Origin of the sequence: Flavobacterium sp. KBS0721, from assembly GCF_002007065.3 — a bacterium.
In the GTDB taxonomy this organism is placed as follows: Bacteria; Bacteroidota; Bacteroidia; order Flavobacteriales; family Flavobacteriaceae; genus Flavobacterium; species Flavobacterium piscis.
Window position 1 is genome coordinate 807,239 of record NZ_CP042170.1, and the last position, 922,746, is coordinate 1,729,984.

Annotated in this window: 764 protein-coding genes, 11 tRNA genes, 3 rRNA genes, 2 pseudogenes and 2 riboswitches (2 of these 782 only partly in view); of the genes and pseudogenes, 366 read left to right on the forward strand and 414 right to left on the reverse strand. The window is 34.1% G+C overall.

The window, feature by feature from the left end; all coding sequences use genetic code 11:
* Together B0M43_RS03800 and B0M43_RS03805 are read left to right on the forward strand one after the other, a co-directional pair.
* Positions 1 to 345, forward strand: partial view of a DUF6850 family outer membrane beta-barrel protein gene (locus B0M43_RS03800; protein WP_078006788.1) — the 3' end only. 1,254 nt of this gene lie to the left of the window's left edge; the window shows 345 of its 1,599 coding nt (coding positions 1,255-1,599); its start codon lies beyond the left edge, outside the window; the stop codon is at positions 343 to 345.
* Positions 346 to 347: 2 nt separating this feature from the next.
* The gene (locus tag B0M43_RS03805; protein WP_078006996.1) at positions 348 to 1,487 is read left to right on the forward strand and encodes a cytochrome-c peroxidase; all 1,140 of its coding nucleotides are present in this window, start codon (positions 348 to 350) and stop codon (positions 1,485 to 1,487) included.
* A gap of 184 nt (positions 1,488 to 1,671) precedes the next feature.
* Here the strand turns inward: B0M43_RS03805 and B0M43_RS03810 are convergent, their stop codons facing one another.
* The 4 genes from B0M43_RS03810 to B0M43_RS03825 all read right to left on the reverse strand — a co-directional run bounded on the left by B0M43_RS03810 (position 1,672) and on the right by B0M43_RS03825 (position 4,282).
* Positions 1,672 to 2,079: a hypothetical protein gene (locus B0M43_RS03810; protein WP_065448758.1), complete on the reverse strand. Its 408-nt coding sequence runs from the start codon at positions 2,077 to 2,079 to the stop codon at positions 1,672 to 1,674.
* 117 nt (positions 2,080 to 2,196) lie between these two features.
* On the reverse strand, positions 2,197 to 3,216 hold the full coding sequence (gene pheS, locus B0M43_RS03815; RefSeq protein WP_078006787.1) for a phenylalanine--tRNA ligase subunit alpha: 1,020 nt from the start codon (positions 3,214 to 3,216) through the stop codon (positions 2,197 to 2,199).
* Between the two features lie 85 nt (positions 3,217 to 3,301).
* Complete coding sequence (locus B0M43_RS03820) at positions 3,302 to 3,751, reverse strand: hypothetical protein (RefSeq protein WP_246860193.1); 450 nt, start codon at positions 3,749 to 3,751, stop codon at positions 3,302 to 3,304.
* Positions 3,752 to 3,925: 174 nt separating this feature from the next.
* Positions 3,926 to 4,282 carry a hypothetical protein gene (locus B0M43_RS03825; protein ID WP_078006785.1) on the reverse strand — a complete coding sequence of 119 codons (357 nt, stop codon included), beginning with the start codon at positions 4,280 to 4,282 and terminating at the stop codon, positions 3,926 to 3,928.
* A gap of 392 nt (positions 4,283 to 4,674) precedes the next feature.
* Between B0M43_RS03825 and B0M43_RS03830 the strand changes: the two genes are divergently transcribed.
* Positions 4,675 to 5,226 (forward strand): CvpA family protein, encoded by a 552-nt coding sequence (locus tag B0M43_RS03830; RefSeq protein WP_078006995.1) that lies wholly within the window; start codon positions 4,675 to 4,677, stop codon positions 5,224 to 5,226.
* Between the two features lie 363 nt (positions 5,227 to 5,589).
* On the opposite strand, the gene B0M43_RS03835 is transcribed toward B0M43_RS03830, so the two are convergent.
* The 13 genes from B0M43_RS03835 to B0M43_RS03895 form a co-directional block, all read right to left on the reverse strand.
* A complete protein-coding gene (locus B0M43_RS03835; protein ID WP_078006784.1) occupies positions 5,590 to 7,995 on the reverse strand; it encodes a glycoside hydrolase N-terminal domain-containing protein in 2,406 nt (801 codons plus the stop codon).
* 342 nt (positions 7,996 to 8,337) lie between these two features.
* Complete coding sequence (locus B0M43_RS03840) at positions 8,338 to 10,287, reverse strand: sialate O-acetylesterase (protein WP_078006783.1); 1,950 nt, start codon at positions 10,285 to 10,287, stop codon at positions 8,338 to 8,340.
* A 323-nt stretch (positions 10,288 to 10,610) separates the two neighbouring features.
* Complete coding sequence (locus B0M43_RS03845; protein ID WP_078006782.1) at positions 10,611 to 12,122, reverse strand: cellulase family glycosylhydrolase; 1,512 nt, start codon at positions 12,120 to 12,122, stop codon at positions 10,611 to 10,613.
* A gap of 157 nt (positions 12,123 to 12,279) precedes the next feature.
* Complete coding sequence (locus B0M43_RS03850; protein ID WP_078006781.1) at positions 12,280 to 14,523, reverse strand: glycoside hydrolase family 3 C-terminal domain-containing protein; 2,244 nt, start codon at positions 14,521 to 14,523, stop codon at positions 12,280 to 12,282.
* 86 nt (positions 14,524 to 14,609) lie between these two features.
* The gene (locus B0M43_RS03855; RefSeq protein WP_078006780.1) at positions 14,610 to 16,175 is read right to left on the reverse strand and encodes a glycoside hydrolase; all 1,566 of its coding nucleotides are present in this window, start codon (positions 16,173 to 16,175) and stop codon (positions 14,610 to 14,612) included.
* A gap of 372 nt (positions 16,176 to 16,547) precedes the next feature.
* The gene (locus tag B0M43_RS03860) at positions 16,548 to 18,554 is read right to left on the reverse strand and encodes a glycoside hydrolase family 97 protein (RefSeq protein ID WP_078006779.1); all 2,007 of its coding nucleotides are present in this window, start codon (positions 18,552 to 18,554) and stop codon (positions 16,548 to 16,550) included.
* 235 nt (positions 18,555 to 18,789) lie between these two features.
* A complete protein-coding gene (locus B0M43_RS03865; protein ID WP_078006778.1) occupies positions 18,790 to 21,189 on the reverse strand; it encodes an alpha-xylosidase in 2,400 nt (799 codons plus the stop codon).
* A gap of 241 nt (positions 21,190 to 21,430) precedes the next feature.
* The gene (locus B0M43_RS03870; protein WP_078006994.1) at positions 21,431 to 23,920 is read right to left on the reverse strand and encodes a glycoside hydrolase family 2; all 2,490 of its coding nucleotides are present in this window, start codon (positions 23,918 to 23,920) and stop codon (positions 21,431 to 21,433) included.
* A 124-nt stretch (positions 23,921 to 24,044) separates the two neighbouring features.
* Positions 24,045 to 25,415 (reverse strand): hypothetical protein, encoded by a 1,371-nt coding sequence (locus B0M43_RS03875; RefSeq protein ID WP_246860194.1) that lies wholly within the window; start codon positions 25,413 to 25,415, stop codon positions 24,045 to 24,047.
* 22 nt (positions 25,416 to 25,437) lie between these two features.
* Positions 25,438 to 27,009, reverse strand: coding sequence for a RagB/SusD family nutrient uptake outer membrane protein (locus tag B0M43_RS03880; protein WP_078006777.1), 1,572 nt, complete (start codon positions 27,007 to 27,009; stop codon positions 25,438 to 25,440).
* A gap of 11 nt (positions 27,010 to 27,020) precedes the next feature.
* Entirely contained in the window at positions 27,021 to 30,155 is a 3,135-nt protein-coding gene (locus B0M43_RS03885) for a TonB-dependent receptor (RefSeq protein WP_078006776.1), read from the reverse strand.
* A gap of 44 nt (positions 30,156 to 30,199) precedes the next feature.
* Entirely contained in the window at positions 30,200 to 31,519 is a 1,320-nt protein-coding gene (gene xylA / locus B0M43_RS03890; protein ID WP_065448772.1) for a xylose isomerase, read from the reverse strand.
* Between the two features lie 2 nt (positions 31,520 to 31,521).
* Entirely contained in the window at positions 31,522 to 33,051 is a 1,530-nt protein-coding gene (locus B0M43_RS03895; protein ID WP_371295976.1) for a xylulokinase, read from the reverse strand.
* Between the two features lie 356 nt (positions 33,052 to 33,407).
* Here B0M43_RS03895 and B0M43_RS03900 point away from each other — a divergent pair, with 356 nt between their 5' ends.
* The 3 genes from B0M43_RS03900 to lepA all read left to right on the forward strand — a co-directional run bounded on the left by B0M43_RS03900 (position 33,408) and on the right by lepA (position 36,817).
* Positions 33,408 to 34,124, forward strand: a complete 717-nt coding sequence (locus B0M43_RS03900) for an NUDIX domain-containing protein (protein WP_065448774.1) — start codon at positions 33,408 to 33,410, stop codon at positions 34,122 to 34,124.
* Positions 34,124 to 34,858 carry an NUDIX domain-containing protein gene (locus B0M43_RS03905; protein WP_065448775.1) on the forward strand — a complete coding sequence of 245 codons (735 nt, stop codon included), beginning with the start codon at positions 34,124 to 34,126 and terminating at the stop codon, positions 34,856 to 34,858. Before B0M43_RS03900 ends, B0M43_RS03905 begins: the two co-directional genes overlap by 1 nt.
* A 162-nt stretch (positions 34,859 to 35,020) precedes the next feature.
* Complete coding sequence (gene lepA, locus B0M43_RS03910; protein ID WP_065448776.1) at positions 35,021 to 36,817, forward strand: translation elongation factor 4; 1,797 nt, start codon at positions 35,021 to 35,023, stop codon at positions 36,815 to 36,817.
* A gap of 98 nt (positions 36,818 to 36,915) precedes the next feature.
* Here lepA and B0M43_RS03915 read toward each other — a convergent pair whose 3' ends face one another.
* Positions 36,916 to 38,055 (reverse strand): matrixin family metalloprotease, encoded by a 1,140-nt coding sequence (locus B0M43_RS03915; RefSeq protein ID WP_078006775.1) that lies wholly within the window; start codon positions 38,053 to 38,055, stop codon positions 36,916 to 36,918.
* Between the two features lie 442 nt (positions 38,056 to 38,497).
* Between B0M43_RS03915 and B0M43_RS03920 the strand changes: the two genes are divergently transcribed.
* Positions 38,498 to 39,112, forward strand: coding sequence for an outer membrane beta-barrel protein (locus B0M43_RS03920; RefSeq protein WP_078006774.1), 615 nt, complete (start codon positions 38,498 to 38,500; stop codon positions 39,110 to 39,112).
* A 106-nt stretch (positions 39,113 to 39,218) separates the two neighbouring features.
* Positions 39,219 to 40,175 (forward strand): YafY family protein, encoded by a 957-nt coding sequence (locus B0M43_RS03925; RefSeq protein ID WP_078006991.1) that lies wholly within the window; start codon positions 39,219 to 39,221, stop codon positions 40,173 to 40,175.
* 68 nt (positions 40,176 to 40,243) lie between these two features.
* Here B0M43_RS03925 and B0M43_RS03930 read toward each other — a convergent pair whose 3' ends face one another.
* Both B0M43_RS03930 and B0M43_RS03935 read right to left on the reverse strand, forming a co-directional pair.
* Positions 40,244 to 40,726, reverse strand: a complete 483-nt coding sequence (locus tag B0M43_RS03930; protein WP_078006773.1) for a DinB family protein — start codon at positions 40,724 to 40,726, stop codon at positions 40,244 to 40,246.
* 398 nt (positions 40,727 to 41,124) lie between these two features.
* A complete protein-coding gene (locus B0M43_RS03935) occupies positions 41,125 to 42,057 on the reverse strand; it encodes a 1-phosphofructokinase family hexose kinase (RefSeq protein ID WP_078006772.1) in 933 nt (310 codons plus the stop codon).
* A 189-nt stretch (positions 42,058 to 42,246) separates the two neighbouring features.
* Between B0M43_RS03935 and thiL the strand changes: the two genes are divergently transcribed.
* The gene (gene thiL / locus B0M43_RS03940; protein ID WP_065448779.1) at positions 42,247 to 43,293 is read left to right on the forward strand and encodes a thiamine-phosphate kinase; all 1,047 of its coding nucleotides are present in this window, start codon (positions 42,247 to 42,249) and stop codon (positions 43,291 to 43,293) included.
* Positions 43,294 to 43,377: 84 nt separating this feature from the next.
* Here thiL and B0M43_RS03945 read toward each other — a convergent pair whose 3' ends face one another.
* From B0M43_RS03945 to B0M43_RS03965, 5 genes are all read right to left on the reverse strand, one after another.
* Positions 43,378 to 44,076, reverse strand: a complete 699-nt coding sequence (locus B0M43_RS03945) for a response regulator transcription factor (RefSeq protein ID WP_065448780.1) — start codon at positions 44,074 to 44,076, stop codon at positions 43,378 to 43,380.
* Positions 44,073 to 46,124, reverse strand: coding sequence for a tetratricopeptide repeat-containing sensor histidine kinase (locus B0M43_RS03950; RefSeq protein WP_246860195.1), 2,052 nt, complete (start codon positions 46,122 to 46,124; stop codon positions 44,073 to 44,075). Before B0M43_RS03950 ends, B0M43_RS03945 begins: the two co-directional genes overlap by 4 nt.
* Before the next feature lie 97 nt (positions 46,125 to 46,221).
* A complete protein-coding gene (locus tag B0M43_RS03955) occupies positions 46,222 to 46,455 on the reverse strand; it encodes a hypothetical protein (RefSeq protein ID WP_065448782.1) in 234 nt (77 codons plus the stop codon).
* Between the two features lie 175 nt (positions 46,456 to 46,630).
* Positions 46,631 to 47,464, reverse strand: a complete 834-nt coding sequence (locus B0M43_RS03960) for a LytTR family DNA-binding domain-containing protein (protein WP_246860196.1) — start codon at positions 47,462 to 47,464, stop codon at positions 46,631 to 46,633.
* Positions 47,465 to 47,710: 246 nt separating this feature from the next.
* Positions 47,711 to 49,249, reverse strand: a complete 1,539-nt coding sequence (locus tag B0M43_RS03965; RefSeq protein WP_065448783.1) for a glycine--tRNA ligase — start codon at positions 49,247 to 49,249, stop codon at positions 47,711 to 47,713.
* A gap of 98 nt (positions 49,250 to 49,347) precedes the next feature.
* Here B0M43_RS03965 and B0M43_RS03970 point away from each other — a divergent pair, with 98 nt between their 5' ends.
* Positions 49,348 to 50,031: a ComF family protein gene (locus tag B0M43_RS03970; protein ID WP_121317717.1), complete on the forward strand. Its 684-nt coding sequence runs from the start codon at positions 49,348 to 49,350 to the stop codon at positions 50,029 to 50,031.
* A gap of 166 nt (positions 50,032 to 50,197) precedes the next feature.
* Here the strand turns inward: B0M43_RS03970 and B0M43_RS03975 are convergent, their stop codons facing one another.
* Positions 50,198 to 52,882 (reverse strand): reprolysin-like metallopeptidase, encoded by a 2,685-nt coding sequence (locus B0M43_RS03975; RefSeq protein ID WP_078006770.1) that lies wholly within the window; start codon positions 52,880 to 52,882, stop codon positions 50,198 to 50,200.
* 195 nt (positions 52,883 to 53,077) lie between these two features.
* Between B0M43_RS03975 and B0M43_RS03980 the strand changes: the two genes are divergently transcribed.
* The 4 genes from B0M43_RS03980 to B0M43_RS03995 all read left to right on the forward strand — a co-directional run bounded on the left by B0M43_RS03980 (position 53,078) and on the right by B0M43_RS03995 (position 56,773).
* On the forward strand, positions 53,078 to 54,007 hold the full coding sequence (locus B0M43_RS03980) for a bifunctional riboflavin kinase/FAD synthetase (RefSeq protein ID WP_078006769.1): 930 nt from the start codon (positions 53,078 to 53,080) through the stop codon (positions 54,005 to 54,007).
* A 117-nt stretch (positions 54,008 to 54,124) separates the two neighbouring features.
* Complete coding sequence (locus B0M43_RS03985) at positions 54,125 to 54,562, forward strand: hypothetical protein (RefSeq protein WP_065448787.1); 438 nt, start codon at positions 54,125 to 54,127, stop codon at positions 54,560 to 54,562.
* Positions 54,563 to 54,736: 174 nt separating this feature from the next.
* Positions 54,737 to 55,825, forward strand: coding sequence for a biotin synthase BioB (gene bioB, locus B0M43_RS03990; RefSeq protein ID WP_065448788.1), 1,089 nt, complete (start codon positions 54,737 to 54,739; stop codon positions 55,823 to 55,825).
* Positions 55,826 to 55,906: 81 nt separating this feature from the next.
* Complete coding sequence (locus B0M43_RS03995; protein WP_078006768.1) at positions 55,907 to 56,773, forward strand: cupin-like domain-containing protein; 867 nt, start codon at positions 55,907 to 55,909, stop codon at positions 56,771 to 56,773.
* Positions 56,774 to 56,825: 52 nt separating this feature from the next.
* Here the strand turns inward: B0M43_RS03995 and B0M43_RS04000 are convergent, their stop codons facing one another.
* The 6 genes from B0M43_RS04000 to B0M43_RS04020 form a co-directional block, all read right to left on the reverse strand.
* Positions 56,826 to 60,653 carry a T9SS sorting signal type C domain-containing protein gene (locus B0M43_RS04000; RefSeq protein ID WP_246860197.1) on the reverse strand — a complete coding sequence of 1,276 codons (3,828 nt, stop codon included), beginning with the start codon at positions 60,651 to 60,653 and terminating at the stop codon, positions 56,826 to 56,828.
* Between the two features lie 155 nt (positions 60,654 to 60,808).
* Positions 60,809 to 61,675: an IS3 family transposase gene (locus B0M43_RS04005; protein WP_210418029.1), complete on the reverse strand. Its 867-nt coding sequence runs from the start codon at positions 61,673 to 61,675 to the stop codon at positions 60,809 to 60,811.
* Positions 61,675 to 62,109 carry a transposase gene (locus B0M43_RS24615; protein WP_210418026.1) on the reverse strand — a complete coding sequence of 145 codons (435 nt, stop codon included), beginning with the start codon at positions 62,107 to 62,109 and terminating at the stop codon, positions 61,675 to 61,677. Before B0M43_RS24615 ends, B0M43_RS04005 begins: the two co-directional genes overlap by 1 nt.
* A 103-nt stretch (positions 62,110 to 62,212) precedes the next feature.
* Positions 62,213 to 65,341 (reverse strand): T9SS sorting signal type C domain-containing protein, encoded by a 3,129-nt coding sequence (locus tag B0M43_RS04010; RefSeq protein WP_078006766.1) that lies wholly within the window; start codon positions 65,339 to 65,341, stop codon positions 62,213 to 62,215.
* A 173-nt stretch (positions 65,342 to 65,514) separates the two neighbouring features.
* The gene (locus B0M43_RS04015) at positions 65,515 to 69,765 is read right to left on the reverse strand and encodes an Ig-like domain-containing protein (RefSeq protein ID WP_078006765.1); all 4,251 of its coding nucleotides are present in this window, start codon (positions 69,763 to 69,765) and stop codon (positions 65,515 to 65,517) included.
* Positions 69,766 to 70,120: 355 nt separating this feature from the next.
* A complete protein-coding gene (locus B0M43_RS04020; RefSeq protein ID WP_078006764.1) occupies positions 70,121 to 70,600 on the reverse strand; it encodes a regulatory protein RecX in 480 nt (159 codons plus the stop codon).
* Positions 70,601 to 70,895: 295 nt separating this feature from the next.
* Between B0M43_RS04020 and B0M43_RS04025 the strand changes: the two genes are divergently transcribed.
* Positions 70,896 to 75,386 carry a T9SS sorting signal type C domain-containing protein gene (locus B0M43_RS04025; protein ID WP_123921779.1) on the forward strand — a complete coding sequence of 1,497 codons (4,491 nt, stop codon included), beginning with the start codon at positions 70,896 to 70,898 and terminating at the stop codon, positions 75,384 to 75,386.
* Positions 75,387 to 75,455: 69 nt separating this feature from the next.
* On the opposite strand, the gene B0M43_RS04030 is transcribed toward B0M43_RS04025, so the two are convergent.
* The 19 genes and pseudogenes from B0M43_RS04030 to B0M43_RS04120 all read right to left on the reverse strand — a co-directional run bounded on the left by B0M43_RS04030 (position 75,456) and on the right by B0M43_RS04120 (position 96,159).
* The gene (locus B0M43_RS04030) at positions 75,456 to 76,622 is read right to left on the reverse strand and encodes a beta-ketoacyl synthase N-terminal-like domain-containing protein (RefSeq protein ID WP_078006762.1); all 1,167 of its coding nucleotides are present in this window, start codon (positions 76,620 to 76,622) and stop codon (positions 75,456 to 75,458) included.
* Between the two features lie 133 nt (positions 76,623 to 76,755).
* The gene (gene bioA / locus B0M43_RS04035) at positions 76,756 to 78,027 is read right to left on the reverse strand and encodes an adenosylmethionine--8-amino-7-oxononanoate transaminase (RefSeq protein ID WP_078006761.1); all 1,272 of its coding nucleotides are present in this window, start codon (positions 78,025 to 78,027) and stop codon (positions 76,756 to 76,758) included.
* Positions 78,028 to 78,123: 96 nt separating this feature from the next.
* Positions 78,124 to 78,741, reverse strand: coding sequence for a dethiobiotin synthase (bioD, locus tag B0M43_RS04040; protein WP_078006760.1), 618 nt, complete (start codon positions 78,739 to 78,741; stop codon positions 78,124 to 78,126).
* Between the two features lie 184 nt (positions 78,742 to 78,925).
* Positions 78,926 to 79,537: a hypothetical protein gene (locus B0M43_RS04045; protein WP_078006759.1), complete on the reverse strand. Its 612-nt coding sequence runs from the start codon at positions 79,535 to 79,537 to the stop codon at positions 78,926 to 78,928.
* Positions 79,527 to 80,030, reverse strand: coding sequence for an RNA polymerase sigma factor (locus B0M43_RS04050; protein WP_078006758.1), 504 nt, complete (start codon positions 80,028 to 80,030; stop codon positions 79,527 to 79,529). Before B0M43_RS04050 ends, B0M43_RS04045 begins: the two co-directional genes overlap by 11 nt.
* Before the next feature lie 7 nt (positions 80,031 to 80,037).
* Positions 80,038 to 80,901: a TraB/GumN family protein gene (locus tag B0M43_RS04055; protein ID WP_078006757.1), complete on the reverse strand. Its 864-nt coding sequence runs from the start codon at positions 80,899 to 80,901 to the stop codon at positions 80,038 to 80,040.
* A gap of 49 nt (positions 80,902 to 80,950) precedes the next feature.
* A complete protein-coding gene (locus tag B0M43_RS04060) occupies positions 80,951 to 81,145 on the reverse strand; it encodes a hypothetical protein (RefSeq protein ID WP_123921778.1) in 195 nt (64 codons plus the stop codon).
* A 168-nt stretch (positions 81,146 to 81,313) separates the two neighbouring features.
* Positions 81,314 to 81,717: pseudogene (locus B0M43_RS04065) on the reverse strand (GxxExxY protein).
* A gap of 39 nt (positions 81,718 to 81,756) precedes the next feature.
* Entirely contained in the window at positions 81,757 to 82,923 is a 1,167-nt protein-coding gene (locus B0M43_RS04070) for a pyridoxal phosphate-dependent aminotransferase family protein (protein ID WP_078006756.1), read from the reverse strand.
* Between the two features lie 69 nt (positions 82,924 to 82,992).
* Entirely contained in the window at positions 82,993 to 83,631 is a 639-nt protein-coding gene (locus B0M43_RS04075) for an NAD(P)-dependent oxidoreductase (protein ID WP_078006755.1), read from the reverse strand.
* Between the two features lie 250 nt (positions 83,632 to 83,881).
* Positions 83,882 to 84,163: a hypothetical protein gene (locus B0M43_RS04080; protein ID WP_078006754.1), complete on the reverse strand. Its 282-nt coding sequence runs from the start codon at positions 84,161 to 84,163 to the stop codon at positions 83,882 to 83,884.
* Between the two features lie 55 nt (positions 84,164 to 84,218).
* A complete protein-coding gene (locus tag B0M43_RS04085; RefSeq protein WP_123921777.1) occupies positions 84,219 to 84,482 on the reverse strand; it encodes a hypothetical protein in 264 nt (87 codons plus the stop codon).
* Positions 84,483 to 84,765: 283 nt separating this feature from the next.
* Positions 84,766 to 85,047, reverse strand: coding sequence for a F0F1 ATP synthase subunit epsilon (locus B0M43_RS04090; protein WP_078006752.1), 282 nt, complete (start codon positions 85,045 to 85,047; stop codon positions 84,766 to 84,768).
* A gap of 91 nt (positions 85,048 to 85,138) precedes the next feature.
* The gene (atpD, locus tag B0M43_RS04095; protein ID WP_047777068.1) at positions 85,139 to 86,650 is read right to left on the reverse strand and encodes a F0F1 ATP synthase subunit beta; all 1,512 of its coding nucleotides are present in this window, start codon (positions 86,648 to 86,650) and stop codon (positions 85,139 to 85,141) included.
* 232 nt (positions 86,651 to 86,882) lie between these two features.
* The gene (locus B0M43_RS04100; RefSeq protein WP_078006751.1) at positions 86,883 to 88,448 is read right to left on the reverse strand and encodes a G-D-S-L family lipolytic protein; all 1,566 of its coding nucleotides are present in this window, start codon (positions 88,446 to 88,448) and stop codon (positions 86,883 to 86,885) included.
* Between the two features lie 87 nt (positions 88,449 to 88,535).
* Positions 88,536 to 91,352, reverse strand: a complete 2,817-nt coding sequence (locus B0M43_RS04105; RefSeq protein ID WP_078006750.1) for a TonB-dependent receptor — start codon at positions 91,350 to 91,352, stop codon at positions 88,536 to 88,538.
* A 408-nt stretch (positions 91,353 to 91,760) separates the two neighbouring features.
* The gene (gene glmS, locus B0M43_RS04110; RefSeq protein WP_078006749.1) at positions 91,761 to 93,611 is read right to left on the reverse strand and encodes a glutamine--fructose-6-phosphate transaminase (isomerizing); all 1,851 of its coding nucleotides are present in this window, start codon (positions 93,609 to 93,611) and stop codon (positions 91,761 to 91,763) included.
* Positions 93,612 to 93,621: 10 nt separating this feature from the next.
* Entirely contained in the window at positions 93,622 to 95,331 is a 1,710-nt protein-coding gene (locus B0M43_RS04115) for a DUF4270 domain-containing protein (RefSeq protein WP_078006748.1), read from the reverse strand.
* Positions 95,332 to 95,352: 21 nt separating this feature from the next.
* A complete protein-coding gene (locus B0M43_RS04120) occupies positions 95,353 to 96,159 on the reverse strand; it encodes a glycogen/starch synthase (RefSeq protein ID WP_056248169.1) in 807 nt (268 codons plus the stop codon).
* A 78-nt stretch (positions 96,160 to 96,237) separates the two neighbouring features.
* Between B0M43_RS04120 and panC the strand changes: the two genes are divergently transcribed.
* The 4 genes from panC to radA all read left to right on the forward strand — a co-directional run bounded on the left by panC (position 96,238) and on the right by radA (position 100,376).
* Positions 96,238 to 97,116 (forward strand): pantoate--beta-alanine ligase, encoded by an 879-nt coding sequence (panC, locus tag B0M43_RS04125; protein WP_065451967.1) that lies wholly within the window; start codon positions 96,238 to 96,240, stop codon positions 97,114 to 97,116.
* 14 nt (positions 97,117 to 97,130) lie between these two features.
* The gene (gene panD, locus B0M43_RS04130) at positions 97,131 to 97,481 is read left to right on the forward strand and encodes an aspartate 1-decarboxylase (RefSeq protein ID WP_026727479.1); all 351 of its coding nucleotides are present in this window, start codon (positions 97,131 to 97,133) and stop codon (positions 97,479 to 97,481) included.
* A 379-nt stretch (positions 97,482 to 97,860) separates the two neighbouring features.
* Positions 97,861 to 99,015 (forward strand): alpha/beta hydrolase, encoded by a 1,155-nt coding sequence (locus B0M43_RS04135; RefSeq protein WP_078006747.1) that lies wholly within the window; start codon positions 97,861 to 97,863, stop codon positions 99,013 to 99,015.
* Complete coding sequence (gene radA, locus B0M43_RS04140; RefSeq protein ID WP_078006746.1) at positions 99,015 to 100,376, forward strand: DNA repair protein RadA; 1,362 nt, start codon at positions 99,015 to 99,017, stop codon at positions 100,374 to 100,376. Before B0M43_RS04135 ends, radA begins: the two co-directional genes overlap by 1 nt.
* Before the next feature lie 89 nt (positions 100,377 to 100,465).
* Here radA and B0M43_RS04145 read toward each other — a convergent pair whose 3' ends face one another.
* Entirely contained in the window at positions 100,466 to 100,777 is a 312-nt protein-coding gene (locus B0M43_RS04145; protein ID WP_123921776.1) for a DUF6252 family protein, read from the reverse strand.
* Between the two features lie 420 nt (positions 100,778 to 101,197).
* On the opposite strand from B0M43_RS04145, the gene B0M43_RS04150 reads away from it, so the two are divergent.
* Entirely contained in the window at positions 101,198 to 103,162 is a 1,965-nt protein-coding gene (locus tag B0M43_RS04150) for a transglycosylase domain-containing protein (RefSeq protein WP_078006744.1), read from the forward strand.
* Positions 103,163 to 103,414: 252 nt separating this feature from the next.
* Here B0M43_RS04150 and B0M43_RS04155 read toward each other — a convergent pair whose 3' ends face one another.
* Both B0M43_RS04155 and B0M43_RS04160 read right to left on the reverse strand, forming a co-directional pair.
* The gene (locus tag B0M43_RS04155) at positions 103,415 to 104,164 is read right to left on the reverse strand and encodes a LytTR family DNA-binding domain-containing protein (protein WP_065451962.1); all 750 of its coding nucleotides are present in this window, start codon (positions 104,162 to 104,164) and stop codon (positions 103,415 to 103,417) included.
* Positions 104,161 to 105,981 (reverse strand): histidine kinase, encoded by a 1,821-nt coding sequence (locus tag B0M43_RS04160; protein WP_078006743.1) that lies wholly within the window; start codon positions 105,979 to 105,981, stop codon positions 104,161 to 104,163. Before B0M43_RS04160 ends, B0M43_RS04155 begins: the two co-directional genes overlap by 4 nt.
* Before the next feature lie 202 nt (positions 105,982 to 106,183).
* Here B0M43_RS04160 and B0M43_RS04165 point away from each other — a divergent pair, with 202 nt between their 5' ends.
* The 3 genes from B0M43_RS04165 (at position 106,184) to B0M43_RS04175 (ending at position 109,695) form a co-directional block, all read left to right on the forward strand.
* Positions 106,184 to 107,344 (forward strand): VWA domain-containing protein, encoded by a 1,161-nt coding sequence (locus B0M43_RS04165; protein ID WP_078006742.1) that lies wholly within the window; start codon positions 106,184 to 106,186, stop codon positions 107,342 to 107,344.
* A gap of 14 nt (positions 107,345 to 107,358) precedes the next feature.
* Positions 107,359 to 107,982 carry a murein L,D-transpeptidase catalytic domain-containing protein gene (locus B0M43_RS04170; protein ID WP_078006741.1) on the forward strand — a complete coding sequence of 208 codons (624 nt, stop codon included), beginning with the start codon at positions 107,359 to 107,361 and terminating at the stop codon, positions 107,980 to 107,982.
* Positions 107,983 to 108,048: 66 nt separating this feature from the next.
* Complete coding sequence (locus B0M43_RS04175; protein ID WP_078006740.1) at positions 108,049 to 109,695, forward strand: DUF4139 domain-containing protein; 1,647 nt, start codon at positions 108,049 to 108,051, stop codon at positions 109,693 to 109,695.
* A 138-nt stretch (positions 109,696 to 109,833) separates the two neighbouring features.
* Here B0M43_RS04175 and B0M43_RS04180 read toward each other — a convergent pair whose 3' ends face one another.
* From B0M43_RS04180 to B0M43_RS04190, 3 genes are all read right to left on the reverse strand, one after another.
* The gene (locus B0M43_RS04180) at positions 109,834 to 110,871 is read right to left on the reverse strand and encodes an aldo/keto reductase (RefSeq protein ID WP_168199924.1); all 1,038 of its coding nucleotides are present in this window, start codon (positions 110,869 to 110,871) and stop codon (positions 109,834 to 109,836) included.
* 621 nt (positions 110,872 to 111,492) lie between these two features.
* Positions 111,493 to 112,437 (reverse strand): OmpA family protein, encoded by a 945-nt coding sequence (locus B0M43_RS04185; RefSeq protein ID WP_078006988.1) that lies wholly within the window; start codon positions 112,435 to 112,437, stop codon positions 111,493 to 111,495.
* 124 nt (positions 112,438 to 112,561) lie between these two features.
* Positions 112,562 to 113,323, reverse strand: a complete 762-nt coding sequence (locus B0M43_RS04190; RefSeq protein WP_065451955.1) for an exodeoxyribonuclease III — start codon at positions 113,321 to 113,323, stop codon at positions 112,562 to 112,564.
* Between the two features lie 118 nt (positions 113,324 to 113,441).
* Here B0M43_RS04190 and B0M43_RS04195 point away from each other — a divergent pair, with 118 nt between their 5' ends.
* A complete protein-coding gene (locus B0M43_RS04195; RefSeq protein ID WP_078006738.1) occupies positions 113,442 to 115,244 on the forward strand; it encodes a lysophospholipid acyltransferase family protein in 1,803 nt (600 codons plus the stop codon).
* Positions 115,245 to 115,332: 88 nt separating this feature from the next.
* Here the strand turns inward: B0M43_RS04195 and B0M43_RS04200 are convergent, their stop codons facing one another.
* The 6 genes from B0M43_RS04200 to B0M43_RS04225 form a co-directional block, all read right to left on the reverse strand.
* Complete coding sequence (locus B0M43_RS04200) at positions 115,333 to 116,433, reverse strand: suppressor of fused domain protein (protein ID WP_078006737.1); 1,101 nt, start codon at positions 116,431 to 116,433, stop codon at positions 115,333 to 115,335.
* A gap of 299 nt (positions 116,434 to 116,732) precedes the next feature.
* Positions 116,733 to 117,197, reverse strand: a complete 465-nt coding sequence (locus tag B0M43_RS04205) for a DUF2752 domain-containing protein (RefSeq protein ID WP_078006736.1) — start codon at positions 117,195 to 117,197, stop codon at positions 116,733 to 116,735.
* Complete coding sequence (locus B0M43_RS04210) at positions 117,172 to 117,555, reverse strand: DUF4234 domain-containing protein (protein ID WP_078006735.1); 384 nt, start codon at positions 117,553 to 117,555, stop codon at positions 117,172 to 117,174. Before B0M43_RS04210 ends, B0M43_RS04205 begins: the two co-directional genes overlap by 26 nt.
* A 16-nt stretch (positions 117,556 to 117,571) precedes the next feature.
* The gene (locus tag B0M43_RS04215; protein WP_199727151.1) at positions 117,572 to 117,943 is read right to left on the reverse strand and encodes a DUF805 domain-containing protein; all 372 of its coding nucleotides are present in this window, start codon (positions 117,941 to 117,943) and stop codon (positions 117,572 to 117,574) included.
* Between the two features lie 180 nt (positions 117,944 to 118,123).
* On the reverse strand, positions 118,124 to 119,071 hold the full coding sequence (locus tag B0M43_RS04220) for a 2-hydroxyacid dehydrogenase (protein ID WP_078006734.1): 948 nt from the start codon (positions 119,069 to 119,071) through the stop codon (positions 118,124 to 118,126).
* 111 nt (positions 119,072 to 119,182) lie between these two features.
* Positions 119,183 to 120,712, reverse strand: coding sequence for a hypothetical protein (locus B0M43_RS04225; protein ID WP_078006733.1), 1,530 nt, complete (start codon positions 120,710 to 120,712; stop codon positions 119,183 to 119,185).
* 228 nt (positions 120,713 to 120,940) lie between these two features.
* Between B0M43_RS04225 and nhaA the strand changes: the two genes are divergently transcribed.
* Both nhaA and B0M43_RS04235 read left to right on the forward strand, forming a co-directional pair.
* Positions 120,941 to 122,086 (forward strand): Na+/H+ antiporter NhaA, encoded by a 1,146-nt coding sequence (nhaA, locus tag B0M43_RS04230; RefSeq protein ID WP_078006732.1) that lies wholly within the window; start codon positions 120,941 to 120,943, stop codon positions 122,084 to 122,086.
* Between the two features lie 4 nt (positions 122,087 to 122,090).
* Entirely contained in the window at positions 122,091 to 122,633 is a 543-nt protein-coding gene (locus B0M43_RS04235) for a hypothetical protein (RefSeq protein WP_078006731.1), read from the forward strand.
* Positions 122,634 to 122,949: 316 nt separating this feature from the next.
* Here the strand turns inward: B0M43_RS04235 and proC are convergent, their stop codons facing one another.
* The 14 genes from proC to B0M43_RS04305 form a co-directional block, all read right to left on the reverse strand.
* Positions 122,950 to 123,726, reverse strand: coding sequence for a pyrroline-5-carboxylate reductase (gene proC / locus B0M43_RS04240; RefSeq protein WP_078006730.1), 777 nt, complete (start codon positions 123,724 to 123,726; stop codon positions 122,950 to 122,952).
* Between the two features lie 100 nt (positions 123,727 to 123,826).
* Positions 123,827 to 125,176: a magnesium transporter gene (gene mgtE / locus B0M43_RS04245; protein WP_065451944.1), complete on the reverse strand. Its 1,350-nt coding sequence runs from the start codon at positions 125,174 to 125,176 to the stop codon at positions 123,827 to 123,829.
* Positions 125,160 to 125,945, reverse strand: a complete 786-nt coding sequence (gene rsmA, locus B0M43_RS04250) for a 16S rRNA (adenine(1518)-N(6)/adenine(1519)-N(6))-dimethyltransferase RsmA (protein ID WP_056248114.1) — start codon at positions 125,943 to 125,945, stop codon at positions 125,160 to 125,162. Before rsmA ends, mgtE begins: the two co-directional genes overlap by 17 nt.
* A gap of 66 nt (positions 125,946 to 126,011) precedes the next feature.
* On the reverse strand, positions 126,012 to 126,488 hold the full coding sequence (locus tag B0M43_RS04255; protein WP_078006729.1) for a nucleotidyl transferase AbiEii/AbiGii toxin family protein: 477 nt from the start codon (positions 126,486 to 126,488) through the stop codon (positions 126,012 to 126,014).
* 1 nt (position 126,489) lies between these two features.
* The gene (locus tag B0M43_RS04260; protein ID WP_065451942.1) at positions 126,490 to 126,675 is read right to left on the reverse strand and encodes a hypothetical protein; all 186 of its coding nucleotides are present in this window, start codon (positions 126,673 to 126,675) and stop codon (positions 126,490 to 126,492) included.
* 36 nt (positions 126,676 to 126,711) lie between these two features.
* On the reverse strand, positions 126,712 to 127,023 hold the full coding sequence (locus B0M43_RS04265; RefSeq protein WP_055094228.1) for a DUF4286 family protein: 312 nt from the start codon (positions 127,021 to 127,023) through the stop codon (positions 126,712 to 126,714).
* A 91-nt stretch (positions 127,024 to 127,114) separates the two neighbouring features.
* Positions 127,115 to 128,896, reverse strand: a complete 1,782-nt coding sequence (locus B0M43_RS04270) for a tetratricopeptide repeat protein (protein WP_078006728.1) — start codon at positions 128,894 to 128,896, stop codon at positions 127,115 to 127,117.
* A 248-nt stretch (positions 128,897 to 129,144) separates the two neighbouring features.
* Positions 129,145 to 129,963: a prolipoprotein diacylglyceryl transferase gene (gene lgt, locus B0M43_RS04275; protein ID WP_078006727.1), complete on the reverse strand. Its 819-nt coding sequence runs from the start codon at positions 129,961 to 129,963 to the stop codon at positions 129,145 to 129,147.
* A gap of 90 nt (positions 129,964 to 130,053) precedes the next feature.
* Positions 130,054 to 131,325, reverse strand: a complete 1,272-nt coding sequence (serS, locus tag B0M43_RS04280) for a serine--tRNA ligase (RefSeq protein ID WP_078006726.1) — start codon at positions 131,323 to 131,325, stop codon at positions 130,054 to 130,056.
* A gap of 362 nt (positions 131,326 to 131,687) precedes the next feature.
* Complete coding sequence (locus B0M43_RS04285) at positions 131,688 to 133,097, reverse strand: T9SS type A sorting domain-containing protein (protein WP_078006725.1); 1,410 nt, start codon at positions 133,095 to 133,097, stop codon at positions 131,688 to 131,690.
* Positions 133,098 to 133,154: 57 nt separating this feature from the next.
* Positions 133,155 to 134,699, reverse strand: a complete 1,545-nt coding sequence (locus B0M43_RS04290; RefSeq protein WP_078006724.1) for a patatin-like phospholipase family protein — start codon at positions 134,697 to 134,699, stop codon at positions 133,155 to 133,157.
* Positions 134,700 to 134,805: 106 nt separating this feature from the next.
* On the reverse strand, positions 134,806 to 135,183 hold the full coding sequence (locus tag B0M43_RS04295) for a PKD domain-containing protein (RefSeq protein ID WP_065451935.1): 378 nt from the start codon (positions 135,181 to 135,183) through the stop codon (positions 134,806 to 134,808).
* A gap of 99 nt (positions 135,184 to 135,282) precedes the next feature.
* The gene (locus tag B0M43_RS04300; protein ID WP_078006723.1) at positions 135,283 to 135,849 is read right to left on the reverse strand and encodes a hypothetical protein; all 567 of its coding nucleotides are present in this window, start codon (positions 135,847 to 135,849) and stop codon (positions 135,283 to 135,285) included.
* Between the two features lie 243 nt (positions 135,850 to 136,092).
* On the reverse strand, positions 136,093 to 136,635 hold the full coding sequence (locus tag B0M43_RS04305) for a hypothetical protein (protein WP_078006722.1): 543 nt from the start codon (positions 136,633 to 136,635) through the stop codon (positions 136,093 to 136,095).
* A gap of 234 nt (positions 136,636 to 136,869) precedes the next feature.
* Between B0M43_RS04305 and B0M43_RS04310 the strand changes: the two genes are divergently transcribed.
* The 7 genes from B0M43_RS04310 (at position 136,870) to B0M43_RS04340 (ending at position 141,026) form a co-directional block, all read left to right on the forward strand.
* On the forward strand, positions 136,870 to 137,253 hold the full coding sequence (locus B0M43_RS04310) for a hypothetical protein (protein WP_078006721.1): 384 nt from the start codon (positions 136,870 to 136,872) through the stop codon (positions 137,251 to 137,253).
* A 577-nt stretch (positions 137,254 to 137,830) separates the two neighbouring features.
* Positions 137,831 to 138,295: a hypothetical protein gene (locus B0M43_RS04315; protein WP_078006720.1), complete on the forward strand. Its 465-nt coding sequence runs from the start codon at positions 137,831 to 137,833 to the stop codon at positions 138,293 to 138,295.
* Positions 138,296 to 138,344: 49 nt separating this feature from the next.
* Complete coding sequence (locus B0M43_RS04320) at positions 138,345 to 139,106, forward strand: MBL fold metallo-hydrolase (RefSeq protein ID WP_078006719.1); 762 nt, start codon at positions 138,345 to 138,347, stop codon at positions 139,104 to 139,106.
* Between the two features lie 148 nt (positions 139,107 to 139,254).
* Positions 139,255 to 139,536 carry a hypothetical protein gene (locus tag B0M43_RS04325; RefSeq protein ID WP_123921775.1) on the forward strand — a complete coding sequence of 94 codons (282 nt, stop codon included), beginning with the start codon at positions 139,255 to 139,257 and terminating at the stop codon, positions 139,534 to 139,536.
* A gap of 21 nt (positions 139,537 to 139,557) precedes the next feature.
* The gene (locus tag B0M43_RS04330) at positions 139,558 to 139,986 is read left to right on the forward strand and encodes a hypothetical protein (protein WP_078006717.1); all 429 of its coding nucleotides are present in this window, start codon (positions 139,558 to 139,560) and stop codon (positions 139,984 to 139,986) included.
* A 2-nt stretch (positions 139,987 to 139,988) separates the two neighbouring features.
* On the forward strand, positions 139,989 to 140,480 hold the full coding sequence (locus B0M43_RS04335; RefSeq protein ID WP_078006716.1) for a hypothetical protein: 492 nt from the start codon (positions 139,989 to 139,991) through the stop codon (positions 140,478 to 140,480).
* A gap of 54 nt (positions 140,481 to 140,534) precedes the next feature.
* The gene (locus tag B0M43_RS04340; RefSeq protein ID WP_065451925.1) at positions 140,535 to 141,026 is read left to right on the forward strand and encodes a hypothetical protein; all 492 of its coding nucleotides are present in this window, start codon (positions 140,535 to 140,537) and stop codon (positions 141,024 to 141,026) included.
* A gap of 22 nt (positions 141,027 to 141,048) precedes the next feature.
* On the opposite strand, the gene B0M43_RS24405 is transcribed toward B0M43_RS04340, so the two are convergent.
* Entirely contained in the window at positions 141,049 to 141,219 is a 171-nt protein-coding gene (locus B0M43_RS24405) for a hypothetical protein (RefSeq protein ID WP_168199925.1), read from the reverse strand.
* A 97-nt stretch (positions 141,220 to 141,316) separates the two neighbouring features.
* Between B0M43_RS24405 and B0M43_RS04345 the strand changes: the two genes are divergently transcribed.
* The 4 genes from B0M43_RS04345 to B0M43_RS04360 all read left to right on the forward strand — a co-directional run bounded on the left by B0M43_RS04345 (position 141,317) and on the right by B0M43_RS04360 (position 143,895).
* Complete coding sequence (locus B0M43_RS04345) at positions 141,317 to 141,835, forward strand: hypothetical protein (protein ID WP_078006715.1); 519 nt, start codon at positions 141,317 to 141,319, stop codon at positions 141,833 to 141,835.
* Between the two features lie 14 nt (positions 141,836 to 141,849).
* Positions 141,850 to 142,407 carry a YdeI family protein gene (locus B0M43_RS04350; RefSeq protein WP_078006714.1) on the forward strand — a complete coding sequence of 186 codons (558 nt, stop codon included), beginning with the start codon at positions 141,850 to 141,852 and terminating at the stop codon, positions 142,405 to 142,407.
* An 85-nt stretch (positions 142,408 to 142,492) separates the two neighbouring features.
* Positions 142,493 to 143,395, forward strand: a complete 903-nt coding sequence (locus B0M43_RS04355; RefSeq protein ID WP_078006713.1) for a PhzF family phenazine biosynthesis protein — start codon at positions 142,493 to 142,495, stop codon at positions 143,393 to 143,395.
* A gap of 5 nt (positions 143,396 to 143,400) precedes the next feature.
* Entirely contained in the window at positions 143,401 to 143,895 is a 495-nt protein-coding gene (locus tag B0M43_RS04360) for an SMI1/KNR4 family protein (protein WP_078006712.1), read from the forward strand.
* 41 nt (positions 143,896 to 143,936) lie between these two features.
* Here the strand turns inward: B0M43_RS04360 and B0M43_RS04365 are convergent, their stop codons facing one another.
* On the reverse strand, positions 143,937 to 144,164 hold the full coding sequence (locus B0M43_RS04365) for a CDGSH iron-sulfur domain-containing protein (RefSeq protein ID WP_056248078.1): 228 nt from the start codon (positions 144,162 to 144,164) through the stop codon (positions 143,937 to 143,939).
* Between the two features lie 445 nt (positions 144,165 to 144,609).
* Here B0M43_RS04365 and metG point away from each other — a divergent pair, with 445 nt between their 5' ends.
* The 12 genes from metG to B0M43_RS04425 all read left to right on the forward strand — a co-directional run bounded on the left by metG (position 144,610) and on the right by B0M43_RS04425 (position 158,348).
* On the forward strand, positions 144,610 to 146,667 hold the full coding sequence (gene metG / locus B0M43_RS04370; protein WP_078006711.1) for a methionine--tRNA ligase: 2,058 nt from the start codon (positions 144,610 to 144,612) through the stop codon (positions 146,665 to 146,667).
* A 423-nt stretch (positions 146,668 to 147,090) separates the two neighbouring features.
* The gene (locus B0M43_RS04375; protein ID WP_078006710.1) at positions 147,091 to 148,530 is read left to right on the forward strand and encodes a hypothetical protein; all 1,440 of its coding nucleotides are present in this window, start codon (positions 147,091 to 147,093) and stop codon (positions 148,528 to 148,530) included.
* A gap of 233 nt (positions 148,531 to 148,763) precedes the next feature.
* Entirely contained in the window at positions 148,764 to 149,333 is a 570-nt protein-coding gene (locus tag B0M43_RS04380; RefSeq protein ID WP_210418055.1) for an NfeD family protein, read from the forward strand.
* Positions 149,334 to 149,344: 11 nt separating this feature from the next.
* Positions 149,345 to 150,862 (forward strand): flotillin family protein, encoded by a 1,518-nt coding sequence (locus B0M43_RS04385; RefSeq protein ID WP_078006708.1) that lies wholly within the window; start codon positions 149,345 to 149,347, stop codon positions 150,860 to 150,862.
* A 124-nt stretch (positions 150,863 to 150,986) separates the two neighbouring features.
* Positions 150,987 to 151,874, forward strand: coding sequence for a DMT family transporter (locus B0M43_RS04390; RefSeq protein ID WP_078006707.1), 888 nt, complete (start codon positions 150,987 to 150,989; stop codon positions 151,872 to 151,874).
* A 406-nt stretch (positions 151,875 to 152,280) separates the two neighbouring features.
* On the forward strand, positions 152,281 to 152,988 hold the full coding sequence (locus B0M43_RS04395) for an HAD family hydrolase (protein WP_078006706.1): 708 nt from the start codon (positions 152,281 to 152,283) through the stop codon (positions 152,986 to 152,988).
* Positions 152,988 to 153,617, forward strand: a complete 630-nt coding sequence (locus tag B0M43_RS04400) for a chloramphenicol acetyltransferase (RefSeq protein ID WP_078006705.1) — start codon at positions 152,988 to 152,990, stop codon at positions 153,615 to 153,617. Before B0M43_RS04395 ends, B0M43_RS04400 begins: the two co-directional genes overlap by 1 nt.
* Positions 153,618 to 153,718: 101 nt before the next feature.
* Positions 153,719 to 154,846 carry an OmpA family protein gene (locus tag B0M43_RS04405; protein ID WP_078006704.1) on the forward strand — a complete coding sequence of 376 codons (1,128 nt, stop codon included), beginning with the start codon at positions 153,719 to 153,721 and terminating at the stop codon, positions 154,844 to 154,846.
* A gap of 150 nt (positions 154,847 to 154,996) precedes the next feature.
* Positions 154,997 to 156,475: a hypothetical protein gene (locus tag B0M43_RS04410; protein ID WP_078006703.1), complete on the forward strand. Its 1,479-nt coding sequence runs from the start codon at positions 154,997 to 154,999 to the stop codon at positions 156,473 to 156,475.
* A 76-nt stretch (positions 156,476 to 156,551) separates the two neighbouring features.
* Positions 156,552 to 157,070, forward strand: a complete 519-nt coding sequence (locus B0M43_RS04415; protein WP_065451911.1) for a ferritin — start codon at positions 156,552 to 156,554, stop codon at positions 157,068 to 157,070.
* Between the two features lie 80 nt (positions 157,071 to 157,150).
* On the forward strand, positions 157,151 to 157,336 hold the full coding sequence (locus tag B0M43_RS04420; protein WP_065451910.1) for a hypothetical protein: 186 nt from the start codon (positions 157,151 to 157,153) through the stop codon (positions 157,334 to 157,336).
* Positions 157,337 to 157,655: 319 nt separating this feature from the next.
* The gene (locus B0M43_RS04425) at positions 157,656 to 158,348 is read left to right on the forward strand and encodes a DUF2461 domain-containing protein (RefSeq protein ID WP_078006702.1); all 693 of its coding nucleotides are present in this window, start codon (positions 157,656 to 157,658) and stop codon (positions 158,346 to 158,348) included.
* A gap of 74 nt (positions 158,349 to 158,422) precedes the next feature.
* On the opposite strand, the gene B0M43_RS04430 is transcribed toward B0M43_RS04425, so the two are convergent.
* Positions 158,423 to 158,755, reverse strand: a complete 333-nt coding sequence (locus tag B0M43_RS04430) for a single-stranded DNA-binding protein (RefSeq protein WP_078006701.1) — start codon at positions 158,753 to 158,755, stop codon at positions 158,423 to 158,425.
* Positions 158,756 to 158,933: 178 nt separating this feature from the next.
* On the opposite strand from B0M43_RS04430, the gene B0M43_RS04435 reads away from it, so the two are divergent.
* The 4 genes from B0M43_RS04435 to B0M43_RS04450 are packed head-to-tail and all read left to right on the forward strand — an operon-like array spanning position 158,934 to position 164,098.
* On the forward strand, positions 158,934 to 160,463 hold the full coding sequence (locus tag B0M43_RS04435) for a carbon-nitrogen hydrolase family protein (RefSeq protein ID WP_065451908.1): 1,530 nt from the start codon (positions 158,934 to 158,936) through the stop codon (positions 160,461 to 160,463).
* Positions 160,460 to 160,807, forward strand: a complete 348-nt coding sequence (locus B0M43_RS04440) for a hypothetical protein (RefSeq protein ID WP_065451907.1) — start codon at positions 160,460 to 160,462, stop codon at positions 160,805 to 160,807. The genes B0M43_RS04435 and B0M43_RS04440 overlap by 4 nt, the downstream gene beginning before the upstream one ends.
* Positions 160,808 to 160,813: 6 nt before the next feature.
* A complete protein-coding gene (locus B0M43_RS04445; RefSeq protein ID WP_078006700.1) occupies positions 160,814 to 163,207 on the forward strand; it encodes a M28 family peptidase in 2,394 nt (797 codons plus the stop codon).
* A 24-nt stretch (positions 163,208 to 163,231) separates the two neighbouring features.
* Positions 163,232 to 164,098 (forward strand): lipopolysaccharide assembly protein LapB, encoded by an 867-nt coding sequence (locus B0M43_RS04450; RefSeq protein WP_078006699.1) that lies wholly within the window; start codon positions 163,232 to 163,234, stop codon positions 164,096 to 164,098.
* A 58-nt stretch (positions 164,099 to 164,156) separates the two neighbouring features.
* Here B0M43_RS04450 and B0M43_RS04455 read toward each other — a convergent pair whose 3' ends face one another.
* Complete coding sequence (locus tag B0M43_RS04455; protein ID WP_078006698.1) at positions 164,157 to 164,552, reverse strand: rhodanese-like domain-containing protein; 396 nt, start codon at positions 164,550 to 164,552, stop codon at positions 164,157 to 164,159.
* Between the two features lie 146 nt (positions 164,553 to 164,698).
* Between B0M43_RS04455 and B0M43_RS04460 the strand changes: the two genes are divergently transcribed.
* The 10 genes from B0M43_RS04460 to B0M43_RS04505 all read left to right on the forward strand — a co-directional run bounded on the left by B0M43_RS04460 (position 164,699) and on the right by B0M43_RS04505 (position 175,292).
* Positions 164,699 to 165,601: a LysR family transcriptional regulator gene (locus tag B0M43_RS04460; protein ID WP_065452024.1), complete on the forward strand. Its 903-nt coding sequence runs from the start codon at positions 164,699 to 164,701 to the stop codon at positions 165,599 to 165,601.
* Positions 165,586 to 166,035: a GNAT family N-acetyltransferase gene (locus B0M43_RS04465; RefSeq protein WP_078006697.1), complete on the forward strand. Its 450-nt coding sequence runs from the start codon at positions 165,586 to 165,588 to the stop codon at positions 166,033 to 166,035. Before B0M43_RS04460 ends, B0M43_RS04465 begins: the two co-directional genes overlap by 16 nt.
* Positions 166,036 to 166,344: 309 nt before the next feature.
* The gene (locus tag B0M43_RS04470; RefSeq protein WP_078006696.1) at positions 166,345 to 167,202 is read left to right on the forward strand and encodes an NAD-dependent epimerase/dehydratase family protein; all 858 of its coding nucleotides are present in this window, start codon (positions 166,345 to 166,347) and stop codon (positions 167,200 to 167,202) included.
* Between the two features lie 209 nt (positions 167,203 to 167,411).
* Positions 167,412 to 167,888: a methylated-DNA--[protein]-cysteine S-methyltransferase gene (locus tag B0M43_RS04475; RefSeq protein ID WP_078006695.1), complete on the forward strand. Its 477-nt coding sequence runs from the start codon at positions 167,412 to 167,414 to the stop codon at positions 167,886 to 167,888.
* Positions 167,889 to 168,014: 126 nt separating this feature from the next.
* Positions 168,015 to 168,728 carry a 3'-5' exonuclease gene (locus B0M43_RS04480; RefSeq protein WP_078006694.1) on the forward strand — a complete coding sequence of 238 codons (714 nt, stop codon included), beginning with the start codon at positions 168,015 to 168,017 and terminating at the stop codon, positions 168,726 to 168,728.
* Between the two features lie 60 nt (positions 168,729 to 168,788).
* Positions 168,789 to 169,862 carry a winged helix DNA-binding domain-containing protein gene (locus B0M43_RS04485; protein ID WP_078006693.1) on the forward strand — a complete coding sequence of 358 codons (1,074 nt, stop codon included), beginning with the start codon at positions 168,789 to 168,791 and terminating at the stop codon, positions 169,860 to 169,862.
* 306 nt (positions 169,863 to 170,168) lie between these two features.
* A complete protein-coding gene (locus tag B0M43_RS04490; protein WP_078006692.1) occupies positions 170,169 to 171,608 on the forward strand; it encodes a nucleoside recognition domain-containing protein in 1,440 nt (479 codons plus the stop codon).
* 208 nt (positions 171,609 to 171,816) lie between these two features.
* Complete coding sequence (gene tnpA / locus B0M43_RS04495) at positions 171,817 to 172,278, forward strand: IS200/IS605 family transposase (protein ID WP_078006691.1); 462 nt, start codon at positions 171,817 to 171,819, stop codon at positions 172,276 to 172,278.
* A gap of 609 nt (positions 172,279 to 172,887) precedes the next feature.
* On the forward strand, positions 172,888 to 173,616 hold the full coding sequence (locus B0M43_RS04500) for a hypothetical protein (RefSeq protein WP_078006986.1): 729 nt from the start codon (positions 172,888 to 172,890) through the stop codon (positions 173,614 to 173,616).
* Between the two features lie 71 nt (positions 173,617 to 173,687).
* The gene (locus B0M43_RS04505; protein WP_078006690.1) at positions 173,688 to 175,292 is read left to right on the forward strand and encodes a fumarate hydratase; all 1,605 of its coding nucleotides are present in this window, start codon (positions 173,688 to 173,690) and stop codon (positions 175,290 to 175,292) included.
* Positions 175,293 to 175,423: 131 nt separating this feature from the next.
* Here B0M43_RS04505 and B0M43_RS04510 read toward each other — a convergent pair whose 3' ends face one another.
* From B0M43_RS04510 to B0M43_RS04520, 3 genes are all read right to left on the reverse strand, one after another.
* Positions 175,424 to 175,918, reverse strand: coding sequence for a PAS domain-containing protein (locus B0M43_RS04510; RefSeq protein ID WP_078006689.1), 495 nt, complete (start codon positions 175,916 to 175,918; stop codon positions 175,424 to 175,426).
* Positions 175,919 to 176,015: 97 nt separating this feature from the next.
* Complete coding sequence (dinB, locus tag B0M43_RS04515) at positions 176,016 to 177,098, reverse strand: DNA polymerase IV (RefSeq protein WP_078006688.1); 1,083 nt, start codon at positions 177,096 to 177,098, stop codon at positions 176,016 to 176,018.
* Between the two features lie 107 nt (positions 177,099 to 177,205).
* Positions 177,206 to 178,318: a hypothetical protein gene (locus B0M43_RS04520; protein ID WP_078006687.1), complete on the reverse strand. Its 1,113-nt coding sequence runs from the start codon at positions 178,316 to 178,318 to the stop codon at positions 177,206 to 177,208.
* Between the two features lie 188 nt (positions 178,319 to 178,506).
* Between B0M43_RS04520 and B0M43_RS04525 the strand changes: the two genes are divergently transcribed.
* Together B0M43_RS04525 and B0M43_RS04530 are read left to right on the forward strand one after the other, a co-directional pair.
* A complete protein-coding gene (locus B0M43_RS04525; protein ID WP_065451892.1) occupies positions 178,507 to 179,241 on the forward strand; it encodes a metallophosphoesterase family protein in 735 nt (244 codons plus the stop codon).
* A 48-nt stretch (positions 179,242 to 179,289) separates the two neighbouring features.
* Positions 179,290 to 179,817, forward strand: coding sequence for a DUF6646 family protein (locus B0M43_RS04530; RefSeq protein ID WP_065451891.1), 528 nt, complete (start codon positions 179,290 to 179,292; stop codon positions 179,815 to 179,817).
* Positions 179,818 to 179,963: 146 nt separating this feature from the next.
* Here the strand turns inward: B0M43_RS04530 and B0M43_RS04535 are convergent, their stop codons facing one another.
* The gene (locus B0M43_RS04535; protein ID WP_078006686.1) at positions 179,964 to 180,851 is read right to left on the reverse strand and encodes an S-adenosyl-l-methionine hydroxide adenosyltransferase family protein; all 888 of its coding nucleotides are present in this window, start codon (positions 180,849 to 180,851) and stop codon (positions 179,964 to 179,966) included.
* 210 nt (positions 180,852 to 181,061) lie between these two features.
* Here B0M43_RS04535 and B0M43_RS04540 point away from each other — a divergent pair, with 210 nt between their 5' ends.
* Positions 181,062 to 183,716, forward strand: a complete 2,655-nt coding sequence (locus tag B0M43_RS04540) for a TonB-dependent receptor (protein WP_078006685.1) — start codon at positions 181,062 to 181,064, stop codon at positions 183,714 to 183,716.
* Between the two features lie 138 nt (positions 183,717 to 183,854).
* Here B0M43_RS04540 and B0M43_RS04545 read toward each other — a convergent pair whose 3' ends face one another.
* The 6 genes from B0M43_RS04545 to B0M43_RS04570 all read right to left on the reverse strand — a co-directional run bounded on the left by B0M43_RS04545 (position 183,855) and on the right by B0M43_RS04570 (position 190,848).
* Positions 183,855 to 184,508 carry a CoA transferase subunit B gene (locus B0M43_RS04545; protein ID WP_078006684.1) on the reverse strand — a complete coding sequence of 218 codons (654 nt, stop codon included), beginning with the start codon at positions 184,506 to 184,508 and terminating at the stop codon, positions 183,855 to 183,857.
* 96 nt (positions 184,509 to 184,604) lie between these two features.
* Positions 184,605 to 185,504, reverse strand: a complete 900-nt coding sequence (bla, locus tag B0M43_RS04550; protein WP_078006683.1) for a class A beta-lactamase, subclass A2 — start codon at positions 185,502 to 185,504, stop codon at positions 184,605 to 184,607.
* A gap of 241 nt (positions 185,505 to 185,745) precedes the next feature.
* On the reverse strand, positions 185,746 to 186,447 hold the full coding sequence (locus B0M43_RS04555; RefSeq protein WP_065451886.1) for a CoA transferase subunit A: 702 nt from the start codon (positions 186,445 to 186,447) through the stop codon (positions 185,746 to 185,748).
* Between the two features lie 278 nt (positions 186,448 to 186,725).
* Positions 186,726 to 189,029 (reverse strand): penicillin-binding protein 1A, encoded by a 2,304-nt coding sequence (locus B0M43_RS04560; protein WP_065451885.1) that lies wholly within the window; start codon positions 189,027 to 189,029, stop codon positions 186,726 to 186,728.
* A gap of 12 nt (positions 189,030 to 189,041) precedes the next feature.
* Positions 189,042 to 189,521, reverse strand: coding sequence for a gliding motility lipoprotein GldH (locus tag B0M43_RS04565; protein ID WP_065451884.1), 480 nt, complete (start codon positions 189,519 to 189,521; stop codon positions 189,042 to 189,044).
* Complete coding sequence (locus tag B0M43_RS04570; RefSeq protein ID WP_078006682.1) at positions 189,505 to 190,848, reverse strand: regulatory iron-sulfur-containing complex subunit RicT; 1,344 nt, start codon at positions 190,846 to 190,848, stop codon at positions 189,505 to 189,507. Before B0M43_RS04570 ends, B0M43_RS04565 begins: the two co-directional genes overlap by 17 nt.
* 369 nt (positions 190,849 to 191,217) lie before the next feature.
* On the opposite strand from B0M43_RS04570, the gene B0M43_RS04575 reads away from it, so the two are divergent.
* From B0M43_RS04575 to B0M43_RS04590, 4 genes are all read left to right on the forward strand, one after another.
* Positions 191,218 to 192,399: an ankyrin repeat domain-containing protein gene (locus tag B0M43_RS04575; RefSeq protein ID WP_078006681.1), complete on the forward strand. Its 1,182-nt coding sequence runs from the start codon at positions 191,218 to 191,220 to the stop codon at positions 192,397 to 192,399.
* Between the two features lie 30 nt (positions 192,400 to 192,429).
* Entirely contained in the window at positions 192,430 to 193,773 is a 1,344-nt protein-coding gene (locus B0M43_RS04580) for an ankyrin repeat domain-containing protein (RefSeq protein ID WP_078006680.1), read from the forward strand.
* A gap of 20 nt (positions 193,774 to 193,793) precedes the next feature.
* The gene (locus B0M43_RS04585; RefSeq protein ID WP_065451880.1) at positions 193,794 to 194,336 is read left to right on the forward strand and encodes a hypothetical protein; all 543 of its coding nucleotides are present in this window, start codon (positions 193,794 to 193,796) and stop codon (positions 194,334 to 194,336) included.
* Between the two features lie 454 nt (positions 194,337 to 194,790).
* A complete protein-coding gene (locus B0M43_RS04590) occupies positions 194,791 to 195,834 on the forward strand; it encodes a hypothetical protein (protein ID WP_078006679.1) in 1,044 nt (347 codons plus the stop codon).
* A gap of 68 nt (positions 195,835 to 195,902) precedes the next feature.
* Here B0M43_RS04590 and B0M43_RS04595 read toward each other — a convergent pair whose 3' ends face one another.
* The 10 genes from B0M43_RS04595 to B0M43_RS04640 form a co-directional block, all read right to left on the reverse strand.
* Entirely contained in the window at positions 195,903 to 196,133 is a 231-nt protein-coding gene (locus B0M43_RS04595) for a ferredoxin (RefSeq protein WP_065451877.1), read from the reverse strand.
* Complete coding sequence (locus tag B0M43_RS04600; protein ID WP_078006678.1) at positions 196,133 to 197,374, reverse strand: peptidase U32 family protein; 1,242 nt, start codon at positions 197,372 to 197,374, stop codon at positions 196,133 to 196,135. The genes B0M43_RS04595 and B0M43_RS04600 overlap by 1 nt, the downstream gene beginning before the upstream one ends.
* A gap of 249 nt (positions 197,375 to 197,623) precedes the next feature.
* Positions 197,624 to 197,941: a transposase gene (locus B0M43_RS24715; RefSeq protein ID WP_371296047.1), complete on the reverse strand. Its 318-nt coding sequence runs from the start codon at positions 197,939 to 197,941 to the stop codon at positions 197,624 to 197,626.
* Between the two features lie 141 nt (positions 197,942 to 198,082).
* Entirely contained in the window at positions 198,083 to 199,441 is a 1,359-nt protein-coding gene (locus B0M43_RS04610; protein ID WP_078006677.1) for a rhodanese-related sulfurtransferase, read from the reverse strand.
* A 247-nt stretch (positions 199,442 to 199,688) separates the two neighbouring features.
* Complete coding sequence (locus B0M43_RS04615) at positions 199,689 to 200,099, reverse strand: BrxA/BrxB family bacilliredoxin (protein ID WP_026982321.1); 411 nt, start codon at positions 200,097 to 200,099, stop codon at positions 199,689 to 199,691.
* Positions 200,100 to 200,336: 237 nt separating this feature from the next.
* Positions 200,337 to 201,521: a lycopene cyclase family protein gene (locus B0M43_RS04620; protein ID WP_078006676.1), complete on the reverse strand. Its 1,185-nt coding sequence runs from the start codon at positions 201,519 to 201,521 to the stop codon at positions 200,337 to 200,339.
* Between the two features lie 18 nt (positions 201,522 to 201,539).
* Complete coding sequence (locus tag B0M43_RS04625) at positions 201,540 to 202,004, reverse strand: thioredoxin family protein (RefSeq protein WP_078006675.1); 465 nt, start codon at positions 202,002 to 202,004, stop codon at positions 201,540 to 201,542.
* A gap of 198 nt (positions 202,005 to 202,202) precedes the next feature.
* A complete protein-coding gene (locus B0M43_RS04630) occupies positions 202,203 to 204,461 on the reverse strand; it encodes a TonB-dependent receptor (protein WP_078006674.1) in 2,259 nt (752 codons plus the stop codon).
* Positions 204,462 to 204,698: 237 nt separating this feature from the next.
* Positions 204,699 to 205,610, reverse strand: a complete 912-nt coding sequence (locus tag B0M43_RS04635) for an NAD(P)/FAD-dependent oxidoreductase (RefSeq protein ID WP_168199926.1) — start codon at positions 205,608 to 205,610, stop codon at positions 204,699 to 204,701.
* 10 nt (positions 205,611 to 205,620) lie between these two features.
* Positions 205,621 to 205,974 carry a MerC family mercury resistance protein gene (locus B0M43_RS04640; protein WP_065451870.1) on the reverse strand — a complete coding sequence of 118 codons (354 nt, stop codon included), beginning with the start codon at positions 205,972 to 205,974 and terminating at the stop codon, positions 205,621 to 205,623.
* 93 nt (positions 205,975 to 206,067) lie between these two features.
* Between B0M43_RS04640 and B0M43_RS04645 the strand changes: the two genes are divergently transcribed.
* From B0M43_RS04645 to B0M43_RS04655, 3 genes are all read left to right on the forward strand, one after another.
* Entirely contained in the window at positions 206,068 to 206,460 is a 393-nt protein-coding gene (locus B0M43_RS04645) for a Fur family transcriptional regulator (RefSeq protein WP_065451869.1), read from the forward strand.
* Positions 206,461 to 206,534: 74 nt separating this feature from the next.
* Positions 206,535 to 208,403, forward strand: a complete 1,869-nt coding sequence (locus B0M43_RS04650) for an Nramp family divalent metal transporter (protein WP_065451868.1) — start codon at positions 206,535 to 206,537, stop codon at positions 208,401 to 208,403.
* A 99-nt stretch (positions 208,404 to 208,502) separates the two neighbouring features.
* Positions 208,503 to 209,156 carry a metal-dependent transcriptional regulator gene (locus B0M43_RS04655; protein ID WP_078006673.1) on the forward strand — a complete coding sequence of 218 codons (654 nt, stop codon included), beginning with the start codon at positions 208,503 to 208,505 and terminating at the stop codon, positions 209,154 to 209,156.
* Between the two features lie 174 nt (positions 209,157 to 209,330).
* Here the strand turns inward: B0M43_RS04655 and B0M43_RS04660 are convergent, their stop codons facing one another.
* From B0M43_RS04660 to B0M43_RS04690, 7 genes are all read right to left on the reverse strand, one after another.
* Complete coding sequence (locus tag B0M43_RS04660) at positions 209,331 to 209,729, reverse strand: hypothetical protein (protein ID WP_055094364.1); 399 nt, start codon at positions 209,727 to 209,729, stop codon at positions 209,331 to 209,333.
* A 179-nt stretch (positions 209,730 to 209,908) separates the two neighbouring features.
* A complete protein-coding gene (locus B0M43_RS04665; protein WP_065451865.1) occupies positions 209,909 to 210,691 on the reverse strand; it encodes an enoyl-CoA hydratase/isomerase family protein in 783 nt (260 codons plus the stop codon).
* Between the two features lie 10 nt (positions 210,692 to 210,701).
* A complete protein-coding gene (locus B0M43_RS04670; RefSeq protein WP_078006672.1) occupies positions 210,702 to 212,117 on the reverse strand; it encodes an ATP-binding protein in 1,416 nt (471 codons plus the stop codon).
* A 131-nt stretch (positions 212,118 to 212,248) separates the two neighbouring features.
* Positions 212,249 to 212,797 carry a CopD family protein gene (locus B0M43_RS04675; protein ID WP_078006671.1) on the reverse strand — a complete coding sequence of 183 codons (549 nt, stop codon included), beginning with the start codon at positions 212,795 to 212,797 and terminating at the stop codon, positions 212,249 to 212,251.
* A 95-nt stretch (positions 212,798 to 212,892) separates the two neighbouring features.
* Positions 212,893 to 213,906 (reverse strand): ferrochelatase, encoded by a 1,014-nt coding sequence (gene hemH, locus B0M43_RS04680; protein WP_078006670.1) that lies wholly within the window; start codon positions 213,904 to 213,906, stop codon positions 212,893 to 212,895.
* 162 nt (positions 213,907 to 214,068) lie between these two features.
* Positions 214,069 to 214,605 carry a hypothetical protein gene (locus B0M43_RS04685; protein ID WP_078006669.1) on the reverse strand — a complete coding sequence of 179 codons (537 nt, stop codon included), beginning with the start codon at positions 214,603 to 214,605 and terminating at the stop codon, positions 214,069 to 214,071.
* Positions 214,605 to 215,477 (reverse strand): AraC family transcriptional regulator, encoded by an 873-nt coding sequence (locus tag B0M43_RS04690; RefSeq protein ID WP_056247889.1) that lies wholly within the window; start codon positions 215,475 to 215,477, stop codon positions 214,605 to 214,607. The genes B0M43_RS04685 and B0M43_RS04690 overlap by 1 nt, the downstream gene beginning before the upstream one ends.
* A 227-nt stretch (positions 215,478 to 215,704) precedes the next feature.
* Between B0M43_RS04690 and hemA the strand changes: the two genes are divergently transcribed.
* From hemA to B0M43_RS04745, 11 genes are all read left to right on the forward strand, one after another.
* Positions 215,705 to 216,955 (forward strand): glutamyl-tRNA reductase, encoded by a 1,251-nt coding sequence (hemA, locus tag B0M43_RS04695; protein ID WP_065451860.1) that lies wholly within the window; start codon positions 215,705 to 215,707, stop codon positions 216,953 to 216,955.
* A gap of 105 nt (positions 216,956 to 217,060) precedes the next feature.
* Positions 217,061 to 217,984: a hydroxymethylbilane synthase gene (gene hemC, locus B0M43_RS04700; RefSeq protein ID WP_078006668.1), complete on the forward strand. Its 924-nt coding sequence runs from the start codon at positions 217,061 to 217,063 to the stop codon at positions 217,982 to 217,984.
* Entirely contained in the window at positions 217,984 to 218,658 is a 675-nt protein-coding gene (locus tag B0M43_RS04705; RefSeq protein ID WP_078006667.1) for a uroporphyrinogen-III synthase, read from the forward strand. The genes hemC and B0M43_RS04705 overlap by 1 nt, the downstream gene beginning before the upstream one ends.
* Before the next feature lie 122 nt (positions 218,659 to 218,780).
* On the forward strand, positions 218,781 to 219,806 hold the full coding sequence (hemE, locus tag B0M43_RS04710) for a uroporphyrinogen decarboxylase (RefSeq protein WP_065451857.1): 1,026 nt from the start codon (positions 218,781 to 218,783) through the stop codon (positions 219,804 to 219,806).
* Positions 219,807 to 219,891: 85 nt separating this feature from the next.
* The gene (locus tag B0M43_RS04715; RefSeq protein WP_078006666.1) at positions 219,892 to 220,587 is read left to right on the forward strand and encodes a hypothetical protein; all 696 of its coding nucleotides are present in this window, start codon (positions 219,892 to 219,894) and stop codon (positions 220,585 to 220,587) included.
* Between the two features lie 6 nt (positions 220,588 to 220,593).
* Positions 220,594 to 220,977 (forward strand): hypothetical protein, encoded by a 384-nt coding sequence (locus B0M43_RS04720; protein ID WP_078006665.1) that lies wholly within the window; start codon positions 220,594 to 220,596, stop codon positions 220,975 to 220,977.
* The gene (locus B0M43_RS04725; protein WP_078006664.1) at positions 220,974 to 221,522 is read left to right on the forward strand and encodes a GNAT family N-acetyltransferase; all 549 of its coding nucleotides are present in this window, start codon (positions 220,974 to 220,976) and stop codon (positions 221,520 to 221,522) included. The genes B0M43_RS04720 and B0M43_RS04725 overlap by 4 nt, the downstream gene beginning before the upstream one ends.
* Positions 221,523 to 221,676: 154 nt before the next feature.
* Positions 221,677 to 222,600, forward strand: a complete 924-nt coding sequence (gene hemF / locus B0M43_RS04730; RefSeq protein WP_078006663.1) for an oxygen-dependent coproporphyrinogen oxidase — start codon at positions 221,677 to 221,679, stop codon at positions 222,598 to 222,600.
* Between the two features lie 607 nt (positions 222,601 to 223,207).
* A complete protein-coding gene (gene tnpA, locus B0M43_RS04735) occupies positions 223,208 to 223,666 on the forward strand; it encodes an IS200/IS605 family transposase (protein ID WP_078006984.1) in 459 nt (152 codons plus the stop codon).
* A 311-nt stretch (positions 223,667 to 223,977) separates the two neighbouring features.
* On the forward strand, positions 223,978 to 224,916 hold the full coding sequence (locus B0M43_RS04740; RefSeq protein WP_078006662.1) for a DUF4421 family protein: 939 nt from the start codon (positions 223,978 to 223,980) through the stop codon (positions 224,914 to 224,916).
* Between the two features lie 27 nt (positions 224,917 to 224,943).
* A complete protein-coding gene (locus tag B0M43_RS04745; protein WP_078006661.1) occupies positions 224,944 to 225,846 on the forward strand; it encodes a fructose bisphosphate aldolase in 903 nt (300 codons plus the stop codon).
* A gap of 73 nt (positions 225,847 to 225,919) precedes the next feature.
* Here B0M43_RS04745 and B0M43_RS04750 read toward each other — a convergent pair whose 3' ends face one another.
* Both B0M43_RS04750 and B0M43_RS04755 read right to left on the reverse strand, forming a co-directional pair.
* Positions 225,920 to 227,749 (reverse strand): hypothetical protein, encoded by a 1,830-nt coding sequence (locus B0M43_RS04750; protein WP_078006660.1) that lies wholly within the window; start codon positions 227,747 to 227,749, stop codon positions 225,920 to 225,922.
* Between the two features lie 3 nt (positions 227,750 to 227,752).
* Positions 227,753 to 228,385 carry a hypothetical protein gene (locus B0M43_RS04755; protein WP_078006659.1) on the reverse strand — a complete coding sequence of 211 codons (633 nt, stop codon included), beginning with the start codon at positions 228,383 to 228,385 and terminating at the stop codon, positions 227,753 to 227,755.
* Positions 228,386 to 228,726: 341 nt separating this feature from the next.
* Between B0M43_RS04755 and hemB the strand changes: the two genes are divergently transcribed.
* The 3 genes from hemB (at position 228,727) to B0M43_RS04770 (ending at position 230,648) form a co-directional block, all read left to right on the forward strand.
* On the forward strand, positions 228,727 to 229,719 hold the full coding sequence (gene hemB / locus B0M43_RS04760) for a porphobilinogen synthase (protein WP_078006658.1): 993 nt from the start codon (positions 228,727 to 228,729) through the stop codon (positions 229,717 to 229,719).
* Between the two features lie 2 nt (positions 229,720 to 229,721).
* A complete protein-coding gene (locus B0M43_RS04765; RefSeq protein ID WP_078006657.1) occupies positions 229,722 to 230,123 on the forward strand; it encodes a c-type cytochrome in 402 nt (133 codons plus the stop codon).
* A gap of 75 nt (positions 230,124 to 230,198) precedes the next feature.
* Positions 230,199 to 230,648 (forward strand): GyrI-like domain-containing protein, encoded by a 450-nt coding sequence (locus B0M43_RS04770; RefSeq protein WP_078006656.1) that lies wholly within the window; start codon positions 230,199 to 230,201, stop codon positions 230,646 to 230,648.
* Between the two features lie 649 nt (positions 230,649 to 231,297).
* On the opposite strand, the gene B0M43_RS04775 is transcribed toward B0M43_RS04770, so the two are convergent.
* Positions 231,298 to 233,358: a M13 family metallopeptidase gene (locus tag B0M43_RS04775; RefSeq protein ID WP_078006655.1), complete on the reverse strand. Its 2,061-nt coding sequence runs from the start codon at positions 233,356 to 233,358 to the stop codon at positions 231,298 to 231,300.
* A gap of 242 nt (positions 233,359 to 233,600) precedes the next feature.
* Here B0M43_RS04775 and B0M43_RS24620 point away from each other — a divergent pair, with 242 nt between their 5' ends.
* The gene (locus B0M43_RS24620; protein ID WP_210418026.1) at positions 233,601 to 234,035 is read left to right on the forward strand and encodes a transposase; all 435 of its coding nucleotides are present in this window, start codon (positions 233,601 to 233,603) and stop codon (positions 234,033 to 234,035) included.
* Complete coding sequence (locus B0M43_RS04780) at positions 234,035 to 234,901, forward strand: IS3 family transposase (RefSeq protein ID WP_210418029.1); 867 nt, start codon at positions 234,035 to 234,037, stop codon at positions 234,899 to 234,901. Before B0M43_RS24620 ends, B0M43_RS04780 begins: the two co-directional genes overlap by 1 nt.
* A 49-nt stretch (positions 234,902 to 234,950) precedes the next feature.
* Here the strand turns inward: B0M43_RS04780 and B0M43_RS04785 are convergent, their stop codons facing one another.
* Positions 234,951 to 237,011 (reverse strand): M13 family metallopeptidase, encoded by a 2,061-nt coding sequence (locus B0M43_RS04785; RefSeq protein WP_078006654.1) that lies wholly within the window; start codon positions 237,009 to 237,011, stop codon positions 234,951 to 234,953.
* A gap of 203 nt (positions 237,012 to 237,214) precedes the next feature.
* Here B0M43_RS04785 and B0M43_RS04790 point away from each other — a divergent pair, with 203 nt between their 5' ends.
* The 5 genes from B0M43_RS04790 to B0M43_RS04810 all read left to right on the forward strand — a co-directional run bounded on the left by B0M43_RS04790 (position 237,215) and on the right by B0M43_RS04810 (position 241,546).
* The gene (locus B0M43_RS04790; RefSeq protein ID WP_078006653.1) at positions 237,215 to 238,141 is read left to right on the forward strand and encodes a DMT family transporter; all 927 of its coding nucleotides are present in this window, start codon (positions 237,215 to 237,217) and stop codon (positions 238,139 to 238,141) included.
* Between the two features lie 167 nt (positions 238,142 to 238,308).
* A complete protein-coding gene (locus tag B0M43_RS04795; protein WP_078006652.1) occupies positions 238,309 to 238,974 on the forward strand; it encodes an SCO family protein in 666 nt (221 codons plus the stop codon).
* 104 nt (positions 238,975 to 239,078) lie between these two features.
* Positions 239,079 to 239,318, forward strand: a complete 240-nt coding sequence (locus B0M43_RS04800; RefSeq protein ID WP_017495803.1) for a FeoA family protein — start codon at positions 239,079 to 239,081, stop codon at positions 239,316 to 239,318.
* On the forward strand, positions 239,318 to 241,417 hold the full coding sequence (gene feoB, locus B0M43_RS04805; RefSeq protein ID WP_065451839.1) for a ferrous iron transport protein B: 2,100 nt from the start codon (positions 239,318 to 239,320) through the stop codon (positions 241,415 to 241,417). Before B0M43_RS04800 ends, feoB begins: the two co-directional genes overlap by 1 nt.
* Before the next feature lie 6 nt (positions 241,418 to 241,423).
* Positions 241,424 to 241,546, forward strand: a complete 123-nt coding sequence (locus tag B0M43_RS04810; RefSeq protein WP_078006651.1) for a FeoB-associated Cys-rich membrane protein — start codon at positions 241,424 to 241,426, stop codon at positions 241,544 to 241,546.
* Positions 241,547 to 241,894: 348 nt separating this feature from the next.
* Here B0M43_RS04810 and B0M43_RS04815 read toward each other — a convergent pair whose 3' ends face one another.
* The 3 genes from B0M43_RS04815 to B0M43_RS04825 form a co-directional block, all read right to left on the reverse strand.
* Entirely contained in the window at positions 241,895 to 242,548 is a 654-nt protein-coding gene (locus B0M43_RS04815; protein ID WP_078006983.1) for an HD domain-containing protein, read from the reverse strand.
* A 264-nt stretch (positions 242,549 to 242,812) separates the two neighbouring features.
* A complete protein-coding gene (locus B0M43_RS04820; protein ID WP_065451838.1) occupies positions 242,813 to 243,805 on the reverse strand; it encodes an acyl-ACP desaturase in 993 nt (330 codons plus the stop codon).
* A 53-nt stretch (positions 243,806 to 243,858) separates the two neighbouring features.
* Positions 243,859 to 244,599: a 1-acyl-sn-glycerol-3-phosphate acyltransferase gene (locus B0M43_RS04825; protein ID WP_065451837.1), complete on the reverse strand. Its 741-nt coding sequence runs from the start codon at positions 244,597 to 244,599 to the stop codon at positions 243,859 to 243,861.
* 272 nt (positions 244,600 to 244,871) lie between these two features.
* Between B0M43_RS04825 and rnpA the strand changes: the two genes are divergently transcribed.
* The 3 genes from rnpA (at position 244,872) to B0M43_RS04840 (ending at position 247,822) form a co-directional block, all read left to right on the forward strand.
* The gene (gene rnpA, locus B0M43_RS04830) at positions 244,872 to 245,276 is read left to right on the forward strand and encodes a ribonuclease P protein component (RefSeq protein ID WP_078006650.1); all 405 of its coding nucleotides are present in this window, start codon (positions 244,872 to 244,874) and stop codon (positions 245,274 to 245,276) included.
* Positions 245,277 to 245,357: 81 nt separating this feature from the next.
* A complete protein-coding gene (locus tag B0M43_RS04835) occupies positions 245,358 to 246,182 on the forward strand; it encodes a DUF4349 domain-containing protein (protein WP_078006649.1) in 825 nt (274 codons plus the stop codon).
* Between the two features lie 2 nt (positions 246,183 to 246,184).
* Entirely contained in the window at positions 246,185 to 247,822 is a 1,638-nt protein-coding gene (locus B0M43_RS04840) for a S41 family peptidase (RefSeq protein WP_078006648.1), read from the forward strand.
* A gap of 228 nt (positions 247,823 to 248,050) precedes the next feature.
* On the opposite strand, the gene B0M43_RS04845 is transcribed toward B0M43_RS04840, so the two are convergent.
* The 13 genes from B0M43_RS04845 to B0M43_RS04905 form a co-directional block, all read right to left on the reverse strand.
* Positions 248,051 to 248,605, reverse strand: a complete 555-nt coding sequence (locus B0M43_RS04845) for a TlpA disulfide reductase family protein (RefSeq protein ID WP_078006647.1) — start codon at positions 248,603 to 248,605, stop codon at positions 248,051 to 248,053.
* A gap of 157 nt (positions 248,606 to 248,762) precedes the next feature.
* On the reverse strand, positions 248,763 to 249,209 hold the full coding sequence (locus B0M43_RS04850; protein ID WP_078006646.1) for a GNAT family N-acetyltransferase: 447 nt from the start codon (positions 249,207 to 249,209) through the stop codon (positions 248,763 to 248,765).
* A 111-nt stretch (positions 249,210 to 249,320) separates the two neighbouring features.
* Complete coding sequence (locus B0M43_RS04855; RefSeq protein WP_078006645.1) at positions 249,321 to 249,962, reverse strand: DUF1579 domain-containing protein; 642 nt, start codon at positions 249,960 to 249,962, stop codon at positions 249,321 to 249,323.
* A gap of 73 nt (positions 249,963 to 250,035) precedes the next feature.
* Positions 250,036 to 251,001, reverse strand: a complete 966-nt coding sequence (locus B0M43_RS04860) for a DUF4837 family protein (RefSeq protein WP_065451830.1) — start codon at positions 250,999 to 251,001, stop codon at positions 250,036 to 250,038.
* Positions 251,002 to 251,048: 47 nt separating this feature from the next.
* A complete protein-coding gene (locus B0M43_RS04865; protein WP_078006644.1) occupies positions 251,049 to 252,893 on the reverse strand; it encodes a LysM peptidoglycan-binding domain-containing protein in 1,845 nt (614 codons plus the stop codon).
* 110 nt (positions 252,894 to 253,003) lie between these two features.
* Positions 253,004 to 254,191 (reverse strand): phosphoglycerate kinase, encoded by a 1,188-nt coding sequence (pgk, locus tag B0M43_RS04870; protein ID WP_065451828.1) that lies wholly within the window; start codon positions 254,189 to 254,191, stop codon positions 253,004 to 253,006.
* Between the two features lie 147 nt (positions 254,192 to 254,338).
* Positions 254,339 to 255,313 (reverse strand): type IX secretion system membrane protein PorP/SprF, encoded by a 975-nt coding sequence (locus B0M43_RS04875; protein WP_138874210.1) that lies wholly within the window; start codon positions 255,311 to 255,313, stop codon positions 254,339 to 254,341.
* A 44-nt stretch (positions 255,314 to 255,357) separates the two neighbouring features.
* Positions 255,358 to 271,938, reverse strand: coding sequence for a T9SS type B sorting domain-containing protein (locus B0M43_RS04880; RefSeq protein WP_123921774.1), 16,581 nt, complete (start codon positions 271,936 to 271,938; stop codon positions 255,358 to 255,360).
* A gap of 130 nt (positions 271,939 to 272,068) precedes the next feature.
* Positions 272,069 to 276,370: a type IX secretion system membrane protein PorP/SprF gene (locus B0M43_RS04885; protein ID WP_078006641.1), complete on the reverse strand. Its 4,302-nt coding sequence runs from the start codon at positions 276,368 to 276,370 to the stop codon at positions 272,069 to 272,071.
* Between the two features lies 1 nt (position 276,371).
* Positions 276,372 to 277,799, reverse strand: a complete 1,428-nt coding sequence (sprC, locus tag B0M43_RS04890; protein ID WP_078006640.1) for a gliding motility protein SprC — start codon at positions 277,797 to 277,799, stop codon at positions 276,372 to 276,374.
* Positions 277,796 to 278,212 (reverse strand): hypothetical protein, encoded by a 417-nt coding sequence (locus B0M43_RS04895; RefSeq protein WP_078006639.1) that lies wholly within the window; start codon positions 278,210 to 278,212, stop codon positions 277,796 to 277,798. Before B0M43_RS04895 ends, sprC begins: the two co-directional genes overlap by 4 nt.
* A 101-nt stretch (positions 278,213 to 278,313) precedes the next feature.
* Complete coding sequence (locus tag B0M43_RS04900) at positions 278,314 to 279,606, reverse strand: hypothetical protein (RefSeq protein ID WP_065451823.1); 1,293 nt, start codon at positions 279,604 to 279,606, stop codon at positions 278,314 to 278,316.
* Positions 279,607 to 279,811: 205 nt separating this feature from the next.
* Positions 279,812 to 280,264, reverse strand: a complete 453-nt coding sequence (locus tag B0M43_RS04905) for a hypothetical protein (RefSeq protein ID WP_065451822.1) — start codon at positions 280,262 to 280,264, stop codon at positions 279,812 to 279,814.
* A gap of 434 nt (positions 280,265 to 280,698) precedes the next feature.
* On the opposite strand from B0M43_RS04905, the gene B0M43_RS04910 reads away from it, so the two are divergent.
* From B0M43_RS04910 to recA, 4 genes are all read left to right on the forward strand, one after another.
* The gene (locus B0M43_RS04910) at positions 280,699 to 281,847 is read left to right on the forward strand and encodes a DNA polymerase III subunit delta' (protein ID WP_078006638.1); all 1,149 of its coding nucleotides are present in this window, start codon (positions 280,699 to 280,701) and stop codon (positions 281,845 to 281,847) included.
* Positions 281,848 to 281,854: 7 nt separating this feature from the next.
* The gene (locus B0M43_RS04915) at positions 281,855 to 282,238 is read left to right on the forward strand and encodes a DoxX family membrane protein (protein WP_078006637.1); all 384 of its coding nucleotides are present in this window, start codon (positions 281,855 to 281,857) and stop codon (positions 282,236 to 282,238) included.
* Between the two features lie 123 nt (positions 282,239 to 282,361).
* A complete protein-coding gene (locus tag B0M43_RS04920; protein ID WP_078006636.1) occupies positions 282,362 to 282,871 on the forward strand; it encodes an acyl-CoA thioesterase in 510 nt (169 codons plus the stop codon).
* Between the two features lie 169 nt (positions 282,872 to 283,040).
* Positions 283,041 to 284,048: a recombinase RecA gene (recA, locus tag B0M43_RS04925; RefSeq protein WP_089477425.1), complete on the forward strand. Its 1,008-nt coding sequence runs from the start codon at positions 283,041 to 283,043 to the stop codon at positions 284,046 to 284,048.
* A 549-nt stretch (positions 284,049 to 284,597) separates the two neighbouring features.
* On the opposite strand, the gene B0M43_RS04930 is transcribed toward recA, so the two are convergent.
* Positions 284,598 to 285,356, reverse strand: a complete 759-nt coding sequence (locus B0M43_RS04930) for a 1-acyl-sn-glycerol-3-phosphate acyltransferase (RefSeq protein WP_078006635.1) — start codon at positions 285,354 to 285,356, stop codon at positions 284,598 to 284,600.
* Positions 285,357 to 285,487: 131 nt separating this feature from the next.
* Between B0M43_RS04930 and B0M43_RS04935 the strand changes: the two genes are divergently transcribed.
* Positions 285,488 to 286,000: a GxxExxY protein gene (locus B0M43_RS04935; RefSeq protein WP_317044549.1), complete on the forward strand. Its 513-nt coding sequence runs from the start codon at positions 285,488 to 285,490 to the stop codon at positions 285,998 to 286,000.
* Between the two features lie 238 nt (positions 286,001 to 286,238).
* On the forward strand, positions 286,239 to 287,213 hold the full coding sequence (gene trpS, locus B0M43_RS04940) for a tryptophan--tRNA ligase (RefSeq protein WP_078006634.1): 975 nt from the start codon (positions 286,239 to 286,241) through the stop codon (positions 287,211 to 287,213).
* A 497-nt stretch (positions 287,214 to 287,710) separates the two neighbouring features.
* Here the strand turns inward: trpS and dprA are convergent, their stop codons facing one another.
* The gene (gene dprA / locus B0M43_RS04945; protein ID WP_078006633.1) at positions 287,711 to 288,811 is read right to left on the reverse strand and encodes a DNA-processing protein DprA; all 1,101 of its coding nucleotides are present in this window, start codon (positions 288,809 to 288,811) and stop codon (positions 287,711 to 287,713) included.
* Positions 288,812 to 289,067: 256 nt separating this feature from the next.
* Between dprA and B0M43_RS04950 the strand changes: the two genes are divergently transcribed.
* Positions 289,068 to 290,033 carry an SPOR domain-containing protein gene (locus B0M43_RS04950; RefSeq protein WP_065451813.1) on the forward strand — a complete coding sequence of 322 codons (966 nt, stop codon included), beginning with the start codon at positions 289,068 to 289,070 and terminating at the stop codon, positions 290,031 to 290,033.
* 101 nt (positions 290,034 to 290,134) lie between these two features.
* Here the strand turns inward: B0M43_RS04950 and B0M43_RS04955 are convergent, their stop codons facing one another.
* The 9 genes from B0M43_RS04955 to B0M43_RS04995 form a co-directional block, all read right to left on the reverse strand.
* Positions 290,135 to 290,896 (reverse strand): hypothetical protein, encoded by a 762-nt coding sequence (locus B0M43_RS04955; RefSeq protein ID WP_078006632.1) that lies wholly within the window; start codon positions 290,894 to 290,896, stop codon positions 290,135 to 290,137.
* Between the two features lie 135 nt (positions 290,897 to 291,031).
* Positions 291,032 to 291,790 carry a hypothetical protein gene (locus tag B0M43_RS04960; RefSeq protein WP_168199927.1) on the reverse strand — a complete coding sequence of 253 codons (759 nt, stop codon included), beginning with the start codon at positions 291,788 to 291,790 and terminating at the stop codon, positions 291,032 to 291,034.
* Between the two features lie 193 nt (positions 291,791 to 291,983).
* Positions 291,984 to 294,263, reverse strand: a complete 2,280-nt coding sequence (locus B0M43_RS04965; protein WP_078006631.1) for a helix-turn-helix domain-containing protein — start codon at positions 294,261 to 294,263, stop codon at positions 291,984 to 291,986.
* A 99-nt stretch (positions 294,264 to 294,362) separates the two neighbouring features.
* Entirely contained in the window at positions 294,363 to 294,944 is a 582-nt protein-coding gene (locus B0M43_RS04970; RefSeq protein ID WP_078006981.1) for an OmpH family outer membrane protein, read from the reverse strand.
* A gap of 246 nt (positions 294,945 to 295,190) precedes the next feature.
* Complete coding sequence (locus tag B0M43_RS04975) at positions 295,191 to 296,039, reverse strand: bifunctional 2-polyprenyl-6-hydroxyphenol methylase/3-demethylubiquinol 3-O-methyltransferase UbiG (RefSeq protein WP_078006630.1); 849 nt, start codon at positions 296,037 to 296,039, stop codon at positions 295,191 to 295,193.
* A 92-nt stretch (positions 296,040 to 296,131) separates the two neighbouring features.
* Positions 296,132 to 296,596: a hypothetical protein gene (locus tag B0M43_RS04980; protein ID WP_078006629.1), complete on the reverse strand. Its 465-nt coding sequence runs from the start codon at positions 296,594 to 296,596 to the stop codon at positions 296,132 to 296,134.
* 340 nt (positions 296,597 to 296,936) lie between these two features.
* Positions 296,937 to 298,808: a tRNA uridine-5-carboxymethylaminomethyl(34) synthesis enzyme MnmG gene (mnmG, locus tag B0M43_RS04985; protein WP_078006980.1), complete on the reverse strand. Its 1,872-nt coding sequence runs from the start codon at positions 298,806 to 298,808 to the stop codon at positions 296,937 to 296,939.
* Between the two features lie 407 nt (positions 298,809 to 299,215).
* On the reverse strand, positions 299,216 to 299,635 hold the full coding sequence (ybeY, locus tag B0M43_RS04990) for an rRNA maturation RNase YbeY (protein ID WP_065451808.1): 420 nt from the start codon (positions 299,633 to 299,635) through the stop codon (positions 299,216 to 299,218).
* On the reverse strand, positions 299,632 to 303,015 hold the full coding sequence (locus B0M43_RS04995; protein WP_078006628.1) for a DUF4175 family protein: 3,384 nt from the start codon (positions 303,013 to 303,015) through the stop codon (positions 299,632 to 299,634). The genes ybeY and B0M43_RS04995 overlap by 4 nt, the downstream gene beginning before the upstream one ends.
* Positions 303,016 to 303,190: 175 nt before the next feature.
* Here B0M43_RS04995 and gltX point away from each other — a divergent pair, with 175 nt between their 5' ends.
* Both gltX and B0M43_RS05005 read left to right on the forward strand, forming a co-directional pair.
* Positions 303,191 to 304,696, forward strand: a complete 1,506-nt coding sequence (gene gltX / locus B0M43_RS05000) for a glutamate--tRNA ligase (protein WP_078006627.1) — start codon at positions 303,191 to 303,193, stop codon at positions 304,694 to 304,696.
* 189 nt (positions 304,697 to 304,885) lie between these two features.
* Positions 304,886 to 305,872, forward strand: a complete 987-nt coding sequence (locus B0M43_RS05005; RefSeq protein WP_065451805.1) for an SPFH domain-containing protein — start codon at positions 304,886 to 304,888, stop codon at positions 305,870 to 305,872.
* Positions 305,873 to 305,891: 19 nt separating this feature from the next.
* Here the strand turns inward: B0M43_RS05005 and B0M43_RS05010 are convergent, their stop codons facing one another.
* The 5 genes from B0M43_RS05010 to B0M43_RS05030 form a co-directional block, all read right to left on the reverse strand.
* Entirely contained in the window at positions 305,892 to 306,146 is a 255-nt protein-coding gene (locus tag B0M43_RS05010) for a DUF6327 family protein (RefSeq protein WP_065451804.1), read from the reverse strand.
* Positions 306,147 to 306,148: 2 nt separating this feature from the next.
* Complete coding sequence (locus tag B0M43_RS05015; protein WP_065451803.1) at positions 306,149 to 306,499, reverse strand: competence protein; 351 nt, start codon at positions 306,497 to 306,499, stop codon at positions 306,149 to 306,151.
* Positions 306,500 to 306,626: 127 nt separating this feature from the next.
* Positions 306,627 to 306,953, reverse strand: a complete 327-nt coding sequence (locus B0M43_RS05020; protein WP_065451802.1) for a YtxH domain-containing protein — start codon at positions 306,951 to 306,953, stop codon at positions 306,627 to 306,629.
* 91 nt (positions 306,954 to 307,044) lie between these two features.
* On the reverse strand, positions 307,045 to 307,524 hold the full coding sequence (locus tag B0M43_RS05025; RefSeq protein ID WP_065451801.1) for a hypothetical protein: 480 nt from the start codon (positions 307,522 to 307,524) through the stop codon (positions 307,045 to 307,047).
* Between the two features lie 1,226 nt (positions 307,525 to 308,750).
* A complete protein-coding gene (locus tag B0M43_RS05030) occupies positions 308,751 to 310,868 on the reverse strand; it encodes a glutamine--tRNA ligase/YqeY domain fusion protein (protein WP_078006626.1) in 2,118 nt (705 codons plus the stop codon).
* A gap of 130 nt (positions 310,869 to 310,998) precedes the next feature.
* Here B0M43_RS05030 and B0M43_RS05035 point away from each other — a divergent pair, with 130 nt between their 5' ends.
* The 3 genes from B0M43_RS05035 to B0M43_RS24410 all read left to right on the forward strand — a co-directional run bounded on the left by B0M43_RS05035 (position 310,999) and on the right by B0M43_RS24410 (position 311,782).
* Positions 310,999 to 311,214 carry a hypothetical protein gene (locus tag B0M43_RS05035; protein WP_078006625.1) on the forward strand — a complete coding sequence of 72 codons (216 nt, stop codon included), beginning with the start codon at positions 310,999 to 311,001 and terminating at the stop codon, positions 311,212 to 311,214.
* A 44-nt stretch (positions 311,215 to 311,258) separates the two neighbouring features.
* Positions 311,259 to 311,618, forward strand: coding sequence for a dihydroneopterin aldolase (folB, locus tag B0M43_RS05040; protein ID WP_078006979.1), 360 nt, complete (start codon positions 311,259 to 311,261; stop codon positions 311,616 to 311,618).
* 93 nt (positions 311,619 to 311,711) lie between these two features.
* Positions 311,712 to 311,782, forward strand: a tRNA-Cys gene (locus tag B0M43_RS24410).
* 686 nt (positions 311,783 to 312,468) lie between these two features.
* On the opposite strand, the gene B0M43_RS05045 is transcribed toward B0M43_RS24410, so the two are convergent.
* The 3 genes from B0M43_RS05045 to rnr are packed head-to-tail and all read right to left on the reverse strand — an operon-like array spanning position 312,469 to position 316,031.
* Positions 312,469 to 313,146: a LysE family translocator gene (locus tag B0M43_RS05045; RefSeq protein ID WP_065451798.1), complete on the reverse strand. Its 678-nt coding sequence runs from the start codon at positions 313,144 to 313,146 to the stop codon at positions 312,469 to 312,471.
* Between the two features lie 11 nt (positions 313,147 to 313,157).
* Positions 313,158 to 313,826 (reverse strand): head GIN domain-containing protein, encoded by a 669-nt coding sequence (locus tag B0M43_RS05050; protein WP_065451797.1) that lies wholly within the window; start codon positions 313,824 to 313,826, stop codon positions 313,158 to 313,160.
* A gap of 24 nt (positions 313,827 to 313,850) precedes the next feature.
* Positions 313,851 to 316,031 (reverse strand): ribonuclease R, encoded by a 2,181-nt coding sequence (rnr, locus tag B0M43_RS05055; protein ID WP_078006624.1) that lies wholly within the window; start codon positions 316,029 to 316,031, stop codon positions 313,851 to 313,853.
* A 198-nt stretch (positions 316,032 to 316,229) separates the two neighbouring features.
* Between rnr and B0M43_RS05060 the strand changes: the two genes are divergently transcribed.
* Positions 316,230 to 316,463, forward strand: coding sequence for a DUF2007 domain-containing protein (locus B0M43_RS05060; RefSeq protein ID WP_078006623.1), 234 nt, complete (start codon positions 316,230 to 316,232; stop codon positions 316,461 to 316,463).
* An 889-nt stretch (positions 316,464 to 317,352) separates the two neighbouring features.
* Complete coding sequence (gene rpiB, locus B0M43_RS05065; protein ID WP_078006622.1) at positions 317,353 to 317,784, forward strand: ribose 5-phosphate isomerase B; 432 nt, start codon at positions 317,353 to 317,355, stop codon at positions 317,782 to 317,784.
* Between the two features lie 129 nt (positions 317,785 to 317,913).
* Here rpiB and B0M43_RS05070 read toward each other — a convergent pair whose 3' ends face one another.
* On the reverse strand, positions 317,914 to 318,222 hold the full coding sequence (locus tag B0M43_RS05070) for a DUF1294 domain-containing protein (RefSeq protein WP_078006621.1): 309 nt from the start codon (positions 318,220 to 318,222) through the stop codon (positions 317,914 to 317,916).
* Positions 318,223 to 318,344: 122 nt separating this feature from the next.
* On the opposite strand from B0M43_RS05070, the gene B0M43_RS05075 reads away from it, so the two are divergent.
* The 3 genes from B0M43_RS05075 to B0M43_RS05085 all read left to right on the forward strand — a co-directional run bounded on the left by B0M43_RS05075 (position 318,345) and on the right by B0M43_RS05085 (position 324,395).
* Positions 318,345 to 320,213, forward strand: coding sequence for a DUF3857 domain-containing protein (locus B0M43_RS05075; protein ID WP_078006620.1), 1,869 nt, complete (start codon positions 318,345 to 318,347; stop codon positions 320,211 to 320,213).
* Entirely contained in the window at positions 320,213 to 322,132 is a 1,920-nt protein-coding gene (locus tag B0M43_RS05080) for a DUF3857 domain-containing protein (RefSeq protein WP_078006619.1), read from the forward strand. The genes B0M43_RS05075 and B0M43_RS05080 overlap by 1 nt, the downstream gene beginning before the upstream one ends.
* Positions 322,133 to 322,271: 139 nt before the next feature.
* Positions 322,272 to 324,395 (forward strand): Tex family protein, encoded by a 2,124-nt coding sequence (locus tag B0M43_RS05085; RefSeq protein WP_078006618.1) that lies wholly within the window; start codon positions 322,272 to 322,274, stop codon positions 324,393 to 324,395.
* Positions 324,396 to 324,491: 96 nt separating this feature from the next.
* Here B0M43_RS05085 and B0M43_RS05090 read toward each other — a convergent pair whose 3' ends face one another.
* Both B0M43_RS05090 and B0M43_RS05095 read right to left on the reverse strand, forming a co-directional pair.
* The gene (locus tag B0M43_RS05090; RefSeq protein ID WP_078006617.1) at positions 324,492 to 325,889 is read right to left on the reverse strand and encodes a glycosyl hydrolase family 8; all 1,398 of its coding nucleotides are present in this window, start codon (positions 325,887 to 325,889) and stop codon (positions 324,492 to 324,494) included.
* A 106-nt stretch (positions 325,890 to 325,995) separates the two neighbouring features.
* Positions 325,996 to 326,184 (reverse strand): twin-arginine translocase TatA/TatE family subunit, encoded by a 189-nt coding sequence (locus B0M43_RS05095; protein ID WP_055096778.1) that lies wholly within the window; start codon positions 326,182 to 326,184, stop codon positions 325,996 to 325,998.
* A 210-nt stretch (positions 326,185 to 326,394) separates the two neighbouring features.
* Between B0M43_RS05095 and B0M43_RS05100 the strand changes: the two genes are divergently transcribed.
* The 13 genes from B0M43_RS05100 to B0M43_RS05160 all read left to right on the forward strand — a co-directional run bounded on the left by B0M43_RS05100 (position 326,395) and on the right by B0M43_RS05160 (position 339,926).
* Positions 326,395 to 326,895, forward strand: a complete 501-nt coding sequence (locus B0M43_RS05100) for a peptidase (protein ID WP_065451787.1) — start codon at positions 326,395 to 326,397, stop codon at positions 326,893 to 326,895.
* 11 nt (positions 326,896 to 326,906) lie between these two features.
* Positions 326,907 to 328,391 (forward strand): GH3 auxin-responsive promoter family protein, encoded by a 1,485-nt coding sequence (locus B0M43_RS05105; RefSeq protein WP_078006616.1) that lies wholly within the window; start codon positions 326,907 to 326,909, stop codon positions 328,389 to 328,391.
* A gap of 9 nt (positions 328,392 to 328,400) precedes the next feature.
* Complete coding sequence (locus tag B0M43_RS05110; RefSeq protein ID WP_078006615.1) at positions 328,401 to 328,739, forward strand: hypothetical protein; 339 nt, start codon at positions 328,401 to 328,403, stop codon at positions 328,737 to 328,739.
* Positions 328,740 to 328,865: 126 nt separating this feature from the next.
* A complete protein-coding gene (locus B0M43_RS05115; RefSeq protein ID WP_078006614.1) occupies positions 328,866 to 330,545 on the forward strand; it encodes a hypothetical protein in 1,680 nt (559 codons plus the stop codon).
* Between the two features lie 7 nt (positions 330,546 to 330,552).
* The gene (locus B0M43_RS05120; RefSeq protein WP_078006613.1) at positions 330,553 to 331,539 is read left to right on the forward strand and encodes a hypothetical protein; all 987 of its coding nucleotides are present in this window, start codon (positions 330,553 to 330,555) and stop codon (positions 331,537 to 331,539) included.
* A 30-nt stretch (positions 331,540 to 331,569) separates the two neighbouring features.
* Positions 331,570 to 332,088 (forward strand): hypothetical protein, encoded by a 519-nt coding sequence (locus B0M43_RS05125; protein ID WP_078006612.1) that lies wholly within the window; start codon positions 331,570 to 331,572, stop codon positions 332,086 to 332,088.
* 105 nt (positions 332,089 to 332,193) lie between these two features.
* Positions 332,194 to 333,438, forward strand: coding sequence for an oligosaccharide flippase family protein (locus B0M43_RS05130; RefSeq protein ID WP_168199928.1), 1,245 nt, complete (start codon positions 332,194 to 332,196; stop codon positions 333,436 to 333,438).
* Entirely contained in the window at positions 333,439 to 334,245 is an 807-nt protein-coding gene (locus tag B0M43_RS05135) for a glycosyltransferase family 2 protein (RefSeq protein ID WP_078006610.1), read from the forward strand.
* Positions 334,245 to 335,477 (forward strand): O-antigen ligase family protein, encoded by a 1,233-nt coding sequence (locus tag B0M43_RS05140; RefSeq protein WP_078006609.1) that lies wholly within the window; start codon positions 334,245 to 334,247, stop codon positions 335,475 to 335,477. Before B0M43_RS05135 ends, B0M43_RS05140 begins: the two co-directional genes overlap by 1 nt.
* Positions 335,478 to 335,480: 3 nt before the next feature.
* Positions 335,481 to 336,575 carry a glycosyltransferase family 1 protein gene (locus tag B0M43_RS05145; RefSeq protein ID WP_078006608.1) on the forward strand — a complete coding sequence of 365 codons (1,095 nt, stop codon included), beginning with the start codon at positions 335,481 to 335,483 and terminating at the stop codon, positions 336,573 to 336,575.
* Complete coding sequence (locus B0M43_RS05150; protein WP_078006607.1) at positions 336,576 to 337,664, forward strand: DUF1972 domain-containing protein; 1,089 nt, start codon at positions 336,576 to 336,578, stop codon at positions 337,662 to 337,664.
* A 70-nt stretch (positions 337,665 to 337,734) separates the two neighbouring features.
* Positions 337,735 to 338,946 carry an O-antigen ligase gene (locus tag B0M43_RS05155; RefSeq protein ID WP_210418047.1) on the forward strand — a complete coding sequence of 404 codons (1,212 nt, stop codon included), beginning with the start codon at positions 337,735 to 337,737 and terminating at the stop codon, positions 338,944 to 338,946.
* Positions 338,943 to 339,926 carry a UDP-glucuronic acid decarboxylase family protein gene (locus B0M43_RS05160; protein WP_078006605.1) on the forward strand — a complete coding sequence of 328 codons (984 nt, stop codon included), beginning with the start codon at positions 338,943 to 338,945 and terminating at the stop codon, positions 339,924 to 339,926. The genes B0M43_RS05155 and B0M43_RS05160 overlap by 4 nt, the downstream gene beginning before the upstream one ends.
* Positions 339,927 to 339,982: 56 nt before the next feature.
* On the opposite strand, the gene B0M43_RS05165 is transcribed toward B0M43_RS05160, so the two are convergent.
* The 6 genes from B0M43_RS05165 to B0M43_RS05190 all read right to left on the reverse strand — a co-directional run bounded on the left by B0M43_RS05165 (position 339,983) and on the right by B0M43_RS05190 (position 344,936).
* Positions 339,983 to 341,170, reverse strand: coding sequence for a glycosyltransferase family 4 protein (locus tag B0M43_RS05165; RefSeq protein WP_078006604.1), 1,188 nt, complete (start codon positions 341,168 to 341,170; stop codon positions 339,983 to 339,985).
* Positions 341,170 to 342,258, reverse strand: coding sequence for a non-hydrolyzing UDP-N-acetylglucosamine 2-epimerase (gene wecB / locus B0M43_RS05170; protein ID WP_078006603.1), 1,089 nt, complete (start codon positions 342,256 to 342,258; stop codon positions 341,170 to 341,172). The genes B0M43_RS05165 and wecB overlap by 1 nt, the downstream gene beginning before the upstream one ends.
* 204 nt (positions 342,259 to 342,462) lie before the next feature.
* Positions 342,463 to 342,990, reverse strand: coding sequence for an ORF6N domain-containing protein (locus B0M43_RS05175; RefSeq protein WP_078006602.1), 528 nt, complete (start codon positions 342,988 to 342,990; stop codon positions 342,463 to 342,465).
* Positions 342,991 to 343,031: 41 nt separating this feature from the next.
* Positions 343,032 to 344,342 (reverse strand): phenylacetate--CoA ligase family protein, encoded by a 1,311-nt coding sequence (locus B0M43_RS05180; RefSeq protein WP_078006601.1) that lies wholly within the window; start codon positions 344,340 to 344,342, stop codon positions 343,032 to 343,034.
* Positions 344,342 to 344,644, reverse strand: a complete 303-nt coding sequence (locus B0M43_RS05185; RefSeq protein WP_078006978.1) for a HigA family addiction module antitoxin — start codon at positions 344,642 to 344,644, stop codon at positions 344,342 to 344,344. Before B0M43_RS05185 ends, B0M43_RS05180 begins: the two co-directional genes overlap by 1 nt.
* A 10-nt stretch (positions 344,645 to 344,654) precedes the next feature.
* Complete coding sequence (locus B0M43_RS05190) at positions 344,655 to 344,936, reverse strand: type II toxin-antitoxin system RelE/ParE family toxin (protein ID WP_078006600.1); 282 nt, start codon at positions 344,934 to 344,936, stop codon at positions 344,655 to 344,657.
* 95 nt (positions 344,937 to 345,031) lie between these two features.
* Between B0M43_RS05190 and purD the strand changes: the two genes are divergently transcribed.
* Entirely contained in the window at positions 345,032 to 346,306 is a 1,275-nt protein-coding gene (purD, locus tag B0M43_RS05195; RefSeq protein WP_078006599.1) for a phosphoribosylamine--glycine ligase, read from the forward strand.
* Here the strand turns inward: purD and B0M43_RS24720 are convergent.
* On the reverse strand, positions 346,298 to 346,528 hold the full coding sequence (locus B0M43_RS24720; protein ID WP_065451773.1) for a uracil phosphoribosyltransferase: 231 nt from the start codon (positions 346,526 to 346,528) through the stop codon (positions 346,298 to 346,300). The two genes, purD and B0M43_RS24720, sit on opposite strands and share 9 nt — an antisense overlap.
* A 141-nt stretch (positions 346,529 to 346,669) precedes the next feature.
* On the opposite strand from B0M43_RS24720, the gene B0M43_RS05205 reads away from it, so the two are divergent.
* On the forward strand, positions 346,670 to 347,599 hold the full coding sequence (locus tag B0M43_RS05205) for a DUF6427 family protein (RefSeq protein ID WP_065451772.1): 930 nt from the start codon (positions 346,670 to 346,672) through the stop codon (positions 347,597 to 347,599).
* Here B0M43_RS05205 and upp read toward each other — a convergent pair.
* Complete coding sequence (gene upp / locus B0M43_RS05210) at positions 347,594 to 348,247, reverse strand: uracil phosphoribosyltransferase (RefSeq protein WP_078006598.1); 654 nt, start codon at positions 348,245 to 348,247, stop codon at positions 347,594 to 347,596. The genes B0M43_RS05205 and upp overlap by 6 nt on opposite strands.
* A 111-nt stretch (positions 348,248 to 348,358) precedes the next feature.
* Between upp and B0M43_RS05215 the strand changes: the two genes are divergently transcribed.
* Both B0M43_RS05215 and B0M43_RS05220 read left to right on the forward strand, forming a co-directional pair.
* On the forward strand, positions 348,359 to 348,964 hold the full coding sequence (locus B0M43_RS05215) for a DUF4254 domain-containing protein (protein WP_065452014.1): 606 nt from the start codon (positions 348,359 to 348,361) through the stop codon (positions 348,962 to 348,964).
* A gap of 39 nt (positions 348,965 to 349,003) precedes the next feature.
* Complete coding sequence (locus B0M43_RS05220) at positions 349,004 to 350,011, forward strand: glycosyltransferase family 9 protein (RefSeq protein WP_078006597.1); 1,008 nt, start codon at positions 349,004 to 349,006, stop codon at positions 350,009 to 350,011.
* A gap of 80 nt (positions 350,012 to 350,091) precedes the next feature.
* Here the strand turns inward: B0M43_RS05220 and B0M43_RS05225 are convergent, their stop codons facing one another.
* The 3 genes from B0M43_RS05225 to B0M43_RS05235 all read right to left on the reverse strand — a co-directional run bounded on the left by B0M43_RS05225 (position 350,092) and on the right by B0M43_RS05235 (position 352,433).
* Positions 350,092 to 350,490 carry a hypothetical protein gene (locus B0M43_RS05225; RefSeq protein ID WP_078006596.1) on the reverse strand — a complete coding sequence of 133 codons (399 nt, stop codon included), beginning with the start codon at positions 350,488 to 350,490 and terminating at the stop codon, positions 350,092 to 350,094.
* 250 nt (positions 350,491 to 350,740) lie between these two features.
* Positions 350,741 to 351,049, reverse strand: coding sequence for a hypothetical protein (locus B0M43_RS05230; protein ID WP_078006977.1), 309 nt, complete (start codon positions 351,047 to 351,049; stop codon positions 350,741 to 350,743).
* Between the two features lie 331 nt (positions 351,050 to 351,380).
* On the reverse strand, positions 351,381 to 352,433 hold the full coding sequence (locus B0M43_RS05235) for a ferredoxin--NADP reductase (RefSeq protein WP_065451768.1): 1,053 nt from the start codon (positions 352,431 to 352,433) through the stop codon (positions 351,381 to 351,383).
* Positions 352,434 to 352,561: 128 nt separating this feature from the next.
* Between B0M43_RS05235 and B0M43_RS05240 the strand changes: the two genes are divergently transcribed.
* From B0M43_RS05240 to B0M43_RS05330, 19 genes are all read left to right on the forward strand, one after another.
* On the forward strand, positions 352,562 to 354,022 hold the full coding sequence (locus B0M43_RS05240) for a DUF5687 family protein (RefSeq protein ID WP_078006595.1): 1,461 nt from the start codon (positions 352,562 to 352,564) through the stop codon (positions 354,020 to 354,022).
* Between the two features lie 111 nt (positions 354,023 to 354,133).
* Positions 354,134 to 354,829: an ABC transporter ATP-binding protein gene (locus tag B0M43_RS05245; RefSeq protein ID WP_078006594.1), complete on the forward strand. Its 696-nt coding sequence runs from the start codon at positions 354,134 to 354,136 to the stop codon at positions 354,827 to 354,829.
* 88 nt (positions 354,830 to 354,917) lie between these two features.
* Positions 354,918 to 357,530, forward strand: a complete 2,613-nt coding sequence (locus B0M43_RS05250) for a tetratricopeptide repeat protein (protein WP_078006593.1) — start codon at positions 354,918 to 354,920, stop codon at positions 357,528 to 357,530.
* Between the two features lie 11 nt (positions 357,531 to 357,541).
* Positions 357,542 to 357,946, forward strand: coding sequence for a polymer-forming cytoskeletal protein (locus B0M43_RS05255; protein WP_065451764.1), 405 nt, complete (start codon positions 357,542 to 357,544; stop codon positions 357,944 to 357,946).
* On the forward strand, positions 357,921 to 358,148 hold the full coding sequence (locus B0M43_RS05260) for an AtpZ/AtpI family protein (protein WP_065451763.1): 228 nt from the start codon (positions 357,921 to 357,923) through the stop codon (positions 358,146 to 358,148). Before B0M43_RS05255 ends, B0M43_RS05260 begins: the two co-directional genes overlap by 26 nt.
* A gap of 58 nt (positions 358,149 to 358,206) precedes the next feature.
* Positions 358,207 to 358,599, forward strand: coding sequence for a hypothetical protein (locus B0M43_RS05265; protein ID WP_078006592.1), 393 nt, complete (start codon positions 358,207 to 358,209; stop codon positions 358,597 to 358,599).
* 118 nt (positions 358,600 to 358,717) lie between these two features.
* Entirely contained in the window at positions 358,718 to 359,893 is a 1,176-nt protein-coding gene (gene atpB / locus B0M43_RS05270; protein ID WP_078006591.1) for a F0F1 ATP synthase subunit A, read from the forward strand.
* A 32-nt stretch (positions 359,894 to 359,925) separates the two neighbouring features.
* The gene (atpE, locus tag B0M43_RS05275) at positions 359,926 to 360,123 is read left to right on the forward strand and encodes an ATP synthase F0 subunit C (RefSeq protein WP_008465835.1); all 198 of its coding nucleotides are present in this window, start codon (positions 359,926 to 359,928) and stop codon (positions 360,121 to 360,123) included.
* 89 nt (positions 360,124 to 360,212) lie between these two features.
* Positions 360,213 to 360,713: a F0F1 ATP synthase subunit B gene (locus B0M43_RS05280; RefSeq protein ID WP_078006590.1), complete on the forward strand. Its 501-nt coding sequence runs from the start codon at positions 360,213 to 360,215 to the stop codon at positions 360,711 to 360,713.
* A gap of 4 nt (positions 360,714 to 360,717) precedes the next feature.
* A complete protein-coding gene (gene atpH, locus B0M43_RS05285) occupies positions 360,718 to 361,251 on the forward strand; it encodes an ATP synthase F1 subunit delta (RefSeq protein ID WP_065451759.1) in 534 nt (177 codons plus the stop codon).
* 38 nt (positions 361,252 to 361,289) lie between these two features.
* Positions 361,290 to 362,867 (forward strand): F0F1 ATP synthase subunit alpha, encoded by a 1,578-nt coding sequence (gene atpA, locus B0M43_RS05290; protein WP_065451758.1) that lies wholly within the window; start codon positions 361,290 to 361,292, stop codon positions 362,865 to 362,867.
* A gap of 83 nt (positions 362,868 to 362,950) precedes the next feature.
* Positions 362,951 to 363,811 carry an ATP synthase F1 subunit gamma gene (atpG, locus tag B0M43_RS05295; protein WP_078006589.1) on the forward strand — a complete coding sequence of 287 codons (861 nt, stop codon included), beginning with the start codon at positions 362,951 to 362,953 and terminating at the stop codon, positions 363,809 to 363,811.
* A gap of 677 nt (positions 363,812 to 364,488) precedes the next feature.
* Positions 364,489 to 364,935 carry a GNAT family N-acetyltransferase gene (locus B0M43_RS05300; protein ID WP_078006588.1) on the forward strand — a complete coding sequence of 149 codons (447 nt, stop codon included), beginning with the start codon at positions 364,489 to 364,491 and terminating at the stop codon, positions 364,933 to 364,935.
* A gap of 92 nt (positions 364,936 to 365,027) precedes the next feature.
* Positions 365,028 to 366,488 (forward strand): lipopolysaccharide biosynthesis protein, encoded by a 1,461-nt coding sequence (locus B0M43_RS05305; protein ID WP_065451755.1) that lies wholly within the window; start codon positions 365,028 to 365,030, stop codon positions 366,486 to 366,488.
* A gap of 49 nt (positions 366,489 to 366,537) precedes the next feature.
* Positions 366,538 to 366,972: a dUTP diphosphatase gene (dut, locus tag B0M43_RS05310; protein WP_056243741.1), complete on the forward strand. Its 435-nt coding sequence runs from the start codon at positions 366,538 to 366,540 to the stop codon at positions 366,970 to 366,972.
* Between the two features lie 340 nt (positions 366,973 to 367,312).
* On the forward strand, positions 367,313 to 368,329 hold the full coding sequence (locus tag B0M43_RS05315; protein WP_078006587.1) for a sugar phosphate nucleotidyltransferase: 1,017 nt from the start codon (positions 367,313 to 367,315) through the stop codon (positions 368,327 to 368,329).
* Between the two features lie 48 nt (positions 368,330 to 368,377).
* Positions 368,378 to 369,730 (forward strand): lipopolysaccharide assembly protein LapB, encoded by a 1,353-nt coding sequence (locus B0M43_RS05320; RefSeq protein WP_078006586.1) that lies wholly within the window; start codon positions 368,378 to 368,380, stop codon positions 369,728 to 369,730.
* Positions 369,731 to 369,744: 14 nt separating this feature from the next.
* Complete coding sequence (locus B0M43_RS05325) at positions 369,745 to 370,527, forward strand: DUF4292 domain-containing protein (RefSeq protein WP_078006585.1); 783 nt, start codon at positions 369,745 to 369,747, stop codon at positions 370,525 to 370,527.
* Between the two features lie 23 nt (positions 370,528 to 370,550).
* Positions 370,551 to 371,834: a murein hydrolase activator EnvC gene (locus B0M43_RS05330; protein ID WP_065451751.1), complete on the forward strand. Its 1,284-nt coding sequence runs from the start codon at positions 370,551 to 370,553 to the stop codon at positions 371,832 to 371,834.
* Between the two features lie 49 nt (positions 371,835 to 371,883).
* On the opposite strand, the gene B0M43_RS05335 is transcribed toward B0M43_RS05330, so the two are convergent.
* The gene (locus tag B0M43_RS05335) at positions 371,884 to 372,303 is read right to left on the reverse strand and encodes a CBS domain-containing protein (RefSeq protein ID WP_065451750.1); all 420 of its coding nucleotides are present in this window, start codon (positions 372,301 to 372,303) and stop codon (positions 371,884 to 371,886) included.
* A 239-nt stretch (positions 372,304 to 372,542) separates the two neighbouring features.
* Here B0M43_RS05335 and rbfA point away from each other — a divergent pair, with 239 nt between their 5' ends.
* From rbfA to B0M43_RS05360, 5 genes are all read left to right on the forward strand, one after another.
* A complete protein-coding gene (gene rbfA / locus B0M43_RS05340) occupies positions 372,543 to 372,935 on the forward strand; it encodes a 30S ribosome-binding factor RbfA (protein WP_055097718.1) in 393 nt (130 codons plus the stop codon).
* Position 372,936: 1 nt separating this feature from the next.
* Entirely contained in the window at positions 372,937 to 374,136 is a 1,200-nt protein-coding gene (locus B0M43_RS05345; RefSeq protein ID WP_078006584.1) for an FtsX-like permease family protein, read from the forward strand.
* A gap of 172 nt (positions 374,137 to 374,308) precedes the next feature.
* The gene (locus B0M43_RS05350; protein ID WP_078006583.1) at positions 374,309 to 375,736 is read left to right on the forward strand and encodes an MATE family efflux transporter; all 1,428 of its coding nucleotides are present in this window, start codon (positions 374,309 to 374,311) and stop codon (positions 375,734 to 375,736) included.
* Positions 375,737 to 375,823: 87 nt separating this feature from the next.
* Entirely contained in the window at positions 375,824 to 376,351 is a 528-nt protein-coding gene (locus B0M43_RS05355; protein WP_078006582.1) for a hypothetical protein, read from the forward strand.
* Positions 376,352 to 376,366: 15 nt separating this feature from the next.
* Positions 376,367 to 376,588 (forward strand): hypothetical protein, encoded by a 222-nt coding sequence (locus tag B0M43_RS05360; RefSeq protein WP_078006581.1) that lies wholly within the window; start codon positions 376,367 to 376,369, stop codon positions 376,586 to 376,588.
* A gap of 64 nt (positions 376,589 to 376,652) precedes the next feature.
* Here the strand turns inward: B0M43_RS05360 and dusB are convergent, their stop codons facing one another.
* From dusB to hutH, 36 genes are all read right to left on the reverse strand, one after another.
* Positions 376,653 to 377,645, reverse strand: coding sequence for a tRNA dihydrouridine synthase DusB (gene dusB, locus B0M43_RS05365; RefSeq protein WP_078006580.1), 993 nt, complete (start codon positions 377,643 to 377,645; stop codon positions 376,653 to 376,655).
* A gap of 284 nt (positions 377,646 to 377,929) precedes the next feature.
* Complete coding sequence (locus B0M43_RS05370; RefSeq protein WP_078006579.1) at positions 377,930 to 379,228, reverse strand: phenylacetate--CoA ligase family protein; 1,299 nt, start codon at positions 379,226 to 379,228, stop codon at positions 377,930 to 377,932.
* Positions 379,225 to 380,895 (reverse strand): C45 family peptidase, encoded by a 1,671-nt coding sequence (locus B0M43_RS05375; protein ID WP_078006578.1) that lies wholly within the window; start codon positions 380,893 to 380,895, stop codon positions 379,225 to 379,227. The genes B0M43_RS05370 and B0M43_RS05375 overlap by 4 nt, the downstream gene beginning before the upstream one ends.
* A gap of 11 nt (positions 380,896 to 380,906) precedes the next feature.
* Positions 380,907 to 382,424 (reverse strand): NAD(P)/FAD-dependent oxidoreductase, encoded by a 1,518-nt coding sequence (locus B0M43_RS05380; RefSeq protein WP_078006577.1) that lies wholly within the window; start codon positions 382,422 to 382,424, stop codon positions 380,907 to 380,909.
* A gap of 1 nt (position 382,425) precedes the next feature.
* The gene (locus B0M43_RS05385; RefSeq protein ID WP_078006576.1) at positions 382,426 to 386,106 is read right to left on the reverse strand and encodes a 1-acyl-sn-glycerol-3-phosphate acyltransferase; all 3,681 of its coding nucleotides are present in this window, start codon (positions 386,104 to 386,106) and stop codon (positions 382,426 to 382,428) included.
* 133 nt (positions 386,107 to 386,239) lie between these two features.
* Complete coding sequence (locus B0M43_RS05390) at positions 386,240 to 387,427, reverse strand: DUF2062 domain-containing protein (protein WP_078006575.1); 1,188 nt, start codon at positions 387,425 to 387,427, stop codon at positions 386,240 to 386,242.
* 18 nt (positions 387,428 to 387,445) lie between these two features.
* On the reverse strand, positions 387,446 to 387,931 hold the full coding sequence (locus B0M43_RS05395; RefSeq protein WP_078006574.1) for a hypothetical protein: 486 nt from the start codon (positions 387,929 to 387,931) through the stop codon (positions 387,446 to 387,448).
* Between the two features lie 2 nt (positions 387,932 to 387,933).
* Positions 387,934 to 388,305, reverse strand: coding sequence for a 3-hydroxyacyl-ACP dehydratase (locus B0M43_RS05400; RefSeq protein ID WP_065451738.1), 372 nt, complete (start codon positions 388,303 to 388,305; stop codon positions 387,934 to 387,936).
* Positions 388,306 to 388,317: 12 nt separating this feature from the next.
* The gene (locus tag B0M43_RS05405; RefSeq protein WP_078006573.1) at positions 388,318 to 388,932 is read right to left on the reverse strand and encodes an outer membrane beta-barrel protein; all 615 of its coding nucleotides are present in this window, start codon (positions 388,930 to 388,932) and stop codon (positions 388,318 to 388,320) included.
* Positions 388,933 to 389,541: a porin family protein gene (locus tag B0M43_RS05410; protein WP_078006572.1), complete on the reverse strand. Its 609-nt coding sequence runs from the start codon at positions 389,539 to 389,541 to the stop codon at positions 388,933 to 388,935.
* A 38-nt stretch (positions 389,542 to 389,579) separates the two neighbouring features.
* On the reverse strand, positions 389,580 to 390,215 hold the full coding sequence (locus B0M43_RS05415) for a hypothetical protein (protein WP_078006571.1): 636 nt from the start codon (positions 390,213 to 390,215) through the stop codon (positions 389,580 to 389,582).
* Positions 390,181 to 390,807 (reverse strand): outer membrane lipoprotein carrier protein LolA, encoded by a 627-nt coding sequence (locus tag B0M43_RS05420; protein WP_078006570.1) that lies wholly within the window; start codon positions 390,805 to 390,807, stop codon positions 390,181 to 390,183. The genes B0M43_RS05415 and B0M43_RS05420 overlap by 35 nt, the downstream gene beginning before the upstream one ends.
* 129 nt (positions 390,808 to 390,936) lie before the next feature.
* Positions 390,937 to 391,722, reverse strand: a complete 786-nt coding sequence (locus tag B0M43_RS05425; RefSeq protein WP_078006569.1) for a polysaccharide deacetylase family protein — start codon at positions 391,720 to 391,722, stop codon at positions 390,937 to 390,939.
* Positions 391,719 to 392,780: a beta-ketoacyl synthase N-terminal-like domain-containing protein gene (locus tag B0M43_RS05430; protein ID WP_078006568.1), complete on the reverse strand. Its 1,062-nt coding sequence runs from the start codon at positions 392,778 to 392,780 to the stop codon at positions 391,719 to 391,721. Before B0M43_RS05430 ends, B0M43_RS05425 begins: the two co-directional genes overlap by 4 nt.
* Before the next feature lies 1 nt (position 392,781).
* Positions 392,782 to 393,978: a beta-ketoacyl synthase gene (locus tag B0M43_RS05435; protein WP_078006567.1), complete on the reverse strand. Its 1,197-nt coding sequence runs from the start codon at positions 393,976 to 393,978 to the stop codon at positions 392,782 to 392,784.
* Positions 393,979 to 394,121: 143 nt separating this feature from the next.
* Positions 394,122 to 394,379, reverse strand: coding sequence for a phosphopantetheine-binding protein (locus B0M43_RS05440; protein ID WP_078006566.1), 258 nt, complete (start codon positions 394,377 to 394,379; stop codon positions 394,122 to 394,124).
* Between the two features lie 2 nt (positions 394,380 to 394,381).
* Positions 394,382 to 394,999 (reverse strand): 3-oxoacyl-ACP synthase, encoded by a 618-nt coding sequence (locus B0M43_RS05445; RefSeq protein ID WP_078006565.1) that lies wholly within the window; start codon positions 394,997 to 394,999, stop codon positions 394,382 to 394,384.
* A gap of 11 nt (positions 395,000 to 395,010) precedes the next feature.
* Positions 395,011 to 395,541, reverse strand: coding sequence for a hypothetical protein (locus B0M43_RS05450; protein WP_078006564.1), 531 nt, complete (start codon positions 395,539 to 395,541; stop codon positions 395,011 to 395,013).
* A gap of 29 nt (positions 395,542 to 395,570) precedes the next feature.
* A complete protein-coding gene (locus tag B0M43_RS05455) occupies positions 395,571 to 396,254 on the reverse strand; it encodes a hypothetical protein (RefSeq protein ID WP_078006563.1) in 684 nt (227 codons plus the stop codon).
* A gap of 118 nt (positions 396,255 to 396,372) precedes the next feature.
* Positions 396,373 to 397,515, reverse strand: a complete 1,143-nt coding sequence (locus B0M43_RS05460) for a beta-ketoacyl synthase N-terminal-like domain-containing protein (RefSeq protein WP_078006976.1) — start codon at positions 397,513 to 397,515, stop codon at positions 396,373 to 396,375.
* 114 nt (positions 397,516 to 397,629) lie between these two features.
* Positions 397,630 to 398,079, reverse strand: coding sequence for a thioesterase family protein (locus tag B0M43_RS05465; RefSeq protein WP_065451727.1), 450 nt, complete (start codon positions 398,077 to 398,079; stop codon positions 397,630 to 397,632).
* A complete protein-coding gene (locus B0M43_RS05470) occupies positions 398,054 to 399,343 on the reverse strand; it encodes an ABC transporter permease (protein WP_078006562.1) in 1,290 nt (429 codons plus the stop codon). The genes B0M43_RS05465 and B0M43_RS05470 overlap by 26 nt, the downstream gene beginning before the upstream one ends.
* Positions 399,333 to 400,085, reverse strand: coding sequence for an ABC transporter ATP-binding protein (locus tag B0M43_RS05475; protein ID WP_078006561.1), 753 nt, complete (start codon positions 400,083 to 400,085; stop codon positions 399,333 to 399,335). The genes B0M43_RS05470 and B0M43_RS05475 overlap by 11 nt, the downstream gene beginning before the upstream one ends.
* 6 nt (positions 400,086 to 400,091) lie before the next feature.
* Positions 400,092 to 401,090 carry a BtrH N-terminal domain-containing protein gene (locus B0M43_RS05480; protein WP_078006560.1) on the reverse strand — a complete coding sequence of 333 codons (999 nt, stop codon included), beginning with the start codon at positions 401,088 to 401,090 and terminating at the stop codon, positions 400,092 to 400,094.
* Entirely contained in the window at positions 401,090 to 401,494 is a 405-nt protein-coding gene (locus B0M43_RS05485) for a hypothetical protein (protein ID WP_065451723.1), read from the reverse strand. The genes B0M43_RS05480 and B0M43_RS05485 overlap by 1 nt, the downstream gene beginning before the upstream one ends.
* A gap of 324 nt (positions 401,495 to 401,818) precedes the next feature.
* Entirely contained in the window at positions 401,819 to 402,277 is a 459-nt protein-coding gene (locus tag B0M43_RS05495) for an ABC transporter permease (RefSeq protein WP_065452011.1), read from the reverse strand.
* Between the two features lie 8 nt (positions 402,278 to 402,285).
* Complete coding sequence (locus B0M43_RS05500; RefSeq protein ID WP_078006558.1) at positions 402,286 to 402,717, reverse strand: hypothetical protein; 432 nt, start codon at positions 402,715 to 402,717, stop codon at positions 402,286 to 402,288.
* On the reverse strand, positions 402,717 to 403,850 hold the full coding sequence (locus B0M43_RS05505) for a beta-ketoacyl-ACP synthase III (RefSeq protein WP_078006557.1): 1,134 nt from the start codon (positions 403,848 to 403,850) through the stop codon (positions 402,717 to 402,719). The genes B0M43_RS05500 and B0M43_RS05505 overlap by 1 nt, the downstream gene beginning before the upstream one ends.
* A 16-nt stretch (positions 403,851 to 403,866) precedes the next feature.
* Complete coding sequence (locus B0M43_RS05510; protein WP_078006556.1) at positions 403,867 to 404,769, reverse strand: hypothetical protein; 903 nt, start codon at positions 404,767 to 404,769, stop codon at positions 403,867 to 403,869.
* 44 nt (positions 404,770 to 404,813) lie between these two features.
* Positions 404,814 to 406,454 carry an NAD(P)/FAD-dependent oxidoreductase gene (locus B0M43_RS05515; protein ID WP_078006555.1) on the reverse strand — a complete coding sequence of 547 codons (1,641 nt, stop codon included), beginning with the start codon at positions 406,452 to 406,454 and terminating at the stop codon, positions 404,814 to 404,816.
* Positions 406,455 to 406,833: 379 nt separating this feature from the next.
* Positions 406,834 to 407,718 (reverse strand): lipid A biosynthesis acyltransferase, encoded by an 885-nt coding sequence (locus tag B0M43_RS05520; protein WP_078006554.1) that lies wholly within the window; start codon positions 407,716 to 407,718, stop codon positions 406,834 to 406,836.
* Positions 407,718 to 407,972 (reverse strand): acyl carrier protein, encoded by a 255-nt coding sequence (locus B0M43_RS05525; protein ID WP_065451716.1) that lies wholly within the window; start codon positions 407,970 to 407,972, stop codon positions 407,718 to 407,720. Before B0M43_RS05525 ends, B0M43_RS05520 begins: the two co-directional genes overlap by 1 nt.
* A complete protein-coding gene (locus tag B0M43_RS05530) occupies positions 407,965 to 409,200 on the reverse strand; it encodes a beta-ketoacyl synthase (RefSeq protein WP_065451715.1) in 1,236 nt (411 codons plus the stop codon). The genes B0M43_RS05525 and B0M43_RS05530 overlap by 8 nt, the downstream gene beginning before the upstream one ends.
* A gap of 172 nt (positions 409,201 to 409,372) precedes the next feature.
* On the reverse strand, positions 409,373 to 410,104 hold the full coding sequence (gene fabG / locus B0M43_RS05535) for a 3-oxoacyl-ACP reductase FabG (protein WP_078006553.1): 732 nt from the start codon (positions 410,102 to 410,104) through the stop codon (positions 409,373 to 409,375).
* Between the two features lie 78 nt (positions 410,105 to 410,182).
* Complete coding sequence (locus B0M43_RS05540) at positions 410,183 to 411,430, reverse strand: WG repeat-containing protein (protein WP_078006552.1); 1,248 nt, start codon at positions 411,428 to 411,430, stop codon at positions 410,183 to 410,185.
* Positions 411,431 to 411,467: 37 nt separating this feature from the next.
* Positions 411,468 to 412,988 (reverse strand): histidine ammonia-lyase, encoded by a 1,521-nt coding sequence (hutH, locus tag B0M43_RS05545; protein ID WP_078006551.1) that lies wholly within the window; start codon positions 412,986 to 412,988, stop codon positions 411,468 to 411,470.
* A gap of 101 nt (positions 412,989 to 413,089) precedes the next feature.
* Between hutH and B0M43_RS05550 the strand changes: the two genes are divergently transcribed.
* The gene (locus tag B0M43_RS05550) at positions 413,090 to 414,340 is read left to right on the forward strand and encodes an NAD(P)/FAD-dependent oxidoreductase (protein ID WP_078006550.1); all 1,251 of its coding nucleotides are present in this window, start codon (positions 413,090 to 413,092) and stop codon (positions 414,338 to 414,340) included.
* A 435-nt stretch (positions 414,341 to 414,775) separates the two neighbouring features.
* On the opposite strand, the gene B0M43_RS05555 is transcribed toward B0M43_RS05550, so the two are convergent.
* From B0M43_RS05555 to B0M43_RS05585, 7 genes are all read right to left on the reverse strand, one after another.
* Entirely contained in the window at positions 414,776 to 417,169 is a 2,394-nt protein-coding gene (locus tag B0M43_RS05555; RefSeq protein WP_078006549.1) for a hypothetical protein, read from the reverse strand.
* A gap of 72 nt (positions 417,170 to 417,241) precedes the next feature.
* Positions 417,242 to 418,501 carry a hypothetical protein gene (locus tag B0M43_RS05560; RefSeq protein ID WP_078006548.1) on the reverse strand — a complete coding sequence of 420 codons (1,260 nt, stop codon included), beginning with the start codon at positions 418,499 to 418,501 and terminating at the stop codon, positions 417,242 to 417,244.
* Between the two features lie 242 nt (positions 418,502 to 418,743).
* Positions 418,744 to 422,526 carry a collagen-like protein gene (locus B0M43_RS05565; RefSeq protein ID WP_078006547.1) on the reverse strand — a complete coding sequence of 1,261 codons (3,783 nt, stop codon included), beginning with the start codon at positions 422,524 to 422,526 and terminating at the stop codon, positions 418,744 to 418,746.
* A 558-nt stretch (positions 422,527 to 423,084) separates the two neighbouring features.
* Complete coding sequence (locus tag B0M43_RS05570; protein WP_078006546.1) at positions 423,085 to 424,770, reverse strand: sodium/sugar symporter; 1,686 nt, start codon at positions 424,768 to 424,770, stop codon at positions 423,085 to 423,087.
* A 223-nt stretch (positions 424,771 to 424,993) separates the two neighbouring features.
* Positions 424,994 to 426,049: a UDP-glucose--hexose-1-phosphate uridylyltransferase gene (locus B0M43_RS05575; RefSeq protein WP_078006545.1), complete on the reverse strand. Its 1,056-nt coding sequence runs from the start codon at positions 426,047 to 426,049 to the stop codon at positions 424,994 to 424,996.
* A 16-nt stretch (positions 426,050 to 426,065) separates the two neighbouring features.
* The gene (galK, locus tag B0M43_RS05580) at positions 426,066 to 427,226 is read right to left on the reverse strand and encodes a galactokinase (RefSeq protein WP_078006544.1); all 1,161 of its coding nucleotides are present in this window, start codon (positions 427,224 to 427,226) and stop codon (positions 426,066 to 426,068) included.
* Between the two features lie 57 nt (positions 427,227 to 427,283).
* A complete protein-coding gene (locus tag B0M43_RS05585; RefSeq protein ID WP_078006543.1) occupies positions 427,284 to 428,339 on the reverse strand; it encodes an aldose epimerase family protein in 1,056 nt (351 codons plus the stop codon).
* Between the two features lie 102 nt (positions 428,340 to 428,441).
* On the opposite strand from B0M43_RS05585, the gene B0M43_RS05590 reads away from it, so the two are divergent.
* From B0M43_RS05590 to fsa, 3 genes are all read left to right on the forward strand, one after another.
* A complete protein-coding gene (locus B0M43_RS05590; protein ID WP_065451698.1) occupies positions 428,442 to 429,440 on the forward strand; it encodes a GntR family transcriptional regulator in 999 nt (332 codons plus the stop codon).
* 616 nt (positions 429,441 to 430,056) lie between these two features.
* Complete coding sequence (locus B0M43_RS05595) at positions 430,057 to 432,111, forward strand: transketolase (protein ID WP_078006542.1); 2,055 nt, start codon at positions 430,057 to 430,059, stop codon at positions 432,109 to 432,111.
* Positions 432,112 to 432,120: 9 nt separating this feature from the next.
* Positions 432,121 to 432,777 carry a fructose-6-phosphate aldolase gene (fsa, locus tag B0M43_RS05600; protein WP_065451696.1) on the forward strand — a complete coding sequence of 219 codons (657 nt, stop codon included), beginning with the start codon at positions 432,121 to 432,123 and terminating at the stop codon, positions 432,775 to 432,777.
* 492 nt (positions 432,778 to 433,269) lie between these two features.
* Here fsa and B0M43_RS05605 read toward each other — a convergent pair whose 3' ends face one another.
* Positions 433,270 to 433,959, reverse strand: coding sequence for an NUDIX domain-containing protein (locus B0M43_RS05605; protein ID WP_065451695.1), 690 nt, complete (start codon positions 433,957 to 433,959; stop codon positions 433,270 to 433,272).
* Positions 433,960 to 434,510: 551 nt separating this feature from the next.
* Between B0M43_RS05605 and B0M43_RS05610 the strand changes: the two genes are divergently transcribed.
* From B0M43_RS05610 to B0M43_RS05675, 14 genes are all read left to right on the forward strand, one after another.
* Positions 434,511 to 437,567 (forward strand): TonB-dependent receptor, encoded by a 3,057-nt coding sequence (locus B0M43_RS05610; protein ID WP_078006541.1) that lies wholly within the window; start codon positions 434,511 to 434,513, stop codon positions 437,565 to 437,567.
* A 30-nt stretch (positions 437,568 to 437,597) separates the two neighbouring features.
* Positions 437,598 to 439,160 carry a RagB/SusD family nutrient uptake outer membrane protein gene (locus tag B0M43_RS05615; RefSeq protein ID WP_078006540.1) on the forward strand — a complete coding sequence of 521 codons (1,563 nt, stop codon included), beginning with the start codon at positions 437,598 to 437,600 and terminating at the stop codon, positions 439,158 to 439,160.
* Positions 439,161 to 439,361: 201 nt separating this feature from the next.
* Positions 439,362 to 440,372 carry an arabinan endo-1,5-alpha-L-arabinosidase gene (locus B0M43_RS05620; protein ID WP_078006539.1) on the forward strand — a complete coding sequence of 337 codons (1,011 nt, stop codon included), beginning with the start codon at positions 439,362 to 439,364 and terminating at the stop codon, positions 440,370 to 440,372.
* Between the two features lie 61 nt (positions 440,373 to 440,433).
* A complete protein-coding gene (locus B0M43_RS05625; RefSeq protein WP_078006538.1) occupies positions 440,434 to 441,981 on the forward strand; it encodes an alpha-N-arabinofuranosidase in 1,548 nt (515 codons plus the stop codon).
* 11 nt (positions 441,982 to 441,992) lie between these two features.
* On the forward strand, positions 441,993 to 443,618 hold the full coding sequence (locus B0M43_RS05630) for an arabinan endo-1,5-alpha-L-arabinosidase (RefSeq protein WP_078006537.1): 1,626 nt from the start codon (positions 441,993 to 441,995) through the stop codon (positions 443,616 to 443,618).
* Positions 443,619 to 443,915: 297 nt separating this feature from the next.
* The gene (locus B0M43_RS05635; protein ID WP_078006536.1) at positions 443,916 to 444,887 is read left to right on the forward strand and encodes a glycoside hydrolase family 43 protein; all 972 of its coding nucleotides are present in this window, start codon (positions 443,916 to 443,918) and stop codon (positions 444,885 to 444,887) included.
* 120 nt (positions 444,888 to 445,007) lie between these two features.
* Positions 445,008 to 445,991 (forward strand): arabinan endo-1,5-alpha-L-arabinosidase, encoded by a 984-nt coding sequence (locus B0M43_RS05640; RefSeq protein ID WP_078006535.1) that lies wholly within the window; start codon positions 445,008 to 445,010, stop codon positions 445,989 to 445,991.
* Positions 445,992 to 446,003: 12 nt separating this feature from the next.
* Positions 446,004 to 447,986 carry a glycoside hydrolase family 127 protein gene (locus B0M43_RS05645; protein WP_078006534.1) on the forward strand — a complete coding sequence of 661 codons (1,983 nt, stop codon included), beginning with the start codon at positions 446,004 to 446,006 and terminating at the stop codon, positions 447,984 to 447,986.
* 330 nt (positions 447,987 to 448,316) lie between these two features.
* On the forward strand, positions 448,317 to 450,302 hold the full coding sequence (locus B0M43_RS05650; RefSeq protein WP_078006533.1) for an alpha-L-arabinofuranosidase C-terminal domain-containing protein: 1,986 nt from the start codon (positions 448,317 to 448,319) through the stop codon (positions 450,300 to 450,302).
* A 169-nt stretch (positions 450,303 to 450,471) separates the two neighbouring features.
* On the forward strand, positions 450,472 to 452,163 hold the full coding sequence (locus tag B0M43_RS05655; protein WP_078006532.1) for a ribulokinase: 1,692 nt from the start codon (positions 450,472 to 450,474) through the stop codon (positions 452,161 to 452,163).
* On the forward strand, positions 452,147 to 452,848 hold the full coding sequence (locus B0M43_RS05660) for an L-ribulose-5-phosphate 4-epimerase (RefSeq protein WP_065451685.1): 702 nt from the start codon (positions 452,147 to 452,149) through the stop codon (positions 452,846 to 452,848). The genes B0M43_RS05655 and B0M43_RS05660 overlap by 17 nt, the downstream gene beginning before the upstream one ends.
* Before the next feature lie 85 nt (positions 452,849 to 452,933).
* Positions 452,934 to 454,442 carry an L-arabinose isomerase gene (gene araA / locus B0M43_RS05665; protein WP_078006531.1) on the forward strand — a complete coding sequence of 503 codons (1,509 nt, stop codon included), beginning with the start codon at positions 452,934 to 452,936 and terminating at the stop codon, positions 454,440 to 454,442.
* A gap of 140 nt (positions 454,443 to 454,582) precedes the next feature.
* On the forward strand, positions 454,583 to 455,767 hold the full coding sequence (locus B0M43_RS05670; protein ID WP_078006530.1) for an aldose epimerase family protein: 1,185 nt from the start codon (positions 454,583 to 454,585) through the stop codon (positions 455,765 to 455,767).
* Between the two features lie 315 nt (positions 455,768 to 456,082).
* Positions 456,083 to 456,553 carry an OsmC family protein gene (locus tag B0M43_RS05675; protein ID WP_078006529.1) on the forward strand — a complete coding sequence of 157 codons (471 nt, stop codon included), beginning with the start codon at positions 456,083 to 456,085 and terminating at the stop codon, positions 456,551 to 456,553.
* 82 nt (positions 456,554 to 456,635) lie between these two features.
* Here B0M43_RS05675 and B0M43_RS05680 read toward each other — a convergent pair whose 3' ends face one another.
* The 3 genes from B0M43_RS05680 to B0M43_RS05690 all read right to left on the reverse strand — a co-directional run bounded on the left by B0M43_RS05680 (position 456,636) and on the right by B0M43_RS05690 (position 460,755).
* Positions 456,636 to 458,555: a glycoside hydrolase family 97 protein gene (locus B0M43_RS05680; protein ID WP_078006528.1), complete on the reverse strand. Its 1,920-nt coding sequence runs from the start codon at positions 458,553 to 458,555 to the stop codon at positions 456,636 to 456,638.
* Positions 458,556 to 458,726: 171 nt separating this feature from the next.
* The gene (locus B0M43_RS05685; protein ID WP_123921772.1) at positions 458,727 to 460,511 is read right to left on the reverse strand and encodes a hypothetical protein; all 1,785 of its coding nucleotides are present in this window, start codon (positions 460,509 to 460,511) and stop codon (positions 458,727 to 458,729) included.
* A 164-nt stretch (positions 460,512 to 460,675) separates the two neighbouring features.
* Positions 460,676 to 460,755, reverse strand: a tRNA-Leu gene (locus B0M43_RS05690).
* A gap of 302 nt (positions 460,756 to 461,057) precedes the next feature.
* Between B0M43_RS05690 and B0M43_RS05695 the strand changes: the two genes are divergently transcribed.
* The 4 genes from B0M43_RS05695 to B0M43_RS05710 all read left to right on the forward strand — a co-directional run bounded on the left by B0M43_RS05695 (position 461,058) and on the right by B0M43_RS05710 (position 464,730).
* Positions 461,058 to 461,999: a ribose-phosphate pyrophosphokinase gene (locus B0M43_RS05695; RefSeq protein ID WP_065451678.1), complete on the forward strand. Its 942-nt coding sequence runs from the start codon at positions 461,058 to 461,060 to the stop codon at positions 461,997 to 461,999.
* Between the two features lie 123 nt (positions 462,000 to 462,122).
* The gene (locus B0M43_RS05700) at positions 462,123 to 462,734 is read left to right on the forward strand and encodes a 50S ribosomal protein L25/general stress protein Ctc (protein WP_065451677.1); all 612 of its coding nucleotides are present in this window, start codon (positions 462,123 to 462,125) and stop codon (positions 462,732 to 462,734) included.
* A 571-nt stretch (positions 462,735 to 463,305) separates the two neighbouring features.
* Positions 463,306 to 463,980, forward strand: coding sequence for an aminoacyl-tRNA hydrolase (gene pth, locus B0M43_RS05705; protein ID WP_078006525.1), 675 nt, complete (start codon positions 463,306 to 463,308; stop codon positions 463,978 to 463,980).
* A gap of 138 nt (positions 463,981 to 464,118) precedes the next feature.
* The gene (locus B0M43_RS05710; protein WP_065451675.1) at positions 464,119 to 464,730 is read left to right on the forward strand and encodes a superoxide dismutase; all 612 of its coding nucleotides are present in this window, start codon (positions 464,119 to 464,121) and stop codon (positions 464,728 to 464,730) included.
* A gap of 1,099 nt (positions 464,731 to 465,829) precedes the next feature.
* Here the strand turns inward: B0M43_RS05710 and B0M43_RS05715 are convergent.
* Both B0M43_RS05715 and B0M43_RS05720 read right to left on the reverse strand, forming a co-directional pair.
* Positions 465,830 to 467,728 carry an amidophosphoribosyltransferase gene (locus B0M43_RS05715; RefSeq protein WP_078006524.1) on the reverse strand — a complete coding sequence of 633 codons (1,899 nt, stop codon included), beginning with the start codon at positions 467,726 to 467,728 and terminating at the stop codon, positions 465,830 to 465,832.
* 82 nt (positions 467,729 to 467,810) lie between these two features.
* Complete coding sequence (locus tag B0M43_RS05720; RefSeq protein WP_078006523.1) at positions 467,811 to 468,734, reverse strand: PfkB family carbohydrate kinase; 924 nt, start codon at positions 468,732 to 468,734, stop codon at positions 467,811 to 467,813.
* Positions 468,735 to 468,979: 245 nt separating this feature from the next.
* Between B0M43_RS05720 and B0M43_RS05725 the strand changes: the two genes are divergently transcribed.
* A complete protein-coding gene (locus B0M43_RS05725) occupies positions 468,980 to 469,540 on the forward strand; it encodes a hypothetical protein (protein WP_078006522.1) in 561 nt (186 codons plus the stop codon).
* Positions 469,541 to 469,542: 2 nt separating this feature from the next.
* On the opposite strand, the gene B0M43_RS05730 is transcribed toward B0M43_RS05725, so the two are convergent.
* A complete protein-coding gene (locus B0M43_RS05730; protein WP_078006521.1) occupies positions 469,543 to 469,938 on the reverse strand; it encodes a hypothetical protein in 396 nt (131 codons plus the stop codon).
* On the reverse strand, positions 469,925 to 470,509 hold the full coding sequence (locus B0M43_RS05735) for an RNA polymerase sigma factor (RefSeq protein WP_078006520.1): 585 nt from the start codon (positions 470,507 to 470,509) through the stop codon (positions 469,925 to 469,927). Before B0M43_RS05735 ends, B0M43_RS05730 begins: the two co-directional genes overlap by 14 nt.
* Before the next feature lie 450 nt (positions 470,510 to 470,959).
* On the opposite strand from B0M43_RS05735, the gene B0M43_RS05740 reads away from it, so the two are divergent.
* Positions 470,960 to 471,307: a DUF6249 domain-containing protein gene (locus tag B0M43_RS05740; RefSeq protein ID WP_072964728.1), complete on the forward strand. Its 348-nt coding sequence runs from the start codon at positions 470,960 to 470,962 to the stop codon at positions 471,305 to 471,307.
* A 72-nt stretch (positions 471,308 to 471,379) separates the two neighbouring features.
* Here B0M43_RS05740 and rnhA read toward each other — a convergent pair whose 3' ends face one another.
* Together rnhA and purN are read right to left on the reverse strand one after the other, a co-directional pair.
* Positions 471,380 to 471,856, reverse strand: a complete 477-nt coding sequence (gene rnhA / locus B0M43_RS05745; protein WP_056243976.1) for a ribonuclease HI — start codon at positions 471,854 to 471,856, stop codon at positions 471,380 to 471,382.
* A 164-nt stretch (positions 471,857 to 472,020) separates the two neighbouring features.
* Positions 472,021 to 472,584, reverse strand: a complete 564-nt coding sequence (gene purN, locus B0M43_RS05750) for a phosphoribosylglycinamide formyltransferase (protein ID WP_078006519.1) — start codon at positions 472,582 to 472,584, stop codon at positions 472,021 to 472,023.
* A 175-nt stretch (positions 472,585 to 472,759) separates the two neighbouring features.
* Between purN and B0M43_RS05755 the strand changes: the two genes are divergently transcribed.
* The 15 genes from B0M43_RS05755 to B0M43_RS05825 all read left to right on the forward strand — a co-directional run bounded on the left by B0M43_RS05755 (position 472,760) and on the right by B0M43_RS05825 (position 490,133).
* Positions 472,760 to 472,996, forward strand: coding sequence for an acyl carrier protein (locus tag B0M43_RS05755; RefSeq protein ID WP_007137004.1), 237 nt, complete (start codon positions 472,760 to 472,762; stop codon positions 472,994 to 472,996).
* A gap of 244 nt (positions 472,997 to 473,240) precedes the next feature.
* Positions 473,241 to 474,494 (forward strand): beta-ketoacyl-ACP synthase II, encoded by a 1,254-nt coding sequence (fabF, locus tag B0M43_RS05760; RefSeq protein WP_065451666.1) that lies wholly within the window; start codon positions 473,241 to 473,243, stop codon positions 474,492 to 474,494.
* 9 nt (positions 474,495 to 474,503) lie between these two features.
* Positions 474,504 to 475,244 carry a ribonuclease III gene (rnc, locus tag B0M43_RS05765; RefSeq protein ID WP_065451665.1) on the forward strand — a complete coding sequence of 247 codons (741 nt, stop codon included), beginning with the start codon at positions 474,504 to 474,506 and terminating at the stop codon, positions 475,242 to 475,244.
* A gap of 125 nt (positions 475,245 to 475,369) precedes the next feature.
* Complete coding sequence (locus tag B0M43_RS05770; protein WP_065451664.1) at positions 475,370 to 475,858, forward strand: IPExxxVDY family protein; 489 nt, start codon at positions 475,370 to 475,372, stop codon at positions 475,856 to 475,858.
* Between the two features lie 5 nt (positions 475,859 to 475,863).
* Positions 475,864 to 477,294: a pyruvate kinase gene (gene pyk / locus B0M43_RS05775; RefSeq protein WP_065451663.1), complete on the forward strand. Its 1,431-nt coding sequence runs from the start codon at positions 475,864 to 475,866 to the stop codon at positions 477,292 to 477,294.
* Between the two features lie 519 nt (positions 477,295 to 477,813).
* Positions 477,814 to 479,514 carry an arylsulfatase gene (locus tag B0M43_RS05780; RefSeq protein ID WP_078006518.1) on the forward strand — a complete coding sequence of 567 codons (1,701 nt, stop codon included), beginning with the start codon at positions 477,814 to 477,816 and terminating at the stop codon, positions 479,512 to 479,514.
* A 73-nt stretch (positions 479,515 to 479,587) separates the two neighbouring features.
* Positions 479,588 to 480,604, forward strand: coding sequence for an HAD family phosphatase (locus B0M43_RS05785; protein WP_078006517.1), 1,017 nt, complete (start codon positions 479,588 to 479,590; stop codon positions 480,602 to 480,604).
* A gap of 95 nt (positions 480,605 to 480,699) precedes the next feature.
* Positions 480,700 to 481,527: a hypothetical protein gene (locus B0M43_RS05790; protein WP_078006516.1), complete on the forward strand. Its 828-nt coding sequence runs from the start codon at positions 480,700 to 480,702 to the stop codon at positions 481,525 to 481,527.
* A 36-nt stretch (positions 481,528 to 481,563) separates the two neighbouring features.
* Complete coding sequence (locus B0M43_RS05795; RefSeq protein ID WP_078006515.1) at positions 481,564 to 483,015, forward strand: DUF1254 domain-containing protein; 1,452 nt, start codon at positions 481,564 to 481,566, stop codon at positions 483,013 to 483,015.
* A 10-nt stretch (positions 483,016 to 483,025) separates the two neighbouring features.
* Positions 483,026 to 484,429 carry a DUF2252 domain-containing protein gene (locus B0M43_RS05800; RefSeq protein WP_078006514.1) on the forward strand — a complete coding sequence of 468 codons (1,404 nt, stop codon included), beginning with the start codon at positions 483,026 to 483,028 and terminating at the stop codon, positions 484,427 to 484,429.
* 264 nt (positions 484,430 to 484,693) lie between these two features.
* Positions 484,694 to 485,275 carry a DUF4136 domain-containing protein gene (locus B0M43_RS05805; protein ID WP_078006513.1) on the forward strand — a complete coding sequence of 194 codons (582 nt, stop codon included), beginning with the start codon at positions 484,694 to 484,696 and terminating at the stop codon, positions 485,273 to 485,275.
* Between the two features lie 134 nt (positions 485,276 to 485,409).
* Complete coding sequence (locus tag B0M43_RS05810; RefSeq protein WP_078006512.1) at positions 485,410 to 486,597, forward strand: AraC family transcriptional regulator; 1,188 nt, start codon at positions 485,410 to 485,412, stop codon at positions 486,595 to 486,597.
* 56 nt (positions 486,598 to 486,653) lie between these two features.
* Entirely contained in the window at positions 486,654 to 487,625 is a 972-nt protein-coding gene (locus tag B0M43_RS05815; RefSeq protein ID WP_078006511.1) for a transporter, read from the forward strand.
* 84 nt (positions 487,626 to 487,709) lie between these two features.
* On the forward strand, positions 487,710 to 488,894 hold the full coding sequence (locus tag B0M43_RS05820; RefSeq protein WP_078006975.1) for a BamA/TamA family outer membrane protein: 1,185 nt from the start codon (positions 487,710 to 487,712) through the stop codon (positions 488,892 to 488,894).
* A 174-nt stretch (positions 488,895 to 489,068) separates the two neighbouring features.
* Positions 489,069 to 490,133 carry a glycoside hydrolase family 130 protein gene (locus tag B0M43_RS05825; protein ID WP_078006510.1) on the forward strand — a complete coding sequence of 355 codons (1,065 nt, stop codon included), beginning with the start codon at positions 489,069 to 489,071 and terminating at the stop codon, positions 490,131 to 490,133.
* 76 nt (positions 490,134 to 490,209) lie between these two features.
* On the opposite strand, the gene B0M43_RS05830 is transcribed toward B0M43_RS05825, so the two are convergent.
* A complete protein-coding gene (locus tag B0M43_RS05830) occupies positions 490,210 to 491,070 on the reverse strand; it encodes a CPBP family intramembrane glutamic endopeptidase (RefSeq protein WP_078006509.1) in 861 nt (286 codons plus the stop codon).
* Between the two features lie 78 nt (positions 491,071 to 491,148).
* On the reverse strand, positions 491,149 to 491,946 hold the full coding sequence (locus tag B0M43_RS05835) for an AraC family transcriptional regulator (protein WP_078006508.1): 798 nt from the start codon (positions 491,944 to 491,946) through the stop codon (positions 491,149 to 491,151).
* A 244-nt stretch (positions 491,947 to 492,190) separates the two neighbouring features.
* Between B0M43_RS05835 and B0M43_RS05840 the strand changes: the two genes are divergently transcribed.
* Together B0M43_RS05840 and B0M43_RS05845 are read left to right on the forward strand one after the other, a co-directional pair.
* Positions 492,191 to 493,387: an aminopeptidase C gene (locus tag B0M43_RS05840; RefSeq protein ID WP_078006507.1), complete on the forward strand. Its 1,197-nt coding sequence runs from the start codon at positions 492,191 to 492,193 to the stop codon at positions 493,385 to 493,387.
* A gap of 202 nt (positions 493,388 to 493,589) precedes the next feature.
* Complete coding sequence (locus B0M43_RS05845; protein WP_078006506.1) at positions 493,590 to 494,297, forward strand: hypothetical protein; 708 nt, start codon at positions 493,590 to 493,592, stop codon at positions 494,295 to 494,297.
* 240 nt (positions 494,298 to 494,537) lie between these two features.
* Here the strand turns inward: B0M43_RS05845 and B0M43_RS05850 are convergent, their stop codons facing one another.
* The 5 genes from B0M43_RS05850 to rseP form a co-directional block, all read right to left on the reverse strand.
* Positions 494,538 to 494,828: a GIY-YIG nuclease family protein gene (locus B0M43_RS05850; protein ID WP_078006505.1), complete on the reverse strand. Its 291-nt coding sequence runs from the start codon at positions 494,826 to 494,828 to the stop codon at positions 494,538 to 494,540.
* Between the two features lie 107 nt (positions 494,829 to 494,935).
* Entirely contained in the window at positions 494,936 to 495,226 is a 291-nt protein-coding gene (locus B0M43_RS05855) for a GIY-YIG nuclease family protein (RefSeq protein ID WP_078006504.1), read from the reverse strand.
* Between the two features lie 59 nt (positions 495,227 to 495,285).
* Positions 495,286 to 495,359: transfer RNA gene (locus B0M43_RS05860), tRNA-Asn, on the reverse strand.
* A gap of 38 nt (positions 495,360 to 495,397) precedes the next feature.
* Positions 495,398 to 495,471: transfer RNA gene (locus B0M43_RS05865), tRNA-Asn, on the reverse strand.
* An 85-nt stretch (positions 495,472 to 495,556) separates the two neighbouring features.
* Positions 495,557 to 496,897, reverse strand: a complete 1,341-nt coding sequence (gene rseP / locus B0M43_RS05870) for an RIP metalloprotease RseP (protein ID WP_078006503.1) — start codon at positions 496,895 to 496,897, stop codon at positions 495,557 to 495,559.
* Positions 496,898 to 497,097: 200 nt separating this feature from the next.
* On the opposite strand from rseP, the gene B0M43_RS05875 reads away from it, so the two are divergent.
* The 7 genes from B0M43_RS05875 to hflX all read left to right on the forward strand — a co-directional run bounded on the left by B0M43_RS05875 (position 497,098) and on the right by hflX (position 507,880).
* Positions 497,098 to 498,171 (forward strand): NADH:flavin oxidoreductase/NADH oxidase, encoded by a 1,074-nt coding sequence (locus B0M43_RS05875; RefSeq protein ID WP_078006502.1) that lies wholly within the window; start codon positions 497,098 to 497,100, stop codon positions 498,169 to 498,171.
* Positions 498,172 to 498,354: 183 nt separating this feature from the next.
* Positions 498,355 to 499,395 (forward strand): Gfo/Idh/MocA family oxidoreductase, encoded by a 1,041-nt coding sequence (locus B0M43_RS05880; RefSeq protein WP_078006501.1) that lies wholly within the window; start codon positions 498,355 to 498,357, stop codon positions 499,393 to 499,395.
* A gap of 347 nt (positions 499,396 to 499,742) precedes the next feature.
* Positions 499,743 to 500,963 carry an MFS transporter gene (locus B0M43_RS05885; protein WP_246860199.1) on the forward strand — a complete coding sequence of 407 codons (1,221 nt, stop codon included), beginning with the start codon at positions 499,743 to 499,745 and terminating at the stop codon, positions 500,961 to 500,963.
* Positions 500,964 to 501,246: 283 nt separating this feature from the next.
* Entirely contained in the window at positions 501,247 to 504,084 is a 2,838-nt protein-coding gene (locus B0M43_RS05890; RefSeq protein WP_078006499.1) for a carboxypeptidase-like regulatory domain-containing protein, read from the forward strand.
* Between the two features lie 20 nt (positions 504,085 to 504,104).
* The gene (locus B0M43_RS05895; protein WP_078006498.1) at positions 504,105 to 505,454 is read left to right on the forward strand and encodes a DUF5689 domain-containing protein; all 1,350 of its coding nucleotides are present in this window, start codon (positions 504,105 to 504,107) and stop codon (positions 505,452 to 505,454) included.
* A 138-nt stretch (positions 505,455 to 505,592) separates the two neighbouring features.
* On the forward strand, positions 505,593 to 506,459 hold the full coding sequence (locus B0M43_RS05900) for a hypothetical protein (RefSeq protein ID WP_065451645.1): 867 nt from the start codon (positions 505,593 to 505,595) through the stop codon (positions 506,457 to 506,459).
* A 188-nt stretch (positions 506,460 to 506,647) separates the two neighbouring features.
* Positions 506,648 to 507,880 carry a GTPase HflX gene (gene hflX, locus B0M43_RS05905; protein ID WP_065451644.1) on the forward strand — a complete coding sequence of 411 codons (1,233 nt, stop codon included), beginning with the start codon at positions 506,648 to 506,650 and terminating at the stop codon, positions 507,878 to 507,880.
* A 155-nt stretch (positions 507,881 to 508,035) separates the two neighbouring features.
* Here hflX and B0M43_RS05910 read toward each other — a convergent pair whose 3' ends face one another.
* From B0M43_RS05910 to B0M43_RS05940, 7 genes are all read right to left on the reverse strand, one after another.
* Entirely contained in the window at positions 508,036 to 508,986 is a 951-nt protein-coding gene (locus B0M43_RS05910) for a DUF3078 domain-containing protein (protein WP_078006497.1), read from the reverse strand.
* A 78-nt stretch (positions 508,987 to 509,064) separates the two neighbouring features.
* Positions 509,065 to 509,574: a DUF2480 family protein gene (locus B0M43_RS05915; protein ID WP_078006496.1), complete on the reverse strand. Its 510-nt coding sequence runs from the start codon at positions 509,572 to 509,574 to the stop codon at positions 509,065 to 509,067.
* 71 nt (positions 509,575 to 509,645) lie between these two features.
* Positions 509,646 to 509,969, reverse strand: a complete 324-nt coding sequence (locus tag B0M43_RS05920) for an SUF system Fe-S cluster assembly protein (RefSeq protein ID WP_055097577.1) — start codon at positions 509,967 to 509,969, stop codon at positions 509,646 to 509,648.
* 138 nt (positions 509,970 to 510,107) lie between these two features.
* A complete protein-coding gene (locus tag B0M43_RS05925; protein WP_078006974.1) occupies positions 510,108 to 510,518 on the reverse strand; it encodes a GxxExxY protein in 411 nt (136 codons plus the stop codon).
* A gap of 194 nt (positions 510,519 to 510,712) precedes the next feature.
* Positions 510,713 to 511,138, reverse strand: coding sequence for a SufE family protein (locus tag B0M43_RS05930; protein WP_078006495.1), 426 nt, complete (start codon positions 511,136 to 511,138; stop codon positions 510,713 to 510,715).
* Between the two features lie 2 nt (positions 511,139 to 511,140).
* On the reverse strand, positions 511,141 to 511,494 hold the full coding sequence (locus B0M43_RS05935) for a hypothetical protein (protein WP_246860200.1): 354 nt from the start codon (positions 511,492 to 511,494) through the stop codon (positions 511,141 to 511,143).
* 80 nt (positions 511,495 to 511,574) lie between these two features.
* Positions 511,575 to 512,789 carry an aminotransferase class V-fold PLP-dependent enzyme gene (locus B0M43_RS05940; RefSeq protein WP_065451641.1) on the reverse strand — a complete coding sequence of 405 codons (1,215 nt, stop codon included), beginning with the start codon at positions 512,787 to 512,789 and terminating at the stop codon, positions 511,575 to 511,577.
* Positions 512,790 to 513,010: 221 nt separating this feature from the next.
* Between B0M43_RS05940 and B0M43_RS05945 the strand changes: the two genes are divergently transcribed.
* Entirely contained in the window at positions 513,011 to 514,360 is a 1,350-nt protein-coding gene (locus B0M43_RS05945; protein ID WP_078006493.1) for a serine hydrolase, read from the forward strand.
* A 120-nt stretch (positions 514,361 to 514,480) separates the two neighbouring features.
* On the opposite strand, the gene sufD is transcribed toward B0M43_RS05945, so the two are convergent.
* The 5 genes from sufD to B0M43_RS05970 all read right to left on the reverse strand — a co-directional run bounded on the left by sufD (position 514,481) and on the right by B0M43_RS05970 (position 518,967).
* On the reverse strand, positions 514,481 to 515,797 hold the full coding sequence (gene sufD, locus B0M43_RS05950) for a Fe-S cluster assembly protein SufD (RefSeq protein ID WP_065451639.1): 1,317 nt from the start codon (positions 515,795 to 515,797) through the stop codon (positions 514,481 to 514,483).
* A 66-nt stretch (positions 515,798 to 515,863) separates the two neighbouring features.
* A complete protein-coding gene (gene sufC, locus B0M43_RS05955) occupies positions 515,864 to 516,610 on the reverse strand; it encodes a Fe-S cluster assembly ATPase SufC (protein WP_065451637.1) in 747 nt (248 codons plus the stop codon).
* Between the two features lie 14 nt (positions 516,611 to 516,624).
* Positions 516,625 to 517,113 (reverse strand): flavodoxin family protein, encoded by a 489-nt coding sequence (locus B0M43_RS05960; RefSeq protein WP_078006492.1) that lies wholly within the window; start codon positions 517,111 to 517,113, stop codon positions 516,625 to 516,627.
* A 7-nt stretch (positions 517,114 to 517,120) separates the two neighbouring features.
* On the reverse strand, positions 517,121 to 518,569 hold the full coding sequence (gene sufB / locus B0M43_RS05965; protein ID WP_065451635.1) for a Fe-S cluster assembly protein SufB: 1,449 nt from the start codon (positions 518,567 to 518,569) through the stop codon (positions 517,121 to 517,123).
* A 68-nt stretch (positions 518,570 to 518,637) separates the two neighbouring features.
* The gene (locus B0M43_RS05970) at positions 518,638 to 518,967 is read right to left on the reverse strand and encodes an iron-sulfur cluster assembly accessory protein (protein WP_065451634.1); all 330 of its coding nucleotides are present in this window, start codon (positions 518,965 to 518,967) and stop codon (positions 518,638 to 518,640) included.
* Positions 518,968 to 519,339: 372 nt separating this feature from the next.
* Between B0M43_RS05970 and B0M43_RS05975 the strand changes: the two genes are divergently transcribed.
* Together B0M43_RS05975 and B0M43_RS05980 are read left to right on the forward strand one after the other, a co-directional pair.
* On the forward strand, positions 519,340 to 520,266 hold the full coding sequence (locus tag B0M43_RS05975; RefSeq protein ID WP_078006491.1) for a hypothetical protein: 927 nt from the start codon (positions 519,340 to 519,342) through the stop codon (positions 520,264 to 520,266).
* A 195-nt stretch (positions 520,267 to 520,461) separates the two neighbouring features.
* The gene (locus B0M43_RS05980; protein ID WP_078006490.1) at positions 520,462 to 521,319 is read left to right on the forward strand and encodes an MBL fold metallo-hydrolase; all 858 of its coding nucleotides are present in this window, start codon (positions 520,462 to 520,464) and stop codon (positions 521,317 to 521,319) included.
* Between the two features lie 77 nt (positions 521,320 to 521,396).
* On the opposite strand, the gene B0M43_RS05985 is transcribed toward B0M43_RS05980, so the two are convergent.
* Positions 521,397 to 525,941 carry a leucine-rich repeat domain-containing protein gene (locus B0M43_RS05985; RefSeq protein ID WP_246860201.1) on the reverse strand — a complete coding sequence of 1,515 codons (4,545 nt, stop codon included), beginning with the start codon at positions 525,939 to 525,941 and terminating at the stop codon, positions 521,397 to 521,399.
* Positions 525,942 to 526,194: 253 nt separating this feature from the next.
* Here B0M43_RS05985 and B0M43_RS05990 point away from each other — a divergent pair, with 253 nt between their 5' ends.
* The 4 genes from B0M43_RS05990 (at position 526,195) to B0M43_RS06005 (ending at position 534,000) form a co-directional block, all read left to right on the forward strand.
* Entirely contained in the window at positions 526,195 to 527,829 is a 1,635-nt protein-coding gene (locus B0M43_RS05990; protein WP_065451630.1) for a S8 family peptidase, read from the forward strand.
* A gap of 61 nt (positions 527,830 to 527,890) precedes the next feature.
* The gene (locus B0M43_RS05995; protein WP_078006489.1) at positions 527,891 to 529,771 is read left to right on the forward strand and encodes a M1 family metallopeptidase; all 1,881 of its coding nucleotides are present in this window, start codon (positions 527,891 to 527,893) and stop codon (positions 529,769 to 529,771) included.
* A 222-nt stretch (positions 529,772 to 529,993) separates the two neighbouring features.
* Complete coding sequence (locus tag B0M43_RS06000; RefSeq protein WP_078006488.1) at positions 529,994 to 531,127, forward strand: serine protease; 1,134 nt, start codon at positions 529,994 to 529,996, stop codon at positions 531,125 to 531,127.
* 68 nt (positions 531,128 to 531,195) lie between these two features.
* The gene (locus B0M43_RS06005) at positions 531,196 to 534,000 is read left to right on the forward strand and encodes a VIT domain-containing protein (protein WP_078006487.1); all 2,805 of its coding nucleotides are present in this window, start codon (positions 531,196 to 531,198) and stop codon (positions 533,998 to 534,000) included.
* Between the two features lie 103 nt (positions 534,001 to 534,103).
* Here B0M43_RS06005 and B0M43_RS06010 read toward each other — a convergent pair whose 3' ends face one another.
* Complete coding sequence (locus B0M43_RS06010; protein WP_078006486.1) at positions 534,104 to 535,042, reverse strand: L-threonine 3-dehydrogenase; 939 nt, start codon at positions 535,040 to 535,042, stop codon at positions 534,104 to 534,106.
* A gap of 407 nt (positions 535,043 to 535,449) precedes the next feature.
* Between B0M43_RS06010 and B0M43_RS06015 the strand changes: the two genes are divergently transcribed.
* Positions 535,450 to 536,082 (forward strand): hypothetical protein, encoded by a 633-nt coding sequence (locus B0M43_RS06015; RefSeq protein ID WP_065451625.1) that lies wholly within the window; start codon positions 535,450 to 535,452, stop codon positions 536,080 to 536,082.
* A complete protein-coding gene (mfd, locus tag B0M43_RS06020) occupies positions 536,075 to 539,440 on the forward strand; it encodes a transcription-repair coupling factor (protein ID WP_078006485.1) in 3,366 nt (1,121 codons plus the stop codon). The genes B0M43_RS06015 and mfd overlap by 8 nt, the downstream gene beginning before the upstream one ends.
* 170 nt (positions 539,441 to 539,610) lie before the next feature.
* On the opposite strand, the gene B0M43_RS06025 is transcribed toward mfd, so the two are convergent.
* The 10 genes from B0M43_RS06025 to B0M43_RS06070 all read right to left on the reverse strand — a co-directional run bounded on the left by B0M43_RS06025 (position 539,611) and on the right by B0M43_RS06070 (position 554,133).
* Positions 539,611 to 541,791: a glycoside hydrolase family 97 protein gene (locus B0M43_RS06025; RefSeq protein WP_078006484.1), complete on the reverse strand. Its 2,181-nt coding sequence runs from the start codon at positions 541,789 to 541,791 to the stop codon at positions 539,611 to 539,613.
* Between the two features lie 41 nt (positions 541,792 to 541,832).
* Positions 541,833 to 543,233 carry an alpha-amylase family glycosyl hydrolase gene (locus B0M43_RS06030; protein WP_078006483.1) on the reverse strand — a complete coding sequence of 467 codons (1,401 nt, stop codon included), beginning with the start codon at positions 543,231 to 543,233 and terminating at the stop codon, positions 541,833 to 541,835.
* A gap of 134 nt (positions 543,234 to 543,367) precedes the next feature.
* The gene (locus B0M43_RS06035; RefSeq protein WP_078006482.1) at positions 543,368 to 544,483 is read right to left on the reverse strand and encodes a SusE domain-containing protein; all 1,116 of its coding nucleotides are present in this window, start codon (positions 544,481 to 544,483) and stop codon (positions 543,368 to 543,370) included.
* A 15-nt stretch (positions 544,484 to 544,498) separates the two neighbouring features.
* Positions 544,499 to 545,992 carry a RagB/SusD family nutrient uptake outer membrane protein gene (locus tag B0M43_RS06040; RefSeq protein WP_078006481.1) on the reverse strand — a complete coding sequence of 498 codons (1,494 nt, stop codon included), beginning with the start codon at positions 545,990 to 545,992 and terminating at the stop codon, positions 544,499 to 544,501.
* 8 nt (positions 545,993 to 546,000) lie between these two features.
* The gene (locus B0M43_RS06045) at positions 546,001 to 549,222 is read right to left on the reverse strand and encodes a TonB-dependent receptor (protein WP_246860202.1); all 3,222 of its coding nucleotides are present in this window, start codon (positions 549,220 to 549,222) and stop codon (positions 546,001 to 546,003) included.
* Positions 549,223 to 549,410: 188 nt separating this feature from the next.
* On the reverse strand, positions 549,411 to 550,589 hold the full coding sequence (locus tag B0M43_RS06050; RefSeq protein WP_078006479.1) for a FecR family protein: 1,179 nt from the start codon (positions 550,587 to 550,589) through the stop codon (positions 549,411 to 549,413).
* Positions 550,590 to 550,972: 383 nt separating this feature from the next.
* Positions 550,973 to 551,536, reverse strand: a complete 564-nt coding sequence (locus B0M43_RS06055; protein WP_065451617.1) for an RNA polymerase sigma factor — start codon at positions 551,534 to 551,536, stop codon at positions 550,973 to 550,975.
* A 390-nt stretch (positions 551,537 to 551,926) separates the two neighbouring features.
* Positions 551,927 to 552,583 carry a hypothetical protein gene (locus tag B0M43_RS06060; RefSeq protein WP_008466087.1) on the reverse strand — a complete coding sequence of 219 codons (657 nt, stop codon included), beginning with the start codon at positions 552,581 to 552,583 and terminating at the stop codon, positions 551,927 to 551,929.
* A gap of 121 nt (positions 552,584 to 552,704) precedes the next feature.
* Entirely contained in the window at positions 552,705 to 553,076 is a 372-nt protein-coding gene (locus tag B0M43_RS06065; protein ID WP_065451616.1) for a YraN family protein, read from the reverse strand.
* Between the two features lie 157 nt (positions 553,077 to 553,233).
* Positions 553,234 to 554,133, reverse strand: coding sequence for an LD-carboxypeptidase (locus tag B0M43_RS06070; protein ID WP_078006478.1), 900 nt, complete (start codon positions 554,131 to 554,133; stop codon positions 553,234 to 553,236).
* Positions 554,134 to 554,361: 228 nt separating this feature from the next.
* Between B0M43_RS06070 and B0M43_RS06075 the strand changes: the two genes are divergently transcribed.
* On the forward strand, positions 554,362 to 555,459 hold the full coding sequence (locus B0M43_RS06075; protein WP_078006477.1) for an endonuclease: 1,098 nt from the start codon (positions 554,362 to 554,364) through the stop codon (positions 555,457 to 555,459).
* Positions 555,460 to 555,576: 117 nt separating this feature from the next.
* Positions 555,577 to 556,116 (forward strand): 3-hydroxyanthranilate 3,4-dioxygenase, encoded by a 540-nt coding sequence (locus tag B0M43_RS06080; protein WP_078006476.1) that lies wholly within the window; start codon positions 555,577 to 555,579, stop codon positions 556,114 to 556,116.
* A gap of 358 nt (positions 556,117 to 556,474) precedes the next feature.
* Here B0M43_RS06080 and B0M43_RS06085 read toward each other — a convergent pair whose 3' ends face one another.
* Positions 556,475 to 557,434, reverse strand: coding sequence for an MBL fold metallo-hydrolase (locus tag B0M43_RS06085; RefSeq protein ID WP_078006475.1), 960 nt, complete (start codon positions 557,432 to 557,434; stop codon positions 556,475 to 556,477).
* 181 nt (positions 557,435 to 557,615) lie between these two features.
* Here B0M43_RS06085 and B0M43_RS06090 point away from each other — a divergent pair, with 181 nt between their 5' ends.
* Positions 557,616 to 559,169, forward strand: coding sequence for an aldehyde dehydrogenase family protein (locus B0M43_RS06090; protein WP_065451612.1), 1,554 nt, complete (start codon positions 557,616 to 557,618; stop codon positions 559,167 to 559,169).
* A 189-nt stretch (positions 559,170 to 559,358) separates the two neighbouring features.
* On the opposite strand, the gene B0M43_RS06095 is transcribed toward B0M43_RS06090, so the two are convergent.
* The 22 genes from B0M43_RS06095 to B0M43_RS24415 form a co-directional block, all read right to left on the reverse strand.
* Positions 559,359 to 561,908 (reverse strand): T9SS type A sorting domain-containing protein, encoded by a 2,550-nt coding sequence (locus B0M43_RS06095; RefSeq protein WP_078006474.1) that lies wholly within the window; start codon positions 561,906 to 561,908, stop codon positions 559,359 to 559,361.
* A 498-nt stretch (positions 561,909 to 562,406) separates the two neighbouring features.
* The gene (locus B0M43_RS06100; protein WP_065451610.1) at positions 562,407 to 563,180 is read right to left on the reverse strand and encodes a Bax inhibitor-1/YccA family protein; all 774 of its coding nucleotides are present in this window, start codon (positions 563,178 to 563,180) and stop codon (positions 562,407 to 562,409) included.
* 165 nt (positions 563,181 to 563,345) lie between these two features.
* Entirely contained in the window at positions 563,346 to 564,737 is a 1,392-nt protein-coding gene (locus tag B0M43_RS06105) for an NADH-quinone oxidoreductase subunit N (RefSeq protein ID WP_078006473.1), read from the reverse strand.
* Between the two features lie 64 nt (positions 564,738 to 564,801).
* Positions 564,802 to 566,241, reverse strand: coding sequence for a NuoM family protein (locus B0M43_RS06110; RefSeq protein WP_078006472.1), 1,440 nt, complete (start codon positions 566,239 to 566,241; stop codon positions 564,802 to 564,804).
* Between the two features lie 10 nt (positions 566,242 to 566,251).
* Positions 566,252 to 568,135: an NADH-quinone oxidoreductase subunit L gene (nuoL, locus tag B0M43_RS06115; protein ID WP_078006471.1), complete on the reverse strand. Its 1,884-nt coding sequence runs from the start codon at positions 568,133 to 568,135 to the stop codon at positions 566,252 to 566,254.
* Between the two features lie 6 nt (positions 568,136 to 568,141).
* A complete protein-coding gene (gene nuoK, locus B0M43_RS06120; protein ID WP_026982591.1) occupies positions 568,142 to 568,462 on the reverse strand; it encodes an NADH-quinone oxidoreductase subunit NuoK in 321 nt (106 codons plus the stop codon).
* A complete protein-coding gene (locus B0M43_RS06125; RefSeq protein ID WP_065451606.1) occupies positions 568,462 to 569,001 on the reverse strand; it encodes an NADH-quinone oxidoreductase subunit J in 540 nt (179 codons plus the stop codon). The genes nuoK and B0M43_RS06125 overlap by 1 nt, the downstream gene beginning before the upstream one ends.
* Positions 569,002 to 569,547 carry an NADH-quinone oxidoreductase subunit I gene (locus tag B0M43_RS06130; protein WP_065451605.1) on the reverse strand — a complete coding sequence of 182 codons (546 nt, stop codon included), beginning with the start codon at positions 569,545 to 569,547 and terminating at the stop codon, positions 569,002 to 569,004.
* 154 nt (positions 569,548 to 569,701) lie between these two features.
* Entirely contained in the window at positions 569,702 to 570,757 is a 1,056-nt protein-coding gene (gene nuoH / locus B0M43_RS06135) for an NADH-quinone oxidoreductase subunit NuoH (protein ID WP_065451604.1), read from the reverse strand.
* A gap of 2 nt (positions 570,758 to 570,759) precedes the next feature.
* Positions 570,760 to 571,791: a 2Fe-2S iron-sulfur cluster-binding protein gene (locus B0M43_RS06140; protein WP_065451603.1), complete on the reverse strand. Its 1,032-nt coding sequence runs from the start codon at positions 571,789 to 571,791 to the stop codon at positions 570,760 to 570,762.
* Positions 571,792 to 571,874: 83 nt separating this feature from the next.
* Positions 571,875 to 573,242, reverse strand: a complete 1,368-nt coding sequence (gene nuoF / locus B0M43_RS06145; protein WP_065451602.1) for an NADH-quinone oxidoreductase subunit NuoF — start codon at positions 573,240 to 573,242, stop codon at positions 571,875 to 571,877.
* 1 nt (position 573,243) lies between these two features.
* Positions 573,244 to 573,774 carry an NAD(P)H-dependent oxidoreductase subunit E gene (locus B0M43_RS06150; protein WP_065451601.1) on the reverse strand — a complete coding sequence of 177 codons (531 nt, stop codon included), beginning with the start codon at positions 573,772 to 573,774 and terminating at the stop codon, positions 573,244 to 573,246.
* 147 nt (positions 573,775 to 573,921) lie between these two features.
* The gene (locus B0M43_RS06155) at positions 573,922 to 575,160 is read right to left on the reverse strand and encodes an NADH-quinone oxidoreductase subunit D (protein ID WP_065451600.1); all 1,239 of its coding nucleotides are present in this window, start codon (positions 575,158 to 575,160) and stop codon (positions 573,922 to 573,924) included.
* A 24-nt stretch (positions 575,161 to 575,184) separates the two neighbouring features.
* The gene (locus B0M43_RS06160) at positions 575,185 to 575,706 is read right to left on the reverse strand and encodes an NADH-quinone oxidoreductase subunit C (protein ID WP_065451599.1); all 522 of its coding nucleotides are present in this window, start codon (positions 575,704 to 575,706) and stop codon (positions 575,185 to 575,187) included.
* A 1-nt stretch (position 575,707) separates the two neighbouring features.
* Entirely contained in the window at positions 575,708 to 576,256 is a 549-nt protein-coding gene (locus B0M43_RS06165; protein WP_065451598.1) for an NADH-quinone oxidoreductase subunit B, read from the reverse strand.
* Positions 576,257 to 576,413: 157 nt separating this feature from the next.
* Entirely contained in the window at positions 576,414 to 576,779 is a 366-nt protein-coding gene (locus tag B0M43_RS06170; protein ID WP_065451597.1) for an NADH-quinone oxidoreductase subunit A, read from the reverse strand.
* A gap of 242 nt (positions 576,780 to 577,021) precedes the next feature.
* Complete coding sequence (locus B0M43_RS06175) at positions 577,022 to 577,216, reverse strand: cold-shock protein (protein ID WP_007137066.1); 195 nt, start codon at positions 577,214 to 577,216, stop codon at positions 577,022 to 577,024.
* Between the two features lie 460 nt (positions 577,217 to 577,676).
* Positions 577,677 to 578,963, reverse strand: a complete 1,287-nt coding sequence (locus tag B0M43_RS06180; RefSeq protein ID WP_078006470.1) for an HlyD family secretion protein — start codon at positions 578,961 to 578,963, stop codon at positions 577,677 to 577,679.
* Between the two features lies 1 nt (position 578,964).
* Positions 578,965 to 581,157, reverse strand: a complete 2,193-nt coding sequence (locus B0M43_RS06185; RefSeq protein WP_078006469.1) for a peptidase domain-containing ABC transporter — start codon at positions 581,155 to 581,157, stop codon at positions 578,965 to 578,967.
* A 76-nt stretch (positions 581,158 to 581,233) separates the two neighbouring features.
* The gene (locus B0M43_RS06190; protein ID WP_078006468.1) at positions 581,234 to 582,037 is read right to left on the reverse strand and encodes a tol-pal system YbgF family protein; all 804 of its coding nucleotides are present in this window, start codon (positions 582,035 to 582,037) and stop codon (positions 581,234 to 581,236) included.
* Positions 582,034 to 583,173, reverse strand: coding sequence for a hypothetical protein (locus B0M43_RS06195; RefSeq protein ID WP_078006467.1), 1,140 nt, complete (start codon positions 583,171 to 583,173; stop codon positions 582,034 to 582,036). The genes B0M43_RS06190 and B0M43_RS06195 overlap by 4 nt, the downstream gene beginning before the upstream one ends.
* A gap of 795 nt (positions 583,174 to 583,968) precedes the next feature.
* On the reverse strand, positions 583,969 to 584,118 hold the full coding sequence (locus B0M43_RS24415) for a hypothetical protein (RefSeq protein ID WP_168199929.1): 150 nt from the start codon (positions 584,116 to 584,118) through the stop codon (positions 583,969 to 583,971).
* Between the two features lie 218 nt (positions 584,119 to 584,336).
* Here B0M43_RS24415 and B0M43_RS06205 point away from each other — a divergent pair, with 218 nt between their 5' ends.
* A complete protein-coding gene (locus B0M43_RS06205) occupies positions 584,337 to 584,651 on the forward strand; it encodes a helix-turn-helix domain-containing protein (RefSeq protein WP_078006465.1) in 315 nt (104 codons plus the stop codon).
* Between the two features lie 150 nt (positions 584,652 to 584,801).
* On the opposite strand, the gene aspS is transcribed toward B0M43_RS06205, so the two are convergent.
* Positions 584,802 to 586,553, reverse strand: coding sequence for an aspartate--tRNA ligase (aspS, locus tag B0M43_RS06210; RefSeq protein ID WP_078006464.1), 1,752 nt, complete (start codon positions 586,551 to 586,553; stop codon positions 584,802 to 584,804).
* A 157-nt stretch (positions 586,554 to 586,710) separates the two neighbouring features.
* On the opposite strand from aspS, the gene B0M43_RS06215 reads away from it, so the two are divergent.
* Positions 586,711 to 587,703, forward strand: a complete 993-nt coding sequence (locus B0M43_RS06215) for a TlpA disulfide reductase family protein (RefSeq protein WP_078006463.1) — start codon at positions 586,711 to 586,713, stop codon at positions 587,701 to 587,703.
* 210 nt (positions 587,704 to 587,913) lie between these two features.
* Positions 587,914 to 588,261, forward strand: coding sequence for a toxin-antitoxin system YwqK family antitoxin (locus B0M43_RS06220; RefSeq protein WP_065451594.1), 348 nt, complete (start codon positions 587,914 to 587,916; stop codon positions 588,259 to 588,261).
* Between the two features lie 231 nt (positions 588,262 to 588,492).
* On the opposite strand, the gene B0M43_RS06225 is transcribed toward B0M43_RS06220, so the two are convergent.
* The 7 genes from B0M43_RS06225 to B0M43_RS06255 all read right to left on the reverse strand — a co-directional run bounded on the left by B0M43_RS06225 (position 588,493) and on the right by B0M43_RS06255 (position 598,741).
* The gene (locus tag B0M43_RS06225; protein WP_078006462.1) at positions 588,493 to 589,608 is read right to left on the reverse strand and encodes a PepSY domain-containing protein; all 1,116 of its coding nucleotides are present in this window, start codon (positions 589,606 to 589,608) and stop codon (positions 588,493 to 588,495) included.
* 64 nt (positions 589,609 to 589,672) lie between these two features.
* Complete coding sequence (locus B0M43_RS06230) at positions 589,673 to 591,223, reverse strand: PepSY domain-containing protein (RefSeq protein WP_078006461.1); 1,551 nt, start codon at positions 591,221 to 591,223, stop codon at positions 589,673 to 589,675.
* 3 nt (positions 591,224 to 591,226) lie between these two features.
* Positions 591,227 to 591,529, reverse strand: coding sequence for a hypothetical protein (locus B0M43_RS06235; protein ID WP_065451591.1), 303 nt, complete (start codon positions 591,527 to 591,529; stop codon positions 591,227 to 591,229).
* An 18-nt stretch (positions 591,530 to 591,547) separates the two neighbouring features.
* Positions 591,548 to 591,880, reverse strand: a complete 333-nt coding sequence (locus B0M43_RS06240) for a hypothetical protein (protein WP_078006460.1) — start codon at positions 591,878 to 591,880, stop codon at positions 591,548 to 591,550.
* Positions 591,881 to 591,942: 62 nt separating this feature from the next.
* Positions 591,943 to 594,426 carry a TonB-dependent receptor gene (locus B0M43_RS06245; RefSeq protein WP_078006459.1) on the reverse strand — a complete coding sequence of 828 codons (2,484 nt, stop codon included), beginning with the start codon at positions 594,424 to 594,426 and terminating at the stop codon, positions 591,943 to 591,945.
* A gap of 215 nt (positions 594,427 to 594,641) precedes the next feature.
* Positions 594,642 to 595,889, reverse strand: a complete 1,248-nt coding sequence (odhB, locus tag B0M43_RS06250; RefSeq protein WP_078006458.1) for a 2-oxoglutarate dehydrogenase complex dihydrolipoyllysine-residue succinyltransferase — start codon at positions 595,887 to 595,889, stop codon at positions 594,642 to 594,644.
* A gap of 77 nt (positions 595,890 to 595,966) precedes the next feature.
* A complete protein-coding gene (locus B0M43_RS06255; protein ID WP_065451587.1) occupies positions 595,967 to 598,741 on the reverse strand; it encodes a 2-oxoglutarate dehydrogenase E1 component in 2,775 nt (924 codons plus the stop codon).
* A 116-nt stretch (positions 598,742 to 598,857) separates the two neighbouring features.
* Here B0M43_RS06255 and B0M43_RS06260 point away from each other — a divergent pair, with 116 nt between their 5' ends.
* Positions 598,858 to 599,409, forward strand: a complete 552-nt coding sequence (locus B0M43_RS06260; RefSeq protein ID WP_078006457.1) for a hypothetical protein — start codon at positions 598,858 to 598,860, stop codon at positions 599,407 to 599,409.
* A 65-nt stretch (positions 599,410 to 599,474) separates the two neighbouring features.
* The gene (locus tag B0M43_RS06265) at positions 599,475 to 600,056 is read left to right on the forward strand and encodes a hypothetical protein (RefSeq protein WP_078006456.1); all 582 of its coding nucleotides are present in this window, start codon (positions 599,475 to 599,477) and stop codon (positions 600,054 to 600,056) included.
* Between the two features lie 5 nt (positions 600,057 to 600,061).
* On the opposite strand, the gene B0M43_RS06270 is transcribed toward B0M43_RS06265, so the two are convergent.
* Positions 600,062 to 600,415, reverse strand: coding sequence for a hypothetical protein (locus B0M43_RS06270; RefSeq protein WP_078006455.1), 354 nt, complete (start codon positions 600,413 to 600,415; stop codon positions 600,062 to 600,064).
* Between the two features lie 40 nt (positions 600,416 to 600,455).
* Positions 600,456 to 601,481: a LacI family DNA-binding transcriptional regulator gene (locus B0M43_RS06275; protein WP_065451582.1), complete on the reverse strand. Its 1,026-nt coding sequence runs from the start codon at positions 601,479 to 601,481 to the stop codon at positions 600,456 to 600,458.
* Positions 601,482 to 601,645: 164 nt separating this feature from the next.
* Between B0M43_RS06275 and B0M43_RS06280 the strand changes: the two genes are divergently transcribed.
* The 3 genes from B0M43_RS06280 to B0M43_RS06290 all read left to right on the forward strand — a co-directional run bounded on the left by B0M43_RS06280 (position 601,646) and on the right by B0M43_RS06290 (position 607,644).
* Positions 601,646 to 604,285 (forward strand): TonB-dependent receptor, encoded by a 2,640-nt coding sequence (locus B0M43_RS06280; protein WP_078006454.1) that lies wholly within the window; start codon positions 601,646 to 601,648, stop codon positions 604,283 to 604,285.
* Positions 604,286 to 604,568: 283 nt separating this feature from the next.
* The gene (locus B0M43_RS06285) at positions 604,569 to 605,789 is read left to right on the forward strand and encodes a sugar MFS transporter (protein WP_078006453.1); all 1,221 of its coding nucleotides are present in this window, start codon (positions 604,569 to 604,571) and stop codon (positions 605,787 to 605,789) included.
* Complete coding sequence (locus B0M43_RS06290) at positions 605,779 to 607,644, forward strand: alpha,alpha-trehalase (protein ID WP_078006452.1); 1,866 nt, start codon at positions 605,779 to 605,781, stop codon at positions 607,642 to 607,644. The genes B0M43_RS06285 and B0M43_RS06290 overlap by 11 nt, the downstream gene beginning before the upstream one ends.
* A 303-nt stretch (positions 607,645 to 607,947) precedes the next feature.
* On the opposite strand, the gene B0M43_RS06295 is transcribed toward B0M43_RS06290, so the two are convergent.
* Positions 607,948 to 608,922 (reverse strand): polyprenyl synthetase family protein, encoded by a 975-nt coding sequence (locus B0M43_RS06295; RefSeq protein WP_078006451.1) that lies wholly within the window; start codon positions 608,920 to 608,922, stop codon positions 607,948 to 607,950.
* A gap of 267 nt (positions 608,923 to 609,189) precedes the next feature.
* On the opposite strand from B0M43_RS06295, the gene B0M43_RS06300 reads away from it, so the two are divergent.
* The 5 genes from B0M43_RS06300 (at position 609,190) to B0M43_RS06320 (ending at position 616,087) form a co-directional block, all read left to right on the forward strand.
* Complete coding sequence (locus B0M43_RS06300; RefSeq protein WP_065451577.1) at positions 609,190 to 609,711, forward strand: YceI family protein; 522 nt, start codon at positions 609,190 to 609,192, stop codon at positions 609,709 to 609,711.
* Positions 609,712 to 609,817: 106 nt separating this feature from the next.
* On the forward strand, positions 609,818 to 610,417 hold the full coding sequence (locus tag B0M43_RS06305) for a TetR/AcrR family transcriptional regulator (RefSeq protein WP_065451576.1): 600 nt from the start codon (positions 609,818 to 609,820) through the stop codon (positions 610,415 to 610,417).
* Positions 610,418 to 610,427: 10 nt separating this feature from the next.
* Complete coding sequence (locus B0M43_RS06310; protein ID WP_065451575.1) at positions 610,428 to 611,762, forward strand: TolC family protein; 1,335 nt, start codon at positions 610,428 to 610,430, stop codon at positions 611,760 to 611,762.
* Positions 611,763 to 611,771: 9 nt separating this feature from the next.
* Entirely contained in the window at positions 611,772 to 612,839 is a 1,068-nt protein-coding gene (locus B0M43_RS06315; RefSeq protein WP_065451574.1) for an efflux RND transporter periplasmic adaptor subunit, read from the forward strand.
* Between the two features lie 71 nt (positions 612,840 to 612,910).
* Positions 612,911 to 616,087 (forward strand): efflux RND transporter permease subunit, encoded by a 3,177-nt coding sequence (locus B0M43_RS06320; RefSeq protein WP_065451573.1) that lies wholly within the window; start codon positions 612,911 to 612,913, stop codon positions 616,085 to 616,087.
* A 132-nt stretch (positions 616,088 to 616,219) separates the two neighbouring features.
* On the opposite strand, the gene B0M43_RS06325 is transcribed toward B0M43_RS06320, so the two are convergent.
* From B0M43_RS06325 to B0M43_RS06345, 5 genes are all read right to left on the reverse strand, one after another.
* Positions 616,220 to 616,660 carry a retropepsin-like aspartic protease gene (locus B0M43_RS06325; RefSeq protein ID WP_078006450.1) on the reverse strand — a complete coding sequence of 147 codons (441 nt, stop codon included), beginning with the start codon at positions 616,658 to 616,660 and terminating at the stop codon, positions 616,220 to 616,222.
* The gene (locus B0M43_RS06330) at positions 616,612 to 619,269 is read right to left on the reverse strand and encodes a CHAT domain-containing protein (RefSeq protein ID WP_078006972.1); all 2,658 of its coding nucleotides are present in this window, start codon (positions 619,267 to 619,269) and stop codon (positions 616,612 to 616,614) included. The genes B0M43_RS06325 and B0M43_RS06330 overlap by 49 nt, the downstream gene beginning before the upstream one ends.
* 126 nt (positions 619,270 to 619,395) lie before the next feature.
* Complete coding sequence (locus B0M43_RS06335; protein WP_078006449.1) at positions 619,396 to 621,348, reverse strand: PKD domain-containing protein; 1,953 nt, start codon at positions 621,346 to 621,348, stop codon at positions 619,396 to 619,398.
* Positions 621,349 to 621,458: 110 nt separating this feature from the next.
* The gene (locus B0M43_RS06340; protein WP_078006448.1) at positions 621,459 to 622,451 is read right to left on the reverse strand and encodes a hypothetical protein; all 993 of its coding nucleotides are present in this window, start codon (positions 622,449 to 622,451) and stop codon (positions 621,459 to 621,461) included.
* A 185-nt stretch (positions 622,452 to 622,636) separates the two neighbouring features.
* On the reverse strand, positions 622,637 to 622,942 hold the full coding sequence (locus tag B0M43_RS06345) for a hypothetical protein (RefSeq protein WP_078006971.1): 306 nt from the start codon (positions 622,940 to 622,942) through the stop codon (positions 622,637 to 622,639).
* Positions 622,943 to 623,199: 257 nt separating this feature from the next.
* Here B0M43_RS06345 and B0M43_RS06350 point away from each other — a divergent pair, with 257 nt between their 5' ends.
* From B0M43_RS06350 to B0M43_RS06370, 5 genes are all read left to right on the forward strand, one after another.
* Entirely contained in the window at positions 623,200 to 623,781 is a 582-nt protein-coding gene (locus tag B0M43_RS06350) for an RNA polymerase sigma factor (RefSeq protein ID WP_078006970.1), read from the forward strand.
* Between the two features lie 6 nt (positions 623,782 to 623,787).
* Complete coding sequence (locus B0M43_RS06355) at positions 623,788 to 624,510, forward strand: tetratricopeptide repeat protein (protein ID WP_078006447.1); 723 nt, start codon at positions 623,788 to 623,790, stop codon at positions 624,508 to 624,510.
* 232 nt (positions 624,511 to 624,742) lie between these two features.
* Positions 624,743 to 625,522 (forward strand): TatD family hydrolase, encoded by a 780-nt coding sequence (locus tag B0M43_RS06360; RefSeq protein WP_078006446.1) that lies wholly within the window; start codon positions 624,743 to 624,745, stop codon positions 625,520 to 625,522.
* Between the two features lie 64 nt (positions 625,523 to 625,586).
* Complete coding sequence (locus tag B0M43_RS06365) at positions 625,587 to 626,723, forward strand: 1-acyl-sn-glycerol-3-phosphate acyltransferase (RefSeq protein WP_065451564.1); 1,137 nt, start codon at positions 625,587 to 625,589, stop codon at positions 626,721 to 626,723.
* Positions 626,713 to 627,744 (forward strand): asparaginase, encoded by a 1,032-nt coding sequence (locus B0M43_RS06370; RefSeq protein ID WP_078006445.1) that lies wholly within the window; start codon positions 626,713 to 626,715, stop codon positions 627,742 to 627,744. Before B0M43_RS06365 ends, B0M43_RS06370 begins: the two co-directional genes overlap by 11 nt.
* A 345-nt stretch (positions 627,745 to 628,089) precedes the next feature.
* On the opposite strand, the gene B0M43_RS06375 is transcribed toward B0M43_RS06370, so the two are convergent.
* Complete coding sequence (locus B0M43_RS06375) at positions 628,090 to 629,340, reverse strand: MFS transporter (protein WP_078006444.1); 1,251 nt, start codon at positions 629,338 to 629,340, stop codon at positions 628,090 to 628,092.
* A 91-nt stretch (positions 629,341 to 629,431) separates the two neighbouring features.
* On the opposite strand from B0M43_RS06375, the gene B0M43_RS06380 reads away from it, so the two are divergent.
* From B0M43_RS06380 to B0M43_RS06390, 3 genes are all read left to right on the forward strand, one after another.
* A complete protein-coding gene (locus tag B0M43_RS06380; protein WP_065451561.1) occupies positions 629,432 to 630,304 on the forward strand; it encodes a LysR substrate-binding domain-containing protein in 873 nt (290 codons plus the stop codon).
* A 60-nt stretch (positions 630,305 to 630,364) separates the two neighbouring features.
* Positions 630,365 to 630,451: transfer RNA gene (locus B0M43_RS06385), tRNA-Ser, on the forward strand.
* Between the two features lie 126 nt (positions 630,452 to 630,577).
* Positions 630,578 to 631,576: a virulence RhuM family protein gene (locus B0M43_RS06390; protein ID WP_078006443.1), complete on the forward strand. Its 999-nt coding sequence runs from the start codon at positions 630,578 to 630,580 to the stop codon at positions 631,574 to 631,576.
* A gap of 52 nt (positions 631,577 to 631,628) precedes the next feature.
* On the opposite strand, the gene B0M43_RS06395 is transcribed toward B0M43_RS06390, so the two are convergent.
* Positions 631,629 to 633,173: an ATP-binding protein gene (locus B0M43_RS06395; RefSeq protein WP_078006442.1), complete on the reverse strand. Its 1,545-nt coding sequence runs from the start codon at positions 633,171 to 633,173 to the stop codon at positions 631,629 to 631,631.
* 263 nt (positions 633,174 to 633,436) lie between these two features.
* Between B0M43_RS06395 and B0M43_RS06400 the strand changes: the two genes are divergently transcribed.
* Positions 633,437 to 633,613: a MarR family transcriptional regulator gene (locus B0M43_RS06400; RefSeq protein WP_065451560.1), complete on the forward strand. Its 177-nt coding sequence runs from the start codon at positions 633,437 to 633,439 to the stop codon at positions 633,611 to 633,613.
* A gap of 67 nt (positions 633,614 to 633,680) precedes the next feature.
* On the opposite strand, the gene B0M43_RS06405 is transcribed toward B0M43_RS06400, so the two are convergent.
* The 3 genes from B0M43_RS06405 to B0M43_RS06415 form a co-directional block, all read right to left on the reverse strand.
* Positions 633,681 to 634,187 carry an N-acetyltransferase gene (locus B0M43_RS06405; protein WP_078006441.1) on the reverse strand — a complete coding sequence of 169 codons (507 nt, stop codon included), beginning with the start codon at positions 634,185 to 634,187 and terminating at the stop codon, positions 633,681 to 633,683.
* 79 nt (positions 634,188 to 634,266) lie between these two features.
* Positions 634,267 to 635,226, reverse strand: coding sequence for a nitrilase family protein (locus B0M43_RS06410; protein ID WP_078006440.1), 960 nt, complete (start codon positions 635,224 to 635,226; stop codon positions 634,267 to 634,269).
* 81 nt (positions 635,227 to 635,307) lie between these two features.
* Positions 635,308 to 636,120, reverse strand: coding sequence for a helix-turn-helix domain-containing protein (locus B0M43_RS06415; protein WP_078006439.1), 813 nt, complete (start codon positions 636,118 to 636,120; stop codon positions 635,308 to 635,310).
* Positions 636,121 to 636,318: 198 nt separating this feature from the next.
* Here B0M43_RS06415 and B0M43_RS06420 point away from each other — a divergent pair, with 198 nt between their 5' ends.
* The 6 genes from B0M43_RS06420 to B0M43_RS06450 all read left to right on the forward strand — a co-directional run bounded on the left by B0M43_RS06420 (position 636,319) and on the right by B0M43_RS06450 (position 642,457).
* Positions 636,319 to 636,681 carry an S-adenosylmethionine decarboxylase family protein gene (locus B0M43_RS06420; RefSeq protein WP_078006969.1) on the forward strand — a complete coding sequence of 121 codons (363 nt, stop codon included), beginning with the start codon at positions 636,319 to 636,321 and terminating at the stop codon, positions 636,679 to 636,681.
* A gap of 3 nt (positions 636,682 to 636,684) precedes the next feature.
* The gene (locus B0M43_RS06425) at positions 636,685 to 637,914 is read left to right on the forward strand and encodes a DUF4178 domain-containing protein (RefSeq protein WP_078006438.1); all 1,230 of its coding nucleotides are present in this window, start codon (positions 636,685 to 636,687) and stop codon (positions 637,912 to 637,914) included.
* A 196-nt stretch (positions 637,915 to 638,110) separates the two neighbouring features.
* Positions 638,111 to 638,326, forward strand: coding sequence for a DUF350 domain-containing protein (locus B0M43_RS06435; RefSeq protein WP_065451555.1), 216 nt, complete (start codon positions 638,111 to 638,113; stop codon positions 638,324 to 638,326).
* A complete protein-coding gene (locus B0M43_RS06440) occupies positions 638,319 to 639,839 on the forward strand; it encodes a polyamine aminopropyltransferase (RefSeq protein WP_078006437.1) in 1,521 nt (506 codons plus the stop codon). Before B0M43_RS06435 ends, B0M43_RS06440 begins: the two co-directional genes overlap by 8 nt.
* Positions 639,814 to 641,442, forward strand: coding sequence for an NAD(P)/FAD-dependent oxidoreductase (locus B0M43_RS06445; protein ID WP_078006436.1), 1,629 nt, complete (start codon positions 639,814 to 639,816; stop codon positions 641,440 to 641,442). Before B0M43_RS06440 ends, B0M43_RS06445 begins: the two co-directional genes overlap by 26 nt.
* Complete coding sequence (locus tag B0M43_RS06450) at positions 641,420 to 642,457, forward strand: hypothetical protein (protein ID WP_078006435.1); 1,038 nt, start codon at positions 641,420 to 641,422, stop codon at positions 642,455 to 642,457. Before B0M43_RS06445 ends, B0M43_RS06450 begins: the two co-directional genes overlap by 23 nt.
* Positions 642,458 to 642,736: 279 nt before the next feature.
* Here the strand turns inward: B0M43_RS06450 and B0M43_RS06455 are convergent, their stop codons facing one another.
* The 3 genes from B0M43_RS06455 to B0M43_RS06465 all read right to left on the reverse strand — a co-directional run bounded on the left by B0M43_RS06455 (position 642,737) and on the right by B0M43_RS06465 (position 645,615).
* The gene (locus tag B0M43_RS06455) at positions 642,737 to 643,498 is read right to left on the reverse strand and encodes an SGNH/GDSL hydrolase family protein (RefSeq protein ID WP_078006434.1); all 762 of its coding nucleotides are present in this window, start codon (positions 643,496 to 643,498) and stop codon (positions 642,737 to 642,739) included.
* Positions 643,499 to 643,565: 67 nt separating this feature from the next.
* Positions 643,566 to 644,348, reverse strand: a complete 783-nt coding sequence (locus B0M43_RS06460) for a DUF3050 domain-containing protein (protein WP_078006433.1) — start codon at positions 644,346 to 644,348, stop codon at positions 643,566 to 643,568.
* 88 nt (positions 644,349 to 644,436) lie between these two features.
* On the reverse strand, positions 644,437 to 645,615 hold the full coding sequence (locus B0M43_RS06465; RefSeq protein WP_065451550.1) for an acyl-CoA dehydrogenase family protein: 1,179 nt from the start codon (positions 645,613 to 645,615) through the stop codon (positions 644,437 to 644,439).
* A 168-nt stretch (positions 645,616 to 645,783) separates the two neighbouring features.
* Between B0M43_RS06465 and B0M43_RS06470 the strand changes: the two genes are divergently transcribed.
* A complete protein-coding gene (locus tag B0M43_RS06470) occupies positions 645,784 to 647,541 on the forward strand; it encodes an AraC family transcriptional regulator (RefSeq protein ID WP_078006432.1) in 1,758 nt (585 codons plus the stop codon).
* Between the two features lie 157 nt (positions 647,542 to 647,698).
* Here B0M43_RS06470 and B0M43_RS06475 read toward each other — a convergent pair whose 3' ends face one another.
* Complete coding sequence (locus tag B0M43_RS06475) at positions 647,699 to 647,881, reverse strand: hypothetical protein (RefSeq protein ID WP_078006431.1); 183 nt, start codon at positions 647,879 to 647,881, stop codon at positions 647,699 to 647,701.
* A gap of 109 nt (positions 647,882 to 647,990) precedes the next feature.
* Positions 647,991 to 648,116, reverse strand: a complete 126-nt coding sequence (locus B0M43_RS06480) for an rSAM-modified peptide (protein ID WP_123921771.1) — start codon at positions 648,114 to 648,116, stop codon at positions 647,991 to 647,993.
* Between the two features lie 261 nt (positions 648,117 to 648,377).
* Here B0M43_RS06480 and B0M43_RS06485 point away from each other — a divergent pair, with 261 nt between their 5' ends.
* From B0M43_RS06485 to B0M43_RS06520, 8 genes are all read left to right on the forward strand, one after another.
* Entirely contained in the window at positions 648,378 to 649,940 is a 1,563-nt protein-coding gene (locus tag B0M43_RS06485) for a vitamin K epoxide reductase family protein (protein WP_078006430.1), read from the forward strand.
* Between the two features lie 95 nt (positions 649,941 to 650,035).
* Positions 650,036 to 650,215, forward strand: a complete 180-nt coding sequence (locus tag B0M43_RS06490; protein ID WP_078006429.1) for a hypothetical protein — start codon at positions 650,036 to 650,038, stop codon at positions 650,213 to 650,215.
* 72 nt (positions 650,216 to 650,287) lie between these two features.
* Positions 650,288 to 650,497, forward strand: a complete 210-nt coding sequence (locus tag B0M43_RS06495) for a hypothetical protein (RefSeq protein WP_065451546.1) — start codon at positions 650,288 to 650,290, stop codon at positions 650,495 to 650,497.
* A 36-nt stretch (positions 650,498 to 650,533) separates the two neighbouring features.
* A complete protein-coding gene (locus tag B0M43_RS06500) occupies positions 650,534 to 650,746 on the forward strand; it encodes a hypothetical protein (RefSeq protein WP_065451545.1) in 213 nt (70 codons plus the stop codon).
* A gap of 58 nt (positions 650,747 to 650,804) precedes the next feature.
* Positions 650,805 to 650,996 (forward strand): hypothetical protein, encoded by a 192-nt coding sequence (locus B0M43_RS06505; RefSeq protein WP_065451544.1) that lies wholly within the window; start codon positions 650,805 to 650,807, stop codon positions 650,994 to 650,996.
* Between the two features lie 358 nt (positions 650,997 to 651,354).
* Positions 651,355 to 651,543 carry a hypothetical protein gene (locus B0M43_RS06510; RefSeq protein WP_065451543.1) on the forward strand — a complete coding sequence of 63 codons (189 nt, stop codon included), beginning with the start codon at positions 651,355 to 651,357 and terminating at the stop codon, positions 651,541 to 651,543.
* Positions 651,544 to 651,818: 275 nt separating this feature from the next.
* Entirely contained in the window at positions 651,819 to 654,011 is a 2,193-nt protein-coding gene (locus B0M43_RS06515; protein ID WP_065451542.1) for a peptidase domain-containing ABC transporter, read from the forward strand.
* 2 nt (positions 654,012 to 654,013) lie between these two features.
* Complete coding sequence (locus tag B0M43_RS06520; RefSeq protein ID WP_078006427.1) at positions 654,014 to 655,306, forward strand: HlyD family secretion protein; 1,293 nt, start codon at positions 654,014 to 654,016, stop codon at positions 655,304 to 655,306.
* On the opposite strand, the gene B0M43_RS06525 is transcribed toward B0M43_RS06520, so the two are convergent.
* From B0M43_RS06525 to B0M43_RS06535, 3 genes are all read right to left on the reverse strand, one after another.
* Complete coding sequence (locus tag B0M43_RS06525) at positions 655,303 to 656,016, reverse strand: tRNA1(Val) (adenine(37)-N6)-methyltransferase (protein WP_078006426.1); 714 nt, start codon at positions 656,014 to 656,016, stop codon at positions 655,303 to 655,305. The two genes, B0M43_RS06520 and B0M43_RS06525, sit on opposite strands and share 4 nt — an antisense overlap.
* Before the next feature lie 69 nt (positions 656,017 to 656,085).
* Complete coding sequence (gene rimM / locus B0M43_RS06530; protein WP_078006425.1) at positions 656,086 to 656,610, reverse strand: ribosome maturation factor RimM; 525 nt, start codon at positions 656,608 to 656,610, stop codon at positions 656,086 to 656,088.
* A 15-nt stretch (positions 656,611 to 656,625) separates the two neighbouring features.
* Entirely contained in the window at positions 656,626 to 657,192 is a 567-nt protein-coding gene (locus tag B0M43_RS06535; protein ID WP_065451538.1) for a 30S ribosomal protein S16, read from the reverse strand.
* A 197-nt stretch (positions 657,193 to 657,389) separates the two neighbouring features.
* Between B0M43_RS06535 and B0M43_RS06540 the strand changes: the two genes are divergently transcribed.
* Both B0M43_RS06540 and B0M43_RS06545 read left to right on the forward strand, forming a co-directional pair.
* Entirely contained in the window at positions 657,390 to 657,872 is a 483-nt protein-coding gene (locus tag B0M43_RS06540; protein ID WP_078006424.1) for a DUF6252 family protein, read from the forward strand.
* Between the two features lie 142 nt (positions 657,873 to 658,014).
* On the forward strand, positions 658,015 to 658,374 hold the full coding sequence (locus B0M43_RS06545; protein ID WP_026982652.1) for an RNA-binding protein: 360 nt from the start codon (positions 658,015 to 658,017) through the stop codon (positions 658,372 to 658,374).
* Between the two features lie 281 nt (positions 658,375 to 658,655).
* Here the strand turns inward: B0M43_RS06545 and leuB are convergent, their stop codons facing one another.
* The 5 genes from leuB to leuC all read right to left on the reverse strand — a co-directional run bounded on the left by leuB (position 658,656) and on the right by leuC (position 664,297).
* Positions 658,656 to 659,717: a 3-isopropylmalate dehydrogenase gene (gene leuB / locus B0M43_RS06550; protein ID WP_078006423.1), complete on the reverse strand. Its 1,062-nt coding sequence runs from the start codon at positions 659,715 to 659,717 to the stop codon at positions 658,656 to 658,658.
* A 241-nt stretch (positions 659,718 to 659,958) separates the two neighbouring features.
* Positions 659,959 to 661,479 (reverse strand): alpha-isopropylmalate synthase regulatory domain-containing protein, encoded by a 1,521-nt coding sequence (locus B0M43_RS06555; protein WP_078006422.1) that lies wholly within the window; start codon positions 661,477 to 661,479, stop codon positions 659,959 to 659,961.
* 42 nt (positions 661,480 to 661,521) lie between these two features.
* Positions 661,522 to 662,094 (reverse strand): O-methyltransferase, encoded by a 573-nt coding sequence (locus B0M43_RS06560; protein WP_078006421.1) that lies wholly within the window; start codon positions 662,092 to 662,094, stop codon positions 661,522 to 661,524.
* 101 nt (positions 662,095 to 662,195) lie between these two features.
* Positions 662,196 to 662,792 (reverse strand): 3-isopropylmalate dehydratase small subunit, encoded by a 597-nt coding sequence (leuD, locus tag B0M43_RS06565; RefSeq protein ID WP_078006420.1) that lies wholly within the window; start codon positions 662,790 to 662,792, stop codon positions 662,196 to 662,198.
* Between the two features lie 110 nt (positions 662,793 to 662,902).
* On the reverse strand, positions 662,903 to 664,297 hold the full coding sequence (gene leuC / locus B0M43_RS06570; protein WP_078006419.1) for a 3-isopropylmalate dehydratase large subunit: 1,395 nt from the start codon (positions 664,295 to 664,297) through the stop codon (positions 662,903 to 662,905).
* 664 nt (positions 664,298 to 664,961) lie between these two features.
* On the opposite strand from leuC, the gene dnaE reads away from it, so the two are divergent.
* Both dnaE and B0M43_RS06580 read left to right on the forward strand, forming a co-directional pair.
* A complete protein-coding gene (gene dnaE / locus B0M43_RS06575) occupies positions 664,962 to 669,503 on the forward strand; it encodes a DNA polymerase III subunit alpha (RefSeq protein ID WP_065451531.1) in 4,542 nt (1,513 codons plus the stop codon).
* 177 nt (positions 669,504 to 669,680) lie between these two features.
* Positions 669,681 to 670,610, forward strand: coding sequence for an outer membrane beta-barrel protein (locus B0M43_RS06580; RefSeq protein ID WP_065451530.1), 930 nt, complete (start codon positions 669,681 to 669,683; stop codon positions 670,608 to 670,610).
* Between the two features lie 319 nt (positions 670,611 to 670,929).
* Here B0M43_RS06580 and B0M43_RS06585 read toward each other — a convergent pair whose 3' ends face one another.
* The 4 genes from B0M43_RS06585 to B0M43_RS06600 form a co-directional block, all read right to left on the reverse strand.
* On the reverse strand, positions 670,930 to 671,922 hold the full coding sequence (locus B0M43_RS06585) for a Gfo/Idh/MocA family protein (protein WP_078006417.1): 993 nt from the start codon (positions 671,920 to 671,922) through the stop codon (positions 670,930 to 670,932).
* Positions 671,923 to 672,247: 325 nt separating this feature from the next.
* Positions 672,248 to 674,356 carry a prolyl oligopeptidase family protein gene (locus tag B0M43_RS06590; protein ID WP_078006415.1) on the reverse strand — a complete coding sequence of 703 codons (2,109 nt, stop codon included), beginning with the start codon at positions 674,354 to 674,356 and terminating at the stop codon, positions 672,248 to 672,250.
* A gap of 198 nt (positions 674,357 to 674,554) precedes the next feature.
* Positions 674,555 to 676,762: a TonB-dependent receptor gene (locus B0M43_RS06595; RefSeq protein WP_078006414.1), complete on the reverse strand. Its 2,208-nt coding sequence runs from the start codon at positions 676,760 to 676,762 to the stop codon at positions 674,555 to 674,557.
* 164 nt (positions 676,763 to 676,926) lie between these two features.
* A complete protein-coding gene (locus tag B0M43_RS06600; protein ID WP_065451526.1) occupies positions 676,927 to 677,280 on the reverse strand; it encodes a hypothetical protein in 354 nt (117 codons plus the stop codon).
* 192 nt (positions 677,281 to 677,472) lie between these two features.
* Here B0M43_RS06600 and B0M43_RS06605 point away from each other — a divergent pair, with 192 nt between their 5' ends.
* Positions 677,473 to 678,210: a porin family protein gene (locus B0M43_RS06605; RefSeq protein WP_371295977.1), complete on the forward strand. Its 738-nt coding sequence runs from the start codon at positions 677,473 to 677,475 to the stop codon at positions 678,208 to 678,210.
* On the opposite strand, the gene B0M43_RS06610 is transcribed toward B0M43_RS06605, so the two are convergent.
* Positions 678,205 to 678,810, reverse strand: coding sequence for a hypothetical protein (locus tag B0M43_RS06610; protein WP_065451998.1), 606 nt, complete (start codon positions 678,808 to 678,810; stop codon positions 678,205 to 678,207). The two genes, B0M43_RS06605 and B0M43_RS06610, sit on opposite strands and share 6 nt — an antisense overlap.
* 392 nt (positions 678,811 to 679,202) lie before the next feature.
* Between B0M43_RS06610 and B0M43_RS06615 the strand changes: the two genes are divergently transcribed.
* From B0M43_RS06615 to B0M43_RS06640, 6 genes are all read left to right on the forward strand, one after another.
* The gene (locus B0M43_RS06615; RefSeq protein ID WP_078006413.1) at positions 679,203 to 681,674 is read left to right on the forward strand and encodes a bifunctional UDP-N-acetylmuramoyl-tripeptide:D-alanyl-D-alanine ligase/alanine racemase; all 2,472 of its coding nucleotides are present in this window, start codon (positions 679,203 to 679,205) and stop codon (positions 681,672 to 681,674) included.
* A gap of 67 nt (positions 681,675 to 681,741) precedes the next feature.
* The gene (gene mscL, locus B0M43_RS06620) at positions 681,742 to 682,125 is read left to right on the forward strand and encodes a large conductance mechanosensitive channel protein MscL (protein ID WP_065451524.1); all 384 of its coding nucleotides are present in this window, start codon (positions 681,742 to 681,744) and stop codon (positions 682,123 to 682,125) included.
* 171 nt (positions 682,126 to 682,296) lie between these two features.
* Positions 682,297 to 683,286, forward strand: coding sequence for an aspartate-semialdehyde dehydrogenase (locus tag B0M43_RS06625; RefSeq protein WP_065451523.1), 990 nt, complete (start codon positions 682,297 to 682,299; stop codon positions 683,284 to 683,286).
* A gap of 143 nt (positions 683,287 to 683,429) precedes the next feature.
* A complete protein-coding gene (locus B0M43_RS06630) occupies positions 683,430 to 683,984 on the forward strand; it encodes an SMI1/KNR4 family protein (RefSeq protein ID WP_078006412.1) in 555 nt (184 codons plus the stop codon).
* Between the two features lie 70 nt (positions 683,985 to 684,054).
* Positions 684,055 to 684,456, forward strand: a complete 402-nt coding sequence (locus B0M43_RS06635; protein ID WP_078006411.1) for an immunity 22 family protein — start codon at positions 684,055 to 684,057, stop codon at positions 684,454 to 684,456.
* 150 nt (positions 684,457 to 684,606) lie between these two features.
* A complete protein-coding gene (locus tag B0M43_RS06640; protein ID WP_078006410.1) occupies positions 684,607 to 685,101 on the forward strand; it encodes an SMI1/KNR4 family protein in 495 nt (164 codons plus the stop codon).
* A 312-nt stretch (positions 685,102 to 685,413) separates the two neighbouring features.
* On the opposite strand, the gene B0M43_RS06645 is transcribed toward B0M43_RS06640, so the two are convergent.
* From B0M43_RS06645 to B0M43_RS06660, 4 genes are all read right to left on the reverse strand, one after another.
* On the reverse strand, positions 685,414 to 685,731 hold the full coding sequence (locus tag B0M43_RS06645) for a 2Fe-2S iron-sulfur cluster-binding protein (RefSeq protein ID WP_026982672.1): 318 nt from the start codon (positions 685,729 to 685,731) through the stop codon (positions 685,414 to 685,416).
* A 60-nt stretch (positions 685,732 to 685,791) separates the two neighbouring features.
* On the reverse strand, positions 685,792 to 686,274 hold the full coding sequence (locus B0M43_RS06650; RefSeq protein ID WP_078006409.1) for a hypothetical protein: 483 nt from the start codon (positions 686,272 to 686,274) through the stop codon (positions 685,792 to 685,794).
* 215 nt (positions 686,275 to 686,489) lie between these two features.
* Positions 686,490 to 686,729, reverse strand: coding sequence for a NifU family protein (locus tag B0M43_RS06655; RefSeq protein WP_055097397.1), 240 nt, complete (start codon positions 686,727 to 686,729; stop codon positions 686,490 to 686,492).
* Between the two features lie 114 nt (positions 686,730 to 686,843).
* Positions 686,844 to 687,974: an Mrp/NBP35 family ATP-binding protein gene (locus B0M43_RS06660; RefSeq protein ID WP_065451518.1), complete on the reverse strand. Its 1,131-nt coding sequence runs from the start codon at positions 687,972 to 687,974 to the stop codon at positions 686,844 to 686,846.
* A gap of 420 nt (positions 687,975 to 688,394) precedes the next feature.
* Between B0M43_RS06660 and B0M43_RS06665 the strand changes: the two genes are divergently transcribed.
* The gene (locus B0M43_RS06665; protein ID WP_078006408.1) at positions 688,395 to 690,014 is read left to right on the forward strand and encodes a murein L,D-transpeptidase; all 1,620 of its coding nucleotides are present in this window, start codon (positions 688,395 to 688,397) and stop codon (positions 690,012 to 690,014) included.
* A gap of 60 nt (positions 690,015 to 690,074) precedes the next feature.
* Here B0M43_RS06665 and B0M43_RS06670 read toward each other — a convergent pair whose 3' ends face one another.
* The 3 genes from B0M43_RS06670 to B0M43_RS06680 all read right to left on the reverse strand — a co-directional run bounded on the left by B0M43_RS06670 (position 690,075) and on the right by B0M43_RS06680 (position 694,710).
* The gene (locus tag B0M43_RS06670) at positions 690,075 to 692,501 is read right to left on the reverse strand and encodes an ABC transporter permease (protein ID WP_078006407.1); all 2,427 of its coding nucleotides are present in this window, start codon (positions 692,499 to 692,501) and stop codon (positions 690,075 to 690,077) included.
* Positions 692,502 to 692,651: 150 nt separating this feature from the next.
* The gene (locus tag B0M43_RS06675) at positions 692,652 to 693,359 is read right to left on the reverse strand and encodes an ABC transporter ATP-binding protein (RefSeq protein WP_065451516.1); all 708 of its coding nucleotides are present in this window, start codon (positions 693,357 to 693,359) and stop codon (positions 692,652 to 692,654) included.
* A 106-nt stretch (positions 693,360 to 693,465) separates the two neighbouring features.
* A complete protein-coding gene (locus B0M43_RS06680) occupies positions 693,466 to 694,710 on the reverse strand; it encodes an efflux RND transporter periplasmic adaptor subunit (RefSeq protein ID WP_078006406.1) in 1,245 nt (414 codons plus the stop codon).
* 158 nt (positions 694,711 to 694,868) lie between these two features.
* Between B0M43_RS06680 and B0M43_RS06685 the strand changes: the two genes are divergently transcribed.
* Entirely contained in the window at positions 694,869 to 696,215 is a 1,347-nt protein-coding gene (locus B0M43_RS06685) for a sigma-54 dependent transcriptional regulator (protein WP_078006405.1), read from the forward strand.
* 181 nt (positions 696,216 to 696,396) lie between these two features.
* The gene (locus B0M43_RS06690; protein ID WP_078006404.1) at positions 696,397 to 697,722 is read left to right on the forward strand and encodes a PAS domain-containing sensor histidine kinase; all 1,326 of its coding nucleotides are present in this window, start codon (positions 696,397 to 696,399) and stop codon (positions 697,720 to 697,722) included.
* A 308-nt stretch (positions 697,723 to 698,030) separates the two neighbouring features.
* On the opposite strand, the gene B0M43_RS06695 is transcribed toward B0M43_RS06690, so the two are convergent.
* From B0M43_RS06695 to B0M43_RS06715, 5 genes are all read right to left on the reverse strand, one after another.
* Entirely contained in the window at positions 698,031 to 698,357 is a 327-nt protein-coding gene (locus B0M43_RS06695; protein WP_078006403.1) for an MGMT family protein, read from the reverse strand.
* Between the two features lie 169 nt (positions 698,358 to 698,526).
* Positions 698,527 to 699,162 carry a LysE family transporter gene (locus tag B0M43_RS06700; protein WP_065451511.1) on the reverse strand — a complete coding sequence of 212 codons (636 nt, stop codon included), beginning with the start codon at positions 699,160 to 699,162 and terminating at the stop codon, positions 698,527 to 698,529.
* A 41-nt stretch (positions 699,163 to 699,203) separates the two neighbouring features.
* Positions 699,204 to 699,881: a tRNA (guanosine(46)-N7)-methyltransferase TrmB gene (trmB, locus tag B0M43_RS06705; RefSeq protein ID WP_026982683.1), complete on the reverse strand. Its 678-nt coding sequence runs from the start codon at positions 699,879 to 699,881 to the stop codon at positions 699,204 to 699,206.
* Between the two features lie 171 nt (positions 699,882 to 700,052).
* Positions 700,053 to 701,435: an ammonium transporter gene (locus tag B0M43_RS06710; protein WP_078006402.1), complete on the reverse strand. Its 1,383-nt coding sequence runs from the start codon at positions 701,433 to 701,435 to the stop codon at positions 700,053 to 700,055.
* A gap of 262 nt (positions 701,436 to 701,697) precedes the next feature.
* Positions 701,698 to 702,189, reverse strand: coding sequence for a nuclear transport factor 2 family protein (locus B0M43_RS06715; RefSeq protein ID WP_065451509.1), 492 nt, complete (start codon positions 702,187 to 702,189; stop codon positions 701,698 to 701,700).
* Positions 702,190 to 702,538: 349 nt separating this feature from the next.
* Here B0M43_RS06715 and B0M43_RS06720 point away from each other — a divergent pair, with 349 nt between their 5' ends.
* Positions 702,539 to 703,189, forward strand: coding sequence for a hypothetical protein (locus B0M43_RS06720; protein ID WP_078006401.1), 651 nt, complete (start codon positions 702,539 to 702,541; stop codon positions 703,187 to 703,189).
* A gap of 94 nt (positions 703,190 to 703,283) precedes the next feature.
* Here B0M43_RS06720 and B0M43_RS06725 read toward each other — a convergent pair whose 3' ends face one another.
* Together B0M43_RS06725 and B0M43_RS06730 are read right to left on the reverse strand one after the other, a co-directional pair.
* Positions 703,284 to 703,598, reverse strand: a complete 315-nt coding sequence (locus B0M43_RS06725) for an HPF/RaiA family ribosome-associated protein (protein ID WP_065451507.1) — start codon at positions 703,596 to 703,598, stop codon at positions 703,284 to 703,286.
* A 485-nt stretch (positions 703,599 to 704,083) separates the two neighbouring features.
* Positions 704,084 to 704,353 carry a hypothetical protein gene (locus B0M43_RS06730; protein WP_078006400.1) on the reverse strand — a complete coding sequence of 90 codons (270 nt, stop codon included), beginning with the start codon at positions 704,351 to 704,353 and terminating at the stop codon, positions 704,084 to 704,086.
* Positions 704,354 to 704,433: 80 nt separating this feature from the next.
* Between B0M43_RS06730 and B0M43_RS06735 the strand changes: the two genes are divergently transcribed.
* Genes B0M43_RS06735 through B0M43_RS06745 form a run of 3 tightly spaced genes read left to right on the forward strand, consistent with a single transcriptional unit; the run spans position 704,434 to position 706,912 of the window.
* Positions 704,434 to 704,640: a helix-turn-helix domain-containing protein gene (locus B0M43_RS06735; RefSeq protein WP_078006399.1), complete on the forward strand. Its 207-nt coding sequence runs from the start codon at positions 704,434 to 704,436 to the stop codon at positions 704,638 to 704,640.
* Positions 704,633 to 706,612 (forward strand): DUF2075 domain-containing protein, encoded by a 1,980-nt coding sequence (locus B0M43_RS06740; protein ID WP_078006398.1) that lies wholly within the window; start codon positions 704,633 to 704,635, stop codon positions 706,610 to 706,612. The genes B0M43_RS06735 and B0M43_RS06740 overlap by 8 nt, the downstream gene beginning before the upstream one ends.
* A 21-nt stretch (positions 706,613 to 706,633) precedes the next feature.
* Positions 706,634 to 706,912, forward strand: a complete 279-nt coding sequence (locus B0M43_RS06745) for a hypothetical protein (RefSeq protein ID WP_078006397.1) — start codon at positions 706,634 to 706,636, stop codon at positions 706,910 to 706,912.
* Between the two features lie 93 nt (positions 706,913 to 707,005).
* Here B0M43_RS06745 and B0M43_RS06750 read toward each other — a convergent pair whose 3' ends face one another.
* Together B0M43_RS06750 and B0M43_RS06755 are read right to left on the reverse strand one after the other, a co-directional pair.
* Positions 707,006 to 708,142, reverse strand: coding sequence for an IS110 family transposase (locus B0M43_RS06750; RefSeq protein ID WP_065450665.1), 1,137 nt, complete (start codon positions 708,140 to 708,142; stop codon positions 707,006 to 707,008).
* 405 nt (positions 708,143 to 708,547) lie between these two features.
* A complete protein-coding gene (locus B0M43_RS06755; protein ID WP_078006396.1) occupies positions 708,548 to 711,016 on the reverse strand; it encodes an AsmA-like C-terminal region-containing protein in 2,469 nt (822 codons plus the stop codon).
* Between the two features lie 245 nt (positions 711,017 to 711,261).
* On the opposite strand from B0M43_RS06755, the gene trxA reads away from it, so the two are divergent.
* A complete protein-coding gene (gene trxA, locus B0M43_RS06760) occupies positions 711,262 to 711,579 on the forward strand; it encodes a thioredoxin (protein ID WP_041516662.1) in 318 nt (105 codons plus the stop codon).
* Between the two features lie 316 nt (positions 711,580 to 711,895).
* Here the strand turns inward: trxA and B0M43_RS06765 are convergent, their stop codons facing one another.
* Complete coding sequence (locus B0M43_RS06765) at positions 711,896 to 713,980, reverse strand: HAMP domain-containing sensor histidine kinase (protein WP_078006394.1); 2,085 nt, start codon at positions 713,978 to 713,980, stop codon at positions 711,896 to 711,898.
* A complete protein-coding gene (locus B0M43_RS06770; RefSeq protein ID WP_065451502.1) occupies positions 713,977 to 714,684 on the reverse strand; it encodes a LytTR family DNA-binding domain-containing protein in 708 nt (235 codons plus the stop codon). Before B0M43_RS06770 ends, B0M43_RS06765 begins: the two co-directional genes overlap by 4 nt.
* A gap of 204 nt (positions 714,685 to 714,888) precedes the next feature.
* Here B0M43_RS06770 and B0M43_RS06775 point away from each other — a divergent pair, with 204 nt between their 5' ends.
* From B0M43_RS06775 to B0M43_RS06855, 17 genes and pseudogenes are all read left to right on the forward strand, one after another.
* On the forward strand, positions 714,889 to 715,434 hold the full coding sequence (locus B0M43_RS06775; protein WP_065451501.1) for a hypothetical protein: 546 nt from the start codon (positions 714,889 to 714,891) through the stop codon (positions 715,432 to 715,434).
* Positions 715,435 to 715,478: 44 nt separating this feature from the next.
* Positions 715,479 to 716,072: a DUF4082 domain-containing protein gene (locus tag B0M43_RS06780; protein ID WP_078006393.1), complete on the forward strand. Its 594-nt coding sequence runs from the start codon at positions 715,479 to 715,481 to the stop codon at positions 716,070 to 716,072.
* 127 nt (positions 716,073 to 716,199) lie between these two features.
* Positions 716,200 to 716,673, forward strand: a complete 474-nt coding sequence (locus tag B0M43_RS06785; protein ID WP_078006392.1) for an SgcJ/EcaC family oxidoreductase — start codon at positions 716,200 to 716,202, stop codon at positions 716,671 to 716,673.
* 183 nt (positions 716,674 to 716,856) lie between these two features.
* Complete coding sequence (locus B0M43_RS06790) at positions 716,857 to 719,433, forward strand: M1 family aminopeptidase (protein ID WP_078006391.1); 2,577 nt, start codon at positions 716,857 to 716,859, stop codon at positions 719,431 to 719,433.
* Entirely contained in the window at positions 719,430 to 720,356 is a 927-nt protein-coding gene (locus B0M43_RS06795) for a DUF58 domain-containing protein (protein WP_078006390.1), read from the forward strand. Before B0M43_RS06790 ends, B0M43_RS06795 begins: the two co-directional genes overlap by 4 nt.
* A gap of 86 nt (positions 720,357 to 720,442) precedes the next feature.
* Positions 720,443 to 720,516, forward strand: a tRNA-Asp gene (locus B0M43_RS06800).
* A gap of 1,710 nt (positions 720,517 to 722,226) precedes the next feature.
* Positions 722,227 to 723,740, forward strand: a 16S ribosomal RNA gene (locus tag B0M43_RS06805).
* A gap of 123 nt (positions 723,741 to 723,863) precedes the next feature.
* Positions 723,864 to 723,937: transfer RNA gene (locus B0M43_RS06810), tRNA-Ile, on the forward strand.
* A gap of 145 nt (positions 723,938 to 724,082) precedes the next feature.
* Positions 724,083 to 724,156, forward strand: a tRNA-Ala gene (locus B0M43_RS06815).
* 148 nt (positions 724,157 to 724,304) lie between these two features.
* Positions 724,305 to 727,188, forward strand: a 23S ribosomal RNA gene (locus B0M43_RS06820).
* A 130-nt stretch (positions 727,189 to 727,318) separates the two neighbouring features.
* Positions 727,319 to 727,428: ribosomal RNA gene (gene rrf, locus B0M43_RS06825) — 5S ribosomal RNA — on the forward strand.
* Together the 16S, 23S and 5S rRNA genes with 2 tRNA genes alongside form the textbook arrangement of a ribosomal RNA operon.
* 1,261 nt (positions 727,429 to 728,689) lie before the next feature.
* Positions 728,690 to 728,763: transfer RNA gene (locus tag B0M43_RS06830), tRNA-Asp, on the forward strand.
* Between the two features lie 268 nt (positions 728,764 to 729,031).
* Positions 729,032 to 729,853, forward strand: a complete 822-nt coding sequence (locus tag B0M43_RS06835) for an AraC family transcriptional regulator (protein WP_078006389.1) — start codon at positions 729,032 to 729,034, stop codon at positions 729,851 to 729,853.
* 316 nt (positions 729,854 to 730,169) lie between these two features.
* Positions 730,170 to 731,528, forward strand: coding sequence for a TolC family protein (locus B0M43_RS06840; protein ID WP_078006388.1), 1,359 nt, complete (start codon positions 730,170 to 730,172; stop codon positions 731,526 to 731,528).
* Between the two features lie 153 nt (positions 731,529 to 731,681).
* Positions 731,682 to 732,734 carry an HlyD family secretion protein gene (locus tag B0M43_RS06845; protein WP_078006387.1) on the forward strand — a complete coding sequence of 351 codons (1,053 nt, stop codon included), beginning with the start codon at positions 731,682 to 731,684 and terminating at the stop codon, positions 732,732 to 732,734.
* Between the two features lies 1 nt (position 732,735).
* Entirely contained in the window at positions 732,736 to 734,319 is a 1,584-nt protein-coding gene (locus tag B0M43_RS06850) for an MFS transporter (RefSeq protein WP_078006386.1), read from the forward strand.
* Positions 734,320 to 734,463: 144 nt separating this feature from the next.
* A pseudogene (locus tag B0M43_RS06855) lies at positions 734,464 to 734,991 on the forward strand (HAD family hydrolase); the annotation flags it as partial.
* 336 nt (positions 734,992 to 735,327) lie between these two features.
* On the opposite strand, the gene B0M43_RS06860 reads toward B0M43_RS06855, so the two are convergent.
* The 3 genes from B0M43_RS06860 to B0M43_RS06870 all read right to left on the reverse strand — a co-directional run bounded on the left by B0M43_RS06860 (position 735,328) and on the right by B0M43_RS06870 (position 737,176).
* Positions 735,328 to 735,750 carry a hypothetical protein gene (locus tag B0M43_RS06860; protein ID WP_078006384.1) on the reverse strand — a complete coding sequence of 141 codons (423 nt, stop codon included), beginning with the start codon at positions 735,748 to 735,750 and terminating at the stop codon, positions 735,328 to 735,330.
* Between the two features lie 428 nt (positions 735,751 to 736,178).
* Positions 736,179 to 736,934 (reverse strand): hypothetical protein, encoded by a 756-nt coding sequence (locus tag B0M43_RS06865; protein WP_078006383.1) that lies wholly within the window; start codon positions 736,932 to 736,934, stop codon positions 736,179 to 736,181.
* 11 nt (positions 736,935 to 736,945) lie between these two features.
* On the reverse strand, positions 736,946 to 737,176 hold the full coding sequence (locus B0M43_RS06870) for a helix-turn-helix domain-containing protein (protein ID WP_078006382.1): 231 nt from the start codon (positions 737,174 to 737,176) through the stop codon (positions 736,946 to 736,948).
* Between the two features lie 87 nt (positions 737,177 to 737,263).
* Between B0M43_RS06870 and B0M43_RS06875 the strand changes: the two genes are divergently transcribed.
* Both B0M43_RS06875 and B0M43_RS06880 read left to right on the forward strand, forming a co-directional pair.
* The gene (locus B0M43_RS06875; protein WP_078006381.1) at positions 737,264 to 737,497 is read left to right on the forward strand and encodes a hypothetical protein; all 234 of its coding nucleotides are present in this window, start codon (positions 737,264 to 737,266) and stop codon (positions 737,495 to 737,497) included.
* A gap of 99 nt (positions 737,498 to 737,596) precedes the next feature.
* Positions 737,597 to 738,223 carry a hypothetical protein gene (locus B0M43_RS06880; RefSeq protein ID WP_078006380.1) on the forward strand — a complete coding sequence of 209 codons (627 nt, stop codon included), beginning with the start codon at positions 737,597 to 737,599 and terminating at the stop codon, positions 738,221 to 738,223.
* A gap of 218 nt (positions 738,224 to 738,441) precedes the next feature.
* Here B0M43_RS06880 and B0M43_RS06885 read toward each other — a convergent pair whose 3' ends face one another.
* Both B0M43_RS06885 and B0M43_RS06890 read right to left on the reverse strand, forming a co-directional pair.
* Complete coding sequence (locus B0M43_RS06885) at positions 738,442 to 738,861, reverse strand: lysozyme inhibitor LprI family protein (protein WP_078006379.1); 420 nt, start codon at positions 738,859 to 738,861, stop codon at positions 738,442 to 738,444.
* Between the two features lie 196 nt (positions 738,862 to 739,057).
* A tRNA-Leu gene (locus tag B0M43_RS06890) sits at positions 739,058 to 739,139 on the reverse strand.
* Positions 739,140 to 739,248: 109 nt separating this feature from the next.
* Between B0M43_RS06890 and B0M43_RS06895 the strand changes: the two genes are divergently transcribed.
* The 4 genes from B0M43_RS06895 (at position 739,249) to B0M43_RS06910 (ending at position 743,599) form a co-directional block, all read left to right on the forward strand.
* A complete protein-coding gene (locus B0M43_RS06895; RefSeq protein ID WP_078006378.1) occupies positions 739,249 to 740,637 on the forward strand; it encodes a dipeptidase in 1,389 nt (462 codons plus the stop codon).
* Positions 740,638 to 741,210: 573 nt separating this feature from the next.
* Positions 741,211 to 741,633 (forward strand): hypothetical protein, encoded by a 423-nt coding sequence (locus B0M43_RS06900; RefSeq protein WP_168199930.1) that lies wholly within the window; start codon positions 741,211 to 741,213, stop codon positions 741,631 to 741,633.
* A gap of 164 nt (positions 741,634 to 741,797) precedes the next feature.
* The gene (locus B0M43_RS06905) at positions 741,798 to 742,169 is read left to right on the forward strand and encodes a BlaI/MecI/CopY family transcriptional regulator (protein ID WP_065449167.1); all 372 of its coding nucleotides are present in this window, start codon (positions 741,798 to 741,800) and stop codon (positions 742,167 to 742,169) included.
* Entirely contained in the window at positions 742,166 to 743,599 is a 1,434-nt protein-coding gene (locus tag B0M43_RS06910; protein ID WP_078006377.1) for an energy transducer TonB, read from the forward strand. Before B0M43_RS06905 ends, B0M43_RS06910 begins: the two co-directional genes overlap by 4 nt.
* A gap of 109 nt (positions 743,600 to 743,708) precedes the next feature.
* Here B0M43_RS06910 and B0M43_RS06915 read toward each other — a convergent pair whose 3' ends face one another.
* Positions 743,709 to 745,073 (reverse strand): saccharopine dehydrogenase family protein, encoded by a 1,365-nt coding sequence (locus tag B0M43_RS06915; RefSeq protein WP_078006376.1) that lies wholly within the window; start codon positions 745,071 to 745,073, stop codon positions 743,709 to 743,711.
* Between the two features lie 193 nt (positions 745,074 to 745,266).
* Here B0M43_RS06915 and B0M43_RS06920 point away from each other — a divergent pair, with 193 nt between their 5' ends.
* Both B0M43_RS06920 and pckA read left to right on the forward strand, forming a co-directional pair.
* The gene (locus B0M43_RS06920; protein WP_065449170.1) at positions 745,267 to 745,653 is read left to right on the forward strand and encodes a DUF423 domain-containing protein; all 387 of its coding nucleotides are present in this window, start codon (positions 745,267 to 745,269) and stop codon (positions 745,651 to 745,653) included.
* A 300-nt stretch (positions 745,654 to 745,953) separates the two neighbouring features.
* Positions 745,954 to 747,558, forward strand: a complete 1,605-nt coding sequence (gene pckA / locus B0M43_RS06925; RefSeq protein WP_078006375.1) for a phosphoenolpyruvate carboxykinase (ATP) — start codon at positions 745,954 to 745,956, stop codon at positions 747,556 to 747,558.
* A 200-nt stretch (positions 747,559 to 747,758) separates the two neighbouring features.
* On the opposite strand, the gene B0M43_RS06930 is transcribed toward pckA, so the two are convergent.
* Entirely contained in the window at positions 747,759 to 748,814 is a 1,056-nt protein-coding gene (locus B0M43_RS06930) for a phytase (RefSeq protein ID WP_078006374.1), read from the reverse strand.
* 74 nt (positions 748,815 to 748,888) lie between these two features.
* Positions 748,889 to 751,699 carry a TonB-dependent receptor gene (locus B0M43_RS06935; protein ID WP_078006965.1) on the reverse strand — a complete coding sequence of 937 codons (2,811 nt, stop codon included), beginning with the start codon at positions 751,697 to 751,699 and terminating at the stop codon, positions 748,889 to 748,891.
* 230 nt (positions 751,700 to 751,929) lie between these two features.
* Between B0M43_RS06935 and B0M43_RS06940 the strand changes: the two genes are divergently transcribed.
* Positions 751,930 to 753,030 (forward strand): DUF4407 domain-containing protein, encoded by a 1,101-nt coding sequence (locus tag B0M43_RS06940; protein WP_078006373.1) that lies wholly within the window; start codon positions 751,930 to 751,932, stop codon positions 753,028 to 753,030.
* A gap of 126 nt (positions 753,031 to 753,156) precedes the next feature.
* Here the strand turns inward: B0M43_RS06940 and B0M43_RS06945 are convergent, their stop codons facing one another.
* The 7 genes from B0M43_RS06945 to ruvC all read right to left on the reverse strand — a co-directional run bounded on the left by B0M43_RS06945 (position 753,157) and on the right by ruvC (position 757,753).
* Positions 753,157 to 753,873 carry a PH domain-containing protein gene (locus B0M43_RS06945; protein ID WP_065449174.1) on the reverse strand — a complete coding sequence of 239 codons (717 nt, stop codon included), beginning with the start codon at positions 753,871 to 753,873 and terminating at the stop codon, positions 753,157 to 753,159.
* A 71-nt stretch (positions 753,874 to 753,944) separates the two neighbouring features.
* Complete coding sequence (locus B0M43_RS06950; protein ID WP_065449175.1) at positions 753,945 to 754,316, reverse strand: MmcQ/YjbR family DNA-binding protein; 372 nt, start codon at positions 754,314 to 754,316, stop codon at positions 753,945 to 753,947.
* Positions 754,317 to 754,324: 8 nt separating this feature from the next.
* Complete coding sequence (locus B0M43_RS06955) at positions 754,325 to 754,675, reverse strand: DUF4260 domain-containing protein (protein WP_078006372.1); 351 nt, start codon at positions 754,673 to 754,675, stop codon at positions 754,325 to 754,327.
* Positions 754,672 to 755,070: a GNAT family N-acetyltransferase gene (locus B0M43_RS06960; RefSeq protein ID WP_078006371.1), complete on the reverse strand. Its 399-nt coding sequence runs from the start codon at positions 755,068 to 755,070 to the stop codon at positions 754,672 to 754,674. Before B0M43_RS06960 ends, B0M43_RS06955 begins: the two co-directional genes overlap by 4 nt.
* A gap of 55 nt (positions 755,071 to 755,125) precedes the next feature.
* Positions 755,126 to 755,908, reverse strand: coding sequence for a cyclase family protein (locus B0M43_RS06965; protein ID WP_078006370.1), 783 nt, complete (start codon positions 755,906 to 755,908; stop codon positions 755,126 to 755,128).
* A gap of 77 nt (positions 755,909 to 755,985) precedes the next feature.
* Positions 755,986 to 757,122, reverse strand: a complete 1,137-nt coding sequence (hemW, locus tag B0M43_RS06970; RefSeq protein ID WP_078006369.1) for a radical SAM family heme chaperone HemW — start codon at positions 757,120 to 757,122, stop codon at positions 755,986 to 755,988.
* 76 nt (positions 757,123 to 757,198) lie between these two features.
* Positions 757,199 to 757,753 (reverse strand): crossover junction endodeoxyribonuclease RuvC, encoded by a 555-nt coding sequence (gene ruvC / locus B0M43_RS06975; protein WP_065449180.1) that lies wholly within the window; start codon positions 757,751 to 757,753, stop codon positions 757,199 to 757,201.
* 143 nt (positions 757,754 to 757,896) lie between these two features.
* On the opposite strand from ruvC, the gene B0M43_RS06980 reads away from it, so the two are divergent.
* Together B0M43_RS06980 and B0M43_RS06985 are read left to right on the forward strand one after the other, a co-directional pair.
* Positions 757,897 to 758,841, forward strand: a complete 945-nt coding sequence (locus tag B0M43_RS06980) for a lysylphosphatidylglycerol synthase domain-containing protein (protein ID WP_078006368.1) — start codon at positions 757,897 to 757,899, stop codon at positions 758,839 to 758,841.
* Between the two features lie 204 nt (positions 758,842 to 759,045).
* Entirely contained in the window at positions 759,046 to 760,152 is a 1,107-nt protein-coding gene (locus tag B0M43_RS06985; RefSeq protein ID WP_078006367.1) for a glycosyltransferase, read from the forward strand.
* 232 nt (positions 760,153 to 760,384) lie between these two features.
* Here B0M43_RS06985 and B0M43_RS06990 read toward each other — a convergent pair whose 3' ends face one another.
* Together B0M43_RS06990 and B0M43_RS06995 are read right to left on the reverse strand one after the other, a co-directional pair.
* Complete coding sequence (locus B0M43_RS06990) at positions 760,385 to 760,864, reverse strand: hypothetical protein (protein ID WP_078006366.1); 480 nt, start codon at positions 760,862 to 760,864, stop codon at positions 760,385 to 760,387.
* A 47-nt stretch (positions 760,865 to 760,911) separates the two neighbouring features.
* Positions 760,912 to 761,295 (reverse strand): hypothetical protein, encoded by a 384-nt coding sequence (locus B0M43_RS06995; protein WP_078006365.1) that lies wholly within the window; start codon positions 761,293 to 761,295, stop codon positions 760,912 to 760,914.
* A gap of 49 nt (positions 761,296 to 761,344) precedes the next feature.
* Between B0M43_RS06995 and B0M43_RS07000 the strand changes: the two genes are divergently transcribed.
* Together B0M43_RS07000 and B0M43_RS07005 are read left to right on the forward strand one after the other, a co-directional pair.
* Positions 761,345 to 761,845 carry a DUF456 domain-containing protein gene (locus B0M43_RS07000; protein WP_065449185.1) on the forward strand — a complete coding sequence of 167 codons (501 nt, stop codon included), beginning with the start codon at positions 761,345 to 761,347 and terminating at the stop codon, positions 761,843 to 761,845.
* A 271-nt stretch (positions 761,846 to 762,116) separates the two neighbouring features.
* Entirely contained in the window at positions 762,117 to 762,719 is a 603-nt protein-coding gene (locus tag B0M43_RS07005) for a DUF937 domain-containing protein (protein ID WP_065449186.1), read from the forward strand.
* 67 nt (positions 762,720 to 762,786) lie between these two features.
* Here B0M43_RS07005 and B0M43_RS07010 read toward each other — a convergent pair whose 3' ends face one another.
* The 6 genes from B0M43_RS07010 to B0M43_RS07030 all read right to left on the reverse strand — a co-directional run bounded on the left by B0M43_RS07010 (position 762,787) and on the right by B0M43_RS07030 (position 768,046).
* Entirely contained in the window at positions 762,787 to 763,695 is a 909-nt protein-coding gene (locus tag B0M43_RS07010) for a pseudouridine synthase (protein WP_065449187.1), read from the reverse strand.
* Between the two features lie 452 nt (positions 763,696 to 764,147).
* Complete coding sequence (locus tag B0M43_RS07015) at positions 764,148 to 765,104, reverse strand: geranylgeranylglycerol-phosphate geranylgeranyltransferase (RefSeq protein ID WP_065449188.1); 957 nt, start codon at positions 765,102 to 765,104, stop codon at positions 764,148 to 764,150.
* Between the two features lie 65 nt (positions 765,105 to 765,169).
* Positions 765,170 to 765,760, reverse strand: a complete 591-nt coding sequence (locus B0M43_RS07020) for a DUF502 domain-containing protein (RefSeq protein ID WP_078006364.1) — start codon at positions 765,758 to 765,760, stop codon at positions 765,170 to 765,172.
* Positions 765,761 to 765,836: 76 nt separating this feature from the next.
* Positions 765,837 to 766,775 carry a mevalonate kinase gene (locus tag B0M43_RS07025; RefSeq protein ID WP_078006363.1) on the reverse strand — a complete coding sequence of 313 codons (939 nt, stop codon included), beginning with the start codon at positions 766,773 to 766,775 and terminating at the stop codon, positions 765,837 to 765,839.
* Between the two features lie 2 nt (positions 766,776 to 766,777).
* Positions 766,778 to 766,927, reverse strand: a complete 150-nt coding sequence (locus tag B0M43_RS24420; protein ID WP_168199931.1) for a hypothetical protein — start codon at positions 766,925 to 766,927, stop codon at positions 766,778 to 766,780.
* A 30-nt stretch (positions 766,928 to 766,957) separates the two neighbouring features.
* Entirely contained in the window at positions 766,958 to 768,046 is a 1,089-nt protein-coding gene (locus tag B0M43_RS07030; RefSeq protein ID WP_078006362.1) for a diphosphomevalonate/mevalonate 3,5-bisphosphate decarboxylase family protein, read from the reverse strand.
* A gap of 144 nt (positions 768,047 to 768,190) precedes the next feature.
* Between B0M43_RS07030 and B0M43_RS07035 the strand changes: the two genes are divergently transcribed.
* Complete coding sequence (locus tag B0M43_RS07035) at positions 768,191 to 768,673, forward strand: TspO/MBR family protein (protein WP_078006361.1); 483 nt, start codon at positions 768,191 to 768,193, stop codon at positions 768,671 to 768,673.
* Positions 768,674 to 768,682: 9 nt separating this feature from the next.
* On the opposite strand, the gene B0M43_RS07040 is transcribed toward B0M43_RS07035, so the two are convergent.
* The 12 genes from B0M43_RS07040 to B0M43_RS07095 form a co-directional block, all read right to left on the reverse strand.
* Positions 768,683 to 769,432: a hypothetical protein gene (locus B0M43_RS07040; RefSeq protein ID WP_078006360.1), complete on the reverse strand. Its 750-nt coding sequence runs from the start codon at positions 769,430 to 769,432 to the stop codon at positions 768,683 to 768,685.
* 24 nt (positions 769,433 to 769,456) lie between these two features.
* Complete coding sequence (locus tag B0M43_RS07045; protein WP_078006359.1) at positions 769,457 to 770,188, reverse strand: hypothetical protein; 732 nt, start codon at positions 770,186 to 770,188, stop codon at positions 769,457 to 769,459.
* A gap of 161 nt (positions 770,189 to 770,349) precedes the next feature.
* Positions 770,350 to 770,997 carry an HAD family hydrolase gene (locus B0M43_RS07050; protein WP_078006358.1) on the reverse strand — a complete coding sequence of 216 codons (648 nt, stop codon included), beginning with the start codon at positions 770,995 to 770,997 and terminating at the stop codon, positions 770,350 to 770,352.
* A 4-nt stretch (positions 770,998 to 771,001) separates the two neighbouring features.
* Positions 771,002 to 772,210, reverse strand: a complete 1,209-nt coding sequence (locus B0M43_RS07055; RefSeq protein ID WP_065449196.1) for an NAD(P)/FAD-dependent oxidoreductase — start codon at positions 772,208 to 772,210, stop codon at positions 771,002 to 771,004.
* A 152-nt stretch (positions 772,211 to 772,362) separates the two neighbouring features.
* Positions 772,363 to 773,040 (reverse strand): glycerophosphodiester phosphodiesterase family protein, encoded by a 678-nt coding sequence (locus tag B0M43_RS07060; RefSeq protein ID WP_078006357.1) that lies wholly within the window; start codon positions 773,038 to 773,040, stop codon positions 772,363 to 772,365.
* A 328-nt stretch (positions 773,041 to 773,368) separates the two neighbouring features.
* Positions 773,369 to 774,958, reverse strand: coding sequence for an alpha-amylase family glycosyl hydrolase (locus tag B0M43_RS07065; protein ID WP_078006356.1), 1,590 nt, complete (start codon positions 774,956 to 774,958; stop codon positions 773,369 to 773,371).
* Between the two features lie 361 nt (positions 774,959 to 775,319).
* Positions 775,320 to 777,197: a glycoside hydrolase family 13 protein gene (locus tag B0M43_RS07070; protein ID WP_065449199.1), complete on the reverse strand. Its 1,878-nt coding sequence runs from the start codon at positions 777,195 to 777,197 to the stop codon at positions 775,320 to 775,322.
* A gap of 103 nt (positions 777,198 to 777,300) precedes the next feature.
* Positions 777,301 to 779,415 (reverse strand): glycoside hydrolase family 97 protein, encoded by a 2,115-nt coding sequence (locus B0M43_RS07075; protein WP_078006355.1) that lies wholly within the window; start codon positions 779,413 to 779,415, stop codon positions 777,301 to 777,303.
* 19 nt (positions 779,416 to 779,434) lie between these two features.
* Positions 779,435 to 781,738 carry a glycoside hydrolase family 65 protein gene (locus B0M43_RS07080; protein ID WP_078006354.1) on the reverse strand — a complete coding sequence of 768 codons (2,304 nt, stop codon included), beginning with the start codon at positions 781,736 to 781,738 and terminating at the stop codon, positions 779,435 to 779,437.
* Positions 781,739 to 781,958: 220 nt separating this feature from the next.
* Positions 781,959 to 782,612 (reverse strand): beta-phosphoglucomutase, encoded by a 654-nt coding sequence (gene pgmB / locus B0M43_RS07085; RefSeq protein WP_078006353.1) that lies wholly within the window; start codon positions 782,610 to 782,612, stop codon positions 781,959 to 781,961.
* 16 nt (positions 782,613 to 782,628) lie between these two features.
* Positions 782,629 to 783,984: an MFS transporter gene (locus B0M43_RS07090; protein WP_065449203.1), complete on the reverse strand. Its 1,356-nt coding sequence runs from the start codon at positions 783,982 to 783,984 to the stop codon at positions 782,629 to 782,631.
* Between the two features lie 180 nt (positions 783,985 to 784,164).
* Complete coding sequence (locus B0M43_RS07095; RefSeq protein ID WP_065449204.1) at positions 784,165 to 785,196, reverse strand: LacI family DNA-binding transcriptional regulator; 1,032 nt, start codon at positions 785,194 to 785,196, stop codon at positions 784,165 to 784,167.
* Positions 785,197 to 785,431: 235 nt separating this feature from the next.
* Here B0M43_RS07095 and B0M43_RS07100 point away from each other — a divergent pair, with 235 nt between their 5' ends.
* The 5 genes from B0M43_RS07100 (at position 785,432) to B0M43_RS07120 (ending at position 792,286) form a co-directional block, all read left to right on the forward strand.
* Entirely contained in the window at positions 785,432 to 788,503 is a 3,072-nt protein-coding gene (locus B0M43_RS07100; RefSeq protein ID WP_078006352.1) for a SusC/RagA family TonB-linked outer membrane protein, read from the forward strand.
* Between the two features lie 15 nt (positions 788,504 to 788,518).
* Positions 788,519 to 790,084 carry a RagB/SusD family nutrient uptake outer membrane protein gene (locus B0M43_RS07105; protein WP_078006351.1) on the forward strand — a complete coding sequence of 522 codons (1,566 nt, stop codon included), beginning with the start codon at positions 788,519 to 788,521 and terminating at the stop codon, positions 790,082 to 790,084.
* Positions 790,085 to 790,094: 10 nt separating this feature from the next.
* On the forward strand, positions 790,095 to 790,841 hold the full coding sequence (locus B0M43_RS07110; RefSeq protein ID WP_078006350.1) for a SusE domain-containing protein: 747 nt from the start codon (positions 790,095 to 790,097) through the stop codon (positions 790,839 to 790,841).
* A 78-nt stretch (positions 790,842 to 790,919) separates the two neighbouring features.
* The gene (locus B0M43_RS07115; RefSeq protein ID WP_078005728.1) at positions 790,920 to 791,453 is read left to right on the forward strand and encodes a helix-turn-helix domain-containing protein; all 534 of its coding nucleotides are present in this window, start codon (positions 790,920 to 790,922) and stop codon (positions 791,451 to 791,453) included.
* The gene (locus B0M43_RS07120) at positions 791,453 to 792,286 is read left to right on the forward strand and encodes an IS3 family transposase (RefSeq protein ID WP_078005729.1); all 834 of its coding nucleotides are present in this window, start codon (positions 791,453 to 791,455) and stop codon (positions 792,284 to 792,286) included. Before B0M43_RS07115 ends, B0M43_RS07120 begins: the two co-directional genes overlap by 1 nt.
* Before the next feature lie 150 nt (positions 792,287 to 792,436).
* Here B0M43_RS07120 and B0M43_RS07125 read toward each other — a convergent pair whose 3' ends face one another.
* The 3 genes from B0M43_RS07125 to B0M43_RS07135 form a co-directional block, all read right to left on the reverse strand.
* Positions 792,437 to 792,856, reverse strand: a complete 420-nt coding sequence (locus tag B0M43_RS07125) for a DUF4259 domain-containing protein (protein ID WP_078006349.1) — start codon at positions 792,854 to 792,856, stop codon at positions 792,437 to 792,439.
* A gap of 92 nt (positions 792,857 to 792,948) precedes the next feature.
* Positions 792,949 to 793,176 carry a DUF6814 family protein gene (locus tag B0M43_RS07130; RefSeq protein ID WP_078006348.1) on the reverse strand — a complete coding sequence of 76 codons (228 nt, stop codon included), beginning with the start codon at positions 793,174 to 793,176 and terminating at the stop codon, positions 792,949 to 792,951.
* Positions 793,177 to 793,187: 11 nt separating this feature from the next.
* Entirely contained in the window at positions 793,188 to 794,684 is a 1,497-nt protein-coding gene (locus B0M43_RS07135) for an MFS transporter (protein WP_078006347.1), read from the reverse strand.
* A gap of 241 nt (positions 794,685 to 794,925) precedes the next feature.
* Positions 794,926 to 795,118: riboswitch (cobalamin riboswitch) on the forward strand.
* A 318-nt stretch (positions 795,119 to 795,436) separates the two neighbouring features.
* Between B0M43_RS07135 and B0M43_RS07140 the strand changes: the two genes are divergently transcribed.
* Complete coding sequence (locus tag B0M43_RS07140; protein ID WP_078006346.1) at positions 795,437 to 796,756, forward strand: DUF5074 domain-containing protein; 1,320 nt, start codon at positions 795,437 to 795,439, stop codon at positions 796,754 to 796,756.
* 454 nt (positions 796,757 to 797,210) lie between these two features.
* Here the strand turns inward: B0M43_RS07140 and B0M43_RS07145 are convergent.
* A tRNA-Phe gene (locus B0M43_RS07145) sits at positions 797,211 to 797,286 on the reverse strand.
* A 104-nt stretch (positions 797,287 to 797,390) separates the two neighbouring features.
* Between B0M43_RS07145 and B0M43_RS07150 the strand changes: the two genes are divergently transcribed.
* From B0M43_RS07150 to B0M43_RS07180, 7 genes are all read left to right on the forward strand, one after another.
* Positions 797,391 to 798,122, forward strand: a complete 732-nt coding sequence (locus B0M43_RS07150) for a type III pantothenate kinase (RefSeq protein ID WP_065449211.1) — start codon at positions 797,391 to 797,393, stop codon at positions 798,120 to 798,122.
* Positions 798,119 to 799,348, forward strand: a complete 1,230-nt coding sequence (locus tag B0M43_RS07155; protein WP_078006345.1) for a hypothetical protein — start codon at positions 798,119 to 798,121, stop codon at positions 799,346 to 799,348. The genes B0M43_RS07150 and B0M43_RS07155 overlap by 4 nt, the downstream gene beginning before the upstream one ends.
* A 50-nt stretch (positions 799,349 to 799,398) precedes the next feature.
* Positions 799,399 to 799,956, forward strand: a complete 558-nt coding sequence (gene lptC / locus B0M43_RS07160) for an LPS export ABC transporter periplasmic protein LptC (protein WP_065449213.1) — start codon at positions 799,399 to 799,401, stop codon at positions 799,954 to 799,956.
* Between the two features lie 2 nt (positions 799,957 to 799,958).
* Positions 799,959 to 800,153 carry a hypothetical protein gene (locus B0M43_RS07165; protein ID WP_065449214.1) on the forward strand — a complete coding sequence of 65 codons (195 nt, stop codon included), beginning with the start codon at positions 799,959 to 799,961 and terminating at the stop codon, positions 800,151 to 800,153.
* Positions 800,154 to 800,156: 3 nt separating this feature from the next.
* Positions 800,157 to 801,419, forward strand: coding sequence for a hemolysin family protein (locus B0M43_RS07170; RefSeq protein ID WP_078006344.1), 1,263 nt, complete (start codon positions 800,157 to 800,159; stop codon positions 801,417 to 801,419).
* Between the two features lie 108 nt (positions 801,420 to 801,527).
* Positions 801,528 to 803,627, forward strand: a complete 2,100-nt coding sequence (locus B0M43_RS07175; protein ID WP_078006343.1) for a peptidylprolyl isomerase — start codon at positions 801,528 to 801,530, stop codon at positions 803,625 to 803,627.
* A 368-nt stretch (positions 803,628 to 803,995) separates the two neighbouring features.
* On the forward strand, positions 803,996 to 804,322 hold the full coding sequence (locus tag B0M43_RS07180; RefSeq protein ID WP_246860204.1) for a hypothetical protein: 327 nt from the start codon (positions 803,996 to 803,998) through the stop codon (positions 804,320 to 804,322).
* A 64-nt stretch (positions 804,323 to 804,386) separates the two neighbouring features.
* Here the strand turns inward: B0M43_RS07180 and B0M43_RS07185 are convergent, their stop codons facing one another.
* A complete protein-coding gene (locus B0M43_RS07185) occupies positions 804,387 to 805,307 on the reverse strand; it encodes a GYDIA family GHMP kinase (RefSeq protein ID WP_078006341.1) in 921 nt (306 codons plus the stop codon).
* Positions 805,308 to 805,404: 97 nt separating this feature from the next.
* Positions 805,405 to 806,727, reverse strand: a complete 1,323-nt coding sequence (locus B0M43_RS07190) for a hydroxymethylglutaryl-CoA reductase, degradative (RefSeq protein ID WP_078006340.1) — start codon at positions 806,725 to 806,727, stop codon at positions 805,405 to 805,407.
* Between the two features lie 183 nt (positions 806,728 to 806,910).
* On the opposite strand from B0M43_RS07190, the gene B0M43_RS07195 reads away from it, so the two are divergent.
* The 7 genes from B0M43_RS07195 to B0M43_RS07225 all read left to right on the forward strand — a co-directional run bounded on the left by B0M43_RS07195 (position 806,911) and on the right by B0M43_RS07225 (position 815,935).
* The gene (locus B0M43_RS07195) at positions 806,911 to 809,082 is read left to right on the forward strand and encodes a S9 family peptidase (protein ID WP_078006339.1); all 2,172 of its coding nucleotides are present in this window, start codon (positions 806,911 to 806,913) and stop codon (positions 809,080 to 809,082) included.
* Between the two features lie 36 nt (positions 809,083 to 809,118).
* Complete coding sequence (locus B0M43_RS07200) at positions 809,119 to 810,795, forward strand: peptide MFS transporter (protein ID WP_065449221.1); 1,677 nt, start codon at positions 809,119 to 809,121, stop codon at positions 810,793 to 810,795.
* Between the two features lie 76 nt (positions 810,796 to 810,871).
* The gene (locus B0M43_RS07205; protein WP_078006338.1) at positions 810,872 to 812,530 is read left to right on the forward strand and encodes a peptide MFS transporter; all 1,659 of its coding nucleotides are present in this window, start codon (positions 810,872 to 810,874) and stop codon (positions 812,528 to 812,530) included.
* Between the two features lie 15 nt (positions 812,531 to 812,545).
* Complete coding sequence (locus B0M43_RS07210) at positions 812,546 to 814,030, forward strand: peptide MFS transporter (RefSeq protein WP_078006337.1); 1,485 nt, start codon at positions 812,546 to 812,548, stop codon at positions 814,028 to 814,030.
* A gap of 52 nt (positions 814,031 to 814,082) precedes the next feature.
* On the forward strand, positions 814,083 to 814,550 hold the full coding sequence (locus B0M43_RS07215; protein ID WP_078006336.1) for a thioredoxin family protein: 468 nt from the start codon (positions 814,083 to 814,085) through the stop codon (positions 814,548 to 814,550).
* A 221-nt stretch (positions 814,551 to 814,771) separates the two neighbouring features.
* On the forward strand, positions 814,772 to 815,224 hold the full coding sequence (locus B0M43_RS07220) for a hypothetical protein (protein WP_065449225.1): 453 nt from the start codon (positions 814,772 to 814,774) through the stop codon (positions 815,222 to 815,224).
* A 261-nt stretch (positions 815,225 to 815,485) separates the two neighbouring features.
* The gene (locus B0M43_RS07225) at positions 815,486 to 815,935 is read left to right on the forward strand and encodes a hypothetical protein (protein ID WP_078006335.1); all 450 of its coding nucleotides are present in this window, start codon (positions 815,486 to 815,488) and stop codon (positions 815,933 to 815,935) included.
* Between the two features lie 17 nt (positions 815,936 to 815,952).
* On the opposite strand, the gene B0M43_RS07230 is transcribed toward B0M43_RS07225, so the two are convergent.
* The 5 genes from B0M43_RS07230 to surE all read right to left on the reverse strand — a co-directional run bounded on the left by B0M43_RS07230 (position 815,953) and on the right by surE (position 820,766).
* Positions 815,953 to 817,974 (reverse strand): ComEC/Rec2 family competence protein, encoded by a 2,022-nt coding sequence (locus B0M43_RS07230; RefSeq protein WP_078006334.1) that lies wholly within the window; start codon positions 817,972 to 817,974, stop codon positions 815,953 to 815,955.
* Positions 817,975 to 818,027: 53 nt separating this feature from the next.
* Positions 818,028 to 818,525, reverse strand: a complete 498-nt coding sequence (locus B0M43_RS07235) for a C40 family peptidase (RefSeq protein WP_078006333.1) — start codon at positions 818,523 to 818,525, stop codon at positions 818,028 to 818,030.
* Between the two features lie 15 nt (positions 818,526 to 818,540).
* On the reverse strand, positions 818,541 to 819,653 hold the full coding sequence (gene lpxB / locus B0M43_RS07240) for a lipid-A-disaccharide synthase (protein ID WP_078006332.1): 1,113 nt from the start codon (positions 819,651 to 819,653) through the stop codon (positions 818,541 to 818,543).
* Between the two features lie 68 nt (positions 819,654 to 819,721).
* Positions 819,722 to 819,994 (reverse strand): hypothetical protein, encoded by a 273-nt coding sequence (locus tag B0M43_RS07245; RefSeq protein WP_065449230.1) that lies wholly within the window; start codon positions 819,992 to 819,994, stop codon positions 819,722 to 819,724.
* Positions 819,987 to 820,766, reverse strand: coding sequence for a 5'/3'-nucleotidase SurE (gene surE, locus B0M43_RS07250; RefSeq protein WP_065449231.1), 780 nt, complete (start codon positions 820,764 to 820,766; stop codon positions 819,987 to 819,989). Before surE ends, B0M43_RS07245 begins: the two co-directional genes overlap by 8 nt.
* A 212-nt stretch (positions 820,767 to 820,978) precedes the next feature.
* On the opposite strand from surE, the gene B0M43_RS07255 reads away from it, so the two are divergent.
* Complete coding sequence (locus B0M43_RS07255) at positions 820,979 to 823,168, forward strand: carboxy terminal-processing peptidase (protein WP_078006331.1); 2,190 nt, start codon at positions 820,979 to 820,981, stop codon at positions 823,166 to 823,168.
* A gap of 146 nt (positions 823,169 to 823,314) precedes the next feature.
* Positions 823,315 to 824,097, forward strand: a complete 783-nt coding sequence (locus B0M43_RS07260) for a DNA/RNA non-specific endonuclease (RefSeq protein WP_078006964.1) — start codon at positions 823,315 to 823,317, stop codon at positions 824,095 to 824,097.
* Between the two features lie 123 nt (positions 824,098 to 824,220).
* On the opposite strand, the gene B0M43_RS07265 is transcribed toward B0M43_RS07260, so the two are convergent.
* Positions 824,221 to 825,756: an MFS transporter gene (locus tag B0M43_RS07265; RefSeq protein ID WP_078006330.1), complete on the reverse strand. Its 1,536-nt coding sequence runs from the start codon at positions 825,754 to 825,756 to the stop codon at positions 824,221 to 824,223.
* A gap of 84 nt (positions 825,757 to 825,840) precedes the next feature.
* Here B0M43_RS07265 and B0M43_RS07270 point away from each other — a divergent pair, with 84 nt between their 5' ends.
* Positions 825,841 to 826,680, forward strand: a complete 840-nt coding sequence (locus B0M43_RS07270; protein ID WP_210418048.1) for an AraC family transcriptional regulator — start codon at positions 825,841 to 825,843, stop codon at positions 826,678 to 826,680.
* Between the two features lie 128 nt (positions 826,681 to 826,808).
* Here B0M43_RS07270 and rpe read toward each other — a convergent pair whose 3' ends face one another.
* The 17 genes from rpe to B0M43_RS07355 all read right to left on the reverse strand — a co-directional run bounded on the left by rpe (position 826,809) and on the right by B0M43_RS07355 (position 847,185).
* Entirely contained in the window at positions 826,809 to 827,471 is a 663-nt protein-coding gene (gene rpe, locus B0M43_RS07275; protein ID WP_065449235.1) for a ribulose-phosphate 3-epimerase, read from the reverse strand.
* A gap of 407 nt (positions 827,472 to 827,878) precedes the next feature.
* A complete protein-coding gene (locus B0M43_RS07280) occupies positions 827,879 to 828,742 on the reverse strand; it encodes an RNA polymerase sigma factor RpoD/SigA (RefSeq protein ID WP_007804760.1) in 864 nt (287 codons plus the stop codon).
* 84 nt (positions 828,743 to 828,826) lie between these two features.
* Positions 828,827 to 830,374 (reverse strand): porin family protein, encoded by a 1,548-nt coding sequence (locus B0M43_RS07285; RefSeq protein ID WP_078006329.1) that lies wholly within the window; start codon positions 830,372 to 830,374, stop codon positions 828,827 to 828,829.
* Positions 830,364 to 830,915, reverse strand: a complete 552-nt coding sequence (locus B0M43_RS07290) for an RNA polymerase sigma factor (protein ID WP_078006328.1) — start codon at positions 830,913 to 830,915, stop codon at positions 830,364 to 830,366. Before B0M43_RS07290 ends, B0M43_RS07285 begins: the two co-directional genes overlap by 11 nt.
* A gap of 60 nt (positions 830,916 to 830,975) precedes the next feature.
* On the reverse strand, positions 830,976 to 832,301 hold the full coding sequence (locus tag B0M43_RS07295) for a hypothetical protein (protein WP_078006327.1): 1,326 nt from the start codon (positions 832,299 to 832,301) through the stop codon (positions 830,976 to 830,978).
* A gap of 165 nt (positions 832,302 to 832,466) precedes the next feature.
* A complete protein-coding gene (locus tag B0M43_RS07300; RefSeq protein ID WP_065449237.1) occupies positions 832,467 to 832,718 on the reverse strand; it encodes a hypothetical protein in 252 nt (83 codons plus the stop codon).
* Between the two features lie 193 nt (positions 832,719 to 832,911).
* Positions 832,912 to 833,658, reverse strand: coding sequence for a LytTR family DNA-binding domain-containing protein (locus B0M43_RS07305; protein ID WP_078006326.1), 747 nt, complete (start codon positions 833,656 to 833,658; stop codon positions 832,912 to 832,914).
* On the reverse strand, positions 833,651 to 835,387 hold the full coding sequence (locus tag B0M43_RS07310; protein WP_246860205.1) for an ATP-binding protein: 1,737 nt from the start codon (positions 835,385 to 835,387) through the stop codon (positions 833,651 to 833,653). Before B0M43_RS07310 ends, B0M43_RS07305 begins: the two co-directional genes overlap by 8 nt.
* A gap of 107 nt (positions 835,388 to 835,494) precedes the next feature.
* Positions 835,495 to 835,923 carry a hypothetical protein gene (locus B0M43_RS07315; RefSeq protein ID WP_078006325.1) on the reverse strand — a complete coding sequence of 143 codons (429 nt, stop codon included), beginning with the start codon at positions 835,921 to 835,923 and terminating at the stop codon, positions 835,495 to 835,497.
* Between the two features lie 475 nt (positions 835,924 to 836,398).
* Positions 836,399 to 838,135, reverse strand: a complete 1,737-nt coding sequence (locus tag B0M43_RS07320; RefSeq protein ID WP_078006324.1) for a hypothetical protein — start codon at positions 838,133 to 838,135, stop codon at positions 836,399 to 836,401.
* Complete coding sequence (locus tag B0M43_RS07325) at positions 838,123 to 839,361, reverse strand: DUF4249 domain-containing protein (protein WP_078006323.1); 1,239 nt, start codon at positions 839,359 to 839,361, stop codon at positions 838,123 to 838,125. Before B0M43_RS07325 ends, B0M43_RS07320 begins: the two co-directional genes overlap by 13 nt.
* 5 nt (positions 839,362 to 839,366) lie before the next feature.
* Positions 839,367 to 842,120, reverse strand: coding sequence for a carboxypeptidase-like regulatory domain-containing protein (locus tag B0M43_RS07330; RefSeq protein ID WP_078006322.1), 2,754 nt, complete (start codon positions 842,118 to 842,120; stop codon positions 839,367 to 839,369).
* Positions 842,121 to 842,140: 20 nt separating this feature from the next.
* A complete protein-coding gene (locus B0M43_RS07335) occupies positions 842,141 to 842,860 on the reverse strand; it encodes a hypothetical protein (RefSeq protein WP_123921770.1) in 720 nt (239 codons plus the stop codon).
* A 167-nt stretch (positions 842,861 to 843,027) separates the two neighbouring features.
* Positions 843,028 to 845,163 (reverse strand): polyribonucleotide nucleotidyltransferase, encoded by a 2,136-nt coding sequence (locus B0M43_RS07340; RefSeq protein WP_065449243.1) that lies wholly within the window; start codon positions 845,161 to 845,163, stop codon positions 843,028 to 843,030.
* A gap of 221 nt (positions 845,164 to 845,384) precedes the next feature.
* Positions 845,385 to 845,651: a 30S ribosomal protein S15 gene (gene rpsO, locus B0M43_RS07345; protein WP_041516556.1), complete on the reverse strand. Its 267-nt coding sequence runs from the start codon at positions 845,649 to 845,651 to the stop codon at positions 845,385 to 845,387.
* Between the two features lie 88 nt (positions 845,652 to 845,739).
* Positions 845,740 to 846,690 carry an energy transducer TonB gene (locus B0M43_RS07350; RefSeq protein ID WP_078006320.1) on the reverse strand — a complete coding sequence of 317 codons (951 nt, stop codon included), beginning with the start codon at positions 846,688 to 846,690 and terminating at the stop codon, positions 845,740 to 845,742.
* 39 nt (positions 846,691 to 846,729) lie between these two features.
* Positions 846,730 to 847,185, reverse strand: a complete 456-nt coding sequence (locus tag B0M43_RS07355) for a GAF domain-containing protein (RefSeq protein ID WP_078006319.1) — start codon at positions 847,183 to 847,185, stop codon at positions 846,730 to 846,732.
* 70 nt (positions 847,186 to 847,255) lie between these two features.
* On the opposite strand from B0M43_RS07355, the gene xrtF reads away from it, so the two are divergent.
* The 6 genes from xrtF to B0M43_RS07385 all read left to right on the forward strand — a co-directional run bounded on the left by xrtF (position 847,256) and on the right by B0M43_RS07385 (position 852,011).
* The gene (xrtF, locus tag B0M43_RS07360; RefSeq protein WP_078006318.1) at positions 847,256 to 847,792 is read left to right on the forward strand and encodes an exosortase family protein XrtF; all 537 of its coding nucleotides are present in this window, start codon (positions 847,256 to 847,258) and stop codon (positions 847,790 to 847,792) included.
* Positions 847,782 to 848,228 carry an exosortase F system-associated protein gene (locus tag B0M43_RS07365; RefSeq protein ID WP_078006317.1) on the forward strand — a complete coding sequence of 149 codons (447 nt, stop codon included), beginning with the start codon at positions 847,782 to 847,784 and terminating at the stop codon, positions 848,226 to 848,228. The genes xrtF and B0M43_RS07365 overlap by 11 nt, the downstream gene beginning before the upstream one ends.
* Before the next feature lie 46 nt (positions 848,229 to 848,274).
* Positions 848,275 to 848,673, forward strand: coding sequence for a hypothetical protein (locus B0M43_RS07370; RefSeq protein ID WP_065449248.1), 399 nt, complete (start codon positions 848,275 to 848,277; stop codon positions 848,671 to 848,673).
* A 106-nt stretch (positions 848,674 to 848,779) separates the two neighbouring features.
* Positions 848,780 to 850,786: a TonB-dependent siderophore receptor gene (locus tag B0M43_RS07375; RefSeq protein ID WP_078006961.1), complete on the forward strand. Its 2,007-nt coding sequence runs from the start codon at positions 848,780 to 848,782 to the stop codon at positions 850,784 to 850,786.
* A 72-nt stretch (positions 850,787 to 850,858) separates the two neighbouring features.
* On the forward strand, positions 850,859 to 851,200 hold the full coding sequence (locus B0M43_RS07380; RefSeq protein WP_078006316.1) for a heavy-metal-associated domain-containing protein: 342 nt from the start codon (positions 850,859 to 850,861) through the stop codon (positions 851,198 to 851,200).
* A 130-nt stretch (positions 851,201 to 851,330) separates the two neighbouring features.
* Positions 851,331 to 852,011, forward strand: a complete 681-nt coding sequence (locus tag B0M43_RS07385; RefSeq protein ID WP_065449250.1) for a DedA family protein — start codon at positions 851,331 to 851,333, stop codon at positions 852,009 to 852,011.
* A 306-nt stretch (positions 852,012 to 852,317) separates the two neighbouring features.
* On the opposite strand, the gene rodA is transcribed toward B0M43_RS07385, so the two are convergent.
* The 6 genes from rodA to purH form a co-directional block, all read right to left on the reverse strand.
* Entirely contained in the window at positions 852,318 to 853,553 is a 1,236-nt protein-coding gene (rodA, locus tag B0M43_RS07390) for a rod shape-determining protein RodA (RefSeq protein WP_078006315.1), read from the reverse strand.
* 15 nt (positions 853,554 to 853,568) lie between these two features.
* Positions 853,569 to 855,542: a penicillin-binding protein 2 gene (gene mrdA / locus B0M43_RS07395; protein ID WP_078006314.1), complete on the reverse strand. Its 1,974-nt coding sequence runs from the start codon at positions 855,540 to 855,542 to the stop codon at positions 853,569 to 853,571.
* Complete coding sequence (locus B0M43_RS07400) at positions 855,539 to 856,045, reverse strand: rod shape-determining protein MreD (protein WP_065449253.1); 507 nt, start codon at positions 856,043 to 856,045, stop codon at positions 855,539 to 855,541. The genes mrdA and B0M43_RS07400 overlap by 4 nt, the downstream gene beginning before the upstream one ends.
* Complete coding sequence (gene mreC / locus B0M43_RS07405; protein WP_078006313.1) at positions 856,038 to 856,862, reverse strand: rod shape-determining protein MreC; 825 nt, start codon at positions 856,860 to 856,862, stop codon at positions 856,038 to 856,040. Before mreC ends, B0M43_RS07400 begins: the two co-directional genes overlap by 8 nt.
* Positions 856,863 to 856,970: 108 nt before the next feature.
* Positions 856,971 to 857,999, reverse strand: coding sequence for a rod shape-determining protein (locus B0M43_RS07410; RefSeq protein ID WP_007804822.1), 1,029 nt, complete (start codon positions 857,997 to 857,999; stop codon positions 856,971 to 856,973).
* Between the two features lie 54 nt (positions 858,000 to 858,053).
* The gene (purH, locus tag B0M43_RS07415) at positions 858,054 to 859,580 is read right to left on the reverse strand and encodes a bifunctional phosphoribosylaminoimidazolecarboxamide formyltransferase/IMP cyclohydrolase (RefSeq protein WP_078006312.1); all 1,527 of its coding nucleotides are present in this window, start codon (positions 859,578 to 859,580) and stop codon (positions 858,054 to 858,056) included.
* A 165-nt stretch (positions 859,581 to 859,745) separates the two neighbouring features.
* On the opposite strand from purH, the gene B0M43_RS07420 reads away from it, so the two are divergent.
* Positions 859,746 to 860,993: an ABC transporter permease gene (locus B0M43_RS07420; RefSeq protein WP_065449256.1), complete on the forward strand. Its 1,248-nt coding sequence runs from the start codon at positions 859,746 to 859,748 to the stop codon at positions 860,991 to 860,993.
* Between the two features lie 293 nt (positions 860,994 to 861,286).
* Here B0M43_RS07420 and B0M43_RS07425 read toward each other — a convergent pair whose 3' ends face one another.
* From B0M43_RS07425 to B0M43_RS07440, 4 genes are all read right to left on the reverse strand, one after another.
* Positions 861,287 to 861,889 (reverse strand): hypothetical protein, encoded by a 603-nt coding sequence (locus tag B0M43_RS07425; protein WP_078006311.1) that lies wholly within the window; start codon positions 861,887 to 861,889, stop codon positions 861,287 to 861,289.
* Between the two features lie 88 nt (positions 861,890 to 861,977).
* On the reverse strand, positions 861,978 to 862,832 hold the full coding sequence (gene accD / locus B0M43_RS07430) for an acetyl-CoA carboxylase, carboxyltransferase subunit beta (protein WP_026983883.1): 855 nt from the start codon (positions 862,830 to 862,832) through the stop codon (positions 861,978 to 861,980).
* 110 nt (positions 862,833 to 862,942) lie between these two features.
* On the reverse strand, positions 862,943 to 864,010 hold the full coding sequence (gene fbaA / locus B0M43_RS07435; protein ID WP_065449258.1) for a class II fructose-bisphosphate aldolase: 1,068 nt from the start codon (positions 864,008 to 864,010) through the stop codon (positions 862,943 to 862,945).
* Between the two features lie 58 nt (positions 864,011 to 864,068).
* Positions 864,069 to 866,630, reverse strand: coding sequence for a BamA/TamA family outer membrane protein (locus tag B0M43_RS07440; RefSeq protein ID WP_078006310.1), 2,562 nt, complete (start codon positions 866,628 to 866,630; stop codon positions 864,069 to 864,071).
* 37 nt (positions 866,631 to 866,667) lie between these two features.
* Between B0M43_RS07440 and B0M43_RS07445 the strand changes: the two genes are divergently transcribed.
* Positions 866,668 to 867,396 carry an RNA methyltransferase gene (locus tag B0M43_RS07445; protein WP_078006309.1) on the forward strand — a complete coding sequence of 243 codons (729 nt, stop codon included), beginning with the start codon at positions 866,668 to 866,670 and terminating at the stop codon, positions 867,394 to 867,396.
* Between the two features lie 9 nt (positions 867,397 to 867,405).
* Here B0M43_RS07445 and B0M43_RS07450 read toward each other — a convergent pair whose 3' ends face one another.
* The 4 genes from B0M43_RS07450 to B0M43_RS07465 all read right to left on the reverse strand — a co-directional run bounded on the left by B0M43_RS07450 (position 867,406) and on the right by B0M43_RS07465 (position 870,272).
* The gene (locus B0M43_RS07450; RefSeq protein WP_078006308.1) at positions 867,406 to 868,116 is read right to left on the reverse strand and encodes a porin family protein; all 711 of its coding nucleotides are present in this window, start codon (positions 868,114 to 868,116) and stop codon (positions 867,406 to 867,408) included.
* Between the two features lies 1 nt (position 868,117).
* Positions 868,118 to 868,849 carry a bifunctional demethylmenaquinone methyltransferase/2-methoxy-6-polyprenyl-1,4-benzoquinol methylase UbiE gene (gene ubiE / locus B0M43_RS07455; RefSeq protein ID WP_065449261.1) on the reverse strand — a complete coding sequence of 244 codons (732 nt, stop codon included), beginning with the start codon at positions 868,847 to 868,849 and terminating at the stop codon, positions 868,118 to 868,120.
* 582 nt (positions 868,850 to 869,431) lie between these two features.
* Positions 869,432 to 869,914, reverse strand: coding sequence for a dihydrofolate reductase (locus tag B0M43_RS07460; RefSeq protein WP_078006307.1), 483 nt, complete (start codon positions 869,912 to 869,914; stop codon positions 869,432 to 869,434).
* 13 nt (positions 869,915 to 869,927) lie between these two features.
* Complete coding sequence (locus tag B0M43_RS07465) at positions 869,928 to 870,272, reverse strand: 2TM domain-containing protein (RefSeq protein ID WP_078006306.1); 345 nt, start codon at positions 870,270 to 870,272, stop codon at positions 869,928 to 869,930.
* A gap of 236 nt (positions 870,273 to 870,508) precedes the next feature.
* Between B0M43_RS07465 and B0M43_RS07470 the strand changes: the two genes are divergently transcribed.
* Complete coding sequence (locus B0M43_RS07470) at positions 870,509 to 870,805, forward strand: isoamylase early set domain-containing protein (protein WP_078006305.1); 297 nt, start codon at positions 870,509 to 870,511, stop codon at positions 870,803 to 870,805.
* 53 nt (positions 870,806 to 870,858) lie between these two features.
* On the opposite strand, the gene B0M43_RS07475 is transcribed toward B0M43_RS07470, so the two are convergent.
* The 5 genes from B0M43_RS07475 to B0M43_RS07495 all read right to left on the reverse strand — a co-directional run bounded on the left by B0M43_RS07475 (position 870,859) and on the right by B0M43_RS07495 (position 874,923).
* Positions 870,859 to 871,710 (reverse strand): thymidylate synthase, encoded by an 852-nt coding sequence (locus B0M43_RS07475; RefSeq protein ID WP_078006304.1) that lies wholly within the window; start codon positions 871,708 to 871,710, stop codon positions 870,859 to 870,861.
* Between the two features lie 5 nt (positions 871,711 to 871,715).
* Positions 871,716 to 872,306 (reverse strand): hypothetical protein, encoded by a 591-nt coding sequence (locus B0M43_RS07480; RefSeq protein ID WP_123921769.1) that lies wholly within the window; start codon positions 872,304 to 872,306, stop codon positions 871,716 to 871,718.
* Positions 872,307 to 872,344: 38 nt separating this feature from the next.
* Positions 872,345 to 872,968 carry a bifunctional nuclease family protein gene (locus B0M43_RS07485; protein WP_042566126.1) on the reverse strand — a complete coding sequence of 208 codons (624 nt, stop codon included), beginning with the start codon at positions 872,966 to 872,968 and terminating at the stop codon, positions 872,345 to 872,347.
* Positions 872,969 to 873,133: 165 nt separating this feature from the next.
* Positions 873,134 to 874,102 carry an electron transfer flavoprotein subunit alpha/FixB family protein gene (locus B0M43_RS07490; protein ID WP_078006303.1) on the reverse strand — a complete coding sequence of 323 codons (969 nt, stop codon included), beginning with the start codon at positions 874,100 to 874,102 and terminating at the stop codon, positions 873,134 to 873,136.
* Between the two features lie 74 nt (positions 874,103 to 874,176).
* Positions 874,177 to 874,923, reverse strand: coding sequence for an electron transfer flavoprotein subunit beta/FixA family protein (locus tag B0M43_RS07495; protein WP_078006302.1), 747 nt, complete (start codon positions 874,921 to 874,923; stop codon positions 874,177 to 874,179).
* Between the two features lie 491 nt (positions 874,924 to 875,414).
* Here B0M43_RS07495 and B0M43_RS07500 point away from each other — a divergent pair, with 491 nt between their 5' ends.
* The 5 genes from B0M43_RS07500 (at position 875,415) to B0M43_RS07520 (ending at position 883,097) form a co-directional block, all read left to right on the forward strand.
* Complete coding sequence (locus B0M43_RS07500; protein WP_065449269.1) at positions 875,415 to 876,395, forward strand: pyruvate dehydrogenase complex E1 component subunit beta; 981 nt, start codon at positions 875,415 to 875,417, stop codon at positions 876,393 to 876,395.
* 77 nt (positions 876,396 to 876,472) lie between these two features.
* Entirely contained in the window at positions 876,473 to 878,974 is a 2,502-nt protein-coding gene (locus B0M43_RS07505) for a DUF5686 and carboxypeptidase-like regulatory domain-containing protein (protein WP_078006301.1), read from the forward strand.
* Positions 878,975 to 879,186: 212 nt separating this feature from the next.
* Positions 879,187 to 879,786, forward strand: coding sequence for a DNA-3-methyladenine glycosylase (locus B0M43_RS07510; RefSeq protein WP_078006960.1), 600 nt, complete (start codon positions 879,187 to 879,189; stop codon positions 879,784 to 879,786).
* Positions 879,787 to 879,896: 110 nt separating this feature from the next.
* The gene (locus B0M43_RS07515) at positions 879,897 to 880,427 is read left to right on the forward strand and encodes an inorganic diphosphatase (RefSeq protein ID WP_065449271.1); all 531 of its coding nucleotides are present in this window, start codon (positions 879,897 to 879,899) and stop codon (positions 880,425 to 880,427) included.
* Positions 880,428 to 880,541: 114 nt separating this feature from the next.
* The gene (locus B0M43_RS07520) at positions 880,542 to 883,097 is read left to right on the forward strand and encodes a sodium-translocating pyrophosphatase (protein ID WP_078006300.1); all 2,556 of its coding nucleotides are present in this window, start codon (positions 880,542 to 880,544) and stop codon (positions 883,095 to 883,097) included.
* Between the two features lie 254 nt (positions 883,098 to 883,351).
* Here B0M43_RS07520 and B0M43_RS07525 read toward each other — a convergent pair whose 3' ends face one another.
* Together B0M43_RS07525 and B0M43_RS07530 are read right to left on the reverse strand one after the other, a co-directional pair.
* Positions 883,352 to 883,966 (reverse strand): deoxynucleoside kinase, encoded by a 615-nt coding sequence (locus tag B0M43_RS07525; RefSeq protein ID WP_072954754.1) that lies wholly within the window; start codon positions 883,964 to 883,966, stop codon positions 883,352 to 883,354.
* Positions 883,966 to 884,781 carry a hypothetical protein gene (locus tag B0M43_RS07530; protein ID WP_078006299.1) on the reverse strand — a complete coding sequence of 272 codons (816 nt, stop codon included), beginning with the start codon at positions 884,779 to 884,781 and terminating at the stop codon, positions 883,966 to 883,968. Before B0M43_RS07530 ends, B0M43_RS07525 begins: the two co-directional genes overlap by 1 nt.
* A 222-nt stretch (positions 884,782 to 885,003) precedes the next feature.
* On the opposite strand from B0M43_RS07530, the gene B0M43_RS07535 reads away from it, so the two are divergent.
* The 3 genes from B0M43_RS07535 to B0M43_RS07545 all read left to right on the forward strand — a co-directional run bounded on the left by B0M43_RS07535 (position 885,004) and on the right by B0M43_RS07545 (position 890,950).
* Entirely contained in the window at positions 885,004 to 885,891 is an 888-nt protein-coding gene (locus tag B0M43_RS07535) for a GLPGLI family protein (RefSeq protein ID WP_078006298.1), read from the forward strand.
* Between the two features lie 47 nt (positions 885,892 to 885,938).
* Positions 885,939 to 888,626: a carboxypeptidase-like regulatory domain-containing protein gene (locus tag B0M43_RS07540; protein ID WP_078006297.1), complete on the forward strand. Its 2,688-nt coding sequence runs from the start codon at positions 885,939 to 885,941 to the stop codon at positions 888,624 to 888,626.
* 92 nt (positions 888,627 to 888,718) lie between these two features.
* Complete coding sequence (locus B0M43_RS07545; RefSeq protein ID WP_078006959.1) at positions 888,719 to 890,950, forward strand: hypothetical protein; 2,232 nt, start codon at positions 888,719 to 888,721, stop codon at positions 890,948 to 890,950.
* A 58-nt stretch (positions 890,951 to 891,008) separates the two neighbouring features.
* On the opposite strand, the gene B0M43_RS07550 is transcribed toward B0M43_RS07545, so the two are convergent.
* Positions 891,009 to 892,790 carry a DUF4153 domain-containing protein gene (locus B0M43_RS07550; RefSeq protein WP_078006296.1) on the reverse strand — a complete coding sequence of 594 codons (1,782 nt, stop codon included), beginning with the start codon at positions 892,788 to 892,790 and terminating at the stop codon, positions 891,009 to 891,011.
* A gap of 180 nt (positions 892,791 to 892,970) precedes the next feature.
* Here B0M43_RS07550 and B0M43_RS07555 point away from each other — a divergent pair, with 180 nt between their 5' ends.
* Positions 892,971 to 894,437, forward strand: coding sequence for a M28 family metallopeptidase (locus B0M43_RS07555; RefSeq protein ID WP_078006295.1), 1,467 nt, complete (start codon positions 892,971 to 892,973; stop codon positions 894,435 to 894,437).
* Positions 894,438 to 894,561: 124 nt separating this feature from the next.
* Here the strand turns inward: B0M43_RS07555 and metK are convergent, their stop codons facing one another.
* On the reverse strand, positions 894,562 to 895,812 hold the full coding sequence (metK, locus tag B0M43_RS07560) for a methionine adenosyltransferase (protein ID WP_078006294.1): 1,251 nt from the start codon (positions 895,810 to 895,812) through the stop codon (positions 894,562 to 894,564).
* 530 nt (positions 895,813 to 896,342) lie between these two features.
* Between metK and B0M43_RS07565 the strand changes: the two genes are divergently transcribed.
* The 13 genes from B0M43_RS07565 to B0M43_RS07625 all read left to right on the forward strand — a co-directional run bounded on the left by B0M43_RS07565 (position 896,343) and on the right by B0M43_RS07625 (position 911,577).
* A complete protein-coding gene (locus B0M43_RS07565; RefSeq protein ID WP_078006293.1) occupies positions 896,343 to 899,189 on the forward strand; it encodes a TonB-dependent siderophore receptor in 2,847 nt (948 codons plus the stop codon).
* Between the two features lie 560 nt (positions 899,190 to 899,749).
* The gene (locus B0M43_RS07570; RefSeq protein ID WP_078006292.1) at positions 899,750 to 899,944 is read left to right on the forward strand and encodes a hypothetical protein; all 195 of its coding nucleotides are present in this window, start codon (positions 899,750 to 899,752) and stop codon (positions 899,942 to 899,944) included.
* Between the two features lie 137 nt (positions 899,945 to 900,081).
* Complete coding sequence (locus B0M43_RS07575; protein ID WP_078006291.1) at positions 900,082 to 901,386, forward strand: O-acetylhomoserine aminocarboxypropyltransferase/cysteine synthase family protein; 1,305 nt, start codon at positions 900,082 to 900,084, stop codon at positions 901,384 to 901,386.
* A gap of 164 nt (positions 901,387 to 901,550) precedes the next feature.
* Positions 901,551 to 902,639 carry an aspartate kinase gene (locus B0M43_RS07580; protein WP_078006290.1) on the forward strand — a complete coding sequence of 363 codons (1,089 nt, stop codon included), beginning with the start codon at positions 901,551 to 901,553 and terminating at the stop codon, positions 902,637 to 902,639.
* A 613-nt stretch (positions 902,640 to 903,252) separates the two neighbouring features.
* Complete coding sequence (locus tag B0M43_RS07585; RefSeq protein ID WP_078006289.1) at positions 903,253 to 903,456, forward strand: hypothetical protein; 204 nt, start codon at positions 903,253 to 903,255, stop codon at positions 903,454 to 903,456.
* A gap of 188 nt (positions 903,457 to 903,644) precedes the next feature.
* A riboswitch (SAM riboswitch) is annotated at positions 903,645 to 903,753 on the forward strand.
* A 77-nt stretch (positions 903,754 to 903,830) separates the two neighbouring features.
* Positions 903,831 to 904,814, forward strand: coding sequence for an alpha/beta fold hydrolase (locus tag B0M43_RS07590; RefSeq protein WP_246860206.1), 984 nt, complete (start codon positions 903,831 to 903,833; stop codon positions 904,812 to 904,814).
* Position 904,815: 1 nt separating this feature from the next.
* Entirely contained in the window at positions 904,816 to 907,230 is a 2,415-nt protein-coding gene (gene thrA, locus B0M43_RS07595; protein WP_078006287.1) for a bifunctional aspartate kinase/homoserine dehydrogenase I, read from the forward strand.
* A 51-nt stretch (positions 907,231 to 907,281) separates the two neighbouring features.
* A complete protein-coding gene (locus B0M43_RS07600) occupies positions 907,282 to 907,977 on the forward strand; it encodes a hypothetical protein (RefSeq protein WP_123921768.1) in 696 nt (231 codons plus the stop codon).
* 33 nt (positions 907,978 to 908,010) lie between these two features.
* Positions 908,011 to 908,568: a hypothetical protein gene (locus tag B0M43_RS07605; protein WP_065449288.1), complete on the forward strand. Its 558-nt coding sequence runs from the start codon at positions 908,011 to 908,013 to the stop codon at positions 908,566 to 908,568.
* Between the two features lie 17 nt (positions 908,569 to 908,585).
* Complete coding sequence (locus tag B0M43_RS07610; protein ID WP_065449289.1) at positions 908,586 to 909,011, forward strand: OsmC family protein; 426 nt, start codon at positions 908,586 to 908,588, stop codon at positions 909,009 to 909,011.
* Between the two features lie 168 nt (positions 909,012 to 909,179).
* Complete coding sequence (locus B0M43_RS07615) at positions 909,180 to 910,352, forward strand: PLP-dependent aspartate aminotransferase family protein (protein WP_078006958.1); 1,173 nt, start codon at positions 909,180 to 909,182, stop codon at positions 910,350 to 910,352.
* Positions 910,353 to 910,446: 94 nt separating this feature from the next.
* A complete protein-coding gene (locus B0M43_RS07620; protein WP_078006285.1) occupies positions 910,447 to 910,977 on the forward strand; it encodes a hypothetical protein in 531 nt (176 codons plus the stop codon).
* A 189-nt stretch (positions 910,978 to 911,166) separates the two neighbouring features.
* Positions 911,167 to 911,577: an Rrf2 family transcriptional regulator gene (locus B0M43_RS07625; protein WP_055097114.1), complete on the forward strand. Its 411-nt coding sequence runs from the start codon at positions 911,167 to 911,169 to the stop codon at positions 911,575 to 911,577.
* Between the two features lie 109 nt (positions 911,578 to 911,686).
* On the opposite strand, the gene B0M43_RS07630 is transcribed toward B0M43_RS07625, so the two are convergent.
* A complete protein-coding gene (locus B0M43_RS07630) occupies positions 911,687 to 912,469 on the reverse strand; it encodes a sulfite exporter TauE/SafE family protein (RefSeq protein WP_065449291.1) in 783 nt (260 codons plus the stop codon).
* A 314-nt stretch (positions 912,470 to 912,783) separates the two neighbouring features.
* Between B0M43_RS07630 and B0M43_RS07635 the strand changes: the two genes are divergently transcribed.
* The 10 genes from B0M43_RS07635 to B0M43_RS07675 form a co-directional block, all read left to right on the forward strand.
* Positions 912,784 to 913,686: a sulfite exporter TauE/SafE family protein gene (locus B0M43_RS07635; protein WP_078006284.1), complete on the forward strand. Its 903-nt coding sequence runs from the start codon at positions 912,784 to 912,786 to the stop codon at positions 913,684 to 913,686.
* Positions 913,687 to 913,711: 25 nt separating this feature from the next.
* Positions 913,712 to 914,422, forward strand: a complete 711-nt coding sequence (locus B0M43_RS07640) for a phosphoadenylyl-sulfate reductase (protein ID WP_065449293.1) — start codon at positions 913,712 to 913,714, stop codon at positions 914,420 to 914,422.
* A gap of 237 nt (positions 914,423 to 914,659) precedes the next feature.
* The gene (cysD, locus tag B0M43_RS07645; RefSeq protein ID WP_056244950.1) at positions 914,660 to 915,565 is read left to right on the forward strand and encodes a sulfate adenylyltransferase subunit CysD; all 906 of its coding nucleotides are present in this window, start codon (positions 914,660 to 914,662) and stop codon (positions 915,563 to 915,565) included.
* Positions 915,566 to 915,715: 150 nt separating this feature from the next.
* A complete protein-coding gene (locus B0M43_RS07650) occupies positions 915,716 to 916,960 on the forward strand; it encodes a sulfate adenylyltransferase subunit 1 (RefSeq protein WP_078006283.1) in 1,245 nt (414 codons plus the stop codon).
* A 79-nt stretch (positions 916,961 to 917,039) separates the two neighbouring features.
* Positions 917,040 to 919,130, forward strand: coding sequence for a HEPN domain-containing protein (locus B0M43_RS07655; protein WP_078006282.1), 2,091 nt, complete (start codon positions 917,040 to 917,042; stop codon positions 919,128 to 919,130).
* Positions 919,123 to 919,899, forward strand: coding sequence for a uroporphyrinogen-III C-methyltransferase (gene cobA / locus B0M43_RS07660; protein WP_078006281.1), 777 nt, complete (start codon positions 919,123 to 919,125; stop codon positions 919,897 to 919,899). Before B0M43_RS07655 ends, cobA begins: the two co-directional genes overlap by 8 nt.
* Positions 919,900 to 920,060: 161 nt before the next feature.
* Complete coding sequence (locus tag B0M43_RS07665; RefSeq protein ID WP_078006280.1) at positions 920,061 to 920,642, forward strand: bifunctional precorrin-2 dehydrogenase/sirohydrochlorin ferrochelatase; 582 nt, start codon at positions 920,061 to 920,063, stop codon at positions 920,640 to 920,642.
* Positions 920,643 to 920,928: 286 nt separating this feature from the next.
* Positions 920,929 to 921,981, forward strand: coding sequence for an NAD(P)/FAD-dependent oxidoreductase (locus B0M43_RS07670; protein ID WP_078006279.1), 1,053 nt, complete (start codon positions 920,929 to 920,931; stop codon positions 921,979 to 921,981).
* Positions 921,982 to 922,103: 122 nt separating this feature from the next.
* On the forward strand, positions 922,104 to 922,538 hold the full coding sequence (locus tag B0M43_RS24625) for a transposase (protein ID WP_210418026.1): 435 nt from the start codon (positions 922,104 to 922,106) through the stop codon (positions 922,536 to 922,538).
* Positions 922,538 to 922,746, forward strand: partial view of an IS3 family transposase gene (locus B0M43_RS07675; RefSeq protein WP_210418029.1) — the 5' portion only. The gene runs 658 nt beyond the window's last position; the window shows 209 of its 867 coding nt (coding positions 1-209); its start codon is at positions 922,538 to 922,540; its stop codon lies off the right edge, out of view. Before B0M43_RS24625 ends, B0M43_RS07675 begins: the two co-directional genes overlap by 1 nt.

Sequence of the window (922,746 nt, forward strand, 5' to 3'; positions counted from 1 at the left end):
GGAAGCAGGGATTTTTCATTTGGGAAAAGTAAATTAAACTCCACCGTAAGTTTTAATATGTATTTCCCGCTTCCGTCAAAATTAGAATATTACGATACTTCCGGTGGCACAAATGCTGCTTTTCTAAACGAAGTCATTATTCATGATTATGTCGTGAGTACCACAAATTATTTTGCTCCTGCCTTACGTTTAGAATACAGTTATCCGGTAAAAAACAACAAAACAGTGGTTTTCTTTACCAATTTTAAAGAAAAAATAGCACTAAAAAAACAAAATGACTACAACGCCATTATCAATACCAATACTACTTATTGGATTCAATGTGGTGTACAATTAAATTATTAAAAATGAAAACAAAGTTTATTGCCATTGGGATAATGGTATTATCACTTATTATCGTTTCTTATGCTAAGATTAACCCAACGCTTTCTATTTCCGAATTAAAAAGATTATACAGCAGTGGTGATTATCAAAAATGGCCAAAACCAGAAGTAGATTCACTTGTATATGCGCAAGGTTTTGAAGATATAGGAACTCTGGGCCAACCTGAATTTCCGGAAGACAATCCTTATACAGAAGAAAAAGCCGCTTTGGGTAAAGTTCTCTTTTTTGATCCGAGATTATCAAAATCGGGACAGATTTCCTGTGCCAATTGTCATGATCCTGAACTGAATTGGGGCGATGCCAGAAGAGTTTCGTATGGAGAAGGAAGGTTACAAGGAATTAGAAATTCTCCGAGTTTAATGAATATCGCTTATGCGAAAGTTTTCTTCTGGGACGGAAGAGCGATAACGCTTGAAGATCAGGCAAGCTTTCCTATAAAAGATACCAAAGAAATGAACTTCCATATCGATCTGGCTACAAAAAGACTGAATAAAATAAAAGGATACAAACCTTATTTTCAAAAGGCGTTTGGAAAAGAAAAACTAACTCAGACCGAGATTTTAAAAGCCATTGCTACTTTTGAAAGAACTTTGATAAGCCCGAAAAGCAGATTTGATAAATTTGTTGCAGGAGATTCTACTCAATTAACTAATAAAGAAGTTGAAGGTTTGCATTTGTTTAGAACCAAAGCACGTTGTATCAATTGCCATAATACAGCTAATTTCTCTGATAATAAATTCCACAATATTGGTCTAACTTATTACGGAAGAGAATATGAAGATTTAGGCAGATATAACGTAACCGGAAAAGCCGAAAATGTAGGCGAATTTAAAACGCAATCATTAAGAGGAGTTTCCCAAAACGCGCCTTATATGCACAACGGTTTATTCCCGAATTTGCGTGGTGTTTTGAATATGTATAATGCAGGAATGCCTCAACCTAAAAGAAAAGAAAGTCAAGCGAACGACACATTATTCCCGACAACTTCCAGATTAATTCAAAAATTAAAACTGAACCAATCAGAATTAAATGCTTTGGAAGCTTTTATAAGTAGTTTATCAACCGGTGCTTATAAAATGCGCCCGCCGGAATTACCGCAGTAGTTTTTTTTAAGAGAAGATAGATAATAGAATAAAGAAAATAGACTTTTATACTTTGAGAATAAAAAAAGAGTCAAGACTAATTTTAATTTCGTCTTGACTCTTTTTCTATATTCTATTCTCTATATTCTATTTTCTATTCTCTATATTCTATTTTCTATTCTCTATATTCTATTTTCTATTTTCCCTACTTCACCATCACCCCCTCAACAAACAAAATCGGCACTTCTTCTGTATCGTTCTCGTTGATTAGGTTTGATTTGAAAATGAATTTCTTGTCGTACAGTTTATTATCGATAAAGAAAGTTACCATGAATTCGTTGTTTAAAACCAGTAAACTTTTTTCGACCATTTCGATTTTTACTACCGAAACTGCGGGAACCTCAACAAATGCGTGACGTAAAACCGAAGTCTTTTTCATTTCGCCATCTATCGTTCCAAATGCTTTAGAAACGACCATTACGCTGTCTAAATTAAAGTCGCTGTCGTTTACCAAATAAGCGTACCACACTTTCTCCATAAAATCGTCGCTCCATTCCTGAACAGCGGCAATAAATACGTTTTCTACTTCCGGGATTGTTATATCTGCTTTCATTTTTATTAAATTTTAAAAACCTTTGTCAAAGTCTAAACTTCAACAAAGGTTTATTGTATTAATGAGAATTATATCTTTCAAAAATTAATCTAAAATCTACAATCTAATTTCTAAAAATTAAATATTGGCTTTGAATTGCTCTAAGAAACGAACGTCGTTTTCGTAGAACATACGAATATCACCAATTTGGTACAATAACATCGCGATACGCTCTACTCCCATTCCGAAAGCAAAACCGTTGTATTCGTCCGGATTGATATCGCAATTTTTAAGAACGTTTGGATCTACCATTCCGCAACCTCCAATTTCTAACCAACCGGTTCCTTTTGTAATACGGTAATCGGTTTCGGTTTTCAGACCCCAATAGATATCAATTTCGGCACTTGGTTCTGTAAAAGGGAAATAGGACGGACGTAAACGAATCTTCGATTTTCCGAACATTTCTTTAGTGAAATAAAGTAATGTTTGTTTTAAATCGGCAAAAGATACATCTTTGTCAATGTATAAACCTTCAACTTGGTGAAAAATACAGTGCGAACGTGACGAAATAGCTTCGTTACGAAATACACGTCCCGGAGAAATCGTACGGATTGGCGGTTTATTGTTTTCCATATAACGCACCTGAACAGATGATGTATGCGTACGCAACAACACATCAGGATTGGTCTGAATGAAAAATGTATCCTGCATATCACGCGCCGGATGATATTCCGGTAAGTTCAACGCTGTAAAGTTATGCCAGTCGTCTTCGATTTCCGGACCTTCGGAAACGTTGAAACCAATATTGGCAAAAATATCTATAATTTGATTTTTAACGATAGAAATCGGGTGACGTGAACCAATAATTACCGGTTCTGCAGCACGCGTTAAATCGCCAAACATTCCTTTTACTTCCTGTTTGCTCTCCAGTTCTTCCTGAATAAGACGAACTTTCTCTTCAGCTACAGCTTTTAAAGTATTTATTACTTGTCCGAAATCTTTTTTCTGATCGTTTGGAATATTTTTGAACTCTGAAAAAAGTTCTTTCAACAACCCTTTACTACCCAAATATTTAATACGGAATTGCTCTAAGGATTCTTTATTTTTATCATTAAAGGCTTTAGCTTCCTCTATATGTTGTTTTATCTTGTCTATCATCGATCTTACTTTGAAGGTGCAAATTTAAGGATTTTGTTCTAAGTATGAGTTCTAAAATTTAAAGTTTCCTTTCAAATTCATGAATCTATCTTATCAAACTAATTTTATGTTCTATTTGTTTCACTTTTTCCAGCCAAAAAGTTATTCCTTCCTCGTTTTTAATAATTTCTTTTTTATGTTTTGATGCTACTTTACCCAGTTCAGCCCAGCTTTTATTCCATTCTTTATCTTTCTCGATTTTATTTGTTGGTTCTGTTCTGGAGCGCCAAAACTCTATATTTTTAAGATAAGTCGTTTTTAAATCTTCGAAATACTCGATTATCTTTTCTTTAGAATTAGGAATATAACCCGGTCCGCTGCAGCCACAGGAATGAAAAGCGATTCCAACAGAATACAAACTTTTCATATGTTCCCATTTTTTGAGATCATCTTTTTTGGGCGATTCAAAATCAAGTCCCATACTCGCCATTAAGTCCCCGCATTCCGGACATTTTGCTTCCTGAACTGATTTTTCACCTCTTTGTATGTCATTCATCAATCTTCTTTTAAATGTCTTTCGACAATTAAAACAAGCATAATGCGGTTTATAAGAAACCATTGCATATCTACACATCTTTTGATCAGTTTTCAGATTTCAGTCTCAGTTTACAGTCTCAGTTTACAGTTTAATTGGCACTGAAAACTGAGACTGCGACTGAAAACTAAAAAACTATTCAATAAGTTCTCTTTCTAAAAAATAATTCACAATGGCTTCTTTCATCAAAACCGATTGTTCTCCTGCTTTTAGTGCCGGTAATTCTTCTTTTACTTTGTAATGCGGCCATCCTTCAGCATCAAAAAAATCGAATTCATAAAACCCGTAAGGCTCTAATAATCGACAAATGGCGATGTGCATCAGGTTTAATTTTTCATCTTTTTTGAATTCACGGTGTACTTTTCCGAGTTCCTGAACTCCAATTAGGTAAATTATGGCATCTAAATCTAAGTCTTCTCCTTGCGAAAACTGATTAGATAGTATATCGACGAGCTTTTCCCATCGCTCTTTTAGTTGTGTATCTCTGGACATTAATGTGTTTTTAGATTGTTGATTTTAGATTTTAGATTACTGATTTGCGATACATTAAAATCTAAAATCTTCAATCTAAACTCTAAAATTGTCTTTGCAAAGATAGGAAGTTCAAATCCAAAGACCTAAAATTAAAGATTTCTCATACATGATAAATAAATGGGCCACGGATTTAGCGGGTTCAGCAGATTAACGCAGGTTTCTTTTTTTGTGCTGTATATCCTACACTATATAAACAAAACCTCAGCCTAAATCATTAAACTATTTTTAATCTGTGCTAATCCGTTTAATCCGTTTAATCTGTGGGCTATCAAAACTTACTCAAAAACTTTGCCCGCCGAAAGCAGATAATTCTTTTATATTTGCGCCATAATTAAATGAAAACAGAAAACATGAGTTTTTTTGATATTATTGTTGCCGCTCTTTTGGCTTTTAGTTTATATAAAGGAATCCAGAACGGTCTTTTTGTAGAAATCGCTTCTTTTATTTCGTTATTGTTGGGGATTTATATTGCTATTAAATTCTCTTCTTTTATGAAGGAACTCATCATGAAACATGTTTCGTGGAATCCGAACACGATTCAGGTTACGGCTTTTATCCTGACTTTTATTCTGGTCGTAATTGGCGTTTATTTCTTAGCCAAAATCCTTACCGGAATTGCTGATTTTGCTTTTCTGGGATGGGCAAACAAATTGGGTGGAGGTTTCTTTAGAATTTTAAAAACGATCCTGATCATGAGTATTTTTATTGCTCTTTTTGAGAAAATGAACTTCAATGAAACTTTTGCTAAAAAAGAAACTCTCGATAAGTATTATTTTTATAATCCGATTAAAAAAGTAGCGGCTTTTGTTTATCCTTCAATTGAGAAATGGTACGATACTTTTAAAGAACATGCTAAAAGTTCTGAAGAGAAGTCAAATAAAACTACTACTGAAAAGGAATAATTGAATTGTAAGGCTGATCGAAGTCGAAGCCCTTTATATAAAACAAGCCTGCGACTTCGCTCAGGATGACATTAGTTTTCAAAAGAAATTAAGTCCCAGAGGGACGAAATATTTATAGAAAATTTATAAATGTACCAACATAAAACCCCAGCGGGGTGGAATATAATATGTCGCTCCGATGGAGCTTGATTTACCAAACGTAACATTATTTGCTATAAATATATCGCTCCGATGGAGCTTAAAAATGTAAATCTAACAATTCCAATACCGAAAATTTGTAAAAAAGAACAAACTCCTTATAGCGAAACCCGACAGGTTTTAAAAACATGTCGGGTTTGACAAAGATTGCGTTTAGAATATCTTTTACCAGTTCACTTCTAGTTTTTCTCCTTTTTTCAACGTGATATTTTGTTTTTTATCTCCAGAAATCAAAGTCGTTTTTCCTCCTGTTTTAGATGAAACCGTCACTTTTTTCAGGATTTTATTTTCCCAATTCATTTCGATTTCAAATCCGCCACGGGCGCAAATTCCTTTTACTGATCCCGTTTCCCAGGCATCCGGTAAAGCGGGTAATAATCTGATTTCGTTTTCGTTGGATTGAACCAACATTTCGGCAACGGCTGCGGCTCCGCCAAAGTTTCCGTCGATTTGAAATGGTGGATGCGCGTCGAATAAATTCGGGTACGTTCCTCCTCCTCTTCTTGGTTTTTCGGTTTTCTTTCCGTCAGGATCTACGTAACGCAATAATTCCCTGAACATTTTATACGCACGATTTCCGTCCCAAAGTCTTGCCCAAAGGTTGATTCTCCAGCCTTTTGACCAACCTGTGGTTTCGTCGCCTTTTATTTCCAGAGTCTTTTTTGAAGCTGCGGCTAAATCAGGCGTTTTCTCTGGCGTGATATGATCTCCGGGGAAAAGTCCGAACAATTGCGATTGATGACGGTGCTTGGGATCTTTATCTTCCCAATCGAAATACCATTCCTGAAGATTTCCTTTTTTACCAATTTGATACGGATGCAATTTTGAAAGTGCTGTTTCTAGTTTTCCTCTAAAATCGGCATCAGTATTTAAGGCTTTCGAAGCTTTTATCGTTTTGTCGAAACATTCTCTTGTCATGGCCAAATCAGCCGTTCCTCCATACAGGGTTGCGCCAACAAAACCATCAGGTGTCAGGTATTGATTTTCGGGTGAAGTGGATGGCGACGTGATTAAATTTCCGTTTTTATCGGTTATCATCCATCCTAAAAGAAATTCAGCTGCACCTTTCATTAACGGATAACCTTCATTTTTTAAATAGGCTTTATCCTGTGTAAAAATATAATGCTCCCAAATATGCGTGCTTAACCATGCGCCAGCAAGTGGCCAACAGGCCCACATTGGATCTTCTTTGCCAAATTGCCCAACGGGATTTGTCATGGCCCAGATATCAGAATTGTGCGCTGCTGCCCAGCCTTTATCAACTCCGTAAAAAGTCTTTGCGGTTACTTTTCCGGTTACCGAAAGATTTTTTATAAATCCTAAAAGTGGCAAATGCATTTCTGAAAGATTAGTGTTTTCGGCCAGCCAATAGTTTTCTTCCAGATTGATATTCATGGTATAATTACTACTCCACGGCGGATTTAAATGCGGATTCCAGATTCCTTGCAAATTGGCCGGAACGCCCAAAGTTCTCGAACTGCTTATGAGCAAATAACGTCCGAAATTGAAATAGAGAATTTCGAGGTTTTTATCTTCTTTTCCGTCAGCGTAACGCAATAAACGTTCGTCTGTTGGTAAATCCGGAGCGGTTGTTTTGCCTAAATCTAAAGTGACACGATTGTAGAATTTTTGATAATCTTTGGTGTGGCTTTCTTTTAATTGATCAAATGATTTGGCATATGATTTATTCAGGTTTTGCAAAGCAATTGATACATCATCTAAACCTTCGGTAGCTGGATTTTTGTCGAAACCGTTAAAACTTGTGGAAACAGCAACATAAATAATGGCTTCTGTGGCATCACTTAAACTTAGAGATTCTCTGGAACTTGTAACTTTCCCGTCTGTTTTTTTGATTTGAACTAAAGTTGTAAATCGTGTTCCTCTTTCTTTTGCTTCAAGATATTTTGGTAAAACAGTATATCCGGCATTTTCATGAATTGGTGCGGAACCTTTCATTACCAGAATATTGCTTCTTACTTCGACATTTGATTTTAAGAGACTTTTTAAATTAACATCAAAATTTAAAGCTCCTTTGTGATCGCTTGTCAATTTGATAATCATAATTTGATCCAGAGCTGAGACAAAATATTCACGGGTAAATTTTACACCGTTTAATTCGTAACTTACTTTTGATGTGGCATTCGAAATATCCAGTTCTCTACGATAATTTACTGCTTTTCCTTTTTCGGAATTATTGATTTCTAATGTTCCTAAAGGCGCAAATGATTCTGAGTTTTTTCCCTGAATTTTTTTATTAAGTTCTTCGGCTAGTTTGTAATTTTCGTTTTTTAATGCTTCGCGAATTGCCGGGATGTTTTTGTAAGCTTCGGGATTCATTTTGGCGTTTACGGGTTCGCCTGACCAAAGCGTGGCATCGTTCAGGTAAATTTTATCTGAGTTTGCTCCGCCAAAAACGGTTGCTCCCATTTTTCCATTTCCTAAAACTAAGCTTTCTTCAAAGAATTCTGCGGGTTGATTGTACCACAAAACATGACTGGATTGTGCCGTCATGTTTGTAAAGAAAGTGGTGAATAGTAAAATGAAGAATATTTTTATGAGGTTTGATTTCATGTATTCTTTTTTGATTTTGAATTAATACGGTTTAAATATGCTAATCTCGCGTACAACGGATTGAAATCCGATGCTACAATATAGCTCGTTCCTCCGGAACTTTTGAAAGAGCCTTTGGCTTCGATTATTTTGTAGGGATGGATTTTAATTCATCTGAATGATAGCAGCAATATCCAAATTTATAAAAATAAACATCTCGTTTAACCCTTTTGCGTGAGGGATAGAGCTAAGCTACCGCAGTAGCAGTGATAGCCCGACCGTATTTGCGAAAGGCGCACATAAGCGGTTTGTTAAGTAGCGCCTTTTGTAAATACGGTCACGCCCAAATGTCACACAAAAATATTATTTACTCACCTTATAAACTTCATTTGCCGTAATCATTTCCCAATTATCGGTTCTGAAAGGCGATGCGGGGAATTTTTCTTTATTGAAAAGATTGATTTCGGTATCGTCGTCTGCCCAACCATAGTGGACAGCCACAGGATTTTTTACTTCGTCGCTGGAAACGATGATTTTGTTGCCTTTTATTATCGCTTTCGCGGAATGAAAAACTTTGTCGGGACCTGCAATTTCGAATCCTTTTACGTTTTCTGAATGATCCGGAGTTGATAATCCTGAACCGATATTATCGAATGTCAAGATGATTTGATTTCCTTTTATTTCCTGAGATTTAAAAGTTGGTCCGCTATAGATTTGCTTTTTGCCGTACACATTATTCAGTGCAATTGCGGCCAAACGTAAGCCGACATCTTGTTTGTTTGTGGGGTGAATGTCTTTTGCATTACCAATATCTGTGGTAACGACCATTCCGGTATTTTTTAATTTTAAAGTTTCGGCTTGTGCTTCACGAAGTTCTGCCCAACGGCTTCCTACTTTACTGTTTCCTTTGAATTCATCAAAAGTGGATAATTGAACGAAGTAGAAAGGAAAATCGCCTTGCTTGAATTTTGTTCGCCAATCGTTGATCATTAGCGGAAATGCTTTTTTGTATTGTTTTGCGCGCCAAACATTGGCTTCGCCCTGATACCATAAAACGCCCTGAAACGCATACGGAACCAACGGATTGACCATTGCATTGTATAATAACGATGGATAACTGTTGGGTGAAACGGCAATTTTTACCTGCACAACATTGAATTTCCAAAGTCCTTCGAGTGGAATATTTTTGTCTTTAAACTGAATTTTAAGATCGGCAGGATCGCCATAAATTCCGCCGCCGCCTGAATAATCTGCAATGCGAACTGAGATTACATTTTTTCCTTCTTTTAGAGTTCCTGCGGGAATTTTATAAACTCTTAAGGTTTCCCAAATTTTATTGGTTCCAACTTCAACGCCGTTTACATAGGTAATATCTTCGTCGTCTACTTTTGAAAGATGTAAAACAGCTTCACTTTTGGCTTGTTCTGCCGTTAAGGTAATTGTTTTTCGCATCCAGACTACGCCATCAATATTGCCTATTTGCTGGTTTTCCCATAAGGACGGTACTTTTATTTCTGGCCAGTTTTTATCATCAAAACTGAATGCTGCAAACTGGTTTTCGTTTTCCATTGAAACATCAAAACCTTGTATTTTCCTAATATTCTCTAGAAGTGTTCTTTTATAGACTTCAAAAACGGCGTCCATATCAACCTGAGGAACATCTGCAATCATGCTTTTAAAATCATCGCTTTTTTCGAATGCTTCACGGCTTGTCCATGTTTCTACATTGGTTCCGCCCCAGGAAGTATTGATGATTCCGATTGGGATTTTAAGTTCTGCATATAATTTTTTAGCAAAAAAGAAACCCGCCGCTGTAAAATCGCGAATGTTTTCTTTGTTGGCAACAAGCCATTTTCCTGCTTTAAGATCTTCTTTTGGAGTTCCGCTTAAATCCTGCGCCACTCCAAAATGACGAATCATCGGATAATCAGAATCTGCCATTTCTTTCTCAGCGTTCATGGCTTTATACATCTGAAATTCCATGTTCGATTGTCCGCTGCAAATCCAGACTTCACCGACCAAAACATTTTTGATGATGATTTTATTTTTTCCTGTAATGGATAATTCAAAAGGTCCTCCGGCTTTTTCGGCAGATAATGTAATCATCCATTTTCCGTTTTTATCTGCTTGGATGGTTTTGGTTTGTTTGTTAAAATGAACTTCTACTTTTTCGTTTGGTTCTGCCCAACCCCAAACCGGAATTTCTTTATTGCGCTGCAACACCATTCCGTCGGAAAACAACAATGGCATTCTAACATTGGCGTTTGCCAGGATGCTGCACATTATAAAAAGAAAGATTATGTTTTTCTTCATTGTTTTTTTGTTTAAACCATATAAGTGATATAAGATAATTTAAGTTTTAGATGCGGATTGTGCCTATATTTTCTTATATCACTTATATGATGAATCTATTGTTTTTATTTTAATTAAATGCAAAAACGATATAGTTTGTCATTTCGATCTAAGGAGAAATCACACAAGAAACTCCGCAAAAATTGGCGACATTCATTGTCGATCACCTAGTGTGATTTCTCCCTTCGGTCGAAATGACAAAATTGTGCATAATCAGAATCTGAACTTGAACTTTTAAATCAAACTTAAATTATCTTTTATCCCTTACATAGTAAATAGATTTTTTACTGTAATCCTTCGATCATTGCATTCAAAGCCTGAGTGTCAGAAACTGTATTGTTGGCTCTGTTAATGATTCCGAAACTGTTGTCACCAAGACTTCCTTCATCCCAATAAAATGGTAACAGACCATTTGCTTTGGCTGTTTTTACCACTGTTTTTAAATAATAAGCCCTTGAAGCCAAATGTAAAGTTAAGGCATCTCCGCTTAAAGTCGTTCTGCGAATGGCACCAAATTCTCCTAATAAAACCGGAATTCCTTTATCAACAAACTGGTTTTTCATTAATTTAAAGTTTTTCTCTAAATCTGCTTCTTCACCCCAATTTGCATTTCGATCTGTATCTGTCGTTGAGTGATAAGCTGCTCCCCAATAGTAAAACATTTTTCCCCAGGTTTCGTCTTTGGTTAATCCGGCGAAATTCCATGGTGTATAATAATGTACTTCGACCATCATGCGATTTGCTGCCGCATCTGTTGGCAGGCTGGTCATTAACTTATTTGTTTTTTCGATATCTGTTGTTGGGCCCTGAACTACTAATGTTCTGTAAGCATTTTTACCTCCAGTTGAACGAACAGCATCAATAAAAGTTTGGTGATAAGATGTTAAAATTGCCATTTGTGCTGCATCTTCAACCGCCGGCTCATTGGCACTGGCAAAAAGCAAATGCTCATCGAATCCGCGTAATTGCGTTGCAATTTGTTCCCAGAATGCTTTTTGTTTGGCGTTGTTTTCTACTTTTTTGGCTTCGGTAATATTGTTTTCTAACCAGCCACCGTCCCAGTGAATGTTTACTACCACATACATATTATTGTCTACACAATACTGCACGACTTCTTTTACGCGGTTTAGCCAATCTGCTTTAATTTTGGCTGTAGCCGAATTTTCTAAATACTGATTCCATGAACACGGAATTCTAATGGCATTAAATCCGCTTGCTTTTACAGCATCGATTAAGGCTTTTGTAACTTTTGGATTTCCCCAGGCGGTTTCTCCGTTAGTCGCTTCTAAAGTGTTCCCAATATTCCAGCCCAGTTTTATTTTTGCGGCTAATTGAACTGCGGTACTTGACATTCCTGAAGCATCAGCTGCAATTGGGTTGGTGTTGTAACTTGGGTACAAACCTGTAACAGGATTTCCTGCTGCTTGCGACACTGCAATCTGAATTGATGGAGCTTCGCCTGAACTTACTGTTAAGGTTGCTGTTCTTGCCTCTGTTGTTGTGTTTTCTAAAGCCGTTACTTTTACGATAACTGTTCCTTTAACTCCTGATGACTGGCTTAACTGTAGCCAGTTTGCATTAGTACTTGTAATTGTCCAGGCCTGTACATTGGCATTAACTTTTACTATAGCTTCACTGCCTTTACCTAAAAAGTCAATTTTATTGGTATCTGCACTCAGCATTTTTTCTACAGTTGCCGGATCTGCTGCGTCTTTGTCTGAACTGCAAGCCCAGATCGTTAAAAACGACAAACTCAACATGGCACTAAACAGGTAACTCTTAATAGTATTTTTCATTTGGTTTGGTTTAATAGTTAGTTCTAAGTTTTATTCAGGCAACTTCATTTTATTTATTAAAATAACTGTTGTGCGTAATACATAAAAATTTAATTACAACCTACAGATTAAAATAATGCTCTTTAATAAAAATTAAAGAGCATTAGTATTTCAAGTATTATTGGATTGTTACCTGAATTTCTTTTTTAATATCTCTAGAAGAAGTTCCTAGTTTGATCGTATATTTTCCAGGTTCAACTGTCCATTTTTTGGATGCAACATCGTAGTAAGCCAATTCTTTTACGGGTACTTTGATCGTTACTTTTTCTGAACCTCCCGCTTTTACAGCTGCTTTTTTGAAACCTTTTAATTCCTGAGCTGCACGGGTAATTTTAGAATCAGATTTAGAAGTATATAATTGTACCACTTCTTTTCCGTCTACTTTTCCAGTGTTTTTAACGTCAACAGTAACTTCAATTACATCGTTTTGAGCGTAAGATTCTTTATTTGCTTTTGCATTATCAAGCGCAAAAGTGGTGTACGACAATCCGTATCCGAAAGGATATAATGGCGCAACATTTTTAGTATCAAACCAACGGTATCCGATCAAAATTCCTTCTGCATAATTTACTGTTTTGTCTCCAGGGAAACTGTTTGTTGCATGTGCTGGAGAATCTTTTAGTTGTTTAGGCATTGTCCAAGGTAATTTTCCTGACGGATTTACTTTTCCTAAAATAACATCTGCCAAAGCATTTCCACCTTCAGAACCATTGAACCAGCTCCAAACTAACGCAGAAGATTTTTGGCTTACTTCATTAATATCAAATGGAGCTCCCGCAATCATTACTACAATAGTTTTTGGATTGGCTGCCGTTACTTTTCTGATTAATTCTTCTTGTCCAAAAGGCAAATGTAAATCTCTACGGTCTGAAGCTTCTGTTTCGTAATCACGGTTTGAACCCGCAAAAATGATCGCAACATCTGAATTTTTAGCTGCTTCTACTGCTTCCTGAACTTTAGCGTCATCCAATTTGTCGATTGTAACTGGTCCTGTAGAAGTAATATTTCCTAAGTTTCCTTTGTTTTTTTCGTCGTAACGCTCTAAATAGCCTTCTGCGTAATTGATTTTAATTGAAGAAGGCAATCTGTTTTTAAGACCTTCTAAAGGTGTAACTTCTCTTTTTGTTTTCACTCCAGCTCCAAATCCGCCAAGAGCGTTTTTCTTTATAGCATTGTTTCCAATTACAGCAATCGATTTTACACCGTCTAATTTTAATGGTAAAGCATTGTTATCGTTTTTCAACAATACAATTGCTTCTGCCGCAATTTTGTAAGCATCCTGGTAATGTGCTTCTGTTGCGATGCTTCCTTTTGCACGCTCGCCTCCACCCATTGCTTTAACCTGGAATAAAACTCTTAAAATACGTTTTACATGCAGATCAATTTCTTTTTCTGAAACTTCTCCAGATTTAACGGCTGCAATTAATTTATCGGCTAAGAAAAATTCGTTGAATGGTTTTGGTGTTCCCATTTCAATATCTAAACCATTTTTTAGTGCTTTTGCTGTAGAATGCACCGCAGCCCAGTCTGAAACTACTACACCTTTAAATCCCCATTCGTCACGAAGAATTTTATTCAGCATATAATCGTTTTCACATAAATATTCGCCTCTAAATTTATTGTAAGCTCCCATAATACTGTAGGCTTTTGCTTCTTTTACCGAAGCTTCAAAAGCGGGAAGATAAATTTCACGAAGTGTACGCTCATCAATTTGTACATCGACAAAATCACGATTGGTTTCCTGATTGTTTGCTGCATAATGTTTTACGCAAGCCATTACATCTTTTTCTTGTAAACCAACAATCAATGGCACCGAAAGTTTTTTATTCAAAAAAGGGTCTTCAGACATGTATTCGTAAGTTCTTCCTCCAAGCGGTGTTCTTACCATATTGATGGCTGGCGAAAGTAACATGTCTTTGTCTCTTGCACGTAATTCTTCTCCTAAACTAGCTCCAAAAGTATGCGCCATTTCTGCATTCCAAGTTGCAGCCAAAGCGCCTCCTGCTGGATAATACGTTGCAAAGTCGTTTGTTAAACCTGCCGGAGCCCAATTGTCGCGTGAAATTTCTTCACGAACTCCCAACGGACCGTCGGCCATTTTTAATTCTGGAATTCCTAAACGTTTTACGCCTGCGTTTGCAAACATACTGTTCCCGTGCAGCATTCCTATTTTTTCTTCCAATGTCATCTGCGAAATCAATTTGTCGATTTCAGCATCATGATCTGTGCTTATTTCTTTTCCTGTGTATTCTTCTGTCTGTTCCGAATCCGAATTTGAAGCTTCTGTCTTTGCATCATTTTTACAAGAAGTAAACAATGCAAAAACAACTGCTGCCGAAAGGAATATCATTTTGTTTTTCATAGATAGTTAGGTGTTTTAGATTTAAAGATTCTCAGCCTCACAAATAATCTTTAAATACCGTTAATATTATTTTTTATGTTTGTGGTTTATTGTTTAATCAGATTGAGAAAAAAAACATCATTTTCATTGATTTTAAATTCTCTGCTGAAAGTTCCTTTTCCGTCAATCGTAATTTTTTCTGTTGCAATTGGTGCGCCGTTGTTTTTTTCTTTTAATGAATTAACCTGCTGACGTGTTAACTGACTTGGTTTATTCATTGCCAAATAATCTGCATAAACGTCGTTTGATTTATATCCTACTTTGTAAATTTCTAGCAGATATTTTCCTTTCTGCATTCCGTTGACTTCAACTTTTACTTTTCCTTTTTCTTTTGATGGAAGATCCTGAACATAATAAGTTTGGTTCCAAACTTTATCTCCCGGATGTGTATTGGTAAAATCCCATAGCAAAACCTGAACATCACCTTTTGCATTTTTGGAAGTCCACGACGCTTTATCTGAATTTTGAAGTTCTGTTTCTCCTAATTTATTCATTAAATAATAAGAGAAATAGGCCGGCTTTTTAATTCCTTGCGTATTCAACAATCCGAAACCACCGTGAAAAGGTGTAAATCTTGGCCCTGGTTCTTCAAAAATATCAGTAAAAACCCAATATGACATGGAGTTTGCATCATTGCCTACTTGCTTCAATTTCTGCAGAATATAAGCTGCCGAATGATAACTGTCGTGAATAGGATCTGCTGGAGTATAAGATGAACTCCATTCTGTATAATGCAATTCTAAATTTGGTTTAGCCGAATTAGTAATCTGCTTACGCGAATTACTAACATCTCCGTTGACACTATTGATGTCTGGGCTCAAAACTGTTCCAGAAGTTCCGAATTCGTCCAAATATCCTTGATTAACACCATAAGTATGAGTCGAAATAAAATCTAAAGGCACATTATTTTTCACACAAAAATCAATTGTTTCCGGCACCCATCCTGCACCTGCTGTTGCTGGTCCGCCAACTTTGTATGATGGATTTACAGCTTTTATTCCGCGTGCTGCGTATTCGTATAATTTGAAATAATCTGCCTGAGTTCCTGTCCAAAAACCCGGAGTTAAATTGGGTTCGTTCCAGACTTCAAAATACCATGTTTTTACTTCCTCATCTCCGTAACGTTCCTTAAAATGTGCGGTTAGATTTTTAATTAAATCTTCCCATTTTTTATAATCTTTTGGAGGTGTTACATTTCCTTTCCACCAAAAAATAGTTTCTTTTCCGCTTGCTAAAGCATTAGGCATAAAACCTAGTTCTACAAAGGGTTTCATTTTCAAACTCACAATATAATCAAACAAAACGTCTATATATTGGTAATTGTATTCCGGATTTCCTTTGCTATCTTCACGATAAACGGCCATATCATCAGACAATAAACCATGAAAACGGATGTATTTAAAATCGCATTCTTTTTTTACCAATGCCAATTGCTGCTGCCAGTCAGCTCTCAAACCTTCGTTTGCTCTTCCGGCACCAATGCATTCTTTAAACATTTTGTTTAATTTTCCTGCTTCTTTTTTATAATCAACTTTTATGATTCGATTTTCATTTTGTCCAAATAAATGGATTGAACTAAATAAAAATGTTGCTATGATTAAAAGTTTTTTCATCTGAAAATGGTTTTTTTATTTTTTGCCACTCCCGATAGTTATCGGGATAACAGGATTCTAAGGATTTTTTACTTTTCTCTCGCAGATTTAGCAGATTAGGGAGATTTAAATCTTTTTAAACTGTGTCTATATTTTATTTATACAGATTGGAATAAAAAATCTGCATTATTTGCTAAATCTGCGAGAACATAAAAATCATTTTAATCATTTAATCTGTGGCTAAATATTTATTTTCTAATTATATGTTAGACGCACTGCTGTGCGTATCTACAATTATATGTAATTGTTGCGTTACGAAACCAGATAGGTTGTAAAAAACCTGTCTGGTTTATACCTAACGATTAACTTTTAACATCTAACCTCTAACCCAAATTACAGCTTTTTAAATCTTACTGCTCCACCGCCTGCTCCGCCTAATTTTAGATTTAGAACATCTGAAGCTTTTACTGTTTTCTTAGAAATGGCAACTGCTTCTGGATTGTGTGTTTGATCTGTTCCTTCGGCATCCACATAAATTTGTGCTTCGTAAGTTGCGTTTGGATCTAAGAATGATAATGAAATTGCTACATTTCTAGGTTTTTCATTCGTAAGAGTTCCCAAATACCAGTCTGCGCTGTTTCTGTCTTTTCTTGCTGTTGTGATATATTCACCAATTTTTCCTTCTAAGATTTTAGTGTCTTCCCAATCTGTCGGAACATCTTTTAAGAATTGTAAAGCTGGTTTTCCTTCGTAATTTTCCGGAAGATCGGCCAACATCTGGATTGGTGCATAAATCGTAACATACAGTGCCAATTGCTGACCAACTGTTCCCTGAATTCTTTTTCCAGGATAACCTTGTTTTACCTCAACATCAAAAATTCCAGGTGTAAAATCCATTGGTCCGGAAAGTAATCTTGTGAATGGAATAATAGTTAAATGGTTTGGTGGATTTCCTTCGCTCCAAGCGTTATATTCTTGTCCACGCGCTGCCTCTCTCGAAACCATGTTTGGAAAAGTTCTGCGTTCTCCTGTATCTTTTATCGATTCGTGGTATAAAACAGCTAGATCGTATTGTGCTGCTTTTTCTAAAATGTATCTGAAATAATTCACTCCAAATTGTCCAAAGTGCATTTGTTTCATATTCAATTTGGAACCCACGTGACCGATTTTTACAGTATGAATTCCTAGTTTCTTGTATAAAGCAAAACCTTCATCAACTTCTTTTAAATAGTTAATTAAGTTCGAACCTGTTTCGTGATATCCGATTAGTTCGATGTTCTTTTTCTTTCCGTATTCCACTACTTTTTCAAGGTCGAAATTGTCAGCGCTTTTCGTGAAGCTGAACATGTGCATACGGTTTTCGTACCAGCCCGGCGTCCATCCTTTGTTCCATCCTTCGATCAATAAATGATGAAAGCCTTCTTTTGCTGTAAAATCAATATATTCTTCAGCATGTTTGGTCGTTGCACCTTGTTTGTCGCTTTCCCAGAAAGTATATTTCCCGATGTGCATTCCCCACCAAATTCCTAAATATTTATAAGGTTTGAAATAACTTGCTGTATTTTTTAATTTGTTTGGTTCGTTTAGGTTTAAAACCAAATAAGAAGTAATCAATTCTCCTGGATTTTCTCCAATTTGAAGCGTTCTCCAAGAAGAAGTAAACGTATCTTTTACGCGAACTTTTACTCCGTCAGGCCACGGCACTAAATCCGATTTTAATTCGGTTCCTTTTGTGTTTACCAAAGTCATACTCGCAAAATCAATCAGATTTGCCTCGTGAAAACTTAGAGCCAATCCGCTTTTACTTTCAATTGTTAATGGAGTTAAAACGGTGTCCAAGGTACTTACCGGAGCATCTTTGAAAAGATATTCGTCGCGGTTTTCTCTGTTTGCCGGAATCCACCATGCTTTTCCGTCTTCTTTTAGATTGAAAGTTGTTTTTTCATCCGTAATAAAAATACTGTCTTTTACATTTTGCTTTGGATACACATATCTAAAAGCAATTCCGTCATCAAACGCACGAAACTGAATTTGTAATTTACGTTTGTTTCCTGTTTTTTGCTGTAAATCAACTACAAGCTGATTGTAATTGTTTCTGATGTTTTTCTTTTCTCCCCAAACTTGTTCCCAAGTTTCGTCAAAAGTTGAAGTTTTGGCACCTTTAATTTCAAAATTTGAGCTTAAATCTTCATTTCCTTTCAGCAAAAATCCCATATCTGACGGAGAAATCACTTCGGTTTTTCCGTGAGAAACTGCGTATTTTGGAGCATTTTTTACCAGCTCAAATTTGATTTTGTTTTTTCCGTTTGGCGATGCCAGTTCGTAAGCGTTTTTGTTTTTCTGACTGTAGCCAATTGCTACTGAAAACAATACGGCTGGGAGAATTAGATAGTTTTTCATGTTTTTTGAATTATTTTTTTGGCCACAGATTTAAAGGATTAGAAAGGATTTTTATTTTTTTCTCTCGCAGATCTAGCAGATTGAGCTGATTTTAAATAACACAAAAATCTGCCTGATCTGCTAAATCTGCGAGAGTAATAATCTTTTTTAATCCTTTAATCTGTGGTTATATTTTTTTGCCACTAATTACACAAATTATCACAAATTTAATTCGTGGAAATTCGTGGCTGACTTTTTATTTTATCCACTCTGTTTTAAAAGTGGTTTTTCCGTTTAATGGATTTGCAGCTACGTCAAAATTGTTTCCGTTTTTGGTTACTTTTATTTCTTGTACTGCATCACCGTCCGGTAAAAATACTTTGGCTGTCGCCGATGTTGTTTTGTCACTTGCATATACTTTAAGTGTCAATTTACTCCAATCCATGTCTTTTGTAGATTGTGCTAAAGCGATGTGGGGCAAAGCTGTTCCGTCTTTTACTAACACTACAATTGGTATTTCTCCGGCTTTGATTTTATGCCATCCTGATTGGTAAACTTTTTTGGTTTGGTAATCAATCCAAGTTCCTTCCGGAAGGTAAACATCTCTTTCTTCAACTTCTTCAAAAAGCGGTGCAACCAACATGCTTGATCCAAATAAATATTCATTATCAACTAACCATGCTCCCGGATCATTTGGATATTCTACAAATAAAGCACGCATCATTGGCAATCCTTTTTGAGAACTTTCTTTTGCCTGAGCGTAGATGTATGGCATTAATTCGTAACGCATGTTATCTGCTTTTCTAAATCCTTCCAGGAAATCTTTGCTGTACAACCAAGGTTCGCGAGGCGGTTCTCCGTGGCTTCTTACGTGAGAAGTTAACATTCCGAAAGGTGTCCATCTTCTGTATAAATTCTCCGGAGATTTAGTAGCAAATCCACCAACGTCATGACTCCAGAAACTGAATCCGCTAAGACCTAAAGAAAGTCCACCGCGCAATTCTGCAGACATTGCTCCGTTTGTGGTTTCAGAATCTCCTCCCCAATGTAAAGGATAACGCTGACTTCCTGCCCAAGTACTTCTCGCCCAGATTAAAGTATATCCTTTTTCTTTTTGAGTGATTTCTGCAACAGCTTTATTGTATCGTAATGGATATAAATTGTGTTCGTAGAAACCAGTTCTTCCCGAATGGTAAATTCCGTCCGGTGGTGCAGCTTCTCCAAAATCTACTTTGAAAACCGCAACTCCTTCATCAAATAATTTTTTCAACTTCGCTTGATACCAAGTCACCGTTTCTGGATTTGAGAAATCTAAAACTGCATCTTCATAAGGAAGGTTTCCTTTTCTGTCTCTTACTGCTAAGTTTTTATCCATTATTTCAGGAAACAAAGTATTCTTTGGCGTGAAATAAGGCAATTGCCATAAACAAACCTGGAAACCATCTTTCTTTAAATCAGACATCATTTTTGTAGCATCCGGGAAACGAGATTTTGCAAACTCATAGTTGTTTCTCCAATCTACATCAAACCAGCCTGTATCAAAATGAATAACATCGGTTGGAATTTTATATTTACGCAAATCTTTTGCTACTTCGCGTCCTTCTTTTTCAGAGAAATACGTAATACGGCTCATCCAGAATCCGAAAGACCAAAGCGGCGGCATGGCAGCTTTTCCGGTTAAATTGGTGTACTGATCTAAAACGTCTTTTGGTTCTCCGATGAAGAAAAACAAATCGGCTTCGTCATCGCCAATGTACATTTCGTTTGCACTTGAGAAATATTTCCCGAAGTCAACCGTAATTGGTGTTGAATGGTGCATGAAAACTCCGTAACCACGACTGCTCATATAAAATGGAATCGGTTTGTACATCGTTTCATTTTGGATTCCGTTTGCGTCATCTGCCCATAAAACTACTTTTTGACCGCGTTTGTTTAATTGTGTGAATGATTCACCACATCCAAATATTTTTTCGTCCGGTTCTAAACTGAAAGCTGCGCCCATACTTCTGGAATAATCGCTGTTTCTGCGAACATAAGAAAACGGAAGTGTTGGCGTATACGTGTTTTTAAAATCGGTATCGTGAAGTGTACTGGTCAGCAATTTTCCTTTTTCATCGTAGATTTTTACGTGCCAGGGTTTTGTCAGGATTTCAACTCTTCCATGTTTACTTGTATAACTGTGACCGCCTTCAATTTTAGAATATTTCCATAATTCAGGATGATTTGGCGCAACGCCGTCAATCAGCATTAAAGATTCCTTTTGCGGATGAAATTGCGGTCCAGATGTCGTTTTGATACGAACTGTTCGATCAGAAACAAACTGAATTTCGAATGGTAAAACAGGAGATTCTTCGTATTCTGTTGTTGGAAATTCGTTTGCTTTTTCAACGTCTGGCTTCATCATCATATTGTTGAAAGCCTGACGCGTTTTATAATTGTATCTCAAATATTTTATAGTTCCTTTTCCTGTTGCAGGATCAAAAGAAGCTAATTCATCGGCAAAATAAAAGGTATTCAGATAATTCTGAAAATCTTTACTGATGTCTATTGGTGCATTTAGTACGTCTGCATTTTGGATTTGAGCACTAGCATTTGGAACTGCCAAAAATCCAAACATAAACGCAGAAAGCAATGTGGTTAATTTTGAGTTTTTCATTGGTTACTTTTTATTTTTTTTTGCCACAGATTAAAAGGATTCGAAAGGATTTTTTTTCTTTTTTCTTTTCTCTCGCAGATTTAGCAGATTATGCAGATTTAAATCTTTTTAATCATTTTATCTGTTGCTATCTTTTTACAGAGATTTGGAAAAATAAATCTGCATGATCTGCTAAATCTGCGAGAGCATAAAAATCTTTTTAATCATTTTAATCTGTGGCTATATTTAAAATTTCAAAAATTTATTCCGTTGTAATTACAATTGTTGATTGTTTCAATCCATTCGCTTTAGCGGTTAATTCTAATCTTTCGGCTGAATTACCCGATTGAACGATTACTAAACATTTTCCTGCCAAAGCGGTATGTTTAGTTCCTTTGTACGGTTCGTGACTTACGGGATCACCGCTGCAAACACCAACAATTTTTCCGTTTCCTTTTAATGAAAAATTGATTTCGTTATTGGCATTCGGAACCAAAGTACCTTTATCATCTAAAATATCAACTGTAACAAATGACAAATCATTTTTGTCTGCTTTGATTGTACTTCTGTCTGCGGTTAATTTTAACTGCGAAGGATTTCCAGCTGTTTTAATTTCTTTTTCTAAAACCACTTTTCCGTCTTTACGAGAAATGGCTTTTAAAGTTCCCGCTTCAAAAGGAATTCTCCACATTACATGAAGATCGTCTCCTTTTTTACTTCTTTTTCCAACTGATTTTCCGTTTACGAAAAGTTCCACCTCATCGGCTTTATTGTAATAAGCCCAAACATCAACGGTTTGTCCTGCTTTCCAGTTCCAATGCGGAAAAATGTGCAGGACGGTTTTGTCTGTCCATTCGCTTTGGTACATATAATAAACGTCTTTTGGGAAACCGGCTAAATCAACGATTCCAAAATACGAACTGATTGACGGCCATTCGTAAGGCGTTGCTTCTCCGATATAATCAAAACCGGTCCAGATGTACATTCCGGAAAGGAAATCGTGTTTTTTAATTACTTTCCAGGTTGCTTCGTGCGTTGATCCCCAAGGCGTCTGCACCTGATCGTAAGCTGAAACGGTATTTCCTGGATTTCCTCCTTCAAATTTTTTATCCCAACTAACCGGCCATTTTTTTATGGTATCCGAAACCGCATCATAATAGCCTCTTGTCTGTAAACCTGAAGTTGTTTCTGTTGCTATAAAAGGTGTATTTGGAAAGTTTTTTTGATGATGCGCATACGTTTGATGTGCATAATTGTATCCAATTAAGTCTAAAACACCAGATGCGGCAAGCGGATTAATCGATACAATGTTTTTCTCAAACTGTAACGTCACTTCATCAATATTCATATTTACCGGCGGATTCATCGCTGCAGTTAATGGACGTGTTTTATCGTACTGACGTGTAATTGCGGCTAATTCTTTGGCAATTGCAACACCCGTTTCATTCCATTGTTCCGGAATTTCATTTCCGATACTCCAAACAAAAATACTTGGGTGATTTCGGTCGCGCAGCAATTGATCGATTAGATCTTTTTTGTGCCATTTGTCCCAATCGTTTCCGTAATCGTATTTGGTTTTGGTTTGTTTCCACATGTCGAAAGCTTCATCCATGACAATGAAACCCATTTTATCGCAAAGGTCTAAAAGTTCCAGAGCGGGAGGATTATGAGAAGTTCTGATTCCGTTTACGCCCATTTCTTTCATAATCTCTAACTGGCGTTCGATAGCGCGCGTATTGATCGCAGCACCTAACGGACCTAAATCATGATGTAAACAAACTCCTTTTATTTTTACCTGTTTTCCATTCAAAATAAAACCTTTATTCAAATCAAATTTAAAATCTCTGATTCCGAAATTGGTTTTGTATTGATCGATGATTTTATCGTCAAGCGAAATTTCGGTAACTGCGGTATACAATTCCGGTTTTTCAACCGACCATAAAACAGGGCTTTCTACTTCTGCCGATTGTTTTAAGGTTTGATTGGCATTGGCACTAATCGTTATATTTTGAGTAACCGATGTTACTTTGGTATCTTCTTTAAAAATAGTAGTGGTTACGGTCGCTTTTTTTGCTGCTGTGTTTTGATTTTGAATGGTAGTTTCAAAATGTATCGAAGCTTTTTGAGCCGTAACTTTTGGCGTTGTCACATAAGTTCCCCATTGTGCAACGTGTAGTTTATCGGTGGTTTCGATCCAGACATTTCTAAAAATTCCTGAACCTGAATACCAACGTGAATTAGGTTGTTTTGAATTGTCAACCTTAACAATTATTTCATTGTTTTTGTCTCCATAATTTAAATATGGCGACATATCATATTGAAAACCAATATATCCGTTTGGACGTTTTCCTAAATAATGCCCGTTTACCCAAACTTCACTGTCTTTGTAAACGCCGTCAAAAGTAATTGAAGTTACTTTTGTGCTGTCTTCTACAGCGACTTTGAATGTTTTTTTGTACCAGCCTAAACCTCCGTTTAGAGCTCCGCCTCCATAACCTGCAGGACTTTTTTCGTCAAAATTACCTTCAATACTCCAATCGTGAGGAACGTCTAAGGCTCTCCATTTGGTTGAAGCGCCAATGGTATCTTTATCAATTATGCTATCATTTAAATGAAAACTCCAATCTGAATTAAAAGAAACTTTTCTGTTTGCAAAAGCATCCTCTTTTTTGCTGCAAGAGCCCAACAAGATAATTCCGATTAGCATTAATAATGGTAGTCCATTATTGAAGTATTTTCTTTTATTCTTCATTTTGAAAGGATTTTTAATATTTAAAAACAAATATAAACATACCGATAGGCGACTTTGTAAATCCCCTACCGGTTGTTTTATACTTTTAAACAATTTGGTTTTTAGTTATAAAAACCGCCATTATTTAAGGGATGATGTAATGGAAAACGAACCACTCATCTTTAGTCGCATCATAAGATGTTCCTAACCAAATACCTTTTTGAAGATAATCTTTATTATATGCTTTTACTACTTTGATAACATTTACAGTTGGACTCATCCAGCTATCTGAATTTTGAATCAATGTATCTGTTCCTAAATTAATTTCGTTGGTTGCTGCATTTATGGTAAATAAACCTGTAGTTACTACACCATTTTGACTGCGGGTATAGTTTAATTTACCTCCCCATTGATCAAAACGTATCCATGAATTACCTGCTACTGTAGCCCAACCAGGGTTCCATCCCCAATCAGAAGAACTGCTGGCATCAACTGTCCATCCTATACCTTTTCCTACCCAGTCAACAGGGTTTCCTCCTGCATCTAATTTCCAAACTCTTCCTGCACCAGCACCACCGGTTAACATAGTTACTAATTCTCCAGGGGCAAAAGTTGGATTGTAGCCTTCATCAAAAACTGGTACTGTAACTGGAGGAACGTAGGTGTCTGCATGTTCTTTAGAAACAAAATTCCAGATGTACCACCATGGTCCTTCGCTATTGGTTCTCTTAATAGCAATTCTTAGCTGATTGTCTGTAAGTGTTAATACTTTGATTTCACTTGTCCAGTTGCTTGCATTTGCAATATAATTGTCCGGTCTTAAAATTGTAGCTCCTGTTGTTGTTAAAGTATGTGCATTAACATCTAAGAAATAAGCTCCGCTTTCGATACTAGTTCCGTCAGCTTCGTGAACGGTCATAAAAGGTCCTCCGTCAAGGCTGAATGTCATGTATCTTCCCCAGTGCATATCTGCATCTGTACTTGAATTGGCATTTCCTGCAGGTTCCCAGTTTGGAGAAAATTTATTCCACTCAACTACTGTATTAGGATCTGCAAAAGACATTGCTCCCTGAGCCAAACCGTATTTACCATTGTCAAGTACCCAAGATTTTTTGTGTCCAACGCCACCAGATAATGCAGTCCAAAGAGGATCATTAACATAATTTAGGTTGTCCTCACTTACTGTAATAGTTACAGGATCTAATTCTACAATACCACCATCTGTTACTGCTGAGATTTTAATAGTATAAGAACCTTTAAAAGCATATTGTACTTTTTGTTCGGCTTTATTTGATTTTCCTGTAACATAATCCCAGTTTAACACTACTCCCGGAGTTGTGTTTTTTAATAATACTGTATTCCCTCCCGGATCTGTAACTAAATCCTGAGTAATATCAAAATGTATATCCGATTTGTCCATTGCGCTGTCCAGAGCATATGAATCTGGAGAACAAGACGAAACCAGCATTAGTGCTAACACCAAAAATGATGTAATTAATAATTTAATATTTTTCATTTCTTTGATTTTTTAGTTAAAATTACCAACCAGCATTTTGTTTCAAAACTCCTCCGGATAATGTAATCTGAGTATTCGGAATTTGGATCAATCCTTTTGTTTCCTGAATTTTACCTGCCGAAATTGTTTTTGTTGTAGGAACTCCACCATTTAATAATGTTGTAGATTCTGCAATTGCAGAAGAAGCTTTTCCGATACCCTGACGTAATAAATCATAGTATCTTACTCCTTCAAGAGCAAACTCCAGGCGTCTCTCGTTCAAAATATTATCAGCATTTACCGGTAATGAAACAAAATTCTCTTTGTAAGCTCTTTCTCTAACTTCATCAAAGTAACGTTGCGCATTTCCGCTTCCTAGTTCTGCAGCCATCAATAAAACGTCAGAGTATCTTAACACGACATAATCCTGAAATTGGCTTATGTCCCAAAACTGGCTTCCCATAGCAATAGGAAGATCTACTCCATCTTTATTCACCATTGGAGAATATTTTTTGTTGTAATATCCAGTGTATTCTCTTTGGCTATTTTTTTTATCAAATGGTATCTTTTCTTCATCAACTCCAATGATACTTGCAGTACGTCTTGTATCTGTTGCGCTGTAAGCATTCCATAACTTTGAATTTACAGTAACTCCCCAACCACGGCCATATGGATAAGAAGAGAATTCTCTCATCCCAAACATTACCATCCATTGGTTACTATCAGTATTTCCGTTATAGTCACTTGTATAAGTGTATTTTATTGAAAAAATGAATTCTCTATTACCTTCTCCTGCATATTTTTCTACCGAAGCTGCTGGCCAAAGAGTAGAGAAATCAGCTACTAAACCATGACCACTTGAAGAAATAACGTCTTCTAAATGTCCTAAAGCCTGAGTTTTTGTTACGACACCGGCTAAATCAGTTTTTCCGTAATAACCTGTATAGTATAAGTAAACACGACCAAGTAAAGATTTTGCAGCCCATTTTGTAATGCGACCGTTTGGTTTCGCATTATAGGCTTCTGTTGGCAAATTGTTTGAAGCAAATACTAAATCATCTGCTATTACTTTATAAATTGCCTCTGGAGTGGCCTGCGGAACATTCTCAGAAGTTGGTACTGTCAACAAAGGCACACTTCCCCATAAACGGGTCATTTCAAAATAAAGATAGGCTCTAATAAATCTCGTTTCAGATTCGTATGTATTTCTTAAAGCAGTGTCGCCTTGCCATTCGATCTGATCCATTTTGGATAATAACATATTACAACGATAAATTCCTTTATAATATGCGATCCAATTGGTATTAAGTAAATCAGTATCTCCGGGAGATCTTGAAATATCAAATTCGTCGATGGCGGCATAATTGTAACCATCTGAATTTCCTGTACCTCCAAAACAATTGTCAGACATGATTTCGCTTATTACCGGAATTCCCATTCCTGCACCACCTGTTGCTACCTGCATTCCGTCATAACAACCTACTAATGCCACATAAGCATCGTCTTTGGTTTTGTAAAAACTTGTATCTATTGGAGTCAAAGGATCTGTTTCTAAACTACAAGAACCCAGAGACAATAAACTCAAACAGAAAATATATAAATATGTATTTTTCATCTTTTTATTTATTAAAGTTTAACATTTAATCCTAACATGAATGTTCTTGGTCTTGGATAATATCCAACATCTACACCTGATGAAAATTTCTGGTCATCGTTTGAAGAACCAAATCCAATTTCAGGGTCCATACCGTTGTATTTCGTGAAAGTGTAAAGGTTTAATACTGAAAAGTAAACTCTGAACTGACTTGCAAAAAATGGTTTTGATTGTTTCATTTTTGCCAAATCAAATCCTAATGTTACTGTACTAATTCTTAAGAAATCACCATCCTGAACATATAAGTCAGAAAATTGCGTAAAGTTTCTGTTGTCTTCTGTTACTCTTGGTACTGTGTTAGAAGATCCTTCTCCGTGCCAACGATCTAATATTGCAGAAGTGTAATTTCCGAAAGCATTAGATTGGTTTCTGTACGATTGTACGATTTGGTTTCCTGCTACTCCATTTGCCAAAAGCGAAAAATCAAAAGCTTTATAACTCGCAGATAAAGAGAAACCGTAAGTAAAGTCAGGGTTAGGATTTCCTATACTGGTTTTATCTGTAGCATCAATCTTATCATCTCCGTTTGTATTTACATAAATAATGTCTCCAGGAGCTGCAGTAGGTTGTAACACTACACCGCTTGCTGATTTATAATTGTCAATTTGTGCTTGGTTTTGGAAAACACCTCCCGTTTTATATCCCCAGAAATAACCTAATGGATATCCGTTTTGCGCTCTGTAAAATTCACTTGAATTATCATAAAGTTCATTCGGTAATCCGTGAATCATTCCGTCATTTGTAGGTATTTCGCCAACTGTATTTTTGTTGTAAGCACCATTGGCACTCACACTGTATTTAAAATCTCCAATACTGTTTTGGTAATTTAAACTCATCTCAACCCCCTTATTTACAACATTTCCTCCGTTGATAAATGGTGCGTCGGCACCTGCGGTTGCCAAAATTGGCGCCAATATTAACCAGTCTTTGTTGGTTTTCTTATAAAAATCAACAGTAAGATTTAATGCATTGTCTAAAAATCTTGCATCCAGACCAAGGTCAATTTGCTCTGAAGTTTCCCATTTTAAATTTACATTAGATAATCTGTCAGGGTATGCTCCTGGAGTAAGAACACCTTCTTCGTCTCCAAAATTGTAGTTGGTATTTTTTACTTCTATTGATGATAAATATTGAAAAGCTCTTGCATTTTGATTTCCAACCTGACCCCAAGATGCTCTCAATTTAAGAAAATTGATCACTTTTGAATCTTTTAAAAATTCTTCGTTTGATGCGATCCAGCCTGCTGAAACTGACGGAAAATAACCCCATTCATTTTGCTTAGAAAAAATGGAAGATCCATCGACTCTATAAGTCGCGTTTAACAAATAGGTTTCTCTATAATTGTAATTTAATCTTCCAAAATAAGACATCCTTTTCGTCTGTTGCTTGATACCATTTAATGTTATTTTTCCTGCTCCGTCTTTATTGGTTGTATTATCTAACCAGGCGTGCTCTAAATCATCAAAAAATGAATCTACATTTGAAGCCTGTATAGTCGTTCCGTCAAAATTAATAGATGATGTTCCCACCATTGCTTCAAAATGATGCGAGTCGGCAACATTAAATTTATACGTCAATAAGTTATCCCAGGTAAGTGTTTTACCTTTGTTCATATTTTGTGTTACTTTATCAGCAAGACTGTTTGCATAAATCGATAAGTTATATTTAGGCAAATAAGAATGTCCTTCACCAGCATAATAATCAAGACCTAAAGTAGTTTTGAATGTTAAGTTTTTTATTGGCTCAATTTGCAAATAAACATTACCCAATAATTTTTGGTTATTGTTTTCATTTTGATTGTTATACTCCATTAATGCATAAGGATTTGCCTGACCCGCTAACCAAGGCTCACTGTTTTTGGTACTATCGTAATAGTTACCATTTGCATCGTACATTGGTAATAACGGTGATACCTGGAAAGCACTTCTTAAAGCATTGCTGTACTGATTTCCAACTCCAATTCCGTTTTTATTGATGTAAGCAAAACTTAAGTTCTGACCAAAAGTCAAAACGTCTTTGTATAATTTATGTTCTGAATTGAATCTGAAATTATAACGCTCATAGTTCGATAAATCTTTACCTCCTACAACTCCTTCTTGTCCTAAATAAGATAAAGATGAGGAATAAACAGAAGTATCTGAACCACCGGAAACACCAAATGCGAAGTTTTTAGTCGCTGCGTTATCCACTAACATTTTATCCATCCAGTTGGTTCCTTTTCCCATTGCAGCAATTTGAGCATTGGTAAAATATGGCGTATTTCCAGAGTTTAGTCTCGCCTCATTTAATATAGTCGCATACTCCGTTGCATCTAGTAAATCAACTTTTTTGGATACTGATTGTACTCCATAATACTGATCAAAAGTAACTTGTCCTGCAGCACCTCTTTTTCCTTTTTTGGTTGTTACCAAAACAACTCCATTAGAAGCTTGCGAACCATAGATTGCAGCAGATGCAGCATCCTTTAATACAGAAATAGATTCTATATCTGAATTGCTTAAATAAGAGATATCACTAGTAAGAATTCCGTCTACAACATATAACGGACTGCTTCCTGCTGTTGAACCCACACCTCTAATCACCACATTTAATCCTTCTCCCGGTTGCCCCGAAGTAGAGGTAATCTGGATACCCGCTGCCTGCCCCTGAAGTGCCTGTAGCGCATTGGTTGTATTGGTTTTGGCAAGGTTTTCTCCGCTCACCTGAGTAACAGCATTAGTAACAAGTGTTTTCTTTTGTGAACCGTACCCAATAACGACAACCTCTTTAAGATCTGCCGCTTCTGTTTGTAAAGTAACAGCGATTGTTTTTTGAGTACCAACGGTGATACGTTGTGTTTTAAATCCCATAAAACTGATTACGATTACGTTACCGGTTTTGGCATCTAATTTAAAATTTCCATCAAAATCTGTAGATGTTGCTGTTTTCGTGCCCTCGATAGCTACGGTAGCACCGGGAACACTCATACCATCATCTCCTGATTTTACATTTCCGGTTATCGATTGGGATTGCTCCTGGGCAAAACCGGACTGCATCATAAATACACTAAGCAACAGCGCCATACAAAACGAGAGCGGTGTTGTTTTAATACAATGTTTGCTTTTCATAATAGTTAAGAATTGGTTTAAATTATAGTTAGTAATTTTTAGTCTTAGTACGCATTCGAAATAATCTGTTCGAATAATTCCTGTCTTCCACTTAGTGGTTGAGGTTCTCCACTTGCACGGGCAATTTTGCTAAGATCTTCAAGAGATAATTCTCCGTTTTCGAACTTGGCTCCGTTTCCGCCGTCAAATGAACTGTAACGCTGCGTGCGTAATTTTCTGTAATCTGTATTTTGTAGTATCTGATCTGCGCAGATTAATCCTCTTGCAAAAACATCCATTCCTGCGATGTGTGCAATGAATTTATCTTCTAAATCGATTGAATTTCTTCTCACTTTAGCATCAAAGTTTACACCTCCACCCTGAATTCCGCCACCTTCAAGGATAACCAACATAGCCTGAGTCACTTCCTGAAGATTAATAGGGAATTGATCTGTATCCCAACCATTTTGGTAATCTCCACGATTGGCATCAATGCTTCCTAACATTCCGGCATCAACGGCAACCTGCAATTCATGCTCAAAAGAGTGTCCGGCAAGCGTTGCGTGGTTTACCTCAAGATTTAATTTAAAATCGTTTTGAAGTCCGTATTTATTAATGAAACCTAGTGAAGTCGCCGCATCATAATCGTATTGATGTTTGGTTGGTTCCATTGGTTTTGGTTCGATAAGGAAGTTTCCTTTAAAACCTTCTTTGCGTGCGTAATCTTTACAAGTATTTAAGAATCTTCCTAAGTGGTCTAATTCTCTTTTCATGTCTGTGTTTAACAAACTCATATAACCTTCACGTCCTCCCCAGAAAACATAATTTTCTCCGCCAAGAGCAATTGTTGCATCAATAGCAATTTTTGCCTGAGCTCCTGCATACGCCAAAACATCAAAGTTTGGGTTGGTTGCAGCACCATTCATATAGCGTGGATTGCTGAATAAGTTTGAAGTTCCCCACAACAATTTAATTCCTGATTCCTGTTGTTTTTGTTTCGCATATTCAACCATCGTCTGAATACGAGTTTCAAATTCTGCCAATGTTGGTGCATCATCTACCACATCAACATCATGAAAACAATAGTAAGGCAAACCTAATTTTGTCATGAATTCAAAAGCCGCATCCATTTTGTCTTTAGCTCTTAAAATCACATTTTCATTTTTATCCCATGAAAAAGTTTCAGTCGAAGCTCCAAACGGATCTCCACCTGTGTTACATAGCGTGTGCCAGTATGCCATTGAAAAACGTAAATGCTCTTTTAAAGTTTTTCCCGCAACAACACGATTTTCATCGTACCATTTAAATGCCAATGGGTTAGTACTTTCTCTGCCTTCGAACTTAATAGTATCGATGTTTTTAAAATATTGATTAGTTGTGCTCATTATTATTGTTCTATTTTAATTTGACTTTTCCATTCCTGATAGTAATCCTGATATTGCGATGTCAGGATTTTGTTGGGTTCAATACGATCTAAACATTGCAATCCTGCGAAAGCTTCGTCGAGCGAATTGTAAAATCCCAAACCGTAAGCGGCGCCTCTTGCTGCACCTTCGGCTCCGGATGTATTGTATAATTCTAAAGTTGTTTGGGTTGTATTGGTGAAGATTTCTCTAAAAACCGGACTTAAAAATAAGTTCGAATTTCCTGCGCGAACTACAGTTCCAGAAACTCCAACTTCTTTCATAACATCAAAACCGTAGTTCATGGCAAACACAATTCCTTCGCAGGCTGCGCGCACCAAATGTGATGGCTGATGAATATTGAAGTTTAAATTCTGAATTCCCGAAGTGGCATTTTTATTATTGAAAATACGCTCAACGCCATTTCCGAAAGGATAAAAACGAAGTCCGCTACTTCCGGCTTCAACTTTTGCAGCTTCTGCATTTAGTTTTTCGTACGCAATTAATTCCGCTCTGTCGACCGACATGATTTTGCGTAACCATTGGTATAAAATTCCAGAACCGTTTATGCACACCATCACTCCGTTGCGCTTTTCTGATTCTGTATTATTGACGTGTAAAAAAGTATTGATTCTGTTTTGCTTGTCGTAAGCATCCTGATCGCTTACGGCATACACTACTGCCGAAGTTCCGGCTGTTGTAGCAATTTCGCCAGGTTTCAAAACATTCAATGACAATGCATTGTTGGGTTGATCTCCGGCTCTGTAGGTAATTTTAGCATCGGGATTTAATCCTAATTCCTGAGCAATTTCGGGGTGAATGGTGGCCTGAATTCCAAAATTGGAAACAATTTCCGGAACTATATCTGAAGATAATCCCATTTGAAAAAGGATTTCAGTTGCCAGTTTTCCTTCAGAGAAATTCCACAAAGCAGCTTCTGATAATCCTGATGTACTTGTTTGAGCTATTTTTGATAATTTCGCCGCAATAAAATCGCCAGGAAGCATCATGTATTTTGCTTTTGCGAAAATTTCAGGCTGATTGTCTTTTACCCATTTTAGTTTTGATGCGGTAAAGTTTCCGGGACTTCCTAAAATTTGTTTTTGAGAATTCGCAGCACCTATTTTAGCATAAATTTCATCTCCAATAATCGCAGCACGGCTGTCGCACCAAATAATCGAAGAACGAACGGGATTCAAATTTTCATCGGTTAAAACCAAACCGTGCATTTGATAAGCAATTCCAATTCCGGCAATTTTCTTTAAATCAATATTCGATTTTGCGCCTAATTGGTGGATTCCATCTTTAACATACTGCCACCAGGATCCAGGATCTTGTTCTGCCCAACCAAATTGTTGTGCAATAATCGGCATTTCAAAATCCGGAACGCTCACTGCTCCAATAGTCACTCCTTTTTCAGGATCGAAAATTGATAATTTTATCGAAGAGCTTCCTAAATCAATTCCTAAAAAAAACATTTGGTGGTATTTTAAGTTAGTTATAGATTTGTCCATTTTTAAACTTATAGTCAAACTGAACTTATCTTATGGTTAATTTGACTACAAGTGTAAAACATTTTTTCTATATTAACAAAATATTAGGGTTATATTTTTCCAATTCTGATAATAAGAGGATCATTTTTATGAATACAATAAAATATTAAGTGAAATAGAATAAAAAAATATCAAAAAAATAACGAATTAGCGATTTGACAATCAGCCGTTTAGGAATTATAATTTTATAATGGCATTTTCTAACTAATTACAAACAGCTGATTGTCAGAAAATTATTTCGTTAAAAAAAATATAAAGGATTTATAAAACCAACTATACATTTTATTTATTTAATTTGTTTAAAATTTAAGTAGCATATGGTCAAAAATGTAGACGACGATTCATCTTTAAAAGGTGAACAAACCGCAATGAATGCGATCACGATTGACTGTGTCATATTTGGATTTGATAAAGGAAGTTTAGAAGTACTATTGGTACAACACGGAGAAGGTATTAGTAAAGGAAAATGGGGACTTCCGGGAGGATGGATTTATAAAAAAGAAAGTACAGATAATGCCGCACATCGTTTATTGAACGAACTTACTGGTCTTGATAATATTTACTTAGAGCAATTAAAAGCTTTTGGAGATCCCGATCGTTTCCCGCTTCGACGCGTTATTACGATTGGTTATTATGCTTTGGTAAAACGAGAAGATTATAATATTAAAGCAGGTTTTACGGCCGCTGATGCTAAATGGTATAAAATTAATAGCATTCCGGATTTGATTTATGACCATAATGAAATTCTGGCTTACAGTTTAAAACATTTGCAAAACAGAGTTCGTCAGGCGCCACTTGGTTTTAATCTTTTGCCTGAAAAATTTACTTTATTACAATTGATGCATTTATATGAAGAAATTTTGGGAATCGAAATGGATAAATCTAATTTCCGCAGAAAAATTCTTCACATGAAATTATTGGTTGCTTTAGATGAAAAACAACAAGATGTCTCACACAGAGCCGCAAAATTATATAAGTTTGATCCTGATATTTACAAAAAATTGACGGAAAAAGGATTTAACTTTGAATTTTAATGGCCTCTTCATCTTCTCAAAATATTTCGGAAACAAATACCAATATAGCTGCAGATAAAAAAACAGTTATACATGGCATCACGATTGACTGCGTTATTTTTTCTTTCGATAAAAAAAACCTGGAAGTACTTTTAGTACAACATGCCGGAGGAGCTAGTGCCGGAAAATGGGGGCTTCTTGGTGGAGATTTATATTTAGACGAAAGTATTGATAATGCTGCGCTTCGAATAGTATATGAACTTACAAGTCTTGACAATATTTACCTCGAACAGCTAAAAGCTTTTACAGATCCTGATCGTGTAAAAAGTACGAGAGTTATAACAGTTGGTTATTATACTCTGGTTAATCGGGAAGATTATAATATTAAAGCCAGCATTTCTGTAATTGAAGCGAAATGGTATAAAATTAAAGACATTCCGGATTTGATTTTTGACCACAACGAAATTCTCGAATTTAGTTTGATGCAATTGCGTAATCGTGTTCGTCAGGCACCAATTGGTTTTAATCTTTTGCCGGAGAAATTTACTCTTTTGCAGTTAATGCATCTCTACGAAGAAATATTAGGAATTGAATTGGACAAATCAAATTTCCGCAGAAAAATACTGCACATGAAATTATTAGTCGCACTTGACGAAAAACAGAAAGATGTTTCGCACAGAGCCGCAAAACTCTATAAATTTGATCCCGAAATCTATAAAAAACTCACTGAAAAAGGTTTCAATTTTGAGTTTTAAAACTGATTTTAAATTACAGATTCCAACAATCAGTAATCATCATTCCAGAATCCAAAACTTTGCGCTATCTTTGCGCCTTAATAACACTCTGTAAAGCAATTGTTACAGAACAAATTTATACCCGGAATTACTTAAACTCGTATAGAGAATTGATATTATAAAATGAAGAAGATACGTAACTTTTGCATTATTGCACACATTGACCACGGTAAAAGTACATTGGCAGACCGCTTATTGGGCGCTACACAAACCGTTACAGCTCGTGAAGAAAAAGCTCAATTGCTTGACAACATGGACCTGGAACGTGAGCGTGGAATCACCATTAAGAGTCACGCCATTCAGATGGAATATACCTATAAAGGAGAAGAATATATTTTAAATCTTATTGATACTCCCGGTCACGTTGACTTTTCATACGAAGTTTCACGATCTATTGCAGCTTGCGAAGGCGCACTTTTGATTGTTGATGCTGCACAAAGTATTCAGGCACAAACGATTTCAAACTTATACCTCGCTTTAGAAAATGACCTGGAAATTATTCCGGTTTTGAATAAAGTAGATTTACCAAGTGCTAATCCTGAAGAGGTTAGTGACGATATTATCGATTTATTAGGTTGCAAATTAGAAGATATTATTCATGCTTCCGGAAAAACAGGTTTTGGTGTTGAGAATATCTTAGCTGCCATTATCGAAAAAATTCCGCCTCCGTCAGGAAATGTGGATGAGCCTTTACAAGCTTTGATTTTTGATTCACATTACAATCCGTTTCGTGGAATTGAAGTTATTTTCCGTGTAAAAAACGGAGAAATTAGAAAAGGGCAAAAAATTAAATTCATGGCTACAGGCAATGAATATTTTGCTGACGAAATTGGAACTTTAAAACTAAATCAGGTTCCTAAAAATGTTATTTCTGCTGGTGATGTTGGTTATTTGATTTCAGGAATTAAAGAAGCCAAAGAAGTAAAAGTTGGTGATACACTAACAGATGCTAAAACGCCTACGACTAATATGATTACGGGTTTTGAGGATGTAAAACCAATGGTTTTCGCCGGAATTTATCCTGTTGATACTGAAGATTATGAAGATTTGCGTTCTTCTATGGAAAAACTGCAATTGAATGATGCTTCACTAGTTTTTACTCCTGAAAGCTCTGCAGCGTTAGGATTTGGTTTCCGTTGCGGATTCTTAGGAATGCTGCACATGGAAATTATCCAGGAACGTTTAGAGCGCGAGTTCGATATGACGGTTATTACTACAGTTCCTAACGTTTCGTATTTGGCTTACACCAAAAAAGAACCAGAAGTTCCATTTGTTGTAAACAACCCTTCTGACTTACCGGAACCTTCTCGTTTAGATCGAGTTGAAGAGCCATATATCAAAGCAACCATCATTACAAAATCTGACTTCGTTGGAAACGTAATGAGTCTATGTATCGAAAAACGTGGTCAGATTACCAATCAAACGTATTTGACTACAGAACGTGTTGAATTGAATTTTGATATGCCATTGGCAGAAATTGTATTCGATTTTTACGATCGTCTAAAAACAGTTTCTAAAGGTTATGCTTCTTTTGATTACTCTCCTATCGGAATGAGAACTTCGAAATTAGTTAAACTGGATGTTCTTTTGAACGCTCAAACGGTTGATGCACTTTCAGCTTTGATTCACGAAGACAACGCTTACAACATCGGTAAAAAAATGACCGAGAAATTACGCGAATTAATCCCAAGACAACAATTTGACATTCCGATTCAGGCGGCAATTGGGGCTAAGATTATTGCTCGTGAAACGATTAAAGCACTTCGTAAGGACGTTACCGCAAAATGTTATGGTGGTGATATTTCGCGTAAGCGTAAATTACTTGAGAAGCAGAAAAAAGGTAAAAAACGTATGAGACAAGTAGGAAATGTTGAGATTCCTCAGGAAGCTTTTATGGCTGTTTTGAAATTGAACGATTAATTCCTTTTTTTTCATATATAAAAAACTCAGGACTATACTTTCGTATAGTCCTGAGTTTTTTATAAGCTAATAAGTGTGCTAATATATCCTTTTAACTTTCAAAGAAATGGAGAATTTACCTTTCCACCTTTCGATGACCATAAAGTTTGTCCACGATAATTACTTAAAACCAAATTACCATCGTTTTCTAAACTAATATACGCTCCTAACTTTCCAGAAGTATCAGTACTCCATAAAAGTGTAGTACCCTTAAATGTTGCAAAATTTCCATCTGTCTGCATTTCCGCGCGTGCAGCAGTCCCTACTACCGAGGTTCTATTTGATCGCCATATAATTTGCCCTGATGCCAAAGACATAATTTCGAGATTCCCATCATTCTTTAGACTCATTTTATAATAATTATTTTTAGATCTAATAGAATATCCAGATTTCAAACCTTCTCCCGAGACTAATCTGTTAGTAATCGTAGTAGTGGCAGTTGGGTATAATGTTTGAGCAGATGACTTGTCTTCATCAGATAATATAGTATTCCAAGGAAAAGAATAACCATTTAAAGTTAAACTACTTGGGAATGAATACAACATAATTGATTGAGAATCAAAATTACTATAATCAACTTGTGATGGTGAAAATTTATTTAGAATATTATTATCCACTTTTTGCTTATCCCATCCTGCAAGTGCATAATAATCATATACTGCAGTTGTATTCCATTGGATAGGCGAAGTAGGATTTTGATGCTCATGTGCAAATCCTAGAGCATGACCAAATTCATGAATCACAACACGACTAAACTCTTCTTCTGACGTGTTATTGTCAAACCATCCAAAATTCATTGATGGTGAATTCTGTGCAACTGTATAACAGTCATTACCAATAGTGGACCAAGATCCCACGTCACCATTCCACTTAAAACCAATTTTAATCGCAGCACTCCCACTAGTTACCCATTCATATTTTAGATTTGAATATTGTAACCATTGATTAGCGTATTGCTTTACTTTATTCTGAAGATATTCATCTCCATTCAAAAATTTAATTCTTATTGTCTGCCCAGGTAGCCAATAAAAACCTTTGTAAGAAACTCTTCCTGTAGAGCTTCCAGCAATATCAGGTTCTATTGTTGTACAAGACCTAAAAGCAACTTTAGACTGTTCGGCATTGGGAGATAATTCTGAAGATTCGTCGTTGCATGAATAAAATACAATTAAAAATAATAATAGGATATTTCTTTTCATAAAATTAATTTTTAAAATTAAACTCAACAAAAGTCAGATTTATATTAATACAAATTAAATATTTAACACAAAAATTTTTATTTATTGATTTTTACTAAATTCTCATACTTATGTTAGTAAAATTATTTTATGGTGTAAATAAATTTTTAGCAAATGTTAAACACAAAAATTGTAATTCCTACAAATAATAGTGACGCTAAAATTAGTAGCCCTCATGCTTAATAAAATTTTTTTATGTCATTCGATAATATAATTTATGAGTTTTTCATTTAATATAATCCTAAAAAGAACATAACTTATTCAAAAAATAAACAGGTAAATACTTATAAAAAAGTAGGATTATTAACTCAATAACTTCAATTTTAATGCTATTGATTGTAATTCTAAAAGTTTTAAAACGAAAAACATAATTTTAATCTTACAACTTTTAAAAGCAATTATTATGAAAACTAGATTTTTTATTATTTTATCAATGTTAACTTTTTCATTCGCCAATGCGCAACAAGAAGAAGTCGACTCTGAAATGAATTCTGCAAAAGGCATTACTTTTCAAAACGGAGATATGTTTCTAGAAGGCGCAATACAAATCAGTACAGGAGGCGATCGCGATTATTATGCCTTTAATCCAAAATTCGGATACTTTCTCAATGATAAATTTGCTGTTGGAGGACAGGTAAGCTATTCGAGCGACAAATATGAATCAACAAATACTAAAACAAATATCTTTGGCATAGGTGGATTTGCAAGATATTATGCATTAGAATTGGACAAAAAACGTTTTAAAGCTTATGGGGAAGTTGGATTAGGTTATGGACGAAATAAGGTTGAAGATAGTACCGGTTCTAATGATAGTAATAGCTTAACAGCAAATATTAATGTTGGTTTGAATTATTTCTTAACCAAAAACCTAGCGGTTACTTTTACTTTAGCAAATATCTTATCTTACAATAGCGTATCGCCAGAAAATGGGCCATCATCTGATACTTTTCAATTAAACATCAATTTATTCGAAAACATATTTGATCAACCTAAATTTGGTCTTTTATACAGATTCTAGATTTATATCGCTTAAATCTTCAAAAAAGCTGTCTCAATTTGGGACAGCTTTTTTTATTTCAAAACTTCGAACCTTTGTATCTTTGAATCTTCAATTAAAAGAAAAAATGGACGAAACCCCAAAACGATTTGACCGGATTATTGCTATTCTTATTCAGTTACAATCTAAAAAAATTGTAAAGGCACAGGAATTAGCCCATCGTTTTGAAGTGAGTTTAAGAACCATATATCGTGATATTCGAACTCTTGAAGCATCTGGAGTTCCTATTTATAGCGAAGCCGGAGTGGGTTATGCTTTAATGGATGGTTACAGATTGCCTCCGGTGATGTTTACCCGTGAGGAAGTAAGCAGCTTTATTGCTGCCGAAAAATTGATGCAGAAATTTACAGATCCGTCGCTTGGGTCTCATTACGCATCGGCAATGTATAAATTGAAATCGGTTTTGAGGAGTAATGATAAAGACTGGCTTTCGAACATTGAGTCGAAAATTTTAATGCAGAGTCAGGAACCCTTGTTTCATGACAGTTCGCCTAACACTTTGGCTGTTTTGTTTGAAAGTATTGCAGAGAAAAAACAAATTTTACTTTGTTATAAAACTCTTGAAGCCGAAGAAGCAAGTAATAGAAACATTGAGCCTGTTGGCGTTTTTCATGATCATAACAATTGGTATTTTCTGGGTTATTGCCACTTACGAAAAGATTACCGCCAATTTAGAACCGATAGAATTCTGGGAATTCAGAAAACCGACTGTGATTTTACAATAGAACACGACTCACTAGAAACTTATTTAAAGAAAAACGAAACAATTCCGACCACGAAAGTCCGTATTTTAGCTTCGAAAAAAATTATTAATTATCTTCGATACGAGCAAAAATATCATGGATTTGTTTCTGAAAAAGAAGTGGGCGACGAGATCGAAATGACCTTCATGTCACGCAATATCGAAGAAGGTTTTTCGCGTTGGTTTTTAACGTTTGGTGATTATGCTGAAATTTTAGAACCTCAAAGATTAAAAGACCGGGTTTTGGAACTTATCGAAAGCAACAGAAAAAAACTGTTATAAAAAAAACTCCTAAGCTGAATTTTACTTTCATCTCAGGAGTTTTTTTATTTAGACAATCTTCAAAAATGTTATCTTTCCCAGAAAAAAGGAGGAGTAATATTTAAAGCTCTCAGATACACATATCCTTGTCCGCGGTGGTGTACTTCGTTATCAATAAAATACAGAATATTCTGGATTACCGGAAATTCGTATTGACCAAAAAGATTAAAGTTTTCATTAAAATCTTCAATTGATAATTTCTCCCAATATTGGTTGATTTCAGCAGTTGCTTCGTCCCATTTTTCAAGATATTGCGCTTTAAAAATCATTTTTTCTGATGCTTCTTCGCTAAAGGGTTTCACTTCTTTATTTACGATTCCTTTAAGTCCCGGAACTGCGATGGCCAAAAGTTCATCTGTCAGTTTAGCAAAACTTCTCATTCCCCCTATCGAAAATTCAAAGAAATCTTTCTCCGGAAACAATTCAATTACACGACGAGTAAGGGCGCGGTGACCTTGCCAGTGTTTCAACAAATCTTCGGGAGTAATTACTTGGGCAGCTAATGTTTTCATAATTTTAAAGTTTAAATGTTTTTAATACTTCAAAAGTATTGAGGGTCGGTGACAACGGTTTGTCAGCAGGAAAAAAAATAAATATTTTTTTTCCTGCTGACAAACGTAGAGACACACAGCAGTGCGTCTCACACAACGTAACCACAATATATTAACGTTGTGTAAAAAGATAAAAACAATAGAGGAATAAAATGAGGTTACTGTGCGTGAGACGCACTGCTGCGCGCCTCTACAATTAAAATCTTTATGTCATTACGTGCGAAACCCGACAGGTTTTAAAAACCTGTCGGGTTTACTTTATGGTTACGATGTGTTAGACGCACTGCTGCGCGCCTCTAAAATGCAGGTGTATCTACATTGTGCATCTCTATAGATTGTGATAATTATATCTTGGATCTTTATTTGTTTTTCAACCATTCAAACAAACGATGTGCATCTTCATATTTAAACAATTGTGTTCCTTCATTCATTGTTGCGGCAGATCCGCAGGCAACTCCCCAGCGAATGACTTCTTTCAGGCTTTTATTTTGAGACAATGCCCAAACCATGCCGCCCACCATACTGTCTCCGGCGCCAACGGTGCTTTTTTTGGCAACATTTGGTGCAGGAACATATTCATAATGATCTTTTGTAACCAAAACTGCACCTTGCGGCCCTAAAGAAACTGCTACAATTTCGGCTCCGCCTTTTGCAATAATTTTTTTGGCGGCTTCGTTTACTTCTTCCATTTCCAGGCGTTCTACTCCAACTAATTTTGCGAGTTCACCCACGTTTGGTTTTATAAGATATGCTCCGGTTTCCAAAACTTTCTTTAAGGCTTCTCCTGACGTATCTATGATTAATTTTGAATTTGATGCTTTGGCAATTTCAGCTACTTTTTGATAAAAATCAGTCGACAAACCTTCGTTTAAACTTCCGCTTGCGACTAGAAATTTTGGTTTTAAATTTGAAACGGTTGCTAAAACTTTCTGAACTTCTGAATCAGTTAAAACATCTCCGGTAAAACCAAAACGATATTGCGAATTGGTATTATCATCAACAGCTATAAAGTTTTCTCTGGTTGCCGTTTTAGTTTCAATTGATTCAAAATCTACTTTTTCCTGTTTTACTAAATCTTTCAGCATTTCGCCCACTGGTCCGCCTGATGTAAAAACTGCTAATGAACTTCCGCGTAAGCGAGAAATTGCTTTTGAAACATTTATTCCGCCTCCGCCTGCGTCGAATTGTGGTGTTGCGCATCGTATTTTCTGCTCGGCAATGAGACCAGAAAAATGAGTGCTTTTGTCTACCGAAGGATTTACGGTTAAGGTTACTATATCGAATGTTTTCATTTTTTCTGTTTTTTAATTCTATTAAAGATCCGAAAAAAAATGCTGTTTCCAAAAGAATAAAATTTAGGAGACATAAATGCGTTGCCGTGCATCTTTGCGCAGAGATAAGGCGGTTGAAAATAACTTCCGGCTAAATTCGATAAAACCTTTGTACCTTTGCACCTTAGAAACTTTGGAACTTAAAAAAAAATGATCGAAGATAAAAATCCGCAACGTACCAGTATAGCGCAATTAGGCGAGTTTGGCTTAATTGAACATTTAACCAAAAATTTTGATGTTACTCAGGAATCTACCTTAAAAAGTATAGGCGATGATGCTGCTGTTCTTGATTTTAAAGACAAGAAAGTAGTTGTTTCTACTGATTTACTGATCGAAGGCGTACATTTTGATTTGGCTTATATGCCTTTAAAACACTTAGGATATAAAGCAGTTGTTGTAAATATATCTGATATCTGTGCCATGAATGCCAGACCAACGCAAATAACCGTTTCTGTGGCTGTTTCTAATCGTTTTCCGTTAGAAGCCTTAGAAGAATTATTTGAGGGGATTACGCACGCTGCAAAAGAATACAAAGTCGATGTTATTGGCGGCGACACTACCTCATCGCAAAAAGGATTAATTATTAGTATTACTGCTATTGGTGAAGCTGATGCAGATGAAATTGTGTATAGAAATGGAGCTAAACAAACTGATTTACTGGTTGTAACCGGCGATATTGGTGCTGCATATATGGGATTGCAGGTTTTGGAGCGCGAAAAACAGGTTTTTCAGGTGAATCCAAACAGTCAGCCTGATCTTGATATGTACAGCTATTTAATCGAGCGACAGTTAAAACCTGAAGCAAGAAAAGATGTTCGTACTTTATTACACGCTCTTGAAATTAAACCAACATCGATGATCGATATTTCAGACGGATTATCATCTGAAATTATTCATTTGTGCAAACAATCAAAAGTGGGTTGTAATTTATACGAAGATAAACTGCCGCTGGATCCGCAATTTATTTCGACTTGCGAGGAGTTTAATATTGATAGTACAACAGTTGCTATTAATGGCGGCGAAGATTATGAATTGCTGTTTACCATTGACATTAATGACTTTGATAAGATAAAAGGAAATCCTAATTTCTCTATCATTGGTCATATGGCAGACGAAAGCGAAGGAATTAATCTGGTTACACGCGCCAACACTCAAATTCCTTTGAAGGCTCGTGGTTGGGATGCTTTGAGCGAGTAAACTTTTAAATTCCAAAATAAAAAATCCAAATTCCAACGATATAAGTATCAATTGGAATTTGGATTTTTTTATTTGGAATTTTATCTATAGAAATCCTTTACTCTTTGCTTCTTTCAATAATTCCTCATCAGAACCTGATTTTACTTTGAGCAATTCTTTAAGGCTTGCTTTACGCTTTTCGATTGCATTTTGAGAAATCGGGATATACTGTGGCATATCTTCAACCGATGTTCCTTTTGATAAATGAAATAAAATCTGCTTATCGAATTCATCTATTTCGATAGAATTATGAGGCGACTGATTGATTATTTTCTGAACAGATTGACTGTAATATTTATCATTTTTCATCACTTTATCAAAGGCAAAAAGCAGTTCATCGAAAGTGAGATCGTTTTTAATAATTAAACCATTGGGCTGAATGGTTCTGATTATGGTTTTAATTTTTAATAATTCAGTATACATCGTTAGCAAAATAACTTTGCAGCTTGGCATTTTCTTCAGGATTAGCTTTGCTAAATCTTCGCCCGAATAAATATCTTTTTCCTCGTAAGCCGGCATACTAATATCTAAAAATGCGACATCAAAATGCGGTGTATTTTCATCTTCGATTAAATCATAACCTGATTTACAGTCGTGTGCCTGCGAAATTAAAAATTCATATTGATGAGGATTATAACGCGTTATGGCATTTTTATATCCTTCGATAATAAAAGGATGATCATCGACAATTAATATGTTCTTTTTAATTAATTGAGGATCTGAGGCATTTGAATCAATTGTCATCTATTTTGTAGGTTAATTTTCTGGTCTATGGGTACTTTTATTATAAGAAGCGTTCCTTCTTCCGGAGCAGACTTTAAATGTACTGTGCCTTTGCATTCTGCAGCTCTATATTGAATGTTATGCAAACCTATACCATTTTTTGATTTTTTGGCATTAAAACCAACTCCATCATCAGAAATAGACAAAACCAAATGATTTATTTCACTTTTAAACTCGACTTTTATAGTGTTTGCATTTGCATACTTATTACAATTTTGAAGTGCCTCCTGAACAATTCTGTATAAATTAATTTTAACGGCATTACTCACCAATTCCCATTTGATATTAGAATCAAAAGAAGTTATTAATTCTGCTTTATACGTGTTTTTTTGGTCTTCGAACAATTTGTTTAAAATCGCGATAAAATTATTAATTAATTCGGATTTCTCCCGATTTAAATCATGCGAAATTTCACGTATATCCTGCTCGATATTTTTCAGTTCTGTTAAGTATTTTTTTCTTTTTAAAGCTGCCTCCGCCTCATCGATCTTATCTAAACTATCCAGACTTATCCTCACTCCAAACATTCGCCCTAAAACGCCATCATGCAAATCCTGCGCTACTTTTTTCTTTTCTTTAATACGCATGAGCTCGATATCGTTTTGCTGCGAAATCATCAAATTATAAATATCTTCGTTTGCTATTTGCTGTTGTTGCTTAAAGAGTAATTCCCGGTTTTTGGCCTGTTGTGTTTTGTAAACATAAAAAAACAAACCTATTAAGGTACAGATACTAAAAACATAAATCAGGGTTTTATTTTTTTCCTGAAGATTTGAGTTTTGATCTTTTATTTCGTTGGTTTCATATTCAATACGAGAGAACTTTTCTCCCATTTTTCGTTCTGATTTTACCATTTTATCGTTCAGCTTAATATATTCTCTAGAATATAACGATGCGTTTTTGGGATCGACTATAGCAATTTGTTTGAGCGCTTCTAGTGTATTCACGAACTTATTTGATGTACGGGACAAAGTTAATGCTTGTCTTGAAAACTGAAATGCTTTGAAAGTATCTCTTTTAAAAGCAAAATATTCAGACAAATGAATTTTACTCGAAACCACTCCCGAAGTAAGATCAAGACTGTCTCTAATTCTTAAAGATTTATAAAACAACTCCGGCAACTGATCTTGCTCTTTTAATTTGAATTTCGAATATCCCAGGTTATCGAGCAGAATAGCGTATAAACTTGCCCTGTCTTCAAAAAGATTTTCTTGTGCCAATCCTTTTTCAAAAAAAAACTTAGCCTTTTTATAATCGCCCATTTTCATATGGATAAAGCCAATATTATTGAGTGATGCTGCTTTATATTGATAAAATGCCAGTATCGATTTATCTTCTAAAATTGCTAAAGCTTTGTTTTGAAACTCTAATGCCTTTGTATATTCTTCTCTTTCATTATACAATATTCCTAACAGATTATAGCTTTCATAATAGAGATCGTTTACTTTTTGTTGTTTTTTTAAACTGCGTAAAGCTTTAAAAACCCCTATTTCACTTTCAAAGAAATCACCCTCGTTATATTGCAGGCTTGCTTTATTTAAAAACGTTTTTGCTAAATTGTACTGATCATTTATTTTTAAATAAAGCTTTTCGGCCTTAAAATAATTCATAAAGGCACTGTCAGAAATCGATTGGGATTCATAATAATCACCTAAGTACATATAGGCTTTGGCAATGTGCACGGAGTCCTGAGATTTTTGTGCCCTTTCGAGAATTAATTTAGTAGTTTTAAGGTAAGATTTCCAATCGCTCATGTTGTAATAACGATTGGCGACTTTAAAAAGGTTTGCTTTATTAAGAGAGTCATCTTTTTGGTTTAAGATGATAGCTAAAGCTTTCTGACTGTAATTTTGTTTAATCTGTAAAGGCAAATTGTTTTCGTTTGCTAACGAAAGATACGTAGGAAGACTATCTGCGGGGGAAATTATATTTTTACCTGATTCTTTTTTCTTGGTACATGCCAATAGAACAAAGAATAAAATTAATATTATTTTACATTGCTTTTTCAATTTGTGTCTTTGAGTTTTACCAAAAATAGTAAAACTATAGACACAAAAAAAGGCTGTTAAAATTAACAGCCTCATATAAATTTATTCAAATTGCAGCTTAGTCTACTTTTTTATCTGTTCCGATAGATTGATTAACGCTGGCAAAAGTCAATTGTTTTGCATTGTTAGCTATTTGATCACCTTTCTTTTGTTTTCCTGTAGCACCTCCATCTATAGGCACGATTTTAATAGAATCTGAAACTGCTAAGAAATTTGTAGTTTCAGGAGTAGCGAATGATGTTGCTACCATTACTAAAGAAAATAATCCGAATGTTAAAGCTGCTTTTTTCATGATCTGAGGTATTAAATGTTGATTTTTTTTGTTTTTGGAGAATCATCGCCGTGTGCGAATCATGGTGTAAAACTAACTCCGAATTCAAAAAAAATTTATACGAAAAAACAGGTTTATGGTAGATCATACCCAATTGATAGTCAATGGGTATCAAATTTATGTAAATGCTTAATTTTTAGACTTCTAAGTAATTTCCTATAGAAAAATCTGCTATAATTAGATCTACATTTGATTTGTAGGTTTTAGAAAAAGGGATCTTTTTTAGCGAATTTTTTATGTAACAAACTGAGCTTCCGTTATGAATTCTTGCTATATAGTTTTTGTTGATAATATAACTATTGTGAATTCGGATAAAAGGATGTGACAAAATACTCTCAAAATGCTTTAAAGTTTTAAAGGCGGTGATCATTTCGCCGGAATTCAAATAAATATCTGTCGAATTATTATCAGCCTGAAAATAGCAAATATCGGCTGCATTCATATAACGATGGTCACCATATGACTTAATGCATATAATAAGAGGAGTCTCGATCTTTTGCGGCTTTTGTATAAAAGGAAGTGCAGAAGAGGTAATTTCGTTTCTTATTTCTGCCACATTCGTTTCGTGAATCGTTTTATCCAATTTTAAAATTGTTCTTAAAACGTCTATTGCGCGAAGAGGCTTCAGGATATAATCAAAAACATTATACTGAATAGCTTCAAAAGCAAGCTCTTTTTTTGGGGTAGTAATTATTATTTTGGGAATAAGAGGCAGGAATCTGTAAAGCTCGTTTATAAAAGCAAGCGATAAATTGCTGGATATGTCCAAAGGATCAATTTCTAAAAAAACAATCGAAGGCCGGTGTTGTAACACTAAATACAAACCATCCTGATAATTCGTAGCCGAAGCCATAAAAGTTAATTCTGAAAAACCTTCGGTAATTGCTCTGGTTTTCAAAATACTTTCAGCATCATCGTCAATAATAATATACGAATACTTTTTCAATATCAGTTTTTGTTGATTTTTCATGAATCCCCGACAACTATCCCAGTAGTTTCATCAATACTTTTGAAAAAATTTATTTTTAGTGTTTTATCCGCAATTAAAAATACGAATTTCAGTTATTTTACTATTTCATTGTTAATACATTACAAACAAATGTTAACACATATAGGTGAAATGCAAAAAAGTCCGACGAACTGCATTTGTAAAATTAAAAAAATCCCAAATTCCTGTACGGAATTTGGGATTTATTATAGTATTGATTTAAGAAAATTACATTTTCATCAACCAGTTTTTCATAGAAACTTCATTCTCGATAATGTCTTTCAATTCAGAAATTTTTACTCGATCCTGTTTCATTGTATCTCTATGACGAATTGTTACTGTTTCGTCTTCGATCGTTTGGTGATCAACTGTAACACAAAACGGAGTTCCAAGAGCATCTTGTCTTCTGTAACGACGTCCTACAGCATCTTTTTCATCATAAGCCACACTGAAATCCCATTTTAAATCATCAATGATTTTTCTGGCGATATCCGGCAATCCATCTTTTTTAACCAATGGCAAAATAGCCACTTTTGTTGGTGCTAAAACTGATGGTAATTTTAGAACCGTTCTTGTAGAACCATCTTCAAGAGTTTCTTCTTGTAATGAAGTTGCAAAAACAGCCAAAAACATACGATCTAAACCAACTGAAGTTTCTACTACGTATGGCACGTAATTTTCATTTAGTTCCGGATCAAAATATTGTAATTTTCTACCAGAATATTGTTCGTGTGCTTTTAAGTCAAAATCAGTACGAGAGTGAATTCCTTCTAATTCTTTAAAACCAAAAGGAAAATTAAACTCAATATCAGCCGCAGCGTTTGCGTAATGTGCTAATTTTTCGTGATCGTGAAAACGGTAATTATCTTTTCCTAATCCTAAAGACAAGTGCCAGTTTAAACGTGTTTCTTTCCAATGGTGGTACCATTTCATTTCTTCACCCGGACGTACAAAAAATTGCATTTCCATTTGTTCGAATTCACGCATACGGAAAATAAATTGTCTTGCAACAATTTCGTTTCTGAAGGCTTTACCGGTTTGAGCAATTCCAAAAGGAATTTTCATACGACCTGATTTTTGAACGTTCAGGAAGTTCACAAAAATACCCTGAGCTGTTTCCGGACGTAAATATAAATCCATTGCAGAATCTGCAGAAGCTCCCAGTTTAGTTCCGAACATTAGGTTGAATTGCTTTACGTCTGTCCAGTTTCTTGAACCGGTTTCAGGATCAGCAATTTCTAATTCTTCGATCAAAGCTTTTACATCCTGAAGATCATCAGTCATACCTTTTGCAAGCCTTGATAAAATTTCTTTATACTTTGAAAGATATTCTACAACACGTGCATTTGTGGTAATAAATTCTTCTTCATTAAATGCATCGCCAAAACGAGCTCTCGCTTTTTCGATTTCTTTTTGAGCTTTTTGATTGATCTTTTCAGCATGATCTTCAACTAAAACGTCAGCTCTATATCTTTTCTTTGAATCTTTATTATCAATCAACGGATCATTAAATGCATCAACGTGGCCTGAAGCTTTCCAGGTTGTTGGATGCATCAATATTGCGGCATCAAGGCCCACAATATTCTCGTTCATCTGAACCATTGATTTCCACCAATATTCACGGATATTCTTTTTTAACTCGACACCATTTTGTGCATAATCATACACTGCACTCAATCCGTCGTATACTTCGCTTGACGGAAAAATAAATCCGTACTCTTTTGCGTGCGAAACCACATTCTTAAATATATCTTCTTGTTTTGCCATAGTGATGCAAAAATATAAAAAGTACGTTTAAAAAAAAGAAAAAATATAAAGATTGAGAGATTGATTTCGTTATTTTTGTAACTAAATTCTTTCTATTTGTGTTTAATTATATTATTGACCTGTTTTTTCCTAAAGTTTGTGCCGGTTGTCATACTATTTTGATCACCAACGAAACTGTATTTTGTACCAATTGTCGTCACGAATTGCCTCTTACCCAATATCATTTAGATCCAAAAAATGAAGCGGTCAAGAAATTTTATGGTAAAATTGCTATTGAACACGCATCGGCACTTTTGTATTTTAACAAAAAAGGAATTGTTCAGGAACTTATTCACAACCTAAAATACAAAGGTCACGAAGAGATTGGAACCGTTTTAGGAAATTGGTATATGGAAGATTTAAAGGAACTCATTTTAGAAACTCCTTTTGATGTTGTAATCCCTGTTCCGTTGCATCCTAAAAAATTCAGGGAACGTGGCTATAATCAGGTTACAACTTTTGGCAAGGCTTTAGCCAAAGGTTTAAAGATTAACTATAATGATACTCTTTTATATCGAAAAAAATATTCGAAAACACAATCAAAAAAGAACCTCATTGGAAGATCTGAAAATATCGAAAATATTTTTGATGTGCTTTTTACAGAAGAAAATCAAAACAAACATTTCTTAATTGTAGACGATGTTTTAACAACCGGAGCCACTCTCGAAGCCTGCTCAAAAGCTTTATTAAAAATTCCCGGAGCCAAAATTAGCATTGTTTGTATGGCGATGGCGCACTCTTAGCAGGAAATTCCAATCCCGAAACATGGGGATAAAATCCCAAATTCCAAACCTTAACTGGAAATTCCAAACTTGATCTTTTGAGGAAATTCCAAAAAATAAATTCCAAATTCCAACTTTTATAGTTATTGGAATTTGGAATTTTAAAATTTGGGAATTTATTTAAAAGTTAGTAAACAATCAGTTTCTTCACTGTTCTGTCATCTCCATTAATAGTTGTTACGAAATACATTCCGGCAGAAAGATTTGTTAGATCGATGTTTTGGTTAAAATGATGCGTTTTATCAAAAGAATTATAATAGACTTTTTGACCTGTAATATCATGTACAAAAACCTCAATTCTCTGCAAAGAATCACTTTCCAGCTGAATGGTAAAATTTCCTCTGGTTGGATTTGGATAGAGTGCAAAATCTATTTTTTCCTGACTGGGTTCTCCCAGAGTAAAAGTTTGATTGCAAATATTTACCGATGCTGAATTTATTTTCCCGAACCTGCCTGTAACTGCATCACGAACTTTAAAAGTCCAGGTACCTTTAGGATCTTGCCCGTTAAATACACTTAACAAATCTACCGGAATAACAATCTGGCTGGTTATTTTAGAACAATCTAATGGAACTCCTGCATCGTCATACTGCAAGTCTAAAGTAGACTGTATTCCTCCGCAGCTTTTATTGTTATATAAATTAACGGTTGTTCCTTGTGGGCTTACTAGTTGAATTTCGACATCAGAAATTCTTTCATGTGTAAAATTCACCATCACATTTACATCAGAAACTTTTCCTGTCGACGCGGGCACATTTACAGTTCTTGTCGTAAAAGTGGCTCCAAAAGGAATATCAAAAGCGTTTCCAAAACTATAAGAATCACAACTTGTCGCAGAGGTATATCCTACTGCAAAAGGCTGGCTATTTATGGCATAATAAATATTAGCCGTTGGTTCAACCAAAACCCTGCAATTTGTTGAAGCTTCTACACTTGTTGGAATTTGAACAGACTGAGTACCATCATTTGGTGTATTTGAAGCCAGAATGACAGGATATGTTAATCCGCCATCTGTAGACAATTTGATGTTTACACTTGAAGAACCTTGCAAAGTATTGGTACTATTAACACTCCACGTTATGGTTTGAAATGATCCTATTTGCCAGCTTACATCATTGCTATTTTGGGAAGTTACTGCAAACGGACCGGCATTCGCCACTACATTTACTACCATTTCATCACTATTTGTTTGCGCGAGTCCCTGAGCTCCATTATCTCTTGTTGTCAAAGTAAAATGCAATGTTCTTGCAATAGATGAAACAGATTCCCAGGTTGTAGTTAATTTATTTCCTAAAACAGTACTTAAAGTCGGCATATAACGCACCGGAGAACTAGACGGCATTAGAGATCTAAACAATGGCCCGTCAGGTTTTGTGGGATAAGCAACACTATTACTATTGGCCGTTGATGATGATATTGCACTGTCAAATTGTTCCCATGTAAAAGTAGCACCACTACCTGAACCCGTTAAAATAAAAGGTGTATTTATTGGAATTGTATAGTCTGAACCAGCATTAATTACGGGCGGATTATTGGCTATGGCAGTATTAGCCGGACAACTTTTTGTAGCAAGATTACTCTGAATTTGCCAAATACTGGTATAAGCAAAATAATCGTCTGAATTGTCCTGAACATCATAATTCGTTATACCTGCATAACCCATAATAGTAGACCCGCTTCCTGGTTCTACATTCATTCCTGTTCTTTCGGTACCATCAAAAGAAAAAGTATGATTGGCACCTAATTGATGTCCCATTTCGTGGGCCACAAAATCAATATCAAAAGTATCTCCCTGCGGTTTATTGTTAGATGGCGAGGTATATCCGCTTCCTTTACCAATAACATTTGATGCTGTTGGACTATTGCAAACGCAACCTATACAAGCTGCATTACCACCGCCTCCCGATGCACCAAACAAATGTCCTATATCATAATTTGCGTCGCCAATAACGGTTGTTAATGTACTCTGAACTTCTTTGCTCCAATAATCATTACCGTCTGATTGATCTTCGGATGTACCTTTGGCAGCATCAGAATATGGGTCTGTTGCGGCATTGGTATAAATAACTGCATTTGTATTGGCAATTAACATCAATTTTACAGCGAGATCTCTATTAAAAACAGCATTAACTCTGGTCATAGTAGCATTCATTCCTGCTAATGCACCCTCAACAGTTCCGCCAAAGTAAGCGGTATATTCTCCTGTGCAGGAAATTGCTAAGCGCAAGGTTTTGAAAACTTTATTATTTGCCGCGGATTTTGCTGTTTTTGACGAAGTATTTACATTCAAAATTTCATTTGTCGTTTTACACTCTAATCGTGCTGTAGCCGGCATATCGTTTTTAGTAAATAAAACATATCCGGATTTGTCTTCAGGATTTTGTTCAATATATTCAGAAGGTTTCTCAGAACGAAACACCATGGTTTGAACGCCAATTGGTGCAACACTAAAATGAATTTTGGCCGATTTATCGTCTACACCTATTCCTTCATAGGCTCTTATCTCTGGATATTTTGCCTGTAGTTCAGGTTCAAAATTAGAGGATTCCCACACTGTAAATCTTTCCAGAACGCCATTAGAATTTGGTATTGTAATTTCTGTTGTGCTCTTTTTTGATGAAGGAGTTGTTGTACCGGAAAGTTTCGATTTTAAAAAATCGGCATTAAGTTTATAGTAAAGTCTTTCAGAATTAGCTGAATTTATCCTTTTACTCACAGAAGCCGAGCTTACTTTTTGCCACAAATTATCACTTTGCGCATGAATATTTACACAACAAAAAATAAACAATAAAAGAAGTAATTTTTTTTTCATACCCAAATGATAATTGAATAATCAAAATTAAGTGAATTAAATGAAACTCTTACATATCTGCGACAATTAATGCTTTTTAGTCGACAAGTTGTTATATTTTATATAAAATAGCCTGATTGTCATTAAAAATCAATTGGGCTTAGCATAAAATTTAAAATAGATAGTATAAATTTGCACCATCTTAAATTATTTGTTTTGAAGCTCTTTCATTCTATAAGCGATTTTCAGTCAACCAAGAAAACAATTTTAACTCTTGGCACCTTTGACGGCGTACATATTGGTCATAAAAAAATTCTTGAACGAATTACTCAAAATACTGAAAACGGAAAACACGAAAGTTTAGTGCTTACTTTTTTTCCGCATCCAAGAATGGTCTTGCAGGAAAAATCAGAGATAAAACTTTTGAATACTATTGCTGAAAAAACAAAACTTCTGGAAGCAACTGGCATTGAAAATCTTGTTATTCATCCGTTTAACGAAAGTTTCTCGAGATTAACCGCCGAAGAGTTTGTACATTCTATTTTGGTAGATCAATTTCATATTCAGAAAATAATTATTGGTCACGATCACCGTTTTGGAAGAAATAGAACCGCCAATATTGATGATCTCATTGCTTTTGGGACTGAATACGGTTTCGAAGTCGAACAAATTTCGGCTCAGGAAATTCAGGATGTCTCTGTAAGTTCGACTAAAATCAGGAAAGCTTTAAACGAAGGAAACATGGATTTGGCCAATGAATATTTGGGATATTCTTATTTTTTAACGGGTGAAGTTGTAAAAGGAAAACAGTTAGGAAGAACAATTGGTTTCCCTACAGCAAACATTAAAATAGAAGAAGAATATAAGCTAATTCCAAAAGTTGGTGTTTATGTAGTGAAAGCTTTAATAAACGAAAAAGAAGTTTTTGGAATGATGAATATTGGTTATAACCCAACTGTGAATGGACAAAGCCAAACTATCGAAGTTAACCTGTTTGACTTTGATGCTGATATTTATGGTCAAAAAATTGAAGTTTCATTACTCCAATATCTTCGCGAAGAACAAAAATTTGGATCATTAGATTTACTGAAAGCCCAATTAAATCAGGATAAAAAAGATGCTTTGGCTTTTGTAAGTCAACTTTAAAAAAGTACCTGATTATACTTTTCGCCATTTTTAAATCATCGTAGTTATTTTTTTAGTAAATTTGATATATATCTGTTTATCAAATATTTACTATTAACTTCTTTAAAAATAACCACTATGAAATTACCTAAAGAAATAACCAACGGTTTTCTTATTTTCCTTGGTATAGGAATTTATTTTTTATTGATGAACGTATTAGGTTTGGCACATTTATTCTATTTACGTACCCTGAATGTGTTTTTTATATTCTACGGAGTAAATAAAACAATGAAGATGAACCTGCAGGAAGGAGAAACCAATTTTGTATCGAATGCCGTTTCTGCTATGGCAACTTCTGTGGTTGGTGTAGCGATGAGTGTTTTTGGATTATTGGTTTATAGTTACGCCCGAGGCGGAGATGCCTACGTACAAACACTGTCGGAAGCTTTTATGTTTGGAGGAAACCCTTCTGTACCAACTTATTGTATTTGCTTATTATTTGAAGGAGTTGCATCTTCGGTAATCGTGACATTAATGATGATGCTGTATTGGAACAACAAATATGTAGCCGATTAATATTTCAAAATAAAATAATCATTTAAGCATTCTAAAAATCATATTTTTTAATAATTATATGATTTTAGAATGCTTCTTTTTTGAAATTTCATGCAGAATATTCATTTTAGGCAATGCACATTTTTGATTAGAACAATTTAATTACATTTGAAGTTCCAAACAAATAATAAACCTATGAACGTTACCAAACACAACTGGACAAAAGACGAGATAATCGCCATCTATAATAAACCCATGATGGACCTGCTGTATGAAGCAGCAACTATACACAGGCAAAAACACGATCCAAACGTGGTTCAGGTTTCTACTTTACTTTCTATCAAAACAGGTGGCTGTCCTGAAGATTGCGGTTATTGTCCGCAAGCTGCACGTTACAACACAGGTGTTGAAGGAAATGATTTAATGAGTGTAAGTCAGGTAAAAGCACAAGCTTTACGTGCCAAATCCAGCGGATCGTCCCGAGTTTGTATGGGAGCTGCGTGGAGAAATGTAAAAGATGGCGAAGAGTTTGATCAGGTTCTGGAAATGGTTCGTACCATTAATAAACTAGACATGGAGGTTTGTTGTACTCTGGGTATGATTACCGAAAATCAGGCGCAACGTTTGGCAGAAGCTGGTTTATATGCCTACAATCACAACTTAGATACTTCTGAAGAATATTATAAAGATGTTATTTCGACTCGTGGTTTTGAGGATCGTTTGCAAACAATAGAAAATGTTCGTAAAACCAATGTTACGGTTTGCAGCGGAGGAATTATCGGGATGGGAGAAAGCATCGAAGACAGAGCAGGAATGCTTGTAGCACTTTCGACATTGAATCCTCAACCGGAATCTGTGCCTATTAATGCTTTGGTTGCAGTTGAAGGAACTCCGATGGAAGAAGAAAAACCTGTTGAAATCTGGGAAATGATTCGTATGGTTGCCACAACCCGAATTGTAATGCCGGACACACAAGTACGTTTGTCTGCAGGAAGAACCAATATGAGCCGCGAAGGACAGGCAATGTGCTTTTTTGCCGGTGCAAATTCTATTTTTGCCGGAGACAAATTGCTGACAACACCAAACCCTGATGTTCAGGAAGACATGAAAATGTTTGACTTATTAGGATTGATTCCGCAAAAACCATTTGTTAAAGTTTCACAGCCTCAAACCGTTGAAGCAGCTGACTCTCAGTTCGCTCCTTTAGGCGAAAAACCTAAATGGTCAAGACCGGGACATACTATTGAAAGAAACCTTGAAGCTTCGATCAAATCAAAAAATTAATTAAATGAGTTAACAAGTTTCAAGAAATATTTTTAAATTGCTTGTAGCAGAGAGCTATAAGCAATTTTTTTATTTAAAAAGATGAAGTTAACACAAATCGAAAGGGTAAAAAAGATCTCAAAATCTGATTTTATTTCCCAATATGTAAAAAAACAAATTCCAGTTGTTATTGAAGAGCTAACCGAAGATTGGCCAGCTTATCATAAATGGAAACTACACTATATCAAAGAAATCGCTGGCGATACTATTGTCCCATTATACGATAATAGGCCCGTAAATCATGAAGATGGCTTTAATGAAGCGCATACTAAAATGAAAATGAGCGATTATATCAATTTACTAGAATCTAAGCCTACCAATTATCGTATTTTTCTTTATAATTTAATGAAGGAAGTTCCCACATTAAAGAATGACTTTTTATGGCCGGATATTGGTTTAAAACTAGTAAAGCAAATGCCAATGTTGTTTTTTGGCGGAGAAAACTCGAAAGTATTCATGCATTATGATATTGATTATTCGAATATTCTGCATTTTCATTTTCATGGCGAAAAACAATGTATGATTTTTGCTCCTGATCAGTCAAAATATATGTACAAAGTTCCGCATGCTTTGATTTCAAGAGAAGACATTGATTTTGACAATCCGGATTATGAAAAGTTTCCCGCGCTAAAAAATGCCGAAGGTTACATCACCAATCTCAAACATGGTGAAGTTTTATACATGCCCGAAGGTTATTGGCATTATATGAAATATTTAACTCCCGGATTTTCGATGAGTTTACGTTCTTTCCCTAAAAATATAACGAATCTTTCAAAGGCAGCATATAATGTTTTTATCATGCGCCATTTTGATATTTTGATGCGAAAATTTAAAGGGCAAAAATGGATTGATTATAAGAATGAAAAAGCAATTACGAATACTCATGAAAACCTGAGGAAGAGTGCCTAAAAAATTTGAATAAAAAAGCAGTTTTACTATTGATGACAACTGCTTTTTTGTTTTAAAATAGCATTTTTTTTGTTGTTGTAAAATCATTTTGTAAAACTACTTTTACCAGCAGGACCTGATTGCCTGATTGCAGGTTTTGAATTTGAAGTGCTGTATTTCCTACCTTCTTTTTATTATAAAGCAGCTTTCCGGAAACATCATAAATCATAACTTCTTTTATATTTTCTTTTGATGAAACTATAGTGATAGCTTTGTTTTTTAATAAAATTAAAATATGGTTTTCCAGATTCTCAAAATCTCCGGTTGATAATGTTTTATCCGTGTATCTTACAACAAATCGATCTGTAAAAGTTCCCGCTGCAGTTGCAAAATTGTAATTACTCTTTGTTAAGTCGTGAATTTTTTCCGTTATTTTATCTTCGACATAAACAGACTGAGCACTTAAATTACCGTCAGCATGATCTATTGAAATTGTATAATTGCCTGCGATTGCTGTACGATAACCTAACGAAATTGTATCTGTATCTGTAAATGGTAACGCACGTCCCTGAATGACTAATTTTTTATCTTCAGTTAAGCTATAAAAATCAGCGAATTGATTTCCGTTAAAAGTTTCTGCATCAAAATTTTGATCATAAAAATTTGTTGCTCCTTGTGCATATCCTAACAATATTTGTTTAAAGACACCCTCTTTATTTTCAAAATTCAACCATATTCTATGTTTTTCAAATGTACTATTCATTTGTTTGTCAGTCTGTTTAAAAAAGACCGAATTACCTGCTTTAATTCGCATGCTATTGTCAAATTCTATAATATGACCATCTTTACTTTTTACAAAAAATCCCTGTCCGGAAGCAATTGTCCCGTCCGGAATAGTCTCATTTATTCCTGAGGCAATTGCTCTGGTTCCTACGCCGCCCAATAAATTATATACAGCGTAATCATTCGAGGTGTATTTATTATCAGTAATTGGTGTATTATGTGTCCAAAAATAAAGTGTTCCTTTTACATTCGACGAATTTTTATTTAGGAATACATCAGCATTAAGGGCTGATGGATAAGGATTTCCAATTAAACTAAAAGTATTTCCGATGCCTAAATCTAAAGTTATCTTTCCGTTATTAGGGATTCCTTTAAATGTTGCCTCATATTTTTGTGGAACTGTATTCGAAAAATCTTCAGGGGCAATAATACTGTATCCTCGCCCTAAATTCATGTTACTATTTAGCGGATCTCCCCATTTCCAGCTTTTTGATAATTCATCATAGGAAAAAAACCACTGTGATGCTGAATTTGGAGAAACATCAATTAATTTTTGATTTTCAACAGGAGATGACCAATAAGTAAAATCAAATTTTACAATAGGTGATGACTTTCTTTTAGCATGAACGATTCCTGTATTGACCATTTCATCATCGTCCTGATATAAACTGGCTGTATCATTTAAAACCAAAGTACCTAACCCTGAATAATCGAACGTAATTCCCAAAGTATTGTCACTTAAAAGCGTTACTGTTTTTTCTTTATCGATGGTACAACTACAAACATTTGCTGTCGTTAGGTTTGGATAATCTTCTTTAAACAGAAGTTCTTTTCCACCGGATGGAAAGCCATTAGACCAGGAAGTGCCGTTCCAGATTGTTGCTTCCAGACAGAGTCTTAAAAGAGCAATTCTATGTTTTGAAACTCCAGAAATCGAATTAAAATCTCCTCCAGCCATTAGTTTTTGATCTGACGTAAAACACATTGTGTTAATCTTACCATTTACCACTGTCTGAAAAGAAGGATCATAGTTACCTGATTTTAATAATCGGATCAACCGCAAAGAAGCATAACTTTTAAAAGTTCCTGAAAAACTTCCTGCAACCAAAATACGATCATCAGGCTGAACTAAAAGACTCAAAACATCTGCATTACTAAAACCTGTACCGGATTCAAAAGTAGTATCTAAACTGCCATTCGTATTCAATCTTAAAATTCGCTTTTGAGAAATGCCACTATAGGTTGTAAAAGAGCCTCCAATAATTATTTTATTATCAGATTGTAAAGCTATTGCATATATAAATTTGTCAAAACCATCTCCAATATGGAAATCAGAATCAATAGTACCATCATAATTTAATCGAACTAAACGAGAAAATGACTGACCCGCAAAGGTGTTAAACCTTCCTGCAACCAGAATCTTTCCGTCAGACTGAGTTACAACAGCTTCAATTATAGCATCGGCGCCAAGCCCTGCATTAAAATCCGGATCACGTGAACCATCTTCCAGTAGTCTTACTATCCTTCCGGTCGGTATATCATTATAGGTGGTGAAATTTCCTGCTACAATTACTTTATTGCCCTGCATGCACGATGCATATACCTGAGCTTTGACTCCTGAACCTATATTAAATGTATTGTCAATTTCGCCATCAGGTAAAATTCGAACAAGTCGGTTACAAGTTCTTCCATTATATTTTGTAAAACTGCCTCCTAAAATAATTTTATTATCAGATTGTAAAACAGCTGTTTTTATTAAATTATTGGCCCCTGTTTCCCCGGAATTAAAACTTTCATCAGCTAAACCATTTTCTAAAAGCCGAACAATTCTTGAGGCCAGAACACCGTTGAATTTAGTAAAGTTTCCAAATACCATCGTTTTTTTATTATCTAAAGACAAAACTTTCTGAACAGTATTATCAAAGCCAACTCCAGAAGCTAAATATCCTGTATCATGTTCCCCATCTGGATTTACTTTTACTAACCGGCCTTGATTTTGACCATCAAAAATCGAAAATGAACCTCCAATATACCAGGATCCATCAGAAGCATTTGCTAAAGCATAAACAGATGCAGATCCTGGCCCTGAACCTGTATCAAAATCTGTTTTTAAAGTACCGTTTGAATTTAAAAACACAATCCGGTTTACCACTTTATTGTCATAAGACCCGGTAAAAGAACCACCCACCATAATATTACCAAAACTATCTATTTTGATCGTTTGGATGGCATCTCCTGAAAATCCTGTTCCGCACAAAAAGTTAGTATCAGGAGTTCCATCTTCATTAATACGAATAATTCTATTTGCCGTAGTACTATTATAACTTGTAAACTTTCCTCCTAAAATAATCTTGCCGTCGGGTTGCAGTACCATAGCATTTATATCATCATTAAAACCTGTTCCCATATTAAAACTAGTATCAATGCTGCCATCAGGATTTAACCGAACAATTTTATTTGCCGAAACTCCATTAAATTCTGTAAAATTTCCGGACAATATTATCTTTCCATCTGCTAAAACTTCAGCATTTGTAATATTTAAGGCAGAACCTTTCCCTGTTAAAAAAGATGTATCTAATGTTCCATTGGGAAGAATGCGGGCAATTCTGTTTACGGTGATATTATTGTATTTTGTAAAACTTCCAACGATTATAATTTTTCCATCGGGTTGAGGACAGACTTTGTAAATAATTCCAGTAGTTGCCCCTATGGATGTATTAAGTGTTGTATCTTGAGAACCATCTTGATTTAAACGAATAAGTCTTCCCGTATTGCTTCCGTTGAAAACAGAAAAACTTCCTGCTATAATTATTTTTCCATCATCCTGAAGATACGAATCATAGACTTTTCCATTAAAACCTGTTCCGGTATTAAAACTAGCATCAATAGTACCGTCTAATTCCAGACGACTTAAATAAGAAACCGGGATACCATTAAGATTTAAATATTCGCCGCCAACAATAAGTTTACCATCTGATTGTAAAGATAAAGTTCGCACAGGTTTATCGAATCCATCACCATTTAATCCATTATCAGGTAAATTAAAATTGACATCTACTTTTCCTTGTTGTGCATGTAATCCTGAAATAATAAAGAAAACGATAAAAACGAGTCTCAAAAGTACATTTTTAATCAAAATAAAAGAATTGAGTTGTTATGATTTGAAAGAAAAAACTGCAATTTATTCATTATTAAAAAATAATACAATACCCACTTTTAGTGATATGACTAGTCCTAAATAATCGATACAGATTATTAGACAAATATATTTAATTAGACACCTGTAATATTTTTTATTGCAGGTGTTTTTCTTTTATAAGTTCTCATCTTTACTACACTTTGTTGATGCATTTGACTTGGAGTGAGCATATAATTAGAGTAATGTGGTCTTTTGTTATTATAAATATCAATTGCATTTTTCACTAAAACCTTCATTACAGCAAGTTTTAGATTAAACTTATCAATATTAAATTCTTGTTTTAAAATTCCATTTATTCTCTCAGCTACTGCATTCTCATAGGGATCAGAGTTTTGGGTCATACTACATTTTATATTGTTTTTATGTAATAGTTTTTGATATTCATCAGAACAATATTGTATTCCTCTATCTGAATGATGTATTAATGTTTTGCCTTTATCTCTGCGTTTTTTTATTGCATTTTTTAAAGCTGTTAAACTACTATGAGCATTCATATTATCTGCCACATTAAAACCCATTATTCTTTTAGAGTAAGCGTCAGTTATTAGACTTAAATAACATGGATTCTTTCTTTTTCCAATATAGGTTATATCTGATACCCAGACTTGCTCTGGTCTACAAATCTCTAACTCTAATATTTGATTTTGATGTTTTCTAAATCTATGATGAGAGTTTGTTGTTATATGGTAAGAACGTTTTGATATTATCAATAAATGATTTGCTCTAAGTATATCTATAAATTTATCTCGGCCTATTTTAAGTTGATTCAACTCGCTTTTTAAAAGATAATACAATTTTCTTGCTCCAATTCGAGGCATTGTATTTCTAATTTCCAAAACCATATTAACAACTTTTGAAGCCAAAAGCTTCTTATCGCAACTTTTTTTTACTCGACGATAGTAAACCTGTCTGTCAATCCCGAACAAAGTACAGGCAAACATTATTGTTTGTTGTTGTTCTTTTTTAAAATGGTCGATTGTTCGGGTGGTGAGTTTTTTCGAATGTCAATTTGATATTCTTTTTCTGCTATATCAATCATCATATCGAAAATAATAGCTTTTTTATCAGCAACGAAAGCCTGCTGTTCTAAAAATGCTCTTTGTTTTTCCAATAACTTCACTTTGGCTTCAAGTTCCATTATTTTCTGTTCAGGAGATTTTTGCATAAGAGAAGGTGTTTGATTGTCCCAATCAAAGTTACCGAATTTTCGAAGCCATTGAACAATTGTTGAACGTGATTGAATAGCATAATCTTTCTTAACTTGAGAAATTGAGGTTTTTCCCTGTTCTATTTCTTGAACAATTTGAAGTTTTAAAGACATACTGTAATCTTTCTGTGTACGCTTAACATAGCGCAATTCTTGATCTTTTTCCATAATGATACTTTTTGTGTATCGCTATTTCAGGACAAGACAATATTTATAAACAAAAAAACCATTCGCTAAACGAATGGTTTTTTTTTGGAACTCAATTTATATATTATTGAAATATGATTTTCCTTGTCACCGAAGCATCATTTTCTAAAGTTATTTTTACCACCAAAACCTGATTGCCTGATGGCAGGTTTTGAATCTGAAGTTCTGTATTTGATACTTTATTTTTGCTGTAAAGTAATTTTCCTGTAATATCAAAAATGTTAACTTCTTTTATATTTTCTTTTGATGAAAGGACATTGATAACTTTGTTTTTTACCGAAACTAAAATACCGTCCGGGCTATTTTCAAAATCCCCTGTCCCTAATGTTTTATTGGTGTAACGCAGTACAAAACGATCTGTAAAGGTGCCTGTTTCAGCAATAAAATTATAGTCGCTTGTATTTAAATTATGAATGACCCCTGTTTTTTTATCCTCAAGATAAATAGTTTGCCCGTCTAATATTCCTTCTGTATGGTCTATTGCAATGGTAAACTCCCCATCAATTGTTGATCTGTATCCAAGAGGAATCAGGTCACTGTTCTCAAATGGCAGGGCACGTCCCTGGATGGTTAGTTTTTTAGTTTCATTTACACTGTAAAAATCCACGTAAGGATTACCGTTTAAGGTAGCGGCATCATAGTTATTATCAAAACTATTGGTTGCTTCATCAAAATAACCAATCAGGACTTGTTTGAAAGCTCCTTTTGCATTTTTGAAATTTAACCACAAACGATCTCTTACCCCGGTAGTTTTGTCTGTCTTAAAAAACTGCGAATTTCCGGCAGTGGCAACCCTCATGCTATTGGTAAATTTAATTGGGGTGTCTGTCAGTGCTTTTACGAAAAATCCCTGTCCTGAGGCAATGCTTCCTGTTGGAATATTGTCGGTTGGGTTTGCTGTTGGATCTGATATCGCCTCACGGGTTGCCACGCTTCCTGATAAATTGAAAACAGCATAGTCGTTACTTGTATAAGCGTATATATTAGGCTTAGTAGGATCTGTAACTGCAGGGGCAGTATTATGTGTCCAGAAATATACTGTACCCACGATAGTTGGGTTGGGTCCTGCTGTATTGGCCTGAATAAATTTAGTGGCATCCAGGGCAGAAGGATACGGATTCCCGACAAGGTTCCATTTTGCAGGTATTGGCTTCATATTTACATCGCCGTTATTGGGTACTCCAACAAAGGAAGCAGAATGAACTGAACCAACAGTTAGTGAATTTGATTCAGATGCACGAACGATATAACCAATTCCAGGCGTCATTACAGCTGCACCATTCATATGTGATACCCATCCGCTAAACGGATCATAACTCTGGTACATATTAGCCGCTGTTCCCGGAGATAAGTCATGAAGGGTAAAACCACTAACCGGTGATGACCAATAGGTAAAATCGTACCTGCGTACCGCAACGGTATTACGTTTATAGGTTATGTTTCCGACATTGCTGCTTACCGTTGTGGCTGAGCCTTGTACCAAACTGGCATTGTTGTCAAAAATCAAAGATCCTGTTCCTAAAACAGTAAGTGCATTGGTAATGTTTAAAGTACGTCCAGAAGGTACTGTGATACTAACTCCTGAATTAATCGTACAGGAACAAGCATTTAAATCAGCAGTTATAGGAAATGCACTTGCAAATGTTACATTTTTGGTAGCATCAGGTAAACCGTTTGACCAGGTACCGTTGTAGGTGGTGGAGGATAGATCTCTTATAACTACATTTTCAGTTAAAGGAGAATTACATCCGGAAGTAGTCTTAACACTAAAGTTATAAGTTCCTACTGCAAGATTTTCTATCGTAAAAGTTGGACCAGTTCCTGATTTAGTGGCTGTTGCTGTACCGCTTTGAGTTATTGTCCAGCTTTCGTTTTCGGGTAAATTAGTTAAAATTACTTTACCTGAAGAATTACAAGAAAAATGGGTTATAGTTCCCACTGTTGGTGGAGACAATAAAATTGTTGTTGTCGAAACATCATTATCATAAGCTGTTCCTGAAATGTCTTCAACAATATTTAGTGAAGGATCTGTACCTGTAACTTTTGCCGAGTTGACAATTTTACCGGCTGCTACATCTGCTAATGTAATTTTATAAGTTCCCGTTATTGTAGCTGTAGCTTTAGGCGCCAGAGAAGCAATATGATTCGATGAGATTGATATTTGTGGTAGTGGATCTGTTATGTAAATATCAGTTATGGGTACATCTCCACTATTTTTAATATCAAAAGTATAATTTACGATATCCCCAACCTTACCACACGATGACATCGAGGCAGTTTTGACCAAACTTAATTCAGCAAATTTTAATGAATTGGTATTAAAAGCAATAAATGCACAATCAGAACTACCTGAGAAACTAACAACAAAACGATCAACTTGCGAAGCATTATTCTCTGTTATACCAAAAGAGCTGGTTTCAAGTCCCAACATTCTGATGTCTCTTGTTGCAGCCGGAGTAAAACCATTAACTCCTCCATCTGCTTTAAATAAATCTAAACTATAAGTACCAATAGCCTTAACTGAAGTAAAAGCTACCGTTATCTCATTTCCCACTGTTTTTCCTGCTGCATCAACAAATTTAAAAATATCTGATTGATTAATATTACCTGGCTCAGCTACCTGAGTAACAATTAAATCCGGAATATCATCATTGATACCTAAAAGATTCAGGTTATTGCTACCAATTTTAAATTCGGCTGAACCGGGCGCTATGTTTGCTACTCCTGTCCCCAAACTTAGGCCATTGCTGCCATCTGTAAGTCTTGCTGCAAGTTCTGCTCCTGTTGCCGCAGTTCCTGCTAATTTTGGATCTAAAACTGCAGCATTAGGCAGCCCGTCGATCATCGAACCTTGCAATATATAAGTGTCCTTATTTAGGCCTAGGCTCTGTATTTTTAAAGCTCTAAATTTTTGAGCTTTGTAATTTACTTTTTCTGTATTAAGAATATTGTCATTTACTCCGGTAGAATAAATAACAGATTTCCATTTAAAGGCTAATAAATTATTAGCATTGTCCGGACGATTTCCTGAAGGAGTGATGTCATTTGACCTCCAATATCCTTTCCAATCGGTATGAATTTCAGTAACTGTATTTGTAGTCTGACTGAACATTTGTAAAGAAATCAGAAAAAAAAGTAATCTTACATTTTTTATAAAAAAAGAACGAATAAGTAAAAGTATTTTTTGGGGCATACAATTAGGATTTGGTTTGGTTAGTATTTTGACACTTCTTATTAACAGGGAATTAATCTGTTAGTATCTTATTTCTAGTTTATTTTATCATTAAAAATTTATTTCCTTTTGTTATTATCTGAAAAAATCCGACAGAAAATGTTGTCGGATTTTATATTATTTTTTTAGGTAAATTAATTGAAGATTATTTTTTTAGAAACAGTAAAGTCATTTTCTAAAGTTATTTTTATTAACAAAATCTGATTACCCGATTGCAGGTTTTGAATTTGAAGTTCACTATTTCCAACTTTCTTTTTGGTATAAAGCGTTTTTCCTAATATATCAAAAACAGTTACTTCTTTAATATTCTCTTTTGATGAAATAACATTGATGACTTTATTTTTTACCGAAAGTAAAATGCCGTCTTCAATATTCTCAAAATCATCGGTTCCTAATGTCTTATCGGTTTTATAACGTAAAACGAAACGCTCAGTAAAAGTTCCTATTTCTGTTTTAAAGTTATAGTCACTGGTACGTAAATCGTGAATTACGCCTGTTGTTTTATCTTGTAAATATATTGGCTGTTCGTTTAACAAACCTTCTACATGGTCTATTGAAATAGTAAAGTCACCTGCTATTGTCGATTTATATCCTAGTGGAATCTGATCAATCATATCAAATGGCAGAGCACGACCCTGAATAACTAACTTTTTATTATCATTGATACTATAAAAATCTACAAATGCATTTGCATTAAAAGTTGGCGCATCGTAATTATTCTCAAAATTATTAGTCGCATCCTCTATATACCCTACAAGAGTTTGTTTGAATGCACCTTGTGCATTAGTAAAATTCAACCATAAACGACCTTCTTCAACATTTGAATTTGAAGTTTTTAAAAACTGGGAGTTGCTTCCTGCTGATCGCATCTCATTTGTAAATTTTAAGGGTGCGTTTGTTAATGCTTTAACAAAAAAGCCTTGTCCTGATGCAATTTTTCCGTTCGGGGCATTATTAGCCGGACTTTTATCACTTGGTGCTTCTGTACCCTTTGCAACATATCCTGTAGCAACACTACCTGTTAAATTAAATACAGCATAATCATTACTTGTGTATGAATATATGTTTGGCTTAGACGGATCGGTATTGGCAGGAGCCGTATTATGAGTCCAGAAATATAAGGATCCGGTAGTATTACCATCATTTCTCTTGATAAATTCAGCCGCATCAAGAGAGGAAGGATATGGATTTCCAATTAAATTGAATTTATTTTCTATTGGTGTAAAACTGATATCCCCATTATTTGGAACACCAACAAAAGATGCGTTGTAAGCTGCTCCTACAGTTGCTGAGCTTGTTTCAGGAGCCCTAACAATATAGCCAACACCTGGTATCATTGAAGCTGCTCCATTCATATGCGAAACCCATCCTGAAAAAGGATCGTAACTTTGGTACATATTTGATGCAGTATCCGGAGACAATTTTTTTAAGGTATATCCTGATGCCAAAGTAACCGGTGACGACCAATAGGTAAAATCGTAATAACGCATTGGCTGAGTTATTCTTTTTAATTCGAATGAATCATTAGCTCCGGTATATATTGCATTTTTGTTCTTTTGTAATAATGAACCACCATTCTGAACTAAAAGCTTTCCAGCTGTCCCTACCGTAATGTTTTCTTTTACTGTTAAAACTTTATCTGCAGGTATTGTAAGTGTTTTTCCTGGATCAATTGTACAAGAGCAAACTTCGATACTTGAATCTAGGGTAGCGTTGGCTTTTACAATTATAGAAGTATTTGCGGCTACAGCTCCTGTTCCATTATAAATTACCTGAACATCTATAAAGTTAACTGCCATTTTAGCATCTCCTCCATCTTCTCTTAAACGTATTTCAACTTTTGATGCTGAATTTAAAGGATAAGTACCTCCGCTAATAGTTACAGGTGCATTTATATTTTGTCCTGCAGTGTAAACAAGTTTTGAATCAATATAAATTTGCATATCATCATCACAATTTACAACTTGAATGTTGTAATTACCGCAAGGGAAACCTTGTCTTTTATATGATATTGTAAAGTTATCAATTGGCATTGTTGCTCCTTGCCATGCAGCTGCAGAAGATGGTGACTTTTCTTTTGCCCAGTAGCTTGTAGTATTTATATCTAATTTTGAATCTACATACGTACCTGCGTAATTTACTGCTGGTAAGTTAAAATTTGGAGCTGTATATCCGTAAACATTCCAAACATTCGTTCCATACACAGATGGATCTCCTTGTACCAAACCGTATGAAAAAGATACTCTGGACGAGCCTCCATTTTCATAATATTCCAAAACAAAATCATGAGGACCGGCAGTTGTAAAATTGTATTGTGCAAAATAAGTAACATAACTATGATCGCTCCATGAATTAGCAGGTGTTACCGGTACTAACTTTCCATCAATATATAATCTAACCCCATCATCAGCACCAAATGTAATATTGTAAGTACCAATTGTTGTTGTGGCTTTCATTAAATATTTTACAAAAAACTTATCACTTGGTACAGTTCCGCAAAATGCATTTGCTTCAACATTTGTATCTCCGGTAATTACTCCGTCGCCTACATTTCGATCAAAAATGGAATTTTCAGCTACAGATCCAACATAAGTTGCAGCTCCTGGAGTATTACCCGTGTAGGTATAAACATATCCTTTCCAATAATTATCTCCCGCGATTAAAGAGGGTGCACAAACTGCTGCTGTTCCTATTACACCAACAGTTGCTGATGAATAATTTGAATTAGCATTTTTTAATGTATAAGTAAATGAAGTTGTTCCCGTAAAAGAGCTTGAAGGAGTAAAAGTCAGGCTATTATCACTGTTTACTGTTACAGTTCCGTTTGTTGGTTGCGTTACAGTTATTGGTTGTACAGCAGAGGTACCAATAACATCATTTGATAAAATTAAAACTTTTGCAGGTTGATTGATTGGAGTGCTAATATCATCATTATTAGCTAATAATGTATTAACATCTTTTATAGATCCGTTAATTGTTGTTTTTGTCCTGAATTGAAAAGCGTTATAAGTATTATAACCATAAACACGAATGTAAATACTTTCGCCAGCTTCCAGCGTATTTAAATCTGATGCAAAAGCTGGTGTTATAGTTGTCCAGTCAGTTGAAACTGTTGTTTCTGCAAGTATCTTAACACCACTGCTAAATGAACTACTTTTAGAGTAACTAATTCTTATTTTTTGTCCTGAATCGCCCTGAGATCTATAAGTAAATCCAAATGTGCTTAAGTTTATTTTATGCTTATCATCTGCAGTCATTTGAAATTCAATATATTTTGCAGGATCATAGCTACCTCCCATATATTGATTATTAGCCCATTCGGTAATTGAATAAAAAGGATTGTTTGAATCTTCACTATTGTTGTATCCATTTAGTACATTTGAAACACCATTACTTGCAATATTAGCTGATGTGACATACCCTGAGTTAACAGTAGGTTTAAGTTTATCTGAACTTTTTGCATTCCAAATCACTAAACTTGTAGGGGTAACCTCTGTTACATTTACTTCTACAGTTGCTTCAGAAGAAGGATTTACTCCATCGCTAATAGTATATTTAAAAGAAGATTTTCCTATAAAATTTTTAGCAGGATTAAATGTTATTGTTTTATCCGGATTCAAAATCGCGCTTCCTTGTGTTACAGCTGGTGGAGTAGAAATTGTAATTGAATTTACATTATCTTTTTTTACATCATTACTTAAAGGAGAAATGTTTAATCCAACTCCTTTTGTTGTAGTTGTATAGTCATTTATTGCTAAAACTTTTGTTGAATCAAAAGGAAACACTGTTCCTTTGATTGTCACAGGTGTTCCAGTTATTTGAAAATGAAAATTATTATTTGAAGTATAAACATATAAACGGATATAAATAATCTCTCCGGGCAATACTGGGTTAATTTCTGGTGAAAAAACAGGAGTGATAGTTTTCCAGCCATTTGAGCTAGTGGTTTCTGGAACAAGCACTCTAACATTTGTTTCAAAATTCTTATCTTTAGAGTATTGAATTTGAAATCTTTCAGATCCGCCACCCGTATCACCTTGGCTTTTATAAGTAATACTAAAAGTACTTAAATCAATTTTACTGGTTGATTTTGGTGTAATTTTAAACTCAACATACTTTGCGGCATCATAACTTCCTTCATTTTGCTGAGGATTTGGCCAGCCACCTATAATAAAATATGGGTTTGATGCATTATCAGTGTTATAGCTGATTGATCCAACTCCCGAAGTAGTAATATCTGCTACAATTGCAGTTGGATACAAAGTATTAACATACGTTGGAGTATTCCTGTTAGCAGTTTGTTGAGCATCCCATTTTACCAAATCAACAATTTGAGCAAAACTTAAAACCGGTGAAAATAAAAATAAAAGTAGAGTTCTCTTCATATAAATGTTTTGTATACAATTTGTTATGTTGGCATAGGATAAATTTTGCCCGGACAAATATAGATACAACTATCTGTTAGAAAATGAGAGAGTTTTTAGAATGACTATATAATCGATAAAATGTTAAAATAATCGACGAACTACATCTTTGAAAATACTAACTTATGTTATTTCTTATAAAATGTTAAAATTTAATATAAGAAAAATAGTAGTTTTTTGGTAAAAATAGGTTGTTTTTTAAACGCATAGTTGTAAAAAACGTCGTTTGATCGAATAATTCGCAAAAAAGTTATAAAATATAACTTTTAGGATTATAAGAAAAATAGGTTGTTTTTTGAGTTTAAGTGAAGCCGTTTTAGTGACCGTTTTCCTTTTCTAATTGCATTACTTTTTCATAAACCAAATTACTTTCATATCCTCTGCGTAACATATAATCACAGAATTTTTTTCTCTTTTTGAGTACATTTTTTTCATGAATCCCGTTCCAGCATTTTTCTGACAGATCATCAAAAGTCGCTTCGTACTCGTCAGGTGTAATTTCTTTTAAGGCAAGCGTAATATTAACCGACGAAATGTGTCTGGCTTTTAGTTCATTCGTAATTCTAATCTTCCCCCAATTTTTGATTCGGTGTTTGCCTCTGGCGAAACTACAAGCAAATCTGCTCTCGTTTAAAAAATTATTTTCGATAAGATGAACGACAATAACATCAATTTCGTCTGAAGACATTTTCAGGCTGTATAGTTTCGAAACCACCTCGGCATGACATCGCTCCTGATAAGCACAGAAGTGTTCTAATTTAACTATTGCGTCTTTAATTGTATAAATATTATTCATGAGTTTTTTCTTTCTTTTTAACTATTATTGCTAAAAATATTCAATTAGTTGTTAAAATTACATACCTATTTTTCGTTTTTCTCAAAAAGTATTTTACTAAGATGTTGTATATGTGAATTATTATAATATTTTTGCTGCAGAATTTTAACATTTTATTACCACTTATCCAACAACACATTAGAATAAATTATAACTGTTAAAACTAAAAAATGAATTATCGTTTCTCTAAACTGAGACGCTTTTTTATTTTTTATAATCCAAAAAACAAATTTAAAATATAAATACCACTTGTTATATGATGAAAAAATTACTTTTATCAAAATCTTTATTTTCTATTAATTCCCCAAAAAAGCAAATAAATTTTAGTTCAATTTTATTCTGCCTTATTTTATTCTTAGCAGCAAATTTGGGTTTTGGACAAATTGCACAACGTGGGACTTCTACTACAGCAACAACAGCTACTAATTCATTAACAATTACGAAACCTTCAGGTGTAGTAGAAGGAGATGTTATGATTGTAAATATCGCAGAGGCAGTTTCAGGAGGAACATTTATTCCCGATTTACAAGGCTGGACGAATATAAGTTCTATGTATCTTGAAAACAATACTCGTGTTGGTACTGTTTTGTACAAAGTTGCCGGAGCAAGTGAGCCAACAAGTTATACTTTTACGCTTTGGAATGTGAAAGGTGCTATAGGTTCAATTGTAGCGTTTTCGGGTGTTGATACTGCAGATCCATTTGATGCTTCTTTTACAGGAATAAACGGAAGAACTGACGAGAATGTTAGGGCGACATCAATTACAACTACATCCAATAATGCAGCAGTTATTTTGTTGGGTCAGGTAGTTGGATCTGCTAGACGTTATTCTAATTGGCAGGCAGATTCTCCAAATTCATTGAATCAACTCTATAGCGAAATTAAAAATACCGGATCACAAGCTTCTGTTGGTGCCGCATGGGCAATAAAACCTACGGCAGGAAGTACGGGAACAGGAAGAGCCACATTAAGCGATGACGAATACAATGGAGGAATTCTGATTGCATTAAAACCTAAAGTTGATTATAAAAGTCAAATTATCTCTGCTGATCTGGGTTCTTCAACCTGGTGTGCAGGTGAGACCAGAACTGTAAGTGTAGTTATAAAAAATGTAGGTAAACTGGCTTGGACAGACGGTGGCGGTAAAAATTTTAATATTGGTATCAAATGGAATGGAGAAAGTACTACAATATGGAATGATTATCATGTTAGGGTAGATGCTCAAAACTTGGCCCCGGGAGAAACTAAAACATACTATTTTAATATTACTGCTTCAAGAAGAACAGTTACAGCTTATGGAGCAAAGCTTGCTGTAGGTCCAAATAATATAACTTTTGATGTTGTTTCTGAAGGTATTTCATGGTTTAAAGACAATAATGGTGGAATAGGCCCAGGGAACAAAGCGTTCATTAGTCCAGCTCAAAATATCGTGGCATCACCAGATGACAAAATAGTTACTGCTGCTAATCCTACAATTTGTATAGGAACAGGAACTAATATAACAGTTGCATCTTCTCAAAGCGGGGTTTCTTATCAATTAAGAAATGGTACTACAAATGTTGGTTCAGCTGTAAATGGTACCGGAGTAAGTATAAATTTACCAACGGGAACTTTATCAACGACTACTACTTTTAATGTTTTAGCAACATTAACATCAAGTTCTTGTCCGTTACAAATGACAAATACACCTACTGTTACTGTTAATTCTTTAAGTGGCACACCAGTAGATACATATACTTTTTGCATCGATAATACAAATACCATAACAACAGCTAATGTTAATTCCGGTCAATATGTTTTATTAAATGTAATCAAAGGCTATAAATATACATTTTCAGTAAATAATGTTTTTGCTACTGATGAATATTTATCTCTTTACAATGCTTCGAATGACGCGATTATTACATCTAGTACTGGAACTGGCGGAGTATCAATTACAGACTGGATTCCGACTTTTTCAGGTCAGGTAAAAATACTTTTGACAGCAGGAGCAAATTGTGCTAGTGCTGGTACAACTGGCGGACCCATTTCACTTAATTTAACTGGAGTCAATAACACACAGGATAGCCAAAATGAATATGGTACAAACACGTGGATTGGACATATTTATAATGCCGGTGGCATAACACCAGAACCATTTTCTTCCAACTATGCAGGATCTTATAATGTTGGATCTGAAACTATCAATGAGGGATTTGGAGGAAATGAAAATTGTTTTGCAGTTTATTCAGGTGGAGTAAAAAGAGCCAGTATTTTTACAGAAGGATTTGCTGTTAGATATAAAATGAAAACTACTAAATCAGGCTGTTATATAATTCGTGTAACAGGTGATGATGGAGTACGTTTATCTATGAATAATACTACAATCTTTGACAGGTGGGGTGAGCAAGGTTCAACTACTTACAATGACATTCTTGTTCGTTTAGATGGAGATGATGATTTTGTATTAGATTATTACGAAAATGCAGGTGGAAATGTTGTTGGTTTTACAATGATAGCATTTGATGCAAATGTAAATAATATTACAGAACCTTCTATAATTAATCTTTGTTCGAATGAAGATCCTAGTGTAATAGAAGGATCCTTACAATACACTCTAGCAGATGTTAATTTGCAAAATCCTCAACTTAATTTTCAATGGCAGCTTTCTACGGATGGAGTAATATACAATAATATTCCAGGAGCTCTAGGCAGAACTTATGATCCACCCGCAATACAAAATGCGACTTCAGTTAGTATAGCAAGACATTTTAAAAGATTGGTTTCATTTAGCGCCAGTATGCCAAACATCAATAATGTTAAAACAAATTGTGGATATAGCGAAAGCAATATAGTAACTATAACAACTAATCCAACACCATCGATCCCAACAGTAGGAACAATTACACATGTAACTTGTACATCACCAAAGGGTAGTGTAGTTTTAAGTGGTTTACCTTTGGGAGCCTGGACAATAACACAAAGTAGTATGGCTGGAAGTGTTGATATCCCTGGAACAGGAATTTCTTATACAGTTTCAAACTTATCATCAGGAACTTATCAATTTTCAGTAAAAATTGGTAATTGCACTTCGAATTTAACCAATAATGTTACTATCAATGATTTTTCCTCCACCACCTACAACGGCAGCTGGTCAAACGGCTTACCTGATGCTACCAAAAACGTAACATTTGCCAGTGCATTTCCTATAACTGCTGATTTGAATGCTTGTTCCTGTACGATTAATTCAGGAGTTACCATGACAGTACCTTCGGGACGTACTTTAAACATTACTAATGCACTTACTGTTTTAGGAACAGGATCTTTGATTTTTGACAACAATGCCAGTTTGGTACAAGGCTCAGCCACAACGGTAAGCAGCAATGTCGGAAACATAACCTATAAACGTAACACTGTTGCGGTACGCAGGTACGATTTTACCTATTGGTCATCACCGGTTAGTGGTTTTACCCTTCATGACTTATCTCCGGGAACAGCGGCTAATATGTACCAGAGTTATGATCCGTTTAGCGGATGGGTATCACATATCAATGGTGCAGCTGTAATGACGCCGGGAATTGGTTATATTGTTCGTGCACCTGAATCAAATTCACTTACTGTTGGTTCAGTTCATTCTGCTTCCTTTGTTGGAGTACCCAATAACGGCGATGTAAATATGAAGCCAATACCTGCAAAATGGAACCTTGTTGGGAATCCGTATCCTTCTGCCCTGGATGCCACTAAATTTATTCAGGCCAATACAGCAGGACCCAACCCAACTATCGTGGGTACAGTATATTTCTGGACACATAATACTGCCCCTGCAGTTACAGATCCTACTAAGCCTAATATATACGCTTATACAAGTAACGACTATGCTGTTTTCAATTTATCAGGAAGCGTGGCAACCCGTGAGGCGATATCAGATCCAACAGCAAACCCAACTGACAATATTCCAACAGGAAGCATTGCCTCGGGACAAGGATTTTTCGTAAAAGCACTGACAGACACCCCAATTAAGTTTACCAATAGCATGAGGGTTGCCACTGCCGGAAATTCGCAGTTTTTTAAGACAGACAAAACTACCGGGGTAAGAGATCGTTTGTGGTTAAATTTCAAAAATGCAAAAGGAGCTTTCAAACAAGTCCTGATTGGTTATTTTGATGAAGCAACCAATAGTTTCGATAATAACTATGATGCCACTACCTTAAACGGTAATCCTTACGTGGATTTTTACAGTGTAAATGAAACTAAAAAATTAACCATCCAGGGACGTGCCCTGCCATTTGAGAATAGTGACCTGATTCCTCTTGGATACAGATCAACAATTGATGGGGAGTTTACCATTGCGATAGACCATACAGAAGGAATATTAGACGGGCAAACTATTTATCTTGAGGATAAAAAAACAGGAGTAATTCATAATTTAAATACAAGCGACTATAATTTTATTGCAGAAACAGGCACCTTTACAGATCGTTTTGTACTGCGTTACACCAATAAAACATTAGGGACAGGCGATTTTGAAAATAGCCCGGACGGTATTTTAGTTTCGGTAAAAAACAAAGTTATCAATATCCTTTCATCAAAAGAAAATATAAAAGAAGTTGCCATTTTTGATATTACAGGAAAACTGCTTTACAGCAAAAACAAAGTATCAAATACAGAACTTCAGATTCAAAACCTGCCATCAGGCAATCAGGTTTTGGTGGTAAAAATAACTTTAGAAAATGATGCTTCGGTGACAAGAAAAATCATATTTCAATAATATATAAATTGAGTTCCAATAAAAAACCATTCGTTTAGCGAATGGTTTTTTTGTTTATTAAAGAATAATTTATGCCTTCTCTATCAAAATGCTTACGGCATTGCCACCAAAACCAACGGCATTTACTAAAACTCTTCTTATAGATTGTGTCTGATTTTGTTTTGTTCCAAAAGGCACTTCGATAAAAGTATCGTGCTGCAACATTAACAGCGCTAACTCTAAACTCAAGATTCCGGAAGCTCCAAACGTATGCCCTACCTTCCATTTATTGGTAGTTAGTAAAGGCATTTTAGATCCAAATACTTTTTCTATGGCACGCAATTCGGTTACATCTCCTTTTATCGTTCCGGGAGCATGCATTACGATTGCATCAATACTTTCTAAATCGACATCTTTTAATGCCATTTTCATCGATTTCTGAAAACAGGTTGCTTCGGCAGAAATAGAAATATTATGTTCTAAAATTTCTGTTGCATATCCAACTCCGGTAACATATGCAATTGCATTTGTTACTTCGCCGGCTTCCAGACAACAAACTGCCGCTCCTTCGCCTAAAATCATCGTATTTTGCGTTTTATCAAAATCAAAAGCCAGGTTTGGCCATGAATCTTCATCCTGATTTATTCGCGAATATATTTTTAAAGCACGCATTTGCGCAATCGTAAAATCGGTCAATGGCGCCTCACTTCCTCCTACCAAAAATTTATCAGCCATTCCCGCTTTCAACCATGCAACTCCGTTTAATAAAGCATGAAGAGCAGTAGAACAAGTTATAGAATGAGAAATTTCAGGGCCATTACTTTGCAAATCATGCGCGATCCATGACGAAATATTCCCTAAGGTTGTTGTGGGCGAAGCCAGAGTTTGTGCTTTTCCGGTATCAATATATTCTTTGTAATGCTTTTCGAATAAATCTGTGGCACCACGAGAGGAACCAATATTAATTCCGAATACATCATCTGAATTCCAGCCTGCCTGCGCAACCGCTTTTCGCGAAGCTGCTATCGCAAACAAAACCGAATCGTCTAAAAATTTATATTTAATATCTGATTCCCGTATTTCAGTAACAATTTGTTTCGATTCTGCGTCAAGAGAAGCCACCGAAGTTTCTTGCTGATCTAAAAACTGTTTCGAAAAACAATGTTGATTGTCGAGATATTTTTCCCAAACTCCTTCAGAAGTATTTCCTAGAGGAGAAATCGATGAAAAAGCTGTAATCGAGATTTTAGTATTCAATGTTGGATCTATTTAACCGCAAAGTTCGCAAAAGTTTATTTATAGCTTGCATTATAGAATACAAAGTTCGCAAAGCACTAATTTTTAAATAAAGCTTACACTTTCTTATATCCCTTATATGGTTTAAAAACTATTAGACCATTTCAATCGCTTCTTCTATTGTTTGATATACTTTTTGAAGCTGTTCATTGGTCATGATATACGGAGGAAGAATGTAAACAATATTTCCAACCGGGCGCAAAATGACTCCTTTTTCGATAAAGAAATTATAAAGTTTGTTACGCATCGATCCGTAATAACTTTCTTCTGAATCTGATTTGATTTCGACTGCAAAAATAACGCCTAAAGTTCTGGCGGTAATTACTTTCGAATGACTTTCTATTTTCTTTTGAAATCTTAAATGGCTCGCATTAATTCTTTCAATATTGGCTTGCATTTCTCCCGTTTGCAATAAATCCATACTTGCTAAAGCCGCTGCGCAACCTGTAGGATTCGCTGTAAAAGTATGTCCGTGAAATAATGCTTTGTTGATATCATCATCGTAAAAAGCATCAAAAATTTCTTGTGTAAAAGTCGTAATCGCCATAGGAATTGTCCCTCCTGTTAACGCTTTCGACAAACAAATCATATCCGGATTTTCAGAAACATAATCCATTGCAAAGGTTTTTCCTGTTTTGCCAAAACCCGTCATTACTTCATCGGCAATTGTCAAAACTTTATTTGATGCACAAATTTGAATCAATTTTGCCAATGCTTCCGGCTCATACATGACCATTCCGGCAGCTCCCTGCACCAAAGGTTCAAAAATAAAACAGGCACAATTATGATTTTCAATAACATTATTTAAAGCATCAAAACTTTCCTGTTCTTTTCCTTTTACCGGAACCGGAATTCGCACCACATCTATAAACATTCCCTGAAAAGCCTGAGTATAAAAAGAAATTCCACTTGCCGCCATTGCTGCAAAAGTGTCTCCGTGAAAAGCATTTTCAAAAGCAATTATAGTCGTTCGTTTTTCATTTTTATTAAAAAAATACTGTAGAGCAACTTTTATCGCCACTTCAACCGCAGTTGATCCATTATCAGAAAAGAAGATTTTTTGCTGGTTTTTAGGCAAAATCTCCATCAATCTTTCCGCCACTTTTATTGCTGGTTCATGAGTAAAACCTCCAAACAATACATGCTCGAGAGTGGTTAGTTGTTTGTAAATCGCATCGGCAATAAATTTATTACTATGCCCAAACGGATTTACCCACCAGGATGCAATGGCATCAATATATTCTTTTCCGTTTTCGTCCCATAACAAAGCACCTTCACCTCTGGAAATGGCAATTGGATTTTGTGCCGTTTTATGTTGTGTATAAGGATGCCAAAGGTACTGATGGTCTTTTTCTGTTAATGTCATTTTATTTAGAATATAGATATTAGAGTATCGAAAAAAGATTAAAATCCATAATTCAAAGATAGGAAAGTCTATTTTCTCTATTCTATCTTCTTTGCTCTATAAATTAAGCAAATTATCCCTGAACAAATCGGCATATTCTTTAATTACATTTTGATCGAAATAAGGTTCTTCGTCAATTCTCCCAATATATTTTATTCCGGTTTTATTCAGAATCAAACTTTCGGTCGATTTATTTTCGCTTCCGCTAAAGATAATTCCAGCTACTTTAAAACCTCGATTCTGAATTGCTTCAATAGTCAATAAAGTATGATTGATACTTCCTAAATAATGTCTTGAAACCACAATAATTTTATAATCGGGTTGAATTAAATCTATAATAGTTTCATTTTCATTTAACGGAACAAAAATTCCACCCGCGCCTTCAATCACCAGATGATTTTCTGTTTTTGGTTCGTGAATTTCTTTCAAATTAATTGTAATTCTATCAATTTCAGCCGCCAAATGCGGACTTGCAGCTGTGTTTAAAGCATAACTATTAGAAAAGAATTGGGATTTGGAACTTGAAATATAAGACTTTACTTTATAAGTATCCGAATGATCTAAATCTCCAGCCTGAATAGGTTTCCAATAATCAGCTTCTAAAGATTCAACAATAATAGAAGAAGCAATTGTTTTACCCACATCAGTTGAAATTCCTGTTACAAATATTTTCATAGCAAATAGACCACGGATAACACTGATTGAACAGGTTAAAGCGGATTTTTTTTAATTAATTACTATCACCCAAAAGACAAATAATCTGTGTAAATCCGTTACATCCGTTTTATCAGTGGCCAATGGTGTAAAAATACCACTAAAAAACAAAACCCATCATTAAGATGAGCTTGTTTGTTTTTTGTTATTCTTTAAGTTCGTCAATTACTTTCTTGATTTCTTTGGCGTATTTTCCATAATAAAAACTCACCCACCACTCTGTCAAAACACCAATAAGCAACATTGTTATCATGAAAATTACCACTTTTAATACTAATTTTTCATTTTCAAAATTCCCATTTAAAATTTCGGTTGAGCCAGGAGTTCCAAAAATCAAATAACCAGCCAGATAGATCATGAAAAAAGGAGCTAATGCAAACGTAAAAGTTTTGTAAAGCTGCATATTAAGCCTAATATCATAATAGGTTTCATACAAACTGTCTTTCGTTGTTAATGCTGCCTTATCCAATCTCTTATAAAATAGAAAAAGCTTAGACAAATAGTAAATACTTATTGCCGCCACTATTCCGTATATAAAATAATAAGGGCCTACAAATCTTGAAGGAAATTCATGATATAGTGGCAAAAAACCTATAATGATCAAAGCCAGAATCTGTCCAAAAAGTTCTGTGCGCAAATTTTTCCTAATTTTGCCCAAAGGCATATTTGCCGATTGTATTTTTTCTAAATTATCTGGAACAACAACATTATCCGTCTTTTCGTTATTCCATGCGTTTTGTATATCGTTAAAATCCATATCCTTGATTTTTTATTATTTCTTTTAATTTTTCTTTTGCTCTGTTTAATTTTACCCTTGCATTCCCTTCAGATATTCCCAAATTCTCTCCTATTTCTTTATGAGAGAATCCTTCCAGCTGATAGAAAATGATTGCTTTATCAATTTTTTCCAATTTCTGAACCGCTTTATAAAAATGATCGATCTGACTTTCTTTTATATGAGAATCACCTTCATCGTCTTTGATGTTTTCTGAAGCTATTTCATATTTATCGACCTTTCGTTTTTCCTTTTTTAAGAAAACAATAGCCGTATTCACTGCCACACGATACATCCAGGTCGAAAACTGACTTTCGTTTCTAAAAGAATCATACGATTTCCAAAGCTGGCAAACAATCTCCTGAAACAAATCCTGCTGATCATCATGATTATCCATGTACATCTTAGAAACCTTGTACAGTATTCCTTTATGACTTTCGATTCTTTTTAAAAATTCTTGTTCTTTCTCTTTCAAAACGATTTTATTTCGTTACTGGTTTTACTTTATATCCTGCTTGTCTCAATAAATTAATTACTCCTTCTTCACCTGCTAAATGTCCTACGCCAACCGCCACAAACAAACTTTCTTTTTTCATCATCGCTGGCATTGTCTGAACCCAATCTTTATTTCTGTCATCGAGTATCCATTTTTTGGCATTTTTACTCATCACCTTTTCATTTGCAAGATCATTATAAACATTCATTACATTTTCTGCTTTATAATCTTCTACCATTTTCTTCGTTTCGTCTTTACTAAAATCTTCAACAGTCTCAATTAATTCTGAATCTGTATAAGCATTTACTAACATATTGGTTTGCTTTTTTACGGTTTCGAAACCTCCAATACTTTTATTTTCTTTTTTAGCCAAATCTATAAAATCTGATTCATATGATTTTAAGGTTTCGCAGTCAAATGTTTTCATAGAGATAAAACCCATAATAGCAGATAAAGTAAAACCGTCTAATTGCTTAATTTTTAGACCGGTATTTTTTTGTAAAACTGCATCTAATTTCGACAATTGTTCCTGCGATAATGTCTTACTTAATGGTACTGAAGCAATACCTGCTTTTTGCATATCGGCCATTTCAATTGGGTCAGCTAAGTTGATCTCTAAAATTAGTTTATCTGATTTCTGAAATGCATTTTTTGTTTTTTCTGCCATAAAATAATCCGTTGGGCAAATACCATGAATTGTTCCGTAAACATAAGATGGTTTTGAAAGTCCGTTTCCTGAAACTTCCCATAACAATGAATTTTCTAGTTTTGGAGATTTTGTTTGTCCCTGAATTGTACCGCTAAAAGTTAAAGCGATTACTGCTACTACTGATGTAAATAAATTTTTCATTTTGTTGATTGATTAGTATTATTGATTGATTTGATGATTAAAACTCCTGTTATTGTTTGCTGTATTTTTCACCTTTTATCCATGCCAAAGTTGCCACAAGCAAACAAACAATTATTATAAAAAAATGAGGATAAGGTTTACCATACAAATGATGGTTTATTACAGAACAGATTACTTGTATTGTTGTTAAAAAAAGCAATACATTACAGATGAATCTTTTTATTGAAGTGATTATAGTTTTCATAATTATTTTGGTTTATTTGATTACGACTCGTAAGTGATCAAACAATCAAAACGTTACAAAAAAAATTAAACTTTTTTATAGAAGTGAGGAAATACGGGTAATGAGAGTTGTATTTTTTTTATAATACTTATAAAATTGGCCACAGATTAAAACGGATCAAACTGATTGTCACAGATTTTTTATATTAGATTTTCTGTTATTTGTATAAATTAATCTTTTAAAATCTGGGCTTTCGCCAAAGTTTAAAACCAACCCAACTTCTATATGTGTTGCTTTTAAATAATTCATTAATTGAGCTACGTGTGAACTTATAAGATGTTCACATGCCTTAAGTTCAATAATTATGCAATCCTCAATTAGTAAATTAGCATAAATTCGCCCACTAATTCATTTTTAAAATATACTTTAATTTGTTTCTGAGCTTCAACTTTATATCCTTGCGATTTTAATTCAAAGTACATTGTATTTTGATATACCTTCTCCAGAAAACCATAACCAAGTTGATTATAGACATCATAAAAAACTTGTAGAATTGGTTTTGATATTTCGGTATGCAATAGATCTTTCATCATTATCCGCGTGAACCCGTTTAGCCCGTTTTCATCCGTGGGCTAAAACACGAAATTTCTTAACAATTCAAGAACCTGATTTATTTCTTCTTCTGAATTATAACTATGAATACAAAATCTTAAACGTTCCTGACCTTCCGGAACGGTTGGCGAAAGTATTGCTTTTATATCAAAACCTTTATCTTGCAGTTGCTGTGCCAATTGTTTCGCATTCTCATTACCCGGAACAATTGCAGATTGTATTGCTGATTTGCTTCTTACAAACATTGGTTTTAAACCTAACAAGTTTTTCTGCTGATTGAATAGAATAATGTTCTGACGCAACTTTTCGATTGTTTCTTTCTCGACCTGTAATTGCTGGTAGGCTACCAAAATCGTAGCAACAGCATGAGGAGACAATCCGGTTGTGTAGATAAAACTTCTTGCGAAGTTTACTAAATATTCTTTTAGATCGCTACTTCCTAAAATAGCAGCGCCATGACATCCTAAACCTTTTCCGAAAGTCATGATTCGGGCAAAAATTTTATTATGCAAATTAAGATATTGCATCAAGCCTTCGCCCTTTTCACCAAAAACACCCAAAGTATGCGCTTCATCGACTATTAAATAACAATTATACTTTTCAGAAAGTGCAACTAACTCTTCTAAGTTTGAACTATCGCCATCCATAGAAAAAACAGTTTCGGTAACAATGTAAATATTGTTTGAAATTTGATCCCGAAGATCTGGGATAGAAGCTTGAAATTTAATAATAAGTCTTTCTAAATCCTCAAAATCATTATGGTTGAATTTGTACGATTTCGCATTCGACATTACAATTCCGTCACGAATAGAAGCATGACTTAGTTCATCATATAATATAACATCATTTCGTTGCGGTACAGCGCTAAAAAAGCCAACATTGGCATCGTAACCCGAATTAAAAATTAAAGCCGATTCAGCATCATGAAACTCTGCAATAAACGTTTCTGTTATTTGATACAATGAATGATTACCCGAAATCAGTCTCGATCCGGAAGCACCATTCTGAAAAATTTCATTTTCCAGCAAATAAGCGTGCGTCAACTTAAAAATAGATTCTGATTTTGAGAAGCCAATATAGTCGTTAGAAGAAAAATCAACTAAATTATTAAATACAGGCAATTTCCTAAGCGAATTATTCTTCTTACGATTTTCAAGCTTTTGAATAAGGTTTTCGGCTAATTTCATAAAAGCAAAGTTATGAAATTGAAATTGATATTAAATAACAGCGGGCGCTGGATAGTACCCGCTGTTTTTTTAAATCGCGCTTATAAAAGGAGATTTTCTGCTAAATTTAGATTCCGTCATTTCCTGAATCATAAATTCAGCAATATCAAATGCACTGATTTTATCTCCCAGACAATCTTCTAAACTTATCGTGATCCGAGAGCTAACAGCTGTAAATTCAATAAATGGAACACGAACCTGAGTCCAGTTTAGATTGCTTTCTTCTAAAAAATTATATGCTTTTTGCCGATCGCCCTGAATAATCGGAAAATTGGCTTTCATCCAATCTGTAGCCATAATAGTTTTGGTACTTTTTTTATCGAATGGTGTATCAATATTTAATCCAGCCAATAAAACATAACGTTCAATTCCGTAATCATTCATTACCTGCAAAATATTTTTAGTAGCTGCGCTCGCCACCAAAGGTTCATCTTTACGCTGTCCAATTGTACTCAGAACTGCTTGACAATCTTTAAGTAATGATTTTATAGATTCGAGATCAAGAGCATCACCTTTGATGATTTCGATTTGATTATTTTGAATAGGGAAATTCTCTGGATCTCGCAGTAATAGTTTTACACTAAACCCTTCTTTTAATAACTGGTTAACAAGATAACTTCCAGTTCTTCCGCCACCACCTAAGACAGCAACCTTTTTTATATTTTTCATATAGCTTCTTTATAAAATTTGACATAGATAAATTGCGCTTTATCAGTTTGATAAAACGAAATAATAAAAGCTTACTGAGCTTTTATCATGATCAATATTTTATAAAGAGATTTTAATGGTCCAAATATAAAACAAAAAAGCCATTCAACTTGAATGGCTTTTTCACATATTTTATAACTGTTAAATAGATGTTACACAATTGATTAAATTATCAGCAGACACACTATTTATTTATAATTTTTTATTAATACTAAAAAATTGTATAGGTCACAGAATTAACTGTGGTACTTTTGATAGTATAGGTAGTACCTACTGGCAATCCACGCTGAACGATATCACGTTCGATAGGAATAAGCGGCGACTCGCAGCAGCTATTCCACGGAATTGTATAGGTAGCACCAAATGCAGCATTTACCTGAACTTGCTTTTTATTGTCAATCGAAGCTTGAGCGGCTTCACTAAAACTTTTAGAGAACGACATTGTTCCAAAACCTAATGCTAATACCAGCATTGCTAAAAAAACTTTTTTCATAATAAAATTGTTTAAGTGTTACTATTAATAAATGCTTTATGTCTACTGACTTGAATTAATTAACTTTATAAGTTACAGTAGTACTTGTAGTACTTAAAATAGTGTAATTAGTAGGCGGAAGTCCACGTTTAATAAGATCTCGCTCAATCGCACTCAGTGGCGACTCACAACAAACTCCTAACCAGGGCGCTGTATAAGTTGTACTAAATGCAACATTTACAACATCAACTCTTTGTTGATTTTTTATTAAAGAATTAGCAACATCATTAGAACTTGTAGTCAACGACATTGTTCCAAAACCTAATGCTATTACTAGCATTCCTAAAAAAGCTTTTTTCATAATAAAATATTTAAGTGTTAATATACTTACAAATGTAGTAGGTATATAGAAAAATACTTACGCATTTTTTATTCTATTTTTATCTTTTTTGTTAATTTTCTCACATTATCACTACATAATATTTGACATTATGAAACACCATTAAAAAATTAACCAAAAAACAAGCACTTTCACAAACGCATACTATTACTACAGAAAGCATAAAAAAAGCCAGACATCTCTGTCTGGCTTTTCACTTATTTATTTGAATTGTCTTTCTGTCTTAGTCAACTAAAACAATTACTTTATTGTCTTTCATCTCGATAGTTCCTGACTCAATCTCTAATGTATAAGTTTGGTCGTTTACTCTCGTAAATTTACCCGCTACTTCTTTAGAAAGATTAAAACTTGGCGCTGCAATTTTTACAGTTCCTTTTTCAAGTATAGAAACAATAGGAGCGTGATTATTTAATATTTGAAAGCTTCCATCAACTCCCGGTAATGTAACAGATGTTACTTCTCCTGAAAATAATTTTGCCTCTGGTGATACTATTTCTAAAATCATAATTTTTGAGTTATGAGTTATGAGTTATGAGTCATAAGTTCGGTAAAGCTTTGCTAAACTCATAACTCATAACTCATAACTTAAAACTATATTAAGCTTCAGCCAACATTTTTTCTCCAGCTTCGATAGCATCCTGAATAGAACCTTTCAAGTTGAAAGCTGCTTCAGGAAGATGATCTAACTCACCGTCGATAATCATGTTGAATCCTTTGATAGTATCTTTAATGTCAACCAAAACACCAGGAATACCTGTAAATTGCTCCGCTACGTGGAAAGGTTGAGATAAGAAACGTTGAACACGACGTGCTCTTGATACTGATAATTTATCTTCTTCAGATAACTCTTCCATACCAAGGATCGCAATAATATCTTGCAATTGTTTGTATTTTTGAAGAATCTCTTTTACTCTTTGTGCACAGTCGTAGTGCTCATTTCCTAAAATTTGAGGAGTCAAAATTCTTGAAGTAGAATCTAACGGGTCAACCGCTGGATAAATACCTAACTCAGCAATTTTACGAGACAATACAGTTGTAGCATCTAAGTGAGCAAACGTTGTTGCCGGCGCCGGGTCAGTTAAATCATCCGCAGGAACGTAAACCGCCTGTACAGATGTAATAGATCCTTTGTTTGTAGATGTAATACGCTCTTGCATAGCTCCCATCTCTGTTGCCAAAGTTGGTTGGTATCCTACTGCAGAAGGCATACGACCTAAAAGTGCTGATACCTCAGAACCTGCTTGTGTAAAACGGAAGATGTTATCAACGAAAAACAATACGTCTTTACCTTGATCAGTTCCGGCTCCATCACGGAAATACTCAGCGATAGATAATCCTGAAAGTGCCACACGTGCACGAGCTCCAGGAGGCTCATTCATTTGTCCGAAAACGAAAGTAGCTTTAGACTCTCTCATTCCTGGCATATCTACTTTAGATAAATCCCATCCTCCATTTTCCATAGAGTGCATGAAATCATCACCGTATTTAATAATTCCTGACTCTAACATCTCACGAAGCAAGTCATTTCCTTCACGTGTTCTTTCTCCTACTCCTGCGAATACAGAAAGTCCACCGTGACCTTTTGCGATATTGTTGATCAACTCCTGAATCAGTACTGTTTTACCAACACCTGCACCACCAAACAATCCAATTTTACCCCCTTTTGCGTAAGGCTCAATCAAATCGATTACTTTAATACCTGTGAATAAAACTTCTGATGAAGTTGATAAATCTTCAAATTTAGGCGCTTGTCTGTGAATAGACAAACCGTTTTCTCCTGTTTTTGGCAAGTTTCCTAAACCATCAATTGCATCTCCAATTACATTGAATAATCTTCCATATACATCTGGACCGATTGGCATTTGAATTGGATTTCCAGTTCCAACTACCTCATATCCTCTTGACAAACCATCTGTAGAGTCCATAGAAATGGTACGCACAGTGTTTTCACCGATGTGAGATTGTACTTCTAGAACTAACAATGTTCCGTCTTTTTTAGTGATTTCTAGTGAATCATAAATTTTTGGAAGTTCAACATCTTTACCGTTGAAAACTACGTCAACTACTGGTCCAATGATTTGAGCAACTTTTCCTATTACTTTTGACATTACTTATGTGTTTATTAAATAGCTATTTAGGTTTATCGAAAATACCTCTTTTTTCAAAGCGCAAAGATAAATTTTTAAAATATAAAATCAATATTTTTTTTATAAAAAATACTACGATTTTGTTTGATTCTTAAATTCAGGGCTTCAAATAGCTAAAAGAGCAATTTTTAATTAAATAAAAAAAGCCACTACATGTTCAAAATGAGTGGCTTTTAACTAAAAAAAACTAATGTTATTGAATTGTAAGCGGATATTGAATTGGATATGACCCCAAATCTACGTGACGCAACGTTGAACCGTATTTGGCATTGATCGCATCTATAAAAATATTAGCAATCAAACCATACCCTCTTGGACTTGGATGCACACCATCAAGTGAAAAAGCCCCTCCTACAGCATACGAAGATGTCATTGTGAAATTTCCAAAACGAATTCCTCCACTGGACAACTTTGTCATTACACCTTTTGTATCTACAAAAGCCAATCCTTTTGCATCTGCAGCAGCAGCAATTATTACATTATAAGCATCTGTTGCCACTCTAATTTCCTCAATTTCAGTCGGAATCAACACATGTTTGTCTTGTAACGGAAATGATATTCCAAATGCATTTAATGGATATGGAGGCGCAATTCCCACACCAGAATTAAGAGCATCTGGCGCTGTACCAATGGCGGCTCTTGTAGTTAACAACATTAAATCTGTAGCCTTAGCTTGTCTTGCCTGACCAAATATTGCGCCATAAAAAGCAGCAGTCTGCGCTCCTAATGTTGGAGCAAATATCGAGGCTAACTGAGTACCCAGATTAGGTAATGTCTCATCTTTCATTAATACCGGACTGGTAGAAGTTTCAGACAATAAATTGATTCTGTCTCCCGCACCAAGAGCTGTTAAGGCTGCTTTTAGCGGACCATATAATTGTGCATTAAGCAATTTAATCGTCGCCAAACCAACTGCTTCATTCTCTTTTCCAATTGATTTTGCAGTAAGCGGATTGTAAGGCACTGTTGTAAAATGCGGTAATGTTGTAATGTAGGGTAAATTTGCCACTACTCCTTTTGCACCATTAGCAGTTAAAGTATTAACAAGCGTATTATATGCAAAATTAAAAGTTGCCGTTGGCGTAATATCATCTCCCAAAACAGGATCCTGAGAAGTAGGCACACCACCATTTGTAGCATAACCCAAAACATCATTACCTCCTATAAACAAAGAAAAGAACGTAGGAGCCTGAGCCATTGCATCAGCTAAAACACTTGTGGTAGGTGAAGAAGAAAAACGTGCAAAATATGGATTTGCTGTCGCAGGTGTCGCAAAAACACCAGCAAGATTACCGTATCCAGGAGCCAGTAAATGAAAACTTTTAGCACCCGGAATACCCATATTACTAAAAGAACCCGTTAAGCGTGCAGTTATCGCCGTACCGGAAACCCCCGGAACATTAACAGGGCTTCTTGTAACAGGCTCAAAAATAAACCTGGTTGGAAATTTTGGAATCTGCGCACCACCGGAAGAAAAACCTCCAATATTATCCAGCATGTAAGGAGTTGTAAAAGCGCCTCCGCCAGCAGCCGCAAATTGTTGCGACAATATATTGGTATATGCATTACTCTGGCCTTTTGCAAACAACGCTCCATCACTGTAACCTGCAGCAAAAGAATCTCCAAGCGCTACATATTTAGTAAAAACCGCTGATCCGGGAACAACAGGCACCTCTGCAGGAGTATCACTGCTGTCATCATTATTACACGCTACTACGATTAAAGAAACCAATAATAGCCATTTTATATTTTTTTTCATGTTATTAACTTTTAATTTATTAGCTCTTTCTTATTTAACAAAGTCATAAAAGAAAGAAAAATATTTTGACCAAATCATCATTTTCAATTACGGATTAATCACCCATGAAGCAAACCACATCTGACCAATCATACCTGCACCTACTACCTGAAGATAATCTTTTCCGAAAAGATTTGTCGCCCCAACTTTTATAACAGATTTTAATTTTGGAATACCATAATTAATCTGAGCATCAAGCACTGTGTTTTCCGGAATCATACCATCTCCAAAAGAAGATTGCCATAAATATTCCGTGTTCCATCTTACATTAACATTAAACCCTAAGTTTTTAGTCACTTTAGCATTTCCAAAAGACCCTTTAATTCTATGTTTTGGAGTATTAAATCCTGCAACAAAACTTGGATCTTCTGTTTGGTCAAAATCAAATTGAGCATAATTATAGTTCACTCCTAACTCAAAGTCTTTGTATACTTTTTTAGACAAACCAACACCAAAACCTAATGATGTGATTTGAGCAGTAGTATTGGTATAAATTTGATAAACTCTTCTGTCTCCAAAAGCCAAAGCAGCATAACCTAACTGAACGCTGGCATCTGCAGGATTAGTTCCTACTGTTCCGTAATAAGGTGTAATAACCCTTGAAGTATTCATAAAGTCATTATAAATATTATAATACGCATTAATATCAATCGACAAATCATTCTGCACTACTGTACGATATCCTACTTCAAAAGCGTGCACCTGTTCTGGCTTTACCAAACTAGGGTTTGCAACTTTAAGATCAGCAGGATTTGAAGAAGCGGCAAATGCCTGAACAGAAGTTAATGTGTACGAATTTTCATAAGCACTACGTCCTGATAAGTTCACTGTTGCTCCTATCCCGGCACCCGGTATAGCCTGACCAGCAAGACTCACAGGCTGAGTTTCCTGAAAACGATCTAAATTATCCGGCGCAGAACCTACTAATGCAAAAGGCCCTAAATCTAAACCAATATATTGATCCTGAGTGGTTGGGTTACGGAAACCTGTTTGATAAGATGCCCTGAAATTATGTCTTTTTGATTCTCCTGCAGAATACACGAAAGAGACTCTTGGCGAAACATTTCCATCAAAATTCTGGCTTTTGTCATAACGAATAGATCCTGTAAATTTCAATCTGTCGTCCATCCATTTCTTTTGCAATTGAGCATAAGCCCCATATTCTTTATATTCGATTGGACCATCATAATCTGTAAAAATTGTTCCTTCTGAATCCATTATATATTTTCTCCATGAACCACCAACCTGAATTTCAGCAAATTTGACAACATCTCTTAAATTATAATTGACATCTGAATGATACAATTTTGAATGATCAATAAATTTAGCTCCCTGAGTTAAATCAGGATTAGAAATAACGGTTGCCAATGCATTATTGAATTGCGCGGAACCCGGTTCAAATCTGGCCGATCTTGGCGCACTTGGATTAAGCGGATCAATATTTGGCACTAATGGTAAATTTGGAGAAACATTATAATCAGCAAAATTTCGAGCATAATTAGAAGCGTCGTTTGCATTAAGACCAAGTACCGCAGAAGACAATTGATATGCCGTTCCGTAATCTGTAAACCAGTTTTTATCTGATTTTGCCAATCTGTTTACATTCCATCCCGCAAATCTCATGTCATAAGAATTTCCGGCATCTTCGCTTGTAAAATAAACTCTTCCAAAAAAGTTTTTCCCTTTTATTTCAAATTTTCCTTGCTGCATTAAGAAATCCTTCAAAGCATATCTGTTCGCTCCCTGATAAATTGTGCTTCCTGTACCAATTTTATATTGCAATATAATTTCGGTATCATCTGCCCAAGGCTTAATATGAGCACTAAAATCGGCCTTCATACTTTTAACTTTATTATCAGTTAAATCCTGCTCACGATATCCTGTTCTACTAACCTGTCCAACATTTGGGATAAAGGTTGTAATTTCATCTCCATAGATATTTAAACCATCATAATTTGAATTATTAGCATGCCCAACAGAACCGCCGGTCATACTTCTGTTATCTGCCGCAATCCACTCAGAAGCCTCCATATAAGTGAAATTTGCTTTTAATGCAAAATGCTTGGTAAATGCTTTTGCTGCCCTGATTCCAAAATCATTGTAGTCATTTGTTCCGGCGGCATCCTGACTCGTTTGCCCGTATTTGTAGTAAACACTTATTCCTTCATTAGTAAAAGGACTCTTACTGCTCATAAACATAATACCATTAAATGCATTTGCCCCATATAAAGCAGAAGACGCTCCCGGTAAAAGCTCTACACTGGCCACATCAATATCAGAAATACCAATTAAGTTCCCTAATACAAAATTCAAGGCTGGTGATGAATTATCCATTCCGTCTACTAACTGCATAAAACGCGTATTTGCCACTGAAGCAAAACCACGTGTATTGATCGATTTGAAAGAAATACTACTGGTATTAAAATTAACCTCTTTCAAGTTTTCCAAGCCATCATAAAAAGTAGCTGCTGTTGTATTTTTAATTTCCTGAAGTCCCATCCTTTCAATAGTAACCGGAGATTCAATTACACGCTCCGGAGTTCTGGAAGCCGAAACAACAATTTCATCTAATTTTGTTTCTTCATCTTTCAAAACCACACTAATGTTTTGATTTGCCGAAGTAACATTAATCGTTTTACTTTCGAAACCCACTGCTGATACTTTGATTGTAAAAGGCGGTTTAGCAGAAGTATTTAATTTAAAAGAGCCATCAAAATCAGTAGAAGTTCCGGTAGAACTTCCTACTAAATTAACATTAGCACCAGGAATAGATTGTTTGTTACTATCAGTAACAGAACCTGTAATTGTATTCTGCGCAAAGGATATTCCGCTGAAAAACAACATAATTAGCAAATACACTCTCATTTGGATTTGTTTTTGGTTAGTTTATATAGCCAAAATACAAATATTTTTGATATTAATAAAAAAATGTTAAAAAAAATAAATATTCTATATTAATTTAGTTACAATTTTAACTTTTTATCAATTACATTTATTAAATTAAAATCAAATTAATCATGAAGATTTATCAAAATACTATGCATACATATAAATTATACATAATTTTTTAAGGATTTAGTAAAAATTGGGAGACTGAAAAATTAATCTGATAATTAATAAAAGTAACACCAAAATTCCATGACTTTAACATATTGTTCTTTTTTAATAAACCTGGCACAATAAAAAACAAACAAACATATTTTTTAATTTACAAGCACAAAAAAAGCGAGACTTTCGTCTCGCTTTTTAATATTTATATCTTTAAAATAAAATCTATTCTACAGTAACCGATTTTGCTAAGTTACGTGGCTGATCTACATTGCAACCTCTCATTACTGCTATATAATAAGACAGCAACTGTAAAGGGATTGTTGTAATTAATGGAGACAACGCATCTGAAGTTTCCGGAATCTCGATAACATAATCAGCCAACTCACGAACCTGAGTATCACCTTTAGTTACTACAGCGATGATTTTACCGCTTCTTGATTTAATTTCCTGGATGTTACTTACAATTTTATCGTAGTGACCTTGTTTTGGTGCAATTACAATAACCGGCATATGCTCATCGATCAAAGCAATTGGACCGTGTTTCATCTCTGCAGCAGGATAACCTTCGGCATGAATATAAGAGATCTCTTTAAGCTTTAAAGCGCCTTCAAGAGCAACCGGGAAATTATAACCACGTCCCAAGTATAAGCAATTTGGAGCATCTTTAAATATTGCTGCAATTTCTTTTGCTCTATCGTTTGTTTGTAGTGCCTCTGCTACTTTTTCAGGAATTATTTCTAATTCTTGCAAGTACGTACGGTAATCAGTATTCGACAAAGTTCCTTTTGCTTTACCTAATCGCAATGCGATCATGGTTAAAACCGTAATTTGCGTTGTAAATGCTTTTGTAGAAGCTACTCCAATTTCCGGTCCTGCGTGCGTATAAGCACCTGCATGGCTTTCTCTTGAAATAGAAGAACCCACCACATTACAAACACCAAATACAAAAGCTCCGTTTTCTTTAGCCAATTTTATAGCTGCCATTGTATCAGCCGTTTCTCCAGATTGAGAAATAGCAATAACAATATCATCTTTATTGATAATTGGGTTTCTGTATCTAAATTCAGAAGCGTACTCTACTTCAACAGGAATACGTGTAAATTCTTCAAAAATATATTCCGCTACTAAACCTGCGTGCCATGAAGTACCGCATGCTACAATTAGAATACGTTTTGCGTTTAAGAATTTTTCTAAATTATCCTCAACACCTGCCATTTGAACAATTCCTTCATTCGCATGAAGTCTTCCCCTGTAAGTATCTTTTATAACACTTGGCTGTTCGTAGATTTCTTTCAGCATGAAATGATCATAACCGCCTTTTTCAATTTGCTCCAAATTCATTTGAAGCTCCTGGATATAAGGATCTACTAAAGAGTCATCTTTAATTTTTCTAACTTTAAGCGGTTTGTGCAATCTAATGTTTGCCATTTCACCATCTTCAAGATAAATGGCATTCGAAGTATATTCGATAAAAGGCGAAGCATCAGAAGCAATAAAATATTCTCCTTCTCCCACACCAATAGCCAATGGACTACCTAATCTAGCAGCAACAATTTCGTTTGGATTTTTTTTATCAAAAACAGCAATTGCATACGCTCCTACCACTTGATTTAAAGCAATCTGAACTGCTTTACCCAATTTTATTCCTTCTTTTTTCTGAACTTCTTCAATCAAATTGACTAAAACTTCAGTATCTGTATCAGATTTAAATGTATAACCTCTTTTGATTAATTCTTCTTTAAGCGGCGCATAATTCTCAATGATTCCATTATGAATAATTACCAACTCACCTGAATTAGAAAGATGAGGATGTGAGTTTACATCATTTGGAACACCATGTGTTGCCCAACGTGTATGCCCAATTCCTATAGTTCCGTTTGTCGTAAAGCCCTCTTTTGCTTTAGCTTCAAGATCTAAAACCTTACCTTTTGTTTTACAAACTTTTATACCTGTTTCAGCATCATATAACATGACACCCGCACTATCATACCCTCTGTACTCAAGACGCTTTAATCCTTTTATAACAATAGGATAGGCATCTCTATGACCGATATATCCAACAATTCCACACATATATTATTTATTAATTTGGTTTCGTATAGTACACTTGCAACTGAAGTCTTTTTGCATAGTTAGCATCTGTTGAAGGAATATTTCCTCCAAACAATACTGTTCCTAGCGGACTCATAATTGAAGCTCTTGGTACTTCTGAAAAATAATCATTTGGATTAGTCGGATCAATTAAAATTCTATTTTTTAATTTACCTGAAGTTATCGTGTTTACATCTCCTGTTACCACCAAACCTAATTTCACATTTTTTACAGCTGCATCTTTTATTAAATTACGAATATGATTCGTTAATCTAATCTTGTACGTTGTACCTCTCTTTGTAGTAGCATCTACATTAATTACACCACTGTATACAATTTTATTATAAACACCGTCAGTAGATCCGTCTGTACTGAAATCTACAAGAGGTATATTATTCACTAAATCATATAAGTAAATTCTTTTTGGCTCCCAAACCCCGGTCATTTTAGCCGCATCGATAGAGAAAACTAAATTAGCCTCATTGGCCAGCCAGTTTTTATGCTTAACATTATTTCTAATTTCATCTAATTGATCTGAAACACCGTTAGGCTTATTCACTACATTACCCTGATCATCGTAACTTAGTAAATCAGTTTTACCGAATAATTCAAGTACCGCAAGCGAACCCTGACCTCCTCTTAAATAAAGGCGTTCGTCTCCCGTTTGGTCATTTCTATTTGCTATAGCAGCAGCATAAGCAGGATTTTTAACATCATTATATAAACCGGCCGCAGCTCCGCTTAGATTAATAACCAATGTTTTATCTTCTGTTGCATCACCATCTGTAGTTATAGCCGTTTTTGCCTTATACCTGATCGTAATCTTAGCATTATCACCTTGTTTGAAAAAATTTAATAATGCCAGATTCGTCGTTGGACTGTCTGCAGATTTTTCTACTTTAAAATACAACCCTCTAAAATACTCCTGAAAAACAGTTGTAGAAGAAAGCTTTGAAGCTGGCGCATTAAGAATTTTATCTTGGAAAAACTGCTTATTTAATTTTAAACGCATCTCAGGAGCAGTATACGTATAAGTATACTTTTTTTCGACAGCATTAGCATCTATTACAGTTGAATCTTTTTTCTGCTGAAGGTTACTAAAAAAGAATGCCTCATTTTGCCTCTTATCAGGATCATCATTTAGCAGCTTAGGTGTCGTTTTTGGAACAAGATTTGCAAAAAAATCAGAGTCCTGATCAGTATAGTATAATTGAGCAAATTGAGAACCGCCATCTATATACGAAGAGCGCATCTGAACACCAGACTCATAAACACTCAGCTTAAGTTTACCATTTACCTTATCTCCATAAATAGAATCTAATGCATAAAGATTTCCTCCGTTAGGATCTGCCCCTGTCGCATGACTAAAATAAGGAACACTAAGCACCACACTTTCTATTACAGGCGATTCACCAATAGTTGGCGCATTTGATTCTAAGGCAACCTGACTTACAAAATTTGCAGTAGTAGTACCAAAAACCGCATTATCATAAATACCCAAACCATTAAGTGTCAATCCGTTTGACTGAACCGGAGTTACTTCCTGATTATAAGCTAAAACATCATATTCTGTATGTTCCAGACCAAAATGATCGTCTCCGATTAAACCCTCACCAATTTCATTAAAATCTTTATCACAAGAATATAAAAGGACAACAGTTGCTACTAATAGAATTTTCTTAATAAAAGAAGTATTATACATGTTTAATAATAATGTTAAAATTTAAAGACCCATTGTTTTATAGAAATTTGTATACGCTTCAGCGAATGCATCTTTCGTGGCGAAAGGTAAAAAAGGTTTTCCTGAAGATTCTATAAATTTTGTTAAACTTGGAGATACGTTTTCAGACGCTATAATTACAGCATCAGAGTGTAATATACTAGCCTTTAACACATTTTCGTAGTTTGGCGTTTCTAAATCAGAGATTGCCTCGTGTGGCACACCATCAAATTTCACCTTATTTATCATTTCTAAATCCAGATTTTCATCAAAAGACTGCCCGTAAACAGAAGTGACAATTTTGGTTTCAGAAAACAAAGCCTCATTTTTATAATAGTGCTTCATGTAAATTGGCAGCATTGCAGCCAGCCAACCATGCACGTGAATGATATCCGGAACCCAATTTAGTTTTTTCACCGTTTCAACAACTCCTTTAGCAAAAAATATGGCTCTTTCGTCGTTATCCGGATACAAAACACCTTCTTCGTCAGCAAAGGTTGCTTTACGTTTAAAATATTCATCGTTATCAATAAAATAAACCTGAATTCTTTCTTTGGGGATTGAAGCCACCTTGATAATCAATGGCATATCTAAGTCATTCACTACCAAATTCATTCCTGAAAGTCTAATAACTTCATGTAACTGGTGTCTTCTTTCGTTGATATTTCCATATCTTGGCATGAAAATTCTTATCTGACCTCCTTGATCGTTGATCATTTTTGGAACGTCATAAGACATTAAAGAAACCTCATTTTCAGCCAAATAAGGCACGACTTCAGATGATACATATAATATCCTCTTATCTTTCATAATAGTATTTTACTTAATTTTTGGTAATAAAAACGTTGCAAAATTACAAAAATTTATGCAGTTTATAACTAATATATTATGTTTGCACTAAATTTTAATAATACTGCCATGCATATTTTCTACGGTAAAGTAGCTTTGATAGCTTATTTAAAAACTATCAAAACCGCAAATTCAACCATCGGATTTGTACCAACAATGGGCGCTTTACACCAAGGTCATCTGGCGTTAATGCAAAGATCAATAAAAGAAAACGACGATACCGTTGTAAGTATTTTCGTTAACCCAACGCAATTTAACAACCCTGAAGATCTCGAAAAATATCCAAGGACACTTGAAGAAGACGTAAAAAAAATGCGCGGTTTGAGCGATAAAATGATTTTGTATGCTCCATCTGTCGAAGATATTTACGAAGGAAACACGGTTTCTCAGGATTTTGATTTTGACGGATTAGAAAATCAAATGGAAGGCAAGTTCAGACCCGGACATTTTAACGGTGTTGGCACAATAGTAAAACGTTTGTTCGAAATTGTAACGCCAACAAATGCTTATTTTGGAGAAAAAGATTTCCAGCAATTGCAGATCGTTAAAAAAATGGTCGAAAAAACGCATTTACCTGTAAATGTTGTGGGTTGTCCAATTTTTAGAGAAGATAATCAATTGGCTATGAGTTCTCGTAATGAACGCTTAACTCCCGAAGAACGAAAAGAAGCAGCTATTATATATAAAATTTTAACTGAAGCAAAAGAAATATTTCAGACCGGCACTCCTGAAGAAACGATTCAATTTGTCGAAAATTCTTTTAAAGATAATGAGCATTTTGACTTAGAATATTTTGTAATTGCTGACGAATCTACATTATTACCTATCGATCATAAAAGTAAAGACAAAAACTACCGTGCATTTATAGCGGTATTTGTTAATTCTATAAGGTTGATTGATACCATTTCATTAAATTAATTTACCTTTGCATCATGCAAATTCAAGTTATAAAATCAAAAATTCATCGAGTAAAAGTAACTGGAGCTGATTTAAATTATATTGGCAGTATTACTATTGATGAAACTTTACTGGAAGCCTCGAACATTATTGAAGGTGAGAAAGTATCTATTGTAAATATTAATAATGGCGAACGCTTTGAAACTTACGCGATCAAAGGAGAGAAAAATTCGGGCGAAATTACCCTGAACGGACCTGCTGCAAGAAAAGTTCAAAAAGACGACATTATTATCATTATATCCTATGCAACCCTGGAATTTGAAGAGGCAAAAACCTTCAAACCATGGATCATTTTCCCTAATGAAAACGATAATTCGTTAACCTAAGTTTTGCTTTTACGTTTTATCCAACTTAGTTTGTCAAATTTACTTTGCACGAACAGCATTCTATTTGCCTGAATTCAATTTTTGATTTTAAAAGAAGAATCCAAAAATCTGTATTGAGAAAAAAAATTAACCTCAAAAGTACAGGAAGTTTTATTTGCTTTAAGTTTTCTATAAAAACAGAAAGTTCGCAAAGCTTTGCCTTTAACTTTGCGCCCTTTGCGTAAAATCTTTGCGAACTTTTCGGTTAGATTTTGATTTATTCATTACAAACTGAATCTACATTGCTATTTTAAAAATCCTACAATAATAAAAAAGCAAATAAAGTATTATATTGCTACACTATTTCGATACTTTTTAATTCACTGAAATGCCCCAAATCATGAAAAAAGTTTACTTACTGCTTACCCTAATTTCCTTTTCTGTCTTTTCGCAGAAAACATTCGACAACATCAAATCTGAAAAACTTGGCGAAGAACGAAGAATAACCATCGGACTTCCCGCTTCTTACGAGGCTAATCCCGAAAAAAAATATCCTGTTTTATATTTATTAGATGGCGATTATTTATTTGATCCTTTTTCCGGAGCCTTGAGCTACGGATCCTATTGGGGAGATTTACCCGAAGTGATTATCATTGGTGTTCATCAAAACAAAAATGACGAGCGCGAAGACGACACCACAATCGACCAAAATACAGGTCTTCCGTTTGAGAAAGGAGCCAACTTTTTTGAATTTATTGGTGCCGAACTGGTTCCTTATATCGAAAAAAAATACCGTACATCTCCGTTTAGAATGATTGCAGGCCATGATGTAACAGCAAGTTTTATTAATTTTTATTTATATAAAGAAAAACCTCTTTTTAGCGCCTACATCTCTTTTAGTCCGGAACTTGCTAATAAAATGGAAATTAGAATCCCTGAAAAATTTGCTAAAATTACAGAACCTTTATTTTACTATTTATCTGCAGCAGATGGAGACAATAAAAAAATCAAAGAACCAATTGAAAAATTAGACAGCAATATTAAAATTGCCAATAATCCGTTAGTAAATTATAAATACGATGTATTTAAAGGCACAACACATTATACTCAGGTTTTACATGCAATTCCTAGCGCTTTGTATCAGATATTTGAAGTGTACAGACCTATAAATTCTGCAGAATACAATAATAAAATAGCTGTTCTGGAAACGGGTTATGCCGATTATCTGGAGAACAAATACAATATTATGTCTAAAGTTATGGGAGTTCAGATTCCGGTAAGAATCAGCGATTTTAAAATTATAGAAACTCTGATTTTGAAAAAGAATGCTTATGATGAATTAGGTAAAATGGCTGAAATTGGAAATGTAAATTATCCTAAAGCGATGTTAGGAGAGTACGAATTAGGATTGATGTATGAAAAAATGGGAGATCCTAAAAGAGCTTCAAAAAAATATCAGAATGCTTCACAAATGGAGCCAATTGGCGATTTAAACAAAGATTTGATGTACGAGAAAATCGACCAGATGAAAACACTTGAAAAAACCGGTAAATAATGTCTAAAGTTAAAACTTCCTTTTTTTGCCAGAACTGCGGCACCCAATACGCCAAATGGCAAGGACAATGCAATGCCTGCAAAGAATGGAATACTATTGCTGAAGAAATCATTCAGAAACAGGAAAAAGTAGCCTGGAAAAGCGAACCTACTCCAACTGGAAAAGCTCCACGCCCATTAAAAATTAATGAGATCGACTCGACTCAGGAAATTCGTATGGATACTACTGATAGGGAATTGAACCGCGTTTTGGGTGGCGGAATTGTTCCCGGATCTTTGACACTTTTAGGCGGTGAACCCGGAATTGGAAAGAGTACACTTTTGCTTCAAATCTCATTAAAATTACCTTATAAAACTTTATATGTTTCCGGTGAAGAAAGCCAGAAACAAATAAAAATGCGTGCCGAAAGAATCACGCCCAATAGTGACAATTGCTATATTTTGACGGAAACGAAAACGCAGAATATCTTCAAACAAATTGAAGCGATTCAGCCGGAAATTGTCATTATCGACTCGATTCAGACTTTGCATACGGATTATATTGAATCTACAGCCGGAAGTATTTCTCAGATTAGAGAAACGACTGCTGAATTGATCAAATTTGCCAAAGAAACTAATATTCCGGTTATTTTAATCGGACATATTACGAAAGACGGAAACATCGCGGGACCAAAAATTCTGGAACATATGGTTGATACCGTTTTGCAATTTGAAGGCGATCGAAATCACGTTTACCGAATTTTGCGTTCGCTAAAAAACCGTTTTGGTTCTACTGCCGAATTAGGAATTTATGAAATGTTAGGAAGCGGTTTACGCGAAGTAAGCAATCCTTCAGAAATATTGATTTCGCACAAAGACGAAGAAATGTCCGGAACTGCCATTGCCACAACTATGGAAGGCATGCGTCCCCTGATGATCGAAATACAATCGTTGGTAAGTACTGCAGTTTATGGAACGCCACAACGTAGCACAACAGGATATAATGCTAAAAGACTCAACATGATTTTGGCTGTTTTAGAAAAAAGAGCCGGATTTCGTTTAGGAGCAAAAGATGTCTTTTTGAACGTAACCGGAGGAATTTCTGTTGATGATCCCGCAATTGACCTTGCTGTTGTTGCTGCTATTTTATCTTCAAACGAAGATATTCCGGTAACAAAAGGGTTCTGTTTTGCAGGCGAAGTTGGACTTTCGGGAGAAATTCGTCCTGTAAATCGTGTCGATCAAAGAATTCAGGAAGCCGAAAAATTAGGTTTCACTACTATTTTTGTATCGAAATATAATAAAATTGCCTTAAAAAATCCTGGAATCAAAATTGAACTTGTTGCCAAAATTGAAGATGTAGCCGGTATTTTATTTGGATAAAGCAAAAAACAGATTTTCTATTATATAAAAAATTGCTCATGAAAATTTCAAATATTCATGAGCAATTTATATTTAAAGAAGTATGAGATCTATTTTAAAACCCTAAAGCTTCCTTCTGTAACAGTAAATGTTTGTTCTCCTGAAGTTCCCGAAAAAGTAAATGTCCCTTCAATTTTTTCATCATCAACAGCAGTAATATTTATTTTTCCAGATTTAGCATTAGCATTATTTATTGCAGGCAAAAAACTAAAAGACGCTTGATAAGTAGTCTCCATATTTGATAAATCATATACGATGTCATGGCTTCCCTTAGTAACATTCAAAGGCGTCCATAATGAGATTTTTTTGTAAGTGTTATCAATTCCCGTACTTCCCATAATATTCATGTTTAACGAAGACATAACGCCAGGCTCAAAATTGTATACTGTCCCATTATATGTGAATTTGATAAATTCTTCCTGATCTTCCGGAGTTCCTTCATCATCAGAATCATTACTACTTCATGACGATAACACCATTGCACAAATGGCAAAAGACAAAAACATAATTTTTTTTAAGACTTTCATTGGTTTGATTTTAATATTATTAATTGCGCAAATATATATTGTGTAAATTGTAAAACTTTACGGGTTCTCTCAATTTTGACGCTAAACCATAAATTCCTTCTTTTATTTAGAAAAACGCAAAACACAATAACAACAAAATCAAACCTTTAGAGCATTATTAAAAATTTACAAGGAAAATTTTATAAGCTGATAAATTTAAATTTAAATTTACACTAGCTTTGAAAAGCGAAAAATTTCGAATACCAATCTCCATTTATGAAATTCCCAAAACAAAAAATATACAAGGCACTCCTGATAATTGCATTAGTATTGGTAGTGCTTTTTTTAGGCTTTTACTTTTTTCGTGATTCACTTTTAAAACAAGCTATTGCCAAAGTAAAAACTAAAATGAATACTGAATATAACAGTACATTTTCTGTAAAATCGGCTACGTTTGATGGTTTAAATGGTATTAAATTAACCAATGTCGTTCTGGTTCCTAAAAATGCAGATACACTTTGTAATATTGAAAAAATTGAAACCAGTGTTAGTTTATCGAATTTACTAATTGGGGATGTACAAATTGGAACTTTAAAAGTAAACAACGGTTATATTCAATTAGTTAAAAAAGGAAATGTCCGCAATTTTGATGCTTTTTTAAAGAAAGACAAAGCCGATACTGATAAAAACGAAAAACGGAAATACGCCGCTTTTGCCTATCGCATTATTTCAAAATTACTGAATCTGGTTCCTACAGACATGAAACTGGAAAACCTGAATTTCAGGATTGATGACAATGGCAAAAAGACTACTGTTGCTGTAAATAAACTCGTTTTAGAAAACAAACAACTCGAAACCAATCTTCATGTTCAAAGTAAAGATTTTGATCAAAAATGGAACATAAAAGGATTTGCTGACCCAAGAAATAAAAAAGCCGATATTCGTTTCTTCAATTTAGATACCGGAGCCATCAGAGTTCCGTACTTAGACGAACGATACAACTTAAAAGCAAGTTTCGATTCTATCCGACTGAATGTGCAAAACATAGAAAAAGACGGCAGCGAATTGCATATCGACGGTTACACTTCGATTACTAATTTAAAAATCAATCACCCCAAAATTGCCAGTAAAGACGTCATTATCAAAAATGCACGTTTTGATTATCGCTTTTTATTGGGAGATGACTTTATTTCGATTGACAGCAGTTCGACCATGCAACTCAACAAGATAAAAGTAAAACCTTATATTTCATACAGCACAGAAAAGGATACTATTTATACTTTGAAAGTGGAAATCCCGAAAATGAAAGCGCAGGATTTTATTGTTTCCCTGCCTGACGGATTGTTCACCCATTTTCAAGGAATGGAAGCAACCGGTAATTTCGACTATAAACTGGATTTCAAATTCAATAAAAACAAACCGAATACTTTAGTTTTTGATAGTAAACTGAACAAAGAGGATTTAAAAATCACAAAATACGGAGAAGCCGATCTTAATAAATTAAACGGTGAATTTGTATATCGCGCCATTATTCAGAATGTATTGCAACGACCAATTCTGGTTGGAAATGCGAATCCTAATTACACGCCTTTAGACCAGATTTCACCTTATTTACGAAAATCTGTCCTGACTACTGAAGATCCGTCTTTCTTCCAACATCGCGGATTTATCAATGAAGCTTTCAAACAATCTATCCTTAAGAATATTAAAACTAAAAAATTCTCTCGCGGCGCTAGTACGATAAGCATGCAATTGATTAAGAATGTGTTCCTGACCAGAGAAAAAACACTTTCGCGTAAGCTGGAAGAAATTCTACTGGTTTATATTCTGGAAAACAATCGCGTAGTAAGCAAAGAAAGAATGCTGGAAGTGTATTTCAATATTATTGAATGGGGACCAAATGTATACGGAATTGGCGAGGCAAGTCATTTCTATTTCCAGAAAAGTCCATCGGCTTTAAATGTGGATGAATGTTTGTATTTGGCCACTATTATTCCGAAACCAAGAAAATTCATGTATCAGTTTAACGATCAGGGAAATCTAAGGGACTTTGCGGTTCAAAACCAGAAGTTTTTAAAGAATTTAATGTTTCGTCGTGGTCTTTTGGTCCCTGAAGATACAATAGGCCAACTTCCGGTTTATATTTCTGGTAATGCAAGATCTTTAATCAGAATAAAAGCTCCGGATTCAACTGCAGTTAAAAATGATTCGCTTTCGATTGACGGGGAATTTGATTTGTAATATTTGTTTGCCACAAAGACGCTAAGACACAAAGTTTTTTTCTTTTATTATTAAACTTTGCGTCTTTGCGCGATTATTACTTTAAGTTTTTACTACCAGCGTGAAATTGCTCGCAAAGACGCAAAGTCTTTATAGAAGATCTAAGCAATGACAATACAATCTTTGTCAAGTTCGTGCGTGATCCTTCCTGCGTCAAGGATGACATAAAATGAGAAGAAAATCTTTGCGCCTTAGTGCCTTCGCGGCAAAACCTTATTTAAAGTTCTTTAAGAAATCTTCTTTATAAGTAGGCGACACTTCAATTTCAGCTCCGTCGTTTAGTGTTACAATTCCTCCTTTATTATACGATTTTACACAATTCATATTAATGATATGAGATTTATGAACTCTTATAAAAGGCAAAGGCAAAATCTCCGAAAAATGCTTTAAAAATCGGCAGACCATTTTTTTGTTTCCGTTATTCAAATAGAGATCTGTAAAATTTCCATTTCCGCGTAAGCGAACTATTTCTTCCATTTTTACGACTTCAAAACCTTCCAGAGTTGGTAAAATGACCTGTTGTTTTTCTGGTTTTGATTCATGAAAATTTTCTACAATAATTTTATTTCTATTGAAAATCTCATGATTCATGATTTGATGCTGCACTTTATTTACCGCCACAATCAATTCTTCGATACTAATGGGTTTCAGCAAATAATAGGCGGCACTTTGGTTCAGGGCTTTTAGCGAATATTCAGAAAAAGCGGTTACAAATATGGTTTCGAATTGTAAATCTTTACACGCTTCGAGAACGTCAAAAGCATTCCCGAAAGGCATTTCAACATCCAAAAAAACCAATTGCGGCCGAATTTCATGCAGCAACGGCACAGCTTCTTTTATATTCTGCGCCTCACCTACAACTTCAACCTGCGGACAATATTTACTCAAATAGTTTTTGAGTACTTCGCGCGCTGCCAATTCATCTTCGACAATAACACTTTTTATCTTCTGAATAGTCATCATATGGTATCAATTAATGGAAAAACAATCTGAACAATTGTTCCGGATTCCGGCAATACTTTCTCTTTAATTTCAAAAGCAATATTCTTTTTATACAATTCGTTCAGCAAACCAATTCGTTCATTAGTATTATTAAGACCGCGGGATTCATGCACTTTCTGATTGATCGTTTTCAGTTCCTGGCTTTTGGTTAAACCAATTCCGTTATCATCAATAATCACGACAATTTTACCATCAACAAACCGGAATTGAAGCTTCAAGAATCCCTTTTTATCCCGATAACGCAAACCATGCCAAATCGCATTTTCAAGATGTGGCTGAATAATCATATTGGGTACAAAAACCCTTTCTTTGTCCAAACTTTCATCAACTGTAATTTCAAAATCAAACTTATCCTGAAAACGTAAATGTTCCAGATCCAGGTATTTTTTTAATTGTTCGACTTCTTTGTCCAGCGAAATAAAATCTTTGTTCGAATTCTCCATCATATCCCGCATCAAATTCGAATACGAAGTCAGGTATTTATTGGCTTCCAGTTCTTTGTTTTCAGATATAAACTGATTCACGCTATTTAAACTATTAAAAATAAAATGCGGATTCATCTCGCGTCGTAATGATTGCAAAGCGATTTCTTTGTTCTTGGTTTTAATAGCATAAAGCGCTTTTACAATAAAGGCAAACAAGAGCAAAAGCAACAAAATTGATCCTAAAAGAAAGTAGTTGAAGGTGTTTTTCTTGGTAATTAATTCATCTTTTAATGATTTTTCTTTTTCGAGCTGCCGAATTTTTCCTTCTGTAACTTGAAAAGTTTTCGCATTAATCAAAGTCGTATCAGATTGAATTAACTCATCAAAATTTTGAAAAAATTGCTCATAAAGCGCCATACTTTCTTTTTCATTCCCGTTAGATTTATAATACTTTGCCAAGGCTGATAAAGTATTTTTGGCTTCCGCCGAATTTCCTTTTTTAGACGCCAGATCATATGCTTCTTTCAATGAAACTAATGCCTTTTTTGGTTCTTCTTTTTTAAAATAAAGAGCTGCCAGCGATTGCAGTTGCTTGATTTGGGTATTAAAATCTTGTTTGGTTACGGCTTCTGCCAATAGTTTTTCGTTGATTCCAATTGCTTTTTCAAACTGATTGTCTGAGGCATATACATTGGCAATTTCATTTTTAATTTTAATTATCGACTCCGGTTTGTCTTTTGCGTAAGCGAGGGCATTTTTATAGCTTTCTATTGCAACACTTTTATCTTTTTGCTTTAATGAATTTTCTGCTTTTTGTACATAAGCTTCAGCAACTTCACCAGCTTTATTTTCTTTTTTGAGCAATTCAATATTCGAGTCAACGTAAACTGCCTGTGATACTGGAGCCGCTTGCGTTTTTAATCGGTTGGCATCGTTTAAATTTATTTTTTCTTCAGCAACATCTTTTGATAATGCGCCCGCGACTTCATAATTTTTAATCGCCGAATTAAAGTTTTTTTGGTTTTCCTGTACTTTGGCCAAACTGCGCGTTACGCGGGTTTTATCTTCAGTCCGTTTTAATTTGGTATAACTGTTTAATGCTCTTTTAAAATATTCCTCTGCCTTTGCATTATTCCCTTTATTCAAAAATTCATTTGCCAGTTGTTCGTAGTTCTCGGCAATTTTTCCCTCATCATTTTTATCCAGAGACTTTTCAAGACTTATTACCGCTTTACTCATTTTCGAAACCGGCATCGCCTTCTTTTTGGCAATAGAATCCTGTGCCATCATTCCGATTGGAAATAGCAATAACAGCATTATAGAAATAATAAATCCTGATCGTAAACTTCTCATAAATAAAAATCTTTTAAGGTCTTAGCAACTAAGATTCTCAGAACTTTAGAACCTTCAAAAAACAATAATGTAAAGTAAAGTATTTTATATTCCGTTTACAACTCATTTCACCAAGTCAAAATACCGTTTCACCCTTTCTGCAAAAAACGAGGTCTTTAAGTTTTTAAGTTTGATCTGTAATCAACAATTAAAACTTGAAATCATGAAATCAAACCTGTTTATCTCAGCACTTTTAGCCACTGCAATTTCTTTTGCAAGCTGCAATTCTTCGAATGCAAATTCTAAAAAGAATACCGTGATCGAAAAACCAATAACGACAGAAAACACCAAAATACAAGTAGCACTTTTACTGGACACCTCGGGCAGTATGGATGGCTTGATAGATCAGGCAAAATCCAGACTTTGGAACATTGTAAATACGCTGACCACTTTAAAATATGACGGAAAAACGCCTGATATCGAAATTGCTTTATATGAATATGGAAATGACGGATTATCTGAAAAATCGAATTATATACGACAAATAGCACCTCTTTCTACAGATCTTGATTTGATTTCAGAAAAACTATTTGCCCTGAGTACCAATGGAGGCAGCGAATATTGCGGAGCTGTTATTCAGGATGCAACCAAAAAACTAAAATGGGAGAAAGACAACAACAATATGAAGCTGATTTATATTGCCGGAAACGAAGAATTCAATCAGGGCGGGATTAATTATAAAGAAGCGATTAGTGATGCCCTAAAAAATGGCATTTATGTAAATACTATTTATTGCGGAGACAAAGCACAAGGCATACGCGAACTATGGAAAAACGGTGCCGATTACGGAAAAGGGAAATATTTTAATATTGATTCTAATGAATCTGTGCGATACATTGCGACGCCGTATGATGATGAAATTACAAAATGCAACGAAAAAATCAACAAAACTTACATTAGTTATGGTGCCAAAGGTTCTGCAAAAAAAATGAATCAGGAAACGCAGGATAAAAATGCACAAAAAGTTTCTGCGTCTAACTATGCGGAACGTGCGGTAAGCAAATCAAAAGCGGTTTATAAAAATGAAAGCTGGGATTTGGTAGACAAAGTCAAAGAGGATAAAACGGCTATTTCTAAAATTAAAAAAGAAGAATTACCAAAAGAACTACAGAATAAATCTGAAGCCGAGATCAAAACAATTGTCGAGCAAAAAACAAAAGAAAGAGCCACAATCCAGAAAGAAATTGGCGAATTGGGCAAAAAACGCCAGCAATTTATTGATGCCGAGACTAAGAAAACCAAGAAACAAGATGATCTGGGAAATGCCATTAATACATCGATCGTTGGTTTTGCAAAAGTGAAAGGATATACAGTTGAGAAATAAAAAGAGCACATAACATGAAAAACAAAATTTTCCTTTTACTTCTGTGCAGCATTTTTGGTCTGAGTTTTGCATGTATGAACAAAAAAGAAGAATCGATAAGTATTAAAAATTCAAAACCGGTTTATTCCTACGAAGAGAAACTAAAAAGTGAGATCACTGAAATCAGGAGTTTTTTGGGGAAAACGCCTAAATACAATTCAGATGTTGTTTTCTTTTTAGACATGAAGATTGAATCTGGAAAAAACCGGTTTTTTATTTACGATTTAAAACACAACAAAATACTTGATAAAGGTCTAGTCGGGCACGGCTCCGGATCTGAAACAGGAACCTACGGAAAACTAAAATTTAGCAATGTCAAAAATTCGAATTGTAGTTCTTTAGGCAGATATGCCATTGGCGGTTCCTATTCCGGAAGATTCGGCAAAGCTTATAAATTATACGGTTTAGACAAGACAAACAGTAATGCTTTCGACCGAAACATAGTACTTCACAAATATGTTGACGTTCCTTTTGAAGAGCAAATTAATCCCATTTGCAATAGTTTGGGATGCCCAATGGTCAACGAAAAGTTTTTTGGCGTAATCGAAAAAAAGATTGATAATTCTAAAAAGAAAATCATTTTGGTTATGTACTACTAAATCAATTTAACTTTTAGATATTTGTAATCTATATCTTTCAAAATTTAAAACCTAAATTATCAACTCATGATTAAAAAACAAGCCACATTGCTCTTACTATTAGTAACTACTTTTGCATTGGCACAAAAACCTATTTTCACTACTGCGAAGGTACAATCAGCAACAGTATATTTTAATGCCGCCGAACTATCTCAAACCGCGACTGCAACATTACCAGCCGGTGCGAGCGAAATAGTAATCAAAAATGTTGCGGTGAATTTAAATGAAAATTCTGTGCAAATTGGCGCACCATCTGGCGTAACCGTTCTTTCTGTTCAATTCACCAATAATTATATTTCAGAATATGAAACCGATTCTAAATCGCCTGCACTAAAAATAGTCAGAGACAGTATTGTTTTGGTTCAGAAAGAAATTCAGAAGGTGAATAATACCATTAATTCTGAAAACAAAACGATACAGCTTTTAGATAAAAACCAGCAGATTTCGGGCGTAAATTCAGGTTTGAACGTAGCTGAATTAATGAAAATGGTGGATTATTATAAAAACAAACAAATCGAGATTGCCAACAACATTAATACACTTTCTGAGAAACAGCAAAAGCTGAATGAAACACTTCGAAAACTCAACAATAAGCTTGAAGTAAACGCTAATAAAGAAGAAAAAACATCATCAGGAAAACTAATACTGCAGGTGATGAATCAAAATGCAGGAGTGATTCCGTTTGACATTTCTTATTTAACTAATAATGCAACCTGGACACCATTTTATGATTTGCGTGCCGAGAGTGTTACAGCGCCAATTAATATGATGTACAAAGCACAAGTTGTTCAGAATACCGGTATCGACTGGAAAAAAGTAAAACTGACTTTATCAAGCGGATTGCCTAATCAAAATAATCAGGCACCAATATTAAGTTCGTGGTTTTTAGCCAATCAAACCTATCTGGAAGAAGTTGTCGTGAGCGGTTACGCATCCAGAAGTAAAAGGAATCAAATTCAGGGAAGTGTTGCTAAAATTTCAAAAGAACAATTAAGCGAATCTATCGATATGCCTTCACCAGTACTTGAAAAATCATCCGTTTCAAATTATACTACTGTCGCAGAAAACCAACTGAATGTTTCGTTTGATATTGATATTCCTTATGACATTTTATCTAACGGAAAAATACACAGTGTTTCATTAAAAGAGATTAAACTTCCTGCAACTTATAAATATTATGCAGTTCCCCGAGTAGAAAATGAAGCTTTCCTTTTGGCCGAAATTGCAGATTACAGTAAATACAATTTACTAAGAGGCGAAGCCAATATTATTTTTGAAGGCATGTATGTTGGTAAAACTTTTATCGAACCAACTCAAACGAGCGATACTTTGAATTTAAGCATGGGACGTGATAAAAAGGTTTCGATTAAGCGAGAAAAAGTGGCTGATAAATCAGGAACTAAGTTTTTATCTGCCAAGAAAGAACAAACTTTTACTTTTGATATTACGGTTAGAAACAATAAAAAAGAAGCGGTTGAATTGTTATTGAAAGATCAATATCCGTTAAGTACCAATAAAGAAATTGAGGTAGAATTGCTACAAAGTGACGGTGCAAAAATAAATGCCGAAACCGGAATACTTACCTGGCAATTACAGCTAAAACCAAATGAAAACAAGAAATTCAGAATTAGTTATAAAGTCAGATATCCAAAAGACCAGAATTTGAATCTTTAAAACATAAAATCCCGATACAGAAAAAATGTATCGGGATTTTTTTAGTTAACAAGCCTTCGACTTCGCTCAGGATGACATTAGGAAACAATTCGTCTTTTAACGATTGTCAGGCTGAGCGGAGTCGAAGCCATTATTCATTTACGGAGCCGGATCAGGAATTATCGCCTGAACTCCCGCTATTTCAGTTAAAATTTCTTTGGACAAAAACACATCAATTGTGTCTATATTTTCTTTTAATTGTTCCATTGTGGTTGCGCCAATAATTGCACTGGTTAAAAACGGCTGTTGCAAAACAAATCCTAATGCCAATTCTGTCAATGTCAGGCCGTGTTTTTTAGCAATTTCCTGATACAATCTTGTCGCTTGTAAACATTGATCACTGTTGTAACGCGTGTATTGCGGAAAAAGATTGATTCTCGCGTTTGGATGTGCTTCTCCGGTTAAAAATTTACCCGTTAAAACTCCAAAAGCCAAAGGAGAATAAGCCAGTAAACCTACATTTTCATATTTTGAAACTTCGGCAGAACCTACTTCAAAAAGACGATTTAATAAATTGTACGGATTTTGAACGGTTTTAATTCTTGGCAAATTATGATATTTACTTTCTTCCAGAAGACGCATCATTCCCCAGGCATTTTCGTTAGAAACCCCAATGTGTTTTATTTTTCCTTCTTTGATTAATCCGTCAAAAGTTTCGAGGGTTTCTCTAAAATTATCTTCCCATTCAGCATCGTGATCTTTAAAACCGCGTTGTCCAAAATAATTGGTTGGTCGTTCCGGCCAATGCATTTGGTACAAATCAATATAATCTGTCTGAAGACGTTTTAAGCTGTTTTCTAAAGCGTATTTAATACTTTCCGGAGAGAAATCTACTTTCTCACGCATATAAGTAAAATTAGGGTTTGGACCCGCAATTTTAGAGGCCAAAACCACTTTTTCGCGATTTCCGGTTTTCTTGAACCAGGTTCCTATAATTTTCTCTGTACTTCCGTAAGTACTTTCGTTTGCAGGAACTGAATACATTTCGGCAGTATCAAAAAAATTAATTCCTCTTTCCAGTGCATAATCCATTTGTTGATGTCCTTCTGCTTCGGTGTTTTGCTGCCCGAAAGTCATTGTTCCGAGGTTTATTTTACTAACTTTTATGTCGGTGTTGGGTAGTGTGGTATACTTCATTTCTTTTGAGTTGCTAAGTTGCTGAGTGACTAGGATTCTAAGTTTACAGCTTTTGAATTATAAAATTCAAAGATACGACGGGATTTTTCAAATGAAAATTGTACAAAAGTTAAAAAGGTTATAAAAAGTAAATTCCAATTTTTTAAAATTCCAATTCCAAAAAATCAATATTGCCATGCAGAATAAATCAGGCGGAAAATCGCAAGGTTTGTCAGAAATGACAACATTGTGTTTAAACTTTGCGTCTTAGCGCCTTTGCGAGATTATTTTTTCTAAGCTTAACTTAATGACATTGCCAGATGGGACAATAACATAGGCGATGCTTCTATTTTCTACCAACATTTAACTCCTAACGGAGTATTTCACGGCATAGTATAAAAAAACAACTTCTTAAAAAAACAAAACATTTAATACTTTAAATATCTCGTAGAGATGAAATGTCGGTAGCAGAAAACGATAAAAAAACCAATCTTTTTTGTCCCGTAGGGACTACACGATTAAATCGCATTTTAGTCTCTTCTAAAGTTTAAAAAACTTATAGAAATCAAAAAAGGCCCAAAGTTTAAAACTCTGAGCCCTTATAAAATCTTAGCAACTTAGTCCCTTAGAACCTTAGCAACTTTAATTAATACTATTCAACATATCAGCGATTTCATCTAATCTTGGTGTTAAGATGATTTCGATTCTACGGTTTTTAGCTTTTCCTTCCGGGGTAGCATTACTCGCTAGCGGAGAAAACTCACTACGACCTGCCGCTGTCAGTTTTTGTTTGTTGATTTTAGCATTTTCGCTTAAAATATTTACAATTGCTGTAGCTCTTTTAGTCGATAAATCCCAGTTGTTTGCAATTGGTCCTGAACCTGCATACGGATCATCATCTGTATGACCTTCGATAAGAACTGAAAGATCCGGATTGTCTCCTAATACTTTTCCTAATTCTACAACAGCTTTTCTACCTTCTGTTCCAACGGCCCAGCTTCCTGAATTAAAAAGCAATTTGTTTTCCATAGAAACATATACTTTTCCGTTTTTTTGTTCCACGGTCAAACCTTTACCTTCAAAACCATTTAAAGCTTTAGATAAAGTTTCTTTTAGTTTGCGCATTGCTTCTTCTTTCGCAGCAATCATCGCTTCAAGTTCGTTTAATCGACTTGCCGTTTTATCAAGACTTGCTTGTTCTTCGGCCAATTTTTTTGATTTTGCTTCTAATTGAGCTAACAATTCACGGTTTTTAGCCATGTTTTTCTCTAATGCATCGTTGCTGTTTTTCTCTAATGCATTGTATGAATCCTGCAAAACTTTGAACTTACTTTGCGCCGCAGCCAAATCAGCTTTTTGTTTTGCCAATTCGTCTTTGGTAGCATTTAGATCTTTGGTTAGATTATCACGTTCTAATTCTAACTGATTTTTTGATTTTTGCAAATCGGCATTTTGATCTGCTATGGAACGGTTTTCTTTTTTAAGATCTGAATATTTCGTTTCAAGATCGTTGTAAATTTTCTTGGATACGCATGAAGTCATAGACATAGCTACAACTAGTAATCCGATGGAGGCCTTTTTAATCATATTCTTTTTGGTTTTTATTTTTGGGGGCGCATTAATAATCAACAATGTCAAAATTCAATATCAATGACAATATTAATTTTGAAATTTTAACTCGCTATTCTTTCAACAAGAACAGTACCAAACTTTACTCGATTTCGACTAAAACCGGGCAATGATCTGAATGTACGGCATCTGGAAGAATTACGGCACGTTTTAATCTGTGCTGTAAAGAGTCGCTGACCAAATTATAATCGATACGCCAGCCTTTGTTATTTCCTCTGGCTCCGGCGCGGTAACTCCACCATGAATAATGATGCGGATCTTTATTGAAATGACGGAAACTATCCACAAAACCAGATTTCATAAATCCGTCAAGCCAGGCACGTTCTGCCGGTAAAAATCCAGAAACGGTTTTGTTACGAACGGGATCATGAATATCAATAGCTTCGTGGCAAATATTGTAATCGCCACAAATAATTAAATTAGGTATTGTTAGCTTTAGCTCGTTAACATACGTTTGAAAGTCATCCATAAACATAAATTTATGGTCTAACCTCTCGATATTGGTTCCAGACGGAAGGTAAAGACTCATTACAGAACAGTCGTCGAAATCGGCACGAAGGTTACGACCTTCAAAATCCATGTGCTGAATTCCGGTTCCGTAAACTACATTATTGGGTTTTATTTTGGATAAAATAGCTACTCCGCTGTAACCTTTTTTGGTAGCTGGATAATAGTATTGATAAGGGTAACCGGCATCTTTTATTAAATCGACCGGAATTTGTTCTTCGGTGGCTTTGATTTCCTGAAGACAAATAACATCAGGGTTGGCATTACGTAACCATTCGATAAAGCCTTTAGTTATTGCGGCGCGTATTCCGTTTACATTATAAGAAATAATTTTCATCAGTGTTTTTTTAAGGATTCCAAATGTAATAAAAAAGTGGAAAGTTTGTGTTTGAAACAGCGAAAAGTAGACTTTTTTGTTATCTTTGTTCGCTGCTCTAATAAATTAAAAATAGTACATGGGTTTAGTTACCGCGAAAGAAGTTGCAAAGGCAATAAATGTTGAGAAGTACGGAGTTCTTGGTACTTTTTCAGGCTGGATTCTTATGAAGGTCCTTAAAATTTCTACCCTTAATAAAATTTACGATCATAATAAACATTTAGAAGACGTTGCGTTTTTAAACGGAGTATTGGATGAATTGCAAATTAAGTTTGAAATTCCGGAAGAAGATTTAAAACGTTTGCCTAAAGATGGCGCTTATATTACCATTTCAAATCATCCGCTTGGAGGAATTGATGGTATTTTGCTATTGAAATTAATGCTCGAAAGAGAACCCAATTTCAAGATTATTGCCAACTTTTTATTACACCGAATTGTTCCGCTAAAAAAATACATTATGCCGGTTAATCCTTTTGAGAATCATAAGGATGCTAAATCGAGCGTAGTTGGAATTAAAGAAACTTTACGTCATTTAAGTGATGGAAAACCGTTGGGAATTTTCCCTGCCGGAGAAGTTTCGACTTATAGAGACGGGAAATTAGTTGTAGATAAACCTTGGGAAGAAGGCGCTTTGAAATTAATCAGAAAAGCCAAAGTTCCGGTTGTACCGATTTATTTTCATGCTAAAAACAGCCGATTGTTTTATTGGCTTTCTAAAATTGATGATACCTTAAGAACTGCTAAATTACCATCGGAATTGCTTACGCAGAAAGATCGTGTAATTAAAGTGCGTATTGGAAAACCAATTTCTGTAAACGAACAAAACGAGTTTGAATCCTTTGAAGATTACTCTGAATTCCTGAGAAAGAAGACTTATATGCTTGCTAATCCTTTTGAAAAGGATCATAAATTACTGGACACAGCTAATTTAAAAATACCAAAAGCACCTAAAAAAATCGTTACGCCTGCAAACGAATTAGAAATGATTAACGAAGTAAATGCGTTAAGAAATAGTGATTGTCGTTTATTGCAGAGTAAAAATTACGAAGTGTTTTTTGCAAGAGCAAAATCGATTCCGAATATTCTGCACGAAATTGGCCGCTTACGCGAAATCACTTTTCGTGAAGTAGGTGAAGGAACTAATGAATCTATAGATTTAGACAAATTTGACCAATATTATCACCATATGTTTTTATGGGATGATGAAACCAAAAAAATTGCCGGTGCCTATCGTATGGGATTGGGTTCTGAAATTTACCCGAAATATGGTATTGAAGGTTTTTATTTGAATGATTTATTCCGATTCGAACCTGAACTGCATGATATGATGCACAAATCGATCGAAATGGGTCGTGCGTTTATCATCAAGGAATATCAGCAAAAACCAATGCCTCTGTTCTTGTTATGGAAAGGTATTATTCATACTACGTTACGTTACCCTGAACATAAATATTTATTGGGCGGTGTGAGTATCAGTAATCAATTCTCTGACTTTTCGAAATCATTGATGATTGAGTTCATGAAGTCGAATTATTACGATCCTTATATTGCACAATATATTCATCCTAAAAAAGCATATAAAGTAAAACTAAAAGATGCTGACAAGGATTTCATCTTTGATGAAGCAGAATCTGACTTAAACAAATTCGATAAAATCATTGACGAACTAGAACCTGGAAATTTACGTTTGCCGGTTTTAATTAAAAAATACATCAAGCAAAATGCACGTGTTGTCGCTTTTAACGTCGATCCTTTGTTTAACAATGCCGTAGATGGTTTAATGTATATAAGAATAGCAGATATTCCTGAAAGCACGATGAAACCTGTTATCGAAGAGTTTCAGATAGAACTGGAACGTAAATTAGCTGAGAAAGAAGATTAAAACATATCAAAAAAGAAACTCATAAGTACAATTACTTATGAGTTTCTTTTTTTAAAGCACCTTCTTTACTTCCTTTATTGCTTTAATTTTAAACAACTTCTTCCCGGTTTAAACTAAATATTTCTTCTCCAATATCATCTAGTTTAGCAAGAACACCCTCAACTCCAGATTCTATCATTTCAGCTCTTTCTCTACTTGATATTGGAACTACCCATAAAAAAGTAGTATTTGATTCTCTATATTGGGGTAATTTAACTTCTGGCAGCACTTTGAGCTTATTGGTAAGTATGCCAAAATTAAATTTTTCATTAACTCCAGTTTGAAACCCTACTGTATGGCCTTCTGCTAAAAAAGTAACATAATCCCATGGTATTGCCGTCATTCCGCTTATAGAGCTCGCAATTTTATTTACCTGGTCGTTGTTCAATGCAGACTTTATAATAACTCCAAGTTCTATTCTATTAACATCACTTGTATTTTCAAAATACATCTCTATTTTGGGCTGTGGTCGCAATGATACAGCTACTGTTGCAAAAACAACTTTTTCTGCGCCTTGATTTACATAAAGACCTTTTGGAGGCCATTCTGAATTATCAATCGCATAATACTTCTCACTTTTTCCAAATATTGTGTCGTAATAATTTAAAATTTCGGGCTGCAGAAACATAAAAGGGTTCACTTCTTCATCCCATGATTTTAAAAATTCGGCAGAACGTTTAACACGTGTGTGCATTTCATTATCTTCTGAAAGTTCCCAGGCAAAATCGCCTGTTCCTTTACAATCGCGAGCGTATCCGTAAAATCCGCCATTACCTCCCCAAGCAGGAATTATACATAAGATTTCTCCGTTTTCCAATAATGCCGCTCCATCTCCTTCTTCCAACCAAACAATTTCCAGATTATTAGCATTAAGTTCTTCCTGTCCTTCGCGAAATTTGCAAAATTCTTTGATTAACATAGGCGGAACACCTTTTTCCATCAATTTTGTCTCTATTTCATCTGGCGCCGCATTTAAATTTCTGATCCAGCAGCTTTTTGTGCCAAAATCTTCATTATCTCCAAACAAGTAAAAGTAGGCAGTTCTATTATCCTGCTCTACAATTGCAGTTATTGGACATCCAGGACTTCTTAGCTCAAGAATAACCTTAGGCTTTTCAATTTTATTATTATTTCTACTAAATAATCCCATGTTTGTATATTTATTATTTTCAAATTAAAATTACACTTTAAGTAACGTTTTATCAAGAAAACACTATTAAGTTTAAACTAAAATAATGCTTTTTAATTTGAGTTAGCAGGAACTTATGTCGAAACTCATGAAAAAGTAATTTATAATTTCATTTATAGAATGAGCGTTTTTCTCGTTTAGATCAGCTCAATGACTAGTTTAAAGCTATAAAGTACATTTTTTAAAATTGTCTGCTAAATTTAGTGAGCGGGACACTCAAAAAAAAATCCCATTTGTGAAACAAATGGGATTCCTTTATTTTAAAACCAAATCGACTGATGTAAGATATCATCAAAAGAATTATTTCTAACAAATAACACTAATCGTATCAAATGATAAAAGGCGAGGAAATAAGCCATATTATAGGCTAATTTTCGATTGTATAAAAGCCCTGTAAAATATTCTTTTTTGGTAATGATTTCTGTGGTCAGTATAATAATAGTCAGCCAGCAAAATACAATAACAAAAGGCCCTAAAATATGATAACTAACACTTTTATAAATATCTCCGTGATAGAAATACACTAAAGATTTTGTTATCCCACAACCCGGACAGGGAAAACCTGAAATCATCTTAAAAGGACAAAACGACTGATCTGTCTCTAAATGATCATTGTGGTTGTTAAGCATTAAGAAAAACGGAATTATCAGTGTAATTCCTGCACCGATAATTCCGTAAACTTTACGCTTTACTCTGCTATTATTTGTATAATCTGTTGATATCACCTTGTACGATCATTGCAGCTGCAAAAGGAAAAAAGAATCCTAAAACAATTAATAAAGTAGACTGATCTTTTTGAAGCTCTCCTGTTCTTTCATACACTTTTGGCAATGCTTCTTTACCAGCCAAGTAATAAAAATAAATATTTACCGGTGTACAACATCCTGCAAAAATTGCAATAGGTTGCGAAATAACTTCTTTTCCGGCAACAGCATTCAAAACCTCGGATACTTTAATATTCCAGTAAATTAAATATAGTCCACAAGTTAAAAATCCAAAAAGCAATACCATAACAGGATCTACCTTAAATACCGGAATTGACTCATTAAAATTGTTAGATGTTTCTTGTAAATTATTCTCCATTGTTTGTAATTAAATATTATGATTCAATGTTTCCTATCTCGTTAATTTCATTAAATTCATTTTTAGGATCCGCACCATATTCATTTGCTCCTTTATCTCCTTCAGTACAAGCTAAAATTAAATTGTAGATTGGAATAAGAAGGAACCATCCGCTTTTACCCACATCATGCATTCTTCTAACACCAACTGCAATAGAAGGAATTAGAACTGCCAGACTGTATACATTTGCAGCTAAACCTAAAGTAGGTGAAATTAATCCTAGAACAAATGCCAAACCAAAACTGATAATAAAATTCGCTAAGAAAAACATCCAATATTCCTTTCTTCTTGCTCGTCCGTCGAAATTTGCGTAGTTCTCAAAAACCACTTTTTTGTACCATTCAATCATAATTATAAATTTAGTTAGTTAATTCCTACTCTTTGGATTTTCGGCTACTCCTTATTTTTGGAAACAATATTATTAAAAATTAACCTTATAAACTAATTATCTTACGTAAATTATACAGAAAAAACTCGTTATAAAATTCCAAAAAAAAGACAAACAAAGCTCTGCGATCTCCTATCCTGCTTACTTTGAGTAAAGTGCCTTGATTTTATCGACAATTACCTGCGCCAGACGTTCGTGACTTTCAAAAGTCCAACCGGCAATATGAGGCGTTAGCAATACATTCTTAGCTTCTAAAAGATACTGAAAAGCTTCTGGAGTATTTTTATCCTGAAATAAAGTTTCAAAGGATAATTTTTCATACTCTAAAACATCCAAACCTGCACCCAAAATCTTTTTAGACTTCATTGCCGCTACCAAATCTGCCGTTACGATATTTTTGCCACGTGATGTATTTACAATCCAAAATGGCTTTGCAAAAGCATTTATAAAATTAGTATTAACCATTTTATCCGTCTCAGGAGTCCACGGAAGATGCAAACTCAATACATCTGCTTTTTGTTGCAATTCGTGTAATGAAACTTGTCTGGCGTTTTCGTCACCAATATTTTCTAAGATGTCATAAAAAATAACCTCCGTCTCAAAACCACGAAGTTTTTTAGCGAAAGCTTTCCCCATGTTTCCATAACCAATAATCCCTACTGTTTTGCCATCTAATTCATGACCGCGATTACTTTCACGATTCCATTGTCCCGCTTTAATTTCGGCGTCGGCCTGATTCAAATTATTAAATAAAGATAAAATTACACCTAATGAATGTTCTGCAACAGCGTTGCGATTACCTTCCGGAGCCGCAATTAAATGAATCTTTTTTGTTTCGGCATAATCACAATCGATACTTTCTAATCCCGCGCCAACTCTGGCAATAAACTGTAAATTGGTCGCCTTGTCGAGAAAGGTTTTATCAATTTTAAAACGGCTTCGAATTACGATTCCGTTATAATCCTGAATTTTAGCCTCGATTTCTTCTTTAGAAGATTTAAAATCGGCGTGGTTTTCAAAACCGGCATCTTCTAATTGTTGCCAAAGAATTGGGTTATTGCTGTCGATATGCAGAATTTTTATGCTCATTGTAGTTGTTTTTATGGGGACAAAAATACGGCTAATTCTTTATATTTTCCTTTTATTACTCATCGAACAAAATGTAAAGCAAGCCAAAAATGGTATTAAAATATTTTTTGATTAGTCTAAAAGATAAGCAAACGAATAGAACACATATGGCGAATCGTATTTTATGACTCCTGTCGTTAGCTGACCATTTGATTCTGTCATTCTAAACTCAGTAAGCGCAGCATAACCCGGTGTTTGAAACTGACGAATTAGACGTCCCTCTTTATTTATCACGAAAATTGCCACGCTTTGTTTTTCATCTCCATTAGATTTCTCCGTTAAGTACAACCAAAACACAAAATCTCCATTGGCACGTTTAAATCCTTCTGCACTATTGATGTACGGTACTTCGTAATTATCCGGGAATACAAATTGTATTTGCCATAAAGCTGTATTATCTGAACTCAGTTTTTCGAATATGATTTTATTCGAAAACATTTCTTTTTGCTTAAAGTTATACGTTTCCTTTTTTACTTCATCTTTATAAAATGTAACCGTCGACCAGGTTTCTTCTTTTGCTGGTTCAACAACAGATTCCTGGGTTTCTGTTGCAGAAGTTTCTGTTTCGCTTTCCTCTTCATCACTTTCCTCAGGTGCCGATGGTCCGCGATAAACAGATTCGTAAGGTTCTTTATCTGACTTGTCTGTAGTAACTTTTAAATCTGAGTTTATTGTAAATCTTTTATTCGTTGCAAAATAGGAACCATCGGCACTTGTGTTTTCTGTTCCTTCAATATACAAACCACCATCACTATTCAATTTTATTTTATCTATTTTCGTATCTACGTACTGGTCAAAAACATTGATTTTTACAAGTTTAAGATTAGTGTCGAGTATTGCGACAAACGGCATTTGCTCCACTTCAGACTTTCCAACTTGTCCATAAACACAGATTTTACCTTTCAGATATTCTACCGAAAAATTACCTGTTGGTATATACGAAATACCTTTTTCCTGAAAAGATTTTAGGAATATCGATTCCATTGATTTACTAACCGTTTCATAACCTGAGTAGGTATTATTAAATTTTAATTTATCGATATGATATTCTTTTAAGTTATAGCGCACTCTTCCTTCGCCAGTTTGTTCTTCAACGGACTGAGTTAAAGTTCTATCTTCTTTTTTGATAAATAATGTAAACCCGCCCTGATTGTCTGTTTCAACCTCAGTGGTAAAAAGTTCATACTTTGTTTTAGGTTTTAATGCCAGTTTTTGCTTTTTTATTTCTTTCCCTTCTTTATCGAGTATTAAAACAAAAGCAGCTGTATTGTTACGATTTTCATCACTTTCTTCGATAACGAAAAGCATATTTCCGTTGGCTAATGCATGAACGCCTTCAAGAGATCCGGTTTTCATATCCCATTTATATTGCCATAATTCGGGTGAATTGTATTTTTTCGAAAAATGAATAACTGATTTAACTTTCAGTTTTTCATTGCCAGTTATCGGCTCATCCTTTTGATAGTTTTTGTCAATACTTACAGGAATGGTCTTTTTTTCAGAGATTTCCCCATCATTTTGAGTGTTTTCTTTTTTACAGGAAATTTGAATCAGAATAAAAAAAAGTATTAAAGCGCGAGATAGACCTATTTTATAGTTCATTACGGTGGTTTTGGTTATTAAGAAGCACGAAAATACTATTATTTTTTTAAGTTTTTTCTTAAATCAACAACGATTAAAAAGCTTCTAAAAAGCATCAAAATTTATTTTAAAGATGTTGTAAAGTCAAATAGAAACCTGCTGAATTTTTTATTGGTGAGATTTTTTTTAACTTTGAATAAATACGAATAGAGAAAATTTCTCTTTTTTAAATCTTCAGAAACCTCCGCAATGAAACTAACCAAGACTTTTAAAGCCTTTTTTGACAACGAAAAATCAGGAGGATTGCTCTTACTATTTGTTACGATTATATCTCTTTACTTGGCGAATTCTGCTGTTCAGACAGATTATATTGCTTTTTGGGAAAAAGACTTAGGCGGACATTCGATCACACACTGGATTAACGATGGTTTAATGACGATTTTCTTTTTATTGATTGGCCTGGAATTAGAACGCGAAATATATCATGGTGAACTATCAAGTATAAAAAACGCTTCACTACCAATTATGGCGGCTTTTGGCGGAATGCTTGTTCCCGCTGCTATTTTCCTGGCTTTAAATTTTGGAACTGCAACACAAAACGGAGCAGGAATTCCTATGGCAACTGATATAGCGTTTGCCATTGGGATTTTATCTCTTTTAGGAAAAAGAGTTCCAGCGTCATTAAAAGTTTTTTTAACCGCCTTGGCAGTTATTGATGATTTGGGCGCTATTGTAGTTATTGCCATTTTCTATACGACTACAATCGCTTTTGTAAATCTTGCCATTGCTTTAGGAATATGGGGCTTCTTGTTTATTTTGAATCGAATGAAAATTCAAAACCTGATTCCTTATTTAGTTGGAGGAATTGCCATGTGGTACTTTATGCTTAATTCTGGTGTTCACGCTACCATTACCGGTGTTATTCTGGCATTTGTAATTCCTTTTGGAGATGGCGGCGAAAAATCTTCCTCATATAAACTGCAGCACTTTTTACATAAGCCTGTTGCTTTTGTAATTTTACCGCTATTTGCCATTGCAAATACATGCATCGCGATAGAATCTGACTGGCATCAGGGGCTAAATCATCCTAATACATATGGTATTATTTTAGGTTTAGTGATAGGTAAACCGTTAGGGATTTTGCTCTTTTCTTCGATTGGAGTCAGTGCCGGCTTATGTGCTTTGCCAAAAAGTCTAAAATGGGCACATATTTTGGGCGCCGGAATGTTAGGCGGGATAGGTTTTACAATGTCGATTTTTATCACGCTCCTGGCTTTTAAAGATCCCGAGGTTATTGTTTTTTCTAAAATTGCCATCCTTATTGCATCCGTACTTTCCGGAATATTTGGATTTGTTTATTTGAAATATATTTTGACAAGAAATAAAACCACTTGATTTTATGAATTCGATATCTAAAATTACAGCTGTATTTGTACTTGCATTGCTAGTTTTGGCCTGCAATAATAAACCAAAACCTGCAATCGAAAAAGATGCTTCTACATCAAAATTTTCACTTCAAACAAACACAAATAAAGAATTGATTGAAGGTGTATATGAAACACAACCGGAATCCGATAATAGTGATGAGTGCCAAATTTCGATTGAAATAAGCAAAACGAAGACGAGCTATTCTTATTTTCTAAAAACAAAAAATCGAGAATTAAAAGGTATTGCCAATCTAACAACTAATGAATCCGGAGAGAAAATTATCGTTTTAGAAGGCATAGAATGGGATGAATATGAGGGTGATATTAGCCGTGAAGAAGAAAATGATTCTATCGCTGATTCAGGAACAAATTCTCAAGAATTAAAAATTCCTGTAGGAATTGGCGCGAGCTACACCAAAGATACTCTCACGATTCAGAATTACGGAAACGCTATGAATTCTTATACTAAGCTTTCAGAATGTGGCAGGAAATATATACAGCTGATTAAGAAATAAATTCCAATCTTTTGAAATTCCAAATTCCAAGTAACTAAAGCTGCAAATGAAGAAAATCTTGCATTAATAGTAGATTATTGTTCAAGAACACGTTATTAAATTCCAATTAACTACCATATTCATTTCGACCGAAGGAAGAAATCAAACGCGGGATTAGACAAAGATTGACAACTTCTTTGCGGAGTTTCTAGTGTGACTTCTTAGCGTCGAAGTGACAAACTATGACGATAACTAGCATCTCAAAAACAAAAAAAAATCCCAAACCTCAACAAAGTTGGAATTTGGGATTTTTAAAATATTTGAATTTCTTTAAAAACTAACCTTTGATTTGTTTCAAAGAAGTTTTAATACCTTTTATTAAAGATGAACTAAAGCCATTGTGTTCCATTTCATTCAATCCTACGATTGTACAGCCTTGCGGAGTTGTTACACGGTCGATTAATTGTTCAGGGTGTACTTTTTCCTCCAGTAACATTTTTGCAGCTCCTTTTACAGTTTGTGCTGCAATGGCTAATGCGGTTTGAGAATCAAAACCTATTTCGATTCCCGCTTGCATCGAAGCACGAATATATCTTAAAGCATAAGCTGTTCCGCATGCTCCAAGAACTGTTGCTGCATCCATCAGCTTTTCGTCGATTACAGGGGCAGTTCCTAAATCCTGAAACAAGTCAACAATTGGCAAAGCTTTTTCTCTGTCCTTTTCAGGAAAAGAAATACAGGTTGCCGATTCGCCAAACTGTGCGGCGATATTGGGCATAATACGAATTACCGGAAAAGCATTATTTGTTTTTTCCTGAAGTACATCCAAAGATAAACCGCTTACTGCCGAAGCAATTGTTTTGCCTTGAATTGCCGGCAAAATTTCAGCCAAAACAGTATCAACCTGATACGGTTTTATGGTTAAAATCACCACATCGGCCTCCTGAATATTATGTTTATTATCTGATGAAACTGTAATTCCGTACTCTGTTAAATATTGAATACTGGCGATGTTTCTTCTTGTAACGGTAACCTGGTTGTTTTTGGAGAATTTAGCAATTCCCAAGGCTATAGAAACCCCAAGATTTCCTCCCCCTATTATATGTACTTTCATTGCTTATTTATTGGCTGGTTAATAGCATATTTTTCAGCCACAAATTACACAGATTTTACAGATCTTAAATCACTGTATTCTACTAATTTGTTGCAAAAACTTAGAAACCAAGAATCAATTTGGCTACTCCAAAATAGAGCATAATTCCAAATACGTCATTGGTTGTAGTAATAAACGGACCTGTTGCGATTGCAGGGTCAATTTTATTTTTATGTAAAAATAGCGGCACCAGAGTTCCTAAAGTCGCAGCAAATAAAATTACTACAATCATCGAAATTGAAATCGCAATTCCCACCAAATATTGCTGGTACATTACAGAATGATAGGCCAATAAAAGTAATGATATGATAGTTCCTGAAATCATAGAAACACTAATTTCTTTACTAAAATAACCTCTGCTAAATTCTTTCAGCGTTCCGTTTGCCAATCCCTGCACCACAATTGCCGATGCCTGAACACCAATATTTCCTGCGGTTGCAGAAAGTAACGGTACAAAAATAATTAAGGTTGAATATTTTTGAAATGTAGCTTCGTTTCCTTTTAATACAAACGACGCCACAATTTCGATCACCATACCTATTAAAAGCCATGGCAAACGTGCTTTTGTAAGTTCAAGAACACTATCATTAGATTCTACGTCCTGTGTAATACCTGCCGCTAACTGATAATCTTTATCTGCCTCATCCTTGATGACATCTAAGATGTCATCAATAGTAATCCTGCCTACTAAACGTCCAAGTTCATCTACAACCGGAATTGCCTCCAAATCGTATTTTTGCATGATACGTGCTACCTCAACATCTTCGGTATCTACGTTTACAAAATTTAATTTTCGGATATAAATGTCACCAATTTGAGTTTTGGTAGAAGTTGTCAATAAATCTTTTAATGATAATCTGCCCTTTAAGCGGTTTTCATCATCAACAACATAAATAGAGTGTACTCTTGAAACATTTTCTGCCTGAATACGCATTTCTTTTACACAAGTTAGCACATTCCAGTTTTCATTGACTTTTACCAACTCCTTTCCCATCAAACCACCGGCAGAATTTTCGTCGTAACGCAACAAATCGACAATGTCTTTTGCGTGTTCTACGTCAAGCATCTCGGAGATTACCTCGGCTTTTATTTCCTGAGAAAGTTCACCAATAATATCGGCCGCATCATTTGTTTCAAGCTCATCAAGCTCCTCTGCAATTTCTTTAGGCGAAAGTCGGCTTAAGATGTTTTCACGCAGGTCATCTTCCAGTTCAAGAAGAATTTCGGCTGTTTTATCACTATCTAAAACCTTAAAGATATAAGTTGCCTCGTCAAAATCCAGTTCATCGAGGATTTCGGCTATATCGGCATGGTGCAGATCATTCAATAAAACTTCAAGTGCTTTGTCGTTTTTATTAACAATATGCTCTTCTAACTGGTGGATTAATTCTTTGCTAACTTTGAACTCCATCGGCTTCTATTTTTTGAGTCAAAACAATAAATTCGTCTACGCTAAGCTGCTCAGGACGCTTATCAAAGATAGTGTCTAATCGCAATTCATCAGATAAATTTAATGTTTTCAAACTGTTACGTAATGTTTTTCGTCTTTGCTGAAAAGCAGTTTTTACAACTGTAAAAAACAACCTTTCACCACACGGAAGGCTATAATCTTCTTTTCGGGTCATTTTCATCACACCCGACTTGACCTTGGGCGGAGGAATAAAAACGTTTTCATCTACGGTAAACAGATACTCTGTATCATAGAAAGCCTGGGCCAATACGGATAAGATTCCATAAGCCTTTGAGCCTTTTTTCTCGCAAATTCTTTCAGCAACTTCTTTTTGAAACATCCCCGAAAATTCCGGAATCTGATGTTTGAATTCTAAAGTTCTAAAAACGATTTGCGTTGAAATATTATAAGGAAAATTTCCAATAATAGCGAATTGTTTATTTTCATAAACCTCGTTTATATTGTATTTCAGGAAATCCTGAGAGATAATTTTATCTTTTAGTTTTGGATAATTTTCACCCAAATACACCACAGACTCTCCATCAATCTCAATCACGTGCGTGTTAACGGGTTTGTCAAGCAAATACTTAGTCAACACACCCATCCCCGGTCCTATTTCTAAAACCTCATCATATCCTTTTAAACTTAAAGTATCTGCAATTGCTTTGGCGATACTTTCATCTTTCAGGAAATGTTGTCCTAAATGTTTTTTGGCTTTTACTTTTTCCATTTTCTTTTTTATTTGCCGCGAAGGCACTAAGGTATTTTTGCCACTAAGGCGCTAAGTCACAAAGTTTTATTTTTTATTAATTTCTCGTAACTGTTGAATATCTAATAAATCCTTTGCTCTATTTGCTTTAATTTTACTTGTGATCAAATCCTCTAAAGACAGTACATTCCATTTTAAAAATGTTTTGCCATTAACTGTTGTTTCCTCACTATCATTATAAGCCTCTTCAAAAGTTTTGTTTACCGAAAATTTGGTTATCAATTCCAAATCTAAATCAACAGGAGAAAATTTTATTGATATATTTTGTTGTTGTTGTTTTACATTTTCAGGAAAATCATCAATTTCATATCCCATCTCATTAAAAACAAGCACCAACTTCTTAAAATTTTCATCGGTCGTTTCTATCCAAAAATCTACATCTGCTGAGTGTCTCTGATATCCATGAAAATTTACAGCTCCACCACCCACCATAAGCATTCGGACATTATGTTTGGCAGCTAATGCAATAAATTCATCAATATTCTGATCCCAAAGCTTTGACATTCTATTTTGATTTTATAACAATTATAAAATTGTCTTTGTTTTTGTCTACTTTATTCTTCACAGGAAATCTGCTTATTCTCTCACTTAAGCGTAAAAAACTATAAAATCTTTCAACTTTAGACAACTTCAAAAAATCTTCTTGCTGTTGCTTATTACTTTCTTCTTTTGTTTGAAATCTAATTTCCATAATTTTCTATTTTTACTGAGACTGAAAACTTAGATTTTAATGCTCCGAAATCACTTCTAACTCTGTTCTGAAAGAAAGCATTTTATCTGCAAACAATCCTAAAGCTTCCTGATGAAATTTTGGTTCGTCTTCGATATAATATTGATCTAAAGTTTCTTTACTATCGGTAACATATTGAACAGAATACGTAATTCCGCCCATTTCTTCTTCTATTAAAACCCTAACAATTCTTGCCGAAGAAAATTTATTGGTAGCCAGAATTTCCGGTATGTGTTTTTCCTGCATCCATTTTAACCATTGGTCATGAACGCTCTCGTGTATATTGGTAGTAACGTTGTATATAATCATTTTTTTAGATTTTGGACTTCTTAGACATTAGACTACTTAGATTTTAGAAAAGTCTAAAAATCTAAGTAGTCTAACAATCTAAAGATCTATTTTATAAATTCTTGTCTCCTCTTAACTCTCGGTATTTTTTTCTGGCATCAACAAAGTAAATACTGTCCTGATGATTAAAAATTACCTTTTCATACAAAGGTTTTGCTTTTTCTGTATCTTTCAATTCGTCATTGTAAATTTCTGCCGAAAAAAACAGCGCCTCATCTACATAAATTCCGTCACTATGATTATCAATGATCTGTTGGTATTGGCTTAAAGCCGAATTAAAATCCTTTTGACTTTCATAAATTTTACCTAAACGCAACAATGTTACAGCTTCTATTTCTTGCCCTTTAAAGCTTTTTAAAATACTCTGAAACTGAGCAATTGCTTCGGTTTTTTTATTCTGATAAATTAAAAAATCACCTTTTGCGAATTGTTTCAATGCCGTTTGTGTCGAATCAGCAACGGTATTATCATTAATCAATAAAAAGTATTCCAGAGCATCATTGGCAATCAATTGTGTGTTTGCTGCTTTCAGCTCTTTAAATTGCTTCAAAGCCCACTCAAAATCGCCTTTGTAATAACTTGTTTTTGCCGCTTTTAAACTGGCTTCGTGCGCCATGATATCATTCTTTAAATCCAATTGAATTTGCGAATAATAAATCAACGCCTGATTGAACTTTTCTTCTAAAAGCAAGATGTCCGCCAACTCCATCTTCGCATCTGCTTTTTGATAATCATTCAAGTTTAATTCTAATGCTTTTTTAACGATTGCCTTTCCTTCTTCAGTCTTTTTAAGATTAAAAGCCAGGAAATGCGCCTGAATTATTTGCAAAGATAAGGTAAAAGGAGTTATTTCATAGGTTGCAAGCAATTGTTGTAACTCTGTATTGATAATTGGATAGTCTTTTTCCTGTGCTTTCTCGATTTTAATTTGCATTAAATACGAATTGGTCTGAATCAATAAGTCTAAATCTTTGGTATTTAAAAGAATAAAATTCAGAATTTCCGAAGCGGTCTCGGTGTCATCTTCATTCAAAGCAAACTGACTTAAATTAACAATACTCGAAAGCGATTCAGGTTCTCGTTTGTAAATGGCTTTTTCCTGTATAAAGGCTTTGCCAAATTCTTTTTGCTGTACATAAAACCAACTCAGGTAATGATTCCAGAATACATCCTGATCTTTTTGCGTTCTAAGAATTAATGCTTTACGCATGGCATCTTTAAAAGCCGTATTATCTGTTTCGCCATTCATGAAACGGGATAATTGTGTCTGAATTAAATTGGCGTTTTGAGGACTATTGTATGATTCTGTCAATAAAAGTTCGATCATCTGATCGGTCTTTCCTAACTGACCGTACAACATCCCGATCTGGAAATTGAAATTATAATTTGGCTGTATCTGCATTGCGGTTTGATACGCTTTTAAGGCATATTCCAGCAATACTTTTTTCTCGAAAGAATTACCAATTCCGTAAACATCATTGGGACTTGTTTTTATTTTTTCGATTGCCTGCTCGTAGTAACCTTTGGCTTTAGCCTCATTTTTTTGCAATTGAAAATTATACCCTAATTCTACTAAAAAAACGCCTTGTTTGTATCTGTTATAGCGATCCTGAATCACTTTTTGAGCCAGATCAAACTGTTGCAATTGCTGATAACAATCGATCGTTCTTAAAAAATATTGGGTATTAGACGGTGAAATTTTCAGCAGCTCTTCATAACTGATTTTAGCTTTTTCGAAATCACCTTTGTCGTAGTAATATTGCGCCAGTTGCTCATTTTGTGAAAATGCAAAACCCGACCATAATAAAACGATATAAATAAAGATGTTTTTCATAATTCAGTCTTTTTTTCAGTTTACAGTCGCAGTCGCGGTATTCAGTCTCAGTTTTCAGTCTCAGTTTTAGGTTTTAGGTTTTCGGTCTCAACATTAGTGCAATTCACTGTAAACTGAGACTGTGACTATAAACTAGATTTCGGTCTCAACATTAGTGCAATTCACTGTAAACTGCGACTGTGACTGTAAACTAGATTTCGGTCTCAGTATTAGTGCAATTCACTGTAAACTGCGCCTGTGACTGCACCCTAAACCTTCTTCGATTTCCAAATCATCAAGGTGATACCTATTAAAATAAAAGGAATACTTAACACTTGTCCCATATTAATAATCATATCATTCTCGAAAGCTTCTTGATTCTCCTTGAAAAATTCGATTATAAATCGGGCCACAAACATTAAAGTTAAGAAACATCCAAAGATAAACCCGTCTGTATTTTTAAACTTTTCAGTTTTGTACAAATAAAGTACAATACCAAAAATTAATAAATAGGCAAATGCTTCATACAACTGTGTAGGATGTCTCGGGATCATATCATCTCTCTGAAAAACAACTCCCCAATTTCCGTTCGTTGGTTTTCCGTAGATTTCAGAATTCATAAAATTCCCAAACCTTATAAAAGCGCCTGTAACCGGAACTCCAATCGCCATTTTATCTAAAATCCATAAGAATTTAACGTTGTGTTTTCGGCAATATAAAATCATTGCGATCAAAACGCCAATCGATCCTCCGTGACTTGCCAGACCCTGATAACCTACAAATTTATAAACTCCTGCTACTTTCTGAATAGGCAAAAGAATTTCTATGGGATGCTGTAAAAAATAAGACGGTTCATAAAAGAAACAATGCCCTAATCGCGCACCTAAAATGGTTCCAACAATTACATAAACCAATAAACTATCCAGATTATCCAGCGAAAGATGTTCTTTTTTATAAATACTTCTTACAATATAATATCCCAGTAAAAGTCCGATGGCAAAAAGAGCACCATAATATTTTAAAGGAAAACTATCCGTTATCATGACAATAACCGGATCTACATTCCAATTTAAAATTCCGTTACTCATAATAGGTTCTTTATTAAAGCATTCAGTCGCAGTTTACAGTCACAGTCAAAAACTGTAAACTATCACTGCGACTGTACACTTATTTTAATCTTAATTTATAATATCAAATCCGCAGTAAGGGCGTAAAACTTCTGGAATTACGATTCCTTCCGGAGTTTGGTAATTTTCTAATATTCCTGCCAAAACTCTTGGCAAAGCCAATGAACTTCCGTTAAGCGTGTGTGCCAATTGGTTTTTTCCGTCTTTGTCTTTGAAACGTAATTTCAAGCGATTCGCCTGAAAAGTTTCGAAGTTAGAAACAGAACTGATCTCTAACCAACGATCCTGCGCTGTAGAAAAAACTTCAAAATCATAAGTTAAAGCCGATGTGAAACCCATATCGCCACCACATAAACGTAAAACTCTGTATGGCAATTTCAATTCTTTCAAAATATCTTTTACATGTTCTACCATTCCGTCAAGTGCCTCGTAAGACTTATCAGGATGTTCTACACGTACAATTTCTACTTTATCAAATTGGTGCAAACGGTTTAATCCGCGCACGTGCGCTCCGTAAGAACCTGCTTCACGACGGAAACATGGTGTATATGCTGTGTATAAAACTGGTAATTCTGTTTCGCTCAATAAAACATCGCGAAACAAATTCGTAACCGGAACCTCAGCCGTTGGAATCAAATATAAATCATCAATTGTTGAGTGATACATTTGCCCCTCTTTATCCGGTAATTGTCCTGTTCCGTAACCTGAAGCTTCGTTTACCAAATGCGGCACCTGAACTTCATTATATCCTGCAGCGGTATTTTTATCTAAAAAGTAATTGATTAAGGCACGTTGCAAACGAGCTCCTTTTCCTTTATAAACAGGAAAACCAGCACCGGCAATTTTTACACCCAATTCAAAATCGATGATATCGTATTTTTTTACCAATTCCCAGTGAGGCTGTGCACCTTCATGAAGAACGGGAATATCGCCTTCCTGGAAAACTTTTAAGTTATCGTCCGGAGTTTTTCCTTCAGGAACAATATCAGCCGGAAGATTGGGTAAAGTGTATAATAAATTGGTTAATTCGGTTGCCAAAGCTTCTGCTTTTTCGCCTAATTCTTTACTTTTTTCTTTTAATGAAACCGTTTTTTCTTTTAGGATTGCCGCTTTAGCTTTCTCTCCCGCTTTCATCAACTCCCCTATATCTTTGGATAATTTATTAGATTCAGATAAAGTGTTGTCTAATTCAACTTGTGTTGCACGACGGTTTTCGTCTAATTGCACGACTTCTTCAACAACGCTTTTAGCATCGATATTTCGTTTTGCTAAAGCCTTGATTACTTTCTCCTGATTCTCTCTAATAAATGCGATTTGTAACATAGCTTGATTTTTATAACTATTGTATTTTTTTATAACGGAAGCAAATTTAAGGAAATGTTTTATAAGATCACGACAAAGTTGATTCTAAAGTTATTTCGGGGGTTATTACACGGAGATGCACGAAGGTTTACGCAGAGATGCGCAAAGATTTTATTTAAATCGAAGTTTTATATTTTGAATAGAACACAACCCTTGCGGCGTAAAATATTTATAGAAATAGAAAATTCAAATTGAATCCAGAACCCTACTGGGGAGACATCTTTTACAGATGAATATACCGCTCCGATGGAGCTTTAAGACAAAATCAATATCGTTTTCTATAATATGACGCTTCTCTGAAGCTATATTTTGATTCATTTGATTTATTCTTTAATCACCTTAAACGTTTCAACAACATCTTCAATTGTAACTTTCAAAATATAAAACCCCGGAGTTAATGCGATAACATTTATCGTTCCGTCGCTGGTTTTACCTTTTAAAGCGCTTTTCGATTCGAAATCAAAAAACTCAAAATCAAAGTTTTTAGTTTTTAAATTTTCAATAGAAATTGTTGTTTGAGCCGGATTAGGATAAACAAAAGGCTTTTTAAGTGCTGTAACTTCGGGCTGAACGTTATTACAAGCACTTTCTAATAATGATGGTAAATCTACCTCATCATAAACAAGTGTATAATTAAGCTCATCTGCTTTTTTGAACAATTCGCAGGCTTCTTTGTATTGGAGTTGATCGAGATAAATAATCCCCAGATTTTTCATTGCATACGAATTGTTTTTATCCCTATCTAAAACATATTTCAAATCGGCAATTCCTTTCTCTGATTCTCCCAGTTTATGATAAATTAATCCTCTTGTGGTTCGTAAATCCCGGCCTCCATATCCTACACTCTTGTCAATGATGGTTTTTTCATTTTTAAAAGCTACAGTAATGCTTTCCATTGCTTTTTGATATTCTCCAGTATCGCTGTATAATATGGCAAGTGCCCATTGTGCATGTGCGTGATCTGGTTTTTTAGCTACAATTTTTTCTAAATAAAACCGGGCCAAATCATAAGACTTTCTTCGCTGTAATAAGATCGCAAAATTGTACAAAATACGCAAATCGTCCGGCGCATTACGAATAGCCTTATAACAATAATTAAAAGCAAAATTATCCATTTCGAGTGAGGCATAAATATTAGCCAGTCGGTCGTAAAGTTTACTTCTAAAAGCTGCTCTCTTTTTTTCTAAAGAATCAGACAGGACAATATCTTTATTTTTAGGATCCTTATCTACAGAATACTCGACCTTTTTTAAATCCTCAAGCGCCAAAGTTGTATTACCAAGACTAATACTTAAAACACCGCGATTGAACAAATCATTCACCTTTGTTGGGTTATAATTTGTTCTTATATTAATTTCGGTCATTAATTTAAGGGCTTTTTTTACCGTTTCTTCTTTGTCTTTATTAAACGGCAATTTGTGATCGGTTCTGCTTACCAGTTTTCCGTGCGAGAAATTCCAGGTCACGAGTTTTTCGCCCTGTTTGTTGTACTGATAAGCATTTAAATCTTTAAGACCCTGATCATCATAAAAGAAAATCTCATTCAGTTTTCCGTTCGAATAATACGTTTTGGTGCTGTCCGGTTTTTTATCTTTTCCGTACCAAATCTCGACAGAAACCACATGATCATCATAAAAATATCTTGAAACATTATCAGATGTATCGCTGCCTTTTTCCTGTGCAGATAAAAAAACGGGCAAAAACAATAAGGCAAAAATGATTTTTTTATTCATAATAACGTTCTGTCAAAAAATTTTAGGCATTAAATAGAAAATCAAATTTCGACAAAATTACTTATGTTCTACCAATAATTCTCTTAATTCATTGGTTTTTAAATAGGCAGCAAAACGTCCCGAAAGCAACAAAACCTCTCTTTCGTCCGGCGTAATTCTTAGTTTGGTTTCTACGTGTGAGGCATATTCGTATAACAGCAAAACTTGTCTGGCAGATAAAGCTTTAAATTTTTCTTTGCTCAAAGTCGCCACAATTATTTCGCCGTCTTTATCTTTTTTAAACGAATCTTCGCCAAACTTCATGATCAGTTCCTGCTTAAAAGTGTCAAATAATTTTACCCAACTACTGGCTTCGTCATTGGTATTTTTTAATTCAAAAACCAAATCTTCATAAGGATAATCTTTTTGCATTTTTACCAAATAATCCCTAATCGTGGTAAAACCAATAATCTGATAATTCGTAACCGGTATTTTATAACGTTCAAAAGTATTTTCTACATCTTTATCAAAAGTCATATAACGAGTCTGCACCGTATATAAAGAAGCGGTTTCAAACAACGAAATCAATCTTATTTTGGCATCGGTTATATAAGGCGTTTTTTTCCCTTGTCCGAGGCAGTCAATAAAAAGTGCTTTCTTGTTTTTATCACTCACTTTTGTATCGTTATGCAGCAATTCTACCAAAGTTTTATACCCCATATTATCCGAAGCGCCGCCATCAACAATACACAATATTTTATCCTGGTTTTTTACGCCAAATTTTACTTTTGGCAAAACTCCCGGAAAAGCAGAACTTGCTGTAATGGCATAAGTAAGCGGAAAATCATAACCGCCGTTTATTTTATTTTCATTTAATGAAATAGCAGCTTTATTGGGTGCCAAAGAAGAATTGAGGTTTAAACCCCGAATGATATGCGGCATAAACGGAATACGTTCGCCATTATTAAAAGCCGTTCCGTTGGCGACGAACATGGGCAAAGTGGGAGTCGTTTTACTGTCCTTTGAAACAAAAAAATCAGACAGCAGCATTTGGGTTCCAAACTTATTTGTATTATCAGGATTCGTGGCATCGTATTGCAAAATATCAGCATCTATGCGCTGTGTCATCGATATTTTATCGCCTTTTTCGTTTCGGCTATTGTTTAAAAGAGATAAAATATTGGCCGATTTATCTACGTAATCCTTATAAGCATCGGCTTTAGAAAAGTAAAATTCGTTGAAAGAACAATTGTCAAAAAACAATTTATTTTTAAGAATCGTCAGATAATATCCTGCAGAAAAACAACCTCCTGAAACGGTAGAGAAATAATCAATTTCGTTCAGGAAATTACGTTGTAAATTATTTTCCTGAATTTCCTCTAATCCCAAAAGCACTCCCATACTAAAAAACTGCGCTCTCGAACCTCCGCCCGAAATACCAATTCCTAAGGCAATATTAGGATTCTGGAACTTTTTATCCCGTTCCTGAACCGACTTATAATCGTCTAACGAAACAGATGGAATCGAACTGTAATTGATTTCTGAAAAAAGGTTGATTTTGTTTTGAGAAAATCCCGTCTGAAGAAAAAGCAACAGCACGATCTGGAAGTATTTATATCTCATTTTTAACTTTTTTAAATCGTTAAATCACTAAAAGCAAATTTACAAGAAACGTAACGAAGTTAAATAGTAACTAATGAAATCTTTAACATTCAAAAAACACAATTCTCTAATTTACAGTAATACTTCGTGTTGGCGACGATGTACAAGTTGCTCCTCCATTTTGAACTGTAATTTCAGCTTTTGCTGTATAAGTTCCCGCTGCGCTGTAAATATGCGAAGTAGAAACCGTTGTTCCTGTCGCTGTAACTGTCTCTGCAGGCGTACCATCACCAAAAGTAAATTTTACAGATTTTAAAGTATTCGTTCCCGAATATTCAACTGTAAAATCTATTTTTTTAGGGTTAGTAGCATCTGTCGAATGCTTTACCTTCTCGAATAAAGACTCTCCTACGCAATCCAGGCCTTTATCTATATCACTTTTGCTGCACGAAATACTTAAAACAAATAATGCGGCAATCATCAAAATTGGAGATTTACTTTTCATGATGTTACTTTTTAGTGGTTGTTTTTTAAAATGTTATTCCTACAAATATAACAAATATCAACTTTTATTTTTTTGATAATTATCACCAAAACTCAACTTTTACTCAACATTAAACAATCTTAATATATAAGAAAGCTCATAAATTATAAAAAGTATTACCAACACCGAATGAAAAACTTTATTATGAATTTTAATCGCCGCCAGACACAAAATAATATGGCTGATAATCCTAATATAATATTCAGTTTGATTGTATAAAAAGTAATTGCCGCCCTTTATGGCAGTATCGATAATATCGGCTCCAAAACTTATGGCCAGAATGACAAAAAACCAATTTTTTCTCGAATAAAAATAATCTTCATAACCCGTATAATCGACCAAATCATCAGGATACAAAATAGCACACAGCAAATAATAAATCAGGATATAACAAATAATGAAGAAATAATCAGCAAAATACCATTCATGAATTAACTTGAGATTAAACTCCCACCACCAAAAATGAATAATTAGCAAAAAAACATAAAACACCCAAAGCGAGTGTACAAAATAGATTTTCTTTCGCCCGGGATGCTGAATAAAAATCACAGATCCTTTTATAAGGTGTGTGAGACTCAAACCCAAAATAATCCCGATAATCGATTTAATGTGTGTTAGTTCTTCCATAAATAACGCTATTTATTGAGAACTAAAATTAAGATAATTAATTGATAAAGAAATATTTGTAAATATAATTTCTCTAAGATTTAACCACAAGGAGCGCAAAGTTTTACGCGAAGTTCGCAAAATTAAAACTTAGCGTCTTCGCTCCCGATAGCTATCGGGATTGCGAGAGAATTTGTAGACATTCAAACAAAAACCTTTGCGAACTCAGCGTAAAACTTTGCGCTCCTTGCGGTTAAAAAAAACTTAAGCTCTCTTAATCTCATGCCCCACATACTCATCCAAAGCAGCAAACATATCATCTACCGAAAGTACTTCGAAATCAGGATGGTTTTTCAGGAAATTAGCGTTTAACGTAATGAGGTTTTCTTCAAGTTCAAAAAACGTATCATTATTCAACGAATCGCGAACCGGATTTACACCTTCCAGTTTTCCACTAACAAATTTATTCAGCTTTACACTGCTCATCAATTTTACCTTTTTGCTTTGTTGCTGAAACAATTCAAGATGTTTTTCGGCGCCAATCAAAGCCAGACCTTCTTCGATAAGTTCGTTCAGTTCTTTATTCCAGCCTGATTTATAAACAAACTGCGAAAAATTCCCTTCAGCATATTGTGAATAGTAATAATCAAGATAATAACTCATCAAAGCATCTTCGTGAATAAATTCGTCATCGACACCTTCCTCACGCATTAAATTAATCACCGAAATATTAGAATGAATCACATCCTGAAGATTTTCACTATTCATTGCCGTTTCAGAAACTAGTATTCTACCGAACTCCTCCATTTTGATATTTTTTAAGATTGATTTGCAAATTTCGACGAAATAATAATACAAACGTGAATATTTTTTTGGCGTTCCTTCCGGTCGGGCTATTCGCTGCAAGTCCTCGCACTTCCTTCGTCAGGCTATGGGCTTTTCGCTGCTATCCCTAACGCAATTCGGCATTCAAAAGAAGACTTGGCAAAGATTTTGTTTTACGTATTCAAAATTTCAACTAACCAACTAAACCACAACAACATGAAAGAAACCATATACAAAAGCTTACTCCTTCCTCTTTTAATAACAAATCTCTGGGCAACTATAACCTTCTTCGTCTATTACTTTGAGACAGGATTATTTAGTGGCTTTAAAACTCTTCTGCTTTTTGGATGGAGTTGCTGGATTAGTTCAGGTTTAGGTTTACTAGTTATATTAATTTCACTTTTAAAAACCTGGAAATCAAACCAATCAAAAGTTTTTACATTGGTACTCACTGGTTGGTTAAATATTTTCTTTTCATTTTTGCTTATTACAACAACTTTTTTCGAAATAATTGTTCCTGAATCTTTTATTTATTCCTTTTATATAGTTAATTTGATTATTCCAATTGTAGTATATTTTAGAACAAAAAAGGATTATTAAAAATTATAATAACAAATAGTACATATTTGCAATCTAGAGTGTACGAAATTTATAAAGTGGACTGAAAGTCCTAAAAGCAGTAGCGTAGTGCAGCGCACTATGAAATTAAATTAAAAATAAAAATTGCCCTGAAAGGGCAAGAGAAAAATACACAATAACAATTTTGGGAAAATCATAACAAATGCGCCCATTGAAATTAGGCTTACGCCCTTACAGGGCTTAAACTACAACCTTTTTCATTCATAGTGCTTCGCACCATGCTATTGCTAAAGCTCTTTCAGAGCAATAGGTTTAAATATTTATAATTTTCAACAACAAAGAAATCACAAAAAAATTCATTCATCAACATTCTGAAAATCTGCAACAACTATTTCATTAATTTGGGACTTCTTAATGTCTGCTTTCTATTAAATCCAAAAAACAATTATCAAACATTAATTCAAAAAATGAGGCTTTCCTCAAAAGAGCAATTATTAATATCATTTATATTTGCGCTTCGTAATAAAACACCTTAAACTTAATCAACAGATTTATGAAAAATTGCAGCATCAAAATATATTTCCAAATAATAATGCTGATGTTCAGCATTAGTGTTTTGGGTCAAAATGAAAATAATAAAACAATGACTTCTTTTGTTCCAAAATCAAAAGCTTACGATATTTATTACCCAAAAACTTTTGTACTAAACGAAGACAACGAAGGCATTGTAACAATTACAGATGCAACGTCAGAATTAAACATAACAATCAGTTCATACGGATTCGATCAGGAAACTACCGACGAAAAATTGATTCAGCAACTCACTGAATTTGTCAAAAATTACCACACCAAAGAAATTACACGAGAGAACTGGAACAGTTACAAAACAAAATTTGACATTTTGGTCGAATTGAAAGTTTCAGACGAAAAAGCAAATTGGGTTTGGTGGGGAGTTGTAAATAAAAAGCAGTTAGTGTTAATCTCTATAAATAAAAAAACACCAATTTCATCAGAAGACACCAATCTGCTTCAATTCATGATCAATAATATGATAATTAATTAAATTGCAACCTTAACTTGCCACATCAACAATCAATCAAAAACAAATCCTCATGCCCCAAATACATCACCTCAACTGCGTAAAAATTGTTTCACCCGTAAACGACAATGTTTGCGGACATTGTTTATTGATTCAGGAAAACGATAAACTCATTTTAGTCGATACCGGAATTGGACTTTTAGACATTCAAAACCCCGAAGAAAGAATTGGCCAACAACTTATAGATATGGTGGGTTATCGTTTTAATGAAAATCAAACTGCCATCAAACAAATCGAAAAACTGGGACTTGATCCTAAAAAAGTGACCGATTGTGTTATTTCGCATCTGGACAATGATCATATTGGAGGTTTGGCAGATTTTCCAAACGCAACCGTTCACGTTGGACTGGAAGAATGTGACGCTTATATTTCAGGGAATCCAAGATATTTAAAAACACCTTTATCGCATCAGCCAACAATAAAAACCTACGAAAAATTAGATTTGAACTGGTTTGGATTCGAAGCCAGAAAAGTCGATATCGATACTGACACAGCAATATTTCTAATTCCGCTTTTCGGACATACATTAGGACATTGCGGCGTTGCTGTAAAAACAGAAAAAGGCTGGTTGTTTTATATTGCCGATGCTTATTATATGCGAATTGAACTTACCAATAGCGAACATCCCGTAAACCAATTGGCAAAAATGAGAGCCGAAGACAACGATTTGCGATTAAGCACTTTAGATAAAATCAGAAATTTAATAAACGAACATCCTGAAATTGAAGTTTTTGGATATCACGATATCGAAGAGTTTAATTTTTATAAGAACTAAAAAGCAAAATTTTATAAAAAAACAGAAATTTTAACGCAACCATTTTTCAAAAGGGTCATCTGTTAACAAAGAGAATGCTTTATCCGATCTTGAAATAATCAAATACGAAAAAGCAGTTCTCTATTAAAAACGTAAAACCCCTTAGTTTATGGATGACCTGCCAAAAAACCTTACCTTATTTTACGTCTCAGGCATATGCTCTCTTATAGTAGGAATAATTTATGCCATAATGCTCATCGACGGAAATTCAGGACCAGACGGATTAATGGGAATTTATATTTTGTTTTGTTTGCTTCCTGTTATAATTCTCGTAATAATCGATCGATTTCTGGTAACCAAATTTGGGAATCAAAAAGTAAACATGGTCGAATTTTCTTTTCTGGGATTTATTTTATTCTTGTGGATTATAAAAATGCTTTTAAATTTGTAAAGCAAATCCAACATAATCCTGATGAAAATTTTAATTACAGCGATAAAATTCGCATTATTAATCGCTTTAATTATTTCTCCCGTACTATTATTCAATAATCTTCGTAAACGAAATTTTAAATATCCCTTTATTTCGTATTTAATTACGGCTGTGCTTATTACCTTCTTTTTCATTTTAGTTGTTGCATGGTGGTCCCATTTTTCAACTGAACTTCTTCTTTCGCATTACGGTTATGATGCTAATGCATTTACTGAAACAGAAAGAACAAGAAATGTCGCTGTTGAAAATTTAGAAAAAGTAAAAAAATTACGCATAAGCAAAATGGGAATTGGCTGGCCGCTTAAAGCTTGTATATTTTATCCTTTTTATTTTCCTTATCTTTTAATTGTTTATTTTGGTATGTATTTTTTCAAAAAAAATCAATTAAAAAGTAAATCTATAAAAGCATAAAATTGAAAATCTTTAACTGGTTGAATAAAAAATCAACGAATCCCGAATTCGAAAAAACTTTTGCTGCTCTTGAAAAAGTGGGAAACATAATTCCGAGTGCAAAAACCACTTTCGAATTATTAAAAACATTCAACGCCGAAACCTCACATGCGCAATCAGATGCACTAATAGCTGAAGTCAATAAAATTCATTTTCCTTCGAATACCAATAATTATTTCTATTTCTATTTTCCAATAGTCAGCTATATTCTCTATTACAAACCGCATTACGAAAAGGATATTTTAAAATATCTCGTAGGTCCAAATTTCGCAAACGGTACATCAGAAACTCAGGAAATGATTGCAATGATCAAAGGAGCAATGGAATTTAAACTTAAAGAAAGTCAGTTTTATTTAACCAAAGAAAGTCAGTTTTGGGTTGAGAATGAACTTCCGAAACTAGAAAAAGAAATTCAGCGGGAAATAGAAGTTTGCTGGAAAGAACTTGAGGAATAAAGCAAGAAATTGAATTTGAATCCAACACAACATCTATAAAATAAACAATATCTGATGAAAAAGAATGTATTGCTTTTAGCCTTGATTATTACGTTTTCCTGTCATAAAACCGAAACGATAAAAACTCCGATACCAACAAGTACGGCAAAAACAACTGCAAAAGACACAATCAAAACCATAACACCTAAAAACATCAGTGATTCTATAACTTGTATTGATGTAGTACTTGAAATTTTGACAACTGCGCCATCGTATGTTGAAGGAACAAAAGGTTTATACGAAGCAGTTGTAAAAAATGGAGGAACTTCTTTTGGAATTACAGTTGAAGGAAGCCCGAATCCGAAAAGAGATAATGCCCTTGATTACTCAGAAACTTATGAATTAAATCTTCATGAAACTTATCCTGACCGAATGCCAACTATTGCAAGGTATACCTTCGATCCGTCTAAAAATGAACTTTATGAATACGACACAGCCAATGATTCTTTGATACCCATTGCCTTCAACAAAAATTTGATTCTAAAATATAATAAAATCTGCAAATAGTAAGACAAAACGAAACGGCAAATTAAACAATACCAGATTCGTCATTATTCTTCTTTTCATTCATTTTGGCCACTAAAGCTTTCAAACGTAAGGCACGTTCTTTTTTTTCGGCTTGAAGTTTAGCCTTTTTCTTATTGAGCAATTTGGTATGCAAAGCCTTGTTTTTGGTATTTTTCTCAGGTCCTTTTGCCATAATTTAATTTTCTTTAATTACGTTTACAAAGATAAAGAACTAATTGTAAAGACAAACGATTAGAAATTCTGACCAATAAAGCCAACAAAACTTCGCTATGAAAATAAAAATCACACTTATTTCTTTTCTTTTATTTCTTTTCTTAGGTTGTAAAAAAGATGGAAAAAATCAATTTCAGTTTGATTCTTTGATTTTTTCATATGCTGGTTTACATCATGATAATTCACTTAAGTTTACCAATAGTGATACTGTATTTATGCAAAGGAGATTTCCCGAACCAATAGAGAACTTTTATGCGATAATTCCAGCTGATAAAAAAATCAAGCTAAATAAGCAACTTCGATCTTTAAATCTCAATAAATTTGAATCAGATTACGCGCAAAATAATTTATGTGATGGCGGAAGCTATTTAATAAACGCATCAATTAATGGAAAAAACAAATCCATTTTTATTTATGGAGGTATTGCACCAAAAGAACTTTACAATTACGCCGACTCTTTAATGAGTTTTAAAGAAATTTTAAAGTTTGTCCCAACAAAACAAATCATTGACTTTGGAGATTTAGGTCCTATTTTACCGCCGCCACCTCCTCCACCGCCATTAAAAGACAAATAACAACTCAATACAAAATGAACCCAACTTTCTTCCCAACCCAAGAACAATTCAGAGCATGGCTGGAAAAGCATCACCAAAAAGAAACCGAGCTTTTAGTAGGTTTTTATAAAGTGAATAGCAAAAAACCATCCATGTCCTGGTCAGAATCTGTCGATCAGGCGCTTTGTTTTGGCTGGATCGATGGCGTTCGCAGATCGATTGATGAAGAAAGTTATTCGATCAGGTTTACACCAAGAAAAAAATCCAGTATTTGGAGCGCCATCAATATCAAGAAAATCGAAGATCTTACCAAAGCCGGATTAATGAAAGAAGCCGGAATAAAAGCATTCGAATTAAGATCTGAAGAAAGATCCGGAATTTATTCGCACGAAAAGGAACCCGCTATTCTTGATCCCGAATTTGAAAAACAATTTAAAGCCAATAAAATCGCCTGGGACTATTTTGATAAACAAGCTCCATCGTACAAAAAGGTCATGATTCATTGGATTATGACGGCCAAACAAGAAAAAACCAGACTTTCGAGACTCGAAAAAACCATTAATGTAAGCGCTGAACAAAAACGAATGTTGTAAAAGAAATTCAAATGATTGTAACTTAGATCAGAGAACAAACATTAACTTTATTCTATCAAAAAAAATCATCTAATAAACTATAATAATGAAAGATAGAACCGCATTAGAATACTACGTTTTGGATGTATTCTCTAATAAAAGTTACAAAGGAAATCCGCTATCTGTTGTTTTTACCGATGGCAATCTGGAGTTAGAAACCTATCATAATATCGCAAAGGAATTTGGCTATTCTGAGACTTCGTTTGTTTATTATTCTACAATTCAAAAGGCGCTTAATGTGCGCTCTTTTACTCCAACTGGTTTTGAGGTTGATGGCGCCGGACATAATTTACTTGGAGCCGTTTGCGCAGCATTATTTAAAGAAATCCCGATATTTCATGAACAAGATGAAACCAATCATTTTGTAATCATGAAAGACAACCCAATATCCTTAACCACAAGTTTTGATCCCGTTACCGAATATCCTATCGTACAAATGCATCAAAAACCGGCTGTAGCACTAAAGGAAATTACGGCTTCGCTAATAGCAAAAGCAATTGGTTTGGCCATTGATGATTTAACGGTTGGCGAATTGCTGCCCACAATTGTTCAAACCGAAGTGGCGCATTTGATGGTTCCCATAAAAAACAGACGATTCCTGCACGATTGCATTCCTGATAATAAACGCTTAATCGAAATCTCCAAGGAGTACGGATTTGAAGGTTTTTATTGCTTTACCATTTTCGATGCAAAACATGAAAATATAGTCGAAGCCAGATTTTTTAATCCGCTAATTGGGATTAATGAAGATGCTGCTACAGGAACAGCTGCCGGCCCGCTAATTGGCTTTTTAACTAAAACCAAATACACAAAACCCAATACCGGATATAAAATTCTGCAAGGCGTAAAACTAAGTCAGCCTTCACTGATTGAAGTTATGGCCAGAGAAAATGATATTTTGGTTGGCGGTTCTGCGGTTATTACTATGCGTGGGGAAATTTTTATATAGCACTAATGAATAAAAATTTACTAAATATTATTTCGGAAAAGGCAATTAAATACGAAGATTTCAATTTTACATCTGAACAAATTGAAAACAATTGGCTCGGAACTATTCCGGCTACCGAAAAACAGATAAGTGATGCAGAAAATAAACTTGGCATAAAGCTACCTGAAGATTATATCGAATTTATTCGAATAACTAATGGTTTTTCGGCACCAAATAATATAGAACCAAGTTTTGAAAACATAGAAAACATTGACTTCTTAAAAAATATTGATGATTTTGTAATTGAAGCGTATTCGTATTTGCCCGAATTAGAGAATGCCATTCTAATTGCAGGAATATCCGAAGAACAATATTTTTTACTGCTTCCTCCAAAATCAAAAAACGAAGAATGGAAATATTGGAAGTTCGCAAATTGGTATCCGGGTGAGCATCCTTACGAAAATTTAAAAGAATATTTTGAAGATGTTCTTCGGTTTATAATTGCCCAGCATGAATCATAAAAAAAGCTGCATAATGCAGCTTTTATAGATAACCAGACTTCTTAGTTTGTTTTCATTGGTGGTAAATCGAATGCAATAGAATCGTGTTCGAAATTATTACGGTGTCCTCCGTCGCAGAAAGGTTTGTTTGCAGATAATCCGCAACGGCAAAGTCCTAATGCAGCTCTTCCTTGTAGTCCGTAAACTGTTCCTTCTGAATCCATGATTTCAAAATCACCTTCGATTTTGATAGATCCGTTTTTATTGATGATTAATTTTGTCTTACTCATAACTTGTTTTTGTTTTTTTTCGAAAGCAAAGATTGCAAAATAAATTCTGAAGATTTTTATTGAGGAGCTAGTTTAAACTGGTTCTATTTTATGGGTTTTACCACAGAGATTCGCGGAGGTTTTCACAGAGATTCGCTAAGCTTTTTTTTAAAAGAAATGAGAATTAATCTCGCAAAGTCACCAAGGCGCAAAGTTTATTCACTTTTGAATGGATTAAAAACCACCCTAATTTCCAGAGCCGAGTTCCGAAGGAACGATTTATTTTGTAGGGCTGGACTTCAGTCCAGTCTACAATACGCATAGCAATAGCGAATAAACTTTGCGCCTTCGTGACTTTGCGAGATTAAAAAACTTTCGTGAATCTCTGCGAAAACCTTCGTGAATCTCTGCGAAACTTAGAATTCTCAATTCTATTGCTTATTTTTGCACTCAATAAAATTGAGTTATGATACAGAATCCAAAGAGATATACTATTACGGCGGCATTGCCTTACACCAACGGACCTATACATATTGGGCATTTGGCGGGGGTTTACGTGCCTGCAGATATTTATTCGAGATATTTACGTTTGCAAGGAAAAGACGTTGCGTTTATTTGCGGAAGCGATGAACATGGCGTTGCAATTTCGATGAAAGCCAAAAAAGAAGGAATTACACCACAAGAAGTTATTGATAAATATGACGGAATTATTAGAAAATCATTTGCTGATTTCGGAATTTCGTTTGATAATTATTCTCGTACTTCGGCTAAAATTCATCATGATACAGCTCAGGAATTCTTCAGGACTTTATATGATAAAGGTGATTTTATTGAAGAAACAACAGAACAATTATACGATGCAAAAGCAGATCAGTTTTTAGCAGACCGTTTTGTAGTGGGAACTTGCCCAAAATGTGGCAATGATGGAGCTTACGGAGATCAGTGCGAAAATTGCGGATCGACTTTGAATGCGACGGATTTAATAAACCCGAAATCGACGATTACCGGAGAAACTCCAATTTTGAAATCTACAAAACACTGGTTTTTACCTCTTGACAGATATACTGAATTCTTAACAGAATGGATTTTAGTCGGACATAAAAACGACTGGAAACCTAATGTTTACGGACAAGTTAAATCTTGGGTTGATGGCGGATTGGAGCCTCGTGCGGTAACGCGTGACCTTGATTGGGGAATTGATGTTCCGGTTGAAGGTGCCGAAGGAAAAAAATTATACGTTTGGTTTGATGCGCCTATCGGATATATTTCATCTACGAAAGAATGGGCGCTGCGCGAAGGAAAAGACTGGGAACCATACTGGAAAGATGAAGACACAAAACTGGTTCATTTTATCGGGAAAGACAATATCGTTTTTCACTGTATTATTTTCCCAGCGATGCTTAAAGCCGAAGGAAGTTATATTTTACCTGACAACGTTCCTGCAAATGAGTTTTTGAATTTGGAAGGGAATAAACTTTCGACTTCTAAAAACTGGGCAGTTTGGCTGCACGAATATTTAGAAGAATTTCCGGAGAAACAAGATGTTTTGCGTTATGCATTAACATCAAACGCTCCAGAAACTAAGGATAATGATTTTACCTGGAAAGATTTCCAGGCAAGAAACAACAATGAATTGGTTGCTATTTTCGGGAATTTCATTAACCGTGTTGTCGTTTTAACGAACAAATATTACGACGGATTTATCCCAACTCCGAATGAATTATCTGAAGTTGATGAAAATACTTTGGCAGAATTAAAAGCGTATCCAGCCGTGATTTCAAGTTCGGTGGAGCGTTACAGATTCCGTGAAGCTTTAGGCGAATTGATGAATGTTGCCCGTTTAGGAAATAAATATCTTGCCGATGAAGAGCCTTGGAAAGTGATGAAAGACAATCCGGAGCGTGTAAAAACTCAAATGTATGTTGCACTTCAAATTGCTGCTGCGTTGAGCATTTTAGCAGAACCGTTCTTGCCTTTTACCGCTGCTAAATTATCAAGAATATTGAAAAACGAAGGCAAACTAAAATGGAATGACGTTGCTGAAAATTCAGAATTAATTCCGGAAGGGCACCAAATTGGTGAAGCCGAATTATTATTTGCAAAAATAGAAGACGAAGAAATACAAAAACAAATAGACAAATTGGAAGCTACAAAAACCGCTAATATCGCTGAAAACAAAAAAGCAGAACCTCAAAAAGATTTGATTCAGTATGAGGATTTCGCTAAAATGGATTTACGCGTAGGAACCATCATTGAAGCGGAGAAAATGCCAAAAGCAAACAAACTTTTGGTGCTGAAAATTGATACCGGAATTGATGTTCGCACGATAGTTTCCGGAATTGCCGAAAGCTTTTCGCCAGAAGAAATTATTGGTAAACGTGTTACGGTTTTAGCCAACTTAGCGCCAAGAGCTTTACGCGGAGTTGAAAGTCAAGGAATGATCTTAATGACAACAAACGCCGAAGGAAAATTAGTATTTGTAAATCCTGATACTGATGCGCCAAATGGTGAAACGATAAACTAAGGTTTTATAAATATCAAAAAAGTAAAGATGCGCAATTGCGCATCTTTTTTTGCGCCATTTGGAAATCTGTATTCTGTGCCGCTTGGTACTACAGATTGACAGAAAAAAAATCAGTTTCAATTTCGATAGCGTGCCGTAGGTACGCAATAAAACGAAACCTCTTGCGTACCTACGGCATGCTGAATATTTTTAATTCATGTTTTTCTACCGATCTGCCTAACGGCACATTTTGATTCTTGATTCAATTTTCAAACAAAACAAAAACAAGTTTAATCTAAATTTTATAATTATTGAAAAGCATGAATTTGTTAATCACTTTAATAGATTCCCGCTTTTCCTTTTAAAAGAAAATTCTGAAACATTTTATTTACTATACTTTTACTTTCAGAAAAAAACAAGATATTCGTCAAAAAAAATCTTTATATGTTCAAAAAATTACTCCTTACCTCTTTATTTTTAAATAGTTTACTTTCTTTTTCTCAAGATATTGTAAGTTCTACTCCTGTTGAATTAAAAAAGAATCGTGACATTTTTCAGGTTGTAAACACTGAAAAAAAGGATGTTACTTTATTTGTCAGTGACAAAATAAAAGTAAAAGCCATTCATCTTAACGAAAACATGCAAATTGTTGATAGTATTTCTACCGAAAGACCAGGTACTAAGACTTATGATAATATGATTGGCTATAATATCAGCAATAACAATACTAGATTATTCTGGTCGTCTGATAATTACCAGGATATTTATACACAATTGTTTGATTTTAATACGCGCAAAGTCGAAACAAAACAATATTCTCTTGTATTAAAAGAAGAGAAAATTCTACAAAAATTCAGCGAAAATGAGAATTTCTATATTTTAACTTTTATCAAGAAAAGCAGTAATTTGAAACTTCATATTTTTGACAAAGACGGAAACTATAATGCAAAAACAATTTCGCTGGAAGGATTTCACTTTTTAAAACGCACTTATGCAAAAACAGATTTAGATGGAGCATTAAGTGAAAATTTACTTCCTTTTGAACTTCCATATACACTAAAGTATATCACTCCTGAAAACCCAACTTCATTAACTGATGGAGCCAAAAAGAGAAAATGTTACTTTAATAAAAACCAAATTATAATAACCCTGGATACTAATGTTGACTTTACCCAGGTTTTTACTATTGATCTAAACACATTTACTGCTAAAGAAAGAATGATAAAACAACGTTTTATACCAGGAGATCGTACATCTTTAAATTCTAACTCTTTCTATTTTGAGAATAAACTGTATCAGGTAAAAACTTCATCAGATCTTTTATATTTTACCATAAAAGATTTGGATGACAATATCTTAAAAGAACATTTTGCTAATGTTACCAAACCAATCGAATTCAAGAATTCCGAAATATATCAGGAAGGTGGAGATTTCTTTGGAGGAAAAAGAACCTTAGAAACCTCAGCGCAGTTTATTAGAAAAGTAAACAATTTAAATGCTGGTCTTTCTTGCTATCATATTGGAGAAAATACCCTAATTACTTTTGGAGGTGTTTCTTCAACTCAGCAATCAGGCGGACAAGCGGCTTTAGGACAATTTGGCTTAATTGGAGCTTTGATTTCAGTAGCAGTGTACAATCCAACAATGGAAAACTTCAACTCATATACTAATAGAAAAGTAGTGAAAATTGAAGGTTTATTTGACAAAGAGGGAAATAATATAAAAGGCAAATTACAACCTTTGGCATTTGATAAAATCAGAACGTTTTTTGACAAGAATACTGATGTTTCCTCACAAACCTTATTTAAAATTAGCGACTTTTATTATCTTGGTTATTATGATAATAAAACCAAAGAATATATCATTAGAAAATTTGCTGATTAAAATCTTAAATTCCCGAGCTATCCCAATGGAAACTCGGGAACGTTTTATCGAATCTAAAGCAAAGATTATAATTCTCTACTCAACAACATAATTCCTCGTTTTATGCTAGTCATAAACTGGCACGACTCTTTATTTATTTAAACACTACAGGAACACCAATTTTAATTCAAATTAGTTTTCTTTCATAAAAAGTAAGATATTAGCGCCTAAATCGTTCTAAAAAACCTAAAATGATGGAACTGCTATATAGTTTACCCACTTTACTTAAATCTTTTTGGTATATCGCTATTCCAACAAGTATCATTTTTATTATTCAGACCATTATTACCTTTACCGGTATTGACGTAGCCGATGGTTTTGACACTGATTTTCATGCAGATGTACACGACGGAGGTTCAGACTTTCAACTTTTTTCATTGCGAAACCTTATCAATTTTTTATTAGGATTCAGCTGGACCGGAATTTCGTTTTATACCACAATAGGAGATAATCCTTTATTACTTATTGGAACTTCCTTTGTTGTTGGGGTTTTATTTGTTGTTTTGTTTTTCCTGGTGATCAAACAAGTACAAAAATTAGCCGAAGACAATTCATTTAAGATCTCCAATACTTTAAATAAAACGGCCGAGGTTTATTTGACGATTCCCGAAAACAAAAAAGGAAAAGGCAAAATCATGATTAGTGTAAACGGTGCATTTCATGAACTTGAAGCCATGACCGAGAATGACAGGATTCCTTCAGGAGCAGTAGTAAGAGTAGTAAAAATAGAAAATAACAACATTTTAGTAGTAGAATCCATTTAACATAACCAAGCATGAACCCAATTATTTTAATTGCAGTTGCGGCAATCGTTTTATTCGTAACAATTTCGGCATTAATTTCAAGGTACAAACGTTGTCCTTCTGATAAAATTTTAGTCATTTACGGACGCACTGGTGGAACATCGGCAAAATGTGTTCACGGAGGTGGCGCTTTTATCTGGCCAGTGATTCAGGATTATGCTTTTTTAGATTTAAAACCGCTTTCGATCGAAGCTAATTTAACGAATGCCTTAAGCAGACAAAACATTAGAGTCGATGTTCCTTGTCGATTTACTATTGCCATCTCTACAGAAACTGATAGCATGAATACGGCTGCAGAAAGACTTTTAGGCTTATCATCAGAACAAATTCAGGAACTGGCAAAAGATATTTTATTCGGACAATTGCGTTTGGTAATTGCTACGATGACTATTGAAGAAATCAATTCAGACCGTGATAAATTTTTGGATAATATTTCGAAAAACGTTGATAGCGAACTAAAGAAAATTGGTTTAAAATTAATCAACGTAAACGTTACTGATATTAAAGATGAGTCTGGATATATCGAAGCTCTTGGAAAAGAAGCGGCTGCAAAAGCCATCAACGAAGCAAAAATTAGTGTTGCCGAGCAGGAAAAAATTGGAGAAACCGGTAAGGCTCTTGCCGATAGAGAAAAAGATACTCAAATCGCTGAAACACATAGAGACAGAGATGTAAAAATTGCTATTACGCAAAAAGACAGAGAAATAAGTATTGCAACGGCGTCTAAAGATGAAACCATTGGAAAAGCAGAAGCTGCGAGAGATACAAGGGTAAAAACATCTGAAGCCAATGCCATTGCAATTCAGGGAGAAAATGAGGCTAAAATTGCGATTGCAAATTCTGAAGCTTTACGTAGAGAAAAAGAAGCAGAATCGTTGCGTATTGCGATAACTGCCGAAAAAGTACAACAGGCAAGAGCATTGGAAGAATCGTATGTTGCTGAACAAAAAGCCGAGTTGGCGCGTTCTGAAAGAGAACGTTCTACACAAATTGCGAACATTGTAATTCCTGCCGAAATTGCCAAGCAAAGAGCTATTATCGAAGCTCAGGCTGCCGCAGAAACTATTAGAGAGAATGCAAAAGGAGAAGCAGATGCTATTTTTGCCAAAATGGAAGCAGAAGCAAAAGGTCTCTTTGAAATATTGACAAAACAAGCCGAAGGTTATAAAGAGGTTGTGGCTGCTGCAGGCGGAGATCCGAGCAAAGCTTTCCAATTATTGTTATTAGAAAAACTTCCTGAACTGGTAAAAACTCAGGTTGAGGCTGTTAAAAACATTAAAATTGATAAAATCACGGTTTGGGATTCTGGTAACGGACAAGGCGATAACGGAAATTCATCGACTGCAAACTTTGTTTCAGGAATGATGAAAACGGTTCCTCCATTGAACGATTTATTCAATATGGCCGGACTTAATTTACCGTCTTACCTAAAGGGTGAAGATACTCCTGAAGTTCCTCCAACAATTCAAGTTGTAGAAAAAGAAGAATAATAATTCATTCTATCATCAAAAAGCGCGAACCGATTAAGATTTTTAATTGATTCGCGTTTTTTGCTTTCAAAGTATTCACTTTGTAAAGTATCTTTGAAAAATAATACGCGAATATATATACCTAATGAAACTCACCAAACCAAGATTAGCCTTAATCTGCGGAATACTTTGTATTTCAATATTCCCAATATTGGTTAAACTTAAATTAGCTCCGGGATTAATTTCGGCTTTTTATCGCATGGCTTTTGCCGTGATTTTACTTTTACCTTATGTGCTGATTACTCAAAATTTTAAACTGCCAAAAACAAAATACGTTCTGTTAGCAATTCTTTGCGGTGTCTTGTTTTCCTCAGATGTTGCAGTTTGGAATATCGCCATTCAGGATTCAAGTGCAACGCAAGCATCTTTATTAACGAATTTATCGCCACTTTGGGTAGGAATTGGTTCTTTTTTCTTTTTGAAAGTAAGACCTGCAACTAATTTTTGGATTGGAACTGTGGTTTCTTTATTTGGAATGATTACGTTAGTTGGTTTTAATTTTTTCCTTGAATTGAACTTTGACCATGCCTTTCTTTTCGCCGTTTTATCAGGAATCCTATATTCAATTTATCTTTTAGTAAGTAAAAATGTTCTTTCACAAGTTGATGTTTTATCGTTTATGACCATTAGCTTATTTGCCTCGAGTATTTATTTAGGAATTCTTTGTTATGCTTTAAATGAACCTTTTACCGGATTCTCAGATACAGGATGGTTTGTACTAATTTTGCAGGCTGTTATTTGCCAGTTGTGTGCCTGGATTTCTATTAGTTACGCCACACAACACATGCGAGCCACGAGAGTTTCGCTAAGTTTATTGAGTCAGGCTGTAATTACATCTATATTAGCTTGGTTGTTTTTAGAAGAACAAATAACTTTACAAATGGTTTTTGGCGGCATCATTTTGCTATTCGGGATTAGAATCACTTTTTACGATAAGACGATTTCATTAAAAAAACTGTTTACTAAGAATTAAGATTGAGAAATGGCACACGGATGACACGGGTTTAAACGGGTTTACGCTGATTGGTTTTTAACTGATTGAGAAAAAATTCTCGCTCAGATTCGGAAGATTGAGCTGATTTATTTAAAATAATTCGTGAATTCGTGGCGAAAAAACAGCCCACGAATGACACGGGTTTAAACGGGTTTACGCTGATTGGTTTTTAACTGATTGAGAAAAGCTCTCGCGCAGATTCGGAAGATTGAGCTGATTTATTTAAAATAATTCGTGAATTCGTGGCGAAAAAACAGCCCACGGATGACACAGATTTAAAAAAGGTTTCACGCAGATGTAAAGAGATTTAAGCAGATTTTTATAATCTTTAAAATCATTTAATCTGTGGCAAAAAAAAACTTGAAACTAAAAAAACAACATCTTTATGTTACATAAAAACAAAATACCAAACTTAAAAGTAATCGCATTTGATGCTGATGATACTTTATTTGTGAATGAACCTTACTTTGAGGAAACGGAGCATAAATTTTGCGCTTTGATGGAAGATTATCTTTCTCATCAGGGTATTTCGCAGGAATTGTTTAAGATCGAAATTGCCAACCTGCCTTTATATGGTTACGGAATAAAAGGTTATATTCTTTCGATGATCGAAGCAGCGATGAACATTTCGAACAATACAATTCCAATTGAGGTTATTAAAAAAATCATCCAATACGGAAAAGAATTACTCGAAAAACCCATCGAACTTTTGGATGGAGTTGAAGAAACTTTACAAGCTTTACACGGAAAATATAAGTTGGTTGTGGCCACAAAAGGAGACCTGAAAGACCAACACAGCAAATTACATCGGTCCGGTTTGGGGCACTATTTTCATCACATAGAAGTAATGTCAGACAAGCAGGAAATTGATTACGAAAAATTATTAGGTCGTTTAGACATTCAGGCACATGAATTTCTTATGATCGGAAATTCATTAAAATCTGATGTTTTACCTGTTTTAGGACTTGGAGGTTATGCCGTTCATATTCCGTTTCACACTACTTGGGAACACGAAAAAATTAGTCATAAAGTCGAACACAAACATTTTAGTTCATTCGAAAAAATTACCCAAGTACTTCAGAACTTATCATAATGAAAACACTTTTAGATTTAGAAAACTGGAATCGCAAAGAACATTTCCAGCACTTTAAACAGATGCAAGAACCTTTTTTTGGCGCAACCGTAGCAATTGATTGTACCAAAGCCTATCAAACTGCAAAAAACCTGAAAGCTTCTTTCTTCATTTATTATTTACACAAAACACTGGTTGCCGTAAACTCTATTGAAAATTTCAAGTACAGAATTGCTGATGACAAGATTTACATTAACAACCGTATAGATGCATCAGCAACAATTGGGCGTCAGGACGGTACTTTTGGTTTTTCATTAATCGAATACAATCCGGATTTTAAAATATTCGAACAAAATGCTTTAGTCGAAATTGAACGCATTCAAAACACAACCGGACTTTTTACAAGATCATTTGATGATGATAATCTGATTCATTTTTCGGCAATTCCGTGGCTCAATTTTACGTCTCTTTCGCATGCACGGAGTTACACTTTTCCAGATAGCTGCCCTAAAATTTCATTTGGAAAAATGATTACTTCAGAAACTGGAAAAAAAACAATGGCAATGTCCGTACATGTTCATCATGGTTTGATGGATGGTTTGCATATGGGCCAATTTGTTGATTATTTTCAGGAGTTGATGAATACCTGAAATCATATTTAACCTTATTCTATCATTATAAAAACCTATATAGGAAAGTAATTCTTACAATAAATCATTTGTTTGGGAAAAATTTAAAATCTCAAATAATAATGAAAAAAATTGTAATTATTCTAGCTTTTTCGCTGGTTTTCAACAACATGAATGCGCAAACAGAAAATAACTCAAATGACTATAATAAATGGTCTATTGAATTAGCTGGCGGTTTTAACAAACCTCAACGCCCAATGTCAAATGATTATTACACTGCAAGAGTTAGTCCTTTTACTGCTGATTTGGGTGTAAGGTATATGATGAACAATAAATTTGGTTTGAAAGCTGATTTCGGATACAACAGTTTCACAGATCATGGTAATTCAAATACTTTTGATTCTAAATACTACAGAGTTGATTTGCAAGGAGTAGCCAACTTAGGAAGAATCATGAATTTTGAAACATGGACTAAAACAATTGGTTTATTAGGTCACGCTGGTATTGGAGTTGCTCAATTAGAAAACGAAGACCTACATGTAAAAGACAGAATGGGTAATTTCATTGCAGGTTTTACAGGTCAAATCAGACTATCAAACCGTCTTGCTTTAACAGGTGATGTTACTACTATTGTTAATGCTTTTCAGGATGCTACTTTTGACGGAGCCGGACTTACAAACTCCAGAGGACTTTCGGGACTTGTATTCAACGGAACTGCTGGTTTGACAGTTTATTTAGGTAAAAACACAAAACATGCGGACTGGACTGTTCTTACACAAAATGTTGACCTTACAGCGTATGATAATAAGATTGCGGACCTTGAAAATCAAATTAAGAACATACCATCAAAACAAGTTATTGTCGAAAAACCAGTTACCACTAATACGGTAAGTGACAAAGACATTGTAAAAGAAATGATCAATGACAAATATTACAGTGTTTACTTTGATTTCAACAAATCGATTCCAATAGAAAATTCTACTGCAGCACTTGATGTTATTTTAACTTATTTAAGAAAAAACCCATCTGCTTCTATAGATATTTTAGGTTATGCAGATCAGGTTGGTAAGTCTGAGTACAATGAAAAATTATCAAATGCAAGAGCTAATAATGTGAAAACTATTTTAGAAAAAGCAGGTATTGCATCTTCCCGATTAAATGTTGTTGCTAACGGAGCTGATACATCTATCCAAAAAGATTCTGAAGAAGCAAGAAGATTAGCACGAAGAGTTACTTTTAGAGTAAGATAACATCTTAATCAAAAATAAAATCAAGCCCTAAAGGAAAATTCTTTTAGGGCTTTTTTTAAGGAATTCCGAAACCAAAGAAATGCTTTTTTTCACAATTTTATTAACGTATATTTAATTAAATTTGGAATAATATTTGTGCCCCAATTAATTATGAAAAAGCTTATATTTTTTTCCCTGCTACTTTATCAATCAATACTATTTAGCCAAACGGTTTTAAACACGTATCCATTAATTTTAAACAATCCTTTAGGAAATGGTCAGGCTTTGAATGTTGAGGATGTAAAAACTCATGATATCTATGTTTTTGCAGCAGATGACAAAAAAATTACTATTTTAAAATACAATAAATCGCTATTCCTCGCCAACCAATTTTCAGACACGCTTAGGCATGTAGAGGATCGAACTTTAATTGGCCACAGTATTAGCGAAGATGGAAATCCAACACTTTACTGGAGTTCACAAAACAGAAGAAACTTAAGAATCATCAAGTACTATCTGGAAACTAAAACTTCCAGGGCTTTAAACTTTGACTTTCCTGAAAACATTGAATATTTTGTCACTACTTTTCAAAAAGACAATATTTTCTACATTATTGCAAAAGAGAAAAACCAGCAACATTTGCTTCTTTACGAGTTTCAGAATGGAAAATGCGAAATCAAAATGTTTGATTTCTCAGGTATTGCATTTCAAAATGAAAAAGGACAAAAGTTTACCTTTAGCTCGCTTATTCGATATTTTCCGCTTCAAAAAATGGAATCAGGCGATTTTAATTCTTTAGACAAAACTAGTGGTCTAAACAAAATGTATGTAACTGAAGATCACATTCTTTTGACATTTGACTACAACTCAAAGAAAACACAAGTAATGAGTCTTAATATGGAAAGTGGCGAGATTACAGAGAAAAATTTTGAACAGCCTGTTTCAAAAAACCCATCGAAATCTTCGAATTCATTTTACAGTCAAAACAAATTATTTCAGGTTAAGGCAAGCAAAGATGAATTTTTATTTGAGATCAAAGATTTTGATTCGCAAAAATCAATCAAAAGTGTTTCAATTTCAAAAAATGATACCATACGATTTAAAAACTCCCCTATTTTTCTTCAGGTAAATAATGAAAAACCGCAGGAATTAAAAACTACCGGAAAGTTTCTCAAACAATTAGCGAATTTAAATGTTGGAGTTTCAGTTTTTAAAAACAACAACAATAACGTAGTCACTTTTGGCGGATTTATTGAACACATTTTTTCTTCTGTTGCTTATAGCCCATTTGATATGTCACTAAGAGATTTTGATGATATGGGAATTCAGCAGTATTCACAAAGTAAAATGGTTTCTTTTGATGCGCTATTAAATGCTAATTATGAATTTGTAAATAACCCGCAACAAGAGCCTTTAGCAATCGACAATATTTTCTATTTTCTAAGTATCAACAAAAATGTATCGCTTCAAAACATTCTTAAATTAAAGAATTATTACATCCTGAGCTATTACGACACTGCTTTAAAACAGTTTGTATTACGAAAATTTACAGATGGTTTTATTAGAGAAGACAACGGAAATCCGATCATGAATAAGTCTCAATTCTCGAGACCGGCAAAATTTGAAAAGCTTAAATTTATTGAGAATTAATCCAAATGTGTTGTGTTTCTGAGTTTCAAAAAACCGGAACCAATTATTTTTTCTAACTTTACAAAAAAGTCACATTATGTTATCGAAAAATATTGAAGCAGCTTTAAACAAGCAAATTCGCATAGAGGCAGAATCTTCGCAAACCTACCTTTCTATGGCTTGTTGGGCCGAAGTACACGGATTAGAGGGAATTGCACAATTTATGTATACCCAATCAGATGAAGAGCGCGCACATATGCTTAAGCTAGTTAAGTATATTAACGAACGCGGAGGTCACGCTCAGATTACCGATCTTAAAGCGCCAAAAACATCTTATTCTACATTTAAAGAAATGTTTGAAGCACTTTACAACCATGAGATTTTTGTTTCAGAATCTATCAATGAACTGGTACACATTACTTTTTCAGAAAAAGATTACGCAACTCACAATTTCTTACAATGGTATGTTGCAGAGCAAATCGAGGAAGAAGCAACAGCTAAATCTATATTAGATAAAATCAACTTAATTGGTGATGACAAAGGAGGACTTTACTTGTTCGACCGTGATATCCAGCAATTAACGGTAACAAGCTCTATTGCTATCAACCCTAAATAAAAAAGTTAAAGTTTATTTAGAATACTTAAAAATAACTATTTTCTTTTATATTTGTCTCTGTTTTTAAATACGGAGGAAAATTGAGCAAGAAAGAAAAAGATAAGGACAAGAAAAAGGATAAAAAGAAAAAGAAGAAAGAAGTTATCCTTGATAAGATTAAAAAGTTGGAAAACTGTAAATCTTCCTGCTGTGAGAAATACAAAAAGAGCGAAAAGAAACGCTGCTCGCGTTGTCCTATGTTTGATTTATTCAAAAAAACTGCTTAACTAAAATATATAAAACCCACCAAGAAATTTGGTGGGTTTTTAGTTTAAATGCAGTCGTCTTAAGACTTAAAATGGATCAATTCTAAAACCTGTGGAGAGAGAAGAAATTTACCACGGAGAACACAAAGTTTTTCTAAATATGCTAACTTTGGTAAAAACACAAAGTTCACAAAGCTTTGCGGACTTAGATGCTGTAAACGCATTTAAATCTTAGAACTCTGCGAAAAACCTTCGTTTCTCTGCGGTAAAAAATAATTAGGCGTATAAAATTTTTAATGTTTCTCTATAACATTTAGCATTGATTCCTCAAAATTTAATTATGAAAAACCAGATTACTATACCCCAATCCAGTCTTGATTTTTTGAGTCAGCTCAAAGAAAATAACAACAAGCCCTGGTTCGACGCCAATAAAACGGAATATTTAAAAGAATTAAATCATATTGAAACTTTTGCAGGTGCTTTGCTTGAGCAGCTTTCAAAAACTGATGTTCTGGAAACGTCTTCGGGTAAAAAAAGTGTCTACAGGATTTATCGCGACATTCGGTTTTCTAAAGATAAAACACCTTTTAAAACTTTTTGGGGCGGCAGTTACACAAGAGCAACAAGTGCAAGACGCGGCGGTTATTATTTTCATATCGAAAAAGGTAACAGCTTTTTTGCAGGTGGTTTTTGGGGACCCAATGCTGGAGACCTAAAACGCATACGTAGCGAATTTGCTCACGATGCCGGACCAATGAATAAAATATTACAATCAAAATCTTTTGTAAAAACTTTTGGAACTCTACAAGGCGAACAACTCAAAACAGCTCCAAAAGGTTATGAAATAACTCACGAAGCCATAGATTTACTTCGCTACAAACAGTTTTTGATCATCAAACGTTTTACTGATGAGGAAGTTTTAAGTCCGTTATTTTTAGAACAGGCTTTAGACACTTGCAAAAATATGAGACCTTTTTTCGACTATATGAGCGAAATACTTTCAACCGATATCAATGGAGCTTCTGTTTTATAATTTACATTGTATGCAACACAAAAAACCCGATTACTTTATCCAGGCAATCGGGTTATATTCAATTTGAATAAACGTTATCTGCTAAGCAATAAAATTTCATTAACAATAACTTCGGTCACGTATCTTTTTTCACCGTTTTTATTGTCATAACTTCTATGGGTTAATTTTCCTTCAACAGCAACTTCTTTCCCTTTTACTACATATTTTTCGATAATTTCAGCCGTTTTACCCCAGGCCGTCACACGATGCCATTCTGTTTGTTCCACTTTTTCACCTTTATCATTGGTGTATTTCTCGTTTGTAGCAATCGTTAGATAGGCTAATTTTCTTCCACTTTCTAAAGTTCTGATTTCCGGGTCGTTTCCTGCATTACCAATTAATTGTACTCTGTTTTTCATTGCATTCATGGCGTGTAATATTTAAAAGTTCGTATATAAAGAATTCGTTTATCAAATTCAACAGGGCAAAGATGCGACAGACTCCAAAAAATAATCGGTTGTAAAGTAATTACTTTCGGTTGTAACTATTTGTAAGCGTTTGTAAATGGAAATATTTCTTTGTATATTTAACATAAATCATACTACAATGCAAACACAAATCAATAAAGTTGAATTAAGAAATTTAGAATTCGACGACTATCAGCAGTTAAAAAATTCAATGGTTGAATCGTATCCTGAAATGGCGAATTCATATTGGAGACCTAACGATATAAAAAAATTACTCTCAATATTCCCTGAAGGCCAACTTGTTATACTAGTAGATGGTATAGTTGTAGGATCAGCATTATCACTAATTGTCGACGAAAAATTAGTAGACAAAAGACACAATTACAAACAAATTATAGGCGATTATACTTTTTCGACTCATAATCCAGATGGGGAAATATTGTACGGTATAGACGTTTTTATCCATCCTAATTATCGCGGTTTGCGTTTAGGCCGACGTTTATACGATACGCGTAAAGAACTGTGCGAGCAATTGAACCTAAAAGCAATTGTTTTTGCTGGAAGAATTCCAAATTATTCTCAACACTCAAAAAAGATGACACCGAGAGTGTACATAGATAAAGTAAAACATAAAGAATTACACGATCCGGTACTTTCATTTCAGTTGAGTAATGATTTTCACGTTTTGCGAATTATCAAAAACTATCTTGAAGGTGACGAAGAGTCCAAAGAATTTGCGGTTCTTTTAGAATGGAACAATGTTTATTACGATGAAAGTCCAAAGCTAATTAATCTTGAAAAAAGCGTTATTCGTTTAGGATTGGTACAATGGCAAATGCGCCAATTGAATAATCTGGAGGAATTTTTTGAACAGTCAGAATTTTTTATCGATGTCGTCTCAGGTTATGGGGCAGATTTTGCTTTGTTTCCGGAACTTTTTATTGCGCCTTTGATGGCCGATTATAATCATTTATCTGAAGCCGAAGCCATTCGTGAACTTGCCCGATATTCTGATCCTATCAGAAAACGTTTTCAGGAATTTGCTATTTCGTATAACATCAATATCATTACCGGAAGCATGCCGCTTTTAGACAATGGTAACTTGTACAATGTTGGTTTTTTATGCAAAAGAGACGGTACTTCAGAAATGTATACTAAAATTCACGTTACACCAAACGAAGTACAGCATTGGGGAATGAAAGGCGGATCGCACTTTAAAACCTTTGATACTGATTGTGGTAAAATTGGAATCCTGATTTGTTATGACGTTGAGTTTCCGGAACTTTCAAGAATTCTGGCCAATGAAGGGATGAATATTTTGTTTGTTCCTTTCTTAACTGATACACAAAATGCGTACACTCGTGTAAAACATTGTTCGCAGGCTCGTGCCATAGAAAATGAGTGTTATGTAGCCATAGCAGGTTGCGTGGGGAATTTACCAAAAGTGAATAATATGGACATTCAATATGCGCAGGCATCTGTATTTACACCATCAGATTTTGCTTTTCCTAGTAATGGTATAAAGGCAGAAGCAACTCCAAATACTGAGATGACGCTAATTGTCGATGTCGATTTGAATTTACTTAAACAACTTCACGAGCACGGAAGTGTGAGGATTTTAAAAGACCGACGTACCGATTTATATGAAATTAAAAAGATTGAACCATGAAAACATGTCTCGAATGTTCGGAAAAAATTGTAGGCCGCGAAGACAAAAAATTCTGTTCAGACAGCTGTAGAAATGCCTACAATAATAAAATAAATAAAGACAGTACTAATTTCATGAGGAATGTAAACAACAAATTACGAAAAAATTACCGTATTTTGTGTGAATTAAATACTGATGGAAAATCTAAAGCAACAAGGGATAAAATGATCAACAAAGGTTTTGATTTCGAATTCTTTACCAATATCTTGCAGACCAAAACAGGGAATACCTACTATTTCCTGTATGATCAGGGATATCGATCTTTGGACAATGATTATTTTATGCTTGTTAAAAAAGAAATATAGTACGTAATGAAGAAAAACCCCACCTCAATTCTGGCCATAATCTGCATTTTAGCCATTCTTGGCATCATATACGCCTCGATGATGCCACAGTGGATTTCAAAAGATGAAGAAGCTCTTGCTGATTTTTCTACCGAAAGAGCGCTAAACCAAGTCGAAATTATTGCGCAAAAACCACATTATGTTGGCTCGACCAATCATGAACTGGTTGCCAATTATCTTAAACTTGAACTCAATAGGATTGGATTGGAAACCTCTATTCAGGAAGGCTTTACCCTCAACGATAAAGGATTATTAGTAAAGTCTAAAAACATTCTGGCCCGAATTAAAGGAACTGATAGCTCAAAAGCGCTATTACTTTTATCTCATTACGACAGTGCACCGCATTCATTTTCTAAAGGTGCCAGCGACGATGCCTCAGGAGTTGCTACTATTTTAGAAGGAGTTCGTGCTTTTTTATACGCCAAGCAACCCCATAAAAACGATATTATAATTCTTTTTTCTGATGCCGAAGAATTGGGTTTAAACGGAGCTGCTCTTTTTGTAAACAAACATCCATGGGCAAAAGAAGTTGGACTTGTGATCAATTTTGAAGCAAGAGGTTCTTCAGGACCAAGTTACATGTTAATGGAAACCAACAAGGGAAATCAGGCGCTTGTAAAAGAATTTGCCAATGCAAAAACCCAATATCCGGTTTCGAATTCGCTCATGTACAGTATTTATAAGATGCTTCCTAACGATACTGATTTAACCGTTTTTAGAGAACAGGGAAATATTCAGGGTTTCAATTTTGCTTTTATCGACGGACATTATAATTATCATACGCAACAAGACGATGTTCAGCATTTAAGCAAAACCACATTAAAACATCAGGGAACATATTTAATGCCTTTACTGAAATACTTTTCGAATGTTGATTTGAATGCTACCGATTCTGCAGAAGATGATGTCTATTTCAGCGTTCCGTTCTCTTTCATAAGTTACCCCTTTACCTGGGTTTTTCCAATGACGATTATTGCTTTAGGTTTATTGATTCTTTTTATTTTTATAGGAAAAGCGAAACGTGTCATTACTTTCAGAGAAATTTTCAGAGGATTTGTTCCTCTTTTAGGCGCCATCATTATCTCAGGATTAGTTACTTTTTTAGGATGGAAAATTTTACTTCAAATTTATCCTCAATATTCAGATCTCCTTAACGGATTTACTTATAACGGACATGCTTACATTGGTGCTTTTGTATCGCTGAGTATCGCCATTTCTTTTGCTTTCTACCATCATTTTTCAGAAGCAAAAATCACAATGAATCATTTTGTAGCACCTTTGCTGCTTTGGATTATCATCAATGCATTTCTGGCAAATAGCTTAACAGGCGCTGGATTCCTGATTATTCCGGTTTATTTTGGCATTATGCTATTCGGTATTTTTGTCATTACCAAACACTATAGCTTAGGCGTAAATTTATTATTCAGCATTCCTGCATTGGCCATTATTGCGCCTTTTATTGTGATGTTTCCAGTTGGTTTAGGTTTAAAGATCCTTTTTGGAAGTGCTATCCTAACCGTTTTACTTTTCGGATTATTACTTCCTGTATTTGGTGACTTCTTTAAAAAAGGAGCCTGGACTATGTTCTTTTTTGCTGTTTCTATTGGATTTTTCATCTATGCCGGTTACCATTCTGGCTACCAACACGGTGAAGCAAAATCAAACAGCTTATTATATGTTTATAATGCCAATACCAACTCTGCTGTCTGGACCACTTATGATGTCAATTTAGACGAATGGACTAAAACCTATTTAGGAGAAAAAAATCAAAAAGCTGTTGGTTTAAATTCATTACCTCTAGCCAGCAAATACAATTCCGGATTTACTTACAGCGCAATTGCTCCTGTTGTTGATATTCCAAAACCAACGATTGCTTTCCTAAAAGACAGTGTTGTTGGCAATAACAGATATTTAAAAATTAAAATTACTCCAAACAGAAAAGTCAATCGTTACGATATTTACGCGAATCCTAAAATGACATTTTTTAATTTTAAAGCCAATGGTGTCGCAACTTCCGGAGAAAAAGGAAACCGTTTAGAAAGAGATGGCGCAAAAATACTATGCTATTATGTTGTAGGCAATGAACCGCTCGTAATGGATTTCTATATTAATAAATCTTCTGTTTTTGATATGGATCTAATCGAAAGTTCATTCGATTTAATGACAAATCCGTTATTACAAATAAAACCAAGAAGCGACTGGATGATGCCTACTCCATTTGTTTTAAATGATGCTATATTAATTCAACAAAAAATAAAAAAATATACAGCACCGGTAACTCCTCTTGCACCTGCAACAGCGGTAAAAGATAGTACTGTTATTGCAAAAGACAGTTTAAAACCTGTTGTAAGACCAGAATAAATAAACTTTTCTAACCTAACCACTATGAAGAAAACATTTCTGCTTTTTATTACTTTAAGTTTTTTCAATGCTAAGAGTCAGACCTTAGAAGAAAAAATAGCTACAAAAGCCTGCACTTGTCTGGAAAAAAGCAAAGAAGTAAATGAAGAAATCTACAGAAATTGTTTGACCAATTCGATGGCAGAAGTTGTTTTGCAGGATAAAGATGCAAAAGTAAGAGAAGGCATTAATACGGTAGAAGGAATCAAGTCTCTGCTTCAAAAATCTGATGAAACTATTGCCAAAACCTGTTCGAAGTTTTTACCAAAAACACCTGAAAACAAATCAGATATTTATTATAGTGATTCTAAAAATGAAAAGGCACAAAATTCTTATATCATTGCAAAAGATTTTATGCAGGCTCAAAAGTATAAACTAGCGATAGAAGGTTTGCAAATGGCATTAAAACAAGATCCAAAGTTTGTTTTGGCCCTAGATGATCTGGCTGTTTGTTACAGACAATTAAATGATTACGACAACGCCATAAAATATTATAAAAAGTCACTCGAAATATATCCTGAAGGCGAATATGCTTTAATCAATATTGGAGTAGTTTATTCACTAAAATCAGATTATAAAACGGCTATCGATTATTACGAAAGGCTTATAAAATATCAGCCCAACAATGCTGAAGGATATTTTGGCGCCGGAAAAAACTACCTGCAACTCAACAATGACGAAAAAGCATTAAACGATATTTTTATAGCCCACAGAATATATACTGCAGACAAATCAGAATATTCAAAAGACACCGAAATGCTTATGGGAGCTATTTATCAAAAAATGGTAAAAGAAAACAAAGAAGATGTTTTCAAAAAAATTGCGGCAGAAAACAATATTGTCATCGAATAATTCGGATATAAATCAAAAATCAAGGGCAAACTTTAAAATTAAAGTTTGCCCTTTTTCTTTAACAGGCACATTCAATTTTCAATCCTGCTTCTACTCCCTTTGTTCCTTCCGTGGCATATCCGTCAAACTTCCACCACTCGATTCCTCCCATTAATTCTTTTACTTTAAAACCTAATTTTGCCATATTCAAAGCGCCCCTTGTCGAAGCGTTACATCCAATTCCGTCGCAATACGTCACGTACAAAACATCTTTATCCAGATGTTTTGTAGTTTCAGCCGTCATTTCGCGATGCGGAATATTAATGGCTGTCGGAATATGTTCGGCTTCAAAACCAAATGCTTTTCTTGCATCAATTACAATTACTTTTTCCCCATTGTTCAAAGCATCAAATAAATCAGAAGGATCCATTTCGAAGGCCAGTTTGTTTTCGTAGTGTTTAATTTGTGCTTCCATTTTTGTTGTGTTTTATGATTAGTTTTTTCAAAAGTACTTCAACCATACATGTGATAAAAACGAAAAGAATTCATCAACTTGATTACTTTTTTTCATCAAAAAACCATTTTAAAATTTTGTTCCTTTGTAATTCTAATTCCCAAAAAATGGAAATCCGTCATTTAAGATTAATAAAAGCAATTGTCGAAGAAGGAAGCATCACCAAAGCGATTGATAAATTGCATTTGACACAATCGGCGTTGAGCCACCAACTCAAAGAAGCCGAATATCAATTGGGAACTCCTGTTTTTTTGAGAACCAATAAAAAGCTGGTTTTGACCAAAGCCGGCGAAAAAATCTACGAATTGGCCAATGAAATTCTGGAAAAACTCTCGCAAACCGAATCTCAAATCAAGCAAATGGTATATGGAGAACACGGCGAAATCAGGATTAGTACAGAATGTTTTTCGAGTTATCACTGGCTGCCATCTGTTTTAAAACAATTTCATCTTTTATATCCCAATGTCGATTTAAAAATTGTAACCGAAGCCACCCATATTCCGTTGCAGAAATTATTAGAAAACACCATTGATATTGCCATTATCAGCGATCAGATCAAAGACAATAACATCAAATATATTGAACTTTTTCAGGACGAAGTCGTAATGGCGGTTTCTGAAAACCATGCCTGGGCGAATAAAAAGTACGTCGTTGCCGAGGATTTTACCAACGAACATTTATTGATTCATTCCCTTCCGATGGAAACGGTTACAATTCATCAGTTTGTTTTGGCTCCAGCCAAAGTAACTCCGAAGAAAATCACTCCATTACCCTTAACCGAAGCGTCTCTTGAAATGGTTAAAGCCGATATGGGCGTAATGTCGATGGCAAAATGGGCCTTGTTACCACATTTAAAAAATAATCCCATAAAAGCCATTAAAATTGGAAAAAACGGATTGAAAAGAAAACACTTTATTGCCATTCGCGAAAACGAAAAATACCCGGATTACTTTCATCATTTTATTACCTTTTTACAAAACGAAATCAACCTGCAATGGAATATTCAATAAGAAATTGCGAAATAGCTGATGTACCAAAATTGGTCGTTTTGTGCCAAAAACATGCTGAATTCGAGAAAGCCGATTATTCTCCGGAAGGAAAAGAGGAAGGTCTTAAAAAAGCTTTGTTTAACAAACAACCCAAATTACATTGTTTGGTCGTGGCCACAAAAGAAACAATCATAGGTTATGTTTCCTATACTTTTGATTTTTCGACTTGGGATGCAGCACCTTTCATGTATATGGATGGATTGTTTTTGGAAGAAGAAGCCAGAAGTTTTGGAATTGGAGAGATCTTAATTGATACACTCAAAGAAATTGGAAGAGAGAAAAAATGCATCAATTTGCAATGGCAAACACCACAATTTAACCAAAGAGCCATAAAATTTTATCACAGAATTGGTGGAACAGGCAAAGATAAAGTTCGATTTACATTAGATTTGTAATATAATTGAAGCTAAAATTATTTAATACTATAAATTGAATAGCGTCCAGCTTTAGCTGGATGTAAAATATAGTTGCGGAAAAAGGCTTTAGCCAAACTAATCTTGATTTGGCTAAAGCCTTTTTCTCTTTAAATCTTATTTCTCCAGCTGAAGCTGGAGCCTATTCAAAAAAAATTTCGACTTTGCCTTTACTTTTCAACCTTAATGATAATTTATCACAAGTTGCGAAAACACTATTTTTTTAAAATTTTAATTTTAAGACTGGAATCTTTGTCCCTTTGTATCTTTGTAACTCTGAACCTCAAAAAAATGAAAAATATAAGCATATTAGGCTGCGGCTGGCTAGGTTTGCCTTTAGCGAAAACCTTAATCGAAAAAGGACATTCAGTAAACGGTTCTACAACTTCTGAAAGCAAATTGCCGATATTAGAAAATGCCGGAATAAATCCGTTTGTTGTCATCCTGAGCGATCCCGAGGCTTCGGGAGAAGGAACGCTTGAAAGCGAAAGTGTTTCAGAAAGTATACATAATTTTCTCAATAATACTGAAATCTTAATCATAGATATCCCGCCTAAATTACGCGGAACAAATGCTGATTCATCTCAATCTTCACGAAAGATTTTTGTCGAAAAGATCGAAAATTTAATTCCGTTTATAGAAAAATCAACAGTAAAAAAAGTACTTTTTGTAAGTTCAACCTCTGTTTACGGAGATGAAAACGGAATTATTACAGAAGAAACTATTCCGAATCCTGAAACCGAAAGCGGCAAACAATTGCTTTTGGCAGAAGCGCTTCTTCAAAAGAATCAAAATTTCGAAACTACTATTTTACGTTTTGGCGGTTTAATTGGTGAAGATCGTCATCCGGTTAAATTTCTGGCAGGAAAAGAAAACCTCGAAAACCCGGACGCTCCGGTAAACTTAATTCATCAAAAAGATTGCATTGCAGTTATTGAAGAAATCATCCATCAATCAAAATGGAATGAAGTTTTTAATGCTGTTGCACCTTTTCACCCAACTCGTTCAGCATATTACACTCAAAAAGCAAAAGACCAAAACCTGATTTTACCAAAATTTAGCGCTGAAAAATCGAATATTACAAAGGTTATTTCGAGCGAAAAAGTCGAAAACAATTTAAAGTATCAGTTTAACATAGAAAATTACTAAGTTTAAGAATGTCGTCAAGTTGAGGCAAAGCTATTTTGTCAGGCTGAGCGAAGTAGAAGCCCATGTTTCAATTGTTGCGCCCTTCGACTTCGCTCAGGGTGACATTGCCAAAACAAAACTTAAATTTCCTTACTTAACTTATATGGTTTAAAACAAAAACTTTGCGAACTTTGCGTAAACCCTTGCATCTTTGCGGTTAAATAAAAACTATGGAAACAGTCTATATCAATTCGCCCTTAGGAATCACCAAAATTGTTGGAGATGAAGATGGTGTTGCTGTAATTTCTGTTTCAGATGTTGGCACCAATGAAGTTTCTCAGGAAATTCCGGAAATTTTAAAAGAAGCAGTTTCACAACTTCAGGAATACTTCGACAAAAAAAGAACTGATTTTACTTTCAAACTAAATCCAAAAGGAACTGAATTTCAGCAGAAAGTCTGGAAATCCTTATTAGAGATTCCGTACGGAAAAACAGTAAGTTATATGGATCAGACCAAAAAACTGGGTGATGTAAAAGCAATTCGTGCTGTTGCATCTGCAAATGGTAAAAATCCGTTATGGATTGTAGTTCCCTGTCATCGCGTTATTGGCACAAATGGTTCTTTAACGGGTTATGCCGGCGGTCTATCCCGTAAAAAATGGTTAATCGAACACGAAAACCCAACTACACAACAGAGTTTGTTTTAAAACACAAATTTCACAGATTTACACGAATTAAAATTATAGCTTTATATTTACAAAAAGTAAGTTCGTGTAATTGTTTTACTCAAAGTAATCTGTGCCAATTAGTGTAATTAGTGCTAAACTAAAATTATGATTGAAAAAATAAACCTCAATAACATTTTATTTCTGGATATAGAAACCGTTCCCGAAGAAGAGAATTTCAATTTGCTTGACGCGGAAATGCAATCGCTTTGGGATCATAAAACACAATACCAGAGAAAAGACGATTTTACACCAGAAGAATTTTACGACCGCGCTGGAATTTGGGCTGAGTTTGGAAAAATTATCTGTATTTCTGTTGGGTATTTTACCATCAAAGGTGACATCAGGAATTTTAGAGTAACATCGTTCTTTGGTGATGAAAAGAAGATACTTCGTGATTTTAATAATCTAATCAACAATCATTTTCATCAGCCGCAACATCTTTTGTGTGGACATAATGCGAAGGAGTTTGATATTCCGTTTATTGCGCGACGCATGATCATCAATCAGATTGCGATTCCTGACAAACTAAATTTATTTGGCAAAAAACCTTGGGAAATTCCGCATTTGGATACTTTAGAATTATGGAAATTTGGCGATTACAAACACTTTACTTCCTTAAAACTATTGACTAAAATTCTGGGAGTTCCATCACCAAAAGGCGATATCGACGGAAGTCAGGTCGCTCATGTATTTTATGTAGAGAAAGATATTGACCGAATTGTTACCTATTGCGAAAAAGATACCATTGCCGTGGCTCAGATTTTCCTGCGTTTACGTCGTGAAGATTTATTGATTGATGATGAAATTATTCATGTTTAGGTGGAGGCACAAAGTTACAAAGGTTCAAAGTTTACTAAAAGGCTCAAAATGTTTTACTAAATGACGCATCAGGAAATATCTCATTATCGTCTTGTTTCTCAGAAACTTTATAAAACAAGCCCAAATACTCCACAAGAAATTGTAAAACATCTGTGCGCAATGCAGGCTCAGGATTATGCAATGGCGAAATGGGCAATTGGTTCCAGATGCGCGGCTACTGAAGCAGCAATTGAAGAAGCTATAAATTCGGCACAAATTATCCGAACGCATATTCTTAGACCAACCTGGCATTTTGTTTCGGCAGAAGATATTTATTGGATGTTGGATCTATCCAGACCACAAGTTCAGAAAATGACTATTTCTGCTGCCAAAAAATATGGTTATGATGTACAGATGCTCAACCAAATTAATTCTCAAATAGAAAAGTTATTAGCCCGAAATAATCATTTAACTCGTGACGAAATCATGCAGGAACTCAACATAAAAAAAAGTTCAAGTCAGGATTTTTTAGCTGCAGCTATTATGATGCATGCCGAACTCGATGGTTTAGTATGCAACGGAAAAATGAAAGGCAAACAAATAACGTATGCCTTATTGGAAGAAAGGGTTTCGAAACCTAAAACTAAGTTCACCAAAGAGGAAGCTTTAGCAAAATTAGCCCTAAGATATTTTGAAAGTCATGGTCCTGCTACCCTTCTTGACTTTTCGTGGTGGTCTGGTTTTCCGCCAACTACCTGCAAAACGGCAATTAATGCAATTAAATTGCAATTGAACTCGGTCGAGATTGAAAATCAAATTTACTGGTTTAAAAAAGATATCTCTGATGAAACCTACTTCCGCGAAAGCGTACATTTTCTCCCGGCTTTTGATGAGATTTTAATTTCGTATAAAACCCGTGAAGCTTCTATTTTAGTAGAACATCAAGCTAAAGCATTCACCAATAATGGAATTTTCAAACCTATTATTCTCGAAAACGCAAGAGTAATAGGAACGTGGACACGAACGATCAAAAAAGATCACGCAAAAATAGAAACGCAATTTTTTAATGAAACCGAAAGTTCAAAAAAAGAAATTCTGTTTGAAGGTATAAAAGCTTTTGAGAACTATCTGGGAACTAAAGTTGTTATTGAATAACTTGATTCTCTAATTTTTATATATCGCTCCTAAGGAGCTAGCGGAAAGAATAATCGAGCATTTCTATAAATATAACGCCCTTACAGGGCTCAGAAAACTCCGTTAGAAATGTAATATTTATAGAAATCAAATCGGCAATTTGATTTTCAAGCCCTATCGGGGCGATATCTGATCAATATTTATTACAATAAAATCAAATATTGTTTAAATTAATCTCGAGAAAATTAATCATACTTCTTGTATACTTTATAAAATCTTTGCGCATACAATCGCTAAATAATTATATTTACAAAAAAAATTAGCATTATGGTATTAAGTAGATTCTGGTTAGTGATTTTTATTTCCTCAATTGTCTTTATTGTGGTCAGTTTATTTACTGCCAACACTTATACTATCGATTCTGTTATAAACGGAAAAAAAGACGATCCTATTCTGGTCTCAGAAAAGTACATTCATGAACTTCCTGCTTTTATCAAGGACAGCATTCAGAAAGCGCCGGATCAGACCATGATTATCAATCGTGATACTCTTAATGCGGATACTACTTATGTTTATAAAAATAAAACGGTAAAAATTTTCAGCGGTCTTCAAAAATCTGATGGTTTATTACCAACCTGCAAAAGCACTTTGGTCGATTTGATCTTACCACTTATTGCTTATTTGGCTTTTTTCTGCGGATTAATGGAACTTTTAATTATTTCAGGAGCATCCGGAAAATTAGCCAAAGTTTTGAGTCCGGTATTTGTAAAGGTTTTTCCGAGTATTCCTAAAAATCACCCTTCTATATCCTATATGACATTAAACTTTGCTGCGAATTTCCTTGGATTAGATTCGGCTGCAACTCCTTTTGGACTTAAAGCTATGGAAAGTTTACAGGAAATAAATCCCGATAAAGACAGAGCGAGTGATGCTCAAATCATGTTTATGTGTCTTCATGCTTCGGGTTTAACTTTAATCGCGACTTCAATTATTGGGTATCGCGCTGCGGCAAATGCTACGAATCCTGCCGATGTTATGCTTCCGTGTATTATTACTTCTTTTATTGGTACTATCGCAGCATTTTTGATTGTGGGTATTAAACAAAAAATTAATTTTAAAAGCGCTTCTCTTGTCATTGTCTTAATCGGATTAATTGCCGCGATTATTGGTTTGCTGATGTACGTTAACCATTTAGATTTAATTGGAAAAAACTACTTTACTTCTAATCTTTCGGGATTAATATTAATTGGAATTATTGCGTTTACTTTGATTTTTTCATTCAAACACGAAAAGAAATTTAGCGATGCTAATACAACTGTTTTCGAGACATTTGTAGTGGGCGCAAACAACGGTGTTAAAACCGGAGTTACTATTTTTCCTTATGTATTGGGAATGTTAGTGGCTATTTCTCTTTTCAGAAACAGTGGTTTGTTCGAAATCATAAGCGATGCAATTGCATTTGTTTTTTCGAATATGGGAGTAAGTAAAGAAATTACGAATGCATTACCGGTAGCTATGCTTCGCCCGTTTAGTTCTGCAGGATCACGCGGATTTTTAATTGACTCAATGAATACATTTGGTGCAGATTCTTTAACCGCAAGATTGAGCAGCATTTTTCAGTGCAGTGCCGAAAGTACTTTTTATGTAATTGCGGTTTATTTTGGATCTGTAAATATCAAAAATACGCGTTATGCATTGGGCACAATGCTTCTGGTGGATCTTATTTGTGTTATTACGGCAATTTTTGTGGCGACTTGGTTTTTTTAAATCATTATGATTTTATCTAAACTGGACTGAAGTCCAGCCCTACAATATAGGGCGAGCCTACGGCTCTTTTTTTAGAGTTCCTGAGGAACGATTTATATTGTGGGGCCGGATTTTAATCCAGTTTAATATATAATCAATTATATTTATTTTTTTGTAAGAATATTTTGTATTATTGTTGCGGATTTAAATCGTTACCAACAAATACAAAATGTCAAATACTTATCATCAAGTTTATATTCAGGCAGTTTTTGCAGTAAAATATAGGGAAGCAATTATTACAAGTGACTGCAAATCAAAAATATTAAGTGTCATCGGAAATTTAATAAATGAAACGGGTTGCAAAACCTTAATTGTAGACGGAACAGAAGATCATGTTCATTGTCTTTTCAGCCTTAAGCCAACAATTTCAATTTCGGAATTAATGAAAATTGTAAAAGGGAAATCATCAAAATTTATAAATGATCATCAATTAACAAAACATAAATTCGAATGGCAGGAAGGTTATGGTGCTTTCTCCTATAGCAAATCTCATATTGATGCTGTATATAAATATATTGCTAATCAAGAGGAGCATCATAAAAATCAAAATTTCAAAGATGAATATATTTCTTTTTTAAATAAATTTAATGTCAAATTCGATGAAAAATATATTTTTGAAAATTTAATATAATTATATTTAAACTGGACTGAAGTCCAGCCCTACAATATGGATCGAGCCGATGGCTCTTTATTAGAGTTCCGGAGGAACGGATTGTTTTGTAGGGCCGGATTTTAATCCGGTTTAAATTAGAATCGGATCCATAGCTCTTTTTTTTAGAGTTCCAGAGGAACGGATTGTTTTGTAGGGCTGGATTTTAATCCGGTTTAAATTAGAATCGGATCCATAGCTCTTTTTTTAGAGTTCCGGAGGAACGGATTTATATTGTAGGGCCGGATTTTAATCCGGTTTAAATAAATATCGGATCCATAGCCCGTTTTTCAGAGGTCCAGAGGAACGGATTATATTGTAGGGCCGGATTTTAATCCGGTTTAAATAAATATCGGATCCATAGCCCGTTTTTCAGAGGTCCAGAGGAACGATTTATATTGTAAGGCCGGATTTTAATCCGGTTTAAATAAATATCGGATCCATAGCCCGTTTTTCAGAGTTCCAGAGGAACGGATTATATTGTAGGGCCGGATTTTAATCCGGTTTAAAAATATGAATCAAGCAATTTTAATCCGGTTTAAAAATAAAACCAAATTTCAATTCATTGAATTAATAAAATACCACACAGTAATGAAACCACAATACCTTTTTATCGCATGCCTTTTAATTGGTTGCCAAAAGCCAAAACCAGTCGATCAGGCAATCGCTGCAACTCCGGGAACTAAAACCGAAACCATTGCAGCTAAAGAGAATTTCTTAAAAACAGACACAATTTCTATTGCTGATTATGGAGAGACATCAGAGGACAATTATATTCTGGCAAATCTTCTAGAGCAAAAAGCAGACAAAGACAGTATTGTTACGGCAAAATACCAACTTGATTTTTATCAGAATAAAACCAAAACTACTACTTCAAAAATTACCATCAAGGGAGTCGATAAAGGTTCTGAATGGGCCGCTATCTACGGATTAGGAACAGAAAGTGCCAAAAATTCCCCCTTTATTCAAATTAGTTTTGGATATCCGGCTTGTGGTTATAATCAAAGTCATTATTTGTATTATTTAAAAAACAATGATATACAATTGGTTTATGATTGGTATACGATGTCTGATAGCGGTTGGGGAAGCTGGGTCGAGTTCGAAAATCCTTCGGCGAAAGCCAATCCTGAATCATTCTACTGCAAAACGGTTTCTTTTGAACCCGATGATAATGATGAAAACATGGGAACTGAAAAACATTCTGATTCGATTGTTTTTCGCTTAAGCGGAAATCAATGGCAAAAGCAATTGCTTTCGGCAAAAGACAAGACTTATTTTGAGAAAAAAATGAGTTTTGATGACTTTCATAAACAAGAATAAACACTTTAAAACATAGCTTATTCAAATTCTTTCTTAGGTAAATAATTTCTAACTTTGTCAAAAACAAAGAAATGATTGATTTTATATACCAAGACCCTTATCCTATTTTAAAGGATGATACACAGTACCGCAAAATTACTTCTGATTTTGTAAAAGTAGAACAATTTGGAGAACGTGAAGTTCTGACCGTTGATCCAAAAGGATTAGAATTATTAGCCGAAGAAGCCCTTACAGATGTTTCTTTCATGTTAAGAACAACGCATTTGCAAAAACTGCGCAAAATTCTTGATGATCCGGAAGCGACAGACAACGATCGTTTTGTAGCTTATAATTTATTACAAAATGCTTCGGTTGCTGCCGAAGGTCAATTACCAAGCTGCCAGGATACCGGAACAGCGATTGTAATGGCCAAAAAAGGCGAAAGTATCTTTACCGGTGTTGATGATGCAGAATGGCTGAGCAGAGGAATTTTCAATACGTACCAAAAACGCAACTTACGTTATTCGCAAATTGTACCGATTTCGATGTTTGAAGAAAAAAATTCAGGATCGAATCTTCCGGCACAAATTGATATTTATGCTAAAAAAGGAACTTCGTACGAGTTTTTATTCATGGCAAAAGGCGGTGGATCTGCTAATAAAACATACCTATATCAGCAAACAAAATCATTATTGAATGAAAAATCAATGGATGCTTTTGTTCGCGCAAAAATAAAAGACTTAGGAACTTCGGCTTGTCCTCCTTATCATTTAGCTTTAGTAATTGGAGGAACTTCTGCGGAAGCAAATTTAAGTGCTGTTAAGAAAGCATCTGCAGGATATTACGATCATTTGCCTACTTCAGGAAACATGGCGGGTCAGGCTTTTCGTGATATCGAATGGGAACAAAAAGTACAGCAAATTTGCCAGGAAAGTGCTATTGGCGCTCAGTTTGGCGGTAAATACTTTACACATGATGTTCGTGTGATTCGTTTGCCACGTCACGCGGCTTCTTGTCCGGTTGGATTAGGGGTTTCTTGTTCTGCTGACAGAAATATCAAAGGGAAAATTACTAAAGACGGAATTTTCGTTGAACAGTTAGAAGTAAATCCAAAACAATTTTTACCGGAAACAGCTCCGCATTTAGAAGCTCCTGTAGAAATTGACCTCAATATGCCAATGGCTGATATTTTGGCTAAACTAACTCAATACCCAATTAAAACACGTTTAAAACTAAACGGAACCGTAATTGTTGCCCGCGATATTGCACACGCAAAAATCAAAGAATTATTAGAGGCCGGAAAACCAATGCCGGAATACTTTAAAAACCATCCTGTTTATTACGCTGGACCGGCAAAAACTCCGGAAGGAATGGCTTCAGGAAGTTTTGGCCCAACGACTGCAGGACGTATGGACGTTTATGTAGATGAATTCCAGAAACATGGCGGAAGTATGATTATGCTGGCAAAAGGAAACCGTACTAAACAAGTAACTGATGCCTGTAACAAATATGGCGGATTTTACTTAGGTTCTATTGGCGGTCCTGCTGCAATTTTAGCTCAGGATAATATTTTAAAAGTTGAAGTAGTTGATTTTGAGGAATTAGGAATGGAAGCGGTTCGTAAAATTACAGTTAAAGATTTCCCTGCGTTCATTATTACAGATGATAAAGGAAATGATTTCTTTGAAAACTTATAAATGCTATAGCCACAAAGGCACTAAGGCGCAAAGATTATTTTCTTTGCGCCTTTTTTATTTAGTAAATATGAGAATAAAAAAACTTTGTGTCTTAGTGTCTTCGTGGCAAATCATTACACTTTGTGGCAAAATCATGCGACTTCTTTCTCGAAAGCAATAAAGTGCGTCAGTTTTCCTTTTAAGTTAAAAACTGGAGCTCCATTGATCTGACAATTGTAGGTTCGGCCATCTTTTCTGTAGTTTTGAATTGTTTTTTCAAAAGGAATCTGCAATTTGATTGCTTCTCTGATTTCTTTTAAAACCACTTTAGAGGTTTTGGGACCCTGAAACATTTTTGGGGTTTTCCCTAAGATTTCTTCTTCTTTGTATCCGGTCATTCGCCTGATTCCGTTTGAGGCAAAAATGATCTTTAAATCAAGATCTGTCACTAAAATTACTTCTTCCTTAATGCGTTCTTCGATCTCCAAATGTGTTTCATTCCAGGTGAATTGATTCGAAATTTTATTTACTTTTTTCAAATCAGAGAAAATAGCTTTCAATTCATTTAAATATTCATAATGAAAATCCCATGCCAGGATAGGAACTGAATTGCGATGCGACGCTTCATCAAAATTGGTGTTTTTCATTTTGAATAATTTAAATAATAATGTCTTTTACCAAAGATAGAGCGTAAATTCATCACAAATTGATTTTATTCCCTATTTAACGATTGTTTAATAAGAGTTAGAAAGTAAATTTTAGTTGTACTACAACCGCTTTTTTCTCTTCGGTGTTGAGGTTATTAAGCGAAATTCCGAGCAATCGGACTGAATCTTTCATTTTTTCCTGATATAATAATTCTTCTACTGTTTCGAGAATCAGACTTTTATCTGAAATAAAATAAGGCAAAGTTTTGCTGCGGGTTTGTTGCGTAAAATCACTGTATTTTATTTTAAGCGTAACCGTTTTTCCTGAAATTTTATGTCTTTGTAATCGTCTTTCAAGTGATGTGGCAATTTTGTCGAGCTGTTCCAGCATGAAAATTTCAGAGGTCAGATTGACATCAAATGTATTTTCTGCCGCAACAGATTTGGTAATACGATGTGATTTTACTTCGCTATTATGAATTCCGCGAACTACATTGTAATAAAAAGCGCCTGATTTTCCAAAATGCTTTTCCAGAAATTCAATCGATTTACTTTTTAGATCTGTACCGGTAAAAATGCCCAACTGGTACATTTTTTCAGTTGTTACTTTTCCAACACCATAAAACTTTCTGATGGGCAATTCTTCCAGAAAAGCTTCAACTTCATCCGGATTTACCGTTTTTTGTCCGTTTGGTTTGTTGACATCACTGGCAATTTTGGCTACGAATTTATTGATCGAAATTCCCGCAGAAGCTGAAATTCCAACTTCATTCAAAATTCTTAACCTTATTTCCTGAGCCAGCAAACTCGCACTTGGATTTCCTTTTTTATTCTGGGTTACATCCAGATAAGCTTCGTCGAGCGAAAGTGGCTCAACCAGATCTGTATAATCGTGAAAGATAGCGTGAATTTTTCCTGAGATTTCTTTATACCGATCAAATCGTGGTCGTACAAAAATAATTTCAGGACAATATTTCTTGGCCAAAACACCACTTATAGCACTGCGTACACCAAATTTACGCGCTTCGTAACTGGCTGCCGAAACCACTCCTCTATTCTCTGAACCTCCAACAGCAATAGGTTTTCCGCGCAAAGCAGGATTATCCATCTGCTCTACCGAAGCATAAAAGGCATCCATATCAACATGGATTATTTTTCGATATGTTGGCGTGTCTGACATTATGCAAATTTAAACAGGAAACCTTGAAAATGAGTTGAAGTAAGTCATAAAAAAAACCGCAGCTTTTTTAAAACTGCAGTTTTTCTTATTCATTAGATCATTCTGTTTTATTTGAAATCTATTCTAATTTTCATTGGATCGCTAATATATGGTCCTGTTCTTAAAGCTACTGTTCCTTCAAAATAAGTTGCTTCCTTATCGCTTACAAAGAAAAAAAACTTATCTACTGTTTTTACAGGAATTGGATAATTCACCTCAGTGGCCTGTGCATTCATATATTTAAAACTAGCATCTGATTCATAAGCACTTAACTCAATTTCTCCCGTACCATAAAGATCAGTAAAAACTAATGCTGTACGTGATTTATAATAACGATATGCTGATCCTGGCAGTAAATCTAAATTAAAATTATATCTAAAATTACTTCCTTTCAAAACCATCGTTTCACCACCTTTAAAAGCAGCTTTATTAATAGATGAAATTACTGGCATTTTTTCTTCCTGTACTACAATGTCTTTTTCAAAGTAAGTATCGATTAGATTGTTATATCTTACTGATAAGAAATATTTACCTGCCGGAACTCCGCTAGAAATTATAAACTCTACTTTTTTTGTATTAGAATTAATAGAATATTCTAAATCATACGATTTAAACGTTGATACATCTTCTAATCTTATTCCTGAAATTCCACTTGTCAAAATACTACTTTGGATCGTGTTTTTTATATTATGAAAATAAATATAATCCTGTGTAGGTTCCTGTTCATTTGAACTGTGAGCAAACAGTATCGTATAATCTTCAACATATTGATAGTTGATTTTATTAAAAGTCTTACTTCTCACTATAAAATGATCCGTATAAACCTGATCTGTTGTCTTATTTTTAATAACTAAAGTATAGACTCCTTCATTTTTAGGAGCAGCTTTAAATGCAACTCTTTGAATCCTTTTATCAGCAAAACCAATTCGAGTATCTTCAACGCGATCTAATACAGCTGCTAAAACAGTACCATCCTCATCAGTAAGTTTAAGATCCCAGTTTCCTAAATTTGTATCGAAATCTATTGCTAAAAAAGTAATATCACCACTATTAAGAGAAGGCAGCACAACATCTTTCTCAAATTCTAAGAACTCGAATTGTTTAGATTTGGCATCATCATCACCCGAACAGGATACTATAAATAAAGAAAGAAGAAATAATAAAGTAATTTTTGATTTCATAGACTTATTTTTTAAGGCGTAATTTTTGGCAAATATAAATTTTTAAACTTGTATTTTTTAATAAAAATTTAACCGAAAATTCTTTCAAATAAAATGAGCCACTTTTTTCCTGATTAAAGATTCTCAACTTAATGTTCACAAACAAATCATTTTCTTTATTTTTGTATTTCTACATGAAATAATAAAAAATGCGAACATTTGTTATAGGCGACATACACGGCGGACTACTCGCGCTTGAACAAGTGATGAAAAAAGCCAAAGTTACAACCCGGGATACTCTTATTTTTTTAGGTGATTATGTTGATGGATGGAGCCAGTCACCACAAGTAATCGATTATTTGATGGACTTGCAAAGCAAACAAAACTGCATTTGCATTAGAGGAAATCATGACGAATTATTATTGTCATGGTTTAAAACCAAAAATGATGAGATCGACGAAACTTTATGGTTCAAACACGGTGGCGAAGCTACTGTATTGGCGTACGAAAAAGTAAGTGAAGAAAAAAAACAAATTCATATTGGCTTTTTAGAATCTTTGGAGGATTATTATCTTGATGATGAAAACCGCCTTTTTGTTCATGCCGGCTTCACTAATTTGAATGGTGTAAAATATGAATATTTCCCTAAACTATTTTATTGGGACAGAACACTTTGGGAAATGGCACTTTCATTAGATCCTAATTTAAAGATTGATGATTTGCTTTATCCAAAACGTTTTACACTATATAAAGAAATTTATATCGGGCACACTCCTGTTACCCGAATTGGGAAAACAATTCCTGTACAAAAAGCCTGCGTTTGGAATGTAGATACCGGCGCTGCCTTTAGAGGCCCTTTGACCATTATGGACGTGAATACCAAGGAATTCTGGCAAAGTGACCCGTTAAATGAATTGTATTCTAACGAAAAAGGCAGAAATTAGATCATAAAAAACTATTTTTGCATTTTTAAATAATTAATTTTTAAGTTTATGAAAAAGGTTATTACACTTTTGTTTTTAGTATCATTTGGATTTACACAAGCTCAACAAGCTTTTAAAGGAAAAGGAGATGTTAAAGTTAACGTTGGTGCTAACATACAAGATGGTGGTTCAGGAATTCAGGGTTCTGTTGATTTTGGTTTAGGTGAAAATTTCTCTTTTGGTTTTGTTGCTAATTATTTATTGGGTGTAGATAATTTTAATGGTTTTTACCATAGTAACCCAACTCCTTACAATGATTACAAACCTGATTTTAGTGATCGTTTTGATGCTAAAGCCAGAATTAATGCTAATTTAAGCAGTGTTATTGGTGTTGATCAATTAGATGTTTATCCTGGTTTAAGTTTAGGATTGCACAATTTTGGCGGTCATGTTGGTGGTCGTTACTTTTTTACTGATGGATTTGGTGTTTTCACAGAACTTGGTTTTCCAATTGCAAAATACGGTAGCAACGACGGAGTATTCGATCACTTAAACAATCAGTTTACTTTTAGTTTAGGAGCTTCTTTTAATTTGTAAAAAAGACTTTTGCTACAAAGACACTAAGTTTTTTTTTGCAAAGTTGAAGAAAGAAAAAAATCTCGCAACGACTCTAAGTCGCAAAGATTATAAATAAAAAACCGCCTAATTAGGCGGTTTTTTATTTCGTATATATGGTTTACTGCTTATTTACTAAGTAGAATACTCCAGTCGGCTCCGCTGTAGATTTTATGTTTTGCTGAAAAACTTCCCTGATTTACGGCCAATGAAAAGTTTAAAAGACTATTGAAGTAACAAACATCAGTACCTACAGCAACTTCTCCAAAAGTATTAACCAGTTTCAATTTTCCTTCGTATGCTTTTTTAGTTCCGTTGAAAATCTGGATTTTAACAAAATCACCTGCTTTTAAATCTAAGTTAGCAAAAGTTTTCTTGTCGATATTTGTCCATACATTTCCGTATTGAATATCTAAAATCGGGATTCCACCTTTGATGATGCCTTTTTCAAAAACCGGTTTTTGGTAGTCGATTTTTACTACTTCGTTTGGTAATTTTGGTCCCACTTGTTCAAAAGTAATAGTTTTAGATGCTAAACGAGCTCCTGTATAAGCATACACATCACGACCATGAAAAGTATACGATTCGTTTGAGTTTTGACGACGGTTTTTTACTTCATCGATCTCACGAATTTCCTGAATTCCTAATTGTTCTGCAATTAGAGTCAAAGTTCCGTTATCCGGAGTTACAAAATAATGACCTGACTTGGTTAACAAAACCACAGAATGCCTTGCTGTACCTACTCCCGGATCACAAACTGATACAAATACGGTTCCAGCAGGATAATATTGAGCCGTTTGCGACAAACGATATGCTGCTTCCCAAATGTTAAATGCCGGGATTTCATGAGTAACATCAAATATTTTAATATCGGTCGAAACTCCCATTGCTACCCCTTTCATCGCAGATACTGCCCCATCTTTCAAACCAAAATCTGATTGAAAAACTAATACATTATTTTGTGCGAAACCATTAAAAGTAATAGCGCACAAAAAAAGTAATAAACGTACTTTCATTTTTTTTCTTTTTAAATTTTCAGCAAAGATATTTCATTAAATTCAAAAACTGACACCATCAACTTACAAATAATATCATTTTATAAATCAATTTTGATTATTTACAATTACATTTGCATTTTATTCATTATCCTATCTAAGTAGTAGACAAATACCCGTTCTATTGGATCTTTGAATAATTATTAAATCAATTACAAAACTAAATTACCAATGAGAAAAAAATTAAAAATTGTCATAACAGCAATTCTTATTTTATCCAGCACTTTATTTTTTGCGCAAAGTCACGAGATAAAAGGAACGATTACAAATGAAAACGGAAATCCCCTGGAGTTTGCTACAATATTGATTAAAGGAACTCAAATTAATGCGTCAAGCGATGCTTTAGGAAAGTTTACAATTAATGCTTCTGCAAATAATTCAACACTTATTGTTTCGTTATTTGGATATCAAACCAAAGAAGTCGTTGCAAAGGATCATATTATCGAAGTGCAATTGGCTTTAGAAAATAATAGTCTAGATGAAATTGTAGTCGTAGGAAGTAGAAATCCTAATAAAAGCAAACTCGAAACAGCAGTTCCGGTTGATGTTGTAAACCTGGCAAAAATCAGAAATACAACACCACAAACTACCACAAATGATATTTTGACCTATTTGATTCCTTCTTTTAACTCTAACAGACAATCTTCTGCGGATGGAACGGAACATATCGATCCGGCTTCGTTAAGAGGCTTAGGCCCGGATCAGGTTTTGGTTTTGATTAACGGAAAAAGAAGACATACTACATCATTGGTAAATTATCAAAATACGGTAGGAAATGGTTCTGTTGGAACAGATTTAAGTGCAATTCCCGCTTCGGCAATCAAAAGAATTGAAGTTTTACGTGATGGTGCAGCAGCGCAATATGGCTCTGATGCGATTGCGGGTGTAATCAATCTGGTTTTAAAAGACAATGCCGGTTTAGAAGTAAACGCTACTTATGGTTCGACATCCAGAAATGATGGACAGACCACAAATGTAAACTTAAACTACGGAACAAAAATTGGTAACAAAGGTGGTTTCATCAACCTTTCGGCTGAATTTAATGATCGTCAGAAAACCAATCGTTCTCAAAATAATAACCTGATTATTTTTGATCAATCGGCTGAAGGTAATTTCTTCGCTTATGATTTTGCTGATAATCCGGCACAGTCACGCCAGATTGATGATAATCTATTGGCTCAAAATGGTTTGACTCGTGATGATTTTAATTTTCAGATTGGAGATGCAAAAATTCAGAATATTCAGGGATTTTTTAATGCATCGATTCCATTAAACGATCAAATTGAGTTTTATGCAAACGGAGGCGTGAGCCATAGAGAAGGTACAGGTTACGGTTTCAGACGTTTACCAAGTGAAACTGAAAATGTGGTGGCTTCTATTTTCCCTTTCGGATTTCAACCTGAATTGAATTCTGTTGTAACAGATCTTTCTTCTTCGGTTGGTTTTAAATTCAAATTTGGAGAATGGAAATTGGATGTGAGCAATACTATCGGTGAAAACAAATTTATTTATGATGTATCGAATACCAACAACGTTTCGTTAGGCGATAATGGCCAGACAGATTTTAAAGCCGGAAATCACTCTTTCCTGCAAAACACGGTAAATGCTGACATTTCGAGATTATATAAAGATATTTTTCATGGATTGAATGTGGCATTTGGAGGTGAATATCGCTTTGAGAAATACAAAATTGTTCCTGGCGAAGAAAACTCTTATATCAATGGCGGAGCACAATCATTCCCGGGATTTTCTCCTTTGAATGAAGTAAATGAAAACAGAAACAGCGTTGGAGTTTATGCTGATGTTGAGGCCGATATTACGGAGAAATTATTGATTGGCGTTGCAGGTCGTTACGAGGATTTTACTGATTTTGGAAATACCATTAACGGAAAATTATCTGCCAGATATAAAATCTTAGACAATCTATTTGTTCGTGGAGCGATTAGTTCTGGTTTTAGAGCGCCATCATTGCACCAGCAATACTTCAACAATATTGCCACTGATGCTGTTGACGGACAAATCCTGAATTCGGGAATTTTTAGAAATGATAGCGATGTTGCTAAAGAACTTGGAATTCCTAAACTAAAAGAAGAAACATCGAAAAACTACAGTTTTGGAATTGTTTATTCTCCAACAAAAAAATTACATATTACAGCTGATTACTATCACATTAGAATCGATAACCGAATCATCCTTACAGGAAACTTAGGAAATGATGCTTATGGAGATCCAGTTCCTGCGCTTCGCGATTTGTTTGCAGAATACGGAGCTCAAACCGGACGTTTCTTTACCAATGCCATCAACACGACCACAAACGGAGTTGACGTTGTAATTGATTATGACATGAATGTTGGTCCGGGAAAAATGAATCTTTCGTTATTGTACAACTACAACGACAATAAAGTTGATGATCAGCTGAATAATATTCCGGCCTTATTCGTAGGCCAGGAAGATGTGTATTACGGACCTCAGGAAAGAAGTCTGATCGAGACCAACACTCCTAAACACAAAGGTACTTTTGCTATTAATTACAGTTTAACAAAATGGAATTTCTTATTAAGAAATACGTATTTTGGAGAAGTAATTCGTGATGGTTTCCCTTTTGGAGGCATCCAGAAACACAATGGAAAAGTAGTTACCGATATGACTGTTGCTTATAAAATTACTCCAAAAATCCAGATTGCTTTGGGAGCCAACAACTTATTTGATATTTTCCCGGACAGACAAATTTACGAGAACAGTTATTACGGAGTGTTCAAATATGCACCTGTACAAATGGGAACTACGGGAGCTTACTACTTTGGACGCATGAGTTTTACATTGTAACATATTGCCACAAAGACACCAAGTCGCAAAGAAATTTTAAAAAGTATAAAAAACAAAAACCGCCAAATCAGGCGGTTTTGTTATTAAAAAAACTTTGTGTCTTTGAGCCTTTGGGGCATAAATCGTTTGGTTGTAAATCTAAATAGCCATTTCTGGAATTTCGCCTTCAATAATTAAATCAGCTTCTGTCGAGGCGATGATATGCTCGACTGAAACACCTGGCGCGCGTTCTAAGAGCTTAAAACCCTTTTCAGTTACTTCGAGAACTGCTAATTCGGTTACAACCTTTTTAACGCATCCTACGCCTGTTAATGGTAAAGTGCATTTTTTTAAGATTTTAGATTCTCCGGCTTTATTGACGTGCATCATGGCCACAATGATATTTTCGGCGGAAGCCACCAAATCCATTGCGCCTCCCATTCCTTTTACCATTTTTCCCGGAATTTTCCAGTTGGCAATATCACCGTTTTCAGAAACTTCCATCGCACCTAAAATCGTCAAGTCTACCTTCTGGCTGCGAATCATTCCAAAGCTAAAAGCCGAATCAAAGAAACTTGCTCCCGGCAACGTCGTAATGGTTTGCTTTCCTGCATTGATAATATCAGCATCTTCTTCTCCCGCAAAAGGAAAAGGCCCCATACCCAAAACGCCATTCTCGCTTTGAAATTCAACTGCTATGTCTTCTCTAACGTAATTTGCTACCAAAGTCGGAATCCCGATGCCAAGATTAACAAAATAACGGTCTTTTACTTCTTTTGCAATTCGTTTTGCAATATCTTCTTTTGTCAACATAAGTACAATGTGTCTGTTTGGAAATTAGATAATTAGATAATGCATTACTTTACGCAATCATCAATCAATTATCTAATTATCACATTTTCTAATTATCTAATTTGTTCTGTCTTTTTTGATGAAATAATCCCAGGTTGCCTTTGTTATATCTGCAATTATTTTCTCTGTATCTTCTTGTTTTTCTGTGATATTTTTTAAATAAACGGATAGAATAAAATGTTTCCCGTTTGGGAGTTTTACAATTCCAATATCATTCATTGCTACTCTCAAATTATCATCGTTGGTTCCTGATATTCCTGTTCTGTGCGCCAATTCGGTATTTTTAGGAAGTCCCGCTTTCATCCAGGTGAGACCTCTCGATGTTTCGACCATTATCTGGTACAGATACTTTGTAGTGCTTTCTTTTAGAATTTGTCCTTTAAAGAACTTTTCCAGTAACACTGTTGTTGCCAATGGAGTAGTTGTATTCACATAAAGATTTTCCCAGGTTCGCATTTGTTGCTCGTTTACTTTGATCACGAAATCCTTAATTCCTTGTTTATTGATGAATTTCTGAACTTCTTTTGTTCCTCCCAATACATCAATTAGAATATCACAACCATTATTATCACTGTGTGAAATAGTATATCGAAGTATTTTATCTAAAGTTAAATTCACATTCCCATCAGGATAATCTTCCCTCATTGGGCTCCACGTATCTTCATGTAAATCTTTCTTTTTAATAAAAATTTCCTGTGTTAATGAAAGTTTTCCCTGATCGACTTTATCTAAAACCGTCAAGGCAATATGAAATTTAAAAACACTCATCATAGGAGCTTTTAAGCTACCGTTGAGACTCAAAGTATCTTTATCTTCAATTCCTTTTATCGAAATTCCAACTGTTGCATTTTTTGACGAAATGATTTGATTTAGTTGTTGTCGTAATTCATTGGTTGATTGCGCAAAAGTCGAAAAAGACAATAATGAAAACAGAATAATATAAAAAAGCTTAGTCATAGTTTAATTTGTCTTTTTTTAATGTTTCAATTAGAGAATTTGCTAATGAGATAATGACTCACTTTATGCAATTGAATAATAGAAAAATATTTTCAAAAAATACCTCATTATTTAGTCATTCACTTTATGTAATTAAACATAATGCTTTTATTATCAAGTGAATTACAAAATAAATAGCAATTAAAGCAACGTTGTTGCAATATTTATATAATTATCTAATTGCCAAATTATCTAATTATAATTAAGCTCTCTGCCTCACAGTTCTCTGCTCAATCCTTTTCTCAAATTTTTCTCCCTGAAAAATACGCTGTACCATAATTCCCGGAATATGAATTTGATTGGGATCTAAAGTACCAACGGGAACTAATTCTTCGACCTCAGCAATAGTAATTTTTGCTGCACCGGCCATACACGCATTGAAGTTTCTGGCTGTTCCTTTAAAAATAAGATTTCCGGCTTCGTCACCTTTCCAGGCTTTTACAATGGCAAAGTCAGCTTTGAAAGCTTGCTCCATGATGTGCATCTTTCCGTTGAATTCACGAACTTCTTTTCCCTCTGCAACTTCGGTTCCGTAACCTGCTGGTGTAAAAAAAGCGGGAATCCCGGCTTGTGCTGCACGACAGCGTTCTGCTAAAGTGCCTTGAGGAGTCAATTCTACTTCAAGTTCTCCGGAAAGCATCTGGCGTTCGAACTCCGCATTTTCGCCTACATAAGACGAAATCATTTTTTTGATTTGTTTTTTCTGCAAAAGCAATCCCAAACCAAAATCATCAACCCCTGCATTGTTCGAAATACAAGTTAAATCTGAAACTGTTGTTTTTACTAATGCGGCTATTGTATTTTCAGGAATTCCGCATAAACCAAAACCACCGAACATAATGGTCATTCCGTTTTCTATTCCTTCTGTAGCCTCCTGAACGTTATTTACTTTTTTTGTAATCATAATAAATGCTCTTTATTACCGTATATTTTTGATAAAAATACCATTTTTAGATTAAATTATAACGATTTCGTAAAAAATAAAATCTACTTTTTAACCGCAAAGCCCGCAAAGGGAGAACCGCAAAGTTCGCAAAGTTTTTATAAATATACTTTGCGAACTTTGCGTAAATCTTAGCGCTCTTTGCGGTAAAATTTCCCTCAATTCAAAAAAAATCCTTTTGTGTTTTCTGAAATTCAGAAAATCACAAAAGGATAATTTTATATTTAAAAGAATTTAAATTACAGTTCGAATTCGTCTGTATTTTGTTCTGTTACAGTAGTATCTTTTACTTTTGGCGCACTATAACAATCTACTTTTATAGAAAGATTTTTTGGTCGCTCAAACTCTGATTTCGAAACCTGAAGTCCCGGATCTGCGTAACAAAGTTTCATAAAATAACCCCAAATTGGCAATGCCGCAGTTGCACCTTGCCCGTAAGTTAGACTTTTAAAACGTGCCGAACGATCTTCGCAACCTACCCAAACACCGGTTACTAAATTAGGCACCATTCCCATAAACCAACCATCAGACTGGTTTTGAGTTGTTCCCGTTTTACCAGCAATCGGATTTTTGAACATATAAGGATAACCCGTCCATCGATTGTCTCCACTTCCACCGCCTTGCGTACGTAAACGTGCACCAGAACCGGTTTCTGTAACTCCCTGAAGCAATTTGATTACTGCAAAGGCAATATCTTTGTTTAATACATCATGAGATTCCGGAATTGGTTCGTAAATCACCTCTCCGCTTTTATTCTCAATTCGGCTTAAAAATTGTGGTTTTACATACACTCCCTGATTGGCAAATGTGCTGTAAGCAGCAACCATATCTTCAACCGTAATATCTACGGCACCAAGAGCAATAGAAGGCTGTGCCGGAATTTCGGTTTTAACCCCTAATTTATGCGTTAACTCAACTACAGCTTCCGGTCCTACACGATCGATTAATTTTGCAGAAATGGTATTGATTGAGTTAGCCAAACCTTGTTTTAAGGTAACCATTCCGCGATATCTGTTATCAGAGTTTCTTGGCTCCCAATCTGCAGTAACATTATGACGCCCTTTGTGAATCATAAAAGGTCCGTCAAGAATAGAATCACAAGGAGACATATTCAATTGCTCAATTGCGGTTGCGTAAACAAAAGGCTTAAATGTAGAACCTACTTGTCTTGCTCCCTGTCCTACGTGATCGTATTGAAAATATTTATAATTGATTCCACCAACCCACGCTTTAATATTTCCGGTTTGAGGCTCCATTGCCATTAAACCAGATTGTAAAAAGTGTTTGAAATAACGGATAGAATCCATTGGAGTCATTGTAGTATCACGCTCACCTTTCCAGGTAAATATGCGCATTTTTGTTTTTACTTTGAATGAAGCAATGATATCATCTTCGCTTTTATCCAGATCTTTCATGATGGCCCAACGCGTTGAGTTTTTCATGGCCTGCATCATAAGTTTATCTGTTTCTGCCTTAGTGATATTTACAAATGGTGCGTTTTTATTATTTTTTTGTTCGATGAAAAATTGTTGTTGCAAATTTTTCATGTGCTCAGAAACCGCTTCTTCGGCATGTAACTGCATTCTTGAATCTATAGTGGTATAAATTTTTAAACCGTCTTTGTAAATATCATAATCAGAACCGTCCGGTTTTTTATTTTCGGCAACCCACTTTTTCATGTAATCACGAAGATATTCTCTGAAATAAGTGGCTGTTCCTTCACGGTGGCTTTCTAATTTGAATTTTAATGCAATTGGTAATGCCTTATACTTATTTTTTTGAGATTCAGTAATCATCTTGGCTTTTACCATTTGACCCAATACCACATCACGACGGTTTTTAACACCAACAGGGTTGCGCAACGGATTATAAAGAGATGAATTATTAAACATTCCAACCAATATTGCCGATTCATCGATGGTTAGATCTTTAGGTTCTTTAGAAAAATAAGTTTGAGATGCCGAACTTACCCCAACAGCGTAATTTCCGAAATCATAAACGTTGCAGTACATTGCTAAAATCTCATTTTTGGTATATTGCCTTTCCAGACGAATGGCAATAATCCATTCTTTTATCTTTTGCACAATTCTAAAAGGTAAAAAGCTAGATCCTCCGCGATGAAATAATTGTTTTGCCAGCTGCTGTGTCAGGGTACTGGCTCCTCCGTTGGTTCCCAGTGAAAAAGCAGCACGTAAAGTTCCACGTCCATCAATTCCTGAATGTTCATAAAAACGGGCATCTTCGGTTGCAACCAAAGCATCTACCAGGTTTTTTGGTAAATCTGAATATTTAAGTTGTGATCTGTTGGTTTTAAAATATTTACCAATCACTACACCATCAGATGAAATAATTTCTGTTGCCAAATTAGAATCCGGATTTTCTAAATCTTCAAAAGAAGGCATCGATCCGAATAATCCCCAAGAGGCAAATAAAAAGAAAGCTAAAATACCCAACAAGGTATATGCAAAAACTCTCCAGAATTTCTTTTTATAGTAGTTAATATCTTTATTACTATTAGGTTGCTTGTTTTTCTTAATGGCCATATAACTATTTTTCTAATCTTTTTGTTCTATTCTAAAACCTACGTCTGTAATACCATCTAACTCCTGAACACCAGGAATTTTTCCTGATTCCCTAACAGCTTGTTTGATGTGTACTTTATACTTTCCTTTAAACTTTACATCTTCTTTATAATAAAGTTTACTTTCTTTTATATCGGTAAAACCGTTACCTAACAAGGTTCCGTCGGGTTTTGCCATTTCATATTCTAAAGTATCTACTTTAGTGAAACCGCTTGGCGTTTCTATAGCCACAATTAAAAACAAATTTTTGAATGGATAATTGTTGTTGTCCCTCAAATTTATAAATAAATTGTATTTTTTGGTTGAATCTAAAACTGGCAGATCAAAAGTTACAATACTGTCTTTGTTCCAGGCACTTCCAACAGATTTGTACTCATCAAATACTCTTTTTTTATCACAAGAAAAAAGCAGTATTCCTACCAAAAGAAGAATCGCACTATTTTTTATTCTCATTTTTAGTAATAATTATAGGTTTTCTAGGTTCAGCCGGTTTATTCTCGTTTGCATTGTTAGGTTTATTCGGCTTGTTATTATTCGGTTTGTTTCCTTTGTTTGGGTTATTCCCTTTATTTGGATTTCCTCCTGCAGGCTTATTCTGATTTTGATTTGGCTGCGGTTTGTTTGGAGTAGCCACAATCGCTGCTTCGGCATTTGGTTTGCGTTTGCGATTTGGTTTTTTCTTTCTTTTAGGCTGATCAAAACGAGTTAAACTTTCCTGACCCATTGCATTATTAAAGTCTTTTTCAGGTTCTGAAACTACTTCAATAGCAAAATCTTCAAGTGAAGAGACTTTATTTTTTTGTTTATTCTCGGCAATAATTTCTTTTACCTGATCAATTTTTAAAACATGCCAGTTTGCAAAATTATTCGTGTAAGCAAACCACATTAATCCTTTAAAAATATCCTGTTTCTGGCAGATAGCATCTCCTTTTTCAGTCACTAATTTAGTGTCGTAATCCGGAAAATCTTTTAATGCATCCATGTAAGTGTCAAGCTCATAATTCAAGCAACACTTTAATTTGCCGCATTGTCCGGCTAATTTTTGAGGATTTAAAGAAAGTTGTTGGTAACGCGCTGCAGATGTATTTACACTTCTAAAATCTGTTAACCAGGTTGAACAGCATAATTCTCTTCCGCAAGAACCAATTCCGCCTAAACGAGCAGCTTCCTGACGGAAACCAACTTGTTTCATTTCGACTCTCGTACTGAATTCTTTTGCAAAATCCTTAATTAAAAGCCTAAAATCAACTCTGTCATTTGCTGTATAGTAAAATGTAGCTTTTGAGCCATCTCCCTGAAATTCAATATCAGATATTTTCATTTCCAATTTATGCTGAATAGCTAATTCACGTGCACGAACCTTCATTGGTTCTTCACGATCACGTGCTACAGACCAAATGTCAATATCTTTTTGAGACGCTTTTCTGTAAATTTTAGGTACTTCGTTACTTTCGTGGTTAACACCTTTTTTCTTCATTTGAATTTTTACCAATTCGCCTGTCAGAGTAACAATACCAATATCATGTCCCGGTGAAGCAACAGTCGCTACAATATCACCAATACTTAAAGTCAATTTTTCTGAATTTCTAAAAAATTCCTTGCGTCCGTTTTTAAAACGAACCTCAACACAGTCAAAAATAGCCTCTCCATTAGACGGACTCATGTTCGCGAGCCAGTCAAAAACCGTCAGTTTATTGCAGCTATCGGTGCCGCAAGTCCCATTATTTTTACAACCTTTTGGCGCACCGCCATCTGAGGTTGAACAACTTGTACATGCCATAATTATATATGTAGTGTTGCAAAAAAGCAACTTAAGTTCATAAATGTTTGATCGGTAAAGATAGTATTTTTTTTAGTTTGCTTTTTATGGATAAAATCTAAAGGCTTGTTAAATAAAAAAAAACGCTTTTTCTTGTGATAAATAGCTTTTTAGAGAACATTTCCCAGTTAAATATGACTACAAATACAGCTTCAACATCCTTTAAAAAAAACCTTATTCTTGTTATTTTATGTCTTAAAGCGCACTTCAAATTTAGTTTTTTAAACTATATTCCAATTTTTCACTTTTTTAATCGTTATACTTTTTTTCCAAAAAAACACACACGAATAATAATTTAAGTTTTATCTTTCATTTATTAACTTTATTAATATGTCTACACAAAACAAAATAGAAGAATACATTTTTCAAGGCAATTTGGATGCTGCCAGAGAATCTCTTAAAAACGGGGAATCATTTTCTGAACAATACCTCAAAAACAATTTTTCTCAAATAACCTCCATAATATGTAACGCAAAAGCAATTGATTTAGCTGAGGCTCTAATAAATGCCGGTTTTATTGAAACCGATATCTATGAACTGGACAGTTTTGACAAATCTATTTTTAGTACTATTGCCCGAAATTTAAAGGATGACGAAGAATCACTTTCTTTTTTTAAAGAATTAATGTCAAAAATAGACAATCTTAATGATGAAATAAGCGATCAGACTTTACTGCGATACTTTCTTGAGAAAGGTACTCCTCCAAAAATCATAAAAATTTTGATTGATGATTTTGGAGCTGATACTCAGTATAAAAACAACGCTGGAGAAAACCTTATTTACTCTGTTATAAATACATATGGTCTAGAAACAGAGAAAACAAAAGACTATATTTCTTTGCTTATTGAAAATGGTGTTGATATTAACGAAAAAAACATTGTTGGAACTACTCCACTAATGTGTGCCGTCAAAAAAAGCAAAAAAGAACTTTTACCTTTTTTACTTGAAAATGGTGCCGATGCCAACGAAACAGACAATCCGAACAATACTGCTTTTTATTATGCTGTCGCAGAACAGTGTTCTTATGAAATGTATGATCTTTTAGCCGCTGCTGCCACGCCTGATTTTAGTATCATCAACAAAGACCAAAGAACCTTATTTACAGAATTCATTCGATCAATGTCGGATTCTGAAAGCAGCTTAAAATTTCTGGAACGATTATTATCAGATGGTGCCGATCTAAATTTCTGTGCGCAATATTACGGAAAACCAAAATCAGGATTGGATTATCTCGCAGAAAAAAAAGCCGGAATTCTAAAATTTGCATTAGACAATTCGTCAATTGACATCAATGAACAAGACAATGAAGGCAACACTTTATTGCATAAAGTGTGTCTTTTTGATGTAAATTATGATGCTGAAGCTGCAAAAGAAACTTATAGAAAAGTAAAATTATTACTTGAAAACGGTGCCGATAAAGACATTACGAATGACAAAGATGAAACAGCCCTTATGATTGCTTCCGGAGATAACCTAAAAATCAAAACGGTCGAACTTTTAATGAAATCCTAATAACAAAATTTACATAAAAAACAGCAAGATATGTCAATGTCATTTATAATTGCCTGCGAAAACGGCAACAGAAAGATAGCCGAATTACTGCTTCAGAATAAAGAAGTTGATGTAAAATATACCGACGAAAAAGGGAGAACAGCTTTGCATTACGCCGCTCACAGAGGATATTTGGATATTGTAAAAATACTCTGTGAAGATGGTGCAGATATAAATTACGAAGATCATGACGGAGAAACTCCACTGTATTTTGCCTGCCTGCAAAAACAGAAACAAACTGCTTTGTATCTTTTAGAAAATGGTGCGGAAACTACTAAAAATGACAAATACGGAAATAGTCTTTTGCATTTAGTTGTTCAGACCGCACAAATCGAAATTGCAACAAAGTTGCTTGAAGCAGGAATTGATGTTAGTTTACTGAATAACAATGGAGAAACTCCAATTTTATTGGCTTCGACAAAATTAAACAGAGAAATTATTCAACTGCTTTTAGATAAAGGTGCTGATATTAATGTCACCGATAAACAAGGAAACACACCTTTACTGCATGCCTGTTATACTAAATCGATCCCGATGGTGACAATGCTTCTGGATAATGGTGCAAATATTAATCATACGAATCATGCGGGAGAAAATGCACTTTTAATTGCTTGTTATGAAACGAACAGAATGCTTGCTAAACTTTTAACAGAAAGAGGAGCCGATGTTCTTGCATCCAATAATAATGGACATTCCCCTATTTGGTATGCCTGTGCAAATAATCAAAAGGAAATAGTTTCCCTGTTTTTAGAAAATGGAGTGGATGTAAACTACAGTAAACCTTTGGATAGCGACACTTCTTCTATGAATGATTATCTTGATTGGATTGTTAGTGCTACAAATATTGCTAATGAATCTAGTTTTACACTTAACAGCAGTTATACTTATGGTGGAGAAAGCCTTCTACATGTTGCTACAAAAAAAGGCAATTTAAGCATGGTAAAATTGTTAATCGAAGCTGGAGCAAATATCAACATTCAGGATGAATCCGGGAACACACCTTTGCATTACAGTGCAGCCAATGGAAAAAAAGATGTTGTTAAATATTTACTTGAAAATAAGGCAGACGCTTCTATCGTAAATATAAAAGAACAAAAGGCAATTGATTATTCGAATGTAAAAGGCTTTAATGAAATTACAGAATTGATTTTGAAATATGCTCCATCCGGAACCATAGTAACTCCAATTTATAAAGAAGAACCACAAAAAACAGATTCAGTGAGTTCTATCGAAGGAAAGAAAAAGGCATTATTAGATTTGAAAGAACTTTTGGATGCGGGAATTTTAACTTCTGAAGAATTTGAGGCCGAGAAAATTAAAATTTTAAAAGGATAAATAACAAACAAACTTAAAAAATGAAAAAGACATTAAATAATTCCATCATATTATTAGTACTAATCGTTACAAGTATATTTTTAACCTCTTGTACAAACCTTTCACCAGAAAAAACTTTTGAAGTAGCCGCGCTAAATTCGAATTTATTATCCCGTTTTGGAAGTAAGGATATTAATTTTAAGTTAGAATCTGAACCACAGATTTATGATGAAACTCAAAAAAAAATGATTCCATCTTCATATTACGATTATTTTAAATTTGATATTACCAATTTAGAAACTCAATTTAAAAAAATTAAAGAAATAAAGGAAGATGATGACAATCGGGAACTTCTTCAGGCATCAAAAGATTTATTCTCTTATGCAATTACTAAAGAAAAAGAAGGCTATTTGCCAATTGCCAAAATGAAGGATGAAAAAGCTTCACCTGAACAAATAGAAAAAGCAATCGCAGATTTTGACGCCGCAACTCAAAGTGAAATTGATAATAAGTTTACAAAATTGATGAATGTCGCAAAAGCATATGTCGCAAAGCATAACATCAATGCTAAAATCGGCATTTAATAAGAAAGTTTTAAAGACAAAACAATCCCTATTTTGTAATAATGCAAAATAGGGATTGTTTTTATCTGAAAATGAAGATGGCGGAGTTTATTTTGCGCCGGAACTAGGCGTTGAAATAACCAAAGGAAAACTTTTTATACATTATGCCCACGGAAGATACTGATATTGGAGATCTCTGTTTAGACTTCAAAATTCAGATCTTGAACTTATTGGCTACGATTCAAGCAGCAATCACGGACCTACAGTACTCACAGAAACGAGTATAAATTTTTTAACCAGAAGAAAAATAGTAAATGAAAACACAAACCCGAATATCGATAAACCTGAGATATTTGAAAAGAAGGAAGCAAAAATCAATAAAACAAAACTATTCAAATTATCTGAAATAGAAGATTTTGATAAGCTTGAAGTTTCAGAAGACTAAATAGAAAATCATTTACATAATATACCAAATATGAAACTAAAAACTTCTTTACTCCTTTTTGTGTGCGCAGCATTTTATAATGCAAACGCTCAAAAAGCTTATATTATAAACGATTTCATGAAAGGCTATACTTTGTATTTTGCGCAACAAACCGTAAAGTCTGAAATAAGAGAATATTATAAAATTACAGAAAATCAAAATAAAAAAATTGTACTTGAATATGGTGCAAAAGAATTGTCTAAATCTCAAATAAGCAAAACAGCCAGGACAGTTGCATTTAAAAGCATTACGGACAAAAATATTCGTGTATTAGGCGATGTGAATTTTGATGGCAGGCCTGATGTTGTTATTCATGAAACTGAAGCAATAGATGATGGTTGTTATACTCCGCAGGCAACAGCACACATTTATGTTAATACCTCAACCTCTTTTATATCCAGTCAAAGTATTAGCGATGTTTATAATGGTGCCAATTGTATGCGCGGAGGCTCATTTGACATTGACACTAAAAACAAGCGACTTATCACAACGAGTCTTGGAGGAGCTGCTCTTCATGGCATCGAACACTATAGTGTTTCTGGCACCGAAGCCAAACTTTTGTCAAGCTTTGAAGAAGACGGATTTACTCAGACGCCTTTTTATAAAATAACAGGAAAGAAATGGGAAAAGAACAAATACGTTCCTTTTACTTCTTTATCTGCTTACGAACCTGACTTGGATAAATTGCTTGTCTTTGATACAAAAAATCATAAAGGACGTATACTACTTTTTAAAGTAGATAACGTTTTATATTATGCTTTCCGACAAAATGATGAATACAAATTTGTTTCTTTTGCACATCCGGTGAGTCCGGAAAAAGCAAATAAAGCAGTATTCAAATTTAGAAAACAAAATACCGGTAAAGAATTGGAGTTTAACAGCGGTAATATTAAATATATACTATACGAAACACCGAATGCAGTTGGCATTAAAATTAATGTAAACGGAAAAATATCTGACTGGCAAGGTATGGGTAAAAAAGGAACTTTGTCTTCTTTGGCAAATGCTAAGTTGGTAAATCTTGTTAAAGAATAATTAGCTTGAAAAAAAACAAGAAGAGCCACAAATAATGTGGCTCTTTCAATTTATAATAAGCAAATAATCTAAGTCTCTTTAACTGTAATAATTTTTACCGGACAAGCTTTCGCAGCCAATTCAAAACTTTCAACGATTGTATGATTATTAGATTTCAATGTAAAAAATCCTTTTGCATCTTTCGAGTGAATCAATACCGATTTTCCGTCTTTTTTCGACATTTGAAAATGCACCGGATCCATTTCGACGCAATAATTACAGCCAATGCATTTATCTCTTTGTAAAGTTACGATAACCATTATGCTTCAACGATTTTATATAATTTATCAGACATCCTAATTCTGAATGGCAGTTTAAAAGTACAATCGTCACCTTTTGTAGCCTTTTCAGAAACCAAATCATTTACCATCATTTCGTCAATGATCATTTCCTGTGCTCCGGTACTTGGACCAGTAACTAAAATTTTATCTCCAATTTTAATATCGTAAGCTTCAATTGTAAATTGTCCCACTTCAGCTTTCGGGAAATAATGCGTTCCCTTCCCTACATAGACCTTCTTCTGCGTTGCTGCAGATCCCGGAATATCACTCCACTCTCCTAATTCCTGACCTAAATAATAACCTGACCAAAAGCCGCGATTATAAACGGTGTTCAAAGCTTCCATCCAAACCGAAACCTTTTCTTTAGAGAATGTATTATCATAATAGGCATCAATAGCCTGACGATAAGTCTTAATAACGGTTGCTACATATTCTGGCGCACGGCCACGTCCTTCGATTTTTAAAACCTGAATTCCAGAATCTATTACCTGGTCTAAGAAATCAAGTGTACACAAATCTTTTGGCGACATCATATATTCGTTGTCCAATTCGATTTCAAAACCGGTTTCCTGATCGATCACTGTATATTTTTTGCGGCAATTTTGTTTACACGCACCACGATTAGCAGATGAATTATGCGAATGTAAACTCAAATAGCATTTACCCGAAACCGCCATACACAAAGCACCATGCCCGAAAATTTCGATTTCTACTAAATTTCCGCTTGGGCCTTTTATTTGTTCTTTCTCAATTTGAGCTGTAATGTTTTTTACCTGACGCAAACTCAATTCACGGCTTAAAACCATGGTATCAGCAAACAAGCTATAGAATTTGATGGTTTCAATGTTTGTTATGTTCAATTGGGTCGAAATATGAACCTCCATACCAATTGTTCTTGCCATAGCAATCACTGCCTGATCTGAGGCAATTACAGCTGTGATACTGGCTTCTTTGGCTTTGTTCAGCAATGTTTTTACGACAGATAAATCATGGTCGTAAATTATGGTGTTTAAAGTAAGATAGCTTCTTACGTTTTTAGCTTCACAGCGATTCGCAATTTCCTGCAAATCATCCATAGTAAAATTCACAGTCGAACGCGCACGCATGTTAAGTTGTTCCACGCCAAAATAAACAGAATCCGCCCCATTATCTAAAGCAGCCTGAAGTGAATCAAAGCTCCCCGCAGGAGCCATAAGTTCGATTTTGTTGTTTGTTGTCATTTTTATTTATATTGTATTCCAATGGTTAAACCATTGATTATGTTATTCTGGTATGAATATTAATTGTGTTCCTGCGGTTTCAACCGCAGGCTATGTTTTTATTTGTATGTGTGGTATTTCAAATATAACCCGTGGTTTCAACAACGGGGAACGTTTTGATCCTATCAAACTCTACAGGATGTATCGTTGTAGATATACATTGTGTCCGTGCGGTTGAAACCACAGGGAATGTATCGTTGAGTTAAAAAATCATTTCTCTCCCAATCCATGCAATTTTACAAAATCGTCAAATTCATCTTGTCCATTTTTCTTAAGATGATGGTGCTTTTGATTTTTAATGTAATTATAAACAACCTCTAACTGAGACTCACTAACTGAATAAGCCGCAAATCCTGTTTGCCAGGCAAATTTCTCAAGGATAAGTTCTTGTCTATTTATAAAATGAGAAGAACTTCCTTTTATTTGCTTTACAATATCTGTGATAGTTTTTTGTGGATTTTGTAAAAATAAAATATGCACATGATCGGGCATTCCGTTTAGGATTCTAACAGGGCAACCAAGATCAATTAACTATTCATAAATGAAATCATTCAATTTTTTCTCAATTGAATCATCAATTAATTCCTGACGATTTTTAGTTGCCCAAATGGTATGAACCCATAGTTTGGTAAAGGATTGTGAGATCAATAAATTAGCTTAAAATTTCGGCTAATTTACAATTTTATACAATTTATCTGACAAACGAATACGGAATGGAGCCTCAAAAGTAACTCGATCTCCAATTTTAGCAGTAGTGGCTTGTGCTTCGTTGACGATCATTTTTTCTAAAATCAATTCCTGATTTCCTGTAGTAGGCCCTGAAATTAAGATTTTATCACCAGTATTTAATTCGTGGTTTTCAATAGTAAAAAGACCAACTTGCGCTTTTACATAATAGTGTTCCGCTTTACCAAGAAGTACTTTCTTTACTTTTATTTTTTGACGAATGTCTAGTGGCTTTTCGGCTGTAGCCAAAGAAGTATTAGGTAGTTCACCAGAATGTTTAAATTTCAAACTATCTGATTTTCCTTTTCTAAAAACCTTGTTTCCAACTTGTTTTCCGGTTCTCAAACGAACCTGATCAACCAAAGGCATATGTATAATATCAAGACATTCTGTAGAACAACAGTTTTCCATTGCAGCCTTACATTCATCACATTGAATAAACAACAAATGACAGCCGTCGTTTTCGCAATTGGTATGATTGTCGCAAGGTTTGCCGCATTGATGACATTGAGAGATAATATCATCGGTGATTCTTTCGCCAAGACGATTATCGAATACGAAGTTTTTTCCAATAAATTTACTTTCAATACCTTCTGCTTCAATTTGTTTGGCGTAATTAATGATTCCGCCTTCTAACTGAAAAACATTTTTAAAGCCTTGGTGTTTAAAATAAGCACTAGCTTTTTCGCAACGAATTCCTCCGGTACAATACATTACAAGATTTTTATCTTCTTTATGGTTCTGAAGCTGGTCGTTGATTATAGGTAAACTTTCTCTAAACGTTTCAACGTCTGGTGTGATGGCCCCTTTAAAATGCCCTACTTCACTTTCGTAGTGATTTCTAAAATCTACTACAATTGTATTGGGATCATCAAGGATTTCATTGAATTCTTTGGCTTTCAGGTGAACGCCTATATCTGTTACATCAAAAGTTTCATCGTTTAAACCGTCAGCAACGATTTTATCACGAACTTTAATTGTCAATTTTAAAAAGGAATGATCATCATGCTCTACAGCTTCGTTCAATCGTATGCCTTTCATGAAATCATAAACTTCAAGAGTGGCTCTAAAAGCTTCCAAATTATCTTCAGGAATACTCATTTGAGCATTTATTCCTTCGGTGGCAACGTAAATTCGGCCTAAAGCATCGAGCTTATTCCAGGCTAAAAATAAATCATCGCGAAATTTTTTGGGATCTTGAATTTTGGCATACGCATAGAAAGACAACGTTAGTCGTTGTTTACCGGCATCATCGATCATGATGGCTCTTTCTTCTGCGCTTAAAGTGTTGTACAGTTGCATGCTATAAACAGTTTTTAAGTTTAGAAATTATTTTTTGAGGTGCAAAGGTATGAAAAAGCTTCAAAGGTGCAAGGGTTCTGAGATACTAAGTTGCTAAGGTCCTAAGCTTTTTAAATGGAATTAGTAAAAAACGAAAAAGCACTATATTTCTATAGTGCTTTTTAAAATCTTTGTACCTCTGTAACCTTTGTCGCTCTGAACCTAAATCTTAGAACCTCAGCAACTCACAACCTTAGCAACTTAAAAATCAACAAAATTCGTTAAACGCATCTTGCAAGTTCTCAGCGATTAATTCAGCTGGACGTCCTTCGATGTGGTGACGCTCTAACATGTGAACCAATTCTCCGTTTTTGAACAAAGCCATAGATGGCGATGATGGAGGAAAAGGAAACATATGTTGTCTTGCAGCATCTACAGCTTCTTTGTCTACACCTGCAAAAACAGTAATTAAGTGATCTGGTTTTTTAGCGCCTTCTAAACTCATTTTTGCTCCCGGACGCGCATTTCTTGCAGCACAACCACAAACAGAGTTTACAACAACTAAAGTGGTACCTTCGGCTTTGATAGCGTTATCTACAGCGTCAGCACTATGTAAATCTTGAAAACCAGCAGCAGTCAATTCAGCTTGCATTGGTTTTACCATTTCTTCTGGATACATATCTCTTTATTTTAAATTTTACTTTTGATCTGCAAAGTTACAAAGTTTAGTGGCAACAACTTAATTTCAGGTATAAAGTTTTGTTATAGTTCGATTGTTATTTTAATGTTGACGAAATTGTCAGCAGATTTAGCGAATTTGGGCTGATGAATGCATGTTTTTATTTATGTCCCAAAAAACAAAAAAGATAAAAACCAATCTGCTAAAATCTACTGAATCTGCGTGAAACAAACTTTTTTATCTGAACATCATCCGAAACAAGGCTTTGATAAATGGTGTTTTTGGACATTTTAAAATCACTTTGAAATCTTCTAGTAGACTTGTCTCCTCATCCAGAAATTTAAAAATCAAAGCGGGATTTTCTTTTTTAAACATAGATGAAAAAATAGAACTTCCCAATTCGTTATGGCGATGCAGAATATCTAAAAGCAATAAATCATAAAACCAAAATCTGGTTTTTTTATGAAATTTTGACATTTTGAGCGATTCCGAAGTTTGGGAAGAAGAATTTTTATTAACCAAAAATGCCACCAATTCAGAAGATTTTTTATCTGAATTTTTAAAAGTATATCCTGTACTCGCTTTTGTCCAACCGCCCGCAGTTCCTATATTCAGAACGCGTTTGGTATTCTTTTTCCAAAAAGGAAAACACGTCATCGGGATACTGCCCTGCTCCTTTTCTATAATTTCATATTGATCAGCTCCCAGATTTCTTAAATAGATTTGAATCTCATTTTCGTATTCATCTTTGGGAAGAAGATTTTCAGAAAACAATGTATATTCCACCAAAGCTTCGGTTTTAGAAATAGGCAAAACATACATAAAACGCGTATTTCCTCTTTGCTCCACCGAAAAATCCATAAAAGTTGCTTGTTCCGGATTGAAGATTTCAGTTTCGCTTTTTATAAACCAACCTGTAAAATGCTGTTGTAAAACTGGATATTTAGTTTGACTTTCGGCGAAAGCCTTTGTATAAATACTATTGAATAAATAATCGCAAGTATATCGATTGCCCTCGGTTCCAACAAAAACATGGGTTTCGAGTTCATTGATATCGGTTACTTTTTCGTTTAAAAAAGTAATATTTTGATGTTTCGAAAGTTCATCAAAAATAAAATTATAAAAGTCTAATCCTCGAATTTGATTGTACTGATAGGGTTTCAACGTCAAATCACGCTTGAAATTTTCATTGGCAAATAAAGCCGAATCCCATTTTTTTGAAATAACGGATTTCCATAACGTTTCTTCTTTTGCCCAAAAACACCAGGTTCTGTCATTGGTCTTTTTCGCATCTTCATCTAATAACAAAATAGATTGACCAGAAAATTTCCCGGACAAAACCATTTTATAAACAGTCATCAAAGCAGATAAACCTGCTCCTGTAAAGATATAATTGAAGTGTGGAATTTGTGAAGAAGCCATTTTCAAAAATAAGAAATTTTATTCTTTCAATTTTTCTAAAAGCAGTTTAAAATCCTTTCGATTAAGATAGTTATTGTATTGTAAGATAATCTCTCGTTTTTCATTCAAAACACATAAAACCGGATATACAATTTGGTTGTTTATTGTTCCCAACTGCAAAGCCAGTTCATGAACGCCAACATTATTTCCTGATGGTTTGTATTTAAAAGTTTGATTATTAAAAGTAATATCTCGTTTTTCCTCGGCATTAAAATCCACAAAATAAAAATCAGAATTTAGTTTTTGGATAATATCCTGATTTTTGAAAGTCGTATTTTTCATTCTTTGGCAAAACTGACACCAATCGGTATGAATGAAAACGATTATTTTTCTCTTTTGAATTTGCTGCAAACTGTCTACTTCCACAAAAGATCTGGTTTTAAGTTGACAGAATCCAATTGAAGTTATTCCGAAGAAGATTATAAGTAAAATTAGCTTTTTCATTTGTTTTTGTTTTTTTTGCCACAGATTGCTCAGATTAAAAGGATTTTTTTGCCACGAATTACACTAATTTTCTCGAATTTAATTCGCGATAATTAATAGTGTCAATTTTACTTTTTTTATTGCAAAGATTACAAAGTCAATAGTATAGTTATAAAAATCAGTGTAAATCCGTTTGATCAGCGTTATCCGTGTGCCATTTTACCTCAAAGTATATCGCAACCCAAAGAACCCTCGAATTGTCTGGTTTTGACCGTAAACATAAGTGGTATCAAAAGTCAAACCGTACGGATTATCCGGTGTAACCATCACTTTTCCGGCAGCATCGTATTGCACGTTTTTATCGAAAGGATCATTGGTTCTTGAAATCAAAAACGGATTATTTCGCTTTGGTGTAAAGTTCAATAGATTTTTTACTCCGCCATACAATTCAAAATTCTTCCATCCAAAATACGTAAACTGAATATTCTGAATACTATACCAAGGCGAGTTGGGATCCCTAGGATCTAAATCGCTCAACAAAGGCAATTTCATTGGGCTGTAAAGATTTCCGGTGTAATCCAGTGACAAATTCCACGGTTCTATTTTATAAGAAATGCTCCAGGTTCCGGTAAATTTTTCGGTTAAAAAAGGTCTTTCCGAAATTCCGTCCTGAACATTTTTATTATCTAAAACCGTCGCTCCCAGAATGAATTTTAATCCGTTGGTGAAATTCAAATCAACATTGGTACTAATTCCCTGGCTTATCGCATAACCATCAATATTATCGTAAATGATTTTGTTGGGATCTGTTTCGTAATCTGAAATGATTTTATTGCTGAAACGGGTATAAAAAGCCGTCGTTTCAATTCCCATAAAAGTTCCATTTCCGAAATTGATTTTCTGAATATAATTCAAATTTACGTTTACAGATTTCTCAGGTTTTAAGTCATTTTGAATCACAACATCCCGCGAACCTGTCAAAGCAGCGTGATCTTCTGTAAATAAATTCACAACCCTAAATCCCGTTCCTGCGTTTAATCGAAAAATCGTGTTTTCATTTGCTTTGAACCGATACGCAAATCTTGGTGTAAAAATCGAACCGTGAATCGAATTATAATCGTAACGCGCGCCTAACAACACCTGACTTTTTGATGAAAACGTTATTTCATCCTGAACAAATATTCCAGGCAGCCAGGTACTTTCAGCCTCCTTTGTGGCCGGAGTATTATCATCATAATACGAATATCGAGTGGCAATTCCTGCAAGTAAATCATTGCTTCCTATTTTTTTATCCCAAGTCAGCTGTAAAAAACCAATTTTCTGATTGGCGATATAAGAGGTTGTTCCGTAACGGCTGTCCTGATAATGCACGTTTCCAGAGAACGAAAGCATCAGTTTTTCTTCAAATGGCAATTGATAACTTCCTATCAATTCTCCCCTTTTGGTATAAATACTTTCACCGTAAATTTCGTCACCACCACGATATTTTTTATCCCAACGCACATCTCCACCCCAACGATCTTCGTACATTCCGCGTGCTGCAATTGTAAATAAACGATTATTCTCTCTTTGAAAATTCCATTTATTAAAAACCGAAATTCTTTGCGAAAGCGTCACATCTGTAAATCCGTCTTTGTCTTTATCGACAACCTGATTGTAATCGAAATAATTGATGCCTAAAAGTGTCGAGGCCTTTTTGGTTGGATTGAATTTCATCCCCAAATCGACATTGGTTTCTAAATAGGAAGTCGTAAAAACATCTGCCGAAAACAAAGGTGCATTCGTTGGATTTTTAGTAATAATGTTGATTAATCCTCCCACAGCTTCACTTCCGTAAAGAGAAGATGCCGGACCTTTTACAATTTCAATTCTTTCGACCAAAGAATTAGGAATACCTGACAAGCCATAAACTGTCGAAAGACTGCTCACGATTGGCATTCCGTCAATTAAAACCAAAGTATAAGGGCCTTCCAGTCCATTAATATGAATATCGCCCGTATTACAAACACCACAATTAAGCTGTGGCCGAACTCCGTTGATGTTTTGAAGTGCTTCGTAAATACTTGGAGTGGGATTCTTTTTGAAGAAAACAGGAGAATACACCTCAACAGGAACGGCACTTTCTAATCGTTTAACGGCTTTTAAAGTTCCGGAAACTACGACTTCATTCAGCTGGTTTTCATTATCGGTTAATTCAAAATCATAAGATTGAATAGAATCTTTAACTTCTATTTTCTTCTTTACTGTCTGAAAACCTATTTGAGAAACCTGAAGGGTATAATTGCCAACCGCAACATTTTCTAATGTATAATATCCTAGACTATCTGTGATTGTTTTATGTTTTGTTCCCGTTAAATGAACATTCACCAACTGTAATTTATGGCCTTCGCCCGAAATATATCCAGAAATAGTAGAAGTTTCTTGTGCGAACGAAATCTGCAAACTAAACAAAAGCAATATCAAAAATAGTTTTTTCATCATTATAAAATTAAATTTAGACAAAACTAAAAATTATATTTCATAAATAACGATTTTAAATTTAGAAATTTATAACTTTTATCATGTCAATATGTTATACTTTACTAAAGCGAAACTATAGACTACTATTATTTAATTTTTTAAATCTCGCAAAGCCGCTAAGTCGCAAATTATTTTTATTTTACGTTTTTACAATAAACTTGAGCCTTCACGGCTTTGCGAGAGATTTTCGATGCATCAATTAAAATCCTCTTCGATAAGATTTTTATTAATCACCGCGCCCGCAAAGGAACCTGTAGAAACTGCAATCGCCACAGATCGCATTTGTGTAGTGCAATCGCCGCTTGCGTAAACGCCTTCCACATTTGTTTTTTGCATAAAATCAACCTTTAGCAAACCTTGGTCATTAATTTCACAACCTAAATCTTGTGGCAAATGACAATGCTGTTCAAAAGGCGGTCTCGCATAAATGGCTTTCACGGCAACTTTTTCATGATTTTTAAAAATGATGTTATTAATAGATCCGTTTGTATGTTCGAAAGAGTCTATTTCTTCTTCAAAAATTGATACACCGTACTTTTTAAGGATTTTAGTTTGTTCCAAAGTCAAAGTCGACTTTCCGTTGGTGCACAATCGCAGGTCTTTTGTCCAGTTCGAAATGAGTTTTGCATAATCAAATCCCATTTCGCCATTGGCAATAATGGCTGTCTTTTCATTTTTAACTTCATAGCCATGACAATACGGACAATGCAAGACCGAAATCCCCCAACATTCAGCAAAACCTTTAATTTCAGGAAATAGATCTTTAACTCCGGTTGCAAATAGAATTTTTCTGGCAGTAAAAAATTTTCCGGACTGGGTTTCTATTTCAAATCCGGATTCTGTTTTAATGACATTGATGGCAAGTCCGTTATAAAATTCGACTGTACTGTAAAATTCTACCTGCGTTTTGGCTTTCGCCGAAATTACGGCGGGTTTTTCACCATCTTGTGTTATAAAGTTATGCGAATGTGGTGTTTGTCTGTTGCAGGGCAAACCACTATCAATAACCAAAACCTGACGTAAAGAACGCCCCAAACTCATTGCTGCAGAAAGTCCGCTATAGCTGCCACCGATAATGATAACATCGTATTTATTATTTTCGATCATAATTGTATATTTAATGATTACTATTTTTATGCATTTTATAATTTAATAGATGCCCGATGATCATTCCGATGCCTCCAATAAAAATCAGATCGAGATGAATGTCAAGAAAAAGTTCCGTTAAAACACTAATCCAGATTAACGCCATCGAAATAATCAGGATAGCAGATATCAAAAGACTGGATTTTTTAATAATTTTGAGAATTGCAAACAATCCTATTGTTGCAAAAAGCAAATCAATAATTGGGTTATGACTTAAACCTAATGGCAAAATGGTTAAAAGCGGAAAAACCAGACAATGAACCAAACAAATGGTTGCACTTGAAATTCCTAAAATATCGTAAAAAGGTGTGGTAGATTTCTTCATTTTCAGTACATTTGCTTAATGCAATTTTGTTGCAAATATATCAATTAATTTCAATTGCAACAATGTTGCGATAATATTTTTAATTCCATAAAAATGAAAACAACAAGAAATACAGCAGCAAAGACAGCCGTTTTAGAGATTTTTGGCAAATCGAAAACCGCACTGTCTCATGCAGAAATTCAAAAACAAACAGGAGATTTATGCGATCGAGTTACTATTTACAGAATCTTAGAGCGATTGGTTAATGACGATATTATACATAAAATTGTGAATCTTGACGGAACCGTAAAATATGCAAAATGTCATCATCACGCTCAACGTGTACACATACATAATCATGCTCATTTTAGCTGCGAAAAGTGCCTGGAAATAACATGTCTTGAAAATGTAAAACCGAGCTATATCATTCCGCACAATTATAAAGTGAACGATATAAACTTTACATTGTCAGGATTATGCCCAAATTGTTTAAATTCTAACAACTAAGATTTAGACTTGTCTAAAAATATTGTTGCGAGAATGTAATTTTTCTATATATTTGTTCAAACAACATTTTTACAATGGGTAAATCTTTAGAAGAAGTTCACCAATCGGTCGCAACACAACATAAAAAAACAGGTTTCAGAAAAATATTAGCCTTTTTAGGCCCGGCATATTTAGTAAGTGTAGGATATATGGATCCTGGAAACTGGGCAACAGATATTGCCGGAGGTAGCCAGTTTGGATATTCTTTACTTTGGGTTTTATTAATGAGTAACCTGATGGCTTTGCTGTTGCAGAGCTTAAGTGCCCGACTCGGAATTGTAACGCAACGCGATTTAGCTCAGGCTTCGAGAGAAACCTATTCAAAATTCATCAACTATATTTTATACTTTCTGGCCGAAATTGCCATTGCGGCTTGTGATCTTGCCGAGGTATTAGGAATGGCAATTGGTATTAATTTACTTTTTGATATTCCGCTGATCGAAGGTGTTTTGATTACCGTGTTAGATACTTTCTTATTGCTTTTCTTAATCAATAAGGGAATCCGAAAAATGGAAGCTTTTATTATTGTATTGGTCGCCATTATTGGTTTCTCTTTCATTTTCGAAATGATCTTTGCAGAACCGGAACTTGATAAAGTATTTTACGGACTTATTCCGTCAATGCCTAATTCTGCTGCTTTGTATATCGCTATCGGGATCATTGGTGCAACGGTAATGCCTCACAACTTATATTTACATTCTTCTTTGGTGCAAACCCGAAAATTCGACCGAACTCCGGCCGGAATTAAACAGGCTTTGAAATACAACCTTATCGATTCGACAATCGCTTTGAACCTCGCTTTCTTTGTAAATGCTGCCATTTTAATTTTGGCTGCAGCCACATTTTACAAGAACGGAATGTTTGAAGTTGCCGAAATTCAGGATGCACATCAGTTTCTCGAACCTTTGTTAGGGACCAAATGGGCGCCTATTTTATTTGCCGTTGCTTTGATTGCCGCAGGACAAAGTTCGACCGTAACCGGAACTTTGGCCGGACAAATTGTAATGGAAGGATATTTGAATTTAAGGATTCAGCCTTGGGTTCGACGTATAATCACCCGCTTAATAGCTATTGTTCCGGCCGTAGTCGTGATTTTAATTTATGGAGATGGCGTAACCGGAAAATTACTAATTCTGAGTCAGGTCATTTTAAGTTTACAATTAGGATTTGCGATTATTCCGTTGATCCACTTTGTGAGTGACAAATCTAAAATGAAAGGTTTCCATATTTCAAGAACCACACAAATTGCTGCCTGGATTATTGCTTTGATTATCGTTTCGCTAAATGCAAAATTGGTTTACGACGAAATTACTTCATGGCTAGACAATTCAAGTCATCCACTTATTCTTTGGTTTACCGTGGTTCCGCTTGCCTTTGCCTTTCTTGCTTTGTTATTGTATATCATCGCAAAACCTTTTATCGCAAGAGCAAAATCGAATATCGAGAATCATTCGCCTCATCATTTAAAGTTGGTTTACACACCAAAAGAAAGTTACGGCAAGAAAAACATAGCCATTTCTGTCGATTTTTCGAAAGCCGATGAAGCTGCACTGAACAATGCCTTTGAATTGGGCGGAATCGACGCGCAATACACCTTAATTCATATTGTAGAAACGGTTGGTGCCTTAATGTACGGACAACATGTAGACGATCACGAAACTACCATAGACGAAAAATTGTTATTAGAATATAAAGAGATGCTTTCGCAGAAGGGCTTCAGGATAGCAACAGAACTTGGTTTTGGAAAACCTAACACCGTGATTCCGAAGATTATTAATGCAGGAAGTTTTGATATTTTAGTCATGGGAACCCACGGCCACACTGGATTAAAAGATATTTTATTTGGTACAACCGTAGACAAATTGAGACATAAAATTTCAATACCTTTGTTGATTGTTAAATAAAGCTTCTGAGATACTAAGTCGCTAAGTTTCTAAGATTTTTCTTAAAGAATCTTAGCTTAGAAACTTAGTATCTCGAAAACTTAGAAACTTAGAAAAAAAATGACTTTCTCAGAAGAAAATTATCTAAAATCGATATATCATCTTACTACTTCTAACGATGCAGAAGTAAGCACGAACGCTATTGCGGAAATGATGGAGACTAAAGCTTCATCGGTTACGGATATGCTTAAAAAGCTTTCTGAGAAAGATTTAGTAAATTATAAAAAATACCAGGGTGTTTCTTTGACCGAAAATGGAAAACTCGCCGCCAAAATGATTGTTCGAAAACATCGTTTATGGGAAGTGTTTTTGGTTGAAAAATTGAATTTCTCCTGGGATGAAGTGCATGATATTGCAGAACAACTGGAACACATCAAATCTGAACAATTGATTAATCGTTTGGATGATTTTCTTGGAAATCCTACCGAAGATCCACACGGTGATCCAATTCCGGACGCGAACGGAAGAATCGTTAAAATCGAAAAACACTTGCTTTCTGAATTAACAGAGAATCAAACGGGAGTTTGTGTGGGTGTAAAAGATACTTCATCTGAATTTTTGAAATATCTCGACAAACAAGGAATTGCTTTGGGTTCGCAGATTGAACTTTTATCTAAAGAATCTTTTGATTTATCTGTTAAGATTAAAATCGATGGTCGTGAATTGTCTATTTCGAATAAAATTGCTTCGAATTTGTTTGTGAAGCTTATTTAGGGTAGTTATTCCGCAGAGATTCGCGAAGGTTTTTCACAGAGGAACGCGAAGGACTGATTTTTTTCGTTTGTCAGACTGAGCGAAGTCGAAGTCTCGCAAAGTGATTCAGCGAACCGGGCTTCGACTTCGCTCAGCCTGACAAACTGAATGCTATAGCTTCAATATTAGTAAAACCTAAACAATCCCTTTTTCAATCATTTCTAACATGACAGGCGAAGCGTTTTTAAATGTCGGTTCCTGCTCGATAATACTTCCTGCATTTTTCTTGTTTACTTTAAAAGTCACATCATTATCTGTGGTAAACAACAAAGCGGTCAAAAATGGATTTTTGATGTAAGTTCCCAAAACTAATAAAGCCTCGTCTAAAGTATGAGTACTTTCGATTTCTTCGGTTTTATAACGGGTTGTTAAGGCGATCGAATAGGTATTGTCTTCGTTTATCGCCAAACGGAAATAGATATTTTTAATCTCGGTATCACCGATAGTTTTTGCAAGAGTTAGTTTGGCAAAAGTTCCGGCTTTGATGCTTTCTTTGACACGTTCACAAAAAAGAGCAAATATTGGTTCGTACATTTTTTTAAGGTTCTAAGGTTCTGAAATGCTAAGTAACTGAGTTTTTAATTACGTTGAGCCGCTTTGTGTTGTTTTACCACAGAGTTGCACAAAGATTTCGCAAAGTTACACAAAGCTTTGTATTAAACTTTTTCTTTGTGACTCTCTGTGAAATCTTTGTGCAACTCTGTGATACAATTTTATTTTCCTGTAAATTCAGCTTTGCGTTTTTCTAAAAATGCTGTTGTTCCTTCTTTAAAATCCTGAGTTCCAAAACACTTTCCGAATGATTTTATTTCGGTTTCGAAACCATCTTTACCGTCTTTATAATTGGCATTGATCGCTTTTATGGCTTTATTGATGGCAAATGGAGCATTTTTTATGATTTTTTGGGCTATTGTTTTGGTAAAAATCAAAAGTTCAGCTTGTGGCACTACGTGATTTACTAAACCGTATTGTTTGGCTTCTTCGGCAGAAATCATGGCTGCCGTCATAATCATTTCCATTGCGCGCCCCTTGCCTACTAATTGTGGCAAACGCTGTGTTCCTCCGTAACCCGGAATCAAGCCTAAAGTTACTTCCGGCAATCCCATTTTTGCGTTATCCGAAGCTACTCTAAAATGGCACGCCATTGCTAATTCTAATCCGCCACCAAGAGCAAAACCGTTTACGGCAGCAATTACTGGTTTCTTTAAGTTTTCGATAAAATCAAAAAGTGATTCTTGTCCTTCGGAGGCTAATTGGGCTCCTTCAACAATAGTATAATTGGCAAATTCTGAGATATCAGCTCCTGCAACAAATGCTTTTTCGCCAAATCCTGTCAGTATAATGACACGAACGTCATCGTTTTTGCCTAATAATTTAATGGCTTTACTCAAGTCGCTGATAGTAGCTTTGTTTAAAGCATTTAACTTTGTAGGTCTATTAATGGTTACGGTTGCAATTTTGTCTTCAATCGAGATTAAAAGATTTTCGTAGTTCATGACGGTGAGTTTATGAGTTTGTAATAGGTAGAGAAACTCTAAATGTGGTTCCTTTTCCGTATGTTGATTCAAAGGTAATTGTTCCTTTGTAATTTTCGATAATGTTTTTTATAATTCCGAGGCCAAGTCCCATTCCGCTTGTTTTGGTGGTAAATTTTGGTTCGAAAATCCTGCTGGTGTCTTGTTTTTGAATTCCAACTCCGTTGTCTTTTACGGCGATTTCAACATTATTGTTTCTGCGCTTTACCGTTACAACAATCGATTTATGAAACTGGCTTTCCGGAATGGCCTGCGTGGCATTTTTAACGAGATTGGTAATAACGCGAATCAATTGCGTACGATCCATTTTTGAGATGATTTCTTCTTCTTCGCTTTCGAAAACAATATAATCTTCGTTAAAAATATCCAAAGCCAATTCAACAACCTCAACCACATTTAAGGTTTCGTTTTGCTGTGCCGGCATCGAGGCAAAGTTCGAAAATGCCGAAGCCACCGCCGTCATGGTATCTATTTGCTGAATTAAAGTTTCGGAATAATCGTTTAATTTTTGTTTTACATCGGGCGCTGTCGGGTCAAACTTGCGTTGAAAACTCTGTACGGTCAAACGCATTGGCGTAAGCGGATTCTTGATTTCGTGCGCGACTTGTTTGGCCATTTCGCGCCAGGCTTCTTCACGCTCACTTTGGGCTAGTTTTATGGCACTTGTTTCCAATTTATCGACCATTCCATTATACGCCTTTATAAGGAAATTGACTTCCTTACTATTCGCTTCTAAAACAATTTTCTCGTTTTTCTGATCCAGATTGGTTTCTTCTAAACGATCTGAAATGGTTTTCAATGATTTTGTGATATAAGTCGAAAGGAAATAGGCCAATGCAAAAGCCACAACTAACATAAACGAGTAAACCTGACTTAAACGAATCAGGAAAGTATTCAATTCGTTGTCATAATAGCCGTCGTCTTCCAGATACGGAAGATTCAAAATTCCAAGCGGTTTGAATTTTTCGTCTTTGATTAAACTGTAAGAAGATCGGTTTTTGACTCCGTCGATGGTTTTGATATCTACAAAACGCTTTTCGATAGAAGAACGCACCAGTTTTAGGATATATTCCGGAATTGGCGGCGCTACTTTATCTACCGCAAAGGATTCTTTTGAAGATTTTAGTAATTTCCCGCCAAGGCTGTAAATATTGATTTCGATTTTGTGAATTTGGGCCAGTTCGTGAATTTTATCTTTGAAAATAAGATCCAGATTTCCTGTTTTTAAAGGATAAGTTGTTGTAGAAAGCACATAATTGATATGCTCTTTTACAGCATTTTCTTTGCGCTCAAGACGTTCCTGATGGTATTCTTTGGCTTCATTCTTAAACTGAATAATAGAAATGGAAGCCAATAAAAAAGATGCTACAACTATCAATACAATCATCGAAAGGAAAATCCTGACACGCAATGAAAGCATCGACATTTTGAAGTTATTCAGCATATTTTTTAGTATTCAGTCTCAGCATTCAGTCTCAGTCTCAGCATAAAACTGAAAACTGCGACTGCGACTGAAAACTATTTTTTCTCTCGTATTCTTTTGTAAAATCGGAAACCCAGCATTATTAAAACTGAAAATAAAATGATTCCAATTACACCGAAAATCCAGTTGATGGCACTTTTTAAAATTACTAAAAAAACCACTGCAAAAAGTATTATCGTTGCGCCTTCATTCCATAAACGCATAAAATTGTTGGAATATTTTACCTCATTATTTTGTAATTGCTTGAAAATCTGATGGCATTTTAAATGATATAAATATAATAAGAACACAAAAACCAATTTAACGTGCATCCAAGGCATTTTAAGCCAGGCTTGTCCTAAGTCTGTAAAAAACAACATCCAAAACGCAAAAATACTCGCCAAAATTGCTGATGGCCAAGTAATAATATACCATAAACGGTACGTCATTATTTTGTATTGCGCTTGTAAAATCTCTTTTTCAGGAGAAGGTTTTTCATTGGCTTCGATTTGGTAAACAAACAAACGCACAATATAAAACAAACCCGCAAACCAGGTTATTACAAAAATAAGATGCAATGATTTTAAGTAGTTATAGTATTCCATGCTTTTTGTTTCAAGTTTCAAGTTTCAAGTTTCAAGTTTTTTTTAAAGTTGATTTTCACTCAACAATCTTTTTTCTTTACTCTTTACTCTATTTTCTATTTAGCCCAATCATTAATCCAATTTCCAACAGTTTCACACCATTCATCATCGTCATTCAAACACGGAATTGCCAAGAATTGCTCTCCTCCGTTTTTTTCAAAATCTTCTTTGGCGCGCATGGCGATTTCCTCAAGAGTTTCTAAACAATCAGATACGAAAGCAGGTGTTACAACTGCAAGATTCCTGATTCCTTTTCCTGGCATTTTATCGATTTCAACATCGGTATAAGGCTCTAACCATTTGTCTCCCGCTAAACGTGACTGAAATGTCAAACTGTACTTATCTTCAGGAAGTCCTAATAATTTCACGACTTGTTTTGTGGTTTCATAACATTGATGACGGTAACAGAAATCGTGTGCCGGCGAAGGTGTATTACAGCAAGAACCATCAATTTTACAATGTGATTTGGTTACATCGGTTTTACGAATATGACGTTCCGGGATTCCGTGGTACGAGAATAATAAATGATCGTAATCAAAACCAACTAAATGTTTCTGAATCGAATCGGCTAAATTCTTGATGTAGTCCGGTTTGTTATAAAACGCAGGAACATCAGTAAAAGTCATTTGTGGAAATTTCTTTTTACGAATTTCTTCTGCTTTTACTAAAATAGTCAAAGTCGAAGCCATTGCATATTGCGGATACAAAGGGAAAAGCAACACTTCGGTAACGCCTTTATCGTGCAGTTCCTGAAGTCCTTTTTCGATTGTCATACTTCCGTAACGCATAGAAAGTGCCACCGGAACATTTACCAGAGGTTGTACTTTTTTCTGCATTCTTTCTGAAAGGACTACCAAAGGAGAACCTTCTTCCCACCAGATTTTTTTGTACGCATGAGCTGATTCTTCCGGTCTTTTTCTTAAAATAATTCCACGAACTAACAAAGCTCTTAATAAATACGGAACATCAATCACGTATTTATCCATTAAAAATTCGTCTAAATACGGTTTTACATCTTTTGGTTCCGGACTTTCTGGAGATCCTAAGTTTACTAATAATACGCCTTTCATTTATTCTTTGCTTTAGGCTTTAAGCGCTAGGCTTTAAGCATTTAATTTGTTTTTAAAAATTTCGTCAAAAGTATTCTTTGTTCTTTTTTAGAAATATGATAATTATTATTTTTTATTTATTGTTGAATATCTAAAATTGATTCTTTTAAACATCTTTACTATTTATTCTTTTTTATATTTTTTGAATAGTTTTTCCAAGGACTTATATTCTTCCTCTGTTCCAAAGTTTTCCACCTGAATTTCTCTTTTAGAACTAATTATATAAAATTGTCCACACGAAAAACAAATTTTAGCTATACCTGAAATTTCATTGTTTTTCTTAAAAACCAAAATATCTCTATATTCTGGTGCACAAGCTTTATTTAATTGAAACACATTTAAAGAGAATTTTTCCAGAAAAACATCATTTTTTAAATACTCAATATCTTTTTGAGATAATTCAAACTTAGAAAAACCATTAGAATTAATTGTTTTATAAAAAACATTATCATCTAATTTATCTGGCAATTCAGAATATAAAATATTATTTAAAATAGAATCTTTTATGCCTTTTCTATTATTTTCAATTATTTCTTTTTCCTCGTTTTTATATAATGAATAATATTCAACATTGTCAAAATCAAAAAACATTTTTTCTTCTTTTGATTTGCAAGACAGGATTAGAAAAAGCAATAAAAATATTGAATATCTTTTAATCATTAAACATTCGTATTAATAGACATCAAATACTTTTTAGGAGTTGTAGCAAACTTTTTCTTGAAAGCCGCTATAAAGTGACTTCCGGTGCTGTATCCAATTTTCAATCCAACTTCGTTTACATTATAAGATCCGCTGTCGAGAAGTTTGCGGGCGAAATCCATTTTGTAATCAAACAGAAAACCATAAACGGTGTCGCCGTAAATTTGTTTGAAACCCATTTTGAGTTTCTTCAAATTCAAACCAATTTCGTCTGCTAATTCCTGTAATCCTGGCGGTTCGGCCATATTGGCGATGATAATTTCTTTGGCTTTTCGGATTTTTAGAACGTTATCTTCATCAATCAAAAACGGACATTGTTCTGCGTTTGGATCTTCTGTTCTGTTGAAATACAAACTCAACAATTCGTATCCTTTTCCTTTATAATAAAGATTTTTTATCGACGGATGAAGGTTATAATGAAACAATTGACTCAGCACAATAGCCATAGAAGGACTAATATTTCCCTCATTATAATATTTTTTGTCCTTATTATCAGGACTTAAAAAAGTAATATAATCTGCTTCCGCAGAAAACAACGCGTGAAATTTCTTGATGGATACAATAACAGAAATGACCCATGAATTTGGAGCGAGTTCTAAATTCAGCGGTAATTCTTTCTGTGGATTGTACAAAAGCAATGATTTTTCTTCTTTTAAATCTAAAGCATAACTGCCTTGATTGAACAAGAATTTGGCATTCCCTTTTATCCCGAAATGAAACTGTATCAGGCCACTACCTACTTCGTGTTGTCCGAAAAAGGGCTCTGAACTGTCATTTTGAAAACGAATAAGCGTAAAGTCGTCTTCAATTTTAATAATTTCCTGAGAACTCATAGCGATATTTTTTTAGTACAAAAATCAAGATAATTACAGTTTCTTATTTAGAATCACTCTAAACAAATCATTTCTAATCAATTGATTTTGCTACAAAAATACTTCTTTTTGCATAAAAACAGCCGTTTAGAAACAAAAAATCACGCAGCGATACAAAAAGTACTTTCAGCGTTACTTTTATAAAGACTATAGTGATAATTTTGTTGCACTTTTATGAAAGTGAATTTATGGAAAACAATAACGTACCTAAACATCTTTATTTTTACTCAGTTGGTCTGAGTTATAAAAAAGCCGATGCTGAGGTAAGAGGTAAATTTAGTTTGGATGCAATTGCAAAAACGCGTTTGCTTGAACAGGCTAAAGAAGAAGGAATAGAAAGTTTAATTGTAACTTCAACCTGCAACAGAACCGAGATCTACGGTTTTGCAGAACATCCATTTCAATTGATAAAACTAATTTGTGATAACAGCAACGGTTCAGTCGATGCTTTTCAGAAAGTTGGTTTTGTTTACAAAAATCAGGAAGCCATTAATCATATGTTTCGCGTAGGAACTGGTTTAGATAGTCAGATCTTAGGCGATTTTGAGATTATTTCTCAAATCAAGACCAGTTTTGCACATTCAAAATCTATGGGTTTAGCAAATGCTTTCTTAGAAAGATTGGTAAACGCTGTAATTCAGGCGAGCAAAAAAATCAAAAACGAAACTGAAATTAGCTCAGGCGCAACATCGGTTTCTTTTGCATCAGTACAATACATTCTTAAAAATGTAGAAGATATTGGCAATAAAAATATTTTACTTTTCGGAACAGGAAAAATCGGAAGAAATACTTGCGAAAATCTTGTAAAACATACCAAAAACGAACATATTACTTTAATCAACAGAACGAAAGACAAAGCTGAGAAATTGGCCGGAAAACTAAATTTGATTGTTAAAGATTATTCGGAGTTACACTTAGAACTTCAAAAAGCAGATGTTGTGGTTGTCGCAACAGGCGCTCAAAACCCAACGGTTGACAAAGCAATTTTGAATCTAAAAAAACCTTTATTGATTTTAGATTTATCGATTCCTAAAAACGTAAACGAAAACGTTGAGGAATTAGAAGGCGTTACCTTAATTCACATGGATTATTTGTCTCAATTGACAGATGAAACTCTTGAAAACAGAAAATTACACATTCCGGCTGCCGAAGCGATTATCGAAGAAGTAAAAGAGGAATTTGTTACCTGGACAAAAGGACGAAAATTTGCTCCAACTATAAATGCTTTAAAAGAAAAACTGAATGCTATTAAAGTTTCAGAATTAGATTTTCAAAGCAGAAAAATTGCTGATTTTAATGAAGCTCAGGCGGAAATCATCAGCAACAGAATCATTCAGAAAATCACTACTCATTTTGCCAATCATTTAAAAGACGACGATACCATGGTCGATGAAAGCATCGAATGGATCGAAAAAGTCTTTAAAATAAAAGCATCTTAAAAATAAATTTTCCACCATATAAGTCATATAAGTTCATTTAACATAGTTATTTACGCAGTGCTTAAATTTACTTATATGACTTATATGGTGAAGAAATAATAAAAAATGGCTGAAAAAACAATCAGAATTGGAACTCGCGATAGCGAATTAGCACTTTGGCAAGCACATACTGTCGAAAAAAAACTAAATGATTTAGGTTATAAAACCTCGATTGTTGCAGTAAAATCTACAGGCGACATTATTCTTGACAAACCGCTTTACGAACTCGGTATCACCGGAATTTTTACGAAAACTTTGGATATAGCTATGATTAATGGCGATATTGATATTGCGGTTCATTCTATGAAAGATGTTCCAACAGCTTTACCAAAAGGTATTGTTCAGGCGGCAGTTTTAGAAAGAGCCAATGTTTTGGATATTTTAGTTCATAAAGGAAATCCTGATTTTGCGAATCCAAGTACTATTGCAACCGGAAGTTTACGTCGTCAGGCACAATGGTTCAATAAATATCCTAATCATACTGTTGTTGATTTACGTGGAAACGTAAACACTCGTATGCAAAAATTGCAAGACAATAACTGGGACGGAGCTGTTTTTGCTGCTGCTGGTTTAGAGCGCATTAACCTAAAACCTGGCAACTATATCAATTTAGATTGGATGATTCCGGCACCGGCGCAAGGAGCAATGCTTGTTGTAGCAATGGAAAACGACAATTATACACTTGACGCACTTTCGCAATTAAACCATATCGAAACTGAAATTTGTACCTATATCGAACGTCAGTTTTTGAGAACCTTAGAAGGTGGTTGTACGGCGCCAATTGGGGCTTTGGTAACTTATAATGAAGACGAAGATACTTTGCATTTTCAAGGTGTTTTACTTTCGATTGATGGAAAACAAAAACTTGATATCGATAAAAAGGTCGATATTGCCGAATGGAAAAAGCTAGGTTTCTTCGCAGCTCAGGAAATCTTAAACAATGGAGGAGCAGAATTGATGGCATCTATTAAAGAATCTTTAAAAAAATAATGAGTAAATCAATTCAAATATTATCTACAAAAAAGCTATCGGGCGAACAAAAACAGGCATTGGTAAAAGCCAATATTGAAGTTGTCGAAGCTGATTTTATTCAAACCCAAAATAAATCTTTCGAACTTAAAGACCTCAACGAAAATCTGATTTTCACGAGTCAGAATGCGGTTCATAGTGTTTTAGCTGATCCGAAATCTGAAGCACTAAAAAGTAAAAATGTATTTTGCGTGGGATTAAAAACCAAGATTCTTTTATCAGAAAATGGTTTTAATGTTGTGGCTTACACCGGTTATGCAGCAGATTTAGCCGAAATCATCACTTTAATTTACCGCAATGAAAGTTTTACCTTTTTTAGCGGAAACTTACGTAGAGAAACATTACCAAAAGCGTTAAAAGATGCTGATGTAAAACTGAACGAAATTCAGGTTTACGATACCTCATTAACGCCACAGAAAATAAAAACTGCCGTTGACGGAATCTTATTTTTTAGTCCTTCCGGCGTTGAAAGTTATTTGAAAGACAACACAATCAAGAAAGAAAAGTGCTTTTGCATTGGAAAAACCACTGCCGAAGCTTTACATAAAATTACAAAAAACATCATCATTGCAGATCAGCCAACGGTTGAAGACGTAATCGAAGATGTAATTGCTGAATACAGCAATAAGCTTTAAGCCTTAGGCCATAAGCACAAAAATTTATATAGCAATACGCTTTAGGCTTTAAGCCGTAAGCAAATAATAAAACAGAAAACAACGCTTAAAGCCTAAAGCTTAAAGCCTAAAGCAACAAAAAAATGTTAAAAAACGACCTATTTTTAAAAGCATTAAAAGGAGAAACTGTTCAACGTCCGCCAGTATGGATGATGCGTCAAGCCGGAAGATATTTACCGGAATTTATCGCTTTGCGTGATAAATATGATTTTTTTACACGTTGTCAAACCCCTGAGTTAGCAGCAGAAATTACAGTTCAGCCTATTCGCAGAATTGCACCGGATGCAGCAATTTTATTCTCAGATATTTTGGTTGTTCCGCAAGCAATGGGAATTGAAGTTTTGATGAAAGAGAATTTTGGTCCATTTATTCCAAATCCAATTCGTTCAATGGCAGATGTTCACAGAGTTTATGTTCCGGACATTCAGGAAACTTTAGGTTATGTAATGGATGCCATTAAATTGACTAAAGAAATGCTGAACGACGAAGTACCATTAATTGGTTTCGCTGGTTCGCCCTGGACCATTTTCTGTTATGCTGTTGAAGGAAAAGGTTCTAAAAGTTTTGATACTGCAAAAGGTTTCGCTTTCTCAAACCCTGCTGCAGCACATACATTATTACAAAAAATTACAGATACTACTATTTTATATCTTAAAGAAAAAGTAAAAGCAGGTGTTGATGCCGTTCAGATTTTTGATTCCTGGGGAGGAATGCTTTCTCCGGTTGATTATCAGGAATTTTCATGGAAATACATCAACCAAATTGTTGAGGCGTTGGCAGATCATGCTCCGGTTATTGTTTTCGGAAAAGGATGCTGGTTTGCTCTTGGTGAAATGGGGAAAAGTAGAGCTTCGGCATTGGGTGTAGACTGGACTTGTTCGCCTAGAAATGCACGTTATTTGTCTGGTGGAAACATTACTTTACAAGGAAATTTTGACCCATCAAGATTGCTTTCTCCAATTCCAACCATCAAAAAAATGGTTCATGAAATGATCGACGAGTTCGGAAAAGATAAATATGTTGTAAATTTAGGTCACGGAATTTTACCAAATATCCCTGTAGACCACGCAAAAGCGTTTATCGACGCGGTTAAGGAATACGGGAACTAAACAGAGTATTCAGTTTTCAGTCGCAGTTTTCAGTTTAGTTTTAAGCTGAACTGAGACTGAGACTGAAAACTAAAAAAAACCTTAGATGTTCGCAAACCTAAACTTCACCAGAAACTCGCCATTTTCGTTTGTAGAATATGCATTTCAGGCATATTATGCAACTGTATTTCTGATGGTTTGGCTGCATCCGGAAGAACATCCGGTGAGTCTTATAAATGATTTGGCTGTTCTAATGGCTTTCGAATTTATCATGGTGCATTCAGGAGTTTTTATGGCGGTTATGCCTAAAAAATTATCGCTTTTTGTGTTTTTTCCGATGTACGGATTGTTTGCACTGGCTTTTCATCATTCTGTCATTAATACCAATATTTTATATATTTATTTGCTAACGGTTTTAAACCGGATGCGATTTGCTTTTTCTGATGTCAGTCCGGAAGTTCGGGCTATGCAGATGGGTAAATCTGCTGCGAAAGCAATGTTTTACTTCTTTTTGATTTTTGCAGTTTGTTTTGGAAATAGTATAATTCCGCAATTTGGATTAACAGAAGAATTTTTAGAAAAATCCAAGTATTTTGACACTGTAAAATCAAGCGGATTGTTTATAGAAAAACCATATGTACCAATATGTATGGGTTTTATATACTACTCTTTGCCGGTTTTGTATTTTATTTATAGAACTATCAAAAGTTTTGGAAGAAATAACAATGATACTTTTCAGCAAGAAAAATTAATTTTCAGCAAAACAACCTATAGTCAGAAGTTTAAGTCGGATAAAAGATAAAAAATCATGCTCAACAAAGGTTTAAGAGACGAAGAAAGTATTAGAATAGAGAACACTCTAAGAACTTTACATGCGTTAATTTTTGTTCCAAAGTTTTGGAATGCCGAAGATACGAGTCTTATAGATGAACAGCTAAAGAGTTTTGGTTTAAGCCTGGAAAGAACAATTGAAATCCCTGAAGAAGAACTGATTCTTCTTTTACAACAATGTCATCTCGACTGGAATCAACAAGAACAATTTGCAGATATTTTAATAGGATTGTCACAAGAAAAACAATTTGATTTTTTAGGAAAAGCACTTGCTATTTACCAATATATACAAAAAGAAAGCAAAGTTTTTTCTTTTGGAATAAATACTAAAATTGCTTCGGCCAAAAATAAAAAGCCATGAGTTTTATTGATTGGAAAATAGACCGAATTGAAGATGTTTTGCCTAAAGAATTTTACAATTTAATAGATAAAAACAGCCATCATATTGGAAAAACTTTCCCGGTAACTCTTGCCAATTCAGATTCATTAAAAAAAGCAGAAGATTTTCTGGAAATCAGCCGTAATAAAGAAAAAAACAACGAAGGTTTTTATTTTTACGCAAGAGATATTCAAACCAACAATTTAATTGGTTATTTGTGTGTAAAAACCATTGATTACCGCATTTCAAAATGTGAATTAGGTTATTTTGTTGATGAAGATTATCAGGGAAAAGGAATAACATCAAAAATGGTTCTGGACGCGCTTGCATTTTGTTTCAACGAATTGAAGATGAATAAGGTTTTCATCTGTACTTCAGAAATTAATTTAGCAAGCCAGCGAATTGCATTAAAACATAATTTTAAACAAGAAGGAATTTTGCGGGACGAATTTAGAAATGGTGACGGCGAACTGCAAAACACTGTTTATTTCGGATTGCTCAAATCAGAATATAATAATGAAAGATAAATTTTTCTTTATTAAAGATTAACATAAACTAAACCGTAACAAGTTGTAACGGTTTAAAAATGGAAGAAGCTAAATTGAAGAAAAAAACAGGGAAGAAAGTGGTCAATAAATTAAATGCTATTGATTATTTGGAAAACAAAAAAGAATTGGAACAATGAAAGATAAATTTTACGCCTACATACAAAAATTACAAGACCAGATTTGTGCCGGATTAGAAGCTGTTGACGGAACTACAAAATTTCGTGAAGATCTTTGGCAACGCCCTGAAGGCGGCGGCGGAAGAACACGCGTTATTGAAAACGGAAATGTTTTTGAAAAAGGCGGTGTCAACATTTCGGCCGTTCACGGAAAATTACCGGAAGCCATGCAAAAAATGTTTGGCGTTGGCGAAGCTGATTTTTTCGCCTGTGGGTTAAGCTTGGTTTTGCATCCTAAAAATCCGATGGCTCCTACTGTGCACGCCAATTGGAGATATTTTGAAATGTATGATACTTCGACTTCGCTCAGTACAGGTTCCCCAAAAATAATCGAACAATGGTTTGGCGGCGGACAGGATTTAACGCCTTATTATTTGTTTGAAGAAGATGCCAAACACTTTCATCAAACCTGTAAAACGGCTTGCGACAAACATAATCCGGAGTTTTATCCGAAATATAAAAAACAATGCGACGCTTATTTCTGGAATGCACATAGAAACGAAGCCCGCGGAATTGGCGGTCTATTTTTTGATTATTGCAAAGCAAATGAGCAAATGTCGATGGAAGATTGGTTCAATTTTGTAACTGAAGTTGGTGATAGTTTCCTAGAAGCTTATGTGCCAATTGTAGAAAGAAGAAAAAACCTGGAATATACTCCAGAAAACAGAAACTGGCAGGAAATCCGTCGTGGCCGTTATGTTGAATTTAATTTGGTTCATGACAAAGGCACTTTATTCGGTCTAAAAACCAACGGAAGAATCGAAAGTATTTTGATGAGTTTGCCTCCTCATGTACAATGGGTTTATGATCACCATGCAGAAGTGGGAAGTGATGAAGAGAAATTAGTGAATGTATTAGAAAATCCTGTGGACTGGATTTAATACAATTAAAACTTATAGTGGCAATCTTTTGATAGCGGTTTTGTAAATTTATTTTATTGAAAAATTATTAAATAATATGTCGCTCCTATGGAGCTCGAATGTAATAACTAATGTTTTTCTATAAATATTACGCTTCTCCGAAGCTATTAAAAATTGTAATGGTAAGTTTATTGAAAAATCCCGACGGGACGATATTTATAAAACTATAAGTATTCAGTTTCGTTGGAGCTATAAAAATTACAGTAGTACCTTTATTGAAAAATCCCGACGGGACGATATATTTATAGAAACTATAAGTATTCCGTTTCGTTGGAGCTATAAAAATTACGGTAGTAACTTTATTGAAAAATCCCGACGGGACGATATATTTATAGAAACTATAAGTATTCCGTTTCGTTGGAGCTATAAAAATTACAGTAGTAACTTTATTGAAAAGTCTCAAAGGGACGATATATTTATAAAAATTATAAGTATTCAGTTTCGTTGGAACTATAAAAATTACAATAGTAACTTTATTGAAAAGTCCCAGCGGGACGATATATTTATAGAAACATATAGGCTTATTTTAATGAACCCCAGCGGGGTGACATATAAATTAAAACTTAATATGGCAAACACCTATTCTCAACTATATATTCATATCGTATTTGCGGTAAAAGGCAGGCAAAACTTAATCGCAACGGTTTGGAAAGATGAAATCTATAAAGTTATCACAGGAATCATCACCAATAAACAACAGAAACTCATTGCTATTAACGGAATGCCTGATCATATCCACATCTTGATCGGAATAAAACCTGATAAATCTATATCAGATTTAGTTCGGGATATAAAAGCAAATTCGTCAAAGTTCATAAATAATCAAAAATGGATTAATGGAAAATTTGAATGGCAAACAGGATTTGGAGCTTTCTCATATAGTCACTCTCAATTGACAAATGTTATTAATTATATCCAAAATCAAGAACAACATCATAAAACAAAAACGTTTAAAGAAGAGTATGTTGAGTTTTTAAAATTGTTTAATGTAGAATTTAAAAATGAATATTTATTTGAGGATGTTTGATTTTCAGGATTGTAAATAATTATATTCCGCTCCTCTGGAGCTCAAATTCTGTACATTCATAAATTTCTATAAATATATCGCTCCACTGGAGCTCAAATTCAGACCCAACAATATTGCTATAAATATGTCGCTCCGCTGGAGCTTTAAAAAAGTAAAAACAGCTTTTTTTCTAAAAAATTGAAATCCCATTTGGATGAAATATTTATAGAACTTTATGAATGTACATTATTTAACCCCATCGGGGTGACATATTTTAGATCATCAAAATTAAAATGCATAAATTAGCTATAGATTTTAATTGAAACAAAAAAATGAATTTCAAACTGATTTATATAGCATTCTTTGGAAGCGTTTTTGGGTGTTTTGCCCAAAATGATTCGCTGCAGAATCCTTATTTTAAATCGTATAATGATAATATTACCACCAGTGTTTATTATTTAGACACTTCTAATAGTTTTCAGATTGCTTCAGGAGCTCAAAATTCAGAAACATTTCTTAATCTTACTCCCAATAGAAGAGAACAGATTGGTTTTAATTTGAACTATAAAATCATTGACGTTTCTGTTGGTTTTGCACCAAAATTTCTTGGCGGTAATAAAGGCGATTCAAAATCGAAGCATTTTAATTTCAATACCCGTTTTTATTATAAAAAATGGATGCAGTCGTTTACTTACATCAATCAAAAAGGATTTTACATCAGTGATGATAATATAACGGCACAATTGCCCAATATGCGTACTACGAAAATTGGCGGATCAACGTCGTATGTTTTCAATGATAAATTCTCTTTTAAAACATTGGTGAGCCAAAACGAATGGCAAACCAAGAGTTCCGGAAGTTTTATTCCAACTTTCTCATTTTACTACACCAATATAGACTTAAACACTCTCGATACACCACCAGGAGATATTTATGTTTTTACTTTAGCTCCATCCTATTTCTATAATTTTGTAATTAGTAATCGGGTTTTAATTGGTGCCGGAGTTGCTTTAGGTGTTGGAATTAATGATATTAACGGAGACACATCTGCTTTGTATCAAGGTGATTTTAATTTAAAATTGGCGTATAATAACGATCGTTTCTTTGCTTTTGCAAGTATGAATGCAACAAGTTTTGCTCAGGACGATAAGGTTAGTCCGAGATTGAATGATAATATTGTTACTTTAAAACTTTCTGCAGGTTACCGATTTGATCCGCCAAAAAAAGTAAAAGAGGTTTATGATAAAGTAAATCAGAAAATAGGTTTGTAATAGCCATTAAATTTAAAACAAAACATTATGAAAAATAGAGAACGATACATAGCCCAACTAAACCGTATGCATTCCGGAAAAGGATTTATTGCCGCACTGGATCAAAGTGGCGGAAGCACACCAAAAGCATTAGCACAATACGGTGTACAGGAAAGCAGTTTTACGAACGATGAAGAAATGTATACGCTTGTACATGAAATGAGAACCCGAATTATAAAAAGTCCTGCCTTTGATCGCGAATATATTCTGGGCGCTATTTTGTTCGAAAATACTATGGATCGTAAAATCGACGAACAATGGACTGCTGACTATTTGTGGGAGAAAAAAAACATAGTTCCGTTTTTAAAAGTCGATAAAGGACTTGCCGACCTTGCCAATGGCGTACAGTTGATGAAGCCTATTGCTAATTTAGATGAATTGTTGACTCGTGCCGTAGAAAAAAATGTTTTTGGCACTAAGATGCGTTCTGTAATTAAAGAAGCGAATGCAGCTGGAATTCGTGAAGTAGTCGAACAACAATTTGCGGTAGGTTTGCAAATTTTCGAAAAAGGACTTATCCCAATTATCGAACCTGAGGTTGATATTTACAGCGCTGATAAAGAAAAGTCAGAAGAAATTCTAAAAGAAGAAATCAAAAAACAGCTTAATTTACTGGGCAAAGAAGTAAAAGTAATGCTGAAATTGTCTATCCCGACTGTAAATGATTTTTACAAAGAATTAATGTCAGATCCGCATGTGGTGCGTGTTGTGGCATTGTCCGGCGGATACGGTCAGGATGAAGCCAATGATAAACTTTCGCAAAACCACGGCTTGATTGCCAGTTTCTCGCGAGCATTGTCCGAAGGTCTTTCAGCAGGTCAGTCTGATGCTGATTTTAATACTAAACTGGGCAAAACCATCAAAGAAATTTATGCCGCTTCGATCACATAATCAAATGCTCTTTAATACATAAAAAAATCCCCAAAAGTTTGAATTTTCGGGGATTTGCTTTTTATAATTTAAACTATTTAGAAGTTAATTCCTGAGTTAAATCTAAAGTTTGAAGAATGATATTTTTATCAGATTTCAACGAGTTTAACTTAAATCCAAAAACCAATTTATTGTTGATTAACTTTTTAGGAGATTCAAATGTAATGTCTGAAAATTGTTCCGTAAACTTGCTAAATTTCCCTAAATCCGCAGGGTTAGCTTCACCTGATTTACCAAATGCATTTATTAGTTCAGCCATATTTAGTTTTCCAAACATATAGTTTTTCTTCAAATCTTTTTTGGCATCGCCGGAAAATGTACCGTTACTGGCATTAAAATAATCCAGTGTATTGGCTATTACAATAACATCTCTGTCTTTTTTGATGAAGATATCTCCGTATTCTTTGGTTCCGGTAACAACATAGTAATTGTCTTTTTGTACCAGTACTTTTTTGCGAACACCCAACTGCATCAATTTATCAGCAAAAGTAGGATGCGTCGAAGTAAAAATCACAGAAAATAACGGAACTGATTTTTTGGTCTTTTTATCAATTACTTTCTCTTCATAGTTTTCATCATATTCGTATGATTTGGTCATAACCTCAATTTCCTTGAAACCGTATAAAAATGCGCTTAAATCACCATCAAAAAGTGTTGCAGCAGCTTCTTCATCAACAATTGTCGAAATTAAATCAGTAACAACGGCAATATCCTCTTTTACCAGTTTTGGACTTTGAAATATATCTGCCATTAGAGACGGGAAATTTTCCAGCGCCGCTTTTGTATTTACATGATACGACATATAACCCAAAGGCTTTTGCGAAGGAAAATAATTAAAAACATTCTTGTTTATTTTTCTATTCGTGACTTTACTCACCACTTCGGCAAGCTCCGGCGAATATTCTACAACTTCTTCTACACGCGCATTATTATTGTCAAAATAAAAATCAAGATTAATACCTTTTATAAAATTTCCAAAACTTTTCTGCATAGGCAAAAACTTATCATAACCTCCAAAAATGGCCATTGGATAATTGGACATAGAATATAAACTTGTCATTGCAGCACTATAATTGATCCAGGACGAAATATCGGCATTAGCGTTTATTTTTTCTGAACTTGGTGCAGTAAATCCATTTTCGAACAATGATTTTATAATCTGATTCAGCTTTTCTGTTTGTTCCAGATTAAAAGTAGCTTCCTGAATCGTGTACGGTGCGCTTGCGGTATACTCTTGTTCCCCATTGTACGGAACCGGAGCTTCTTCAACCACAATTGGAGCATCATTTATTGGCGCATCTATTATGATAGAAGGCTCTTCCGTTGTTGTTTCTTCGTAGACCTCATCAACAGCAACAGAATCTTGCCAAACGGTTTGACTTTCGGTGGTATAAAACCTCGAAGGAAGTCTTTGGGTTAATTCCAGAATAACCAGGTAATTATCGTTCCATGCAAATGTTTTGTTCTTGCCTCTTGCATTAAAAACAGCATATTTACCCAGATCCTGAATCTGTACATCTGCAGCTAAGCCATTCCCAAATTCCTTTATTATAAATTGTTTGACCGCTTCTTTGCTTTTTACAGGAATTGTAACCTGATAGTACGGAATACTGTCTGAGAATTTTCCGTGAATGGTTATTTTTTGATCTAACTGAATAAGCTCGGTATATTTTGTAAAATCCAAATCAGGTTTTTTAGCACTGTATTTGGCTATAATAGGATGATTCAGAATTTCGGCAACGCTTACTTTTTTAGAAAGCTGGTTTCCGTTAAACTGAACAAAATAATCGTATTCGTTTTTATTAATTTGTCCAAAAGTCAAATACGTGGCGAATAATAAAAATAAAGTATAAAAATGCTTCATAAATCAGGGAGTTAATTGGATTGTATTGTTCATTAATGCCGATTTTTTAAGTACGCTGTACATACTTTGTTTTAAAAATACGGTCTTTTTGTTTTGTGAAATTTTACTGTTTGGGTTTTGTACTGCCTGTACATCTTTATCGAATGTATAAATGGCAATAATATTGGCTGCTTCAAGATCTTTCTTTTTCTTAGGATCTTTAACCACTTTTTCGGGAACCGGATAAGAAGCAATTCTTTCGAAATTTTTTTCGCTTCCGCTAAAGTGAATCTGATCGCGCTGATTGTTTATCGTATTCACAACCGCATTCAATGCTTTTAGATTGGCATAATTGAGTTTGATAATGAAAACATAATTGTCAAAATCAGTCTTAGTCGTTACGTTTGTAATTCCGTCGATTTTTGAAGCTTTTGTTTTAAAATCTTCCAGTTTTTTGGTGATTTCCTGTTCGTTAGGAATTTTTACGCCATCGACTTCTTCCAGCCACATTGCTGATTTTGTCTTAAACCAGGATTTCGAAAAGTCGACCATGAGGGTATATTCACCACTTTGATCGTCGTGGTGTTTGATTCTTTCTGTTATTTCAAAGCAACTTGTTAAAAGTAAACAACAGCATAAAGCGAGAATTTTCTTCATTAGACAAATTTAACTGGAAAATTTTTAAAAACCATGAGATTAAAAAATTCCTGAAACTTATTTATAAAATGAAAAACACAACAACGTTTTGAGGACTTTTAAAAATTAAAGTCTAAAACTAAAAAATCAGTAAATTTTTAGATAATATTAACGGATTCTGTTATACGCTAACAGCCTTATTCTGTTCATTTTTCTTTAACTTTGCGACACTTATTAAAAAGCGTTACAATCTTCAAAAAAATAAAAAAACAAATGTAGTTTTTAGAACAGGAATTAATTAATCTGCTTTCAAGTAAATTGGGTTAAAATCTGAAATCTAAAATCTAAAAATCTAAAATTATATGTTCCCACTACAAAGAAACCGCCGTTTAAGAACCAATGAATCTATTCGTTCTTTAGTTCGTGAAACAAGTTTGAGTCCACAGGATTTTATGCTTCCCATGTTTGTTGCCGAAGGAAAAGATGTAAAAGTAGCTATTCCGTCAATGCCGGGAATCTATCGTCATTCGTTAGACAACACCATCAAAGAAGTAAAAGAGGCCTGGGATTTAGGAATCAAAGCGGTGAATATTTATGTAAAAGTTAGCGACAATTTAAAAGATAATAAAGGAGTTGAAGCCTGGAATAAAGATGGTTTGATGCAACAAACGATTCGCGCCATCAAAGATGCTGTTCCGGAAATGATTGTGATGCCGGATGTGGCTTTGGATCCTTATTCTATTTACGGTCATGACGGAATTATCGAAAATGGTCAATTGGTAAACGATGCTACGGTTGATGCTTTGACCCGAATGAGTTTAAGTCATGCCGAAGCCGGAGCAGATTTTGTGGCACCAAGCGACATGATGGACGGAAGAGTTTTAGCAATCAGAAAAGCATTAGAAGAAAACGGACATCACAATGTGGGAATCATGAGTTATAGTGCCAAATATGCTTCGGCATTTTACGGACCTTTTCGTGATGCATTAGATTCTGCTCCGGTAGATTCTCAAAATATTCCTAAAGATAAAAAGACGTATCAAATGGATTATGCGAATAGAATTGAAGGAATTCGTGAAGCATTATTAGATATTGAAGAAGGTGCAGATATCGTAATGGTAAAACCAGGAATTGCTTATTTAGACATTGTTCGTGAGGTAAAAAATGCCGTTCATGTACCGGTTGCGGTTTACCAAGTATCTGGTGAGTACGCTATGGTAAAGGCCGCAGCAGAAAGAGGATGGTTAGATCATGACAAAATTATGATAGAGCAACTATATTGCATTAAGCGTGCGGGTGCCAGTATCATCTCAACTTATTTTGCAAAAGAAGCAGCTTTATTATTAAATAAATAATCATGAAAAACGTATTATTCTTATCCGCACTTTTAGCGTTGACTTCGTGTAAAAAAGAAGCAACAGAAGATCCAGTTCAAGATCCTACAGAAAATTATTCAGAAGGACATTCGGCGGAAGCCAAAACTCCCGAAGCATTAGGAAAACAAATTTTTGAAGGACAAGGAAATTGCATTTCATGCCATCAGGTTGATCAAAAAGTAATTGGGCCAAGTATCAAGGAAATTGCCAAAATATATAAAGATAAAAAAGGCGATATGGTTACTTTCTTAAAAGGAAATGCTGAACCAATTGTAGATCCGAGTCAGTTTGCAGTTATGAAAACGAATTTACCTATTACTCAGGCAATGTCTGATGAGGAGTTGAAAGCGATAGAAAGCTATATTTACAGCAATTTAAAGTAGTTTTAACGATTCCTGCTGACATACTGTTGTCATTGCATCGTTTTACATTTAAAGCTTAATAAAAAATAGCGCAAAATGATAATTCAAAAATTCAATGTAATTGGTATTTCGGTAAGAACGACAAACGAAAATGGTCAATCCGGAAGAGACATTCCGGCACTTTGGAGCCAATTTATGAGCGAAGAAATTCAAAGTAAAATTCCAAATAAAGTTTCGGAGGATCTATTTTGTATTTATACCGATTACGAAAAAGATCATACCAAACCTTACACTACAATTTTAGGCTGTAAGGTTGAAAGTTTGGATGTTGTACCTGAAAATATGATTGGTAAAACAATTGAATCAGCAAATTATAAAGAATTGATTGCCAAAGGAAACTTGTCCGAAGGAATTGTTTTTAATAAATGGCTGGAAATATGGAACTCAGATTTAGATCGAAGTTTTACGGCAGATTTTGAAGTTTATGGTGAAAAGACTCAAAACCCGGAAAAAGCAGAAGTTGCTATCTACATCGCGCTTCAATAAAATATAGAAACAAAAACGGCGCTAAAATTAGCGCCGTTTTTTATTTAATATATTGTTAATTCCATTCATACATTCCCTTTGTCCACTCATATATCTCTTTACTCACATATAAATTCCCTTGTTCCATAGGAACATTTCGTCGGTAGAAAAATTATATTGTGATCGTTATTTTACGTTCCGTAGGAACGTTTGATTTTGACATCATCATTTTTTTAAAACAATCTAACACATCAAACCTTCCTACGGAACGTAAACTTGGGTCGCTATTATTTTTCTACCGACGAAACATTCCTACGAAATGATAAACAGGTATAAAAAAGTGAAAAACTTTGTTTTTATTTTTATATTCAGTTGTTCCATAGGAACATTTCATCGGTAGAAAAAATATATTGTAATCGTTATTTTACGTTCCGTAGGAACGTTTGATTTGACATCATCATTTTTTTCCAGCAATCTAACCATATCAAACGTTCCTACGGAACGTAAACTTGGCTGGCAATTATTTTTTCTACCGACGAAACATTCCTACGGAATGATAAACCGGGGTAGAAAAGTGAAAAGCTCTGCTTTTATTAAATAAATAATCATAGAAAAGGGACTTTCTCGAAAATAGAAAAAGCCCCTTTTTATATTATAACACAGTAAAAAATTACCAGATTTTAACTCTCTTCTCAGGTTCAACATACATTGCATCTCCTTTTTTGATTCCGAAAGCCTGGTAAAAAGCATCTACGTTCTGGATAGGCACAACTGCTCTGTACATTCCCGGTGAATGTGGATCAGTTTTAACCTGACTTTTGATAGCTTCATCTCTTGATTTTGTTCTCCAAACTGTCGCCCATGAAATAAAGAAACGTTGTTCCGGCGTAAATCCGTCGATTAATCCAGGATTACCATTTGCTTTCAAATACAATTGCAATCCGTCGTAAGCAGCGTTAATTCCACCTAAATCACCAATATTTTCACCTAAAGTAAATTTACCATCTACGTGAATTCCAGGTAAAGGCTCTAAAGCGCTGTATTGATCAGCCAATTTTGTACCTAATGCTGTAAATTGTTTTAAATCATCAGCAGTCCACCAGTCAACAAGGTTTCCATCTGCGTTGTAACGTGCACCTGAATCATCAAATCCGTGAGAAATCTCGTGTCCGATTACAGCACCTATTCCACCATAATTAACCGCTTCGTCAGCCTGGTAATTGTAGAAAGGTGGTTGTAAAATCGCCGCTGGAAAAACAATCTCGTTGTAAGACGGGTTGAAATAAGCATTTACAGTTTGCGGAGACATTCCCCATTCTGTTTTATCCACCGGTTTACCTAATTTCGCTAAGTTTTCTGCATAAGCCCATTTTGATATATTTCTTGAATTATCAAAATAAGTTCCGCCTTCGTTAACATTTTTAAGTTCTAGTTTAGAGTAATCTTTCCATTTATCAGGATATCCAATTTTAATGGTCAGTTTTTTCAATTTTTCGATTGCTTTTGTCTTAGTTTCTGCAGACATCCATGGTAATGCATTGATTCTGTTTTCATAAGCCAACATTACATTAGCAATCATATTTTTTGCTTTATCTTTTGCTTCAGCAGGAAATAATTTTTCTACATACAGTTTTCCTAAAGCTTCTCCGGTTACACCGTTGATAACCTGCAATGCAACTTCTTCACGCGGACGTTGTTTCAAAGCACCTGTTAGTGTTTTCCCGTAGAAATCGAAATTTGCATTTTCAATATCAGTAGATAAAGTCGAAGCTGTTCTGTTTAATAATGTCCATTTAAGGTATTCTTTCCAGGCTTCTACTTTCTTTTCTGTTAAGGTTTTTTCTAACGCAATCATATAACGTGGCTGTGCTACATTTACTGTATCCAGTTTTGCCATACCAATTCCGGTAAAATATTTATCCCATTGAATAGAAGGTGTATTCTTTTTTAAGTCAGCAACAGCAGTTGGATTGTATTGTTTTCTACGGTCTCTGCGCTCAACACGGTCTAATCTTGGAGCAGACAATTCAATTTCTAACGCAAGGATTTGTTTTGCACTTTCTTTTGCTTTTGCCGGAGATTCTCCTAAATACTGCATCATTCTTGCAACGTGTACTTCGTATTTCTCACGTTTTTCTTTCGAATCCTTATCATCTGCGTTGTAGTAATCTTTATCAGATAATCCTAAACCGCCCGGGCTTAGATTAACCGAGTTTTTATTACTGTTTTTTGCATCAGCACCCACATAAACTCCAAAGAAACCAATTCCTCCCTGAGGCTGCATTTCAATAAAGAAATTTTGTAAATCGGTTACGTTTTTAATCGCATCGATTTTCTTTAAATAAGGCTGAAGTGGTTTTACTCCATTTTTATTACGTCCTACAGTATCCATAATCGTATTGAACAAAGCAATTGCTTTACCCTGATCTGTATTCGATTTGTACTTAGGATCTTTTGACGCTTCTTTTAAGATAGCAAGTGCATCATTATCTGTCTTTTGACGTAGTTCATTAAAACTTCCCCATGAATTTCTATCACTTGGAATTTCAGTTTTTTCTAACCAGGATCCGTTTACGTAACGGAAGAAATCCTGACCAGGACTTACTTTCGTATCCATATTAGAAAGATTAATTCCCGGCTCTTTTGGTTTAGCATTTTGTGCTTCGATTGTAACACAACAAAGCATTGCTGAAAATGCACAAAACACAGATTTGTTAAGCTGTTTTATCATTTTTATTTATTGAATTAGTAGATATACAAACGTATTGTTATTATTTTGAATTCTATGTTAAATTTTATCAATAATTGATTTGGAGAATTTATGAGCAACTATTTTAACCCAAAATGTCTTCTAAATATTTAAAATTTAGTTTTTAGAATAATGTCATAACAAAAAACGACGCTTTATCAGCGCCGTTTTTTATTTTATAGATTTGTCTTGTCCTGAAATAGCGATACACAAAAAGTATCATTATGGAAAAAGATCAAGAATTGCGCTATGTTAAGCGTACACAGAAAGATTACAGTATGTCTTTAAAACTTCAAATTGTTCAAGAAATAGAACAGGGAAAAACCTCAATTTCTCAAGTTAAGAAAGATTATGCTATTCAATCACGTTCAACAATTGTTCAATGGCTTCGAAAATTCGGTAACTTTGATTGGGACAATCAAACACCTTCTCTTATGCAAAAATCTCCTGAACAGAAAATAATGGAACTTGAAGCCAAAGTGAAGTTATTGGAAAAACAAAGAGCATTTTTAGAACAGCAGGCTTTCGTTGCTGATAAAAAAGCTATTATTTTCGATATGATGATTGATATAGCAGAAAAAGAATATCAAATTGACATTCGAAAAAACTCACCACCCGAACAATCGACCATTTTAAAAAAGAACAACAACAAACAATAATGTTTGCCTGTACTTTGTTCGGGATTGACAGACAGGTTTACTATCGTCGAGTAAAAAAAAGTTGCGATAAGAAGCTTTTGGCTTCAAAAGTTGTTAATATGGTTTTGGAAATTAGAAATACAATGCCTCGAATTGGAGCAAGAAAATTGTATTATCTTTTAAAAAGCGAGTTGAATCAACTTAAAATAGGCCGAGATAAATTTATAGATATACTTAGAGCAAATCATTTATTGATAATATCAAAACGTTCTTACCATATAACAACAAACTCTCATCATAGATTTAGAAAACATCAAAATCAAATATTAGAGTTAGAGATTTGTAGACCAGAGCAAGTCTGGGTATCAGATATAACCTATATTGGAAAAAGAAAGAATCCATGTTATTTAAGTCTAATAACTGACGCTTACTCTAAAAGAATAATGGGTTTTAATGTGGCAGATAATATGAATGCTCATAGTAGTTTAACAGCTTTAAAAAATGCAATAAAAAAACGCAGAGATAAAGGCAAAACATTAATACATCATTCAGATAGAGGAATACAATATTGTTCTGATGAATATCAAAAACTATTACATAAAAACAATATAAAATGTAGTATGACCCAAAACTCTGATCCCTATGAGAATGCAGTAGCTGAGAGAATAAATGGAATTTTAAAACAAGAATTTAATATTGATAAGTTTAATCTAAAACTTGCTGTAATGAAGGTTTTAGTGAAAAATGCAATTGATATTTATAATAACAAAAGACCACATTACTCTAATTATATGCTCACTCCAAGTCAAATGCATCAACAAAGTGTAGTAAAGATGAGAACTTATAAAAGAAAAACACCTGCAATAAAAAATATTACAGGTGTCTAATTAAATATATTTGTCTAATAATCTGTATCGATTATTTAGGACTAGTCAATTACCAGATTTTAACTCTTTTATCCGTATCAACATACATTTTTTCTCCTTTTTTGATACCGAAAGCATCATAAAAAGCATCAACATTTTGAAGCGGAACGTAAGCTCTGTACATTCCTGGAGAATGCGGATCTGTTTTTACCTGATTTTTAATTGCTTCATCTCTCGTTTTAGTTCTCCATACGGTTGCCCATGAAATAAAGAAACGTTGTTGCGGAGTGAATCCATCAATTAATCCAGGGTTTGGATGTGATTTTAGATACAATTGTAAACCATCATAAGCAGCATTGATACCTCCTAAGTCACCAATATTTTCACCTAAAGTAAAATTACCGTCTACGTGAGTTCCCGGCAATGGCTCTAAAGCGCTGTATTGATCTGCCAAAGCTTTACCAAGTGCTGTAAATTGTGTTAGATCTTCCGGGGTCCACCAGTCTACCAAATTTCCTTCGGCATTATAACGTGCTCCTGAATCATCAAAACCATGAGAAATTTCATGACCAATAACAGCTCCAATTCCACCATAATTAACCGCTTCATCAGCTTGGTAATTGTAAAATGGCGGCTGTAAAATTGCTGCAGGGAAAACAATCTCGTTATAAGATGGATTGTAATACGCATTTACAGTTTGTGGCGACATTCCCCACTCTGTTTTATCAACTGGTTTGTTTAGTTTTTCGATTCCTTTTTTGAAATTCCATTTGCTTAGGTTACGGGCGTTATCGAAATAACTTCCGCCTTCGGCTACACTTTTAATTTCAAGTGCAGAATAGTCTTTCCATTTGTCCGGATAACCTACTTTGATCGTAATTTTATTTAATTTTTCAATCGCTTTTACTTTGGTAGCCGCAGACATCCATGTTAAATTGTTGATACGATTTTGGTACGCCAAAATAATATTATGAATCATATCTACTGCTTTGGCTTTGGCTTCTGCAGGAAATACTTTTTCAACATATAACTTACCAAGTGCTTCACCTACGGTATTGTTTACTACTTGTAATGCTTTTTCTTCGCGTGGTAATTGTTTTATAGCTCCTCTTAAGGTTTTACTGTAAAAATCAAAATTAGCAGTTTCGATATCTGTTGATAATTTTGTAGAAACGGTGTTTAATAAATCCCATTTTAAATATTCTTTCCACTGTGCTACTTTATTTTCACTAAAAATAGTTTGCAAAGCTTTCATATATTTTGGCTCCATTACCACTACAGTATCTAATTTTGCAAGGCCAAGACCTGTAAAATAAGCATCCCATTTAATGGCCGGCGTTATTTTTTGAAGTGCAGCAATTGTCATCGGGTTGTATTGCAAACGGCTGTCTCTGCTTTCTACACGATTTAATCTTGGCTTAGATAATTCTGTTTCCAAAGCTAAAATTGTGGCTGCGCTTTGTTTTGCTTTTTCTGGCGATTCGCCAATAAACTGCATCATCTTCGCTACATGAAGCTCGTATTTTGCTCTTTTTTCTTTAGAGTCTTTATCTTCAGAAGTGTAGTAATCTTTATCCGGTAAACCCAACTGACTTACACCAAGAGTTACAGAGTTTTTAGAACTGTTTTTTTCATCGGCACCAATATAGATTCCGAAAAAAGCAGCTGTACCTTCCGGTTCAACCTCAACTAAATACTTTTGAAGATCAGCAACGTTTTTAATGGCATCAATCTTTTTAAAGTAAGATTGCAATGGTGCAATTCCGGCTTTGTTTCTTCCAACGGTATCTAAAATTGTTGAAAATAAATTAACTGCTTTTCCCTGATCGGTGTCTGATTTATATTTTGGATTTTTAGATGCTTCTTTCAGGATAGACATTGCATCTTTGTCTGTTTTCTTAATCAATTCATTAAAACTTCCCCATGTCGTACGATCACTCGGAATTTCAGTTTGATTAAGCCAGGTTCCGTTTACATATTGAAAAAAGTCCTGACTTGGGCTAATTTTGGTATTCATGTACGAAACATTAATACCCGGTTCCTTTGGAGTTGCATTTTGAGCTTTAACAGCTGTAAACGAAACCGCTGCAAAAAAGGCGCAGAACAAGGGTCTGCTAAGTTGTTTTTTCATTTATATTTAAGTTTTTGGTCGTTATACAAACGTATTCCTAATATCTGAAACGCTATGTTAAAATTATTGAAATAATCGCAAAAAAGTGACTTATCCTAACATTTTAATCGATATCATCGAATATTTTCATGTATTTATTACCGGTTTCTAACTGAATATTAGAATAGTTTTTGGAATATTTGTTACAAATAATTCAAATAAAAGTGAGAGCCAAAATACAAAATGCTGTTTCCGGAAGAATCGATGCCATCGGGTTACCGATATTGGCGTTATGTTGGGTAAGTTTTTTTTGGGGTACAACCTGGCTTGCCTCAAAAGAGGGTGTTAGATATATGCCAGCTTTGCAATTGGTAACCATTCGTCAGTTTTTAGGTGGAATTTTATATGTAGTTTATTTTTTAATAAAGAAAGAACCCTGGCCAAAAGGAAAAGAATGGCGAACCATATTCGTACTAGCAATTTTAAACTTTATGCTTAGTAATGGCTTAAGTACCTGGGGCGTTAAATATATGAGTAGCGGATTAGGGGCAATAATTACTGCGCTTTTCCCCATCTTTATCATTATTATTAATTTTTTTAACGGCTACAAAATTGCAAGAATGGCTTTGCTTGGAATTTTAATTAGTTTTGGAGGTATTTGTATTCTTTTCATCGATTATATTGCTGATATATTAAAACCAGAATTTCAATTCGGAATTATTTTAATGACTATATCTACTATTACATGGGCTTTTGGAATTTTACAAACAAAGAAAAAAGCAGCAAGTTTTAACCCTTATTTTAGTTTAGGATTACAGATGCTGATCTCAAGTATATTTTTATTTGGAATTACTGAAGCTGCAGGAATTAATATTCCATTTGCTGAAATCCCAATGCCTTCATGGTGGGCAATTGCCTATTTAGTTATTATTGGTTCGGTTTTAACTTTTATCGCTTTCATCTATTCATTGAAAAATCTTCCAACAGAAATTAGCAGTATTTATGTTTATATCAACCCGATTGTGGCTATGGTTTTAGGGTCTTTTATTTTTGGAGAAATACTTACAAAGGCCGTTGCAATTGGCGCAGTTGTCACACTAACCGGAGTTTATTTGGTCAATAAATCTATTAGAAAGTCTAAATTGAAATAGTTAGCCACGAATTCACGAATGATTTTTACTCTTGCAAGATAAATGACAAACTAAACTACAATTAAAAGGATAATCTATTTCTTAAACAATAGCCCAAACTTGTTAAAAACCAACCTCAACTAGTATTTTAAAATGTGCTTTTTGTATTTTTGCGCCAAATTATTTTTATGAAATCGTTTCTTTATAAATACCGCAAATTTTTTATTGTTTTAATAGTATTTTCAGCTGTAACCATCTCTTTATTTTATTCGGCTTTAAAGCCACAAAAAACATTGCCCATTTACAATCCGGCTGATGTAAATCCTGAATTAGTAGACAGCACGATTCAATACAAAAGCAAATATCATACAATAGCCGATTTTAAATTTGTAAACCAAAACGGAGATACGATTACACAAAAAAATTACGAAGGTAAAATTTATGTAGCCGACTTTTTCTTTACGACTTGTGGTTCGATCTGTCCAAAAATGACAACGAATCTTGAAGATGTTCAAAAAGCAATTTTGAATAATCCAAAAGTAATGTTGCTTTCGCATACCGTTTTTCCTGAAGTTGACAGTATTCCGGTTCTTAAAGAATATGCCATCAAACATCATGTTGTAGACAGCAAGTGGAATTTGGTTACCGGAGACAAAAAAGAAATCTATACAATGGCCAGAAAATCTTATCTGGCGGTAAAATTAGGTCGCCCTGATCAATTGTACGATATGGTACATACCGAGAATTTTGTTTTGGTCGATCAAAAACGACGTGTTCGTGGTTTTTATGACGGAACGAATAAAGAGGAAATTCAACGCCTTTTAGAAGACATCAATTTCTTGTGCCAAGAGTAAAATCCCTTATTTTTAGAAACATTTAGCATTTACAAAAGTGTTAAATGCCTTGAAATAAAGAATAATTGCCTACTTTTGCAATCTAAATTCAATCTAAATAAGCTTTGCAAAATACTATCCATACTCTAAAAAAAGGCGAGAAAGCCATTATCAAAGATTTTGATATCGATCTTATTCCTCTAAAATTATTAGAAATGGGTTGTTTGCCGGGCAACTTAGTCGAATTGCTTCAAATTGCTCCTTTTGGAGATCCATTATATTTAGATATAAATGGTTCGCACGTAGCCATTCGTGTTGAAACTGCTCGTGAAATTGAAGTTGAACTTATCAAAACCAATTTGTAATGAGCATTCAAAATATCAATGTTGCCCTTATTGGGAATCCTAATACAGGAAAAACTTCCGTTTTTAATCAGCTTACAGGACTTAATCAACAAGTAGGAAATTATCCCGGAATTACGGTTGAGAAAAAAATTGGCTTCTGTAAATTACCGCAAAACATTAAAGCCAATATTCTGGATTTACCCGGAACCTATAGTCTGAACGCAAGTTCTATGGACGAAAGTGTGGTTATTGAACTTTTATTAAACAAAAACGATAAATTATATCCGGATGTAGCGGTAGTGGTTACAGATGTTGAAAATCTGAAACGAAATTTACTGATTTACACTCAAATAAAAGACCTTGAAATTCCGACGATTTTAGTCATTAATATGTCGGACCGTATGGAAAGCAAAGGAATTACTTTAGATATTCCGTATCTGGAAGAAAAACTAAAAACTAAAATTGCCTTAGTAAGCTCGCGTAAAGGTTTAGGAATCGATGCATTAAAGGAACTCATTGTTTCTTATAAAACCATTCCGAATGAACCTTGTCTGAATGCTTCGGTTATTGACGAAGAATATTTTCAAAAATTACAGCATGCTTTTCCTAATCAATTATTGTATAAATTATGGTTGGTGATTACGCAGGATGTGAATTTTTCGAATTTAGATCGAAATGAAATCAGAAGTACTTTTACTAAATCGCATTCAGAATTAAAGCGCTTACAGCAAAAAGAAACGATAAAACGCTATCAATTCATCAATGATGTTTTGAAAGAAGGCTTAAAAGTCGATGCCTCGATGGCAAAAGACTTTAGAGCCAAACTTGATCGTGTTTTAACGCACAAAGTTTGGGGTTATGTCATTTTCTTAGCCATTTTATTTTTGATTTTCCAATCCATTTTTAGCTGGTCAACAATTCCAATGGATTTTATCGACAGCACTTTTGCTTCTTTAAGCAGCTGGGTTGCTCAGGAATTACCAAGCGGCATCCTGACTGATTTACTCTCGCAGGGAATTGTACCGGGAATTGGCGGTGTTATTATTTTTATTCCTCAAATTGCCTTTTTATTCCTGTTCATTTCGATTCTGGAAGAAAGCGGTTATATGAGTCGTGTTGTTTTTTTGATGGATAAAATCATGCGTAAGTTTGGACTATCCGGAAAAAGCGTCGTGCCTTTAATTTCAGGAACGGCCTGTGCGATTCCGGCAATTATGGCGACCAGAAATATCGAAAACTGGAAAGAACGCCTTATTACGATTTTGGTAACTCCATTCACAACTTGTTCTGCAAGACTACCTGTTTATACTATTATCATTTCATTGGTTATTCCGGAAGAACGCTTGTTTGGTTTTCTAAATGTACAAGGTTTAGCCTTGATGCTGTTGTATTTATTAGGTTTTGGAACAGCAATTTTATCGGCTTATATCTTAAATAAAATATTAAAAATAAGTGCCAAAACGTATTTCGTAGTCGAAATGCCAAGTTATAAATTGCCTCTTTTCAAAAACGTTGCAATTAATGTTGTCGAGAAAACAAAAGCTTTCGTTGTTGGAGCCGGTAAAATCATCTTGGCGATATCTGTTATATTGTGGTTTTTAGCATCATACGGTCCCGGAAAAGATTTTAACGAAGCCGAATCTATCGTAAAAGAAAGATTTGTGGATAAACCTCTTGACGAAACTGAATTTGAAAACGAAGTGGCTTCTCAAAAATTAGAGAACTCGTATATCGGGATAATGGGTAAAGCCATTGAGCCAGCCATTTCTCCTTTGGGTTATGATTGGAAAATAGGAATTGCCATTATCAGTTCGTTTGCTGCCCGTGAGGTTTTCGTAGGAACACTTGCCACTATTTACAGTGTAGGAAGCAGCGATAACGAAGCGACCATAAAAAGCAAAATGCAGGAAGAAATAAATCCTCAAACGGGTCAGAAAATCTTCAATTTTGCTTCCGGAATTTCATTGTTATTGTTCTATGCTTTTGCCATGCAGTGCGCCAGTACATTGGCCATTACCAAAAAAGAAACCAACTCCTGGAAATGGCCTGCCATGCAGCTTTTCCTGATGAGCGGTCTTGCTTATTTTGTAGCGCTGTTTGCGTATCAACTTTTAAAATAAACGATCATGGTACAAGAAATTATTGCCTTTGTCATATTATTTATCGCCGTTGGTTTTTTGATCAAAAAATTCTTTTGGAAATCTAAAAAGAAGAAAGATTGCGGCGAAGGAAATTGTGGGTGTTCTTAGAGGAAAGGTTCTGAGTTGTTGAGGGAGTAAGATTCTAAGGTTTTATACCACAGAGATTCACGAAGGATTCACAGAGACTCACAAAGTATTTATATTGTTATGTCAGACTGAGCGAAGTCGAAGTCCGCAAAGATTTGGTACCACAGAGATTCACTAAGGTTTCACAGAGGTTCACAAAGATTTTTTTATATTATTCTGAAGCTTTGTTGCGCGAAAAGCTCACAAAGCAATGTATAAATTTAGATTAGAATTAAAACATAAAAAATGGCTTCAATTATGAAGCCATTTTTTATTACTGAAAACTGAAAACTGAAAACTGAAAACTGAGACTGAGACTGAGACCGTAAACTATTTAATCCCCTCCCACTCTGCGTAGAACTGAGCCAGGAATAGCTCCATGTATTTATGTCTTTCGGCAGCGATTTGCTTTCCGGTTTCAGTATTCATTTTATCTTTTAGGAGTAAAAGTTTTTCGTAAAAATGATTTACGGTTGGCGCATTATTCTTTTTATATTCTTCTTTTGTCATATTGGTTACAGGAGCGATTTCAGGGTCATATAAGGCACGATTTTTAAATCCGCCATAATTGAACGCTCTTGCCACTCCTATTGCGCCTATTGCATCTAAACGATCCGCATCCTGAACGATATTCAATTCTATAGAAGAGAACTTCTTTTCGAAATTTCCGCCCTTAAAAGAGATGTTTTCGATAATGTTTACTACATGCTGAATAATAACTTCTTCAACATTTTCTGATTCTAAAAATAAACGTGCTGTTTTTGGTCCGATGGTTTCATCTCCATTATGAAATTTACTATCGGCAATATCGTGGAGTAAAGCTCCTAACTGAACAACGGTAAGATTACAATCTGTGTCTTTTGCAATTAAAAGTGCATTTTTATAGACGCGCTCGATATGAAACCAATCGTGTCCGCCTTCGGCATCATTTAGTTTCTCTTTTACAAAAACGATTGTTTTGTTTATCAGTTCAGAATTATTCATAGTTTGTTTTGTGTTTATCTGCTTGGTTAATGGCACACAGATTTTACGGATTAAACGGATTTACGCAGATTATTTTTTAATTGCGTCTTTCGAAAATCCTTATTGAATAAAAAATGTTGATTGTCAAAGTTTTTCAACCTCAACAATCAACAATATGTTTTAATTGTCAATATCAGAAATCAATTGCAATATCAATGTCAATTGCAATATCAAAAATCAATTTAAATTTTAAATCTAAAATCAGAAATCTGTAATCTAAAATTTTTACAATCTCGCTGGTTCTACCCATTTAAAGATGTGTGATTCCTGTGGAATTACCAATCTCTCAGAGATTCTGGCCATACGTCCTGGTAATTTCATTAAATAATCACGAGCTTTTTCGGCTTCGTCTGTCAAACCCGACATCTTATCAATTTCCCACTTGTCCATTAATTTTTGCATGATATCAACATAATCGCTTGCAGTGTAAACCCCAATACGTTGTGCTGAATCAGAAAATTGCTCGAAAGCTGAACTGATCTTTTGACCTGATTCTCTTAAGAAATGTGCCGGCATGACGATTTTCTGTTTCATCATGTATTGAAACGCCAACATCATTTCGCTAGGATCAACTGCAAAAATTCTCGTAACAAATTCGCTATATGCATGGTGATGACGCATTTCGTCACCTGCAATCATTTTACACATTTTAGACAACTTGTTATCACCAAATTTTTTCGCCATTTGAGCTACTCTATTGTGCGAAACGTAAGTTGCTAATTCCTGGAAACTAGTATATACAAAGTTTTTGTACGGGTCAGATCCAGTTCCAATATCAAAACCGTCGTTGATTAAGTGCTGTGTTGTCATTTCGATTTCACGCATATTCACACGACCGGACAAATACAAGTATTTATTCAGCAAATCACCGTGGCGGTTTTCTTCTCCGGTCCATTGACGAATCCATTTTGACCATCCATTTCCACCATTTTCGATCTGATTTATACCTTCAACATCCATTAACCATGATTCGTATGTTGGCAACGCTTCCTCGGTGATGGTATCACCTACAAGCGTAACCCAGAAATCATATGGTAATTCTTTGGCAATTTCACGTAACTCTTTTACCTCCTCAAAGAAATTATCTCCTTCAGAATTAGGCAAAAAGTCTGACGGCTGCCAAATTTTTTCCACTGGAATTAAATACTGTTCAACGAAGCTATCCACGTTTTTTTCTAAAAACTGCATTACTTCTAATCTAATGTTTTTTATAGACATTACTTATTTAAGATTGGGACTTTTGTTTCGGTTTTATTGCTGAAATCAAAAATCTATTTATACTCGTTTACTCCTTCTACAACTGCCTTCTCTGTCATCTCCATTAATTGGGCAAAATCATAATCCTTTACGGCGATTGCTTTATGAACGGTAAAGGTAAGGCGATTTCCTAAAGTTACAGGAAAAAGGCCGTATTTTACCATTTTCCATGAATTATTAATACTCACTGGAACAATGTACGCTGATGGCGCATATTTACATAAAATTTTTAAACCATTTTGGGCAAATTCTTTTGGTTTTCCGGTTTTACTACGGGTACCTTCAGGAAAAATTACTGCAGATCTATTGTACTTTTCAATATATTCAGACAAGCCTTTAATTGTTGGTATGGCTTGTTTAGGGTCTTTTCGGTCTATTAGCACAGATCCTCCGTGACGCAAATTATAAGACACGCTGGGAATCCCTTTACCTAACTCTTTCTTACTCACAAATTTACAATGAAATCGTCTAAAATACCAAATCATTGTTATAATATCGTACATACTTTGGTGATTCGAGACAAAAATTAATGGAACACCAGTTGGAATTGTTTCTCTATTTTCGATTTTATAAGTTGTTCCTATTAGATTTGTACATCTTAAAAGGCAGAAATTTAAATAATCTACACTTTTTTTGTGCGCCTGATAACCAAAAACATTCAGACAAATCCATTGTATTGGATGAAAAATCAATAAAACTGAACTAAAAAACAAATAGTATATTACAGATATAGGATACGAAATTATTTTTTGCATGCTTTTGAAAATTAATGCCCAAAAGTAATAAATAAATTTTTAGCTGTATAAAAATTATATAACTAGCTAAATATAAAACACATACCAAATATTTTTATTATAAATCGTACAAAATTTACACAATTATAATAGTTAAAAACTTCAATTCAACAAATATAAGTCTAATCTCTGCGTCATTACTTATAGAAACTCAGGTTTAATTTATAAAAAACACATCTGCATTTGCAATACAATTGTACCTTTGCCCTAAATTGCAATTTTTTCTGAATTAAATGAATTTCACATACCCAAAAAAGGAACGCTTAAAGAGCAAAACAACGATAGGTTTACTGTTTTCTGAAGGAAAATCGGTTTCTAAATATCCGTTGCGTTTGGTTTACCGTCAAGCGGAAGTTGATGCAACAGAAAAAATCAAGATGGGAGTTTCGGTTTCTAAGAAATACTTTAAGAGAGCCGTTGATCGTAATTATTTCAAACGGGTTTTAAGAGAAACATACCGTTTGAATAAAAATTTGCTTTTAGATAACATTCAGGAACCTTATTCTTTGATGTTTTTTTATCAAACTAAAGACAAACTATCGTACGAAGAGATCAATACCAAAACGATTCAATTGTTCGAGAAATTTCTTCTGCAAGTAAACAAAATCAATGATTCTGAAGATAAAACTGGTTTGTAATCCTTCGATGACAAGTTTATTTATCAAATTAGACTAAGAATTATAAAAAAATTGTAGTTTTAGATTTAATTTGAAATAGATATGAAATATATTTTCTTTTTATTCTTTGTCCTTTTGACTTTTTCAGGTTGTGCTAAACACGAAGCACCAATTGAAGACATGGCAATTAGCGCCGTCAAGCTTTCTCCAAAAAATGAATCTGCCAGTTCAGAGTTAAAAGATGACATGGCCGAACCTGCTTCTCCTCAAATTCCACAAAAAATTATTAAAGAAGCTTCGCTCAGATTTGAAACCAATGATCTTCAAGATACTTTCAATCAAATTCAAACTGCAATTGCAGCGAATAAGGCCAACATACAAAATGATTCTGAAGGAAAAGATTACGATAACGTTTATAGAAATTTAACTGTTCGGGTTCCTAGTCAAAATTTTGATTCTTTTATAAATGCTATTTCAAAAGGGGTTTCTTATTTTGAAAGAAAAGATATTACTTCGCAAAATGTTACCGAACAATATATTGACTTAACGACAAGACTAAAAACGAAACGAAAACTTGAAGAACGTTATCTTCAAATTCTTCAAAAAGCAACCAAAATAAGTGAAATTCTGGAAATTGAAAAACAGATTTCAGCTATTCGCGAAGAAATTGAAGCTAAAGAAGGACAATTGAAATATTTAGAAAGCCGTGTTTCTGAAAGTACTGTTACCATTGAGTTTTACAAAACCATTGCTCAAAAAGAAGGTGTTAAAACTTCTTATGGTTCTAAGATATGGACAGCAATTCAATCCGGTTTTTTTAGCCTTTCAGAATTTTTAATATCCATTATCAGCCTTTGGCCCTTTATTATACTGTTTTGTGTAATTGCCTATTTTATTAGAAGAAGATTTAAAAGAAAAAAAATATAATCATGTATCCTTATTTCAAAAAGAAATTTATCATACCTACTGTTGCGGCAGGATTTTTATTTATTGGAACCAGTTTCAAAGACGACTTTTTTGAGATTGCCAAACAAATCGAAATCTTTACGACATTGTTTAAAGCCGTTAACACGAATTATGTCGACGAAACGAATCCGGGCGATTTGATGGACAAAGCGATTAAAAGCATGTTGGGAAGTTTAGATCCGTATACGGTTTACTTTAACGAACAGGATGTGGTTAACTTCAAGATCAATAATACCGGAGAATATACCGGAATTGGCGCTTTGATATCCAGAAAAAAAGATCGCTTGATTGTGCGCGAACCTTATAAAAATTATCCTGCTGATAAAGCCGGACTAAAAGCGGGTGACGAAATCATACAAATTGGCGATGTTTTGATTGCTGATTTTAAAGATGATGCTTCGCAATTACTAAAGGGAACTAAAAACACCAAAATCCAGATTAAATACCTGCGTCAGGGAAAAACCTTTACAACCGAGTTGATTTTGGATGAAGTTGATATTAAATCGGTTCCTTTTTACGGAAAAATCGATGACAAAACGGGTTATATTGTTTTGGCTCACTTTAGCCGTAAGGCATCCAATGAAGTAAAAGAGGCTTTGGAAAAACTTAAAGCAGATGGAGCAACACAAATTGTTCTTGATTTAAGAGGAAATCCCGGTGGTTTGCTTAACGAAGCTATTGATATTTGTAATTTATTTGTTCCAAAGAACGAAGTAATTGTAACTACAAAATCAAGAATCGAAAAACATAACAATACTTATAAAACGACCAAAGAACCCGTAGACACTCAAATTCCGCTGGCTATTTTAGTCAACGGAAGAAGTGCTTCTGCCTCTGAAATTGTTTCGGGTGCTTTGCAGGATTTAGATCGCGCCGTGATTTTAGGAACCCGCAGTTTCGGGAAAGGTTTGGTACAGCGTTCTGTTGATTTGACTTACGGAACTCAGCTAAAAGTAACCATTTCCCGTTATTATACGCCTTCAGGTCGTTGTATTCAGGCTTTAGATTATGCGCATAAAGATAAAAATGGTGTTGCTCAAAAAACGGATGCCAAAAACTTTAATGCTTTTAAAACCCGCAAAGGAAGAACGGTTTATGATGGCGGTGGCGTTTTACCGGATATCGAATTAGACGAATCTAAAATGAGTCCTATTACAACTGCATTATTAAAAAACGACGGAATTTTTGATTATGCTACAACGTATTACTACAAAAATCCTAATTTGGGAAATAAAATTCCAACGATTTCTGATGCTGATTATGTAAGTTTCAAACAATATCTAAAAGCAAATAAAATTAGTTTTGATACGGAAACAGAAGTGGCATTGAGGAACACTTTGGCTGCAGCCAAAAATGAAAAAATCGACGAAACGATAGCTCCGGAATATCAACAATTATTAGCGGCTCTTGAAAAAAGTGAAACGACTTTGTTAGATAAAAACCAAAAAGAGATTAGAAACCTGATTCAGGAGGAATTAATTAAGAGATATCAATATCAGGAAGGTTTGTACCAATATTATATTAAAAATAATTCTGAGATTAAGAAAGCGGTTGGCGTTTTAAACAATCAGACGGAGTATAAAACGATTTTGAAAATGTAACTTGAAAATTGATCTTTAAATAAAAAGTCAAAATTTTATTTCTCTAAAAACAAATGACCCTACTTTTTATAGGGTCATTTGTTTTTTTGTCTATTGCTATTCTCCTGCAAACGACAAATACAATTCTTGCTTATTAAAAAAGTACTGTTACCACGATTTTGAAACCATAAATTTTGAAAGATTTAATAAAAGTGAATATTTAAGAAACCTTCTAATAACAGCTTTTACTTAAAAACCTGGTGGCGGAGGTCTATTTGAAACCGTATTATCTGATACTAATATTTCTTTTCCTTCCAGAAATTTATTTAAAACGACATCATTTAATAACCAGGGTTGGCCTATCCATCTTAATATTCCCTGATTGTCAATTAAAAAAGTTTTAGGTATAGCATAACCTCCGTTAGCATCATCAACTACAAAATCATTTAGGGCTTTTTTAGTTTGATCACTAACTACAATTGACTTGAACTTTACTCTTTCTAGTGTTTTCTTCGTTTTTACAGGAGATTCATCTGTTATAGAAACAAATACGAGATCCTTTCTATCCTTGAATTGTTCTTGCATTTTATTTAGATTGGGAACTTCTTCTAAACAGCTTGTACACCAGGTAGCCCAAAATTCTAACAGAATATATTTGCCTTTCAGATTTTTATCTTTGGGAGCATTTGCTAAATAATCTGTGATATTTAAATCCGGAACCTTATCGCCTACTTTTAGTTTAATTTGACTAAAAGTGTTCTGAGACAATACTAAAACAAAAACGAATGAAAGAAATTTTCTCATAGTTATTTTTTTATCTAATTTAAATAAAAATATAACTCAAAACTGATCGAATAAAAAATCTCTAATTACGTAAAAGCAAATAGAGGCTTAAACTCCTTTGAAACCAAAAGCTACAAGATGTAAATAAAAATATTCAGATGTGTTTTTGTACAGTTAATTATTCCCTAATCATCTCGATATGCGGAATATCATCTTCAAGATACATTTCACTGCTTTGAACAAATCCGTGGCTCTCGTAGAATTTCTTTAAATAAAATTGTGCACCAATGGTAATTTTATCTTTATCGAAATTCGACTTTATAGCTGCAATGGCTTCACGCATTAAGTCATGCCCCCATTTTCTGTCGCGATAATTGGCATCGACTACAACTCTGCCAATTGAGGCATTATCAAAACTAATTCCGGCGTCGAATAAGCGTACATAAGCGACGGTTTTACCATCATATTCGCCAATTAGGTGTAATGCTTTCTTATCTTTTCCGTCAAGGTCCAAATAAACGCAGTTTTGCTCTACTACAAAGATCTCGCTTCTTAGTTTGAGTAAATCATATAACTCATGAACGGTTAATGCCTCAAACGGCTTTATTTTCCATTTTAATTCCATTATCTCTTCTGTATTCAATTATAATAAAAAGTTGCAGCAAAATTACGTTAAATAAAAATCCCGAATACAAAATTGTAATCGGGATTTTACTATTCGAAAAAAATCAAAACTTTATTTTTTCTTCATAACGATTTCCATGCTTTTATACTCTTTTCCGTTTTTTACGTCAAACATTTCCATTTTACGGGTTGTGGCGTCTACAATGGTATAAATTTCCCTATACGGGGTTTTCTTACCGTTTACGGGATTTACAACGTCCCCTTTCAACTCCATACTTTTCGATTTTTCATCATATTTACCAACAGCCACCATCATTCCGGTGCCCATATTATCAATAAAAGTAGTGGTATATTCTTTGCTGGCATTATTATAGGCAAGAGTACTTTTTCCTTCAAAGGGCTGTCCCATAATCTTTCCCTGAAAATTGGTTTCCTGATAACGTCCGCCAAGAATCATTTTAACATTGGCTGTAGAGCTTGCTTTTTCAGGTTTGGCATCTGGCTCGTACCAAAAAGTCATTTCGCAATTCCAGTTTCCTGTTTCATCTGCCATTAGTTTATGAGGTTCACCGGGTTTGGCATAAGCTTCCCAGGCTTTCATTTGTGCTGCTGAATCTACTGGTTCTTCGGTAATTGGTTCTGTTGTCGAAATGCTGTCTGTAGCATTTATAGTTCCGGATTCTGTTTTTACCTCTTTTTTACACGAAGTAAAAAACAATACTAACATTACTAATACTGTGATCAAATTTTTCATAAGTCTTTGTTTTAATGTTTGTTACAAACAAAATTAAGAAAAATATGAGTTGATCGCATGTAAATTTCAGCTCTTATCGTTTATCAATTTTTACTGATTTTATAATGGCTTCTAAATCGAACATTAAATCTCTTTCCTGATTAGAAGGCGAATAACAAAATCCCTCGATGACCAAAATTCGATTGTATGTTTTGTCTACAATGGCGTAATTGATAAATGGTCCGGCCATGAAATCATTTTTTAGCTCCCAAGTTCCTTTGGTTTCATAGGCTTTTTTTCCGTCCAGCATAGTAGTCGAAAAATAAGGTGCATAAGCTTCTCCTGTTATCATTCGCGTATTGGGTTCGCGTCCTTTGATATAATAGCCAACTGAATCACGCATTTTGGTAATGCTGTTGACCAGGTCTGAACTTTTCTTAAAACTCCGAAGTGGAATCTGATAGATAAGTAAACTTGTATTACCGCTTATAATGTCTTTTTTAAGCCAAATAAAATTCCTTTTGTGCAACATATATTCATAGCCTGTTGGGATTTGCAGATCGATATGAAATTTGTTTTTTATCACTGTTGGATTCAATAGTGATTTGCTGTTATCTTCCTGAATTTTCTGAATTTCGGCATCGCGAATGATCTTAATAATTTGCCCCGAATTGAGTTCGATACTGCAAAGAATATCATCGACTGATTTTCCGTAAATACGAAATGTGTTATGCGGCAAAGATTTACTGTGGGTAATCTCGAATTTTTCTGTAGTTGCTTTTTTAACTACAATAATACTTCGGCTATCGGTAACAAAACCTTCAAGCAAACGCGCGGGATATTGATTTATGGTAAATAAAGGTTCCTCCTGGGTGAGGCCTAATACGGGTGAGGCAAATTTATTTCGAATACTATCTCCTACTTCTCCATACCACAACTGATCGTCTATAATAATAGAAATCGAGTTGGTTTTACCGGATACGGGCTGAGGTTTCTCGCTTTTTAAACAAGAAATTACGAGAAACGGGATGAACAGCAATAAAAAATGGGTTTTATTCATTTTCTTAATTTATGAAATAAAACCCAAATTTATGTAAGATTTTTTAACTATCCGTTTATTTTAAGTTTCATTCCTGGTTTAATCTCTCCGTCTTTAATATTATTCCATTTTTTAATATCCGAGATTGTCACCCCTGGATATTTTTTAGAAATACTATACAACGAATCTCCTTTTTTAACGTAATAATCTTCTCCAAGATTTTTGGCTGAAGTCGCTTTCTTTCTGAATGAATCAATAGACGAATTTGAAGCGATAGCAGTAGTTACATTCTCCTCAACAATTTCCGGAACTGCTTTGGTCACTACTAAACTTTTACCTAAACCAATGTTATTTGAAGTTAGATCATTAAGTTCTTTTAACTCCGCAATAGTCGTACCGAATTTTTTAGCGATGCTTCCTAAATTGTCTCCGGCCGCTACAATATATTCCTGAGGATGTTTATTGTCCTTATCTTTATCATCAGCTGCAGCAATTGCTTCTTCTGATTTTTTCTCAATTGCAATAGTTGATTTTAGTTCTTTAAAGTTTTTAGTAACTGGATCGTCATCTGTTTTAAGTTTTAAATTTCTTCCTAGCGCAACTGCATTTGATTTAAGATTGTTCCATTTTTTTAAATCAATAACATTCACTTTATACTTTGCGGCAATAGTGCCCAGATTATCACCTTTTTGCACTTTATACCATTTAACATCGGTATCAACTGGCTCTGCTGTTTTCTCTAGTTTTGCTTTTGCTTTAGGCATAACTTTCAAGGCCAGCTGAGCAGGCATTGTTTTATTTCGTGATTGATAAGCTACATAATCATAAATCTTATTTTCGTTTGAAACGAATGTAGCTATTTTATCTTTAGGTAAACGCAGATAATGTGCTTCGCCCTGATAAAATGGTACTACATTTAATTTATAAGATGGATTTAGAAGTTGTATTTGAGATTGTGGCATGTCTAGCAAATCTGCAATTTGCTTGAATGACATTTGATTTTTAATCTGTACTGTATCTGTTTCAAAATTTTTAACTACAGCTCTTTGCGGATTGATTCCGTGTTCTTTATGATATTCAAAAAGATACATTGTAGCTAAAAAAGCGGGAACATAACCTTGAGTTTCTTTTGGAAGATGGTTACGTATGTCCCAGTATTTTGTTTTTCCGCCAGAGCGACGAATTGCTTTGGTAACATTTCCCGGTCCTGAATTGTAAGATGCTAAAACAAGTTCCCAATCGCCAAAGATGTTGAACATCTTGCTCATGTATTCTGATGCGGCAGCTGTAGCTTTAAGAGGATCACTACGCTCATCAATATACGAATCGATTTTAAGGGCGTATTGTTTACCGGTTCCGTACATGAACTGCCAAAGTCCGGTGGCGCCCATTTTAGAAACTGCTTTAGGATTTAAAGCAGATTCTACAACGGCTAAATATTTAATTTCTAAAGGCACATTTTGTCTGGCAAAAGCGTCTTCGAATATTGGAAAATAATATTCTGATAAAGACATTAATCGTGAAAATGATTTTTTACGATTTTTAAGAAATGACTTTATTATGTTTTCTAAACCCTGATTGTATTCAATGTTAAAGGGTGATTTCTCGTTCATTGCCTGAAGACGCTGTTTAAGCAAGTCTGTTGGCAGTTCCTGATCTACAGTAAAATCTGTATTGATCGTCTGAATGTCTTTTGTAAGATCATCGTAAATATCTAAACTTACTAATTCGTTCATCCAGAGACTATCTACGCGAGTTGCAAGTTCATCTCTTTTAAAAGTATTTTTAACAGAATCTAAATACGATATCTTTACAATTGGCTTAATTTCTACATTTGTGTTTGCCACATCCTGCGCAAACATCGACATAGAAAAAAACACCGAAACCACTATTGATATTTTTTTTACAATCATATAACATTTTTTTAAAATTCTATAATTCAAACAATTACAGAAACCTTACTTTTGCAAACTTAAAGAGTTTATGCATGTAAACTATCTAAAAAAATGTTAATTGTGATTTTTTAGTCTAAAATCGCAGCGATTCCAGGTAAAACTTTTCCTTCTAACATTTCAAGCATAGCCCCACCACCAGTGGATACATAACTCATTTTATCTTCGAATCCGAATTGTTTTACAGCAGCAACTGAATCTCCTCCACCTACTAATGAAAATGCTCCATTTTCTGTAGCTTCGGCAATATAATCACCTAATGCAATTGTTCCTTTTGCGAATGATTCCATTTCAAAAACTCCTAATGGACCATTCCATAAAATAGTTTTTGACTCTAAAATTACTTTTTTAAAGTTTTCTAAAGATTTAGGGCCTGCATCAAGACCTTGCCATCCGTCTGGAATTTCTTTTACGTCTACCACTTTTGTATTTGCTGTATTTGAGAAATCATCTGCAGCAATAACATCAACAGGAATATGAATTTGAACTCCTTTTTCTTTAGCCAGTCTTAAAATTTCAAGTGCTAATTCTTGTTTGTCATCTTCACAAATAGAATCTCCAATTTTACCACCTTGTGCTTTAATGAATGTAAAAGTCATTCCGCCTCCAATGATCATGTGATCTACTTTGTCTAAGATATTTTCGATAACGGTGATTTTTGATGACACTTTAGATCCTCCAAGAACTGCTGTTACCGGTTTTTCGCTATTTTTAAGTACTTTATTTAAGCTTTCTATTTCTTTTGCCAACAATGTTCCGAAACATTTTTCTGTTGGAAAGAATTGTGCGATAATAGTTGTTGAAGCGTGCGCTCTGTGTGCAGTACCAAAAGCATCGTTTACATAGATATCTCCAAGTGACGCTAATTCTTTTGCGAAAGCAACATCTCCAGCTTCTTCTTCGGCATGAAAACGTAAATTTTCAAGTAATAAAACTTCTCCTGGTTTTAAATCTTTGGCAGCAGCCTGAGCTACTTCTCCAACACAGTTTTCAGCAAACTTAACCTCAACTCCTAAAATTTCTGAAGCTGTTTTTAAAATGTGTTTTAAAGAGTATTTTTCTTCAACTCCTTTTGGTCTTCCTAAATGCGACATCAAAATTACGCTTCCGCCTTGTGCCAAAATAGCATCAATTGTTGGTTTTGCAGCTTCGATACGTGTAGCATCAGTTACTTTAAAATTTTCATCCAATGGTACATTAAAGTCAACACGGATAATTGCTTTTTTATTCTTAAAATCGAAATCGTTTAAAGTTTTCATTATATAGTTTTTTAGTTTTTTTTGAAAGAAAAACAAATATAGAACTTTTAAAGTATCATAAATATAAAAATAACCTATCTATAACAGCGAAAACGTTATAAGTTAAGAAAAAAAACAAATTTGCCAGTAAAATGATGAAAATGCTCCTTAATCGTGAACCGGACTTTGCGTACAAGGACAGTTACTGATGGATTGTAAGAAATCGAAACCAATAGTTACAGAGTGCGTTCCGGTATTATAGTTTCCTAAATCGTTGAACATTACCTGATACGAATATCCGAAGTAAAATTTAGATTTCATGAAACCTAACATTGGTCCAACTGATAATGGTTTTGGGAACTGATCGTTTAGGAAACGGTATGAAACTCCTACCCAATAGTAATCTTCGTAGCGGTTGTAACGTCTGTACTTGAAATTAAAATCGGTTGTTGAACGTCCATCACTTGCAAAGTATTGGTAGTAAACAGATGGTTCGTATTCGATACGGCTGTTTTCTCCGTCTTTAAAAACGTATCCGGTATATACCTGATAATTTGAAAGTAAGTTAGGTTCTACTCCTCTGTATTTGTCTGTGTTTTTCTTTAAAACGTTATTGGCATTAAAACTTACATAGAAGCTTTTATTACGGTATAAGGCACTAATATCAAAATTGTTATTGGCGTTATAACGATTGTCTGTTACAGAAGGATCTATAACAGGATGCTCTATTGTAGTATTGAACTCGTCCGTATCGATACGAAATGTATTGAAGTTGTAGGAAAGTCCAAAAGACAAATATTGTTTTGAATAGTAATCTAAAATAATGTGGTGCGCAAAGGAAACTTTAGCTCCTGTTTGGCGGGTATAACCGTTTCTGTCATTGTAAAGTGAGATACCCACTCCTGAACGATCCAGAATTCTAAAATCTGCATAAAGCGACTGGTTTTGTGGTGCATCTTTAATACCGACCCATTGCGTAAGACCGTTGGCCCTGATTCTAAGGTTATCTCCAATACCGGCAAATGCAGGTGAAATAACAAAGGGATTGTCGGCTAAATATTGTGTAAATACTGGTAGGTTTAACTCTTGGCTGTAACTTGTTGTTACAGCCATGAGTACTAAAGATAAAATAAACTTTTTCATTGTAATTAATTTTTTAGACAACATCATTAGGGGGTCTTATTTTGTTATCTGTATAAAGTGAAATGTCCTACAAACTCTCTGTCATCCTTCGCATCATTCAATTTAAGAACATACCAGTAATCTCCTGAAGGTAAATCGGCACCGTTGTATCTACCATCCCATTTTTGACCGTAGTGATACTTAGCAATTATACGACCGTATCTGTCGAAGATAGAGAACTCAAGGTTGTTGTAAATATTTGTACAACCAGGACCCCATGTTGTGTTGGTAGCACCAGCAGGAGTAAAGTAATTATCTAAACAAACATCAATATAAGTTCCAGGAACTGTAATTGTTACCGTACATCCGTTTTTATCTCTTACTACAACTACATAATCTCCAGTTTTGTAGATTTTGTATTTGTTTGAAGATGTAAACGGCTCTCCGTTGAAGCTGTATTCATAAGCAGGAGCTCCACCACCGGCAGTAACTGAAATGATATTCATTTCTTGCTGACCCGGAGTTTCTACAAGTGTTAACGGATCGTATGCTTTGATGTCGAAAGTAGCCGTTGGCACTTTACATCCGTTAGTATGTCTTGCCACAATGAAGTGTCTTCCCGGAGCAACATTTGTAAAGATGTTACTTGGCTGGAAAGGACCTACATCACTATCTAGCGCATAATCTACTTGTGTAAGATCAGTATTGCTTTCATCAACTGTAACTGTTACCATGTTTGATTGTGAATTGTTTACGCAATCGTAGTTGATATCGGTAGTTGGGTTAAGAATTACTGCCTTATCCATATTCACTTCAATTTTGATTAAACAGCTTGCATCTTTAATATAAACATTGTGAGTACCACCTTTAAGATTTTTGAAATCATGTTGTGTACCATTAACTGGAGAATAGATTCCGTTTTCGTTATCCAGACTTACAGTATAAGGTGGTGTTCCTCCAGTAATTTCTATACTAAATTCTCCGTCTTTATCTCCGTCGCAAACTTCCTGCATTATAGGTCCAACAACTTTTGCTTCCAAAATATTTGGTTCTTTAATTTCAAGATTTAAAAGTTCGAAACATGAATTTTCATCCTGAACCAATACCTGATAAGTTCCCGGCGCTAAACTATCAAATACAAATTTGTCATCAAACAATCCTAAGTTAGGCGAAATAGCATACTTAATTACTCCTGTTCCTCCTGTTGCAGCAATCGAAATTTTACCATCATTAGCAGCAAAACAAGTAGCATCGGTAACAGTAGGAATAACTGATAATGATTCAGCCGGTTCATCTATAGTTATAGGAGCAGAATCATATTGACAATCTCCGCTATCCACACTTACAATGTAAACTCCTTTAGGAAGTAAATCGAAATAACCTTCTGGTTGTGCCGGTCTGATTTCATTACCTGAACCATCTAATAGCTTATATGAATAGTTTCCTAAACCACCACTAGCCACAGCATCAATAACAGCTGTTGAACTTCCTTTACAATAAACTTCTGCACCTGTTAAATCAATCTCTAAACTTAATGGTGTTATTGGACTTATAGTAATATTATTAGAAATAATTCCAACACATCCGTTCACATCTCTAACATAGTATTGGTGATCTCCTAGTCCTACAGCAAATGTTGTTGATGTAGTAAATGAACCCGCAATAGTAGTGAAAGACTGATCGGTACTATATTCATATGGTCCTCCTGCTCCACCCGTTGCAGCTAATGTTACTGTTGCATCTGCTTTACAAGTTACTCTTGTTGCAAGAGCTAATGTAGGCGTCACTTTTGATGGCTCAGTTATTTCGATCTCAGCACTAGGCTGTGAACTACAACTAATTCTGTCAATCACTGTTACTGAATATTTACCTGCTGGTAAACCAGAGAAAACAGGACTAGTTTGAGCGTCGCTAGAAATAAGAGGATCACTAGATAGATAATTTAAGATATAAGAATAATTACTTTCCTCTCCTCCTGTTGGAAGACCTACTGTAATTTCTCCAGTCGCATCTCCATTACATAATAAAGCACCTACAGTTGCATTAGCTGTAAACATAATTTCATCCGGAACTTTAAGTGTTACAGTAACTGTATCCACACAACCATTCACATCCTTAACACGTACAGTATAAACTCCTGCTGTTAATTTTTCGAAGTATGACTGAGTAGAGTATGTTACATTAACTGGCCCTGTCAATTCATATTGATAGTCTCCTGCTGTCCATCCACCCTGAGCACTTACAGTAATTGTTCCGTCATTACCAGGATCACAAGTAATCGGCGTGTGTATTTCTGCAATTTTTAATACAGACTGTGGTTGTTCGATTGTAAAACTTCTTTCAACTTCACAGTTAGGCGAATTCACTAATGTTGCTTTAACATTATAAACTCCCTGAACTAAATTCGGAATATTTAATGTTGCTCCTGTTGTTGTTCCGCTAAGGTTAATCGGTCCTGTAACTATATAGTTGAATGCTCCTGCATCATCTGAAGGATCTGTTTGATTATCAACTAAGGTTAAATCGACACTACCAGTGGCAGTACCATAACAACTAACATTATTAACAGTACTTGCTACCAATTCAAATGTATTTGGATTGTTTACATAATGAATAACTGACAGAACACATCCAGTAACTGGATTGGTTACAGTAACTGTATAATTTCCTATAGTTAATCCTGTGAAAGCACCATCATTGTTTGTAACATCATAAGTACTTCCTGCACTTATGCCTTTTACATTGTAGCTCAATACTGGCATTGGCGTTGTTGTTCCTGTAGTGATAACATTAACCTGAATACTTTCGTCGTTAGTACAAGTAATTGGTGTTGTTACAGTAATCGCAGACAGACTAGCAAAATCAATGCTAATAAATGGTTTAATTACTGCTGTGTTTGTGCCTAAGCATCCTTTGCTATCGTATACATTAATTACATAGCTACCGCCTAATAAATCACTTTCTGTATAAACAGGATTATCTCCTCTTTGAACTGGAATTGGATTTCCATCTCTTAAGAATTCATATACTGTGTAAACATTAGATCCTCCTGTTGGTAAACCTATTGTAATTGTGGCATTATTAGATTTATTTCCAACTGTACATCCATACTCTGCTACAACTGGAGTTGGAACTGAGATAGGCAATGGCTCTCCAACTGTTATGTCTTGAGAAACAGGACATCCTTTTCCAGAAGTCACTGTTACTGTGTAAAGACCAGCAGGCAGATTTGTAAATACATTACCAACTAAAACCATTCCAACAGGACTTGGATTAATTCCGTACGTATAAACAGGATTGTTATTTACTGTTGTTGTCGCAGCAGCCATATTTACAGTAATTGATCCTGTACTACCTCCATTACAAATTGTCTGACTTGGAATTAAACTGAAATCAATAGCTGTATTTGGTGTTTCGATTATAACTACTACATCTTTTGTACAATTTGTTCCTGTATCTCTAACGGTAAAAGTATAAGTATTTGGAACCAAACCAGTAAATACATTAGACGCTACAAAAGGAGTTCCATCTATACTGTATTCATAACTTGGTGTTAGTGTACCACCTGAAGCCGTTAATGTTACTACTCCTTCGTTTCCGTTACAGATTGGAGCATTTGTAAGTTCATATATTAATTGTAATGGTTTTAGAATAGTTACAGGTGCTTCAACAATACATAAATTAGCATCTCTTACATATACTTTGTAATCACCTGGTGAAGTAACTTTTAATATATTATTATTAAGCTGCCAAGTGTTTCCATCCAGACTATACTCCAAATCTGCTGTAAATCCAGAAGCGCTTACAGTAATTTCATAAGGTGATGCACATTTTGTTGCCACTACCGAAGTAATAGCCGGTAAAGGATCTCGTGCAATCTGAACCGTAACATAACTATAACATAAGTTACCATCCTGTACATAAACATCATAAGAATCAAATGCCGGAGCAATTTTAGCTGTAGCAATTTCTATAGTTGTAAATGGCTTATAATCTCCAACAGCCGGAATTGTTGGTGGTACTGTTGTTGGTACAACTGTATACATATATCCGCCTGAACCGCCTACAATTGTCGTAGGATCAATCGTGATAACTGCTGCAAGATTAGTACAGTTTTGATTTTTAACTTTTGGATTAAATCCAACTAAACTTAAAGCTGCTGGTTCTTTAATTTCAACATCTGTTGAAGTTATGGTACAACTTGGATATGCTGATTCTACAACCTCTACTCTATAAGTACCCGCAGTAAATCCGAAAGGAATTACAAAAGGATTAGAAGTAGCCGTATCATGAGTTCCAGATGCTCCTGTTACTGCAGTTGCACCATTAAATACCTGATAAGTATATTGTCCTGAATAATCTGCAATATTAATTTCAATTGCACCTGTAGCATTACCGTTACAATCTACATTGGCAGACGGACTTGCAACTACTTTTGCTATATTGAATAATGGAACCTCGTAAACATTTGATAAAATTTCACATCCTGTTACATTATCTGTTATTTTAAACTGATAATTACTTCCAGCCAATAAGGCTGAATATGTAAATGGAGTTCCAAATGAATTTGTAAGAAGCGTATAAGCATTACCATCTATAGAAACTTCATATTTAAAGTTACTTGGTACTGAACCACCTACAACGTCTATTTGAATATCTTCTTTACCATTTAAACAATCAATTTGTGATCCCGGTACAAGTGATCTTGTCGCAGTTGCAGAAATTAATTGAGGCAATGGATTTAATACTGTTGCCAGTTTTGTTGATTGAACACAACCATTTGCATCTCTTACATAGAATGTAGGATCCTGAACGAATCCAGTATCAGACAATTCAAATGTGTATTTATTATCTGCAGGTACACTGTTACTTGCAGAATAATTAATACCATCTTTACTAAAATAATATGTTCCGGTACCACCGCCACCTAGAACAACAGCTGTTGTTTTAGTTGGGTCAACAGCACAACTAAATGCTATAGCCGAAGCCGAAGCCGTTACAACTACCGGATCTGCTATAGTAATCGATACAGTTGCATCACAACCTCTTTCTGAAGTAACAGTAACATCATATTGTCCCGGAGTTAATCCAGTAAATACATTATTATTAGGCTGAACCGTAGCTGCACCTGCTGGTAAAGTTGGTGTAAGAGTATAGGTATAATCAGGATTATTATTTACTGCTCTTAAATTAACAGTAATAGTTCCGTTGTTGTTTATACCCTGCGACGCATTACAATCTACCGGTGTAATAGCAATATCAGATATTAATAAATCTACCGGAGTTGGGTTTACCATGATCACTTTTTCTGTAATCACGTAAGAACAATTTCTTGCATCATAAACTACAATTTCATAGCTACCTGCACCTGTGGTAGGAACACTATAATATGCAGTATCTAAACCTGCCGGGAAAGCTACTGGAGCAGAAGCTCCTGCGCCATCTTTATTAACCGTATAATTATAAGATCCATAACCGCCTACTGCAGAAATTTTAATACTTCCGTTAACAGTACCGGTACAGAAAATATCTTTGTCATTTTCTGCAGAAGCAAAAAGCTGAGGTTTAATTTCGTTGCTTGATACAACTACTTCACAACCATAAGCATCTTTTACAGTAATATCATAAGTACCCGGAGTAAGATTACTAAATGTGTTGTTAGTTGTCCAGTTTTGTCCGTTATCAATACTGTACTCATAACCTCCTGCACCTCCTGAAGGAGTTACAACCAAAGTTGCTAAATCTGTGTTATCATAACAATAATCAGATGTTGAAGCAATCGTTGCAGTTGGAGGAGTTGGAATAACTAAATTAAATGAGTCTGTAACTGTACAACCATTTGCATCTTTTACAGATATTCCGTAAAGACCGTCTAGTCTTAGGTTTCCAAATATTCCATCATTATTCGTTACTGCCGGACCTGATGGAGGCGTAAGTGTATATACGTTATTGCCCCATCCACCTTGCGTTGTCACTTTAACAGCTCCGTCAGTTGTACAACCTAGTGGCGTAACATCTAAAGGATCCAAAGCTAAAGCAATTGCAGGCTCGTTGATAATTACAATATTTGAAGTAGTAGAACATCTTGGATAAGCAGTTTCTACAATTCTTACTGTATAATTTGTTCCTTCACCTAATCCGAATGGAATTGTAAACGGATTAGAAGTAGCCGTATTATGAGTTCCTGAAGCTCCGGTTACTGGAGTTGCTCCATCATAAACTGCATAAGTATATGGTCCTGAATAACCTGCTACATTAATTTGAATACTTCCATTTGTTGCAGATTTACACTGTGCATCTGCAATAGTGGTCGCTGTTACATTGATAGCATCAAATAATGGAACATCATAAACATTTGATAAAATATCACAGCCTGTTACATTATCAGTAATTCTAAACTGATAAGTAGCACCAGCTGTTACAGCATTATAAGTAATAGAAGTTGTATTTGTTGCAGCCGGAACAGCTACATAAAGAGTTCCGTTTACAGATACTTCATATTTTAAATTAGTTGGTACTGAACCTCCTACAACAGTTACCTGAATCACCTCTCTACCATTGATACAATCAATTTGTGAACCCGCTACAGTTGATCTTGTAGCTGTTGCAGAGATTAATTTAGGTAATGGCTCTAATGGTGTTGTCAACTGTGATGTATCTAAACAGTTATTAGAATCCATAACCCAATATGTTGGGTTTTGAGTTCCTAAATTATCCTCTATCTCGAATGTATATTTGTTATCTGGCGGGGTACTATTACTAGTAACGTAGTTAATTCCGTCTTTACTGAAAGTATAGCTTCCTGTACCGCCTAAACCTGTTACCACAACGGTTGTTATAGCAGGGTCAATAGCACAACTAAAAGGTACTGCATCTGCACTTGCAACTACTGCAAGCGGTGCCGGTACATTTGCAAGTACTGTTTTTTCACAACCTCTTGCTGAAGTAACGCTAACACTATAATCTCCTGCACTTAATCCAGTAAATATATTATTATTAAGTTGCGTGATTGGAGCTCCGGCAGGTAAAACTGGTGTTAATATAAATGTATAATCCGGATTGTCATTTGTGGGTTTTAAATTAACCGTAAGTGTACCATTATCGGCTGTTCCTTGTCCAGCACTACAATCTACAGGAGTAGTCGAAATATCTGCTGCTACCAAATCTATAAGTGTTGGAAGGATTAAATCTACAGTTGTTGATCTTGAACAAGGTGTATTTAAATCTGCAACTGTAATAGTGTAGTTTCCAGCTGCCAGACCTACAAATTTAGGATTATTAGACTGTACTACATTTGGAATTGCAGGTAATGAATTTTTAACTAAAGTATACTCCAAATTATTTGGAGTAAATCCTCCTGTTACTACCGCAGTAATTTCACCATTTGTATCCTCACACGTAGGCGGCGTTGTAAAGCTTGCTTTAATAGTTAGAGGCTCAGAAATAAGAGGTAAGGTTACTGTATTACCACATCCGTTAAAATCTATTACTTGTACAGTATGGTTTCCTGAAGAAAGATTTGGAATAGAGAATGATGCTGATGGCATTGGCACAGGAGCCGCACCATCCAGACTATAAGAATGAGGCGCTATACCTGCTGTAGTTAAATTAACATCAATAACAAAAGAACCTTCTGTAACACATAAATTATTTGCTACAGCTGTAATTACAGGAGCAGGATCTAATTGTACTTTAACAAAACGATATTGAATACAACCATTTGCATCTCTTACATAAACGATATAATCACCTGCGTCTCTGTTAAAAGTACTTGCAGTATGAGTTGCTACATTAAATGTTCCAGGGAAAGTTGGCTCTATTAAAGGATCTGAATTATGATCAGTACCGTCAATAACTCCTACTGTTCCCGTATCAGGAAAAATTTGATATAAATAAGGCAAAGCAGTGATACCTTTAGGGATATCTGCAGCTCTTACAGTTCCTCCTTGTGCAAATGCTTCAATAACACCTTTTGCAGATCCACAATTATCTTTTTTAACCGCATTCGCATTGAATGTCAATGGGATAACAGATTGAGTTATTGTGAACATTTTAGATGAATTTAAACAAACTGTCGCTCCCAATCCATCTTGTTCTGTAAATAAAATATAATAAGTACCTGGGTTCAGAGGACCTACATTGTTTACAGTAGTAGTTGGTAACGTAAGTGTTCCTCCAACTAAAGGAGTAACAAGTGTGTTGGTCTGCGAATTATAAATTTCATATTTAATTTGTGTTGTAGCTGCTTGCGGGTTTCCGATTGTAAAGGAAACATTTCCGTTACCCGCACCTGTACAAGTTACATTTGCTGCTTTTACATCACTAGTTAATGTAGATGATGTTAATGTTGGTGCTTCTGCTTGTTTGAAATAATAACATTTTGTCGTTTCATCATAAACAATAAATGAATAGACAACTCCAGGGTTTAATCCTGTAAATGTCGATTGTAAATACAAGTTAGGAGCACTAGTTGGTGTTGCAGAATCTGCATCCTGATACGTTCCTGCCGGGTTTAAAGGATAAGAATATGGAGGCGTAAATGCTGAAACAATAGGATATCTTGCAAAATGGTATGGTCCTCCTGTAAATAATGGATTCACACTGACAACAACACTTGCCGTTGTACATGAAGCTACTCCAGAAGTAACATTAATAATCAAATCCTCAGGAGGAGATGATAAACTAACCGTTTTTGTTAGAGAACAACCATTAGCATCTGAAACCGTTAACTCATAGATTCCGAAATTCAAAACCGTAAAAGTATGATTCTCATTTGTAAGTGGAGTAAAGGTTTGAGTTGCACTTGTATTACTAGTTAATGTATAAGTGAAACCTGCTGTCCCTCCAGTTAATCCTACTACAGATACTGAACCAAAAGAAGTACCAGAAGTACCTGTCTGATCACAAGTAATTTGAGTAAACCCTAATGTAAAGTCAACTTTAGGAGGGTCTGTAATTAGGATATTTGTTTTGTCAAGGAAACATCCTTTAGCATCTGTAACTCTTACTGTATAATTTCCTGCTGGCAAACCAGAAGTTTTTGTACCATATGAAGTTCCCGTAGTAGTGTTTAAAACATCAATTACATAAGGACTTACTCCTTTATTTGGATCAATTACTACTGTTATAGAACCTGTCGCTTCTCCATTACATAAAATAGTTGAATTTGGAGTGACTGCAAAATCAGGATTTGTTTTTGGAAGTACGATTACTGTCGAAGTAAGACTACAATGAGTAGTAGAAGCATCACTTAAAGTAAACAAATAAGTTGTATTTGTTGTTGCGGTAGTGGCAGTTGCGTCTGTGTATAAAAACGTAGTACCCGTTACTGTCCTAACTGTGGGATCTAAAGTTCCATTTACCGTTACGGTATAAGTATATGGTGTTTTCCCACCTGAGACAGTCCCTTTAATTTCAACATCCTGACCAAGACAATCTGCTGCTAAATTTAAGGCAGCATTGAATTTTAATTCTGTTTCAATAGTTTGTGCTGCTAATGTTAAGATACATCCTGTAGTCATATCTTTTACCTTAACAACATAGCTTCCTGGATTTAAATTATTAAAAGTTCCGCTCGCCTGATATGTTCCATCATTAATATTATACATGTAAGATGGCGAAGTAACCGCAGGAGTCACAACAATTGTAGCTTTTCCAGCAGCATCGTAACATAAATCAGAAGCTATTAAATCGATCTTTGCATCAGGCTGAACCGGTGCAGCAACGTTAAATGTTGTTGAAATAGTACATCCGTTTCCATTTAAATCGGTAACAGAAATACCATAAGTTCCAGACTGAGTTAAATTGCTAAATGTAGCATTAGACTGTGGTCCAAGTACTGTAGCATCTGGTAATGTAAGGGTGTATCTGTTATTACCCCAACCACCTACTGTATTAATCACTACTTTTCCATTGTTTGGAGAACAAGTAATTGGTGTTATTGTTGGTGTAGTAAATGCAAACTGTAAAGCTGGCTCTTTTACTTCAACCGCTTTTGTAGCAGTACATTTAGTTATTGGATTTGTAATTGTTATCGTATAGATACTTGCTGGCAATCCTATATAATCAATAACATTTCCTGTTTGTGTAGATTGTCCAATAGGAATAAGTGCATTTGCACTATTTCTAAGTTGATAAGTGAAAGTTCCTGAATTACCTGAAACCGTAAAAGTAATTTTACCATCAGATGATCCTTTACAAGTTACATTTGCAACTAGTGAACCGTTTACAATTACAGGCAATACTTTGTCAATTGTATATTCACCAACAGTTGTACAATTGTTGCTATCGGTAACTTTAAATTTATAAGTTCCCGGTGCTAAATTATTAAATGTATGATCTTGTGTAGTAACACCTGTTGCTACCAGAACTCCCGGAGCAGGAGCTACTGCTGCATCAGTACTTGTTATTTCAAATTTAAATGGTGCAACACCATTATCTACCTTAACTGTTAAATTCGTTTTATCATGACCCGTCTCACAAGTAATTGCTGCCGGTGGAGTAAATGTCATGTTCGTAGGCGGGTTTAATGCCTTAATTATTGGTGATGAAAATGAAAAAGGACAGTTATTTGCATCGTAAACTTCAATAGTAACTGCACCTGGTGTAGTGGTAGTGTAAGTATTTGAAGTTACGGCTGGCAATACACCATTATACACATATCTGTATTTATTTGTTCCTGTAAAAGGTGTTCCCGGATTATCAATTACAACTGTAATTGTAGCAGATTGTGCTGCATTTCCGGCTCCACATTTTAATTCTGTTGTAATATCTGCGTGAGCACTTAATTCTGCAGGATTATTTAATGTTCTTGATACTACAACCTGGCATTTTTTAGCATCTGTAACTCTAAACCAGTAAGTTCCTGCGCCAATACCTGTTTGTTTGTTTGAAGTCATCGTACTAAATCCTGTTGTAGCAGAAGTAGTTGAAATTTCGTAAGTGTATGGTGCTAAACCTAAACTTGCATTTACTTCGATAGCACCATCAGTTCCATTAAAACAAGTAGGGTTTGTTGGAACGGTAACGGCACTTGGGAATACTTTAGTATTAATAACTCTTGAAACAATAGTAGTACAGTTATTCTTATCTGTAATTTCAAAATAATGAGTTCCTGCTGCTCCGGTATCAAAATTAAATATTCTTGATCCTGCGGTAACATCAGTATAGGCACCTGTAAAAGGAGCACCTGTAGTGTTGTGTCTATATTTAAAATCAGGATATCCGTCTGAAATTGTTACTTCAATTCTCGCATCTGGAGAAGCTGGTGCAACATCACAATCCAAATCAGCCAACAATTTAGTTGTAGCCGATATTGGTTGAGCAATCGTTTGTTCTGTTAAATCAATATAACATCCTGTAGAAGTATCTGTAACTCTAATTGTATATTTTCCAGGTGTTAATCCTGTGAAAGTTCCATTCCCTTTAGCTGTGCCTCCATTAATACTATAAGTATAATTGGCTTGTGTATTTGGAGTTACTGTTAAAGTAGCTCCTGCTCCACCTGCACAATAAACAGAAGAAGCAGCAATATCTGCAATTGGATAAACTTCTGGTTGAATTGTAAATGTTCCTGTTATTTGACAACCTTTTAAATCTGTTACAGTAAATGAATAATCACCTGCTGTTAAATTAGAAAATGTTTTTGTGTTTTGGGTTATTGCAGTTCCTAAAGGCGCTGTAGGTGTTAGTGTATAACTATAAGTTCCCCATCCTCCTTTTGCATTAATGGTTGCAGAACCTTTTGCAATACAAGTAACATGTTTAAGATCTGTAGCATCTAAAGCCAATGCTGCTACAGGAGCTGCAATAATTTCAGTATCCGATTGAGAACATTTTGTTACATCATTCGTTACTGTAATTTGATGTAAACCAGCATTTAAGTTTGGTGCTGAAATAGTAAACAATGTTCCTGATGAAGGAGATGTTCCTGTTTGAACAGGTAAAGCTCCATCAATTTGATAAGTATAATTAACGTTATTTCCTAAACCTGAAACTGTGAAAGTAACTTCACCTTTTGAATCTCCTAAACAATTTACATCACTTACTACTGTACTTGAAACGGTAAAAGCTTTCAAGGGTTCTACTCTGTCTGTTAAAGAAAAAGAACAGTTTTTAGCATCTTTAACTTCAAATGTATAAGTAACTCCAGGATCTAAATCTTTGAAGATTCCGGTAGTATTGTTTGCCACTGCTGCTGCCGGAGCCGTAATAGCATATTTAAACGGGCCTGTTAAAATAACTCCCGCAGCATCTTTTACGTCTGTAACAGAAAAATCTATTTTATTGGTCGGACAAGTAAGTGCCGATTTATTTATCGTCATTTCTTTTGGACCGTTCAATGCTACAATAGTTAATGCTGGTGTAGTTGTAAACGTACATGAATTACTATCTGTAATGGTTACGGTGTAATTTCCTGCTACAGTAATGTTATCAAAAACTTTTGTAGTTTTAGTTACTAATGCAACTCCGTTCCTGTTTAAAGTATATTCGTAAATACCATTCCCACCTGTAACAACAGCACCTACAGTTATGGTTGCACCACCATCACAAGTATACGGTGTCGTTATCGTTGCAGTACCACTAATTGGGTCTGGTGCAACTAAAGTAACTGTTATACTTTGTGTACATTTATTTTTATCTTTTACATAATAAGTATAAGGTGTTCCTGCACTTAATCCTGTAAAAAATGATGTATTGTTATAAGTAATCCCGTCTTTACTATAAGTAAATTCTCCTGCTCCTCCACTTGGTTTTAATAGTATTGTTCCATCATTAGAACTACTACATTTTGGATTAACATTATCAGATCCTAAAGTAATAGGGTTAAGATCAGTAATAGTAGCATCGCTTGTAATAATACAACCAATTGCATCCTTAATCTGGAAAGTATAATTTCCTGCAACTGCCGTTGTATATGTAAAAGTATTTCCTGTAATAGTAGGCTGCACTAAAGCACCAGAACTGTTTCCAGCAGTACGAGTTACCACAAATGGTGCTATACCTCCTGAAATTGTTCCTGTAAGTACAGCTCTGTTATTTGGAACAGGGTCACAATCCAGAGGTGTTGTAACCTTAGTATCTGTCGTTAATTTCTCATTTATGATTTGAGTAATCTTATTTGAGAAACAACCATTAGCGTCTTTAACTTCAAAAATATAAGTACCAGGTGCATTCGCAGTGTATGTAAAAGTTGGGCCATCAAAAGGAGCGCTGGCAGCACTTACTGTACCTCCATTAAATTGAGTTGTATAAGTATACTTTCCTACTCCTCCAGAAATTCTTACTGTAATGTCAGCACTATTATCAAAACATAAGTTTGAAGAATCAAATTTTATTGTTGACGCTACTGGATCAACAACGTCTACAGATGCCAGAACTGCTGTCTGACATGAATTTAAATCTCTTGCTATAACTTTATAGTTTCCTGCTATTTTAATATCGAGAAACTCTCCTGAATCCTGAAATGGTCTTACTACTGTAACACCGTCAGATTGTCTTAATTCATATTGGTAGCCGGGTGTACCCTCTGAAGCTTCAGCAGTAATAGTTGCTCCAAAATCGCAAGTTAACAACGTAGTAACCGAAGCCTTAACTTTTAAAGCTTTTGGCACTTTAATTTCCTGCGCTAATGGAAAAGTACAGCTGTTAGCTGAACCATCATAACGAATTCTTATGTTGTAAATTTTACCAGTTAAGCCGGTTAAAGTTTTACTACCAGTGTTTGCAGCTGGAACGGGTATTACCGTTTGCCATGCAGCTCCATCAACAGAATATTGGAATCCTTTTACAGGATCAAAATTCTTTGCTGATAATGTAATTTCTCCATTTTGGTCTCCACTACATTGTATATCCTTGTATCCTGTTATACCAGCAGAGAAAGCTTTACTTCCATCAACAATAATTGGAAAATCAGCAACTGTGTTACATGATTTTGGTATTTGGCGAACCCAAATATCATCTATAAGTACGTCATTACCATTGAACTGATTACTATAAGAACGAATTACAAAACTCAAATTTTTATAGGCACCCGGATTCAATAATAACTCTTTATATTCCCACTTTTCAGATTTAGGAACAACCCAAGGATTTGAAGTATCTGTGGTTGCAACAATTGTCTCAGTTCCACCAACTCCATTTAAGTTATTTACTAACTGAATAGTTAATTTTGGATCATCATGGGTAGTTGAAGTTTTAACAATTAAATTTTCCGCCCATAAAGAAATGATTACATCTTGGTTTTCAATAACATCCTTAATAGGTTTACTATATAAAATTCCACCTATACCTGCTGTTCCTCCAACATTCACAACCAAGAATCGACCAAGCTCATCTCTAGGTACAGTATGGTCTTTGGCAACAATCCAGGAGTTACTAAATCTTGTTCGAATTTTACTGGCTACTGCATATTCTCCATCATTAATCCATTCATCCCTATTACATGCATATCCAGGTAAAAGATGAGTAAAAGCTTCATCTTCGTAACAATAAGCAGGATTAATTCCAGGAGTAGTTGTAAAACCTCCTTTTCCAAAATCTTCCTGTAATAAATTACTATAAGTAGAAACTTTTAGTACATTATATTTTACTGTTACTGTATGATCACCCTGTGTTACGTTTAGGAAAACATTTGTTGGAACAGATGTATTTAAAACACCATCCATGTAATAATCATAACTGTATTTTGGATCTCCGCTGCCACTATTTGTAACTGTTACTGTAGTAGTAGCCGATCCGTCACAATTAAAAACTGGATCCAAAACCTTAATTGTAGGAGCGTCCGGTTTTTTATCAATAGTGATATCTCCCATTGCATATTCACAACCTGAAGCATCTTTTATATAAACCGTGTAAGGTCCTCCATAATTCATGTATTCAGTGTTGTTATCCACCCAGTTCTTTTTATCGTCAAAACTGTATTTATAAGGAGGAGTTCCTCCTTGAGGATTTATAATTCTAACCAGTCCATAAAGTTCTTTTCCAACAGGACCACAACCTGACAACTCACCAACACCAGCTGATGCTGTCAAAGCAATTGAAGCTCCTACAGTCACTATAACAGCAGGTTCAGTACAGTATGCTCCGGTACCTGTAATGTTTTTTCTATATCTAACAATTACCCTGTAGCTTCCTGGACTAGGAATATCAAATATAGTATTACTTGCAGAGAAGTTTGCTCCATTATCAATACTATACTCCACAAGATTGTATGTATTGTTGTTAGAGACATTAAGTGAAATTTTACCTACGTTACCCAAACAATCCCCATCAACCTTATTAATAGTGTAAATAGGTTTAGTTACTGCAGGAACATTTACAGTCACATTATTCGTAGCTGTACATCCATTCGCATCTTCTACACGAATGATATAACTTCCTGGCTGTGATACTACAATAATGTTAGTTGGGTTCTCTGCAAAACCCGCATCGTTAGTATTTACGAAATATTTATATGGAGCAGTTCCTCCTGATCTAGTAATTGTAATTTGACCTGGACTACATGCTCCTAATGCTGTTGTAATACTTGCTCCAGAAGTTATTGGATTCGGTGCAGCTGCTATGTTAATAGTATTACTTTCAGACTTACAAGGTGAACCCTTTATAGAAGTCAATATTGTATAAGTTCCAGGGAATAAACCATTAAAAGTAGTATTTGGACTAGACGTTGGGCCAACCTGATTCAAATAGGCCACATTTGTATTAGTGCCATTATAAATTGTATAAGTATAATCTTGTTTAATGTCATTTGTAATTACCTGTACAGCTCCCGTCGCTCCACTACATTTTGGGGACGCAATTGATGTCGTAACAGCAAAATTTACATTTTTTATATCAAGATTTATTACTTTAAATTCACATGAACCTACAACACCTTTTATTCTAATGTAAGCAGTATAATTACCTGCTGTACTGGTGGTAAAAACATTACTGTCTTGCCATGCTCCTGAACTTCCAGTTGTTGTAAAACTATATTGATAGCCAGCTCCAAATCCTCCTACAGTAATTTTACCGTCAATTTGACAATTTCCTGCACTATTTCTAATAATATCGCTTTTTGTAGTAGCAGTCGGTATTAATGTATTCTGATACACATTAAAATAAAAAACATATGGTGTTCCAGTTTTGTCAATTATTTTAACGCGAAATTGTCCTGCTGAATTTGCCAGATAATCTTGTCCGGTACCCACCTGATTCCAACAAGTTGATGCAGCATTTTCGTTTGCACAATCGCTATTAGAAACGGTAATACAACTTCCTCCAGAAATAAATCTCTCCCAAATAATAGATTGCGCATCTGTTATTTTTGTATCAATAAGGCGCGCATCATTTCCGCCACATAAAAATAATTTAGGCAGCAATTTACCATCATTAGGACATTTTGTAACTTGTCCTGCATATGGTAATTCTGCATAAGGAATTACGGGATTATCAAGTGCAAAAGCATTTTCTTTTTTCGATCCAGCTTCAGTTGCATTTAAACTAAAAGGATTCTCGAACTGATTATTTGCTTTTAAGAATATATTCTCATTCAAGTTTTTAGGAAACTTGGAGTTAAATGCAATTCCATTTTGCGAGTAGGATGCAAAATTGAACAACATAGCTAAAACAAAAATCAGCGTTCTTAAAATAGTAGGTTTTCTCATAATCATTTTTTTGTTTACTTACATCTTATCCTCTAAGGGGCATTAGTGAATAAAACAATTAGTATTTTATAACATTTATTATAATGTCCTCCTTAACCGAAGGAGGACTGACTTTACTCTTATTCGTGTATTAATTCTCGACTTTTACGATAGCCATTTTCCCGTTATATGGCTTGGTTCCTTTTGCTTCTAATGCCTTAGTGGCCTCAGATAAACCTTCGAATTTTTCGTAATAGATATAATACTTACTTGTTGTTACATTGTAAAAGAAATTAACATCTGAACGTCCTGCTGCAATTGCTTTAGCCAGGAACTGATCACGTTTTTCTACACTATTGTGAACTGCAATAATTAAATAATAACCACTATCAGAATTTTTAATGTTCTTGATAATCTGCATATTCGACTGGTCTTCACCAAAATCAAAATCACTTGCGGTTAATGGTGTACTACTTACTTTTGTCGTTTCTTTTATACGTTTTAGAGCGGCAACGTCCTGCGCATATCTTCCCTGATCATTTTCGTAAGCTGCACGTTTGATTCTACGTTTTTTCTCAATTTCAGTTTCAGCTTTAATACGTTCTAAATTCGAAAGTAAAGTCGCACTGTCTTCTTCCATTTTTAATTGTGCTGCTTTCAACTGGTTGATCTTATCCAGATACGCCTTGTTTAAAGCATCATTTTTATTCGGGAATTTTTTAAGTCTTTCGTTATATAAATTAGTCAGCTTAGCGATTTCATCTTTTTGGATTCTGTTAGCATCCGCAAGTTGTGTTTTTAAAGCCTCTAACTGACTGTTTTCGGCCGCAACACTTTTGAAAGGTTTTGGCTCTTTATAAATTCCTTTTTCACTTAAATCATTTTCTTCTTTTAAGTCATTCAAATCTCTTTGTTTATTAGCCACTGTTGTATTAAACTGTGATAATAAATCTTTTTGATTTTTAACCGAATTCTCGATAGATTGTGTTAAATCATCTATTGCTTTTGCTGTATCATCTTTTGGAGCTGAAGCTGCTTTTGCAAGTGCATCTGCGGCTAGTTTAGCCTGAAGTGCTTCTGCATCGGCTTTTGCTTTTGCATCAGCTAATAATTTTGCTTCACGTGCTTCTTCTGCCAATCTCAATTGTCTCGTTTCTTCTTCAGCCTTTAATCTTTCCGTAGCTTCAGCATCTGCTTGTGCTCTTTGATCTGCCAATAACTTAGCTTGTGCAGCTTGCATATCGGCTTTTGCTTTTGCATCTGCATCTAGTTTTGCCTGAAGTGCTTCGGCATCTGCTTTAGCTTTTGCATCTGCAGCTAATTTTGCTTGCATGGCCTGAGCATCAGCTTTTGCTTTGGCATCAGCAGCTAGTTTTGCCTGAAGTGCTTCTGCATCTGCTTTAGCTTTGGCATCCGCAGCTAATTTTGCCTGAAGTGCTTCTGCATCTGCTTTTGCTTTTGCGTCGGCTGCTAATTTTGCTTGTTGTGCTTCAGCATCAGCTTTTGCTTTTGCGTCCGCAGCTAATTTTGCCTGAAGTGCTTCTGCATCTGCTTTTGCTTTTGCGTCGGCTGCTAATTTTGCCTGAAGTGCCTCAGCATCCGCTTTAGCTTTAGCATCCGAAGCAAGTTTTGCTTGAAGTGCTTCAGCATCCGCTTTAGCTTTTGCGTCCGTAGCTAATTTTGCTTGTAATGCTTCTGCATCTGCTTTTGCTTTTGCGTCGGCTGCTAATTTTGCTTGCAAAGCCTGAGCATCAGCTTTCGCTTTGGCATCGGCAGCTAATTTTGCCTGAAGTGCTTCAGCATCCGCTTTAGCTTTAGCATCGGCAGCTAATTTTGCCAAACGCGCCTCTTCCGCTTCTTGTAATTTTTTCGCTTCTGCATCTGCTATCGCTTTAGCAGTTGCTTCTGCATCCGCTTTAACTCTTGCATCTGCAATTAATTTTGCTTGTAACGCTTCCATATCAGCTTTAGCTTTGGCATCGGCAGCTAATTTTGCCTGAAGAGCTTCTGCATCTGCTTTTGCTTTTGCGTCGGCTGCTAACTTCGCCTGTAGTGCTTCTGCATCAGCTTTTGCTTTTGCGTCGGCTGCTAATTTTGCCTGTAATGATTCTGCGTCCGCTTTTGCTTTCGCATCGGCAGCTAATTTGGCTTGTTGTGCTTCAGCATCAGCTCTTGCTTTGGCATCCGCAGCTAATTTTGCTTGTTGTGCTTCCGCGTCTGCTTTCGCTTTTGCATCAGCAACTAATTTTGCTTGTAATGCGTCTGCATCTGCTTTCGCTTTTGCATCTGCAGCTAATTTTATTTTCAGTGCTTCGGCATCAGCTTTCGCTTTTGCGTCGGCTTCTAATTTTGCTTTGGCAGCAGCTTCAGCATCAGCCTTAGCTTTAGCATCCGCAGCTATTCTTGCAGCTCTAGCTTCTGCATCGGCTTTCGCTTTTGCATCGGCAGCTAATTTTTCTTTCAATGCAGCATCTTCAGCAGCTTTTGCTTTCGCATCGGCAGCTAATTTTGCTTTGTTGGCAGCATCAATGCTCGCTTTGGTTTTTACAGCAGCAGCGGCGGCGGCTTTAGCTTCAGCGGCTAATCTGGCCTGATAAGCATCAGAATCTGCTTTTGCTTTAGCATCGGCAGCTAAAATCGATTGTAAATCTGCGGCTTCAGCTTTTGCTTTGGCATCAGCTTTACGTTTTGCTTCGGCAGCATCAGCTTTTGCTTTAGCATCAGCAGCTAATTTTATTTTTAAAGCTTCGGCATCTGCTTTCGCTTTATTATCTGCTTCTAATTTTGCTTTGACAGCAGCTTCAGCATCGGCTTTTGCTTTAGCGTCGGCAGCCAGCTTAATTTTCAATGCTTCTGCATCAGCTTTCGCTTTATCAACAGCTAATTCTGCTTGTGTTTTTTGTGGTGCAGCTGTAGTTTTTGCTTTTGCAGCGGCTGCGGCATCGGCTTTAGCTTTATCTGCAGCTAACTTAGTTCTCAATGCTTCTGCATCAGCTTTAGCCTTATCAGCCGCTAATTGTGCCTGAGTCTTCTGAGCGGTTGTTGCAGCAGGTTTATTTGCAATTGCCTGCGCTCTTGCAGCAGCAGCAGCATCTACTCTCGCTTTATTATCTGCAGCTAATTTTATTCTGCGTGCTTCAGCATCAGCTCTCGCTTTGTCTGCAGTTAATTGTGCTTGTGTTTTTTGTTCTGTCGCAACTGCTCTGTTAGTTGTTGCAGTTTGTGCTCTTGTTGCATCAGCTTTTGCTTTGGCATCTGCAGCTAATTTTATTTTTAATGCTTCAGCATCGGCTTTAGCTTTATTATCGGCTTCTAGTTTTGCCTTTGCAGCAGCTTCGGCATCGGCCTTCACTTTTTCGGCTGCAGCCAATCTTATTTTAAGTGCTTCAGCATCGGCTTTAGCCTTAGCTTCTGCAGCAAGTTTTGCTGTTTCGGCACCACTTACTCTCGTTACCGGAGTGGTAGTTTTTTTAGCCATTACTGCTTTTGGTTTCGAAGGATCTATTAGAGAACCTTCTTCATCATCACCATAGTAATAGTTTTTATTTTTGAATTTATAAGCAATTGCAAATTCATGAGAACCTCCCAGATTGGTAAAATTCCCCATACCTCTCTCGTAATTGTATTCGATAGCAATACTTGGCGAAATATTAATACCCAAACCTGCCGAAATTCCGTATAAAGTATTGTAACCTGCTTGTGCCCAAACTCCTTGCGGAATGGCAATCATGGCAAGTCCTGAAATTATTGTTTTGTCTTGTTTGATTTCTGTTTTTACAATTCCAGAGAATTTACTTCTGTCAAAAAATCCAAAACTATCAAGATAACCCGTGTACATAGTATGCAATTCGATAGCTCTTTCCGGATCATCTTTTACAATTCCTGAACCGAAATTGTAAAGTATAAGATTGTTAACAGAAACTCCAAAATCAAGAAATGTAGTTCCGTAGTTGATACCCGGATTAACTGTAAGCAATGTATTTGAAGGGTAATCGATATTTAAAAGAGTTGGATCATCAGATATGATTTTTCCTTTGTTTAAGCTACTTTGATATACGCCAACGTTCATACCAAAAGTTAAGTTACTGTCTTGTTCTAAAACGATGTTATGAGCAAAGTTTCCTATTCCTCCAAAAACGGTCATTAAACCATAATTTTGCTGGAATAATCCAAAAGCAAAAGCTTCATTCTCTCTAAAACGGCCTGAATAATTGGCCAGGTAAGTATTTGGTGCATCTTCAAACTGGACCCATTGTCTTTTATTATAAAAACTGGCATATGCATTTGTTTCGCGAACAAAACTAAATGTTGGGTTGATTAAATATCTATTAAACTTTAAAGAATTTCTGATAGGTAATGAAAACGAAACAACTCCATTCTCAGGTTTGTCCTGGGAATAGAGTGTATTTGAGAAACCGTAAAATAAAGTGATGAATAGTAAAATTTTCTTCATATTATCTTATCACGGTTATTGATCCTTTTTTTTCACCTGCGTCGCCTTTAATGACATAGTAATAAACTGGATTTACATTTTTAAAATCTATTGACGTCTGAGGCCAATCTCCCTGGTAATTGCTCACATCGAGAACCATATCGCCATTGGAACTTATAATCATAACCTTGGTATTGGCATTTTTGTATTCGTCCGGGATATTCCAATATGGACTTAAACCACTAAGACTTACAATATTTGGAATAACGGAAGAAGGACCAGCTTTTCCTTTGGCCTTAAAAATAAATTCTCTAGAAGATATACATCCTGAAGACTGAGAAATTCTCACTTTATAGGTACCAATAGCGGCTACGAGATAACTCCCTGAGGTAGCTCCCGAAATAAGATTATTATTTAAATACCACTCATAAGTTGGACTTGTAGCATCTGTTGTAACGCCAACGTTTACAGTTTCTCCCTCTTCAAGATTAAACTCATCAGCAACATCGATACTGGCATTAAAACTATTGCTTTTCAAATCAATTGAACCTATAGCATTACATCCGCCAAAATCAACCTCTACAGTGTAAATACCAGATTCAGTCGCCTTTACAGTACGGGTATTACCACCAAATGGGGCGCCATCTTTTTTCCATGTATATTTATTACCACTAGAAGCTGTTAATACAGTACCATCAACAGTTCCGCAAAAAGGATTTCCTAAGCTAGAACTAATAACTACAGCAGATCCTGAAGATGAACTTGCCACCTTTATAATATTCGAACTAATATTGGGTTCCGTACAGGCGCCATATTCTACTAAAGCATAATAATCTCCCATAGAATTTACTACTAACGTATTACCTATTTGTCCTGAAATAATTGCACCATCTTTAAGCCATCTGTACTTAAGACTTGGAACTATTTTTAAAGGTGAACTATCTCCATCGTCTATAGAAAGAGTTAAAGTACCGCCAGCACAAATTGTTGCATTAGTAGCTTTACCATTAATAGTAAATGTAGATTCATATGCTTTATAGTAGGCAGGAAAAGAAGTATTACCTAAATTATTTTTAAATCTAACACTAGTAGCACCTGTTGAACTTTTGATTCTTAAACCATAACTATCAGAACCAACCAGATTAGTTGGTACTGCAAATTTTAAAGTTTGCTGAGTAGCAGAAATATCTACGGGAGGTCCTAATAAAGTAGTAGCAGTTGAATTATCTAAATTGTCTAAAAGTTCTACAACGAATGTCGTTCCCGCAGGAAAATTAACATAACTAAATGTTGCATAAAATTCATTAAATGAATCACCGGCACAAAGTTTCTCTAAACCATTTAATGGCTGAGGAACTATTGTTTGTGCATGCAGATTTGATTTAGCTAAAAATAAAAAGCTAAATAACATTAAAATCTTAGTAAAACTTAAAGTAATTTTTCGAATCATATAGTGCGTTTTCTTGCTAAATCTATATTCTCAAAAAATAAGATGTCAATAAATGTTTCAGAAAAATCATATCTGTAGTTCTCAATAATATCTTTTGCAAGAAGTGAATAAGAAGCTGCCAGTGATGAATTATCCTCGCATTGTAAAGTAGTCTGATCATTAGAACCAGTTGCAATAGGAAGGCTATCCTTGGGGATGGATAGCCCTGCTATAAACTGATTAGAATTCTCTAATTTGTCGATATTTTTGATATCAGACGTATCGTTGTTTTGGTTATTTGACGCAGTCATACTGCAAACAGTAGCGACAGAAACTGTAGGTGTTTCCATCGAACTTTGTGCATATAGACTTAACGTAATAGGTGAAACCAAAAATATTATATTTAAAAAATATTTTTTTCTAGATTGAGCCATTATGTTTTGATCTTTATTTGGTCCGGTTTAAGACGAATACATAAATTGTGTCTGGGGACTTTATTAATAAAATTTACGCTTTGAAATAAAAATCAAGTATATTATCTATTGCCGCTTGAAGCTGTAATTTTTCCTAATTGCAATCTGAAATCTGGTTTTTTAGCATTAGAAATATCAATGAATGTTTCTTTGTTATCACTTTGAGAGTAAACATTAAAGAACACACTGTTTCCGTACCAGCTCTCTAAATCTTCGTTATTAGAATTGTATTCTGTAAAGATGTTTCCGTTACATAGGTTGAAATACATTTCCTCAAATTTGATTTTTTTAAGGTTGGCATCATTGATTTCTGTTTTGCTGTCTAATAATACTGCAGGATTAAATCCTGAGATCACACTTCTTTTCATTTCAAGAGAAGCATTTTCAGCCACATAAACAGCCTCTTTTACTAAACCTGCCTGAATATCAGCTTTAATGTTTTCGCTATCATTAAGCATTGTAATATTAGTTGCAACTACCAAAGTTTGTTTTTTAGTAAAATCGGTTTCGCTTTTCTTTTCGTAAGATTTTACTTCCATACAACGAGATCCGTCTTTAGTACTAGAGAAGTAAGAAGATCTAACTGCCAATGAGTTATAGAAACGACATTGTACACCTTGAGTAAATTTAAAATCGTCGTTGATTGATTTATAAGAAACAAATTTTGTAGCATTTATATCTCCGCCCATGATACCAAATGAATCTCCGCCAGCGTAGCTCACCATGATGTTTTCAAGAACCGTTTTGCTACCAACACCAGCTAATGTTAAACCATTAAAAGTATCAACACCTTTTACTTTTTTACCTGCAAATTCAATTCTCACAAATCTTAAGATTCCAGAGTTTGATGCTGCATTATCTCCACCGTAAGTAGTAAGAGTAGGATCAAGATCCATGTTGTAAGAACCTACGTTTCCAAATTTATTAATTGGAGCATCTCCAAGAATAACAACTCCACCCCAGTCACCAGCTTTTTTCTGGCTGCGGTTTGAAGTAAATACAATAGGATCTGTTTCTAAACCATCTGCAACAAGTTGTGCACCTTTTGTAACTACCAATGTTCCTTTTGTTTCGAAATCACCAATAATCAAAGTTCCTGGTTCAATCGTTAAAACAGCATTATTAGTTACATAAACATTGCCTTGTAAAACATAAATATTCCTCTTCAGCAATTTTGTATTAACAGAAATGTTTCCTGCTAAAATTTGATTTGCTTCTCCATATTCTACTTTGTGAGGCTTAAATTCGGTCCAGTTGTTCAACCAATTGTTGTAGCCCATAATTCCTTTTTCTTGTTGAGCACTCATACTAGTAACTGTCAAAAGAACGCAGATCATTTGAGTAATTTTTTTCATGATAAGGGGGTATTACGGTTAATAATAAATTTGGGTATGCGGTATGCGTATGCTTAAATGATAAAAACTCATCTCGAGTTTTCTGATAGTAGTCAGAACACATCGAGAACGAGTTGTTTTTTATTTCTTTTTTCAAAATGGCGCAAAAAATTTAACTCATCTACGCAAAAACTTCAAAAAAGGTTTTAAAAAATAATATCTAATATTACATTTCGTTCAATTCGTTGAACTCATGTAAAGATTTCAATGTGCTTTCGTAAAATAAAATTGCTGCAATAAGGTTTCCTTTATCAGAATATGGCATCATTTTTCTTTGAAATTCTACTGTTGTATCTAAAAAAGAAGTTGTACCAACAGCCTGAGCATCTAAAACTTTTTTGTGTTCGTTGTCGTCCGGAATACCAAGATCGGCCATAGTAACACCCGGTTTTGTAACCAAAGCAATGTAAGGAAGAGTTTTTACCAGAACTTTGATACGCTCAATGTATAATTCTAAAAGTTCTCCTTTTTGCATACCACTCAATTCTTTTTGATCATGGTATTTACGAATAAGAGCTGTTGTGCTAATGATACTTCTTGGTGCATTTTTAGCCTGTGCCGAAACAGCCGCAGTAGTTAAAATAAAAAGTGCACTTAGTAGAGTAATTTTCCCTTTCATAGATTCTTATTATAATTGGTTGTTGATGAAAACAAAAATATATAAATTAACTTAAATTGCAACTTTATTGATTTCTTTTTTCAAAAAAAAAGCTTAAAAAAAGCTTAAAAATTAGTCTTATGTCGAGAAAATGTGCGTTTTAACGAGGTTTTTGTTAAAATTGTTAAAATTCAAACCGTAAGATATTCGCTATAAAAAAGGGCTATATTCACATATTAAATAATAAAAAAAACCTTACGTTTATCGATTTTGGCAAAAAAATATTAACAAAAAAATCTTGATATTTACTCGTATGAAGTAATTTATTAACAACTTTTGGTTGATACATCTCAAAAAAAACATCAAAATAGAAACACAATCTGATAAATGATATCTGGTTCATAATCTTTTGATCTAAAATTTTTGACTACATCATTTTCTTCTATCTTTGCTTCATGCAATTTTCTCAAATTTTAGGTCAAGATTACATCAAAAGTCACTTGATAAAAAGTGCAGCTTCCGGACGAATTCCGCATGCACAATTATTCATTGGGCCAGAAGGTAGCGGCACACTATCAACGGCCATCGCTTATGCGCAATATATTTTGTGCAGTAATACCGGAAACGAAAATTCAAACGGAAATGATTCCTGTAATTTGAAGTTTCAAAACATTTCGCATCCCGATTTGCATTTTATTTATCCAACGGTCACTACCGAAGATGTCAAAACAAAACCAAAAAGTTTAGACTTCATTCAGGATTGGCGCACGTTTATTCAGGAAATGCCTTACGGCGGTTTATTTGACTGGTATAAAATCCTGGGCGTTCAGAACAAGCAAGGAGAAATACGTGTGGAAGATGCAACAGAAGTTTTAAAATCACTTTCGTTAAAATCATACGAAGGCGGTTATAAAATCATGATCATCTGGATGGCCGATAAAATGAATATCGCAGCATCGAACAAACTTTTGAAACTATTAGAAGAGCCTTCGGATAAAACCATTTTTATTTTGATTTCTGAAAATGAAGAAGATATTATCCAAACCATACGTTCTCGTTGTCAGGTCATTCACTTTAACGGATTACCCGAGAAAGTTATTGCCGAAGCTTTGATTTCAAAAGAAAACGTAGACGAAAAAACAGCATTTAAAATTGCACATCAGGCTCAGGGAAATTTCAGCAAAGCCCTGCATCTTTTAAAAGAAGATGACTCAGAATATCCTTTTGAACAATGGTTCGTCAATTGGGTTCGCGCCGCTTTCAGGGCAAAAGGCAATGCAGCTGCTATTCAGGATTTAATATCCTGGAGTGAAGAAATTGCAGCTCTTGGACGTGAAAGCCAAAAAAAATTCATTCAGTTTTGTATCGAAATGTTTCGTCAGGCATTATTGCTTAATTATCAGGCTCCAACTTTAGTTTATATTGAACCAAAAGTTGAAAAATTTAAATTAGAAAATTTTGCTCCTTTCGTAAACGGAAATAACATTCATGAAATTTTCAAAGAACTTTCAGATGCGATGTATCACATTGAAAGAAACGGAAATGCAAAAATAATCCTAACCGATTTGTCTATAAAACTGACTCGTTTAATTCATAAAAAATAGTTTTCAAATGAATAATGTTGCCTCTATTTTATTATTAGCCTTTTTGGCCTTAACCTTCTTACAATCAGGATATGAAAAAATATTTTATTGGAAAGATAATGTCGAATGGCTCAAAGGACACTTTGCCAAAACACCATTAAAAAACCAGGTGCCTCTTGCGCTTTTGCATCTTTTAATTCTGGAATTAATTTCAGGAATTTTGTGTGTCGTTGGAGCTATCCAATTGCTAACGAATAGTGGCCGCGAATTTGGCTTTTACGGCGCAATATTTTCCTGTATATCTTTATTAATGATGCTTTTTGGGCAACGTTTAGCGAAAGATTATGATGGCGCAAGAACCATTGTAATTTATTTTATACCAGCTGTTATGGCTGTTTACTGGTTGAATTAAACTGACCGAAATTATTTAAAAAATAAGCCACAGATTTCGCAGATTCACACAGATTTTTAAATCTTTTTAATCTGTGCAATCTGTGCAATCTGTGGCAAAAAAAATAAATTTTACATTAAAAAAATGAATCCAAAACACCCTTCAGAATCCTTAACGATATTAACCGATTTAGTTTTACCGAGCGAAACTAATCCTTTGAATAACCTTTTTGGAGGTGAATTATTAGCAAGAATGGATCGCGCAGCAAGTATTGCAGCCCGAAGACATTCACGCCGAATTGTAGTGACAGCATCTGTAAATCACGTTGCTTTTAACAGAGCCATTCCCCTTGGAGCCGTAGTAACAATCGAAGCAAAGGTTTCCAGATCTTTTAAAAGTTCTATGGAAGTATTCATTGATGTTTGGGTAGAAGACCGTGAATCGGGAAGCAGAACCAAAGCCAACGAAGCCATTTATACTTTTGTTGCAGTGGATGATAGCGGAAGACCAGTTGAAGTACCGCCGATTGCGCCAGAAACTGAATTGGAAATACAACGCTTTGATGCTGCTTTACGTCGTAAACAATTGAGTTTACTATTAGCCGGAAAAATAAAACCTTCTGAAGCGACAGAATTAAAGGCTTTATTTTTATAGTGAAATTTGTGACAATTTGGAACAATTGGAGAGAATCAAACTTCAAAAAAAAGAACTAATTTTACAAAATACAAGCCTGATACAAATCTAAATCAGTAAGTTATCATTTCTGGTTTGTTTTTGAGAATGAATTATAAAAATTTACATGAAAGAAAAAGAAAAAAAAGAGATGAGTTCAGAGAAAGAAGCCAAATTAAAAGCGCTACAACTTACGCTTGACAAACTAGATAAAACGTACGGAAAAGGAACCGTAATGAAAATGGGCGATAAAGCCATTGTAGAAGTTGAAACTATTTCTTCAGGTTCTCTTGGTGTTGATTTAGCGCTTGGAGTAAACGGTTATCCTAGAGGAAGAATTATAGAAATTTACGGTCCGGAATCTTCTGGAAAGACTACTTTAACATTACACGCCATTGCCGAAGCTCAAAAAGCGGGAGGAATTGCTGCTTTTATAGATGCTGAACATGCTTTTGATAGAAACTACGCTGAAAAATTAGGCGTTGATATCGAAAACCTGATCATTTCTCAGCCAGATAACGGAGAGCAGGCATTAGAAATTGCTGAGAACTTAATTCGTTCAGGAGCAATTGATATTGTGGTAATTGACTCTGTTGCTGCTTTGACTCCAAAAAGTGAGATTGAAGGTGAAATGGGAGATTCTAAAATGGGTCTTCACGCACGTTTGATGTCTCAGGCTTTGAGAAAATTAACAGGAACTATCAGCAAAACAAACTGTACGGTTTTCTTCATCAACCAGTTGAGAGAAAAAATTGGAGTTATGTTTGGAAATCCTGAAACAACAACGGGTGGTAACGCCTTAAAATTCTACGCTTCTGTTCGTTTAGATATTCGTCGTTCATCTCAAATTAAAGATGGTGAGAATGTTATTGGAAACAGAACGAAAGTAAAAATCGTAAAAAACAAAGTGGCTCCACCTTTTAAAACTGCCGAATTCGATATCATGTACGGAGAAGGAGTTTCTAAAACAGGAGAAATTCTTGACTTAGCGGTTGAATTTGAGATCGTTAAAAAAGCAGGATCATGGTTTAGCTACGGAGATACAAAATTAGGACAAGGTCGTGATGCTGTAAAATCTTTAATCAAAGATAATCCGGAATTAGCTGATGAACTAGAAGTAAAAATTAAAGCGCACATTAAGGAATTAGCAAGCGCTTAATTCTTAATTAGTAGCATTTTATATACTAACCCGACAGTTTTTTAAAACCTGTCGGGTTTTTTATTTTCAAAAAAAGAATAAAATGACGCAACCATTTTAAAATTTACCCATCTAATAAAAAGACAAAGCTTTGATTGGTATTAGGCCATAATACACAATTCGAACTTTTTTCAGAATAAATTTGGTTGTTTGTTCTATAAAAATCCGTTAGTTTCAATACTAGCGGGTTTTTTATTCCAATAATTTTTAAAAGTTTTCGTTTTTCACGCAACCTTTTTTGTTTTCTACTCTCTATACTATTATGACGTTAACTTGAGTTTAAACCAAACTCTTTATTATCAATCCTTAATATTTTTAACCATGAAAGAGAAAATAGAAGTGTTGTACAGTAAAAACCGTAAAAAAACCAAATTGAAATTTAAAAAAGTATTGCGTTTTATTTCAGAGAAAATAATTCATCGATAGTCTTTTTTGATATAAAATGGGGATTTTAATTCAAAAGAAAAGCCGGCAACTTTTATGAGTTGTCGGCTTTCTATTTTCTTTATTTTATTTTCTTTCTTCTGTCTTTTTCTTAAACTGAAGTAATCCTTTATAAATCAATTGTCTTACTTCATCGCGAAGTGTTTTTCGGCTTTCACTTGTCAATCCTTTTGTTTCTACGAAAGGTAAAATCTTAACCCGCATTTTGCCAGGACTTCCACTCAAAAAAGTATACGAGAATCGTTCTTTGTTATCAGCAAAAACAATAGGAACAATTGGTATTTGATGTTCTATTGCCAATCGAAAAGCACCATCCTTAAATTCATCCAATAAAATACTTTCGTCATCAGGAACTCCGCCTTCAGGAAAAATACAAATACTAAGTCCTTGATTAAGCCTGTCCTGAGCTCTTTTAAAAACGTCATTTTTACTTCTTGACGAATTTCTATCCACCAAAATACAGGTCCTTTTATAGAAAAATCCAAACAACGGAATCTTCGAAAGTTCTTTTTTTCCAACAAATACAAAAGGATTTCGAACTACAGCCAGCATCAGCATAATATCTGTCATCGAAGTATGATTGGCCACGATCATATAGCTGGTATTTTTAACTAGTTTCTGCTCGCGCTTGACCGTATAATAAAAACCCATCCCGAAAAGGATAAATTTAGCCCAAATGCGGGCCATTTTAAAGAAATAGGGGTATCCGCTTTCTGATATAATAGAAATAAGCAAAAACGGCAGCATAATCAATATCGGAATGGCCATTAAAACATAAAACCAAATTCGCCACAAAACCCAAAAAACAATTTTAATTCCTTTCATAGTTTCAAATGTAATAAAACAGAAATGAATTTTGCAAAAAGAATTTCTAGCTTAAATAATAGGTACCTTTTTTTTACCGCAAAGACCACAAAGTTTTTTCGCAAAGAAAAGAAGAATAACAAAACTTATAATTGCAAGCAATAAGCTCACAAAGCTGTAAGCAGGAAACTTCAATTTGTAAAAATTTGAAATTTTTACAAAATAACTTTGCGGTCAAACTCAATAAAAATAAGAAAATAATTATTAAATTTATTGTTTTTTTATATATGACTGAAAACGAAATATCAAATATAATAATCGGATTAGCAATTGAAATTCATAAAGTTCTTGGACCTGGATTATTAGAAAATGCTTATCAGGAATGTTTATTGTATAAAATTAAACAACGAGGACTAGCTGTTGAAAAAGAAAAAGCAATGCCATTAATTTTTGAAGAAGTTAGATTAGATTGTGGTTATCGTATTGACCTGCTAGTAGAAAACAAATTAATAATCGAAATAAAAAGTGTAGAATCGCTTACCGTAAATCACTTAGCACAAACTCTAACGTATCTAAAACTTGGAAATTACAAATTAGGTTTACTCATCAACTTTAACGAAACTCTACTAAAAAATGGAATCAGAAGAGTTGTCAACAATTTATAAATCCAGCTTTGTGAACTTCAAAAACCTTTCTTTAAAAACTTAGCAAACTTTGCGAAAAAACTTTGTGGCCTTTGCGGTAAAAATAAGACACTTCTTAAAAAAATGCACCCAATCTTTTCTCTAAAAATCATTTCAAAACTTTACCACTCGTACTTTGCGAATTTTGTCTAAAATCATTGCATGCTTTGCGGTTAAAAAAAACATCACGACATTTGCAGTTAAAGAATAAAAAACTAGAATGGCAAAAATACTTACCGGTGTTCAGAGTACTGGAACGCCACACTTAGGCAATTTATTGGGAGCAATTATTCCGGCGATACAATTATCAAATGATCCAGAAAACGAATCTTTTTTGTTTATCGCTGATTTACATTCGATTACACAAATTAAAGAGGGTAAAACTTTAAGAGAAAACACTTATAGTACTGCAGCTGCCTGGCTTGCCTGCGGACTAAATCCTGATAAAGTTACTTTTTACAGACAATCTGATGTGGTTCAAACTACTGAATTAACCTGGTATTTAAGTTGTTTTTTTCCGTTTCAACGTTTGACTTTGGCACATTCGTTCAAAGATAAAGCGGATCGTTTAGACGATGTTAATGCGGGACTTTTTACTTACCCAATGTTAATGGCTGCTGATATTTTACTTTATGATGCTGAATTTGTCCCGGTTGGAAAAGACCAATTGCAGCATTTGGAAATTACTCGTGATGTAGCTTCTCGTTTCAATCACCAAATGGGCGAAACTTTTGTAATTCCGGAAGCAAAAATTCAGGAAGACAGCATGTTGATTCCCGGAACGAACGGCGGAAAAATGAGTAAGTCTGCCAATAATATTATCAACATTTTCCTTGACGATAAAACATTACGCAAGCAGGTGATGAGCATCGAAACAGATAGCACACCGCTTGAAGATCCTAAAAATCCGGATACTTGTAATGCATTTGCAATTTATTCATTATTAGCAAATGAAGCTCAGATTGCCGAAATGAGAGCCAATTATTTGGGTGGAAATTATGGTTACGGTCACGCTAAACAAGCTTTGTTTGAATTGATTACAGAAAAATTCAAAACCGAAAGAGAAAAATACAATTACTATATCAACAACCTTGACGAAGTTGATGCTTTACTGAAAAAAGGTGCTGCAAAAGCTTCTGTTATTGCAGATGGTGTTTTGGCAAAAGTTCGTGAAGTACTTGGCTTTGGTAAATAAAATATTCGAACCCGATAGATTTAAAACTGTCGGGTTTTTTATTTTAAAAAACTCTTTTCTAGCTTACTATAAATTAAAATCATAGAAATTAATTAAATAGAATATTGAGAAAACTATTTACAAAATACATGTTTCTTCTCCTAATATTGCTCTTTGCATTGGGGTTTTTGTTAGCTTATTTATTTTCAGATGAACAGTTTTACACTATAAACAAAACCGTTGGCTGGGCCTATAACTTTTCGAAAGAGATCATATTAACTGCGTTTATAACATGCTCTCAAATCTGCTTCATTATTGGATATTTAATACTTTATCTCCTAAAACGAAAGACCAATTATTATATTTCTATAGCTCACTTTGAAATTATTTTATTGACCCTCTACTCCATAACTTTTCAAAATTTTACAGTTACCGTTGTTTTTTGTTTGCTTTCTGTAGTACTTTTTTTTGTAAATATTTTCAAGTCACATCACTAGAAAATAAGGTTATCTCTAACCTTAAATTGCTTCAAAAAGTTTGCCTGGCAAAGGCCGAATTACTCCTTTAAGTTCCATATTCAATAAAAGTCCCGAAATTTTATAGATAGGAAAATCACATTGTAAAGCAATCATATCCAGTAATTCCTTCCCGTTTTTCAGCAAAAAATCATACACTTTTTGTTCATCAGCTTCGAGTTCAACAAACAATTGTTTCTGAACCGTTTTTCCTTTATTTTCGATATTCCAATTCAAAATATAAATCAAATCTGCTGCACTCGTTAAAACGTTTGCTTTTTGAGTTTTTATAAGATCATTGCAACCCTGACTGTATTTGTCTGTAACGCGTCCCGGAACAGCAAAAACATCACGATTGTAATCGTTAGCAAGATTTGCAGTGATAAGTGAACCTCCTCTATCTGCAGATTCTATGACAATTGTAGCTTCGGTCATGCCGGCAACAATACGATTTCTGCGTACAAAATTTTCCTTATCAGGATTTGAAGTACTCCAGAATTCAGTAATAAATCCGCCATTTTGCTCCATTGCAGCCACATATTTCTTGTGCGTTTTGGGATAAATCTGGTTTAAACCGTGCGCCAAAACGCCAATGGTTTGCAGGTTACAATCTATTGCTAACTGGTGCGCCACGATATCCACTCCATAAGCAAAACCACTTACAATTATAGGATCAAGCGGTGCCAAATCATCGATTAATTTCTTGCAAAACTCAATTCCGTAAGACGTTATCTGGCGTGTTCCCACAATACTTATTATTTTCTTGTTTTTTAAATTTATATTTCCTGAAGAAAAAATTAAAACCGGAGAATCAAAGCAATGTTTCAAACGTTCGGGATAACTTTCGTCCTGAAAAAAGGAAGTATTAATGTCGTTTGCATGAATAAATTCAAGTTCGCGACTGGCTTTTTCAAAAACAGATTTATCTTTTAAATTATGCAATAAAGCAGATCCAACTCCATCAATAGCAGCAATTTGATTTATTTTTGTTTTAAAAACTGCTTCGGCATTTCCGCAATTAGCGAGTAATTTTTTAGCCATAATATCTCCCACTCCTTCAACTTTTAATAAGGCTAATAAATAAAATAAATCTTGATCTGACATGAATTGAATAAGGTTAAATGGCGGCAAAAAATTGGTTTATCAAACAACTCTTAAATTGATTTTAAAAATGCCAAAGATATAAATTAGAAGTAAATTCTTTCAAAAAATAAAAAAATATACCCATTGTGGTACTTTCATAAAAAGAAAAAATAAATACAACTAACTGAAGATTAATTGTCTATAAAATTATACGAATTGTTAATAAAAATTGTGAATAAAATTTTGATAACTATATTCGTTGCATAACTTTGTTACTATGAAAATCGAAAACTATATAGCACAGTTATTGTATCGTTATCAGTGTGTAACGGTTCCAGGGTTTGGAGCATTTTTAACCGAAATTCACTCGGCACAGCTGAATGAAAGCACAAATTCGTTTTTTCCACCTAAAAAATCGATCTCATTTAATAGCCACTTGAAAAACAATGACGGGCTATTGGCAAATCATATCGCTCATGCTGAAAAAACATCTTATGGTTTTGCAGTGAGTGCTATTGCTTTTGAAGTAGTAAGCTGGAAAAAAACTTTAGAAGAAAATGGTGTTATCAGCCTTAAAAACATAGGTGAAATTCGACTTAATACAGAGAAAAATATAATTTTTACACCAAACGACCAAACCAATTATTTGGCAAGTTCATTTGGATTGAGTCCTTTTATTTCTCCAATTGTAAAAAAGGAAAACTTCGAGAAAAAAATCAAAGAAATCGAAGAAAGAGAACCAGTTGCTTTATATGAAAATGAAGAGGAAAGATCGTCAAATTCTTTCTTAAAATATGCCGCAATTCTTGTATTAGGATTGGGAATTACCGGAAGTATTGGATATCCTTTGTACCAAAATCAAATCGCAACCAAAACGCTTATTGTAGAAAGTGCCGTACAGAAAAAAGTAGAAAACAAGATACAGGAAGCTACATTTTTTATACAAAGCCCAATGCCGGCTGTAACCCTTTCTGTTGATTCTGCAAAAGTAGAAGTTGCTGCAGAAAAAGCGATGTCATACCACATTATGGCAGGTGCTTACAGAAGCGAACAAAATGCACGAAAAGCATACAATCAATTGATAAAAGACGGTTTTAAAGCCCGAATGCTTGGAGAAAACAAACATGGTTTATTTCCTGTTTTATACGGAAGTTATGCTACAATGTCTGAAGCCGAAAAAGCACAGAAAGAGATACAAAAAGGTGAAAATCCAGATGCCTGGATCCTTGTTGAAACACTATAATAAAGAAATCCTATCCGCCACGGCAGATGGGATTTTTTTTTGCCCTTTTTAATCTTTAAATCTGAAAAACAGCTATTCGCCCTATTGAATAGTTTCTTTGTTCAACGTGAAACAATTTTAGCATCCTGAGAAAGAATCACTTTAGTTTTTTGATAAATTCGTAGTCTCGCCGGAGGCGAATTTTTTTCGCCCAAAACTATAATCGAGCATTCATAAAGTAAATTGTCTTTTTTGAATTCGTACTGATGATTTCCGCCTATTCCTTCAACAACCAATTTACCTCCACTAATCACCAAATCAGGCTTCTGAGTCATTTCTTTTTTATTTGACCATGAAGCATATCGATAATTATTATTTCCTAAATTATCAATCCTGATTTTAAATTCAGATGTTTCCAGAATGCAAATAGGCGTCTGAAAGAAAGCGATACTGGGATCAAGCATCTTTTTTTGTGCAGCAATCAGTTTATTTCGATTTTCTGTTTCTGTTTTCGATTGATAATTTACTGCCGTTAAACGTCCGTCGATATCCAGCCAAATACTGCCGTGATTTAACATAATGCCTCGCAAACCCATATCATTCCAGCCTTTTGTTGGAGTCGATTTTATAATTTCATTTTTCAATGTTGTATCAAAAATTTCAGAATATCGTTTCAAAAAATCTGATTTATTAGCAATATCAGCTATTGGATATTCCCGCTTTAGCGGATAAACCACCCAGTCACTAATAGCCTCTTTGTTGTCGCTTTTGACATTATCAATGAACTTTTTTACAAATTTCTGATATTCAATATTCGACTCCTGCCCCATAACAAAACAGCTGCAAAAAATCAGCATCACTAAAAATAGATTTCTTCTTATCATCCTAAAATATTTTTAATTAATTATTAATCTGCCAATTACAATCAAATATAAATAATATATGATCATCGCTTTGAACAAATTCAAAAGTGCATGCAAAACAAAAATCCTATTCGCCGCAACGAATAGGATTTTTGTTTAACGTGGAACAATTTTAGCGTCCTGATTGAGAATTTCTTTCCCGCTTTGATAAATGGTTAAAGTAGCTGGCGCTGAATCTTTTGTACCCAAAACCGTAATATAACACTGATAAAGAAAATTTCCTTTTTTGAAGTCGTAATGATTATTTCCTCCTGTTCCGTCCCGAAACCATTTTCCGTTGGTAATGATTAAATCCGGTTTTTCACTCATTGATTGCTTTATCGACCACGAAGCATATCTGTAATTATCATTTCCTAAATCATCAATTCTGACTCTGAATTTAGATGTTTCTAAAATGACTTCCGGCGCTTTAAACTTTGCAATCGATGGGTGAACTTTGTTTTTTTCAGAAGCTATCAACTTGTTTTTGAGATCACTCTCCGTTTTTGACTGATAACTAATAGAAAAAACTTTTCCATCCGTATCCATCCACAAAGTCCCCTGATTAAGCATTATGCCTCGCCAACCCACTTCTGACCAATCTTTTGCAGGATCTGATTTGGAAATTTCAGCTTTCAGTTTAGCATCAAAAATTTCAGTATATCGTTTTACCAACTCTGCTTTATTCTTGATAGACGGAATTGGGTTTTCTCTTTTTAAAGGATACTTAATAGCTCCCGCTACAGCCTCTTTTCTGTCATTTTTTACGTTATCGATAAAACTCTTAACGAACTTTTGATATTCCGGTTTCAAGTCCTGCCCTATGGCATTTTGAATGGTAACGCTTATGAATAAGATATATAATAGTTTTTTCATGATTTCTATTTTACATAATGTTTGTTCCAAATTCCAAATTCCAAATTCCAAATTCCAAATTCCAAATTCCAAATTCCAAATTCCAAATTCCAAATTCCAAATTCCAAATTCCAAATTCCAAATTCCAAATTCCAAATTCCAAATTCCAAATTCCAAACTCTAAGTTACAAAATCTAAACTCTAAAATCTAAAATTAATTGATACTGGCTTTGAACATTTTAAGTTCATCCCACGTAAATTCATCACCGTGTTTTTCCTTCAATGGACTCAAAGATTCTTCCTGATAAAATTCAAAAGCTTCGCGTAGAGCCAGAATTTTATCATAAGGCAGAACATCGGAGATCTCCACTTTTTTGGCCTGAATTAGTTTAACCAAATGCATTTCGATAGTTTGTACAGTTAATTTTCGAATTCTTGCGATATCTTCTATCGAATTTTTCTCCAGCCATAAATCGTGCGTTTCTTCAATAGTGGTTTTCTTGTCGGCCTTTGGTACGCTTTTATCCAGCTTACGTGCTGTATAACGCACGACAGGTTCTTCAGATTTAAAAATATCAGTGTTCGACATATTAAAATCCTCGCGAATCTTTGCAACCTTATCTAATTTGTAGTTTTTAATCGCTGTAGACGACAATTTCTCCTTACAGATGGTTTCGCCTGCCACGACAATTTCGATTAGCAATTTGGCCTTCATTAAGCGCAAAACGGCTTTGGTTTGCAAATCATCCAAAAAAGCCAGTTCTTCATAGAATTCCTTTACTTTTTTAAACTTCTGGATTTCTGCCATTTTATTCAAAAGATCGGTCACCAGCTTGTCCAGTGGTTTAAAAAAATAATCATAGGCCGCCACTACCCTTTCCTGCACAAAAAACAAATCGACAGTTTCTTTATTGAAAATTTTATTAAGCTGATGCACAAATTTCTGCGAAGGATCTATCAGTGAATCTATGGTTTCTAAACGTTTGTGTGCCCAAACAGAATGTTTTGATTTCTCTGATGCTACTGCATTTTCATTATAACTAAAACGATGATTACGCCATTCCTGGGCTAAATCTGCCCAATTAAAACTGTTAATCAAATAGTTATGAATAAAATTCTTGGTTTCAAAATGCAATGAATTCTTTAATACTTCTTCGGTCGCTTTATTTAAAGCGTAATCCATCACATCCTGATCATTCGAAATACCATTCATTTGTAGCGGAGAAAGCAAAATAAGCCCGTTTAAGGACGTTAAACGTGATAAAGCAACATATGCTTGTCCAGGCAAAAAAACCTGCGATACGTCGAGCGCTGCTTTCTCAAAAGTTAATCCCTGACTTTTATGCACTGTAATGGCCCACGCCAATTTAAGCGGATAATGTGCAAATGTGCCTAAAACTTCTTCCTCAACTTCTTTGGTAAGATCATTTACTTTGTATCGAATATTTTTCCATTCGTACTTCTCCACTTCAATGGTTTTATTCTCTTCAGGAAAATGTATGAAGATTTCTTCTGGTGAAAGCGATTTTACAACGCCCATTTTTCCGTTGAAATAACGTTTCTCAAAAGACAAATCGTTTTTTACAAACATAACCTGAGCGCCCACTTTGAGCTTTAAATTTTCTTCAACCGGAAAAATTTTCTCCGGAAAATCGCCCACAATAAAAGGCTGATAAGCGAATTCATTTCCGGCTAAATCGCCAATTGCCTGTTCGTTAATCGAATCGGCTTTAGCATTATGCGTGGTAAGTGTAATATATCCTGGATTATTTTTTAAATCAAAATCCGGCCTAACATATTCGTTTAAAATCTGAATATCCTGAGGCGTGATCTGATTGTTTCGAAGATTGTTTAAAACTGAGATAAAAGTATCATCAGACTGACGATAAATCTTTGATAATTCGATATATAGCGGCGGAAACTGCTGAATTACATGCGAATGGAAAAAGAATTTTCCTTTGTAATAATTGCGTAAAGTTCTCCACTCTTCATCCCTGATTACGGGCGGAAGCTGCAATAAATCGCCAATAAAAAGCACCTGAACTCCACCAAAAGGACGCGAAATTTTACGCACGGTCTGCATCATAAAATCGATAGCATCCAGTAAATCAGCGCGAAGCATACTGACTTCATCAATAATCAAGAGTTCCATGTTTTTGATCACATTACGCTTAACATTGTTCATTTTGAAGTGTCGGCGCAAGGTTTCTTTATTCTCAAATTTGACCGTTTCAGTAAACTGAGAAGCCTCTTCATAAGACGGAATAAAGGCCGAAAATGGCAACTGAAACATAGAATGAATCGTAACTCCACCCGCATTTAGCGCCGCAATTCCCGTTGGTGCTACCACTACAGTATTTTTGTGCGTTGTTGCAATGATTTCGCGTAAAAGCGTAGTTTTTCCGGTTCCTGCTTTACCAGTCAGGAAGATCGATTTTTGTGTTTGATTGATGAATTGTAAGGTGTAAGCAGCTGCTTCTGTAACGTTTTGCATTGGGCGTATATTGAAAAACTAAAAGTATCGCATTTTTATAAAAGAAAAAACCTAAATCTTGACAGATTTAGGTTTTTAATTTAGTTAGTTAGTTTGGTATTATTTTTTAACAGTTTCTCCTTCTTTTACTGCCGGTTTTTCTTCTGATTTTGGGCTTGATTTGTACTTGTCATTCAGAGCTTTAATGATATCTTTTGTAATATCATATTTCTCTTCTGCGTATAAAATCGAAGCAGCATCACCAGTACCGTAGATATAAGAATAACCGTTTTTCTTACCGTAATCTTTGATGAATTTTTTAACTCCACTTACTAGAGAATCCATTTCAACACCACTTTCTTGTTGTAATTGCTGAGACAAAGCTTGTTGAGCATAACCCAATTGTTGTTCTCTTTTTTGCAACTCAGCTCCTCTTTGTTGAGCCCAAGCCTGACCGTTCGCCTGTGCCTGACTTTGAAAATTAGCAGCGTCTTGTTTAAAACGTGTAATCTCGGCTTGTAGTTGTCTTCCCTTTTCTTCAGCTTGCCCTTTGTATTTTGCTTCAAGGTCTTTTGCTTCAGTATACTCTTTCATTAAAATCGAAGTATCTACGTAAGCTGTTTTTACTTCCTTTACTTCTGCAGTTTTAGTACATGAAACGGCGAAAATTGAAAGTGCGATAATTACTAATGCTTTTTTCATTTTTTGAATTTCTAATTTTTTAATGTATTGAAGACAAAAATATAAAAAAATAAATAGCATCAACATAAAGTTTAAAAAATGCTAGAATTTTATGATATTGTTTTTATTTATGGAAAGAAAAATGTCAATAATTCTACCCTATCAAAAGTGGCTTTCATAGCTTTTATTATAAACATTATCTCAAAAAAGACATAATTACTCCTCACTTACACTAAGAAAACGCCAGAAATGCGCTTAAATTGCGTTTTACTTGTTTTTTAAGACATAAATATGCGACGAATACTCTTTTGTACTCCCCGCTTTTAAATTTGATTTTAAACCAACGAAAAAAGCACTGATGTAATTCATTTTTCCGGTTTTGTATTTTTCGGATAATAAACTCACATAAAAAGAGTCAAATTTCATCGGAAGCACTTTTTCTAATTTCATGTCAACTTTTTCAAAAAGCGACTGAATGGCTTTTTTGGAGAAATGCCAAAAGTGAATTGGCACATCATAAGCTGCCCAAAAAGTTTTGTAATGTTGAGCGTCGTAAGATTTAAAATTTGGAACCGCAACAATTAATGTTCCAGTTGGTTTTAATAAACGCTTCAGTTCCTGAATTTGTAATTCTAAATTAGGAACGTGTTCCAAAACGTGCCACATTGTAATCACGTCAAAAGAATTATTTTCAAGATCGCTAATTTCGTTCACAAAAGAAATCCCTTTTTGTATCGCAATATTTTTTGCTCTGTCGCTTGGCTCTACTCCAACAGTTTCCCAACCATCATTTTTTGCTGTCAATAAAAAATCTCCGGTTCCTGCACCAATATCCAAAATTCTTCCTTTTTGGGATTGTTCACCGTTGATCAAATTCAGTTTATTTTTTAAAGCGATATTTTTTACAAAGTGATACGCTTTTTCAAATAATGAACGTTTGTTATCCGTGTGCGAAATATAATCTTCACTTTCGTAATATTTTCCAAGATTTTCTGAATCTGGTTGTGGAGATGTGATTAACATGTCTAAAGTTTCATCATGATACAATTCGAAAATTTCTTTAGATACAGAATGGTCTTTTACAGTAAGAAAATGTTTTTTGTTTAAAACGTCCATTTTTAAATTTATAGGTATTTTGGTTTAATTTAAAGGCAAACCCTAAAACCAGAATTCTGGTTTTAGGGTCTATTTTTTATTATATTTTTTTTTCAGCGCTTCCAATTAATTTTCACCGCCGAAAGTTTTTCATTTTTAATTCTTATTTCTGAACAAATTATAAAATCATTTTTAATATAAAATTGCAATGGCGATTTATAAAATGTTGCATTATGTTTTATTTCATTCTCCTGATCAATTACCCAACCATTCAAACTTGTATTATTCTTTTTTATTTCATTTATCAAAAGCGAACCATTTCCTTTGCCATGTATTTCACTATTTAAAATTATAGCAAACCAATTTTCGTCTTCCCTTAAAAAAGTAAAAGTCCAACCGTGAATTTCATCTGAATCATCAAGTAACAAATAATGTTTGGTTTCTGAAATTCCATTTAAATACAGTTCAAATTCTTCAATAGTTTTCAAATTCAATTTTGACGGATATTCATTGTTCCATAGTTCGTGCAAAGTCTCCTTTTCTTCTAATGATAAAATTTCTTTTTGAACAATTTTCATACAATGAATTCTAGTTTTTTTGTTATAACTCAAATTTAAACTTTTCTGAAATCTAAAATAATTATAATCTGTTTCACGTGGAACAAGTTTGAATTTATATTAACATTCTTGTTTCGTCACGAGCCATTTCAATTTGCAGCATTTTGTCATTCCGAAGAACGAGGAATCACCGTGCAATATCGACAAAGATTATTCTTTTGATTGCGGAGTTACTTACGGAGATTCCTCGTTCCTCGGAATGACAAACTATATCAATAAGTTTCACGTGGAACAATTCAATAAATCTCAGTAAACATCATCCAGCATTCACTGAAAACTGTTTACTGAGACTAAAAACTTTTTACCTTCCCATATAAATCAACAAAACCGAAATATCACTTGGTGACACGCCGCTTATTCTTGAAGCTTGCGAAATTGTAACAGGACGAATCTTGCTCAATTTTTGTTTTGCTTCAATCGACATTGATTTAATTTTATTGTAATCGAAATTCTCCGGAATCTTCACTTCTTCTAAACGAGTTAGTTTATCAGCGTTGTTTCTTTCCTTTTCGATATAACCAGAATATTTGACCTGGATTTCGGCTTGTTCCAAAATTTCCTGATCAACATCATTTGCTTCAATATATTCCTTTACTTTTTCAAATTTCATCATATCCTCCAAATCAATTTGCGGACGAGAGAAAACTTTAAACATTTTATCACCTTGCGTAATTGGAGCAGTTTCTTTCGCTTGCAAAATTGGATTTGTTTCTGCAACCGAAACACTTGTCTCTCTAAAGAAAGCAACCATCTTTTCAGACTCGTTCAATTTCTTTTCCATTCGGCGTAAACGAGCTTCAGAAGCCAAACCAATTTCGTGCGACATTGGCGTTAATCTGAAATCGGCATTATCTTGACGCAACAATGTTCTATACTCTGCTCTTGATGTAAACATACGATAAGGTTCTTCTGTTCCTTTCGTAATTAAGTCATCAATCAAAACTCCAATATAAGCTTCATCACGTTTTAAAATTAATGGCGCTTTTTCGTGCACTTTTAAATGCGCATTTATTCCAGCCATCAATCCTTGTGAAGCTGCTTCTTCATATCCTGTTGTTCCGTTTATTTGTCCGGCAAAATATAAACCTTCCACTAACTTTGTCTCCAAAGTATGTTTCAATTGTGTTGGCGGGAAATAATCATATTCGATTGCGTAACCAGGACGGAAGAATTTCACATTCTCAAATCCAACAACAGAACGCAATGCTTTAAATTGAATATCCTCCGGTAACGAAGTCGAAAATCCGTTTACATAAACTTCACAAGTATTCCAGCCTTCCGGCTCCACAAATAATTGGTGACGCTCTTTATCAGCAAAACGATTTATCTTATCTTCTATCGAAGGGCAATATCTTGGGCCGAGACTTTTGATTCTTCCGTTAAACATTGGCGAACGATCAAAACCTTCTCTCAAAATATCATGAACATCCAACGACGTGTATGTCATATGACAAGATCTTTGATGCGTTAGCGGAACGGTTAAATCCGAATAAGAAAACTTATCCGGCTTTGCATCTCCTTTTTCTTCGTTCATTTTAGAATAATCCAAAGAGCGACCATCCACTCTTGGAGGCGTTCCTGTTTTCATTCTTCCTGACTCAAATCCAACCTTTACTAAATCTTCGGTAATTCCGGTTGCAGCACTTTCTCCTGCTCTTCCTCCTCCAAATTGTTTTTCTCCAATATGAATCAAACCATTCAAAAAAGTTCCGTTTGTCAACACAACCGACTTAGAACGAATTTCAACTCCCAACGAAGTTTTGATTCCTTTTATTTTTCCATCCTCGATAATCAAACCTTTCACCATCTCCTGATAGAAATCCAAATTTGGAGTTCCCTCCAACATCATCCTCCACTCTTCGGCAAAACGCATTCGATCACTTTGAACTCTTGGCGACCACATTGCAGGCCCTTTCGATTTGTTCAACATCTTAAATTGAATTGCCGTGCGATCGGAAACAATTCCTGAGTATCCACCAAGCGCATCAATTTCACGCACTATCTGTCCTTTTGCAATTCCACCCATCGCTGGATTGCAAGACATTTGTGCGATGTTCTGCAAACTCATTGTAACCAATAAAGTTTTGGATCCCAAATTTGCGGCCGCTGCCGCGGCTTCAGATCCAGCATGACCTGCGCCAACTACAATAACATCGTATTCTTCTAAAAACATTTTATCTTTTATTCTCTGGGATACCATTTAAGTCGGTTCTCAGAATTAACTTCTTTATTCTTTTGTTCCACGTGGAACGTATTAAAAGTTTCACGTTTCATGTTTCAGGTTCTCGCTTTACAAAAAGTTCCACGTGAAACATTTTGACTTCTTTTTTTTAACTTCAAATCAAAACTTCAAATCAAAACTTCAAATCAAAACTTCAAATCAAAACTTCAAATCAAAACTTCAAATCAAAACTTCAAATCAAGTGTTCCACGTGAAACATTGAAATTTTCATTTTCAAAACTAAACATGTTTCACGTGGAACGTTCTGATTCTTTATTATCAAAACCGAACATGTTTCACGTGGAACACTAACTCGTTTTAATAACTTGAAACCAAAAAAAACCTAAAAACAAATCCCTCTACTGTTCCACGTGAAACATCATGATTTTTTCATCTTCCTTTGAGCGCATTAACTCAGCATCTTTATCTGATTTGTCTTTGTATCCACAGTAATGTAATATTCCGTGAGCCAAAACACGCTTCAATTCTTCTTCGAAAGAAACATTAAAATCTTTTGCGTTATCTTCTACTCTTTCTACAGAAACAAAAATATCTCCGTTTAGTTCATTACCAACTGTGTAATCAAAACTGATAATATCCGTTAGTGTATCGTGATTTAGATATTCTACATTTATTTTATGAAGATATTCATCATCACAAAAAATGTAATTTATCTCGCCTTCGTTTTTACTTTCAGAAACGATTACAGCACTTAACCAATCTGCAAAGGCTTGTTCGTTATCTAAAGTAAATTCGGTTTCGTAATTAAAATTGATCATTTTGTATTAAAATATTCTTGAACCTTTTGATTAAAATTCGAGCGCAAAGGTAGTGATTGTCTGTTTAATATCTCTACACTGTTTAAATAATCCAATAGCGAACTTGGTAATGCATTTGTTCTATTAGAAAATTCAGCCTTATTAGTTTCAGATTGGCGCTTTGTATCTTGACCTTGTTGCTGAACTGCATTGTTTAATTTTAATAATTCCTGCTGGATATTAAGGATGCGTTGTAAGTTTTCATTCTTAAAACCTTTATTTAAAAGTTGTTTTTCTGAAGCTTTCATTTGATCAATTACAGATTTACCCTGAGAATCCAAACCTTGTTTTGCTAACTCTTTTTGTAATGCTTCTCGAAGTTTTACTTGTTCTTTATAGATTTCCATAATGGCTTCCGCATCTCCTTCTCCATCATTTCCGTCTTTACCTTCATTACCTTTTCCTCCATTTTTATTTCCCTGACCATCCTTACCTTCTCCATTTTTACCTTGGCCATCTTTACCTTCCCCCTGTTTTCCTTCTCCGGATTTCCCTTGTTGACCTTCTCCCGGTTTGTCGCCAGGTTTATCTCCGGGTTTCATTCCAGCTTTCATTTTATCAGCCAAACCTTTTTGTTTTTGAATAATATCCGGCAATTGCATTCCTTGTCCGTCACCTGGTTTTGGTTTTCCTGCTCCCGGTTTAGACATAGACATCTGCATATTATTTAATAAATCGCTTAAAAAGTCAGCCAATTTATTTGCAGAAGAAACTGCGTATTGTTGGTGCGAAACTCCTTTTGGAACCTGAACATCACTTAAATTTTCAATAGCTTTATCTATATTGTACTGTACATTTCCAATTTCTTTCGTTACATCTTCAGCTACTTTTGGGTTACGTAATGACAATGCAAACAAACTATCATCGACATGTTTGAACTGTTGTTTCAAGTTTTGCTGCACTTTAATGTTCTTTGTAAAAGCCGAAGAACCTAATTTCATAGATTTAAATTGTTTCATAACATCTTCCTGAGACAATGAATAAGCAAGAAGATTATCCAAAACCTGACGAAGCATTGCAACATCTTCTTCTAATTGTTCTTGTTCTCCCCCCTCCATACTTGAGTCCATTTGCTCTGCCATACTTTTCATTTTCTTGGCTGCACTTTTTTGTTTTGGCTTAGCCGAAGAAGAATTCTTTTTACTCAATTCTTCAGAAGCTTTCTTCAAATCATCCTTCACATCTTTCTCTTTTGAAGCATCAGCAGGAATATCCAAAGGCACTTTTAAAGTTTTATTCTCTTCTTTCAGATCTTTTAAATCCTCTTGGATTTTATCAAAAGCTTTATTAATATCGTCTTGTTTCTCTTGTGTATTTTCTTTTTCTTTATTCGAAAGTTGCTCTTGTTGGTCTGCTAACTTCTTTAATTTATCTGCAACTTGTTCTGCTTTTTTAGAAACATAAAAACGTTTGGTTAGTTCAACCAATTGCTCCAGATTACGAGATTGGTTCTTGCTGATCTGTTTGAATTTTTCCATCTTATCAAACAAATCTTCACTGTTCAATTTGTTATTTAAGTTCTTCAATTCATCCATTAACTTCTGATTCCTTTCTAAATCTTTCTCTGCATTGTCTAAACGCTTTTGCAAATCATCAGCTGTTTTATCTTTCTTTTCAGATTGAAATTTATCCAGATTCTTATTCATTTTCTCAGCAAATTGTTTCATCAATTCGTCTTGTTGTTTCTGACGTTTGATAAAATCATTTACTTTTTGCTGGTCTTTAAACTCTAAATTATCTTTCTCTTTTCCTGCTTTCTGAATCTTATCCATTTCAGAAAATTGCTTGGTTTGATTCTTTAAAGACTTTTCTAAACTATTGATATTTTCGTTTTGTTGTTGTAATTCCATATCGTGAACTTCGTCTGTAGTCGAAACACGATCAGAAAAAACAGAAGACTTTGTACTCTTAAAACCATGCGGTGCATCATTATCAAAAACCTCAAAATAGTATTCGTAAGATACTCCTTCCTGCACGGCAAGATTACTTGGGAAGTTAAAAACAAACTGATCGAACACTCCTGACTTAACAGGTATTGTTCCACGCTTGGCAGTGTTTGGTTTGTTACGTTCGTAATACACAACCTGAAGTTTAGACAATCCGTAGTCATCACCTAACCTACCCAAAACATAATTTTTATCCAGCTTTAAACTGTCGGGTGCAGGACTAACTGTGATCGTTGGATGCTGATCTTTGATCACCGATAGCTGATAATCCAGTTTTTCGTAGTTTTTGACCTTATTATTTGATGTAAGAATTTGATATTCTGTATTTTGACTGATATTTTTAGCCAATTTAAACTCATTTTCGGCTTTATTGAACTTGAAAGTCGCATTATCATCTTTCCAAACAATTTCCTGAGTCGATTGCGTGTTCATTTTCCAGGTTACCAAAGTTCCTTCTGGTACGATTGCATTTCCGGTTCCCTGAATAGTTTCTGATTTCTTTTTTAGGTAAGATGGAAAATTCAGAACCATTTCGAAGTTAGCAATTGACGGAACCGTGATTACTTTCAACTCATATTCCTCTGAAGAAACTGAATTTCCTTCAAAAGAAAAAGCAACATTCTCAACTGGCTTTTCAATTTTAAATTCAAACTTTCCTGGTTGAGAAGATTCCATAAAATAACTTTCATTACCAATATGAATCATCACATTCTCCGGAACTACATTTCCAACAGATTCCATTTTGATAAGGAAATCTTTATTCTGTTCTGTTTGCAAATTCTTATTTAGCACCACAAATTTGAATGGAGCCGGAGGTAAAAATGTAGCATTGAAATGCACTACTCTATTTAAACTTTGAGAAATTACATTACTATTTCCTGAAATAAAAAACACCGCAAAAAGCAAAATTGGAATGATTGCTAAAGGCAAATATTTTTTATTTGTTTTAAAATTGATAGCATTCCCAAACGGAATTGGCTGCAATGAATTTGCTTTTTGTTCTATTGAAGCCAACATCAACTCTGAACTTTCTGCTGAATTCTCAGAAGCTGACAATTGCAAAAAGTTCGTCAGTTTATCACTTACTTCTGTAAAATGATTTCCAATAATTGTTGAAGCCTGATTATAATCGATCCCTTTTTGAAGTTTGAACAACTTAAAAATCGGGAACAAAATAAAACGAAACAATAGAAATACTTCCACTCCTATAAATACCCAGAATAATAATGTTCTTCCTAATGGTTTTAACCAAAGAAAATATTCGATAAAAAGCGTAAACAGAAAGTACAATAATCCAAAACCAATAAAAAGAAGCGCTCCTTTTATCAATTCATTGGTATAATATTTCTTTATAAAAGCTTCTAACTTTTGGTATATAGCAGATGTTGTTTTCAAAGTGAATCTGTTTTATTTATAACCCATAAAAGTAGTAATTTTAATAATACCTTTTAAGATTCTAAGTTACTAAGAGGCTAAGGTTCTAAGATAGAAAAATCTAAAACCAACAATCTAAAATCTAAACTCTACAATCTTAAATCTGAATCGTATCTTTGCATCAAAATTTAAACAAATGTCAAAGCAAGTTCGTGTGCGTTTTGCACCAAGTCCAACAGGACCTTTACATATTGGCGGCGTTCGTACTGCCCTATTTAATTATTTATTTGCCAAAAAAAACAATGGTGTTTTTTATTTAAGAATTGAAGATACAGATCAAACCCGTTTTGTTCCTGGTGCCGAAGCTTATATTATGGAAGCACTGGAATGGTTAGGAATTTCTCCTGAAGAAACTGTTGGGAAAAATGAAAAATTTGGTCCGTACAGACAAAGTGATCGTAAAGATTTATACCAAACTTATGCTGATCAACTGATCAATTCAGGTTGGGCATACTATGCTTTTGATACTCCGGAAGCTCTTGATGCTTTGAGAAAAGAACAAGAAGCTGAAGGAAAAACATTTATTTATAATCATACGATCCGTGAAAAACTGGACACATCTTTGGTAATTTCTACAGAAGAAGTGGCTAAGAGAATTGCTAATGGAGAACATTATGTCATCCGTTTTAAAACTCCGGTTGATGAAACTTTACATTTGAAAGATATCATTCGTGGTGATGTAAAATTTGAAACGAGTTTACTTGATGATAAAGTATTGTTTAAAAGTGACGGAATGCCAACGTACCATTTAGCGAATATTGTGGATGATCATTTGATGGAAACTTCACATGTAATTCGTGGTGAAGAATGGTTGCCATCTATGCCACTTCACGTTTTATTGTACAGAGCTTTTGGTTGGGATGCTCCGGAATTTGCACATTTACCTTTGATTTTAAAACCAGTTGGAAACGGAAAATTATCAAAAAGAGATGGTGACAAATTAGGATTTCCTGTATTCCCGTTAGAATGGAAAACCGAAGAAGGGATCTCATCAGGTTACAGAGAGAAAGGATTTTTCCCGGAAGCAGTTATAAATTTCCTTGCTTTGTTAGGTTGGAATGATGGAACTGATAAAGAATTATTTTCATTAGAAGAATTGGTTGAGTCTTTCGACTTGAACAGAGTTCATAAATCGGGAGCAAAATTTGATCCTGAGAAAAACAAATGGTTCAATCACCAATATTTAATCAAACAAAATGATGCTGATTTAGCAAAAGACTTCACTCCTATTTTGATTGAAAAAGGTGTTGATATTTCTAAATATGACGTTACAAGAATTGTTTCTTTGATTAAAGAAAGAGCTCATTTTGTTTCTGAATTTTGGGATTTGACTGATTTCTTTTTCCAGGAGCCAACATCATATGACGAAAAAGCAAGTAAAAACTGGAAAGAAGAAACGCCGGCTTTAATGCAGGAATTGATTTCGACTCTTGAATATATTGATGGTTTTGATTCAGCAAATATTGAAGCAATCGTAAAAGACTGGCTAACGAAAAACGAAATTGGAATGGGTAAAGTAATGCAGCCTTTCCGTTTGAGTTTGGTTGGAGCTCTTAAAGGTCCTCACCTATTTGACATTGTTGAAATCATCGGAAAAGAAGAAACTATTGCGAGAATTCAGAAAGCAATTGCAACTTTATAATTTTTTCTACCATTAAGAGATTAAGAAAAATGAAGTCAAGCTTTATGAACTTAATATCTTAATGATAAAATAATCTAAGCGCTAAGAACATTATTAAAATGTACTTAGCGTTTTTTTTACGCTAAAAAAAATTGAATTTGGCAGATTATTCGTAATTTACCAGATCATAAAAACTAAATCAATATCATTATGAATCCAGCACTTATTATCTTTTTAGTCCTCGCATTCTTTATTTTCATGTCTTCTTTTTTTACCGTGAAACAACAATCGTCTGTTGTAATCGAAAGATTTGGTAAATTTTTAAGCGTAAGAAATTCAGGTTTACAACTTAAAATTCCGATAGTCGACAGAATTGCAGGACGTGTAAATCTTAAAATTCAACAGTTAGATGTTATCATCGAAACAAAAACCAAAGACAACGTTTTTATCAAAATGAAAGTTTCGGTTCAATTTAAAGTGATTCAGGAAAAAGTATATGATGCTTTTTATAAACTGGAATATCCACACGATCAGATTACCGCTTATGTTTTTGATGTTGTTCGTGCCGAAGTTCCAAAACTAAAACTGGATGATGTTTTTGAAAGAAAAGATGACATCGCCATTGCAGTAAAAAGAGAATTGAATGAAGCAATGACTACTTACGGATATGATATTATCAATACTTTGGTAACAGATATTGATCCGGACATTCAGGTTAAGAATGCCATGAACAGAATTAATGCTGCCGACAGAGAAAAAACAGCTGCTGAATTTGAAGCTGAAAGTTCAAGAATCAGAATCGTTGCAAAAGCAAAAGCCGAAGCAGAAAGTAAACGTTTACAAGGACAAGGTATTGCAGATCAGCGTCGTGAAATTGCAAGAGGTCTTGTAGAAAGTGTTGAAGTTTTGAACAGCGTTGGTATTAATTCTCAGGAAGCTTCTGCCTTAATTGTTGTAACTCAACATTATGATACATTACAAGCAATTGGTGCCGATGCCAATTCGAACTTAATCTTGTTGCCAAACTCACCACAAGCCGGAAGTGATATGCTAAACAATATGGTTGCATCATTCTCAGCATCAAATCAGGTTGGTGAAATGATGAAGAAAAACAACAAGAAAATAGAGAAGAAATCAAAACCAATTCAACCTCAATCTGGTTATGAAGATGATATCTTACCAGAAACAGAACAATAACATAAAACAAAAAAGAGGCTTAATTGCCTCTTTTTTTATTGATAAACCAATTGATAATATAGGGTAAAATTGATTGCAAAATCTGTGGATATGATCTGGTGAAATATTCTTTGTAAGAAGAAAAAACTCCGCCAACTATACTTTGTGGCGTAATAGATTCCTTTGTTCTTTGAAAACTTAAAACCAGTTTCTGGTAATTAATCTCTTTCTCCAGTTTTAAAATCTCCAGATCTCTTTCGATTGCTGCGTATGATGAGTATTTTTTATTTTCCATAATTAGTCATTAAAAAAGATTTCTGAAAATTTCTCTAATATCGGACCTTCCACAACTTTATCTTTCAGGAAGAAAAGTAAAATTGTAAAGATTAAATAGATCCCTCCTACTGCCAAGAAACCAAGTGCGTTACTTTCGAACAAAGATCCAAAAGCATATGCTGCAGCAAAAGATCCAAAAATCATTACCATACTAAAACACAATAAAATCAAAGTAAACTTTAAAATTAAAGTTGTTGACTTCATGGCCACCTTAAAACCCCAAAGTTTGTAATAAGCTAAGTGGCTTTCCATATAAACTTTAGCCTGATCCTGAATATTTTCGGTGTTTTCTTTTAATTCTTCAAATGCCATAATTGTAATTTTAATTAAAAAAAGAAGCACAAAACTCTTGACTTAATAACTGCATTCGATTATTCTAAAATTAAAATAACCAAAACAAATCATCAAAATCACATTGAGCTTTGTGCTTCCTGGATTATTATTTTTGAAGCTTAGCGTTTTGCGCTTTTAAATCAGCTAATTTAGATTCTAAAAAACCAATTACTTCTTCAGTTTTATAACTCATGTTCGAAAGTAACTCGCCATAAGTTCCGTCTAAATTTTCTTTTGCTTTTGTAAATTTTTCACGTAGCACTTCAGAACTTGCCGAAAGTGAGTCCTGCAAATTATGTTTGGCATCATCTAAACCTTCCTTAAGTTTAGCACGGGTTTTTGATCCTTTTTCCGGAGCAAATAAAATTCCGATTGCTGCTCCTACCGCAGCACCAGCTAAAATTGCTGCAACTGTATTTAAGTTTTTTGACATAATATTAAAATTTAAATGAATACTAAAGGTACTGCTTTTTTGAATTATAAATTATTGGTTAATTGTAATTTAATAAAAATTAACACTAAATTTAATACACATAAGCTACAGCTTCATACTTACCATCTGCTTTTTCAACAATACTCACAAACGGATATCCGCTTGAAGCAGATTGTGTCTTGATTCTCATAGCAGTCTGGTTTTTATTTGCAATTGGCGGTTCTCCTTTTGTCTTTGTCGAGACTCCTGAAAAATTAGCCACTTGTTTTAAACCTATTGTCTTGTCCTGAGATAAAACGGTTACTAATTTATAATCTGATTTTGAATCTACTATAACTTTATCAGAAACTTTTTGAGTTTGATTAGATTGTTTATTGGTAATTTTTGAAACGGCATATTTGCTAATTTTATGTTCTTCGGCACTTCCGTTGAAGGAATAATAAACCAAATCATTTTCGGCTTTTATAAAATTAACATCCAGTTCTTCACCATTGTGTTTTGTAATTTGGTGTGTTTGAGAAATTGCAATATTTGCAAATAAAATCGATAGCGTAAAAAATAGAATTTTCATAATATTAAAATTTAAGGATTAAAATTGTTTTTGTCAAAACGAAAGACAAAATTTCAAATAAGCCGTTAAAATTAATTTCATGAAATTTTCAAATTATGAACTACCCTCTGAAAAATACTTTTACGCTAGAAGTATTATCAAAATACAATCACAATTACAATCGACCATAAAACCAATCTTTAGAATTCAGATTTAGAATTAACCCCAAAACCAAAAATTATGCATTTTTAAATTTTAGAAAAATTCAGATTCGATTCTTAAGTGTATTTTGAAATTTGACACTTTAGATTTGACCTTTGGATAAAAATACCAACTTTATAAACAATTGTATGTTAACAACCCGTTAAACTAAGAAAATAGAGCTCAAAAACTTAAATAAAGCTTAAAAATCAATAATAATTCAAAAGATGATAAATGACATGGAAGAAATTAAAAAATAGCTTAAAATCAATTTATGAAAGTCATTTTTAATCAAATTCATCTATTAAAAATATAATTTATATAGTTTTAACAAATAATAATTAAAAAACATTAATAAATTAATTACAATCAATTTTAACGATTATAATAAATCAGAACTATTCTTAAAAATTACTCGATAAAAACAGAATTTGAAATTGATAACAAAATAATCATGACATTGATCTTGACGACAATTTTTAGATTAAAAAGCCGTAAAATAGGTAAAATTAAATCGAAAATTAAAATAAGGATCTCTGTTAAATGATTTTTTAAAAGATGATTAATGAGCTAAAGGAATTAAAAAACTACCTTAAAATTAATTTATGAAAGTCACTTTTAATCATTAAAATTTATATAAAATTAAAAATCATAATTTTAACATATAATAGTAAGAAACTTAAAAAATATAAATTACTATAATATAAATTGATTTTATAAATCTAGTAGAAGAAAATTAACAAATGAAATTTAAAAAGATATAAGATCTGACTAAATTATAATCAACCTACAACTTTATAAACAATTAGATGTTAACAACCCTAAAAACTAGGTAAAACTAGCTCTAAAATTAAAATAAAGGCTTGTATTTAATTATTTTTTAAAAGATGATTAATGAGGTGGAAGAATTAAAAAATTAGCTTAAAATCAATTTATGGAAGCTGATTTTAATCTACAAAAACTATTAATTTTCATTTATCAATAGAAAACATAAATAATAAAAAAAAGCGCTTATAAAAAGCGCTTTTCAATAGATTATATTGATATTATATCTTTACCATTTCCTTAAGAATTTCAATTTCTCTCTCAGAAGCATTTTTTGGAGGATTTGAAAAAGATTTCAAAATTTCGTCTTGAAACTGATTTCTTAAATTTAAATCTTCTATATCTCTTAAATTCAAAAGTGCTTTAGATCGAACATAAGTTGACTCACTTCTTAGAGACATTGTATATAATTTTTTAATATCCTCTTCTTCAAAATCCTTAGATTTCAAAATCGAATATTTCAAAATAAACTGAGCAAACAACAATGAACCTTTATTATTGTTGATATTCTTCTTTAATGAATTTTGCAATAAAGAGAAATTTGAAACATTTTTGATGCTCTCCCCTATTGCACTTTCGATTGCAATACGTTCCGGTTTGGTCTCAACTTTAAAATATTTGTTGATATCTTTTAAAGAATTATTGATGCTATTTTCTTCTTTTTTACCTTTCTCTTCCCAAGCATCTTTCAATCCAACAGTTTTGTTAAACACTAATTTTGAAGCAGTTGAATCTTTATCAACAGTAAAATAACCCAAACGTTGAAATTGGAATTTATCTTCGTTTTGAGCTGTTGATAAACTTGGTTCAACAAAACCTGTGATAATTTCTAGCGAATTTGGATTTACAAAATCCAGAAAATTTTTGTCTTTATAACTGTCCGGAGCTTCATCTGTAAACAAACGATCGTACATACGAACTTCTGCTTCAACGGCATGCGAAATAGAAACCCAATGCAAAGTTCCCGATACTTTTCTTTGGCTTGCCTCTGTCCCGCTTCCACTCAAAGAATCGGTATCATAAGTAACGTGAATTTCTGTAATATTTCCTTCTGCATCTTTTACAACACTTTCACCTTTAATGATATAGGCATTTTTAAGACGTACTTCTTTTCCTAAAGTCAAACGGAAAAACTTCGCCGGAGCTTCTTCAAGAAAGTCTTCTCTTTCTATGTATAATTCACGAGAAAAAGGCACTTTTCTGAAACCTGCATTTTCATCTTCCTGATTATTTTCGGCTTCAAGCCACTCCTCTTTTCCTTCAGGATAATTTGTAATTACCAATTTTACAGGATCTAAAACAGCCATTACACGAGGTGCAATTTTGTTCAAATCTTCACGAATACAGAATTCTAAAACCGATACATTTATTAAATTATCACGTTTTGCAATACCAATTGTATTAGCAAAATTACGTAATGAAGCAGCAGTATAACCACGTCTTCTTAACCCTGAAATTGTTGACATTCTAGGATCGTCCCAACCGTTAACATGCTTTTCCTTAACTAGTTGCTGTAATTTTCTTTTACTAACAACGGTATGTGATAAGTTACGTCTTGCAAATTCTCTTTGCTTCGGACGCAGTTTATTATCCTCTAAAATCTGGTCTAAAAACCAATCATATAATTCGCGGTGAGGCAAAAATTCAAGCGTACAAAATGAGTGTGAAATTTCTTCCAGATAATCACTTTGTCCGTGTGCCCAATCGTACATTGGATAAATTTTCCAGGCATCTCCGGTCCTGTGATGTTCTTTATGTAAAATCCTGTACATGATAGGATCACGCATCAGCATATTAGTAGATTTCATGTCTATTTTAGCACGAAGAATATGAGTTCCAGCCTCAAATTCACCGTTTTTCATTCTTTCGAATAAACCTAAATTTTCTTCAACAGAACGATTTCTGTACGGACTATCTGTTCCAATTGTAGACGGCGTTCCTTTTTGAATCGCCATATCTTCAGAAGACTGACTATCAACATAGGCTTTATCTTTTTTAATTAATAAAACTGCCCAATCATACAATTGTTGAAAATAATCTGAAGCATAACGTTCTTCTGCCCAGGTATATCCTAGCCATTCAACGTCTTTTTTAATGGCGTCAACAAATTCCTGTTCTTCTTTTTCAGGATTCGTATCATCAAAACGCAAATTTACAGGTGACTGATAATCAATTCCTAAACCAAAATTTAATGCAATAGAACTTGCATGACCAATATGTAAATAACCATTTGGTTCTGGTGGAAAACGAAAATGAAGTTTACTTTGCGAAAGACCTGATTTAAGATCTTCTTCTATGATTTGTTCAATAAAATTGAGTGATTTCTCTTCTGATGCCATTATTTTATAGTAATTTTAGCAAAGATAAAAAAGTTTACAGTTTTCGGTTTACAGTTTACAGTTTTCTTTAGAAACTTATCAGTAAACCAGAAACTTAATTTATTTGTACTTTGCATTAATATTCAAAGTTATGAAACAATTAACTGTTACAATTCCAGACGATTTTTACGATACTTTTATTAGTTTTTTAAAACGTATTCCAAATGTTTCTATAGACGAAAACACCGAAAATGAAATTCCCCTTTGGCAGCAGGAAATGGTTTTGGAACGTATGAAAAATGCTAAACCAGAAGATTATATAAGTTGGGAAGAAGCTAAAAAAGAAATGGATAAAAAATGGCTATAATAATAGTTTCGGGATCCAAATATTACAAGAATAAAATTATAAAAATGGGAGTTATAAAATTAAAAAACATCCGTACTTTTTCGTACCACGGATGCATGATTGAAGAAGGAAAAATTGGATCTGACTATACGGTTGATCTAAAAATTAAAACTAATTTACAGAAATCAGCCGACACAGATCATCTTGCAGATACTGTTGATTATGTACATTTGAACAAAATTGTGACAGAAGAAATGGCCATTCGTTCGCATTTATTAGAGCATGTAGCCCAAAGAATCAATATTCGAGTACTTGCTGAAATAGAAACTGCAAAAAAAACTACAGTTTGGGTTTCTAAAATAAATCCTCCTATTGGTGGTGATGTTGAATCAGTTACTATAAAAATGACGGAAATTAGAAAGTAATTCTTTCAAGAAAAAAAGTAATTTTTTAAAATACTTCATTTTAAACTTTTGAAATTTAAAGATTTTAGTTACTTTTGCCATCCGTTCAACTACGGCGTCGTGGCCGAGCGGCTAGGCTGGGCTCTGCAAAAGCTCCTACTCCGGTTCGAATCCGGACGATGCCTCTAAAAGAGATACAGAAATGTGTCTCTTTTTTTTTGTGCTTAATTTTTAGAAAAAATTAGATAAAGATTTAAGTTCGAATCCAGACGATGACTAAAAAAGAGATACAGAAATGTGTCTCTTTTTTTATGTTTAATTTTTAGAAAAAATTAGATAAAGTTTACGTTCGAATCCAAAAGATGGCTAAAAAAGAGATACAGAAATGTGTGTCTCTTTTTTTGTTTTTAATTTTTAGAAAAAATTAGATAAAGATTTACGTTCGAATCCGGACGATGCCTCAAAACCTTCAAAGTAATTTGAAGTTTTTTTTATGTTTAATTTTAGAAAAAATTAGATAGAGTTTACGTTTGAATGCAGACTATGCCTTAAAACCTTTAAAGTAATTTGAAGTTTTTTTATGTTTAATTTTTAGAAAAAATTAGATAAAGATTTAAGTTCGAATCGGGAAGATCCCTTTAAAACCTTAAAAAAAATTTGAAGTTTAATTCTAATTTTCCACAATCTTGTCATTTCGACAAAGGAGAAATCCCCGCAAGTAACTCCGCAACGAAAATCCAATCTTTGTCGAGCTTCTCGCGAGGATTTCTCCTTCGTCGAAATGACAAACTAGACGATTACATGTACTTATAAACACAAAAAAACCTCTGAAATTCAGAGGTTTAATTTTATATATTTGAGTTATTAACAACTACTTTTCAATCTTCTCAAAAGCATTTCGAACCATTTCTTTTTCTTTTGGAAACCAACCCTGAGTTATTAACACCAACCCGAAAACCATTAAAACAATACTAATTGCTTTTTTAATTTTTAAAATATTTGTTGGAGTCATTTTTGTTTTTAACTGTTTGGCTAATAATATTTTAAGACAATCAACAGCCAAATAAGTAATAATTACCGAAGCAAAAAAAGTAAACATTCGTGAGTTTTGCATTTCTAATTTTGGTCCTACAGAAATGATCACTGCTAACCAAAAACCTAATACACCAATGTTGATAACGTTGAGTAAAAATCCTTTTACAAACAAACTGCCGTAGTTTCTTTTGATGATATCACGATCAATTTCTTCATCATCAATTTTTTCTTCATTTTTTAATCTTATGAAAGAGATTATGCCGTAAGCCAGCATAATGATTCCGCCAAAAATAAAGAGTGCCGGTTTATCTTTTAAACTCTGAATCAGTCTGTAACTTCCTAAATACGCAATTCCTATAAAAAAAATATCACCTAATACTACACCAAGATCAAAAACTATTGCAGCCCTGAATCCTTTTGTAATACTGGTTTCCAGTAGTATAAAAAATACCGGACCTACCATAAAACTTAAAAAAAGTCCCCATGGCAGTCCAGCTAAAATATCATTTATCATTCAAATACGATTTATTTTACTTCTTCTATTTTACCCCCAAAAACCGTTTTCTGATTAATTTGTTTCGGTTTTCCATAAATGTAAATAGAGCCTCCTGCGCTTACTTTAGCGTCGACAAGGGTTGATGCATTCACATCTGCTTTTCCGCCCGCAGAAACGCTTACTTTAGTCTGAGACGTGGCTAATTTACTTCCAAGGAAATATCCTCCAGCTCCTAAACTTGCATCAAGATTGGCTGCTTTACCTGTTGCAGTAATTTCTCCTCCTGAAACTGAACTTACTTTTAGTTTATCAACATCTAAATCTACATTGATTTTACCGCCTTCCTGTGCACTAACTTTAAAAGAAGTTGCCTTTATAGTTCCGTCGCTTTTTACATCGGCACCTTCATTAACATCAATTAACTCTATATGTTTATAATACAAAGTTACCTGAAGATCATTTCCTGACAAAAGTTTAGGAAAAGGCATTCTTAATTTTAATATTCCGTTTTTGTTTACAGCTTCCAGTTCTGCTTCTCTCGTTCCTTTTATAACAACTTTATTTTCAGACGACTGAACTAATTTTACGCTTAATTTATCGTAAACTTTTACAGTATCAAATTCACCTAACTCTTTGGTAACCTGACCAAAAGACATTTGAACAAATAAAATTGCCGCTCCTATAATTAACTTTTTCATACTTTTATTTTTATAATTAAACCTCTATTCTGCTCTTCTCAAAAAATGAAAATCCAGTTGTTTTTTCACTAAATCTGCATTTTTAACTTTTACATATATTTCATCTCCAAGTTGTAAAATACTGTTTGAAGTCGCTCCTACCAAAGCATATTGCTTTTCATCAAAAGTATAATAATCATCTTTTATCTCTCTGATTCTTACCATTCCTTCGCACTTGTTCGAAACAATTTCAACATAAATTCCCCATTCTGTAACTCCTGAAATAACTCCAAGGAATTCTTCGTCCTGGTGATCCTGCATGTATTTAACCTGCATGTATTTGATACTGTCACGTTCAGCATTTGTGGCTAAACTTTCCATATTTGAACAATGCTGGCATTTTGTTTCATAAACTTCTTCGTCTACAGATTTACCTGCATCCAGATAAAATTGCAGCAAACGATGTACCATAACGTCAGGATAACGACGAATTGGCGAAGTAAAATGGCTGTAATAATCAAAAGCTAAACCGTAATGACCAATATTCTCTGTTGAATATTTGGCTTTACTCATACTTCTAATAGCAAGAGTATCAATTAAGTTTTGTTCTTTTTTACCGTTTACTTCTTCCATCAAAGCATTCAATGATTTAGAAATATCGCCTTTGTTACGGAAATCTATTTTATAACCAAATTTAGCAATTACGGTTTGCATCGCAATCAATTTATCTTCATTTGGTTCATCGTGAATTCTGTAAATAAATGTTTTCTTTTGTTTACCAATGTATTCCGCCACTTTTCTGTTGGCCAAAAGCATAAATTCTTCAATCAGATGATTGGCATCTTTTGAAACTTTGAAGTATACTCCTTCCGGTTCTCCTTGCTCATCTAAGTTGAATTTTACTTCGACTTTATCAAAAGAAATTGCACCATTTGCCATTCTTTTCTTTCTTAGAATCTTAGCTAATTCATCTAATTTTAAAGTAGCTTCGGTAATTTCATCAGAAACAACATAAGATTCTCCCGTGATCGAAATATCAACCGGAATTGTATTGTCTTTTGTTTCAATGATGTATTGTGCTTCTTCGTAAGCAAAACGCTGATCTGAATAAATTACAGTTCTTCCAAACCATTGGTTGATAACTTGTGCAGTTGGAGAAACTTCGAATATTGCTGAGAATGTATATTTCTCTTCATTCGGTCTCAACGAACACGCAAAATTAGATAAAACTTCCGGAAGCATTGGTACTACTCTATCTACCAAATAAACCGAAGTTGCACGTTGATACGCTTCATCATCCAGGATTGTTCCTTCTTCAAGATAATACGAAACATCGGCAATATGAATACCAATTTCGAAATTTCCGTTTTCTAACTTTTTGAAAGACAAGGCATCATCAAAATCTTTTGCATCTTTCGGGTCAATCGTAAACGTTAGCGTATCACGCATATCACGACGTTTTGCAATTTCAGATTCCTGAATTGATGTGTCTATTTTTTGTGCATAAACCTCTACTTCTACCGGAAAATCTGATGGTAAACCATATTCAGCCAAAATAGCGTGAATCTCAGTATTGTGTTCTCCTGGTTTTCCTAAAACTCTAATCACAGATCCAAACGGACTATCAGCTCTTTTTGGCCAGTCTTCAATTGTAACCAAAACAACATCACCGTTTTCTGCTTCTCCAATTTTATCTTTTGGAATAAAAATATCGGTATACATTTTAGGATTTGCAGTAGATACAAAGGCAAAATTGGCCTGAATATCAATAACTCCAACAAACTCTGTTTTATTTCTTTCTACAACTTCAATTACTTCGCCTTCAGGTCTTTTCCCTTTTCTTCGGTTATAAACATAAACTTTTACTTTGTCTTTGTCTAAAGCACGATTCAGATTATTGGTTGGGATAAAAACATCTTCACTAAAATCCGGACAAACAAAATAAGCCGTTTTTCTGCTGGTCATGTCTATTGTTCCTTCGTAATAATCCTGACTCTCTGCTTTTACTAAATATTTACCAGGTTCAGATTCTATAATTTTTTTTGAAGCGGCCAGAATTTTTAAATCTTTTATAATCTGGTTTCTGCTTTTTGTATCATCAAGTTCGAGCTTTGCTCCTATCTGTTTGTAATTAAATGCTTTATTAGGACTTTGCGATAAAATTTTTATTATTTTACTAGAGAAATCTTTCTCATTTTTTATCGGCTTTCTAATTTTCTTACTCATATATCTTTTCTTAAAAAGTTAAAATTACAAATAAGATATCAGATTATAGATTTTAACAAATAAATTATTAAAAATATAACTTTCAAAGGGAGATCTTATATTGATTTTAAAGGTCATTTGTAAATCGTATATTCAAAATTATGGCGAACGACAAATTTTTAGTAATGCTCATTTCGTATATTTACAAAAAGACCCTTTATGGAAAGCTTTAAAACCATTGCCATATTCAATTATCAGCACGAAACAATCGTTCTAAAGCACTTATTAGAGCAAGAACAGATTCCGTATTACTTTGAGAACGAAATAACCTTATCTGTCGTCCCAATGTACACCACAGCGTTGGGCGGAATCAAACTGAAAGTTCATCCCAACGATTTCGACGAAGTTCAGCAAATTCTTGACAATCTTAATAACCCACTTAAAATTGTTTAAACTCATCTAATTTTTCAATTTCAGGAATTTTTTTTCTTTTAAAATTTTCAAAGTTGTCAACATATATTAAATACAACAAAAAGAAAAATTTAAATTAAATTAATTTTTGTTTGTTATTATAGCTTGTTAATATGTGCTATAAATTTATTTTTAAAAGCATTGAAATGAAGTTTCTCTTAGTTATCTTGAGTTATCAACATACTTATATTTTGTTAAGGGATTCATTTATAAGACTTTTTGTATTTTAATTAACAATGGTTGACAACCTAAAATAGATTCATTTTGTAGATAAGTTCACATGTTGATATTTGTTGAAAATGGCATTTTTGATATTGATAACTTTTCTAAAAATTCATCAAACTTTATTAGGTTATTTCATCCCGGTTTTGGATTAGGTTTTTTTTCGACACAACCAAAAAAAACTTCTAATTTTCTATCCGAACTTATTAACAAATAATGTTAATTTAAAGTTAACTGAATATCAACGAATTACGTTTTGGTATTAACAATATAAAATTTTAACAAAAATATTATTTATTTCTAACTGATTATCAGATTCTTATAGAGATAGTAAAATTGTTAATAACCTATAAAGTTTTGATATAAAGCTAGTTGTAATTCAGTATTATTGTTTAGCAAATGATGCGACATTTTGCTGAAATTGATATAAAATTTGAATTTGTTAATATGTACTAATCTGTGGCAAAAGTAGTCGAAAGAGTGCGATTTTTTTGCAACGAATTGCACGAATGAACACGAATCATTTTTTCATTTTTTAAAACTATACTTTCAAAGTTATAATGAAATAAATTAGTGAAAATTAGTGAAATTCGTGGCAAACATTTATTATTTAAGTAAATTTGCAAAACACAACTTAATAGTATTTAAAATGAAAATTTCGATAGGAAACGACCACGCAGGACCAGATTATAAAAAAGCAATCGTTGCAATGCTTAAAGCAAAAGGATATAAAGTAACCAATTATGGTACAGATTCTGAAGATTCTGTTGATTATCCTGATTTTGGACACCCGGTTGCCAATGATGTATCTGAAGGTAAAGCTGATTTTGGAATCGTGATCTGCGGAAGCGGAAACGGAATTGCAATGACTGTTAATAAACATCCTAAAGTAAGAGCCGGTTTATGCTGGACCAAAGAAATTGCTTATTTAACGCGTTTACATAACGATGCTAATATTGTGAGTATTCCGGCGCGTTTTACATCGATCCCGCAAGCGGTAGAAATTGTTGAAACGTTCCTGGCAACTGCTTTTGAGGGTGGAAGACACCAAAACAGAGTGAACAAAATTGCTTGTCAATAAAAAGTCAAAAAAATTGGGTGCTTCGCACTAATATAAATATTAAGCCGGGCGGATTTTTAAAATTCACCCGGTTTTTTTGTATTCAAAGAATTTAAATTCAGATAATTATAAGGTTATTAACATTGTTAATTATCTATCATTAGTCAAAAATAAAGCAATATTAAAAACATCTACATTATAAACAAACAAAAGAACAGCAATCAAGATCTGAATAAAAACAATTGCCGAAAATTTTAAAATAAAAGAAGCCTTACTGGTTTTATGTCTAAAGATGATCATTGCAAATAACAAACCTACAGAACCTCCAAAAGCTGCAAGTGCAAAAAGTGTATTTTCGGGAATTCTTCTTTTATGATTGATTGCTAAATACTTATCGTATCCAGCAAAGATAAAGGCAGCACTATTTATAAGTAGAAAATAAAATAACAGAATGTTCATTGGCTTAAAAATAAAGATCAAAGATATTATTTTAAGAAGCTAATGCAGTAAATCTGGTTATTTTCGCAAATAAGTTTATTTTTGTTAAAATTTAACTCCCCAAATATTATATCAAAAACCTAATGAAAAGAATATTTTATCTGGCATTTTTCGCGTGTCATTTTTTGTGCGCGCAAGAAAAATCAAAAGTACTTTATCGTAATGAAATTGTTTATTTATCGAATAAAAGCAAATTAGAAATCGAATCTTTTATCGAAGAACAAAGAGAAATTGCGAAAAGTAAAAACGTAAATGAATACTCTATAAACATTCCGTACGATAATTTTAGTGAAATTTCGAATATAAAAGGTGTTGCAATAAATGCGAAAACCAATAAAAAAAGTAAACTTTCGCAGTACGATATTAGTACAAATGAGTTGAAACAAAGGGATATTTTTTATAGCGATAATAAATACAAACACTTTGATTTTAATAATGTTGAAGATAAATCGAAAGTTGAATTCTCGTATAAAGTAAAGCAAAACGAACCAAGATTATTATCTTTTTTTGCTTTTCAGCATGAATTGCAGACCGTTGCTTCACAATTTCAGATAAAATCAGATCCATCTATCGAAATTGGTTATAAACTTTTTGGCGATCATCAGGATAAAATTGTTTTCGAAAAAACGAAAGAAGGAAACCTGGATGTTTATACCTGGAAAGTGGCAGATATGCCCGCTTTTGAAGAGGAAAACAGAGCACCAAATTTTACTTATTTCCTGCCTCATATTGTGTATTACATCAAAAGTTATACTAAAGATAACAAGAAAGAAGCGCTTTTTCCGGATGTTGAGCATTTATACAAATGGTATTATTCGTTGGTAAAAGATATCAACAAATTAGACCAAACAGCTCTTAAAACTAAAATCGCAGAATTAATAAAAGACCAAACAAATCCTAAAGAAAAAGCAAAAGCAATTTACAATTGGGTTCAGGAAAACATTCATTATGTAGCTTTTGAGTACGAAATGGGAGGTTTTATTCCGCGTGATGCGGCATCTGTTTTTGATAAAAAATACGGGGATTGTAAAGACATTTCGAACTTATTAAATGAAATGTTTAAAACTGCGGGATTAGAGTCAAACCTAGTCTGGATTGGTACAAGAGATAAACCGTATAGTTTTACAGATGTTCCAACGCCTTTGGTAAGCAATCACATGATTGCGTCTGTAAAAATCGATAAACAGCGCTATTTTGTTGACGGAACTGATTCTTTTTGTCCGTTTACATTTCCGTCTGCCATGATTCAGGGCAAAGAAGGACTTATAGGAATATCTGAAACTGAATTTGTTATTGAAAAAGTTCCTGTTGTAGACAAAAAAGAAAATCATCTAAAAGTGGATATGAAGTTGAAAATTAATGATGATGGAGTTCAGGGCGCAGCAAAATTATTGCTTTCCGGTTATGAAAAAAGTGACTTTTTAAATGTTTTAGCTTCTAATAAACAAAAGCAGGACGAAATCTTAAAAAGTGGTCTGACCCGATACAATCAAAAACTCGAAATAGAAAGCACCGAAGTTAAAAAGAATGAGTATGACAACAAAGATGCGGAACTTTTGTACAATTTTAAACTGGAATCCTGGACGAAGAAAATTGGGGACAAGATAATTGTAAAGCCTATTTTGTTAGCTCCTTTTAAAGAATATATCATTGATACTAAAGAACGAAAACTTTCTATTGAAAACGACAATGTGTTTACAAATGACTTTACTTATGTTTATGAAATCCCCGAAAATTATCAGCTTGATTTTATTCCGGAGAATAGTAAGAAAGAAAATGAGGTTTTAAGTTATGATATATCGTATAAAAAAGATAAAAAAAGCCTGATCGTATCTCAAAAAATTGCACTTAAAAAATTAGTTATCGAAACCAAAGATTTCGACAGCTGGAATGCATTAGTAACCGAATTAAACAGCCAATACAACCAATCTATCATCTTAATAAAAAAATAATGAAAAAAACATTACTAATCCTACTATTTACTTTTTTTATAAAAGCAAACGCACAAGAAATTAAAAGTTATTCCTGGGATGCAGTTCCGTCATTTCAGGCCATTCCTGAAGAATATAAAAAAGAACCCGCTGTAATTTTATTTGATAAAAGATGGGTTCATACCAGAATTAATCCCAATTTGTATGGTTTTGCAAAATTTAAAATGGAACATTTTGCAGTAAAAATAAATGAGTCTTCAGAAATAAGCAAATACAATAAAGTTACTGCAGACGATAATACCACAATTCGTGATACAAAAGATTTTCACGCCAGAGTTATTAAACCTAACGGAGATATAAGAGTTTTATCTGAAAGCCAGATTGTAAATTCGGATCTAAAAAACGTAAAATCGATTGTTTTTGAAGGAGTTGAAAAAGGCGATATTCTGGAGTATTATTTTATTGTAAAAGAAAATCCAACATCAAACGGAATCGAAATTTATCAAAAAGATGCGCCGGTATTGCATGCTGAGTTCACACTTACAGAATCCGGATCGGCTATGTCGAGAGTATATACTTCGGGTGAATTTCATTATAATAAAGTAAAAGGCAAGACTTTTTTTACTGCAGATAATATCCAGCCGCTTGTAAACGAAAAAAGTTCAAAGAAATTTAGAAATCTGGTTAAGGTATTGTATTTAATTACCGGATCTCCTGCCGAAATGAGTAATAAAAAATGGGAAACGTATTTTAAAAATTACATTAGAAACAAACCTTATGCTTTTTCGAATGGAGATGTTAAAAAGCTTGTTCAGAAATTGGATATAAAAGATAAATCTAACGATGAAAAATTAACCATTCTGGACGAATACATCAGAACTCATTTTGAACCTTATGCCGAAGGAGAAACAATTAATACTAAAATTAAGATAACCGAAGGAAATTCGAAATTAGCCAGTAGAGATTTTATTTTTCTGTACAAATATGCTTTTGATATTCTTAAAATTCCATACGAAATCATTGCGACCGAAGATCGTTTTATAGGAGACCTTGACGACGAGATTGTAACGTTTTATGAATTTACCGATATTAATTTTTATTTTAGAGATTTAAATAAATTTATCTCACCAAATGTGGTTTATCTTGCTTACGGAAAACCAAGTTACGAATACCAGGATACAAAGGCAAAAGGATATAATGTACAAAAGAAACAGGAAAGTTATGTGTATCCGCTGGTAGTTTCATCAGATTTTACTAAAATAGCAACAGAGTCAGTTGTAACTTTAAATCCCGATTTATCAAAAGTAACCATAGATAAAAAAATGTCAAGTACCGGTTATACAGGTCAAATGCTGCGTTATTCGTATAATGATTTGTCTAATAATGAAGAAAAAAAGGAGCTTACAGATTTTGTAAAAGATGTGTTACTTGATGATATTGATGTAAAGGTTTTAGAACAAAAAGCCGAAAATTTAGAATTTAAAAATAATTATACAAATACGCCGTTTATTATTAATTCAAAACAGGAATCGGTAGAATCATTTACTGAAAAAGCAGGAAATCTGCTTTTGGTGAATCTCGGAAAGATGATTGGAAAACAGGCGAATCTTTATCAGGAAAATACCAGAAAAACAGATATTGATTTAAAATACACAAAAGAATATCATCATAGTATTGTCTTTAACATCCCGAAAGGATATCAGGTAGATCATTACAATGATTTAGTGATAGACAAAGAAATGAAATTTGATGAAAGTAAAAACTGTTCGTTTAAATCGACTGTAAAAGTAGATGGAAATCAGGTTATCATCACAATTGATGAAAAGTACAAAGCAATAAATTATCCAAAAGAGATTTATCAGGAATATAGAAAAGTATATAATGCATCTGCAGATTTTAGTAAAGCAAGTATTGTATTAAAGCCAATTAAGAAGAAATAGAAATTGGGATGAGAAGAGTCCGATATTATCGGACGGTTGAAATAAAATATTAATTTTGATATTTTAAAACAATAAAATTAAAAAACCATTGCGAACTTTGCGAAACACTTTGCAATCTTTGCGGTTAAAATAAATAAGAATGACTAATATTCAATTCATTACCAAGACTGTTCAAACAGCAGCAATTAACATTCAAAACACGGTAAAATTATTAGAAGAAGATTGTACGATTCCGTTTATTTCGCGTTACCGAAAAGATACAACCGGAAATCTTGATGAAGTGCAGATCGAGCAAATTGCAAAACTTCAAAAAGATTATGAAGCAATTGTAAAACGTAAAGAAGCGGTTTTAAAATCGATCGAAGAACAAAAAGCGCTTACGCCAGATTTGAAACAAAAAATTGAACAAAGTTTTGACTTACAAGAAATTGAAGATTTTTACCTTCCGTACAAAAAGAAGAAAAAAACAAAGGCAGATGTTGCGCGCGAATTTGGTCTTGAACCATTGGCAAAAATAATCATGTCTGAGAATGATGTTGATATTGATTTTATTTCGACGCAATATCTGAATGAAAATGTGATTAATGAAGAAGCTGCGATGCAAGGCGCCAGAGATATTGTAGCCGAATGGATCAACGAGAATATTTATGTTCGTAAGCAATTGCGAAGATTATTTAATAGAAAAGCAACAATTGGAACCAAAGTCGTAAAAAAGAAAGCTGAAGAAGAAGGAGCGCAAAAATTCAGTCAGTATTTTGATTGGGAAGAACCGTTGACAAAAGCACCTTCACACCGATTATTGGCCATGCTTCGTGCAGAAAACGAAGGTTTTGTCAAGATGAAAGTAGATGTTGATATCGACGAAGCTTATGATATTATTGATGAAATTGTCATTAAAAAACAAAATAGTACAACAGCTCATTTGCAATTGGCGATAGAAGATAGTTACAAACGATTGTTGAATCCGGCAATTGGAAACGAAACTTTGCAAGAAGCAAAAGCCAAGGCCGATGCAAACTCAATTCAGGTTTTTGCCAACAATTTAGGACAACTTTTATTGGCGCCGCCTTTGGGCGAAAAACGTATTCTGGCAATCGATCCAGGATTTAGAAGCGGTTGTAAAGTAGTTTGTCTGGATGAAAAAGGTGATTTATTGTATAACGAAACGATTTATCCGCATGCGCCTCAAAATGAAGAAGCAATGGCAATCAAGAAAATCCGTTCGATGGTAAACGCCTATCAAATTGATGCGATTTCTATCGGTAACGGAACAGCTTCGAGAGAAACGGAATTTTTCATCAAAAAAATCGCATTCGACAAACCGCTGCAGGTTTTTATCGTTTCTGAGGCTGGAGCTTCGGTATATTCTGCGTCAAAAATTGCGCGAGAAGAATTCCCAAATTATGACGTTACGGTTCGTGGATCGGTTTCTATTGGCAGACGACTTTCAGATCCTTTGGCCGAATTGGTAAAAATCGACCCGAAAGCCATTGGCGTAGGCCAATACCAACACGACGTTGACCAAACCAAGCTAAAAGAAGAATTAGATAATACTGTAATTCGTTGCGTGAACTCGGTTGGAATCAATATCAACACGGCAAGTAAACATTTACTAAGTTATGTGAGTGGAATAGGAGAGAAGCTTGCTGAAAACATTGTACAATATCGTTCAGAAAATGGTCCTTTTGAAGACAGAAAACAATTGAAAAAAGTGCCTCGCTTAGGCGAGAAAGCGTATCAGCAAGGTGCGGCTTTTATTAGAATTTCGAATGCTAAAAATCCGCTGGATAATTCGGCCGTGCATCCGGAAGCTTATCCGGTTGTCGAGAAAATGGCAAAAGATTTGAAACTTTCTGTAAACGACTTAATTGCAAACAAAGAGAAAACAGCCCTAATTAAGGCCGAAAACTATATTACACCTGAAATTGGTTTACTTACACTAAAAGATATCATAAAAGAGCTTGAAAAGCCCGGATTAGATCCAAGAAAGTCGGCTAAGGTTTTTGAGTTTGATGCCAATGTAAAATCAATCAAAGATTTGAAAACCGGAATGATCTTACCAGGAATTGTGAATAACATCACCAATTTTGGTTGTTTTGTTGACATCGGAATCAAAGAAAGCGGATTGGTTCATATTTCTCAATTGAAAGCCGGTTTTGTAAGCGATGTAAACGAAGTGGTTAAGCTTCACCAACACGTTGATGTAAAGGTTACTGAAGTTGATGAGGATAGAAAACGTATTCAGTTAACGATGGTACTTTAATAAATTACAAAAAATAAATTCCAAATTCCAAAACTGGAGTAATAAATAAAAAACTCCCAAATTGCAATTGTAATTTGGGAGTTTCTATTTTTAAGCTTATTTCAAAATCACTTTTTTAGTAATACTTTTAAAATCATCATTGGATATTTTTATTAAATAAATTCCGGACGATTGATTAGCCAAATTAATCTCGGTATTTTCAGAACTTGTTTTTTGTTGATGAATAACAATCCCGGAAGGAGAAATTACTGAAATAGTCGATTGCTGAGGCGCATTCACAGTAAATCGATCAGGACTTGGATTTGGGAAAAGCGTAACAGTAGATTTCTCGATATCAAAATCACCAATAGATAAATTGGCAGTTGGAGGGAGATAAAAATTACCCGTTAGTAAAAAGGAGTATAATGTTTTTAGAGTATGATTAAAGTAGCTGTTAGGCTCGTTTAAGTTATTTAAGTCATTATAAGAAGCATCTAAATGTGCCTGATTTTCGCCCGCCATTGCTGCGCAGGCAAAAGCCCCAACAAAAGTAGCGTTGTGCCATTGTCCTATTAAAGTTCCGTTTTGGTTATACCCATCTTTTATATTTGTAGATCCGCCAAGATTTACGCGCACAAAATCCGATGATTTTTTAGCATACAGTTTAGCATCGGGATTTCCAAACCATAAATAATCAACTGCTATTCTCCATGGCGTTCTTGCAGCATCATAAGTATAGGTTTTTCCTGCGTTATTATATCCTCCGGCTTGAGAAGAATACGCTCCGGATTCTGAACACCAGTCCGAAACTAATCCGCCAACAGCATTATTTACATTTAAGTTATTGTTGATAATTGTATACGATTTTGCAGCAACAGCATTCCAGAAAGAAATATCATTAGTAAAAGTTCCAAAAACCCTGTAATAAGCAGGAGAAAAATAAGAAGGATTGGTAATTTGGCTTCCGCCGAATTGATCTCCGGGTTTTAAAACAAAAGTATTGGCTTCGATTTCATGAGCTTTAACGGCTACAATCAATGTTTTAGCATCATTTTTATAATTTATAGCGCCGGTACTTGCCCATTGATAATCGGCAACAATAAGAGCAAAAGCAGCGTCAAGTTCGGCATCTGTTGCACCATTGGCACCATTAATTCCGGAACAGCCGTTGATTTTCCAGTTCATCACGCCATTAGCATTTACATTGTCTTTATAGTATAACCAAAGACCATCAAATAAGGTTTTATCGCCTGAATAAGCTGCAAGCAACATTCCGTAACCAATTCCTTCGGATACAGTTTCAGAAGGATTATCAAATTTTATTCTAAAACGGTTATTAGAACAGGGCGTAACAAAATTGTCTTTCCAGATTTTATAATTGTTTTGGGCGTCGAGACTATTTCTTGTCGATGCCATAAGACCAGTTGTAAATACAAAATTTGCTGGAAAGGGCTGCTTTTGTGCATTACTTTTAAAGCACAACAAAGCAACAGTAATCAGAAGTAGGTTTTTCATAATTATTGTTATTTGATTTAGGGACTATAAAAGTAAGTTTTTTTATATAAAACAAAAACCCCAAACTACAATTGTAATTTGGGGTTTATAATAAGGGGTTAAATTCTTATTTAATTTCTTCTTCTTCTTTTTTAACAGAAGGTGCAGGTGGAGTTTGATCGTCTTTAGCAGCGTTCTTAAATTCCTTAATTCCGCTTCCTAAACCTTTCATTAATTCCGGAATTTTTTTACCTCCAAAAAGTAATATAACGATACCTACTATTACGAGGATTTCTGTAAGACCTAATCTTCCCATGGTTTGTATATTTAATGCCTAAGCAAATTGTTTTCTAATTGAACCGCAAATGTATATAGAATATACGAAGAACAACAAGATTTGGATTAAAATATTTGTTTCTGATAGCGTTAAATATTTTATAAATTACTGAAATAACGGTATTCGATAGTTTCTGTCAGGCATCAACAACGCGATTAATTATTATATTTGCTCGTATAAATAACCATAATGACTAAGAAAAAATTCAATTTCAGAAAAAATTTATTCATCAAAAACCGATTGGTAATTTTGAATGAAGATACTTTCGAAGAAATTTTTTCATTCAAACTAAACTTAATGAATGTTTTTGTAACGTTCATGTTAGGAGGAATATTTTTAATTTTAATTACTACTTTTATCATTGCTTTTACGCCTTTACGCGAATTAATTCCCGGATATTCTTCGACTGAATTAAAAAAGAATGCGACTGAACTGGCGATCAAATCAGATTCGTTAGAAACCGCTTTAAAGAAAAATGAAGCCTATATAAAAGGAATTCAGAAAGTTTTGAAAGGCGAATTAGAATATGCAAAATTCAATAAAGATTCGATTTTAGCAGATGCTGATGAACCTTCACAAGTAAATATGAAAGCTTCTGAAGAAGAAATTAAACTAAGAGATGAGGTTGCAAAGATGGAGAAGGAGTCGGGCGAAAAAACCCGAAGTAAAAACAAAAGTGACAAGAAATAATACCATAACAAATGTCGATTAAGTCAGTAGCGGCAAAACTATTTGCCAGCAAAATATATTATAAAACACAGGCTTGGGCCAATAAACCGGTCGAAACTCAACAAGCGGTATTTAAGAGTTTAATACATAGTGCCAAAGAAACCCAGTTTGGTACAGATCATCATTTTGATAAAATAAAAACGGTTCATGATTTCAGGAAACGTGTCCCGATTCGTGATTACGAAGATTTAAAGCCCTATATCGACAAAGTTCGAATGGGAGAAAAAAATATTCTCTGGAAAGGGAAACCACTTTATTTTGCTAAAACCTCCGGCACAACCTCCGGCGCAAAATATATTCCGCTGACCAAAGAATCAATGCCGTATCATATTGAAGCTTCAAGAAATGCAATTCTACATTATATATACGAAACCGGCAATGCAGATTTTGTTGATGGAAAAATGATCTTCTTGCAGGGAAGCCCTATTTTGATTGAAAAATACGGAATCAAATTTGGAAGATTATCCGGAATAGGAGCGCATTTTGTGCCTAAATATCTTCAAAAAAACAGAATGCCTTCTTGGGAAACCAACTGTATCGAAGATTGGGATACTAAAGTTAATGCCATTGTAGAGGAAACTATCGATCAGAATATGACCATAATTTCAGGAATTCCGTCCTGGGTTCAAATGTATTTTGAACGTTTGCAGGAAAAAAGCGGAGGAAAGAAAATTGGTGATTTGTTTAAAAACTTCAATCTGTTTATTTACGGAGGAGTCAATTACGAACCTTATCGTGCCAAATTCGAAAAAATGATTGGCCGAAAAGTAGACAGCATTGAGTTGTTTCCGGCTTCAGAAGGTTTCTTTGCGTATCAGGATTCTCAAAAATCAAAAGGAATGCTGTTATTGCTGAATTCAGGAATTTTTTACGAGTTTATAAAAGCAGATGAATTCTTTACAGAAAATCCAAAAAGCTACACTATTGGTGAAGTAGAAATGGGTGTGAATTATGCCTTGATTGTTTCTACCAATGCAGGACTTTGGCGTTATAATATTGGCGATACGGTTCAGTTTACTTCGTTATTTCCGCACAGAGTTATCGTTTCCGGCCGAATCAAGCATTATATTTCTGCTTTTGGAGAACACGTTATTGCAAAGGAAGTCGAAAGTGCCATGAAAGAAGCCACAGCAGGAACCAAAATTGTAATTAACGAATTTACTGTTGCACCGCAAATAAATCCGTCAAGCGGATTACCGTATCACGAATGGTTGGTAGAATTTGAAAATGAACCTGAAAATATTGAAGTTTTCGCCGAAGCAATTGATGATTCGATGCGAAAACAAAACATTTATTACGACGATTTAATTACAGGAAATGTATTGCGAAAAGTAGTTGTAACCAAAGTTTCTAAAAACGGATTTCAGGAATACATGAAATCGCAGGGAAAATTAGGCGGACAGAATAAAATTCCGAGATTATCGAATAACCGTGATATTGCCGATAATTTGAAGTAGAAAAATTTTATGAAATATAAATATCATTTAAGACCAGGATATAAATCTCAAAAATTATTGATTGAAATTTTTAGTGGTGCTGAAAATGAAGATTTTTTCACAGACTTTTTTGATTCAATAATAGAAATAAATCCAAAAGTAGATACAATCAATGATCTTTGGATAAATGATGAATATCTATTATATATTAATTCAGACATTGGTTCATTTTCTATTTCAAAAGACATTTGGGGCTTCGCATTTATAATGTCAGAAGAGAACCAGGAATGCCTGAACAAAATAAATTTAATATTATTAAAAAATCAAAATTATCAGAAAGTAGAAGTTAATTTTGATAATTATAAATAAAAAACAGTTTGAATTTAGTTTTAAGATAATAAAGCTTTAATACAGTTTTGATTTTTAATTCCTAATTTCGTTTAATAAAAGATATTACATCTTCTCAAAACAGAAGATTTTTTAAAATAAAACAGCATGAAAGAAAACAAAAATATATCAAGATCAAGAGCGCAGGAATCATCTGCAGCAATCGAAAAAATGTACATTACAATGCGTCACCTATTTAACCGTGGTTTTTATAAACCAATGGGAGTTTCGGGTGATAGTTTACGTGAATCATTATTGGCATTACGTCCGGAAATTTACGGAAACATAGGCGAAGAAAAAGTAGAACTAAACGGACTATTGTACGTTATAGAGCGTTTACCAATAGGAATCGAACAATGCCGATTCATCAATTTAACTTCAGACGAAGGATATTCTAAATCGCATTTTCAAGCCATTGTTCCTCCAAAAAGACGACGTAATTGTTACAGAATCGACGAGGAACAAATGAATGTCGAAATCACTCGCGGACGATCAGATATTTATGATATCCTGACACATTTGACTTTTATTTTTATCGAATCGCATAAAATAAAAAACAGGGTTTTATTAGACGATGGTGGCGAAGTTTCGCGCGATTGGTTAAAATTAGAACAAGCCGTTTTACAAACCAAAAAGCTTTCTCAAATCGAAAAAGAAAAAGCAATTTCGCATGTTGCAAACATTTTAGCCAGAACTTTTGAGGAGGTTTTGGATATTTATGATGCTTTTGGTTCAGAAAATGCTCCTGATCGTTTCCTGCACGTTATTTATTGGTTAGGAAAATTAGCCATCGAAGAAGTTATCGAGAACAATAAGCGTACTATAACTTTTAGTCCTGTATTGAGAGAGCGTTTAGGACACCATATTCACGGTGAAATCTGGGCAACCAACATCAAGGAAGTGCTTAAGGCAAACAACCTGTTAAAGCGTCCAATTCACGTAATAAGTGCTAATATGCATAGCGTGATGAATTCTATTTTTGCAACACCGTTGTTGAAAACGAAATTCAAGGACAAGTCAGATTTTTATATCTATGAAGAATTAAGCAAATCAGGTGCAAAAGAAACCAGAAGCATTGTCGAGGAATTAGCCTTAAAAAATGGTATGATTTCACTACCTGATAGTTCAGGAACGAATATCGATGTTCAGATTTTTGATACTGCCAAAATTGACTGGGCAAAAACAGCATTTCCAAAAACTGTTGTTGATGAAGCGGCTCCTGTTATTATTGTAATGGATTATGCCTTTGGTGAGCAGGCTTACGAAACGATCGATGAACTTTTAAAACCATACAAAAAAGAAACTTTACTAAATGTAAGATCAGTTTCGATAATGGGTAAAGCCGGAATTCTGGAAGGCGGAAAAGGCGATATCATGATCCCGACAGCGCATATAAATGAAGGAACAGCTGATAATTATTTCTTCGAAAATGAATTAACTGGCGCAATGTTCGAAGGAAATGACATTGCTGTTTTTGAAGGTGCCATGGTTACTGTTTTAGGGACATCATTACAAAACAGAGATTTATTGAAATTCTTTCACGAATCGACCTGGGGTGTCATTGGTCTTGAAATGGAAGGATCATATTATCAAAAAGCCATTCAGTCGGCATCGAAAATCAGGAAAAGTGTTCCGCACGATATCAAAGTTCGTTATGCTTATTATGCCTCAGATAACCCTCTTGAAACCGGAAGTACATTAGCTTCAGGCGGATTAGGAACCACAGGTGTAAAGCCAACGTATTTGATTACTATTAAAATTTTGGAACAAATTTTCAACGTAAAATAAAAAATAAATGAGTACAAAAGTACCCCAAAACAATGAAGATCAAGAAATTGATTTAGGTGTGATTTCAAAAAAAATAAATAATTTTTTTCGGGGAATTGGCACTTCTATTTTTAGAATAATTCAGTTTTTTATTCGAAACTGGATCATTGTTTTGATTTTAGTTCTGGCCGGATTTGTTTTGGGGTGGTTTTTAGATAGTACTCAAAAGAGTTATGAACATAAAATTATAGTATCGGCAAATTTTGGGAGCACAGACTATTTGTCTACCAAAATTGAGTTGATAAATTCTAAAATCAATGAAGGGGATACCATTTTTTTGAAAGAAGTTGTGGGCATTCAACAGCCCAAAAATCTCAAAAAGATAGAGGTAAAACCAATTGCTGATGTATACAACTTTATAAGAAACAGACCTGAAAATTTTGAGTTAATCAAATTGATGGCTGAAGATGGTGATATAAAAAAGATTCTTGATGAAAATATGACCAGTAAAAATTATACAAATCAGGAAATTTTAATATCAACAGAACATAAAATAATTGAGGAAAAGTTTATTCAGCCACTTTTAAAATATTTTAATACCTCAGATTACTATTCTAAAGTTCAAAAAGAAACCTACAACAATGTAACCACGAAAATGAAACAAAACGACTCTATTATCAAGCAAATAGACGGTGTTTTAAGTAATTTTTCGAATACAACAAAAGGTAGTGTAAAAAATGACAAACTAGTTTATTATAATGAAAACACTCAGTTAAATGATATTATTAAAACGAAAGATGCACTATTGAACGAGCAGTCATTTCATAGACTTGAATTAATTAGTTATGATAAAACGATAAAAGATAACAGTATTTCTACCAATATTGAGAATCAAAAACTAATATATTTAAAGTTCAAATTTTTATTACCATTAGTTTTTCTCGCATTATTTATTTTCTGGACATTATTTCTGGGATTTTATAAACAACAAGAATTAAAAAATAATCAAAATTAAAACTATTTTTTACTGAAATTTATTTTATAAATGAAAACAAAATTACTTACCCTTATAGCATTTGCATTTTTAGTATTTGGTGCTTGCCAAAATTCAAATAATAGAGATAATCAAACCACAAAAGATAATTATTCTATAGAAATTGAAGGTCTTTTTCAAAAAAACGACAAATTAGAAGTTTATTATTTAATTGAAGGAAAGGATTGGAATAATGATAATTCTATTACACAAGTAGTTTATGCATCTAATAAAATGCAAAAAATAACATTAGATTTGCCAAAAGGTATTGAACCTAAAAATTTTAGAGTAGATTTAGGCGTAAATCCAAGTCAGACTTATATTACTATAAAAAATATTTCGATCAAGTTTAAAGATAGAACCCTTGATGGAGGAAACGAAAATTTTATAGAATGGTTTACACCTAACGAATTTGTAATCTGGGATATGAATTATTACGGTTATAAATTAAGTGCAGTAAATGGTTCTTATGATCCATATTTAATGGGTAATGATTTACTTATGGATAAAATGGCAATTGAATTTAAATAAGCTGGTTTTTTTAAAATTTTTGTTTTTAAAATTTACGAAAAGAAGTCAGAATATTTAATTATGACGTAGACAATTATGAATTTGATTTATAAAAAACATAAAAATTTGATTGTTTCTTTTGTAAAAAACATTCAATTTAGAATTTTTGGTTTAGGAATATCTTTTCTGATTGTTTTATTGGTAAACCGGTTTTTTGGAGTGGGAACATTTGGAGAATATTCATTAGTAATGACGATTTCTCAGCTATGTACTTTGTTTGTAACTTTTGGTATACCCAATACACTTATAAAAATTATAGGTAATGGAAATTACAATTATCCGACAGCAAAAAAAATATTAATAAAAGGTTTAAAAATAACATTACTTTTCGCTTTAATCCCAATGGTTTTTTTTTATTTTGGAGGACATTTTTTGTCACATTCAATTTTTAAAAACGAGAACCTTTATAAGTATTTTTTAGTAATTGCCCTATCGATACCAATACTGGTTGCACACGAAATTTTTGTATATTTTTTTATTGCGACAAAAAACTTTTTCAAATTCAATCTTTTTATGTTTGTTATTCCAAATGTATTATTGATTGGTTTTTTAATTTTATTTCATTTTTTGGGTAAGGGACAGTATTTCACTTTTTTAGCTTTTTCATTGGCAATTTTTTTTACAGTTTTTTTCGAAATCATCACTGTTTTCGAATGGAAACCAAAAGAAAATGTTGAGGTGCAATCTACAAAAATGCTCTTAAAAATGGCTACACCATTATTCTTCAATGGTTTTTTATTATATTTATTAAATGGCACAAGCATTATTATACTTGGACTAATGGTAGATGAGAAACAACTTGGAATTTATAATATTGCTTTTAAGGTCGCTAATCTGGGTTTACTTATCATTGTGTCTGTAAGTACTATTACAACTCCAAAAATTGCACAATTGTTTGGTGAAAATAATTTTATCGATTTAAAGAAAACCATTCAGAATGCAACAAAATTAATTTCAATTTTAACAATTCCTTTAGTACTGATAGTGCTGATTTTTAATCGAACCATTTTATCTTTTTTCAGTCCGGAAGCGATTAATGGAGCAAATGTTTTAATAGTATTGATTATTGGAGTACTCGTTAATGCGATGGCAGGAAATGGAGATCAAATATTAAACATGACAGACAATCAAAGCATTTTAAGAAATATTACTTTGATTTGTTTTATTTCAAATATTGCAATAAGTATTGGTTTAACCTTATTTTACGGAATTCTTGGTGCCGCTTTTGCCAGTTTATTTACAAACTTACTACTCAATTTTTTATGTGTTTTCTACATAAAGAAAAAATTAGGTTTTTACACTTTATTTTAGATGAAACCAACGATTTCAATTATTATTGTCAACTATAACGGATTAAAATATCTGGGCAGTTGTATAAATTCTTTATTTACTCATTTAAGCAATTTGACTTATGAAATAATTGTAGTGGATAATGATTCTAAAGATGATAGTGTTTCGTTTATAAAAAAAAATTTCGCAGATGTTATCGTTATTGAAAGCAATAAAAATTTAGGTTTTGGAAAAGCAAATAATCTGGGTGTGTCTTATGCTAAAGGAGAAACAATACTTTTATTAAATAATGACACCATACTTTTAAATGACATAAAACCCGCGCTTGAAGTTTTATATTCAGAAAAAAATTATGGAATTGTTTCGATTAATATGTTGAATAGTGATAATAAATATATACCAGCAGTTGGAAGATTTCCATCTCCCTTTACATTACTTAAGATTTCTTTTTTAAATGATAAACGAAAAGAGTTTGAAGAAGGAGAGTTTAACTTAAAAGAAAATTATATTGTAGATTGGGTTACAGGAGCATTTATGCTGATCACAAAGAAAGATTATCTAGATTTGCATGGATTTGATTCGGGATTTTTTATGTATGTTGAGGATGTAGATTTTTGTAAAAGAATGAATAATGCCGGAAAAAAGTGTGTTTTTGTTCCGTCTCTTAATTATATTCATTTTGTTGGACATACTACATCCAGAAACAGACTCTTAATCAATGGATATAAAATGTACAGCAAGAAACATTTTTCAGGACTATCAAGATTTATCGCTTTATTAATGATTTCAGTTAATATGTTTATAAAACGAATTACAAATAATATTTAATGAAAATAAAGCAAATCATAATTCCCTTGTTTCTGATTGTGGTGTTTTCACAACTCTATTTATCTTCTTTTAGAATAAATATTGTAATCCAAATCGTTGTTTTATTTATACTGTTATTATTAAATGACTTTAAAATAAGTAGTAGAATTGTAAGTTTGCTTACACCTCTTTTTTTGATTTTCGTAATTGGTTTTTTTGGTTCTGTCTGGAGGAATTTTGAAATAATTTATTTTATAAAAGACATAACTCATTTTATAAAACCTATTATTGGATTATCCTTAGGATATCTTTTTTTTCAAAAGATAGATTTCAAATTTTTTATAAAAATTGTTGTTCTCACCGGCTTTTCTATGGCATGTTTTCATATTCTTTTAGTCTTATTTAATGGAAAATTAATGATTGAAAAAATTAATGAACTAAGAAATGCTTTTGGTAAAGATAATTTTCTTGAATTATTTAGTTTATTGTTTTTTTGTTTCTATAACAAGTTTCTAGATGAAAAACTTTTCAAAAATAAAATGTTTAATTCCCTAATTTTCTGCACACTTGCTTTATCCTGTTTTTTATATTTTTCAAGAACAATGGTAGTGGTGTGTATTTTAGGTTTTCTAACCATTTTTGGATATACAAAAATAAATTCTGGAAATTTAAAAATATTCCTGGGACTTATTACTGTTGTTGGTTTGTTGTATATTTATCTGTTTTCAATTAAAATCGATAGAAATGGTAAAGGTATAGAGGCTTTTTTGTATAAAGTAAAAATTGCACCTTCAGAGATGTTTAATACTAAAATTGACAGAGAGAATCATAAACAATTATGGGACCATTGGAGAGGTTATGAGGCTAAAAGAGCATTGGCTTTAATGGATAAAACTCCAATGAGTTACGTTGTAGGAACAGGATTTGGATCTTTGATTGATCTTAAATTTAAAGCACCACTGGATAAGGAAGGTATTCGATACATTTCAGAAACGCATAATGGATACATTTACATTTTTTATAAAACCGGTATTCTCGGTCTCTTTTTATTATTGTATTTTTTATTGAATTTCTATCGTTATATTTACCTAAATTATCAATTCGTACCTGTTTTTATAAGTATAATTGGTATAAGTTTTCTTTTTACAACACTAACAATTACTGGTATATATAACCCTAGAGATATAATTATTATAATCTTAGGAGGTTTACTTGTGTTTTCATCACAACAAAATATTTTATTAAAGGAATAATCGATGCAGGAAAGAATAAAAATATTTGTTGACTGTCATATATTTGACAAAAGTTTTGAAGGAACAAGAACTTATATTACAGGCTTATATAAGGAATTAATAAAAGACAATAGTAAAGAGTTTTTTTTTGCAGCCAAAAACACTACAATTCTTAAAGAAACTTTTGGAAATAATGAAAATGTAAAGTATCTAAAATTGAGATCTGACAATAAGTTTTATCGTTTATTAATTGATATACCAAAACTTATTAAAGAAAATAATATTGATTATGCTCATTTTCAATACATAGTTCCGCCAATAAGGTATTGCAAATATATCAATACAATCCATGATTTAATTTTTTTAGAATATCCACAATATTTTCCATGGCTTTATCGCGTAAAAAACAAATTCTTATTTAACAATAGCGCAAAACGGTCGGATATAATATTAACTGTCTCAGAGTATTCAAAGAAGCAAATTCAGGAAAGATTTAATATCGATGCTATCGCAATTACCCCCAATGCTGTAGACGTTGCTTTTTTTGAAAACTATAATAAAGAGGTAATAAAAATCAAGGTTAAAAAAAGGTACAATATAGATAACTATTTTATTTATGTTAGCAGATGGGAGCTACGAAAAAATCATCATTTTTTATTAGAAGTTTTTATCGATAACAATTACTACAAAGATTTTTTTCTAGTTTTAGCAGGAAAAAGAGACTTATCAAATAATAAATTTAATATGTTATATAATTCTCTATCAAATTCTATTCGGGAAAAGATAATTATTTTAAATGAAGTTAATTTTGATGAACTTCAATTGCTGATTAGAGGTGCAACTCTTTCTATTTATCCTTCCATTGCTGAAGGATTTGGAATTCCTCCTTTAGAAGCTGCTGCTGCTGGAATTCCTTCAATTTACGCCAATACAACTGCTATGAAAGATTTCCAATTTTTAAAAAACTGTCAATTCGATCCGTTTAATAAAGCAGATTTGCATCAAAAAATTGAATTAAAACTGACAGAAGAAGAGATAAACTGTTCAGAATTAATTAAAGAAAAGTATAATTGGAAAAAATCAGCTTTCTGCTTTCTTCAGGAATTAAATAAACACTAAATGAAGATAGCAATTCTTGGAACAAGAGGAATCCCTAATAATTATGGAGGATTTGAGCAATTTGCTGAAATTTTTGCTGTTTTCTTAGCTAAGAAAACTCATGATGTGTATGTGTACAATTCACATAATCACATTTTTCAGGAAGATACATTCAAAAGTGTCAATATTATTCACCAATACGACCCAGAATATAAAATTGGAACAGTAGGACAATTCATTTATGATCTGAATTGTATCTTGGATTCCAGAAAAAGAAATTTCGATATCATTCTGCAATTAGGCTACACAAGTAATTCTATATGGTCTTTTCTTTTACCTACAAAATCAATTATCATTACCAATATGGATGGATTGGAATGGAAAAGAAGTAAATATTCTAAAATAGTCCAAAAATTTTTAAAATTTGCTGAAAAAAAAGCAGTTAAAAGTAGTGATCATTTGATTGCAGATTCGCTTGGAATAAAACAATATTTACAAGACAAATATGATACACAGGCAGATTATATTGCTTATGGAGCTGAATCATTTTGTAAACAGAATGCTGATTTACTTTCAGAATATAATGTCGAAAAAAACAACTATAACCTTCTAATAGCGCGGTTTGAGCCCGAAAACAATATTGAAGTGATTTTGGATGGAATTGCTAGCAGCGACGACGACAAAGTAATTTTAATTGTAGGTAATAATGATAATAGTTTTGGAAATTATCTTAAAAAGAAGTTTTCTAAACATCAAAATATACGTTTTACAGGAGGAATTTATAATAAAGAGCATCTAGATAATCTGAGATATTTTTCTAATCTTTATTTTCATGGACATTCAGTAGGAGGAACTAATCCTTCTTTATTAGAAGCAATGGCAGCAAAAGCATTAATTGTAGCACATAACAACGAATTTAATAGTGCTGTTTTACAAGAAAATGCATTTTATTTTTCTAATGCATCAGATATTAAACATATTATAGAAACAATAAAAAGAAAGGATTATGAACACATTGTTCAAGATAATTTTGATATCATAATTAAAGAATTTAATTGGAATAAAATAAATGAATCGTACCTTAAATTATTCGAAAAAAGTCTTCAATAGATTTGATGAATTATGGAGGAATAAAACATTGTTGATTTATTTTTTAGCTGCAATGTTGATTACACTTCCAATGAAACATATCATTGGAAGTTTGACGTGCATCATTTTTTTAATAGTTTCTTTTATTAAAACTAAAAAAGTAAATTTTTCCCTTCCCATAGTTTTATTGCTTCCGATGCTATTATATGTTTTAATGATTATGTCTCTCATTTGGACAATAGAAAGCAAAGAAACAATAAAGGGATTGCAAAAAGAAATATTGCTTTTATTGATTCCGCTGGCTTTTTGTGGATTACCAAAAATAAATAAAAATCATATAGATAAGGTTTTTAAATGGTACAGTTTTGCAATGGCTGGTTTCGCAATTTTCTACTTTTTAAATGCAATTGTAAAATTTACAGATTCCAGAAACAAAGATGTATTTTTTTATCATGAGTTAGTTACTTTAGAATTAAATGCGATTTATGTGTCTGTTTTTGCTTCTTTGGCCATGTTTTTTTTTCTTGCTAAAAAAGAAAAATCAAATATTGATAGAGCCGGATTTTTGATTCTTGTTGTTTTCATATTCTTATTATCATCTAAGAATATTATCATAGTAGATTTATTGATGGTAATAATTTACTATTTCTTTTTTTCGGCTGTTTCTGTAAAAGGAAAAAGGGTAATCCTTGCTACAGTTGTTTTTGCATCTCTAAGCGTAATAACCTTTATAAAGCCCGTCAGAGATAGGTTTATGATTGAATTTGAAACAATATTTGTTGATGGTTCTCTAAAAAAAACTACAGAAGAAAATCAAGCGCCAATTTATAATATTAGTTTAAAGCAGGCTTGGAGCCAGGATAAATTTCAGCAAAATGATTTTTTTCCAGGAGCAGCTTTTCGATTTTTTCAGATTAGAATTTTTAAGGAAATGCTTCAGCAAGAAAATATTTTTTTTACAGGATTTGGATTAGATGCTTCACAGAATAAAATAAAAGAGAAAGTAAAAGAGCATAATTTATATGCAGGCTACGGAGAGTTTAATTTTCATAACGAATATCTTCAAATATTTTCAGAATTAGGACTATTTGGTTTTTTAATAGTGGTAAGTATGTTATTTGTCACAATTAGAAAAGGAATTTTAAATAAAGATTTTATACATATTGCTTTTTCAGTAACTATGATAGTCTTATTTTTGACCGAATCTTTTTTGAGTAGACAAAGAGGAATAATCTTCTTTATAATTCTTTACTGCATATTTAATGTAGCAAATAATTCTAATGAACAGAAAATATTGAAATGAAAAGAATACTTATTACCGGAGCTGCAGGATTTTTAGGATCGCATTTGTGCGATCGTTTTATCAAAGAAGGTTATTATGTTATCGGGATGGATAATTTGATCACTGGAGATCTTAAAAACATAGAACATTTATTCAAACTAGAGCATTTTGAATTTTACCATCATGATATCACCAAGTTTGTTCATGTTCCTAGTGATTTAGATTATATTTTGCATTTTGCTTCGCCAGCAAGTCCGATAGATTATTTAAAAATTCCAATTCAGACCTTGAAAGTAGGATCTTTAGGAACGCATAATTTGTTAGGATTAGCGCGCGTAAAAAAAGCCAGAATTTTGATTGCTTCAACTTCTGAAGTTTACGGAGATCCATTGGTTCACCCACAAACCGAAGAATATTACGGAAACGTAAACACCATTGGGCCACGCGGCGTTTATGACGAGGCAAAACGTTTTCAGGAATCTATAACAATGGCGTATCATACTTTTCATGGAGTAGAAACCAGAATCGTGCGTATTTTTAATACTTACGGACCAAGAATGCGTTTAAACGACGGACGTGTAATTCCGGCATTTATTGGCCAGGCTTTACGCGGAGAAGATTTAACGATTTTTGGAGACGGAATGCAAACACGTTCTTTTTGTTACGTAGACGATCAGGTCGAAGGTATTTTCAGACTACTACACTCAGATTATGTATATCCCGTAAATATTGGAAATCCGGACGAAATCACCATTAAAGATTTTGCAGAAGAGATCATCAAACTAACAGGAACGAACCAAAAGGTAGTCTATCATCCATTACCAATAAATGATCCGTTACAACGCCAGCCGGACACTACAAAAGCAAAAGAGTTGTTGGGTTGGGAAGCAAAAGTGAGTCGTTCTGAAGGAATGAAAATTACATACGATTATTTCAGGTCACTTTCAAAAGAAGAACTTTCAAAAGAAGAACACAAAGATTTTTCGAGTTATATAAAATAAAAAAACGGGCAAATATTCAATTAGATATTTGCCCGTTTTCATTTTATTGAAGTTGCTTAAAAAGCATTATTTTCGATTAATTCTTTCATTTGTCGATCAAGGTTAAAGTTTTCTTTTGCATGAAGAAAAATATCTTTTTTCATCTTTTGAATTTCATCTTTACCTAATTTTGAAATTTGTATTAAAGTTGAATTTAATTGCTCAAAATCTTCTACTGGAACAACCCAGCCCAAATTATTTTCCTCGACAATATTTTCACCTTCGCCACCTCCAAAATAAAAAACAGGAAAACCCAAAGCGCTATATTCAAATATTTTTGAAGGCACAGAACCGTAAATTCTAGTTTTAAGCGGAACAAGAGCAATATCTAAATCCTTTAATTTTTCATGCAAAATAGTACGTTCTAACATACCGTGAAAAATTATCTTTTTAGTCGGATTTTGATTGAGGTAATTCAAAATTTGAGTTTTCTCAGCACCATCACCAAAAATATGCAATTCGACATTTAAATTCTCCAAATTCAGTTGCTGAATAAGTTCAAAAACACCTTGCGCAACGCCCAATAATCCTGCGTAAAATAGTTTTATTGGTTCGCTGGAATTTTCTTTTTCTTCTGGCAAATCTTCCACAAAATGATCCGGATAATTGCGATACAAAAAGCATTTTTTTTCAGGAAAAATCGAATGAATATGTATAATAATTTCATTGGACTGACCAAAAATATGTGTTGCTTTTTTATAGATAAAACGTTCTATAAAAAGTAAAATTTTATGCGAAACACTGTTTTTCTTCAACACTTCAAGTTCAATGGCAGCTGTTGGCCAAAGGTCTGAAACATTCAGTATAATTGTCTTTCGTTTTAACCAAAGTGTAAAAACAGAAACAAAAGAAAGCAATAATGGCGGCGATTGTACGATAACCTTTTTAGGCGTTTTGGCAAATAATAAATAGAAAAATAAAGTTGTCGAAAACGAAAGCGTCGAAACAATTCGTTTAAGAATATTCGAACTATTACTCGGATAAATCCAGAGGCGTTTTAGTGTAATATTCTGAACCTTTTCTGTAACAGAAAATTTGCCTTTATATTCCGGAAATAATTTGCCTTTTGGATAATTGGGCAATGGAGAAATCACCGAAACTTCATAGCCGTTTTGATTTAATTTCAAGGCCAGTTGTTCGATTCTATTGGCAGCAGCACCTTTTTCGGGCGGATAATAATTGGATATGATTAAAATGTCCTTCATTATTTTTTATCCAATAAAATTGAAATAATTCTTTCAGATGCTTTTCCGTCCCATAATTCCGGAATGCCACTTTTTCTTGCGCCATTTTTCAGGAACTCACCAAAGACTTTCTGTAAATTTTCTAAAGAAGTTCCCACAATAGTATTCGATCCTATGGTTTCTGTTTCAGGGCGTTCGGTATTATTTCGCATGGTAAAACAAGGAATTCCAAGAACAGTTGTTTCTTCGGATATTCCTCCACTATCGGTAATAACCGCAAAACTATTTTTGATCAAATACATAAAATTTAAATAACCTTGCGGTGAAACAAAAATGATGTTTTTGAATTTGATTTCGCTTTCGCCTAAAATTGCCTGAGTTCTTGGATGAATCGGAAATAGTATTTTTTTGTTGTCGACTAAAGTATCGATTCCGTGCAGAAGTTCGATCAAAGAAGAAACTTCATCGACATTTCCAGGACGATGTAAGGTTAGAATAATATAATTTTTTTCGTTTAATTGATGTTCATCCCAAAAATCAGGAGCAGCAATACGATCTAAATTTTGGTATAAAGTATCGATCATCACATTTCCCACAAAGTGAATATGCTCAGGATCAGATCCTAGCTTTAATAAATTTTCTGAGGCAGAAGTTGAGGTTGTAAAAAAGTAATCGGTAATACTATCCGTCAGCATTCTATTGATTTCTTCCGGCATTGATAAGTCGCCAGAACGAATTCCCGCTTCGACATGCGCCACTTTTGTGTTACATTTCTTTGCCACAATCGAACACGCCATAGTCGAATTGACATCGCCAACAACCAAAACCAAATCACAAGGGTTTTGAATCAGTTCTTTCTCAAAAGCAATCATGATCGCAGCAGTTTGTTCGGCTTGAGAACCACTTTTTACTTCGAGATTTACGTTTGGCTTCGGAATATTTAATTCTTCAAAAAAAGTATCGCTGAGGTTTTTATCATAATGCTGACCTGTGTGAACCAATCGAAATGAAACATCAAAACCTTGATTTTGCTTGTTTTTTATAGCATTAATAATGGGGGCAATTTTTATAAAATTAGGTCTAGCACCCGCGATTATGGTGATTTTCATAAGTAGATTGGATTCGGTCTAAAAATTTTCTTCTGGCAAAAGTAAAGTTTAAATTGGAATCTGGAGAGATTGAGATGTTTTCTTCAAAGTTTAATGGATTTTTTGAAGCAAATCTTAAAACTGTTTAGAATTGGAGGTCACAATTTGTGACCTCCAATTATTCATTAATTTTTTAAGGTCGCAAACTGCGACCTTAGAGAATTGTTATTTTTTATAGCCAATTTTTACTCTTTCGCTTTCTTCTTCTTTTTTCTCTGTTAATTCATCTAAATAAGAAAAAACCAATTCGATATTCTTATCATGGTTTTCTAACTTCTTCTGAATCTGCAGAATATCAACTTTAATTTCAGTTGTATCCAAAAGCATTTGTCTCACTTTCATGAAAATTCGCATGATTTGAATATTGGTTTGAATTGCTTTGTCACTTTTTAAAACACTTGATAGCATAAGTACACCATGTTCAGTGAATGCTGTTGGAATTTTACGTAAACCCATTTTTTCAGAATTGGAAATCACAATTTGTGATTTCCAATTTTCAAATTCTGATCTATTGAGTTCAAACATAAAATCTTCTGGAAATCTAGATATGTTCCTTTTAACTGCTTGGTTTAAAATTCGTGTCTCAACTCCATAAAGTAAGGCCAGATCACGATCAAGCATCACCTTTTGGCCACGTATAAAATATATTTTATTAGAAATAGTTTCTTCAGAAAGTAAAGATTGGACGTCCATAAGTTTTTAATTAAAAAAACAAATGTAAGATTTTATTTATATTACAAATACGACTTGAATTGTTTTAGTTTTCCGCTTTTACTTCTTTCTAGAACTGTTTTTCGGGTAAAACTAAAGTTTAAATTAGATTCTAAATATAAAGAAATAGCCTTTTCTATTTTTTGAATTTGATCTTTATCTAATGCTTTATCAGAAACATATTCAATTTCAAAGCGATCTAATTGCGTTTGTTTGATGATAAATTCCTTTACATTTCCATCATCTTCAACAATGCTTTTGGTCACGTAATAAAAGGTTAATCCAGGCGATTTTTTTCCGCTTGGTAGAATTGCAATATCATTCGTTCTGCCAATTAGTTTTTTTAAGATTGGCTTTTGAGGAGTACTTTTTTCGTCTAAAATACCAATATCGCCAATTTCATATCTTATAAAAGGGTGCGCTTTATTAAAAAGAGAAGTAATCACAATCCGGCCTTCTTCCCCGTAAGGGAGAACATTATTATTCTCATCTAATATTTCGACGAATAACGTTTCAGCATTGACTTGCCATTCTCCGTTTGGATTTTCAAAAGCTATTAAATCTAGTTCCGAAGCGCCGTATTCGTTGATAATCGGAATCCCAAATTGCTTTTCCAACAGTTTTTTATCCGATTCAAAAAGCATTTCAGATGTCACAAAACAAGCTTTTAAAGTCGGACAAATTTCATTTAAAACAATGTTTTTCTGTTCTAAATATTTAGCAAATAAAACAATAGAACTCGTATAACCATTAATATAATCGAATTTTTTAGTTTTAAATTTTCGAAGGAATTGCTCCAGAATTTCATCAGATAAATCGAAAACCGGAAAACGAAAACGATGCGTCAAAAAATCTTTAAATCGTTCTTTTTTGTATCCAATAAAATCCATCGGAATGCCATAAAAACGAGCCTGATGCGAACGATTAAAATCGATTTTGTACCAGCCAAAACGCATAAATATAGAAGTCCAGGTTAAAGCGTGACAATACTTATCTTTAGCAAAAACAAACGGAGTTCCGCTGGATCCGGATGTTTTGTTGAGGTAAATATTTTTTCGCGAGTAGCCTTTTGACAGTCTTTCGTCAAGAGGTTTTTGTAGATTTTGTTTGTTCAGAATAGGTAAGTCTTCCCATTTCAAATCCGTTTTATTCCCTACTAATTGTTGATAAAATGAATTGTTTTGAAGATGAAAATTGACAATTTCTTCTTTTTTATTTTGAAGAAAAACAGCATATTCTTGTTGAGATAAATTCACGATTTTATCCATTTCAGCTTTGGCTTTCTTTATAGGAAAACCATTTAGTTGAAGCGAAATATCAAAAATAGAAATCATTAAACGGCTTCTTTTAAATCGTAACGTTTAATCAATTTTAGTTCGTCGCTTTTATTTGATTCCTCTTCTTCAATATCAAAATCGTCCTGAAGTCCCAACCAAAATTTAGCCGAATTTCCAAAATAATGACTTAGTCGCAAAGCGGTATCAGCAGTAATTCTGCGGTTTCCCTTAATGATTTCAGAAATTCTGGTTTGCGGAATTTTTAAATCTTTAGATAAACGATAAGGTGTAATATTTAGCGGAATTAAAAATTCTTCCGATAAAATTTCTCCTGGATGTATGTTTTTTAATTTTTCCATTTTATTTTTTTTAATGATAATCAACAATTTCTACATTTAATGCATTTCCATTTTCCCAAACAAAAATTATTCGCCATTGATTGTTAATTCGAATGCTATAAAAATCTTTTAAGTTACCTGCTAATTTTTCTAAACGATTAGAAGGCGGAATTCTCAAATCGGTTAAATTTTGAGAGTTATGCAGCATTCTGAGTTTTCTTCTGCCAATTTGCTGTATCTCAATCGAAGGTTTTTTGACCACAATACCATTCCAAATTTTTTCAGTTTCTTTAGATCCAAATGAGATTATCATACCTTTCGCATTACTAACGTCAAAAGTAAGTAAAAAAAATTATTATTTAAGGTTAAAACCCACTATTTTTGCACCACAACTAAATACAACTACACATGACAATTTTACTATTGGGATCAGGCGGAAGAGAACATGCTTTTGCGTGGAAAATGATTCAGAGTCCGCTTTGCGAAAAACTTTTTGTTGCACCGGGAAATGCGGGAACGGCTGCAATTGCTACAAACGTGGCAATGTCTCCAACAGATTTTGATGCCATAAAAGCATTCGTAATTCAGGAAAATGTAAAAATGGTGGTCGTAGGGCCAGAAGATCCTTTGGTAAAAGGGATTTACGATTATTTTAAAAACGACGAAAGTTTACAGCATATTCCGGTTATCGGACCATCAAAATTAGGAGCTCAACTTGAAGGAAGCAAAGAGTTTGCTAAAGAATTCCTGATGAAACACAACATCCCGACAGCTGCTTACGACAGTTTTACTGCCGAAACAGTTGAAAAAGGATGTGCTTTCTTAGAAACTTTACAACCTCCATACGTTTTAAAAGCAGACGGTTTAGCTGCAGGAAAAGGAGTTTTGATTATTCAGGATCTTGAAGAAGCTAAAACCGAATTAAGAAACATGTTGGTTCACGAAAAATTTGGAGCAGCAAGTTCAAAAGTAGTGATCGAAGAATTTTTGGACGGAATTGAGTTAAGCTGTTTTGTTTTGACAGACGGAAAAAGTTATAAAATCCTTCCAACAGCAAAAGATTACAAGAGAATTGGTGAAGGCGATACAGGATTAAATACAGGCGGAATGGGAGCAGTTTCTCCAGTTCCTTACGTTGATGCTGTTTTGATGGAAAAAATCGAAACTCGTATTGTAAAACCAACAATCGAAGGTTTTCAAAAAGATGGAATCGAATACAAAGGTTTTGTATTTATTGGTTTAATCAATGTAAAAAACGAACCAATTGTTATTGAATACAACGTGAGAATGGGTGATCCTGAAACTGAAGTTGTGGTTCCAAGATTAAAATCTGATTTGGTAGCGTTGTTTCAGTCTGTGGCAGATCAAAAGTTAGATACTTTCGAATTAGAAGTTGATCCAAGAAGTGCGACTACAATTATGGTAGTTTCCGGTGGATATCCTGAAGATTTTGAAAAAGGTAAAGTAATTACTGGATTAGAAAATATTACAGATTCTATAGTTTTTCACGCAGGTACAAAATTAGATGGCAATAATGTCGTTAGTAATGGAGGACGTGTATTGACTGTAACATCTTACGGAGACGATTTTCAACAGGCCATAAAAAAATCTTACCAAAATATAGATAAACTAAATTTTGATAAGATGTATTTTAGAAAAGATATTGGCTTCGACTTACTTTAAAAAAGAGTGAGCTGTAGTATCTTGATTTTCTGTTCCGGCGTCATCAAAAATGCGTAATTGTTTAATCCAGTAAACGATTGCGCATGCGCAGATGATCATAAAAATCCAGTTAATAGTATTAGCACCAAACCAAGTAACAAGTTCTAGGTGACGTAAAAAGTCAAGTGGAGCAAATAAAATGTTAACGAATAAGTATTGTATTCCTTCGAAAAAAGCTGTCATAATTTATAAAATTATATGTTATTTATTGTTGTGTAACGCATTGAAGTTAAAATTCAGATAATAGAATCTTTTTTCAACTTGTTGGGTTTTCCTTTTTAAACAAGTATTATATTTACAATCACAAAAGTATAAAATATCCTTATGATAACAAGTGTTTTTAAAAAATCTACGCCATTAAATTATTCATTGGTCGTAATTTTAATACTGGTTTTCTTTTTTATTTTTCAAATTAAAGATCCATCATGGGTGAGTTCTTATTTTTTGGCGTTCCAAAAAGTAAGTTTACTACTGTTTATTTTAGCCTCTTTTTTCCTGGTTAATTTTATCGTAAAAAAGAACGGACTCAGTAAAGACAATGGTTACGCGATACTTTTCTATTTATTGTTTATATTATTCTTTCCCACGATTTTTAATAATGCCAATGTCATATATGCTAACTTTTTTATTCTTTTAGCGCTTCGAAGATTAATTTCGTTACAGTCATTAAAAGCTTCAAAAGAAAAAATATTCGATGCTTCTTTTTGGATTTTAATAGCTGCTTTATTTCAATTTTGGTGTGTTCTTTTCCTAATTTTGGTCTTTATATCGATTGTTTTTCATGCCTCGAGAGATTATCGAAACTGGATTTTACCTTTTATTGCGCTTTTGGCAGTATCAATAATTTTTTTATTGATCTCCTTAATCTTCCATATTAACATAATAGAGTTTTTTCAGAAGCGTGCTGTAATCGATTTTAATATTACTTATTTCAAGAGTAATTACGAGAATGGAGCACTTTCAATATATGTTGCAGTTGCCTTATTTTTTGTCACATCAATGTTGATGACTTTGTCAAACAGACCACAAATTGTACATTCATCTTACAAAAAAATAGTAGCCTGTTTTTTTATTGCAGCCCTTGTTTATATAATTTCACCGGATAAAAGCAATGATTTACTGTTATTAAGTATTGCTCCATTGACCATTATGGCGGCAAGTCACGTAGAATATATGCAGCAAAAACTCAACAACGAAATTGTTTTTTATGTACTTATTGCGTGTAGTTTATTTACTTATTTCTCTCAACTATAATTTACTTCCGTAAGCAAGATCACCCGCGTCTCCAAGGCCCGGAATAATGTAATTTTTATCGTTCAATTTCTCGTCGAGAGCAGCCACCCACAAATGGCAGTTTTCAGGTAAGCTTTTTTCAAGAAAAGCAATTCCTTCAGGAGCGGCGATAACCACCACAATATGAATTTCTTTTGGAGTCGCATTCTGAATTAGTTTTTCATGAACCGTCACAATAGACTGACCGGTTGCCAACATTGGGTCAAGCAATAAAACCGTTTTATCATTAATGTTAGAAACAGCCTGATATTCAACCCGAATTTCGAATTCATGATCATTATTAGGATGGTACCTGCAAGCCGAAACAAAGCTGTTTTCAGCATCGTCAAAATAGTTTAAAAAACCATTATGAAGTGGTAAACCGGCTCTTAAAATCGAACATAAAACCAAATCACTTTCTATTTCGGTTGTTTTTTTAATGCCAAGCGGAGTCTCAATTTCAACTTCTTTATACGATAAATCTTTGCTCAGTTCATAAGCCATAATTTCGCCAATTCGCTCAATATTTCTTCTAAAACGCATACTGTCGTTCTGAACGTTTATGTTTCTGATTTGACCTAAAAAATGATTTAATACGCTATTATTTTCAGAAATATAATGGATTTTCATAATAAAAATTTAGAATTATCAATGGTTTACAGTACGATAACGAAAAATTCATCGTTTTATTCGCACGATAAAAGTATAAAAAGTATCTTTGTAACTCTAACAAATAAACACATGTTTTCAAAATTAGCCTATTCAGTTTTCGAACAAAGCATCAAAGATTATCACCAGTTTGATAATGTAGATCAACCTATAAATAATCCTTATCCGAAGGATAAATTCGAACATTTATTATATCTAAAAAACTGGATTGACACTGTTCAATGGCATTTTGAAGATATTATTCGTGATCCGCAAATTGATCCGGTAGCAGCGCTTACTTTAAAAAGAAGAATCGATGCCTCTAATCAGGAGCGTACTGATATGGTAGAATATATCGATAGCTACTTTTTGCAAAAATACAGCGATGTAAAAGCAAAAGACGGAGCAAAAATCAATTCTGAAAGTCCTGCGTGGGCTTTTGACAGATTGTCTATCCTGGCCTTAAAAATTTATCACATGCAGGAAGAAGCGACTCGTGCAGAGGCTTCGCAAGAGCACAGAGATAAATGTCAGGAAAAATTAAACATCCTTTTAGAACAAAGAAGCGACTTATCAACAGCCATTGATGATTTGCTTGCTGATATCGAAAACGGAGATAAATTCATGAAAGTGTACAAACAAATGAAAATGTACAATGACGATGAATTGAATCCTGTTTTATACCAAAATAAGAAATAATTGGCAAAATTGTCCAATAAAATTAAGCATATAGCCGTCATGAGACTTTCCGCAATGGGAGATGTCGCCATGACGGTTCCTGTTTTACGTGACTTTGTAAAACAGTATCCAGAGGTAAAAGTGACCGTAATTTCACGTCCGTTTTTTAAGCCATTTTTTGACGGAATTCCAAATCTTGACTTTTTTGCTTTTGATGAAAAAGAACGTCATAAAAGTTTTTCAGGACTCTTGAGATTATATCGCGATGTCAAAAAACTCAAAATTGATGCTTTTGCGGATCTCCATAATGTTTTAAGATCTAAAATCGTGAGTTTACTTTTCGCTTTAAGCGGAAAAAAAAGAGCGACCGTTGATAAAGGAAGAGAAGGCAAAAAAGAACTAACCCGCGCCGAAAACAAAATTTTCAAACAATTGCCAACAATGTTCGAAAGACACGCAAAAGTGTTCGAAGAACTTGGTTTTCCTTTAGATTTATCAAATCCAACCTTCCTTGAAAAGGCAAAATTAAGTTCAGATATAGTAGAAATTATTGGCAATCAACACCAAAACTTAATTGGTATTGCACCTTTTGCACAATACGATTCTAAGGTTTATCCGCAGGATTTAATGCAGGAAGTTATTGCAAAACTAGCAGAAACTAAAAATAATAAAATATTACTTTTTGGGGGAGGCAAGAAAGAAATCGAAATTCTGGATTCACTTTCTCAACCTTATGATAATGTAATCAATATGGCCGGAAAAATAAAATTCCAGCAAGAATTACAATTAATAAGTAATCTGGATGTAATGCTTTCTATGGATTCTGGAAATGCGCATATCGCAGCAATGTTAGGCGTAAAAGTGGTTACGCTTTGGGGCGCCACACATCCTTACGCAGGATTTTTGCCATTCAATCAAACGTTAGAAAACGCCTTAACATCTGATAGAAATCAATATCCGAAATTACCAACTTCTGTCTATGGAAATAAAATAGTTGAAGGTTACGAAGATGCGATGAGAAGTATTTCTCCAGAGAAAGTAGTTTTCAGTATTCAGTCACAGTTGTAGTAGAAAATTCCAATAAAAAAAATTCCAAATTCCAACTTTTACAATTGGGATTTGGAATTTTTTTTATGGAATTTAATTTCTCATAAATCAAGAAAAAGATAGCCCATTGCTTTCTTTTTGTTTCTATCAACTACCACTTTTACAAAATGATTTTCTTTTTCAGTAGCGAGTAAAATGTGTTCAAAATCTTGGGTTGAATTTCTGTAAACTTTATGAATCAAATCAGATTCTTTAATTTTTTTCGATAAAATTTTAGCTGCTTTCAATTCACTCACGTAAGGCCAAATATTAAAAAAATGATCATTAGAGATTGATATTTCGGTCATTCCATCGGTAATAAACGAATTGTATTTTTCTTCTGAAAGTAGTTTAGGCGCTTTTCTGTTTCTTCTTTTTTTAATTATGAAGTAGATACAAAAGCAGGATGTTATTACAAAAAGTAGAATAAAAGAGAGGCGGAGATAATGATGCATTGCCATAATATTTAAATTTTAGGTTGACAATCAGATATAGCTTTACAAAGCTATCTTAGATAAAGAAAAATGATCAGCTTTAGTAATGTACTAATATACTAAATTTTAAGCGCTTTTTTTGAAAAATCGACAAAAACTTACGGGTTTATTTATGCATCTTAGCGGTATTTTTTAAGTTGAAAACTAAAAAATTCTAATAAAAAAATCCAAATTCCAATTTTAGTTGGAATTTGGATTTTAATTTTATTGGAATTTATCAAAGCCATATCTTCTCATCACGACATCTGCTATAAATATAATTTTTAAGATTCGAAATCGTAGCTTCATAATTAGGTGCGTCAAAACCAAATCTTTCGTGCTCCATTTGTTCTTTTTCGATGGCATTGCAGCCTTTTATAACTTCTTTTAGCATGTCCAGCATCGCGAGTTCTTTATTGTTCGTTTTCTGATATTTAAACTCGACAATTTCATCTTGAAGTTCTTCGCAATATTCTACAAGTTTCTCAACTTCAGGTTCATCTAAAAGATATTCCTTGCTTTTGAAAATTTCTCGTACTGATCTCATATTTAAATAAATTTCAAATTTTAAATGCCAAATTCCAATTTTGGAAGGTGTAAATTTGGGTTTCGTCTTTGTTAAAGCTAGCTGCACATTTTTTGTCATCCCGAGGAACGAGGGATCCCCACAAGAAACTTCGCAATCAAAATCGCCAATCTTTGTAGAGCTACTTGCGGAGATCCCTCGTTCCTTGGGATGACAATAATTGAGGGTTATTTTGTGTGAAATATTTTAAACTTTGACAAAGATTAAAAAAAGTAATAATCAAACAAAAAAAATTCCAAATCCCAATTGTAAGTTTGGAATTTGGAATTTGAATATTTTTCGAATTTAACGACTAAACATCATCATAATCTACATAAATAGACTCAGATGTTGGGTGCGCCTGACATGTTAAAATTAATCCTGAAGCAATTTCTTTATCAGTCAAGATTGAATTTTTAGTCATTTCGGCACTTCCGGAAGTTACACGAGCAAGACAGCTGCTGCAAATTCCGCCCTGACAAGAATATGGAGCATCGATTCCTTGTTTTAGCGCAGCGTCTAATATGGTTTGTTTTTGAGACATTTCGAACGAAACTTCGTCATCATCTACTAAAACAGTAATTTTTGTATGTCCTTCTAATGAAGCTTTTATTTCGTTTTCCTGAGATGAAGAAGTAAAAAGTTCGAACTTAATCGCTGATTCTTTTACGTTTTTCTCTTTCAAAATGGCAGAAACCGTATTGATCATTTCTTCTGGTCCGCACAAGAAAAATTTATCAAATTGTAATTCTTTGTGTTTGTTATTCAAAACAAAATTCACTGAAGATTTCTCGATTCTTCCAAACAAAGCGTTTTCGGCTTTAGCCTGACTAAAAACATAATGCACGAAAAAACGACCTACATATTGCAATTGCAAATCATGTAATTCCTGGTAAAAAATAGTTTCGTCAGGAGTTTTATTTCCGTAAACCAATACAAATGAGCTTTTTGGCTCGCTTTTCAATACTGATTTTATGATCGAAAGAACAGGAGTTATTCCGCTTCCGGCTACAAAAGCTGCGTAGTTTTTTTGTCTTTCGGCATCTGGTTCAAAAGTAAAAACTCCTTCCGGATGACCAACTTCAAGAACATCTCCTGCTTTAAGTCTGGTATTTGCAAACTGAGAAAACAAACCGTTTTTTACAGCTTTTACAGCAATTCGCAATTCGCCGCTTTCTGGTGCAGAGCAAATAGAATATGCACGGCGAATTTCTTGATTATCAAGAGTTAATTTTAAATTTATGTATTGCCCGGCTATAAATTTATAGTCTGGTTTTAGTTCTTCGGGAACATTAAAAAGTACAGAAACCGCGTCGTTTGTTTCGCGTTTTACCTCTTTAATTATAAGTTTTAAGAATGAAGGCATGATGGTATATTTTATGCAAAAGTAGCAAACGGAGATTAAATGTCAGGCACGAAATAATTATTTTTAACTTTTTTTGTAACGTTTACTTACATTTGATCTCTTACTACAAAACTGAAAACCAAATAACCATGATTAAAAAATTTATTTATCTCGAATGGAAAGCCTTTACAAGATCTGCGTCATTAGGTCTAAATGTGGCAATGAAAATTTTAATTGGTTTCTTGATGGTCTATTTCTCGGTACTTTTTATCGGAATGGGCGTTGGAGCATTTTATATATTACGAAAAATGAATTTCGAACCCTTATCGACTATCAATCAATTTCTAATTTATTATTTTCTGTTTGATCTTGTAGTTCGTTTGTTAATGCAGGCAATTCCGGTATTGAATATCAAACCATTATTGGTTTTACCTTTCAAAAAACCAACTATTGTTCATTTCTCACTAGGCAAAACAGCTTTGTCTTTTTTTAATTGGGTTCATGCCCTTTTCTTTGTTCCTTTTTCGATTGTGTTAGCCATGGAAGGTTATGATATTACAGGAATTGTTTTTTGGCTTTTAGCGGCATTTTCTTTAATATATATCAATAATTTCCTGAATATTATTTTAAGCAATATCGATAAATTATTTGTTGTTTTTATCGGAATAATTTTGGCTTTGGCAGCGGCGCAATATTACAAAGTATTTGATATTACAGCCTTTACAACGCCTGTTTTTCAGGGGTTTTATGCCACAAAGGGATTGTTTATAATTCCAGTTTTGGTGTTAACCGGATTGTATTTATTTACCTTTAAGTATTTCAAAAACAATCTGTTTTTAGATGCCGGACTTTCTAAGAAAGAAGATATTGCTACAACCGAAAATCTTTCCTGGCTCAATCAGTTTGGAACTTTAGGAACGTTTCTAAAAAATGATATTAAATTGATTAAAAGAAACAAAAGGTCAAAAACGACCATATTTATGAGTGTTTTCTTTTTGTTCTACGGATTCATCTTTTTCGGAAACACACATCAGCCTGAGGTAATGCACATTTTTGCGGGGATTTTTGTTTCGGGAGGATTTTTATTTGTCTTTGGTCAGTTTGTACCAAGTTGGGACAGCTCGTATTATCAATTAATGATGACACAAAATATTCCGTATCGCGGTTATATTACTTCAAAATGGTGGCTTATTGTTATTGGTACCATTATTTCAACCATTATCGCTTCGTTTTATCTTTTTTTCGGATGGGAAATTTACTTAACGATTGTTATTGGAGCCATTTATAATATTGGCGTAAACTCGCACTTAGTACTTTTAGGCGGAGCATTTACCAAAACTCCTATCGATTTAAGTTCGGCCGGTGGTGCTTTTGGAGATAAAAAAGCCTTTAATGTTAGTGCGATGTTATTGACTTTACCAAAACTATTATTGCCATTAGGACTTTATGCAATTGGTCTTTATTTAGGAAACAAAACCATCGGATTAGCGTTAGTTGCCGGAGCCGGAGTTTTAGGTTTTATCTTAAAAGACAAGGTATTTTCATTAATCGAAAAAAGATATAAAATCGAAAAATACAGTACCATAAGTGCTTATAAACAAAAGAACTAATTAAAGAATGTGCCAATTTGATAATGAAAATTTTATCCAATTGACATCAAACTTAAACAACAAGCAAGAGATTTTTTAATCTAAAATCAACCATCTAAATCTAATATCATCATGATACAAGTAAATCAACTTTCAAAACAATATAACGGAACTACAGTTTTAAACATTCATAATCTTGAGATTCCAAAAGGACAAAGCTTTGGCTTAGTGGGCAATAACGGTGCAGGAAAAACGACTTTCTTTAGTTTGTTATTAGATCTTATTCAGCCTTCGACAGGAAATATCACAAGCAATTCTATTCAGGTAAATACTAGTGAAAACTGGAAATCTTTTACAGGATCTTTTCTTGATGAAAGTTTTTTGATAGGTTATTTAACCCCAGAAGAATATTTTTATTTTATTGGAGATTTACGCCATCAAAATAAAGCCGATATCGATGCTTTATTGAAGCAGCATGAAGAATTTTTTAATGGAGAGATCCTGAATAATAAAAAATATTTAAGAGATTTATCAAAAGGGAATCAGAAAAAAGTGGGGATAATTGCCACACTTATTGGTAATCCTGAAGTGGTAATCTTAGACGAACCTTTTGCGAATTTAGATCCAACAACGGTAAGCCGACTTAAAAAAATAATAAAAGATTTAGCCGATAATCCAAATGTTACCGTATTGGTTTCCAGTCATGATTTGCAGCATACAGTAGAGGTTTGCGATAGAATTGTGGCTCTTAATAAAGGCGAAGTAGTAAAAGATATTCAAACTTCAAAAGAAACCTTACAAGAACTGGAATCGTTTTTTGCGGTTTAAATTTCTATATTTCAAAAAGAAGCGTATTTTTACAAGTCAATATACTAAAAAACCTTTTTAGAAGTTAATTGATTTAAACTCTTTTCTATTGAAAAAGAATACTCTTAAATATAGTTTTTTTCTGGTCTTTTTGTTTCTTTTGATAGCCTGTTCTACCAAGAAAAATACTTTTTTATCCAGAAACTCACATGCCTTAAGTACAAAATACAACATTTTGTATAACGGTGGCATTGGCCTTGACAAGGGGTTAAAGTCCATACAGGCCAATGATCAGGATAATTTCTGGAAGACTTTGCCTATAGAAAAAATGCAAGTCGATGAAAATTTTTCTGAAGAAGAAAAAGCTAAAAATCCAGACTTTGAAAAGGCAGAAACCAAGGCAACAAAAGCTATCCAGAAACACTCCATGAATATTGGAGGAAGAGAACGAAATTCACAAATTGATGAAGCTTATTTGATGCTGGGAAAAGCGCGATATTATGATCAGCGCTTTATTCCGGCTCTTGAAGCATTCAATTATATTTTGTATAAATATCCTAACAGCAGTAATATTTATACGGCAAAAATTTGGCGCGAAAAAACAAATATGCGTTTAGGGAATGAAGCTATTGTTTTAAAGAATATTAAGCTTTTATTAAAAAATATAGATTTAGACAAACAAACTTTTTCGGATGCAAATGCTTTATTAGCAGAAGCTTTTTTAAATTTAGAACAAAAAGACAGTGCAGTTGCCAAACTTAGAATTGCCGAAGAATTTACAAAAGTAAATGAAGACCGTGCGCGTTATCGTTTTATTTTAGGCCAAATGTATCAGGAAGCCGGTAAAAAAGACAGTGCAAATTATTTTTATAACGGCGTAATCGACATGAATAGAAAAGCCGATCGTAAATATATGATGCACGCTTATGCCAAAAAAGCCGAAATGTTTGATTATAAAAATGATAATAAGCAAATGTTTCTTAAGGCTTATAATAATCTAGTTACAGATCGTGAAAACCGACCTTATTATGATATTTTGTTTTATCAAATGGGTGTATTTTATGATAATTATAAAGTACAGGATAGTGCTCTGATATTTTATAATAAATCATTGTTCAGGAAATCTAAAGATCCCTATTTGATTGCTTCGACTTATCGAAATATTGGAAACATGTATTTTAAAAATACTGATTATACAATGGCAGCCAAATACTACGACAGCACATTGGTAAAATTAGACCCTAAAACCAGGGAGTATGCTTTTATTCAAAAAAACAGAAAAAATTTAGATAACGTAATTAAGTACGAAGGAATTGCAAAACGTAATGACAGTATAATTAAGGTATACGGTTTACCTGCACCCGACAGAAAATTATATTTTGAAAATTACATTACCGAGCTTAAAAAGAAAGATGAAGCAAAACGTATTCTCGAAGAAAAAGAGAAGGAGAGATTAGCCAACATAGATCGTAATACAAATTCCGGTAATGAGCCAACGGCTATAAATCCTAATTCTATAGGTAAACCACCTTCAGATCCTGAAGGTATTTTGCCGCCATCAGGAAATAATACTGCAAGTACATTTTATTTTTATAATCCAACAACAGTTGCCTACGGAAAATTACAATTCAAGAAATTGTGGGGTAACAGGACTTTGGGCGGAAATTGGAGATTGGCTGCAGTAAAATCTGCCAATAATGCCGCAATGAATGATTCTATAAATAATGATCTGGATGCGGCGAATAAACTAAAAGATTCTGTTGTTATTGAAAAATATACAACCGAATTTTACGAAGAACAACTTCCAAAAACGCTAGCTGCGATGGATAGTATTGGTATAGAACGTAATTTTGCCTACTACCAATTAGGACTTATTTATAAAGAGAAATTTAAGGAATATAATTTGGCTAGTGCTAAACTAGAACAGTTATTACAAAATAATCCGGAGGAGAAATTGATTTTGCCATCGATGTATAATTTGTATAAAATATACGAGATTACAAATCCGGCAAAAGCCGAAGCTATAAAAATGGATATTAGTTCTAAATATCCAAATTCGAGGTATGCACAACTTTTAAACAATACCAACTCAGAAGATTTGGCATCTGCAGATAAAGAGTATAAAAAATGGTATAAACTATTTCAGGAAGAACAGTTTGATACCGTTTTGGATAATATTGATAATCTGATCAATCAGTATTCTGGTGACGAAATTGTTTCTAAATATGAATTACTAAAAGCAAACACTTTAGGAAAGGTAAATGGTCTTGCAGCATATAAAAATGGTTTAGAGACAGTTGCTGATAATTATCCAAATAGTGATGAAGGTAAAAACGCAAGAGAGATTTTAGAAAAGCAAATTCCTGGTTTAGAAAAACTGGATTTTACTTCAGTTGATAATAAAAACTGGAAAATTTTATATTTAGTTCCTAATAACGATTCTAAAACCCGTAAAAAAATCGAAGAGGCAATTAAAGTATTTTTGTTAGTTGAAAATTATGAGAGATTAACAACTTCTTTTGACAGATACAACAAAACAGAAAGTTTTATAGTGGTTCATGGTTTAAAATCAGAGGCTTATGCCAAAGATGTTTCAGGAGTTTTTAAGGATGATAAAAAGTATCTAATATCAAATCAGCCAATTATCATCTCGAGTGATAATTATAAGCTGATTCAAATTAAAAAGAATCTCGACGCCTACTTAGCCCCCCAAACCCCATAATCCCCATAATCATGTTTGATAAAGTTAAAAAAAACGGAACAGAACTCTTAGGTAAAACAAATAGAATTGTAGAAGGCACCTCTATAATAGGTGATATCGTTTCTAAAGCCGATTTTAGATTAGACGGTGAATTGATAGGAAATTTTACTTCGCAAGGAAAATTAGTTATAGGCGCCTCGGGTGTTGTAAGAGGAGAAATTGTTTGTAATAACGCTGATATCGAAGGAGAATTTCAGGGAAAAATTAAAGTTTTAGAAGTCCTTAATATAAAGGCATCTGCACAAATTCATGGCGAAGTTGCTGTTGGTAAACTTTCTATCGAACCCGGGGCTGATTTTACAGCGACCTGTACCATGTTAACAAATAATCCAAAAGAAGTAACGCTAAAAGATGGAAAAGGAACCGAACAAAAATAGAAGGAATAAATGGATGCCGCTTATTAATATTCCCGTTCAAATGGGAATCATTATTTTCGTGTTCTCATACTTCGGAACATGGTTAGATGAAAAGCATCCTAGTCCAAAAGTATATTACAATACAATTTTTGTAATGCTTGGTGTTGGACTTGCCTTATATAATGTAATTCGTCAGGTTAATGATATAAATAAAACAAAGTGATTTTTGTCATTAAAAACACTTGATAAAAATTGCATCTTTGCGTAAAATTATTTTCTGAATGCTTTTAAAAAATTACAAACCCATTTTATATTTATTCTTTTTTGCTTTAGCAGCTTATGTGTTGCATAAAGCAGCTTTTTTAGTTTTGGATTTAAATACCAAAACCTTTTATTATGGTATTGAATTTTTGTATTTGATTTTTTTCGGATTATCAGCATTATTATACCTTATATTATTAATAGTAAAAAAGAAGAATTTTGAGATTGTAGGGATGGCATTTTTATTCGGAACTTTTACTCAAATGTTAATAGGATACTTAATTTTAAGACCGATTTTGGAAAACCATAGTGCAGAGGTAATGGTTGAAAAAATCAGTTTTTTTATAACATTTATTTTGTTTTTGTTATTTGAGACGCTTTTAACTGCCCGATTATTAAATGAAAAGCGTTAAAATAGCGATTCTGTAAAAGAAGGTTCAAAAATAATTTTTCATATCCTTTTGAATATTAATAAAAAATGTACCTTTGCACCAAATTTTAGAAACGTAAAAAATAAGATTTTTAACAGATATGGTGATTTCAAACAAACCGCTCAAATTTATTCTTGCAGCTTTAGTAGCTTGTTCTCCAGTAATGAGTTTTGCAAATTCAGAGAATGACTCAACGCATGTACAGACTGAAACTGCTCATGAAGAGAAAGTAATTTCACATAACGCTCCTGTAGAAGGTGAGCATGAAGCTCTGGATCCAAAAGCTAAAGTAGACGCTTTTATTGGTCATCACTTACAAGATTCTCATGATTTTGTTTTCTTTTCAGATGAAAAAGAAAATAAACATTATGGTTTCTCATTACCAGTTATTCTTATTGACGGAGGATTGAAAATTTTCTCTTCTTCAAAATTACACCACGGTGAAGAAGTTGCAGAAGTTGATGGAAACTTCTACAAACTAGTTCACGGTAAAATCTACAAAACAGATGCTTCGGGTACCATTACTTTTAATGAGCACGGACATCCTGAAAACGAAAAGCCATTAGATTTTTCTATTACAAAAAATGTAGTGTCAATGCTTTTTGTTGCAATACTATTATTTATAATGTTTACTGGTTTAGCAAAATCATATAAAAAAGGACCAATCCCAACTGGATTTGGAAGAGTGTTAGAACCTCTTATTATTTTCATTAGAGACGAAATTGCTATTCCTAATATCGGAGAGAAAAAATACAGAAAATATATGGGTTACCTGTTAACTGTATTTTTCTTTGTATGGTTGTTGAACTTATTAGGTATGACTCCACTAGGAATTAACGTTACAGGAAATATTGCCATCACAGTTTGTTTGGCTGCATTTACTTTCATCATTACACAATTTAGTGCAAACAAAGATTATTGGGGACACATTTTCTGGATGCCGGGAGTTCCTGTACCAATGAAAATTATTTTAGCTCCAATTGAAATCTTAGGAACATTAACAAAACCATTTGCGTTATTAATTCGTTTGTATGCAAATATTACTGCAGGTCACGTAGTAATTATGAGTTTGATCGCAATGATCTTTGTAGGTAAAAATTTAGCTGCAGATTTGCCAATCTCTTTAGGATTAACATTATTTATTTCGGTTATCGAAGTTTTAGTTGCATTTTTACAGGCATTCATTTTCACAATGTTATCTTCATTGTTTATTGGTATGGCTGTTCAGGATCATGATCACGCACATCATCACGAAGATGAAACTGCAATCATTTAATTAGAAGTTTAATTTTATATATATAAATAGTTATGGGAACAATTCCAACTTTAGTAGGTGCTGGATTAGTAGTAATCGGAGCAGGTTTAGGTTTAGGTAAAATCGGTGGATCTGCTATGGACGCTATTGCTCGTCAGCCAGAAGCTGCTGGTAAAATTCAAACTGCGATGATTATTATCGCGGCTTTATTAGAAGGTTTAGCATTTGCTGCTTTAATCTTAGGAAAATAATAAAGAAAGAACTAACAACATCTTTAACGGTTGGTTAAAGGTGTTGTTACTTTTAAAAAAAGAAATTAAATATTTAATATAGTTATAAAATGGATAAGTTAATTAACGATTTTTCATTCGGTTTATTCTTTTGGCAAGCTTTAATCTTGTTGGTTTTAATTTTACTTTTAGTAAAATTTGCCTGGAAACCAATTATGGAATCTATCACCGCAAGAGAAGAAGGTATTAAAAATGCATTACTTTCTGCTGAAAATGCAAAGAGAGAAATGGAAAATTTGCAAGCTGACAATCAAAGAATTTTGAATGAAGCTCGTGCAGAACGTGACGCGATGCTTAAAGAAGCTCGTGAAATGAAAGAGAAAATGATTGCTGATTCTAAAAACGAAGCACAAGAAGCTGGTCAAAAAATGATCGCTCAGGCGAAAGCGGCTATCGAAAGTGAAAAAAATGCTGCTATGGCTGAATTGAAATTACAAGTTTCGACTTTATCATTAAGCATTGCTGAAAAATTGTTGAAAGAAGAACTATCTAACAAAGAATCTCAAACTAAATTAGTTGAGAAAATGTTAGGTGACGTAAAGTTAAACTAAGATTATGGCAAGTACAAGAGCAGCAATTCGTTATGCAAAAGCAATTCTAGACTTAGCAAACTCTAAAGGTGTTGCCGAAGCTGTCAATAACGATATGAAGTCGATTGCAACAGCAATTGATACAAATCTGGAATTGAGTACATTTATCCAAAACCCAACTACAAAAGTTGAAGTTAAAGAAAGTGCTCTTACAGAAGTTTTTGCAGATGTAAATGGAGTAACTAAAGGTTTGTTTCATTTATTGTTTGAAAACAAAAGATTTGAAATTCTGGAAGCAATTGCTTTAGAATATAAAAAATTATTTGATGAAGGTAATGGAGTTGAAGTAGCAAAAGTTACAACAGCGATTCCTATGGACGAAGCTTTAGAAGCTAAAGTTTTAGCAAAAGTAGCTACACTGTCAGATAAAAAAGTAACAATAGAAAATATCGTAGATCCATCAATTATTGGGGGATTTATTTTAAGAATAGGTGATCAACAATACAATGCTTCTGTTGCAAACAGATTGCAGGTATTAAAAAGAGAGTTAAGTAATTAGTTTTATTACACATAAAAGTGTCTAAATTATAAATTAAGATGGCGGAAATCAAACCTGCTGAAATTTCAGCAATATTAAGAAAGCAAGTAGAAGGTTTTGAATCTGGTGCTACGCTAGAAGAAGTAGGAACAGTACTTCAAGTTGGAGACGGTATTGCTCGTATTTACGGGCTATCGAATGTACAATATGGTGAGTTAGTTGAATTTGACAACGGACTTGAAGCTATTGTATTGAACCTTGAAGAAGACAATGTTGGTGTGGTACTTTTAGGACCATCAACTGGAATCAAAGAAGGATCAACAGCAAAAAGAACACAACGTATCGCTTCTCTTAAAGTAGGTGAGCAAATGGTAGGACGTGTAGTAAACACTCTTGGTTTTCCAATTGATGGAAAAGGACCAATTGGTGGAGACTTATACGAAATGCCTTTAGAGAGAAAAGCTCCTGGAGTTATCTTCCGTCAGCCAGTTACTGAGCCATTACAAACAGGAGTAAAAGCAGTAGATGCTATGATCCCGGTTGGTCGTGGACAACGTGAGCTTGTTATTGGTGACCGTCAAACAGGTAAATCAACTGTTTGTATCGATACGATCTTAAATCAAAAAGAATTTTACGATGCAGGAAAACCTGTATTCTGTATATATGTTGCAATTGGGCAAAAAGCTTCAACTGTAGCAGGAATCGCTAAAATGTTAGAAGAAAAAGGTGCAATGGCTTATACAGTTATTGTTGCAGCTAACGCTTCTGATCCAGCTCCAATGCAAGTTTATGCTCCTTTCGCAGGTGCTGCAATTGGAGAATACTTTAGAGATTCAGGTCGTCCTGCACTTATTGTGTATGATGATTTATCTAAACAAGCTGTTGCTTACCGTGAGGTTTCTCTTTTATTAAGAAGACCACCGGGACGTGAGGCATATCCTGGAGACGTTTTCTACTTACACTCTCGTTTATTAGAGCGTGCTTGTAAAGTAATTGCTGATGACGGAATTGCTAAAAACATGAATGATTTGCCAGATTCTATCAAGTCTATAGTAAAAGGTGGTGGTTCATTAACTGCATTGCCAATTATCGAAACTCAGGCTGGTGACGTTTCTGCATATATCCCAACAAACGTAATTTCGATTACAGATGGTCAGATTTTCCTTGATGGAGATTTGTTCAACTCTGGAGTTCGTCCTGCTATTAACGTAGGTATCTCTGTATCTCGTGTTGGAGGTAATGCTCAGATTAAATCAATGAAAAAAGTTTCAGGAACTTTAAAATTAGACCAGGCTCAATTCCGTGAATTAGAAGCTTTCGCTAAATTTGGTTCTGACTTGGATTCAGTTACTTTAAATGTAATTGAAAAAGGTAAAAGAAACGTTGAAATCTTGAAACAAGGTTTAAATGATCCCTATACTGTAGAAAACCAAGTTGCTATTATTTATGCAGGTTCTAAAAACTTACTAAGAAACGTTCCTGTAAATAAAGTAAAAGAGTTTGAAGCTGATTTCTTAGCTTACTTAAACAGTAAACATAAAGATACGCTTAACGCTTTGAAAGCTGGTAAACTTGATGACAACATTACTGATGTTATCGAAAAAGCAGCAAAAGAAATTTCAGCAAAATATATCTAAATATTAGTTTATAGTTTTTAGTTTATTGTTGGGTGGTTCGCCCAACAATAAACTAAAAGCAACAAACAATAAATATAAAATTAATGGCAAATTTAAAGGAAATCCGTAATAGAATTACTTCCGTTTCATCGACGATGCAAATTACATCGGCAATGAAAATGGTTTCTGCTGCAAAGCTTAAGAAAGCACAAGATGCAATCACTGCAATGCGCCCTTATGCCGAGAAATTAACGGAGTTGTTGCAAAACCTTTCTGCTACACTTGATGGTGAAGTTGGAGGAGATTATACAACACAACGTGAAGTAAAAAAAGTATTGCTTGTAGCTATAACTTCAAACAGAGGTTTATGTGGTGCATTCAATTCAAATATTATTAAAGAGGTTAAAAATCGTTCTGCTTTTTATGCCGGAAAACAAGTTGATGTTTTTCCTATTGGTAAAAAAGGAAATGATGTATTAAGTAAATCTCATAAAGTTCACGGTCACCATAATGCAATTTTCGATCATTTAACTTTTGAAAATGTTGCCGGAATTGCTGATAACTTAACTCAGAAATTTTTATCTGGAGAATACGACAGAATCGAATTGATTTACAATCAGTTTAAAAATGCTGCGACACAAATCGTTCAAACAGAACAATTTTTACCGTTGGCACCAATTAAATCTGATGTACCGGTTTCTACAGGAGATTATATTTTTGAACCTTCAAAAGAAGAAATTGTGTTAACATTGATTCCAAAATCATTAAAAACACAATTGTACAAAGGTATTCGTGATTCATTTGCTTCAGAACACGGAGCGCGTATGACAGCAATGCACAAAGCAACTGACAACGCAACTGAATTAAGAAACCAATTAAAATTGACTTACAATAAAGCACGTCAGGCATCTATTACAAACGAAATCCTTGAGATCGTTGGTGGAGCAGAAGCTTTGAACGGATAATTTATTCAAGACATACAAAAAAGAGCCGACAAGTAATTGTCGGCTCTTTTTGCTTTATATATAGTAGTTTAGTTTTTCGTTATGAAGAACTTATAAAATGGTGATTCTCAATTCATTCAAAACCGAGAATCAGTTACCATTTTATAAAATTATCGGCAGATTTATCACTCTGCGGTGCTTTGTCTTTCGTGGGAACAAACTAGCTTTATCGGTCCCAATGCTCTGTTTTTTTTAAGGGTTACATATCAGCAGAATCAATCCCTTTTGCTTTGTCTTTTATGGGAACAAACTAGCTTTATTAGTCCCAATACTCTGTTTTTTTGAGGGTTACATTTCAGCAGAATCAATCCCTTTGCTTTGTCTTTTATGGGAACAAACTAGCTTTATTAGTCCCAATGCTCTGTTTTTTTAAGGGTTACATTTCAGCAGAATCAATCCCTTTTGCTTTGTCTTTTATGGGAACAAACTAGCTTTATTAGTCCCAATGCTTTGCTTTTTTTGAAAGGTTGTATTTTAGCTTTGCTCATTCCTTTGATACAAAGTTAATATAGAAGTACTTGTAGAAATTTATATAATTTTTAATCTTTATTATAGATTTCACATACGGAGTTAAGAAACACTTAAAAACGGGGCAATTAAAAAAAATAAAGTATTTTTGATCTCTATTTTTTATTACAATGAAACTACAAATAAAAGAGCTTACCACGATAGATGAAATGTTGGATCAGATAGCAACGATGCGATTTCTTTATCCTAATTTATCGATTGAAAAATATGAAGCTTACCTTTCTGAAATGGTACCTCACAATTATATTCAGATTGCAGTTTTTGATAAAGATATTTGTGTTGGAATTACCGGTTGTTGGTCAGCAACTAAATTGTGGACTGGCAAATATCTCGAAATAGATAATTTTGTTGTAAATCCGGAGCATCGGTCTAAAGGAATTGGAAAATTACTGACAGACTATGTAGAACAGAAGGCTATAGATTTAGAATGCAGCAGTATCGTGTTAGATGCTTTTACGGGAAATTTTGCTGCTCATCGCTTTTATTACAATCAGGGTTACGGACCAAAAGGTTTTCATTTTGTTAAAATTTTAGACGAAAAAAAATTAACACAATAAAATAATAGGTCAATTTTTTTATTGAACCTGCAAAAGCAATAATAAACCAAAGAATTGGTTATTTTTGTTACAAACTTTATTATAAAATTATTTTGGGATTATATAAAAATCTGTTCAAACAAACTGCTATTTACGGACTAGCAACGGTATTGCCGAGAATGCTGAGTTTTTTATTAGTAAGATTGTATACTGGTATTTTACCAACTGCAGAATATGGGGAGGTTTCGATCGTTTTGTCATGGATGGTTTTCTTTAATGTCGTTCTTTCTTACGGAATGGAAACAGCATTTTTTAGATTCTATAGTGCAGAGGATGATAAGAAAAATGTAATAGCAACTTCTACAATATCAATATTTTGGTCCTCGATTATTTTCCTATTTGCGGCTTTAATTTTTAGGAATACATTAGCGAGTCTTGCCGAAGTCGATGTACAATATATTACGTATACCGTTTGGATTTTAGTTCTCGATGCTTTGGTTTTAATACCATTTTCTAAACTAAGAGCCAATCAAAGACCAATGGTTTATGCAGCAATTAAAATAGGAAATGTAATCATCAATTTATTGCTGAATATATTCTTTTTAATGTACTTACCTAAGCTTGCGGCTTCAAATCCTAACTCTGTTTGGGACAATTTATATGTAGAGAATTTCCAGATTGCATATATTTTTATCGCAAATCTATTAGCAAGTTTAGCCACTTTTATAGTGCTTTCACCAAATTATCTTTCTTTAGGCAGAAAATTCGATCCTGTACTTTGGAAAAAAATGATGAAATACGGTTTACCAATTTTGGTTGCCGGATTGGCGTTTGCGGTTAACGAACATTTCGATAAAATTCTTTTAGGATATTTATTACCTGAAAATTTAGCAAAATCTGAAGTTGGAGCCTATTCTGCCTGTTATAAATTAGGTTTGTTTATGGTTTTGTTTGCAACCGCTTTTAGATTAGGTATTGAACCTTTCTTTTTTAGTCATGCTAAAAATGCTAATGCACCTCAAACCTACGCCGTAATCACAAAATATTTTGTTATTCTGGGTTCTTTAATATTATTAGGAGTGATTGTTTTTGCCGATGTTTTAAAATATCTTTTATTAGATAATAAATCCTATTGGGAAGCAATGAAAGTCGTGCCTTTAATTATTTTGGCAAACTTCTTTTTAGGAATTTACAACAACTTATCGGTTTGGTACAAACTAACCGATAAAACAAAAATTGGAGCTTATATCTCGATTGTTGGAGCAATTGTAACATTGGTTTTAAATTATTTTTTAATTCCAAAATACAGCTACTACGGTTCAGCAATTGCTACGATTTCAGCTTACGGAAGCATGATGTTGATTTCCTACGTATTAGGAAACAAATATTATCCAATACCATATGATATGAACAAAATTGGAGCTTACTTAGGAATTTCAATTGTATTTTCGGCTATTTCTTTTTATGGATTTAGAGAAAATTATTTTATTGGAGTTCCGTTATTATTAGCGTTCATGTATTTTGTTTATCATAACGAAAAAGACACGATCAAAGGAATTATGAATAGAAAGTAGAATTGAGCTTTAATACATTCGATTCGATTTTTAATCTTTAAAATAAAAAATGAAAATACAAATTATCAATAAATCACAGCACGCTTTACCAAACTACGAAACAATTGCTTCGGCAGGAATGGATTTACGTGCCAATTTAACAGAGTCAATCACACTAAAACCGTTAGAAAGAACCATTGTAAAAACAGGTCTTTTTATCGAATTACCAATTGGTTACGAAGCACAAGTTCGACCAAGAAGCGGATTAGCAGCAAAAAGAGGAGTTACAGTTTTAAATTCTCCAGGAACTGTTGATGCCGATTATAGAGGTGAAATAGGTGTAATTTTAGTAAATTTATCTAATGAAGAATTCGTAATCGAAAATGGAGAACGAATCGCACAATTAATTATTGCCAAACACGAAAGAGCAGAATGGATAGAAGTTGCAGAACTTTCTGAAACATCAAGAGGCGAAGGCGGTTTTGGAAGCACTGGAGTGAAGTAGTTTTAGTCGCAGTTTTCAGTCACAGTAATCAGTTTCTGTACTTTGCGATCTTAAAAAATGAAATGAATAAACCTGGCGATCTTCGCGAATAACCTTTTGCGAACTTTGTGGTTAAATAGTTTTCAGTTTCAGTTTTCAGTCACAGTAATCAGTTTCTGTACTTTGCGACCTTAAAAATGAAATGAATAAACCTGGCGAACTTTGCGGTTAAATAGTTTTCAGTTGCAGTCACAGTAATCAGTTTCTGTACTTTAAAACAAAACAAATAACCTTTGCGGTTAAAATTAAGAACCAAACTAAGAGGATTTTTATAAATCTTCCCATTAAAAATAAAGATATAATGAAAATAATCGTTCCAATGGCAGGTCGAGGATCAAGACTTAGGCCACATACTTTAACTGTTCCAAAACCATTAATTCCTGTTGCGGGTAAATCTATTGTGCATCGTTTAGTCGAAGACATTGCTAAAATATTAAAAGAACCTATAGAAGAAGTGGCTTTTATTTTAGGAGATCCAGCTTTTTTTGGAGATGATCTTGTGACAAGTTTAGAAGAATTGGCTGGAAGTTTAGGAGCTAAAGCTTCTATCTATCGTCAGGATTTACCATTAGGAACCGGCCATGCTATTATGTGTGCAAAAGAATCCTTATCGGGACCTGCAGTTATCGCTTACGCGGATACTTTAATCAGAGCAGATTTCGAACTAGATCCTGCTGCAGATGCTGTAATTTGGGTAAAACAAGTAGAACAGCCAGAAGCTTTTGGTGTTGTAAAACTGAATCAGAATAACGAAATTATAGAATTGGTCGAAAAACCAAAAGAGTTTGTAAGCGATTTAGCCGTTATCGGAATTTATTATTTTAAAGAAGTTGGAGATCTAAAAAAAGAACTTCAGGGCGTTTTGGATAATAATATCCAGAATGGTGGAGAATATCAAATCAACGACGGGATTAAAGCGATGATGGCCAACGGAAAAGTTTTTAAAACCGGAAGCGTTGACGAATGGATGGATTGCGGAAACAAAGATGTTACTGTTGAAACAAATTCAAGAATGTTAGGTTTTTTACATAACGATGGTGAACATCTGGTAGATTATGATGTAACATTAGAAAATTCAACCATTATTCCTCCTTGTTATATTGGCGAAAATGTAGTGCTAAAAAATGCAACAGTAGGACCAAATGTTTCTTTAGGAAAAGGATGTCATGTTACTGATAGTTCTATTAAAAATAGTTTAGTGCAAACCTATTCTCAAATAAAAAATGCTAACTTAGACAATGCTATGATAGGAAATCATGTTGTTTATGATGGTAAGTTTACCAGCATTAGCATTGGCGATTATTCTGTTTTAGAATAAATTTTAACCTTAATAGATTCGTTTTTGTTTAAAGATTAAATTTTAGAGATGATACAAAAAGGAGTTATAGTCATTTTATTTTTCGTTTTGTTTGGCAATCCAATTTCGGTTATGGCACAAACGGAACCGGAAGATATTGCTATGGCAACCGATGAATATCAGGATGCTTTTTATGAATCATTAAAACAAAAAGGAATTGAAAATTACGATAAAGCAATAGCATCGCTGGATAAATGTGTAAAGCTAAAACCCAATGATGCTGTAGCTTATTTTGAGTTAGGCAAAAATTATTTATCTCTTAAAGATTATAGAAACGCGCAGGATTCGTTTGAGAAAGCAACACAGTTAGATCCCAAAAATAAATGGTATTGGTTAGGAATTTACGATGTAAGTTACGAAACCAAAAATTATCCTTTGGCTATTGAAACCATTCAGAAAATTGCTGTTTTTGATGAAGAGTATAAAGATGATTTGATTTCGTTGTATATGATTACCAGTCAGTTTGATAAGGCGCTTGTAACTATCAATGAAATGAATGACAAATTCGGAAAATCAGAAGATCGCGATCGATACAAAATGCAGATTTTGTCTCAGGGAAAATATCCAAATGCTGAAATTTCAAACCTGATTGATCAGATAAAAAAGAATCCGAAAGAAGAATCGAATTACATCAACCTGATTTTTTTATATTCGAAAGCTGAAGAAACAGACAAAGCATTAGAAGTTGCGAAACAATTAGCAAAAGAAGTGCCAACATCAGAGTGGGCGCAAGTGAGTTTGTTTAAAGTATATATAGATGCAAACCAGTCAGATAAAGCCATTAAGGCGATGAATGTAATTTTATCAAGTTCAAAAATTGATTCAAAAATTAAGCATCGTACCTTAAATGAGTTTTTGATCTATGTCAATAAAAATCCACAATATGCTCCGGAGTTAGAAAAAGCAATTGCTTATTTTGATAATGATAAAGAAATTGATGTTGCAAAAGAAATAGGAAAATTTTACCACAGTAAAGGTCAGTTTGAGAATGCAATTAAGTATTATGAAAAAGATTTAAAATCAAATTCAGATACAGATCGTGAAACCAATTTGTTGCTGCTTGAGGCTTACACACAAGCGAAACAATTTGAACCAATGACAAAAAGAGCAATGAATATGATTGAAGTGTATCCTAGTCAGCCGCAATTTTATTATTATGCCGGCTTAGGAAACAATCAGTTACAACAATTTAAAAACGCAAAAACCGTTTTAGAAATGGGACTCGATTATGTGGTTGATGATAAAACGCTCGAAGCAAATTTTAATATTCAATTAGGAGAAGCATATAATGGTTTGGGAGATGCTAAGAAAAAAGAGGAATACTTTTTGAAGGCAAATGAATTATTAAAGAAAAAAAAGTAAAAGACTAAATTCAGATGAAAAAATATATAGCACTAATATTAATGACCGCTTTTATGGTTTCTTGTAAATCAAAGGCAGTCGCGGTACAAAATAATAACGGCAGCACAGAAGTTGTTGCAAAAGAAGATAAGAAAGCAATCGAGAAACATTACGATAATAAGTTAGATTTCTCTACTTTATACATAAAAGCCAGCGCTAGATATGTTGACGAAAAACAAAGTCAAAATGTTACAGCCGACATTAGAATCGAAAAAGACAAACAGATCTTAGTAAGTGTTCGTTTTTTAGGAATTACAATGGCAAAAGCTCTGATAACGCCAACAACGGTAAGTTATTATGAGAAAATAAACAGTACCTATTACGAAGGCGATTTTACCAGATTAAGCAAATGGTTGGGAACTGAATTGGATTACAGCAAAGTTCAGAATTTATTAGTTGGAGAAGCACTTGACGATTTAAGGAAAGGAAAATATACCCAGACAATTGTAGAAAATCTTTTTAAGTTAGAAGATCTAAAGGAAACTAACATAAAGAAAGCTTTCTATCTGGATGCAGAGAAATATTTATTGCAAAAAGAAGAGATTTCGCAGCCTGCAGAAAACAGAATGTTGCAAATTTCGTATGGTGACAGTAAAGTTTTTAATCAGGGAACGGTTCCTACTAGTATCGAAATCAATGCAATGCAGCCCAAAGGCAAAACCAATATTAATTTGAATTACAATAATATTTCATTTAATGAAGAACTTTCTTTTCCATATAGCGTACCAAGTGGTTATAAAAAAGTTATAATTAAGTAAATTTGCAAAAAGAAAACATAAACATGCCAAAATTTCTCCTAAGCCTAATTTTTATATGTGCCACGACATTTATGTGGGCGCAAGATGATTCGCAACAAGAAAAACTTGAACAGCGTAAAGCGCAGATTCAACAGGAAATTAGAGACAACGAAAAAATGTTGCAGTCTGTAAAGAAAAAAGAAAAATCAGCAGTAAATGTTTTTTTGATTCAGGCGAATAAAATTAAACTGAAAGAGAAACTGATTAATACTACAGCAAAACAGGAAAAACTTTTAAGTAATGATATGTATATTAATCAGGTTAAGGTTAATAAATTAAAAAAAGAACTTGAAGTTTTAAAAGCAGATTATGCAAAAATGATCTTAAAATCATATAAAAGCCGATCTGAGCAAAGTAGAGCCATGTTTATTTTATCATCAGAAAGCTTTTTGCAAGCGTATAAAAGAGCACAATATTTAAAACAATATACAAATTTCAGAAAGAATCAAGGTTTAGAAATTCAATCAAAAACTGCTCAATTAGTTGATTACAATGCTAAATTGGACGGGCAGAGGCAGGTTAAGAAAAAAATTATTGCCGAAAATCAGAAAGAAAAGCAAAGCTTAGAAGTTGAAAAGCAAGAACAGCAAAAATTAGTTAACTCAATTAAAAAAGATAAAAGTAAAATTATTGCCGATACAAAGGCAAAACAACAGGAATCGAGAAAAATCGATGCTAAAATTAAGGAGCTTATCCGTGAACAAATTAGATTAGCGAATAAAAGAGCCGAAGAAGAAAGACGTAAAAGAATCGCAGAAGGTAAAGCCAGCGAAGCAGAGAAAGCAGAAGCGTCATCACCTAAAACTTATTCATCAGATAGAATTACATTAACACCGGAAGGTAAAATTCTGGCTGCCGATTTTAAAGCCAACAGAGGAAAACTGCCTTGGCCGGTAGAAAAAGGATTTATATCTCTTGGTTACGGAGATCAGCCGCATCCGTTATATCCAACGCTTACGGTTCATAATTCCGGAGTAGAGATTACTACAGAACAAGGAGCAAGTGCACGTGCCGTATTTGAGGGAGTAGTATCAAAAGTGATAGCCTTGTCGCCTGTAAACAGAGCTGTTTTTATTCAGCATGGAGATTACTTTACAGTATATCAAAACCTAAGTTCGGTATCTGTTGAACAAGGTGATAAAGTAAAAGTGAAACAAGTTCTTGGAAAAGTAAGAACAAGTGGAGACACCGGAAAAACAATTATTAAGTTTTTGATTATTCAAAATACATCAAACAACAATCCTGAGGGATGGTTGCAAAACAGATAATAAAAAAGGGAGCTCAATTAGCTCCCTTTTTCGTGGGTTGGTTTATTGGTTAATCATATTGTTCTAAAAAATACCTTAAAATATCAGTTGTAGTAACGATACCTTTAAGCTCGCCATTATCAACTACCGGAAGAGCGTGAAATTCTTCTTTCACAAAAATTTCTGCTGAATCTCTAATGATCGTATCAGATGATATTGTTTTTGGTTTCGATGTCATTACCTGAGCAATGGTCAGCATATCCAGGATTGCTTCATCGGCACCTTCTTGTCCTTCAAACAAAGCTCCAAAAGTCAATCGGTTAATATCTGTTCTGCTAATAATGCCAACTACATCTTTACCACGAACAATTGGAATATGACGAATGGCGTGTTTTTTTAACTTTTCAACTACTTTTTTAAGGTCGTCCTTTTCATTTACGGTTACGACACTCTTAGTCATTATATGACTTATAGGTTCTCTTTTTTTCATAATTGATATGTTTTAAGGTTACATCAAATATGTCTCAATTTTCTCATAAATAATATGATTTTTGTCAGCTATGAAATATCGTTTCATTTAATTTTAAACACCTCATTTTTTATATTTTTATAGAAAATGACATTCGAAATTGTAACTTTATAAAGGATTAAATAAATTAGAAGATAAAAATCATTCTATTGTTCATTTGAAATTGTATCGATTGAAATTTAAAATAGTATTTTTGCACTATGGAAACAAATAGACAGAAAAAAATAGGCGGTGTCATCCAGAAAGATTTGGTTGATATTTTGCAAGGTGAAGTGAGAAAAAACGGAATTAGTAATTTGGTAATTTCGGTATCCAAAGTTAGTGTTACCTCAGATTTATCTGTAGCAACAGTGTATTTAAGCATTTTTCCTCAGGATAAAGCCAAAGAAACTTTAGAAGGTATAAAATCAAATTCAACTCTAATTAAGCACGATTTGTCACAACGTGTTCGTTTGCAATTGCGTCGTGTACCAAACTTGGTATTCTTTATTGATGACTCTCTTGATTATATCGAAAAAATCGATAATGCTTTATCAAACAGAGAAAATCCAATTGAAAATCGTGATCTTTTAGAAAAAAGAAGAAAATCATAAATTGAATTTCCCCCTTTACATAGCCAAACGTTATATTTTTAGCAGAAGTAAAAACAATGCTATCAATATTATTAATCGCATTGCCAGCATGGGAATTATTGTTGGCACAATGGCTTTGTTTGTGGTTTTATCTGTTTTTAGCGGATTAAAGGTTTTTAGCCTTTCGTTTACAAACGAAATAGATCCCGATCTAAAAATTACCAGTACTTACGGAAAATCATTTTTGATTACGCCGGATCAGGAAAGTCAAATTAAAAAAATTGACGGTGTTGTTTTGTATACCAAAATTATCGAAGAACGCGTTTTATTTTTATTTAAAGACAAACAGCAGGTTACCTACTTAAAAGGTGTCGATCGAAATTATCCTGTTGTTAATGACATTAAGAAAAAACTCTTTAACGGAGATTGGCTAAAACCGGATACCTATCAGGTTGTTATTGGTTATGGAATTGCTCAGGATTTTTCGTTGGGAATTCTTGATTTCGAAAATCCTCTTCAAATATTTGCACCAAAACCAGGAAAAGGAGCAATCGAAAATCCGGAAGAAGCATTTAATAAAACAGATGTTTTACCAGTTGGAATTTATTCGATCAGTGAAGATTTAGATTCAAAATATGTATTTGCAGATTTAGGTTTAGCGCAGGAATTATTGATGTACAAGCCGAATCAAATTTCTGGAATCGAATTTCATCTGAAAGAAGGTGCTAATGAAAATGCAATAAGTGCCAAACTGAATACCATTTTCAATAATAAAATTACCATAAAAAACAGGGCACAACTTAATGAGTCTTTGTATAAAATGCTGAATACAGAAAACATTGTAGTTTACCTTATTTTTACTTTGGTAATTATTGTAGCACTTTTTAATTTAGTTGGCGCATTGATTATGATGATTTTAGAAAAGAAAGGAAATCTTAAAACCCTTTTTAATCTGGGAACAGAAATCAATAGTCTGCGAAAAATATTTCTGCTTCAGGGAACTTTGTTAAGTGTTTTTGGAGGTGTAATTGGTCTCGTTCTCGGTATCATTTTAGTACTATTGCAACAACAATACGAACTCATTATGATCACGCCAACTCTGGCATATCCCGTAGTTTTCAATCTTGAAAATGTACTTATAGTTATGGGAACTATTGTATCACTTGGTTTTGTGGCTTCTTTAATTGCCAGCAGCCGTGTAAGCAAAAAGTTATTGGATTAGTATTTCGTACTAAAAAATATTACTTATATTTATCCTCTTAAAAAACTACAGTTTATGATTGTTTCTGCCTAATCCTATTTTATTTTCTTGAATAATTAGGATACTTACGTTTATTTTTCTTCAGTTTAGATCATTGCATCTGGACTAATATTATCATTTATCCTAACATATCATGACAGAAACAACAATACAGAAAAGTTTATTTTCTAAAGTTTTCACCACATTAAAACAAGCAATCAAAGGAGACGAATCTTTTGATTATACCGTAGGCAGCATCAAAAAAGCAGTTATTCTATTGGCCATTCCGATGGTTTTAGAAATGATGATGGAGTCTGTTTTTGCCTTGGTCGATCTCTATTTCGTAGGACATTTAGAGCACAGCAGTTTTGCCATTCAAACCGTTGGCTTAACAGAGTCTGTACTTGCTATTATATATTCAGTCGCAATTGGTATGAGTATGGCTGCAACAGCAGTTGTAGCTCGACGTATTGGCGAAAAAGATCCTGTTGCTGCGGCAAAGGCAGGAATGCAGGCGATCATAGTGGCATTTGTAATTAATACCATAATTAGTATTCTGGGCGTTATTTATGCCAAAGAAATTCTGATTTTGATGGGGGCATCAGAAGACGCAGCTGAACATGGTTACATTTTTACACAAATTATGATTGGCGGAAGCTTATGTATTATGCTTTTATTTCTGATTAACGGAATCTTTCGTGGGGCTGGAAATGCTGCAATTGCCATGAAAAGTCTTTGGTTGGCCAATATCTGTAATATCATTTTATGTCCCATATTAATTAACGGTTTTGGTCCGGTTCCGGCTTTCGGATTAACAGGAGCTGCTATCGCTACAACATTAGGAAGAAGCATTGGAGTATTATATCAATTGTATCATTTATTCTTTGGTAACGGAGCGTTAAAAATTAAACTTTCATACTTCATTCCAGATTTTCATCAGATAAAAGCATTGGTAAAAATTGCTGCTCCGGGAGTTTTACAGTTTGTTATTGCGTCGTGCAGCTGGATTTTTCTGGCGCAATTGGTAGCCACAACAGGAGGTGATCACGGATCAGCAGGATATCAGACAGCACTTAGAATTATGATGTTTTTTATTCTGCCGGCTTGGGGATTAAGTAATGCCGCAGCTACTTTGGTTGGACAAAATTTAGGTGCCAAACAAATCGATCGTGCCGAAAAATCAGTTTATACCACAGCAAAATACAATGTCATTTTTATGGCAACAATCATGGTAATTACATTATGTTTCGGAAAGTATATTATTTCATTTTTCACCAATGATGAATTGGTAAAAACAATAGCCGTCGAAGCCTTACAAATTATGAGCATCGGATTTATCTTTTACGGGATCGGAATGGTTTTAATCAACACTTTTAACGGAGCAGGAGATACCTGGACACCAACCGGAATTAATTTCTTTGGATTTTGGTTGTTTCAGATTCCACTTGCTTATGTGTTGGCAAAACATTTTAATATGGGGCCAACAGGTGTTTTCATCGCGATTCCAGTGGCAGAAACTGCTATAACACTCGCAAGTATTTTCTTTTATAAAAGAGGGAAGTGGAAACGTATTCAAGTATAATTTATAAATAAAAAAAACCTTCAAATTTGAAGGTTTTTTTATGTAGGAAATTTACATTAATTTTGTTTTGTAAAATTTAATGCTTTTATGATTAAGATTAATTTAGAAAATACTTTTGAAGCTATATATGTAAGCCCTAATTTCGATCAATACATTTTTGAATCTCAATTAAAGAATAATACACTAATTCAACTTAAAGTTAAGTTCACAAACATTGCCGATTCTTTATTACCTAATGTCTATAATCTGGCTTTTGGTCCATTTGATGATACAGGAAAAATAAATGATTCTATAAATCTTAAACATAAAGACAGCAACAAAGTTTTTTCAACTATTATCTTTTTAAAAGATAATCCTCATGCAGCAATTGGAATAGATGGTTCAGATGATTTACGAGCCAATCTATATCATCGAATGTTTAGATATAATTACAAAGATCTACAAGATTTTATAGTTATCATTGGAGTAGATTGGTATGTGAGATTACTTAGAAACGGATCAATTGAATTAGATGATGACGGTTCTGCTTTTTTTAAGCCAAAACCAGAACCCTTTGATTTTCATAGAAAATCTCATGATCTTTATAGATATTATATGTTTAATTTAAACCAATAATTTTTAAATTTGTGTATGAAAGACTCAATCCAAAATAAGATTAATAGAATTCAAGAAATTGCACTAGCTTCTAGTACAAAGAAAAGTATTGTCGATGGTAATATTATAGAATCAAACAGCGATAATAATTTATCTAAATCTATTAGAAATACTAAAGAAGCTGAATTGTTTTTTTCTGAGTTAAAGTCAGCAATTGATCTTGCTAAAAAGAATTTAACAAAAAATGCTTTAGAATAAATCGATTTATACTGGTACAAAAAAGACCTTCAATTTTGAAGGTCTTTTTTGTACCAGTATTTTTTTAAACAAATTCATATCCCGCATAAACCTGTTCAATTTCTTTCATAATTGCAAAAAGATTTTCAGGTTCATCAGTCGTAACTAATTTTTGTTTGTACTCTTTAAACGAATGTATTCCTTTAAAATAATTGGTATAATGACGTCGCATTTCAACAATTCCTAAACGTTCACCTTTCCATTCCATCGACCACATAAGATGGTTTCTGGCGGCTTCTACACGATCCGCAACAGTTGGAGCAGGCAAGTGCTCCCCCGTTTTAAAGTAATGCTTGATTTCGTTAAAAATCCACGGATAACCAATTGCGGCACGACCAATCATGATTCCGTCAATACCGTATTCATTTTTATATTTTAGTGCTTTTTCAGGACTGTCGATATCGCCATTTCCAAAAATAGGCATTGTAATTCTAGGATTATTTTTTACACGTGCAATGTGTGACCAGTCGGCGTGGCCTTTATACATTTGTGCGCGGGTTCTGGCGTGAATCGTCAAAGCCTGAACACCAATATCCTGAAGTCTTTCAGCAACTTCATCAATGTTGATCGAGTTATCATCCCAGCCCAAACGTGTTTTTACCGTTACAGGCAAATCAGTACTTCTGATAACCGCTTTTGTCAAACGAACCATCAAATCTACATCTTTTAGAACTCCGGCTCCTGCACCTTTGCAAACTACTTTTTTTACCGGACATCCAAAATTAATATCCACTAAATCAGGCTTTACCGTAGAAACAATTTTAGACGAAAGTGCCATTGCTTCTTCGTCACCACCAAAAATCTGAATTCCAACCGGACGTTCGTAATCAAAAATATCCAACTTCATTCTGCTTTTTATAGCATCACGAATCAATCCTTCAGACGAAATAAATTCAGAATACATCATGTCAGCACCGTGCGTTTTGCATAATCTGCGAAACGGCGGATCACTAACATCTTCCATCGGTGCGAGTAATAAAGGAAATTCGGGTAATTCTATGTTGCCAATCTTGACCATCTTCAATATTTTGTGCAAAATTACAACATTTAGTTTAATTCACAGCAAAACATTCATATTGAGGTTCAAAGGGTTGAAATTAAACCATATAAGTTATATAAGTTCATTTAAATAAAATGAGATTAATAAAAACTTTATGATGATGAAAAATAAGTCATATAAGTTTGTTTAATAAAATCATATAATACATAACCACAATATGAACTTATATTTTCCTCTAATAAAAAATGCGATCAACACAAACTTTAATATGTACTTATATGACTTATATGGTGAAAAAAAAATTATATGGTAGTTTTCCTGTAATCAAAAAATCGAATAGGTTTTCGACTCATTGGATTAAAAACCAAAGGATTTAAAGTTTCTTTTGAGGCAAATTCTATTTTTGGAGTTACTCTTAATTTAGCTCTGAAGTGATCTTTTATTTCTTGTAAAAATTCAGCAGATTGATTTTTTGCAGCGATTTTTATCAGGATTTCATCTGTTCCTAAATCGTTGGTAGAGATTTCGATAATATGATTTTCGATATTGTCAAAACCACTCAAAACATCGTTCATTGCTGGCGGATAAAGCGTTGTTCCTTTGTATTTGATCATTTGTTTTTTACGTCCAACCACAGGTCCAACGCGCAACGTATTTCTTCCGCAAGCACAAGGACTGTTGTGTAACTGTACAATATCTCCGGTTTTAAAACGCAATAAAGGCATGGCTTCAATCCCTAACGTGGTAAAAGTCAATTCGCCAATTTCTCCGTCTTTTACAGGAATATTATTTTCGTCGAGAACTTCAATGATAATCAGTTCGGGATGGTGATGACCACCAACTCCATGCTCACATTCTGTAAAAGCAGTGCTCATTTCTGTGGAAGCATAGGTCGAAAACAACTTGATATTCCACTTTTCGGTAATTTTATTGGATAAAATGTTCATCGAAAAATCCTGATTTCTTAGCGATTCTCCAATGCAAATTGCTCCTTTTATACTCGAATTATTATAGTCGATTCCATGTGCTTCGGCGTATTCAATTAATTTTAATAAAAAAGAAGGAACGGTAATTAAATAAGAAGGTTTATATTTTAAAATAGAATCCCATTGCAATTCCGGAATTCCGGCGCCAACGCGAATAACACCAACTTTTAGTTTTCGTAATCCTAGAAAATAAGCCAGACCTGCCATAAATTTTCTGTCTATTGTTGTCATTAATTGTACCACATCACCTTCGGCAATTCCCGCGCAGGCAAACGAAATTGCTTCATTATAGGCCAGTCGATCCAGATCAGAATCGGTTAAACCAAAAGTTACCGGATCACCTAAAGTTCCTGAAGTCGAAGCATAATCAATGATTTTGTTTTGCGGAACGCATAAAAAATCGTCGTTGTATTCTTGTAAATTTTCTTTTGTCGTAACAGGTAAATATTGTAAATCTTCGAGTGTTTTAATTTTCGTAATATCAATATTTTGTCCTGCAAAAAGACGTTTGTAAAAAGGAGAATTTTGACTGATATATTGTAAAAGTTCGGCTAATTTTTGCTCTTGAAAATTTTTAATTTCTTCTAAAGAATCTTTTTCTATTAATGGAATCATTGTAATTTTCTTTTGATTTTTTTTAAATATTTTTCAATTGCTGTTTTATCAGGAACTGTAGTAATTTCTTTGGTTAATGCTTTTTCAAAATGAGCCTGAGAAAGCTTGTATTCTTTTTTTTGATAAAAGTACAACCCTGCTTTGTAATACACAACCCAATAATCAGGGTTTAAGGATTGATATTGTTGAATAAATTCAGGACTAATAACTTGTTTGTTTTTCAGATACAAATCTATTTTATCGTCTTCAATTCTAAATTTTTGATAGTTTTTATATTGTATGGTTTCCAGAAATGGATCTTTAGGAATGTCTAAGTTTTTTTGTTGAAAAGAAGAAACGATCGGATTCATTTTTCTTTCTTTAAAAACAGAATCCAGATTATAACAAACAAATTCTCCCAATTGATACGGATTTGCCGAAACCCAAACCAGTTTTTCTTTGGGTTTAAAAATAACACCATGATGCGCCATCAGTTGATTCAGTGCTTTTTCGTTGCCATAACCCAAAGGAATGTTTTTTAAACCGTCTTTATTTCGTAGAATTTCAGCAGCAATTTTAGGATTGATTTTCGGGTTTTCTGCAAAAAGTTCCTGCATTCTTTCAAAACGATATTCCGAATGGCTGTTGGCAATTTGCAACTCATTTCGCTTTTCATTTTTTAAATTTTCTCCCTGAAAATGATTCGCACAAAATAGCTGATCACTATTTGGCACTTCGTAAACATCCATTTTTTTAGGCGAAACTTCAATCAAAATTGCTTTGTTATCATTTGCACTTCCCACCATAATAGATTCTGAAACAAAAACTTCTCTTTTTTTAGCAATCGCAATGGCTTCCTCAATGTTCTTGGCGTGTTGTAAAATTTCACGTGTCAGGATCGAAATCGGCGTTTTGGCAATCAACGGAATTTTAGATTTCGAAGCATTAATTGTAACCGTCAAGCCTTCGATATTCATTCCGGAAACAGCACCAACCATTCCGGGCCAGGTGACCATCATAAATTGGTGACCCTCTTTCGGATTTATAAACGCGACGATTTTATTTTCCGCGAAAGCGTCATTCACATAAAAATCAAAATTACGCCCAAGGATTAAATTTCCGTCTGCAGATTTTTCTCCCCAGGCAGCAAAAGAGGAGCAGCCCACCAAAGCCAAATCCTGCAAAGCGTGACCTATATCGTGCGCGGCATGCAAATACAAACTGCGCTGATATTGTGGTGCAATGTTGTCAAAGTCATGAGAGGTATATCGCGAAACGCCAAAAATCTCGGTTTGATATTCTTCAGGAACATTCGTATATAATTTCCTGTTGTACCATTTTAGAAAATGTCTAAGAAGTCGCTGCTGAAATTTTGAAGGAACAATATCTTTTATTTTAGAGAAAAAAATATGTTCCTGATTTTTTAAAAGAGAATCAGATAAGGCTCCGGTGTTTAGGCCAATTTCAAGAGGATCGCCTTCTACATACAATTCCCAAAGACCTTGTTTATTTTTTAAAAGTGAATTTTTCCCTGATGCAAAAACACTGTCAGATTGTTTGGTTACAACTGGTTTTGCAGCATTGTATTGAGAAGTTTCAGGAAGATGATGCATAGATTTTGATGTTCCGCAAGACGCCAACATCAACAAAAAAACAACGAAAAAAAATAAATTAATCCGGCTTTTCATATCCCTACATTTTATTCAGATGCTTCATTAATTTTAGTTACTAAATATTCTTTTCCAAGAATTTCTGAGCAGGTGACAACGGCGCCAATTGTCACGCCAAGAACACCATGCATATTAATACTTTGGCCCGTAAGATATAAATTATCCAGCTTGGTTTTTGACGGAATCAGGGTTTTCATCGGATTATTCGAATCTTTAACATAACCGTACATATTTCCGTTGTCCCCGCCTATATAATCCCGATAAGAAAGTGGAGTAGAGGTGTGAACAGATCGAATACAATCTCTGATACCAGGGAATTTTATCTCGATTTCGTCCAAAAATTTAGCTGCTTTTCTGGATTTAAATTCTTCATAACTTTCTCCGCGGTCATTTTCATTAACCGTTGTATTAAAAGTTTCGATCCAGGGGGCAACATCGTCATATTTCATGTAGGTGATGAAAGTCATTCCTTCCGCCCATTCTTCTTGTTTTTTTGAGGCATTCATAGAAGCCATAAAAGCTTTTGGCCAGGAATTTTCATCATAATCATGAGCGGTCCAGACTTCGCTGCTTTTCTTAAAATGATAATGATTGTGATTGATGTATTTAAAGGTCTCCGGTTTAAAAACAATGTATAAACTGAAAGCCGAAATAACGCCTTCAAGACTTTGAACTCTGCTGTAAAATGATTTTCTGAAGTTTTCTTCGCCAGCCAGTTTCAAAGTAGTTTTGGGTTCAATGTTCGAAATAAAATAAGAGCCTGAAACCTGAGTTCCGTCTTTCATTTCTACGAAAGTAACCCTGTTGTTTTCTACATTAAATTTCGTAACTTCTTTGTACTTATAAAATTCGCCACCGTATTTTTTAAGCTGTTTCAAAAGCTGCTTCGTGATCTGACTTCCGCCATTGATGCAGCGCCAGGAACTTTGAATATAAGAGTTTACAGAAAGCGCATGAACGTAAAAAGGCGATTTGTCTGCAATACCAGCGTATAAAAAATTAGAACCCGATAAAACTGCTTTTAGCTTTTCATTTTGTGTACATCCCTCGATTGTTTCTTTGGCGTTAAGCCCTAAAATTTCGTTGTCATATTTGCCTTCCCATTCTAAATTATAAAGCGGAAAACATTCGCAAATAGCTTTTATTTTTTTACAATATTCTTCGATATTGGTTTTTTCATCAGGGAAAAATTTCACTAACTGATTGGCGAAATTATCGTAACCCTGGGCATGCGGATATTCGTTTTCATCATCTTCAAAAGAGATAATATCAAAACCATTTTCATCTAATTTTTTCAGATTGAGATGATCCATGATTCCCAAATACTTAAAATATTTGTATAGATTTTGTCCTTCTTGCAAACCTCCTATGTAATGAATTCCGGTATCAAAAATGGTTTTATCGCGCACAAAAGTCTGCAGATTTCCGCCGTATTGATTGTTTTTTTCAAGCACACAAACGCTGTATCCTTCTTTTGCCAGAATAATTGCCGAGACCAATCCGCCTAAACCGCTGCCTACAATTACTACATCGTATTGCTCTTTCATGCTAATTTTTCTTTAATACGATTATAGAATTTTCTTCTGCAACTGATTGAAAACCAAAGTTAATTAAAGTGTTTTTTAAACCTGAACTATTGATTAAAATAACACAAGAAGTGGTAGAAATGATTTTCTCCAGATCCTCTTTATAATTTTCATCAGAAATTAAAACAACGTCATATTGATTTTCTAAAGACAATTCGAGATGGTCCAAATAAGAGATTTTTCTCTTTTTAAGGAAATAATTTGTTTTAGCAACCGCTAGTTTTTCTTCATCAGCAATAAAAGAAATTACTTTTCGCTGTGGTTCCTGCAAGCTCAATAAAACGTCTAGTTGTCCGTAATCATTGGCTAAGTGCAATATTTTGGCTTTCGCCGAAAGATGCTTGTTGAGACGATAATAGGTTTCTAAATTATGTTTTAAATCGCTTTTGACACTGTTGGTGATTTCAATTTCTTTGTAATCATAACTGTGAATGACCATTTTTTTGAAATAATCAGGACCTTCTAATTCCTGACGCACTTTATGAAATTCTGCTTTAAAATAAGCGCTTAATAGTTTCGTTCTTTCGGCATAATTTTTCCCAAAAGAAAGATTATCAGGAGTAATTCTCTCTAAAATAGATAGCGTAACATGACTATGATGAATGACAAAATCGCCTTTTGGAATCGCTTCTGAAGCACCATGAATTAAAACAGGAAGAATATCCAGATTAAATTCTTCTGCCAAATAAAAAGCACCTTTATGAAAACGATTGATCTGATTGCTTGTAGAACGTGTTCCTTCCGGGAAAATCATAAGCGAATATCCTTCGTTTACTTTTTGGCGCAAATGTTCAACGCCACCTTCAAGACCTTCAGAAACCGGATAAAAACCTGCTTTTCTAACTGTTCCGCCAAAAATAGGAGAATTGTAAACCCAGTCGTTTACCAGAAATATAATTTTTGGACTCAACATTCCCATTGCCAGAATATCGATAAACGACGAGTGATTGGCAATAATTATCGCTGGTTTTTCGAAGTTTTCATTCAACTTATTAATGACTTTTTTATGCAAAAACGGATTCGAATACAATACGGAATTCATGAATCTTGAAATGCAATAGCGGAATGCTTTCATTTTCGTTTTTTCCTTAATCGGAAGAATCGGCATGATGGTGATACTGAAAAGAGACATCAAAATACCGCCAAGTCCGTAGTAAGTAAACGAAATAATACCGTGTATAAAAGTGCGCAATACAAAAGGAGGATTTCCTTTTTTCGCACGATTGGATATAAAGAGTTTAAACAGAATCGGGTAGAAGATGAACGTAATAATCAGTGCGGCAAAAACCCCAATTAATGAAACAGACGAGATAGATCGCAACGCTGGATGACGTGCAAAAATCATGGCACCAATTCCTAAAATGGTCGTGATAACCGCCAGGATTATTGAAGTTCTGTAAATCGCAATTTCGTTTTTTCCGTTGGTATATTCTTTTTGAAGTGCGCTTGTCATGAAAATACTAAAATCGACACCGTGACCAAAAATCAGCGTACAAACAATCATGCTGAAAATATTCATTTGGATGCCAAAGATGCCCATAATTCCGGCCGTAACAATTCCCGTTAAAGCAATTGGGATACAACTTACAATGACCAATTCGACTCTGCGGAAAAAGAAAAATAAAATCAGGATTACAGCAACAAACGAATAATTAACCAGCGAATTAAAATCGGTTTTTAAAGTACTAAAAAACGTCTCGTTCATTTGCTGACGATCAATTGCAATCAGATTATTTTTGGCGGAAGCCGATTTTACAAAAGCATCTCGTTGTTCCGGCGTCACTTTTACCAAAGTAGAAATCGTGAAGAATCCATTTTTTTCGGTTACAAATTCTTTCAATTGCAAAGCCTGAATCTTCAGATATTCTGAAGCTGAAATAGGTTTGAAATTAAAATCTAAATGATCAAAAAAGGCAGAATAAGTGGTCGGTTTGAATCCAAGTTTTGAACCTTCGGCAATCAATTCAGATTGTAAAAGTTGTTTTTTATTATTGTCCCAAAACGAATTCCATTTTTCTATTTTTTGTTGTTGTGCCGCCTGCGAAAGCATAATGCCGCCAACGGAACTGAAATTCAATATTTTGTTGGTTTGCTTTTCCTTTGATAAATCGGCAAAAAGCTGAGAGTTGTTTTGCAAAACTTCCTCCATACTTTTCCCGTACGAAGCCACATAAATGGTTTTGGAGGTTAAACTCGTGCTTTCTTCCAGATCTTTTTCGGCTGCTTTGATTTCCTTTGGAACAAAATTCAATTGCGATAAATCGTTATTGAAGCCAACATTATTATAAGTAAAGCAGCAAATAATGGTAATTATAACACAAAATCCAATCAGATATTTATTGTTGTGAAAAGAGAAATGAGCCAGTTTATCGATGACATTTTTCTTGTGTTCGAAATTGTTTTCTTGGGGTTTATACAAATGCGGAACAATCAAAAGAGAGAAAATACCCGTTACCATAACAATTACGGCGGCAAAAATCCCGAGGTCATTTAGCGCATCTGACTTTACAAAAAGTAAACATAAAAATGCAACAGCCGTTGTTGAGCTGCTCATAATTACGGGCATTGTAATGTCTTTGTATAACGTTTTTACATCGCTGTTATGTTTGTAATGCGTGAGAATATGTATCGAATAATCGATCGTGATTCCTAATAAAATAGAACCAATTCCGAGAGAAATGGCGGAGATTTGCTCTTTCACAAAATATAAAAAGGCAACGGCAAACAAAGCGCCAAAAACCGTTGGAAGAAAAATGATCAGCGGAATCAGCACTTTTCTATAGAATAAAATCAAGATCAACATGAGCGTAATCATCGCTATTGTTGTCGTTAAGATGATATCGCTTTTGATTTGATTGGCATTAGCAACCGCAATCAAAGCCGAACCAAAATAACTAATTGAAGTTTTGCCCTTGAATTTTGTATTTAGATTCTCCTGAATTGATTTTAGTTTTTCGGCAAAAATCGTATTCTTTTCCGTTTCGCTCGACGGAAGATTTGAGGTAATAAAAAGCAACAATTTCTTTTTGTCTTTGGTCATAACAAAACCATTGTTGAGCGTAAAATCGTCACCAATATTTAATTGCTGTAATTTTTTTAAAGCGATAAAAGAAATCCCTAACGGATCTTGCAGAATAAAATCTTTGGTTACAAATCCAGAGGGAGAAATTATCGATTTGTAATTTCCCTGAACCGTTGCTGCAATACTGTCTTTTTGAAGCTTGTTCTGAATCGTCGCATAATCTTTATTCTCCAGAAAAAGCGGTAAATTATTGTAGACAAAATCTATGGTTTCCTGAATATTTTCTTCATCAATTTTTCCCTGAATTCCGGTAACGTAAGGTTTACAGGATTTGGCAACACTGTCTGAAAAAATAGTGGCCATTTCTTTTAGATCTTCTTCAGTACCGTTTTTATCAAGCTTGAAAATGACGGTGATTTTATCGGCAAAGTTGAGTTGTTTCAACACTTTTGCCGTTACATCAGCCTTATCGTTTGTTGGAATCAATTTGGTAATATCTTCTTCAAATTTAATTCGGGAAGCAAAAAAGCCAAAAGCCAAAAGCATCAAAACAGCCAATACCACCGATAATTTTTTTCGTCGGTTTACAAACAAGTGAATGGCGTAGAAGTATTGATGCATAATTATTTATTGTTGTTTTTGCCTATTGTTTTTTTCGCCACGAATTTCACGAATTTTCGCGAATTAATTTGTGCTAATTTGTGAAATTTGTGGCGAAAAAATCAGCGTAAATCTTTTTAATCTGTGGCAACTTTTATGTAATATTCGTTTTATTCTTAGAACTAAAAGCGGTTAAAAGTAAATAACTTATTAAGCCAAAAGTCAGTGCCAAAACGGATGCTAAAATAAGACTTCCCACGATATATTGTGTAGCATTTTTTTGAATATCATCGAGGGTAACTGAACTGTCTAAAATTAACGGCGCATCATTCGATACAAAGTAACTTCCCATTTTTAGCGAACCGTAAATAACAAAAGGAATAAACGGCGGAAAACTTACATTCGAGGCCAGATAAGCTATGACTTTATTGAGCCTGAATAAAGCTGCGAAAGTAAAAAGCAAAACGGTTTGAAATCCCCAAAAAGGCGAAATTCCAATAAAAATACCCAAAGCAATTGCCGCTGATTTTTTGAAATTAGAATCAGAACTTTCTAAAATATCTTCAAGAAAGAATTTTTTAAAACCTTTTTTTTTTGCTCTTCTAAAAAAATCTCTTGGCTTTATGTACAACAACGCGTTGAGAACCAAAACGGTATTTAGAATACTGATTCGGGTAAAATCTTTAAATGGTCGAAAATGCGAAACACGTTCTGCGGGATCATACAAAATCTGGATCGGAATATTTTTTACTACAATACCTTTCCAGGCAGAACGCACAATAACCTCAATTTCGAACTCAAATTTATTGGTATAAAATTGTTTCGGAATGAGTTTTAACGGATATAATCTAAATCCTGATTGTGTGTCTTCAAGAGCAATTCCGGTTTCGAACTTGAACCAGAAATTAGAAAATTTATTACCAAAACTACTTTTCTTTGGCACATTTTCCTGAGTCATATTCCGGCTTCCAATCAATAAAGAATTGGGTTCGTTTTGAATGGCAGCAATAAAGTTGGGAATATCAGAGGCAAAATGCTGACCATCAGAATCGATCGTGATGGCATATTCGAAATTCATTTCAATCGCTTTTCTAAAACCATTTCGGAGCGCCCTTCCTTTTCCTATATTTCGAGGATGATGAATTTGAGTAAGCTCCGAATATTGTTTTAAAATTTCGTTTGTTGTATCTGTAGAACCGTCATTGACGATGATAATTTTAGAAGTAAAATCTAAAATAGAATCCAGCACTTTTTTCAACGTTTTGTGATTATTGTACGTGGGCACAATAACACAAAAATTGGTCGAATTAAGTAATTCCTGCTGAGATAAAGTTGGTTGCATTGGGATTTTTTTCTTGACCTACTTTACAAATTGCTTCTCTTTTTCAGAGAAACTTTTCGATTGTAAAACAAAGTTTTTTAGGTATTCCTTTAAAACACCACTTTGTTCAGTGTAATGTTCTGTAATGAACTTTTTATCTTCTTTAATGTTTTTTTTATAACCCGTAATTCCTGGAACATCTTCCTGAATACTCAATCGAATCATTCTGATTTCGATATTGTTTGGGTCACTTTTTAAAGTAGCTTCAAGAAGTTTTGCACCTTCTTTAAAACGGGAAATTTTACTTCCTATTAAGTTTTCAAATTTAGAATCTACCAAAATTGAAGCCGCTTTGTAAGCCACTAAAATTTTCTCATCGTTGTTTGAAATCACGGAAAGTTTTTCTGTAAATTCCTTAGCGTTTGCTTCTGATTTTGCAACATCAGGATATACCTTTCGAATAGATGCCAAATCTGGATTTCCTGCAAAATTTATCCATAGAATTATTGATAATAGTAATTTCATAATTATAGTTTTTTATACACATTGCTTAATTTTAAAGCAACGGTATCATTAAAATATGTGGTGTTTTTCACCTTTACCAAATCATCCTCTGTGGTAGTTATATCAAGTTCTAAACGCAATTCCGGATTTGTTTCCGGATTGATCAATGCCATAAATTTTACATTCGTAAGCGTCTGAATCATCAAAGTACTTTTGGTAATCGATTCTGTAAGTTCTTTAATGATCTGAATCATGCAAACGCCCGGCATAATTGGGTTTCCTGGAAAATGACCTTTAAAAACCTCATGATTGGCATTAACTAATATACGAATATTAAATTTAGCATCTCCTGTTTTTTCTTCTGAAAGCACTTTATAAAAGTCTTTTAAAACCATATTTGTATTTTTTTATTTCGTTTCAAAAGAGTAAGAAATACCTATTTGAAAATTCATATTAGTATTATAACTGCCAAACAAGTAATGACTATTAGAATTATTATGATAGTAGTCGCTGTCTAAAACATCTGAAAGACCTTTTTTAAATCGAAACTCAAAACCAATACCCGAAGGCATCTTATAGGCAATACCTGCAAGAAGCGAAAGATCATTATATGTTTTTGTAACGGCTAAATTATCGCTTAAAAGAACATCTAAAGTTGGCCCAAACAGTACTTGAAACTGATTAAATTTTAATTTATTAAGCAGGCCAATCGACAAATAATTCATTTTTAAATCCTGAGAAATGGTTCTTTCTGTTTGCGTATCCTGATCAAAAAAATTACGGGAAACATTATTAGATCCTTGTCTGATGTAATTTATTTCGGGCTGTAATGCATATCGTTTCGTGAAATTTATTTCTCCAAAACCTCCAATATAAAAATCAGGTCTGTAGTTCGCATGCATTTCTGAAATTGTTGAAAGAGACAAACCTGCTCTTAAACCTGGTTGAAAGCTCATTTGCGCCTGTACTTTTGCAAAGGCAAAAAAAAGGAATACGGCAACCGCTAATTTCTTTGTATACATTTATTTTACTTTAAAAGTGTAACTAATACCAATCTGGAAAACCTGATTCAGGATAAGATCATTATAGCGATAACCATTATCGTCATACTCAACTCCGTCGTATCCATAAATATCAACTAAACCTTGTTTTAATCTTGCTTCAAACGTTAATCCGTTTGGCAATGTATATCCAACTCCTCCCACAATGGCAAGATCAAAACTTTCAGGATTACTGTTGATATAATTATCAGAAATTTTAAAATCTACAGACGGACCTCCTAAAATATGAAAAGCTTTACCACCAATATTAAATTTTGCCACCGCACCAACTGTTAAGTAGTTCAATTCATAATTTATAGAACGATAATTATTATAGCCGTTTCCAAAATATTCTCTTCCTTCATCGCCTTGTCTTGAATACGTTAACTCAGGCTGTAACGAAAAATATTTATTAAATTTAATGTTCACTAATCCGCCAACATAAAAATCTGCTTTAGATCTATTATCATCAATATTAGTTAATGTTGATAAATTTAAACCGCCTCTAAGCCCGGGACTAACTCTTACTTGTGCCTGAGAAGATTGAATTCCAAGAAATAAAACAAAAGCAATTACGGTTAATTTTTTCATTTTGGTTTGATTTAAAGTTTATGAATAGTTTAAATTTTTTATTCTGATTTAAAATAATTCAGTTCAATTTTCAATTTAATATTCTGATGAATAATCTGAATCTTTTCGGCAAAAATATTGTTTTCTGAAGTAAATGTCAGCGTAAATTTTTCTTTTGTTTGGGATGAATGAACGACTTTCTCTAATCGATGATCTTTTTTTGATATGAAAAGATAATTGTCGCGTTTTCCATCTTTCGATTTATAAATATTATCCGAGTCATTTTCAAATTGTTCCTGAATCAGATATTCTTTTTTGAGCAATAATCTAAAATCTTCTTTTAAAGTATTGATGAGTATTTTTCGATCTAATTCTGAAACAATCGAATTGACTTTGAAACTGTTATCAGAAATTTCGAAATCTAATAATTTGTTTCCGAATTCAGTTGTAAAAACAATTCTGTGCGTCGTATCATTTATTTTTTTGGCAATAAAAATTCCGCTGATTTCATTTCCGTAAACCGTGATGTTTGTTTTGTAAACATAATCGGTTTTTGAATCTGAAAAATAGGGAACTTCATAAGACGTTTTGTCTAATTTTTTAGGCGTATAATTTTTGGTGACCGAGCCACACGAAACTAAAATAATTGCCAGAAAGCAATTAATTAGTAAAAACTGAATCGTCGATTTTTGCATTGATCACTTTATTTTTAAGTACAATTCGGGTATAATCTTCAGAGGATTCTAATAGTTTTACCTGAACAACGGTTGCTTCTTCTTTATCAAAAGTCAGTTCGATTTGCTTGATGTATTTTTTCAGCGTAGCATCTTTCGGAACAAATTTCACCAGATTCTGACCTTTTACTTTAAAGTACGAAATCGTAAATTCTTTGTCGTCAAACATATTTCCGCTTACGCTGCCCACGATTAATTTATTGATGCGGCCAAAGATTTTGCTGTTTCCAATATCAACCGCGCTTTTCTTTCCTTCGTCGTTAATCAGGATTTTTCCGTTTTTAAAAACAATACTATAATTGTATGGCTTTTTATATTGCCATTGTAAAAGACTAGGTTCTTTAAAAATCATTTTACCCGAAGTTTCAATGTCTTTCGATAAAAAATCTAGATGTTTGTATTGTACAAAATCAGTACTTAAGGTTTTGATTTTTTTAGAAACTACATTTACATCTTCTTTAAAAGAAGCAATTTCTGCAGCAGTCATTTTTTGTTCCTGAGCAAACAAATTGCCTGAAATAAATAGAATAAGTAGAGCTATTTTAGTTTTCATATTTTGTAAAAATTGTGCTTAAAATTTTTTGCCACTCCCGATAGCTATCGGGATAAATGATTAACACGGATTATTATTAAATTGAATAAAATCCGTTTTCATCTGCGTTTTCGCTTTAGCGAATCTGCGTTATCCGCGTTCCATATTATAAGCTTTAAGATTCAAAAGTTCTTCGGTCGAAATCACTTTATAATTGTTTTGCTTTAAAAATTGCAAAAACTGTTCCAATACTAAAACCGAGTGTGATGCCGTGTCGTGCAAAAGTACAATTCCGCCGGGAGAAACACGTTTTATAATGCGATTGAAAATCAATTCCTTATTTTTTGTTCCGCCGTCAAGCGAACGAATGTTCCAGCCAATTACTTTATGTCCGGTTTTTTCTAAAGCTCTTCTGATCGAAGGCGTTGTAACTCCGTAAGGCGGACGAAAAAAGTTTATTTTTTTGAATGTGTATTTTTCTAAAAGAAGATCAGTTTTCTCAATTTCTGCCTGAATCTTTCTAGCATTATAAAAATCAAAAAATTTAGAATGAGAGTACGAATGATTTCCCACCAAATGTCCGTCAGCAATAATTTGTTTGAGAATTTCAGGATGCGTTTCAATATTTTTTCCGATGCAAAAGAAAGTCGCTTTTACATCGTATTTTTTCAAAAGTTCTAAAACTTGTAAAGTAAAAATACCAGGTCCGTCATCAAACGTAATGGCGATTTTTTTTTCGGTTTCTAACGAATTATTGCAGAACGCTTTTACGTGATAATTAGATGAAATTCGGGCAGAACCAATAGCATTTATTCCCAACCAAATTAAAATAACCACAACAAACCACCATATGTTTATTGCCGTATAAAAATTCAGAAGAAATAATAAAAGCAATAAAAAGACAAAAAATAGTGATATGTTTTTGTGCGTTATCATTTTGTGATTAACGTAAAACTGTGGTTTTTTCCGTTTAATTGATTGTACAATAAAATGGTATTGTAAACTGGTTTTTCAACCGAATTTACTTTTATGATTTCAGGAATTTCCTGCGTTTTAATAATTTTTGCTGCCATCCAAAAAGCAAAAGCCGAAGCTGTATCATATTCTCCACACAAATGTTTGTAATACAAAACAGGCGTTTCTGCGAAAGCATTTTCGGTAAGATTTCTATAATAATTTTCGAAATCTACATTTCCGTCAAAACCTAAAACTAAAGCATCAATGTCTGAAATCTCTAAATTATTCGATTTCAGATAAGATTTAATTTCGGCTTCAATTTCATTTTCTTCCAGCGTATTTACAATTGCAATATCCAGAACTTCAGCATACGTCGTGTCTTTTCTTTCATTTTCTAAAACAAAAAAACTCGCTCCTTCGCCATAAACTGCTCCGCTGGTATCAGAATCTAAAAGGTTATAAGGTTGTTGATTGTCCGGTTTTATACGTCCGGATAATTTAAAAAGTGCGGTTGTATATTCGCCATTTTCATCGACTCCGCCCACTAAAACAGATTGTGCTTCCTCTTCTTCAATTTGCATTTTAGCATCTAAAAGAGCCGACTCAAAAGAAACAGCACCATTTACATACGTAAAATTATAGCCTTTACATTGCTGCAACAAAGCGATTTGCGCACCAACAGTATTATGAGTCGATTGAATAAAAGAAGTTGGTGTTAAGAATTCTTCGTTATTATCCAGAATACTTTTCAGGAATTTCTCAGAATCTTCGATACATCCTAAACCGGTTCCGGTAATGATGGCATCCACTTTTTCGACATTGGCATCTTTCATTGCTAAGGCCGAAGCAACGATTCCGTTTTTCACACCTTTTGCCATTCTTCTGCTGGCGGCAGGCGAAATGTAGTCTTTATAAACCGGCGGAACGATTGCCAGTACATTTTCGTCATGATTGACAATAGCTTCTTCTAAAAAAACAGTATCAAATGTTTTTTGAGTCGAAATACAGCCTACTCCATTTATATATGTTTTTTTCATTTTAGCTTTTTGAAAATATAAGAGTGGAACAATTTCCTCCAAAACCAAAAGAGTTGGATAAAACGTGTTCGATAGTTTTATTTTTTAAAGTAGTCTGTGGCGTCAAATCAAATTCTTCCATCTGATTTTCGAAATTCAAATTCGGATAAACCACATTATTCTGAATTGCCAAAACACTATAAACCGCTTCAATCGCAGCAGCTGCCGCCAAAGTATGTCCGGTAAAAGGTTTTGTAGAACTAAAATCCGGAATTTTTTCGTCCTGATAAATTCTTTTTATGGCTCTTCCTTCAGACAAATCGTTGTTGGGAGTTGCTGTTCCGTGTACGTTGATATAATCAATTTCAGAAGGTTTTAAACCCGAAACTTCAAAGGCTTTTTTCATCGCCAAATAAGCACCATCTCCATTTTCTGAAGAAGCCGTTTGATGAAAAGCGTCGTTTGCATTTCCGTAACCTGAAACTCTTGCCAGAACTTTTTTGTTTTGTTTCGCCACAACTTCATCTGATTCTAGCACCAAATAAGCGGCGGCTTCACCAAGGTTTAATCCTTTTCGTTCGTTGTCGAAAGGTTTATTGAAATCGTCTGATAAAATCATCAAAGTCTTAAATCCGTTAATCGTAAATTTTGCCAAACCATCGGCTCCGCCTACAATTACGCGATCTAATTTTCCGGTTTTTATCAATCTTGCACCCAGCATAATTGCGTTTGCGGCAGATGAACAAGCGGTACTAATAGTGGTAACGATGCCTTTTAAACCTAGTTCTTCGGCAATTTTCTCTGCAACATCGCCGCCATCATGACAAGCAATATATTTAACCAGTTCAGGATGTTTGAAATAATCGTAATAATGTCTTTCAGTCATGTCCATTCCGCCCACACTTGTAGCCGAAATAAGTCCGGTTCTGAATTCGTTTATCGAAGTAATTCCGGCATTTTCAACAGCTTGTTTTGCTGCCAAAGTACCAATCATTGCCGTTCTCGAAAAGTTATTATCGCTGTCTAATCCCAATTCAGCAATCAACTCTTCATTGGTTTTTTTGATTTCGCCCACCTTAATAACATCCGCATGAACTGTCGAAATATTAGTGATACGCGAAATGCCAATTTTATTTTCGATCAGTGAAATATAATTTTCCCCGACTGAATTTCCAATCGAAGAGATAATTCCCATTCCGGTTATTGCAACACCTTTCATCTAATTTTAGATTTATGATTTTAGATTGTAGATTCTTAGAACTTTGTCAAAGTTTCAAACTTTGACAAAGTTGACGGATTTTAAAACATGTTAGATTTTAGGTTTCCTATTGGAATCTAAAATCTGAAGTCTAAAATCTAAAATTATTTTGTTCTGTTCGCGCTAATATAAGCTGCCATAGTTTCGATCGACTGAAAAATGGTTTTTCCTTCTTTTGGGTCTACCAATTTAATTCCGTAATCTTTATCTAAAATCACGATCAATTCAAGCGCATCAATCGAGTCTAAACCTAAACCGTCTCCAAACAAAGGATCGTTATCAGCAATATCTGCGATTGTGATATCTTCAAGATTAAGAGTCGTAATGATTTTATTTTTTAATTCTTCTTTTAATGCTTCCATGATTATTTATTATATAATGTATTGATATTTTCGTTTTTATATTTTTCGTTTTCTTCTTTACTAATGGTGCAAAGAAAGGCTTTGTAATTGTCATTAAAAAATTCTACCCAGCCACAAAGAACTGTATCAGCTTTACTTGTGTTTAACAGAATCTCTGAATAGTTAAACAGAAATTCAGTATTGAAAGCATCAAATATAAAGAAAGAATTCTCACTTTTAAGCTGATGACGGATACTTATTTCGCCTAAACAAATATTGGGCAGCGTATAAACAAAAACCGCCGGACTCGGAAAGTAATTTTCTTTATCCGAAATAGATTCCTGATACTTAACATCTGTATCTAAACTTGATGATTTATTGGCCAAAACCAAAGCGATATTGTTTTCTTTTTCCGTTGAAGTTATCGGACTCAAAAGCAATTCTGATCCTAAAAAAGCCAGTTTGCTCAAAGCATCCATTTTGAAAAACTTTGGATATTGAATGTCAAAGTTGCGGTACGCTTGTTTAGAAAAATCACCAAAATCGGTTGATTCAATTTTGAATACAGAGGTTCCGTTCAAAACAATTTCGTTGTTTTGGATGGTGATGTAGGATTGTATATAGGTTTTGTTTCGAGTCATTTGTAAATGTTTTAACAGAGATTTTCAATATCTCTCTTTAAACTAATTTGTGAAAAAAGGACAGGTGTATTTAATTTGTTTTCTCTTATTATAGTAAAATAAATAGAGTTTCCTTTTAAAAGAAAAATTCTACTTATTTTATAATTTGGATTAAAATTCAACGCCATTTCTGTGTTGTAAATTATAACATTGTTTGAATTCTTATACTTTTCAAAGCCTTTTTTTTCACAATATTCATTAATTAATAAGTTGTTTTCTTTAGCATCGTATTTACTTACAATTTTTATAAGTCTTTTTTCGGTTGCTTTTCTATAAAAAGAATACACAAAAAAAATGCTTAAAATAAAAACCAAATAATATTCAAATCCTGTTTTTGAATGATCACGATAAGGATCATAAAAAATTAAAAAAGGCGTAATAAAACCAGATAAACAAAATAAATAAAAAATGTATGAACCAAATTTATCTAGCCAGCTTTCAGAATAAACTAATTTATTCTGTTCTATGCTTTTTTTAACATTTAGGTTTTTTAAACTTCGCATTTTAAATCTGTTTTTTCTGAAGATTCAATTTAAGAAACCCAAGTATGAATAATTTTCTCAATTTTCCATTTTCCTGATTTGTTTTCAATTATGATTATAAATCCTCTGCCACATCTTCCACCGCCACAAGAAGCGCCAGCAGCTAAAATTCCTGATGTTTTTGTTTTATTAAATTGAATTCTTGATACCGAAATCGTTCCAACAGGAAATAGTACATTACTTACATCATTTAAATCCCAATTTTTTTCATGAGGATATTTTGATGTGTTTTGAAAATTAAACTTTTTATTGTTTTCAAAAGCTTTTAAATCAAATTTGTATTCGTCTGTTTCTTTTGAAATATCATAGTTATATCCGGAAATATCAATTTCTCTAATAATCATCTCATTTTCTTGAGGGCTAATTTTTGTTACATCATCATACACACCGATTAAAATCCTTGTTTTATCATTTTTGATGCTGTCTCGGTTACGCCAATATTCCTTTAATTCTTTATGAAATCCAATAGTATCTTCTTTATTAGATTTAAAATCAATTCTTGGCGTTGGTGGAGGAAGTATAACTCTTCGATCCATATAAATAGAATCTACAATTTCGACAAAGACATTATTTAAGACATCTTTTTCAAATTGTAGTTCGTCTATTTTCTCCTCTTTACATCCAAAAAAAGAAAGAACAACAACAACTATAATTATGAATTTTGATAATTTCATTTATTACTTCAACAATATTGAACTTGTAAAATTTACTTACAGGTTGGATTTTTCATTTGAACTGTTCGGAATTCCCGAACAGTTCAAATTTTATTTTAATTCGTGAAAATTCGTGTAATTAGTGTTTCATTTTTTCAAAAACCACAGCTGTATTACAACCTCCAAATCCAGAAGCCGTCTTCAAAAAATACTCAATAGTAGCCTCTTGATTTTTCTCAATAACATTTATAGATTCGCTTACGCCAATTTCATCAAAACCTTTCGATTCAAAAAGTATATTTTGATTTACGGATTCAATTCCAATTACCGTTTCTAATAATCCCGAAGCGCCTAAGGTGTGACCGTAAAAACCTTTTAAACTATTTATAGGAACGTTTTGTAAACCCAAACGATTCAATGCAATGGCTTCCATTTCGTCGTTGAATGGAGTTGCTGTTCCGTGAGCTGAAATATAATCGATTTTGTCCACTTCAATCTGAGCTTCTTTCAAAGCATTCTGAATACTTCTAAACAAACCTTCACCCGTTCTTGAAGGACCCGAAATATGGTTGGCATCGTTTATCGAACTGTCTCCAATCACTTTTATTTTTGCGGTTGCCGGATTCGCCGAAATTAAAACAGCAGCCGTTGCTTCGCCTAAACTTACGCCGGTTCTGTTTTTAGAATACGGTTTACAAGGCAAATCGCTCATTGCCTGAAATGAATTAAAACCGGACAAAATAAATTCAGAAACTTCATCTCCGGCTACAACAAATACATTGTCATACAACTCAGACTGAATCATTCTTTTAGCAACTGAAACGGCTAAAATTCCGGAAACACAAGCGTTTGAAACGACAATTGGCTGAGTTTTGAATCCGAAGAAATCAGCAACATTTTTTGCTAAAACATCTAAATGTGCACTATTGAAACTTTCCTCTGAATCATTTTTTAATGCCGTAACATTTCCTTTTGTAGTAGAAAGTATAAAAGCCGTTTTCGAATTTAATTCAATTCCTGATTTTTTGATAATTGGCTCTAAAGCCAAAATCATCATTTTCTCTAAACGAGAAAATTTTGTGTCAGTACTTATTTTTTCAAAAGCACTTTTTATTTTTTCATTACTAATAATCGAAGCATAAAACGGAATTGGCATTAAGGCAATATCCTGATGCAATTGAATACCGGAATCGCCACGAACAATTGCTTCAATGTTTGATGCAACATCAAAACCTAAAGGCGTAATACAATTCGTTTCGTTGATATATACTTCTCTTATCATTTTATCTTTTTTTCTGGCCAGTAAATCGGCCACAGATTGTACAGATTAAACGGATTAACGCGGATTTTTATTAATTTTTAATTCGTGAAAATTAGTGTAATTCGTGTTTGTCTTTTATTTTAATAACCCTACTTTTCGTTTCCATTCTTCATAGAAAGGAGGATTCGTCAACATTAAATTTCCGTCGCCATCTAGAAAAACCTGAACGGTTTCTCCGGTGCAGGCCACTTCGCCTTTTGCATCTATAATTCTAAAACGGTAAATCATTTTGGCAGCGGGAGTATCAACAACTGTTGTTTCTATGGTAACGACATCGCCGTAGCGTAAAGACAATTTATGCTCACATTTCGATTTTACAATTGGGGTGGTGTATCCTGTATTGCCAATGTCCAAATAGGTAAGTCCGTGCTGGCGGCCAAACGCTTCTCGTCCATCTTCAAAATAGGTGATATAGTTTCCGTGCCAAACGATTCCAAGCGGATCAGTTTCGTTAAAACGAATTCTGATTTCGTGAGAAACGGTTAGTTCAGTGGCTTCGTTATACTGTTCTTTTCTTTTTGTCATAAAATAAGGCAATGGATGTTGTGATAATAAAGAACAAAAATAACAAACTTATTTTTGGGATGATTTCGAGGAAAGAAACGTTGCGTAATAACACATCGTAAAAAGCTTCTAGTCCCCAGTTCATAGGTGACGATTTTGCGATATATTGCATGATCGTTGGCATAGCAAAAACAGGCACCCAAACACCGCCAACGGCAGCGAGAATAAGGACACTTGTTGCGCCAAAAGGAGCCGATTGTTCTTGTGTGTTGGCTACGGTTCCTAATAAAATTCCGAAACCTATGGCGGCAAAACCTGAAAATAAAGCCACGACACTCATTAAAAATAAATGCCCTTCGATGTTTAAGGAAGGCAAACCAATATGAGGAAATAAAAACACTGCCACGGCAACCATCATATAAAACTGAATCATACAAATGGCTGAATAAGTAATGGTTTTACCAATAATCACCACTAAATTAGAAACCGGATTGGTTAATAACCGAACGAATGTTCCTTGCGATTTTTCTTTTACTATATTAATAGACAACGGAATCACGATAAAAAATATCGCAAAAAGTGTCCAGGCCGGAACGTTGTGTTGTACCGAGTTGGGACGGACTTCTTTGTTGTTTATTTTCGGGATTATTTCTTTGAAAGTAATGAAACTTTTTTGCTCAAATTCTGTAGTTCCTTCTCCTAATTGATTTTCGAAAGTGGTGTAAATAGATTTGCTTTCGATTTGAGAAATCATTTTGTCAATCGAACTCATTACGGCATTTTTGAAACTCATCTGAACCGCAGGATCAAAATACAATTTCACTTCTTTTTCCTTTATTACTTTGGGTTTTTCAGTCTGTGCAGTACTATCGGTTTCGGTTAAGCCCATTTTACTAATAATGTTCTGAACATTCTGATCGATTTTGGCTTGTAAATCAACGCTTAAATCTTTCGGAATCACGATTGCCAACTGAAATTTTCCTTTATAAACAGCTTCTTTAGCAACTTCTTCAGTAATGGGTTTGTTGTCGATTTGCGTGATAACGCTAAATAAATTGCTTTTTTCAAGATTGTCAAAAACAGTTTTTGATACAGAACCGTTGTCTTTATCGACCAATAAAATCGGAATTTTATTATCGCTAATGGTTTTAAAAGTACTGTCCTGAATTAAAGTTACCGTGATTACCAAAACCAATGGCATGATAAACAAAATAATCAATCCGCCTAAATCGCGTTTAAGCAGGAGAAATTCTTTTACGACCGACATCCAAATTTTATTGACCATCTCTAAAATCTTTACCGGTTAATGAAATAAAAACTTCTTCGAGATTGCGTGCTTCAGTTGTAGCATCAATTAAACTTGACGGCGTTCCCTGCGCATAAATTCTGCCTCGGTCTAGAATGGCGATATTGGTACAAAAATCTTCGGCTTCAGCTAAATGATGCGACGTATATATAATCGTAGTTCCGTTTTGGTTTAAAACTTTTAAGTAATCGATAATGGCATTTTTAGACTGAACATCAACACCAACGGTTGGTTCGTCCAGAAACAAAACTTTAGGTTTGTGCAGAATTCCGGCAATCAAATTGACTCTTCGTTTCATTCCGCCCGAAAAAGTTTCGATACGTTTGTCGGCGAATTTTAGTAAACCCAAAAGATCCAAAGTTTCAACTACTTTGTCTTTTAAGTAAGCGCCTTTTAAACCGTACATACTTCCAAAATAATGTAGATTTTCTCTCGCGGTCAAAGTGGGATATAAAGCATATTCTTGCGGAACAACGCCAATAATTTTTTTGATTTTGGATGAATGATTTGTGTAGTTCAGATCATCAATCGTAAAATGTCCTGAGGTTGGTTTGATCAATCCGCAAAGCATGGAGATTAAAGTGGTTTTCCCGGCACCATTCGGGCCCAATAAACCAAAAATCTGTCCTTCGTTGATATCCAGCGAAACGTTGTTCAAAGAATACTGGTCTGCATCTTTGTACTTTTTCGAAAGGGATTCTATTTTTATAATTGGTTGCAAAATATATTAGCTAATGGCTTTTTTTAGTTTTTTGAAAAAGATTTCTTCTCTGTTGGCGATGCTCAAAAGTTCATCGGCAATGGCGTTGTAAGCATCTTCTTTGGCACTTCGGTTTTTGTAAATTCTGGAAGCTTCAACAGCAAAATCACGCCATGAATCTCCAATCAAGGTCATTTCTTTCGAAAGTACTTTCAATTCTTCATTTCCTAAAATAACCGAAGCTTCTTGTAAAAAAGCGGCATATATAAAACGAAAACCTCCGCCGCCTGTTCCTATTTCTTCCTGCATACGAACCATTTGTGCCAGGTAATGATTGGCTTTTTTGGTGCCGTGTTTTACAGGCCATTTACGGATTTGTTTCGATACGAATTTTATTCCGCGTACACCAATAATAGGCATTGGTGCCAACATATCGCGACAGGTATTTTTGATTCCTTTGATGATGGCACTTTTTAAATCAACTTCTTTCGGGATCTGAATCGGGTAATACATTTGTCCTCTTGGAGCAAAAGCACCTTTGGCAAAACGCACTTTGTCTAATTCGTCATGCGTTAAAGTCGTAACGGTTTCCATCACAGGATCGCTGACCAAATAATCGGTTTCGGTTTTTCCGTAAACGACTAAATTGTGTGCGTTGAAATGAAAGCGGTATTCATCAGGAAAATAACTCAAATGATATACGCCAACTTGTAATCCGGTTGGAATGTTATTTTTTAAATTTTCATCCAAAGCTTTATTTGCATTTGCGGGAGAAGAAAATTTTTGTCTTTTTATTTTTAAATTTAAACGATTGGCCAGTTTATTAAAAATTTGTCCCGGCAAAGTTCTATAGCTAATTGCAGGCGCGTGATTTACTTTTATAAAAGGCAAATACACGAAAAAAAGTCCAGAGCCAATACCAAAAACCATCGGTTCGCTGATGTTCAGTCCGTTGTTTTTTAACAAATTCGAAGCTACTCCGTTCTCACAATGAGCAGATTGATGATGTGTGAAATTGATTTGCATTAGTCTTTTTTAATATTTTTTAATTCTGCTATTGAAATTTCAAAAGCATCGGCATATTTCTTTAAAATGGAATCGCTTAATTTAGCAAAAACGGTAGGTTTAAAATGCCTTTTTACACGCCATTTCCATATTCCAACATAACTGGATAAAATAGTAAGATCCATTTTATTGACTTCCATATAGTAAACAATAGGGCTTACTTCGCCAATTTCGACTTGCATTTTTGCTTCGGCGATTCGCTCGTTTATTTCATCAATAGAATTCGAAAGTGCGATAGTTTTGGGTTCCCAGCCGGTACTTAGAGTTGTAGTATAATCTCCGTTTTCATCGGTTGCGTACAAAAGTTCTTTAACGTTGTTTTTTGTTAAGTTGCTTTTATCTTGTGGTACTTTTTCTTTTTCCATTTCATTATTAATTTATTAGATATATAAAGCTAACGCGATACATAAACTAATTATTAAAAACCCCAGATTTGCGAAGCCTAAATTTTGTTTTTCTTTCACAAATAAATAAATCATTTCTATTACAAGTCCAAAATAAAAAAACAGGACTGCCATAAATTCCATAATAAAGAATCCTAAACCAGTATCAAAATGTTTGTGGTCATTTCCATGGCAATGTGAATGACGATCAACGGTAAGATACCAAAATAAAAAAACAGATCCAACCATAAGAACTAAAATCCCAATCCGGATTAATAGGTGTAAAATGATCTTCTTAGTATTCATTTACACTGAAACTATCTTCTGAATGAACAAATTAATTTCGCATTCTAAAAGTAATTTATGTCCCCATATACTTGCGCAGCGCATGGTACACAATGTATAATCGTCGCCTTCAAATTTTGAAACCAAAGTTGCTTTGGTAATAATGGTATCACCCACTTTTGGCAGCAAATGTATTTTAAGGTTTTTTATCGCACTGATAAAACCCAATACATTTACGTTTTCATTTTCGGTACCGTCTTCGTCAAAAAAATACTTTTTGCCTACAATAGACGAACAGGTTTGTGCGGTGTTTTCGATTAAGCCCGCTTCGATAAAAACGTTATTATCGATAAAAACATTATCCTCTTTTATCAGAAAGGTGGTTTCTACGAAGTTGGCATCTATATCCAAAATTAAATCCACCATAAGCATTGGTGCTCGGTGTGGTAAGTAATTTTGTATATCAACTCCGGTTTTCATTGCTGCTATCATTTCGCTAAAACAGTTTTCATTTGTCCGTTAGCAATTTCTTCATTATTCAAATATGTTACAACATCTACCAAAGTAATTCCTGCAAATTCCTGCAAAATAGTTATCGTAGATTGAATCGTATCATTAATTTTTGGCAACTTTTTAATCTCAATTTCCTTAATAGAACCAATATATCCTGTTGGCGCTGTTTCGTTTTTCAAGAAAAATTGATAACCTGTATGCAAAGCCACAGATTGCGCCATATGTTCGATTAAACCTGCTTCAAGAAAAGTATCGTTATCAAAAAATATGTTGTCGTTTTTTATTTCTAAACCGGCAATTAAGGAGGTTTCGGTATACGAGTACATTTTATCGACCATCACAAAAGGAAACTTTTGCGGCAGTAAATTTTCGACAGCTTCTTTTGCTAAAAGTAATGTCGTCTCCATTAGCAAACGGTTAAATAAGCATAAGCAAACGAGAATCTTCCACTTTCAGGAACAGACAGAAGAATACGATCTCCTGTTTTTAAATTTCCTGAATTCATTAATTCTTCCAAAGCCAGATAAATAGAGGCAGAACCTACATTACCCACTCTTGAAAGATTCATGAACCATTTTTCATCCGCCATTCCGATTCCTTTTTCCGTTAATCCTTTCTTTAAACCTTCGACAAAAAAGTTAGAAGAAACGTGAGGAATAAAATAATCGACCTGGTCTGCACCAATATTATTTTTAGACATGGCATCGCTCATACTTTCCGCTCCTTTAGCAAGTATAAATTCATCCAATAATTTTACATCTTGTTTAATGGCAAAAACCGATTCGTTTAACCATTGTTCCGGAGGATAATCGCTCCATGATTTAATTTCGCCATTTTCTAATTTATCTCCGCCGGCGTACATGCAGGTTTCTAATTCGTAGGCATACGAAAAAGCTTCCATCCATTCGATTTTTAGAGAAATTGGCCCTCTTGGTTTATTTTCTAATAAAAAAGCTCCTGCTCCGTCAGACAACATCCAACGTAGAAAATCTTTTTTGAAAGCGATAATAGGTTGCTCTTCAAGGCTTTTTAGGTTTGCTGCTTCATGATTGTACATTTGAGCATTTAACCATGATGACACTTTTTCTGATCCTGTGCAAATGGCATTTTTTGAATTTCCCGATCTTATCGACAGAAAACCAAATTTTAATGAATTCATTCCGGCGCAACAAACACCAGTTGAAGAATTTAATTCTACCGATTTATTTTTTAATAATCCGTGGACCATTGCAGCATGCGAAGGCAGGAAAACATCAGGTGTTGAGGTTCCGCATGAAAGTACTTCAAGATCCTGAGCTGTAAAGTTTTCATCAAATAATTGTACAACGGCATTTCGGGTTAATTCGGCATTGTTATGCGTGCTTTTCCCTGTTTTATCTATGGCGTAATAACGACTTGTAATTTTATTATTGCGCAAAATAATGCGTCTTGCTTTAGAAGCGGCATCATTGATGAGTCCTAAATATTCTTCCATTTCATCATTAGAAACAGCTTCATTTGGCAAATACTTTGCGGCCTTTGTAATATATACTTCAAACATAATCTAATTTCGTCTTCTAAACTCCTTGATAATATCGAGTTTCTTTTTTTATAGTTTTTAACTTAAAAGGGTAGGTAATAAGGTGCAATATATAGACTATTGGTGAGATTAACCATATTGCGAGGAATAAATAAACATTAAATACTTTAAGAAGCTGTTTTCTGTTTTTTTGATGTTTATAAATCAAATTCGACCATTTATCGAAAATTTTATTCGCGGTTTTGTCTACAGTTACCAGATACGGACTGATTTTTACGGCACCAATTGCGAGCAATTTTGGCTGTAAATCTTCAAAATTATTTTGGTTTAATGCCGAAACAATAACTTCTCCAAATTTATCTGACTCCTGAATATCTTTATCTGAAACTCCAGGTAAAGGAAAGATCCCAAGATATTTTTTCTTCACTCCGGAGAACATCCATTCTACAATCGTAATTACACTGATTAAATTTCCAACGCGATCTACCAATGCTACATTTCCTACCAATTGCGCATTGGCTTCTTTTAGTAAAGTTTTGATTTTTTCCTGCGCCATAATCCACATATTTCGTGAACCGCTTATGGTAACAACAGGTGTATTGTTGAGTATTTTTTTGGCATCATGACTTTTCAAAAATGAATTGATAGGAATCGATGGCGATAAATACCAAACCTGATAATGAAACAATACCAAATCGAATTTTGTATTTAAAATATCTTCTGCAACGGGTTTTAATTCAGTTGGAATTTGAAGGAAAGATTCCGGGAAAGCATCAAAAAAAGAATCTTTATCCCAAGGAAAGGGGAAAGGTTTTTCTAATTGTATTTCGTGAAACTTTACATTTATTTCTTCTGAATTAAGAAAAGGTTTTGCAATATTTCGTGCAATTTCTCCTAATTGTCCAGATTGTGAATAATAAATAACAAGAACATTTTTCATTTGGGTTAATGGCTTAGGTGGTTGCGCAAAAATAAGTATTTTTTTTAAACGAATTTCCGTATTTTATCGGATCGCTTTGTATGAACCCAATCTGGCCATGTAGTAGAATCTTCGGCATCGTAGATTCTTATTTTTTGGTTTTCGTCTTCAATTAATAAATCATCAGAAGTACAGCCCAAAATTGCAGCCGCTGCCGCAAGACCGGAATAAGTCGCTCCCGCAACACCGTGAGACAGGGTACAAGCACCACAAAGAAACAGGTTTTCTATTTCGGTTTTGTTTTTATATGAGAAAGGACCAACCTGATTTAATGTTTTTTCGGTTCCGTAAACATTTCCTTTTGTCGAATTGATGTAAAATTCATTGGTTTTTGGAGTTCCTAATTCGGCCTGAATGATATGTTGCTTCGCATTTGGGATTATTTTTTCGAGATTGTTCATCAGTTTATTGACGATTTTTTCTTTGAAAATTTTGTATTCTTCGTTGTGATAATCCTCTAAACCATTAAAATCTTTTAAGTGATCGTAATTAACGTAGGTTACAATTTCAAAATTATGATAACGTCCATTAAAACTTGCCGGATCTTTAAGCGTTGTACAACTTATAAAGACTGAGGGAAATGAATCTCCTGAATCAATATTGCTGCTCATTAAATCTTCAAAATTAGCATCGTCATTTTCATCTTTCATCATCCAGAAATTTCCCGAATCGATATTATATAAAGTAACATCAATGTCAAGCGTCAGGAATAAAATCAAAGAAGTAACGGAATATTTTGTCTTCTCTAATTTCTTAAGAAGTGATTTACTGAGATGTTCTTTATCAATTAAATTGAGATAAGTAATAGATGGATCGGCATTCGAAACAATGTTCCTGGCAAATATTTCTTCACCATTTTCAAGTTGAACGCCTATTGCTTTTTTATTTTCGATAATGATTTTGCGAACGTTTTGTTTTACGCGGATTTCTCCGTTATGTCTTTTTACACCGTTTGTCATGGCTTTTACGATGCCTCCGCCTCCGCCCATGGGATAAAATCCACCATCAAAATAGTGACTCATTACAGAACAATGTACAGGAAAACAAGCCCGACTTGGCGGAAGCCCGTGATCTCCGCACTGAATGTTAAGGACGGCTTTTAACTTGGGATCTTTTACATGCCAGCCAATTACTTTTTTTAAAGGAAAGAGCGCAAATTTGCCAAAATGTTTGGTGCGAAACGGAACGGTAATATTTTGCCAGAAACCTTTGAGTGTTGGAATCAGTTGCAATTCGTAACTCACTTTTTGTACTAATGAAAGATATTCGTTGATGTTTTTTTCTTCGTGCGGAAAATGATTAGAAAGTGTTTTCTTGAGATTTTCGGCTCCTGCGGGCAAATCGAAAGTTTCATCGCCAATCAAACAATGTTCGTAAGCGTTTTTGTTCATTCTAAAGAAAACCATATCATTTGCAATTCCTAAACCGCGATATAATTCGTTGGCAGATTGTCCTTCTTCAAGCTGGCCTACATAATGCACGCCCGGACTAAAACGCTGTCCTTTTAAGGTAAAACTATGACTCCAGCCACCGGGAACATAATGTTGCTCGAGTACTAAAACTTTTTGTCCGGCTCTTGCAAGACATATCGCCGTAGATAATCCTCCGACTCCTGAACCAATGATAATTGTGTCAAATTCCTGCATATTTTACTTTAAGAATTGTAAAGTATAAAAGAACGACATTTAATTAAATGATTTTTACTTTTTGCCACGAATTCACGAATTATTTTTTCACGCAGATTTAAAAAGATTTCAGCTGATAAGCGCAGATTAATTTAATAAAAATCTAAAATTAAATTTGCTTTAATCTGCCAAATCTGCGTGAAACAAAATCATTTTAATCTGTGGCTTTAATTTTAACCGCAATCCCGATAGCTATCGGGAGCAAAGGTTTTTATACACATAGGGTTTCATAAAAAAAACAAAGTTCGCAAAGCTTTGTATTGATTTAGCTTTGCGAACTTTGCATTTCTAAACATAGCATTAGATAAAAACTTTGTAGACTTTGCGGTTAAATTCCCCCTTAATTGTTTTTCAATTGATTCCAAAAATCAAAGTAATTAAACCATTGCAAAGGATATTTTGCCAGCATAGATTCCAGGCTTTCAATATACGCTTTCAATAATCCTTTTTCGTCACGATGTTTTACTACAGCTTCACGTGCATACAAGTGATAATGCAGGTTGGGCTCTTTCATGACATACACAAATACTACAGGAACTTTTAATCTTGAAGCAATTAAAAAAGGACCTGCGGGAAAGTTGGCTTCCTGACCAAGTATTTTTTCAGAAAGTGATTTAGTACCTTCAAAATAACGATCGCCGGTAAAACAAACCAATTCGTTTTTAGAAAGTGCTGCATTGATCTCAAAAATATGAGACAAATCTTCTCTGATAATAATAAACTTAACGGTAGGTTTTTGGGTAACGCTTTCCAGATAATTCTTAATAGCAGAATGTTCGAGATCTGTCGTAACCAGATTAATTTGAAAATCGATGTCGATATCGCCTAAAAAATGTTCGGCAATTTCAAAATTTCCAATATGTGCACTGATTAATACGCCTCCTTTTTTTTCTGCCAAAAGATTTTTCAGCGTTTCAATTCCGTCAAATTCATAGGTGAATTTATTTCGCATTCCTGCCGAAATGGAAATTTTATCAATAATGGTCTGTCCAAAAGTGTAATAACTTTTGAAAACCATTTTTTTAGATTTTAACCAGGAATACCCAAGTCTTTCTTTAAAATAATAAGAAATGGCTTTGTTACTTTTCTTTAGAAATAAAAAATAGTAAGAAGCGACAAAATAAAGTAAAACATAAGCAGCTTTAATACCCGCTTTTTTTATAAGAAAAACGAATATTTTATATCCTAAAACAGTTCCTTTTGATTTGCCATCCCATTTGCTCATTAAGCAGTTTTGGCTTTTAATTTGTTTTCGATAAGATCATAAAAACTTTGGAAAGAATCAATTCCAACGAAATCAACTTCAACCAGTTTTACACCAAAGTTGGCTTCAATTGAAACAACTAAATCAACATAGTCCAAACTATCTAACCCAAGTGTATCTTTTAAATTAGCATCTGGTTCAATATCATCATTATCTACTTCAAATTCCTCAACTAAAAAACCATTTATTTTTGCTATAATCTCTTCTTTATTCATCGTTTAATTTAAACTTTTTAACCACCAACGCAGAGTTGGTTCCTCCGAACCCGAAGGAATTGGACAAAAATATGTCAAATTTTTTGTTTAAAGTAGTTTTGACCAAATTTAATTTGGCAGCATCTTCATCAGGATTGTCTAAATTGATGTTTGGAGCAATGAAATCGTGCTGCATCATTAAGATGGAATAAATTACTTCGCTCGCTCCGGCCATCCAGCATTCATGTCCTGTCATTGATTTTGTCGAACTTACATACGGGTTTTTCTCGCCAAAAACTTCAAAGATGGCTTTGGCTTCATTACCGTCTCCAACAGGTGTTGAGGTTGCATGGGCATTTATATAATCAATATCAGTTGCTTTCAATTGGGCGTCGTCAAGCGCTCGTTGCATGGCTATAGATGGACCTTCGACATTGGGAGTCGAGATGTGTCCTCCGTTTGATGAAAATCCGTAACCGACAACTTCGGCGATAATATTAGCGCCACGAGCTATTGCAGATTCGTAACTTTCGAGAATTAAAGTTGCACCGCCGCCACTAGGAATTAATCCGTCGCGATCGGCATCAAAAGGGCGGGAAGCTTTTTCAGGTTCATTTTCTCTGTTCGAAAAAACACCTAAACCATCAAAACTGCTCATGGCAAATTTGTTGATTTCCTGAGCTCCTCCGGTAATAATAATATCCTGAAATCCGCTTTTTATTAAAAAATAAGCCAAACCTATAGAATGTGATCCACTTGCGCAGGCTGCACTTATGGTAAGATTGATGCCGCGCAGTTTGAAAATTGTAGATAAATTCATCGTTACCGTAGAATTCATCGATTTAAAAATGGCTCCGGAACCTATCAATGCGGTATCTTTTTTCTCACGGACAATATCTGTAGCTTCGATAATAGCTTTTGAAACACTATCATTTCCGTACATAATACCTACTTCGCGATTGTCAAAAAAATCATCATCAATATTAGCATTTCTCAATGCTTCGATTGTAGCCATATAAGCATACTCGGTTTCTTCACCAATGCTCATACGTTGTCTTCGGGTCAATAAATTTTTCAGATCAGCTTTTGGAACCACTCCCGTAAGGGCTGATTGAAAACCAAATTCTTTTCTTTCAGGATCAAACTGAATACCCGATTTTCCGTTGTATAAAGATTCTTTTACTTCCTCTAAAGAAGTTCCGATACAAGAATAAATTCCCATTCCAGTAATTACAACTCTTTTATTCATCGTCTTTTAAAGTAATATTTTTAAAGTGTAATTTTTTGAATCTCGCAAAGGCGCAGAGTCGCAAAGTTCTTCTTTTTGTGTTTTTTTTTAATAAAACTTTGCGACTCTGCGTCTTTGCGAGCAATTTTCGAAGTTTAAAAAAACTTAAAATAATCTCGCAAACATAGAACTATTAAGAATATATCCCTCCGTTTATATTGATAATTTCTCCTGTAATGTAACTTGCTTTTTTTGAAATCAAAAAGCTTACCAAATCTGCTACTTCTTCGGCTTCGCCAAAACGATTTACCGGAATTAGTTTTAATAATTCTTTTTCGTCGAGCTGGCTTGTCATATCGGTTCTTATAAAACCCGGAGCTACAGCATTTACAGTAATATTTCTTTTGGCAACTTCTTGAGCCAGAGCTTTTGTAGCCGCAACAATTGCACCTTTTGCAGCCGAATAATTGGTTTGTCCGGCCGTTCCTTTTACGCCCGAAACCGAAACCATATTTACGATTCGGCCATATTTATTACGCAACATTTTTTGAATAAAAAATTGCGTTACATTAAAAAATCCGTTCAAACTTGTGTTTACAACTCCGTTCCAGTCTTCGGGAGTCATCCACATAAAAAGACCGTCTTTGGTAATTCCGGCATTGTTTACAATTGCTTCTACAATCGCTTCAGGATTTAGTTCCTGCCATTGCGTTAATGTTTTTTGCACTTCTTCATAATTAGAAACATCAAAACCTAAGATTTCTCCGGTTGCTCCTAATTTTTGTATTTCCTGAAGTGTTTCTTCGGCAGCAGTTTTGTTCGAATGATAATTTATCAGAATATGATAACTAGATTCAACGGCTAATTTTTTACAAATAGCACTTCCAATTCCTCGTGAACCGCCAGTTACTAATACACATTTCATATGCAGAATTTATTTTTATTGGTCAAAATAGGGTATCGCTTTTTTACACGCGATACCCTATTCTTGTTTTATTAGCTATTATTTTTTCTTTTTGGCTACAGGTTTCGCTGTCGGTTTTGTAGCAGGTTTCGTTTCTGCCTTTGCTGTCGGTTTTGTTTCTGCCTTAGATTTTTCAGCAGGAGCTTCACTTACGCTGTTTCTTTCTTTTGATTTCGAAAAAAGTTCAGCATTTTCAAACCATTGGTTGCTTAATACAGTTCCGTCTGGTCTAAGAAATCCCCATTTGCCTTCATTTTTTACTCTTGCAATTCCATCAATAAAACCTTTGTCCTGTTGTACAAACAAAGCAATAACGAAGCCGTTTGCTGTAATGCCGTATTGAGTTGGAATTACCAATTTTCCTGATTCATTGATAAATCCCCAATTTTTTTCTTTTACAGGAGCCAGTCCGTTTGAGCTAAAAACTTCTGCATCACTGTATGATGGCGGAATAACGAATTCAGCTTTAGGATTGATGTATCCCCATTTAGATCCGATACAAACCGGAGCTAAATTTTTAGAGAATGCTTTTGCTTTATCATAAATAGGCAGGATAGTCCAGTTTCCTTTCATGTCAATAAAACCAATTTTACCACCTTTTCGGGCATACGTTAAATCCTGAATTTCAAAATCCCAGATTTTATCTGCGCCATCAACCACAATAAAGCTTCCGGAACTTACAAGTCCAAAAGTTTTGTCCTTTCTTGCCCAGGTTGTGTTTTTGAAATAATTCCCTACTTCATCATAAAGGGGTTCTACTACTTCTTTACCTGAAGTAGTAATAATTCCCCATTTTTTATTGTTTTCTACTCTTGCATAACCATTTTCGAAAGATTTGATCTGATCATATTTGGGTTCTAGAACAACGGCCATTTTTGAATTGATTAATCCCACTTTTTTTCCTTGTCTTATAAAAGCAACACCGTCATTAAAATCAAATAATTTTTCAGTAGACGGAGGTGTCTGAACTTCACCTTTTGTATTAATATAAACCCAATCCTTATCTTTTTGTACTACTGCAATGCCGCTATTAAATTCTTTAGTGTCTTTAAAAGTAGCCGGAATTACCCATGTTCCTTTAGTATCAATGAATCCCCATTTTCCGTTATCTTCAACAGCGGCTAAACCTTCAGAAAAGCTTTTTGCTGATTTGTATTGAGGTTCAATTTTAAAATTTCCATCTTTAGAAATGTATCCAATTTTACCGTTCTTTTTAACTAAAGCCAATTCCTGACTATTAACAAATTGAATAAATAATACGAATAAAAAAATAAGTGGTTTTTTCATGATTTTTAAGGTTCAATTAATAATGTAAGATAAAGTTTTAACTGTTGATCAGGTAATCTTTTACTTTTTGAACAAAAGGATACATCACCTGATCTTCTTTAAATGTAGGAATTATATTTCTAATCTCGTCGTACCATTTTTTGGTTACCGATGAAATTTGATCTTTTTGTACTAAATAATCAATTGCCTGAACAATTGTAATTAGTTCAATCGCTAAAACTTCGAATGAATTTTCGATTACTTTTGAGGTAATAACCGCCGCATTCGTTCCCATACTTACAATATCCTGATTGTCGTTGTTGTTCGGGATACTGTGCACGTACATTGGGTTAGATAACATTTGACTTTCGGCAGTTGTTGAGGTTGCCGTAAACTGAACACCCTGCATCCCGAAATTGAATCCTAATGTTCCTAAGTTGACAAATGGAGGAAGAATTTCGTTGATTTTTGAATTTAATAAATAATTCAACTGACGTTCTGCCAACATCGTTAATTTGGTAATTACAATTTTCAGTTTATCCATTTCAAGCGAAATATAATCGCCGTGGAAATTTCCTCCGTGATAAACGTGTTTGTTTTTTACATCTATAATAGGATTGTCGTTTGCCGAGTTAAATTCGTCCTCTAAAATAGAAGCGACATTATTTATTGTTTCTAAAACCGGACCCAAAATTTGAGGAACACATCTTAATGAATAATATTCCTGAACTTTTTCCTTGAAAATTTCCTCGGTATTTTCTCCTGAATATAAATGGTCTTCTCTTTTACGGATCAAAGTACTGTCAGAAAGATTTTGTCTCATTCTCGCCGCCACTTCCTGTTGTCCTTTATGACGTTTGGTTTGGTTTAATTCTTCAGAAAAATGATCGTCATACGCCTGAACCAATTCGTTGATCGCACAAGAAGCTTTTAATGACCAGTCTAATAATTTATTGGCGTGGTGCACATTGACAACTCCAATTCCGGTCATTACAGATGTTCCGTTGATTAACGCCAGACCTTCTCTAATTTCTACCTGAATAGGTTTTAAACCTTCAATTTCGAAAACTTCCGGAGTTGGTCTTCTGTCTCCTTTATAAAAAACTTCGCCTTCACCAATTAAAACCAAAGCCAAGTGTGATAATTGTACTAAATCTCCGCTCGCGCCAACGCCACCATGCTCAAAAATAAGAGGCGTAATATCTCTGTTGATTAATTCTGCCATTAAGTGAATTACTGACGGATGAACTCCGGAGTTACCTAATGATAAAGTATTTAAACGCGCTAAAATTGCTGCTTTTGCACAAACAGGGCTCAAAGGTTTTCCTGTTCCTGAAGAGTGGCTTCTGATTAAATTGTATTGCAGCTGAATTTGGTCAGACTCTTTGATACGGTATTGAGCCATTGGTCCAAAACCAGTATTTACGCCATATATTACTTTGTTCCCTGAAAATTCTTTCAGGAAATTGAAGCTTTCGTTTACTCGGTTTAAAACAGCATCGCTTATCGAAACTTTGTTATTTCCAAAAATAATGGATTCGAATTCTGCTAAACTTAAATATTCATTAATTGTGTTCATTAAACTGGTTTTGATTGTGCTAATTTAATTTTATTTATCAAAATAAATGTAGTTATTTTGATGATGGCAAATGTAGGCTAATAATTGATAATATTTTTAATATGATAAAGGAGTTTGTAGATGTTTTAGTGATTGGTGCGGGACCTTCTGGATGTGTGTCAGCATCTTATCTTCATAAAAACAATGTTAAGATAAAAGTTGTTGAAAAAACAAAGTTTCCAAGACTGGTCGTTGGCGAAAGCCTTATACCGCGAGTAATGGATCATTTTGCAGAGGCTGAGCTTTTTGAAAGTCTCAATGCAATGAATTTTGAGAAAAAATTAGGTGCCCGTTTTATAAGAGGAGAAGAAATTTGCGTTTTTGATTTCAGTAAAAAATTTGGTGAAGGCTGGGACTGGACCTGGCAAGTGCCAAGAGCTGATTTCGACAATACAATGGCGCAGGAAGTGATTAGAAAAGGGATTGATCTTGAATTTGAAACAGAAGTATTGGAAGTTTCTTTTGAAGGAAAAAAATCTAAAACCATCGTAAAAGATAAGGACGGAAATCTAAAAGAGATTCATGCCAATTTCATCATCGATTCCAGCGGATACGGACGTGTTTTACCAAGACTTTTAGATCTTGATAGACCATCACAACTAGATCCGCACTCTTCGATATTTACGCACGTAAAAGATATTAACAGAACCGAAGGCGAAGAGGGAACTCAGATTTCATTTGATATTCTGGAAACCGAAGTTTGGTTATGGGTAATTCCTTTCTCGAACGGCAATACAAGTTTAGGAGTTGTAGGTCCAACGGATTTTATCAATTCACTATCTGAAAATAAAAACAATGCCGAGGCTTTGCGCAATGCAATTCAAAAATCAGATTATTATATCAAAAGATTTAAAGGAACGGAGTTTTTATTCGAACCAGTTAAATTAGAAAATTATTCAAGAGCCGTAAAAAGAATGTACGGAGATGGTTTTGCCTTAACAGGAAATAGTTCTGAATTCTTAGATCCTGTTTTTTCATCAGGAGTTGCGTTTGCGACAGAATCCGGAATGCTGGCAGCAAAATTATATCTTAAAGAATCACAGGGAATCGAAGTAGACTGGGAAGTTGAATTTACAGAATATATGAAAAAAGGGATTGCTGTTTTTACCACTTACGTGAAAGAATGGTACACCGGCAACCTGCAGACTTTATTTTTTCATCAGCCGGAAAATCCAGATGTAAAAGAAAAAATCTGTGCTGTTTTGGCAGGGTATGTCTGGAATGAAGAAAACCCTTTTGTAAAAAAACACGATCATGTGATAGCCAACATGGCGTATTTACTCAATATGCAAAAAGAACAAAGCCCTGAATAATCTGGGCTTTTTTTATAGGTCTCAGATCGGGGTTTAAAGCCCTGCAATTTATTGCAGTACTTTAGTAATGCGAAAAAATATAAATATTATTTTTGAGCTGATACCAGTTTTTAAAATTTGTATTTAAGTTTAGAACAGAAAGACTTTCGGTCTCTCATAAAACCAAACCTTTGCACCTTCAATCCAGAGTAGTTTAGTAGAATAAAAAAAAACATCTTATACACGGTCTTTTATTTTAAAAAAATAAATATCAAGTGAAAACTCAGAAATCAAAAGCAAAAATGTTGATGATTTGGCAGATTCGGTCTGCAATGATGAAAACTCTTTTGTTAAGAAACATGATGATGTAATTAAGAATATTTTTATAAAAAAAGGGCTGTCTTTTTTAAGATAGCCCTTTTTATTTTGGATAATTCAATAATGAATTAGATTTTATTAAATTTGGTAGTTTACATTTTCATTTTCCATAGCATATTTAAATGCCCACGCCATCAGGTTACCAAAAAATGCGCTATTATAAGCACCATTTTTCACAATGGGAGTTCCTGTGCCCGACACACCACAAACAGTGTCCATAAATGGAGTATCTAGACCAAAAAATGCATATCCTAATGTTGTATGTCTAAAAGCATAATGTTTGCCGTTTAAAGGAAGTAAACTTACTGCATTTGGAGGTACTGATGTAAAAGGAGCACACCTAGTACCATTTGTTTGATTGATAGTACGACCTTTTAAATCACCGAATGGTCCTGTAATAATAGGGTCTGCTATGCTGGCAAATTGCCAGCTTGCTAAATTGGAGCTATCTGAAGTACTTGATAAACCGGATGTGTTGAAAATAGTATTCATAACCGTGTTTAACGAGCTGTCTGCATTGTCGCTTACCCCAGCATGGAGGGTAATTAAAACTCCTTTTTTATTCTTAACAAAATCATTAAGAACGGACAGCGCCCCATTTTGTTGAGTATAGTACTGGGAGTCCCACGCATATGACCATGTTTGTATTATAACATCGATTTTATTGGCGTTGATAAAGTTTTTTATCACTGATGGATCTGTAGTGGGGCCTAAAGTAAATATGTTTACACCTTCCATTGCAACAGTAGCACCACTATTGGGTCCAAAATTGTTTCTTGATTCTAACATAGCTCTGGAAGGCGTGTTAGAACCAGGCGCCTCTGGTCCGTAATGCACGGTCAAATCCCCAAAATGCAGTACATTCATCTTACGGATTCCGACAGTAACATTTGCTGTACAGGCAGGGCTGATACTGTTCGATGTAATATTGTAACTAAAAGTACCACCAACTCCCGCTGTTCCAGCTGCAAACATAGTCACACTTTGCTCACCCGTACTTGTAAACGTACCCGTTTTAGAGAAGCTAATACCATTTACAGTATTGGTACTTAGATTATAGTCCCCAACTGCCGTTACGTTAACAGGAACTACCATCGTATTTGCTGATGTCATTGCTAGTCCGGGTAAATAAGAACCTGTGGTAGTGATACTGCCGCAGTTTATAGTATATGCTATTGGCTGTTGTGCCACTGTAACATTTACTGTACAAGAACTTGACGTTCCTGGGCTTCCTGTAACTGTAAATGCAGTATTTCCAGGTGTAAGAGGTGTACCTGTTCCATTTAATATAACCTGTTGCGTTCCTAAAGCCGAAAGATCTATAATGCCAGAACTAAAGGTCATTCCGTTAGTAGTAGTAGTTGTAATGGTAGTTTTACCTGTTGCTGTTACATTTACCGGCAGTACAATCGTATTTGCTGTATTAAGCGGTGATGCCTGCATATAGGTTCCTGTTGGTGTAGCTTCCGCACAATTAATGGTGTAGGAGACAGGAGATACCGTGACAAGTATGCCACTACATGATGCGCCAGAAACGGTTTTCGCATTTGATGTAATGACAAATGAATCTGTTTGAGATGCTAAGGGAGTTCCCGTTCCTAATAATTCGACACTTTGAGGGCCTGTCGTTGTAAATTTACCCGCACCTGTAAAAGAGTAACCATTTATAGTATTAGTGCTTATGCTCCAAAATCCGATATTAGTTACGTTTACGCTCAAGGTTATTTTGTTACTAGTGGTAAGAGGTAAACCGATATTATATACCCCTTCCTTTGTTACACTTGAACAATTTAGTGCGTAATCAATTTCAGCCCTTTCTACAAAAATATTGGGTGAACAATCATTTGTAGATCCGTTTATGGAAACTTTAACAGCATCTCCGGCACTTCCGGCATCATAACCCATATTTGGAGTACCTACGCCAGGCAGGTTCAATATATAAGAACCCGCTGAAGGAAAAGCCCCGCTGGCATTAAAATAATATCCATTATTTGTTGTTGCTGATATTGTGTACGTTCCCGGTTGTGTTACTATCACAGGAATAGTCATAAAATTTGAAGCTGTTAAAGCAACACCTTGTTTATAGGCACCATTCACAATTCCCTGGTTACAATCAGCAACAGCAATATTTAGTGTAGCAGGAGGCTGCGTACCACAGATACTCGTCCACAAATTCTGTCCCGCATTCCAATAATCAAAACAGTTTGTTGTAGTGTTGAAAATCAATAAACCGTTGCTTAGATTGGCAGGAATAATAGCATCTCTTTGAGAAGTGGTTAACCGCGAAACTAACATCCCTTTACTGTTGCTTTCCAACTCGAATATTGCTCCGGGTCTTGCTTTTTCCGATCCGCTGCTTATTGTCCCGTCTTTTAATTTGGAGTTTTGTACCTGAGAAAAGACTGGAGACAAGCCACTGATAATTAAGAATATTGCTAAAGCAATTTGTCTCAACTTTAATATATTTTTCATGGTCTATTTCATATTAAGTTTATAATTCATTAAGCCTGGACCGCATGTTATCATTTTATGCCGTCGAAACATTTATTTTAATGAACTATTTAATAATGTTTCTAATTTGCTCAAACGCAATTCCATAGCTTCTGAAGCTTCTTTTAGTATTTTAATTTCTAACTCTTTTGCTTCAAGCTGTTTGTTCTGTTCAATTACATGCAGGTAGAGTTCTTCCGTTTTTTCTAATAATTGTATTGACAGTTCAGAAACATTAAAAGAGTATCCTTCTTTGGTTTTTTCCAGTTCATTGATGGGTGTTATCCCTGGTAAATGCTTGTTGGTTCTAATAAAGGTATCTACACTCTTTAAATCCTTAAATTTATAATCTGCTTTTATATCTGAAAATCCTTTGAAGTAATCTTCGAAAACATAATCGGCGTAATAAGAATTCACTGTACTAATAGCCCCGTTAACTCTTAGTTTTTCATTAGGGGCTGCGGATGGTGTAGTATAGCCAATTCCGACCCATCCCTGTGTGTAAATGTTTTCAGTATTTGTTGTTGCTCCTTTATTACTTTCAGAACCAAACCATGGTTCTTTGACAGCAGCGCCAATATCTAATGAATATGTGTCCTTGTTTTCATCATAATAATCAAGTGTTCCCAATGTAGAATTTACAGTTAAATTTGTAATCGTTTGAGCATCACCTACCAAATCTATCATTTCGAATTCGGTTTTGGTATTATTTTCATCTGTAAATATTAAAGAATGTTTACCCCCGTCATAGAATAATGAAGTTAGTGTTTCCTTTGATTTTATTACTTTCTCAAGTTCTTCATTAAAGTTGGTACCACCGACGATCGTTGCTGCATTTGATTCGATTTGAGCTGGCACGTCTAAAGTTTTCCACGTAGCAGAATTAGTTCCATTTGAAGTTAAAACCTGTCCATCTGTACCACCATTAATATCTAAAGAGGTTGCTGCGGTTAATAATTGCCCTCCGCCTGTTATACTAAGTGCTGAATTTGCAGACGTAAGATTATAAAGTGAACCCGTATCAAAAGTACCAACCCTTATCCACTTATTATTCCAATAATAGTACCCCGGCGTCACGTCATTAAGAGTCGCCGTGTTATAAATCATTAAACTTGTTGCAGGATTAGTAACAGGACTATTATCTGTTGTATTTACCAGAGCTACTCTAGGCATGAGAAGACCTCGTTTATTGGAAGTTATATCTAACTGCGCAGAATTATCAGGATTGAGTGTTCCTATTCCCGTTTGAGCATGGGATAGGGTGCCAAAACCAATCATGGCAAGTATTAATATTATTTTATTTTTAAATTCCATTGCTATTGAATTTTATTAAAACTCTTATGTAATTCTATATTATAAAGCTCTTCTAATTTGAAGAGAAGGTCTTTTTGTTATCCAGCCATTTACAAGTAAATTTGATACATGTAGCTTCAAAATTGAAAATTTTTAAGTATTGTTTCAAAGTTGCCTGTAGAAATTTTAGAAGAACAAATTAATTTTTAGTTTTGAAAAAAGGGAGAGGCACACCCCTCCCTTTTATTTATTTAAAAAATATTCTATAATTTAGAAAGTGTTTGCCATCTTAATGGGGCTACAGATTCTAAAATAAGCTGATATGAATTAGATTGACCTATTGTCATTTTTACATCAGCCTCATCAATTGTTCCACTCGAAACTGATACTTTTACAAAAGCATCATCATTAGTGTCTACTCTCTTAATAGAGAACACCTTACCAACTAAAAGAGGGTCGGTTACAGTTGGTAATGTTAATGTTAAATTTCCAGGGACACCACTTGCATCAATAATTATTACATTATCAGTATCAATATTTAAAGTAGTACTTGATGAAATCCTTAATACACTCAATTTGTTGCTTACAGGATTTTTCCATTCTACTTTGCCATCATCATCTGTAGTTGTTAGAACTTGTCCTTTAGCACCTCCATTAATCTTTAACGCAGCGTCGGCAAACAATATATCCGTACCAGCAGCTGTACCACCAATAGTAATAAGACCGTCTTCAGAAGTTAAGCTTCCTTTACCAGTTGTATCATTATTAATCTTAACCCAACTTGAAGATTTATCTTTCCATTCCGTATCACGTTCTGCAGCTGTTGTTTTTGTTCCAACATATGCGTAGATATCATCGTTTGTATCTTTTACAATTGCATCGAGTGTAGTAATTGAACCGGCAGTACCTGGTGCTCCTGCAGCACCTGCAATTCCATCTTTACCATTAAGGCCATTGATTTTCACCCAGTTTGGAGATTTATTTGCCCAATCTGCATCACGTCCTGCTACTGTTTTGTCTGTTCCAACATATGCGTAAATATCACCGTTTATATCTTTTACAATTGCATCTAAAGTGGTAATAGAGCCAGCAGTACCTGGTGCTCCTGCAGCACCTGCAATTCCGTCGATACCATTTTTACCTGTTAAAGCAATCCACTTATCGTTATCATTAGGGTCTCGTACGTATATTATTCCAGTTGCATTATCAATATACATTGCAACATTGTCACCTGGATATCCAGTCTCGCCCTTTGAACCTGGTGCTCCTGTACCTCCAACTATTCCATCCTGGCCGTCTTTACCATTAAGTCCATTGATTTTGACCCAGTTTGGAGATTTATCTACCCACTCTTCATCACGTTCTGCAGCTGTTTTTTTTGTTCCAACATATGCGTAAATATCACCGTTTGGATCTTTTATAATTGCATCGAGTGTAGTAATTGAACCGGCAGTACCTGGTGCTCCTGTAGCACCTGCGATTCCATCTTTACCGTTAAGGCCATTGATTTTAACCCAGTTTGGAGATTTATTTGCCCAATCTGCATCACGTCCTGCAACTGTTGTTTCTGATCCAACGTATGCGTAAATATCACCGTTTGTATCTTTTACAATTGCATCGAGTGTAGTAATAGAACCGGCAGTACCTGGTGCTCCTGAGGCCCCTGCAATTCCATCTTTACCGTTAAGACCGTTGATCTTAACCCAGTTTGGAGATTTATTTGCCCAATCTGCATCACGTCCTGCAACTGTTGTTTCTGATCCAACGTATGCGTAAATATCACCGTTTGTATCTTTTACAATTGCATCAAGTGTAGTAATTGAACCGGCAGTACCTGGTGCTCCCGTAGCTCCTGCAATTCCATCTTTACCGTTAAGACCGCTGATCTTAACCCAGTTTGGAGATTTTTGTTCCCAATCCGTAGCACGTCCTTCTACTGTTCTGTCTGTTCCAACGTAAGCATAGATATCTCCGTTAGTATCTTTGACAATTGCATCGAGTGTAGTAATTGCACCTGGAGTACCTGGTGCTCCAGAAGCTCCTGCAATTCCGTCAATACCATTTTTACCTGTTAAGGCTATCCACTTATCGTTATCATTAGGGTCTCGTACGTATATTATTCCAGTTGCATTATCAATATACATTGCAACATTGTCACCTGGATATCCAGTCTCGCCCTTTGAACCTGGTGCTCCTGTACCTCCAACTATTCCATCCTGGCCGTCTTTACCATTAAGTCCATTGATTTTGACCCAGTTTGGAGATTTATCTACCCACTCTTCATCACGTTCTGCAGCTGTTTTTTTTGTTCCAACATATGCGTAAATATCACCGTTTGGATCTTTTATAATTGCATCGAGTGTAGTAATTGAACCTGCAGTCCCTGGTGCTCCTGTAGCACCTGCGATTCCATCTTTACCGTTAAGGCCATTGATTTTAACCCAGTTTGGAGATTTATTTGCCCAATCTGCATCACGTCCTGCAACTGTTGTTTCTGATCCAACGTATGCGTAAATATCACCGTTTGTATCTTTTACAATTGCATCCAGTGTAGTAATAGAGCCAGCAGTACCCGGTGCTCCTGAGGCCCCTGCAATTCCATCTTTACCGTTAAGGCCATTGATCTTAACCCAGTTTGGAGATTTATTTGCCCAATCTGCATCACGTCCTGCTACTGTTTTGTCTGTTCCAACATATGCGTAAATATCACCGTTGGGATCTTTTACAATTGCATCTAAGGTGGTAATAGAGCCAGCAGTACCTGGTGCTCCTGCAGCACCTGCAATTCCGTCGATACCATTTTTACCTGTTAAAGCAATCCACTTATCGTTATCATTAGGGTCTCGTACGTATATTATTCCAGTTGCATTATCAATATACATTGCAACATTGTCACCTGGATATCCAGTCTCGCCCTTTGAACCTGGTGCTCCTGTACCTCCAACTATTCCATCCTGGCCGTCTTTACCATTAAGTCCATTGATTTTGACCCAGTTTGGAGATTTATCTACCCACTCTTCATCACGTTCTGCAGCTGTTTTTTTTGTTCCAACATATGCGTAAATATCACCGTTTGGATCTTTTATAATTGCATCGAGTGTAGTAATTGAACCTGCAGTACCTGGCGCTCCTGTAGCGCCTGCAATTCCATCTTTACCGTTAAGGCCATTGATTTTAACCCAGTTTGGAGATTTAGCTGCCCATTCTGTGTCGCGTCCCGCTACTGTTTTGTCTGTTCCAACATATGCGTAAATATCTCCGTTTGGATCTTTTACAATTGCATCCAAAGTGGTAATAGAGCCTGCAGTACCCGGTGCTCCAGCAGCACCTGCAATTCCGTCGATACCGTTTTTACCTGTTAAGGCAATCCACTTATCATCATTGTTAGGGTCGCGTACGTATATTATTCCAGTTGCATTATCAATATACATTGCAATATTGTCACCTGGATAGCCAGTCTCACCCTTTGAACCTGGTGCTCCTGTACCTCCAACTATTCCATCTTTTCCATCTCTACCGTCAAGGCCATTGATCTTAACCCAGTTTGGAGATTTTTGTTCCCATTCAGTAGCACGTTCTGCAGCTGTTGTTTTTGTTCCAACGTATGCGTATATATCACCGTTCGGATCTTTTACAATTACATCAAGTGTAGTAATTGCACCTGGTGTACCCGGCGCTCCTGCAGCACCTGCAATTCCGTTTATACCACCGACACTGTCAATTGCTGCTGATAGATCTTTTGCAGAAACTATTCTATTCCATTTTTGATCTGCTGCCGTCCAGTAGTAGTACCCTTCGGTAACATCTGCAACATTCGCAGTATTATATACTAATAAACTATTAGCATCACTATCTAAATTTTTAACTGTTGTTGCATCAGCAGTACCAGTTAAGGCAACACTAGGTATTAAAATACCTTTATTGTGCTTTGCTTCAAAAACTTGAAGTTTTGACGCTTCATGTGGATTTAGGGTTCCAACACCGACCTGTGAATAAGCCGAATAACATCCTAAAACAAAAACTAAAGGGAGTAATCTGTTCTTCATAGTATTATAATTATTATATAGTTACATTTTATTGATCAAACATTAAAATTTGAAAAATGCAAATGTCTCCTCTAATGTTTTATAAGATTACTCCGATAAGTTTTTTAAGTATTAGATTAGGGTATTTAAGAATAAGTTAATTCCAAATGGATAGCTATAAGGAGTGGATTATCCTGATATTATGTGAAGTAAAAAACGTTAAAATATATATTTGAATACTATAATGAATAAATTAAATGTCAAAAGAATGACCTAAATTCAGTAAAAAATAGAAGACTGAAAAGAGGCTAGAATACTTTAAAATGTATAAGATAATGTGATTTATTCCTTTTGAAGAACTGTAGCTAGTTTACATAAAATAGAATGTAGCAGCAATGGTTCATTATTTAATGACCGGTATGCTGTTGCGATAGAGTAATGGATTAATATCTAAAAATAAATAAAAAGAGGCCTATTTAGATCATGAGATACGAAAGTACAAAAACAAAAAAAACTGCCCGAAAATACTTTCGAACAGTTTTTTATTTTGTCTTGAAAAATATTCTGGTAAAAAATATATTACCAGAATTTAACGTATAAAGCTACAATTACTAATAATGTAATTACGATTAAAACTGTAGTTTGTGGTTTTACTTTAAACATTTCAGCATCGATTTCAAATGCTTTAGGATTTACTTTTGGTCCTGCAAAACTGATTGCAATCATCGCTAACATTGTAAAGAAGAATGATAATCCCATACAAATATGGAAAGGAATTTCGAATGCACCTTTTCCGTTAGGATAAGCTGTGTATAGTAAAGTTTCGTTTCCAAATAACATTGGAGCATATTCGTTGAATAATACAGATAAAACAAATCCTAAAATTACACCTACAATTGCTGCAGTTCCAGTTGTTCTTTTCCAGAACATACCAAGGAAGAACATCGCAAATACACCAGGGCTAATAAATCCTGTATATTTTTGGATGTAAGTAAATCCACCAACTCCGCCAATTCCTAAGATGTCATTCCAAGTAAATAAAACAGCTAAAAGCATAGCAGCAAAAACGGCAATTCTACCAATGTTTACTTGTTGTTTTTCGCCAGCATCTTTCTGGATGTATTTTTTATGAATATCTAAAGTATAAATAGTCGAGATACTGTTTACTTTTCCGGCTAATGAAGCTACGATTGCAGCAGTTAAAGCCGCTACAGAAAGTCCTTTTAATCCTGTTGGTAAGAAAGTCAATACAGCAGAATAAGCTCCGTCTTTTCCTCCAACTAATTGAGGTAAATGTCCGTTTACGTAAAGTACATAAGCAGCAATACCAGGTAACATTACGATTAATGGCATTAATAATTTTAGCATACCTGCAAACAAAATACCTGTACGAGCCGTTTGTAAATCAGCACCTAGCGCTCTTTGAGTAATGTATTGGTTACAACCCCAATAGTTTAAGTTGATAATCCAGATACCGGCAAGGTAAGACATCAAACCAGGGAAAGTTAAATATTTATCAATATCAAGTTGAGAAGAATTTGCAGTTGGTTTTGGAATAATCATTTTGAAATGCTCAGGAGCTTCTCTCATTAAAACCTTGAAACCGGCAATAGCATTTTCACCTACTCCAAAATATTGTCCAACAGTTGTTAGTGCGATATATGAAGTTACCAAACCACCAATGATCAAAACAGCAACCTGAATAACATCTGTATAAGCAACCACTTTCATACCTCCTAAAGAGATGAATAAAGCGAATACTGCTAAACCTATCATGATCACGTGCAGGTATTCTCCACCGGCTAAACCATTAATAGCAACCGCTCCTAAATAAAGGATAGAAGTTAAGTTTACAAATACATATAAAAACAACCAGAAAACCGCCATAATCAATGCAGTAGATTCGTTGTAACGTGTTTTTAAGAATTGAGGCATCGTGTAAATCTTATTTTTAAGATATACAGGAATGAACCAAACTGCTACAATAATCAAAGCGATAGCAGCAAGCCATTCGTAAGCTGCAACAGCAATTCCTAAAAAGAAACCTTCACCGCTCATCCCGATGAACTGTTCTGCTGAAATATTTGAGGCAATTAAAGATGCTCCAATAGCCCACCAGGTTAAGTTTCCTTCGGCCAAAAAGTAAGCCTTAGCATCTTGTTCGTCTTGTTTACGTTTGCGGTAAACTGTATAACCGTAGGCAGAAACTACGATAAAATAAATAATAAAAACCGCATAATCTGCGAAAGCGAGGTTCTGGTTCATTGTTAGTAGTATTTTAAAAATTAGTATAGGTGATTGTTTGTTTAATTTGGTTTAAAATGTGATATGTGTTTTTATTCTGTTATTTTTTTATTAAAATAAGAACGAAGCCAAAAGTAAAATAAATAATTATAAATACAGCATTTACAAATGTGTTTTTTACATTTATAAATTAATTATTGTGTTAAATTTTAAAATGACTCTATTATAAAATGACTTTTAGAGCTTATTTACCAGCCGATTTATAATGCACATCAGGTTGTTGTCTTAAAATTTCGGCACTTTTTTCGGGTGTAATATCACGCTGCGATTCGCCTAACATTTCGTAACCCACCATGAATTTTTTAACCGTTGCCGAACGTAATAATGGCGGATAAAAATGCATGTGGAAATGCCATTCAGGATGGTCTAAACCATCTGTTGGTGACTGGTGAATTCCTGATGAATAGGGGAATGAAGTACTAAATAAATTGTCGTACTTAATCGTTAATTGTTTTAAAATTGTAGCGAACGCATTCACTTCTTCAGCTGTAAAATCAGTAATTTTATTAAGAGCTCTTTTACTGATAATCATAGTTTCGTAAGGCCAGATTGCCCAAAACGGAACCAACGCCACGAAGTGATCATTCTCGATTACAATACGTTCTCCGCTTTTCAATTCGGCTTGCAGGTAATCTTCAAGAAGTGTTCTGTTGTTTTTATCGAAATAAGATTTCAGGCTGTTTTGTGTTTTTTCCACCTGAGTTGGCAATGACGATTGCGCCCAGATTTGACCGTGCGGGTGTGGGTTACTACAGCCCATCACGCTTCCTTTATTTTCAAAAATCTGAACGTGGTTGATGTATTTTATGTTTCCTAAATCAGTGTATTCTTTTTGCCAGGTTCTAATAATGTTTTCGATCCCGTCAATTTCCATTTCCGGTAACGTAAGATCGTGTCTTGGTGAAAAACAAACTACTCTGGAAATTCCCTGTTCCGGTTTTGCTTTAAAGAAAGTATGTTTGATGTCTTCTTCAAAAATAATTTCGTCCTGCTTCATGGCAGCAAAATCATTTTCGAATACAAAACTGCTTTCGTAATTCGGGTTATTTAATCCGTTAGCGCGAACATTTCCCGGACACAAATAACAAGTTGGGTCATATTTAGGTAATGTTTCAGTTGAAATGGTTTCATTTTGTCCTTGCCACGGGCGTTTTGCACGATGAGGTGATACTAAAACCCATTCATTAATTAAGGGATTAAAACGTCTGTGTGGATCTTCGTTAATGTCAAAATTTTTCATTGTAATTCTTGTGGTATTAAAGTAGTGTTGTTCCGTTTGAGATTTTTACATCATAAAATTTTAATTCAATCCCAAATGTATCTAAATAAAGATTTGAAAACTTACTTTTCACCTCATTTTCATGACCTTTTTTAATCAAATTGATAGTGCAGCCGCCAAAACCGCCGCCCATTAATCGGGAACCAATAATTGCATCATCAGCTTTTGCAGTATCTACAAGCATATCAAGCTCGGCACAACTTACCTCATATTCTTGCGATAAACCATAATGGGTTTCAAAAAGCAATTGTCCTAAAAGTTCTATATTTCCGTTATCCAAAGCTTCACAAGCTTTAATTACGCGGTTAATTTCTTTTACAACAAAGTGCACTCTTTTAAAAACAGTTTCATTTATTTTATCCTGAATGCTCAAAAGCTGTTCTTCAGTACAATCTCTGAAGCTTTTTATTGCAGGGAAATTTTCTTTAATAATCGCCAATCCTTGTTCGCACTCAATTCTTCGGTTATTGTATTCAGATGTAAAAAGCGAGTGTTTTACATTACTATCAAATAACACTAAAGAGTAATCTTTAAAATCAGCATTGTGATATTCAAAATCAAGCGTATTACAATCTAGTTTAATCACTTTATTTTCAAGACCGTGAACGCTCGAAAACTGATCCATGATACCACAATTGATACCTACCCAGTGTTCTGCTTTTTGTCCTAATAAAGAAATGTCAACTTTTTCAATTTTTAGATTGAAAAGTGCCTTGATTCCGAAAATCGTTCCGCATTCTAAAGCCGCAGAAGATGATAAACCGGAACCCACCGGAATATTACTGCTAAAAACACAGTTGAAACCTTCAAACGCAAATCCGTTATCCTGCAATTGTTTGATAACGCCTCGGATGTAATTGGTCCAGACCACATCGCTTAATGTGATTTCCTGAGTCAGATCAATTTCAAAATCTTCGTTTAAATCGATGGCAACTATTCGCGATTTTTGGGTATCGTTTTTCGCAAAAGCAAAACAAATTACTTTGTCTATGGCAGCGGGTAAAACATAACCGTCATTATAATCAATATGTTCCCCAATGATGTTGATTCTTCCTGGAGAAAGTACTACTTTTTGAGGAGCTGATCCAAAAGATTTCTCAAAAAAAGCAGTTGTGTTCTGTACTAAAATGTCATTCATTATGATGTAATTGAAAGGGTATTATCTTGTAATTTTTGAACTTTTCTTTAAATAATATTAGTTTATAGTTTCGAATTTATAAACCGTTGTTTGATGGTATTCTTCGCCTTTTTTCAAAACCGAATTTGGAAAATGTTGCTGATTGGGTGCATCCGGAAAATTTTGAGTTTCAAAACAAATTCCGCTTGACGCATGATATTTTGTGTTTTCTTTCCCTGTTAAGGTATCAGAACATTTACCACCTACATAAATATGAACACTTGGCTGATCTGTGTAAACACTCATTTGCAAGTTGTTTTTAGCACTGTATAATTTTGCAACAGCATTATTTGTAGCTTCAACCACAAACGAATTATCAATAATAGCAGGACATTTTTTTGTGGTTCTAAAATCGAAATCATGATCAGCAAGAGCCGTAAAATTTCCGCTAGGAATATTATCTGAATCTGTTTCCAACATTTTTTCGGCATCAATAAACATAGTCTGATCCAGAACATTCCCGTCATGACCATCAAGATTAAAATAACTATGATGCGTTAAGTTGATAACCGTATCTTCTGTAGTGGTTGCTTTATATTCCAGCTTCAGTTCGTTTTCTTCGGTCAAAGTATAAGTCAAATCAACGTCTAATTCTCCAGGGAAATTTTCATCTAAATCTTCACTCAAAAGACTCAATGTAATCGACGGATTATCGCCTGAAGTAATATTGGTAACATTCCATACTTTTTGTCCAAAACCAACATTTCCGCCGTGTAATGCATTTCCGTTGTTGTTAATGTTGAGCTGGTAGGCTTTATCATTTAACTTAAAAATACCTTTACTAATTCGTCCTGCATAACGGCCAACAGTTGTTCCAAAATAAGGAGCACCTGATAAAGTATACGAAGCCAGGTACGATTCTAAAGTATCAAAACCCAAAACAACATCAACAAGCTGACCATTTGAAACCGGAATTTGTAATGAAGTTACAGTAGCACCATAATTAATGACCTGAACTTTCATTCCGTTTTTATTTGATAATTCAAAAGAAAGAATTTCTTCCTTATCAGGCATTAAACCAAATGATTTAGATACAGATCCGTTTTGAAAATGCGATATTTGTTTTATTTCCATACTATTTTTGCCAAAAGTGAAATCCAAAAATAGAAACATTATTTACGTTTGCATACCAGTACCTACCAGTTTTTTGTATATTGCACCAAAATTTCCTTTTTTATGAATATTATTTCGATTCAAAACAACATTGGTTTGCCAAAATATAAGCAGATAATTCTGTCAATAGAAAAAGCAATCGAAGAAGAAAAACTTGTAAAAGGCGACCGGCTTCCGTCTGTAAATAAAGTTTGTCTGGCTTTTTCATTATCGCGTGATACTGTTTTATTAGGATACGATGAACTCAAAAAAAGAGGGATTATTTACGCCATTCCTGGCAAAGGATATTATGTAAAAAGCGTTGAAACCACTATAAAACAAAAGGTTTTTTTATTATTTGATGAATTAAATAGTTTTAAGGAAGACATTTATAATTCGTTTTTGCAGCACATTGGAAAAAATGCTCAGGTCGATATTTTCTTTCATCATTTTAATGTTCCGGTTTTTCAAAAGCTTATAAACGACAGTAACGGAAATTATACAAAATACATCATTATGCCCACCAACTTAAACGATGTAGCCAGATTGATAAAAACCCTACCAGTAGGCGAAGTAATCATACTGGATCAGACCAATCCTGATTTGAAATTGTATCCCGCAATTTATCAAAATCATGAAAAAGATATTTTTGAAGGACTGCTTAAAGGAAAGTCCAGACTGGGTAAATACGAAAAGTTGATTCTGATTTTTCCCGGTTTCAGAGAGCCACTCGGAATGAAAATTGGGTTTGAAGCTTTTTGTACTAAATATGATTTTGAATATGAAATCATCACTGAATTTACTGATCGCGAAATTATTCTGGGCGATTTATATATTATCCCAAATGATCGTGATTTAGTGCGCGTAATCGAAAAAGCAAGAGAAAAAAACCTGAAATTAGGAATTGATTTTGGCATTATATCCTATAACGAAACCCCGCTAAAAAAGATTGTCGCCAACGGAATTACCACAATTTCGACTCACTTTGAAACAATGGGAAAAATTTTAGCCGATATGGTCCTTAAAGGAAAGAAAGAACAAATAGAAAACAAATCATCTCTCACGATGCGCAATTCTTTGTAAAAGAGGAAAATGTTATTTTAATCGATTGGTTTAGTCCCTATGGGACATTTTGGAATGTGGAGGATATTGTATTTCTACCAACATATAATCTCTACGAGATATTTCTTTTCGCATAATTATAAGAATTGTTTCCGCCAATTATTTAGATTTCTATTGGATAACTCCTCTAGGAGTTAAAGGTTGGTAGTCTTTGGTAGCTGTTAGTATAAAATTTATTCATAATATTTTCCACGATTATTCATCCTAATTGTATAACTCCGTTAGGAGTTAAAGGTCGGTAGCAGATTAAATTATCACACCACGCAATTGTCCCATAGGGACATCTCTACCAATTTCCAATCTCCCATTATGGTTTGTTTTTTATATAACAAATCAATATCTCACAATTAAAACACTTAATATATTAAATCCCTAATTTTTTAATTAAAAAAATAAGGAAACAATTTTTTTGTTTTTGTAGAGTTATTTTATATACATTTGTAAATGTAAATTTTACACTTATTATTTGTTTTGTTTTTACTTTAAAAAAATAGCATACGTTCTATTTTAAAATTTAGTAAAAACCAATACAAATCTGCTATTAAATAAACCAAACCAACTTGAAATTAACTTAGAAATGAATAACAAAATAGACCAATTATCGGCAGATAATATAAGAGCTTTGGCTATTTCGATGGTCGAAAAAGCAAATTCCGGTCATCCCGGAGGATCTATGGGAGGCGCAGATTTCATGCACATTCTCTATTCTGAATATTTAAAATACGATCCCAGTGATATGAACTGGATTTTCAGAGATCGTTTTTTTATGGATGCGGGACATCTTTCGGCTTTAATGTATGCACAATATCATTTACTTGGCAATTACGAAAAATCAGATCTTGAAAATTTCAGGCAATGGGGTTCTGTAACTCCCGGGCATCCTGAAATTGATGTAAAAAGAGGAATCGAAAATACATCAGGACCCTTGGGTCAGGGACATGCAATGGGCGTTGGAGCTGCCATTGCGGCTAAATTTTTATCGGCAAGATTCGAAAATTTATTCGATCATAAAATATACGGTTTTATTACCGATGGCGGTGTTCAGGAAGAAATTTCGCAAGGAGCAGGAAGAATTGCAGGACATTTAGGACTGAATAATTTTATCATGTTTTATGATTCGAATGATGTACAGCTTTCATCGATGACAGATGAGGTTACAACCGAAAATACAGCAATGAAATACGAATCATGGGGTTGGAAAGTAATTACTATCGATGGTCATAATCATACTCACATTCGTTCAGCATTAAATGCCGCTCACGCCGAATTAGAAAGACCAACCCTAATTATTGGCCGCACTATAATGGGAAAAGGATGTGTAACGGCTGATGGAACGATGTACGAAGGACAATGCGAATTGCACGGAAAACCTATTGGAGCGACAAAAGCCAATTTCGAAAAAACATTAGTCAATTTAGGCGCAAATCCTGAAGATTCATTTGCTGTTTATAAAGAAGTTGAATCGCATTATGAAGCAATTTTAAAAAATAAAACAGCAGAAGCGGCGAACAGAAAAATACAAATTTCAGCTTGGGAAAAACAAAATCCAACGTTAGCTAAAAAGATACAACAATTCTTTAACGGAGATTTACCTGCATTGGATTTTAGTACAATTGCTCAAAAAGCCAATGCGGCAACCCGCGATGCATCGGCGGCAGTTTTAGGATATCTGGCTGAAAATGTAGAAAACATGATCGTCTCTTCTGCCGATTTATCGAACAGCGATAAAACTGATGGTTTCCTTAAAAAATCATCGGTTTTACAAAAGAATAATTTTAGCGGAGGATTTCTTCAAGCTGGTGTTGCAGAATTAACGATGGCAGCAATTGCCAACGGAATCGCGCTTCATGGAGGAGTTATTCCGGTTGTAGCAACATTTTTTGTGTTTTCAGATTATATGAAACCGGCAATTCGTTTGGCGGCGATTCAGGAATTACCGGTAAAATATGTCTGGACGCATGATTCTTTCCGCGTAGGCGAAGATGGTCCAACGCACCAACCCATCGAGCAGGAAGCGCAAATTCGATTATTAGAGAAAATTAAAAACCATTCCGGAGATCAGAGTTTACTGGCTTTACGTCCTGCAGATGCTGTAGAAACTTCTGTGGCCTGGCAAATGGCGTTAGAAAATAAAAAAACGCCAACAGGATTAATTCTTTCGAGACAAGATATTAAGGATCTTCCAACCAACGGAAACACAAGATTTGAAGAAGCTTCTCAGGCAAAAAAAGGAGGTTATCTGGTACGATCAAATCCAAATCCTGATATCACTTTAATAGCAAACGGATCTGAAGTAGCAACGCTTATCGAAGCTGCAAATGAACTGGAACAAAATTTTAAATTAAAAATAAATGTAGCTTCTATTATTTCAGAAGGACTTTTCAGATCTCAGTCTGCGGAATATCAGGAAAGTGTTATTCCAAAAGATGCTTTGGTTTTCGGACTTACCGCCGGACTTCCGGTTAATTTAGAAAATCTTGTTGGTACTAAAGGACAAGTATTTGGTTTAGACCATTTTGGATATTCGGCTCCGGCATCCGTTTTAGATCAGAAATTTGGATTTACAAGCGAAAATGCCCGTAAAGAAATTTTAAAATATTTAGAAAATAATAATTACAACTTATTAAAATAATAGAACAACATGAAATTTTTTATAGATACAGCAAACTTAAAAGATATTAAAGAAGCCAATGATTTAGGTGTTTTAGATGGTGTAACCACAAACCCTTCGTTAATGGCAAAAGAAGGAATTACCGGAGCTCAGAATATTTTAGATCATTATATAAAAATTTGCGAGTTGGTTGATGGCGATGTAAGTGCCGAAGTAATCTCGACCAATTTTGAAGGTATGATTGCCGAAGGTGAAAAACTGGCGGCTTTGCATCCGCAAATTGTGGTAAAAATCCCGATGATAAAAGATGGTGTAAAAGCAATCAGGTATTTTTCGAATAAAGGAATCAGAACCAATTGTACTTTGGTATTTTCTGCAGGTCAGGCTTTATTGGCTGCAAAAGCCGGAGCAACTTATGTGTCGCCGTTTATTGGCCGCTTAGATGATGTATCGACTGACGGAATGGTGCTGATTGAAGATATCAGACTGATTTATGATAATTTCGGTTACGAAACCCAGATTTTAGCCGCTTCTGTTCGTAATGTAATGCACATTATCAATTGCGCAAAAATAGGATCAGATGTTATTACCGGGCCATTAAGTGCCATCGAAGGTTTATTAAAACATCCTTTAACGGATATTGGTCTTGCTACTTTCCTTGCTGATTACCAAAAAGGAAATAGTTAATTAGAAGACTTTTTTGGGCCACGGATTTAACGGATTAAACAGGTTGTCGCAGATTTAAATTTAATGGATAGCTCAATTAAAATTTATCATACCAGTTCAATTGATAAATAAAATAACTGCAAAGATCTGTTTGTCTAAAATCCGTGACCAAAACTTAAAATAATAATTTGTTAGTTTTTAATAGTAGTTTTTTTGAAGAAAAAACCCTGAAAGTTTGTGGCTTTCAGGGTTTTGTTTTTTATAATATTATAAGCCCACGGATTGTGCGGATGATACGGGTTGACACAGATTTTTTAATTTTTAATTCGCCTTATTTCTGAACGAAACTAAGTAATACTTTGATCTTTTTTCTCTCGCAGATTTAGCAGATTTTTTTTTCTAATTTTTAATCTGCCCGATCTGCTTTATCTGCGAGAGAATTTTTAGAATTCTCTATAAAAAAAATCAGTGAAAATCAGTTTAATCCGTTAAAACCCGTGGCCCAACCACTTTTTACAAATTCAATACAAAATCATTCAGTAATTTCTCTTCGTATTTTTCTTTATTAAAAGTATACAAGTAAGATCCTTTTCGGGAAGACTGCATATCTTTTTCATCTAGTTTATTCAGGATTTCTAAAGAATTAATCTTGCTGATAAAATTACGTTTGTCCAATTCTTTACTTAAAATAGCTTCATATAATTCTAACAACTGACGCATAGTAAATTTTTCAGGAAGCAATTCAAAACCAATTGGCTTGATCGAAGTTCTGTAACGCAATCTTCTTATGGCTTGCTGTACCATTTCGTTGTGGTCAAAAATTAAATTTGGAGCGTCTGCAATACTAAACCATTGTGCGTGATAATTTTTAATAAGCTCGGCATTATGATTTTCGATATTAATTAAAGCATAATACGAAACAGAAATGGTTCTTTCTACAGGATCACGATCAATTTCGCTGTAGGCGTATAGTTGCTCCATATAAATATCGTTCAAACCCGTATACTTATTTAAGATTCTGATCGCAGCATCATCCAATACTTCATCTCGTTTTAAAAAACCTCCAATCAAAGACCATTTTCCCTTTTCAGGTTCAAAATCTCTCTTGATCAAAAGGATTTTCAGCCCTTCATTGTCGAATCCAAAAATGATACAATCTACTGCTAATAAGACTTTATCTGCAGAACTATAACTGTTTAGCATATTCAATTTTTTATTGGTAAATATATAAACTTCCTAATACGTTTCATAATTTATTAATGTGGTTTTTACACTTAATAAATTAGTCTTTCAAGAGGTTTACTAATAAGTTTTTAAGGTCAAATTTAGATTACAATTTATCTTTTTCAATCGTTTTCGAAGCCAAAAAGATCATATTTTCCTGAAAATTGAACTCGTTGTCCAAATTTAAAAGAACCTAAACAGGATTTTATTTACAAAAATAACAAAATTTTATGCTTTAAATAGCTATTAAATAACTCATTTATAAAATTTTGCGTTGACTCCTTTTTTTGAGTAAAAAGTTGCTTTTTTATAAAAAGTGTTGATTTTACACAAATTACAGTTCAAAAACGCTCTTTTTTTGAAATAATATCAATTTTTAAATGTTGATTTCACACTTAATTTGTGATATGTATTTTTTTTACGTCTTTTTTTTGCCATATTAATTTGTTTTTGAGGTTTTTTTTTAGTTAAATTTACAAATGTAAAATTAACACTTATAATTACACACTAACCAACTTAAACTAACCAGTATGATAACAAACCAAAAATTACTTTTTTACTGCAATTTTTTATTGCCAAAAAAAGAATGGCTTTTAGCATTACTTATGCTATTATTTTCCGTTAATCAAATGTCGGCTCAAGGCAAAGTGATTACCGGAATTGTTACTTCGGCGCAGGACAAACTGCCTTTGCCGGGAGTAAATATTTTGATAAAAGGAACCAAAACCGTAGCAACAACAGGTTTTGATGGAGAATTCTCGATTAAAGCATCTCCAAACGATGTTTTAGTTTTTTCATTTATAGGATTTCAAAATCAGGAATTAACAGTAGGAAACCAATCAAAAGTAAATACTGCATTGGTTGAAGACACCAACAAATTAAACGAAGTAGTCGTTATTGGGTACGGAACACAAAAGAAATCGGACTTAACAGGATCTGTAAGTGTTGTAAATATGGAATCGGCCAAAAAAACGGTGACTTACGATGCTGCAAAAATGCTTCAGGGGCAGGTTCCGGGAGTAACGGTACAATCATCAGGCGAGCCGGGTGGTTTTGTAAATGTAAAAATTAGAGGGATAACTTCATTCACAAACAACAATCCTCTTTTTGTGATTGATGGTATTATGGTCGATGCTCCAAATGATTTTGCACCGGGAGAAATTGAATCTATGCAGGTGCTTAAAGATGCATCATCGGCAGCTATTTATGGTGTTCGTGGAGCAAATGGAGTGGTGATTATTACTACTAAAAAAGGTAAAGCAGGAAAAACAGATGTTAAATTCAAATCTATTGTAGGACTTCAGAATGTTTCTAAAAGATGGGATGTAACAGATCGTTTGGGTTACCAACAAATTACCAGTGAAGCCGAAAGAAACAGAGATATTAGAGCAGGAGTTCCTGTAAATATTGCTCCGGGAAATAATCCGGCAAGTTCATCATACATTTCAAATGTTGATACAGACTGGCAAAAAGAATCCATGAAAACGGGTGTGATACAAAATCAGGCACTTACATTTTCAGGCGGTGCTGAAAATATTGCGTACAGCTTTAATGTTGATTATTTCAAAAACACAAGCTACTTAAAAACGCCACAAGATTACGAAAGGCTGTCAACGAATTTGAATTTGAATGGTAAAAAAGGAAAATTCAAATACGGGGCAAAAATTGCCTACACACAATCTGATAAGGAAATTTTTAACGAATATAACGCAGGACAAACCTTTATCAGTGATATGTTAGGTGCTGTACCAACAATGCCTGTTTACGATGCCAACAGATTAGGTGGTTACGGAGGAACAGATAACCTGACACAAAGAGCGATCTCAATGAACCCTATTGGATATAATAATTTGATCACTAACAATGGTAAAAGAAACCGTTTTATTGGCGATATCTGGGGAGAAATTGAAATTGTTAAAGGGCTTAAATACAAATTGGATGTAAGTTATGACAGAACAGATTGGGAAAACAGAAAATTTATACCACCAAGTGATTTAGGATGGTATTATATTACTACAAATGATGAAGCTTCTTTAGATACAGAAACGGGTAATGAGCTAAGAACGTTCTGGAATAATTTATTGACTTACGAAATTTCATTAGGGAAACATAAAATTGATGCTCTTGCGGGATTGATTCAGGAAAAAAGAGACTATCACAGATATAATTCAAGAGGTGTAGGTTATACCCCTGGAGAAATACCAATGCTTCAGTTTGCAGATGCAAGAAATGCGAGTGAATATAAATTTACCATTACAGGAATATCATACATCAGCAGATTAAATTATTCTTATGATGACAGGTATTTGCTACAGGCTAATTTCAGACAGGACAAAACATCTCTTTTTAGCGAGATCAATAATTCTGCAAACTTCTACTCTTTTTCAGGAGGCTGGAAAATTAGTAACGAAAAGTTTTTGCATTTACCAACATGGGTGAGCAATATTAAACTTAGAGGAGGTTACGGTACAATAGGAAATAACACAATTCCGCAATACTTCTTTGCTTCTACAGTAAACAGTTTTGCCAGTTATGATTTCAACAACGAGCTTGCTCCGGGAACAACTGTGGTTGCAGCACTTGACCCTAATGTACACTGGGAAAAAACAACCAGTAAAAACATTGCATTAGAATTAGGATTTTTTGATAATGACTTACAATTTACAGGAGAGTATTTTATAAAAAAAGTTACAGACATGTTGGTGAATGTTCCTTTACCTTATTCTAATGGTGCTTTCCCGGCGAGTATTTTTACTAATGCAGGTGATATGCAAAATAAAGGTTTTGAGTTTGCAGCATCATACAGTAATCATCATCGTAAATTTAAATACGATATCTCAGCCAATTTTGGAACTTTAAAAAATGAAGTAACCAAAATTGGAGTAAACGGAAATCCTCTTTACGGAGCCGTATCAAAAACAGAAGTAGGAAGATCGGTAGGAGAAATTTATGCTTGGGAAGCTGTTGGTATTTTTCAAAATGCAGCCGAAGTTGCTGCTTCACCAACACAAACAGGTGCAGCTCCCGGAGACGTCAAATTTAGAGATGTAAACGGAGACGGAATTATTACCGATGCTGACAGAACTTTTCAGGGAGTATCGATTCCTAAATATGGTTTTGGATTAAATTTTAGCGCATCTTATGAAAATTTCGATTTCTCGATGTTCTGGCAAGGTAGCGGAGGTAACAAAGTTTTCAATGCAATGTACCGTAACTTAATGACAGGACAATACGGAAACCATAGTACAGATGAACTGAATTATTGGACAACAACTAATACAAATACGAATGTTCCGGCACCGGTAATTGGTGATCCAAATGGAAATAACAGAGATTCTAACAGATTCATTCAAAGTGGTGATTATGTTAGGTTGCAAACAATGGAGTTGGGTTTCAATATTCCGTTGAAAGACAAATTTATCCAAAAAGCAAGAGTATATGTTAATGGTCAAAACTTATGGACTATTACCAAATATACAGGATATGACGCTGATTTTACTAGCGACGGATTGCTTTCAAGAGGATATGATGCAGGATCTTTCCCAAATCCAAGAACTATTTCTTTAGGAGTAGAGGTAAATTTCTAAACCGGTTTAACCAATTAAAAACGTATTAAAATGAAATATAAAATATATAACTATATAGCGATTTTCTTTTCATTGGCTGTTGTAACAACAAGCTGTGTTGAAAATGAAGATTTGACCCAAATTGACCCAAATAATAATGCTGTAGATTCATTTTGGAAAACAGATCAGGATGCCATTGAAGGTGTAAATGCTGCTTACGGAAGTTTATTGACAGACGGGACGTACATGAGAAGTACACCATTATTATTAGACGCAAGATCAGATGATGCCCGTACCAATAGCCCTTGGGGTTCTATGTACAATGCAGGCCACTTTAACTCTAATGTTGCCGATGCATCAATTTACGGGTGGGCATTTGAAACGTATTATCAGGGAATTTACCGTGCCAATCAGGTTTTAACAAATGTACCGGAAATTGGTTTTCAGGATCAGGCGCTTAAAAACAGAATCTTAGGACAAGCTTATTTTTTAAGAGGATTATTTTTATTTCATGCCGTGAACTTGTTCAAAAATGTACCTGTACCAACAGAACTGGCAGTATATTATCCGCAAAAAACAGAAGCAGAAGGCTGGGCTCAGGTTATTGCCGATTTTAAAGCGGCTGCCGATTTATTACCGGTTTCTTATGATAATATTTCTGGGATAGACGGAGGTCAAAAAGGACGTGCTACAAAAGGTGCTGCGCTGGGATATTTAGGAAAAGCCTACTTATTTAATAAAGATTTTGCTAATGCTAAAACGGCTTTCAGACAAGTTATTGATTTAGGCGTTTACTCTTTAGTAGCAAATTATCGCGATAATTTTACTACTGCTAATGAAAACAATTCTGAATCACTTTTTGAAGTACAATTTAGCAGAGAAGCCGGAGGAGTTGATTTAGGTTGGGGCGGAGCTCCCGCTTCAGGTTGGGGAAAAACTTCGGCTCGCGCCATTACTTATGCGCCAAGAGCTTTTGGATGGACAGACGTTCAGCCTTCGTGGGCACTATTTAATGAATTTCACGATGAGAAAACTACAACAGGAGATCTTGATCCTCGTTTAGATGCTACTATATTTTATAATAAACCAGGTGGAATGAAATTGTACGGAAAAGATTTTGCCACTTTTTATGCCAAAAGTCCTGGAGATTTAAATGACATCTTTTGTAGAAAATACCAAAATTCTGACGGAGAATTTGCAGACGAATACGACTGGCGTTCCGGAATTAATGAGCGTTTATTAAGATATGCAGATATTCTTTTGATGTATGCCGAGACCTTAAACGAAACAGGTGATACTCCCGGAGCATATGGATATATTCAGATGGTAAGAAACAGAGTGGGTCTTCCGGATTTAGCAACAGTAAAACCAAATATGTCGCAAGCTCAAATGAGAGAACAAATAGGTCACGAAAGATTCCTGGAGTTTCCTCTTGAGGGACACCGTTTTGATGACATTCGTCGTTGGGGATGGTTGCAGGATGCAACAAAACTAGCTTGGTTAAAATCAAGAGACGCTGAGTTTAATTCGTACACAGCAGGAAGAGAATTTTATCCAATTCCGCAATTAGAAATGGATAATAATCCTGGAACAAAACAGAATGACAGTTATTAAGTTTTAAGTTTTCAGTCTCAGTTCGCAGTCTAAACTGAAAACTGAGACTGCGAACTGTGACTAAAAAAAGATTTTATTTTGAATTAGTTAGAATACTTAATATCATGTAAGGGCCTAAAAATCTTTACATGATATTATCTTAAAAACAAAAATTGAGATTGCAGAGATATAATAATTACACCTTAACTAAAATTATAACCAATGAAAACAATTACAAGTTTAGTTTTATTAGCAGTATTATTAGCAAGTTGCCAAAATGAAGATGTTATAAATTCTTCAAATGAGGACGCAGCAGCGGTTGTAGAGACTCAGAATTCTCAAGTAAAAAATATAACAGCCAAAACCGTTACAGGAACAGTTCCGTCACACGATCCGAGTACCATTGTAAAAAGTGGCGTAAACTATTATGTATTTACAACAGGAGATAATATACCCATGACGTATTCAACAAATTTAGCAAGTTGGACTTGGGGAGCATCAGTATTTACTTCGACTCCAAGTTGGATCACAGGATATGTACCCGGTTTTGTAAAAACATTTTGGGCGCCAGATGTTGCCTGGTTCAATAATCGATGGAATATGTATTATTCATGCTCCACTTTTGGTGCTGCAACATCAGCAATTGGGTTGGTAACTGCTCCGGCAATAAGTGCTTCGGCAGGAACAACCTGGACAGATAGAGGTGTTGTGGTTTCATCCTCATCATCTTCAGATGTGAATGCAATTGATCCTTCAATTTTAGTAGACGGAAGCAATGTTTATATGGCGTATGGTTCCTGGCATGCCGGAATTGGAGTCATCCAGATTAATCCTTCAACAGGAAAAACGACAGGAAGCAAAACAATTGTTGCCGGCGGAAACAGTGCAAGTTGGGAGGCGCCTTGTTTAATAAAAGAAGGGAGCTATTACTATATGTTCGTAAACCGGGGTAGTTGCTGTAACGGCGTAAACAGTACGTACTATATTGTAGTAGGTCGTTCAACAAGTCCGTTTGGACCCTATGTTGATAAAAACGGAGTCAATTTAAAAAATGGCGGCGGAACAACAGTTTTAGCAAGGCAAGGAAATTATATCGGACCAGGTCATTTATCCAGAATTGTCGGAACTCAAAAAGGATCAGTTCATTATTATGATGGAGCGGACAGTGGAAATCCAAAACTCGAAATTGTATATTTTACATGGTCATCAGGATGGCCCTCACTTTCTTATTAAAAATACTATTCAGAGGAAAGTTTCATCAAGCTTTCCTCTTTATAACTTATAAAAACACATTATGAAAAAAATACTTTTAAGCACATTTCTTTTTACCCTTTTCAGTCAGGTTAATTTTGCTCAAAATCAAACGACGGTTGTTACTATAAAAAACAATGCAGATGCACCTACAATCGACAAAAACATTTACGGGCATTTTGCAGAACATTTAGGACGCTCTATTTATGGAGGTTTTTTTGTGGGCGATACATCCAAAATTCCAAATACAAAAGGAGTTAGAAATGACATTGTGAAAGCTTTAAAAGAATTAAAAATTCCAAATTTAAGATGGCCAGGCGGATGTTTTGCTGATACGTACCACTGGAAAGACGGAATAGGACCACAACAAGAGAGACCAACTATTGTAAACAAATGGTGGGGTGGCGTGACTGAAGATAATAGTTTCGGGACACACGATTTCCTTAATATGTGCGAACTTCTTGGAGCAGAGCCTTATTTGTCAGGAAACGTTGGAAGCGGAACCGTTCAGGAATTGTCTGATTGGGTTCAATACACCAACTTCAGCGGCAAAAGTCCGATGAGTGATTTGCGTAAAAAAAACGGAAGAACAGAACCTTGGAAAGTAAAATTCTGGGGAATTGGAAATGAAGCCTGGGGTTGCGGAGGAAATATGACAGCAGAATATTATGCTAATGAATACCGCAAATACGCCACTTTCATGTCAGATTGGGAAAACACGGGCGGAATTACCCGCATCGCTTCCGGCTCAAATAGTGCCGATTATAACTGGACAGAAGTTTTAATGAAAAACATTCCGATCAATATGTTGGGCGGAGTAGGAGTACATCATTATGCCGTTATCGATTGGGCTAAAAAAGGCGATGGAGTAAATTTTACAGAAGACGGCTATTTCCATACCATGCAATCTGCTTTAAAAATGGAAGAATTGGTGACCAAACATGCTGCGATAATGGACAAATACGATCCGGAGAAAAAAGTAGCCATGATTGTAGACGAATGGGGAGCCTGGTACGAAGTAGAAAAAGGATCAAATCCTGGATTTTTATACCAGCAAAATACCATGAGAGATGCGGTTTTGGCCGGAGCAACGCTTAACATCTTCAATAATCATGCAGACAGGGTTCGTATGGCAAACTTAGCACAATGTGTAAACGTTTTGCAAGCGGTAATCCTTACTGATAAAGCAAAAATGATTACAACACCAACGTACCATGTTATGAAATTGTACAGTGTTCATCAGGATGCTAAATTATTACCAATAAGTTTTCAATCACCATTATATACTTTCAACGGAGAATCACTTCCGGCAGTTTCTGCTTCGGCATCAAAAGACAAAAGCGGATTGGTTCATATTTCTTTAGTAAATGTAGATGCCAAGAATAAAAATAAAATAGAAATAGATGTCAATAACCTGGGCGTGAAAAATTTCACGGGAACTATTATAACATCAGCTAAGTTACAGGATTATAATTCATTCGATACTCCAAACAAAATTGTACCAACAGTTTTTAAAGGTTTCGAAAATAAAAAAGGAAAATTAGAAATCACAATTCCTCCTTTCTCAGTAGTAGTGTTAGAAGGAAAATAACAAGCTAAAAGATGAAAAAATCAAAATACATAATAAAAACAGCCTCGTATTTAGGGCTGCTTTTATTTGTTTTTGCTGCAGTGAGCTGTTCAAAAGATGATCCTGCAACAAATGAAAATCCTGATCCGCCTGTTGTGGTTGATCCGCCCGTAGTGACGCCGGCTTTTCCCGGACCAACTTATGCAGATAATTACACCTCGTTATCAGGTTGGGGAAGCAGAGCACAATGGAACTTAGCCAACGTTCACGATCCATCGGTAGAAAAATCGGGTGATTACTATTATATGTATCAAACAGATGCTTCTTACGGGAATGCAACGGATGGTCACGGACATTTTTTTTACAGAAGATCGAAAGATTTAATCAACTGGGAATTTATGGGATCGTCAATGACCGAAGCCCCGGCCTGGGTAAAAGATTCCTTAAACAATAAAAGAGCAAGAATGTCTCCGGCATTACCGCCCATTACAAATCCTAATTATGGATATTGGGCGCCTTGCGTTCGAAAAGTAGGCAATATTTACAGAATGTATTACAGCATAGTAGTGACGAATCCTATTGTAGGAACAGATACCAATACTTCCTGGACAGAACGCGCTTTCATTGGCTTAGCCGAAACAACTGATTTAGCATCTAACAATTGGGTCGATAAAGGAATGGTCGTTTGCTCTGAACCTGATGGCGTAAAAAGTTACGTTCGAAACGGAGGAAACGATTGGGATGCTTATTTTAAATTCAATGCGATCGATCCAAGTTTTATCCAAACACCTGAAGGCGATCAGTATTTAATTTACGGTTCATGGCATTCCGGAATCGCAGCTTTAAAACTGAATCCGGCAACAGGAAAACCGGATAAATTAAAAACAATCGACGATTACGGAGTACGAATTGCAGGACGCGGCAACGTAAATTCAAATCGTTGGCAAGCACTCGAAGGACCAGAAATTATTTATAATCCGGATACTCAATATTATTATTTATTTCTGGCTTATGATGAATTATCAGTTGCTTACAATACACGTGTAGCACGTTCAAAAAATATCATGGGACCTTATCAAACCATTAGCGGAACCAGTATTACATCCGGAGCTGATTGTTATCCAATGTTAACGCATCCATACTCTTTTAAAAATCATACAGGCTGGGTTGGAATTTCACATTGCGGAATTTTTCAAAATCCTGAAACCAAACAATGGTATTACGCCTCACAAGCGCGTTTGCCTGAAGGAGTTCCGGGAATTGCAGTTTCGAATGCCGTGATGATGGGACAAGTTCGTGGTATTCAATGGACAGAAGACGGATGGCCGGTTGTAGAAGCAGAACGTTATGCTGGTGTACCGGCAACAACGATTTCTGATGCTAGTTTTATTGGAACATGGGAACAAATAACCATGAATTATCAATACAAAACCCTTCAAAAGTCAGTTACCGTTTATTTAACCGCAGATAAAAAAGTAAGCGGAGATGTTACAGGTGTCTGGTCGTATGATAGTGCAAAAAAAATCTTGACTGTAAACGGAGTAAAATGCAACGTAACCGATGCCTGGGATTGGGAATCAGCAACCAGAAAAGTAACCTTGAGTTACTCAGGTTTAACAGCAACGGGATTACCGGTTTGGGGTAAAAAGATAAATTAGGAAATTCCAATTTTTTTAAATTCCAAATTCTAATAATAGCCCAGATTTCAAGAAAGTAGTTTAGGGCATTAAAAGCTCCAGCGGAGCGTAATATTTATAGCGAATATAACAGGTTGTTTCTATTAGCTCCAGCGGAGCGATTATAAGTTTTTCTTAAGATTGCAAATATGTCCCCCGATGGGGTTTTTGCTAAAGAACAAAAAAACACACTATAAATATGATGTCCCGTTGGGACTTCTTTATCATGACTTAAAAAATAAAAATCTGCGTGAAAAAATAATGTGTAAATAAACCATAATGAAGAATATAATTATAAGCCTTTCACTTTTAGTAGCTAACTGTCCAATAGTTCAGGCACAGTCTGGTAAAACTCAAATAGACCCCACAAAATTCAATAACCCAATTATAAAAGATCAATATACCGGCGATCCTGCAGCATTGGTTTACAAGGATAAAGTGTATTTATATGCAGGTCATGACGAAGCACCTAAAGATTTTCATTTTTATAAAATGAACGAATGGGTAGTATATTCTTCTTCGGATATGAAAAAATGGGAATCACATCCGGTGCCCTTAAAAGCTAGTGATTTTACATGGGCGAAAGGTGATGCATGGGCTTCGCAGGTAATTGAAAGAAACGGAAAATTTTATTGGTATGTGACCGTCGAACATGGCTCAGTGCACGGCAAAGCTATTGGAATTGCAGTTTCTGACAGTCCAACCGGCCCTTTTAAAGATGCGCTTGGAAAAGCTTTGATTACAAACGACATGACCAAATTTACCGATATAAGCTGGGACGATATCGATCCTACAGTTTATATCGATACAGATGGACAAGCCTATTTATTTTGGGGAAATACAGCCTGTCATTATGCCAAATTAAAAGAAAATATGATCGAATTAGATGGCCCGATTCATCACATAAAAGAGTTGCCGCATTTTACAGAAGCACCTTGGATTCACAAACATAAAGACTGGTATTATTTATCTTATGCGTATGAGTTTCCAGAGAAAATTGCCTACGCTATGAGTAAATCAATTACTGGGCCATGGGAATTTAAAGGAATTATGAATGAAATCGCCGGAAACAGCAATACGAATCATCAGTCAATAATTGACTTTAAAGGACAGTCGTATTTTATCTATCACAACGGAGCATCTATTCCAGACGGAGGAAGTTTTAGAAGATCTGTTTGTGTCGATAAATTGTATTACAACAAAGACGGAACGATGAAACGAGTGGTCATGACATCTGAGGGTATTCAGTAAATAGTTTACAGCCTCAGTCTCGGTTTTCAGTTTTAGCTTATATGATGTAGAAAGTCACAGTTTTCAGCAAAAGCTTAAATTATCTTATATCACTTATATGGTGAAAAAAAATATCCAATTATGAAGTTTTACAAAAACATAAAATATTCACTTTCTGTTCTTATGATGCTGATAGCTTCAGTTTCATTTGCGCAGGATATTGTAGTGCACGATCCGGTTGTCATCAAACAAAAAGACACTTATTATTTGTATTGTACAGGGAACGGAATCAGTGTTTTTAGTTCTAAAGATTTAAAAAAATGGGACAAACAGCCTCAGGTTTTTACAGAAAAACCCGTTTGGGCAGATGGCGTTGCGGCTGACTTTAAGAATCATATCTGGGCACCGGATATTTCATTTCATAACAATACGTATTATTTGTATTATTCAGTTTCGGCTTTCGCCAAAAATACTTCGGCAATTGGCGTTGCTACCAATACAACTTTAGATCCAAAAGATAAAAATTACAAATGGGTCGATCAGGGAATCGTGATTCAATCACAACCCAATCGCGATATGTGGAATGCCATTGATCCGAATTTAATTTTTGACGAAAACAATACGCCATGGTTGTCATTTGGTTCCTTTTGGGAAGGATTGAAATTGGTGAAATTAAATCCCGATTTAAAATCGATTGCACAGCCTCAGGAATGGCACACGATTTCGAAACGCAAAAGAACTTTTGAATTACCGGATTCAGATCCCGGAGATGGCGCGCTTGAAGCTCCTTTTATCTTCAAGAAAAACGGTTATTACTACCAATTTCTTTCCTGGGATTTATGCTGCCGCGGCGAAAAAAGCACTTATAAAGTTGTGGTTGGAAGAGCCAAAAATGTAACCGGACCTTATGTTGATAAAGACGGAAAATCATTAAATGAAGGCGGGGGCAGTTTAGTAGTGCAAGGCGACGAAAATTACTTTGGCGCAGGCCATAACAGCGCTTACACCTTTGATGGGAAAGATTACATTTTCTATCATGCTTACGAAAAGAAAACCAACGGAGTGCCAAGATTAGTAGTTAAAGAAATGCTTTGGGATGCAGATTTGTGGCCCGTTTTAAAATAGAATACAACAACAATGAAAAGATATAATTTTCCTATAATAACAATTTTCTTATCACTTTTAATTTTGATTTCCTGTAAAGAAAACAAAAACAATGTGGTGCAAAAAAGCGATAAAACTTCCGTCTTAAAAGCGGGTTACGAAATTGAGCCGGTCAATATTCAGAATGTAAAACTTACCGATTCTTTTTGGCTGCCCATTATCAAAAGAGTACAGGAAATTACGATAGCTTACGCGATTCAGAAATGCAATGAAGAAGGGCGTTTTGAAAATTTTTTAATTGCAGGAAAACAAAAAACAGGAAAAGTTCGCGGCGATATGCCTTTTGACGACACTGATGTTTATAAAATCATTGAAGGAGCCTCAAATACTTTGATCAGTGCTCCAAATCCCAAGCTGGAAAGGGTTCTGGATTCGATGATTGCCATTGTGAAAATAGGTCAGGAAGCAGACGGATACATTACAACCTGGAGAACGATAAATCCGGCAAAACCACCTGCAACCTGGGTTCCCGTAATCGAAGGAAAACGTTGGGAATCTTTGCAGATTAGTCACGAATTATACAATCCGGGACATTTAATAGAAGCCGCAATCGTGCATTATGAAGCAACCGGAAAAACCAATTTTCTAGAGATTGCCATAAAAGCAGCCGATATGCTGGTAAGAACTTTTGGAGATAATCCAGGTCAGGTAAAAGGAGTTCCGGGACATCAGATTGTAGAAACAGGATTATTAAAATTGTATCAAATTACAGGAAAGAAAGATTATCTGAAACTGGCCAAATATTATCTGGACAATCGCGGGAATCCAAATAATCACAAATTATACGGAGAATATGCACAGGATCATATACCAGTTACCGAGCAAAAAGAAGTAGTAGGACATGCCGTTCGTGCCGTTTATATGTATGCGGGAATGACCGATATTGTCGCACTGACAAAAGACAAAGCCTATGAAAATGCCGTAAATAATTTATGGGATAACATGGTCAGTAAAAAAATGTACATCACCGGCGGGATAGGTTCGCGACATGACGGAGAAGCATTTGGAGATAATTATGAATTACCTAATTTAACCGCTTACAACGAAACATGCGCTGCAATTGGCGATGTGTATTGGAACCACAGACTGCACAGTTTATACGGGAAATCTCAATATTTTGATGTTATCGAAAGAACCATGTACAACGGATTAATTTCGGGCATTTCGCTTGACGGAAAACAATTTTTTTATCCAAATGCCTTAGAAGCTGATGGCGTTTACAAATCGAACAGAGGTTCGTGTACGCGTCAGGCTTGGTTTGATTGTTCCTGCTGTCCGACTAATTTGATTCGTTTTATCCCATCAATTCCCGGTTTAATTTATTCCAAAACAAAGAATGATTTATATGTGAATTTGTATGCTTCAAATGATGCTTCTTTTACATTAGGAAAAACCGATTTACAGATTTCACAGCAAACTTCTTATCCTTGGAACGGAAAAGTTGGCATCTCTGTAAATCCGAAAAAAGAGAGTAAATTCACAATTAAACTTAGAGTTCCAGGCTGGGCAAGAAATGAAGTTTTGCCAGGAGATTTATATACGTATAGAAAAGCTTCAACTCAAAAACCAACGATTACTGTAAACGGGGAAACATTGGCAATTCAGCCTGAAAATGGTTATTTCAACGTAACCCGAAATTGGAAAAAAGGAGATAAAATCGCTCTTAATTTCCCAATGGAAGTTCAGGAAGTTGAAACCAATTCAAAAGTTGCAACCAATAAAAGCAAAGTTTCTTTAGAATACGGTCCAATTGTTTACGCAGTTGAAGAAATTGATAACAAAAGCAATTTCGATAAAATCAATATAAGTTCTTCAGATACTTTCAAAGTAAAAAAAGAAGCTAATTTATTGCAGGGCGTAAATGTAATTGAGAATTCAAAATTCAAAGCCATTCCTTATTATTCGTGGTCGAATCGTGGCGTTGGAAAAATGAAAGTTTGGTTGGATTACAAGTAGAGAATAGAGAATAGAATATAGAGTCAAGAAGAAAGAATCAAGAAGAAAGAATCAAGATTAAGGATTAGAAATATTAGAAAAAATCTGTGGGAGAAAAATTTTAAACACATAGAAACATAGATTTAAAATGAATAAAAAAGAGTACAAAACAAATCTAGATTTGCACACATAGCTATGTTTTTTTAAATAAATGAAATGCCTTTTTAGCACCAAAAAACTATGTTTCTATGTGTTTTAAATTTAAGCCACAGTTAAATAAATAAATAAAAATAAAAACCCGTTTTAACCCACGTCATCCGCGTGCTAAAAACACATTAAATATAATAAAAAATGAAGTCCAATTTAATTACCAAAATTACCCTTTGCGGTTTATTGCTGAACGGCCTTTTTGCTTCGGCACAAAAAAATAATCTTCAGGTTAATGTTGCCCAAACAGTAACCAAAATTCAGCCGACTATGTACGGAGTATTTTTCGAAGACATCAATTTTGCAGCCGATGGAGGTTTGTATGCTGAAATGATTAAAAACAGATCGTTTGAATTTCTGTTTCCAATGATGGGTTGGCAAGAACCCAACAGCGATCGTCATAAACTAAATCAGCAATCCGGAATTGCCACTGTAGTTCAGTATTCAAACCAAGGAACCAATCATAATTATTGCAGAGTTACTCTTAATGATGCAAGCGGTTATCAATTGATCAATGAAGGTTTTAGGGGAATGGGAATTAAGAAAGGCCTCAAATACAATCTGTCTTTAAAAGCTTCAAAATTATCAGGAAACATTACCAAGATCAAGTTTCAATTTATAGATAAGGACGATAAAGTTTTAGGCGAAACTTCGATTGTTCCAACATCAAAAGACTGGACAGATTATACCGCTCAATTAACGTCTACAGCAACAGAAGCTAAGGCAAAACTGAAAATTACTTTTGAAGGAAACGGAGTTATCGATTTGGATAATATTTCGTTGTTTCCAGAAGATACCTGGAAAGGAAGAAAAAATGGGATGCGTAGTGATTTAGTACAATTATTATACGATTTGAAACCAGGATTTTTACGTTTTCCAGGCGGCTGTATTGTAGAAGGAAGAACTTTGGCAGAACGTTACCAATGGAAAAAATCAGTTGGAAAAGTGGAAGACAGAGAAACTGCCGTAAACCGTTGGAACATGGAATTTGCACATCGTCCTGCTCCAGACTATTTTCAGAGTTTTGGTTTAGGATTCTTTGAATATTTCCAACTTTCAGAAGATATTGGAGCTTCCCCGCTTCCTATTTTAAGCTGTGGAATGGCGTGCCAATTCAACACCGGAGAATTGGTTCCAATGGATCAAATTGATCCTTATGTTCAGGACGCTTTAGATTTAATTGAATTTGCAAACGGCGATCAAACGACAGCTTGGGGAAAAGTGAGAGCCGATATGGGACATCCAAAACCATTCAATTTAAAATTCATTGGAGTTGGAAACGAGCAATGGGGACCAGATTATATTGAACGTTTTAAAGTTTTCGAAAAAGCTATCAAAGCTAAATATCCAAATATTACGATTGTTTCAGGAACCGGACCATTTCCTGACGGAGATTATTTTGATTATGGTATGAAAGAACTTAAAAAACTAAACGCAGAAATTGTAGACGAACATTATTATAAAAACCCGGAATGGTTTAGAAAAAATGCAACTCGTTATGATAATTACGACAGAAAAGGACCAAAGATTTTTGCTGGAGAATATGCAGCACAAAGTGTAGCAATTGCAAGTCCTGATAATAAAAACAATTGGGAATGTGCTTTTTCTGAAGCGGCCTTCATGACCGGAATGGAACGTAATGCTGAGGTTGTTCATTTAACTTCTTACGCACCTTTATTGGCGCACGTAGAAGGTTGGCAATGGACACCGGATATGATTTGGTTCAACAATTTACAATCGTATGGAACGCCAAATTATTATGTGCAAAAGTTATTTTCAAACAATAAAGGAACCGATTTAATCAACATTACAAAAGACGGAAAAGCAGTTACAGGTCAAAATGATTTGTTTGCATCCGCCGTAAAAGATGTGAATTCGAAAGAAGTAATTCTGAAAATTGTGAACACTTCTGCAGCATCTCAAAATGTTTACGTTGATTTAAAAGGCGCCAAATTAGATTCAAAAGGAACGGCGATTACTTTGAACGGAGACGGATTAAATGATGAAAATTCATTTGCTGCTCCAACGAAAATTAGTCCAAAAGAAAGTCAGTTTAAAGTAAATGGAAACAAAGTTCAATATGATTTTCCAGCGTACTCGGTGACTGTTTTGAAAATTAAGATGAAATAATCGCAACATATTAAATGTAAAACCGACATTTATTTTTTGTTTGTGTTTGAAAACATTGCTTTCGTGCATTTTTTGTAAAAATTAAAGACGTTAATTTTATTAAGTGTTTTTTGTACACTTATGAATTATTTATAATTATATTTGTCAATATTTTAAAATTAAAATTAGAATGAAAAATTACGTAATAGGATTGGACTACGGAACAGATTCTGTTCGAGCGGTGCTTATTGACACAGAAAATGGGCAGGAGCTGGCATCGAATGTTTCTCATTACAAAAGATGGAAAAACAAACAATATTGTGACGCATCTATAAATCAGTTTCGTCAGCATCCTTTGGATCATATAGAAGGTTTAGAAATTACAATTCAAACCGTTATAAGAGAAAGTAAAGTAGATCCTTCATTAGTAAAAGGGATTTGTATTGATACAACCGGATCTTCTCCGGTTCCTGTAACTAAAGAGGGAATTCCTTTGGCCTTGACAAAAGGTTTTGAAGAAAATCCAAACGCTATGATGGTGTTGTGGAAAGATCATACTTCCATCAACGAAGCAAACGAAATCAACGAACTGGCTGTAAGCTGGGGCGGAGAAAACGTAACAAAATATGTAGGTGGAATTTATTCATCAGAATGGTTTTGGGCTAAAATTTTACACATCGCAAGAGAAGATGAAGCGGTTCGAAATGCAGCGCACACTTGGATGGAGCACTGCGATTTAATGACGTATTTATTAATCGAAGATAAAGATTTAAAAACTTTCAAAAGAAGCCGTTGCGCTGCGGGTCACAAAGCGATGTGGCATGCAGACTGGAACGGACTTCCACCAGTTGAATTTTTAGAAAAACTGCATCCATATTTGGCACAACTTCGCGGAAATTTATACGATGAAACGTATACTTCTGATTTAGTTGCCGGAAATTTAAGTAAAGAATGGGCAGATCGTTTAGGACTTTCAACTGATACAGTTATTGCCGTTGGAACTTTCGATGCACACTCTGGAGCAGTTGGAGCAAAAATTGGAGAAAATACTTTAGTTCGCGTTATGGGAACTTCAACTTGTGATATTTTGGTTGGTTCTTATGATGAAGTTGGAACAAAAACCGTTCGCGGAATCTGCGGACAAGTTGATGGATCTGTGATTCCGGGCTTTATTGGTTTAGAAGCTGGACAATCTGCTTTTGGAGATTTGTTGGCCTGGTACAAAGAATTATTAATGTGGCCAACAGAACATTTATTGACAGCTTCGACTGTTTTAAATGATGCTCAAAAAGAACAATTAAGAGAAGAATTCAGCGATAAATTAATTGTTGAATTGACAAAAGAAGCGGAGAAAATTCCAGTTTCAGAAAGTCTTCCAATTGCTTTAGACTGGATCAACGGAAGAAGAACGCCAGATGCTAATCAGGAATTAAAAAGCGCGATTTCGAATTTATCTTTAGGAACAAAAGCACCACATATTTTCAAAGCTTTAGTAAACGCGATTTGTTTTGGAGCCAAAAAAATCGTGGACCGTTTTGAAGAAGAAGGAGTAAAAATTGACAGCGTTATCGGAATTGGAGGCGTTGCTCGTAAATCTCCTTTTATCATGCAGACTTTGGCGAATGTTTTAAACAAGCCAATTAAAATTGCAGCTTCAGATCAGACTCCTGCTTTAGGAGCAGCGATTTATGCAGCAGTTGCAGCCGGAATTTATCCAAACGTAATCGAAGCAAGTCAAAAAATAGGAAGCGATTTTGACGGAGAATATTTTCCTCAATTAGACAAAGTAGCGGCGTATAACAAATTGTTAATTGCTTACGATCAATTAAGTGCTTTTGAAGATCCAACTATAAAAACATCGCAACATGAGTTCTCTTTATAAAGATTTAAAACAAGAATGCTACGAAGCCAACATGCAGTTAAATGCATTGAATTTGGTAGTATACACTTTTGGAAATGTAAGTGCGGTGGACAGAAAAAATGGTGTTTTTGCTATTAAACCAAGCGGCGTTCCATACGAAGATTTAAAACCGGAAGATATCGTAATTGTAGATTTTGATAACAATATTATTGAAGGAACCATGCGTCCGTCATCTGATACCAAAACACACGCCTATTTATATAAAAATTGGCCAAACATTGGTGGTGTTGCGCATACGCACGCTACTTATTCGGTTGCGTGGGCACAATCCCAACAAGATATTCCAATTTTCGGAACAACACACGCAGACCATTTAACTGCTGATATTCCTTGCGCACCGCCAATGGCAGATTCGCTTATAGAAGGAAACTACGAACACAATACCGGAATTCAGATTTTGGATTGCTTCAAAGAAAAAAATCTTTCTTATGAAGAAGTAGAAATGATTCTGATTGGAAATCACGGTCCATTCGCCTGGGGAAAAAATGCCGCAAAAGCAGTATACAACAGTAAGGTTTTAGAAGTCGTAGCCGAAATGGCCTATCTGACTTTACAAATAAACCCGAACGCACCAAGATTAAAAGATTCCCTAATAAAGAAACATTACAACCGCAAGCACGGAAAAGATTCGTATTACGGACAGTAGGGATTTTAGATTGCAGATTATTGATTTGAGATTTAAGATCACACGAAAAAACGATTAAACAGTTCAACGAAATAACGATTAAACAATGATAGATATATCTCAAAAAGAAGTATGGTTTGTAGTAGGAAGCCAGGAATTATACGGTGAAGAAACTTTAAGAAAAGTAGCGGAGCATTCTCAAATAATTGCAAAAGGATTAGATGGAGCGTCTAATATTCCGGTAAAAGTGGTTTACAAAGATGTGGTAAAATCACCTTCTCAAATCTTAGATGTATGTTTGGCGGCAAACTCTGCTAAAAACTGTATCGGAATTATTGCCTGGATGCATACTTTTTCACCGGCTAAAATGTGGATTGGCGGATTAAGTATTCTGAAAAAACCATTATGTCATTTACATACACAATACAATGCTGAAATTCCGTGGGGAACTATCGACATGGATTTCATGAACTTAAATCAATCAGCTCACGGAGATCGTGAATTTGGTTTTATCATGTCTAGAATGCGTAAAAAACGCAAAGTGGTTGTGGGACATTGGGAAGACGAAAGAGTTCAGAAAAAATTAGGTATCTGGACAAGAGTAGCTTTAGGATGGGATGAACTTCAAAACTTAAAAGTAGCCCGTATTGGAGACAATATGCGTGAAGTTGCTGTTACAGAAGGAGATAAAGTTGAGGCTCAAATTCGTTTCGGAATGTCAGTGAATGGATTTGATTCTTCAGATGTTACCAAATATATTGAGAAAGTTACAGACAAAGAATTAAATGATTTATTAGCAGTTTACGAACAATCTTATACTTTGACTGATGCTTTAAAAGAAGGCGGAGCACAAAGAAGTTCATTAGCGGAAGCGGCAAAAATTGAATTAGGTTTAAGAGCTTTCCTTGAAGAAGGAGGTTTTGGCGCTTTTACAGATACGTTTGAAAATCTTGGTGTTTGGAAACAATTACCAGGAATTGCAACACAAAGATTAATGGCCGATGGTTACGGTTTTGGTGGCGAAGGAGACTGGAAAACAGCTGCAATGGTTCGCGCTTTAAAAGTAATGAATGTGGGTCTTGAAGGAGGAACTTCTTTCATGGAAGATTATACGTACCACTTCACTCCTCAAAAATCATACGTTTTAGGATCTCATATGTTGGAAATTTGTCCATCAATTGCTGACGGAAAACCTTCTTGTGAAGTGCATCCTTTAGGAATTGGAGGAAAAGAAGATCCTGCTCGTTTGGTATTTAATTCACCAGCTGGAGAAGCAATCAATGTTTCTTTGGTAGATATGGGAACTCGTTTCCGTTTGATTGTAAACGAAGTTACAGCGATTAAACCAATGGCTGAACTGCCAAAATTACCGGTTGCAAGAGTTTTATGGGATTGCAAACCAAACCTTGATATTGCTGCAACAGCGTGGATTTTAGCTGGAGGAGCGCATCATACAGTTTACAGCCAGTCGCTAACAACAGAATACATGGAAGATTTTGCTGATATCGCCGGAATCGAATTATTAGTGATTGATGAAAAAACTACCGTAAGAGACTTTAAAGATAAGATCAATGCAAATGAAGCGTATTATCATTTGTTTCAACACGGCCTTTAAGGCAGTAAAATGTAATTTGTAAGATGTAAAATGTGAAAAAACTTAAAAAGGTGATTTTTACATTTATAAAATGATTAAATTTCACGTCTAACATTTTACTTCTAACATTTAACTTTTTACAAACCAAAAAATTATCATTTATGAATGTATTAAAACGTTGTATTTTTGGAATAAGTCTTATGAGTTTGGCTGCAATTTCAGTTCAATGCAAAAGCGATAAAAAAATGGATGCTACAACAGTTTCTTCAGATGAAAAAGCTACAGTTACAATCGAAAAATCTTCTTACGGAAAAACTGCAAAAGGAGAACAGGTCGATAGTTATAAACTGAAAAACCAAAATGGGATGGAAGTTGATATCATCACTTTTGGCGGAAGAATTACAGATTTAAAAGTACCTAATAAAGAAGGTGTTTCTGAAAATGTAGTGATCGGATTTAATACTTTGGCACAATACGAAAAAGAAAATCCATTTTTTGGAGCTTTGATCGGAAGATACGGAAACCGAATTGCTAAAGGAAAATTCACTTTAGACGGAAAAGAATATCAATTGGCAATAAACAATGCGCCAAATGCTTTGCACGGTGGACCACAAGGATATTTTAATGTGGTTTGGAAAGCGGATGAAGCAAAATCCGGAGATGCGGCAACTTTGAAATTATCTTACGTAAGTAAAGATATGGAAGAAGGTTATCCTGGAAATTTGAAAGTTTTTGTAACGTATACATTGACAAATGATAATCAATTAGAAGTATTATACGAAGCGACTACAGATAAGAAAACGGTAGTAAACTTAACACAACATTCTTATTTCAATTTATCTGGAGATTTCACAAAAACAATCTTAGACCACGAATTGACTTTAAATGCAGATAAATTAGTTCCGGTTGATGCGACTTTAATTCCAACAGGAAAATTAGATGACGTTGCCAATACGCCTTTCGATTTCAGAACGCCAAAATTAATTGGAAAAGATATCGAAGTGAAGAACGAACAATTAGCAAGAGGAAAAGGATACGATCATTGTTGGGTATTGAACAATACTGAAAAAGGAAAAACAATTATCGCAAAAGTATATCATGCTGCTAGCGGAAGAGTTATGGAAATGACTACAGATGAACCTGGAATTCAGTTTTACTCTGGAAACTTCCTTGACGGGACTTTGCCAATGCCAAAAGGCGGAACTTTTGCACACAGAACAGGACTATGTTTAGAAACAGAACATTATCCGGATTCTCCAAACCAGAAAAACTTCCCAACAACGGTTTTAAACCCGGGAGAAAATTATAAAACTAAAACTACTTTTAAATTCTCTGTAAAAAAATAGTTTTGGAATTATGTTAATTAGTTAGTAATTCTCTAAGAAACCTCGAAAGTAATCCTTTCGAGGTTTTTTTATGGATTAAAAGTTGGCCAAGAATGGCACGAATTTACAAGAATTTTACTCATTTTTATCATTTCGACGAAGGAGAAATCCTCGCGAGAAGCTCGACAAAGATTGGCTATACTTTATGGAGTTACTTGCGAGGATTTCTCCTTCGTCGAAATGACAAGATTGTGTCAAAAGCTTTGCGCCTTTGCGCGATTAATTCATTTGCAACTCTTTAAAAAGCTTAATTTTGCAAGGTAAAACGAAAGCAAAATGAAACATCTTTTTAAAGCAGAAGTAAAATGGACTTCAGATCAAAAGCCCGTAGATTCAAAGAGATTTTACAGCAAAAGCCATAAAATAGTAATAGAAGGAAAACCTATTTTAAATGTTTCGGCAGCGAAAGCTTTCAAAGGTGATCCGGAATTATACAATCCTGAAGATTTATTGTTGAGCAGCTTGGTTTCCTGCCATATGATGTCCTATTTATATGTATGCTCTCAAAACGGAATTGAAGTTTTAGAATATTCAGACAATGCCGAAGCAACGCTCGAAGTTGCTGCAGATGGAAGTGGACGTTTTGTTGAGGTAAGATTAAATCCAAAAGTAAAAATCTCAAACTCTGATAAAATTGAGTTAGCAAATGAGCTTCATACAAAAGCCAATCAGCTTTGTTTTATCGCCAACTCTTGCAATTTTCCTATTTTGCATAATGCGAGTTGTGAAGTTGCAACAACAGATTAAATTCCAAATAAAAAATTCCAAATTCCAATAGACCGCGAACAGTATTGGAATTTGGAATTTAAAAAATATTAGAATTTAAAATTTATATTTTAACTACAAAACCACCATTAGGTTTCATTTTTACAGTTAATTTTTGGCTTTTTGAAATGGATTCCTGTTTAAAACCACTCTCATCTTCCAAAATAATAAACCCTTTTGCGTTCTTCACAAAAGACAAATCAAGCTCAATTTCTTTAGGCGTGTTTTCTCCGTTAATCCCAACAATATGCCAGATGTTGTTGCTTTTTCTTGCCATTACGATATATTTTCCCGGGAAACCGGCAATGAATTTTGAGTCATCCCAATTGCTCGGAATATCTTTTAAATAATCTACAACGTAAGCTGGCATTTTCGCCATTCCTTCCGGAATTTCGGCAATATGCTGAATCCCTGACAAGAATAAAACAGGTAAAGCCAATTCGAAAGCCGGAGTTGTTTTTCTATCAATATTCGGAATTTTATCTAGAGCCATAGGAGTGAAATCCATGGGATCAAAAGCATTTCTGGCAAAAGGCAACATGGCACAATGGCTAGGTTCCAGATTGGCAATATTTTGATCGAAAGTAATATATTCATATCCTTTTACAGCTTCGGTAGTTAGTAAATTTGGATACGTACGTTGCCATCCGCGAGGTAAAGTGGCACCGTGAAGATTGATTATCAATTTATAGTCGGCAGCATCTTTTAGCATATCATGATAATACGCAATCATCGATTGTCCGTCGCCTCCAAAGAAATCAACCTTGATTCCGGCAATGCCTAAATCATTCATTCTTTTAAATTCACTAGCTCTCGTTTCCGGTGTTAATAATTTATTTTTAGGATGATATTCAGTACCATTCCAGGAACCGGATGAATTGTACCAAACCAGTAATTTTACGCTTTTGGTTTTGGCGAAAGCCACTAATTCCTTCATTTTTTCATCACCAATTTTTGTATCCCAATCTGCATCAATTAAACAATACGGCCAATTCATTTTAGAGGCGTATTCAATAAACTGATGTGTTGTTTCATAATTTATAGAATCATCTTTTAATAAAACCCAGCTCCATGACGAAAGTCCGCTTTTAATAAAAGAAGTATCCATTTTTATGGCAGGATCGGCAAGATCAGTTCCTAAAGTACTTTCGGTAATTGTATTCAAAGAACCAATTGTAATAATACGCCAAGGTGTAATCCATGGCAATTGAGATTCAGGATTTAAAGCGCCATTCGGGAAAATTTCTTCTTTTTGAGGAAAAGTAACCTGCATTGCTTTTGTATTTTCATTGTACACCAATCGGGTTCCGCAATATTTGTTATGCAAACCGGTTTCAGAAATCAAAACCCAATTGTTATTGGTTTCAAAAAGTGCCGGATAAACCCAACCCTCGCCAAATGCAGGTTTTGTATTCAAAGGAACGCCCATTGCATAATGTTCTTCATAAGCCGGATTCGTTTCTTTCCATCCCGTTTTAGCTTTCGACATGGGTTGTAACCAGGCTTTCGCCGAAGTGTCAAAATTATAAGCCGTTTTTTCTTCAACGATTCTTTTCAGTTCTTTTGATGTTGAAGGAAAGTTATATCGAAGCGCCACTCCATCTTTGGAAAGCTGAAAAATGATTTCCATTGCTTCAGCTTTAGCATTCTGAAGACTCACAATATATTGATTAGCAGCGTATGAAATATCTTTTCGTTTTCCCTGAAGCATTGAGTAGCGGTCAGTTACTTTTTTGGCATTAGAAATTTTAATCAATTTTAAATCAGAATAGAAATTGCCGTCTTCGCGTAAAATTCCCAATTCAGAAGTATTAAGTATAACTTTATCGTGATATAATATAGTATAAGTTGGTGTGTTTTTCGCATTCATTTCAAAGCCTACTTTTATAGTCTTCTCAGAATTTGTAAAAAATGAATTTGGTTTTTTTTGAGCAAACGAATTGAGAAAAATCCCAAAAAAGATTAGTAATAATAGCTTTTTCATGGTTAAGTGTTAGTTGTACACTTACAAACATAGCGAAATTATTTTAATATAAATTACTGGACGAGAATAATTTAATAAATTATGAATAGATCCATTAATTTGATTTTTTTAAGAGAAATAAAAAAGACCTCTTCGTTTGAGGAAGAGGTCTTTTAAATGATTTAATATATTCTAGCAATACAAATATAAAAGTCTTAGTGTATTACCAAAATCAGCAACTTCAAGCGTGCTTAATTTTTTGTTTTCCTTAATTACTCTGCAGGCATTTTTAAATTCAAAAAAAACTTCACGATTTTGAATTGGAAATTTAGCATCTAAAAAGGCAGTAATGTTAGTAATAGTTGTAGCAATAGTTGAATCATATTGTGTTGAATTTGTCAATTGCTTTAGAGTAATTGCGGTGTTCAGAGCAATAAAATCCTTTGCAATTGTTATATTTTCTGGCTTTGTTTTTTCAATAGTAGTAGCTACGCTGGTCGCTAAAGCATCGTCAAAAGCTGTAAAATTGGCTATTTTATTAAGATTTAAAATGTGCTCTCTTAATTTTGTACGATAAGAAAGTCGACCGTTTTTAAAGTCGTAAGTAGCTTTAAATTTTTTTGTTTCATCAGCAACCTTCAAACAAAATGCATTGTAATTTTTTAGTACATCGGTTAGTTCTTTTCGCTGGCTATAATTGGAGGAGTTTTTCTCATATCCTGCAATGTCTATCATCAAATCTACCAGTATGTTGAAAATTTCTGATCCTGCGGCAGTTTCTTTGATTTGTAAAGATGCTGCTTTATAAATACTCATATCAGTAAGTTTTCCGTCATATTTATCGGGTTGAATATGGTTCAGTCCATTTATGATATCTTTTTTCTTCTTTAAAAAACGAGTTACATCTGTTTGTGCAAAGCGTGCAGGAAGCGGTGTGTAAAAAATCTCTTTTTTCTCTACTTGAATTTCATCTTTCTTTTTATTCGAAATTAAAGCTTCGGCAATTTGATTCTTTGGATCGATAGCTTTTAGCTGGTTGGCAATTTCATCTGTTTCTGTAAAATCTCTCAGAATATTATAGCATTGTAAAATATTTTCCTGAATGGCGATATAATATTTTTTGTTTTTCTTGTCTTCCAGATTGGTAATTGATTTTGCTTCTGTTTTCCAAATCTCAAGAGCCTGGCGAACTTTTGATTCATTAATAGGATCAATCCCAGTATTAATCAATTGAGAAGCTTTGTTGAAATTTTCACCATTAAAATCTTTATCCTCTTTTAAATAATTAAAAGACCGTGATATATATTTTCCGTAAGGATGAAATTTGGTATGCAGTATATTGCCTACTTTTAAACTTAGTTTGACTACTTGTATCAGGTCTACCTCTTTAACATCTGTTTTCCTTGGTAGGCTCGGGTCTTTCTGATCTCTGTATTGATTGGCTTCAAATTCAGATAAATCAGTCATTAAAAGTGTAGTGTTTAAATTGTTCGGATAATCTAAATTTCCGAGATTAGAATTGTATCCTTTTGTGTTTGCCACCGGATTAACCAAGTCGCAATCTCCCAATCTAATTTCCTGAACATCAAAAACGCCTTTTTCGGGATCTATTAAAATCAAATTGGCATAGAGATGAGAGACAACAGCAACCTGATATTTTAATTCTTTTTTTATCAAATGCAAAGTTGCCGGCTGGTATTTGTATTCTAATAAAGCGACTAGTTTTGGAAAACCTAAATCATTATATATATAGTCATTGTATAAGATGCCCATATCAGCAACACGATAATCCATAGTTTGATCTGCAAAAAACTCATGATCTGTCGAGGTAGTCATAAAAGCAACATCCAGTGGATTTTCCTTCACAAATAAAGTGGGAGGCATTTCTCGCCTTACATTTAAATTATCCCATTTGATTTTTTGGGCATTTGAGAGGGTTGACAATAATAATAGGAGCAGTAATAATCGATATTTCATGGTTAAGGTTTAGGTTTTGCAATGGTTTGTTGGCAATTCTTAAAAAGGCAATGACAATTTTAAGGGATAAATATAATGAACGCAATGGTTATTTGTAGTTGTTTATTTATAAATGCTCCCTTTTAAGCATAAAAAAACCTCTTCATTGCTGAAGAGGTTTTACGTACCCGGAGCCGGAGTCGAACCGGCACGGTTTCCCACAGGTGTTTGAGACCAGCGCGTCTACCAATTCCGCCATCCGGGCTTAGCAGACGAAAAAATAGTGAAATAAATCCAACTCTTTTAACGCAATAGAATAAGTAATTATGTTGTCATAACTGTGCTTATTCCTTTAACACGGTGCAAATGTAAAAAATAAAATTAAATGATCTACTAAAAATACTTAAATTTTTCCTTTCAGTGTCCAATAAATTTTCTAAATTTGCACCTCGTTAAAACGAAGCACACACAACTAACTACACCCGAGGCATTTATACAGGTCCGGCTTTACGAAAATCATAAAGCCAAATTGTGCAGAGCGCAGCGGAGCAAAAACAACAAATTATAATGTCGCACCTAGAACCAGAAGCTAAAATTTTTGCTTGTTCACAAAGTGTTTATCTTGCAGAAAAAATTGCAGAACAATACGGAATTCCGTTAGGAAAAGTAACGATGTCAACGTATAGCGATGGAGAATTTCAGCCATCATACGAAGAGTCAATAAGAGGATTACGCGTTTTTATCGTGTGCTCAACATTTCCAACTGCTGATAATTTGATGGAATTGTTGCTAATGATCGATGCAGCAAAACGTGCATCAGCAAGACACATTACAGCTGTTATGCCTTATTTTGGTTGGGCAAGACAAGATAGAAAAGATAAACCAAGAGTTCCGATTGGAGCAAAATTAGTAGCTAATTTATTAGATGCTGCCGGAGCGACAAGAGTAATGACAATGGATTTGCACGCAGATCAAATTCAGGGGTTTTTCGAAAAACCGGTAGATCATTTATTTGCATCAACCATCTTTTTACCATACGTAAAAAGTTTAAATTTAGACAATTTAACCATTGCATCTCCGGATATGGGAGGTTCAAAAAGAGCATATGCTTACTCTAAGTTTCTGGAATCAGATGTAGTAATCTGTTATAAACAAAGAAAAGCAGCCAACGTTATCGACACTATGGAGCTAATTGGTGAAGTAAAAGGACGTAACGTAATATTAGTAGACGACATGATCGATACTGGTGGAACATTAGCGAAAGCAGCAGATTTAATGATCGAAAAAGGAGCATTAAGTGTTAGAGCAATTTGTACACACGCCATTTTATCAGGTGACGCATACGAAAAAATTGAAAACTCAAAATTAAGCGAGTTAATAGTTACCGATTCTATTCCGTTAAAGAAAGAATCAAAGAAAATAAGAGTAGTGAGTTGTGCACCTCTTTTTGCTGAAGTAATGCACATGGTGCACCACAACAATTCCATCAGTGGAAAATTTATAATGTAATAAGCAGTAAGCTTTAAGCCTTAGGCTATAAGCTTTATTACTTAGTGCAGAAAAAAGCCTAAAGCCTATGGCTTAAAGCTTATAGCAAATAGAATATTTATTAATAACTATATTTTTTTTACAATGAAATCGATTACAATTAAAGGATCAGAAAGAGAAAGCGTGGGCAAAGTGTCAACTAAAGCCTTACGTAATGCTGGAGCGGTTCCTTGCGTGTTATACGGAGGAAATCAGGCAGTACACTTCTCAGCAGACGCTGCAGCGTTCAAAAACTTGGTTTACACTCCAAACGCACACACAGTTGTGATTGAGCTTGGAAAAGGAAAATCATTCAATGCAATTTTACAAGATATCCAGGTTCACCCGGTATCTGACAAGATCTTACACATTGACTTCTTTCAATTATTTGATGACAAAGAAATCACTATGGAAGTTCCTGTAAAAGTTGTAGGTACATCAAAAGGTGTTCTTGCAGGTGGTGTTTTACGTTTGAACACTCGTAAATTAAAAGTGAAAGCTTTACCTAAAAATCTTCCTGATTTTGTTGAAGCTGACATTACTCCACTTGAAATGGGTAACAAATTGTACGTTACTAAAGTTGGTACTCCTGACTACAAAGTAATGCACCCAGAAAACACTGTTGTTGCTCAAGTAAGAATTTCTCGTGCTGCTATGAAAGCTGCTCAAGAAGCTGCAAAAGCTGCAAAAGCTCCTGCAAAAGGAAAGAAAAAATAATTTTTTTCAAATCAATACAAAAAGCATCAATCGAAAGATTGGTGCTTTTTTTTTGCTTTAAGATTCTAAGTTGCTAAGATGCTGAGGTTCTAAGTTTTTTATCTTAATGTCAGGCTGAGCGGAGTCGAAGCCCCTTCTGATGTTTTATGTTTATTTTTTTAGAAGCAGAAATTTTTGGTTTCTTCAAGACCCAACGTTCCTGCCATCCACTTGTATCTTTTCCTTGCTAAAGAAGCAAGAAAAAGGATACCGCTTCTGTCAGGGCTAGCGAGAGGTTTAGTTTTTAAAAGGTTTTGGGCTGATGAGCTTCTATGTCATCCTGAGCGAAGTCGAAGGACCGCAAGTGGCTCGACAATCTACAATGAAATACTTTGCGCGGGCTTCGACTTCGCTCAGCCTGACAAAAATGAGCATCACACAATCAAATAAAAAAAATCTGCTCCATCTGCAAAATCTGCGAGAAACTTTTTCTTAGCGAACCTTGCGTAAAACCCTTGCGAACTTTGCGGTTAAGAATAATTATCTAATCAACCAATTGGCACATTCCCTAATTAACCCTATTTTTGCACACATGATAAAATGGATCAACAAACTGTTTTCATCAATACCAAAAGAAGAGAACACAGACAATATGAAACCGGAGGTTCACGAACACCCAAAAAACAATATAAAAAGCGTGAGTAAAAAATATTTAATCGTAGGACTTGGTAATATTGGAGCCGAATACGTAAATACAAGACATAATATAGGATTCAAAGTCCTTGATTTTTTAGCCAAAAAAGAAGGCCTTTCATTCGAAACCGTAAAACTGGGCGCTTTGGCCGAATACAAATTCAAAGGCAGAACCTTTTTTCTGCTTAAGCCCAATACCTACATGAATTTAAGCGGCAAGGCTGTGAAATACTGGATGGACAAGGAAAATATACCTTTAGAGAATATTTTGGTCATTACAGACGATTTAAACCTGTCATTCGGAACTATCCGTATTAAACCAAAAGGAAGCGACGGCGGTCATAATGGCTTAAAGAATATCAACCTGGTTTTGAACACTCAAAATTACACCCGTTTTAGATTTGGAATCAGTGATCAGTTCAAAAAAGGACAGCAAATCGATTACGTTTTAGGAGAATGGGATGAAGAAGAAAAAGCAAAATTACCGGAACGTTTAGAAATTTCTTCAGAAATTATTAAAACATTTGGAACCGCCGGTTTAGAAAATACAATGACTACGTTTAACGGAAAGTAAAGAATTTCAGTTATTTAACTGTTAAATAATCAAATTATCAGTTAATTATATTCAATTATAACGAAATAGTATTTTCTATTCCAAACTTAAATGTCTAAATTTGAAATAAATTATTATAAATCATAAAATCATAATATCATGGCTTTTGAATTACCACAATTACCTTATGCATATGATGCATTAGAACCACATATTGATGCTCGTACAATGGAAATCCATCATACAAAGCACCACAATGCTTACACTACAAATCTAAACGCTGCAATTGCAGGAACAGATTTAGAAGGTAAGACAATCGAAAATATCTTAATCAACTTAGATAAAAAAAACGCAGCAGTTCGTAACAATGGTGGAGGTTTCTACAACCACAATTTATTCTGGACTGTAATGTCTCCAGACGGTGGTGGATTACCAACAGGTGATTTGTTAGCAGCTATCGAAGCTTCTTTTGGAACTTTCGAAGAATTTAAAGCAAAATTTGCCAAAGCTGGAGCAACACAATTTGGTTCAGGATGGGCTTGGTTAACAGTACAAAAAGGGGGCAAACTAGAGGTTGTAGGTACTCCAAATCAAGATAATCCATTAATGCCGGAAGTTGCTGGTAACGGTGGAACCCCAATTTTAGGAATGGATGTTTGGGAGCATGCTTACTACTTGAACTACCAAAACAGAAGACCGGATTATATTGAAGCTTTCTTCAGTGTAATTAACTGGACGGAAGTAGCAAGAAGATTCGCTTTAGATAAATAGTCTAAGAAAGAGAATAGAATAAAGATTAAAGAAAAAAGACGGATGGCTTGATGGCTATCCGTCTTTTTTTATTATAACCAATATAGATATTCCTTCTTTTCCAGTCTATCTCCTTCGGTATTTATTCTTCAATCTTGCTTCTTTTTCAATCGAGACTTTGCAGATCAGCGTCAAATGTTATGGAAAAGCATACTCACTAATTTTTTTACCCCAGAGAACACAAAGATTTTATCTAAGACTGCTTTAGAAAGCACAGAGTTCACAAAGCTAAATCAATACAAAGCTTAGCGAACTTTGCCTTTTATAAAGCTAAGGGTAAAAAAAACTTAGCGCTCTTTGCGGTAATTTTTTTTTCCCGCAGGTTTTGAGATTGATCTGACTTATTCTAATAAAAAAGGCGGAATCTCTTCCGCCTTTTTTGCCCCAAATCTACCATAAACTTAACCTACTAATGTTATGGTTCAGTAAATGTATGGCAGCTATTCTTATGAAAAAAACTTTTCTGATGAATGGTAAATATATCCGATTAAGTAAGAAGAGAATAGAATAAAGAGAATAGAATAAAGAGAATAGAATAAGAGAATGTAATAAAGAGAATGTAATAAAGAGAATGTAGTAAAGAGAATGTAGTAAAGAGAGAAAATTAGAGGAGGAGTTCTCTGCTGAAAAGCTGTGTTTTTGCTTTTAGTTGATTCTCTATAATCTTTATTCTTTGCTCTATATTCTTTGTTCTTAAAAAAAATAAAAAAGGCGGAATCTCTTCCACCTTTTTTGCCCCAAATCTACCATAAATTTAACCTACTAATGTTATGGTTTAGTAAATGTATGATAGCTATTCTTGTTTAAAAAACTTTTCAGATGAATGGTCGATAAATCCGACCAAAAGAAGATAATGCTTTACAATTGAAACACTTGAGTTTATTCCAATAAAAAAGGTGGAATTGCTTCCACCCTTTTTGCCCCAAATCTACCATAAACTTAACCTACTAATGTTATGGTATCTCAAAAGTATTGTAGCTTTTCAATTTTACCAAACATATGGGATGAACGGCAAAAAAAACCGATGAAATGCACAAATTAACCTTTTGTTAGTATTTTTTTAATACGCTCTTGCGTCTTTTCCTTCATAGAAATTCATAAAAGCCCTGTTTACAACACGATTACCTCCTGGTGTAGGATAATCTCCCGTAAAGTACCAGTCACCTAAATTTTTCGGACAAGCGATGTGCAAATCTTCTACTTTCTGGAAAATGATTTTCACTTCGGCATTGATTTCCGGAGAACTCAACATTTCGGCAATTTTATCTGAAATTTCCTCAGGAGTAAACTGATCGTAAATAGCAGTTACATAATTCACAACATCACTATCAATATAGTTTTCCTGTGCTTTACATTTTGTGTATACTTCGTCTACAATATGGTATAGATCTCTTTCTTTTAATAAAGCCAAAGCTGCTCTAAAAGCAACAAGACCTTCAAGCTTTGCCATGTCAATTCCGTAACAATCAGGGTAACGAATTTGTGGTGCCGATGAAACAATTACAATCCGTTTAGGATTTAAACGATCCATCATTTTTATAATACTCATTTTAAGAGTAGTACCACGAACAATACTGTCGTCGATGATGACAAGGTTATCCGTTGGCTTGATCACTCCGTAAGTCACATCGTAAACGTGTGCAACAAGATCATCACGGCTGCTGTCCTCAGTAATAAAGGTTCTAAGTTTAGCATCTTTAATCGCAACTTTCTCAGTACGAATTTTTACAGCCAATAATTCTTGTAAAGTTTCGGCTGTAAGTGTATTTCTGTTGGCTAAAATATAATTGTTTTTTCTTTGATTAAGGAAATCCTGAGCTGCTTCAACTAAACCGTAAAACGAAGTTTCGGCAGTATTTGGGATGTAAGAGAAAACAGTATTATCTGTATCGCTGTCAATTGATTCAAGAACAGCAGGTAAAATTAATTTACCTAAGTTTTTACGTTCCTGGTAAATTTCGGCATCACTTCCTCTAGAGAAGTAGATTCTTTCAAAAGAACATGCTTTCTTAACGGTTGGTTCAAGGATTTGCTCCATAGAAACTTTTCCGCTTTTTTTGATGATTAAAGCATTTCCTGGTTCGATTTCCTGAACGCTTTCAAACGGCACATTGAATACAGTCTGAATAACGGGTCTTTCTGAAGCTACAACTACAACTTCATCATCCTGGTAAAAATATGCCGGACGAATTCCCGCCGGATCTCTAAATACGAAAGCATCACCATGACCTAATAATCCGGCCATTGCGTAACCTCCATCTAAGTTTTTGGCAGAACGGGCTAATATTTTTGCAATATCCAATCGGTCTGCAATTACTGGAGAAGCTTCTCTTTTAGAATAACCTTCTGTTTTACAATCCTGGTAAAGCTGCATTACTTCTTTGTCTAAGAAGTGACCAATTTTTTCCATAACGGTAACAGTATCCGCCATTTCTTTTGGATGTTGTCCAAGTTCAACTAAATTTTCGAAAAGCTCTTTAACATTTGTCATGTTAAAGTTTCCTGCCAAAATTAAGTTACGGTGCATCCAGTTGCTCTGACGTAAAAATGGGTGTACGCTTTCGATACTGTTTTTTCCGAAAGTTCCGTAACGAACGTGACCTAAAAATAATTCTCCTATATAAGGTATGTTTGCTTTTTGTTTGGCAACATCATTTGCGTATTCAGGATGAGAAGTCATCTCTTCGTTGATACGCTCATTGATTTGTTTAAAAACGTCCTGAATAGGCTGCGCATGGTTCGAACGAACTCTGCTTATATAACGCTCACCAGGTTCAACGTCTAATTTAATGCTGGCAAAACCTGCTCCGTCTTGCCCACGGTTGTGTTGCTTCTCCATCATCAGGTACATTTTTTGTATCCCGTAAAAAGCAGTTCCGTATTTTTCTTTGTAATATTCAAGCGGTTTAAGAAGTCTAACTAAGGCTATACCACATTCGTGTTTTAAAGCGTCGCTCATTGTTTTTTGTATTTGTGTTGTTGTTGTAAGTTGTGCGTAATAACGTAATAAAAAAGCCCCGTGTTATCGAGGCTTCAGGGCATTATATTTCTATGTCAAACTGAGTTAACGACTTAAACTGTTGTAATCGAATCGCTACTTCTGCTTTGCTTAATGTTTGCATCCTTTCGGTTCCAAATTTCTCTACACAAAATGAAGCTAAATTAGATCCGTAAATAATTGCGTTTTTCATGTTGCCAAATGAGATGTTTTCGCTTTGCGCAATAAATCCTGAAAAACCACCTGCAAAAGTGTCTCCTGCTCCTGTTGGATCAAAAACATCTTCTAATGGTAATGCCGGTGCAAAGAATACTTCTCTGTTATGGAATAAAAGTGCTCCGTGTTCTCCTTTTTTGATCACCACATATTTTGGTCCCAATTCCTGGATTTTGTTAGCCGCTTTTACTAATGAATACTCTCCTGAAAGTTGTCTTGCTTCTTCGTCATTGATTGTGATCACGTCTACACGTTTAATTACCTCAAGTAATTCCGGTAAAGCGCAGTCCATCCAAAAGTTCATAGTATCTAAAACTACTAATTTTGGTTTTTTCTCCATTTGGTCCAAAACACTACTTTGTACTAAAGGATGTAAGTTTCCTAACATCACAACATCAGCATCTTTGTAATCTTGAGGAACTTTTGGTTGAAAATCAGCCAAAACGTTTAGTTCAGTTACAAGAGTGTCTCTTGAGTTTAGATCGTTGTGGTATAAACCGCTCCAGAAAAAGGTTTTTCCGCCTTTTACAATTTCGATACCAGAGATATCAATATTTTTTGAAGTTAAAAGATCTAAATGTTCTTGAGGAAAATCGTCGCCAACTACAGAAACAATGGCCGATTGTAAGTTAAAAAATGACGCTGATAAACCAATGTACGTTGCAGCACCACCTAATATTTTATCTGTTTTTCCGAAAGGAGTTTCGATAGCGTCGAAAGCAACCGTTCCAACAATCAATAATTTATTCATTTTATGAATTTCGAATTAGGGTGCAAAGATACTTCATAAGTTGCAATATTGCAACGGTTTAAGTTCTCAAAATTTTCATAAAAAAAGAATATCGTTTTCGGGGCTAAAACTATTGTAAATGAATGAATTAAATTAGGTTGCTTAGAGAGCTTAAAATATGTTTTTTCGATTTAAAATACAATAATTATTTTCGAAAAAAGGCTGGAAGATTTTAGTTAGATTTGTTTAAATATCAAATTTCATTCATGAAGAAAATTCTAACGTTATTAATGCTGTTTTGTTTTTTGATTTCTTGCGAAAGAAAAGAACCTGATTTTTCTAAGGAAATGATTGAGAAGTTGGCATATATGCAGGAAGATCCAAAGTTAGGTTTATTGCCATCTCACTATTTAAGTTTTGATTTATATGTTAAGAAAAGAGGCAAAGAAATTTATAAAACAAACAATCATGATTTATTCTCTAATTATAAAAAGAATTATGTTGAAGAATTTATTTCATTTGAAAAGTTTTTAAATGCTGTCTTGAATCAAGATTATCTTTTAGATGAAAATTTAGATGACAAATATTCTTTTAAATTAGATCAAAAAATACAGAAGGAATGTGTCAGTTTAGGATTTAATAGATTTCTAAAAAAGTATTCTGAAGGTAATATTGGAAAAGAAAAACTTAAACTCAATAAATCTATTATTCAAAAAAATGAATTCCCGACAATAAAATATCTTTTGTATAAAAATAAATATGATGTTGGTTTTGATGATTATCATGCCGTATATTATATTTGGAAAAGAGAGGATTCTTTCAAATAATTCTACAACTCATACTTCTTATCAAAATAATTCTTCAAAACCCCAATTTGAATCAAAATCATAAAAGGAACCACTAATAAAGCGTAAAGTACATTTTTAGAAATATGAATCCCGGAAAATAGAGCAGAAGCTTTATCAGAATATGTTTTGGTAATTTCAAAATTAGCAACATCATTATTGGAGAAAACAGCATAAGCAGTCAAAGCAACTAAACTGATGCCAATAAAAATCCATGTAGATTTAGAAATCAAAGGTTTGTAAGCTTTGATTTTGCTTTTTTCGGCCACTAAAACCTGAGACATTATTTTTGAAGTAAAGTCAATAGATGGTGACTCCAAAGTATTTTCGGCCATCATTTTCTCAATCAGATTTTCTATTTCTTTATCATTTTCTTTCATAACATTCTATTATTTCTGGTTCTAATTGCTTTTTCAAAATTACGGCTAATTTTTGTCGGCTTCTAAATAATTTCACCTTAACATTATTAGCGTTAATGTTCATGACTTTTCCAATTTCTTCTAAACTCTGATCTTCAAAATAAAATAAAGTTAGCAAGAAATTTTCTTCACTGGGTAATAAATTCAAACAATTCTGAATGGTTTGCTTTCGTTCTTTGTCTTCTAAAGCGCTCAAAGCATTGTCCATTGTTTTAATTAAATGAGCCGAAAATTCATCTATCGATATATTATTGTCTTCTTTTTTGTTTTTCTTCAAACGATCTAAACACGTATTATAAGCAACCTTATAAATCCAGGTCGAAAATTTAGAATCACCTTTGAACTTGCTTAAGGAATTGTAAGCCTTAATAAAAGTATCCTGAGCAACCTCTTCGGCTTCTTCTCTGTTTTTAATCATTTTTAGAGCCAATGTAAAGATCATATCTTTATAACGATCAACCAGCACGGCAAAACAATTGGTCTCGCCCTGCAGCACTTTATCTATATAATGTTGATCACTTATTGTACTCATAATAGGTAAGACGACACGTTCTGTGTTTAGGTTACAACATTTTTTAAAAAATAAATAAATTTCAATTTTTAAATTTCAAATTCCAACTTCAGAAGAGGAAATATGGTTTATATTCTAATCTATATATTGATAGAACTTTGTCAAAGTTTAACCCCAATATTGTCATCCCGAGGAACAAGGGATCTCCATAAGAAACTCCGCAATCAAAATTGCCAATCTTTGTCGAGCTACTTGTGGAGATCCCTCGTTCCTCGGGATGACAAGATTTCGGTTACTATATATAAAGATTTATTGTTTCTCGAAAACAATTTCAAACGCAAAATTAACTCATAATCAGCAAGTTTTGGAATTTGGAATTTAAATTTTGAATTTTTTTATCAAAAGTTGTAACCTCAATTCAAAACATGTCGTCATATGGGGTATCAATCAATTATAAAAACATAAAAAATTATGGGAGCACAAATTTTAGTACCAATCAGTCTTTTCTTAATGATCTTCGGAATCGTCTATCTTATTTATTCAACAAGAAACAGAGAACGTTTAGCACTTATAGAAAAAGGAGTCGATGCCAGTATCTTTTTAAAAGGAAGAACCAATGGAGTTCCGGCCTGGAAAATCCTTATTCTGAATACCGCTTTTCTTTTAATAGGTATTGGACTTGGATTTTTTATTGCTTTATTTCTTTCTACTTATACCGCAATGAATTCAGATGTGGTGTATCCGGCAACAATCATCACCATGTCTGGAGTAGGTTTACTGGTAGGATTTCACAGAGCCAAAGATTTAGATAAGCAATAAAATCGTTTAAGTTAGTACCTTTAATAACGAGAAAACGCGTCGGAAACAATTGTTTTCTGACGCGTTATTTTTTTATGATTTTGAGCCGATGGTTTCGTAATAAACATCTACCGAAAGGTTCTTTTGCATTGAGGCCATAACGGCCAATTCGTCGCAACGTTCGTTTTGAGGATGATTGTTGTGGCCTTTAATCCATTTAAAATCGACCTGATGTTTGCGGTAAATAATTAAAAACCGTTTCCATAAATCAGGATTTTTTTTGCCGGTGTAGTTCTTTTTCTCCCAGCCAAAAACCCATTTTTTTACTACAGAATCAATTACATATTTAGAATCTGAAACCACCAAAACCTTCATATTGGGATTTTTTAGTTTTTCAAGACCTACAATTACCGCCAAGAGTTCCATTCTGTTATTAGTAGTCAAACGGAAACCTTCGTAGAATTCTTTTTTATGAGGCGTTCCCACCAATTCCATCACTACGCCATATCCTCCATTTCCAGGATTTCCTTTTGCAGCGCCATCAGTATATATATGTACTTCGTGATTCATTTTTTTTTAGACTTCTTAGATTTTAGACTTCTTAGATTTTAGATTGTTAGACTTCTTAGATTTTTTGTTTTTTGGACTTCCTAGAATTTGATATTGCGGACTTCTTGGATTTTAATTTTAAATAATCAAAATCTAAGAAGTCTTATGTCTAAGAAATCTAAAATCTAATCCTCCAATAATCTTGAAATAATTTCCGGAAAATACTTTTGTTCCAGTTCATGGATCTTTTCGGCCACAGTTTCTGGCGTATCATCATCTGTCAGGGCTACGTTTTTCTGGAAAATAATACCACCTTCATCATAATGTTCGTTAACATAATGAATGGAAATTCCGGTTTCTTTCTCCTTATTATTCACTATAGCGCGGTGTATGTGCATGCCGTACATTCCTTTACCTCCGTAATTTGGTAAAAGTGCCGGATGTATGTTGATTATTTTATTAGGATATTTCTCGATTATATGATCCGGGAATTTCAATAAGAAACCTGCCAGAACTATCATATCCGGGTCGATTTCTTGTATTTTTTGTAAGATGTTACTTTCTAAAAGTTCGCTTTTTGAGAAGATTTCGGTTGGAATTTGATGATTTTTTGCTCTTTCGATGACTTTTGCCGCAGCATTATTTGTAAAAACAGAAACGACTTTGGCAATTTTGGTTTTTGCAAAATATTTTATGATGTTTTCAGCATTAGTCCCTGATCCTGAGGCAAAAACAATAATTTTTTTCATAATTGAATATAATTTGAGAATGCAAAAAACGGAATAAAAATCGAAAATAAATAGTATTAAAAAAGCTTTCTTGAAATTAATTTTATAAATTAGTGTTACATTTATAAACTAAATCGTGGTTTTAAAATAAAGTTTTTTATTTTTGCCAACAAATTAAATTCTAAAATTAAAGATTATGTCAGACATTGCATCAAGAGTAAAAGCGATTATCGTAGACAAATTAGGTGTTGACGAAAACGAAGTTGTAACAGAAGCAAGCTTCACTAATGATTTGGGAGCTGACTCATTAGACACTGTTGAGCTTATTATGGAATTCGAAAAAGAATTTGATATTCAAATTCCAGACGATCAAGCAGAAAACATTGCTACTGTTGGTCAAGCTATTTCTTATATCGAAGAAGCTAAAAAATAATAATACTGCACCCGAATTTTTTTAAAATTCCAACTTTGAATACCCAAATTCCAAAATTGGGATTTGTTTTTTAAAAAATTGGAATTTTAAGAAAATCGGGTGTTATTATTTTTTTTAAAATTTAAATTTCGATTGATTTTCAATCAAAAAGATATATTTATATTGTAATACCCATGGCTCTTAAGTAAACATTACAGTTAAGAAAGCATGGGTTTTATTTGTTTAAAGTACAAAATACATATTTATGACGTTAAAGCGAGTTGTTGTAACAGGATTAGGTGCCCTTACTCCGATCGGGAATAATATTCAGGATTATTGGGAGGCACTTGTGAATGGGGTTAGCGGAGCCGCTCCTATCACATATTATGATACAGAGAAGCATAAAACGAAATTTGCCTGTGAAGTAAAAAACTTCAATATTGAAGATTACATGGATCGCAAGGAATCTCGTAGATTAGATAAATTCGCTCAATATGCTGTTGCTGCAAGTGATGAAGCTATTAAAGATGCCGGACTTACTGATGATAATATCGACAAAACAAGAGTGGGTGTTATCTGGGGAGCCGGAATTGGGGGTTTAGAGACTTTTCAGGATGAAGTTATTTATTATGCAAAAGGAGACGGAACACCAAAATTCAATCCGTTTTTTATTCCTAAAATGATTGCCGATATTGCTCCAGCACACATTTCGATGCGTAATGGCTATATGGGACCAAATTATACTACTGTTTCTGCATGTGCATCTTCTGCAAATGCATTAATTGATGCTTTCAACTACATTCGTTTAGGAATGTGTGATGTAATTGTATCAGGTGGTTCAGAAGCTGCCATTACTATTGCAGGTATGGGAGGTTTTAACTCTATGCACGCTTTATCTACAAGAAACGAAAGTCCGGAAACGGCTTCAAGACCTTTTGATGCAACCAGAGATGGTTTTGTTTTAGGAGAAGGAGCAGGAGCTTTGGTTCTTGAAGAATACGAACATGCCAAAGCCAGAGGGGCAAAAATTTATTGCGAAGTTGGCGGTGGCGGAATGTCATCAGATGCTTACCACTTAACTGCACCACATCCGGAAGGAATTGGAGTTATTGCAGTAATGAAAAATACATTAAGAGATGCTGGATTAAAACCGGAAGATATTGATCATATCAATACTCACGGAACTTCTACTCCATTAGGAGATGTTGCCGAATTGAAAGCGATCAGCGCTGTTTTTGGTGATCATGCAAAAACAATCAATATCAACTCTACCAAATCAATGACCGGTCACTTACTTGGTGCTGCCGGAGCTATTGAGGCAATTGCTTCGATTTTAGCAATGAAACATGGTATTGTTCCTCCAACTATTAATCATACTGTAGTGGATGAAAACATTGATCCATCATTGAATCTTACCTTAAACAAACCTCAAAAAAGAGAAGTAAATGTTGCTATGAGTAACACTTTTGGTTTTGGTGGACACAATGCTTGTGTATTGTTTAAAAAATTAGTTGACTAATTTCTGTATATGAATTTTATCAAAAAAATATTTTCTAAATCCCGTTCTCTAGAAGACGGGATTTTTTTTGACACTATTCAGAAAATACTTGGTTTTCAGCCTACTACGATCGAATTTTATAAGAAAGCTTTTACGCACAGGTCTTCGAATAAACTAGACGAATCAGGACATCCAATAAATTATGAACGATTAGAGTTTTTAGGAGATGCTATGTTAAGTGCCGTAATTGCAGCACATTTATTTGATAAAGCACCAAATGGCGACGAAGGTTATCTGACCAAAATGCGATCAAAAATTGTGAGTCGTGAACATTTAAATGAGCTGGGTAAAGATTTAAATTTAGTTCGTTTTGTAGAAAGCAAAGTGCCTATACAGCATTTTGGAGAAAATATTCATGGTAATATTTTTGAATCACTTGTCGGCGCAATTTATCTGGATAAAGGATATGCGTTTTGTGAAAAATTTATTCAAAAACGAGTTGTTGCACCGTATGTTGATATTGCACGACTTGAAGGCAAAGTAATAAGTTATAAAAGTTTGGTTATCGAATGGTGTCAGAAAGAAAAGAGAGTTTTTCATTATGACATTTTTGAGGATAACGGTATAGACGGTCAGCGCTTATTTGGCGTGAAATTAAGTATAGACGATAAAGTAATCGCACGAGCGCGGGCAACTTCAAAAAAGAAAGCAGAAGAGAAAGCTTCACAAAGGGCATATTTTGCATTTCAGGAAAAAATAGACAAGAAATAGCTACGAATTTGCTGTAACTATCTTAAAGCTATAACGTTTTCGTTTATAAATTAATAAAAACAAGCACATCTTAACTATTTAAGCTCCGCTAGAAATAGTATATTTACACCTTGATTTTTCATGACATGGCTATTCATAGATTGGATTTAGACGAATTTGACGAAATTGATTATTATTTAATGGCAATTCATACTTCATTAGAAGATTATAGATTGGCCTATTTTATCAATAAAAACCTTCCGATAAACTTAAGTAAGAGCAAAAACGAGATCCATGCTCAGACTAAAGAAGGCGAGGCAAATTTTTCGAGATTCTATTATTATGATGCTGAGAAAACAGTTTCATGGAATTTAATTCAGAATAAAAATGAAATCATTTCAACGAGTAGAAATGATTCTCAGGATTTGTTTTCCAATGAAACAAGTGAGGTTTCAACAACAATTCATTTACTTCCTGAATTCAAAAAGGTAGATTTTTTCCTGAAAATAGAGAATAGCGAAGAGGCTCTTGATTTTTCAGAAATTCAACAACAATTAAATACCATCGAGAGTATTGCAGCTATTTATGCTGTAGATACTGATAAAATAAAATCAAAAAACAATCTAATTTTTTAAAAAAAATGTTAACAAACAAAAAAACCAAAATTGTCGCTACACTTGGTCCTGCATGTGGTACGAGAGAGATCATCAAAGATATGATCGATGCAGGGGTTAATGTGTTTAGAGTTAATTTTTCGCATGCTGATTACGAAGGTGTAAAAGAGAAAATTAATATTATTAGAGGTCTAAATGAAGAGTTTGGTTACACAACTGCAATCCTTGGAGATTTGCAGGGACCAAAACTTAGAGTGGGTGTGATGGAAGAAGGAACTGTTGTTCACGATGGTGATTTAATCACTTTTACAACAGCAGAAGATATTCTGGGAACTGCTTCTAAAGTGTTCATGAAATACCAAAATTTTCCAAATGATGTAAATCCGGGAGAGCGTATTTTGCTTGATGACGGTAAATTGATTTTCGAAATTATTTCTACTGATAAAAAGACAGAAGTTGTTGCTAAAGTAATTCAGGGTGGAGAATTAAAATCTAAAAAAGGAGTTAATCTTCCAAACACTAAGATTTCTTTACCGGCTTTGACTGAAAAAGATATTGCAGATGCTATCTTTGCTATTGAGCAAAAAGTAGACTGGATCGCACTTTCGTTTGTAAAAACACCTCGCGATTTACAAGACTTACAAGAATTGATCGCTAAACATTCAGAATATAAAATTCCGATTGTAGCTAAAATTGAAATGCCGGAAGCTCTTGAGAACATGGACAAAATTGTAGCTTATTGCGACGCTTTAATGGTTGCCCGTGGAGATTTAGGAGTTGAACTTCCTGCACACGAAGTACCATTGGTTCAAAAAGATTTGATTCGCAGAGCTAAAATTGCCAGAATTCCTGTTATCGTTGCTACACAAATGATGGAGACAATGATTACAAGTCTTACACCAACAAGAGCTGAAGTAAATGACGTTGCAAACTCTGTAATGGACGGTGCTGATGCTGTAATGTTATCTGGAGAAACTGCTACAGGAAACTATCCGGTACAGGTTATCCAAAAAATGACTCAAATTTGTGAGGCTGTAGAGGATTCTCCGCTAATTCAGGTTCCACAAAATACTCCGCAAATTAAAACAAAACGTTTCGTTACTAAAACAGTTTGTCATCAGGCAGCTTTATTGGCTAACGAAATCAAAGCAAAAGCAATTTGTACCTTAACAAATAGTGGATATACTGCTTTTCAGGTTTCGGCTTGGAGACCATCTGCACACATTTTGGTATTTACTTCAAACAGAAGAATCTTAACACAATTGAATTTATTATGGGGAGTTAAATCATACTTCTATGATAAAGATGTAAGTACAGATGATACTGTTACAGATGTAAATAAAATTGCAGTTGAAAAAGGATATGCTACAAAAGGAGATTATTTAATCAATCTTGCTGCTATGCCAATTAAAGATAAAGGAATGGTAAATACCATGAGAGTTTCTGAAATAGAATAGTTTTCTTTTTTATAGATACAAAAGCCATCAAATATTTGATGGCTTTTTTTTTTGGTTCTAATTTTCAGACTAAAATTATTTAAGACTTGTGGTGCAAATCATGAGTCTTTTTTTGTTGTTATGATAGCAAAAAACAGATCACGTAAAGATATGTTTTGAAAATAAATTCTATTTCTAAAAATGCTAAACCATCTTATCAGATAAATTTTGGATGTTGCAATGTGCAAAAGGAAATACGATTGCGCAAAATATGGTGTTTTTATTGTTTCATTTTATAAAATGAAACAATCTCATGTCATCTAAATACTATAATTCGATTATTTATTATCTAATTTTGAGATACTTAAAAAAAAGTTAAGAAAATTCGTGTTTCAAATTCTTCTGAAATAATTCTTCAAAAATTTGGAAAAACTAAGTAAAATGAGAATAGATTTTCTTCTTAAAAATTTAAGAAATACCACTTTTTGATCTTATAGGCTTACCCATTAAAAAAAGGAATTATTAACAAATTTTATCATCATGAAACAAATCAGAATTAAATGTGGATTTAAGAATGCGATAATATTATTTGCATTAGCTTGTTTTTTAGTAACTGAATTACAGGCTCAAAATACAAAAAAGCCCAATATCCTTATACTTTGGGGCGATGACATTGGAACAACTAATGTAAGTGCTTATAGTGATGGAGTAATGGGATATACAACTCCTAATATTGATCGTATTGGAAATGAAGGGTTACGTTTCTTACAATATTATGGCGAGCAAAGCTGTACGGCAGGACGTGCTGCATTAATAACAGGTCAGCATGGTATTAGAAGCGGATTAACTAAAGTTGGTTTTCCAGGAGCACCTATGGGTATGAGCCAGTTAGATCCTACTATTGCCGGTGCACTTAAAGCGCAAGGATACGCAACAGGTCAATTTGGTAAAAATCACTTGGGAGACCGTAATGAAAGTTTACCAACTGTAAATGGTTTTGACGAATTCTTCGGAAACTTGTATCACTTAAATGCTGAAGAAGAACCAGAATTGCCAGATTATCCAAAAGATCCTGAATATCTGAAAAAATTTGGACCAAGAGGGGTTTTGAAATGTACGGCAACGAATGTTGATGATGGCAGTATTCCTGATGCGCGCTTTGGAAAAGTTGGAAAACAACGAATTGAAGATACAGGGCCTCTTACGAAAAAAAGAATGGAAACTATAGATGATGAAACATCTGCAGCTGCTATCGATTTTATAAAAAGACAAACTTCTGCAGGAAAACCATTTTTCTGCTGGTTCAACGCGACACGTATGCATTTGCGTACACACGTAAGAGCAGAGCATCGTGGAAAATATACACACGGAGACAGTGAATATATTGATGGTATGATAGAGCACGATTTAACAATTGGAGATATCTTAAAAGCATTAGACGATTTAGGAATTGCTGATAATACTATTGTAATTTATTCTACAGATAACGGTCCTCATATGAATACATGGCCTGATGGCGCTATGACACCATTCCGTTCTGAGAAAAATACGAACTGGGAAGGAGCTTTCCGTGTTCCATGTTTAGTGCGTTGGCCAGGTGTTATTAAGCCAGGGCAGATTACCAATGAATTAATGAGTCACAATGATTGGTTTCCTACACTTTTATCTGCAGCAGGAGAACCAGATATAGTTAACAAAATGTTAAAAGGGTATAGCGCTAATGGAAAAAACTATAAAGTGCATTTGGATGGATTTGATCAAATGGCATTACTGCGCGGCACCGGAAAAAGTGTCAGAGATAAATTCTTTTATTCTGATGATGACGGACAATTAGTATGTATAAGACAAGGTGATTATAAATATGTTTTTGCTGAACAGCGCAAACAAGGAACCATGGGAGTTTGGGCAGAACCTTTTACAGAGCTTCGTCTTCAAAAGATATTTAACCTTATGCAGGATCCTTTTGAAAGAGCCGATATAACTTCTAATACTTTTTGGGATTGGAACCTTAATCACGTTGGAGCTGCATACGGAATGATGCAGGAAGTTTTCGCTTTCGCTGAAACATTTAAAGAATATCCGCCACGTTCGTTTCCGCCTAGTTTTAACCCAACAAATGTTCTTAGACAAACACTTAATGGTATAAAAGCGAAAGCATTTATTGAGAAAAACATTATGCCTCATGATGGTAAAGAAAGTGTTGATGATGCAAGCGCAAAAGCAACAAAAAAGAAAAAATAAACATCATAGTTAGGAAATAGTTAGCTTGAGCCAGTCATGGCTCAAGCTTTTCAATAACTTAAAAATCAATATCATGTATAAGAATATATATATATTGCCTCTATTTTTATTATTGTTAGGCTCGTGTAAAAAATCAGATACGATTACCGCCACCAACCCAAAAGATAGTACTCAAACTATCGCAACAAGTGGCGATCCACTGCCAAGCTGGAATGATGGAGCTTTGAAAAAAGATATAATTGCTTATGTTACTAAAGTTACAAAAGAAGGAAGTCCTGATTTTATTCCGATAGAAAACCGTATTGCCACTTTTGATAATGATGGAACGCTTTGGGCTGAAAAACCCTATGTTCAGGAATTATTTGCTTTTTATAGAGTGAAGAAAATGATCGAAAAAAATCCTGCTTTAGCCCAAAAACAGCCTTTTAAAGCCGTTGTTGAGAAAGACAAAACATTTTTTGAAAAAGGAGGTGATAAAGCATTAATAGAACTGGTTGCCGCCACACATACCGGAATGACCGAAGATGATTTCGAAGCTTCTACAAAAGAGTTTTTTGCTGGTGCCCAATATCCTGGTAAAAACGTTCCGCTAAAACAAATTAGATATCAGCCACAATTGGAGCTTTTGAATTATTTGCGTGCAAATGGTTTCAAAACTTTCATTGTAACTGGTGGAACGATCGAATTAGTAAGAGCAATATCAGCTGATTTCTACGGAATCCCAAAAGAACAAGTTGTTGGAACTTCTTTCAAATACACTTTTGACGATGCAACAAATTCCATCAAAAGAGAACCAGCTTTAGACCTCTTAGACGATAAGGCAGGAAAGCCTGTTGGCATACAATTACACATTGGTCAACGACCTGTTTTTGCCTGCGGAAACGAAGGTGGAGCCGGCGATCTTGCTATGTTACGATATTCTTCAGGAAGCAAATATCCTTCTTTTCAAATGATCGTAAACCATAATGATTCTATTAGAGAATACAATTATCAGGAAAAAGATAATTTATCCTTAAATACAGCCGCCAAATACAAATATCATGTAGTTAGTATGAAGGACGATTGGAAAACCATATTTCCAACTCAATAATTTTGAATTAGTTAGGATTAAGATGAAACAATTTTTAGTTGTAAATATTGTTTCCATTTTGATTTTGAGAACAAATATTTTAAATCAAATGTATTATGGAACAGAACAACTCCTTTACAAATGTCAAATTCTTTTTGAGCGTAGTTTATTTTCTTATTGGTATTTCAGCTTTTGCCCAAGAAGAGCCAAAAGCCGGAGCAAGTGCACAGGAACTGGCAGATAAATTAGCCAATCCGGTTGCGAGTTTGATCAGTGTTCCTTTACAGAACAATTTAACGTATGGAATTGGTCCGTACAATGGATCAAAATACCAAATAAATATTCAGCCTGTCATTCCTTTTAAATTGAGTGAAAATCTAAATTTAATTACACGATATATTCTTCCGGTTGTAGATCAGCAGGATGTTATTGCAGAAAATAGCCATGAATTTGGTTTAAGCGATGCAACCGTAACAGCATTTTTTGCCCCAAAAACAAAGGGAATTATTTTGGGAGTTGGTCCTGCCTTTTTAGTGCCAACAGCTACAGAAAAATTTCTGGGAACCGAAAAATTTGGAGTCGGACCAAGTGTTTTAGTTATGCATCAGGGAAAAGGACTTTCTATAGGCTTCATTGCTAATCAGATATGGTCTGTAGCAGGAAACGAAAACAGAGCTGATTTTAATCAGTTTTACACACAAATCTTTTTAACTCATAGTTATAAAAGTGGTGCAAGTTTAGGTATTACTTCAGAGATTACACAAAATTGGGAAGGAAATACAACACTAATTACGCTTAGTCCAAATGTTGGAGCCATTACAAAATTAGGCGGTCAAACGATGCAATTTGCTGTTATGCCCTTGATACCAATTGTGGGTCATTCGGATATAAGACCAGATTGGGGATTAAGAGCGGTTGTGGCTTTTGTATTTCCGGGTTCTTAAGATATAGTACTTTTTTCATCCTTAAAAGTAAAATTTATGAAATCAAAAATGTTATTAATTGCATTCATTTGCGCGTTGTGGTCTTGTACTAATTCTACAAAAAAAAATGAAACGACGATTGTTGCAGATACTACTCAGACAGCGGTATTTAAACCTGCCAATTTTGAAGAACAGCTCATTTATAATCGTGCAGTTCAAGCAGTAATTTGGGGAATGCCGGCAGTAAATTCAGAATTGTTTCATGAAAGTCTTATCAAAGCAAAAGGTGATTACAATCAAGTTGTTTTTTGGTCGGGTCTTATTAGTTCTAAAAACCAAACCCTGACACCAAATCCAGATGTGATTTACATAAATCCATTTTATGATATCAGACAAGGTCCGGTTGTTTTAGAAATCCCAGCAGTTGAAGGAGCTTCTTCATTAACAGGGAGTTTAGATGATGGCTGGCAGACTGCAATTGAAGATATTGGCCCGGCTGGAGTAGATAAAGGAAAGGGAGGTAAGTATCTTATTTTACCGCCTAATTATAAAGATGCGGTTCCGTTAGGTTATATTCCGATGCCGTCATCAACTTATACGGGATTTGCAATACTGCGATCCAATCTTACCGATGGAAGTCCAAATGACTTGAAAAGAGCGATAGAATATGGAAAAAAAGTAAAAATATATCCGCTTTCTCAGGCTGATAATCCGCCAGCGACGACTTTTGTTGATTTGATTAATACTGATTTTACCAACACCATTCCGTATAATTTTCATTTTTTTGAAATCCTAAATCAGTTCGTGCAAAGAGAACCCTGGCTGGAACGAGATCTTGTAATGGTCGATCAGCTAAAATCAATTGGAATAGAAAAAGGAAAAACTTTTCACGCCGATGCCAGAAAACAGGAAATTCTAAATGCGGCAATTACAGACGCACACAATTGGATTGATTCAAAGTATGAAAAAATATTTACACCTCCTTTTTATGATGGAACAAACTGGGCATTACCAGCTTCGCCAGATGTGGTGAAAGCTATAATGTCAAATTATTCAGTTCCCGGACTTTATCCTGTTGATGAAAGAGCGATAAGTTATTCAATGGCTTATTTCAGTGCAAAAAAACTGGGGACAGGGCAATTTTATTTAATGTCAATTAAAGATAATAACGGGCATCAATTTGATGGTTCAAAATTGTATAAACTTCATCTGCCAGCCAAAGTTCCAGTAAAATTATATTGGTCTATAACAGCTTATGATCGTGAAACACACGCATTGATTCTCGGTATGAAATATTCGAGCCGTGCTTCGACAACACCAGGACTTCAGAAAAATGCCGACGGTTCTGTAGATCTTTATTTTGGTGCAAAAGCTCCAGAAGGAAAAGAAGCAAATTGGGTTCCTACAGATCCTAAAAGAAAATTTGAATTACTGGCTCGTTTTTATGGACCGGAAAAAGGATTTTTTGATAAAACATGGAAAATGGGAGATGTTGAAGAGGTGAAATAAAAACTTTTTTATGACTGAGAAATTCGAAAATGCAAAAGAAAACTTATTTGATCCGGTGGCATCAAAAGCAGAACGTTTTGATAAGGGTGTTGCTATTCGAAAATTGACTCCCCGTTCAACGCATCAGGAATGGAATACAGCTGAGAACCGCGAAGATCCAATCGAAATTTTGATTAAAACCAGCATTGGAAGAATAGAAAGTTTACTGCCCATTCGATACAGCAGAATGATGGAAAGCCCTTTTGCATTTTTTAGGGGAGCAGCAGCAATTATGGCAGCAGATTTAAGAACAACAGTAAATACAGGAATAGATTTACAGCTTTGCGGTGATTGTCATTTAATGAATTTTGGAGGTTTTGCAACACCAGAACGAAAATTGGTCTTTGATATAAATGATTTTGATGAAACCTTTCAAGGTCCGTGGGAATGGGATTTAAAAAGACTTGCAGCAAGTTTTGTAATTGCAGGACGATGGAGAAAATTTAGCAATAAAACCTGTAAAGAATTTGCATGGAGTGTTGCCGATAGTTATAAGAGACATATGCTGGAATACAGTAAATTATCGGCACTTCAAATTTGGTACGCTGATATTGATCTGGCTGAGCTTATTGACAGAAACGAAGATGAGAAACTGAAAGAATTTCAGCAAAAAAGACTAAAAAAAGCAGCAGAATATACTGCGCACGAAAAAGAATTTGCAAAAATGACGTATCAGGAAGGACCACGGGCAAGAATAAAAGACGACCCGCCTTTAATTTATCATCCATCAGGAGAAGAGGGAAAACGGATTTTGTTAGAAGCAGAAACCATTCATAATAAATATTTAGAAACATTGTCTGATGAAAAAAAAGTATTGCTTAGCAGGTATACTTTGCATGATTTGGCCATAAAAGTAGTAGGTGTGGGAAGTGTGGGAACACTTTGCGGTATTAGTTTATTAATGTCCGCGACTGGAGAACCTATTTTTTTACAATTTAAAGAAGCCAGAAAAAGTGTTTTAGAAGAAAATGTAAAAGCAAAAAGCAAATACTCACATCAGGGCGAACGAATAGTGAGAGGACAAAAACTGATGCAATCGGCATCGGATTTGTTTTTAGGATGGACAAATAACGCCGATAATAGTAAATTTTTCTATATCCGACAGCTTCGTGATGCAAAAGTAAAACCAGTGCTTGAAATTATGAAAGCTAAAAACATGAGCGATTATGCCAAAGCTTGCGGATGGGCACTTGCCAGAGCACATGCCCGTACTGGAGATCCGTCGGTACTGTCAGGTTATATAGGAAAAAGTGATGAATTTGCCAATGCCATTTCGAGATTCTCTATTTCCTATGCCAATCAAAACGAATTAGATTACAATAAAATGTTAGAAGCAATAAAAGAAGGGAAATTACCCATTTCGGCAGAAATCTAAGCTTCATTAATAAAATAGAATATATGGGTAAAAAGTTTTTTGAAAGAAAAATTATTCTGATAAAATAAGTAAGAATTTTAGTGATAGTATTATGCTAATTAAATAAAATAATTTACCTTTGAGTATGAACTAAGACATTGGTTAGTAGTTGTTTGTGAAAAATTAAGCAATTATTTAACATGACTTCCCCCATATTCAGGATTTAATCAAGATTTAAGAATTTTAGTTAAAAACGAATTTAATCATTAATTTAAATACCACAAGATGAATATTAAAAGAAAGAATCTTCGTATAATCCCAATGTTACTTTTGGGTTTGTTTTACAGCTGTTCTCCATCTGTAAAAGTTACAACTGATTACGACCATGCCGCTAATTTTAGCGAATATAAAACTTTCGCATTTTATGATTTAAAAGCGCAAGAAGGTCAGATAAATCAATTAAATGTGGATCGTATTACAAAAGCAATCCGTTCAGAATTAATCAGCAAGGGCTTTACAGAAACCAGTGCTGATCCTGATTTAAAAGTAAATGCAGTTACCATCTTAAAAAATAAAACACAGGTTACTGCTAACTCAGATTTTTACGGCTATGGCGGAATGTACCGTCCTTACGGATATTGGGGCGGAGGAGCGATGATGGGTGGTGCCAATACAACATTTAATACTTACGATTATGTTGATGGTTCACTTATAATCGATATCGTATCTTCAAAAACTCAAAAACTAATTTGGCAAGGAGTAGGTAATGCGCAAATTGACAGCAAACCAGACAATCCTGACGAATTTGTTGCCAATTCTATCAAAAAAATTCTGGAAGGTTTTCCTCCGGGATTAGCTAAAAAATAGTTTAAAACTTATTATTTAAAAATACTGTACTTATCTCCCCGGTGAGTACAGTGTTTTATAAGTTGAAGACTGCTTCTTTTTAAATTTATTTTAAAAAGAAAAAGGAATATTTCAAACAAATCAAGTGTAAGGGCATGGTAGATATAGTACTTTCGCTATTCTTTTTTATAGCGACAATAGTTGGTTTTGCAACTTCGTTTATGGTTCTTTTTTCAAAAAAAAACTATTCAAAAAGTTTTTTCCTGGGCCTGTTTTTGTTCAGTCTTGCAGTTGTCAGTGTTTATAACTTTTACTTATCGGCAACTGGTTTTAAAAACTTTCCTGATTTATTTATGATTGCAAAATCGTTTATTTTTCTGGTGGCTCCTTGCGCTTTTTTGTATGTAAGAAGTATATTGTTTTCGGGCAGATTATTTAAAAAATACGATTGGCTGCATTTTTTACCTTTTCTAATCTATTTTAGTTTAACCCTTTTGGTGTGGTTAGGGAATTTTATCAGTCTTCCTATACTTGATTATATTTCTGTGAAAATAAACAGTCCGTTTTCGACATTAAGTCTTACTGTTTGGCTCTTTTACGCTTTTTGTCAGACCATGATGATTTTGAATTATGATTTGAAAACATTTAAAGAAAATCATTTTAACAGAATAAAAATTTTAAGCTGGATAAGAGTATATAATTTGATGATATTGTTTATGTTTTCAGCTCTTTTTGTGCATTATTTTTTAATTGCACGAGTTGATAAGGTTGATTTTTCCTGTTACATATTAATATCCTCCGTTTTGGTTTTTACAGTAGGCTGGCTTTATTTTAAACCACAATTTTTTTATGACTCGAATGAAACTATAGAGATTGCTGAAACAAGATCAAAACCTCTAAAAACCGCCGAAAGTAAAACTGCTTTAGCACTGGTTAAAGAATTAACTGCCGAAAAAAAATTACTATATCTAAACAAACTAGAAAGCATTTTTGCATCAAAAGAACTCTTTTTGAAAAAAGATTTAGTAATTCGCGATATAGCTGATGAAACCGAAATATCAGTACATCACATCTCCAATTTAATCAATTCAGAATTTAATCTTCATTTTCAGGATTATGTCAACTTAAAAAGGATTGAGTATTTTAAAGAAAAAATTAATGATCCTGAATGGAAAGATTTATCACTCGAAGGTATGGCTTGGGGATCTGGTTTTAAATCCAGAACAACTTGTTTTAGAGCCTTTATAAAACATACCGGAAAATCACCTTCTGAATATTTTAAAATAATTAGAATTAATCCTGAGAAAACGAATGGTTACTATTTTAAAGAAGCTTCGAATTAAAAAGGGATAGTTTGTAAAAAGAAGCTTTGGAGTCTATTAATTTTTAAATATCAATTATGAAAACAAAATTTAATACCAAGAGACAAACCATAAAATCATTTTTTACAATACTACTTTTCTTTGTTTGTTTCCTTGGTCATAGTCAGCTTAAAGGAGGACATATTCTTGGTGCAATGGGACTGCAGTCCGGAACACAAACTCCTGAAAATACGTTAAGTGTGTATGTACCGGGTTATTTTTACAGTGCTTCATCTTTACGAAATGCCAATGGCGATAAAGCTATTGTAAATCCTGATATTAACATGTTTATTACAGGTGTTGGGGCATCCTATGTAAGTGATTTCAAAATTTTAGGTGCCAATTACGGAGCAACTGTTTTAGTTGCATTTGCATCCAATAGAATTCAGGGAAATACTTTAGACTCAAAAACTTCTATTGCTTTAACAGATACTTATATCGTACCGGTTCAATTGGGCTGGCACAATAAAAGGGCAGATTTTGTTTTTAGTTATCAAATCTACTTGCCAACAGGAAAATTTGATATGGGAGCTTCTGATAATAGCGGTTTAGGAATGTTTATGAATGAATTTTCAGCCGGAACCACTTTATTTTTTAATGATAAAAAAACGGTTCATTTTTCGGCTTTGGCCTCTTATGAAATAAATGGTAAAAAGAAAGATACCGATATTAAGACCGGAGATCTTTTAAGTATTGAAGGAGGTTTGGGAAAAACATTTTATATGATGAATCCTGAAAAAACAGCTCCTAAAGGAATCCTTAACACAGGATTAATTTATTATTTGCAATACAAAGTGACAAACGATCAAATACCCGTTCCTGTATTTGGTACTATTGAAACAAATAAAGATCGTGTTGGCGGTATTGGAGCCGAGATAAACTATTTTCATATTGGATCTAGTACCTCTGCCGGATTTCGTTGGATTGCTGAGGTCGAAGCCATTAATAGATTTCAGGGAAATACATTTTTTCTAACGCTTGCACATGTATTTAGTTTAAAGAAAAAATAGTTTGCAAGTAGCGTAATGTGACTGCTTTTTTTAATGGAAGAGGATGTTTTTTTTAATGAATTCGATAATCTTAAATTATTTTTAATGAGAAATAAATATTCAGATTCTAATAGGAAAAGCACGAAACTCTTTCAGAAAATTATTCTCGCAACACTTTTCTTTCTCTTATCATGCACTGCAATGGTAGGACAAAAAACTCATATTAGTGTAAAAGATTCTCTGGACGGAGCATTCGATTTAAGCGATTATATTATTTACGCACATGGTTTTATTGTTGTTCCCACATTAATTACAGAACCGGCTTTAGGCGGAATTGGGGGTGCAATTGTACCGATTTTTCTAAAAAAACATGATCCCATAATTGATGAAAACGGAAAAAAACGCTTTATAGACCCCGATATTACAGGAGCAATGGGTATGTATACAGGTAATAAGAGCTGGGTTGCGGGCGCGTTTAGAGCCGGAAGTTTTATAAAATCAAAGATCATGTACCGTGTGGGAGCAGGTTATGGAAATGTAAACATGTCTTTTTATGAAAATTTGCCCAGCGGAAAAGATCAGGAAATTGATCTTAACTTTAAATCATTTGTTTTTTACGCACGAGTAATGAAACAGTTTCGAAATGCAAAATGGAGTGCGGGGCCACAATATCTTTTGTTGGACTCTAAAATTAATTTTCCGGATTTAAATAATCTTCCCTCATTTGCTAAATTAAATGATATAAAAAGTGTAGTAAGTCAATTAGGAGGAGCCATTCAGTTTGACGGACGGGATAATATTTTTACTCCGGATAAAGGAGTTCGATTACAGGCAGACTTTTTTTGGTCAGATAATACATTAGGCAGTGATTATGATGCCTGGCGGGTAAATTTATCAGCAATTGGATATTACCCCATAGCTAAAAAATTAATTGGAGGACTCAGGATTGAGGGCGAGCAGGCTTTTGGGAGTCCGCCTTTTTATCTTCGGCCAGAAATTAACTTAAGAGGCATTCCGGCGGCCAGGTACCAGGGTAAAACCAGTATCGTTACCGAAGGAGAGTTGAGGTGGGATGTATACAGAAGATGGAGCCTTATGGGTTATGGCGGTGTTGCAAGTGCTTTTAACGATTGGGATAAAGCTTTTTCTAAACCGGTAGTCTACAGTTACGGAACAGGTTTTAGATATTTACTGGCTCGAAAATTCAAACTCCGTATGGGAGTCGACGTTGCAAAAGGGAATGAAGACTGGGCTTATTACATCGTTTTTGGCAGCAATTGGTTACGATAATAATATTAAAATTAGTTAGTTTATATAGCTAAAGTCTCAATAGTTACTATCTATTGAGACTTTTTTTGTGTTTTTTTATGTAAAAATTTCAGCCTTGCAGTTTTTTAAATAAAAATAGATCTTAAATAAAAAAATAGAGTTATCTTTTAGTTACAATAATCTAGAGACATAGATATGAAAGATATAGCAAAACGTTTTAAAGAAAATCCTTTACTATCGCCATCTGATATACCTGCAAGCAGAGAAGGACTAGAAATTACCTGCCTTCTGAATCCAGGAGTATTTTGGTTTGAAAATAAAACCTGGCTAATTGTAAGAGTTGCAGAAAGACCACAACAAAAAGAAAACATGATTTCTTTTCCGATATTAACAGCAACAGGCACTATTGAAATAATTGAGATTGTAAAAGATCATCCTGATTTAATAGCAAGGGATGCCAGAGTAATTAATTATAACGGAGTCGATTACTTAACGACATTATCGCATCTGAGATTATTATGCAGCGAAGACGGACATCGGTTTTATGAGCCTGAAAATTATCTTCATCTTGTTGGTGAAGGAGCGCTGGAAACTTTTGGGATCGAGGATTGTCGTGTTGCTCTGATCGAAGGAACTTATTATTTAACCTTCACTTCGGTATCAGACAACGGCGTTGGAGTTGGTTTAAGAACCACCAAAGATTGGAAAAATTTTAAAAAACACGGCATGATATTACCGGCACACAATAAAGATTGTGCCATTTTCGAAGAAAAAATAAATGGAATTTTTTATGCTTTGCACCGCCCAAGCAGCGTAGATATTGGCGGTAATTATATCTGGTTAGCCTCATCTCCCGATGGTATTCATTGGGGAAATCACAAATGCATTATTAAAACCAGAAAAGGATTGTGGGATAGTAAAAGAGTTGGGGCAGGAGCTGCTCCTATAAAAACAGACAAAGGCTGGTTAGAGATTTATCATGGCGCCAATGATAATCATCAATATTGTTTAGGAGCTTTTTTAATGGATCTCGAAGATCCTTCACAAATAATTGCAAGAACGCATGAGCCCATTATGGTGCCTACTACACATTATGAATTATGCGGATTCTTTGGCAATGTAGTATTTACAAATGGGCATATTGTTGAACCTGATGGCGATACTGTGACTGTTTATTACGGAGCTTCTGATGAATTTGTTTGTGGTGCACAATTTTCGATTAAAGATATTTTCTCACTTCTAAAACCTAATGCTTTATAAAAAAGAAGCTGTTGATTGGATTATAATTCCAATCAGCAGCTTATAGTAAACATTACTAGCAAGTTTTTCAGGATGCTTATTGCTTCCAGTACGGTTTTATGATTTTGTTAGCTTTACGGCTCAAAATCAATACTACAATAGTTCCTAGTGCACAAAAAATAATGGCCTGTATGGAGCCTTCAGGACCAAATGCTCCACCGGTAATAAATTCCGAACCCTGGATTTTGGCTTTTAATAAACTGTTTGTTTTTTCGTTTCCGGAAGTGATCGCGCCAAAAATCCCTGATTGAGTAAAATTCCAGGCAAAATGTAAAGCAATTGGCATCCATAAATTACGGCTATAAATAAAAGCAGCCCCCATCAAAAAACCTGCAATAGTTATACAGATACTCGAAATCAAAGTGCTGTGAGGATTTGCCAAATGTAAAACGCCAAATAGTAGCGACGAAATGGTCAAAGAAACATAACTTCCCAGTTTTTCTTCCATAATTCTGAATATAATACCTCTTACCAAAATTTCTTCGATAATGGCAACGGTAAACATAAGCGCAAACGGAATCAGGATAAATGAAACAGGGTTGATGTTGATGACGCTGTAATTTCCGTTGAGGTACATTACTAAAATAGTAAGCGATTGCAACATAAAACCAATTGAAGTACCTATTATAAGATTTTTTGCAAGTCCTTTTACAGCAAACTCCGTTACAGCTCTTTTGTCATATTTTTTAAAGAAAAGAATATAACTCAAAACGCATGATGCCGAAACAAAAAGTCCTTTGAGAAGATTTCGATAGTCTTTATCAAGCGAAGTTAAATCCAGTAATTTTACGGCAATTTGTTGACCAATAATAACAACCGCCAAAAAAGTCAATAAGGCAAGAATAATTTTGGTTATTGGAGAATTAAAAGTTCTTTGTTTTAAAGTAAGCATTTCCATCAGATTATATTTTATGATTTATGATGAAGCAAATGTAAATCGCCTTAAAACCAAAAAATAGAATGAAATTTGCCTCCCTTATAATTTTTGAAATTGCTTGGGTAAAAATCCCGTTTGATTTTTGAATGTTCTGATAAAATGACTCTGATCTGCAAATCCGCATTGAAAACCAATTTCGGTCAAGTTAATTTGGTTGGATTCTATCAGCGAAAGCGAACGGTCAATTTTTATACGGCGCATATACTCACCTAAAGTACAGCCAAAGTATCGAGGAAAATGCTTGGATATCGTGATCGGATTTAAGTTTAAAACCTGGGCCAGATCCTGCAGGTTTGGATTTTCGTTCCAGCAATCATTCAGTAATTCGTTTAAACTCTTTACCCAAAACGGACTTTTTTCATATTTTTCCAAATGCATATTAGCATTAGATAATTGTGCAAATAGCATATTAATCGTATCGCCGGAAAAAGAATCTGCTACTATCGATTCTTTAAAAATCTTCAGAATCAAAAATTTAGTAAGCGTAGTATTTCGGGTAGATTTCTCGATAATAGCTTCAGAGATTTGCAGCTCTTTCAGCAGATTTTCTTCTATTTCAATATTAATATTTTTAGAAGGAAAAAGAGTATCCTGATTAAGATGCAACTCGTCGCTGTGATAAAATAATAAAGAGCCCGGGCCTACAACCGTACTGGAGTTTTTTCGTTTTTCGGCCGTTCCGCCTTTCAGGAAAAGCGTTATGTGTGCATTATTATGCGAATGCCATCCTTCGTAAACCTTTTGCTGATACTCCGTTTCGACAACCGCAATACCTTGATTGTTGTTGAAGATATTTTTGGTATTACCCAAATATTTTTCTTTTTCGAGTTCGAACATTTTCCAGGATTATAAGTGGTATTTACAGCAACCAAATTACTACATATTTTATAAAAGTAAAAAAAACATTCTTTTTCGATTTAGTTAGAGTTTCTTTTCTGCATATTTTGTAAGAGATTATAGCTTAATGAAAATATTTTGTAATTATTAACGGTTGAAACTTAGCTTTTATGTATAAAATTTAATTGTTTTGTAACAAAAATAAATTGTAACAACTAATTTATTAAATCATTAAATAAATATTATGAATACATTTTCATTCAAATCAGTGCTTGCTGCTTCGGTTTTTTTTCTTGGAGCAACTGGCTGTTTTGCACAAGACATTTTAGTGAATTCGCTAAAACTCAATGCAAGCGAAAAAAGTAAAGAAAACTTTAAATTCACTGACGTAATCAATTTAGGAACTACATCTGTAAAACTTCAGGGTTCGTCAGGAACATGCTGGAGTTATTCTACTAACTCTTTCTTAGAGTCAGAAATGATTCGTTTAGGAAAACAGCCGGTAGAATTATCTCAAATTTACTCTGCAAGAAATGTGTATGTAGAAAAAGGAGTAAATTATGTACGCATGCACGGAGCAGTTACTTTAGGTGATGGTGGAGCTTTGCATGATGTAATAAATATGTATAAAAAATACGGAACCGTACCAAGAGAAGTTTACACAGGATTGAACTACGGAACTGATAAAAATAAATTTGGAGAAATGGCAGCGCTTATAGAAGGTGTTCTAACTGCTGTAGTTAAAAACCCGAACGGTGAATTAACGCCAAACTGGAAAAAAGCTTACACTGCAGTTATCGATTCGTATTTAGGAACCGTGCCGGAAAACTTTACTTACAAAGGGAAAAACTATACGCCACAAACTTTTGCTAAGGAAGTAGTGGGTATTAATCCTGATGAGTATGTAGAAATTTCATCTTTTACAACCTCTCCGTATTACGAAAAAACAACCATGATGGTACCGGACAACTGGTCATTTGATCAGGTTTACAACGTAAAAGTAAACGACATGACAGATGTTATCGACAATGCTTTGAAAAAAGGATATACAGTAGCCTGGGCAACAGATGTAAGCGAGAAAAGCTTTAGCTGGAAAAATGGAGTAGCCTATGTACCAACAAAGAAATTTGATGATATGACTGCCGAAGAAAAAGCAGACATGTTCAACGGACCAAAAGCGGAACCTGAAATCACGCCAGAAATGCGTCAGGCTGCGTTTGATAATTACACCACAACAGACGACCACGGAATGCACATTATTGGTCTTACAAAAGATCAAACCGGAAAAGAATATTACATCGTAAAAAATTCATGGGGAGCAACAAACGACTACAAAGGATACTTGTTTGTGACTAAAAACTTTGTGAAATATAAAACAACTGCTTTGTTACTAAACAAAGGCGGAATCCCTACTGAAATTGCTAAGAAGTTAGGGGTTTAAGAGTGTAGCAAATGATCTAAATAAAAAGCAGCGTTACTGAAAAGTAACGCTGCTTTTTTATAATAATATGAGAATCCATATTATTAGCTACGTTTAAACGTTTTTTATGGCTGTTTATAGGTTTTATTAAATAAAGAAATAAAATAATAACTATATTTATATCAGTGTTTTATAATTTTTTGAATAACAATTGCAAACTACCATGAAAACTTATGAGGTACTTTTTGTAGCAATTTTATTAAATTTTTCTTTTAGCTGTTTTGGACAAAGCAAAGACAATGCTTCTGCTATTACAGCAATCGAGAATGCAACCGTGCGTTCTGATAATTCCTCTAAAGAAAACCTGGTAATTGTAGGGTATTATGTAGAGGAGACGATTAATATGACTTTCGGAAAAAGAATTACCAAATACGAAGTTTCAAAACTCAATATGGTCAACACCTACGACCTCGGTCCTAATAATACCAGAGTAGTAACTCCAATATACAGAAAATCGAAAGTAAAACGCTTTGATGTTGCATTACAGTCAAAAACTGTCGCTGATAGTAGCGCCGTAAAAATCGATCCGGTTATAGTCGATGTAGTCGCTCCCACCGAAGCCCCAAAATATGTAACGATAGATGTAGTCGACACATATTCAAAAGTTCTGGACAAAGGATATAAATCCATAGAGATGCTCACCAAAGTGGCAGACAGGGCTTATTTTGATGGTGATTTGGCTAAAGCAGCTAAATACTACGAAGAACTTTTTATTCTGAAAACAGATTTAGATGCCATGTATTATTATCGTTATGCAGAATCCTTAAAAGGTATCAACCAAATGGGCAAAGCAAATGAAGCAATGCTTTTATTTGAAAGTAAAAATATAGGCAATAATGTGGTGAAGCACAATAAATTGGTGAGGAACTAGAGATTAATTTTTGAAAGAATTTATGACTACTGGTATTTAAATATAGCCAACGGTTTCAACCGTTGGTACGCAATACATCTCTTGATGTAATATTACTGTTGAAACTAAGGGTTTAATTGAAGTTGGCAGAATTTGGGTTCAATACAATATTATAAAAAAAAAGACTATCGAATGATAGTCTTTTTTTTTAAGCTCCCTCTCTTGGGCTCGAACCAACCCCGATAGCTATCGGGGCTCTGATTAACAGTTTTGGTTGTATTTATCTTTAAGTTTTAAAATGATATCTGGGTATTTAATGAGATTTTCGATATAGGTTTTGCTTTTCATTTTTTTAATATGACTTTCAATTCTCAATGCTTGTGGCTTGCTTTCACATGTTATTTTAGTAAATAATTCCCAGTCATCAGCATTTGCTGTAAATTTATTAGACTCGGCATTTTTATGAAATTCTAATCTTATATCAAAATCAGAAGTGAATCCAATATAAAAACGGTTAAGTTTATTTGAGCGAAGAATATAAACAATATACATGAAAGTTAAATTTTAGGCAAAAAAAATACCACTTACGTTTGTAAGTGGTATTTAATAAGCTCCCTCTCTTGGGCTCGAACCAACCCCGATAGCTATCGGGGCTCTGATTAACAGTTTTGGTTGTATTTATCTTTAAGTTTTAAAATGATATCTGGGTATTTAATGAGATTTTCGATATAGGTTTTGCTTTTCATTTTTTTAATATGGCTTTCAATTCTCAATGCTTGTGACTTGCTTTCGCATGGTATTTTAGTAAATAATTCCCAGTCATCAGCATTTGCTGTAAATTTATTAGACTCGGCATTTTTATGAAATTCTAATCTTATATCAGAATCAGAAGTGAATCCAATGTAAAAACGGTTAAGTTTATTTGAGCGAAGAATATAAACAATATACATGAAAGTTAAATTTTAGGCAAAAAAAATACCACTTACGTTTGTAAGTGGTATTTAATAAGCTCCCTCTCTTGGGCTCGAACCAAGGACCCTCTGATTAACAGTCAGATGCTCTAACCAACTGAGCTAAGAAGGAATCACCTTAAAGGTAAATATGTTTGCTAAAAAAAGTTGCTCCCCCTCTTGGGCTCGAACCAAGGACCCTCTGATTAACAGTCAGATGCTCTAACCAACTGAGCTAAGGAGGAAGTTGTTGCTCTTTTTAGCGAGTGCAAATATAGAGGATTTTTTAGTTTCTCAAAAATATTTTTGCACTTTTTTTAAAATATTTTACTACTTGACAATTGCCTTATAAATATCATTTCCGTTAGCGAACAAAAGTAGCGTTATAAGTAGAACGAAACCAACTATTTGAGCATTTTCAAGGAATTTGTCACTCGGTTTTCGGCCGCTAATTATTTCGTATAATAAAAACATCACATGACCACCATCAAGTGCGGGAATTGGCAATAAATTCATAACTCCAAGCATAATCGACAATAAAGCGGTGATCGACCAGAAAGTTTCCCAACTCCAGGTACTCGGAAAAATATTAAAAATCGCTGCAAAACCACCTACTTGTTTGTAAGCTTTTGTTTCAGGATTAAAAATCATTTTAAGTTGTTTTCCGTAGCCTACTAATTGATCTTTCCCTTTTGTTAGTCCAACCGGAATAGATTCAAAGAAACTGTAGTTTTTAGTGCTTACCTTATAGTAACCTAGTTTTGCCAAAGATTCGATATTTAAACCGCCAACATTAACACCTAATACACCAGCTTCAGAAACTTTAACGGTAACAGGTACTTGTTTTAGATCACGTAAAACAACAGCAGGAATCGTTTTTCCTTTATTTTTTTCTAAAATTGTTTTAACCTGATCAAAATATCTTGCATCTTGTCCGTTAAGACTAATAATTAAATCTTTTGGTTTTAAAGCTGTGTTTCCAGATTCTGGCGTAACAGCAGCAATAGCAAACGGAATTCTCATGTCTACAAGATGCGCTTTTTTCTGTTTAGAAAGCTGATCTACAAAATCAGTAGGCATTTTAACGGTTTGTTGTTGTCCGTTTCTTTCGATCAAAATTTCTTTAGCCATGATAATTTTCATGTTGATATCGTTGTCGAAATTTTCGATTTTTTGTCCATCAACAGCCAGAAATTTATCACCAGTTTTAAAACCAGCTTTTAGCATTGCAGGATTTTCCACTAAGACCCCGTCTTTTAAGTCAGCGTTAGCCACATAAGTATCGCCATATGCAAACGCCATTCCTATATATATGATGAATGCCAGGATAAAGTTTACAGTAACTCCTCCCAACATAATAATCAAACGTTGCCATGCTGGCTTAGAACGAAATTCCCAAGGCTGAGGTGGTAAAGACATTTGCTCTTTGTCCATACTTTCATCGATCATTCCAGAGATTTTTACATAACCTCCAAGTGGTAACCAACCAATTCCGTATTCGGTTTCGCCAATTTTCTTTTTTAATAGAGAATATTTAACATCAAAAAATAAGTAAAATTTTTCGACTCTTGTTTTAAATAATTTTGCAGGAATAAAATGTCCTAATTCGTGAAGAATAATAAGTAAAGATAAACTCAATAGAAATTGAGAGAGTTTGATAACTATATCCATTTTGTATTTTTAGTTCGTAATTTAACGCACAAAAGTAACGTTTCTATTTTAATTTGATAGTGCAATATAATACTTAAGGTTTTAAATGTTTGTTAATTAATAAACATTTAGATTTCTCCTTTTACGAAGAAGCTTTAACTTTACTTTTTTAAACACTATCATACTCAATAGGTAGCGTAAAACCATTAAAAGTTACAAACATGGCTTCATTATTATTTTCTCCACTTACTATAAAAAAAATTACTTTAAAAAATAGAATTGTTATTTCGCCCATGTGCCAATATTCTTCCGTTGACGGATTTGCAAATGATTGGCATTTGGTTCACTTAGGCAGTCGTGCCAGTGGCGGAGCAGCTTTAATCATTCAGGAGGCAACAGCAGTTTCTCCCGAAGCCAGAATTTCTCCATCTGATTTAGGAATCTGGAAAGATGAGCATATCGAAAAACTCAAAACAATCAACGAATTTATCGTGTTACAAAATGGGATTCCGGGAATTCAGCTGGCGCATGCAGGACGAAAAGCAAGTGTTTCGGCTCCTTGGGAAGGTAATAAAAAATTAGATTTCACTCAGGGCGGATGGCAAACGGTTGGCGCGAGTAACATTCCGTATCATGATGGCGAACCATTTCTTCCGGAAGCTTTAGATCAAAACGGAATCCAAAAAGTTATTTCAGATTTTAAGGCAGCGACAAAAAGAGCGGTTCAGGCGGGTTATCAGGTGATGGAACTTCACGGAGCACACGGGTACTTGTTGCATCAATTTTTATCTCCGTTAACTAATGTACGAACCGATGAATACGGCGGAAGTTTTGAAAATAGAATTCGTTTTACTCTGGAAATTGTAGCAGCGGTTCAGTCAGAATGGCCTTCTGATCTGCCTTTATTCATAAGGATTTCCGCCACAGACTGGGCAGAAGGCGGATGGAATCCCGAAGAATCTGTACAACTTTCGAAAATCTTAAAAGAAAAAGGAGTAGATTTAATAGATGTTTCCTCAGGCGGATTAGTTTCACATCAAAAAATTGAATTAAAACCGGGTTATCAGGTTCAGTTTGCAGAGAAAGTTAAAAAAGAAGCATCAATTTTAACCGGTGCCGTAGGTTTAATTACCGAAGCCAAACAAGCCGAAGAAATTCTGGAAAACAATCAGGCCGATTTAGTTTTATTCGCCAGAGAATCTCTTAGAAATCCGAATTTACCTTTAGATTTTGCCAAAGAATTACACGACGATATTCAATGGCCAAAACAATACGAACGCGCTAAAATTAAATAATTTTTTTGCCACAGATTTCACAGATTAAAATGATTTAAAAAAATGTCGCCACGAATTACACTAATTTGCACAAATGATATTAATTCAAACTGCGAAAAAAATTAGCGAAAATTGGTGTAATTAGTGGCGAAAGAAAAATCATTTTTAATCTGTAAAATCTGTGGCAAAACTAAACTAGACAAAATGCAAAAAATAAAAACAGCACTATTATCATACGGAATGTCAGGGAAAGTTTTTCATGCTCCGTTTTTAGATATTCACCCCGGATTTGCACTTTTAGGATCTTGGGAAAGAAGCAAAAAACTCATTCAGGAAGATTATCCAAGTGTAAAAAGTTATCCAACAATTGATGATTTACTAGCAGATGATGTCGATTTGGTAATTGTAAACACGCCAGTAGGAACACATTTCGAATATGCCAAAAAAGTTTTATTGGCAGGAAAACATGCTGTTGTCGAAAAAGCCTTTACTACAACTGTGGAAGAGGCCGAAGAATTAGCCTCAATTGCAAAAGAAAAAGGATTAAAATTAGCTGTTTTTCAAAACAGAAGATGGGACAGCGATTTTAAAACCGTTCAAAAAGTAATCAAAGAAGGAACTTTAGGAGATTTGGTCGAAGCCGAATTTCACTTTGACAGATACAATCCTTTATTGAGTGCAAAAGTACATAAAGAAACTGTAAACGATGGCGCCGGAATCCTGAAAGATTTAGGTCCGCATTTAATCGACCAGGCCGTATGTTTGTTTGGTTCACCAAAGTCAGTTTTTGGAGATATTCGTTTTACAAGAGAAAACTCTTTGGTCGATGACTGGATCGATTTATTGTTGATTTATGAAGATTTCAGAGTGCGTTTAAAAGCCAGTTTTTTTGTTCGGGAAGCCAATCCGGCATATACCATTCACGGAAAAAAAGGTTCGTTTTTAAAACCTCGTGGAGATGTTCAGGAAGATGAATTAAAACTGGGTAAAAAACCAAACCTGGAAACTTGGGGAACAGAATCAGAAACCCTGCAAGGACTTTTACATACCGAAATTGACGGAAAAGAAATACGTGAAAAAATCCCAACGCTTCAGGGAAATTATTTTTCGTTTTTTGATGGCGTTTATGAATCAATTGCGAATAATAAAACAGAACCTGTTACAGCACAAGATGGGGTAAAAGTGATGCAAATTATAGAAGCTGCAATCGCAAGTAATGCGCAACAAAAGGTAATTAATTTGTAACGTAAAATTGCCCACGGGTTTTACGGATCTAAACAGATTAACACAGATTTATTCTAATTATATCTTTAAAACTATATCGTAGAGACGCACAGCAGTGCGTCTTTTTTTTGCAACAAGCACTATGGTGCTCCTCTATATAAAAGCAAAAAATAATCTGTGTAAATCCGTTTCATCCGTCTAATCTGTGGGCATCAAAAAAACCTTTGTCCCTTTGTACCTCAGAACCTTTGCCACTTTTAAAAAATTTATAAACATATAACGTTATAAATTTAGGAACTAGTAGGGTTTTATAGTCTATAAAGTGGCTTTTTAGTACTTTTATGCTAGAAATCCAAAAATACATTACTTTGATCAGTTTCAATCCATTATCGCTATTCCAAACAAAAGGAAAAATCAAGAAAGTTTATAGAGAAGCAAAAGCCTCTTACTTAAACCGAATTCGTTTTGCTGTGGGAATGTTTTATTTTGGTATGGGATTAAGTTTTGCAACCTGGGCGAGTAGAATTCCGGACATTAAAACCGCACTACATTTAACCGAAGGCGATTTGGGTTCGATTCTTTTTGCCTTGCCAATGGGGCAATTGATTATCATGCCTTTTTCAGGTAAAATGGTAACCAAGTTTGGGAGTCATCGTATTCTTATTTTCTCCTTAATAATGTATGTTTTATGTCTGGCTAATTTAGGATTGGCAACATCAGCGTTGCAATTATCATTAGGATTATTTCTATTTGGAGTTTTTGGAAATTTAGCCAACATTGCGGTAAATACTCAAGGCGTTTATACCGAGGTGCTTTTCAAAAAAACAATCATGTCCTCTTTTCACGGTATGTGGAGTTTTGCCGGATTTACCGGAGCTTTGGTTGGTCTGGGAATGTTGACTTTAAAACTAACACCATTTCATCATTTTTTAGTTGTGGGCGCAATTGTACTTTTAATGGTCGCTTTCAATTTTAAATTTTTGGTCAAAGCCAAAGAAAAAATAAAAAATAAAACATCCGAAAAGAAAAAACTATTTGTAAAACCCGACAGCTCTTTGCTTTGGCTTGGCGTCATTGGTTTTTGCAGTATGGCGAGCGAAGGGGTAATGTTCGATTGGAGCGGAGTCTACTTTAAAGATATTGTAAAAGCTCCCGGACCTTTAGTAATTTTAGGCTATACATCCTTCATGATCATGATGGCCAGCGGACGATTTTTAGGCGATGGGCTTATCAATAAATTTGGACGTGAACGCGTGATGCAAATTAGCGGCGTTATGATTTCTGTCGGACTTTTTACGGCAGTTTTTCTCCCTTATATTATTCCTTGTACCATTGCTTTTATGCTTGTTGGTTTAGGAGTCGCTACCATTGTGCCTACTGTTTATAGTATGGCAGGAAAAAATCCTACCGTTCCTCCCGGAGAAGCTTTAACGATTGTTTCAAGTGTAAGTTTCTTAGGTTTCTTAATGGGGCCTCCGGTTATTGGTCATATTGCGGAAGCTTTTGGACTTCAGTTTTCCTTTGCCTTTATCGGAATCTTTGGTGTTCTGATTGCCTTTATGGTTTCGAAAATTAGAACTACTGAATAGAAAATAATCTCGCTAAGTCGCAAAATTTTTGTTTTACGATTGTTATAATTTAAGCATGTAGAACTGCAATTTTGAAAATAATTGAAATAAACATTACTATAAATATTTGTAAGAAATTACTTTGTTGTTGTTTTTTGTTTATATTTGAGGTTGAAAATTAAGTTTCGTATTCAACGAAAGTCTTTTCCAAAGACCAATTTTATCTTTTGACGTAAGGATTGAAGTTTTGAAAATCAAAACGGCTCGATCTGAAAACTATTTATCAAAGTAAATTGGGTTTTTCATGGGAAAGAAATACATGTTGTTTTTTATTTTATTGTCTTTTAGAGTTGCTTTTGCACAACAAGAAACTACTTTCTCGGGAATAGTAATCGATGCAAAAACGCAAAATCCTCTTGAAAGTGTTGTGGTAAGTATTCAAAATTCTTCGATCACACAGCTTACCAATACAAACGGAACATTCGAATTGCATTCTGCTATAAAAGGAGAGCAATTATTGCTGCTGAGAAGTCAGGGATATAAAGATTTACTTTTAAAAATAAATTCAAATCCGGAAGAAACAGTCAATCTCGGAATATTACAATTAGAAGACAATTTTTCAGATGATGTTCCTGCAACGTTAATCACATTATTAGACAGTGATCTTTCAGATGATAATAGTTCATCAGAAATGACTTCAGGACTTTTACAGTCTTCAAAAGATGCTTTTATGCAAGCGTCAGCTTTCAATTGGGGTCAGGCCCGATTTAGAATTCGGGGTCTGGACAGCGAAAACGGAACTATGATGCTCAATGGTATGGTTATGAATAAAATTTATGACGGAAGGCCGCAATGGAGCAACTGGGGAGGTTTGAATGATGTACTACGAAATCAGGAATTTTCTGTTGGAGCCGCAACCTCGAACTTTACTTTTGGAGGAATATTGGGCACCCAACAAATATCGACCCGCGCTTCGATTTACAGAAAAGGGGCAAGGCTTACTTTTTCAGGAAGTAATACCACTTATAACTGGCGCGCCAATGGTACTTATGCTTCCGGAATGAATTCTTCGGGTTGGGCTTATGTAGTATCAGCCGGAAAACGTATTGGTAATGAAGGTTATTTTGAAGGAACAAATTTTGATGCTGAGTCGTTTTTTATAAGTATAGAGAAAAAGTTAAGCAACAAACATTCGCTGAATTTTACAGGTTTTTACACGCCAAATTCCAGAGGGAAAAATTCAGCAAATACCAATGAAGTGGTTGAATTAACCAACGAAAAATACAATTCGTATTGGGGTTTTCAGGATGGCGAGAAACGAAATGCAAGGATAAAAAAAGTCGAAGAACCCTTATTGATGCTCAACCATTATTATAAAATAAATGAAAAAGCAAGCCTCAATTCCAGTGTAATGTATCAATTTGGAAAAGTAGGAAACAGCACGATTGATTATCAAAATGCAAATAGTCCTGATCCTGTTTATTATCGAAAATTACCCAGCTATTATACTTCACTTTACGGAAAAGATATCGGAGAATTTTCAGGAGCGTTTACTCCTGATTATGAAAATGCGGAATTCAATAAAAAACTATTTCTAGAAAATTCACAAATCAATTGGGATGAAATGTATCACGCCAATCAAAAGCCAATATTAAATTCAGATGGAAAAATTACAGGTTATCAGCCTTCACAAAGTCATTATGTTGTATATGAAGACCGAACAGATGATAAAACGTTTGCTGCCAATTCGAATTTAAATATTCAAATTACCGAAAATAGTTTTTTTGATGGAGGAATAACTTTTCGAAATTTAAAATCTCATCAATTTCAATATCTTTTAGATTTGCTCGGAGGTGAATATTTTGAAGATATCGATGCATTTTACAGCGGAGATCAGTCACAATCAGATTTACAGCATCCAAATCGTCAGGTAAAAAAAGGAGATACTTACGGTTACAATTTTAATCTTCTCGCTACGACAATTGATGCTTTTACGCAGTTTAAGTTTAGTTATAATAAGATCGATTTTTATCTGGGGCAATCGTATTCAGTTTCAAATTATCAAAGAGACGGTCTGTATCAAAACGGAATTTACCCTACAACTTCTTTGGGTAAAAGTGTAAAAGTGAATTTTGAAAACTTCGGCTTTAAAGGCGGATTCACTTATAAAATCTCTGGGAAACAATGGTTATTTTTTAACGGAATGCATCTTACCAGAGCGCCATCACTTCGAAATACTTTTGCCAATTCACGCCTGAATAATTCAGTTGTTGACGGCATCGAAAATGAAAATATAAGCAGTGCAGAAGCGAATTATGTTTTCCGTTCACCCAAACTTAAAATCCGCACAACGGTTTATTATACTTTGATAAAAAATACCACAAAAACTTCTTTTTTCTATGCCGAAGGTATTTTTGACAGAGGAGCAAGTTATAACAATACAGATGCATTTGTAAGCCAGACTTTGACGCATCTCGACAAGAAAAACATTGGAGCAGAGCTGAGTTTCGAATATCAAATTTCATCAACACTAAAAAGTACATTATCTGTTGCGTGTGGTAACTATACTTATAATAGTAATCCAAATGTTTCCATAACAAACGATGCAAATGCAGCAAAGGGAGATACCCAAACTACTTTTGATTTTGGCCAATCATATCTCAAAAACTATAAACAACCGGGTATGCCGCAACAAGCTTACTCTGTTGGGTTAGAATATCGGGACCCAAAATATTGGTGGTTGGGAGCCAACATCAACTATATGACCGAAAGTTATATTGATGTTTCGCCAATTGCCAGAACAGCCCGTTTTTATAAAAATCCAATAAGCGGTTTGGTTTTTCCTGAAGCCACCGAAGAACGCGCAACTGCTTTGCTAAAACAAGAAAAATTCGATCCAATTTCGTTACTAAATGTTAGTGGAGGTAAATCCTGGCGTATTTCCGGTAAATATGTTGGTCTTTTTGCAAGTATAAATAATGTTCTGGATGCGACTTATGAAACAGGTGGTTTTGAGCAGGCGAGGAATGCTAATTTCAGAGCATTAAATCAGGATGTTTCAAGCGGAACGCCATCATTTGGACCTAAATATTATTATGGATACGGAAGAACTTATTTCGTAAATCTAACTATTAGTTTATAAATTCTAAAAACACATTCAAAATGAAAAATAGATATTTAATCCCTTTTTTAACGTTTTCAATTTCCTTTTTTTATGGTTGTAATAATGAAGTTGAAATTCCAAAGCTAGAATGTACACAGCCTGATTTAATAGTTAATCAATCGGTTCTAAAAGTTAAGGATCTTTCAGGTTCAGTTCCAAAACAATATAATTACAATGATATCATTGAGGCTTATGTAGTATCGAGTGATGAAGGAGGCAATTTTTTTAAAGCCATTTCTTTTCAAACATTAGCAACGGATAAAGTGCCTGCAATTGGATTTAGCATCCCTGTTGATGTTTCTAACACTTACATTGATTTTCGCATTGGAAATAAAGTGTATATAAAACTTAAAAACCAGTTTACAGATTTATATTTTGGAGGAATGCGAATTGGAAGTCTGTACGTAAGTAATGCTGGTGATCCCACTATTGGCAGGGTTTCACAAAATGATTATAAAAATGTTCTGAATGCTTCCTGCACACTAATTGATGAAAGCCAACTGGTTCAGTCAATTTCTATTGAAGAAGCACTAAATGATGATAAACTCAATACTTTGGTTGAGCTAACAGATGTGCAATTTACTGAAGAGGCAATTGGTCGCCATTATTTTGAAGAATCCAATAATGTTGGAGGTTCAACCAATTGGAATTTACGGGATAAAACAGGTAATCAGATTATTTTCAGAACAAGCAGTTACGCCAGTTTTGCTGATCATATCGTACCGGAAGGAAGCGGAAAGGTAAGAGGGATCTTGACAAAATTTGGATCGGATTATCAATTAATGATCAGGTCAGAAAAAGATTTAGTAATGAATGGAAAAAGAACTGTTCCGTTTTTTGCAGAAGATTTTCAATCGGTAAAAAACAATGTAAATTTTACACTGCCGGGTTGGAGCAATATTGTTGAAAAAGCTTCAAAAATATGGAAAAGTATGTTGTATGCCGGAAATGGGTACGCAGAATTTAATACCACCAGTACAACAGCTGCAGAGAATGTTGCCTGGTTGGTCACTCCCAAAATAAACATGACTGGGTATAAAAATGCCGTATTATCTTTTAGAAGTGCTCAACACGATCTTAAAGTTGACTCACCCTTAAATGCATTAGAAGTTTACATCTCCACTAATTTTGACGGATCAAGTGTCACAAAGGCAAAATGGACAAAATTAGAAGCAAATTTACCTTCATTGTCAACACCAACAAGACAATTTATAAGTTCCGGCGGAATAGATTTATCTGCTTATTCAGGAAATATTCATATTGCGTTTCGATATGTAGGTTCAGGAAAGGATAAAACATTGAATGGCGCTTTTATGGTTGATGATGTTAAAATTTTTGGAGAAAAATAAGGTGTTCAATTTTAAAAACTGAAATTAAAGTGCTGATTTTTAAATGATAATTTAATTGTGTGTTGTTTTTAAGTTTTAAACTGTTAAAATTTAATTGAATTTTGTATTTTGGTCATCCCAAATCAATACAAATACTACATGAAAACCTACTTTATCGCCATCATGATGATGGTTTTTCCATGCTTGTTGCACAGTCAGGATCAAAATGCCCCTGTTAGATTAAAACAAATCAACATTGTAAAAACAAATTACCAAAATTCTAAAGACGGTGAAATTGTCAACAAAACAGTTGTTTTTAAAGACGGAAAAATAGAAACCATTACAACATCAGATGTTGTTCAGCACTTTTTTTACAATACAAAAGGATTGCTTGATAAGACTGTAAAAGATAAGATTGGAAGCGAATGGAAAGAAGTCGTAAACTACTCTTACGATGCGGATAATAATATTACAAAATTCGTTAAAAAATACCAGGAAGGTAATGACTATATTACCAAAACAGTAACTTTTGGCTACGAAGGAGCACGAGTAAAAGTAATTACCAAAAAGAGTACGAATCACCAGAATGTTGTTGATGATAACGAATATATCGTAGAAAACGGTATTATTGTACGACGTACTACAAGAGACAGAAACAAAGCTATTATTGGTAAAATTGAATATGTTTACGTAAATGATAATGTTGTAAAACACAAAGGATTGGTAGGCGATAAAATTTCTAAAACTTATACTTTTGATGATAAAAAATCGGTAGATCAATTAATTGTTCAGAGCTTGTTTGGTGACAATTATAAAGTAATTGTACCCATGATTTCGTATCATGAAGAAGAATTTAGTTTTGAAGCAATATCGTATAATAATGAAATGAACTTTAGTCCGTCATCTACCGTTTTAGTGGGGGTGAGCAGAAAATACAAATACAATAAACTAAACTTTCCAATCTCTTGTTCGCAGATTGAAGAAAACGGAATTGTAAAAACTGAAAAAACTTTTATTTACGAATAAAAACGTGCTTCTTTAAAAAAAGGCCATTTAAAAATTAAGTTTTGTTAAGATTAAATTCTTAGAATTCTGAATTTTTAAATGGTTTGCTTTTTTTAGAGAAACACTAATTTCCCAAATAGAACTTAAAAACGGAATTCTATAAGCATTAGTACCTTACAAATCATTAAATTTGCACCTTATTCAAAGCTATGTTAGAAAAAGAAATTATAAATTTTGAGAAAACTGCCATTGTTGGTATCGTGACTCAAAATCAAAGTGAAGAAAAACTTAACGAATATCTGGATGAATTGGAGTTTTTGACCTTTACCGCAGGAGGTGAAGTTATTAAACGCTTTTCGCAAAAAATGGAACGTCCCAATCCTAAGACTTTTGTTGGAACAGGGAAAATTGAAGAAATCAATCTTTTTGTAAAAGAAAACGACATATCGACTTTAATTTTTGATGATGAATTATCGCCATCTCAGCAAAAAAATATCTCTAAAATTATAGATTGTAAAATCTTAGACAGAACCCACCTTATTCTTGATATTTTTGCTCAAAGAGCCGAAACTTCGTATGCAAGAACGCAGGTAGAACTGGCGCAATGTCAGTATTTATTGCCTAGACTTTCTGGTATGTGGACACACCTTGAGCGTCAAAAAGGAGGAATTGGAATGCGTGGACCCGGAGAAACCGAGATTGAAACAGACAGACGTATTGTTCGTGATCGTATTGCTCTTTTAAAAGACAAAATAAAAACGATCGATAAACAAATGGGTGTTCAACGCAGTAACCGTGGTGCAATGGTTCGTGTGGCTCTCGTAGGATATACCAATGTTGGGAAGTCAACATTGATGAATGCAGTAGGTAAAAGTGATGTTTTTGTTGAGAATAAATTATTTGCAACTCTTGATACAACAGTTCGAAAAGTAGTGATTAAAAACTTACCTTTTCTATTGTCAGACACAGTAGGTTTTATCAGAAAATTGCCGACTCAATTGGTAGATTCTTTTAAGAGTACACTGGATGAGGTTCGCGAGGCAGATTTGTTATTGCACATTGTAGACATTTCACATCCTGATTTTGAAGATCATATTGCATCCGTAAACCAGACTTTGCAGGATATTAAAGCAAATGAAAAACCGGTTATTATGGTTTTTAATAAAATTGATGCCTACAAACACTTGACAATCGATGAGGATGATTTAATGACTGAAAAAACGCCAAGACATTACACACTTGAAGAGTGGAAAAGTACCTGGATGCATCGTTTAGGCGAAGATAATGCACTGTTTATTTCGGCAACCAATAAAGAAAATTTTGAGGAATTTAGAGAAAGAGTTTACGAAGCTGTAAGACAAATTCATATTACGAGATTTCCATATAATAAATTCTTGTATCCGGATTATAAAGATGCAATCGAGAAGGAAGAAGAAGAATAAAATTTTTACCGCAAAGAGCGCAAAGGTTTTTTTACAAAGCTTATTTATAAATGTAAAGTTCGCAAAGCTGGATGTTGATTTAGCTTTGCGAACTTTGCAGTTTTATGATAATGTAATATAAAAATCTTTGCGCTCTTTGCGGTAAAATTTACAGATTAGAATCCGAAATTAACTCCTAAACCAAATACTTCTCTGGTTTGAAAACCCTGAAAAGCATTATCATCATAAATGGCCTGGAAGGATAAATTAGCAGATAAAAATTTGTTTACTTTCATGATAATATTCAAAGAGTAATTGATATCTACATTTTGTGGATCTTCTAAATAATTAGAATATAAATTCAAAGTATTCTCTGCAGTTACATTGGTCATGATCGCCAATTTGTAATAAACCGATGCATAGAAACCTAATTCGTAACGCATGGTTTTATTAGCATCTACACCAAAATAATCACCACTTACATAAGGCAATCCCGTTGATCTGTCGATTCCTGCAGTATAAGCGCCATCTACAAATGTAAATTTAGAGGTTAAAGGCGCAAAGTTAATTTTTAGATTATCATCCTTTGTCCAGTAAATACCCGGACCTGTAGTAAGATAACCAGGAGACATAAATTGGGTGTTTTCTGTTCTAATCTCCTTTCCGTTCTCATCCTTGCCATATAAGTAACCGGTTGTAAACTGAGTCCTGAAATTCACGAAATAAGAGTAATACCATTCGCCAAAAGCTCTTTTTCCAAGGATTGAGTTGAATTCAAGACGGTCATCAGTCTTTTTTTCGTAGTCGGCATTTTTAGTTTGTAAAAGTCCGTAAGAAGCTAAAACTTTATTATCCCAGGTAAGATCGTCCTTTTTGTAATTGAAATCATAGTTGATTCCCAGAGTTCCTGAAAAGCTATCTTCACCTCCTGCAATCCAGTTATTAAAGCTCGATTGGTTTAGCAAAAGAGAAACTGTTCCTTTTGCTTTCCAGCCTTCTCCCTCGATAGTATCATTAATTTTTTTTACTGCTTTTTCAGTGTTTTGGATTAATTCTTTTTCAGAATTTTGGGCTTGAACAAAAGTTAAGTTCGCTAAAATAAAAAGTAATAATGTTAGCTTTCTCATGGTATATAGTTTAAATGTATAAGAACAAATATACTAAAAAACCGTTAAAAGCTTTGGGATTATCGACCGTAAAGAAAGTTATTTCTTAGATTCTTTGTATAAAGGTACTGCTGAGCAAGCTTCGCCGTACATAATACTTCTTGCAAAAGGTTGCAGGTAAGTTGCGGCTAAAATATACGCGCGAGTTGGAACCGGTTTTTTCGAACAGCCTTTTACAATAACAGGTTTGTTTTTGTAGTCAGAATAATCAAGTTTGCTTAGAATCTCTTCATATAAGCTTGCATTTAAATCTTCGATAGTTCCGTTGACTACTTTTTTAGCATAAGGCGCTAATTGAATCGCTACCAAAATAGACGACCAGGCAGGAACAATAGCATCTGTACTGCAGTTTATAGCCACATATTGATCTTGATATTGCGACCAATCGTGATTTTTTAAGTGTTCTCTAAAGTCTTTTTCTTTCAATAAAAATCCTTCTAAAAGCCATTGCGAAATGTCAATTTGCACACGCGCTCCTTTTGGATAATAATCCTCAAGATCAAAAACTTCTAAGGCACTATTGGCAACTTTATTGATAATTTCTTCCATTTTATTTAGTTTTCAGTTGCAGTCTCAGTCACAGTGAAAACTGAAACTGAGACTGAAAACTGTATACTTTTTTAAAGCATTCCTAATTCTAATTTTGCTTCTTCGCTCATTAAATCTTTACTCCATGGCGGATCGAAAGTAATTTCAACATCAACATCTTTAATGTTTTCGATTGTTTTTACTTTTTCTTCTACTTCTCTTGGTAAACTTTCCGCAACCGGACAGTTAGGAGATGTTAATGTCATCAGGATTTTTACTTCGTAATCTGTATTTACCATTACGTCATAAATTAATCCTAACTCATATATGTCTACAGGAATCTCAGGATCGTAAATGCTTTTTAAAACCTTTACAATTGATTCCCCTAATTCGTTTGTGTCTATTTCTTGTTCCATTTTCTTTGTTTTTATTTTTTTTCCACCATATAAGTGATATAAGTTCATTTTATAAGGGGGCATTCCGCAACTCTATAAATGTTTCCAGATCATTTAAGCAATATGCTTTTAATCTCTTATATTGGTGTAATTTTAATTTTAATCTTCTAACCAGCGATATAATTCGTTGACATATGTTTTTTGACCCTCGTGATAAATATTGGTAACGTTGAAATTTATCATTAATCCGATAGGGCATTTCAACAACTTCATATAAGACATTAATTTTGCAATATGAACGGGTATGATCTGATCAACAGATTTTAATTCGACAACTAAACAATTTTCTATAAATAAATCACATCTTAAATCTGATTCTAGTTGGAGACCTTTGTATTCAACAGGAATTACCAATTCAGATTGAAAATTAATTCCTTTTAAAGACAATTCCTTAATCATGCATTGATGATAAATGTTCTCCAAAAGTCCCGCTCCAATATTTTTATGAACTTCAATTGCTGCTCCGTTAACATGGTAAATTAAATCTTTCAAATATTTCTTCGTTATCATAAGCTTTTTTAGCAATAATAAGAAATAAAAAAGAAAGATAAAGCTTACTTTTTTTGTTTTTTTTCCACCATTTAAGTAATATAAGTTCATTTTAAAAGCTTACTTTTTTTCTTCTTATATTTACCTTAGACGATCCGTAAACGCAAAGCTTATATTTCTAATATGAACTTATATGGTTTAAAATCCAGCCTGTATTAATTTCTATTTTTAGCATCAAAAGCCAAAGCGTACATTTTGATATTCTTAATCATCGAAACTAATCCGTTTGCGCGAGTGGCAGATAAATGCTCTTTTAAACCAATTTCGTCAATAAACTGAGTATCGGCATTTATAATGTCTTCTGCTTTTTGATTCGAAAACGCACGAATTAAAATGGCGATAATTCCTTTGGTTAAAATCGCGTCACTATCTGCAGTAAAAACAATTTTATCGTCTTTTTGTTCTCCTTGCAGCCAAACTTTCGATTGACAGCCTTTGATTAAATTCTCTTCTGTTTTGTATTCTTCTTGAATCAAAGGAAGACTTTTTCCTAATTCGATGATGTACTCGTAGCGTTGCATCCAATCGTCGAACATCGAGAATTCATCTATTATTTCGTTTTGTATTTCTTTTATTGTCATAATTATTCTTTCGTGAAACCTACGAGCAAATTTACCAATTTTTCTATTTCCTTTGGAGGATAGCCATTGTCAAAACCTGGCGTTTCGTAGATCTTCTGATTCTGAACTATTTTTAAATTTCCAATCGCGGCACCATCATAAAAACGTTTTTCAGTAGGTCCTTTTAATGTTGGAATACTTTGTAAATTAATTTTCGAAAATTCCGCTACAATCTCTTTCCATTGAGCATCACTTAAGTTAGTTACTACTGGCTGCGTATTTTTACCATTGGTAACCGAAACTGTTTTATTTTGAACAATTACCAATTTATACAGGCCTCTTGAAACAGCCGAATATTCCATTTGTGTTGATGTCATATCGCTTGTTTTTTGGCTAGAGCAGCTTGTTCCGATGAAAATCGTTAAAAGCAATAAAGATAGTATTCTCATAATTTTTTTTAGCTTAACATGGTTTTTGCTTTCTTCACCGCTTCAACCATTGCATCAATTTCTTCTATTGTATTGTAGAAAGAAAACGAAGCGCGGATTGTTCCGGGAATGCAGAAAAAGTTCATGATGGGTTGTGCACAATGATGTCCGGTTCTAACGGCAATTCCTAATTTGTCGATAATTGAACCAATATCGTAAGGATGAATTCCATCTATATTAAACGAAACTACAGAAGCTTTATTTTTTCCGGTTCCGTAAATTTTTAGACCTTCTATTTCTAAAAGACGCTTTGTAGCATGTTCTAGTAATTTTTCTTCTTGTTTTTGAATGTTATGGAAACCAATATTGTTTAAATAATCAACAGCAGTTCCTAAAACAATTCCGCCGGCAATATTTGGAGTTCCGGCTTCAAATTTATGAGGAAGATCAGCATAAGTAGTTTTTTCGAAAGTAACTTCTTTGATCATTTCTCCGCCACCCTGATAAGGAGGCAATTTGTTTAACCATTCTTCTTTTCCGTATAAAATTCCAGTTCCGGTCGGACCGCACATTTTATGTCCCGAAAAGGCATAAAAATCACAATCTAAATCCTGAACATCCGGTTTTAAATGCGGAACAGCCTGCGCACCATCGATCAAAACTGCAGCGCCAACAGCGTGTGCTTTTTCGATCATATATTTTATAGGATTGATGATTCCTAATGCGTTCGAAATATGATTTACAGTTACAACTTTAGTTTTTTCTGATAGCAAAGCCTCAAAAGCTTCCATAATCAATTCACCGTCTTCATTCATTGGAATAACTCTAAGAGTTGCTCCGGTTTTCTCACACAACATTTGCCAAGGCACAATATTGCTATGATGCTCCAAAGAGGAAACAATTACTTCATCGCCTGGTTTTAAAATCGAAGCAAAACCATTCGTTACTAAATTGATTCCGAATGTTGTTCCTGAAGTAAAAAGTACTTCGTGAGACAACTTAGCATTGATATGATGTTGGATTTTTACTCTTGAAATTTCGTAAGCATCAGTCGCCAATTGACTTAGTGTGTGAACACCACGGTGAATGTTGGCATTTATTTCCTGATAATAGGTCGCAATCGCATCGATCACAATTTGTGGTTTCTGTGAGGTTGCTCCGTTATCGAAATATACTAATGGTTTTCCGTTTACTTTTTCCGAAAGTATCGGAAAATCAGCTCTTATTTTTTGGATATCTAGCATGTCTTATTTAGAAAAATTCTATTTACAAAAGTACTAAAACTAAATTGGTTTATCCATCAAAACTATAATTTCCTTTTATGGCACTATCAATCGAAGTCTTGAATGTTGATTCTGTAAAATTAAGTTGTGTTTTGTAAATTATGTGAATTCAAAATGTAAATTAGATGCTAAAATCGTGACTATAAATTATTTATATTGCAGTAAAAATATCTTTTGTGAATATGAAAAAAATCCTCAGGTTACTGGCACTTGTTTTTCTGATTGTACTTTTTTATTTTGGATTTACTACTTATCCAAAGCTTGAATTAATCTCTGGCTTTTCGGCAAAAAGTATTGCTTCGGGACATTTCTTAGATCATCGGTCGAAAGAATTAATCGAAAAAAGCGATAATGATATTCCTTTAATGGAATTGGCATCAAATACAATTGATGAAGCCGGAAAATTTGCAACATCTTCTGTTTATGGTTTAAAAGAAAGAAAGGCGATTTATCGTGAAGGTTTAGGAGCAACTTTAATTGATGATGATTATGATATTTCGAAACCTTATCTGCTTCCTAAACGAACTAAATTAGTCAATAATTTGCCTTTTCCTTACGGTAATAATGAACCAAAAGATACGCTATTTTCGAATGTAGATTATTCGAAATTAAAAAAAATGGTTGACGATTCTTTCGATAAAAATGGAGGAAAAGCAAAAAGAACACGCGCCGTTGTAGTTTTGTATAAAGACAAATTGATAGCCGAACAATACGATAAGGACTTTAATAAAGACAGTAAAATTTTAGGCTGGTCGATGACAAAAAGTATTACCAATTCGGCTTTTGGAGTTTTAGTCAAACAAGGTAAAATTGATATTTACAAACCTGCACCAATTGCAGAATGGCAAAATGACGAACGTAAAATCATTACTGTAAACGATTTGCTGCATATGAATTCCGGTTTAGAATGGGAAGAGAATTACAGTAAAATTTGCGACGCAACAATAATGCTCTTTCAATCTGGAGATATGGCCAAAGTACAGCGCGAAAAACCGGCTCAATTTAAGCCCAACACACATTGGAATTATTCATCAGGAACAACCAATTTATTGTCCGGAATTTTAAAAAGTCAGTTTAAAACACAACAGGAATATCTTGATTTTTGGTACAGTGCCGTAATCGATAAAATTGGAATGAATTCTATGATTGTGGAACAAGATATGGCAGGAACTTTTGTAGGCTCATCTTATGCCTGGGCAACGGCCAGAGATTGGTCGAAATTTGGATTATTATATCTTCATAAAGGAAACTGGAACGGCGAACAAATCCTTGATGAAAGCTGGGTTAAATACACCGCTACACCAACAAATACTTCTGAAAGAAAATATGGAGCACAGTTTTGGCTAAATGCCGGAGGAAAATTTCCGGATGTTCCTCGTGATATGTTTTATTGCAGCGGTTACCAAGGACAAATGGTGGCGATTATTCCTTCACTAGATATGGTAATCGTGAGAATGGGTTTGAAAGAAGACGATCAGGGATTTGATTTTAATGGTTTTTTGAAAGATGTGATTTCTGCAGTAAAAAAATAAAATTTAACCGCAAAGAGCGCAAAGTATAAAACCGCAAAGTTCGCAAAGCTTATATAAAAACTTTGCGAACCTTGCGTAAATCTTTTCTCCCGATAGCTATCGGGATTGCGGTTAAGCTTATTACAAATCAAATCCTAAATTCACACCTAATTTTACGGCAATGATTTTAGTAATTCTTTGTTTCAATTCCGGTATTTTAATGCTTTCAATAACGGCATTTGAGAATGCGTACATCAATAAAGCTTTTGCTTCTTTTTTAGGAATACCACGTGATTGCATGTAGAACATAGCCGTTTCATCTAATTGTCCAATAGTACAACCGTGAGAACATTTTACGTCATCAGCAAAAATTTCTAATTGCGGTTTTGCATTGATAGTTGCTTTGTCACTCAATAAAATGTTGTTGCTTTTTTGGAAAGCATTTGTTTTTTGAGCTTCTCTTTCTACCAATATTTTTCCGTTGAAAACTCCTGTTGAACGATCAGAAAAAATTCCTTTATAATCCTGGAAACTTTCGCAATTTGGTTGTGAATGTTTTACTAAAGTATAATGATCAACGTGTTGTTTATCGTTAAGAATCGTGATTCCGTTAAGCGTACTTGTCAATCTTTCACCAAAGTGATAAAAATTCAAATTGTTACGCGTTAAATTTCCTCCAAACGAAAAAGTATGTACATAAGCGTGACTTTCCTGCTGTTGCGAAACATAAGTGTTATCAACTAAATTCGCCTCGCTATTATCGTTTTGAATTTTGTAATAGTCAACAATCGCACGTTTTTGAGCAAAAATCTCTGTAACCGAATTGGTTAAAACCGGATTTTCATTCAAACTCTGGTGACGTTCGATAATCTGAACATGTGAATTTTCACCCACAATAACCAAATTTCTTGGCTGAACCAATAAAGCAGCTTCGTTTCCTGTTGAGAAATACATGATCTCGATAGGTTTGTCAGCGACTTTCTTTTGTGGAATATTAATGAAGGCTCCTTCACTTGCAAAAGCTGTATTCAACGAAGTCAAGCTTTCGTCTTTACTTGCAATTTGGTTGAAATATTTGTCTATAACCATTTTATATTTTGGTTTAGTCAAAGCCGATGACATCAGGCAAACATCAATTCCGTCATGCGTCGTAGAAGACAAATGCGAACTAAAAACGCCATCAATAAACACTAATTTATAAGTGTCGATTTCGTGTAAAAAGTATTTTTTTACCTGATTAAATTCGATTGCATTTTCCTGTTTAGGAAAAACCGTAAAGTCATTTTTTAAGATGGCGTTTAGGGATGTATATTTCCAAGCTTCTTCTTTTTTGGTTGGGAAACCTTTATTTTCGAAGTTTTTTAAGGCATTTGTGCGAATGTCATGCAAATCTGAATGTACATCGACACGCTCTTCAAAAGCCATAAAAGACGATACTAATTTTTCTTTTAAATCCATTTTCGTAGTTGTAAGTTATAAGTTATGAGTTATGAGTTTTTGCAAACTGCAAACTGTAACTGTAAACTAGTTTTCTGCTTTAATCCAGTCGTATCCTTTTTCTTCCAATTCGTAAGCCAATTCTTTTCCGCCAGATTTTACGATTCTTCCGTTGTAAAGAACGTGAACGAAATCCGGAACGATATAATCTAGCAAACGTTGGTAGTGCGTGATTACGATAATTGCGTTTTTCTCGCTTTTCAATTTGTTAACTCCGTTAGCCACAATTCTCAAAGCATCGATATCAAGACCAGAATCGGTTTCGTCAAGGATAGCCAATTTTGGTTCTAACATTGCCATTTGAAAAATCTCGTTTCTTTTTTTCTCTCCTCCAGAAAAACCTTCGTTTAAAGAACGAGATAAAAATTTACGATCGATTTCTAATAATTCTGATTTCTCACGAATAACTTTCAGCATTTCGTTAGCCGGCATTTCGGCTTGACCGTTTGCTTTACGAGTTTCGTTGATGGCAGTTTTCATGAAGTTAGTTACGCTAACTCCAGGAATTTCTACAGGATATTGAAACGAAAGGAAAACTCCTTTGTGTGCTCTTTCTTCAGGAGCAAGATCAGCAAGATCTTCTCCGTCAAGGAAAACCTGTCCGTCAGTAACTTCGTAGTTTTCGTTTCCTGCGATAACGGCAGAAAGTGTACTTTTTCCAGAACCGTTTGGTCCCATGATAGCGTGTACTTCGCCAGCTTTAACTTCTATATTAATTCCCTTAAGGATTTCTTTATCACCAATTCCGGCGTGAAGGTTTTTTATTGATAACATTGTTTTTTTTATTTTTATATAAATGTCAATTCTATTTTTGTTGTTTGGTTCAGGATGTTCGCATTAAAATGCGCGTGTCCTAAATATTCCATGCCTAAATAATCGGCTGTTTTTTTGAACGGAATGTAAAAACTCTCTTCAATTTCGTTGTCGTGTGAATTTGATATCACACCAATTTTCTTTCCTCTAAGCTTTCGTCCGGTTTCTTTTTCAATTCGGATTAAATCCGAAAAACGATCAAAGAACATCTTCATTATTCCACTCATATTATACCAATATATGGGCGTTGCAAAAATTAAAGTGTCATACTCTTCGAGTATTCTTCTTATTAAAGGCAGAAAATCATCTTCTCTGTTTTTGCTTTCGTAATCATAATGAGAAATATTATAATCACTTAAGTCAATCACATCAATTCCCGATTCTTTTGCAATTTCATCGACAATTTTTGTTGTGTTTCCGTTTTTTCTGGCTGAACCTAAAATGATGACTTTTTTACTTCCCATCTTTCAATTATCCAACAGATCCTTCCAAAGAAATCTCTAATAATTTTTGAGCTTCAACGGCAAATTCCATTGGTAATTTGTTCAATACATCTTTACTGAAACCATTTACAATTAAGGCAATCGCTTTTTCAGTCGGGATACCTCTTTGGTTGCAATAAAAAACCTGATCTTCTCCAATTTTACTTGTAGTTGCTTCGTGCTCGATTTTAGCCGATGGATTTTTACTTTCAATATAAGGGAAAGTATGCGCTCCACAATTGTTACCCATTAATAAGGAATCACATTGCGAAAAGTTTCTTGCATTCTCAGCTCTAGGGCTAATCTGCACTAATCCACGGTAACTGTTTTGTGATTTACCAGCCGAAATACCTTTAGAAATAATAGTCGATTTAGTGTTTTTACCTAAATGGATCATTTTAGTTCCGGTATCTGCTTGTTGGTAATTATTGGTAACAGCAATAGAATAAAATTCTCCTACTGAATTATCTCCTTTTAATACACAAGAAGGATATTTCCAGGTTACAGCAGAACCAGTCTCTACTTGCGTCCATGAAATTTTAGCGTTTGTTTCGCATAAACCTCTTTTGGTTACGAAGTTGTAAACTCCACCTTTTCCTTCTTTGTTTCCAGGAAACCAGTTTTGAACAGTAGAATATTTAATTTCTGCATCATCCAAAGCGATTAATTCAACCACAGCAGCGTGCAATTGATTTTCGTCACGACTTGGAGCCGTACAACCTTCAAGGTAAGATACGTAACTTCCTGCATCTGCAATAACAAGTGTTCTTTCGAATTGTCCTGTTCCTGCCTGATTGATTCTGAAATACGTTGAAAGTTCCATTGGGCAACGAACGCCTTTTGGAATATAACAGAAACTTCCGTCAGAGAAAACCGCTGAGTTTAATGCTGCGTAGAAGTTGTCTTTTTGAGGTACAACTGTTCCTAAATATTTACGAACTAATTCTGGATGTTCTTTGATAGCTTCAGAAATAGGACAGAAAATAATTCCTTTTTCTCCTAATGTTTTCTTGAAAGTAGTAGCCACAGAAACAGAATCGACCACAATATCCATAGCGACATTGTTCATCATTTTTTGTTCGTCTACAGAGATTCCTAACTTTTTGTACATTTCTAAAAGTTCCGGATCTACATCATCCAAAGTTTTGTTTGGATCTACTTGTTTTGGAGCTGAATAATAAGAAATCGCCTGAAAGTCTGGTTTTACATAATGAACATTTGCCCATTCCGGTTCAATCATTTCTTTCCAGGCACGAAAAGCCTCGATGCGCCATTCGGTCATCCATTCCGGCTCTTCTTTTTTAAGAGAAATAGCTCTTACGATATCTTCGTTTAAGCCAATAGGAAACGTCTCCGATTCTATATCGGTATAAAATCCGTATTCGTATTCTTTCGTTTCGAGTTCGATTTTTAAATCGTCTTCTGTGTATTTTGACATTTTTTAGTTTTTTAAAACGCTTAAAATAAATTTCTTAATCGTTTAAATTTTTGCTTTTAGACTTTAATTTATAGCGAAAAAGATTCTCCGCAACCACAAGTTCTGCTTGCATTTGGATTGTTAAACACAAAACCTTTTCCGTTTAATCCGCCTGAAAATTCAAGAATTGTTCCGGCTAAATATAGAAATGATTTTTTTTCAACTGCAATCGTTATGTCGTTGTCTACAAATATTTTATCGTCGTCGCCTTTGGCTTTGTCAAATTTTAAATCATAAGACAAACCAGAGCATCCGCCACTTTTCACGCCTACTCTTACATAGTCGTGTGCAGCATCAAAACCATCATCTTTCATCAAGTCGATGATTTTCTTTTTGGCTGTATCAGAAACTTTTATCATTGTTTATGGTATTTATTTTTTGCTTTCATTTAAATCTGCATTTCAAAATCGTAATTAATTGATTACATTTTAAAGTGCTGTCTTTCAATGTTGAAATAAAATTATCTGCAAAGATACGACTTAAAAACCTTTTTCCATAACGCTTCACATTATTATAACAAATGTTAAAATAGATATTAGTTATATTGCTAAATCAAATATCATTGTTAATGTGGTTTATTTGTTTATAAGCATTTTTTATCGAAAATTTAAAAAGCTGTCAATTTTATAATATTTACTTGTTAATAGTTACTACTAAGTGTTAAAAAAGCGTATTTATACGCATTACAGACATTTTTTTATTGTTACTTTTGCGAAAAATTGGGAGGAATTATGAAAAAACAATACATAAATAAGTGGATTAAAGCACTTTTGTCAGTATTTTTTGTTTTTGGAATAGGTGCTACAGTCTTTATTTTTAGTGAAGAATTACATGAGACTGATAAGAAAATCAAGAAGATAGCAACAGATCAGAAATTTAGTGAATCAAGTTCTGAGTCACTTTCTCAAAAAAATATTTTAGATTCTTTAAGTACTTTAAAACTAGCTTATGATGTAGCTATTTTAGAGAAAACTTCTTTGTCTCAACAATTAGAACTTGAAAAAAGAAACATCGAAAACCTGATGGAAATTATAAAAGCTTCTAAAAATCCTTCTGCTGAGCAAATTCAGGTATATCGAAAACAGCTTTCAGACATGAAAATCGCATTAGAATCTAAAGTGATTGAAATTAAAAAATTAAAATCTCAGAATAAAAATTTACTTAGCGAAATAGAAAGTCAGAATGTCGTCATGTACAAACAAAAGACAGAGAATGACACTTTGGTTTCTAAACAAAAAAAATTAGAATCGACCTTAAAAGATGCTTCGAAGCTGGTGACAAATAATTTTAGTGTAATAGCGCTTAAGGAAAAAAAATCGGGACAAGAACTGGAGACACAGAAAGCAAAAAATACTAAAAAGCTAAAAGTAAGTTTTTCTGTTAATGGGAATGCTGTTGCAAAAACAGGAAAAAAAGTTTTTTATATTCAGGTTTTAGATCAGAAAAATAAGGTTCTGGGTGAAAATAAATTAATTGAATTTGGAAATGATAAAGCTCTGGTTTATAGTTTTATTGTGGCCGTAGATTTTCAGGGAAAAGCGGCAAATGTTTACGGGATTTTAAATGCTGATGAAAGTGCATTTAAAAAAGGAACTTATTTTGTCAACTTCTTCGACAAACAGGAAATAATGGGAAGTACTTCGATTACGCTTGAATAATCGCTGACTTTTAGCCCACGGATTATACGGATTTAGCGGGTTGTCGCTGTTTAATTTCGGATTTAAAACTTAAATTTTAATAAAAATCAATCAGTGGGCAATCTTTATATATACAAAAAAATATTATTTAAAGAATGCTTAGTATAAAGAGATTGGATTTCCTAGCTTTGTTTTTAATACTAGAAATTTTTTCTCATGAAACTTTACCCAATAGAATCCGGAAATTTTAAGTTAGATGGCGGCGCCATGTTTGGTGTTGTACCAAAAACAATCTGGAACAAAACCAATCCTGCAGATGGCAATAATTTAATTGATATTGCTGCACGTTGTTTACTGATCGAAGATAGAAACCGATTGATTTTAATTGATACCGGAATGGGCGATAAGCAATCTGAAAAGTTTTTTGGTTATTATTCGCTTTGGGGATCTCATTCGATAGATAAATCATTGGCGAAATATGGTTTTAGCCGAGATGATATTACGGATGTTTTTATGACGCATTTGCATTTTGACCATTGTGGAGGAAGTGTACAATGGAACTCAGATAAAACATTTTATGAACCGGCTTTTAAAAATGCTAAATTTTGGACGAACGTAAATCATTGGAATTGGGCAACAAAACCCAACGCCCGCGAAAAAGCTTCTTTTTTATCAGAGAACATTTTACCAATGCAGGAAAGCGGACAATTGAATTTTATAAAACGTCCTGAATCTGATTTTGGCTTTTCGGAAGAAATGAATTTCGGAATTTATTACGTCGACGGTCATACTGAAAAACAAATGATTCCGCACATTCAATATAATGATAAAACCATTGTTTTTTGTGCCGATTTACTGGCGACAGCCGGACATATTCCGTTGCCCTATGTTATGGGTTACGACACAAGACCTTTATTGACAATGCCGGAAAAATCGAAATTTTTGAATGCAGCAGCGGATAATAATTATTATTTGTTCTTAGAGCATGACGCACACAATCAAATTATAACAGTTGAACATACGGAGAAAGGTGTTCGATTGAAAGAGGTTTTTACCTGCGAAGAAGTTCTTTAAGAGATAATTCAAAAACATAAAAAAATCCCGTTTTCACTATTTTGAAAACGGGATTTTTTAGTTTAACTACATATGATTTATTCTACAATCACTTTTTTAGCCGAAGCTGCGTCTTGATTGATTAAGTATATATAATAAATTCCCTTTGGCAAGCCAGATAAATTAATTGTGTTATCGGTATTACTTGGATTTAATGTAAATGATTTTACAAGTTGTCCCAAAGTGTTATAGACATTAGCTTTTCCTAAATTTACATTTTGAATATTTAACTCCCCTTTTGTTGGGTTTGGATGTATAATAACATTATTAAAAGCAGATTCGGGACTGCTTAAATTTTTGCAGCTATTAGCATAAGTAGTAGTCGATTCCTTGATACTTGACCAATTTGTATTTGAATAATTCTGATCATCAACTTGAATACAACCAAGAGTTTTAAGACCTAAAAAGGATGTGTAAATCCCAGAAGCCGATTTTTTACCAGTATTTGACGGTAGAATAAAGTTGCTATTGTTTCCATTTCTTAGATTTAATGAAACCAATGGATTATTTAAGGTATATACAATTGTCAATTTAGTATTTTTAGATAAGTCTAATGTGGTAAGCTGATTTGAAGAAGCGTTTAATGTTTCTAATTCAATATTCTTACTTACATCTAAAGTTGTCAATTGATTATTGCTGACATCCAGAGTAGTTAATGAAGTAAAATATTCTATTCCGGTCAGATCTTTTATATTGCTGTTTGAAAGATCTAAAGAAGTAAGAGAACTTGCGTCTGTAATTGTGATTTTTCCATTTAAGCCATCAGTATCAATTCCTAAATCGATTAATTTTTTTTCAAAATTAGGATCCGGAATCAATGCATAAGTGTCTGATTGGCATAAATTTGTGCTAAAGGTAGCAATGTTATCTTTGCTTGTTTTCCAGTAATAAGCTGAAAACGCAGAATTATCGACACTGATACAGGTTAATTTTGGATTTGATGTAAAATTAGTGTCATATAATCCGACATTATTTCCATTTTTTAAGTTTAAGCTTTCGAGTTGATTAGAATTACAATACAAAGTTCCGAGCTCTTTATTTTTAGTAATATCCAGATTTTTCAATTGATTATTATCGCAGCGTACGGCTTTCAAAGCTGTATTATTTGAAATATCTAAACTTGTTAATTGATTTTTACTGCAATAAAGTTCTACTAGTAGCGTATTTTTTGAAACGTCTAGGTTTGTCAATTGATTTTCGCTACAGGAAAAAGATGTTAATAACAAGTTTTTAGATACATCTATCGTCTTCAGCTTATTGTTATCAACATTTAAAGATTCAAGGTTTTTAAAATCTTGTATACCGGTCAAATCTGAAATAGAATTTGATAAAATGTGCAAAGTTGTAACCGAAGCAATGCTTTTAGTTAGTACTTTTCCATTTTTTCCATCAGTATCAATTTCATTTTTTATCAAGATATCTTCAAAATTAGAGTCAGGAATTAAGGTAAAAGTGTTGTCGCAAAAAGTATCCGAATAAGTCGCTTCTTTATCCTTACTCCATATGGTGTAATTTGCATACGAATACGCTGCATTGTCTACCAAAATGCAATAAAGATTAGGATTATATCCAAAGTAAGCTCTCAATAAACTTTTATTATTTCCGTTTTTTGCATTTACAGATTCCAGATTATTAGTGCTACACTCTAGTATTGTCAATGCGTTATTTTTAGTAACATCAATGCTTTTTAATCTATTATCAGAGCAGGTTAATTGTTTTAAGTTAAGATTGCCAGAAACATCCAATGTTTCAATTTTGTTAGATTTGCATAGAAACCAGGTTAAAGATGAATTTTTTGAAATATCAAGACTTGTAAGTTGATTTGTTGAACAATCTAAATTACCAAGTGCTGTATTTTGGCTAACATCTAAAGTTGTTAATTGGTTTTGCGAGCAATCTAGATAAGTTAACGAGCTATTTTTAGATACATTTAAACTTGTTAACTTATTTCTGTCACAGGCTAAAATTTTCAAAGCAGTATTAGACGAAGTATCAAGATTAGTCAAAAGGTTAGAATAACAAGTTAAGTTTGTTAAAGCTGTATTTTTTGATAGATCAATGCTTGTTAGTTTGTTCATTCCAAAACTTAGCTCTTTTAATTTAATATTTTTAGATAGATCTAAAGCTGTAAAATTATTTCCAGCACATTCTAAAATTTCCAAATCTTTGAAATGTTCAATTCCTGTTAAATTAGATATTGAACTGCTTGCCACATTTAAAGAAGTAACACCTTGAACACTTGATATAGAAATTTGACCATTTTTTCCATCTTTATCAATGCCAAGTCTAATTAATTTATCTTCAAAATAAGCATCTGGTATTAAAACGGAACAAGTAACCTCATTAAAACTTGCAATTGATTCTTTAGAATTAACCCAATTTGTATCTGAATAAGAGGCATTGTCTACTAAAATACAAATCAGTTTTGGATTGTTTTTAAAGTCAGGTTCAATTAAAATATTATTTTTTCCATTTTTTAAATTCAAATATTCAAGCTGATTTCTGTTGCAGTTTAAATTAATCAGAGTGGTATTTTTTGAAAAATCCAAAAATGCAAATTGATTTCCTCCGCAATCTAAAGTCGTTAAAACCGTATTTTTAGAGATATCTAATGTTTTTAATTGGTTTCCATTAAAATTAAAACTAACTAATTTTGTATTTTTTGCTACATCAACTGTAAGAAGTTTATTGCTAGCACAATTGAAGTTAACAAGATTGAAGTTGTTAGAAACATTTACAGAAGATAGATTATTATTACTTAAAATTAAATCTTTCAATAAAGTGTTTTTAGAAAGATTTATTGTTGTCAAAGCATTTTTATCAGCGTTTAAATAAATCAGGTCATAATTTTGAGAAAGATCCAAATTGGTTATTCTGTTCTCATAACAAATTAAATTTTTTAGAGAAGTGAAATTTTCAATTCCTTTTAAATTAATGATTGAACTGGAAGAGACATCTAAATTAGTAATTGAACTAATACTTGCAGTTAGCACTTTTCCATCAATATCTCCAGAATCAATACCTAATGAAATTAATTTAGCTTCAAATTTAGGATCGGGTATTAAAGTATAGACATCACAAGTAGAATGATTAAAATTTGCAGTAGCGTCTTTTTTGCTCGCCCAATTCGTATCAGAAAAGGTTTTGTTATCTACTAAAATACAGCTTAAAGATGGATTTATTCTTAAATCAAGAGTTGTTAAAATAGTATTATTATTGTTTTTTAAATTTAAGTTTGTCAGTTTATTATTTGAACAATTTAAACTTTTTAAAGAAGTGTTTAAATTTAAATCTAATTGTGTTATTTGATTAGAAGCACAAGATAAATTCAATAAAGCTTTATTATCTGAAACATTCAAATCTGTTAATAAATTAGAATCTACATTCAGTTCGATCAGAGCAGTGTTTTTTGCCAAGCTTAAATTTGTTAATTTGTTTGAGTTGGCAATTAAATTGGTAAGTTTGGTATTTTTTGAAAGATCTAAATTGGTAATTTGATTCGAGTTGCAATATAGAACTTGTAGATTTGTAAAATCTTGAATTCCCGTAAGATCTGAAATAGATTTAAAACCCAAATCTAACATCCCTGTTTTTTCAATACTAAAGGTTAAAACCTTACCATTTTTGCCATCTTTGTCAATTCCTAAAGAAATCAATCTATCTTCAAAATTAGAATCTGGAATTGTAGTGTAACCATAACAATTGCTACTAAAAGTAGCAGTCGCTTCTTTATATCTAAGCCAATATCTGTCGGCATATAGAGGATCGTCCACTTGAACGCATCGCAACATATCGCTTCTGGTAATATCAAAGACAGTTAATTTGGTATTATTTCCATTTTTTAAATTCAAACTAGTCAAAGAATAATTATTATCACATTTAAATTCTGTTAGATTTGGATTGCCCGAAACATCCAAATTTACCAATGATGAGGCAGAACAATCGAGACGAGTTAAGGCTTTGTTGGCAGAAAGATTAAGAGTTTTTAGTTTGCTATTTAAACCACAGCTTAAACTTTTTAAGGCAGTATTTTTGCTTACATCTAGTCCGACTATAGGATTTTGATAACAACTTAAATCTGTAAGACTGATGTTTTTACTAATATCTAAACTTTCAATTTCATTCATAGTACAATAGAAAGTTCTCAGATTAATGTTTTCACTAACATTAATCGCTTTTAGTTTATTCATTTGTACGTCTAAAAACGTTAGATTTTTGCTATTAGAAATATCTAATGCTACTAAATTGTTTCTATAGAAGCTTAAGATATTTAACTCTTTAAGGGCAGATATATCTACGGTTGAAATGGAATTATAGCTACAATTTAGATGTGTTAATTTCTTAAAATCCTGAATTCCGGTTAAATCTAATATATTGTTTGATGACGGATCGTTCATTCGATTAGATAAATCAAGAACAGTCAAATTGGCAATGCTAGAAGTTAGGACTTTTCCGTCTATATTTCCTTTATCTATCCCTTGCGCTATTAATTTTTTTTCAAAATTAGCATCAGGAATTGAGGTGTATTGAGCATGAAGAAAGAAATTTGATAATAAGAATAACAAGAGTAGTTTTGTTTTCATAGAGTAGTATCTGCATTTTTTATAGCGCAAGTATACAAATTATTATTAAAATTTTAGTACAGAAAAACTTATTTTTAAAGATAATATATCTCTATACAATCCATAATATAATTTGTAAATAAGAGCTTTCTTTTACTTCAAAAACAGATTTTAATTGCTACAAATAAATCATAACACAGTGTTAATCGTTAGTTTTATGTAACAAAAAATCATAATTTAGGCCCATATTTTAACTTTTATTAAAAATAGATACATGAGTCCTATAAAAATAAATACTTTATCTGCCTTTGCATTGCTTGTATTTGCAGGTTGTAACACTACTTTACAAGCACAAGCTTCTGCTTCTAAAGAGTTGATTACTGCTCCTTTAGCAGTTATTAAAAAAGCACCGCTTAGCGAAAACGAATTAAAAAGATGGAGTCATCTTGATTTAATCAAAGATTCGATTCCGGGAATGAGTGTGGACAGGGCTTACGCCGAATTATTGCAAGGAAAAAAAGGAGTAAAAGTAATTGTAGGGATTGTAGATTCTGGAGTAGATATCGAGCATCCTGATTTACAAGGAATGATCTGGACTAATCCTAAAGAGATTCCGGGTAACGGAATCGATGATGACAAAAACGGATTTATTGATGATGTTCACGGATGGAATTTTCTTGGGGATGCTGTTCACGAAAATCTTGAATTGACACGTATTGTCAAAAAAGGAGATGATGGATCAGCACAATACAAAGCAGCTTTAGCACAATACGAAGAAAAATCTAAAAAAGTTTTAGAAGACAAAGAACAAGTAGACTTTTTAATCGATGTGCATAATACAATCAAAAAAGAGTTAAATAAAACAGATTATAAATTAGAAGATCTAAGCAAAGTTACTTCGACTGACCCAAAAGTAGCGAGAAGTAAAATGGTGATGACTCAAATTTTGACCAATGCAGGACCAACTTTTAATCCTGAAGCAGAATTAGAAGATTACAGAGAATCAGTTTACGATCAGTTCAATTATAACTTGAATAAAGAGTACGACGGAAGAAAAATCGTAGGTGATAATCCGGAAGATATCAAAGACAATCATTACGGAAATAACGTAGTTTTTGGCCCGGATAAAGAAAAAGCATTGCACGGAACTCACGTTGCCGGAATTATTGCACAAATTCGTGGTAATGATTTAGGTGGAGACGGAGTTGCAAACAATGTCGAGATATTGACAGTGAGAGCAGTTCCTGACGGAGATGAGTACGATAAAGATATCGCTTTGGCAATTCGTTATGCAGTTGATAACGGAGCAAAAGTAATCAACGGAAGTTTCGGAAAAAGTTTTTCTCCGCATAAAAAATGGGTTTACGATGCGATAAAATATGCAGCTAAAAAAGATGTTTTAATTGTACACGCAGCAGGAAATGACGGATACAATATCGATAAAACAGAAAACATTAACTACCCAAATGACTCTGAAGATAACGTAAAAGAATTTACAAATAACGTAATCACAATTGGCGCAATCAATAAAGCATACGGAGAAAATGTTGTAGCTCCGTTCTCAAACTTCGGAAAAATAAATGTTGATGTTTTTGCTCCGGGCGAAGAAATTTATGCAACTGTTCCAAATAATAAATACAAATATTTGCAAGGAACTTCGATGGCGTCTCCAAATGCGGCAGGAGTTGCAGCATTGATTCGTTCCTATTATCCAAAACTAAAAGCAGTTCAGGTAAAACAAATTTTAATAGATTCAGGAGTAGCACTTCCATCAATGGTGATTTTAGGTGAAAATCCAAATCCCAACGAAAAACCGGTAGCAGTTTCTTCTGCAGAATCATCAAAATCTGCTAAAATGGTAAATGCCTATAATGCTTTGTTGATGGCAGAAAAAATGTCAAAGAAATAAAAAACACAAAATAGTAACCTGATGGAAGAGTGGCAACTCTTCCATTTTTATTGAAAAAATGATGCGAAAAATAATACTACTTTCCTTTTTAAGTTTGGGTTTAAACTCAGCATTTGCACAAAATGCTCCATATTGGCAACAGCATGCTGATTACAAAATGGAGGTTGCCATGGATGTAAAAAACTATCAGTACAAAGGGAAACAAGAATTAGTGTATACCAATAATTCTCCTGATACTTTAAAAAAAGTATTTTATCATTTATTTCCAAATGCATTTCAGCCGGGAAGTGAAATGGATGCACGTTTGCATTTTATAAAAGATCCTGACGGAAGAATGGTAACCAAAATAAAAGGTGCCGACGGAAAGGAAACAAAGCAAAGCCGAATAGAAACTTTAAAACCAAACGAAATAGGGTTTCTAAAAATCACCAACTTAAAACAAGATGGCGTAACGGCTCAAACCAGAGTTTCAGGAACGATTTTGGAAGTAACTTTGGCGAAACCGATTTTACCTAATTCGAAAACTACTTTTACCTTAGATTTCGACGGACAAGTTCCGGTACAGGTTCGTCGTTCAGGACGTAATAATTCTGAAGGAGTAGCGCTTTCAATGTCACAATGGTATCCAAAATTAGCCGAATTTGATTTTGAAGGCTGGCATGCAGATCCATACATTGCGAGAGAATTTCACGGTGTTTGGGGTAATTTCGATGTGAAAATTACAATCGATAAAGACTATACTATTGGAGGTTCAGGATATCTGCAAGACAAAAACGCCATTGGTCACGGCTACGAAGATGCTGGTGTAACCGTTGTTTATCCAAAAAAAGCAAAAACGTTAACATGGCATTTTATCGCTCCAAACGTTCACGATTTTACATGGGCTGCAGATAAAGAATATACGCATGATATCGTAAAAGGACCAAACGATGTCGATTTGCATTTCTTCTATAAAAACAACCCGAAAACGACCGAAAATTGGAAACAATTAGAGCCGTTAATGGTAAAAGTAATGGAGTATTACAATCAAAGAGTTGGTGCATATCCTTACAAACAATACTCGTTTATTCAGGGTGGAGATGGCGGAATGGAGTACGCAATGTGTACTTTGATGTTAGGAAACGGAACACTTCAGGGAATTTTGGGAACTGCAACACATGAATTAGGACATTCATGGTTTCAGCATATTTTGGCTTCAAACGAGTCAAAACACCCATGGATGGATGAAGGTTTCACGACTTATATAGAAGACGGCGCTTTGAATGAATTAAAAGGAGATAAAAAAGAAGTAAATCCGTTTAAAGGAAATTACGCCGCTTATTATCAATTGGTAAATTCCGGAAAAGAACAACCACAAGGAACTCATGGAGATCGTTACGATGAAAACAGACCTTACAGTATTTCGGCTTATATAAAAGGAAGCATCTTTTTATCACAATTAGAATATGTAATTGGGAAAGATAATGTAGATGCAACTTTGAAAAGATATTTTAACGATTTCAAATTCAAACATCCAACTCCAAACGATATCAAGAGAACTGCAGAAAGAGTTTCGGGAGCAGAGTTAGACTGGTATTTAATAGATTGGACTGAGACATTAAATACAATAGATTACGGTATCAAAGACGTTGCAGATAATGCAGGAAAAACGACTGTAAGTTTAGAAAGAATTGGAAGAATGCCAATGCCAATAGACCTAACGGTTGAATATACTGACGGCACTTCTGAAAGTTTCTACATTCCGTTAAGAATGATGAATTTCATTAAACCAAATCCAAATACGAAAGTAAAAAGAACAGTTTTAGAAGATTGGGCTTGGGCGCAACAAAACTATAGCTTTACAATTGACAAAAACAAAACAGCGATCAAAAAAATCACAATAGATCCAAGCGGATTAATGGCGGATGTGAAACCTGCCAATAATGTTTTTGAAGTGAAGTAAAGAATTTAAATTTCAATTAAGATAAAATCCAAAGCTGTTATGGCTTTGGATTTTTTTTGTTTTAAAAAGTTATCAAAAATAGTGTCAATGCTAAATATGATGATATTTACTATTAAAATTCAATAATTAAATTACTATCTTCGAGCCGTTAAAAAAGCAAATGTTAATAATTTTTGTGAATTGACATCTAGAACCAAACTAATAAATCTTACCTATTTACAAATGAAAATTAGAAAAATCGGACCCAACCATGATTTGCATGAAATTAATAATAAAAAGAGAAAACCTTATAAAATTATCTTCTTTACTTTAATCATTCTGTCAACAGCAGCTTTTTTTGGCTTTAAATATTTAAAAAAGCCACCTGTTGCTATTTGTTTAGATTCAGATACAAAAGTTTATAACGAATACAAAGACGCTGTTGTACTGATAAAACACAGTTATGGTTATTTTGCAAAAATTAAAGGAAAAGAAATTCAGCTTATTAATCAAGATGTAAAAGAAGAAACAGTTTTTGGAACAGGTTTTTTCGTAGACCGGGAGGGTAAAATAATGACCAACAGCCATGTTTTGCAGCCATGGAATTCATCAAATGAAGAGCAGGAAAAAGCAAATACCACTATAAGAAATTTAAAATTAAAGATTGCCTCAATTCTTACCACCGATGTTTCAGAAGACGAGTATCAAAGTTTTATTGAAAGAAACTGGAAAATTGCATCTGCTTATGACGAAAGTGAAGGCGATTATGAAGGTGAAGGTGAAGAAACAAGTGAAGAGCCAGCGGGTGAAGAATTTGTCAGTTCGAATGATACAGAAACAGATACAGCCACAACAGATATTGCAGCTGCTATTCCTGTTAAAGAATATGTATCGAGGGAAGATATTGAAGTATATGTAAAAACTGTAAATATTGCGGTGGCACTTCATGACTCAGATGAGCAATGGCTTAGTTGCGAGATCGAAAAAGTTTCAGAAGATACCAATATTGATTTAGGTATTGTACGACTAATAGATCATACAACTCCGCAAAGTGTTGCAAATATCATCAATCTTGACAATTCGGTTAAGGATGATGCCTCTTTAAATCCCGGACAAAAAGCAATAATGGTGGGTTATCCTTTGGGAATGGATTTGGCAAAGACAGATTCAGGCATAAAAGTGCAGCTTTATGACGGTAAAATAAGTAAAGAATCCGACGGGAATAAAATTCAGTACAGTATCACTTCTACGCATGGTGCCAGTGGTGCACCGGTATTTAATGAGTGCGGTCAGTTAATCGCAGTCAATTTTAGCGGAGTAGATGAGGTACAGGGTTTTAATTTTGGAATTGTCGCTAAGCATATTAGTACGTTTTAATTATAACCACTTAAAAACGTATTGTTTTTTCTCCTTTATAATCAAACAAAAAAACCAATTTTTTTAATATGAATAAAGTTTTTACCATCTGTGCAATAATGTTTTATAGTGCAGTTTTTTCTCAAATTCCAACTCTGGATGTAGAAAATCAGAAAAAAAATTCAGTAATCCTGCAAGAAGTAAAAATTGAAACCAAAATTTTAGGGAATCTTGCATCAACGACTGCAACTTATGTATTTTACAATCCTGGTGACAGAATTTTAGAAGGAAATTTTACACTTCCGTTACCGGAAGGAGTAAGTATAAGCGGCTATGCGTTAGATATCAACGGAAGTTTAAGAGATGCAGTTCCTGTTCCGAAAGAACGCGCTAAAGAGGTATTTGAAAGTATTGAAAAAAGAAATATAGATCCCGGTATTATTGAAAAAGTAGCGGGAAATAATTTTAGAACCAGAATTTATCCAATTACGGCCAGAGGTACGAGATTCATTAGGATTACATACCATCAGGAACTGAAAAATTTCGACAGCGATTATCAGTATTTTTTAAGTTTTGCCAATGCAGTCAATATTCCAAAATTTAATTTGAAAGTATTGGTGAATGAAAGTCTGGCAACTCCTAAGATTACGGAAAATCCAGATGGAAGTTTTGCTTTTCAAAAACAAGGCAATCAATGGATTGCTGAGATTAATAAAACGAATTTTACACCAAATGAAAATCTTAAAATAACTATTCCAAAAGTAAACGAATCAAATGTATTGTTTCAAAAAACTTCTGGTGATAAATTTTATTTTGCAGCGAATGTTTCGACGGATTTCCCTGTAAAGGAAAAATCAAAATCTCATAAGATTGCCATTATTTGGGACAATTCATTTAGCGGATCAAAGAGAAACCGTCAAAAAGAGTTTGACTTTCTAAATGCTTATTTTTTAGAGAACAAGGATATTTCGGTATCATTTGTCCTTTTAAATAATGTTCTGGAAAAAACAGAAGAATTTACTGTTTCGGGGGGAAATTGGAGTGCATTAAAAAATAGAATTGTTGATTTAAAATATGATGGTGGAACCGACTTTGGTGCACTAAAAGAGATTTCAGGAATAGAAGAATATCTTCTATTTTCTGATGGAATTTCAAATTTTGGAGATTTGACTTTAAAATTCAAAAAACCTGTAAATAGTATTGTAAGCACGCCTACTTCTGATTTTAACCTTCTAAAACTTTTAGCATCACAATCAGGTGGAAACTTTATCAACTTGAATGAATTAGATACTCAGTCTGCTCTAAAAACATACAATAAACAGCCTGTTATATTTTTAGGATTTAAAGAAAGTGCTGCTATTCAGGAATTATTTCCAAATGTGGGAACGGTAGTAAATCAACCGGTGAATATATTTGGAATTTCATCTCCAAATTTGGGCAAGCTAACTGCTCTTTTTTCTGTAGGAAATAAAAAATTTGAAGTGCCCGTAGATTTCAATAACGCTGTGCAAGTTGATAACTGGCAAATTGCGCAATTTTGGGCACAAAGAAAAATTAATGATCTTGAACTCAATTCAACTCAAAACCGCGATGAAATCAGAAATCTGAGCGAACAGTTTGGTGTAGTAAGTAAAAACACCAGCCTTATTGTATTGGACGACGTAAATGACTATGTGCGTTACGGAATTAAACCACCTCAGGAATTATTATCTGAATACAACAAAATTGTTTCAAGAAACAAAAAAGAAATTTTAGAGAAAAGAAAAAACCTTCTGTCCAAATCTTTTGACATAACGCGTGAACTGGTAGCCTGGTGGAATACCGAATTTAAACCTGTCGAAAAAAAGCAGTATCCTAAGATTTCTAATCAGTCGCAAAAAATGTCAGGACAAGAAAGTATTGCTAGCGACAATGCTGTATATTCTGCAGAAAGTAACTCCGTTGCCGATAAAACAAAATCTACAGGTAAAATAACTTTGGTAGAAGTAGAAAGCAACGAAGAGTATATGAAAGATTTTCAGAATTTACAGTCTTCTGAATTAATCTACCAAAAATACCTTGAAAATCGTCCTAAATATGAAAAGCTGGTAACGTATTATTTTGATGTATCTAAATTGCTGTTCAAAAAAGGAGACAAAGCACTTTCTTTAAAGGTTTTAAGCACATTAGCAGAGCTTGATCTGGAAAATGAGGAATTATACAAAACGATATCTTATCTATTGAAACAGAGAGGTAATTATGAAAAAGAATTATGGATTACCCAGAAAATTCTGGAATGGAGACCATTCGATTCTCAAAGCCACAGAGATTATGCATTGGCCCTGATTGATAATAAAAAACCTCAGGAAGCCCTGAATGTCTATAAATCGATGCTTTATCAGGAATATACAGATGAAATTTCAGTAAGAGACAACGGTATAGAAGAGATTTTGATTATGGAAATTAATAATATTCTGAGCCAGAATAAAAATGTTGATGCAAGCAAAGTTGATGATCGTCTAAAAGCAAATCTACCGGTAGACATTCGCGTTGTGATTAACTGGAATAAAGACAATACAGATATAGATCTTTGGGTTACAGATCCAAGAGGGGAAAATTGTTCCTATTCGCATAAATCTACAGAAATTGGAGGAAGATTAAGTAATGATTTCACTCAGGGTTTTGGTCCTGAACAGTTTTTACTAAAAAAAGCCATAAAAGGTAAATATAAAATTAAAACCAATTTTTATGGCGAGAGACAGAATATGCTTTCCGGGCCAACAACAGTGATGGCAGAAGTATATTTGTACTATTCTGATGGAAGACAAGAACGTAAAATTGCTGTTTTCCAAAGTCAGAAAGAAAATAAACGCGAAAACGACAGCAAAATTCTGATTGGAGAATTTGAATTTTAGAAAAAAGTACAAACAAAAAAATACCGAAGATGAACACTTCGGTATTTTTTTTGTTTAAAATTTTCTGCTCGACAAAAAGTTCTTTATGTAAGCTAAGATTTGTTTATCCTAAATGCTCCAGCATATCTTTTGTCATCGATTCAAGATCAAAGGTATGATTCCAGCCCCAGTCTTCTCTTGCAGATGAATCATCGATACTTGCCGGCCAGCTGTCCGCAATTTTCTGACGGAAATCAGGCTCATATGTAATCGTAAATTCAGGAATATGTTTTTTAATTTCAGCAGCAATTTCAGTGGGAGTAAAACTCATTGCAGCCAAATTATAAGATGAATGTATTTTGATATCTTCAGCCGGAGCTTTCATGATATTGATAGTAGCTTCAATTGCATCATCCATATACATCATCGGCATTTTTGTTTCAGAGGATAAAAAGCATTCGTATTTTTTATCGGCAATAGCCTTATAGAAAATATCAACTGCATAATCTGTAGTTCCGCCACCCGGAGGTGTAGACCAGCTAATTAAACCAGGATAACGGATGCTTCGAACATCAACACCATAAATGTTATGGTAATATTCGCACCATCTTTCACCCGCTTGTTTGCTGATTCCGTAAACCGTCGAAGGTTCCATAATGGTATATTGAGGCGTATTTTCTTTTGGAGTTGTAGGTCCAAAAACCGCAATACTTGATGGCCAGAAAATCTTTTTTATTTTTTTTGCTTTCGCTAAATTCAAAACGTGAAATAACGAATTCATATTCAAATCCCAGGCAAACGCAGGATTTTTTTCGGCTGTAGCCGATAAAAGTGCCGCCATTAAATAAATATCGGTAATTTGATGCTCTTCGACAAGATGTTCGATTTGGTTAAAATCTAAAGCATTGACCACTTCAAACGGACCCGAATTAACAACGTCAGTATTTAATTTTCGAATATCAGACGCAATTACATTGTCTGTACCGTATAATTTGCGCAGTTTTTGAGTCAGTTCTGTCCCAATCTGACCGCAAGCGCCAATGATCAATATTTTTGGATTCATTTGTAATGTTTTTTTAGATGTACAAATATAACGTTTTCGCAAATATTTTTACTTTTCATTACAACAAATTATAAATTTAACAATGATGAAGATGCTTTTTTGGATTATTCTCCGTTGAGGTGTTTAATTATTTTTACCGCAAAGCACGCAAAAGGTTTCTACCGCAAAGAGCGCAAAGATTTTTTATCTTACAGTAAGTTTAGAAAGCACAAGTTCGCAAAGCTTTGCGTTGAACCAGCTTTGCGAACTTGTGTTTTTATAAAACGACTTAAATTATAAAACTTTGCGCTCTTTGCGGTTAAATTTTCCAGACAAAAAAACAACCATGATTTATAGAATCTTTAGCAAAAAACAGCATTCGTAATTGTAAATTTACTTTGTAACTTTGTAGCTTAATGTTTTACCAAATGAAATATAAAATATCTCTTTTTCTGCTTTTTGTTTTTGTATTGAATTCATGCCAAAATGAAGACGAAAAACGTCGTGCCGAAAATGAAAAAGAAGCTAAAAAAAAGGAAGTTATTTTTAATAATATCAATAAAGGATGGGTATTTATTGATGAGCCTATCAATGAAATTTCAGAACAAAAAGTAAGTTCATGGAATGAATGGCGCGAATTTTTAAAAGAAATTGGAGATAAGCCCAGAAAAACAATCGGAGCTTTCCAGAAAAAGTCAAGGGCGATTTCAAAAAAAGCGATGGCATTAAATAGCAATATTCCCGCAGAATTTAATGTACCTGCCATAAAAAGCCGAATTTCTATTTTGATCACCAAAATCAAAATGATGGATTTATTTATTCATTTAAATCAGATTCCGGCTGATAAAGTGACTTTTTTAGTGGGAGACATCAATAAAGAATTAGTGTCTTTACAAAGACAAATGGATAATATTTTTGTAAAAAGTAAAATTCCGAAAGAGCAGGGAGAAGAAGATTTCCTTAAAATGTTAGATACAACACGTGCGATTCCGAACTCTAGTACAGTTCCAGTTCCGGTTCAGGCACAAAATTTAGATAAAAAATTACAGAGAGTTGAGTAAAAACGCCTTATATACAATGTATGATAATCTGCCAAAAAATCAGCAGATTGCCACACAATTATTAGAACAAAATCAGATAAAAATGCATCTTAACGGATTGTTAGGATCTGCAGTTTCATTTGTTTTACGCGCTGTTTTCAAAAAAACCGAGTTGCCTTTTTTAGTTATTTTAGACAATAAAGAAGAAGCTGCTTATTATTTGAACGATCTAGAACAAATGATCGGTGAGCAGGATGTGTTGTTTTATCCGGCCTCATTTCGTCGTCCGTATCAAATTGATGAAACGGACAATGCGAATGTTTTGCTTAGGGCTGAGGTTTTAAATAGAATTAATTCTCGTAAAAAACCAGCCATAATTGTTACGTATCCGGAAGCGCTTTTTGAGAAAGTAGTGACGCGCCAGCAATTAGATAAAAACACGTTGAAAGTCGCTTTGAACGATAAAATTTCGATCGATTTTATCAACGAAGTTTTGTTCGAATACGAATTCAAAAGAGTTGATTTTATTACAGAACCGGGAGAATTCTCAGTTCGTGGAGGAATCGTCGATGTCTTTTCTTTTTCAAACGATCATCCATATCGAATAGAGTTTTTTGGAAATGAAGTCGACAGCATCAGAAGCTTTGATGTTGAAACGCAGTTGTCTGTAGAAACCCATAAAAAAATCACGATTATTCCGAATGTTGAAAATAAGATCTTTCAGGAAAACCGTGAAAGTTTCTTGGATTATATTTCAGAAAAAACCGTTCTTTTTATTCAAAATACCGACGGACTTTTTAGTCAGTTAGACAAACAATTCGCAAGAGCCGAAGAAGCTTTTGGGAAACTTTCGGGCGAAATAAAACACGCTACGCCTGAACAATTATTTTTAAATCAAAGTTCGTTTATCAAACGCGCTTTGGATTTTTCTATAGTAGAATTGGCTTCAAAGCCAATTTTCAAAACCACTAAAAATTTTGAATTTCATTTTCAGCCACAGCCTTCTTTCAACAAACAATTTGATTTACTGCTAAATAATCTGAGTGACAATCATTTTAACGGATATAAAAATTATCTGTTTTGTTCGAATGAAACGCAGGCAAAACGTTTTCATGATATTTTTGAAACCTTAGACGAAGCCAATTCAGAGAATATTCGCAAGCAATATCACACTATTGTATTGCCTTTGTACCAAGGTTTTATTGACGAAGAAAATCAAATTACGGCCTATACCGATCATCAGATTTTTGAACGTTATCATAAATTCAACATCAAAAACGGCTATTCTAAAAAGCAAAATATTACGCTGAAGGAATTAACCGCACTTTCGGTTGGCGATTATGTAACACATATCGATCACGGAATTGGAAAATTCGGTGGATTGCAGAAAATTCAGGTGGAAGGCAAAACGCAGGAAGCCATAAAACTGGTTTATGCTGATAATGATATTGTTTATGTGAGCATTCACTCGCTTCATAAAATTTCAAAATACAACGGAAAAGACGGAACACCTCCTAAAATCTATAAATTAGGATCGAATGCCTGGAAGATTTTAAAACAAAAAACCAAGGCACGCGTCAAACATATTGCTTTCAATTTGATTCAGTTGTATGCAAAACGCCGTTTAGAAAAAGGTTTTCAATTTGCGCCGGACAGTTATCTGCAAAACGAATTAGAAAGTTCGTTTATTTATGAAGATACGCCGGATCAAACCAAATCGACACAAGAAGTAAAAGCCGACATGGAAAGCGATCGCCCAATGGATCGTTTGGTTTGTGGCGACGTTGGTTTCGGAAAAACCGAGGTTGCCATTCGTGCTGCTTTTAAAGCGGTTGATAATAGCAAGCAAGTCGCTATTTTGGTACCGACCACAATTTTGGCGTACCAGCATTACAGAACTTTTACCGAAAGATTAAAAGATATGCCGGTTTCAATTGGTTATTTAAACCGATTCAGAACGGCCAAACAAAAAGCACAAACCTTAAAAGATTTAGCCGAAGGTAAACTCGACATTGTGATTGGAACGCATCAATTAGTAAACAAAAATGTGGTTTTTAAAGACCTTGGTTTATTGATTGTCGATGAGGAACAAAAGTTTGGTGTAAACGTAAAAGATAAATTAAAAACGATTGCTGCGAATGTCGATACATTGACATTAACCGCTACGCCAATTCCGAGAACGCTTCAGTTTTCGTTAATGGCTGCGCGCGATTTATCTGTAATTACAACACCTCCGCCAAACCGTTATCCGATTGAAACAAATGTGGTTGGATTTAATGAAGAGATTATTCGTGACGCCATCTCGTATGAAATTCAGCGAAACGGACAAGTTTTCTTCATCAATAATCGAATCGAAAACATAAAAGAAGTGGCGGGAATGATTCAGCGTTTGGTACCAAATGCCAGAGTCGGAATTGGCCACGGACAAATGGAAGGCGCCAAACTAGAGGAATTGATGTTAGGTTTCATGAACGGCGATTTTGATGTTTTGGTAGCAACCACAATCATCGAAAGCGGTTTGGATGTACCAAATGCCAACACGATTTTCATCAACAACGCCAATAATTTCGGATTGTCAGATTTGCATCAAATGCGTGGTAGAGTAGGGCGAAGCAACAAAAAAGCATTCTGTTATTTCATCTGTCCACCGTATTCTTCTATGACTGAAGATGCCAGAAAACGTATTCAGGCATTAGAACAATTTAGCGAACTCGGAAGCGGTTTCAACATCGCTATGAAGGATCTTGAAATTCGTGGTGCCGGAGATTTATTAGGTGGCGAACAAAGCGGTTTCATTAACGAAATTGGTTTTGATACGTACCAAAAAATCATGAACGAAGCCATCGAAGAATTAAAAGAAAATGAATTCAAAGATTTATATCCGGAAGAGAACGATATTGAAACGAAGGAATATGTAAAAGATTTACAAATTGATACCGATTTTGAATTGTTGTTTTCTGATGAATATATCAATAATGTTACCGAACGTCTAAGCTTATATAACGAGTTAGGTTCTGTAAAAAATGAAGCCGAACTGGTTATCTTTCAAAACAAATTAATTGACCGTTTCGGACCAATGCCTCCGCGCGCCAATGCCTTGATGAACAGCATTCGCATCAAATGGATTGCAACCAATATAGGAATTGAAAAACTGGTAATGAAAAAAGGAAAAATGATTGGCTATTTTGTTTCGGATCAGCAATCTGATTATTATCAGTCGTCTAAGTTTAGAAAGGTTTTGCAATTTGTTCAAAAATACAGCAATCTTTGCACAATGAAAGAAAAACAAACGCCTAATGGTTTACGACTTTTATTGACTTTTGAAAATGTAAAATCTACTAAACGAGCTTTGGAATTGATGGAAATGTTGGGGGAATAAAAAAGTTAGCCACAGATTATAAGATTCTCACAGATTATAAAATCCCCTTAATCTTTTAATCTGTGGCAAATGAATTTTTTCAAAATAAAAATGCCGGATGAAATTTTTCATCCGGCATTTACTTTTAAAAATTAATTCGTGCTAATTCGTGCAATTCGTGGCGAAAAAAATTATATCTTTTTCAATCCCTTTAATTCTGATGCATTTCCTTCTTTAACACTAATAGCAACACCTCCGCCCGGAGCTAAATATTGTTTTAAAATTGTTTTTGAGGTTACAACAACTTTAGTGACAGTATATTTCTGTGGATTTTTATCCCAATTGGCTTCTTTAGCATCTGCATAAATTGTTGCGATGAATTTTTTGCCGGCAGGTAAATAATCAAATGTGATGTTGGCAGTTCTTGGATTTTCGTCTGTGATTCCTCCCACAAACCATGCGTCTTTTCCTTTAGCTTTACGGGCGATTGTGATGTAATCTCCAGGTTCAGCTTCCAGAATATAACTGTTGTCCCAATCTACCGCAACATCTTTGATGAACTGAAAAGCATCTGGAAAACGCTCGTAATTACCCGGAATATCAGCCGCCATTTGCAACGGACTGTACATTGTAACATAATAAGCCAATTGTTTTACCAAAGTTGTGTTGACACGCTGCGTACTTCCTGTTCCGTAATACGAAAGATCAGTTTGGAAAATCCCCGGAGTAAAATCCATTGGGCCTCCCATCAATCTTGTAAATGGTAAAATCGTAGTATGATCTGGATTCAATCCTCCCATTGATTCAAACTCCGTTCCTCTGGCTGATTCTTGTGCAATCCAGTTTGGGAAAGTTCGGTGCAAACCTGTTGGACGAACTGCTTCATGACTGTTAATCATGATTTTATAATCCGCAGCACGTTTTGCAACATTGATATAATGATTCACCATCCATTGTCCGTCATGGTGTTCGCCACGCGGAATAATTTTACCTACATATCCTGTTTTAACAGCATCATAACCATTGTCATTCATAAATTGAAAAGCACGGTCTAAACGACGCTCGTAATTTGTTGCAGATCCAGAAGTTTCGTGGTGCATGATAATTTTAACTCCTTTTGAAGCCGCATATGCATGAACTGCTTTAACATCAAAATCAGGGTAAGCGGTTACATAATCAAAAACTTCTTCTTTCCAGTTTCCAATCCAGTCTTCCCATCCAATATTCCAGCCTTCAATAAGAATCGCATCGAAACCATTTTTAGAAGCAAAATCAATATATTCTTTTGCTCTTTCAGTTGTAGCTCCGTGTTTTCCATTTGGCGTAAGCTTCGTAAAATCATCGGTCAACTTTACATTATTTTCTTTTCCGAAAGCCCACGTACTTTTTCCTGCCACAAAATATTCCCACCAAATTCCGATGTATTTTACCGGTTTGATCCAGGAAACGTCTTTATAACTTGTTGGTTCGTTAAGATTCAGAATTAATTTTGAAGCCAAAATTTCAGTTGCTTTATCGCTTACGACAATAGTTCTCCAAGGCGATTGGGCATCAGTTTGCATATAACCTTTTGCTCCCACTGCATCAGGCGCTAAATGACTGCGCATTTTGTTGTTTACGGCATCAACTTCAAGATACATTGCCGGATAATTGATTAATCCTGCTTCGTGAATGTTGATGTATAAACCGTCATCAGACTTCATCATAGATGGCGTTTGAACAGCAAGTTCTTTTATTGGCCATTGTGAATTGATTTCGATCGTTGCTTTTTTCATCAACGAAGGAATCTCAGAAATTTTCGAAGTGGTATACGCATATTCATTGGTATCATAATCTCCCGGAATCCAGAAAATTTTATGATTTCCAGCCAAATTAAATTCAGAACGCTCTTCTTTTATCACAAAATAACTCAGGTCATTTTGCTTTGGAAATTCATATCTAAAACCTAATCCGTCGTTGAATAAACGGAAACGAATGCGAATGTATCTGTTGTTATTTTTCGCTTGCGCTAAAGTGACAACCAATTCGTTATAATGATTACGAATGGTTTTTTCTTCTCCTAAAACCGGATTCCAACTTTCATCAACAGAAGATTGTGCTGTATTTGTAACGGTAAAACCATCCAAAAACGAAGGCAAATTTTGAAGTTCTAAACCCAAAGAACTTGGCTTTATAACTGCTTTTTGTTTATATGATAATTGGTAAGACGGAATTCCGCCTTCTTTCAATTCAAATTTTAAGGAAAGATTTTTGTCTGGCGAAGTTATTTCCTGTGCGTGAATCCATAAGGAATTTACACAGGCAAAAAGTAAAAGCGCTAGTTTTTTGCTCAAACGAATTTGAAGCGGCATTTTGTGGGATTGAAAATTCATTGTTATTTAGTTTTTTGCAAATCTAATTTTATTAAAGGCTTTTATTGCTTTTTTAGGATTAAATATTGGTAAGCCTCCAATTTAATTTGGTTCGTTATTTCGAATGATTCGCCTGTAAGTGCGTTTTTCCAGGTAGTGTTGGCAATTCCTGTTGCAGCGCCATAGGTTACCGCATTGTTGCGCAAATTAACTACAACTAAAACTTTTTCGGTGTCAGTTTGCATTATAAAAGCACTCACATCAGTACTACTGTATCCTGTCAATTTTCCCTTTCTTAAAGCATCACTGCTGTTTCTAAAAGCAATTAAATTTTTGTATTCTTTTAGCATTGCGTAATCTGCTGTTGACCAATCGATTGGTGTTCGATCAAAATAATCAATTCTTTTATTGTAACCTACTTCCTGACCGTTGTAAATCATTGGAATTGAGTTCATGGAAAAAGCGACTAAAAAAGCAGCAAGTGATCCTTTTTTACCGCCAAATAATTCTATCGGAGTACCGTCAGAAAGATTCACATCATGATTGCTTGTATAACGAACAATTCTTCCAGTTGAAGTGGATCCATATTCTTTTGTATTTTGTGTCTGCAAGTTTGAGGCAGGTTGTCCATTGGCAACTACTTTTTTTAATGAATCAAAAAAACCAAAACCAAAATTATAATCAAATCCAGCTGTAAAATTCTCGGCACGGGTACCTTCTGCCATCATCAATACATTTTGATTCTTGATCTTTCTAACAGTAGAAACTGCCTGCGTCCAAAAATCGGTTGGCACAAAATCGGCATAATCACATCTAAAACCATCAATATTCGCATTGTATACCCAATAGGACATAGCATCGATCATTGCGGTTTTCATTTGAGCATTATTAAAATTCAATTGGGCAACATCGTTATAATTTGTTCCGGGAGGAATAATAATATTACCGCTTGCATCTTTTTGATACCAGTCTGAATGCTCTGTAATCCATTTGTTATCCCAGGAAGTATGATTGGCCACCCAGTCTAAAATAACAGCCATATTGCGTTTATGAGATTCATTTACTAATGAACGAAGATCTTCTAAAGTTCCAAAATCAGGATTAACGGCTTTATAATCTTTAACAGAATAAGGAGAACCTAATTTTCCTGATTTTTTTACTTGTCCAACAGGATAAACAGGCATTAAATAGACCACATTTACCCCTAATTTTTTTATGGAGTCTAATCTTTTCTCCACGCCTTTTAATGTTCCTTCGCTGCTAAAGGCGCGAATATTTACCTGATAAATAATGGCATCGGTACTTTTAGGCATATTAGCAAATGGTTCGCCGTATTGCTGATAAACTGGATCCGGATCTGGGTTTGGTTTTGGATCGGGATTCGGATTATCCTCAGAAGAACTGCAGGATATAAACGCCAGAGCTAACAATAGTAAAAAAACAATGTTGGTATTCGACTTCATAATTAAGGAATTTAATTTTTTTATAAGGCTGAGCTGTAATTTTTGAATTTTAAAGTTTGATAGATAACCTGCCTTTCGCTCAAAAAAGGCAGGTATCACTCAAACTAATCTAGCTTATAATTATATACGTTAGATTATTTTTTTACAACAGTGAAAGAAGCTGTTGTTGGATATGTACCTTTATCTGTAGCAACTCCTGCTGTTTCATTTACAGTAAATGTAACTTCATATGTGCCTGCTTCTGAAATGTAATAAGCTCCACCGTCATAAGTTGCGACTGTGCCTGATCCATCATTAGGGCCATAATTAATTGTCCATTGATTATTCAATTTGAATTTGATATTTCCAGGGATTAACGCAGCCGTAATTTTCCATGTTTTAGTTTGATGATCATAAGACATAGGAAGCGCATTGTTCCATCCGAAGTTTGCATCTTCGGCTGTTGGTGCATGTGTTGCATCTCCGGCAATTCCCCATTCGTAAGCTGTGGCTGTATATTTCAAAGTATTAAGATTTACTTTTACCTGGAAAGAACCTTCACCAGGAAGTTGTAAATCGGTTGTACTCATTCTTGCAAGAGAACCTGCTGCAGCGCCGGCGCCGTAAAATTCATCCCAGCCTTTTGCAGTATTTACTTTAAAGCCTGTTCCGTATCCCGGAAGAACGGTTACATAACCTTGATAAATACCTTTTTCAATAGCAGTTAAAATTGTTGCTGTGTTTACGTCCCAGTCTTTACCTTGATAGCTTCCTGGCATATAAATTTCGCCAAAAACAATTGCTTTTTCATAAGGTGTAACTGTAAGGTCAACTTGATTAGAATAGATACTTCTATCCATTACTGCCACAACTCTGGCAGATATTGTACCGGCAACATCGGCTTTAAGCCCTAAGTCGGCAGCAATTTTATTTAACTCTCTTACGGTAAAAGTTTTACTCAAAACGTCATTTCCAGCTTCGACAGCCTGGACATTTACCCACGCATTTTTGCCTTTAGTGTTTGCGGTTAAATCAAATTGAACCGTGTATAGAACGGGAGCTGCAACGGGAAAAATAACAGCTGGCCAGGAGATAGTTACGGCATCGTTGTCTGCCGTTGCCTCTGTTAACACAAATGTATTTGCTGAAGAGGTAATTGGTGCCGGAAAGCTAACAGATTGTAAAACTGTCAATGGTGCATCACTGTCACAAGAAGCAGCAAACATTACCATGGTAAGTAATGCTGCTAATTTATTGATATATTTTTTCATAATGTGTACTGTTTTTTAGTAACCTGGATTTTGTTTAAGTGCTGGATTAGCATTTAAAGCTGAAGTTGGGATAGGGAATATTTTTCTATATTCAGGCGAAAGACCTCTGAATTGATTTGGTAATAAAAATTTATCAAAACGAATCATATCTTCTCTGCGGTGTCCTTCCCAGTTTAGTTCACGACCTCTTTCATCATAAATATCATCAAGAGTTGGATTTCCAGCCAGACCAGAAATACCTGCACGTGTTCTAATAGCATCAACAAATGGTTTAGCTGCTCCGGCATTACCCAAGCGAACATTACATTCTGCCATCATTAAAACAAGATCGGCATATCTGTAAATAGGGAAATCATTAGATGCTCCACCGCCACCTCTTGGTGCAACAGGATAAAATTTGATATTACGAACTCCTTCTTGCGCTCCGGCACCCGGATCGTCTAATGAAGTTACATCCAGTGTATAATTGGCTCCTCCTGCTTGTTGTCCTACCAAAAACTGGTTTTTACGTACATCGCCATCTTGATATTTCAAATAAAATTCTTTAGGAACAATCGTCCCGTTCCATCCGTCATAACCAAATAATGCCCGGCAATGTGCGCCATACAAACTACGTACGGTAAAGATGTTTCTCGAAACCACATCTACAGTTGTATAAATAGATAAAATGGTTTCGTCCTGAGGAAGTACATCTCCAAATAATTCATAATATTTGCTTTTTAAAGGATTAGCAGCATCCTCAGCACCCGAGTGTAGTGAAAAACCACCACCGTCGACAACGTTACACGCTGCGAGGCACTCAGCCCATTTTGGTGTTCCGGTAAGGACACCTGCATTCAAATAAACTTTGGCAAGCAATGTGTATCCTGCCCATTTGTTGAATCGGCCATATAATTCTCCACCTTTACCTGTTGGCAGCAAATCAACATTCGCTTTTAATTCAGAAACGATGAAATCAAATACTACCTGACGATTTGCTTGCGGAATTTTATCTACAGTAATATTATTGTCTGTATAAAAAGGAATGTTCCCAAAATCATCAATCAATAAGTAATAGAAAAAAGCTCTTAATACTTTTGCTTCAGCAATTTTTGAAGCATCAGCACCTGCTAACTCTAATTGATTAACAGCTAAATTGGCATTGAAAACGGATTTATACAACCAGTTCCAGGTATTATTTATCATTGTATCTGTTGGCAGCCAATCGTGTTGATAGGTACGTGCAAAATCAGTACCCCAGTCGCCTGTATTTCTGTGCGGGATAACTTGTTCATCGGCACACATAGAATTCAAATCATACCAGCCTAAATCAGCACCAGCATAACCAACTCCATCCCAGTTACCGCCTATCTGGGCATAAACACTAGCCAAAGCGATATCCGCTCCTTTTGGTGTTCCGTAAAATTCATCTGGCTGGTATTTGTCATACACAGTTTCATCAATATTAGTGCAGCCAACCAGAGCAAAGAAACAAACGCTTCCTGCTATCAATATATTTTTAATTTTCATTTCTTTTACTATTTAAATTTGACAATTACACCAAACGCAACACTTCTTGTACGAGGATAAATACCTCTGTCACCACCAAAATAGGCATTATCAGAGTTGCTTCCGTTTAGGTTAATTTCAGGATCGATACCTGTGTAATCTGTGATAAGAAATAAGTTGTTTCCAGTAAGAGAAAGTCTGATAGACTCCAAAAAGCGGTCTTTAAAAACAAAATTGTATCCGGCAGTAACATTTTCTAAACGAATAAAAGAAGCATCTTCCAGCCATATGTCTGAACCATATGGAGAAGTTCTGATACCTTTATCTAAGGCACTGTCTAATACATTTGATTTACCGATATTCTCTAAATAACTTGAACGCTGATTAACAAGATTGTAAACTTTATTACCTCCTGAACCTCTTAATAAAAGCGATGCATCAAAGTTTTTATAGCGTAAAGATGGATTGAAAGCAAAAGTATAAGTTGGTAAAGCAGATCCTTTTATTACACGGTCAGGACTTCTGGCACCCTGATCGATAATTCCATCTCCATTTCTATCCACTACAGTTTCAACCCCGGAAGCGTTTACGCCTTCATGTTCTAAAATATTGAATGTACCAATTGGTTGTCCTTTTATCAAATACATGTTAGGCGTCCCTCCGCCCCAGGCTACATAATCAGTATTCAATGCTATACCATTGATACTTCCGCTTAAGTTAAGTACTTCATTGCGCATAAAAGAAACGTTTCCGGCCAATGTAAATGTTGTATTTTCATTACGAATAACATCATAACCTAAAGAAACCTCTAATCCTTCGTTTCTAATACTACCTACGTTGGCTTTAATATCGCTTTTTGGATAAGGCGGTTGTGGCACTGTGTAATTAAATAAAAGATTGTCAGTTGTAGCAGTATATACATCAAAGGTACCTCTTAGTCGGCTATCGAGTAAGGCAAAATCAAGACCTAAATTGGTTTGCTTTTTGGTTTCCCATTTCAAATCGGCATTAGGATTTTGACTAATGTTGAAATTGGTAATTTGAGAACCTCCAAAATAGGTAGATCCTGCACCATCAACTAAAGATAGAGAACCCTGTGGACTTAAACCTTGCTGGTTTCCCGTAACACCGTAACCTGCACGCAATTTCAATTCATTTATTAATGTTTGATTGCTCATAAATGATTCTTTAGTAATTTGCCATGCAACAGATGCCGATGGAAAATTACCCCATTTGTTGTTCGCTCCAAAAACAGAAGATCCATCACGTCTGATACTTGCGGTAACTAAATAACGGTCTAATAAAGTATAATTAGCTCTTGCTACAAATGAAGCTAATGTTCTGTCATTTTTATATGATCTTATATCATTATATATTACTTTAGACATATCGCCGTATTGTAGTGCATTATATGAAGTCACATCACTAATAAACCCTCTGGCTTGCAAAAAATTCCCCTCGTAAGTTTGATTTTGCCATTCGTATAAGGCCAAAGCATTAATACTATGAACACCAAAGGTTTTTTTATACGTTAAACTGATGTCCATTAACTTCTCATTCTGTCTTTCATTTGTGATGTTTCCAAAACCATCTTGTCTAACAGCGCCAGGATCTGTTGATGACACGGGCAAATAAAAACCAGTTGTTTTATTCGTTTTTCTCCAGCTGCCAAACCAACCCGCTTGTAAGCCCTCAGCTAAATCTAAGTCAGCTTTAAGGCTCCCAAATAAGTTATCCCATTGTGAGTCATTAATTGTTTTTTCTGCTACGGCGTAAGGATTTATATATTGAAACAAGCCTGGGTCTGTAAAATAAGTTTTTCCATCTGTATCAAAAACAGGGTCAGTTGGGCGCATTAAGTAAGCTTGTGAAATCAAGTTAGAAACCTGTCCTGATCTGCCCACATCTGCAATAGTCCTTGTGCTGGTTTCAACTCCGTTATTTAAATTAAAAGTTAATTTTAATTTATCGTCCAGTCCTTTTTGAGTCGCTTGTACTCTGGCAATATATTTTTTGTTGCTAGAGTTGATAACCACACCATCCTGCGAAATAGCCGTCAAAGAAGCACGGTAATTTAATTTATTTGTGCCTCCTCCAAATGAAAGTGTGTGGGACTGCGTAAAACCAGTTTGGGTTAATACTCCATACCAATCCGTATCAGCGCCATGATTTGAAGAGGCAGGAACACCATTACTTGCTGCTGCCGCTGACCATTCAGCAGCACTTAGCATATTTAATTTTTTCGGAATAAAATCTATAGATGTAGATCCAACATATTCAATAGTAGATTTTCCATTTTTGTTGCTTTTTGTAGTTACAAGAATAACTCCGGCAGCTCCTCTTGATCCGTAAATAGCGGTTGCCGAGGCATCTTTCAGAATGTCAATCGATTCAATTTCAGTTGGAGGAATCGAAGTTAGCAAGTCTAAATTTCCTTGAATTCCATCTACCACTACCAACGGATCACTGCCGCCAATTAATGAACTCACTCCACGTATACGAACACTTGGTCCGGAACCCGGCTCGCTTCCAATCTGGTTAATGTTTACACCCGCAGCTTTACCTGAAATCAATTGCAACGGATTAACAATTGCCCCCTGATTCATATCTTTTGCAGCTATTGAAGAAACCGCTCCGGTAACATCTTTTCTGGCTGTAGTACCGTAACCAACCACGACAATCTCTTGTAAGTTTGTAGCATCAGGAAATAATTGAACGTTTATTACTTTTTGATCAGCAGTAAACTTTTTCTCCGTGTATCCTACAAACGTAACTAGAATTACTGACTGACTGCTTTCAACAGTAATTTTGTATTTTCCGTCAAAGTCGGTAATGATTCCATTTTTAGTTCCCTGTTCAAAAACAGATGCTCCTGGTAAAGGCAATCCATTTTCATCAGTAATAGTACCCATTACTGTTTGCTTTTCAAACTCAATGACATGTGTTTTAATCTCTGGTTTTTTAAGGATAATTTGAGTATCCCTAACTTTAAATTCTGTTTGGGTTCCTTTAAAAATTCTATCTAAAACCACATATATGTTCTGGTCTTTTACAGATATCGAAACTGTTCGGTCTAAGTCGATATCGTTTAATTTGTAAATAAACCTGAAATCTGTTTTTTGTTCTATGGTCTCAATAACCTTCTCGATTGTTGAATTGTTCAGTTCTAGAGTTACTTTTGTCTTTTGGGCATAAGTATTCCCTCTAATATTAAACATGGCGACCAAAATAAGTAGCGTAGTTAGTTTCAATTTTAGGTCATTTTGGAACACTCGGTATAAAAACCCAGTATTCTTTGATTTTTTTTTCATAATTTTGTTAATTGATTGTAGTTAATTCGTTATATTCAATCACTTAGTAAATCGGAAATTGTTCGCAGCTCTTTCCGATTTTTTTATTTTAGTACTTTCTCTTCATTTCTTTTCATTGGTTTTAGTGGTTATTTAATTAGTATTTGATCGTTTTTTATAGTGTAATTAATGCCGTGTATGTCGTTAAAATAGCTCATTACCTTATCGATAGATTCGTCGCTAAAACTGGCATTGAATTTTTCTTTTGCCAGTTTTTCATTTTTGTTTATAATGGTCACATTATAGCGTCTTTCTAATTTGGTGATGATATTTTTGAAAGTCATATTTCTAAAAGTAAGTCCGCCATTTACCCATGAAGTATAGATATCGGTAAGAACTGGTTTAGTAAAAATCATGTTATTCTGTTTATTAAAACTTCCTTTGTATCCTGGCTTCAGAACCGTATTTTTACTAGCGTCAAATTCTTCGTGGACATTATACATTCCAACCGATCCTTCAACTAAAACAACATCTGTTGCAGCATCTTCTGGATAATTTGAAACGTTGAAATGAGTTCCTAAAACACGAACATTCAAGTCATCTGCATTTACGATAAAGGGATGTTTTTTGTCTTTAGCGACATCAAAGAAAGCTTCTCCGTCTAAAAACACCTGCCTGTTTTCTCCGGCAATAAATTTTACAGGATATTTTAAAGTAGTTCCGGAGTTTAAATGAACGGTAGTTCCATCAGATAACTGCAATTGAAATCTTTTGCCATATGGAATCTTGATGGTGTTATAAGCGATTTTTTCTAAATCAGAATTATTATCGTAAATAATTTTATCTCCGTTCTGATTCGCAACTATATTTCCATCAGCATCTCTTACCTCGACTTTATTGTTTTCAGAAATAATTTGAATATTTCCATTTTCTAATTGCAATACGATATCCGTGCTTTTAAAATCGAATTTTGGTTCTGTTTTAGTATCGAAAGCTCCTTTTTGATAAGCAAGTCCAATTCCTAATAAAACAACTATCGAAGCGGCAATCGAAATGTATTTTCTGAAATTTGATTTTTTAGGATGTAATTCGATTGTAGTTTCATTTTCTTTTGATGCAGATAAAATGTTCAGGAAAATGTCATCAGCAGTTTGCTGATTCATTTTTGGCATTTCGTCCAAAAGATTTTGAATATCCTCTACAGTTGGAAAATCGTCTGTAAGCTGGTTTTTTTTGTAATAGGCAATTACTTCATTTGTTTCCTCAGGGGTACATTGGTTTAAAACAAACTTTTGTAAAAGACGTTGCATTTCAGAATTTGAATTCATTAAGAATTATTTTTAGGTCCGGGTTTTATATAATACAGTTGAAAAGAAGTGGAGTACTACTCAAACGTTATAATTTTTTTAATTTTAACATTCTAATGGAAGGGAAAAACTTGTGAAGTATTGATTTTGTTGAGGTTTTTGATTGAAAAATATTTTTAGTTTTTTGGAGAAATCGCGTATAGAAGTAGCGAACTGTATGATTTAACCGCAAGGTTCGCAATGTGTTTTACGCAAGGCTCGCAAAGTTTTCAAAATATGAAAGCTTCAAAATGAATATATTGCTTTGCGAGACTTGCGTAAAACACATTGCGAACCACCTTGCGGTTAAACAAAAAAAATCACCCGGAAAGAGTGATTTTAATGGTTAAATATGGTTTTTTGGTTTAGATAATTTCGTCATGAACTTGAAAAAAGACCCGCATCGATTCTAATGCTTTACTCATTTGGTTCCTGACTGTATTGATTGAGATGCCGAGTTCCTGACTGATTTCTTCGTAACTCATGCCTTTTTTTCTTGACATCTTAAAAATTTTCTTTCGTTTTGGAGGCAATTGCTCCATGGCTTCTTTTCGGAGCTTCTTGCAATCAGCTTCGCGAATCGAATAATCACCATAATCATGAGATTTCTGACTTTCGTAAAAAATGGCTTCTTTAAGTAACGCATCATTTGCTGCTTTATTCAAAGAATTAAAAGCCTGATTTCTGGCAATTGTAAAAATATAGGCTTTAAAAGATTGTTCCGGATTTAAGTTTTCGCGATGTTGCCAAACTTTCATAAAAACATCCTGAACATTCTCTTCCGCAGCTTCTTTAGATTTTAAAAGGCTAATACTATAACCATAAATATCCTGATGGTATAAATCAAAAAGCTGACGAAATGCTTTTTCGTTGCCATTTTTGAGTTCACTCACCAATAATTTGTCGCTATGGTTCTTCGCTTCTAACATTAATTTAATTAGTCCTTATTTAAATCTAATTATATTATGATACTATCAAAATTGATACTCTAATTTGCTGATGGGTTAGCAAATATATAAAAATATTATTCGCAACAAATTTTATTAAAAAAAACTTAATTCTATATTTTTTAATAAAAATTATGCTGAATACCAGTAAAGTCAATGGTAACGCGCTTTTTATCAGTTCAATATGTTTTTGACTTATATTTTTAAAATTAATTATTCAGATCAATATTTATTGCGAATATTCTTATTTGTATCTGTAGATAATGATGATTTCATAATTAAAGTGCAAAAAAAATCCTTTTACCTTTCTGAGGAAGAAAGATAAAAGGATAGTATAACGAATCGTAATGATTTTGTGATTTAAAAAACTTATTAGTTTTTCAGGTCTTTAATTACTTTAAAAGCAACATCAACCTGGTCTTCTCCCACTAAAATGGTGAATTCATTTGAAGTCGAAATTACTTCATTAATAATAATTCCTTCCCATGCCAAACGTTGAAAAATGAAATAGTAAATACCAGGAACGACAATGTTTTCTTTCGGTAATTTTACTGTAATCGAAGCAAGATTATCTAATTTCTGAATTAGTTTTTCGCGCATAAAATGTTTTTCAACCAAATGATTTACACTGCTGCTAACCACAATATTGGTCTCGTTTACACCACGGGATGAGGTGTAAAAAATATCAGATAAAGCATTAATATCAGAAATTAAATCAGCTTGTTTGTTTAAAACCGTTTCAGAAGCTGCAAAGGTGTAATCCGTCAATTCAGAGCGAACTGTGATTTCACCAATATTCTTGATTACTTTATTGATTTTATGGTTCAGTTTAAAATCTAATTCTTCCGTGAGTCGTTTCAGCGACATTACAACAGCACCTTGTTTCACCTCTTTGCCAAATTCACTTTCTAATTCGGTCATAATGTTCCGTGAAAGCGACGTCAGGTTGATGATTCCAAGCGATAGCGCATTTAATAAAAAAGGTTTTGTTTTGATGTAATTTTCGACGATTGAAGAAACAGTTTTCATAGTTTTTTTTCTTTTTTTTTGTAACTTAATTGTGTTGGTTTAGTTAATAGGGGATGTTATAAATTCCTGCAAATATAAATAAAAAAACAATTTGTTACAAATATAACAATAAAAAATTATGTTAAAAATGATAAAAAGCATCTGTAAGATGTTCAATTGCAAATGTTTCGCCATTTTTATGGATGGCTATGATGTCAAATCTTATATTTAAATCATCACAAAAATCCTTTTCCCTATCGTTTATGTAGGCATTTACTGCTTTTATCAGAAGTTGAATCTTTTTTGGTTTCACAAAATCTTGTGGAGCACCAAAATCTAAACTCGATCTTGTTTTTACTTCGACGATGGCCAAAATAGATTCTTTTTGTGCGATAATATCAATTTCGGCTTTTTGAAAAGTCCAATTTCGATCTAAAATTTTATATCCTTCTTTCCGAAGAAATTCTACGGCCAGTTCTTCGCCTTTTTTTCCAAGTTCATTGTGTTCAGCCACTTTTAAGTTATGAGTTTTGAGTTATTAGTTATGAGTTTGTTTTGCACGCAAAGACGCAAAGTCGCAAAGAATTAAATAAAACTTTGCGACTTTGCGCCTTTGGGAGATTTTTATGTGGTATTTGGATTTTTCTTAATTAGAAGAAAACGAGAAATTATTATTTTTGAAAAGAAACGGTACTACCGGTTTCATTAACATCAATCGAAATTGTATTTCCCATAATAAGCGCTCTGTTGTCCTGAATATGGCCGGCCGGGAAATTGAAGATAACGGGAATATTATATTTTTTGGTTACATCATCAATAATTTCGACTGCATTTTTACCCCATGGTACTTCGTTGTCTTTCATTTTGGTCATTCCGCCAACGATGATTCCTTTTAGGTTTTCAATGCATCCATTACGCCTTAAATTGATCATCATGCGATCGATATGATATAAATATTCATCTAAATCCTCGATAAATAAAATTTTATCCTTGCAGTCAATAGCCGATGGTGATCCTAACAAACTATATAAGATAGACAAGTTACCGCCTACCAATTCTCCGGTTGCTTTACCAAAACGGTTCATTTTATCCGGAGCGACAGTATAAGATAGTGGTTCGCCAAACAAACTCGCTTTCATTGAGCTAATGGCAGCCGGAGTTGCACGCGGAATCGTAACGGGCATAATACCATGAATAGATTTATAACCCATTGTATTTAAATGATTGTGCAAAACCGTTACGTCGCTAAAACCAATAACCCATTTTGGGTGTTGCTTAAATTTAGTAAAATCTAAAAGGTCAATCATTCTCACGGTTCCATATCCGCCGCGAACACACCAAATTGCTTTGATATTGGGATTGTCCAACTGATGTTGGAAATCTGCAGCACGTTGTTCATCAGTTCCCGCCAATTGATTAAAATCGAGTCCAATTGAGGTTCCCACAACGGCTTCTAATCCCCAGCTTTTTAATAAATCTATGGTAGGTTTTAAGTTATCGTCGATATTTTTTCTGGCAGTTGCTAAAATGGCTACGGTATCTCCTTTTTGTAAATAAGGTGGTGTGATCATGTTTTGTTGTGATTGACAAGTGAATGAATGCAAAGTAAAAATAAGGAATATGAATTTACAACAGGCAAAGTGATTCTTTAAGTATTGGTTTAGGCTCATGTTCATGGTTTCTTTTCTACTTCAGTATTAATGATAAACAAATATAGAAATTTTAAAAAATAAAATAATTAGAAAAATCTTACAAATAGATTAATTTGCCTAAATTGAACTTTTTAAAATACTAAGTTCATGAAGATTTTTAGATTTCAGGTATATATTATTGCGCTGTTTTTTCTTTCGGTTTCACAGGCACAGTCAAAAAAGTATACCATTCATACCGTGGCATTTTATAATTTCGAAAATCTTTTCGACACGATAAACGATCCTGCAACCCATGATGACGAATGGACACCAAACGGAGCACAACATTGGACCAGAGAAAAGTACGAACAGAAACTAAAAAATCTTTCCAGAGTTTTGTCAGCAATAGGAACTCCTGAAAATCCCAACGCACCAACAATAATTGGCGGTTCTGAAATCGAAAACCGCGGCGTTCTCGAAGACTTAATCAAGGAACCCAAATTACAGCATCTCGACTACGGAATCATTCATTTTGATTCTCCGGACAAACGCGGAATCGATGTTGCATTACTCTATCAAAAAAAATATTTCAGGCCCACTTCTTATTCGAACATTCCTTTATATATCTATAAAAATAATACCATTGCAGACGAAAATAAAGAAGAAACAGATGATGAAATCGAAATAAAGACAGCCAACAACAACCGGATTTTTACAAGAGATCAGCTTTTGATAACTGGTTTTCTCGAAGGCGAGGAGATTCATATTATTGTCAATCACTGGCCATCGAGATCGGGCGGAGAAAAGAAAAGCAGTCCGTTTCGCGAAGCAGCAGGAAATTTAAACAGAAAAATTATCGATTCTTTACAACAAATAAATCCCAATGCAAAAGTCATAACAATGGGTGATTTAAACGACGGCCCGTTTAACCGAAGTGTAAAAATAGCTTTAGGAGCAAAGGCTAAAAAAAATGAAGTTCCCGAATTTGGTACATTTAATCCGTTTGAAGAACTGGCAAATAAAGGTATGGGAACGATCGCTTTTAGAGATTCATGGGACATTTTCGACCAGATTATCATTACAGAATCCCTTATAAAACCTGATTTTTCGACCTTTAAATTTTGGAAAGCCGGTATTTTTAGCAAACCCTTTCTTATTACGACTTCCGGACAATACAAGGGATATCCCCTACGACATAGTTTGACCGAGGTTGGTTTTAGCGATCATTTCCCCGCTTATATTTATTTGATAAAGGAGATGAAATAGGCGTACTTATAGTTTTCAATAGCAGTCTCAGTTTTCAGAATTTTGCGACTGAAAACTGGGACTGCGACTGAAAACTTTTCCTTAACTTAGCTTCATAGAAACTCAGTATCAGTAAATATGTCAATAGCAAAACCTTTCAACCTTACCAAATGGATCGACGAAAACCGTCATTTACTTAAACCGCCAGTAGGGAATAAAAATCTCTATGTAGATTCCGTCGATTATATTGTAATGATTGTAGCGGGGCCAAATGCCCGAAAAGATTACCATTATAACGAAACCGAGGAGCTTTTTTACCAACTCGAAGGCAGTATAAAAGTGGTTATTCAGGAAGATGGCGAACGTAAGGAAATGGAATTAAATGCCGGAGATATGTATCTTCATCCAGCGAAAGTTCCACATTCTCCAGTTCGTTCAGAAGGTTCTATTGGCTTAGTAATCGAACGCAAACGTGCCGGAAAAGGATATACTGACGGATTGCTTTGGCATTGCGATAATTGCAATCATAAACTTTATGAAGTGTTTTTTGAATTGCATAATATCGAAAAAGATTTCCTGCCACATTTCGAACATTTCTATAATTCAGAGGAATTGAGAACTTGTGATAATTGCGGAACCGTAATGGAATCTGATCCTAGATTTGTCGCGAAGAAATAAACATATCCTAACAGGTTTTTAAAACCTGTTAGGTATTATAATATTAGCAATTAAAGTCTTTGAAATTTTAGTTTTTAGGAGCTATTTCCCGCTATCCGTTTCAATCTTTTCCTGGCTAAAGAAGCCAGAAAAAGGATTTCCACTTCTATCGGGGCTAGGGCATTAGTTTTCAAAATGAAGTTTAAGATTTGACAGTTATTCTAGCTATATCTTAAAGCGCGTAAACCTTTGTCAAAGTTTTAAACTTTGACAAAGGTGGCAGACATCATGTAAAGTGCCCATCTTTGGCGAGTAACTTGCGGAGATTCTTCGTTCCTCAGAATGACAAAAATGAGAATATAATATTTGACTTAAAAAACTACAACTCAAACTTTTTCCCTTGTTCCGGATAAATAATCTTCAATCCAAGATCATTTTGCTTTTGCAATTGTGCTTTCAGTTTGATGATATTTTTAGTTGGTGGTTTCAAATGTGTCACGATAATATTAAAACCTTTCAAAGTTCCTTTTCCTGCTAAATCTTCTAAAGTGTGAAGTTCTTTCATTAAATAATTTGGCGTTAAATGTCCAAACAAAAACTGATCAGGCTGTTCATTAGGGAACGAAACTTCAATAAAAATTCCTTTTAGTTGTTTGCTTTTTACAATAGGCGCAATCGCTGTCCAAAGTGATTTCAGTTTATCGCTTTTTTCGACAACATCCGGTCCTGTATCTCCTAAATAAAGCACATAAGATTCTCCATTTTTAATCAAAAAAGCAGTACTCTCAAACGGATTTACATGACTTAACGGAAATGCTTTTGCAGTCATCGTAGTATTGGTAATTGGAGTTTCTTCTCCAATATTTAAAGTTTGAAAATGATATTTTTTTAATAGAGTTCCCGGACCTTTATCACCAAAATTGGCCCAGGTTTCATCATTAAAATAATGATTTTCCATCATCTCCATACATTTATCAGTTGCATAAACCGTTTTTGAAGAATCGGCAGGAGAATTAATAATCAATCCAGAAACGTGATCTAAATGTGCGTGAGAAATAAAATAGCTTTTAATATACTTTCGTAAAACTTCACTTGTCGAAACTTTAAATACTTTATTTTCGATGGCCTTTTCGATTCCGGCATTTATAGTTCCGGCATCGAGAGCAATAAAATCATTCGTATTTATTGGTGCTACTAAATATGCCGAAAGATTTTTTTCGTCGATTCCGCCTTTTATTCCTAGCGGAACAACCTGAAAAGCAGGTTTTTGTTCTTTTTGAGAAAATGCATTTGCAGAAATTAAAACCAAACAAATCAAAAGACGATTGAAAACAGACATATTTAAATAATTTTGTTGCTGCAAAGTTCCTGAATTAAGACGAATAAATTGTAGCATATTTCTTTATTTGAGTTTTATTAATCCTAAATTTACTTGATTTTAAAAACTTGCTTCGGTTGAAATTCAACTCGAAATAATATCTTTACATAAAAATATAACAATTTTAACTAAAAAAGTTACAATGACAACAATAGCATCGCAATTTGGAATGAATGAGGCTCTGGAAAAATTGGGCATCAAATTGATCAATGAAGGAACATCAACAGGAATAGAAAACTTTTCTTCAGGAGAAATTCTAGACAGTTTTTCACCAGTTGACGGGAAACTAATTGCTTCGGTAAAAATGTCATCACCTGAGGATTACGAAAAAGTAATGCAATCAGCGACAGCAGCTTTTAAAACTTTCCGTTTGATTCCTGCGCCACAACGTGGAGAAATTGTTCGTCAGTTTGGGCAAAAGTTGCGTGAAAATAAAGATGCGCTTGGTAAACTGGTTTCTTACGAAATGGGGAAATCATTGCAAGAGGGTTATGGAGAAGTTCAGGAAATGATCGACATCTGTGATTTTGCAGTTGGTTTATCACGTCAATTGCACGGATTAACGATGCATTCAGAAAGACCAGGACATCGCATGTACGAACAATATCATTCATTAGGAATAGTTGGAATTATTTCGGCATTCAACTTTCCGGTGGCAGTTTGGTCGTGGAACACTGCTTTAGCGTGGATTTCGGGAGATGTTTGCGTTTGGAAACCTTCTGAAAAAACACCACTTTGCGGAATTGCATGTCAAAACATTATTGCTCAGGTTATTAAGGAAAATAATCTTCCTGAGGGAATTTCTTGTTTGATAAATGGTGATTATAAAATAGGAGAATTAATGACGGCTGATACTCGTATTCCGTTAGTTTCTGCAACTGGTTCTACTAGAATGGGAAAAATCGTTGCACAAGCTGTTGCGGGACGTTTAGGTAAATCATTATTAGAACTTGGAGGAAATAATGCGATCATTGTTACTCCTGATGCTGACATCAAAATGACTGTTATTGGTGCTGTTTTTGGTGCAGTAGGAACTGCCGGACAACGCTGTACATCTACGCGCCGCTTAATCATTCACGAAAGTATTTATGATAAAGTAAAAGATGCTTTGGTAGCAGCTTACAAACAATTACGAATAGGGAATCCGCTTGACGAAAACAATCACGTTGGACCACTAATTGATACTCACGCGGTCGAAATGTATGCTGTAGCTTTAAACAAAGTTGTTGCCGAAGGCGGGAAAATTTTGGTTGAAGGCGGAGTACTTTCAGGTGAAGGTTACGAAAGTGGCTGTTACGTAAAACCGGCAATTGCCGAAGCTCAAAATTCATACGCCATCGTACAACACGAAACCTTTGCTCCGGTTTTATATTTAATTAAATATTCTGGAGATGTTGATAATGCTATCGAGATTCAGAATGGAGTAGGACAAGGGTTATCATCAGCAATTATGACCAACAATTTACGTGAAGCCGAAAGATTTTTATCTGTTGTAGGTTCTGATTGCGGAATTGCAAACGTCAACATCGGAACTTCAGGTGCTGAAATTGGTGGTGCTTTTGGAGGAGAAAAAGAAACAGGAGGCGGACGTGAATCCGGATCTGATGCCTGGAAAATTTATATGCGCCGTCAAACCAATACCATCAATTATACAACGAGTTTACCTTTGGCACAAGGAATCAAATTTGATTTGTAATTGTAAATAAATTCAATAGAAAACCGTTAATTTCAAATAAATGAAATTGGCGGTTTTTTATTTGGGTTAATTTATTTTACTATTTTTTGAGTGAAAAAATTTCTGCAAGCTGAGTTAAATTATAAAGCAAAAGTAAAGGCTTCCAAAAAATCAGAAGCCTTTACTTTTGCTTTATAGTTTTGAATGAAATTATTTTTTAATTATTTTTTTCGAAAAAGTACCTGTTTCTGTTGTTATCCTTACAATATAATTTCCTGCCGCAAGTTTGCTTACATCAATAGATTGTGTTTCCTTTTCAGCAGTTTTGAGTAACATTCCTAACAGATTATAAATTTCCACTTTTTGAACATTTTCTGATAAGATATGCAATTGATTTGCTACAGGGTTAGGATATACTGTGAAATTTGAAATCCCGAAGTCCTGATTTAAACCTAATGTAGCATAAGTCGTTTTAATATAGAATAAATTTGCTGCATCTTTTTTTGCAATAGTGTGATTTCCGGCGGCAATAGGCACATTTATAATTCCGTTTGATGCAGTATAGTTAGTTCCGTCAATTTTGGCAGTACCGGCAGCTTCAGCAAATAGTAGTATTAGTGTACTTGGCTGAGTTGTGGTATAAGTAATTGCGGTCGCAGTTTCCATTTTAAGGCATTGCGTTAATGTTTGTCCATTATAAGTAACGGTTCCTTTATTGGTTGCAAGGTTTCCTGTTATGGTATAAAAATCACTTGTTTTTCCTGATAAAGTAAAATCGTGTATTTCGTCACCGGCAATTGGCGCAACCGCTCCTTCAAGATTTATTGTTCCTGATAATTTTGCAGGAGTTCCTCCTGTACCACTTGTGGTAATAGTAAAAGAAATAGTGGCTGTTGGTGTGCCGCTTATCGTTATCGTTTTGTTTGTATCATCCTTTACGAAAGTTATTCCGGATGCAGGTAATCCTTTTATTGAAACGTCTGTTGCGTCACCTCCCCACACAAAAATCATTGGTTCAATAGCTGTTTCTGATGTAACCGTTTGATTAATGTCACTGTCTGTTGTTAAGCTCTGAGAACTTTCAACAACAGGGATTTCGCCTTGAATAGCAATCATAGTACTTGTGTAATTAGTAAGTGCTGCTTTAAGAGCCGGAATTACAAGTGCTGATTTATCATCGACAGCATTATTAAATGTCCATTTTAAATCTCCACCGGAAACCCTGCCCGCATATTGCATAACCTTACTTTTGGCTATTGATGGATCGTCGATAATTTGATTTTTTATGTAAAACGATGCATCATTATCGAAATTATTATAAGTATTTGCACCTAAAAATGATTTTACGCTTACAGGAATCTGATCTTCGCGATTGGTTACAACGTAGGCATCGAAATCAGTGGTAGAATTTATTTTTCCTGCAATGTTATATAATGGGTTGGTGTCTCCATAAGCTACAAATCGCATTTTATTTGTAGCGATATCGGCATCAAAGGTATTATTAAATGCTTTGATACTACCGCCAGCTTCACCAGAGAAAGTTCCTACTGTTTTTGCATTGTTTTTCTGAGCCGATTCATCCCAGGCATCCGTGCCCTGCATCGAGATCATCATTGGATTTTTAGTATTTCTAAAATAATTGCCTTCTAAAAATAAAGACGATCCCATAGTCGACCCGGCACCATATTTAGAATTACCATCATAATAATTATTGTAGATGTGGGCTGAATAAAAGCGAACACGAGGATGGCGCGAGTCAGAGTGATCGAACCAGTTATGATGATATGTAATATACAAGCCGGTTGTAGTCCCTTCGCTTAAACCTAAAAGACTTGCTTTTCCGCTATCCCAAAAGTGATTGTAAGCTAATGTAATATAAGTGGAATTTTTATTGTCTAATGCTCCGTCGCCTTTTATTTGGTCAGCGTCACTTCCGGCATCTCCATAAAATAAATCATTATTATGTACCCAAATATGGTCATTATCTTGTTGCATTCCGATATTATCGCCAGCAGTGCTATTGCAATTCATGAAGCCGAGATTACTAACCTCAATATTCGAAGCCGACTTAAGTCTTATTCCCATTCCGTTTACGACAGCATCATCTCCAACTCCTTCTATGGTAAGATAGCTGTTGGCATTATTTGCATTTTCTATCGTAATATCACCGCCTTCCATTATAGTCATGTCGGTAATGTTTCCAATTAAACGAATAATAAAAGGACGTGTGTCTTTTCCTTTTTTGATACCGTAAAGAATATTTTGTAAACCAACACATGGATTAGCGCTGGCTCCTGTAATATTCATCGAAATAGTATTTTTTGTATTTTGACTAATATAAAGAATCACTGCGTTGTTTTTTGGTGTGCCGTCTGCTTTATATCCTCCCGGAATACGACCACCGTGAAAAGCAAAACCTGATCGATCATGGGATGATACTGTTAAATTTTGTGTCGAAGATCCGGATCCTTCTACTGTTGCTGTAACTGGTTTAATGGTTATAGTATAATTTCCTGCAGCAAGTCCCGGAATATCGGCACGAAAATACGTTCCATAATCACGGATTAATTCGTTGTCTATTTTTTTATTGGTTTGACCGCCTCCGGTGTAGTAAACATTATAAGTGTCTGCTCCGGAAAGTGGCATCCATTTTACATAAGCTGATTCCAGCCAACCTGATGATTCATTAATTGTTATTTGCTGTGACCATGTTTGTATGGTAGCGAATAAAAATAGTAGATAAAGTAATCCTCTTTTCATGTTGTTTAGTTTTAAAGTTAGTCAAAGCGTGGTTTTGTGGATTTTATATCTTTAAAATGAATGCAGTAAAATGTAATCGATTACACAAAAATAAGTATTATTTTTAAATTATTAGTATTTATTCTCTAAAAAATATATAATATAAAAAAAAGATCTGTTTTTTACCGAATATGTAATAAATTGCACAGATTGTAATTTATTACATATGTAAAATCAATAGCTATTTGAGAGATTTTATGGGATTTTCTGACTGCTATTTAGATGATGGAGTTTGATTCTAAATTTATATTAAAGCAGTATTTTTTTTGAAAAAGTAAAAAGATTTCCTGCCATTCATATTACAAAATGATTAATAAGTTTAGTCGAAAAAAGATGCAAAAGGCTGGATATAAAATAGCCTTTTAAAGAAGTAATCGATCCAGTTCTAATTAAAAAAGGGGTATAAAAAAAGCCTTTTTGATTTCTCAAAAAGGCTTTGTATGTATTATGAGTAAAGAATTAATCTTTACTTGATAATTTCGATAATAATCTTAAGAATTCGATGTATAACCAAACTAAAGTAATCATTAATCCCATAGCTCCGTACCATTCCATAAATTTTGGCATTCTTTCCTGAACTCCTTTTTCAATTTGATCAAAGTCTAAAAATAAGTTCAAAGCGGCAATAATGATAACAAAAACACTAATTCCAATGCTCATCATTCCATTTCCGTAATGAACAGGAGTAAAATTAAAAATCAACGAAGCGATCCATGAAATCAAATAATAGGTTGCAATTGCTAAAGTAGCAGCAATAACTACTGATTTAAATTGCTCCGTAACTTTTACAATTTTAAATTTATATAATCCCAGGCAAACTAAAAAAGTTACAAGCGTTGCACTAACCGCATTTATTACGATTCCCGGATATTTAGCTTCAAAAATAGCAGAAATTCCTCCAATAAATAAACCTTCAAATAAGGCATAACCCGGAGCCAAATATGGAGAAAGGTGAGGTTTGAATACTGAAACTAAAACCAAAATAAAACCTATTATTGCTCCGCCAATTGCAGGTAATAAAGCATTCATTCCGTTAAATGCCATCCACCATGTTACCATTGCAGATCCGCATAATATTAAAAATAAAATAGCTGTTTTATTGATAGTACCTGACAAAGTCATTTCCTGATTGTAATCAATAATTTGAGCTTGGTGTACTTCTTCAGCTTTTGAAACAGCATTTGATGAAAAACGCTTGTTGCTTAAAAATGGATTTTTTGAGTTGAAGTTCATATTTCTAATACATTTAAATGAACCCAAATATATGGAGTTTTTTTGAAGCCCGTATTGTTTAAGTTAAATTTTTAACATGAATTTCTCTTCTGAAATAGAATGTCCCTGAAATAAAAAATCCATTCGTTATTGCGAATGGATTTCTTTATATTTTGATTGAAAATTTTAGTTCAATAAATCTAAAACTAATGATGGAAACAAACCTAAAACTATATTTAAAGTGATTGAAATTACAGCAACGGCATAAATAAGGAAAGGTTTTCCTGTACGTTCCTGGTTTGGTTCTTTAGAATACATGGCTAATATTAATTTGAAATAATAACCAACACTAATAATAGAGTTGATAACCGCAACAATTACTAAAGCAATATATCCGGCCTCAATAGTTTGATTGAATAAAAACAATTTAGCGAAGAATCCTGAGAAAATAGGAATACCGGCCATAGATAATAATGAACCTGTAAGGATTGCCGCTAACAATGGATTTGTTTTTCCTAAACCGTGAAAATTCGTAATATCTTCATTGTCCTGATTTTTACATACATATAATATTACGCTAAAAGCAGCAATTCCGGCCAATGCATAAGCAGCAGTATAATATAATAAAACACCTGCTGATGTGGCAACGGTTAATAAAGTCATCAACATAAAACCTGCATGCGAAATTCCTGAGAATGCCAACATACGTTTTACATTTACCTGACGTAATGCCATTATATTACCAACAGTCATAGAAGCAATTGAAATAATCACCACTATAGTTTCAAATGTTCCTAAAAGATCCTGATTGTCTAAAGAAGGAACAAAATTTAATGCCGAAACCAATTTATAAAGAGTTGCAATCGCTACTACTTTTGCCAAAGTACTCATTAATGCAGTAGTTAAAGCAGGAGATCCCTCGTAAACATCCGGAGCCCAGAAATGAAAAGGAACTGCAGCAACTTTAAACAACATACCAATAATCATCAAAATCATTCCAATTGGAAACCAGATTGGCAATTCGGCAGATAGAGAACTTTCATGAATTTCAGCAACATCAAAAGTTCCCATTGCTCCGTAAATCAGGCAAATTCCGAATAAGATAATTCCTGATGCAAAAGATCCCATCAAAAAGTATTTCATACCTGCTTCGTTACTTTTTAGATTTAATCTTTCGCTTGCTGCCAGTACATAAAGCGCAATTGATAAAATTTCGATTCCTAAGAAAAACATAGCTAAGTTTCCAAAAGAAACCATAGCAACTCCTCCGGCTAACAAAAAGATTTTTATAGCCACAAAATCAGAGATTTTTGTTGGATGATTTTCGTAAAAGTTATGACTTAATGCTACTAAGAAAATAGTCAGAATAATAAATAAAGATGAAAACGTAGTAGAGAACTTGCTCACCGTAATCATATTACTATAGTAACTTGCTGTTGATCCAAATTCGTAATAGTTAATGGCCAAAACACCCAACAAACCAATAATGGTGATAGGAACTATGGCTTTTCTTAAATTAAGAATTTCAAACAATAGGCAGAAAATACCCAATCCTGTTATAGCTATTAATGTATTCATTTTTGTTTTTTTGATTTAGGAAATCTCAAACTAATGATGCCCTAATTTATTTTTATTTAAAATATTAATTTTTATTGATAACGTTTAGAATTGTTTCTAAACTTGGTGTAATCAAGTCTGTAATTGGTTTTGGATAAAATCCGAATAATATTAAAACCGCAATAATTACTACGAATGAAATTCCTTCATTAACAGAAACATCCGCAAAAGTTTTTGAATTCGTTTCTCCTAACATTACATTTTGAAACATTTTAAGCATATAATAAGCTCCTAAAATAATAGTTGTTCCGCCTAAAACAGCAAACCAAATATTAATTTGAGAAAGACTATACAAAACAGTAAACTCTCCAACGAAATTAAAAGTTCCTGGTAAAGCTACAGAAGCCAATACCAAAATTAAAAACATAGAAGTAAATTTTGGAGATTGAGTACGAATACCGCCTAATTCACCAATTTCTCTGGTTTCGAATCTTCTAAAGATAACTTCACCGGCAAAGAACAATCCTACTACAACAAAACCGTGAGCAATCATTTGTAAAACAGCTCCGCGTAAACCATCAATGGTTAATGTGTAAGTTCCTGCAGCAATTAATCCAACGTGTGCAAGAGAAGAATAAGCCAACAATTTCTTTAAATCTCTTTGTCTTAAAGCTACGATCGATCCGTAAATTACTCCGGCAATTCCTAAAGCAATAAAGATATTCATGTATTCTTTTGCAGCCAATGGTGCAATTGGCAATTGCCAACGAATAACACTGTATAATCCCATTTTTAGCATGATACCAGATAAAAGCATTGTTCCAACAGTTGGCGCTTTTTGGTAAACGTTTGCCTGCCATGTGTGGAAAGGAATAATTGGAATTTTAATCGCATACGCTAAAAAGAAAGCTAAGAAAATCCAAAGTTGTTCACTAGCCGATAAATTTAATTTGTATAAATCTTCGATCAAGAAAGTTCCTGCTTTTTGATATAAATAAATGAAAGCAATTAACATGAACAATGAACCTGCAAGTGTGTAAATAAAGAATTTAACTACTGCTTTTCTACGTTCTTCAGCATCACCATTACCCCAAATAAGAGCAATAAAGTAAATAGGAATAAGTGCTAATTCCCAAAAGATATAATATAAAAGACCATCTGCTGCAAGGAAAGTTCCTATCATAGCAAAAGCCATAAATAAAATTAAAGCATAAAAACCTTTTGCATTTTTATATTCATTCCCAAAAGAAGAGAATATAATAATTGGCGTCAAAGCAACAGTCAGTAAAAGCATGGCAATTCCTAATCCATCGGCATTTAAAGCAAATGAAATATTAGGTTTAGTAATCCAGGTGTTGATTAAACTGATATTTTCGCCTGCATAAAAATGATTTAGCAATACAATTGAACAACCTAAAGCCGCCAAACTAAAGAACAAAGCTACTTTAGATGCTAGTTTGTCGCCAGCAAAATAAGTGACAAATGCACCAATTAGAAGAATAATTAATATAAGAGAAACGTTCATAGTTGTAAAATTATTTAGCTAAAAATATATAGGAAACAATGGCGCAAAGACCCAAAACAAAGGCAAAAAGATATAATCCGATACTTCCGTTTTGTAATTTTTTACCCTGAAAAGCGATTTCATTGGTTACTTTTCCTAATCCAAAAACAAGAGCAGATAAACCAGTCTCTATATAGTCTCTGAAAAATCTTGATAATCCGTTAATAGAGCGAACAAATACGGCATCGTAAGCTTCGTCTACATAATATTTGTTGTATAAAACTTTGGTTAAACCTGTAATGTTTTCATCGGCTTCCGGAACATTATCCTGTTTGAAGTATTTAATGTAAGCAATTAAAATACCTAACAATCCGCCTAAAACAGCAACTCCCATCAAAGTGTATTCTGTTGTGCCTAAATGATGCTCTTCTCCTGCCACTTTCGTGAAAAGCGGAGCCAGATATTCATTCAGCCAGCTATTTCCTGGTAAACTGATTAATCCTCCAAAAGTTGCCAAAATAGCTAAAATGATAAGCGGAATAGTAATTAATGAACCACTTTCATGTAAATGATGTTTTTGTTCTTCAGTTCCTCTAAATTCTTTGAAGAAAGTTAAGAACATTAATCTGAACATATAGAAAGCTGTCATGATTGAGGCTATCGATCCTACAACGTATAATGGAATACTTTTGTGGAAAGCAGTCAGTAAAATTTCATCTTTAGAAAAGAATCCTGAGAAAAATGGAACTCCTGAGATTGCCAATGAAGAAATCAACATCGTCCAGAAAGTGATAGGCATTGCTTTACGCAAACCACCCATCTTACGCATATCCTGTTCTCCGTGTAAACCGTGAATAACAGAACCTGATCCTAAGAACAAACAAGCCTTGAAGAAAGCATGAGTAATTACATGAAAAACAGCTACTTCATAAGCACCTAATCCTAACGCTAAAAACATTAAGCCTAATTGAGAAACGGTAGAGTAGGCCAATACTTTTTTAATATCAGTCTGAACCAAACCTATTGTTGCAGCAACTAATGAAGTTACAGCTCCAACTATTGCGATAAGATTCTGAACATCGTGGGCTAAATCGAAAACAAAGTTTAATCTCGTTACCATGAAGATACCTGCAGTAACCATTGTCGCCGCGTGAATCAATGCAGAAACCGGGGTTGGTCCAGCCATCGCGTCAGGTAACCAAGTGTATAACGGAATCTGTGCAGATTTACCACAAGCTCCAATAAACAAACATAAAGCTGCTAGTGAAAGCAAGGGTAAGTTTAGGTTTGTTGCTCCAGCGATTGCCGTTTTCAAAGTTGCATAATCTAAAGTTGAGAACATAGAGCCTAAAATGAACATTCCAATTAAAAGACCTAAATCTCCAATTCTGTTCATGATGAACGCTTTTTTTGCAGCATCATTGTAATCCTGGTTTTTATGCCAAAATCCAATTAATAGGTAAGAACAAAGTCCAACACCTTCCCATCCGATGAAAAGTACTAATAAGTTGCTTCCAATTACAAGTGTAATCATAAAGAAAATGAACAAATTCAAGTAAGAGAAGAATTTGTGCATGTTCTCGTCATCATGCATGTAACTGATAGAGTATAAGTGAATCAAAGATCCAATTCCCGTTACAAAAAGTAACCAAAGAACAGATAATTGATCTAATAAAAATCCAAGATTGATTTTTAAATTGCTAATTTGAATCCAATCAAATAAAGTCACTTCAATTGCTTTTCCCGTTGAAGTTATTTGATTAAAAAGTAAAAGAGAAACTATAAAAGAAATTACTACGGCAATAGTTCCGATTGCACCAGAAACTGTTTTCCCTAAGTTTTTGCCAAAGAAAACGTTGATTAAAAATCCTAAAAAAGGAGATAAAACTAAAAGTAAAGCTAAATTGGTATCCATTTTTATTTATCCTTTTAAATTTTTTAAATTATCGATGCTAATCGAACCTAAATTTCTAAAGATCGAAACTAAAATAGCCAATCCAACTGCAACTTCTGCTGCAGCAACTGCCATCGAGAAGAATACAAAGACTTGTCCTTGCGCGTCTTGATGATAAGTTGAAAAAGCAACAAATAAAAGGTTAACAGCATTCAACATGATTTCGATAGACATGAAAACGATAATAGCATTTCGTCTGTACAATACACCAAAAACACCAATACAGAAAAGTACAACACTTAAAAAGATGTAGTTTTCAATACCTATTTGATTTAATATATTACCCATTATTTATTTAATTTTTCTTTTTTAGACAATAATACAGTTCCAATCATGGCTACTAAAAGCAAGACCGAAGCGAATTCAAACGGAACCATATATTCGTTCAGTAATATTTTACCCAATACTTTAATCGATTGAAAATCTTCACCAGTTGAATCGTATTCACCAACAATTGGTTTAGAGTTAATGAAAATGGCAATCAATACAACGCAAATCAAACAAAAAGAAACAATCGCGCCTAAACGTGTAATTCTGGGTCTGTGTACTTGATGGCGTTCGTTAAGATTCATCAACATGATCGTAAACAGGAACAAAATCATAATTGCTCCGGAATAAACTATAAGATGTACTATAGCTAAAAATTGAGCATTCAATAGTAAATAATGACCAGCAATTGAGAAAAAACAAATCACTAAATAAATAGCACTATGAATTGGGTTTCTGCTAAAAATGGTCAAAAAAGCGGTAATCACCGTAATAAACGCTAAGAAACAAAATATAATTTGTACAGTTGTCGCGTGTGCAAAATCAGGAATATGTATCATTTAGTTAGCATTATTAAGTTGAGCATTTTTGATCGCCACATCAAGAGGCATCACTAATCTGTCTTTTCCAAAAATGAAATCTTCTCTTTCGTAGCTAGCAGGAACTAATACTTTTGAAGTCGTCAAATAGATTGCATCTTTCGGGCAAGCTTCTTCGCATAAACCGCAGAAAATGCAACGCAACATATTGATTTCATATATCGAAGCATATTTTTCTTCTCTGTACAAATGTTTTTCATCTGCTTTACGTTCTGCAGCTTTCATCGTGATTGCTTCAGCAGGACATGATAAAGCACATAATCCACAAGCGGTACAGTTTTCACGACCTTGTTCATCACGTTTTAACTGGTGTTGACCACGATAAACCGGACTCATTTCACGCACTTGCTCAGGATAGTGAATCGTCACTTTTTTTCTGAATAAGTGTTTAAGTGTGATATATAATCCTTTCACAATCGCCACAAGATACAATCGTTCCCAAAAAGTCATCTCTTTATTCGAGACCATCTTTTTTCTACCCGATAATGATATAGTTTCTATTGACATTTTTTAATGTATGATTTACGATTTACTATTTGTGTTTAAACAAATCAAATCTGTTTTATTTTTATTTGAAGCTAATCCTGCTATCCGCTATATCTTTTGGCCGCTGCGGCGGATAAAAAGATGCTGCTTCTATCAAGGCTTGGCATTACGTTTCTTAGAATCCTAAAGCTGCTGCGATATCGTGTCTTAAAATAACAGCTCCGGTAATCATGATATTAATGATTGAAAGCGGAATTAAAATTCTCCAGCCTAAATTCATTAATTGGTCATATCTAAATCTTGGAATTGTCCAACGTACCCACATATAGAAAAATATGAAGAAACATAATTTTGCAAACAATGCTGCAATTCCTAATAGATTAGCAATATTTACTCCAGCATGTTCTACCATCCAGCTCATTCCAGGATAATTATATCCTCCAAAGAATAAAACAGAAATAATAGTAGCTGAAATAAACATACTTGCATATTCAGCAAATAAATAGAATCCCATTTTCATGGATGAATATTCTGTATGGTAACCACCAATCAACTCAGATTCACATTCTGCTAAATCGAAAGGAGTTCTGTTGGTTTCAGCAAAAGAACAAATAAGGAAAATCAAGAAAGATAAAGGCTGGTAAAATACGTTCCAGTTCATTTCTTGTTGTTGAAGAGAGATTTCTCTTAAACTTAAAGTCCCGGTCATCATCAACAAAGCAATCATTGATAATCCCATTGCAACTTCATAAGAAACCATTTGCGAAGCTGCACGAACAGCTCCCATCAAAGAGAATTTATTATTAGAAGCCCATCCACCAATCATGATGCCATAAACTCCAATAGAAAGTACTCCAAAAATGTATAAAATACCAATATTAATATCGGTTGCCTGCAATAGAACATCGCGACCAAAAATATGTAATTTATCTCCCCAGGGAATTACTGCACTTGTCATTAAAGCTGTACTCATGGCAATTGCCGGTCCTACAACGAATAAAAACTTGTTAGGTGTATTTGGGAAAAATTCTTCTTTTGAGAATAATTTCATACCATCTGCAAGAGGTTGTAATAATCCTCCCCATCCGGCACGGTTTGGTCCTACACGATCCTGAAGATAAGCTGCAACTTTACGTTCAGCCCAGGTAGAATACATTGCCATGATCATTGTTATAGCGAAAACCACAACAATCACAACACTTTTTTCTATAATAAATGTACCATCTACCATCGTTATGAATTTTTGTTGTTAGTATTTAATGGAATTTCAGCCATACTAATTTTTTTACGGTCTTCATCTCTACCCATAAGGATAGTTTTTTCAGTATCGATTTCTACTTTCTCTAATTTTTGAGTGTAGTTATTTTGGTTGATAACAGAATCTTTTTCAAATTCTCTTGGTCCTTCGATAACCCAGTCATTTACATTTTTGTGTTCAAAACGACAAGAGTTACAAATGAATTCTTCAACTTCATGATACTCGTCTTTACGACCTGTAACACGTTGAATTTCTCCTCCAAACATCCAAACGGTAGTTTTTCCACAACATCCAGGAGTTGTACACTCTCTGTGTGCATTGTATGGTTTGTTAAACCAAACTCTTGATTTAAAACGGAAAGTTTTGTCTGTTAAAGCTCCAACCGGACAAACGTCAATCATGTTTCCAGAAAACTCGTTGTCGATTGCTTTGGAAATTCCAGTTGAAATATTAGCATGATCACCACGATCTAATACTCCGTGAACTCTATTGTCTGTCAATTGATCTGCAACTTGTACACATCTTTGGCATAAAATACAACGGTTCATATGCAGTTGAATATTTGGACCAATATCTTCTGGTTCAAATGTTCTTTTTTCTTCAATAAAACGTGATTTCGGATTACCGTGCTCAAAACTTAAGTTTTGAAGATCACATTCTCCGGCCTGATCACAAATAGGACAATCTAACGGATGGTTGATCAATAAAAATTCTGTTACAGATTTACGGGCTTCCGTAACTCTGGCAGATGATTTACTGTTTACTTCCATCCCGTCCATACATCCTGTTACACAAGATGCCATTAATTTTGGCATTGGTCTTGGGTCAGCTTCACTACCTTTAGAAACTTCAACTAAACAACAACGGCATTTTCCGCCACTGCCTTTTAATTTTGAGTAATAGCACATGGCTGGCGGTACCAAATCTCCACCAATCATACGTGCAGCCTGCAGGATCGTTGTTCCTGGCTCTACGTCTATACTTTGACCGTCTATGGTTACTTTCATCTCTTGCTTTTGTTTTTTTAGTTTCAGGTTTCACGTTTCAGGTTTTAACTTGAAACAAAAAAACTTGAAACTTTAAACTATTTTTAAACTGTTTGTTTGCCTACTAAATGTTTCACTTGCGAGAAAGGTTCAGCAACAAAGTGATCTCTGTTTTTTATTTTTTCCGGGAAACGAACATGATATTCGAATTCATCTCTAAAGTGACGGATCGCCGCTGCTACTGGCCAAGAAGCTGCATCACCTAGAGGACAAATTGTGTTTCCTTCAATTTTACTTTGAATGCTCCACAATAATTCGATATCTTCTTCACGGCCCTGACCGTTTTCGATTCTCCATAAGATTTTTTCTAACCATCCAGTTCCTTCACGACAAGGTGTACATTGTCCGCAAGATTCGTGGTGGTAAAAACGTGCAAAATTCCACGTGTTTCTTACTACACAAGCAGTGTCATTATACACGATAAATCCTCCTGAACCTAACATAGATCCGGTAGCAAAACCACCATCACTTAAAGATTCGTAAGACATTAATCGGTCTTCGCCATTTGCTGTTTTAAAAATTAATTCAGCTGGTAAAATTGGCACTGAAGATCCTCCCGGTACAAATGCTTTCAAAGGTCTGCTAGAAGACATTCCGCCTAGGTATTCGTCAGAATTCATGAATTCGTCAACACTTAATCCTAATTCAATTTCGTAAACTCCTGGATTTTTAATGTGTCCGGAAGCAGAGATTAATTTAGTTCCGGTTGAACGTCCAATTCCTATTTTAGCATAATCATCACCAGAATTGTTGATGATCCATGGCACGGTAGCAATAGTTTCAACATTGTTTACTACTGTTGGGTTTGCCCAAAGTCCTGAAACTGCTGGGAAAGGTGGTTTGATACGAGGATTTCCTCTTTTACCTTCCAGTGACTCGATAAGTGCAGTTTCTTCTCCGCAAATATAAGCTCCGGCTCCACAGTGAACGTATAACTCTAAATCGTAACCTGTACCTAATATATTTTTTCCTAACCAACCGGCAGCTTTAGCTTCGGCGATAGCTCTTTCTAGTATTTTGTAAACCCACATATATTCTCCACGAATGTAGATATACGAAAGGTTAGCTCCTAAAGCAAAACTCGAGGTAATCATTCCTTCGATCAATAAGTGAGGAATATATTCCATCAAATAACGATCTTTAAAAGTACCCGGTTCAGACTCGTCGGCGTTGCAAACTAAATGTCTTGGTTTGCCTGATTTTTTATCAATAAAACTCCATTTCATTCCGGCAGGGAAACCTGCACCACCACGACCACGAAGACCTGATTTTTTTACTTCTTCAGTAACTTCATCCGGTGTAAGGGTTTTTAGTGCTTTTTCTACAGATGCATAACCACCATTTTGGCGATATACTTCGTAGGTTTTAATTCCAGGAATATTGATTTTATCTAATAATATTTTTTGTGACATCTTATTTATCGTGTAATATTATTTTATCATCTTTACAATCAGCGATTAACTGATCAATCTTATCTTCTGTCAATTTTTCTTTGTAGAAATCGCCTAATTGTAACATTGGAGCATATCCGCAGGCACCTAAACATTCTACACCGGCAATGGTAAACATTCCGTCCGGAGTTGTTTCTCCCATTTTAATGCCTAATTTTTCAGAAGTATAATCCATTAAATTTTCGGCACCGTTTAAACAACAACAAGAAGTCTGGCAAAACTCAAACATGTATTTTCCAATTGGCTTTTGGTTGAACATGGTATAAAAAGTAACCACTTCATAAACCTCAATTGGTTTTATCTGAAGAATTTCGGCAACTTTATCTTGCAATTCAGTACTAAGCCAGTTGTTATGTGCATCTTGTACTTCATGCAAAACAGGCAATAGAGCTGATTTTTGTTTGCCTTCAGGATAATGACTGATTAATTCATTGATACGGGTGATCAATGCTTCGGTCATATTTATTTCTTGTTTGTAATGTTTACGTTCCATTTTTATTTTAGATTTTAGATTTTAGATTTTAGATTTTTTCAATCTTTGTCCTTAATCCATATTCTGCAATCTCTTTTATTTTAGATTTTAGATTTCTAATTTTAGATTTTTCAATCTATATTCTAAAATCTAAAATCAACAATTTTTTTACGCGTCTAATTCTCCGGCAATAACATTTAAGCTTGATAAAATAACAATTGCATCAGAAAGTAAAGCGCCTTTTATCATTTCAGGATATGCCTGGTAATAAATAAAACAAGGTCTTCTGAAATGTAATCTGTATGGAGTTCTGCTTCCGTCAGTAACTAAATAGAATCCTAATTCTCCATTTCCTCCTTCAACAGGGTGATAAATTTCTGCCACTGGTACAGGAACTTCTCCCATTACGATCTTAAAGTGATAAATTAAAGATTCCATAGAAGTGTAAACATCTTCTTTTGGAGGAAGGTAGTAATCAGGAACTTCTGCATGATATTCGTTTCCGGCTGGCATCTTATCCAAAGCCTGACGAATAATGCTTAAACTTTCCCAAACTTCTGCGTTACGAACACAGAAACGATCATATGTATCACCTGATTTTCCAACAGGAACTACAAAATCGAAATCTTCGTAAGAGGAGTAAGGTTGTGCAACGCGAACATCGTAATCAACTCCGGCAGCACGTAAGTTTGGACCTGTAAATCCGTAAGCCATTGCTTGCTCTGCTGAGATTGCACCTACGTCTACGGTTCTGTCAAGGAAAATTCTGTTTCTTTCAAATAAGTTTACAAACTCTTGCCAAGCGACAGGAAATTCTTCTAAGAATGCATCTAGTTTGCGGAAAGCTTCTGGTGACCAGTCTCTTTCGAAACCACCAATTCTTCCCATATTTGTTGTTAAACGAGCGCCACAAATTTCTTCGTAGATCTCGTAAACTTTTTCTCTAAATTGAAAAACATATAAGAAACCAGTATAAGCACCAGTATCAACACCTAAGATTGAATTACAAATTAAGTGATCTGTAATACGAGCCAATTCCATTACGATAACTCGTAAATATTGGGCACGTTTAGGAACTTCAATATTTAGTAATTTCTCCAAAGTCATCCACCATCCCATATTATTGATAGGAGAGGAGCAATAGTTCATACGGTCTGTAAGAGGCGTAATTTGATAAAAAGGACGATTTTCGGCGATTTTCTCAAAAGCTCTGTGTATGTAACCAATGGTTGGTTCAGCTTCAAGAATTCTCTCACCGTCCATCAACAGGATATTTTGAAAAATACCATGGGTGGCTGGGTGTGTTGGGCCTAAATTAAGTACCGAAAGCTCGCTTCCGTCTTCGTTTAGTTTATCCTTAACTATTTTAGCATAACGATGCTCTGGTGGTAATAATAGTTCTGACATTTTATAATGTTGAATTATTTATTTTTAGCAATTTGTTGTTGTTCTTCCAAAGAATCTGTCATCTTTATCAGTTCTTCCGCTGTCTTCCATTGGGAATTCTTTTCGCATTGGGAAAGACACCATTTCATCCATATTCAAAATACGTTTCAGTTGCGGGTGCCCAATAAAGTTTACGCCGAAAAAGTCGTATGTTTCTCTTTCCATCCAGTTTGAACTTAAGAAAATATTTGAAATGGTTTTAATTTCTGGTTTTTCACCGTTTAAGAATACTTTAATTCTAATTCGTTTGTTTTCGTACCAGTTATGTAAATGATATACTATGGCAAACTGACGATCTGTTTCGTTGTCCGGATAGTGAACTCCGCATAAATCAGTTAAAAAGTGAAAACGAAGGTCAGCATCGTTTTTCAGGAAAAGAATCAAAGCTGTGATTTTGTCAGCTGAAGCTTCTAATGTAAAAACATCTCTTTCCTCGTGAAAGTTAAAAACACTTGAATCAAATGTTTCAGTAAGTTTATCTTGTATCAGGGTATTTTCTAAGGCCATCTTATGAAATATTATATGAAGCTAATAATTCTTGGTATTCCGGTGAGCTTCTGCGTCTCACAGATTCGCTTTTTACCAGTTCCTGAAGTCTCATTACTCCATCAACAATTTGTTCTGGTCTTGGCGGGCATCCCGGAACATAAACGTCAACAGGGATTACTTTGTCGATTCCTTGTAATACAGAATAAGTATCAAAGATTCCTCCTGATGAAGCACAAGCTCCAACAGCAATTACCCAGCGTGGTTCAGACATTTGTTCATATACCTGTCTTAAAATAGGGGCCATTTTTTTAGAAATAGTTCCCATAACAAGCAACATATCAGCCTGACGAGGAGAAAAACTCACACGCTCAGAACCAAATCGTGCTAAATCGTAATGTGAAGCCATTGTAGCCATAAATTCGATACCGCAGCATGAAGTTGCAAAAGGCAATGGCCATAATGAATTGGCTCTCGCTAAACCTACAACATCGTTAAGTTTTGTAGCGAAGAAACCTTCTCCTACAACCCCTTCTGGTGGTGCAACCATATTTACATTTGAATTGCTCATTTTATTTTAGATTTTAGATTTCTGATTTTAGATTTTGGAAACCTTGAAAATCGAAATCAATATTTTTAAAATCAATTATATTTTGAGAAATTTATTTTTCAAATCTAAAATTCTAAATAATTAAATCTAAAATCTATAATCTGAAATCTAAAATTTCTTATTCCCAGTCTAATGCTTTTTTCTTGATGATGTAGAAAAAGCCAACTAAAAGAAGTGACATGAACACGATCATCTTTAACATTCCTTCTACTCCTAATTCTTTAAAGTTTACTGCCCAAGGATAAAGGAAAATTACCTCTACGTCAAACAATACAAACAAAATGGCTACCAGGAAGTATTTTACTGAAAAAGGAATACGCGCGTTACCCACAGATTCAACACCGCACTCAAAGTTTTTATCTTTGGTTTCAGAACTTCTTTTTGGTCCTAATTTTCCGGAAATAATGATTGTTCCTACCACAAAACCAACAGCTAAAATGAACTGCATTAAAATAGGAATGTAATTGTATTGATCAGATTGCATAATCTTAGGTTTTTTACTTAAAGAATAAGCCACAAAGATAACTTTCAACTCTGTAAATCACAAGCTAAAAAAGGATTTAAGTGAGTTGTAAAAGGGGTATTATTTGTAATTTTTATTCATTATAAATAATAGTAAGGTTTTTTAAGACTTTTTTAAGATTTGAGCAAAAAAAAACGTCTCGAATTAAATCGAAACGTTTTTAAACCATTCAGAGGCAAAAAAAATAAATTGCTATATTTTTCTTAGATTACTGCTACTTTAGCAGCAACTTTCCCTTTTCTTCCTTCTTCTTCTTCGTAGCTTACACGGTCACCTTCGCGTAATTCTTCCGCGTTAATTCCTGAAGCGTGAACGAAGATATCTTTTCCTGTTTCTTCGTCTGTAATGAATCCATAACCTTTAGATTCATTGAAAAATTTTACTGTACCTGTACGCATTGTAATTGTAATAATAATTTATAATGTAGCAAATGTAATATATAAATTCATACAAAAGACAATAAGGTGTTAATTTTTTGTAAAAATTATTGATTCACAGTGTTTTCGCTATTTATTTTGCATCAATTTTGATATGGAAGTAATTTATTTAAGAATCATTAATTGTAAGAATAAAAGTTAAAAAAGTAGCTTATAGTTTACAAATTTTTCTTATATTATGCACAGGATGATCCTTAAAACTGTGTAAATGTGACAGAATAGTTGTAATTACTGATGTTGTTGGTTTGAAACACTATTAAATTTGAGTTAAAAAACAGTGAAAATCAAAAAAAATGGCAGCTAAATTTTGAGCTGCCATATATAATTTTAAAATTCTAAGAATTTATATCGCATCAATTTTGATGGAAAGTACTTCATTTGAGATTCATTATTGATAAGAAAATAAAATGCTGATTTCCACTTACCTTTTAAATAAATCTCTAAATTGATATAATAATCGTTCTATTAATCTTAAATCTTCTGTTATAATATCCGCATTACCCTGCATTTCCTGTTGAAATGGAATTGTTTTTTGGTATGAAGTTTCTAATCCGTCTGGTAATGACACATCAATTAATAAATCTCCTTCTTTGTCTGGAGTTAATGATATTGTCTCTATTCTACCCTTTATCATTCCGAATTCTCTGTCGGGAAAATTAGCTAGTTTGATATTAACTTTTTGACCTGTTTTTATTTTTCCGGAGTTTAATGCCGGAGCTTTAACTTTTCCAATATAACCATTTTCCTTACTTGGAATTATTGCAAAAATAGTGGAGCCACTTTCAATAGATTGGTTTTTAGACCAAATTTGTAAAAAACTTATTTTACCATTGATAGAAGATTTCAAAAGATAATTTAATTCCCAGTCTTTTATCGCTTTTTTTAATTGATAAAAGGCTTGTATTTTATTATTTTCCAAGTTTATTGATTCTCTGCTTTCATTTATATGTGTGGTTTTGGTATTTCTGGTTAATTCATTGAGTGATGATTTTATTTGTGAGATAGTACTTAGTAAGGTTTTATAACTTTTTTGAGCCTGTAAATAGATTAATTGTTGTTTCTCTATTTCCTGAGACGAGTAAATTCCTTTTTGAAATAAAATTTCATATCTGTTTAATTCACTTTTTTGAAGAATTAATTCATTTTGGTTAATTTCTTTTTGTGACTTTAATAAGTTTAATCGTTCCCGAAGCTGAATTGCTTCATAATTTTGGGCTGATTCTTCTACACGGTATGGCTGAAGTTCAGAATTTAGTTGATCTGCAATATATTCTTTTCTAAAGTTTGAAAATGCACTTTCTACTTCGCCTAATTGTGCCGAATTTAATTTCTCGAAAGGAAACTTGATTTTATCAATATTTATAGTGTCCAAAATACTTTTTAAAAAAAGCACATCTTGATATTTAGCCGAGTTTTCAAGAATGGCAAGTGCGGTATTTTGTTTAACGAATATTTTGTCCTTTACTAAAATTGCTTCAATTCTTCCAGATACCTTAGCTACTACCTTTTGGGGTGGTGTATTAGTAGTTATTGTAATTTGTGATGTTATGATATCAGGATATTTTATAAACCAAGATATTAAAAATAAAATCATGATAAATAATAATAAAATTGTGTTGCCCCATTTTTGAATGGATATAGGAGGAGCAGATAAAACATCTCTTACTTCTTCACTATAAATTTTCAATCCATCATTTAGTTCTTCCATTTTAATTTCCTAATTCTAGTTGATTTTTTACTAATTCGTAATACTTACCTTTTAGTTTAACCAAATCATTGTGATTTCCATGTTCTACTATTTCTCCATTTTCAAGGACAATAATATTATCTGCACTTTTTACAGTACTTAATCTATGTGCAACAATGATAGCTGTTTTTCCACGTATGAAATTGTTCAGGTTTTCCATGATTACTTTCTCATTGTTGGCATCAAGAGCACTTGTAGCTTCGTCAAAAAACAAATAGAAAGGATCTTTATAAACGGCTCTTGCAATCATAATACGTTGCTCCTGACCTCCGCTCAATCTTATTCCCGATGTACCTAATTCTGTATTGTATTTATTAGGTAGCTTTTCGATAAAGTCTTCTATATTGGCAACAAATGCAGCATTGTTTAATTTGTCTCTGTTAATAATTTCATTTTGTTCAGATTCTGAAATATTTCCGCCAATAGTATCATTAAACATAAAAGTATCCTGCATAACCGCTCCACAGTTTAATCTCCAAAAATCATTATAAATATCATCTAGATTGACAGGTCCAATATTTATACTTCCAGCTGTAGGATTATAGAATTTTAAAAGTAATTTCATCAAAGTAGTTTTGCCACTTCCACTAGCACCAACGATGGCTGTAGTTTTTCCTTCGGGGATAATACAATTAATATTTTTTAAAATTAAAGGAGAGGATTTTCCACCATAACGATAAGATAAATCTTTTAAAATAATCGATTTATCTTTGGGCAATTCTTTTGCCTTATGAGTTGAAGGAACATCTTCGTCATCACTTAAATGCACCTGTGCTAAACGTTCTAAACTTATTTTTGCATCTTGCCAGGATTGAATAAATAAAACAAAGTTTCCTAATGGCATATTAAGCTGACCAACGATAAATTGTATAGAAGTCATCATTCCCAATGTTAGATTACCATCTATAACAGCTTTAGCTGAAAGAAATGTGATGATTATATTTTTGAATTCATTGATGAAGTTTGCGCCAATGGTTTGATATTGTGCCAGTTTTAGCGTGCTTAAAGAGGTTTTATATAAACTAATCTGATTGAATTCCCATTTCCATCGATTTTTTCTTTGTGAATTATTTATTTTAATTTCTTTAACTCCATTTATAATCTGAATTAATGACGTTTGGTTTTGAGATAGTTGATCAAATCTTTTAAAATCTAGTTCAGCCCTTTGTTTTAAAAAGAAAAAAGTCCAGCCAACATAAAGTGATGATGCAATTAAAAACACTAAAAAGATTGTCAAATTATAATAAACCAGAATTGCATTAAATATAAGGAAGGTAACTATTGAAAAAATCATGTTCAAACTTGAAGAAGAGATGAAATTTTGAATGCGAGTATGATCTGTAATTCTTTGTAAATGTTCTCCCGAATTTCTGGTTTCAAAATAATTTACAGGTAATTTCAACATTTTATATAAAAAATCGGAAATCATTTTTATGTTAAACCTACTTGTTATATGTATTAAAATCCATTCTCTGAAAACACTAACCAAAGTTTGTGACAAAATAAGGACAAATTGAGAAACAAGTATTAAATAAATAAAAGGGATATTCTGATTATTAACACCAACATCAACTATCGATTGCATTAAAAATGGCAATATGAATTGGATAATTGCGGCAATACACAATCCTATAAAAATTTGATAAATTAATTTTTTATATGGCTTAAAATATGGATATAAAAAAGAAAAGCCATTAGAGTTTTCTTTATAATCATCTTGCTTATTAAATTTTGCGTTAGGTTCTAATATTAATATAAATCCTGTTGTGTCTATCGTATCTGTCCATGCATTTCTGAAATCTTCATGAGAATAAGTAAGTAAACCCTGGGCAGGATCTGCAATCCATATTTTTGTTTTAGATGTTTTGTAAACTACAACAAAATGCTTTTGTCTCCAGGGTACAATAAATGGAGTTGGAGCTTCAGTTATTAAGCTTTCTAAGGAAATACGCATTCCAAGTGTTCGCATTTCAATAGTTTCGGCAGCCTCAGCAATTCCTGCCATTGTCACTCCAATCTTTGTTATATTTGCTTTATCCCTTAAAAATTCTCGCGAAAAAGTTTTGCCATGATATTTAGCAATCATTCGTAAGCAAGTTGGGCCGCAATCTTTATTATCTAATTGCTTGAAATGCGGAAACTTTTTTTTAATCATTATTTTTATTTTTTAAGCCAATTGCAGATATTCTTTTTGGTTAATATTGATTAAGATCATTAGTAATGTTTTGTGATTAAAATTTCCACCTTACCTGATATGGATAGAATTCATAAATAGTGTTATCTTCATTTATGGTATATCCTAATTTTGCATCCTCTTTTGCCTGTGTAAATAAGATTTTAATTTCCTCCCGATTTGCTCCTAATTTGATCATGCATATTGATTTGTATTGTTTTGCATCCGAAAAAGTTGGATAAATTTTTAATGCTTTATCAAATAATAGTATTGCTTCGGTCCATTCTTTTAATTCATATTTTGCAATTCCATAATAAAATAATGCTGTAGGATGTTCTAAGCCATCTCTGTTTTTGAACAGATTATCGTTGTATTCTTTGAATATTTTTTCAGCCTTTTCATATTCATTTAGTTGTAGATAGCATAGTCCTATATAAAAACTATAACTATGGTCCATTATGTATCCATTACCATATTTGTTTATGCAATCCTGAAAATCTATGATTGCATCTTTATAAATTTTAGCAAAAATGCATTTTATAAAAGCTCTATAAGGTTGCCATTCTTGAGGGGCATAAAAAACAGCTTTGTCAATATATTGCAGTCCAACTTCGTATTTTTGAGCTTTAAAATATGGCATTGCTTTTTGTTGCCATAAATAAGAAATTGTGCTGTCTTTTTTTAACCCCTTATCTAAACAGTTTTGCCATTCTGCCATTTGATAATTATAATTATACCGCTCTGCACAATTAGTTAAATGTTCCAGAATTATGGCATCTTGTGTCCTTTTAATTGCTGGACTATTTTGAGGATAAATAAACTGAGTGATATTAATGAAGATAATTAAAATGATATTTTTCATAACTGAGTTCTTTCTAATGCATTTAGTTTGTCGAAAAGTTTAAATGTAAAGTTGTAAGGTTGGTTACTATAATCAAAATTGTTTGTTGTACTTTGCCATTTTTGAGAAATCTCAAGATACTTTCTCGTTATTAAATTATATATTTCTTTACCATCTTCTGTTAAAACATTATCTATGCCCTTATAAAAAAGGTTTATTTTTTCAAATCTATTCAAATCAAAATAGCATTTGTTCAAGTAAAAACCGATTCTTCCAATGGCTTCTTTTTCTTGCTGTTTGTTAAATTTGTTGTTTTTTAAACAATTGTCTAAACACAAAAACGTGGTATAATAGGTATAAAGTGCATGGAGAAGGATGTATATCGTTCTATGATCTTTTAATTTTAAAATATCTTCAACATCTTGTTCTTCGTTTATTTTAAATATGGTCTTTCTATTGTAAAATAAGGTTGTTAAAATAATATGGCCTGTCTGATGGGCAATATCATCTATGAAAAAGACTTCATCATATTCATCTTGATAAACATTTAAAAATGCAATTCCATGAGCTTTTATACTAGCAAATGAGTTTGTGTTAGTAGGTTCTGATTTAAAAAGTAATATTTTTTTACAACATTTTTCGATTAACTGAAAATGATCATTTGAATTTTCTTTTATAAAAGTTACAGCATTTGTTAAGTAGGCTATATTTTTTTCAAATAATGTAATGTCAAGGATTATATCACAATCAGAAATTAAATTTCCTGATATATCTGTAAAAATATTCCGAAGCAAATTTCCTGAATATTTAAGAACTTCAATATCCGTGTTTTCAATCAAATATATCGGATCAGAAAAAGTTGTTTCATTTTTTTTAAAGTATCCTAATTTTGGCAGATACGTAATTTCATTTTTATAAAAGGAATGATTAATATTTAGCTCGTATTTATTTAAAAAATAACCTTGTATAAGTTCTGGTAAAAGACCATCTGGTAAAAGAAAATCAACTTTTTGATTAAAATAAAAAAACAACAAAGGTTCAAGAAATAATGTGTCATCATCAAAATCTATTTTCTCTAATAAGCTTGGGTTTTCTTTATATATAAGTAATTTGATTGTGTTTATTATTTCGGTTTGGCAAGATTGAATATTTAACATAGTTTAAAATGATTTATTAATTTAATTATTTTTTTAAAGAATTTTATTTTAATAAATGAATAAGAGAGTAGCCTAATAAATTATTAAAAGCATGCAATAAGAAAGATGGTAATATGCCAAATTTGATTCGATACATCGCAAATAGAAATGCACCAAATATTTTTGGAATTGAGACTATTATCAATAAAACAAGCAATTTAATTGAGAGCTCATTTATATTGAATTGAAAATTTACAATGTGTGCCAGCCCAAATAAAATTGAACTGGAATAAACCAAAATCAATAATTGATTTTTGCTGTAGGGTTTCAAAAAATAAGTTTTTTTTATACAAAAACTTAACAGAAAATAATATATAGGAATGGATGAAAAGCTAACCACATAGATCATAAATTTGTTATCTATACTATGGTCAAGAAAAAAACAAGTTAACATGCTTAAAAATAAAATGATATTTATTTTACTTTTCTTTAAGAAAGATCTTAAAAGAAGTTCTTCTTTTAAAGGTGCAATAATAACAACATTAAAAAAAAAAAACTTAAGGCTGTCATAATGAATAATAAGTTTAAACTTATTGGCAATTATGAATGTTAGAAAAGAAGTAACAAAAAAGAAAAATTGAATAATTAGGAAGTAGCTAATAGATTCTTTAAACTTATTATTATTGCAACAAATTAAGTCCGGACTACTGAAAACATTTTTAAAATCCTCAAAAAAAGTTTTAATCATTTATTTATTTTATTTAACCTTGGAAAATTAATTCCAAGGTTTTATTTACTTTTATAAATTTTAATGTTTTAATAGAACCAAAAATTAACAAAGTCAGCCATATCTTGGGCAAGAGTATGGCAATTAGACATTGTACCTCCTGAAATTGATTCCAATAATTCTTCTGAAGCAACTGCTTCTGCTTTTTCTTTTAAAGCTTCTAAACTTAATTTACTCATTTTGTTTATTTTTTTAGTTGATTAATAAATAACTTAGACTTACTTTATAATGAGTTACTGCAGTTAACTATATTAGTAAGAATAATTTTATACTTCAAATTTGTGGATTTTAGTTTAAAAACTGCATATCATAATAAGAATAAATAATTCTTTAAAAGAATATCGTTTTATTTATACGAATTTACTTATATATTTGTAAAATAATTTAAATTTTATTTATGAGTATTGGTGAAAACATTAGAAAATACAGAAGAGATAAAGATATAAAAGCAGAAGAAGTATTTGAGAAAATAGGAGTGAGTCAATCAACATATTCTAAAATTGAAAATAATAGATGTAAAATTGATATTGAAATTCTAATAAATATTGCCGCCGCATTGCAGGTAGATGTTTCGGTATTATTAAGAGCTAAACAAAAAAATAATTATACAGATCAAGATGTTTTGCTGAAATCTTTAGAAAATAAAATTGAATTATTGAAAGAACAGAATTCATTATTGAAACAGGAAATTATTTTGCTTAAAAAAGAGTAATAAAAAAAGAAGCTGTTCCCCAACTCGTGAAACAGCTTCTTTTTCTATTTTTTATTCAGATTTCTAAAATAACATCTCAAACATTCAATTCTCAAACATTTATTTTAGTTTTGAGAATTCCTTTTTTGAGATTCTTAAAACTCTAAGAATTTATATTGAATCAATTTTGATGTGTAATTCTTTCAATTGAGCATCATCGATTGCTGCAGGTGCATCAATCATAACATCACGTCCGGAATTGTTTTTTGGAAATGCAATGAAATCCCTAATGGTTTCCTGACCTCCTAAAATAGCAACAAGTCTGTCTAAACCAAATGCTAAACCTCCGTGTGGCGGTGCTCCAAATTGAAAAGCATCCATTAAGAAACCAAATTGTGCTTTTGCTTCTTCTTCTGTAAATCCTAAATATTTGAACATTAATTGTTGAGTCGCTTTATCGTGAATACGAATCGATCCTCCACCAATTTCATTTCCGTTTAATACCATATCATAAGCATTAGCACGAACTTTTCCAGGTTCGGTTTCTAACAAGGCCATATCTTCTGGTTTTGGCGATGTAAACGGGTGGTGCATTGCATGATAACGTCCGCTTTCTTCGTCAAGTTCTAATAATGGGAAATCTACAACCCATAACGGAGCAAATTCTTCCGGTTTACGCAATCCTAAACGAGTGGCCAATTCCATACGAAGTGCAGAAAGTTGCGCGCGTGTTTTGTTTGCCGGTCCTGAAAGTACAAAAATCATATCGCCAGGTTTTGCTCCTGTAATTTTTGCCCATTGTCCTAAATCGTCCTGATCATAAAATTTATCTACAGATGATTTAAAAGTTCCGTCGTCATTGCATTTTGCGTACACCATTCCTGATGCACCAACTTGAGGACGTTTTACCCAGTCAATCAATCCGTCGATTTCTTTACGAGTGTAATTTCCGGCTCCCGGAACAGCAATACCAACTACTAATTCTGCAGCATTAAATACAGGGAAGTCTTTATGCTGTGCAAATTCGTTTAACTCACCAAATTCCATTCCAAAACGAATGTCCGGTTTGTCATTTCCGTATGTTTTCATGGCATAGTCATAGGTAATTCTTGGGAATTTGTCTACTTCAATACCTTTAATTTCTTTTAATAAATGTCTTGTCAATCCTTCAAAAACATTCAAAATGTCTTCTTGTTCCACAAATGCCATTTCGCAATCGATTTGTGTAAACTCAGGCTGACGGTCTGCACGTAAATCTTCATCACGGAAACATTTTACGATTTGAAAATATTTATCCATTCCGCCCACCATCAATAATTGCTTGAAGGTTTGTGGCGATTGTGGTAAAGCATAAAACTGACCTTCGTTCATACGGCTTGGTACAACGAAATCTCTTGCTCCTTCAGGAGTAGATTTAATTAAATAAGGCGTTTCAACTTCGCAGAAATCTAAATCAGATAGATATTTACGAACTTCCATCGCGACTTTATGACGGAATAACAAACTGTTTTTTACAGGATTTCTTCGGATGTCTAAGTAACGATATTTCATTCTGATATCTTCTCCGCCATCAGTTTCGTCTTCAATTGTAAATGGAGGCGTAAGTGCTGCATTTAAAATTGTTAATTCAGTAACTAAAATTTCGATTTCACCAGTCGGAATATTTTTGTTTTTGGCTTCACGCTCAATCACAGTTCCTTTTACCTGAATTACAAATTCACGACCAAGAGTTTTTGCCAATTCAAAAACAGTTTTATCAGTACGACTTTCGTCGAAAATAAGTTGTGTAATTCCGTAACGGTCGCGTAAATCAACCCAATTCATAAATCCTTTATCGCGTGATTTTTGAACCCAACCCGCTAGTGTAACTTCCGTATTAATATTTGAGGCGTTCAATTCGCCACAATTATGACTTCTATACATGATCAAAATTTTAGACTGCAAAAGTAAACACAAAATTCAAATTAATGTAGTAAAGTGATCACTAGATGCTCAATAATTTGAAATATTTTGTTAATTCTTAAATTTGAGACCTGTAATTTCTTTAGATTTGAATCACTAAAAACAAACTTTAATGTATATGAACAAACTTTTTGTTACTGGTCTGTTGATTTTTAGCGCTTTGAATGTTATAGGTCAAACCAAAAATCAAATTAAATTTACGGCTAAAATTACCAATAGAAATAGCGATACTTTAGTAATTAAAGGAAGGGATAACTTTAAACAAGTAATCCCAATTAATAAAAAAGAGGTTTTTGCAGCCAATTTTGATGCTCCAAAAGGGTTTTATATGTTTTCTGACGGGACAGAATCTTCTAATTTATACCTAAAACCAAATTCTGAAGTAAACCTGACAATGAATGCTAAAGAATTCGACGAAACGATTATATATAAAGGTAAGGGTGTAGATGAAAGTAATTTTATGGCACAACAAGCTTTAAGGAATGAAAAATTTGAAGAAGCTTTTTCAAAAGAACCAGCTGAGTTTGCGCTGTTATTTGAGGCTAAGAAAAAGGCAGACATAGAAAGTTTGGCAAAAGGATCTTATGATCCGGAATTTATTACTGCGATGAAAAGTAATTTTGAGCATTTTAACCAATACTCTGTTGAGAATTACGAAAGGGTAGCCAAAGCAAATAAACTTAACGGAAAACCTTCTCCTGAATTTGATTATGATAATCATAAAGGAGGAAAGACAAAACTTTCTGACCTTAAAGGAAAATATGTATACATTGATCTTTGGGCAACATGGTGCGCGCCTTGTAGAGCAGAAATTCCATACTTGCAAAAAATAGAGGAAAAGTATCATGGAAAAAATATTGAATTCGTGAGTATTTCGATTGATAAATTGAAAGACAATGAAAAATGGAAAAAGTTTGTAACCGACAAAAATTTGGGCGGAATTCAATTATTTGCAGATAAAGACTGGGAATCTGAATTTGTAACGAGTTATGGTGTAACCGGAATTCCGAGATTTATTATTGTTGATCCAAAAGGAAATGTTTTAAGTGCAGATGCTGACAGACCTTCCTCTCCAGAGCTTCAAACGAAATTAGACGCATTATTGAAGTAATTTATTTACCAAATTTATAACGTTGTAGTAAATTTGTGTTTTTTATAAAAACCCAGTAAAACCAGTGCTTAAGCGCTGGTTTTTTTGTTTTAGTTAAATTTCCAATGTTAAGCTTTTAGTCAATGTTACCAAATTGTTAAGTAAAAGTTTTTTTAATGTAAACAATTAATTATATTTGATAACGATTTGATAACATTAAAACCTCAAGATATGAAAAAGTGTGTAATTTTAGTTGCAATATTGTTCTCTGGAATTTTAGTTGCACAAGAGATAAAACCTGAATTAGAAGCTGTTGGAAACAAAGTAAAAGCTACTTACTACCATGAAAATGGTCAAGTACAACAAGAAGGCTTTTTTAAAGATGGAAAATTAGATGGTGTTTGGGTATCTTATGATGAAAAAGGAAATAAAGTTGCCGTAGGAGAGTACACAGACGGATTGAAAACTGGAAAATGGATTTTCTTTAATGAAAAAAACCTTTGCGAGGTTGCTTACGAAAACAGCAAAATCGCTTCAGTTAAGAATTTACAAAAAAATGCTCTAGCAAATAGAAATTAATACAATTTCGAATAATTTAGAAAACCGCTTTAATTAGCGGTTTTTTTTTTGGATCAGTAAATATTGTGTTTGGCTAATCATTTTAACCGCAAAGAGCGCAAAGTTTTTATATTATCGTTATGATAACAAACGCAAAGTTCGCAAAGCTTTATAATTATAGCTTTGCGAACTTTGCGTTTATATAGAATCCTATAAATAAAAAAACTTTGCGCTCTTTGTGGTTAAATTTTTTTAGGCCTTAATTTTTTTACAGGATTTATTTTTTCTTCCGTACCAAATTACAAAACCAGTTACGGGCAAAGCTGCCGCAATTAAACTAATTATAAAAGCAATAATTTTTCCCGGCAGATCTAAAATTTGTCCGGTATGAATTCCGTAATTCATTTCTACAACCTGTAAACCCAAACTCTTTTTGTCGAAAGTCTGGCTTTGCATTAATTCTCCGTGGTAAGGATGAAAATAATAATTGCTTTGGTGATCGTATCTTAAAGCATGCGGATAAGCACCTGTATTTATTATATCGCCTTTCTTTTGCGGTAGCATAACGTAAAACATTTCAGCTTCAGGATTTTTTTTCATGGTTTGATAAAGAGCCCGATCTATTGCTGCCGAAGTATTGTATTCAAACTTTGTTGTGTCAATTATGGGTGCTTTTGTTTCTAATGCTTTATCTCCGCCAAAGTTGAAGGTTTTGTAAATACCATCTCCCACCCATTCGTAAGTAAAAGTTAAACCTGTAATCGCAATAATAGCGGCAATAATCGCAATATAAAATCCAGTTGTATTGTGCCAGTCATAATTTACACGACGCCATTTTGCAGACCATTTTATAGTGAAACTTCGTTTGATATCGCTTCGGCGTTTTGGCCACCACTGAATAATTCCCGAAATTAATAAAAGAATAAAAATAATTGTTGCACCGCCAATAATATGTTTCCCAATATAATCAGGCAAAAGCAAATACAAATGAATGTACTCAACAATGATAAAAAAATCAGTTGCCGGATCTTCGGTTTTTAAATATTTTCCTGTGTAGGGATTAAAGTAGAGATATCTGTTTTCGGTATCAGAATAGGTGTAAACAATCGCAGATCTGTCTTTTCCGTAAAAAGAAACCATTGATTGTTTGTAATTCGGAAGAATTTCTTTTGCTTTTTCCTGTAAAACAGATGGAAGTATAAAAGGTTGGTTTTGAGGTTCAACCAATCGCCATTCTTTTCGCGTAATGTCTTTTATTTCGTCATGAAAACAAAAAATGCAACCCGTAATACTGATGATAAAAACAATAAGCCCGGAAATTAATCCGAGCCATTTATGTAGAAAACGTATTTGTTTCTTAAAACCCATTTTTTTGAATAAAGCGTAAAAGTATATGCTAAATCAATAGAGGGCAAATTATTTAAGCTAATTTTTAAGAAGCTACTTTTTTTGGTTTTAAATGATACGCGACGTAAAGTGTTAGCGAAGCCAAAATAATCCAGAAAACATCAATAAAGAAAACCTGAATCTGATTGTGCATAAACGAGTTCCAAAACCAGTTTCCAGATACGATTCCGTTTGTAATTGGAATTAGAAATCCTAAAATACTGCCCGAAATTAAACAGAATTTATTGGTAAAGGCATCATTCTTTTTAAGAATAAAAAAGATTGCTAGAATTAACCATCCTCCAAAATAAACCAGAAATAGATTATTTTGGCTTAACGGATAAAATATTTTAGTAACAATAAACGCAAGTGCGGTAATAGGATACATACTCAGGCAGATTGCCAAATAAATACGAACAACGGCAGCATTGAAACGTCTTTTCTTTTCAGGTAAATTATTTTTTTGTCTGGCAACTAACCAAATCATTACGCCCGAAATGATGACAAAACAAGTAATAATACCCAAAACGAAGCTTACGATTCTTAAAGCGTAACCGCCATAGTCTCCAAAATGTATTTTATACAAAACATTTTTTACAACATCAAGATAGTTGTTTTGCGTAACAGGATTCTTTCTGGCAATTTCTTTTGCATCAGCAATTCTGTAAATCACTTTTCCTATTCCTGTAAATTTTTTGTGACTTGGCATTTCTCCTTCAACAACTACATGCATATTCGCATCGCCATAGTTCTGAATAACAACACGGGTAATCTCAAAATCCTTCCAATTGCTTTTGGCTTTTGCTACTAAACCATCAATATTAAATGGTGTAGCTAATTTTTTATTTTCAAATTTATATTCGGGATCACTGTATTCCAGTTCTTTATATAATTTATCCTGATCTCCTTTGTATAATGTCATTACAGCAGGAGCAACAATCAAAAGTTTAATCATAAAAAATGCCCCTGTCACAGCATAAACAAACTGAAAAGGCAGGCCAATCATTCCTAAAGCGGTATGAGCATCTGTCCATAATGTTTTTAATTTTTCCTTTGGACGGAAAATATAAAAGTTCGAAACGATTTTTTTCCAATGCAATAAAACACCGGTTATGATTGCAAATAAGAAAAATAAAGCAATAAAGCCGGAAAGATAATATCCCACCGGATATGGAATTTGAGCCAGGAAATGTAATCGGTAAAGAAATTCACCTAATGAATAAGATTGTTCGTAAGTGAATGTTTTAAAAGTTTTGGTGTCAAGATAAAAAAAGCTTCCTTCTTTTTGTTTGGCTGGAGCCAAAGTATCTTTGGCACCCTCCATATAAACGGCAACTCTTCTTTCGTTACTGTTTTTAGAAATCGTAATGTTTCTGCCGTGTAAAACGTATTCTTTATCTAATTTATTTAAAGCGGTATTATAGTCTAACTGAATTTCCTTTGTAATTGCAGTAGATTCATTTCTTTCCCAATTGTTGATTTCATCCCTGAAAAAAGAAAAAGATCCTGCGAAAAAAATCACAAAGAGGACTACACTAATAACAATTCCGCTAACAGTATGCGTGTGAAAATAGATGTTATAATTACGATTGTTCATAGTTTATTTTGCTATCGGATTGTAAGTTTGACCAAGATAAATGAAGAGTGAAAAAACCAGGGTAAGGAGTAGGTAAATACCCCAAATTTTCAATCCGCTTTTTGCCAGGAAAGCAATTATCATAAGCGCTACCCAAAGAATGAATCCGCTAAATGCCATTGTTATAAGGATATTAGCACGGTTGAACCAGGATGCTAAAGCCAAATGAAAACTGACTGAAACAAAATAGCCGCCAATTATAGCAGCTGTAATTTTGGCAAATCGTTGCCACTTAGATTGGGTTAGATATTTTGGATTTGCTGGCATATTTTGGTTAGAAATAAGTTAGTTGTAATAAAATTCTATTAAAGCGACAATTACAAATAAAGCAATAATAGCGAATGGGCTAATTTTTTTTAATGGAGTCAGAATAATAATCAAACTTCCAATGGTCATTAGCTGAATAAAAAACATTAAAGTTCCGCAGCAAAGTGATTGTGTGAACAACCAAAGAGCGTACGCTAATAAAAGAAGTCCTAAACCCATATATTTGGTTGCCTTAGGATTACTTTTCATCCATTTCTCAAAACCTAAGTCATAAGATAAAGTAGCTCTTTTTGAGGTGTAATAAAGAGTGTAAAAAGCTAAAAAAACGATGAGACTTGCTATTGTTATCATAATTTTATAGAATTTAAAAACACCTTTTTCTTCTGGAAAAAGGTGTTTTTGTTATTTGTTTTTTAGAATCTGTAAGAGAAACTTGCCACTACGCTTCTTGCATCTCTTGGACTCACTGTAGACCATCCGCTATAAATATCTTCGTTTGCGATATTGTTAACTTTAAGAGTTAAAGTGTATTTTTCTGTTCCGTAGAAAATAGAAGAATTCATAACAGTATATTCTGGAATTGTAAATACTCCGGCAACTGTTCTGTTCATGATTTTATTATCACTTGCATAATTACCTCCGAAACCTAAACCAAAACCTTTTAAGTCTCCCTGAAGAAATTTATAGCTTGCCCAAAGGTTTGCTAAGTTTTGTGGTCCTGCACTTTCAGGTCTGTGATTCACAAAATCATCGAGTCCTGCTGTTAAGATCGCATCGTTATAACTATATCCAAAAACGATGTTTAAACCATCAACCGGGTTGGTTACTATTTCTGCTTCAAAACCTTTGTTTCTTTGAGCGCCATTCTCATAACTGATTGTAGTTGTTGCACCATAATCCGTATAAACCATATCTTTTACTTTTGTGTCATAATAGCTAAAAGTGGCATATAGTTTATCTTTGAATACGTTTAATTTGGTACCAAATTCAATTTGAGTTGCATGTTCAGGACCAAAAGTTCTTGGTTGTCTGCTTCCGTCAGCTAATATATTAGTAACTGGAGATGGGTTTACAAAACCATCCATATAGTTGGCAAAAATCGAAACTTTGTCGATAATTGGCTGGTATACAATACCAAATTTTGGAGAAAAAGTAGTTTGATTAAAGTCATCATCTTTTGTCGTTACTTCGCCTGAATTCATAAAACGATCGATACGTAAACTAGCCATTACAGAAAGGGCAGGAGTGAAATTAATAACATCTGATACGTAAGCACTAAAAACTTCTTGTTTTTGTTTGCTGTTGCTTACACCCTTGCCTGATAAAACCGCATCTGCATGTGATTGGGATAAAATACCATTATCTCCGTCTAAAATATATTTAGTAGGATCAGTGATTGCAAATACATTTTCGTTTACTGTTTTTAAGTCATCTCTACCAACATATACGTAGCTTTCGTAATATGCGTAATCTGTTCCGTTATCAACTTGCATTCTGTTGAAATAATCTAAACCGGCAACAATCCTGTTTCTTAGATTTCCTATTTTAAAATCTCCAATAAAATTTTGTTGAATGTCAGTTGTTAGTGTTTTTGAATTATTATTTGTAAATGATCGTCCAAAAACAATTCCGTCAGTAATATTTTGAAAATTACTTGTTATGTCATATAAGTAATTATAGTAACCCTGAGATTTTGTAGAGCTTCTTGCAAAAGCAGTTTGCGAAGTCCATTGGTCTGAAATTTTATAATTCATCTGACCCTGAAGGCTATATGAGGGTGTTTTTATTACAAGATCATTACTTGTATAAGAACGTTTGTTGTCGTAGCCTAATTCTTCAATGTTGTGAGCTCTTAAAGGAGTTCCTCTGTCTAAGAATAACATGGTTGGATTTGTCATTTCGCTGCTCAAAAATTCAGTATTAATAAGGAATGATAATCTGTCATTTACCTGATAAGATAACGACGGCGCAACAAATAATGATTTTTTAAAACCAGCATCCTGAAAACTGTCTTCATTATGATAAGCAGCATTTACAAGAAAATTTACTTTGTGTTCTTCGTCCAAAGGAGTATTAATATCTGCAGTAACTCTGTTTAAACCATAACTTCCGGAAGTGTAACTAACTTCTCCGCCAAAATGATCGTAAGGCTTTTTAGTGGTAACATTGATTAGTCCTCCGTAAGAAATCAAACTACTTCCAAACAATGTTCCTGATGGTCCTTTTATAACTTCGATTTTGTCAATGTTAGCCGGATCTAAACTTCCGTTTGATAATCCAGGTAATCCGTTGATCATGGTTGGCTGAACAGCAAATCCTCTTAACGAAAAATATCCTGCACCATCTCCTGTACGACCAGTAGAGCCCCAAAGCTGCGTTAATCCAGGTGAGTTTTTTAATGCGTCATCTAAATTAGTAACTACTTGCTCTTTTAATAATTCGCTTGTAATGGTAGTATAAACTTGTGGGTTTTCAAGATTTTTAAGGGGTAGTCTTGATACTTGTTGTGTTTCTTTACGGGCTAATGGATTTTTTTTAGTACCTCCGTTAATTACAATTTCGTCTAATTGTTCAGAGTTTGAACTAATGGTGAAGTCTTCAACTATTTCGTCACCAGCATTAAGAGAAATGCTTTTTTCTTTTGATGAATATCCAACGGCAGAAACTTTGATTACGTAACTTCCCGGTTTAAGGTTTTTAATTTCGTAAAAACCATTGCTATCAGTATTGGTTCCTATTTTAGTTCCTTTTAATGTAACCGAAACATTGTCTGCAGTCTGATTATTTGTTAAACTAATCTGACCTTTTACAGAAGCTTTTTCCTGAGCTGAAATGCTTGTAGCAGCGAATAGAAAAAAACAAAGGCTCAAAAGAGAAATTGTAAATTTATATTTCATTTTATTTAGAATTGATTTTAATAGCGCAAATTTAGTTGTTGATTGTCAACTATACAAGTTATTCTTATTTATTCTAAATAAAATATTTTTTAAAGCATAAAATTTAAATTTGTTTAAAAAATTAACATCTTAAGCAAGATTTAAGGCAATATTAAGACAAAAAAAAGCCTGTTCTAAAGTGAACAGGCTTAGTAGTATGCCGAAATATTTAATAATTATAGTTCTAAAGCACGTTTAGCATCGCCATTCATCAATAATTCTAATGGGTTTTCTAATGCTTCTTTTACAGCCACTAAGAAACCAACTGACTCACGTCCGTCAATAATTCTGTGGTCATAAGAAAGAGCAACGTACATCATTGGGTGAATTTCAACTTTCCCGTTTACAGCAATCGGACGCTCAATAATGTTGTGCATTCCTAAAATTCCTGATTGAGGAGGATTGATAATTGGAGTACTTAACATACTTCCAAAAACACCACCATTTGTAATAGTGAAAGTTCCTCCAGTCATATCGTCAACAGTAATTTGACCGTCACGGGCTCTTAAAGCTAATCTTTTGATTTCAGCTTCAATTCCGCGGAAACTTAAGTTTTCAGCATTACGAACAACAGGAACCATTAAACCTTTTGGTCCTGAAACTGCGATAGAGATATCAGCAAAATCGTAAGCTACTTTATAATCACCATCCATCATAGAGTTTACGTCTGGATATAATTGTAAAGCTCTTGTAACTGCTTTTGTAAAGAAAGACATGAAACCTAAACCAAGACCACCATGTTTTGCTTTGAAAGCATCTTTGTATTCGTTACGAATCAAGTTGATTGGCGTCATGTTAACTTCATTAAAAGTAGTTAACATTGCTGTTTCGTTTTTAGCAGCAACTAATCTCTCAGCTACTTTACGACGCAACATTGATAATTTTGTACGCTCAGATCCACGGTTTCCTCCAGTTGGAGTTCCCATAGAAGGTACTGCATTTACAGCATCTTCTTTAGTGATTCTTCCGTCTTTACCAGTTCCTGAAATAGTTGCCGGTGCTATGTTTTTTTCGTCTAATATTTTTCTTGCTGCCGGAGATGGAGTTCCTGTAGCATAAGTTGTTGCTGCTGCTGGAGCAGGTGCTGCTTTAGGTGCCTCAGCTTTTACTTCTGCTTTTGGAGCTTCAGCTTTCGGTGCTTCAGTTTTTGGAGCTTCAGCTGCCGGAGCATCTCCTGAAGGTTTTGCTGCACTTGTATCAATTAAACAAACTACAGCTCCTACAGCTACTGCATCACCTTCTTCTGCTTTTAGCGTAATTGTTCCGCTTGCTTCAGCCGGTAATTCTAGAGTTGCTTTGTCTGAATCAACTTCAGCGATAGCTTGATCTTTTTCTACATAATCTCCGTCTTTTACTAACCAAGTTGCAATTTCAACTTCTTTTATTGATTCCCCTGGTGATGGGACTTTCATTTCTAAAATCATCTTTGTTTTTGTTTAAGGTTTTTATGGTTTCACGTTTCATGTAGTTAAACTTGAAACTCGAAACTTGAAACATTTTTTTATCTGAATAAATCTTTATCGAATACCATTCTAATCGCATCTGCATGACGACGTTTTGCACGTGTATAACTTCCTGATGCCGGAGCAGCGTAAGCTTTTAGTGAAGCTAATCTCCATTTTACAAGATCAAAGTTCATTAACATAAAGCTGTAAGCTCCCATGTTTTTAGGTTCTTCCTGAGCCCAAACATAATCATCAGCATTTGGATATTGTGCGATGATTTCTTTAAGTTGTGCAACCGGGAAAGGGAATAATTGCTCAATACGAACAACTGCAACGTCATTTCTTCCGTTGTTTTCTCTTTCAGCAACGATGTCATAGTAGAATTTACCAGTAACAAAAACCAATGTTTTTACTGCTTTTTTATCTACTGTATTGTCATCAATTGTTTCCTGGAAACTTCCTGTGGCTAATTCTTCAGCTGTAGAAACACATCTTGGATCACGTAATAAACTTTTTGGAGAAAAAACTACCAAAGGTTTACGGAAATTTGTTTTCATTTGTCTTCTTAGCAAGTGGAAGAAGTTGGCTGGCGTTGTACAATCTGCCACATACATATTTTGTCTTGCACAAAGTTGTAAGTAACGTTCCATTCTTGCAGAAGAGTGTTCAGCACCTTGACCTTCATATCCGTGAGGTAATAATAAAACAATACCGTTTTGATTGTTCCATTTATCTTCACCACATGAAATATACTGGTCAATCATGATTTGAGCACCATTAGAGAAATCTCCAAATTGAGCTTCCCAAATAGTCAAAGCGTTTGGATTAGCTAATGCATATCCATAATCAAAACCAAGAACACCATATTCAGATAAAAGTGAATTGAATACGCCGAATTTTCCTTTTTTATTTTCAATACTATCCAGTAATATTACTTCTTCTTCAGAATCCTCTACTTTTACAACAGCGTGACGGTGAGAGAATGTACCACGCTCTACGTCCTGCCCTGAAATACGAATATCAAATCCTTCAGTCAAAAGCGAGCCGTAAGCCAATGCTTCTGCAGTCCCCCAATCAATAGTATTATTGTCGTATACGGTTTTTCTGTCCGTAACAATTTTAGTTATTTTACTGATGAATTTTTTGTCCGCTGGTAATGTTGAAATTGTATTGATGATAGAATCCAATCCTTTTTTATCAAAAGTAGTGTCAACTTTTTCAAGCATTTGTGTGTCTGTTACCTGAACAAATCCATCCCATTCGTTTTTCATGAATGGCGTTATAATAGTCAAATCTTTTTTACGGGAAGCTTGTAAATTCTCCTCCATAGTAGATTTGTATTCTTTTTCTAAAGCGTTTACATAAGATGCATCGATTACGCCGTCTGACAATAATTTTTCAGCATAAATATCTCTTGGATTTTTATGTTTTGCGATGATTTTATATAATACAGGTTGTGTAAAACGAGGCTCATCACCTTCGTTATGACCGTATTTTCTGTATCCTAATAAGTCGATAAATACGTCACGTCCAAATTGCATTCTGTAATCTAATGCAAAAGATACGGCGTGTACAACAGCTTCAGCATCATCAGCATTTACGTGTAATACTGGTGAAAGCGTTACTTTAGCAACATCTGTACAATAAGTAGACGAACGTGCATCTAAATAGTTAGTAGTAAAACCAACCTGATTATTGATTACGATATGAATTGTTCCTCCGGTTTTGTAACCGTCAAGCAATGCCATTTGAATGATTTCGTATAAAATACCCTGACCTGCGATTGCAGCATCTCCGTGAACGGCAATTGGCAATACTTTTGAGAAATCGTTTGGAAAATATTTATCTTGTTTTGCTCTTGTAATTCCTTCAATTACAGCTCCAACCGTTTCTAAGTGAGAAGGGTTTGGTGCTAAATTGATATTGATGTTTTTTCCTGTTCTTGTTTTTTTGTCGGCAGTAAGACCTAAATGGTATTTTACGTCACCATCAAAATATTCCTGATCGTAATCTTTACCGTCAAACTCACCAAAAATATCCTGAGTAGATTTTCCGAAGATGTTTGCCAAAACGTTCAAACGGCCACGGTGAGCCATTCCCATTACGAATTGTTCAACACCTTTTTCAGCAGCCTGTTCGATCAAAGCATCCAAAGCAGGAATGATAGATTCTCCACCTTCTAATGAAAATCGTTTTTGACCTACATATTTAGTGTGCAGGAAGTTCTCGAAAGAAACTGCCTGGTTTAATTTGTTTAAGATAGTTTTCTTTTCTTCAGAAGAGAAATTAGGCTGGTTAACATTTACAGCCAGTTTATCCTGAATCCATTTTACAACTCCAGGATTTCTGATATACATATATTCAATACCAATATGTTGGCAGTAAATAGATTTAAGACGCGTAACAATGTCTTGCAAAGTAGAAGGTCCTACTCCGATAGCTTGTCCAGCATCAAAAACTGTAGAAAGATCAGCAGTTGTTAATCCGAAATTTTCGATGTCTAATGTTGGAGAAGATGTTCTGCGATCACGAACCGGATTTGTTTTTGTAAACAAGTGTCCGCGTGTGCGATAAGCATCGATTAACTTTAGTACATTGAATTCTTTTTGTAGTTTGTCAGAAACTAAACTGCAATCCTGATTGTCGCTAGTCACATATTCAACAATTCGTTGAACTGGATTTTCGTCATTATAAGTCGTTTGTCCAAAGTCAAAACCTTGAAAAAAACTTCTCCAGCTTGGCTCAACGCTATCTGGGTTTACTAAATACTGATCATATAATTGTGCGAAAAACTCTGTATGCGCTGCATTTAAAAATGAAAACCTATCCATAATATGAGTGAATATACTTTTTGTTAAATAGAAAGGCAAAAGTACAACAATCGCATTTATTTAAATCTTTTTTTTACGTACTTTTACGTAAAAATTTGTTAAAAATAGACTCAACTATGAATAATAATCAAATTTCAATCGTTTTCAAACCTTTTTTTGTGATTTTGGCAGTCCTATTTTCTAGTTATGCAATTTCGCAGCAAAAGTACGTTATTGACAATAGTAATCATTTTTGGGACAAAGTTCAGTTTGGTGGAGGACTTGGTTTAGGAATAGGTTCTGGCTATACTGATATTTCTGTAATGCCAAGTGCTATTTATAATGTAAACGAAATTGTAGCCGTTGGTGTTGGTTTACAATTTGGTTATTTATCTTCCAAAAGCTACTACAATTCTTTCGTGTACGGCGGAAGTCTGGTTGGTCTTGTAAATCCAATTCCTGAGATTCAATTATCAGCAGAGTTAGAGCAGGTGAGAGTAAATACAGATTATAATTCAACCCCTTACAGACCAAGTTATTCTGATAATTATTGGAATACTGCTTTATATCTTGGTGCAGGTTACAGAACCGGAAGTGTTACGGTTGGTGCACGTTACGATATTTTGTATGATCCTGATAGAAGTCTTTATGGATCAGGGTTTATGCCTTTTGTGAGGGTGTATTTTTGATGGAAAGTTGCTAAGGTTCTGAGTAGCTAAGATTCTAAGATTCTAAGTTTTTAAATTTTGAAAAATTGAAAAAGTATATTTTTATAATTACAGCAATTATTATTTCGAGTTGTAACAATTCTAATAAAGTAGAAGTTGCATCCAAAAAGGCTGTAAAGAAAGAATTAAGACCTTTTTTTGATTCGGATAAAATTGATCATTATTATTTAGATTTTTCTAAACGGGAGTTTGAGCATTCATCCAATGATAATATTGCACAGAAAGAAAAGAAAAAAGAATTTTCAGGTTTTTTTTACGGGTATTATCCTGATAGTATTCCGAAGAAAGATTTTGAAAAGCTTTTATTAAAATACGAATACAAAAAATCAAATTTGTCAATCAAGCAAGAAAAAAAGATTGAAAATGTTTTTAGCGACAAAGATTCATTGCAAACCACTTTTGCCGCCTGCATTGCAGAATATCGTGATATTTTTATTTTTAAGAATAAAGAAAAGACAATAGGAATAGCAAAAATTTGTTTTAAATGTGGCCGCTACCAAATTATAGGAAGTAAATTAGACACTAATGGATTTGGACTTTGGTCTGAATTGGATAAATTAAAAAAAATCGTAAGACCTGAAAGTTATAGTATTTTGTTGACTAACTAACTTTTTTACTTGTAATAATTGCGAAACCAAACCTTCTGCCATTCTCTTTTTAGAATCAAAAAGGCAACTTGTTCAGCGAGAACAACCAAATCTGATCCGTCTAGTTTTTTAATTTCTTCTTCAGAAACATCAATAATATAAAGCAGGTTTAAGTATTCAGCAAATTTGTACTGAATCATTCGGTAGATTTTTTCGTGAAGCTGAATTTTTAATTCTTCGGGAGAAATACTCAGCGGGAAATCAATACCTTCATTGGCTAAATTAAAGTCCTTATTAATTTGTTCAATCAGGTTTAGATATAGGTTTTCTTTTTCGGCATCAGCCAATAAAAAATCGGTATTTTCAGGAATCGGAAACATTGATGCTTTTTAAGATTGAGGCAAAGTTAAAACTAAAAAATCATTTAACGGTTGATTCTCTTTCAATGATTCTGGTAGGAAGTTCAATAATTTGATGCGTTACCGGACGATGTTCTTTTATATCTACAATTTCATCAATTAAAAGTGAAACCGCCTGATGTCCCATTTCAAATCCCGGTTGATCAATTGTAGTTAATTTGGGTGAAATAACGGTGCTCATAAACCAATTGCTAAATCCAAAAACCGCAACTTGTTCCGGCGTTTTTATTCCGGCTTCATTAAAATATTTAATAATGCCGATGGCGACTAAATCTGTAATGGCAAAAATGGCATCGATATCCGGATTTTCGGTCATTATTTTTTGGGCATTTTCATAGCCGTCTTCAAAATCGGTATTGTTATCACAGACATAAACCAGTTTCGAATCGTATTCAATTCCGTGTGCTTCAAGTGCTCTTTTGTATCCTAAAAAGCGATCGATCGAGTTTTGCGGAACATACGAACCTCGAAAATGAGCGATTTTTTTATACCCTTTATTAATAAGGTAAGAAACGGCATCAAAAGCCGCTTTGGCATCATTAATAACTACTTTAGAACAATCTACTCTTTTGGCGATTTTATCAAATAGAACAACCGGAGTGTTTTTTCGGATAGCTTCATTAATATGAGTGAAATCATCTGTTTCGTTAGAGAGTGACATTAAAACCCCGTCAACCCGTTTTTGAATCAATAAAGCAAGTTGCTTTTTCTCCAGTTCATATTTTTCATTAGATTGTAATATAATGACCAGATATCCTCTTTTTTCAGCTTCTTCGAGAATACCATTTAATACACTCGAAAAAAAGTGATGCACGGTAGCCGGAATAATAACGCCAATGGTTTTGGTTTCATTGGTTCTAAGATTCACCGCAACAGAATTGGGGATGTAGTTCATCGTTTCGGCCATTTCGATAACCCTGGCACGAGTAGACTTACTAATATCTGTATATCCTTTTAACGCTTTTGACACCGTTGTAACCGAAATTCCGAGTGCCGAGGCTATATCTATTAATTTAGTGTCATTCATGAAATAAAAGTACTAAAAATAAAACGGATTGATAAAAAATTAACTTCCGAAAACGTTTTAGGTCATTTCGAAAACGTTTTCGATTTTTAATTCGTAAATTCCTTTATGATTTGTAGTTAAGTTTGACAGTGATAACCATAATTACTAACTAACCGAACGAAAAAATGAAAAAACTACACCAATATTCAGGCACATTACTTTTGATGTTTTGCCTGTTTTTTTTATCTAATAATCTGTTTGCTCAAAATCAAAATACAATTTCAGGAAAAGTACTTGATGACAGCGGAGTAACGATTCCAGGCGCAAACGTAACTATTAAGGAAACGGGAAAAAGCACTGTTACCGATGAAAATGGAGGCTATTCATTCTCGAATATCGAAGCCAGAACGTATACCGTTATTGCCACTAATGTAGGTTACAAAACTTTCGAGAAAAAAATTGCCATAAAACAAGGAGAATCCCTAGAAGTAAATTTATTACTTGAAGGAGAATCTCAAAGTTTAAAAGAGGTTGTCGTTACCGGATCTTCAACGCCAAGATCTAAATTGGAGTCGAGTGTTGCGATTACAACAATGGGAGCCAAAGCAATTGAAGACAGAGCACCATCAAGTACGGCGGCTTTATTGCAGACCATTCCGGGATTTGTAGTTGAAGCCTCTGGAGGAGAAATAGGAAATAACCTTTTTGCAAGAGGAATTCCGTCAGCGGGAGCTTATGAATATGTACAAATTCAGGAAGATGGTTTGCCCGTTTTTGAAGATGGAGCACTGCAATTTGCCAACGCCGATACTTTTTACAGATTAGACGAAACGGTAAGCAAAATGGAAGCGGTTCGTGGAGGTTCTGCCTCAATTTTTGCCACCAATGCTCCAGGTGGAATCATCAATTTTATTTCAAAAACGGGACAAAATGAGTTTCAGGGAAGAGCAAAGTTTACAACTTCAGATTACGGAATGTTTAGAACTGACCTTAATTTATCTGGTGCTTTAATTCAGGATAAATTATTCTTTAATGTTGGAGGTTTTTACAGAGCTGATAATGGCGTAAGAAATACAGGTTTTACAGCTAATAAAGGCGGACAAATAAAAGGAAACATCACCTATAAATTTGATGACGATGATTATTTAAGAATTAACTTCAAACATCTTGATGACAGAAACACATTCTATTTGCCAATTCCATTAAAAAGCAATAACGGAAAAGTAGAAGGAATTCCTGGATTTAACCCGAATTACGGAACATTAACTTCAGTAAATTTGAGCCGCTTAAACGTACCTCAATATGGCGGAGGAACTTTTAGCGCAGATTTAGAAGATGGTTCTCATCCTATAATTAATTCTATTGGAGCCGAATTCAAAAAGAAGATATCGGATAAAGTGACGTTCAAAAACTCATTCAAAAACACCAATATCGATTTAAATTACAATGCGATTTTCCCAAATGGCGGTCCCTGGACACAAGATGCTTATGCTACAAGTGTTCAAAATACAACCGCTAGTAATCTAACATATTCTTATGTAGATAACGGACAAACACTTGATCCAAACGCTTTAATTATGAGAGCTGACCTTTGGCATATCGAAAAAAAGATGAACAATTTTGCGAATAATTTCTCTTTTAATTTTGATTTAGATCCGGTAAAACTAACTGCAGGTTACTACTATTCAAATTGGAAATCGAATCAATACTGGAACTGGAATTCGTATTTGGTAGGTGTTTCAGACAATCCCAGATTATTAAATGTAAAAGACAATACAAGTGGAGTAGATCATACCTGGAACGGTGTAGAAAGAATCACCTGGCTAGAAAGAGATGCACAAACCAAAGGTGTTTTGAATGATATTTACGCTGATGCCGAAATTAAAGCTACTGATAATCTAACCTTCAATGCAGGCTTAAGATACAACAAAGACAAATATTCAGGCTACAGAGACAACGCCAGATTTGGTGCTGAAAACTTAGGGATTTTAGACAACAATACGGCCGATGATGCAGTAACAACGGTAAAAGGAAATCCGTACACGTATTGGAGATATGATGTAAGCAAATGGTCTTACACAGCTGCAGGAAACTACAAATTCAATGACAATATGGCTTCGTACGTTCGTTACAGCCACGGTTTTAGATCGCCAATCGAAGAATCTTTTTATGATAATGCAGCAGATTTAAGCAAATTGGAGAATACAGAAGTGAATCAGTTTGAATTGGGTTATAAATATGCTAATTCCTTCTTTAATGTGAATGCCAATTTATTTCACATGAACTTAAAAAATGTTGCTTTTACTGATATTTTATCTGATGGAAGTTCTGAGAATAAATTTGCTGACGTAAACAATATTGGTCTTGAAGTAGAAACTAATGTGAGATATAATATTGTAAAACTGAATTTTACATTTACGGTTCAAAAACCGGAATATGATAATTTTACAGGAACAAATGCTGACGGTTCTACTTTTGATTTCAACGGTAATACAGCACGAAGAATTCCTAAGTTTTTCTGTAACCTAAGACCGGAAGTCGACATTACAAAAGATTTTACAGCATATGTTCAGTTTTCTTATTATGATAAAAAATTCACTAATCAAGATAACAGACAGGTTTTACCAGCATATAAAGAAGTAGGGGCAGGTTTAAATTATACGTATAATAATCTTCGTTTTGCAGTTGATGCTTCGAATTTATTCAACGAAATTGGTTTAACAGAAGGAGATCCAAGACAAACAACATCTGCGGCAAGCGATGTGTTTATGGCAAGACCAATTTTAGGGCGCGCCTTTAGATTTTCGGTAGCGATTAATTTCTAGATTTAACCTGTTGGGGTTAATTATTTTTAACACATAGAAACATAGAATTATTGAAATGAGAAAAGGCGTTTCACTTGCATTAATACACATAGCTATGTGTGAGAAACGAGTTTCTTTTTTTTTACTTTTTTTAAACACATAAAATCTATGTTTCTATGTGTTTATTTAAATTTTTAGCCATCACGCCCAACAGGTTAAATAATATATATATACGGTATCGTAGAGGCGCACAGCAGTGCGTCTCCGCACCGTAATCACAAAGCATAGACAAACAAATAGAAAAATGAAAAACATAGGAATTAAAATCTCACTTTACCTCAATTATTTTGTCTTCGCCATTTTATTAAACAGCGTAGGCATTGTGATTTTAAAATCGCAGAAAAATTACGGAGTAGATGAAGTTCAGGCGAGTATTTTAGAAGCTTTTAAAGACATGCCAATTGCCATTGTTTCTTTTTTTATAGCGTCTTTTTTACCCAGAATAGGCTATCGAAAATCGATGCTTATAGGTTTGGGTTTGGTTACTGTGGCTTGTATTTCTATGTATTTTGGAAACTCTTTTAATAACGCTAAAATTCTTTTTGCAACTGTTGGAGTTTCCTTTGCTTTGATCAAAGTTTCGGTTTATTCGCTAATCGGAACTGTAACCGAAACCAAAAAAGAACACAACGCCTTAATGAGCAGTATCGAAGGTTTTTTTATGGTGGGAATTGCATTGGCTTATTTCTTATTCCCAGCTTTTAATAACGAAAATGATCCTAATTCATGGCTGAATGTTTATTGGTTTTTGGCAGGATTATCATTGCTTTCGTTCTTGTTTTTATTCTTTGTGAAATTTGAAGAAAGTGAAGTTTCGGCAGGAGCAAATCTCAAAGACGATTTCATGCAAATGTTCAAATTAATGGCAAAATTGCTTACCGTTATTTTTGTAATTAGTGTCTTTTTGTTCGTAATGATCGAACAGGGAATTTTGTCGTGGTTGCCTACATTTAATACAAAAGTACTTCATCTGCCAGAAAATATCAGCATTATGATGGCGAGTATTTTGGCTATTTCATTAGCAATAGGAAGATTGATTGCAGGCATTATAACCAAAAAAGTAAATTGGATTTGGGTTTTGAGTTTTTGTATTATTTCAGCGATGTTGCTGGTGATTTTTGTACTTCCAAAAACAGTAGGCTTAGAAGTAAAAAATATCAATACACTTTCAGATATGCCTTTAATTGGTTTTGCATTTCCATTAATTGGTTTATTCATTGCGCCCATTTATCCATTATTAAATTCGATTGTATTAAGTGCTTTGCCTAAAAATCTGCAAAGCTCAATGACTGGATTAATTGTAATTTTTTCTGCTCTTGGCGGAACATTAGGCTCCAGAATAACGGGTTGGCTGTTTAAAAATGAAGGACCGGAAAACGCATTTTATTTTACTTTAATTCCAATGTCTTTATTATTAATATCCTTTTTTATTCTTAAAAAAATAACTGCAAAAGATGAAATTTAGATTACATATAACCCAAACCATCGAAAAATTATTGGCTCAGGAAGATACTGATGGCGATAAAAAGATAACCATTGATGATAATGGTCCAAAAAAGTTTTTGCTGCATGATGAAAACGGAAATTTTGCTCTGATTGAAGGAACTTATCAGCTTTCGAATTTATTGCAGGAACTGGCTTTGGCCAAAAAAAACAATACCGAATTTGCCGAAATCAATTTAGATGAAATCACAGAAGATCCTGTAAAGAGAATTTCGGGAAAAATAAAAAACCTCTATTGGAAAGGTTTGACAAGAACAATTGATGCCGATGGTGTAAAGAAAATTCTGGAAGACAATAAGATCGAAAATGAATTAGCGTATTTGTATGTGCCTTTTGGCGACGAAATAGTTTTTGATTATTTCAAGAAATTAGAAGCTGTCACTCCAAAATTGAAAGTAGTGCAGATGCCTAAAAACATTTCGCCAGAATATGTTTTATCACTCAATAAACAACCCGGAATTCTGGCATTGGCACTTCAAATCAAAAACAACGAAGTATCAGGAGTTCCATTTGTTGTTCCGGGTGGAAGATTCAACGAAATGTACGGTTGGGACAGTTATTTTATTGCCAAAGGACTTTTAATCGATGACAAAATTGAGCTTGCTTTAGGTATTGCGGAGAATTTTAAATATCAAATTGATCATTACGGAAAAATATTAAATGCCAACCGAAGTTATTATTTGACCCGAACCCAACCGCCACTTTATACATCGTTGATTATAGATGTTTTGGAAAAGTCGAATCCGGATATTTTTTGGATTGAAAGACATTTAAAAACCGCTATAAAAGAATATCAAACGGTTTGGATGGAAGAAGGAAAACGACTTACCGCCAATGGATTGAATCGTTATAAAGCAGAAGGAATCGGGCTTCCGTTTGAGGTAGAAGAAGGGCATTTTGATGATATTCTGGAACAATATGCATCCAAATATAATTTGTCAACACGCGAATTCGAAAAGAAATATCTCGATAGAGAAGTGGTAGACGAAGAGCTTGATAAGTATTTTATTCACGATCGAAGCATGCGCGAAAGTGGTCATGACACAACAAACAGATTGGTCGGAATTTGTGCTAATTTAAATACGGTTGCGATCAATAGTTTGCTCTATAAATACGAAACGGATATTGCCTTTTTGATTAAGAAGTATTTTAAAAACGAATTTCAATATTTTGAAGATAAGTCTTTTTCGAGTGAGTACTGGATTTCAAAAGCTGCTTCGAGAAAAGAAAAGATCAATAGAATGTGCTGGAATCAAGAAAACGGAATCTACTTCGATTATAATTTTGTAACCGAGGAACAACATTTCTTTGAAGCTGCGACAACATTTTATCCGCTTTGGGCAAAAATAAGCACGCCTGAACAAGCAGAGATTTTGGTAAAAAAGGCACTCCCAAGATTTAAAATGAAAGGTGGAATTGCCGGAAGTACCAAAGAATCAATCGCTGAATTAGATCACAATTCGCCAATTCGCCAATGGGATTATCCTTTTGGCTGGGCGCCGCATCAAATGCTTTTGTGGGAAGGTTTACTGAATTATAATTTTAACGAAGAAGCGCAGGAAATGGTCTATCGCTGGCTTTGGCTGATTACCAGAAACGCGGTTGATTATAACGGAACCATTCCGGAGAAGTTTGATTTATCGATAAGTTCACACAAAATTTTCGCAGAATACGGAAACGTAGGAACCGAATTTGATTTTATAACCGAAGAAGGTTTTGGCTGGATGAACGCTTCTTACCAATACGGATTGACGATTTTAGAAGATAATCTAAAACAAAAATTATCGAATTTAGTTGATCCTGAGGATTTGTTTTAATTATGTTCAAATTTTTTAAGATGTCATTCATTCCCTAGGAATGTCTGGTTGGTAGATTTTTTTGATTGGATTAAAAGGTATGCGTTCCGTAGAAACGTTTGATTACGTTCGTAACAATTATTCCGCAAAACAGGTGTCCCTACAGGACACTTTGCAAATTCGTTACTTTTTTTTTACCAACCAGATATTCCTAACGGAATAATTTCAAAATATAAACCCGACAGGTTTTTAAAACCTGTCGGGTTTACTATGTGTAATAAAAACGAAAAAAATCATTTAAATCCTTTAATCTGTGGCAAAAACTTAAACTTTTCTTCCCATTAAATTCTCTCCAAAAGTCCTTAAAATAGCTTTCTTTTCAGCATTAAGATCCATTTTTTCTAAAGTTTCAAAAGCTTTAAAAGTGTACATTTCTATAGCTTCCTGTGTTGCTTTTGAAGCACCGGATTCATTAAAAATAGTTTTTGCAGTGGCTATTTTCTCCGTATTATCATCTAATTGTAAACTGAATAATTTCTCTAATTCTAAAGCTTTTTTGGGTGTAGAAAACTCTCTTGCTTTCAGGTATAAATAGGTTTTTTTATTCACCATAATATCACCGCCAACTTGTTTTCCAAAAGTTTCAGGATCTCCAAAAGCATCCAGATAATCATCCTGAAGCTGGAAAGCCAATCCTAAATTCAAACCGAAATCATAAATAAAATCAGCTTCTTTTTCAGTGGTTTTGGCTACAATGGCACCCATTTTCATGGCTGCGGCAACTAAAACGGCTGTTTTATATTCGATCATTTTCAGGTATTCCGGAATGGTAACATCGTTTCTTTTTTCGAAATCGACATCCCATTGTTGTCCTTCGCAAACTTCAAGAGCAGTTTTACTGAACAACTTTGCTAAATCTCTAAAAACGGTTGGTTCGTATTGCTCAAAATATTGATAAGCCAGAATCAGCATAGCATCTCCGGAAAGAATTCCGGTATTCAAATCCCATTTTTCATGTACTGTTTCCTGTCCTCTTCGCAAAGGCGCATCATCCATAATATCATCGTGAACCAATGAGAAATTATGAAAAACTTCAACGGCCATTGCTGCCGGAAGCGCTACTTTATAATCAGTGTCAAAAACTTCTGACGCCATTAAAGTAAGTACAGGGCGCATGCGTTTTCCGCCAAGACCTAAAATATATGCAATGGGTTCATAAAGATTTTTGGGCTCTTTACTAATGCTTTGTTTTTCTAAATAATGGATAAAAAATTCCTGGTATTGGCTAATATCGTGCATAAAATATAATCTGAATTGCGAGCTCCAAAGATACGATTCATTATGAATTATTCTTTCTTAAAGTTTTAAATGACAGTTTCCACCTCAAAATGACCCCAAAACCTTTAATTATTAGGGAGTTGAAATTATTTTTGAAAAAACTTGGAAACTTTTTTGGTGTTTAGAGTTTCCTGTCTATATTTGCATTCTCAATTGGAAACTCTGAACACTGTAAAAGTTTCCGTTGGAACTTTTAATGATTTATAAATTCACTAAAATCAAATATTTATGAAAACAACATGGACCTTAGATTCTAGCCAATCAGATGTTTTAATTAAAATGAGACATTCGATAATTGCTTATATGGGAGGAACTACAAATAAATTTGATGGTTATGTGAACATCGAAGACAATGAAATTGAAGATGCATCGGTTGAGTTTTCTTTAGATATCAATAACAAAAAGGATAGTTTTCAACAAATCGATACGTATTTACAACTTCAGGACTTTTTTGATGTAAACGAACATCCGATCATTAGTTTTAAATCGACTTCTTTTCAAAAAATAAACAATAATATCAATTTCTTTAAAGGCGATTTAACCATAAAAGATGTAACCAGAGTAGTAGAACTTGATGCTGAGTTTATTGGCGTTAACACTTACAATGGCGAGAAAAAAGTTGCTTTTGAAATAAAAGGAGATATCAAACGTCAGGATTTTGGTTTAGATTATAATTCGTTCAATCATAACGGAGGTTTAGCTTTAGGAAAAGATATTAAACTGATTGCTAATTTAGAATTCAGTATATAATCTTACATAATGAATAAATTAATGTAAAATTATTACAAATGTTACGGAAACTATTTTTCTGATTTTAGTTTCCTAAGTATATTTGTAATACAATTTGAAAATTAAGATGAAAGAGAAAATTATATCAAAAGCAAGTGAGTTATTTTTAAAACTTGGTTTTAAGAGTGTTACGATGGACGATATAGCAGGTGAAATGTGTATTTCGAAAAAAACCATTTATAAATATTTTTGTAATAAAGAAGTTCTGATCGAAGAAAGTACTTCGACCGTTCATCAACAAGTACATGAAGTTATTGACACTATCGTTGCGAAAGACTATAACGCTATTCATGAGAATTTTGAAATTAGAGAGATGTTTCGTGACATGTTTAAAAATGCAGCGGACACTTCGCCTCTTTACCAGTTAAAAAAACATTATCCTGAAATCTATCAAAATATAATGACGCATGAGATAGATCAGTGCAACCATTATTTTAGGGATAATATTTTAAAAGGAATCAATGAAGGTTTGTACAGACCGGATTTGAATATCGATTTATATGTAAAATTTTATTATACCCTGATTTTTCATATTAATGAAACTACTATCTCAGAAAGAGAAGCACAAAAAATAGAATTAGAAGCACTGGAATACCACACAAGAGCTATGGCAACTGAAAAAGGAATACTGGAATTAGAAAAACAACTTAAAAAAATTACAATTTAATCATCAATCTATGAAACGAATAATTCTTATATTTTTGTGTTCAATTGGCTTGTCTGCCAACGCACAAGTCAAAACACTAACCCTAAAAGATGCAGTTGTATACGCGCTTGAAAACAAAGCCGATGCAAAAAAAGCAAAATTACAGGTTGAAAATAGTGAGTATAAAATTCAGGAAATACGTTCAAGAGCGTTGCCTCAAATTTCTGCAAACGGAAATTTAACTTACAATCCTGTAATTCAGACTACAGTTATTGACGGAGCAGGATTTGGTGCGCCGGGAACTACGATTCAGGCAGCATTTGGTCAAAAATGGACTTCAACTGCAGGGGTTTCATTGACTCAGACAATCTTTGATCAATCTGTTTTTACAGGATTAAGAGCAGCAAGATCTACTCGTGAATTTTATCAAATAAACGATCAGTTGACTGAAGAGCAGGTAATAGAAAGAGTGGCCAACAATTACTACTCAGTTTACGTACAGCGTGAAAGATTGGTTTTATTAGATAGCAGTTATGTTAATACGACTAAAGTTCGTGACATTGTAAAAGGACAATTTGATAACGGTTTGGCGAAAAAAATTGACTTAGATCGTATCGTGGTTAAAATGTCGAATATTGATACAGAACGTCAGCAAGTAAAAAATCAAATTACATTACAGGAAAATGCTTTGAAGTTTTATATGGGAATGCCTATTGAAGCTCAAATCGAGATTCCAAAAGAAGAATTTGAAGTTGTTCCTGCTGCACTAACAGAAGTGCCAAACACAGAAAACAGAACAGAATACCTGCTTTTGAAAAAACAAGAAGAGCTTTTAGTGTACAATAAAAAAGCTGTTGAAGCAGGATATTATCCAACACTTTCTTTATCTGCCGGTTACAATTATATTGGTCAGGGACCACAAATGCCTTGGTTCGCAAAACCATCAGATGGTGTGTATTGGTCAGATTTCTCTGCAATTGGGTTAAATTTACATGTGCCAATCTTTACAGGATTTGGAACTCGTGCCAAAGTAAGACAAGCCGATGTAGAAATCAGATCGCTTCAGGAAGATATCAAAGACACGAAACTTTCGCTTGATTTAGATTACAGAAATGCAATGGCTCAAATTGATAATAACCTTATTACTATCAATAATCAAAAAGAAAATATGCGTCTGGCGATTGAGATCTTAAGCAATACAAAAAACAATTACCTTCAGGGATTAGCATCATTAACAGATTTGTTAGATGCTGAAAATGCATCACTTGAAGCTCAAAATAACTATACCAGAGCAGTCTTGAATTACAAAATTGCCGAAGTAGCACTAATCAAATCAAAAGGCGAACTTAAAACTCTTATTAAATAACTAAACAAAATGAAGAAAACTATTTTAACAATCGTAATCATAATCGCAGCACTGGGTGTGATTGGATATGTCTTAAATAATAATAAGAAAGAGAATAAAGAAAAAACAGATATCGTAGCAGAAAAAAATGCTGCAGTTTCAGTAAAAGTATCTCCTGTAAAAACAGAAGAAGTTTCATTGGATTTCGTTGCAAACGGAAATTTCCAGCCTATTCAACAATTGACTTTCTCTGCTGAAAAATCAGGAAAAGTAATTAGTGTTTTGGCTAAAGAAGGAGATTACGTAAAAGTAGGTCAGACTTTATTGACAATGAGAGGTGATGTAATCAATGTAAGCGCACAACAAGCTCAGGCTGTTTACCAAAATGCAAAATCTGATTACAGCCGTTACGAAAATGCTTTTAAAACGGGTGGTGTTACAAAACAACAATTAGATCAGGCAAAATTAGCATTAACCAATGCGCAGTCTAGCTTAACACAAGCCAACATTAATGTTGGAGATACAAGAGTAAAAGCTCCTATTAGCGGATTCATCAATAAAAAATACATTGAGCCGGGATCTATCTTGACTGGAATGCCAGCAACTGCTTTGTTTGATATCGTAAACGTTTCTAAATTAAAATTAGTAGTTACAGTAAACGAAAATCAGGTTGCAAGTTTAAAAGTTGGAAATACTATTAATGTAACAGCAAGTGTTTATCCTGATAAAACGTTCTCTGGAAAAATTACTTTTATTGCTGCAAAAGCGGATGAGACTTTAAATTTTCCGGTTGAAATTGAAATTACAAATAATGTAAACAACGACCTTAAAGCGGGTATGTACGGAACGGCAAACTTTGCATCAAACCAACAAAAACAACAACTTATGGTTGTGCCAAGAAATGCTTTCGTAGGAAGTGTGAGCAGCAACGAGATTTTTGTAGTTGAAAATGGTATTGCAAAATTAAGAAAAGTAACTGCAGGAAGAATTTTAGGAGATCAGGTGGAAATTATCAAAGGATTATCTGACGGAGAAACTGTAATTGTTACAGGTCAAATTAACTTACAAGACGGTAATACTGTAGAAATTATTAAATAATTTAAAGCAATAAGCTATAGGACGTAAGCATTACGCTTATTGCCTAAAGCCTACAGCCTAAAGCAACAAATATGAAATTAGCCGAAATATCCATAAAACGTCCGTCGTTGGTAATTGTATTGTTTACAATTCTAACACTTGGTGGATTGTTTAGCTACAGCCAGTTAGGCTATGAGCTGATCCCGAAATTTGAACAAAACGTTATTACCATTTCTACAATTTATCCTGGAGCTTCTCCAAGTGAGGTAGAGAATACCGTAACCAAGAAAATAGAGGATGCGATTGCATCTCTTGAGAATGTAAAGAAAATTGACTCGAAATCTTACGAAAGTTTATCTATTGTTTCGATTACATTAACATCAAATGCAAAGGTCGATTTCTCTCTAAATGATGCACAGCGTAAAATAAACGCGATTATTAGTGATTTACCGGACGATGTAAAAACGCCGGCACTAACCAAGTTCTCGCTGAGTGATTTACCAATTATGACATTGGGTGCCAACGGAAAAATGGACGAAGCAGCATTTTATGACTTAATTGACAAAAAAATTGCTCCTATTTTATCCCGTGTACAAGGTGTTGCTCAGGTAAATATCATTGGTGGTTCAGAACGTGAAATTCAGGTGAATCTTGATGCGATAAAAATGCAGGGTTATAATCTGTCTGTGCCTCAGGTACAACAAACTATATTAACCTCAAATTTAGATTTCCCAACAGGAAACGTTCAGACCCGTAATCAAAAAATATTAATTCGTTTAGCGGGTAAATATAAAAGTGTTGAAGAATTAAGAAATTTAGTAGTTTCTTCTCAAAACGGAATTCAGATTCGTTTAAGTGATATTGCAGATGTTCAGGATACTCAAAAAATTGCTGAAAAAATATCACGTGTAGATCAAAAAAGTGCCATCGTTTTACAAATTGTAAAACAATCTGATGCGAATGCCGTAGCGGTAAGTGAGCAATTATTAAAAACAATTGCAGTTCTTGAAAAAGATTATAAAGTAAATCAGTTAAAACTTGAAGTTGCAAAAGACAGTACTGTTTTTACTCTTGAAGCTGCAGATTCTGTAGTACACGATTTATTAATTGCGGTAGTTTTGGTAGCATTTGTAATGTTGTTCTTCCTGCACAGTATCAGAAACTCGTTGATCGTAATGGTTTCTATTCCGGCATCGTTAATTGCTACTTTTATTGGTATTTATTTAATGGGATACACCCTAAACTTAATGAGTTTATTAGGACTGTCTCTGGTGGTAGGTATTCTGGTCGATGATGCGATTGTGGTCCTCGAGAATATTTACAGGCACATGGAGATGGGTAAAAGCCGAATTCGTGCCTCGTATGACGGAACTGCCGAAATTGGTGGAACAGTAACGTCGATTACATTAGTAATTGTGGTAGTGTTCTTGCCTATCGCAATGAGTTCAGGATTGGTTTCTAATATTATTACACAATTTTGTGTTACCGTAATTATATCAACATTATTATCACTTTTAGCTTCGTTTACAATTATTCCGTGGTTATCATCTCGTTATGGTAAATTAGAGCATATTGAAGGGAAAAATGTTTTCGGAAGAGTAATTCTAGGTTTCGAAAGTTATTTAACACGTTTTACCAACTGGGTTTCTGAGTTGTTAACATGGTGTTTAGATCATTATTTTAAAACTCTTGCGGTCGTTCTTGTATTATTCTTCGGATCTACAATAGGATTAATGGGTGGAGGTTTCATTGGAGGTGAATTTTTCGCTTCTTCTGATAGTGGAGAGTTCTTGGTTCAAATCGAAATGCCGAAAGATGCTTCATTAGAACAAACGAACTTCATGACGCAAAAAGCCGAAGCTTATTTAAAAGCTCAGGAATACGTTCACAGTCAAATTACAACCGTAGGACAAACTTCTGAAGGCTTTGGAGCATCACAGGCTACAGCTTACAAAGCAGAGATTGACGTAAAAATGATCGAACAAAAAGATCGTACTGATGATGCTAACGTTTACGCAGCAAAAATCAAACGTAAACTTGAAAAAGTATTGGTTGGAGCAAAAGTAAAAACCGTTCCCGTAGGTATTTTAGGAACTGCTGAAGATGCTACGTTAGGATTAATCGTAACAGGTCCATCTACAGAAAGTGCTATGGCATTTGCTAAATTAGCTGAAGCTGAATTACGCACAATTCCTGGAACAACAGAGATTAAATTAACGGTTGAAGACGGAAACCCTGAAATCAACGTTAAAGTAGATCGTGATAAAATGGCTGCTTTAGGGTTGACACTTCAAACAGTGGGTTTAACCATGCAAACTGCTTTTAGCGGAAATACAGATGGTAAATACAGAGCTGGTGAATACGAATACGATATCAATATCAGATACAACGCTTTCGACAGAAAAAGTATTACTGACGTTAGTAATTTGATTTTTGTAAATGCTGCGGGACAACAAATTAAGTTATCTCAATTTGCAGATATTACAGAAGGTTCAGGACCTAGCCAGTTAGAGCGTAGAGATAAATCTGCCTCTGTAACGGTAAAAGGACAAAACGTTGGGGTTCCTTCTGGAACAATTGTACAACAATGGCAGGTTAAATTAGACAAGCTGAAAAAACCAGCCGGAGTAAATTATATCTGGGGAGGTGACCAGGAGAACCAATCTGAAGGATTTGGTACTTTAGGAATCGCTTTATTAGCCGCAATTATTTTGGTTTACTTAGTAATGGTGAGTTTGTACGATAGTTTCGTTCACCCGTTTGTAGTATTGTTTGCTATTCCGCTTTCGTTTATCGGGGCGATGTTAGCACTGGCTTTAACAAACAACTCATTAAATATCTTTACCATTCTGGGTATTATCATGTTAATTGGTCTGGTGTGTAAGAATGCGATCATGCTTGTCGATTACACCAACCAAAGAAGAGCAGCTGGAGAATCGATAAGAAATGCATTAATTCAGGCGAATCACGCTCGTTTACGTCCGATTTTGATGACGACAATTGCGATGGTATTTGGTATGTTCCCAATTGCATTGGCATCCGGAGCAGGAGCTGAATGGAAAAACGGATTGGCATGGGTAATTATCGGAGGATTAATTTCTTCTTTATTCTTAACCCTGATCGTAGTTCCTGTTATTTATAACATCATGGAGAAAATTATTGCCAGAGTGAGCAAAGGAGAAAAAATCGATTACGAAGCTGAAATGGTTGCTGATTATACGCCAACAGAGGTTAGTGAAGATGGTTTTAATCCTAAACATACGCATTAAGAAATTCCAATATAAAAATTCCAAATTCCAATTTTTTGGAGGAATTTAAAACTTAAAAATCCCAAATTCCGATTAAGGAGTTTGGGATTTTTTTATTGATTTTCAGATTTTCAGATTTGGAATTTGGAATTTTTATAATTTCAAATACAAATAATGATTATAATAATCAATAATCGCCTTTCCTTCCAATAAAACATCAGCACCAATAATACCGTGAACTGGTTTTGCTTTGTAGGCTTCTAAAGCTTCGTTTACATGCGAAAGATCAAAAATAACCAGATTGAAATCCTGATTTTTCCAGCTGCCAAGTTGTAATTTATTATGAGACGAAATTTGCGTTTTCATTCCTGTTCCTCCGGCTCCCGAAGCTCTAGTTTTGGATTTTTTGGCATTCAGTGCAAAAAGTTCTATACTTTCAAATCCTACACACGAATTTGATGCTCCTGTATCTAAAATAAAATTTCCTGAAACGTCATTTATTTTGGCTTTTATTAAAAGATGTTGTGTCTTGATAACTTTGAATTTTATTTTTTTGTATTTCTCTTTTTTGAGAACTTCGTGAAGATTTTCCATTTTCGATAGGGATTGAAAACCAAAAATAAACCAATTACAGTCAATAAACTAATGATGTAATAGATATAATTCGCTGATTTTTCTTCTGCCGAAATAGATCCATAATACACAAAAGAGCTCCAGTAATAAGGTGATTTCTTTGTGTTGGGGATTGACTTATCCTGTAAAAAAGCAAGTTTTGCATTCGTATTGGCCTCAAAATAAGGAACGTCATTTTTAATGTTTTTATAAAAATCTGCCATAAAAACCGATGTTGTATAATCGTTCACCTTCCATAAAGAAAACAGTAGATTTTGCGCTCCGGCAAACTGAAAACCTCTTGCTACGCTCATCGCACCTTCGGCTTTATAGAGTTTACCAATTCCGGTTTCGCACGCACTTAAAACGACCAAATCCGGATTGATGTTGAGGTTGTACAATTCAGAATACAAGATTTCCTGATCGTAGAATTTAATACTTGCCGGAGTTTCAATATCGCCCGAAGAGGCATGTGTACTCAAATGCAAAATCGAATATTGGTTGGCATTACTTTTAAAATTTGAAAAACTTGCGTCTGCATTTTCTAAATATTTTCCTTTAAAATTACTTCGAATAGATTCCAGTTCTTTTTTCGAATAACTCAACTCAAAAGCTGTTTTTTCGAAAACCGGAAAAATCCCTAAAACAGTTTTTTCAGATTTTAAAATAGGTTTTGAATTCAGATAATTGTTAGCCGAATTATTATATCCAATCTTGAAATCATTCAACAAATAATGCATTTTGGCAAAATTTGTTGTAGAAGATTCCTGAGTTATTAAAGCTTCAAAAGGAAGAAAATTCAAAATGCCATCAGGAACAATGATGAGGTTTTTGTAGATCACATTTGAAGGTAACTTCAATAAATCATAAACTCTTTTTCCATAATAATTATAACCGGAAATATCGTTGGTAATCGCATCTGCGCCATTAAAATAATCAATAAATTTTACAATTTCGAGCATGGATCTATGTGCCGTATAAAAATGACTAAAATTGATTCTGTTATTTTGTAAAGTGAAATAAAACAAATTTTCATTTCCCATAAAATAATAGACCATAACGGCTTTATCTTTTTCCAGTTTTGAAAACAAAGACTTTATATCGCAATTTTCAGCAATATAATCCGGGTTTTCAGACTGCATTTTCTTCAGCGAAAGCATCAGTTCATTTTGTTCTTTTATAAGCTGATTTATTCTTGAAATATTAGCCAAATCTCCTTTTTGCTGTTCTTTTATAATAGTGTTATTGAGATTTTGAAATTGCTGTATCATTTGTTTTTCTTTCGCGGAAGCGCTTTTAATATTCGAACGATAGCTTTTTAATATTCCGGATTTGGTTTTTTCAGCCATTTGAAAAGCTTCTTTTAAATACTGCAACTTGTTTTCTTCCTGATACAATCGATCATAAATCAAAAGACATTTTTCAGTTCGATTTCTCGCCCTGATTTGGGTAATAATTTTAGAGTTTTCATAGACCAAACCATTCATGAATAGATCTTCGATATGAAAAGAAAGACTAAATGCTTCAAGAGCTTTTTTGAGCTGATTTTGTTTAAAGAATATTTCGGACTGTAAATCTAAAACATCAATTAAAACCGTTTCTGCATACAACTGATTCTGATTAGGAAGAATATTTTTTGAATTGTAATTCTGAATTAAAATTTTAAAAATAACTTGAATCTGTTTCTCGCTTTCATCATATTTTCTTTCATCAAAAAGTAATAATGCCTTTTCATAATATAGTTTTGCCAATTTTCGAGGCTGTTGATTCGGGATCTCTAAAAATAGTTTTTCTGCTTTTGCTAAATAAGAAGCAGCGATATCAAATTGTTGTCTCTGACGATTGAGCGTTGCCAGATTTCGATAAGAATTGGATAAAGTTTCTGATTGTTGTTTTTCATTTTTCAGATAATTTATGGCAGACTCAAAAGCATTTTCAGCTTTTTGATAGATTTCAGGATGCATTACATTTCCAGCTGAGCTCAGGATGTAACTATTCCCCAGATTATTCAATAAAATCCCTTTCTGAGAATTCGATAATTTTTCTGTTTTTAAAGTACTTTCTAATAATTCAATCGCCAGAGAAATCTTCCCGGAACTCTGATACACATTCGATAAATTCAAAATCGCAGCAAACTTTTGCCTTTGAGCATCAGGATAATTTTTGGAAGTATTTATGATGAAAAAGTATTGCTTAATGGTATTTTCGGCACTTTCATAATCGCCTAAAATAGTATATAAATTGCCTAAAGGTTTCAGGCAAAACTCAATAATATCGTAATCGCCAAGTTTGTTTTTCTGATAAACCTGCCAGGCTTTCTCGTAACTCGCAATCGCTTTTTCGGTTTGCCCAAATTGGTTTTCATAATACGCTTTATTACAGTTTAAAACCACAATGGCCAATAATTCGTCTTCGGTTTTTGGTTTAGGATTTTTCCAAAAAGCAGTTTCAAGATGGGTTAAATTTTGTAACGCTTTCGCGGAAGGATGAGCAACAAAAACATCAACAGCATTGTATATTTTGTCTTCCTGATGCTGTCCAAATAGAATCAGTGTTGAGAAGAATAAGATATAGCAATATAGTTTTGTCATATTTTTTTGTTTCACAGAGATTTCCGGAATGTGTATAACGTTTTTTCGCCACGAATTCACGAATTATTTATAATTGATTGAAAAAAATTCGTGAATTCGTGGCTAACTTTTTAAAATTAGTAAAACTTAAAATTTCCATATTCCGTAAAACTGAAAGTAATTAAAATTTTGTTCGAAATTCATAACATAGCGCGCGCCTAAACTCGGACCAATTCTTGCGAAGCCTAAAGTTAAGTCAAATAAAAGTCCTGTTTTTAAATTGACAAACGAGTTTTTGACAGAACTTGATTCGGTTCTCATATCCATTAAAAACTGATCGGTTCCGCCTTCAAAACTTTCGATTTTTTTGCTGGTAGTTTGTTCAGACGAAACATCAAAATTAGCCTGAACTCCTGCACCAACGCCAATATAATTGTTGATGTTGTACCGAATTAGAATTGGAATTTCCCAGTTTACGCTTTTGTTTTCTGTGGTTGTTGTCGTGCGCTGAAATTGTTTTACTCCGTTTGGGTTTACCACATTTTGATCGACGACTGTTGCAGCATTTTCGTATTTATTAATAGCATTGAGCCATTCGGCCTGCCAGTAAAAACGATACGATTTAAAAGGCGAAATTGTGGCACCTACAAAATAACTGGTCGATTTTTCGAGATCAGGATATACATTATAACCCGCTTTTGCGCCAAGCGAAATTCCGGGCAGGAATCGGGTAGTGGCGTAGTTGGTTATGATAGGTTCATTTTTATCGAAGATAATTGCGGTTCTGCTTCGGGTTTTTACCTTATGAAAATCCTCCGCAAATTTCATGGAGTATTTTACAAAACCTTTGGTAGAATCTTTTTCATGTACATTTTTCTGTTCGCTTCCAGGCAAATAGATATTCTTGAAAGTAAAAAAGATTTGATTTTTTTTGATAATGGTATCGAGACAACTTACAGTAGGAACTTCATCTTTTGGACAAATGGGACATTTTGGATACATGTCTTCAATTTGAAATGTTTTCTTGTCGAACATATCCGGAACATCAGTTTCTAACCGAATCATTCTCGCCGGACCTTCGCCATTGTTTTGAAAACGGGTTTTAAAATTTACTCGTTTAAAACGCACCAGTCTATAATTCATAAAACTTCCGTTAGATCCCATTTTGTTCGGATCGTGAGAAGTTACGATTTCCATTTCGAGGTTTTTTATCTTGTGGTTTTTATAACTTCTGTTGGGTACAAAAATCCCTCGCATGGTAACCGTTGCACTGGTATCTTTGATCATTTCGGGAGTCGTTTTAAAGGTATAAAAAACATTACGGGTTTCCCCGGGATTGGCATCATCAAATTCTAAGATCGAAACATTATGATAGGTTTTATTGGCTTCTAATAATGATGCGTCGAGATCTTCCTCGGTAGTCGTGTTTCTGTATTTTTTGGTTCTGAAATTACTTTCGGCGGAAGCCAGATAATTATTAGAATCATCAAGATCCGTAACAGCAGCAATGGTTTTTTCTTTTATTTCACGCTCATTTGCATAGGTTCGAAAATCTGTTAGTTCGAAATTATTGTTTTTAAATTGTTTCTCATTATAGAACAAATACAACTTTCCGCTCGCTACGTAATTCTCCAGATTTTGATAACCTACTACGACTACCATTTCCTGATCCGGAATAGGATCGCAATTTTTGAGGATCGCAAAACCATTTTGATCTGCTATTGAGGCAATGTCTTTATAGTTAGTATCGGTAATATCGTTTACGACGACTTTTTTTGGTCGCGTTGCCGGAGGTTTTCCGTTGTCATAGTTATTGGTTACCGCAAGTCTTGTGGTGTAAGTTCCTTTGTTTTTATAAACGTGCTTGGGTTCGGCTTCTTTGCTGTAATGTCCGTCGCCCAGTTCCCATAAATAAGAATAACTGGGTTTTGGCGCACCTGCAATTGGTATCAATGGCGGGGTTTCGGGTTTGTAAGTAACGGCATTTCCGTTTTGTATAAAAACGATATTGGCTCGACGGGTTATGGTGTCTTTTACTTTGGTTTGCGCTATTGAGAAAATAGAGAATAGAATAAAGAAAATAGACAGTTGTGGTTTCATAACTAGACAGTTTTGGGTTCTAAAATCATGATTGTTAATTTTAAAACTGGATTAAATGTAAAAAAAAGTGATGAGCAAATCACCACTTTTTCTTAAAAGTATTTTGTAAGTTACTGAATAGCATTGATTGCGGCTATCAGTTGAGCTTTGGTGCCGACTGTTGTTTCGGCTAAAGTAAAGGTGTAAACATCGTTGGCAGCAACGGTTACGGCTTTGATTGCATAACGCCATTGACCATTAGATTCGGTTACAAAAATCACGTGACATTTTAAACCAATCGGAATTTGACCATAGTGTTCGCTGAATAATCCTGCAGGCGTATAAGTATCTAATTTTGCTAATGCATTTGTTCCTTCGCCATCGTATGACAGGTAAACAGCGCTATTGTTGTTGTCGTAACCAGTAGGAGCAGCCACAAGAAGTGTAGTTTTAGGTCTTGGATCGCTGTAAAAACGGTCTACATTTGTCCATCCAAAGTTGCCAAAAGTTACGTAATAATTTGCTCCTTCGCCTTGTACACCACCTTTTCCGCCGCCAGTTCCGTCAGCATTTGGTTTGTTCTCTCTCCAGGCGAGTTCTCCATTATCATCGATTGTACCATTCCATAAAGTCATTGCATTGTCTAATCCATTTGTTAAAGCTGTTGGAACTATTAAATTCATGCTGCAAGAAGTTTTAAGTTCCACGCCGCCTTGCGTGGCTTTGATGAAGAATTCTCCGCCTGAAATCAGTAAGTTTTTCTTTCCGTCAGGCATAATTCCCATTGTTGGTTTGTTAGTAATTAACATTGTTCCTTTGTCGAAAAGTTCGATGTATTCGATGTCTACAGCTCCGGTTACAGCAACTCCGTTTTTGGTCAGACAATCACCGTTGATGTTTAGTTTTACTCCTTTTGCAGATGTAATGGTTACAACACCAGTTCCGGCTGTAATGGTAAATTTTTGTTTGTTTGCTGATACTCCTTTTTCGCTAATGCTTTTAAAAGCTGCTCCGGTTGGAGGCAAAATAAGATTGTCTGTATTATTGTCATCGCCATTGTCGCAGCTGATGAAGGTGATAACTAATAAAAATAAAAGTCCGATTTTTTTAAGATTTGTGTTCATAATTTCTAGTTTTTATAAAATCTGTCCTGATGGTTTCAGGTGGTTTTCAGATTTTGGTTAATTATATTCTTATATCAATTTGGGTTTGATATTGTTACCCTTAATTTTAAATGTTTTCTTTTTAATTGGTGTTCTGATGTTATATCAACCGGCTTATAAAATTGTTACCCTGTTTTTGATTTTTTTTAATTTTCTTTTGAAAGGCATTTGTCTTCAAATAAATTTCCGTCTTCATCTATGGCTACCAGAATGTTTTTCTTCCGCGAAAGCGTAATACTCAAATAAATCCAGACAATCGCCCAAAGACCCAATGTGATACAGCTAAGAAACAAATGAAGAGGATGTTTGATTGCTTTTTTTTCTTTGGATAAAACCACGTAAGGCAGTTTCTCATTATGCTCTGTGATGACAAAGCCATTTCGGGTTTTGGCAGAAATCATTTGGTTAAACTGGTCTAAATTTTTTTCGGTTACAAATTGATAAGTTTCCATTTCTCTTAATTTTATTATTGTTTTTAGAAAAGGTTTTTTCCACAAACTCCACGAATGAGCACGAATTTTAAATTTCAATAATTAGAAAATCTGTGACAATCTGTTTTTGATCCGTTTAATCAGTGGGTCATCTCATTACATTTTATTAATGCTAAAAGACTTTTGTTACATTATATCAATCTCATATGTTAATTGTTACCCTATATTGTGAAATTTATTTACAATTGTTTTTTAAATTAGCTACAAAAAGTTTTTTTATGGGCAAAACGAAAATTCATCCTGATCAAATATACATTGAGGGACTTGCGGCAAATGACTCGGCAATTATTCAGGCGATTTACAAAAAGTTTGTTCCAAAAGTGGTAATGTTCATTATGAATAATTCAGGTGATAAAGAACATGCACAGGATGTGGTTCAGGAAATTATGATTTTACTTTTTAATCAGGCCAAAGCCAATACACTACAATTGACTTGCCCTTTTGATGCTTACTTTTTTTTATTGTGCAAAAGAAAATGGCTTAACGAACTCAAAAAAACATCGAATAAAGGGGTAACAATAAATGAAGATGTTTTATCTATGAATGAATCTGCATCTGAACTGATTACACACACAGAAGAATTTGATGAAAAACAGCAGCTTTTTGATGCTATGTTTCTAAAATTGGGAGATAAATGCCAAGAGTTGCTAAAACTGAGTTTCACCACTAAAACGATGGAAGAAGTGGCCGAGAAACTGAATGTAACTTACGGCTATGTGCGTAAAAAGAAATCGTTATGTGTGGGACAGTTAACGCAGTGGATTCACGAAGCCAAAAATTTTAAATCGCTAAAAAAATAATTAGTCATGAACGAAGAACGCTATATATTATTCGATCAATATCTTCAGGGAGAAATGACTGTTGAGGAAAGAAATAGTTTTGAAAAACAATTGGCCGAAGATCATGAATTGTCCTCGGAATTTGAAACTTTCAAAGAAGTACAGTTGCGCCTTAAAACCAAATTTGAACATGAAGAGGAGAGAGAAGCGTTTAGAGCAAATTTAACCACGATCTCAGACAAACATTTTAATACCAGCAAACCAAAAGTGGCTCTAATGCGACCTTGGTATTTAGCCGCGGCCGCATCTGTTATTATTTTGTTCGGATTGTTCTTTTTTGATTACAATAATCCGTCTTTTGCCGATTACGATAACCCCGAAACAGCTTCGTTTGTAGAAAGAGGAGATTCAAATGCAGCATTAATAGGAGCGCAAACCGCTTTTAATGATGGAAAATATGCAACAGCGATTCCGCTGTTTGAGGAAATTTTAAAGGAAAACCAAACACCCGAAATTCAGTATTTTTATGGAGTTTCTTTATTAGAAGAAAGTAAATATCCAAAAGCCGAGGCAGTATTTAATGAATTGAGATCAGGAACATCTGCTTATAAAGATAAAGCAACGTGGAGTCTCGCTTTGTCTAAATTGAAACAAAAAAAATATGACCAATGTAAAGAAATCCTGCAGACCATTTCGCAGGATTACGAAAACTACGATGAAGTAGAACATCTATTAGATGAACTGGATTAAGACATAAGTTTCGCAGAGATTTACAAAGAATGACATTGAAATTCGCAAAGAGGTAAAATACTTTGCGATTTTTTTTTGCAAAAACCACACAACAAGAGAAAAATCCGTGCACATCCGCGTTTTCACGAAGTGAATCCGTCTAATCCGTGTGCCATTTTACCGCCACAAACATTCAAATTGGGAAAGTTTTTAATATTGTCGTAATTTTGAACCTTTAAAAAAAAACACACCATTGAATTCAAAACCCATAATTACCGATACGCATACACACTTATATTCTGAAGAGTTTGATCAGGATCGTGATGAGATGATGCAAAGAGCCATAAATGCAGGAGTAACACGCTTTTTTATTCCCGCCATTGATGCTGCTGCAACACAATCTATGTACGATTTAGAACAAAATTATCCTGATAATGTATTCCTGATGATGGGTTTGCATCCCACTTACGTGAAAGATAATTACGAAGACGAGTTAAAGCACGTAGAAACGGAACTTGCCAAAAGAAAGTTTTATGCCGTTGGCGAAATCGGGATTGATTTGTATTGGGACAAAACACATCTTAAAGAACAGCAAATTGCTTTCAAGAGACAGATTCAGTTAGCGAAACAATACAAATTGCCTATTGTAATACATTGTCGTGAAGCTTTTGATGAGATTTTTGAAGTGCTGGAAGAAGAGAAATCAGAGGATTTGTTTGGCATTTTTCATTGTTTTTCCGGAACGCACGAACAAGCGCTTCAGGCGATATCTTACAATATGAAATTGGGAATTGGTGGAGTGGTAACATTTAAAAACGGAAAAATCGATCAGTTTTTAAATCAAATCGATTTGAAACATATCGTTTTAGAAACAGATTCTCCTTATTTAGCGCCAATTCCGTATCGCGGAAAACGCAATGAAAGCAGTTATTTAGTAAATGTTATTGCTAAGTTGGCAGACCTGTATGACGTTTCTGAAGAGGAAATTGCACAACGAACAACACAAAATTCTGTAAACGTTTTTGGGATTTAATTTATACCTTACAATAGTTTAATTTTTTTTTTGTTCTTTTGCCCACTTAAAACCAATATAAATAATGCAGAGATTTGATGCCATTCGACCGTTTTATGATTCTGAAATAAATGAAGCCCTTCATGCTGTTGCCAATCATCCGATGATGAAAGCCATGATGAACTTTACTTTTCCGGAAGTAGAAGATCAGGTTTGGAAAGAGCAATTGAAGAAAACACACTCTATACGTGATTTTCAATGCAACTTTATTTATAACACCGTACAAAAAGTTCTGGAAAAAAGCTCTGAAGGACTTACAACTTCAGGTTTCGAGAAACTGGAAAAAAACACCTCTTATTTATTTGTTTCTAATCATAGAGACATTCTTTTAGATACAACCTTATTAAACGTTTGTCTTTTCGAACATGGTTTAGTCATGACAGCATCGGCAATTGGAGACAATTTGGTTAAAAAAGCATTCCTGAGCACTTTGGCAAAACTGAATAGAAACTTTTTAGTTTTAAGAGGTTTAACACCCAGAGAAATGCTGCAAAGCTCAAAATTATTGTCTGAATATATAGGACAGTTATTGCTTCGCGAAAATCGTTCGGTTTGGATCGCACAAAGAGAAGGCCGTACCAAAGACGGAAATGACGAAACCAACCCCGGAGTTTTAAAAATGATAGGAATGGGTTCTGATGAAGCCAATTTGATGGATTATTTTAAGAAATTAAAGATCGTTCCGGTTTCTATTTCATACGAATATGATCCTACAGATGTACTGAAAATGCCACAATTAATGGCAGAAGCCAATAATGAGGTTTATATTAAAGAAAAAAATGAGGATTTCATGACCATTTTAAGTGGTATCATGGGAACCAAAAAAAGAATACACATTTCTGTTGGAGATGTTCTCGATACAGAAATTGATCAGATTGTGGCTGAAAATGACAATGCCAACAAACAAATTCAGGCTTTGGCCCAAGTTATTGATGATTCGGTTTTAAAGAATTATCAGTTATGGCCAACTAATTTTATCGCTTACGACATTTTAAACGGAACCAATAAATTCGCACACTTATATAAAGAAAGCGAAAAATCACTTTTTGAGCGTCGTTTAGAAATGCGTATTGGAAGCGATAATCCTGTTACCAGACAAGGCTTTTTATCTATGTATGCCAATCCGGTTGTCAATAAATTAAAATACCAGGATGTCATCTAAAGCTAAAATATTGCTAATTTATACCGGAGGAACTATCGGTATGAGCAAAGATTTTGAGACAGGCGCACTCAAAGCGTTCAACTTTGGAAAATTATTGCAAAAAATCCCTGAAATCAAACAATTAGATTGTGAGATTGAAACGGTTTCATTTGAAGATCCGATAGATTCATCCAACATGAATCCTGCAGAATGGACAAAAATTGCCGAGATCATCGAAGAAAATTACGTTTCGTTTGACGGATTTGTTGTCCTTCACGGTTCAGATACTATGTCGTATTCTGCTTCGGCATTGAGTTTTATGCTCGAAAATTTATCGAAACCAGTCGTTTTTACAGGATCGCAATTGCCAATTGGAGATCTTCGTACCGATGCTAAGGAAAACCTGATTACAGCAATTCAGATTGCGTCTCTTCAGGAAAACGGAAAACCTGTTATTACCGAAGTTTGTTTGTATTTTGAATATAAATTGTACCGCGGTAACAGAACGTCAAAAGTAAATGCCGAACATTTTAGAGCGTTTACAGCACCAAATTATCCTGAATTGGTAGAATCTGGCGTTCATCTTACATTAAACAGACATTTATTTCTTCCTATAAAAGAAAATGCCAATTTGATCGTTCATAAAAACCTTGACAATCATGTTGCCATCATAAAAATGTTTCCCGGAATGAGCGAAGTCGTTTTGTCTTCAATCCTTGCTATTAAAGATTTAAAAGGAATCGTTCTGGAAACTTACGGTTCAGGAAATGCCCCAACCGAAGATTGGTTTTTGAATTTGATTCAGAAAGCCATTCAGTCTGGTTTGCACATCGTCAACGTAACACAATGTTCCGGCGGAAGTGTCAATATGGGACAATACGAAACCAGTACTGCCTTAAAATCTCTTGGCGTTATCTCCGGAAAAGATATTACTACCGAAGCGGCAATTACAAAACTAATGTATTTGTTAGGTCACAATATTCCAAAAGAAGACTTTAAAAATATTTTCGAAACGGCTTTGAGAGGCGAAATTTCGTTGTAAATAGAAAAAAATCCAATATTTTGAAATTCCAAATTCCAAGACGTGAGAGTTAAATCTCAAGATTGGAATTTGGAATTTTTTTAGTAATTGGAATTTTCTTTTTCACTTTTTAAAGTTTTCACTATATAGTTATATAAGTTCATTTTAGGAAAGCTCGGGATTCAGTTTGTCATTTCGACCGGAGGGAGAAATCACACTCGTAATTGCGTTCCCAAAGTCGCCCATCTTTGTCGAGTTTCTAGTGTGATTTCTCCCTCCGGTCGAAATGACAAGATTGTAGATAATTGGAATCCAGATTGAGATTATTTAACCTTAACTTATAATTTCTTATATCACTTATATGGTTTAAATCCCGCTTTCTTTGGAATTTCTAAATTGAACCTGACAACTTTCCAATTCCTCAGAAGAACTATGTCTTTTATAATACACATAAACAATCACCGAAAGAATACAAATAATTCCCTGAATCGCGACAGTATTTCTAGTTCCTATGATATGTGAAACATAGCCAATAATCAAACTTCCCACAGGAATCATTCCCTGATACGCCATCAGATAATAGCTAATACTTCTGGATCGCATGTTTACCGTACTTTGTGTCTGAATGTAAATGTTTATAGATGAGGTTTGTGCCATCATACCTACACCACTCAACGCCATGCAGATAAGCGCAACAGTTAAACTGTTTGAATACGCCAGTATAATGATGCTAAAACCTAACAGTAAGCTTGCAGCGATCATTATTTTGCCCATATTATCTGCTTTTTTAAGATTCGCCAAATAAATAGCTGATAAAATAGATCCAATTCCGGCGGCACTTTCGAACCAACTAAAGGTTTGGGCATTTCCGCTAAAAATATCTTTGGCAAAAACAGGCATCAAAGTATTAAAAGAAATTACGAACAAACTGCTGCACATTAACATCAAAAGCATTTTTGCCATTTCGGTTTCTTTTTTCACATAATCCAGACCTTCGATAAAATCATCGTACATTTTCATTTTATCGGTGGCTTTGATATGCGGTGTGATTTTCATCATCAATAAAGAAATTAAAACGGGGATATAGCTTAAGAAGTTTCCAATAAAACAAATGTCTTCTCCGTAATTGTGCAAAATAATTCCGGCTAATGCAGGACCGGCAATTCGGGCAAAATTATTTAAGGTGGAGTTTAAGGCGACAGCGTTTGGCAAATCTTCTTTATTGTCTACAATATCAATCATCATGGTTTGTCTGCAAGTCATGTCGAAAGAATTGATGATTCCCTGAATTAAACTTAAGGCCAGAATAAAGTTGATGTTGTATATCTTTAAGTAAATCATTAATGCCAAAGCTCCGGCTTGCAGCATCGCCAAAGATTGTAATAAGATCATGGCACGATGTTTATCATAACGCCCAATAATGCTTCCGGCTAAAGGTGCCAGAAACAAAGACGGAATCATACTCAAAAAAGTCGCTAATCCTAATAAAAAAACAGACCCCGTAACGCTGTAAACCATCCAGCTTACTGCCGTTTTTTGAAGCCACGTACCAATTACCGAAACGGATTGTCCGTAAAAGAATAACTTGAAGTTTTTTGATTTTAACGCTTTAAACATGATGCCTGATATTTTTTTACAAAGTTCGGGATTAGTATTTCATTAGAAAAATTAATAATTTTACTGATAATGAGTAGTAAAACTTATCAATATGGAAATTTATCAACTAGAATATTTTATTAAAACGGCTGAAGTACTGCATTTTACAAAAGCGGCTGAATTGTGTTTTGTAACTCAATCCGGGTTATCTCAACAAATAAAAAAGTTAGAAGAAGAACTCGGAATGCCTTTATTTATAAGGATTGGAAAAAAAGTACAGCTTACAGAGGCAGGTTCTGTATTCTTGATTCACGCTAAACAGGTAATCGAAAATGTGCAAAGTGGGAAACAGGCGATCGATGATTTGAACCAAATGATTGGCGGCGAATTACGAATTGGCGTTACCTACATTTTTGGACTTTTGGTTTTGCCTATCGTCAACTTGTTTGCCAAAACGTATCCCAATTTAAAGATTGTGGTTGAATATGGCTCAACGGAACCTTTAGAAACGAAGTTATTAAATAATGAACTGGATTTGGTTTTGGTCATTTCATCCAAAGAGATAAAAGAAACCATTCAGAAAATCCCATTATTCAGGTCAAATCTGGTTATGGCGGTGGCAAAAACACATCCGCTGGCGACTTTAGATAAAATTTCTTTTAAAAAAATTGGAGAATATCCGCTTGTTTTGCCTGTAAGAGGATTTAGTTCGAGAGAATTCCTGGATGAATTGTTTTTAAAAAATAACATGAAACCAAAAGTTTCGATCGAATTAAATGCAGTTCATGCGCTTTTGCAATTGGTAGAAGAAAGCGATTGGGTTACCATTGTAACCGAGAAAGCGCTAAAAGGCTGGGATAATCTAAAAGCAATAGCCATTACAGGAGTTCCTACGCAAAGAGATTCCTTTATGTTAACAATCGAAGGAGCCTACCAAAAAAAGGCCGTAAAATTGTTTATGGAAGAATTTAGAAAAAGTATGTAAACTAATATCAGATTTTGTTTTTCTAAGTCAGATTTTTTTGTGTTCTTTGCAGACCAATTTAGAGAGGTGTCCGAGTGGTTGAAGGAGCTAGCCTGGAAAGCTAGTATATGGGTAACTGTATCGTGGGTTCGAATCCCATCCTCTCTGCAAATTTTTTAAGTTAAATAATACCAAACCCCGAAATCTGTATTTCGGGGTTTTTTTATTAACTTTCTCTAATTATTAGATCTATTGTTTCTTTTGTAATGATCTCAATAAAAACTTCTTTTTAACATGGAAAAACAAGAATTTATTTTTTACAATACTGCTGATGGAAAGTCTAATGTGGTTCTTCTCGCTAGAGATGGAGATGTGTGGATGAACCAAAATCAACTAGCAGAACTTTTTGACACCTCTAAGCAAAATATAAGTCTGCATATTATAAATGTCTTTAAAGATAAGGAGTTAGATGAATATTCAGTTGTAAAAGATTACTTGACAACTGCCTCTGATGGTAAAAAATATAATGTTGCATTCTATTCTTTAGCTATGATCTTGGCAATCGGTTTTAGAGTGCGAAGTAAAAGAGGAACCCAGTTTAGACAATGGGCAAATCAAAACCTGCAGGAATATATGATTAAGGGTTTTGTTATGGATGATGAACGCCTTAAAAACCCAAACGGAAGATCGGATTACTTTGATGAATTACTCGCACGAATTAGGGATATTCGGGCTTCTGAAAAAAGATTTTATCAAAAAATTCGCGATTTGTTTACTTTAAGCAGCGACTATGACACTACGGATAAAGCTACCCAAATGTTTTTTGCTGATACACAAAATAAAATGTTATATGCAATTACAGGAAAAACGGCAGCTGAAATAATTGTTTCACGGGCTAATGCCGATGCACCAAATATGGCATTAACAAACTGGAAAGGAAATATTGTACGTAAACAAGATATTTATATAGCAAAAAATTATCTTACTGTTGATGAAATAGACACACTAAATCGTTTTGTAGTTGTATTTCTTGAAACTGCTGAATTGAGAGCAAAAAACAGGCAAGATATTACAATGAATTTCTGGAAAACAAATGTTGACAGAATTATAGAGTTTAACGATAAAGAAGTTCTTACCCACAAAGGTAATGTGACTCATTTGCAGATGGAAGAAAAAGTAGATGCTATTTATGAAGCCTTTCATAAACAGCGAAAACATGTCGATGCTAAAAAAGCAGATGAACAAGATTTTGAAGAACTGAAACGTTTAGAAGACAGACTTAAAAATAAATAAAACGGATTTTTGAAAAAGTCTTTTGTAAAAATCTCACAAAAGACTTTTTTATTTACACCACCGGAATATAAATATCAAATTTAGCTCCGTAATTCAGTTTGCCGGTTGCGGTAATAACCCCATTATGATTTTCGACAATTTTTTTCGAAATGGCAAGACCAATCCCGGTTCCTTTATAATCGGTTTTATTGTTCAGTTGTTGGAACATCTCGAAAACGCGGCTTTCAAACTGAGGGTCAAATCCAATACCGTTATCGCTTATAATAATGTGGCAATAATCAGCCGATGATTTATTTTTCTTTGTCTTTGGTTTTGTATAAATACTTTCGATCGTAATATGAGGTGCTTTTTCTTTTGTAGAGAATTTCAGAGAGTTACTCACTAAATTGTATATCAATTGATGAAACTGCGACGGAATTATAAACGCGCTACAATTTCCGGATATTTCGACAATAGCTTTTTTAGTTATAATTTCTTTTTTTAAATCTTCTAGTACTTTATCTATAATAGTATTAAGATTGACGTTTTCAAATTTCTTTTCGGTTACACTAGTTCTTGAATAAGTCAACAAATCGTTTATAAGTGCCTGCATATGAAAGGCAGCAACTTCTATTCGTTCAAAATAATATTTTCCTTTATCTGTTAAATTTTGATGTTCATCGGTTGAAATTCGGTCTGCGAAAACCTGTATTTTTCTCAAAGGTTCCTGCAAATGATGACTTGAAATATAGGTAAAAGCTTCAAGTTCGTTGTTGGCGAGGATTAATTCGGCAGCACGTTTTTCTTTTTCATTGTTCTGGAAAGTAAGTTCTGTGTTAGCTATAAGAAGTTCAGCGGCGCGCTTTTCTTTTTCCTTGTTCTGATACGCCAGTTCTTTATTGGCAATAACGAGTTCTGCGGCTCTTTTTTCTTTTTCTTTATTCTGAAAAGTTAGTTCTTTATTGGCAATGACAAGTTCGGCAGCGCGATCTTCTTTTTCCTGGTTTTGGTAGGCCAGTTCTGTATTTGCAATAACCAATTCGGCAGCACGTTTTTCTTTTTCTTTATTTTGAAATAATAGCTCAGAATTGGCAATGCTTAATTCATCTGCCCGTTTTTGTTTCTCTTTGTTTTGGTAGGCGAGTTCTGTATTTGCAATAACAAGTTCGGCAGCGCGATCTTCTTTTTCCTGATTTTGATACGCCAGTTCTGCATTGGCAATAAGAAGTTCTGCAGCGCGTTTTTCTTTTTCTTTGTTCTGATATGCCAGTTCTGTATTGGCAATAACCAATTCTGCAGCACGTTTTCCCTTTTCTTGATTCTGAAAGGTTAGTTCTTTATTCGCAATAATAAGTTCAGCTGCGCGGTCTTCTTTTTCCTGGTTTTGGTAGGCTAGTTCTGTATTTGCGATAACCAGTTCGGCCGCACGTTTCTCTTTTTCTTTGTTTTGAAAAGCGAGTTCTTTATTAGCAATAATCAACTCTGCAGCACGTTTTTTTCGTTCTTCTATTTGTTGGGCGAGTCTTTTATTAACCAACAGCAATTCGTCATTGTGATTTGTTTTATTCTTGTCAGGAAAAGTATTTTCATCAGCTGGAATAATTTTTTTTTCACTCATGTTTTTTGGCGCATTTATCCAAATGTAACCTAACTGAATTTAATGTTCTTGTTTTAAATGTCCTAACTGAATTTATAATAGTAAAATAGCATAATCAATCGAACAAATATTTTCATTATGAGTTTTTTCTTTCATTATAAATAATTGATTTTTATTAATTCTAAAAAAAATCCGACTGACTTACAAGAGTAACGTTTGTATAGTACTTTATTTTTATAAGAAAATATTTACTATTTTTGCGTTTTAAATGGAAGATAAAAAATATGGAAATCAAAAATCAAGTATTAGATGCTATAAAAAAAGCTGCCCAGCCTGTAAATGCAGGTAAAGTAGTCGAATTAACTCAATTAGATCGCAAACAAGTTGATAAGGCAATGAAAATGTTGAAGGACGAAGGCTTAATAGTTTCTCCTAAACGTTGCTTTTGGGAAGCAAAGTAATTTGAAAAAAAACTATTAAAAGACAGACCTAACAGGTTTTTAAAACCCGTTAGGTCTAAATCTAAATTTAAAGTTTAATCTCAAACAAACTAAAAGAACCTTCTTTATAATGTTCCGGTAATTCGCTTGTCCATTCGATTGTGCTGATTCCTTTATAATTAAATCCGCAGCTTGTGTAGTATTGGTTTATTCTTTCGTTTCCGCTATGTGTGTCAAGCCGAATGTATTCTTTACCATTTTCTTTGGCATATATTTTTACCCATTCGATAATTTTCTTAACATATGATTGTCCTCTGAATTTTGGATTTGTAGCAATACGATGAAGATATACTGCGGGATCTTGTGCAGCTTCTTTCCAAATAATTAAATCATTAAAAGTAAGTACAAATGTGCAGGCAACTTCGTCTCCTTCTTTGATTATAAAATGACGGTTTTCGGCAATTTCTTTTTCAATTAAAGCTCTTTCAAAACCTCTCCAGCTTTTATTGTTAACCGTTTTTTGATAAGATGTCGCTTGATTGTAAATATCGAAAACAGCATCGATATCTTCATTTGTAGTTTTAAAAAATTCCATTATGGGCGTGTATTCTTTGAATTAATGAATCCTGCAAAGGTAGATTTTCATGGGCGTAAAGGCGATAAAAAATTTAGTTTTAACTTTTTTCATCAGATTGTAGCCAAACCACATTTTGTTCCGCTTTATGATTTTGACCAATAATATCGCGGTATAATTCTGGTCTTCTAGCTTTTATGTAACGATTTCCTCCCGCCTGAACGCATTTTTCAGGAGTAAGAATTGCGGTTGCAAAAGAGTCGTCAAAAGAACGGCATTCGGCGAGAATATCTCCAAACGGATCAATAATCATTGAGCAGCCATTTTTTAACTGATCGTCATCCATGCCAATTGGATTCGAAAAAACAGCATAAATAGCATTGTCATACGCTCTTGCCGGCAACCATTTCATGAGCCAGTCCCTACCTTTCATTCCGTCGAATTCCAGTCGTAAAGAAGTAGGATCGGCTTTGCGGTTTTCCCAAAGTTCAGGTGCAACAAAACCGGCGCCAGGTCGGGTAGAAGGTGTACACATTGTAACGTGAGGCATAAAAATAATATCGGCGCCTAAAAGTTTTGTCGCACGTACGTTTTCGATAATATTATTGTCGTAGCAAATTAAGATGCCGCATTTCCAGCCTTTAATTTCAAAAATACAATAACGATTTCCAGGCGTTAAATATGGGTTTATAAACGGATGCAGTTTTCTGTATTTGGCCACCAGACCATTTTTGTCGACACAAACATAAGCCTTGAATAAATTGTCGTTTTCATCTTTTTCAAAAAGTCCTGCCAGAATTACAATGTCATTCTTTTTAGCAATTTCAGTAAGTTTAAGAATGCTTTCTCCAGAGGGAATAATTTCGGCTATGTCCAGCATTTGTTCTTTCGATAAATGTCTTGCAAAAGTATATCCGGTAATCGAACATTCGTGAAACGAAATTACATCGCAACCTTCATGCGCTGCTTTTGCAGAAAGTTTTTCGATTACAGATAAATTATAGTTTTTATCGCCACTTTTATTCTCGAACTGAGCTGTGGCTATTTTTAGATTTTTCATATGATTTGCTATTAATGAAAGTCAAAAGTAGCGTTCAGAAAATACTATAAATTGTATAAAACCGACATTTTAAAATAAACCTTAAAGAGAAGTTTTGATGAGGTTGTTGGTTAATTTTCCGGTGCTCACTAAATATTCTTTCGGCGTTATTCCGGTATGTTTTCTAAATTCTTTTATCAGATGGGATTGGTCAGAGAATCCGGCATCATAACAAATTGTCGTGAGGTTGGTTTCCTGAGATTTATCTTTTAGCAGTTTTAGGAAATGATGTAGCCTTATAACGTTGCCAAATTTTTTCGGATTTAACCCAATACATTCTTTGAACTTTCTTTCCAAATGTCTTTCGGTATAACCGGTATAATCCACCAATTGTTTTAGAGTGAAATCTCCTTTATTCGCCACAATAAAATCTAAAGAATGATTGATGATGAACTGATTTGAAATTGGTTTTGAACTGATTAAAGTGCCAAAGAACTGATTTAAAAGTTCCACTCTTCCTTGATTATTTTGTTCCGATAATTTCTCCTGAAGTAGAGACGCTTTTTGCCCCAATACATCTTCAACCGGAAGAATAGCATCCTGAAATTCATTGGCAGGAATACCCAATAACTGATGTATTCCGTTGGGCTGAAAAACGACAATTAGTAATGAAATTTCATTATCAGAATAAATGTCTTTAAAGCCATCGAGTTGTCCGTATATGAAAGAAGTTGGCAAATAATTCTTTACTTCATAATTATCAATGCCGGCAATAAGTTTGTTTTTCAAAGAAAATACAAGGCCGGTATTACCATCAGAAAACAAGCGCAGTTTTTGTATAGCGGTTGCTGCACTATCCAAAAAAAGATAATGTTTTATGTAAGGCGCTAATGCTTTTGATGGAGAAACCTGCATTTTTAAATTGTTGAATGAAAATTGTTTATATCCGTTTTTTGTAGTCTGAATGTAAACAATAGGCTTTTGGCAAATTTAAGGATATTTTACGGATTATAATTGATGGTTATGGTTTTGAAAAATGATTCAATATCAAATTCTTTCTTGTTAAAATTATCTAAAAATATTATATATTTGGTCCCGTATATAAATATTTTAATGGATTTACCCCCTTATTCACCGGGCTTACATAAACTAGTCACTTTACATGTCACTGAAACTCAAAAACTAACAGATAGTCAGGGTTTTGTTGCGGTAACGAATTCAATTTTAGAGCAATACAATCTTGAGAAAGTAGGTGTTATTGTTCATGATTTCGATAATGACAGTTTCACGATTTCGTTTTGCCTGAAAGAATCTCATATTTGTATACACACCTGGCCAGAATACAATCAGCTAACTTTAGATGTTTATTTGTGTAATTACCAACAGGATAATTCACAAAAAGTACGCGATGTTATGGCAAATTATATTACTTATTTTGAAGGAACAATTATAAAAGATTTTGAAATTAACCGTTAGTATATGAAAGTTCCTTGTTACAATTGTGATACTGTTACCGAACTGGAAGTTGGTTTTAAAGTAGTAAATTTTGTCTGCCCCAATTGCCACAGTTTGTATTGGGCAGATAGCGAAGGACAGCTTCGTTCAAGATCGAAATTTAGGCCTGAGGTAAATTATTTTGATTTTAAAATTGGCGATAAAGGCCTTCTAAAAGGCACGGAATACATGGTTACGGGTGCCATAACCAAAAAGGTCAACGGAGGTTATCATTGGAGAGAATATATCTTAAAAAATGATGCCGGTGATTTTGTTTATCTTTCTGAATCAAACGGGCATTGGATATTTTTGACCGAAATGGAAGAGAAATTCGATGTACGAATGCATCCAAAATCGATAACATACGACAGCAGTTCTTTTCATCTTTACGAATATTCTGATACCGATATAGACAATGCGGCAGGTTTTTTTGATTTTGAATTACCTGTTAAGAGAGTCCATCTGACAGAATATATCCAGCCGCCTTTGATGATTTCGATTGAAAAAATGAATGGTGTCGAAACCGCTTTTCTGGGGGAATATATTAGCAAAAAAGAGCTTAAAAAAGCATTCCCACAAGCTGATTTGCCGTATCAAAGAGGCGTAAGTATTGTTCAGCCCTACTATTTTGATGTAAATAACACGGCCATAATATTTTGCATTTTTCTTTTAATGATCATTACGGCAAACTGGTATATTTATAAAGATCAGGCAGAGCAGATTGTTTTTGATAAAGCCATAGCTTTTACTGATTTTAACGATAAAGAAGTTACAAGTGAATCATTTGTACTAAAAGGAGGTTCGGCTCCCATTACCGTTCACGTGTCAACAGACGTCGATAATTCATGGGCCAATGTAGATGTTGCGCTGGTAAATGAAACAACCAATGATGAAATTCATGCCAATAAAGATATCGAGTATTATCACGGTTACGAAGATGGTGAAAGCTGGACCGAAGGCAACTGGTCTGAAAAATTTAATATTTGCGGAGTTAAAGAAGGAAAATACCACCTTTTGATTAAACCGCTAAAAGCACCGGAAGACAATAAAAATACGGCAATGAAAGTAAAAGTGGTTTGGAATCAGCCCTCAAGTCGAAACGTATGGATTATTGCTATATTCATGATTGTAGTGTACGTCGTGATACGATATTTTAAAATAAATTTTGAAAAGATGAGATGGGAAGACAGTTCTTATTCTCCTTATAGCGAATAATAGATATGAAAAGCATTTTTGATTTTTTTAAAAATAATATAGCCGCACTTGCAATAGGATTATTTTGCTTTGCCGCCTATTTGTACTTTGCTTATTCCGGAAACCGGATTTGCGATTGCGAAACAACAGAAAAATATAGTACGTCAGGAAGTCGTAGTTCAGTTAACCATTTTTATCATAAATAAATTTCTAAAGTATGGATTTAATACATTATCAGCCCATCGTTAATTCGATCATTTATTCAGTTTTAGGGTTCGTTATCTTGATAGCAGCTTATTTTATTATCGAAAAAATGACTCCCGAAAATACCTGGAAAGAGGTTGTCGAGAAAAATAATATTGCTGTTGCTATTGTTTTGGCAGCATTTATCATTGGTATTTCAATGATTATTAGTGCCGCAATTCATGGGTAAAAAGTTTATTAAGTTTGAATTTTTATTGCTGTTTGCCGTATTTGTTATTGCGACCTGCGGGCTTATTTATGAGCTTGTTGCGGGAACTTTGGCCAGTTATTTATTAGGCGATTCAGTAAAACAATTTTCATTTATTATTGGAGTTTACCTTTTTTCAATGGGTATTGGCTCTTTTTTCTCTAAGTTTTTTCATAAAAATTTACTGAACACTTTTGTCGAAATCGAAATATTAGTTGGTTTAATTGGCGGTTTGAGTTCAGTAGTTTTATTTTTATTGTTCGAAAGTGTCGAGTACTTTCAGTTCATTTTGTATTTATTGGTTTTCATAACCGGATTTTTGGTCGGGTTAGAAATTCCATTATTAATGAATATCCTGAAAGACAAAGTCGAATTTAGAGATTTGGTTTCTAATGTTTTTACCTTCGATTATATTGGGGCTTTATTAGCATCGATATTGTTTCCGTTGATACTGGTTCCAAAATTAGGAATCATGGGCACTTCGCTGTTCTTCGGGATGATCAACGTAAGTATTGCTATTGTTTTGTGTTTTCTTTTAAAAAGAGAATTAAAGAATAGTTATTTCTTAAAGGCAAAAGCCATTTTTTCGTTTGCGATTTTATTAGGCGTTTTTGTCTTTTCGGATAAAATTTTGGCTTATTCAGAAGGAAAGCTTTACGGAGAAAATATTATTTATACCAACTCAACTCCTTATCAGAGAATCGTTTTAACGCACAATAAGAGCGATTACAGGCTTTATCTAAACAACAACCTACAATTTAGTTCAGCCGACGAGTATCGTTACCACGAAGCCTTAGTGCATCCCGTAATGTCGATTGCCAAAAATGTCAAACATGTTTTGGTTTTGGGCGGAGGCGATGGTTTGGCAGTTCGTGAAATTTTAAAATACAAAGACGTCGAAAAAGTCACTTTGGTCGATCTTGATCAGGGAATGACAAAATTGTTTCAAACCAACAAAGTATTAACTGATTTTAATAAAGGTTCGCTTAACAACCCGAAAGTTACAGTCATCAATACCGATGCTTATATTTGGGCAAAAACGTGTACCGAAAAGTTTGATGTCGCGATTATCGATTTTCCCGATCCGTCAAATTATAGTTTAGGAAAACTGTATTCTTTGAATTTTTACCAAACCTTAAAAACGATTCTGCAGCCAGATGCAGCAGTTGTTATTCAGACTACTTCACCTTATTTTGCGCCAAAATCATTTTGGTGTATCAATAAAACCGTAATGCAGGTTTTTCCTCAGGTCGATGCCTATCATGCTTACGTTCCTTCGTTTGGAGAATGGGGTTATACGATCGCCATCAATGGTTTTGGAACTACTTTTAACAATGTAAACAGAAAAGCTGACGGATTAAAATTCTACAATTACCAATTCGACAGATTCAATTATTTTACCAACGATATGATCTCAAATGAAATTGAAATCAATCGATTAGACAACCAAATTTTAGTACGCTATTTTGATGAAGAATGGGGAAAATTACAGTAAATCAAGGCGCAGTTTTGTAAAAGGAATTGGAGCTTCTTTACTATTAATTCCTTTTCTGCAATTTTGTTCCGATAAAATTATCCAGCTGTTGCTTCGTTTGTCCGGAACCAATCATCTTTTGGGACATCGTTTATGGGTAAAAGATTTCCCAAAACCAACAACTCAAATTCATATTCCGTACCTCATTGTTGGTGGCGGAATTTCTGGTTTAAGCGCTGCAAGACAATTTCATAAAAAAGGCATTTCTGATTTTTTGATGCTTGAATTAGAAAGTCATTTGGGCGGAAACTCGTCAAATGGGGAAAATAAGTATTCTAAATTTCCTTTGGGTGCGCATTATTTGCCTTTACCTAATTTTAAGGATAAAGAATTGTTACAATTTCTTAAAGAAGAAAAAATCATATTAAGTTACGATGCAAAAGGATTGCCTGTTTTTGATGAATTGCAATTGTCTTTTGCTCCTGATGAACGTTTATTTTATAAAAACAACTGGCAGGAAGGTGTTGTCCCGAAAGAAGGAAATTCTAAAGATCAGGATCTGGAATTCCAACGTTTTTTTAAATTAATGGATGCTTTTCGTGAAGGAAAAGGAAAAGATGGAAAGTACTTATTTGATATTCCGCTTCGTCTTTCTTCAGAAGATATTCAAACGAGAAGTTTGGATAAAATCACGATGAAAGAATGGTTTGAAACCAATAATTTCGCAGCAAAACCACTATTTGATTATATCGATTATTGCTGTAAAGACGATTTCGGACTTGGGATTCATTATGTTTCTGCCTGGGCTGGAATTCATTATTTTGCGGGAAGAAAGCAAGATGCAGCTTCAGATAAAAAAGAAAGCGTTTTAACGTGGCCGGAAGGAAACGCCAGATTAGCATCTCATCTCAAAAAATATACCGACAAAAAAACGTTGAAAAATCATTTGGTTTATGAGGTTAAAGTCGAAAACAATAAAGTGGTCGCCAAAGCTTTTGATGATATCAAAAAAGTTTCGGTAGAAATTATTGCTGATAAAGTAATCATGGCAACGCCACAGTTTGTGAATCAGTATTTAATAAAAGACCGAAAAGAATTTACAAAAGAGTTTCACTATACGCCCTGGCTTTTGGCAAGCTTAACCGTCACCGATTTAGCCGATAATTTTAGTTTTCCGCTTTCGTGGGATAATGTTATTTACGATGCAAAAGGTTTGGGTTATGTGTATGATCAGCATCAATCGTTGAATCAGGTTCAGACCAAAAAAGTTATTACGTATTACTATAGTTTCTCTTCTGCTGATTTAAGAACATCGCGAAAGGAATTGTATAAAAAGAATAAAGAATATTGGAAACAATTTGTTTTTGATGATCTTAAAATTGCACATCCGGATATTGAAGATTGTACCGAAGAGATGGAAGTCTTTCTTTTAGGCCACGGAATGGTAAGTCCTGCACCGGGTTTTATTTTTGGCAAAGCCAAAGAAGAAGCTTCAAAAAGTATTGACAATCGTATTTATTTTGCCCATACAGATCTTTCGGGAATCTCGATTTTTGAAGAAGCTTTTCATCACGGAATTAATGTCGTAAACCAAATTTTAGATGAAACAACCCTGGATTCATAAAGCCAAAACCGATTTAGCGTTCATCATTGGTCCGTCCTTTTTTGTGTTGGCCATTATATTTTTGTTTCAGGATTATATTACTGAAATCGAAAATAAGTATTCGTTTTATACCTGGCTTTTTCTGATTGTTTTTATTGATGTGGCGCACGTTTACGCGACATTATTCAAAACCTATTTTGTAGCCGATGAATTTAAAAAGAATAAAAAAAGATTATTGCTTTTGCCAACAATTTGTTTCGCCATTGGGATTATTCTTTTCTCTTTTGGAAGTTTGGTTTTCTGGTCCTTTCTGGCGTATGTAGCAGTTTTTCATTTTATTCGCCAGCAATATGGCTTTATGCGATTGTATGCGAGAAACGAAGAAAAAACGAGAGTTTCTGTTATTATAGACAATCTCGCCATTTATGCTTCAACGGGTTATCCTATGTTGTATTGGTTTTTTTCTTCAGAAAGGAAATTCAATTGGTTTGTAGCAAATGAGTTTTTTCGTTTTGAGAATGCCTTTTTGTTACAAATATTGTTTTGGATCTATATTTCGATTTTATTCGTTTATGTAAGTTACACCATTCATAAAAGTATAAAAAACAGGTTTTTCAATATTCCTAAAAATGCGATTATTCTGGGAACGGCGCTTTCGTGGTATTTTGGAATCGTGTATTTTAATGACGATCTTATTTTTACTTTATTAAATATAGTCTCTCACGGAATTCCGTATATGGCATTGGTTTATTTTAGGGAAATCGAAAATAAACCAAATCAGAGTTTGGGAGTTTTTAGTTATTTAAAAAGCTATAATGCAATTTTTATTTACATCCTGATTTTAATAGGAATCGCTTTTACGGAGGAATTTTTATGGGAAGTTCTGGTTTGGAAAGAAAACTTATCAGTAGCAGCTATTGATCTTTCTTCCTGGCAATTTTTAATAGTTCCGTTGTTAAGCGTACCTCAATTTACCCATTATTTACTCGATGGATTTATTTGGAAGTCTAATAAAAGCCCAGCCAAAAGTTCTTGAGAAATTATAAATTGAACACGAATTTCACCAATTGACACTAATTTTAATTCACGACTTAGTTTGTGAATTAATTCCACGAACTTATCCGTGTAAATTCGTGCAATTCGTGTTTACTTTTTCATACGCTACTGAAATGCAACTAAAATTTCTTGAAAAAACTAAAATTTCTCGTTTAGCCCCGATAGCAGCGATATCCTTTTATGGCGGGGTTCGCCATAAAAGATATAGCTAATAGTGGGACAATTGGTGTTTTGAAAATTGATTTTATGCTTCTAAAAACTAATCCTGTAAAATCATTTTTGCTTTAGGAACAATACGATCAACAAATAATTTATAGGCAGTTTCCGAAGGATGTAAACCATCTGAAGCGACTAAATTACTGGTGCTTTGGCGTGTAATGTCTGTGATCGAAATAAAAGTTACGCCACTGCTTGTGCACGTATTTTCGGCAAAAGTATTGTATTGATCAATTTCATTTGAAATTTCTGTTCGTTTTGCGCTGCTATAGCCCGAAGCAAATGGCGTGTAAGCATAATCAGGAATCGAAACTACGATTACGTTTTTCTTATCACCTTTTGCCAGTTGTATGGCTTTGTTGAGTAATTGCGGAAATTCTTTTTGATAAACCGAAAAGTCAATGTGCTGATATTGATTGTTTACACCAATTAAAAGTGTTACTAAATCATAAGTAGCATCAGGATTTTCGCTATTGATAGCCGAGATCAGGTTTGAAGTGGTCCAGCCTGTTCTGGCAATGACTTTTAATGAAAAATCGGTTTGAGGGTAAATTGTTTTTAAACTTGATTTTAGTTGTTCAGGAAAACGACAAGTTTCGCAAACACTTTGTCCAATAGTATAACTGTCGCCTAAAGCAAGGTATTTTACAGAGCCTGAAATTGGAGTAGTTGGGACTTCTGTTTTAGGTGGTATAACGGGCAAAGGAGGCGTTACCGCAGTTTTTGAAGCAGAATCTTCAGAACTGCAGCTTAAAAGGAATATAGAAAGGATAACAATAACTATTTGTTTGAAATGTGATTTCATAATTTGTTTAATTAGATTCAGGATCATTTTAAACAAATAGTTACGTTATATAACTTGTTTTGGTTTTTTATACCATTTCAGTTTTCATCATTATTTCTTCTTCGATGGCATTCCAGAGTCCGATACGTTTTTCTAATGCCAGAATCGAAATCTCTTCCACTTCTTTCCATTTTTGTGCATCGTCTTCACATAAATCAGTAATCATTTGCATCGCCATTGGCCCGTGTTCGTCGGCATCTAATTCTATATGTCTTTCGAAATAATAAAGCAGTTTGCTCAAATCAGTCTCCGGAAGGTTTTGTTGAAAGTTTTTCAGGATTGCGGTAAACATACTCGGTATTAAATCTTCTCTTCCAAAAGTAAAGGCAGCAGCAATTTCATGCGGTTTTCCTTCTTCGATCACTCTAAAAGTAAAGTCTAAAAAGGCTTTTGTATCTGGGTGCAGCGTACTTTGTTTGATGGCAACAAAAATGTTATGCAGCGAATTTACTTCAGACAAAAAGGTATTGATTCCGTTTGTATCGGCTCCACAATCCTGCATTGCTTCAATATACATTTCATAATGACTTTGTCTTCTTCCGTCAATGCTTAAATCGGTTTCTTCGGCAAGGACAATCTCATTGATTAAATATCTTGTTTCAGGATTTTTTGTAGCAAACCAAGGTGTTGTAGTACAGGTAAGTTTGGCTTGCAGGGCTTTTAGTAATGACATAAAATCCCAAACAGCAAAAACATGGCTTTCCAGGAAACTGTGTAAGTCATCGATGCTTTGAATTTTATTGTATAAAGAATGTTGTAAAAGTTGATCTTTTTGAGGTTGAATGCTATTGTGGATAGTTTCAATATTCATTTTCGTAATTTTTTGTCAAAGATAAAAAGCTTCCCGGTTAGAAGAAGCTTTTTGATATTGTTTTTGTATATATTTTAATAGTTGTTTACTATTTAAAAGCTGGAATTCCAGTTACATCCATTCCAGTAATCAGTAAATGTATGTCGTGAGTTCCCTCATAAGTAATGACACTTTCGAGATTCATCATATGGCGCATGATCGAATATTCGCCTGTAATTCCCATTCCGCCCAGCATTTGTCTGGCTTCGCGGGCAATATGAATGGCCATATCGACATTGTTACGTTTTGCCATCGAGATTTGAGCCGTTGTAGCTTTTCCTTCATTTCGTAAAACACCTAAACGCCAGGTTAGTAATTGTGCTTTTGTGATTTCGGTAATCATTTCTGCAAGTTTTTTCTGCTGTAGTTGCGTTCCTCCAATTGGTTTTCCAAACTGAATTCTTTCTTTGGCATATCTTAAAGCTGTATCGTAACAATCCATTGCAGCACCAATTGCTCCCCAGGCGATTCCGTATCGTGCTGAATCTAAACAGCCAAGCGGTGCTCCCAGACCGGATTTATTAGGTAATAAGTTTTCTTTAGGAACTTTTACATTATCAAAAATCAATTCTCCGGTAGATGATGCACGAAGCGACCATTTATTATGTGTTTCCGGAGTTGTAAAACCTTCCATGCCGCGCTCTACAATTAATCCGTGAATTCTTCCTGATTCATCTTTTGCCCAAACAACAGCAATATCTGCAAAAGGAGCATTCGAAATCCACATTTTGGCACCATTTAAAAGATAATGGTCTCCCTTGTCTTTAAAATTGGTAATCATGCTTCCCGGATCAGAACCATGATCAGGCTCTGTTAAACCAAAACAGCCCATGAATTCTCCTGTTGCCAGTTTTGGTAAATATTTCATACGTTGTTCTTCGTTTCCGTATTTCCAGATAGGATACATTACTAAGGAAGACTGAACAGATGAGGTCGATCTTACGCCAGAATCGCCGCGCTCGATTTCCTGCATGATTAAACCGTAAGAAATTTGGTCTAATCCTGCGCCGCCATATTCAACGGGAATATAAGGGCCAAAACCACCAATTTCTCCAAGTCCTTTAATAATTTGTTTAGGAAATTCTGCTTTTTGAGCATATTCTTCTATAATAGGAGAAACTTCTCTTTTTACCCATGCACGAGCTGATTCACGAACTAGTTTGTGTTCGTCTGTTAGCAAATCGTCTAGGTTATAATAATCGGGAGCTTGAAATAAATCTGGTTTCATTTGTGATAGTTTTTACAAAAACAAATTTACGTAATAAAAATATAACAAAACTAGGTTAAATTGTTATATTTTTTCAACACATAAAGAAGAAAAATAGTATAAACCTTAATTTATTTTAGTTTATTGAAAATTTATAAGCTATTTTTGAGATTCCAAAAAACAAATTTAATGAGGCTGATCATCTCTTTTTTACTTTTTTTTGTTCTGAATACGGCAGTTTCGCAACAGAAAAATGCTTTAACAGAACAAGAGTACTTATTATTGCAAGATAAAATTAGGCTAACTGCAAATGCCAATGTAGATAGTGCCATTGTGTTTGCCAATCAAATGGTAAAATCTAACAACAATAAACACCTGGCTTTTGCAAATGGAGCATTGTCATATTTAGTTCAGTTAAAAGGAAATTCAGCCCAATCCAAACAAAAATATAAGCTTGCCTTAAGCTACCTCAATAAAATGCCGGAGACACGGGATAAAAAACAATTGAGATCTATTTTATACAATTATCAGGGTTTATCAGAATGGAAAAGAGGAAATTTTAGCGGAGCAATAGAAAGTTATCAGCAAGGGATTAAGCTTTCTATAGAAATTGGAGATATTATTCAAATTGTAAAATTTAAAAACAATATTGCCTCGATCAATGTAGCCGTGGGGAATTATTTATTAGCTATTAAAGACTTAAGACAGCTTAATGATTTTGTTGATAAAAATGAAAGAGTCTATACCAAAGAGCAATATTTAAATAATAAAAGCAATATCAATCTGATTTTGGCCGGTTCGTATGAAGTTTTTTATATGAAAGATGTCAAGAAAAAGACTTTACTGGATTCTGCCGAATATTTTTATAAAAAGACAATTAGTTATTCTCAAAATTTTCCCGATAATAAAATTGTAGCCAAATTAAGTTTAGGTAACATTTACAGCTGGCAAAAAAATTATGCAAACGCTGAAAAAACATATTATGACATCGTTTTTTTAGCGCATCAAAATAATATGCCGGAGATATTATGTACAGCAAATTATAATTTAGGAGATCTTTATTTCACCACAAAAAAATACGATAAGGCGTTGGTTTTTTTTAAAAAATCAGATTCGATAGCGGCGAGTACTAAAACCAATCAGGTAGATTATCTGAAATCAAATTATTATCAGGCAAAAATTTATAACATTCTAAAAGAGCCAGAACTTGCGTACAAACATTCTAAAATTTATTTGGACAATTACGAAAAATCGGAGTCAAAATTAAATGAAGAAATCCTGGAAGTAAATTATAAGCTGGGGGTTGGAGATTTGACTAATGAAATGGTGTCTATTCAGGAAAAATATAAATACGATGTTTTTATCAATAAAGCATTGAAAGTTTTTTATGTCATTTTATTTGTTTCAATTGTTTTTTTATTGATTAAAAACATCAGGGACAAAAACAAGGCTCATAAAAAAATGAATGACCTGATCGAGGAATTTAAAGCTAATTTAGAAAAGAAAGCAAATTATCCTGAACAAGAAGAAGAAATAACAGAAGAAGTTTTTGAGCAGGAAGAGGTTTTACTTAAGAAAGAAAATGCTAATTTAAGTATCGATGAAGCCAAAGAAAACAAAATAGTCGAAAAATTACTCGCGCTCGAAAACAAACTCGAATACCTGAATGCTGATTTTACGTTGCCTTACGTAGCAAAAAAAATAAAAACAAATACCACCTATTTATCTTATGTGGTAAATAAACGATTTGGTAAATCTTTTGGAGAATATTCGAACGAGCTTAAGATTAATTATGTAATCAACGAAATGATCACCAATCATATGTATCGTAAATATTCGACTCAGGCCATTGCAGAAAGTGTTGGGTTTAAAAATGCAGTTTCATTTGCTAAATCTTTTCGCAAAAGAACTGGAGTGTCTCCAGCTCAGTTTGCGAATAATATTTAATACATCACAGAATACTATTTCTGACTTGTTATATGATAATGCCTTTTATATCATTGGCAGAATTGAATTCTTAGTAAAACTGTTTTTATTGATTTTTGAAAATTGTTATTTTGAAAATCTTTAAATTAAGAAGTTTCATTGTATTCTTTAAATCTTACTAAAGTGTGCTTCCTTTTCCGTCTCCTTTAGATGGGTCAATAGACTGAGACTGCAATGTACTTCCTTTTCCATCTCCTTTAGACGGATCAATAGACGAATCACCTCCTGAAACAGTTCTTTGTTGATTTTTAGATAATTTTTCTGTTTGAAAATCGCTTATATTTAATTTTTGAGTTGTCATAATTAGTTTCTTTATTAATTAAATTATTGATGTAAAAATTGCAGTACATTTTTTTTTTTAATAATGATCTTAGATTGAGATCTTGGATTTTGAAGCTTTTTAAAAGCTACTACATTGCTCCTTTACCATCTCCTTTAGATGGATCAATGTCGTCACCTCCTGAAATAGTTTTTTGTTGGTTTTTAGCTATTTTTTCTGTTTGAAAATCTGTCAATTTTAATCCTTGATTTGTCATGTGTTTGAGTATTAGGGTTTATGATTTATCAAAACTAGACAAAAAGGAAAACCCTTAATCGAGATTCGTGTTTTGAAGCTTTTATGCGAAATATAATTGACATAAGTATTTGTTATTCAATTGTTTGAATGATTCATTCAGCCTGCTATAATTTATAAATTGTATGTAGTATAATTGATAAAATGTGTGTTCGTGAAGTTTTTTTTCGAATAAAAACAGCAATATTTGTATTGTAATTATGATTTTAAAGACTCAAAAGAAATGTTAAAACTTGTCCAAAAATTTCTACAAATAAACAGGTACTCAGAAATTAAAAATGAGTTTAAGGATTTGTTTCTTTCTCATCCCAATTACCCAAGTTTATTTGCCATAACAGATTCTCTGGATTTGCTATCTGTAGAGAATGCTGCAGTAAGAGTTTCGAAAGAACAAATTGTTGATTTACCATCTAATTTTTTGGCCTACTTTAAGGAAGAAATTATATTAGTCGAAAAAGCTAAAAACTTCGTTCGTATTAATACTTTAAAAAAAGGAAGCTTAAAAATGTCTTACGAGAATTTCCTTTTAGACTGGAATGGAGTAATCGTTGCAATAGAACCAAATAATGTTGTTGCCAGAGAAAATTTAAAAGTAGAATTCAGTTGGTTAAAATTTACTTTACCACTTTTGCTTGTAGTTGGATTATCATTTTTTTATAATAACTATACGCTGTTTAGCATTATATTTTTAGCAACATCAGTTTTGGGGATGATAGTAAGTATTTTTATAGTTCAGGAAAAATTAGGTTTTAAAAACAGTATCATTTCAAAATTTTGTAACCTTAGTTCAAATTCTTCCTGTAATTCTGTTATCAATAGTAAAGAAGGAAATAATAAATGGATTGGTTTTTCAGATTTGCCTCTTATTTTCTTTGGGGCTAGTTTAATTGCTATTTTAATACAGCCGCTTTCATCGGCAATTTTTATTGGTTTTTTAAGTTTACTGGCCATTCCGGTAATTGTTTCCTCCATTTGGATTCAAAAGTTTGAGATTCAAAAATGGTGTGTAATGTGCCTGGCTGTTTCGGCCTTAATATTTGTGCAAAGTGCGATATGGTTTGCATCAGATTTGTTTACGTTAAGTTTTAGTTTTCAGGAAATTTTTCCTTTTGTATTTTCTGTTGTCCTTCTTATTCCAATTTGGTCCGTTTTAAAAACAATGGTAAAAAATGTTCTGGAGAATGAAAATTCACTGAAAGAGATGAAAAAATTCAAAAGAAATTACTCTTTATTAAATTTTTTGTCAAAAAAAGTGCCTTATCCAAATGGTTTAGAAGATTTAAGAGGATTGAATTTTGGAAACCGAAATGCAGCTGTCAAACTTTCTATCATTATAAGCCCAAGCTGCGGACATTGTCATAAAACATTTCAGGAGGCATTTGATTTAGTATTGAGATTTCCGGACAAGATATTCCTGAATGTACTATTCAATATTAATCCTGAAAATGCCGAAAATCCGTATAAGCCAGTTGTAGAAAGACTTTTGGCCATCAACAGAGCTACTCCCGGAAAAACCGTTGAAGCAATATCTGATTGGCATATAAAAAAAATGGGGCTGAAAAAATGGTTAAAAAAATGGCATGTTGATACTGTTAGCATCATGATAAATCAGGAAATACAAAAACAATACGAATGGTGTTCTAAAAATAATTTTAATTATACACCGGTTAAAATTGTCAATGATAAAGTATTTCCAAGTGAATATGAATTAAGCGAATTGAAATATTTCTTAAATGATTTTGTTGAGGAGACTACTACTAGTGAGGTTTTTGAAAAAATAGCCTAATAGTTCTAAAATATAATCTTATTTACAATAGACAGAAGCTTCAAATGTCGATAAAGGATTGAAGTATAAACGGAAAACATTAAAACCTAAATGTCATGCTAAAAAACATTTTGAATCTTGAAGGAACAAAAGAATTAAGTGCAAATGAACAAAAAATGATAGACGGGGGCAATGCTCCGGTTTGTAACGAAGGTTCTTTTGCGAAGAGATGCAACGAATTTGGAACCGTGCCTTATTACTGGGCTTGCGTACCAAACGGAACAAAATCTTGCTAATTACAGCATAATCAGAATCGAATGAAGTTGATTGTAATTAGTAACAAAAAACAAAAAACAAAAAACAGAGTTATGATAAAAAACATTTTAAACCTTGAAGGTGCCCAGCTGTTAAGTACAGATGAGCAAAAAGTTATACAAGGAGGACAGCCTATAAAATCATCTACTTGTCACTGTTTTTGCAGTACTGGCAGTGCATCCTGTTTTACTTATTGTCCAGACGGATCAATTCCGGGCTTAAGTGAAGGAAGTACAGGTAATTGTAAATTTCCATTCGAATAAATCACTAGTTTTTATAACACCCTAAATTAAAATATTATGTTAGAAAATATCTTAAAAATAAAAGGAGCAGAAGTATTAAGCGCAAGTGAGCAAAAAAGTATTACAGGAGGAAGTGTTCCGCCGGATGGTGAGTGTGGAGAATTTGTGGTGTTTTATGCTACACAAGCACAATGTTTAGCGTATCCGCGTAACTTAAGACCAGCATATATAGGAAATAATCAATGTTCTATATTAATGGCTCCATGTTAATAAGAGGAACTTATTGATAATATTATTTGACTGAATAAATGAATGATATCTCATAAAGATGTTAAAAAAAATTTTGAATTTAGAAAATGCTCAAAGAATAACAAAAGTGGAGCAAAAAAATATATCAGGCGGAATTCCGGAATGCTGGATTTATGCTATTGAGGCTGGTTGTGTTTTAATACCGGCAGGCGGAACTTGTCCTGTAAATACATCTTCAGGCATATGTGAAACAAGTCGCCTTTGTTGCTAATTTTTAATCGTTTTAATAGAAATACAGTATAGCCTTTTTTAGAATTTAGTCATGTTTTTTTTAATTTGTAGGCGCTCGATCGTGGAACATTGAGCAATTTCCCCACATTGATGATTGGTGTTGGGATTCTTTAGGAAAATTGGCCACTGAGTTGATTTTAATTGGTTAGGGTTAACCAGTGCCATCTCCTACAGAAATTGTATTTCTAATAAATATGGTTTATAAATACCCTAACAGAGAAGATATCAATCTTCTCTGTTTTTTTTTCACACAATAAAATAGTAGGATAGTTTTTTAATAGACAGACGCTTCGACTGTCTTAAAGTGATTGAAGTACTAACAAATCAAAAAACAAATTATGAAAAAATTAAAAAATTTAATTGGAGTAGAAGTTTTAAGTGCTGTTGAAAAGAAAAATATCAATGGCGGAGGTCCGGGAATTGAGGCTTGTTATTGTCCTGATGGCACTTTTGCAGGGATCATACATCCTGGTGAAGGTGAGGTTTGCTCATCAGTTATTGAGGAAAGTTGTTTGCTGGATAGCTAATTTTTTATAATTTAAAATACAAAAAACCGCCTCATATTTTTTATTTGGGCGGTTTCTTTTATACAGATCCTAACGGTATTTTGAATGATATAGAATGATCGAATAAATTGATTTAAAGATTAAATAGAAATTGGATGCATGAAATGTAATCAGTTTAAAATAAGTTGTTTAAATTGATTGCAAAAAGGGAGAATAATTAATTTAATAGTAAATATCATATTTTTGTTAAATAAAGAAATTTAATCTTAAATTGCTCTGAAATAAATGAATATAAGTTGAAAAAATTCACCAATTATAAGCAGGCTGATTATAAGGATTGTGGCCCGACATGTTTAAAAATAGTAGCGAAACATTACGGAAAAACAATCAACATTCAGGAGTTGAGGGACATTAGCGAAACAACTCGTGAAGGTAGTAACTTGCTTTTTTTAAGCGATGCCGCAGAGAAAATTGGTTTTAGGACTTTAGGTGTAAAATTAAATTTAGAAAGATTACACGAGGCTCCATTACCTTGTATTTTGCATTGGAATAAAAACCATTATGTAGTACTTTATAAAATCAAAAGAGGAACCTATTACATCTCTGATCCGGCTTTTGGTTTAATCGAATATAATAAGCAGGATTTTATTAAATTCTGGATAGGTAATAATGCAGACGAATTTACTCAGGAAGGAGTTGCATTACTGATGGAAGCCGCACCAAAGTTTTTTCAGTCTGAATTTGATAAGGAAGAAAATAAAGGTTTAGGTTTTGCATTATTGTCGCAATACGTTTTGCGGTACAAATCATTTCTAATACAACTAAGCATAGGGCTGCTGGCAAGTAGTTTACTGCAGCTAATTTTTCCGTTTTTAACCCAAAGTATTGTCGATGTCGGGATACAAAATCAAAACATTCATTTTATTTACTTAATTCTTTTCGCGCAACTATTTCTTTTTGCCGGAAAAACAGGTCTGGAACTCATCAGGAGCTGGATATTACTGCATCTTTCTACCCGCATCAATATTTCGCTTATTTCAGATTTCTTTATTAAATTAATGAATCTGCCTATTTCTTTTTTTGATGTGAGAATGACAGGAGATATTATGCAGCGTATTAATGATCATCGCAGAATCGAAAAAATTCTCACCACATCATCATTAAATGTTTTGTTTTCTGTAATTAATATGTTTGTACTGGGCGGAGTACTGGCTTATTTTAATGTTCAGATATTTTTCGTGTTTTTTGCGGGAAGTATTCTTTATTTTGGCTGGATCACTTTATTCTTAAAACGAAGAGAAGTTCTCGATTATAAACGTTTTGCCGAGGTTTCGAACGAGCAAAACAAAGTGATGGAACTTATTAACGGAATGCAGGAAATTAAACTGCATAATGCCGAAAAACAAAAACGCTGGGGTTGGGAGTATATTCAGGCCAGACTTTTCAGGGTTTCGATAAAAGGATTGGTTTTAGAGCAAACACAAACCATTGGTTCATCTGTCATTAATGAACTGAAAAATATTTTCATCATATTTCTTTCTGCCAAACTGGTAATCGATGGTTCTATAACGTTGGGGATGATGCTGGCGATAAGCTCGATCGTAGGAAGTTTAAACGGACCTATTACGCAGCTTATAGAATTTGTGAGAGAACTTCAGGATGCTAAAATTTCATTGGCAAGATTGTCTGAAATTCATGAGAAAGAAGATGAAACACAACAGGAAGTTCATCAAACCAGTGATGTTCCTTTTGATTCTGATATTGAGATAAAAAATCTTTCGTATCGTTATCTGGGATCAGATATTCCGGTTTTAGATGATTTGAGCCTAAAGATTCCCGCCAATAAAGTCACAGCCATAGTAGGTGTTAGCGGAAGCGGAAAAACGACTTTAATGAAGCTGCTTCTTAAGTTTTATGAACCTGAGAAAGGAGAAATAACGATTGGCAATACACAGTTTAAAAATATTTCGCAAAAAGCATGGCGATCCAATATTGGCGCCGTGATGCAGGAAGGTTTTATTTTTAGTGATACGATCGCTAATAATATTGCTTTTGGCGTAGATAAGGTCGATAAAGAACGCTTGGTTTATGCCTCAGATGTAGCCAATATAAAAGAATACATCAGCGGTTTGCCTTTGGGCTATAATACTAAAATTGGAGCCGAAGGAACAGGAATGAGCACCGGACAAAAACAGCGTATGCAAATAGCAAGAGCAGTGTATAAAAATCCTGAGATATTGTTTTTTGATGAAGCAACATCAGCCTTAGATGCCAATAATGAAAAAGAAATTATGCGCAAACTGGATATTTTTTTTAAAGATAAAACTGTAGTGGTTATTGCGCACCGACTGAGTACAGTCATGAATGCAGATCAAATTGTGGTTTTAGATAAAGGAAAAATTATTGAAATTGGCAATCACTCTGCTTTGGTAGAACAAAAAGGAAATTATTTTGAACTGGTTAAAAATCAATTACAATTAGGAAATTAATCATGGCAGAAGATACTACATTCGAATTAAGAAGTGAGGAAGTGCAAGATATCCTTACCAGAGTACCCCACTGGATGATTCGCTGGGGAACCGTTTTGATATTTGTAATTATTTTTATGTTGTTTTTTGTATCCTGGTTCATCAAATATCCGGATGTTGTGAATACCGAAATTGTTATTACCACCAATATTCCGCCAGAGAAAATAGTATCAAAATCTTCCGGTCGTATCGAAGCGATTTTGGTAAAAAACAAATCGATAGTTTCAAAAAACAGTACACTCGCAATTATCGAAAACACAGCGAATTACAAAGATGTGTTTTTATTGAAAAAAATAGTGGATGAATATAATATCAACAATCCGCAAAAAGCTTTTCCTTTTGCTTTGCTAAAAAATGCACAATTGGGTGAAATCGAAAGTGCCTTCGCTGTTTTTCAAAAAGATTATCAGGCCGAAGCATTAAATAAAGATTTACAGCCTTTTCAGGTCGAAAACAGAGCGCAGGTTTCAGAGAAAGTACAGATAAAGGAAAGATTGGAAATTCTGCAGCAGCAAAAGATAATTAATGAAAGTGAATTGCAGCTTCAGAAAAACGAAATTGCACGTTTTGAAACCTTATTCAATAAAGGAATTATTTCGGCTCAGGAAATGGAAGCCAAAAAACTGGGTTATCTTCAGGCACAGAAGAGCTATAAGAGTCTTTTAACCTCTATTTCCCAATTAAAGTCCTCTTTGATTGATAATTCAAAATTAAGTCAGAATTCGCAAATAAGCGGCACTAAAGAAGAAGTTACCTTAGGAAGAAACATGGCGCAGTCTTTTTATCAGCTTAAAAAAGTAATAAAAGATTGGGAATTTGCTTATGCACTAAACTCTTCTGTTAGCGGAGTGGTTACATTTTTGCAGGTTTGGACAGAAAGCCAAACCATAAATGTTGGAGATAATGTTTTCTCTATTATTCCGGATACTAAAAATGGTTTTGTAGGCAAAGTAAAAGCACCGGCCTTAAATTCCGGGAAGATAAAAGTAGGGCAAACGGTAAATATCCGATTAGCGAATTTTCCGGACAGAGAATTTGGTGTACTAAAAGGAAAGATTCAGAACATTTCTCTGGTTCCGGACAAAGATGGAAATTTATTATTAGATGTCGCGCTGCCAAACGGACTGCAAACTTCTTATAAAAAACAAATCGTTTTTCAGCAGGAAATGAAAGGAAGTGCCGAAATTGTAACTGAAGATCTTCGACTAATCGAAAGAATTCTGTATCAGTTTAAGAGTATTTTTGAGCAGGTTTAAAACTTTAGATAAAACTCTTTTGTCAATTCTATATATTCCGGAGTATAAACATGTCGGTCGATTTCGATTGTTAATTCGTCGATTTCGAGTACTGCAGTTTCATTTCGGCTAAAAGCCAATAAACTGCGCTTTATCGTTGAGGTTGGAGTGCCTTTTACGCGTGTAATTTTTGCGGGATATAATTCTGATTCTTTCGCTAAAGCGATAAATTTTGCTTCTTCTTTAAAAGGAATAATTATAGCAAATATTCCGTTTTCAGATAAAAGCAAATCGGCAGCTTCAACCAGTTCTTCAAAAGGCATGGCATCCTGAAAACGAGCTAAATCACGTTGTTCATTTTCAGTTTTATAATCTTCGGCATAAAAAGGAGGATTTGAAACAATAAGATCATATTCATCTTCCGGTTCCTCGATAAATTCATCTAAGCCAGCATGAAAACAAAACAAGCGATCACCCCAAGGAGAATTTTCAAAATTATCAACGGCTTGTTCATAAGCATCCTCGTCAATTTCCAAGGCATCAATTTGTTCTGCATGCGTTCGCTGGGCAAGCATCATAGCAATAATTCCGGTTCCTGCACCAATATCTAATACACTAAACGGATTATGATTTATTGGCGCCCACGAGCCTAGTAATACACCATCTGTTCCTACTTTCATAGCGGTTTTGTCTTGTTCGATAGAAAATTGCTTAAAAGTGAATTTAGACATTGCCGAAAAATTTAAAATAGGTTTAAGTAAAGTGAGCAACTGAAAACTGTGACAGAAAACTGAAAACTTTTATAAGTACATTTCAACAAGCCCTTCAGGCAAATTCATGATAACTTTTTTATTCTCACGATCAATTTTTACAAGGAAATGATCGATCATCGGAATCAGCATTTCTACTTCGCCATTCAAAACTTCAAAAAGAGGTTGGGCGGTAGAATCGTTTACGGCAACAATTTTTCCAAAAACGCCTAAACGCTGATCTTCAATTTCGAAACCGATAACTTCGTGGAAATAAAATTTGTTGCCGGAAAGTTTTGGCAACATATTCAAAGGAAGATAAATGGCATTACCCATAATGGCGTCTGCTTCTTCTTCGGTATCCATATCTTCAAAACGAATTCTAAGAAAGTCGTTTTTGTGCAATGAACTTTTTTCAATAAAAAAAGGAACCAGGTGTTTATTGCATTCAATAAACACTGATTCCAGATTTTCGTATAACTCAGGTTCGTCCGTGTCTAAATAAGCCAGAACTTCACCTTTGAAACTAAATTTTTTAGCGATTTTACCTAAATAAAAACAATCTTCTTTACGCATTCTCGCTAAGTATAATTATGCTTCAGTTGTTTCGTTATTTTCTTCAGCAGCAGGAGCTTCTTCAGTTGATTCTTCAACTTCAGCAACTTCTTCTTCAACTGCAGGAGTTGCAGCAGCGATAGCATCAGCTTCAGCCTGAGCTGCAGCAGCTAAACGTTTAGCATTAACTTCTTGCTCTGCTTTTAAAGATTTAGCTCTAGCATCAGCTTGCGCTTTTGTTAAACCTTCTTTTTTAGCATCAACTTTTCCAGCTTTAGCATCTAACCAATCAGCTAATTTTGCATCAGCTTGTTCTTGAGTTAAAGCACCTTTACGAATACCTCCATCAAGGTGGTGTTTCAATAAAGCACCTTTGTAAGAAAGAATTGCTCTAGCAGTATCAGTTGGTTGTGCACCATTGTGTAACCATTTTACAGCGCTATCAATGTTTAATTCGATAGTTGCAGGGTTTGTGTTAGGATTGTAAGTACCGATTTTCTCTAAGTATTTACCATCTCTTTTTGAGCGTGCATCCGCAGCTACAACCCAGTAAAAAGGTCTTTGTTTTTTACCGTGTCTTTGTAATCTAATTTTTACTGACATAATCTTATGATTAAATTTTGAGGTACTCGACCTCTGTTAATTAAGGGCGCAAAGATATAATTTTTTTATGAATTATCCGTTCCAAACTTTATTAAATATAATTGATGCAGATTTTTGCTGTTTTTTAAGCCGTTTCAGAGTTTAAATTTTCATTTTTTGTATCAAATGAGGTATTTTTGCTTCAAATTCATGATTTTATGAAAAAATATATCTACTTGTTAATTAGTGTTTTTGTACTGGCATCCTGTACCGAAGATGTAAAATTTAATACTCCTGCTTTTCAGGGATTAAAAGACAATGTCTTTTGGAGATCGCAAAACTATACTGCTTATACAACAATGGATGGAGATTTATTTATCGAAGGAGGTTTAGGAGCTGAAAAAGTAAGTTTGAAATTGCCTTCTACAACTCCTCAGACTTATATTTTGGGTGTTAATGAGGTAGCAACGGCTTCATATTCGAATATTTTTCCAAGTGAAACACCTCAATTTACTACAGGTACAAACCTGGGCAACGGTCAGGTGGTGATTACAAATTTTGATATTGAAAATAAAACCATTTCCGGAACATTTAAATTTACAGCAGTAAATGTTAGCGAAGGAGATGATGAAAAACCTGAGATACAATTTACTGAAGGTGTTTTTTATAAGGTACCCTATACCTCTAAGGTAAACTTCTAAATAAGTAAGTTTTTCATTTGCAATTGTTTGGTTTTGTTGATTTTTATTTTTTTAAATCAAAATAAAAACATAAATAAACTAATATATAGTAGATTACAGAAAAATAAGACTACATTTGCTACATTATTATAAATAAGTACATATGAACATTTTTGTTGGAAGCCTTCCATTCAGTATTGAGGAAGCAGATTTAAGAGAGTCTTTCGAGGCTTACGGAGCAGTAGATTCAGTTAAAATTATTACTGATAAATTTACAGGAAGAAGCAAAGGTTTTGGTTTCGTAGAGATGCCAAACGATGCAGAAGCTCAAAAAGCAATTGATGAATTGAACGGAGCTACTGTTCAAGGTCGTGCAATTGTGGTTAATAAATCTGAACCGAAACCAGAAGGCGAAAGAAGAAGCTTCAACAATAACAGTCGTGGTGGAGATTCACGCGGAGGTTATGGTGGAGGAAACAGCCGTGGTGGAAATGACCGTGGTGGTAACAGAGGAGGATATTAATATTTTTTTCTAAATATATAAAAGGGATCAACGCAAGTTGATCCCTTTTTTTGTGGGTAAATTTTGTTTCATGTTTATTTTGTTTCAAGTTTCAAGTTGGAAAAACCTAACAATTTTGTTTGCCATTTTTAAGGATATTTTTCCGTAGAGATGCACAGCAGTGCATCTAACGCAAAGCGAAGACGCATTAAGTGCGCCTTAAATGAAACGAAATTTAACTATAAGTTTCAGGTTTCACGTTCCAACAATAACTTGAAACCTGAAACCTGAAACAAATAAAACTATAAATTCTCTACAAGCCAATCTCCAACCTCGCTGGTTTTGTATGCTTTTGATCCTTTTGTTGCTAAATCTTCTGTAACTATTCCTTGTTCTAATGATTTGTTTACAACGGCTCTGATAGCTTCGGCTTCATCTTTTAGTCCAAAAGCATCTTCGAACATCATCGCTGCAGATAAAATAGTTGCTAACGGATTAGCAATATTTAATCCTGTAGCCTGAGGATAAGATCCGTGGATTGGTTCGTATAATGAAGTATGTTCTCCAACAGACGCAGAAGGCATTAATCCCATTGAACCTGAAATTACAGAAGCTTCGTCAGTCAAAATATCTCCGAATAAGTTTTCAGTAATCAAAACGTCATAAGAATTTGGCCATTGTACTAAACGCATCGCTACAGCATCAACAAATTCATAAGAAACTGTTACTTCAGGATAATCTTTTTCCATTGCCTGAACCGTTTCTCTCCATAAACGTGAAGTTTCCAAAACGTTTGCTTTATCAACACAACACAATTTTTTGCTTCTTGTCATGGCTAATTCAAAACCTTTTTTAGCCAAACGCTGTACTTCAGCTCTCGTATAAACACAATTGTCAAAAGCAGTTTCTCCGTCGTCTCTTCTTCCTTTTTCTCCAAAGTAAATTCCACCAGTTAATTCTCTTAAGAAAACCAAATCAGTTCCTTCGATTCTTTCTCTTTTTAATGGAGAATTGTCAATTAAAGAAGGGAAAGTAAATGTTGGACGTACGTTAGCAAACAAACCTAATTTTTTACGCATCAATAATAATCCTTGCTCCGGACGAACGGGCGCACTTGGATCGTTATCGTATTTTGGGTGACCAATTGCTCCAAATAAAACAGCATCTGCTTTCATACAAATCTCATGCGTTTCATCAGGATAAGGAACTCCAACTGCATCAATTGCACAAGCTCCGGTTAAAGCTGGAGTCCATGTTATTTCGTGATTGAATTTTTTTGCAATAGCATCAGATACTTTTACAGCTTCATTAATTACTTCTGGTCCGATTCCGTCACCGGCTAAAAGGGCTATGTTAAATTTCATTTTTTTTATTTTAAGGTTCTAAGGCTCTGAGTTGCTAAGGTTCTAAGTTTTATCTTAGTGAGTCAGAATTCTAATTTATAATTTTTTTTAAAGGTTCTTAGGTACTGAGTTTCTAAGGTTCTAAGTTTTTTTAGTAGGCTTAGTAACTTGATGTTTTTTAAGATTCTGAGTTTTTAAGATTATAAGCTCAAAGAAAAAAACTTAGAACCTTAGAATCTTAGCAACTTAGTATCTTAGCAACTTAGCCAATTACATTCAACATTTTTTGAGTTGCAATAATCGCTGCAACTGTTTGATCAGAATCTAAACCTCTTGTTTTAAATTCTTTTCCGTTGTTTACCCAGGTAATGATCGTTTCGCATAAAGCGTCAGAGCTACTTCCGGGCGGAATTCTCACGGCGTAATCAATCAATTTTGGAAGTATTAATTTTTTGCTTTTGTAAATTTTTGATAAAGCATTCATAAAAGCATCAAACTGACCGTCGCCTTGAGCGCTTTCTTCGATAATTTCATCGTCGATTTTTAAGAGCAAAGTTGTTGACGGACGCATTCCTTTTGAATGCATTAATACGTAAGATTCAATTGTAATTTTATCCTGATAAGTGTGGCTGTCCAAAACATCAGATATAATGTATGGCAGATCTTCCTTAGTAACGGTTTCTTTTTTATCACCCAATTCGATAATTCTTTGGGTAACCAATTTCAAATCTTCCTGATTTAATTTTAAACCTAATTCCTGAAGATTTTTTTCGATATTGGCTTTACCCGAAGTTTTTCCCAAGGCGTATTTTCTTTTTCTGCCAAAACGTTCCGGAAGTAAATCATTAAAATACAGATTATTTTTGTTGTCGCCGTCAGCATGAATTCCGGCAGTTTGTGTAAAAACATTATCTCCAACAATGGGTTTGTTGGCAGGAATTCTATATCCTGTAAAAGTCTCTACCAGTTTGCTTACAGTGTATAGAGAAGTTTCTTTTATATTGATGCTTACTTCTGGTAAATAATCATTTATAACGGCAACTGTACTTTCAAGTGGTGCGTTTCCTGCTCGTTCTCCCATTCCGTTTACGGTAACATGAAGTCCGTTTATTCCAGCTTTTACGGCTTCCATAACATTCGCAATACTTAAATCGTAATCGTTATGCGCATGAAAATCAAAATGAATCTGCGGATATTTCGCTCTAATTTTTGAGATAAATTCAAAAGTCAAAGACGGAATTAATACGCCTAAAGTATCAGGGAGTAAAACTCTTTTAACGGGCTGAGTAGATAGAAAATCTAAAAACTGAAAAACATATTCGGGTGAATTTCTCATTCCGTTGCTCCAGTCTTCCAGATAAACGTTGGTGTCAATATTGTTTTCTTTCGCTAAAGCAATGATTTCTGCAATTTCAGAAAAGTGTTGTTCTGGTGTTTTTTTTAATTGATGTGTCAGGTGATTCATTGAACCTTTGGTCAATAAATTTTGCACTTTGGCACCTGCTTTTTTCATCCATTCAATCGAAACTCCTCCGTCTACAAACGAAAGTACTTCAATTCGGTTGATGTAACCTCGTTCTTCAGCCCAGGTAGTGATACCTTTTACAGCCTGAAATTCTCCTTCGCTTACGCGGGCAGAAGCAATTTCGATTCTGTCAATATTTAATTCCTCCAACAACAATTGTGCAATGGTTAATTTTTCTGCAGCAGAAAATGATACTCCCGAGGTTTGTTCACCGTCACGAAGCGTCGTATCCATTATTTCAATTTTTCTTTTTTCCATTATAATATTGTTTGCTTTGAAAGCATGACTAATCTTAATATTTTATATTTTGGTTATTAGAACTAAACCTGTCGACCAACACATTTTTGTTAATTGAATATCTGTTCTTTTTCCTAAATCCTGAATCAATTTTTCAGCATTTTTGTCGTGATTTACCGGCCAGTTTTTTTGAGGCAGCATATCATCAATTAAATAAATACCGCCTGAATTCAATAATTTTAAAGTTTCGTCTAAAACTGCATATTTGCCCGGCCAGGCATCAGCAAAAATCAAATCAAATTTTGAATCTTTATAATTTAAAATCCATTGTTCGGCATCTTCACAAACGAAAGAAACACTTGAGTTCTGAAAATATTTCTTTGCAATGCTTTGATATTCTGCTGAATTATCAATTGAAATTAAATTTGAATTTTCACTCATTCCCTCAATCATCCACGCAAGTGATAATCCGGTTCCTGTTCCTAATTCTAAAAAGCGACCATCTTTTTTTGTTGCGGTTAATGTGCGAAGAAAACTTCCTGTTTGTAAATCTGACGGCATTGAAAACGTAATTTTTTCAGAATCACTTTTGATTTCCGAATAAAATTTTGGCAATACAATGTTGTTGTCGTTCATTTTTTAGAAAGAGTTTTTGATTCAAAAATTAAAATCAAAAGCAGTTACAAAGCCCAACTGTAGAATTGAAACTTACGTAACTGCATTTTAGTTGGTTGTGTTTAGTAAGGAAGCTTATCGGCGAAAGCCACAATATCTTCCTTAATATTTTGTAAATAATCAATGTCGTCAAAACCATTGATCATGTTGTTCTTTTTGTATCCGTTTATAGCAAAAGATTCTGATTGTCCCGTTGCCAATAAAGTAATCGTTTGATTTGGCAAGTTAATTTCCAATTCTGTTTTAGGATCAGCTTCAATTGCTTTGAAAATAGTATCAGCAAATTCAGGGCTAACCTGAACTGGCAAAACACCAATATTCAAACAGTTTCCTTTGAAGATATCAGCAAAGAAACTAGAAACTACAGCTCTAAAACCGTAATCGTAAACTGCCCACGCAGCATGTTCTCTTGAAGATCCTGAACCGAAGTTTTTTCCTCCAACCAAAATTTTTCCGCTGTAAGTTGTATCGTTTAAAACGAAATCAGCTTTTGGAGTATCATCTCCATTATATCTCCAGTCTCTAAAAAGATTGTCTCCAAAACCTTCACGTTTTGTAGCTTTTAAGAAACGAGCCGGAATAATTTGATCTGTATCTACGTTCTCAATTGGCAGCGGCACTGCGCTGCTCGTAAGTATATTAAATTTATCGTATGCCATTTTTGTTTTTGCTTTAGGCTGTAGGCAATAAGCTTTAAGCTTTTTTCTACAGCATTTATTTTAGTATTGAATTTTAGCTTAAAGCCTATTGCTTAAAGCTTACAGCGGAATTAAAATAATTCCCTTGGATCAGTTAGTTTTCCTGTAACAGCAGCAGCGGCAGCCATAATTGGGCTTGCTAATAATGTTCTTGAACCAGGACCCTGACGACCTTCAAAGTTTCTGTTTGATGTACTTACTGCGTATTTTCCAGCTGGAACTTTATCATCGTTCATTGCTAAGCAAGCAGAACAACCAGGCTGACGTAATACAAAGCCAGCTTCAGTTAAAATATCTAAAAGGCCTTCTTCTTTAATTTGAGCTTCAACTACATGCGAACCCGGAACTAACCAAGCGGTAACATTATCTGCTTTTTTTCTTCCTTTTACAATTTCTGTAAAAGCTCTAAAATCTTCAATACGGCCGTTTGTACAACTTCCTAAGAAAACATAATCAATTGGTTTTCCAATCATTACATCATCTTCTTCAAAGCCCATGTAAGCTAAAGATTTTTTGTAAGTTTCCTCTCCGCCTTCAACTTGGTTGGCATTCGGAATATGTTTTGAGATACCAATTCCCATTCCAGGGTTAGTACCATAAGTAATCATTGGTTCAATGTCTGAAGCATTGATGTTTAATTCAGCATCAAAAATAGCATCAGCATCCGTTTTAAGTGTTTTCCAATATTCAACCGCTTTAGTCCAGGCTTCTCCTTTTGGAGCATATAATCTTCCTTCAAGGAAATCAAAAGTTTTTTGGTCTGGCGCGATCATTCCACCACGAGCACCCATTTCGATACTTAGGTTACAAACCGTCATACGACCTTCCATAGTCATATTTTCGAAAACATCTCCAGCGTATTCAACAAAATAACCTGTACCTCCAGAAGTAGTTAATTGTGCAATAATATAAAGTGCAACGTCTTTTGGACCAACACCTTTGCTCAATTGACCGTTTACGTTAATACGCATTTTCTTTGGTTTTGGCTGCATGATACATTGTGTAGAAAGCACCATCTCCACCTCAGAAGTTCCGATACCAAAAGCAATCGCTCCAAAAGCACCGTGAGTTGAAGTATGTGAATCTCCACAAACAATTGTTGCACCTGGCAAAGTAATTCCGTTTTCAGGACCAACTACGTGTACAATTCCATTTTTAATGTGACCTAATCCCCAGTGAGAGATTCCGTATTCGGCAGCATTATCTTCAAGCGCTTTAAGCTGATTTGCAGACAGTGCATCTTCAACTGGTAAATGTTGGTTTATGGTTGGTGTATTGTGATCTGCAGTTGCAAAAGTACGCTCCGGGTATAAAACCTTAACGCCTCTGGCTTTTAATCCTAAAAAAGCAACAGGACTCGTAACTTCATGAATGAAATGACGATCAATAAAAAACACATCTGGTCCATCTTCAATTTTACGCACTACATGTGAATCCCATACTTTGTCAAATAATGTCTTACTCATTTTTATTTTTTTTAATTGTAATTTCTAATCACAGCAATTTCCTGATCATCATAATAGGAAAACAAAATTAGAAAAAGATATAAGGTCGTCAATTGCAATATTTCATTATATACGATACCCAAACTGAAATACAAATTAGTATTCGCTTTTTTGCTGTTCAATTTGATTGTAGAATGAATATAAATTGGTTTTACTTTCTCTTTTTGTGTTAATTTTGATTTGACTGCCTTAATTGTAATAGTTGGCAAATTTATCTCAAAATCATTACAGAATATAGGTTTTAACTGAAAAAAATGTAACAAAATGAATTAAAATAGTAATAATTGTTAGTTTTGGATTCTTTTGTATTTTTTTGAGATTACATGTGAAAAGACTTTTGATAGTGTAAAATAGAAGGTTTTAAAGGATGTTTTTTTTAGAATTTTTAATTGAAATACTACGACATCCAAGAAGTGTATTTTTATGAAATTTCATGAATTTTAAGAGAAAAACTGATTACTTAATAAGAATCATTTTTTAAAGATTTAACCGTTTTCTATCTCCAAAAAAAGCGTAAATTTGGACTTCCTCCAAATTTTATTTCTCGATTTTTATAGTTCATGTAATCAGTTATTTACAATGTTGAGAATTGGAATTTGGAATTTAATTTTTGCTATTTAAACTTATGTATTTAATATTCGATACCGAAACAACCGGATTACCAAAACGCTGGGATGCTCCAATTACCGATTCTGATAACTGGCCTCGCTGTATTCAGATCGCATGGCAGCTTCATGACGAAATGGGAACACTTGTCGAACATCAGGATTATCTGGTGAAACCTGACGGATTTAATATTCCGTATGATGCCGAACGTATTCATGGAATCTCGACCGAATTGGCTGAAGCCGATGGAATCACTTTGGCTGAAGTTTTGGAGAAATTCAACATCGCTTTAAGCAAAACCAAATTTATTGTGGGGCAGAATTTAGGTTTTGACGTTAATATCATGGGAGCTGAATTTCATAGAATGGGAGTAGATTCTTCTATGAGTTCAATGCCGGTTTTGGACACTTGTACTGAGGTTACGGCTTCATTATTAAAACTTCCGGGAGGTCGTGGAGGAAGATTTAAATTACCAACATTAACAGAATTACACGAATATCTTTTTAATAAACCTTTCGCGGAAGCGCACAACGCAACTGCCGACGTTGAGGCAACTACGCGTTGTTTTTTGGAATTAATCAGAAGAGAAGTTTTTACGAAAGAAGAACTGGATGTTGATAAGGATTATTTTAAGGAATTCCAAAATAGAAATCCACAGGAATTTCCTTTAATTGGTTTAAAGCACATCAATTTAAAAGCAGCTTCTGATAAAATTAGAGAGCAGCTAAAAGCTTTAGAATCGGTTGGCAAAGAAACTACAGTTTCACATTCTGACAGAGAAGACTTTAAGGAGGCAAAATACGCGCATTTACACAATCATACCCAGTTTTCGGTTCTTCAATCTACCATAGGAATTGGTAATATTGTAGCGGCTACAGCCAAAAATGGTATGCCGGCTGTTGCGATGACCGATACCGGAAACATGATGGGAGCTTTTCACTTTGTGAGCGCCGTTATGAACCATAACAAAGCAGCATCTGCAAAAAATAAAGCCTTGGTTGAAGCTGGTGAAGAACCAACAGAAACGGAGATAAAACCAATCGTAGGTTGTGAATTTAATGTCTGCGACAACCATCTTGATAAAAGCAAAAAAGACAACGGAAATCAGGTTGTATTACTGGCCAAAAATAAAAAAGGGTATCACAATCTGGCCAAAATGTCGTCGATTGCTTTTACTGACGGATTTTATTATGTTCCAAGAATTGATCGAAAAATTGTCGAACAATATAAAGAAGATATCATGGTTTTGTCTGGGAATTTATACGGAGAAATCCAGAGTAAAATCCTGAACGTTGGTGAAAACCAGGCCGAAGAAGCTTTGATTTGGTGGAAAGAACAATTTGGCGACGATTTTTATTTAGAAGTAATGCGTCACAATCAGGAAGACGAAAATCGTGTGAATAAAACGCTGATTGAGTTTTCGCAAAAACACAATGTCAAATTAATTGCGACCAACAACACCTATTATTTAAATAAAGAAGATGCCAATGCGCACGATATTTTATTGTGTGTAAAAGATGGCGAAAAACAAGCGACACCAATTGGTCGTGGCCGTGGCTATCGCTACGGATTACCCAATCAGGAATACTATTATAAGTCATCAGAAGAGATGAAAAAACTCTTCGCTGATTTACCTGAAGCCATTATTAATATTCAGGAAATCGTTGATAAGGTCGAGATTTATTCGCTTTACCGTGATGTATTGCTTCCTAAATTTGATATTCCCCAGGAGTTTGTAGTTCCTGAAGATGATGCAGATGGAGGGGTTCGTGGTGAAAATAAATACTTACGTCACCTTACGATGGAAGGTGCAAAAAGAAGATATGGCGAAATTACAGAATCGATTCAGGAACGTTTGGATTTTGAGTTATTAACGATTTCGAATTCCGGATATCCGGGTTACTTTTTGATTGTACAGGATTTCATCGCCGAAGCCAGAAATATGGACGTTTCGGTAGGTCCAGGTCGTGGATCTGCTGCCGGATCTGCGGTAGCTTATTGTTTAGGAATTACCAATATTGACCCCATTAAGTACGATTTGCTTTTTGAGCGTTTCCTAAATCCTGACCGTGTATCCATGCCCGATATTGATATTGACTTTGATGACGAGGGTCGTGGTCGTGTAATGGAATATGTAATCAATAAATACGGTAAAAATCAGGTTGCACAAATTATCACTTATGGTAAAATGGCAACCAAATCAGCGATTCGTGATACGGCTCGTGTACTGGATTTACCTTTGTTTGAAGCCGATAGAATTGCCAAACTGATTCCGGCAATGATGCCATCAAAATGGAATTTGGCGCGTTTTATTTCTGAAAACGAAGATGAAGTTAAAAAAGCCCTGCGCTCTGACGAGTTTGATAATGTAAAAGAATTAATCGCCATTGCCAATGAAGATGATTTGGCAGGGGAAACCATTCAACAGGCAAAAATCCTTGAGGGATCGATGCGAAATACCGGAATTCACGCCTGTGGGGTAATCATTACGCCATCGGATATTACGAATTTCGTTCCAGTAACCACAGCAAAAGATTCTGATTTATATGTAACCCAGTTTGATAACTCGGTTGCAGAAAGTGCAGGATTGCTGAAGATGGACTTCTTGGGTCTGAAGACCCTTACCTTAATAAAAGATACCGTTAAACTGGTAAAATACAGAAACGGAATCGATCTTGATCCGGATACATTCCCGATTGATGATGTCGAAACTTATGCACTTTTCCAGAGAGGAGAAACGGTTGGAATCTTCCAATACGAGTCACCCGGAATGCAGAAATACATGAAGGATCTGAAGCCAACGGTTTTTGGAGATTTAATTGCCATGAATGCCTTGTATCGTCCGGGACCTTTAGAGTATATCCCTTCTTTCGTAAGAAGAAAAAATGGCGAAGAAGAAATCAAATACGATTTAGATGCTTGTGAGGAGTATTTGGGAGAAACCTACGGAATTACCGTTTACCAGGAGCAGGTAATGCTTTTGTCGCAATCGCTGGCTGACTTTACAAAAGGTGAGGCCGACGTTTTGCGTAAGGCGATGGGTAAAAAACAAAAAGATGTACTGGATAAAATGAAGCCTAAGTTCGTAGAACAAGCGGCAAAAAAAGGTCATGATGCAAAAGTTCTGGAGAAAATCTGGAAAGACTGGGAAGCCTTTGCGAGTTACGCCTTCAACAAATCACACTCGACTTGTTATGCCTGGATTGCTTATCAAACGGCGTATTTAAAAGCACATTATCCGGCAGAATATATGGCTGCGGTTCTTTCGAATAATATGAATGATATCAAGCAAGTATCATTTTTTATGGAAGAATGCAAACGAATGGGATTACAGGTTTTAGGACCGGATGTAAACGAGTCGTTTTACAAATTCACGGTAAACGATGAATATGCAGTACGTTTTGGAATGGGCGCTATTAAAGGTGTGGGTTCCGGAGCTGTGGCAACTATTGTAGAAAGCAGAAAAGACGGTAAATATAAATCGATTTTTGATTTGGCGAAACGTATCGATTTACGTGCAGCCAATAAAAAAGCGATCGAAAATCTGGCTTTGGCCGGAGGTTTTGACTCGTTTGAAGGAACCACAAGAGCGCAATATTTTCATGATGATGGCGACGGAATAACCTTTTATGAAAAAGCAATTCGTTACGGATCTAAGTTTCAGGAAAACGAAAATTCATCGCAAGTGAGTTTATTTGGAGAAACCAGTGAAGTGCAAATTGATGAACCAGTTGTGCCTCCTTGTGAAGACTGGAGCACGATGGAAAAATTAGCAAAAGAGAAAGAAGTCGTTGGAATTTATATTTCAGGACATCCTCTTGATGATTTTAGATTCGAGATGAAATACTTCTGTAATTCCCGACTAGAATCGCTGAAAAGCATGAATGAATATGTGGGTAAAAATTTAAATTTTGCCGGAATCATTAATAACGTTCAGCATCGTGTGGCAAAAAACGGAAAAGGCTGGGCGGTGTTTAATTTAGAAGGATACGATGAGAGTTATGAGTTTAAGATTTTTGGTGAAGAATACCTAAAATTCCGCCATTTCCTGATTCAGAATAATTTTGCTTTCATTAAAATATTAATAAAAGACGGTTGGGTCAATCACGATACAGGTAAAAAATCAGATCCAAGAATGCAGTTTGTTGAGATCAGGCAATTGCAGGATATTCTGGAAGCTTTTGCTAAAAAACTGATTTTGTTATTAAACATAAAAGATTTGCAGGCTGAATTTATTCATAATTTAAGTCAATTGTTTAGTGCAAACAAAGGAGATAATTCTGTGACTTTTGAAATTATGGAATTAGAAAAGATAAAGCGTTTGGTCGAAGTAGAAACTCCCACAGATTTTGAAGAAGCCGATGATGCCGTTTTTGTAGATGAAAATGCTGAGGATGGAGAAACACAACTTGAAGAAACTAAAATTCAGGAAGTAAATGAGGTCGAAGAAATAAAGGTTGTAACCAAGCTTGCCATGCCAAGTCGCAGGTTAAAAGTTAAGATTTCTACTGAGTTATTGATAGAATTAGAGAAAATGCAGGTAAATTTTAAGCTAAACTAAATTTTAACAGTTAAAATTTAATGGAAAGCATTTTTTTTAAGTTAAAAATATGCATGCATAATACTTTTTTAGTAATATTGCTTAAAATTACAACGATTTCGTACCAAGTCTAACAATGCAAACTATAAGAATATGTTAAAATAATCTAAGTTTGTAAAAATTAATTAAATCAGAATTATGAAAAAGAACCTATTTTTATTAGGATTATTAGTTTGCTCTATGGCCACAATGGCGCAAACAGAAAAAGCAGATAAACCAGAAAGTTGGTATTTTAAATTAGGAGGATCTTATTTTATTCAGACTGCTGCAACTGAATTTCCAACTGTAGGAGGAAATCTTCCATTGGATAGAACTTTTGTAGGAGGAAAATTAGTTTCTGAAGAAAGTGTTACAGGTTCTTTTGGTGAAGGTTTTAGAACAGGAATAACAGCTGGATATAGATTTAATGCTCGTTTAGGAGTTGAGTTGGGAGTTAATTACTATACTAGTAAAGATAAGACAATGGCACAAACGAGATCAGATGTGCCTATTACGCCAGCTGGTGTATACGCTTTTAAATCAGTAGGTCAGATTACTGCTTTTGATTTAGCGCCTGCATTGGTTTTATTTTTAGGAGAACACAAAGGTTTTGAACCATATACTAAAGTAGGTGTTTTAGTTCCTATTCACGGGGATTTAGAAATCACTTCTGATGCGTACGCTCCAATTGCTTTTAATCCAACAACAGGAGCTCCGGTTGCTTTTGGAAATGTTCATAGTGTTGATAAAGTAAAACCAAATCCAACAGTTGGGTTTGTTGCTGCTTTAGGAACATCTTATAAATTAGGAAAAAACATTTCGGTTTTTGGTGAATTGGAATACCGCAACTTTACTGTACACGGAAAAACTAAAGAAACTACAGAGTTTAATGTTAATGGAAATGATGCTCTAGCTTCTAGAAGCACTTCTCAAATACATACAAATTACAGAGATAGATTAGACGTTAATTCTAATAATGCTTTAACAAATCCGAATGGTGTTGATAAAACAAAACCGATGGATGAGTTAAGTTCTTACGTTGGAATTTCAGGTTTAGGTTTGACTTTGGGGCTTAAATACAGTCTATAATTCTAAAGAAATTTATAATTTATAAAAAGAGGATATTCGTTTAGAATATCCTCTTTTTTTGTGCTTTTGTCATTTCGACGAAGGAGAAATCTTCGCAAGAAGCTCGACAAAGATTGAATTCTCGTTGCGGAGTTTCTGGCGAAGATTTCTCCTTCGTCGAAATGACAAGATTGTGCGATATAAATTGTTTCAACAGATTAAAATCCGTTGCTACAAAATGCTCCGTTCCTCCGGAACCCTACGTAAAGAGCCTTCGGCTCGATTTATTTTGTAGGGATGGATTTTAATCCATTCATCGCGATGATAATATTTTAGAAAATTATTTTGAATTCCTAAACTCCTTCAAAACTTCATCAATTACCCAGGTTGTTCTTGAGGCCGAAGTTCCTCTTGAAGGATTAATACCTTCATTGCCCAGAATTTCAGCCACTACAGTTTCGACAAGAGGCTGTTGAATATGAAGTGGATTTTCAATAGTGATGCTTTCTTTTTCGCCATTTGTATATTGAATATGTATCGGGTCGTTACCGAAAGTAGAGAAAGAGATTTTTCCTTTATCACCAACAATATCAGTGTTGTCATAACGTTCAAAACTGGCAAAATTCCATAAACCCGTTCCGTGAATCCCATTTTCGAATAAAAAGGACATCGAAACCGAATCTTCAGCAGGATACGCTTTAAGCTGAGAACTTGCATGCCCTCGAACAGATTTGATCGGGCCTAAAACAAAATCAAGAAAATCTAACGTATGACAAGCCAGATCAACAAAGATTCCACCGCCGGAAATGTGTGGTAAAACTGTCCACGGCAAATTGATTTCGTCATCGTATCTTTCTTCAAACGGATGATATAAAACGCAATTTACATGTCTTACAATTCCAATTTTATTTTGATCAATTAGTTCTTTTATTTTTAAAAAGCGAGGTAAACTTCTTCTGTAATAAGCTACAAATAATGACACGTTGTGTTCTTTGCAAACGCTGATCATTTCGTTACATTCTTCAAAATTTAGTGCCATTGGTTTTTCTACATAAACCGGTTTTCCGGCTTTGGCACATAAAATAGTATATTCTTTGTGAGAGGATGGAGGAGTAGCGATATAAACGGCATCGACCTCAGGGTCATTAATTAAATCCACAGCATTCGAATACCATTTGGGAACATTATGGCGTTTCGCATAATCTTCTGCAAGAGCAGCATCCCTGCGCATTACTGCAACTAAAGCCGAGTTAGGCGCTTTCTGAAATGCCGGACCACTTTTTACTTCGGTTACATTACCACAACCTATAATTCCCCATTTTACAATTTTCATTTTTCTGGTTTTTTAGTTTCTCAAATTTAAAAAAGGTTTGCCACGAATTGCACTAATTTTCCCGAATTATTTTTTCATGTAGATTTTGCAGGATTTAATTTTACCGCAAAGCACGCAAAGATTTTATGCTTACAGGATTTTATAAAAACACAAAGTTCGCAAAGCTTTGTATTGAACCAGCTTTGCGAACTTTGTGTTTTTACAAAGCCAAGCTGATACAAAAAATTTGCGTGCTTTGCGGTAAAATTCTTCACAAAAAACAAAGCCACAAACTCACAAAAATAATTCGTGAATTCGTGGCTAATAAAATTAAAAGGTTAAAGTTTTATTTTTTAGGTAAAGCTTTAAATCCCATATTGTAAAGCGTGAACGCCTGAATGTCTACATTCTCCTGGATCGTAGCGGCAACAGATTTTCCTGCTCCGTGACCTGCTTTTACATCAATACGAATTAAAACCGGATTAGGTCCTGTTTGTTTTTCTTGTAATTCAGCAGCGAATTTAAAACTATGTGCCGGAACTACACGGTCATCATGATCTCCAGTGGTAACCATTGTTGCAGGATATTTAACTCCTGCTTTTACATTTTGTACAGGAGAATATCCTTTTAGGTATTCAAACATTTCTTTGTTGTCCTGAGCTGTTCCGTAATCGTAAGCCCAACCTGCACCTGCAGTAAAAGTATGGTAGCGCAACATATCCATTACACCAACTGCCGGCAACGCCACTTTCATTAAGTCAGGACGTTGAGTCATTGTTGCCCCAACTAATAAACCTCCGTTAGAACCTCCACGAATCGCTAAGAAATCTGATGAAGTGTATTTTTGGGCGATTAAATATTCGCCTGCCGCAATAAAATCATCAAATACATTTTGCTTTTGCAATTTAGTTCCGGCATCGTGCCATTTTTTACCGTATTCTCCACCACCTCTTAAGTTGGCAACAGCATAAACTCCTCCGTTTTCTAACCAAACGGCATTTGCAATGCTGAAACTTGGTGTTAAACTAATGTTGAATCCACCGTAACCGTAAAGAATAGTTGGATTTTTACCGTCTAATTTCGTTCCTTTTTTATAAGTAATAATCATCGGGATTTTTGTTCCGTCTTTTGAAGTATAGAATACTTGCTTAGATTCGTAATTTTCACTTTTAAAATCAACTACAGGTTTTTGATATACTTCAGATTTCCCGGATTTTGGTTCCAATGAATAAATTGTTCCCGGAGTTGTGTAATTCGTAAAGCTATAGTATAAAGTTTTTTCTTCTTTTTTACCTCCAAATCCACCAGCGGTTCCTACAGCAGGAAGTTTGATTTCGCGAATAAGTTTACCACTGTAATCGTATTGTTGTACAAATGAAACAGCATCTTTTGTGTAATTAGCGAAGAAAAATCCACCACCAGTTGAAGGGGATAGGATATTTTGAGTTTCTTTGATAAAATCCTTCCAGTTTTCTGGTTTTGGATTGCTTATATCAACAGTAACAACACGTGTATTTGGCGCATTTAAGTCAGTTTCGATAAACAATTTAGTTCCTTCATTCTCGATAATCTGATTGCTGCTGTTAAAATTATCTACAATCGTTACAATCGGACTATCTGCTTTCGTTAAATCTTTGATGTATAATTCGTTTCCGTAAGTAGAATTAGCAGCAGAGATTACCAAATATTTATCATCTTCAGTAACATAACCACCTACGTATCTTCTTTTTTGATCGGCACCAAAAATAACTTTGTCTTCTTTTTGAGCAGTTCCAAGTTTGTGGTAATACAATTTATGCTGATCTGTTTTTGCAGATAATTCACTTCCTTTTGGTTTGTCATAGCTAGAGTAATAAAACCCTTCGTTTCCGTGCCATGCAACACCACTAAATTTTACATCTACCAAAGTATCTTCGATCGCTTTTTTAGACAAAGCATCAATAATGATTACTTTTCTCCAGTCGCTTCCGCCTTCAGAAATAGCGTAAGCCGCTTTATTTCCATCTTTAGAAAAATTTAAACCGCCAAGAGAAGTTGTTCCGTCTTTAGAAAAAGTATTTGGATCTAAGAAAACTTCTTCTTTGCCATCTTTTCCTTTTCTATAAATAACCGACTGATTCTGAAGTCCGTTGTTTTTAGAATAATAAGTAAATTTTCCTTCTACAAACGGAGCGCTGATTTTCTCATAATTCCAAAGTTTTTCCATTCGTTTTTTAAGTTCTTCACGAAACGGAATTTTATCTAAATACCCATAAGTAACCTCATTTTCAGCTTTTACCCATGCACCGGTTTCAGCTGATTTGTCATCTTCAAGCCAACGATAAGGATCGTTTACTTTTGTGTCAAAATAGACGTCAACTGTTTCGCCTTTTTTGCTTTCGGGATATTGAATTTTATTCTGCCCGAACGAAATTCCTGCAGTTGTAATTGCCATTATAAGAAATGTTTTTTTCATAATTTATGTTTAACAGTTGTCACAAAAATAGCGTTTTTTGTTAGATCAATGCTTATTTTACCGCAAAGTCCGCAAAGATTTTATTTAATAAAGCTTTTAAAAAATACAAAGCTCGCAAAGACTGAAATCAACATATTGGCTTTGCGAACTTTGCGTTGATGTAGGAAAAGACTTTGCGAACTTTGTTTTTAAATGAGATTACAGATTGAAGTTTACTCCCAGAACGATATTTCGTCCTATATTAGGAATTCCGTCTGTTTTTAATCTTGATAAATGCGCAATATATTTTTGATCGAATAAATTGTTTCCGTTCAGGTTCACATCAAATGCATGTTTGCCTAGTTTTACTGTGCCTCCAAAACCAAGATTTACCAATGTATATCCGTCTGAAGCGGTTTCAAAACCACTCACATTTTTCTGCGCAAAAGTTGATGAAACATTTAATGAAGCATATCCTTCTTCGAACCATTTATTGATTTTAAATTCAGTTCTTAAAGTATTGTTCCAGTTGTTCGCAGGAATCAAAGGCAAATAATCATTGTTTGCTTTTTTACCTGTTACAGTTTCAAAACTCGTTTCAAAATGCAACCAGTCTAATGGATGAGGATGAAAATGCAAACCAACTTCACCACCATATAATTTGGCATTGTCCTGAACATAAGCAAAAACATCATTATCATCGCGAACTTCTCCCGTTGGCGAAGTGAAGATATAATTGTTTACGTGATTGTAGAATCCGTTAATAAAAAACTCAAAATGCGTGTTTTTGTACTCTAAATTCAAATCAGTCTGAACGTTTTGTTCTGTTTTTAAGGCAGCATTTCCAATTTCGTAGCGGTTTGTTCCTTCGTGAACCCCGTTTGAAGTTAACTCGGCTAAATTTGGAGCTCTAAATCCTGTTGCAACATTCAATCGAAGTGTCAATGGTTCTGCCAGTTTTGTTTTATATCCCAATGAAGCATTAAAACTATCAAAAGATCGGTCAAGAGGTAAAAAATAACCTTCTTCACCTTCGGTACCATGCGCTATTGAGGTAATGTTTCGATTGTCAAAACGTAATCCGGCTTGTAGAACACTATTGTCCCATTCGTAATTTGCAGTTCCAAAAACACCAAAATCATTGGTTGTAGCGTCCGGAATCAGGTATTCTTCGCCTGAATTTTTGTTCGTTTGATGCATTCCCTGAACACCTAAAATCGTTTCAATTTTACCTAGTTTAGGAAAATGATACTTGGCATTATAATTAAAAGTATTCAGTTTCATGTGAAGAGATGCTTCATTACTGTCTTCAAACTCGCTTCGGTCATTGGCGATATAGCCTAAATCAACATCTAATTTCGAATTTTCAAAAAAGATAACGTTGTTTAAACTCAATAAATGATTGAAAATTCCTTGTCTCGGAAACTCTGTGTTTTTACTTGTAGATTGTTCTCCAATTCCATTATCCGGCATTCCAAGATCAAGTTTGTTGTAATTGTATCTCAAAACACTAGAGAAACTAGAGTTGCTGTAGCCAATTCCGGTTTTAAAATCGGTTTCGTTGTAACGCGTATTGGTTACGCGATCACCATCGGCAATTTTGTAGTCAGAATGGGTGTTGAAACTTCCGCGGGCTAAAAATTTCCAATTATCAGTAGATGTTTTTAATCCAATAGAAGAATTGCTTCCTTGCGTATTCGTGAAGTATTTTTGACTAAAATTTGCCTTGAAAGTATTCGCATCAGCAAATTTTTCAGGATTAAAATATAAAACACCGCCCAAAGCATCAGAACCGTATAATAAAGAAGCAGGTCCTTTTATTACTTCGACACTTTCGATTCCGGCATCGTTTAAACCTAAACCATGTTCGTCTCCAAATTGTTGGTTTTCGATACGAACACCCTGAGAGTAAACCAAAACACGATTGCCGCTCAATCCGCGAATTACAGGTTTCCCAATAGATGTTCCCGTAGAAATTTGCGAAACTCCCGGAATTGTTGCCAAACCTTCGATTAAAGTTGAAGTTCCTTTTTGCTGCAACGTTTTGATGCTTTCATGTTCCACTTTCATAACGTTTTGCGATTGCAATTTGTTGAAAGGTGTTGAAACTACTACTTCATCCATTTCAAAAATAGATTCGGTAAGGGTGATATCAATAGTGTTTTCTTTTAATAATTTAGAAATTGATTTACTTTGAGTGGTAAAACCCACGAAAGTAAAAGTAAGTCTGAAGCTTCCGTTTGGAAGATTCTTAAATTCGTATTTCCCGTTTTGATCCGTTGTAGTTCCTTTATGCAATTCGGGCGCATATACAGATACATTGGCCAATGGCTGGTTTTCAAGATTTGTTACTGTTCCTGAAACCGAATTTTGAGCAGAAAGAATGCCCGAGAACCCTAAAATAAGGGCTAATATTATTTTTTTCATTTGAAAATGATACTATAGTTAATTGGAGGAATTTATCCTTTAAAGCAAAAACTAAAATCAATAGTAAAATTTGCCGATCCTTGAAGTTTCAGGATGGGAAAATTGACTAAACTTTTTTTGAATTAGATTTAAAAGAATTTGATTGTATTTCGACTATTTCGAAATTAAGAAACTATAGCAGAAGGCGGGCCTCGTAATTGATAAGGGTTTTCTGAAATTGAAAATATTTTTTCGGAATGGGTGAAAAAATAAGGGATTTCGTAGTTGAAGGTATGAAATTCAAAAGCAAATTGTTCCGGTAAAATATAGCTTCCAAAAACAAAATGACAAACAAAACACACATCGTAATCATTATGCTGATGCGTTATTTCACCATTAGGATCGTTATAATTATGGTGACATTGTTTTTCTGAAAGTTGCTTTACAATATGCTCATAACTGTGTATCGACTGAAACAATATTGAGAACAATACCGTTAGAGCCAAAGAAACACTTAGTATGAGTTGTTTTCTTTTCATTTCACGACAAAGGTATAAAAGATCAAACTATAATTGATTTATTTTTTGATTTCTGTTCTTGATTTAATGAAAAAAGTACAACGAATGATTTTATTCTTCATCAAAAAGAGAATAATTGCGATCTAATTGCATCCTGAGCTAGCATTATATTATATTTGTAAGTAAAATAAATTTACTCTAAAAAACGTTTACTTGAAAAACTCTTTAAAACCAAAATACGATATGCGATTACTTTTTAGTTGTTTGTTTTTAGTATCGTTTTTCAATTCTTTTGCGCAAGACGTTAAGCCGGAGATAAAACCTATTGTAAAAATCGATTCTTTATATCGCGAAGATCAGTTTTACTTTTCGGTTACTTATAATCTTTTGGTTCAGGCGCCGTCTGGCTTAAAACAGGATAAATTTTCTGCAGGACTTTCTGCAGGTTTTTTGCGTGATATGCCCATCAATAAAACAAGAACCCTTGCAATTGCAGCAGGTTTGGGATTGAGTTATCAAAACTTTTATCAAAACCTGACCATTTCAAAATCTCAGGATGGTGCGCAAATTTATGGTGTAAATGGCTATGGCGAATTTGTGTCGAACAGATATAAGCAATATTCAGTTGATCTGCCAATTGAGTTTAGATGGAGGAATTCTACGTATGAAAGTTCCAAGTTTTGGAGGGTTTACAGCGGTGTAAAACTGAGTTATGTTTTCTCAGACAAATCGATTTTAAAAGATGGAGAAACAACGTATAAAATCTCTAACAACAAAGATGTCAATCAGTTTCAATATGGAGTTTACATTTCAGCAGGTTATAATACCTGGAATGTTTATTGTTACTATGGTTTGAATAGCTTGTTTGATAAATCGGTAAAAACCGTTTCTACCGGCGAAAGTATCAGTATGAAAGCCATGAATATTGGTTTAATTTTCTATATTTTATAGCCACAAATACAAAAACAGTAACTGCGGAACGATTCCTATAAAGGTTCCAATTAACAATTCATTCGGCGAGTGTGCTTCCATTTCTAAACGAGAAGAGGCTACAACGCCTGTCATTAAAATCAAAAAAGCAGCCCAATACGGATTGTGCATTTGAAGATGCATGTTTAATCCGATAGCAAAAATGGTAAATCCGCTAATGGCCATCATGTGCAAACTCGCTTTTATTTTTAGCATAGCAAAAACCAAAGCTAAAATGGTACTAAACAAAGCGCCCAGGAAAAAGAAATGCAACTCTGGATAACGTGCAATAACAATGCTTCTTTTTACCAGTAAAATATATAAAAAACATTGCAGTACAAGAGGAATTTTGCGCTGTGAAGTTTCATGAACCATGACTGATTTTACATGCCCGGTTGAACGTAGCAATAAGAAAAACAATATAGGTACTAAAATCGTAATGATCAGAATCTGGAATAAAACATAATATTTTTCCTGATTTGTAAAAGCATCGTTTTTGCAAAAAAGATAAAATAAGGTGGCATACATCGAGATGAAAATCGGATGTAATATATACGAAAATAAAGGAAGGATTCTTTTCAAAACGTTGTAATTAGTGGTGTTAGCAAATATAAACAAATAATGTTTTTTTGCCACGAATTGCACGAATTAGCACGAATTATTTTTTTTGCCACAGATTAAAATAATTAAAAAAGATTTCTTTTCTATGCCGGTTTTTTGCCACGAATTTCACGAAATGGCACGAATTATTTATTGTAATTCTTAGCAACTTTTATTAATCTGCGAAAATCTTTTTAATCTGTGGCAAAAAAATAACCACAAAGAATTAGTGAGAATTTGTGCAATTCGTGGCAAACCTTTTATTAATCTGCGAAATCATTTTAATCTGTGGCAAAAAAACAACCACAATAATTAGTGAAAATTTGTGAAATTCATGGCAAACCTTTTTTTAAATTTGACAAAAAGAATTTTCAATGAGCATAAACTTAAAAAGCCTTATCCCGGTTCTCGATGCCGAATGGATTGGCTCAGAAACTGATATTTTTGTTAATCATATTTCAATCGATAGCCGTTCCTTACAAAACGGATCTGAAACTTTGTTTATTGCCTTATCAGGTGTTAATAATGATGCTCATTTGTATATCGAGGAACTCATTGCACAAGGTGTACAAAATTTTGTTGTACAATATATTCCTGAAAATTGTGTCGGAAAAGCTAATTTTCTAGTCGTTAAAAACGCTTTAAAAGCGTTACAGGAATTTGCAGCTTATTATCGTAATCTTTTCGATTTTCCTGTAATCGGGTTAACCGGAAGTAATGGTAAAACGATCGTAAAAGAATGGCTTAATTTCTTGTTGAGTCCTGATTTTAATATTATCAGAAGCCCAAAAAGCTATAATTCTCAGGTAGGAGTTCCACTGTCTATAATGGCGATCAATGAGAAACACAATTTAGGGATTTTCGAAGCCGGAATTTCTACGGTGAATGAAATGGTAAACCTGGAGAAAATCATTAAACCTACAATTGGTGTACTAACTAATATAGGAAGTGCACATGATGAAGGCTTTTTAAATTTAGTGCAAAAGATCGACGAAAAATTGATTTTATTCAAAGACTGTCCAGTAATAATTTATCAAAAAAATGAAATCGTAGATTCTTGTTTGTCTCAGTTCGTTGCCGAATATATGATGCATCCCAGAACACTTTTTTCGTGGAGTTTTACAGATGCTTCTGCTGATGTTTTTATTTTAAATAAAGAAAACAAAAGCGATTCAACACATATTAAATACCAATATAAAGAGGCAATTTTTAATTTAGAAATTCCTTTTAGTGATACAGCTTCTATAGAAAATGCCATTTCGTGTCTGGCAGTTTTACTGTATTTGAATTATGATTTCGAGACCATTCAAAATAGATTTAAGCGTTTGTATCCTGTACATATGCGTCTGGAAGTTAAAAACGGAATCAATAATTGCAGTATAATAGATGATAGTTACAGTTCAGATTTTGAATCGCTTACAATTGCTTTGGATTTTTTAGAAAGCCAAAAGAAAAAAAATGCTTCAAAAACAGTTATTCTGTCTGATATTGTTCAAAGCGGATTTTCTAATGAAGAATTATATTCGAAAGTAGGGCAATTAATTGCCGATAATAAAATAAACAGAGTAATAGGAATTGGAACTACAATTTCGGCTTTTAAATCTAAATTTTCTAATGTTGTTACTTTTCAAAACACCGCCGAATTTATTGCTCAGATCGAAAACCTGAATTTCGAAAATGAAACTATTTTAATAAAAGGAGCAAGATCATTTCAGTTTGAAGAAATTGTGTCACTGCTGGAAGAGAAAACGCATGAAACAGTTCTTGAAATCAATCTGAACTCGATTAGTTATAATCTGAATTACTTTAAATCAAAATTAGCCAATAACGTGAAGTTAATGGTGATGGTGAAAGCGTTTGGTTATGGCAACGGAGGCTTGGAAATTGCCAAATTACTCGAACATCATAAAGTTGATTATTTAGGTGTGGCTTTCGCCGATGAAGGAATCTTACTTAAAAATGGCGGAATAAAACTACCTATTATGGTGTTGAATCCTGAATCGACCAGTTTTCCTTCGATTATTCAGTACCATCTTGAACCTGAAATTTATAGTATAAAAGGTTTAAAAGCTTTCCTGAAAATTGCCAGAGAAAAGAATTTAAAAGACTTCCCAATTCATATTAAATTAGATACAGGAATGCATCGTTTGGGTTTTGAAGAAAATACGCTCGAGGAACTGATTCAGACTTTAAAAGGAAATTCGACCGTAAAAATAAAAAGTGTTTTGTCGCATTTGGCCACAAGCGATGAATTACAGCATTATGATTTTGTGATCTCTCAGATTAATTTATTCGAAAAACTGTCGTCGAAATTAATTTCAGAATTAAATATAAATCCTATTCGTCATATTCTAAATACGTCCGGAATTAGCAATTTCCCGGATGCACAATACAATATGGTGCGTTTAGGAATTGGTTTGTACGGAGTTTCAAACGATCCGGCAGAACAAAAATATCTGGAAAATGTAAGTACATTAAAATCGATTATTTCTCAGGTTCGCACCATTCCTGCCGGCGACAGCGTGGGTTACGGACGTCGTTTTATGGCTTCGAAAGAAACTAAAATTGCAACAATACCCATTGGTTATGCTGATGGTATTTCTCGTTTATGGGGAAATCAGGTGGGTTATGTAGTGATAAAAAATCAGAAAGCATTTATTGTAGGAAGCGTTTGTATGGATATGCTCATGGTTGATGTAAGCCATATTGATTGTAAAGAAGGTGATTCGGTTATTATATTCGGCGAAAGCCCAACAGTTATCGAGATGGCCGCGGCACTAAAAACCATTCCGTATGAAATTATGACCAGCATTTCGCAACGCGTAAAAAGAGTATTTTTTAGATAGATTTTGAAACTTTGCTGAAAATTCCGTATTTTCGATATGAATTAATTTATAAACTAAAAGAACAATTATGGGGATGTTTTCAGAATTTAAGGAATTTGCAATGAAAGGCAACGTAGTCGATTTGGCTGTCGGTGTTATAATTGGAGCTGCTTTTGGCAAAATTGTGAGCTCATTAATTGAAAATGTAATTACGCCATTAATATTAAAACCCGCATTAGATGCAGCACATTTATCTACGATAGAAGAGCTAACAGCTTTTGGCGGTGTAAAATATGGTTTGTTTCTTTCGGCAGTAATTAACTTTCTAATTGTTGCTTTTGTTTTATTCTTAATTATTAAAGGAATAAACCATGCAAAAAAGAAAGAAGTTCCGCCACCGGCTGCACCAGCAGGACCAACTCAGGAAGAATTGCTTATACAGATTAGGGATTTATTAAAAAATAAACAATAATATACTATACCGCTACACTAAGTCTAACTTAACCGCTTCTTAATTGAGGCGGTTTTTTATTTTTGTTTGATTTGTAACATTTTGTTATTTTTTGTGAAGCGTCTTGTTTTGACTTTTATATTGTATACTTTTGCAGAGTAAATTAGATTAATTCATACTAAAGATATAAAAATGAGAATAGCCGTTGTAGGTGCCACTGGTATGGTTGGCGAGATAATGCTTAAAGTTTTAGCAGAAAGAAATTTTCCTGTTACAGAATTAATTCCTGTGGCTTCTGAGAAATCAGTTGGAAAAGAAATTGAATATAAAGGTCAAAAATATAAAGTTGTAGGATTACAAACAGCAGTTGATTTAAAAGCTGATATTGCTCTTTTCTCAGCCGGAGGAGATACTTCGTTAGAATGGGCACCAAAATTTGCTGCAGCAGGAACAACGGTTATCGATAACTCATCGGCATGGAGAATGGATCCGACAAAAAAATTAATCGTTCCGGAAATCAATGCAGATACTTTAACAAGTGCAGATAAAATTATTGCAAATCCAAACTGTTCTACTATTCAAATGGTACTGACTTTGGCTCCATTGCACAGAAAATACAACATCAAAAGAATCATTGTTTCTACTTACCAATCGATCACCGGAACTGGTGTAAAAGCAGTAAGACAGTTAGAAAATGAATACGCAGGAGTTCAGGGAGAAATGGCTTATAAATATCCAATTCACAGAAATGCAATTCCACATTGCGATAGTTTTGAGGAAAACGGATATACTAAAGAAGAAATGAAATTAGTTCGTGAGACTCAAAAAATCCTTGGTGATAACACTATCAGAGTTACCGCTACTGCAGTTCGTGTACCAGTTGTTGGCGGACATAGTGAAGCAGTAAACGTAGAGTTTACAAATGATTTTGATGTAAACGAAGTTCGCGAAATTTTGCACCATACAGATGGAGTAGTAGTTCAGGATAATTTAGATACATTTACCTACCCAATGCCATTGTATGCTGAAGGTAAAAATGATGTTTTTGTAGGTAGAATTCGTCGTGACGAAAGCCAGCCAAATACATTAAACATGTGGATCGTTGCTGATAACTTACGAAAAGGTGCTGCCACAAACACGATTCAAATCGCTGAGTATTTAATTCAGGCAGGTTTGGTATAAACCAGAGATTAAAGAAAATTGTTATAAAGAAAAAGCCGTAATTGCAGTAATGTAATTGCGGTTTTTTTGTTTCTTGTAGTGACGTTTGATGTTGCACAAAATAAAATGAAGAATTGGCGTTTAAGTAAAAAGGAAATAATATTATGAATGAATTAATCGAAAAGTTAGACAGGCAATTAGCGGGATTACGGCCAGAATATTATCAGGAACTTAAACCTTCATTAAGCGATTTAGAAATTCAAAACTTAGAAGAGCAATACAAAATCCGGCTTCCTGAAAATTTAAAAACGCTTTACAAATGGAAAAACGGGCAAAATCAAAACTGTTACGAGTCTTTTGTAAACAACTCTATGTTTGTCTCTTTAGAAGATGCATTGGATACAGCAGCAGAACTTACGTCAATGATTGGTTCTGATTTTGAAATTGAAAATTGGTGGAATGAAAACTGGATTCCTGTTTTTCATAATGGAGGAGGAGATTATATTTGTTTGGACTGCGAAGGGACTTTTACCAAAAATCCTGGCCAATTAATCGAATTTTGGCATGCGGACGAGGATAGAAATGTAATAGCTCCCAGTTTAAAATTTTTTATTTCGCAAATCGTTAAGCATTATGAAGAAACCAATCCTCAGGATTTTGATGAGTATTTTGAAATAGAAAATATAGATAATTTTCCGCTGGTATTCACCGTTGAATAATTTACAATAATTTGTACGGATAAATTTAATGGGCAATTAAGAAGCAATATAATCATAAAGTAGAAAAACTATGAAAACAGAGACAAGTCATTTTTGGTTGGGGAAATTCAAATCAGAAGAGGAGTATTTTGATTTTGTGGCTGAAGATAATGCGTATTATGAAGATGATGAGGTAGAGGAGAAATTCATCTCTGAATTTGCAAAATCACAGGGAGAGAATTTTTTAGATCATGATTTTATGGAAAGCGGATTTGAAAATGAAGCTATTTCTTTCGAAGAAAAATTTTTGAAATATTCGTATGCTGATCAATGGATTGCTGAAGTAAAAAAGAGATTAAGTGACCTAAATCAAAATCTGGAAGATGTTAATACGCTTGTATTTATTTCGAAAGACCAAATTGAAAAACCTGTTTCTATAATGAATTCTAAATGTGATTTGTTATATATAGGAGAAATCGAATACGATATTTGAGTAAAATATACATAGTTTTATAATTGCACTATGTGCTTTATTTAGAGTGAAACGACTTTTATACATTTTCAAAATCGATCTTTCTAGGTGTTAAAATAAAAGACAAAGATTGATGAAAAACGTATCTTAGCTATTATAAATACAAATAAAATGAACTTCGACAATTATAAAATAATTCCAAATTGCAAGACCAATAAAACCGACTTATTTCTTGCTGAAAATGAAGATATTCTGGCTTGCGAAAAGACTTTGAATATAGCTTTTGATGAAGATTATAAAGAGTATGTTTTGAATTACGGAAGTGGAATTCTGGGCGGAACTTACGTGCGTATCTATCTTCCGGAAACTATTATACTAACGATGGATGAATGGAAAAGCCGCATTACCGAATATTGGTTTTGGGATGATGGTAAGGATGTTTTATCAAAAGAGGAAGTGCTAAACTCAGTTCGGATTGGAGATACTTACGATGGAGATGAAATTATTTTTTTTAAAAACGAATACTTTATTCTGCCTAGAGAAAGTGAAATGATATATAAAGCAGGAAATACACTTGAAGAAACCATAAACTGGCTCTGTTCCTCAGGAATTCTCACAGAAGCATTTTCTGAAAGAGAATTTGAACCTTTTGAGCAGCAAAGTTAAATGTTGTGGAGAAACAATAAATGGCGACTATTTTTTTACCGCAGAGAAACAAATATTTTATCTAAGAATGTCTTATAAAACACAGAGTTCGCAAAGCTAAATCAAGATACAGCTTTGCGAACTTTGCCTTTTATAAAAAGCTAAGAGTATAAAAATTTAGCGATCTTTGCGGTAATTTTTTTTGCTTCAGAGGTTTTAGGATTGACTGCCTTTTGATTCAGTGAGCTTGCATAGATTCTAAATAAAAATTCCAAATCCCAAAGAGCAGTTGCTGGTTGGAATTTGGAATTTTTAAAAATTGTAATTTATTTTTTAGTATTCAGGTGCTAATTCTAATTCTAATCCTTCTAACTCGGTAGTAATTGGAATCTGACAACCTAAACGGCTATTTGATTTAACGTAAAATGCTTCCGACAGCATGGCTTCTTCTTCATCTCCCATTTCAGGTAATGCAACATCATTAAGAACATAACACTGGCAAGAAGCACACATGGCCATTCCGCCGCAGGTTCCTTCAACAGGTAGTTCGTATGCTTTGCATAACTCCATTATATTCATTGCCATATCAGTTGGAGCTTGTAACTCGTGTATAACTCCTTCTCGATCTTTAATCTTTATTAATACATCCATTTTAATTATTTGGAATTTTACTGGTTAGGATTTTATAACGTGAAAAAATCCCTAATTACGTTAACTATTTTTTAAACTAAATGCGTATTCTTTTTTGTTCCCTTCTTTAAGGTGCATTTTTAACCCCAAAGTATTTCCGTTTTTCTCTAGTATAGTAACTAAAGCAATGACAGAATAATAATCTTTATCTGACTGAAAGATCAGAGTACCTTCGTAAGTTGAATTTGTTACTCCTTGTTTGTCTGTTGTTACAGATACCTTTCTTGGATTTGAGAATTGCGCTGCGCTATATGTTGCTTTATTTGCAAATTTAGCTTTTCCGTCGCAGAAATCGTATAAGAAATCATAATTACCAATTCTTAAAGTCCCTTCTGGTTCGTTTGCATTTGTTGAAAATACAATTTGACCTGCGTATTTAAAATCTGACCATTCTTCGGCTTCATTTAGCCAGGCTTTGTCAACAATTAGTGTTTGCGTGGTTTGCTGTGCATAATTCACAGAAACAAAAAATAGCAACAAAAATAAAGCGTAATAATTCTTCATAAATTTAAGATTTTGGGGTTATGTGACAAATTTAAGTTAAATATGTAATAATTCCTTAATAAAAACTCTTAAATCTTTACGTTGTTTTTTGCTAAATCCGCAATAAATAGCTTTATTTATGTTGTGTTTTTTTTAAATCACAAATCAAAGTGCTTTAAGAACTAATATTCTTGTTAATCGCTCAGATTTAAAAAGACAGGAAAAATAACGTTTTGTTACATTATATTTACCACAGTTTCTATTTGTGGGGCGTATTTTTTTATTGTTGTTTCAACTCCTGCTTTTAGCGTCATTTGGTTTACACTACAGCTAATACATGCTCCTTCAAGACGAACTTTGACATGTTTGTCGTCGTCTATAGAAATTAGCGTAATGTCTCCTCCGTCAGAATTTAAAAAAGGTCTGATTTCGTCCAGAGCTAATAATACGTTGTTTGTTAATTCTTCTGTTGTCATAATTTTATCCATTAGATAATTAGTCCATTAGATAATTAGAAAATACACTTTGAAGTAAAATTGTCTATTTATCTAATTTTCAAATTATCTCATTAGTTTATCTCAATTATCTAATTATTTTTTTACTGCTGAACAACCTGCCATAGTTGTAATTTTAATGGCTTCTGTTGCAGGTAAAGTATCATTTCTGTTTACTGTTTCCTGTACAACATTTCTGGTGATTTCCTCAAAAACAGTTTCTATTGTTGATGCTGTTTGCATTGCTGCAGGGCGACCGTAATCTCCTGCTTCACGAATAGATTGTACAATTGGTACTTCGCCTAAAAACGGAACATCTAGATCTGCAGCCAGGTTTTTCGCACCTTCTTGTCCAAAAATATAGTATTTATTGTCAGGTAATTCTTCTGGTGTAAAGTACGCCATATTTTCGATAATTCCCAAAACAGGAACATTGATATTGTCCTGCATAAACATAGCCACTCCTTTTTTAGCATCGGCAAGAGCCACAGCTTGCGGAGTACTTACTACAACAGCACCGGTAATAGGTAATGATTGCATGATCGAAAGATGAATATCTCCTGTTCCCGGAGGTAAGTCAATCAACATAAAGTCTAATTCTCCCCAATCAGCATCAAAAATCATTTGGTTCAATGCTTTTGCAGCCATTGGACCTCTCCAGATAACGGCCTGACTTGGAGCAGTAAAGAAACCAATAGAAAGTATTTTAATATCATAACTTTCAACAGGTTTCATTTTTGATTTTCCGTCAACGTTTATCGAAATTGGTTTTTCGTTTTCAACATCAAACATAATTGGCATCGATGGTCCGTAAATATCGGCATCTAGAATTCCAACATTAAAACCCATTTTAGCAAGCGTTACAGCAAGATTTGCAGTAACAGTCGATTTTCCAACACCACCTTTACCAGAAGCAACGGCAATAATATTTTTGATTCCCGGAATCGCCTTTCCTTTTATTTCATTAGGATTTTCCTTGGCTTCAACCTTAATGTTTACTTTTATTTTTGCTTCAGGAGATACCAATTCAAGAATTGTTTTTTTGATATCATCTTCGGCTCTTTTTTTAATGTGCATTGCTGGTGTGTGTAAAAGTAAATCTACCACAACTTCATCACCAAAAGTAATGACATTGGCAACAGCACCACTTTCAACCATATTTTTTCCTTCTCCGGCTATAGTGATTGTCTCTAGAGCTTTAAGAATTTCTTTTCTATCTAATTTCATTTTAATCTACTGTTTTCTATTGAAAGAAATCAATTTGTGCATTGTGTTTATTTAAACTGATTTCAGACTACAAAGATAACAGATTATGTTCGGATTCAAACCCTTTTAAATTGTATTTATTGATATAGAGATTAGTCAAAATGATTCTGATGGTTTGTATTTGCTTTCTTACAAGAGAATTGAAATGAAAATTTCACTTAAACTCGCGTACTAAATTTTTTTTTTTAAAGGAATAACAAATTTTTTTAAGTTGAATTTTAAAAAATTGAAGACCAAAATGTCAATAATCTTAGCTATATTTGAGTACCCAAATTTAGGATTGCCATTGTTTGAAAAGTATGTGAAAGCTTGTTTTTGGATAAATTATGGGGTTTCGGTATTTTTTGAATAGAATTTCTTTTCTAATTTAAATCTAAAAATATGCGAAACTTTACTTCTGTATCTGTAATTATTGTAGTTAGTTTTTTGATGTCTTTTTTTCAATCTACTGCAACAGAGACCCTGATAAAAGACACAAGGTCCGAATTTGAAAATGTTCCTGCATTTACCAAATATGTTTCAAAAGCTACTGTTGACGCTGAATCAATTAATCAGTTTTATAAAAAATATCCCAAACTCAAAAAATACCAAAGTGATGTTCAGGATCTTTATAAAAAGAAAGAATACAAATTGCTTTGGTACGACGATAAAAGTGTTAGCGAATTTGGAGCATTATTATATCATAAAGTTCGCCTGCTAAACGATCAGGGTATCAAGGCAACTATGCCGTATATGGATTTGGTAGATGATGTTTTTAATGAAAATGTGACAGAAGATTTACCTCAGATAGACACAGAGCTTTTATTATCGAATATGTATGTGTTTTATGCCAGTAATGTTTATTCTGGTGTTGATTCTGCAACTTTAAAAAAAATCGGATGGTTTTTACCTGCCAAAAGTATTTCGTATTCAAAAATATTAGACTCTCTTATGGTTGATCCAGGGCGTTTAAATAAGGATGAAAATCTTTTATTCGGACAATATTATAAACTTAAGGCAATGTTAAAAAAATACAAAGCGATCGAGAAAAACAATCAATGGAAAAAGATTGATATTGACGTTGCCAATTATAAAGATTTAAAGCCTTTTGATAGTGGGGTTGCTGTAAAACAAATCAGGGAACGTTTGTTTGTCGTGGGAGATTTGCCGCAAGATTCTAAAAGAGATGTGTATGATGAAGAGATGATGGCAGGGATTTTAAAATATAAAAAAAGATACGGACTTAAACTTAATTATACCCTTACCATAGACCACATCAATCAAATGAATGAACCTGTTGGTAATCGTATAAAAACAATAATGCTCAACATGGAACGTTGCCGATGGATACCGGCACAATTGGCACAGGCAAGCGAATATGTTATGGTCAATATTCCGTCGTTTAAACTGGTGTATGTTAAAAATGGCCAATACGAATTGGTGTCGGATGTTTTTGTTGGAACCAGAATGACCGAAACTGTAATTTTTAGTGGTAATATAGACAGGATTGTGTTTAGCCCCTATTGGTATGTTCCGCAGAGTATCATTAAAAACGAATTAAAATCAAAAATAGCAGAAGACAAAAACTATCTCGCCGATCATAATATGGAGTGGAACGGAGGAAATGTGAGACAAAAACCAGGACCTAAAAATTCTTTGGGATTGGTAAAATTTATGTTTCCAAATCCTAATGATATTTATTTGCATGATACGCCGGCCAAAAGTTTGTTTGAATTCGAGAAACGTATTTTTAGCCATGGCTGTATTAATGTAAAAGAAGCGAAAGGTCTGGCACTTGCTATTTTAAAAAACAATCCGGATTGGCCTGTTGATAAAATAGATCAGGCAATGAGCGGCGAAAAAGAAACCACTTGTATGCTCAAAAACAAAATCCCTATTTACATAGGTTATTTTACAGCCTGGGTAAGTGAGGAAGGGGAAATTGGTTTTTATCCCGATGTATACGACAGAGATCCGCAATTAGATAAACTATTATATTCAGACACTGTAGTTTCAAAATAAGAAGAAACCCGCCAAACTTTAATAATTTGGCGGGTTTCTTAAAAAAAATGGTCTACAAGCTTATTCGTATTTTAAATATTTCAGGATATCTATTTTGGTTACCTGGTAGGCTTTGGTTAAAACAATTATCAAAGTTAATACCAGTAAAGAAATCAAAGCAATACTAAACGGAACAAATGAAATATTGATTCTAAAGGCAAAATCTTCGAGCCATTTTTGAAGTAAAATGTAAGCCGGTACAATACCAATTACAAATCCCATCAAACAAAACCCAATATATTGTTTTGAAAGTTCTTTTAGTAAAGCATCAGTTTCTGCACCCAGTGTTTTTCTAATCGCAATTTCTTTAAGTCTTCTTTCCATCGAGAAAGAAGCCAGAGCAAATAATCCAAAAACGGCAATAATAATTACTACAAGATTTAGAATAAAAAACAAATCCTTTTGTTTTACTTGTTCCTGATACGTTTTTGCAAATCCTTTGTTTACAAACTCATAGAAAAAAGGATAGTCAGGATTTACATTTTTCTCCCAGTACTTTTTTAATTTCTCCAGTGTTTCGGGCAAATTGTTGGGTGAGACTTTTACAAAAACATTACTAAAGTTATTCCATTTTAAAGTTTTAAGATTAATGAAAACCATAGGAGGTACTTTATCTTTTAAGCCAGTAATATGAAAATCTTTTACCACGCCCACAACTTTAAATTTCATGTTTCCTTTGTCATTTCCCCAGCCCGAAGATATTATGGTATTTATTGGATTTTTAAGTTTTAGCTTTTTAACAAGAGTTTCATTTATCAGCCAATTATCAATAGTATCCGAGGCAAATTGTGGAGAAAGATCACGTCCCTCAACAATTTTAATTTTCATCATCTCCAGAAAACCAAAATCCATTTCGACATTTCGGGGCTGAACAAAAATACTGTTGTGAGTCAATCCTGAACTCGAGCTCGTGCTATTGCCAAATGAACCGGCAAAAGTAGAAACATCCTGAACACCTGAATACTTTTTAATTTCCTGTTTCAGTAACATATATTTAGCAGCTTTTTGTTTGCTATCATTATAGTTAAACGGAATTCTAATGACCTGATCACCGCTAAAACCAAGCTCCTTGTTGGTCATATAATCAACCTGTGAGTTTACAATTAGCGCCCCGATGATAAAAAATGCCGCTATACCAAACTGAAAAATAAGCATCGAATTTCGAATCCAGATACCGCTTTTGCTTCTGGAGAAATTTCCTTTTAAAACCTTTAGAGTTTCAAAATTTGAGATATAAACGGCAGGAAATATACCTGCAAGAATGATTACTAATCCAAAAATCAAAACGAGCTGCAGATAAAATTCACCACCATTCATAGTCAAAGTTTTCTTTAAAAAGGTATTGTAGTATGGCAATGAGAGCTCGACTATTGCTAAAGCAAACAGAATGGCAAGAATAACAATTATAGCAGTCTCAAATATAAACTGGGCGATAATTTGTTTTTTTGATGCCCCGACAATTTTACGAACACCAACTTCTTTTGCACGTTTTATTGCTGAAGCAGTGGCAAGATTAATGTAGTTTACTAATGATAAAACTAAAATTAAAACAGATAACCCGGCCATAATATAAAGAAGCTGTAAGTTTCCTTTTCCTTCCGGAGTAGATGTTCCGGAAGATTTGGTGCCATAAAGGCGCAGGTTTTTCAGCTGGTCCAGAATGATTTTGATTTCGCCATTTTCTTTGATATACTGTTCAACCGTCTGACCGCTTTCTTTAGCATCTTTTAAAGTTCTGTTGACGTAATTTACATTATGCATCTTTTTTAAAACCAGGGCAGGATCTACACCTTTTTTGATTTTAACCATCAATCCATAATTAAAATTCCCCCATTGATTAAGATCGTAATCACGAACAGCTCCTCCAAAAACATAGTTAGGTTCAATAGAAGAGGGTTTTATAATACGATAAACGGCTTTTACAGTATAAGATTCATTTTCATAAGTAATAGACTTGCCAATAGGATCTTCATTGTTAAAAAGTAACGTTGCCTGCTCTTCTGAAATGGCGACACTGTTTTTCTCTTTTAAGATGTCTTTTTTAGAACCCTTAATTATTGGAAAAGGGAAAAAATCAAAAAAGTTATTATCAGATACGGTTATTTTTTTATCTATTAATTTCTTGTTTTTATATTTTATTACAGATTCATAGTACCAATTATATAAAAAGCAAATTTGCTCAATTTCAGGAATTGTAGCTTTGCAGGTGTTTCCAAAAGGTATAGAACTTGTTGCCCAGGTATCGCCCGTTGCCCCAATTACATTGAGAACCTGATATACGTTTTCTTTTTCCGGATTCCATCGATCGTATGCGTGCTCATTATTCCAATATAAAATAGCAAAAATTACTCCGGCGATCCCAATGCTTAATCCCATGACATTCAAAAACGAAAACAGTTTGTTTTGCTTCAAATGATATATAAATATTTTAAACCAGTTAAAAATCATGATAGTTTTTTTATAGTTATTACAGTTGCTTTTTAATGTAGTCCAGCAGGTTTATTGAACCTGCCGGATTTTTATATTGTTGCCAATATCTTGCAAACAAATCCCACCAGGATTAAGATTGCCGTTACAATAAATTTTATCATTTTAAAATTATTTAGCGTCCATAAAAACATCAACATTTCTCTGATTTAATTTTTCAGAAAATATAACACCATCTTTCATGTGAATCGTTCTTTGCGAAAATGAAGCATCATAATCAGAGTGTGTAACCATCAAAATAGTGGCGCCTTTAGCATGCAGATCCGTTAAAAGTTCCATTACTTCATTACCATTTTTACTATCCAGATTACCGGTTGGCTCATCGGCCAAAATGATTTTAGGATCGTTTACCAAAGCTCTGGCAACCGCAACTCTTTGTTGTTGTCCTCCGGAAAGTTGTTGCGGATAATGTTTTAATCGGTGTGAGATATTTAATTTCTCTGCGATCGCTTCGATTTTTTGTTTTCTTTCGGATGCTTTTACGTTGTTATAAAGCAAAGGCAATTCGATATTGTCATAAACCGAAAGTTCATCGATTAAGTTGAAATTCTGGAAAATAAAACCAATATTTTCTTTACGAACAACAGCTCGTCCTTTCTCTTTTAAGCCCACCATTTCCTGATCTAACAATTTATAACTTCCGCCGGAAGCACTGTCTAAAAGACCAATGATATTAAGTAAAGTCGATTTTCCGCAACCAGAAGGTCCCATGATAGTTAGAAAATCGCCTTTTTTTATTTCTAAAGAAATACCGCTTAAAGCGGAAGTTTCTACTTCTTCTGTTCTAAAAACTTTGGTTAAATTTTGAATTGTTATCATAGTTTTGATTTTAGTTGTTATTGATTATTTTTTGATTGATGATTGAAACTTTTTTAATTATTAATTGTAAACTGCGACTGCGAATGTAAACTGCGACTGAAAACCGTTACTGAGTACTAATCGACAACTCTTCGATGTCTTTATAATCAGAATAAGATGAAGTAACCACAGATTCGCCTTCTTTTAAACCTTCCAGAATTTCATAATACGAAGGGTTTTCTCTGCCTAATTTTATATTTCTTCTTACCGCTTTATTGCCTTTTACGACAAAAATCCATTTTCCACCTGTATCCTGATTAAAACTTCCTTTTTGAAGTACAAGAGTTGTGTTTTTCTCAGATAAAATTAATTTCACACCAAAACTAAGTCCGTCTTGTAATGTAATATCTTCTTTAGAGGTAAAAGCCAGTTCTACTATAAAATGTCCGCCTTTCACTTCCGGGATTACTTTGGTTACTAAAACTTCGAGGGTTTTTCCTTTAAATTCTACCTGTCCTTTCAATCCTTCGCGTATTTTTTCAAGATAAAATTCATCTACATCAGCAGTAAGTTTATAACCTTGTTTAGAATCTATTTTCCCAATGCTTTCTCCGGCCTGAAATGTTTTTCCTAAAACAGGCTGAAACGAAGTTAATCGGCCGGATTCAGGAGCTGTAATCAGGAAATTCTTTTTATTGTTTCTCAAAATATCCAGACTTTTTTCCATAGTCTGAATCGAATGATTGATTTGAGAAATCTGAATTTTATTGGTTTGTTTTTCTTTTTGAATACTTTGCTGAATCGTTCTTTTGCGCTCTTCCTGAAAACGTAAACTTTCCTTAAACGTATTCCAGTCATTTTTCGAAATTACCTCTTTTTCATACAATCGGGCATTCATATCATACAATCTTTTGGCATCATTATAATCGTGTTCGATTAAAACCAAATCTTTGTTTAAGTTTAATTCCTGATTTCTAATGTTTAGTTTTCCGGTATTCAAGTTGTTGATTTGCTCAATAATTGCCGTTTCCTGAGTGAGGTAATTCAATTCGGTATTAGGATTGTACAAACGCGCTAGCGATTGGCCCTTTGTAACCATGGCACCGTTTTCGACAAAAATCTCTTTTACAGATCCTCCTTCGGTAACATTCACAAGCATCACATTCAAAGGTTCTACTTTGGCCTGAAAAACAACAAAATCTTCAAAAAAGGCTTTTTCAACTTTCTGGATACTTAGTTCTTCTGCTTTTACATTTAAACTTCTTTTAGTGTTAAACGAAAAAAACACGATTGTTGCCAAAACTAAAAAAACTCCAATTGCTATTGTGAGATATCTAAATTTTCTATTTTTACGAGGAATTATTTTGTCCATTTCTTTAATAATTTACTGATTACCAATAGGTAAATACTGTGCCATAAAATTTATTATTTGTAAAGTATTGATTTTAAAGAGGCTTTAGAAATCATTCAAAAAACCAACTGTTCGATAATGAACAGTTGACCGTTCATTATCGAACAAAAAAAGACATCATGCGAAAGAAACAAGCTCAAATATTAATCGTTGACGACCAGGAAGAAATTCTTTTTTCGGCAAAAATGATTCTCAAAAAGCATTTTGAAACCATTTTTACAGAAAATAGTCCCAAAAAAATCATTTCTATTTTAAGCGAAAATGAAATAAATGTAGTTTTATTAGATATGAATTACCGAATTGGTTTTGAAGACGGGCGCGAAGGTATTCATTGGCTCAAAGAAATAAAAACACTTTCGCCACAAACTGTCGTGATTTTAATGACGGCTTTTGGTAAAATTGATACCGCTGTTGAAGGAATAAAAATTGGTGCCTTTGATTATGTTTTAAAACCGTGGAATAACGAAAAATTACTCGAAACAATAGATAAGGCTGTCGCCGAAAGTAGAAAAAACAGCAAAAAAGTGGTAGAAGAAAAACCGGCAAAAAACTATTTTGTTGGTTATTCTCTTAAAATTAAACAAGCTTATTCTATTGCCGAAAGAGTCGCCAGAACAGATGCTAATGTTTTGATTTTGGGCGAAAACGGAACCGGTAAATATGTTTTTGCAGAATTTATTCATCTCAATTCAGAGCGTAAAGCACAGCCATTTGTGCATGTTGATTTAGGATCTTTGAGCGATAATTTATTCGAAAGTGAACTTTTTGGTTATGCAAAAGGCGCTTTTACAGATGCCAAAACAGATACTGCAGGCAGATTTGAAATAGCTTCTGGCGGCACGATTTTTCTGGATGAAATTGGGAATATTCCGTTGCATTTACAATCGAAACTATTGCACGTTTTGCAAACCAAAACCGTTACCCGTTTAGGAGAAAGTAAGGCAAGGCCTTTGAATGTTCGGGTAATTGCAGCTACAAATAGTGATATAAAAGCTGAGGTAAAAAATAAAACATTCCGCGAAGATTTGCTGTATCGCATCAATACAATGGAAATTCATTTGCCTTCGTTACGCGAACGCAAAGATGATATCGTTCCGATGGCACATTTTATCCTGGATAAGATTGCCGAAAAATACAATCAGGAGAACTGGCATTTTGATGATAATGTAGCGCCATATCTGGAAAAATATCCATGGAAAGGAAACATTCGTGAATTGGAAAATAAAATAGAGCGCGCTTTGATTTTGGCCGATAACAATACCATTTCTGTAACCAATCTGGATATTTTAGATTTCGAAGAAATTCAGGAAAATGACGAGAATCCTTTATCTGAAATGGAAAAAAGTGCGATCGAAAAAACACTCTTCAAATACAACGGAAACATTAGTAAAACAGCTGAAGAATTAGGTTTATCAAGAGCAGCGTTATACAGAAGAATCGAGAAATACGATTTAAAGAACTCTTAAAACGAAAAATAGTTTTGCCACAGATTAAAGGATTGAAGTGATTCTTAAAATTGATCTCTCGCAGATTTTGCAGATCTCGCAGATAAAATTTACTGTAATTAATCTGCTATATCAGCAAAATCTGCTATAGTAAAAAAAATCATTTCTAATCTTTTGATCTGTGGCAATAAAAAAAACAATAATGAAAAACTGGAAATTCTATAATGCTTTGTTTATAAGGGTTCTCTTTATTATGATGCCCTTTTTCTTTTGTGTTTTTCTGATTTATAAAACGCTTTACTACAATGCAATTTTGGTAGGTTTTTTTATATTCTTACTGTTGTGCGAGATGTATTTTTATATCAAAAATCACTCTTTATTTTATGATAAAATATTGCTCTCCATTTTGCAGAAAGATTTTTCGACCAATTTTCCGCAAGAGAAAAAAGAACAGAAATTTAGCAACTTATATCTTTTATACAATACTTTAAAATACCAACAACAAGAACAGACTTCGAAAGAAATGGTTTACCAGTCGATATTGAATAATATAGACACAGCCACTTTGATTCTCGAAAAAGAAAACGAAGACTGGAGTATTTTTTTAATGAATGATTGCTTTTCAGGTTTGTTTAAAGTACCCAAAGTGAGTCATTGGAAATATCTTAAAAATTATTTGCCATCACTTTGTAATGAGATTGAAAAAACAGCATTTACAGAGTTGAAATCGGCAATTTCGATAAAAATAGAAGAAAAGGATGTACAGACATTTGTATTGCAGACATCCTCTACAAAGACTTATGAAAAAGAATATTTCATTATTTTATTAGACAGTATTCAGCGCGTTATTGAGAAAAAAGAAAAAGAAGCCTGGATTAATTTAATGAAAATTATTTCGCATGAATTGATGAATTCCCTAACCCCAATTCGTGCGCTTTCGCAGAATTTACTTCAGATTGTCGATCAGGAAAAACTCGAAGAAGATGATTTCGACGATATCAAAAGCAGTATTTCGACCATTATCAATCGAAGTGACCATTTGCAGGTATTTGTAGAAAATTACCGAAAGCTGGCCATGCTCCCAACTCCAACAAAACAAATGACGCCAATAAATTTACTTTTAGAGGATTGTATGCGCATCATGAGTCCAATTTTGAAAGCGGAAAATATAGAAATGGTAAACGAAATCAGTAGTCCAAGATCTATTTTGATTGATAAAAGTCAGATCGAACAAGTGATTATTAATCTAATAACAAATAGTGTTTATGCCTTAAAAGAAAAGACAGAAAAGAAAATGTTCTTGTCCAGTTATACCGAAAATAATCGCTTTTTTATTGCTATTTCAGACAACGGAAAAGGGATCGATGCCGAGATTAGAGAAAAAGTCTTTCTCCCGTTTTTCACCACCAGAAAAGATGGCGCCGGCATTGGTCTTACACTTTCTAAAAACATCATCGAAGCACACGGCGGTTACTTGAGCTACCAAACCGACGAAGATAAAACGAGCTTTGTGATTTGCTTGATTTAATTTTTTTGAACCGTATAATGATATAGGTTGATATTAAAGTTTTACTTTACATTACCATTTAATCCCGCAGCGTCGCAAAGGTTCTTGTTTTTTAAGTTTTTCTTTGCTCATTTTTTGTCATCCCGAGGAACGAGGGATCTCCATTAGCAGCTCGACAACGATTGAAAACCATGCTTACGGAGTTTCTTGCGGAGATCCCTCGTTCCTCGGGATGACAAACTCGACGAAAATATTTTTATGAAAACGGGATTAGCTCCTGAAAAAAAGATTTGATTTTTATCACAGAAATCGGGATTACAAGATTGCGGTTAGAATTCAACTTCAGGCGTCCAAAAGTGCTTTTCTAAATCTATAATTTGATTGTTTTCTACAACAATACCTTCGCTTTCCAGTAATTGCTGCATTAAATTAGTTCCGTCAAAATGATGTTTTCCTGTCAAAAGCCCTTTTCGATTTACCACTCTGTGCGCCGGAACATCTTCCATATTATGGCATGCATTCATTGCCCAGCCTACCATTCGTGCAGAACGAGCGGTTCCTAGAGCTTTCGCAATAGCGCCATAAGAAGTTACTTTCCCGTACGGAATTTGTCTGGCGATTGCATAAACTCTTTCAAAAAAATTATCTTCAGCCATACGTTTAAGTTATTTTTACCATTAAGATATTAAGATTCATGAAGTCAAAGCTTAACTTTTATTGAAAAATAATTAAGAAAGTGAAGTTTCACAAAGTAGTGCTTAATTTTTCTTAATTACTTAATGGTTCAATTTTATAAACCTAAATTTTTAATCTTTAAAAATACTTTCACCCAAAATAGTAATTCAGGATATTAAAAAGAGTTGCAACGGCAATTAAACCTGTAATGCTTCCTATAATGGTGTTCATGTTGCGCATCAGGTAATCGGTTTTCTTTTCGATTCTGCCAAAGAAACCAATATAGCTGTATAAAGCCGCAAACGAACCTAAAACAGATCCGAACACAAAAGTAAAAATAATGTTGTTTTCGAATGCAAAAAGATGGTAAGAAGCCAGCGTAACACTTACGACAACATAATACGGAATAGGGAAGAAGTTCAAACCAGACAAAAGCATTCCTAAAAAGAAACGGCTTTTTTTGCTGCTCTTTTTAATCTTCGATTTCTTGGCTTTGGGTTCTTTTGCGATAAACAAAAAGTAAATCGTAAGAATAGAAAAAATAGCAAATCCAACCTCACGCAACAACGTTACCACATCAGGGCGATTGTCGATTACCTGAGCGAATAAAACGGCTAAAGAAACCTGAAAAAAGATTACTAAAACCGCTCCGGCAACAAACCATAAGGCGTTCTTTTTCCCCTCTTTCATGTTCACTTTGGCTGCCGTCATATTGATTAGTCCTGGCGGAATAATTCCAATGAAAGCGGCAATAAAACCTGAAAGTAGTGGGGTAAGTAATGCCATTCAGTTATTTAATGGGTTGGAAAAACGTTCACAAAATTAAATTAGTCTTTAATTTTAAAGCGAATATACGTAATTGCCTTGTTAATTTCTAAATATTGTTTCTCGTAAAAAGTCTGAAAAGCAGTAACTTCCTCAGGACTTCCTTCGTTTGTATATACGTTATGGTTCGCGTATAAAACCTCATGTCCTTCACCGTGAAGCAATCCAAGAGTATAGCCATGCATAAATTCGCTATCGGTTTTAAGGTTTACAACACCGTCTTTTTTAAGGATTTTTTTATACAATTTCAAAAACTCAGAGTTGGTCATTCTGTGTTTTGTTCTTTTGTATTTAATTTGCGGATCCGGAAACGTAATCCAGATTTCATCCACTTCATTCTCATTAAAAATATGGTCGATCAATTCGATTTGAGTACGAATAAAAGCCACATTATGAAGACCTGTTTCTACGGCAGTTTTAGCACCTCTCCAGAAACGAGCCCCTTTAATATCGATTCCGATAAAATTTTTGTCAGGATATCTTTCTGCTAATCCGACAGAATATTCTCCTTTTCCACATCCTAATTCTAAAACTAAAGGATTATCATTTTTAAAGAAATCAGAGTTCCATTTTCCTTTTAAAGGCATCAAATCGCCTACAACTTCTTCTCTGGTTGGTTGAAAAACGTTTTGAAATGTTTCGTTTTCTCTGAATCTTTTTAGTTTATTTTTACTTCCCACTTTTACAAAAATTTTCAGCAAAATTAAGGAATATAAACGAATGAAAATAGTTTGAATTCGGTTTTAAAATTTTTAGCCACGAATTCACGAATTTTAATTATCTGTTGTCGTCAATACAAGCAGAAGAAATTCGTGAATTCGTGGCTAATTTAATGCAAAGAATATTTTTTCTTAACCGTAATGCGGTTCTGTAATTGCTTTTGATTTTGGATCTAAAGTTTCATCGTGTTGCGATAAATCAAGACCAATATGTTCGTTTTCTTCAGAAACACGTAACGGAATAATAAAGTTCGTTACTTTAAACAAGAAATAAGCTCCGAAGAAAGTAAAGATCGAAACCAAAACTAACGCCATCATGTGGTGGCCAAAAACGTTCCATCCGCCGTGTAATAAACTTGCATCTTTGCCGTGCGCAAAAATGGCGGTTAAAATCATTCCCATGATTCCACCAACACCATGACAGGCAAAAACGTCAAGTGTATCATCAAATCTTTTTGAGAAACGGCAATTTACGACTGAGTTAGAAACCAAAGCGGTGATAAAACCAAAGAACATACTTTCAGGTACTGATACAAAACCTGCTGCAGGAGTAATGGCAACTAAACCTACAACAGCTCCGATACAGGCACCAAGTGCAGAAACTTTTCTTCCGTTCATTCGATCAAAGAAAACCCAGGTTAACATTGCAGCGGCAGATGAAGTTGTTGTGGTAGCAAAAGCCATTGCAGCAGTTCCGTTGGCCGCAAGAGCAGAACCAGCGTTGAACCCAAACCATCCAAACCATAACATTCCCGTTCCTAATAATACAAACGGAATATTGGTGGGTATATGATCGCTATTTTTTCTTTTTCCTAAAACCAGAACCCCTGCCAAAGCAGCAAATCCTGAACTCATATGTACTACAGTTCCTCCGGCAAAATCTTTTACGCCAAAATAACTTCCTAAAACACCTGTTGGATACCAAACCGAATGGCACAAAGGCGCATAAATAAATATGGTAAACAAACTAATGAAGAGTAAATACGATATAAAACGAACACGTTCTGCAAACGAACCCGTAATAATTGCCGGAGCAATAATGGCAAATTTCATTTGGAACAAAGCAAATAACATAAACGGAATCGTATTGGCCAATTGTTTATGAGGTAAAACACCCACATAATCCATAAAAGCAAAAGTAGTTGGATTCCCGAAAAAGCTATAAAAATGCTCTCCGGAGCCAAAACCTACTGGATCACCAAAAGCCAGACTAAAACCTACTACAACCCATAAAAGGGTTACAACGCCCAAACAAATAAAACTTTGCAACATGGTTGAAATCACATTTTTGCGGCCTACCATTCCTCCGTAGAAAAAAGATAATCCGGGTGTCATGATCAAAACCAAACAGCAGGAAGTCAGCATCCAGGCAACATCGGCAGGAACAATGTGATCTGTAGTGCCAAATTCTGATAATACGTAATTGTTTTCAGTAACAGTTGGCCAAAATGCGCCCGTAATACAAACAATACTTATAATAATAAAGGAAATGATCCAGCGTCTTTCTATTTTCATTTTTCAAATACTTTATTTAACCCTATTTTTTTTGGGGTCAAAGTTAAAAAAAAATAAAGATTTTGATTTTCGGGGCTAATAAAATAGAGGTCGATCTTTTATTTTAGTCAATTTTGTAAAATTCGATCCGTTTTTTTGAGAGTATCTTATTTTGAACTTCTAATTTACGGATAAAATTGCCAATTGTATTATAATTAATTTGATATACGGCGCTGTAAAGCACTAGAAAAGTTAGAATTATAAAAAGAAACTTCTAATTTGTTTATTTTTTCTGAAGCTTCGCAATCAGAACGTCTTCGATTGGCGCTTTTATCTTAGTAACCGCATCGACTTCATCATTAGGAATTGTCATCGATAAAACATAATGCTGAATTTTCCATTCTTTCCCTACTTTAACCAAAACACCCGAACCGCGGCAAATTTTCATTTGTGTATTGAGCAATTCATCAAACCACGCAATTTTTCCTGATTTGTCAAAAAAGATATGACGTTCTAAGGCTGTAAAATTCCAAGTGGTGCCTTTATCGAAAAACGGTTTCGCCCAAACTTTAAAATCTTTTTTGGTCCAGTTTTCGGTAGCGTCAGTTCCAATAAAAATTCCGTCTTCGGCAATTAAATTAAAGTAGTCTTCAAATTTCACATCGGCCGCAGCCTTATGCCAGGTATCAATGGTTTGACTGACTTTGTCTTTCTCAGAAGTTTGTGCATTCGCAAAAGTGGCAACGAATAATAAAAGTAAGATTGATTTTTTCATAAGGTTTTATTTTGGATTTAAAGTTAGTAAAAAATTTTTCAGAGGTGCAAGGCTCAAAGGTGCAGAGTTTTTTAATCGCGCAAAGACGCAAAGGCGCAAAGTTTTTGGTTCACGCAGATTTAAAAAGATTTAAGCTGATATACGCAAAGCATTTTAAATCTGCGTGAACCAAAATTTATTTGAATCTTTTTAATCTGTGGCTTTAAAATAAAAACTTTGCGCCTTTGCGTCTTTGCGCGAAATTTTCGGCATGAAGATTAAAATCCAAATAGCGAGAGAATCTTAAATTATCTTATATTACTTATATGGTGAAATCTTACTATATTTGAGTGCTCTAAAAATCTACATCATGAATCCAAAAATACTTATCACCTCAATATTTGTCACTTCTTTGGTTTTTACCTCTTGTAAAAAAGAACTGGAACCACAGGAAAACACACCAACATCTGAATTGGTAAAACTAGGATTAGCAAAAGACACCACGAAAACCCAGTCGGTTGTTCAAAATCCGGCGACGAATCCTAATACTGTAATGGGGGCAACGCAAGGAATAAATCCCGCTCACGGACAACCCGGACATCGTTGCGATATTGCAGTTGGTGCACCTTTAAATTCGGCTCCAACGCAAGGACAAACTACTACGCAACAACCACAAACAGTACAAGTAAATTCAGGACAGCAAAATGTAGTAACCACCACAACCGTATCGCCAACGAAAGTAGCCAAAGGAATGAATCCCGCACACGGACAACCCGGGCACAGATGTGATATTCCTGTTGGATCACCTTTAAATTCTCCTGTAGCAAAACAACCCGCTGCCAATACAGCACAAAGCGGCACTACAACGCAAAACTTTACCGTTACGCCGCCAGCAAACAATGCAGTTCCGGCCTTATTAAGCACCGAAGAAGTAGCAACAGCAGACGGAATGAATCCAGCGCACGGAAAACCCGGACACCGCTGCGATATCGCCGTTGGAGCGCCATTGCCAAAATCATAAAATACGTCAATTATAACTTTGACTTGCTACCAATAAAAAAAGGCATTATCCGGATTTGAGATAATGCCTTTTTTAGATTTTGATGCTATATAAATTAATGCGCTTTCATTTTTTCGAAAGTCGTAGTAAGTGATTTTTTTGCTTTGGCAAGAGCACCGCTAAAAGCTTTTTCAAGCGTATCGGCGTGATCTGTTACGGTTAGGGGTTGTAAATTAGCAATACGAACTTCGATCACACATTTTTTATCGTTTAGGCTAAATTTTTCTCCGTTTTCATCTCCAAAATGTACTTCTATGCGGGTAATTTTTTCTTCAAAACGAGCTAAACCTTTTTCTAATTCTTCAGAAAAATAAGTTGCTAATCTTTCGTGTCCTTCGATGTTCTTGTCGGTATTGATTTGAATTTTCATATGGCTTTATATTTAATGATTGTTTCTCAAAGCTATCTTTTTTAGAATGAAAAGCCAAGTGAGTTAAGGAAACATTATGAAAAAATGTTGGAAAATTTCAAGGTCATTTTTTTGCTAGACATGGCGATACTGGAATGTTAATATGGAACGCGGATTTAACGGATTCACTTCGTGAAAACGCGGATAAAAACAGATTTTTTTATTGTGTTTTTTTTCGTCAGGCTGAGCGCAGCCGAAGTCTTCGCAACAATTATAAAACTTGTCTTTCTGCGATTGCGTTTTAACAATTTAGATTCTTTTAATTTTAAATTTTGTTATGTGATCGCAAATGTCACATTTTACAAAACTATTATCATCAACAAACATATTTATTTCAATTTCATAATCACAAACAGGACAATTGTAAATTACATCTATGACTTTGATAGGTGAATTAAGTACAGTTGGGATTTCTAAGATTGAATATTCTATCATGTTTTTTAAAATTAACCAAATTGTATATAATCATATATAAAATCATTTATTTCTTCTCCTTCAGAATCAAACTTTAAAACAATTCTGGAACATAAATTATCAACCCAATTTTCAATTTTTTCTAAAGAATCAATGTTATGTAGAAAAGACAAAATTTTATTTTGGCCTGTAAAATCATCAATGAACATGACAATATCTTCTTTAAAACTATCTGCGTAATTTTTATTTGGTTGTGACAGGTAATTTTCTAAATGCTGAATTTTTTCATTTAAGGTTAACATAAGAATTTTATTTCAAAGATAAATAAAACCCCGACTATACTCCGTTGTTTTAGAGTCTACATTTTGCAACTTTTGTTAACATGGATATTAAGCAAAAATTCGGACTCAAAATTAAGGAGCTTAGAAAACTCAAAGGATTATCTCAAGAAAAGCTAGCCAATTTAGCAGAGATAGATAGAACTTATTTACCAACAATAGAAAAAGGTGAAAGAAATGTTTCTATTGAAGTTGTTGAGCGATTAGCAAATGCTTTAGAAGTTAAAGTAAGAGACTTGTTCGATGAATAGGGCTTATTATTCCAGTTCTATTTGCGATTTCTGTATCGAAGATGGAGACAGTATTTATGGGAAAATCTCTGGTGAATATGATTTAAATAAATTGACAATTCAACAAGCTAATGCGTGGAAAAGTCAAATTAAAATTTTAAAACAAACAATCTTAAATTTTAATGGAAAGGTTTATTTTGAATTTACAATTCCAAGAATGGGCAAACGAGTTGATAATATTTTAATTATTGATAATTGCATTTTTGTTTTAGAATTTAAGATTGGTTCAAATGTGTATGATAAATACGCAAAAGATCAAGCTTTTGATTATGGTTTAGATTTAAACAATTTCCATGAAGGAAGTCATAATAAAATTATTATTCCAATTTTAATTGCTGACAAAGCAAGTAATATTGGTAATGTCTACAAAAAGAGCTTTGATAATTTATATGAAACAATTGTAGCGAATGAAAATAATTTATCTAATGTTATATCTGAAACTTTACAAAACTTTAAAGTTTTAGAAATTATAAATGTTGAAAATTGGGAAAACTCAATATATAAACCAACACCAACAATTATAGAAGCAGCTACAGCTTTATATAAAAAACATAATGTTTCTGAAATATCAAGAAGTGATTCTGGTGCAGAAAACTTATCTGTTACTTCAGAATGTATTTCTGAAATTATAGATTATTCGAAGAAAAAAAGCAGGAAATCAATTTGCTTTATCACTGGAGTTCCGGGCGCAGGAAAAACATTAGCAGGATTAAATATTGCCAATTTACGTTCAAATTATGAAGAGGAAGAACATGCTGTTTTTCTGTCGGGAAATGGTCCTTTAGTAGATGTTTTGAGAGAAGCTTTAGCAAGAGACAAAGTTAAAACGGCTAGAGAAGAAAATTTAATTATTACAAAATCTTCGGCAATATCTCATGTAAAATCTTTTATCCAAAATATTCATCATTTTAGAGACGCTTCAATAAGAGATGAAAAAGCTCCAATTGAAAAAGTAACCATTTTTGATGAAGCTCAAAGAGCATGGACAAAAGAACAAGCTTCAAGTTTTATGAAAAGAAATAAAGGAATTTCAGATTTTGATAAATCAGAGCCTGAATTTCTTATTGAAGTAATGAACAGACATGAAGATTGGTGTACAATTGTTTGTTTGATTGGAGGAGGACAAGAAATAAATACAGGAGAAGCAGGTTTAGAAGAATGGATTAGACCATTTTCTAATAAGTTTCAAGATTGGGATATTTATTATTCTTCTAAAATTGTTGAAGATGAAAATTATATCAAAGACAAAGAAGCTTTGATGATTTTAAATAACAAGAAAGCTATAAAGAAAGATGAATTGCATTTATCAGTTTCTTTAAGATCATTTAGAAGTGCCCAATTATCAAGTTTTATTCAGGAAATAATAAATAATAATATTGAAAACGCTAAAGAAATCTATGAGTTGTTTATTAAAGGATTTTATCCAATAAAAATAACTCGTGATTTAGATAAAGCTAGAAATTGGTTAAGAATTTCTGCTAAAGGATCTGAAAGAATTGGCGTTGTTGCTTCATCGGGAGGAATTCGTTTAAGACCTTTTGGATTAAATGTAAAAGCCAAAATAGATGCGCCAATTTGGTTTTTAAATGATAAAGATGATATTCGTTCATCTTATTTTCTTGAAGAGGTAGCTACCGAATTTGATATACAAGGATTAGAATTAGATTGGACTTGTGTTGCTTGGGATGGAGATTTATTTTACCATAACAATCAATGGAATTATAGAAAATTTAAAGGAACGAAGTGGCAAAATATAAATAGTGCTGAAATCACAAATTACTTAATTAATTCTTATCGAGTTTTATTAACTAGAGCAAGACAAGGAATGGTAATTTATATTCCGTTTGGGAATAATGAAGATGTTACGAGGCCAGAATTTATGTATGATGGAAATTTTGAATTTTTTAAATCATTAGGCATTGAGGAGATTTAAAAACTAAGAAAATATTAATTTATGACAATTAAAAGAGATAAAATAATTGCGATATTAATCATTCTTGTCAATGTCTATCTTATTCCTGTTTCCGTTTCTATAATTGTTTCAAATGGTGGGCCTGCGGGTGCTTCTTACTGGATTTTGCCATTTAGTATTTTAATCAATCTGTTTTTTGTACCAGCAGTGTTATCTTTTAAAAAGAATTTTGAAAAACGAGTTTTGAAAATTAATGAAATAGGAATTGCAATGATTGGTTTAATATTTATTTTGGGAATTTTATTGATGTACTTTGTTTAAATAGATGTTTAACAAGATAAACTTCTTATGAAAACAAAAGCCCTAGGTACTATCTTAATTACCTAATTAATTTTAATATTTTTTATCTTTGTTTTAACAGAGAGGAAACTTACTGTGATCATTCGCTGGATGTTTACCTTGTGCAGCCTCAATTTTATTGGGGCTGTTTTTTATGCCTTTTTCAAAGGCAAACAGAGAGAAAGACTTCTGCTCCTTTTCTTGGATGCTTTTTATATAATTTGGTTCAAAGCGTTCCTTTTTCTTCCACATATAATAAATCATTGTCAGTAATTTCTTTTGAACGGCAACATAGCTTTTCATTTTGATTCCGTGCTTATTATAAGTTCGTTCAAATAGTTCCTTAAATGGTTTTACTTCGCATTTTATAACAACAAGTGATGGCATGTGCATTGCTCTTCTAATTCTGGAATTACCTTTTTTTGATATTTTGGTTTTTCCAACCCTGGTTCCTGATTGGGCTTCTACAACATCATAACCTGCGTAAGAAACCAATTGTTTGTAGTTGTTGAAGAGTTCGAAACCATTAGTTTCGGCTAAAATTGTTGCTAAAGTTAAAATCCCAATGCCTTTTATTTCTAAAATATTAGCAACACGTTCAGCTATTTTTGCATCTGATTTTATGTGGTTGTTGATTACTTTTTCCAATTCTTTCAGCTGTTTGTCAAATAAAATTATGGTTTCTTTTAATTGATTTGTTACTGGATCGACTTGATGCATGGCAAAACTTAATGCATCGAATTGATTTTTTAAAACCGTTTTTAATTCGGTTACATTTTGATGTTGTCTGGTATATAGTCGTAATTCATAAAAAAATGTTCCCATAGGCTGCCAGGTATCCAAACATTGCTCGGCTCCCATCTGGGATAATCCTTTGGCATCGATACTATCATTTTTTGATTTTAATCCAATTGCTTCCAAATACTTTTTGGCCTTATTGGGTAAAATAATAGAAACCGAAAATCCTTTTTCAAATAAATAATAAGCGCAATTTTCATGATAAATCCCTGTAGCTTCCATACATACAACAACTGGAACATTTTCCTTTACGTGTTTTAATACCCAATCTTGTAAAATTTTAAATCCTTTTTTATTATTGGAAATTACAGTACTTGATTTTACAATTACTTTTTGTTTTTCATCAATACAACTCATACAAGCATTGATCTTTTTGCTTGAAACGTCTAGTCCCACAGAATACTTTAAATTCATAATTCCATATTTTAGAATAATAAACAAAAAATTACACTGGTCTTTGCTCATTTTTTATACAGCATCTTTATCTAAAATAAAGTGCTTAAGTACTATTGTGACTTAAAATGTAATTAAAACTAAGAGGATTTACCTAGTGTTTACAATATCATCAATGATGTATTTCGCCCCGATAGAATTTTGCAACTTAGTTCTGTTTATCAATAGTTTATATCCAAAGATAAGATTTTGATATAATAATGTAAAGATATGAGCCCTGATGGAAGCGGCATCCTTTTGTGCCGGTGTTCGGCACAAAAGATATAGTGGACAGCAGGAAATAGCTCCTGAAAATTGAAATTACAAGTCGAAAAAGCTCTTCGACTTCGCTCAGAATGACAATATTGAGATGAGTTTGTGGCAAAATCATTTTTCTTTATCCTTCTTCCCCCATTTTATTTTCATTTTCCCATCATCGTCCAGAGCAATTAAATGCAGAACAATTCCGCGGTCGCGCACCGCGTCGCGTTCGGCTTTGGTGGCGAGTTTGATGTCGTTTTTGGAGTTTCGGAGTGGGATGGTGAGGGCGAGATTGGTGCCTCGGCCAAAGGAATAAATACCTTCGGCATCGAGGTTTAAGACGCTGGAACTAATAGTGAAATTATTGACATCGATTTGTTCTCCGCGCAATTTAAGTTTGCCGGATAAATCGCTAAACGTAATATTCTCGACATCGCGGAACGGAAAAGCAAACTTGCCAATTTTTACGATGGGGTCGAAGTTGACCAAAGCGCCCTGATTGACATTGAAAGTCAGATTTCCGTGCATAGAATTGGTGATCAATTCGCCGTTGCTGTTGATGAATCCGGTAACATTGGCCTTGCTGCTGAGTTTTCCTTTGATGTTATTGGGACTAAAAGATTTCACTCCGAAGTTATTAAACGATCGTAAAAAATTCGCAATATCAACACGATTTACCTGCGCGTTGGAGCTAAAAGCAAAGTTTTTTCCGCTGGGTTGTACTTCGCTGTTGAACGTAATACTTCCGCCGGAAGTTTGTAGCGAACCGTTTTTAATCACCAATTTCGAATCGATCATTTGTACGGTTGCGGTCGTGTTGGTTGCGGTTAGTTTGTTGTAACTAATTTTATCGGCTTTGATGTCGATTACTACAGCACATTTGTCGATTGCGGTTCGTATTTGGTTCGAAATCGTAGTTCTTTTATGGGTTTTCGCCGTAGCTTTTGTTTTTTGCGAAGTGGCTAAAACGCCCAGAAATTGTTTCAGATCAATATATGGAGAATAGATTTTCCAGTTTACAATCATTTTTTCGGGCGCATCGTAATAAAGGTTCAGGAAATTGTCGATTTTACCTTCGATTAAAATGGTGTTTTTAAGATGTTTGTATGTAATTTGTTTGATAAGCAATGCTTTCTCGGTAAAATCAAGGTGAATGTTAGTTTTTACGGCATGAACATTTTTTGGGATATAATGAAATGACGCATCATCAACATCTATTTTACCAATAAAACGCGGTTTTGTAATGTACAAATCGACGATATCAAACTGAAATTTCAGATTGGCTTTTGCGTGTCCGGCGCTGAACTGAATCCATTTGTCGTTGCTGATTTGGTTGAGTCTTTCTACATCAAAATCAGAACTTACGTTTCCGGTTGCCAATGGTTTTTCGAGATTGTTAATCGCCAATTGCGGAATCGTAAGCGGAATATTCTCGTATTCGCCCACAAATCTGGTCAGAATAATAGCCGAATTGGCGTCGTTGTAACCGTCTTTTGGTTTGAAATTATTGGTAAAAATCCCTTTAAAGTTGCATTTTTTAATTAATCCGTCAGGAATACTCAATTCGTTATCTTTTATAATGGCCTGAACGACAATTCTTGGATCTCCTTCGGCATTAAAATCGCCTTTTATGTCGCAATTTACTTCGATCGGTTGACTCAGATTAAAGCGATTTAACTTAGAACTAATATTCCCGGACAATAAATTCGATGCATTTTGCCATAAAATCGAAGTCCCAATATTGATTCCGAAAAGGGCATTTCCTTTGGCAAGATTAAAAAATGCGGTAATATCAAAAGAATCTGTTCCTATTTTTAGACCTCGGGTTAAGACATCAATTCGTTCTTTTTCGGCAGAATAGGCAACGTTAAAAGTTCCTTTGAGTTCTTTTTCTTTGGCGAAACTGCCGTGCACGGTATTAAAAGCTAAACTCTTTATTTGTGTGTCCAGAAAAACATCGGTTTGCCAATTGTCGCCATCAAAATCTACTTTTGTTTTTAAACTGGCAACATCAAAATCGAACAATTTATGTCCAAGCCGATTGTCCAGAATAAAATGAACATTGTTGAGGTCGATTTGGTCAATGGTCGTTTCGCGATCTGATTTATTTTCGGGCGATTTTTTCTTTTTGGGTTTAAAGATATCGGCATTCGAATAGCCGTCTTCGGCCTTATAAACATAAATATCCGCGTCGTTAATGAGGATTTTATGAATGTTGATTTCGTTTTGCAGTAAACTCCAAACGTTTAAGCGTGCCTCTATTTCGGTAGCTTTTAGTAAAGTATGTTTGTGCGTTGCCCATTGATTGTCTTTGAGTTCGACATCTTTTAAGGCCAGAGTAAAATTGGGAAAACCAGTTAAAAATTTATAATGAAAATCGCCAATATGAAATTTTCCGTTGATGTTTTCATTGATTTTGGTATTGATCCTGGCGATGATTTCGGTTTTATTTTGATTAAAATAAATTGACAATCCACCACAAGCAATCAATAACAATGCGATAAGTCCTAAAATGAAAAAGCCAAAACGCTTGGCATATTTCTTAAAACGAGCCGATTGAAAAAATGTTTTTATGTGCTGTAAGGTTTCTGCCATCGCGAATAATTTTCTGTATCATTAAAGATAAGGTAAAAAACCGACGTTATGTTAAAAAGATAACACAACAACAATGCGTAAGTTAAAACTTATGATTTATAAACATGGGAATGATATAATAAATGACAATGCATTTATAATTAAAACTAATTTAAGAATGGTGTTTGATTAGTATTTAATTTTTAAATTTGTACTCTAGTTTGAAACGAAACAATTCAGACAATAATTTTAAAAGATAAGAAATTATGGCATTAGCAATAACAGATGCTACTTTTGATGAAGTAGTTTTGAAATCAGATAAACCAGTAATGGTAGATTTTTGGGCAGCATGGTGCGGTCCTTGTAGAATGGTTGGTCCAATCATTGACCAAATCAGTGAAGAATATGCAGGTAAAGTAGTTGTTGGTAAAGTCGATGTAGATGCTAACCAGGAATTCGCTGCAAAATATGGTGTGCGTAACATACCTACCGTTTTGGTTTTTCATAACGGTGAAGTAGTAGGAAAACAAGTAGGAGTTGCTCCGAAACAAACCTACGCAGATAGTTTAGACGCTTTGTTGTAATCGTAAGATTATGATTTATATAAAAAAGGTTTGGCGAAAGTCAAGCCTTTTTTATTTGTGTTTTTTTTGCCACAGATTAACACAGATTCAAATGATTTTTTTGCCACTAATTACGCTAATTATTTTTCTCACGCAGATTTTGCAGATCAAGCAGATAAAAGTGATTTTAAATTAATCCGCAAAATCTGCAAAATCTGCGTGAGTATATAATATAAAGTAAAGCAAAGAATCATTTCAATCCTTTAATCTGTGGCTAACTTTTTAAGCAGCATCAAAATAAATAATTGGTGAAAATTAGTGCAATTCGTGGCAAACCTTAATTAGAGCAAACTTTAATCGTAAACGTAGTTCCTGAATCCGGTTTTGAGCTTACTTCGATTTTGCAGTTTATGGCTGTAGCCAAATCCCGAATGAGATGCAATCCCAAACCGGATTTGATGCCTATAACTTCTGAGTCGTCGTATAAAGCTTTAAATTTTTCCTGAGTTCCGCCAATGCCATTATCTGTGATAGAGAGATAAATTTGGTTGTTTTCCTGCCAGGCTTTCCAGATTATTTTTCCGTTTTCTGTTTTTTCTAAGGCTTTTATGGCGTTTCCGGTAAGGTTTCTAATAATGGTTTTAAGGTAGTTCTCATCGGTATTTAAGATGATATTGTTTTGATCTTCAAATAATATCACGATGTTTTCTACACCCGAAAAATGATTTTCCATTTCTTCGAATACAACAGCTACGGAAACTTCTTTAAAATGGGGCTTGAAATTTTCCATTTGGCCTTTGCTCCACAATAGAATATCTTCCATCGAGGATAATAAATTCTCGGCTCCGGTTATCACTTTGGTTTGCATTCTTAACGCTGTGGCTTCATCAATGAGTTCCGGACTTTCTTTTTGAAGATGTAGAAAGTGAATTAAATTCGAAACCGGACTTCGTAAATCGTGGTTTAAAATACTAAAGAAACGCGCTTTTATTTTATTGGCTTCATCCAGTTCCTGATTCAAAAGCTGTAATTTCTCATTGGTTTTTTTGCGGTTCTGACTTTGTTTGAATAATAATATCAGGATGATTCCAACCAAAATTAATCCTGAAATTAAATAAAATCTTTGTTTTCGCGCATCAGCAATCTGAATGTTTTTTAGTTTGTTTTGTGTCGAAAGATTTTTGATTTCCTGCCCTTTGGTTTTATTTTGATAACGTGCTTCGGCATTGGCAATATTTTGTTTCGCCGATTCCTGCATCATTTCATCATTATGTTTGGTGTAGATTTCGTTGTAATAAAACGCCTCTTTCCAAAATCCTAATGCGGCATAACTTTGCGATAGTTTTTTATTGATATTTACAAAAGATTCCTTGTCGTAAGTCAAAGCATTTTTAGAAGCATTTTTCAGGATTTCGATTGCTTTTTTATATTCTCCTTTTTCATATAAAACCCTTCCCATTACAGCATTGGCTTCCATAATAATATCCTGATCATTCGATTTTTTTCCTAATAAAACAGCTTTTTTAGCATAACTAAATGCGGTGTTGGTTTGGCCTTCATTAGCATAATATTCAGATACGCTTCGGTTAGCAAAACTTAGATTAAGAAATAAAGAATCTTTTTTGGAAGGATACGTATATATTAAGGTGTAATATTTTTGAATACTATCCGGATTTTTTAAAGGAACAAAACATTGCAGATAATAGTTGCAGGAAAAAGCACTGATATAAGGTGACGTTTTGATATAAGGCCGGGCATAATTTAAATATTCAATAGCCTTATTAAATTGTTTCATCTTGGTATAAGCAGCCGCAATCTGACTGTACGAAACACCAATTGTTTCATCATTGGCTATCGTTTTTTTGAGCTGTTTTTTGTAATTAATCGCTTTTAGCTGATAATCAATAAAGGTTTCATATTGGGCATTATCAAGGTAATATTCGCCAAGACTTCCGTAGAGAACAGATTTTGTATACGTACTTTTTGTAGTGTCAAGAACTTGTTTGATGTAGGTTATTAATTCTTTTCTTTTGGATGTTTCATTCAGCGCATAATAAGCATAATTAAGGCGCATTAAAATAGAAGTTTCATTTTTAAGATGCCTCGCCTTTTGTGCATACTGTAAGGCAATTTCATAATTTGCTAAAGCGTTATTTGTCTGATTATTATTGAATTCGTATGCATTACCTTTTAAAAAATAAAATCTTGATTTATAGGCCAGCTGATTTTTAGAAAGGTCAATTCCTTTTTGTGCAACGATTAAAAGTTTAGGATAATCTTCAGCATCTAAAACTTCATTGCTATATTTTAGCCAGGCTTTTAGTTTTTCATTTGGGTTTTGATAACTTGCCAAATTAGGTTCCTGCTGTGCAAAAACAGTTAGGTTGATGAAAAACAAAAACAAGAACCTCATTTTTTTCATGAGAACAGGTTTAGGTTTTCCTTATAACTTCTGCCAACCGGAATTGAAATGTTATTGTTCAGAATAATTTCGCTTGAATTTATCTTTTGAATAAACTGTTTCTGAACCGCAAAACTTCGATGAATCCTGATGAAAGACTGAAAGTGATCTTCTTTCAACAAATTGCCAATGCTTGATAAAACGCAATGTCTTTTTTTATCGGTAATAATCAAAGTATAATCTTTTAAGGCCTCAAGATATAAAATTTCATGTAGTTTGACTTTTGTCTGTTCGTGACCTTCTTTTATATAAATCGTATCGCCGCCAATACTGGCTTCAAAAAGAGATGCTTTGAGTTTGATTTCCATAAACTCTTCGATACGACTTACGGTTTGTGCAAAGCGATCCAGTTTTAAAGGTTTTACAATAAAATCTAATGTTTCGATCTCAAAACTTTCTACAGCATGTTCAGGATGTGCGGTGATAAAAATACAAACCGGAATTTCTAAAGCCTTTTTTCTAAACTCAATTCCGTTTAAACCCGGCATATCAATATCCAAAAATAAAATGTCGACTTTTTCTTTTTCGATAAACAGAACAGCTTCTTCAGCCGATTCAAAAACACCCAGAATATCCAGAAGCGGAAATTTTTTGGCAAACGACAATACCGTCAATCTGTCTATTTCGTCATCGTCGATAATAATACAAGTGTATTTTTTAGCCATTTTATTCGGTTTTACGTCGTCTGTCTATTTAAAATGTTGTTTGTCTATTAGTGGTTTTTCGGCACATTTTAATCCTGCAAATTTGTCTTGTAATTGAGTCATCAGATAAAAGAAACATTCTTTTACGATCATTTGATTATTGCAAAAATAATGTTATTGAATTAAATACGAATCATTTAGCCAAATTTAAAAACCAAAATTATCATGAAATTTTCAAAAACCATTTTTACCATTTTATTAGTTGCCATTGCTACCATTTCATGCAGCAGCGATGACGGGACCGACGGAGTAAACGGAGTTGACGGACAAGCAGGTCCGGCGGGAGCAGCAGGAACAGCAAATGTTATTTATAGTGCGTGGCTAACAGCTCCAACGGCAGTTGCAGAGATAATAGACGGAACTTCAGGAATGTCTACATCGATTAATGCACCACAACTATCAGAAGATATTCTGTCAAAAGGAACCATATTGGTTTATGTGTCTTTTGGCTCAGGTACATATGCACTGCCTTATACATCAACAGCCGGCGGATTTGTTAATACGATTACAGCTATTTCTACAGCAAAGAAAATTAAACTTTTCAGATTCAGACACGATCAGGCCGCAACAGTAAATCTTCCAACATCACTTAGCTGGCGCTATATTTTGATTCCCGGAGGTGTTGCTGCAACAACAGGAAAAGCTGTAAAAACAGATTACACTAAAATGAGTTACGAAGAAGTGTGCGCACATTTTAATATTCAGCAATAATAATCCATCTATTCAATCCTATAAAATCACTAAAATTAATTATTATGAAAACTATAAAAACTCTTTTTACCATTTTATCAGTTGCATTATTAACCATTTCGTGCAGCAGCGATGACGATAAAGAAGAAGCTGTGAAATACAACGAAGAAAATCCTCTTGATGCTTATATGGCCGGTTCAGGATTTAGCCAGAAAGCAGTTGATGTCAAAAATTCAGGAATTTACGAGTACGGTTTTAGTTTTAAACCAACAGTAACGGGTAAAATAAATGCTCTCGTGGTAAAAATTCCAGATGTAAATGCTGCTTTAAGAATTACTTTATGGGATGCGGCTACCAAAACGGTTATAAAATCTGAAACGATAAATGTACCAACCGCAAATGTTACCATAGAAAAAGCAATTACACCAATTGCCCTAACAAAAGACAAAGAGTATTTCTTTACCGTAAACAGCGACGATTGGATCAACAGAACAAAAACTGACGGATCTGCTGCGACGTATCCTATTACGGCAGGAAATATAGTAATTACGGGATATGCGTATATTTCAAGTACAGCTTCAGAAACTATTTTCCCAACCAATGCACGTAATACATATTATGCCGGAGATATGACTTTTAAATTTCAGCAAACTCAATAATTTTATTTTTGGATAGTTAGAATTAGTATGTTTGGAAAAGGTCTGGCAATAGTCAGACCTTTTTTTAGAATTTAACGTAAATTTGATAACATTTTTTTAGATAATTAATCACTTTAAATATTTGAATATGAAAGAAATATGTTTATTAATCGTAATGTTGAGCACTACAATTGTTTTAGCTCAAAACAAAGAAGATGCACTTAAAAAAATTATTGAGCAGCAGGAATTAGACTGGAACAAAAATGATATGAAATCTTTTTCTCAGGCCTTTAGTGAAGACGCTGTCTTAATCAATTTTTTAGGAATGTACTGGAAAGGGAAACAAGAAATAATAACTCAGTTTTCTCATATTAACGAATGCTGTATTAAACCAACAGCAGTAAAATTGGACTGGATAGATGCTAAATTTTTATCAGAAAATGCGGTTTATGCACATATAAAAGAAACTTTGACTGCAAAAGAAGATTATGCTGTTCCGGGAGGAGTTGTTAAAAAAGGAACTGTAAACACTAAATTTATAACAGCGGTTTTCGAAAAACTGAATAGTAGCTGGAAAATTACTACTATGCAGGTAACTCAGGTAAATGCTCCGCCAAGATAATTTCGAAATAACCCGTTTAAAAAATTAGCGACTCCCGATAGCCATCGGGATAAATGATTACACAGATTAAAAAAAATCATTTTAATCTGTGTAATCTGTGGCAATAAGAATTTTAATTCGTGCTAATTCGTGAAATTCGTAGCAAACTTTTTTTATTTTTACAGATCTAACATTCCTTTAAAAATGAAAATTTTCTACAGCTTTCTTTATCTTCTCGCATTTACTGCAATTGGTTTTTCTCAATCGAAACAAAAAGAAAATCTTCTTTTAGAAAACGGTGTTTCGGAACAATTGGCTATTTTTCGAAAAAAACAAGTTTCAGATGTTCGCTATGATTTGGGATTTGAAATTCCGGCTCAGAAAACCGAAAATATCAAATCAGATTTGGAACTACATTTGACTTTGTCAGATTTGAGTCAGCCCTTATATTTAGATTTTAAAGAGAAAACATCCAATATAAAATCAATTCAGGTAAACGAAAAAAGTATTGCCATTGTTCACGAAAAAGGTCATATTGTTATTGCTCCTGAAGTTTTAATTTTAGGAAAAAATACAATTGCGATTTTATTTACAGCTGGAAATTTATCACTAAACCGAAACGATGATTTTCTCTATACATTATTAGTTCCGGATCGTGCCAGTACATTATTTCCTTGTTTGGATCAGCCAAATATCAAAGCAACTTATAAACTGAATTTAACTGTGCTTAAAGACTGGACAGTTTTGGCTGGAGCCGATGTAAAAGAGAAAGTCGAAAAAGGAGATTTTACGAGTTATACTTTTGGAGAATCAGATAAAATGAGTACGTATTTGTTTTCGTTTGTGGCCGGAAAATTTAAATCAGTAACGAAGAAACCAGGAAACCGTGAAATGACAATGTTGTATCGCGAAAACAATCCGGAAAAATTCAGAGTAAGTGCTGACACTATTTTTAATTTACACCAACAATCGTTAGACTTTTTAGAAAAATATACAAACTATCCATTTCCGTTTAAAAAGCTCGATTTTGCTTCAATTCCTGTTTTTCAATATGGCGGAATGGAACATGTTGGCGCGATTCAGTATCGGGAATCGACTTTGTTTTTAGATAACAGTTCAACCGACAGCGAGAAATTAGATCGTGCAAAACTGATTGCACATGAAACCTCGCATATGTGGTTCGGCGATTTGGTCACTATGAAATGGTTCGACGATGTCTGGATGAAAGAGGTCTTTGCCAATTTTATGGCAGATAAAATCATGAATCCAATTTTCCCGAAAGTCAATCATAATTTACAATTTTTAACAGCGCATTATCCTAACGCTTACGCGGAAGATCGTTCGTTGGGCACACATCCGATAAAACAGCATTTGGCTAATTTGAAAGATGCCGGTTCACTTTACGGAGCCATTATTTATAACAAAGCACCTATTATGATGCGACAGCTTGAAGCTTCGATGGGAAAAGAAGCTTTTCAGAAAGGAATCGAAAAATACATTAAAAAATACGCTAACGACAATGCCGACTGGAACAATCTGGTAGAAATTCTGGATGCCGAAACGCCGCTGGATATGCAAAAATGGAGTGAAGTTTGGGTAAATAAATCAGGAAGAGCCATTTTTACAGATAAAATAGAATACGATTCTCAAAACAAAATCAAAAAATTTGAAATAAGCCAGGAAGCCGAAGATAAATCAGGGAATATCTGGCCTCAGATTTTTGAGATTGGGCTGGTTTATCGCGATCAGGTAAAAGTGATCAGCGTCAATATTAAAGATCAAAACCTATCATTGAAAGAAGCAATGGGGCTTGAAAAACCGCTTAGTTTCATTTATAACTATAATGGTTTTGGTTATGGTGTTTTTCCGCTTGACGGAAATACTTTAGAATCTGTTTTGAATTTGAAAGATGAGGTAGCAAGAGCGTCAACATATATCAATATTTATGAAAATACCTTAACAGGAAATGTTGCTCCATCAAAAGCTTTTGATTGTTTTTTAAAAGGAATTCAGCAGGAAGAAAACGAATTGGTTCTAAAAACAATTACCAACCAGACAAGTAATGTGTTTTGGAAATTCCTGACAACAAAACAACAAAACAAAGCGCAGAAACAATTGGAGGATGTTTTGTACAAACGTTTACAAGCCAATTTACCAAGCAATATCAAAAAGACATTATTTAATTTATTCAGTTCGATTGCGTATTCAAATTCGGCGAAAGCCAAATTATATTCGTTATGGAATAAGGAAAAGGTAATTCAAAGCTTAAAATTAAATGAAGACGATTATACCAATATGGCAATGAATCTGGCGATATTTAAACATGCTAAAGCCAATGAGATTCTGAGTAAAGCAAGAACAGCAATCACAAACCCGGACAAACAAAAACGATTTGACTTTTTGCTCCCGTCTTTATCAAAAGACGAATTGGTTCGTGATGCTTTTGTGAAATCATTGAAAGATGATGAAAACAGAGAAAAAGAATCATGGGTTGCTGTAGGTTTGGCCAATATCAATCATCCGTTACGTCAGGAAAGTGCTCAAAAATATATTAAATTTTCATTAGATTTGGTCGAAGAAATTCAGCGAACCGGAGATATTTTCTTTCCAAAAGACTGGTTGAATAATACAATTGGGAAATATTCTTCGAAATATGCTTTTGATGAAGTACAGCGATTCTTAAAAGAAAACCCTAATTTTAGTCCTATATTAAAAAGGAAATTGCTGCAGGCCACAGACGCTTTATACCGCGCGCAAAATATTAAAAAAGAAACCGAATGAAAATCGAATCGGAAATAGAGAAAGTATCCAGTTTTCAACACCTCGAAATGCTGGCAAATCAGGTTGTAGAAGGTTTTATATCCGGAATGCACAAGAGTCCGTTTCATGGGTTTTCGGCAGAATTTGCTGAGCATAAAGTGTATAACGCAGGAGAAAGCACCAAACATATCGACTGGAAATTGTTTGCCAAAACGGACCGTTTGTATACCAAACGTTTTGAGGAAGAAACCAATTTACGCTGCCATCTTATTGTCGATAATTCGTCGTCGATGCATTATCCGAAACTAAAATCAGGTCAGCCTTTTTATGAAAAGAAGATTGGTTTTGCGGTTTTGGCTTCGGCAGTTTTAATGAATATTTTAAAGAAACAGCGCGATGCGGTGGGTTTAAGTGTTTTTTCAGACAGTTATGAATATTATGCTCCCGAAAAAGGAAGCGATCGCCATCATAGAATGTTGCTTAATAAACTAGAGCAATTATTAGAACAGCCAAAAGTCAAAAAAACTACTGATACAATCACGTATTTGCATCAAATTGCAGAAAAAATGCACCGTCGTTCGATGATCATCATATTTACAGACATGTTTCAGTCAGAAGATGATGAAAAGCTATTTAATGCCTTGCAACACCTTAAACACAATAAACATAAGGTAGTCTTGTTTCATGTTGTGGATGATAAAACAGAGCTTAAATTTGATTTTGACAATACGCCAAGAAAGTTTATCGACTTAGAATCAGGTGAAGAAGTATCTATTTTTGCCGATAATGTAAAAGCAGAATATGAAAAGAGGGCAGAGGAGTACTTTAAAAAACTCTCTTTGACCTGTGCAAAGAACCAAATTAAATACGTTCCGGTGAATGTAGGCGATAATTTTGAAAAAATATTGACCACATATTTAGTTGAAAAACAAAACTTTGGCTAATGATTTGAAAATATATTTAATTTTTTTTAGCAAAACGCTTGCAGAAATGAAATTCTGTACTATCTTTGCAACCGCAATAACGCAGAGGTTTGGTAGTTCAGTTGGTTAGAATACATGCCTGTCACGCATGGGGTCGCGGGTTCGAGTCCCGTCCAGACCGCAATATTGGGAAAAGCCTTTCTTAACGGAAAGGCTTTTTTGCCCAAATACGGTATCTAAGATTAGTTGTGTTGTTTTGCTACGACTTTGTAACTCGTAGCTGGTTTAGTAGTTAGACCAATGAAAAGCTTTCCACTTTTGTGGATGGCTTTTTTGATTTATAGCCTTTTGGCAAATCCCCTATTTTATTTATAAATCCAGGATAAGTCCCTATTTTGTATTGAATCCTTTTTAGATATAGCCTGTGGTTTCGATCACGGGGATACGCATTGTGATCCTGATTTTTTTTACTTTTAATTACACAAGGATAAAGTCCGCAAAGTTCTGTATTGACGGCTTTGTGAGCTTTCTGTTTTTAAAAGCATTCTTAGTCGAAAAAACTTTGTGCTTTCTATGGTGAGATACTTACTTAGCGCTTTTTTTGTGTTGTATATAAGGGTTTTTCATAGAGTGTGAATGAAGTATATTTTCATCCTTATATATTAAGGTAAGATGTGTTCTTAAAACACTAAATAGTTATTTTAATTTTTTCGACAGTATTAAGTTTGGTTTGATTAAATATATAAGTATGTTGTTTTTATTTCTTCTCGAGTTTTGTTTGAAATGATTTTTTATCTCGTACTATTTTGGAGTCGGTAAATAAATAGTTTTCATAAAATGGCAACCGTTAGTCAGGTTGATGGTTTTGGTGTTTTTGATACATATATAATAGGTAGCTAAACGGGAATCTGCTTTTGAAATTTGAATTCGAGTGCTGGTGAGCAGGTAAGGCAATTTAGGAAATTTGAAATTTAGTTTTAATGAGTAGTTTAATCTTGTTTCCGATGCTTTGGGGTGTTCTGGTCTTTTGGGTCTCCTGATAGCGATCTTGACCGGCACAAAAGGATTTCCTTTCGAAGTCTCGGGAATATCGGGGCAAGGGCAGTAGTTCTCAAGATAAACATTAAGATGGGAGAAACTGCTTCAAAAGAAGAGGCTTTGCGTCTTTGCGCGATAAAAATGAACTTTGAGTCTTCGTGGCAAGCTTACCTAAAAAGATTGATATACTTGTTGTGAAGAAGTCAGTATCCGCTCAATAAAGTTGTGAAGTCAATAAAAGTAGTAGTTGTTTAAGAACGGCTATTACGAAAAACACATCTCAAATCAGAAAATTCCTAAAATATATAAAAAAGACAGATTGTTAAGTTTTGTGTTATCAGAGTGTTAAGAGAAAGTTTTAAAAAAGATGGAAAATATATAATAAAAAGGCTTGTAAATGTAAATAAAGGGTCTACTTTTGCACCCGCAACAGCGACAGACGTTCTTTAAAATACTGACAAGCATTACGAATCAAACTGAAAATTTATTTTCAAAAAAAGATTAAGAAAAGCTTGTGAGATTTAAAAACAGAAGTTACATTTGCACCCCGCAAAACACGGAAAGTTCATTGAGAGATTGGTAAGGTTTAGGAAGGAAAAAGGAAAGTAAATTTTCTTAAAAAAAACTTCAAAAAAACATTTGCCGGTTTGAAATAAGTTTTCTACTTTTGCACCCGCTTTGAGAAACAAGCGATAATGAAAAAGAAACACGTTCGTAGACATATTGAATTGACAGCCGTTTTAACAGAGATGTTAGAACAAAAGAATAAGAGTAATGGAATCGAGAGATTTGAAAAACCGATAGAGAAAACGTCGAATAATAATTAGTCTTAAGTAATTAAGACAAACAATATACGATGAAGAGTTTGATCCTGGCTCAGGATGAACGCTAGCGGCAGGCTTAACACATGCAAGTCGAGGGGTATAGTTCTTCGGAACTAGAGACCGGCGCACGGGTGCGTAACGCGTATGCAATCTACCTTTTACAGAGGGATAGCCCAGAGAAATTTGGATTAATACCTCATAGTATATAGCCCTGGCATCAGGATTATATTAAAGTCACAACGGTAAAAGATGAGCATGCGTCCCATTAGCTAGTTGGTAAGGTAACGGCTTACCAAGGCTACGATGGGTAGGGGTCCTGAGAGGGAGATCCCCCACACTGGTACTGAGACACGGACCAGACTCCTACGGGAGGCAGCAGTGAGGAATATTGGACAATGGGCGCAAGCCTGATCCAGCCATGCCGCGTGCAGGATGACGGTCCTATGGATTGTAAACTGCTTTTATACGAGAAGAAACATCCCGACGTGTCGGGACTTGACGGTATCGTAAGAATAAGGATCGGCTAACTCCGTGCCAGCAGCCGCGGTAATACGGAGGATCCAAGCGTTATCCGGAATCATTGGGTTTAAAGGGTCCGTAGGCGGTTTAATAAGTCAGTGGTGAAAGCCCATCGCTCAACGGTGGAACGGCCATTGATACTGTTAGACTTGAATTATTAGGAAGTAACTAGAATATGTAGTGTAGCGGTGAAATGCTTAGAGATTACATGGAATACCAATTGCGAAGGCAGGTTACTACTAATTGATTGACGCTGATGGACGAAAGCGTGGGTAGCGAACAGGATTAGATACCCTGGTAGTCCACGCCGTAAACGATGGATACTAGCTGTTGGAAGCAATTTCAGTGGCTAAGCGAAAGTGATAAGTATCCCACCTGGGGAGTACGTTCGCAAGAATGAAACTCAAAGGAATTGACGGGGGCCCGCACAAGCGGTGGAGCATGTGGTTTAATTCGATGATACGCGAGGAACCTTACCAAGGCTTAAATGTAGATTGACCGGTTTGGAAACAGATCTTTCGCAAGACAATTTACAAGGTGCTGCATGGTTGTCGTCAGCTCGTGCCGTGAGGTGTCAGGTTAAGTCCTATAACGAGCGCAACCCCTGTTGTTAGTTGCCAGCGAGTCAAGTCGGGAACTCTAACAAGACTGCCAGTGCAAACTGTGAGGAAGGTGGGGATGACGTCAAATCATCACGGCCCTTACGCCTTGGGCTACACACGTGCTACAATGGCCGGTACAGAGAGCAGCCACTGGGCGACCAGGAGCGAATCTATAAAACCGGTCACAGTTCGGATCGGAGTCTGCAACTCGACTCCGTGAAGCTGGAATCGCTAGTAATCGGATATCAGCCATGATCCGGTGAATACGTTCCCGGGCCTTGTACACACCGCCCGTCAAGCCATGGAAGCTGGGGGTGCCTGAAGTCGGTGACCGCAAGGAGCTGCCTAGGGTAAAACTGGTAACTAGGGCTAAGTCGTAACAAGGTAGCCGTACCGGAAGGTGCGGCTGGAACACCTCCTTTCTAGAGCCCCAATTGTTAGTAGTAATACACGATGGGGAAAAAAGATGTTTATCTAAAGGATCTGAATTTTAAAGTTCAATTACTCTTGCTGTTAGTTCAAATAATAAATTTTAAGTAAAACAGAGTCTCGTAGCTCAGCTGGTTAGAGTACTACACTGATAATGTAGGGGTCGGCAGTTCGAGTCTGCCCGGGACTACTTTTTAAATTGTTAATTATAAATTATGAATTGTAAATTATAAAAAGACAAAATAAAGAGACTGTAAACTTGAAAAGGAAATTCTAGAGTTGAGGCGTTATGAATAATAATTCATAATTCATAATTCACAATTCATAATTAGATTGGGGGATTAGCTCAGCTGGCTAGAGCGCCTGCCTTGCACGCAGGAGGTCAACGGTTCGACTCCGTTATTCTCCACTGGTTTACTATAAAGATAGTAAATAAAAGTTCATTGACATATTGAGATAAGAAAATAATAAAAAGTAGAAAGCGTTTTTTGTTATAAGTAGCAATACAAATAATAAAAGACAAAAAAAAACGGTCATAATTGATTTTATGATTGGTACAATAAGCAAAATAAGGGCGTATGGGGGATGCCTTGGCTCTCAGAGGCGATGAAAGGCGTGATAAGCTGCGAAAAGCTGCGGGGACGGGCACACACCGATTGATCCGCAGATACCTGAATGGGGCAACCCACTATGTTGAAGACATAGTACACCGATAGGTGGGCAAACCCGCTGAACTGAAACATCTAAGTAGGCGGAGGAGAAGAAAACAAAAGTGATTCCGTAAGTAGTGGCGAGCGAACGCGGATTAGCCCAAACCAATGTTGTTACGGCAAGATTGGGGTTGTAGGACCACGAGATTTTATGCACAAGGAACCGGAAGTTACTGGAAAGTGACGCCAAAGAGGGTGATAGCCCCGTATGGGTAACGAGTGTAATAGATAGTGGTATCCTGAGTAGGGCGGGGCACGTGAAACCCTGTCTGAATTTGGCGGGACCATCCGCTAAGGCTAAATACTCCTGAGAGACCGATAGTGAACCAGTACCGTGAGGGAAAGGTGAAAAGAACCGTGAATAACGGAGTGAAATAGATCCTGAAACCATACGCTTACAAGCGGTCGGAGCCCTTTCGTGGGGTGACGGCGTGCCTTTTGCATAATGAGCCTACGAGTTAACGTTGCTGGCAAGGTTAAGTGGTTAAGCCACGGATCCGTAGCGAAAGCGAGTCTGAATAGGGCGCTTTAGTCAGTAGTGTTAGACGCGAAACCGTGTGATCTACCCATGGGCAGGATGAAGCTGTGGTAACACACAGTGGAGGTCCGAACCGGTTGACGTTGAAAAGTCTTCGGATGACCTGTGGGTAGGGGTGAAAGGCCAATCAAACTCGGAAATAGCTCGTACTCCCCGAAATGCATTTAGGTGCAGCGTTAGTTATAAAGTTATATAGAGGTAGAGCTACTGATTGGATGCGGGGGCTTCACCGCCTACCAATTCCTGACAAACTCCGAATGCTATATAATGTTCACTAACAGTGAGGGCTTGGGTGCTAAGGTCCAAGTCCGAGAGGGAAAGAACCCAGACCATCAGCTAAGGTCCCCAAATATACACTAAGTTGAAAGAACGAGGTTTGTCTGCCCAGACAGCTAGGATGTTGGCTTGGAAGCAGCCATTCATTTAAAGAGTGCGTAACAGCTCACTAGTCGAGCGGACGAGCATGGATAATAATCGGGCATAAGTGTATTACCGAAGCTATGGATTTAGAGTTTACTCTAAGTGGTAGGGGAGCATTCCAGCAGGGTTGAAGGTGTATCGTAAGGTATGCTGGACTGGCTGGAAAAGAAAATGTAGGCATAAGTAACGATAATGCGGGCGAGAAACCCGCACACCGAAAAACTAAGGTTTCCACAGCTATGCTAATCAGCTGTGGGTTAGTCTGGTCCTAAGGCGAACCCGAAAGGGACAGTCGATGGCTAACGGGTTAATATTCCCGTACTACTAATTACTGTGATGGGGTGACGGAGTGATGAAAGCGCCGCGAACTGACGGAATAGTTCGTTGAAGTACCTACCTATAAGCTGCGCAGGCAAATCCACGCGGCTTGGGGAAATACGATAGTACTCGGAGTCTTCGGACAAAGAGATAGTGCGCCTAAGGGCTTCCAAGAAAAACCTCTAAACTTCAGGTAATTAGTACCAGTACCGTAAACCGACACAGGTAGTTGAGGAGAGAATCCTAAGGTGCTCGAGAGATTCATGGCTAAGGAATTAGGCAAAATAGACCTGTAACTTCGGGAGAAAGGTCGCCCCCAGCAATGGGGGCCGCAGTGAAGAGGTCCAGGCGACTGTTTATCAAAAACACAGGGCTCTGCAAAATCGTAAGATGAAGTATAGGGCCTGACACCTGCCCGGTGCTGGAAGGTTAAGAGGAGATGTTATCTTCGGAGAAGCATTGAATTGAAGCCCCAGTAAACGGCGGCCGTAACTATAACGGTCCTAAGGTAGCGAAATTCCTTGTCGGGTAAGTTCCGACCTGCACGAATGGTGTAACGATCTGGACACTGTCTCAGCCATGAGCTCGGTGAAATTGTAGTAACGGTGAAGATGCCGTTTACCCGCAGTGGGACGAAAAGACCCTGTGCACCTTTACTATAGCTTAGTATTGACCTTGGATAAATGATGTGTAGGATAGGTTGGAGACTATGAAGCGGCGTCGCCAGGCGTTGTGGAGTCATTGTTGAAATACAACCCTTTGTTTATCTGAGGCCTAACCCCGTTTTGCGGGGGACATTGCTTGGTGGGTAGTTTGACTGGGGTGGTCGCCTCCAAAAGAGTAACGGAGGCTTCTAAAGGTTCCCTCAGTACGCTTGGTAACCGTGCGTAGAGTGCAATGGCATAAGGGAGCTTGACTGAGAGACATACAGGTCGATCAGGTACGAAAGTAGAGCATAGTGATCCGGTGGTTCCGCATGGAAGGGCCATCGCTCAAAGGATAAAAGGTACGCCGGGGATAACAGGCTGATCTCCCCCAAGAGCTCATATCGACGGGGGGGTTTGGCACCTCGATGTCGGCTCGTCACATCCTGGGGCTGGAGAAGGTCCCAAGGGTTGGGCTGTTCGCCCATTAAAGTGGCACGCGAGCTGGGTTCAGAACGTCGTGAGACAGTTCGGTCTCTATCTACTGTGGGCGTTAGAAATTTGAGTGGATCTGATTCTAGTACGAGAGGACCGAATTGGACAAACCTCTAGTGTATCTGTTGTCCCGCCAGGGGCACCGCAGAGTAGCTACGTTTGGAAGGGATAAGCGCTGAAAGCATATAAGCGCGAAACCCACCACAAGATGAGATTTCTTTTAAGGATCGTGGAAGATGACCACGTTGATAGGCTATAGATGTAAAGGCAGTAATGTCATAGTCGAGTAGTACTAATAATCCGTAAGCTTATGTACACCCTTTTCCCCCGACTCCGGTCGGGGGGAGAAACTTTCTAATAAATAAAATACTTTTCTTTATCTCAGTATGTTAAGATATTGTGTAATGTTGACTAGCTAAAGCTAATCACCCATTGCAAAACGGCCTTAAGGTGGTTATTGCGGCGGGGCTCACCTCTTCCCATCCCGAACAGAGTAGTTAAGCCCGCCTGCGCAGATGGTACTGCAGTTATGTGGGAGAGTATGTCGTCGCCTTTCTTTTAAGAATCCTTCCCGATTTATCGGGAGGGATTTTTTGTTTATATCACTTTGTGAAATTTACCGCAAAGTACGAAAAGGTTTTTTTTATTGTCTGTACTGCTGTCTTTATTAAGTTCGCAAAGGCTGTTCGTTGCGAACTTTGCGTAATCCCTTGCGTTCTTTGCGGTTAAATAACAGTTTATTTACATGATCTCTTCTGAAAGTAAAAACTATGAGATTCTATGGATTGGAATTTGGGATTTAGAAGTTGGAATTTCCTTTGAAAATAATACTTCCTTTTTACCATAAACCGCGTTAGGGATGGGAGCGGTATCCTTTTGCGACACACTACACTTCCGGCAAAGCAGCCTAAAACCTCTCTCGCAAAAGATTTAGCGGAAGCCCGGCCCGGAGGGAAACGCCCAAATAAATTTAATTATGCTTTCTGTGATTTATTTTTAGGTCTCATAAAATCGATAAGTTCTCAATGCTTAGATTGTCGTTAAAAGTCTTAAATTCTTAATGATTTCATTTTTCATGCCGTTTAGTTAGTTTATCAATGATTTTTTTTCTTTATATTTTCAAAGATCTTAAAATTCTTCAGATGGGTTAAACCCTTTTTTGAATACCACTATATAATTCAAATTATTTAGCCCTTTTTATTTGATTGTAACGTCTATTTAGCTTGCTTTTATTCTGTCTAGTTTAGGTGTAATTAATCCTATTTTGAAAAGGGAATTAATCTCTTTTATGAAAATTGTATTGAATCCAGACTCATTTGCTTTTTCATGTTCTTCGGCTAATTTTATGAGGTCAATTATTTTATTGTTTCAAATATATTAAAGAAATATTCTGTTAGTTTATATTGATATGTATTTAGAAAATAATCTAATTACTAATCCCATATTTCGAGCTAATTGAAAACGTTTTTTTTAGAAAGATTTCTTTTTTCAAATGTAATCTAACTTAAAAGAGCGATAAGTTTTTTAGTTATTAGCCGAAAGTTATAATTTTGAGAGTTGATTTCTATTAAATAAGTTGCATTTCAATGGTTGAAATCATTGACAATATTTAGAAATCAGACATTTGTTTTTGTACGAAAAAACCTTTGTATAGGTTCTGAACCTTGAGAAATCCATAGATATTCAATGGGAATTTGGATTTTAGAGGATTGGAATTTATTTATAATCAGTTCATTAAAAATAATTTAATTTTTATTCGTAAAAACCCTTGTAGAATCCAACTTCTGTTGTATTTTTGCACTCACAATAACGCAGTTGGTTTGGTAGTTCAGTTGGTTAGAATACATGCCTGTCACGCATGGGGTCGCGGGTTCGAGTCCCGTCCAGACCGCAATATTGGAAGAAGCCTTTCTTAACGGAAAGGCTTTTTTGTTTTTATATCTTTTGAGATTTAACCGCAAAGAACGCCAAGATTTAATTTTACTTTACGCATAGAAAACACAAAGTTCGCAAAGCCAGATCAAGACAAAGCTTTGCGAACTTTATGTTTTCTAAAAAGCATACTTTAAAAATCTTAGCGGACTTTGCGGTTAAATCAACACTATTTTATATTCCAAACTATTTATTTCTTCTTATATTTATATGTCATTATTATCTCAATGGAACATTCCGGTCAGAAACTAGATAGATATTACATCAAAAAAGTAGATGCCGATAAAAAAAGCATTTATTGCCACCATGATTTGATGGGTGAATTGTTTGTGCCTACACATAAACACAACAAAGCTCAGTTGCTATATGCTGAAGGTGATGTTGTTTTTGTAACTACAGAAACTAAAACTTATTTTTTGCCTGCAAGACATTTTATTTGGATTCCGAGTGGTGTTTCGCACAGTATTGAACCAAAATCTGAAAGTGTGACGATGCGAAATTTGTATTTTCCTGTTGATAAAGACGAGGATTTGTTTTATAAAAATGAAGGGATCTATCCGGTCAATAATTTACTGTTGCAAATGATGCTTTTTACCAATAGGTGGAATGGAGATCTTAAGAAAGGCTCTCCGAATTTTGCCATTGCCAAAGCGATCAAAGCAATATTACCTCAAATATGCCTTACTAATTTACCTTTAGAATTACCGCAGCCTAAAGATCCGCGTTTGAGTAAAATTTTGCGCCATGTTGAGAATAATTTGGGAGAAACGATTTTGTTCTCAGAAGTTGCACATGAATTTGGTTACAGCGAACGTTCTTTGTATCGCTTATTTCAAAAAGATCTTAATATGTCATTCATTCAATATTATACTATTCGAAGAATTTTGAAAGCTATTGAGCTTTTATTAGAAAGAAAACTTTCGGTAAAAGAGGTAGCGCTTGAAGTTGGATATAATAGCGTTCCGACATTTAGTAATACATTCTTTAAATTCCTCGGACAAAGACCTTCTGACTACTTAAATAGGGAAGAGATTTTAGAAGGGAAGTAAAATTTTTTATTTCACGCAGATTTGACAGATTTTTGCAGATCAGCGCAGATTTATTTAAGAATGTCTTTCTACAGCTTTACTAAGTCTCCTAACAAATAAAATGACCTCCGTAAATTAGCCTCAATCCTTTAAATCTGCGTGAAATTAAAAAAACAAGCATTGTTTTTTAATTAATTGTTTATCAGGGTTTTAATATAACGTTTTCGAAAAATCAAATTTTAACATATGTCCGAAATGAATATGTTATTGACTTTTTATAATTATCAGTCAACAAAAAAATGTAGGAACTTTGCAGTATTAAAATCTTAAAATATTCATGTTCCTTAAAACAACAAATTCTACAGAAGACTGTTTTCTCAAAATCATATTACTATTTTTAGTTGTATTGACATTTAATAGTTTAGAAGCACAGGAAATTCATTCAGTTTCGTTAAGTGAAGCGGTGAAACTGGCAAAAGAAAACAACAAAAAAATCCTTAGATCTCAATTAGAGACTACGCTCTCAGAGCAAAACATCAAAGAAAGAAAAGAACTCCGTTTGCCGGATATCGAATTAAACGGTGAATATTCCAGAATTACCAATATTACGGAATTCAAAGGAAATGGTTTCCTAAATGGTAAAGAAGTAACCAAAGCAATTCCGGAGATTTATCAGGTAAATTCCACTTTTAAAATGCCAATTTATGCCGGTAATAAGATCAATAACGCCATTAAAATTGCCAATCAGGAAAATGAAATTGCCAAAATAAAAACCGAAAAGACCGAGAATGATATCGAGCTTGAAGTGGTAGCCAATTATCTGGCGATTTATAAAATGATGGAGCTTCAGAAGATTTTTGAAGAAAACATCAAAGAAGAAAAAAGCCGATTGAAAGAAGTTCAATCACTTCAAAAACACGGAACCGTTACAAAAAATGAAGTGCTTAGAGCCGAATTGCAGCTTTCGGACCGTGAATTGAATTCGCTGACCAATTCAAAAAATATAAAAATCGCCTTGCATGATTTAAAGACTTTGATTCAGCTTCCTGAAAACGAAGATGTGGCGATTGATACAACTGCCAATATGGATAAAATGAATGGCTTGGATCCGTATGATTTTTATTTGGAAAAAGCTTTTCAGAACGAAGAAATGCGAATCGCAAGCCAGGAATTAAACATCAAAAAAACGGAACTGAAGCTGGCGAAAGGAAATTATCTGCCAACGGTAAACTTCTTTGGAAATTATGGTTTTTATTATCCAAACTATAAATTTTTTCCGCCAAATCCGTATTTGTACACTTTAGGGCAAATTGGTATCGAAGCGCATTTTGATATTTCGGCTTTGTATAAAAACAAGACCAAAGTAGAACAAGCTACGACTAAAATCGAATGGCAAAAAATGCAGTCTGAAATTATAAAAGATGAAATTCAGGATCAACTGTTTAAAGAACATACCCAATATCAGGAAATCCTTGAAAAATTTGTAGTTGTGGATAAAGCTTTGGATTTGGCCAATGAAAATTACCGAATTGTAAAATTAAAATACTTGAACCAATTGGTTTTGATAACCGAAATGGTGGATGCCGATAACGCTTTATTACAGGCAAAATACAATAAGATTTCGACCCGATTGGACGCGATTCTTAAACATTATGAATTGCTTCATACGGCCGGAATAATGCCGGATCAGATTTAATTTAAGAAGAAAGAAGCAAGAAGAAAGATTTTAGAAGCAAGAGAATAGTAAAGAATATAGATTTTAAGTTCCGGAGGAACGATTCATATTGTAGCGCCGGATTTTAATCCGGTGGAGAATTAGAAAAAATAGAAATAAAGAATATAAAATAATATGGTTAAGATAAAAAATGAAACTAAAAGAAACAGAACGTTTCATGTATTAATAACAGTTATTGCCTGCATATTAGTAGCAAGCGGAATCATTTTAGGGATTTGGTTTTATGTGTTCAATAGTAATCACGAAGAAACCAATGACGCGCAGGTAGAGCAATATGTAACACCTATCATGTCCAGAATTACGGGTTATGTTCAGGAAGTTCGTTTTGATGAAAATCAGTTTGTGCATAAAGGTGATACTTTGGTGGTGATTGACAATAGAGAATACAAATCGAAATTGAATGTGGCGCTGGCTGATGTTCAAAGTGCAAAACAAAGCAGCGTTGTTGCCGAAAGAAATGTAGCAACAACAGCAAGTACAACCACAATTGGCGAATCGCAATTGGCAGCGGCAAAAACGAATCTTTGGAAAACAAAATTAGAATACGAACGTTATCAGGCTTTGGTAAAAGATGAAGCCGCAACATCGCAACAATTAGAGAAAGTACGAGCAGATTATGAATCGGCGCAAGCGCATTTTCAGGAAATGCGAGACCGAATTCAGTCATCCAATTTAAGTACGTCTCAGGCGCAGGCAAATGTTCCTACGATGCAAACTAATATTGCGTCGAAACAAGCTGTGGCAGATAATGCTGCATTGTTTCTTTCGTACACCATAATAACCGCACCTTATGACGGTTGGGTGGGCAAGAGAACTTTGCAACCAGGACAAATGGTTAAGGAAGGACAATCATTAGTTTCTATTGTAAGCAAAGAAAAATGGATTACGGCGAATTTCAAGGAAACGCAATTACAATATTTAACCGTTGGTCAGGAAGTTCGTATTAAGGCTGATGCTTTGAGTGGTAAGGAATTTACGGGAATCATTACTTCATTATCTCCTGCAAGTGGTGCGCGATTTTCGTTATTGCCTCCGGATAATGCAACAGGGAACTTTGTGAAGATCGAACAAAGAATCCCTGTTCGTATTCAAATGAAAGAAACCAACAAACAAGCCGACTTTTTAAGAGCCGGAATGAATATCACGGTTATTGCAGAACACCACTAAAATGGAAGATAAAAGTATTTTTAAATCCTGGGTTCCAAAATGGGCAATCATTATTATTTTGTTTGTCTGTCTCTTGCATTCCATGATTTTATTGGGCGTTTATACGTCAAATGTAACTTACGCGGCAAGTTTTCTGGACATTGAGCCTGAGGATTTGCAGTTTGCGATGTGCGTTACATACGGAACTTTGCTGGCCACGATTTTGATCGAAAGTAGATTTTCGAGTTTTTTCCCTGCCAAAAATTATCTCATGGCGGTGTATTCTGTTATCGGGATTACGATAATTTCATCGGCCTATATTACAAATTTTTATGTCTTTTTATTGCTGCGTGTTGCCGAGGGAATTTTAATGGCGCTTCCGGTAATTACAATTAGACAATTGTTGATAGAACAATTCAATTCTAAAAACGCCATCATAATTGGTTTCTCCTTTTATTACGGATCGTTATTATTGTCAACGCCGTTTATCATGAATATCGCCGTTTGGTTTCTGGATCATTACGATTGGAAATACATGTTGTATGTTTCGGGCGGACTTCAGGTTCTGAATGTCTTCTTGATTCTGGTTACTTTTCGTGGACATAGAATCACAAAGAAAATTCCGTTGTATCAAATCGACTGGATCAGTTATATTTTGGTGCTAACGGCAATTCTCGGCGGTGCGTACTTTTTTGTTTATGCCGAGAAAAAATACTGGTTTGAGTCTGCTCATATGGTTTTAATATTGATGATTGCGCTTATTACAGGAGGATTATTCATCTTTAAAGAACTTCTGGTAAAAAGACCTACCTTTAATTTTGAAGTTTTTAAATACGCCAATCTGCGAATTGGTTTTTTGTTATTCTTCCTTTTTTACATCAGTAGAGCCACGCTAAGTCTTTGTCATTCGGCGATGTATTCAATCTGGAATTGGGATCCATCCCGAGTTGCCGGCGTGCAATACATAAACGGATTAGGAAATGTAATTGGACTAATTTTGGCTGCTTTTTTCCTAATGAAATCCGTTTCGACTAAAGTTATTTTTATCATTGGATTTTCGCTAATTGCGTTATTTCACTTTTGGTTTACGTTTCTTTTTGTGCCCGATGTCGCTTTATCAGATATTATCATTCCGTACGTTTTGCAAGGCATTGGTGTTGGATTTTTATTCGTTCCTCTAATTTTGTTTACCACATCATCGGTTCCGGCAAAAATGGCGGTTTCTTCAGGAATTGTTGGCGTTTCCGGGCGTTTTTGGGGAAGCACAATTGGCTTTTGTGTCATGCAAAATGCCATGGTATTCCTGAATAAAAAGCACTTTTTAAAGTTAAGTCAGTTTGTAACCGGAGATTATCCGCAAGCTCAGGAAACGATCACCAAAACTGCGCAGAGCTTCGCTGCAAAAGGATATTCGCTTGACGAATCGAATACATTAGCGCTCAAAAAAGTTTTTAGCACCGTCGCCAAACAATCGACTTTATTGGCCGATATGGAAATTTATACCATCGTTGGGTATGGCTTGGTAGTTTTAATTATTCTTATCGCATGCAATCAGCATTTACGTCATACAGCTAATTTGTTTAAAAAGAAGATTTGGATTAGTTGATGGTTTTAATCTCGCAATCCCAATAGCTATCGGGATTACGAGATTAAAAAAAACTCAGCGAATCTCTGCGAGAAACCTCCACGAATCTATGTGAAATAACTCTTTATTACCTTATCTTGCAACCGTTAAAAAAACAAAAATATAATGAAACAGCAATGTGTAATTTTTGATATGGATGGCGTGATTTGTCACACCAATCCGCATCATGCAAAAGCTTTCGAGGCATTTTTCGATAAATATCAAATTTCTCACTCAGAGCAGGAATTTGAAGAGCATATGTACGGAAAACATAATGGATATATTATGACGCATTTCTTCAAGCGCCCAATTGCGGGAGAAGAACTCGTAAAACTCGAAGACGAAAAAGAAGGAATGTTTCGTGAAATTTATAAAGACAAAGTCGAAACCATTCCGCATTATTTGGAGTTTTTAGGCGAACTGAAATCTCGTGGATTCAAAACGGCTGTGGCAACATCTGCACCGCGCGCCAATCTTGATTTGATTATGGGCGCACTAAAATTCGAAGATAAAATGGATTCTATAATGTCAAGCGAAGACGTAAAATTTCATAAACCCAATCCCGAAGTATATCTTGAATCTGCCAAACGTGTTGGCGTTTCTCCGTCTGATTGTATTGTTTTCGAAGATTCATTCTCAGGTGTTACAGCGGGACTAAATGCAGGAATGAAAGTCGTTGGCGTTTTGAGTACGCATACAAAAGAACAACTTCCGCCATGTAGTTTTTATATCAATGATTATAGCGAAGTGAATGTTGATAAGGTAATAGAATTGTTGGGGAAATAAATTCCAATAATTTAAATTCCAAATCCCAAACTATACGATAGACCTTTGTCGAAGTTTAAAACTTTGACAAAGGTTTTTCTACACACAGTTTGTCATTTCGAGGAACGAGAAATCCTCGCGAGAAGCTCGACAAAGATTGGAGTCTCGTTGCGTAGTTACTCGCAAAGATTTTTCCCTTGGTTCGAAATGACAAACTCGGTGGATTTATTCTTCTTCCCAGAATATTTTTTTATTGTGTTCTACTAGATACAAACAAGTGTTGCCATTTTCGTCTAGTGCCTTTTTGATGTCAAAAATATATGATCCTTTAGTTTGTGTTTTTATATCTGTTCCGCACCAACTCCAATTAAGTTGTTCTATTTTTTTGTTTTTTATTTTACCGCTAATTATCTCGTAGGGTATACTTCCATCAAAAACAAATTGTTTGAAATCAATGTTTTTTGTTGATCCGTCTTTTTTTAAATCACCAATTAAAGTTCCTGCAACAACCAATGAGTCAATATTTTCTCCTGTTTTGTTGTGGAATTTTATATGTATATTTTTAAAATTTAGATAAAATGCAAAACCAATTATTGTCAGAATAATAAAGATTATGATTTCTGTTTTTCTTTGTTTGGATAATTGCATCTCTATATAAATGTTTTTTTAAGGTGAATTTATAAATTATTGACTTTGAGTCTACAAAGAATATCGTAGAATAGGAAATATAATTGCTAAGCTAAAATATAGAAAAACAGATAAGCTTAACAGAAACCATAGAATTTTTGAAAGAAGCTTTATTTTTAAAACCCAAATAATTAAAATAGAATTACCGAAAGAAAGAACGATAAGTAGTAAAGTTAACATTAAACTGCCAAAACTGCCATATTCGTATATCGATCGAAATTCATCAGAAAATCTAAATGTCTCAACATAACGTTTTGCTAGGTAGCTTAAAATAGACAATAAAGGAATTGCTATTGCTAGTTTTTGTGTTAGATGAAGATTACTTAATTTTTTCAATTTAAAATTTTTGGATTTTTAATTTAAACGAAAGGCTTTAATCGGATAAATAGCTATCTCATCCATCCTTCAATTTTATAATTTTTAGAAAATAATTTTCTTTCTGCTTTTCCATTTTCAGGTTTAAACCAAACTTCAAATCTAGCAGCGTACGGTTGTGCCCAATCTCCCTCATAAATTGTAAAATCATCTTTTGGACTGAATTTCTTTATGCTGTCAGAAGGATTGAATACTTTGATTGAACTTTTTCGTATTATTTCTTTACTCGAAAGTTGTTCGTTTTGAGTGATTTCGAAAACTTTTAAATAGATAGTGCCGCTTTCAATTTTTCCAGTCCAAAAATCAAATTCATAAAGTCCCGGTTGAAATGAGTTATAAAGTTGAAATTCTGTGTTTTCTACAAGTTTATTTGTTATGCTGTCTGGTTTTTTAGAGTTGAAATTATCATCAAAATCCATATTAATAGGATTGTCAATTTTAATGTTTTTTGGAATTGTTAAATTCAGAGCAAAAGTATCTGGTGTAATTTGATCAATAAAAAAGGAAATTAAAATGTAAAATATAAATGAAAATATTGATGCGCCAAATAGACCGAAACTAATCAGACTTTTGAGCCATTTTCTTTCTGATAGCTGATAAATTCCTGAAATTAATATAACACATAGTCCTAATCCAAATATGAAAATATTAATGTCTTGAAAGATTGGGCTGTTTGTGAAATTAGAAAGGACTAAAAGCAAAATCGTTAAAAACCAAAAATATATTGGCTTTTTCCAATCATCAAAAAAACTAGAAAAAAAATTTCGCATAATTTTAATTTCTATTTCAAAGAAAAATCCAACAAATCTTTAGGCTCAACCTCTAAAGCATTGGCAATTTTTACAAGAGCTTTTATGCTGGTATTTATTTCGGCCCTCTCTATTCTGCCGATTTGATTTTTAGGGATATCGCAGTCGTTAGCTAAATCTTGTTGTGACATATTCTTCTTTTCACGTAGCTGTCTGATGTGAATCCCAAGATTGGCAATAAAAGTTTCTTCTGAAATATCCATATTTCAAAAGTCATAAGATTTATTTTTTATAAGGACACAAATTTGTGTCCAAAAGTATTATATTTGACGGATTTAAAAAATAAGACAATGACTACAGAAGGGCTTTCGAAAGAAGTTGAAACGAGACTAAAAGTTTTTTTTATTGATGTGATAGATCCCAAAGATATGGCAAAGATAATACGACAAGTAAATCATCTTCTTTCTTTATGTGTAATGCGAGGATGCGAAACGGTAGAATCTGAAGTAAAAAATATTGAAGATAATTTTTATTGGCTCAATAAATTAGCCGAAGCTTTAGATCCTTATTTGGATGTTGATTGAATGCAATTATAAGAACAAGAACATTTTTTTGTTTAAAAATATATTTTAATAAAACGAAAATTCTTATTTTTAAATAATGTCATTTAATTGAACAAAAAGATGAAAAAGGAAATTCTGGAACAAATTAAAAAATTAGGTGGAAATATAGACAATGTAAAAGGCAATTCGCTTCAGGAAGATTTACAATCGATAACTTTTGATACCGTTTTGTATCAACGACCAACAGATACACCTTGGGCAACCGCTGAAGAAGAAGAACCGATTTACGGAATTGGAGATTTTATTAATCAAAACGAATCGCTTTTTAAAGAAGATAAAGCAGCTCTTTACGATAAAATCATTCAAAAATATTTCAGATTAACAACCGAAGGTTTTGGCCAGGTTTTTTGGGAAGCTTCTCCTTTTACACCTTTTAAAGAAGGAACACCAGATTACGCTGAATGGAATGGTGATTTCACAGACGATGAAACAGATTTAAATGAAATTATAAAAGTAACAAATGATCCTTCGCCAGATTTTATAATGCTTTTTACGAGTTATGGTTTTCCGGATAGTTACTACATCGCTTTATCTGACCCAAATCCCGAAAATCCAACTTTATTTGGCACAGATCATGAAGTCTTTTTCAGAGAAGTTACTAATGAGGGAAACTTAGAAGATTTTTTAAACACTTTTATGACGAAAGAGGAATTATTGGAAATTGTGAAGAGGAGAATTGAAAAGTAAAAATAGAGAAATGACAATATTGGGGTTACTTTGCGTTTCAAGGGATTGGTCCCGATAGCTATCGGGACTGGGTACAAAATAAATCATTCCTCCGGAATTTTATAAAGAGTTTCGAATGAACGAAACATATTGTAGGGATGGATTTTAATCCATCATAGGTAATAAAAGTTTTGTACAATTATCAGAAAATAAAATAATAATTATCATAAAGCGGCTGATTAATATTCCAGCATTTCATAATAGTTTTTTAATTCAATAGCTCGGGATTTTATAATTTCCTTTTTCTTGTCTTTTGCAACACAATACCACATAGTTCCTTGTTTTATTTCAAAAAAATATTTCGATATAAAGAGAAACTCTTTATCCCGATAAGAGATCCATTGTTTTTGGGAATTTTTTAGAACTTCAAAATCTTCATTCTTAAGTTTGGTTTTAAGAAGATTGTAATATTTATTCAATTCTTTGTCCCAGCCTTCTTGTGCTGTTATGATGCAATTGCATTGATCGGCATTTGATATGTCGTCTTTGTCAAGGCATTTTTTTTCCTGAATATCGATTAAATTTTCTTTTTTGCTTTTTGTTTGCGAAAAAACGGTAAAAGAAAAGATGCTAAAAAGAATTATAAATAATTTACTCATTTAAAGTGTTGTGTTTAATTATGATCAAAAAAAGGGAAATAAAGTCATTTCTTCTTTAAGATTATAATTCAAAAATAGAAATACAAAAGTAGAAATATGATATTCTTGTGGTCTGTTTATCAATAACTTTATCGGCCAAAAAAGAAAAGGTATATAAAACAAAAAAGCTTCTGATTTCTCAGAAGCTTTTTTTTAGTGCGGATAATAGGACTCGAACCTACACGCCTTGCGGCACCAGATCCTAAGTCTGGCATGTCTACCAATTTCACCATATCCGCTCAATTGTGGGTGCAAAGATAAACATAACTTCTATATTTCAAAGCATTTTTTGAAAAAAAATATTAATTCTCTTTTTTGTATTTTTGAAATTCTATAAAAATTATTTCAATGGAAAATATTAAGTCCTACGTTCAACAACATAAAGATCGCTTTATCAATGAGTTGATCGAATTATTAAAAATTCCGTCGGTAAGTGCCGACACTGCATATTCGCAAGATGTTATCGATACTGCCGAGGCCGTAAAGGAAAGTTTATCAAAAGCAGGCTGTGATTTAGTCGAAATTTGCGATACTCCGGGGTATCCAATTATATATGGAGAGAAAATAATCGACCCAAATTTACCAACAGTTCTTGTTTACGGACATTATGATGTTCAACCGCCAGATCCAATCGAATTATGGACATCGCCACCATTCGAACCCGTAATTAAAAAAACCGAAATTCATCCAGAAGGTGCAATCTTCGCTCGTGGTGCCTGCGATGACAAAGGACAAATGTACATGCACGTAAAAGCGCTTGAATATATGGTGCAAACCAATAATTTGCCTTGCAACGTAAAATTCATGATCGAAGGCGAAGAAGAAGTAGGTTCGGCAAGTTTGGCCTGGTTTGTAGAACGCAATCAGGAAAAACTGAAAAACGACGTAATTCTTATTTCAGATACCGGAATGATCTCAAACCAACAACCGTCGATCACTACAGGTTTACGTGGTTTAAGTTATGTAGAGGTAGAAGTTACCGGACCAAATCGTGATTTGCATTCAGGATTATACGGTGGAGCAGTGGCGAACCCAATCAATGTTTTGGCAAAAATGATTGCTTCTATGCACGACGAAGACAATCATATTACCATTCCTGGTTTCTACGATAAAGTACAGGAATTATCTGCTGAGGAAAGAGCCGAAATGGCAAAAGCGCCTTTTAGCTTAGAAAAATATAAAAAAGCCTTAGATCTAAACGATGTTTACGGCGAAAAAGGATATGTAACCAACGAACGCAACTCGATTCGTCCAACATTAGACGTAAACGGAATCTGGGGCGGATACCAAGGCGAAGGAGCAAAAACCGTTATTGCGAGCAAAGCATTTGCTAAAATCTCCATGCGTTTGGTTCCTAATCAGGATTGGCATGAAATCACAGAACTTTTTACTAAACATTTCACCAATATTGCGCCGTCAGGAGTTACTGTAAAAGTAACGCCTCATCATGGCGGACAAGGTTATGTTACGCCAATTGACAGTATTGGATATCAGGCAGCAAACAAAGCTTATACAGAAACTTTTGGCGTTCCTGCAATTCCGGTTCGTTCAGGAGGAAGTATCCCGATTGTTGCTTTATTCGAAAAAGAACTTAAAAGCAAAACCATTCTTATGGGCTTTGGTTTGGATTCTGATGCAATTCACTCGCCAAATGAGCATTTCGGAATCTTTAATTACTTAAAAGGAATCGAAACTATTCCGTTGTTTTACAAATATTTCGTAGAGCTTTCTAAGTAATAAGTTTTGCCACGAAGGCACTGAGACACAAAGATTTTTTTATGTTTCGCTCTTTGTCAAAGTTTTAAACTTTGACAAAGATGAATCTCAAATTATATAAAATCCGTTTATTCTTTAAGAGTAAGCGGATTTTTTTATGGGCGTTCCCTACGGTCGGGCTATCCGCTATATCTTTTTGTTTTTAAAGAAAAAACAAAAAGGATATCGCTCCTATCCCTAACGCTTAAAGAAGGTTCAAAGGTTTAAAAAGGTTCAAAGTTGCAAAGGAGCAAAGGGACAAAGGTTTTTTGCATCAGAATTGAATAGCCCCTAGCTTTAGCTAGGGGATTTTTTAGTAGATAGCATTGGCTTTAGCCAAAATTTTTAAATGCCTGAGAATTTATTTTGCTAAAGCCATGCTCTTTATTCCTATTGTAAACCCCAGCTAAAGCTGGGTCTATTCAAAACCTTTGCCACTTTGTGTATTCTAAAAACCCAGAGCCTTAGAAACTTAGCAATTTTTTTCTTGCATATTAAAAAAATAACTCTACATTTGTAGAGCAATATCTATAAATGTAGAGTTAAACTGAAAATATGAAAAACCTTCTTTTACTATTTTTTTGCGGAATGATGCTTTTTAGTTGTAAAAGCAAACCCATCAATCAAAAGATTGATAAAAAGAAAGAAGGACTTTGGGTCGATAATTACCAACAAGATAGTACGACATACAAATCGTTCGAATATTATAAGAATGATCAGCCGGTAAAAAAGTGGAAAACCTACATCAACGGAAAGATCTACAAAACCGAAAAATACAAAAATGGAATCTGTATCGTAAAATATTATTATGAAAACGGAAAACTACAATCAAAAGGAAAAACAAAAATCGAAGTCGATTCAATCGAAACACATTGGTTTTATTTTGGAGATTGGAAATTTTACTCCGATAAAGGAAAACTAACCGAAATTAAAAAATACAATAACGGGGATTTGGTTTCAGAAAAAGCAATACAATAAATAGCCCACGGGTTTTACGGATGAAACGGATTGACGCGGTTTTTTTTAGAATATAGAATATAGATAAATTGTAATCATCAAAAAAATCATTTTAATCACTCTAATCGGTGGCAAAAAAAAACTTAGCAACTCAGAACCTTAGTAACTTAGCAACTTAAAAATAAATGCAATTATCAAACTCAGAAGAACAATTAATGCAACATCTTTGGAAGCTTGAAAAAGCTTTTATGAAAGATTTGCTCGAAGCGTATCCGGAACCAAAACCAGCAACCACAACCGTGGCAACACTTTTGAAACGAATGATCGACAAGAAATTCGTAGCCTATAACGAATTCGGAAATTCGAGAGAATATTATCCTTTGGTCGAAAAGACGGTTTATTTTTCGAAACACGTAAACGGATTAATCAGCAGTTTCTTTAATAATTCGGCATCACAATTTGCTTCTTTTTTTACCAAAGAAACAAATTTGTCAACTTCGGAATTAGAAGAACTTAGAAAAATAATCGATTCAGAAATTCAAAAAAAGAAAAAATGACAGACTTCTTTATAAAATCGACGATTACTTTAAGCGTTTTCCTGATTTTTTATCATTTGATATTGGAGCGGGAAAAAATGCATCAATTTAATAGATTCTTTTTGCTTTCTTCGATTCTAGTTTCGTTCGTGGTTCCTTTTGTTTCATTCGAAATTATCAAAGAAGTTCCAATGATTTTATCAAGTCAAATCAGTATGGATGAAGCTGGGATTACTAAAATTCAAAGTGAAGAGCAGATTGATTATACATTGATTTTTTTATGGAGTTTGTATGGATTAATCACATTTTTAATGACGATTAGATTTAGCAGTAATATTTGGAATATTTTGTCAAAATCGAACAGAAATCCAGTTGTAGATTTTAAGAATTCGAAATTGGTTTTGATTGATGAAAAAATCCTGCCGCATACTTTTTTAAATTACATTTTTGTCAATTCAGATGATTATAAAAACCGAAATATTGAAGAAGAATTGTACACACATGAATTGGTTCATGTAACTCAAAAACATACGCTGGATATTTTGTTTGTTGAGTTTTTAAAGACTATTTTTTGGTTTAACCCACTCTTTATCTTTTATAAAAAAGCCATCCAGCTTAATCACGAATTTCTTGCCGATCAGGAAATAGTGAAAGAATATAAGAATGTTTCATTTTATCAAAAACTACTTTTAGAAAAAGGAAATGGAAATCTAACTATTTATCTGGCAAGTAATTTAAATTATAAGGTAACTAAAAAAAGATTAATTATGATGACAAAAAGCACCTCAAAAAACAAGGCGTTCTTCAAAAAAATTGCTGTTATTCCTGTATTTACAACTTTAATACTTCTCTTATGTATTAAAACTGTGGCACAGGAATCTAAAACAGAAGTGAAAGCAGTTACTTCTAATACTGAAACGAATCGTGCTAAAACTGCTGTTGTTTTAAACGATGAAAAAAATGCGATTCCGCTAAATAAAAATCAGGGATCTATGGCGGATCAAAATGAAAAAGTTTCTCCAAGATCTTCAGTTGATTCCATCAAAACATCTGACGATATAATAAGTGTGGATCCAATCCTGAAAAATCCTGAATTTCCAGGAGGAATTTTGGAGTTTTATAAATTCATCGGAAAAAACTTTAAAATGCCGGCAGAAGCTTCAAACAATAAAATTCAGGGAAAAATATTTATAGAATTTATGGTAGAAAAAGACGGTACCCTGTCTGAATTTAAAATTCTAAAAGATTTAGGATACGGGATAGGAGAAGAAGCGATAAAAATTCTAAAACTTTCTCCGGCATGGAATCCTGGCTCTGAAATGGGTAAGCCAGTTCGCGTTCTGTACACTTTGCCTATAACAATTCAAGATAACGAAACACCAAAAAAGTATAAGGTAATAAATGCAAGCTATCAGAGAATTGATTTCCCACCAACAATTTTTGGAAATTAAAAACCATCTAAATTGTCTTTTAAATAAAAAAATCCGCTTCTATGCGAGTAGAAGCGGATAAAATTAAAAACTAAAAAAAAATCTAAAAAAAAACCAACAAAACCAGGCCTTAAAATAAGTCTGGATTATATCCAAAATAAGGCATATTTTGTTCATTAAAAACAACCCCATATTCTTCTAACTCTTTTAAAATAGGCTGATACACTTCTTTTTTTATCGGAAGCTGTACGCCCGGAGTTGTAATTTTTCCGTTCAAAATCAATAATGTTGCCATTGCAACCGGTAAGCCAACAGTTTTTGCCATTGCAGTATAAGTTTGGTCGTCGCCAATACAAACCATTTTCGAATCGATTTGCTGTTTTTTGCCATTTAGGATGTATCCAAATTTATGATACATCACAATCATATCTTTGTCGTTGGGCTCTAATGTCCAACTGTCGGACAATATTTTTTCTAATATTTGTGCCGGAGTAGCATTGGGCAAATTGACTTTCTTGTCGGGATTAAATAAATCCAGTTCCAAAAGTTTATCCCACATAATATCGTCCTGATCGATTTTTAAAATCAATCTTGTTTTAATTTCTACAGAATCTGTTGGATGATAAGGCAAAAACGAATTAACGAACTGGCGATAACTCATGTTCTCAGAATCTTCCATGATATAACTATCATCCGTCATGCCCAATTGCACAAACATATTCCATGCTTTCGAGTAGCCCACTCTTCTGATCGTTCCTCGATATAAAGTCAGGATATCATCTAAACCATAAATCGATCTGTATTTAAGCGAGTCACGGTTCGAATACGCTTCGAATTTTCCGTAACCTTCTACTTCCAGAAATTCTGTTCTGCGAAAAACAGTTCCGTACGGAATATATTTATAAGTACCTTCCTGAATAAATTTTGCTGCACCGCCTTGTCCGGCCAAAACTACATTCCTGGGTGCCCATGTAAATTTGTAATTCCATAAATTGTTATCACATTCCGGAGCCACTAATCCTCCACAGAATGATTCAAAGAGAAGCATATTGCCACCTTGCGCTCTAATTTCGTCAATAACTTTCATGGCACTCATATGGTCAATTCCGGGATCGAGACCAATTTCGTTCATGAAAATCAAATTGTTTTTCTTTGCTTCTTCATCAAGATCCTGCATGGCATCGCTTATATAAGATGCTGTAACAAGGTGTTTTTTGAATTCGATACAATCTTTGGCGATTTCGATATGCAAATGAGCAGGAAGCATCGAGATTACTATAGAAGCCTTTTCGATTGCTGCTTTTCTTTCTTCGGTTTCAAAAATATTTAAAGCAATTGGAGTTGCGTTAGGATGATTCTGAGTCTTTTTTTCGGCCAATGCCAAAGACAAGTCGGCTACGACAAGATGTAGGTTTTCGCTTTCTGATTTTGCTAATAAATAACGTATCAGCGATGATGCAGATCTTCCGGCCCCAAAGATTAAAATACTTCTCATTTTTTAAATTTGTAACACAAATATATTAAAATGTTAAATATATAACAATTTTAATTTTCAAAAAGTGTTTTATTTTTTATTTTGAAGCCAAATTGTAATGAATTTCTTTTTCCGGAAAAGATTTTTGAAAACTCAAATGCTTTTTAAAATGTATTGAAGTATTTTTGTTGGAGAATAAAAAAGTATAGAAAATATGAAAAGAAGAATTGTTTTAGCAGCAGCTTTTATGGGAATGTTGTCGATCATTTTGGGTGCCTTTGGCGCGCATTTACTTAAAAAATATTTATCTATAGAAGAGTTAAATACTTTTGAAGTTGGGGTTCGTTATCAAATGTATCATGCTTTGTTTTTACTTTTTCTTTCGACCAGAAAAGATATTGCCGAAAAAACCGTAAAAACGATCTATAATTTGGTTGTTGCCGGTGTTCTTCTATTTAGTGGTTCGATCTATTTATTAGCTACTAAAAGTCTTACAGTTTTTGATTTCAAAATTATCGTATTCGCAACTCCTTTGGGTGGTTTCTTATTAATTATTGCTTGGGCGGTATTATTTATTACGATTTTGAGGAGAAAATCATAAAATCCCGAATAAAAAATTTTATCTAAAAATTAATCTTTAATTTTGTCTCATAAATAACATATAATCTTATTTATGTGAATTTCTGTTGTTTTTTACTTTAATACGTAAATAATATAACAAATTCATTTACTGGATTATAAGAAAACAAATTGGGAGCCGTTATTTTTTTATTTTATTGATTTAAAAGGGGAAATTTTACTTTATTGATATAAATAAAAGTAAATTTTAATTTTTTTTAAAGGATTAATAATAAATCTGTAATTTTGTTTCCTACTAAATATCACACACAACTTAAAATTTATGGACAGTCACACCGTTTTCACGCAATCGATTTCGTTAAAAGATTTAGGAATTGAAAATGCAAAAGTTCGTTACCAATTATCTGCTGATGAATTGCATGCGATCACTTTGCAAACAGGCCAAGGTGTTGAGAACTCTACAGGCGCATTGGCAATTAATACAGGTGAGTTTACAGGACGTTCTCCTCAGGATCGTTTTATTGTAAAAGATAGTATTACAGAAGATCAGGTTTGGTGGGGAAATGTAAATATTCCTTTTGACCCAGCTGCTTTTGAAAAATTGTATAATAAGGTAACTCAGTTTTTATCAAACAAAGAAGTTTTTGTTCGTGATTCTTATGTTTGTTCTGATGCCAATTATAGATTAAATGTTCGTGTTGTTACAGAAACGGCCTGGTCGAATTTGTTTTGCTACAATATGTTCTTAAGACCAGAAGAATCTGAGTTAACCAACTTTACTCCGGAATGGACAGTAGTTTGTGCGCCAAGTTTTATGGCAGATCCTGCTGTAGACGGAACACGCCAGTCGAATTTTGCTATTTTAGATTTTACTAAAAAAATAGCTCTTATTGGAGGAACAGGTTATACAGGAGAAATGAAAAAAGGGATTTTCTCTGCTTTAAACTTTATTTTGCCGGTTTTCAAAAATGCTTTACCAATGCACTGCAGCGCCAATGTGGGTGAAGCCGGAGATACTGCCATTTTCTTTGGATTATCAGGCACCGGAAAAACAACTTTATCAGCAGATCCTGCACGTAAATTAATTGGAGACGATGAACATGGGTGGACTGCGGAAAATACCGTTTTTAACTTTGAAGGTGGTTGCTACGCAAAAGTGATCAATTTAACCGAAGAAAACGAACCGGACATTTTTAGAGCGATCAAGAAAGGAGCGCTTTTAGAGAATGTGGTTTTCAAACCGGGAACAAACGAAGTCGATTATGATGATGTTTCCATTACTCAAAATACTCGTGTAAGTTACCCCATAACGCATATCGATAATATTCAGCCTGGTTCTATTGGGCACAATCCTAAAAATATATTTTTCTTGACGGCAGATTCTTTCGGGATTTTGCCTCCAATTTCAAAATTAACTCCGGGTCAGGCAGCGTATCATTTTATTTCAGGATATACAGCCAAAGTTGCAGGAACAGAAGCTGGAGTTACAGAGCCACAACCTAATTTCTCAGCTTGTTTTGGAGCACCATTTATGCCATTACACCCAACACGTTATGCAGAAATGTTAACCAAGAAAATGAAAGACGCAGATGTAAAAGTTTGGTTGATCAATACAGGTTGGACCGGCGGTGCATACGGAACAGGAACGCGTATGAAACTAAAATATACCCGTGCCATGATTACCGCTGCATTAAACGGAGAATTGGACAATGTAGCATTTGAAAATCACGCAATATTTGGAATCGCAAAACCACAATCTTGCCCTAACGTTCCAACAGAAATTTTAAATCCTAGAAATACTTGGGAAGATCCTGAGTTATACGATAAAAAAGCACTAGAATTGGCGCAGAAATTTAAAGCCAATTTTGCCAAATTTGAAGAGTTTGCCAATACTGAAATTTTAGCCGGCGCACCGATTACAGAATAAGGAAAATTACTAATTCAAACTAAAAAAAGCTGTTCAGTGATGAACGGCTTTTTTTTGTCTCAGTCTCAGTCTCAGTCTCAGTCTCAGTCTCGGTTTTCAGTTTTCAGTCTCAGTTTTCAGTCTCAGTTTTCAGTTTTCAGTCTCAGTTTTGAGCCACAGTTAAGAAACTGAAAACTGCGACTGAGACTGAAAACTGAATACTATTTCTTAGTGTCGATACGTTTTTGGATCAAATCCCAGGCGTAGTAATGAAACGTCATCCCGTTGCTCATGGCTACGAACAGTCCGTTTTTAAAGTTTCCTCCTAAATTTACGCTGGTAACATCGGCACCATCACATTCTATTGTTGATGTTGGAATTTCTGCTAACAAAGGATAATCGTTCGGATTGCCTTTGGCACCTTCTCTTGGATATACCATAAAAGTGTTTGCTTGCTGGTTGGATACTAAAATATATCCGGTAGAATCTGTTTTTTTGTAAATCGCAATTCCTTCGTTATCGGCTTTAAAACCTGTTTTTCCAAAAAGAACCATTTCTTTATTGTCGTTTAAAGCAGGATCGGCTTTGTATTTTCTGATGCCGAATTGTTCGTCGCAATACAAAATTGTTCCCAATTCATTATCAACCGCAATCGCTTCGATTTCTTTCTTCCCGCTATAAGCGCCAAATTTTCTAACCACTTTTGCCGTAGCAAATTTCCCGTTTCCTGAAAGTTCATATTGCCATAAATAACTTCCTGAAGGGCCTGATTTTCTGCCTACGACAGCAAATATTTTCCCATCGCTTTTTCTGGTGTACAAAGCAATTCCCATTGGGTCACGCAATTCTTCTCCATCGAAAACAGCAATTCCGCCGTTATCAATTGCTTTTAAATCAGGTAAACTAAAGATTCTTATTTTATTCGATTCGCGTTCTGTCGTCACGGCAACGTCAACTTTTTTCCCGTCGATTACTAAACCGTAAGCGATGTCAACATTATTTGGGCGTTTTAAAACCTCTGATTTTGCAACAATTTTTCCTTTTAAATTAAAAGCATACAAACCACCGTCAGTATCTTTATCAGTACCAACAATAATGCTTTTAGAGGCATCTGTGGGATGAATCCAGATCGAAGGATCATCTGTATCGTGAGGTAAAGCTTCGGTAACAACGGTTGGTTTTACTGCGTTTGCAGCAATGGGAGCAAGTTTGTCATCTTTACAAGCCGTGAATAAAGTACTTAAAAGTAAAAATGCTATTATGGATTTATTTTTCATTATGGATTTTATTTTAATAAAACGAGACAGAACCGTTAAGTTCTGTCTAATTTAAGGATTTTATAAATTGATTATTACAAGTCAAGTTTCAAACCAAAATTATATCTGGCCTGATAGTACTCTGCTTGTTTGGTGTGCGCCTCAACTCCCTGGTAGTAACGTAAAGGCTGGTTAGTTAAATTGTTGGCTTCGGCAAAAAGACGAAGTTTTGGTGTAATCTTGTAAGACGCATTGGCATCCAAGAAAAATTGCTTGTCGTAATAACTGTCTTTGTATGATTCTGATCCTAATTCATCTAAATAATCTGAAGTAAAGTTGGTCGAAACTCTGGCAGAAAAACGTTTATTTTCCCAAGATAAAGATCCGTTAAACATATGTGGCGTTGTTCCCGGAAGACTGATATTGTTTCTTTCGTTTCCGTCTTCATCGGCAATTCCTTTTGCTTTAGATTTTGTGTAAGTGTAATTCAAGTAGATACCAAATCCTTTAAGGAATTTCCCCGGAAGGAAATCTAACTGACGTTGAAAAGCAACTTCAAAACCATAAACATCAACCGTATCTCCGTTTCTTGATTGTAAAAATGACCAGTTTTCTCCGGCCGGAATTGGGTTGGTCTGGTTAGGAAAATCAGCAGCAAATTTTGCAGCATTGTATTGATTATCGCTATAATTGTAAATGAAATTATCTAATTTTTTATAGAAAACGCCTCCAGAAATTAATCCCACAGATTTGAAATAATTCTCGGCCATGAAATCATAATTGTAAGAGTAAGTTGCTTCAAGATCCGGATTTCCGGCAGTGATTTCTTTATCAGCAGCAATATTATTAACGTAAGGAGCCAATGCGTAATAATTTGGTCTTGCCAAAGCTGTTGTAACAGCCGCTCTTAAAACTAAATCTTTAGTCGCATTATATTGCAAAGAAATACTTGGTAATAAATTGGTGTACGAGTTTTTAGTCTGAATTTGGCTCTCTAATTCTTCTTCATCCAAAACGCGGTTTCCGGTATAATCAATATGAGTATTTTCAACTCTGAAACCTAAAACCATAGAAAGTTTATCATTAAAATCCTGATCCCATCTTACATACGCAGCATAAATACTTTCTTTTGCATTATAGTTTACCGCTAAATATTCTGCAGGATCTGATGTTTTGTCGAATAATGTTGCGTTATTTAAATCTAAACTTCCTAAAAAGCTTGCAGATGCGAAAGCTCCGGGAACATATTTACTACCCGGATTAAAGTTTTTTCCATCATAATAACTGTTTGGAACTTCGGATAATAATTCCATTCCGTCGTTGATAGGCTCGTAAGAATAGAAATTGTTATTTCTTTCCTTTTCTTTCAATCGAAGTCTAAGACCGGTTCTTAATCTTCCTTTTTCAGATGGAATAATGCTGAAAGGAAAACGAATATTAACTTTTGCTCCAAATTCACTTTCGCTTGTCTCGTCCGTATTTTCTGTAACAGAGTCAAATTTAAATTCATCTGTAGATTCTCCAACAGTTGTCATTAACGGAAATCTGATGTCAGATAAATCTTGAATCATTTCAAGACCTTTTTGGCGGTATTCTATATAACGCTCCTGCGGACGATATTCTCTAGCTTTTGCATAATTGGCAGACCAGTCTAAATCTAATTTAGAATTGATTAGATGTTCTCCTCGAATAGAATAATTCTGAACGCGTTGATCTTCTAATCTTCTGTTTTTATTTCGATCATTATCAAGTCCACCTTTTGTCTGACGTTTTACACGACCTTCGAAACCTGTAATTTGTTCTCCGTTATAAATGGGTTCGATGTCATCATAAGTAGTTCTAAAACGGTTTTCTCTGTCATCTCTCCAGTTGTAAATAGCATTGGCAAAAATGGTGTTATTTTCGTCAAATTTATAATCTAAAGCTACAGATCCGCTGCGGCGAATACGTTGTACATCGTACTTTCTAATTTCTGAGGCCTGAAGATATTCATTCCCAAATTCATCTTTTACCCATTCGTTTTCGATATTATCAGATCCGTAGTTGACGTTATTATATGATCCGCTAAAAACGGCTCCCAATTTATTATCTAAAAAACGATTTCCGTACACTAATCCTGCTGTATATGTGGCATGTTCACGAATTGGCATAAAACCACCTGCAAGCGTTGCCGAGATTCTTTCGCCATTTGGAGTCGCTCTTGTTACAAGATTTACAGAACCTCCAATGGCATCAGCATCCATGTCTGAAGTCAGTGTTTTGTTTACTTCGATAGTCGAAATCATATCAGACGGAATCAAATCCATTTGAACGTTTCTGTTGTCTCCTTCTGCAGATGGAATTCTATCACCGTTCAATGTTACCGAGTTCAAAGACGGAGCCAAACCTCTAATGATAATATTACGCGCTTCACCCTGATCATTTTGCATCGTGATACCCGGAACACGCTTTAATGCATCTCCAACATTAGCATCCGGAAAACGGCCCATTTGATCAGATGAAATAATGTTTCCGATGTTTTTACTGTTTTTTTGTTGGTTCAATGCTTTGGCCTGACCTTTTAAAATGTCTCCAACAACCACTTCGTTCAATTCAGTTCCTGAAGTTTTAAGTGCAAAATCAATTACGTTATTTTTACCTTGTTCTACAGTAATTTCCTGAGTTATGGCAGTATATCCTATATATTTTACTTCTACTTTGTAAGTTCCAACATTGATGTTTAATAATTCAAAACGACCGTTGTAATCTGAAACCGTGTATTTGTTTTCACCAACAATTTGAATCATAGCTCCCGGCAATGGAAGTTTGTCATCAATATCTAATACTTTTCCTGAAATTATGGCTTTTTGAGCATAACCCGAAAAGGCTAATAGCATGAATGTTAATACTAAATAAATTTTTTTCATTGTGTTTAGTTTGATTTTCTGCGAATCTAGAACCTTAATGTTACTAAAGGCGTTCGAAAAAATTAACATAGTGTTATGATTGAGCTCTAAAAACTAGCTTTTAGTAATGTTTAAATAACATCTTGCTTTCAAATTATTGAGTGCCAACTGAAAACAAATTAATTATTTAGATCAGAATTAAATTTTTGGCGTTAAATTTGCCTTATCAATCACAATCAAAATCATCAATCATGTTAAAACAATTTTTTATCCTGTGTTCAGGAGCTGATCGTGACCTGCTCGAAGGTTGCTCAGAAGGCGAACAAACCAAATATGTTGGTATTGGCGCCACCGTTTTCTTTACTGCCGTTATGGCTTTTCTGGCCAGTGCTTATGCGCTTTTCACGGTTTTTGACTCCATTTATCCGGCTTTAATTTTTGGGTTTGTCTGGAGTTTATTAATCTTTAATCTGGATCGTTTTATTGTTTCGACAATTAAAAAAAGAGATCGTTTTTTTGATGAATTTCTGCAAGCGACACCTAGAATCATGTTGGCAGTTATTATTGCCATCGTAATTTCGAAACCTTTGGAGATTAAAATTTTCGAAAAAGAAATCAATACTGTTTTATTGAAGGAAAAAAATGAAATGGAATTGGCCAATAAAAAACAAGTTGGTAATTATTTCAAATCAGATTTAGATAAAAACAAGGCTGAGATTGCCGCTTTAAAAACAGATATTCTGAATAAAGAGAAAGAAGTAAATGCACTTTATGCTACTTATATCACAGAGGCCGAAGGAACTACCGGAACTAAAAAACTCGGAAAAGGTCCGGTTTATAAAGAAAAAAGGGAAAAACACGATGCGGCATTAAAAGAATTTGCTGCTTTAAAAACGGCGAATGAAGCTAAAATTGCCGACAAAGAAAAAGCCGGTAAACAATTACAAGCCGATTTAGATAAAAAAGTATCGCAAACACAACCTATTATTGAAGGTTTTGACGGATTAATGGCGCGAATAAACGCATTGGATAAATTGCCTTGGTTGCCATCATTCTTTATTATGCTGTTGTTTTTGGCTATTGAAACGTCTCCAATTATTGCAAAGCTTTTAGCTCCAAAAGGCGAATTTGATTTCAAGCAAGAAGAAGCCGAAACAGCCATGAAAGCGACTTTAGAACAAAACAAATACCAACGTGATTTATTGGTAAAAACCAGTGCCGAAATGCATGATAAAGTTTATGCTGATATTGCCGAAGATAAAAATCTATATGATCTGCAACGCAAAAATGCAACAGAGTTATTAGAACTGCAATCGAATAGTTTTGTAGAAAAGCAGAAAGCGACTTTGTAGAGGATTTAACCGCAAGAAGCGCAAAGATTTTACGCAAAGAGCGCGATTAAAAACATAAAAAAACCATCAGCTTCAACTGATGGTTTTTCTTTTATAAATCTTTGCGAACCTTGCGGTTAAAAAGATTTACATATAGCTCAATATTTCTTTTTTGTAAGCATCATATTCGCCTTGCATAATTAATCCATTATCAAGCAATTTTTTGTAATTCTGTAGCTTATCAAAAAGTTCTTCTTTTGATAAATCACTTAATTTACGATCTCCTGTTGAAGGTTGTGCTGGCTGAATTGGTTCATACGTTTCTGTATAAGATGGAGTAGTAGCCGGCATGATTTCAGCGTAATTGGTTACTTCTTCCGTTTCAACTTCTTCAACTTCGTCTTCAAGATCATCTTCTTCCTCAATAACTTGCGCAGTTTCTACGATTGGAGTTTCGGCAACAATTGGATTTTTTATTAGATCTAATTGTTCTTTAGCGTATGTATAAATTTTTCTGGCCTGAATTTTCGGAATGTAATCAATCGAAATTGATAAATCAGTATTGGTATTAAATGAAAATTCTGAACCTAAAATATTTTCTTTTACAAAAGCACCCGCAACATTATCCCAAGTATAATCTGTAAAATCCATCGAAAGACCTAAATTTTTAGGCTGACAAATAATGATTCGTTTGTTTGTTAATACAATACTATCAGGAAAAACAGTAATTGCCGGTTTTTTTTGAACGGCAATATATCCAATTTCTTCACCTTTCATCAATAAATCATGGAGTTTCGAAGTGATTTTTTCAATCGCTTTTGGATCTTGTTCTTCGTTCAGAAATTTTTTAAATTGTTCTTTCATATTTTTATAAGTTGCTAAGTTATCTAGTAACTAAGTTGCTAAGTTTTTTTCTTACGATGCAAATGTAATGCCTAATTTTCTAATTCAATAATTTCATTCTGAATTTTCTTTGTCAAACTTTTGAAAACCAATTCATACGAATGATCGATCAATTCTTTGACCAAAGTATTCGATAAATTTCCGTTTAAAGCAATCGTATTCCAATGTACTTTGCTCATATGAAAACCTGGTTTTATCTCGTCATATTCGGCACGCAATTCCTGAGCACGTTCCGGATCACACTTTAAATTGACTGAAGGTTCGTTCTTTTCCCATTGTGACAAAGATGATAAAGCAAACATTTTTCCGCCTACTTTAAACACTAAAGTATCTTCATCAAAAGGAAAATGTTCGCTAACGCCTTTTTTCGAAAGACAATATTCATAATACGTTTCTAGATTCATATCATTTCTTATTTACCAATTTCACCTAAGTGAGTGTATTTAAAACCTTTTTCATATTTTAATCCGTAACCAAAAATTCGATCCATTGCAGAATGTGAAAATAAAATAATTCCGGCTAACTGAATAGTTTCAATACCTAAATAATATCCTACACCGTAAATTAAAAGCGCAATTCCTTTATGATGGAATATGTTGTAAAAAAAGGCTCCGCTTTTGTTGCCAAAAAGATAACCCAACATAGATAAATCCGGAACTAAAATCAAGACTAAAAACCACCACCATTCAAAATTTAAACGGTTGAATAAAAAGATTCCGAGGATAAATAAAACAGCTTCTTCGAGTTTGATTATTGTTTTCATAGTTTCTTTTCCATCATTTTTTCAGGATGTTTCAATTCTGTAAAACCAAATTTACGATATAAAAAGTGTGCATCAGTTGTAGCCAATCTCCAAATTTGAATGTTTTTAAGAATAGGCTCGTTCATCATATTTTCAATTAAAAGAGATGAATATCCTTTTCCACGATGTTCTTCGGTAATAAATACATCCATTACATAACCAAAAACGACATAATCTGTAATGACTCTCGCAAAACCAATTTGTTTGTCGTTTAAGTAAATTCCAAAACAAACCGAAGCATCAATGGTTGTCTGCACTTCTTCGACCGTTCGACCTGCAGCCCAGTAAATATCTTTTAAAAAGTTTTGTATGAACAGAACGTCAAGTTTGGTTTTATCTGTTGAAACGGTAATCATAATTAATTTTAGATTTTAGAGTTCAGATTTTAGATTTTTTTGCAGATGTAGAAATCTAAAATCTACAGTCTAAAATCTTAAATAATAAAGGTTTGCTCGGACTTGCATCATTTTCAAACGAAGCAATTTGAAGATTTAGGATGTAATTTCCATCTTCGATTTCGTCCGGAACATAAATCATTTCTGTAATTGTGGCATTTAAACGTGCATCAGCATTTAAGTTTAAAGTGTCTTTTACATTCCAAAAAGCTTTGTGTGCCAATAGTTTACCTTGGTCATGCTCTTTGTCTACACTTGGCAAATCAATTAATAAATGCTGAATTTCGCTTTCGCGGATGAAAATTGCTGCTTCTTCAGATAAATAAGGCGGATTAGTGTTCGAGTATTTTCGTGACTTTTTTTCTTTTTCGTTTGGAAGTGTTCTGATTATTAAAGCTTCATTTGTCACACTGAGCGAAGTCGAAGTGCTCAATGCTTTTTCAACTTGATTTTTCGTAATAACCAAATCGTCACCAACTTTTTCTGGTTCAATCGTAATCAATTTAGCAAAAAAGAAAAACTGTTTCAAAGATTGATTGATGCTGTAAAAATCATTCGTAATGTGTCCTAAACATTCCGTATGCGTTCCGTGCCCATGCGGATTGAAGAAAATATTGTTGAAATTAGTCGACGATTTTCCTTCAGAAACTTTCCCGATCCAATCTCCAAAAACGACAGGTTCAATAACCGGTTTTTCAATGTACCAGGCAATTGGGTTTTCGTCTGTATTCGTTAACGGAATTGAGATATCAATTGGTTTTGATAAATCTATCTCGAAGTTGTTTATTTTTGCTAACACAAATTAGGTTTTATGCCGCAAAGACGCTAAGTCACAAAGTTTAAATAATTCGCGCCTTTGTGCCTTCGTGGCTAATTTTATTCTTCCAAATTTAAATAAAATAAATCTGAAGCAATTCCATCCGTTAAAAATTTTCCTTTTGCGGTTGGTTTTAGAATGTTGTTTTCTATCGAAAGTAAATCGTCGTCTAAGAATTTCTGACTTTGCTTTTTGAGATAATTCAAATATTCTAAGCCAAATTCAGTTTCAATTCGTTCTAATGAAACACCCCAAATAGTTCTTAAACCTGTCATAATATATTCATTATAACGATCAGAAATAGTAAGAATTTCAGTTTCGATTGGAAGTTCATCATTTTGAATCGACTTTAAATACAATGAATTATTCGCAATATTCCAGCCTCTTTTTTCGCCATCATAACTATGTGCCGAAGGACCAATTCCGATATATTTTTTGCCTAACCAATACGCCGAATTGTTTTTAGAGAAATAACCCTCTTTTCCAAAATTCGATAATTCGTAATGGATAAAACCATTTTTCTGAAGCGTTTCCACCAAAATCATAAAATGGTTTGAAGCGACTTCATCTTGAGGTTCAGCAATTTTTCCGGTATCGATCAGTTTTCTTAAAGCTGTTTTAGGTTCAACCGTCAAAGCATAACTCGAAATATGAGGAATGCCAAAACTTAAAGCGGTTTCAATATTTTTCTTCCACATTTCATCTGTCAAACCCGGAATTCCGTAAATTAAATCGAGTGAAATATTATCAAAGTATTTTGTTGCTTCTGTCAGACAATTTATAGCTTCCGCCGAATTATGAGCGCGATTCATCATCTTTAAATCTTCTTCATAAAAAGATTGAATCCCAATGCTTAAACGATTAATTGGGCTTTTAGATAATTCGAAGATTCGTTCTGTAGACAAATCATCCGGATTGGCTTCGAGTGTTATTTCGGGATTTTCTACAACTTTATAATTTTTATAAACTTCAGCAATTAAAAAGTTTATTTCGTCATTTGATAATACCGAAGGAGTTCCACCGCCAAAATAGATAGTTTCTACAATTTCAGTTGAAAACTCAGTTTTGCGCATGGCAATTTCTTTGGCTAAAGCCAAAACCATATCGTCTTTCTTTTTCATAGAAGTCGAAAAATGAAAGTCGCAATAGTGACAAGCTTGTTTGCAAAAAGGAATATGAATGTAAATACCGCTCATTTTTTAGTATTCAGTCTCGTTTTCAGTCTCAGTTTTCAGTCTCAGTCTAACTGTGAACTGCCACTGCGACTGAAAACTATTTTTTAACTCGTTCTTCGTTTTGTTTTACAAAAGCATCCCAACCTGTATAGCTTTTTCCGGCAACGATTTTGCCTGAATTGAAGAAGTGACAAACCGCCGCTGCCAAACCATCTGTTGAATCCAGGTTTTTTGGTAATTCTTTTAAACCTAAAAGTTGTTGCAGCATTTTGGCAACTTGTTCTTTACTGGCGTTTCCGTTTCCGGTAATGGCCATTTTGATTTTTTTAGGTTCGTACTCGGTAATAGGAATATCCCTCGAAAGTCCAGCTGCCATTGCAACGCCTTGAGCACGACCCAGTTTTAACATTGATTGTACATTTTTACCAAAGAAAGGCGCTTCAATAGCAATTTCGTCAGGATGATGCGTTTCGATTAATTCGATGGTACGCTCAAAAATGATTTTAAGTTTTTGGTAATGATTGTCGTATTTGGAAAGTTGCAATTCGTTCAATTGCAAAAACTCCATTTTTTTATTGATGACCTTAATCAATCCAAAACCCATGATTGTGGTTCCGGGGTCAATACCTAATATGATGCGTTCTTTTGTCATTTTTTATTTTGGTTACACAAAGCTGCACTAAGGTGGCACAGAGAATCACAAAGTTTTTTTTGATTCTTTTTGTGCGTCTTTGCGAATGCTTTGTGAATCTTTGTGAAATAGCTTTTTCGCAATAGTTTCCTTTACTTTGCAGCATGATTTCAATTCCTCACAAAGCTAAGCAATTCCTTGTTCTTCTGATCAAACTTTTGATTGTAGGTGGTGCATTTTACTTTATTTATAATCAGTTGGCGAACAATGACAAACTCGATTGGCAAAAGTTTATTACGCTGTTCCGTAAAAATCAATCGGTTTTAGGGATTGGGTTTATTTTGCTTTTGAGTGTTTTGAATCGTTATTTCGAGATTTTGAAATGGCAGAATCTTGCCAAAGTCATTCATGAAATTTCATTAGGCGAAGCTACAAAACAAGTTTTGGCGGCACTTACGGCAGGAATTTTTACACCAAACGGAGTAGGAGAGTATGCAGGAAAAGCATTATTCTATCCGAAATCTGAAGCAAAAAATGTGATTTTCCTGAACTTGATTTGCAACGGAATCCAAATGGTTTTAACTGTTATTTTTGGGCTTTTTGGGTTGATGTATTTCAATGCCAAATATGAGGTCATTACAACTCAAACGGCTGCCATTTTGTTTGGAGGTTTTGTATTGCTTTTGATTGTTTTGTTTTCACTAAAGAAAATAAAAATCAAAGGATATTCTATCGAGAAATTAGTGCATAAGATCAATGAAATTCCAAAACCAATTCATCGTAAAAATATTCTTTTAGGAGTTTTGCGTTATTTGGTTTTCTCCCATCAATATTACTTTTTGTTTCTGGCTTTTGATGTCGATTTGCCTTATTTTACACTTATTTCTACAATTGCTGTAGTGTATTTTTTAGCTTCATCATTACCTACTTTTCAATTTTTGGATTTTGCGGTAAAAGGAAGTGTTGCCATTTTTTTCTTCGAAAAATTGGGCGTAAACGAATGGATTGTAGTTTTTATAAGCACGTTGATGTGGTTTCTTAATGTAGTTTTACCTGTAATTTTAGGCAGTTATTATGTGTTGAATTTTAAAAGTTCTCCTAAAATTTAAGCATCAGGTTCTTAAATAATTAATAAGATTGTATAGTCCCTACGGAGCAAAATATTCTGGTCGCAGTGATTCTGTTACCAACATATAATCTCTACGAGATACTCCGTTAGGAGTTAAATGTTGGTAGAAATAATAGAAAAAACACCCGGTAAAATGTCCCATAGGGACTACATTTGTTTATAAAAATGATTTTAAGCCAAAGTTATGATTACCATTATTCTAAGTATAATTTTGATTGTTTATTTAGCTGGCATAGCATTACTCATTTATGGTTTTAACAAAATAAATAACTATCAAAAAACAGATCTAAAACCGCAAACGAGTTTTACAATTATAGTTCCGTTCAGGAATGAAGCAGAGAATTTACCGAATCTTTTATTGAGTTTTTCAAAGTTAAATTATCCTATTGATTTGTTTGAAGTGATTTTGGTTGATGATAATTCTGATGAGAAGTTTCAAGTTTCAGGTTTTAAGTTTCAGGTTAGGATTATCGATACTATTCGTACTTCGAATTCACCTAAAAAAGATGCTATTTCAACAGCAATGCAACATGTAAAAACCAATTGGGTAATTACTACAGATGCTGATTGTCTGGTGCCTGAAAATTGGCTTTTAGTTTTTGATAATTATATTCAGCACCATGATGTTTCGATGCTTGCGGGCGCGGTTACTTATCAATGCGAGAATTCATTTCTGGATCATTTTCAGCAATTAGATTTAACCAGTTTGCAAGGCGCTACTATAGGAAGTTTTGGACTTAGAAAAGCTTTTATGTGCAACGGAGCCAATTTTGCTTACAGGAAATCTTTGTTTGAAAAACTAAACGGATTTGACGGAAATAATAAAATTGCCAGTGGCGATGATGTTTTTTTGTTGCAAAAAGCGGCCAATTTATTTCCGGATAAAATTCACTATCTAAAAGCAGAAGAAGCAATAGTAACTACAAAGCCAACTGAAAACTGGAAATCCTTATTTTATCAAAGAGTGCGTTGGGCGGCGAAAACGAGTTCGTATCAAAGTAGTTTCGGAAAGGTTTTAGGACTTATTGTTTTCTTTGGAAATGTGGGTTTTGTAATTGGGTTTTTGTTTTGTGTTTTAATGATTTGGCCTTATTCGTTTTTTGTTTTGTTTGCTTTTTGTAAGTTTATAATCGACTATATTTTACTTTATAAAACAAATCAGTTCCTGAGTAAAAGCAACATAAAAAGCTTGATTTTGAGTAGTTTGTTTTATCCTTTTTTTAGCACAGCTGTAGCTTTGTATAGTTTGTTTGGAACTTATGAATGGAAGGAAAGAAGATTTGGGAAATAAATTCCAAATTCCGAAAACTTTGGGATTATTTAGGGGACGCTAAAATGGCACACGGATGACACGGATTCGCTTCGCGAAAGCACGGATTTATGCGGATTTTTTTCTGGTATTCTCAATTTTTTTCGGGTTAATCGTGAGATCATTCTTCCTTATATGAGATAAAATAAAAACAAATATGCGCAAATCTGTTTAAATCCTTAAAATCTGCGTGCCATTAATAATGCAGAAATAGTTATTCTTTTTCTTTAAGAATAACAGGCAAAATAAATTGTGTTTTTACCGGAAGTCCGCGCTTTAAGGCAGGATTTATTTTGGGAAAATCTACTAAACGAGCATGAAGAATACTATCAATTTTGATCGTGTCATAAACAACCGAATCTTTAGGAAATTGCGGCTCGAATTTCATGGTCGAGTTAGGGAAAACCGTTACTTTTACCTGAATCGTATCGAGTTCTGGATATAATATAGAAAGCGTATCTATATCTAGTTTTTGCTGAATAAGCTGCGCCATTACATCAAAAAAGCATTGCTGGCGTTGTTTTTTGTCGGCGATTTTTTCGCAATTTGCTACCGATGGATATTCGTCGACTTCTTTCCAGTTGATTGATTTTAATTCTTTTTGAAGTAACTCTTTTTCAGACGGAACCTGCTTGTCAATATACTGGCAAGAATTGAAAGATAAGACGACTAAAAAAAGGAAAAACTGCTTCAAGATTATGATGTTGAATTGAATGAACAAATTAGAGTATAAAAATACGATTATTTTTTTTGAGAAGCTTTGTATTGCAGATAATCTTCATAGCTTTCTGATAGCCATTTTTCTTTATTTTGTGCTGCAACTTGTTTTTGGTCAGGATATAAAGAAGATAAACGGTCTGAAAAAGTGGCAATTTGAACCGTGTAATTATAAAATTCTTTTCTGCTCAAAATAATATTTTCATCATTTTTACGATTAAAGTATTCAAAGAAAAGTGCATCAAATTCTTTCATAGAAAAATTGAGAACTTTTTTCTTATTACTTTTATAAATGCTATCCTGAAGTAATTGATCGTCGACAGGCAGTTTTTTAACTTGCGCGCAGGTAGTCTCGCTGATTAAAATAATCAAAAAAATAAATAATACGATTTGTACAAGTCTCTGCATTTACTGGCTTTGCTAAAAAGTTTGTAGGTGCAAAATTACAAAAAAATATATGGATTTACTATTGTTATTACTTGGTTTTATATGCATGATAGTGGGTATTTTTGGCAGTTTCCTGCCGGTTTTGCCAGGCTTATCGAGCTGTTGGGTGGGCCTTTTATTGTTGTATATGACAAAAGCGGTCGAGAATAATTACTGGATTTTGGGTATTACACTTGTTATCACAATAATAATTACGGTGCTGGATTATGTCATTCCGGCAAAAGGAACCAAAAAATTTGGAGGAAGTTCGTACGGAATTTGGGGCACCAATATTGGGTTAATTGTTGGTATTCTCGCTCCAATACCTTTTGGTGTTATTATTGGTCCTTTTGTTGGGGCTTTTGTTGGTGAAATAATTTATGATTCTAAAAATCACAAACGGGCACTAAAAGCAGCTACTGGCTCATTACTGGGTTTTTTGGCCTCTAGTTTTATCAATTTTATGTTTTGTATTATTTTTCTAGGTATATTTTTGAGTGTGACATGGGAATATCGAAACTTTTTATTTTAATTATATAACATTTGTTTGGCTTTTTTCTTATTTTTTTAGTTTTTATACAAAATTTACAAAAAAATAATTCAACTTTGATTTGATTACGAAAGGGTTATGTTTATTGACTCGAGCAGTTTTTTTTGTTAAACAACTGTTAATCATTCGCTCTGGTTTTTAACTTATTTTTTGGAAATGTTAAAATATTTTATATTTTTATCCTGATAAACGATAAAAAGCCTCACTTTATCGGTTATTTTGAATAGATTTAAATAATTTAAACCATTTAAGTATGACTCCAAACCTACAAATTGAACTTAGACGTTTTATTTCTTCTAATGTTGTTTCAAAGTTGAACAAGTTTTATTTTGAAAATGATGCACTTTTAATAAAGGGAATTGATGTTTCGATAGGTACAGTTTTAATGGGGTTGTATAATAGGGCCGAGGAATCGGGTTTTTGCAAAGAAATTGTTTCGCAAATTCAGGAAGATTCGACCTTTTATCAGGAAGTCGATTTTACATCCGGTCGAATTTTATCAGTAGATGATTGTTACCGGTTAGAAGGAAATGCTTTACTGAAGGAAATCTTCACCAATAAAAAGGGAAGAATTTCTGAAATGATCTCCAACGAAGTCGGCATCAAAAGCGAAACAGCCAGAGAGATTCTAAACTTTTCAGCCTTATTAGTTGCCTCTTATCTTAAAAACAATATTCAATTGTTAGACAGTCTAAAATTACTTCTGGACGATCAAAAAAGAGATATCTTAAACAGTATTCCTCCCGGAATCAAAATTATCCTTGGTTTCTCCTGTTACGAATCAGTCGAAGAAAAAAACCAATCCATCGGAAGATCCATTTTTACCCTTTTCGGACACAACTTTTTCAGTTTCTAGAATAAAAAAATCCCATCTTACAAAGTAAAACAGGATTTTATATTTAAATCAATTTTTGAAATGTTTCTTAAACGTTTTTCAAATTGATAATTTCTTGATCTGTCAAAAAACGCCAGTTACCTCTTGGTAAATTCTTTTTGGTCAAACCGGCAAAAGATACACGATCAATACGTAAAACATCATAATCAAAGTGTTCGAATATAGCGCGAACTACTTTTACATTTGATGAACGCAGCTTAAGACCCACTTCGCTTTTTGCTTCTTTCTCAATATAACTTACTTCTTCAACAAACACTCTGTGTCCGTCAAGAACCAAACCTTTGCTTATTTTTTCTAAATCCTCAAATTTCAGGTTTTTATCTAGTGAAACCTGATAAATTTTTGATGATTTCTGACTCGGTAAAGTAAATTTACGAATCATATCCGTATCATTAGTAAACAACAACAAACCAGTTGTATTCTTGTCCATTCTGCCAATCGGAGCAATTTTTGCGGTTGTAGAACCACGAACAAGTTCCAGAACGTTACGGTATTCCTGACCTTCGTCAAGAGCAGTTGTAAAGTTTTTAGGTTTGTTCAACAAGATGTATTCTTTCTTTTCAGGAGTCAAAACAACACCATCAAAATTAATAACATCATTCAATTTTACTAAATAACCCATTTCAGTAACCGGTACGCCATTTACTTTTACGTTTCCGGACTGAATGTATATATCAGCATCACGACGCGAACAAACACCAGAATTAGAGATGTATTTGTTCAAACGAATTTCGTCTGCAGCTTTTTGTCTTTTTGGAGCCTGATTCTGTTTTTTGATTTTTTCAGCCTTTTCTTCTTCGGCAGCCTTAACAGCAGGTTTCACTTTTTTTGGCCCTTGGGCGCGCTTCGCCATAGGAGGTTTTGGCTTGTTAGAGTTTGGTCTAGAGCTATTTGGCCTAGAACCACCTCTTTTATTATTGCCTTCCTTATTGTTCATAAATTCTGTAATTTGTGCAAAGATAGTTTATTCTTGCTAAATAATCCTAAGTTCATTGTTCTTAGATTAATAGCTATTATTTTTTAGGGTTGCAGGAGCAGTACAATTGGCTTTTTTTCAGGCATGTTGTCCCGCTTTTCGTTTCAATCTTTTATTTTTTTAAAGAAAAAAAATAAAAGGATTTCCACTGCAAACGAAGTTCACTGAACTCCTATGAAAATAAATGTTAAGTGAAGTAATCGGGGCTATTTTAAGGTAATTCGCTTTTTTTAGACATTTTGAGAGGAGGGTTTTTACCACAAAGATGCACAAAGTTTAAACACAGAGATACACAAAGATTTAGAAAAAAATCAGTGAATCCTCGTGAAATCTTTGTGTATCTCTGTGGTAATTATTTCAAACAAAAAATCAGTGTAAACCGGTCAAATCCGTACAATCCGTGGGCTATCACTTTAAGGATGTAAAAGCAGGTTCTTTCCGTGCCATAAAACGCTAGGATTAATCAAAACAATACAGCAAACGCCAGAAACAATCAGGAATTTCAATACATTATGCAAAAGCAAAAACTGTCCTTTCGAATTCGATTTCCATAAATAAATCAGGAAAAATAATAAAACAGCAAAACATACATAAAAGTAAATATCCATATAGCCCACATCGTAAATGTTGATTAGGATATATACCGGAATTACGGTTAGAAACGTTAGTACTGTAATAATTTGTTTAGAAACCGTTTCGTTATAAATGATCGGAATGGTTCTATAGTTGTTGACCAAATCACCTTTTATATTTTCAAGATCTTTTATCATTTCTCGAATCAGTAATAATAAAAATAAAAAAACCGCATGTGCTGAAATCACCATAAAATGGCTCATATGATCTTCTATTTCTTCAAACGAAACCTTATTATAAAAATACAAAAGAATGGCAAAAAAAGGCAGAACAGCCAAAAATGCCGCTGTCAAATTACCAACAATTGGGTATTTCTTTATTTTATGAGAGTAAAACCAAATCAGGAAAATATAAGCCGAAAAGAACAAGAAAGCACGCCAGGAAACAATCAAAGCCATCAGAGCCGCAATAAAATTAAGCGTAAAATAAACCGAAAGCTTAGTCTTCTGACTCACCAATCGATCCAGCATCGATTTATTGGGTCTGTTGATTAAATCCTTCTGACTGTCGTAAAAGTTATTGATAATATATCCTGAAGCAATGGTAATGGCAGATGCAAAAACAATCAAGAATAAGTTGAAATCCAATAAAATGTCAAGTGCTCTTTTCTCCGGAGCCAATATAAAAATAGCAGATAAATATTGTGCTAAAACAATAATCGGAATGTTATAGCCTCTCACTACTGAGAACAAACTAACAATTTTCATTACTAAAAGTTTGTGCTGTCTGCTTAACATTTTTTTTAAGTTAGTTTGGGGTTTAATTTGAAGTTTGTTGTAAAAAGTGAAGTTTGGTGCAGCTGTTAAAGTTTGTCTTTTAATAATGCTGCAGAACCTAAGCCTAATTTTCGAATGCAAGCTAAGGCTTCTTTTTGAGATATTCCAACTTCTGTGATGTCTTTTTTATTTACAAAACAAACAGATCCAGTCCAGGGACTTGGTGCATCGGGAACAAACACGGTAAAATTACTTTCATTTATTTGCTCTATTAAAAAAGCAAATTGCAATCCGGCATCTGTAGGAACTAAGACAACTTTTAAATTTTCATTAGATTCAAAACCCATAATATTTTCATTCGTTTTCTTCATGAATGAATAACCTGGAATAAAACTTAAAATACCGTTTTCTAATCTTTCAATTAGTTTCTTTGCATAAGCAGTTCTGGCAACTAAACCAGCACTAATACAAATGATGAATATAATTAAAATGGCAATAATATCCTCAATTGCCAATCCTAAAATTTTAACTTTCGGGAAATGACTTATAATTGGAAGTGTGATTTTCTGGATGATATGATATCCTTTTTCCAAAATTACTAATAATAGTACTAATGGTGCCAAAAACAGAATCCCGCCTAAAAAAGTTGTTTTGATAATCTTTAAAATGCTTTTCATATTAAATAACTTTTAGGGTGATGATTTCTAGAAAAGGATATTCAATAAGCCGGATTTTTTTTAAAGAAGTTTAAATTTAGAATTGGTAAACAACTTCTAATTTATAATCTTTTAAAGATGCTTTAGCACGTTCTAAGTCTTCAGTAAAACCAAGAATATAACCGCCTCCGCCAGAACCGCAAAGTTTTAAATAGTAATCGTTTGTGTCGATTCCGTTTTGCCAGATTCCGTGAAATTGTTCCGGAATCATTGGTTTAAAGTTGTTTAAAACGACTTTTGACAGCTTTTTAGTATTGGTAAACAACGATTTCATGTCGCCATGCAAAAAGTTTTCTACGCAGGCATCGGTATATTTTACAAATTGGTTTTTAAGCATCGTACGGAAACCTTTATCTTTCAGATTTTCCATAAAGATGTTCACCATAGGAGCCGTTTCGCCTACAATTCCAGAATCTAATAAAAACACAGCGCCTTTTCCGTCAAAACTCTGAGTCGGAATACCAGTTGCTTCAATATTATCTTTAGAATTAATTAAAATCGGAATACTCAAATAACTGTTTAAAGGATCTAAACCAGAACTTTTTCCGTGGAAAAAACTCTCCATTTGAGCAAAAATATTTTTTAGTTGTAACAGTTTTTCACGAGTTAAATTCTCTAAAACTGTTATTTTGTGTGTAGCATATTTATCGTAAATAGCAGCAACGAGAGCACCACTGCTACCAACGCCGTATCCTTGCGGAATACTTGAGTCAAAATACATTCCGGTTTCGACATCATTTTTTAAACTAACCAAATCAAAAGCTACCAATTCAGGTTGTTCTGTCTGTAAAGTTTCAAGATAAGTTGCAAAACGTTGTAAACTTGCATTTGATGCGATTGCTTCTGCCGAAGGATCTTCGATTTTTTTCAATGCACCATTGTAAAAATTATAAGGAATAGAAAGTCCTTTAGAGTCGCGGATGATTCCGTATTCTCCAAAGAGTAATATTTTTGAGTAAAATAATGGTCCTTTCATGTTTATTTTATGTCTTTCTTTATTTTATTTGGAGTAGAAGATTTTTTATTTAATCCCTTCTCAAGAATCTCTCGAACTTTTCTTATGAATATAGGATTGTTACATTCCATAATCAATTTCATTACTTTGATTTTTTCTGCTTTGATGCTCATCAATCAAATTTTAATTAAAGATACGTAAAATTATAATGCAATTGCACCTTCTCCAATTTGGTCGCAAATGTACTGACGATTCTGACAAAATACAACTAATTCGTCCTTAATAAATTGTAATACTTTCTCGCTAACGTTTTCGGGATAAAGGACATGTACATTTGCACCGGCATCAAGCGTAAAACAAACTGGAATTTGGGTTTCATTTCTAAATTTCCAAATCGCATTTATGATCTGCAAAGTGTTTGGTTTCATCAAAATAAAATACGGCATCGATGTCATCATCATAGCATGCAAAGTCAAAGCTTCACTTTCGACCACTTTAATAAACTCGTCTAAATTTCCACTTTCAAAAATGGCAATTAGCTGATCCAGATTTTCATGTGCCTGCGCAAAACGTCTTTCGGCATAAGGATGATTGTGCATTAAATCATGTCCTACAGTACTTGAAACTTGTTTTTCGCCTTTGTCAACCAATAAAATAGTATCCTGATAATTTTTAAAATTGTCATGAATTGTATACGGAAATTCAACTCCGTATAAATCAGAACTTCCTTCAATATTCGCCTGATTTCCCCAAGCTACAACATTTCCTTTTATGCTTCTGCAAGCGCTTCCGGAACCTAAACGGGCTAAAAAAGAAGCTTTCTGATAAAAATATTCATCCGTCATTTCCGGATTCAGTACTTTTTCTAAACTCATAAAATTCATTGCCAAAGCTGCCATTCCAGATGCCGAAGAAGCAATTCCTGAACTATGCGGAAACGTATTTTGAGTATCAATCGTAAAATGATAGTCTTTCAAAAACGGTAAATACACTTCAATTCGTTCTAAAAACTTCTGAATTTTTGGTTTGAAATCTTCTTTTGGTTTTCCTTCAAAAAGTAAATCGAAAGAAAAAGTATCATTTGTTGAAGTGCTTTTCTTCTCAAATCCCACTTTAGTAATCGTCTTGCAATTATTAAGCGTAAAACTTACCGAAGGATTCGCCGGAATTTGATTGTCTTTTTTTCCCCAATATTTTACTAATGCAATATTGCTGGGAGCGCTCCATTCAAAACTTCCGTTTTCGATCGTCGAAGTATATTTTTTAGGAATAAAATCAGTTGCTGTAACCATGAAATATAAAATTTTGGCAAAGATAGTTTTTAAATATTTTTACCATATAGGTTATATAAGAAATTATAAGTTTGGCTTTGATTAAAATGAACTTATATGGTTTAAACTTTCTTTTTAACTATTTTTGACTAAAATTTGAATAGAATGAAATTAAACAAGATCACCAAAATCGTCGTAGCATTAATAATTTGTTTAATGGTAGGGTATTCTGCAAGCATAGTGACCAGACCAAGTGTTGAAACGTGGTACCCAACGATTATAAAACCAAGTTTTAATCCGCCCAATTGGATTTTTATGCCGGTTTGGACATTGCTTTATATTTTAATGGCGGTTGCAGCAGGATTGGTTTGGGATAAAATAAAGGAACAAAACCAGGAAGTAAAAGTTGCCTTAGGTTTCTTTTTGATTCAACTGACATTGAATGCTATTTGGTCGTATATATTTTTCGGGTTAAAAAATCCCATGTTGGCTTTAATCGAAATTGCACTTTTATGGCTGATGATTTATGAAACTTATTTAAAGTTTATCAAAATCAACAAAACTGCAGGTTATTTATTGATTCCTTATATGGCTTGGGTTGCCTTTGCCGGGATTTTAAATGCCAGTATCTGGTGGTTGAATAAATAGAGGTTTAATTTAATTTTTAGATTCTGCTTTTACTTTCTTGAACATTTCATTTTTAGCATACAAAAAATCCATTGTAGTCAGTACATTATTGTTTTCTATTAGGTTTTTAGATCTTGGGTCGGCATCGCAGAAATCAATAAAAAGATCTTTTTCTTCGGGTTTTAATTTTAAATCGTTAGTAAAGAAAGAGGAAGGAATAGAGGCCGCTACGAGTTTCTTAAAGCTACTATCCTCAGTTTTTTTCTTGAGTTCTTCTTTCTTATCATTTTTAAATAGATTAAAAACTCCTTTTCCCATTCTGGAAAAGTCCATTCCATTTGGAATAGTTCCGTCGTAAACACCCGTGTATTTTTGTAAAGAAGCGGCATCTTTTTCGAATTTTACTTTATCCAGATCTTGTTGGGAAATTTTAAATGGCTCAAGTTTCATGTTGGTTACTATAACTTCATCTAATTCTTCAGGTCTTGGAATCATGTTGACAATAATATTATTTTTATCAATGTTTTCCTGAGATATTTTTAATCTTGTAAAAAAGTGATTTTTATGAAAGAAAAGCAAACTATCCTTAGGTTTTACTACAATAGAAAAATCTCCTAAATAATCGGTTGTTGTACTGGTTTTGGCTGTTTTATTAATAACTTCTACTTTTTTGAGAGGGAAATTATTAGATAATACCTTTCCTTTGATTAATTTTTCTGTTTGAGAAATAGAAAACTGGTACGTTAAAAAAGAAATTATAGTGAGCAATTTTACTTTCATTAGATGTTTTTTTTTCAATCTTTTTTAATTTTTAAGTTCCGTTTTCAGTTTCTGGAATTCTATGTTTTTAGCATATAAAAAATCCATTGTTGTTAGGATATTGTTGTGATCTAAAATCATTTTCGATTTAGGATCAGCATCGCATAGTTCTATAAATAATGCTTTTTCTTCTGGTTTCAGTTTTAAATCTTTAGTGAAGAAATTTTCCGGAATTGAAGCTGCTAATTTTTTAAAATCAACTTTAGAAACTTTCTTTTTGGGTGTATCTTTTTCTTTTTTAAATAAATCAGCAATAAAGCCGCCTACTGCAATAAAATTCATACCATTTACAATACTTCCGTCGTAAACTCCAGTATATTTATGCAAAGAAGCAGAAGGGAAAACAGTAGAACCTACACCCGCAGCACCAACATGAGGAAATTTGATATTTGTAATTAAAACTTCTTCTAATTCTTCGGGTTTTAAAATCATATTTACTACAAGATCATTTTTATTGAGGTCTGTTTGCGTAAGTTTTATTCTTTTGAAGAAATAATCTTTCGAGAAAAATATCAAACTGTCTTTAGCATTAACTAAAATGGAGAATTCTCCCAATTCATTAGTGGTGGTACTTGTTTTAGACGTTTTATTGATTACTTCTACATTTTTAAGTGCAACCGTTTCAGATAAAACTTTGCCCTTTAATAATTTTTCTGTTTGAGAAATAGAAAACTGATAGGTTAAAAAAGAAATTGTAGTGAGTAATTTTGCTTTCATCTAGTGGTATTTAGCTGAACGTAAAATTATTAGAATTGTCTTAACGAAAACTTATCGAATCTGTAAATTCTTGTTAATTCGGATTTTTATAGTTTGCAGTCGCAGTCTCAGTTTTCAGTCTCAATCTCATTATGAAAACTGTAACTGAGACCAAATACTTTTTATAGAATTTCAATTAATTCTGAAGCATTGTTGATCACTACTTTTGCACCGCTTCCTTTCAATTCTTCTTCTGTTCTGTAACCCCAGGAAACACCAACAGGAAACATATTGGCATCTTGGGCAGTCTGCATATCAATATCAGAATCTCCAACAAAAAGAATTTCTTCGGGTTTAAAATTCCATTTTCTGCTTATTTCTAAAGCTTCAAAGGGATTTGGCTTTTTAAGTTCTTCAGTACTCAAACCAATTGCAGCTTCAAAATAATCCGGAAATATTTCTGCCGCGATTTTCTTGGTAAGTTCATCGGCTTTGTTTGAAAATATAGCTAGTTTAATGTTTCTAGAAACTAACTGATCTAGTAATTCAAGAATGCCGTCGTAAGGTTTTGTTTTAATTGTGCAAACTTCGCGATATTCATTAATCATACAATCAAAGCATATTTCAATTTGTTCATCAGAATTGTTAGTGGCTGGTAACGCTTTGCTGACCAAATTTCGCAAACCGCTTCCTATAAAATATTGATAAGTTTCGTAAGTATGAGTGGGATAATTTAGACCTGTAAGCACAGTATTCATGGCATCCGAAATGTCTTCTAATGAGTTTACTAATGTTCCGTCTAAATCAAAAATAATTCCTTTAAATTTCATTGTATTATATATTATTGGCTAAAATAAATCCGCTTGTCCAGGCATTTTGGAAATTGAAACCTCCCGTAATGGCATCGATATTCACAATTTCTCCGGCAAAATAAAGGTTTTGATGCAATTTGCTTTCCATGGTTTTGAAATTGATTTCTTTTAAATCGATTCCGCCTGCAGTTACGAATTCTTCTTTGAAAGTGCTTTTTCCGTTTACTTTAAATTCGGCTTTTGTTAGTTGAGAAACTAAATTCTGCAATTGAATTTTAGATAAATCAGCCCATTTTGTTTCCGCTTCAATTCCTGACGCTAAAACCAGACTTTCCCACAAACGATTCGGGAAGTCGAAAGGAGATTTTTTCGAAACGGCTTTTTTGGCGTGTTCCTGTTTTAAGTCTTTCAGGATTTTCTCAGCATCTTCAGGATCAACATCATTTAACCAATTTACATAAATCGTAAACTGATAATTTTTATCGAATAAAGTACGAGCGCCCCAAGCCGAAAGTTTTAAAATCGCAGGCCCGCTCATTCCCCAATGCGTGATCAGCAAAGGTCCGGTTGATTCGAGTTTGGTATCTTTTACGTTTACGGTAACTTGTGCCGCAACGCCTGGTAATTCTTTTATTCTTGAGTCTTTAATATTAAAAGTAAATAGGGAAGGGACAGGACTTACAATGGCGTGTCCTTGTGTTTGCAGCATTTCCCAAATTTTAGGATTACTTCCGGTTGCCAGAACTAGTTTTTCTGTAGCGTAATTTTCGTCCTGCGTATCAATTTTCCAGTGATTTTCAGCTTTAAAAATCGATTGTACACTTTGACCCGTTAATACTTTAATTCCTAATTTTCCGGTTGCTTCTAAGAAACAATCTATTATGGTTTGAGAAGAATTCGAAACTGGAAACATTCTCCCGTCATCTTCAATTTTAAGTTCTACTCCATGTTTTTCGAACCATTCGATGGTATCTCCTGAACAAAACTGATGAAAAGGTCCACGAAGTTCTTTTTCGCCACGCGGGTAAAATTTAACCAGTTCATTCGGTTCAAAACAAGCGTGTGTTACATTACATCTTCCACCCCCGGAAACACGAACTTTAGAGAGTACTTCTTTTCCTCTTTCTAAAATAGCAATTTTAAGTTTCGGATTTTTCTCTGCAATATTAATCGCTGTAAAAAAACCTGCAGCGCCTCCGCCAACAATGATTATGTCGAAATTTTTGATCATATTTTATTTTTTTGCCACTTTTTTTTGCCACGAATTGCACGAATTGGCACAAATTTTAAATCTTGTGGTTTTTCTTTTTTGCCACAGATTTCACAGATTAAAAGGATTGGAAAATCTGTGAAAATCTGTGAAATCTGTGGCTATTCTTTTAATTATAATCTATCTGGAAAATCAGTGATGATTCCGTCTACGTTATAGCTTTTTATTCTTTGAATGTCTTCTTCTTTGTCAACTGTCCAGGGTAAAACAAGAAATCCTTTTTCTTGTATTTGTTTTACGTTTTCAGCATTCAATAACTGATAATCGGGATTAATGGCTTCTGCTTGTATTAATTCGGCGAAAGCCAAAGCTTTATCTATATCTTCTTCTGTTAAAACTCCAATTGCAATATTTGAATTTAGATTTGATGTTTCTTGTAGCATATTCCATTCAAAACTCGAAACGATGAAATGACCGTAATTCCAGTTTTTATCAGCAATATATTTTTCGATTAAGGCAACAACTTTATCGGCAGTTCCTAAACCTTTTAATTCGATATTGATAAGACATTTTTTGTTTATCAAATCAAATACTTCGTTTAAAGTTGGTATTTGATATTCTTCATCAATCAAAAACGTCTTCAATTCAGCTAAAGAAAAATTGTTTACTAAACCTTTGCCGTTGGTTGTTCTGTCGATTGTTTCGTCGTGAATGACTATAATATCTCCGTCTGAACTAAGGTGAACATCGAGTTCGATTCCGTCAGCATTTAAGTCTAATGCTTTTTGAAAAGACTTTAGCGTATTCTCAGGTTCGTATCCTTTGGCACCGCGATGAGCTATTTTTAGCATGTATGGAGAGTTTAACCGTTTAACCGCAAAGGTCGCAAAGTTTTACGCAAAGGTCGCAAGGATTAGAAAAAAAGTTTAGCTACAGATTTCACAGATTAGAATGATTTTTTTTCACGCAGATTTTGCAGATAGAGCAGATTTTTTAGAATGTATTTATAAATAATCGGTATAGATTTTTTTAATCTGCCTTATCTGCAAAATCTGCGAGAGAAAAAAAAGTTAGCCATAGATTAAAAAGATTAGCGCAGATTTTTAAAATCATTATAATCGTTTTAATCTGTGGCTAAAAAACTTGCGACCTTTGCGAATGTCTTAGCGTTCGTTGCGGTTAAGCAAGTTCCAATAAAACAAGTCCAAATTCAGAATGTACAAATGCTTTTCCGTCCTGAACTTCTGTTTCTTCACCAGAAAAAGCATCTCTTAATTTTGTTCCATCCTGAAAAATAGATGCTACGGGAAGTTCTTTTAGAACAACGCCAAGATCTAAACCAATTACAACCTGATCGGTATAATTTCCATTTGTATAACTTCTGGAGAAAATATATGGTTTTGCTGAAATCATGTTATGTATTCCTGCGCCAACTGCAGGATGATTTCTTCGAAATTGCCCTACTTTCTGCCAATGCCAAAGTATTCTTTGTGTTTCAGGATTGTTTTGAATATCATCCCAGTTCATGAAAGATCGTAAAGTAGCATCGCCTTGTGTACCTTCTACAATTAGAGAACGACCAGATTCGTCACCATAATACACCTGAGAGATTCCGGGACAAAGCAATAATTTTGTTCCTGATTCGAAAGTTCGGTTACGATGCGCATCAAAAGGATCGGGATCATCGTGCGACGATACATAATTAAGAACGCTATATTCTTTTAATTCATTTTGAAGTTTGTCTGAATATTTAGAGAATATTGCTTCATAATCGTTTTGAGCATCGAGTTTAAACTCAAAATTGATCATGCTGTTAAAACCATGTTCAAAATAATTTACTTTTCGATCACCAAAATCATAATCTTGTCCGCCGCTGATTTCATAACCGTAAACTTCTGCAATAGTATAAAATGGGGTTTGATCTAAAACCTGTAAAGGATGGTGTTTTTTCCAAGTTTCAAAAGCATAGTCACATTCTTTTTTAAAATCGACCCAAACAATTTCTTCAGTATGTTTTACAGTATCACATCTGTAACCGTCAATTCCAAATTCCAGAATATAATCTGTTAACCATTTGATGATGTAATATTTGGGCGTTCTGGGATAGCCGGTTCTTCTGAAAAATTCATTGATTGAAGCAATCTCTTTTTCATAGCGGCCTTCTTTGTTCCATTTTTCGATTAAAAAAAAGGGTATTGGTACTTCCTGATCACTTTCGGTTCTCACATCCGGAAGATTATCTACTAAGGTACACATTGTAGTATTTTCGAATGATTTGTAATCACAAACAACTCCGGTTCTTACCCAGTCTTCTGGCCACATAGGATCTTCGGGAGTCACAGGTCCGGTATGATTGATAACACCGTCAAGCATGATTCTGATGCCTTTTTCGTGTGCTTTTTTGACTAAATTGGCAAGATCTTCTTTTGTGCCAAAGTTAGGATCTAAAGAGGTCCAGTCCCTTGCCCAATAACCGTGATAGCCATAGCTAAGTCCGGTTCCTTCGTCGACGCCATCGTGAATTTGCTCTACAATCGGCGTAAGCCAAATAACATTTATTCCTAATTGATTAAAGTAACCTTCGTCTATTTTTTTGATAATTCCGATTAGGTCTCCGCCTTCAAAACCGCGCAATTTTCCGGGAGTTTTGGTTCGGTTAAAGTTTAAATCGTTTGAAGAATCTCCGTTATAAAAACGATCGGTAAGTAAAAAGTAAACATTTGCTCCTTCCCAAACGAAAGGAACTTTTAAAGTATTGTCATTATCCATTGCAACTGATTTAAGTCAGAATATTAAAGATAAAAAAAGGAAAGTTTATTTTCTTAATTATCTCAAATTTAACATGTATTTGTAATTTGTAGAAAAAAAAATTAGCCACGAATTCACGAATTATTGTTTTATAGTGTTGTGAATCCTGTGTGTAATTTTTTTAACACATAGAAACATAGATTTTTATCCTTTCGATTTAGATCAAAATAAATGACAGATCATTTAAACATAGCTATTAGTAAAAAAAACCGCCACGAATTCACGAATTTTATTAAACAATAATTCGTGAATTCGTGGCGGAAAATACTTTGCGGGAGACGCACAGCAATGCGTCTCTACGATATACGTTGTATTAAAAAAATTATTCCAATTCTAAAACAATAGCTGATTTTGGTTCTAAACTAATTTCAGAAGCTAAATCGAATGTTTTTCCGGTCAAAACATCTTTACCGGATTTGAAGTTTTTGATGTTTTCTTTAAAACGATTTGTTTTGATGGTTTGTGCTGTAGCGTTGTTATTGAAAACTACCATTACGGTTTTAGCATCAGTATATCTAAAATAAACATAATTATTGTTTTCCGGAATATAATGTGTCATTTTTCCGAAGTGAACCGCTTCATTCGATTTTCTCCAGTTGAATAATTTTGAAGTGAAATCGAAATATTTTGCTTGTTCAGGAGTTCTTCCTGCTGCGGTTAGCGCATTGTTTTTATCGCCAGCCCATCCACCAGGAAAGTCCTGACGAATGTCAGCGTCGCCGCCTTTTCCTTTGTCGCCGCCCATTCCAATTTCTGAACCGTAATACAATTGCGGAATTCCTCGAACGGTTGCTAATAAAGTCATGACCAATTTGTATTTCGTAAAATCGTATTTATACGTATGATTAATACGGTCTGTATCGTGATTTTCGGCAAAAACTAAAAGGCTGTTCGTATTTGGATATAAGTAGTCTAAAGCAAAATTATTATAGAATTTAATCATTCCGTTATCCCAGGTTGCTTCACTTTCATTAAAAGCAGAACCAATTTGATCTTGTAAAGTAAAATCCATTACACTTGGTAAATTCGAATTGTAATTCTCGATCGCACCAATTTTACTGTCTTTTTGCCAATACGCCAAATTTGCCTGATTGTGCATCCAGATTTCTCCAACGATATTAAAATTTGGATATTCTGTTGTGATAGCTTTTGCCCAATTTGCCATTGCAGTAGCGTCAGAATAATTGTAAGTGTCCACTCTAAATCCGTCAAGATTGGCAAACTCTATCCACCAGATTGCGTTTTGCGTTAAGTATTTTGCTACCAAAGGATTTCTTAAATTCAAATCCGGCATAGAAGGTACAAACCACCCATCAACACAAACTTCCTGATCTACTTTTGAAGCGTGAATGTCTGTAATCACTTCACGACGGTGATGCGTTTGAGTGTAGTTTTCGAATTGATTGATCCAAGATTTTGTTGGTAAATCCTGAATCATCCAATGCGTGATTCCCCAGTGATTGGTAACATAATCCATAACCAGTTTCATATTCTTTTTATGCATTTCTGCAGATAAACGAGCGTAATCATCGTTTGTTCCGTAACGCGGATCGATTTTGTAAACATCAGATTGTCCGTAAGTATGATACGAATGCTGTTTGTCGTTGTCTTCGCATAAAGGCGTGCTCCAGATTGTAGTTGCGCCAAGAGACGAAATATAATCTAAGTTTTTGATGATACCTTCGATATCTCCACCGTGACGTCCGCTTGGATCCTGACGATTTCCTTTTTCTGTTAAAGCAGCATTACTGTCGTTTTTCGGATTTCCGTTAGCAAAACGATCCGGCATGATTAAGTAAATCATATCCGATGCATCGTAACTTTTTCTGTCTGCAGAGTTTGCTCTTCTTTCTTTTAGGGAATATTTCTGTGTAAAAGCGACTTTGTTTTTGGTTTTGAAAGAGAAAACCAATTCTGAAGCTTTTAAGTTTTGCGTATCAATGGTTACGAAAAGATAATTCGGGTTTTCTGTTTTTTCTACGTTTTTAATCTTGACATTGTTTGAAACCGAAGCTTCATATTGTGCAATATTTTTTCCGTAGAACATGATCTGTAGTTCCGGATTTTTCATTCCTGCGTACCAAAATGGCGGCTCTACTTTCTGGATTTGCGCTTTCGCGGAAGCAGAAAACAATAAAACAAATAAGATTATTGTATAGAATGAATGGTTGAGGTTTAGTGTTGTTTTTTGGATATTCATAGTAAAGAAGAATTTAAACCATATAAAAAATGTAAGAACACTTAAGAAAAAAAACTGGGAGATTTTAATTTTAAATGAACTTACATTTTATAAGATTAATTATTTATTTGGTTTCGATAATGCTAATAGCATAACCTCCGCCTGGAGCAGATAACTGCGATAATTTTGATTTGTTTGTTACAGCAATTTTTTTGATCGTATAAGCTTGCGGATTTGTTTTGTAATGCGCATCTTTTGCATCAGCATAAATTGTAGCGGTATATTTTTTACCTTTTTCAAGGAAACTGAAATCGATGTTTGATGTACGAGGAGTTTCTCCGTTTACATTACCAACAAACCAGTTGTTTGTTCCTTTTGCTTTACGTGCAACAGTGATAAAATCTCCTGGCTCAGCCTCGATGTATTTACTTTCTGACCAGTCTACAGCTACATCTTTAATAAATTGGAATGCATCCGGAAAACGGTTATAATTCTCTGGAGTATCCGCCGCCATTTGTAACGGACTGTACATGGTAACGTATAAAGCTAATTGATTTGCAATGGTACTGTTTACATGAGACTTGTTATCAGGATTCATTTTGCTGATATCCATTTCGAAGATTCCAGGAGTATAATCCATTGGGCCTCCAATTAATCTTGTAAAAGGCAATACCGTAACGTGATTTGCTTTAGAACCTCCAAAGGCTTGATATTCTGTACCTCTTGCTGCTTCATTTCCAATTAAATTCGGGTATGTTCTTGCAATTCCGGTTGGACGAACTGCCTCGTGAGCATTTACCATAATTTTATAGTCAGCTGCTTTTTCGATTGCATATTGGTAATGGTTTACAATCCACTGATTGTAATGGTTTTCACCGCGAGGTAAAATATCTCCAACATAACCGCTTTTTACAGCATCATATCCGTTGTCATTCATGAATTTATAAGCAGCATCCATGTGACGCTCGTAGTTACGAACAGAACCTGAAGTTTCGTGGTGCATGATCATTTTTACACCTTTAGATTTTGCATATTCGTGCAAACCTTTTACGTCAAAATCAGGATAAGGTGTTACAAAATCAAAAACATAATCTTTTGAGTGTCCAAACCAGTCTTCCCAGCCTTCGTTCCATCCTTCAACTAAAACAGCGTCGAAACCATTTGCGGCAGCAAAATCTATGTATTTTTTTACGTTAGCATTGTTTGCTCCGTGCGTTCCGTTTGGTTTTGCTTTAGAGAAATCTGTAACTCCTAACTGAACTGTTGGGTAATCATTTGTATACGACCAAGAACTTTTTCCTGTAATCATTTCCCACCAAACACCAATGTATTTTACAGGTTTAATCCAGGAAGTATTTTCAATTTTTGATGGATCGTTTAAGTTATACGTCATTTTTGAAGCCAGGATTTCTCTTGCATCATCGCTAACCATAATCGTTCTCCAAGGCGAATGATTTGGGGCTTGCATATGACCTTTGTCTCCTTTTGCATCCGGTGTTAACCAAGAAGTAAAAGTCATGTTTTTGTCATCAAGATTCAGGTGCATACACGAATAGTTAATCAAAGCAGCTTCGTGCAAGTTGATGTAGATTCCGTCATTCGTTTTTAACATCAAAGAAGTCTGAACTCCTGTTGGAGAAAAGTTTTTTTGCGATACGTTTGCGGTATATGCTTTTTCAGATAATCCTCTAATTTCAGATAATTTCGATTTTGTATAATCGTATTCCTGAGTATCGTAATCTCCAGGAATCCAGAAAGCAGTATGATCTCCAGTCATGGCAAATTGAGATCTTTCTTCTTTAATAATAAAATAAGTCAGATTTTTTTGTGCCGGGAATTCATATCTAAATCCTAAACCATCATCAAATAAACGGAAACGAATTACGATTTGTCTGTCTGTTCCTTTTTGATTTAAAGTAACAGCCAATTCATTATAATGATTTCTAATATGATCTACTTCTCCCCAAACCGGTTTCCAGGTTTCATCAAAAGTGGAAGTTTTAGTATCAACAACAGTAAAATCGTTCAATAAAGATTTCTTGTCATCTTTCAGTTCAAGACCCAATTTACTGGTTTTTACAACTTCCTTATTTTTGTATTTTAAATTGTACGTTGGAGTTCCGTCGTTTTGAAGAGAAAATTCCATTACGAACTTGCCTTCGGGTGATTTTAATTGTTGTGCCTCTGCAATCGAGCTAAAAGCAAACAAGATTAAACTTGCGAAAAATAAGTTTTTCATGTTTTTTAGTTTTATGTAATTAATTTATTTGTACAAATTTACTTGCAATTTCAGGATTTCCGTTTACGATAATTGTTAAATCTTGGTCGCCATCTACGGTAAATGTTGTTTCGTTATGATTTACAGCTACTTTTAAAATTTGGTTTCTGAAATTAATTTTAAAAGAATACCCTTTCCATTCTTTTGGAATTTTTGGAGAAAAATGCAGTTGGTCATTTTTAACACGCATTCCCCCAAAACCTTCTACAATACTCATCCAGGTTCCAGCCATTGACGTGATGTGACATCCTTCTTCTACTTCTTTATTATAATCATCCAAATCAAGACGAGAAGTTCTTAAATAGAAAGTGTACGCCATATCCATTTTGTCTAAAACAGCAGCCTGAATCGAGTGTACGCAAGGCGAAAGCGAACTTTCGTGTACGGTAAAGGATTCGTAGAAATCAAAATTGCGTTCTAATTCTTCTCTTGAAAAATGATCTTCAAAGAAATAAAAGCATTGTAAAACGTCGGCTTGTTTGATATAAGGCGAACGTAAAACACGATCCCAAGACCATTTTTGATTGATTGGTCTTTGTGAACGATCTAAATCTTTTACCGGAACCAGATCTTTGTCTAAGAAACCATCTTGTTGTAGGTAAACCCCTAATTCTTCAGATTTAGGGAAATACATATTGTTGGCTACTTTTTTCCATTCCTGAATTTCAGCTTCAGCAAGATTTACTTTTTCTAAAATGCGTTTGTGATCTGCGGCATATTCTGAAGCCACTTTTGTAATTTGTTCGGATGCAAAATCAATGCACCATTTTGCAATATAATTGGTGTAGAAATTATTATTGATGTTGTTTTCGTATTCGTTTGGACCTGTAACTCCCAAAATCACATACTGATTTTTTTCTTTTGAGAAAGAAGCTCTTTGGTGCCAGAAACGCGCAATTCCAATTAAAACTTCCAGACCTTTTTCTGGAATATAAGAGTAATCGCCAGTATAACGGTAATAGTTGTAAATCGCAAAAGCAATCGCTCCGTTTCTGTGGATTTCTTCGTGTGTGATTTCCCATTCGTTGTGGCATTCTTCACCATTCATGGTAACCATTGGATACAAAGCCGCGCCATTTTTGAAACCTAAATTATCTTTAGCATTTTCAATCGCTTTATCCAATTGATTGAAACGATACGTCAATAAATTACGTGCAACTTGCTGATCTTTTGTCGCCATATAAAACGGAATACAATACGCCTCAGTATCCCAATAAGTAGATCCGCCGTATTTTTCTCCTGTAAAACCTTTTGGCCCAATATTCAAACGAGAATCTTTTCCTAAATACGTTTGGTTTAATTGAAAGATATTGAAACGAATTCCTTGTTGTGCTTTTACATCGCCATCGATGGTAATATCTGACATTTCCCAGATTTTTGCCCAGGCATCAATTTGATTTTGAAGCAAAGCATCGTATCCTGAATGAAGGGCAGACTTTATCGTTTTTTCGGCTGCAGCCAAAGTATTATCGTGGTTTAAAGAAACCGTATATCCACCAATTTTTTGAATTGCTGAGGTTTGTCCTTTAGCAATAATAGTTCCGTAAGTATACTGAACTTTATCTGCAGTTGAATCGATTGTAGAAGGCGAAACATGAATGTCTTCATCGTTTGCCAAAATCGTATTGTGCATAAAAGTCGTAACTTTAAAATGCGTTTTAAACGTTTGAGCGGTTACAAAAGCTTCGTTTGTTCCTTTTTTTACTTCAAGAGGTTCCCAGAATTTTTCTTCCCAGTTGGCATCTTCGTTGGTAACGCCTGCATCAACATATGGTTTGTAAACGATTTTTGCATCTTTGTTTAAAGGCGTAATTTCGAATTTGATAACTCCGGCTTCATCTAAATCTAAAGAAAGAAAACGACGAATATTTACGGCAATTTCGGTTCCGTTTTTCAGCGTAGCTTCAAAAGAACGATTGTACCATCCTTCCTTCATATTCAATTCTCTACGAAAGTTTCTAACCTCACTACAAGTATTTAAATCAAGATTTTCTTCGTTAATTTCAACGTCAATTCCAATCCAGTTTGGAGCATTAAGAACTTTCGCAAAATATTTTGGATATCCGTTCTTCCACCAGCCTACTTTTGTTTTGTCCGGATAATAAATTCCGGCAATATAACTTCCCTGAAAAGTTTCTCCAGAGTATGTTTCTTCAAAATTGGCGCGTTGTCCCATAGCACCGTTCCCGATACTGAAAAGACTTTCAGACGACTTTACTCTTTCGGCATCAAATCCTTCTTCTATGATGGACCAGTTGTCTGGTTTTATATAATCTTGATTCATTTTTTCTTTAATTAGATAATTGGGCAATTAGATAATTAGAAAATGTGTCAATTAGATCATTATTTGGTTGACGTTTTCTAATTTTATTTTTCTAATTGCTGATTGTTTTACTATTTTGATTGATGATTTTTAATTGCTTTTGAGTTTGTTTCAATTGGATAATTCAGTTGTAGTAAATTATCTTATTTGCTATTGACACATTCTCTAATTATCACATTTTCTAATGGATTAACTTGTCGATAAAGCTTTCGTCGATTACCGTAAAATCTTTAAAAATGTATTGGGATTCATGTAAAATTGTTTCCTCACCAATTCCTACACTTACCATTCCGCCAATGTTTGCTGCCTGAATTCCTGCAACAGAATCTTCGAATACAATGGCATCTTTTGGATCAATGTTTAATAATTGAGCCGCTTTCAGGAAAACTTCCGGATCTGGTTTGGCATTGGTAACGTCGTTTCCGTCAACAATAACATCGAAATACGAAATGATTCCTGTTTTCTCAAGGATTGGTCTGGCATTTTTACTCGCAGATCCCAAAGCAATTCCCTGATTTTTTTCTTTTAATAGTTGTAGCGTTTTAAAAACTCCCGGAAGAATCTCACTTTCATCCATATCAACCAAATAAGATAGGTAATCTTCATTTTTTTGAATCAGCCATTTGTCTTTGTCTTCCTGCGAAGCCTGAACATTTCCTAATTCAAGAATGATATCTAACGAACGTACACGGCTTACACCTTTTAATAATTCGTTATTTTCATGTGTAAAATTTATATTTAATGCTTTTGCAATTTTCTGCCAAGCTAAAAAATGATATTTGGCGGTATCAACGATTACGCCATCAAGGTCGAATATGAATGCTTTTTTGTTCATTATATTAGAGATGTTCTTATGATTTTTGAATAGTGTCGTCTACATCTTTTACTTTGTAAACTAAAAGAGCAGCGATTAAAAAACTTACTCCGCTTGTAATTAAGGCATAAATTGCATCGCCATTATAAAGGTATTTTACAATTGGACCTCCAATAAGTGCGTTTACAATTTGCGGAATCACAACAAAAAAGTTGAAGATTCCCATGTAAACTCCCATTTTTTTAGGAGCAATTGATCCCGCAAGAATGGCATAAGGCATAGCCAAAATACTAGCCCAGGCAACTCCAACTAAAATCATTGGTAATACAACCCAATCTTCATTTGGCATGAAATAAATCGAAATTAATCCGATTCCTCCAATGATTAATGAAACTGCGTGAGTTGATTTTCGTCCGATTTTTTTAGCGATGTAAGGCAGGAAAAACAGTGCGATAATAGCAGAAACTAAATTATAAACTCCAAACAGAATTCCAACCCAATCTCCGGCATCCTGATACTGCTGACTTGAAGTATCGCTTAAAGGCAATCCGTAAATGTGATGTGCAATGGCTGGAGTTGTAAAAACCCACATGCCAAATAATCCAAACCAAGAGAAAAACTGTACCCAACTTAGCTGACGCATAGTTGTTGGCATTTTTGCAAAGTCTGTAAAAATGTCTGAAAGTTTAGATTTTTCTTCAGAAGGAACATCAACTTCACTCTGAGGGTCTTCAAAATTGGCTAATTCTTCTGGCGAATATTCTTTTGTTGTAAATAAGGTTACTAAAATTGAACCAATTAAAACTGCCGCTCCAATGATAAAAGAAAGAGTCAAATTTAATGGAACACTTCCCGGAACTGTACTGTTTGAAACGTGAAAGTACTTAGTTAAAACATACGGTAATGCTGAACCGATTACAGCGCCAAAACCAATTAATGAAGTTTGAATACTAAAACCTGCAGTACGCTGATCTGTTCTTAAATTATCACCAACCAAAGCGCGAAAAGGCTCCATAGCGATATTGAAAGATGCGTCCATAATCATTAACATTCCGGCTCCAACCCATAAGGCAGGTAATATAGAAATGAAAATATTGGCTTGGGGCATTAAAATTAATCCAACTGAGGCTAAGATTGCGCCAACAAGAAAAAAGGGCTTTCGTCTTCCGAAACGTCCCCAGGTTTTGTCGCTATAATGACCAATGATTGGCTGTACTATTAATCCCATAAGGGGAGCAATAATCCAGAACCATGATAATTCATGTACGTCGGCACCAAAAATTTGAAGAATTCTGCTGGCATTTGCATTCTGAAGTGCAAACCCCATTTGTATTCCCAGGAATCCGAAACTCATGTTCCAAATTTCCCAGAAACTTAATTTACGCTTTTCCATTATCGTAATTAAAAAATTAATTAGACGATAAGCGCTTTGCTTATCAAAACTTACTTATGGTTTCGAAGTAAAAGTAAAAGCTTTGAGCAGGCGTAAAAGTATTAATTATTTTTTTAATTCAAAGCATAAAAAAACCATAAATAACATTTATGGCTTTAGAATATGTTGATTTTAAGAAAATTAGTCAGTAGATTCTCTTTCTATCAGATGTGTTTCTATAACTTCTGTGGTGTAATTTTCGTTTTCTTCATCGTCATCGTCATGCTCAGCTTCGAGTCTTTCGATCAGCATTTTAGCTGCTTTATTACCCATTTTTTCGCCACTTTGGCTTACTGTTGTAATGGTTGGAGTAGAATATTTGGAAATAATGCCGTCAGTAAAAGCGATTACGGCAAGATCTTCAGGAACTTTAAGTCCCATTTTATTGGCTGTTTTAATGATTGTTACGGCAAAAAGCTCGTTGACAGCAAAAACAGCATCAAAAGCTCTGTCGTGTAAAAGCTGGCTAATGGTAATTTCGCAAGTATCTACGTCTTCAATTTTAATGATTAAATCTTCGTTAAATGGTAATCCGTTGTCAAGAAGTGCTTTTTCGTAACCATCGGTTCTTAGTTTTCCAACACTTACATAGTCGACTGTTGTAACAAGCGCAATCTTTTTTCGGCCATTATCAATCAAACTCTGAACGGCTTCGTAAGCGGCAGCTTTATCATCAATAATTACTTTATCGCATAAAATGTCGTTGGTCACGCGATCAAACATTACAACCGGCATTCCTTGATTGATAACTTCGGTAATATGGTGAAAATCACCTTTGTATTGGGTTTCTTTAGAAAGCGACATGATAAAACCATCGATGCTTCCGTTGGCCAGCATTTCCATATTTAAAACTTCTTTATCGAAAGAATCATCAGATAAACAAATGACAACACTATATCCATGTTCGTTGGCCACTTGTTCAATTCCGTTGATTACAGTAGAGAAAAAATAATGTACAATTTCCGGAATGATAATACCAATACTTTTGGTTTTTCGGTTTTTTAAACTAAGGGCAATGTTGTTGGGTTTATAGTTGTAAAACTTTGCAAAAGCCTGAACTTTAAGACGTGTTTCTTCTCCTATTTCTAAGCTGTTTCGGAGTGATTTTGAGACAGTTGAAATAGATACGTCAAGTTCTCTTGCGATCTGTTTTAGGGTGATTTTGCGTTTCATAAGAATTATCGAAAAAAATCTAATTATTAATAAAGGTATCTTTTATTTTTTGATTTGTCATTTTTTGACTGAAAAGATTACAAAAAATAGAAAGTTTTCAACACTACCACGTTTTCGTAACTCAATTAAAATGGTCTCTGGTCGAGCATGTTAATAAATTCATAATTTTGAAATTCGAAGTAAAATTAAAAACTTAACTAACAATCAAAAACTCAAACTAATTTAAACAAAAAGTATGAAAACAATTTACAAAAAGTTGTTATTTTTATTCCTACTGTTACCGTTTAGTGTGCTAGCTCAAAGTACCTTAACAGGAACAGTTGCCGATGTGGCAACGGGGCAACCAATCCCGGGAGTAAATGTAAATGTACAGGGTGCTCCAGGCGGATCATCAACAGATTTTGACGGTAAATTTCAGTTGTCTAATTTAAAAAATGGAGACAAAATTTTGGTTTCATTTATTGGATACAAAACGTCAACTGTAGTTTTTAATGGTCAAAAAACTATATCGATTTCTTTAGAAGAAGATACCAATCAGCTTAAAGAAGTTGTGGTACAAGTAGGTTACGGTACTGTTAAGAAAAAAGATGCTACAGGTGCAGTAACGGTTTTATCTGCCAATCAGCTTAACAAAGGACCGGTTGGTTCTGCAGATCAGCTGCTTGTAGGTAGAGCTTCTGGTGTTAGAATTACTACAGATGGTGGTATGCCAGATGCAAATCCAAATATTAGAATTAGAGGTGGAAGTTCATTATCAGGTAACAATAATCCGTTGATTATTATTGATGGTGTGCCAATTGATAATACCAATCCGGCGGGAATCTCTAATCCGTTAACATTGATAAATCCTAACGATATCGATTCGTTTACGATTTTAAAAGATGCATCGGCTACAGCTATTTATGGTTCAAGAGCCTCTAACGGTGTAATCATTGTTACTACTAAAAAAGGTGTTAGTGGTGCTCCAAAATTTACTTTCTCATCTAATATAACTATTGGTAAGGTAAATAATCCTGTTGATATGATGACTGGAACTCAATTTACCTCTTTTATGCAAAAGTATCATCCTGATTACACCAATTTATTAGGTGTGCCTGATGGTAGTGGTGCGCTTGATAATCCGGCAACTCCTCAAATCGAAGGAAGAAAGTTATATAATACAGACTGGCAGGATTTAATTTACAGAACTTCTTTTTCTAGTGACAATAACTTTAGTGCAAGAGCAAACTTATTTGGTAAAATTCCGTTTAGAGCTTCTGTTGGTTATGCTAAAAATGAAGGTGTTGTAAGAACAAATGATCTTGAAAGATATACAGGATCTATTAAACTTTCACCGGTTTTATTAGACAATCATTTAAAAATTGATGTTAATGCTAAAGGTATTTCTGTTAAAAAGAATGCTATAGATGCTGATGCTGTTATTGGTAGTGCTTTAGGAATGGATCCTACTAAACCGGCATATGCTGATCCTAATTCACCAAATAATATATTTGGCGGATATTATCAGTTGCTTAATACTAATAATTCTATCAATGGATCACAAAATCCATTAGCAATTTTGAATCAGAGATCTCGTCCTGAGGAAGTTCAGAAATTATTAGGAAACATTGAATTAGATTATAAAATGCCATTTTTGGAATCTTTAAGAGCTGTTGTGAATGGTGGTATCGAAGCATCTAAATCAAAAATTAGAGAGTCATATACAGATAATGCTCTTCAGACATATAAGATAGATAATTCTGCAGCGACAACTCCTCCAACGTATGTGTTTAATCCAGGTTTAAATTTTGCTGAAGACCAAACTGTTACGAATAAAACATTAGATGCTTATTTTGTATATAACAAAAGTTTGACAGGATTTGTAACCAGAGTTGATGCTCAGGCGGGTTATTCTTATCAAAACTTTAAAACTGACGGAACTAAGGAAAATTACAGATATAGTACCGTAAATGGTTTAAGAGAGTTAACTCCAAACCCGGCAAATAATGCTAATAACAGATATTATAACGAAAGAAACTTACAATCGTTTTTCGGAAGGGCTAATTTCGACTTAGTAGACAAATATTTATTTACGTTTACTTTAAGAGCAGATGGATCGTCTTTGTTTAAAGAGGATAAAAGATGGGGTTATTTCCCTGCGGCGGGTGTGGCATGGAGAATGAAAGATGAATCATTCTTAAAAGATTCTAAGACTTTTAAAGACTTAAAATTAAGATTAGGTTACGGTATTACAGGACAACAAGATATAACTGGTGTCGCAGGTTCTTACCCTTACAGTGCGCTATTTGCGCCAACTAGTACCTCAAGTACTTATATCCCGGGAGTAAATGGTTATTCTGCTAAACCTTATAACGAGAATTTAACATGGGAAAAAACAACGACTTATAACGTAGGTATTGATTTTGATCTTTTTGAAAAAAGTATTGTTACAGGTAGTATCGATGCGTATCAAAAATATACAAAAGATTTACTTTCTGTAGTTTCAGCGGCTCCTGGACAAGCTTTGACAAATGAGTTTGTTGCTAATGTAGGAAGCATGAAAAATAAAGGTATCGAAGGAAACTTAAATGTAAAAGTGATCAATAGTGATGATTTCAATTTATCTTTAAACGGAAATATTGCTTATAACATTGGTGAAATTACAGATTTGAATAACAGAACTACAAACGTAGATAACGCATCAGGTATTCCGGTAGGAACAGGACAAAAGATTGCTTACAATACAGTTGGTCAGCAACCTTATTCGGCTTGGGTATTTCAACAAGTTTATGATTCAAACAACAGACCGGTAGAAAATGCTTTTGTTGATAAAAACGGAGATGGTGTTATCAATGATAGCGATAGATATTATGTTGCTTTAAGACCAAACTGGACCTATGGTTTAGGATTAACAGCTTCGTACAAACAGTTTGATTTATCAACGACTTTCAATGGTCAGATAGGAGGAAAAGTGTACAATGCAAGAAAACTTCAGTCTGGATTTATTGATAAGGCATTGCCTGCAAATTCAACTAGTTTAACGAATGTTTTGAATACTGAATTTGATTTTCAAACGATTAACGGAAACGTTCCATTTTCTGATTATTACTTAGAAGATGCAAGCTTTTTACGTTGTCAGAATATCACTCTTGGATATAATTTTGATAAAGCAATTAAAGGTGCTGTTTTAAGATTGTATGCTTCAGCTAATAATGTATTTATTGTAACCGATTATACAGGGGTTGATCCGGAGAATTTCAATGCAATTGATAATAATTTCTATCCAAGATCAAGAACTTTCAGTTTTGGTCTGAATTTAGACTTTTAATAAAAAAATATAAAGATGAATCAATTTAAATTTAAGATTATAGGAGCTGCTTTTGTTCTATTCTTATTCACTGCTTGTGTAGATGACTTAAATACAGAACCAAAAGTAGAATTGACATTGGATAAGCTTTTAGAGCAGGATCCAAATGCTGTAGACGGTTTAGTTTCTAAAATTTACGGAACTTTTGCTCTTTCAGGTCCTGATGGCCCAGATTCTTCAGATATTACTACAAAAGATAATGGAGAAGCTGCTTTTTTAAGAAGTATTATCAACTTACAGGATTTCTCTGCAGATGGTATGAAAAACCGTTGGGGAGATGATGGTTTAGATCAGTTAACCACAACAACTGGGTGGAATGGGAATAATAAATTCTTTAGATACTTATTCGACAGGGCTTATTATACTATTTCTCAGTCAAGTAATTTAATTAAAATTTTAAAAACATCTAAAGCGAATATTCCGGACAGAGAAAACCACATTGCTGAATTGCGTTTTTTAAGAGCATTATCTTATTATTACATTACAGATTGTTTTGGTAAAGGAGCTATTACGACTGAAGATGATATTAATACTTCTACTCCAAAAAAGGAATCAACAAGAAAAGAACTTTTTGCTTTTATAGAGTCTGAATTGAAAGAAGTTGAAGGTACTATTACAGCAACAAAATCTTACGGTAAAGCAGATAAAAATGTAGTAAGAATGCTTTTGGCAAAATTATACCTAAATGCAGAAGTGTATACAGGAACTCAAAGATATGATGATGCTTTATTGTATTCTAAAAAAGTAATCGACGAAGGCGGTTATACTCTTGCTCCAAGTTTTGCAAGTGTGTTTTCAGGAGACAACAATACTTCGCCGGAAATTATCTATACTTTAATTGCAGATGCAGTTGTAAGTCAGGGTTATGGTAACACAACTTACATCATCAATGGAAATTTAAGTACAGAAACAATGAATCCTAATACTTATGGTGCAACTGATGGCTGGAGTGGTCACAGAGCTACAAAAGCCTGGTATGGATTGTTTAATAATGGAGATCTTGTTGATTCTAAAGATGACAGAGCAAAATTATTCTTTACTACAGGACATTCATACGAGATGAATGATTATAAAAAATGGACAGACGGTTATCCTAGTGTAAAATTTACAAACAAAAACTTTGTAGGAACTACAAATGCAACAAGTTTTGCGAATACGGACTTTCCTTTGTTCAGATTATCGGATGCTTACTTAATGTATGCTGAGTGTGTTGTAAGAGGAGCAAATGGAGGTTCTGCAGGATTAGCTTTAGAATATGTGAATAAAGTGAGAACAAGATCACATGCAGGAGAAATAAATGCAGGAGAATTAAACCTTGATTTCATTTTGAAAGAAAGAGGTAGAGAATTGAACCTTGAAGGACACAGAAGACAAGATTTAATTCGATTTGGAAAATTCACTGGAGGATCTTACTTATGGCCTTGGAAAGGTGGAGTAAAAGATGGAGTTGCAATTCCTGAAACTTACAACTTGTACCCAATCCCTACAAGTGCATTACAAGCGAATTCACAGTTAACTCAAAATCCAGGCTATTCATCTTAATACGAGAAATATGAAAAATATATTAAAACTAAGTGTATTTGCACTGTTATTTATATCAGCTACAGCTTGTGATTCAGATGATGATCTTACCGTTGTAACGCCATCAAAGGCAGCTGTACTGGCAATTCCTGCTGAAGGATCAGTTTTTGTTCTTGATAAACTAACACCTAATGAAGTAGTTGCGACCTTTACATGGGATGCTGCGCAATATGGAGGTGCTCCAATGGCTATAAGTTATGAACTTCAAATGGCAAAATCAGGAACAGACTTTAAAGATGTAGTTGTAGTTTCTGTAACAACAACAAATAAGGTAGCGGTAACAAGTGGAGAACTTAATGCAGCAGCGCTTAATGCCGGATTAACGGCTTTTGAATCTCAAGATGCTGATATTCGTATTAAGTCATATGTTGGGGCAAGAGGTATTGTTCAGTATTCAAATGTGATCAAAATAGCTGTTACTTCTTATTCTGCCTGGGACAATTGGGGAATGATTGGTTCTGCAACGCCTAATGGATGGAATGATCCGGATACTAATCTAGAGTATGATTTAGCAACTAAAACATACTCCTATACAGGACCACTGGTAGTTGGGGAGTACAAATTCAGACTTGACGATAAATGGGATACTAACTTTGGTGACGATGGTAATAATTTATCATTAGAAGCCGGAGGAGCTAATATTCCAGTTGCTGTTGCAGGAGATTATACAATCGTTGTTGATTTTATTGGAAAAAAATACACGATTACAAAAAACTAATTTTTTCTGATAATTAAAAAAGGGCTATCTCTTTTTGAACTGCCCCCAAAAAGTTAGACACTATTTGGGGGCATTTTTATGGAAAGAAAAGTCAAGTACAATTGTGAATTTAAACTTCGTTGTGTAGAAGAAGTTTTGAAAAGACATAATTCGGTTAAAGGCACAGCTAGAGCAAACAAGATAGCTGAAAGCAACCTTACGTGCTGGATTAGCCGCTATAATGAATTTGGAATTGAAGGTCTTTTTCCAAGGCAAAAAAATAAAGTTTATACTGCAGACTTTAAATTAAAAGTGATACAAACCATTGAAAATAAGTCTTTATCTTTGGATGAAGCCTGCTTGATTTTCAAAATTCCAGCGCAGTCAACCATAATAAGCTGGCAAAGAAAATATGCAAAAGATGATTTGGCAGGTTTAGAACTTAAATCACGTGGTAGACCAGCAGTTATGAATTTTAAGAGAAAGCAACGAAAAACAGACAAACCTCTAACCAGGGAAGAGGAACTCTTAAAGGAGTTAGAGTACCTGCGCGCTGAGAATGAAATTCTAAAAAAGTTCAACGCCTTAGTTCAAGCCGAGCAAGCCAATCAAAACAAAAAGCTCAAACCATAATGGAATTAAGGCATAAGTATGATTTAGATCTTTTACTAAATTGTATGAACATGGTTAGAAGTACGTATTATTATTATGAAAAGAAAGGTCAGGCAATCGATAAATATCAAGAGATAAAAGATTTAATTAAACAGATTTACAATTATCATAAAGGTAGATTAGGATATAGACGTATTACTCTATTAATCAAAAAAGAGGGGATTTTAATTAATCACAAAACAGTGCTTCGATTGATGAAATTTTTAGGATTAAAAAGTTTAATCAGAATCAAGAAGTACAGATCGTATAAAGGAGAGCAGGGAAAGATAGCTCCTAATCTACTACAGCGCAATTTTAAAGCTGATAGACCTAACCAGAAATGGGCAACCGATGTGACTGAATTTAATGTTTCTGGCAATAAATTGTACTTATCGCCGATAATTGATCTGTTTAATGGAGAGATAATTAGCTATGAATTATCACAAAGACCAGTGTTTAATCAAGTTTTAAATATGCTTGAAAAAGCATTTAAAAAAATACCCGATAATACTAATCTGACTCTGCATTCTGACCAAGGCTGGCAGTATCAAATGAAACAATACCACCATTTATTAAAGAAAAAAGGAATTAAACAAAGTATGTCCAGAAAAGGTAATTGTCTTGATAATGCGATAATTGAAAACTTCTTTGGAATATTAAAATCAGAGTTGTTTTATCTTAAAAAATACACTTCCATTAATCAATTGAAACAAGAGATTGTTGAGTATATAAATTATTATAATAATGACAGAATTAAACTTAATCTAAAAGGAATGAGCCCGATACAATATCGAGCTCATTATTATAAAACTTAATTATTAATTTGTCTAAACTTTTGGGTGCAGTCTATTGAGATGGCCCTTTTTAAGATATACTTGCTAAGTAAAGATTTTGGTTTGGTTAGTAATGCAAAAGGGCTGCTCTATATAATAGACAGCCCTTTTCTGGTTGTTAAATTTATGTTTTTAATTCTTAAGACGTTTAATTAGATCTTCAATGTTTTGTTTCCATTTCGGGTATAATTCTTCATTATCAGACCATAACTCATTTAATTCAGAATTATCACTTATGACTTTTTCTAAGGCACGTACTGCAGATGTTTTTAAATCGTTTAAAATAAGTTCCTTATTTAGGGAATTAAAAAGATTTACATTAGTTTCGTCTTCCTCATCTTCGTTGTCATTTCTAAATTTTGTTCCATTTAAAAAATTATCAATGTACGCAGCAGAAACTGTAACTGCATGGCAATCTTCGTAATCTAAATAATCTGAATTTATTGCTTTTTCAAATGAAGAGTTAAAAAAAGTTCTAGCATCCTCTCTTATTTCGTCAAAGAAGTCATAAGCTGTGTCGTCATCAAATATTCCGTAATCCCAAGCTCCCATTTTTTTAATTTTTAAAATATTATTGCAAAGTTTTTTGTGATATCTTACTTGTAAATATATTGAATTTTGATTTCAAAAACTTTACCACGTAATTATTTCTTCTTATCGTTATATTCTCCAATCACGGCAAAATAACCAAATGTTCCTAATCCTAAAACAATAAGAGGAGTAAGAATAAAAAGGATAATGATTCCAAAAACTAAATCATCTTGCTGGTCTGACAGGAGTTTGGGTAAGCCAAATTCAAATACACAAAAGTAAGCCGCTGCAGCTGCAAGAATAATCCATAAAACACCTAAAATTTGTTTGATCGCATTCATAGTTTATAATATTAAAGGTGATTGGTTTTGTTTTTATTATCGATATAAATCATTCCAATTACAAAACAGACTGAAGCTATAATAATAGGATACCAAAGTCCGTCGAGGTAAAATTCCGCTTTTCCGGCTGCTTTAGAATGCGTTACAAAATAGGTTGAAATAGCAGGAAGTAAACCTCCAAAAATACCATTACCAACATGATAAGGCAGAGACATTGAAGTATATCTGATCTTTGTTGGAAACATTTCGACCAAAAATGCCGCAATAGGTCCGTATACCATGGTAACAAATAAAACCTGAATGAAAACTAAGAAAATTAAAGTCCACTCATCGCTTGAATTGATAGTAATCGAAGTAGTAATCTGATCATCTTTTTTGCCTGAAAAATGCGTCTTTTTCTGTAAAAAAGAAGTTCCGTCGCTATATTCTTTGTGTGTAGTATAAATAGAATCATTATTTTTATTGACCTCTATTGTTTCTTTTGTGGCCTGAGTAAGTTCAGTTTTGTAGCTTACATCTGTGGTATTGTACATCATTTTGTAAATAGGTCTGTAGAATAAAATGGCAAGAAGCATACCGCCCATCATAATATATTTTCGTCCTATTTTGTCGCTCAGCCATCCAAAGAAAATAAAAAACGGAGTACCTAATAATAGTGCAATACCTAATAATCCATCTACCTGCGAAGAATCGATATTCATTACGGTTTTCATAAAACTCATGGCATAAAACTGTCCCGTGTACCAAACAACACCTTGTCCCATTGTGGCTCCAAATAAAGCAAGTAATACAAATTTCAGGTTGTATCTGTTCCCGAAACTTTCTTTTAGAGGGTTTGTACTGGTTGTACCTTCTTTTTTAGCTTTGGCAAAAACCGGAGATTCGTCCATGTTTTTACGAATTAAATAAGAAACGCCTACCATAACAATCGAAACCCAAAACGGAACACGCCATCCCCAGGAATCAAAATCTTCAGGAGAAAGCACATTTTTGGTTGCCAGAATAACCATCAACGAAATGAATAAACCAACTGTCGCGGTAGTTTGAATCCAGGAAGTCCAGTATCCTTTTTGTCCGACTGGAGCATGTTCGGCTACGTAAGTCGCTGCACCTCCGTATTCTCCACCAAGCGCTAATCCTTGCAATAAACGCAAAATCAATACTAATAAAGGCGCCATGAAACCAATCGTTTCATAACTCGGGATACATCCTATTAAAAAAGTAGAACCTCCCATTAATAATAAAGTGGCCATAAAAGTATATTTTCGGCCAATAATATCTCCCAGTCTCCCAAAAAATAAAGCTCCAAATGGTCTGACAACAAATCCGGCAGCAAAAGTGGCTAATGTCGACAAAAAAGCCGCGGTGGGATTATCACTAGGGAAAAATTTAGTTGAAATTACGACGGCCAAACTCCCAAAAATATAGAAATCATACCATTCGATCATAGTACCCATTGATGAGGCTGAAATTACTTTCCAGATGCCTTTTGTAGAAGTTTTACTCATAAACTAATTTGTATACTTGGTAATAATTAAAACTATTAAATATTTTTTAACGAATATAAAAGATAATTTTTTATTTATTTGATACTTTTTTAACAAATAGTGTTTATTTGTTGATTTAACATTTATTCGATAAATCAAAGCTTTATAAATCGAATAAGTTATAGTTTGCTGCAATGCTCAAGGCCTTTAAAATAAAGAACTCTTGCTTTGTTACGAAAGAAAACACTAGTTTTGCAGTTCAAATTTTAGAACAGAAAATGGTTGTCATATTGATACAATATTGACATTAAAAGGGAATTTGGTGTAAATCCAAAACTGTCCCGCAGCTGTAAGCTCATTAACTGAAACCCTTTAATACGTCACTTTTCATTTTGAAAGGGAAGGCTGGGTGTAGGGAGCAAGTCAGAAGACCTGCCATTTTTATAGTAATAAATAGCTTTCGGGGATTGAAGCTTGAATTAAGAACAATACATTTCACTTTCTGTGATCATGTATGGTTTCGTTATTCTATTCTCGTAAGCCAAAAATAGAGTTTATGAGATTTTTTTTCAGCAAATATGATATCGTAAAAACAATTTCCTTCGAGATGTTTTTCTATTCGATTCATTCTTTTTCTTCATTAAAAAAATCATTAAAACGTATCGTTTTACAAGATATTTGCTTTTGCAAAAGTTTGTTTATATAACTTTTGAAAGGGTAAATTGTATTTCGATTTAAAGATTTAAGTAATATAATTTTTTAAATATTTAATAATGAAAAACCAATTTTTTTCCAAACCATTAATTGCAATCGCCTCTTTGATGCTGCTGACAGTTTCGTGTAATAATGATGATGATTTTACAGCGCCGCCTGTAATAAAAGACGAACAGCAGCTAAAAGATACTTTGACCATTGGAAAAGCACTGCAATTGAGCTCAAAATTAGCAGATAGAAAAAATGTTTCTTTTGAATGGGCTATAGACGGAAAAGTAGTAGGATCTGATTCTACCTATATCTTTAAACCGGAAACAAGAGGAGATTTTAAAATTACAATGATAGCCAAAAATGATGGCGGAAACGTAGCTCTTACTTATGATATTCATGCATGGGGAGCATATGAAAATGGTTTCTTTATGATCAACGAAGGATGGTTTGGTCACGGAACAGGAACGGTAGGGTTTTACAGATATGATACAAAAGCAGTAGAAGACAGTGTTTTTGTAAAAGTAAATCCGGATAAGGATTTAAAACCGGCAACGTCTACATTAGAATTTGGAACGATCATTAATAAAAAACTATTTTTAGTTGCTAAAGTTGGCGGACCAGTTGTAGTGGCAGATGCTTATTCGCTTAAAGAAGAAAAAAGAATTGCGGCTAAAGGTGGAAACGACTGGCGTGCACTAGTAGGTATTGATGAAAATCAGGCTCTTTTGACTTCAAGTAAAGGAATATTTAAGCTTAATCTTAATACCATGGAAGTGAGCGGACAAATTGATGGTATTACTGGTCAGGTAGGAGATATCGTGAAGTCTAACGGTTATGTTTTTGCATTGTCTGCTTCAAAAGGCGTGATTGTTATTAATGCTTCGACATTGGCGATCGAAAAAACGATTCCGGGTATGGTATTAGGATTTGCAGTTACCGATGATAAAAAAGTATGGGCAGCAGGAGGTAAAAATCTGATAAGTATAGATTCAAATACTCTTGAAGTAAAAGAAATTCCATTAGGTTTTCAGGCTTACGGAAGCTGGGGAGCATGGCATCCGGGATCTATTACAGCGGCTAAAAATGATGTTTTTATTGCTAAAAACGGAAGTTTTAGCGGTGGTAAAGAAGTTTACAAATACACTGGAACTCCAGAGTCATTGACTGCGCCTTTTATTACATTAACAAATTCAAATATCTTATATGGTGCAGGAATTGGTTATGATCGAAAGAAACATATTTTGGTATTAAATACATTAAATGAAGGTTTTGGCGTTAATTTCTCCATCAATAATCTTTATTTATTTAATGCTGATTCAGGAGTTAAAACAGCTTCGGTAAATTATTCAGGATATTATTTCCCTGCAGTTTCTGTATTTCATCAATAATTTTTTGCAGGTGATTTAATTGCGAAAGAATTTAACCGCAAGGAACGCTAGATTTACGCAAGGGTTCGCAAAGTTTTATTATAAAGCTTTGCGAACCTTTTTTGTGTATTATCACGTGTCCCGTGGTTGAAACCACGGGCTATATTTGAAATGCAACAGCATGTAAGAGTAGAAATTAATGCTAGAATTTTTTTAGTACAATATAAACATAGCCAACGGTTTTAACCGTTGGGACACAATATTGGTAAAATTCAATAGGCTTTTTATCGCAGTCAAAAACTAAAAAAAAAACACAAAGTTCGCAAAGTTTTTTATCGTAAAGCTTTGCGAACTTTGTGTTTTCTCAACATAACGTTAGGTAAAAAAAACTTAGTGACCTTTGCGGTAAAAAAAAATAGCGGTAAAGTCAGGAAAGTGTTAAAAACAAAAAACCCGAATATTGCTATTCGGGTTTTGGTGGTACCTCCAGGGATCGAACCAGGGACACATGGATTTTCAGTCCATTGCTCTACCATCTGAGCTAAGGTACCGTCTTGTGCTCAATGCGGGTGCAAATATAGAATCATTTTTCGTTTATCCAAAACATTTTTTTAAAAAAATCAATTCGTATCTTCGCAATGGTAAAGAAATAAATATGATTTTAACAATTGATGTGGGTAATACTCGAATTAAAGCGGCTGTTTTTGAGGAGAGTACTGTTCTTGAAAACTTTGTTTTTGAGAAAAATGAGCTTGAAGAAAAAATTAAAAAAATTTTAAAAAAATTTTCAAACTGCTCCGATTTGGTTGTTGCATCAGTCGGAAAAATCGAAAAAGAATCTTTCTTGACTTTCGAAAAAGAGCTGAATATTCATTTTTTTACTCATGAAGATGTTTTTCCTTTCGTAAATAAATATGCGACCCCAAAAACTTTAGGAATTGACAGAATGATTTTGGCTTCCGGAGCTACTTTGCAGTTTCCTAAACAAAACAGGTTAGTAATAGATGCTGGAACTTGTATTACCTACGATTTTATCGACGAAAATGATAATTATCTGGGCGGAGCAATTTCTCCGGGTTTACGATTGCGATATGAGGCGTTGCATCACTACACGGCCAAGTTGCCTTTGCTGGCTTTTGAAACGCCTGAAAACTATATAGGAAACTCAACAAAACAGGCCATTCATTCCGGAGTTGTAAATGGCTTCGTCTATGAGATTGATGGTTTTATCGATGAATATCGGGCAAACTTTTCAAATTTTATAATAATTTTAACGGGAGGCGATGCAGTTTTTTTGGCTAAACGATTAAAAAATACCATATTTGCCAATTCAAATTTTCTTTTAGAAAGTTTGAACCAAACATTTCAATATAAAAATCGACAATGATTAAAAAAATTATAGTAAGCGCTTGTTTGCTTATCTCGTTCGTTTCATTTGCTCAACAGGGTGCATCTCCTTATTCTTTCTTCGGAATTGGGGATGTTAGATTTAAAGGAACTCTTGAAAATAGGTCTATGGCTGGAGTTTCTGTAGAGCAGGATAGTATCCATTTGAATATTGAAAATCCGGCAAGTTATGCTAGTTTAAGACAAACTACTTTTACCGTTGGAGGAACTTTTGGAAGTGCAAAACTAAAAACTACTGAAGAATCTGCAAAATCACAAAAATCTACTTTTGATTATTTAGCAGTGGGAATCCCAATGGGAAAATTTGGTGCAGCGTTTGGTTTGGTTCCTGTAACTTCTGTTGACTATAGAATCTTAAATGACCAGACTGCTATACCAGACGGGACAAGTTCTCAACTTCAGGGGAAAGGCGGCGTGAATAAAGTATTTTTAGGTTTAGGATACAAAATTACACCTAAGTGGAATATTGGAACTGATGTACAATATAATTTTGGTAAAATTACCACTACAACTATTGAGCTTGCTACTGGAGTTCAAAATGGTACAAGCGAAACTAATGCTTCTGAGTTGTCAGGGGTGAGTTTTAATATTGGTACAATGTATCAAACAAAAATCAATAAAAAATTAAGCGTATTTACTAGTTTAGCGTATACTTTTGCAAGTACTCTAAATTCAAATAGTACCAGAGTTATTGCGGTAGATGGAGATCCGGATCCTTATCAGGCTCCTGCGCAGGAAGATAAATTAAAACTGCCAAATAAAATTACAATTGGTGCAGGTATCGGGCAGGCAAGAAAATGGTTAGTAGGTACTACACTTGCTTTTCAAGGTAACGGAGAACTTGCCAATTATTATAATGCCGCTCCTAACGTAAGTTACGAAAAATATCAAAAGTATGCAGTAGGTGGATATTTTATTCCTAACTATGCTTCTTTTACCAGTTATTTAAGCAGAATTACTTATAGAGCCGGATTGAAATATGAGAAACTTGGTCTGGTTGTTAATAACGAATCAATCAATGATGTTGGAATGTCTTTAGGGGCTGGAATTCCAATTGGTGGCGGAACTTTTTCAAACGTAAATGTTGGAATTGAATATGGTAAAAGAGGAACAACATCTGCAGCTTTGGTTCAGGAGAATTATTTCAACTTTAGTTTGAGTTTTTCTTTCAACGACAGATGGTTTGTAAAAACTAAATTCAATTAAGCGTAAAAATTGTGTTTTTATAAGCTCGTACAATTTACTACATTTGGCAAATGAATTTACCAAAAAGATATATTATAGCGGTTGTCACAGTTTTTACTGTGACACTGTTTTTTGGATGCGAAAGTAATTTTAAAGAAGTTCAAAAAATTAACTTCTCAGAATTTGTTCCGGGGAGTGATGCTGATACTGTAAATATAAAATATACAGATTCAGGACTTATTACCGGAGTTTTGAAAAGTCCAAAAATGCTGGATTACTCTAATTTGGATTTTCCTTTTACCGAGTTTCCAAAAGGAATTGATGTTACTTTATACGATAAAAAACAAAAGCGTACTTTTATAGTGTCTAATTATGCCGTTTCATATAAATTAACCGGTATAATAGATTTGCAGGGAAAGGTTAAGATTACTTCAGAAACCGGGCAGATGCTTGAAACGGAGCAGTTGTATTTTGATCAGAAAAACGAATGGTTTTACACCGAAAGAAAATTTAAGCTTACAGATGCTAAAGGTGTTTCTTACGGGCAGGGAATTGATTTTAGTAAAGACTTTAAAGTGATTAATTCGCAGCGTGTTAGCGGTGAATTTGAATCAGACGAAAAATTATAATTATGGGTTACTTAAAATATACACAATACGTTTACATAGCATTTGCAGTTTACTTCATCTATGATGGGTTTACAAAAATAAACGAAGGAAATGATACCGCTACATTGAGCTTTTTAATTGCTGGTATGGCTATATTTATGTTTTTCTTCAGAAGAAAGTTTGTCAAGAAATTTGATGAACGTAACAAAAAACAGTAAAAAATGGAAATTAGTATTATAATACTATGTTTAATACTATCAGCCTTTTTTTCAGGAATGGAAATAGCTTTTATTTCTTCGAATAAAATTTATCTTGAAATCGAAAAAAAACAAGATAATTTTTTATCCCAAATTCTAACCAAACTTACAGAAAATCCTTCAAAATTTATTGCTGCAATGCTTATTGGTAACAATGTAGCATTGGTAGTTTATGGGTTTTATATGGGAGATTTAATTCTAAAATGTATTGGCAATTTAGGATTTCATTTTTCTAATCTTACGAGCTTATTGGTTCAAACCATAATTTCGACTTTTGTCGTTTTGATAACGGCAGAGTTTTTCCCGAAGGTATTTTTTCAAATCTATGCCAATTCATTAATTAAGATTTTTGCCATTCCGGCCTATTTGTTTTATAGGTTATTTTACTATATATCTACTTTTTTTATCTGGATTTCGGATTTTGTACTGCGAAAATTTTTCAAAACAGAAGGTGATCAGGTGCAATTGTATTTTAGTAAAATCGAGCTTGGAAATTATATCACAGAGCAAATGAATTCTGTTGAAGATGATGAAGAAGTCGATTCGGAAATTCAGATTTTTCAGAACGCATTAGAGTTTTCGGGCGTAAAAGCGCGTGATATTATGACACCACGTACAGAAATAGTCGACATCGATTTATTTGATAGTATCGAGGATCTTAAAGCTTTATTTATAGAAACAGGGTATTCTAAAATTGTGGTCAGTCAAAATTCTCTTGATGATATTGTGGGTTATGTACATTCGTTTGATTTGTTTAAGAAACCCAAAACAATAAAATCAGTTTTAATGACGGTTGAATTTGTGCCGGAAACGATTTTGATAAAAGACGCTTTGAATTTGTTGATTAAAAAACGAAAAAACGTTGCTGTTGTTTTAGATGAATATGGAGGAACTTCCGGGATAATAACGATAGAAGATATAGTCGAAGAACTTTTTGGAGAAATCGAAGACGAACATGATTCAGAGGAAGAAGAATTAATTGAAAAAGAGTTAGGTGAGGGTAAGTATTTGTTCTCGACCAGATTAGATGTTGAGTATCTTAATGAAACATATAAGTTGGGTATTCCTGAAGAAGATTCTTACGGAACATTAGGTGGCTTTATTGTTAATTCTACCAAAGAAATCCCTCAAAAAGGTGAAGAAATAGTGATTGACAGCTATCATTTCGTGATTGAAGAAGCCACAAATAAGAAAATTGAATTGGTCAAATTGACAATAAAAGAGTGATTTTTTAAATTAATAAAAAAAAATATTGAAAATAAAACGCTAGTTGTATTGTTATTAACTAGATAATTGTATTTTCGCAAACTGAATATAAAATTAACGATAATAAAAATGGCAGTTTTAGCAAAAATTAGACAGCGTTCCGCTTTATTGATAGGAGTTATTGCACTTGCATTATTTGCATTTATAATACAAGATCTATTCACTAGAGGGAGTTTCGGTCAAAGTTCAAAGGATGTGGGAAGCATCGATGGAAAAGATATTTCATTTGAAGACTTTAGAGTTAAAGTTAGTAATGTTGAAAAAAGTGGGCAAGGAATTACTTCCACTGAAGCTGCAAACAGAGTTTGGGATCAAGAAGTTTCAATCGCATTATTATCTTCTCAGTTTGATAAATTAGGATTAAGAGTAGGTGAGAAACACTTGCTTGAAGTTTTAAAATCAGATCCAAACATTGGTAAAAATCCAATGTTCCTAAATGCTGCTGGTGCTTTTGATGTAGCGAAATTTAAAGAATACTTTAAAGCTAATCCTGAAGCGGCACAATTCATTTCTGAAAAAGAAAAAGATGCTGAATTAAATGCAAAATTCCAAATCTACAGCACATTAGTAAAAGCAGGTCTTTATACTACTGTAAGCGAAGGAAAATTGAAATATGAAATGGAAGCTAACAAAGTAAACTTTGCTTATGCTGCTGCATTATATTCTTCGATTAAAGATAGCGAAGTAAAAATTTCTGATTCAGAAATTGTAGATTATATGAAGAAAAACGAGAAAAAATTCAAAGCGGATGCAACTCGTGAAATTCAATACGTTTTAGTAGAAGATAAAGCTTCAAAAGAAGATGAGGCTGAAATCAAAACTAAAATCACTGCTTTATTAAACGGTAGAGTAGAGTACAACGCAAAAACAGGTAAAAACGATACTTTGCCAGGTTTTAGAAATGCTACAAACATTGCTGAATTTGTAAACTCAAATTCTGATGTTCCTTACGATTCTACTTACGTTCCTAAAAATGCTTTACCGGCTGTTGATGCTGATAAATTATTCAGCTTACCTGCAGGAGCAATTTACGGACCATACGTTTACGGAAGATATTATGCTATTTCTAAATCTTTAGGATTTAAAGCTGGTGTAAATGCAAAAGCAAGTCATATCTTAATTGGTTACGAAGGATCTCAAACTCCAAATCAAAAAGAAAAAAGAACTAAAGAAGAAGCTAAAGCTAAAGCAGAAGAAATTTTGGCTCAGGTTCAGGCAAATCCGGATAGTTTCATGATGTTGGCTTTTACAAGTTCTGATGATTCATCTGCACAACAAGGTGGTGATTTAGGATATTTTGGTCCAAACCAAATGGTAAAACCATTCAATGATTTTGTATTCAGTAACGGAATTGGAAAAGTTGGTTTAGTTGAAACTCCTTTTGGATTTCACATTATCAAAATTACTGATAAACAAGACGGAATTCGTTTAGCAACAATTGCTCAAAAAATTGAGCCTTCTGAAGCTACTTCTGATAAAGTATTTACATTAGCGACTAAATTCGAAATGGATGCTGCTAATAAAGATTTTAATGCTACAGCAAAAGAGTTAGGTTTAAAAGTAGCTCCTCCTGTAACTGCAAAAGCTATGGATGAAGCGTTTGGTCCTTTAGGAAACCAACGTAACATTATCAGATGGGCTTATGACAAAGAAACTAGTGTTGGAGATGTAAAACGTTTTGAGATCGCTAATATTGGTCATGTAATTGCTCAATACAAAAGCGAAAACAAATCAGGTTTAGTATCTGTAACAGTGGCAAGACCATACGTTGAGTCAATCTTGAAAAACAAGAAAAAAGCTGAAATGCTAAAAGATAAAATGAAAGGTTCTACTATCGAGGCAATTGCTAAAAGCGCTGGTGTAGCAGTTCAACAAGCAGCAAATGTTACTATGGATAATCCGGTTTTACCTGGTGGAGTTGGACAAGAGCCTAAAGTTGTTGGTAATGCATTTGCATTAACAGCAAACAAAATTTCTGCTCCAATCGAAGGAAATACAGGAGTATATGTTGTAAAAAACATTAGTACTATAAAAGCGCCTGCTGCTGCAAATCACGCAGAATATGTAGCGAAAGTGAAAGCTCAAAGCGCATCTGATGCAAGCAGAATTTTGCCTGCATTGAAAGCTAACGCTAAAATTGAAGATAACAGATTGCAATTTAATTACTAGTCTTTAGTAAATAAAGGTTTCAATATAAAACCCGAAACGTTCTTAATGAATGTTTCGGGTTTTTCTTTTATATGAATAGTGTTTTTTGTAATAATTATCACCTCATTTTTCTTAAGTTATATAGGAATAATAGAAATGTAAGTGAAAAGTTTGTGATATTCAAAATATTACAGTTAATTTGTTCCGATTTTTATGTTAACAATTTTTTGTTAATCTAAAGGTTGTTAAATAAAATTACAAAAGAATAATGATCAAGTACTTTAATAATCAAGCATTTAGTGTTTATGTTTAATTTGTTGAAAAAAAGGCCCAGAGTCTATTCTAAAATTGAAAATCACATTTTTGGAATAATTACAGAGCTTTTAAAATTGAGCAGTACTGATATCAATAGTGATGAGCTGGCTGGTAAGTATTATTTGAGTAATGAAGAGCAGCATTTTAAAGTTACGATTATGAGTAACGATTATGTGATCAGGCTTACCAATACTCGTGATTCTGTTGCTGAAAAATATGACAAAGCTTTTGTTGAAGATGTTTTAAAAGCCGTGAAGGAGGAGAAACATCGCAGGATGGAAGTTGTGTATGATTCTATTAACAACAGTATCGAAAAAATGGCAGAACGTTTACACAATACTTTGATAGAATCAAACGAACTGGAAACTCAAAAAGTCCGACATCTGGAGAAGACGTCGTAAAATAAAAAAAAGTAAACGAATAGTTTACTTTTTTGCTTTTATAACGGTTGCAGATAAATATTTTTTATTGCTGTAATATCATTTCATCATAAGTAAGAATCGTTTCGTATCCTTTTGAAACAAAATAATCTTTTGGATCTTCTTTTGCAATTGCCATTACAAAATCGCCGCCCCAAGCGCCAAGACTTTTAACAACACCTTTAAAATCCGGAAAAGCAACTTCTTTTATAGTGCGTATTTCGAGAATGTCACTCATGTGAATTTCATGCTTTTCTACTGCAATAGCAAATTCTTTTACTGTTTTAGCATTTAGAATAGTATCGGTGATTTTATTATTGTCAATGATATTATGGGCTAAATGTTGGTTTTTATTGTTGTAATACGCACTAATGGCTGCTTTGCTATTTTGTTTTTTATTAAGGTAAACAAAATAGATGTTTTGCGTAAAATCAGGATTAAAATGTACTGTTTCTACGACAGGTAAATTTTGTTCAATGCGATATACAATTGGAGTATCGTTTTGTGCACAGGCGATATCATAACCGCTTCCGCCAAAACTATTTTTTAAGAGCGTAAAAGCATCGATATTGGTCCATTGTGCAATATTATTTAATAATGTGGAAGAAGTCCCAAGTCCCCATTTTTTTGGAAATGTAAGGTTGGTGCTGATTTTGTATCCTTCTGAATTATTGATGAAATCAGGATTTAAAAGATACGCTTCATTTAAAATCTGCAGTAAAGTTGTTTTTACAGTTTCGATTTTTGCATCGACTTTGTTTGTAATTTCAGAAAATGAAATCGTGTCCTGATACCAGATGTTTTCGTCAAAATCATAGCTTTCCCATTGAATTTTCTGGTTTGAGCCATTTTCTACAATTAAATTTTGTCCAAATTTTGTGGGTAATGCAAAAGCTCTGGCGCCATCTAAAACTAAATATTCGCCTGTAATTAAGAGTTTTCCGTTACTGTAATAGGTTGTTTTCATGCTTTATTTTAAAATAAATTCCAATATTTGAAAATTCCAAATTCCAATTATCGTTGGGATTTGGAATTTATTTTTAGGCTATATTCTTTTGGAATTTTTATTTACTTTGTTTTCTTATAGTTTCGATAAATTCAACAACTGCACTATGAGATACAGCATTTTTCTTAAAGTGAGTTTTAATTAAATGACGTTCTTCTTCGGTAGCTTCAAATTGGTTGATGATATTGTTTAAGTGCATTTTCATGTGGCCTTCCTGAATTCCGGTTGTGGTTAGTGATCGCAATGCAGCAAAGTTTTGTGCCAAACCGGCAACGGCAACAATTTGCATTAATTCTTTTGCAGATGGTTTTTCGAGTATGTCAAAACATAGTTTCACCAAAGGATGTAAAGAGGTTAATCCACCAACAGTTCCTAATGCCAAAGGAATTTCGAGCCAGAAAGTAAAAATTCCGTCTTCGATTTTAGCATGGGATAAACTGGCATATTGACCATTTTTTGAAGCGTAGGCATGAACTCCGGCTTCGACAGCTCTAAAGTCATTTCCGGTCGCGAGAATTACCGCATCAACTCCGTTCATAATTCCTTTATTGTGGGTTACGGCTCTAAAAGGTTCTACTTCGGCAATTTGCACGGCCTGTAAAAAACGCTCTGCAAATTCTTGCGGATTAGGAATATGTTTTTCTGTTAAATCTTCAATAGGGCAGGAAACTTCGGCTCTAACAATACAATTAGGAACATAGTTGGATAAAATACTCATAACCACTTTTAAATGTTCGTCTTCTGAAAATAAATCAGAATCTTGAAATTCTTCCTTTAAAGTAGTAGCAAATTGTTCCAGACAAGAATTGATGAAGTTGGCACCCATACTGTCTTTGGTCTCAAAAGTAGCGTGCAGCTGAAAGTAATGCTCTAATAAGCTTCTTTTGTCTTTTAGTTTAATATCTAAAATTCCTCCGCCACGTTGTTGCATGTTTTTGGTAATGCTTTGTGTGTCAGAGAAAAATTTTGATTTTATCTGATCAAAGAATGAATGTAATTTTTCTGCGTCTCCGTTGAAAGTAAAATGAACCTGACCAATTTTTTCGGTATCAATTACAGTTGCTTTAAATCCTCCGCGGGTTGCCCAGTATTTTGCTGCTTTTGAGGCTGCTGCAACCACGGAACTCTCCTCAATTGCCATTGGAATGGTTTTGTATTTTCCGTTGATTAAAAAATTAGGAGCAACTCCAAGTGGGATATAAAGGTTTGTAATGGTGTTTTCGATGAATTCGTCATGCAACTGCTGCAGCTTCTCGTCTGAATTCCAGTAATTTCTTATAATAGTTAGTGCTTCTTCAGGGCTTGAAAAATAGGTATTGGCGATCCAGTTTATTTTTTCTTTTTTGGATAATTTAGAAAATCCGGCAACAGCGTTGTTCATTCTCAGTATTTTAAATAATAATGTCGCGGCAAAGATACCATTTTAAGAGTTTTGTTTGTAATGTATTTCAAATTTGAAAAGGACGCAAACGTTATTTTTTTTAACATTTAACAGTTGAAATGTGTATTATGTTCATTTTTTTTACTAAAATTGGGCTCTTTTTTATATTTAAAATAATTCTCAATGAATACGAGTAAAATTACTGTAATACTTTTATTTTTAGTGGCTACTGTTTTTGGTCAACAAAAAATTACTGTCGAAGATATTTATAGCGGAGCATTTCGTGCAAAAGGAATGGATGAATTGCAATCACTAAAGAATACAGACCAATACACAGTTTTAAATGTAGATCAGGCCAGTAGAAGTATGCAGATTGATTTATATGATTTTGCTACCCTAAAAAAAGTATCGAACTTAATTGATGCTAAAAATCATAAGGAACTTGCTGAAGGAATTGATAGTTATACTTTTGATGCTTCTGAAAAAAAGATCCTAATTGCTTGTAATACAAATAAAATCTTTCGCCACTCTTTTACAGCAGACTATTTTTTATACGATATAACAACAAAATCACTAACGAAACTTTTTGATTTTCAGGTTCAGGAACCCACTTTTTCGCCTGACGGAACTAAAATTGCCTATGCAAAAGAAAATAATCTTTATGTATACGATCTAGCTTCAAAAAAATCTACAGCTGTTACAACCGATGGAAAGAAAAACGCCATCATTAATGGTATTACGGATTGGGTTTATGAAGAAGAATTTGCTTTTGTCCGGGCTTTTGACTGGAGTAAAGACAGTAAAAAACTAGCTTACATTCGTTTTGATGAAAGCCAGGTTCCGGAATTTTCGATGTCGATGTTCCATAAAGATTTATATCCCACTATCGAAACGTTCAAATATCCTAAAGCAGGAGAGAAAAACTCAGTAGTTTCATTACATATATATGATGCAGCTGCAAATAGCACTAAAAAAGTAGCATTAGATAATTATAATGACTTTTATATTGCAAGGTTACAATGGACAAATGATAACAATGTATTGTCAGCTCAGGTTTTAAACCGCCACCAGGATAATCTTGATTTACTGTTTGTTGACGGAACTACAGCTGCTGCAAAAGTGGTTCTAAATGAAAAAGACAAAGCGTATGTTGATGTTACAGATAATTTGACTTTCTTAAAAGATAACAGTTTTATCTGGACAAGCGAAAAAGACGGTTTTAATCATATCTATTTGTATGATAAAACAGGAAAACTTAAAAATCAGGTTACAAAAGGAAACTGGGAAGTAGTATCTTACTACGGTTTCGACGAAAAAAACAAAACTATTTTCTACCAATCTACAGAAAATGGTTCTATCAACAGAGATATCTACAGAATTGGTTTAGACGGAAAAAGCAAATTACGCTTAACAGCAAAAGTGGGAACAAGTACAGCTACTTTTAGCCCTAACTTCCAATTTTTTATTAATACCTTCTCAAGTGCCTCTCAGCCTACGACTTATACTTTAAATGAGTCTAAAACAGGAAAAGAAATTCAGGTTATCGAAAACAATCAGGCTCTAGCGGCCAAATTGAAAAACTATAGTTTACCAACAAAGGAATTTTTTGTTTTAAAAACGGCTAAAGGAAACGAACTGAATGCCTGGATTTTGAAACCAAAAGATTTTGATCCTTCAAAAAAATATCCTGTTTTCATGTACCAGTATTCTGGTCCTGGATCCCAGCAAGTAAATAACGATTGGAATAATTCTGATGATTATTGGTTTGCTTCGCTAACACAACAAGGTTATATAGTGGCTTGTGTTGATGGAAGAGGAACTGGTTTCAAAGGTGCTGATTTCAAAAAAGTTACTCAAAAAGAATTAGGGAAATACGAAGTTCAGGATCAAATCGATGCAGCTAAATTAATTGGAGCTTATTCTTATGTTGATGCTGCAAGAATTGGAATCTTCGGATGGAGTTATGGTGGATTTATGGCTTCGAACTGTATTTTTCAAGGAAACGATGTCTTTAAAATGGCGATTGCAGTTGCTCCGGTAACCAACTGGCGTTTTTATGACAGTGTTTATACCGAAAGATACATGCAGACTCCTCAGGAAAATGCAAGCGGATACGATCAAAACTCACCAATAAATCACGTTAGTAAATTAAAAGGTAAGTTTTTACTGATTCACGGATCAGGTGATGACAACGTTCATGTGCAGAACTCTATGCAAATGATGGAAGCGTTAATTCAGGCCAATAAACAATTTGATTCTCAGATATATCCGGATAAAAATCATGGTATTTACGGCGGTGCAACGAGAATTCAGCTTTATAATAAAATGACTAACTTTATCAAAGAAAATTTATAATCTAAAACTTTAAACCTTAATCAAATAATAAATAATATGGGAGAAACTCAAGTAAAAACTGCGCATCCAAAAGGACTTTGGGTATTGTTTGGAACGGAGATGTGGGAGCGATTCAACTTTTATGGAATGCGGGCTTTATTAACTTTATTTCTTGTGAATTCACTATTGATGAAGGAAGAAGAAGCATCTTTAATTTATGGAGGTTTCCTTGGACTTTGTTATTTGACGCCAATGTTGGGAGGTTTTGTAGCCGATCGTTTTTTGGGTAACAGAAACTGTATCCTTTTAGGAGGATTATTAATGGCAATTGGACAAATGCTATTATTTACAAGTGGTAGTGTTTTTGAAGCAAATTTGCCTTTAGCTAAAATCATCATGTACTCTGCCTTAGGAGTTATTGTTTTTGGTAACGGATTCTTCAAACCAAATATTTCCAGTATGGTGGGAAGTTTGTATCCTAAACAGGAAAAAACAAAATTAGATAGTGCATTTACTATTTTCTATATGGGAATTAACATCGGAGCTTTTTTAGGTCAGTCGATTTGTCCTTTATTAGGAGATGTAAAAGATAGTGGCGGAATTAGAGATATCCATGCTTTTAGATGGGGATTCATGGCGGCCTCTATTGCAATGTTATTAGGTACATTACTTTTTTACTTTTTGAAAAATAAATATGTGGTTTCTCCTGAAGGAAAACCATTAGGAGGTTTGCCTTCTAAAAACGATGCTTCTGATTTTGAAGAAGGAGAAGCGCAAAAAGCTAATTTTTCTAATAAAGCTTTGGCTATTGCCGGAATTGCATTTGTAGCTTTAGGATTCTTTTTTCACTATGTAGTAGAACAAAACTTAATTTATACCCTGATTTACTCAAGTGGTTTGTCATTGGCCGGATTAATTATTTCAGATACTTCTTTGACAAAAATAGAAAGAGACAGGATTATTGTAATTTATATCGTTTCGTTCTTTATTATTTTCTTCTGGGCAGCTTTTGAACAAGCAGGTTCGTCTTTAACTTTCATAGCGGATAACCAAACTGATAGAAATTTCTTTGGCTGGTTAATGCCGCCATCAATGGTTCAAATTTTCAACGGATTATTTGTGGTGATTTTAGCAGTACCTTTCAGTATTCTTTGGGATACTTTAAGAGCTAAAGATAAAGAGCCAATTTCTCCTGTAAAATTAGCTGTAGGTTTAGTGGTAATTTCTATTAGTTTCTTTATGATTGCTACTCAGGTTTCTTATATCGGAACTTCGGGATTATTATTAGTGAAATGGCTTATACTATTATATTTTTTAAATACATGTGCTGAGTTATGTTTGTCTCCAATTGGTTTATCATTGGTAGGTAAATTATCTCCAAAACGTTTTTCTTCTTTATTGTACGGAGTATTCTTTTTGTCGAATGCATCAGGTTACGCTCTTGGAGGAACTTTAGGTTCTATATTGCCGGCTACTGGTGATAAATTTGCAAAAGCAAAAGAATTAGGAATCGATCTTCAGGCAGTTTTAGATAATAAAATTACGCCAACTGCAGAGCAAATAGCTTTATTAGATCAACATCAGATTAGTGCTCACAATCACTTTTTTGCCGGATTCGAAATTCACAATTTATATGAATTCTTTATGGTATTTGTTGTTTTAACCGGTATCGCAGCAATTATATTATTTGCTTTGACTCCGTTCCTGAAAAAGATGATGCACGGTGTTCGATAAATAATACTAATAATATATAAAAATTACCTACAGGTTTAGGCTTGTAGGTAATTTTAATTTTAAAGAGATTACAGTTATGTGGAAAAAACACCCAAAAGCACTTCCTTATTTGTTTTTATCTGAAATGTGGGAGCGTTTTGGTTATTATTTAATGATCGGGATTTTTACTTTATATCTAAAAGATGTAAAAGATGGATTTTCAATGACCGAGAAAGAAGCTTCTGATTTATACGGAACTTTTATAGCTTTAGTTTTTTTAACACCTTTTATTGGAGGACTTGTTGCTGATAGGTATTTGGGCTACAAAAAATCTATTGTTTTTGGCGGGATTTTAATGGGTATTGGATACTTCTTAATGGGAGTGCACGATATAACAGTGCTTTATATTGCCATGACTTTGGTGATTGTTGGTAATGGTTTTTTTAAACCTAATATTTCTACATTATTAGGAAGTTTTTATTCTAAAGAAGAGTATAAAGATAAAAAAGACGAAGGCTACAATATTTTCTATATGGGAATCAATGTTGGGGCTTTTATTTGTAATTTCTTTGGTGCTGTCTTGCAGATTCTTTTAGGATGGCATTGGGCTTTTATGGCTGCCGGTGTCGGGATGTTTATAGGTGTTATCGTGTTTTTATTAGGTACAAAACATTATGTAGGATACGATCAGAAAAAAGGAGTGCAGAAAGGCGATATGCCGTTCTATAAAATTATTCTGTTTATCTTGTTGCCTTCTTTTGTTTTCGGAGCTATTGGCTGGTTGATAAAAGGCGTTGCTTCAGAAACTAATTTAGATAGTTATATCTTTGGTTCAGATAGTACAGATGCTTTTATTTTTGCCTGTATTCCGATAGTTTTCTTTTACGGGTCACTTTATTTTAAGGCTAAAGTAGAAGATAAACGACCAATTGGAGCTTTATTGGCTATTTTTGGAGTCGTAATTTTATTTTGGGCCGTTTTTAAACTTAATGGTTCGGCACTTACTACCTGGGCTGATCGTTATACGGACAGAGAAGTAACCGGAACTGCTGGTCAGTTTGTAGGTAAACTAAAATTAGCCAAAGAAGTAGAATATAAAAAAGTATCAACTGAGGTATATGATGAACAATTTCGTTTGCAAAAAGTAAATGGAGTGGTAGAAACAGAAGTAAATTACCCATTATACTTTAGAAATGTTGCTCCGGAAAAATTACCTGCAGAAGGTGCGAAAGTGCATCTTTGGGCAACCAATTTAAGTCAGTCTATAAATCCTGCCTGGGTAATTATACTAACCCCTTTGATTGTTGCATTTTTCTCTTTTTTACGATCCAGAAAAAAAGAACCCTCAACACCTACAAAAATTGCTTTTGGTTTGCTAATTTCGGCACTGTCTGTTTTGGTAATGGTAGCTGCAGTACAAATTGGTCATGACGGAGCAGAAAAAGTGAGTGCCTGGTGGCTGGTCGCAAATTACGGAATCATAACAATCGGAGAATTATTTTTAAGTCCGATGGGCTTGTCGGTAGTATCTAAATTAAGTCCGGTAAATATTACGTCCTTAATGATGGGAGGTTGGTTTTTGTCAACTTCTATAGGTAATAAGTTAAGTGGAGTTTTGGCGAGTATGTGGGATACGTACGACAACAAAGCCAACTTTTTTTGGGTTAATTTTGCATTGTTAATGTTTGCAACTGTACTAATGTTTGTTTTGGTAAAGCAGCTTAACAAGGTGATGAAAGAAAGAGGAATCAATTAAATTATGTATAAATAAATGGAGCAGAAGATCACTTTAGAGGAAATTCAAAATTTTAAAGGCAATTACCCAAAACAATTGTGGTATTTGTTTTTTGTTGAAATGTGGGAGCGTTTTTGTTTTTACGGAATGCGCGGTGTTCTTGTGATTTTTATGGTAGATCAGCTTTTTTTGAAAGAAGATCATGCCAGTGAACAATATGGCGCTATTCAGGCTTTTGTATATGCCTTTACTTTTATTGGAGGTATTTTTGCAGATAAAGTGCTGGGTTTCAAAAAGTCACTGTTTTTTGGAGGAATTGTAATGATTTTAGGGAATCTTTTGATTGCCGTTGCGCCTCATGATTTCTTTTATTACGGAATTGCTTTTTCGATTATAGGGACTGGGTTCTTTAAGCCTAATGTTTCGTCGATGGTAGGAGAATTGTATCACGAAAACGACGGACGAAGAGATGCCGGTTACGGAATGTTCTATGCGGGAATAAATGTTGGAGGACTTTTTGGTGGTGCGTTATGCGTTTATTTAGGGAAATTTTATTCTTGGCAATTGTGCTTTTTATCAGCGGCAATTGTGATGTTTTTAGGATTAATTACCTTTTTGTTTACTAAAAAATATTTAGGACCAATTGGAGATTCTCCATTATTGCATTTAGAGAAAAATAAAAGAAGAATCAGTGAAATTGCGGTATATGCTTTGTCTATTTTGAGTTTGCCTTTTATTTTTATAATGGTAAAGAATACTAAATATACAGATTATTTCATGTATACTATTGGTACAATTGCCGTTTTATATTTTGCCTATGAATTGTTTAAATTAGCAGATGCTAAATTACAAAAGAAGCTTTTTGCAGCTTTTCTGTTTGTGTTTTTCTATTTCTTGTTTAATTCTATTTACGAACAAAGTGGCGGCTCATTGTCGCTTTTTGCGAAAGATAATCTGAATGATCAATTGCTGTTTTTTACTATTGATCCCAATGTTGTCAATAATAGTTCTAATACATTTTTTGTAGTGGTTTTAAGTCCGCTTATTGGATTATTGTGGATATGGCTTGGAAAACGAAAAATTGAACCGAATACTTTAATTAAATTCGGAATTGGATTTTTATTTCTTGCAGCTTCATTCTATATTTTCTATCTAACGAAATTCTTTGCAAATTCTAAGGGAATTGCTTCTTTAAATGTATTTACTTTTGCTTATTTAATAACCACTATTGGTGAGCTTTGTTTAGGACCAATCGGAATGTCGATTATTACAAAATTGTCTCCAAAAAGACTTTTTGGTATGATGATGGGATTATGGTTTCTGGCAAGTGCTTTTGGTCAATTGGCTGCAGGTAAACTGGGAGCGCAGATTTCGAGATCTAATACGGGAGATACTTTAGTCTCTAAACTGCAATCGTATACAGAAGGATATTATCAATTGGCGATATATTCCCTAGTTGCAGGATTGATTTTATTGGCAATTTCTCCTTTTATCAGGAAATTAATGCAGGAAGTAAAATAGACTTATATACGGATTCTTTTTTTGTTTAAATTTGTCAAAAATTAAAAAGACCATGAAAAAAATATTTTTAATAACCTTGTTTTTAGTTGGTGCATTTGCAGTACAGGCGCAAGACTTAAAATGGTATACTGATGTAAGAGAGGCAATTACTGTAAGTAATAAAGAACAAAAACCAATGTTGATGTTTTTTACGGGAAGTGATTGGTGTGGTTGGTGTATTCGTTTGCAGACTGAAGTTTTAAAAACACCGGAATTTACTAAATGGGCTAAAGATAATGTCATTTTAGTGGAGCTGGACTATCCTAGAAGAACACCGCAAGCGCCGGAAATTAAAAATCAGAATAACGAATTGCAACAAGCTTTCGGGATTCAGGGATTTCCGACCATTTATTTTACAAGTGCTGAAGCCAAAGATGGTAAAGTAAATTTTAAAGGATTGGGACAAACAGGATATGTTGCCGGAGGTCCATCTGCCTGGTTAACAGTTGCTGAAGGGATTGTTCATCCAAAAAAATCTTAAAAACTACATACTCTATAATAGTATAGAAACTCCTTACGTTTGCGTAAGGAGTTTTTTTTGTTTGGTAAGAAAAGTATTCATTTGTTTCAGAGTATTTTGACACTTTGATATTTTATTATGTGTAAAAAAACATATAATGTATTTTTTGTATTAATAAAAATTGGAAAATTAAAATAATATGTTAATTTCGTCATGCTATACTAACCAAAACCAATTAGATTATGACTAAAAAATTACTTATCCTACTATTTTTTTTAGGTTCATTTTTTCTGCAAGCACAAAATTTAGTTTGGAGAACAAACATGACTGATGCAATTGCTATAAGTAATGACCTAAGAAGACCAATGTTAATTTTATTCACTGCCTCAGGTGTACCCGAAAATCTTCAGAATGAAATTTTTAAAACTCCGGATTTTGCAGTTTGGTCCCGTGATAATGTTGTTCTTGTAAAACTTGACCTGTCAGACTCTGCTATCGATCAAAGCGATAAAGAGCAGAATATCAAATTAAAAAATGCATTTGGTGTACAGGAATTGCCTGAAGTATGTTTTGCAAGTGCTTCAATCCGAAAAAATAAAACAACTTTTAGTGCTTTAGGAAAAATTGCCTATAAACCAGGTGGTGCAAAAGCATGGATAGCAGAATCAAATGCAATTTTGCATCCTAGCGAATAAATTAAATTTAAATTAAGTTTCTTAGTTTAATTTGTAGATTCCCTTTTCGTTTTTTAAACGAAAAGGGATATTTTTTTTACGAGCTTTTTGCTGTTAATCAGTACTTTGTTAATTAAACTCCTGTTTTTTATGAAACCAACAAAAAAATAATGATTTATTATTGATTGCGTATTTTTAATTAATTACGCTCGTATTCTATATGTTTTTTATATCGTTTATGTTAAATTAGTAAAATAAATTTAATTTAAACTTGGATTAGATATGAAGCAAAAACTACTTATTTTTTTATTTATTTTGGGTTCCTCGTTTTTACATTCACAAAATTTAGTTTGGAAAACAAATATGATTGATGCCCTTAAAATGTGTGATGAGCAAAGAAAACCGCTTTTGATTTTCTTTACATCATCGGGAATTTCGCAGAGTATTCAGAACGAAGTTTTTGCAACACGTGATTTTTTAGATTGGTCCAATAAAAATATCATTTTGCTAAAACTTGATTTGTCTGATGCGACCTTATCTCCAGAAGACAGAGAACAAAATGTTAAGCTAAAGGAAGCTTTGGGAATTGAGGAATTGCCAAAAGTTTGCCTGGCTACAGCATCTATCAGAAAGAACAAGCCCATGATTAACAAACTGGGTTTGCTTGATTACAATTTTGGTGGGGCAAAAAAATGGATATCGGATGCTAGGATGATATTAAACGGAGAATAAACTCGTTTAATTTTATTCTAATTTAATTTATAATATCCTTTTTCGCTCGTTGCGTGAAAAGGGATATTTTTTTTGAGACAAGTATATTTCCATGTTTTCTGGATCGAATATGAATTTGATGCATCGGCGATTATTATTTTTGGATGTAGATCTTCTAATATTCGATCTAAATTTATTTTAGGCGATTGGGTAAGAATCAAGATATCAGGTTGAATCCTGGTTTCATAAATTCCGGAGCTGTCTATTATGGATATTTTTTTTCCATTAAAATATAAGACGTTTTTAATTTTATTGGTTGATGATAATTTTCCAAAATTTCCAACTAAATAAGCATTGAGAATGCTGTTTTTCGATAGAGTATCATTTGTAAAAAGCGTAATTTTCTTTCCTGTTCTTTCAGAAAGAAGCGTATTTTTCTTGGTGTTATAAACAATCAATTCGTTTGTGTTTTCGATTTCTTTTTTGGTGTAGATAAAAGATAGCTGCAGCAGAACTATCGTAATTAATAAAAAAACAAATTGATTGTAATTGGGCTTTTTACTCCAGACGATTGCCGAAATAATGAAAATATAAAAAGTAAGGAGATAATAAAAGTTGAAACTGATATCTCGTATTACGAACCATTCAAACGAAGCTACAATATGAATCGTTTTGTTTAATAGGTAAATACTTTTTTCGAAAATTTCTATGATGATAGCGGGAGGAGACATGAAAATCGCGAGAATCATTACTATAATTCCAGCGATCATTATAAAAGATAAAATTGGAATAATAACAATATTGGTAACGAAAAATAATCCCGGAAATTGATGAAAATAATACAAGCACAAAGGCAAAGTACCAATTTGTGCGGCAAACGAAACCGTTAATGCATTCCAGATTGTTGTTTGAATTTTATGTTTTGGAGTCCAGATTTGTTTTAATAATGGTTGCAGCCAAACAATAAAAAACAAAGCAAGATAGCTTAACTGAAAACCAACATCAAATAAAAAATAGGGTTCACAAAGTAATATTAGTAACATTGAGACCAGTAAGGTATGGTAAATACTTCCGCTTCGGCGTAACTGGTTTCCTATTGCCAAAAATGAAAACATCACAACAGAACGTAAAACAGATGGCGATAACCCTGAAATTATGGCAAAAGCGCCTAAGGATAATAAAATCGAAATTAATTTTATCAGAGAACCTTTTCGGGTATTTGGAATTGGTTTTAAAATAAAATTGATAAAAAGCATTATAAAGCCTACATGTAATCCTGAAACCGATAATATGTGTGTCGCTCCGGAATACTGATAATCCTGAATAATATCAGAGGAAATATCTTGTTGTTGCCCTAGAATAAGTGCGAGAGCAACATTCATTTCTTCATTGTTAAAATTGGCTTTTTCAAGATTACGAACGATACGCGAATGCAGTCGGCCGGAATAATACCAAATGTCTTTTTTAGGGTTTTTATTAATAGTGATTTCTGTTTTGTTCGTATAGATCTGCGCGTAAATTTGCTTATCTGCCAGATATTTACCGTAGTCAAATTGGTTGGGATTTTTGTTTGAACTATTTTGTTGTAAAACTGTTTTTACTTTGATTACATTTCCAATAATCAGATTTTTAAGGCTGTCTTTTTGAATGTTGACAATGATTTTACCGGAATAATTTCCCCCATCAATATTGTTTATTATCGCAATAAACCTATCATTGTAAGTATTACTTTTTAGTTTTTCCCGTAAAGTGAAGGTGATAATTTGCGGAGTTTCAAATGCTTTTTTGCAATGAATATAATTAGATTTTTGAAGGGAATTAGTATGAAGAAGCAAGGTTAAAATTCCAATAACAAACGAAATAAAATAAGTGTTGATTCCAAAAAAAGTAGTGAACCTTTTATTTCTTTTGATAAGAAAATACAAGATCGTAAACACAATTATTGCTACTATAAATACTGACATAGCAATATCTAATGACGGCTTACAATAATAACAAAACAAAATACCAAAAAGAAACCAAATCGTAATTTTGGTTAACGGGAAATCTAATACTTTCATGGTTTAAAAGTATTAAATATTTTGTAAGAAAAAAGATATATTTTATTTATTTGTTATTCAATAACCCTATTGATTTGTACAAATGAATTTTGATAGTACGCTTCTTTTGTAGAAGAAATTATAACTCCTTTTGAAGTTGAAGAGTGAACGAACTTAATTTCATTTGAATTAACTTCGGTGATAAGGCCAACATGATTAATTTGTTTGCTTTTATTGGTTTTAAAAAAAATTAAATCGCCCTTTTGAGCATCATTAACTTTAATTATTTTTCCAATTTTTGCTTGTTCATAAGAGGGTCTTGGCAACTTGATATTTTCTGATTCAAAAGTAGTAAATACTAATCCTGAACAATCGTAACCATTTTTTGTAGTGCCGCCGGCTTTGTATTTTACACCAATATTATCTGTCGCTTTCCTAATCAGATTATTAACTACATATCTGTTTTCTTTTTTATTTTCGGTCTTTGATTCTTTTTTGCTCACAGCAGTTGACGTCGATTTACAAGAAACAAAAAAGACGACTAAAAGAAATATGAGAAGTATTTTTTTCAAACCAAAAATCTTTAATTATTTCAAATCAGCTACAATAAGTTTTGCTGTTTTTTTACTTGCACCAACTCCGCCCAATTTTTGCTCCAGAATATCATAATTCTGAAGTAATTTTTCGCGATAAGTTGGTTCTAATAATTTTTGCAATTCTTCGTTAATACGTTTTGTATTGCATTCACTCTGAATCAATTCAGTTACAACTTCCTGATCCATAATTAAGTTAACCAGCGAAATGTATTTTAAAGTAATAATGCGTTTCGCAATTTGGTAAGAGATGGAGCTTCCTTTATAACACACTACTTCCGGAACTTTAAAAAGAGCCGTTTCCAGAGTTGCAGTTCCTGAAGTTACCAAAGCGGCAGTCGAAGAACGAAGTAAATCATAAGTTCTATTCGAAACAAATGCGATATTTTTGTTTTTTATAAATTGTTGGTAAAACTCATAATCCTGACTTGGCGCGCCTGCAATTACAAATTCATAATCCTGAAAATCATCCACAACGCTTAGCATAACGCTTAGCATTTTGGTGATTTCCTGTTTACGGCTTCCCGGCAAAACAGCAATGATGGGTTTTTCGCCTAATTGATGTTGTGCTCTGAAAGTAGCTTCATCAAAAGCAGGCTGATTCTGGATAGCATCAATTAAAGGATGTCCCACAAAATCTACCGGAAAATGATGTTTGTCTTCGTAAAAGCTTTTTTCGAAAGGCAAAATCACAAACATTTTATCAACGTCTTCTTTGATCGCTTTGATACGGTTTTCTTTCCAGGCCCAAATTTGAGGTGAAATATAATAATGAGTTTTATAATTTAATGCTTTTGCCCATTTTGCAATTCGCATATTAAACCCGGGATAATCAATAAAAATTAAAACATCAGGCTGAAATTCTAAGATGTCTTTTTTGCAAATCTTGATATTGTTTAAAATGGTTTTTAAATTAAAAATTACTTCAACAAAACCCATAAAAGCCAATTCACGATAGTGCTTTACTAAAGTTCCGCCTGCTTTTTGCATTAAGTCACCTCCCCAAAATCTAATGTCGGCCTGAGGATCTTCCTCGTATAAAGCTTTCATTAAATTTGAACCGTGTAGATCTCCGGAAGCTTCACCTGCTATTATGTAGTATTTCATATGGATTTTATTAAAAGTGTGTTTCAATTTTTAAACACAACATTTTTTTTGCAAGGCAAAGATAAGATTTAAATAAATAAAGTAGAAATGGCCAAAACAATAACGGCCAGAACAACACCTCTTGCTTTTAGTTCTTCGTTTCTTTTTAACAGAATCCAAAAAACAGCAAGATCTAAAACCGTTCCTATAGTAATTACTTTTCCTAAATATCCTTCTTTTTTTATGGTATGAATTCCCGTTGCAAAATCGAATTTTGTAAAAAAAGTAACAAACAAATAACTTCCGAGTAGCGCCGTAAAAATTCCGACGATAAAACCAATAAGTAAGTCTTTTTTATTCATTTAAATTCCAGGTATTAAGTTGTTGCATAGAATGATGAGCCGTTAAGTCAAACTGAACAGGAACTACAGAAATGTAACCGTTTTCTAAAGCCCATTCATCTGTGTCTTCTCCCTGATCTTCATTAGTAAATTTGCCTGTAAGCCAGTAATAATCTTTTCCAAAGGGAGTTTGTCGTTTGTCGAATTTTTGTGCATAATATGCTTTCGCCTGACGACAAATTTTTATTCCCTTAATCTCGTTTTCTTTTAATTTTGGAAAATTAACGTTTAAAACGACACCCGGAGGCAATTTATTTTTGAGGGTTTCTAAAGTTATTTTTTTAACGAATGATTTTATTTGTTCAAAATCGGCATTCCAGTCAAAGTCTAATAAGGAGAATCCAATAGCCTGAATTCCCTCTATACCCGCCTCGACAGCAGCGCTCATAGTCCCGGAATAAATAACATTTATAGAAGAATTTGTTCCGTGATTAATTCCTGAAACGCAAAGATCCGGTTTTCTTTTTAAAATTTCATTTACGGCCAGTTTTACACAGTCAACAGGAGTTCCGGAGCAGCTATATTCTGTTATAATATCTTCTTCTTTCGAAATTTTGTCAAGAAATAAAGTATTGTTTATGGTAATGGCGTGACCCATTGCGCTTTGAGGCTTGTCTGGTGCTACTACTATAACGTCTCCAATGGTTTCCATAACGCTGATTAAAGCCCTAATTCCCGGCGCAAGAATTCCGTCATCATTGGTGACTAATATTAAAGGTTTTTCATTTTCCATGCTGTGGTTCTTATCTCAATTTATCAAAATTAAAGCTTGTAAAAGCAAATGTAGTAACTGATTTTGGTAGAATACTAACAAATAAGCAAAAATTATAAACTTAATTCAAGAAGACTTTTGAGGTTCAAACATTTTTATATCTTTAACAAAAAATTATAGCGAACTTGGCAAGTTGGCACAATTTTTACCGTTAACTTAGATTAAAAAATTTGATGAATGCTATTATTAAGTTTATGAAAAGAAATTATAAAATACTTATAGCCGTATTATGCTTGTCTTTAACCTTATTTGCTTTTAAAATTAATGCAGATAAGTCAGTTGATCCGGATCCGAACAGAGATAAAACACTTTTAGAATTATTGGCATTTGTTATTGAAAAAGGACATTATAGTCCGGCAGAAATAAATGACGAGTTTTCTAAAGGAATTTTTAAAGATTATGTTGATGCATTAGATCCTTCAAAAAGATTCTTTTTGCAGTCTGATATTGATGAATTCAAACAATATGAGCTGCAATTAGACGATCAGTTTTTGAATAAGGATTTAACGTTTTTCAATCTTACTTATACAAGATTGATGAAACGTATGGAGGAAAGCAAAAAACGTTATAAGACTATTTTAGCGCAGCCATTCAACTATGATGTTGATGAAACTTTCAATGCTGATTATGATAAGTTGCCTTATGCAAAAAATGCAACAGAAATCAATGAAAGATGGAGAAAACAAATTAAGTTATCTACCCTTTCTTCGCTTGTTACAAAACAAAAGTTAGAAGAAGATAAAAAGAAAGCAGATCCTAACTATAAAGTAAAATCTTTTGAAACATTAGAAAAAGAAACACGCGATAGTTCTCTAAAATCGCTGGATGATAACTTTAGTTTGATTAAAGATCTAAATAAAGAAGATTGGTTTTCTGTATATGTAAACTCAATCATGACTCGTTTTGACCCGCATACAAGTTATTTTGCCCCTGAGGAAAAAGATCGTTTTGATGTAAACATCAGTGGGAAACTGGAAGGTATTGGAGCACGATTAACTAAGAAAAATGATTTTACTCAAATTGATGAGTTGATTTCTGGTGGGCCAGCCTGGAAAGGAAAACAACTGGAAGCAGGAGATTTAATTTTGAAAGTAGCACAAGGAAACGAAGAACCTGTAGATGTTGTAGGGATGCGTTTAGACGATGTTGTGAAAAAAATTAAAGGTCACAAAGGAACTGAAGTAAAACTTACAGTTAAAAAAGTAGACGGAACGATTAAAGTGATTTCGATTGTTAGAGATATCGTTGAAATTGAAGAAACGTATGCTAAATCAAGTATTGTAGAAAGAAACGGTTTGAAATACGGAGTAATTTATTTACCGAAATTTTATATCGATTTTGAAAACAAAGATGGTCGTGATGCCGGAAAAGATATTGCGCTTGAAGTAGAAAGACTGAAAAAAGAAGATATCAATGGTATTGTACTTGACGTTCGTGATGATGGAGGTGGATCTTTATCTACAGTAGTGGACATTGCTGGTTTATTTATCGAAGAAGGACCAATTGTTCAGGTAAAATCAGCAGGTAAAAAGAAAGAAGTTTTATACGATAAAGATAAAAAAATCGAGTGGGACGGACCATTGGTAATTATGGTAAACAGCTTCTCGGCTTCGGCATCAGAGATTTTGGCTGCTGCAATTCAGGATTACAAACGTGGTGTTATCATTGGTAGTAAACAAACTTATGGTAAAGGAACAGTTCAAAACGTTTTAGACTTAAATCAGTTTGTTCGTAATGCAAATTATGGCGATTTAGGAGCTTTGAAAATTACAGGACAAAAGTTCTACAGAATCAACGGAGGTTCGACTCAGTTAGAAGGTGTTCATAGTGATGTGGTGATGCCGGATCGTTATGCTTACCTAAAAATGGGAGAACGCGATATCGACAATGCTATGCCATGGGATAAAATAGATCCTGCAGATTATAGCACTTGGAAATCGAACGAGAATTTTACCAAAGCAATTGCAAATAGTAAAGATAGAATCGCTCAAAATGCACAATTCAAATTGATTGAAGACAATGCAAAATGGATTGATGTTAAAAATAAAGAAAACACCTATAGCTTAAATATTAATAGTTTTAAAGCTACTCAGGAACAAGTTGAAAATGAAGGTAAAAAATACAAACCAATTTCGGATTACAAAAACAGTCTGGTTTTTAAATCTTTGCCTTATGAAGAACTTGAAATGAAAAGCGATGCTACCTTAAAAGAGAAAAGAGATGCATGGCATCAGGCATTATCTAAAGACGTTTATGTTGAAGAAGCATTGAATGTTTTGGATGATTTGCAATCTAATAAAGGCGGTGTAGTAAAAGGATCTGTTTCTCCTAAAATGAAAAAGGATAAATTAGTAAAATCTTAGTTCTTTAAATAGAATTAATTTGTTAGAAAACGCTTCAGAAAATGCAATTTTTTGGAGCGTTTTTTTTGTACCCTTTTAGATTGTATTTTTGTAAGAACTGGCTTTTGCTGAAGTTGAATTTTAGAAGAAAAATAAATAGTAAAAGAATGAAGAATTATATTGTTTTAGGTTTAATTGGCTTTGCTTTATTGTCATGTAAAAAAGAAATCAGCAACGATAATGACTTAGGTCAGGAAGCACAAACTTCTCTTGCCTCTAATCAAAGCAGTACAGATTCGTTATATACTTATTCCTATTTACCCACTTCGACAACAAAACAAATTGTAAAACATCAATATTACACACTTTCTTATAATGAAAAGTTTGAGCAGGCAGAATGGGTGGCTTATGAATTAAAGAAAGAATACCTAAAAAACGGAAATTATAAACGTCCTTATTTTAGTGAAGATCCAAGTGTAACGACGGGTTCTGCAGATTGGAGAAATTATAAAAAATCAGGTTATGATAAAGGGCATCTTTGTCCTGCCGGAGATATGGAATTTGATCAAAAGGCATATAACGATACTTTTTATACCTCGAACATTTCGCCACAGGATCACGATTTTAATAGCGGAATCTGGAACAGATTAGAACAAAAAACACGTTATTGGGCTGATAAATACAATGATATTTATGTGGTAACAGGAGGGATTTTGAAAGATTCGGATAAAAAAATAGGAACAGAAAAAGTAGCTGTTCCTAAATATTTTTATAAAATTATTTTGGCTAAAACAGGGAAAGAACATAAAGCAATCGCTTTTCTGGTTCCGAATCAGGATAGTGATCAATCATTGTATGATTTTGTAGTTCCTATTGAAACTTTAGAACAAATGACCGGAATTGATTTCTTTCCCAATTTAAAAAACTTAAAAAGCAGTAAGGATTTTTAGTTGCTAAAAATAGATTTATAAATGCTAATCAAGAGTTGAGATGTGCCGTTAGGTACTAAATATTGGTAGAAAACAGGAATAGCAATATTTAGTGCTTAACGGCACAAATTATAGACCTTTCAATCATAACTTATTTTGCTTTTTTCGAGGATTAAAAAATATAAAACTCATAATCGCTAAAATCCAGACACCAATTCCGCCGTAAAGTAATATCATTTCAAAACCATGAGCCAGTGCCACATGTAAAATGGATTGAGACGAATCTAATGTTGCTAGCTGAGGAAAATCTTGGTTAAGGGATGAAAAGTTTCCTGCTGCAATTTTTTCTGAAAGAGATTGTAATGTTTTTGTATCGATAGCTCCTGAAAAGGCATTATTTAAATAGAAGAAAATTCCTTCTACCAGAATAAATCCCATTAAAGCAATATTGATAGATAAAGTAATCAATCGGGCACTCATGTCTATTCCTGAAGCCATTCCAGAACGATTAGAAGGAACCGAACCTGTAGTTGTATTCGTGACGGGTGTATTCGTTAAGCCTAAGCCAATTCCTGCCAGTAAAGAACCGGGAAGCATGGTGAGCCAGCTGGCATGTTCTGCAGTGCTGCCATATCTCATAACAATAAAACCCAATCCTATTACAAACAAACCTAACGGAATTACAATGCCCGCAAGATAACGAACCGAAAGATATTCGGCAAAAGGCGGAATGATTAAGGTAGGAAGGGTATAAGCAAGTAAAGAAAGTCCGACTGTTACGACATCATAACCTAAACAACTTTGGAAATAAATAGGAAGATAAATGATGAAAGGCCAAAAGCTAAAATTCATACCAATTGATCCTAAAATAGCACCTGAAAAATTACGGATTTTAAATACCGTAAAATCAAACATGGGATAAGGATTGGTTTTTTCGACCCATAAAAACAACACAAAACTTAGTATTGTAATGGCTAAAATACCCAAAGCTAAAGAGCTTGCAAAACCAAGATCAGGTCCTTGCGTAATATAATATGTTAATCCAAACACAGCTACAGATAATGTGATCATACCCCAGAGGTCTATTTTTTTAGCATCAGAATCTTTAGATTCGTCTACATAACCGTAAACCAGAATCACGGCAACGACAGCAATTGGTACATGGATTAAAAATACCCATTGCCAGGATAATATTGCTATAATCGAACCGCCTATTATAGGGCCAAAACCCAATCCGACACCAAGGATAATTCCCCAGATACTAAAAGCCCTGCTGCGTTCTTTTCCTTCCTGAAATTGATGGGATAAAGTAGCGACCTGACAAATTAACATTGCACCTCCGCTTATTCCCTGAAAGAAACGACTTATTACCAATAAAGTTACATCCTCTGCTAAACCGCAAATTAATGATGAAATACCAAATAAAATTAAAGTAATAATTAGAATACGTTTTCGGCCGTATCGGTCGGCCAGAGTTCCTGCTGCCATTAAAACAGTGGTACAGCCTATGGTGTAAATATTCATGATCCATTGCATGTCTTTGAGATTAGCGTTCAGTACATTTTCGAGTGTTGGAAGGATGACAGGAACACTTGAAATTTCAAGAGAGAACATTAAGGTTGCCAGACAAATAGCGATTAAAGCGATGTTGTTTTTGCTGGAGTAAAATTTTTGCTTCATTTTTATATTTTATTTTTAGCAAAATTAAACTGAGTATTGCTCTTTTTTCGGTACAATTAAATGATAAAAAAGTACTTTTGTGTTATGAGAAAAGAAAACATGCATCAGGCGGTGGAGGTATTTTATAAAAAGGTAGATGAATGCCCAATTGTAAATTCGCAATTCAGTTTTTTTCAGATGGTTTATGTTATTTCAGGAAATGGATTTCTTAAGATCAATGGTAATTGTATTTCTTATCAAACTGGGAATTTAATGTTATTGACGCCCAATGATTATCATAATTTTGATATTGTAACTACAACAGAATTTTTATTGGTGAAGATTAATAGCGAGTATGTAAAAGAATACAAATCAAAAAGTATCGATCATATAGGATGTTTGCTGCATTATGCAACACATTTATCGGGTTGTATTTTAAAACGAAAAGCAGATGAATTTCTGGTAAAATCAATATCAGATTCTCTTATTCATGCTATTGATAATAAGGATATTTACGATGAAGATTTAATTACGCATTATGTAAACGCGCTTATTGTAATTGCTGCCAGAAACATTGCAAAAATAAAACCAACAGGAGTAAAAGAAAGTGCCGATAAAAGAATTCTGGAAATCATCAATTACATACAGGCTCATATTTTTTGTCCTGAAAAATTAAAAGCTTCGGCTGTAGCAAAAGAATTTGATATATCTGATACTTATTTGGGGAGTTATTTTAAAAATCATTCCGGAGAAACGATTCAGTCTTTTATTTCAAATTATAAAATAAGATTAATAGAACATCGATTGCGTTTTAGTGACATGAGAATCAATGAAATTGTAGAAGAATTTGGTTTTTCGGACGAAAGTCATTTGAATAAATTTTTTAAAAAGCACAGAAATATTAGTTTGACCGGATATAGAAAAGCCAACATTTTTCAGAATTGATTAAAGGATTATAAAGGTCTTTTTTCACGCAGATCTTGCAGATTAGAGCAAATTTAATTTTAAAAATTGAATCACATAAAAAAAGCCGAAGATTTCTCTTCGGCTGTGTTTTTATTTCTTTTTAAAATTTAAAAAGTTGTCAAAGCTTTTAATTCTGCAATAGTCTGAGTTGGGTTTTCGGCTTTAAAAACAAAGCTTCCGGCAACCAAAACATCAGCTCCGGCTTCTACTAATTGTTTTGCATTTTTACTGGTTACACCACCGTCAATTTCAATAATTGTCGAAGCATTTTTACGAGTAATTAAATCTTTTAGTTTTTTTACTTTAGCATAAGTATTCTCGATAAAGGATTGTCCTCCAAAACCTGGATTTACACTCATGATGCAAACTAAGTCAATATCGTTGATAACATCTTCTAATAAATCGATATTAGTATGAGGATTGATAGCAACTCCAGCTTTCATTCCTTCGGCTTTAATGGCCTGAAGTGTTCTGTGAAGATGGGTACAAGCTTCGTAATGTACGCTCAGAATATTTGCACCTAAATCTGCAAAAGTCTTGATGTATCTGTCCGGATCGACAATCATCAAATGTACATCGATTGTTTTTTTAGCATGTCTTGAAATTGCTTCTAAAACCGGCATCCCAAAAGAAATATTCGGAACAAAAACACCATCCATAATATCAATATGAAACCAATCAGCCTGACTGTTATTGATCATTTCGATATCACGTTGTAAATTGGCAAAATCAGCTGCAAGAACAGAAGGAGCAATAAGTGTATTCTTCATTGTGTGTAGTTGTGTGTGTTATTTTTTGCAAAGATAGATTTTTTATGACTTACATTGAAATTTAACCGCAAAGTCCGCAAAGATTTACGCAAAGTTCACAAAGTTTTATGCTGAAGGTTTTGATGAACTTACAAAGTTTGATCAACGCAAAGCTTTGCGAACTTTATGTTTTTACAAGACCTAAAAGATAAAAAACCTTTGCGGACTTTGCGGTTAAATGAATTTTCAATTAAGGCCAATAAAAAACTCCGGTAATCAGCCGGAGTTTCAATCATCAATCAAAAAACGAACAGTCAATCAAACTGTTGTTTGCTTTAAAGTCCAATATAAGCACTTTCGCAATAAATTCCAAATCCCAACAATAATTGGAATTTGGAATTCAAAAATATTGGAACTTATTTTTTATATTAACCTAAGTAAGTTTTAAGAATTTTACTTCTTGAAGTATGTTTTAATCTGCGGATTGCTTTTTCTTTAATCTGACGAACACGCTCACGAGTTAAGTCGAAAGTTTCTCCAATTTCTTCTAAAGTCATTGGGTGCTGATCGCCAAGACCAAAATACAAACGAACAACATCTGCCTCTCTTGGAGTTAATGTTTCTAATGAGCGCTCGATTTCAGTACGTAATGATTCGTGAATTAACTCTCTGTCAGGGTTTGGAGATTCTCCGGAACGTAAAACGTCATAAAGGTTAGAATCTTCACCTTCAACAAGAGGTGCATCCATAGATAAGTGACGACCAGAGTTTTTCATAGACTCTTTTACGTCATTTACAGTCATGTCAAGTTCTTTTGCAATTTCTTCAGCAGAAGGCGGACGCTCGTTAGATTGCTCTAATAACGCATACATTTTGTTGATTTTATTGATAGAACCAATTTTGTTTAATGGTAAACGAACAATACGTGATTGTTCTGCCAAAGCCTGAAGAATCGATTGACGAATCCACCATACAGCATAAGAGATGAATTTGAAACCACGAGTTTCATCAAAACGTTGAGCCGCTTTAATTAAACCTAAGTTTCCTTCATTAATTAAATCCGGAAGAGTTAATCCTTGATTTTGATATTGTTTAGCAACCGATACAACGAAACGTAGGTTGGCTTTTGTTAATTTTTCTAAAGCTCTTTGATCACCAGCCTTTATTCTTTGTGCTAATTCTACCTCTTCATCAGCGGTAATTAGGTCAACTTTTCCAATTTCTTGTAGGTATTTGTCTAACGATGCAGTTTCACGATTGGTTACCTGCTTGGTGATTTTAAGTTGTCTCATGTTTTTTGTCTCCTCAATTTTTAAGTGTACAAATGATTATACGTATGAAGTATCAAAAAAGTTACAACTAAACGAAAATATTTTTTAAAATTTATATGTTACGCCAGATTGTATCGATAAACTGTAAGGTTTTGCTGTGTTATCTTCATTATATGTGGTAAGATAATATTTGAAAATTGGATTGAAATCAAGCTGAAATTTTTCTGTAAGTTTATAATTAAAGCCTAATCCCAGATTAAAAGACAAATTGGTTTCTGAGAGATTTTTTAGTTCTCCAATTTTTTGATTTTTAAAGCTTTCCGAGGAAAAGGATAATTCATTTTTATCCAAAATTAAAATACTAAAACCTGTAAATGCTTCTGCACCAAAACGGCTTTCGTCTTTTTTTAAGGCATAATTAAATTCTAAAGGCATTTCATAATAAGAAATTTTTTGTTCAAATTTTCCTTCGCCATCATTTTTAATAAAATTATCAATATCTACGCTGTTATAATTATTCATTGTTATATTTTCATATCGTAAGGCAGATGGATCATTGACGGTGACAGCAGTTTTTAAATTTATTTTGGCAACCCCTACTTTAAATCCAATTTTACCATACATCGATTTAAAGTAAAATCCGTAATGAGATGTTATTGGGTGGCTTTTGGAGAAATCATTAAAACTTTTGTTGATCATGGATTCCTTTGCCAATGATCCGGAAATCGCAGGCCCATAATATGCAGAAACAGAGTATTCAGGATCTGTCTCACTCTTTTGCTTCGGATATTCCCTTTTTACGTATTCCCGTTTGGGAGTTAGTTTTTTTTCCTGTTTTTTAAGTACGCTGTCTTTTTTAATAGAATCATTTTCGGGCTTATTTACCCAAGGCTTATTTATGATCTCTTTTTTCAAAGAGTTTTTATTCTGAATTGAATCTGCCGGAGTAGGTGTGATTATTTCAGAACTCTTTTGAGTTGTATTTGTTGATTTCTTTTTTGAAAAAATAACTTTCTTTTTAGTGCTGCTAATGGTATTTTTTTTCGGTGTTGTTTTCGTCGTTTTACTTTTAGAAATTTTATGAGTTGTGGTAACTGTTTGGTTCTTTTTTACAATTACTCGGTATTTTTTTACTACTTCATATTCTTCATATTCATCTGTAGATACTATTAATTTTGATGATTGTTTTATTAATTTCTCCGATTGGCTTTTTTTAATAGTCGTTTTTGTTTCGGTAGATGGCCCTATTGTTGTTTTTGTTGTTGGTTTAGGTTGAGATACAGCTAAATTTGTTTTAGAATCCCGAACTTTTATTGTTTTTTCATTTACAGATTTCCCAGATTGAGATGCTGTCGTTTGTTTTGTTTTAAAGGTTTTACCTTTATCCTGAACGGAATTAGACTTAGAAATAGTTCTGTCTTTTTCCTGAAAATTTTCATTATTAGTTTTGTCTTTTTCCGTTTGGACTAAAAATAAGATTGAAGTTGCCATAACGGCACTTAATAAGGTTGGTAAAAGCCAGAATAAAATTTTTCTTTTTCTTTTTTTATTTAAATCAGTTTCAATTGATGCCCATAGATTATCACTTGGTTTCTTGTCTAGAAGTACCAATTTATCTTTAAATATTTTTCCTATTTCTTTTCTATTTTCCATGGTTTGATTTGTGGTTATGGAATGGCTTTTTTGAAGTGATTTTTTCTTTTAAAATTATTTTGGCTCTGTGTAAATTAGATTTCGAAGTACTTTCGCTTATCGATAGCATTATAGCAATTTCTTTATGGGAGTATTCGTCTAATTCGTATAAGTTAAAAACCAATCTATATTGATGGGGGAGTTCTTGTATAAGTAATAACATATAATCCAGTGAAAGGTCTATTTCATTTTCTTCTACAAAAACATCTTGAGAAATGTCGTCTTTGATAGGGGCTAAAAAGGAAGAATCTCTATATCGGCTGATGGCTTTATTGATTGTAATTCGTTTCATCCAACCTTCAAAACTTCCCGAACCCTTATAATTTTTGATATTGGTGAATATCTCAATAAAAGCGTCATGAAGATTATCTTCAGCTTCAGAATCGTTTGTACAGTACTTTAAACTCGTTACAAAGAGAATTTTGTAATATAAGTTATAGAGTTCTTCCTGTGATTTCCGGTTTTGCTTAATGCACCCTTTTATGAGTTGATCTAAATTCAAAAATGAAAATGTTTAATGGTTTTTAAATATAGGAATTAGAATAACCTTTCTGAAATTAAATTAAAAGTATCTTATTGCTCTGGCTTTAATCGTGCCTTTTTTAGGAATTTTTGATGTAACGGTTTTTTCTCCGGTTTTAAAATCAACTGTATAAACCGTATTTGCATCAATTTCTGTAGAAGTCCAGTAAACTGAATCTTGGAAATTTCCTAAATTGTTTAAATATAAGTTTTTGTATACCAAATCAAGTTCATCTGCAGAAGGCAGAAACCAATCGATAAAAACATCCTGAATTTGTTTTACAGCATCTTTTGCCAATAGAGTTCCGTTATTTGCACTATTGCAAACCGAAGGATTTAAATAGTAATTGGCCAAATTATCATGGTAATTTATTATTTGTGCGGTGTTATAAAGCCCACTTCCTAATTCTGTATTTCTTGCATTTGATATAGGCGAAGTTGCGCATCCCCATTCAGAATCTTTTAGATTTTTTGTGGCAACCTCCATATATCTCCACCCAAAAGTGTATTCGCCTTTGTCGTAAAAAACGATTCCTTTTGCGGGACCAACATCTCCAACTTTATATTCTTTTCTCGATTCGTATATAAGTTCGAGTTTGATGTCTTTAGGGGCTTTCTTTATTGTAATATTACCTCCGTCTACTTCTACTTCGCGGTCAATATTCCAATATTTCACCACTTCAGAATCTCCTTCTAAATTAATGTTTATGTGAAGTTTATCATCTACAAATAAAAAGAAAAATGTTCCGTCATATTTTTGATGATTATAATAAAATTGCAAATACCCCCCCGGACTTACTAAAAAGCTTCCGCTAAAATAAGTATTATCTCCAGCCTCAGAATATTTAACTCTCCAGAAATAGTTGATAGGATTTTGAGTAGGAGGAATGAACAAATCATTATAATATCTTATAATGTCCTCTCTGCTGCAATTGTTTAGGGCAATAGCCAATTCGGCATTATTATTAACGGTATACTCTGTACCATCTTCTAAAGTTGTCGCTATAGGATAACTTATACTCAAAGATTGCCCGGTTGGAAGGTTTTCCAGAACTTTACTAAATTCGACATCGCTGTGTATATTTGTGGAGCCTATACCGTTTAAATTATTGTCATACACTCTTAAACTTAAAGGATATACAAATTCTACGCAAGGAGGAACTTCTCCGCCTTCAAGAGCTTTGCTGGTTGTTGCTTTTTGCAAAGTGTTATACAGCTCAGAACTTTTTTCGATTATTTTGCCAGGTGTTCCCGTATCTATACTTGCTGTTTCGCGCCAGTTATCATCGAAATTAGAACATCCGAATATTAAAGCGATTACTAATAAAGAAATTATTACTGTGGTTGTTTTTATAAAGTTTATCATTTTGATTATTTTTAGCTTGGTTCTAATTAATAGTAGCTTAAAATCAAAAAGGTTGCGTGGGAAATAATAAAAAATAAAAAGTTCCAATTCAAGAATAACGAATTGGAACTCTGTATATAAAGAAGAACGGGGCAAACAGGATTCTAAATTATCTTGTACGTGTTTTTATTCAGATATGTCATCATAGACATCAAGCATATCGTCGAATATTTTTTTTAGCGATTTTATGTATAAAGGAAATGCTATAATCAATAAGATGTATTCCTTTCGTAATACTGTAACGTCATCAAGAATTTCGTATAAACTCGGAATTATTAAAGTCAGAGAAACAGCAATACCAATCCAAGGGTTGTTTTTTATTTTTTTTAAAATGGATAAAATTTTCATGTCTGGTGGTGTATTTACGGCAAGTCTCATTTATGTCTGTATAGCTTTTGGGTTCTGGGGTAAAAGTAATTTTGATTTCTCTGTTTGAAATCAAAAATGTCACGAAAGCCATTTTTTTTGTCATGAAATCTTTAGAAGTCTTTCGGGTTTGGGATATTTCCTGCAAAAGCAAAAAAAATCCTCCCGGGATAGAGAGGATTTGTATAGTTAGGAATTAATTGTACTAAGACAGAATGTTCATTTTTTTTAGAAAATCTTTATAGGTATCACTAAGATTTATCTTGTGGTCTCCTTTTAAGATGATAAGATTGTCGGCCAAAATAATTTCTTCAATTTTATCTTTATTGACAATCGTATTGCGATGTGTTTTTACGAATTTATTTTTATCCAATAAATTACTGATTTTGGTGAGAGAGATCTGAATGACGAATTTTTCCTTTTCGGTAATAATATTGCAATAGCGTTCTTCGACTTCGATATATAAAATGTCGTTTATGGCGACTTTTTTTAGTGAGTTTTTCTTCTTGATGAATAAATACTCATTGCTAATTACAGTGTCTTGTTCTTCGCTCATAAAAACATTCGTTTGAGCATAGAATTTTTCGACAGCCATTTCTATAGCGTATAGAATTTCGAGTTCGTTAAAAGGTTTCATCAAAAAACTAAAAGGCTTGGTAAGTTTTGCTCTTTCAAAAATTTGACGATCCTGCGAACTTGTCAAAAACACAAATGGTTTTGAAGCATTTGGAATAATGTTGATAGATTCAGCAAAGGTGATTCCGTCTGGTTTTCCGTCCAGAAAAACATCTATAATAATGATGTCTACCGTATTCTCGTAAAAAAGTTTTAATGCATCTGTAAAGTTGGCGGCAACGCCTGTAATGTTATAATTGTTCTCTACCAGAACTTTAGCAAGCGCATCGCTTTGCTCAGGAGTATCTTCTATAATTAAAACATTAATATTATCCATTTGTTTTTGTTTTCGGGAAGCTTAATATCATTTTAGTTCCCTTGTTAATCTCACTTTCTATAACTAAAGTTCCGCTATTTTTTTTGATCATTTGTTTGCACAACTGCAAGCCTAAACCCGTTCCTATAATTTCTGAGTTGCTTTTTTTAGCTAAAAGTTCTCCTTCTTGTAGTAGCTCTTTAATAGTGTTTTCGCTCATTCCAATTCCGTTATCTTCTATTGTAAGATCGCAAAAATCAGGATTGATTTCCTGAGTGTAAAAATTTATTTTGCCATTTTCATTAGAAAATTTAATAGCATTATCTAATAAATTTCGAAGTACAATTTTTAAAGAATCAAGATCTACAAAAATAAAAATATTTTTCGATACCGAATTTTCAAAAGTAATCGCTTTATCCAAAAGCAAAGGTTTGTAGTTGTATTCGATTTGCTGTACAATAGAATATAAATGAATAGATTCCTTATGAAAGTACAATTGTTTGGTTTGCAGCATCGCCCAATGCAGTAAATTGTCTAATAAACTGTAAGCGCCATTGGCAATGGTGCTATTCTGGATGATAAGCTGATGTAGTTCATCATAATTTTTAGTTTCGAGTGTTGCTGATAATTTAGCATTACTTGTTTTTAATGCATTTACAGACGATCTTAAATCATGACTTACAATAGAAAATAACTGATCTTTAGTAGCATTGAGTTCATCAAGTTTGTTCTTTTGAAGTAAAATGGTTTTTGCATTTTTTACTTTTTGACCGTATAGATAAACTCCTCCCGTTAAAATTAATAGTAAGCCTATTGCGGCAAAAAACAAACTGTTACGTTGAGTGTCTTTTAGCTTGTTCTCAACTTCTAATACTTTAATTTGTTTTTGTTTCTGCGCTACGGCAAACTTTTTCTCGAAATCAGCAACAGCCCAAATTTTATTTTGATTGTTTAGAGAGTCTTTCCAATCTTCTGCTTCTTTTCTGTAATCTATAGCTTTTTTGTAATTGCCTCTATTTTCTTCTACAACCGCCATATTGAAGGCTGTATTTTCTTTTAAGTTGAAATTTTTTATATTTTTAGATAATGTATATGCTTTTGTGAAATAGTAGATTGCTTGTTGGTCTTTATATTGTAGGTAATATAAATTTGCAATGTTTGTATTAGATTGAATTATACTTTTTGTAATTTGTTTAGGGTTTAAAAGTACCTCTTTTTTTAAATAAGATTCTGCTTTAGTAAATTGTTTTAAATGCAAATAGCAGATTCCTATATTTGCATATAAATCAATTATTTCACTATTATCATTTTGATTTAATATTTCTTTCTCAGCTTTCAAAAAGTGAATAATTGCCTGTTCGAATTTTTTTTCAAAATAAAATAATCCTCCAGTATAATTATCAACCAAATAATAATACTGGAAAGATTTATTTATTAAATTAAATTCAATATGCGATTGTTTGTAAAGACCTTTTTCTTTTAATGAATAACCTCTGAAAAAGTGGCAATATTCTTTTATTTCTAAATCAGATTTAGAATTTAATTGCTTCATCGAGTACACTAATGTGGAGTCCCATTCTTTTTTTAGAAAAAAGTATTGTGCTTTGTTAAAGTTAATTTCATGCTTATAAGATCTTGCTTTTTTTTGAATAGCGACACTAAAATAGTTTAAACCATTTTCTTGTCTTGAAAAAGCTACTGAAGTTGTAAAAATAAATAGTAAAAGTAGTTTAGGTATTTTTTGAACCATTTTCAGTATCTGATGAAATTACTATATTAAAAGAATTGATTAATGATAATTATTATTATCCTTAAATGGTAAGACAAGGTCTAAAATATATTTCACTTATCTTTTTTTTATTGTTGTAAGCTTGTTTTTGTTCCTCTTGAAGTTTTTGGATCATCACCTAAGCCACCTCCTACATGAGTTGTTGAATTTAAATTTTTTAAATAAGATGTAACTTCAGTGATGTTTGCAACGGTACTAGAAGTATAGTCAATTTCTACATACCAAACATCATAAGTTTCCGGTGAAGCGTCATCCCAATCGTAGTCAAAATAAACTTCGAAAACATTACCATCTTCTGATAAACTTCCAACAACCGGAGTTTTTGAATCTTTAGAATTAATGTATATAGTAGCACATATTTTTAATGTGTCTACTCCGTTATTTGTGAAATGGTTTGCCGAAGCTAAAGGAGGAACCGGTAAAGTAAGATTTTCTGTGTCAGTGAATTTGAAATCTACGGTATTAATTTTTGTAATTTGGACAACTTTAAATTCCATAATAGGGGGGTTAGGGTTAATACGTTTATTTTTGGTAGGCTAAAGATATTTTTTTTCTTTGAATAAAAGAGTGAAAAAGATATGTTTTTTTAGTTTAATTCCCGTTAAAAATGAAGTTCCTGAATTTTTTGTGATTTTCATTAATAGTACTGTTTTTCAATAAAATAAAAACCCTAATTCATTTTATTGAATTAGGGTTTTCTATGAAAATCTTTAGCAGAATATGCATTAAAAAAAGAGATCGACTTGCGAATTTATCTTTTCAATATAATAATCAATCTTTCTGTTTGCTCTGTTAAAAAAACAAATTTATTATTCTGATTCTCCCATAAGGGACTTTTGTGTGCCAAGTTGTTATCATGCTTATTTAATTCGAAATAAAATTCCCTTCAAGAAGAATAATCTTTTTAATTGATTTAATGTTAGGTATTTTAAACGAAAACCCCAATTCAAACAAATGAATTGGGGTTTTAATTTAATTAGAAATGGTCTCTTTTATATCGATAATCTCTTTTATATACACAGGTTTGCCGCTTGCTGAAAAACCTTCTAAGACTATTTCAAATTTACCAGACACATCTGATGTGTAAAATTGTATAGTTGAGTTTATATTGTTTGAATTAGTATTTGGCAGCCATAAAAGCTGGTGTCTGTAATCTGGGATTCTTGTGTTTTTATTGTTTGTATAATTAGGCTGAAAATATTCTTTTTTGCTAATGGGCCTCAAAATTTCTGGTCTAATTATAAAACTTCCTTTTAAATTAGTATCATAATCACCATTTTTTGTAGCAAAACAAACTATTCCGTTAAATGATTTTGAACCATAATAATAAAGTCCTTTGACTACATTTACTTTGTACAGATTTTTAGGGTTATAAGTAAAAAATTCATTCAAATCTTCAAGAATCAAGCCATCAACTGTAACCAAAGGAGGTAGGCTAGAGTTAAAGTTTTTGTCGTTATCGTAAACAATTAGTTTATATTTTTTGTCTTCTTTTCTAAAAACAACACCCGTTATAATTTCGGTAATGGTTTCTTCCATCGTCGAAAATCTTGTAAAGTCATCAAATTTGTATTCTGTAGTTGAAGAACCAAAAAATGCAACAAATTTATCAGGAGGAATTAGGCTGTCTTTTTTTGCGCTGTAATAAGCATTTTCAACTTGACTGGAAATCAGTCTTTCAGTTATATTTTTATTTGATTCTGAGTTCAATTGAAGATTAGAAAAGGTGAGACTTGAGAAATCTTTTTCTTTTGTTTTGTCAATTTCAATTGTGTAATTTTCTTTATCGTTTTCAAGTACTTGAACTATGATATTTGGTGTTGTATTTGATTTTTCTAAATTAAATGCAAATCGACCTTGCTCATCTGTTTTAGCTAATTTTAAATCGTAGTCTTTTCCAATAATTGATAAAGCCACTTTTTTGTTTTTAATTTCTTCCGAAACAGATTTTAATCTTCCTGTGATAATTTCTCCACGTAATTCCGGAAGTACAAAGTTAAGGTTGTTAACGGTGTTATCAGGAGCTTTATTTTGAATTGCTGTTTGATAATCTCTAAAAGACATCTTTTTTTGTGCCGAAAAACCATCTGCTTTTCTAACCGATACAGTATAATTTCCTTTTCCAAAATCATCAGAAACAGTTTTGATTTTTAGATCAATCAACGCTCTGTTTTCAAACGTTTTGTTTTTAAGTTCAAACGAAATGTTAGCATCCATTATGGGTTCAGAAATTGTGCCTCCATCCTGAGTACTTATGTCAGCTAATTTTTCTTTATAAGGATTTATAATGTAAATATCAGTACTAAAATAATTATCAATAGTTTTATTTAGCATCCAGCTGGTATATCCAATTATTTTATAAGTTCCGGATTCTAAAGTAGTGGGGATAAAAAAATCTCCATTTCCAGTTCCGTTCTCAAGAAAAACTTTCTGTGTGGATATCACTTTTTTATCATTGGCGATAAGCTCAAAATACGCAATCTTACTATACTTTGTAGGTGTATTTGTTGTTTTATCGATACAGAATATCTTGTATAATAAAGTTTCTCCTGTTAAGAATGAATTGGTATTGGTTGTAATAAAAACTGTTTCGTTTAGATTTTTATCAATTTCATTCAGTTCATCAGAGGATGTATTATTCTGAGCAAAGATAATTTGCTGGGAGCTTAATAATAAAGTTATAACTAATAAATGTTTTAATCTATCCAAAATGAAGGTTTTATGTTTGATGAAAAAGTACTGCAATCTCCACATTGTATTGAATACAATAAATAGGATGGGGTTTTATTTGGATAATAGATTTTTATGCCGGTTCGGATAAAATCTAAGATTTCATTTCCTTTACAAACAGAATTGTCAGCGAAACAATAATTATAATAATATTGGTCTATTAATGCCTCCGGAATTTGACTTTCTTCAGGGCAATAATATTGATATTCAGGAATTTTTTCCTTTGGAAAAATGTCTGTAAAATTAAAAAACAATCTTTTTTCAGAATAGGAACTCACATCAAAAAAACCAATTACTTTTTCGCCGGGATTGTCAACAGCCTTAATGTTTCCTGAGAAAAATCCAGGTTGAGTCTGCGACAAAAGGCTTCCGGAACTTGATATGTTTTTTAATGTTTCATAAAATGTGTATGAAGCAAGGCTCTGCACATATTGTTTTACTAATATGCTGTATCTGTTTCTAATGTAATTGTCTGTGCTGCTGATAAATCTTAAAGGAAAATTAATCACTTTATCTGCAGATAAATCATTTGTACTTGTTAGTAATATAGTGTTAGACTTCTGAGATGAAAAGCATATTCTGGCTTCTTTCTCTTTCGATCTTTCCTGAAAAACTATTTCTCCTTTTGGATTAGATCCTGCGGGAAACATTTTTGCAACAGCCTCGATAGAATACCATTTTGGAGCAACAATTTTAGAAGTTTCCTCGTACTCATATCTGTAGTATTTAGATGTATTTGTTGGGTCAGTGCTATTTACTGTTATTTGAACTCCAAGAATGTCATTTTTTGTTACAGGTGTTGCCTGGATGTTTTCTATTGGAGTTTGAGTAGTTAATTTTTCGGTACTGGATATGTATGATTTTCCATTCTTTGTCAGTACATGCAATTGGTATTGTCTGTCTGGATTTGCCTGAAATTGTGCTACTGAAAGATAAGTTCCTTCACCTTCTTCAAATTCATATTTATTGCCGGCATCATCCGTTACATAAACCACTGCTTCTGTTTCAAATTTTGGGGTGCTTTCGGCAAGTGTATAAGTTCTCGACAATTTTATTTCTTGAAATTTATATTCGTTTGTGATTGTTGCCTGTATTACAATAATATCTTCAAAACCATTGGCTTGATAGTTATATGGAGTTGTGCATCCAAAAGCAAATGTGAGCAATATCGTTATAAGAAATCTATAGAGTAAGATTTTTTTCATAATCTTTAAAATTTAAAATTATAAGTAATAGTTGGTATTGGAACTGCAAAAATTGAGGTTTTATAAGCTTTTATCTGTCCCTCTTTTGTTACAAAAAAGATAGAATACGGATTATTTCTGCCTAAGACATTATAAATAGAAATGTTCCAAAAACTATGTGCTAATTTTTTTATTTTGTGATTTCCTTCAATATTCAAGCCAATATCAAGTCTGTAATAATCTGGTATTCGATATTTATTTCGATCGCTGTAAAGTGTATATTCAGCACCATTATAGGTGTATTTTCCAATCGGATAGGTTACCGGTCTTCCGGTTTGATATACAAAATTAGAAGAAAAACTATAGCGATGTGTAAATTTATAATTCATTACAATGCTTACATCATGAGGCTTGTCAAAATTTGATGGAAAATAATCACCGTTATTTACTTTTTCATCATTAAACTTACTGTCAAGTTTTATAAAGGATCTGGCATAAGTATAGCCAATCCATCCATTAAGCCTTCCGTTTGGTTTCTTTAATAAAAATTCTACTCCATATGCTTTTCCTTCACCCTGGAGCAATTCAGTTTCTAAGTCCTGATTCAATATTATATTTGCACCAACTTTATAGTCTAAGATGTTTTTAGATGTTTTGTAATAACCTTCTAGACTTAATTCGATATCATTGTTGTTGAGTTTTTTGAAAAGACCAAGCGAGTATTGCAGACCGCTTTCGGGCTTTACATTCAAATCAGATAATTTCCATGTATCTGTTGGTGCCTGAGTGGAGTTATTTGATAATAAATGGATGTATTGAAAGTTTTTGTCAAACCCGGCTTTTATAAAAAAGGATTCGTCAAAAATATAACGCAAGCCAATTCTGGGTTCGAAACCTCCGGAAGTATTTATAACTTCATTATTTGCATACGTTTTTTCCTCAATTACAGTAGAAGGAGTTAAAGGAACACCATCTTGATACACTTTTTGAATTGATTCTCCTAGAGCCGCATATAACGAATATCGCGCGCCAACATCTAGTAATAACTTTTCACTGATTTGATATTTATCAGAGAAAAATACTGCAGATTCCAATCCTTTTTCGTTATCTACTTTCAGCGGACTTATTAAGGAAGCCGACCCATTTGGTGTCATTTCTCCCGGATTAACTTTATAAAGTTTAGTTTGGATTCCGTAAATAAATTTATGCTTTGGGTTGTATGTTGTATTAAATTTTAGACTGGCTTGAGTTTCGTCTATTTTATATTTAAAAATAAAAGATTCCGGATTAGCTGAATCGTAATTAATATTAAATTTATATTCGCTGTTGGTTAGATTAAATTCGCTGTTCGTTTTTTCACTAAAAGTATGTTTCCATTTCAAGGAAATAAGCCTATTGCTATATTTGTATAAAGAGTCAGGAGTTATATTATAAGAATCTTTACTGTAATAGACAGTTCCTTCAACCGAGTTGTGTTGATTGATTTTGTGATTGTATTTTGCAAATAGATCATAAAAAGAGGCTTCGCTGTTTTTAAGGTCTTCGTTGTCAAGTGTCTTTAAGATCCAATCAGAATAAGTTGCTCTCCCTCCAACTAATAAACTTGCTTTTCCTTTTACAACTGGAATTGAAGCTGTTAGATTGCTTGTTACAGGTCCAATGCCGCCTTCTCCAGAGATTTTTTCTGTATTTCCATTTTTAGAAACGATATCAAAAACAGATGATAATCTTCCTCCAAATTCAGATGGAATTCCACCTTTGTAAATATCTACTTTATTTATTGTGTATGGATTAATAGAAGAGAAAAAACCAAATAAATGGGTAGGGTTATAAAGAGTTGCATTGTCTAGCAGAACTAAGTTTTGGTCTTCTTTTCCTCCGCGAACACTAAATCCAGAAGATCCTTCACCCGCCGTTTTTATTCCCGGAATCGTTAATGCAACCTTAAGTATATCTCTTTCCCCAAGAACCAGTGGAATATTTTTTACACCTTCGGCCTGAATTGTTGTTACTCCAGTTATGGCTGTTCTGATATTTTGACTATTTTTACCTTTTACTAAAACTTCATCAAGCTGATTTATTTTTTCAATTATAGAAAAATCAAGCGTTCCATTACTGTAGATCATTATTTTTCTTGTAGTATTTCTGTAAATTAAAGATTCGACTTCAATTGTACTTATACCTGTTGGAAGTTTTAAGCTGTAAAAACCCGATGCGTCAGTTATAGTGCTTGTATTTGTGTTCTTTTCTTTTACGGTAATATCTGCCAAAGGTTTATTGTCTTTCAAATCTGTGATGTGACCAGAAAGGATATAAAAATCAATGTCAGAATCTGCTTCTTCTTTCCCTATCAATGCAATTGGAGCATCAATAGTTCCAGGTATATTCTTTTTAACTGAATCATATTGTTGAAAGAAAACAGGAGCTTGCGTATTCTTAGAATCTATTGAACTTTTTACAGGATATTTATTGTAAATAATACTGTTTTTGGTGAAAATGATTTTGTTTTTATCAACAAAAAAATTAAGGTCAGTTTCTTTAAAAATTTTAGATAATATTTCTTCTATACTTTTATTTGAATAATCTCCGGAAATTAACACATTCTTGTCAAACCATTCTTCTTGAAAATAAAATGTAAAATTTGTAGAGGTTTCAATTTTCTTTAAAACTTCAATTTGATTAATGTTTTTGTAGTTAATACTAATGGTTGGTTTTTGGTCTTGTGAATACAGTAACTGATTTAAACCCAAAAAAAGTAAAATAATAGTAAAAATTCTCATTATGAATGATTTTCTAGAGATTAAAAATTGTTAATGTATTTCATTAGATTTTTCATAAATAATCCAGGATTATCCTTTTTTAAATCTTTATTCGTAGAAAAGAAATTCTGTATTTTTCTTTTTTGTTCAGGATACAATTTTATGATTTCTTTTTTGTCATTTATCAAAATAAACGTATTGTCTTTTAATAGTAAAAAGTCAGAATTTTGTTTGTAGCTAATTAGAAAATGGTCGTCTTTTATAATATCTCTTTTTTCTTTGTAATATTTAATATAAAGAATGGAGTTGTTTCCTGTTACCGTTTCTTCATAGTAACCGGTTTTTAAACTATGAGGTAATAGTTTTAAGTTGACAAATTTTTGGTTGCCAATTTTAAAAAAGTCAACTTTTTCTTTAAGAAGATTGATTTGAATGTGGGTAGTTTCAATATAAGGTCTAAAAACAAGCTCATCTTTAAAGATGTCATATTTTAAGTCTAAACTAAAGTAGTTTTGATCATTGTAAGATATACTGCCAGTTTTAAATTCATCAGTAATGTAGTAGCGATTTTCATTATCGATTGTTTTGTCAAAATTTAAATGCCCTGTGCCATTATTGAAATCTAATGCTTCTTTTCCGGAATTTTTATCAAACCAATTATAGGTTGAGATTTCTTTGTTATTTTGGCTATTGATATTTAAAATATTTAATAATAATCCAAATAAAATTATAAAATAATGTTTTTTTTGATTTTTTTTCAAAGGATTGGTATTTTTGATGTTTTGGCTTTTGGTCCTCAAAAATATTAAAAAAATCATATAAAACTTATGAAAAAATCTTTTATTTAATGATGTTAAACGAAAAACCCTAATTCATTTTATTGAATTAGGGTTTTCTATGAATAAACCTTTAGTAAACTAAGATCTGATTACTCTTTTTTCTCCTCACGTGGAGGTCTTGGTAAAAGTGCTTTTCTTGACACTTTTTCTTTTCTTGTTTTAGGATCAAGACCTAAATATTTAACCTGAAATACATCTCCCATGTTTACTACATCAGTAACATTTTCTGTACGTTCCCAAGCTAATTCAGATACGTGAAGTAAAACTTCGTTTCCTGGTGCAGCAGTATATTCTACTACAGCTCCAAAATCAAGCATTTTAATTACTTTAACTTCGTAAGCTTCGCCCATTTGAGGTTTGAAAGTAATAGATTGAATTTTAGCTAAAACAGCTTCAATTCCTGCAGGATCTGTACCTAAGATTTCGATAACACCTTGCTCATCAACTTCGTTGATTACAATAGTTGTTCCTGTAGCTTTTTGTAATTCCTGAATTACTTTTCCACCAGGTCCAATTAATGCTCCAATAAAGTTTCCAGGAATAGTTCTGGTGATGATTTTTGGAGAATGCGCTTTAACGTCTGCTCTTGGAGCAGCAATAGTTTCAGTCAGTTTTCCTAAAATATGTAAACGTCCTTCACGTGCTTGCCCTAAAGCCTGCTCCATAATGTCGTAACGTAAACCATCAATTTTAATGTCCATTTGACAAGCTGTAATACCGTCAGCAGTTCCGGTTACTTTAAAGTCCATATCTCCTAAATGATCTTCATCACCTAAAATATCTGATAATACAGCAAATTTCTCACCATCAGTAATCAATCCCATAGCAATTCCAGAAACTGGTTTTACCATTTGAACTCCAGCATCCATCAAAGCCATTGTTCCGGCACAAACTGTTGCCATAGAAGAAGAACCGTTAGATTCTAAAACTTCAGATACAATACGAATTGTGTAAGGACAATCAGCAGGAATCATGTTTTTTAAAGCTCTTTGAGCTAAGTTACCGTGACCAACTTCTCTTCTTGAAGTTCCTCTTAGAGGTTTTGCTTCACCAGTAGAGAAAGGAGGGAAGTTATAGTGTAAGTAGAATTTCTCTTCACCTTGTTCAGATGGAGAATCAATTTGATTCGCTTCTCTTGAAGTTCCTAAAGTTACTGTAGCTAAAGCCTGAGTTTCTCCACGTGTAAATAAAGAAGAACCGTGAACTCTTGGTAAATAATCAGTTTCACACCAGATTGGTCTGATGTCTGTAGTTTTTCTACCATCTAAACGAATACCTAATTCTAATACTACATTGCGAACAGCTTCTTTGTTTGTTTTGTAGAAATATTTAGAAACTAAATCTCCGTCAGCAGCTAATTCTTCTTCAGTAAATAAAGCTTTTACTTCTTCTTTTACTTCAGCAAATGAAGCTGTTCTTTCGTGCTTAGCCGATCCAACTTTTGCAATAGCATAAATTTTATCGTAAGCTGCAGCTTTTACTTTTTTGTAAATTTCTTCGTTTTCTTTCTCACCTTCGTAAGTACGAGTTTCTTTTTTACCAAAAGCAGCTTGTAAACGTAATTGAGCCTGAATTTGAACTTTTATAGCTTCGTGAGCAAATTTGATAGCTTCTACCATTTCTGCTTCTGAGATTTCTTTCATTTCTCCTTCAACCATGGCAACTGAATCCATAGAAGCACCAATCATCATGTCGATGTCAGATTTTGCTAAGTCTTCTCTGCTTGGGTTAATTACAAATTTACCGTCGATACGTGCAACACGTACTTCAGAGATTAAGTTGTAAAAAGGAATATCCGAAACAGCTAATGCAGCAGATGCAGCTAAACCAGCTAAAGCATCAGGCATAACTTCTTCGTCATGAGACATTAATTGAATCATAACTTGTGTTTCAGCGTGGTAATCGTCTGGGAAAAGCGGACGTAAAACACGGTCTACTAATCTCATTGTTAATACTTCGCTATCGCTAGGGCGAGCTTCTCTCTTAAAGAAACCACCTGGAAAACGACCAGCTGCTGCAAATTTTTCGCGATAATCTACCGTTAATGGTAAAAAATCAACATTTGGGTTAGCGCTACGTGCAGATACTGCTGTTGCAAGTATCATCGTGTCGCCCATTCTTACTACTACAGAACCATCAGCTTGTTTGGCTAAACGTCCTGTCTCGATTGTGATGCTTCTGCCATCACCTAAATCGATTTTTTCTACAAATAATTGTGGAATCATAATTTTTCCTTATTGGTTATACAATGGGTTTTAGTTGTGTTGTAGTTGTTGTGTGTGTAGTTGTTGTTAATCTAAAACCCAATGAAAAACCAAACTTTTTTTAATGTCAATATCAATTTCAAAAATCAATATTTATGCGTTTGTAAAGTTAAAAATCTAAAAATCTGATTTTTAATTTAAAATAAAAAAAGAGGCACTTTCGCACCTCTTTCCTATATTGATTATTTTCTGATATTCAATACTTTGATAATCTCACGATATCTGTTGATCTCTTTCTTTTTCAAGTAATCAAGCAACGATCTTCTTTTACCTACTAATAGTACTAATGAACGCTCAGTGTTATAATCATGACGATTTTTTTTCAAGTGCTCAGTTAAGTGACTAATTCTGTAAGTAAACAATGCGATTTGAGCTTCTGCTTTTCCAGTGTTTGTTGCTTCACCGTGTTGTGCAAAAATCTCTTCTTTCTTCTCTTTAGTTAAATACATTCCAATATTATTTAATGATTTTTATGTATGTCATACATCTTTTGTAAGACGGGTGCAAAAATAGAACTTTTTTTTGGAAAAACGAATTTTATCGCCCATTTTTTGTAATTGTGATAGGTAAGGAGTAAAAAGCCCTTTCCGGAATGCCTCTTTTTAAACCCGGATTCCATTTTTTTGAATTCTTAATCACGTTAAGGACGCTTTCGTCTATTCCATAGCCAACACCTTTTAGTATTTTAGGATCAACAAGCGTTCCATCCCTATCTACTATAAAGGTCATGTATATTTTTCCTGTTACATTTCGGGCGTCAGCCGGAATAATAATTGATTTTGCCACATAGCTATAAAAAGATTTTATACCTTTTTGAGGAGTAGGACGCTGTTCGATAGTGGTATATGGATGTTCAATATGTAATGAATCTATACTTACTCCTGAAACGAGCTTGCCGTTTTGATGATTTTCTGAAAAGCTATATTTTGATTTTAGAGATTTTCCTTTCCAAATTCCATCTCGCAAACCATCCTTTACTCTTCCGGCTTCTTCAATAAACTTATCCTTATATTCCATATCCCCATTACCGGAAATTATTTTTTGTTCCTTTTTATCGTTCCAGTAATTATTGAGCTTATAATTGGTTTCGTTGTTTTTATCGGTATAATACTCAAATTCAGACTGTATATTTCCGTTTTCATACCAGTTGAATTCTTTACCTGTTTTTTTATTATCTAAATAATTAACAGTTGATTTTTTGTTGCCATTTTCATAATAGTAAACAAATTGGCCCTGACGTTTAATTATATCTTTATCAGATGAAGCTCCTATCGTTTTTAAAGCTTTAGATTTGTAATATTCTTTAATGATATAGGATTTCTTCTCTGAATAATATTCTTCAACAATTCTAATATACTTATAATTGTCCTCAGTGCTTTCAACCCAGCTAGAGTCCAGATAAATTATTTTACCTGCCGGAATTGCAGTTTGAGAAAATAGTTTTGTAGAAATTGCGAAAAAAAAGAATACGCGTAAAATTAGTTTCATAAATTGGTTTAAAAGTAAAGTTACGCGAATGTATTATTTTTAGTACAATTTAGCAACTTCTTGATTTACAAATTCTAAAAAGCGTTCGTCAGCTTCTGTAAAAGGATCTATAACGTGACTGTCGATATCAATTTGACCAATATTTTGTCCGTTTACAAATAAAGGAACTACGATTTCAGACTTTACCGTAAAACTACAGGCGATATAATTATCTTGAGCTGCAACGTCCGGCACTACAAAATTAGCATTGCTTTCTGCAACTTGTCCGCAAATTCCTTTTCCAAACGGAATTACGGTATGATCTGTTTCTGCGCCTACGTATGGACCCAAATGCAAAGTTTTGGCTTCGTGATTGGCAAAATAAAAACCAACCCAGTTATAGTATTCTACATTTGCATTTAAAAGTTGGCAAATGGCTAATAATTTTTCATCTCTAACTAATTTTGTGTCAGCTACAATAGCACTTATTTTTGGTTCTAATTCCTGAAATGTCATAATCTTAAAATTTTATACAAAAGTATTTAAAGCTAATCTCAAAAATACATAAATTTGAAAAAAAATTCTGTTGAAAAAATACCTCATTCAATTTAAGCCTTTCCTTATATTTATAAGCACTTTTTTTGCTGCTTATATTGTACTTACATTAATTTATAAATTATATCTCAATACTTTTGAAGCAATTGATGTTGATGGGATAACAAACATTGTAGGTAAAAATGTGGCGCAATTAATGGATTTATTTAATTGTGATATCAAAATTTATAAAAGCATTACCGATTCATGGTTAGAGGTTTGGTATAATAAAAAATATCTTGTTCGAATTGTTGAAGGTTGTAATGCTGTGAGCGTTATTATTTTGTTTGTTGCTTTTGTAATTGCTTTTTCAGGCAAACTTAAAACAACACTACTTTATATATTATTTGGTATTTTGTTTATTTATGCTCTCAATGTTATTCGAATCGCTTTGCTGGTTGTGCTGTTGTTTTATTTTCCGCAGTATAATCATTTTTTACATGGCACTTTATTTCCGCTAATTATTTATGGTGCAGTTTTTATTTTGTGGATTATTTGGGTAAATAAATTTTCAAAATATGCTAAATAAATTACTTCAAAATAAAACTAAAATTCTAATTGCAATCTTTATTATATTGTGTTTCGGGATAATACGGACTTTTGAAAGCAAATTGTTTTATGATCCTTTTTTGGTTTATTTTGAATCTGATTTTAAAGATGCACCTTTCCCTCAAATAGATTCTTTTAAACTTTTTTCAGGGCTTTTGTTGCGTTACTTATTAAATGCTGTTTTGTCGCTAATTCTTATTTATGTATTGTTTCAGGAAGTTGATATTTTGAAGTTTAGCTTATTTTTGTATGCATTTTTTTTGATATTGCTTTTAGGGATGTTTGTCGTAATAATTAATTATTTTGAGGATTGGAACTGGCTTCTTTTTTATGTAAGAAGATTTATTATTCAGCCCATCTTTGTATTGTTATTTATACCCGCATTTTATTATCAGCAGCAAAATCTTAAAAAATAACATTTCATTAGATCTTTTTTTAACTCTTTTTAGGTAGTTTTGCATCATGAATTTAAAAAAGTGCACAGGATTATTTTTAGCGTTCCTATTGTTGGTTTCCAACATTGGGTTTGCTTTTGATGTGCATTATTGCGGTGGCGAAATCGCTTCTGTTTCATTAAATACTTCAGTTACTGCATCGCCCGAAAAAAAATGTTGTGGTGCATCTGAAAAAAAATCTTCCTGTTGTAAAGACAAAGTAGTTCATTTTGAGAAAAAATCTGATAATGCTACTATTAAGTTTTTCTTTTTTCAATTTGCTTTTCCGGCTGTAATTCAGGAATTTAAACCAGTTGCTTTTTTATCAATTCCAAATTTTAAAAGCAATCAGATTATTTCGTATTATTCTGATGCGAATGCACCCCCTTTATTTAAGCTGTATAGCCAATATATTTTTTATTCCTGATTTTAATGTTTAGAATCAAGCCTTTTATGGTTTGTACTATGCTGTTTTTTATTTAGAAAAAATTCTACAAAACAGCCTTTTTCTAATTACATTAAAATCTTTTTTTATGAAAAAAAATATCATGCTTTTGGGTATGGTTTTACTTTCTGTTGCCGCTTTTTCGCAAGAAGATCTGGAGGAAGTAAAAATCACCAAAAAGCAAAAAGGAATTAAAAAATCCTATACTCTTACTGCCAATACAAGTGTTATTACAAGCAAAGAATTACTTAAAGCCGCCTGCTGTAATCTGGCTGAAAGTTTTGAGACAAACCCATCAATCGATGTGAACTTTTCTGATGCTTTAACCGGGACGAAGCAAATAAAAATGCTGGGTCTAACGAGTCCTTATTTAATGATTACCGAAGAAAATATTCCTTCGGTTCGTGGGGCTTCTCAGGCTTACGGATTATCATTTACGCCTGGAACCTGGATCGAAAGTGTCCAGATTACCAAAGGTGCCGGAAGCGTTATCAATGGTTACGAAAGTATTTCGGGCCAAATCAATACAGAACTTTTAAAACCTCTAAACGACATTCCGTTCTTTTTGAATATTTACGGTTCTACCGATGCGCGTTTTGAGGTAAATACTCATTTTAATAGAAAATTGTCAGACAAATGGGCGACAAGTTTGTTTGTGCACGGAAATGCCCGTGTTGCTAAAAACGACATGAACGATGATGGATTTCTGGATAATCCGCTAGGGAAACAAATTAATGTTTTAAACCGTTATCAATATTATAATCCCGAAAGTGGTTTGGTTAGTTTTATTAATTTCAGATACATGAATGATAAAAAACAAACCGGAGAAGTTGATTTTGATAAAGACAGAGATCGTGGAACAACCAATTATTGGTGGTCAGAAATCAATACAGAACGTTTTGATGTTTCTACAAAAATTGGCTATGTTTTTAAAGATATGCCTTATCAAAGTATAGGATTTCAAAATGCTTTTAACAGTCATAACCAAAACTCCTATTTTGGTTTGAACTTGTATGATATTAAGCAGAATAGCTTTTATTCGAATTTAATTTTTAATTCGATTATCAATAATACCATGCACAAGTTCTCAACCGGTTTAAATTTTACCTATGATCAGTATCAGGAATTCGTAAATGTGAATGACTACAGCAGAATTGATAATTCGGTAGGGGCATTCTTTGAATATACTTACGACAATACCGATAATTTCAGTTTAATTTTAGGAGGAAGGGTAGACAATCATAATCGTTTGGGCTTTTTTGTGACACCTCGTTTGCATATGAGATATAATCCTTGGAAAGATGGAGTAATTCGTTTTTCTACAGGAAGAGGAAAACGTTCTGCGAATATTTTTGCAGAGAACCAGCAGCTTTTTGCTAGTTCAAGAACGTTCTCTATTTTAGACACAAACGGAAAGATTTACGGACTGAATCCGGAAATTGCCTGGAATTATGGTGTGAGTTTTTCTCAGAAGTTCAAACTTTTTAATAAAAATGCCGAAGCCGGATTTGATTTCTATCGTACCGATTTTCAAAATCAGGCCGTTGTAGATTTAATGCAAAGTCCGCAGGAAGTTTCTTTTTACAATCTTAAAGGAAGCTCTTTTGCGAATAGTTTGCAGGTAGAGTTTAACTATGAACTGATTCATAATTTGAATCTTAGAACGGCGTATAAATATTATGACATTCAAACCGATTATTTAACAGGCAATTTTCAACGTCCGTTACAGGCCAAGCACCGTTTTTTAGGAAACCTGGAATACGAAACAAATTTAAACGATGGTAAACAATGGAAGTTTGATTATACTTTTAACTGGTCAGGAAAACAGCAATTGCCTTACACAGCATCGAATCCTGTAGCAGATCAGTTTCCTGATTTTTCGCCTTCATATGCGGTTATGAATGTTCAGGTTACAAGAGTTGTTTCTCCTGTTTTAGAAGTCTATGTTGGTGGAGAAAACATAGGGAATTATAAACAACAAAAAGCAATTTTAGGTTCTGAAGATCCTTTTGGTCCTAACTTTGATGCTTCTATTGCATATGCACCAATTTTTGGACAAATGTATTATGCAGGATTACGATTTAAAATAAAATAAATTCAATATCAAAAAACAAATTCAATAATAAATTCAAAAGTTAATTTTAATAACAATAAATAATAGATAAAAATGAAAAATATAATTTTAATTGCATTAGTAACTTTTTTAGGATTTTCAGCTCAGGCTCAAACTAAAAAAAATAAGAATTTAAAATATACTACAGAGGTAAACGGTAATTGTGAGCAATGCAAAAAACGAATCGAAAAAGCAGCTTTTGCTGTTCCTGGTGTTAAGTCGGCAACATGGGATATTAGTTCACATCAGCTTGCCGTGATTTTAAATGAAGAAAAGTCATCTCCTGAAGATTTAAATAAAGCGATTGCTAAAGTAGGGCATGATACTAAGGATGTTAAAGCAACAGATATTGATTATGAAAATTTACATTCTTGCTGCAAGTATGTAAGAGAATAATTATCTTACGAGCCCAAGTGTAAACTTGGGCTTTTAAATAGTTAATTTATCTTTAAAATATAGCAATTTATTGGTGTTGAAGCAAATTATTGTTAATTTCACGAACTTATAAATATAACCAAAAGCATTTATGAATAATTTTGATTGGAGTCAATTAATTAACCCTGAATTTTACATTACATTAAGCATCGGAGGTGTTCAAATTGGTTTATTTATTGTTTTGTTTATAGTTTTTGCTGAAACAGGACTTTTCGCGGGTTTTTTCCTTCCGGGAGACAGTTTACTTTTTTTGGCGGGTATTTATAGCCGTGATCTAATGTTGAATGTAGTTGATATTCCAGCTGATTTTATAAATGTATTTGTGCTTTCTACTCTTGTTGCCATAATGGGGGTTTTGGGAAATATGACAGGATATTGGTTTGGAGCTAAAAGCGGGTATTATTTGTTTAAAAAAGAAGATTCATTTTGGTTTAAGAAAAAATACCTTTTACAATCGAAAGATTTCTTTGAAAAGTATGGTGGTAAAGCGATTATTTATGCGCGTTTTCTTCCAATTTTCAGAACATTTGCTCCAATCATTGCGGGTATAGTTTCTATGGATAAAAAGAAGTTCATGTTTTATAATGTCCTGAGTTCTTTTTTATGGTCTTTTATCCTAATTTTTGCAGGTCATTATTTATATGGAGTGTTCTTAAAGCAAGGAATTGATTTAAAGCACCATATTGAATATATCATTATCATAATTGTTATTATCTCTACGTTCCCGGTTTTAGTAAAGCTTTTAAAGAAAAGACCAAGCGAAAAGATATAATTAATATATAAATACAAAAAAGTCCGAAGTTCTGAACTTCGGACTTTTTTTATGCCTGAATATGATCTTTAAACATTGTCAACATTGAAGTGATTTGAAATGCAGGATTATGTTATTATGATACTTAATCCGAGGTTGAAGCTTTGCACAGCTCACAGCTATATTTAAAATTATTCTTTTTTTAATTTAAGTTAATGTGTTTTTTAGGTGCGAATGTATTCAATGCTATAGAAACGACTTAACTTAAAATCCTAAGTTTTCAATTGGAATTTGGAATTTTTGTATTGAATTTTTTCAAAAAAAAGCCTACCATTCATTTACCTTATTAGCATCCATTTTTAAGAAGATAAACAATAAAATTGTGAATCCCCAAAGTCCGGAACCTCCATATGAAAAGAAGGGAAGAGGAACCCCAATGGTTGGAAAAATCCCTATAACCATTGCAATGTTTACAAAAAAGTGCGTAAATAAAATTCCTGCAACACAATACCCGTAAACTCTGCTGAATTTTGTTTTTTGTCTTTCGGCCAAGTAAATTACTCTTAGTAATAAACCAACAAAAAGCGCAATAACAACAATTGAACCTGCAAAACCCCATTCTTCACCAACAGTCGTAAAAATATAATCTGTATGTTGCTCAGGAACAAATCCTCCTTTGGTTTGTGTTCCTTCCAAGAAACCTTTTCCAATCCATCCTCCGGATCCAATAGCAATTTCTGATTGGTTGGTGTTGTATCCAATACCTTTCATATCGACTGTTTTTCCTAATAATATATTAAAACGGTCGCGATGGTGCTGTTTAAAGATATTATCAAAAACATAATCTACAGATAGTACAAAAGCCGAGATGACAGCGAGTAATATAGCACTTAAAATAATGTTTCGGTCAACGGCCCGGCCTTTAAAATGTATGATAATTAAAACCCCCAGCGCAATTAATATAACCGCGTAAGGTTCTAAGATAAGCGTTAAAACGAATAATATAATAGTTATAAAACCAGTCCAGACATACCATGATGGTAATCCTTCTCTGTAAAGAACCACAATAAAAATACTGTAAATTAAAGCACTTCCGGGATCGGGCTGAGGTAAAATTAGCATTACTGGTAAAAATACAATTGCAAGAGCCTGAATCTGTCTGTTTACATCTTTCAGGTTAATTTGTGTGTCGCTTAAATATTTTGCTAACGCTAAAGATGTAGCGGCTTTTGCAAACTCGGAAGGCTGTATTGTAAAACTCCCTATTGCGTACCAACATCTTTGGCCGGCGATAGTTTTTCCAAAAAGAAACAAACCGGCTAATGAAAGTAATGAAACCCCAAAAATGATACTGGCGTATTTTTCGTAAAATTTTCCGTCCACAAAAAGTACAATAAAAATCAAAGGAATTGTACAGCCAATAAAAATTAATTGTTTTTGATAGGTTCCGTCTGTTGATAATAATGATGACGAATAGATATTTATCCAGCCTAATATTACTAACGCAGTATAGATAAAAACACTTATCCAATCAATGTTGTTTTTTACACTTTGATTTCTCATTTGAAATAATCTTTGTTAGTTCTTTTTAGTGGTGTCTATTGTTGTTTTTTTAACTTCTTTTTTTACGGCTGGAGCAACAGCTGCTTTTGGTTTGACAATTTTAGCTAATAAAACAGAATCCTTTGGTACCGACTCAATTTTGCTTGCTGCACTCATTCCTCCCAACTTGGCATATTCTGAAGCTAAACTTTTGTTTAGTACTCTTACTTCCAGATCTGTTCGGGTTATTTTCTTTCTAAGATATTTTTCAATCATTAAACTGGCAATTGGCCCCGCTACACTGGCACCAAAACCTCCATTTTCAATCATAATTGCGATAGCAATTTTTGGATTGTCTTTTGGAGCAAAGGCAACAAATATAGAGTGATCTTCTAACTGAACTCTTTTTCCGTTAATTTTCGCGAAGTTTTCAGCAGTTCCTGTTTTTCCGCAAATATCAATTCCTTCCACTTTTAGTCTGCTTGCCGTTCCCATATTATATACGTCAAACAAACCGCTAATAACAGGAGGAAAATATTTTTGATCAACAGTTGTAACGTGTTTAGTTGTGAATTTAGGATCTATTTTTTCACCTTCAATCTTTTTAATGATATGAGGTGTATAATAATACCCTTGATTTGCAACAGTAGCCATCATATTAGCCAGTTGTATTGGGGTCATCAAAACTTCTCCCTGACCAATTGCGTTAGATACGATTGCGGTGCTTCGCCAGCCTCCATTAGGATAAATACGTTTGTATGTTTTAGAGGTAGGTACGTTCCCTCTTTTACCAGTTGGTAAATCATAGCCCATAAACTGACCTAATCCAAAACTTTTAATGTGATCACTCCAAACATCGACTGCTTTGCCAGGATTTGCATATTTGTTTATTGTAAGCATATAAGCTTGTGCAAAATAGGTATTACATGAATTGTAAATTCCATTATGCAATTGATGCGGTCCAAAACCGTGACATTTCATAAAACGTCCTCTACCGTAACTAAATCCGTGGTGACACATAAAAGTCGTTTGCTCATTGATAACACCCTCTTGTAGGGCTACTAAGCCGGTTAAGATTTTAAACGGAGATCCCGGAGGATATTCTGCTAAAAGTCCTCTGTCGTATAATGGTTTTGCTATAGAATCATGATATAAAAGTGTATAGTTTTTAGATCTTTGTCTTCCAACTAAAATACCCGGATCATATGATGGAGCGGTAACTAATGCTAATATCTCACCTGATTTAGGTTCGATGGCAACAATTCCTCCTCTTTTGTTGATCATTAATTCTTCACCGTATTTTTGAAGTTCGGCATCGATTGTTAAATTGATATCTTCACCTGCAACGGCAATAGTATCATATTTTCCATCTTTATAAGAACCAATTTCTCTATTATATTTGTCTTTCTGTATATATTTTACACCTTTTATTCCGCGTAAAACTTCTTCGTAGCTTTCTTCAACACCTTGTCTTCCAATTAAGTCACCACTATTGTAATAAGGGTTTTTAGCAATTAATTTTTCATTTACCTGTAGAATAGAGCCAAAAATATTGGCGCCATAATCTACTTCGTAATCACGAAGTGATCTTTTTTGGAAATAGAAACCTTCGTATTTTCTGATTTTTTCCTGAAAAGCAGCAAATTCATTTTTGTTTAATTGCGATAAAAATACAGAAGGTAATCTTGGACTGTATACTTTTGCTTTTGCAACTCTCTTGTCGTAGTCTTCTTTAGTAATATTTAATAATGTGCAAAATTCACTAACGTTAAGATCTTCCTTAATCTCTCTCGGGATTACCATGATGTCATAAGAAGCCTGATTCGCAACTAATAACTTTCCATTTCGGTCATAAATATAGCCTCTTTCAGGATAGTCATACTGCTTCTTGATTGCATTATTGTCAGATTTTAACTTAAAAGAATCGTCTATAATTTGCAAATAAAATACCCTCATCACAAGCAGAGATGCTGCGATAATAATTAAAGAGGGCAGCAGAATTTTTCTCATCGTTTATTTGGCTTAATAAGGTAAATTATGATAATAGAAGTGATTATTGTAAAGATTGAGCTAAATAATGTTCGGAGTAAAATATCCCAAATAAATTTAAACTGAAAGGCTTCTAGTATAAACAATACGATATGATGTAATAAAACAGATACCAGAATAAAAGAAAATCTTTCAGGTGTTAATGAGTCGTTTAGCTTAATGGTCTGGTATTCATAACTCAGTCCAAATGAGAATTTAAAAATGTAAGGTCTGTAATAGGCGAGGATAACGCAGGCCGTTGCATGAATTCCTCCTGAATTACAAAACATATCCATTGTAAGCCCCAGCAAAAAACTGGAAAATATTAATCCGGCTCTATTGCTGTTTACCGGATACAAAATAATGTATAAGATGTATGGGAAGGGACTTATGTACCCTAAAAAATTCATATTATTAAAAATAACAATCTGAATTGCTAGTAAAATAATAAATCGAAAAATATTGACTAACAAAGCGCTATTCATCTTTTTTCTTTTTTTCTAAATTAATAAGTTCTTCTCTGTCCTTACTTTTAATAATATAAACGTGACCTAAGTTTGTCATGTCGTTAAATAGCTTAACTTTTATAACGTAAAAACTGGTCTTTGTTTCTGTGTAAACTGTCTCAACAGTCCCTATATTTATTCCTTCCGGAAAAATTACAGATTGTCCTCCCGTTACGATAGTATCACCTTTTCTAACAGAAGCTAATCTCGGGACATCTCTAAGCTGCACAAATCCTGTGCTTACTCCATCCCAGGTTAAAGAACCAAAATGATTTGATTTTTTTAACTTAGCATTAATTCGAGATTTCATATTCAGGATACTTACCACAGTAGAATATCTTGGCGATGTATTATCGATAATACCAATAATTCCTAAACTGTTTATTACTCCCATATCTTGTTTTACGCCTTCATTGGTTCCCGAATTTAAAGTAATAAAGTTCTCGTGCGTACTGTATGAGTTATGAATTACTTTTGAAACTATGATATCCGCAGGTTTTACTCCCTTTACACTATCTGCTAAAGGAATTTTTGTAGTGTCTTCCTTATTGAATAAAAGACTTTTTAATCTTGCGTTTTCAAGTACAAGTTCGTCATTTTCAGTTCTTAAATTCAAATATTCATTTACATGATTGATTCTTTCATAAACACCTCCGCTTAAAAAATTAGCTGAACTGATTACTTTACTTCTATGAAAAGAATGCGATTGAATTGTGAGAGCCAACGAAATACCTAAAAGCAGCAAAAACAGCAATCGATTACTGTTTCTTATAATAAAATTAAAAATTTGCTGCATTTCTTGTTTGGTTATTTTGTTTCAGGATATGCTATTAAGTTTCAAATTTTATAAGAGTCAGATAAATTAAATCTGACTCTTATAAAAACATATTGATTATTTTGAATCTTATTTAATTAAGATACTTTTAAATTTTGCAATATTTTTAAGTGCCATTCCGGTTCCACGAACTACAGCTCTTAACGGGTCTTCAGCAATATAAACAGGTAAATCTGTTTTTTGCGAAATACGTTTGTCAAGACCTCTTAACATAGATCCACCACCGGCTAAATAAATACCAGTGTTGTAAATGTCTGCCGCTAATTCAGGAGGAGTTTGAGATAATGTTTCCATTACAGCATCTTCAATACGCTGAATTGATTTGTCTAATGCTTTAGCAATTTCACGGTAAGAAACATCAACTTGTTTTGGTTTACCAGTAAGTAAATCTCTACCCTGAACTGACATATCCTCAGGAGGACCATCTAAATCTTCGATAGCAGCTCCAATTTGAATTTTTATTTTCTCTGCAGTACTTTCTCCCACAAAAAGATTGTGTTGCGTACGCATATAATAGACGATATCATTTGTAAAAACGTCACCTGCAATTTTTACAGATTTGTCGCATACAATACCGCCTAATGCAATTACAGCAATTTCTGTTGTACCACCTCCAATATCAACAATCATGTTTCCTTTTGGCTGCATGATATCAATACCAATACCAATTGCTGCTGCCATTGGCTCATGAATTAAGTAAACTTCTTTTCCGTTTACTCTTTCACAAGATTCTTTTACAGCTCTCATCTCAACCTCAGTAATTCCAGACGGAATACATACTACCATTCTTAAAGCTGGAGTAAACATTCTTTTCTTTAATGCAGGAATACTTTTGATGAACATGTTGATCATCTTTTCCGAAGCATCAAAATCTGCAATTACACCATCTTTCAAAGGCCTTATGGTCTTGATGTTTTCATGCGTTTTACCTTGCATCATATTGGCTTCCTTACCAACAGCAATGATTTTGCCTGATATTCTGTCACGTGCAACGATTGACGGACTATCAATAACAACTTTATCATTATGTATGATTAAAGTGTTTGCGGTACCAAGGTCTATCGCAATATCCTCGGTCATGAAATCAAAAAATCCCATAAGTTTTTTAGGGGTTTAAAATGTTATAAATTATTTTGAACAAAGTTAAACAAATTAATGTTTAAAATGACGTGTTCCTGTAAATACCATTGCAACATTATTTTCGTTGCAATAATTTATGCTTAATTCGTCTTTTATCGAACCTCCGGGCTGAATTACAGCTGTTATTCCTGCTTTTTTAGCTAATTCTACACAATCCGGAAAAGGGAAAAATGCATCACTTGCCATAGAAGCGCCGGTTAAATCAAAACCAAAAGCTTTTGCTTTATCTACAGCTTGTACCAAAGCATCAACTCTTGATGTCTGGCCGGTTCCTGAAGAAATTAATGTTCCGTTTTTTGCAAAAACAATCGTGTTTGATTTGGTGTTTTTACAAATTTTTGAAGCAAATATCAGGTCTTCTATTTCCTGAGCAGTCGGCTCAGTGATAGTAACGGTTTTTAAATGCTCTTTAGTATCTGTAATATTATTTCTGTCCTGAATTAACAAACCGTTAAGACATGTTCTTACTTGTCTTGAAGGTAATTCAACTTCATTTTGAACTAATATAATTCTGTTTTTCTTTTCTTGTAAAACCGCAATTGCATCATCATTATAACTTGGAGCAATTACTACTTCGCAGAATAATTTATTGATTTCCTGTGCTGTAGCCAAATCAATTTTAGTGTTTGCAATCAGAACTCCACCAAAAGCAGATGTTGGATCACAAGCCAATGCTGCTAAATAAGCTTCGCTGATTGTTTTTCTTGAAGCTAAACCACAAGCATTATTGTGTTTTAAAATAGCAAATGTTGGTCCGTCAGTTTTAAACTCATTAATTAAGTTTACTGCTGCGTCAACATCTAACAAATTGTTATATGATAATTCTTTTCCGTGAACCTTTTTAAACATCGCATCAAAATCTCCAAAAAAGAAACCTTTTTGATGTGGGTTTTCACCATATCTTAAAACCTGGCCATCTGCAATACTTTCTTTGTAGATAGTTTCGTCAGTATTAAAATAATTAAAAATAGCACCGTCATAATGAGAGGAAACGTGGAATGCTTTTGTAGCAAACAATCTTCTGTTTTCAAGAGTTGTTGCTCCGTTTTGTTCTGTAATTAAATCCAAAAGCAAACTGTATTCATTAACAGAAGCTACAATTACAGTGTCTTTGAAGTTTTTTGCACCGGCACGAATCAATGAAATTCCGCCAATATCAATTTTTTCAATAATATCCTGTTCGCTTGCGCCAGAAGCAACCGTTTTTTCAAATGGGTACAAATCAACAATAACCAGATCAATTTGAGGAATATCAAATTCCTTCATTTGCTGAACGTCACTTTCGTTATCCTGACGGTTTAAGATTCCGCCAAAAATTTTCGGGTGCAAAGTTTTTACCCTTCCGCCAAGAATTTCCGGGAATGAAGTAATATCTTCAACAGGAACTACAGGAATTCCAAGGTTTTTTATAAAATCTTCGGTTCCTCCAGTCGAATAAAGCGTTACGTTTTGTTCGTGTAATTTTCTAACGATTGGCTCTAAGCCATCTTTCGAAAAAACAGAAATTAATGCTGATTGTATTGTTTTAGTTGTGCTCATTGTGTAGTTATGATTTTCAGACTGCAAAAGTAGTTTTTTTAAATATTATTTTAAAGAAAATTAATGTAACATTATGCTAAAAAAATCTACTGATGAGTAAGTTAACTTTTATTAGGATTTTGATTTTAATTTATTGAATTTTACTTTTATGAAAAATACACGTATATGCTGGTTTATCTAAGGTTGTTAAAAGAAAGTTTCCGCTTTGCCATAAACGCTTTGCGAAATAATAAACTGCGTACCTTATTGTCGCTGTTAGGTGTTACGATTGGTATTTTTTCTATTATTGCTGTATTGGCAGCGGTAGATTCTTTAGATCGAAAGATTTCAAAAGATTTGAGCAGCTTAGATAAAAATACGATTTATTTAATGAAATATTGTTTTGGTCCTTCTGAAATTCCACAATGGAAAAGAGAGCAATTTCCAAATGTAAAATATGATGAATACATCAGTTTAAAAAATTCCCTTAATAATACAGATCAGGTCGCTTATCAGCTTTTTGTAAATCATGAAACTTTAAAATATGATTCAAAAACTGTTAGTGATGTCAATATAGTTCCTTCGTCCAGCGAAATGGTCGATATTGAAGGATTAAGTTTCGATAAAGGAAGATTTTATAATGAATCTGAATCCAATTCCGGAAGCGCAGTTATTGTTCTGGGATACGATATTGCTGAGGGACTTTTTGAAACTAGCGATCCTATTGGTAAAAATATTCGTTTATACGGACAGCGTTTTACCGTAATTGGTGTAATAAAAAAACAGGGTGCGGGTTTTTTTGGCGATAGTAATGATACATCTGTTTATTTACCAACGAACTTTTTGCGCAGAATGTACGGTGATAATGATGCAATGACGCCGGTTATTGTTTTAAAACCTGTAAAAGGAGTAGATATGGAGGCGTATAAAGCCGAAGTTGCCCAAAAATTAAGAGCAATTCGCGGAATGAAAGCAGGCGAGTCTGATAATTTCTTTATTAATGTACTTTCTGGTTTTACTGATTTTGTAGATGGAATTCTGGGAAGTTTAAGGTTTGGAGGTATATTTATTAGTTTCTTTTCTTTCTTGGTTGGAGGTTTTGGTGTGGCAAATATTATGTTTGTTTCGGTAAAAGAGCGAACTAATTTAATAGGGATTCAAAAATCTTTAGGCGCAAAAAATCGTTTTATATTGTTTCAGTTTTTGTTTGAAGCCGTTATTCTTTGTTTGATAGGCGGAATAATTGGTTTGTTGATTGTTTGGTTGATGTCGCTGCTTTTAACTAATTTATTAGATTTTGAATTTGTGTTAAGTTTCTGGAATGTTATTATCGGGGCGGGATTATCGATTCTGGTTGGTATAATATCCGGAATTTTACCGGCAATTTCGGCAGCAAAATTAGATCCGGTTGAGGCAATTAGAACGGGAATGTAATTTTAAGGATCTAAGATGCTGAGTTGCTAAGGTCCTGAGGTTTTTTTTTTGAAGGTGAAAAGAAACAAACATTGGAGCTCGTTGGAGATAAAGTTCCAGAGAAACAATTTATGTTGTAGATATGGAATTATTCCGTTGAATATAAAATAATTTATTCTTTTGAATGGCCTCCAGCTTTAGCTGGAGATTTAAATAAAGATTAGAAATTAGGCTTTAGCCAAATAATTAATGCTTAGTAAACTTGCGAAAGGTTTCTAAAAAAAAATCCGAAGAAATATTCTTCGGATTTTTTTTTAGTTCTTATTTGGGAATTTAATTTTAGTTCGATCCCATTTAATAGAATCAGAATAATAGTAATCACTATTGGTTTTGTATTTCAAAACAGTATCCTCTTCTTGAGTGGTTCTTCTGATTGCATAAGCCTGTAATTGATTTTTGTTTAGGAACTTGAAAAAAGAAGTGTTTTTAATGGTGTCATTTTGAGAAACAATGATTAATATTCGTCTGTTTTTCTCTTTACTTAGAATATTTTCGGATAAAAAATCATCTAAACTAGTTTCAGGAATTTTAACAATATCTTTTGGTTGTAGGTCAAGAAAATGGGGAAGTGTATCTTTTTCACTGCCGTAACTACATAATTCAAGGAAATATCTTTTTTGATAAAAATAGAAACTTCCTTTTTTGTCAATTAATAACTGATGCTCTGCATAAAAACCTTTTCTTGGAGGAGGAGCAAATTTGTCCGTATATTTTTTTATGGAATCGTAATATTTTTCAAGTTTTTCATCTTCATATGAGATGATGTAGGTTTTGTTTTTCTCAATAATTTTTTCTTCTTTCTTAGTACAATTCAAAAGAAACAAACAAATTGCAAAACCAACTAAAACTCTTTTCATAAAACTAAGATTTCAAATAAAGATATAAAAAAATCTCACCTGCAAATTAAGCGGATGAGATTTTATATGTTTAAGAAAGTTTTTAAAACTATCTAATTGTATTGTTTTGAATCAAATCGATATATAAGTTGATCTTATCTTTTAATTCTTTTCTTGGCGTGATAAAGTCAAGGAAACCATGCTCTAAAAGAAATTCGGCAGTTTGAAAACCTTCTGGTAAATCTTTTCCTGTAGTATCGCGAACAACACGAGGGCCGGCAAAACCAATTAAAGCTCCAGGTTCAGAGATGTTGATGTCTCCTAACATTGCATATGATGCAGTTGTTCCTCCTGTAGTTGGGTCAGTACAAAGCGAGATGTATGGTAATTTAGCTTCAGCTAACTGAGCTAATTTTACAGATGTTTTTGCTAATTGCATTAATGAATAAGCAGCTTCCATCATACGAGCTCCGCCTGACTTAGAAATCATTACAAAAGGTAGTTTGTTTTTGATCGCGTGATCAATACCTCTGGCAATTTTTTCTCCAACAACCGCTCCCATAGATCCGCCAATAAAGGCAAAATCCATACAGCAGATAACAAGTTCTCTTCCTTTAGATTTTCCCACTCCGGTACGCACAGCGTCTTTCAGATGAGTTTTCTCCATTACATCCTTCAATCTTTCTGCATATTTTTTTGTATCCACAAAATGCAAAGGATCTTTTGATGTCATGTTTTTATCCAATTCAACAAATTCATTATTGTCGAATAAAATTTCAAAATAGGTTGCGCTTCCAATTCGAACATGAAAATCATCTTCAGGACTAACAAATAAGTTTCTGGCTAATTCATCAGCATCAATAATTTTTCCCGTAGGAGATTTGTACCACAATCCTTTAGGAACGTCCATTTTATCTTCGGTCGCAGTCGTAATCCCTTTTTCTTGTCTTTTAAACCAAGCCATTTTTTTAATTTTAGAATGTAGATTTTAAAGTTTAGATTTTTCAATCTGATTCAAAATTTAGATTTCAGGCTTTTTTAGAAGTCTGAAATCTAAAATCAGAAGTCTAAAATTTAAAGTGTATTTACGTTATTCAAGTCAGCAAAAGCTTGCTCAAGTCTTGTATTGAATGTCACTTCACTTTCACGTACCCATTTTCTTGGGTCATAGTATTTTTTGTTAGGAACATCAGCACCTTCTGGGTTGCCAATTTGAGATTTTAAATAGTCAATGTTTTTAACCATGTAATCACGAATTCCTTCAGTAAATGCAAATTGCAAATCTGTATCAATGTTCATTTTGATAACTCCGTAGCTAATTCCTTCTCTGATTTCTTCAAGTGTAGAACCTGAACCTCCGTGGAAAACGAAATCTACTGGGTTAGGACCTGTTTTGAATTTGTTTTGAACGAAATCCTGAGAATTTTTTAAGATTTTTGGAGTCAATTTTACGTTTCCTGGTTTGTAAACACCGTGAACGTTTCCAAAAGCAGCAGCAATTGTAAATTTAGGGCTAATTTTAGATAATTCTTCGTAAGCGTAAGCTACTTCTTCTGGCTGAGTGTATAATTTTGAGCTATCAACATCTGAGTTGTCAACACCATCTTCTTCACCACCTGTAATACCAAGTTCGATTTCTAATGTCATTCCCATTTTGCTCATTCTTGCCAAATACTGTTTACAGATCTCAATGTTTTCTTCGATTGGCTCTTCAGACAAATCGATCATATGAGAACTAAATAATGGTTTTCCTGTTTCTGCAAAATGTTTTTCAGAAGCATCTAATAAACCATCAATCCAAGGTAATAATTTTTTTGCACAGTGGTCAGTGTGTAGAATTACGGTAGCACCGTAAGCCTCTGCCAAAGTATGAATGTGTTTTGCTCCGGCGATTCCTCCAGCAATTGCTGATTTCTCGTTAGCGTTAGATAATCCTTTTCCAGCGTTAAATTGTGCTCCTCCGTTTGAAAATTGAATAATAACTGGCGCATTTAGTTTCGCTGCAGTTTCAAGAACTCCATTGATTGTGCTAGACCCCGTAACATTTACTGCTGGTAAAGCAAAACCTTTTTCTTTTGCATAATTAAAAATTTCCTGTACTTGATCTCCTGTAGCTACTCCGGGTTTAATATTGTGTGCCATTGTAATTTTTTTTAGTTGTTTTTAGTTTTTAGGTTGCAAAAATAAGAATTAATTAGCATTAGAACGGATAATTTATCCCAAAATTTAAAACCGAATGGCCAAAATTGTATTCTTTGAACCAGCGGTCTCCTTTCTCATGCGCCGGATTATAAGTCTTGAAGCCTAAATCTAAGCGAATCACAAAAAAGCTTAAATCGTAACGCAAACCAAATCCTGAACCCAAAGCAATTTCAGCTAAATCGTTTACGCCAGAGAATTTTGCCTTCTCATCGATGACATTATCGAGTACATTCCAGATATTTCCGGCGTCTGCAAAGACTGCTCCCTTGACATCGCCAAAGACTTTAAAACGGAATTCGGCACTCAATGCAATCTTCATATTGGCCTCATTAAAATCATTCGCTGCATTTGTACTTCCCGGACCCAAAGAGTAAGGTTGCCATGCACGGTTGTCGTTTGAACCTCCTGAATAATAACTTCGTGAGAACGGAATGTAATTTGAATTTCCAAAAGGAATAGCTATACCAAAGAAACTTCTCACCGCTAATACCTTTTCTTTTCCAAAATCCCAGTGTTTGATGTAATCAAATTCTGTTTTAATGTACTCTGAATATTCTAAATTGAAAATTTCATAATTGCCATTTGAATTTTTAGGTAAACTGGCAATACCTGAAATGGCAGTTAATAAGGTTCCTGCAGATTCTATTTTAGTTTTAAACTGATAAAAAGTATTGTCCGCAAGATCTTTTTTAGTGGTTTTTGTAAAGGTGTAACTTGTCGCTAAAATAAAGTCATTTTCGGTCAAACGAATCCTTCTTTCTTCGATACTTTCTACATCTTTATATTGAGGATCTCCTGGAAGTAAGTCGGTTTGGTTAGTTAATACATCGTTGGTAAAACCTGTGGTTCCTGTTGGTATAGTAAGATTTTTATTAAAAGAATTATCGAAATAGGATTCGTTTGTATTGTGATCTTTACCAATATTATTTAATTCGTTATAAGAAGAAGTGTAAACGTTAAAATAATTATTAGGATTTAAATTTCGTACAAACTGAGCATTAAGCAATTCAAGTTTGGCAGTATTATATCTTTTTGGAGACCAATTATAGGCAAGACCACCAGTGAAATTTTCTTTATCCAAACCGATGTTTCTTTGTTTTGAGAAACCCGCGGTAATGCTGGTAGAAGGAATCATTCTTTTTGGAATAATTTTTTCAGTACCAAAAGGCAATAAAATTCTCGGGAAATTTAATTTTAAATCAAGACCGTACTCAGAAACATTAAAGAAATTATCATTAGGGTTAGCCATGTCTTTAGACGAACCTACGTTTAAACGTGCAGAAATTTCAAGTGTTTCAGCCCTATTAAATACATTTCGGATAGTTTCAGAAACACTGGCTCCAATACCAAAATCCTGAATGTTAGAATGAGTTACGTCAAGAGAGGCGCCAAAACTATATTTCTTTCTGGGAGTCAGGTACACATTCGCAATTAAGGATTGTGCAGTTGAGTCGCGTTTGTCAACTTCATATTGAATCGAAGGATAATTAAAGATTTTTAAATTATTTAGATATCTTGAAGAGAGAGTAGTTCTCGTATCAGAAAAATAATTTCCTTTGGTGATAAAAATGGCGTCAGTAATGGCTCGCGGTTTGTATTTTAATTTTTTGTGACTGTACAGATTAAAGTTGTTGTACGTTGTACTGTCTGTTATTTTTGTTTTTGCATTTGCAGGAGAATAATCCGTATAAATGTTTACATCGCTTATTTTATATAATTTAAAAGGCTCTGTTCTGCTGGAGTCTCTTTCCTGAATATTATTATTGTTGATGATTAAAGTTACATCAGCCTTATTCTTTTTGCCTATCGTGTCAATATCAAAAGTAACATAAGTGGGTTGAAAGAAATAAGCACCATGGTTTCTAAAATAAGTAGTAAGACGATTTTTTTCATCCTCAAAATCAGCAGTTTTGTATTGTTTTCCAGATTTTAAAAATGAAGGTTCATTGTTAGTTTTGTATAATGAATCCAGAGCAGGAGTCTTGATATTGGTGTTAATAGTGTCCAGGGTATAAGCAGGACCTGTGGTAATGAGATAATTAATTTTAGCTTTTTTTCTGGCAACACTATCAATGCTGTAGTCTGTTGCTACATTAAAATATCCATTATTAAAATAATAAAACTTTAAACGCAAAAGAGATTTTTTTGTCTTAGCAGTATCAATAACAACAGGAGGTTCGCCTGTGCTTTTTAAGAATTCATGAATACCTTTGTACAGAAAAGATTGTCCAAGTCGGTCAACTTGCTTTGCTGATAATATTTTAGCCTGACGCTCATATAAACCAGGGTGATTTTTAAATTTTGCCTGATAAGTAGAATCCGGATTTAAGTTGGCTAAGTTGTATAAATTTAAGCGTAAACGATATCCTAACAAAGTACCATTTGGTTTTTGATACATCTGGTTAGAAGCTATTTCGTCGTTCGTAGCCTTTCCATTTACAAGAATAGTATTTTTTACAAGAAGGTTTTTTCCATCTGGAACTCTTTTTACAGCATTACAACCGCAAATAAATATTGCTATTAGAATAAATGCTGTTATTTTTGTGGAATTCTTTTTCAAGTGTTCTTAAATATTTAATTCAAAAGTACATTATTTTATGGTTAGTAAAAACCAAATAAAACTTATATCAAGTTTACATCAAAAAAAGCAACGTTTTGCAAATCAATTATTTTTCGCCGAGGGAGTAAAAGTAATTCAAGAATTGTTGTTATCCAACTTTGAATTAGAGCATTTATACACGACTCTAAATGATTTTGAAGAAGTCCATTCTTCAAAACGTACGCTTATTTATGAGCAGGAACTTAAAAAAATTAGTGCCTTATCAACTCCAAATTCATGTTTGGCGGTTTTTAAAATTCCATCCGAGAATGAAATAACCAAATCTGGTTTGATTTTAGCTCTTGACGATATTCGCGATCCCGGAAACTTAGGGACAATTTTACGTCTTTGTGACTGGTTTGGTATCAAACAAATTATTTGTTCTAAAGAAACTGTCGATATTTATAATCCAAAAGTAGTTCAGGCAACGATGGGGTCTATCGCCAGAGTAAATGTGAATTATGTTGATTTGAAAACTTTTATTACCGAAGCTAATATTCCTGTTTTTGGAACTTTTATGGATGGCGAGAATATTTATCAATCTAATTTACCTCAAAGCGGAATCATCATCATGGGTAATGAAGCTAATGGGATATCATCAGAGATTGAAAAAATAGTTACAAGCCGACTCACAATTCCAAGATTTGGAGAACTGCAAAAAACCGAAAGTTTAAACGTAGCTACTGCAACAGCAATTATTCTTAGTGAGTTTAAACGAAATAGTTAGGAATTTGTTTTAATGAAAAGTGAAATTAATTAAAATAGCCCTCGATTTCATAGAATCAATGTTGTCTGTCCATGGGCTAGGGCCTTTTGCCGGATTGTCTCGAATTAATTCATCTGTAATACCAAACATACCTCTTATCGAAGGAGAAAAGATAAAGTATTCAGAGAAAAAGTCAATTCCAAAACCTACTTCATAAGCGGCAGTCCATTGTTTTGTTCTGAATTTGCCTTCAAAATTGTCATCTTTTGATTTTGAGTTGCTCGATAAATTCAATGTTGTAGACATTCCTCCAACCAAATACGGGCGAATGTTTCCTGTTCGCAGTGAAGAAAATTTCAATAGTAATGGAAAGTGAATATAAGTACTGTTTACTTCTCGTAAATAATCTTTTTCTAAAGGTAAATTTGGATAATACAAATCGCGTTTAGAATAATATAATCCTGGCTCAAAACGCAAGTTGATATATTCCTGTAGTCTTAAGTCAGCAACAACCCCCACATTAAAACCGGTAGTTTTTTTTACCTGAATGTCCGGGCCCGGAGTTTTGTAGTCAAATTTAAAATCGAAACTATTAAATCCAAGATAATAACCAAAATACAGGCGTTGTTTTTGCCAGTTTTCAAGATTTATAATAGGATCCTTGCTAAACATACTTTTAGCAAATTGAGAATATCCGTTTGTCGTTAAGACTAGTAAAAGTAAGACTACAGTTTTTTTCATACTATTTTTTAGATGCAGAATAAATGGTGGCAACCCCAAAAGTTTGAGGCATGGATACAACATCTATAAACCCAATTTTTCTCAAAATATTGTTTAATGCTTCTCCATAAGGAAAAACAGCAGCAGATTCAGACAAGTAACCATAAGCAGCATTGTCTTTAGAAAATAATTTACCAATGATAGGAAGTATGTTTTTGCTGTAAAATTTATAGCCTTGTTTGTAAGGTGTTTTATCAGGAACCGAAGTTTCCAGAATTACAAAAACACCATTAGGTTTTAGAACTCTCAAAATTTCAGCAAAGCCTTTTTCTAGATTTTCAAAATTTCGAACGCCAAAACCAACAGTTATAGCATCGAAATAGTTGTCTTCAAAAGGAATTTTTTCAGAATCGCCCAAAACCATATCAATCAAATTTGATAATCCTTTTTCTGCGATTTTCTTTTTTCCAACTTCCAGCATGCCTGCAGAAATATCCAGTCCAATTATTTTTTCGGCATTTGTTTGCGCCATTAAAATAGCCAGGTCGCCAGTACCTGTTGCGATATCAAGAATAACTTTGGGTTTTTTATCCGAAACTATTTTTAATACTTTCTTTCGCCATTTAATATCGATTCCAAATGAAATTACGCGATTCAAATTGTCGTAGTTCCCCGAGATGTTATCAAACATTTGGGCAACCTGCTCTTTTTTACCTAAAGAAGAGTCTTTATATGGGGTTATTTTTTCAGACATTTTTTTTATTTACGCAAATATAATACAATCTGACTTAACTGTAATTGAGTTTTTGAATTTGTAAATTAATTGTTTTAGCAGAAGGCTTTTAATTGATATTGTATGTTGGGTTTTTGCTATCACCAAAAGTGGGTATTTTGATAAAATCACTAAAAGTGGGTATTGTGGGACATGGATTTTATGGCCAACTTTGCTACAGTTAAAAAGATAGAATTTTAATGATTGATTGAATTTTTGACTTAATCAGATGAAGATTTTTTTCGCACTGGTAATTTCATTTGTTCTTGTAAGTAGTTTTGAAAGTATTGTTCTTGGGGCCAATACTCTTTAAAGTGCGAAATACGTTCTTAGGATTAAATTTGTTTTTGGAAATTTTAATTTTCTTGCCTTTAATATCTTAGTGGTATTTGTTATTAAAGGCTCTTTGAGATTCGTTCTCATTTAACAGTAAATGTTATTCAGTTATTCAAATGTTTTATAACATTTGTGATTTTTTTTACCAAAACTATTACTCGAATGAGTCAAATCTAATCAATCGTTTTAAAAAACATCCTTCAAAAGAGGATGTTTTTTTTTGTTTTCTTATTTTCTAATGTATGTTTCGTAAGTATAATCAAAAAGATGTTTATCGTCCTTAAAATTTTCTTCAGATTCTACCAGTTGCCACTCACTTTTACTGATTTTAGGAAAAAAAGCATCAGCTTCAAAAGTATGGTGAACTTTGGTTATCTCAATAATATCGGTATAAGGTAAGGCCAGATTATAAATTTCGCCTCCGCCAATGATATAAGAATCTTCGTTTTCAGGGCATGCGGCAATTGCTTTTTCGATACTGTCAACTATGATGCATCCTTCCGGATGATAATCTTTTTGTCGTGTTATTACAACATGAACTCTGTTTGGGAGAGGTTTCGGAAAACTTTCAAAAGTTTTTCTGCCCATAATAATATGATGATTCGTTGTTAGCGATTTGAATCTTTTAAAATCATTTGGTAAATGCCAAACTAATTCATTGTTTTTTCCAAGTGCGTTATTTTCGGCAACAGCCGCTATCATTATAATCATAGCAATCTAGTAACTAAAATTTATTTTCGGTATCCTCAATTATTCTGGATTCTAATTGACTAATTCTTTTTTGCTGCAAGCCAACAAGTCGGTCAATTTGTTCTCTTTCCCATTTTTTATTCATAAACCTGTCTGTAATGTACACCTTTATGAAATGTAAAATAAAGATAAAGAACCATATCGTAATTCCCCAAACACACCAATTTTGGTCTGTGTTAGCACCTAAATCGAAAAATCTATTAGCAATAAATAAAAATAAACTTCCCAGTAGAAAAAGTACAAAATGAAAATATAAGATCTTTTTTTGTCTAAGTCTTCTTCGGGCGTATTCGTATTGTTCGTGAACTTCTTTTTCCATATGATATAAATGAGGTTATAAAGTTAAAATTTATTTTGTAACGACCCTATTTAGATACTGGAATATTTCTTTTAAAATGCGCTGAGAGTTTGAATTCCAAAATTTTATGCAGATTAAATTGCTAAATAGATAAAAAAATATTCGGTTTTTGATATTATCATAAATCGGTTCTGAAGGTATCGAAAATTCAGCTGAATTTGTGTAATTTCGTCTATGAATCTAAAAACTAAACAGTTATGTCTCTAAAGAAACAATTTATAAAAACGAAGCCTGTAGTAAAAGTTACATTTTCTATAGATGCTAAAGATGCAAATTCTGTAGCGGTTGTTGGTGATTTTAACAACTGGAATGTTGAGGAAGGAACTTTAAGTAAATTGAAAAATGGTACTTTTAAAGCTACCTATGACTTAGTTAAAGATGCAATTTACGAGTTTAAGTACGTAATTGATGGAAGTTATGTTAATGATCCTGAAGCAGATTCTTATAAATGGAATGATTTTGCAGGAAGTGAAAATAGTGTTTTAGTTGTATAAAATATAAGTATAAAAAAATCCGCTTAAAAAACTTAAGCGGATTTTTTTATACTTTATACGGCAACACTACCTTTTATTCCCGCATGCGGTTCATAATCTAAAAGAGTAAAGTCATTATAATCAAAATCAAAAATGTTTTTTATCTCTGGATTTAAGATCATTTTTGGTAATGGTTTTGGCTCACGTGTTAATTGCAATTCTAATTGTTCGAAGTGATTGTTGTAAATATGTGCATCTCCAAAAGTGTGAATAAATTCACCATACTCCAGATCACATACCTGAGCAATCATCATGGTTAACAATGCGTAAGAAGCAATATTAAAAGGAACTCCTAAAAATATATCAGCACTTCGTTGGTATAATTGGCAGGATAATTTTCCTTTTGTTTCTCCTTTTTCAGGATCAGGGCTGGTTACATAAAACTGAAAAAAAGCATGGCAAGGAGGTAATGCAGCCTTATTATTAGCAACATTTTCTTCAAATGACTTTTTTGTATCTGGTAAAACCGATGGGTTCCATGCTGAAACCAACATTCTTCGACTGTTAGGATTTGTTTTTAGTTCTGTAATCAATTCAGAAATCTGATCGATTTCTTCACTGTTCCAATTGCGCCATTGGTGTCCGTAAACAGGTCCTAAATCTCCATTAGAATCTGCCCAGGCATCCCAAATTTTTACTCCGTTTTCTTGAAGGTACTTTATGTTGGTATCACCTTTTAAGAACCAAAGAAGTTCATAAATAATAGATTTTAAGTGTAGTTTTTTGGTAGTAACCATTGGGAAACCTTCACTTAAATCAAAACGCATTTGGTAACCAAAAACACTTTTGGTTCCCGTTCCTGTTCGGTCTCCTTTTTGATTGCCGTTTTCTAAAACGTGTTTTACCAGGTCTAAATATTGTTTCATGGGTCTTATTTTATTTCTTCAATACTAATTTTAAATTTCCCTCCTATAGATGACTTAATGTTTATTGTCATCGGGACTGGAGTAGTTAAAAACTTGTAAAGACTTTGATCTAGATTCGTATTGTTTGATGCCACATACAATTTATAGTTGCCATCTGCTGTATTGTTTATTATCCAGGTTTTGTTCAGTGAAAGAGGTCCGTTTCGATAATCAAAGTTATCCGGTAATTCTTCCATTTTTATAGTTCTTCCGTTTTGATCTAAAATTGATGCTAAAGGAATGAAAATATATTTTTTAAAACCAAAACAATCACAAATGCTACTTATAGTTAATCGATATTTTTTATTAGATTTTAAGTCAAAATTATAGCCTTTATAGTTGGTATAAATTTTTTCCTTTTCTCCATAAGTCATTACTGAATCACTAATTTTTAATTCAAATTCATGACTTTCATTTAATACTATCGGGCTGGTAGGTAGGTGCGAACTTAGAGTTCTGTTTTCTTTTAAGATCTTATAAGATTCAATTGGGGTAGTTTTTCTGGAACACCCACAAGTAATAAATAATACTAAAACAATAATAAGTTTGTAATTCACTTTTTAAACTGGATTAGTTTTATATTAATAGAATCTATTTATCTTTTCGAAATTTCGTCTCTAATTTTTGCTGCCTTTTCATAATCTTCCTGAGAAACCGCCTGATCTAAAAGTTCATTTAGTTCCTGCAAACTATGTTTTGCGTAAACATCTCCGGATTGATTGCTTTCTTCTTCATGACCAAAAGTTTCCGGATTAGAAAGTACATCATCAATTTCCTGAGAACCCTGATCAGTTTCTGCAGTATTTGATTTTAAATAGATACCGGCCTTGTCTAAGATGTTTTTATAAGTAAAAATCGGAGCATTGAAACGCAAGGCCAATGCAATTGCATCAGAAGTTCTTGCATCAATAATTTCTTCTATTTTGTCTCTTTCGCAAATTAAACTCGAGTAAAAAACGCCATCGACAAGTTTATGAATAATGACTTGTTTTACTACAATATCAAACCTTTCAGCGAAGTTTTTGAATAAATCGTGTGTTAACGGACGAGGAGGTTTTATTTCTTTTTCTAAGGCAATAGCAATCGATTGGGCTTCGAAAGCACCAATAACTATTGGTAATTTTCGTTCGCCATCAACTTCGTTCAAAATTAAGGCATAAGCGCCATTTTGAGTTTGGCTGTATGAAATTCCTTTTATAGATAATTTTACTAGACTCATATATATGGGTAAAAAAGGGCAATTATTGCCTCATTTTAAGACTTTTTTTGATTGAAAAATAAAGGTGCAATTTTAATCAAAAAATATGGAACAAAAAAGCCACCTAAAACAAAGATACGATTATCTTGTTTTTAGGCAGCTATATTTTTATAGAGAATTTTTAAATTAAGAATGTTGTGCTTTAAAAGCTTTTAATTTCTCAATTAATTCCGGAACAATTGTAAATGCATCTCCAACGATACCATAATCTGCCACTTTAAAGAAAGGAGCTTCAGGATCATTATTGATAACCAATTTTACTTTTGATGAGTTGATACCCGCAATGTGCTGAATAGCACCAGAAATTCCTACTGCAATGTATAAGTTGGTTGCAACTGGTTTTCCTGTTTGTCCAACGTGTTCGCTGTGAGGTCTCCATCCTAAATCAGAAACGGGTTTAGAACATGCAGTTGCAGCACCTAAAACAGCGGCTAAATCTTCGATTAATCCCCAGTTTTCCGGACCTTTTAATCCACGTCCGCCAGAAACTACGATATCAGCATCAGCAATAGATACTTTTCCGCTTACTTTCTCTACAGATTCTACTTTTACTCCAAAGTCATTATCACCAATTGATGGATTAAAATCTTCTTCGGTTGCGGATCCTGCGCTTTCTAAAATTCCGTAAGAGTTTTTAGCAAGGCCAAGAACTTTTACATCGGTATTGATTTCTGTTATATTGAAAGCTTTGTTTGAGAAAGCATTTCTTTTTACCTGAAAAGGAGAAGTACTAACCGGTAATCCAACAACATTTGATGCGAAACCGGCATTTAAAGCCACGGCAACTAATGATGAAAGGTAAATACTGTCTGTAGTCGAAGAAAGTAAAACTACTTTTGTGCCTTCTTTTTCAGCAGCTTGTTTGATAACATCGGCGTAAGCCTTAGCTGTAAAACCTGCTAATTTATCGTTGGTAACTTTTAGTACTTTATCAACTCCGTATTTAGCCAATTCGCTAACGTCACTGGTGTTTACAGTTAAAGCTGTAACAGTTGTTCCAAGTGATTCTGCTACTTTTTTAGCGTAAGAAGCTAATTCAAAAGCAACTTTTTTAAATTTTCCTTCTGCAGATTCTGCATATATTAATATTGACATAATTTTTTTGTTTAAAAGTTTAAAGTTTCAGGTTTCAAGTTGCTAAACTGAAAACTGCGACTGAAAACTGATTACTAGATTACTTTCGCTTCGTTGTGTAATAAATTGATTAACTCATCTAAATTGTCTGCAGGAATTAATTTCACTGCTGATTTTGGAGCTGGTTTTTCAAATTTTACCGCTTTTGTATTTACAGGAGCGTCAACCGGCTCAAGAATAGTCAGAGCTTTTGTTCTTGCAGTCATGATTCCTCTCATGTTTGGTATGCGAAGATCTTTTTCTTCAACAAGACCTTTTTGACCACCAATTATTAAAGGTAAAGAAGTGCTTACTGTTTCTTTTCCTCCATCGATTTCACGAACTGCTTTTACGTTGTTCCCATCAACAGTAATAGCTGTACAAGAGTTTAAAAAGTTAGAACCTAAAATTCCTGCAATCATTCCAGGAACCATTCCACCATTATAATCAAGAGATTCTTTTCCTGCAATTACAAGATCATAACCTCCGTTTTTAATTACTTCAGCCAATTGTTTTGCAACAAAAAAACCATCAGTTGGGGTAGCATTTACACGAATAGCTTCATTTGCACCAATTGCCAAAGCTTTACGTAAAGTAGGCTCAGTATCTGGTCCGCCAACATTTACTACGGTTACAGTAGCGCCTTGTTGCTCCTGAAACCAAATGGCACGTGTCAAACCAAACTCGTCATTAGGATTAATTACATATTGAACACCGTTGGTATCGAATTCTGAGTCACCATTGGAGAAGTTGATTTTTGAAGTAGTATCAGGCACGTGGCTGATGCAAACTAATATTTTCATAAGTATATATTTTATATTTATAATATGCTTTTACAAATTTAGAAATTAAAATCGGAATAAAATACTATGCATGCATAATGTTTTTTAAAAACTATTACGATTTCGCAGATTCTGAAATTTAGAGACCGTTTTCTTAGGTCGAAAAAGAAATAATGCATTCATTTCTTCTGATTCTTAGGAATTTTGTAAATCAGACAATCGGGGCAAGTGTTAAAAATTACACTAAAAATACTGTTTTTTTTGCTTCTTTATGTTTTAGTAGGAGTATTTTAGAAAATAAAAATTAACAAAAAGAGCAGAGTTTGTAAGATAACCAATTTATGAGGCAAATAATCGCAATTATATCGATTTCGTAAATGTCACAATAATTTTTAAAAAGTTAAAAGCGCAAGTCAGAATGAAGTTCATGTGATTTTAAACTTAATTTATGCTTTTAAGTTATTTAAAATAATTATTTTTGCTCTTCAGAAAATTCAACATACAATATAAATATGAGAACAATACAATTTAGAGAGGCCATTTGCGAAGCGATGAGCGAAGAAATGCGTCACGATGAATCCATATATTTAATGGGCGAAGAAGTTGCAGAATACAACGGGGCATACAAAGCTTCAAAAGGAATGCTTGCTGAGTTTGGCGAAAAAAGAGTAATCGATACTCCAATTGCTGAGCTTGGTTTTACAGGAATTGCAGTAGGATCAGCTATGAACGGTTGTCGTCCTATTGTGGAGTACATGACTTTCAACTTCTGTTTAGTAGGTATTGATCAAATTATAAATAACGCTGCTAAAATGCGTCAAATGACTGGTGGACAATTTAATGTGCCTATCGTTTTTCGTGGACCAACTGCTTCTGCAGGTCAATTAGGAGCTACTCACTCACAAGCTTTAGAAAACTGGTTTGCAAATACTCCGGGTCTTAAAGTTGTTGTGCCTTCAACTCCTTACGATGCAAAAGGACTTTTAAAATCTGCAATTCGCGATAACGATCCTGTAATTTTTATGGAATCTGAGCAAATGTATGGTGATAAAGGTGAAGTGCCGGACGGAGAATACACAATTCCATTAGGAGTTGCTGATATCAAACGTGAAGGAACTGATGTTACTATCGTTTCTTTTGGTAAAATCATCAAAGAAGCTTTTATTGCTGCTGATGAATTAGCTAAAGAAGGAATTTCTTGCGAAATTATCGATTTAAGAACAGTGCGTCCTATGGATAATGAAGCGATCTTAAAATCAGTTAAAAAAACTAACCGTTTAGTAATTTTAGAAGAAGCGTGGCCATTTGCAAGTATTTCATCTGAAATCACTTATATCGTTCAGGAACAAGCTTTCGATTTTCTTGATGCGCCAATTCAACGTATTACAACAGCGGATACACCTGCGCCTTACTCTCCTGTTTTACTAAAAGACTGGTTGCCAAATGCAGCAGATGTAGTAAAAGCAGTTAAAAAAGTATTGTACAAAAAATAATACAAATTTAAAATACTCACAAAACTTCATCAGTCATATTTAATTGATGAAGTTTTTTTTTGCCACACGCCAAGACGATGAAAAGAATAATTTTACTCAGCCTATTTTTTGTATTTGCATTTGCGAATATTGGTACAGCACAAACAAAAGTGAGTGGAATTGTTTTGGACAAATCGAATCAGCCTGTCCCCTTTGCCAATGTTGTTTTTAAGGGATCAAATACAGGAATAGTATCCAATGAAGACGGACGTTTTTATCTGGAATCTCCAACTACTTATACTGCTTTATTGGTAAGTTCAGCAGGATTTTCAGATCGCGAAGTTCCGTTAGAGAAAGCAGTAAACTATGATTTTAAAATAGTTTTAAGCGAAGCTGAGGCACTTAATGAAGTGGTGATTTTTACCGGAAAAACATCTAAAAAAAATAATCCTGCATTGGATATATTGAGGAAAATCTGGGAACGAAAACGTAAAAACGGTTTGTACCAATTCAATCAATATCAAATGCAAAAGTATGAGAAGGTTGAGTTTGATATGAACACAATCGACAGTGCTTTTATGAAAAACAAACTCTTCAAAGGAATGGAGTTTGTTTTTAAACATGTTGATACGTCTGATGTTACGGGTAAAACGTATCTGCCAATTTTTATCAACGAATCTGTTTATGATGTTTACGGTGATAATAAATTAAAGAAAGTAAAAGAGAACATTACCGGAAATAAAATGTCGGGTTTTAATGGCAATCAGCAGATTCTTTCCTTTGTAAAAGACCTTTATTCAGATTATAATATTTACGATAATCACCTTAAGTTTTTCGATAAAAGTTTTACAAGTCCGCTTTCAAGAACGGGAATTGACGTTTACAATTATGTCTTAAAAGACAGTGCTTTTATTGATAAAAAATGGTGTTATAATATTGTTTTTTATCCAAGACGTAAAAACGAATTAACCTTCAAAGGAGATTTTTGGGTAAACGATACTACTTTTGCGATCAAGAAAATTAATATGGGCGTTACTAAAAGTGCCAATATTAACTGGGTAAAAGATATTTATATCGAACAGGAATTCGAGGTAGAAAATGATTCAACTTTTTTGTTGACCAGAGATTATATGATGTCGGATTTTGCTTTAAATAAAAAAGAAAAATCAAAAGGAGTCTACGGAAAACGAACGACTCTTTATCGCAATCATAAATTTAATATTCCAAAACCGGAGAAGTTTTATAAAGAAGAAGTCAATTTTATTGATAATGCTGTTTATGACCGACCGCCTGAATTCTGGGAGGAAAATCGTTTCGAGAAATTAAATAAAGATGAAGCTGGTATTTACAAAATGCTGGATACACTGCAAACCGTCAAGCGATTTAAACAATTATATAGCCTTGTCTCGATTTTAGGAAGCGGCTACGTCGAATTTAAAAACTTTGATTTTGGGCCAATATTCTCCACTTTTGGTTATAACGAGGTCGAAGGACTAAGAGTTAGAGCAGGAGGAAGAACCTATTTTGGACCAAATGATCCATGGCGTATACAAGCGTATACAGCATACGGGTTTGATGATAATAAATTCAAGTACGGAGTTTCAGGAAAATGGATGGTGGACAAGAAAAAGCGAGTTATTATTTCCGGAGGAAACAGGCGAGACATCGAACAAATTGGTGCCAGCTTAACCACAACAAATGATATTTTAGGTCGAAGTTTTGCTTCCTCAGCCTTATTTACAACAGGAAGCAACGGAAAATTAACCAATATTAATCTAAGCAACATTTCGGTTGAAATGGAGCCCTTAAAAAACTTTGTTGTTCAGGCAGGGGTTTCATACAGGACATTAGAATCTGCTTCACCAACGTTTAGTCTGGATTATTACACAACGCTGCCAACGGCTGCCAATCCTGCAGGAGTCATACAAAGTGCAGTAAAACAGTTTGAGGCCAATGTTCAGTTTGAATTTATGCCCAATCGTAAAACTATTGGTTTTGGTGTAGAGCGTAGCCTTGTAGACAGCCCGTTTAGTCATTTCTTTGTTAACTTTAGTTATGGACTAAAAGGAGTTATGCAAAGTGATTTTGCTTACGAAAAAATACAATTATTTTACAAACAACCTATTATAATTGGACCATTAGGAAGATCAAATATTATCCTTGAAACCGGAAAAACCTTTGGTACAATCCCGTTAGGATTAATGAGCGTAATTCCTGGTAACCAGACTTATTTTACCATTGAAAACACGTTTAGTAACTTAAATTTCTACGAATTTATTACAGATCAATATACAACTCTGCAATGGAATCATGATTTTGGAGGAAGATTATTCGCCAGAATTCCATTTATGAGAAAACTGAACTGGAGAGAATTCGTTGGTGTAAAAGGAGTTTACGGAACCATCTCAGATGCTAACAGAGCAATCAATGCATCGGCGCAACCCTACAATGCCCCAGAAAACGTATATTGGGAATACAACGCCGGAATCGGGAATATCTTCAAAGTATTCCGTATCGATTTCTCCTGGAGAGGAAGTTATTTAAATACTCCGGATGCCAATAAATTTGCAGTAAAAGGATCGTTCGGATTCTATTTTTAAGATAAAATAAATTGCCACAAAGACGCCAAGTCGCTAAGTTTAATTTCTAGCAACTTGGCGTTTTTTATTGATTAAAATTATTTAACGCAGATTTAGGCAGATCAATAAAATAGATTGAAAAATAAATCTGCTCTATCTGCAAAATCTGCGTGAAAAAAAACTTTGCGACTTTGTGAGATTCTTTTTTAATTTTGAAAGACTTAAATCAAGCCATGCAAGAAGCCATCGATTTTCTATCAGCCAAAAATCCAATTTTTCTTGAAATCATAGAAAAATACGGATTACCTCAAATTCCAAAACGCCCGCAAGGTTTTGAAACTTTGGTATTATTGATCCTCGAGCAACAAGTCTCTATAGATTCGGCGAAAGCCACCTTCTTAAAAATAAAAGGCTACACAATGTGCAATCCGGAAACAATGTCTGTTTTATCTGATGAAGAATTTCGCACTTTAGGTGTAAGCCGTCAAAAAACAAAATACATTAAGATATTAGCGAATGCCGTTTTAAACAAAGAATTAGATATTGAAAGTTTAGCAGCAAAAACTGCAACACAAGTTCGGGAAGAGCTCATTAAATTAAAAGGAATAGGAAACTGGACTATCGATATTTACTTAATGTTTTGTCTTCAGGAGCCTGATTTAATTCCGTTAGGTGATATTGCAGTTGTTAATACAATCAAAGAATTACTTGATATTCATGACAAAAATGAAATGGAAATTCATGCTCAACAATGGAGTCCGTATCGATCTTATGCAACATATTTGCTGTGGCATTATTACTTAAACAAGAGAAACAGGAAAATTACATATTAACTGTCTGTTATTTAAAAGAAAAGTAGGTATATAAATGAAGTTTTTTATTGTAAAAAAGGATTGTTTAGTTACTTTTGCAATCGAAATTATAGAAATAATAAAAAACGAAAATGACCGCAGACAAATTAACGACTTTCGATGTATTAATCGAAATACCACGTGGAAGTAGAAATAAATACGAGTACGATTTTGAAATCAAAAGAATGCGTTTCGACAGAATGTTATTCTCTTCGATGATGTACCCGGCTGATTACGGATTTATTCCTGAAACATTAGCACTTGACGGAGATCCTCTTGATGTATTAGTTTTAATAAACGAGCCAACTTTTCCTGGTTGTGTTATAGAAGTAAAACCAATTGGGGTTTTCCATATGGCAGATGATAAAGGACCAGACGAAAAAATCATTTGTGTACCGGTTTCAGATCCAATCTGGAATTCACTAAATGACCTTTCAGATATTAATGGTCACTTATTGAAAGAAATAGAGCACTTCTTCCAGGTTTACAAAGACCTTGAAAACAAACAAGTAGATGTTGAAGGTTGGGGAGATGTAAACGAAGCATTTGCAATTATTGCTGAGTGTACAAAGCGTTTTGATGATATTGAAAATAAACCAGAGGGATTATTTAGTATTAAATAATTTTTACCCTATTCTATTATAAAAAAAGCAATACTGCCGTCAGGAGTATTGCTTTTTTGTTTAAATTCGTTTTACATAGTTTATTGAATATTAACCAATAACCATTATAATATTATGAACGAATTTATGATTTACTTGCCAATTGTTATGGCAATTATAGGATTACTCTTCATGGCGATAAAAAGGACCTGGGTCCTTAAACAAGATGCTGGCGACGGCAAGATGAAAGAGATCTCAGATTACATCTACGAAGGCGCATTAGCATTTTTAAAGGCAGAATACCGATTACTGACTTTTTTCGTAATTGGTGCCAGTATAGTTTTAGCCGGAATTTCTTTTATTGTTCCTACTACACATATATTAATAGTAGTGGCGTTTATTTTTGGAGCGTTTTTCTCGGCTTTGGCCGGAAATATGGGAATGAAAATAGCCACTAAAACAAACGTTAGAACCACTCAGGCGGCCCGCACAAGTTTGCCACAAGCCTTAAAAGTTTCTTTTGGTGGTGGTACCGTAATGGGACTTGGAGTTGCAGGTTTAGCTGTTTTAGGTCTAACAGGATTTTTTATCGTTTTCTTTCAAATATTTATGAATGGGGTTTGGACTTCATCTGAAGATATGACTAAGGTTTTGGAAACTTTAGCAGGATTTTCACTGGGTGCTGAGTCAATTGCTTTGTTTGCCAGAGTTGGTGGCGGAATCTACACAAAAGCTGCCGATGTTGGAGCAGATTTAGTAGGTAAAGTAGAAGCCGGAATTCCGGAAGATGATCCTCGTAATCCTGCTACAATTGCAGATAACGTAGGAGATAATGTTGGAGACGTTGCAGGTATGGGAGCCGATTTATTTGGTTCGTATGTAGCAACAGTTTTGGCAGCTATGGTTTTAGGAAATTACGTGATCAAAGATATGGGTGGAAACATTCAGGATATTTTTGGCGGTATTGGTCCAATTTTATTGCCAATGGCAATTGCCGGTTTCGGAATCTTATTCTCTATTATAGGAACTACATTAGTAAAAATATCTGATGACAACGCAAAAGAAGCACAAGTACAAAAAGCATTAAATATAGGAAACTGGGTTTCGATTGTTTTAACTGCTATTGCTTGTTTCTTTCTGGTAAAATACATGCTACCGGAAACCATGCAAATGAGCTTTTTTGGCGAAGGTTCTAAAGATATTTCGTCAATGCGTGTTTTCTATGCCACTTTAGTTGGGCTAGTAGTGGGTGGAGCGATCTCATCTGTTACGGAATATTATACAGGATTAGGTACAAAGCCAGTAATGGCGATTGTGCAAAAATCATCTACAGGTGCAGGAACAAATGTTATTGCAGGATTGGCAACGGGAATGATTTCTACTTTTCCAACTGTAATTTTGTTCGCAGCAGCAATCTGGATTTCGTATGCACTGGCAGGATTTTATGGAGTAGCGTTGGCGGCTTCAGCTATGATGGCAACTACTGCTATGCAATTGGCGATTGATGCTTTTGGACCGATTTCTGACAACGCGGGAGGAATTGCCGAAATGAGCGAATTACCAAAAGAAGTACGTACCAGAACAGACATTTTAGATTCAGTAGGGAATACAACTGCAGCAACCGGAAAAGGATTTGCAATTGCTTCTGCAGCCTTAACATCATTGGCTTTGTTTGCAGCATATGTAACTTTTACAGGAATAGACGGAATCAATATATTTAAAGCGCCGGTTTTAGCGATGTTATTTGTGGGTGGAATGATTCCGGTAGTATTTTCAGCTTTGGCTATGAATTCTGTTGGAAAAGCCGCTATGGATATGGTGTACGAAGTTCGTCGTCAGTTTAAGGAAATTCCTGGAATAATGGAAGGAACCGGAAAACCGGAATATGGAAAATGCGTTGAGATTTCTACAAAAGCCGCTTTACGCGAAATGATGTTACCTGGAATTCTTACGATTGGTTTCCCAATTGCGATTGTACTTTTAGGTAAATTAGTTTATGCAGACAACAATCAGTTAATTGCTGAAATGTTAGGAGGATATATGGCTGGAGTTACTGTTTCTGGTGTGCTTTGGGCTGTTTTTCAAAACAATGCCGGAGGTGCCTGGGACAACGCTAAAAAATCTTTTGAAGCAGGAGTTTTAATCAACGGAGAGATGACTTACAAAGGTTCTGATGCACATAAAGCTGCCGTAACCGGAGATACAGTAGGAGATCCGTTTAAAGATACTTCAGGACCATCTATGAATATCCTGATCAAATTAACTTGTTTAATAGGTTTGGTAATTGCACCTATTTTAGGTGAAGGACATGCTACAGCTGGTTTGGCTGAAAAAGGTTCATGTTGTTCTAAAACTGAAATGCATGCAGGAGGAGTTTCTAAGTGTGGAGATTTGTCAGGTATGACCAAAGAAGAATGCATAAAAATGTGCAAAGAAAAAGGATGCACAGCCGAAGAAACGGCAAAATGTCTGGCACATTATGATGCCAACGGAAAATATGCCTACCAAAAAACAGATTGTTTTGACACTAGTAAATATGATAAAACATCAGTTCGTGTTGATTTAAGAAATGAAAATGGCAAAGCTGTCGGAACTGTAACAAAAACTGCAAATGGTAAAACAACCACCGAAGTTTACGAAGGAACAGAAGAAGAAGTTGAAGCAAAAATTAGTACAGCTACTGCTAAATAAAACAGCTTTGTAAAAGTTTTAAACTTTGACAAAGCTTACGCAAAGTTAATGTACTTATTTTTGTCATCCCGAGGAACGAGGGATCTCCACAAGGGGTTCGACAAAGATAGCGATTTTGACTGCGGAGTTTCTTGCGGAGATCCCTCGTTCCTCGGGATGACAAAATGCGATTATGTTTATAAGATGATAAAAAATGCCTCTAAATTATTTAGAGGCATTTTTTATTTCGTGTAAATTTGTGTAAATCCGTGTTTCTAAAACAACCCGTTCAATTCAGCATCAATTCTATTAATGATGTTTCCTAAATCTTCCGGATTATCAACGAAATTAATATTATCAACATCAATAATTAATAATTTTCCTTTAGTATAAGTTTGTACCCAGGCTTCGTATCTTTCATTTAATCGGCTTAAATAATCAATAGAAATAGAGTTTTCGTAATCACGTCCGCGTTTGTGAATTTGCCCTACTAAATTAGGAATAGAGCTTCTTAGGTAAATTAATAAATCAGGCGCTTTTACTAATCCTTCCATTAATTCAAAAAGCGAAGTATAGTTTTCGAAATCACGACTCGTCATTAATCCCATCGAATATAAGTTGGGAGCAAAGATATAAGCATCTTCATAAATCGTTCTGTCCTGAATGATTTTCTTTCCGCTTTCGCGAATTTGCAATACCTGACGGAAACGGCTGTTAAGGAAATAAATCTGCAAATTAAACGACCAGCGCTCCATTTGATGGTAAAAATCATCTAAATACGGATTATCAACTACATCTTCATAATGGGGTTCCCATTTGAAATGTTTGGCCAATAATTTAGTTAAAGTTGTTTTTCCTGCTCCTATATTTCCTGCTATTGCTATGTGCATTACGGTGTTACGATTTTATAATTTATTATTTCTTTAGCTGTAAAAATAGATAAAATTTGGTCTTTGTAGCAGAATTTGTCAAACGATTTTTCTAAAATTTCAATTTCAGAAAATGCATTTGAATTTGTACTTGTAATGTCTTTAAAATACAACAAATTAGCTTTGCTAAAAAGATATTGATGATTATTGATTATTTCGATGGCATCAAAATCAGACACTTTTCCTAACGAAGTTGTTTTTCCGAAAATATCACAGGAAAACCAGTTGTTTTTTTTATCAATCCAATAAAAGGTATTAAAGTCGGTTTGATAATATTTTATGGTTTCTATTAATGGAGTAGAAACTGTTTTGTATTCATTTTTTAGATAATCAAAAAGGCTGATCTGTTGGTTTAGAGCATTGTAAATCCAAAGCTGATTTTGTGTAGACATTCCGATTGCTGAAACAACAATAGGTGTATTATTGAGAGAAAAATTAATCTCTGTAACCTTATTGAGCTGATTGTCTAATAATACAACGGTATTAAAATCTTCATAAAATAAAACGATCTTAAGCGGATTTTGCAAATCGACTTTGGTAATTTTTCCCAGTGATACATTTTTATACTCAAATCGCTCTTTGTCTTTGGTTTTGCTGAAAACATTATTTTTTATCTGATAAGAATATCCAAAAGAATCGTAACCTGAAAAATCATCAGCATCAGTTGAGAGACGAGAAAGAGAGGTTGCTTTTATTTTTTGGTTTTGCGAAAAAACAGCTGAAAAAGAGCAGGCAATAAAAAGAAAAAATAAAAAAATATGTGCCGTTTTGCTCATAATACTTGGTTTCTAAAGAGCCAAATTACAAAAAACTAAAGTAGAAATTACTTAAAGATAAAGATTTAGTTCGTTAGTCCTATTGTATCGTAATAGTCTAAGCAATAGTCGATTTTGTCTATATCTTCTCGCTATTGATATATTTAACTTTCGGAATTTTAAAATAAACAATACATTTGAGTGTAAGTTTTATCGGCTTCACTCAATTTTAAATAAAACGAAATGAAAAAAGTAATTTGTTATATGTCTTTGCTGTTTGTATTTACTCAGGTGCAGGCTCAAAAAGATTTTCAGGGAATGGCTGTTTATGAGTCAAAAACGCAGGTGCCAAAGTTTGAAGGCATGCGGGGCAATCGTGATATCACGCCGGAAATGCAAAAGAGTATGGAAGAGCGAATGAAAAAAATGCTGGAAAAAACTTTTATTCTGAATTTTGACAAGTCAGCTTCTATTTATAAAGAAGAAGAAAAACTGGAAGCTCCGGGACAACAAGGTGGTTTTCGTGTTATGGTGAGTTCAATGATGGGAGGCGGAGGCACTTTCTATAAAGATGTTAAAACAAAATCATATACCGTTGATAAAGAATTTATGGGTAAAGAATTCCTGGTTATAGATTCGCTGCCCAAATTAAATTGGAAATTAGAGCAGGAGACCAAACAAATTGGAGGATATAATTGCTTTAAAGCCACTGCAGTAAAAGAACCAAGTAAAACCGATTTTAGAAATTTCAGACCTAAAAAAACAGATGATAAAAAAGAGGAAGCTAAAAAAACTTCCGGAGAAACTAAAACAAATTTTGAAGACAATTTTGAGTTGCCAAAAGAAATTGTTGTAACCGCTTGGTATACGCCTGAAATTCCAGTAAACCAAGGTCCCGAAAATTATTGGGGACTTCCTGGTTTAATTTTAGAAATAAATGATGGAACAACTACAATTTTATGTTCAAAAATTGTTTTGAATGCAAAAGACAAAGTGGATATTAAGCCTTCTAAAAAAGGAAAAGTAGTCTCGCAGAAGGATTATGATGAAACAGTAGTTAAAAAAATGGAAGAATTTAGAGAAATGAATCGTGGTCGTTCAAGCGGACCAGCACAAACAATTGGAAGGTAGATCTTCTGCTTCAAAGTTTTATTTATTCTAATTTATTCATTCTATCAATGAACAAAACACTTTTTATATTCGCCTTTTTATTTACTTCTATATGCTTTTCTCAAAGTGTTCGTTTTGACGGATTTATTCAGGATGAGCAAAAAAATCCGTTAGAGATGGCCAATATAATGGCCGTAAATACTGCTAGCAAAGCAATGGATTCTTATGGAATTACCAACGATAAAGGAAAATTTCAGCTTACATTGAAGCCTAATACTTCTTACTCAATTAAAGTAAGTTATCTGGGAATGAAATCGAAAGAAATTGCCGTTTCTACGCAAAGCGCAAACATCGTTCAGAACATTGTCATGGATGATGCCGGAATCGAACTTCAGGGTGTTGAGATTGTGCGTGAAATGCCGGTTTCTATAAAAGGAGATACTATTGTGTACAATGCTGATTCGTTTAAATCCGGAACCGAAAAAAAGCTGGAAGATGTACTGAAAAAATTGCCAGGAGTTGAGGTAAATGCCGATGGAGAAATTGAAGTGGAAGGTAAAAAAGTAAGTAAGTTAATGGTTGAGGGAAAGGATTTTTTTGACGGAGACACCAAACTTGGCGTTAAAAATATTCCTGCCGATGCGATTGATAAAATTCAGGTATTAAGAAATTATAATGAAGTAGGCGCTCTAAAAGGTTTAGGAAACGATCAGGATAATGTAGCGATGAATATTAAACTAAAAGAAGGTAAAAAGAACTTTTGGTTTGGAGATGTAACAGCCGGAACAGGAGTTGGAGAACTCGATAGCCGTTATATTATTAATCCAAAATTATTTTATTACAGTCCAAAATACAGCATCAACGTAATTACCAATTTTAATAATATTGGCGAACTACCGCTTACAGCTCAGGATTATTTTAAGTTCACAGGAGGATTTAAAAATATGATGCAAAAGGGCGGAAGTAATTTTAATATTTCATCAAACGATTTAGGAATTTCGATTTTAAGAAACAATCGCGCTAAAGAAATTGAGACGAAATTTGGAGCCACAAACTTTGCTTATTCTGTTACCAAAAAATGGAATATTAGCGGTTTCGGAATCTTATCGACTTCAAAAACAGATTTGGAAACGAAATCACAAACGACGATTTTAGAATCCGGAGATGAGCAAAAAAGAGAAGAAGAAACACATCAAAAAAATAATCTGGGACTTTTTAAACTGAGTTCCACGTATAAGCCCAATGATAAATTTCAGTTTGATTATGATATTTTAACGAAATTATCCAAACAAAATGAAGATACCGATTTGTTACGTGAATCTGTGGTGAATAATGTTTCGACTTTGGAGACTATCCTTACGGGTAAAAAACAGGATCCAACATCTATAAAACAAGATTTGAGTTTGTACTATACACAAAGCGATAAAAATATTTTTGCTTTTGAAATGCAGCATTTGTATCAGGACGAAAATCCATTTTATAATGCCAATTTGCGTACACAACCTTTTGACTTAGCAGGTTATACTTCGGGACAGGAAAGAAATGACCTCAATCAGAATCGATTTGTAAAAACGAATAAACTTGATGCAAAATTGGACTACTATTATATGGTAACACCAAAAAGCAACATCAATATTACACTTGGAAATACATTCTCATATCAGGATTTTAATTCCCATATTTTTCAAATGTTGGATAACGGAGATCGAAATGATTTAAACGATCCCGACAACAACAATAAGGTCAACTATAATTTTAATGATGTATTTCTTGGGTTTCATTATAAAATTCTGGCAGGGAAATTTACTTTAACTCCGGGAGTTAGCGTACATTCCTATAACATGAAAAACACACAGCTAGGAACAGATTATTCTCAGAATTTCATAAAAGTACTGCCTGATTTTTTTGCTTTATATCAAATTAAAAAAGCAGAAGCACTAACGTATAATTTCTCTTTAACCAATGATTTTACAGATATTAATCAGTTGGCTGCGGGTTTTGTTTTGTCTGATTACAGTAGCTTGTTCCGCGGAAATCGTTTGTTGGAGAATGCTACTTCGCAAGTTCATACGCTTCGTTATTTCAAGTACAATATGTTTAATTTTGAGAATATTTTTGCCAATGCAACCTATACTAAAAAAGTAGATGCCATTAAAACCAGTGCAGATTTTACGGGAATTAACCAGTCATCTTCACCGTATAATTCTAATTTGGCAGATGAAACTTTTAGCGGAATGGGAAATTACGGGCGTTCGTTTTTAAAGAATTATAAAGCATCTGTAAATGCAAGTTTCAATTGGTCAAAATTCAATAATATCCAGAATAATGAATTGGCCACTACAGAAAGTTTTGTGCAGAGCTACACCATAAAAGCTTCAACAAATTATAAAAACATGCCTAATATCGAGTTTGGTTATAATGCTTTGATTAACAAATATAGCGGCTCAACGTATTATACCGATAAACCTTTTGCAAGATTAGATTATTATTTCCTGAATAGTTTTTCGTTTGTTTCAGAATATGAGTTTTACCATTATTACAATGGCAATAAAACAGTCGATAACGAATATGATTTTTTAAGTGCAAGTTTAATTTATCAAAAAAAGAATAGTAAATGGGAGTACAAATTATCGGCTACCAACTTACTAAACACTAAATATCTTAATGATGACAGCTTCTGGCAGTTTTCTACAAGAGTTTCACAATATACTGTACAGCCTCGTTATATTATGTTTTCGATGAAATACAATTTATAGTATTTTAATTACAATTCCTTGTCTTTTTGATGTTTTTTTTAAATAAGAAAGAAATATCTTTGTTTGAAATAGTAACAACTAAAATTTTAAGCATGCGTAATTTTATATGGAGTTTATTAGCTTTCTTTTGTTTAATATCTGTTTCTTTTTCTCAAACAAAAAATATTGAAAAAGGATCTTATTTATCGACCAATAAAGGTCAAAAAATCAAACTGAATTTATTAGAAGATAATAAATACGAATTGGTTTTTTATTCGGGTAATTATGAAATCAAAGGCGATTCATTATTGTTTACTCCAACTGCAAAAGCAGAAAGTGGTTTTGATCTTGCTTTTAAAAATGATAAAAAAGCAAAAAAAGCAAAAATAAAGTTTGTTGATGCTGTTTACTATTACTCTTTCTACGTTGGTACACAAAAAGGCTCAGGTGAGGTGGAATATCAAAGACTATCAGATATTAAAACCAGAGTAAATCCTCAAGAGGATAAAACTGATGTAGATTTTGAGATTGATAAAGCAGATTATTTGTATTTGGTTTATGAAGAATATGGTGGAAATAGCATGGTTTCTAAATTTGCTTTGCCAAAAGATGTTTCAGAAATTACGATTAAATATCAATCGGATGTTGTAGGGAATTTAAATATTAAAGGTTTTTTCAATCAGAAAACAACTGAGCTGATGATTTCTGAACAATCAGGAAAAGATCCTTTAGTATTTCGTAATGCGAAAGATGCGCAGCCTGAAAAAGTTTCGGTGATTCCACTAGAAAATAAGACAGTTGCAAATTGGACGTATGCAGGAAAAGAACCTTTAGTAAGTGATGATTTTGGTACCGCAGTCGATTCTACTGTTGTAGGAGTAGATTCATATCCTCCAACATTTGATTTTAAATTAAAAATCGAAAATAATCTTAAAAATGCGATTTCATCCATTAAACAAAGTAAAACTAAATTTTTAGTAGTTGGCGTTGACAGTAAAAATGCTTCGGCAAAAACTGATTTTGATGCTTTTATTAAAGACCAGGAAACGCAGATTGCTTATACCATGTATGATGCATACAACCCTGAATATGATTTGTACAATTATTATTTGGCTACAGCCGATGATAAAAAGTGGCTTAAAACGAATAAAGTTACAGCTGATCCAAGTGTGATTATCCTGAATAATAACGGAGAGGTTTTAGCTACTGCAAAATCTAATTTTAAGGACAAACAGTATCAGTTCAATTATTATGATGCTCTCTATAAAAAATTGCAAAGAACGGATGGATTGTTGACTTTTAGTAAAACATTAAAAAACAAAAAAGCAACAGATGCTGATTTGATCCAGGCTTTTAATAAAGTTGCAGTTTTGGAAATACCATATGATTATGATACAGATTATACAGTAACAACTGATGATAATGCCGGAGAATTTAAGTTTGCAAATGCAGCCTTAGATAAAAAAGAAGTAGCTCAGGTTTGGAAAAAACTGATTGAAGCCCATCAAAAAGATACAAAACCGAATATGTATTTGGTCGAAACCATTTTGAAAGAAATTAAAAATCAGGGATTTTCGAAACAGTTTTTTAAAGATGATAAAGTTTTAAATGATACTGATTTTCTTGCTATAGATTATTTGATAAAACACTATGATGCAATTGATGCAGAACGTGCAGCTTTTACTGCTAAAGAAGGTGAGACACATGTAATAGGAAATTTAAATACAGAGATTGCAACAGCTTTACAGCAAAATAATTATGTTGTTGAAAATAATGCTTCGAGAGTAAAAGATGACAGTAAAACGATTGCAGTTTATAAAAAACTAATTGCTGCTGGAAAAGGTAATTTTGAATCTTATCAAAATTACTTTGCATATTTGGCTGAGATCCAAGATAGAGACGGCTCAAATACAAATTATTTAAAAGAGTTTAGTACTTATTTTAATGCTAATCTTGCGACAGATAAAGGAAGCGTTATCGAAAAACTAGATACAATGTTTACTTCGATCGATCCTAATTCTGAGTATTCATACAACGGATGGAATGCTTTTAAGGAATACCATTCGAATTTATGCAATGAAGCTGCGTGGACCGTAGTTTCAAAACCTGGCAATACTGGTTTTATAAAATCAGCAATTACGTGGTCAGAATATAGTTTGATGATCAGTAAAAACAATCCATATTATTTAGATACTCTGGCACAGTTGTATTATAAAGACGGACAAAAAGAGAAAGCGATTACAACACAAACTCTGGCCGTAAAATATTTAACCGATTATGTAGAGGAAGAAACTGCGACAGATATTCGCGAAACATTAAGTAAAATGCAAAACGGAACGTACTAAATGATTTAAAAAAGCATAAATAAAAAAGCCTTTGAAAAATAATTCAAAGGCTTTCTTTTTAGTTTTTAATTTTCACCAGTACTTTTATGTTATAGCTGTCTAATACTTTTTTATTGTTTTTGATTTTACCATTCGCATTAAGATAGGTAATTAAAACTTTGTACTTTGGAGTTTCTATTTCCTGTGTTACCTTTTTATTTAAATTATAATTGTTTTGGTCAAAAGCAGGGTTTTTATTCACAAAGGCGCTAATTTCTAACGGAATAGTATCCTGATTAATCTCTAGTTTTAAACCATAATCTTTAACTGTAGATTTTATGGAATAGTTCTTATTGTCAATCGTTACACAATCTTTGCATTCAAAATTGTTATCATAAGAAGAAAGATTAAATGAGAGATCGTATCCATGAATATTCTCTACAGCATTTTGGTTATTCTCATAATAGTAGAAGTAGAAATCAGTTTTGTTTTTTTCTTTCTTATCATATGGAGATCTATATTCATAACCGAGAGCTTCCATTATTTCGTAACGACTAGGAGTTTTATTTTTTCTAAGAAGACTTTCAAGTTTTGTCTTTGCATAGGGAACCATAATTTCTATACCATAATTATCCTCCAGAAAAGAAACAATACTGCTTAAATCTTGTTCCTGTTCGAAAGTCATCTTCTTATGATCTGCGTTTTTCATAAAAGTTTCAAATCGGGATAACTGACTGTGTTTAGATATCGCATTAGCACTTTGAGGACCAATAATAGAAAACAATCCTGCCAGACACATACTTATTGGAATGAATTTTATTTTAGGGTTTTTTTGAATTAAAAAATACGCCACAACAATAGAAAGCCATATTGATAAGAGTAAAACATAATAGCGTTCGTGTGTAAATCCGTAAAGATTGATTCGGTATAAAATCGCCCAAAAAAGCAATCCCAATAACGGAATCAATAGAAAATAAAACCAACGACTGAATGTTCTCATCCAAAGATTCCCGGTTTCTGTCGCAATGGGATGAACCAGTAAAAAAGATAGAATTCCGAAAATGGCGAATACCAAAACGAGATAGGAAACCCAGCCCACAGGCAAGGAAAGCGTCAATACTATTTTGGTTTCATAACAAATTAAAATGACCAGGTAAAGGCTTATTAAAGGTAATAACACAAATTGCGTGAAGTTTTTAAGCCCTTTTGGATAATTTAAAATCAAAGGATTCTGATTGTTATTGGTTTCAGGAACTCCGTTCAAGAAGAATAGTGTATTAAAAATTCCAGCAATTACAAAAAAGACATGAAAGTAAATATGATCATAGAATTCGACTTTAAATAGTTTGTCAATGGCTAAGATAGCCAATGCCAGACCAGAATAAATTACAATGCTGTACAATGCAGAAGTTAGAATTCGAAGGAAAAGCTGTTTGTTGAATTCCCAAAATTCATCCTGATTATAAGTTTTCGGCAAAAATCCTGCAAACGAAACCAGTAAATGCAAAGCAATGTTAAGCACAAGAAATTGTTGTATTTCTGTCTCAGTAATATATTGATGAAAATTAAAAACAAAAAGAATAATACAGCCGCCAAGAACGAAACTGGTTATCAAACGCCAAATCAGGTTCTTTTTTGAGGCCAGAAAGAATAAACTAACAGAAAGAAATAAAACCAAACACAAAGAACAGCTCATTAATGCTTTTTGATAAAGTTCTTTGTTAGGATCATTGTATTCTTTCTCATTAAGAACGATAGCTATAATAGTTCCTAAAATTACAGTTATAGTTTCTAACGGAAATCTGAGAACTGTTTTTAGTGTGGAGTTTAGAACATTTTTTAAAGAAGGAAGTCTGCTCATTTTTTAATCAGTTATTTTGTATAAAGTAAGCTAAATTGTAAGGGATAACCAAATAAAAATAATAATGCAAAAAAAATGTTCATGCGATTTTATTGATTTGGCATTTCAGTAGTATTTCAAATCCAAATAAGCATTTTTTACTCTATAAATTACTAAGTTTGGGATACTAAATTAAAACGTATGAAAAATAAAATGATGCTCGTTTTGATTGCTTACGGAGGAGTAGTTTTTGCGCAGGCAATAAAAAAACCACTAGTTTCAGCAATTACAGATAAAGACCTTAAAACCGATATGTACCAGATGGCTGGTGATCATTTTAATGGTCGTGAAGCAGGAACCCTAGATGAATTAAAGGTATCGATGTGGCTGGCCAATAAGGCGAAAGAGGCGGGAATGGCACCGGCAGGTGATGACGGAACTTATTTTCAGTTTTTTGATATGTACAGGCATCAGGTAACTCCTAATACAAAATTTAAAATTGGACAAAAAGAATATAAATTGTGGAAAGATGTTCTTGTTGCAGAAACTACCAATATAAAAGTAGATGCACCATTAGTATATTTGGGAGCAGCAACAAAAGAAGAGATTGAGAAAGCCGATGTAAAAGGAAAAGCGGTTGTTTTATTGGCTTCGAAAGAAGGAATTGCAGATGATATTTCTCTTTTTGACAGACGTTATCCGGGTCTTGTTCGAAATAAATACTATGAACTTGTATCAAAAAAAGGAGCGTCAGCACTTATTTTTGTAGCAGATGCCTTGGCAGAAGAAAGCTGGTCTCAGGTAGAACCACAAATGACAAGAGGTATTTACGGAATTGAAGGAGTTCGAGATAAAATTGGATCAACTATGCCGGTTTTTTGGGTGCATAATGATCAGTTAGCCTATTTAAAAACAACGAAAGATCTTTTGTCTACAGAAGTAATTTCTGAAACTTATAAATATCCATCAGTAAATGTAGTAGGAACAGTAGAAGGAACAGATCCTAAATTAAATAAGGAATATGTTCTTTTTAGCGGACATCAGGATCATGATGGTGTAAGACAAAAATACGGTCAGGATTCTATTTATAATGGTGCTGATGATAATGCGAGTACTTGTGTGGCAATGCTGGCTATTGCAAGAGCGTATAAAAAACAACCCGGAAAAAGAACTTCTCTATTTGTATTTCACGGTGCAGAAGAACGCGGTTTGTTAGGATCAAGATGGTACGCATCGCACCCCACAGTTCCGGAAAAGGATATCATCGCAGTTTTAAACGGAGATATGATTGGTAGAAATAATGTAAATCAGGCTGCTCTTTTAGGATCCAGCTCTCCTCATGAAAACTCATCAGATTTAGTGGCAATTGCGAAAAAAGCAAATGATGAAGGTCCTAAATTCGATCTGGATAAACTTTGGGACAGACCAGAACATCCGGAATATTTTTATTTCCGTTCAGATCATTTGCCTTATGCAAAAAGAGGAATTCCATCAGTTTTCTATACCAGTGTTTTACACAGTCAATACCATACTCCAATGGACGAATCTGAAAATATTGATTTTGTAAAATTGCATAAAATGACTGAGTGGATGTACCGCACAGGATGGATTTTGTCAAATGATGCTTCTCGTCCTAAAACATTACCAAATGTACAATTAGAGCGATAAATTTATAGGTTTAAAAGAAAAATCCGTAAAATCAGCGTCGAATTAATAGACAGATAATTATTAAAAATAAAAAGGCTTTCTAAAATTTTAGAAAGCCTTTTTGTTATGTATGATTCAGATCGAATTATAATCCAAATTCTGCTTTTACTTTGTCTACGAAATCAAGTTTCTCCCAGGTAAATAGCTCAACAGTAACTGTTTTTACATTTCCTCCCGGAGCAGAAAAAGTTTTAGTTACCACTTCTGGTTTACGTCCCATATGTCCGTAAGCAGCAGTTTCGCTATAAATTGGGTTTCTTAATTTCAAACGTTGCTCGATAAAGTAAGGACGCATATCAAAGATAGCTTCTACTTTTTTAGCGATCTCACCGTTAGTTAAGTTTACTTTAGAAGTTCCGTAAGTATCAATAAAAATACCCATTGGTTCAGCAACTCCAATTGCGTAAGAAACCTGTACTAAGATTTCGTCAGCAACGCCGGCAGCTACTAAGTTTTTAGCGATATGACGAGTTGCATAAGCAGCACTTCTGTCTACTTTACTTGGATCTTTTCCAGAGAATGCACCACCACCGTGAGCACCTTTTCCACCGTAAGTATCAACAATGATTTTTCTTCCTGTTAAACCAGTATCTCCGTGAGGTCCTCCAATAACGAATTTTCCTGTTGGGTTAATATGGTAGTTGATTTTATCATTGAATAAATGCGCGTGACTTGGATTTTTTGCAATGATTCTTGGAATCAAAATTTCGATGATATCTTTTTTGATTTTAGCCAGCATAGTAGCTTCTTCATCAAAATCATCGTGCTGAGTCGAAATTACAATCGCATCAATACGAGTTGGTTTGTTATCATCACTATATTCTAAAGTTACTTGAGATTTTGCGTCAGGACGTAAATAAGTGATTTCGTTATTCTCACGTCTTAAAATTGCTAATTCCTGTAATAATTTATGAGATAAATCAAGTGCCAGTGGCATGTAGTTTTCAGTTTCGTTAGTTGCATAACCAAACATCATTCCCTGGTCTCCTGCACCTTGCTCTTCTGGCTTAGCTCTGTCAACCCCTTGATTAATATCTGCAGATTGCTCATGAATTGCTGAAAGAATTCCACAAGAATTTGCTTCAAACATATACTCGCTTTTTGTATATCCAATTTTACGGATTACATCACGGGCAATTTGCTGCACATCAAGATAAGTATTCGATTTTACTTCACCAGCTAAAATTACCTGACCTGTAGTAACAAGAGTTTCGCAAGCTACTTTTGAGTCAGCATCAAATGCCAAAAAGTTATCAATTAATGCATCCGAAATTTGATCTGCAACTTTGTCTGGATGCCCTTCACTAACAGATTCTGACGTAAATAAATAAGCCATAATAATTTATTAAATTAAAATTAAGTGAGGAAAAAAATTGCTTAAAAAGGGCTAAAGGAGATAGTCTGCTTTAGCATTTTTTAATGCCGAAATTTATCTTTCAGCATTCATAACGAACCATTTCATTATGAAGAGGTTGCAATCAGTTCAAATTTTTCCTCCGTATTCGGGTGCAAAAGTACAAAACCATTTTGATTTGCAAATTAAAGTTCAACTTTTTTTATTTTTTATAGCATAAATTTAACATTAATATACTAATTTGATAGGGTAATAGAAAATATTTCGCTTTTTGTTTGGCCGATAAAAAAATAGTTCGCAAATTTGCCTCACGAAAATTAAAGAAATGAAATTTACAGTTTGCAATATGATGTCTTGTAAGATGCCGGAGTTCTCCGCAGAGACGCTATTGTAATTTTTTTTCAAAAATATATATAGAAACCTCTGCAGATCGCAGAGGTTTTTTTTTGTCCCGATAAAAAATAACTGCAAATAATTTTTAAGCCAAAACCACTAAATTAATCTTAAAAGCAATGAAAAAAAATGTACTAATCGCTTTAGGTCTTCTCACGTTTTCAGGTGTTTATGCTCAGGAAAATGAAAAAGAACAGGATAGTCTGAAAAACAATGAATTATCTGAAGTAACAATAGTGGGATCGAGAAGTAAAAATCGGGTAAAAACTGATGTTCCTGTTCCTGTAGATGTTTTTAATATTTCAGACATTACAAAAGGTTCTCCGCAAACGAGTGTTACTCAGATCTTAAATTACGTTGCGCCTTCTTTTACCAGTAATGCGACTTCTACCGCAGATGCTACAGATCACGTCGATCCGGCGCAATTAAGAGGCTTAGGACCTGATCAGGTTTTGATATTGGTAAACGGTAAACGCAGGCACTCAAGCGCATTGGTAAACATAAACGGATCTCCGGGAAGAGGATCTGTAGGAACAGATTTAAATGCAATTCCGTCATTTGCTATCGAAAGAATCGAAGTTTTACGTGATGGTGCAGCGGCACAATACGGCTCAGATGCTATTGCGGGAGTTATTAATATTGTACTTAAAAAGAATGCTAATTTTATTTCGGGAGGTATTCAATATGGTACCAACTTATCTTCAGGATCTAATGATTTTAAAGGCGGAGCTGACGGACAAACCGTACAAGTAGATTTGAATTACGGAACCTCTTTAGGTAAAGAAGGAAGTTTTCTGAATGTTACCGGAACTGCGGTAACAAGACAGGCCACAAGCAGAGCCGGAATTAGAAACGGTCCTATTTTTAATGCTTACAATGCTGTAGAAAACAGAGCAGCTCAAAATGGTGTTGCTATCAATTCATTGTTTAGCAATATTAATAATACTTCAAATTCAGCGCAAATTATTAGCTCATTACAGCAATATGCACCACAAGTAAGTTATTTTACACCGGCGCAGCAAACTGCAATTTCTTCGGCAACAACATTGGCTCAAATGCAAACGGCTTTGAATTTTGATGTGACTAATAATGAAATTGCTTACAGAGGTCAGGAAAGAAGTGATTATAATATGAGTGTTGGTCAGTCAGAACTCGCTTCTGGACAACTATATTATAATACAAAATATCCATTATCTGATATTACATCTTTGTATTCTTTTGGTGGAGTTTCGTATAGAAATGGTCAATCTTATGCTTTCAACAGATTACCAAACGGTGCCAATACTTTCACGCAAGTGTATGAAAACGGATTTTTACCAGAAATAGAATCATCTATATTAGATGCTTCGGCGGCACTTGGGGTTACTACCAATATATTGGGTTTTGATACCGATTTAAGTACCAACCTGGGGTCAAACTCTTTTCAATATGATGTAAACAATACCATCAATGCAACATTAGGAGTAAATTCTCCTTCTAGTTTTGATGCTGGTAAAGTTTCATTTTTACAAAGTACAACTAATTTAGATTTCAGTAAAAAGCTTGATGTTTTAGAAGGACTGAATGTTGCTTTTGGTGGCGAATTCAGATATGAAAATTATCAGATTAAAGCAGGAGAAGAAGCGTCTTATGGATTATATGATACCAACGGAAACATAGTGCCGGGAATTTTACCAAGTAACTCACCTTTAATAGTGACAGACTTTTTTGGTAACAAGCGTGGAGCAGGTGCACAGGGATTTTCAGGATTTCAACCATCTGATGCTAAAGAAAAAGACAGAAAAAGTGGTGCAGCTTATCTTGATTTAGAATTGAATGCGACTAAAAACTGGCTTTTGAACGGAGCGGTTCGTTATGAAAACTATTCAGATTTTGGAAGCACCGTTATTTTTAAACTAGCTTCTCTTTTAAAAATAAACGATAATATCAACTGGAGAATTTCGGGTCAAACAGGCTTTAGAGCGCCATCATTACAACAAAAATATTTTGAATCAAGTTCTACTCAGTTTATAAATGGAGCACCTTATCAGGTAGGTTATTTTACAAACGATTCTCAGGCGGCTAAAAGCATTGGGGTTGAAAGTTTAAAACCTGAAAAATCTAAAAGTATTAGTACAGGATTTACATTTAAAATTCCTGATGCCAATATTACCATTGCAACCGATGCCTACTTTACAAGAATCGATGACAGAGTGGTGCTTACTGGACAATATTCAAGACCAACAGATGCTCAGATAAATGCAGCTACATCTGCTACACAAAAAGATGCATTGACATTGTTTCAACAAGCATTTGATTTAAAAGGAGTTGAAAGAGCTTCGTTCTGGACCAACGGAATCGATTCTGAAACTAAAGGTATAGATGTAGTGATTTCTCAAAAATACGATGTAATTCAGGATTTTACCATCAGAAATGATTTTGCATTAAGTTACAATACCACCAAAAGAGTAGGGAAATTAAATGTTCCTCAATCTATTATTGATGCCGGTGGAGATCCTTATGTATATTCATTTTTCCCGGAATCGAGCAGAGTTTATTTAGAAGAAGCGATTCCTAAACTAAAAGCGAATTTAATGACAACTTTCAGCATCAAAAAGCTGGATATTTATTTAAGAAATAGTTATTTCGGAAAAGTGACTGATCCGGGAGCGACAGATGTAAATTTAGACGGATCATCATCAGTTTACGAGCATCCGGAATACAGCGCAAAAATTGTTACCGATTTATCTTTAGGATATCAAATCAATGAGAAATTCAGATTTACAATTGGTCTTAATAATATAGGAGATGTTTATCCGGACAGAAACAATCCGTCAACTCCGGCATTTACCAATACAACGCCAACATTGTCTCCTGCGCCAAGCACAGATTTAACAAATGCAAATCAGTTTGCTTATTCAAGAGCAGTATCACAATTTGGATTGAACGGAAGATTTGGTTTTGCCAGATTAAGTTTTAAGTTCTAAAAATATAAGATTGGCCACGGGTTTTACGGATTAAACGGGTTTACGCGGATTTTTTTTAATCATTTAAACTATGGCTTAACTTTTTTTATTATTGGCTTCAATTAAAACATGCCACAGATTTTTACAGATTTTTTTAATCGTTTTAATCATTCAATCTGTGGCTGTTTTTTTAAGTAGAAATTGAAAGATAAAAGTATTCCGCGTAAACCCGTTTAATCCGTAAAACCCGTGGGCTAATCTATAAAGTAAAACACCTGTATTTTCAGGGATTCTAAAAAAATGTATTAATTATCAATTTTTAATTTGGTAGATATAATAATAGTTTGTATATTTACTCTATCGAATTAGTCGAGTTTTAAAAAGCATTAATTTAAAATAATATAAAATGAAAACAATAGCGAATAATATGATGATATGTTGTGAGATGATGCAAATGTGCATCCCAATTCGTTGTTGCCAAAAGTAAAAGATAAAATCTTTGTTATAGTTAGAACTATAAGCCCTTTTGGTAGCCATCCGAAAGGGCTTTTTTTTATTTCAATATTTTTAAATTTTATATTATGAAAACATTAAACTCAATCGCAATAGAATATTTATTGAGAAACGATTCTCAAAAAAACAATAATAAATCCGAAGACATAACAAGAGAAGTTACAAGACTAAATGCGGAGCAGGAGTTAATAAGAAGTCAAAAATCATTACTGCTCTTAATGTATAACCTTGAAGAAGAAGGAGAAGACTTTTTTATTCAATAAGTAACAATATCAATATCAATAACAATATCAATTTCAAAAATCAATTTTAATTGCGATTTCAAATAACGATTACAATCAAAAATCAATTTCAAATAACAATATATAATAGTATTCACAATACCTAAAAAACTAAGATCATGAGCACACAAAAATTTGCAACAAACGCACTACACGCAGGACACGATGTTACTAAAAATGCAGGAACAAGAGCAGTGCCTATTTACCAGACATCATCTTATGTATTTAACGATTCAGATCACGCTGCCAATTTATTTGGTCTTGCCGAAGCCGGATTTATTTACACGAGATTAAATAACCCGACAAACGATATTTTAGAGCAACGACTGGCTGCACTCGAAGGCGGGATTGGAGCTGTAGTGACAGCATCCGGAGCATCGGCAATTTCTACAACTTTGTTGACTCTTTTAAAAGCGGGCGATCATATAGTGGCTTCCAATAGTTTATACGGAGGAACTTATAATTTGCTAAATGTAACTTTGCCTCGTTTAGGAATTACAACGACTTTTGTAGATCCTTCTCAACCTGAAAATTTTACAAAAGCAGCTAAAGAAAACACAAGAGCCTTTTTTGTAGAATCTTTAGGGAATCCAAAATTAGATGTATTAGACTTAAAAGGAATTTCGGCGGAAGCCAAAAACTTCAAAGTTCCTTTTATTGTAGACAATACGGTTGCTACACCTTATTTATTGAATCCAATTCAGTACGGAGCAGATATCGTAATTCACTCTTTAACCAAATATATTTCAGGAAACGGAACTTCATTAGGAGGCGTTATTATAGATGCAGGAAAATTTGACTGGTCGAACGGAAAATTCCCTGAGTTTACAGAGCCTTCTGCAGGATATCACGGTTTGGTGTATCATGAAGCTTTAGGAAATGCAGCTTTTATAGCAAAAGCAAGAATCGAAGGTTTACGTGATTTTGGAGCAGCTTTGAGTCCATTTAATGCTTTTCAGATTATTCAGGGATTAGAAACTTTACCAATCCGAATTCAGAAACATAGCGAAAACGCTTTGGCTCTGGCCTCTTGGTTAGAAAAACAAGATGAGGTAGTTTGGGTAAATTATCCAGGTCTTAAAAACAATAAATATTATGATTTAGCACAACAATATTTGCCAAAAGGACAAAGTGGCGTGATCACTTTTGGACTAAAGGGTGGTTTTGATGCCGCTAAAAAAGTGGTAGATCAAACTAAGTTGTTCTCGCTTTTGGCCAATATTGGTGATACAAAATCATTAATTATTCATCCGGCAAGTACAACGCACCAACAATTGTCTGATGCAGACCAACTGGAAACAGGAGTTTCAAAAGATTTAGTTCGACTTTCTGTCGGAATTGAAGATATCGAGGATTTAATAGCTGATTTGCAAGCTGCTTTCACCAGCATTACCCAATCGCAATACAGTATTAATAAAAATTAGGTTTTTTTGTTTTTTGTTTGAAAAATTGCCTTTAGCAGCGTGAGTTCTGCTAGAGGTGATTTTTTATAGAAGAAATTCAACATAAAGATTTCACCATATATGTAGGGGCGCACAGCAGTACGTCTATCTCATATGGGTTAATTAACCCCCAAAAAAATAAAATTATGTCAAAGCTTAAAATAAATATCATCCTTTTTGGAATTGGAAATATAGGAAGTACTTTGATCAATCAAATTATCGAAAGTCAGGAGTTTTTTCTCGAAAGTAAAAATATTGATTTTCATTTTCCAATTATAACCAATTCAACAGTAGCGTTTTTCGAGAAAGAAGGCGTTGGATATGCCTGGGAAACCAATTTCTTAGAATTGGCTGTTCCGTTTAAAGTGCAGGATATTATTGAATTTGCCAAAGAAAACGAATTTGAGAACTTAATAGCCGTTGATGCAACAGCGAGCGACGAGCTCATTCATCATTATAACACTTTGATTGAGAATGGTTTTAACATTGTAGCGGTAAATAAAAAAGCCAATACATTGCCAATTGATTTGTATAAAGGCATCAGGGAGAATCTTAAAAAATACGACAAAGAATTTTTGTACGAAACATCAGTAGACACAGGTTTTCCGGTATTGCAAACCTTAAGAGATTTGTATTCTTCAGGCGAGAAAATTACTAAGATACGAGGTGTTTTCTCAGATAATCTGAGTTATGTTTTTAATAGGTTTGCGACAGAAGATAGTTCTTTTTCATCTCTGCTCAAAGATGCAAGTTTATTGGGTTTAATGCGGTCAACCTTTAAGGAAGATTTGTCAGGAAATGATACAGCAAGGAAGTTATTGATTTTGACAAGGGAAATTGGAAAAGATTTTGATTTCTCTGATATAAAAATTAATTCTCTCATTACAGAAGAACATCTGGAGAAAAACGGCATTCTTAATACAGAAGCGATCGACAAATCATTTAAAATTGCAAAAATTGCCCAGGCAGACAATCATGTGCTAAGATACGTAGGAGAATTTGATTTAGAGAAAAATACATTAGAAGTAAAAATAGTTTCAGAACCAGTCTGGTCTGCCATAGGACAGCTAAAAGGCTCAGATACTATTTTTGAAATTTATACACAATCCTATGCAGATGTTCCAATAGCAATTCAAAGCGCTTCGGCATGTAAGCAGGCCATATCAAGAGGTATAATAACTGACATTTTAAAAGTGGCCGAAAAAATTAAAAATAAAGAAGCAGTTTGGCTGTAAGTGGTTTCGAATAGCAGTTAGTTGGTCTTTGATATAATGAAACAGGAAAGTTCGCGATGTATTTTTTTGTAAGTTTTAACGTTCTTTTTTTAAGATCTTTAATTTGTAGGATGTTTTTTAACGTTAAAAAGATGTTTTTTGACGTTTTTTACGATTAATTTGCTGATCCTCACTTGCATAATTGAAAAAATATTCGCACATTTGTAATACCTCAAAATTACCAGTAAAATAAACTTAGTATTCTGAATATAGTTATGTCGATCGGGACAAAAGTTGAAACAACTTTCTTTCTTAATTGATTTAAAAAAAGATAAAAGTTAAAATATTTGGCAGTTTCCGGGAAGCTTATTAAAATAAAACAAATGCAAGAATTTTTTAAAATAGCAAGTAAATCCAAGATGAATAAATCCCTACAGATGAACAAGATGTTTAACGTCGCACGTATTTGTGTACGCGTCTGTTGATACTAAAAGTATATATAAGTTGTATAAAACTTAAACCCTTTTGGTATTGTGATCCAAAAGGGTTTTTTTTATTCCATTTGGTTGCCATAACAAAAAATTAAATAAACAATAAAGATTATAAAACGCAAACTAACATAAACTTAAATATCATGAGCAAATTAAACTACATAACAAAAACGTTTTCTACATTGAAAAACTTAAGAGCTAAAAGAAATAATCCGCCACCACCAACAAATGAATTGGTACACCCAAGATTTGGAATCACGGAGGCAGATAAAGTAGCGGAGAAAAAAGAACCAAATTCATTATTATTTTTGATGTATTCAAAAGAGAATGAAACACTTTTTATCTAAATCAAAAAGTATCATAAAATAGGGGAATACCTGCTTAATTTTACTGGGCTAATTGTTCGGTAATTTTTTGCGTACAATAGTTTTTGTTTGAATTATGTTTAAGAAATTAAGCAATCAGTTTCGATAAAATTTGTTAGTTTAAGAAATAAGTAGTTAATTTGCACCTTTAAGTTCAAAAACGTATTGAAATGTTATAAAGAAAGGACGAGGGATTAGACCCGATGAATCCTTAGCAACCCTTCGTTAAATCGAAGAAGGTGCTGCATTCTACCACGCCCAAACGTGGAAAGATAACAACAAGAATTTTCTAGTTTCACTCTAGTACTTTCTTTCTAATATTTCCACATACAAATCAATAATAAAAAGATTTGAAATTGGAAAATATACCAAGTCCCATTATAATTCAAAATTTCATCACCGAGAGTGGTGCAGCATATCCATTATTACCATTGAGTTTTACACTTTTTGGTTTACCATTGCATAGCGCGCCTATAGTTTTGGTCAATCACGCTTTGACCGGAAATGCTCAGGTTACTGGCGAAAATGGTTGGTGGAATGATTTAATTGGCGAAGAAAAAACAATAGATACCCACAAATATACCGTATTGGCATTCGACGTTCCCGGAAACGGAAACGATACGTTTATAATAGAAAATTATCAGGATTTCACCACAAGAGATATTGCCAGAATTTTTATAAAAGGTCTGGAGACATTAAATATCGCCCAATTGCACACCATTATTGGAGGTTCTGTTGGCGGAGGAATTGCCTGGGAAATCCTGGCATTAGAACCTAATATTACGCAGAACTTAATCCCAATTGCAACCGACTGGAAATCGACCGACTGGATGATTGCCAATTGTTATTTGCAAGAGCAAATCCTAAACAATTCAGCAAGACCTATCGAAGATGCCAGAATACATGCCATGCTGTGTTACCGCTCTCCTGAATCATTCAAGGAAAAATTTCAACGTACGATCAACAACGAGCAGCTAATTTTTAATATCGAAAGCTGGTTGGCGCATCACGGTGAAAAATTACAAAAGAGATACCAATTGTCATCTTATAAACTGATGAACCAATTGCTCAAAACCATAGATATTACCAGAAATAGTGATGATTTCAAAACTTTAATGTCGAGAACAAATGCAGCGATTCATATTATCGGAATCAACTCTGATTTGTTTTTTACACCAAAAGAAAATCGTGAAACTTTTCAGGAATTAAAGAAGTTCAAAGACAATGTTTTTTACAGCGAAATAGATTCGGTTCACGGACATGACGCTTTTTTAATCGAGTACAAACAATTAGATCATTTACTTGCCGATATTTTTAAGGCAGAAACAATAGAAAAATAAAATGAAAATATTAAAATTTGGAGGCAAATCGTTATCAAACGGAGAAGGACTTAACAAGGTAGTTTCAATCATTTCTGATAAAGTAAATCAAGGAGAACAAATTGCAGTCGTAGTTTCTGCCCGCGGAAATGCTACAGATGAATTAGAATATATTTTAAAACTTGCTTCCAAAAACGGCAATTACAAACCATTATTTGAGAATTTTAAAACGTACCAGGTTTCAGATTATCCTCAGGTAGACTTGTCTGAAGAGTTTACTATTTTAGAAAAACTTTTTGAAGGTGTAAGCTTAATTGGCGATTACAGCAATAAAATAAAAGATCAGATTTTATCGAAAGGAGAATTGCTTTCGGCTAAATTATTGACGGCAATTTTAAAAGAGAAAGGAATTCCGGCAAATTTTGTCGATTCACGTGAATTGCTGAAAACCGACTCTAAATTTGGTGATGCACAGCCATTAGAACAGCTTTCTAAGAAAAACGTTGTCAATTATTTTAAAGAACACAATGGTTCAACGGTAAATATTGTAACTGGTTTCATTGGTTCAAACAATAATAATGACACCACAACTTTAGGAAGAAACGGAAGCAATTATACCGCATCGTTAATCGCTAATTACTTAAATGCCGAAGAGTTACAAAACTTCACGCACGTTGACGGAATTTATACAGCAAATCCTGATTTGGTGGCTGATGCTAAAAAAATTGAATTTCTTTCGTTTAATGAAGCGAACGAATTAGCGAACTTTGGCGCAACAATCCTGCATGCCAAAACGATAATCCCTTTATTAGAAAAAAATATTCCACTTCGTATTTTAAATACATTCAATCACGAAAATCGCGGCACATTAATTACTTCAGATTCGGCTAAAGAAGGAATCAAAACACTTTCGGTTTTAGAGAATTTATCATTGGTAAATCTTGAAGGACGCGGATTATTAGGAAAAGCAGGGGTTGATGCCCGTATTTTTAAAGTAATGGGCGATCACAATATTAGTGTAAGTATTATTTCTCAAGGATCTTCAGAAAGAGGAATTGGGTTGGTTGTAGCTACAGATAAAGCAACAACAGCGATGATCGAATTGGAAAAAGAATTCGAAAATGATTTTTATTCTAAAGATGTAAACCAAATTACAGTTACCGACAATGTTTCGGTTATTTCGATTATTGGTCAGGATTTGAGTACTTTTCATAAGCCTTACACTGCTTTAATCAAAAATAAAATAGTTCCAATTTTGTTTAACAACACCGTTACGGGTAAAAACGTGAGTTTGGTGGTTAAAAAATCAGAACTTAATAAAGCGTTGAACGTAATTCACGGAGAGATTTTTGGAGTTTCAAAGAAAATCAACATTGCTATTTTTGGTCACGGATTAGTTGGCGGAACTTTAATCAATCAAATATTAGAATCGGCTGCAGCCATCGAAAAACGTAAAGATATCAAGTTGAATGTTTTTGCAATTGCCAATTCGAAGAAATTACTTTTAAACAAAAATGGAGTAACTTCAAACTGGAAGAATGACATTGCAAAAGACGGTCTTGATTATACCATCAATGATGTAATTGCTTACGCGAACCAACATCATTTAGAAAACTTAATTGCGATTGATAATACGGCAAGCGCGACTTTCGTAGAAAATTATATTTCTTTGATAGAGAGCAGTTTCGACCTGATTTCATCTAATAAAGTAGCCAATACACTGAGTTATGGTTTTTACAAAGAACTAAGAAAATCTTTAACAGATAACCAAAAGAACTATTTGTATGAAACCAATGTTGGTGCCGGATTGCCATTAATTGATACTATAAAATTATTGCATCTTTCAGGTGAAAATATCACAAAAATAAAAGGGGTTTTCTCTGGAACATTGAGTTATTTATTCAATAATTTTTCTGCGAAAGACGCTCCTTTTAGTGAAATTCTAAAAGAAGCAATTGATAACGGATATACAGAACCAGACCCGCGTGAAGATTTATGCGGTAATGATGTGGGAAGAAAATTATTGATTTTGGCAAGGGAATTAGATTTACAGAATGAATTTGAAGAAATCTCGATTCAGAATTTAATTCCGGAACATTTGCGTGAAGGAAATGTGTCTGATTTCTTAACCAAGCTAAAAGAATTCGACCCAATTTACGAGAAAATAAAAGCCGATCAAAAACCCAATCACGTACTAAGATACATTGGCGAATTGTCTGGAGATTTACAAAATGATAAAGGAATTCTGGAAGTAAAATTAGTTTCGGTACCATCTGATACTGCTTTGGGCGGATTAAAAGGATCTGATTCTTTCTTCGAAATATATACAGAATCTTACGGAGATCGTCCAATTGTAATTCAGGGTGCCGGTGCAGGTTCTGCGGTTACAGCGAGAGGCGTTTTTGGAGATATTTTAAGATTGTCAGATAAAGGATAAAAAAGAATTTTAAATTTGTTAAGAATACTAAAAAAACAAATAAACAATAACATGAAAAAAATTATTATCCTTTTTTGTCTAATCTCTATGAGTATGCAGGCTAAATATTATAAAGCTACACTTACTCTGGAAAATGGAGAAACAAAGAATGGTTTTGCCGAAATGGTTGAAATCAATGATTCGAAAGTAAAATTTAGGCTGACAGAAAAAGGTGATACTGAAAAGATTTTAAGTGAAGAAATAAAAAAAATTGAATATACAGATAAAGACGAAAATTCATTTATAGCCGAAAGATTATTTATACATACCAATAAAGGTGAAAAAGGGATAAAAGAAGGTACAAAAAAATACTGGTTATACGTTGCTTATTCTAACGGAATAAAATTAGCAGTTGATGCCGTTCGATCTACAATGCGATTCAATGCTATAAACGGAACAACGACAGGTTCTAGCGGAGGAACAGTACTTTATATGGGGAAAGAAAAAGCAGATGGTGTTTTTTTTATTTTCTATTTATCTGATATGATGTCTATTAATGTTGGGATGGATAAAGCCGTTAGAAATCATTGTGAATTATTGTTTAAAGAATGCCCTAAATTTTTAGAAGCAGTAAATGCCGAAAACTTTAAGAAACCGACATTGTTAAACAGACTTATAGAATTGTATGAGACCAATGATTGTAATAAACCTGTAGTAACAGCAAAAGCAGAGGTGAAGAAAAAAAGTAGTCCAAAAAAGAAAAAATAAAATCTTAACTAACTATTTTTTAGACAAAAAAAAATGAAAAATATACTAATCTTACTATTGTTCTCCAATATTCTAACAGCACAAATTTCAAATGTCATTAGAAATAAAGACAGTTATACACAGGAAGTTTTTCCGTATAAGGGCGTTAGAGCAATCCAGGTAGATGAAGTAAGTTCTCCAGGAAATGAGGATAATGTATTTATTTTTTCGAAGATTGAAAAAAATGCCAATCCTGATAAAATGTATTTTCAAAGATTTACAAAAGTCAATAGTAAATGGATCGTAAAATCTATTCTTGAAGTAAATCATAACGGAATTATTTCGGCCTGGGGAAGCAGAAAAGCTTTTGGAGATTACAATAAAGATAAAAGTGTTGATGCTCTTTTTATTTACGGACTTTATGATGCTGATTTTAAACAACAATCTGTTCATTTAGTGTTTTCGCAAAAAGATCAATTTTACACCATTGAATCCAGTGTTTCTGATGATTTTAAAACAGATAAATTATCTCCTAATTTTAAATCTTTAGATGCAGAATCTAAAAAACAGGTTTTAGAATATTGGGAGAAATTAGATAAAAAAGACAAATAACTTACGAATATAATACCATGAAAGTAACCTTAAACAGAGTAAACGATGCGTTTCATTTCAAACTCAAAAATGAACGTGGTCATGTAGTGGATGTTGATAGCAGAGCTGAATTTGGCGGAAGCGATTTAGGTGCAAGTCCAATGGAATTAGTATTGATGGGAGTTGCAGGATGCAGTGCTATTGATATGATTTCGATTTTAAAGAAGCAACGTCAGGAAATAAAAGCATTTAATGCTGAGGTAGAGGGAGAACGCGTAAAAGTTGGAGAAGCAACACCTTTTAAAGAAATCAATGTGGTTTTTTATTTAGAAGGTGATATCAATCCGGAAAAGGCAAAAAAAGCAGCACAGCTTTCTTTCGAGAAATACTGTTCAGTTGCCAAAACAGTTGAACCTACAGCTACAATTAAATACAAAGTTGTCCTAAACAACGAAGCATTATAAATTAGAAAATGAGTCAATTAGAAAATGAGAAAATTCTTTTGGCTTGATAAGTAATAAATATTTGCATAAATACTTAGTGAATCTCTGAGTTCTTTTGTGAGTCTTTGTGAAATTATAAAAACAGGCGAATTGGTGCTAATTAGTTCAATTCGTGTTAAAACAAAAAAAATGAACGAACAAGAATTTGGTTTTGAAACCCAAGCCATAAGAACACATCTGGAAAAAACACAATTTCAGGAACATTCTACCCCATTATATTTATCATCGAGTTTTGTATTCGAAGATGCAGAGGACATGAGAGCCTCTTTTACGGAAGAAAAAGTACGTAATATTTACTCTCGTTTCAGTAATCCAAATACAACAGAATTTGTTGATAAGGTTTGCGCAATGGAAGGTGCTGAATCCGGTTATGCTTTTGCAACCGGAATGGCGGCGATCTATTCGACTTTTGCAGCATTGCTGGACTCAGGTGATCATATTGTTTCTGCAGGAAGCGTTTTTGGTTCTACACACGCGTTGTTTATGACTTATTTCCCTAAATGGAATATCGAAACGACTTATTTTGACATTAATAAACCAGAAACGATAGAGGGATTTATTAAACCTAATACTAAAATTTTATATGCAGAAACACCAACAAATCCTGGTGTAGACGTTGTTGATTTAGAATTGTTAGGTCAAATTGCAAAAAAACACAATCTGATTTTAATTATCGATAATTGTTTTGCTACACCGTATATTCAGCAGCCAATTAAATACGGTGCAGATATCGTAATTCACTCGGCAACAAAATTAATCGACGGACAGGGTCGTGTTTTAGGAGGAGTTGCAGTTGGAAATGCAGAGCTAATTCGTAAAATATATTTATTTTCAAGAAATACAGGTCCGGCAATGTCACCATTTAACGCTTGGGTTTTATCGAAAAGTTTAGAAACTTTGGCAGTTCGTGTAGACAAACATTGCGAAAATGCTTTAAAAGTGGCTGAGTTTTTAGAAGCACATCCAAATGTTGAAAGCGTGAAATATCCATTCTTAAAATCACATCCAAAGTATGAAATCGCCAAAAAACAAATGCTTTTAGGCGGTAATATTATTGCAATTGAAATAAAAGGTGGTCTTGAAGCAGGACGAAAATTTTTGGACAAAATTAAATTATGTTCGCTTTCCGCAAATATTGGAGACGTAAAAACAATCGTAACACATCCAGCTTCGACAACACACAGTAAATTGTCTGTTGAAGAAAAGCTGGCAGTTGGAATTACGGAAGGTTTAGTACGTGTTTCTGTAGGTTTAGAAACGGTAAAAGATGTTATTGCCGATTTAGATCAGGCACTTTCTTAAATAATTTTAATGATATATTTGTCAGGCTGAGCGAAGTCGAAGCCCATTTAGTGACTTCGACTTCGCTCAGTCTGACAATTATTGTTTTTTATATATGAAGCCAAGATTACTCATTTTATCAGATTTATTTGGAGGAAAAGATCCGGAATGGGTTAAAATCTACATGAATTTATTGCAATCTAAATTTGAGATTCAGTATTATGATGTTCTTGAATTGGCAAATATTGCTTCTGATAATTTTGTCGAAAGTGAGATTCATAATCAATTTCTTAATGGAGGAATAGATAAAGCTATCCAAAATTTACTTCAGTTAGAAACAGGAAAAATACTTGTTTTAGGATTTAGCATTGGAGGTACAATTGCCTGGAAAGCATCTTTACAAGGGCTGAAAATTACACATTTATTCGCTGTTTCATCAACAAGATTACGATACGAAACTGAAGTGCCAAATGGTATTGTAAAATTATACTTTGGAGAAAAAGACCCAAATAAGCCTAACCCACAATGGTTTTTAGATTTGAATATAGATAATCAGATTCTCAAAGACAACAATCATCAACTCTATTTGCTAGAAGATAATATACCCGTAATTTGTAACGATATATTAAAAACTATACCGCAATAACGATTTTTGATTGTAAATTGTACCGTTAAAAATCTTTTTTTATTTAAACCATACTAATTTAGTCGAACTTACTTTTTTATTGTGTTATTTTTCTCATTCAAAAAGCTTATTTTTGTTGCAGAAAAATATTTAGCTGTTATTTTAGCAAGAAATCTAAAATCAACAATCTAAAATCTAAAATATATATAAGTGCTTTCAAAGAAAACAAAATACGGAATTAAGGCTTTAACTTATTTGGCTAGACGTGAAAATAATGAACCTGTACAGATTGCCGAAATTGCCAAAAGCGAACATATTTCGATAAAATTCTTAGAAAGTATATTGTTGTTACTTAGGAATTCCGGTTTCCTGGGAGCAAAAAAAGGAAAGGGCGGAGGTTATTACCTGATAAAAGATCCAAAAGATATCAGTATGGCCAAAGTGTACCGTATTCTTGAAGGACCAATTGCTTTGTTGCCTTGTGCAAGTCATAATTTTTATGAAAGATGCGATGATTGCGATGACGAAACTACTTGTGCGGCAAGACGTTTAATGATGGAAGTTCGTGATAATACTTTAAAAATATTAGAAAGTAATTCTTTGGCAGATATTGCGTTTTAAAGAAAATTTTAAAACATATTAGTCATTTAAGGTAATATAATTTTGCTTTATGTAAGTAGCTTTATAAGCTTATATTAAATGAACTTATATAACTTATATGGTGTAGAAATTAAAAAATCAATTTATATCCGGCTAAGAAAAGCATTACTGCGATGGCGTTTCTTAAAAATAAATCAGGCACTTTTCCGCTTAACATACTTCCCATAAAAATTCCCGGAAGGGATCCCAGTAATAGTTGCCCTAATAAGGCTAAATCTAAATTTCCCATTGAGGCATGCCCAATTCCGGCAACAAGAGTTAGCGGAACGGCGTGGGCAATTTCGGTTCCTACTAAACGTGGCGTTGGTAAAAGCGGATATAAGAAAAACAAAGTAACTGTGCCTAAAGCTCCGGCACCAATAGAGGTTAGTGTCACGGTTGCTCCCAATAATACACCAATGCCAATTGTCAGCATGTTTTGTGTATGACTTTCAGTGTGAAATTTATCTCCGGCATGTTTTTGAGAATATATTAATAGTTTCTTTTTGAACAGAATTGCAATTGATGTAAAAAGTAATGCCCAGCCTAAACTGTATTTTATAACTGCATTTATTGTCGAAATATCTGTTTTTATACTGTTTAATATCCATAGCGTTATTAAAGCTGCAGGAACACTGCCCAGAGTAAGCCAACCTGTAATTTTCCAATTAATATTTCCTTTTTTATGGTGTACAAATACGCCTCCCATTTTGGTAAAAGCAGCATATAATAAATCAGTTCCAACGGCTGTTGTTGGGGGAATACCAAAATACAATAAAATTGGTGTCATCAACGAACCACCTCCCACACCTGTCAATCCTACCACAAAACCTACTACTAAACCGGCAATTACAAGACCTATTTGAAAATCCATGAATAAAAATTTGCTGTAAAAATAAGAACATTTTTATAATAATCCGATGGATTTGGTAGACTTTAAAATGCTATATTTGCAAATGAATATCTTGAATGTTTTATCTCGCTGAAATACAATGCGATACGGTTTTTAACTTAGAAATCTAATTTGTTATATTTTTTAAAGTTGCTCTTTACTTAAACAAAAGAGGATTAGAGTTGTAAAAAAATTAAATAATGTTTTGATATTTAGAAATAAGTACTAATTTTGCGTAGTAATCTATTAAGCCGATAGGGTAATGGATTTCTAGGCTAAAAACCAAGCCAGTAAATATGGAAAAAGAATTGAAAATAGATAGTGTAAGTATTAAATCGGATGTATTATTAAAAGAAAAACTGTGGGTTATAATTCCGGTTATATTATTAATAGGTTTGTTATCTACGTTGATATACAAGCATCATGCTGAATTTTCGATAGATGGATTAGTTTCGGGATTTGATACAGATTTTTTAATATTTTTCGCTATTGGAGTTTTTGCACAATTGGTAGATGGAACATTAGGAATGGGGTACGGAGCAACTTCAACTTCATTTTTATTAGCTTACGGAGTTCCGCCAGTAATTAGTAGTACAGGCGTTCACGTTGCAGAAATGTTTACTACGGGAGCATCGGCAATTTCGCATCATAAATTTGGAAATATCAATAAAAAGCTCGTAAAACATTTATTGATTCCGGGAGTTTTAGGTTCTATTGCAGGAGCTTATTTATTATCAGATGTCATTAATGGAGACGTTATAAAACCGTTTATTGCGGTTTATATGATTGTTTTGGCAATTATCATTATTAAAAAAGCATTAGCAAAAACAATAGTTAAAAAGAAAACTAAAAAATTAGGAATTTTAGCCACTTTTGGAGGTTTTATGGATGCTGTTGGCGGCGGTGGATGGGGTCCCATTGTAACATCTACATTATTAGGAAGAGGTAGAAATCCTCGTTACACTATTGGATCAGTAAATGCAGCTGAATTTGCTATTTCATTTGCAAGTGGAATTACCTTCATGCTTTTTGGAGGAATTCACGGATGGCAGGTTATTATAGGGTTAATTTTAGGAGGCGTAATTGCAGCGCCATTAGGAGCTTATTTGGTAAATAAAATCAAAAGAAAACCAATGATGGTTGCGGTTGGAGTTTTAATTATATTATTGAGTTTAAAAACATTATCTAAATTATTGTAAGCAGTTTTTTAGAAAGGAAAAGATTATGAGTGCACCAATTATAGAATCATTATTAGAGGTAACGAAAGATTTTTCGCTTGACGAAACTTTAGTTTTTCTAGCTAAAGAATTTCCGGGAAAAGTGATTTTTTCGACTTCTTTTGGTCAGGAAGATCAGGTAATTACAGATTTCATTGCAAAAAGCAATACTGATATTACCATTTTTACGCTGGATACCGGAAGATTATTTCAGGAAACGTATGATGTTTTTCATAAGACATTAAAAAAATATAAAAGACCAATCGAAGTTTATTTTCCGGAAGCAACGGCAGTGGAAAATTTATTAAAAGAAAAAGGTCCGAATAGTTTTTATGATTCGGTTGAGAACAGAAAAGAATGTTGTTTCATTCGAAAAGTAGTTCCCTTAAGAAAAGCTTTGGCAGGAAACTCAGTTTGGATCACAGGTTTAAGAGCGGAGCAATCGGAAAACAGACAAGATTTGAATTTATTTGAATACGACGGAGGTTTCGAAATCATCAAATTCAATCCATTATTAAAATGGTCTTTAGAAGAAGTTGAAACGTATTTGTCAGAAAACAATGTCCCTCAAAATGCATTGCACAAACAAGGTTTCGTAAGCATAGGATGCGCACCATGTACAAGAGCAATTTTTCCGGGAGAAGATATCAGAGCCGGAAGATGGTGGTGGGAATCAAGTCATAAAGAATGCGGATTGCACAGCGCTAAGAAAGAGTAAAGAGAATAGAGAAGAATAAAGAGCAAAGAATCAAGAATATAGATTTAAAGTTCCGGAGGAACGATTTATATTGTAGCGCCGGATTTTAATCCGGGGATATTGATGAAGGCAACGGATTAAAATTCGTTGAAAAAGACAAAACAAAAAACACAGAATAACGATAGTTTATAGGTTTTAGATTAAACTCACAACGATCTGAAACTAAAAAAAGCTGTCAAGCATTAAACAAAATATCAAATGAGTTCAAGTTCAGTATTAAAAACAAACGCTTTAGAGAGTGAAGCGATATACATTTTCAGAGAAGTAATTTCACAGTTTGATAAACCGGTTTTACTTTTCTCTGGAGGAAAAGATTCTATAACATTAGTGCGTTTGGCGCAAAAAGCCTTTTTTCCTGCTAAGATTCCGTTTCCTCTTTTGCACGTTGATACGGGACATAATTTCCCTGAGACAATTGCTTTCAGAGATAAATTAGTTGAAGAATTAGGATTAGAGTTAATCGTTCGTAATGTTCAGGATGCTATTGATGAAGGAAAAGTGGTGGAAGAGACTGGTAAATATTCTAGTAGAAACAGCTTACAGACGATCACACTTTTAGATGCAATTGAAGAATTTAAATTTGATGCTTGTATTGGTGGAGCGCGTCGTGATGAAGAAAAAGCAAGAGCTAAAGAACGTATTTTTTCTGTTCGTGACGATTTTGGTCAATGGGATGAAAAAAATCAACGTCCGGAATTGTTTGATATTTTGAATGGAAAAATAGAAAATGGTCAAAATGTTCGTGTTTTCCCAATTTCAAACTGGACTGAATTAGATGTTTGGAGTTATATCGAAAAAGAACACATCGAGATTCCATCAATCTATTTTTCACATAAAAGAAAAGTTTTTTTGAGAGACGGTTTAATCTGGTCGCATTCTCCTTTTGTGTATCAGGAAGAAGACGAACAAATCGAAGAACGAATTGTTCGCTTCAGAACCGTTGGAGATATGAGTTGTACAGCCGCTGTTGAATCGTATGCAGCAACAATTCAGGAAGTTGTTGGAGAAATCAGAGAATCAACTATTTCTGAAAGAGGCGCCAGAATCGACGATAAACGTTCTGAAGCTGCAATGGAAAAGAGAAAACAACAAGGATACTTTTAATTCAATTAAAAATTTAGAATTAAAAATTAAAAATCTCTACAGTAAATTCAAAAACAAAAAAACATACAGATTTAAACTTTAGTTCAAAGGGAATCAACTTTAAACCTGAAACCTGAAACAAAAATTTAAACCTGAAACAAAAATATTAGAATGGAAGTTTTAAAAATAGCAACAGCAGGAAGTGTAGATGACGGAAAAAGTACTTTGATTGGGAGATTATTGTACGATACAAAATCGTTGACTACAGACAAAATAGAAGCAATCGAAAAAAGCAGTAAACAAAAAGGATACGATTATCTTGATTTTTCATTGGCAACTGACGGATTAGTAGCAGAGAGAGAACAAGGAATTACAATTGACGTAGCGCACATTTATTTTTCGACTGCAAAGAAAAGTTACATCATTGCCGATACTCCGGGGCATGTAGAATATACCAGAAATATGGTTACAGGAGCTTCGACTTCTCAGGTTTCGATCATTTTAATTGACGCCAGAAAAGGAGTAATTGAGCAAACATACCGTCACTTTTTCATCAATAATTTATTGAGAGTAAAAGAGGTAATTGTTGCCATTAATAAAATGGATTTGGTTGATTATTCTGAAGAAGTTTACAATAAAATCAAAGCTGATTTCCAGGCATTAAATGCTAAAAGCACTTTTAAAGAACAAAATGTAAGTTACATTCCGTTAAGCGCTATTAATGGTGGAAACGTAGTGGATCAATCTAAAGATATGCCTTGGTATACAGGTCAAACAGTTTTGGAACATTTAGAAGGATTACATTCTTCAGATGTTTTTGAAGCAGGAAAAGCACGTTTTCCGGTTCAGACAGTTATTCGTCCAAAGACAGAAGAATATCATGATTTTAGAGGTTATGCCGGAAAATTATACGGGAACTCCATTAAAGTTGGAGATGCTGTTACCGTTCTCCCTTCTTTAACAGAATCAAAAGTATCAAAAATTCACTTTTTTGATAAAACATTTGATGAAGCTGTTGCAGGTTCTTCAATTACAATCGAACTTGAGAATGATATCAATGTTACGAGAGGAGATATGATTGTAAAGTCATCAGAGCTTCCAAAAATTGAAAAAGAAATCACTACAACAGTTTGTTGGATGGACAGTAAAAAACTGGTTGCAGGTACAAAATATATTGTACAACACAACACAAATTCAGTTTTGGCAAAAGTAGAAAGTATGAAAAATACCATCTCAACAGATTATTCAGGTACGAAAGAAGCTTCGCAATTAGCCATAAATGAAATAGGAGAAGTAAGCATCAAATTAAGCAAGCCTTTATATTTTGATGCCTATAACGATAATAAATCAAACGGAGCTTTTATCTTAATTGATACAGCAACCAATACCACCGCTGGAGTTGGATTTATTAGATAAAATGCAATAGACGTAAGTCCTGAGCACAAAATAAGAAAGTTAAAGTTAGCTATTAGCTAAGAGCCAAAAGCAAAAGAAAATGGAAAGTTTTAGAACAGAAATAGAAAATCCGATCGTTCAGAAAGAGATCATCGATTTAGAAAAAAAGATTCATTTATTCCGTGGAGGAAAAATTGATGATGAGCGTTTTCGTAGTCTTCGTTTAGCGCGAGGAATTTACGGACAACGTCAGGAAGGCGTTCAAATGATTCGTATTAAGTTGCCTTACGGTAAAGTAACCAGCGAACAATTGGTGCGTATTACTAAAGTTTCTGATGAATATTCTACAGGACGTTTGCACATTACAACACGTCAGGACATTCAGATTCACTATGTAAGTTTAGACAGAACTCCTGAGCTTTGGGCAAATTTAGCAAAAGACGATGTTACCTTGCGTGAAGCTTGTGGTAACACCGTAAGAAATATTACAGGAAGTGAATTGGCTGGTGTAGATGTAAACGAACCATTTGATGTTTCGCCTTATGCACACGCTTTATTTCAATACTTATTAAGAAATCCTATTTGTCAGGAAATGGGACGTAAATTCAAAATTTCGTTCTCATCATCTGATGAAGATACTGCTTTGAGTTATTTGCACGATTTAGGATTTATCCCGAAAATTGTTGATGGGGTTCGTGGTTTCAAAATCATGTTTGGAGGAGGTTTAGGATCTCAGCCGGCGCATGCTGAATTACTTTCGGAATTTGTTCCGGCAAACGAAATCATCCCGACAGCAGAAGGAATCATCCGTATTTTTGACAGATACGGTGAACGTGCCAAAAGAATGAAAGCACGTATGAAATTCTTAATCAAAGAAATGGGAAGAGATGTTTTCCTTGATTTAGTTGAAAAAGAGAAAAAAGCAATCGCTTTTGAAACCTACGAAATTGACACAACCGCTTTTGACGGACCAATTGCAGAACCATTATTGCAAGCTCCAAAAGTTACAATTGAAGATGCTGCAGCTTATGAAGCCTGGAAAAAATCGAATGTAATTGCTCAAAAACAAGCAGGTTATTACGCTATTGGGATCAAAGTTTTATTAGGAGATTTTTATACTGATAAAGCAAGATTATTAGCCGCTTTAATTAAAAATTATGCAGCGAATGAACTACGTTTTTCATTGCGTCAAAATATTGTAATACGTCACGTAAAAGAAGAGAATCTTCCTTTCTTTTATCAGGAATTAGCTAAATTAAACTTTGTTGATTTAGGTTATAATTCTACAGCTGATATTACGGCATGTCCCGGTACAGATACTTGTAATTTGGGGATTGCAAGTAGTACCGGTATTGCAGAAGAATTAGAAAAAGTTTTAAACGCAGAATATCCACAATATTTAAACAACCAGGAAATCGAGATTAAAATTTCGGGTTGTATGAATGCTTGCGGGCAACACAATATGTCTGCAATTGGTTTTCAGGGAATGTCTATCAATTCAGGAAAATTAGTGGCTCCGGCATTGCAGGTTTTATTAGGAGGAGGAAGATTAGGAAACGGAGCAGGACGTTTTGCGGACAAAGTTATCAAAATACCGAGTCGTAGAGGACCAGATGCATTACGTACGATTTTAAATGATTTTGACGCGAATGCCAACGGAGAAAAATTCCTTAATTATTATGATCTAAAAGGAGAGAAATATTTCTATGAAATTTTGAAACCTTTCGCAGACGTAACCAATTTAACCGAAGCTGATTTCATAGATTGGGGTAATGCTGATAATTACGTAAAAGCAGTTGGAGTAGGAGAATGTGCCGGAGTTGTAATTGACTTGGTTGCTACTTTATTATTAGAAGCCAAAGATAAATTGACATTCGCACAAGAATCTTTCGACGAAGGAAAATGGTCAGATGCTATTTACCATGCTTATGCAGGATTTGTAAATGGTGCTAAAGCTTTATTGCTTTCAGAAAACGAAAAAACAAATAATCACGCCGGAATTGTAGATTTATTTGATACTGTTTTCATTGCAACTGATAAAATTCAATTACCAACAACATTTAGAGAATTGGTATATCAAATCAACCAAAATGAACCTACGGAAGCATTTGCAAAAGCATATATTCAGCAAGGAATTTCATTTTTTGATACCATAGAAAAATACAGAGCTCAAGAATTAGCAAATGCATAATACAATAAAACCCAAAGTAACTTTAGTTGGTGCAGGTCCCGGTGATCCGGATTTGCTTACGCTGAAAGCCGTAAAAGCCCTTGCTGAAGCGAATGTGGTTTTGTACGATGCCTTGGCCAATGACGAAATATTAGCACACGCTCCAAAAAATGCCATCAAAATTTTTGTTGGAAAAAAAATAGGAAATCACGCTTATACGCAGGATCAAATCAATCAATTGATTGTTGATAATGCATTAACGTACGGAAATGTAGTGCGTTTAAAAGGTGGTGATCCGTTTATTTTCGGTCGCGGAAGCGAAGAAATAGAATTTGCAGAAAGCTTCGGAATCGAAACAATTGTAATTCCCGGAATATCTTCGGTAGTCGCAGTTCCGGCAAGTCAGGGAATTTCTATTACTAAAAGAGGTGTTTCAGAAAGCTTTTGGGCAATTACCGGAACAACTTCTGATAGAAAATTATCTTCGGATGTAGCTTTGGCGGCGCAATCTTCTGCAACAGTTGTTATTTTGATGGGAATGCACAAATTGCCTCAAATTATCGATTTGTTTCAAAAAGAAGCTAAAGGAGATTTGCCCGTTGCGATCATTCAAAACGGAACAACCTCTGACGAAAAAGTAGGAGTTGGAACAGTAGATTCGATTTTAGAAGTTGTAAAACAAAGACAGCTGAGTTCACCAGCGATTATCATTCTCGGAAACGTTGTTCGCGAAAGCAATAAATTAAAAGGATTTTACGAAGAATTTCTATCAAAAGAGACAATTCGTTAGCGTTATATTCGGTCAGGAATAGCTAATCAATAGAAATAATCCATGAATGTTCCGTTAGGAACAATTCATGGGTAGAAAAAAAATGTTATCAATAAAAACGTTCCGTTAGGAACATGTGATTGGTAAATCATCTAATTTTGATTGGATGAAATTAAATTAAAATGGAACAAAACGAATTATATCCAATATTTCTAAAGCTTCATAATCTAAATGTTCTGATTGTGGGTGGAGGAAATGTGGGACTAGAAAAGCTCTCTTTTTTATTAAAGTCGAGCCCTAATGCAAATGTTGAGGTTGTAGCGCCGGATTTTCATTTAGAAATTAAAGTATTAGCAGAAAGTCATCCTTCAATTAAATTGACGGAATCGAAGTTCAAAAAGAAAATGCTCAAAAAGCGTCATATGGTAATCGCTTGTACCGATGATTTAAAAGTCAACAAAAAGGTATACGATCTGTCCCGAAAGCGGTATTTGATATGCAATATTGCTGATACACCAGATTTATGTGATTATTATCTGGGCGGAATTGTAACGAAAGGAAATGTAAAAATTGCCATTTCGACCAACGGGAAATCGCCAACAACAGCCAAAAGACTGCGGGAGTTTTTTGAAGAAGTAATTCCGGAAGACATCAATAAAATGGTAGAAAACCTGAACGAATACAGAAGAACCTTAAAAGGTGATTTTGAAGAAAAGGTTAAAAGGATGAACGAGATTACCGCTTCATTAAAAAACAAAGAATAGCAAGAGTTCCGGAGGAACGTTTCATATTGTAGCGTCGGGTTTCAACCCGATGGAGGAGGAACGATCCATATTGTAGCTTCGGGATTAAACCGATGGAGGAGGAACGTTTCATATTTTAGCATTGGGTTTTAACCCGATGATTCCAGAGGAACGGATTCATATTATAGCTTCGGGTTTAACCCGATGAAAAAAAATTCACAAAGAAATCAATGATAAAAATCATTTGTCATTAGAATATATTATTCGTTTCTTTGTATTATTAAGAATGATTATAAACAACAACATAATGATTAAAACAGATATACTTATAATTGGAGCAGGACCAACAGGTTTATTTGCCGTTTTCGAGGCAGGATTATTAAAATTAAAATGTCATATTTTAGATGCTTTACCACAAGCAGGAGGACAACTTTCAGAATTGTACCCTAAAAAACCTATTTATGATATTCCTGGTTTTCCTGAAGTTTTAGCAGGAGATTTAATTGATAACCTACAAGAGCAAATTAAACAATTTGAGCCAGGTTACACATTAGGAGAAAGAGCTGAAACCATCGAAAAACAAGAAGACGGAAGTTTTATCGTAACATCAAACAAAGGAACTAAATTTCACGCACCGGTTATTGCTATTGCTGGAGGTTTAGGAAGTTTTGAGCCACGCAAGCCACTTATTGAAGATATCGAGTTTTATGAAGATAAAGGAGTAAAATACTTCATCAAAAATCCGGAGAAATTCAGAGATAAAAGAGTTGTAATTGCCGGAGGAGGAGATTCAGCTTTAGACTGGAGTATTTTCTTGGCAAATGTAGCTTCAGAAGTAACTTTAATTCACAGAAGAAATGAATTCAGAGGAGCTCTTGATTCTGTAGAAAAAGTACAGGAATTAAAAACATCTGGAAAAATTAAATTAATTACACCAGCAGAAGTAATCGGAATCAACGGTGCTGAGCACGTTGAATCGTTAGATATCGAAGAAAACGGAGCACACCGTAAAATCGAAACAGATTTCTTTATTCCACTTTTCGGATTGACACCAAAATTAGGTCCAATTGGAGACTGGGGATTAGATATAGAGAAAAATGCAATCAAAGTAAACAACGCCTTAGATTACCAGACCAATATTCCTGGAATCTTTGCCATTGGAGACGTAAATACTTACCCAGGGAAATTAAAATTGATTCTTTGTGGTTTCCACGAAGCAACTTTAATGTGCCAGGCCGCATACCAAATTATCAATCCAGGTAAAAAATACGTTTTAAAATATACCACAGTTTCTGGAGTAGATGGTTTCGACGGAACACGAAAAGAAGCGCCGAAGGCGGTTGTGAAAGCGATAGTCTAAGTTGCTAAGATTCTGAGATGCTAAGACTCAGGATTTATATAAAAAGCTCAAACTTTTAGTTTGAGCTTTTTATTTATAAAGCATGTCTTGTCCTGAAATAGCGATACACAAAAAGTATCATTATGGAAAAAGATCAAGAATTGCGCTATGTTAAGCGTACACAGAAAGATTACAGTATGTCTTTAAAACTTCAAATTGTTCAAGAAATAGAACAGGGAAAAACCTCAATTTCTCAAGTTAAGAAAGATTATGCTATTCAATCACGTTCAACAATTGTTCAATGGCTTCGAAAATTCGGTAACTTTGATTGGGACAATCAAACACCTTCTCTTATGCAAAAATCTCCTGAACAGAAAATAATGGAACTTGAAGCCAAAGTGAAGTTATTGGAAAAACAAAGAGCATTTTTAGAACAGCAGGCTTTCGTTGCTGATAAAAAAGCTATTATTTTCGATATGATGATTGATATAGCAGAAAAAGAATATCAAATTGACATTCGAAAAAACTCACCACCCGAACAATCGACCATTTTAAAAAAGAACAACAACAAACAATAATGTTTGCCTGTACTTTGTTCGGGATTGACAGACAGGTTTACTATCGTCGAGTAAAAAAAAGTTGCGATAAGAAGCTTTTGGCTTCAAAAGTTGTTAATATGGTTTTGGAAATTAGAAATACAATGCCTCGAATTGGAGCAAGAAAATTGTATTATCTTTTAAAAAGCGAGTTGAATCAACTTAAAATAGGCCGAGATAAATTTATAGA

Coding starts and splice junctions, on each gene's coding strand:
- B0M43_RS03805 (WP_078006996.1), top strand. CDS start 348: ATGAAAACAAAGTTTATTGCCATTGGGATAATGGTATTATCACTTATT.
- B0M43_RS03810 (WP_065448758.1), bottom strand. CDS start 2,079: ATGAAAGCAGATATAACAATCCCGGAAGTAGAAAACGTATTTATTGCC.
- pheS (WP_078006787.1), bottom strand. CDS start 3,216: ATGATAGACAAGATAAAACAACATATAGAGGAAGCTAAAGCCTTTAAT.
- B0M43_RS03820 (WP_246860193.1), bottom strand. CDS start 3,751: ATGAATGACATACAAAGAGGTGAAAAATCAGTTCAGGAAGCAAAATGT.
- B0M43_RS03825 (WP_078006785.1), bottom strand. CDS start 4,282: ATGTCCAGAGATACACAACTAAAAGAGCGATGGGAAAAGCTCGTCGAT.
- B0M43_RS03830 (WP_078006995.1), top strand. CDS start 4,675: ATGAGTTTTTTTGATATTATTGTTGCCGCTCTTTTGGCTTTTAGTTTA.
- B0M43_RS03835 (WP_078006784.1), bottom strand. CDS start 7,995: ATGAAATCAAACCTCATAAAAATATTCTTCATTTTACTATTCACCACT.
- B0M43_RS03840 (WP_078006783.1), bottom strand. CDS start 10,287: ATGAAGAAAAACATAATCTTTCTTTTTATAATGTGCAGCATCCTGGCA.
- B0M43_RS03845 (WP_078006782.1), bottom strand. CDS start 12,122: ATGAAAAATACTATTAAGAGTTACCTGTTTAGTGCCATGTTGAGTTTG.
- B0M43_RS03850 (WP_078006781.1), bottom strand. CDS start 14,523: ATGAAAAACAAAATGATATTCCTTTCGGCAGCAGTTGTTTTTGCATTG.
- B0M43_RS03855 (WP_078006780.1), bottom strand. CDS start 16,175: ATGAAAAAACTTTTAATCATAGCAACATTTTTATTTAGTTCAATCCAT.
- B0M43_RS03860 (WP_078006779.1), bottom strand. CDS start 18,554: ATGAAAAACTATCTAATTCTCCCAGCCGTATTGTTTTCAGTAGCAATT.
- B0M43_RS03865 (WP_078006778.1), bottom strand. CDS start 21,189: ATGAAAAACTCAAAATTAACCACATTGCTTTCTGCGTTTATGTTTGGA.
- B0M43_RS03870 (WP_078006994.1), bottom strand. CDS start 23,920: ATGAAGAATAAAAGAAAATACTTCAATAATGGACTACCATTATTAATG.
- B0M43_RS03875 (WP_246860194.1), bottom strand. CDS start 25,415: ATGAAAAATATTAAATTATTAATTACATCATTTTTGGTGTTAGCACTA.
- B0M43_RS03880 (WP_078006777.1), bottom strand. CDS start 27,009: ATGAAAAATACATATTTATATATTTTCTGTTTGAGTTTATTGTCTCTG.
- B0M43_RS03885 (WP_078006776.1), bottom strand. CDS start 30,155: ATGAAAAGCAAACATTGTATTAAAACAACACCGCTCTCGTTTTGTATG.
- xylA (WP_065448772.1), bottom strand. CDS start 31,519: ATGAGCACAACTAATCAATATTTTAAAAACATCGATACTATTAAGTTC.
- B0M43_RS03895 (WP_371295976.1), bottom strand. CDS start 33,051: ATGGACAAATCTATAACTAACTTAAAATACCACCAAATGTTTTTTTTA.
- B0M43_RS03900 (WP_065448774.1), top strand. CDS start 33,408: ATGGTCAAAAATGTAGACGACGATTCATCTTTAAAAGGTGAACAAACC.
- B0M43_RS03905 (WP_065448775.1), top strand. CDS start 34,124: ATGGCCTCTTCATCTTCTCAAAATATTTCGGAAACAAATACCAATATA.
- lepA (WP_065448776.1), top strand. CDS start 35,021: ATGAAGAAGATACGTAACTTTTGCATTATTGCACACATTGACCACGGT.
- B0M43_RS03915 (WP_078006775.1), bottom strand. CDS start 38,055: ATGAAAAGAAATATCCTATTATTATTTTTAATTGTATTTTATTCATGC.
- B0M43_RS03920 (WP_078006774.1), top strand. CDS start 38,498: ATGAAAACTAGATTTTTTATTATTTTATCAATGTTAACTTTTTCATTC.
- B0M43_RS03925 (WP_078006991.1), top strand. CDS start 39,219: ATGGACGAAACCCCAAAACGATTTGACCGGATTATTGCTATTCTTATT.
- B0M43_RS03930 (WP_078006773.1), bottom strand. CDS start 40,726: ATGAAAACATTAGCTGCCCAAGTAATTACTCCCGAAGATTTGTTGAAA.
- B0M43_RS03935 (WP_078006772.1), bottom strand. CDS start 42,057: ATGAAAACATTCGATATAGTAACCTTAACCGTAAATCCTTCGGTAGAC.
- thiL (WP_065448779.1), top strand. CDS start 42,247: ATGATCGAAGATAAAAATCCGCAACGTACCAGTATAGCGCAATTAGGC.
- B0M43_RS03945 (WP_065448780.1), bottom strand. CDS start 44,076: ATGACAATTGATTCAAATGCCTCAGATCCTCAATTAATTAAAAAGAAC.
- B0M43_RS03955 (WP_065448782.1), bottom strand. CDS start 46,455: ATGAAAAAAGCAGCTTTAACATTCGGATTATTTTCTTTAGTAATGGTA.
- B0M43_RS03960 (WP_246860196.1), bottom strand. CDS start 47,464: ATGAAAAATCAACAAAAACTGATATTGAAAAAGTATTCGTATATTATT.
- B0M43_RS03965 (WP_065448783.1), bottom strand. CDS start 49,249: ATGGCAAAACAAGAAGATATATTTAAGAATGTGGTTTCGCACGCAAAA.
- B0M43_RS03975 (WP_078006770.1), bottom strand. CDS start 52,882: ATGAAAAAAAAATTACTTCTTTTATTGTTTATTTTTTGTTGTGTAAAT.
- B0M43_RS03985 (WP_065448787.1), top strand. CDS start 54,125: ATGAAATTACCTAAAGAAATAACCAACGGTTTTCTTATTTTCCTTGGT.
- bioB (WP_065448788.1), top strand. CDS start 54,737: ATGAACGTTACCAAACACAACTGGACAAAAGACGAGATAATCGCCATC.
- B0M43_RS03995 (WP_078006768.1), top strand. CDS start 55,907: ATGAAGTTAACACAAATCGAAAGGGTAAAAAAGATCTCAAAATCTGAT.
- B0M43_RS04005 (WP_210418029.1), bottom strand. CDS start 61,675: ATGTTTGCCTGTACTTTGTTCGGGATTGACAGACAGGTTTACTATCGT.
- B0M43_RS24615 (WP_210418026.1), bottom strand. CDS start 62,109: ATGGAAAAAGATCAAGAATTGCGCTATGTTAAGCGTACACAGAAAGAT.
- B0M43_RS04010 (WP_078006766.1), bottom strand. CDS start 65,341: ATGCCCCAAAAAATACTTTTACTTATTCGTTCTTTTTTTATAAAAAAT.
- B0M43_RS04015 (WP_078006765.1), bottom strand. CDS start 69,765: ATGAAGAGAACTCTACTTTTATTTTTATTTTCACCGGTTTTAAGTTTT.
- B0M43_RS04020 (WP_078006764.1), bottom strand. CDS start 70,600: ATGAATAATATTTATACAATTAAAGACGCAATAGTTAAATTAGAACAC.
- B0M43_RS04025 (WP_123921779.1), top strand. CDS start 70,896: ATGATGAAAAAATTACTTTTATCAAAATCTTTATTTTCTATTAATTCC.
- bioA (WP_078006761.1), bottom strand. CDS start 78,027: ATGACATTAACAGAAAAAGACCATCAGTACCTTTGGCATCCTTATACA.
- bioD (WP_078006760.1), bottom strand. CDS start 78,741: ATGAAAATATTTGTAACAGGAATTTCAACTGATGTGGGTAAAACAATT.
- B0M43_RS04045 (WP_078006759.1), bottom strand. CDS start 79,537: ATGGATTTTAACGATATACAAAACGCATGGAATAACGAAAAGACGGAT.
- B0M43_RS04055 (WP_078006757.1), bottom strand. CDS start 80,901: ATGAAAAATTTATTTACATCAGTAGTAGCAGTAATCGCTTTAACTTTT.
- B0M43_RS04060 (WP_123921778.1), bottom strand. CDS start 81,145: ATGAAAACTATAATCACTTCAATAAAAAGATTCATCTGTAATGTATTG.
- B0M43_RS04070 (WP_078006756.1), bottom strand. CDS start 82,923: ATGAAATTAGCCGAAAACCTTATTCAAAAGCTTGAAAATCGTAAGAAG.
- B0M43_RS04075 (WP_078006755.1), bottom strand. CDS start 83,631: ATGAAAAATATAAAAAAGGTTGCTGTCTTAGGTGGTGGCGGAAGAACT.
- B0M43_RS04080 (WP_078006754.1), bottom strand. CDS start 84,163: ATGAAAAAAGTTTTTTTAGCAATGCTGGTATTAGCATTAGGTTTTGGA.
- B0M43_RS04085 (WP_123921777.1), bottom strand. CDS start 84,482: ATGCTAGTAATAGCATTAGGTTTTGGAACAATGTCGTTGACTACAAGT.
- B0M43_RS04090 (WP_078006752.1), bottom strand. CDS start 85,047: ATGATTTTAGAAATAGTATCACCAGAGGCAAAATTATTTTCAGGAGAA.
- atpD (WP_047777068.1), bottom strand. CDS start 86,650: ATGTCAAAAGTAATAGGAAAAGTTGCTCAAATCATTGGACCAGTAGTT.
- B0M43_RS04100 (WP_078006751.1), bottom strand. CDS start 88,448: ATGAAAAAAAATATAAAATGGCTATTATTGGTTTCTTTAATCGTAGTA.
- B0M43_RS04105 (WP_078006750.1), bottom strand. CDS start 91,352: ATGAGAGTGTATTTGCTAATTATGTTGTTTTTCAGCGGAATATCCTTT.
- glmS (WP_078006749.1), bottom strand. CDS start 93,611: ATGTGTGGAATTGTTGGATATATCGGTCATAGAGATGCCTATCCTATT.
- B0M43_RS04115 (WP_078006748.1), bottom strand. CDS start 95,331: ATGTATAATACTTCTTTTATTAAGAAAATTCTATTAGTAGCAACTGTT.
- B0M43_RS04120 (WP_056248169.1), bottom strand. CDS start 96,159: ATGAAAGATAAGAGGATATTATATGTATCATCTGAAGTCGTGCCTTAT.
- panC (WP_065451967.1), top strand. CDS start 96,238: ATGTTTGCACTAAATTTTAATAATACTGCCATGCATATTTTCTACGGT.
- panD (WP_026727479.1), top strand. CDS start 97,131: ATGCAAATTCAAGTTATAAAATCAAAAATTCATCGAGTAAAAGTAACT.
- B0M43_RS04135 (WP_078006747.1), top strand. CDS start 97,861: ATGAAAAAAGTTTACTTACTGCTTACCCTAATTTCCTTTTCTGTCTTT.
- radA (WP_078006746.1), top strand. CDS start 99,015: ATGTCTAAAGTTAAAACTTCCTTTTTTTGCCAGAACTGCGGCACCCAA.
- B0M43_RS04145 (WP_123921776.1), bottom strand. CDS start 100,777: ATGTCTTCGTTAAACATGAATATTATGGGAAGTACGGGAATTGATAAC.
- B0M43_RS04150 (WP_078006744.1), top strand. CDS start 101,198: ATGAAATTCCCAAAACAAAAAATATACAAGGCACTCCTGATAATTGCA.
- B0M43_RS04155 (WP_065451962.1), bottom strand. CDS start 104,164: ATGATGACTATTCAGAAGATAAAAAGTGTTATTGTCGAAGATGAATTG.
- B0M43_RS04160 (WP_078006743.1), bottom strand. CDS start 105,981: ATGAGAAGTTTACGATCAGGATTTATTATTTCTATAATGCTGTTATTG.
- B0M43_RS04165 (WP_078006742.1), top strand. CDS start 106,184: ATGAAATCAAACCTGTTTATCTCAGCACTTTTAGCCACTGCAATTTCT.
- B0M43_RS04170 (WP_078006741.1), top strand. CDS start 107,359: ATGAAAAACAAAATTTTCCTTTTACTTCTGTGCAGCATTTTTGGTCTG.
- B0M43_RS04175 (WP_078006740.1), top strand. CDS start 108,049: ATGATTAAAAAACAAGCCACATTGCTCTTACTATTAGTAACTACTTTT.
- B0M43_RS04180 (WP_168199924.1), bottom strand. CDS start 110,871: ATGAAGTATACCACACTACCCAACACCGACATAAAAGTTAGTAAAATA.
- B0M43_RS04185 (WP_078006988.1), bottom strand. CDS start 112,437: ATGATTAAAAAGGCCTCCATCGGATTACTAGTTGTAGCTATGTCTATG.
- B0M43_RS04190 (WP_065451955.1), bottom strand. CDS start 113,323: ATGAAAATTATTTCTTATAATGTAAACGGAATACGCGCCGCAATAACT.
- B0M43_RS04195 (WP_078006738.1), top strand. CDS start 113,442: ATGGGTTTAGTTACCGCGAAAGAAGTTGCAAAGGCAATAAATGTTGAG.
- B0M43_RS04200 (WP_078006737.1), bottom strand. CDS start 116,433: ATGGGATTATTTAGTAGAAATAATAATAAAATTGAAAAGCCTAAGGTT.
- B0M43_RS04210 (WP_078006735.1), bottom strand. CDS start 117,555: ATGGAGAATAATTTACAAGAAACATCTAACAATTTTAATGAGTCAATT.
- B0M43_RS04215 (WP_199727151.1), bottom strand. CDS start 117,943: ATGATTGAATGGTACAAAAAAGTGGTTTTTGAGAACTACGCAAATTTC.
- B0M43_RS04220 (WP_078006734.1), bottom strand. CDS start 119,071: ATGAGCATAAAAATTCTGCATATCGACAGCAATAACCCAATTCTTTGG.
- B0M43_RS04225 (WP_078006733.1), bottom strand. CDS start 120,712: ATGAACTATAAAATAGGTCTATCTCGCGCTTTAATACTTTTTTTTATT.
- nhaA (WP_078006732.1), top strand. CDS start 120,941: ATGAAACTAACCAAGACTTTTAAAGCCTTTTTTGACAACGAAAAATCA.
- B0M43_RS04235 (WP_078006731.1), top strand. CDS start 122,091: ATGAATTCGATATCTAAAATTACAGCTGTATTTGTACTTGCATTGCTA.
- proC (WP_078006730.1), bottom strand. CDS start 123,726: ATGAAAGTACATATAATAGGGGGAGGAAATCTTGGGGTTTCTATAGCC.
- mgtE (WP_065451944.1), bottom strand. CDS start 125,176: ATGGAGTTCAAAGTTAGCAAAGAATTAATCCACCAGTTAGAAGAGCAT.
- rsmA (WP_056248114.1), bottom strand. CDS start 125,945: ATGGAAAAAGTAAAAGCCAAAAAACATTTAGGACAACATTTCCTGAAA.
- B0M43_RS04255 (WP_078006729.1), bottom strand. CDS start 126,488: ATGTCAAAGCTTTGGGATCAGAATATTGATGAATTTATTGCATTAGCT.
- B0M43_RS04260 (WP_065451942.1), bottom strand. CDS start 126,675: ATGGAAATTAGATTTCAAACAAAAGAAGAAAGTAATAAGCAACAGCAA.
- B0M43_RS04265 (WP_055094228.1), bottom strand. CDS start 127,023: ATGATTATATACAACGTTACTACCAATATACACGAGAGCGTTCATGAC.
- B0M43_RS04270 (WP_078006728.1), bottom strand. CDS start 128,896: ATGAAAAACATCTTTATTTATATCGTTTTATTATGGTCGGGTTTTGCA.
- lgt (WP_078006727.1), bottom strand. CDS start 129,963: ATGAGTAACGGAATTTTAAATTGGAATGTAGATCCGGTTATTGTCATG.
- serS (WP_078006726.1), bottom strand. CDS start 131,325: ATGTTACAAATCGCATTTATTAGAGAGAATCAGGAGAAAGTAATCAAG.
- B0M43_RS04285 (WP_078006725.1), bottom strand. CDS start 133,097: ATGAATAAAAAAATCATTTTTGCCTTATTGTTTTTGCCCGTTTTTTTA.
- B0M43_RS04290 (WP_078006724.1), bottom strand. CDS start 134,699: ATGAGATATAAATACTTCCAGATCGTGCTGTTGCTTTTTCTTCAGACG.
- B0M43_RS04295 (WP_065451935.1), bottom strand. CDS start 135,183: ATGAAAAGTAAATCTCCAATTTTGATGATTGCCGCATTATTTGTTTTA.
- B0M43_RS04300 (WP_078006723.1), bottom strand. CDS start 135,849: ATGGAAGAACTAACACACATTAAATCGATTATCGGGATTATTTTGGGT.
- B0M43_RS04305 (WP_078006722.1), bottom strand. CDS start 136,635: ATGGAGGAGTTCGGTAGAATACTAGTTTCTGAAACGGCAATGAATAGT.
- B0M43_RS04310 (WP_078006721.1), top strand. CDS start 136,870: ATGAAAGAAACCATATACAAAAGCTTACTCCTTCCTCTTTTAATAACA.
- B0M43_RS04315 (WP_078006720.1), top strand. CDS start 137,831: ATGTTCAGCATTAGTGTTTTGGGTCAAAATGAAAATAATAAAACAATG.
- B0M43_RS04320 (WP_078006719.1), top strand. CDS start 138,345: ATGCCCCAAATACATCACCTCAACTGCGTAAAAATTGTTTCACCCGTA.
- B0M43_RS04325 (WP_123921775.1), top strand. CDS start 139,255: ATGGATGACCTGCCAAAAAACCTTACCTTATTTTACGTCTCAGGCATA.
- B0M43_RS04330 (WP_078006717.1), top strand. CDS start 139,558: ATGAAAATTTTAATTACAGCGATAAAATTCGCATTATTAATCGCTTTA.
- B0M43_RS04340 (WP_065451925.1), top strand. CDS start 140,535: ATGAAAAAGAATGTATTGCTTTTAGCCTTGATTATTACGTTTTCCTGT.
- B0M43_RS24405 (WP_168199925.1), bottom strand. CDS start 141,219: ATGGCAAAAGGACCTGAGAAAAATACCAAAAACAAGGCTTTGCATACC.
- B0M43_RS04345 (WP_078006715.1), top strand. CDS start 141,317: ATGAAAATAAAAATCACACTTATTTCTTTTCTTTTATTTCTTTTCTTA.
- B0M43_RS04350 (WP_078006714.1), top strand. CDS start 141,850: ATGAACCCAACTTTCTTCCCAACCCAAGAACAATTCAGAGCATGGCTG.
- B0M43_RS04355 (WP_078006713.1), top strand. CDS start 142,493: ATGAAAGATAGAACCGCATTAGAATACTACGTTTTGGATGTATTCTCT.
- B0M43_RS04360 (WP_078006712.1), top strand. CDS start 143,401: ATGAATAAAAATTTACTAAATATTATTTCGGAAAAGGCAATTAAATAC.
- B0M43_RS04365 (WP_056248078.1), bottom strand. CDS start 144,164: ATGAGTAAGACAAAATTAATCATCAATAAAAACGGATCTATCAAAATC.
- metG (WP_078006711.1), top strand. CDS start 144,610: ATGATACAGAATCCAAAGAGATATACTATTACGGCGGCATTGCCTTAC.
- B0M43_RS04375 (WP_078006710.1), top strand. CDS start 147,091: ATGTTCAAAAAATTACTCCTTACCTCTTTATTTTTAAATAGTTTACTT.
- B0M43_RS04380 (WP_210418055.1), top strand. CDS start 148,764: ATGGAACTGCTATATAGTTTACCCACTTTACTTAAATCTTTTTGGTAT.
- B0M43_RS04385 (WP_078006708.1), top strand. CDS start 149,345: ATGAACCCAATTATTTTAATTGCAGTTGCGGCAATCGTTTTATTCGTA.
- B0M43_RS04390 (WP_078006707.1), top strand. CDS start 150,987: ATGAAACTCACCAAACCAAGATTAGCCTTAATCTGCGGAATACTTTGT.
- B0M43_RS04395 (WP_078006706.1), top strand. CDS start 152,281: ATGTTACATAAAAACAAAATACCAAACTTAAAAGTAATCGCATTTGAT.
- B0M43_RS04400 (WP_078006705.1), top strand. CDS start 152,988: ATGAAAACACTTTTAGATTTAGAAAACTGGAATCGCAAAGAACATTTC.
- B0M43_RS04405 (WP_078006704.1), top strand. CDS start 153,719: ATGAAAAAAATTGTAATTATTCTAGCTTTTTCGCTGGTTTTCAACAAC.
- B0M43_RS04410 (WP_078006703.1), top strand. CDS start 154,997: ATGAAAAAGCTTATATTTTTTTCCCTGCTACTTTATCAATCAATACTA.
- B0M43_RS04415 (WP_065451911.1), top strand. CDS start 156,552: ATGTTATCGAAAAATATTGAAGCAGCTTTAAACAAGCAAATTCGCATA.
- B0M43_RS04425 (WP_078006702.1), top strand. CDS start 157,656: ATGAAAAACCAGATTACTATACCCCAATCCAGTCTTGATTTTTTGAGT.
- B0M43_RS04430 (WP_078006701.1), bottom strand. CDS start 158,755: ATGAATGCAATGAAAAACAGAGTACAATTAATTGGTAATGCAGGAAAC.
- B0M43_RS04435 (WP_065451908.1), top strand. CDS start 158,934: ATGCAAACACAAATCAATAAAGTTGAATTAAGAAATTTAGAATTCGAC.
- B0M43_RS04440 (WP_065451907.1), top strand. CDS start 160,460: ATGAAAACATGTCTCGAATGTTCGGAAAAAATTGTAGGCCGCGAAGAC.
- B0M43_RS04445 (WP_078006700.1), top strand. CDS start 160,814: ATGAAGAAAAACCCCACCTCAATTCTGGCCATAATCTGCATTTTAGCC.
- B0M43_RS04450 (WP_078006699.1), top strand. CDS start 163,232: ATGAAGAAAACATTTCTGCTTTTTATTACTTTAAGTTTTTTCAATGCT.
- B0M43_RS04455 (WP_078006698.1), bottom strand. CDS start 164,552: ATGGAAGCACAAATTAAACACTACGAAAACAAACTGGCCTTCGAAATG.
- B0M43_RS04460 (WP_065452024.1), top strand. CDS start 164,699: ATGGAAATCCGTCATTTAAGATTAATAAAAGCAATTGTCGAAGAAGGA.
- B0M43_RS04465 (WP_078006697.1), top strand. CDS start 165,586: ATGGAATATTCAATAAGAAATTGCGAAATAGCTGATGTACCAAAATTG.
- B0M43_RS04470 (WP_078006696.1), top strand. CDS start 166,345: ATGAAAAATATAAGCATATTAGGCTGCGGCTGGCTAGGTTTGCCTTTA.
- B0M43_RS04475 (WP_078006695.1), top strand. CDS start 167,412: ATGGAAACAGTCTATATCAATTCGCCCTTAGGAATCACCAAAATTGTT.
- B0M43_RS04480 (WP_078006694.1), top strand. CDS start 168,015: ATGATTGAAAAAATAAACCTCAATAACATTTTATTTCTGGATATAGAA.
- B0M43_RS04485 (WP_078006693.1), top strand. CDS start 168,789: ATGACGCATCAGGAAATATCTCATTATCGTCTTGTTTCTCAGAAACTT.
- B0M43_RS04490 (WP_078006692.1), top strand. CDS start 170,169: ATGGTATTAAGTAGATTCTGGTTAGTGATTTTTATTTCCTCAATTGTC.
- tnpA (WP_078006691.1), top strand. CDS start 171,817: ATGTCAAATACTTATCATCAAGTTTATATTCAGGCAGTTTTTGCAGTA.
- B0M43_RS04500 (WP_078006986.1), top strand. CDS start 172,888: ATGAAACCACAATACCTTTTTATCGCATGCCTTTTAATTGGTTGCCAA.
- B0M43_RS04505 (WP_078006690.1), top strand. CDS start 173,688: ATGATTGATTTTATATACCAAGACCCTTATCCTATTTTAAAGGATGAT.
- B0M43_RS04510 (WP_078006689.1), bottom strand. CDS start 175,918: ATGAAAAACACCAATTTTGATGAAGCGTCGCATCGCAATTCAGTTCCT.
- dinB (WP_078006688.1), bottom strand. CDS start 177,098: ATGTCAGACACGCCAACATATCGAAAAATAATCCATGTTGATATGGAT.
- B0M43_RS04520 (WP_078006687.1), bottom strand. CDS start 178,318: ATGAAATCAAAAATTACTTTATTATTTCTTCTTTCTTTATTTATAGTA.
- B0M43_RS04525 (WP_065451892.1), top strand. CDS start 178,507: ATGCGAACATTTGTTATAGGCGACATACACGGCGGACTACTCGCGCTT.
- B0M43_RS04530 (WP_065451891.1), top strand. CDS start 179,290: ATGAAAAAGGTTATTACACTTTTGTTTTTAGTATCATTTGGATTTACA.
- B0M43_RS04535 (WP_078006686.1), bottom strand. CDS start 180,851: ATGAAAGTACGTTTATTACTTTTTTTGTGCGCTATTACTTTTAATGGT.
- B0M43_RS04540 (WP_078006685.1), top strand. CDS start 181,062: ATGAGAAAAAAATTAAAAATTGTCATAACAGCAATTCTTATTTTATCC.
- B0M43_RS04545 (WP_078006684.1), bottom strand. CDS start 184,508: ATGTTGACAAAAGAAGATATTGCAAAACGAATTGCAAAAGAAGTAAAA.
- bla (WP_078006683.1), bottom strand. CDS start 185,504: ATGACTAAGCTTTTTTATATTATTCTGTTTTCATTATTGTCTTTTTCG.
- B0M43_RS04555 (WP_065451886.1), bottom strand. CDS start 186,447: ATGATTACAAAAAAAGTAAATAACGTTCAGGAGGCTACAGAAGGAATA.
- B0M43_RS04560 (WP_065451885.1), bottom strand. CDS start 189,029: ATGGCCATTAAGAAAAACAAGCAACCTAATAGTAATAAAGATATTAAC.
- B0M43_RS04565 (WP_065451884.1), bottom strand. CDS start 189,521: ATGAGAATAAAAAATAGTGCGATTCTTCTTTTGGTAGGAATACTGCTT.
- B0M43_RS04570 (WP_078006682.1), bottom strand. CDS start 190,848: ATGGCATGTACAAGTTGTTCAACCTCAGATGGCGGTGCGCCAAAAGGT.
- B0M43_RS04575 (WP_078006681.1), top strand. CDS start 191,218: ATGTCTACACAAAACAAAATAGAAGAATACATTTTTCAAGGCAATTTG.
- B0M43_RS04580 (WP_078006680.1), top strand. CDS start 192,430: ATGTCAATGTCATTTATAATTGCCTGCGAAAACGGCAACAGAAAGATA.
- B0M43_RS04585 (WP_065451880.1), top strand. CDS start 193,794: ATGAAAAAGACATTAAATAATTCCATCATATTATTAGTACTAATCGTT.
- B0M43_RS04590 (WP_078006679.1), top strand. CDS start 194,791: ATGAAACTAAAAACTTCTTTACTCCTTTTTGTGTGCGCAGCATTTTAT.
- B0M43_RS04595 (WP_065451877.1), bottom strand. CDS start 196,133: ATGGTTATCGTAACTTTACAAAGAGATAAATGCATTGGCTGTAATTAT.
- B0M43_RS04600 (WP_078006678.1), bottom strand. CDS start 197,374: ATGACAACAAACAACAAAATCGAACTTATGGCTCCTGCGGGGAGCTTT.
- B0M43_RS04610 (WP_078006677.1), bottom strand. CDS start 199,441: ATGCAACTGTACAACACTTTAAGCGCAGAAGAAAGAGCCATCATGATC.
- B0M43_RS04615 (WP_026982321.1), bottom strand. CDS start 200,099: ATGTATCCAGAAGAAATGGTAAAACCAATGCAAGCTGAATTGACTGCT.
- B0M43_RS04620 (WP_078006676.1), bottom strand. CDS start 201,521: ATGGCTTCTTCACAAATTCCACACTTCAATTATATCTTTACAGGAGCA.
- B0M43_RS04625 (WP_078006675.1), bottom strand. CDS start 202,004: ATGAAAAAGCTAATTTTACTTATAATCTTCTTCGGAATAACTTCAATT.
- B0M43_RS04630 (WP_078006674.1), bottom strand. CDS start 204,461: ATGAAAAAACTATTTTTGATATTGCTTTTGTTTAGTTTGCAGATTTCG.
- B0M43_RS04635 (WP_168199926.1), bottom strand. CDS start 205,610: ATGATCGAAAATAATAAATACGATGTTATCATTATCGGTGGCAGCTAT.
- B0M43_RS04640 (WP_065451870.1), bottom strand. CDS start 205,974: ATGAAGAAATCTACCACACCTTTTTACGATATTTTAGGAATTTCAAGT.
- B0M43_RS04645 (WP_065451869.1), top strand. CDS start 206,068: ATGAAAACAACAAGAAATACAGCAGCAAAGACAGCCGTTTTAGAGATT.
- B0M43_RS04650 (WP_065451868.1), top strand. CDS start 206,535: ATGGGTAAATCTTTAGAAGAAGTTCACCAATCGGTCGCAACACAACAT.
- B0M43_RS04655 (WP_078006673.1), top strand. CDS start 208,503: ATGACTTTCTCAGAAGAAAATTATCTAAAATCGATATATCATCTTACT.
- B0M43_RS04660 (WP_055094364.1), bottom strand. CDS start 209,729: ATGTACGAACCAATATTTGCTCTTTTTTGTGAACGTGTCAAAGAAAGC.
- B0M43_RS04665 (WP_065451865.1), bottom strand. CDS start 210,691: ATGAACTACGAAAATCTTTTAATCTCGATTGAAGACAAAATTGCAACC.
- B0M43_RS04670 (WP_078006672.1), bottom strand. CDS start 212,117: ATGATTGTATTGATAGTTGTAGCATCTTTTTTATTGGCTTCCATTTCT.
- B0M43_RS04675 (WP_078006671.1), bottom strand. CDS start 212,797: ATGGAATACTATAACTACTTAAAATCATTGCATCTTATTTTTGTAATA.
- hemH (WP_078006670.1), bottom strand. CDS start 213,906: ATGAAAGGCGTATTATTAGTAAACTTAGGATCTCCAGAAAGTCCGGAA.
- B0M43_RS04685 (WP_078006669.1), bottom strand. CDS start 214,605: ATGATTAAAAGATATTCAATATTTTTATTGCTTTTTCTAATCCTGTCT.
- B0M43_RS04690 (WP_056247889.1), bottom strand. CDS start 215,477: ATGAGTTCTCAGGAAATTATTAAAATTGAAGACGACTTTACGCTTATT.
- hemA (WP_065451860.1), top strand. CDS start 215,705: ATGGAAAACAATAACGTACCTAAACATCTTTATTTTTACTCAGTTGGT.
- hemC (WP_078006668.1), top strand. CDS start 217,061: ATGGCTGAAAAAACAATCAGAATTGGAACTCGCGATAGCGAATTAGCA.
- B0M43_RS04705 (WP_078006667.1), top strand. CDS start 217,984: ATGAGTAAATCAATTCAAATATTATCTACAAAAAAGCTATCGGGCGAA.
- hemE (WP_065451857.1), top strand. CDS start 218,781: ATGTTAAAAAACGACCTATTTTTAAAAGCATTAAAAGGAGAAACTGTT.
- B0M43_RS04715 (WP_078006666.1), top strand. CDS start 219,892: ATGTTCGCAAACCTAAACTTCACCAGAAACTCGCCATTTTCGTTTGTA.
- B0M43_RS04720 (WP_078006665.1), top strand. CDS start 220,594: ATGCTCAACAAAGGTTTAAGAGACGAAGAAAGTATTAGAATAGAGAAC.
- B0M43_RS04725 (WP_078006664.1), top strand. CDS start 220,974: ATGAGTTTTATTGATTGGAAAATAGACCGAATTGAAGATGTTTTGCCT.
- hemF (WP_078006663.1), top strand. CDS start 221,677: ATGAAAGATAAATTTTACGCCTACATACAAAAATTACAAGACCAGATT.
- tnpA (WP_078006984.1), top strand. CDS start 223,208: ATGGCAAACACCTATTCTCAACTATATATTCATATCGTATTTGCGGTA.
- B0M43_RS04740 (WP_078006662.1), top strand. CDS start 223,978: ATGAATTTCAAACTGATTTATATAGCATTCTTTGGAAGCGTTTTTGGG.
- B0M43_RS04745 (WP_078006661.1), top strand. CDS start 224,944: ATGAAAAATAGAGAACGATACATAGCCCAACTAAACCGTATGCATTCC.
- B0M43_RS04750 (WP_078006660.1), bottom strand. CDS start 227,749: ATGAAGCATTTTTATACTTTATTTTTATTATTCGCCACGTATTTGACT.
- B0M43_RS04755 (WP_078006659.1), bottom strand. CDS start 228,385: ATGAAGAAAATTCTCGCTTTATGCTGTTGTTTACTTTTAACAAGTTGC.
- hemB (WP_078006658.1), top strand. CDS start 228,727: ATGTTCCCACTACAAAGAAACCGCCGTTTAAGAACCAATGAATCTATT.
- B0M43_RS04765 (WP_078006657.1), top strand. CDS start 229,722: ATGAAAAACGTATTATTCTTATCCGCACTTTTAGCGTTGACTTCGTGT.
- B0M43_RS04770 (WP_078006656.1), top strand. CDS start 230,199: ATGATAATTCAAAAATTCAATGTAATTGGTATTTCGGTAAGAACGACA.
- B0M43_RS04775 (WP_078006655.1), bottom strand. CDS start 233,358: ATGATAAAACAGCTTAACAAATCTGTGTTTTGTGCATTTTCAGCAATG.
- B0M43_RS24620 (WP_210418026.1), top strand. CDS start 233,601: ATGGAAAAAGATCAAGAATTGCGCTATGTTAAGCGTACACAGAAAGAT.
- B0M43_RS04780 (WP_210418029.1), top strand. CDS start 234,035: ATGTTTGCCTGTACTTTGTTCGGGATTGACAGACAGGTTTACTATCGT.
- B0M43_RS04785 (WP_078006654.1), bottom strand. CDS start 237,011: ATGAAAAAACAACTTAGCAGACCCTTGTTCTGCGCCTTTTTTGCAGCG.
- B0M43_RS04795 (WP_078006652.1), top strand. CDS start 238,309: ATGAAATCGTTTCTTTATAAATACCGCAAATTTTTTATTGTTTTAATA.
- feoB (WP_065451839.1), top strand. CDS start 239,318: ATGAGCATTCAAAATATCAATGTTGCCCTTATTGGGAATCCTAATACA.
- B0M43_RS04810 (WP_078006651.1), top strand. CDS start 241,424: ATGGTACAAGAAATTATTGCCTTTGTCATATTATTTATCGCCGTTGGT.
- B0M43_RS04815 (WP_078006983.1), bottom strand. CDS start 242,548: ATGAATAATTCTGAACTGATAAACAAAACAATCGTTTTTGTAAAAGAG.
- B0M43_RS04820 (WP_065451838.1), bottom strand. CDS start 243,805: ATGTCTATAAAAAACATTAGATTAGAAGTAATGCAGTTTTTAGAAAAA.
- B0M43_RS04825 (WP_065451837.1), bottom strand. CDS start 244,599: ATGCAAAAAATAATTTCGTATCCTATATCTGTAATATACTATTTGTTT.
- rnpA (WP_078006650.1), top strand. CDS start 244,872: ATGAATTTCACATACCCAAAAAAGGAACGCTTAAAGAGCAAAACAACG.
- B0M43_RS04835 (WP_078006649.1), top strand. CDS start 245,358: ATGAAATATATTTTCTTTTTATTCTTTGTCCTTTTGACTTTTTCAGGT.
- B0M43_RS04840 (WP_078006648.1), top strand. CDS start 246,185: ATGTATCCTTATTTCAAAAAGAAATTTATCATACCTACTGTTGCGGCA.
- B0M43_RS04845 (WP_078006647.1), bottom strand. CDS start 248,605: ATGAGAAAATTTCTTTCATTCGTTTTTGTTTTAGTATTGTCTCAGAAC.
- B0M43_RS04850 (WP_078006646.1), bottom strand. CDS start 249,209: ATGGAATTAAAATGGAAAATAAAGCCGTTTGAGGCATTAACCGTTCAT.
- B0M43_RS04855 (WP_078006645.1), bottom strand. CDS start 249,962: ATGAAAAATTTGATCACAGTATTAGTAATGTTAGTATTGTTTTTTACT.
- B0M43_RS04860 (WP_065451830.1), bottom strand. CDS start 251,001: ATGAATAAAACCCATTTTTTATTGCTGTTCATCCCGTTTCTCGTAATT.
- B0M43_RS04865 (WP_078006644.1), bottom strand. CDS start 252,893: ATGATTGTAAAAAAAATATCAATAGTGGTTTCGGTGTTTTTTTCTATG.
- pgk (WP_065451828.1), bottom strand. CDS start 254,191: ATGAAAACTTTAAACGATTTCGATTTTAAGAATAAAAAAGCAATTATC.
- B0M43_RS04875 (WP_138874210.1), bottom strand. CDS start 255,313: ATGAAAAAGTTTATTTTATCTTTAGTACTCATGGCTGTAACAACAAGT.
- B0M43_RS04880 (WP_123921774.1), bottom strand. CDS start 271,938: ATGAGAAAACCTACTATTTTAAGAACGCTGATTTTTGTTTTAGCTATG.
- B0M43_RS04885 (WP_078006641.1), bottom strand. CDS start 276,370: ATGAAGAAAATTTTACTATTCATCACTTTATTTTACGGTTTCTCAAAT.
- sprC (WP_078006640.1), bottom strand. CDS start 277,799: ATGATTCGAAAAATTACTTTAAGTTTTACTAAGATTTTAATGTTATTT.
- B0M43_RS04895 (WP_078006639.1), bottom strand. CDS start 278,212: ATGGCTCAATCTAGAAAAAAATATTTTTTAAATATAATATTTTTGGTT.
- B0M43_RS04900 (WP_065451823.1), bottom strand. CDS start 279,606: ATGAAAAAAATTACTCAAATGATCTGCGTTCTTTTGACAGTTACTAGT.
- B0M43_RS04905 (WP_065451822.1), bottom strand. CDS start 280,264: ATGAAAGGGAAAATTACTCTACTAAGTGCACTTTTTATTTTAACTACT.
- B0M43_RS04910 (WP_078006638.1), top strand. CDS start 280,699: ATGCAATTTTCTCAAATTTTAGGTCAAGATTACATCAAAAGTCACTTG.
- B0M43_RS04915 (WP_078006637.1), top strand. CDS start 281,855: ATGAATAATGTTGCCTCTATTTTATTATTAGCCTTTTTGGCCTTAACC.
- B0M43_RS04920 (WP_078006636.1), top strand. CDS start 282,362: ATGAATCCAAAACACCCTTCAGAATCCTTAACGATATTAACCGATTTA.
- recA (WP_089477425.1), top strand. CDS start 283,041: ATGAGTTCAGAGAAAGAAGCCAAATTAAAAGCGCTACAACTTACGCTT.
- B0M43_RS04930 (WP_078006635.1), bottom strand. CDS start 285,356: ATGAAAGGAATTAAAATTGTTTTTTGGGTTTTGTGGCGAATTTGGTTT.
- trpS (WP_078006634.1), top strand. CDS start 286,239: ATGGCAAAAATACTTACCGGTGTTCAGAGTACTGGAACGCCACACTTA.
- dprA (WP_078006633.1), bottom strand. CDS start 288,811: ATGTCAGATCAAGATTTATTTTATTTATTAGCCTTATTAAAAGTTGAA.
- B0M43_RS04950 (WP_065451813.1), top strand. CDS start 289,068: ATGAAAATCGAAAACTATATAGCACAGTTATTGTATCGTTATCAGTGT.
- B0M43_RS04955 (WP_078006632.1), bottom strand. CDS start 290,896: ATGATAAGAAGAAATCTATTTTTAGTGATGCTGATTTTTTGCAGCTGT.
- B0M43_RS04960 (WP_168199927.1), bottom strand. CDS start 291,790: ATGAAAAAACTATTATATATCTTATTCATAAGCGTTACCATTCAAAAT.
- B0M43_RS04965 (WP_078006631.1), bottom strand. CDS start 294,263: ATGCAAAACGTTACAGAAGCAGCTGCTTACACCTTACAATTCATCAAT.
- B0M43_RS04970 (WP_078006981.1), bottom strand. CDS start 294,944: ATGAAAAAAGCATTAGTAATTATCGCACTTTCAATTTTCGCCGTTTCA.
- B0M43_RS04975 (WP_078006630.1), bottom strand. CDS start 296,039: ATGGACGTTTTAAACAAAAAACATTTTCTTACTGTAAAAGACCATTCT.
- B0M43_RS04980 (WP_078006629.1), bottom strand. CDS start 296,596: ATGAAAATTGTTCAAAAAGAAATTTTATCATTAGAAGAAAAGGAGACT.
- mnmG (WP_078006980.1), bottom strand. CDS start 298,808: ATGTTTTTAGAAGAATACGATGTTATTGTAGTTGGCGCAGGTCATGCT.
- ybeY (WP_065451808.1), bottom strand. CDS start 299,635: ATGATCAATTTTAATTACGAAACCGAATTTACTTTAGATAACGAACAA.
- gltX (WP_078006627.1), top strand. CDS start 303,191: ATGTCAAAGCAAGTTCGTGTGCGTTTTGCACCAAGTCCAACAGGACCT.
- B0M43_RS05005 (WP_065451805.1), top strand. CDS start 304,886: ATGAATCCAGCACTTATTATCTTTTTAGTCCTCGCATTCTTTATTTTC.
- B0M43_RS05010 (WP_065451804.1), bottom strand. CDS start 306,146: ATGGAAAATAAAAAATACTCATCATACGCAGCAATCGAAAGAGATCTG.
- B0M43_RS05015 (WP_065451803.1), bottom strand. CDS start 306,499: ATGGCATTTGAAGAATTAAAAGAAAACACCGAAAATATTCAGGATCAG.
- B0M43_RS05020 (WP_065451802.1), bottom strand. CDS start 306,953: ATGTCAAAAAACTTAAATACAGTTGCAGCAATTTTAGCTGGTGCTGCG.
- B0M43_RS05025 (WP_065451801.1), bottom strand. CDS start 307,524: ATGAAAATTCTATTTTTTACGCTATCGATTTTATTTGCAAATATTGCA.
- B0M43_RS05030 (WP_078006626.1), bottom strand. CDS start 310,868: ATGGCATCAGAAGAGAAATCACTCAATTTTATTGAACAAATCATAGAA.
- B0M43_RS05035 (WP_078006625.1), top strand. CDS start 310,999: ATGAAACAATTAACTGTTACAATTCCAGACGATTTTTACGATACTTTT.
- folB (WP_078006979.1), top strand. CDS start 311,259: ATGGGAGTTATAAAATTAAAAAACATCCGTACTTTTTCGTACCACGGA.
- B0M43_RS05045 (WP_065451798.1), bottom strand. CDS start 313,146: ATGATAAATGATATTTTAGCTGGACTGCCATGGGGACTTTTTTTAAGT.
- B0M43_RS05050 (WP_065451797.1), bottom strand. CDS start 313,826: ATGAAAAAGTTAATTATAGGAGCGGCAATTTTATTTGTTCAAATGTCT.
- rnr (WP_078006624.1), bottom strand. CDS start 316,031: ATGAGTAAGAAAATTAGAAAGCCGATAAAAAATGAGAAAGATTTCTCT.
- B0M43_RS05060 (WP_078006623.1), top strand. CDS start 316,230: ATGGAAAGCTTTAAAACCATTGCCATATTCAATTATCAGCACGAAACA.
- rpiB (WP_078006622.1), top strand. CDS start 317,353: ATGAAAATTTCGATAGGAAACGACCACGCAGGACCAGATTATAAAAAA.
- B0M43_RS05070 (WP_078006621.1), bottom strand. CDS start 318,222: ATGAACATTCTGTTATTTTATTTTCTACTTATAAATAGTGCTGCCTTT.
- B0M43_RS05075 (WP_078006620.1), top strand. CDS start 318,345: ATGAAAAGAATATTTTATCTGGCATTTTTCGCGTGTCATTTTTTGTGC.
- B0M43_RS05080 (WP_078006619.1), top strand. CDS start 320,213: ATGAAAAAAACATTACTAATCCTACTATTTACTTTTTTTATAAAAGCA.
- B0M43_RS05085 (WP_078006618.1), top strand. CDS start 322,272: ATGACTAATATTCAATTCATTACCAAGACTGTTCAAACAGCAGCAATT.
- B0M43_RS05090 (WP_078006617.1), bottom strand. CDS start 325,889: ATGAAAAACCTACTTCTGATTACTGTTGCTTTGTTGTGCTTTAAAAGT.
- B0M43_RS05095 (WP_055096778.1), bottom strand. CDS start 326,184: ATGGGAAGATTAGGTCTTACAGAAATCCTCGTAATAGTAGGTATCGTT.
- B0M43_RS05100 (WP_065451787.1), top strand. CDS start 326,395: ATGACTAAGAAAAAATTCAATTTCAGAAAAAATTTATTCATCAAAAAC.
- B0M43_RS05105 (WP_078006616.1), top strand. CDS start 326,907: ATGTCGATTAAGTCAGTAGCGGCAAAACTATTTGCCAGCAAAATATAT.
- B0M43_RS05110 (WP_078006615.1), top strand. CDS start 328,401: ATGAAATATAAATATCATTTAAGACCAGGATATAAATCTCAAAAATTA.
- B0M43_RS05115 (WP_078006614.1), top strand. CDS start 328,866: ATGAAAGAAAACAAAAATATATCAAGATCAAGAGCGCAGGAATCATCT.
- B0M43_RS05120 (WP_078006613.1), top strand. CDS start 330,553: ATGAGTACAAAAGTACCCCAAAACAATGAAGATCAAGAAATTGATTTA.
- B0M43_RS05125 (WP_078006612.1), top strand. CDS start 331,570: ATGAAAACAAAATTACTTACCCTTATAGCATTTGCATTTTTAGTATTT.
- B0M43_RS05135 (WP_078006610.1), top strand. CDS start 333,439: ATGAAACCAACGATTTCAATTATTATTGTCAACTATAACGGATTAAAA.
- B0M43_RS05140 (WP_078006609.1), top strand. CDS start 334,245: ATGAAAATAAAGCAAATCATAATTCCCTTGTTTCTGATTGTGGTGTTT.
- B0M43_RS05145 (WP_078006608.1), top strand. CDS start 335,481: ATGCAGGAAAGAATAAAAATATTTGTTGACTGTCATATATTTGACAAA.
- B0M43_RS05150 (WP_078006607.1), top strand. CDS start 336,576: ATGAAGATAGCAATTCTTGGAACAAGAGGAATCCCTAATAATTATGGA.
- B0M43_RS05155 (WP_210418047.1), top strand. CDS start 337,735: ATGAAACATATCATTGGAAGTTTGACGTGCATCATTTTTTTAATAGTT.
- B0M43_RS05160 (WP_078006605.1), top strand. CDS start 338,943: ATGAAAAGAATACTTATTACCGGAGCTGCAGGATTTTTAGGATCGCAT.
- B0M43_RS05165 (WP_078006604.1), bottom strand. CDS start 341,170: ATGAAGGACATTTTAATCATATCCAATTATTATCCGCCCGAAAAAGGT.
- wecB (WP_078006603.1), bottom strand. CDS start 342,258: ATGAAAATCACCATAATCGCGGGTGCTAGACCTAATTTTATAAAAATT.
- B0M43_RS05175 (WP_078006602.1), bottom strand. CDS start 342,990: ATGGACGTCCAATCTTTACTTTCTGAAGAAACTATTTCTAATAAAATA.
- B0M43_RS05180 (WP_078006601.1), bottom strand. CDS start 344,342: ATGATTTCTATTTTTGATATTTCGCTTCAACTAAATGGTTTTCCTATA.
- B0M43_RS05185 (WP_078006978.1), bottom strand. CDS start 344,644: ATGGAAAAATTAAAAAACATACATCCAGGAGAAATTTTATCGGAAGAA.
- B0M43_RS05190 (WP_078006600.1), bottom strand. CDS start 344,936: ATGATAATCTCATTTGGATCTAAAGAAACTGAAAAAATTTGGAATGGT.
- purD (WP_078006599.1), top strand. CDS start 345,032: ATGACAATTTTACTATTGGGATCAGGCGGAAGAGAACATGCTTTTGCG.
- B0M43_RS24720 (WP_065451773.1), bottom strand. CDS start 346,528: ATGACAGCTTTTTTCGAAGGAATACAATACTTATTCGTTAACATTTTA.
- B0M43_RS05205 (WP_065451772.1), top strand. CDS start 346,670: ATGATAACAAGTGTTTTTAAAAAATCTACGCCATTAAATTATTCATTG.
- upp (WP_078006598.1), bottom strand. CDS start 348,247: ATGAAAATCCATTATATTTCTGAAAATAATAGCGTATTAAATCATTTT.
- B0M43_RS05215 (WP_065452014.1), top strand. CDS start 348,359: ATGTTTTCAAAATTAGCCTATTCAGTTTTCGAACAAAGCATCAAAGAT.
- B0M43_RS05220 (WP_078006597.1), top strand. CDS start 349,004: ATGAGACTTTCCGCAATGGGAGATGTCGCCATGACGGTTCCTGTTTTA.
- B0M43_RS05225 (WP_078006596.1), bottom strand. CDS start 350,490: ATGGCAATGCATCATTATCTCCGCCTCTCTTTTATTCTACTTTTTGTA.
- B0M43_RS05230 (WP_078006977.1), bottom strand. CDS start 351,049: ATGAGATCAGTACGAGAAATTTTCAAAAGCAAGGAATATCTTTTAGAT.
- B0M43_RS05235 (WP_065451768.1), bottom strand. CDS start 352,433: ATGCCTTCATTCTTAAAACTTATAATTAAAGAGGTAAAACGCGAAACA.
- B0M43_RS05240 (WP_078006595.1), top strand. CDS start 352,562: ATGATTAAAAAATTTATTTATCTCGAATGGAAAGCCTTTACAAGATCT.
- B0M43_RS05245 (WP_078006594.1), top strand. CDS start 354,134: ATGATACAAGTAAATCAACTTTCAAAACAATATAACGGAACTACAGTT.
- B0M43_RS05255 (WP_065451764.1), top strand. CDS start 357,542: ATGTTTGATAAAGTTAAAAAAAACGGAACAGAACTCTTAGGTAAAACA.
- B0M43_RS05260 (WP_065451763.1), top strand. CDS start 357,921: ATGGAAAAGGAACCGAACAAAAATAGAAGGAATAAATGGATGCCGCTT.
- B0M43_RS05265 (WP_078006592.1), top strand. CDS start 358,207: ATGCTTTTAAAAAATTACAAACCCATTTTATATTTATTCTTTTTTGCT.
- atpB (WP_078006591.1), top strand. CDS start 358,718: ATGGTGATTTCAAACAAACCGCTCAAATTTATTCTTGCAGCTTTAGTA.
- atpE (WP_008465835.1), top strand. CDS start 359,926: ATGGGAACAATTCCAACTTTAGTAGGTGCTGGATTAGTAGTAATCGGA.
- B0M43_RS05280 (WP_078006590.1), top strand. CDS start 360,213: ATGGATAAGTTAATTAACGATTTTTCATTCGGTTTATTCTTTTGGCAA.
- atpH (WP_065451759.1), top strand. CDS start 360,718: ATGGCAAGTACAAGAGCAGCAATTCGTTATGCAAAAGCAATTCTAGAC.
- atpA (WP_065451758.1), top strand. CDS start 361,290: ATGGCGGAAATCAAACCTGCTGAAATTTCAGCAATATTAAGAAAGCAA.
- atpG (WP_078006589.1), top strand. CDS start 362,951: ATGGCAAATTTAAAGGAAATCCGTAATAGAATTACTTCCGTTTCATCG.
- B0M43_RS05300 (WP_078006588.1), top strand. CDS start 364,489: ATGAAACTACAAATAAAAGAGCTTACCACGATAGATGAAATGTTGGAT.
- dut (WP_056243741.1), top strand. CDS start 366,538: ATGAAAATACAAATTATCAATAAATCACAGCACGCTTTACCAAACTAC.
- B0M43_RS05315 (WP_078006587.1), top strand. CDS start 367,313: ATGAAAATAATCGTTCCAATGGCAGGTCGAGGATCAAGACTTAGGCCA.
- B0M43_RS05320 (WP_078006586.1), top strand. CDS start 368,378: ATGATACAAAAAGGAGTTATAGTCATTTTATTTTTCGTTTTGTTTGGC.
- B0M43_RS05325 (WP_078006585.1), top strand. CDS start 369,745: ATGAAAAAATATATAGCACTAATATTAATGACCGCTTTTATGGTTTCT.
- B0M43_RS05330 (WP_065451751.1), top strand. CDS start 370,551: ATGCCAAAATTTCTCCTAAGCCTAATTTTTATATGTGCCACGACATTT.
- B0M43_RS05335 (WP_065451750.1), bottom strand. CDS start 372,303: ATGAAAAAAAGAGAACCTATAAGTCATATAATGACTAAGAGTGTCGTA.
- rbfA (WP_055097718.1), top strand. CDS start 372,543: ATGGAAACAAATAGACAGAAAAAAATAGGCGGTGTCATCCAGAAAGAT.
- B0M43_RS05350 (WP_078006583.1), top strand. CDS start 374,309: ATGACAGAAACAACAATACAGAAAAGTTTATTTTCTAAAGTTTTCACC.
- B0M43_RS05355 (WP_078006582.1), top strand. CDS start 375,824: ATGATTAAGATTAATTTAGAAAATACTTTTGAAGCTATATATGTAAGC.
- B0M43_RS05360 (WP_078006581.1), top strand. CDS start 376,367: ATGAAAGACTCAATCCAAAATAAGATTAATAGAATTCAAGAAATTGCA.
- dusB (WP_078006580.1), bottom strand. CDS start 377,645: ATGGTCAAGATTGGCAACATAGAATTACCCGAATTTCCTTTATTACTC.
- B0M43_RS05370 (WP_078006579.1), bottom strand. CDS start 379,228: ATGATTCCATTAATAGAAAAAGATTCTTTAGAAGAAATTAAAAATTTT.
- B0M43_RS05375 (WP_078006578.1), bottom strand. CDS start 380,895: ATGAAAAGCCGGATTAATTTATTTTTTTTCGTTGTTTTTTTGTTGATG.
- B0M43_RS05380 (WP_078006577.1), bottom strand. CDS start 382,424: ATGAAAGAGCAATACGATGTAGTAATTGTAGGCAGCGGTTTAGGCGGA.
- B0M43_RS05385 (WP_078006576.1), bottom strand. CDS start 386,106: ATGCATCAATACTTCTACGCCATTCACTTGTTTGTAAACCGACGAAAA.
- B0M43_RS05390 (WP_078006575.1), bottom strand. CDS start 387,427: ATGCAACCAACTTTATCTCAGCAGGAATTACTTAATTCGACCAATTTT.
- B0M43_RS05395 (WP_078006574.1), bottom strand. CDS start 387,931: ATGAAATTACTATTATCAATAATTCTATGGATAAATTTTGCAGGAAAT.
- B0M43_RS05400 (WP_065451738.1), bottom strand. CDS start 388,305: ATGGTTTTAAAAGACTTTTATAAAGTGCTTTCAGAAGAAAAAACAGGA.
- B0M43_RS05405 (WP_078006573.1), bottom strand. CDS start 388,932: ATGTATACAAAGAAATTAGCGGTTGCCGTATTCCTTTTTTTTGCCTTT.
- B0M43_RS05410 (WP_078006572.1), bottom strand. CDS start 389,541: ATGAAAAAATTAACCGTAATTGCTTTTGTTTTATTTCTTGGAATTCAA.
- B0M43_RS05415 (WP_078006571.1), bottom strand. CDS start 390,215: ATGCAAAAATCGACGATTCAGTTTTTACTAATTAATTGCTTTCTGGCA.
- B0M43_RS05420 (WP_078006570.1), bottom strand. CDS start 390,807: ATGAAAACTAAAATAGCTCTACTTATTCTATTTATTTCAGGCAATTTG.
- B0M43_RS05425 (WP_078006569.1), bottom strand. CDS start 391,722: ATGATAACGCACAAAAACATATCACTATTTTTTGTCTTTTTATTGCTT.
- B0M43_RS05430 (WP_078006568.1), bottom strand. CDS start 392,780: ATGAAAAAAACATATATAAATGGAGTAGGCTGTATTTCGACTCAAAAA.
- B0M43_RS05435 (WP_078006567.1), bottom strand. CDS start 393,978: ATGAAAGGTGTTGCAATAACCGGAATGGGAATTATCTCTTCGATTGGA.
- B0M43_RS05440 (WP_078006566.1), bottom strand. CDS start 394,379: ATGGAAGCATTAAAAGAAGAATTAAAAAATAAAATCATTACGACTCTT.
- B0M43_RS05445 (WP_078006565.1), bottom strand. CDS start 394,999: ATGACTCGAAACAAAACCTATATACAATCCTACATCACCATCCAAAAC.
- B0M43_RS05450 (WP_078006564.1), bottom strand. CDS start 395,541: ATGCGAAGTTTAAAAAACCTAAATGTTAAAAAAAGCATAGAACAGAAT.
- B0M43_RS05455 (WP_078006563.1), bottom strand. CDS start 396,254: ATGAAATTATCAAAATTCATAATTATAGTTGTTGTTGTTCTTTCTTTT.
- B0M43_RS05460 (WP_078006976.1), bottom strand. CDS start 397,515: ATGATAAGAGAAGTATATATCAACGAAACGAATTGTATTACGCCTTTA.
- B0M43_RS05465 (WP_065451727.1), bottom strand. CDS start 398,079: ATGACAAAAAGAAAAGAACAGTATAACGAAGCCACTGAACTAACCGTT.
- B0M43_RS05470 (WP_078006562.1), bottom strand. CDS start 399,343: ATGGTCAATAAAATTTGGATGTCGGTCGTAAAAGAATTTCTCCTGCTT.
- B0M43_RS05480 (WP_078006560.1), bottom strand. CDS start 401,090: ATGCAAATCAATTTCACACATCATCAATCTGCTCATTGTGAGAACGGA.
- B0M43_RS05485 (WP_065451723.1), bottom strand. CDS start 401,494: ATGGAAAAAGAAAAAGTACCACAAGATAAAAGCAACTTAACAAAAAAC.
- B0M43_RS05495 (WP_065452011.1), bottom strand. CDS start 402,277: ATGAAAACCGGAGTTGATATACAAAATTACTTACCACACCGAGCACCA.
- B0M43_RS05500 (WP_078006558.1), bottom strand. CDS start 402,717: ATGGAGACGACATTACTTTTAGCAAAAGAAGCTGTCGAAAATTTACTG.
- B0M43_RS05505 (WP_078006557.1), bottom strand. CDS start 403,850: ATGTTTGAAGTATATATTACAAAGGCCGCAAAGTATTTGCCAAATGAA.
- B0M43_RS05510 (WP_078006556.1), bottom strand. CDS start 404,769: ATGAAAAATGTTCTTGTTATTTATTATTCACAATCTGGACAATTAGGA.
- B0M43_RS05515 (WP_078006555.1), bottom strand. CDS start 406,454: ATGCAGGAATTTGACACAATTATCATTGGTTCAGGAGTCGGAGGATTA.
- B0M43_RS05520 (WP_078006554.1), bottom strand. CDS start 407,718: ATGAGCAAATGGGATGGCAAATCAAAAGGAACTGTTTTAGGATATAAA.
- B0M43_RS05525 (WP_065451716.1), bottom strand. CDS start 407,972: ATGAATAAAGAAGAGATTATAGCAAAAATAAATGGTTTTTTAGTTGAG.
- B0M43_RS05530 (WP_065451715.1), bottom strand. CDS start 409,200: ATGAATAAAAGAGTTGTAATTACTGGAATGGGAATTTATTCTTGTATC.
- fabG (WP_078006553.1), bottom strand. CDS start 410,104: ATGAAATGTGTATTAGTAACTGGCGGTTCACGAGGAATTGGAAGTGCT.
- B0M43_RS05540 (WP_078006552.1), bottom strand. CDS start 411,430: ATGAAAAAACCACTTATTTTTTTATTCGTATTATTTATTCAATTTGTT.
- hutH (WP_078006551.1), bottom strand. CDS start 412,988: ATGAACACAATTAATGAATATTTAAGTTTAGCAGAATTCGAATCCATT.
- B0M43_RS05550 (WP_078006550.1), top strand. CDS start 413,090: ATGATAAAGGAGTTTGTAGATGTTTTAGTGATTGGTGCGGGACCTTCT.
- B0M43_RS05555 (WP_078006549.1), bottom strand. CDS start 417,169: ATGAAAAATATATTAAAGTTGAGACAAATTGCTTTAGCAATATTCTTA.
- B0M43_RS05560 (WP_078006548.1), bottom strand. CDS start 418,501: ATGGAATTTAAAAATAAAATAATATTAATACTTGCCATGATTGGTTTT.
- B0M43_RS05565 (WP_078006547.1), bottom strand. CDS start 422,526: ATGAAGAACAGATTACTCCCTTTAGTTTTTGTTTTAGGATGTTATTCG.
- B0M43_RS05570 (WP_078006546.1), bottom strand. CDS start 424,770: ATGAACCAGAACCTCGCTTTCGCAGATTATGCGGTTTTTATTATTTAT.
- B0M43_RS05575 (WP_078006545.1), bottom strand. CDS start 426,049: ATGAAAAATTTTGACATTAACGAAGATCCACACAGACGTTTTAATCCC.
- galK (WP_078006544.1), bottom strand. CDS start 427,226: ATGAATGACATTTTAGTACAGAACACAACTGCTTTTTTTGAGAAATCT.
- B0M43_RS05585 (WP_078006543.1), bottom strand. CDS start 428,339: ATGGAAATAAAACAAATATCGCATTTTCAAAACGGATCTGTATCTAAA.
- B0M43_RS05590 (WP_065451698.1), top strand. CDS start 428,442: ATGAATATTATTTCGATTCAAAACAACATTGGTTTGCCAAAATATAAG.
- B0M43_RS05595 (WP_078006542.1), top strand. CDS start 430,057: ATGAATAACAAAATAGACCAATTATCGGCAGATAATATAAGAGCTTTG.
- fsa (WP_065451696.1), top strand. CDS start 432,121: ATGAAATTTTTTATAGATACAGCAAACTTAAAAGATATTAAAGAAGCC.
- B0M43_RS05605 (WP_065451695.1), bottom strand. CDS start 433,959: ATGCTAAACAGTTATAGTTCTGCAGATAAAGTCTTATTAGCAGTAGAT.
- B0M43_RS05610 (WP_078006541.1), top strand. CDS start 434,511: ATGATAACAAACCAAAAATTACTTTTTTACTGCAATTTTTTATTGCCA.
- B0M43_RS05615 (WP_078006540.1), top strand. CDS start 437,598: ATGAAATATAAAATATATAACTATATAGCGATTTTCTTTTCATTGGCT.
- B0M43_RS05620 (WP_078006539.1), top strand. CDS start 439,362: ATGAAAACAATTACAAGTTTAGTTTTATTAGCAGTATTATTAGCAAGT.
- B0M43_RS05625 (WP_078006538.1), top strand. CDS start 440,434: ATGAAAAAAATACTTTTAAGCACATTTCTTTTTACCCTTTTCAGTCAG.
- B0M43_RS05630 (WP_078006537.1), top strand. CDS start 441,993: ATGAAAAAATCAAAATACATAATAAAAACAGCCTCGTATTTAGGGCTG.
- B0M43_RS05635 (WP_078006536.1), top strand. CDS start 443,916: ATGAAGAATATAATTATAAGCCTTTCACTTTTAGTAGCTAACTGTCCA.
- B0M43_RS05640 (WP_078006535.1), top strand. CDS start 445,008: ATGAAGTTTTACAAAAACATAAAATATTCACTTTCTGTTCTTATGATG.
- B0M43_RS05645 (WP_078006534.1), top strand. CDS start 446,004: ATGAAAAGATATAATTTTCCTATAATAACAATTTTCTTATCACTTTTA.
- B0M43_RS05650 (WP_078006533.1), top strand. CDS start 448,317: ATGAAGTCCAATTTAATTACCAAAATTACCCTTTGCGGTTTATTGCTG.
- B0M43_RS05655 (WP_078006532.1), top strand. CDS start 450,472: ATGAAAAATTACGTAATAGGATTGGACTACGGAACAGATTCTGTTCGA.
- B0M43_RS05660 (WP_065451685.1), top strand. CDS start 452,147: ATGAGTTCTCTTTATAAAGATTTAAAACAAGAATGCTACGAAGCCAAC.
- araA (WP_078006531.1), top strand. CDS start 452,934: ATGATAGATATATCTCAAAAAGAAGTATGGTTTGTAGTAGGAAGCCAG.
- B0M43_RS05670 (WP_078006530.1), top strand. CDS start 454,583: ATGAATGTATTAAAACGTTGTATTTTTGGAATAAGTCTTATGAGTTTG.
- B0M43_RS05675 (WP_078006529.1), top strand. CDS start 456,083: ATGAAACATCTTTTTAAAGCAGAAGTAAAATGGACTTCAGATCAAAAG.
- B0M43_RS05680 (WP_078006528.1), bottom strand. CDS start 458,555: ATGAAAAAGCTATTATTACTAATCTTTTTTGGGATTTTTCTCAATTCG.
- B0M43_RS05685 (WP_123921772.1), bottom strand. CDS start 460,511: ATGAAATATCGATTATTACTGCTCCTATTATTATTGTCAACCCTCTCA.
- B0M43_RS05695 (WP_065451678.1), top strand. CDS start 461,058: ATGTCGCACCTAGAACCAGAAGCTAAAATTTTTGCTTGTTCACAAAGT.
- B0M43_RS05700 (WP_065451677.1), top strand. CDS start 462,123: ATGAAATCGATTACAATTAAAGGATCAGAAAGAGAAAGCGTGGGCAAA.
- pth (WP_078006525.1), top strand. CDS start 463,306: ATGATAAAATGGATCAACAAACTGTTTTCATCAATACCAAAAGAAGAG.
- B0M43_RS05710 (WP_065451675.1), top strand. CDS start 464,119: ATGGCTTTTGAATTACCACAATTACCTTATGCATATGATGCATTAGAA.
- B0M43_RS05715 (WP_078006524.1), bottom strand. CDS start 467,728: ATGAGCGACGCTTTAAAACACGAATGTGGTATAGCCTTAGTTAGACTT.
- B0M43_RS05720 (WP_078006523.1), bottom strand. CDS start 468,734: ATGAATAAATTATTGATTGTTGGAACGGTTGCTTTCGACGCTATCGAA.
- B0M43_RS05725 (WP_078006522.1), top strand. CDS start 468,980: ATGAAGAAAATTCTAACGTTATTAATGCTGTTTTGTTTTTTGATTTCT.
- B0M43_RS05730 (WP_078006521.1), bottom strand. CDS start 469,938: ATGAAAGAAAATGATAAAGAAATAGAAAATCTGATTGAGAAAATGATG.
- B0M43_RS05735 (WP_078006520.1), bottom strand. CDS start 470,509: ATGAGTACAATAAGTGATCAACATTATATAGATAAAGTGCTGCAGGGC.
- B0M43_RS05740 (WP_072964728.1), top strand. CDS start 470,960: ATGGGAGCACAAATTTTAGTACCAATCAGTCTTTTCTTAATGATCTTC.
- rnhA (WP_056243976.1), bottom strand. CDS start 471,856: ATGAATCACGAAGTACATATATATACTGATGGCGCTGCAAAAGGAAAT.
- purN (WP_078006519.1), bottom strand. CDS start 472,584: ATGAAAAAAATTATTGTTTTTGCCTCAGGATCAGGGACTAATGCTGAA.
- B0M43_RS05755 (WP_007137004.1), top strand. CDS start 472,760: ATGTCAGACATTGCATCAAGAGTAAAAGCGATTATCGTAGACAAATTA.
- fabF (WP_065451666.1), top strand. CDS start 473,241: ATGACGTTAAAGCGAGTTGTTGTAACAGGATTAGGTGCCCTTACTCCG.
- rnc (WP_065451665.1), top strand. CDS start 474,504: ATGAATTTTATCAAAAAAATATTTTCTAAATCCCGTTCTCTAGAAGAC.
- B0M43_RS05770 (WP_065451664.1), top strand. CDS start 475,370: ATGGCTATTCATAGATTGGATTTAGACGAATTTGACGAAATTGATTAT.
- pyk (WP_065451663.1), top strand. CDS start 475,864: ATGTTAACAAACAAAAAAACCAAAATTGTCGCTACACTTGGTCCTGCA.
- B0M43_RS05780 (WP_078006518.1), top strand. CDS start 477,814: ATGAAACAAATCAGAATTAAATGTGGATTTAAGAATGCGATAATATTA.
- B0M43_RS05785 (WP_078006517.1), top strand. CDS start 479,588: ATGTATAAGAATATATATATATTGCCTCTATTTTTATTATTGTTAGGC.
- B0M43_RS05790 (WP_078006516.1), top strand. CDS start 480,700: ATGGAACAGAACAACTCCTTTACAAATGTCAAATTCTTTTTGAGCGTA.
- B0M43_RS05795 (WP_078006515.1), top strand. CDS start 481,564: ATGAAATCAAAAATGTTATTAATTGCATTCATTTGCGCGTTGTGGTCT.
- B0M43_RS05800 (WP_078006514.1), top strand. CDS start 483,026: ATGACTGAGAAATTCGAAAATGCAAAAGAAAACTTATTTGATCCGGTG.
- B0M43_RS05805 (WP_078006513.1), top strand. CDS start 484,694: ATGAATATTAAAAGAAAGAATCTTCGTATAATCCCAATGTTACTTTTG.
- B0M43_RS05810 (WP_078006512.1), top strand. CDS start 485,410: ATGGTAGATATAGTACTTTCGCTATTCTTTTTTATAGCGACAATAGTT.
- B0M43_RS05815 (WP_078006511.1), top strand. CDS start 486,654: ATGAAAACAAAATTTAATACCAAGAGACAAACCATAAAATCATTTTTT.
- B0M43_RS05820 (WP_078006975.1), top strand. CDS start 487,710: ATGAGAAATAAATATTCAGATTCTAATAGGAAAAGCACGAAACTCTTT.
- B0M43_RS05825 (WP_078006510.1), top strand. CDS start 489,069: ATGAAAGATATAGCAAAACGTTTTAAAGAAAATCCTTTACTATCGCCA.
- B0M43_RS05830 (WP_078006509.1), bottom strand. CDS start 491,070: ATGGAAATGCTTACTTTAAAACAAAGAACTTTTAATTCTCCAATAACC.
- B0M43_RS05835 (WP_078006508.1), bottom strand. CDS start 491,946: ATGTTCGAACTCGAAAAAGAAAAATATTTGGGTAATACCAAAAATATC.
- B0M43_RS05840 (WP_078006507.1), top strand. CDS start 492,191: ATGAATACATTTTCATTCAAATCAGTGCTTGCTGCTTCGGTTTTTTTT.
- B0M43_RS05845 (WP_078006506.1), top strand. CDS start 493,590: ATGAAAACTTATGAGGTACTTTTTGTAGCAATTTTATTAAATTTTTCT.
- B0M43_RS05850 (WP_078006505.1), bottom strand. CDS start 494,828: ATGTATATTGTTTATATTCTTCGCTCAAATAAACTTAACCGTTTTTAT.
- B0M43_RS05855 (WP_078006504.1), bottom strand. CDS start 495,226: ATGTATATTGTTTATATTCTTCGCTCAAATAAACTTAACCGTTTTTAC.
- rseP (WP_078006503.1), bottom strand. CDS start 496,897: ATGGATATAGTTATCAAACTCTCTCAATTTCTATTGAGTTTATCTTTA.
- B0M43_RS05875 (WP_078006502.1), top strand. CDS start 497,098: ATGGCTTCATTATTATTTTCTCCACTTACTATAAAAAAAATTACTTTA.
- B0M43_RS05880 (WP_078006501.1), top strand. CDS start 498,355: ATGCAAAAAATAAAAACAGCACTATTATCATACGGAATGTCAGGGAAA.
- B0M43_RS05890 (WP_078006499.1), top strand. CDS start 501,247: ATGGGAAAGAAATACATGTTGTTTTTTATTTTATTGTCTTTTAGAGTT.
- B0M43_RS05895 (WP_078006498.1), top strand. CDS start 504,105: ATGAAAAATAGATATTTAATCCCTTTTTTAACGTTTTCAATTTCCTTT.
- B0M43_RS05900 (WP_065451645.1), top strand. CDS start 505,593: ATGAAAACCTACTTTATCGCCATCATGATGATGGTTTTTCCATGCTTG.
- hflX (WP_065451644.1), top strand. CDS start 506,648: ATGTTAGAAAAAGAAATTATAAATTTTGAGAAAACTGCCATTGTTGGT.
- B0M43_RS05910 (WP_078006497.1), bottom strand. CDS start 508,986: ATGAGAAAGCTAACATTATTACTTTTTATTTTAGCGAACTTAACTTTT.
- B0M43_RS05915 (WP_078006496.1), bottom strand. CDS start 509,574: ATGGAAGAAATTATCAATAAAGTTGCCAATAGTGCCTTAGAAGTTTTT.
- B0M43_RS05920 (WP_055097577.1), bottom strand. CDS start 509,969: ATGGAACAAGAAATAGACACAAACGAATTAGGGGAATCAATTGTAAAG.
- B0M43_RS05925 (WP_078006974.1), bottom strand. CDS start 510,518: ATGATAACGAAGAAATATTTGAAAGATTTAATTTACCATGTTAACGGA.
- B0M43_RS05930 (WP_078006495.1), bottom strand. CDS start 511,138: ATGACAATAAAAGAAATACAAAACGAAATAATAGATGAATTCTCGATG.
- B0M43_RS05935 (WP_246860200.1), bottom strand. CDS start 511,494: ATGACATCAACACAAATGGAATATTCGGCTGTTTCAAGAGGCCTGTAT.
- B0M43_RS05940 (WP_065451641.1), bottom strand. CDS start 512,789: ATGCTAGATATCCAAAAAATAAGAGCTGATTTTCCGATACTTTCGGAA.
- B0M43_RS05945 (WP_078006493.1), top strand. CDS start 513,011: ATGAAAAAAATCCTCAGGTTACTGGCACTTGTTTTTCTGATTGTACTT.
- sufD (WP_065451639.1), bottom strand. CDS start 515,797: ATGGATTTAAAAGAAAAATTAGTATCGTCTTTTATGGCTTTTGAAGAG.
- sufC (WP_065451637.1), bottom strand. CDS start 516,610: ATGTTATCAATAAAAAACCTTCACGCCGGAATTGGTGATAAAGAAATC.
- B0M43_RS05960 (WP_078006492.1), bottom strand. CDS start 517,113: ATGGGAAGTAAAAAAGTCATCATTTTAGGTTCAGCCAGAAAAAACGGA.
- sufB (WP_065451635.1), bottom strand. CDS start 518,569: ATGTCAAAATACACAGAAGACGATTTAAAAATCGAACTCGAAACGAAA.
- B0M43_RS05970 (WP_065451634.1), bottom strand. CDS start 518,967: ATGATAAAAGTTTCTGATACAGCCAAAAAGAAAATCATCGACTTGATG.
- B0M43_RS05975 (WP_078006491.1), top strand. CDS start 519,340: ATGAAAAAACAATACATAAATAAGTGGATTAAAGCACTTTTGTCAGTA.
- B0M43_RS05980 (WP_078006490.1), top strand. CDS start 520,462: ATGAAACTTTACCCAATAGAATCCGGAAATTTTAAGTTAGATGGCGGC.
- B0M43_RS05985 (WP_246860201.1), bottom strand. CDS start 525,941: ATGAAAACAAAACTACTCTTGTTATTCTTATTATCAAATTTCTTTCTT.
- B0M43_RS05990 (WP_065451630.1), top strand. CDS start 526,195: ATGAGTCCTATAAAAATAAATACTTTATCTGCCTTTGCATTGCTTGTA.
- B0M43_RS05995 (WP_078006489.1), top strand. CDS start 527,891: ATGCGAAAAATAATACTACTTTCCTTTTTAAGTTTGGGTTTAAACTCA.
- B0M43_RS06000 (WP_078006488.1), top strand. CDS start 529,994: ATGAAAATTAGAAAAATCGGACCCAACCATGATTTGCATGAAATTAAT.
- B0M43_RS06005 (WP_078006487.1), top strand. CDS start 531,196: ATGAATAAAGTTTTTACCATCTGTGCAATAATGTTTTATAGTGCAGTT.
- B0M43_RS06010 (WP_078006486.1), bottom strand. CDS start 535,042: ATGAATCCAAAAATATTGATCATTGGCGCTTGCGGTCAGATTGGGACA.
- B0M43_RS06015 (WP_065451625.1), top strand. CDS start 535,450: ATGAAATATAAAATATCTCTTTTTCTGCTTTTTGTTTTTGTATTGAAT.
- B0M43_RS06025 (WP_078006484.1), bottom strand. CDS start 541,791: ATGAATTTTCAATCCCACAAAATGCCGCTTCAAATTCGTTTGAGCAAA.
- B0M43_RS06030 (WP_078006483.1), bottom strand. CDS start 543,233: ATGAAGTCGAATACCAACATTGTTTTTTTACTATTGTTAGCTCTGGCG.
- B0M43_RS06035 (WP_078006482.1), bottom strand. CDS start 544,483: ATGAAAAAATATATCAATAAATTAGCAGCATTACTTACCATGGTAATG.
- B0M43_RS06040 (WP_078006481.1), bottom strand. CDS start 545,992: ATGAAAATTAAAAATATATTGATAGCAGGAAGCGTTTGTTTCTTTGCT.
- B0M43_RS06050 (WP_078006479.1), bottom strand. CDS start 550,589: ATGAATTCAAATTCTGAAATGCAACGTCTTTTACAAAAGTTTGTTTTA.
- B0M43_RS06055 (WP_065451617.1), bottom strand. CDS start 551,536: ATGTTAGAAGCGAAGAACCATAGCGACAAATTATTGGTGAGTGAACTC.
- B0M43_RS06060 (WP_008466087.1), bottom strand. CDS start 552,583: ATGAAAACTGTTTCTTCAATCGTCGAAAATTACATCAAAACAAAACCT.
- B0M43_RS06070 (WP_078006478.1), bottom strand. CDS start 554,133: ATGATCACACCACCTTATTTACAAAAAGGAGATACCGTAGCCATTTTA.
- B0M43_RS06075 (WP_078006477.1), top strand. CDS start 554,362: ATGAAGATTTTTAGATTTCAGGTATATATTATTGCGCTGTTTTTTCTT.
- B0M43_RS06080 (WP_078006476.1), top strand. CDS start 555,577: ATGTCAATAGCAAAACCTTTCAACCTTACCAAATGGATCGACGAAAAC.
- B0M43_RS06085 (WP_078006475.1), bottom strand. CDS start 557,434: ATGTCTGTTTTCAATCGTCTTTTGATTTGTTTGGTTTTAATTTCTGCA.
- B0M43_RS06090 (WP_065451612.1), top strand. CDS start 557,616: ATGACAACAATAGCATCGCAATTTGGAATGAATGAGGCTCTGGAAAAA.
- B0M43_RS06095 (WP_078006474.1), bottom strand. CDS start 561,908: ATGAAAAGAGGATTACTTTATCTACTATTTTTATTCGCTACCATACAA.
- B0M43_RS06100 (WP_065451610.1), bottom strand. CDS start 563,180: ATGAACTTCAACTCAAAAAATCCATTTTTAAGCAACAAGCGTTTTTCA.
- B0M43_RS06105 (WP_078006473.1), bottom strand. CDS start 564,737: ATGAATACATTAATAGCTATAACAGGATTGGGTATTTTCTGCCTATTG.
- B0M43_RS06110 (WP_078006472.1), bottom strand. CDS start 566,241: ATGAACGTTTCTCTTATATTAATTATTCTTCTAATTGGTGCATTTGTC.
- nuoL (WP_078006471.1), bottom strand. CDS start 568,135: ATGGATACCAATTTAGCTTTACTTTTAGTTTTATCTCCTTTTTTAGGA.
- nuoK (WP_026982591.1), bottom strand. CDS start 568,462: ATGGGTAATATATTAAATCAAATAGGTATTGAAAACTACATCTTTTTA.
- B0M43_RS06125 (WP_065451606.1), bottom strand. CDS start 569,001: ATGATACATATTCCTGATTTTGCACACGCGACAACTGTACAAATTATA.
- B0M43_RS06130 (WP_065451605.1), bottom strand. CDS start 569,547: ATGTCAATAGAAACTATATCATTATCGGGTAGAAAAAAGATGGTCTCG.
- nuoH (WP_065451604.1), bottom strand. CDS start 570,757: ATGGTAGATGGTACATTTATTATAGAAAAAAGTGTTGTGATTGTTGTG.
- B0M43_RS06140 (WP_065451603.1), bottom strand. CDS start 571,791: ATGAAAGTAACCATAGACGGTCAAAGTATAGACGTAGAGCCAGGAACA.
- nuoF (WP_065451602.1), bottom strand. CDS start 573,242: ATGTCACAAAAAATATTATTAGATAAAATCAATATTCCTGGAATTAAA.
- B0M43_RS06150 (WP_065451601.1), bottom strand. CDS start 573,774: ATGGAACGTAAACATTACAAACAAGAAATAAATATGACCGAAGCATTG.
- B0M43_RS06155 (WP_065451600.1), bottom strand. CDS start 575,160: ATGTCAGAACTATTATTACCACCAGAGCATCGTTATGCTAAAATAGTT.
- B0M43_RS06160 (WP_065451599.1), bottom strand. CDS start 575,706: ATGGCCTTAGAAAATACCCTGATACAAGATAAACTTACTGAAACATTT.
- B0M43_RS06165 (WP_065451598.1), bottom strand. CDS start 576,256: ATGAGCAATTCAAATGTAAATATGGTTGCACCACCAGAAGGGGTTGTA.
- B0M43_RS06170 (WP_065451597.1), bottom strand. CDS start 576,779: ATGCAATCTGATCAATACAATTACATTCCTATTTTAATGCAGTTCATT.
- B0M43_RS06175 (WP_007137066.1), bottom strand. CDS start 577,216: ATGCGTACAGGTACAGTAAAATTTTTCAATGAATCTAAAGGTTATGGA.
- B0M43_RS06180 (WP_078006470.1), bottom strand. CDS start 578,963: ATGGAAGAACTAAATGATGGATTGAAAATTTATAGTGAAGAAGTAAGA.
- B0M43_RS06185 (WP_078006469.1), bottom strand. CDS start 581,157: ATGATTAAAAAAAAGTTTCCGCATTTCAAGCAATTAGATAATAAAGAT.
- B0M43_RS06190 (WP_078006468.1), bottom strand. CDS start 582,037: ATGAAAAATATCATTTTAATTATCTTCATTAATATCACTCAGTTTATT.
- B0M43_RS06195 (WP_078006467.1), bottom strand. CDS start 583,173: ATGTTAAATATTCAATCTTGCCAAACCGAAATAATAAACACAATCAAA.
- B0M43_RS24415 (WP_168199929.1), bottom strand. CDS start 584,118: ATGAGTAAATTAAGTTTAGAAGCTTTAAAAGAAAAAGCAGAAGCAGTT.
- B0M43_RS06205 (WP_078006465.1), top strand. CDS start 584,337: ATGAGTATTGGTGAAAACATTAGAAAATACAGAAGAGATAAAGATATA.
- aspS (WP_078006464.1), bottom strand. CDS start 586,553: ATGTATAGAAGTCATAATTGTGGCGAATTGAACGCCTCAAATATTAAT.
- B0M43_RS06215 (WP_078006463.1), top strand. CDS start 586,711: ATGAACAAACTTTTTGTTACTGGTCTGTTGATTTTTAGCGCTTTGAAT.
- B0M43_RS06220 (WP_065451594.1), top strand. CDS start 587,914: ATGAAAAAGTGTGTAATTTTAGTTGCAATATTGTTCTCTGGAATTTTA.
- B0M43_RS06225 (WP_078006462.1), bottom strand. CDS start 589,608: ATGGGTTTTAAGAAACAAATACGTTTTCTACATAAATGGCTCGGATTA.
- B0M43_RS06230 (WP_078006461.1), bottom strand. CDS start 591,223: ATGAACAATCGTAATTATAACATCTATTTTCACACGCATACTGTTAGC.
- B0M43_RS06235 (WP_065451591.1), bottom strand. CDS start 591,529: ATGCCAGCAAATCCAAAATATCTAACCCAATCTAAGTGGCAACGATTT.
- B0M43_RS06240 (WP_078006460.1), bottom strand. CDS start 591,880: ATGATAACAATAGCAAGTCTCATCGTTTTTTTAGCTTTTTACACTCTT.
- B0M43_RS06245 (WP_078006459.1), bottom strand. CDS start 594,426: ATGAAATATAAATTTACAATTTCTCTTTTGAGCCTTTGTTTTTTTCTA.
- odhB (WP_078006458.1), bottom strand. CDS start 595,889: ATGATTTTAGAAATGAAAGTCCCATCACCAGGGGAATCAATAAAAGAA.
- B0M43_RS06255 (WP_065451587.1), bottom strand. CDS start 598,741: ATGGATAGGTTTTCATTTTTAAATGCAGCGCATACAGAGTTTTTCGCA.
- B0M43_RS06260 (WP_078006457.1), top strand. CDS start 598,858: ATGAATAATAATCAAATTTCAATCGTTTTCAAACCTTTTTTTGTGATT.
- B0M43_RS06270 (WP_078006455.1), bottom strand. CDS start 600,415: ATGTTTCCGATTCCTGAAAATACCGATTTTTTATTGGCTGATGCCGAA.
- B0M43_RS06275 (WP_065451582.1), bottom strand. CDS start 601,481: ATGAATGACACTAAATTAATAGATATAGCCTCGGCACTCGGAATTTCG.
- B0M43_RS06280 (WP_078006454.1), top strand. CDS start 601,646: ATGAAAAAACTACACCAATATTCAGGCACATTACTTTTGATGTTTTGC.
- B0M43_RS06285 (WP_078006453.1), top strand. CDS start 604,569: ATGAAAAACATAGGAATTAAAATCTCACTTTACCTCAATTATTTTGTC.
- B0M43_RS06290 (WP_078006452.1), top strand. CDS start 605,779: ATGAAATTTAGATTACATATAACCCAAACCATCGAAAAATTATTGGCT.
- B0M43_RS06295 (WP_078006451.1), bottom strand. CDS start 608,922: ATGCACGATATTAGCCAATACCAGGAATTTTTTATCCATTATTTAGAA.
- B0M43_RS06300 (WP_065451577.1), top strand. CDS start 609,190: ATGAAAACAACATGGACCTTAGATTCTAGCCAATCAGATGTTTTAATT.
- B0M43_RS06305 (WP_065451576.1), top strand. CDS start 609,818: ATGAAAGAGAAAATTATATCAAAAGCAAGTGAGTTATTTTTAAAACTT.
- B0M43_RS06310 (WP_065451575.1), top strand. CDS start 610,428: ATGAAACGAATAATTCTTATATTTTTGTGTTCAATTGGCTTGTCTGCC.
- B0M43_RS06315 (WP_065451574.1), top strand. CDS start 611,772: ATGAAGAAAACTATTTTAACAATCGTAATCATAATCGCAGCACTGGGT.
- B0M43_RS06320 (WP_065451573.1), top strand. CDS start 612,911: ATGAAATTAGCCGAAATATCCATAAAACGTCCGTCGTTGGTAATTGTA.
- B0M43_RS06325 (WP_078006450.1), bottom strand. CDS start 616,660: ATGGAAAATCTTCACGAAGTTCTCAAAAAAGAGAAATACAAAAAAATA.
- B0M43_RS06330 (WP_078006972.1), bottom strand. CDS start 619,269: ATGACAAAACTATATTGCTATATCTTATTCTTCTCAACACTGATTCTA.
- B0M43_RS06335 (WP_078006449.1), bottom strand. CDS start 621,348: ATGAAACCACAACTGTCTATTTTCTTTATTCTATTCTCTATTTTCTCA.
- B0M43_RS06340 (WP_078006448.1), bottom strand. CDS start 622,451: ATGAACACAAATCTTAAAAAAATCGGACTTTTATTTTTATTAGTTATC.
- B0M43_RS06345 (WP_078006971.1), bottom strand. CDS start 622,942: ATGGAAACTTATCAATTTGTAACCGAAAAAAATTTAGACCAGTTTAAC.
- B0M43_RS06350 (WP_078006970.1), top strand. CDS start 623,200: ATGGGCAAAACGAAAATTCATCCTGATCAAATATACATTGAGGGACTT.
- B0M43_RS06355 (WP_078006447.1), top strand. CDS start 623,788: ATGAACGAAGAACGCTATATATTATTCGATCAATATCTTCAGGGAGAA.
- B0M43_RS06365 (WP_065451564.1), top strand. CDS start 625,587: ATGCAGAGATTTGATGCCATTCGACCGTTTTATGATTCTGAAATAAAT.
- B0M43_RS06370 (WP_078006445.1), top strand. CDS start 626,713: ATGTCATCTAAAGCTAAAATATTGCTAATTTATACCGGAGGAACTATC.
- B0M43_RS06375 (WP_078006444.1), bottom strand. CDS start 629,340: ATGTTTAAAGCGTTAAAATCAAAAAACTTCAAGTTATTCTTTTACGGA.
- B0M43_RS06380 (WP_065451561.1), top strand. CDS start 629,432: ATGGAAATTTATCAACTAGAATATTTTATTAAAACGGCTGAAGTACTG.
- B0M43_RS06390 (WP_078006443.1), top strand. CDS start 630,578: ATGGAAAAACAAGAATTTATTTTTTACAATACTGCTGATGGAAAGTCT.
- B0M43_RS06395 (WP_078006442.1), bottom strand. CDS start 633,173: ATGAGTGAAAAAAAAATTATTCCAGCTGATGAAAATACTTTTCCTGAC.
- B0M43_RS06400 (WP_065451560.1), top strand. CDS start 633,437: ATGGAAATCAAAAATCAAGTATTAGATGCTATAAAAAAAGCTGCCCAG.
- B0M43_RS06405 (WP_078006441.1), bottom strand. CDS start 634,187: ATGGAATTTTTTAAAACTACAAATGAAGATATCGATGCTGTTTTCGAT.
- B0M43_RS06410 (WP_078006440.1), bottom strand. CDS start 635,226: ATGAAAAATCTAAAAATAGCCACAGCTCAGTTCGAGAATAAAAGTGGC.
- B0M43_RS06415 (WP_078006439.1), bottom strand. CDS start 636,120: ATGCAGGTTTCTCCATCAAAAGCATTAGCGCCTTACATAAAACATTAT.
- B0M43_RS06420 (WP_078006969.1), top strand. CDS start 636,319: ATGGATTTACCCCCTTATTCACCGGGCTTACATAAACTAGTCACTTTA.
- B0M43_RS06425 (WP_078006438.1), top strand. CDS start 636,685: ATGAAAGTTCCTTGTTACAATTGTGATACTGTTACCGAACTGGAAGTT.
- B0M43_RS06435 (WP_065451555.1), top strand. CDS start 638,111: ATGGATTTAATACATTATCAGCCCATCGTTAATTCGATCATTTATTCA.
- B0M43_RS06440 (WP_078006437.1), top strand. CDS start 638,319: ATGGGTAAAAAGTTTATTAAGTTTGAATTTTTATTGCTGTTTGCCGTA.
- B0M43_RS06445 (WP_078006436.1), top strand. CDS start 639,814: ATGAAGAATGGGGAAAATTACAGTAAATCAAGGCGCAGTTTTGTAAAA.
- B0M43_RS06450 (WP_078006435.1), top strand. CDS start 641,420: ATGAAACAACCCTGGATTCATAAAGCCAAAACCGATTTAGCGTTCATC.
- B0M43_RS06455 (WP_078006434.1), bottom strand. CDS start 643,498: ATGAAATCACATTTCAAACAAATAGTTATTGTTATCCTTTCTATATTC.
- B0M43_RS06460 (WP_078006433.1), bottom strand. CDS start 644,348: ATGAATATTGAAACTATCCACAATAGCATTCAACCTCAAAAAGATCAA.
- B0M43_RS06465 (WP_065451550.1), bottom strand. CDS start 645,615: ATGAAACCAGATTTATTTCAAGCTCCCGATTATTATAACCTAGACGAT.
- B0M43_RS06470 (WP_078006432.1), top strand. CDS start 645,784: ATGAGGCTGATCATCTCTTTTTTACTTTTTTTTGTTCTGAATACGGCA.
- B0M43_RS06475 (WP_078006431.1), bottom strand. CDS start 647,881: ATGACAACTCAAAAATTAAATATAAGCGATTTTCAAACAGAAAAATTA.
- B0M43_RS06480 (WP_123921771.1), bottom strand. CDS start 648,116: ATGACAAATCAAGGATTAAAATTGACAGATTTTCAAACAGAAAAAATA.
- B0M43_RS06485 (WP_078006430.1), top strand. CDS start 648,378: ATGTTAAAACTTGTCCAAAAATTTCTACAAATAAACAGGTACTCAGAA.
- B0M43_RS06490 (WP_078006429.1), top strand. CDS start 650,036: ATGCTAAAAAACATTTTGAATCTTGAAGGAACAAAAGAATTAAGTGCA.
- B0M43_RS06495 (WP_065451546.1), top strand. CDS start 650,288: ATGATAAAAAACATTTTAAACCTTGAAGGTGCCCAGCTGTTAAGTACA.
- B0M43_RS06500 (WP_065451545.1), top strand. CDS start 650,534: ATGTTAGAAAATATCTTAAAAATAAAAGGAGCAGAAGTATTAAGCGCA.
- B0M43_RS06505 (WP_065451544.1), top strand. CDS start 650,805: ATGTTAAAAAAAATTTTGAATTTAGAAAATGCTCAAAGAATAACAAAA.
- B0M43_RS06510 (WP_065451543.1), top strand. CDS start 651,355: ATGAAAAAATTAAAAAATTTAATTGGAGTAGAAGTTTTAAGTGCTGTT.
- B0M43_RS06520 (WP_078006427.1), top strand. CDS start 654,014: ATGGCAGAAGATACTACATTCGAATTAAGAAGTGAGGAAGTGCAAGAT.
- B0M43_RS06525 (WP_078006426.1), bottom strand. CDS start 656,016: ATGTCTAAATTCACTTTTAAGCAATTTTCTATCGAACAAGACAAAACC.
- rimM (WP_078006425.1), bottom strand. CDS start 656,610: ATGCGTAAAGAAGATTGTTTTTATTTAGGTAAAATCGCTAAAAAATTT.
- B0M43_RS06535 (WP_065451538.1), bottom strand. CDS start 657,192: ATGTCAGTAAAAATTAGATTACAAAGACACGGTAAAAAACAAAGACCT.
- B0M43_RS06540 (WP_078006424.1), top strand. CDS start 657,390: ATGAAAAAATATATCTACTTGTTAATTAGTGTTTTTGTACTGGCATCC.
- B0M43_RS06545 (WP_026982652.1), top strand. CDS start 658,015: ATGAACATTTTTGTTGGAAGCCTTCCATTCAGTATTGAGGAAGCAGAT.
- leuB (WP_078006423.1), bottom strand. CDS start 659,717: ATGAAATTTAACATAGCCCTTTTAGCCGGTGACGGAATCGGACCAGAA.
- B0M43_RS06555 (WP_078006422.1), bottom strand. CDS start 661,479: ATGGAAAAAAGAAAAATTGAAATAATGGATACGACGCTTCGTGACGGT.
- B0M43_RS06560 (WP_078006421.1), bottom strand. CDS start 662,094: ATGAACGACAACAACATTGTATTGCCAAAATTTTATTCGGAAATCAAA.
- leuD (WP_078006420.1), bottom strand. CDS start 662,792: ATGGCATACGATAAATTTAATATACTTACGAGCAGCGCAGTGCCGCTG.
- leuC (WP_078006419.1), bottom strand. CDS start 664,297: ATGAGTAAGACATTATTTGACAAAGTATGGGATTCACATGTAGTGCGT.
- dnaE (WP_065451531.1), top strand. CDS start 664,962: ATGTATTTAATATTCGATACCGAAACAACCGGATTACCAAAACGCTGG.
- B0M43_RS06580 (WP_065451530.1), top strand. CDS start 669,681: ATGAAAAAGAACCTATTTTTATTAGGATTATTAGTTTGCTCTATGGCC.
- B0M43_RS06585 (WP_078006417.1), bottom strand. CDS start 671,922: ATGAAAATTGTAAAATGGGGAATTATAGGTTGTGGTAATGTAACCGAA.
- B0M43_RS06590 (WP_078006415.1), bottom strand. CDS start 674,356: ATGAAAAAAACATTTCTTATAATGGCAATTACAACTGCAGGAATTTCG.
- B0M43_RS06595 (WP_078006414.1), bottom strand. CDS start 676,762: ATGAAAAAAATAATATTAGCCCTTATTTTAGGGTTCTCGGGCATTCTT.
- B0M43_RS06600 (WP_065451526.1), bottom strand. CDS start 677,280: ATGAAAAGAAAACAACTCATACTAAGTGTTTCTTTGGCTCTAACGGTA.
- B0M43_RS06615 (WP_078006413.1), top strand. CDS start 679,203: ATGAGCATAAACTTAAAAAGCCTTATCCCGGTTCTCGATGCCGAATGG.
- mscL (WP_065451524.1), top strand. CDS start 681,742: ATGGGGATGTTTTCAGAATTTAAGGAATTTGCAATGAAAGGCAACGTA.
- B0M43_RS06625 (WP_065451523.1), top strand. CDS start 682,297: ATGAGAATAGCCGTTGTAGGTGCCACTGGTATGGTTGGCGAGATAATG.
- B0M43_RS06630 (WP_078006412.1), top strand. CDS start 683,430: ATGAATGAATTAATCGAAAAGTTAGACAGGCAATTAGCGGGATTACGG.
- B0M43_RS06635 (WP_078006411.1), top strand. CDS start 684,055: ATGAAAACAGAGACAAGTCATTTTTGGTTGGGGAAATTCAAATCAGAA.
- B0M43_RS06640 (WP_078006410.1), top strand. CDS start 684,607: ATGAACTTCGACAATTATAAAATAATTCCAAATTGCAAGACCAATAAA.
- B0M43_RS06645 (WP_026982672.1), bottom strand. CDS start 685,731: ATGGATGTATTAATAAAGATTAAAGATCGAGAAGGAGTTATACACGAG.
- B0M43_RS06650 (WP_078006409.1), bottom strand. CDS start 686,274: ATGAAGAATTATTACGCTTTATTTTTGTTGCTATTTTTTGTTTCTGTG.
- B0M43_RS06655 (WP_055097397.1), bottom strand. CDS start 686,729: ATGACAACAGAAGAATTAACAAACAACGTATTATTAGCTCTGGACGAA.
- B0M43_RS06660 (WP_065451518.1), bottom strand. CDS start 687,974: ATGAAATTAGATAGAAAAGAAATTCTTAAAGCTCTAGAGACAATCACT.
- B0M43_RS06665 (WP_078006408.1), top strand. CDS start 688,395: ATGCGAAACTTTACTTCTGTATCTGTAATTATTGTAGTTAGTTTTTTG.
- B0M43_RS06670 (WP_078006407.1), bottom strand. CDS start 692,501: ATGATTTTTAACTGGTTTAAAATATTTATATATCATTTGAAGCAAAAC.
- B0M43_RS06675 (WP_065451516.1), bottom strand. CDS start 693,359: ATGATAACAATTCAAAATTTAACCAAAGTTTTTAGAACAGAAGAAGTA.
- B0M43_RS06680 (WP_078006406.1), bottom strand. CDS start 694,710: ATGGACAAAATAATTCCTCGTAAAAATAGAAAATTTAGATATCTCACA.
- B0M43_RS06685 (WP_078006405.1), top strand. CDS start 694,869: ATGCGAAAGAAACAAGCTCAAATATTAATCGTTGACGACCAGGAAGAA.
- B0M43_RS06690 (WP_078006404.1), top strand. CDS start 696,397: ATGAAAAACTGGAAATTCTATAATGCTTTGTTTATAAGGGTTCTCTTT.
- B0M43_RS06695 (WP_078006403.1), bottom strand. CDS start 698,357: ATGGCTGAAGATAATTTTTTTGAAAGAGTTTATGCAATCGCCAGACAA.
- B0M43_RS06700 (WP_065451511.1), bottom strand. CDS start 699,162: ATGGCATTACTTACCCCACTACTTTCAGGTTTTATTGCCGCTTTCATT.
- B0M43_RS06710 (WP_078006402.1), bottom strand. CDS start 701,435: ATGAAAATAGAAAGACGCTGGATCATTTCCTTTATTATTATAAGTATT.
- B0M43_RS06715 (WP_065451509.1), bottom strand. CDS start 702,189: ATGAAAAAATCAATCTTACTTTTATTATTCGTTGCCACTTTTGCGAAT.
- B0M43_RS06720 (WP_078006401.1), top strand. CDS start 702,539: ATGAATCCAAAAATACTTATCACCTCAATATTTGTCACTTCTTTGGTT.
- B0M43_RS06725 (WP_065451507.1), bottom strand. CDS start 703,598: ATGAAAATTCAAATCAATACCGACAAGAACATCGAAGGACACGAAAGA.
- B0M43_RS06730 (WP_078006400.1), bottom strand. CDS start 704,353: ATGTTAACCTTAAATGAAAAAATTCAGCATTTAGAAAATTACCTGTCA.
- B0M43_RS06735 (WP_078006399.1), top strand. CDS start 704,434: ATGGATATTAAGCAAAAATTCGGACTCAAAATTAAGGAGCTTAGAAAA.
- B0M43_RS06740 (WP_078006398.1), top strand. CDS start 704,633: ATGAATAGGGCTTATTATTCCAGTTCTATTTGCGATTTCTGTATCGAA.
- B0M43_RS06745 (WP_078006397.1), top strand. CDS start 706,634: ATGACAATTAAAAGAGATAAAATAATTGCGATATTAATCATTCTTGTC.
- B0M43_RS06750 (WP_065450665.1), bottom strand. CDS start 708,142: ATGAATTTAAAGTATTCTGTGGGACTAGACGTTTCAAGCAAAAAGATC.
- B0M43_RS06755 (WP_078006396.1), bottom strand. CDS start 711,016: ATGGCAGAAACCTTACAGCACATAAAAACATTTTTTCAATCGGCTCGT.
- trxA (WP_041516662.1), top strand. CDS start 711,262: ATGGCATTAGCAATAACAGATGCTACTTTTGATGAAGTAGTTTTGAAA.
- B0M43_RS06765 (WP_078006394.1), bottom strand. CDS start 713,980: ATGAAAAAAATGAGGTTCTTGTTTTTGTTTTTCATCAACCTAACTGTT.
- B0M43_RS06770 (WP_065451502.1), bottom strand. CDS start 714,684: ATGGCTAAAAAATACACTTGTATTATTATCGACGATGACGAAATAGAC.
- B0M43_RS06775 (WP_065451501.1), top strand. CDS start 714,889: ATGAAATTTTCAAAAACCATTTTTACCATTTTATTAGTTGCCATTGCT.
- B0M43_RS06780 (WP_078006393.1), top strand. CDS start 715,479: ATGAAAACTATAAAAACTCTTTTTACCATTTTATCAGTTGCATTATTA.
- B0M43_RS06785 (WP_078006392.1), top strand. CDS start 716,200: ATGAAAGAAATATGTTTATTAATCGTAATGTTGAGCACTACAATTGTT.
- B0M43_RS06790 (WP_078006391.1), top strand. CDS start 716,857: ATGAAAATTTTCTACAGCTTTCTTTATCTTCTCGCATTTACTGCAATT.
- B0M43_RS06795 (WP_078006390.1), top strand. CDS start 719,430: ATGAAAATCGAATCGGAAATAGAGAAAGTATCCAGTTTTCAACACCTC.
- B0M43_RS06835 (WP_078006389.1), top strand. CDS start 729,032: ATGGAACATTCCGGTCAGAAACTAGATAGATATTACATCAAAAAAGTA.
- B0M43_RS06840 (WP_078006388.1), top strand. CDS start 730,170: ATGTTCCTTAAAACAACAAATTCTACAGAAGACTGTTTTCTCAAAATC.
- B0M43_RS06845 (WP_078006387.1), top strand. CDS start 731,682: ATGGTTAAGATAAAAAATGAAACTAAAAGAAACAGAACGTTTCATGTA.
- B0M43_RS06850 (WP_078006386.1), top strand. CDS start 732,736: ATGGAAGATAAAAGTATTTTTAAATCCTGGGTTCCAAAATGGGCAATC.
- B0M43_RS06860 (WP_078006384.1), bottom strand. CDS start 735,750: ATGCAATTATCCAAACAAAGAAAAACAGAAATCATAATCTTTATTATT.
- B0M43_RS06865 (WP_078006383.1), bottom strand. CDS start 736,934: ATGCGAAATTTTTTTTCTAGTTTTTTTGATGATTGGAAAAAGCCAATA.
- B0M43_RS06870 (WP_078006382.1), bottom strand. CDS start 737,176: ATGGATATTTCAGAAGAAACTTTTATTGCCAATCTTGGGATTCACATC.
- B0M43_RS06875 (WP_078006381.1), top strand. CDS start 737,264: ATGACTACAGAAGGGCTTTCGAAAGAAGTTGAAACGAGACTAAAAGTT.
- B0M43_RS06880 (WP_078006380.1), top strand. CDS start 737,597: ATGAAAAAGGAAATTCTGGAACAAATTAAAAAATTAGGTGGAAATATA.
- B0M43_RS06885 (WP_078006379.1), bottom strand. CDS start 738,861: ATGAGTAAATTATTTATAATTCTTTTTAGCATCTTTTCTTTTACCGTT.
- B0M43_RS06895 (WP_078006378.1), top strand. CDS start 739,249: ATGGAAAATATTAAGTCCTACGTTCAACAACATAAAGATCGCTTTATC.
- B0M43_RS06900 (WP_168199930.1), top strand. CDS start 741,211: ATGAAAAACCTTCTTTTACTATTTTTTTGCGGAATGATGCTTTTTAGT.
- B0M43_RS06905 (WP_065449167.1), top strand. CDS start 741,798: ATGCAATTATCAAACTCAGAAGAACAATTAATGCAACATCTTTGGAAG.
- B0M43_RS06910 (WP_078006377.1), top strand. CDS start 742,166: ATGACAGACTTCTTTATAAAATCGACGATTACTTTAAGCGTTTTCCTG.
- B0M43_RS06915 (WP_078006376.1), bottom strand. CDS start 745,073: ATGAGAAGTATTTTAATCTTTGGGGCCGGAAGATCTGCATCATCGCTG.
- B0M43_RS06920 (WP_065449170.1), top strand. CDS start 745,267: ATGAAAAGAAGAATTGTTTTAGCAGCAGCTTTTATGGGAATGTTGTCG.
- pckA (WP_078006375.1), top strand. CDS start 745,954: ATGGACAGTCACACCGTTTTCACGCAATCGATTTCGTTAAAAGATTTA.
- B0M43_RS06930 (WP_078006374.1), bottom strand. CDS start 748,814: ATGAAAAATAAATCCATAATAGCATTTTTACTTTTAAGTACTTTATTC.
- B0M43_RS06935 (WP_078006965.1), bottom strand. CDS start 751,699: ATGAAAAAAATTTATTTAGTATTAACATTCATGCTATTAGCCTTTTCG.
- B0M43_RS06940 (WP_078006373.1), top strand. CDS start 751,930: ATGTTAAAACAATTTTTTATCCTGTGTTCAGGAGCTGATCGTGACCTG.
- B0M43_RS06945 (WP_065449174.1), bottom strand. CDS start 753,873: ATGAAAGAACAATTTAAAAAATTTCTGAACGAAGAACAAGATCCAAAA.
- B0M43_RS06950 (WP_065449175.1), bottom strand. CDS start 754,316: ATGAATCTAGAAACGTATTATGAATATTGTCTTTCGAAAAAAGGCGTT.
- B0M43_RS06955 (WP_078006372.1), bottom strand. CDS start 754,675: ATGAAAACAATAATCAAACTCGAAGAAGCTGTTTTATTTATCCTCGGA.
- B0M43_RS06960 (WP_078006371.1), bottom strand. CDS start 755,070: ATGATTACCGTTTCAACAGATAAAACCAAACTTGACGTTCTGTTCATA.
- hemW (WP_078006369.1), bottom strand. CDS start 757,122: ATGAGCGGTATTTACATTCATATTCCTTTTTGCAAACAAGCTTGTCAC.
- ruvC (WP_065449180.1), bottom strand. CDS start 757,753: ATGACAAAAGAACGCATCATATTAGGTATTGACCCCGGAACCACAATC.
- B0M43_RS06980 (WP_078006368.1), top strand. CDS start 757,897: ATGATTTCAATTCCTCACAAAGCTAAGCAATTCCTTGTTCTTCTGATC.
- B0M43_RS06985 (WP_078006367.1), top strand. CDS start 759,046: ATGATTACCATTATTCTAAGTATAATTTTGATTGTTTATTTAGCTGGC.
- B0M43_RS06995 (WP_078006365.1), bottom strand. CDS start 761,295: ATGCAGAGACTTGTACAAATCGTATTATTTATTTTTTTGATTATTTTA.
- B0M43_RS07000 (WP_065449185.1), top strand. CDS start 761,345: ATGGATTTACTATTGTTATTACTTGGTTTTATATGCATGATAGTGGGT.
- B0M43_RS07005 (WP_065449186.1), top strand. CDS start 762,117: ATGACTCCAAACCTACAAATTGAACTTAGACGTTTTATTTCTTCTAAT.
- B0M43_RS07010 (WP_065449187.1), bottom strand. CDS start 763,695: ATGAACAATAAGGAAGGCAATAATAAAAGAGGTGGTTCTAGGCCAAAT.
- B0M43_RS07015 (WP_065449188.1), bottom strand. CDS start 765,104: ATGTTAAGCAGACAGCACAAACTTTTAGTAATGAAAATTGTTAGTTTG.
- B0M43_RS07020 (WP_078006364.1), bottom strand. CDS start 765,760: ATGAAAAGCATTTTAAAGATTATCAAAACAACTTTTTTAGGCGGGATT.
- B0M43_RS07025 (WP_078006363.1), bottom strand. CDS start 766,775: ATGAAAGGACCATTATTTTACTCAAAAATATTACTCTTTGGAGAATAC.
- B0M43_RS24420 (WP_168199931.1), bottom strand. CDS start 766,927: ATGAGCATCAAAGCAGAAAAAATCAAAGTAATGAAATTGATTATGGAA.
- B0M43_RS07030 (WP_078006362.1), bottom strand. CDS start 768,046: ATGGTTACAGCAACTGATTTTATTCCTAAAAAATATACTTCGACGATC.
- B0M43_RS07035 (WP_078006361.1), top strand. CDS start 768,191: ATGAAATTAAACAAGATCACCAAAATCGTCGTAGCATTAATAATTTGT.
- B0M43_RS07040 (WP_078006360.1), bottom strand. CDS start 769,432: ATGAAAGTAAAATTGCTCACTATAATTTCTTTTTTAACGTACCAGTTT.
- B0M43_RS07045 (WP_078006359.1), bottom strand. CDS start 770,188: ATGAAAGCAAAATTACTCACTACAATTTCTTTTTTAACCTATCAGTTT.
- B0M43_RS07050 (WP_078006358.1), bottom strand. CDS start 770,997: ATGAAATTTAAAGGAATTATTTTTGATTTAGACGGAACATTAGTAAAC.
- B0M43_RS07055 (WP_065449196.1), bottom strand. CDS start 772,210: ATGATCAAAAATTTCGACATAATCATTGTTGGCGGAGGCGCTGCAGGT.
- B0M43_RS07060 (WP_078006357.1), bottom strand. CDS start 773,040: ATGCTAAAAATAGCTCATCGCGGTGCCAAAGGATACGAACCTGAGAAT.
- B0M43_RS07065 (WP_078006356.1), bottom strand. CDS start 774,958: ATGGATAATGACAATACTTTAAAAGTTCCTTTCGTTTGGGAAGGAGCA.
- B0M43_RS07070 (WP_065449199.1), bottom strand. CDS start 777,197: ATGAATATCCAAAAAACAACACTAAACCTCAACCATTCATTCTATACA.
- B0M43_RS07075 (WP_078006355.1), bottom strand. CDS start 779,415: ATGAAAAACTTATTTTTCGCAAGTTTAATCTTGTTTGCTTTTAGCTCG.
- B0M43_RS07080 (WP_078006354.1), bottom strand. CDS start 781,738: ATGAATCAAGATTATATAAAACCAGACAACTGGTCCATCATAGAAGAA.
- pgmB (WP_078006353.1), bottom strand. CDS start 782,612: ATGAACAAAAAAGCATTCATATTCGACCTTGATGGCGTAATCGTTGAT.
- B0M43_RS07090 (WP_065449203.1), bottom strand. CDS start 783,984: ATGGAAAAGCGTAAATTAAGTTTCTGGGAAATTTGGAACATGAGTTTC.
- B0M43_RS07095 (WP_065449204.1), bottom strand. CDS start 785,196: ATGAAACGCAAAATCACCCTAAAACAGATCGCAAGAGAACTTGACGTA.
- B0M43_RS07100 (WP_078006352.1), top strand. CDS start 785,432: ATGAAAACAATTTACAAAAAGTTGTTATTTTTATTCCTACTGTTACCG.
- B0M43_RS07105 (WP_078006351.1), top strand. CDS start 788,519: ATGAATCAATTTAAATTTAAGATTATAGGAGCTGCTTTTGTTCTATTC.
- B0M43_RS07110 (WP_078006350.1), top strand. CDS start 790,095: ATGAAAAATATATTAAAACTAAGTGTATTTGCACTGTTATTTATATCA.
- B0M43_RS07115 (WP_078005728.1), top strand. CDS start 790,920: ATGGAAAGAAAAGTCAAGTACAATTGTGAATTTAAACTTCGTTGTGTA.
- B0M43_RS07120 (WP_078005729.1), top strand. CDS start 791,453: ATGGAATTAAGGCATAAGTATGATTTAGATCTTTTACTAAATTGTATG.
- B0M43_RS07125 (WP_078006349.1), bottom strand. CDS start 792,856: ATGGGAGCTTGGGATTACGGAATATTTGATGACGACACAGCTTATGAC.
- B0M43_RS07130 (WP_078006348.1), bottom strand. CDS start 793,176: ATGAATGCGATCAAACAAATTTTAGGTGTTTTATGGATTATTCTTGCA.
- B0M43_RS07135 (WP_078006347.1), bottom strand. CDS start 794,684: ATGAGTAAAACTTCTACAAAAGGCATCTGGAAAGTAATTTCAGCCTCA.
- B0M43_RS07140 (WP_078006346.1), top strand. CDS start 795,437: ATGAAAAACCAATTTTTTTCCAAACCATTAATTGCAATCGCCTCTTTG.
- B0M43_RS07150 (WP_065449211.1), top strand. CDS start 797,391: ATGATTTTAACAATTGATGTGGGTAATACTCGAATTAAAGCGGCTGTT.
- B0M43_RS07155 (WP_078006345.1), top strand. CDS start 798,119: ATGATTAAAAAAATTATAGTAAGCGCTTGTTTGCTTATCTCGTTCGTT.
- lptC (WP_065449213.1), top strand. CDS start 799,399: ATGAATTTACCAAAAAGATATATTATAGCGGTTGTCACAGTTTTTACT.
- B0M43_RS07165 (WP_065449214.1), top strand. CDS start 799,959: ATGGGTTACTTAAAATATACACAATACGTTTACATAGCATTTGCAGTT.
- B0M43_RS07170 (WP_078006344.1), top strand. CDS start 800,157: ATGGAAATTAGTATTATAATACTATGTTTAATACTATCAGCCTTTTTT.
- B0M43_RS07175 (WP_078006343.1), top strand. CDS start 801,528: ATGGCAGTTTTAGCAAAAATTAGACAGCGTTCCGCTTTATTGATAGGA.
- B0M43_RS07185 (WP_078006341.1), bottom strand. CDS start 805,307: ATGAAAACAACCTATTACAGTAACGGAAAACTCTTAATTACAGGCGAA.
- B0M43_RS07190 (WP_078006340.1), bottom strand. CDS start 806,727: ATGAACAACGCTGTTGCCGGATTTTCTAAATTATCCAAAAAAGAAAAA.
- B0M43_RS07195 (WP_078006339.1), top strand. CDS start 806,911: ATGAATACGAGTAAAATTACTGTAATACTTTTATTTTTAGTGGCTACT.
- B0M43_RS07200 (WP_065449221.1), top strand. CDS start 809,119: ATGGGAGAAACTCAAGTAAAAACTGCGCATCCAAAAGGACTTTGGGTA.
- B0M43_RS07205 (WP_078006338.1), top strand. CDS start 810,872: ATGTGGAAAAAACACCCAAAAGCACTTCCTTATTTGTTTTTATCTGAA.
- B0M43_RS07210 (WP_078006337.1), top strand. CDS start 812,546: ATGGAGCAGAAGATCACTTTAGAGGAAATTCAAAATTTTAAAGGCAAT.
- B0M43_RS07215 (WP_078006336.1), top strand. CDS start 814,083: ATGAAAAAAATATTTTTAATAACCTTGTTTTTAGTTGGTGCATTTGCA.
- B0M43_RS07220 (WP_065449225.1), top strand. CDS start 814,772: ATGACTAAAAAATTACTTATCCTACTATTTTTTTTAGGTTCATTTTTT.
- B0M43_RS07225 (WP_078006335.1), top strand. CDS start 815,486: ATGAAGCAAAAACTACTTATTTTTTTATTTATTTTGGGTTCCTCGTTT.
- B0M43_RS07230 (WP_078006334.1), bottom strand. CDS start 817,974: ATGAAAGTATTAGATTTCCCGTTAACCAAAATTACGATTTGGTTTCTT.
- lpxB (WP_078006332.1), bottom strand. CDS start 819,653: ATGAAATACTACATAATAGCAGGTGAAGCTTCCGGAGATCTACACGGT.
- B0M43_RS07245 (WP_065449230.1), bottom strand. CDS start 819,994: ATGAATAAAAAAGACTTACTTATTGGTTTTATCGTCGGAATTTTTACG.
- surE (WP_065449231.1), bottom strand. CDS start 820,766: ATGGAAAATGAAAAACCTTTAATATTAGTCACCAATGATGACGGAATT.
- B0M43_RS07255 (WP_078006331.1), top strand. CDS start 820,979: ATGAATGCTATTATTAAGTTTATGAAAAGAAATTATAAAATACTTATA.
- B0M43_RS07260 (WP_078006964.1), top strand. CDS start 823,315: ATGAAGAATTATATTGTTTTAGGTTTAATTGGCTTTGCTTTATTGTCA.
- B0M43_RS07265 (WP_078006330.1), bottom strand. CDS start 825,756: ATGAAGCAAAAATTTTACTCCAGCAAAAACAACATCGCTTTAATCGCT.
- B0M43_RS07270 (WP_210418048.1), top strand. CDS start 825,841: ATGAGAAAAGAAAACATGCATCAGGCGGTGGAGGTATTTTATAAAAAG.
- rpe (WP_065449235.1), bottom strand. CDS start 827,471: ATGAAGAATACACTTATTGCTCCTTCTGTTCTTGCAGCTGATTTTGCC.
- B0M43_RS07280 (WP_007804760.1), bottom strand. CDS start 828,742: ATGAGACAACTTAAAATCACCAAGCAGGTAACCAATCGTGAAACTGCA.
- B0M43_RS07285 (WP_078006329.1), bottom strand. CDS start 830,374: ATGGAAAATAGAAAAGAAATAGGAAAAATATTTAAAGATAAATTGGTA.
- B0M43_RS07295 (WP_078006327.1), bottom strand. CDS start 832,301: ATGATAAACTTTATAAAAACAACCACAGTAATAATTTCTTTATTAGTA.
- B0M43_RS07300 (WP_065449237.1), bottom strand. CDS start 832,718: ATGAGACTTGCCGTAAATACACCACCAGACATGAAAATTTTATCCATT.
- B0M43_RS07305 (WP_078006326.1), bottom strand. CDS start 833,658: ATGGATAATATTAATGTTTTAATTATAGAAGATACTCCTGAGCAAAGC.
- B0M43_RS07310 (WP_246860205.1), bottom strand. CDS start 835,387: ATGGTTCAAAAAATACCTAAACTACTTTTACTATTTATTTTTACAACT.
- B0M43_RS07315 (WP_078006325.1), bottom strand. CDS start 835,923: ATGGAATTTAAAGTTGTCCAAATTACAAAAATTAATACCGTAGATTTC.
- B0M43_RS07325 (WP_078006323.1), bottom strand. CDS start 839,361: ATGAAAAAAATCTTACTCTATAGATTTCTTATAACGATATTGCTCACA.
- B0M43_RS07330 (WP_078006322.1), bottom strand. CDS start 842,120: ATGAGAATTTTTACTATTATTTTACTTTTTTTGGGTTTAAATCAGTTA.
- B0M43_RS07340 (WP_065449243.1), bottom strand. CDS start 845,163: ATGATTCCACAATTATTTGTAGAAAAAATCGATTTAGGTGATGGCAGA.
- rpsO (WP_041516556.1), bottom strand. CDS start 845,651: ATGTATTTAACTAAAGAGAAGAAAGAAGAGATTTTTGCACAACACGGT.
- B0M43_RS07350 (WP_078006320.1), bottom strand. CDS start 846,690: ATGAAACTAATTTTACGCGTATTCTTTTTTTTCGCAATTTCTACAAAA.
- B0M43_RS07355 (WP_078006319.1), bottom strand. CDS start 847,185: ATGACATTTCAGGAATTAGAACCAAAAATAAGTGCTATTGTAGCTGAC.
- B0M43_RS07365 (WP_078006317.1), top strand. CDS start 847,782: ATGCTAAATAAATTACTTCAAAATAAAACTAAAATTCTAATTGCAATC.
- B0M43_RS07370 (WP_065449248.1), top strand. CDS start 848,275: ATGAATTTAAAAAAGTGCACAGGATTATTTTTAGCGTTCCTATTGTTG.
- B0M43_RS07375 (WP_078006961.1), top strand. CDS start 848,780: ATGAAAAAAAATATCATGCTTTTGGGTATGGTTTTACTTTCTGTTGCC.
- B0M43_RS07380 (WP_078006316.1), top strand. CDS start 850,859: ATGAAAAATATAATTTTAATTGCATTAGTAACTTTTTTAGGATTTTCA.
- B0M43_RS07385 (WP_065449250.1), top strand. CDS start 851,331: ATGAATAATTTTGATTGGAGTCAATTAATTAACCCTGAATTTTACATT.
- rodA (WP_078006315.1), bottom strand. CDS start 853,553: ATGAGAAATCAAAGTGTAAAAAACAACATTGATTGGATAAGTGTTTTT.
- mrdA (WP_078006314.1), bottom strand. CDS start 855,542: ATGAGAAAAATTCTGCTGCCCTCTTTAATTATTATCGCAGCATCTCTG.
- B0M43_RS07400 (WP_065449253.1), bottom strand. CDS start 856,045: ATGAATAGCGCTTTGTTAGTCAATATTTTTCGATTTATTATTTTACTA.
- mreC (WP_078006313.1), bottom strand. CDS start 856,862: ATGCAGCAAATTTTTAATTTTATTATAAGAAACAGTAATCGATTGCTG.
- B0M43_RS07410 (WP_007804822.1), bottom strand. CDS start 857,999: ATGGGATTTTTTGATTTCATGACCGAGGATATTGCGATAGACCTTGGT.
- purH (WP_078006312.1), bottom strand. CDS start 859,580: ATGAGCACAACTAAAACAATACAATCAGCATTAATTTCTGTTTTTTCG.
- B0M43_RS07420 (WP_065449256.1), top strand. CDS start 859,746: ATGCTGGTTTATCTAAGGTTGTTAAAAGAAAGTTTCCGCTTTGCCATA.
- B0M43_RS07425 (WP_078006311.1), bottom strand. CDS start 861,889: ATGAAAAGAGTTTTAGTTGGTTTTGCAATTTGTTTGTTTCTTTTGAAT.
- accD (WP_026983883.1), bottom strand. CDS start 862,832: ATGGCTTGGTTTAAAAGACAAGAAAAAGGGATTACGACTGCGACCGAA.
- fbaA (WP_065449258.1), bottom strand. CDS start 864,010: ATGGCACACAATATTAAACCCGGAGTAGCTACAGGAGATCAAGTACAG.
- B0M43_RS07445 (WP_078006309.1), top strand. CDS start 866,668: ATGGTTAGTAAAAACCAAATAAAACTTATATCAAGTTTACATCAAAAA.
- B0M43_RS07450 (WP_078006308.1), bottom strand. CDS start 868,116: ATGAAAAAAACTGTAGTCTTACTTTTACTAGTCTTAACGACAAACGGA.
- ubiE (WP_065449261.1), bottom strand. CDS start 868,849: ATGTCTGAAAAAATAACCCCATATAAAGACTCTTCTTTAGGTAAAAAA.
- B0M43_RS07460 (WP_078006307.1), bottom strand. CDS start 869,914: ATGATTATAATGATAGCGGCTGTTGCCGAAAATAACGCACTTGGAAAA.
- B0M43_RS07465 (WP_078006306.1), bottom strand. CDS start 870,272: ATGGAAAAAGAAGTTCACGAACAATACGAATACGCCCGAAGAAGACTT.
- B0M43_RS07470 (WP_078006305.1), top strand. CDS start 870,509: ATGTCTCTAAAGAAACAATTTATAAAAACGAAGCCTGTAGTAAAAGTT.
- B0M43_RS07475 (WP_078006304.1), bottom strand. CDS start 871,710: ATGAAACAATATTTAGACCTGGTAAAACACGTTTTAGAAAACGGCAAT.
- B0M43_RS07485 (WP_042566126.1), bottom strand. CDS start 872,968: ATGAGTCTAGTAAAATTATCTATAAAAGGAATTTCATACAGCCAAACT.
- B0M43_RS07490 (WP_078006303.1), bottom strand. CDS start 874,102: ATGTCAATATTAATATATGCAGAATCTGCAGAAGGAAAATTTAAAAAA.
- B0M43_RS07495 (WP_078006302.1), bottom strand. CDS start 874,923: ATGAAAATATTAGTTTGCATCAGCCACGTGCCTGATACTACTTCAAAA.
- B0M43_RS07500 (WP_065449269.1), top strand. CDS start 875,415: ATGAGAACAATACAATTTAGAGAGGCCATTTGCGAAGCGATGAGCGAA.
- B0M43_RS07505 (WP_078006301.1), top strand. CDS start 876,473: ATGAAAAGAATAATTTTACTCAGCCTATTTTTTGTATTTGCATTTGCG.
- B0M43_RS07510 (WP_078006960.1), top strand. CDS start 879,187: ATGCAAGAAGCCATCGATTTTCTATCAGCCAAAAATCCAATTTTTCTT.
- B0M43_RS07515 (WP_065449271.1), top strand. CDS start 879,897: ATGACCGCAGACAAATTAACGACTTTCGATGTATTAATCGAAATACCA.
- B0M43_RS07520 (WP_078006300.1), top strand. CDS start 880,542: ATGAACGAATTTATGATTTACTTGCCAATTGTTATGGCAATTATAGGA.
- B0M43_RS07525 (WP_072954754.1), bottom strand. CDS start 883,966: ATGCACATAGCAATAGCAGGAAATATAGGAGCAGGAAAAACAACTTTA.
- B0M43_RS07530 (WP_078006299.1), bottom strand. CDS start 884,781: ATGAGCAAAACGGCACATATTTTTTTATTTTTTCTTTTTATTGCCTGC.
- B0M43_RS07535 (WP_078006298.1), top strand. CDS start 885,004: ATGAAAAAAGTAATTTGTTATATGTCTTTGCTGTTTGTATTTACTCAG.
- B0M43_RS07540 (WP_078006297.1), top strand. CDS start 885,939: ATGAACAAAACACTTTTTATATTCGCCTTTTTATTTACTTCTATATGC.
- B0M43_RS07545 (WP_078006959.1), top strand. CDS start 888,719: ATGCGTAATTTTATATGGAGTTTATTAGCTTTCTTTTGTTTAATATCT.
- B0M43_RS07550 (WP_078006296.1), bottom strand. CDS start 892,790: ATGAGCAGACTTCCTTCTTTAAAAAATGTTCTAAACTCCACACTAAAA.
- B0M43_RS07555 (WP_078006295.1), top strand. CDS start 892,971: ATGAAAAATAAAATGATGCTCGTTTTGATTGCTTACGGAGGAGTAGTT.
- metK (WP_078006294.1), bottom strand. CDS start 895,812: ATGGCTTATTTATTTACGTCAGAATCTGTTAGTGAAGGGCATCCAGAC.
- B0M43_RS07565 (WP_078006293.1), top strand. CDS start 896,343: ATGAAAAAAAATGTACTAATCGCTTTAGGTCTTCTCACGTTTTCAGGT.
- B0M43_RS07570 (WP_078006292.1), top strand. CDS start 899,750: ATGAAAACATTAAACTCAATCGCAATAGAATATTTATTGAGAAACGAT.
- B0M43_RS07575 (WP_078006291.1), top strand. CDS start 900,082: ATGAGCACACAAAAATTTGCAACAAACGCACTACACGCAGGACACGAT.
- B0M43_RS07580 (WP_078006290.1), top strand. CDS start 901,551: ATGTCAAAGCTTAAAATAAATATCATCCTTTTTGGAATTGGAAATATA.
- B0M43_RS07585 (WP_078006289.1), top strand. CDS start 903,253: ATGAGCAAATTAAACTACATAACAAAAACGTTTTCTACATTGAAAAAC.
- thrA (WP_078006287.1), top strand. CDS start 904,816: ATGAAAATATTAAAATTTGGAGGCAAATCGTTATCAAACGGAGAAGGA.
- B0M43_RS07600 (WP_123921768.1), top strand. CDS start 907,282: ATGAAAAAAATTATTATCCTTTTTTGTCTAATCTCTATGAGTATGCAG.
- B0M43_RS07605 (WP_065449288.1), top strand. CDS start 908,011: ATGAAAAATATACTAATCTTACTATTGTTCTCCAATATTCTAACAGCA.
- B0M43_RS07610 (WP_065449289.1), top strand. CDS start 908,586: ATGAAAGTAACCTTAAACAGAGTAAACGATGCGTTTCATTTCAAACTC.
- B0M43_RS07615 (WP_078006958.1), top strand. CDS start 909,180: ATGAACGAACAAGAATTTGGTTTTGAAACCCAAGCCATAAGAACACAT.
- B0M43_RS07620 (WP_078006285.1), top strand. CDS start 910,447: ATGAAGCCAAGATTACTCATTTTATCAGATTTATTTGGAGGAAAAGAT.
- B0M43_RS07630 (WP_065449291.1), bottom strand. CDS start 912,469: ATGGATTTTCAAATAGGTCTTGTAATTGCCGGTTTAGTAGTAGGTTTT.
- B0M43_RS07635 (WP_078006284.1), top strand. CDS start 912,784: ATGGAAAAAGAATTGAAAATAGATAGTGTAAGTATTAAATCGGATGTA.
- B0M43_RS07640 (WP_065449293.1), top strand. CDS start 913,712: ATGAGTGCACCAATTATAGAATCATTATTAGAGGTAACGAAAGATTTT.
- cysD (WP_056244950.1), top strand. CDS start 914,660: ATGAGTTCAAGTTCAGTATTAAAAACAAACGCTTTAGAGAGTGAAGCG.
- B0M43_RS07650 (WP_078006283.1), top strand. CDS start 915,716: ATGGAAGTTTTAAAAATAGCAACAGCAGGAAGTGTAGATGACGGAAAA.
- B0M43_RS07655 (WP_078006282.1), top strand. CDS start 917,040: ATGGAAAGTTTTAGAACAGAAATAGAAAATCCGATCGTTCAGAAAGAG.
- cobA (WP_078006281.1), top strand. CDS start 919,123: ATGCATAATACAATAAAACCCAAAGTAACTTTAGTTGGTGCAGGTCCC.
- B0M43_RS07665 (WP_078006280.1), top strand. CDS start 920,061: ATGGAACAAAACGAATTATATCCAATATTTCTAAAGCTTCATAATCTA.
- B0M43_RS07670 (WP_078006279.1), top strand. CDS start 920,929: ATGATTAAAACAGATATACTTATAATTGGAGCAGGACCAACAGGTTTA.
- B0M43_RS24625 (WP_210418026.1), top strand. CDS start 922,104: ATGGAAAAAGATCAAGAATTGCGCTATGTTAAGCGTACACAGAAAGAT.